774 protein-coding genes, 23 tRNA genes, 3 rRNA genes, 2 other RNA genes, 3 pseudogenes and 2 riboswitches (2 of these 807 cut by a window edge) are annotated in these 922,746 nt (G+C 53.1%); of the genes and pseudogenes, 571 read left to right on the forward strand and 234 right to left on the reverse strand.

What is annotated here, in order from left to right:
* The 5 genes in view from H6507_00845 to H6507_00865 are tightly spaced (at most 38 nt apart) and all read left to right on the forward strand, a layout consistent with a single transcriptional unit that may run on beyond the window.
* Positions 1 to 278, forward strand: the end of a protein-coding gene (locus H6507_00845) for a GNAT family N-acetyltransferase (protein MCB9367647.1). It extends 292 nt beyond the left edge of the window; only the last 278 of its 570 coding nucleotides appear in the window; its start codon lies beyond the left edge, outside the window; its stop codon occupies positions 276 to 278.
* 38 nt (positions 279 to 316) lie between these two features.
* The gene (locus H6507_00850) at positions 317 to 730 is read left to right on the forward strand and encodes a WxcM-like domain-containing protein (protein ID MCB9367648.1); all 414 of its coding nucleotides are present in this window, start codon (positions 317 to 319) and stop codon (positions 728 to 730) included.
* Positions 730 to 1,845 carry a DegT/DnrJ/EryC1/StrS family aminotransferase gene (locus tag H6507_00855; protein MCB9367649.1) on the forward strand — a complete coding sequence of 372 codons (1,116 nt, stop codon included), beginning with the start codon at positions 730 to 732 and terminating at the stop codon, positions 1,843 to 1,845. The genes H6507_00850 and H6507_00855 overlap by 1 nt, the downstream gene beginning before the upstream one ends.
* Positions 1,842 to 2,765 (forward strand): glycosyltransferase, encoded by a 924-nt coding sequence (locus tag H6507_00860; GenBank protein MCB9367650.1) that lies wholly within the window; start codon positions 1,842 to 1,844, stop codon positions 2,763 to 2,765. Before H6507_00855 ends, H6507_00860 begins: the two co-directional genes overlap by 4 nt.
* Positions 2,762 to 4,438, forward strand: coding sequence for a glycosyltransferase family 39 protein (locus tag H6507_00865; GenBank protein ID MCB9367651.1), 1,677 nt, complete (start codon positions 2,762 to 2,764; stop codon positions 4,436 to 4,438). Before H6507_00860 ends, H6507_00865 begins: the two co-directional genes overlap by 4 nt.
* A gap of 71 nt (positions 4,439 to 4,509) precedes the next feature.
* Here H6507_00865 and H6507_00870 read toward each other — a convergent pair whose 3' ends face one another.
* On the reverse strand, positions 4,510 to 7,329 hold the full coding sequence (locus tag H6507_00870) for a hypothetical protein (protein ID MCB9367652.1): 2,820 nt from the start codon (positions 7,327 to 7,329) through the stop codon (positions 4,510 to 4,512).
* Between the two features lie 366 nt (positions 7,330 to 7,695).
* Here H6507_00870 and H6507_00875 point away from each other — a divergent pair, with 366 nt between their 5' ends.
* Positions 7,696 to 9,177 carry an MFS transporter gene (locus H6507_00875; protein ID MCB9367653.1) on the forward strand — a complete coding sequence of 494 codons (1,482 nt, stop codon included), beginning with the start codon at positions 7,696 to 7,698 and terminating at the stop codon, positions 9,175 to 9,177.
* 429 nt (positions 9,178 to 9,606) lie between these two features.
* Positions 9,607 to 13,731 carry a T9SS type A sorting domain-containing protein gene (locus H6507_00880; protein MCB9367654.1) on the forward strand — a complete coding sequence of 1,375 codons (4,125 nt, stop codon included), beginning with the start codon at positions 9,607 to 9,609 and terminating at the stop codon, positions 13,729 to 13,731.
* Between the two features lie 81 nt (positions 13,732 to 13,812).
* On the opposite strand, the gene H6507_00885 is transcribed toward H6507_00880, so the two are convergent.
* From H6507_00885 to H6507_00915, 7 genes and pseudogenes are all read right to left on the reverse strand, one after another.
* A complete protein-coding gene (locus H6507_00885) occupies positions 13,813 to 14,553 on the reverse strand; it encodes a hypothetical protein (GenBank protein MCB9367655.1) in 741 nt (246 codons plus the stop codon).
* A 455-nt stretch (positions 14,554 to 15,008) separates the two neighbouring features.
* A pseudogene (locus tag H6507_00890) lies at positions 15,009 to 20,249 on the reverse strand (hypothetical protein).
* Between the two features lie 48 nt (positions 20,250 to 20,297).
* Positions 20,298 to 21,059, reverse strand: a complete 762-nt coding sequence (locus H6507_00895) for a hypothetical protein (protein ID MCB9367656.1) — start codon at positions 21,057 to 21,059, stop codon at positions 20,298 to 20,300.
* Positions 21,060 to 21,401: 342 nt separating this feature from the next.
* Positions 21,402 to 21,653 (reverse strand): hypothetical protein, encoded by a 252-nt coding sequence (locus tag H6507_00900; protein ID MCB9367657.1) that lies wholly within the window; start codon positions 21,651 to 21,653, stop codon positions 21,402 to 21,404.
* 92 nt (positions 21,654 to 21,745) lie between these two features.
* Positions 21,746 to 21,988 carry a helix-turn-helix domain-containing protein gene (locus H6507_00905; protein ID MCB9367658.1) on the reverse strand — a complete coding sequence of 81 codons (243 nt, stop codon included), beginning with the start codon at positions 21,986 to 21,988 and terminating at the stop codon, positions 21,746 to 21,748.
* A 357-nt stretch (positions 21,989 to 22,345) separates the two neighbouring features.
* Positions 22,346 to 25,297 (reverse strand): choice-of-anchor D domain-containing protein, encoded by a 2,952-nt coding sequence (locus tag H6507_00910; protein MCB9367659.1) that lies wholly within the window; start codon positions 25,295 to 25,297, stop codon positions 22,346 to 22,348.
* Between the two features lie 147 nt (positions 25,298 to 25,444).
* Complete coding sequence (locus H6507_00915; GenBank protein ID MCB9367660.1) at positions 25,445 to 31,177, reverse strand: choice-of-anchor J domain-containing protein; 5,733 nt, start codon at positions 31,175 to 31,177, stop codon at positions 25,445 to 25,447.
* A gap of 357 nt (positions 31,178 to 31,534) precedes the next feature.
* Here H6507_00915 and H6507_00920 point away from each other — a divergent pair, with 357 nt between their 5' ends.
* From H6507_00920 to leuD, 15 genes are all read left to right on the forward strand, one after another.
* Positions 31,535 to 34,477, forward strand: coding sequence for a S8 family serine peptidase (locus H6507_00920; protein MCB9367661.1), 2,943 nt, complete (start codon positions 31,535 to 31,537; stop codon positions 34,475 to 34,477).
* Between the two features lie 149 nt (positions 34,478 to 34,626).
* Positions 34,627 to 35,958: a TolC family protein gene (locus H6507_00925; GenBank protein MCB9367662.1), complete on the forward strand. Its 1,332-nt coding sequence runs from the start codon at positions 34,627 to 34,629 to the stop codon at positions 35,956 to 35,958.
* 6 nt (positions 35,959 to 35,964) lie between these two features.
* Entirely contained in the window at positions 35,965 to 37,035 is a 1,071-nt protein-coding gene (locus tag H6507_00930; GenBank protein ID MCB9367663.1) for an efflux RND transporter periplasmic adaptor subunit, read from the forward strand.
* Positions 37,036 to 37,067: 32 nt separating this feature from the next.
* On the forward strand, positions 37,068 to 40,343 hold the full coding sequence (locus tag H6507_00935) for an efflux RND transporter permease subunit (GenBank protein MCB9367664.1): 3,276 nt from the start codon (positions 37,068 to 37,070) through the stop codon (positions 40,341 to 40,343).
* A 23-nt stretch (positions 40,344 to 40,366) separates the two neighbouring features.
* Positions 40,367 to 40,555, forward strand: coding sequence for a DUF2892 domain-containing protein (locus tag H6507_00940; GenBank protein ID MCB9367665.1), 189 nt, complete (start codon positions 40,367 to 40,369; stop codon positions 40,553 to 40,555).
* A gap of 10 nt (positions 40,556 to 40,565) precedes the next feature.
* Entirely contained in the window at positions 40,566 to 40,850 is a 285-nt protein-coding gene (locus H6507_00945; GenBank protein ID MCB9367666.1) for a hypothetical protein, read from the forward strand.
* Positions 40,851 to 40,921: 71 nt separating this feature from the next.
* Positions 40,922 to 41,191, forward strand: a complete 270-nt coding sequence (locus H6507_00950; protein ID MCB9367667.1) for a winged helix-turn-helix transcriptional regulator — start codon at positions 40,922 to 40,924, stop codon at positions 41,189 to 41,191.
* Positions 41,192 to 41,359: 168 nt separating this feature from the next.
* Positions 41,360 to 41,632, forward strand: a complete 273-nt coding sequence (locus tag H6507_00955; protein MCB9367668.1) for a helix-turn-helix domain-containing protein — start codon at positions 41,360 to 41,362, stop codon at positions 41,630 to 41,632.
* A gap of 337 nt (positions 41,633 to 41,969) precedes the next feature.
* Positions 41,970 to 43,424, forward strand: a complete 1,455-nt coding sequence (locus H6507_00960; protein ID MCB9367669.1) for a hypothetical protein — start codon at positions 41,970 to 41,972, stop codon at positions 43,422 to 43,424.
* A 106-nt stretch (positions 43,425 to 43,530) separates the two neighbouring features.
* A complete protein-coding gene (locus H6507_00965; protein ID MCB9367670.1) occupies positions 43,531 to 46,473 on the forward strand; it encodes a CapA family protein in 2,943 nt (980 codons plus the stop codon).
* Positions 46,474 to 46,791: 318 nt separating this feature from the next.
* A complete protein-coding gene (locus H6507_00970; GenBank protein ID MCB9367671.1) occupies positions 46,792 to 47,931 on the forward strand; it encodes an isocitrate/isopropylmalate dehydrogenase family protein in 1,140 nt (379 codons plus the stop codon).
* 1 nt (position 47,932) lies between these two features.
* Positions 47,933 to 48,847 (forward strand): hydroxymethylglutaryl-CoA lyase, encoded by a 915-nt coding sequence (locus tag H6507_00975; GenBank protein MCB9367672.1) that lies wholly within the window; start codon positions 47,933 to 47,935, stop codon positions 48,845 to 48,847.
* A gap of 15 nt (positions 48,848 to 48,862) precedes the next feature.
* On the forward strand, positions 48,863 to 50,056 hold the full coding sequence (locus H6507_00980; GenBank protein MCB9367673.1) for a CoA transferase: 1,194 nt from the start codon (positions 48,863 to 48,865) through the stop codon (positions 50,054 to 50,056).
* Positions 50,057 to 50,072: 16 nt separating this feature from the next.
* On the forward strand, positions 50,073 to 51,359 hold the full coding sequence (locus H6507_00985; GenBank protein MCB9367674.1) for a 3-isopropylmalate dehydratase large subunit: 1,287 nt from the start codon (positions 50,073 to 50,075) through the stop codon (positions 51,357 to 51,359).
* A gap of 3 nt (positions 51,360 to 51,362) precedes the next feature.
* The gene (gene leuD / locus H6507_00990) at positions 51,363 to 51,863 is read left to right on the forward strand and encodes a 3-isopropylmalate dehydratase small subunit (GenBank protein ID MCB9367675.1); all 501 of its coding nucleotides are present in this window, start codon (positions 51,363 to 51,365) and stop codon (positions 51,861 to 51,863) included.
* Between the two features lie 70 nt (positions 51,864 to 51,933).
* On the opposite strand, the gene H6507_00995 is transcribed toward leuD, so the two are convergent.
* Entirely contained in the window at positions 51,934 to 53,316 is a 1,383-nt protein-coding gene (locus tag H6507_00995) for an 8-oxoguanine deaminase (protein ID MCB9367676.1), read from the reverse strand.
* A gap of 94 nt (positions 53,317 to 53,410) precedes the next feature.
* Positions 53,411 to 54,079 (reverse strand): metalloregulator ArsR/SmtB family transcription factor, encoded by a 669-nt coding sequence (locus H6507_01000; protein ID MCB9367677.1) that lies wholly within the window; start codon positions 54,077 to 54,079, stop codon positions 53,411 to 53,413.
* Positions 54,080 to 54,304: 225 nt separating this feature from the next.
* On the opposite strand from H6507_01000, the gene H6507_01005 reads away from it, so the two are divergent.
* From H6507_01005 to H6507_01025, 5 genes are all read left to right on the forward strand, one after another.
* Complete coding sequence (locus tag H6507_01005) at positions 54,305 to 56,584, forward strand: NADP-dependent malic enzyme (protein MCB9367678.1); 2,280 nt, start codon at positions 54,305 to 54,307, stop codon at positions 56,582 to 56,584.
* A gap of 33 nt (positions 56,585 to 56,617) precedes the next feature.
* Positions 56,618 to 58,750 (forward strand): acetate--CoA ligase family protein, encoded by a 2,133-nt coding sequence (locus tag H6507_01010; GenBank protein ID MCB9367679.1) that lies wholly within the window; start codon positions 56,618 to 56,620, stop codon positions 58,748 to 58,750.
* A 360-nt stretch (positions 58,751 to 59,110) separates the two neighbouring features.
* Positions 59,111 to 59,359 carry a 4Fe-4S dicluster domain-containing protein gene (locus tag H6507_01015; GenBank protein ID MCB9367680.1) on the forward strand — a complete coding sequence of 83 codons (249 nt, stop codon included), beginning with the start codon at positions 59,111 to 59,113 and terminating at the stop codon, positions 59,357 to 59,359.
* A gap of 4 nt (positions 59,360 to 59,363) precedes the next feature.
* Positions 59,364 to 60,410: a 3-methyl-2-oxobutanoate dehydrogenase subunit VorB gene (gene vorB, locus H6507_01020; GenBank protein MCB9367681.1), complete on the forward strand. Its 1,047-nt coding sequence runs from the start codon at positions 59,364 to 59,366 to the stop codon at positions 60,408 to 60,410.
* A gap of 10 nt (positions 60,411 to 60,420) precedes the next feature.
* Positions 60,421 to 61,881 (forward strand): 2-oxoacid:acceptor oxidoreductase family protein, encoded by a 1,461-nt coding sequence (locus H6507_01025; GenBank protein MCB9367682.1) that lies wholly within the window; start codon positions 60,421 to 60,423, stop codon positions 61,879 to 61,881.
* A 69-nt stretch (positions 61,882 to 61,950) separates the two neighbouring features.
* On the opposite strand, the gene H6507_01030 is transcribed toward H6507_01025, so the two are convergent.
* The 6 genes from H6507_01030 to H6507_01055 all read right to left on the reverse strand — a co-directional run bounded on the left by H6507_01030 (position 61,951) and on the right by H6507_01055 (position 70,040).
* Entirely contained in the window at positions 61,951 to 63,051 is a 1,101-nt protein-coding gene (locus H6507_01030) for a hypothetical protein (GenBank protein MCB9367683.1), read from the reverse strand.
* 3 nt (positions 63,052 to 63,054) lie between these two features.
* Entirely contained in the window at positions 63,055 to 64,278 is a 1,224-nt protein-coding gene (locus tag H6507_01035; protein ID MCB9367684.1) for a hypothetical protein, read from the reverse strand.
* Between the two features lie 303 nt (positions 64,279 to 64,581).
* The gene (locus H6507_01040; GenBank protein ID MCB9367685.1) at positions 64,582 to 65,676 is read right to left on the reverse strand and encodes a hypothetical protein; all 1,095 of its coding nucleotides are present in this window, start codon (positions 65,674 to 65,676) and stop codon (positions 64,582 to 64,584) included.
* A 2-nt stretch (positions 65,677 to 65,678) separates the two neighbouring features.
* Entirely contained in the window at positions 65,679 to 66,899 is a 1,221-nt protein-coding gene (locus H6507_01045) for a hypothetical protein (protein ID MCB9367686.1), read from the reverse strand.
* Between the two features lie 307 nt (positions 66,900 to 67,206).
* A complete protein-coding gene (locus tag H6507_01050) occupies positions 67,207 to 68,592 on the reverse strand; it encodes a sigma-54-dependent Fis family transcriptional regulator (protein ID MCB9367687.1) in 1,386 nt (461 codons plus the stop codon).
* On the reverse strand, positions 68,589 to 70,040 hold the full coding sequence (locus H6507_01055) for a hypothetical protein (protein ID MCB9367688.1): 1,452 nt from the start codon (positions 70,038 to 70,040) through the stop codon (positions 68,589 to 68,591). The genes H6507_01050 and H6507_01055 overlap by 4 nt, the downstream gene beginning before the upstream one ends.
* 463 nt (positions 70,041 to 70,503) lie before the next feature.
* Here H6507_01055 and H6507_01060 point away from each other — a divergent pair, with 463 nt between their 5' ends.
* Positions 70,504 to 71,073, forward strand: a complete 570-nt coding sequence (locus tag H6507_01060) for a YceI family protein (protein ID MCB9367689.1) — start codon at positions 70,504 to 70,506, stop codon at positions 71,071 to 71,073.
* 179 nt (positions 71,074 to 71,252) lie between these two features.
* The gene (locus H6507_01065) at positions 71,253 to 73,511 is read left to right on the forward strand and encodes a VWA domain-containing protein (protein MCB9367690.1); all 2,259 of its coding nucleotides are present in this window, start codon (positions 71,253 to 71,255) and stop codon (positions 73,509 to 73,511) included.
* 72 nt (positions 73,512 to 73,583) lie between these two features.
* Here the strand turns inward: H6507_01065 and H6507_01070 are convergent, their stop codons facing one another.
* The 4 genes from H6507_01070 to H6507_01085 all read right to left on the reverse strand — a co-directional run bounded on the left by H6507_01070 (position 73,584) and on the right by H6507_01085 (position 80,423).
* Positions 73,584 to 76,694: an efflux RND transporter permease subunit gene (locus H6507_01070; GenBank protein ID MCB9367691.1), complete on the reverse strand. Its 3,111-nt coding sequence runs from the start codon at positions 76,692 to 76,694 to the stop codon at positions 73,584 to 73,586.
* Entirely contained in the window at positions 76,691 to 77,797 is a 1,107-nt protein-coding gene (locus H6507_01075) for an efflux RND transporter periplasmic adaptor subunit (GenBank protein ID MCB9367692.1), read from the reverse strand. Before H6507_01075 ends, H6507_01070 begins: the two co-directional genes overlap by 4 nt.
* Positions 77,798 to 77,823: 26 nt before the next feature.
* A complete protein-coding gene (locus tag H6507_01080; GenBank protein ID MCB9367693.1) occupies positions 77,824 to 79,371 on the reverse strand; it encodes a TolC family protein in 1,548 nt (515 codons plus the stop codon).
* Positions 79,372 to 79,589: 218 nt separating this feature from the next.
* Positions 79,590 to 80,423, reverse strand: a complete 834-nt coding sequence (locus tag H6507_01085) for an OmpA family protein (protein ID MCB9367694.1) — start codon at positions 80,421 to 80,423, stop codon at positions 79,590 to 79,592.
* 366 nt (positions 80,424 to 80,789) lie between these two features.
* Here H6507_01085 and H6507_01090 point away from each other — a divergent pair, with 366 nt between their 5' ends.
* The 14 genes from H6507_01090 to H6507_01155 all read left to right on the forward strand — a co-directional run bounded on the left by H6507_01090 (position 80,790) and on the right by H6507_01155 (position 101,541).
* Positions 80,790 to 81,578 carry a hypothetical protein gene (locus tag H6507_01090; GenBank protein ID MCB9367695.1) on the forward strand — a complete coding sequence of 263 codons (789 nt, stop codon included), beginning with the start codon at positions 80,790 to 80,792 and terminating at the stop codon, positions 81,576 to 81,578.
* Positions 81,575 to 83,020 carry a sigma-54-dependent Fis family transcriptional regulator gene (locus H6507_01095; GenBank protein MCB9367696.1) on the forward strand — a complete coding sequence of 482 codons (1,446 nt, stop codon included), beginning with the start codon at positions 81,575 to 81,577 and terminating at the stop codon, positions 83,018 to 83,020. Before H6507_01090 ends, H6507_01095 begins: the two co-directional genes overlap by 4 nt.
* The gene (locus H6507_01100; protein ID MCB9367697.1) at positions 83,020 to 84,618 is read left to right on the forward strand and encodes a serine/threonine protein kinase; all 1,599 of its coding nucleotides are present in this window, start codon (positions 83,020 to 83,022) and stop codon (positions 84,616 to 84,618) included. The genes H6507_01095 and H6507_01100 overlap by 1 nt, the downstream gene beginning before the upstream one ends.
* Complete coding sequence (locus H6507_01105; protein ID MCB9367698.1) at positions 84,615 to 85,364, forward strand: hypothetical protein; 750 nt, start codon at positions 84,615 to 84,617, stop codon at positions 85,362 to 85,364. The genes H6507_01100 and H6507_01105 overlap by 4 nt, the downstream gene beginning before the upstream one ends.
* 280 nt (positions 85,365 to 85,644) lie before the next feature.
* The gene (locus H6507_01110; GenBank protein MCB9367699.1) at positions 85,645 to 87,558 is read left to right on the forward strand and encodes a T9SS type A sorting domain-containing protein; all 1,914 of its coding nucleotides are present in this window, start codon (positions 85,645 to 85,647) and stop codon (positions 87,556 to 87,558) included.
* Positions 87,559 to 87,821: 263 nt separating this feature from the next.
* Entirely contained in the window at positions 87,822 to 91,505 is a 3,684-nt protein-coding gene (metH, locus tag H6507_01115) for a methionine synthase (GenBank protein MCB9367700.1), read from the forward strand.
* Positions 91,506 to 91,601: 96 nt separating this feature from the next.
* Complete coding sequence (locus tag H6507_01120; protein MCB9367701.1) at positions 91,602 to 92,630, forward strand: aminotransferase class I/II-fold pyridoxal phosphate-dependent enzyme; 1,029 nt, start codon at positions 91,602 to 91,604, stop codon at positions 92,628 to 92,630.
* Positions 92,620 to 93,555, forward strand: coding sequence for a hypothetical protein (locus H6507_01125; protein ID MCB9367702.1), 936 nt, complete (start codon positions 92,620 to 92,622; stop codon positions 93,553 to 93,555). Before H6507_01120 ends, H6507_01125 begins: the two co-directional genes overlap by 11 nt.
* Positions 93,556 to 93,897: 342 nt before the next feature.
* Positions 93,898 to 95,835: a cytochrome c3 family protein gene (locus tag H6507_01130; protein ID MCB9367703.1), complete on the forward strand. Its 1,938-nt coding sequence runs from the start codon at positions 93,898 to 93,900 to the stop codon at positions 95,833 to 95,835.
* Between the two features lie 41 nt (positions 95,836 to 95,876).
* A complete protein-coding gene (locus tag H6507_01135) occupies positions 95,877 to 96,137 on the forward strand; it encodes a helix-turn-helix domain-containing protein (protein MCB9367704.1) in 261 nt (86 codons plus the stop codon).
* A 510-nt stretch (positions 96,138 to 96,647) separates the two neighbouring features.
* Positions 96,648 to 98,354 carry a PKD domain-containing protein gene (locus tag H6507_01140; protein ID MCB9367705.1) on the forward strand — a complete coding sequence of 569 codons (1,707 nt, stop codon included), beginning with the start codon at positions 96,648 to 96,650 and terminating at the stop codon, positions 98,352 to 98,354.
* A gap of 79 nt (positions 98,355 to 98,433) precedes the next feature.
* Entirely contained in the window at positions 98,434 to 99,672 is a 1,239-nt protein-coding gene (locus H6507_01145; protein ID MCB9367706.1) for a hypothetical protein, read from the forward strand.
* The gene (locus tag H6507_01150; protein ID MCB9367707.1) at positions 99,669 to 100,568 is read left to right on the forward strand and encodes a cytochrome c3 family protein; all 900 of its coding nucleotides are present in this window, start codon (positions 99,669 to 99,671) and stop codon (positions 100,566 to 100,568) included. Before H6507_01145 ends, H6507_01150 begins: the two co-directional genes overlap by 4 nt.
* Positions 100,558 to 101,541 carry a hypothetical protein gene (locus tag H6507_01155; GenBank protein ID MCB9367708.1) on the forward strand — a complete coding sequence of 328 codons (984 nt, stop codon included), beginning with the start codon at positions 100,558 to 100,560 and terminating at the stop codon, positions 101,539 to 101,541. The genes H6507_01150 and H6507_01155 overlap by 11 nt, the downstream gene beginning before the upstream one ends.
* Positions 101,542 to 101,825: 284 nt before the next feature.
* Here H6507_01155 and H6507_01160 read toward each other — a convergent pair whose 3' ends face one another.
* The 8 genes from H6507_01160 to H6507_01195 all read right to left on the reverse strand — a co-directional run bounded on the left by H6507_01160 (position 101,826) and on the right by H6507_01195 (position 116,438).
* A complete protein-coding gene (locus H6507_01160) occupies positions 101,826 to 103,400 on the reverse strand; it encodes a T9SS type A sorting domain-containing protein (protein MCB9367709.1) in 1,575 nt (524 codons plus the stop codon).
* Between the two features lie 144 nt (positions 103,401 to 103,544).
* Positions 103,545 to 106,040 carry a hypothetical protein gene (locus H6507_01165; GenBank protein ID MCB9367710.1) on the reverse strand — a complete coding sequence of 832 codons (2,496 nt, stop codon included), beginning with the start codon at positions 106,038 to 106,040 and terminating at the stop codon, positions 103,545 to 103,547.
* Between the two features lie 8 nt (positions 106,041 to 106,048).
* Positions 106,049 to 108,526 carry a cytochrome b/b6 domain-containing protein gene (locus H6507_01170; protein MCB9367711.1) on the reverse strand — a complete coding sequence of 826 codons (2,478 nt, stop codon included), beginning with the start codon at positions 108,524 to 108,526 and terminating at the stop codon, positions 106,049 to 106,051.
* 9 nt (positions 108,527 to 108,535) lie between these two features.
* Positions 108,536 to 109,636, reverse strand: coding sequence for a cytochrome c3 family protein (locus H6507_01175; protein ID MCB9367712.1), 1,101 nt, complete (start codon positions 109,634 to 109,636; stop codon positions 108,536 to 108,538).
* A gap of 165 nt (positions 109,637 to 109,801) precedes the next feature.
* Positions 109,802 to 110,965 (reverse strand): polysulfide reductase NrfD, encoded by a 1,164-nt coding sequence (gene nrfD / locus H6507_01180; protein MCB9367713.1) that lies wholly within the window; start codon positions 110,963 to 110,965, stop codon positions 109,802 to 109,804.
* A gap of 77 nt (positions 110,966 to 111,042) precedes the next feature.
* Complete coding sequence (locus tag H6507_01185; protein MCB9367714.1) at positions 111,043 to 111,993, reverse strand: 4Fe-4S dicluster domain-containing protein; 951 nt, start codon at positions 111,991 to 111,993, stop codon at positions 111,043 to 111,045.
* Between the two features lie 151 nt (positions 111,994 to 112,144).
* Positions 112,145 to 112,693: a cytochrome C554 gene (locus H6507_01190; protein ID MCB9367715.1), complete on the reverse strand. Its 549-nt coding sequence runs from the start codon at positions 112,691 to 112,693 to the stop codon at positions 112,145 to 112,147.
* A 553-nt stretch (positions 112,694 to 113,246) separates the two neighbouring features.
* Positions 113,247 to 116,438, reverse strand: coding sequence for a T9SS type A sorting domain-containing protein (locus H6507_01195; GenBank protein MCB9367716.1), 3,192 nt, complete (start codon positions 116,436 to 116,438; stop codon positions 113,247 to 113,249).
* A gap of 415 nt (positions 116,439 to 116,853) precedes the next feature.
* On the opposite strand from H6507_01195, the gene H6507_01200 reads away from it, so the two are divergent.
* The 5 genes from H6507_01200 to H6507_01220 all read left to right on the forward strand — a co-directional run bounded on the left by H6507_01200 (position 116,854) and on the right by H6507_01220 (position 127,596).
* Positions 116,854 to 119,208, forward strand: coding sequence for a T9SS type A sorting domain-containing protein (locus H6507_01200; GenBank protein MCB9367717.1), 2,355 nt, complete (start codon positions 116,854 to 116,856; stop codon positions 119,206 to 119,208).
* Positions 119,209 to 119,565: 357 nt separating this feature from the next.
* On the forward strand, positions 119,566 to 123,507 hold the full coding sequence (locus tag H6507_01205; protein MCB9367718.1) for a S8 family serine peptidase: 3,942 nt from the start codon (positions 119,566 to 119,568) through the stop codon (positions 123,505 to 123,507).
* A 128-nt stretch (positions 123,508 to 123,635) separates the two neighbouring features.
* Complete coding sequence (locus H6507_01210) at positions 123,636 to 125,765, forward strand: hypothetical protein (GenBank protein MCB9367719.1); 2,130 nt, start codon at positions 123,636 to 123,638, stop codon at positions 125,763 to 125,765.
* Between the two features lie 221 nt (positions 125,766 to 125,986).
* Positions 125,987 to 126,475, forward strand: coding sequence for a GNAT family N-acetyltransferase (locus tag H6507_01215; GenBank protein MCB9367720.1), 489 nt, complete (start codon positions 125,987 to 125,989; stop codon positions 126,473 to 126,475).
* Positions 126,472 to 127,596, forward strand: coding sequence for an alanine racemase (locus H6507_01220; GenBank protein ID MCB9367721.1), 1,125 nt, complete (start codon positions 126,472 to 126,474; stop codon positions 127,594 to 127,596). The genes H6507_01215 and H6507_01220 overlap by 4 nt, the downstream gene beginning before the upstream one ends.
* 70 nt (positions 127,597 to 127,666) lie before the next feature.
* Here the strand turns inward: H6507_01220 and trxA are convergent, their stop codons facing one another.
* The 3 genes from trxA to H6507_01235 form a co-directional block, all read right to left on the reverse strand.
* A complete protein-coding gene (gene trxA / locus H6507_01225; GenBank protein MCB9367722.1) occupies positions 127,667 to 128,008 on the reverse strand; it encodes a thioredoxin in 342 nt (113 codons plus the stop codon).
* A 50-nt stretch (positions 128,009 to 128,058) separates the two neighbouring features.
* The gene (locus H6507_01230; protein MCB9367723.1) at positions 128,059 to 128,562 is read right to left on the reverse strand and encodes a redoxin domain-containing protein; all 504 of its coding nucleotides are present in this window, start codon (positions 128,560 to 128,562) and stop codon (positions 128,059 to 128,061) included.
* Positions 128,563 to 128,921: 359 nt separating this feature from the next.
* Complete coding sequence (locus H6507_01235) at positions 128,922 to 129,515, reverse strand: aminodeoxychorismate/anthranilate synthase component II (GenBank protein MCB9367724.1); 594 nt, start codon at positions 129,513 to 129,515, stop codon at positions 128,922 to 128,924.
* A 387-nt stretch (positions 129,516 to 129,902) separates the two neighbouring features.
* On the opposite strand from H6507_01235, the gene H6507_01240 reads away from it, so the two are divergent.
* Positions 129,903 to 131,555, forward strand: coding sequence for a T9SS type A sorting domain-containing protein (locus H6507_01240; protein MCB9367725.1), 1,653 nt, complete (start codon positions 129,903 to 129,905; stop codon positions 131,553 to 131,555).
* 75 nt (positions 131,556 to 131,630) lie between these two features.
* Here H6507_01240 and H6507_01245 read toward each other — a convergent pair whose 3' ends face one another.
* From H6507_01245 to H6507_01265, 5 genes are all read right to left on the reverse strand, one after another.
* A complete protein-coding gene (locus tag H6507_01245; GenBank protein MCB9367726.1) occupies positions 131,631 to 132,245 on the reverse strand; it encodes a hypothetical protein in 615 nt (204 codons plus the stop codon).
* Positions 132,235 to 132,876, reverse strand: coding sequence for a L,D-transpeptidase (locus H6507_01250; protein ID MCB9367727.1), 642 nt, complete (start codon positions 132,874 to 132,876; stop codon positions 132,235 to 132,237). The genes H6507_01245 and H6507_01250 overlap by 11 nt, the downstream gene beginning before the upstream one ends.
* Positions 132,873 to 133,937: a L,D-transpeptidase family protein gene (locus H6507_01255; protein MCB9367728.1), complete on the reverse strand. Its 1,065-nt coding sequence runs from the start codon at positions 133,935 to 133,937 to the stop codon at positions 132,873 to 132,875. The genes H6507_01250 and H6507_01255 overlap by 4 nt, the downstream gene beginning before the upstream one ends.
* 113 nt (positions 133,938 to 134,050) lie before the next feature.
* Complete coding sequence (locus H6507_01260) at positions 134,051 to 134,653, reverse strand: hypothetical protein (protein ID MCB9367729.1); 603 nt, start codon at positions 134,651 to 134,653, stop codon at positions 134,051 to 134,053.
* A 150-nt stretch (positions 134,654 to 134,803) separates the two neighbouring features.
* Positions 134,804 to 135,412 (reverse strand): TetR/AcrR family transcriptional regulator, encoded by a 609-nt coding sequence (locus H6507_01265; GenBank protein MCB9367730.1) that lies wholly within the window; start codon positions 135,410 to 135,412, stop codon positions 134,804 to 134,806.
* A 186-nt stretch (positions 135,413 to 135,598) separates the two neighbouring features.
* Between H6507_01265 and H6507_01270 the strand changes: the two genes are divergently transcribed.
* A complete protein-coding gene (locus H6507_01270; GenBank protein ID MCB9367731.1) occupies positions 135,599 to 136,237 on the forward strand; it encodes a hypothetical protein in 639 nt (212 codons plus the stop codon).
* A 25-nt stretch (positions 136,238 to 136,262) separates the two neighbouring features.
* Positions 136,263 to 136,781, forward strand: a complete 519-nt coding sequence (locus tag H6507_01275; protein ID MCB9367732.1) for an SRPBCC domain-containing protein — start codon at positions 136,263 to 136,265, stop codon at positions 136,779 to 136,781.
* Positions 136,782 to 136,847: 66 nt separating this feature from the next.
* Here the strand turns inward: H6507_01275 and H6507_01280 are convergent, their stop codons facing one another.
* Entirely contained in the window at positions 136,848 to 138,176 is a 1,329-nt protein-coding gene (locus H6507_01280; GenBank protein MCB9367733.1) for a T9SS type A sorting domain-containing protein, read from the reverse strand.
* 155 nt (positions 138,177 to 138,331) lie between these two features.
* Between H6507_01280 and H6507_01285 the strand changes: the two genes are divergently transcribed.
* From H6507_01285 to H6507_01355, 15 genes are all read left to right on the forward strand, one after another.
* On the forward strand, positions 138,332 to 138,910 hold the full coding sequence (locus H6507_01285) for an outer membrane beta-barrel protein (GenBank protein ID MCB9367734.1): 579 nt from the start codon (positions 138,332 to 138,334) through the stop codon (positions 138,908 to 138,910).
* Positions 138,911 to 138,931: 21 nt separating this feature from the next.
* Complete coding sequence (locus H6507_01290; GenBank protein ID MCB9367735.1) at positions 138,932 to 139,507, forward strand: hypothetical protein; 576 nt, start codon at positions 138,932 to 138,934, stop codon at positions 139,505 to 139,507.
* A 277-nt stretch (positions 139,508 to 139,784) separates the two neighbouring features.
* Positions 139,785 to 140,822, forward strand: coding sequence for a heat-inducible transcription repressor HrcA (hrcA, locus tag H6507_01295; GenBank protein ID MCB9367736.1), 1,038 nt, complete (start codon positions 139,785 to 139,787; stop codon positions 140,820 to 140,822).
* 1 nt (position 140,823) lies between these two features.
* Positions 140,824 to 141,402: a nucleotide exchange factor GrpE gene (locus tag H6507_01300; protein ID MCB9367737.1), complete on the forward strand. Its 579-nt coding sequence runs from the start codon at positions 140,824 to 140,826 to the stop codon at positions 141,400 to 141,402.
* Complete coding sequence (gene dnaJ, locus H6507_01305) at positions 141,403 to 142,545, forward strand: molecular chaperone DnaJ (protein ID MCB9367738.1); 1,143 nt, start codon at positions 141,403 to 141,405, stop codon at positions 142,543 to 142,545.
* Positions 142,542 to 142,940, forward strand: a complete 399-nt coding sequence (locus H6507_01310) for a helix-hairpin-helix domain-containing protein (GenBank protein ID MCB9367739.1) — start codon at positions 142,542 to 142,544, stop codon at positions 142,938 to 142,940. Before dnaJ ends, H6507_01310 begins: the two co-directional genes overlap by 4 nt.
* Positions 142,941 to 142,988: 48 nt before the next feature.
* Positions 142,989 to 143,528, forward strand: a complete 540-nt coding sequence (locus H6507_01315) for an RsmD family RNA methyltransferase (protein MCB9367740.1) — start codon at positions 142,989 to 142,991, stop codon at positions 143,526 to 143,528.
* Positions 143,528 to 143,974: an NUDIX hydrolase gene (locus H6507_01320; GenBank protein ID MCB9367741.1), complete on the forward strand. Its 447-nt coding sequence runs from the start codon at positions 143,528 to 143,530 to the stop codon at positions 143,972 to 143,974. The genes H6507_01315 and H6507_01320 overlap by 1 nt, the downstream gene beginning before the upstream one ends.
* Complete coding sequence (locus H6507_01325; GenBank protein ID MCB9367742.1) at positions 143,950 to 144,747, forward strand: hypothetical protein; 798 nt, start codon at positions 143,950 to 143,952, stop codon at positions 144,745 to 144,747. The genes H6507_01320 and H6507_01325 overlap by 25 nt, the downstream gene beginning before the upstream one ends.
* 47 nt (positions 144,748 to 144,794) lie before the next feature.
* Positions 144,795 to 146,075 (forward strand): sodium:proton antiporter, encoded by a 1,281-nt coding sequence (locus H6507_01330; GenBank protein ID MCB9367743.1) that lies wholly within the window; start codon positions 144,795 to 144,797, stop codon positions 146,073 to 146,075.
* The gene (locus H6507_01335; protein MCB9367744.1) at positions 146,057 to 146,641 is read left to right on the forward strand and encodes a hypothetical protein; all 585 of its coding nucleotides are present in this window, start codon (positions 146,057 to 146,059) and stop codon (positions 146,639 to 146,641) included. The genes H6507_01330 and H6507_01335 overlap by 19 nt, the downstream gene beginning before the upstream one ends.
* Entirely contained in the window at positions 146,605 to 147,105 is a 501-nt protein-coding gene (locus H6507_01340; protein MCB9367745.1) for a hypothetical protein, read from the forward strand. The genes H6507_01335 and H6507_01340 overlap by 37 nt, the downstream gene beginning before the upstream one ends.
* Positions 147,106 to 147,128: 23 nt before the next feature.
* On the forward strand, positions 147,129 to 148,316 hold the full coding sequence (locus tag H6507_01345) for a pyridoxal phosphate-dependent aminotransferase (GenBank protein MCB9367746.1): 1,188 nt from the start codon (positions 147,129 to 147,131) through the stop codon (positions 148,314 to 148,316).
* A gap of 14 nt (positions 148,317 to 148,330) precedes the next feature.
* Complete coding sequence (locus tag H6507_01350; GenBank protein MCB9367747.1) at positions 148,331 to 148,597, forward strand: zinc ribbon domain-containing protein; 267 nt, start codon at positions 148,331 to 148,333, stop codon at positions 148,595 to 148,597.
* A complete protein-coding gene (locus H6507_01355) occupies positions 148,594 to 149,916 on the forward strand; it encodes an FAD-binding oxidoreductase (protein MCB9367748.1) in 1,323 nt (440 codons plus the stop codon). Before H6507_01350 ends, H6507_01355 begins: the two co-directional genes overlap by 4 nt.
* A 67-nt stretch (positions 149,917 to 149,983) precedes the next feature.
* Here H6507_01355 and H6507_01360 read toward each other — a convergent pair whose 3' ends face one another.
* Positions 149,984 to 151,261 carry a citrate (Si)-synthase gene (locus H6507_01360; protein MCB9367749.1) on the reverse strand — a complete coding sequence of 426 codons (1,278 nt, stop codon included), beginning with the start codon at positions 151,259 to 151,261 and terminating at the stop codon, positions 149,984 to 149,986.
* A gap of 349 nt (positions 151,262 to 151,610) precedes the next feature.
* On the opposite strand from H6507_01360, the gene rmuC reads away from it, so the two are divergent.
* Both rmuC and H6507_01370 read left to right on the forward strand, forming a co-directional pair.
* Positions 151,611 to 152,912: a DNA recombination protein RmuC gene (gene rmuC / locus H6507_01365; protein MCB9367750.1), complete on the forward strand. Its 1,302-nt coding sequence runs from the start codon at positions 151,611 to 151,613 to the stop codon at positions 152,910 to 152,912.
* Positions 152,900 to 153,478: a M48 family metallopeptidase gene (locus H6507_01370; GenBank protein MCB9367751.1), complete on the forward strand. Its 579-nt coding sequence runs from the start codon at positions 152,900 to 152,902 to the stop codon at positions 153,476 to 153,478. Before rmuC ends, H6507_01370 begins: the two co-directional genes overlap by 13 nt.
* Here the strand turns inward: H6507_01370 and H6507_01375 are convergent, their stop codons facing one another.
* A complete protein-coding gene (locus H6507_01375; protein MCB9367752.1) occupies positions 153,479 to 153,940 on the reverse strand; it encodes an OsmC family protein in 462 nt (153 codons plus the stop codon).
* 65 nt (positions 153,941 to 154,005) lie between these two features.
* Between H6507_01375 and H6507_01380 the strand changes: the two genes are divergently transcribed.
* On the forward strand, positions 154,006 to 155,805 hold the full coding sequence (locus H6507_01380) for a thioredoxin family protein (protein ID MCB9367753.1): 1,800 nt from the start codon (positions 154,006 to 154,008) through the stop codon (positions 155,803 to 155,805).
* 38 nt (positions 155,806 to 155,843) lie between these two features.
* Entirely contained in the window at positions 155,844 to 156,161 is a 318-nt protein-coding gene (locus H6507_01385; GenBank protein MCB9367754.1) for a thioredoxin fold domain-containing protein, read from the forward strand.
* Between the two features lie 73 nt (positions 156,162 to 156,234).
* On the opposite strand, the gene H6507_01390 is transcribed toward H6507_01385, so the two are convergent.
* From H6507_01390 to H6507_01430, 9 genes are read right to left on the reverse strand one after another with little or no spacing between them, the layout of a single operon-like run.
* Positions 156,235 to 156,693 carry a hypothetical protein gene (locus tag H6507_01390; GenBank protein ID MCB9367755.1) on the reverse strand — a complete coding sequence of 153 codons (459 nt, stop codon included), beginning with the start codon at positions 156,691 to 156,693 and terminating at the stop codon, positions 156,235 to 156,237.
* A 43-nt stretch (positions 156,694 to 156,736) separates the two neighbouring features.
* On the reverse strand, positions 156,737 to 158,047 hold the full coding sequence (locus H6507_01395; protein ID MCB9367756.1) for a thymidine phosphorylase: 1,311 nt from the start codon (positions 158,045 to 158,047) through the stop codon (positions 156,737 to 156,739).
* 5 nt (positions 158,048 to 158,052) lie between these two features.
* On the reverse strand, positions 158,053 to 159,342 hold the full coding sequence (locus H6507_01400) for a glucose-1-phosphate adenylyltransferase (protein ID MCB9367757.1): 1,290 nt from the start codon (positions 159,340 to 159,342) through the stop codon (positions 158,053 to 158,055).
* Positions 159,343 to 159,372: 30 nt separating this feature from the next.
* Positions 159,373 to 160,728, reverse strand: coding sequence for a phosphoglucosamine mutase (locus H6507_01405; GenBank protein ID MCB9367758.1), 1,356 nt, complete (start codon positions 160,726 to 160,728; stop codon positions 159,373 to 159,375).
* Positions 160,722 to 161,177 carry a GAF domain-containing protein gene (locus tag H6507_01410; protein MCB9367759.1) on the reverse strand — a complete coding sequence of 152 codons (456 nt, stop codon included), beginning with the start codon at positions 161,175 to 161,177 and terminating at the stop codon, positions 160,722 to 160,724. Before H6507_01410 ends, H6507_01405 begins: the two co-directional genes overlap by 7 nt.
* Entirely contained in the window at positions 161,174 to 162,847 is a 1,674-nt protein-coding gene (locus H6507_01415) for a DNA polymerase/3'-5' exonuclease PolX (GenBank protein ID MCB9367760.1), read from the reverse strand. The genes H6507_01410 and H6507_01415 overlap by 4 nt, the downstream gene beginning before the upstream one ends.
* On the reverse strand, positions 162,844 to 163,371 hold the full coding sequence (locus tag H6507_01420) for a type 1 glutamine amidotransferase (protein ID MCB9367761.1): 528 nt from the start codon (positions 163,369 to 163,371) through the stop codon (positions 162,844 to 162,846). Before H6507_01420 ends, H6507_01415 begins: the two co-directional genes overlap by 4 nt.
* A gap of 5 nt (positions 163,372 to 163,376) precedes the next feature.
* Positions 163,377 to 164,327 (reverse strand): EamA family transporter, encoded by a 951-nt coding sequence (locus H6507_01425; GenBank protein MCB9367762.1) that lies wholly within the window; start codon positions 164,325 to 164,327, stop codon positions 163,377 to 163,379.
* Complete coding sequence (locus H6507_01430) at positions 164,308 to 164,997, reverse strand: HAD family hydrolase (GenBank protein MCB9367763.1); 690 nt, start codon at positions 164,995 to 164,997, stop codon at positions 164,308 to 164,310. Before H6507_01430 ends, H6507_01425 begins: the two co-directional genes overlap by 20 nt.
* Positions 164,998 to 165,115: 118 nt before the next feature.
* Between H6507_01430 and H6507_01435 the strand changes: the two genes are divergently transcribed.
* The 28 genes from H6507_01435 to H6507_01570 all read left to right on the forward strand — a co-directional run bounded on the left by H6507_01435 (position 165,116) and on the right by H6507_01570 (position 190,453).
* Positions 165,116 to 166,135 carry an aldo/keto reductase gene (locus H6507_01435; protein ID MCB9367764.1) on the forward strand — a complete coding sequence of 340 codons (1,020 nt, stop codon included), beginning with the start codon at positions 165,116 to 165,118 and terminating at the stop codon, positions 166,133 to 166,135.
* A 72-nt stretch (positions 166,136 to 166,207) separates the two neighbouring features.
* Entirely contained in the window at positions 166,208 to 166,894 is a 687-nt protein-coding gene (locus H6507_01440) for a DUF5020 family protein (protein MCB9367765.1), read from the forward strand.
* 231 nt (positions 166,895 to 167,125) lie between these two features.
* Positions 167,126 to 167,198: transfer RNA gene (locus H6507_01445), tRNA-Ile, on the forward strand.
* Positions 167,199 to 167,400: 202 nt separating this feature from the next.
* On the forward strand, positions 167,401 to 168,144 hold the full coding sequence (locus tag H6507_01450) for a hypothetical protein (GenBank protein ID MCB9367766.1): 744 nt from the start codon (positions 167,401 to 167,403) through the stop codon (positions 168,142 to 168,144).
* 54 nt (positions 168,145 to 168,198) lie between these two features.
* Positions 168,199 to 168,720: a ribonuclease HI family protein gene (locus H6507_01455; protein ID MCB9367767.1), complete on the forward strand. Its 522-nt coding sequence runs from the start codon at positions 168,199 to 168,201 to the stop codon at positions 168,718 to 168,720.
* A gap of 36 nt (positions 168,721 to 168,756) precedes the next feature.
* An RNA gene (rnpB, locus tag H6507_01460) (RNase P RNA component class A) lies at positions 168,757 to 169,111 on the forward strand.
* A 159-nt stretch (positions 169,112 to 169,270) separates the two neighbouring features.
* The gene (recJ, locus tag H6507_01465) at positions 169,271 to 170,968 is read left to right on the forward strand and encodes a single-stranded-DNA-specific exonuclease RecJ (GenBank protein MCB9367768.1); all 1,698 of its coding nucleotides are present in this window, start codon (positions 169,271 to 169,273) and stop codon (positions 170,966 to 170,968) included.
* Positions 170,965 to 171,438: a hypothetical protein gene (locus H6507_01470; protein ID MCB9367769.1), complete on the forward strand. Its 474-nt coding sequence runs from the start codon at positions 170,965 to 170,967 to the stop codon at positions 171,436 to 171,438. Before recJ ends, H6507_01470 begins: the two co-directional genes overlap by 4 nt.
* On the forward strand, positions 171,438 to 172,220 hold the full coding sequence (locus H6507_01475; protein MCB9367770.1) for a hypothetical protein: 783 nt from the start codon (positions 171,438 to 171,440) through the stop codon (positions 172,218 to 172,220). Before H6507_01470 ends, H6507_01475 begins: the two co-directional genes overlap by 1 nt.
* 14 nt (positions 172,221 to 172,234) lie before the next feature.
* A complete protein-coding gene (locus H6507_01480; GenBank protein MCB9367771.1) occupies positions 172,235 to 173,092 on the forward strand; it encodes a DUF4097 family beta strand repeat protein in 858 nt (285 codons plus the stop codon).
* A gap of 80 nt (positions 173,093 to 173,172) precedes the next feature.
* Positions 173,173 to 174,720 carry a methylcrotonoyl-CoA carboxylase gene (locus tag H6507_01485; GenBank protein MCB9367772.1) on the forward strand — a complete coding sequence of 516 codons (1,548 nt, stop codon included), beginning with the start codon at positions 173,173 to 173,175 and terminating at the stop codon, positions 174,718 to 174,720.
* On the forward strand, positions 174,721 to 175,173 hold the full coding sequence (locus H6507_01490; GenBank protein MCB9367773.1) for a hypothetical protein: 453 nt from the start codon (positions 174,721 to 174,723) through the stop codon (positions 175,171 to 175,173).
* Positions 175,170 to 175,952, forward strand: a complete 783-nt coding sequence (locus H6507_01495; protein MCB9367774.1) for an enoyl-CoA hydratase/isomerase family protein — start codon at positions 175,170 to 175,172, stop codon at positions 175,950 to 175,952. Before H6507_01490 ends, H6507_01495 begins: the two co-directional genes overlap by 4 nt.
* A complete protein-coding gene (locus H6507_01500; protein ID MCB9367775.1) occupies positions 175,949 to 177,451 on the forward strand; it encodes an acetyl-CoA carboxylase biotin carboxylase subunit in 1,503 nt (500 codons plus the stop codon). Before H6507_01495 ends, H6507_01500 begins: the two co-directional genes overlap by 4 nt.
* On the forward strand, positions 177,448 to 177,933 hold the full coding sequence (locus tag H6507_01505) for an acetyl-CoA carboxylase biotin carboxyl carrier protein subunit (protein MCB9367776.1): 486 nt from the start codon (positions 177,448 to 177,450) through the stop codon (positions 177,931 to 177,933). Before H6507_01500 ends, H6507_01505 begins: the two co-directional genes overlap by 4 nt.
* On the forward strand, positions 177,930 to 178,736 hold the full coding sequence (locus H6507_01510) for a sugar phosphate isomerase/epimerase (GenBank protein MCB9367777.1): 807 nt from the start codon (positions 177,930 to 177,932) through the stop codon (positions 178,734 to 178,736). The genes H6507_01505 and H6507_01510 overlap by 4 nt, the downstream gene beginning before the upstream one ends.
* On the forward strand, positions 178,729 to 178,917 hold the full coding sequence (locus H6507_01515; protein ID MCB9367778.1) for a hypothetical protein: 189 nt from the start codon (positions 178,729 to 178,731) through the stop codon (positions 178,915 to 178,917). The genes H6507_01510 and H6507_01515 overlap by 8 nt, the downstream gene beginning before the upstream one ends.
* A gap of 15 nt (positions 178,918 to 178,932) precedes the next feature.
* The gene (locus H6507_01520) at positions 178,933 to 180,105 is read left to right on the forward strand and encodes an acyl-CoA dehydrogenase (protein MCB9367779.1); all 1,173 of its coding nucleotides are present in this window, start codon (positions 178,933 to 178,935) and stop codon (positions 180,103 to 180,105) included.
* Positions 180,106 to 180,123: 18 nt separating this feature from the next.
* Positions 180,124 to 180,984 carry an MBL fold metallo-hydrolase gene (locus tag H6507_01525; protein ID MCB9367780.1) on the forward strand — a complete coding sequence of 287 codons (861 nt, stop codon included), beginning with the start codon at positions 180,124 to 180,126 and terminating at the stop codon, positions 180,982 to 180,984.
* Positions 180,985 to 181,011: 27 nt separating this feature from the next.
* Complete coding sequence (locus H6507_01530; GenBank protein ID MCB9367781.1) at positions 181,012 to 182,193, forward strand: thiolase family protein; 1,182 nt, start codon at positions 181,012 to 181,014, stop codon at positions 182,191 to 182,193.
* Between the two features lie 60 nt (positions 182,194 to 182,253).
* Entirely contained in the window at positions 182,254 to 183,108 is an 855-nt protein-coding gene (locus tag H6507_01535) for a 3-hydroxybutyryl-CoA dehydrogenase (protein MCB9367782.1), read from the forward strand.
* Positions 183,109 to 183,118: 10 nt separating this feature from the next.
* Entirely contained in the window at positions 183,119 to 183,442 is a 324-nt protein-coding gene (locus H6507_01540; GenBank protein MCB9367783.1) for a heavy metal-binding domain-containing protein, read from the forward strand.
* Positions 183,443 to 183,521: 79 nt separating this feature from the next.
* Entirely contained in the window at positions 183,522 to 184,664 is a 1,143-nt protein-coding gene (locus tag H6507_01545) for an acyl-CoA dehydrogenase family protein (protein ID MCB9367784.1), read from the forward strand.
* The gene (locus H6507_01550; protein MCB9367785.1) at positions 184,664 to 185,623 is read left to right on the forward strand and encodes a branched-chain amino acid transaminase; all 960 of its coding nucleotides are present in this window, start codon (positions 184,664 to 184,666) and stop codon (positions 185,621 to 185,623) included. Before H6507_01545 ends, H6507_01550 begins: the two co-directional genes overlap by 1 nt.
* Positions 185,624 to 185,638: 15 nt before the next feature.
* On the forward strand, positions 185,639 to 186,085 hold the full coding sequence (nusB, locus tag H6507_01555) for a transcription antitermination factor NusB (GenBank protein ID MCB9367786.1): 447 nt from the start codon (positions 185,639 to 185,641) through the stop codon (positions 186,083 to 186,085).
* Complete coding sequence (locus H6507_01560) at positions 186,082 to 186,762, forward strand: metallophosphoesterase family protein (protein ID MCB9367787.1); 681 nt, start codon at positions 186,082 to 186,084, stop codon at positions 186,760 to 186,762. Before nusB ends, H6507_01560 begins: the two co-directional genes overlap by 4 nt.
* A gap of 69 nt (positions 186,763 to 186,831) precedes the next feature.
* A complete protein-coding gene (gene secA, locus H6507_01565; GenBank protein ID MCB9367788.1) occupies positions 186,832 to 189,822 on the forward strand; it encodes a preprotein translocase subunit SecA in 2,991 nt (996 codons plus the stop codon).
* Between the two features lie 154 nt (positions 189,823 to 189,976).
* Complete coding sequence (locus H6507_01570; GenBank protein MCB9367789.1) at positions 189,977 to 190,453, forward strand: DUF494 family protein; 477 nt, start codon at positions 189,977 to 189,979, stop codon at positions 190,451 to 190,453.
* 92 nt (positions 190,454 to 190,545) lie between these two features.
* On the opposite strand, the gene H6507_01575 is transcribed toward H6507_01570, so the two are convergent.
* The gene (locus tag H6507_01575; GenBank protein MCB9367790.1) at positions 190,546 to 190,743 is read right to left on the reverse strand and encodes a hypothetical protein; all 198 of its coding nucleotides are present in this window, start codon (positions 190,741 to 190,743) and stop codon (positions 190,546 to 190,548) included.
* 43 nt (positions 190,744 to 190,786) lie between these two features.
* Here H6507_01575 and topA point away from each other — a divergent pair, with 43 nt between their 5' ends.
* From topA to H6507_01760, 37 genes are all read left to right on the forward strand, one after another.
* Positions 190,787 to 193,054: a type I DNA topoisomerase gene (gene topA / locus H6507_01580; GenBank protein ID MCB9367791.1), complete on the forward strand. Its 2,268-nt coding sequence runs from the start codon at positions 190,787 to 190,789 to the stop codon at positions 193,052 to 193,054.
* The gene (locus H6507_01585; GenBank protein MCB9367792.1) at positions 193,006 to 193,971 is read left to right on the forward strand and encodes a tyrosine-type recombinase/integrase; all 966 of its coding nucleotides are present in this window, start codon (positions 193,006 to 193,008) and stop codon (positions 193,969 to 193,971) included. The genes topA and H6507_01585 overlap by 49 nt, the downstream gene beginning before the upstream one ends.
* A gap of 17 nt (positions 193,972 to 193,988) precedes the next feature.
* Complete coding sequence (raiA, locus tag H6507_01590; protein MCB9367793.1) at positions 193,989 to 194,279, forward strand: ribosome-associated translation inhibitor RaiA; 291 nt, start codon at positions 193,989 to 193,991, stop codon at positions 194,277 to 194,279.
* 15 nt (positions 194,280 to 194,294) lie between these two features.
* Positions 194,295 to 195,263, forward strand: a complete 969-nt coding sequence (gene hprK, locus H6507_01595) for an HPr(Ser) kinase/phosphatase (protein ID MCB9367794.1) — start codon at positions 194,295 to 194,297, stop codon at positions 195,261 to 195,263.
* A gap of 8 nt (positions 195,264 to 195,271) precedes the next feature.
* Positions 195,272 to 195,649 (forward strand): hypothetical protein, encoded by a 378-nt coding sequence (locus H6507_01600; protein ID MCB9367795.1) that lies wholly within the window; start codon positions 195,272 to 195,274, stop codon positions 195,647 to 195,649.
* 5 nt (positions 195,650 to 195,654) lie between these two features.
* Positions 195,655 to 196,143, forward strand: a complete 489-nt coding sequence (locus H6507_01605; GenBank protein ID MCB9367796.1) for a PTS sugar transporter subunit IIB — start codon at positions 195,655 to 195,657, stop codon at positions 196,141 to 196,143.
* A gap of 4 nt (positions 196,144 to 196,147) precedes the next feature.
* Positions 196,148 to 197,032 carry an MCE family protein gene (locus H6507_01610; GenBank protein ID MCB9367797.1) on the forward strand — a complete coding sequence of 295 codons (885 nt, stop codon included), beginning with the start codon at positions 196,148 to 196,150 and terminating at the stop codon, positions 197,030 to 197,032.
* Between the two features lie 15 nt (positions 197,033 to 197,047).
* On the forward strand, positions 197,048 to 198,778 hold the full coding sequence (gene ade / locus H6507_01615) for an adenine deaminase (GenBank protein MCB9367798.1): 1,731 nt from the start codon (positions 197,048 to 197,050) through the stop codon (positions 198,776 to 198,778).
* Positions 198,768 to 200,081, forward strand: a complete 1,314-nt coding sequence (locus H6507_01620; protein ID MCB9367799.1) for a sigma-54-dependent Fis family transcriptional regulator — start codon at positions 198,768 to 198,770, stop codon at positions 200,079 to 200,081. Before ade ends, H6507_01620 begins: the two co-directional genes overlap by 11 nt.
* 131 nt (positions 200,082 to 200,212) lie before the next feature.
* Positions 200,213 to 201,577: a histidine--tRNA ligase gene (gene hisS / locus H6507_01625; GenBank protein ID MCB9367800.1), complete on the forward strand. Its 1,365-nt coding sequence runs from the start codon at positions 200,213 to 200,215 to the stop codon at positions 201,575 to 201,577.
* Between the two features lie 82 nt (positions 201,578 to 201,659).
* Positions 201,660 to 202,349: a DNA/RNA nuclease SfsA gene (sfsA, locus tag H6507_01630; protein ID MCB9367801.1), complete on the forward strand. Its 690-nt coding sequence runs from the start codon at positions 201,660 to 201,662 to the stop codon at positions 202,347 to 202,349.
* 2 nt (positions 202,350 to 202,351) lie between these two features.
* Positions 202,352 to 203,746: a tRNA (N6-isopentenyl adenosine(37)-C2)-methylthiotransferase MiaB gene (miaB, locus tag H6507_01635; protein ID MCB9367802.1), complete on the forward strand. Its 1,395-nt coding sequence runs from the start codon at positions 202,352 to 202,354 to the stop codon at positions 203,744 to 203,746.
* A gap of 20 nt (positions 203,747 to 203,766) precedes the next feature.
* A complete protein-coding gene (locus tag H6507_01640) occupies positions 203,767 to 204,087 on the forward strand; it encodes a LapA family protein (protein ID MCB9367803.1) in 321 nt (106 codons plus the stop codon).
* Positions 204,084 to 205,226: a tetratricopeptide repeat protein gene (locus H6507_01645; GenBank protein MCB9367804.1), complete on the forward strand. Its 1,143-nt coding sequence runs from the start codon at positions 204,084 to 204,086 to the stop codon at positions 205,224 to 205,226. Before H6507_01640 ends, H6507_01645 begins: the two co-directional genes overlap by 4 nt.
* Positions 205,219 to 206,250, forward strand: a complete 1,032-nt coding sequence (locus H6507_01650) for an SPOR domain-containing protein (GenBank protein MCB9367805.1) — start codon at positions 205,219 to 205,221, stop codon at positions 206,248 to 206,250. The genes H6507_01645 and H6507_01650 overlap by 8 nt, the downstream gene beginning before the upstream one ends.
* Before the next feature lie 71 nt (positions 206,251 to 206,321).
* Complete coding sequence (mutS, locus tag H6507_01655) at positions 206,322 to 208,931, forward strand: DNA mismatch repair protein MutS (GenBank protein MCB9367806.1); 2,610 nt, start codon at positions 206,322 to 206,324, stop codon at positions 208,929 to 208,931.
* 188 nt (positions 208,932 to 209,119) lie between these two features.
* On the forward strand, positions 209,120 to 210,094 hold the full coding sequence (locus H6507_01660) for a PorV/PorQ family protein (protein ID MCB9367807.1): 975 nt from the start codon (positions 209,120 to 209,122) through the stop codon (positions 210,092 to 210,094).
* A 34-nt stretch (positions 210,095 to 210,128) separates the two neighbouring features.
* Positions 210,129 to 211,007: a YicC family protein gene (locus H6507_01665; GenBank protein ID MCB9367808.1), complete on the forward strand. Its 879-nt coding sequence runs from the start codon at positions 210,129 to 210,131 to the stop codon at positions 211,005 to 211,007.
* Complete coding sequence (gmk, locus tag H6507_01670) at positions 211,000 to 211,572, forward strand: guanylate kinase (protein MCB9367809.1); 573 nt, start codon at positions 211,000 to 211,002, stop codon at positions 211,570 to 211,572. The genes H6507_01665 and gmk overlap by 8 nt, the downstream gene beginning before the upstream one ends.
* 61 nt (positions 211,573 to 211,633) lie before the next feature.
* Entirely contained in the window at positions 211,634 to 211,939 is a 306-nt protein-coding gene (locus H6507_01675; protein MCB9367810.1) for a DNA-directed RNA polymerase subunit omega, read from the forward strand.
* Positions 211,929 to 213,881 carry a bifunctional phosphopantothenoylcysteine decarboxylase/phosphopantothenate--cysteine ligase CoaBC gene (gene coaBC, locus H6507_01680; GenBank protein MCB9367811.1) on the forward strand — a complete coding sequence of 651 codons (1,953 nt, stop codon included), beginning with the start codon at positions 211,929 to 211,931 and terminating at the stop codon, positions 213,879 to 213,881. The genes H6507_01675 and coaBC overlap by 11 nt, the downstream gene beginning before the upstream one ends.
* Complete coding sequence (locus H6507_01685) at positions 213,878 to 214,573, forward strand: uracil-DNA glycosylase (protein ID MCB9367812.1); 696 nt, start codon at positions 213,878 to 213,880, stop codon at positions 214,571 to 214,573. Before coaBC ends, H6507_01685 begins: the two co-directional genes overlap by 4 nt.
* A gap of 51 nt (positions 214,574 to 214,624) precedes the next feature.
* Positions 214,625 to 216,112, forward strand: a complete 1,488-nt coding sequence (gene dnaB, locus H6507_01690) for a replicative DNA helicase (protein MCB9367813.1) — start codon at positions 214,625 to 214,627, stop codon at positions 216,110 to 216,112.
* Between the two features lie 18 nt (positions 216,113 to 216,130).
* The gene (locus H6507_01695) at positions 216,131 to 218,389 is read left to right on the forward strand and encodes a bifunctional (p)ppGpp synthetase/guanosine-3',5'-bis(diphosphate) 3'-pyrophosphohydrolase (GenBank protein ID MCB9367814.1); all 2,259 of its coding nucleotides are present in this window, start codon (positions 216,131 to 216,133) and stop codon (positions 218,387 to 218,389) included.
* A gap of 65 nt (positions 218,390 to 218,454) precedes the next feature.
* Positions 218,455 to 218,781 (forward strand): integration host factor subunit beta, encoded by a 327-nt coding sequence (locus H6507_01700; protein ID MCB9367815.1) that lies wholly within the window; start codon positions 218,455 to 218,457, stop codon positions 218,779 to 218,781.
* Positions 218,782 to 218,783: 2 nt separating this feature from the next.
* Complete coding sequence (gene ruvX / locus H6507_01705; GenBank protein MCB9367816.1) at positions 218,784 to 219,203, forward strand: Holliday junction resolvase RuvX; 420 nt, start codon at positions 218,784 to 218,786, stop codon at positions 219,201 to 219,203.
* A 14-nt stretch (positions 219,204 to 219,217) separates the two neighbouring features.
* Positions 219,218 to 220,246: a Gfo/Idh/MocA family oxidoreductase gene (locus tag H6507_01710; GenBank protein MCB9367817.1), complete on the forward strand. Its 1,029-nt coding sequence runs from the start codon at positions 219,218 to 219,220 to the stop codon at positions 220,244 to 220,246.
* Positions 220,247 to 220,250: 4 nt separating this feature from the next.
* Positions 220,251 to 221,750 (forward strand): apolipoprotein N-acyltransferase, encoded by a 1,500-nt coding sequence (gene lnt / locus H6507_01715; GenBank protein ID MCB9367818.1) that lies wholly within the window; start codon positions 220,251 to 220,253, stop codon positions 221,748 to 221,750.
* Entirely contained in the window at positions 221,750 to 222,739 is a 990-nt protein-coding gene (locus H6507_01720) for a hypothetical protein (protein MCB9367819.1), read from the forward strand. Before lnt ends, H6507_01720 begins: the two co-directional genes overlap by 1 nt.
* Positions 222,727 to 222,963, forward strand: a complete 237-nt coding sequence (locus tag H6507_01725) for a hypothetical protein (GenBank protein ID MCB9367820.1) — start codon at positions 222,727 to 222,729, stop codon at positions 222,961 to 222,963. Before H6507_01720 ends, H6507_01725 begins: the two co-directional genes overlap by 13 nt.
* Positions 222,963 to 223,739, forward strand: coding sequence for an outer membrane protein assembly factor BamD (bamD, locus tag H6507_01730; protein MCB9367821.1), 777 nt, complete (start codon positions 222,963 to 222,965; stop codon positions 223,737 to 223,739). Before H6507_01725 ends, bamD begins: the two co-directional genes overlap by 1 nt.
* Positions 223,736 to 224,326, forward strand: a complete 591-nt coding sequence (nadD, locus tag H6507_01735; GenBank protein ID MCB9367822.1) for a nicotinate (nicotinamide) nucleotide adenylyltransferase — start codon at positions 223,736 to 223,738, stop codon at positions 224,324 to 224,326. The genes bamD and nadD overlap by 4 nt, the downstream gene beginning before the upstream one ends.
* A 164-nt stretch (positions 224,327 to 224,490) precedes the next feature.
* A complete protein-coding gene (locus tag H6507_01740; GenBank protein MCB9367823.1) occupies positions 224,491 to 226,557 on the forward strand; it encodes a T9SS type A sorting domain-containing protein in 2,067 nt (688 codons plus the stop codon).
* Between the two features lie 136 nt (positions 226,558 to 226,693).
* Positions 226,694 to 230,005, forward strand: a complete 3,312-nt coding sequence (locus H6507_01745; GenBank protein ID MCB9367824.1) for a PDZ domain-containing protein — start codon at positions 226,694 to 226,696, stop codon at positions 230,003 to 230,005.
* A gap of 263 nt (positions 230,006 to 230,268) precedes the next feature.
* Entirely contained in the window at positions 230,269 to 231,225 is a 957-nt protein-coding gene (locus H6507_01750; protein ID MCB9367825.1) for a hypothetical protein, read from the forward strand.
* Between the two features lie 3 nt (positions 231,226 to 231,228).
* Entirely contained in the window at positions 231,229 to 234,264 is a 3,036-nt protein-coding gene (locus H6507_01755) for a hypothetical protein (protein ID MCB9367826.1), read from the forward strand.
* 278 nt (positions 234,265 to 234,542) lie between these two features.
* Positions 234,543 to 235,928: a hypothetical protein gene (locus tag H6507_01760; protein ID MCB9367827.1), complete on the forward strand. Its 1,386-nt coding sequence runs from the start codon at positions 234,543 to 234,545 to the stop codon at positions 235,926 to 235,928.
* 329 nt (positions 235,929 to 236,257) lie between these two features.
* Here the strand turns inward: H6507_01760 and H6507_01765 are convergent, their stop codons facing one another.
* From H6507_01765 to H6507_01785, 5 genes are all read right to left on the reverse strand, one after another.
* Entirely contained in the window at positions 236,258 to 237,637 is a 1,380-nt protein-coding gene (locus H6507_01765) for a sigma-54-dependent Fis family transcriptional regulator (GenBank protein MCB9367828.1), read from the reverse strand.
* Positions 237,634 to 239,412, reverse strand: coding sequence for a HAMP domain-containing protein (locus H6507_01770; GenBank protein ID MCB9367829.1), 1,779 nt, complete (start codon positions 239,410 to 239,412; stop codon positions 237,634 to 237,636). The genes H6507_01765 and H6507_01770 overlap by 4 nt, the downstream gene beginning before the upstream one ends.
* Positions 239,413 to 239,499: 87 nt before the next feature.
* Positions 239,500 to 239,685, reverse strand: a complete 186-nt coding sequence (gene rpmG, locus H6507_01775) for a 50S ribosomal protein L33 (GenBank protein ID MCB9367830.1) — start codon at positions 239,683 to 239,685, stop codon at positions 239,500 to 239,502.
* An 11-nt stretch (positions 239,686 to 239,696) separates the two neighbouring features.
* Entirely contained in the window at positions 239,697 to 239,957 is a 261-nt protein-coding gene (gene rpmB / locus H6507_01780; GenBank protein MCB9367831.1) for a 50S ribosomal protein L28, read from the reverse strand.
* Between the two features lie 36 nt (positions 239,958 to 239,993).
* Positions 239,994 to 240,212, reverse strand: a complete 219-nt coding sequence (locus H6507_01785; GenBank protein ID MCB9367832.1) for a 30S ribosomal protein S18 — start codon at positions 240,210 to 240,212, stop codon at positions 239,994 to 239,996.
* A gap of 646 nt (positions 240,213 to 240,858) precedes the next feature.
* On the opposite strand from H6507_01785, the gene H6507_01790 reads away from it, so the two are divergent.
* Positions 240,859 to 244,488, forward strand: a complete 3,630-nt coding sequence (locus H6507_01790) for a vitamin B12-dependent ribonucleotide reductase (GenBank protein MCB9367833.1) — start codon at positions 240,859 to 240,861, stop codon at positions 244,486 to 244,488.
* A gap of 71 nt (positions 244,489 to 244,559) precedes the next feature.
* Here H6507_01790 and H6507_01795 read toward each other — a convergent pair whose 3' ends face one another.
* Genes H6507_01795 through H6507_01810 form a run of 4 tightly spaced genes read right to left on the reverse strand, consistent with a single transcriptional unit; the run spans position 244,560 to position 250,830 of the window.
* Complete coding sequence (locus H6507_01795) at positions 244,560 to 247,751, reverse strand: efflux RND transporter permease subunit (protein MCB9367834.1); 3,192 nt, start codon at positions 247,749 to 247,751, stop codon at positions 244,560 to 244,562.
* The gene (locus tag H6507_01800) at positions 247,748 to 248,902 is read right to left on the reverse strand and encodes an efflux RND transporter periplasmic adaptor subunit (GenBank protein ID MCB9367835.1); all 1,155 of its coding nucleotides are present in this window, start codon (positions 248,900 to 248,902) and stop codon (positions 247,748 to 247,750) included. The genes H6507_01795 and H6507_01800 overlap by 4 nt, the downstream gene beginning before the upstream one ends.
* A gap of 18 nt (positions 248,903 to 248,920) precedes the next feature.
* Positions 248,921 to 250,345, reverse strand: coding sequence for an efflux transporter outer membrane subunit (locus H6507_01805; protein MCB9367836.1), 1,425 nt, complete (start codon positions 250,343 to 250,345; stop codon positions 248,921 to 248,923).
* A 23-nt stretch (positions 250,346 to 250,368) separates the two neighbouring features.
* Entirely contained in the window at positions 250,369 to 250,830 is a 462-nt protein-coding gene (locus H6507_01810; protein MCB9367837.1) for a MarR family transcriptional regulator, read from the reverse strand.
* Positions 250,831 to 251,088: 258 nt separating this feature from the next.
* On the opposite strand from H6507_01810, the gene ggt reads away from it, so the two are divergent.
* The 6 genes from ggt (at position 251,089) to H6507_01840 (ending at position 257,614) form a co-directional block, all read left to right on the forward strand.
* On the forward strand, positions 251,089 to 252,792 hold the full coding sequence (gene ggt / locus H6507_01815; GenBank protein ID MCB9367838.1) for a gamma-glutamyltransferase: 1,704 nt from the start codon (positions 251,089 to 251,091) through the stop codon (positions 252,790 to 252,792).
* A 10-nt stretch (positions 252,793 to 252,802) separates the two neighbouring features.
* Positions 252,803 to 253,780, forward strand: coding sequence for a poly-gamma-glutamate system protein (pgsW, locus tag H6507_01820; GenBank protein MCB9367839.1), 978 nt, complete (start codon positions 252,803 to 252,805; stop codon positions 253,778 to 253,780).
* Positions 253,777 to 255,054: a TRAP transporter large permease subunit gene (locus tag H6507_01825; GenBank protein MCB9367840.1), complete on the forward strand. Its 1,278-nt coding sequence runs from the start codon at positions 253,777 to 253,779 to the stop codon at positions 255,052 to 255,054. The genes pgsW (H6507_01820) and H6507_01825 overlap by 4 nt, the downstream gene beginning before the upstream one ends.
* A gap of 150 nt (positions 255,055 to 255,204) precedes the next feature.
* Entirely contained in the window at positions 255,205 to 256,335 is a 1,131-nt protein-coding gene (locus tag H6507_01830; GenBank protein MCB9367841.1) for a succinylglutamate desuccinylase/aspartoacylase family protein, read from the forward strand.
* An 11-nt stretch (positions 256,336 to 256,346) separates the two neighbouring features.
* Positions 256,347 to 256,904 (forward strand): hypothetical protein, encoded by a 558-nt coding sequence (locus H6507_01835; protein ID MCB9367842.1) that lies wholly within the window; start codon positions 256,347 to 256,349, stop codon positions 256,902 to 256,904.
* The gene (locus H6507_01840) at positions 256,901 to 257,614 is read left to right on the forward strand and encodes a LamG domain-containing protein (GenBank protein ID MCB9367843.1); all 714 of its coding nucleotides are present in this window, start codon (positions 256,901 to 256,903) and stop codon (positions 257,612 to 257,614) included. Before H6507_01835 ends, H6507_01840 begins: the two co-directional genes overlap by 4 nt.
* 71 nt (positions 257,615 to 257,685) lie before the next feature.
* Here H6507_01840 and H6507_01845 read toward each other — a convergent pair whose 3' ends face one another.
* Positions 257,686 to 259,050 (reverse strand): T9SS type A sorting domain-containing protein, encoded by a 1,365-nt coding sequence (locus H6507_01845; protein ID MCB9367844.1) that lies wholly within the window; start codon positions 259,048 to 259,050, stop codon positions 257,686 to 257,688.
* 275 nt (positions 259,051 to 259,325) lie between these two features.
* A complete protein-coding gene (locus H6507_01850) occupies positions 259,326 to 262,253 on the reverse strand; it encodes a matrixin family metalloprotease (GenBank protein MCB9367845.1) in 2,928 nt (975 codons plus the stop codon).
* 273 nt (positions 262,254 to 262,526) lie between these two features.
* Between H6507_01850 and H6507_01855 the strand changes: the two genes are divergently transcribed.
* The 8 genes from H6507_01855 to H6507_01890 all read left to right on the forward strand — a co-directional run bounded on the left by H6507_01855 (position 262,527) and on the right by H6507_01890 (position 276,872).
* On the forward strand, positions 262,527 to 264,668 hold the full coding sequence (locus H6507_01855; GenBank protein ID MCB9367846.1) for a choice-of-anchor D domain-containing protein: 2,142 nt from the start codon (positions 262,527 to 262,529) through the stop codon (positions 264,666 to 264,668).
* A 1-nt stretch (position 264,669) separates the two neighbouring features.
* Positions 264,670 to 265,050 (forward strand): acyl-CoA thioesterase, encoded by a 381-nt coding sequence (locus tag H6507_01860; protein MCB9367847.1) that lies wholly within the window; start codon positions 264,670 to 264,672, stop codon positions 265,048 to 265,050.
* 73 nt (positions 265,051 to 265,123) lie between these two features.
* A complete protein-coding gene (locus tag H6507_01865) occupies positions 265,124 to 267,259 on the forward strand; it encodes a glutamine synthetase III (GenBank protein MCB9367848.1) in 2,136 nt (711 codons plus the stop codon).
* A gap of 406 nt (positions 267,260 to 267,665) precedes the next feature.
* Positions 267,666 to 270,815 carry a TonB-dependent receptor gene (locus tag H6507_01870; protein MCB9367849.1) on the forward strand — a complete coding sequence of 1,050 codons (3,150 nt, stop codon included), beginning with the start codon at positions 267,666 to 267,668 and terminating at the stop codon, positions 270,813 to 270,815.
* A gap of 14 nt (positions 270,816 to 270,829) precedes the next feature.
* The gene (locus H6507_01875; protein ID MCB9367850.1) at positions 270,830 to 273,157 is read left to right on the forward strand and encodes a fibronectin type III domain-containing protein; all 2,328 of its coding nucleotides are present in this window, start codon (positions 270,830 to 270,832) and stop codon (positions 273,155 to 273,157) included.
* A 12-nt stretch (positions 273,158 to 273,169) separates the two neighbouring features.
* Complete coding sequence (locus H6507_01880; GenBank protein MCB9367851.1) at positions 273,170 to 274,069, forward strand: hypothetical protein; 900 nt, start codon at positions 273,170 to 273,172, stop codon at positions 274,067 to 274,069.
* Positions 274,066 to 275,106, forward strand: coding sequence for a PorV/PorQ family protein (locus tag H6507_01885; protein ID MCB9367852.1), 1,041 nt, complete (start codon positions 274,066 to 274,068; stop codon positions 275,104 to 275,106). Before H6507_01880 ends, H6507_01885 begins: the two co-directional genes overlap by 4 nt.
* Positions 275,107 to 275,117: 11 nt before the next feature.
* Positions 275,118 to 276,872, forward strand: coding sequence for a hypothetical protein (locus H6507_01890; GenBank protein MCB9367853.1), 1,755 nt, complete (start codon positions 275,118 to 275,120; stop codon positions 276,870 to 276,872).
* Between the two features lie 79 nt (positions 276,873 to 276,951).
* Here H6507_01890 and H6507_01895 read toward each other — a convergent pair whose 3' ends face one another.
* Both H6507_01895 and H6507_01900 read right to left on the reverse strand, forming a co-directional pair.
* On the reverse strand, positions 276,952 to 278,328 hold the full coding sequence (locus H6507_01895; GenBank protein ID MCB9367854.1) for a sodium:solute symporter family protein: 1,377 nt from the start codon (positions 278,326 to 278,328) through the stop codon (positions 276,952 to 276,954).
* Positions 278,328 to 280,787 carry a TonB-dependent receptor gene (locus tag H6507_01900; protein ID MCB9367855.1) on the reverse strand — a complete coding sequence of 820 codons (2,460 nt, stop codon included), beginning with the start codon at positions 280,785 to 280,787 and terminating at the stop codon, positions 278,328 to 278,330. Before H6507_01900 ends, H6507_01895 begins: the two co-directional genes overlap by 1 nt.
* Positions 280,788 to 280,873: 86 nt before the next feature.
* Positions 280,874 to 280,980, reverse strand: a riboswitch (TPP riboswitch).
* Positions 280,981 to 281,148: 168 nt separating this feature from the next.
* Here H6507_01900 and H6507_01905 point away from each other — a divergent pair.
* The 7 genes from H6507_01905 (at position 281,149) to H6507_01935 (ending at position 287,219) form a co-directional block, all read left to right on the forward strand.
* Positions 281,149 to 281,628 carry an Rrf2 family transcriptional regulator gene (locus H6507_01905; GenBank protein MCB9367856.1) on the forward strand — a complete coding sequence of 160 codons (480 nt, stop codon included), beginning with the start codon at positions 281,149 to 281,151 and terminating at the stop codon, positions 281,626 to 281,628.
* 110 nt (positions 281,629 to 281,738) lie between these two features.
* On the forward strand, positions 281,739 to 282,485 hold the full coding sequence (sufC, locus tag H6507_01910) for a Fe-S cluster assembly ATPase SufC (GenBank protein ID MCB9367857.1): 747 nt from the start codon (positions 281,739 to 281,741) through the stop codon (positions 282,483 to 282,485).
* Between the two features lie 22 nt (positions 282,486 to 282,507).
* A complete protein-coding gene (locus H6507_01915) occupies positions 282,508 to 283,071 on the forward strand; it encodes a hypothetical protein (GenBank protein ID MCB9367858.1) in 564 nt (187 codons plus the stop codon).
* Positions 283,068 to 283,811, forward strand: a complete 744-nt coding sequence (locus H6507_01920; protein MCB9367859.1) for a hypothetical protein — start codon at positions 283,068 to 283,070, stop codon at positions 283,809 to 283,811. The genes H6507_01915 and H6507_01920 overlap by 4 nt, the downstream gene beginning before the upstream one ends.
* Before the next feature lie 2 nt (positions 283,812 to 283,813).
* Positions 283,814 to 284,575 (forward strand): hypothetical protein, encoded by a 762-nt coding sequence (locus H6507_01925; GenBank protein ID MCB9367860.1) that lies wholly within the window; start codon positions 283,814 to 283,816, stop codon positions 284,573 to 284,575.
* Positions 284,576 to 284,602: 27 nt separating this feature from the next.
* Entirely contained in the window at positions 284,603 to 286,012 is a 1,410-nt protein-coding gene (sufB, locus tag H6507_01930) for a Fe-S cluster assembly protein SufB (GenBank protein MCB9367861.1), read from the forward strand.
* The gene (locus H6507_01935) at positions 286,005 to 287,219 is read left to right on the forward strand and encodes a SufD family Fe-S cluster assembly protein (GenBank protein MCB9367862.1); all 1,215 of its coding nucleotides are present in this window, start codon (positions 286,005 to 286,007) and stop codon (positions 287,217 to 287,219) included. The genes sufB and H6507_01935 overlap by 8 nt, the downstream gene beginning before the upstream one ends.
* An 87-nt stretch (positions 287,220 to 287,306) precedes the next feature.
* Here the strand turns inward: H6507_01935 and H6507_01940 are convergent, their stop codons facing one another.
* Positions 287,307 to 287,888 carry a hypothetical protein gene (locus H6507_01940; GenBank protein ID MCB9367863.1) on the reverse strand — a complete coding sequence of 194 codons (582 nt, stop codon included), beginning with the start codon at positions 287,886 to 287,888 and terminating at the stop codon, positions 287,307 to 287,309.
* A gap of 92 nt (positions 287,889 to 287,980) precedes the next feature.
* Here H6507_01940 and H6507_01945 point away from each other — a divergent pair, with 92 nt between their 5' ends.
* From H6507_01945 to H6507_01965, 5 genes are all read left to right on the forward strand, one after another.
* A complete protein-coding gene (locus H6507_01945; GenBank protein ID MCB9367864.1) occupies positions 287,981 to 288,328 on the forward strand; it encodes a non-heme iron oxygenase ferredoxin subunit in 348 nt (115 codons plus the stop codon).
* Between the two features lies 1 nt (position 288,329).
* The gene (locus tag H6507_01950; protein ID MCB9367865.1) at positions 288,330 to 289,547 is read left to right on the forward strand and encodes a cysteine desulfurase; all 1,218 of its coding nucleotides are present in this window, start codon (positions 288,330 to 288,332) and stop codon (positions 289,545 to 289,547) included.
* Entirely contained in the window at positions 289,544 to 289,966 is a 423-nt protein-coding gene (locus tag H6507_01955; GenBank protein MCB9367866.1) for an SUF system NifU family Fe-S cluster assembly protein, read from the forward strand. The genes H6507_01950 and H6507_01955 overlap by 4 nt, the downstream gene beginning before the upstream one ends.
* Before the next feature lie 143 nt (positions 289,967 to 290,109).
* Positions 290,110 to 291,210 carry a prephenate dehydrogenase/arogenate dehydrogenase family protein gene (locus H6507_01960; GenBank protein MCB9367867.1) on the forward strand — a complete coding sequence of 367 codons (1,101 nt, stop codon included), beginning with the start codon at positions 290,110 to 290,112 and terminating at the stop codon, positions 291,208 to 291,210.
* Between the two features lies 1 nt (position 291,211).
* Positions 291,212 to 292,390, forward strand: coding sequence for a prephenate dehydrogenase/arogenate dehydrogenase family protein (locus H6507_01965; protein MCB9367868.1), 1,179 nt, complete (start codon positions 291,212 to 291,214; stop codon positions 292,388 to 292,390).
* A 119-nt stretch (positions 292,391 to 292,509) separates the two neighbouring features.
* Here the strand turns inward: H6507_01965 and flgB are convergent, their stop codons facing one another.
* From flgB to H6507_01980, 3 genes are all read right to left on the reverse strand, one after another.
* The gene (gene flgB, locus H6507_01970; protein MCB9367869.1) at positions 292,510 to 292,941 is read right to left on the reverse strand and encodes a flagellar basal body rod protein FlgB; all 432 of its coding nucleotides are present in this window, start codon (positions 292,939 to 292,941) and stop codon (positions 292,510 to 292,512) included.
* Positions 292,942 to 293,091: 150 nt separating this feature from the next.
* Complete coding sequence (locus H6507_01975; GenBank protein MCB9367870.1) at positions 293,092 to 296,238, reverse strand: lamin tail domain-containing protein; 3,147 nt, start codon at positions 296,236 to 296,238, stop codon at positions 293,092 to 293,094.
* Between the two features lie 396 nt (positions 296,239 to 296,634).
* A complete protein-coding gene (locus H6507_01980) occupies positions 296,635 to 299,025 on the reverse strand; it encodes a PAS domain-containing protein (protein ID MCB9367871.1) in 2,391 nt (796 codons plus the stop codon).
* A 207-nt stretch (positions 299,026 to 299,232) separates the two neighbouring features.
* On the opposite strand from H6507_01980, the gene H6507_01985 reads away from it, so the two are divergent.
* Genes H6507_01985 through H6507_02005 form a run of 5 tightly spaced genes read left to right on the forward strand, consistent with a single transcriptional unit; the run spans position 299,233 to position 305,891 of the window.
* Positions 299,233 to 301,311, forward strand: a complete 2,079-nt coding sequence (locus H6507_01985) for a T9SS type A sorting domain-containing protein (protein ID MCB9367872.1) — start codon at positions 299,233 to 299,235, stop codon at positions 301,309 to 301,311.
* A 31-nt stretch (positions 301,312 to 301,342) separates the two neighbouring features.
* The gene (locus H6507_01990; GenBank protein ID MCB9367873.1) at positions 301,343 to 303,331 is read left to right on the forward strand and encodes a VCBS repeat-containing protein; all 1,989 of its coding nucleotides are present in this window, start codon (positions 301,343 to 301,345) and stop codon (positions 303,329 to 303,331) included.
* A gap of 24 nt (positions 303,332 to 303,355) precedes the next feature.
* The gene (gene pdxS, locus H6507_01995; GenBank protein MCB9367874.1) at positions 303,356 to 304,240 is read left to right on the forward strand and encodes a pyridoxal 5'-phosphate synthase lyase subunit PdxS; all 885 of its coding nucleotides are present in this window, start codon (positions 303,356 to 303,358) and stop codon (positions 304,238 to 304,240) included.
* 11 nt (positions 304,241 to 304,251) lie between these two features.
* On the forward strand, positions 304,252 to 304,863 hold the full coding sequence (gene pdxT, locus H6507_02000; protein MCB9367875.1) for a pyridoxal 5'-phosphate synthase glutaminase subunit PdxT: 612 nt from the start codon (positions 304,252 to 304,254) through the stop codon (positions 304,861 to 304,863).
* The gene (locus H6507_02005; protein MCB9367876.1) at positions 304,860 to 305,891 is read left to right on the forward strand and encodes a hypothetical protein; all 1,032 of its coding nucleotides are present in this window, start codon (positions 304,860 to 304,862) and stop codon (positions 305,889 to 305,891) included. The genes pdxT and H6507_02005 overlap by 4 nt, the downstream gene beginning before the upstream one ends.
* Positions 305,892 to 305,960: 69 nt before the next feature.
* Here H6507_02005 and H6507_02010 read toward each other — a convergent pair whose 3' ends face one another.
* The 9 genes from H6507_02010 to H6507_02050 all read right to left on the reverse strand — a co-directional run bounded on the left by H6507_02010 (position 305,961) and on the right by H6507_02050 (position 317,323).
* Positions 305,961 to 306,542 (reverse strand): YihA family ribosome biogenesis GTP-binding protein, encoded by a 582-nt coding sequence (locus H6507_02010; GenBank protein MCB9367877.1) that lies wholly within the window; start codon positions 306,540 to 306,542, stop codon positions 305,961 to 305,963.
* Positions 306,543 to 306,563: 21 nt separating this feature from the next.
* Positions 306,564 to 308,951 carry an endopeptidase La gene (lon, locus tag H6507_02015; GenBank protein MCB9367878.1) on the reverse strand — a complete coding sequence of 796 codons (2,388 nt, stop codon included), beginning with the start codon at positions 308,949 to 308,951 and terminating at the stop codon, positions 306,564 to 306,566.
* Between the two features lie 104 nt (positions 308,952 to 309,055).
* The gene (rpoN, locus tag H6507_02020; protein MCB9367879.1) at positions 309,056 to 310,546 is read right to left on the reverse strand and encodes an RNA polymerase factor sigma-54; all 1,491 of its coding nucleotides are present in this window, start codon (positions 310,544 to 310,546) and stop codon (positions 309,056 to 309,058) included.
* A gap of 281 nt (positions 310,547 to 310,827) precedes the next feature.
* Positions 310,828 to 311,547 (reverse strand): LPS export ABC transporter ATP-binding protein, encoded by a 720-nt coding sequence (gene lptB, locus H6507_02025; GenBank protein ID MCB9367880.1) that lies wholly within the window; start codon positions 311,545 to 311,547, stop codon positions 310,828 to 310,830.
* A gap of 53 nt (positions 311,548 to 311,600) precedes the next feature.
* Positions 311,601 to 314,105 carry a YfhO family protein gene (locus tag H6507_02030; protein ID MCB9367881.1) on the reverse strand — a complete coding sequence of 835 codons (2,505 nt, stop codon included), beginning with the start codon at positions 314,103 to 314,105 and terminating at the stop codon, positions 311,601 to 311,603.
* A 12-nt stretch (positions 314,106 to 314,117) separates the two neighbouring features.
* Positions 314,118 to 315,203, reverse strand: a complete 1,086-nt coding sequence (locus H6507_02035; protein ID MCB9367882.1) for a hypothetical protein — start codon at positions 315,201 to 315,203, stop codon at positions 314,118 to 314,120.
* A 1-nt stretch (position 315,204) separates the two neighbouring features.
* Positions 315,205 to 315,774 (reverse strand): LPS export ABC transporter periplasmic protein LptC, encoded by a 570-nt coding sequence (lptC, locus tag H6507_02040; GenBank protein ID MCB9367883.1) that lies wholly within the window; start codon positions 315,772 to 315,774, stop codon positions 315,205 to 315,207.
* Entirely contained in the window at positions 315,771 to 316,757 is a 987-nt protein-coding gene (locus H6507_02045) for a KpsF/GutQ family sugar-phosphate isomerase (protein ID MCB9367884.1), read from the reverse strand. The genes lptC and H6507_02045 overlap by 4 nt, the downstream gene beginning before the upstream one ends.
* Positions 316,754 to 317,323, reverse strand: a complete 570-nt coding sequence (locus H6507_02050; protein ID MCB9367885.1) for a hypothetical protein — start codon at positions 317,321 to 317,323, stop codon at positions 316,754 to 316,756. Before H6507_02050 ends, H6507_02045 begins: the two co-directional genes overlap by 4 nt.
* A 208-nt stretch (positions 317,324 to 317,531) precedes the next feature.
* Between H6507_02050 and H6507_02055 the strand changes: the two genes are divergently transcribed.
* The 4 genes from H6507_02055 (at position 317,532) to nadB (ending at position 326,255) form a co-directional block, all read left to right on the forward strand.
* Positions 317,532 to 318,650 carry an aminotransferase class I/II-fold pyridoxal phosphate-dependent enzyme gene (locus H6507_02055; protein MCB9367886.1) on the forward strand — a complete coding sequence of 373 codons (1,119 nt, stop codon included), beginning with the start codon at positions 317,532 to 317,534 and terminating at the stop codon, positions 318,648 to 318,650.
* Complete coding sequence (locus H6507_02060) at positions 318,647 to 321,421, forward strand: S8 family serine peptidase (GenBank protein ID MCB9367887.1); 2,775 nt, start codon at positions 318,647 to 318,649, stop codon at positions 321,419 to 321,421. Before H6507_02055 ends, H6507_02060 begins: the two co-directional genes overlap by 4 nt.
* A 47-nt stretch (positions 321,422 to 321,468) precedes the next feature.
* A complete protein-coding gene (locus H6507_02065) occupies positions 321,469 to 324,555 on the forward strand; it encodes a T9SS type A sorting domain-containing protein (protein ID MCB9367888.1) in 3,087 nt (1,028 codons plus the stop codon).
* Between the two features lie 65 nt (positions 324,556 to 324,620).
* Positions 324,621 to 326,255, forward strand: coding sequence for an L-aspartate oxidase (gene nadB, locus H6507_02070; protein ID MCB9367889.1), 1,635 nt, complete (start codon positions 324,621 to 324,623; stop codon positions 326,253 to 326,255).
* Here the strand turns inward: nadB and H6507_02075 are convergent.
* Positions 326,179 to 326,595: a hypothetical protein gene (locus H6507_02075; protein MCB9367890.1), complete on the reverse strand. Its 417-nt coding sequence runs from the start codon at positions 326,593 to 326,595 to the stop codon at positions 326,179 to 326,181. The two genes, nadB and H6507_02075, sit on opposite strands and share 77 nt — an antisense overlap.
* 167 nt (positions 326,596 to 326,762) lie before the next feature.
* Here H6507_02075 and H6507_02080 point away from each other — a divergent pair, with 167 nt between their 5' ends.
* From H6507_02080 to H6507_02220, 29 genes are all read left to right on the forward strand, one after another.
* Complete coding sequence (locus H6507_02080) at positions 326,763 to 327,347, forward strand: sigma-70 family RNA polymerase sigma factor (GenBank protein ID MCB9367891.1); 585 nt, start codon at positions 326,763 to 326,765, stop codon at positions 327,345 to 327,347.
* Entirely contained in the window at positions 327,344 to 327,844 is a 501-nt protein-coding gene (locus H6507_02085; protein ID MCB9367892.1) for a hypothetical protein, read from the forward strand. Before H6507_02080 ends, H6507_02085 begins: the two co-directional genes overlap by 4 nt.
* A 168-nt stretch (positions 327,845 to 328,012) precedes the next feature.
* Positions 328,013 to 328,564 carry a hypothetical protein gene (locus tag H6507_02090; protein MCB9367893.1) on the forward strand — a complete coding sequence of 184 codons (552 nt, stop codon included), beginning with the start codon at positions 328,013 to 328,015 and terminating at the stop codon, positions 328,562 to 328,564.
* Between the two features lie 106 nt (positions 328,565 to 328,670).
* A complete protein-coding gene (locus H6507_02095) occupies positions 328,671 to 330,374 on the forward strand; it encodes a hypothetical protein (protein ID MCB9367894.1) in 1,704 nt (567 codons plus the stop codon).
* The gene (locus H6507_02100; protein MCB9367895.1) at positions 330,362 to 331,051 is read left to right on the forward strand and encodes an SDR family oxidoreductase; all 690 of its coding nucleotides are present in this window, start codon (positions 330,362 to 330,364) and stop codon (positions 331,049 to 331,051) included. The genes H6507_02095 and H6507_02100 overlap by 13 nt, the downstream gene beginning before the upstream one ends.
* Positions 331,052 to 331,125: 74 nt before the next feature.
* The gene (locus H6507_02105) at positions 331,126 to 331,293 is read left to right on the forward strand and encodes a hypothetical protein (GenBank protein ID MCB9367896.1); all 168 of its coding nucleotides are present in this window, start codon (positions 331,126 to 331,128) and stop codon (positions 331,291 to 331,293) included.
* Positions 331,294 to 331,481: 188 nt separating this feature from the next.
* On the forward strand, positions 331,482 to 333,116 hold the full coding sequence (locus H6507_02110) for a T9SS type A sorting domain-containing protein (GenBank protein MCB9367897.1): 1,635 nt from the start codon (positions 331,482 to 331,484) through the stop codon (positions 333,114 to 333,116).
* A gap of 123 nt (positions 333,117 to 333,239) precedes the next feature.
* On the forward strand, positions 333,240 to 334,037 hold the full coding sequence (locus H6507_02115; GenBank protein ID MCB9367898.1) for a hypothetical protein: 798 nt from the start codon (positions 333,240 to 333,242) through the stop codon (positions 334,035 to 334,037).
* A 17-nt stretch (positions 334,038 to 334,054) separates the two neighbouring features.
* Positions 334,055 to 335,593 (forward strand): sigma 54-interacting transcriptional regulator, encoded by a 1,539-nt coding sequence (locus tag H6507_02120; GenBank protein ID MCB9367899.1) that lies wholly within the window; start codon positions 334,055 to 334,057, stop codon positions 335,591 to 335,593.
* A 33-nt stretch (positions 335,594 to 335,626) separates the two neighbouring features.
* The gene (locus tag H6507_02125; protein MCB9367900.1) at positions 335,627 to 337,234 is read left to right on the forward strand and encodes a serine/threonine protein kinase; all 1,608 of its coding nucleotides are present in this window, start codon (positions 335,627 to 335,629) and stop codon (positions 337,232 to 337,234) included.
* Positions 337,235 to 337,386: 152 nt separating this feature from the next.
* The gene (locus H6507_02130; protein MCB9367901.1) at positions 337,387 to 338,319 is read left to right on the forward strand and encodes an ATP-binding cassette domain-containing protein; all 933 of its coding nucleotides are present in this window, start codon (positions 337,387 to 337,389) and stop codon (positions 338,317 to 338,319) included.
* A gap of 2 nt (positions 338,320 to 338,321) precedes the next feature.
* The gene (locus tag H6507_02135; GenBank protein ID MCB9367902.1) at positions 338,322 to 339,032 is read left to right on the forward strand and encodes an ABC transporter permease subunit; all 711 of its coding nucleotides are present in this window, start codon (positions 338,322 to 338,324) and stop codon (positions 339,030 to 339,032) included.
* A 3-nt stretch (positions 339,033 to 339,035) separates the two neighbouring features.
* Positions 339,036 to 340,625, forward strand: a complete 1,590-nt coding sequence (locus H6507_02140; GenBank protein ID MCB9367903.1) for a Gldg family protein — start codon at positions 339,036 to 339,038, stop codon at positions 340,623 to 340,625.
* On the forward strand, positions 340,622 to 341,536 hold the full coding sequence (locus H6507_02145; protein ID MCB9367904.1) for a DUF4340 domain-containing protein: 915 nt from the start codon (positions 340,622 to 340,624) through the stop codon (positions 341,534 to 341,536). The genes H6507_02140 and H6507_02145 overlap by 4 nt, the downstream gene beginning before the upstream one ends.
* Positions 341,537 to 341,614: 78 nt before the next feature.
* Complete coding sequence (locus H6507_02150; GenBank protein ID MCB9367905.1) at positions 341,615 to 343,357, forward strand: ABC transporter ATP-binding protein; 1,743 nt, start codon at positions 341,615 to 341,617, stop codon at positions 343,355 to 343,357.
* A complete protein-coding gene (locus H6507_02155; GenBank protein ID MCB9367906.1) occupies positions 343,354 to 345,159 on the forward strand; it encodes an ABC transporter ATP-binding protein in 1,806 nt (601 codons plus the stop codon). The genes H6507_02150 and H6507_02155 overlap by 4 nt, the downstream gene beginning before the upstream one ends.
* Positions 345,160 to 345,257: 98 nt before the next feature.
* Complete coding sequence (gatC, locus tag H6507_02160; GenBank protein MCB9367907.1) at positions 345,258 to 345,548, forward strand: Asp-tRNA(Asn)/Glu-tRNA(Gln) amidotransferase subunit GatC; 291 nt, start codon at positions 345,258 to 345,260, stop codon at positions 345,546 to 345,548.
* Complete coding sequence (gene kdsB / locus H6507_02165) at positions 345,545 to 346,270, forward strand: 3-deoxy-manno-octulosonate cytidylyltransferase (protein MCB9367908.1); 726 nt, start codon at positions 345,545 to 345,547, stop codon at positions 346,268 to 346,270. Before gatC ends, kdsB begins: the two co-directional genes overlap by 4 nt.
* Before the next feature lie 9 nt (positions 346,271 to 346,279).
* A complete protein-coding gene (locus H6507_02170) occupies positions 346,280 to 347,971 on the forward strand; it encodes a CTP synthase (protein MCB9367909.1) in 1,692 nt (563 codons plus the stop codon).
* Positions 347,972 to 347,973: 2 nt separating this feature from the next.
* The gene (locus H6507_02175; GenBank protein MCB9367910.1) at positions 347,974 to 348,993 is read left to right on the forward strand and encodes an isocitrate/isopropylmalate dehydrogenase family protein; all 1,020 of its coding nucleotides are present in this window, start codon (positions 347,974 to 347,976) and stop codon (positions 348,991 to 348,993) included.
* Positions 348,977 to 349,801 (forward strand): 3-deoxy-8-phosphooctulonate synthase, encoded by an 825-nt coding sequence (gene kdsA / locus H6507_02180; GenBank protein ID MCB9367911.1) that lies wholly within the window; start codon positions 348,977 to 348,979, stop codon positions 349,799 to 349,801. The genes H6507_02175 and kdsA overlap by 17 nt, the downstream gene beginning before the upstream one ends.
* On the forward strand, positions 349,798 to 350,178 hold the full coding sequence (folB, locus tag H6507_02185) for a dihydroneopterin aldolase (GenBank protein ID MCB9367912.1): 381 nt from the start codon (positions 349,798 to 349,800) through the stop codon (positions 350,176 to 350,178). The genes kdsA and folB overlap by 4 nt, the downstream gene beginning before the upstream one ends.
* Positions 350,171 to 350,659: a 2-amino-4-hydroxy-6-hydroxymethyldihydropteridine diphosphokinase gene (gene folK, locus H6507_02190; protein MCB9367913.1), complete on the forward strand. Its 489-nt coding sequence runs from the start codon at positions 350,171 to 350,173 to the stop codon at positions 350,657 to 350,659. The genes folB and folK overlap by 8 nt, the downstream gene beginning before the upstream one ends.
* Before the next feature lie 5 nt (positions 350,660 to 350,664).
* Positions 350,665 to 351,306 (forward strand): deoxynucleoside kinase, encoded by a 642-nt coding sequence (locus tag H6507_02195; GenBank protein ID MCB9367914.1) that lies wholly within the window; start codon positions 350,665 to 350,667, stop codon positions 351,304 to 351,306.
* Between the two features lies 1 nt (position 351,307).
* A complete protein-coding gene (locus H6507_02200) occupies positions 351,308 to 351,481 on the forward strand; it encodes a hypothetical protein (protein MCB9367915.1) in 174 nt (57 codons plus the stop codon).
* Positions 351,482 to 351,483: 2 nt separating this feature from the next.
* The gene (locus H6507_02205) at positions 351,484 to 351,876 is read left to right on the forward strand and encodes a RidA family protein (GenBank protein ID MCB9367916.1); all 393 of its coding nucleotides are present in this window, start codon (positions 351,484 to 351,486) and stop codon (positions 351,874 to 351,876) included.
* On the forward strand, positions 351,846 to 352,379 hold the full coding sequence (locus H6507_02210; GenBank protein MCB9367917.1) for a hypothetical protein: 534 nt from the start codon (positions 351,846 to 351,848) through the stop codon (positions 352,377 to 352,379). Before H6507_02205 ends, H6507_02210 begins: the two co-directional genes overlap by 31 nt.
* Before the next feature lie 11 nt (positions 352,380 to 352,390).
* Positions 352,391 to 353,290 (forward strand): proline dehydrogenase family protein, encoded by a 900-nt coding sequence (locus tag H6507_02215; GenBank protein ID MCB9367918.1) that lies wholly within the window; start codon positions 352,391 to 352,393, stop codon positions 353,288 to 353,290.
* Between the two features lie 82 nt (positions 353,291 to 353,372).
* Positions 353,373 to 354,197 carry a site-specific DNA-methyltransferase gene (locus H6507_02220; protein ID MCB9367919.1) on the forward strand — a complete coding sequence of 275 codons (825 nt, stop codon included), beginning with the start codon at positions 353,373 to 353,375 and terminating at the stop codon, positions 354,195 to 354,197.
* A gap of 62 nt (positions 354,198 to 354,259) precedes the next feature.
* Here H6507_02220 and kbl read toward each other — a convergent pair whose 3' ends face one another.
* From kbl to H6507_02235, 3 genes are all read right to left on the reverse strand, one after another.
* The gene (kbl, locus tag H6507_02225) at positions 354,260 to 355,447 is read right to left on the reverse strand and encodes a glycine C-acetyltransferase (GenBank protein MCB9367920.1); all 1,188 of its coding nucleotides are present in this window, start codon (positions 355,445 to 355,447) and stop codon (positions 354,260 to 354,262) included.
* A 13-nt stretch (positions 355,448 to 355,460) separates the two neighbouring features.
* Entirely contained in the window at positions 355,461 to 357,353 is a 1,893-nt protein-coding gene (locus H6507_02230; protein ID MCB9367921.1) for an APC family permease, read from the reverse strand.
* Between the two features lie 129 nt (positions 357,354 to 357,482).
* Positions 357,483 to 358,559, reverse strand: coding sequence for an alcohol dehydrogenase catalytic domain-containing protein (locus H6507_02235; protein MCB9367922.1), 1,077 nt, complete (start codon positions 358,557 to 358,559; stop codon positions 357,483 to 357,485).
* Positions 358,560 to 358,811: 252 nt separating this feature from the next.
* On the opposite strand from H6507_02235, the gene H6507_02240 reads away from it, so the two are divergent.
* From H6507_02240 to H6507_02460, 45 genes are all read left to right on the forward strand, one after another.
* Positions 358,812 to 359,258, forward strand: a complete 447-nt coding sequence (locus tag H6507_02240; protein MCB9367923.1) for an IS1 family transposase — start codon at positions 358,812 to 358,814, stop codon at positions 359,256 to 359,258.
* Positions 359,259 to 359,366: 108 nt separating this feature from the next.
* Positions 359,367 to 359,443 (forward strand) — tRNA-Pro (locus H6507_02245).
* A gap of 497 nt (positions 359,444 to 359,940) precedes the next feature.
* On the forward strand, positions 359,941 to 360,357 hold the full coding sequence (locus tag H6507_02250; protein MCB9367924.1) for a prepilin-type N-terminal cleavage/methylation domain-containing protein: 417 nt from the start codon (positions 359,941 to 359,943) through the stop codon (positions 360,355 to 360,357).
* Between the two features lie 133 nt (positions 360,358 to 360,490).
* Entirely contained in the window at positions 360,491 to 361,546 is a 1,056-nt protein-coding gene (locus H6507_02255) for a type IV pilus twitching motility protein PilT (GenBank protein MCB9367925.1), read from the forward strand.
* Positions 361,547 to 361,595: 49 nt separating this feature from the next.
* A complete protein-coding gene (locus H6507_02260; protein MCB9367926.1) occupies positions 361,596 to 362,111 on the forward strand; it encodes a hypothetical protein in 516 nt (171 codons plus the stop codon).
* A gap of 10 nt (positions 362,112 to 362,121) precedes the next feature.
* Entirely contained in the window at positions 362,122 to 362,964 is an 843-nt protein-coding gene (locus tag H6507_02265) for a hypothetical protein (protein MCB9367927.1), read from the forward strand.
* A gap of 250 nt (positions 362,965 to 363,214) precedes the next feature.
* On the forward strand, positions 363,215 to 364,723 hold the full coding sequence (locus tag H6507_02270) for a hypothetical protein (protein ID MCB9367928.1): 1,509 nt from the start codon (positions 363,215 to 363,217) through the stop codon (positions 364,721 to 364,723).
* Between the two features lie 210 nt (positions 364,724 to 364,933).
* A complete protein-coding gene (pilM, locus tag H6507_02275) occupies positions 364,934 to 366,022 on the forward strand; it encodes a pilus assembly protein PilM (protein ID MCB9367929.1) in 1,089 nt (362 codons plus the stop codon).
* 32 nt (positions 366,023 to 366,054) lie between these two features.
* Complete coding sequence (locus H6507_02280) at positions 366,055 to 366,675, forward strand: hypothetical protein (protein ID MCB9367930.1); 621 nt, start codon at positions 366,055 to 366,057, stop codon at positions 366,673 to 366,675.
* A gap of 9 nt (positions 366,676 to 366,684) precedes the next feature.
* Positions 366,685 to 367,239, forward strand: a complete 555-nt coding sequence (gene pilO / locus H6507_02285; protein MCB9367931.1) for a type 4a pilus biogenesis protein PilO — start codon at positions 366,685 to 366,687, stop codon at positions 367,237 to 367,239.
* A 20-nt stretch (positions 367,240 to 367,259) separates the two neighbouring features.
* Positions 367,260 to 367,802, forward strand: a complete 543-nt coding sequence (locus H6507_02290; GenBank protein ID MCB9367932.1) for a hypothetical protein — start codon at positions 367,260 to 367,262, stop codon at positions 367,800 to 367,802.
* A gap of 69 nt (positions 367,803 to 367,871) precedes the next feature.
* Positions 367,872 to 369,296: a hypothetical protein gene (locus H6507_02295; GenBank protein MCB9367933.1), complete on the forward strand. Its 1,425-nt coding sequence runs from the start codon at positions 367,872 to 367,874 to the stop codon at positions 369,294 to 369,296.
* Entirely contained in the window at positions 369,280 to 370,950 is a 1,671-nt protein-coding gene (locus tag H6507_02300; GenBank protein MCB9367934.1) for an SLBB domain-containing protein, read from the forward strand. Before H6507_02295 ends, H6507_02300 begins: the two co-directional genes overlap by 17 nt.
* 113 nt (positions 370,951 to 371,063) lie before the next feature.
* Positions 371,064 to 373,760, forward strand: coding sequence for a hypothetical protein (locus H6507_02305; protein ID MCB9367935.1), 2,697 nt, complete (start codon positions 371,064 to 371,066; stop codon positions 373,758 to 373,760).
* Positions 373,761 to 373,857: 97 nt separating this feature from the next.
* Positions 373,858 to 375,561, forward strand: a complete 1,704-nt coding sequence (gene tadA, locus H6507_02310) for a Flp pilus assembly complex ATPase component TadA (GenBank protein ID MCB9367936.1) — start codon at positions 373,858 to 373,860, stop codon at positions 375,559 to 375,561.
* A gap of 29 nt (positions 375,562 to 375,590) precedes the next feature.
* Complete coding sequence (locus H6507_02315; protein MCB9367937.1) at positions 375,591 to 376,844, forward strand: type II secretion system F family protein; 1,254 nt, start codon at positions 375,591 to 375,593, stop codon at positions 376,842 to 376,844.
* A gap of 75 nt (positions 376,845 to 376,919) precedes the next feature.
* The gene (locus H6507_02320; protein MCB9367938.1) at positions 376,920 to 377,723 is read left to right on the forward strand and encodes a prepilin peptidase; all 804 of its coding nucleotides are present in this window, start codon (positions 376,920 to 376,922) and stop codon (positions 377,721 to 377,723) included.
* Between the two features lie 123 nt (positions 377,724 to 377,846).
* The gene (locus tag H6507_02325; protein MCB9367939.1) at positions 377,847 to 379,895 is read left to right on the forward strand and encodes a T9SS type A sorting domain-containing protein; all 2,049 of its coding nucleotides are present in this window, start codon (positions 377,847 to 377,849) and stop codon (positions 379,893 to 379,895) included.
* 119 nt (positions 379,896 to 380,014) lie between these two features.
* Entirely contained in the window at positions 380,015 to 381,061 is a 1,047-nt protein-coding gene (gene obgE, locus H6507_02330) for a GTPase ObgE (protein MCB9367940.1), read from the forward strand.
* Complete coding sequence (gene dprA / locus H6507_02335) at positions 381,052 to 382,158, forward strand: DNA-protecting protein DprA (GenBank protein ID MCB9367941.1); 1,107 nt, start codon at positions 381,052 to 381,054, stop codon at positions 382,156 to 382,158. Before obgE ends, dprA begins: the two co-directional genes overlap by 10 nt.
* The gene (locus H6507_02340) at positions 382,151 to 383,443 is read left to right on the forward strand and encodes a hypothetical protein (protein ID MCB9367942.1); all 1,293 of its coding nucleotides are present in this window, start codon (positions 382,151 to 382,153) and stop codon (positions 383,441 to 383,443) included. Before dprA ends, H6507_02340 begins: the two co-directional genes overlap by 8 nt.
* 1 nt (position 383,444) lies before the next feature.
* Positions 383,445 to 385,073, forward strand: coding sequence for a S41 family peptidase (locus tag H6507_02345; GenBank protein MCB9367943.1), 1,629 nt, complete (start codon positions 383,445 to 383,447; stop codon positions 385,071 to 385,073).
* A gap of 183 nt (positions 385,074 to 385,256) precedes the next feature.
* Positions 385,257 to 387,089, forward strand: coding sequence for a tetratricopeptide repeat protein (locus H6507_02350; protein MCB9367944.1), 1,833 nt, complete (start codon positions 385,257 to 385,259; stop codon positions 387,087 to 387,089).
* A 45-nt stretch (positions 387,090 to 387,134) separates the two neighbouring features.
* On the forward strand, positions 387,135 to 387,890 hold the full coding sequence (locus H6507_02355) for a MotA/TolQ/ExbB proton channel family protein (protein ID MCB9367945.1): 756 nt from the start codon (positions 387,135 to 387,137) through the stop codon (positions 387,888 to 387,890).
* A 41-nt stretch (positions 387,891 to 387,931) separates the two neighbouring features.
* A complete protein-coding gene (locus tag H6507_02360) occupies positions 387,932 to 388,402 on the forward strand; it encodes a biopolymer transporter ExbD (protein ID MCB9367946.1) in 471 nt (156 codons plus the stop codon).
* Positions 388,403 to 388,414: 12 nt separating this feature from the next.
* Positions 388,415 to 388,996: a biopolymer transporter ExbD gene (locus H6507_02365; protein ID MCB9367947.1), complete on the forward strand. Its 582-nt coding sequence runs from the start codon at positions 388,415 to 388,417 to the stop codon at positions 388,994 to 388,996.
* Positions 388,997 to 389,029: 33 nt separating this feature from the next.
* Positions 389,030 to 389,776 (forward strand): energy transducer TonB, encoded by a 747-nt coding sequence (locus H6507_02370; protein MCB9367948.1) that lies wholly within the window; start codon positions 389,030 to 389,032, stop codon positions 389,774 to 389,776.
* Positions 389,777 to 389,907: 131 nt separating this feature from the next.
* Positions 389,908 to 390,663, forward strand: a complete 756-nt coding sequence (locus H6507_02375) for an energy transducer TonB (GenBank protein MCB9367949.1) — start codon at positions 389,908 to 389,910, stop codon at positions 390,661 to 390,663.
* A gap of 14 nt (positions 390,664 to 390,677) precedes the next feature.
* A complete protein-coding gene (locus tag H6507_02380) occupies positions 390,678 to 390,899 on the forward strand; it encodes a hypothetical protein (GenBank protein MCB9367950.1) in 222 nt (73 codons plus the stop codon).
* Complete coding sequence (locus tag H6507_02385) at positions 390,900 to 391,874, forward strand: substrate-binding domain-containing protein (protein ID MCB9367951.1); 975 nt, start codon at positions 390,900 to 390,902, stop codon at positions 391,872 to 391,874. It abuts the gene before it with no gap.
* A 51-nt stretch (positions 391,875 to 391,925) separates the two neighbouring features.
* Positions 391,926 to 393,011, forward strand: coding sequence for a glycine cleavage system aminomethyltransferase GcvT (gene gcvT / locus H6507_02390; GenBank protein ID MCB9367952.1), 1,086 nt, complete (start codon positions 391,926 to 391,928; stop codon positions 393,009 to 393,011).
* A 12-nt stretch (positions 393,012 to 393,023) separates the two neighbouring features.
* Positions 393,024 to 393,767: a 2-phosphosulfolactate phosphatase gene (locus H6507_02395; GenBank protein MCB9367953.1), complete on the forward strand. Its 744-nt coding sequence runs from the start codon at positions 393,024 to 393,026 to the stop codon at positions 393,765 to 393,767.
* Positions 393,745 to 396,093, forward strand: a complete 2,349-nt coding sequence (locus H6507_02400; protein ID MCB9367954.1) for a DNA translocase FtsK 4TM domain-containing protein — start codon at positions 393,745 to 393,747, stop codon at positions 396,091 to 396,093. The genes H6507_02395 and H6507_02400 overlap by 23 nt, the downstream gene beginning before the upstream one ends.
* Entirely contained in the window at positions 396,080 to 396,694 is a 615-nt protein-coding gene (locus H6507_02405) for a hypothetical protein (GenBank protein MCB9367955.1), read from the forward strand. The genes H6507_02400 and H6507_02405 overlap by 14 nt, the downstream gene beginning before the upstream one ends.
* A gap of 13 nt (positions 396,695 to 396,707) precedes the next feature.
* Positions 396,708 to 397,841: a flippase-like domain-containing protein gene (locus tag H6507_02410; protein ID MCB9367956.1), complete on the forward strand. Its 1,134-nt coding sequence runs from the start codon at positions 396,708 to 396,710 to the stop codon at positions 397,839 to 397,841.
* 2 nt (positions 397,842 to 397,843) lie between these two features.
* Positions 397,844 to 400,138, forward strand: coding sequence for a polysaccharide biosynthesis tyrosine autokinase (locus H6507_02415; GenBank protein ID MCB9367957.1), 2,295 nt, complete (start codon positions 397,844 to 397,846; stop codon positions 400,136 to 400,138).
* 82 nt (positions 400,139 to 400,220) lie between these two features.
* Positions 400,221 to 401,141 (forward strand): 4-(cytidine 5'-diphospho)-2-C-methyl-D-erythritol kinase, encoded by a 921-nt coding sequence (gene ispE, locus H6507_02420; protein ID MCB9367958.1) that lies wholly within the window; start codon positions 400,221 to 400,223, stop codon positions 401,139 to 401,141.
* Between the two features lie 44 nt (positions 401,142 to 401,185).
* A complete protein-coding gene (locus H6507_02425) occupies positions 401,186 to 401,491 on the forward strand; it encodes a septation protein SpoVG family protein (GenBank protein MCB9367959.1) in 306 nt (101 codons plus the stop codon).
* 17 nt (positions 401,492 to 401,508) lie between these two features.
* Positions 401,509 to 401,581 (forward strand) — tRNA-Gln (locus tag H6507_02430).
* Between the two features lie 57 nt (positions 401,582 to 401,638).
* On the forward strand, positions 401,639 to 402,658 hold the full coding sequence (locus H6507_02435; protein ID MCB9367960.1) for a ribose-phosphate pyrophosphokinase: 1,020 nt from the start codon (positions 401,639 to 401,641) through the stop codon (positions 402,656 to 402,658).
* A 26-nt stretch (positions 402,659 to 402,684) separates the two neighbouring features.
* Complete coding sequence (locus H6507_02440) at positions 402,685 to 403,314, forward strand: 50S ribosomal protein L25 (GenBank protein ID MCB9367961.1); 630 nt, start codon at positions 402,685 to 402,687, stop codon at positions 403,312 to 403,314.
* A gap of 15 nt (positions 403,315 to 403,329) precedes the next feature.
* Entirely contained in the window at positions 403,330 to 403,899 is a 570-nt protein-coding gene (locus H6507_02445; protein MCB9367962.1) for an aminoacyl-tRNA hydrolase, read from the forward strand.
* Between the two features lie 83 nt (positions 403,900 to 403,982).
* On the forward strand, positions 403,983 to 404,444 hold the full coding sequence (gene rpsF / locus H6507_02450; GenBank protein ID MCB9367963.1) for a 30S ribosomal protein S6: 462 nt from the start codon (positions 403,983 to 403,985) through the stop codon (positions 404,442 to 404,444).
* A gap of 74 nt (positions 404,445 to 404,518) precedes the next feature.
* Positions 404,519 to 404,998: a single-stranded DNA-binding protein gene (locus tag H6507_02455; protein MCB9367964.1), complete on the forward strand. Its 480-nt coding sequence runs from the start codon at positions 404,519 to 404,521 to the stop codon at positions 404,996 to 404,998.
* A gap of 14 nt (positions 404,999 to 405,012) precedes the next feature.
* Positions 405,013 to 405,459 (forward strand): 50S ribosomal protein L9, encoded by a 447-nt coding sequence (locus H6507_02460; GenBank protein ID MCB9367965.1) that lies wholly within the window; start codon positions 405,013 to 405,015, stop codon positions 405,457 to 405,459.
* A gap of 50 nt (positions 405,460 to 405,509) precedes the next feature.
* On the opposite strand, the gene H6507_02465 is transcribed toward H6507_02460, so the two are convergent.
* The 7 genes from H6507_02465 to H6507_02495 are packed head-to-tail and all read right to left on the reverse strand — an operon-like array spanning position 405,510 to position 415,595.
* A complete protein-coding gene (locus H6507_02465; protein MCB9367966.1) occupies positions 405,510 to 406,268 on the reverse strand; it encodes a hypothetical protein in 759 nt (252 codons plus the stop codon).
* A 22-nt stretch (positions 406,269 to 406,290) separates the two neighbouring features.
* Positions 406,291 to 407,703 (reverse strand): glycine--tRNA ligase, encoded by a 1,413-nt coding sequence (locus tag H6507_02470; GenBank protein ID MCB9367967.1) that lies wholly within the window; start codon positions 407,701 to 407,703, stop codon positions 406,291 to 406,293.
* A 12-nt stretch (positions 407,704 to 407,715) separates the two neighbouring features.
* The gene (gene recO, locus H6507_02475) at positions 407,716 to 408,408 is read right to left on the reverse strand and encodes a DNA repair protein RecO (GenBank protein MCB9367968.1); all 693 of its coding nucleotides are present in this window, start codon (positions 408,406 to 408,408) and stop codon (positions 407,716 to 407,718) included.
* Positions 408,405 to 409,238, reverse strand: coding sequence for a ribosomal RNA small subunit methyltransferase A (rsmA, locus tag H6507_02480; protein ID MCB9367969.1), 834 nt, complete (start codon positions 409,236 to 409,238; stop codon positions 408,405 to 408,407). The genes recO and rsmA overlap by 4 nt, the downstream gene beginning before the upstream one ends.
* Positions 409,235 to 411,793 (reverse strand): hypothetical protein, encoded by a 2,559-nt coding sequence (locus tag H6507_02485; GenBank protein ID MCB9367970.1) that lies wholly within the window; start codon positions 411,791 to 411,793, stop codon positions 409,235 to 409,237. The genes rsmA and H6507_02485 overlap by 4 nt, the downstream gene beginning before the upstream one ends.
* Positions 411,790 to 412,710 (reverse strand): hypothetical protein, encoded by a 921-nt coding sequence (locus tag H6507_02490; GenBank protein MCB9367971.1) that lies wholly within the window; start codon positions 412,708 to 412,710, stop codon positions 411,790 to 411,792. Before H6507_02490 ends, H6507_02485 begins: the two co-directional genes overlap by 4 nt.
* Positions 412,710 to 415,595, reverse strand: coding sequence for a hypothetical protein (locus H6507_02495; GenBank protein MCB9367972.1), 2,886 nt, complete (start codon positions 415,593 to 415,595; stop codon positions 412,710 to 412,712). The genes H6507_02490 and H6507_02495 overlap by 1 nt, the downstream gene beginning before the upstream one ends.
* 212 nt (positions 415,596 to 415,807) lie before the next feature.
* Here H6507_02495 and H6507_02500 point away from each other — a divergent pair, with 212 nt between their 5' ends.
* The 4 genes from H6507_02500 (at position 415,808) to H6507_02515 (ending at position 421,387) form a co-directional block, all read left to right on the forward strand.
* A complete protein-coding gene (locus tag H6507_02500) occupies positions 415,808 to 417,949 on the forward strand; it encodes a transglycosylase SLT domain-containing protein (protein ID MCB9367973.1) in 2,142 nt (713 codons plus the stop codon).
* 72 nt (positions 417,950 to 418,021) lie between these two features.
* Positions 418,022 to 418,999 carry a selenide, water dikinase SelD gene (selD, locus tag H6507_02505; GenBank protein ID MCB9367974.1) on the forward strand — a complete coding sequence of 326 codons (978 nt, stop codon included), beginning with the start codon at positions 418,022 to 418,024 and terminating at the stop codon, positions 418,997 to 418,999.
* Positions 418,996 to 419,964 (forward strand): aspartate-semialdehyde dehydrogenase, encoded by a 969-nt coding sequence (locus H6507_02510; protein ID MCB9367975.1) that lies wholly within the window; start codon positions 418,996 to 418,998, stop codon positions 419,962 to 419,964. Before selD ends, H6507_02510 begins: the two co-directional genes overlap by 4 nt.
* A complete protein-coding gene (locus tag H6507_02515) occupies positions 419,927 to 421,387 on the forward strand; it encodes a hypothetical protein (GenBank protein MCB9367976.1) in 1,461 nt (486 codons plus the stop codon). Before H6507_02510 ends, H6507_02515 begins: the two co-directional genes overlap by 38 nt.
* A 65-nt stretch (positions 421,388 to 421,452) precedes the next feature.
* On the opposite strand, the gene H6507_02520 is transcribed toward H6507_02515, so the two are convergent.
* The 16 genes from H6507_02520 to H6507_02595 form a co-directional block, all read right to left on the reverse strand.
* The gene (locus H6507_02520; GenBank protein MCB9367977.1) at positions 421,453 to 423,546 is read right to left on the reverse strand and encodes a BatA domain-containing protein; all 2,094 of its coding nucleotides are present in this window, start codon (positions 423,544 to 423,546) and stop codon (positions 421,453 to 421,455) included.
* Entirely contained in the window at positions 423,543 to 424,193 is a 651-nt protein-coding gene (locus H6507_02525; protein ID MCB9367978.1) for an SIS domain-containing protein, read from the reverse strand. The genes H6507_02520 and H6507_02525 overlap by 4 nt, the downstream gene beginning before the upstream one ends.
* A gap of 1 nt (position 424,194) precedes the next feature.
* Positions 424,195 to 426,855, reverse strand: a complete 2,661-nt coding sequence (gene alaS, locus H6507_02530) for an alanine--tRNA ligase (GenBank protein ID MCB9367979.1) — start codon at positions 426,853 to 426,855, stop codon at positions 424,195 to 424,197.
* Positions 426,856 to 426,878: 23 nt separating this feature from the next.
* The gene (locus tag H6507_02535) at positions 426,879 to 427,511 is read right to left on the reverse strand and encodes a hypothetical protein (protein ID MCB9367980.1); all 633 of its coding nucleotides are present in this window, start codon (positions 427,509 to 427,511) and stop codon (positions 426,879 to 426,881) included.
* A gap of 59 nt (positions 427,512 to 427,570) precedes the next feature.
* The gene (locus H6507_02540; GenBank protein MCB9367981.1) at positions 427,571 to 428,074 is read right to left on the reverse strand and encodes a RecX family transcriptional regulator; all 504 of its coding nucleotides are present in this window, start codon (positions 428,072 to 428,074) and stop codon (positions 427,571 to 427,573) included.
* The gene (locus tag H6507_02545) at positions 428,074 to 428,625 is read right to left on the reverse strand and encodes a hypothetical protein (GenBank protein MCB9367982.1); all 552 of its coding nucleotides are present in this window, start codon (positions 428,623 to 428,625) and stop codon (positions 428,074 to 428,076) included. The genes H6507_02540 and H6507_02545 overlap by 1 nt, the downstream gene beginning before the upstream one ends.
* A 49-nt stretch (positions 428,626 to 428,674) precedes the next feature.
* Positions 428,675 to 429,745, reverse strand: coding sequence for a recombinase RecA (gene recA / locus H6507_02550; GenBank protein ID MCB9367983.1), 1,071 nt, complete (start codon positions 429,743 to 429,745; stop codon positions 428,675 to 428,677).
* A 22-nt stretch (positions 429,746 to 429,767) separates the two neighbouring features.
* The gene (locus H6507_02555; protein MCB9367984.1) at positions 429,768 to 430,238 is read right to left on the reverse strand and encodes an SRPBCC family protein; all 471 of its coding nucleotides are present in this window, start codon (positions 430,236 to 430,238) and stop codon (positions 429,768 to 429,770) included.
* A 23-nt stretch (positions 430,239 to 430,261) separates the two neighbouring features.
* The gene (gene thpR, locus H6507_02560; protein ID MCB9367985.1) at positions 430,262 to 430,825 is read right to left on the reverse strand and encodes an RNA 2',3'-cyclic phosphodiesterase; all 564 of its coding nucleotides are present in this window, start codon (positions 430,823 to 430,825) and stop codon (positions 430,262 to 430,264) included.
* 3 nt (positions 430,826 to 430,828) lie between these two features.
* The gene (locus tag H6507_02565; GenBank protein ID MCB9367986.1) at positions 430,829 to 432,079 is read right to left on the reverse strand and encodes a competence/damage-inducible protein A; all 1,251 of its coding nucleotides are present in this window, start codon (positions 432,077 to 432,079) and stop codon (positions 430,829 to 430,831) included.
* Positions 432,079 to 432,594 (reverse strand): phosphatidylglycerophosphatase A, encoded by a 516-nt coding sequence (locus H6507_02570; protein MCB9367987.1) that lies wholly within the window; start codon positions 432,592 to 432,594, stop codon positions 432,079 to 432,081. Before H6507_02570 ends, H6507_02565 begins: the two co-directional genes overlap by 1 nt.
* A 2-nt stretch (positions 432,595 to 432,596) precedes the next feature.
* On the reverse strand, positions 432,597 to 433,184 hold the full coding sequence (locus tag H6507_02575; GenBank protein ID MCB9367988.1) for a CDP-alcohol phosphatidyltransferase family protein: 588 nt from the start codon (positions 433,182 to 433,184) through the stop codon (positions 432,597 to 432,599).
* A 3-nt stretch (positions 433,185 to 433,187) separates the two neighbouring features.
* Positions 433,188 to 433,784: a recombination protein RecR gene (gene recR, locus H6507_02580; GenBank protein ID MCB9367989.1), complete on the reverse strand. Its 597-nt coding sequence runs from the start codon at positions 433,782 to 433,784 to the stop codon at positions 433,188 to 433,190.
* 10 nt (positions 433,785 to 433,794) lie between these two features.
* Positions 433,795 to 435,504: a DNA polymerase III subunit gamma/tau gene (gene dnaX / locus H6507_02585; protein MCB9367990.1), complete on the reverse strand. Its 1,710-nt coding sequence runs from the start codon at positions 435,502 to 435,504 to the stop codon at positions 433,795 to 433,797.
* A gap of 581 nt (positions 435,505 to 436,085) precedes the next feature.
* Positions 436,086 to 436,183: signal recognition particle sRNA small type (ffs, locus tag H6507_02590), an RNA gene on the reverse strand.
* Positions 436,184 to 436,222: 39 nt separating this feature from the next.
* Positions 436,223 to 436,295: transfer RNA gene (locus H6507_02595), tRNA-Ala, on the reverse strand.
* Between the two features lie 141 nt (positions 436,296 to 436,436).
* Here H6507_02595 and H6507_02600 point away from each other — a divergent pair.
* The 22 genes from H6507_02600 to H6507_02705 all read left to right on the forward strand — a co-directional run bounded on the left by H6507_02600 (position 436,437) and on the right by H6507_02705 (position 460,399).
* Positions 436,437 to 438,095 carry a T9SS type A sorting domain-containing protein gene (locus H6507_02600; GenBank protein MCB9367991.1) on the forward strand — a complete coding sequence of 553 codons (1,659 nt, stop codon included), beginning with the start codon at positions 436,437 to 436,439 and terminating at the stop codon, positions 438,093 to 438,095.
* Between the two features lie 123 nt (positions 438,096 to 438,218).
* The gene (locus H6507_02605) at positions 438,219 to 440,108 is read left to right on the forward strand and encodes a DUF3857 domain-containing protein (GenBank protein ID MCB9367992.1); all 1,890 of its coding nucleotides are present in this window, start codon (positions 438,219 to 438,221) and stop codon (positions 440,106 to 440,108) included.
* 51 nt (positions 440,109 to 440,159) lie between these two features.
* Entirely contained in the window at positions 440,160 to 440,924 is a 765-nt protein-coding gene (locus tag H6507_02610) for a hypothetical protein (GenBank protein ID MCB9367993.1), read from the forward strand.
* A 33-nt stretch (positions 440,925 to 440,957) separates the two neighbouring features.
* Positions 440,958 to 442,886 carry a DUF3857 domain-containing protein gene (locus tag H6507_02615; protein MCB9367994.1) on the forward strand — a complete coding sequence of 643 codons (1,929 nt, stop codon included), beginning with the start codon at positions 440,958 to 440,960 and terminating at the stop codon, positions 442,884 to 442,886.
* A 193-nt stretch (positions 442,887 to 443,079) separates the two neighbouring features.
* Positions 443,080 to 443,451, forward strand: coding sequence for an NADH-quinone oxidoreductase subunit A (locus H6507_02620; protein MCB9367995.1), 372 nt, complete (start codon positions 443,080 to 443,082; stop codon positions 443,449 to 443,451).
* Positions 443,452 to 443,955: an NADH-quinone oxidoreductase subunit NuoB gene (gene nuoB, locus H6507_02625; GenBank protein ID MCB9367996.1), complete on the forward strand. Its 504-nt coding sequence runs from the start codon at positions 443,452 to 443,454 to the stop codon at positions 443,953 to 443,955.
* The gene (locus tag H6507_02630; GenBank protein ID MCB9367997.1) at positions 443,952 to 444,428 is read left to right on the forward strand and encodes an NADH-quinone oxidoreductase subunit C; all 477 of its coding nucleotides are present in this window, start codon (positions 443,952 to 443,954) and stop codon (positions 444,426 to 444,428) included. Before nuoB ends, H6507_02630 begins: the two co-directional genes overlap by 4 nt.
* A 3-nt stretch (positions 444,429 to 444,431) precedes the next feature.
* Complete coding sequence (locus tag H6507_02635) at positions 444,432 to 445,691, forward strand: NADH-quinone oxidoreductase subunit D (protein ID MCB9367998.1); 1,260 nt, start codon at positions 444,432 to 444,434, stop codon at positions 445,689 to 445,691.
* Positions 445,692 to 445,696: 5 nt separating this feature from the next.
* Entirely contained in the window at positions 445,697 to 446,236 is a 540-nt protein-coding gene (nuoE, locus tag H6507_02640) for an NADH-quinone oxidoreductase subunit NuoE (protein MCB9367999.1), read from the forward strand.
* Positions 446,236 to 447,495, forward strand: coding sequence for an NADH-quinone oxidoreductase subunit NuoF (gene nuoF, locus H6507_02645; GenBank protein ID MCB9368000.1), 1,260 nt, complete (start codon positions 446,236 to 446,238; stop codon positions 447,493 to 447,495). Before nuoE ends, nuoF begins: the two co-directional genes overlap by 1 nt.
* A gap of 11 nt (positions 447,496 to 447,506) precedes the next feature.
* A complete protein-coding gene (locus tag H6507_02650) occupies positions 447,507 to 449,186 on the forward strand; it encodes a (2Fe-2S)-binding protein (GenBank protein ID MCB9368001.1) in 1,680 nt (559 codons plus the stop codon).
* Between the two features lie 5 nt (positions 449,187 to 449,191).
* On the forward strand, positions 449,192 to 450,298 hold the full coding sequence (locus tag H6507_02655) for an NADH-quinone oxidoreductase subunit H (GenBank protein MCB9368002.1): 1,107 nt from the start codon (positions 449,192 to 449,194) through the stop codon (positions 450,296 to 450,298).
* A gap of 1 nt (position 450,299) precedes the next feature.
* Positions 450,300 to 450,896, forward strand: coding sequence for an NADH-quinone oxidoreductase subunit I (locus H6507_02660; GenBank protein MCB9368003.1), 597 nt, complete (start codon positions 450,300 to 450,302; stop codon positions 450,894 to 450,896).
* A gap of 83 nt (positions 450,897 to 450,979) precedes the next feature.
* Positions 450,980 to 451,951: a nitronate monooxygenase gene (locus tag H6507_02665; GenBank protein MCB9368004.1), complete on the forward strand. Its 972-nt coding sequence runs from the start codon at positions 450,980 to 450,982 to the stop codon at positions 451,949 to 451,951.
* A gap of 8 nt (positions 451,952 to 451,959) precedes the next feature.
* A complete protein-coding gene (locus H6507_02670) occupies positions 451,960 to 452,340 on the forward strand; it encodes an aspartate 1-decarboxylase (GenBank protein ID MCB9368005.1) in 381 nt (126 codons plus the stop codon).
* Positions 452,337 to 453,821 (forward strand): leucyl aminopeptidase, encoded by a 1,485-nt coding sequence (locus H6507_02675; GenBank protein MCB9368006.1) that lies wholly within the window; start codon positions 452,337 to 452,339, stop codon positions 453,819 to 453,821. The genes H6507_02670 and H6507_02675 overlap by 4 nt, the downstream gene beginning before the upstream one ends.
* 3 nt (positions 453,822 to 453,824) lie before the next feature.
* Positions 453,825 to 454,526, forward strand: a complete 702-nt coding sequence (locus tag H6507_02680; GenBank protein ID MCB9368007.1) for a hypothetical protein — start codon at positions 453,825 to 453,827, stop codon at positions 454,524 to 454,526.
* Between the two features lie 5 nt (positions 454,527 to 454,531).
* Positions 454,532 to 456,205 carry an electron transfer flavoprotein-ubiquinone oxidoreductase gene (locus H6507_02685; protein ID MCB9368008.1) on the forward strand — a complete coding sequence of 558 codons (1,674 nt, stop codon included), beginning with the start codon at positions 454,532 to 454,534 and terminating at the stop codon, positions 456,203 to 456,205.
* 5 nt (positions 456,206 to 456,210) lie between these two features.
* Positions 456,211 to 456,948, forward strand: coding sequence for a hypothetical protein (locus H6507_02690; GenBank protein ID MCB9368009.1), 738 nt, complete (start codon positions 456,211 to 456,213; stop codon positions 456,946 to 456,948).
* Positions 456,945 to 457,817, forward strand: a complete 873-nt coding sequence (locus H6507_02695) for an MBL fold metallo-hydrolase (GenBank protein MCB9368010.1) — start codon at positions 456,945 to 456,947, stop codon at positions 457,815 to 457,817. Before H6507_02690 ends, H6507_02695 begins: the two co-directional genes overlap by 4 nt.
* Entirely contained in the window at positions 457,814 to 458,479 is a 666-nt protein-coding gene (locus H6507_02700; protein MCB9368011.1) for an aquaporin, read from the forward strand. Before H6507_02695 ends, H6507_02700 begins: the two co-directional genes overlap by 4 nt.
* Before the next feature lie 66 nt (positions 458,480 to 458,545).
* Complete coding sequence (locus H6507_02705; protein ID MCB9368012.1) at positions 458,546 to 460,399, forward strand: bifunctional homocysteine S-methyltransferase/methylenetetrahydrofolate reductase; 1,854 nt, start codon at positions 458,546 to 458,548, stop codon at positions 460,397 to 460,399.
* 2 nt (positions 460,400 to 460,401) lie between these two features.
* On the opposite strand, the gene H6507_02710 is transcribed toward H6507_02705, so the two are convergent.
* Positions 460,402 to 461,568 carry an acyl-CoA dehydrogenase family protein gene (locus H6507_02710; protein MCB9368013.1) on the reverse strand — a complete coding sequence of 389 codons (1,167 nt, stop codon included), beginning with the start codon at positions 461,566 to 461,568 and terminating at the stop codon, positions 460,402 to 460,404.
* 22 nt (positions 461,569 to 461,590) lie between these two features.
* Here H6507_02710 and H6507_02715 point away from each other — a divergent pair, with 22 nt between their 5' ends.
* From H6507_02715 to H6507_02735, 5 genes are all read left to right on the forward strand, one after another.
* Positions 461,591 to 462,364, forward strand: coding sequence for a laccase domain-containing protein (locus H6507_02715; GenBank protein ID MCB9368014.1), 774 nt, complete (start codon positions 461,591 to 461,593; stop codon positions 462,362 to 462,364).
* Positions 462,365 to 462,580: 216 nt separating this feature from the next.
* Entirely contained in the window at positions 462,581 to 463,840 is a 1,260-nt protein-coding gene (locus tag H6507_02720; protein ID MCB9368015.1) for a Glu/Leu/Phe/Val dehydrogenase, read from the forward strand.
* 2 nt (positions 463,841 to 463,842) lie between these two features.
* Entirely contained in the window at positions 463,843 to 464,520 is a 678-nt protein-coding gene (locus tag H6507_02725) for a thiamine diphosphokinase (protein MCB9368016.1), read from the forward strand.
* Positions 464,517 to 467,354: a HEAT repeat domain-containing protein gene (locus H6507_02730; protein MCB9368017.1), complete on the forward strand. Its 2,838-nt coding sequence runs from the start codon at positions 464,517 to 464,519 to the stop codon at positions 467,352 to 467,354. The genes H6507_02725 and H6507_02730 overlap by 4 nt, the downstream gene beginning before the upstream one ends.
* Before the next feature lie 9 nt (positions 467,355 to 467,363).
* Entirely contained in the window at positions 467,364 to 468,428 is a 1,065-nt protein-coding gene (locus tag H6507_02735; protein ID MCB9368018.1) for a M42 family metallopeptidase, read from the forward strand.
* Here the strand turns inward: H6507_02735 and H6507_02740 are convergent.
* The gene (locus H6507_02740; GenBank protein MCB9368019.1) at positions 468,425 to 469,918 is read right to left on the reverse strand and encodes a T9SS type A sorting domain-containing protein; all 1,494 of its coding nucleotides are present in this window, start codon (positions 469,916 to 469,918) and stop codon (positions 468,425 to 468,427) included. The two genes, H6507_02735 and H6507_02740, sit on opposite strands and share 4 nt — an antisense overlap.
* Between H6507_02740 and H6507_02745 the strand changes: the two genes are divergently transcribed.
* Both H6507_02745 and H6507_02750 read left to right on the forward strand, forming a co-directional pair.
* Entirely contained in the window at positions 469,919 to 470,668 is a 750-nt protein-coding gene (locus tag H6507_02745) for an SDR family oxidoreductase (protein ID MCB9368020.1), read from the forward strand.
* A 315-nt stretch (positions 470,669 to 470,983) separates the two neighbouring features.
* Positions 470,984 to 475,966, forward strand: coding sequence for a carboxypeptidase regulatory-like domain-containing protein (locus tag H6507_02750; protein MCB9368021.1), 4,983 nt, complete (start codon positions 470,984 to 470,986; stop codon positions 475,964 to 475,966).
* Between the two features lie 73 nt (positions 475,967 to 476,039).
* Here the strand turns inward: H6507_02750 and H6507_02755 are convergent, their stop codons facing one another.
* From H6507_02755 to H6507_02795, 9 genes are all read right to left on the reverse strand, one after another.
* The gene (locus H6507_02755) at positions 476,040 to 476,729 is read right to left on the reverse strand and encodes a zinc metallopeptidase (GenBank protein MCB9368022.1); all 690 of its coding nucleotides are present in this window, start codon (positions 476,727 to 476,729) and stop codon (positions 476,040 to 476,042) included.
* A 25-nt stretch (positions 476,730 to 476,754) separates the two neighbouring features.
* The gene (locus tag H6507_02760; protein MCB9368023.1) at positions 476,755 to 477,678 is read right to left on the reverse strand and encodes a methionyl-tRNA formyltransferase; all 924 of its coding nucleotides are present in this window, start codon (positions 477,676 to 477,678) and stop codon (positions 476,755 to 476,757) included.
* A 4-nt stretch (positions 477,679 to 477,682) separates the two neighbouring features.
* Positions 477,683 to 478,228, reverse strand: coding sequence for a peptide deformylase (def, locus tag H6507_02765; GenBank protein ID MCB9368024.1), 546 nt, complete (start codon positions 478,226 to 478,228; stop codon positions 477,683 to 477,685).
* Positions 478,229 to 478,245: 17 nt separating this feature from the next.
* The gene (gene yajC / locus H6507_02770; protein MCB9368025.1) at positions 478,246 to 478,560 is read right to left on the reverse strand and encodes a preprotein translocase subunit YajC; all 315 of its coding nucleotides are present in this window, start codon (positions 478,558 to 478,560) and stop codon (positions 478,246 to 478,248) included.
* 36 nt (positions 478,561 to 478,596) lie between these two features.
* Entirely contained in the window at positions 478,597 to 479,718 is a 1,122-nt protein-coding gene (tgt, locus tag H6507_02775) for a tRNA guanosine(34) transglycosylase Tgt (protein ID MCB9368026.1), read from the reverse strand.
* A 17-nt stretch (positions 479,719 to 479,735) separates the two neighbouring features.
* Complete coding sequence (locus tag H6507_02780) at positions 479,736 to 481,790, reverse strand: thioredoxin domain-containing protein (protein ID MCB9368027.1); 2,055 nt, start codon at positions 481,788 to 481,790, stop codon at positions 479,736 to 479,738.
* Position 481,791: 1 nt separating this feature from the next.
* Positions 481,792 to 482,646, reverse strand: coding sequence for a peptide chain release factor N(5)-glutamine methyltransferase (prmC, locus tag H6507_02785; protein ID MCB9368028.1), 855 nt, complete (start codon positions 482,644 to 482,646; stop codon positions 481,792 to 481,794).
* Positions 482,643 to 483,719, reverse strand: coding sequence for a peptide chain release factor 1 (gene prfA, locus H6507_02790; GenBank protein ID MCB9368029.1), 1,077 nt, complete (start codon positions 483,717 to 483,719; stop codon positions 482,643 to 482,645). The genes prmC and prfA overlap by 4 nt, the downstream gene beginning before the upstream one ends.
* Positions 483,720 to 484,081: 362 nt before the next feature.
* Complete coding sequence (locus H6507_02795; protein ID MCB9368030.1) at positions 484,082 to 484,390, reverse strand: hypothetical protein; 309 nt, start codon at positions 484,388 to 484,390, stop codon at positions 484,082 to 484,084.
* Here H6507_02795 and H6507_02800 point away from each other — a divergent pair.
* Both H6507_02800 and H6507_02805 read left to right on the forward strand, forming a co-directional pair.
* A complete protein-coding gene (locus H6507_02800; protein MCB9368031.1) occupies positions 484,382 to 485,383 on the forward strand; it encodes a hypothetical protein in 1,002 nt (333 codons plus the stop codon). The two genes, H6507_02795 and H6507_02800, sit on opposite strands and share 9 nt — an antisense overlap.
* Positions 485,384 to 485,410: 27 nt before the next feature.
* Positions 485,411 to 486,271, forward strand: a complete 861-nt coding sequence (locus H6507_02805) for a sigma-54-dependent Fis family transcriptional regulator (protein ID MCB9368032.1) — start codon at positions 485,411 to 485,413, stop codon at positions 486,269 to 486,271.
* Between the two features lie 48 nt (positions 486,272 to 486,319).
* Here H6507_02805 and H6507_02810 read toward each other — a convergent pair whose 3' ends face one another.
* Both H6507_02810 and H6507_02815 read right to left on the reverse strand, forming a co-directional pair.
* The gene (locus tag H6507_02810) at positions 486,320 to 487,345 is read right to left on the reverse strand and encodes a glycosyltransferase family 9 protein (protein ID MCB9368033.1); all 1,026 of its coding nucleotides are present in this window, start codon (positions 487,343 to 487,345) and stop codon (positions 486,320 to 486,322) included.
* The gene (locus tag H6507_02815; protein MCB9368034.1) at positions 487,318 to 488,193 is read right to left on the reverse strand and encodes a lysophospholipid acyltransferase family protein; all 876 of its coding nucleotides are present in this window, start codon (positions 488,191 to 488,193) and stop codon (positions 487,318 to 487,320) included. The genes H6507_02810 and H6507_02815 overlap by 28 nt, the downstream gene beginning before the upstream one ends.
* Before the next feature lie 122 nt (positions 488,194 to 488,315).
* Between H6507_02815 and rsmB the strand changes: the two genes are divergently transcribed.
* Genes rsmB through miaA form a run of 10 tightly spaced genes read left to right on the forward strand, consistent with a single transcriptional unit; the run spans position 488,316 to position 498,575 of the window.
* Complete coding sequence (gene rsmB, locus H6507_02820; GenBank protein MCB9368035.1) at positions 488,316 to 489,662, forward strand: 16S rRNA (cytosine(967)-C(5))-methyltransferase RsmB; 1,347 nt, start codon at positions 488,316 to 488,318, stop codon at positions 489,660 to 489,662.
* 2 nt (positions 489,663 to 489,664) lie between these two features.
* Positions 489,665 to 490,468 (forward strand): PASTA domain-containing protein, encoded by an 804-nt coding sequence (locus H6507_02825; protein ID MCB9368036.1) that lies wholly within the window; start codon positions 489,665 to 489,667, stop codon positions 490,466 to 490,468.
* Positions 490,468 to 491,142: a ribulose-phosphate 3-epimerase gene (gene rpe / locus H6507_02830; GenBank protein MCB9368037.1), complete on the forward strand. Its 675-nt coding sequence runs from the start codon at positions 490,468 to 490,470 to the stop codon at positions 491,140 to 491,142. The genes H6507_02825 and rpe overlap by 1 nt, the downstream gene beginning before the upstream one ends.
* Before the next feature lie 32 nt (positions 491,143 to 491,174).
* On the forward strand, positions 491,175 to 491,762 hold the full coding sequence (locus tag H6507_02835) for an MBL fold metallo-hydrolase (GenBank protein ID MCB9368038.1): 588 nt from the start codon (positions 491,175 to 491,177) through the stop codon (positions 491,760 to 491,762).
* On the forward strand, positions 491,722 to 492,681 hold the full coding sequence (locus tag H6507_02840; GenBank protein MCB9368039.1) for a tyrosine recombinase: 960 nt from the start codon (positions 491,722 to 491,724) through the stop codon (positions 492,679 to 492,681). Before H6507_02835 ends, H6507_02840 begins: the two co-directional genes overlap by 41 nt.
* A complete protein-coding gene (dacB, locus tag H6507_02845) occupies positions 492,653 to 494,137 on the forward strand; it encodes a D-alanyl-D-alanine carboxypeptidase/D-alanyl-D-alanine-endopeptidase (GenBank protein ID MCB9368040.1) in 1,485 nt (494 codons plus the stop codon). The genes H6507_02840 and dacB overlap by 29 nt, the downstream gene beginning before the upstream one ends.
* Positions 494,138 to 494,143: 6 nt before the next feature.
* Positions 494,144 to 495,190 (forward strand): glutamate formimidoyltransferase, encoded by a 1,047-nt coding sequence (ftcD, locus tag H6507_02850; protein MCB9368041.1) that lies wholly within the window; start codon positions 494,144 to 494,146, stop codon positions 495,188 to 495,190.
* Between the two features lie 8 nt (positions 495,191 to 495,198).
* A complete protein-coding gene (locus H6507_02855) occupies positions 495,199 to 495,852 on the forward strand; it encodes a cyclodeaminase/cyclohydrolase family protein (GenBank protein ID MCB9368042.1) in 654 nt (217 codons plus the stop codon).
* Positions 495,845 to 497,614 (forward strand): DNA mismatch repair endonuclease MutL, encoded by a 1,770-nt coding sequence (mutL, locus tag H6507_02860; protein MCB9368043.1) that lies wholly within the window; start codon positions 495,845 to 495,847, stop codon positions 497,612 to 497,614. Before H6507_02855 ends, mutL begins: the two co-directional genes overlap by 8 nt.
* The gene (miaA, locus tag H6507_02865) at positions 497,598 to 498,575 is read left to right on the forward strand and encodes a tRNA (adenosine(37)-N6)-dimethylallyltransferase MiaA (protein MCB9368044.1); all 978 of its coding nucleotides are present in this window, start codon (positions 497,598 to 497,600) and stop codon (positions 498,573 to 498,575) included. Before mutL ends, miaA begins: the two co-directional genes overlap by 17 nt.
* 34 nt (positions 498,576 to 498,609) lie before the next feature.
* Here miaA and H6507_02870 read toward each other — a convergent pair whose 3' ends face one another.
* The 5 genes from H6507_02870 to H6507_02890 form a co-directional block, all read right to left on the reverse strand.
* Positions 498,610 to 500,190 (reverse strand): response regulator, encoded by a 1,581-nt coding sequence (locus tag H6507_02870; GenBank protein ID MCB9368045.1) that lies wholly within the window; start codon positions 500,188 to 500,190, stop codon positions 498,610 to 498,612.
* A gap of 58 nt (positions 500,191 to 500,248) precedes the next feature.
* The gene (locus H6507_02875) at positions 500,249 to 501,331 is read right to left on the reverse strand and encodes a response regulator (protein ID MCB9368046.1); all 1,083 of its coding nucleotides are present in this window, start codon (positions 501,329 to 501,331) and stop codon (positions 500,249 to 500,251) included.
* A gap of 23 nt (positions 501,332 to 501,354) precedes the next feature.
* Positions 501,355 to 502,017: a hypothetical protein gene (locus H6507_02880; GenBank protein MCB9368047.1), complete on the reverse strand. Its 663-nt coding sequence runs from the start codon at positions 502,015 to 502,017 to the stop codon at positions 501,355 to 501,357.
* A 201-nt stretch (positions 502,018 to 502,218) separates the two neighbouring features.
* Positions 502,219 to 503,703, reverse strand: a complete 1,485-nt coding sequence (locus H6507_02885; protein ID MCB9368048.1) for a DUF342 domain-containing protein — start codon at positions 503,701 to 503,703, stop codon at positions 502,219 to 502,221.
* A 122-nt stretch (positions 503,704 to 503,825) separates the two neighbouring features.
* Positions 503,826 to 504,230 (reverse strand): hypothetical protein, encoded by a 405-nt coding sequence (locus H6507_02890; GenBank protein ID MCB9368049.1) that lies wholly within the window; start codon positions 504,228 to 504,230, stop codon positions 503,826 to 503,828.
* Positions 504,231 to 504,376: 146 nt separating this feature from the next.
* On the opposite strand from H6507_02890, the gene H6507_02895 reads away from it, so the two are divergent.
* The 3 genes from H6507_02895 to H6507_02905 all read left to right on the forward strand — a co-directional run bounded on the left by H6507_02895 (position 504,377) and on the right by H6507_02905 (position 508,225).
* On the forward strand, positions 504,377 to 505,591 hold the full coding sequence (locus tag H6507_02895; GenBank protein MCB9368050.1) for a PDZ domain-containing protein: 1,215 nt from the start codon (positions 504,377 to 504,379) through the stop codon (positions 505,589 to 505,591).
* 66 nt (positions 505,592 to 505,657) lie between these two features.
* Complete coding sequence (locus H6507_02900) at positions 505,658 to 506,089, forward strand: NUDIX hydrolase (GenBank protein MCB9368051.1); 432 nt, start codon at positions 505,658 to 505,660, stop codon at positions 506,087 to 506,089.
* 105 nt (positions 506,090 to 506,194) lie between these two features.
* Positions 506,195 to 508,225, forward strand: coding sequence for a CPBP family intramembrane metalloprotease (locus H6507_02905; GenBank protein MCB9368052.1), 2,031 nt, complete (start codon positions 506,195 to 506,197; stop codon positions 508,223 to 508,225).
* On the opposite strand, the gene H6507_02910 is transcribed toward H6507_02905, so the two are convergent.
* Positions 508,222 to 508,839, reverse strand: a complete 618-nt coding sequence (locus H6507_02910) for a hypothetical protein (GenBank protein ID MCB9368053.1) — start codon at positions 508,837 to 508,839, stop codon at positions 508,222 to 508,224. The genes H6507_02905 and H6507_02910 overlap by 4 nt on opposite strands.
* Positions 508,840 to 509,053: 214 nt before the next feature.
* Positions 509,054 to 510,262, reverse strand: a complete 1,209-nt coding sequence (locus H6507_02915; protein ID MCB9368054.1) for an MFS transporter — start codon at positions 510,260 to 510,262, stop codon at positions 509,054 to 509,056.
* 35 nt (positions 510,263 to 510,297) lie between these two features.
* Between H6507_02915 and H6507_02920 the strand changes: the two genes are divergently transcribed.
* Positions 510,298 to 511,260 carry a D-2-hydroxyacid dehydrogenase gene (locus H6507_02920; GenBank protein MCB9368055.1) on the forward strand — a complete coding sequence of 321 codons (963 nt, stop codon included), beginning with the start codon at positions 510,298 to 510,300 and terminating at the stop codon, positions 511,258 to 511,260.
* A 14-nt stretch (positions 511,261 to 511,274) separates the two neighbouring features.
* Here the strand turns inward: H6507_02920 and H6507_02925 are convergent, their stop codons facing one another.
* Genes H6507_02925 through H6507_02935 form a run of 3 tightly spaced genes read right to left on the reverse strand, consistent with a single transcriptional unit; the run spans position 511,275 to position 514,504 of the window.
* Entirely contained in the window at positions 511,275 to 512,195 is a 921-nt protein-coding gene (locus tag H6507_02925) for a cation transporter (protein MCB9368056.1), read from the reverse strand.
* A gap of 4 nt (positions 512,196 to 512,199) precedes the next feature.
* Positions 512,200 to 513,834, reverse strand: coding sequence for a S8 family peptidase (locus H6507_02930; protein MCB9368057.1), 1,635 nt, complete (start codon positions 513,832 to 513,834; stop codon positions 512,200 to 512,202).
* 13 nt (positions 513,835 to 513,847) lie between these two features.
* The gene (locus H6507_02935) at positions 513,848 to 514,504 is read right to left on the reverse strand and encodes a hypothetical protein (GenBank protein MCB9368058.1); all 657 of its coding nucleotides are present in this window, start codon (positions 514,502 to 514,504) and stop codon (positions 513,848 to 513,850) included.
* Between the two features lie 581 nt (positions 514,505 to 515,085).
* On the opposite strand from H6507_02935, the gene H6507_02940 reads away from it, so the two are divergent.
* The 20 genes from H6507_02940 to H6507_03035 all read left to right on the forward strand — a co-directional run bounded on the left by H6507_02940 (position 515,086) and on the right by H6507_03035 (position 540,324).
* Positions 515,086 to 516,614: ribosomal RNA gene (locus tag H6507_02940) — 16S ribosomal RNA — on the forward strand.
* A 198-nt stretch (positions 516,615 to 516,812) separates the two neighbouring features.
* Positions 516,813 to 516,889 (forward strand) — tRNA-Ile (locus tag H6507_02945).
* 28 nt (positions 516,890 to 516,917) lie between these two features.
* Positions 516,918 to 516,990: transfer RNA gene (locus H6507_02950), tRNA-Ala, on the forward strand.
* 333 nt (positions 516,991 to 517,323) lie between these two features.
* Positions 517,324 to 520,237, forward strand: a 23S ribosomal RNA gene (locus tag H6507_02955).
* 146 nt (positions 520,238 to 520,383) lie between these two features.
* Positions 520,384 to 520,500, forward strand: a 5S ribosomal RNA gene (gene rrf / locus H6507_02960).
* The 16S, 23S and 5S rRNA genes sit together here with 2 tRNA genes alongside, the layout of an rRNA operon.
* 78 nt (positions 520,501 to 520,578) lie before the next feature.
* Positions 520,579 to 521,409 carry a 5'-nucleotidase, lipoprotein e(P4) family gene (locus tag H6507_02965; protein MCB9368059.1) on the forward strand — a complete coding sequence of 277 codons (831 nt, stop codon included), beginning with the start codon at positions 520,579 to 520,581 and terminating at the stop codon, positions 521,407 to 521,409.
* Positions 521,410 to 521,543: 134 nt separating this feature from the next.
* Positions 521,544 to 523,196, forward strand: coding sequence for a urocanate hydratase (gene hutU, locus H6507_02970; protein MCB9368060.1), 1,653 nt, complete (start codon positions 521,544 to 521,546; stop codon positions 523,194 to 523,196).
* Entirely contained in the window at positions 523,196 to 523,978 is a 783-nt protein-coding gene (locus H6507_02975; GenBank protein MCB9368061.1) for an enoyl-CoA hydratase/isomerase family protein, read from the forward strand. The genes hutU and H6507_02975 overlap by 1 nt, the downstream gene beginning before the upstream one ends.
* Before the next feature lie 3 nt (positions 523,979 to 523,981).
* The gene (locus H6507_02980) at positions 523,982 to 525,241 is read left to right on the forward strand and encodes an imidazolonepropionase (GenBank protein ID MCB9368062.1); all 1,260 of its coding nucleotides are present in this window, start codon (positions 523,982 to 523,984) and stop codon (positions 525,239 to 525,241) included.
* A gap of 15 nt (positions 525,242 to 525,256) precedes the next feature.
* A complete protein-coding gene (locus H6507_02985) occupies positions 525,257 to 526,648 on the forward strand; it encodes a GGDEF domain-containing protein (protein MCB9368063.1) in 1,392 nt (463 codons plus the stop codon).
* Positions 526,645 to 528,129, forward strand: coding sequence for a glycogen synthase (locus H6507_02990; protein MCB9368064.1), 1,485 nt, complete (start codon positions 526,645 to 526,647; stop codon positions 528,127 to 528,129). Before H6507_02985 ends, H6507_02990 begins: the two co-directional genes overlap by 4 nt.
* Positions 528,126 to 528,986 (forward strand): hypothetical protein, encoded by an 861-nt coding sequence (locus H6507_02995; GenBank protein MCB9368065.1) that lies wholly within the window; start codon positions 528,126 to 528,128, stop codon positions 528,984 to 528,986. Before H6507_02990 ends, H6507_02995 begins: the two co-directional genes overlap by 4 nt.
* A gap of 65 nt (positions 528,987 to 529,051) precedes the next feature.
* Complete coding sequence (locus H6507_03000; GenBank protein MCB9368066.1) at positions 529,052 to 532,420, forward strand: hypothetical protein; 3,369 nt, start codon at positions 529,052 to 529,054, stop codon at positions 532,418 to 532,420.
* Positions 532,420 to 534,102 (forward strand): BamA/TamA family outer membrane protein, encoded by a 1,683-nt coding sequence (locus H6507_03005; protein ID MCB9368067.1) that lies wholly within the window; start codon positions 532,420 to 532,422, stop codon positions 534,100 to 534,102. The genes H6507_03000 and H6507_03005 overlap by 1 nt, the downstream gene beginning before the upstream one ends.
* Positions 534,103 to 534,159: 57 nt before the next feature.
* Positions 534,160 to 535,719 carry an Rne/Rng family ribonuclease gene (locus tag H6507_03010; GenBank protein ID MCB9368068.1) on the forward strand — a complete coding sequence of 520 codons (1,560 nt, stop codon included), beginning with the start codon at positions 534,160 to 534,162 and terminating at the stop codon, positions 535,717 to 535,719.
* Positions 535,720 to 535,772: 53 nt separating this feature from the next.
* Entirely contained in the window at positions 535,773 to 536,087 is a 315-nt protein-coding gene (gene rplU / locus H6507_03015; protein MCB9368069.1) for a 50S ribosomal protein L21, read from the forward strand.
* 17 nt (positions 536,088 to 536,104) lie between these two features.
* The gene (rpmA, locus tag H6507_03020) at positions 536,105 to 536,368 is read left to right on the forward strand and encodes a 50S ribosomal protein L27 (GenBank protein ID MCB9368070.1); all 264 of its coding nucleotides are present in this window, start codon (positions 536,105 to 536,107) and stop codon (positions 536,366 to 536,368) included.
* 122 nt (positions 536,369 to 536,490) lie between these two features.
* Positions 536,491 to 537,414 carry a malate dehydrogenase gene (mdh, locus tag H6507_03025; GenBank protein MCB9368071.1) on the forward strand — a complete coding sequence of 308 codons (924 nt, stop codon included), beginning with the start codon at positions 536,491 to 536,493 and terminating at the stop codon, positions 537,412 to 537,414.
* 22 nt (positions 537,415 to 537,436) lie between these two features.
* On the forward strand, positions 537,437 to 538,123 hold the full coding sequence (elbB, locus tag H6507_03030) for an isoprenoid biosynthesis glyoxalase ElbB (GenBank protein MCB9368072.1): 687 nt from the start codon (positions 537,437 to 537,439) through the stop codon (positions 538,121 to 538,123).
* A 209-nt stretch (positions 538,124 to 538,332) separates the two neighbouring features.
* Complete coding sequence (locus tag H6507_03035; protein ID MCB9368073.1) at positions 538,333 to 540,324, forward strand: PAS domain S-box protein; 1,992 nt, start codon at positions 538,333 to 538,335, stop codon at positions 540,322 to 540,324.
* A 49-nt stretch (positions 540,325 to 540,373) separates the two neighbouring features.
* On the opposite strand, the gene H6507_03040 is transcribed toward H6507_03035, so the two are convergent.
* The 5 genes from H6507_03040 to H6507_03060 are packed head-to-tail and all read right to left on the reverse strand — an operon-like array spanning position 540,374 to position 546,370.
* The gene (locus tag H6507_03040; protein MCB9368074.1) at positions 540,374 to 540,940 is read right to left on the reverse strand and encodes a hypothetical protein; all 567 of its coding nucleotides are present in this window, start codon (positions 540,938 to 540,940) and stop codon (positions 540,374 to 540,376) included.
* Positions 540,941 to 540,942: 2 nt separating this feature from the next.
* The gene (metG, locus tag H6507_03045) at positions 540,943 to 542,859 is read right to left on the reverse strand and encodes a methionine--tRNA ligase (GenBank protein ID MCB9368075.1); all 1,917 of its coding nucleotides are present in this window, start codon (positions 542,857 to 542,859) and stop codon (positions 540,943 to 540,945) included.
* An 8-nt stretch (positions 542,860 to 542,867) separates the two neighbouring features.
* Positions 542,868 to 544,154 carry a hypothetical protein gene (locus H6507_03050; GenBank protein ID MCB9368076.1) on the reverse strand — a complete coding sequence of 429 codons (1,287 nt, stop codon included), beginning with the start codon at positions 544,152 to 544,154 and terminating at the stop codon, positions 542,868 to 542,870.
* 12 nt (positions 544,155 to 544,166) lie between these two features.
* Positions 544,167 to 545,336, reverse strand: coding sequence for a hypothetical protein (locus H6507_03055; GenBank protein MCB9368077.1), 1,170 nt, complete (start codon positions 545,334 to 545,336; stop codon positions 544,167 to 544,169).
* A complete protein-coding gene (locus tag H6507_03060) occupies positions 545,312 to 546,370 on the reverse strand; it encodes a peptidoglycan DD-metalloendopeptidase family protein (GenBank protein ID MCB9368078.1) in 1,059 nt (352 codons plus the stop codon). The genes H6507_03055 and H6507_03060 overlap by 25 nt, the downstream gene beginning before the upstream one ends.
* A 195-nt stretch (positions 546,371 to 546,565) precedes the next feature.
* Here H6507_03060 and H6507_03065 point away from each other — a divergent pair, with 195 nt between their 5' ends.
* The 8 genes from H6507_03065 (at position 546,566) to H6507_03100 (ending at position 554,369) form a co-directional block, all read left to right on the forward strand.
* Positions 546,566 to 548,509 carry a T9SS type A sorting domain-containing protein gene (locus H6507_03065; protein MCB9368079.1) on the forward strand — a complete coding sequence of 648 codons (1,944 nt, stop codon included), beginning with the start codon at positions 546,566 to 546,568 and terminating at the stop codon, positions 548,507 to 548,509.
* Positions 548,509 to 548,982, forward strand: a complete 474-nt coding sequence (locus H6507_03070; GenBank protein ID MCB9368080.1) for a 23S rRNA (pseudouridine(1915)-N(3))-methyltransferase RlmH — start codon at positions 548,509 to 548,511, stop codon at positions 548,980 to 548,982. The genes H6507_03065 and H6507_03070 overlap by 1 nt, the downstream gene beginning before the upstream one ends.
* A 75-nt stretch (positions 548,983 to 549,057) precedes the next feature.
* Entirely contained in the window at positions 549,058 to 550,131 is a 1,074-nt protein-coding gene (locus H6507_03075; protein MCB9368081.1) for an Mrp/NBP35 family ATP-binding protein, read from the forward strand.
* Between the two features lies 1 nt (position 550,132).
* Positions 550,133 to 550,432, forward strand: a complete 300-nt coding sequence (locus H6507_03080; protein ID MCB9368082.1) for a DUF59 domain-containing protein — start codon at positions 550,133 to 550,135, stop codon at positions 550,430 to 550,432.
* A gap of 114 nt (positions 550,433 to 550,546) precedes the next feature.
* Positions 550,547 to 551,095: a bifunctional pyr operon transcriptional regulator/uracil phosphoribosyltransferase PyrR gene (gene pyrR / locus H6507_03085; protein ID MCB9368083.1), complete on the forward strand. Its 549-nt coding sequence runs from the start codon at positions 550,547 to 550,549 to the stop codon at positions 551,093 to 551,095.
* Between the two features lie 20 nt (positions 551,096 to 551,115).
* Positions 551,116 to 552,030 (forward strand): aspartate carbamoyltransferase catalytic subunit, encoded by a 915-nt coding sequence (locus tag H6507_03090; protein MCB9368084.1) that lies wholly within the window; start codon positions 551,116 to 551,118, stop codon positions 552,028 to 552,030.
* 17 nt (positions 552,031 to 552,047) lie between these two features.
* Positions 552,048 to 553,358, forward strand: a complete 1,311-nt coding sequence (locus H6507_03095) for a dihydroorotase (protein ID MCB9368085.1) — start codon at positions 552,048 to 552,050, stop codon at positions 553,356 to 553,358.
* Between the two features lie 69 nt (positions 553,359 to 553,427).
* Complete coding sequence (locus H6507_03100; GenBank protein ID MCB9368086.1) at positions 553,428 to 554,369, forward strand: bifunctional metallophosphatase/5'-nucleotidase; 942 nt, start codon at positions 553,428 to 553,430, stop codon at positions 554,367 to 554,369.
* An 80-nt stretch (positions 554,370 to 554,449) separates the two neighbouring features.
* Here H6507_03100 and H6507_03105 read toward each other — a convergent pair whose 3' ends face one another.
* The 4 genes from H6507_03105 to H6507_03120 are packed head-to-tail and all read right to left on the reverse strand — an operon-like array spanning position 554,450 to position 558,936.
* Positions 554,450 to 554,665 carry a hypothetical protein gene (locus tag H6507_03105; GenBank protein MCB9368087.1) on the reverse strand — a complete coding sequence of 72 codons (216 nt, stop codon included), beginning with the start codon at positions 554,663 to 554,665 and terminating at the stop codon, positions 554,450 to 554,452.
* Positions 554,666 to 554,668: 3 nt separating this feature from the next.
* The gene (locus H6507_03110; protein MCB9368088.1) at positions 554,669 to 555,718 is read right to left on the reverse strand and encodes a class I fructose-bisphosphate aldolase; all 1,050 of its coding nucleotides are present in this window, start codon (positions 555,716 to 555,718) and stop codon (positions 554,669 to 554,671) included.
* Positions 555,719 to 555,760: 42 nt separating this feature from the next.
* Complete coding sequence (locus tag H6507_03115; GenBank protein MCB9368089.1) at positions 555,761 to 558,589, reverse strand: hypothetical protein; 2,829 nt, start codon at positions 558,587 to 558,589, stop codon at positions 555,761 to 555,763.
* On the reverse strand, positions 558,586 to 558,936 hold the full coding sequence (locus H6507_03120) for a (2Fe-2S) ferredoxin domain-containing protein (GenBank protein ID MCB9368090.1): 351 nt from the start codon (positions 558,934 to 558,936) through the stop codon (positions 558,586 to 558,588). Before H6507_03120 ends, H6507_03115 begins: the two co-directional genes overlap by 4 nt.
* Positions 558,937 to 559,114: 178 nt before the next feature.
* Between H6507_03120 and H6507_03125 the strand changes: the two genes are divergently transcribed.
* The 6 genes from H6507_03125 to dusB all read left to right on the forward strand — a co-directional run bounded on the left by H6507_03125 (position 559,115) and on the right by dusB (position 566,909).
* The gene (locus H6507_03125) at positions 559,115 to 559,573 is read left to right on the forward strand and encodes a hypothetical protein (protein ID MCB9368091.1); all 459 of its coding nucleotides are present in this window, start codon (positions 559,115 to 559,117) and stop codon (positions 559,571 to 559,573) included.
* A 58-nt stretch (positions 559,574 to 559,631) separates the two neighbouring features.
* Positions 559,632 to 561,302 (forward strand): methylmalonyl-CoA mutase, encoded by a 1,671-nt coding sequence (locus tag H6507_03130; protein ID MCB9368092.1) that lies wholly within the window; start codon positions 559,632 to 559,634, stop codon positions 561,300 to 561,302.
* A 91-nt stretch (positions 561,303 to 561,393) separates the two neighbouring features.
* Entirely contained in the window at positions 561,394 to 562,125 is a 732-nt protein-coding gene (locus H6507_03135; GenBank protein ID MCB9368093.1) for a hypothetical protein, read from the forward strand.
* Positions 562,122 to 564,854 carry a response regulator gene (locus tag H6507_03140; GenBank protein ID MCB9368094.1) on the forward strand — a complete coding sequence of 911 codons (2,733 nt, stop codon included), beginning with the start codon at positions 562,122 to 562,124 and terminating at the stop codon, positions 564,852 to 564,854. Before H6507_03135 ends, H6507_03140 begins: the two co-directional genes overlap by 4 nt.
* Before the next feature lie 210 nt (positions 564,855 to 565,064).
* Entirely contained in the window at positions 565,065 to 565,856 is a 792-nt protein-coding gene (locus H6507_03145) for a class I SAM-dependent methyltransferase (protein ID MCB9368095.1), read from the forward strand.
* 6 nt (positions 565,857 to 565,862) lie between these two features.
* Positions 565,863 to 566,909, forward strand: a complete 1,047-nt coding sequence (gene dusB / locus H6507_03150; protein MCB9368096.1) for a tRNA dihydrouridine synthase DusB — start codon at positions 565,863 to 565,865, stop codon at positions 566,907 to 566,909.
* 1 nt (position 566,910) lies between these two features.
* Here the strand turns inward: dusB and H6507_03155 are convergent, their stop codons facing one another.
* The gene (locus H6507_03155) at positions 566,911 to 567,345 is read right to left on the reverse strand and encodes an arsenate reductase ArsC (GenBank protein MCB9368097.1); all 435 of its coding nucleotides are present in this window, start codon (positions 567,343 to 567,345) and stop codon (positions 566,911 to 566,913) included.
* The gene (locus H6507_03160) at positions 567,342 to 568,760 is read right to left on the reverse strand and encodes a bifunctional metallophosphatase/5'-nucleotidase (protein ID MCB9368098.1); all 1,419 of its coding nucleotides are present in this window, start codon (positions 568,758 to 568,760) and stop codon (positions 567,342 to 567,344) included. The genes H6507_03155 and H6507_03160 overlap by 4 nt, the downstream gene beginning before the upstream one ends.
* Before the next feature lie 155 nt (positions 568,761 to 568,915).
* Here H6507_03160 and H6507_03165 point away from each other — a divergent pair, with 155 nt between their 5' ends.
* From H6507_03165 to H6507_03190, 6 genes are read left to right on the forward strand one after another with little or no spacing between them, the layout of a single operon-like run.
* The gene (locus tag H6507_03165) at positions 568,916 to 570,043 is read left to right on the forward strand and encodes a glycosyltransferase family 4 protein (protein ID MCB9368099.1); all 1,128 of its coding nucleotides are present in this window, start codon (positions 568,916 to 568,918) and stop codon (positions 570,041 to 570,043) included.
* Entirely contained in the window at positions 570,027 to 570,797 is a 771-nt protein-coding gene (locus H6507_03170; protein MCB9368100.1) for a glycosyltransferase family 2 protein, read from the forward strand. The genes H6507_03165 and H6507_03170 overlap by 17 nt, the downstream gene beginning before the upstream one ends.
* A 12-nt stretch (positions 570,798 to 570,809) precedes the next feature.
* On the forward strand, positions 570,810 to 571,775 hold the full coding sequence (locus tag H6507_03175) for a glycosyltransferase family 9 protein (GenBank protein ID MCB9368101.1): 966 nt from the start codon (positions 570,810 to 570,812) through the stop codon (positions 571,773 to 571,775).
* On the forward strand, positions 571,768 to 572,742 hold the full coding sequence (locus H6507_03180; protein ID MCB9368102.1) for a glycosyltransferase family 9 protein: 975 nt from the start codon (positions 571,768 to 571,770) through the stop codon (positions 572,740 to 572,742). The genes H6507_03175 and H6507_03180 overlap by 8 nt, the downstream gene beginning before the upstream one ends.
* A gap of 2 nt (positions 572,743 to 572,744) precedes the next feature.
* The gene (locus H6507_03185; protein MCB9368103.1) at positions 572,745 to 573,590 is read left to right on the forward strand and encodes a glycosyltransferase; all 846 of its coding nucleotides are present in this window, start codon (positions 572,745 to 572,747) and stop codon (positions 573,588 to 573,590) included.
* A gap of 29 nt (positions 573,591 to 573,619) precedes the next feature.
* Positions 573,620 to 575,503: an oligopeptide transporter, OPT family gene (locus H6507_03190; protein MCB9368104.1), complete on the forward strand. Its 1,884-nt coding sequence runs from the start codon at positions 573,620 to 573,622 to the stop codon at positions 575,501 to 575,503.
* 52 nt (positions 575,504 to 575,555) lie between these two features.
* Here the strand turns inward: H6507_03190 and H6507_03195 are convergent, their stop codons facing one another.
* The 6 genes from H6507_03195 to smpB form a co-directional block, all read right to left on the reverse strand.
* The gene (locus H6507_03195) at positions 575,556 to 576,239 is read right to left on the reverse strand and encodes an energy-coupling factor ABC transporter ATP-binding protein (protein MCB9368105.1); all 684 of its coding nucleotides are present in this window, start codon (positions 576,237 to 576,239) and stop codon (positions 575,556 to 575,558) included.
* On the reverse strand, positions 576,236 to 576,859 hold the full coding sequence (locus tag H6507_03200; GenBank protein MCB9368106.1) for an ABC transporter ATP-binding protein: 624 nt from the start codon (positions 576,857 to 576,859) through the stop codon (positions 576,236 to 576,238). The genes H6507_03195 and H6507_03200 overlap by 4 nt, the downstream gene beginning before the upstream one ends.
* Entirely contained in the window at positions 576,840 to 578,111 is a 1,272-nt protein-coding gene (locus H6507_03205) for a hypothetical protein (protein MCB9368107.1), read from the reverse strand. Before H6507_03205 ends, H6507_03200 begins: the two co-directional genes overlap by 20 nt.
* A complete protein-coding gene (locus tag H6507_03210; GenBank protein MCB9368108.1) occupies positions 578,104 to 579,021 on the reverse strand; it encodes a glycosyltransferase family 9 protein in 918 nt (305 codons plus the stop codon). The genes H6507_03205 and H6507_03210 overlap by 8 nt, the downstream gene beginning before the upstream one ends.
* 74 nt (positions 579,022 to 579,095) lie before the next feature.
* A complete protein-coding gene (locus H6507_03215; GenBank protein MCB9368109.1) occupies positions 579,096 to 580,088 on the reverse strand; it encodes an FAD:protein FMN transferase in 993 nt (330 codons plus the stop codon).
* 32 nt (positions 580,089 to 580,120) lie between these two features.
* Complete coding sequence (smpB, locus tag H6507_03220; protein ID MCB9368110.1) at positions 580,121 to 580,591, reverse strand: SsrA-binding protein SmpB; 471 nt, start codon at positions 580,589 to 580,591, stop codon at positions 580,121 to 580,123.
* A gap of 98 nt (positions 580,592 to 580,689) precedes the next feature.
* Here smpB and H6507_03225 point away from each other — a divergent pair.
* Positions 580,690 to 580,776 (forward strand) — tRNA-Leu (locus H6507_03225).
* Between the two features lie 149 nt (positions 580,777 to 580,925).
* Positions 580,926 to 580,999: transfer RNA gene (locus tag H6507_03230), tRNA-Arg, on the forward strand.
* Between the two features lie 172 nt (positions 581,000 to 581,171).
* Here H6507_03230 and H6507_03235 read toward each other — a convergent pair.
* A tRNA-Thr gene (locus tag H6507_03235) sits at positions 581,172 to 581,244 on the reverse strand.
* Between the two features lie 59 nt (positions 581,245 to 581,303).
* Here H6507_03235 and H6507_03240 point away from each other — a divergent pair.
* Positions 581,304 to 581,882: a DNA-3-methyladenine glycosylase gene (locus tag H6507_03240; protein ID MCB9368111.1), complete on the forward strand. Its 579-nt coding sequence runs from the start codon at positions 581,304 to 581,306 to the stop codon at positions 581,880 to 581,882.
* Here H6507_03240 and H6507_03245 read toward each other — a convergent pair.
* Positions 581,868 to 582,977, reverse strand: coding sequence for an SPASM domain-containing protein (locus H6507_03245; GenBank protein MCB9368112.1), 1,110 nt, complete (start codon positions 582,975 to 582,977; stop codon positions 581,868 to 581,870). The genes H6507_03240 and H6507_03245 overlap by 15 nt on opposite strands.
* 47 nt (positions 582,978 to 583,024) lie before the next feature.
* Here H6507_03245 and H6507_03250 point away from each other — a divergent pair, with 47 nt between their 5' ends.
* From H6507_03250 to glgP, 22 genes are all read left to right on the forward strand, one after another.
* Positions 583,025 to 584,671: a mechanosensitive ion channel gene (locus H6507_03250; GenBank protein MCB9368113.1), complete on the forward strand. Its 1,647-nt coding sequence runs from the start codon at positions 583,025 to 583,027 to the stop codon at positions 584,669 to 584,671.
* Between the two features lie 16 nt (positions 584,672 to 584,687).
* The gene (locus tag H6507_03255; protein ID MCB9368114.1) at positions 584,688 to 587,504 is read left to right on the forward strand and encodes a T9SS type A sorting domain-containing protein; all 2,817 of its coding nucleotides are present in this window, start codon (positions 584,688 to 584,690) and stop codon (positions 587,502 to 587,504) included.
* Entirely contained in the window at positions 587,501 to 588,739 is a 1,239-nt protein-coding gene (locus H6507_03260) for a T9SS type A sorting domain-containing protein (GenBank protein MCB9368115.1), read from the forward strand. Before H6507_03255 ends, H6507_03260 begins: the two co-directional genes overlap by 4 nt.
* Positions 588,740 to 588,745: 6 nt before the next feature.
* A complete protein-coding gene (der, locus tag H6507_03265) occupies positions 588,746 to 590,062 on the forward strand; it encodes a ribosome biogenesis GTPase Der (protein MCB9368116.1) in 1,317 nt (438 codons plus the stop codon).
* Positions 590,059 to 592,572, forward strand: a complete 2,514-nt coding sequence (gene priA / locus H6507_03270; protein ID MCB9368117.1) for a primosomal protein N' — start codon at positions 590,059 to 590,061, stop codon at positions 592,570 to 592,572. The genes der and priA overlap by 4 nt, the downstream gene beginning before the upstream one ends.
* Positions 592,547 to 593,563: a hypothetical protein gene (locus H6507_03275; protein ID MCB9368118.1), complete on the forward strand. Its 1,017-nt coding sequence runs from the start codon at positions 592,547 to 592,549 to the stop codon at positions 593,561 to 593,563. Before priA ends, H6507_03275 begins: the two co-directional genes overlap by 26 nt.
* Positions 593,564 to 593,577: 14 nt before the next feature.
* A complete protein-coding gene (locus tag H6507_03280; GenBank protein ID MCB9368119.1) occupies positions 593,578 to 594,489 on the forward strand; it encodes a PorV/PorQ family protein in 912 nt (303 codons plus the stop codon).
* A gap of 43 nt (positions 594,490 to 594,532) precedes the next feature.
* Entirely contained in the window at positions 594,533 to 595,102 is a 570-nt protein-coding gene (locus H6507_03285; protein MCB9368120.1) for an RNA polymerase sigma factor, read from the forward strand.
* Positions 595,103 to 595,305: 203 nt separating this feature from the next.
* On the forward strand, positions 595,306 to 595,602 hold the full coding sequence (locus H6507_03290) for a hypothetical protein (protein ID MCB9368121.1): 297 nt from the start codon (positions 595,306 to 595,308) through the stop codon (positions 595,600 to 595,602).
* 4 nt (positions 595,603 to 595,606) lie between these two features.
* Complete coding sequence (locus H6507_03295) at positions 595,607 to 596,221, forward strand: hypothetical protein (GenBank protein ID MCB9368122.1); 615 nt, start codon at positions 595,607 to 595,609, stop codon at positions 596,219 to 596,221.
* 64 nt (positions 596,222 to 596,285) lie between these two features.
* Positions 596,286 to 597,260: a glycosyltransferase family 2 protein gene (locus H6507_03300; protein MCB9368123.1), complete on the forward strand. Its 975-nt coding sequence runs from the start codon at positions 596,286 to 596,288 to the stop codon at positions 597,258 to 597,260.
* Positions 597,261 to 597,397: 137 nt separating this feature from the next.
* A complete protein-coding gene (locus tag H6507_03305) occupies positions 597,398 to 599,482 on the forward strand; it encodes an elongation factor G (GenBank protein ID MCB9368124.1) in 2,085 nt (694 codons plus the stop codon).
* Between the two features lie 6 nt (positions 599,483 to 599,488).
* The gene (locus H6507_03310; protein MCB9368125.1) at positions 599,489 to 599,989 is read left to right on the forward strand and encodes an HIT domain-containing protein; all 501 of its coding nucleotides are present in this window, start codon (positions 599,489 to 599,491) and stop codon (positions 599,987 to 599,989) included.
* A 19-nt stretch (positions 599,990 to 600,008) separates the two neighbouring features.
* A complete protein-coding gene (locus H6507_03315; protein ID MCB9368126.1) occupies positions 600,009 to 600,545 on the forward strand; it encodes a macro domain-containing protein in 537 nt (178 codons plus the stop codon).
* Positions 600,546 to 600,581: 36 nt separating this feature from the next.
* Positions 600,582 to 601,337, forward strand: coding sequence for a succinate dehydrogenase (locus tag H6507_03320; protein MCB9368127.1), 756 nt, complete (start codon positions 600,582 to 600,584; stop codon positions 601,335 to 601,337).
* On the forward strand, positions 601,337 to 603,145 hold the full coding sequence (locus H6507_03325; protein ID MCB9368128.1) for a fumarate reductase/succinate dehydrogenase flavoprotein subunit: 1,809 nt from the start codon (positions 601,337 to 601,339) through the stop codon (positions 603,143 to 603,145). The genes H6507_03320 and H6507_03325 overlap by 1 nt, the downstream gene beginning before the upstream one ends.
* Position 603,146: 1 nt before the next feature.
* Positions 603,147 to 603,890, forward strand: a complete 744-nt coding sequence (locus H6507_03330; protein ID MCB9368129.1) for a succinate dehydrogenase/fumarate reductase iron-sulfur subunit — start codon at positions 603,147 to 603,149, stop codon at positions 603,888 to 603,890.
* Positions 603,887 to 604,297, forward strand: coding sequence for a YjbQ family protein (locus tag H6507_03335; GenBank protein MCB9368130.1), 411 nt, complete (start codon positions 603,887 to 603,889; stop codon positions 604,295 to 604,297). The genes H6507_03330 and H6507_03335 overlap by 4 nt, the downstream gene beginning before the upstream one ends.
* Positions 604,298 to 604,300: 3 nt before the next feature.
* Entirely contained in the window at positions 604,301 to 605,278 is a 978-nt protein-coding gene (gene ypdA / locus H6507_03340) for a YpdA family putative bacillithiol disulfide reductase (GenBank protein ID MCB9368131.1), read from the forward strand.
* Entirely contained in the window at positions 605,275 to 605,601 is a 327-nt protein-coding gene (locus H6507_03345) for a Rieske (2Fe-2S) protein (GenBank protein MCB9368132.1), read from the forward strand. Before ypdA ends, H6507_03345 begins: the two co-directional genes overlap by 4 nt.
* 39 nt (positions 605,602 to 605,640) lie before the next feature.
* Complete coding sequence (locus H6507_03350; protein MCB9368133.1) at positions 605,641 to 609,594, forward strand: S8 family serine peptidase; 3,954 nt, start codon at positions 605,641 to 605,643, stop codon at positions 609,592 to 609,594.
* Between the two features lie 86 nt (positions 609,595 to 609,680).
* On the forward strand, positions 609,681 to 612,248 hold the full coding sequence (glgP, locus tag H6507_03355; protein ID MCB9368134.1) for an alpha-glucan family phosphorylase: 2,568 nt from the start codon (positions 609,681 to 609,683) through the stop codon (positions 612,246 to 612,248).
* Positions 612,249 to 612,439: 191 nt separating this feature from the next.
* Here the strand turns inward: glgP and H6507_03360 are convergent, their stop codons facing one another.
* The 4 genes from H6507_03360 to H6507_03375 all read right to left on the reverse strand — a co-directional run bounded on the left by H6507_03360 (position 612,440) and on the right by H6507_03375 (position 615,428).
* Complete coding sequence (locus H6507_03360; GenBank protein MCB9368135.1) at positions 612,440 to 614,026, reverse strand: sodium-dependent transporter; 1,587 nt, start codon at positions 614,024 to 614,026, stop codon at positions 612,440 to 612,442.
* Between the two features lie 94 nt (positions 614,027 to 614,120).
* Positions 614,121 to 614,600, reverse strand: a complete 480-nt coding sequence (locus H6507_03365; protein MCB9368136.1) for a GNAT family N-acetyltransferase — start codon at positions 614,598 to 614,600, stop codon at positions 614,121 to 614,123.
* A gap of 243 nt (positions 614,601 to 614,843) precedes the next feature.
* Positions 614,844 to 615,047: a hypothetical protein gene (locus tag H6507_03370; GenBank protein MCB9368137.1), complete on the reverse strand. Its 204-nt coding sequence runs from the start codon at positions 615,045 to 615,047 to the stop codon at positions 614,844 to 614,846.
* A gap of 27 nt (positions 615,048 to 615,074) precedes the next feature.
* Positions 615,075 to 615,428 (reverse strand): hypothetical protein, encoded by a 354-nt coding sequence (locus H6507_03375; GenBank protein MCB9368138.1) that lies wholly within the window; start codon positions 615,426 to 615,428, stop codon positions 615,075 to 615,077.
* Here H6507_03375 and H6507_03380 point away from each other — a divergent pair.
* From H6507_03380 to H6507_03460, 17 genes are all read left to right on the forward strand, one after another.
* Complete coding sequence (locus H6507_03380; protein ID MCB9368139.1) at positions 615,412 to 615,804, forward strand: hypothetical protein; 393 nt, start codon at positions 615,412 to 615,414, stop codon at positions 615,802 to 615,804. The genes H6507_03375 and H6507_03380 overlap by 17 nt on opposite strands.
* A 200-nt stretch (positions 615,805 to 616,004) precedes the next feature.
* Positions 616,005 to 616,077: transfer RNA gene (locus tag H6507_03385), tRNA-Ala, on the forward strand.
* 34 nt (positions 616,078 to 616,111) lie between these two features.
* A tRNA-Gly gene (locus tag H6507_03390) sits at positions 616,112 to 616,186 on the forward strand.
* A gap of 85 nt (positions 616,187 to 616,271) precedes the next feature.
* Positions 616,272 to 616,343: transfer RNA gene (locus tag H6507_03395), tRNA-Cys, on the forward strand.
* Between the two features lie 39 nt (positions 616,344 to 616,382).
* A tRNA-Leu gene (locus H6507_03400) sits at positions 616,383 to 616,468 on the forward strand.
* 84 nt (positions 616,469 to 616,552) lie between these two features.
* Positions 616,553 to 616,629 (forward strand) — tRNA-Val (locus tag H6507_03405).
* A gap of 131 nt (positions 616,630 to 616,760) precedes the next feature.
* The gene (gene thrS, locus H6507_03410; protein ID MCB9368140.1) at positions 616,761 to 618,674 is read left to right on the forward strand and encodes a threonine--tRNA ligase; all 1,914 of its coding nucleotides are present in this window, start codon (positions 616,761 to 616,763) and stop codon (positions 618,672 to 618,674) included.
* A 14-nt stretch (positions 618,675 to 618,688) separates the two neighbouring features.
* Positions 618,689 to 619,222, forward strand: a complete 534-nt coding sequence (locus H6507_03415; protein ID MCB9368141.1) for a translation initiation factor IF-3 — start codon at positions 618,689 to 618,691, stop codon at positions 619,220 to 619,222.
* 20 nt (positions 619,223 to 619,242) lie between these two features.
* Positions 619,243 to 619,440 (forward strand): 50S ribosomal protein L35, encoded by a 198-nt coding sequence (rpmI, locus tag H6507_03420; GenBank protein MCB9368142.1) that lies wholly within the window; start codon positions 619,243 to 619,245, stop codon positions 619,438 to 619,440.
* Between the two features lie 86 nt (positions 619,441 to 619,526).
* Positions 619,527 to 619,877, forward strand: a complete 351-nt coding sequence (gene rplT / locus H6507_03425; protein MCB9368143.1) for a 50S ribosomal protein L20 — start codon at positions 619,527 to 619,529, stop codon at positions 619,875 to 619,877.
* A 93-nt stretch (positions 619,878 to 619,970) separates the two neighbouring features.
* The gene (gene pheS / locus H6507_03430) at positions 619,971 to 620,993 is read left to right on the forward strand and encodes a phenylalanine--tRNA ligase subunit alpha (GenBank protein ID MCB9368144.1); all 1,023 of its coding nucleotides are present in this window, start codon (positions 619,971 to 619,973) and stop codon (positions 620,991 to 620,993) included.
* Between the two features lie 6 nt (positions 620,994 to 620,999).
* Entirely contained in the window at positions 621,000 to 623,384 is a 2,385-nt protein-coding gene (locus H6507_03435) for a phenylalanine--tRNA ligase subunit beta (GenBank protein ID MCB9368145.1), read from the forward strand.
* A 38-nt stretch (positions 623,385 to 623,422) separates the two neighbouring features.
* The gene (gene zapB / locus H6507_03440; GenBank protein MCB9368146.1) at positions 623,423 to 623,680 is read left to right on the forward strand and encodes a cell division protein ZapB; all 258 of its coding nucleotides are present in this window, start codon (positions 623,423 to 623,425) and stop codon (positions 623,678 to 623,680) included.
* A 19-nt stretch (positions 623,681 to 623,699) separates the two neighbouring features.
* Entirely contained in the window at positions 623,700 to 624,020 is a 321-nt protein-coding gene (locus tag H6507_03445; protein ID MCB9368147.1) for a cell division protein ZapA, read from the forward strand.
* 326 nt (positions 624,021 to 624,346) lie between these two features.
* Positions 624,347 to 625,918, forward strand: a complete 1,572-nt coding sequence (gene rny / locus H6507_03450; GenBank protein MCB9368148.1) for a ribonuclease Y — start codon at positions 624,347 to 624,349, stop codon at positions 625,916 to 625,918.
* A complete protein-coding gene (locus tag H6507_03455) occupies positions 625,896 to 626,720 on the forward strand; it encodes a TIGR00282 family metallophosphoesterase (GenBank protein MCB9368149.1) in 825 nt (274 codons plus the stop codon). Before rny ends, H6507_03455 begins: the two co-directional genes overlap by 23 nt.
* Positions 626,717 to 628,279 carry an amidohydrolase gene (locus H6507_03460; GenBank protein ID MCB9368150.1) on the forward strand — a complete coding sequence of 521 codons (1,563 nt, stop codon included), beginning with the start codon at positions 626,717 to 626,719 and terminating at the stop codon, positions 628,277 to 628,279. Before H6507_03455 ends, H6507_03460 begins: the two co-directional genes overlap by 4 nt.
* On the opposite strand, the gene H6507_03465 is transcribed toward H6507_03460, so the two are convergent.
* Entirely contained in the window at positions 628,276 to 629,244 is a 969-nt protein-coding gene (locus H6507_03465; protein ID MCB9368151.1) for a GDP-mannose 4,6-dehydratase, read from the reverse strand. The genes H6507_03460 and H6507_03465 overlap by 4 nt on opposite strands.
* A 236-nt stretch (positions 629,245 to 629,480) precedes the next feature.
* Here H6507_03465 and H6507_03470 point away from each other — a divergent pair.
* The 23 genes from H6507_03470 (at position 629,481) to rdgB (ending at position 650,332) form a co-directional block, all read left to right on the forward strand.
* Positions 629,481 to 629,554: transfer RNA gene (locus tag H6507_03470), tRNA-Met, on the forward strand.
* Between the two features lie 93 nt (positions 629,555 to 629,647).
* Complete coding sequence (locus tag H6507_03475) at positions 629,648 to 630,505, forward strand: class I SAM-dependent methyltransferase (protein ID MCB9368152.1); 858 nt, start codon at positions 629,648 to 629,650, stop codon at positions 630,503 to 630,505.
* Complete coding sequence (tilS, locus tag H6507_03480) at positions 630,498 to 631,817, forward strand: tRNA lysidine(34) synthetase TilS (protein MCB9368153.1); 1,320 nt, start codon at positions 630,498 to 630,500, stop codon at positions 631,815 to 631,817. Before H6507_03475 ends, tilS begins: the two co-directional genes overlap by 8 nt.
* Positions 631,795 to 632,364: a hypoxanthine phosphoribosyltransferase gene (gene hpt / locus H6507_03485; protein MCB9368154.1), complete on the forward strand. Its 570-nt coding sequence runs from the start codon at positions 631,795 to 631,797 to the stop codon at positions 632,362 to 632,364. Before tilS ends, hpt begins: the two co-directional genes overlap by 23 nt.
* 164 nt (positions 632,365 to 632,528) lie before the next feature.
* The gene (locus tag H6507_03490) at positions 632,529 to 634,241 is read left to right on the forward strand and encodes an ATP-dependent zinc metalloprotease FtsH (protein MCB9368155.1); all 1,713 of its coding nucleotides are present in this window, start codon (positions 632,529 to 632,531) and stop codon (positions 634,239 to 634,241) included.
* Entirely contained in the window at positions 634,238 to 634,867 is a 630-nt protein-coding gene (locus H6507_03495) for a PEGA domain-containing protein (protein ID MCB9368156.1), read from the forward strand. The genes H6507_03490 and H6507_03495 overlap by 4 nt, the downstream gene beginning before the upstream one ends.
* Positions 634,848 to 635,408, forward strand: a complete 561-nt coding sequence (gene folE / locus H6507_03500; GenBank protein MCB9368157.1) for a GTP cyclohydrolase I FolE — start codon at positions 634,848 to 634,850, stop codon at positions 635,406 to 635,408. The genes H6507_03495 and folE overlap by 20 nt, the downstream gene beginning before the upstream one ends.
* Positions 635,395 to 636,261 carry a dihydropteroate synthase gene (gene folP / locus H6507_03505; GenBank protein MCB9368158.1) on the forward strand — a complete coding sequence of 289 codons (867 nt, stop codon included), beginning with the start codon at positions 635,395 to 635,397 and terminating at the stop codon, positions 636,259 to 636,261. The genes folE and folP overlap by 14 nt, the downstream gene beginning before the upstream one ends.
* Positions 636,248 to 636,727, forward strand: a complete 480-nt coding sequence (rimI, locus tag H6507_03510; protein MCB9368159.1) for a ribosomal protein S18-alanine N-acetyltransferase — start codon at positions 636,248 to 636,250, stop codon at positions 636,725 to 636,727. Before folP ends, rimI begins: the two co-directional genes overlap by 14 nt.
* A 1-nt stretch (position 636,728) precedes the next feature.
* On the forward strand, positions 636,729 to 637,592 hold the full coding sequence (locus H6507_03515; GenBank protein MCB9368160.1) for an acetyl-CoA carboxylase carboxyltransferase subunit beta: 864 nt from the start codon (positions 636,729 to 636,731) through the stop codon (positions 637,590 to 637,592).
* Positions 637,589 to 638,362 carry a 5'/3'-nucleotidase SurE gene (gene surE / locus H6507_03520; GenBank protein MCB9368161.1) on the forward strand — a complete coding sequence of 258 codons (774 nt, stop codon included), beginning with the start codon at positions 637,589 to 637,591 and terminating at the stop codon, positions 638,360 to 638,362. Before H6507_03515 ends, surE begins: the two co-directional genes overlap by 4 nt.
* The gene (gene guaA / locus H6507_03525) at positions 638,359 to 639,900 is read left to right on the forward strand and encodes a glutamine-hydrolyzing GMP synthase (GenBank protein MCB9368162.1); all 1,542 of its coding nucleotides are present in this window, start codon (positions 638,359 to 638,361) and stop codon (positions 639,898 to 639,900) included. The genes surE and guaA overlap by 4 nt, the downstream gene beginning before the upstream one ends.
* Before the next feature lie 50 nt (positions 639,901 to 639,950).
* Positions 639,951 to 641,774, forward strand: a complete 1,824-nt coding sequence (glmS, locus tag H6507_03530; protein ID MCB9368163.1) for a glutamine--fructose-6-phosphate transaminase (isomerizing) — start codon at positions 639,951 to 639,953, stop codon at positions 641,772 to 641,774.
* On the forward strand, positions 641,767 to 643,386 hold the full coding sequence (locus H6507_03535) for a hypothetical protein (GenBank protein MCB9368164.1): 1,620 nt from the start codon (positions 641,767 to 641,769) through the stop codon (positions 643,384 to 643,386). The genes glmS and H6507_03535 overlap by 8 nt, the downstream gene beginning before the upstream one ends.
* On the forward strand, positions 643,383 to 644,174 hold the full coding sequence (gene uppP, locus H6507_03540; protein MCB9368165.1) for an undecaprenyl-diphosphatase UppP: 792 nt from the start codon (positions 643,383 to 643,385) through the stop codon (positions 644,172 to 644,174). The genes H6507_03535 and uppP overlap by 4 nt, the downstream gene beginning before the upstream one ends.
* An 11-nt stretch (positions 644,175 to 644,185) precedes the next feature.
* A complete protein-coding gene (locus tag H6507_03545) occupies positions 644,186 to 644,953 on the forward strand; it encodes a gamma-glutamyl-gamma-aminobutyrate hydrolase family protein (GenBank protein MCB9368166.1) in 768 nt (255 codons plus the stop codon).
* Entirely contained in the window at positions 644,928 to 646,013 is a 1,086-nt protein-coding gene (holA, locus tag H6507_03550) for a DNA polymerase III subunit delta (protein ID MCB9368167.1), read from the forward strand. Before H6507_03545 ends, holA begins: the two co-directional genes overlap by 26 nt.
* Positions 646,014 to 646,016: 3 nt before the next feature.
* Entirely contained in the window at positions 646,017 to 646,616 is a 600-nt protein-coding gene (locus tag H6507_03555; protein MCB9368168.1) for a sigma-70 family RNA polymerase sigma factor, read from the forward strand.
* On the forward strand, positions 646,609 to 647,109 hold the full coding sequence (locus tag H6507_03560; protein ID MCB9368169.1) for a hypothetical protein: 501 nt from the start codon (positions 646,609 to 646,611) through the stop codon (positions 647,107 to 647,109). Before H6507_03555 ends, H6507_03560 begins: the two co-directional genes overlap by 8 nt.
* Before the next feature lie 449 nt (positions 647,110 to 647,558).
* A complete protein-coding gene (locus H6507_03565; GenBank protein ID MCB9368170.1) occupies positions 647,559 to 648,179 on the forward strand; it encodes a hypothetical protein in 621 nt (206 codons plus the stop codon).
* Positions 648,180 to 648,211: 32 nt separating this feature from the next.
* Positions 648,212 to 649,117: an FG-GAP repeat protein gene (locus H6507_03570; protein MCB9368171.1), complete on the forward strand. Its 906-nt coding sequence runs from the start codon at positions 648,212 to 648,214 to the stop codon at positions 649,115 to 649,117.
* Between the two features lie 407 nt (positions 649,118 to 649,524).
* Positions 649,525 to 649,716, forward strand: a complete 192-nt coding sequence (locus tag H6507_03575; GenBank protein MCB9368172.1) for a hypothetical protein — start codon at positions 649,525 to 649,527, stop codon at positions 649,714 to 649,716.
* 4 nt (positions 649,717 to 649,720) lie between these two features.
* Positions 649,721 to 650,332, forward strand: a complete 612-nt coding sequence (gene rdgB / locus H6507_03580; GenBank protein ID MCB9368173.1) for an RdgB/HAM1 family non-canonical purine NTP pyrophosphatase — start codon at positions 649,721 to 649,723, stop codon at positions 650,330 to 650,332.
* A gap of 28 nt (positions 650,333 to 650,360) precedes the next feature.
* On the opposite strand, the gene H6507_03585 is transcribed toward rdgB, so the two are convergent.
* Positions 650,361 to 651,761, reverse strand: a complete 1,401-nt coding sequence (locus H6507_03585) for a hypothetical protein (GenBank protein ID MCB9368174.1) — start codon at positions 651,759 to 651,761, stop codon at positions 650,361 to 650,363.
* 159 nt (positions 651,762 to 651,920) lie between these two features.
* Between H6507_03585 and H6507_03590 the strand changes: the two genes are divergently transcribed.
* The 61 genes and pseudogenes from H6507_03590 to guaB all read left to right on the forward strand — a co-directional run bounded on the left by H6507_03590 (position 651,921) and on the right by guaB (position 715,390).
* Entirely contained in the window at positions 651,921 to 653,081 is a 1,161-nt protein-coding gene (locus tag H6507_03590) for a cysteine desulfurase (protein ID MCB9368175.1), read from the forward strand.
* The gene (locus H6507_03595; GenBank protein MCB9368176.1) at positions 653,078 to 653,977 is read left to right on the forward strand and encodes a hypothetical protein; all 900 of its coding nucleotides are present in this window, start codon (positions 653,078 to 653,080) and stop codon (positions 653,975 to 653,977) included. The genes H6507_03590 and H6507_03595 overlap by 4 nt, the downstream gene beginning before the upstream one ends.
* Position 653,978: 1 nt before the next feature.
* Positions 653,979 to 655,130 (forward strand): tRNA 2-thiouridine(34) synthase MnmA, encoded by a 1,152-nt coding sequence (mnmA, locus tag H6507_03600; protein MCB9368177.1) that lies wholly within the window; start codon positions 653,979 to 653,981, stop codon positions 655,128 to 655,130.
* Positions 655,127 to 655,996 carry a 3-methyl-2-oxobutanoate hydroxymethyltransferase gene (panB, locus tag H6507_03605; GenBank protein MCB9368178.1) on the forward strand — a complete coding sequence of 290 codons (870 nt, stop codon included), beginning with the start codon at positions 655,127 to 655,129 and terminating at the stop codon, positions 655,994 to 655,996. Before mnmA ends, panB begins: the two co-directional genes overlap by 4 nt.
* A gap of 1 nt (position 655,997) precedes the next feature.
* Entirely contained in the window at positions 655,998 to 656,864 is an 867-nt protein-coding gene (locus H6507_03610; protein MCB9368179.1) for a pantoate--beta-alanine ligase, read from the forward strand.
* 13 nt (positions 656,865 to 656,877) lie between these two features.
* Positions 656,878 to 657,627 (forward strand): NTP transferase domain-containing protein, encoded by a 750-nt coding sequence (locus H6507_03615; GenBank protein ID MCB9368180.1) that lies wholly within the window; start codon positions 656,878 to 656,880, stop codon positions 657,625 to 657,627.
* A gap of 64 nt (positions 657,628 to 657,691) precedes the next feature.
* Positions 657,692 to 658,198 carry a hypothetical protein gene (locus H6507_03620; GenBank protein MCB9368181.1) on the forward strand — a complete coding sequence of 169 codons (507 nt, stop codon included), beginning with the start codon at positions 657,692 to 657,694 and terminating at the stop codon, positions 658,196 to 658,198.
* 108 nt (positions 658,199 to 658,306) lie between these two features.
* A complete protein-coding gene (locus H6507_03625) occupies positions 658,307 to 658,969 on the forward strand; it encodes a LytR C-terminal domain-containing protein (GenBank protein MCB9368182.1) in 663 nt (220 codons plus the stop codon).
* A 19-nt stretch (positions 658,970 to 658,988) separates the two neighbouring features.
* Positions 658,989 to 659,327: pseudogene (gene rsfS / locus H6507_03630) on the forward strand (ribosome silencing factor).
* A gap of 272 nt (positions 659,328 to 659,599) precedes the next feature.
* Entirely contained in the window at positions 659,600 to 661,279 is a 1,680-nt protein-coding gene (locus tag H6507_03635) for an arginine--tRNA ligase (GenBank protein ID MCB9368183.1), read from the forward strand.
* Between the two features lie 2 nt (positions 661,280 to 661,281).
* On the forward strand, positions 661,282 to 662,235 hold the full coding sequence (locus tag H6507_03640; GenBank protein ID MCB9368184.1) for a sugar kinase: 954 nt from the start codon (positions 661,282 to 661,284) through the stop codon (positions 662,233 to 662,235).
* A complete protein-coding gene (mtnA, locus tag H6507_03645; protein MCB9368185.1) occupies positions 662,232 to 663,230 on the forward strand; it encodes an S-methyl-5-thioribose-1-phosphate isomerase in 999 nt (332 codons plus the stop codon). The genes H6507_03640 and mtnA overlap by 4 nt, the downstream gene beginning before the upstream one ends.
* Before the next feature lie 37 nt (positions 663,231 to 663,267).
* Positions 663,268 to 664,485 carry a hypothetical protein gene (locus tag H6507_03650; protein ID MCB9368186.1) on the forward strand — a complete coding sequence of 406 codons (1,218 nt, stop codon included), beginning with the start codon at positions 663,268 to 663,270 and terminating at the stop codon, positions 664,483 to 664,485.
* 18 nt (positions 664,486 to 664,503) lie between these two features.
* A complete protein-coding gene (gene uppS / locus H6507_03655) occupies positions 664,504 to 665,208 on the forward strand; it encodes a di-trans,poly-cis-decaprenylcistransferase (protein MCB9368187.1) in 705 nt (234 codons plus the stop codon).
* Positions 665,205 to 665,879 carry an FAD-binding protein gene (locus H6507_03660; GenBank protein MCB9368188.1) on the forward strand — a complete coding sequence of 225 codons (675 nt, stop codon included), beginning with the start codon at positions 665,205 to 665,207 and terminating at the stop codon, positions 665,877 to 665,879. The genes uppS and H6507_03660 overlap by 4 nt, the downstream gene beginning before the upstream one ends.
* A gap of 6 nt (positions 665,880 to 665,885) precedes the next feature.
* Positions 665,886 to 670,049, forward strand: coding sequence for a hypothetical protein (locus H6507_03665; GenBank protein ID MCB9368189.1), 4,164 nt, complete (start codon positions 665,886 to 665,888; stop codon positions 670,047 to 670,049).
* A 3-nt stretch (positions 670,050 to 670,052) separates the two neighbouring features.
* Positions 670,053 to 672,362 carry an outer membrane protein assembly factor BamA gene (bamA, locus tag H6507_03670; protein MCB9368190.1) on the forward strand — a complete coding sequence of 770 codons (2,310 nt, stop codon included), beginning with the start codon at positions 670,053 to 670,055 and terminating at the stop codon, positions 672,360 to 672,362.
* A 23-nt stretch (positions 672,363 to 672,385) separates the two neighbouring features.
* A complete protein-coding gene (locus H6507_03675) occupies positions 672,386 to 672,901 on the forward strand; it encodes an OmpH family outer membrane protein (GenBank protein MCB9368191.1) in 516 nt (171 codons plus the stop codon).
* A 3-nt stretch (positions 672,902 to 672,904) separates the two neighbouring features.
* The gene (gene lpxD / locus H6507_03680; protein MCB9368192.1) at positions 672,905 to 673,951 is read left to right on the forward strand and encodes a UDP-3-O-(3-hydroxymyristoyl)glucosamine N-acyltransferase; all 1,047 of its coding nucleotides are present in this window, start codon (positions 672,905 to 672,907) and stop codon (positions 673,949 to 673,951) included.
* Positions 673,941 to 675,335, forward strand: a complete 1,395-nt coding sequence (locus tag H6507_03685) for a bifunctional UDP-3-O-[3-hydroxymyristoyl] N-acetylglucosamine deacetylase/3-hydroxyacyl-ACP dehydratase (GenBank protein MCB9368193.1) — start codon at positions 673,941 to 673,943, stop codon at positions 675,333 to 675,335. Before lpxD ends, H6507_03685 begins: the two co-directional genes overlap by 11 nt.
* A gap of 4 nt (positions 675,336 to 675,339) precedes the next feature.
* Positions 675,340 to 676,149, forward strand: a complete 810-nt coding sequence (gene lpxA / locus H6507_03690; GenBank protein MCB9368194.1) for an acyl-ACP--UDP-N-acetylglucosamine O-acyltransferase — start codon at positions 675,340 to 675,342, stop codon at positions 676,147 to 676,149.
* Positions 676,146 to 676,898, forward strand: a complete 753-nt coding sequence (locus tag H6507_03695; protein MCB9368195.1) for a hypothetical protein — start codon at positions 676,146 to 676,148, stop codon at positions 676,896 to 676,898. The genes lpxA and H6507_03695 overlap by 4 nt, the downstream gene beginning before the upstream one ends.
* Positions 676,895 to 678,079 carry a 1-deoxy-D-xylulose-5-phosphate reductoisomerase gene (locus H6507_03700; protein ID MCB9368196.1) on the forward strand — a complete coding sequence of 395 codons (1,185 nt, stop codon included), beginning with the start codon at positions 676,895 to 676,897 and terminating at the stop codon, positions 678,077 to 678,079. Before H6507_03695 ends, H6507_03700 begins: the two co-directional genes overlap by 4 nt.
* A complete protein-coding gene (gene rseP / locus H6507_03705) occupies positions 678,073 to 679,125 on the forward strand; it encodes an RIP metalloprotease RseP (protein ID MCB9368197.1) in 1,053 nt (350 codons plus the stop codon). The genes H6507_03700 and rseP overlap by 7 nt, the downstream gene beginning before the upstream one ends.
* On the forward strand, positions 679,122 to 680,489 hold the full coding sequence (locus tag H6507_03710) for a tetratricopeptide repeat protein (protein MCB9368198.1): 1,368 nt from the start codon (positions 679,122 to 679,124) through the stop codon (positions 680,487 to 680,489). The genes rseP and H6507_03710 overlap by 4 nt, the downstream gene beginning before the upstream one ends.
* A 13-nt stretch (positions 680,490 to 680,502) precedes the next feature.
* Positions 680,503 to 681,114, forward strand: coding sequence for a hypothetical protein (locus H6507_03715; GenBank protein ID MCB9368199.1), 612 nt, complete (start codon positions 680,503 to 680,505; stop codon positions 681,112 to 681,114).
* 14 nt (positions 681,115 to 681,128) lie between these two features.
* On the forward strand, positions 681,129 to 682,088 hold the full coding sequence (locus H6507_03720; protein MCB9368200.1) for a glycosyltransferase family 2 protein: 960 nt from the start codon (positions 681,129 to 681,131) through the stop codon (positions 682,086 to 682,088).
* 22 nt (positions 682,089 to 682,110) lie between these two features.
* Positions 682,111 to 683,292: a HAMP domain-containing histidine kinase gene (locus H6507_03725; protein ID MCB9368201.1), complete on the forward strand. Its 1,182-nt coding sequence runs from the start codon at positions 682,111 to 682,113 to the stop codon at positions 683,290 to 683,292.
* On the forward strand, positions 683,289 to 684,344 hold the full coding sequence (gene mltG / locus H6507_03730) for an endolytic transglycosylase MltG (protein MCB9368202.1): 1,056 nt from the start codon (positions 683,289 to 683,291) through the stop codon (positions 684,342 to 684,344). The genes H6507_03725 and mltG overlap by 4 nt, the downstream gene beginning before the upstream one ends.
* Positions 684,344 to 686,575 carry a UvrD-helicase domain-containing protein gene (locus H6507_03735; GenBank protein MCB9368203.1) on the forward strand — a complete coding sequence of 744 codons (2,232 nt, stop codon included), beginning with the start codon at positions 684,344 to 684,346 and terminating at the stop codon, positions 686,573 to 686,575. The genes mltG and H6507_03735 overlap by 1 nt, the downstream gene beginning before the upstream one ends.
* Entirely contained in the window at positions 686,572 to 687,423 is an 852-nt protein-coding gene (gene nadC / locus H6507_03740) for a carboxylating nicotinate-nucleotide diphosphorylase (protein ID MCB9368204.1), read from the forward strand. Before H6507_03735 ends, nadC begins: the two co-directional genes overlap by 4 nt.
* 7 nt (positions 687,424 to 687,430) lie before the next feature.
* Positions 687,431 to 688,369 (forward strand): DUF4921 family protein, encoded by a 939-nt coding sequence (locus H6507_03745; GenBank protein ID MCB9368205.1) that lies wholly within the window; start codon positions 687,431 to 687,433, stop codon positions 688,367 to 688,369.
* 130 nt (positions 688,370 to 688,499) lie between these two features.
* On the forward strand, positions 688,500 to 688,922 hold the full coding sequence (gene rplM, locus H6507_03750) for a 50S ribosomal protein L13 (protein MCB9368206.1): 423 nt from the start codon (positions 688,500 to 688,502) through the stop codon (positions 688,920 to 688,922).
* Between the two features lie 19 nt (positions 688,923 to 688,941).
* Complete coding sequence (gene rpsI / locus H6507_03755; protein ID MCB9368207.1) at positions 688,942 to 689,334, forward strand: 30S ribosomal protein S9; 393 nt, start codon at positions 688,942 to 688,944, stop codon at positions 689,332 to 689,334.
* 126 nt (positions 689,335 to 689,460) lie between these two features.
* The gene (gene rpsB, locus H6507_03760; GenBank protein MCB9368208.1) at positions 689,461 to 690,345 is read left to right on the forward strand and encodes a 30S ribosomal protein S2; all 885 of its coding nucleotides are present in this window, start codon (positions 689,461 to 689,463) and stop codon (positions 690,343 to 690,345) included.
* Between the two features lie 12 nt (positions 690,346 to 690,357).
* Positions 690,358 to 691,233: an elongation factor Ts gene (locus tag H6507_03765; GenBank protein MCB9368209.1), complete on the forward strand. Its 876-nt coding sequence runs from the start codon at positions 690,358 to 690,360 to the stop codon at positions 691,231 to 691,233.
* Complete coding sequence (locus H6507_03770; protein MCB9368210.1) at positions 691,233 to 691,952, forward strand: UMP kinase; 720 nt, start codon at positions 691,233 to 691,235, stop codon at positions 691,950 to 691,952. The genes H6507_03765 and H6507_03770 overlap by 1 nt, the downstream gene beginning before the upstream one ends.
* Positions 691,949 to 692,506 (forward strand): ribosome recycling factor, encoded by a 558-nt coding sequence (frr, locus tag H6507_03775; GenBank protein MCB9368211.1) that lies wholly within the window; start codon positions 691,949 to 691,951, stop codon positions 692,504 to 692,506. The genes H6507_03770 and frr overlap by 4 nt, the downstream gene beginning before the upstream one ends.
* Positions 692,507 to 692,524: 18 nt before the next feature.
* On the forward strand, positions 692,525 to 693,505 hold the full coding sequence (locus H6507_03780; protein ID MCB9368212.1) for a bifunctional hydroxymethylpyrimidine kinase/phosphomethylpyrimidine kinase: 981 nt from the start codon (positions 692,525 to 692,527) through the stop codon (positions 693,503 to 693,505).
* Positions 693,506 to 693,510: 5 nt separating this feature from the next.
* Positions 693,511 to 693,587, forward strand: a tRNA-Val gene (locus H6507_03785).
* 20 nt (positions 693,588 to 693,607) lie between these two features.
* Positions 693,608 to 694,075 carry a D-glycero-beta-D-manno-heptose 1-phosphate adenylyltransferase gene (gene rfaE2, locus H6507_03790; protein ID MCB9368213.1) on the forward strand — a complete coding sequence of 156 codons (468 nt, stop codon included), beginning with the start codon at positions 693,608 to 693,610 and terminating at the stop codon, positions 694,073 to 694,075.
* 9 nt (positions 694,076 to 694,084) lie between these two features.
* Positions 694,085 to 695,404 carry a signal recognition particle protein gene (gene ffh / locus H6507_03795; GenBank protein MCB9368214.1) on the forward strand — a complete coding sequence of 440 codons (1,320 nt, stop codon included), beginning with the start codon at positions 694,085 to 694,087 and terminating at the stop codon, positions 695,402 to 695,404.
* Between the two features lie 40 nt (positions 695,405 to 695,444).
* On the forward strand, positions 695,445 to 695,972 hold the full coding sequence (gene rpsP / locus H6507_03800) for a 30S ribosomal protein S16 (protein ID MCB9368215.1): 528 nt from the start codon (positions 695,445 to 695,447) through the stop codon (positions 695,970 to 695,972).
* Positions 695,973 to 696,033: 61 nt separating this feature from the next.
* Positions 696,034 to 696,336: a KH domain-containing protein gene (locus H6507_03805; GenBank protein MCB9368216.1), complete on the forward strand. Its 303-nt coding sequence runs from the start codon at positions 696,034 to 696,036 to the stop codon at positions 696,334 to 696,336.
* Entirely contained in the window at positions 696,329 to 696,892 is a 564-nt protein-coding gene (gene rimM / locus H6507_03810) for a 16S rRNA processing protein RimM (protein ID MCB9368217.1), read from the forward strand. Before H6507_03805 ends, rimM begins: the two co-directional genes overlap by 8 nt.
* Positions 696,882 to 697,592, forward strand: coding sequence for a tRNA (guanosine(37)-N1)-methyltransferase TrmD (gene trmD / locus H6507_03815; GenBank protein MCB9368218.1), 711 nt, complete (start codon positions 696,882 to 696,884; stop codon positions 697,590 to 697,592). The genes rimM and trmD overlap by 11 nt, the downstream gene beginning before the upstream one ends.
* A gap of 8 nt (positions 697,593 to 697,600) precedes the next feature.
* Positions 697,601 to 697,963, forward strand: a complete 363-nt coding sequence (rplS, locus tag H6507_03820) for a 50S ribosomal protein L19 (protein MCB9368219.1) — start codon at positions 697,601 to 697,603, stop codon at positions 697,961 to 697,963.
* Positions 697,964 to 697,988: 25 nt separating this feature from the next.
* Positions 697,989 to 698,123, forward strand: a riboswitch (cobalamin riboswitch).
* Positions 698,124 to 698,141: 18 nt separating this feature from the next.
* Positions 698,142 to 698,732, forward strand: a complete 591-nt coding sequence (locus H6507_03825) for a hypothetical protein (GenBank protein MCB9368220.1) — start codon at positions 698,142 to 698,144, stop codon at positions 698,730 to 698,732.
* Positions 698,729 to 700,519, forward strand: a complete 1,791-nt coding sequence (locus tag H6507_03830; GenBank protein MCB9368221.1) for a hypothetical protein — start codon at positions 698,729 to 698,731, stop codon at positions 700,517 to 700,519. The genes H6507_03825 and H6507_03830 overlap by 4 nt, the downstream gene beginning before the upstream one ends.
* A complete protein-coding gene (locus tag H6507_03835) occupies positions 700,516 to 702,450 on the forward strand; it encodes a TonB-dependent receptor (protein MCB9368222.1) in 1,935 nt (644 codons plus the stop codon). The genes H6507_03830 and H6507_03835 overlap by 4 nt, the downstream gene beginning before the upstream one ends.
* Positions 702,440 to 703,705: a T9SS type A sorting domain-containing protein gene (locus H6507_03840; GenBank protein ID MCB9368223.1), complete on the forward strand. Its 1,266-nt coding sequence runs from the start codon at positions 702,440 to 702,442 to the stop codon at positions 703,703 to 703,705. Before H6507_03835 ends, H6507_03840 begins: the two co-directional genes overlap by 11 nt.
* A gap of 109 nt (positions 703,706 to 703,814) precedes the next feature.
* The gene (gene trpS, locus H6507_03845) at positions 703,815 to 704,816 is read left to right on the forward strand and encodes a tryptophan--tRNA ligase (protein ID MCB9368224.1); all 1,002 of its coding nucleotides are present in this window, start codon (positions 703,815 to 703,817) and stop codon (positions 704,814 to 704,816) included.
* Positions 704,813 to 705,553, forward strand: a complete 741-nt coding sequence (locus H6507_03850; GenBank protein ID MCB9368225.1) for a segregation/condensation protein A — start codon at positions 704,813 to 704,815, stop codon at positions 705,551 to 705,553. The genes trpS and H6507_03850 overlap by 4 nt, the downstream gene beginning before the upstream one ends.
* Positions 705,554 to 705,555: 2 nt before the next feature.
* Positions 705,556 to 706,347, forward strand: coding sequence for an SMC-Scp complex subunit ScpB (gene scpB, locus H6507_03855; GenBank protein ID MCB9368226.1), 792 nt, complete (start codon positions 705,556 to 705,558; stop codon positions 706,345 to 706,347).
* A 6-nt stretch (positions 706,348 to 706,353) separates the two neighbouring features.
* Positions 706,354 to 708,054, forward strand: a complete 1,701-nt coding sequence (locus H6507_03860; protein MCB9368227.1) for a short-chain dehydrogenase — start codon at positions 706,354 to 706,356, stop codon at positions 708,052 to 708,054.
* Entirely contained in the window at positions 708,051 to 708,749 is a 699-nt protein-coding gene (locus H6507_03865) for a (d)CMP kinase (GenBank protein MCB9368228.1), read from the forward strand. The genes H6507_03860 and H6507_03865 overlap by 4 nt, the downstream gene beginning before the upstream one ends.
* A 5-nt stretch (positions 708,750 to 708,754) precedes the next feature.
* On the forward strand, positions 708,755 to 709,435 hold the full coding sequence (locus H6507_03870) for a 1-acyl-sn-glycerol-3-phosphate acyltransferase (GenBank protein ID MCB9368229.1): 681 nt from the start codon (positions 708,755 to 708,757) through the stop codon (positions 709,433 to 709,435).
* Positions 709,436 to 709,507: 72 nt separating this feature from the next.
* A complete protein-coding gene (gene rpsA, locus H6507_03875) occupies positions 709,508 to 711,316 on the forward strand; it encodes a 30S ribosomal protein S1 (GenBank protein ID MCB9368230.1) in 1,809 nt (602 codons plus the stop codon).
* Positions 711,313 to 712,626, forward strand: coding sequence for a tRNA (N(6)-L-threonylcarbamoyladenosine(37)-C(2))-methylthiotransferase MtaB (gene mtaB, locus H6507_03880; protein MCB9368231.1), 1,314 nt, complete (start codon positions 711,313 to 711,315; stop codon positions 712,624 to 712,626). The genes rpsA and mtaB overlap by 4 nt, the downstream gene beginning before the upstream one ends.
* Positions 712,627 to 712,628: 2 nt before the next feature.
* Complete coding sequence (locus H6507_03885) at positions 712,629 to 713,795, forward strand: M20/M25/M40 family metallo-hydrolase (GenBank protein MCB9368232.1); 1,167 nt, start codon at positions 712,629 to 712,631, stop codon at positions 713,793 to 713,795.
* Positions 713,796 to 713,908: 113 nt separating this feature from the next.
* Complete coding sequence (guaB, locus tag H6507_03890) at positions 713,909 to 715,390, forward strand: IMP dehydrogenase (GenBank protein MCB9368233.1); 1,482 nt, start codon at positions 713,909 to 713,911, stop codon at positions 715,388 to 715,390.
* Between the two features lie 99 nt (positions 715,391 to 715,489).
* Here the strand turns inward: guaB and H6507_03895 are convergent, their stop codons facing one another.
* On the reverse strand, positions 715,490 to 715,717 hold the full coding sequence (locus tag H6507_03895) for a 30S ribosomal protein S20 (protein ID MCB9368234.1): 228 nt from the start codon (positions 715,715 to 715,717) through the stop codon (positions 715,490 to 715,492).
* A 151-nt stretch (positions 715,718 to 715,868) separates the two neighbouring features.
* On the opposite strand from H6507_03895, the gene H6507_03900 reads away from it, so the two are divergent.
* The 46 genes from H6507_03900 to H6507_04125 all read left to right on the forward strand — a co-directional run bounded on the left by H6507_03900 (position 715,869) and on the right by H6507_04125 (position 769,844).
* Positions 715,869 to 716,636, forward strand: a complete 768-nt coding sequence (locus H6507_03900; protein ID MCB9368235.1) for an NAD-dependent deacylase — start codon at positions 715,869 to 715,871, stop codon at positions 716,634 to 716,636.
* On the forward strand, positions 716,633 to 718,996 hold the full coding sequence (locus H6507_03905; protein MCB9368236.1) for a tetratricopeptide repeat protein: 2,364 nt from the start codon (positions 716,633 to 716,635) through the stop codon (positions 718,994 to 718,996). Before H6507_03900 ends, H6507_03905 begins: the two co-directional genes overlap by 4 nt.
* On the forward strand, positions 718,996 to 719,829 hold the full coding sequence (locus tag H6507_03910; GenBank protein MCB9368237.1) for a phosphatidate cytidylyltransferase: 834 nt from the start codon (positions 718,996 to 718,998) through the stop codon (positions 719,827 to 719,829). Before H6507_03905 ends, H6507_03910 begins: the two co-directional genes overlap by 1 nt.
* Before the next feature lie 26 nt (positions 719,830 to 719,855).
* The gene (gene ubiE / locus H6507_03915; GenBank protein MCB9368238.1) at positions 719,856 to 720,572 is read left to right on the forward strand and encodes a bifunctional demethylmenaquinone methyltransferase/2-methoxy-6-polyprenyl-1,4-benzoquinol methylase UbiE; all 717 of its coding nucleotides are present in this window, start codon (positions 719,856 to 719,858) and stop codon (positions 720,570 to 720,572) included.
* A gap of 6 nt (positions 720,573 to 720,578) precedes the next feature.
* The gene (locus H6507_03920; GenBank protein ID MCB9368239.1) at positions 720,579 to 722,825 is read left to right on the forward strand and encodes a ComEC/Rec2 family competence protein; all 2,247 of its coding nucleotides are present in this window, start codon (positions 720,579 to 720,581) and stop codon (positions 722,823 to 722,825) included.
* A gap of 3 nt (positions 722,826 to 722,828) precedes the next feature.
* Positions 722,829 to 723,458: a ribonuclease HII gene (locus H6507_03925; GenBank protein MCB9368240.1), complete on the forward strand. Its 630-nt coding sequence runs from the start codon at positions 722,829 to 722,831 to the stop codon at positions 723,456 to 723,458.
* Positions 723,445 to 723,825, forward strand: a complete 381-nt coding sequence (locus tag H6507_03930; GenBank protein MCB9368241.1) for a YraN family protein — start codon at positions 723,445 to 723,447, stop codon at positions 723,823 to 723,825. The genes H6507_03925 and H6507_03930 overlap by 14 nt, the downstream gene beginning before the upstream one ends.
* A 70-nt stretch (positions 723,826 to 723,895) precedes the next feature.
* Positions 723,896 to 725,515: a lamin tail domain-containing protein gene (locus H6507_03935; protein ID MCB9368242.1), complete on the forward strand. Its 1,620-nt coding sequence runs from the start codon at positions 723,896 to 723,898 to the stop codon at positions 725,513 to 725,515.
* Positions 725,512 to 727,506 carry an ATP-binding cassette domain-containing protein gene (locus H6507_03940; GenBank protein ID MCB9368243.1) on the forward strand — a complete coding sequence of 665 codons (1,995 nt, stop codon included), beginning with the start codon at positions 725,512 to 725,514 and terminating at the stop codon, positions 727,504 to 727,506. Before H6507_03935 ends, H6507_03940 begins: the two co-directional genes overlap by 4 nt.
* 61 nt (positions 727,507 to 727,567) lie before the next feature.
* On the forward strand, positions 727,568 to 728,524 hold the full coding sequence (locus H6507_03945) for a carbamate kinase (GenBank protein ID MCB9368244.1): 957 nt from the start codon (positions 727,568 to 727,570) through the stop codon (positions 728,522 to 728,524).
* 22 nt (positions 728,525 to 728,546) lie between these two features.
* The gene (gene sucC, locus H6507_03950) at positions 728,547 to 729,707 is read left to right on the forward strand and encodes an ADP-forming succinate--CoA ligase subunit beta (GenBank protein MCB9368245.1); all 1,161 of its coding nucleotides are present in this window, start codon (positions 728,547 to 728,549) and stop codon (positions 729,705 to 729,707) included.
* 6 nt (positions 729,708 to 729,713) lie between these two features.
* On the forward strand, positions 729,714 to 730,589 hold the full coding sequence (gene sucD, locus H6507_03955; protein MCB9368246.1) for a succinate--CoA ligase subunit alpha: 876 nt from the start codon (positions 729,714 to 729,716) through the stop codon (positions 730,587 to 730,589).
* A 17-nt stretch (positions 730,590 to 730,606) separates the two neighbouring features.
* Positions 730,607 to 731,005 (forward strand): nucleoside-diphosphate kinase, encoded by a 399-nt coding sequence (gene ndk, locus H6507_03960; protein ID MCB9368247.1) that lies wholly within the window; start codon positions 730,607 to 730,609, stop codon positions 731,003 to 731,005.
* A gap of 15 nt (positions 731,006 to 731,020) precedes the next feature.
* Positions 731,021 to 731,782: a hypothetical protein gene (locus H6507_03965; protein MCB9368248.1), complete on the forward strand. Its 762-nt coding sequence runs from the start codon at positions 731,021 to 731,023 to the stop codon at positions 731,780 to 731,782.
* Positions 731,746 to 732,552, forward strand: a complete 807-nt coding sequence (gene truA, locus H6507_03970) for a tRNA pseudouridine(38-40) synthase TruA (protein ID MCB9368249.1) — start codon at positions 731,746 to 731,748, stop codon at positions 732,550 to 732,552. Before H6507_03965 ends, truA begins: the two co-directional genes overlap by 37 nt.
* A gap of 11 nt (positions 732,553 to 732,563) precedes the next feature.
* Positions 732,564 to 733,823 carry a trypsin-like peptidase domain-containing protein gene (locus H6507_03975; protein MCB9368250.1) on the forward strand — a complete coding sequence of 420 codons (1,260 nt, stop codon included), beginning with the start codon at positions 732,564 to 732,566 and terminating at the stop codon, positions 733,821 to 733,823.
* Between the two features lie 23 nt (positions 733,824 to 733,846).
* Positions 733,847 to 735,121: an adenylosuccinate lyase gene (locus H6507_03980; GenBank protein MCB9368251.1), complete on the forward strand. Its 1,275-nt coding sequence runs from the start codon at positions 733,847 to 733,849 to the stop codon at positions 735,119 to 735,121.
* Positions 735,122 to 735,124: 3 nt separating this feature from the next.
* On the forward strand, positions 735,125 to 735,841 hold the full coding sequence (locus tag H6507_03985) for a phosphoribosylaminoimidazolesuccinocarboxamide synthase (protein ID MCB9368252.1): 717 nt from the start codon (positions 735,125 to 735,127) through the stop codon (positions 735,839 to 735,841).
* A gap of 4 nt (positions 735,842 to 735,845) precedes the next feature.
* Positions 735,846 to 736,496, forward strand: coding sequence for a phosphatidylserine decarboxylase family protein (locus H6507_03990; protein MCB9368253.1), 651 nt, complete (start codon positions 735,846 to 735,848; stop codon positions 736,494 to 736,496).
* A 1-nt stretch (position 736,497) separates the two neighbouring features.
* Positions 736,498 to 737,238: a CDP-diacylglycerol--serine O-phosphatidyltransferase gene (pssA, locus tag H6507_03995; protein ID MCB9368254.1), complete on the forward strand. Its 741-nt coding sequence runs from the start codon at positions 736,498 to 736,500 to the stop codon at positions 737,236 to 737,238.
* Positions 737,235 to 737,474: a phosphoribosylformylglycinamidine synthase subunit PurS gene (purS, locus tag H6507_04000; protein MCB9368255.1), complete on the forward strand. Its 240-nt coding sequence runs from the start codon at positions 737,235 to 737,237 to the stop codon at positions 737,472 to 737,474. Before pssA ends, purS begins: the two co-directional genes overlap by 4 nt.
* Positions 737,471 to 738,190, forward strand: a complete 720-nt coding sequence (gene purQ / locus H6507_04005; GenBank protein ID MCB9368256.1) for a phosphoribosylformylglycinamidine synthase subunit PurQ — start codon at positions 737,471 to 737,473, stop codon at positions 738,188 to 738,190. The genes purS and purQ overlap by 4 nt, the downstream gene beginning before the upstream one ends.
* A gap of 1 nt (position 738,191) precedes the next feature.
* Positions 738,192 to 738,455: a twin-arginine translocase TatA/TatE family subunit gene (locus tag H6507_04010; GenBank protein ID MCB9368257.1), complete on the forward strand. Its 264-nt coding sequence runs from the start codon at positions 738,192 to 738,194 to the stop codon at positions 738,453 to 738,455.
* Positions 738,397 to 739,821 carry an Asp-tRNA(Asn)/Glu-tRNA(Gln) amidotransferase subunit GatA gene (gene gatA, locus H6507_04015; GenBank protein ID MCB9368258.1) on the forward strand — a complete coding sequence of 475 codons (1,425 nt, stop codon included), beginning with the start codon at positions 738,397 to 738,399 and terminating at the stop codon, positions 739,819 to 739,821. The genes H6507_04010 and gatA overlap by 59 nt, the downstream gene beginning before the upstream one ends.
* Entirely contained in the window at positions 739,821 to 741,254 is a 1,434-nt protein-coding gene (gatB, locus tag H6507_04020; GenBank protein ID MCB9368259.1) for an Asp-tRNA(Asn)/Glu-tRNA(Gln) amidotransferase subunit GatB, read from the forward strand. Before gatA ends, gatB begins: the two co-directional genes overlap by 1 nt.
* A 7-nt stretch (positions 741,255 to 741,261) precedes the next feature.
* Positions 741,262 to 744,825, forward strand: a complete 3,564-nt coding sequence (gene smc / locus H6507_04025) for a chromosome segregation protein SMC (GenBank protein MCB9368260.1) — start codon at positions 741,262 to 741,264, stop codon at positions 744,823 to 744,825.
* Between the two features lie 9 nt (positions 744,826 to 744,834).
* Positions 744,835 to 746,244, forward strand: coding sequence for a GWxTD domain-containing protein (locus H6507_04030; GenBank protein ID MCB9368261.1), 1,410 nt, complete (start codon positions 744,835 to 744,837; stop codon positions 746,242 to 746,244).
* 1 nt (position 746,245) lies between these two features.
* Positions 746,246 to 747,001 (forward strand): ATP-binding cassette domain-containing protein, encoded by a 756-nt coding sequence (locus H6507_04035; protein ID MCB9368262.1) that lies wholly within the window; start codon positions 746,246 to 746,248, stop codon positions 746,999 to 747,001.
* On the forward strand, positions 746,952 to 747,749 hold the full coding sequence (locus H6507_04040; protein ID MCB9368263.1) for an HD-GYP domain-containing protein: 798 nt from the start codon (positions 746,952 to 746,954) through the stop codon (positions 747,747 to 747,749). The genes H6507_04035 and H6507_04040 overlap by 50 nt, the downstream gene beginning before the upstream one ends.
* 196 nt (positions 747,750 to 747,945) lie before the next feature.
* Positions 747,946 to 751,968 carry a type IX secretion system sortase PorU gene (porU, locus tag H6507_04045; protein MCB9368264.1) on the forward strand — a complete coding sequence of 1,341 codons (4,023 nt, stop codon included), beginning with the start codon at positions 747,946 to 747,948 and terminating at the stop codon, positions 751,966 to 751,968.
* 33 nt (positions 751,969 to 752,001) lie between these two features.
* Positions 752,002 to 753,048 carry a PorV/PorQ family protein gene (locus tag H6507_04050; protein ID MCB9368265.1) on the forward strand — a complete coding sequence of 349 codons (1,047 nt, stop codon included), beginning with the start codon at positions 752,002 to 752,004 and terminating at the stop codon, positions 753,046 to 753,048.
* A gap of 25 nt (positions 753,049 to 753,073) precedes the next feature.
* Entirely contained in the window at positions 753,074 to 755,971 is a 2,898-nt protein-coding gene (locus tag H6507_04055) for a T9SS type A sorting domain-containing protein (protein MCB9368266.1), read from the forward strand.
* Entirely contained in the window at positions 755,971 to 759,075 is a 3,105-nt protein-coding gene (locus H6507_04060; GenBank protein MCB9368267.1) for a PD40 domain-containing protein, read from the forward strand. The genes H6507_04055 and H6507_04060 overlap by 1 nt, the downstream gene beginning before the upstream one ends.
* A 27-nt stretch (positions 759,076 to 759,102) precedes the next feature.
* A complete protein-coding gene (locus H6507_04065) occupies positions 759,103 to 760,074 on the forward strand; it encodes a hypothetical protein (protein ID MCB9368268.1) in 972 nt (323 codons plus the stop codon).
* A 3-nt stretch (positions 760,075 to 760,077) separates the two neighbouring features.
* On the forward strand, positions 760,078 to 760,719 hold the full coding sequence (locus H6507_04070) for a hypothetical protein (protein MCB9368269.1): 642 nt from the start codon (positions 760,078 to 760,080) through the stop codon (positions 760,717 to 760,719).
* Between the two features lie 9 nt (positions 760,720 to 760,728).
* Positions 760,729 to 761,622 carry an SDR family oxidoreductase gene (locus tag H6507_04075; GenBank protein ID MCB9368270.1) on the forward strand — a complete coding sequence of 298 codons (894 nt, stop codon included), beginning with the start codon at positions 760,729 to 760,731 and terminating at the stop codon, positions 761,620 to 761,622.
* Positions 761,619 to 762,047: a DNA-binding protein gene (locus H6507_04080; protein ID MCB9368271.1), complete on the forward strand. Its 429-nt coding sequence runs from the start codon at positions 761,619 to 761,621 to the stop codon at positions 762,045 to 762,047. The genes H6507_04075 and H6507_04080 overlap by 4 nt, the downstream gene beginning before the upstream one ends.
* Entirely contained in the window at positions 762,040 to 762,690 is a 651-nt protein-coding gene (locus tag H6507_04085; GenBank protein ID MCB9368272.1) for a deoxynucleoside kinase, read from the forward strand. Before H6507_04080 ends, H6507_04085 begins: the two co-directional genes overlap by 8 nt.
* A 10-nt stretch (positions 762,691 to 762,700) precedes the next feature.
* Positions 762,701 to 763,507, forward strand: a complete 807-nt coding sequence (locus H6507_04090) for a hypothetical protein (protein MCB9368273.1) — start codon at positions 762,701 to 762,703, stop codon at positions 763,505 to 763,507.
* Between the two features lie 3 nt (positions 763,508 to 763,510).
* Entirely contained in the window at positions 763,511 to 764,107 is a 597-nt protein-coding gene (gene maf / locus H6507_04095; protein ID MCB9368274.1) for a septum formation protein Maf, read from the forward strand.
* Complete coding sequence (locus H6507_04100) at positions 764,073 to 764,936, forward strand: helix-turn-helix domain-containing protein (GenBank protein MCB9368275.1); 864 nt, start codon at positions 764,073 to 764,075, stop codon at positions 764,934 to 764,936. The genes maf and H6507_04100 overlap by 35 nt, the downstream gene beginning before the upstream one ends.
* Positions 764,937 to 765,014: 78 nt before the next feature.
* Positions 765,015 to 766,205, forward strand: coding sequence for a poly-gamma-glutamate synthase PgsB (pgsB, locus tag H6507_04105; protein ID MCB9368276.1), 1,191 nt, complete (start codon positions 765,015 to 765,017; stop codon positions 766,203 to 766,205).
* A gap of 28 nt (positions 766,206 to 766,233) precedes the next feature.
* Positions 766,234 to 766,689, forward strand: a complete 456-nt coding sequence (pgsC, locus tag H6507_04110; protein MCB9368277.1) for a poly-gamma-glutamate biosynthesis protein PgsC — start codon at positions 766,234 to 766,236, stop codon at positions 766,687 to 766,689.
* The gene (gene pgsW / locus H6507_04115; protein MCB9368278.1) at positions 766,679 to 767,797 is read left to right on the forward strand and encodes a poly-gamma-glutamate system protein; all 1,119 of its coding nucleotides are present in this window, start codon (positions 766,679 to 766,681) and stop codon (positions 767,795 to 767,797) included. The genes pgsC and pgsW (H6507_04115) overlap by 11 nt, the downstream gene beginning before the upstream one ends.
* Before the next feature lie 26 nt (positions 767,798 to 767,823).
* Positions 767,824 to 768,738, forward strand: a complete 915-nt coding sequence (locus H6507_04120) for a hypothetical protein (protein MCB9368279.1) — start codon at positions 767,824 to 767,826, stop codon at positions 768,736 to 768,738.
* On the forward strand, positions 768,735 to 769,844 hold the full coding sequence (locus H6507_04125) for a hypothetical protein (GenBank protein ID MCB9368280.1): 1,110 nt from the start codon (positions 768,735 to 768,737) through the stop codon (positions 769,842 to 769,844). The genes H6507_04120 and H6507_04125 overlap by 4 nt, the downstream gene beginning before the upstream one ends.
* Positions 769,845 to 769,901: 57 nt before the next feature.
* Here H6507_04125 and H6507_04130 read toward each other — a convergent pair whose 3' ends face one another.
* The 5 genes from H6507_04130 to H6507_04150 are packed head-to-tail and all read right to left on the reverse strand — an operon-like array spanning position 769,902 to position 775,034.
* Positions 769,902 to 771,014 carry a glycosyltransferase gene (locus H6507_04130; GenBank protein MCB9368281.1) on the reverse strand — a complete coding sequence of 371 codons (1,113 nt, stop codon included), beginning with the start codon at positions 771,012 to 771,014 and terminating at the stop codon, positions 769,902 to 769,904.
* On the reverse strand, positions 771,011 to 771,655 hold the full coding sequence (locus tag H6507_04135; protein MCB9368282.1) for a polysaccharide deacetylase family protein: 645 nt from the start codon (positions 771,653 to 771,655) through the stop codon (positions 771,011 to 771,013). The genes H6507_04130 and H6507_04135 overlap by 4 nt, the downstream gene beginning before the upstream one ends.
* A complete protein-coding gene (locus H6507_04140; GenBank protein ID MCB9368283.1) occupies positions 771,655 to 772,899 on the reverse strand; it encodes a glycosyltransferase in 1,245 nt (414 codons plus the stop codon). Before H6507_04140 ends, H6507_04135 begins: the two co-directional genes overlap by 1 nt.
* Entirely contained in the window at positions 772,889 to 773,908 is a 1,020-nt protein-coding gene (locus tag H6507_04145; GenBank protein MCB9368284.1) for a flippase-like domain-containing protein, read from the reverse strand. Before H6507_04145 ends, H6507_04140 begins: the two co-directional genes overlap by 11 nt.
* A complete protein-coding gene (locus H6507_04150) occupies positions 773,898 to 775,034 on the reverse strand; it encodes a glycosyltransferase (protein ID MCB9368285.1) in 1,137 nt (378 codons plus the stop codon). Before H6507_04150 ends, H6507_04145 begins: the two co-directional genes overlap by 11 nt.
* A gap of 208 nt (positions 775,035 to 775,242) precedes the next feature.
* On the opposite strand from H6507_04150, the gene ligA reads away from it, so the two are divergent.
* The 49 genes from ligA to H6507_04395 all read left to right on the forward strand — a co-directional run bounded on the left by ligA (position 775,243) and on the right by H6507_04395 (position 827,391).
* The gene (gene ligA / locus H6507_04155; GenBank protein MCB9368286.1) at positions 775,243 to 777,255 is read left to right on the forward strand and encodes an NAD-dependent DNA ligase LigA; all 2,013 of its coding nucleotides are present in this window, start codon (positions 775,243 to 775,245) and stop codon (positions 777,253 to 777,255) included.
* A 22-nt stretch (positions 777,256 to 777,277) separates the two neighbouring features.
* Positions 777,278 to 777,847, forward strand: coding sequence for an elongation factor P (gene efp, locus H6507_04160; GenBank protein ID MCB9368287.1), 570 nt, complete (start codon positions 777,278 to 777,280; stop codon positions 777,845 to 777,847).
* Between the two features lie 185 nt (positions 777,848 to 778,032).
* Positions 778,033 to 778,758: a hypothetical protein gene (locus tag H6507_04165; protein MCB9368288.1), complete on the forward strand. Its 726-nt coding sequence runs from the start codon at positions 778,033 to 778,035 to the stop codon at positions 778,756 to 778,758.
* Positions 778,759 to 778,800: 42 nt separating this feature from the next.
* Positions 778,801 to 779,295 carry an acetyl-CoA carboxylase biotin carboxyl carrier protein gene (gene accB / locus H6507_04170; GenBank protein MCB9368289.1) on the forward strand — a complete coding sequence of 165 codons (495 nt, stop codon included), beginning with the start codon at positions 778,801 to 778,803 and terminating at the stop codon, positions 779,293 to 779,295.
* Positions 779,295 to 780,647, forward strand: a complete 1,353-nt coding sequence (accC, locus tag H6507_04175; GenBank protein ID MCB9368290.1) for an acetyl-CoA carboxylase biotin carboxylase subunit — start codon at positions 779,295 to 779,297, stop codon at positions 780,645 to 780,647. Before accB ends, accC begins: the two co-directional genes overlap by 1 nt.
* A 30-nt stretch (positions 780,648 to 780,677) precedes the next feature.
* Positions 780,678 to 781,061 (forward strand): glycine cleavage system protein GcvH, encoded by a 384-nt coding sequence (gene gcvH / locus H6507_04180; GenBank protein ID MCB9368291.1) that lies wholly within the window; start codon positions 780,678 to 780,680, stop codon positions 781,059 to 781,061.
* A 27-nt stretch (positions 781,062 to 781,088) separates the two neighbouring features.
* Entirely contained in the window at positions 781,089 to 782,444 is a 1,356-nt protein-coding gene (gene gcvPA / locus H6507_04185) for an aminomethyl-transferring glycine dehydrogenase subunit GcvPA (protein ID MCB9368292.1), read from the forward strand.
* A 17-nt stretch (positions 782,445 to 782,461) separates the two neighbouring features.
* Complete coding sequence (gene gcvPB / locus H6507_04190) at positions 782,462 to 783,919, forward strand: aminomethyl-transferring glycine dehydrogenase subunit GcvPB (protein MCB9368293.1); 1,458 nt, start codon at positions 782,462 to 782,464, stop codon at positions 783,917 to 783,919.
* Entirely contained in the window at positions 783,861 to 786,710 is a 2,850-nt protein-coding gene (locus H6507_04195; protein MCB9368294.1) for a DEAD/DEAH box helicase, read from the forward strand. The genes gcvPB and H6507_04195 overlap by 59 nt, the downstream gene beginning before the upstream one ends.
* Positions 786,707 to 787,123 (forward strand): methylmalonyl-CoA epimerase, encoded by a 417-nt coding sequence (gene mce / locus H6507_04200; protein MCB9368295.1) that lies wholly within the window; start codon positions 786,707 to 786,709, stop codon positions 787,121 to 787,123. The genes H6507_04195 and mce overlap by 4 nt, the downstream gene beginning before the upstream one ends.
* A 3-nt stretch (positions 787,124 to 787,126) precedes the next feature.
* Complete coding sequence (locus H6507_04205; GenBank protein ID MCB9368296.1) at positions 787,127 to 788,965, forward strand: excinuclease ABC subunit C; 1,839 nt, start codon at positions 787,127 to 787,129, stop codon at positions 788,963 to 788,965.
* Entirely contained in the window at positions 788,962 to 791,187 is a 2,226-nt protein-coding gene (gene purL, locus H6507_04210; protein MCB9368297.1) for a phosphoribosylformylglycinamidine synthase subunit PurL, read from the forward strand. The genes H6507_04205 and purL overlap by 4 nt, the downstream gene beginning before the upstream one ends.
* 129 nt (positions 791,188 to 791,316) lie before the next feature.
* A tRNA-Arg gene (locus H6507_04215) sits at positions 791,317 to 791,388 on the forward strand.
* A 15-nt stretch (positions 791,389 to 791,403) separates the two neighbouring features.
* A complete protein-coding gene (locus H6507_04220) occupies positions 791,404 to 791,730 on the forward strand; it encodes a hypothetical protein (protein MCB9368298.1) in 327 nt (108 codons plus the stop codon).
* Between the two features lie 71 nt (positions 791,731 to 791,801).
* Positions 791,802 to 793,025 (forward strand): pyridoxal phosphate-dependent aminotransferase family protein, encoded by a 1,224-nt coding sequence (locus H6507_04225; GenBank protein ID MCB9368299.1) that lies wholly within the window; start codon positions 791,802 to 791,804, stop codon positions 793,023 to 793,025.
* Positions 792,943 to 794,061: a hypothetical protein gene (locus tag H6507_04230; protein MCB9368300.1), complete on the forward strand. Its 1,119-nt coding sequence runs from the start codon at positions 792,943 to 792,945 to the stop codon at positions 794,059 to 794,061. The genes H6507_04225 and H6507_04230 overlap by 83 nt, the downstream gene beginning before the upstream one ends.
* 3 nt (positions 794,062 to 794,064) lie before the next feature.
* Positions 794,065 to 795,612, forward strand: a complete 1,548-nt coding sequence (locus tag H6507_04235) for a YifB family Mg chelatase-like AAA ATPase (protein ID MCB9368301.1) — start codon at positions 794,065 to 794,067, stop codon at positions 795,610 to 795,612.
* Positions 795,609 to 797,162, forward strand: coding sequence for an acyl--CoA ligase (locus H6507_04240; protein ID MCB9368302.1), 1,554 nt, complete (start codon positions 795,609 to 795,611; stop codon positions 797,160 to 797,162). The genes H6507_04235 and H6507_04240 overlap by 4 nt, the downstream gene beginning before the upstream one ends.
* Positions 797,163 to 797,182: 20 nt before the next feature.
* Complete coding sequence (locus H6507_04245) at positions 797,183 to 797,761, forward strand: bifunctional nuclease family protein (protein ID MCB9368303.1); 579 nt, start codon at positions 797,183 to 797,185, stop codon at positions 797,759 to 797,761.
* A 133-nt stretch (positions 797,762 to 797,894) separates the two neighbouring features.
* Entirely contained in the window at positions 797,895 to 798,353 is a 459-nt protein-coding gene (locus H6507_04250) for a DUF177 domain-containing protein (GenBank protein ID MCB9368304.1), read from the forward strand.
* Positions 798,354 to 798,382: 29 nt separating this feature from the next.
* The gene (gene rpmF, locus H6507_04255) at positions 798,383 to 798,565 is read left to right on the forward strand and encodes a 50S ribosomal protein L32 (protein MCB9368305.1); all 183 of its coding nucleotides are present in this window, start codon (positions 798,383 to 798,385) and stop codon (positions 798,563 to 798,565) included.
* Between the two features lie 21 nt (positions 798,566 to 798,586).
* Positions 798,587 to 799,657 (forward strand): phosphate acyltransferase PlsX, encoded by a 1,071-nt coding sequence (gene plsX, locus H6507_04260; protein MCB9368306.1) that lies wholly within the window; start codon positions 798,587 to 798,589, stop codon positions 799,655 to 799,657.
* The gene (locus H6507_04265) at positions 799,650 to 800,639 is read left to right on the forward strand and encodes a ketoacyl-ACP synthase III (GenBank protein MCB9368307.1); all 990 of its coding nucleotides are present in this window, start codon (positions 799,650 to 799,652) and stop codon (positions 800,637 to 800,639) included. Before plsX ends, H6507_04265 begins: the two co-directional genes overlap by 8 nt.
* A 72-nt stretch (positions 800,640 to 800,711) precedes the next feature.
* Positions 800,712 to 801,593 (forward strand): ACP S-malonyltransferase, encoded by an 882-nt coding sequence (fabD, locus tag H6507_04270; GenBank protein ID MCB9368308.1) that lies wholly within the window; start codon positions 800,712 to 800,714, stop codon positions 801,591 to 801,593.
* Complete coding sequence (fabG, locus tag H6507_04275; GenBank protein MCB9368309.1) at positions 801,590 to 802,339, forward strand: 3-oxoacyl-[acyl-carrier-protein] reductase; 750 nt, start codon at positions 801,590 to 801,592, stop codon at positions 802,337 to 802,339. The genes fabD and fabG overlap by 4 nt, the downstream gene beginning before the upstream one ends.
* Before the next feature lie 43 nt (positions 802,340 to 802,382).
* A complete protein-coding gene (locus tag H6507_04280) occupies positions 802,383 to 802,628 on the forward strand; it encodes an acyl carrier protein (protein MCB9368310.1) in 246 nt (81 codons plus the stop codon).
* A 17-nt stretch (positions 802,629 to 802,645) separates the two neighbouring features.
* On the forward strand, positions 802,646 to 803,908 hold the full coding sequence (gene fabF / locus H6507_04285) for a beta-ketoacyl-ACP synthase II (GenBank protein MCB9368311.1): 1,263 nt from the start codon (positions 802,646 to 802,648) through the stop codon (positions 803,906 to 803,908).
* 8 nt (positions 803,909 to 803,916) lie between these two features.
* The gene (gene rnc, locus H6507_04290; GenBank protein ID MCB9368312.1) at positions 803,917 to 804,702 is read left to right on the forward strand and encodes a ribonuclease III; all 786 of its coding nucleotides are present in this window, start codon (positions 803,917 to 803,919) and stop codon (positions 804,700 to 804,702) included.
* A gap of 3 nt (positions 804,703 to 804,705) precedes the next feature.
* The gene (locus H6507_04295) at positions 804,706 to 805,257 is read left to right on the forward strand and encodes an NUDIX domain-containing protein (protein MCB9368313.1); all 552 of its coding nucleotides are present in this window, start codon (positions 804,706 to 804,708) and stop codon (positions 805,255 to 805,257) included.
* 55 nt (positions 805,258 to 805,312) lie between these two features.
* A complete protein-coding gene (locus tag H6507_04300; protein MCB9368314.1) occupies positions 805,313 to 806,266 on the forward strand; it encodes a redoxin domain-containing protein in 954 nt (317 codons plus the stop codon).
* Positions 806,267 to 806,285: 19 nt separating this feature from the next.
* Positions 806,286 to 806,771 (forward strand): TlpA family protein disulfide reductase, encoded by a 486-nt coding sequence (locus H6507_04305; protein ID MCB9368315.1) that lies wholly within the window; start codon positions 806,286 to 806,288, stop codon positions 806,769 to 806,771.
* On the forward strand, positions 806,764 to 808,293 hold the full coding sequence (locus tag H6507_04310) for a hypothetical protein (GenBank protein ID MCB9368316.1): 1,530 nt from the start codon (positions 806,764 to 806,766) through the stop codon (positions 808,291 to 808,293). Before H6507_04305 ends, H6507_04310 begins: the two co-directional genes overlap by 8 nt.
* A gap of 4 nt (positions 808,294 to 808,297) precedes the next feature.
* Entirely contained in the window at positions 808,298 to 809,677 is a 1,380-nt protein-coding gene (locus tag H6507_04315; protein ID MCB9368317.1) for an L-seryl-tRNA(Sec) selenium transferase, read from the forward strand.
* A gap of 21 nt (positions 809,678 to 809,698) precedes the next feature.
* Positions 809,699 to 810,988 (forward strand): nodulation protein NfeD, encoded by a 1,290-nt coding sequence (locus H6507_04320; protein ID MCB9368318.1) that lies wholly within the window; start codon positions 809,699 to 809,701, stop codon positions 810,986 to 810,988.
* A 14-nt stretch (positions 810,989 to 811,002) separates the two neighbouring features.
* Positions 811,003 to 811,743: a slipin family protein gene (locus tag H6507_04325; GenBank protein ID MCB9368319.1), complete on the forward strand. Its 741-nt coding sequence runs from the start codon at positions 811,003 to 811,005 to the stop codon at positions 811,741 to 811,743.
* A 38-nt stretch (positions 811,744 to 811,781) separates the two neighbouring features.
* Entirely contained in the window at positions 811,782 to 813,173 is a 1,392-nt protein-coding gene (locus H6507_04330) for a PEGA domain-containing protein (GenBank protein ID MCB9368320.1), read from the forward strand.
* A gap of 56 nt (positions 813,174 to 813,229) precedes the next feature.
* Complete coding sequence (locus H6507_04335; protein ID MCB9368321.1) at positions 813,230 to 813,973, forward strand: rRNA pseudouridine synthase; 744 nt, start codon at positions 813,230 to 813,232, stop codon at positions 813,971 to 813,973.
* Positions 813,974 to 813,976: 3 nt separating this feature from the next.
* Positions 813,977 to 814,201 carry a hypothetical protein gene (locus H6507_04340; GenBank protein MCB9368322.1) on the forward strand — a complete coding sequence of 75 codons (225 nt, stop codon included), beginning with the start codon at positions 813,977 to 813,979 and terminating at the stop codon, positions 814,199 to 814,201.
* Complete coding sequence (gene selB, locus H6507_04345; GenBank protein MCB9368323.1) at positions 814,201 to 816,084, forward strand: selenocysteine-specific translation elongation factor; 1,884 nt, start codon at positions 814,201 to 814,203, stop codon at positions 816,082 to 816,084. Before H6507_04340 ends, selB begins: the two co-directional genes overlap by 1 nt.
* A complete protein-coding gene (locus H6507_04350; protein MCB9368324.1) occupies positions 816,081 to 817,601 on the forward strand; it encodes a 2,3-bisphosphoglycerate-independent phosphoglycerate mutase in 1,521 nt (506 codons plus the stop codon). The genes selB and H6507_04350 overlap by 4 nt, the downstream gene beginning before the upstream one ends.
* Positions 817,601 to 818,761, forward strand: coding sequence for a hypothetical protein (locus tag H6507_04355; protein MCB9368325.1), 1,161 nt, complete (start codon positions 817,601 to 817,603; stop codon positions 818,759 to 818,761). The genes H6507_04350 and H6507_04355 overlap by 1 nt, the downstream gene beginning before the upstream one ends.
* Positions 818,751 to 820,226: a polysaccharide biosynthesis protein gene (locus tag H6507_04360; GenBank protein ID MCB9368326.1), complete on the forward strand. Its 1,476-nt coding sequence runs from the start codon at positions 818,751 to 818,753 to the stop codon at positions 820,224 to 820,226. The genes H6507_04355 and H6507_04360 overlap by 11 nt, the downstream gene beginning before the upstream one ends.
* Positions 820,223 to 821,302 (forward strand): glycosyltransferase, encoded by a 1,080-nt coding sequence (locus tag H6507_04365; GenBank protein ID MCB9368327.1) that lies wholly within the window; start codon positions 820,223 to 820,225, stop codon positions 821,300 to 821,302. Before H6507_04360 ends, H6507_04365 begins: the two co-directional genes overlap by 4 nt.
* A complete protein-coding gene (locus H6507_04370; protein MCB9368328.1) occupies positions 821,302 to 822,234 on the forward strand; it encodes a glycosyltransferase in 933 nt (310 codons plus the stop codon). The genes H6507_04365 and H6507_04370 overlap by 1 nt, the downstream gene beginning before the upstream one ends.
* Before the next feature lie 4 nt (positions 822,235 to 822,238).
* Positions 822,239 to 823,126 carry a bifunctional methylenetetrahydrofolate dehydrogenase/methenyltetrahydrofolate cyclohydrolase FolD gene (gene folD, locus H6507_04375; GenBank protein MCB9368329.1) on the forward strand — a complete coding sequence of 296 codons (888 nt, stop codon included), beginning with the start codon at positions 822,239 to 822,241 and terminating at the stop codon, positions 823,124 to 823,126.
* Entirely contained in the window at positions 823,119 to 824,522 is a 1,404-nt protein-coding gene (locus tag H6507_04380; GenBank protein MCB9368330.1) for a hypothetical protein, read from the forward strand. Before folD ends, H6507_04380 begins: the two co-directional genes overlap by 8 nt.
* A gap of 8 nt (positions 824,523 to 824,530) precedes the next feature.
* Positions 824,531 to 824,626, forward strand: a tRNA-Sec gene (locus H6507_04385).
* A gap of 122 nt (positions 824,627 to 824,748) precedes the next feature.
* Positions 824,749 to 826,500 carry a phosphoenolpyruvate carboxykinase (GTP) gene (locus H6507_04390; protein MCB9368331.1) on the forward strand — a complete coding sequence of 584 codons (1,752 nt, stop codon included), beginning with the start codon at positions 824,749 to 824,751 and terminating at the stop codon, positions 826,498 to 826,500.
* A gap of 69 nt (positions 826,501 to 826,569) precedes the next feature.
* Positions 826,570 to 827,391 carry a hypothetical protein gene (locus tag H6507_04395; GenBank protein ID MCB9368332.1) on the forward strand — a complete coding sequence of 274 codons (822 nt, stop codon included), beginning with the start codon at positions 826,570 to 826,572 and terminating at the stop codon, positions 827,389 to 827,391.
* Positions 827,392 to 827,786: 395 nt separating this feature from the next.
* Here the strand turns inward: H6507_04395 and H6507_04400 are convergent, their stop codons facing one another.
* The 35 genes from H6507_04400 to H6507_04570 all read right to left on the reverse strand — a co-directional run bounded on the left by H6507_04400 (position 827,787) and on the right by H6507_04570 (position 859,334).
* Positions 827,787 to 830,606, reverse strand: coding sequence for a leucine--tRNA ligase (locus tag H6507_04400; GenBank protein MCB9368333.1), 2,820 nt, complete (start codon positions 830,604 to 830,606; stop codon positions 827,787 to 827,789).
* Positions 830,607 to 830,617: 11 nt separating this feature from the next.
* Positions 830,618 to 832,309: a DUF262 domain-containing protein gene (locus tag H6507_04405; GenBank protein MCB9368334.1), complete on the reverse strand. Its 1,692-nt coding sequence runs from the start codon at positions 832,307 to 832,309 to the stop codon at positions 830,618 to 830,620.
* A gap of 219 nt (positions 832,310 to 832,528) precedes the next feature.
* Positions 832,529 to 832,993: a GNAT family N-acetyltransferase gene (locus H6507_04410; protein ID MCB9368335.1), complete on the reverse strand. Its 465-nt coding sequence runs from the start codon at positions 832,991 to 832,993 to the stop codon at positions 832,529 to 832,531.
* The gene (locus tag H6507_04415) at positions 832,974 to 833,747 is read right to left on the reverse strand and encodes an alpha/beta hydrolase (GenBank protein ID MCB9368336.1); all 774 of its coding nucleotides are present in this window, start codon (positions 833,745 to 833,747) and stop codon (positions 832,974 to 832,976) included. Before H6507_04415 ends, H6507_04410 begins: the two co-directional genes overlap by 20 nt.
* A complete protein-coding gene (locus tag H6507_04420) occupies positions 833,725 to 834,384 on the reverse strand; it encodes a DedA family protein (protein MCB9368337.1) in 660 nt (219 codons plus the stop codon). The genes H6507_04415 and H6507_04420 overlap by 23 nt, the downstream gene beginning before the upstream one ends.
* 12 nt (positions 834,385 to 834,396) lie before the next feature.
* Complete coding sequence (locus tag H6507_04425) at positions 834,397 to 835,059, reverse strand: VTT domain-containing protein (GenBank protein ID MCB9368338.1); 663 nt, start codon at positions 835,057 to 835,059, stop codon at positions 834,397 to 834,399.
* A gap of 49 nt (positions 835,060 to 835,108) precedes the next feature.
* Positions 835,109 to 835,182, reverse strand: a tRNA-Pro gene (locus H6507_04430).
* Positions 835,160 to 835,852, reverse strand: a complete 693-nt coding sequence (locus H6507_04435; protein MCB9368339.1) for a protein-L-isoaspartate(D-aspartate) O-methyltransferase — start codon at positions 835,850 to 835,852, stop codon at positions 835,160 to 835,162. The genes H6507_04430 and H6507_04435 overlap by 23 nt, the downstream gene beginning before the upstream one ends.
* A 107-nt stretch (positions 835,853 to 835,959) precedes the next feature.
* On the reverse strand, positions 835,960 to 837,138 hold the full coding sequence (locus H6507_04440) for a class I SAM-dependent rRNA methyltransferase (protein ID MCB9368340.1): 1,179 nt from the start codon (positions 837,136 to 837,138) through the stop codon (positions 835,960 to 835,962).
* On the reverse strand, positions 837,139 to 837,771 hold the full coding sequence (locus H6507_04445; protein MCB9368341.1) for an SOS response-associated peptidase: 633 nt from the start codon (positions 837,769 to 837,771) through the stop codon (positions 837,139 to 837,141).
* Positions 837,772 to 837,818: 47 nt separating this feature from the next.
* A tRNA-Pro gene (locus H6507_04450) sits at positions 837,819 to 837,895 on the reverse strand.
* Positions 837,873 to 838,244 carry a MerR family transcriptional regulator gene (locus H6507_04455; GenBank protein MCB9368342.1) on the reverse strand — a complete coding sequence of 124 codons (372 nt, stop codon included), beginning with the start codon at positions 838,242 to 838,244 and terminating at the stop codon, positions 837,873 to 837,875. The genes H6507_04450 and H6507_04455 overlap by 23 nt, the downstream gene beginning before the upstream one ends.
* 54 nt (positions 838,245 to 838,298) lie before the next feature.
* A complete protein-coding gene (gene dut / locus H6507_04460) occupies positions 838,299 to 838,739 on the reverse strand; it encodes a dUTP diphosphatase (protein ID MCB9368343.1) in 441 nt (146 codons plus the stop codon).
* Positions 838,740 to 839,987, reverse strand: coding sequence for an insulinase family protein (locus tag H6507_04465; protein ID MCB9368344.1), 1,248 nt, complete (start codon positions 839,985 to 839,987; stop codon positions 838,740 to 838,742).
* 29 nt (positions 839,988 to 840,016) lie between these two features.
* The gene (locus H6507_04470; protein ID MCB9368345.1) at positions 840,017 to 842,212 is read right to left on the reverse strand and encodes a polyribonucleotide nucleotidyltransferase; all 2,196 of its coding nucleotides are present in this window, start codon (positions 842,210 to 842,212) and stop codon (positions 840,017 to 840,019) included.
* A 50-nt stretch (positions 842,213 to 842,262) separates the two neighbouring features.
* Positions 842,263 to 842,532, reverse strand: a complete 270-nt coding sequence (gene rpsO, locus H6507_04475) for a 30S ribosomal protein S15 (GenBank protein ID MCB9368346.1) — start codon at positions 842,530 to 842,532, stop codon at positions 842,263 to 842,265.
* A 31-nt stretch (positions 842,533 to 842,563) separates the two neighbouring features.
* On the reverse strand, positions 842,564 to 843,547 hold the full coding sequence (locus H6507_04480; GenBank protein MCB9368347.1) for a bifunctional riboflavin kinase/FAD synthetase: 984 nt from the start codon (positions 843,545 to 843,547) through the stop codon (positions 842,564 to 842,566).
* Positions 843,548 to 843,550: 3 nt separating this feature from the next.
* Positions 843,551 to 844,210: a tRNA pseudouridine(55) synthase TruB gene (gene truB / locus H6507_04485; protein ID MCB9368348.1), complete on the reverse strand. Its 660-nt coding sequence runs from the start codon at positions 844,208 to 844,210 to the stop codon at positions 843,551 to 843,553.
* A gap of 3 nt (positions 844,211 to 844,213) precedes the next feature.
* On the reverse strand, positions 844,214 to 845,182 hold the full coding sequence (locus H6507_04490; protein MCB9368349.1) for a bifunctional oligoribonuclease/PAP phosphatase NrnA: 969 nt from the start codon (positions 845,180 to 845,182) through the stop codon (positions 844,214 to 844,216).
* Positions 845,179 to 845,562 (reverse strand): 30S ribosome-binding factor RbfA, encoded by a 384-nt coding sequence (gene rbfA, locus H6507_04495; protein ID MCB9368350.1) that lies wholly within the window; start codon positions 845,560 to 845,562, stop codon positions 845,179 to 845,181. The genes H6507_04490 and rbfA overlap by 4 nt, the downstream gene beginning before the upstream one ends.
* Positions 845,555 to 845,842 (reverse strand): DUF503 domain-containing protein, encoded by a 288-nt coding sequence (locus H6507_04500; GenBank protein ID MCB9368351.1) that lies wholly within the window; start codon positions 845,840 to 845,842, stop codon positions 845,555 to 845,557. Before H6507_04500 ends, rbfA begins: the two co-directional genes overlap by 8 nt.
* A complete protein-coding gene (gene infB, locus H6507_04505) occupies positions 845,839 to 848,583 on the reverse strand; it encodes a translation initiation factor IF-2 (protein ID MCB9368352.1) in 2,745 nt (914 codons plus the stop codon). The genes H6507_04500 and infB overlap by 4 nt, the downstream gene beginning before the upstream one ends.
* 12 nt (positions 848,584 to 848,595) lie before the next feature.
* Positions 848,596 to 849,912, reverse strand: coding sequence for a transcription termination factor NusA (gene nusA, locus H6507_04510; protein MCB9368353.1), 1,317 nt, complete (start codon positions 849,910 to 849,912; stop codon positions 848,596 to 848,598).
* On the reverse strand, positions 849,909 to 850,379 hold the full coding sequence (locus H6507_04515; protein ID MCB9368354.1) for a hypothetical protein: 471 nt from the start codon (positions 850,377 to 850,379) through the stop codon (positions 849,909 to 849,911). Before H6507_04515 ends, nusA begins: the two co-directional genes overlap by 4 nt.
* A gap of 119 nt (positions 850,380 to 850,498) precedes the next feature.
* The gene (locus tag H6507_04520) at positions 850,499 to 851,179 is read right to left on the reverse strand and encodes a tetratricopeptide repeat protein (GenBank protein MCB9368355.1); all 681 of its coding nucleotides are present in this window, start codon (positions 851,177 to 851,179) and stop codon (positions 850,499 to 850,501) included.
* A 60-nt stretch (positions 851,180 to 851,239) separates the two neighbouring features.
* Positions 851,240 to 851,313 (reverse strand) — tRNA-Arg (locus tag H6507_04525).
* 44 nt (positions 851,314 to 851,357) lie between these two features.
* Positions 851,358 to 852,755 (reverse strand): FAD-binding protein, encoded by a 1,398-nt coding sequence (locus H6507_04530; protein MCB9368356.1) that lies wholly within the window; start codon positions 852,753 to 852,755, stop codon positions 851,358 to 851,360.
* On the reverse strand, positions 852,745 to 853,038 hold the full coding sequence (locus H6507_04535; protein MCB9368357.1) for an acylphosphatase: 294 nt from the start codon (positions 853,036 to 853,038) through the stop codon (positions 852,745 to 852,747). Before H6507_04535 ends, H6507_04530 begins: the two co-directional genes overlap by 11 nt.
* Entirely contained in the window at positions 853,035 to 854,702 is a 1,668-nt protein-coding gene (locus H6507_04540; GenBank protein ID MCB9368358.1) for a hypothetical protein, read from the reverse strand. The genes H6507_04535 and H6507_04540 overlap by 4 nt, the downstream gene beginning before the upstream one ends.
* A gap of 253 nt (positions 854,703 to 854,955) precedes the next feature.
* Positions 854,956 to 856,266 (reverse strand): asparagine--tRNA ligase, encoded by a 1,311-nt coding sequence (gene asnS, locus H6507_04545; GenBank protein MCB9368359.1) that lies wholly within the window; start codon positions 856,264 to 856,266, stop codon positions 854,956 to 854,958.
* A 9-nt stretch (positions 856,267 to 856,275) separates the two neighbouring features.
* On the reverse strand, positions 856,276 to 857,271 hold the full coding sequence (locus H6507_04550) for an NAD(P)-dependent glycerol-3-phosphate dehydrogenase (GenBank protein ID MCB9368360.1): 996 nt from the start codon (positions 857,269 to 857,271) through the stop codon (positions 856,276 to 856,278).
* Positions 857,271 to 857,867 carry a glycerol-3-phosphate 1-O-acyltransferase PlsY gene (gene plsY, locus H6507_04555; protein ID MCB9368361.1) on the reverse strand — a complete coding sequence of 199 codons (597 nt, stop codon included), beginning with the start codon at positions 857,865 to 857,867 and terminating at the stop codon, positions 857,271 to 857,273. Before plsY ends, H6507_04550 begins: the two co-directional genes overlap by 1 nt.
* A complete protein-coding gene (locus H6507_04560; protein MCB9368362.1) occupies positions 857,864 to 858,865 on the reverse strand; it encodes a phosphoribosylformylglycinamidine cyclo-ligase in 1,002 nt (333 codons plus the stop codon). The genes plsY and H6507_04560 overlap by 4 nt, the downstream gene beginning before the upstream one ends.
* Positions 858,866 to 858,941: 76 nt before the next feature.
* Positions 858,942 to 859,027: transfer RNA gene (locus H6507_04565), tRNA-Leu, on the reverse strand.
* A gap of 160 nt (positions 859,028 to 859,187) precedes the next feature.
* On the reverse strand, positions 859,188 to 859,334 hold the full coding sequence (locus tag H6507_04570; protein ID MCB9368363.1) for a hypothetical protein: 147 nt from the start codon (positions 859,332 to 859,334) through the stop codon (positions 859,188 to 859,190).
* Between the two features lie 272 nt (positions 859,335 to 859,606).
* Between H6507_04570 and H6507_04575 the strand changes: the two genes are divergently transcribed.
* The gene (locus H6507_04575; protein ID MCB9368364.1) at positions 859,607 to 861,127 is read left to right on the forward strand and encodes an FAD-dependent thymidylate synthase; all 1,521 of its coding nucleotides are present in this window, start codon (positions 859,607 to 859,609) and stop codon (positions 861,125 to 861,127) included.
* A gap of 451 nt (positions 861,128 to 861,578) precedes the next feature.
* On the opposite strand, the gene H6507_04580 is transcribed toward H6507_04575, so the two are convergent.
* Genes H6507_04580 through H6507_04630 form a run of 11 tightly spaced genes read right to left on the reverse strand, consistent with a single transcriptional unit; the run spans position 861,579 to position 874,966 of the window.
* Positions 861,579 to 862,025: a hypothetical protein gene (locus H6507_04580; protein MCB9368365.1), complete on the reverse strand. Its 447-nt coding sequence runs from the start codon at positions 862,023 to 862,025 to the stop codon at positions 861,579 to 861,581.
* Between the two features lie 22 nt (positions 862,026 to 862,047).
* Positions 862,048 to 862,518 (reverse strand): response regulator, encoded by a 471-nt coding sequence (locus H6507_04585; GenBank protein MCB9368366.1) that lies wholly within the window; start codon positions 862,516 to 862,518, stop codon positions 862,048 to 862,050.
* Positions 862,519 to 862,545: 27 nt separating this feature from the next.
* The gene (locus H6507_04590) at positions 862,546 to 864,084 is read right to left on the reverse strand and encodes an acyl-CoA carboxylase subunit beta (protein MCB9368367.1); all 1,539 of its coding nucleotides are present in this window, start codon (positions 864,082 to 864,084) and stop codon (positions 862,546 to 862,548) included.
* Positions 864,085 to 864,094: 10 nt separating this feature from the next.
* Positions 864,095 to 866,260, reverse strand: a complete 2,166-nt coding sequence (locus H6507_04595; protein ID MCB9368368.1) for a VWA domain-containing protein — start codon at positions 866,258 to 866,260, stop codon at positions 864,095 to 864,097.
* Positions 866,257 to 867,279, reverse strand: a complete 1,023-nt coding sequence (tsaD, locus tag H6507_04600) for a tRNA (adenosine(37)-N6)-threonylcarbamoyltransferase complex transferase subunit TsaD (GenBank protein ID MCB9368369.1) — start codon at positions 867,277 to 867,279, stop codon at positions 866,257 to 866,259. Before tsaD ends, H6507_04595 begins: the two co-directional genes overlap by 4 nt.
* Positions 867,280 to 867,283: 4 nt before the next feature.
* Complete coding sequence (locus tag H6507_04605) at positions 867,284 to 867,796, reverse strand: class II aldolase/adducin family protein (protein ID MCB9368370.1); 513 nt, start codon at positions 867,794 to 867,796, stop codon at positions 867,284 to 867,286.
* A 48-nt stretch (positions 867,797 to 867,844) separates the two neighbouring features.
* Positions 867,845 to 869,128: a serine--tRNA ligase gene (gene serS / locus H6507_04610; protein ID MCB9368371.1), complete on the reverse strand. Its 1,284-nt coding sequence runs from the start codon at positions 869,126 to 869,128 to the stop codon at positions 867,845 to 867,847.
* A 12-nt stretch (positions 869,129 to 869,140) separates the two neighbouring features.
* Entirely contained in the window at positions 869,141 to 870,523 is a 1,383-nt protein-coding gene (locus tag H6507_04615; GenBank protein MCB9368372.1) for a sugar transferase, read from the reverse strand.
* A 12-nt stretch (positions 870,524 to 870,535) separates the two neighbouring features.
* Positions 870,536 to 871,915, reverse strand: a complete 1,380-nt coding sequence (locus tag H6507_04620) for an O-antigen ligase family protein (GenBank protein ID MCB9368373.1) — start codon at positions 871,913 to 871,915, stop codon at positions 870,536 to 870,538.
* Positions 871,905 to 873,104: a hypothetical protein gene (locus H6507_04625; GenBank protein ID MCB9368374.1), complete on the reverse strand. Its 1,200-nt coding sequence runs from the start codon at positions 873,102 to 873,104 to the stop codon at positions 871,905 to 871,907. Before H6507_04625 ends, H6507_04620 begins: the two co-directional genes overlap by 11 nt.
* 32 nt (positions 873,105 to 873,136) lie before the next feature.
* The gene (locus H6507_04630) at positions 873,137 to 874,966 is read right to left on the reverse strand and encodes a peptidylprolyl isomerase (protein ID MCB9368375.1); all 1,830 of its coding nucleotides are present in this window, start codon (positions 874,964 to 874,966) and stop codon (positions 873,137 to 873,139) included.
* 207 nt (positions 874,967 to 875,173) lie between these two features.
* On the opposite strand from H6507_04630, the gene uvrB reads away from it, so the two are divergent.
* The 11 genes from uvrB (at position 875,174) to H6507_04685 (ending at position 885,865) form a co-directional block, all read left to right on the forward strand.
* Positions 875,174 to 877,159, forward strand: coding sequence for an excinuclease ABC subunit UvrB (gene uvrB / locus H6507_04635; GenBank protein ID MCB9368376.1), 1,986 nt, complete (start codon positions 875,174 to 875,176; stop codon positions 877,157 to 877,159).
* Positions 877,156 to 877,866, forward strand: a complete 711-nt coding sequence (locus H6507_04640) for a hypothetical protein (protein MCB9368377.1) — start codon at positions 877,156 to 877,158, stop codon at positions 877,864 to 877,866. Before uvrB ends, H6507_04640 begins: the two co-directional genes overlap by 4 nt.
* Positions 877,867 to 879,132: a phosphoribosylamine--glycine ligase gene (purD, locus tag H6507_04645; GenBank protein MCB9368378.1), complete on the forward strand. Its 1,266-nt coding sequence runs from the start codon at positions 877,867 to 877,869 to the stop codon at positions 879,130 to 879,132.
* Positions 879,129 to 880,202 (forward strand): sigma-54-dependent Fis family transcriptional regulator, encoded by a 1,074-nt coding sequence (locus tag H6507_04650; GenBank protein ID MCB9368379.1) that lies wholly within the window; start codon positions 879,129 to 879,131, stop codon positions 880,200 to 880,202. The genes purD and H6507_04650 overlap by 4 nt, the downstream gene beginning before the upstream one ends.
* Positions 880,195 to 880,680: an LptE family protein gene (locus H6507_04655; protein ID MCB9368380.1), complete on the forward strand. Its 486-nt coding sequence runs from the start codon at positions 880,195 to 880,197 to the stop codon at positions 880,678 to 880,680. The genes H6507_04650 and H6507_04655 overlap by 8 nt, the downstream gene beginning before the upstream one ends.
* Positions 880,680 to 881,315, forward strand: coding sequence for a threonylcarbamoyl-AMP synthase (locus tag H6507_04660; protein ID MCB9368381.1), 636 nt, complete (start codon positions 880,680 to 880,682; stop codon positions 881,313 to 881,315). The genes H6507_04655 and H6507_04660 overlap by 1 nt, the downstream gene beginning before the upstream one ends.
* A gap of 16 nt (positions 881,316 to 881,331) precedes the next feature.
* On the forward strand, positions 881,332 to 882,231 hold the full coding sequence (locus H6507_04665; GenBank protein MCB9368382.1) for a DUF3108 domain-containing protein: 900 nt from the start codon (positions 881,332 to 881,334) through the stop codon (positions 882,229 to 882,231).
* Between the two features lie 241 nt (positions 882,232 to 882,472).
* Positions 882,473 to 883,714: a fibronectin type III domain-containing protein gene (locus H6507_04670; protein MCB9368383.1), complete on the forward strand. Its 1,242-nt coding sequence runs from the start codon at positions 882,473 to 882,475 to the stop codon at positions 883,712 to 883,714.
* Positions 883,715 to 883,728: 14 nt separating this feature from the next.
* Positions 883,729 to 884,352 (forward strand): hypothetical protein, encoded by a 624-nt coding sequence (locus H6507_04675; protein ID MCB9368384.1) that lies wholly within the window; start codon positions 883,729 to 883,731, stop codon positions 884,350 to 884,352.
* Positions 884,353 to 884,360: 8 nt separating this feature from the next.
* Positions 884,361 to 885,200 (forward strand): hypothetical protein, encoded by an 840-nt coding sequence (locus H6507_04680; protein ID MCB9368385.1) that lies wholly within the window; start codon positions 884,361 to 884,363, stop codon positions 885,198 to 885,200.
* A gap of 8 nt (positions 885,201 to 885,208) precedes the next feature.
* Entirely contained in the window at positions 885,209 to 885,865 is a 657-nt protein-coding gene (locus H6507_04685) for a hypothetical protein (protein MCB9368386.1), read from the forward strand.
* Positions 885,866 to 885,937: 72 nt separating this feature from the next.
* Here H6507_04685 and lepB read toward each other — a convergent pair whose 3' ends face one another.
* From lepB to H6507_04845, 32 genes and pseudogenes are all read right to left on the reverse strand, one after another.
* Complete coding sequence (gene lepB / locus H6507_04690; protein MCB9368387.1) at positions 885,938 to 886,696, reverse strand: signal peptidase I; 759 nt, start codon at positions 886,694 to 886,696, stop codon at positions 885,938 to 885,940.
* 60 nt (positions 886,697 to 886,756) lie between these two features.
* On the reverse strand, positions 886,757 to 888,550 hold the full coding sequence (gene lepA, locus H6507_04695; GenBank protein MCB9368388.1) for an elongation factor 4: 1,794 nt from the start codon (positions 888,548 to 888,550) through the stop codon (positions 886,757 to 886,759).
* A 14-nt stretch (positions 888,551 to 888,564) separates the two neighbouring features.
* Positions 888,565 to 888,780 (reverse strand): PspC domain-containing protein, encoded by a 216-nt coding sequence (locus H6507_04700; protein ID MCB9368389.1) that lies wholly within the window; start codon positions 888,778 to 888,780, stop codon positions 888,565 to 888,567.
* 255 nt (positions 888,781 to 889,035) lie between these two features.
* Positions 889,036 to 889,227: pseudogene (locus H6507_04705) on the reverse strand (PspC domain-containing protein).
* Positions 889,228 to 889,249: 22 nt separating this feature from the next.
* Complete coding sequence (greA, locus tag H6507_04710; protein ID MCB9368390.1) at positions 889,250 to 889,696, reverse strand: transcription elongation factor GreA; 447 nt, start codon at positions 889,694 to 889,696, stop codon at positions 889,250 to 889,252.
* 33 nt (positions 889,697 to 889,729) lie between these two features.
* Positions 889,730 to 891,190, reverse strand: coding sequence for an N-acetylmuramoyl-L-alanine amidase (locus H6507_04715; GenBank protein ID MCB9368391.1), 1,461 nt, complete (start codon positions 891,188 to 891,190; stop codon positions 889,730 to 889,732).
* Positions 891,187 to 891,954, reverse strand: coding sequence for a type III pantothenate kinase (locus tag H6507_04720; GenBank protein ID MCB9368392.1), 768 nt, complete (start codon positions 891,952 to 891,954; stop codon positions 891,187 to 891,189). Before H6507_04720 ends, H6507_04715 begins: the two co-directional genes overlap by 4 nt.
* A complete protein-coding gene (locus H6507_04725) occupies positions 891,951 to 892,727 on the reverse strand; it encodes a biotin--[acetyl-CoA-carboxylase] ligase (GenBank protein ID MCB9368393.1) in 777 nt (258 codons plus the stop codon). Before H6507_04725 ends, H6507_04720 begins: the two co-directional genes overlap by 4 nt.
* Positions 892,724 to 894,352, reverse strand: coding sequence for a methylmalonyl-CoA mutase (locus H6507_04730; GenBank protein MCB9368394.1), 1,629 nt, complete (start codon positions 894,350 to 894,352; stop codon positions 892,724 to 892,726). Before H6507_04730 ends, H6507_04725 begins: the two co-directional genes overlap by 4 nt.
* A 12-nt stretch (positions 894,353 to 894,364) precedes the next feature.
* Positions 894,365 to 894,865 (reverse strand): biotin/lipoyl-binding protein, encoded by a 501-nt coding sequence (locus tag H6507_04735; protein MCB9368395.1) that lies wholly within the window; start codon positions 894,863 to 894,865, stop codon positions 894,365 to 894,367.
* Positions 894,866 to 894,869: 4 nt separating this feature from the next.
* Positions 894,870 to 896,381, reverse strand: coding sequence for an acetyl-CoA carboxylase biotin carboxylase subunit (locus H6507_04740; GenBank protein ID MCB9368396.1), 1,512 nt, complete (start codon positions 896,379 to 896,381; stop codon positions 894,870 to 894,872).
* Positions 896,378 to 899,296, reverse strand: coding sequence for a DEAD/DEAH box helicase (locus H6507_04745; protein MCB9368397.1), 2,919 nt, complete (start codon positions 899,294 to 899,296; stop codon positions 896,378 to 896,380). Before H6507_04745 ends, H6507_04740 begins: the two co-directional genes overlap by 4 nt.
* A 147-nt stretch (positions 899,297 to 899,443) precedes the next feature.
* Positions 899,444 to 900,427, reverse strand: coding sequence for an NAD-dependent epimerase/dehydratase family protein (locus H6507_04750; GenBank protein ID MCB9368398.1), 984 nt, complete (start codon positions 900,425 to 900,427; stop codon positions 899,444 to 899,446).
* Positions 900,424 to 900,840 (reverse strand): acyl-CoA thioesterase, encoded by a 417-nt coding sequence (locus tag H6507_04755; GenBank protein MCB9368399.1) that lies wholly within the window; start codon positions 900,838 to 900,840, stop codon positions 900,424 to 900,426. The genes H6507_04750 and H6507_04755 overlap by 4 nt, the downstream gene beginning before the upstream one ends.
* Positions 900,834 to 901,883: an acetyl-CoA carboxylase carboxyltransferase subunit alpha gene (locus H6507_04760; GenBank protein MCB9368400.1), complete on the reverse strand. Its 1,050-nt coding sequence runs from the start codon at positions 901,881 to 901,883 to the stop codon at positions 900,834 to 900,836. The genes H6507_04755 and H6507_04760 overlap by 7 nt, the downstream gene beginning before the upstream one ends.
* Before the next feature lie 40 nt (positions 901,884 to 901,923).
* Complete coding sequence (locus H6507_04765; protein MCB9368401.1) at positions 901,924 to 902,784, reverse strand: glycosyltransferase family 2 protein; 861 nt, start codon at positions 902,782 to 902,784, stop codon at positions 901,924 to 901,926.
* Position 902,785: 1 nt separating this feature from the next.
* A complete protein-coding gene (locus H6507_04770) occupies positions 902,786 to 903,499 on the reverse strand; it encodes a polyprenol monophosphomannose synthase (GenBank protein MCB9368402.1) in 714 nt (237 codons plus the stop codon).
* Entirely contained in the window at positions 903,496 to 903,957 is a 462-nt protein-coding gene (gene purE / locus H6507_04775) for a 5-(carboxyamino)imidazole ribonucleotide mutase (GenBank protein MCB9368403.1), read from the reverse strand. Before purE ends, H6507_04770 begins: the two co-directional genes overlap by 4 nt.
* A gap of 92 nt (positions 903,958 to 904,049) precedes the next feature.
* On the reverse strand, positions 904,050 to 904,793 hold the full coding sequence (locus H6507_04780; protein MCB9368404.1) for a hypothetical protein: 744 nt from the start codon (positions 904,791 to 904,793) through the stop codon (positions 904,050 to 904,052).
* A gap of 50 nt (positions 904,794 to 904,843) precedes the next feature.
* Positions 904,844 to 907,771: a DUF2723 domain-containing protein gene (locus H6507_04785; GenBank protein ID MCB9368405.1), complete on the reverse strand. Its 2,928-nt coding sequence runs from the start codon at positions 907,769 to 907,771 to the stop codon at positions 904,844 to 904,846.
* A complete protein-coding gene (locus tag H6507_04790; GenBank protein MCB9368406.1) occupies positions 907,768 to 908,811 on the reverse strand; it encodes a glycosyltransferase family 2 protein in 1,044 nt (347 codons plus the stop codon). Before H6507_04790 ends, H6507_04785 begins: the two co-directional genes overlap by 4 nt.
* Before the next feature lie 83 nt (positions 908,812 to 908,894).
* Positions 908,895 to 909,488: an SPOR domain-containing protein gene (locus tag H6507_04795; GenBank protein ID MCB9368407.1), complete on the reverse strand. Its 594-nt coding sequence runs from the start codon at positions 909,486 to 909,488 to the stop codon at positions 908,895 to 908,897.
* Positions 909,469 to 910,203, reverse strand: a complete 735-nt coding sequence (locus H6507_04800) for a tetratricopeptide repeat protein (GenBank protein MCB9368408.1) — start codon at positions 910,201 to 910,203, stop codon at positions 909,469 to 909,471. The genes H6507_04795 and H6507_04800 overlap by 20 nt, the downstream gene beginning before the upstream one ends.
* Complete coding sequence (locus H6507_04805) at positions 910,200 to 911,966, reverse strand: protein BatD (GenBank protein MCB9368409.1); 1,767 nt, start codon at positions 911,964 to 911,966, stop codon at positions 910,200 to 910,202. Before H6507_04805 ends, H6507_04800 begins: the two co-directional genes overlap by 4 nt.
* Positions 911,963 to 912,757 (reverse strand): tetratricopeptide repeat protein, encoded by a 795-nt coding sequence (locus tag H6507_04810; GenBank protein MCB9368410.1) that lies wholly within the window; start codon positions 912,755 to 912,757, stop codon positions 911,963 to 911,965. The genes H6507_04805 and H6507_04810 overlap by 4 nt, the downstream gene beginning before the upstream one ends.
* Positions 912,754 to 913,800 (reverse strand): VWA domain-containing protein, encoded by a 1,047-nt coding sequence (locus tag H6507_04815; GenBank protein ID MCB9368411.1) that lies wholly within the window; start codon positions 913,798 to 913,800, stop codon positions 912,754 to 912,756. The genes H6507_04810 and H6507_04815 overlap by 4 nt, the downstream gene beginning before the upstream one ends.
* Positions 913,797 to 914,780, reverse strand: a complete 984-nt coding sequence (locus H6507_04820; GenBank protein ID MCB9368412.1) for a VWA domain-containing protein — start codon at positions 914,778 to 914,780, stop codon at positions 913,797 to 913,799. The genes H6507_04815 and H6507_04820 overlap by 4 nt, the downstream gene beginning before the upstream one ends.
* Positions 914,777 to 915,667 (reverse strand): hypothetical protein, encoded by an 891-nt coding sequence (locus H6507_04825; GenBank protein ID MCB9368413.1) that lies wholly within the window; start codon positions 915,665 to 915,667, stop codon positions 914,777 to 914,779. Before H6507_04825 ends, H6507_04820 begins: the two co-directional genes overlap by 4 nt.
* On the reverse strand, positions 915,664 to 916,539 hold the full coding sequence (locus tag H6507_04830) for a DUF58 domain-containing protein (protein MCB9368414.1): 876 nt from the start codon (positions 916,537 to 916,539) through the stop codon (positions 915,664 to 915,666). Before H6507_04830 ends, H6507_04825 begins: the two co-directional genes overlap by 4 nt.
* A 6-nt stretch (positions 916,540 to 916,545) precedes the next feature.
* Complete coding sequence (locus H6507_04835; GenBank protein ID MCB9368415.1) at positions 916,546 to 917,535, reverse strand: AAA family ATPase; 990 nt, start codon at positions 917,533 to 917,535, stop codon at positions 916,546 to 916,548.
* Positions 917,536 to 917,682: 147 nt separating this feature from the next.
* The gene (locus H6507_04840) at positions 917,683 to 918,099 is read right to left on the reverse strand and encodes a tetratricopeptide repeat protein (protein ID MCB9368416.1); all 417 of its coding nucleotides are present in this window, start codon (positions 918,097 to 918,099) and stop codon (positions 917,683 to 917,685) included.
* A 32-nt stretch (positions 918,100 to 918,131) separates the two neighbouring features.
* A complete protein-coding gene (locus tag H6507_04845) occupies positions 918,132 to 918,476 on the reverse strand; it encodes a histidine triad nucleotide-binding protein (protein ID MCB9368417.1) in 345 nt (114 codons plus the stop codon).
* 249 nt (positions 918,477 to 918,725) lie between these two features.
* Here H6507_04845 and H6507_04850 point away from each other — a divergent pair.
* From H6507_04850 to H6507_04865, 4 genes are all read left to right on the forward strand, one after another.
* Positions 918,726 to 918,797 (forward strand) — tRNA-Asn (locus H6507_04850).
* A gap of 149 nt (positions 918,798 to 918,946) precedes the next feature.
* On the forward strand, positions 918,947 to 920,863 hold the full coding sequence (glgB, locus tag H6507_04855; GenBank protein ID MCB9368418.1) for a 1,4-alpha-glucan branching protein GlgB: 1,917 nt from the start codon (positions 918,947 to 918,949) through the stop codon (positions 920,861 to 920,863).
* On the forward strand, positions 920,853 to 921,785 hold the full coding sequence (locus H6507_04860) for a cobalamin-binding protein (GenBank protein ID MCB9368419.1): 933 nt from the start codon (positions 920,853 to 920,855) through the stop codon (positions 921,783 to 921,785). Before glgB ends, H6507_04860 begins: the two co-directional genes overlap by 11 nt.
* 16 nt (positions 921,786 to 921,801) lie before the next feature.
* Positions 921,802 to 922,746, forward strand: partial view of an MFS transporter gene (locus H6507_04865; protein MCB9368420.1) — the 5' portion only. 714 nt of this gene lie beyond the right edge of the window; only the first 945 of its 1,659 coding nucleotides appear in the window; it begins with the start codon at positions 921,802 to 921,804; its stop codon lies beyond the right edge, outside the window.

Raw genomic sequence — 922,746 nt, forward strand, 5'->3', positions numbered from 1 at the left:
AGGCGGAGCTAAGCTACGTCATGAACCGCGCTTTCGGCGGCCGCGGAATTATGAGCGAGGCTGTCGACCGAATCGTCAGATACTGTTTTGACGAACTTGATCTTGAGCGAGTGGAAGCCAGATGTATGACGGACAACTTTGCGTCTGAGCGCGTAATGCAGAAAACCGGAATGAGCCCCGAGGGTATTTTGCGCAGACACCAATGGATCAAAGGCCGGTTCCACGATTTCAAGATATACTCGATCTTACGAGAAGAGTATCTTGCGCGGCGTTCTTAGCCTCAAAAGATTTGCAATCAACACCAAGGATATATTGAATGACAAGCAGCGAAAATCCGTTCATAGATCTTCCCAAGATACCCGACGCGCGCGGAAACCTCACGTTCATCGAAGGCGAGAAACACATTCCGTTTTCAATTCGCCGCGTGTTTTATTTATATGATGTTCCGGGCGGCGCCACGCGCGCGGGACACGCATTGAAAACTTGCCATCAGTTCCTGATAGCGATGTCGGGCAGCTTTGACGTCGTGCTCGATGACGGCCGGCAGAAGAAGCGCTATCAACTGAACCGTTCGTATTACGGTTTACATATTCCGCCGCGCATCTGGAGGGAAATCGACAATTTTTCTTCCGGCTCCGTATGTCTGGTACTTGCATCTGAAGGCTATGCAGAAGATGCCTACTACCGCGAATACGAGGAGTTCTTGCAGGCCATCCGCACTGGAGAGTGATGAAAGTACCGTTTCTTGACTTGCATGCCACCTACCGGGAATTGAAGCCGCAGCTCCACGATGCGTTCGAACGCGTCATGGACGGAGGGTGGTACATTCTTGGAGCAGAAGTGGAGGCCTTTGAAAAGGAATTCGCGGAGTACAGCGAAGTCAAACATTGCGTCGGCGTCGGCAACGGCCTTGAAGCGTTGCATTTGCTGTTGCGCGCGGCGGGAATTGGCGCCGGAGACGAGGTCATCGTTCCTTCCAACACGTACATTGCCACGTGGCTTGCCGTTTCGCAGGCGGGCGCCGTTCCGATTCCCGTGGAACCGGATGAAAAGACGTACAATATTGATTCCTCATTGATCGAGCAAGCGATTGCTCCGAGAACAAAAGCGATTCTCGCGGTGCATCTTTACGGACAACCGGCGAACATGAACGCAATCTCCGAAGTCGCGAAACGATTCAATCTCCGACTTTTCGAAGACACGGCGCAGTCGCACGGCGCGCGCTGCGGTGGCCAAATGACCGGATCGTTCGGCGACGGCGCCGGATGCAGTTTTTATCCCGGGAAAAACCTTGGTGCCTACGGCGATGCCGGGTGTGTTACGACGAACGACGATCAGCTTGCGGATGCCGTTCGCGTCATGCGCAACTATGGTTCGCGAGTAAAGTATTACAACGAAGTCAAAGGGTACAACTCGCGGCTTGATCCGTTGCAAGCCGGCCTGCTGCGCGTTAGGCTTCCAAAAAATGAAGAGTGGAACGCGCGTCGGCGTCGTATCGCGGAGCGCTACTCAAAAGAGCTCGGCGAGGTAAGTGGTTTAACGCTTCCTCATGTTCCTATGTGGGCGGAGCCGTCTTGGCACTTGTATGTAGTGCTCCATCCCCGGCGAGATGAGCTTCAGAAAGCTCTCGCAAACGACGGAGTCGGCACTTTGATTCACTATCCGGTCCCGCCTCATCTGTCCGGCGCGTACGCCGATATGGGATTTCAGCAAGGCTCGTTTCCCATCGCAGAGAAGATTGCCAACGAAGTGCTGAGTCTTCCCATCGGGCCGCATCTTGACGACGCGTCCGTGGATTATGTAATTGAAAGCGTGCGCAGAAACTGCAAAACTCTCCGCTCATGAAGAAACTCTCAATCGTCGTTCCAGTCTACTATAACGAAGGTTCGCTGCCGCATCTTTACGATGAGATAACGCGGCTTGAAGGAATGCTTCGTGAACAGGAGATGGAGCTTGAGCTCATCATGGTCGATGACGGAAGCAAGGATCAATCATATGCGAAGCTCAAGGAAATACAGACGAAGCGTCCCGCAACGCGCGTCATCAAACTGGCGCGCAATTTCGGATCGTATCATGCGATCAAAGCAGGTTTAGGCTTAGTCACGGGCGATTGCTTTACATATCTCGCGGCTGACTTGCAGGATCCGCCTGAGCTGATACTCGAAATGGTCCAACGCTGGCAAAAGGGAACAAAATATATCGTGTGCACGCGCGCAGACCGCAAAGATCCCGCAACTTCAAAGCTGTTCGCCGGACTTTACTACAGGCTGCTTCGCGCGGCGGTTATCAAGGACTATCCGGAAGGCGGATTCGATCTTGCGTTGATGGACCGGACAATGCTGCCCTATTTGCTTTCGAGCGGACGCAACATCAACCTCGCGCTGTTTGCCTTCTGGCTCGGATTCAAGCCCGAATACATTCCGTACCAGCGTCGCGAACGTAAACATGGGAAGTCCCGCTGGACATTTTCCAAGAAGTTTACGCTGTTTCTCGATTCGATGCTCGGCTTTTCGATTGTTCCCATCCGCGCGATTTCGTTCATTGGGCTGATCGTTTCGCTTCTGAGCTTTGCTTATGGCATCTTTGTCGTGATCAGCGCGCTGCTCGGCAAGATTCCGATTCGCGGATTTTCCGCGACGATTGCATTGACGTCGTTCTTGCTCGGCATTGTTATTCTGATGCTTGGTATCATCGGCGAGTATGTATGGCGAATTCACACCGAAGTCAGCAAACGTCCCGAGTATGTCATCGAGGAGGTGTCATGACGGAATGGACAAGCCTGCGCCGCGACTCCGGGCGCATCCTTGACTATGTTCTCCTGACGGCGATGTGGGCGGTCATGACTTGGATCGCAAATCCGATTGCCAATATTCCACTGAACGATGATTGGACCTATGCGGTCTCCGTGAAAGCGCTCGTCGAAGACGGTCGTTTTTTCTTTTTAACGGAGTGGGCGAACAAGACTCTGGTCGCGCATGTCTTATGGGGTGCGCTTTTTTGTTTGCCTTTTGGATTCTCATACAACGCACTCAGAGTCTCGCAGCTCGCAGCCGGGTTAATCGGCATCTTTGCGCTCTATAAACTGTGTCTTGAGTTAGGGGCGTCGCGCAGAGTTGCCCTGCTATGCGCGGCGACGCTGCTGGCCAACCCGCTTTATTTTCAGATTGCCAATTCATTCATGACCGACATCGATTTTACAGCGTTTACGACGTTGGCGGTGCTATGGATTGTTCGCGGACTATTTAGAAGAGCTTCTGCTTGGACAATCACAGGTTGGACTCTGCTCGTGCTCACTGTGTGGGTACGGGAATTGGCTGCGATGATTCCGGCGGGATATGCGGCGTTCAAGGTTTACGTGGAGGGATTTAGGCGAAGCGCCATTGCCAAGGCGATTTTGCCCGGCATTGTCATCCTGATCTTGCTGATTATTCACCAGAAAGTCATGGTGGAGTGGCTCGGATTTCCGAATCTGGACAACCCGCGCACGAACGCCGGAGCAAACAAGCTCATGGAGAAACCGCTAAGGTTCTTCATGAATATACCCGGACGGACCGTTCACCTATTCCTCTACATTGGTTTGTATTCGTTGCCGTTTGTACCGTGGATGAGAACCAAAACTGAGAATAGGCATGCGCACAAAGTCGGGGTCATCGCCGCGACGGCGTTTGCAGTATTGATGGTAATTGGGATGTTCATGCGGGGCATGATAATGCCGCTTTTGAACAATTCGCTCGGAAGTATCGGGCTCGGACCCTTCACTTTGCGCGACGCGTTTCTTCTTCATCTTCCCAATCTGCCCACAGGTCCCGTATGGCCATGGGTAATTGTGACTCTTGTCGGGCTGTGGGCAGGTGCGAAAGTAGTTCAGTTCGTTGTAACATTGCTCTTTGACGTGTGTGTGAAATCGAAGGAGAAGCGAGCTGAGCCTCGCCGGGCCTTGACATTCTTCCTGCTCGCTGCGACGGCGTTCTACAGTTTGTTGATGGTGACGAGCGGGTTCTATGATCGCTACCTGCTAATCTACATACCGATGACAGCCGCTCTTTTCGCGTTGAACTCCGAAAATGTTGTTAACCACGTCAAGTCGTTGACCGTATTCTCATACGTCGTGATCGGTTTCTTTTGCATATACGGGGCACTTTCGACGCATGACTACATCTCATGGAATCGCGTTCGTTGGGAACTTGTGGGCAAACTCACGAATCAAATGGGAGTAACTCCGCAGCAGCTCGACGGCGGCTACGAAGTAAACGGAAGTCTGAATTTCCTGCAAGAAAAGACAATGTCTGACGACAAGAGTTGGTGGTGGGTGACAGATGACGAATATATGATTACCTTCGGCGCGGTACCGGGATACGAGATTATCGAAAAGCGGCCGTTTCCTAACTACATGTTTGGCGACGATGCTTCAGTCTGTATTCTGAAGAGAGTCGAATAGTCTGCGCCAGCCGCACGATAAAGAAAAGGGTCTGCATAGCGCAGACCCTTTTTGTGTCAAACACGAAAACGTTAGTTTTTCGGGATCACGAGTTTTGAAGCCGCGCTGTTAACGAGCGGCAAGACAATAAGCTCATCGGCCGACAGTTTACCGAAGAGTTCAGGATCGAGATAAAACTGTGTTTGGTCGCCCGGCACCGTTGCAACCAGAGTTTGCTCCCGGCGCGACAAGTCACCCGGTACTGCTTTGTGGATCTGATAGGAGTCCGCGTCTGCAACGGGCGGCCAAGTAATAAGTTGACCGTCGATCGTCGGGACGATGACGTGCGCGTCAATACGAACTCTTGCGTCGTCGCTTGAACTCGCCGCAGGAAGCACGGCTGAAAACACTCGTGTTGGAGCTTCCGGCGGAAGTCTCCGCGTTTGGTCGCGGTTGTCCGTCGCAGTGTAATAATACTCGAGGCTTGTCGCGTTCTGCGGCGTGATCAACTGCGACGTGTAGAAGCGCGGGCCGCTTGCCGTTGGAACAATCGTAGTCCACGTACCGCCCGGCGAGAAACGGAACGTGAGCAATTTCGAAGTGATATAGATTGGGTCAGGTATAGCGAACGAATCACTCCACATCTCAGCGGTCAAGAAGACAGTGTCCGGTCTGACAGTGTATCGCACAGGTTCATGGATAAAATACGGACCTAAGTTCCAACCCATACTTGCAAACTCAGGAAGTCCGATATAATTGCCCAAAGCCCAATCGTACATTTCGAATCCCACACAATTGCTTGCGCGGTGCGCGGCTTCCGCTCCCTCGAGAGCAAGTCTTATGGAGCTGGCGCCGTAATAACTCATGATTGCGTTGTGGCCCTGCGCATTCATGTAGGCGAAGCTCGAATCGAAGTTCGTGCTGTAGTCGGTCATCATCATGATCTCGACGTACGGACTTAGTTCGGGCAAAGAGCCGATCGTCCAAGGAGAGGTCGTGATCGGATGAGCGCGATTGTCTTTCACCCAAATGTCAAACGCGTCTCCATAACTGCGCACGAACATGCCCGGTCTTCGCGCTTGCACGATATCGTACATTTGATCGACGTAAGAGCCGACCAATTGACCGGGCGACAATCCGCGGCTCGTGCACCCTTGATCGTAGCCGGCCATCGAGACTTCGTTGATGTGGATCTTTATTCCGTTGGGCGCGAGTGTCGAATCCAAATTGCGAATCTGGTCCTGATAGTATTCAAGCGGCTCGAGCATACTCCAACAAACCGTCTCGCGAGCACCTTGATACTGAATCGCGGAGTACCAGTCCAAGCTAACTTGATTTCCGACGGCCAATGCTCCTCCGCTCACGCGCGAAATACGCGGACCCGTAATATACCGGTCGTAGTTTGTAGCACCGGTCTCGACTATTGTGTAGTCCGCGCCTTCGGTCATCAGAATGTGTCCGGGTTCCTTGTAAACTTCGACCGGCGTGTCGTCGCGTCTAAGCATATTCATCGGTCCGACATTTTCAATCGTGACGTCGTCAATCCACAGAGAACCGGAGCTGTATTCTTCGGGGCCAATCCAAATGGACGCGGTATCGAGATTGTAGGTGGAGAACACAAAAGTGCCCTCCGTCCAATCTGTCGTCGTCGGAATTCCGATACGGTTGTTGATGAAATGATTGTTAATTGGTTCGTCGCCAAGGACAAGGAGTCGAAGTCGGCCGTGAAAACTTGAGGTCTTGTACCAGAAGTGAAGTCGCATGAGCCGGTTCGCCCCGAAATGCATACGCTGATGCACGGTGCGGTCTAACTCGTAACCGGATGACATATTGTACCAGCGCAGCGAAGAAGAGCCGGAATGCTTATAAGAGACGTCCCGTGAAAGCAGCGAGTAACCAGCCGTTGGATACATCGTCCAACCGTTGGGAATATTTCCGGTGAACGTCTCAAATCCTCCGTTGTTCACAGTGATTCCGTATGAAACAGGAGAGAACTGAGTCGTGCCGACCGTCATCGGCATGTCAATTATGGGAATGCCTTCCTGCCAGCATTTCTCAAGCACACGCAGCGCGGTCTGATCGGTGCCGAAAGTCAAAAATTGCCCGCGCCGCGCAAGTTTCGCGCGCAACAGCAGCGCGTGCGAAAGTGCGAAGTCACTGCGAACTGCGTGGCCGCCGTCCGGATCATTCCATTCAATCTCATCCATCTTACAGGCATAAGCCCAGTTGAACAAGGAATCGCAGTAGTCGTATTGCGATTGAATTCGCACGGACGAATTAACGGTGCACACTCGTTTGGGGAAATCCGGCCAATCTCTCACGTATGCTCGGTCAATCGTCGTCTGTCCGAAAACTTCCCCCATGAGTTCCAATAGGGAAAATAAGCCCCACTCCATACCGAGATGGTCGTAGCCTGCCAGGAACGTGTTGTTTGCTCCGACAAGCAATTGATATTCTTCCTCGTGAGTAAGTACCCCCATTCCCGGAATCTGAGAATCCAAGAGCGAGTCAACCAATGCGGGGAACCGTTGCGGAGTTCCCAACCACAAAGCGTAACCTTGTCCTTGCCACTGCGAATACGGTACGACCGTGAGCGGAATTCCCATCTTCGCCGTAAACTGAGCGATTGCTTCATCCCGCACGTAAGCCTCGACCACGTTCGGATTGTCAGGCATGACCAGAGTCAGTGCGCCATCGACAACAACAGGAGTTACGGCCAGCGATCCCATCTGTTGTGGCCGGGGTTTGATATCTTCCAAAGCGGCCGTTGAAACTTGTGTTGACGAGAACACAATCAGCATCGTGAGCAACGCAGCCGGCACTGGAACATGAGTGCACAGGTAAGCCCGCAATCCAAGAATGCGAAAAGTCGTGCAAAGGTGATCGGATCGAGTGGCGGGGTTGTGCTTCATTTTGTCTATATGGGATAAGGATGGTCAGTAATATACGAACTATGCCCGTCGAAGTCCACGGACTCACGGCATGAAATTCGGAGTTTCGCCTGATGAAATCCTGCAACAGTCGTGCCGGGCAAAAGGTAGATTTGTAGGTTAAGTCAGGATTCGTATGATGCCACATTAAGCAAATAGAATCAACATGTTAAAAGTGTATTTAGATCTATTTCGAGTGGTCAGGACTCTTTTTAATGAAGTCTCGCCTGTTGCGGATGGACGACCTTTCCGAAGCGCCTAAACTTGAAACTCTGCCGTAAGTGAAATATATTGAATCTTCATAATGGACAATGATCATTCATAAATCCTATACAAGCAAGCAAATCCATGACTACAACTGAAACAGCAGGCCGCTCACTCTTCGGATTCCGCATGGGCTATTGGATGCTCTGCGTCATTGAGATGTTCGAGCGCATGGCCTACTTCACGGTCCGCAGCGTCGTCGCGGTTTATATCATGCAGGCCGACGACCCCGGCGGTTTGCACTTTACGGCCGCCGACAAGGGCACCATCTTCGCATGGTGGTTCGTCTTCCAATCCGTCTTGCCTATGTTCACGGGCGGCTATGCGGATCGATATGGTTACAAGAAAACCATCTTCTTCTCGGTAACCATGAATATCATCGGCTTTGTGATGATGGCCTACTTGCGGACGTTCTGGGGTTTCTTCGGCGGCGTGCTCGTATTGGCAACGGGAACCGCATTCTTCAAACCCGGTCTGCAAGGATCGCTCGCACAAAACCTCGACAAGACAAATTCGTCCGTCGGTTGGGGAATCTTCTATTGGATCGTCAACGTCGGAGCATTTATCGCGCATCCGCTCGCGGGCGTATTGCAAGTGGACATCGGATGGAAAGCGGTGTTCTTGGGCGCCGCAATGTTCACGGCGTTCAACTACATCATGCTCTTCACGTTCAAGGATTTTGATTCGAAGGCAGACAAAACCGAGGGCCCGATTCATGTCTTTGTTCGAACGATAAAGAACATCTTTGAACCTCGATTGCTTGCGTGGCTGGGAATCATGTCCTGTTTCTGGCTGATGATGTACCAGTTGTGGGATTTGCATCCTAATTTTCTAACTGACTGGGTGGACAGTTCGAGTGTGGCGAGCTTCTTGCCAGGCTTCATGTCCCACGAAACGGATCGCGGACTGCAAGTCTTGCAACAGAACATGCTGGCTCTCAATTCGCTTTTGATCGTATTGTTCATGATTCCGGTTTCGTGGGTTGTGCGCAGGCTCCGTACGCTTGAATCCATGGTGATCGGCATGCTCGTCGCCACGCTCGGCGTCATCGTCGCGGGGTTCACGGGCAGCGGTTGGGTATTTCTGCTTGGCGTCGTGTTCTTTAGCTCGGGTGAAATGCTCACGGGTCCGAAAAAGAACGAGTACCTCGGTCTGATCGCGCCGGAAGGGAAGAAGGGTCTTTATCTTGGCTACGTGAACATCCCCGTCGGAGTGGGTGGATTTATTGGATCAAAACTCGCGGGCCATCTCTACGGACACTATGGCGAGAAAGCTGTGCTCGCGCAAAAATATATTCTCCAGCACACTCCATTCGGTGACGGCAAAATCTGGAACGGCGATCCAGATACACTGAGCACATTGCTTGGCGTTGAGCGAACCGCCGCCTTCACCAAACTTCAGGAGTTGACAGGTCTTGACCCGCATCAGGCAACGCAGCTGCTTTGGAATACGTACTCTCCGCAATACGCCGTTTGGATCCCCTTTGCGGCAATCGGAGTCTTTGCTGTGATTGCACTGATCATTTTCGCCCGCATGGCCAAACGTTGGTCAGACATGAACGCTTGATGCTTTTTCTTGAATAACAGTGAAAGCCCTTGGAGCAACCCGAGGGCTTTTGTTTTGACAAGTGCGAACTGTTTTATCCAGTATATCCAGTGGAGTTCCAAACTTGCGCTTTGCACGAAATTGTGTTCAATTTCGGGGGTCGGAGGCAACACTCGCAATCAAACCTATTCATACTTTTCCTGTCAGCTTCTATACGCATAGTTTTCAATAATAAACAAGCGGATACAACTGACCCAGAATCTAAGTTAGTAGGCCATTTTTATTGACTTGCCGCTGCCGATGACCTAAATTACCTTGATTAGTAGTAATAGAACCCTGCCGTCCCTTTGTACGTGCTGCTTCGCCTTCAGGGTCTACTTGGTTTGCAAATGCGAATCTCTTTTGCCGAGACTCAATCCCGTATAACGCTGCTGGCGAAGAAATGAAATCATGAAAATACTTGCGAAAATATTCTGTACGGTTGTGTGTGTGGTTTTCGTCACGCAGGGTGGAAATGCGGGCGAGCGGAATGATCTCAATTCGTCTCCCTTTCCCGCTATCATGTCGCTGGATTCCCTTGGGGATACTGTCTACGTGGATGACGATTGGGCGAGTCAAGCGGACGTTGATCTTTTCAATATAGCGACGGGAAATGACCTCGTCTGGGATACGACTGCATTTGGATCGATACCCGATGCCTATACCGGTGTCACGGAACGCGTGATCTTCATTCGTCCGGGAGCATATCTTTATCAGGTGCACGCGATTGGTTTGACTAACTTGACCTTGATTGGCTCCGGAGTGGATAGCACGATTATTCGCGCACCGGTCACGACGATGCCTGACATTTACTTTGCGGGTGGCCCCAGCCGTCCGATCTTGTTCTTAGAGAATTGCACGGCGCATGTGTCCAACCTGACCATTGACGGCGACGCACGCGGAGCGAATAATTCGCGCATGATCGGCGTTGCCTTTTGGAACTCCAGCGGAGATATGTCCAACGTGTCGATCCTCGACGTCCGCGACACGCCGCTCAGCAGCAGTCCTCAGGGCGTCGGTATCTCGGTCAACCACAATGACGGTTTGCCGCACGCCGTGGATTTTTCGAATGTCCATATTGAAGGATTCCAAAAGAACGGAACGTCGTTCACGGGCACAGACATCACCGTCAACTGCGACAGCGTGACGGTCGTAGGACTCGGCCCGACGAACATCGTCGTTCAAAACGGCATCCAATACAGCAACAACGCGTCGGGATCCGTCACGAACTGCGTTGTTCAAGGAATCATGTGGTCCAGCTCCGTATACATCGCGTCAAGTTTACTCATGTATCAGGCGGAGACTGTGGTCGTGGCCAATTCTGTAACGACCAACGGACAGGCAGGTGTATACACCGTCGATACGGATTGCGAAATCGATTCCTGCGACTTTGAAGCCTCGCCGGCGCCAAGCACTGTGGGAAAATCCGGCATTCGACTTTATTCCGGTTCATTCGCGCTTGCCTCCGTTGACGGAACATGTCAAGTCTATTCCGAAGCAACGGACGACGCGCAGCGCCAACAACGCCGTTCACTCGACGCAAATGAGTCCGTTTCTCTTTCGCACACAAGAATGACGGGTTTTGGCTCGACCGGAAGCTACGGAATATTTACGTTAGTCGATGGTGACACGCTTAGCATAACAGTTTCTGACTGCGAAATCACAAATTGGAATCGTGGTGTGGATCTGACGGCCTCTGGCGCCGGAAAGATTTGGCCCGCAAACGTAACAGGCACCAAGCTCTCGAACACTGTAAACGCGTTCGACAATACGAACAACCACTACTGGAACGGAAACTGTTATTCGGACTACACGAGTAACTTTGGCTATCCCGGAACGTACGAAATTTCCGGCGCCGCAATCTGGAATGTGGATCACTCGCCGAATCCAAACGGCTGCTATGACGTCAACCTCTATTTCGAGGACGCTGCTGTAGGATGCGCACCTTCGGATTGTGATACGGCCTTGCTCTACGTAACGCTGGCGACGGCGGAGCTGCCGAACTTTCAGCTTGAACTCGAACTCCCCGCGGGATTTGTTCTGGGGCTTCCGGTAACGGGCGCGATCGTAACGCCGAATTCAAACTATGATCTGAATCTGATTCAGTCCTTTGCCATCGCTTCCAACGACAGCGTCGTATTGATCGATGCGGGTTTTCAGTCGCCCGGCAGCACAGGCGATTCGACTCGCTGCATCGCGTGTATCCCCGTGGTAAATGTGAGCGGTTCGGCGGGTTTTCATGCAATTACGGCCGAGAATTGCCTGTGGGTGGACATCGGCGGCGTCGAACACAGCAATGATCAAGAACTCGGCATCACCGCCGTCAACGTCGATTGCACAATCCCTGTGGTGACTCAATTCACGATGACGCCGACCTGTGCGTTCGGGTCCGCGGATCAAACGGTGGAGAAATTCTCAGCAACTGCCACGGATGCGTCCGGAATAGAGTCCGCGTGGATTTCCGTGGCACCGGGTGGTGGAGCCATGGAAGTTTTCAATGGCGGCAATACGTCTCCGCAGACCTTCACATTTCCTCAACCGGAAGACACGACGGAATTCTATGCTCTGTTGACCGAAGGTGTTTGCAACTCGATTACGCTGTATGTCAATGACGCCAAATGCAATGAATCCGCTCCGTTGAGTGTGGTGAATGCGGGCCGGGACGAGACGCCGCCCAGCGTCGCAATATCTACGTCCATTCCTGCGTCGTTTTGTTTCAACGATTCTGAGCTGTCCCCGAACTACGGCGGCACGCATCTCGACAACTACATCAACATCACAGCGCTGTTGGGAACGAATCCTTGCGCCGCCAATTCCGGAACGCTCGCGATATCGCATGCGGGTGCCGCGGACTTCGTGGCCTCGCTGGATCGTACGAATTTCCCTGCGTCGGATGCCGATGCTCTCGACTTATGGACGTGGATGCTGACCGTGCCCGGAGTTTCTTATGCGAGCGGCGACACGTTTACGTTTGACGTAAGTGCAGAAGACTGTGCGGGCAACCTCTCAGCCACTGAGCAATTTGACATTTGCGTAGATATTCAGCTTCCCGAAAATTCTGTGACTTTGTTTGACGCCCGACCTGCGCATCTCGGAGTTTGGCTGAAATGGTCGTGGGCCGCCGGTCCCGACGCACAAGAAATGCGTATCTACCGCAGTCCACTGTCCGGCGAATATCCGGAATATCCCAATGACCTTTGGAACGACGTTGCAAATTATGACGTAACCAGTGTTCCGCCGGTCGGATGGACATTGGTGACATCACAGAGTGCATCGTCAGGTGTTTTGACGTCAGGGTCGAACATCGGCGTGCCGAATAACCGCGGTGATTCACACTACCACGTTGCCGGAGCGGATACTTTTTGGTTGGACGCCGAAGCAGGGTGGGAGGATGGTGACGGAAACTCTGCGTCAATGCGAGACATTTACCGCTATGTTACATTCGTCAGGGACGCCGGTGACAACTGGTCTATTGGCGACACGGTCGAAATCCTCGAGAACGCCGACCGATCCACGAACTATTGGTTAGGTGATTTTAGCACGGCGGACAGCCCCGGCGATCCGTTCTCACGCGGCCGCGTGGATACGGATGACTTAGGTCTGCTCGCGTCCGTGTATTTCACGAACACGGGTGGTTACAGAAACATCGGCCCGGTCGCGGTGGAAAATGGATTTGTAGGCCGCGGCATTCCCAATCCCGACTCACTGGGTCAAATCGAATTCCAAGACCTCGCACCTTTCAGTTTCAATTTCCATTCCGTTTCACCCGTTGGGATAGACGCTACGGAATTTGCGATCGAACCCGATATCACGCAAACACGGTCTTTCGCGCATTTGGACGAAAGTCCGACTCTGGTTATTTCTTCACGGCAGGAAAATGAAGCAAGCAGCAATGTCGTCGTCGAAGTTCAACTGCGCGGCAACGAGTCCGGTCTGGCTAAGGCCGCTGAAACGAAGTTTCATTTTGATCATACGGTCTTTGAGTTAGTGAACGCGACGAAGGGAGACGCGCAGAGTGATTTGGGTACGGTTTTCACGAAAGTCTGCGAGATTCAGCCCACAAATGACATTGGCATTGTGGCGGCTTCGTGCGGCGGACAAACAACGCTTTCGGGAAACGCGACGCTGGCGACGATCACACTTCGCAAACGGTCAGAGTCTATTGAGGCGGGCGAATTCTCCTTGCACTCGACGCAATTACTGGACAATACCGGTTCGCTCTATGATCTCGAAGACGTTCAATGGTCGGTCGGAAGTGCGCCAACATTGCCGTCGTCATATTCGCTGCAGCAGAACTATCCCAATCCCTTTAATCCCTCGACTCAAATAGCATTTGAGCTGCCTGTGGCCTCCGAGGTCGAGTTGACGGTCTATAACACGAATGGCCAATTGATCGCTACGTTGCTTTCGGAGTCGCGGGAGGCGGGTACTCATACGGTTACGTGGGACGCAAGTTCATTAGCCAGCGGCGTGTTTATTTACCGGCTCAAAGCAGATCGCTTCACGGACACAAAGAAAATGATCCTGCTCCGTTAACGAATAATCGATACCCAACGAGAAAGCCCTTGGAATCACTTCCAAGGGCTTTTTCTTTTCCCAGTCACCCGATACGAAATTCTATTCGATTATTTCAGCCTTGACATAATACATGTGAGCTTCTCCCGGGGGAACGCTGTCAAAATAGATCGTCGCCGTGGTCGTATCGATCGGCGCGTACGGAGTTTGACTCGGCAGTTCCTCTCTGCGGTAAATGACATAAGACGGAGCAGTCGGCAGCGGCGTGCCAAACGTGCTGAACGTCACGGGTTTCCATTTAAGCTGTGCGTCCGTTCCAGTCCAAAAGATTGTCAAACTGTCCGGAAGTTCCGGTATGGGATCGCAAACAAACAGCTCCGGCGCGTCAAACGTTCCCGGAATAAATGTTCCGTCCGGTCTGCGCATCCCAAAACTCCCAATCATCGGAATCGCCCCGCACGAGCGCATTACAAGGCTAAACTGAAACAGTTCGCCCGGCCCGGCCCAGTACGAGGTGCCAAACACCGTTGCACCGACCTCAAGCCAGTCAGGTGCGGCAATAATATGATCGGCGAATCGAAAGTCCAGTCCCGGCAATCCTGCGATCAACGTGCCGGGCGTAGGATTGGCCACCAAATCGACGTTGTTCGTGTCATACGTGATGTAGACGGTAAAGCCGCGTACGGTGTCAGATGTCGTAATCAACGCGGTAAAATCCACGGTATCACCGATCTGAGCGAATGCCGTATCCGGCTGAAAATACATCTCCGTCGCCTTCCCATCCTTTGAAAAGGCGCACATCATCAGCACAATTCCACAAAAGGTCACACAAATTCGCCGCATTCCATGTCCTTCCAGAATAAGCCACCCCCGCCGCCACAGAATCGTGACGGCGGGGGTTGATTCTGTTTGTTTCTTATCGATCCTGACTATTTAATCAGAACCATCTTCTTCAGGTCGCTGAAGCCGTTTACATTGATCGAGTAGATGTAAACGCCCGAGGCAAGTCTGCTTGCATCGAACGAAACGGTATGGCGTCCCGCCGTCAAGTCATTGTCCGCAGCCAAGGCCACCAACTGACCCAGCGTGTTGTAAACCATGATCTTGACGTGTCCCGCTTCCTTAAGATCGAACTGGATGTTCGTCGTCGGATTGAACGGGTTCGGATAGTTCTGATAGAGAGCGTAGTTGTCCGGCACGGTTTGCACGCTGAACAACGGATACGTCTCACCTTCAATGTCGATAATTTCGCCCGTATTGTCAAACAACTGGACATCGGCCAATTCGATTTCGCAATCACTTGTCAATTCGGTCTTGACACGGAAGGTCACCGTTCCCAACGACATGTTACCGTCGAGCGTGGTCCAGCCACCGCAAGCCGCGGCGACCAAGCCAACTTGACCCTCTTCCGCCGTCTCACTAACCTTTGCAAACACCGTTCCTTCAGAGGAAACCGCGCCGCCGATCGAGGTCGTTACGACTTCCAACTGCGTGTCATCAAAGTTCAGCATTGCCTGCACAGCCTTAACCACGTTGCCGTCGTTTCCAGACACGGAAACGGCCACTGTGAACTCGCTGCCAGCCTCAAAGGTCGGCTCATCAAGAACGTCCAGAGCGACTACCGGTCTGCTGTCCAGACGGTTCACAGGACGGTACACCGAGGGATCCGGTTCAATCATGAATTCCAGCGGATTCGAATAACGGCCGACCATCTCGTAGTTAAAGCTGAAGGGCACCAAGTCGGAGAAGTTGACGGTCTGGACACCATTGTGAATCGGAATACCCTTACCAATGTTGCCGTTCTCAACTTGAACCGGTCCGATATTCTGATACGTTCCAGTACCGAAGTAAACACCGGACAGCAACTGCAAGTCATCCGTGTCAACCTTGCCGCGAGAGTTGTTTAGGCCGCTATTGTCCGCAGGCGCGAAGTCACCCAGCCAGTAGTTCGTGGCATGATCAACATTCGTTCCCGGATTCGTCGTGTAACCCGTCGACCAGTTTCCTGCCGCGTCCTTCACGAACGTGACGTAGCGATAAATGTCGCGCCACGAGGTCGCATCCGGACCGGACGGCACACCATCGGTGAACTCGGCGCCGTATTTCCAACCTAATTCAGCATCCAACCAGTAGCTCAAATGCTGGTGGAAGTCCAATCGGTTGTTGTTGCCGGTTTCAGTCGCGGAGGAAACCTCACCAGTGCCGTAGAGCTGCGTCGCAACCAGAGTCCAACCCGTCGGAGGCACAGTCGAAACATCGTAGTTGTTCAGAAGCTGCGGCGAATAGCTCGGATAGCCACTGCTTCCGGTCGTGAACGGACTGCGGTAAATCCGCAATTCAACGGCTTGGCTCACGTCAGGTGTCCATTCCCAATTCAACCAAACGCCGCCGTCAGCCGGACGAGCGTCAAACGTAGTTACGGTGTTGCCCGGAAGGACAAAGTCAATACATAGATCAAATGTCTGTGAGCCGGAAACGTTTCCTGCGCAGTCATTGACTACTGCCGAGAATTCGTAAGTTTCGCCGTCTGCCGTGGTTGGCACCATTCCACCCAATGGATCATTCATCCACGTCCAGAGCGCTGCACTGTACGTTGCACCCGGGAAGCCAGAAAGATCGCCCGACAGCGCCAGCGTGTAAGGCGTGCCGCCCGGATTTGTGTTTGACGTAATCGTCAGCGTTCCCGTCGTTGCATTGCAATTCACCAAGTCAAGCTGAGTGATCTCAATATCAAGGTCAGCTTCAAGTGCGGCTTCCGCGGTCGCGTTGTTGTAACAGCCGTTCAAGTTATCTGTAACACTCAAGCCCGGCGCCGTGTTGTCACGGCCAACGTTGAGCAAGTCAACCATAGTTTCGTTGCACTCCGTATCCAGCAAGTGCAGCGTCAACGTGTTGCAGCCTTCTTGCAAATAGCCGTAGAAGACGGTCGAATCGTCGGCAACCGGGAAGTTCGGCGACGTCGGCGGAACGACGCTCGGCCCGAAAATCTGATAGCTGCCGCCGCCTGGCGCAAAGGTCACCCAAGCCATTTCGAGATCGGAGTTCGCATCGTCCAAAGTAGCGCTGAACATCTCAGTAACCTGCGAAGCGCTCCCGAACGAACAAGTCGCATTATTCACGAAGTCCGTGATCGTGGGCGGAGTGCAGTCGACATTGATATTGATCGCCGCCGGAATCAAAGTGTTCGTATGGTTTCCGCCAAGGCTGTCGATCCACAACGAACTAAGGCAGGATACCGGATAGGTACCAGTGGCCGCGCTTACGTTCACAAGGGGCAGGCATGCGATGAACTTGCTGCCGTCGCCAGAACTTCCCGGAGACTGGAAGCCCATGTCAATCACAACTTGATTTCCAGCCATGTTGTTTGCGAAGACACTAATCAAATTGGGATCCGCGTTTCCGAACGGCAACAATGTGCCGGGGAGAGAGGTATTAACCGCAAATCCTGTCGGAAGCTGCAAGACCAATTGCAGGTTTGGAATCTGAGCGATATCCGTACTGATATACAGATTCGTTTCGTCGCAGTCCGTTCCGCCGCATCCCAAGTCAGCAACGGAGACCGTCATACTGATTGTTGAACCGCATGCCGGATTCGGATTCGCGTCGACATTGACCGGTGCTGCCCCTGGCACTTCATAAGTCGTCGGGTAGCCATCATTGACGCCAAAGTTCGAGTAGCAATTGCTGTCCCAATAGTGGCCGGAAACGTTGTCATATCCCGGAACAAGACAGTTGAGAGTGTTCCCTGTCACGTCGGCCTGCGTGATCGTGCCGCCGTCTTCATAGGAAAGCACACCGTACTCGTAGTCGTTGATTGTGCAATTCGAAACTTCAATATCCAGGTTGTCGCCGCTGCAGTAGCCATAGACGCCGTAGCTGGAAGGAAGACCTGTACCAGTCATGGTGACGCCTGAAATAGTAACGTCCTGATTTGCGTCCAGGTTGCGGATGCGGCCGTCACGCATGGCGTTCATGCCTTCAGCGTCATAAGGTGACGGTCTAACCTCGCGAACGCTGCGGGATGAACCATAGTTCGTGACATCAACCGCACTGATGTAATCCGGTGTTCCCGAAGTGCTGACAATCGTGCCACCAGTCTGCGAACCGTTCATCTCCAGCCAATTGAATGTCACTTGATTATTGGTGCCGTCGCAATCGGTTACGATAATCGGGTTGGATCCATACAGCAGCAAGTAACCGCACGCAACCCAATAGCCGCCTGTCCACGCGTTGCCAGTGACATCGCAATCGGTAATCGTACCACCGGAGCCCCACATCTGAATTCCATTCTGGGCCGTAACCCCGGTCGGGCCGGCGCCCACCGTCGTAACTCTCAACAAATTCGCCGTCAAGTTGTCGTTTCCATTCAGCGCGATGCCGCCTTTCTGATAACCCGTAACGTTCACATCGGTAATATCAATCGCGAACGGACCGGCAGTGTTGTTGAAAGCATAGATGCCCAAGCCATGCTGATTGCCGCTGAAAGGCGTTTCAGTCACGTCGATTACATCTACGTTCGTCAACGAACCGCTGCTGTTCCAGAAGGCAATACCTTGGAAACGATTGTTGATGTTTCCCTTACCGTCACCGTCCAAGGTAAGATCAGAAACATCCGCCGTGCAGCCGTCCAAGAACAAAACGGGGAAGTTGTTTGCGCTCGTGGTGTAGAAGTCCGGCATCGCCGTGGTCGGCGCTTGAATGATCGTGCTTCCCACACCTGCACCAAGAATCACGAGATCAGGCATTCCAACCGCATGAATCTGACCCGGGAACGTGCCCGCCGTGAAGTGAATTTCATTTTCAGTTGCCTCGGTCGCCCATGTTGACGCGGCAGCGGTGGCGGCCGCTTGACCTGTCATCGAGGGTTCAACGTAGAAGAAGGTGCCAGCACGGTCATATGCCCAGCCATTTGCACCAAGCAGATTTGCCGCGCCGACTGCATTGAGCTGACTTGTTACGTATGCTTCGAGGTAAGGATACGAAGCGTCACCAACTATATACGGGAACTGTCCCAAAGGAACAGTCAAGTTCGTGATAGGGGGACGAACGGACGCATACTCGTCGCGTTCCGTGTAAATGGGGCGAGGTTCGCTGATGTTAAGTGTGCCCGAAAAAGCCACGTTGTCTGAACCGCCCGTGTAGTAGCGGCCGTAAGTGTAGACAGCAACGCCACCCCAAGCGTTTCCGGACGTCGTGATATTGCTGAAAGTCACGTTGTCGCAGTCAGTCGTTGCAAAACCGTTTCCGTGCGTAGTTCCGGTGACGGTGCAATTCTGAATGTCGCCGAAGCTTACACCATTCAGGTCAATTCCCGTACGGTAACTATCGTAGACCGTCACGTCGTGAATGCTAATGCTCTGGTTTTCACCCGTAGCTTTTATTCCATAACCGGTAGAATTTGTAGGACCTGCAAGAGAGAAGTCCTCAAGCAGGACCGTAACATCACCATCAACCGTTAGACCGTACGTCACTGCGCCAGTAGCATCAATAATCGTTGAGCCTTGTCCGTCGCCGCGAAGAGTAAGGTCGATTGAAATGACGGGAGCTTCAGAATAGGTTCCCGCGTCGCATTCAATCACGTCGCCGGGGTTTGCGGCATTGATAGCGGATTGAATCGTAAAGTAGTCAAGAGACTGCGTGATATTGTGTACGCGATAGCCAGGTCCAAACGTCGTAACATCGCCTACACGATAGAAGCTCGTCTCAAGTTGATTCACGTATACATTTGCGCCTGCGTTGGCCGAGCCTACGCCAAGTTGAACAGAAGTAATAATTCCATTGGCCATAAGGTCATAGAGATCTCCGTATGTCGGGTATGTGGCATTCCCCCCGTAATAGTCCGTGGACGTCTCCATCGAGGCCAAAGTGTATTGCGGTTGGCCGAAATATCCGCGAACACGATCGAATACCCACCAAGTACCAGAGGTTCTTGAGACCTGCTCATGCCACCATGTTCCATTCGATGGATGCGCGCCGAGATTGTTGGGCTCATAGATAAGTAGTTTGTCCCAAACGTTTTCTCCAGTGCGAGATGATACAGAGGTTAGACCAAATTCCGAAGTCTTAAAACCAATTTTGAATGCTGCCGAGAAATTGGCGCCGCCGTTGCCCATCCAATAGTAGTCCACGAAAAATCCCGGATCATCGAGAATTGATCCCGGCCCAAAGCCAGAAAGATCATCTTTGCGATGGCTAATCTGTGATTTTCCACTCGCGCCACCAACTGCGTCTATCCAAAGATTCACCGCGCCGGGATGCGTCCCTCCTGGAAAGCCTGCGGGAGCGGGCCCATAGAGCAACTGTGACAGAATATCTGAATCGTGGGCTGCATTTCCGCTGCCATTCTCAGGCACATCGGTAAGTGTGGGACTGACGAGGTTCGTGCCAGCCGCCTGAGTGCCGCTTCCGTCCGCTCGTGTATCGTCAGAGTACCATCCATTGTCGCCCAGCGACGCAGAATTTACTTCCGCGGCCCATGAGCTGTTGGCAAGCACGAGTATTGCCAACAAAATTGCAAAAAGCATCTCTGCCTTTTTCATTTTCTCTTCCCCTGTCAATTAGTTGATGAGTTTCCGAATATATCCAATCTAAGGTTCACATTTTAGTGTAATGACATGATAGTTTCCGATATTCACGACTCCTGTGTCGCCGGGATCAAACGTGTAGACTACGAAATCGTGATAGAAAAACGTGTCTTGCGTCGTGCCAACCGGAATGTAGTTGCCCTCGTCGTTGATCACGTCTTCCAATTCGATTTGATACCACGGATTCGAAATCGGGTCATTGTCTTCATCGAGCGTGACGGAACGCCAGCTCAGACAAACGGAGTCTGCCATAATCGGGAAAATCGTCACACTGTCCGGTGCCAGCGGTTTGGTTCCTTCAAGCGTAATCGCGGTCGTGTCACCGTTCATGTTAATGGGATCAGGCATTTCACCAGTGCCGCTGAAGCCTTGTCCGTCAAGAAAACCCACAATTGTACTTTGGTCGCCGAGCAAGTTTATGGGCTCAAACGTTAACGATGCAATCACCGCGGTTCCCGTGAAGTTGGGATGAAAGAACCCGTCGACTGAAATTGTGTCGCCGTCCACGAGATGCGGAAGGATGTGCAGATTCGGATTCGGCCCGGGGGTCACAGACACTAAAGTGAAGTTCGCCGAGTCAAACACAAACCTCAGATCAAAAACACGCACGTTTGTTCCCGTCATCTGTACATTCACCGTGTACCCTTCGCACGTATAGGCGAAGATAGTACTCGGCGACAGGTGAATAAAAGCGGCCGTGTCATCCAGCGTACCGCGCTGCGCAAATAACTTCACACCAAAAAGCAAAAGGACTGCGAAAGCCACGATAGCTGTACGCAGTCCTTTTGACCCAAATTTCGAGGGCAAATTCATACCAGACTTCCTCACTCTATGACTCCCCAGAATGCCTTGCGTTATTCTATTCATTATTCATCAGGCATCAGACACCTAATAACATAACTAACGTCAAATGTACGCAGACAGTTCCGATCTTACAAGACTCTTTTACAAGTTGTAACAAACTCTCATAATACACTATGTGTTTATTCACAACAAGTTAGAAACATCCTGAAATTTTGGATTAAGGAGTTTTTATTATTACTCCTCTCCCTTCATACGATTCACCAAGTTTCACTTGGGTCATTGTTGTTTATGGGACACCAATGACTATTTCCCATTTCGAATCGCAGCAACATCGATATCGAGTTTTGTGGTCTGAAGCTGCAAAGTACGACGACTGACACAAAGCGCACGCGATGCTTCAGTAACATTCCCATCAAGCTCTGTCAGAACGCAAGTCAGATATGCGCGCAAGAATTCAGACGTTGCTTCGCGGTAGTCAAGCGGAAACGTCGTCTGACTTATTCGGATCGCGCATTTCTGTTTCTTCTTCCTGCCGTTATGTTTCGAATTCGCCAAAGTACCTCCCCAGGCAAAAAAGGCGTGAGAGAAATTTCACACCTAAGACTATTTCGATTCAATATTCGCAGAATCTGAGTTCTGCGTTTGTGTCATAATTTCGTTTTCGTTCCTTTAGGCCTTCCCGTACGCTTTGGAATCAGAATCTTCTGCAGACTCTCGCATGAGAACCTGCGGTCCCCCCGTGCATTAATACGAATACACTCGAGGATACCGATTCGGCACCATCTTCTGATTGTATTCTTGGACACGCCGAGCATTTCGGCGGCTTGTTGGATGTTTAACAGAGGAGAGTTGATATCTTCTGAATCCGGCTCAATCACAGGCAATTTCATCGATGATCCGGTGTTTTCGCAAGATTCAAAGAATCTAATCTGAACTTCGCACTCCTGCAAGAAAGACCATACAACTTACGAAATTTCTTGAGATTTCGTAAGCTACGAATTTTTGAAATCTTACAAAACTCGATAAAAAGTATGGATAAGTTAGGTCAAGTCATCAAGGAGGCCTAACCAAAAGAACATGCAGTGCATATGCCTGAGTCCGTATGTGCAAAAAAATACACACAAAACATCAAACTTCTTAAGTCAGCTCTACAAGACATTTCTTGAATTTGATAGAGAACAACTACGTCCTGCCGGGCAAAAAAACGGCTCACAAGAGTGAGCCGTCGAGAAAAGCAGAGTTGGCTGCTATTTCAGCAAAAGCAATTTTTGGGTCTTCGTTCCAAAGGACGTTTGAAGCCGCACAAAATACACACCCGTAGCAGTCGCCTGTCCGTGGTTGTTTCTGCCGTCCCATTGTACGGAATGTTCGCCGGGCTGCAAGGTAGATCCAAGGAGTTCCCTGACCAGACGGCCATTAACGTCGTAAACGTTCGCTTGCACGTCAGAAATGCCGGGAAGTGTGAACGAAAGTGAGGTAGACGGGTTGAAGGGATTCGGATATGCAGGCCGCATGGCGAAAGTCGTCGGAACCGGAACGGGTTCCGCCGTAGAAATTATGATCTCTCCGCCGGAAACGCAATCTACCCAACCTTCACGGTTGCCCATCAAGATTTCAAACGCATTGCTGCCGTCGATATCCGGCAGAATTCCGACTGCGTCCACAGGGCTTGTCACGCCCTGACCAAACGTATCGAAGTAGTGGTCACCGTCCCAACCACTCATCACAATCAACTTATTGCTCAAACTTCCGCAGACGATGTCCGCAATGTGGTCACCCGTCACGTCAGGAACGGTTGTCATTGCCAGAACATTGCGCGGATCATCCGGATCGGCGATCTGATTCCAGATTTCAAAACCTTGTGCGCCGTCATAACAAATCACCCGTCCAGAAGTCGTACCGACGACAACTTCGGAAACATCGTCGCCGGAGATGTCGGGGATGATGGTCAATTCATAGACGAAAGAAGAGCCGATCTCCTGAAGCCAAAGCTGCTGTCCGGTTCCTCCGTCGATGACGTACACGCCAAGATAAGCGCTTGCCACGGCGACGTCTTCCGTGTTGTTGGTTTGCGGATTCGCGTTGCCCATTCTTTCCAAATCAAAGACAGGCGAACTGCCGCCGATATTGGTTTGCCAACGCTGGCCTCCTGTAGCACCGTCGATCCCTACGACCCAAGTTGTGGTTCCGCCCACGACGTCGTCAACTCCATCTCCAGAGACGTCCGAAATCGGCGTGAGCGAATAGAAAGATGTATAAGCCGGTCCTTCCCAAAGCAGCTCTCCGTTGTCTCCGCTGAGAGCAAACACACGTCTTGATCCATTGCTGCCGTCTCCGCTGCCGCATGCCAATACGTCGGTAATGAAATCGCCGTTGATGTCAACAAATCCTTCCACGTCGTTCACCCAGCCGCCGTCACCCCACCAATCGGTGTCAAACATCCAGAGTTCTTCGCCTGTGGCTCCGGACAACGCGTATACCGATTGACTATTTCCGGTCGTGCCAATCAGCACGTCCTGTACGCCGTCACCGGTGATATCGTCAATGGTTGCGAGCGCGCGGTCATAAAACACCATTCCACTGTGCGAGGGGACGACACGGGAATTGTATGTCCAAAGTGTATCAGCCGTTCCGCTGGAAGCTCCATTTAGACAAACCGTCAAACCGCTTTCAGTCGTTGCTACGACGTCGTGTATTCCATCTCCGTTTGCATCATTGACGGCCGTTATACCGTTGATTCCGACGTCAAAATTATCCGACGGATCATGATAGGTCCAAACGGTCGTTCCCTCCTCAAAGTCCGCAACGAACGCCCGTCCCGTCAAGACGACGTTTACTTGCGGCTGATCGGGATCATTTGAGAGAATCGACAGAACGCCTCCGTAGTTTCCAGCGACGTCCGGCTCAAACCAAAGACGTACGGTTGCAAACTCACTGGCCGGAATGGTCACCGGAAGAGTTATGGGATCAATTCTAAAATCGATGCCGGACGTAATCTCAATTGAAGAGATAGTAAGTTCACCGTGGCCGAAATTAGAAATTTCGAGATTGCTCGTGGTAGACGTCGTCGGATTGGGAACCCAAATGTCTCCGAAGTCGACCGATACCGGATTCAATGAGATTTGACCTTCGTCGGGAAACGCTTCGCCGGTAACGCGGATCATGAGAAGTCCTTCGTCGGGATCGTTGCTCTCGACAACCAAAGTGTCTACCTTGTCGCCCGAAATCTGCGGACCGAACTGAACAACAATAGTGAAGTCGGTTTCGCCCGCGACTTCAAAAGGAAAACTTGGCGGAGATGTCACAAAAAAGTCCGTTCCGTCGCGGAAATAAATGCTGTCGAGACTCAGGATTGCGTTGCCGGCGTTCAAACCCGCAAGCTCCCAAGTCAGCGGATGACCGATCACGCATTCGCCGAAACTGTACGGTGTCGTGTCCAGCACAATGTCCGGCTGGACAGCGTTAGACACGTCGTATTGCAGAACGCGGTTGCTGTTTGAATTTTGCGCATAAGCCACTAACCACAAGTATCCGTCGACCAGCGCAACGCCGCGCAAACGCCGGTCTGGAAGAGAAACATGTTCGGGAAGTTCGAATTGCCATTGCACCGCGCCGGTTGCTGCATTTACCCAGTAAACGAAGTCGCCGTCGGTATTCACTGAAGTCGCCCAGATCATCCCGTTGTTGTAAGCCACTCCGCGAATTTGATTTCCCGGAGCATTGACGCTGTCCAACAGAGCTCCATCAGACTGCGCTATGCGTAAGAATTTGTTAGTCGGAAAATTTCTTCCTACCCAAAAATCCGTTCCGTCGACGGACAATCCTCCGGCATTGCTTTGCGCGGGGTCGGGAATTGAATCAAGCAATGCTCCGCTCAGGGGGTCAATCTTGTAAATCTGACGGCGTGCCGACGCACCGGAAATTGTCCACAAATAATCGCCGTCATAGGCCAAGCCGTCCGATCCGTTCACGGGAGAAAACACGGTATCCACGATACTCCCGTCAACCGGACTGAACATGATCAGACGATTCGAGTTGTTGTCTCCGGACCAAAAATATTCGCCGTCAAAGGTAAGTGATGTGGACGAGATCGATGGTGCGGGAATGTCGCGCACGAGCACTTGCGCGGATGTCGGTGCGCAGGTAAGTAAGGCAATGAACGCGAGAAGTGTGACTGCAAATAGTGATTTGGTATACATGGGTCCTCCCGACCCGTCGTGGGCAGGCACGAACGGGTCAACAATGGTGCAAAAAGCTAAGGATGCGGAATAGGTCGCCTGCCGAGAGCCGCAACGGGGACACACGCTTTGGCGTCCCCGTTGCGGTTAGTTTATGGTGGGTTCGGATTATTCAGCCGGATCGGTGGATGCCACGACAACGTAGTAGCGTTGTGTGTTTCCAAGCGTGGCGTCAATATCCGTAAACGTCGTATTGGCCGTTACTCCCAATGAATTCGCAGGAATCAGCGGGAAACCGAATTCGGTGCCGACAAAAACTTCATAGCTTTGCGCGTTCGTAGTTGCACTCCAACGCAGCACCACGTCGTTTTCATCCGGATCGATCCAGATCGTAAGGTCGTTGACGGGATCGGCGGCAACATAAGCAGTGTACTCGTCAGCGCCGATGTCAGGAGTCGAAACCGAACGTGCGTCGCCGTCAATGTCCGTGGTCACGAGCGCGATCGGCGTACCCAAATTATTCACCGTAGTCGCCAGCGTATCGATATGCAGATCGGTGTTGCTGATGAAGCCCGGATCGCCGTCCACTGAGTTGGCGTCGTTTCCTGTTCCCTGCCAATCGGCCAACGTCAAGTAGTCCGTCGTGCCGTCGCGTCCCGTATTGTACGCGCCGGTACCCGTTCCGTAAATGTCGTTGTAGTTGGACGAGGCAATCGTTCCGGATACTCGGCGGATGCCCCACGACGCGAGCGTCGATTGATCCGAAACGAAGATGTTGTTCATGACCGTCGCATTGGCCGTGCTCGAGTTAATTTCCAGCCCGTCAACATTGCTTCCATTCGTAAGATCATTGACGCGGATGCTGTTGTTGTAAATGTGCTGTTCGCCGCTGCCGCAAAGAATACCGCTGACATTCGGCGTACCACTCGAGACGTTCCAGTCGTAGATCATGTTGTTGTAGATATAGGCAACCGCGCCGGTGCTGGTTCCCGGACGGCTTTGAATACCTGTCAAGTCGGCCGATGTGCTCGTTCCAACGTAGCGGAAGTTATGAATCCTGTTGTTATAAACGTAAACCGTATCGCCGGCTGTCTGGCTTTCAACCAAAATACCTTGGCAATCGACCGTGCTGTTGCCCCACGGCATAATGTCGTTGTCGTGTACGCGCGCGTTCGGGCTGTTGTCCAGGAAGATACAATAATGGCCGCCGCTGATCGTACAGTTGCGGATCTCATTGTCCGTCGCTTCACCGGTCGAAGAACCGTCGAACATGCGAACGCCGTAATAAACGCCCGTGATGGTCACGTTGTCGATCAGATTGAAGTCTTGACCGTCACGATAAAGACTGATACCGCGTCCATTGGTAGACGCGCTGTCGTTTCCGACCACGGCGCAATCGCGAATCGTGTTGTAATCGGCGTCGTTGTTAATCACTACACCGATCTTCGTGTTGCCCGTGCAAACGAAGTCGATGCCTTCAAACGTGATGAAATCAGCGCCGTCCAACAAAACGATTTGCGTTGCCGTGCCGTCTTGCAGCGTCACGACGTCAAGCGCCGCACTCACGTGTTCACGGAAAATAACGCGGTCGGCGAAGTTAGTTCCCGTGATTTCGGGGATGACCAATGCCTCGTTGTACGTTCCGTCGTAGGCCTCAATCACAACTTCACCGTCGATTCCGCGGAGCGTCAACGCGTTCACTGCGTCCGTAAACGTCGCGAAATCGTTGTTGCCGCCGCCTAAATCATAGACGCCGGACATCGGCGGACCGACGATGGTCACGGAGGCCGTTGCGCTGTCATTGTCTGCGTACGAATCCGTGCCGAGGAAGGCCTGCACTTCGAGGTCACCAACTTCATAGTCGCTAACCGGCGGCGTCCACGGAATTGTGATCGTGTCGCGCACGCCCGCATTCAGCGAGATGAGAACTTCGGATGTCTGCGAGCCGTTGTAGAACAATCTAACCGGAACGTCGACTTCGTTGTTCGTTCCAAAGTTCTGAATATCCGCTTCGACGCTTGTGGCCAAGCCGCCCACAAACACGGCCGGAAGATTGACAAAACCATAGATGCCGTAGTCGTGCGCAAGCGACGTGAACTCGTATTCGTCCGCGCCGATATCCGGCGGCGTACCGCGTGTTTCACCGTCGATATCCGTCGTCACGATGGCCACCGTCTGTCCTGCTCCGTTGCACAGAGAGAAGGTTGGCGACAAGTGCAGGTTGGTCGCGTCGACAAATCCGGGCTGGCCTTCGACGGAGTTCAAGTCCAAACCCGTCGCGGTTTGCCAATCATTCAGCGTCGCATAGTCAGATCCGCTGTGACCGACATTGTAAAGTGTGCCGATACCATACACACAATTGTTGTTGCTGTTCATCGTGCCGCTCGAAATGTAGATCGCCCAGCATTCTTCAGTCGGTACATCAAGCTGCAAAATGTTGTTGATCAACGTACAGCTTGATGACGTTCCGGTCACGTAGGCCGCGTAGATATTGCTCGTCGTGCCGACGTCGCCGATACGCACGCTGTTGTTATAGTATTCCGAGCTTCCTGTGGCGGTGCGCATACCGTAAACGATGCCGCCCGTCACTTGCCAGTCGTAGATGAAGTTGTTGTAGCCGACCAGCGTCGCGCCCGTGCTTGCGCTGCCGTACAAACCGTTGGAGTTCGTACTTGTGCGGAAATTGTGGATTTCATTGTCGTAGGCATAGCACATGTTGCCCGAGCCCAAAGTCGTGCAGTACACGCCGTAGACTTCCGTAGTCGAACCGTTCCAGCCGGGTTGAATATCACAACCGTAGACTCTGGCATCTGATTCATAGTTCAAGTAAACGGGATACTTGCCTTCCATAAGCGAAGAATAGCGAACTTCGTTGCCCACGTCGGGAGTGCCTGAGGTACCTGTGAAGCGAATGCCGTAGTATGCGCCTGAAACGGTGACATTTTCAAACACGTTGTAGTCGTTGCCGCCGCCCAAAACGTAAGCGCCGTAATTGCTCGTTCCGGCAACGCTCGCGCCGGTGATTGCGCAGTTCATGAACGTGTTGTAATCCGCGTCGTTCGTAATCTCAACCGCGCGGCCCGTTCCACTGCACGTGATGTCGATGTTGTCGAAGGTAATGTAGTCCGCGCCGTTAATCTGCACCGTCGGGCTTGCGCCGACGATTTCCGGTGGCGTACGGTTCGGTATGACTTCCGTGAACGTTATCGTGTTCGTTTCCGACGCGCCGACAATGGCCGGAATGGAAACGGATTCGTTGTAGGTATTGGCGTAGACGTTAAACGTCACGGCGCCGTCAACACCGCGCAAAGTCAGCGCCGTCACGGCGGCTCCAAAGCTCGCGTAGTTGTTGCTGCCGCCGCCAATATCATAGGTTCCGTGCATTGGCGGAGCCACAACCGTCACGGTCACGACTGCGCTGTCGTTATCCGTATTCGCGTCCCCGGTGAGGAATGCGTGGGCTTCCAACGTTCCGCTGCTCGGAGCGCTGGGAGTGGTCCAAGTGAAATCAACCGTGTCGCATTCGCCCGCGGCGAGCGAAACCAAAACTTCGTCCTGCTGAACACCATTGTAAAGAAGGCGGAGCGGAACGTTCGTTTGCGCGCTTGATCCGATGTTGGCAATGCGCGCCTGAATCGCGTACGGAGTCACTTCTTCGTACAGTTCCAGCGGGTCGAGAATCGCGAACACCACATAGTCTGCCGCAGCAGCGAGATACGTATATTCGTCCGCGCCGATGTCCGGCGTGCAAGGACGAAGGTTGCCGTCAACATCCATCGTCAAGCCCGGAATCGGAGCGGCTTTGTCACTTACCAGACCGAACGTATTCAGAATGTGCAAGTCAGTCGCGCTGACAAAACCGGGGTCGCCTTCGACACCGAATGACTCGTAATTTGTGGCAGCGGCAAGGTCCGCGACCGTCGCATACTCTTCCGCACTGACGTCAAAGACTTGGAAATCAGCACCGCCGTTGTTATAGTACGCGTTGTTGTCCAATACGTCAGGATAGTAGCCCGAAGACAAACCACGGTACGCGTCGGTCTCTTCGGTGGATTCTGCGAACGCGAAAATGTTGTTCTGAATGTTGCACGTATGCAAGCTCGACGACTTGTAGTAGCCGTAAACCGAACCGGTTCCGTCAGGGTCGCCGATGTTCATGCTGTTGTAATAGTAATTTACGTGCCCACTCGATCCGTAGATGCCGTAGGCCGTGCCCGTACCTGACGAGAAGATGTCGTACATGAAGTTATCATGGAAATCGATCGTCGAGCCCGAACCTCCGTTTGCGCGCAAGAACGCGATTGTGCCGGTCGATACGAGGTTGTGCAGCCTGTTTCCGTAAAGCTCGATCGAATTGCCTGAGCCGATTGTGCTTATGTCGACCACATACTCCGATGAGCCGTTTCCGTTTGCCTGAAAATCGCAATTGCGAACAGTCATGTTGTTGCAATTGGAAACGTAAAGACTCTTGTCGCAATCTACCGTGGAGCAGTTCTCGATGATGATCCCGGAACTGACCGGCGACGAGCCTGACGACAAATAGATCGACTCAACACCGTTTCGGCAATCGAGTCCCGAGAAGACGTTGTTGTCATTTCCATTTCCGAACATGCGAATGCTGTGCGAAACCGTGCTCGCGTCGTGTGTTTGCAGCAAGCAGTTCTCAAAAATGTTTTCCGTGCATCCGGTTTGCATTTGCACGCAATTGTCCGTCTCGACACTGGCCCATACGTCAACGCCGTCCCACGTAATGTAGCTTGCTCCGGTTAGCTGGACGACGGCGACCGAAGACGTCGTTGCCGACGAGTCCAAAATACGCGCCGTGCCTGAAGCGTCACTAAACGTCACGCGGTTGACCGCGCTCGCGCCAACGATAGGTCCGTCGAAAACGATGCGTTCTTCATAGTCCGTGCCGTAAACGTTGAAGGTCACTGGGCCTGTAATCGTGTTGCCGTAAAGCGCGGCCACGGCTTCGTTGAAATTCGCGTAATCGTTGTTGCCGCCGCCGATATCATAAGAACCCGAAAGCGGAGCACCCATGACCGTGAAGCTCCATACCGGACCTTCCGTCGCGCCAAAAATATTGCGTGTCACGACTTTCCAATAGTAAGTCGTATTAGCCAGAAGATCAGTAGGAGGATTGTAGGTTGTTACCGCCGCGACGTTGTCCAGCTTCTTGGCGACCGCTTCGTTGTTGTCGACCGAATCAACCGTCTGAGCAAGGTAAAGGTCGAGGGTCGTTGTGCCCGCTCCGTTTACCCAGTCAAGGTTCGTGCTTCCAGAAATACCCACCGCGCCGTCCTCAGGCGTTGGCGTGCTCGCTTCTTTCGGGGGAGCGAGCAATTCCGGACCGCTAACGTCGTCGAGATACAGTTGGTTGCCGCCCGTTCCTTCGTCACGGTGGAGGAAAGCCACAAACACATCTTGACCGACGTACGACGCCAGGTTTAGTGCGTAGTTTTGATAGACGTTCTGAAATGCGCCGCCCGAACCGCATTTGTACTGTGCCAGCACTGTGCTGAAGCTCGCGGGCAGAGAATCCGTCGTGCTCAGCATCACATACAGAGAGTCGTTGTCGACGACGAAACTGTACTGAGTCCGCACCCAGAACGAAATTTCATCCGTGATGTTGTTCACGTGCAGCTTCGGAGTGATCAGCCAACGAGCCGCCACTTCGCCGCCTGCCAAATCTTCCTCGACGTCCGCAGCCTTCGCCGGCCCGGAGTTCGTGTTCAGGGTCGTCCTTATCCACAGATTCGAACCGTCCCCGTTTTCGACACTTTGCCAAGCGATTGGCGGAAACGTCGTTTCATCGAAACTCTCGCTCAGATCGACCGCCCACGCCGACGCCGCAAAGCATGTCAGTAACGCAAGTGTCAACAATAGCTTGATACGATCCATTCTTGCCTCCATTTCGGTATTCAGTAGGGGAGCCTCGGCTCCTCCATGTCAAATCATACAATCCTCTTCATAGCATGGCGACATGTCGACCTCTGCTAACTATGTCAGAATTTTAATATATTGTCTGGAAATTCCTGAGTCAACTCGAAACGAGGGGCAAGTAAGTTTACGAGGGTACAACAGGCCTCGATGTCTTGCCGCCTAATCCATTGTTTTTGATGATAGGCAGTTCAAACCTCACTGTGACCGTCCTCACGGATGGGGAATCTACATTCTCCACGCTCCGCATGCCTCTGTAAACTAACGGCAAAAAGCGCTATCTTTCTACCCTTCAATTTCAATCTAAAGGCAGCACCCATGCGCCGCAGCATTGTTCAACACCTTGTCCTTTCCACGCTTCTTGCGCTAACCTGCTTCACGTACCTCACGTGGTCGGCTCCGTCAGAAAAGATTAGCCCGGAGCTTCGGGACTTTTGGATAGAAAATTCGGAAACAGATACGACAGTAATTGTCTACTTGTACGACCGGGCCGAGATTGCCAGTCTCGATCAATGGCTCACGTCTGTTCACGCCACTCGCCAATACCGGCACCAGCTTGTCGTTGACGAACTTCGTAGAGTAGCCACAGAGTCGCAAGCGGGACTGCTGGCTGAACTTTCTCGTTTGCAAAACAGCGGAGAAATCAGCGGTTTCAAGTCATATTGGATCGTCAATGCGGCAACAGTCAAAGGCAACCGCCACGCAATAGCTGCCTTGGCCGACAGGGGAGAAGTAGAGTGGATTGAGCCCAGTTTCACGGCGTCGCTGATTGAACCGGTTGGCCGTCCTTCCCGGGTCAGAACACTTGATGAGAATCACGGCATTCCAACGGGAATCCGGGCGATTGGTGCGCCGCGAGTTTGGCACGAACTGCGAATCACTGGCGCAGGCAGACTGGTTGGGAACATTGATACAGGTGTGGACGGAACACACCCAGCGTTGTCTGCGCGTTGGCGGGGGATTCATGCCCCGGCAGACGAGTGTTGGCTCGACGTCGTTCGTACGTCCACGTTCCCCGAAGACGACAGCCCGGACGGCGGACATGGCACGCACGTCATGGGAACCATCTGCGGAAACTCGGCTTCAAGCAATGACTCTATCGGCGTCGCGCCCGAAGCGGAGTGGATTGCCTGCAACGCGATCGATCAAAGCAGCAATTCGGGTTTCAACAACGACGTGCTTGATGCCTTTGAATGGATGTCCGACCCGGACGGGAACAGCGCGACGATTGACGACGTGCCGGACGTCGTGCATAATTCGTGGGGTGTCGACGGCCGTTTTCCGGGCTACACAGATTGTTTTCAATTATGGAATGACGCTATAGTCAACTGTGAAGCCGCAGGCGTTGTCGTAACCTACTCCGCCGGCAACGAAGGCAGTTCTCCCCGTACGCTGCGCAGTCCGGCCACAATTCAGTTGGATTCCGTCACCGTGTTTTCCGTGGGAGCCGTAAACGCGAATTCCGATACGGTGCCGCCGTATACGATTGCGACTTTCTCCAGTCGCGGTCCGACGGATTGCCCGCCCTTCACAGCGATTAAGCCCGAAGTATGCGCCCCCGGCGTCGACGTATATTCTTCGTTTCCGGGTAACAACTACATTCGTCTCAACGGCACCTCAATGGCCGGGCCGCATGTAGCGGGAATTGTCGCGCTGATGAGACAGGCCAATCCGAATGCGGAAGTTCGCGAAATCAAATCCATTCTCATGCGTACGGCGCACGATTATGGTGATGAAGGTGAAGATAACGACTATGGCTTCGGCTTCGTCGACGCCTACGAAGCCGTGCTGGCGATTTCATTGAACCGCGCGATCATTCAAGGCACAGTGCGAAACGTCGCCACTGAAGAACCCGTACAAAATGCTCTCATTCGCGCAGCCTCACGGCAGCGAACGACCGACGAAAACGGAAACTACACGATGTCACTGCCCGGTGACTCGACTTGGCAATTGATTTGCAGTCGTTACGGATTCGCTCCGGAAACCACGGAAGTCACGATTGCCGCAGCGGAAACTTTGACCGTTGATTTCGACCTTACGGCCGTTCCTCAAGGTCGAATCACGGGCAGAATTTCTGCAGGTCAGGATGTACCTGTCAACGGCGCGGAAGTGGCCTTTCCCGGTTTGCCGATTGCTCCTCTAAACACGGACGACCAAGGCGAGTTCTTGGTTGATCTTCCGGGAGATTCGACCTACACTCTGCAGTTTTCTTACGATGGTGCGAGCGCCGAGACCACGGTCACTTTGGCGACCGGGGAAGAAATCGAATTGCCGGTTCATTTGCACTCGATCAAGTCTTTGCCGCAGAGTTCCGCAAGCTCGCTTTATCAAGCATTTGATTTGCTCGACACACTGATTCCTCCGGCATACGATTGGATTGAAATTTCTCCTGCGCGGTTTGGCGCGGGCACTTTGCTTTCGTTGCAAGCTCGCGACTCATCCGCATTTATCGCCATGCCTTTCGAGTTCCGCTACTTCGGAATTCCCTACGACTCTCTGACCATCAACGAAAATGGTTGGGTCGCGGCCGGAGTCAGCCATGACCACTCCTATTTCAATTTTGAAATTCCCGGTGCTTCCGGTCCGTCGGCTGGAATGGCCCTCTTTTGGGATAACCTGCAATGGGTTCCCGACACATCCGAACTTAGCTACTACTACGACACGGAGTTAAACCGCGTCGTAATCGAATATCTTGATTTCCGGTTCTTGCCCGGTGGGGTAGGGAAGTTCACGGCTCAGGTTCAGATTCTGGATCCGCGCCACTGGCAAACGCCGGACGGCAACGCCGAGATTTTGATGCTCTATGAAAGACTGGATGTTCCGAATAGTGCGTCTGTCGGAATAGAAGATCACTCGGAAACAGTCGGAATTCAAACTCTTTTCAACGGAGCATACAGCCCTAACACGTGGAGTATTCGTCCGCCGTGGGCAGTTCTCTTCACGACTCGTACAGCACCCTATCCCTCGGCTGCACCGGAAAGACCCGGACGGCTGCCAAGTCAACTGGAAGTCTCGCAAGCCTATCCCAATCCATTCAATTCGACGACCCGCCTGTCCGTCATGCTTACAGAGCGGGTACAAGTCTCCGTGCGAGTCTTTGACGTCCTCGGCAGACAAGTCGCGACACTTATGAATTCGGTTTCCGGACCGGGCGAACAAAACCTCGTTTGGAATGCTGAATCAGCCGCGGCCGGGCTCTATTTTGTCGAGGTTCGAGCGGGTCAAGAGTCGTCAATTCGCAAGGTGCTTCTGGTTAAATAGACCAGTAGAGTCCTCTTCAGATACGAAGGGAATCTGTCTAAGAAATTTGTAAACAAGAGTTTGCGGTTTTCGAATTAAGTGCTCGGGAACTTGCAAACTCTTTTTGCGTTTATTATATTACTAAATAGTTATATGACCATATACTGAATATGACCAAGCTCAAATTCCTTTACCTCGCAGTCCTGCTGCCCACTCTGGCTCTGGCTCAGGACTCCCTCACAATCCGCGACGCCATGCGTGAAGCCTCTGAGCATCACCCACAGGTTCAAGCGGCCACCGCCCGTGCCAAAGCCGCGCGTGCGCAATCCAGACAAGCAATTGGCTACAGACTTCCCTCTGTAGATGTCTCCGAGTCGTTCATTCGCACGACCAATCCGGCTGAGTCGTTTGCCTTTCAGATGAATCAGGAAAGATTCAGCATGACGGAGTTCGGCAATCCGGCCAACGACCCCAATAACCCGGATCCGCTGAACACCTATATGACACGCGCGGAAGCGACTTTGCCGATCTTTACGGGTGGAATGCTCCATGGTCGGACTTTACAAGCCCGACGAATGGCGCGCGCCGCAGGATTGGAAGAAGATCATACGCGCGAGAGCGTCGCCATGGATGCCGCGACCGCATGGTTGAACCTGAGCAAGGCCCGCGAGTACCAGTCATTGATGACAAAATCGCTCGCTACCGCCGAAACTCATATGCAGCGCGCGCGCGACTATTTCGATCAAGGGATGCTCGCGCCTTCGGACATTTTGCGCGCCGAAGTCTTTGTAGCCGAGATCAAAGAGTATAAGACTCGCGCCGACGAACAAGCGCAGCTCGCACAAGCCGCCTTGAATTTCCAAAGAGGAAGATCGCAGGACGAAGAAGTCGTACTCTCCGAACTGGTTTTCGAAGAGCCAATGTCCATAGAGAAAGTGGAGGCGCAATCCGCCGCCTTGGAGAATCGCCCGGACCTGCAAGCCGCCCACGAAAAACTCAACGCGGGCAAAGCTGAAGTGACCGTCGCGCGTTCATCGTTCCTCCCGCAAATCGGGATCGTCGGTCGCTACGATTGGTATGATGACGAATTGCTCGGCGACAACGGAAAGTCGTGGGCCATCATGGGTCAGGCCAAAATCAACCTCTTCCACGGCGGAGCCGATGTGCACGCCGTGCAAAAAGCATCCTTGGAAGCCCGCGCGGGCGAGCAGGACGTGCACCGCTTCGAAGAAGGCGTCAAACTGCAAGTCCGGCAAGCTGTTTCAGATATGGAATCGGCCAAGCTGCGCCACGAAGCCGCCAACGCCGCGCTCGCCTCGGGCCAAGAAAACCTCCGCGTTGTTGAAGCGCGTTACGCGCAGGGCGTCGCTCAGATGACGGACCTGCTCGATGCGCAAACAGCCTTACGCGAATTGGAAGTCCGCGAACTGACCGCGCGCTACGACCGAATGCTCGCGGGCTATCGCATAAAATTTGTCACCGGCCAATCACTGCTTAATTGATACACTATGAAAACTCGCATCACTCTTCTGCTCTCAATTGTTTTTGCCGCGGCCTGGGCCGGTTGCTCGCACGAAGCGAAACTCGCTCAACCCGAAAACACCACGCTTCGCGCGCGTACGGCTCCCGTTTCCGTCCGTGAAGTTCCTCGCCTGATTTCAGTCGAAGGCACGATTCACGCTCTCGATGACGCCGTTCTCTCCAGCCGCGCGATGGGTCCCGTCGTGCGCGAACGCGCGAAGATCGGCGACCGTGTCAAGAAAGGGGACGTGCTCTTGGAAATCGACGAGCGCATGAATAACGGCATGTTGTCGCAGGCCAAAGGCGCGCTCGCCCAAGCGCAAGCCGCCGAAGCTCTCGCCTCGACCAATCTTAAGAGATTCGAAGCCCTGTTTGAGCAGCAAGCCTGTTCGCAACTCGAACTCGACATTGCTCGCATGCAGCACGAAACCGCCGCCGGAGCCGTCAAGCAAGCGCAAGGCGCGGTCGATGCCGCCGGAGCGGTGGCTAATGAGAGTTCCATTCGCGCACCCTTTGACGGCGTAGTCGTGGAGAAATTCGTCAACGTCGGAGATTTGGTTGCGCCGGGCCGTCCTCTGATTCGCGTACAAACGCAAACCGGACGTGAACTTCAATTCAATGTCCGTGCCGCGGACGGAACGCAATTGAAGCAAGGTACGCCGATCACAGCCAAACTTGACGATGAAAATCAAACCGTCGAAGCAACCATCACGGAAATTGCTCCCTCAGCAGATCCGATGACGCACACTATCGCCGTTAAAGCCGAAATCACCAGCGACGACTCGCTCGCCGCAGGCTACACGGCCACCGCCGAGATTCCCGGTCAGATGATCCGCGCGACCCTGATCCCCAAGTCCGCGGTCTTTGCGACCGGAGGTTTGCATCTCGTTTCAATCGTCGATGAAAACGGCAGCGCGCACACTCGCGCCGTCACGGTCGGTCGTGAACGCGGCGAAGAAATTGAAATTTTGTCAGGTCTGTCCTCCGGCGAAACCGTCGTGCTCGATAGGTCGGCTCTGATTGCCGAGGGAACGAAAATTGAAAGGTCGAACGGATGACGGATCGCAGCCCGCAAGAAATTCATGACGAGATGGAGGCGATTCGCCGCGAGGCGAAACGCGAGAAGCTCGCTCGTCGAAAGATTGGCGCGTCTGGCCGTCTCGCGGCGGCCTTTCTCGAATCAAAACTGACTCCGCTGCTCGTCGTCGCTTCGCTTTTGGTCGGTGTGCTTGCCTTGATGGTCACACCCCGCGAAGAAGAGCCGCAGATCAAAGTTCCGATGATTGACGTGACCGTCGGGCTTCCCGGCGCCTCCGCGCAGGAAGTCGAACGCCGCGTCATCAGTCCGCTCGAAAAAGTGCTCTACGAAATCGAAAACGTCGAGTACATCTATTCGACTTCGCAGCCTTCGGGCGGCATGATCATCGTCCGCTTCTATGTCGGAACCGATCCCGATCAAGCTGTTACGCGCATTCACGCCAAGCTCGCGGCCAATCAACAACTGTTGCCGCAGGGCGCGACGCAACCTGCCGTCAAACCGCGTTCGATTGACGACGTGCCCGCGATTGCCTACACGATCTGGAGCACCACCGCGTCGCCCACGGAACTGCGCAAAGTCGCCGACGAGCTGCGCGCCGAATCGATCAGACATCCGCGCGTCGCTCAAGCATGGTTGATCGGCGGACAGCGCCGCGTCGTCAAAGTGACTTTTGACAGGGACAAACTCGCGGCCTATCACGCGTCCCTTTTACAAGCCTACGGAGCCATCTCCAGTGCCAACTGGAAACTCCCGGCGGGAATGATGACTTCGGATGACTATACCACCGAAGTGCAAGTCGGCGGATTCGTCAAGTCGATCGACGACGTGCGCAATTTGGTCATTGCGACTTACAACGGTAAGCCTGTCTATCTCAGTGAAGTTGCAGAAGTCGTCGACGGTCCCGAAGAGCCTTCGCAATATGTTTGGATGGGCTCGGGTCCCGCAGCTCCGGAAAAAGATATTCCTGTCGCAGGCATCGATGCACCCGGCATCACGCTCGCGATTGCGAAGAAACCCGGCACCAATGCCGTCGATCTCGTGCGCGAACTCGACGAGCGGTTCGACAAGCTGAAAGGCTCGCTGGTTCCCTCCGACATTGCGTTGACCAAGACTCGCGACTACGGTTTCACCGCGCAGGAAAAATCCAACGAGCTGATCTTTCACGTCGGACTCGCCACGATCTCCGTGGTCTTGTTGATGCTCCTGATGCTTGGTCGCCGCGAAGCAATTGTGGTCCTGGTCGCGGTTCCCGTCACACTGGCTTTGACGTTGGCGGCAAGCTACTTCTTCGGCTACACACTTAACCGCGTGACTCTTTTCGCGTTGATCTTCTCAATTGGTATCCTGGTCGATGATGCGATCGTCGTCGTCGAAAATATTCACAGGCACTACCAGCTCAGATGGACGGATGCCAAACACGCCACCATTTTCGGCACGGATGAAGTCGGCAACCCGACGATTCTTGCGACATTGACGGTAATCGGCGCACTCTTGCCGCTGGCTTTCGTCTCGGGATTGATGGGACCCTACATGCGTCCGATTCCGGTCAACGCGTCTGCCGCGATGTTCTTCTCGCTCTTGGTTGCCTTCGTCGTCTCTCCGTGGTTGACCTACCGTCTTTTCGGCGGCAACAAGGCTGTCGATGCCTCGCACCATCACTTCGACGAAACGCAGGAAGAGACCAAACTTCAGAAGATGTATGCTAATCTGATGAAACCGCTGCTGGCCAGCCGCAAGAAACAGATTATCACATTTGCGGGCGTCGTCGGAATTTTGTTAATCTCAATGGCGCTCTTCCCGCTGCGTTGGGTAGTCGTCAAGATGATGCCCTACGACAACAAAAGCGAGCTGCAAGTCGTCATCGACGCTCCCGAAGACTATTCGCTCGAACGCACCAACGCTGCCGCCCGCGAAATTGCCCGTCACTTCACTACGATGCCTGAAGTGTCCGACTATCAAGTTTACGTCGGAACGTCGGCGCCTTTCAACTTCAACGGGCTCGTGCGCTACTACTTCATGCGCTCCGGCGGCAACGTCGCGGACATTCAAGTCAATCTCGTCGACAAGCATCTCCGCAGTCAGAAGAGCCACGACTTCGCCAAAGCCGTCCGCAACGAACTGCTTCCGATTGCCCACAAGCACGGCGTGAACTTAAAAGTCACGGAAGTCCCGCCCGGACCTCCGGTGCTCTCGACGATGGTGGCCGAAGTCTACGGACCGGATCGTGAAGGCCGCAGACGCGTCGCCGAGCAAGTCAAGGAAGTCTTCTTGACCACTGAAGGAATCGTCGACGTCGATTGGATGGTTGAAGACCCGGCTCCGCTCACGGAGTACGTGGTCAATCAAGAAAAAGCGGCTGCCGTGGGAATTACTCCCGAGCACATCACTCGCACGCTCCGCGTCGCGCTTAACGGAGCCGAAGCCGGACTTCTGCACGTCGAGCAGGACAGAAGCGAAGTGCCGCTGCTTCTCCAAGTCGAACGCACGCAACGTTCTCGCAACGAAGAGTTGCAGAGCATCAAGCTGCATGGATCGCAAGGTCAGCTCGTGCCTTTAGGTGAGCTGATCAATCCGGTCGAGAGAAAACGCGAAGCCTATATCTATCACAAAAACCTCCAACCAGTCACGTACGTCGTAGGTGAAGTCGCGGGTTCGGAAGAATCTCCGGTTTACGGAATTCTCAACATGAACGAGCGGCTCAAAGACGTCGTAACTCCGAGTGGAGTGGAACTCGCCGTGATGTCGACACACATGCCCGAGAACAGTCAGGAATACGGAGTGAAGTGGGACGGCGAGTGGCACATCACTTACGAAGTGTTCCGCGACATGGGCGCAGCCTTCGGAGTTGTAGTGCTGCTGATCTACGTGCTCGTCGTCGGTTGGTTCGGTTCATTCATAACGCCGTTGATCATAATGGCTCCGATTCCGTTGACCCTGATCGGAATTTTGCCGGGCCATGCGATCCTCGGCACATTTTTCACTGCGACGTCGATGATTGGATTCATTGCGCTCTCGGGAATTGTAGTTAGAAATTCAATTCTGCTGGTGGACTTCATCAATCAGGAGATTCGCGCGGGCGAACCGCTCGAAGAGGCCGTGATGAAAGCCGGGGCTGTTCGTTTCCGTCCGATTACTCTGACGGCGTTGGCCTTGGTCGTGGGCGCAGGTGTTATTTATCTTGATCCCATTTTCCAAGGGCTTGCGGTTTCGTTGATTTTCGGAGTGATCGCGTCGACGGCGCTAACTCTGATCATCATCCCCTTGCTCTACTACATCTACTTGAAATTTGCTGGCACGCAGGATCTCATGGATCCCGAAGAGCAATAGTCCAAAAGAAAGGTATAACATACATGCGTGTAGAAGAAGCCGTTAGAGCGTTGGCGGGTGTGATGATCCTGCTCAGCGTTGCCCTCGCCCACTGGGTTAGCCCGTGGTGGTTGTTACTCACTGCATTCGTCGGATTGAATCTGCTGCAGTCTGCCTTCACCAGAGCCTGTCCCGCGATGACCATCTTTCGCAAGCTGGGTCTGAAGCCCTAAGGAGTCCACAATGGAAATGCTTGTTGTATTTGCCAAAGCCGAATTGCGTGAAGAAATCGAACTCTTGTTGACCAAACATGGAGTCCACGGGTTTACGGAAATCTCCGATGCGCATGGCTACGGCACCACGGGAATTCGCATGGGCAGTGCCGTACATCCCAAAACCTCCGTCGTCGTGATGATGGTCGTCGAAAATGAAATGCGCAAAGAGATTGTGGATCTCTTAAAAGAGTATCAAAAAGATTGTAACTGCCACGTCTCCTGTGTCTATTGGCCGGTGGAATCAACTCTCTAATCAAGACTACTATGGCTGCAAAAAAGAAAGCCGAATTTCCGGCGTCTGAAACTGTTCACCATATCGCCGCGATGCTCAAGGCGATGGGCGATCCGGTTCGTCTGAACATTCTCTATCACCTCCGTCAGCGCGAATACACAGTCACGGAATTGGTAAATGATATTGGATGCAGTCAAGCAAATGTCTCAAAACACTTGGCAATCTTGCGTGCTACGGGTTTAGTGGAGTCCCGAACCGAAAAGCAGAATCGTTTCTACCACGTGACCGACCCTGTTGTAAACTCAGTCTGCGACACCGTCTGTTCGTCCATTGAAAGGCGTTTCAAGAGTACGTCGGAATAATAGTCTCAAAGCAACTCTTCAGCTCTCCTCTGCTTGCGCCCCCGGTTCATTGAACAGGGGGCGCTTCATCTTGGACTCTCCAATTCAGGTGCTGGACAGGAAGTCCATAATATCTTAGCCCTTAGGTTCTGAAGGACTCTTGTTCAACAGATGAGATTTGACAATCTTATGCGGATATTATGTACATACAAGTGTCGAGAATCGAGGGGAGCATCCAACGTGCCAGACGGACGTCTTTTGAGGATTGATGAAGCTGCGGAGTACCTTGGAATATCCAAAACAACCGTCCGCCGCTGGACAAAGGTCGGTTGTCTTTTGTGTGTTAGAATTAACGAACGCGGGGACCGCCGGTTTCACGCATCGGCCCTCGAGAATGTGATTCCGCCTAAGCGACCGGGGCGGCCCAAAAAATTGGCATTGGGAGATCACGCGTCCGCTTAACAATAGTTTCAAATCCCGGCGGGCAAGCTACGGTTCGTGTCCAACATAGCCTAAGCGCGCCACGAATCGAGCGCAGCGCGCGGTCGTTTCCTCACCTCGGCCGCGTGTTGCCCCACCGGGAATACTAACGAACTCCTCACACGACAGTCTGCGTTTGGCCCTCAAAATTTTGTTTGAGGGCCTTTTCTGTTTCTGAAAACAAGTGTATTCATCAGTTTAGACGGTTTGTGGTCACTCTGGCTGTCAATCGGGTCACTTTAGGTGCGCAATTGTTTTTTCAGATATTTATTTGAAGATTAGAAAACTTGTATTTTCTGCTTTCGACTTGCTATTACCCATGAACCACTCTGACCTTACCGAATACAGACACAGCGACCGCTCTTCCGGCGACGTCAACCTCCGCAACGGCGAGCATGTACTCGTCACCTCAGCTTCGATTCTCGAACGTACAATCGCTCGTCCGTCGTCAAGCTGGACTGAACATGACCTTGCGCACGCTTTTGTCGCTCTTGACTTGAGACAAGTGTCGCTTATGCATGTGGCCGGGGACGGTAAGATCAAAACCCTTGACTTTGTTCCGCGGGATCACAATCACTTCCTGCAAATTGTTCGCTATGGCGAACGCGCGGACGGCTCCAGCCTGTTCCCCGGTTCCGGCATCACGGCTGGAGCCTCGGACATTGTGTTGCGTCCGGTGATCTCCACGGCTTTTGTCGATCCCTTTTCGGAGGAAGGTACGCTCGCCATTCTTTGCAGTCACGCGACGCGGACGGGCGAACCGCTGCCGCAGTCTCCCGTTTCAATCGTCACTCGCGCGTACGAACGATTGTGTTCGGTCGCGGGTTTCGAGTTGCACGCGCTTGGCGAAGTCGAGTATTTTCTTGGCCTAAAAGCCGGCGCGAACACCGAGCGTACCGAAGATCGCGGCTATCACGCGGCCGCACCCTATGTCGCGGGGCAAGAGCTTCGTCGTCGGGCGCTGACACTGCTTGCGCAAATCGGAGTTCCGGTTAAGTATGCGCACAGTGAAGTCGGTTTCGCCGCCGCCGAAAACGAGTCGGATGTGACGTGGGAACAGCACGAAATAGAACTCGCGCTCGCGCCGTTGCCGGATGCCGCGAACAATATCGTACTGACGCACTGGGTTTTGCGCAATCTCGCGCGCGAGTATGAGATGGAAATCAGCTTCGACCCCGTTGTCCGCCGTGGACATGCTGGCAGCGGCATGCACGTCCACATGGCGCCCGTCTTTGAAGATCAATTCCTGCCCGTATACGAAAAAGATGGAAAAACTACAGAAAGTGCCAAGCTCTTGATTGTCGGCTTGCTCGCGCATGGCTGCTCGCTGATGTCGTTCGGCAATCGTACACAAACTTCCTTCGTCCGCCTCTTTCAGGGCAAAGAGTCTCCGACGTCCGTTACGTGGGGCCAATTCAATCGTAAAGCGCTGGTTCGATTGCCCGTCACAACCAAGGATGTCTCCGGAACTTCAGTTTATCCTGAAACAGTCGAGTTTCGTTTGCCTGACGGCTCGGCGTTTCCGCACTTGCTGCTCGCCGGAATTGCACAAGCTGCCTGTCATGCGCATGGACTGACAAACCGTAAAGAGATACTTGAGAGCATGCACTGTGACGTTCCCGCGTCAGAGCAGAGCCAGAAGATACCAGCTGCGAGTGATGCTGTCGCGGAATTGCTGGAAGAAGAACGGGATGTTTTCGAGGCAGACGGTGTTTTTCCGGCGACGCTGATTGATACTGAGATAGTCAAGTTACGCGAAGAAACAGGAAGTTGATAAAAGCTATCGGATTTACAAAATCAGGACCAATGTGTTGACATCCGTTGCAATGCGACTTAACTTGAATTGATTAGTTAGAACGCTTCCGGGAGCACGCAACACCATGAAACGGTTACACGAACTTTTAAGTGCCCTCATTCTGATAGGACTGGCGGCGAATCCAGTAGCCGCCGACAGAGTCGGCCACAACAGTCTTGACGAGCAAGCCACTACGCTCACGATTTTGAAGACGGATGACGGTCTCTCGCTGCATTGGATTCCGTCGGACACTCTGCACTATTGGGCGGTAACTTTCAGTCGGCAAACGACGATGGCTTCGCTGGACACGCTCGCCGTCACTACGGATACATTTTACGTTCACCACGATGCCGAGGGCTTGTTTGACCTCGGCTTTTTTCGTATTGATCCCGTCGAGATTACACCTCCTGTTCCGGTCACCGACGTGATCATGTCATTCTACGACGCTCCTGCTACTCCGATTTTTCACTCTGTTCCCGGTGAGGACATGGAACCGCTGTCCTACGACGTCAATGCGGAGGATCAGTTTGGTGAAAGCGGCCAATCGCTGATCATGACCGGCAACACGTGGAAGTATATCGATATTCTGCCGCACCACGTAGATTCGACCGACACGTGGGCCGTCGCTATGAAGCTCTTGCAGCTCGGTGAACTGCATGCATTCGGCGTCGCGGATTCAGAAAACTACATGTACTATCTGATCTGGGGCAAAGAGGCTCCGCAGTCGCTGCACTGGATCACGTGCTACGAAGGTTACTTCGAACAGGACGAGTGGATCGACATCGAGCTTTCTATCGGTGAAGACTGGCAAGGGAGATTTGGCTACGCTCCCAACATAACCAAGCTCTATTTCATCAACGACAACGACACCGTCGAGACGGACGGCGTGGTCAGGTTTGATGAAGTACGAGACATTTCCGGCGCGGTGCCGCATAGCCCAATCGTCGATTTCACATGGGTGTTTGCCGGCGACTCCGACCCAGACAGCGTAACGGTCGCGTTTCATTCGTACTCCTATGATCTCGACAGCCCTCTCTTGACACACCGCTGGGATTTCGGCGACGGGAAATCGTCACACCTATCGCATCCCGTTCATACATATGCCGCGCATGGCCGCTATCCGGTCACGTTAACCGTCACGGACGACGGAGGTCGCGCTTCGTGTCTATCCGAAGCTGTGATAGATTCGCCTGCGACGGCGACGCGAGATATATGGTTTGCGTTCACCGGTGACGTGATTCTCGGTCGCGGCTATGAAAACAACGGCGGCATCATCGATTCGTGGGGGGTGGATACGATTTTTTCGCCAACCTATCCGTGGATACAGACGGCCGACCTGGCCAGCGTCAATCTCGAATGCCCGTTCACAACGGCGACGGTTCGTCATCCCACCAAAGGCATCGTCTTCAAAGCAGACCCGGCAAGTGTCAGCGGGTTGGTCAATGCGGGAATTGATTTCGTAACCCTGGCCAACAACCATGTATTCGATTACTTGATTCCCGGCATGGTCCAAACCATGGACGTCCTCGACAGCGTAGGCATTGTCTACAACGGTTCCGGGTTGAACGACGAGCTCGCTCGTCAAGTGCGCTTTCTGTCCGCCAACGGCATATCGTTTGGAATGCTAAGTTTTTCCGATCGCACGGGCTCTTACAACAATTACCAACCGTTCCTCGACGCGGGCAGGTCGCGCGCAGGGTTTGCGATGTGGAACCGCGCGGCTATCGACGCAACCGTGGAAGAAGCGACGCAGCTTGCCGATTTCGTCGTCATCAACACACACTCCGGGTCCGAATATTCTGAAGAACCGATCTTGGGAATGAATGACGCGCTCGATCCGTTTGGCGATGAAGATATGCTGTTTGAGTTGATTCCCGACACTGCCGAGCGTCAAATTCGCCAGTACGCCATCGACATGGGTGCGGAAATGGTCATCGCGCACCACCCGCACATCATACAAGGATTTGAAGTCTACCATGACAAACTGATCGCGCACAGTCTCGGCAATTTTGTTTTTGACCTGACCTATGCTGAGACGATGCCCAGTTTGATTTTACGCACGCACGTCGACGGCAACTTGGGAGTAGATCAAGCCGTGGTACATCCCGTGTACATCAATCATTGGATTCCACAGCCTGCACGGGGTGAGCTTGCGCGCAACCTGTTGGATTACGAAACCGCGAAGTCCCGCGACCTCGACACGTGGCTCGTTCGACCGCCGGGTGCCGACAGTGCATTTATTGTTTTCGATACGAACATGGTGACGAGGGTAGGAGTAGATACCACGGTCACGCTCACGGCGACCCAAAGCGGCGCGTGGTGGGTGTCCGCTCCGCACAAGCTCGCCATGGACGGTTACGTCGTTTCCGGTGAAGTGACCGATATAACAGGCTGCGAAATACGCGTTGGCCGTGAAATGGTCTTGTTCGGAAATATGGAAGACGAAGGTTCAAATGACTGGCTGCTGAACAGCGGCGACGAAGGCTATGCAAACGACACGGTGCACACGGGCGACCGGAGCATTTGGCTGCGTCGCGTGGCAGGCAATCCGTCCAACGTCGTGACCTTCAATCAATACCGTTTCCCATTTAACGGAATTCCTCAATACACCATGTGCGGTTGGGTGAAGGCAGACAATGCTGTTAGCGCGGCGTTTCAAGTTGAGTTTTATGGCCAACGCAGCGGCGGAACTTTGCTCCAACAAGTCAACGTTGGAGCTCCGATCAGTGGAACTGCCGACTGGACTTTCCGGCAAGCCAATTTGACGCCGCCCGGTGGCTCAAACTTCGTTGTGATTCGCATGACACTAAATGCGCCCGCCAGCGGCACAGGATACGCATGGTTCGACGATGCGTCGCTGATTCAGTGGGATGATTGGATGGAATCCCCCGCGACAGTAACCTTCCCTAATGACTATCATTGGGTGCAGGTTCGCAGCGCGACGAACGTGGCCACATTGACATTGGACTATCGCCGCGAATGGGTCGATTTCGTTCCGCCCGCACGATTGTCACACGCCGTTCGCTGAACGGTATAACACGTTACACAGCAAGAAAGCCCTCGAGTTCTATTCGAGGGCTTTCTGTTTTCCTGATGTCCGCGTAAAAGGCGGCCATGCCTCTTAAAAGTTGTCAAATAGAGTCAGGTTTTAACTCTCTATGAATCAAAAGTTGAGCAAAGTGTAATATCGTCACACTACTCGGCTTACGTCTTTTTTGTGGTGAAAAGTTTCACAATATTTATGATTACATACAAAATGGGGTCCTGAACACTGTTCAGTTCGTGCTGAAACGACTCCATAATAATCGGAAAATTACTGGCTAAAATAGCTGCCCGGAGGTTGGTTGTGAAGAAGAAGTACAAAATTGGCTGGCTGCCCGGCGACGGCGTTGGCATCGAAGTTTTGGAAGCCGCCCGTCTCGTCCTTGATCGTTTAGACTTTGATGCCGAATATATTCACGGTGACATCGGTTGGGAGTTTTGGTGCAGCGAAGGCGACGCTTTACCGCAGCGCACTATGGACTTGCTCTCAAGTGTGGATGCCGCGATGTTCGGTGCGATCACGTCCAAGCCCGCCAAGCTCGCTGAGAAGGAATTGACTCCGAGCCTGCAAGGCAAGGGTATGACCTACCGTTCGCCGATCGTGCGCATGCGCCAAGCGTTCGATCTCTACGTCTGCCTGCGTCCGACGAAAGCCTATCCGGGCAATCCGCTCAATTTCAAAGAGAATATCGACCTCGTCGTCTTCCGTGAAAACACTGAAGACCTCTATTCCGGCGTTGAGTTTTCGCCGGTTCCCGATGAATTGAAAGCAACACTCTCCAAGCTGAACAAGCCGTTCAAAGTGTTTGAAAATCTTGGCAGCGACGACTTTGCCGTCTCTTGCAAGGTGAATACGCGCAAAGGCTCTGAGCGCATCGTGCGCGCAGCCTTTGAGTTTGCCCGCAAGCATGGCCGCAAGAAAGTCACAGTCGTCCACAAGGCCAACGTCGTACGCGCGGCGGATGGATTGTTCCTCGACGTCGCCCGCGAAGTTGGCAAAGATTTTCCCGACATCATCTTTGACGAAGCTAATGTCGATGCCATCATGATGTGGCTGCTGAAAAATCCGTTCAACTACGACGTGCTTGTTGCGCCGAATCTCTACGGCGATATCGTCAGCGATCTTTGCGCGCAATTGGTAGGAGGTTTGGGCTTCGGCTGCTCCGGCAACATCGGCGACAAACTCGGCGTGTTTGAACCGACACACGGCTCAGCTCCCAAGTATGCCGGTCAATACAAAGTCAATCCCATCGCGACGATTTTGTCCGCGAAGCAGATGCTCGAATGGCTGGGCGAGTTGGATCATGCCAAGAAAATCGAAGATGCTGTCGCCGAAGTGATCAAAGAAGGCAAGGTGCGCACCTATGACATGGGCGGATCGAATACCACGCTCGAAATGGGACAAGCGATCGCCGACAAAATTCCGTCGCTCATGACGGCCTGATATGGACTTTCCGTTATTGCATGAAGTCGGATTGCGCGACGGCCTGCAAATGGAAAAGCAGGTCGTTCCGCTCGACGTAAAGATCAAATGGGCAGAAGGACTCATCGCCGCGGGAGTGGATATGCTGCAGCTCGGCTCGTTTGTGCATCCTGAAAAGGTTCCGCAGATGGCCGACACCGATGCTCTATTCCGCCACTTCAGCGCGCCCGGCCGCAAACCAGAGAAGGTCGTACTTTCGGGTCTGGTGCTGAATGAAAAGGGTCTCGACCGCGGTATGGCTTGCGGCGTCGATATGTTTTGCATGGGAGTTTCCGCCAGTGAAACTCACAGCATGAAAAACACGCGCATGACCGTCGCGGAAGCCACGGAGCGAATCATTGACACGGCAAAAACCGCGCTGGCCGCGGGCAAGCGCGTGCAAGTTTCCGTGCAATCAGCTTTTGGTTGCGGCTTTGAAGGTGCTGTGCCGGTCGAACGCGTGCTCGGAATTGTCGAAAAATATTTTGACGCTGGGCTAATTGCCGTGTCGCTCGCGGACACTGCGGGCCACGCATTGCCTGAACAGGTCGAAACACTTTTTGACAAAGTGATGAAGATGAATCCGCAGGCCGAATGCGCCTGCCATCTTCACAACACTTACGGACTCGGCATTGCCAATTGCCGTGCCGCGATGAACGCTGGCGTGAAGATTTTTGAATCCGCCGTCGCGGGATTGGGCGGCTGCCCGTTCACGAAAGTCTCCGGTGGAAATGTCTGCACCGAAGACTTGGTGCACTATTGGCAGCGCGCGAACTTGCGCAAAGACGTCAACCTCACCACACTCATTGAAGCGGCGAAGAGCATGTCCGAGTTTTTCGGACGCGATATGCCGGGCATGGTGTACAAATCCGGCCCGGTTAGTTACGCCGCATTTTAATCAAGACTGTATTCTATGAAACTCCTCGAAGGAATTCGCGTCCTCGATCTGACCAACGTGCTCTCCGGACCGTTTGCGACGCTGCATCTCGCGCTTGCCGGAGCTGATGTTATCAAAATCGAAAATCCCAAGGACGGCGATCTCGCGCGCAAATTAGGCTGTGTTCCGGCATATAACCAAATGCTGATGGGCACGAGCTTTTTGGCGCAAAACGCAAACAAGCGTTCGCTCACGCTCAACCTGAAACTCCCCGAAGCCAAGGAGATTTTCAAAAAGCTCGTCAAAGATGCCGACGTCGTCGTCGAGAATTTCCGTCCCGACGTGATGAAACGCTTGGGACTCTCGTACGAAGTGTTGAGCGAAATCAATCCCCGTATCATCTACTGCGCAATTTCCGGCTTCGGCCAGACCGGACCGGATGCGTTGAAGCCTGCCTACGATCAAATCATTCAAGGTCTTTCCGGAGAAATGGCTATCAACGGCGATGAAAGGCTAAATCCGTTGCGTGCAGGATTTCCAATTTGTGACACTGTGGGTGGATTAAATGCGGCGTTTGCCGTCATGGGTGCGCTGTATCATCGCGAACGCACCGGCGAAGGTCAGTATATCGACGTCGCTTTGCTCGATTCAATCATGCCGTTGATGGGGTGGGTGGTCGCCAATTGGATGATCGGCGAGCAGCATCCCGTGATGATGGGCAACGATAATTTCACTGCCGCGCCGTCGGGTGTGTTCAAAGCGAAAGACGGATTCATTAACATCGCCGCGAACAAACAAGAGCAGTGGGAAGCGTTGACCGAAGTCGTCGGCGTAACCGAACTCAAAACCGATCCGCGTTTCCAAGAACGCGACGCACGCAAGAAAAACCGCTACGAGCTGACTCCGCTGCTCGAAGCGAAACTTTTGGAACGCGAAGGAGCTTACTGGGTAGACGAACTCAATAAGCACGACGTGCCCGCAGGATTGATTCTCACGCTCGAGCAAGCGCTCGCGCAGCCGCAGGTCGCACATCGCGATACTTTCTCGAAACTGAACGTCGAGGGAATAGGCGATCTCGAGCTGTTTAACATGACCGCGAAATTTTCCAAGACTCCGGGAATGGCGACGATGCCGCCGCCGAAACTTGGCGAACACACACTTTCGATTCTGCACGAACTTGGTTTCTCCGACGCGCAAATCGAACAACTCAGAACTGACAAAGTGATTTAAGCATCAGGAGATGCATATGCCAATGACCTTAGCAGAAAAAATTCTCGCGAAAGCCGCGGGGCTCGCCTCGGTGAAAGCGGGAGACGTAGTCGAGCCGCGCGTCGACTTGGCGATGTCGCACGAAAATGCGGCGCTCGTCATGCACCAGTTCAAGGAGATATTCAATGGACTTGAGTATCCCGCGAACGTTTGGGATCCCAGCAGAATCGCGATTATCTTTGACCACAGAATTCCGGCAGAGAGCCCGAAGACAGCCACGAACCAAAAACGCATTCGCGAGTTCGTAGCCGAACAGGGCATAGGAAAGTTTCACGATATACGTGGCGACCAAGGCGGCATCTGTCACCAGATTCTCCCAGAAAAAGGTTACGTGCGTCCGGGTACGGTGACGGTCGGAACGGACAGTCACACCACGACTCACGGCGCACTGGGTTCGTTTGCGTTTGGTATTGGCGCGACGGAAATGGCGAGCGTTTGGGCGCTGGGCTGTGCTCTGAACATCGAAGTACCCAAGACCATCAAAGTTGTCGTGGACGGCGAACTTTCTCCGTTTGTTTCGGCGAAGGACGTCATTCTGAATTTGATCGGCAAAATCAAAGCGAACGGAGCGAACTACAAAGTCTTGGAGTTCCACGGGTCGACGATCAAGAATATGAGCACGTCGTCGCGATTGGTGCTTTGCAACATGGCCGTGGAAGCGGGAGCCACTGCGGGTATTGTTCCGCCCGATCAAGAAACCGTGCGCTACTTGACGGAAGAAGCAAAAGTAAACGACACGTTCTGGATGGAATCGCCCGATCCTGACGCCGAATATGAACAAGTCGTCCATATCGACGGGGCGGCGCTCGCTCCGCAAGTGTCCTGTCCTCACACGGTTGACAATGTCAAGCCCGTTACCGAAATCGCGGGCAAGAAAGTGCACCAGATTGTAATCGGTTCGTGCACGAACGGTCGTCTCGACGATCTCGCGGCAGCTTCGAAACTTTTGAAATCAAAGAAAGTCCACGACGATACGCGCATGCTGGTGTTCCCGGCCTCGTGGAAGATTTACAAGGAAGCAATGGAGCTCGGCTACTTGAAAGATTTCATGGAAGCCGGAGCCGTCGTCATGAATCCCGGTTGCGGCTGTTGCTTGGGAGTGCATCAAGGAGCGTTAGGCGACGGCGAAGTCGCATTGTCGACGACGAACCGCAATTTCAAGGGACGAATGGGTAACCCCACCGCAGAAGTATTTTTGTGTTCACCCGAAGTCGCGGCGGCGAGTGCCGTGCGCGGCGAAATCACCGATCCGAGGGAGATGTAAACCATGCCAAGAGTCATTCAAGTTCTCGGTGATGACATTTCCACCGATCACATCTATCCGGGCCGCTACATGGCGACCGTGCTTCCTTCCGAAACTCCGCAGTTCTGTTTCGCGGATATGAAGGAGTTTAACGCCGCGCTGCGCGAGAACAAATACCCGCAAGGCAGCATCATCGTCGGCGGATCGAATTTCGGCTGCGGCAGTTCGCGTGAGCAGGCTGCGTCCACAATTAACGGCTACGGCATCACGGTGGTTGCTCCGAGTTTCGCGCGCATCTTCATGCAGAACGCCGTAAATCTCGGTTTGCCGCTGGTGATTTGTCCTCGCATCGAAGCCAGTGAAGGCGACGACATCGAAATCAAAGACGACATGCTTGTCAATCATTCGACCGGCAAAAGTTTCGAGATCGTTCCTCTTCCCAAGTTAAGACAGTTGATCATGGACAGCGGCGGACTGATCGCCTACACGCGCAGGCTCGTCAAAGAGCGCATGGCCGCGAAGTAAGACCCGCGACTTCACAATAAAAGGGCCCGCAGTGTAGACTGGCGGGCCCTTACGCTTTTCTGCTTATCCGCTATCGAGACTTATCCAAAAGCCGTTTGGCCTGAACACGTCCCGTTTTTGCAATTTCTTCTTCGTCTCCCATCATGAGTTGTCGATCGCGCACGACAACTGTGCCATTCACCATCACCGTATGCGGTCTCGTCGGCGCACAAAACAAGAGTGCCGCAACGGGGTCGCTTGCGCCGGTGTAGCCCAGTTCGTTCAAGTCAAATAACACGATATCAGCGGCCTTTCCGACTTCAAGTGATCCAATGTCTCTCCGGCCAAGTAAGAGCGCGGAGTCCTTCGTTGCCAGATCAATCACTCTGCGTGCCGTGAAATACTCCCTGTCCTTTGGTGTGCGGTGCAGCAGCATCGTTTGCCTGAGTTCAGCGAGCATATGCGAACTGTCATTTGATGCGCAGCCGTCCACCGCCAAACCAACTTGTACGCCCGCATCCAGCAGCGCGCGCAGTTTCATCTTGCCGGATCCCAAACGGCAGTTCGAAGACGGGCAATGTGCAAGGCCCGTTCCCGTGGCTGCAAGCAACGCAATCTCCGCGTCATTGAAATATATCCCGTGCGCAAACCATACGTCTTCGCCGAGCCACTCCCAATCTTGCATTAAGGCGAGCGGTCGCTTGCCGTAGCGTGACAAACAAAACTCGTTTTCGTCTGTCGTCTCCGCAAGGTGAGTATGCAATCTTACGCCAAGCTCTCGGGCAAGTTTGGCACTCTCAATCATCAACTCCGATGAAACATTGAACGGACTACACGGCGCCAAATGCACCTGAGTCATCGAAAAGTCAGAGCGGTCGTGAAAAGTCCGGACAGTTTCCTCACATTGAGTGAGGACATTTTCGTCGGATTCAATGCAATCATCCGGTGGAAGCCCTCCGAGCGATTGTCCCAGTGTCATCGAACCGCGCAGCGCCGAAAACCGCAGTCCCATTTCGCTTGCGCACTGTACCTCCAACGCCATCAAATCCTGTTTGGCTCCTCCCGGAAACAGATAGGCGTGGTCCGCAGAGGTTGTACAGCCCGAAAGCAATAGTTCCGCCATGGCCACTCGGTAACTTGCGCGGAACATTTCGTCGTCAAAATGTTTCCAAATCGGATAGTGAAACGTCAACCAATCGAACAAACCCGCTTCCTGAGCGCCCGGCAAGCACCTCGTCAACGATTGAAAGAAATGATGGTGCGTGTTGATCAAACCCGGAATTGCGACAAGATGTGATCCGTCAATCACCTCGTCACCCGGCTCTATGCGCAGATTTCCGTCGATTTCCGAGATGACGTTCCCTTTAACACGAATCGAAATCGATCCGTTATTCAATCCCGGCACATGAGCTCCGGCGAGATTCTTTATCAGAATCGAACTGTTTGACGATTGCGGCAAATGTCTGATCTCCAAGTGAAAGCACCCAGAAGATACATTTCCTGTATTCCAGAAGCAACAAAGCCCGCGATAGCGGGCAAAGTTGCGGAGATATCGATCTTCTTTCTGACTATGATGCAGTTTCTGTAGGCATGCCGTTCTCGCGCCATTCGATCAGGCCCTCGCCAAGTTGCGCGGCCTTGAACCCGTGCTTGCGCAGCATGTCCACCGCTTCGCTGGCCAGCAAGCAATAGGGTCCGCGGCAATATGCCACGACGGTTTGACTCGGTGGTATTTTACCCAGAGAGTTCTCAAGTTCATCGAGCGGAATTGAAATCGCATGCGGCAAATGCGCGGCTTCAAACTCGTCCTTGGGACGCACATCCAGCACGATTACTTTGCCTTCCGTTGCAAGGCGCGCAAGTTCTTTGCGGTCCACACCGGACAGCGAGTGCTGGTTTTCCCGCAACTGCGCCAAAGCGCGGTCAACGTCAGCGAGGTGCGTTTCGGCGACCTGCCGCACTGTGCGAACGAGGTCCCAAACGAGGTCGCCGGAAAGCCTGTATACGATATGCGTCCCCGACCTGCTCGACTCAACCAATCCTGCGGAGCGAAGCACCTGCAAATGTTGTGAGGTATTGGCCGAGGTCATTTCTGTTCCTTCGGCCAGCGTGTCCACACTTTTGGGACACTGTCTCAGTAATTCAAGTATTTCTAATCTTTTATGACTTGAAAGAGCTTTCCCGATTCTCGAGAAATGGCGATTGAGATTATCTCTGAATTGTCTTGCGGAATCCATAATATACGCACCTTTTGTACATTCAATTGAATGCTTAAATAAAACACGAAAATTCGCGCAAGTCAAGTTCTTTCAGACATACTTAACGTCTAAATTAGCCCTATGTGACTTTGAGACACACAACCGCATTGAAGCACGCGAAACTGACTGAATTTTGAATAGAAACGCGAACAATCGTATATTGAAGATTGCATCTTCAACGCTGTATTTAACCTACGACCAGCTATGTCACAAGCTCAAGACGCTCTCGAGTATCACAGTCGGGAGCCCAAAGGAAAAATCGAAGTCATCCCCACCAAACCGGTGGACACCCAGTACGATTTGTCGCTCGCTTATAGTCCCGGCGTCGCCGAACCGTGCCTGCACATTCACAAAGATCCGCAACTCGTTTCCGAATATACGGCCCGTCAGAATCTTGTCGCGGTCGTGACCAACGGCACCGCCGTGCTTGGTTTGGGCAACATCGGTGCGCTGGCCGGAAAACCCGTCATGGAAGGCAAAGGCGTTCTCTTCAAACGCTTTGCCGCCGTCGACGTCTTTGATATCGAAATCAAGAGCGAAGACCCCGAGGAAATCATTCGCGTATGCCAGCTCCTCGAACCTACGTTTGGAGCAATTAATCTCGAAGACATTGCGGCCCCCGCCTGCTTCTACATCGAAGACACTCTCAAGAAGACGATGGGTATCCCCGTCTTCCACGACGACCAGCACGGTACCGCGATTATTTCCGGCGCCGGATTGGTCAATTCTCTACGACTCGTCAAAAAAGACATTGCCAAAGTCCGCATCGTGGTCAACGGCGCGGGAGCTTCTGCCATCGCCTGCGCGAAAATGTATATCTCGCTTGGCGCGAATCCCGAAAACATCTTGATGTGCGACACAAAAGGGACCTTGCGCGTTGGCAGGGAAGACCTTGATCCGTCACACAAACGCTACAATCCATACAAAGCGGAATTCGCGCGCAAAACGGACCGCAAAGATCTCGCCGATGCCCTGCGCGACGCAGACGTCTTCTGCGGTTGTTCGGTCGGCGGAGTCGTATCACAGGACATGGTTAAAGCCATGGCCGATAACCCCGTGATTTTCGCGCTCGCCAACCCCGATCCTGAAATAGCTTACAACGATGCAAAGTCCGCGCGTCCAGATGCCATTGTCTGCACGGGCCGCAGCGACTTTCCGAACCAAATCAATAACGTTTTAGGATTTCCCGCGATTTTCCGCGGCGCACTCGATTCGCACGCGACACAGATTAACGAAGCCATGAAGCTCGCGGCTTCGCATGCGCTCGCTGATCTTGCTCTGGAAGATGTGCCCGACTACGTCAGTTCGGCCTACGGTCTCGATTTCTTGAAGTTCGGACGCGAATATGTGATACCCAAACCGATGGATCACCGCGTCCTTTTGCACGTCGCAGTCGCAGTCGCGAGAGCCGCGGCGGAGAGCGGCGTGGCGCAGAATCCCATCGAAGATTTGGTCGCCTATCACAACAAACTCGAACGGATGATGGGCCGCGGCCGCCACGTCACGCGCATGTTTGTGGATCAAGCGCGTACGATGGACAAACGAATCATCTTCCCCGAAGGCTCCCACCCGCGCATTCTCCGGGCCGCCGCATTGATTGTCAATGAGAATATCGGCAAACCGATCCTCATCGGCAATGAAGAGAAGATCAAAGACCGCGCGGCAGAAATGAGTGTCTCGCTCGAATCTATTCAAGTAATCGATCCTGCGAAAATGCCCGAAGAGCAGATCGACGAACTCGCCTCGGAGCTTTGGAAACACAGGCAACGCAAAGGCGTCACGCTCACCGAAGCAAAACGGCTTGTCCAAAATCCCAATTACCTCGGACCGATGATGTTGCGCACGAAGCAAGCCGACGCGTTAGTCGCCGGCGTCGCGCAGCACTACTCGGACACGGTGCGTCCGGCACTTCAGTTGCTCCCTAAAAAGCCCGGAGTCTCCCGCGTCGCGGCAATGTTTGCGCTCGTTTTCAAGAACCGCATACTCTTTCTTGCCGACGTCGGCGTCAACGTTGAAGTCAGTACGCCGGAAGAACTCGCAGAAATCGCCATCCTTTCAGCAGACACCGTGCGTGAGAATTTTATGATCGAACCGCGTGTGGCAATGTTGAGTTTCTCGAATTTCGGCAGCGTGCCGCACGCGCAATCACGGTGTGTCGCCCAAGCTGTCAACGTCGTGCGCGGTCGCCGTCCGGATATCGTTATCGACGGCGAGCTGCAGGCCGACGCGGCCATTGTCGAGTCAATAATAGAGAGAAATTACCCGTTCTCAACTCTCGCGGGAGAAGCCGCGAATACACTCATTTTCCCGGACATGGCCAGCGCGAATATTTCTTATCGTCTGCTGGTCGAACTCGCGGGCGCAACCGCGATCGGCCCGATCCTCATGGGAATGGAACACGCCGTTCATATCTTGCAGCAGGGCGCATCCGTCAGCGACATCGTCCAGATGGCCGCGTTTGGTGCCGTCGATGCGCGCAGCTAATCCGATCAACCTGCTTCACTATTGAATATACTTATGTCAACTCAATCACCACCTGTATCTGATCTAAATCCTATTTTCAAACCTCGTTCGATTGCCGTCGTCGGCGCGGGACGCAGGCCAGGCACCATAGGCCGCGACTTACTTAAGAAGCTGCTCGATTTCGGTTTCAACGGTATTGTCTATCCTGTCAATCCAACGGCACGTTTCATCAACTCGATGCGCGCTTACCGCAGTGTTTTGGAAATCCCGGACACAGTGGACATGGCCGTGATTTGTGTTCCGAAAGAACTCGCTATGCAAGCCGTGGACGACTGCGGCCGCAAAGATATCAAGTCAATCATCATGATCACTGCGGGCTTCGCCGAAACTGGAGAAGAAGGAGCGAAACTCGAACGAAAGTTGCTGGAAAAAGTAAAGTCTTACGGCATTCGTATGATCGGCCCCAATAGCATGGGTGTGATCAACACGGATCCCGAAGTGAGTATGGATGCGACGTTTGCCGGACCCAAACCCGTTCCCGGCAACATAGGTTTTCTGTCGCAAAGCGGCGCGCTCGGCGTGGCGATTCTCGAACGCACGACGGGCATGATGCTTGGACTTTCTTCTTTTGTCAGTCTCGGTAACCGCACCGACGTATCGGTTGACGACGTACTCGCTTTTTGGCGCGACGACAACCGCACCGATTTAGTCCTGCTCTATATTGAGAGTTTCGGCAACGCGCAGCGATTTATTCAAGTCGCACGGGACATGGTTCGCACTCGCCCTATCATCGCCGTAAAATCCGGCCGAACGGGTGCGGGCGCGCGAGCCGCAAGTTCGCACACGGCAAGCCTTGCTGCAACCGACGTAGCAGTGGATGCGATCTTCGAGTCGGCGGGCATCCTACGAGTCGACACGGTTGAAAAACTCTTCGACTACGCACAAGCGTTTGCTACACAGCCGCTCCCGAAAGGCAAGCGAGTCGCGGTTATCTCGAACGGAGGCGGCCCCGCCATCTTAGCGACTGATGCTGTCGAGGGCGCAGGATTGACCATGACCGAGTTCTCCCCGGAAACCACGGCAAAACTCAAAAGTGTGCTTGCCGATTTGGCCAGCGCGCGCAATCCCGTCGACATGGTTTCCAGCGCGGGAACGATTCACTTTGAAACGGTCGTAAATGAAGTATTAAACGATCCCAACGTAGACGCGGCAATCGTTTTGTTCGTGTTGCCCGTTACCACGGATTCCAGCGACATCGCGCGTGGTATCGCCAGCGCCTATACCAAGAACAAACATCTCGGTAAGCCGGTTCTGGTTTGTTTCATGACTCGTGACGGGGACTTGACAGGCACCCCCATTTTGCGCAAGGCCGGGCTGCCTGTTTATATCTTTCCCGAATCCGCCGTCCATTCTTTGGCGGCGATGCACCACTACCGTGAAATTCGTGATCGCAGACACGGAGCCTACCGCACTTTCGAAGATGTCAACAAGGACAAAGTTGCCAAGATTCTCAAGAAGGCAGCATCCGAAGATCGTTCTCAGTTGAATCCTGATGAAGTGATGGATATTCTTGCGGCCTACAAGTTCCCGCTGATTTCGTCCGTTCATGTCAAGAAGCGCGAAGCCCTCGTTGAGACGGCAACGAAGATCGGTTTCCCGGTAGTCATGAAGATTGATGCCGAAGGGATTACACACAAGTCTGACGTCGGCGGTGTACGTTTGAATCTCCGCGATGCCAAGGAAGTCGAAACAGCCTACGACGAAATTGCTGCCGCGCTGTCAAAACTCAAGAATCCGCCTTCAAAATGGTCAGTCATTCTCGAACCGATGATTTCCGGCGGCAGAGAAATTGTCATGGGAATCACTTCGGATCCTGTTTTCGGTCCCTTGATCATGGTCGGAATGGGCGGTATCTATGTTGAAGTACTCAAAGACGTCAGCTTTAGACTTGCTCCGCTTGCCGACACGGACATCGAGAGCATGCTGACCCGTCTGCGCGGCTATCCGATTTTGAAAGGCGTACGGGGAGAAAAGTCCGTCGATTTCGACCGTGTGACGGAGTTGCTCCAACGACTCTCGCAGCTCGCCACGGATTTCACTGAGATCAAGGAGCTTGATATCAATCCGATTCTCGCCTTCCCGCAATCTGAGAAGTGTGTAGTCGTGGACGCCCGCATCAAAACATAGGCTGAACGCAGTTCAGTTCAAGGGGAGCGCGCCAAAGGGTTCGCTCCCTTTTTCTTTCGCAAAGGAAAATTAGACCTCGGAAATCGAAAATATCGCCATCCTGTGACTTTGTTCCATAGGAGCATCTCTGTAAGATTAGAATGTGACAATTGAGGTAAAATTCTAAACCCTTGCTCTTAGCAAGTTGCACTCTACACGGAAGATGCGCGTCCAGAAGGGCATATTTTCGGGATTGATACGAGCGTTTGCGGACTCTTTTGTGCATTCGTATATTAACGTATGCACAGCATCGTTATATATCGCGCAGTGCAGTGGAAGCGTTGTTGCGCGCGGTATTTTTGAGTTGGAACCGGAGGTTGCATGTCAGTACCCACTACACCTAGGGTTGAAGTCGTCCCGCATCTCTGCAAAGCATGTCAAAGATGCGTCGAAGTATGCAAGCCCGCCGTGCTGGAAACCAATCTTGAACGAGCCTTCAATGAACTGGGCTATCAATGGGTGGTTTACTCGGGCGACGGCTGCACGGGTTGCGGAGCGTGTTTCTACGCGTGCCCCGAGCCCGGCGCGATCATTGTGTACAAGAAAGAACAAAACGGCTCGACTCCTTGAGGATATTTCTATGGAATTAATCAAAGCAAATGAAGCCGTTGTCAAGGCCGCGGTACTCGCGGGTTGCACGCAGTACTACGGCTATCCGATTACGCCGGCGTCGGAAGTCGCGATGGCTGCCGCCAAGTACTTGCCTAAGGTAGGCGGAACGTTCTTGCAGGCCGAATCCGAAGTAGCGGCAATCAATATGGTCTACGGTGCCGCTGGCGCGGGCGCGCGTGTCATGACCGCGTCGTCAGGCCCGGGAATTTCTCTGAAGCAAGAAGGCGTGTCCTATATTGCGGCGGCTGAATTGCCGTGCGTCATCATCGACGTCATGCGCGCCGGTCCGGGCTTGGGAAACATTTGGCCGGAGCAAGGCGATTGGAATCAAGTGATACATGGCGGCGGACACGGCAACTACAAGTGCCTCGTGTTCACACCCAACTGCGCGCAGGAAATGGCTGACCTGACGATTCTCGCGTTTGATCTTGCCGAGAAGTACCGCATGCCCGCCTACATCTTGACCGATGCCTATATCGGCCAGATGATGGAACCGGTCGAGTTTCCGAAGGTTCGCAAGCAAGCGGAGCGCCGGGACTACGCGCTCTACGCGGACCACGAATCAAAGGACCACCTGGTCTCGTCGATCTTTATGACCACGAGCGGACTCGAAGACCACAATTTCCATCTTCAGAAGAAGTACGCGGAAGTTGAGGAAAACGAAGTTCGCTATCAGGAAATCCAAGTCGAAGACGCCGAACTCGTGATGATCGGCTACGGTTTTATTTCGCGTTTGCTGCAATCCGTTGTCGACAATCTGCGCGCCGAGGGCCACAAGGTCGGGCTGCTGAGACCGATTACGGCATTTCCGTTTTGCTCGAAGAGACTTAAAGAGCTTGCCGATCAAGGAAAGAAATTCCTCGACATCGAACTCTCGAACGGCCAAATGCTGCGCGACGTACAGTTGGCTATTGGCAATGACAAACCGCTTTATTTCTACAACCGCATGGGCGGCATGGTCCCGTCCGTGGAAGAGTTGACCGAAGTTGCGCGCCGCTATTTGAAGTAGGAGAATGAAGATGAGCATCAATGTACTTGAAAAACCCCATACATTCTACGAACACTTCGATCGCAAAGGCGGCCCCAAAGACACGACGCACTATTGCCCCGGCTGCGGTCACGGCAATGTGCACAAATTGATTGCCGAGACCATCGACGACATGGGTCTTGCGGATCGCGCCGTCTTCGTGTCACCCGTCGGCTGCTCCGTCTTCGCGTACTATTACTTTGACGTAGGCAACATTCAGGCCGCTCACGGCCGCGCTCCCGCAGTCGGCACAGGTGTCAAACGCACGCGTCCCAATTCAATTGTGATCTCGTATCAGGGTGACGGCGACCTTGCATCGATTGGTACCGCGGAAATTATCCATGCTGCCAACCGCGGCGAACAGATGACGGTCTTCTTCATCAACAATGCTATCTACGGCATGACCGGCGGGCAAATGGCCGCCACGAGCTTGATGGGGCAAAAAACGGTGACGACACCCTACGGCCGCTCGGAAGAAAACGAAGGTTTCCCGATTCATATGGCCGAGTTGATCGCGACGCTGCAAGCACCGGTCTTCGTCGCGCGCACGCATCTTGCCGATCTGAAAGGCATCATGAATACGCGTAAGTGCGTCCGCAAGGCGGTCCAAGCGCAAATCGACCACAAGGGCTTTACTTTCGTGGAGATACTCTCGCCCTGTCCGACAGGCTGGAAGATGGACACGCATGCTGCTTGCGATTTTATCTCAAAAGAAATGCTGCCTGTTTTTCCGGACAAGGTCTTCAAGGATGTGATAGCCGAACGCGAAGTCCATCCGCATGAAGTTCGTGAATACTCGGATGAAGAAGTTTTTGATTCGCTGGAGCTCGGTCAACTTGGCGAGCCGTTCCCCTATGACAAGACGTTCATCGACGGTTTCAAGACCATGGGCTTCAAATTCGCGGGCTTCGGCGGACAAGGTGTCCTGACTGCAGGCGCCGTACTTGCGGCGCTGGGTATGCAAGAGCACTTGAAAGTTTCTTGGATACCTTCTTATGGTCCCGAGATGCGCGGCGGAACGGCGAATTGCTCCGTCTTTATGTCGAAAGATCCTGTCGGTTCTCCTATGGTCGTCGATCCTGACGTGCTCGCCGTAATGAATGATCCGTCGTTTGACGCGTTTGAAGACACGGTCAAGTCCGGTGGCCTGATGATCGTAAACAGCTCGATCATCGCTCGCAAGTCCAAACGAACGGATGTTGATGTGCTTTATATTCCGCTGACTGAAATTGCGAATGATCTCGGCTTGAAAGCTGCGGCCAACATGGTGCTGCTCGGCGCTTTTATCGAATACACCAAGCTGATGCCGCTGGATCATTTGAAGACAATCGTCCCCAGGGGTATTAAACGCAAGGCTTTGGGCGAACAGAACATTCTTGCGGTAGAAGCCGGAGCAAAATGGGTGCGTGAAAACGCCTTCGCCCAAAAACCCGAACCGAGCTTGACTGCCTGACGCTCGCCACTGAGCAAAGCAAATTGGGCCACCCGTTTGGGTGGCCCATTCTCTTTGCGATAAGTTCGATCAGTTGCCGGGACCCACGCGTCCGCGGCCCCAAATTCTCATCGTTCCATTAAGCGGAGCAGAGTAGGGGACTTCCACCTGAACCGCAAACGGATAATCCGGAACGCCGTCTTCGACGTATGGATGTTGTCCGCCAAAGAGTCCGATATCCGCGCTCGACCCATTCAAATCGAATGGCGAACCGGGATTCCCCGCATCTTCCAAAACGGAACCAGGTGCAAGATGATAGTCAGCAGATCTGAAATTTTCAACATTCATGTTCAGAAACGAAGTGGAATCACATTCGACGTGAGTCGCGCCCGGCGGCGCTGCTTCTCCGGCAGAGTAGGCGCAGTAACTGTAGGTCACTCCTGCCCCCCCGGTGTAAGAAATCGCTCCTGAATTTATGAAGAACACGCAATTCTCGAGGATTGCCGTGCCGTCGGTTTGGCAAGGATATATGTTGGAGTTTCTGGCCGTGAACAGACAGTGCGATACGGTTGCCGAAGCGCCGGCGTTCGAACCGTACTTCACAATGGGATCTTCCACGTTGATAATCGCGGTTGACACGAGAGTCATACTGCTCATACCCCTCTGAAGAATACCTTTTTGGCCGGTGCCGTCAAGGTCAACGGAACTCCAGAAGACGCACTGAGAGATTTCCGTATTCGTGCTTTCACCAAGGAAAACGAATCCTGCACCACCTGCGGTCGCATAGTTTTCAATGAGACACCGCCAAATAAAGACTTTGTCCGCGCCACTGTGAATTCGCACCACCGTCGCCAAAGAATCGACCGATCCACTGGCGACATTTGCTACTATCCACAAACTTCTTAGTTCCGTACTATCTGCCGCTTCTTCAACAGATACCAGACCGTTAACAAGCGATCCTTCACCGATTCCTGTACCGGTGCCCGATCCGATGATGACCAATCGATGCGGAACCGTGAAACCGGTGTATCCACCGGCCATAACTAATATCGTATCACCTGACGATGATGCGGCGATTGCGTCAGTGATGTCGGTATACGCTTGCGTGCCGTTGCTGGCGACCTTCAAGACTGCAGCTTGCGACACGCACAGGCAAGCCAACAGCAAGGGAATAGCAAAAAACTTCTTCATGCTCTATTCCTTATCTGAATTATTATTGATGATTCTGGAAATTAACTCTGATTCTCCGCATGGTTCAGGCGCAATTTGAATGGCCACGACCTTGAACAATTGCTTGTACTGATCGGGCTCGATTTCAAGAAACGTATCAGGCGGTGCGACACTGATGAAATTGGTGTACGGACCAGTCTCGAGAGAATCATAGTGTACACGGTACTCGAGTGCTTCAGGATAAGTATTCCACGCGAGTCTCGCGGCGTTGCCCGACGTTCCTTCTACGCCGAACGCGCTCAAGTGAGTTTCGATGACATTTACGGAGTCTATCAGCGGCCCATACCAGCGGTCTCCCGCGTCCTTGACGCGCACTCCAATCGCATGCATCCCCAAGGTCAGATCCGCCGACACGTAGCGCCGCATGGCCTCATCGCGCTCGTCAAACGATCCGTCTTCTGCGATCAGCGAACATCCGTTTCCTTCGCCCGGGTCGACGTCGATGAAAAATTCACCGCCCGTGATGCGGTTCTCTCCATCTACGACGGCGTCACCGATACGAATGGTTCTGAAAATCGGAAATGACCAAACTCCGCCTCCGCGAAACCTCAGGTACATCGTGTGCGCGCCGACACCGGCGGCAGAAACATCGACGGTGGAGTCGTAGGCCGCGACGTCCGTGCCGTAGCCGACGTCAACAGGAATGCCGTTTCCTTCGCCGGGATCGGAATCGAAATAGACTTCGGCGCCGTCGATCAACGCGCTGCCAAGACGAATTGTTCGCCGCGCCGGAGCGGACCAAGTTCCGCCGCTGTAAGCACGAATATTGACGTCGTGAAATCCACTGCCGATGTTTGGGACGACGAAGTTGGTTAGATCAATCGTGCCGTTGGCCGCAATTGCCACGGAGGAGCCGTTTCCTTCACCGGGATCCGTATCGAAAAATACTTCAGCCGCTTCGAAACTTGTTCCGACTCCGATTCGCACGTTTCGGGAAACGGACTTGCCCCACACTCCATCGTCTCTCTGCATTCGAATGTGAAGCTTGTGCACTCCGGGACTTAGCCCAGAGGTCGAGACTTCTGCGTCAAGCTCTACGTCGTCACCGGAGATCATGGAAATGGCTGTGCCATTACCCTCACCCGGATCTGTATCGAAGAAATACTCCGCAGCTACAAACGAATGCAACTGAGCCAACGCAAGAAGCGGATACACGAGCATCACGCCCATAAGGACTGTTTTTCTCATGCTCACCTCTTTTTTTAGTGATAGGTCATGCAATATTTAGGTAGGTGTTAACATACAATTCAATGATCGAAGTCCTTGCTAAGTGCTGACGAAAACAACGTGTAACAAGGACATTCGCTAAGTTACAGTGGCAATTATGGATAAATATATACATTAAGACTGCCCGACACAAGGATTCTTCAAGCTCTTCTCGAATTTGTTGCAGCTTTCCAACAATGGGTCAATTGTGGTGCCTTGCAAATTCGGATGGCAAAAAAAGGACGCCGTATTCGGGCGCCCTTTGTTTTTCCTAACAGGATTTTTCTAATTGCCTGGACCCACTCGTCCGCGTCCCCAAATTCTCATGGTACCATTCAACGGAGCGGAGTAAGGAACTTCAACTTGCACGGCAAACGGATAATCTGGCACGCCGCCGTCAACATAGGGATGCTGTCCACCATAAATTCCGATGTCTGCGGCCGAGCCGTCAAGATCAAACGGCGAAGTTGGATTGCCCGCGTCAATTAACACTGAGCCAACCGGCAAATGAAAATCGCAAGCACGAATCGTTTCAAAACTCAGAGTCTCAATCTCGGACGAATCCGCGAGAATACTCGTGCCTCCAGGAGGCGGATACAGTGCTTCAGAATAGCTGCAATAGCTGTAAGTGACATTCGGCGAATACGTGTGCGAGAAGCTCCCCCGAAGAACAAACGCTGAGTTCTCGAACACACCCGCGATCGCGCCGCCAACGGTGTTTTGCGTGTAGTTGTAAGTTATAAGCACACAGTGCTTCGCAAGCAGCGTGCTTCCGCTCGTGGTGCCAAATGAACTGACATTGTTGGTAAACCCGTGGAATACGCAAGAAGTGAGTTCAATATGACAGTTGGAACGGTAGCAAATTCCCCACCGCACGTTTGGATCTTGGCTGCCCGTCTGACAAATAGTCGTCTGCACGATGTCAACACTTGCTCCTTCTCCAACCCAGATCCCGGAAGCATATAACCCAGAATGAGTATTTTCTACAAAACAGCGCCACAAAAATATCCGTTCCGCTCCACTGCGAATTCGAACAATCGCGGCAAGCGAGTCGCTTGTATGCGCGGCTGCGGCACGTGCCCAGATACTTCGAATCTCCGTGCTGTCCGCTGCATCAAGGACATTGATGCCTGAAGTTACAAGGACACCCTCTCCAACACCCGTACCCGTTCCGGATCCGATAATCACGAGTTTCTTATCGACAGTAAATCCGCTGTAGGCCCCTGCCATAATCAGAATTGTGTCTCCGGAAACGGAAGCCGCAATCGCACTTGAAATCTGAGTGTAGGGCTGCGTCCCGTCGCTCGCGACCTTCAATACACCTGCCTGCGCGGCAATCGCGCAAGCAAGCAGCATCAATAAAATGGTTAGCTTTCTCATCTTTATTCCTCAATTCTATTTTGAACTTCTGAATTCGACAATATTGCAGGCTCTTCGCACGGTTCCGGAGCAACCTGCAGAGCGACTGCTTTGTAAAAGAACAGCTCGTGCCCAGGCGTTAAATCGAGCAGAGTGTCAGGCGGCAAAACCGAGAGATAACTCGTAAACGTGCCTGTTGCCAGCGAATCATAGTACAAACGATATTCGAGCGCTTCCGGATATTTCGTCCAAATCAGGCGCAGTTCGTTGTCCGGATTCTGTACTGTCGTGCTCACAAGATGAGCTTCGATTACGTTTACGGTATCGAAGGCGGTTTCCGTCCAAATCCCTGCCGCATCTCTCGCTCGAACTCCGATTACGTGCGGTCCCAGAGCGAAATCCGCGCTGATATAGCGGCGCATGATTTCCTCAGGACTATCGAATACCCCGTCCTCGGCAAGCAAAGCGCATCCATTTCCGATTCCCGGATCAACGTCGATGAAAAACTCACCGCCCGAAATGATGTCAACATCTCCTTCAATAGCCGGCCCGATGCGCAGGGTATTCGCAATGGGAAACGTCCAGACACCTCCGCCGCGGAATCTCAAGTAGAGCGTATGAAATCCTGTGCCCGCCGCGTTAACCAAAACAGCTGTATCATACGCCGCGACGTCCGTGCCGAATTCCACTCCAACGGGATTTCCGTTTCCTTCACCCGGATCGACGTCAAAGAATGCTTCAGCTCCGTCGATCATTGCGCTGCCGAGTCGCAGCGTTCTTTTCGCCGGTATGGACCACGTTCCTCCGCTGTAAAACCGCACGTTGAAATCGTGGAATCCCCGCCCGATATCAGGTACGTCGAAATCTGCGAGATTGATGACTCCGTCTTCGGCAATGGCAACGGGCAGACCGCTGCCGACGCCGGGATCGGAATCAAAAAACGCCTCTGCTTGATCGAATGTCGAACCGACGCCGACTCGTACCTCGCGTGCCGTTGTCTCGCCCCATACTCCGTCGTCGCGTTGCATGCGAAAATACAGCTTGTGCAGTCCGGGACTAAGTCCCGTCGTCGCAATGTCGCCGTCAAGCACAACTTCTTCGCCCGAAATTACAGGAACGGAAGTACCATTTCCAACTCCCGGATCAGAGTCGAAGAAATACTCAACGGATGCAACCGAATGCAACTGTGACAACGCAATCAGCGGACAAACGAGCACCGTACCCAGTATCATGATTAATCTCATGTCTACCTCGTTTCTCTATAAATATGTCCAGTATTACTCGAACTTATTACAAGAAAATATAGAGCATCCACGTTGCGCCGTCAAGACGGTTCGAAAATGACTTGTAACATTGTCACGGGTTCAATTGAAAAGCATGAACAAGCAATCTTGACAATCTTACACAAATAAGAGCGCATGAGTTTTTTTGCCTCTTCCTAAACCATATCGCATATTTCGGAATGGGTCAGTAAATATTTGGTGCAATGAAATGTAATCAACAAAAAAGGACGCCGATTGCGGCGCCCTTTCTTTGGTCTTGGTATGAGAACTATTCGTTGTTCTTTGTCATTCCAACGGAGCTTAGTATCCTGTATACAGTCTTGCGATCCACTCCCGCACGTTGCGCCACACGCGTAATGTTGCCGTTCTCTTCGTTCATTAGTTGTGAAAAATAGTCCGATTGAAACTGATCGAGCAGCTTCGCTTTTGAGGTTTCGTAGGAGTCCAGCGAATCGATTTGCGCTCTCCGTCGGGGAAGTCTTTGCAGGTCTGGCGGCAAGTCTTCATCGCGGATGAGCTGCTTTTGGGCAAGTGAGACGGCACGTTCGACGACATTTCTGAGTTCACGTACGTTGCCCGGCCACTCGTAGTTGCACAACCGGTCCAACACCTGCGGAGTGAATCCTTCGATATGTCTCCCGTATTGATCGCTAATCTCTTTCAGGAAAAACTGCGCCAATGCGGGAATGTCGTCGGGTCGTTTTCGAAGAGGTGGAATTTGCAGGGTCACGACGGCGACGCGAAAATAGAGGTCTTCGCGAAAGAGCTTCTCCTTAACGGCCTCCTGCGGGTCGCGGTTTGTCGCTGCCACAATGCGAATGTCAAGCGGAATTTCACGATTTCCGCCGACTCTGCGCACCGACCGTTCTTGAATCACGCGCAAAAGTTTCGCTTGCATCGCCGAGTCCATTTCCGTAATCTCGTCAAAAAAGAATGTCCCGCCTTGCGCTTCTTCAAGCAGCCCTTTTCGCAGCGTTGACGCTCCGGTAAAAGCTCCCTTCTCATGACCGAATAATTCACTCTCTATCAAGTTTGCCGGTAACGCGCTGCAATTGACGGCAAGAAACTGTTGGCCGTTGCGCCGACTGGCGCGATGCAGCGCACGCGCCAAGACTTCCTTGCCTGTGCCCGATTCTCCTTGAATCATCACACTCGCGTCTGTGTCCGCCACGCGCGTCGCCATCGCCATGAGTTCTTTCATGGCAGGGTCCACTGCGACGAAGGATGAAAGTACTTTTTGTTGAGCTAATTCATGCCGCAACCGTTGATTCTCTACGACCAGCATTCGCTCCTTAAGTGCGCGGGCCACGACGTGCGCGAGTTGATCTTTCGAAAACGGTTTCACGATATAGTCGGTCGCGCCCTGTCTCATCGCTTCGACTGCCGTTTCAACCGTTGCATATGCCGTCATCATGACTACTGGAATATCCGCGTGCGACCATTTTGTTTCGCGTAATATCTCCATACCGTCGCGCTGCGGGATCATCATGTCCGTGATCAGCACGTCCGGACCGTAGTCGGACAAAAGGGATTCAAGCGACATGCCGTCCGTTGCCGTGTGTACGTCATATCCTTCGCGCGTCAAAATCATCCGGCAGTTGTCCAGAAGATCAGGTTCGTCGTCAATCACAAGTATGCGTGGAACATAGGTCATACGTCGTCATGTGCTCCGATAGCTGGAAAATTCAAAGTAAACACTGTGCCCGCACCCCGCTCGCTGGAAACCACAATCATTCCCCCGTGGTCTTCCACGATTCGGTACGAGATCGAAAGCCCGAGCCCCGTCCCGACTCCGACGTCTTTCGTCGTAAAGAACGGATCGTATATCTTTCCGAGATGCTGTTCATCTATTCCCTCACCCGTATCTTCAACACGAATTTGCACGGACGAGTCGATACGTCCGACCAGCAATCGAATCGTCCCGCCTTTGGCCGTCGCGTCCATCGCATTGAGAATTAAGTTTAGCAGCACCTGCTCAAGCTCAGTGCTTTCACCTTTTATCATCGGAAGATCCGGCTCGATTTGCGACACGAGAGAAAGTCCGCGCTTTTCAGCTTCCTTTCTGACCAACAACTCAACTCCCCGAATCAACGGTTCGACATTGAGCGGAGTCTTCGTTCCCGACGACTTGCGTGCGAAGGACAGGAGTTTGCCGACGATTTTCGTAATACGGTCCGTTTGACGGTGCATCACACCGAGATGCTCGGCCAAGTCGTCGATCTTTCTGCCCTCGTTCAAGTCGTCTATTAGGAGCTCGAGTCTGTTTTTGATAATGCCTACGGGGTTGTTGATCTCATGGGCGACTCCCGCGGCAAGCTGCCCCGTCGCCGACATCTTCTCCATCTGCACAAGTCCCGCCTGCGCGTCTTTCAACTCTTGCGTTCTTTGCTCGACGATCTGTTCGAGATTCTCATTTTGAAGTTGTATCTGCTCCGCCAGCGCAATGCGTTCGCGCGATTCCGCCAAGATCGATTTGTCGGCGCGGACGGCAATCACCCACACCACGAAGAACAGCGCGAGTCCCGTCAGCAGCGTGCTGATGATAATGACGAGGCGCAGTTGCTCGACTTTGTGGTAAGTCTCCGCGACATTCATCAATATTTCGAACACGAACCGTTCTTGGCCGTCACCTTCAGTGCGAAAGTCGATGGGAACAAAGGCGATCAGATGATCAGGTTCACCTGATCTAGTATGCAGAGAATCTGGCGGTGGACCGGCTGTCAGGTATGAACTTGTTTCTCCCGCAAGCGCGGACAACAAATGAGTATTTGTCGGATCGCGGAATCCTTCTCGCACGGAATCCGTTGAGAATACTATTGAGTAATTCTTGTCATAAATACTGATGCGTTCAACTTGAAACCCGCTTACGAATGTCTGCACGATGCCGGTCAACTCGTGATGTGCCAGCGGATGCTCGAAAGGAAAAGTATCAAAGGTCATTTGCCACGGTTCGAGATAGAATTTGTCTATGGACCGGGCCAAGTGATGCACGGCCGCCGATCCATATTGCTCAGCGACCGACAACAAATTCGCGCGTCCCAATTTGTAAGCGACGACACCGCCTGCGCCCACAATCAGCAGATCAAGCAGCAGGAAGTTCAAAGCGAAGTACTTTGTGAGACGGGGTAGAGTAGCTTTGGACACGATTGGCGAGAAATATACTAAGTTTAATACGAACAAAGAGAAAGTGTTGAGTCTGGACTGTGGCGCAAAAGCCACACTATCAAGATAATGATTTACAGCTTCTTATCAAGAGCCGTCCCACACTCGCCACAATTTGAGGTTGTGCTTGTCCTGTGATTTCGTATACTTTGTTGCGTTCTAAATGAGGTAGGAAAAAATTAATAAACAGAAACTTAAACAAGAGAATCGTGCGATTTCATTTCGTTGGCACACCCATTGCCAAAAGCAAAGTGGGGGCCGCAAGAAATGACTTACTCCTTGCTTGCCTACTTGCTTGCGGTCCCCCTCTCCCAAACTTACCAGCGGCGGCATCGGCACCACCTCTCAAGCCAATTTGTCCTGCGTCCGGGATATTTCTTCGAAACAACAGGAACCCGTGGAAATGAGACTTCTGATTTTGACTTTACTGACAGTCTGCGCGACGGCGTTCGCAGGCGAGATGTTCTCGATCACCAAAGGCAGCTCTTCCAATCATATTTCCTTCACGAGCGATGCTCCGCTGGAAGAAGTTGTCGGCAAAACCAATGACGCGGCCGGATTCATCATGCTTCCCGACGACACGAGTCCCGGTTCAGCGGAGGTTCATGTTGAACTTGCGACGCTCTCTACGGGCCTAAGTTTGCGTGACAAACACATGCGCGAGAATCATCTCGAAACCGACAAGTACCCGCAGGCCGTCTTTAAGATGACGGCGCTCGAAATTCCCGGCGGCAAGTTAACCGACGGCCAGAAGACTCCTGTAACCGTCAAAGGAACGCTGACGCTGCACGGCGTTGAAAAGGAAATCACTCCCATGTCTTGGCTGACGTTGAACGGCGACCAACTGAGCATTGAATCCAAATTTAGTGTTGGGCTGAAAGATTATAATATCGAGCGTCCTGAGTTCTTGGTGATGAAACTTGCCGACGAACAGCGAGTTGAAGTCAAACTCGTCGCCGAACGCTCCCAATAAATCGCTTTACACGAACGTCACGAATCTGCCATGATTTGCTCGGCACAGACCGCGCATCTCGTGGTTTTTCGTTTATGTTCACAAGGGCCGTTAAACCTTGATGCAACCAAAATCGTCCAACGAGCGTAATAAATGTAGGTCCCGGCCTCCATTTAACCCGCAACATCGGAGGACTCGTCATGAAGAACGCAAGACTTGCTTTCTTGTTCGGACTATTGGTTGCCATCACGGCACAGGCGCAATTAATCGACGTCGCGCCTGATCACGTTGGGCCGCCGGACCGCTACCCCCCTTCGCCGACTCCCGTTTCTTGGGCAGTCGAATCCCGTTTCGTAGACATGCAGATTCGCAATCAATTCGCGTCCGTGACCGTCACGGAAACGCTTTTGAATACGTGCGGCCGAATGTTTGAAGCGGAATACTATATGCCCATTCCCGCCGATGCAAGCGTGGATCAACTCACGTTGACCGTCAACGGTCAAGAGCTGTCCGGAGAAATTCTTTCCGCCGACCAAGCCCGCGCCCGATATGAAGACATCGTGCGCCGCAAACGCGATCCCGCGTTGCTGGAATACGCCGGACTCGGCTGCATTCGAGTCAAAGCATTTCCACTTGAACCCGGTAAGCCCGCCACGCTGACCATGCACTACTCGATGTTATGTCCCAAAGAAGGGGACGTGGTTGAGCTGCAGTTCCCACTTGCGACCGCGCGGCACTCATCGGCGCCGGTCAAGGAAGTCAAAGTCGTCGCGAATATTCACGGTCAATCCGATCTGTTGAATATCTATTCACCGACCGTCGACATTGACACAAAGTATCGCGGCGACCGTGACGCGACCGTGACCTATTCCACGACGAATTGCTATCCGGCGTCCGATTTCGTGGTATATTTCACCGAGGACAACTCGGACATCGGCGCGACGTTCCTGACCTATTTCCCGGACCGCGATAAAGACGGATTTTATATGATGCTCGTGTCTCCGAACCACCGTGCAAGCTCCGGCACGCCGATCGCGAAAGACATTTTGCTTGTGCTCGACCGTTCGGGGTCCATGGGTGGAGAAAAAATCGCGCAAGCGCGTGACGCCGCCCGGTTTGTAATCAACAATCTGAATTCGGGTGACCGTTTCGATATCATCACCTACAACGACGGGATCGAGTCCTGTTTTAGCGCGCTGAAGTCGGCCACGAGAACGAATCGCGAAATGGCTCTCGCCGATGTCGACAGAGTGGAGGCCGGCGGCGGAACAAACATTCACGACGCGCTCGCGGTTGCGATGGACGAATTGGTTGCCTCGAGTCAGCAAGCGTCGCTCGGAGCTTCGGCGACACGTCCGGCCTATGTGCTGTTTCTTACGGACGGTTTGCCGACGGTTGGAATTCGTGACGAACAGCGCATCATTGACGACACGCGAGAAGCCAACGATTTGAACGCGCGCTTGTTTTGTTTCGGCGTCGGTTACGATGTTAACGTGCGGCTCTTGGACAATCTCTCAAGTGAGGAAGGCGGCAAAACAGCATACGTCAAACCCGACGAAGATATCGAAGCCAAAGTCGCGTCGCTATATTCGAAGATCAAGAATCCGGTCATGACCGGCATGCAAGCCGTGGTGGGAGGGTTCCGCTTGCGCGACCGGCTCCCGGATCAGCTTCGCGATTTGTTTGAAAACGATCAGATCGTTCAAGTCGGTCGCATCAGCAACGACGGTGACGGAAATCGCAGCACGTCTTTGAAGATTTCCGGCACATATCTCGGAGACAAGGAAACGTTCTCGTATCCTGTGGAAGTCAACACCAACAATCGTCGCGCAAGCTACAAGTTCATCGAGAAACTCTGGGGACAGCGGCGCGTCGCCTATTTGCTCAATGAAGTGCGGCTGAAAGGTCAAAACGAAGAACTTGTGAACGAAATCGTGGAACTTGCCACGCGCTACGGTATCGTTACGCCCTACACGAGTTTCCTCGCCGACGAAAATCAGAGACTTTCCGACGCGGGCGCTCTGCGTCAGGACGTCTCCAACAAGTCACGCGCACTACACGATGAAATTACGGGTGAAGCTCCGCAACTGACCGCACAGGCGCTGGAGGTGACGATCATGGCCAAGAAGTCGCCGACGGTCAAGCTGGACGTTGCTGGAAAGGCAAGACGGCTATCTGCCGCCCCGGGTTTTGCCATGGACGAAAAATCGATGGAGTCGATTCAACAGATTGGCGGCGAGACGTTTTACAAACGCAGCGGTTACTGGATACAATCGACGCTCACGAATATCGACGTCGAAAAGGACCTCGGCAAGTATGCGCACGTCAAGCGCTTTTCCGAGGACTACTTCTCCCTTTTGAACACGTGCACGGCGGACGAGAGCGCGTTGCTTGCAGGTCAAAGTGATGGAGAAAAGTATCTGGTCTCCATCGGAGGAAAAGCCGTCGTTATCGAGTAGATTTGCAAGCTGATCAATAAAAAGAGCCCTTGGAAGTTCTCCAAGGGCTCTTATTTCATTGTTCGGGTTCGGTCAGCTTGCGTGCTGTTGCAGCAACAGTTCGTTAGCCTTGTCCGCCTCTTCGATCACTTTGTCAGGATCATGCACCGGCGAGAATCTCGCAACCAGCGAATACACGACCGGCACCAGCACGAGCGTCAAAAATGTCGAGAACAACAGTCCGCCGACGACGGCGATGCCCAACGGCTTTCGCGCTTCGCCGCCCGCGCCAAGTCCTATCGCAATTGGCAGGATTCCAAACACAGTGGCGAATGACGTCATCAAAATTGGCCGCAATCTGATGACGGAGGCTTCCACCACGGCCTTCATGGCTTCATGTCCGCGTGCGCGCAGTTGGTTCGCGAACTCCACAATCAGAATCGAGTTCTTACTCACCAGTCCGATGAGCATGATCAACCCGATTTGAGAATAGATGTTCAAGGACTGCCCAAACGCAAACAGCGACACTAATGCGCCGAAGACCGCCAAGGGAACGGAAAGCAGAATCGTAAACGGATGCATAAAACTCTCGAACTGCGCGGCCAAAACGAGGAAGATAAACACAAGTGCGAGTAGGAAGAAGTAATATAGTCCTGTGCTCGAATCCTTGAATTCCAGCGACTGTCCCGCGAATTCGCGCGTCACGTTTTTCGGCAGGCTCGTGGCCTTGATGTTGTCCAGATCGTCCAGAGCTTTGCCCAACGAAACAAAGGGGAACAAGTTCGCCGTGAACGTCGCGGAGCGCCTGCGGTTGAAGTGATTAAGCTCCTTCGGTCCCGAAATCTCCGATACATTCACGACGTTGGCAAGCTGAACGAGCCCGCCGTTTCCGCGCACGTAGACTCCTTCGATCACGTCCGGCGTCGCTCGATCGGAGCTCCGGAGCTGCATAATCACGTCGTATTGTTTCGTGCCGCGTTTGAAATTGCTGATCACCTTTCCACCCAAAAGCGACTGCAGCGCGGAACCGATTTCGCTCGTGGAAACTCCAAGCTGCGAAGCGCGGTCCCGGTCAATCTCGATGCTGAGTTCCGGCTTGTCAAGCTTCAAGTCGGAATTCGTATTGTAAAGATACCCCAACTTATTCGCCGACATCGTCAGCACATTCATGGCTTGGTTGAGTTCTTCGTAGCTGTCCGCTTGCAGCACGTATTCGATCGGGCTCGACGAGAATTGACCAAGACTTGGCGGATTAATCACGAATGCCATCACGCCGGGAATCGCGAACAGTTGCGGAAACAGCTCGCCCACAATATCTTGCTGCGACCTCTCGCGTTCAGTGGATGATCCCAGATTCAAAAATAAAAATCCGTCGGTGACTCGGCCCGGTCCCTGAAAACCCAAACCGGTCGCGGTAAACAGCCCTTTCCTTTCCGGCAAGTTCAGCAGAATGTCCTCGACCTTTTTCATGTTCCGGTCGGTATACTGCAGCGTCGAACCTTCCGGAGCGAGCAAGATACCGAAACCGATACCACGGTCTTCCGTCGGCACCAATTCGCTGGGCATGAACTTGAACAATGCGCCGCTGATCAATACCAGCAGCACGGCGGTGATAATGGTCGCCAATCTGTGCCGCAAAGCGAAATTCAGTATTCGCTCGTATGTTCTGTTGAGCCACTCGAAAAACGCGTCAAACGAACGCGCCGCCCAACCTGAATTCGTGCCGTGAATCGGTTTCAGGATTCGCGAGCTGAACATCGGAGTCAAACTCAATGCCACAAATCCTGAAATCGCCACCGCGATTGCGACGGTGAAACCGAATTCGCGGAACAAACGTCCCACCGATCCCGTCAAGAACGCCACTGGCACGAACACGGCCACCAAGGTCATTGTAGTCGCGATCACCGCAAACGCGATTTCCTTCGTACCGTCCAACGCCGCGCGCATTTTGCTCTTGCCCATTTCCATATGCCGGAAAATGTTCTCAAGCACGACAATCGCGTCGTCGACCACAAGTCCGATCGCAAGCACAAGTCCCAGCAAGGTCAAAATGTTGATCGTGAAACCGGCAAAATAGATGACGGTAAATGTGCCGACGATTGAAACTGGAATTGCCAGCGTCGGAATCACTGTGGCGCGCAGACTCTTCATGAACATCAGCACGACCAAGATCACAAGGCACATCGCGATCAATATCGTCTCGGCTACCTCGTTGATGGAGTCTTCAATGAACAACGACGAGTCGTAGGCGACGTGCAGTTTCATCCCCGGAGGCAATGATTTCTCAAGCTCAGGCAGCAGTTCCCGCACGGCCCGCGCGACGTCAACCGTCGACGCCTTCGATTGCTTGACAATACCGATACCCACCGCGGGCTGTCCGTTGTAGCGAGTTACGGTGCGATCGTCTTCAGCCCCAACCTCCACCGTTGCGACGTCGCTCAGCCTCACGATGCCGTCCGCGGATTGCTGTACAATGATATTCGAGAATTGCTCCGGCGTGCTGACTTCTCCACGCGTACGCACCGAAAACTCGCGTTCCGTGCCTTCAATTCGGCCGCCGGGAATTTCCGCGTTCTCACGTGCCACGGCGGCTTCGATGTCGCTTGAAGTAATCTGCCGTGCCGCCATCCGCATCGGATCGAGCCAAATCCGCATCGCGTATTTTCGCTCGCCACCGATAAACACAGAACCGACGCCGTCCAATCTTTGCAGACGTTCCTTCAAAGCCAAATCCGCGACTTCCGTCAGTCTCAGAACATCGTCGCGGTCGCTCGAGAGCCCCAACCACACAATCGGCTGCGCGTTCGCGTCCACTTTGTCCACAATCGGATCGTCAACTTCCCGCGGCAGCAAACCGCGACTGCGCGCTACCTTGTCGCGGACGTCATTTGCAGCTTCTTCTACGTCGCGCGATAGTTCGAATTCGATCGTGATGACCGAGCCTTCTTCCTTGCTCGACGAAGTCAAGGTCTTCACACCGGAAAGCGTGGCAAACTGCTCTTCAAGAACGTCCGTGATTTCAGTTTCAACGACATTCGCGCTCGCACCGCGATACAGAGTCACGACCGACACGATGGGCGGGTCGATATCGGGGTATTCGCGCACAGGCAATCGCAAGAACGAGATGACCCCGAACAAGATAATCGTTAGGCTCATCACCGAAGCGAAGACCGGGCGGCGAATAGATACGTCGCTTAATTTCATTGACCGGCTCCGCTGTCAGCTTTCATCTCTTGTGCCTGTCGCTGCGCCGTTTCGGCTGAATCGATATTTGACACGGGCATCACTTTGGCTCCGTCAAAAATCTTCTGCTGGCCGGCCTTGACGACCGCTTGCGAAGCGTCAATGCCGCTGACAACCTCAACCATTTCTCGTCCGCGGCTTCCCAACTTCAACGACGTCTTCACCACCGTAGAATCATCTTTCACGACGTAGACGTACGGCTGGTTCTGTTCGAGGAAGATCGCTTCGCTCGCGATTGTCAATGCTTGATCCCGATGTCCAATCGTCACGGCAACGTTGGCTGACATGCCCGGCCGGTACTTCCCCTCGGGATTTTCAAGCCGCGCCACTACTCCGACGCTGCGGGTGGATTGATCAACTCGCGGCTCAATTACGATCACGTTTCCGACCGCTTCATCGGGGAACGCTGCCGTTCTAAGGAGAATCTCCGATCCGACCGTTAAGTCCGGAAAGTACTTTTCAGGAACAGTAAATTCGACACGAAGCTGGTCCACGCGCGCCAAATCCGCAATCGCGGTTCCCGGCTGCACATATTCACCCGGACTGACCTTACGCGCGCCGATAAGTCCGGCAAAAGGCGCGGTTATGCGCGACTTGTCGTATTGTGCCTTCGCGTAATCGTAATTTGCCTGCGCCACTCGAAATGCGGCGTCCGCGTCTTCAAGTCCCTGTGCGGAGCCTGCGCCTTGTTCGTCAATTTTTTTGATGCGGTCATACGCCGCTTTCGCTTGATCACGCAGCGCTTCGGCGCGGTCAAGCTGCGCCCGCAATTCTCCGTCGTCGATTTGCGCGATCAGTTCGTCGCGTTTGACTGTGCCGCCTTCTTCATACGGAATTCGCGAGATCGTCCCGCCAACTTCAGCAACTAAAGTAACGGCCTCATCTGCCGTGATCGTGCCGATAGTTTCCAATCTGTCCGTCACAGCCTCGCGCGTAGCATGAGTGGTTTCCACTGGTGTGGGCGGCATCGACCAACCGCCACCCCAGCCGCCGCCCATGCAACCGGACAAAAATGTACTCGCCGCCAAAAGAGCAGGCGCAACGAAATTCACAAACCGTTTCATAGGATATATCTCAATAGTGATGTTTCTTATTCGGGACGCGGTGCCAAGACTTTAAGCTGTGCCGCCGCTTTTGCGGTTCTCACCAGTGTCTTCGAATAGCGCCGTTGGGCATTCGCCAGATCCGCACCCAGCCGAACGAGTTCAAACGCCGTCACCTTGCCGCCCTTGTATTCGATCATTCCAATGCGCACTTGATCGAGAGTGGCTTTCACATTTTCTTCCGAAAGCTGGAGCCGGTTCTGTCCGTTTTTAAGTTCCCGATGCGCAGCGCGGACTTGCTCTTCAAGAGTTCGTTCCGCCTCGACGTACTGCTGTTCAGCGCGGTTCACTTCCGCTCGCAACCTGTTTCGCTCGCCCTGCGGCCCACGCTGAAGAATCGGAACATTCAACCTGAGTCCAATCATCCACGATGGGTAATCTCGTTTGAGAGCCTGATCCAGCGCGTCACCGAACTTCGTATCAAGAGTATTACGCAGCGTATCCGCACCGAAAATCACGTCGCGTCCGGTACCGGCGAGGCCATTTCCTCCCAGCGCTCCGAACAGATCAAGCTGTGGCAGCGCGTTCCACGATGCCGCGCGTGAGTATGCTTTGAGTCCGTCCACGTCCAGCCGCGCAGCTTGCAGGCCGAGGTTCGTTTTCATGGCTCGCGCAACGACGCTGTCCTGTTGCTCGGAATTCTCAATCTGCGGAGGAACACCTGTCGTTCGAAAACGAATTCCCGACGGAGGGCGCTGTCCAATAAACGAGGAAAGTGCGTCGCTGACTCGTGTCAAATTGTCTTGCGCGTCCAGTAAATTCAATTCTTGATCGGCCAAGAAAACCATCGCATTATTCACCTGGTTGGGGCCGTCGAGTCCGGCGTCCGCCCGCACGTTCGCTTCGTGCATCAACGACATCGCCAAATCACGAGTGACGACACTCACGGCGACGTCTCGTTCCGCGGCATACAAATCCCAATATGCCGCTTCCGCTTGTGCGCGGACGGATTGCATCGCATTATCATATCGCAGTTTCGCGGCATCGTAGTTCTTCTGGGCCTGTGCACGATTGGCCCACGCGGCCGGACCGAATCCTTTCAGCAGAGGTTGCCTAAAAGTCAATATCCCGGTCGCGTCGTACTCCGGATTCAGCGACGCAAAAGTGGAGTTTGTTTCTTGCTTTGTCCCGACTACGGAGGCCTCAAGCTCTGTTCCCACAGGCAAAGTGATTCTCGCTCCGACTTCCCCGGACGTGGATTTCGGGTTCAACACTGCCGCACCCGAGAAGGGAGAGGCCGATGGCTGTTTTGCAGACGCTGAGCTGATTTCACCGAAGAGCCTTGGGTCAAAGCCGCCTCTTTCCCGATTCAGGAGTCCTCTTGCCGAGGCAAGGGCTTCGCGCGCATCAATCGCGAGCGTTGAATTCACCAATGCAAGCCTCTCAACTTCCTCGAGAGTTATGCCGTCGCCTTCAAGCTCGGCGAGTGCTTGCGAGAGTGCACTATCCGGTTGGATTTTCGTGACATCAAAGTCTGCCGCACGCGCCGGCAGCCAAGAAATTAAAGCAATTAAGAATAATAAGACACACCGCATACTTGGGGGCCAACTCAGTTTTTGCACGTTTGTTCCAATCAATATACGGACTTCACCGTTCAGATGCAAAGCTCAAAAAGCGCATCTTCTATAATATACTTGCTATTCAACCTAGCGCTCCAGCAAAAGAGCTCGAGGTCTTCTTATCCAAAACAGAATAGACCCTGAAAAGGGTCTATTCAAATGACGTTCTTGATTTCTTTTTACTTTAGGTGCGGCTACTTCTTAACGAGTACCACGCGGCGGTTTGCCGCCCGTCCTTCTTCAGTGTTATTCGATGCAACGGGTTTGGTGTCACCAAAACCTATGGTGGACATCCGGCTTGATTCGATGCCTCTCTCGACGAGCGCCTGCTTGACACTGGCAGCGCGAGCGTCCGAAAGAGTCATGTTTGCGTCTGGTTTGCCGACATTGTCCGTGTGACCTTGTATTTCGACGTTTAGATTTGCGTTGTCATTCAGAAGCTCAGCCATTTGCTCAACGAGTATCAAGGACTCGCTTTGGATGGTCGACTTGCCCGTATTGAAGTTAATGGCAAGTGAAATGCGGCCCTTCGTGACTAAGGAATCTAACATGGCATTTGCCGTTATTTCCTGAACCATCTCGCCCTTCTGCACTGCGAATACGGTGTATCCTGAACCAAGATCGCGGGACGCAACACAAACCCAAGTCTCCGCACCGTTCTTGCTGAAGAGTCCGGTCACACGCCACCAATCTTCATCGTTTACATAGAGAACCTTCCCGCCGGCCTCCTGGATCGCATTCTGGAAGTTACGTACAATTGCCAATTGCGAAAGTGGCTTGCCACCTTCTTTTACATAGTAATCTACGAGCCAATATTGACCTTCTTCCCTAACGACTGAATCCGCACTTAACGGAAACTCGAAGAAACCGAAGTCCTCTGACGTACACTGGTCGATTATGTAGTCCTTGAGGCGGTTGAACAATGGCAAGTCACTGCAGCCGTCAACATCTCCCTCCGCGGCCGCGCAGGCGGTCGCTGAGAACAGAAGGGTGAGCAAGCCGAAGGCGGAGACCAGAATAGATTTCATAATACACCTTTTAATAATTGGGGGGGCTATTTCTTCTCATGGATACAGCAAAGGTGCGCTGTTTGGCGCGCGCGGATGACCGGGTTCCGAATTAGCACGAAATTTAGATTTGGCGGAGCACATTGTCAAGCCCCAGTCACTCTCGCAGTTCGACTCTCCCGGGTTAGACCGAACCACAAACGTGAGTATTCCAATATTGGCGCAACTTTCGCAATTACTTCATATATTACACCCAAATTGCGCATCCTCTGCGCACCTGTGCATGTCGTTTTCAACCATTTTCAAAACTGTGTGTCAAATGCTCAGAGGCCTGAACCGTTGACAGGAGTCACACTGAGAACCTCCCCAATTACAGCTGTTGCATCTATGAAAATCCATAAAATATTTATACTTGCGATGCCGATTTTGTGGCTTATGTCTTGTACTGCGCCTCACGACAACCCCCTTGATCCGGCCTCTCCATACTACGTCGAACCGAATCCTCCGGTGGTTGAACCCCCTGATCCTGAGTTTTCGACAAGTTTGCACAGTGTGCACAAAGACCGAACCACCTTTGACCTCTATTCCATAGACGCAGAGCTTTGGCCGGAAACAAACACGATCATTGATTCAGTCACGGTCCAGTACAAAGACACGACGCCACGCATTACCCACTTTCTGTCCTCAAGTGGCCACTGGATTTACACGTTCAACGACAACAACGTGGACAGTGATGACCTTGAGGGTGCCGTGGGTGAGCCGTTTTACTTCACGGTATATACCCGGTTTGATTCCATATGGAATGTGGGACCGGCCTACATGATTCGAGTCTTGCATGATACGCCGTCCACGTTGTCTCCGACTGGCGGAGTGACAGTGGGCCCCTTTCCAGTACTGGCGTGGAACGACTACAACGCGACGTTTCCCTACTCGTATCAGGCTCGTGTAGAAAGTGTAGACAGGCAAACAACCCGGGTCGTAACTGTTTGGGAGTCGGACACTCTGCAATCGAACACCATGTCAGTCATGGTTGCAGATTCCCTTCTCAATACCGCGCCGGACGATTCTTCAGACATTTTGAATTACCTGTGGACGATCATAGTCTATGATAATTTTGGCAATTCAGCCGAATCGATTGAGTCCACCTTCAAAGTTGACGCTGGGACATCACGATGAGCACTGGTCTTCTAACCTCCGAACAAGTCCTCGCGGCGGGACAAAAACTCCTCGAGTTAAGGCCGCTTGAAGAAGTTTTCAACACCGTGCTCGAAACGGCGGCGCAGGCGATGCACGCCGAGACGGCGATGATTATTCTCGCGAATAACGGATCACTATCGCTGGCCGCCGTACGGCAAAACACGGGTGACGCTCGCTCGCTCGACGAAGTCTCGCAGAGTTTGGTCAAGGAATCCATCGACGGCAACAAGCCAATTCTTACCGAAAGCGCCGTCGAAGATCCGCGCTTCTCCGGCAAGTCGTCGATCATTTTGCAGCACATTCAATCCGCCGCCATCGTCCCGCTGTCGGGCCGTAACGCCGTCGAAGGCGCGCTTTATCTGGATAGCCGCTCCGACCGCGATCTCTTCCGCAAAGAAAACCTTGCGCCGCTGGCGACGCTGGCCGCTTTTGCGACGTTGGCCATAGAAAATGCCCGCCGCTACGACCGTGCGCGGAGCGAGATTGCGGCATTGAAATCCAATGACGTCAAACGCTTGTTAGTTGGAGACAGTCACTCCATGCGCGAACTCTACGGATTGATCGCGCGGGTATCTCCAACGGACCTTCCTGTCATCATCAACGGTGAATCCGGCACCGGCAAAGAGCTGATCGCCCGCGAGATTCATCGCAACAGTCCGCGCGTCGATAAACCGTTTCTCGCTCTTTATTGCGGAAATGTGTCCCCCGAGCTCTTCGAGAGCGAGCTCTTTGGTCACAAAAAGGGCAGCTTCACCGGTGCCACGATGGACAAACAAGGTCTGGTCGAAGCGGCTGAAGGGGGGACACTCTTCCTTGACGAAGTCGCCGATATTCCGATGTCCCTGCAGGCCAAGCTCCTGCGCTACCTGCAGGAATCAGAGTACAGACGAGTCGGCGACGTCGAAATTCGCAAAGCCAACGTTCGTATCGTCACCGCAACGAACAAGGATCTCCAAACCGAAATCGAAGCGGGCCGTTTCCGGGAGGACCTCTTCTACCGGTTATTTATTCTTCCAATCACGTCTCCACCGTTGCGCGAACGTCGGTCGGACATCCCCCTGCTCGTCCACCATTTTTTGCGCAAAACAGGCAGCAAGGTGACCGGAATCTCCCCTGAAGCCCTGCGCCGGCTGCAGACCTACTCGTGGCCCGGGAACGTCCGTGAGCTTGAAAACACCATCGTCCGTGCCGCTGTCATTACGCGGAGTGACCGCATCGAAGTCGAAGACATCTCGCATCAGGCGATCAGCAAAGATTCTTCCGGCAATGAAGACTTAAGCTGGAAAGCCGCCGAAAAAACCCATATCTTGCAGGTGCTTGATCTCTGCGGCGGCAATCGCTCCAAAGCGGCGCTCATGCTCGGCGTATCGCGCCGCTATCTGCACTACAAATTAAAAGAGTGGGAAGAACAGGTTTCCTGATGAAACCTCTGGCGGAAAGACTTTCGGATCGCAAGCTGATTTCGCACGGCGACATCTCGTCAGCCTATCGTGCGCGCGATACGCGGCTCGATCGCGACGTCTTTCTGAAAGTTCTTCATCCGCATTTCGCTCAAGACCCTGATTTGCGCGCGCGCTTTGAACGTGAAGCCCGAGCCGCGGCCAAGCTCGACCATCCTCAGCTTGTCCGCATTTACGAGGTCGGTGAGGACCCGAACGAAGGCCCGTTCATGATCTTGGAGTGGGTGGAGGGCGAAACTCTCGCTGCGAAAATCATACGCGAAGGCAAACTTACGCCTGAACGGGTTGAGCGGCTCGCAAGTTCTTTGCTGAATGCGCTTTCCGTTTTGCATGCGCACGGAATCCTGCACCGGGACGTTAAGCCAGAGAATATCCTTTGCCGCAAGGACGGCGAGTTCAAGCTCACGGATTTCAGTCTTGCGCTGCTCTCTGATGCTCCCAAATTAACCCACCACACCGCCGTCGTGGGCACACCGGCTTATCTCGCGCCGGAGCTCGCGCGCGGAAAATCTCCCAGCGAACGCTCCGATCTGTTTGCCGCTGGAGTCGTGTTGTTTGAGGCGTCTACTGGCCAGAATCCGTTTTACGCCGAATCACTCCTCGAATCTCTGCGCCGTGTTCGCGAAGTCGAGCCTAATTGGAGCTTGCTCGCTCACTTGGGAGAGGACACTCAGCTCCCGTCTCTGATCAAAATTTGTCTTGAAAAAGAGTCCGATGCCCGTCCTGAGTCCGCGAACGATGCGGTGGTTCTGCTTACTGGAGGTACGCGCTTTTCCGCCGCCAGCGTGTCCGCAAGGTCGCGTGCGCGGGTTTTCACGGTGGCGGCTCTCGTTCTATTGATCGTTGGCGCCGTTGCGTATTTCGCCGCGGTCAGAAAGAGCGAGGTCCCGCAAGTTCAAACAATTCCTCCCGTTCCCGATACGACGAAAATTAGCATGGACACGTCGGCGGTGCCGGACACGGAACAGGCGGACACGTCAGCTTTCATGAGTGAACCTGCTCCAGATAACGAAGCGAAACCTCGTTTCGCTGAAAAGAGAGCCGAAGACTCGGTCACAAAACCGGAGCGAAAAATCGAACCGGAAAAAACCGCGGCGGCGGAGGCGGACAGTTTTAGTTTAAGTCTCGATACGACTCCATGGGCGAGAATCACAATGGACGGCAACGAATTGGGCTCAACACCGCTTGGTGCTCCGTTGAGATTGGAGAGGGGCGAACATATCTTGATGCTGCGCAACCCCGCGTTCCCACCGATTCAAGCGAAAATTGAGCTGACTGAAGACTCACGAGTTGATCTCCAGCTTGCCGCGTATGTCCAGCATGTCGAACTAACGGTAGAGCCGTGGGGCGATGTTTTTTTGGACAATGAAATGATTGGTGCTTCGCCCCTGAACAGATTGCTCGCCGTACTTCCCGGCAAACATACTCTGCGAGTCACTCATCCCACTTTGCAGACCGTTGAAAAAACTTGGCAGGCCGTCGCCGGAGACACCATCAAGTTCCGCGCCGATCTGACCAAGTCCGTACTTGCCCTCCGCACATCGGGAGAACCGAATTGACCAAACTCCTCGCCGTACTTTTCTTCTGCGCGTCCCTCTTCGCTCAAGACAATATCCTCTTCGAAGCCGATTCACTTTTTCATGCGGGTGACTATGAGCGCGTAGAATTGCTCGTGCTCCGCGCCGAACGGCAATTCGACCTTCCCGATTCGCAGATGGTCAGTTTAGAGCTGCTCGGCGGCTACTCTTTGATCATGCTCGACAGAGTGGAGGAGGCCCGTTCACATTTTCAGCGAGTGCTGGAGCTCGACTCGACCACGACTCTCGATCCGGTTTTGGTAAGTCCCAAGTTCCGTATTGTCTTTGATGAAGTGAAGGTAAGCTATCTATCGAATCGTGCGCAAGAAATTCCCGCGCGCGAACAGATGTACGGCACACTTCGCGTTGGCGCAAGTCCCGAGTCGCGAGTGATGAACCTCATTGTACCCGGCACGGGTTTTATTAGCGAAGGCAAACCCGTGCGCGGCGCGGTGCATTTCGTTTTGCAGGGAGTTGCGGCTGCACTTTGGCTCAGTGAACTCAGCCAAACCTCAGACGCCCGCGACAAGTATCTCGCCGCTGATTCCGCCAACGTCGCCCGCCTTTACGACGATTACGATTCGCACCACCAAAAAATGTGGGCGTATGGCCTGACTACCGCCGGAGTCTACATGCTGTCGCAGTTGGACCTTGCGCTCTTCCGTCGCTCAGAAACCCTGAAGCTCTACCCAACACCCACAGGTGCCACACTGAGCCTCCGCTTCTGACAGATTTGTTAGAGCCTTCGTTGATCTACATGTCCCTGCTTCGGTAGGGATTTTTCATTGTCCACGCGTCCATGCAGAAGGCTCTTCCTGATACGGCAACGACGTTGGTGCGCATCTCGTTCACACTCATTGTAACTGTGACGCACATTTCGAGCGGCAATATTGCTTGTATAGTTATGTATGTAAAGAACTTAAAGGACTGGAACGACAATTGCCATTATATAGAAACGAAGCCTGAGAGTTGTACAATATTTACAATAAACCAGTTTTGGAGAAAACAATGAAAAAGCTGATTCTAACTGTCCTGCTGGGCCTGCTTGGCGTAACGGCAGCCTGGGCTCAGACCGGCAATCTGTCGGTGACTGTTGTCGCTGGCGACGTACCGCTTCAAGGAGTTCTCGTGAATGTTGAAGCCGAGGGCCACGGTGGACCCGGCCGTCCGCATTTTAGCGGCACAACAGATGAGACCGGCGTAATTCTGTTCGCTGACATTCCGGCCATGGAATACGAAGTAATGGCAGGTCTTCCGGGCGTGCATCCTGAACATGCGCACGTCGACGTATTGGAAGGCGAAACGGCGGAAGTCACTTTGACATTCCCGTCGTTTGATCCGGCTCCGCGTATTTCTGTGCGCCCGGACAATATGCATTTTGGTCCGGTTGGCGTGGGTACGACGTTCACGCGCAATTTGGATATCGAAAACCGCGGTCAGTTGGACCTCACCGTCTCCATCGCACTGGAAGGCGACGCGTTTGGTCTCGGAGCGGAACCTGACTTTACGCTCATCCCCGGCGAAGAAGTGGACTTCCCCGTGACGTTTACACCCGCCGATACGATTGGTTACACAGGTACTTTGACGATTACGTCGAATGATCCCGACCACGGTACGATTATTGTTCCGCTGACCGGTTTCGGCGCCGTGATCATCACGGGCGGCCTGTCGGTGAACGTGATCGTGACGGATTCCAATGACGTCGCTTCGGCAGTGGACAGTGCGCGCGTGCGTGTTTCCTTTATCCGTGATCACGGCGGTCCGCGTCCGCAGCACTTTGTCGGTTTTACCGATGCGGAAGGTAACGTCACAGTCGATGCGATTCCGGTGGGCGTTTACAACGTCAACGCAGACAAGCCCGGTATTGGTTTTGCCAGCGACGTGATTGAAATCACCGAAGATCAAACTTCGTTCTTGACGCTTGAATTGGTTGCGGCTGACTCTTCCGAGCATGGACACCATGACGGACATCACGGCCATGGCCATCACTTTGAAATCGTCGAGCTCGCGGGCACGGCTATCGTGACGGCTCCTGACACGTTGGACCCGACGTTCTTACTGTACGCGCTGGACGTCGATGCGGACGGCATTGCTGACTATCGTTTGAATTTCGGTCCGGCAGATTATGATCCGGGCAACGGCGCAACCCGTCCGAACGACGGCGACGAAATTATCGTCACGGGCGCTCTGATGTCGCATGGCACGCCTCCGATGGTTCACGTCTACACAATTAATGGCATGGAATGGTGGATTCAAGATCCCGCCAATGACGGTGCTCACGGCGGCGACGCTGGTGGCCGCGCGACTGGCTTTGGCACTGACAACAACTTGGTCTGGGTGGAAATCACGGGAACAGTTTCGGTCATCGACGTCTACGGCGATGCGTTCTATGGCCTTGACACAGACAACGACGGCGTGACCAATTACGTCATCGACTTTGGCGACAACTACAACGTGAGCAGCCCGGCAATCCCGTCACTTGGTGAGAATGTCTCGGTGGTTGGCGGATTGTTGAATGGCGCTCCGGAAGCCTTGAATGCCGACTGGGTGATCGTCTATGAAGTGGACGGCCAGTTCTTCCGCATGCCCGGTGACACCGAAGGTCTTGAACCGATTGACGGCAGCACGAGCGTTAATCCGACCGATGCTCCGGTGGTATCCTCTCACTTGGTAGCGACAAACTATCCGAACCCGTTCAACCCGACGACGAACATTCAGTTCTCGACCCCGGTTGCCGGTTTGGTGAACATCACGGTGTTTGACGTCCTTGGCCGTCAGGTCGCCACGTTGGTCAATGACAATTTGACCGCGGGTACCTACACCACTCAATTCAATGCAGCGAGCCTGCCCTCCGGTATGTATATGTATCGCGTGACTGTGAATAACCAGTCCATCGTGAACCGGATGCTGCTCCTGAAATAACAGACTGCTCCCTCAGGCAGAAGCCCCCTTCCGGTTCTCCCCACCGGTTGGGGGCTTCATTTTTTTCTAAGGTCTCCCGGGGGATAAAAGGGGGTCTGAAAAGAACTACTACAGTCGGCCTCGGCCGTCTCTTCTTCGTTCATATTTCATATTTCCCCCTGCATCGAATCCAACAATTTCGTATACTAAAGATTACTCAAAACACAATGGTTTGAGAAGACTCTCTAACCTTAGCCATATCAGAAAGATACAAATTCGCAATCATGACCGTCTGGACCCGCGCCGCTCGAATTGAAGCTCTACGCGAGCACATCAAGCACCGCATCCTCGTTTTGGATGGCGCAATGGGTACGCTCATTCAGCAACACCGCTTGACCGAAGCCGATTATCGCGGCGAACGCTTCAAAGATTGGTCGCAGGATGTCAAAGGCAACAACGACCTGCTCTCTCTGACCAAACCTGAGATCATCAAGAGCCTGCACGCGCTCTATTTTGACAGCGGCGCGGACATCGCGTCGACCAACAGCTTCACGGCCAGCGCTCCTTCGCAAGCGGATTACGGCATGCAAGAACTCTCCGAAGAGCTAAACTTCGCCGCCGCCAAAATCGCACGCGAAGCCGCCGACGAGTGCGAGCAAGAAGATCCGTCTCGCCCGCGTTGGGTCGCAGGAAGCATCGGTCCCACGAACAAAACTCTCTCGCTTTCACCCAACGTCAATGATCCAGGCTATCGCGATTTGTACTTCGATCAAATGGTCGAAGTCTACGAGAAATGCGCGCGCGGCTTATTGAAGGGCGGAGCGGATCTGCTTCTTATCGAAACCTCTTTCGACACCCTGAACGCAAAAGCCGCAATCTTCGCCGTCGAAACTGTCTTTGATGAATTGGGCGAACGTGTGCCGTTAATCGTTTCCGGCACAATCACCGACGCCAGCGGCCGTACACTTTCCGGACAAACCACCGAAGCCTTCTGGAACTCCGTCGCTCACGCCAAGCCCTTCGCTGTCGGACTGAATTGCGCATTGGGCGCGGAGAATCTCACTCCATATATTCAAGAACTCTCCCGCGTCGCCGAGTGCTATGTCAGCTTGCACCCCAACGCGGGGCTTCCCAACGAATTCGGCGAATACGACGATACTCCCGAAACCATGGGCCGCGTCATGGGCGGCTTCGCCAAAGCCGGACTGCTGAATATCGCCGGTGGCTGTTGCGGCACACAACCCTCGCACATCAAAGCCATCGCCGAAGCAGTCAAGAACGAAAAACCGCGCACCGTCGTTCATCCACCGACTCGTTTACGTGTGTCTGGATTGGAGCCGCTTACCATCGGCGAAGAGAGCGGTTTCGTCAACATCGGCGAGCGCACGAACGTCACCGGTTCCGCTCGCTTTGCAAAACTGATTCTGTCCGGCGACTACGAAACCGCCATCGAAGTCGCGCGCCAGCAAGTCGAGAGCGGCGCGCAGATGATCGATATCAACATGGATGAAGGTCTGCTTGACTCCGAAGCCGCGATGGCGCGCTTCCTGAATCTGATTGCGACCGAACCTTCCATCGCGCGCGTGCCGTTCGTGATTGACTCTTCGAAATGGTCCGTCATTGAAGCCGGCTTAAAGTGCATTCAAGGCAAGCCCGTCGTCAACTCCATCAGCATGAAAGAAGGCGAAGCGGAGTTCCTGCGTCAAGCGAAACTCTGTCAACGCTACGGCGCGGCAGTCATTGTCATGTGCTTCGATGAGCAAGGTCAAGCCGACACCGTCGAGCGCAGAGTCACGATCGCCGAGCGTGCCTACAAACTATTGACCGAGAAAGCTGGATACGCGCCGCAGGACATCATCATCGATCCGAACATCTTCGCGATTGCAACGGGTATCGAAGAGCACAATGGCTACGCGCTTCAATTCTTCGAAGCCGCGCGTCAAATCAAAGCGAAGTGTCCGCACGTCCGCATCAGCGGCGGTTTGAGCAACGTCTCGTTTTCTTTCCGCGGCAACAATCCCGTCAGAGAAGCCATTCACTCGGTCTTTCTCTATCACGCGATTCACGCAAGCCTCGACATGGCGATTGTAAACGCGGGCGCGCTTCCGATTTATGATGACATCGAGCCGCAGCTACTCGAGCGCGTGGAAGATGTCGTAATGAACCGCCGCGCCGACGCAACCGAGCGTCTGCTCGAAATCGCGTCAACCGTCAAAGGCAAAGCCAAAGACAAAACGGTCGAGCTGGAATGGCGTAAGCACAGCGTGCAAGAGCGCTTGACACATGCCCTCGTTGAGGGCATCGACGACTACATCATCGATGACACAGAAGAAGCACGGCTTCAATTCCCGGAACCCATCGAAGTTATCGAGGGTCCTCTGATGGCAGGCATGAACCGCGTCGGAGATCTGTTTGGAGCGGGGAAGATGTTCCTTCCGCAAGTCGTCAAGAGCGCGCGCGTCATGAAGAAAGCCGTCGCGCATCTGATTCCTTTCATCGAAGCGTCGAAAAAAGCAGGCGAACAAAGCAGTAAGGGAAGAATCCTACTCGCGACGGTAAAAGGCGACGTACATGACATCGGCAAAAATATCGTCGGCGTCGTGCTGCAGTGCAACGGCTTCGAAGTCATCGACCTCGGCGTGATGGTGCCGAGCGCGAAGATTCTCGAGTCCGCAAGCAAAGAAAACGTCGATTTGATTGGCTTGAGCGGGCTGATCACTCCGTCGCTCGAGGAGATGACTTTTGTCGCTTCTGAGATGGAGCGCCTGAACATGAAAACTCCGCTCCTGATCGGCGGAGCCACGACTTCACGCGTGCACACCGCGGTCAAGATCAGTCCCAACTACAGCGGCCCGACTGTGCATGTGCTGGATGCTTCGCGCGCCGTCGGAGTTGCCACAAGCCTAATTAGCAAACAGCTTCGCGAAGAGTTCATACGCGAAACCGTCGCCGATTACGAAAAAGTTCGCGTGATTCGAGCTCAGCAATCCGCAGCGCAAAAGCTCGCGACGTTGGAAGAAGCTCGCGCCAATCGTTTGAAACTCGATTTCAACACGCCGCCCGTTCCCAAACATCTCGGTCTCGAAGTATTGCGAGAATATCCGCTCGAGCAATTGGTCGACCGTATCGACTGGACGCCGTTCTTCCAAGCCTGGGAACTCGCAGGCCGCTATCCAGCAATTTTGGAAGACAAAGTCGTAGGCGAAAGCGCACGTTCACTATTCAAAGATGCGCAAGCCATGCTGAAAGAGATTGTCACACAGAAAAAGCTCAAAGCACACGCAGTGTTCGGGCTTTTTGCGGCGAATTCATCCGGTGATTCGGTTGAACTCTACACCGACGATACTCGCTCCCGGGTGATCACGACTTTCCACATGCTGCGTCAGCAGATGAAGAAGGACTCATCCTCGCCTAATTTGTCTCTGGCCGATTTCGTCGCGCCAAAAGAGTCCGGAGTTGCCGACTACATGGGTGTTTTCGCGGTGACATCCGGCGGCGAATTGAACAAACTTGTCGCGGAGTACGAAAAGCAGCATGACGACTACCGCGCGATTTTGCTAAAAGCACTCGCGGATCGTTTAGCTGAGGCCTTCGCCGAACACCTGCACGAGCGCGTCCGCCAAGAGTATTGGGGCTATGCAAGCGAAGAGAATTTGAACAACGACGAGTTGATCAAAGAGAAGTATCAGGGCATCCGTCCTGCTCCCGGCTATCCCGCCTGTCCCGAGCATTCCGAAAAACGTACGCTCTTCGACCTCTTACAAGCAGAGCAAAGCGCGGGCATAACATTAACGGAACACTTCGCGATGCTTCCCGCATCGTCCGTCTCCGGCTACTATTTCTGGCACCCCGAATCAAAATACTTCGGCATAGGCAAGATCGCCGACGATCAAGTCCAAGACTATGCCCACAGAAAAGGCATTTCTTTGACAGAAGCCAAACGCTTGCTCTCCGCAAATCAGGACTAACGCACCACTCGCCGAGCGGGGATTAAGCGCGTCAGCGCGGTTCCCCGCCGGAATCTGAGTTTCCTCTTTCCAATTTCCACTTTTCTCTTTTCCCCGATGCTCGACCTCCGTTCCGACACAATCACAAAACCCACCGGCGCGATGCGCATGGCGATGTCGCAGGCCGAGGTGGGCGACGACCAATTCGGTGAAGACCCGACCGTAAATCTCCTTCAAGAACGCGTCGCCGACTTACTTGGCAAGGAAACGTCGCTGTTTTTCCCGACAGGCGTGATGGCGAATCAATGTGCCTTAAGAACGCTGACTCGCCCCGGCGATGATGTGGTCACGAGCTGGGAGCCGCACATTGTCTTCCACGAAACCGGAGCATCGGCGGCCAACTCGGGAATCCAAATGACGCAAGTCGGGCATCGCGGTCTCTTCACACGCGAAGAGTTTCTTGCGGCCTACAATGCTCCCGGCCACATCGTACATCCGCCGACAACTGTCGTCGCCATCGAGAACACACACAACCGCGCAGGCGGAGTCATCTTCCCGCAGGACGAAGTCGAAAAAATCTGCGCTGCCGCCCGCGAGCGCAACGTCTACTCTTATTGTGACGGCGCTCGCTTGTGGAATGCCGCGCTCGCGTCAAACAAAAGTTTTTCCGAACTCGCGGCACCGTTTGATCTCGTATCGGTCGCCTTCTCCAAAGGCCTCGGCTGTCCGGCAGGCTCAATGCTTGCGGGAACAAAAGAAGTCATCACTCGCGCGACACGTTACCGCCGAATGCTGGGTGGAGCGATGCGGCAATCGGGAATACTTGCGGCGGCTTGTTTGCATGCGCTGGATCATCACATTGAACAGCTTCACAACGACCACTTGAACGCGAAGTTGATTGCAGAAAAACTTGCCGAATCGAAACACATTAGGATTGATCTTGCGACGGTCCAAACCAATATTGTCATCTTCGATTTGAATGACTCCGCTCCGTCAGCCGAAGAAGTTGTCGCGCGCGCACAAAAGTACGGCGTCGAGTTCTTCGCCTTCGGTCCGCGCACGATTCGTTTGGTGACGCACAGAGACATAACTCAATCACAATGCCTCGAAGCCGTATCCCTCATCTTGAAAGCAGTTGAAGCGTAGGTCTTTTACACTTCTTCTGATTCCTCCCGCGACGTACCTCGCGTCGTATCTGTATCTCGCCTTTTTTCACCACAAGTTCTGGCTCTGGAACACGGTGGTCCACGAGTCCGGCAGACTCACACTTCTCGAAACATCTCTCTACGCGTCCCACTTCCTCGGCCACATTCCAACGCTTGTAGTCATTGCATTACTCTTCTCAACTTGGTTCAAACTCCTTTCAAAAGAAGGAGGTGGGTGGTCGTGGAACTGGTTCGGAGTCTCTCTGGCGTTCACTGCAGTTTGTTTTGCGGGCAGCGTCGCTTGGTTCGGGTTACAGGATACTCTCGGCTACGTCACTCTGTCTAAGCAAAGCGAGGTTCGCAATGCATCAGGCGGATCCTACTTGCTGCATCTTCCCAGCACGCTTTCGCTGACAATCCTGATCCCGCTGTTCATTGCGTTCGCGCAAGTTGTCGTCGGTCAACGCCCGCAATGGCATGCGCGCCATCTCAAAACTCTGGCAGCTATCATCGCGGCAGCAATAGTATTCGCCATAATAGTTGCTCCGTCGAGTTTCCTTTTCTCCTTGCACGATCCTCGCTATCTTGCGCACAGTGTCCGCGAGTTGGCGACGTTTCCATTGACGTATTTTCCGATTCCAATCGCGTTTTGGCTCGCCAGAAGGGCAGGGGGTGAAGCAATTGACCTGCAGGCGAAGCGCGGCCTGGCCATTCTGGCCATTCTTTCTGTCCTTCTCCTTATCTATCAAGTCACAATTCCGCTTGGTTCAGGCATCAACTCCCTTGCTCAGCACCCGTCCTTCTCACCTGGCCCACTTCCAGTCTCCTACCTCCTCGCATCGCACTACTTCGAACACATTCTTGATACGTTGTTTTTCACAGCAGTCTGTTTTACCTTAATTCCGCCACGAGGAGTAAACAATTGATAATTCCTCCCTTCATAAGTTGACAGATTTTACCTCAATTTTGGGATTTCTTGAAGATAGGTCAAAATTTGAGGCTTTGGAATCTCGGTCAAAAGTGACGAATACACACTATTTCTGCTTGACTGCTCCCGATTGCTTTCCGATATTGTAACAGGATTCGGGAGTGCAGCGCCATAGCAACCTCATCCAACGAAAGACTTCGCGCTGGTTTCGTAATAATAGGGTTACATTCGACACATACGCTTTTCTTGCGCAGCGTGACCCCGAGTCCTGTTCCCTAAGAATTGGATCGGGGTCTCCTCGTTTCTGGTCCACAACAAACAAGAGAGAACCTCGTTTCTAATGAAAAAAGGTTTTGGCTGGCTAGTAAAAGAATTTTTCGCGGCCTGTTGGGAAACAATCAAACTTCCCTTCTGGCTGTTTGGTGTTGGTTGGAAGCGACTGGTGTCGTTTGGGCCGCGAAGAATCGGCCTTGTGCTGTTTGCGACATCCATGGTCGTGGTGTTCTCTCTCATATTTTTTGTCGAAGTGACGTCGCAGCCGACGTTTTGCCGGTCGTGCCACGTGATGGAACCCTATTTTGACGCGTGGGAAACCTCGACGCACAATAACGTCACCTGCACTGAGTGCCATATTCCGCCCGGACTGGAAGGCACGGTCCACGCGAAATTCATGGCTCTGTCCATGGTTGCGAATTATTTTACGGGCGTCTACAAGCGTTCGAAGCCGTGGGCGGAGATCGAAGATCGCAGTTGTTTGCGGGAAGGCTGTCACGACACGCGCCTGCTCCAGAGCACGGTCGAATTCAAAAATGTGAAGTTTGACCACAAGCCGCACATTGAGCAAGTCCGCCGCGGCCGGCAGTTGCGCTGCACGTCCTGCCACTCGAACATTGTGCAGGGCGAGCATATTTCTGTAAATGAATCGACCTGTTTCTTGTGTCACTTTAAGCCGGACACGACTGGAGTGTACACACAGCTCGCGACTTGCACGAACTGCCACAATCCTCCGACGGGTGTGATGGCCGCCGACACGAGTTTTGACCACACGGAGATGTTGGCTCGCAAGGCCAATTGTTCGGATTGTCATGCCAGTGAAGTCGCGGGAGACGGCTATGTTCCGCGCGAACGCTGCAACTCGTGCCACGCGCAGGTGGCGCATATCGAGCGCTACGACGATCACGACTTTGTTCATCAGATGCACGTGACGGATCACAAAGTGGAGTGCACGGCCTGCCATATTCAAATCCGTCACGGCAAAGAAGCGGTTGCTTTGGCCAGCACGCAGCGCACCTGCAACCAGTGTCACGGAAGTCCCGACGATGCGATTGAGAAGGTTTGGCTCGGACAATTGCCGGGCATGCCGCTTTCACCTTCAAAGATGTCCAAGGCCGGCATGGATTGCAAATCCTGCCACGTGGGTGACGTTCACGCGATGGGCAAAGACAAACCCAGCCCCGTTTGCACGCCCTGCCACGATCCGGGATTTGACAATCTGTGGACTCGCTGGGACGAACCGCTTCAGCGTCGCATCAAAGAGCTTGAAGCAAAAGCCGAACGTCTGGAGCCTGCGGAACGCGACTCGATGTTAGCTGCGCTGGATATCTACCGCCGCGGCAATCCTTTGCACAATCCGGAAATGATCGAGCTGCTTTCTGCCCGCATTGAAGGACAGGACCTTATGTCGTCAGCGTCATGCTATAGCTGCCACCCGGCGGCCGGCGACGCTCTCGTAATGTACGGGGGGAATACGTTTGACCATCGCAAGCATTCGACGGCCAACAAATGTGAATCCTGCCACTCGACGTCCCAGGAAACGCACGGCCGGCTTGTGATGACGAAAAATGATTGCAACAGTTGCCACCATCAAACTGTTGCCAAGGGCAATGCCAAGTGCGAGTCTTGCCATACGACTCAGGCCGCGGTATTTAACGGCAAGATTCCGGAGTTCGCCAGTGCCCAGCCGTCATTCAAAGTAGATCTTGATTTTGCGTGCACCGATTGCCACGAAACCCGCGGCGCCTCAGTTTCCCGCAACGTGGCTCCGGTTTGCGTAGGCTGCCACGATGCGAGTTTTGCCGACACGCTGCACGGTTGGCAAAACAACGCGGCTCAATTGTCAAAAACGGTTCATGAAGCGCTTTCGTCTTATAAACCCGGAAGCGAGAAATATAAACAATACAGTCAGCTCGCCGATCTTCTGCAAAAGGATGGCAGCGGTTCGGCTCACAACCCGTCACTATTCAAGCGGTGGTTTGAATCCATCGGTGCCGCCCAATGAACCCAAAAAATAAGAGCAAGACTACCGCGAAAGGAGCCCCCATGTCAACAGTTGGAACGCGTGTGATGAAGACTACACGCGCCGACGGGGCCACAACCCCGAGAGTGAATAACGATTCGCCTCAGGGCTTGCTAACCCTGTCCGAAGCTGCCGAAATGCTCGGCCGCGTACATCGCACCACAATTATGCGCTGGGTGCGGGAAGACCGTCTGAAATGTGTGCGCTTGTCACGTAAAGTAATTCTTTTTGAGCGCGACGAGATCAACCGCTTTGTCCGTGAGCACAGGGCAACCGGCCAGTAGCAAAATGTGCCTGCAAACTGCAACAACCGGGCAAAAATAGCCGTTATTTGGATACGTTTGGGAGCGTTGGTGCAGTTTTGCAAGTAATCATGATCGCTTTTGGAATTGTTAGTCCGAATTTATGCCTCTATTATTATGTTTGTTTAAACTGAGTTTGTAAATCCTATTCACTGTTTTGTTTCAAATTACGCAAATTCAGTTGACCCTGTAAGGGGTGTCTAAGTTTAGAAAAACCTTGCTCTCGGTACGAAAATTGTTTACAATTGGTGCAGTGACTTGTCATTAGACTGAGTCATGCGACAAATGTGAGCAAATGAATACCCGCCAAACTCGATACTATTCTTCGCTTACTTCGTCTTTAGTTACGAAGACGACCGACTGCCCGCTAAATCTGACCAAAATCATCTATTATAATTGATCCCCTGTGAGCCGCACTCGCAGGGGCATTTTTATTCCGGAAATACCCGGAGCAACCATTAACGGGAAGAGGACCCGATAAGGGATGCACACATGAGAAAAACGAAACGAAATCCAGCAGCGTTCATTATTATCAGCTTATTCGTCTTGGCCGTGGCCTTCATGGGTTGCGAAGGAGACAAAGGACCGGCCGGTCCGTCAGGTCTAAATCCTGACATGCCGCCGATCATCACCGCCGTCGTCGCCGCACCTGACTCAGTTGGTACGGGCGAAAATACTACTCTGTTTGTGGCAGCCTATGACCCGAACGGCGATGCCATGACCTATCAATGGTCTGCCAGCGAGGGAACGCTGTCGAGCCCGACGTCGTCGGTAACCAGCTACACTCCGCCATCTGGAATCGGTGTCTACACTATTACGGTCACCGTTTCTGACAATGACGGCAGCGTATCGGGAACCGTGAATGTCGGCGTGAACATGTACGTACCTTCTGCCTTCCCGAGCTATCTCGCGGATGACGAAAACCGCTGCTCGCACTGCCACCAGGCTAAGGTCGAAGGCTGGCGCGAAACCCACCACGCGCACGCTTGGGATGCATTGGTAGCCGCAGGTTCCGAAAACAATCCGTACTGCGTCCAGTGCCACACCACGGGCTATGACAATGTGGTCAATTTTGACGGCTCGATCGCCACGCCCGGCGTGGACAATGGTGGTTATGACGACTATGCCAATCCGACGTTGCGCAACGTGACTTGCGAAGCATGCCACGGTCCGCTCGGTCCGGATTTCTCGTCGCACGAACCTGACGTTGAGTTGGTTGTGACAGGCGAAACCTGCAACCGCTGCCACTCGCAGTACGAAGAATATGAAACGTCGATCCATGGCACGTCTATCGAACGCGCCGGCGGTATTGAAGAGTTCAATACCGAGTGGAATCGTTCATCGTGCTGGGAATGCCACATATCCGAAGGCTTCATCAAGAAGTGGGATGCCGATTGGGCAACTCGCGACGTTCCTGCTGAAGGCTACCAAGTTTCCTGCGCCACGTGCCACGACGTCCACTCTTTGGATGAAGCCAACAACCCCGCATATCTGCGTGGTTTGGATGCCTTCCCGATCGTCTACGGTGGTCCGGACTACCCGGAGGGATTCGAAGTGCCCAACGAAGATCTCGGTTTCTTGAGCTATGGCAAAGGCCAACTTTGTGCGCAGTGCCACCACGCTCGCCGCTCTGAGTCCAACGTGCAAGGCCAGATTGAAAACGGCAGTGGTCACCCCGGACCGCACGCCAGCCCGCAGGCCGACATGACGCTTGGCTACGGCTCGTACGAAATCCCCGGCTATACCTATGAACGCGTATCGCAGCATCAGCCGAACGTGGTCAGCGGCGACGGCAATCTTGCGGACATGTGCGTAACCTGCCACGTCCACACGATTCCGGGCGACACTCCTGGTCATGACTATCACGGCCACAGCTTTGCGCCGGTCGTGGAAGCCTGCAACGCCTGTCACTCGACTCCGAACGATTTCGACTATCACAACAAGCGTTCAGAGATCGCGACTCTGCTTGATCAGCTTCTCAACATGCTGCCCAACGACGGCGAAGAGCCGCTCTTCGATACCGAAAATACCACTCGCGAACAGCGTGAAGCTGCCTATGCTTGGTTCTTCGTTTTCAATGAAGGATCGATGGGCGTGCACAATTACGAATACGCGCATTCGCTTCTCACCAACGCAATCGATTACTTGACTCCGGGACAGCCCCTGCTCCAAGAGCAGAGGAAATACGCCTCGAAGTAAACCCAAGTAACGTTCCATTTTGTTCACCTGCGGGCCGTTTGGCCCGCAGGTGAACAGCTCATGTAACTGTCGCACTCTCATGCGAAACAACAGGACTCTTCGGACAATCGTCTTGCTTGCGGTTGTGGCCGGATTCGTTTTTGTCGGCGTGACGTCCGCAAATGCGGTCTCACTCTCGGGCAGATTCGGAGTCTGGTCATATCTTCGCGACGATTCCGTTGACCACGTTCAGGTCGTTCCCCTCCTCAGCGTAAATTTGCGCAATCTGGACAAAGGCGGCGCGTGGTCATTCGAAAGCACCTTGCGCGGCTATGCCGATTACCAAAACGGCTGGGCTGACGCGTCATCCGCCTTGCGCGTGCATCGCGCACTCCTGATATGGAAACCCAAGACCAAGCCGTGGGAAGTCCGCGCGGGTCAGCAGTGGGTCTACGAAGGAGTTGCTCGCGGCAACGTGACAGGTTTGTGGGCTGGCTACAAACCATGCTCCGCGGGTGAAGTTCACGTCTTTGCCGGAAGCCGCATCCCGTCGTCTTTGAACCTGACTGAAGAAAACCCGGATGGCGGAGTCGCCGCCGGAATCAGTCTTCAACGCAGATTCGGAAAACGCCTCTTCAAGCTGTCATACTATTATGTCGGCAAAGACGGAGACGTGCTCTACAACGGCGCGGGATTGGACTACGCCTGCACGGCAATCACGGATGTCACGATGCGAGTGAGATTGCACTTCAATCTTGAGCAATCCAACATCGAAACCGGTCAAGTTTCGGCCTTCTGGCAGACGAACGACCGGCTTCTTTTGTCTCTTGATGCCCGCACCGAAACACCGCGCATCTTTGAAGATTCCTATTTTACGAGATTTCTCGAAGACGTTTCCACCAATGCCGTTCGCGGCGGCGCGCAATATCTCGTCTATCAGCAACTCTACGTCACGGGCATGGGCTACGCGGTCTTCACCGAAGAAGATTTGCTCTACAAAGCTCGCGCGGGAGTTGGATGCAAAATGATGGAATTCGGCTACACGCATTGGCTCGCGGCGGACAAGGGAGATATGGACGGCTTCTACGGAGAGATCCGGCACGACTACAGAACGTTCGAGGGCCGCGCAGGGTTTGACTATTCGCGCGGTTCCAACAGCGAGATCAGACCCAACACCGAGTCGCAAGTTATCTTCGGCGGACTGCAATGGTCGCCGTGCAACAAATCTACGCTCGGAGCTCGCATCGAACATCTGAAAGATCCCGCGCATTCCGAAGATTGGCGTGCGCTGTTTTCGCTGGTCACAACTTTCCGTTCCAAAGTGAGGAGCGGATCATGAAAAAGTACATCTTTATTCTTCTCGCCGTCCTGACGGTTGCACTGTTCGCCAACGCCGGGCCCGAAGAAAACCCCAAATCCGCTTTCAGTCACGGTTTGCACGTGGACGAAAACGGCATGGCATGCACCGATTGCCACTCCGCCGCGGCGTCCAGCACGACAGGCAAGGACAACCTGCTTCCCAAGTGGGCGGTTTGCTCCGAATGCCACACAGCGGACGACATTGCGAACAAAGGCGTGCAACTCGGTGAAGCCAAAGACGGCTTTGTCTTCGACAGCGAAGGTGCATATTTACAGAAGTTCCCGCATCAGAAGCACGTGAAGGATGCGAATCTCGAGTGTGCGGTTTGCCACGGCAATTTGGACGAGCCTGTCATGGACGGAAAGCTCGGACATTTCCCGCGCATGCCGCAATGTATCGAGTGCCACACCGAGCGCAACGTCGCTATGGAGTGCAACACTTGCCACATGCCCGACGACAAGCTCACACCCGAAGATCACGATTTATTGTGGACGCAGCGTCACGGGATTTCTTCAACGATGTCCGACGCCCAGTGCATGATGTGTCACAGAAGCGGCACGGAGCTCGATTGTCAGGCTTGCCACCAAGGCGACGTCACCAGCAAGCCGCATCCCGAAAACTACATATTTAGTCACGGTCAAGACGCGCATCTTTCCGATATGCGTTGCGCGACCTGCCACGAACAGCGCAGCTTCTGCCTTGATTGCCACCGTGACATGAACGTCCTTCCCGCCGATCACTTCCGCGCGGGCTTCCTGACGATGGACGGCGGAACGCACGGCGAATTCGCGCAATTCGATCTTGAAAGTTGTATGTCCTGTCACGACACGCCGAACGCCGAACCAACCTGCGCGAGGTGCCACGATGCGAAATAAGAAACAAAGTAGCGTCGCGGCGGTGGGTGTCTTCACCCGCCCCGCCTACCGAAAATTTGCAAGCGCATTGTTGGCCCTTGCTGTCGTGTTGGCGTTCATCTCCTGCAGTGAAGACCGCGTGACCTCGAACTACGACACGCATCCGACGAATTGGATGGATCAATACAGTGAGGATTGGCACGGCACGGCGGCGCTGCAAAGCAAAGGCGAAAGCTGTTTGGGCTGTCACTCTGCCAACACGGAAGGCATCACGTTTGACGTCGGTCCCTCCGATTCAGGCGAAGAAACCGGTCTTGTCAGTTGCAAAGAGTGCCACAACTATCCGCACGGCGTTGACTACGTTCCGCAGCACTTTCTCGATATTCGCGCGGCAAATTGGATGAACATGGCCGAATGCCAGGCCTGTCACGGCGTGGATTTCGCGGGTGCGAACACTGGAGCAAGCTGCAATGAGTGTCACACTCTCGCGGGTGGTCCGGCGGCGTGCAACACCTGTCACGGTTATCCTCCGACGACGACTCGTCCCTTGGGTGACCGCAATCCCGGTGCTCATTCAGCGCATTCCCGTTATGCCTGCACCGAATGCCACAGAGCCGTAACCGGATTGGATCATATTAACGGTTTGCCTGCCACGGTATCGTTTGTGGACGCGAATATTTCCACGGCCAACGACTACCCGGTTTCATACACGAGCCCCAGCAATTGCGCGACGTGGTGTCACTCGAACTTGCATGACGGTGCGCCGATGGTGCAGGTGTCATGGAACACCGGACAAGAGCTTACTCAGTGCCGGTCGTGTCATCAGATACCGCCGCAGACTCCATTTCATCCGACAGACAACCAGTGCCATCATTGTCATCCGAACATTGATCCGAATTCGAACTACAACGACGCAAACTTGATCAGATTCTTACCCGGCGACACGCTGCACGTCAACGGCGTGATTAACGCGATCTTCCCGGGGAGCAATTAGGAAATCGCCATCTGCCTTGAAAAATAGAGCGGCCCGGTACGAGATACCGGGCCGCTTTTATTTTCAAATCTCCCCCCAAGATCTGCGTAGCAGTTTTGGGGGGATTAAGGGGGGCTTCTGAAAAAGAGTCGAGGTAATTGCTCGGCTCTTTCTTTTTGTCATCCTCTGTAAGGACCTACTAAAAGGCCGCCACCACCCCAAGCGCAACCCGAGAATTCCCCACGCTTTGTCATCCTGAACGTAGTGAAGGATCTCTCCGCATTCCATCCCCCATCCCCCATCCCCTACTTCAGCAGCACCACCTTCTTAAACGCTGCCTTCGCCCCGCTCTCCGCCCGCACAAAATAAACCCCACTTGCAAGCGAACCCGGCGCAACATAAGCAATCGCATTCGACAAAAGCCTCCCCCGATAAATCACATCCACCTCTCGCCCCAACAAATCATACAACACCACGTTTACATCTGCATGCAGCGGAACATCAAAGGAAATACGAAGTGTTGAGTTGAAGGGATTGGGAAAAACAGAAAGTGACAAATCACGCGGCAAGGGAGTTCGCTCTCGAGCAGCCAAACCAAAGTTCCGGTCGCCCGCAACGACGATGATTCTGCCGCGCTCTTCGAGACCATGATACGCCGAGAAAAACCAGTCATCAATCCCGTCGCCGTTAAAATCTCCCGCTTCACCGATCCGGTACGGATAGTTCATCCCGTCCAACGGACCGTCCAACACCCACGCCGGCGACTCCGGCAACGGATCCCCACCCAGCCAAACCTCGATGTGGTCATTGGGGGGAGTTAAGTAGTGTTCGTAATGCGCGACATCGTCATACCCATCCCCATTGATGTCCCCTAACGGCGTCACGTACTTGGGCACATTATTGTTCGGCCAATGTAACTCGACGTCATCAACAAGATCCATGTCCGGTCCACCCCAGTAGATGTATTTCCGTGCGCCCTCGGCAAATGAGGTCGCACGAGATATGATGTCATCGTATCCGTCCCCGTTTATGTCGCCCACTATCCGGTGGTAATATTCAAACGTATTCCCTGCTGCCGATGGGCGAACACGGATCAATGCCGGCAGCGAATCTGCCAACGGAGAGCCCAAATAGAGTTCCGCGCGAACGTATCCACTATCTCCGAGCAGGATGACTCGTCCAAAGTCCGAGTAACCGTCGCCATTCACGTCGCCAAATCCCATGTGACTGGAATTGAAATCAAAGTGTGACCACAGCGCATCATCAGATCCCGGAATTTCACCCAAGTAAAAGTTGAACATTCCTTCGTTCAACGGTCGTTTCGTGTAATCATCCCGACCATCCCCATTGTAGTCGCCCACGTTGGTAAGATAGTGAAGATCGGAAAGTGCTCCAATCCAGTCAGGAATCGTATCAAATACCCCTGGGCCACCTAAGAATAACGCCGAACGCCAACCTGCCCCAGCAGACTGCAGGTAAAGGCTAAGGAGAATATCTTGATGGCCGTCGCCGTTCACGTCACCAGCAGGGACCGTAAAGCCCGCATCGAATGCACCATCTGACCAACCATATCTGTCATTCGTCGTGTCGTATCGCCCAAAATCGATGAAACTGGCATTACCCAGATTGTTGCCCCAATACAGCCGGATATCCAAAGAGTTCACGGAACTTTCCGACCCGACGATGACATCGTCGAACCCATCTCCGTTTTGATCACCAACAGATTGAAAGCAACTAAACCCCAAATACTGTCCCACCTCCCCCGTCACATCCAACAAATACGTCGGTTCGTACGGCTGGGCATACAGCAGGCCCCCCAGCAACAAAACCGCGAACCCCACCCGCTTCAAAAGATTGAATACAGATAGAATTCGCGTCATGATCAAGGCCTCCCGGAAAGGATGAAATATGAAGTATGAAATATGAAATTCCGAGCAGAAAGTCAACATAGCCATATTTTTTTAACAAAAACGCGGCGGCTCTTTCGAGCCGCCGCGCCAGCGCAACAAGCGCTTCACAAGCACCTAAAAGAAGAGCGAATAGACGATAAACACCATCAACGTAAGTCCGGCGATAAACGCCAGCCAGCCCCACGTCTTCAGCGCCAACTTGTGCCACGTCTTCATCGGCGGCACAACGTGATCCTCAAGCGTTCCTTCTTTAATTAGTTCATCAAGTTCATTCGGACGTTCGCGCTCCAACTCTTCAGTCGATTCGCGGCCCGTGAAAATCACGTCGTCAAACGGGAACTTCGTCGGACGCAAATGGCCGTTGAAGAAGTGCACCGTAAAGATGAATGCGGTCGCCAACAGCGCTTCTTCGCTGTGGACAATGTGTGCGAGGTTGATCACCCAACCCGGCAGGAGCTTCGTGAAGAACTCGGGATACCACAGGATAAACCCGCTCGAACCGATGATAATCACACCCCAGAATACCGCGAAGTAGTCGAACTTCTCCCAGTAGGTGAACTTGCCGAATTTCGGTCTCGGCCCCAGCCACAGGAAGTAACGGAAGTGGTTGAAGATGTCCTTCGCATCCTGCAATCTCGGAGTCATTGACTTCTCGCCGTAGAACAAGCCGCGCTTTCTCTGCACCAGCCACGAATACAGCAGGCCAAAAACATGCAGAATAAACGTCGCAATCATGATGATCGCGCCGATGCGGTGGATAATCGCCATCGTGCGCAAATCGATCAAGTGATTCGTGATCCAATAGGCAGCCTGCGAATGCGAGAATTTCAACGGAAGACCGGTCGTCGCCTGCAGCAGGAAGCTCGAAGCGAGCGTGATGTGCAGCGTTCTCTGCCACGGATCGAACCGGCGCACCCACTTACGATCTTTCTCCGGTGAGCGTTTCGGTCGGCCGGCCGCAATTTCGCGAATAAACCACAGAATCGTGTGCAGGCCGAAGAACCCGAATACAAAGAACAGCAGCGACGTCATGAACTTTTCGGCTACGGTCACGTTGCGGTGCGGCACCGTCGCGCCCTCGTCTCCGCCATGCGGGTCATAGTGCGACAGGAACTGCACGAAGTTTTCGTTAGCGTCCTTGTGACACCGCGCGCAAGTCTTGACGATATTCTGCCGGCTGATCTTGGAGTCAGGATCGTCCTGCGAGCGAATGTCGTGATTGCCGTGGCAGTTCACGCAGGTCGCGAACTCGTCGCCTTGATATCCAAGGCTGTACGCCTGACCGTGATAAGTCCGTTCATATGAGCGCACGACTTCCGGATTCAACTGGAACTTCAGCGCGAAATCCCGGTTCCCGTGACACTTGCTGCACATATCGATGATATGCCGCGGCTTCATGTCGTCGCTGACCTTCTTGATGTCCTTTTCACCGTGGCACGTCACACACGTCGGAGCCTCGGTGTGTCCCTTGGCACGGGCGATGCCGTGTTCGGAACGCATGTACTCCTGGTATTCCTTCGTGTGGCAGTTTTCACACTGCATCCGCAAATTCGATTTCGGTTCTTCGCCGTCAACTTTGCGGTTAAAGTGATAAACGTGACACTGCGTACAATTGGCGATATCGCCCGTCTCGTTGGTCGTCATTACGCGGCCGTGCGCCAAAAACTCCTTGGCGTGCCGTTCACCTTCATGGCAGCGGTTGCACGTCGCGGGAAGCTCTTCGCGGAAGATGCCGCCTGACGCATGAACCATCTGTGTTTGGTGCCCGGTATGACAAGCCACGCAGGTCATTAGCCTCGCGTCCACGCCGTCCTTGCGGTGCAGCGACTCCTCATAGCCCTTGTGGCACGTCGAACAAAGCGCGTCGAGCCGCTCTACGGAAGTATGCGACGCCGGATCTCCCGGAGACAAAATTCCGTGCTCTCCGTGACAGTTCACGCAGTTCGGAGCGTCGACATTTCCTTCTTGAATCTGCTTGTAGTGCTGACTGGCGAGGAAATTCTCCGACTCCTTCTTGTGACAGTTCATACAACCTTTGATGTTGTACTGGTGCCACTCTGCGACCGTCATGCTGTCCCGCCGCGATTTGAAGTGCGGGTCATGGCATGATGTGCAGCTCATCTGGCGCGACGAGGCCTTGCCCGTCCGCGAGTGCACACTGTGCTCGAAAGCATCCAATTCCGTCCGGTGGCAAATTCCGCAAACGTGTCGGGAATCGGCATGTTCAGAAATTTGATGGGAGCCGTGACAGTCGGAGCACTCTGGGACTCCTCGGAAACCCATATCATTGAGCTTCGTGAAGAACCCGGCCATGAAGGTCTTCATCTGATCTTCGTGGCAGCCGCCGCAATTGACGGATCTGGGTCGTTCGTGCGGGAAGTCGGCGCCTTTTAGATCAGTGTGACAATCAATGCAATCCAATCCCTCGTGCACCGACCCTTTGAGGCTGTCTGTGGTAACACACAAGGCTTTTTCGCCCGTGAGAGTTTTGGTTGTGAGAGTCGGATCGCTGTGGCAATCCATGCAGTCGTTGTTGGACTGCGCACTAAGCGGCGCCCAGACCAACAGGACAGCAAGCGGCAGTAAGATAAGTTTGGTAAATAAGTTCATCAATCGGATCACTTTTCAGTGGTATTCGATTCGGTTTCGGCAGGGACGGCGTCGGAGTTAGCGGCCGACTGGCCATTCGTCGAGGTAATCTTGTCGTACCATCGACGATGGTGGTGTTTTACGAAGTCGAGGGACATCTTGCCCGTTAGCCACGTCCAGCTCATCGGGTATTCTTCCGGATGGAAGATCACGAAGAAGAAGTGCCAGACGATAATTGCTAAGGTCGCCAGCCAAGCCTCATAGAGGTGAATGGTCTGGCTGACAGGGACGGCCCAAGCGGGCAGAATGGGGGAGAGTTGGGCCGGGAACCACAGGACGAACCCGGTAGCGATCATCAAAATCGTACCCCAAATCAGCGCCCAATACTCAGCCTTCTGCGAATAATCGTAACGATCAAATTTAGGGGGTTCATTTCGCTTTTTCAAGTGGAATGCGACATTTTCGGTCATTTCCGAAATATCCGACTTTGCCGGAAGCAGGGCACCCAGTTCTTCCTTCCCGCGGCGGGTCATAAACAGGTAGATAACGTGGTAAATGGAGCAGCCCACCAGTCCGATCGCCATGATTCTGTGAATCACGCTGCGAATGCCCTCGTGGAATCCAACCGCCGACAGCAGTCTTACCCACCAAGCGTCCGGGTACTTAAGAGCGAAACCTGTAACGGCGAGCAAAATAAAGGTGATCGACAGCGCCATATGCTGAATCAACTGATGTTTGTCGAACCGCGTGACCTTTTTCCCCTGCGCCTGTTGTTTACGGGCCCGCAGAAGATGGTAGTTCAGAATGATGATGTTGTGCAGAATCATGCCGCCGATCACGACAATGATCATTACCCAATAGATTCTGGCGATCCACCATTGCGCGCCACCCTCTTTGGGCTGCAATGCTTGATGTGTGTAGGATTGAGCGAAGTTCGCGTCTGCCTTCGGGTGGCACTTGGAGCAGGTTTGAACGACGTTGCGAGGATTCACGGAGGAGAGCGTGTCATTCGCAGTCCGTACCGCGTGCGAACCGTGACAGTCGTTGCACGTTGCCGTGTTTTCGTCTTTCGCGTGCGTGGCCAACCCGTGATAACTGTCTGTGTAGGTCGAGACAACATCCGGCGCAAGTCCGTACTTACGAATAATGTCCGGGTTTTCGTGGCACTTCCCGCAGGTTTCCTGCGCCAAACGGTTGTGGCTTACCTTGCTCAGCGGGTCCTTCGGCGAAATCAGCAAATGTTCGCCGTGACAGCCGGTACAGGTGGGACTGTCTTCGATACCACTCATTAGCGCGCGGTAGTGAATCGACTCGTGGTACTTTTTCTGTTCCTGGCCGTGACACTTTCCACAGGTCTTGTCGATATTGTGTGGAGCGATTGTAGACTCCGGATTGTTGCTGCCGCGCACGGCATGGCCACCGTGACAATCAATGCAAACCGGAACCTCTTCGTTGCCTTCCTGCAATTTCTTTCCGTGCGTACTTGCAAGATAGTTTTCAAATGAGCGTGGTAGACGTACGTCGGGATCCAGCGCGATGCCGATTTGGCTGTGGCACTTCGCGCACGTTTCGACTTGGTTCGTCCTGTACATCGGCGACTCTGGGTCCGAAACCTTGCGAATGTTGTGCGCGCCATGGCAGCTCTCGCAGCGCGGGGCACGAGGCGATCCGCTTCCGAGCGCATATGCGTGCAAGCTCTGATTGTAGAGCCTGACGGTTTCTTCGTGGCAGCCTCCGCAGGTCGCCTCCGCCGGGGACTCGTTCGTAATTCTCAGCGTGGAGTCGGACGGGGCGCGGCTGCGGTGTTCACCGTGGCAGTCAAAGCAATGCGACAGGTTTCTGCCTTCTTTGAATTGACCGTGCACGGACTTCTTGAATTCTTCTTTGATGTCATTGTGGCAATTCAGGCACGACTGTTCCAGCATTTCCGGTTGCTTGTCTTCGGCATGAACCGCGTGCGAACCGTGACAGCCTGTGCAGGAAGGAACGCCTTCCTTGCCCTGTTTCTGCAATTTTCCGTGTATACCGACGTCATAGCTTGCGTATGCCGTAGAGCGTCCGCGGTGCGGGGGGTGCATGCGATTGTGGCATTCCTCACAAGTGCGGTCGACCTTTTCTGCCGAAAGTTTCGTTCCGGCTCCGGGACTTTGGATGTTGTGAGTGCCATGGCACGCCGCGCACTTCAGAGCGCCTTCGTGACCGCCTGACGCAACTTGCGCCGCCGCCGACTTGTGACAGTTTGCGCACTGGACGGATTTCAGGTTCTCGTCGTGAGGAAAGTCGTCGAAACCTTTGAGGTCACTGTGACAATCCACACACGCGAGCGACGCGTGTTTCGAGCGTGCCAGTGAATCCGACGTAACACAAAGTGAGGCAATTGAACCGTCCGCGTTCGTGCGCGTTAACGTTCCGTCCGAGTGACAATCGACACACGCGTTGTCGTCACCGGCTCTCAGCGGCAGGGCGCAGCCGAGAATGAGAATAAGGGCAAGGATAAGTCGTTTCATTAGTCTACTTCACTTCTTTTTTCCGGGTAGTGAAGATGGATAGGTGATATCGTCGTCGTGACAGGAATTACAAGTTGGCGGAACAGAATAGATGCGTCCAACATGGCACTCTTCGCACGCGATCTCGTTGTGTGATTCGTTTAGCGTAAAACCGGTATGGCTATGGTCGAAAGATCCGACCGCCCATCCCATGTGGCAGGCGTTGCACTCTTTCGACGGTTTGTTGAAGTGGTATGGACTGCCATGACATCTGCGGCAAGCGAACTGGTGGTAGGATTTCAGCGGCCAACCCGTACGTTCGTGTGAGAATGCAACGGCTTCCTGCTTCAAATGGCATTGGGTGCAGCTCATCTCTTCGTGGCAGGAATTACAAATGCCGTGCAGAGCTTCCTCAGTATGGCGAATTTCGGTTGTCGTCTCTTGATCTTTAGCGTGGCACGAACCGCAGCCTTCCGCGTGATGACAAGAAGCACAGTCGATGCCGTACTTGTCCGTGTGGTTCTTGTGAAAGAGCGTGACAATTGTTCCGCCGCCGTACGAAGAGTGCCAGACTTTTTTATCAGGTTGAACCAATCCCGCAAAGCGGCTTCCCGGCCCTGCAGGCAGAGAAGGTTCCGTCACGATTTCTTGACCTTTCTTTATGTGACAGATATCGCATTGCGTGTCGTGACTCCAATCCTGGTGGCAACCGAGACATTGACGGTGGTACGCGCCTTTGAGTCCGGGTTGTTCGAGGTTTTCGTCGGCGATGTGCGGGGGGTGGCAGTTCTTGCAAGCCGTGATGCCGCCCACTTCTTGAAAGTGGTGGCAGTCCTGGCATCCGCGGTCCATGGCCGTCATTTCCGCATGAAGTCGGTGCGAGAACTGAACGGGCCAGTATTCTTTTTCAATTTCGTTAATCAGAACCTCATCGGGACCCATCTTGATGTCTTTGGGGGTGGCCCGTGGACGAGGACACGCTCTCAGACAAGGATCGTCGAGCGTCGGTGTGCTGCAAACGTGACATTCACCGCAACCGTTGGTTGACTTCGTGGGTTGCGAATATGCGAATGCGGAGTCGCTGTACAAAAGCAGCGCGAGGAGTAGAGCGACAGATAGTGATATTTTCATGGCCGGATCGCTCCGACACTTGTCCTAAATTTAGTGACGTTTGGGTCGCTTATTCAAAGCCTTCCAAAACGGAACGAAGGAGAGTAGACCCAGAATCGCAGTTATATACTCTCCGGCTTGCGTGACCAACGTGAATTCATGTAGAGTATGCATGTTGGTTCCTTCTTAATGGCTTTCGCCCGCGTAGTCCGGGTGCTGCAAGAGAATCGGCATACGGTTTACGATAAATTGGTAGGCCAATATGCCGACCGTGAAAATCATAATCGTAACCCAAATCTCTTTCCAGTTCGGGATGTAGCGTTCGGTGGCGTTGTAGTTCAGTGCGATTGCGGACACATTGAGCCGGTTCAGAATTAATCCGACGACCGTCCACACCGCGGCGACGCGAGCCCAAGAAGCCTTCATTCTTCTCACACTGAACAGAAACAGAAAAGCCGGCGCGAGAATAAATCCGACGATTTCGACCAGATACCACATACCGTAGCCGGAACTAAGCAGAGACCATTGGTTTTCGTGGGCAAGGCCGATAACCTTGAGCCAGAAGTACAAGTAGAGCACCAACGCACCGCCCTTGGCCAAGCCGAGGATGAGACGGTCGAGATCGCGATGACTCAGGTGCCCGGTTTGCATCTTGAAATAGCGGTGCGCGAGACTGGATTCAATGATGATCATTCCGATGCCGCCGGACACCGCGGATATCAGGAAGTAGACCGGCAAATACATACTGTACCAGAGCGGATGCAGTTTCCCCGGAGCGATAAGGAACAACGCGCCGAGCGAAGATTGATGCAAGGTCGAAAGAACAACCGCCATGACCGTCGCGCCAAGTGTGAGGTTGATCGCCCACTGGCGCAATCGCTTCGCACCCAGCCACTCGAAGAGCGGCGGAAAGAACTCGACGAATTGACAAAACAGATAAAGTGCGACACACCAACCGACTTCGAACATTACGGAACTTGTGCCCCACGACACGAACATCGGATACGGAAGTCTCCACGGACGGCCAAGGTCGAACATCAACCCGAACACGACCAGAATGTAGCCCAAGAAGCCGGTCAGAATCGCCGGACGTACGAGCGGATTGAATTCACGCATTCCAAAAATGTGCGCGATCGTTCCGATCGTGAAACCTCCGGCTGCCAACGCAACTCCGCAAAGCACGTCAATACCGATCCAGATTCCCCACGGGTTTGCGTCGGTCAAGTTCGAAATTGCACCCAGTCCGCCCGTGAATTTCATATAGGTGATTGGCAGACCGATGGCAATGATGATCCACGCGACGATATGTCCCGGAGTGACCAGACTCTTGAAATAGTCGCGAGGGGTCATGCCGAGGAATATCTTGTCGCGCATGAAGTTTGGAGCAATCAGCGGCGCTCGCTGCACGGGAGCAGTAATAGTAGGCATTACGTCTTCTCCCTGTGGTTGTTGCTGTGTTCATCCTTATGATTGCCGTTCTTTTTCGCGGCAAGCTCGTCTTTGCGTTTCGAGAACAGGTATATGCTCAGGAAGAACGCGGGCCAGATTGCCATGACGAGCGGTGCGGCGGAAAGGTAGTTTCGGGTCAGCGCCGGATAAGGAGTCGTGCCAAGGTCCGTGCGGAAGCCGATTTTATCAAACGGCTGCGATGAGATATACATCCAGCTCGTTCCACCTACTTCGTGCTCGCCGTAGATGTGGTCGACGTATTTTTCGGGATTTCGCGCAATCTTCTGACGCGCGAGCTTTATCAAATCTTCTCTCCGCCCGAATGTCATCACTTCCCGGGGACACGCCTCGACGCAAGCGGGCGGGCGACCCTCTTTCAAACGGGATTCAAAACAAAAAGTGCACTTCCTCACGCGCGAATGAAGTGCACTATGGTATTCATAGGCCGGCACATCGAAGGGACATGCCACCATGCAGTAACGGCAGCCGATGCAGACACTGGGGTCATACGTAACGGCGCCGGTGTCCGTCTTGTGAAAAGCCTGCACCAAACAAGCGGAGGCGCAGGCAGGTTCATCGCAGTGCATGCACTGCCGTTTTACGTAAATATGGGAATCTTCAGTAGGTCCGTCGAAACGGTTGACAATGGTAAATTGATTTTCGTGCGTCCGTCGAGTTTGCTCGAATACGGACGCGTCCTCAGGTGCAGCTTCAGGGAGCGGAAGTCCATTTTCCTTGGCGCAGGCGATTTCACATCTGCGGCAATTCAGCCCGATACACTGCGTGGTATCCACGAGGATACCACGGCGGTCCGGATTGCCTGAGAAGTGCTCCGTTCCAGCGAGGGATACGCTGGGAAGGGAGCCTGCAGCGACCCTCGCCGCCGCAACGCCGGCGAGCTTAAGGAAGTCTCTGCGATCTAAATTCATAGTGGTACCTCTCAATCCGGGGCGGTTATGTGATTTTTTTCACATGCGCCGCTACAGTATTGTATGAGAGCTATCCAAATTAGGGGTATATATATTCCAAACTATCGGGACGGCGCGTCTATGGACGCGCCGTCCCCAAACAAAAGTGCGATTATTCGCCTTCAGCCTTCGGCGGAAGTTCGTGCTTGATCTGCGCCCATGCTTCTTCAAAGTTGAAGCCCTTGAAGGTAGGGGATTTTTCATTGTGGCACTTAGTGCAAGTCGCTTCGGTCGGCATAACCAGACCTGCGGCCAACGAGGCTTCGTGGTCTTCCATAACCTTCTTGGACTTGTACTCGGAACCCGGGCCGTGGCAGGCTTCGCAGCTTACCGAACCGAGGGACTCGGCCACTTTCATTTCGTCGGCAACGGCGTCATAGCCGCTGGGAGTGCCGTAGCCGGTCGTATGGCAGGCAAGGCATTCGGCGTTGTTTTGTTCGCCTTTTTCGACGAGAACGTCCATTGCCTTGGCGTGCTTCGTTTCAAGCCAAGTTTCCCAGATGTTTCCGTTCTTCTCACCTTTGTGGCACATCTTGCATTTGGCACCGCCAACGTAGGTCGGAGTTGCCGCAGCGTCATCTTGGGCATAGACGCTGAAGGCCGACAACGCCAGCCCAAAGACAATCAATGCCGCGATAGATTTTGCAGTGATTCTGCTCATTTCTTATTCCACTTAACGTTTAGTGAAGCGCCGGATTCGTATATGAATGCGCGGCACAATTGATGAATGCTCAAATCAGATTGGGTACACTTCCGCCTCTTGCGTGCGAATACCGCATTTAGGCGGGCCAAACTCGAAAAGACCCTCCCAAAAGAGGTCAAATCGAGACACGAACAATATACAAGTTACTGCTGCAAAACGCAACCTCCTTAGGATGTATCCTCATGCAAATATGATAGTTGCTGTCATGTTTGAAATCACTCTGCAACACCTACTTAGCGCCCACAAGTGATAAGATTTATTGCGGATACGCTGGGTCAGGCAGGCTTTGTGAAACGCAGAGAAATCGACCACAAAGTCTTGAAGTCAGAGGCTTTCAACGTGACAGGGTTACAATCCTCACGCATAAAGAGGAATAGACAACAATTAGTCACATCGGATCAGGGGCCTACAGCACAGGTTGTTTGTCCTCGTTACTTCGTGATTCTCATGGATTAGACAAGAAAAAGGGCCGCAGGTTTAACCTGCGGCCCGAATTTCGGAGTAAGGAGTCTTACTTCAAAAGCAGCATTTTCTTTTGCAGAGTGTAATCGCCCGTCGTCAAACGGTAGAAATACAGACCACTGGGAAGCGCGCTTCCGTCGAAGATAACGTTATGGTGGCCGGAATTGAGAGTTCCATTCACCAACACTGCCACAACCTGTCCAACGGCGTTATAGACCTTTAGGGTCACGTTGTTGGTTTCAACCAAGTCGAACGAAATATTCGTTTCCGGGTTGAACGGGTTGGGGAAGTTCTGATACAGCGCAAGTTCGCCCACGACTCCGGCACCGGCATGCGGCGCGGCTTCGAGATTGCCGACTACTTCCTGACTTCCGCTAAGGCTGACGCTCACGAGCTCGTAGTTGTACACTCTTCCGTTTTCAAGGTCGCGGTCCACAAACGAATAGGTCGATCCGGAGGCGTTGTTGGTCGCCACAACGTGGCCGGCCATCAGTCCGTCGCGCATGATCTCGAAATGATCATTGTCCGTTTCAGAAGACGTGGTCCAGTTCAACTGAATTTCTCGATCACCCGGCATGGCCGCAAAGCTGTTCAGTTCGACAGGGAGGAAGCGGTCAAAGCACACGCAAATGCAGCCCTCGCTTTGCGGAATAATCAGATTGTGCCAGCACGTGTCGCCCCACAGCGTCCAACCGGTGTTGCTGAAGAGGAACTGAGCCGGGTCGCAGATTTCCTGGCAGTCTTCCGTTTGACATCCTTCTTGGATGTCGAGTATCGGATACCGGCCCATCTGGAAGCCTTCACCGCACACGAACACGTGCGTCGGCGTACCTTCACACAAGTAAGTGCAAATACACGCCGGCGGAATAGTGATGTCGTCTTCGAAGAAGTACACGGCAGTATCCCCGTCGCACGGGCTGCAATCGGGAACGTCAATGACGATGTCGAGGAAGTTGGGCGGACAGTTGTCGCTGGTCAAATTGACCGTCACGATCATTTGTCCTCCGTCTGCGTCCGGAGTCACCGTTAGATTGAAAATGGTATCGAGAGACGCATTCGCGGCGATATTGCCCAAAGCAACTGGGTTGGTCGAATTGATGGTTGCCGCGCCAAAGTCACCGCCGATGTTCGTGATCTCAAGCATGACATTGTTGCATTCTGCCGTGCCGTCATTCAATGTGGTCACGTGCAGATCGAATGTCGGGGTGGTGATGCCGCCGCCGTTCGGATCGCAGCGCAGCGTCACGCCGTTCGAAGACAAACGCAACTCACCTTGGCCGCAAGCCGCAATGATCTGATTGATCGCACCGCCCGTTCCCGAGCCGTCAGACGAAACGATGCGCACCGTTCCGGCTGAGGTGGCAGCATAATCGTTCATGACAGGCAGAATGAATGAAATCGGCTCTGCGCCCGGACGCGGAATCCAAACGGAACAGATACGAATGCCCAAGCTCGCGGCATCCAAAGCACGCTGATGGGCATACATGGCGTCGCTGGGATCATGCACGTCGTCACAGCCGCCATTTGAAGCGTCGGTAATGAGAACGATGATCTTTGTGGCAGCGGCGCGGAACGGAGTCGTAAAGTCGGTTCCGTCCGTGCAGCTTGCGTCATTGGTGATGATTTCACGCAATGCTTCGTCCGTAGCTTCGGGCAAGTTGGCGCCGTATCCAGCCGTCAACGCGGCAATGGAAGCCTGAACGGAAGCAATGTCCGTCGTGAGATTGTGTTCGGTATGGACGTAGTCGTCGCCATTTACGGTTCCGTCAATCGTGACCAGGCCGAGACGCAGATCATTGCCGGAAGCGATGTTCGCCAAAGTAACAATATTCGGAAGCTCGGCAATTACGTTGTCGATCGCTGGCTGCATTGAACCTGTTATGTCAACCGCAAAAACGAGATCAATGGGACCGCAATCCCCGGGCTGTGGACATCCTTGATCGCAGCCAATGCCTTCCGTCCACTCACCACCCAAAGCATGCTCGCAAGTCACTTGCAGCGTCGGTTCGCAAACGGCATCGCCATCGTCATAGTAGCAGCAACGACCGGACTCGCACGGGTTCTCGTCGCAGTTGAGACCTTCTTCCCACGCACCCTGCAGGAACAAACAGTCTTCCAAGTTCACGGTGGCACACGCCGGCGCGCCGGCACTATTGAAGTAACAGCAACGTCCCAAATTGCAAATTGAAGGAGTCACGAACAGTCGGTATTCGCCGCAGGCATTTCCAAGTGACTCCAAAGTGACATAAACTGTGCCTTGAGTAAGGTAAACGCAGTCGCAAAGCGAGTTAAGCGCGTTTCCACCGTCGTCATTCTCGCAAATGTCCGAAAGGCAGCATTCCGTGCCGATCAAGAGATACGGATCAAACTGGAAATCGAGCGTTTCATACGAGAACAACCAGAAGCCGTCATAAGGAATCGTCACTGCCACGACAACGTCCGGCGACACGAACTGATTGCAATCGTTGCCTTGGTCGCAAGTGGTTCCTTCGAGGATGCCGGGCGCAGTAAGGGTTGCTTCGGCACAGTTGGGGTCGCAGTCGAAGATGGAAAGGTTGTACGGGCCGGCATGGTTGTTAAATCCGTCCACAACGATCAGAATCTCTTGTCCTTCCGTCAGCGGCACGCAGTTGACTCGCGAAAACAGAGATCCTTCCGCGCAGGAAGGCGATGCGTCATCGTTCCCGCAAATATAATCACTGGGGAATGTCGGCGGGCAGGTGTATTGCCACAACGAGAGCTCCGTGTCGTACCCACTGCCGCACAGCGAGAAAGTGTAAGTGCTCGTTCTCGGTGCCGTCCAGCGGTAGGTCACGTCTGGTGCAGCACCGCGAAGTATGCCCCAAGTGCCCTGATAGCACCCTGGTTGCGCAGACGTAGCGTTAATGTCATTGCTATGGCCGTCGGTGTTTCCGGACGCGATGTTGTCGCCGAGCACGGAACCGAGGTCGACGGCGTCGCCACACGCTTCTCCGCCTTCGTCGAGCGAGCCATTGTTCGGAGTCATGCGGCCAAGTTGGCTCATGATCGATTGATACTCGACATAAAGCTCGTTCGCGGGTAGTCCGTGAGCTTTGGCGTCGAGGATTTGCTGGTCCAGACCTTCCAAGCGCAGCTGCAGCTCAAGATTGGTCTTGGCCTGACTCAGGTCTTGTGCCGTCATGTTCTGCTCGTTCTTTTGGGCGGCAGAAGCCACAACGGCAAGAGCAAGCATACAACACAACATCAAAAAATTCTTCATCTGTCTCTCCGTGGGTAAGTTCATAGACGACGTGTTTGAACCAAAGATACGGAGGCATGAAACTACTTATGTATTAGAGAGGGGTGTCGGTGCGCTTCATTGAAAATAGGTGGATGTTGAACCGAGACTACTAAATATAGTGCAGAGCGAATTATCAACAGCTTATGAAAACTGATTGTTGCGGACTAATTAATCCCTTGGAGGAGGTGTATAAAGAGGAGGTTTGGTCAAGAATTGGTGTGATTGGGAATAGTGTGCGCAACTAAGTTTCTTTGGGAATACTTACTATAGTTTACGGCAACATTCAGTGACCCATGCAGTTTCTTTTGTCAGCATGTTGATGTTTCAAGACAATTCATGCGGAAGTATCTTGTGCCATCAAACAGGACCAATAAGAAACTGAACGGAGAAACACATGAATAAGATGCTGACAGTTTGTTGTCTGCTCTGCCTTTTTGCTGCGGGAAGCCTCGCGGTCGCCAAGGTGGATCCGAACACGGGTGCGACGTCCGACGGTACGTCCAGCCCGACGTTTTTGAATGCAGACCGCGACTTGATTTTGGCGGAGCGCGACCGGATGGAGAGCGATCTTGCAGCCCTTTATCAGGAAGCGATTTCCCGAAAGGCAGCCGGACAAGAAGCTGACGAAATCTGGGCGCAGATTGCCGAATTGAATGCGCAGTTGTACCCCGATCGCTCGACGCCGCGTGCGGACAACGGCGGCGAAACGTGTGCGGAAGCCGCGGCAATCACATTTTTGCCGTACTGTGACGCCGGAAGCACATTGGATAATGTCAACAACTATCATCCCAACGTTGACGATCGTTGTGGTCCCAATCCTCCCGGATCTCCGGTTGCCGGCGATGGTCGTGAAGTAGTCTACACGTTTACTCCTGATGAAGACATCACCGTTTCGATTTCGCTTTGCGGATCTGACTTCGACACGTATCTTTATATTTACGAAGACGGTTGCCCCGGTTCGGGCACGGAATCGTTGGTTTGCTGCAATGATGACAATGGCGGCAGTTGCCCCGGCGGCAGCGGGGGCTTGACAAGCTGCTGCAATGACGTGACGTTGTTTGCTCAGCACACCTATTACATCTTCGTCGACGGTTGGTCACCTAATTCGGCCGGCTACTACGTGCTGAATGTCAGCGCCGGAATCCGTTGCGAGACGTGCGATCCCGTTCCTTCCTGTGTCGAATGTCCGCAAGACGGATATCACAGCCTTGAGCCGGTGTGTGAGGACAACTATGTCGACATTACCAACTCAGGCTGCGTTCCGGGTACTCCGGGCTTCTTTGAAACGGTCGGATGCAACACGACGATTTGCGGCACACTGGGTCGCTATTTCGATGCAAACGGCGGTGCTCATGATGATGCCGATTTCTTCCTGTTCCCCGTCACCGAAGATGCCGAGAGCCTTACGGTTCATTTGAAGTCTGGTGCTCCCGGCGCATGGGCATTGTGGCGCGTGAATCCAGACGAAATCTGCGGCAACGCGGAAGTCATCGTTCCAACTCAAGAATTCTCGCGTTGTCAAGAACGCGTATTCTCCAGATGTTTGCAGCCGGGTCTATACGTGGTCGGAATCACAAGCGTCGGTGAGGTACCCTGCGGTGTTCCGTACACGATTGCTTTGTCCTGTGACGATTGCCCGATTCCGCTCGGTCGTTGCTGCTATCGCACGGAAGACGGTCCGGCGTGTGCGGACGAACTTAGCCGCGAAGAGTGTGCTGATCTTGAGGGATTGTGGACTCTCGGCGCAACATGCGAAGAGTGCTGCCCGACGGACTTCTGTGTCGATTACATTGACATTCCCGGTGTCTACGAATACGTCAACACGGCAAACACCTGCTGCTCGGTTCCGGTGAACTTCTGCGTCGGACAAGATGGCTGTGGCTCTAATAGTTGTTGGGCTGCGTACCGCGCGGTCATTTATCGCTTCGTGTTGGAGAGCGACGCTGTGCTGAGTCTGAGTGCGGCAGGTCCTGGCGACAACCAGATCATGGTGTTCACGGATTGCACGGATCCGACGGGTACGTGCGTGGCCTCGGCCGATAACGCCACGGTTCCGAATATCCTTGGCGCAACCGAAATTTTGGAAAACATCGCTCTTCCGGCGGGCACATACTATGTGGCCACGTCAAATTACTTCTGGTCGAACTTCCCGTGTGGTGAGATCACCTTGCATATCACCAGCGACACACCGCTGCCGGTCGAGATGATCGGCTTCGACGCGGTTGCAATGGATCACGCAGTGAAGCTCGCGTGGAGCACGGCTTCTGAAAGCAACAGCAGCCACTTTGATATTCTGCGCGATGGCGTCTTGGTGAATCGAGTGAATGCGGCGAATTCTGCGACGGGTTCGAGCTACACATGGACGGACAACGGTCTCGACAACGGCCGTGTGTATCAGTACACTCTGGTGGCCGTGGACCTGAACGGCGCCGAGGCTGTTGCGGGACATGCTGAAGCGGCTCCGAATGCAGCGGCGGCAACGGTCAGTGAATTCTCATTGCATCAGAACTACCCGAACCCGTTCAACCCGGAAACTCAGATCGCGTTCGATCTGCCCGAAGCATCCGCGGTTCGTTTGACTGTAATCAATGCTTTGGGACAGGAAGTTGCGGTGCTGGCTGACGGCGCGATGAACGCCGGTCGCCACAACGTGTCGTTTGACGGTTCTGCCTTGCCGACTGGTCTGTACTTCTACCACTTGGTGGCAGGAGACTACAGCCAGATTCGCAAGATGGTCTTGCTCAAGTAGTCACGAAAGATTCGAAAATAGACAGGCGGACCCACTCGGGTCCGCCTGTTTTGTTTGGAGATTCGACCAGAATGGGAAGTAGCAAATTTCCAACACGCCTCTTGAGACCGCAGCAAATTCTGTCCGGGTCAATTGTGCAATCCCTGCGCAGCTTAAATAAGGAAGAATATCAACCGTTTACGCAGGAATGGGAGAATTGTCAAACAAATATTTCCTCAAATCGAGATCTTTTGAACGAAAACAAAATTCTGCTGACTGCGCACAATTGTTGACATCTGGTCCAAATTGCAATAGTTTATGGTCGGTGTGGGAAAACCCACTTGTGCCGTGTAACAAATTAGAGAGGCAGGAACGGACATGAGCAAATGGTCCCGGGTATTTTTAGTTATGTTGCTGGGAATCTGGGGTACCAGCGCGCTGGCGGCGGAATTTTCTCCGGCGCTTGAGTATGAACTGGACAAGGCTTCAGCCAAAGACAAAATTAGCGCAATTGTCATTTTGGAGAGCCCGATTGACATCATGACACTGGATTTCTCGCTGCACGCTCGAAATGCGACTCTTGCTGAGCGTCACCGGGAAGTCATCGAAGCTCTGAAGTACAATGCGGAGCAGACACAGCCTGCCTTTCGCAGCGAGCTGGACGAACTTCAGAACAGCGGCGATCTGACAGGCTACACGGCCTACTGGATTGAAAATCTGTTTGTCATTCACGCGAGCAAGGATTTTATTGAATCGTTGCGGACTCGCGGAGACGTCAAGTATGTGTCGGAAAATTTCCGTCCCGAGTTGATCGAGCCGATTATTAACGAGGGTCGCGAACCCCGCCGCAATCCGCTCGATACGGAATCGACAACTCCGGGGCAGGATGCCATACGCGCGACGGAAGTAAATCGCGTCTTGGGCATCACCGGTCAGGGCGTCCTGGTCGCCAACTGCGACACCGGCGTCGACGGCACGCATCCGGCTCTGGCTTCGCGCTGGCGCGGAACGGTTGCTCCCGCGGCCGAGTGCTGGCGAGACGCCTTAGGCGGTGGTACGACTTTCCCGTCGGACGGCAACGGCCACGGTACCCACGTCATGGGAACAATTACGGGCCGCGAAATAAGCGGTGTCGATACGAACACCGTGGGTTCCGCTCCGAATGCGATGTGGATTGCCGACAATGCGATCAATCAAGGCGTCAGCAGCGATTTCGATAACGACATCATCGATGCATATCAGTGGTTCGCGGATCCCGATGGCAACATCAACACGATGGATGACGTCCCGGACGTGATTCAGAATAGCTGGGGCGTGTTTACTGGTTTGGGCTACGCCCAGTGCTACGACTTCTGGAACACCGTGGTGACCAACTGCGAAGCAGCAGGTCCCGTGATCACGTGGTCGGCGGGCAACGAAGGCACGAGCGGCTTGCGCAGCCCGGCGATTTACTCGCTGAATGCGTACCAAATCTTCTCCGTGGGTGCCGTGGACGCGACAAACTATAGCGCGCCGTATCCTTTGGCCAGTTTTTCAAGCCAAGGACCGACACCGTGCACGCCCGCGTCTCCGGACAATATCAAGCCGGAAATCTGTGCTCCCGGAGTAGACGTCTATTCGTCGATTCCCGGCGGCGGCTATTCGGGATCCTATTCCGGTACGTCCATGGCCGGACCCCACATCGCGGGCGTCGTCGCTCTAATGCGCGAGGCTTGCCCGAACTGTGATCACATCACGATTAAGGATGCGATCATGAACACCGCGCATGACTACGGTACAGGCGGCGATGACAATCAATACGGCCACGGCTTTGTCGATGCTTACGATGCGGTTGTCGCGGTTTCGAGCCTTGGTCGTGTGAACGGTATTGTTCGTGAATCGGGTACGAACAATCCGATTCCCGGTGCGCGTGTTGGCATTACCAGCGGCCCGAACTTTGTATTGACTGCGGCCGACGGATCCTTCAGCTTGCCGCTTACCGACGGCACGTATAATGTCGAGTGCTCCTCGTTTGGCTACATTACGCAAACCGCAAACAACGTGGTTGTCATCACCGATCAAATCACGACTCAAGACTTCACGCTTCCGTTGGCCGCGCAGGGAACCGTCTCAGGTACCGTCACGGACTGCAACGGCAATCCGGCGGTCGGCGCGACAGTCGAAATGCTGAACACTCCGGTGACTCCTGCCACGACAAACGGTTCGGGTTTCTACTCGATCACGTTGCCGCAGGGAACGTACGACATGCGTGCGTCCGCGGCAGGCTGCGGTCCTCATCAAGTGGACAACGTGGTGATCGGCGCGACGGCTACTCAGAACTTCACGTTGCCGAGCGATCCGCGCTACGACTGCAGCTCGCCAGACGGATACGGCTACACGATGTGCGAAGACGTGGATCTTGACGGCCAGCCGTTCAACTGGCAGGCGATTACGCCGTTGGAAGGCGGAAGCGGAACGTCCGTACTGACTTCTGTCGACGATGGATATACGGCCGCGCTTAGTTTCCCCTTCCCATTCCAGTTCTATGGAACGGCGTACACGACGTACTTCATCGGATCGAACGGCTTCGTTACCTTCGGCAGCGGTAGCTCGGATTATTCCAACGAGTGTTTCCCCGCGACCTCCAACCCGGCAGGATTGTATCCTAATTGGGACGACATGACCACTTACACGGGTGAAGTCGCCTACTATTACGACACGGTCAATCACTGGTTGGTCATTTCGTTCTATCAGATCAGCCACTTCAGCGGCGGTGGTCAATCGAGCTTCCAGATTATCATTTATGATCAAGGATTCTATTCGTCGGCCACAGGTGACAACCACATTCTGTTCCAGTATGACGATCCGACAACTCAGACCACGGCCTCCACGGTCGGTATCAAGACCGCTTCGGGTGACTATTCGCAGTACGTTTGTGACGGCACTGCGGATCCGAATTCGTGGGGTCAAGAGGCGGGACGTACGGTCTACTTCTCGACGGGCCCGGGCTGTGATGGCGAAGGCAACATCGTCGTCACTCCGGCGTCGTTGAACGGCGCTGCGCCTTTGGGCGGCACGGATACGGGCAGCATTCAGATTTGCAACACCGGTATTTGCCCGCTGACGTGGGGAGTAAACTGGAGCCAGTCGACACCCGCGCTTGCCTTGTCAGGCTACAATCCGGGAACGGTCGTGATGACTAAAGAGCAGATTGCCATGATAGATGCGATTAACCACGGCGAGAAAATTGACATCAGTGTTCGTGAACCGGGTCAATCGCCCTTGGACGCACAAGGCGGACCGGATACCTTTGGTTATCGTTGGATTGATTCCGATGAGCCCGGTGGTCCTGCTTATAGCTGGGTCGAAATCAATACGATTGGTACCAATATCGGTATCACCGGTGACGATCAGGCCGTGAACATCGCCTTGCCGTTCACGTTCTCGTACTACGGTCTCGACTACAATTCAGTAAACGTATGCTCGAATGGCTTCATGAACTTTGGTTCTCTTGCGACTAACTTCACCAATGCGACTATCCCGAGTGCATCCGCACCGTTGGGTATGATTGCTCCGTTCTGGGATGACTTGGATTTGAGAACTGGTGGCGCCGTATATTCTTACTATGATGCGGCGAACAACCGTTTCATCATCGAGTGGGATGCCGTGCCTCATTATTCGGGCAGCACCGGCGACGTGTATACGTTCCAAGTGATTCTTAATGCGAACGGTCGCATCTTGATTCAATACGCGACTCAAATCCTTGGCACCTACGGCTTGATTGATTGCACAATCGGAATTCAGAACGAATCTGGTTTGGACGGTTTGCAAGTTGTCTACAACGCCGCCTATCTGCACGACAACATGGCGATCGAATTCAGAGCGAATCCGATTTGGTTGGAAGTAACACCGCCGTCCGGTGGAATCTTGGATCCGGGTTTCTGCACAAACGTCGACGTGACGTTTGACGCGGCTGATTTGCCGTCAGGCACGTACACCGGAAACCTCGTCGTGAACAGCTCTGATCCGGACAACTCGACGCAGCTTGTTCCTGTGTCCTTTGTTGTTGGTCAATACACTGACCCGACCGGTTTGACGATCTACTATTGGCCCGGTACAAACGAACTGCATTTCGAGTGGTTGGATGACGGCGCACCCTACTACGAACTGTATTCGTCAACAGTAAGCGAAGGCCCGTTCCTAACGATTGAAGGCGGAACATCGTCGACGTCGTTGAACCTTCCGTTCGACAACACTCAGCGCAAGTTCTACTATCTTGTGGCCAGGGACGTCCCGGCCGCGGCTTCATCGTCGAAGCCGTCTGCCAAGACCGCAAAATAGTCGACCCGTTAACACGCAAAAACCCCCGGCCAATCGGCTGGGGGCTTTTCTTTGGGTCGCTTGAGTATCCTTGCAATTCGGTTCGGCGAAGCGTATCTTAAAGAATGACAGAGAACAGGAGAATCAATATGTTTAAGTTGTGTAAGTACTTGTTGATAGGTGTGTTCATGTGGGCGGGTGCGGCATCTTCGACGACGCTCCGCGAATTGAAGAACTCTCTGACCGAGTATCGAGCTTCGAAGATCGCAATTTCGCAAGATCCCCTTCCAATGGGTATCTTTTATGACTTGGTCGCACCGTTGTCCGGGATAGAACGGTTCGACGGACGCGATGATGCCGCCGAAATAAGTACCCGCACATGGATTCAGGCAAGTCATGAGCTGCGCCGAGCGAGTTTGTTTGATACGAGAATTCCTGCTCAGGAACAACTTCGCAATAGAAGTCAAGTCGCACATGCACAGGGTACCTACCCGCTGGTTGTGCTGCTCTTCGACTACCAAAGAACTCGAGACGGCGTGGACAAAGATCAGGTGATCGCCTACGAAAATGGTGCGGTTACGAACGTCTTGACTTCGTCTTTAGAAACTGATCAAGTGGCAGCCGCGGCCGTGCTCAACGAATGGACCTACCACGGCTCGGATGTCACTTTCAGGCTCGATGCCGCAGATATTTATTCGAACATGGGCAAACTTGCCGGAGTCGAAATGGATTTCGATGACGGTCAAGGAATGCGCAGTGTCGCGCTGAACCAAGACCTGCACGTCGTGTATCCCGAAACGGGAATGAAGACGATCACGTCGAAGTTCGAGATGAACGACGGCAGAATCTTCACAGGCAGAACGCGTTTTGACGTGCGTCACCTTGACGCGCCGCCGCCGTCGGAGACGTGGAATCTAACGGCTTCACACAGCACCGGCGGAACTCCTGCGACTGGTGAAGCCTATATTCTCTATGCTCCAGGGCACACGCAAGTGACGCGGCCCGTGGTGTTGGTGGAAGGTCTCGACTTGACCAACACGTTGAATTGGGACGAGCTGTATGACTTGATGAACCAACAGAACCTGATCGAGACCTTGCGTCAAACAGGTTTCGACGCCGTGGTCTTGAACTACGACAACTCTACGATCATGGTGCAGGACAATGCATTCCTTGTGCAAGAGTTGATCGAAGAATTGAATTCGGCGACAGGAGCGATTTATCCGCTCGTGATGGTGGGAACAAGTTTGGGTGGTTTGACCACACGGTATGCGCTGACTTACATGGAGAATCACAGCCTGCCGCACAATGTCGGGACATTTATCTCCGTGGATTCGCCCCAGAATGGCGCGAACATCCCGATCGGAATTCAATATTGGGCGGATTTCTTTTCCGGTGAATCGACGGACGCAGCGGAAGCTCGCGACGCCCTTCTGACGCCTGCGCCGAGACAGCTCTTGCTCTATCATTTCTCGTCTTCTTCCGGGGGAGTCGCCAATCCCGATCCGATGGAGCCCGCATTGCAAAACGAATTGGCATCAATCGGAGATTATCCGACACAGCCGCGACTGGTTTCCGTAATCAACGGCAGCGGCACGCAGCAAAACAGTGGATTCTTGCCTGGCGCTCAGTTGATTCAATGGGTGTACAACAGCTTCCTTGTGGATATTCGCGGCAACGTGTGGGCCGTCAGCAATACGGCAAATACGCGAGTGATGCAAGGTCTGATTGATTTGATTTGGCCGCTGCCGGACGAATCCCGCGACGTGTACATCCAACCGTGTTTGCCGTGGGATAACGCACCCGGCGGGCTAACACCGACGATGGCCGAGCTCGCCGCAGTAGACGCGCCGTATGGCGATATCGTCGCCTTGCACGACGAACATTGTTTCATTCCGACGATTAGCTCGCTCGATCTGAGTGTTTCCGATCCATTCTTTGACGTCGCCGGAGCGACCAATTTGTACGACTTGACGCCGTTTGACCAAGTGTATTATCCCGTCGCGAATCAAGAGCACGTCGAAATCACTCCAGAAAATGCGCAATGGTATTTGACGGAGATTCTCGGTCCGCTCGAACAACCCTACTTGACGATTGCTGTCAGTGGTGACAGTTTGTACTTGAACTGGACATCCGTTTTCGGAGCCAACAACTACCGGGTTTACCATTCCCTCGAAAGTGGGAACTGGCCGGAGACTTTTGACACGACATCCGGTACGAACTGGACCATTCCCATATCGGATGAAATTGGGTTTTTCCGGATCATCGCCGAACACAACTGACCGATTCTCAGAATATGAGAGGCATTAGCGCGGGTCTCCCCGCGCTTTTTGTTTATCATCAGAAATAACTTAGAGTTGGATATCTTGACCATAAAACCCTACAAAAAGAAGGATTGGAGCAAAGATGACCCGCCGCAAGTCCGGGAAGTCCGGGATTTGCACCTTTGGCTCAACTTCCCTTTATTATTAAGTTGATTATTTAATCAATTTAAGGAGAAAAAATGCAAAGCACGGCAAGTACAGCCGCGGCTCCCAAGACAGACAGCACCTTTGAATACCAAATCATCCGGAGCGACCGGCAGCTGCCCAAGTGGCTGGACCGAACGGCTCTCGTGCACTTCATCCACTCAACCATGACTCCGTGGCAGGACACCCAAGGGGATATTTCCCGTGGGCTGGATTACGCTTTTTCGAAAGAGTCCGGGAAAGGTGGATTTCTTGTATTGGCAACACGCAGGGAAGAACTTTGCGGCATGTTGCTCATGCTAAACACGGGCATGGGGGGGTATGTACCTGAAAATCTACTTCTTTTTGTCTCTGTCGATCCCAAGCTAAGGGGGCATGGATTGGGCACGAAAATCATCGACCGTGCGCTGAAGGAATGCAAAGGCGCGGTCAAACTGCACGTGGACTTTGAGAATCCGGCGAAAAGACTATACGAGCGGATCGGATTCACTCACAAATATGCCGAAATGAGGCTCGCGCGATGAATCGCGTAACCATTGACGCCGCGGCGCTGCGGCACAACATCCACATTATTGACGGCTGGATGAAAGAACATCAGGCCGAGTGGGCGCTCGTGGCTAAAGCTATATGCGGCCACCCAGAAACTATCTCCGCGCTCTCTAAAATGGGAGTGGGGGCCTTCGCCGATTCACGCCTTCGGAATTTGCGCGCGATTCGCAACAACGCACCCGGCAAAGGCATCTGGTATCTCAGGCTTCCGCACCTCGGAGCGGTCTCCGAAGTTATTTCCATGACGGACGTCAGCCTTAACAGTGAAGAAGAAGTCATAGTCGAGCTGAACGAGGAAGCGGGCAGGCAGGGCAAAAGTCACGGCATCATTGTGATGATTGAAGTCGGGGACTTGCGCGAAGGAATTGTGCCGGGCCGGCTGGTGGAATTCTATGAGAATATCTTCCGGCTGCCGAACATCCGCGTACTTGGTATCGGCGCGAACATCGGGTGTTTGTCGGGTGCGGTGCCGAACCCAGATCAGTTCATGCAGCTTGCGCTGTACAAAGAGCTGTTGGAACTCAAATTCAAGAAGAAACTCCCGTTGATTTCGGCCGGAGCTTCTTCAGCCCTTCCCTTGCTTCTGGAAGGCGGTCTGCCGCAGGGAATAAACCACTTCAGAATCGGCGAAGCTGTGTTCTTGGGGACAGACCTTGTGCGCGGCGGGATTCTGCCGGGATTGCGCAGCGACGCGATTACGCTTGAAGTTGAGGTCATCGAAATCAAGGAAAAGAGCTTGATTCCGATGGGCGACACAAGTCTAATCACACCGTTTGAAACCAGTTTCGAACAGCCCGACATCGAAGGCAGCGCGACGCGGCGGGGCTATCGCGCGATTGTCTCGATTGGCCAATTGGATACGGATATTGGCGGGCTGACTCCGCGCAACCCGCAATTCAAAATTGCGGGTGCGTCGAGTGACGTCACGGTGCTGAACATCGGCGAAGAAGACATGGGGATGAAACTCGGCGACGTCGTGAAATTCGACGTGAACTATTCCGCCCTTGTCAGACTTATGAACAACAGTTACACTGAGCGCGTGCTCCTCCCGGAACCGGAGCGCGCGCGTGCCAAAGTGGAATTGGCTCACGCATAATAGAATTCTCGAGAAAAGAAACGGCCTCGTGTGAAACACACGAGGCCGTTTTAGTTGGCAGGAATTGCTCTTAGTTGCCGAGCAGTGCTTCCACGCGCGCCTGCAAGGCGTGCTTGGGAAGCGCACCGATCTGGCGGTCGATCATTTCGCCGTCCTTGAAGAACAGCAGCGTCGGAATCGAGCTGATATGGAACTGGCGGCTGACGGCCGGCGATTGATCCACGTCAATTTTTGCGAAGGCGACGCGGCCGGAATATTCGTTGGCCAAATCTTCTACGATCGGCGCAATCATTCGGCACGGACCACACCAGTCCGCATAGCAATCCACGATCAAAATCTTGTTTGACTTCACCGTGTCGACGAACGACTGGTCGGTGACTTTGAGCACTGCATTGGCAGCGGCATTCGACATAAGCGTCACTCCAAAATTAGGATATTATTTTAGGCGGAAGCAGCAAGAGCTTACAGTAAGCTTTGGATCTTCTGCTCAAAGAATTCTTTGGGCCGGTAACCCACTACGGTCTCGGCAATTTCTCCGTCCTTGCCGATAATAAAGAGCGTCGGAATCGAGCGCGGACGGCCGAAAACTTGCGCCGCTTCGTCGCCAAAAATACCGACAGGGTAGTTAATTTTCATTTGGTCGGAAAAAGCCTGCACCTTGGGCGCGCCTTCCCGGGCAAACGCGAGACCGACGATTTCAACCTTACCTTGATATTCGTTGTAAAGGTCGATCAGGTGCGGAATCCCTTTGCGGCACGGACCGCACCACGTATCCCACACGTCAACGAGGACGACTTTACCGTAGTATTGGCGTGCATCGACGGTTTCACCAGCGGTCGTCTTGTAAGTAAAATTCAGTTTCTTGGCATCGTCCACTTTGACCGCGGCTTGCTTGGAGCCGGATTGGCCGCAGCCGATAGAGGCCAACATCATCGTTGCCAGAGCGAGTGACAGAAGTGTTTTCATTGAGACTTTCGATTTAAACTTGCGAAGGGCTTTTTTCATTCATCAGCTCCCGGATCAAATGGTGAACGGTTGACCTTAGGGGTTGGTTCCTAATTCAAGAAGATACGAAAATTTGACCGGATTCACAAGCCGACACAAGTGATTCGTGACAGACTTGTTTAATCATGAAATTCTTGAAGTTGAACATGATTACCCGTTTGTGAAACCGACCGTTTGGTACGAAATTCCTGCCACAGAGTCATGCCGCAGGCTTCATAAAAATCGGTCACACCGCTGCGTTCGACAATGCCAATGTCGATTCGACAAGTCTACCTTTTCACAAGAAAAAACTAAATGACTTAGTCACATGCTGGCGAAAATCAAGATTGATTCGCAGTCGAAAGGCCGCAGGCGACTGTCGCAAAATTCTTGAGCAGGTTGTCGCCTTCGGGAGTTAGGATTGATTCGGGATGAAACTGCACACCCTCAATGGCGAGGGATCTGTGCCTCAGTCCCATGATTTCTCCGTCCTTTGTGCGCGAAGTTATCTCGAGTTCCGCTGGGAAATTGTCTTGGGAGACAATTAACGAATGGTAGCGTCCGGCGTCAAAGGGGTTCGAAATATCTTTGTAGACCGTCTTGCCGTCGTGGAACACACGGGCGGACTTCCCATGCACCGGCGAATGCGCCGCCACAACATTTCCCCCGAAATGCAGCGCGATCATTTGATGTCCGAGACAGACTCCGAGTATCGGAATTCTCCCGATAACCCCTGCGAGAATCGACGGCATGTTCCCCGCTTGCTCCGGGCGGCCGGGACCGGGCGAGAGTACTAATCCCGAAGGCTCAAGCGCTAACAATTCTTCACAAGTGATCTCGTCGTTGCGAGCAACTTCGAGGCGAATTCCGGTTTTGCCAACCGCCTGAACCAAGTTATAGGTGAAAGAATCGTAGTTGTCGAGTACGAAAATCATGGTCAAAGGGTCAGAACAATTCGATTATCGCCGGCACGAAACCGGCCACAAGTCGCTCGAGATCTTGTGAAATTGCAAACTATTGACAATATGGTTTTGCTCGAGTTAAGAGTCAATAGAACACAAAATGGGTGGCGAACGCCTCTTGTAGCGGCGCGCCATTCAAAAAGTGTCGAACATGTCAGAACTGCTCATATTGCAAAGGGTGACCAATATATAAAAATACAATATCTTATGATAGTTGACCCACAAAAGAACTGAGATCTCTGGCGCTTTGCTAATTAATCATTTTGGTCGAAGTTTCTTGACTTAGGCTGAAGACGTAAATATATTAGCTATACTGCAACCGATAAAACTTGTCAACATGAAAGGACACGGAGCAGTTTTATGAAAACGCTTAAGTTTTTTGTTTTGAGCATGATGCTGGTCGCGATGTGCGCCAGCACCGCCCAAGCCGCAATCGGCTGGGCCGGACAAATTTGGCCGACCAGTGGACAGACCTACCTGCCAACGGACAACATCGGTGTTTACGTACAGGTTTGGAAAGACCTGTGTACGTCTGATCCCGGTCCGTGCGCGGATATCGAAGGCTGGTTGTACTACAAGACCGCAAGCGCCGCGGATTATGATTCGGTCATGCTGTCGTTCAACGTCGACATCGGATCGAACGACGAATGGACTGCAAATATCCCGTCAAGCGCTACGAACGGCGGCGAAGATGAGCTTTTCTATGTTCGTCTCCACGATATGTCGGATGACACATGGTACGAAGGCGCCATGGATCAGGCTAACAACAACCCGCCGTTTACGCTGCACATTCAGGATGGTACGTCGCAGGACGTCGCCGTTACGTTCCGCGTAGACATGAACTGCGTGAATCCCGCACTCACCGCGGGCGGCGTATTTTTCACGGGCAGCTTCCTTGGTTGGAGCATGTGCAATCCGTTCGGTGCTATGCAGGACACCGATTTGGACGGCATCTGGGAAGGCACGTTCGTGTTCCCCGGCGGTTCGAATGCCAACATCGAGTATAAGTTCCAGACAAACGACGGCGCGGCTTGCTATTGGGAATGCGGCGGCAACCGTTTGGCGACGATCGACGACAACGAGCCGACGCAAGTGCTTGACCTTCAAGTTTACTGCTGTGAGACGTGGGGTCCGGGCGAAATTTCCGCTGCCGGTTCCTACTGCGTCGGTCTGTGCTGCTGCTCGAACGAGCTGTGGATCTTGTTGAACACGCCGTACAATCCGCCGGTCTTCTCGAATTTTGATTTCGTTCCCGGCTGCATCAACTGCGACGGCAATGAGTGCTCGCCCGGCAGCGGCGACGTGATTTGGGAAATCCGTCAAGGCGGCGATTTGAATTGGTACCTCGTGCTGTGCATTGCTCCGGACGCTGGTTTGGAAATCCCGCCGGGTGAAGATGCTTATGCCGGTTGTTTCTGCATCACGATCGACGGTATTCTCCCTGTCGAGATGGCTTCGTTTGACGCCGTTGGCTTGGACAATGCGGTGCAGGTGAACTGGTCGACGGCGACGGAGCAGGCGGTTAGCCACTTCGTTCTGGAACGTTCGACCGATATGGAAAACTGGAGCACGACGGCTCAAGTTCAGGCTCGCGGCGAAAGCTCGTCTGAATCGCGTTACAGCTTCACCGATGAGAACGTGACCAACGGCACGACCTACAACTATCGTTTGACGGTTGTGGATCTGGACGGCAGCAGCACTGTGAATTCGCAAATCGCAAGCGCCACGCCGAACGCCGCCGCCACGGTAAACAGCTACTCGCTGGCTCAAAACTATCCGAACCCGTTCAACCCCGAAACGAACATCAGTTACAACTTGGCGAATGCCGCCAACGTGACGCTGAAGGTCTACACGGTGACGGGCGAAGAAGTTGCCACGTTGGTGAGCGAAGCTCAGAACGCCGGATCGCACACGGTCAGCTTCAATGCTTCGTCGCTGCCCAGCGGTGTTTACTTCTATCGTTTGAACGCGGATAACTTCACCGCGACCCGTAAGATGTTGCTGCTGAAATAAGCGGATTTCAGCTTCGAAAAAAAGAGCGGGCTCTCCGAAGGGAGAGCCCGCTTTGTATTTCAACGACTAAAGTGACTACCTGAGAACCAACGTCAGTGCGCCTCGCTGCATGACCCGGTAAAGAGTCAAAGCCATTTCCCTGTCCGTTTGGACTTCGTAGTCGGCGCCTCCAAATCCGCTGAAAATCAGACCCAAGCGTTGGCGGAACGAAACCGTCGGTTTCACCGGGTCGTTTTCGGGCAGCGAATAGACTTGCAGCGTGGGACCGTTGCGCCACTTGACTTCAAACGAAACAGGGATCTCGCGTTGGAGCAAAGAGGGAGCCATATCGAGTGCGTCACTGACAATCTTAAGCAGAGAGTCAGGGAATCGCGGTTCATATTCGAGCAATCGAACTGACTCGACGCTGAATACCAATTCCGAATCCGGTTTGAAGTCTCGAGTCATACGTTCGATATCGAGCGGCTTCGTACCGGAGTCTTCTTTCATGACCCAGACATTGGCATTTCCAAGTTTCATGGACAGGCTTGATTGCCCGGCGTCAAAAACAAGATACGGTGTATTCGATTTAATCAGTTCGCTTTGCGCGGACAAGACTCGCCACTCGTGCAATAGCGAATCCTCTTGTGCCGCTGCAGGCAAGGCCGCCGTAAAGACGGCCAAGGTAAACAATAACGACTTACAGGACATAGACACCCGTTCCAATCGGAACTCGATCATAGAAATACTTCAAGTCGTCCGAACCGAGTCGCACGCAGCCGTGACTCACGGACATTCCAAGCAGTCTTTCATACAACGTACCGTGAATAAAATAACCGTCGCCGAATCCGAGAGCATAGTCACCCATAACATTAGGATCGAGACGGTCGGAATTGCTCGCCGGAGGAGCTTCACCTTCTTCGATAAAGGCCCAGTCAGGTTTTCTCCACCACGGCTCGACGATTTTATTCTTGATGGAAAACACACCGCTGGGAGTATGGAACACCCATTTCTTGCCTGACTTCGGATCGGTCAATTCTCCGCCCGAACCCGTGGAACACACGGCTTTGAACATCACGGAATCGGCAGTGCGGAGATAAGCGTTGTTCGTATGCGGGTTGATGACGATGTATTTGCCTTTGGGGGCCGCCTTGTCGATCTCTTTTCGCAGCTTCTTGATTTCTTTGGCAACATTTTTTTCATCAGGAACAGCCGCGACGACCGAGTCGATTTGAGCGAGAGCCGCGGGCGGATCGATAGTCACGGGCTTTTCGGCCAACGCGAACAGCACTCCGACGGCGACGGCCATTGCTAAGACAAGATAAATGACAAGTCTGATCATTGCAGTCCCTCGAGTTTTCGAACGATAGTGACGGGTGTTCCGACGCGCGCGAATTTCATCAAATCCAGCATATCGTTGTCCGCCAGCGCGACGCAGCCATCCGTCCAATTTTTGTTTTGCCCGCCGTGACCATGAATCTCAATCAGTTTTCCGATCCCCGCACGGCTGGAAATTCGGCCGTTGCGTTTGTTGGCGGCGAATCTCTTCTTGTCGTCGTCATTGGGATAGTTGAGGAGCAGCGCTTTGTAATAGCGGCTGGACTGCTTGACTTCGGAAACTCTGTAAGTTCCTTCAGGTGTCGCTCCGTCACCCGCGAACATCTTTTGATAGGCGGCGTTGAATCCCAAATCACACTCGTAGGACTTGATCTTTCTCCCGCCGTCAATAAGATGCAGTTTGTGTTCTTCCTTGTCCACGATTATGGCAATGCTGCGGTTCTTCTTGCTTTCGGAAACGGTGGCATTAACCCATTTCTTGGCGACTTGTATGCGCTCTTGGGCGTCCGCGTCGTGGTTGTTAATAGCGTCACGCAGTGCCGAGAGCTGGTCGCGGCATTCCTGCGCGGCGTCGAGAGCTCCGTCGACGTCTTCTTGTTCAAGCAGGCTAACGGCGGTCGCTTGACTCATTTGAGCCAAAGACCATAGTTTCTCCGCTCGATATACGGTTAGCTTAACGTCGAGTGATTTTCTCCAGCTTTCCAGGTTCCTTGTCAAATCATCGAGTTCGGTCCGGGCAAGCCTTAGGCTTTCGGCACGGCGCACGTGCGCGGAATCGTTGGCAATCTGCGCCAGACTACGGGCATATGAAATCAGAGAGTCGGCGGAGTCATAGCCGCGCAGAATCGAAAGACGGCCTTGCTGATAGGCCATTTCCTCGCGAGCTTTCTGCAGCGCCAGTTCAGCCGACTCGAGCTCTTCTTTGGCATACTTGCTGGCATAGCCATCGCGCAAATTCGAGATCGCCGATTCGGCACGAACCATGTCGGCGAGAGGAGGAGTATCGCAACCCAACCAGAGAACGGCTGAGAGTATCAGAGTAAGCAAAACAGTCGGTCTGAGCATTCGACGCAGAATATCAGTTGAAGCAAGTATAGTTAATTAGAGAGTGCAGGGAGCCGCAACAGTCTGCGGCTCCCTGTTAAACTCACGAAGATTGCTGCGGGTTGCCCCGAAGGTTACTTCCTCTTACCCTTGGCCATTTCTTGAGCCTTGCCGATCTCAGCCATGATGCTTCCGACTCTCTGTTGAACGGTCTGCATCTTGGTGCGCGCGGAAATGTACTTTCCTTGGTTGAATTCGGCGACTGCGGAGTCGTAGGCGCTGTGCGCGGCGGAGAGGTCGCTCTTGATCAATTCGATGTCAGCCTTGTTACCCTTGCCAACGGGGGCCTTTGCCAGAGCAGAGTCGGCTCCGGCAAGCGCGTTCATCAACTGCTCTTGCATACCGGTCAGCTCGGTTTTCATTCTTTCCTTTTCGGCGGCAGCGGCAGTCGCGGCTTGGTTCGCCATTTCGGAAGCCTTGGCGAGCTGAGCCTTGGCGGCGTCGTAGTTGCGGAACAAGGCAAACTTGCCGTCTTGCTCCTTAATAGCGGCCATTGCAGCGTTCAGCGTGTCGCGGGCGGCGTTGTAAGCCTGCGCGGCATACTGTTCGGCCTCGGCAGTCTTGGCAGTGGCGACAGCGGCGCTCGCGGCATCAGACTCAGCCTTGGGCGGCTCGGCACAGCCCGCCAAAAACAGCAGCGGTGCGATCCACAGAACGGCAATAATCGTTTTCTTCATGGTGTCCTTCCTTGAACCCGGTTGGAGTGGATTGACACGGAGTCGTTGCGGCCGGGTAACCTTGGCGGCCCGTGGGCGAACAATGGTCATTGTTCACCAACTAAATAAAGGTAACAAAAATTTTTCGTAAGTAAACCCCTATAGGGTCTTCTATGACAGCAACTGGCGACTTATGACGGCCAATGCCTCTCGCGCCGTATCCGGCAATGTCTTTTCAGGCAGCATTGTAACCCTCTTGCGGATGAGCAAGGCGGCCACGCCATGTGCCGAGCCCCAGATGGCCAATGAAGCGGCCTCGACCGACGTGCTTTTGAAAAGTCCTTTGGATTGGCATTCCGCGACCGTTCCCGACAGCAACCTAAACGCTCTGCGGCCATAGCGCCATTCCGCTGTTTCTAATATCTTTGGCAGCGGCGTAAAGAGCATAAACATCAAGTCATAGTATTCCGGTTCATCGAGCGCAAACTCAAGATAGGTCTTGAGCAGGGCATCAAGGCGCTTGACCGGATCTTTTACCTTCGCATTATCTCGCTGCCGCTTAAAGAGTTTTCGAAAACCTTCGTTGTGCAGGTCGAAAAGAATCGCATCTTTATCTTTGAAATACAGGTAGATAGTAGCAGGGCTGTATTCGATTTTGTCAGCGATTTTGCGAATGGAAACATTTTGGAATCCATCCTCAGCGAAGAGATCTTTTGCGGCCTCCAGAATATTGGAGCGCATCTCTTGTTTTTCTCGGAGCTTGCGGTCTACGATAGACATAGCTGCCCTCTGAACAGTGTTTACTTTTGTGTCATAGTATAATAACTGAACGTCATTTAGTCAAGAGGCACAAGCGAACTTTCTGCCAAGCAAATAAAGACTAAGTTGATTATCTTGTAACTGATGCAACAAAGCCAGCTCCAACACCGAGAGGGAATACCTCCAATTTTTGGCCATCACCTATGGATGGCAGCCCTTTTGTCCATTGCTTTTGTTGGGTTTGTATTGTTTGCAAAGCCAGCAATAGGCGACAATGGCAAAGATGAGGATATTCTTGTCTATGATGCTCACGGAAAGCCGATTGGCAGGCTCGAGCTGCTTCCTCTCAGAAGTGACGGCACGTTGCGGCTGGGCTTTGCCAAAGCTGCAAATGCCGGTGATATTGATATTGAGTGGTGGCAGCTTGCCGAACGGGAAGACCTTCCGGGGTATCCTCGCATTGACCCGCAGAGTGGTGGCTCCGGGTTGCCGGGTGCCAAAGGAGAAGACGAAGATCCAGCCTACTATTCAAAGGCCGATTTCGAGAATCCAGAGCTGATGTCTCGTGTGCAGGAAGGTGGAAAGTTCTGGCTGTTGGATCGTCCGACACTTGACAGCGGCTTTCGTTTTGAGTCGTGGCTTGTTGAACGGGACGGCCCGAAGCAAGCGACCATGTTAGCCGGAGTACGTTGGGGAGTTTCAGTCGATGAAGGCAGGATAACCGGCTTGCACGATCCGGTGTTGATTAGGCGAGGCTCAAGATTTGACATTCAAGAATCGCTGCGCATCAGTGGATTCGGAGGAGGTTGGGAGATTCGTTTCGCCAACCGATATAAACTTCCGTAGACCACAGGATTTGAAAGGGAGTAATATGAAGTATCTCGTGTTTCTCGTTGTGCTTTCGGCAGCACAACTTGCCGTCGCGGAACTCACTGTAAACCCGGCCGGCGGATATACGTCCGTTCAGTCTGCCAAGCTGCCGGGCACGCCGGAAGAACTTTACGATGCGATGACCGGCGATTTGCTGCCGTGGTGGGATCATACCTTCAGCGAGCATCCCAAGAGCCTGACACTCGAACCGTGGGTTGGCGGTCGTTTCATCGAAGAGTTCGACGATAAAGGCAACGGTGCCTTGCATGCGACGGTGATTTACGCCGAACGCCCTAAGTTGCTGCGATATGATGGGCCGTTAGGACTTTCCGGACGCGCCGTGAACTTTGTGGTGACCTATGAGTTCACGGAAGAAAGCGACAGTACAACGGTCAAAGTCACGGCGCAGATGTCAGGGCAAATCGATGAAGAGTGGGCCAATATTGTGGACGGGGTCTGGCATCACTTCTTGATTGAAAGATTCAAACCCTATGTGGAGTCGGGAGAGTACAAGGAATAGAAGGTTGGTTCACGTAACAAAAAGCCCCGGCAAACTACCGGGGCTCTTCTTCCTTTTGAATAGCTGCTATTTCAACAACAGCATCTTTTTTGTAAAAACGTCGCCTTGAGTTTCCAAACGGGCAAAGTAGACGCCGCTGGACAAACCGCTGGCATCGAAAAGCACATGATGCTGTCCGCGAGCAAGGTTGCGGTCGAGTATTGTGGTGACTTCCCTACCCATGATGTCAAAGACCTTGACGACCGCACGGCCCTCTTGAGACAACACGAACGAGATATTCGTTTCAGGGTTAAATGGGTTGGGGTAGTTTTGATGCAGCACTGCGCTTGCGGGGATTGCCGGAGTTTGCTGTTCGGATGAAAGAGCTTGCGTCGTGTAGAAGATGACTTGACCGCTGGTGATATAAACGGGCTGGGTATGCCCGGTGCTGTTGTAATTGCAGTCGGTGCACGTGACGCCTGAAACACAATCCGGATTGTTGGGACGACAGAGGTTCTCGTAGTCTTCAATCATCGGCAATATGTCAATCGTCTCACCGGGAGTAACTTCAATGAACGGCACATCCCACGGATAAACCCGTGCACCCGGACACCAACCGGCGCGCGAGTACTGCCACGTTCCTCCCTGCGGGCTGCACGGATTGGTCGAACAGTCGTTTCTCCACAGCAGATGCGAGTAGAGATCAAGTCCGATCCAGACACTGTGAGTCTTCTGTGAAAATTCGGCGGCATTATGGGTATTGCCTTGACCGTGCCCCGTCGTCCAGAGTCTGACCGTGGCAAACTCGGCCTGCGGTGGAATTGGCACAAAATAGTAGTCGAGATAGTCACTGACCGGGTTGTCCGGATCGCCATAGACCAAACCACCGTAGTTCCACAACTGCTCTACTGCAAACGGCTTGATGGGCAAAGGATTTTCCACGAAATAAAAAGTACAAGTAACCAGCCACCCTTGGTTTCCTCCAACCCATGTATCGACAAAACTGTGCAAGGTGACTTGACCGCGGAGCAAAGACTGATATTCAATCATGTCAAAGGTCCAGTCACAATGGCCCGGTCCGCCGCCGCCGGTGATATCATAGGGAGTAATGACACGGGCGATTTCGATATCCTCGTGCGTTGAGTCCGTCAACTCCCTTTGGACAAAAAGCCTCGCCGTTCTGTCCCACGGATCGCAATCGCCGGGAGCACCGGGGCAATCCAGTCTGTAGACCATGTAAACATCTGAAAACTCCGTAACGTAGTTCGGGAAGTCGAAGTTTTCCACGACGTCGCGGCCCCCGGCACCGAAATTTTGCAGGGTTTCCATAAATGTAATTACTACCGTTGTGTCGCCCGGATCGGCAAAAGCAGGGAGGGATGCCGTCAGCATCAGCACAGCCAAAACAAATCTCATAAGTCACTCCTAATACGTAAGTACAGATAATTTAGGCAACATTGAACAAGAATACAACCTTTGCGGGCCGTTCCCAGAAGCTCGCAAGGAAAGGTTGCTTCTCCAGAGAGTAGTTCGTAAATTATGGCGAAACAAGACAAGTCAAGGAGTCTTTTATGAAGTTAGTGACTGTATTGCTTTTAGCTGCATTTCTGGCTGTTCCGGCCATGGCGGACTATCCATTGGGTGTTGGACTCCACGGCGGATATGATGTGCCGATCATCCAGAATGACGTTGCAGCCGGGCCCGAGTTCGGGCTGTCTGTCCGAGGCAACATTGTCGGTCCGTTGCACGGGCAGCTTGTTTTTCGCAGCACATCGCAGGGTGACCGCGAAGAGAGCATCGATTTTCCGGGTGAACCGACTCTGACCATTCCCGGCGGGACTTTGACGGGTTTCGGTTTGAACCTCCTCTTGGCTCAGAAAGACCCGCAGGATTTCTGGCCGTATTTCCACCTTGGACTATCCACAAATTCTCTGGCCGCTGGCGCGAGCTACAAAAAAGACGAGACTTTGACCGGGATGAGCGGTGGTTTGGGTGCCGGGATCAACCTGTATCAGAAGAAGATCTATCTGGACATCATGACATCGTTGTTGGTGATGCCGTTCCATGACGACAACGCGTCGCGCAAGAACTGGCAGACGGTGCTGGGAGTTCAGTATTTCTTCCCGATCAAGACGAAATCCTCCAACTAACCGCGCACAAGGAGAAACACCATGAAATTGAAACTTTGCATACTTGCCGCGCTGTTAATGATTGCGATCAGTGGCTGCGGATTGGTTTCGGGCACGGCGTTCGTTTCGCAGGAAGTCGACGGGACAATTTCCGTGGACACGACACCAGCGAGCTTGCGCGGTGGCGACGGGGCCTTGGATACGCCCCAGATGGAAGGTGTAGTCGTTGACCTGACAGAAAATGGCGATTGGTCGGATTTCACGATTGAAGGCGTCGAAGACGGCTGTATCAATATGACGGCCGAAAATCACTTGAACACACCTGTATCCGGAGAGATTTGGATTGTCATGGATCTGGACTTTGATCCCATGGATAATCCGGACGCGGTTCGCAACAATCCCAATGCATTTAAGGTGTTTGAGGGCATTGCCCTCGGGCCAAATGAAACGCGACATTTTCTGTGCTCAGAAACGATTACATTGCTTCAAAACACGGATCGACTGGTTGAAGCCATTCAAGCAGGTGAGTTTCAAGCCTACGGTCTCGGAAACGAGGACCTCTATTGCTTTACTCTGACCGGAATCATTTTCGGCTTCCATGTGACGGGCAGCCTGTAAGACTGGCCCATTCTATGTGCAGCGCCCGGCGGAGTTCCGTCGGGCGCTTCGTTTTGACGGGAACCCTCTGGTATTGTGGCTCGTACTAAAGTCCCAAAGATAACCTACTGTTTCTTAGAGACTCAGCTTGGAAGATCGGAAAAAAATCTTAAGAAATCTCTGATTTTCCGTGTTGTAAACCTTTGATAACTAAAGAAGTTGGGTTGGCACATACAGCTTGACAATTGGCCCATATCTCGCTATCTTATCTGTTTAATCCTAATCTCGAAGTATGTCTTTGAAGCAACCCATTCCCAAGCTGACGGAACGCGAGCGTTTGATTCTTCGCGCAGTCGTGCAGCATTTCATCCTGACGGCCAATCCTGTCGGATCGCGGCATGTTGCCAAGAGGTTTGGAATGAACCTCTCGCCCGCCACGATTCGGAATGTAATGGCAGATCTTGAGGAGATGGGTTTGCTCAGTCATCCGCATACCTCGGCAGGTCGAATGCCGTCGGATATGGGGTATCGGTTTTACGTCGACGACCTAATGGATTTGGGCGAGCTGTCGAGCGAAGACCAGGAAAACATCGAACGAGAAATCGAATCCGTTCCAGCGGAGCTCGAGTCCGTGCTGGACGCGACGACGCGAGTGTTGGCTTCGGCTTCGCAGCTTCTTGGAATCGTGGTGATACCCGAATTGCAAAAAGCTGTGCTTAACCGAATTGAGCTTGCAAAACTCGCCGAGCGCCGACTGCTGGTAGTAATTTCTCTGGAAGCCGGGCCGATGAAGTCGATCATGCTCGAACTTGAGCAAGAGATGACGGAATCGTCGGTGCGGGAAGTCACGATTGCGCTAAATCAAAGACTTGCCGGGCTGACCGTGGGACAGATTCGCGAACAGATTGCCGCGAGAATGCAGAATCTTTCTGAGACGCCGCAGAGTTTGATCCGGTTGTTTGTCGAATCGACGGACGAGCTGTTCAACTTTTCATCGAAAAGCGAAAACGTAAGAATCGGCGGACGCGCACAGGTTATCCACCAGCCGGAGTTTTCGACTCCCGGTTCGATGCGGGGGATAATTGAGCTTGTGGAAGACAAAGATATTATCATTCACTTGCTTCAAGGCAGCGAAGGAAAGGGTCCGGTTGCTATTACGATAGGCAGTGAGAATCCCGACAACCGGGCCAAAGACCTGTCTGTGATATCCGCGGACTACAAAACGACGTCAAGTTCCGGCAAGCTCGGAGTAATCGGCCCGACGCGAATGGACTATTCGCGGTTAACGACTCTGCTTGAATACACCGCGAGGGTTGTGAGCAAGAGACTTTCGTAGTATGAAAAAATCTGACCATATGAACGAACAAGAAAAAGAGACTCAAGAGGTGCTTGAAGAAGAGCGCAATGAAGAGACTGCGCCGCAAGCGCCTGATGATTTGGAACAGGCACGCGGTGAAGCGGCGGAATGGCGGGACAAGTACGTGAGAACGCTCGCGGAGTTCGACAATTTCCGCAAGCGCACTCGCGCCGAGCTTGAAAATGTGCGGCAGAGCGTCGCGGAATCGGTATTGACAAACTTGCTGACCGTGTATGACGACATGAACCGCATGCTTGAAGCTCCCGAAACCGACGACGGAAGTTCACGCCGCGGCATGGAACTGATTCAGCAGAAATTTAAGACTTTTCTCGAAGGACGAGGCATCACGAAACTCGAGTGCCGCGGCCAAGAGTTCAATCCGGATGAGCACGACGCGATCATGATGCAGCCGCGCGCGGGTTTCCCGGCAGGTGTAGTCTTGGAAGAAGTGACGCCCGGTTATAAGCTGGGAGATCGTGTGATTCGTCACGCGCAAGTGATCGTGTCGAGCGAACCTGTAGAAAACGGCGATGCCGGAGCGGGGGAAGAGCAGCAGTAAATGGCGAAACGGGATTACTACGAAGTACTGGGTGTAGACCGCAGCGCGACGCAGGATGATATCAAGAAAGCGTACCGCAAACTGGCGATGGAATTTCACCCGGATCGCAACAAGGGCGATTCCGCAGCCGAAGAGAAGTTCAAGGAAGTCGGCGAAGCGTACGCAGTGCTGTCCGATCAACAGAAGCGCGCACAATACGACCGTTTCGGCCACATGACCGGCGGGGCGGGACCGCGTCCCGGACAAGGCGGATTCGAGTTTGATTTGTCGGATGCGCTCAGGCAGTTCATGGAAGGCGGAATGTTCGGAGACATCTTCGGACAGCAGCGCGGTCGCGGCGGCGGGTCGACCAGAGTGCGGGGCAATGATTTGCAATTGAAACTCGCCTTGACGCTCGAAGAGATTTCTGAAGGTGTGCGCAAGACGATCAAAGTTCGCAGATTCCGTCCTTGCGAAACCTGCAAAGGCAGCGGAGCCGCGGCGGGCAGCCAACCTACCGAATGTCCGACGTGCAGAGGGCAAGGACAGGTGCGGCAGGTTTCGCGCACGATCTTGGGGCAATTTGTCAATATTCAAACGTGTCCGCAATGTCACGGCGAAGGCAGAATTGTGTCAAACCCGTGCAAGACGTGTTCCGGTGACGGGCGCACGAGACAGGAAGAAACAATTCACGTCGATGTTCCGGCGGGAGTCGCTGCCGGGCAATACATCACGCTTCGAGGCGAAGGACACAGCGGCCCGCGCAACGGTCCGGCGGGTGACTTGATCGTTCTTATTGACGAAAAAGAACACGAGTATTTCGAACGCGACGGCGACAATATTATTTACAAACTGAGCGTGTCAATACCGCAACTGCTTCTGGGCGGAACGGTCGAAGTGCCGACGTTGACGGGCAAAGCTCAATTGAAACTCGAGTCGGGAATCACACCCGGAAAACTTCTGCGCATGCGCGGCAAGGGTTTGCCGTCGTTGAACGGCTACGGGCGCGGCGATCAGCTTGTGGAAATTGAGCTGTACGTTCCGAAGAAGCTCAGTTCGAGCGAACGCGAGATGATAGAGAAACTCTCGCAAAGCGAGAATTTCAAAGTGCAGGCCAATGACAAGGGTTTCTTTGAGCGAGTCAAAGAAGCCTTCGGACAATGATTTGGAGATTCGATTTCAGCCGCCGCGCGTTGGCGTGGCTGCTGGGAATCAGTTTTGTTGCGGGAACGGGCCTCGAACTGCGCGAGCAGTGGCTGGGAAGATCAGCAGCAGGCGAATCGAGAATTGTCTCGTTGGGGATAGATCCGGCGCTTGCGAAAATCGCCGATTCTCTGCATCAGGTAAAAGTAGAAGAGCTCAGCAGGCCGATCAACATCAACACCGCGACGGCAGAAATGCTCGACCGGCTGCCGGGTATCGGTCCCGTATTGGCGTCGCGGATCATTGACGAGCGTGAAGAACATGGTCCGTTTGCAACGGTGGACGAACTGGAGCGAGTCCCGGGAATCGGTCCGAAGAAACTCGCGGCGATGCGTGACCGCATAATCGTCGAATAGCGAAGACAGTGCGCCGCCGGTCGGCGGTTTTAGATAAGGAGTGGCAAGATGGCTGTGCGCATGTCGTCGGGGCTCAGGCGCGGCAAGATGCAAATAGAGATGCGCCCCACGTCCGCAAGGACTCTGGAATCGGTCTTTAATATGCTGCACAACGAAATTCCCAACACGCGTGTGCTGGATTTGTTCGCGGGAATTGGATCGTATGGAGTGCTGGCGTTGCGGCGCGGCGCGGACGTCGCGGTTTTTGTCGACAAATCCCGGGAAGCAGAGAAGCGGATGAAGCGCGCACTCGCTCAGTACCACCTTGAAGATAGGTCGGTAGTACATTGCGAAGACGTTTCGCATTTCCTGCACACGGCCGGCAAATTTTCGGAGCCGTTCAACATTATCTTTGCAGATCCGCCGTATGAGAAAGTTGTGCCTTCCGAGCTGATCGAGAGTATTCTGGATTCCAAGCTCTTGGCACCGAACGGAATCGTGGTATTCGAGCATTCCAAGCGGCAAGCACCGCCGGATATTGTCGGATTGAAATTGCGCAAATCGCGCGTGTTTGGCGATACGACCGTGAGCATTTGGGATTCCGTGTGATGGGCGAGTTAACGCACCGGGTCGTGGCCTGCACTTATGTGTTTCGCGGCGACAAGATGTTATTGCTGAAACGCGCCACGAGGCCATTCACATTGGCACCGCCGGGGGGCAGACTGGAACCGTTAGAAGACCCGTTTGCGGGAGCGTTGCGGGAAGTACGCGAGGAATCAGGGCTTGAAGTCGAAATCTTCGGGGTCGCACAAGCGTGGTTCGGGAGTTTTGTTCCGGGTGCTTTTCCAATTCTTTCTATAAATTATCTTGCCCGATCCGATGCGGGAACTCCACGGCTAAGCGATGAGCACACGGAGTATGTTTGGGTCACGCGAAAGATGATTGAGTCGAGAGAAATTGAGACTCAAGACGAACAAGGGAGCGGGTTCAGCCGGGAAAGCATTCTGGATGCTTTTGAGCGATACGAAGCATGGATGACGGTCGGGAAACTCTGATTGGCGAAATGCTCGCCGCGCTGAAAAACGGCGACACCGTACTGGCCGCGAGTGACGGCCGGACATATTCGCATAAAGAGATGCAGGGGCGTCTCGTCGAGTGGATTCCTACGTCGATTGAAGCGAAACGTGTTTGCGAGTTGTCAAGTGCAGTGGTCGTGGCCGCGCCTCACGTGAGTTTTGACAACTGGGCGGAGTATTTCGCAAATCGGCTTGCACACGATCTGAGGTGCGGCGAAGTTCTGGCGAAGAATTTTCGCGATGAAGACGGCGGTAAGATTCCAGTTTCGATTGGCAGGCATATTCACGTCAACCGGCCGTCGGAATCGTCGAAGCGCGGCGGCAGAGAGCGGGAAACGGATCGCGCCCTGAGAGTTTTTGAAGAATATCGCGCGGCTCTTTTCGCCGCGGGACAGAACTCACCGCTTGACTTGTTGATTGAAATTCACGGGCACCGCCGGCATTTGAAACTCGAAGTCGCTACAGCCGGTGTCGATGAACACACAGCGCGCGAGTTGATGCAAACCTATCTTGGTCTCACCTCCGACGACTCGCGGCAGCCGCAGATTGCGATTGAGCCGATCGACAGACTGAAATTCTCAGCCAAACGCGCAAAAGAGCATGGCTCCCTGCACCCAAGTGTTTGCAAAGCCGCGTTGCACATTGAGATTCCCCGTGTTTGCCGCGAGAACGAAGAAGCACGCGGCAGATTTCGTCCCGTGCTATCGTCTTGGTTGAAGTCCTGCATAAAATTATTGACTGCACGAACATAACAAACCTACCAACCCCAATCAATTTGATTAATCCGAACATTCTGCCGCTGCTATCGGCGGGAGGTCATGGCGATCCTCCTTCGCTGCTTTGGTCAATTCCGTTTGCGCTGATTCTTCTTCAGATCGCCGTTTGGCCTCTGATTAATCCACACATTTGGGAGAAATTCTACGGGTGGTTGACTGTGCCTCTGGGTGCGTTGGTCGCGGCCTATTATTTCTTCGGGAGAGGCGCAGCCGAACAGCTCGGACATGTTGGGCACGAATACGCAGCGTTCATCGCGCTGATTGGCTCGCTCTACGTTGTGTCGGGCGGGATATTGGTGGCGATGACCGGCCGGTTGACGCCGCACCAGAATCTCTACCTATTGGGGATCGGCGCGGTGTTGGCGAATTTTGTTGGCACGACCGGCGCGTCAATGATTTTGATTCGGCCGTTTATGCGCGGCAACGCGTGGCGGTTCAAAAAGTACCATATTGCTTTCTTTATTTTCATCGTCTCCAATTGCGGCGGCGCACTGACTCCGATCGGCGACCCTCCGTTGTTCTTGGGATATTTGCGCGGCGTGCCGTTTTTCTGGGTATTTGAGGCGCTCTGGTACAAGTGGATGATCGGTGTCGTCATATTGCTGGTCATGTTTTACTTCATTGACCGCCGCGAGTTCATTCATCACTCCAAGCAAGAGCAGGAAGCGGCGGAACTGGTCGACCACTTTAGAGTGCGCGGCCTGATAAATATTCCGTTTCTCGCGATCATCATCGGGGCGGCATTTGTGCAAGAGCCGATGTTCTTGCGTGAAGCAATCATGCTCGCCGCCGCGGCGGGATCCTATTTCCTGACGAAACAGGAAATCCACGAACGCAACAATTTTAACTGGCATCCGGTAAAAGAAGTCGCGCTGTTGTTTCTCGGTATATTCGCGGCAATGGTTCCGGCGCTCGACTGGCTTTCTCACAATGCCGGCAGCTTGGGCATAGAATCGGCGACTCAGTTTTATTGGCTGACGGGAAGCCTTTCTTCCGTGCTCGATAACGCTCCAACATATTTGAACTTCCTGACCACGGCCATGGGACTTCACGGCGAAGACGTGAACTCAAAGATCGCGGTGATGGAATTTGCCACTCAGCATGCCGATCTCTTGCGCACAATTTCGATTGCCGCGGTGTTCTTCGGAGCGATGACCTACATCGGCAACGGTCCGAATTTTATGGTCAAGTCGATTGTCGAACATGAGAAACTACCCACGCCGTCGTTTATTGAGTACATTTACAAATACTCAATCCCGATTCTTGCTCCCGTGCTGATTGTAACGTGGTTTCTCGTTATCTAATCCGGTTTTTGTTCGCGGCAGTTGTGCTGAGCACGTTTGGCTGCGAGTTGTTTAACACGCGCGATCCCGAAGATCCGGCCGGTGCGCGTGGAAGCTGGGAAGTGCCGCTTGCGCCCGAAGATGTCTTGACAAATTTGTCATTGGCGTTGTTTGAACGAAATGCTTCGAACTATATGCGTTCGTTTGCCGAGGACAGCTTCGCGTTTCTCGCCGATCCGACCGTCGTGCAGCAGCAGCCGAGCCTTGCACTGTGGAACTACGGCAACGAAGAAGCGCACATCAACAGTTTGTTCGGCGAAGGAGTGCTGCCGCAAGACAGCGTGGCGTTCGTCGTTTTTTCGGCAATCGAACAAACACTTTTGGGTGACACGGCCAACATCACAGCCCACTACGATTTGACTGCACAGGTCGCAATCGCAGGTGCGCCGGGCCAGATGGCGGGAGAAGCTCAATTTTCGATGATCGTAGGCAACCAAGGCTACTGGGAGATCCGCACGTGGAGCGATCGCCGCACGGAAGAATTGGCCTCGTGGAGCGAGCTAAAGGCGCTGCTGCAGTCGCGATAGCCTTTGCGGCGCTGTTGCTTTCGTGCACCAATCCGTTTGCCCCCAAGCTGCGCGGTGATGCGGGGACGATTTGGTCCGATGCGCAAACCGTCGGCGGGCTTTTGGAAAATTTTGTCGCCGCGTACGAGCTGAAAGATTCGCTCAGGTACTCCGAGTTGCTCGATGAGTCCTTTCAGTTCAGCTTCTACGACGTGGATTTGCAGCGTCAAGACGGATGGCTGCGGGAAACGGACCTGCGGGCGACGACGAGACTATTTCGTGCGTATGACAACATTACGTTAATTTGGGCCGGCCTGAACCAAGAGACACTCGCCTTGGAAACGCCGGACAGTCTGATTGAATTTCGGGCGCAATACCAGCTCGTGCTGGATAATTTGTCGCCGTTGTTGGGATTTGCAAGATTTACGGTTTACAAACCTGCCGATGACCGCTTCAGAATTTTGTTTTGGCAGGATGATTTCTAATAATTTCTAAAGAAAGGACACTCGTGCTATCGTCTCGAGTCTCGCGCCTCTCCATTTCGCAAACGCTGGCTATTGTTGAAAAGGTGCGGGAGCTTCAAAAGCAAGGCATGACCGTCTATGATATGTCGGTCGGCGAACCGGATCATCCGTCGCCGCCGGACGTCAAAGAAGCCGGCCGTCAGGCCATTAGTAATGATTTCACACGTTACACCGCGGCCGCAGGCATTATGGAACTGCGTGAAGCGATTGCGGCCAAGCTGAAACGCGACAACGGGCTCACCTACACGCCCAAGCAAATTGTCGTCGGAAACGGCGCGAAGCACATCTTGTCGGGAACGCTCTTGGCCCTGGTGGAGCCGGGGGATGAAGTGATTATTCCCGAACCGTGCTGGCTGTCGTATCCCGAGATGGTTTGGTTGGCGGGAGGCGAGGTGGTTTACGCTCCGACGCGCGTTGAAGATGGGTTTCATTTGCGGGCGGAAGTGTTGGAGCGCTTGATCACTCCGCGCACGAAGGCCGTGATGTTGAACAGTCCGTGTAACCCGACCGGCGCGGTTATGCCGAAGAAAGACATGGACGAAATCGCGGAGGTGCTCAAGAAACACCGCGCGTACATAATCTCGGACGAGATTTACGAATACTTGCGTTTCGACGGGCGCGAGCACGTGTCGCTTGCCCAGTATCCGTGGCTTTACGACCGCACGATTGTCGTCAACGGAGTATCAAAGAGCTACTCGATGACCGGTTGGCGTATCGGTTACGGTGCAGGACCCGACAACGTGATGAACGCGATCTTGCGGATTCAAAGTCAGATGACGTCCTCGGCCTGTTCCGTGTCTCAAAAGGCCGCCACGGCCGCGCTCAATGGCGGTCTCGATTTTCCAAACAGGATGCGAGATGATTTCACTCGCCGTCGTGACATTTGCTTCGACGGACTGAAGAATATTCCCGGCGTCAACGTCCCGAAGCCGGAAGGCGCATTTTACGCGTTTCCGCAGATTCCTGCTATGATGACAGGTTCAGTAAATGGCAAGCCGCTAAAAGATTCAAACGGCATGACCGACTATCTATTGGAGAAATACCACGTCGCAATAGTTCCGGGCGCAGCATTTCGCGCTCCCGATTGTATCCGCATTTCCTTTGCGTCGTCTGATGACCACGTGCGCGAAGCGGTGAATCGAATTGCAGCGGCGGTTTCCGACATAAAGTAAGTAACACCATCGATATGCCCACGTACGAGTACAGTTGTAAGAACGGACACGAATTCGAAGAGTTTCAGAGCATGGTTGCTCCGCCGGTTGAAGTTTGTCCGATTTGCGGCGCGCCAGCCGAGCGCAAGATTTCGGGAGGATCAGGCTTGATCTTCAAAGGCTCAGGATTCTATATCACGGATTATGCGAAAAAGAACTCGAGCGGAGCGGCGTCCTCTTCGAAATCATCCGGTTCTTCCGACGCCTCTTCCAGTTCGACATCAACGGACAAAAAATCGTGATTTTGTTTGACCGCTACAGCAAGCTGAAAAAGCAAGCTCCGGGTGCCGCGGTTTATTCGGGGCAGAAAGAGCTGTTGCCGTTGTTGAGCGGATCTTTGCGGAAGACCGATTTGCCGGAGTTGATCGTTGAGCCTTCGAACGTCGAAGAACTGCAAACGTTGCTTCGGTTCGCGGCTGAAAAGGATATGCGTATTGCGGTGGCTTCGGGGCATTCTCCCGTTTCCGTTTCAGAGCTTGAGAGCGCGATGTTGATATTGACGCATCGCTTGTCCGGGCCATCGCAGTTGTCGTCTGATGGAATGGGTTTGTGGGTACACTCGGGAACGCCGCTGGAAACAGTCGCCGTGGAGCTTGCACAGCGCGGGCTCGTATGGCTTCCGCTGCATCCTATTGAGCCGGGCGAGACGATGGGAACGTTGTTCGCACGCGCCGTCGAAGGCGTTCGTTCGCATCGCGGCGGCGGCGTGCTTTCCAATCTGCGCCGGGTAGAATGGGTTGGTTACAGCGGTGAACGCTACGCCACAGGACCGAGTGTGACTGGTGACAATTTGGACGTTTCATCACTGCTATTCGGAAGCGGAGCTCGCTATGGAGTGTCCACGAAGTTCGAGCTTGCTCTGGAAAAGTTGCCTGAAACGCGAACATTGCTCGTTTGTGAATGCGCTTCCGTGGATGAATTGAGTCAGATGCAGCAGAACTGGCGCTATGGCGTGCCGTTGCCGGATGCGCTGCCGTTTTGGACTGCAGTCGCGACCGACGCGTTGCGGCAAGGAAATGATGACTTGGTGTCAGACTCTGCGGTTGCATTGCTCGCCTGCGAATGGCAAGGAAGCATCGGACTCGAATCGTCCGACGGAGTATCCTTCAAAAGAGTCGAAGGCAATACTCAAGTGAGTCAGATGTGGCAAAACTTGTTTAGACTGCCGCGTACTCTTGCCCGTTTGCATCCTGATCGAAGCGAAGGTCGTTTTAAGTTGCCCGCCGAATCCCTAATCGATTTTAACGAAAGGGTGGAAGAGCTCGCCCGCGACCGCAGTCTCAGCGTTGCCGTGTGGGGAACTTTGGACTCGGGAAACGTTAATGTTTGGGTGCTGCATCCGGATTCGGAAGCTCGTACGGCTCGGCGCGCGGCGGAATTACTGGAAAGAATTTCGGAAGATTCGCTTAATTTGGCCGGATGCCCTATCGAGAACGCCGGAGGGATGTGTGACCTTTCACTTTACCGGGATTCGATCACGCAAGGCTGGGAGCTAACGATGTTGAACAAGTGCGACCCCTCTTCGCGTTACAAACCGCTTCGACCAAGCCCAACGGCATAGAAAGATTTTTGTCGACAAAAAAGCCCGACCACAGTGTGATCGGGCTTTTCATTTTTGCAATAAGTACTTATGCGCCGACGATCTTTTTAAGTGCGGCGAACGGAATCGATTTTGGCCGTTGAATTGCCTCGCCCCATCCACGGCTCATTACGAGTTGCGAAGTCATACCCATGGCGCGCGAGACTCCGAACATGACGGTGTAGTAACGCGGTTGGGTGACGCCGTAGTGGTGCAGCAAACTTCCGGAGATTGAATCGACGTTTGGCCACGGATCCTTGATCTTCTGAATTCCCTTAAGCAATTCCGGGACGACATTGAAGACTTGTTCGGCAAGTTTGAACACCGGAGAATCAGGACATTCCTTTTGACCGAATGCCATGAACGCCGTAAAGCGCGGATCGACGACACGCAAGACGGCATGTCCGTAACCCGGAATGACGCGTCCGCTGTCGAGAGTTTCCTTAGCGAAGTTGTTCAGTTGCTCGTCTGACGGGTTGCCTTTGAATTTCTCCAGCACGTCAAGCAACCAGCGAAGCACTTCCTGATTAGCAAGACCGTGCAACGGACCGGCAAGGCCGTTCAGACCTGCGGACACCGCATAGTACGGATCGGACAGCGCGGAACCCACACAGTGAGCCGTATGTGCCGACACGTTTCCGCTTTCATGGTCGGTGTGCAAAGTCATGTACAGACGCATGAGACGGGCGAAACCGCCATCCTTGTCTTCAACGCCCATCATGTACGCATAGGATTCTGCCCAATCCATGCCGGGTTTGGCTTCAATACGCGGACCGAGATCGTAGCGCCAACGGTAAACACCCGCCGCAAGCTCTGGCAGCTTGGCGACGAGATTCAGGCTGTCTTCCAGCGTTAACTTCCAGTATTCATCTTTCTTCATACCTTCGGCATAGCGGCGGCGGAATTCGGACTCACGCTCAAGAGTGAGGATGAGCAGATTGAAAACGGCCATCGGATGGCTGTCCTTCGGAAGTGCCTCCATGGCGGCCCAGACATAAGCCGGGACACCGGCGCGTTTTTTCAGTTCGGCCTGAAAGTCCGCAAGTTCATTCTTGGATGGCAGTTCTCCGGTCAACAGCAACCAGTAGATCTCTTCCGGCAGCTTGTCGGTCAACTCAGCGAGGGGAATTCCACGAATAATTAGTCCTTTGTCGGCCGGAACTTCTGAAGTGTCGCAGAGCAGCGATTTGATGCCGCGCTGTCCGCCCAGCAACGCGCCAACCGTTACTTCGGCGATCACCTTGTCGCCGTACGTTTTGGCAAACGACTTGATTTCGTCCTGGTAGGCGGGGATCGTTTTCGAAAGTTTGTCGTGAATCAGTGACATGAATTTAGGTCCCGAGTAAGAGTGTTTCTTAGGCTTTTGGATACATTACTACCACCTATAGTATCGCGAAATGCAGAATTAAAATCAACCGGAAATCCGTGCAGTCCATGTGACAAAAATAACAAAAAAGAATAATATCAAATTTTGCACGACCTATATGCAAAATTATGGAGCCGGAATCGACACCAATGAGGTCCACAAATACCAGATTTACTCATAAACTGTTAATTTTTATTAATATAAAAACATGGGTCTGCATGGTTCCTTGCGCGGAGTTTAGTTGGGGCGAAAAGGAGGATTATCGTTGCAGTTTTGGCGACAGTTGCTTAACTTATTTGAATCATAGAAAATGACAACTCCAGCCCTTTTCATACTCGTTGCCGTGATCGTTGCTGCGGCCCTTCTGTTGGCTTTCCAACTTGCGAGACTAAGTCGCAGTACGGAGGCCGAACGGGAGCGCTCGGCTGCGCTTGAGACGCGCTTGAATATGCTTCAAGAGCTTGTAGATAGGGCACGGCAGGAAAGCCAGAAGACTGTTTCCGACGAACTTCGCGAAACAAGGCGGGATTTATCCGAAGAGCAGAAGATTGCCCGCCAAGAGGTAAAGAGCAGTCTCGAGACTTTTCGAAACAGCATGGAAACTCTGCGAGCCAGCCTCTCGGACGATCAGTCGAAGGCACGCACGGAGTCCCGCGATACGCTTGTGCAAAGCGTAAAGAGTCTGACAGAGCAGTTTGCGAAACTTCAGACCTCTAACGAGCAGAAACTGGCTGAAATTCAAAAGCGGGTCGACGAAAAACTCTCCGAAACGATTACCCGCAACGATACGCTCTTCAAAGGTGTGACGGACCGGCTGACAGAACTACATGCGACAAATGAGAAAATTCAACAATTTTCTCAGGAACTTGACGAGCTACAAAATATTTTGAAAGCTCCCAAATTACGCGGCGAGCTTGGCGAAATCGAGATGGAGCGGATGCTGCGTGATTGTCTGCATCCCGAGCAATTTGCTGTTCAACATGCCTTGCCCGGCGGCAGGGTGGACGCGGTGATTTTTAATCCGCAGGGAAAGCTGCCGATTGACAGCAAGTTTCCGTTGGAAGCCTACAATCGCATGAAGTCCGCCGAGTCAGAAGCCGAAGCGGACTCCGCGCGCAAAGAGTTTGTCCGCCATGTCAAAAAGCATGTTGAAGATATTGCCACGAAGTACATTTCACCTCCGGAGACTTTGCTCTTCGCCGTGATGTATGTCCCCGCCGAAGGGGTATACTACGAGTTACTCACCAATCCGGAGTTAATGGAATATGCCCGGCGCCGTGGAGTGTTTCCGACGTCTCCAACGTCGTTCTGGGCGCTTTTGCAAGTCACTCTGATTGGTTTCAAGGGGATGAAGATATCTGAAGACGCGCGCCGGATTTCGGGACTGTTGAGCGCGTTGGGCGATGATCTGACAAAATTCAGGTCCAGCTTCGAAAAAGCGAAGAATCAGGTGCGGCTGGCCGGAAACAACATGGATGATGCCGCGCGGGAATTAGACAAGGTGGAACGCAAGGTCGAAGGTATTCAGCACGAAAACAAGGCTGATGAACTTTCCTCAGGTATGGCAGGAGAACTGAGTTCACAAACCGATGGAACGTTGTGGGAACCGTAGGCAGAACCAGACCCGTCCCCGATCCGAATCAATTCGAACTCTTCAGCGTTGCCGCACAGAGTCCGCCGCCCGTGGATGCGGAGTCGAAGGGCAAAGCCAAACGCGGACCGCGCCATCAACCGCAAGGCTTCGTGTATGACCTGCAGCATCATTTCGACGTAATCAACGAAGTGATGTTCAAGTCCGAACTTTCAAAGCCTGTGATTCGCTGGAGCCGCAACCGCTGGCAGTACACGTTGGGGCTTTGCGACATAGAAAAGCGCGTCATCACAATGAACACGGCATTGGATGACGCGCGAATTCCGGAAATGGTCGTGGCGGGAGTGATGCACCACGAAATGCTGCATCTCTACTTCGGGATCACCGAGGGACCGAACGGCGGGCGGCGGTTCCACACTCCTGAGTTTCGCGCAGCCGAGAAGCTGTTCCCGGCTTATGTGGCGGTCGAAGAGTGGTTGCGCGACAATTGGCCCCTTAGGGGCCGGCCCGCCCGAAAGCCGCGCTCGAATTCCGGCGGCTTCTTATCGTACCTCTCGATGATGCACGGCACGCCGACCGAACGCTGATCAGGCATACATTTCGGGATTCCTCTCAATGTTCCACTCTTGGCTGGGAATTCCATTGACGGTGCAGGAAGCCTTGAATTTTACTGACCGATCAAGTGAAAGCGAGACTCCGCAGTATTTGGTCAGGGAGAGATTGACAGCTTTTTCCACATCGTTAGTTGTCAGATTCTGACCGTCTGCTTTGATGTGAAAATGGAGACCTGTAACACGGCGGGGATGCAATTCCGCACGAGTTGCTTCGACTTCTATCTCAAAGCGAGAAAACTCCTTGCGGCTTTTGCCCAGAATGAAGACTACGTCCATACTGACACAGCCGCCGCAGGCCATTACAAGCATTTCTATGGGGGCGCTGGCTCCATTTTCTCCCCCGGACTTGGGACCGGAGTCGACGGGAACCCAATGATTTGAATCAGCTTTCGCGAGGAAGGCCATTTGGCCTGTGTGCCTGAGCAGCACTTTCAAGGGAACCTCCTTTAAGAGTTTGGTGTATTAATAAGGTGTCAAATTTCAACGGAAAACGCAATTACATGTCTCGGATTGTACCTTTCTTTTTAGTCCTGGGATTACTTGCCGGTACGGCATTCGCGCTCGATGACGGAGGCGGAGATGTAACGTCGCCCGGCGTGCCGGTTCGCGCGTATTGGAACACGAACGCAATACCTGCCGGCGGCACGTCGGAGCTGGGGGTGCTCTTCAGTGTGCCTCGCAAACATCACATCACGGACGTCGAGTTCGGTCTGTTCTATGTTGAGATAGCGGACACCTTAGGCTTAAGTTTTGGTGAACCGGTCTTCCCCACGGGCGAACCACTGAAGGATGAGGTTTGCTATCGCGGTGAAGTCTTAGTTCGTATTCCGGTCACGGCCTCAGAGGATGCCGCCGTCGGAATGCACGACATCAGATTCAGCGCGGGCTATCAGATTTGTCAGGAAACCGATCCTGAAACATGTTTTCTCCCCGAAAACGCGTCGGTAAATGCGAAGACCGAAATCGTGCCTGCCGGAACGCAGGTTGTCGCAGCGAATGAGAAGATCTTTTACGGCGGCGGTGAGAAAGAAGTCGCCGTGGAGGAACCGCAGGGAATCGAAGCGAGGCTGATGGCTGCGCTTGCCAAAGGATCGTGGACGGCATTCTTGGTCGCCTTTCTCGGCGGAATTTTGGCGAGCTTTACTCCGTGTGTCTACCCCGTTATTCCGATCACGATCGGTTATATCGGCGGAGCCAGCACGGGTAAGCCACTGCGTGGATTGTGGCTCTCGTTCATTTTCGCCATTGGTATTGCTATCGTATACAGTTCGTTGGGCCTGTTCGCCGCCGCGACGGGCACTCTTTTTGGTTCCATATCGGGTTCACCGATAGTAAATATCATCATTGCGATTGTCTTTGCTTTGATGGGTGTCAGCATGCTCGGTGCGTTCGACATTGCGCTGCCGTCCGCGCTGCAAACAAGCTTGGTAGGTGGCTCAACCAAGAAAGGTCTGTTCGGTCCATTATTGCTGGGAATGGCATCGGGATTGGTCATGGCGCCCTGTGTCGGCCCGGTTATTGTTGCTCTGCTTGCTTGGGTTGCGCAAACAGGAGATCTCTTCTACGGTTGGGCTTTGTTGTTCGCATTCTCGCTTGGATTGGGCTTGCTGTTCCTCGTGATCGGAACTTTTGCTGGTGCGATCCAGGCGTTGCCTCGCGCGGGCTCATGGATGGAAACCGTCAAGAAGGGCTTTGGCTGGATCTTGTTGGCGGGGGCATTGTATATGCTCAGACTTACGCTGCCGGAGCCGATATATTACGCTGCTTGGTCGATTCTTCTGATCATGTTCTCAGTGTTTTCTGGCGCGTTTGACACGATTACCGAAGACGCGACGTCCAAGCAGCGTATCGGAAAAGCACTGCTGCTGTTTATCTTCCTGCTGGGCGGCATCTTTCTGTTCAAGTCATTTTATCCGAATGCGATTGGTTCCGCGACGGCTTCCGTTGCTCACTCCGAGTTGGAGTGGATGGTGAACAAGGAAGAACAGGCTATCGAGCAGTCGTCTTCATCAGGCAAACCGGTTTTGATCGACGTCTACGCCGACTGGTGTGTGGCCTGTGTCGAACTGGACGAGAAGACGTGGATTCAGCCCAATGTCCAGAAACGTGTCGATGACTTCGTGCGGCTTAAATTGGATTTTACGAAGGAAACTCCGTGGGTTTCCGAAATGAAGAAGAAATATAAGATCACCGGAATGCCGACGGTGATCCTGCAAAAGGGTGAACGCGAGATTGCGCGGTTTACGGGGTTCAAACCGGCGGACGAATTTATATCACTCCTTGATCAGCACAACCTCTAAAGAAAATTGCCTCACCGAAAGGAGTCAATGTGTCAGGATTGGTCAATGTAACAGATGCGAATTTTGAAGAGACTATCTTGCGAGCTAACCGCCTCGCTGTTTTGGATTTTGGCGCGGAATGGTGCGCACCTTGCAAAAAAGTGCACGCAATTCTAAAAGAGATGGCTTCCGATTGGGAAGACAAGGCCGTAATCGGCGAAATTGACATTGCCGCCAATCCCGAAGTTCCGCGGAAGTACGGAGTGTTGAATATTCCTCAAGTGTTGTTCTTCAAGAACGGTCAACTGGTTGAGACGGTAACTGGAGTCCTGCCTAAGGCGAAGATGGAAGAGAAATTCCGCAATCACGCGCAATAGGCTGCAAGTCATATGAACATAAAGAGGGCCGCTTTCATAAAGCGGCCCTCTTTTCATGTTTTTGAAACGACAACTACTTCTTCTTCGCCGCTTTCTTAGCAGCCTTTTTCGCCGGAGTTTTCTTCTCGGCTTTCTTGTCGGCCGCCGCTTTCTTCGTGGCAGTTTTCGTCGTGGCCTTTTTTGTTTCGCTCTTCTTGGCCTCAGATTTTTTCACCGGCGTTGCTTTGGGTTTTGCCGCGGGCTTTTCTTCTTCGATTTTCTTCTTTGCCGGCGGCTTTGGCTTTTCAGCGGCCGCAGGGGCGACCGCGTCAAAGACCTCGCCGGTAAGCTCGCTGATTTCGTTTCTTAGCTTTTCGATCTTGCTTTCAAGCCGCTCTTTGAGTTTGACGACTTCGCGGTTCATCTGGCTCATGTGTCCGGCGCCGAGCATGGCGCCGAGTTTCCATTTGCCTGACGACGCATGCAGTTCGCGTTCAGCCATCAGGAGCTTTAGTCTAAGCGAGCGAACTTTTTTCTCGATAGTTTCATCCATAGTGTTCCCACACTTTCTGGTTGAGCAAACATTAACTCAACAATTACTCGATTTTGAAATAGACAAGCGGTCGCGCCGGAGCAGGCGCGGAACCGATCTGAAAAGCCTTAGTAATACGCTCAACTGCGGACTGCGAATCCGCGCCGCTGCCTGACCATTGTACATTCGCGACGGGTTCGCCCTTGGAGACAGGATCGCCCCGGCGTTTCAAGAATTCGATACCCGCCGAGTGGTCAACTGGATCAGCAGACGTCTTGCGGCCCGCTCCGAGATCGACGAGTCCCAATCCGATTTCGCGCGGGTGAATTTCCTGAATTGTGCCGTCGTCGGTCGCAGTAACAATGTGCAAATTTCTTGCCGGGACGCCGCTCATGAATTCCGACCAAACTTTGGGGTCCGCGCCTTGTGCTTCCGTGATTCTTCTAAAGCGGTCGTAACCGCGTCCGCTCAAAAGCAACTTTCGGAACTCACTTTTGCCGCTTTCGAGGTCTCTGCAAACGTCCCCGAGCATCAACATGGTCCCGCCGAGAAGTTCGCACAGTTCAATCAGTCGCGCGTCTCCTTCGCCGGTTTTCAAGACGGACAAACATTCCGCGACTTCAACGGCATTGCCGGCAGTTTTGCCAAGCGGCTCGTACATGTCCGTTCCGTGTACGACGGTTTTGACGCCGTAGTCTCGCGACCAATCCACAAGCCTCGCGCCTAATTCTCGAGCCTCTGCTTCCGACTTCAAGAATCCGCCGGGACCGATCTTGACGTCCATCGAAAGGCCTTCCGTGCCTTCTGCAATCTTCTTTGAGAGAATACTTGCGGCAATCAGCGGAGGTATGGCTACAGTCGACGTTACGTCTCGCAGCGCGTACAACTTGCGGTCTGCTGGAACGAGAGTTTCCGTTTGTGCGCCAAAAGCACAACCTTGCGATCGTAAGACGGTTTCGAACTCGTCGTGCGAAAGCGTTACTCTCATACCGCGAATACTTTCGAGCTTATCAAGTGTACCGCCGGTATGGCCGAGAGCACGTCCCGAAATCATAGGCACGGCCAATCCTGCCTCGGCGACAATCGGAGCGATGATCAGGGACGTCTTGTCACCGATCCCGCCTGTCGAGTGTTTGTCGACTTTGCGTCTGGGAATCGAATCAAAAGACAGTCGTTCACCGGAACGAATCATCGCATCGAGAAACCTCCGGCCTTCGCGTTCGTCGACGCCGCGAAAGTAGATTGCCATCAGCATGGCAGCCATCTGGTAATCCGGCAAAGTACCGCGCGCGAACTCGAGCATCAGGTAGTCAATCTCGGAGTCAGACAGTTCGCGACCGTCCTGCTTTCGCGCAATAAGTTCGGAAACCTGCACGGAAATCAGGGCGCCGGTATAATCGTGCCGTCGGGAATGACGGCGTCTTTCTCGATAATGACAACTCCGTCACGAACTGCGTACCCGTTGCCGTCGTGGTCCTTGACGTCCCGCGGCGGATCGACGCGCACTCCGTATCCGATACGGGCATTTTTGTCGACAATTGCATTGCGAATAATCGTATCGCCGCCGATTCCCACGTCGGGCCGGCCAACTTCGCGATTATACTGAAGCACTTCGCTGGTTTCAAAGAAATCCGCGCCGCAAACCACGGAGTCGATGATCTTGATGCCGGATTTGCAGATTGTTCTGGTTCCGAGTATCGAATGCTCGATCGCACCGTGTTCAATCCGCGATCCTGCGCAAACCAGGGCGCGCTTCATGTAGACTTCGCGCATACTTGCGCCGGGCAGAAAACGCGGGCGTGTAAACAGTCTGAAACTTGGATCATGCAAGCTGAACGCAGGTTGCGGGTCGGTCAGGGCCAAGCTCGCGTCGTAATACGATTTGATCGTTCCGATGTCTTCCCAGTATCCGCTGAATGGATATGCGAATACGCGATGTGTGCGAATAGCAGACGGAATCACGTCCTTGCCGAAGTCCGAGCCAGTGTCCGGCGCAAGCAGTCCGACAATTGCTTCCCATTTGATGATGTAGACGCCCATGGACGCCATCACGACGGGTTCGTCAGTGTCGAAGTTCTCGGAATGGAACATACTGCCGGAAAGTTCCCAGCCTTTGATGTCGTCGGGCTTTTCGGGCTTTTCCTTGAACTCGACGATACGTCCTTCGTCGTTGACCTGCATGATGCCGAAACGTTTTGCATCTTCGAGTCTAACGGGGTACGTCGCAATCGTTATATCGGCGCGGGAACGCCGGTGGAGAGCGATCATACCGCGGTAATCCATCCAATAGATATGATCGCCGGACAAGATCAAGATATCGCTCGGGTTCGAAGGACGGATATGCCGCAGGTTCTTGCGAACGGCATCGGCTGTTCCCTGTAGCCAGTCGTTGGTATCGATAGTTTGCTCGGCGGCCAATACGGTCACAAAACCGTCACGAAACGCGTCAAACGCGTAGGTCATAGAGACGTGACGGTTAAGCGACGCCGAGTTGAACTGCGTAACGACAAAGATCTTACTTAGGTCTGAATGTAAGCAGTTCGATACGGGAATGTCAATTAGGCGATACATGCCGCCGAACGGAACCGCCGGTTTCGAACGCGGCTTAGTGAGCGGGTGCAGTCGGGTGCCTCGTCCGCCGCCCAGAATTACGGATGCTACTCTATCCATTTTGCTGTCGATTTATCGTGGTAAAGTTATTTACTTGATGAAACTCAGAATTTCGTTCGTCAAACGCTCTGCTTCTTCGCGAGTTGCTGCCTCCGCGAATACGCGAACAATGGGTTCGGTGTTGGAAGCCCGGGCCTGGACCCAAGCACGGTCCGTCCGCCATTTGAGCCCGTCCAAAGTTTCCGCTTGTCCAAAGAGTTTAAATTCGTTTAGCTGTTCGAGTGCCTGCCGCTGCCGAACGAGGTCCGGAAACTCTATCTTCTTCTTGACCAAATGATATTGCGGCATGGAATCGAAAAACTCAGCGGAAGATTTGCCGAACTCCAGCAGAGCTTGGAGTACAAGCGCTGCACCGATGGCGGAGTCCCGAGACGCGTGGATCATTGGCAGCATCACGCCGCCGTTTCCTTCGCCGCCGATGGACGCGCCGACTTCGAGCATCTTTTGGGCGACGTGAGCTTCTCCGACTTTGGTCTCGAAGTAGTCACGCTCGAATTGCGTCGCAATGTCCCGCAGCGCAAGGCTGGTTGAGCAATTGGCCACTACAGGGCCTTTCACGTGCGGTAAAGCTGCAATAGCGGACGCGCACAACGTAAGTTCTTCTCCCGCGGGCCGGCCGTCCGATCGAATCAACGCCAGTCGGTCGGCGTCAGGATCAAGCACAAATCCGATATCGACATTGGTGGCTTTCATGGCAGAACAAACGTCAACAAGGTTCTCCGAAACGGGTTCCGGCAAACGCGGAAATCTGCCCGTCGGTTCGAGATGAAACCCCACAACCGTGCAGCCAAGCGTTTCCAAAAGCACCTTCAAGAGTTCGCCGCCCGCGCCATTCACGGCATCGAGTCCCACGCGAAACTTACGAGCGCGCAATTCATCAAGTTTCAGAAACGGCAACCCGAGCACGGCGTTAATGTGCCGCTCAACGGCAAGCTCATCACGCTGGTATGTTCCGATTGAAAACGCGTCGACGTTGAAATCCCTATCCGATTCAACTTCGGCGCGCAAGGTCTTGCCGCGGGATTCGTCAATGAACAGCCCGTCCGCGCCGTAAAATTTCAGCGCGTTCCATTCTGCCGGATTATGACTTGCTGTAATCGCGATGCCCCCTGCAGCGCGGTGTTCTTCCACGGCCAACGATACGGTCGGGGTTGACACGACTCCCACGTCAATGATGCTTGCTCCGCTTGAAGCCAGCCCTGAAATCGTCGCGGCGCGCATCATCGTCTTACTGATACGGCTGTCACCGCCGACCACCACGGGACCCGGCGCACACGATTTGCCGAAGGCCTGCGCCCATCGCAAACAAACTTCAGCCGTCATGCTCTTTCCGACGATGCCGCGCACCCCGGAAATCGAAATCATCAGCGGCGCGTCTTTTACCATTTCCCCGGCCACTCTCTTCCGACAAATTCCGCAATCGCTTCCAGAAATTTCTGATCCGATGAATCGAAATCCGCGACGTTCTTGCCGTCGATGTCAATCTCGCCGATGATCAAGCCATCCGCATAAATCGGTACGACGATCTCCGACCTTGTTTCGAGAAAACACGACAGGTAACGCGGATCTGAGTGCACGTCGTCGACGATAATCGTCTGCTCTTCACGCACCGCAGCGCCGCAAATCCCCTGCGCAATCGGAATACGCGTGTGCTCAGTCGGGGCATCGCCCGTCCAGGGGCCGAGATTCAAATGATCGCCGTCAACCCAGTAGAATCCGATCCAATCATATTTCGGATGCGCCAGCCGCAATGCTTCGCACAAAGCCTGACATCGCGCGCGAAAATCTCCTTGCGGGAGTTTGCTTGTAATACTCGTAGGAGAAAGTGAAATCATCTATCGTGTGATTGACACCATGTGATAAATTCTTCGGCGGACCATGCGGAAGGACAAAGTTCTTTGGGAATCGGTCCCTTGGCTGCGAGTTCCAAACCGTATTCGATATCGTCAAGCCCTTCTATCGTATGCGCGTCCGGATTGAGCGGAATCGGAATCTTCAAGTCCAGCGCGCGCGCAAACCAACGCCAATCTAAATCAAGCCTATGCGGATTGCAATTCAGTTCGATGGACTTCCCGTGCTTCGCCGCACAGTCGAGCAGGCGCTCGTGATTCACCGGATAACCTTCACGTTTCAAGAGCAGCCGTCCTGTCGGATGACCCAAAACATCCACGTGCGGATTTTCCAGCGCACGGCACAATCGTTCCGTCGCCTGCTCCTCGGTCATCCCAAAACTTGAGTGAATACTCGCCACCACAAAATCAAACCCCGCGAGCAGCTTATCATCGAAGTCGAGCGAACCGTCCGGAAGAATGTCACACTCCGTGCCCTTCAATATCCTGAACGGCGCGAGTTCGTCGTTGAGATACTCAATCTCTTCCCACTGCTTCAAAACCCGCTCGGGAGTCAAGCCGTTCGCATACGCCGCGGCTTTCGAGTGATCAGCTATCCCCAAGAACTGAAATCCGCGCGCGATCATCGCTTCCGCCATCTGCCGCAGCGTGTGTTGGCCGTCCGAATACGTCGTATGCACATGCAAAATGCCGCGCAAGTCACGATACGTCAAAGCACCAGGGTAGGGGGGTTGGTTCGAATCGCGCAGCACGAGATTTTCTTCGCGCAAAGCCGGCGGCACAACCTGCAAATTTAAGGAACGGTAAACATCTTCCTCTGTCGCGGCAATCGGAATCTCTCCGCGCGACTGAAGTTCCGCCACATGCAGTTTCGAACCCGTCGCCAAAACAAGCCGCGTCCCCAATTCATCAGGAGCACAAACCGAGAGTTCTACGTCCATACCGCTTGAGTGTTTGCCAGACCAAATCTGATCTTCAGTCGATGTCCACTCCACGACACCGAGCGCAAGAATACTCTTTTTCACCGTATCGTGCTGCGCAGGGTCGGCGCAAACGATGCAATCTAAGTCACCGACAGTCTCCATGCATCTGCGCAAACTACCGCAAAAGTGCGCGCTCAAAACACCGGGAATCAACCTCAGTGACTCTTCAATATCCACAGCAGCCGCCTTCGCCTGATGCCGCAGCTTTCGCCCGCCTGTCTTCTTCAAGAACTCAAGGCTCGCGCGAAACTTTTCAACTGTCTTTCCGCCAAACCCCGAGAACTTCGTGAGCGTTCCCGCTGCAATCGCCGCTTCAAGATCGGCAAGCGACGCGACATTGGCTTCTTTCCACAGTGTGCGGGCCTTCTTCGGTCCAAGCCCCTCGACCTTCATCAAGTCGAACACACCCGACGGAACACGCGCACGCGCATTTTCTAAATCCGCAAACGTCCCGGACTCCGCCGCTTCTCGAATAGCTTGTGCGACGCTCGCTCCGACTCCGCGAACTTTGGAGAGTCTGTCTCCGACCATCAGTTCATCCAACGTCACGGAGACCGCATCAAGCTGCCGCGCGGCGTTGGCAAACGCTTTCGCGCGAAACTCATCTTCATTGATCAGGTCAAGCAGCGTCGCATACTCTTCGAGCAGCGCAACAACGTCGGCACGAGTCATTTCTCGGTGGCGAGCAATTCGATAAATTTCTGCATGAACGCCGGCAGATCATCGGGTTTGCGCGACGTGACGAGGTTTTTGTCGACGACAACCTCTTCATCCACCCATTTCGCGCCCGCATTGACCATGTCGTCGCGAATCGCGGCAAAGCTCGTGACTTTCTTGCCGCGAAGTACTCCCGCGGAGACTAACACCCATCCTCCGTGGCAAATGCAGGCAATGGGCTTCTTCGCTCTGTTCATTTCACGAACCAGATCGAGCACCGGTTCCGACATGCGAAGTCTGTCCGGCGCCCACCCGCCCGGAATTACAAGGCCGTCAAAATTGGACGCCTTCACTTTATCTGCAGTCTTGTCGACCTTGACCGGATAGCCGTATTTCCCGACGTATTCGGGTGCCGATCCGGTTCCCAGCGTGACGACCTTTGCTCCTGCTTCACGCAAGCGCAAAAGCGGATACCAAACTTCGAGGTCTTGGTAATGATGCTCAACCAAGATTGCAATCTTCTTGCCCGGCAAATTCATGGTCTTCATTTAGCTAAAACTCTCTTGCGAAGTGAATTGGCCCGTCTTGCAAAAGCCGGCGCATCCATCAATACGATGCCTGCGATAACCAAGATACCGCCGACAACCAGCGGCCAACCGATGATTTCACCGACGATGAAAGTTGAAAACGTCGTCGCCACCACCGGCTGGGGAGTCGTGAGTATCGCGACTTGCGACGGATCAATCATCGTCAGAATTTTGTACCACACGCTGTAGGCCAAGACGGAGAGCACGAGCCCCGCATAAAACACTCCGCCCCAACCGACCCATGTGATCGAAGAATAGTCCTGCTGCAGCGCGGGATAAGCCAAAAACGGCAGTCCAACAAACGACCCCACCAATAACACGACTCCCGTCGTGGAGATCGCTCCGTATTTCTTGACAATCGGCTTGCCCAGCACGGTATAGGTCGCCCACGCCAACACGGCAGTGAAGATCAAAACATCGCCGATAAACAGTTGCGATCCCGTGTCAAACTCACCGCCTTGTGTAACAATGACCACCAGCCCGCCCAGGGAAACCACAATTGCGAAAATCTTGTGCTTCAGGATTTTCTCATACCCCAATGCGGCGGAGAGAAACAGTGCGAAAACGGCGGTCGTTCCATAGAGCAGCGACGCATGTGACGGCATAGTCTTGCTGATGCCGACCAAATAAATCACTTGGTTGATCGGCACAGCCACCAGCGCGAGCAGCAAAATCCGCGGATAATCCGCGCGGTCAATTCGTTTCCACGACTTGGTCAGTGACATCAGCGCCACAAGGCCCACGATGCCGACGCACAATCTCCAGAACGCATAAGCGAACGGATTGAATTCCTGCGTGGCCAGCCGGTTGACCACATAACCGAATCCGGTGACACTCACGTGTGTCACCATAAGCCCCAAGAGCAGCAGCCGCACGGACCACGCGGGCTTAGCGGCGGAAGAGTTCAAGCAGCTCCGCGGTACCGCTCAAGTCCTGTCGAACTTCGTCCGCGCCGTATTCCTGAAGCATATCAACAGTGTATTTTCCTCCGGTCGCAACGGCTAAGGTTTTCAGCCCCAGCTTTTGAGCGCCGTGAATGTCATGTTCGGTGTCCCCAATGACCCATGACTCCATGGGGTCAAACTCTTTCCCGAAATGTTCAGCCGCCGCGTCGAGCGCATCCTGCAAAATCAAATGCCGTTCAACGTGGACGTCACCGAAACCTCCGACCGGAAAGAAGTGATTCAAATCAAAGTGAGCAATCTTGGCGCGGCCCCCAGCCTCCATATTCCCCGTGCCCAGCGCCAGCGCAAATTCTTCAGGTTCGGTAGTGAGCGCATCGAGCAACTCCCGTACTCCAGGATGCACCTTGGCTCGCGGACTATTCTGAATGGATACCGGCAATTCCTCTAGATACGGCGGTTTAAAAGCCTCATACCCTTCGCGCCAGTCTCCGGTCAGCCCACTCTTGGAGTAACAATAGCGAAAGATCAGCGGATCGGTACGGCCGTGCATAGAGAGCCCCGCTGTAATCATGTCGCGGTCAAACACCCTCCTGAACGCTTTTGCATATGCCCGGGTGGTGGCCCCGTCGAGGCTGGTCAAGGTTCCGTCTATGTCAAAAATAAGTAGTTTCATGGCTATCTCTATTAGCCAATTTAAGATAACCCAGCCGGATAGTCAAGGAGCGGCACCTCCCAATTGCTTCTCAACCGAAGTCGAATTATCTTATCAGATTATCTGAAAGGAGAGTGTTGTGAGTTTAGTGAAGTTAGGAAACAGTGGGCTGCGCGTCTCGCGGGTCAGTCTGGGAACGATGACGTTCGGTCACCCTGAATATGGCTGCGATCAGAGCGAAGCCGGCAAGATTATCGATGCCTATCTCGGAGCCGGAAACAATTTTATTGATTCAGCAGATATCTACGCGAAAGGCGATTCCGAAACATACCTCGGGAACTTACTCGGTGCGCGCCGCAAGGATGTTGTGCTGGCGACCAAAGGGTTCTGGGCCGTCGAGGATGGGCCGAACCACTGCGGAGCCTCTCGAAAACATTTGATTGAAGCCTGTGAAGCGAGTCTTCGCAGACTGAAAACGGATTACATTGATCTTTACTACATTCACATTTGGGATCCGCTGACTCCGCTCGAAGAAACCCTCGGCGCACTCAATACCTTGGTTGAGCAAGGCAAAGTCCGGTACATCGGCGCCAGCGACTACTCGGGTTGGCAAATCAGCGAAGCTGTAAATGTTTCAAAGTGTCACCATTGGCATAAGTTCATTGTTCATCAGGTCGAGTATTCGGCCTTAGCCCGCGACATCGAGACGGACATCGTGCCCGCCTCGACCTATCAAGGTTTGGGAATCATTGGCTGGTCACCGTTGGCAGGGGGGATGTTGTCCGGAAAGTACGACGACAGCAAAGACACCGCCGGACGCTTCAACAGTGGAGACTCCGGCAAATGGTGGGGTGAACGCTTCGGTTCCGAAGCAAACTACCGGGGAGCCGTCGAATTCACGAAGATCGCCCGGGAACTCGGAGTTTCTCCCGTGACGCTGGCTGTGGCTTTCACCTTAAAGCCCGACTGGATGACCTCAACGATCATTGGAGTTAGAACGGCTGCACAACTTGAAGCCAATCTTGCGGCGGAAGCTCTCGAATTACCTGAGGAAATCTACCAGCGCTTGCTCGCTATCAAGCCGCCGTATCGACACTTTCCACTTCTGATGCACGACAACGCACGGAAGCTCAGAACCAAACAAGAGTATACGAGTTAGTTTCATAACAAGCGCGGTCGAGTCCCGGAAAACCTCACTGCGCAAAAACACTCAAAAAGGAAAAACCGGAATATGCGACTTCTTGCCTTCTGTCTGCTGATTGTCTCAGCCTCTCAAGCGGCGGATACTTACGTCAACACACAGCTCCATCGCGACTTCGACCGCGAAATTTTTACTTCAACGACAGAAATTTGGAGCGGGGACAAATTAGGTTCAACATTTTTCTTCACAGATCTTGATTTTACGTCAACCGGGAATACTCAGTCGTATTTTGAGATTTCCCGTCACTTTATCCTCACCAGAATCCGGAAACTCGGGCACTTGAACGCCTCCATCCAGTTTAATGATGGCGTGACGGGATTTGACGAAATGGGCGGCAAGGTCATTCCGCGAACGCTATTGGGTGGAATTGCCGTGACGGAACTTAAGTCGGGAAACGCGGTCTTCGAAGTGCAGGCGCTACTCCGTCAAGAGTTTGCAGCGGACTTGGGCTGGCAACTTACTGGCGTTTGGTTCGTTCCAATAGGTAAGAGTCCCTTCGAGTTCCTTGGCTACGTGGATTGGAACTCAAACCATTACGGAAACCAGCCTGTCTCAATTCAAACTGAGCCCCAATTCCAGTACCGTTGGCGGCAAATGGCCCTCGGGACGGAGTGGGAAATTTCCCGGAATTTTGCGGGCGCCTTCACCAAAAAAGACGGCTACGAAACGGGCAAATGGTACCTGCACCCAACTATTTATGTGCGGTACGATTTCTAACATTGTGTTAAGTCAGATGCCTCGCCCTCTCGCGCACGCGGCCCAGAAAACACAAGTCTATAAAAATAATGACTTAACATATGTGAAAAGGGTTTAGGCTGGCTTGACAAGTCACTGGAGGTTTGTATATTAAGAGTCTACGCTGGTTTGGAGCCTCGGTGAACAAAAGGTGGTCGCGGTGCCCGAGCAAAGTGACCCACGATTTGGGTTTCCGGACGACTGGCGGAGCATGGGCTCATAGCTCAACGGTTAGAGCAGCGGACTCATAATCCGTCGGTTCCAGGTTCGAATCCTGGTGGGCCCACCGCGCGGCGACCACCGGTTCCAGCGATGAAAATGGAGTTCCTTGTCTTGCGCACCACGCTGTTAGTAGTAATCAGATTTGACACCATGTGCAGCGTGGGCAGGGAAATGCAGTTGAATTAGGGTGTGCGGACACAGGCTTTCGCGCACCCTTTTTTCGTATAGGGCAATCAAATTTTTTCAGATAGGTAGGCGAAGTAGACGTGATCATTCAGGACGCAACTCCCGAACAGATTCGCAGCGCACTGAAAGCGCTGATAGAGATTCAAGAAATTGATTTGGAATTGGCGGAAATCGCCGAAGAGCGTGGTGGACTGCCCGAGCAGGTGCAGGCACTGACGCAGCAGATAGCGGAGTATGAGGCGTTCATTGAGGCGAAAGATCAAGAGCGCGAAGAATCCGAGAAGATTACGGGTGAATCGTCGCACAAGCTGGCTGTGGCGCGTGAGAAGCTCACGAAGTATCAGGAACAGCTTTATTCCGTGACGACGACGCGAGAATACGACGCGATCACGACCGAGCAGGATACGGCCAAGCGCGAAATCGGCGAATTTGAACTGTTGATTTCGACGAATACGACGCGCGCGGTGGAGCTGGTCCAGCTTGTGGAAGATAGGCAAGCCGAGCTCGAACAGTTGCGGAAAGACAAAGTTGCCCGCGAAGAGGAGCTTGAGCGCAAGCTGCGTGAAACGGAAGGGGCGGAGAAGGAACTGGAAGCTCGTCGCGCCAAGTCCGCCGCGACGTTGAATCCGCGCCTTTTGGCTCACTACGAAAGAATCCGCGACGCCAAGGACGGACGCGGCATTGCGACGCTGGTTGGTGAGGCGTGCGGCGGCTGTTTTGCGCTGATTCCCCCGCAAACGCAGGTGATCATCCGTCAGGCACGTGATATTTACGCTTGCGAAGCCTGCGGCCGCTTTGTGGCACCGGACACCGAAATCGACTAAGAATAGACTCGCCGAGCGGGGATTTAGCGCGTCAGCGCGGTTCCCCGCCGGAATCTGAAAGCGCCACCACCGCGGCAAGCCTTTGCGAAGCGCATTGGGTCCAGCGTCCACGCTGGCCGCCGGAATCTGAGGAATAGCAAAAGCATCGAACTTCACGCGCACATTGACGGCGGCGCTCGCGGCAATCCCGGCCCCGCCGCCATCGGAGTGGTCATCCACGACGATCAGGGCAATCTGCTCTACGAAGAGGGAACCTATATCGGCCACGGCACAAACAACGAGGCCGAGTATCGCGCGTTGATCAGACTGCTTGAAGTCTGCGCCGCGAATCCCGTTATCAAAGAGAGCGGCGCCCAAATCCTGCGCGTCGCATGCGACAGCCAGTTGATCGTAAAACAGGTCTTGGGCGAGTGGAAAATCAAAGAGCCGCGCCTGCAAGACCTGAATCAGGAAGTCCAACAAAAAAAGCGACTCCTGAACGGCCTGACTCCCAGAATCCGCCACGTCCGCAGAGAAGAAAACAAAGACGCGGACAAGTTGGTAAACCAAGCGCTGGATGCCGAAGAAAAGAAGTAGTTTTCTATTTTCAGTTTTCTAATTGCTATTTTCAATAAGGTTCGCCGGGTGATCGCGCTTGACTTCGGTCAGGTGAGGAAAGTCCGAACTTCATAGAGCAGAGCGCCGGCTAACGGCCGGGTGTGGTAACGCAACGGAAAGTGCCACAGAAAAAATACCGCCCGCAAGGGTAAGGGTGAAAAGGTGCGGTAAGAGCGCACCGCGCTTCCGGTAACGGAAGTGGCAGGGAAAACCCCGCTCGAAGCAAGGCCATGTATACCGGGAGTCCGCGCGGCTCGCACGGCACAAAACCCGGTGGGTAGGCCGCCCGAGGGAATGAGTAATCATTCTCCCAGATAGATGATCACCGCCCGCAAGGGTACAGAATTCGGCTTACAGGCGAACCGGATTTTCTAAAAGAGGAAAGAAGAAATGTGAAAGAGGAAAAGTGAAACAGGGCATCGACTGTCGAAGCAGTGAAAACTGCATGCTCCGTTTCTTCTTTCCTGTTTCCTCTTTCCAAGTTTTACTTCCCCAATGATTTTTGTTTATATGAAATACAGGAATAACCATGCAACCCAGATGGGAAATGGTGGAGAGTCGGCCACATGAGGAGATCGAACGCCTAAGCCGTCAAGCCCAAGTACCTTACACAATCGCGCGGATTCTATTGAACCGCGGGATGGAAACACCGGACGCTGTCGAGAGATTTTTTAGTCCCTCGCCGGCGCAACTCTATGACCCATTCCTGATGTCGGGAATGGAAAAAGCCGTTGATCGCATCGTGGAAGCGCTGCAAAACCGCGACCGCATTGCCATCTACGGTGACTACGACGTGGACGGAATTACTTCCGTGTCCATGCTCTATCTGTTCTTGCGCGACCTCGGCGGGGACGTCGTGGCCTATATTCCCGACCGCCAAAATGAAGGCTACGGAATTTCTCAGGCCGGACTCGACGAAGTCAAGAAGCAGGGCGCGCAGTTGGTGATTTCGGTCGACTGCGGCATCACTTCTGTGTCGGAAGCGGAATACGCCAAGTCACTCGGACTCGAACTGATTATCTCCGATCACCACGAACCGGCCGACGAACTTCCGGCGGCGCTCGCGGTGTTGGATCCCAAGTGCGCGGATTCCGGCTATCCGTTCTCTGAACTTGCCGGTGTCGGTGTCACCTTCAAGCTCGCGCAAGGCATCACGAAGACCCTCGGCCTTGACGCCGAGTTCGCTTTCAAGTATATCGATCTGGTTGCGCTCGGCACTTCGGCGGACATCGTTCCGTTGATTGACGAGAACCGCGTGTTGGTCAAAGAAGGGCTCGAAAAACTCAACGCCGCGCCCGAAGTCGGTTTGGCGAGTTTGATCGAGTCCGCCGGTGTGCGCGGGGGCAAAATCGACGTCGGCCAAATTGTTTTCAATATCGCGCCGCGCATCAACGCCGTCGGCAGAATGGGCAGCGCCATGCGCGCCGTTCAGTTGCTGACGACCCGCGATCAAGTGCAAGCCCGCGAAGTGGCGCAAGTCTTGGAACAAGAAAACCGCCGCCGCAAAGAGATCGACAACGAAACTTTGTCGCAGGCTCTCGAGGAGATTCGCTACACCATGAATCCCAACGACCGCCACTCGATCGTGCTTTCGCGCGAGGGTTGGCACTCGGGAGTCATCGGAATCGTCGCCTCGCGCTTGATTGAAAAATTCTACCGTCCGACCGTGATGATTTCCGTCGAGAACGGCATGGGCAAAGGTTCAGCGAGATCGGTATCGAATTTCGACATTTTCAATGCGCTGAAAGCCTGTTCCGAGTTACTCGAGCAGTTCGGCGGACACAAGTATGCCGCGGGTTTGACAATCCCGGCAGAAAACATTCCGGCGTTCAAGGAGCGTTTCGAAGAAGCCTGCAAAGAGCTGATGACAGAAGAAGATCTGGTGCGCAAGGTCAAGATCGAGAGTGAAATAGAGCTCGACGAGATTACGCCGGAAGTTGTCAAAACGCTGAAGCGATTCGAGCCGTTTGGCCCGCACAATACGCGGCCGACGTTCGTTTCGCGCGATCTCGGCACGGTCTATCCGCCGCGAATAGTAGGTCAGAACCATTTGAAACTCGTGGCCTCTCAAAACGGCACTCAGTTCGAGGCTATCGGATTCAATTTGGGTGATCACATCGACAAATTCATGAACGGACGCAGGTCTTATGAGATGGTCTATGTGATCGAAGAGAACGAATATCAGAACCGCAAAACGACGCAGTTGCGCATAAAGGATATCCGATGAGCACTCGCCGCCTGAAAATCGTGGCCATGTTGATTTTGGCTGCCGGACTGATGGGAATGGGCCGCAAAGAAGCCAAGAACCAAGATCCTCCGCCTGCTCCGATCAGCGGAGTCACGGGCAAGATCGAGATTTGGGAAGGCAACTTCATGCCGCCTATCGAAGCGGAGACTCGCGACAAGCAAATCAAGCCCGGCGCGAATCTGATCGTCAGACTCTATCAGCCCGTCAAAGGCCTGCCCGGCGCCATGGTTGAAACGGTTGAAGGCGAAATGGTCGCCGAAACCACCAGCGACGAAGACGGCATGTTTACGATTCCCGCCAAGGAAGGAACATACAGCATCTTCGTGCAGGATGGCGAAGGCTGGTATGCCAACGGTTGGGACGGCAACGGAGTACAAGGTGCGGTGACTGTCGAGCCGATGAAGATGACGGAAGTCTTGATCAAGAACACTCGCAAGGCGACATTCTAATGTTGGTTGTGAGAATATTCTCGTTGTTGTTTTTAATGTTGTCGTGTTCGGCGACTTTTGCACAATACCCGGTCAGCCTGCCGACGGCCAACGATGATTCATTGGAAACGGACTCGGCGGCGGTGGATAGCGCGGTGACTGCTCCCGAGCCTTCAGAGTTTGAGCAGTTATCCGAGTTGAAAACGAACGCTTTGACGTGGGTGCGGCGGTTGATTTATCGCGGTTTCTTGGACGATCAACTGACGGGCACGAGTGCAACGTATGCGCTCAGCGAGTGGCGCGAAGTCTCAGGTCCGGCCGGTCCGGTTCAGGCCTACGTAACGGTGGTCTATTTGGGTTCGGTGTCGTGGCTCGGCAAACCGTCCTCGTGGTTCCAAGCAACTTACAAAAGTCTGGACGTCGACCGTCCTTCGGTGGATTTTGATCTGGTTTTATCGGGCCGGGAAACTTTGGGCGACGCGTACCGCGCGCTGTGGCGTGTCAACAAAGAAGAACTGAAGTCGTTCAACTTCGGCGTAAAGCCGGGAACGTTCGACTATGACAGGGAAGACAAGCCAACTGCCGGCAAGGAATCCGTTTTGAAATTATACTCGGGCGACTTCAATATCACCGAGTATCGTGGTTCGGGAGCCGATGGCGACAAAGTAATTGCCTATCGAGCTAATGAAGTTCCGCCGCTGAGTCTCGTGCGGCTGGGCTATGGCAACATGTGTTTGAACTTGCGCGACCGCGCAAGCGACGTTGAACCGAGATTAGAGGTCCCGCTTCCCACATCAAGATAGAAAAGGAAGCACCCATGAAGTACATTTTTTTGTTGACACTGGTCGTCGTCGCTCAGCTTTTTGCGGCGGAGTTCAAGAAAGAACACGGTGACTACGTGTATCGCGACACTCTCACATTCGAGGAGTCTGCCGAAGGACTGGATCTGCTCGACTGCTCTGCCACGAACGGCGAGATAGAATTGACCGGAGAAGACCGCAGCACGGTCAGTGTGACGGCCATACTCAAGATTGAGGCAGACGAACTTGAAGACGGTCAAGAGTACTTGAAAGACTTCAGGCCGGTCGTTAAGCGCAGCGGAGACAAGCTCGAGATATACTCCGAGTATCCCGACTCGAAATTCGATTGGGATGAAGTGAGCGCAAACATCGACTTTATCATCCACGCACCGAAAAGTTTGAACCTTGACGCGTCTTGCGCGAACGGCGAGATAAACGCTATGGGCATGACCGGAAGTGCGGACCTCTCCAGCGCCAACGGTGAAATTGCATTCACATCAAAAGACGGCGTGACCGGACAGGTCGACGCGTCTTGCGCCAACGGCGAAGTCACGATTGACGTTGCCGCACTTACCGGCAATTGCGAATTCAGCACGGCCAACGGCGAGATCACAGTCACGGTTCGCGAAACACTTGCCGGAAATATTTCGGCGTCGACTGCCAATGGCGAAATCACGTTAGCACTTCCTGAAGACGCAGACATGAAGGTTTCGGCCAGTTCGCTTTCCGGAGGTTCCATCGAATCCGACTGGGAAGGCAAATACTCTGACAAACTCGTTGGCGACGAATTCGAGGTCGTGGTCAATGAAGGCACATACCTTGTGGATCTAAGCAGCGTGAACGGCGAAATCGATCTCCGCAAGGCGAAAAAGTAACCCAATTCCCTAACGACTTGAAGCGACTTCCTACCAACGTCCGTCCCAGTGATCCCGGGTTTGCCGAAAACGCAGCCGCGATGCGCGTGCTCGTGGATGAGCTGCGCGGAAAGCTGGCGGCGCTGCATCCGGCCGCAGGACCGAAACAGCATATCGACCGGCACGTCTCTCGAGACAAACTGCCTGTTCGCGACCGGTTGAACCGTTTGTTCGATCCGTCAACTCCGTTTCTTGAGCTAAGTCCGCTGGCGGCACACGGCATGTACAACGATGAAGCTCCCGGCGCCGGAATGGTGACGGGAATTGGAGTCGTGCACGGACGTGAAGTGTTGGTCGTGGCCAATGATGCAACCGTCAAAGGCGGGACTTACTTCCCGATGACGATCAAGAAGCATCTGCGCGCGCAGGAAGTTGCCATGCAGAATCATCTGCCGTGTGTGTATCTGGTCGACTCGGGCGGAATCTATCTGCCCGAGCAGGCTGGCACATTCGCCGACCGTGACCACTTCGGCAGAATTTTTTACAATCAGGCGAATCTGAGTGCAAAAAAGATTCCTCAAATTGCCATTGTGATGGGATCGTGCACGGCCGGCGGCGCCTACGTTCCGGCGATGTCGGATGAGACCGTGATCGTCAAGAACACGGGAACGATCTTCATCGGCGGCCCGCCGCTTGTGAAGGCCGCAACCGGAATGGATGTCTCGGCGGAAGATTTGGGCGGAGCGGACGTGCACACTCGCATTAGCGGAGTGGCCGATCACTTCGCCGAGAACGATGGCCACGCACTCGAGATAGCTCGCTCGATCATCGAAGCCGTAGGACCGCGGCCGAAATTCGAGTTCGACCGCGAAACTCCGGAAGATCCGCATTACGATCCCGAGGAACTTTTGGGTTTGGTGCCGGTCGATATTCGCAAGCCCTTCGACATGAAAGAAGTGATTGCGCGGATCGCCGATGGCTCGCGTTTTCAAGAGTTCAAAGCCCGTTACGGCACGTCGCTCGTCTGCGGTTTCGCCAGAATTCACGGATACCTCGTCGGCATCGTCGCAAATAACGGCGTGCTCTTCGGAGAGTCCGCAAAGAAAGGCGCGCACTTCATCGAGCTCTGCTGTCTGCGCAAAATCCCTTTGGTGTTCTTGCAGAACATCACGGGCTTCATCGTCGGAAAAGAGTACGAGCACGGCGCAATTGCTTCGGACGGCGCCAAGATGGTGCATGCCGTCGCCTGTGCCAATGTCCCGAAATTCTCAGTGATCATCGGCTCGTCTGCGGGAGCCGGAAACTATGCCATGTGCGGTCGCGGCTACAGTCCGCGTCTGCTCTGGATGTGGCCGCATTCGCGCATCAACGTGATGGGCGCGCAGCAAGCTGCCGACGTGTTGGTGCAAGTAAAGCGCGAGCAACTCGAAGCAAAAGGTCAAAAGCTCACGGATGCCGACGCGGAAGCAATTCGCGGACCGGTTCTTGAGCAATACGATCGCGAAGGTAATCCATATTTTTCGACATCCCGCTTGTGGGATGATGGAATTCTTGACCCGCTGTCAACCCGGGACGCGCTGGGGTTGGGCATAGCCATGTCCGCCAACGCGCCTGTCCCGGACTACCAGCCGGGAATCTACCGCATGTAAATGGAGACGGCGTTATTCGAAGAAACGCAGGAGTTCCCGCTTCGCGGCGTGCTTGCGTTCGCGTCGGGGGCCGCGTTCTTCGTGATACCGATGTTTTACTCCATGCCGCTGCTGCTTGTGCTTCTGATGTTTCTAATTGGTATTGGCATCAGTACGTTGCTTGGTGCGACGCTCAAGACCTACACTCGTGTAACCCAGACCGAATTCTCGTTCGGTCCAAACATCTTTACCCGGCGAATTCCGGCCGGCGAGCTGACAGTCGTCGGGCCGCGAAGTATACCGTTCTTGGCGGGAACGGGAATTCACCGTTACCGGGGCAAGTGGTACTATAATATGCGCCGGGGTGAAGGTCTCGAAATCCATCACGGGAAAACCAAATACGTCGTCGGTACGGCCCGTATGGACGAACTGCAGACGGCACTGCGAGACTTGGCAAGAATCAATTCAAAATGAGCACTCTCAAAGTCAAACATAATGACGGCGTCGTCACGTTGACGCTTGCGCGGCCCAAGGCACGCAATGCGTTCAATGCGGAGATGATTGCCGAAATGACGGAGAAGCTGCACGAACTAAGTGCGGATCATTCGATTCGTCTGTTGATTTTGAATGCCGAAGGGCAAACATTCTGCGCGGGTGCGGACGCCAACTGGATGAAGTCTCAGAAAGACGTATCCGAGACCGACAATCTTGCGGACGCTGAGAAGATATTTGATTTGTTCAGAGTGGCTTACGAATTCACACATCCGATTATTGCGCGCGTGCAGGGAGGAGCGTACGGCGGTGGTGCCGGGCTTGTTTGCTGCTCGGACATCGTAGTAATGGCTGACGACGCGCAAACTGCGTTTTCAGAAGTCAGGCTTGGGGTGGTGCCTGCCACAATTTCCGTTTTCGTTTTGCGCAAGATCGGCGAAGGCCGGGCACGTGAACTGTTTTTGACTGGACGGAGAATTTCAGCCCAAGAGTGCCTTCAAATTGGTTTGGCGACCGAGGTTGTACCCGAAAAAGACCTCGACAACGCGGTTGCAAAATGGACTGAAGAACTACTAAAGGCCGCGCCAACCGCGCAAACGGTTGCCAAGAATCTCTTGTCGGTTGTCCCGCGCATGACACTTGATGAAGCCCGTCGCTTCACACCTCTCCGGATAGCCCGGCAGCGAGTAAGTCCCGAAGGTCAGGAAGGACTGGCGGCGCTGCTCGAAAAACGCGCGCCAAGTTGGAGTCCTCAGAAGTGATTCGTAAGATTCTCGTTGCCAACCGCGGTGAAATCGCCGTGCGTGTGATGCGCACGGCACGGACACTTGGGATTCGAACTGTTGCGATTTTCAGTGATGCCGACCGGGACGCCTTGCATGTCGAAATTGCGGATGAAGCCGTTCATATCGGCGCGTCGCAGGCATCGGAAAGCTATTTGAGCGTCGAAAAAGTCATTGCCGCAGCGCGGGAACACGGTGCTGACGCCGTGCATCCGGGGTACGGTTTTCTGTCCGAGAATCCGAAATTCTCCAACGCCGTGCAGCTTGCCGGTTTGATCTTCATCGGACCTCCTGCGGAAGCGATGGGGCTCTTGGGTGACAAGATCGCATCGCGAGAATTGGCAATTCGCCACAATGTTCCTGTGACTCCGGGCGCGTTGTTGCCTCATGCAAGCGCCGAGCAGGCGAAAATCGAAGCTGAGAAAATCGGTTTTCCCGTCCTGATCAAGGCTGCGGCGGGCGGCGGCGGCAAAGGCATGCGGGTCGTACGCAGTTTGGAAGAAATTGAGACGTCGCTCGAAGCTGCCAAGCGCGAAGCGAAGTCTGCATTCGGTGATGATGCGGTTTATCTCGAAAAATACATCGAGAATCCCCGCCATATCGAGTTCCAAGTTTTTTGTGATCATCACGGGAATGCCGTGCATCTGGGCGAACGCGAATGCTCAATTCAACGCCGGCACCAAAAAATAATTGAAGAATCGCCGAGCGTGGCGCTGACGCCCGAGTTGCGCAAAGAGATGGGCGCGGCGGCATTGCGAATCGTGCAGGGTGCCGGATATCGCAACGCAGGGACAGTTGAGTTCCTGCTCGACGGTGACAAGTTCTATTTTCTGGAAGTCAACGCTCGTTTGCAGGTCGAGCATCCAGTGACCGAACAGGTCACAGGTGAGGACTTGGTGCAATGGCAAATCGCCATTGCCGCAGGTGAGAAACTTCCGAAAACGCAAGACCAGATCACGTTTCGCGGCCACGCGATTGAGTGCCGAGTCTATGCCGAAGATCCCGCAAACGGTTTCTTGCCGTCTACGGGAACTGTTTTGAAGCTCGAGGAACCGCACGCACCGGGAATTCGTATCGACTCGGGAATCCGCGAAGGATTTGAAGTGCCGATTTTCTATGATCCGATTTTGAGCAAAGTTATCTGCCGCGCTGGAAACCGGGAACTGGCGATTCAAAGAATGCGGGACGCGCTCAAACACTATGTGATTCTCGGCGTGCGCACACCCATCGGATATATGCAGGACGTTTTGGCGCACCCCAAATTCGTTAAAGGAAACATTTCGACACACTTCTTGGCCGATCACTTTTCAGAGTGGGAAGAGAAACTTCCAACGCGCGCGGCACTGGCAGCGATGCTTGCCGCCGCCAATGAAACGGGTCGCGACGTAAAACGCAGTGCCGCCTCAAACGGCAAGGCAGCGATTCCTACGCCATGGTCAAGTTTGGGGGACTGGAAGACGGCGGGAGCGGGCTCGTGAAGAAACATTTCCGCATCGCAGGACACAACATCTGCGGCACGTTCAAGCGTCATTCACCGGCGGACGTGGAAATCACGGCATGTGACGACACGACGACGTTTCACGTGACGAAGGTCGGCAGGCGAGTGCGTGTCGACAACGAAGACTACACCTTTAATACGATTGCTGCACGGAAAAAAGACAAGATATTCATTTGGCTTGACGGTCGCGTGCATGAATTGCAGGAATTCGAAGAAACCGAAGTCGCCGACAATCGCAACGCGAGCGATGATATTCGCGCGCCGATGCCAGGCATGATTATCAAACTGAACGTGGCCGTGGGTGACGACGTGAAAGCGGATCAGATAGTTGCCGTGTTGGAAGCGATGAAGATGGAACACAACCTGCGCGCGCCGCGCGGCGGAAAAGTTGCCGCAATCGACGTCAAAGTCGGTCAGACGGTCTCGGCCGACGCTCCGCTTGTGCATTTGGAGTCCGCGTGAGCGATCTTCTGACTCCGCGATTCGTCTATGTCGGTATTCGCGACGCACTCGATGCGATTCCGCGCTTGACCGAAATGGAACTCGGCATCGAAGTGATCTTCAATACCACAAGCGATTTGTGGCCGAAGATCAAGTGGGACGTTTTGCTGGGTCTTGCGGACGATTTTTCCGAAGTTCATTTGCCGGTTGCCTGTCACGGGCCGTTTTACAATCTTGCGCTTGCGGGCCGCGACGAACACATCGCGGATTATTCCTGCCAATCGCTCGCGGCGGCCATCGAAGCCGCCCGGGTTATCGGCTCGCCCTTGATGGTTTTCCATACGGGGTTCTTGCCTCAGCTTCCTCCGACGGCGCGTGGGAAATGGCTCGACACGTTCTGCGGCAAACTCTCGCATTTGCTTGACGTCGCGGCTTCCAACGGAATTGTGTTGGCGATGGAGAACACCTACGAGCCGGATACGACGCTTTTCGAGGAGATTTTCTCACGCGTGCAGCATCCGTTTTTGGGAATGTGTTTTGACACGGGGCATGCGGCTTGTTTTGCAAAGATTCCGCCGACGGACTGGATTGACAAGTTTTCGGAACAGATTGTTCATTTGCATTTGAGTGACAACGACGGGATTTCCGATCTTCATTGGGGACTTGGAAAAGGCATGGTGAATATTTCCGCGCTGATCGGCCCCTTGCTCGCGCGTGGAGCGCGTCCGTCAGTCACGTTTGAAGTTTCATTAGATGATGCGAAATCCTCGAACGAGTATTTAACACGCTCCCTCGCGGCTTCGCAGATTTCCGGCCATGACTAGTACAGACAAGAAACCCAAGAAGTCGAAGCCCGCCGACATCGAAAAGATCGAGCGCTTGCTTCGCGACGCGGATATTTCTCCCGAGGAATATCAGGCATTGAAAGACGAATTGAAACGCAACCGCCGCCGCAACGAGGGGGCGGGTGATAATCCGTTAGACAATTTATATGAAGAATCTTAAGGAATACTCCCTCCGATGAGCCTTGGAGACCGACTTCCGCTAACCGAAGAGCAAAAAATGCTGCGCGACATGGTGCGGGATTTTGCCGAAAACAAAATCAAGCCTATCGCCGCCGAAATTGATGAAACCGAGCGCTTCCCCGAAGAGATCTTCGCTGAAATGGGCGAACTCGGACTAATGGGCATTCCCTATCCCGAAGAATACGGCGGTGCGGGAATGGACTACACGTCGTATGCTTTGGCTATTGAAGAAATCGCCAAAGTCTGCGGTTCCACGGCGCTGGGACTTGCCGCGCATATCTCACTGGGCTGCGGGCCGATCTATCTGTTCGGCACCGAAGAACAGAAGAAAAAGTACCTTCCCGATTTGTGCGCGGGCAAACACATGGGCGGGTTTGGATTGACCGAACCTCAAGCAGGCAGCGACGCGGGTGCGACCAAAACGACCTGTCTGGATCAAGGCGACCACTATCTTCTGAACGGTACGAAAGTTTACTGTACGAATGGCTCGTACTCGAAAACTTACGTGGTCAGTGCATTGACCGAGAAGGACAAAGGAACGCGCGGAATTAGCTGTTTTATCGTAGAGCGTGATTGGGACGGCTTCGCCGTCGGCAAGAAAGAACGCAAGCTCGGCGTACGCGGATCGGATACGGTTGTCTTGCACTTTAACGACGTGAAAGTGCCAAAAGCGAACCTGCTCGGCAGGCCCGGCGAAGGCTTCAAGCAAATGCTGGCCACGCTTGACGGCGGCAGAATATCGATTGGATCGATGTCCTTAGGCCTTGCTGAAGGCGCATACATCGAAACGCTGAAATACGTCACTGGACGCAAGGCCTTTGATCAACGCATCGCCGATTTTCAAGCGACGCAATTCAAACTTGCGGATATGCTCGTGCAGATTGAAGCCGCGCGCCACATGATTTTCGACGCCGCGAAGAAGAAAGACGCAGGTGAAGATTTCTCGCGCGAAGCCGCCATGGCAAAGCTCTATGCGAGCGAAGTCGGAGCGCGCGTCACGTCGCAAGCCATTCAGCTGCACGGCGGCTACGGCTACGTGCGCGAATACCCGGTTGAGAGAATGTTCCGTGACAACAAATTGACTGAAATTGGCGAGGGCACGTCTGAAATTCAGCGTCTCGTCATCGCGCGCGCCCTGCTAAAAGAGTGGGATCAGGCCACCGCTTGATCCGATCTTCCGTGCCCAATGCACATTGATCTCGGCACACTTCGGATTGACGTTCTTGACGACGGGCTGTTTGAGTTGCGCGCCGAGACGTTTGTAAAGGTCACGAAGGGCCGCAATGCCGATTTGCTCAAGAAAGGGCAATACAAACCGCGCATCAAAGTCGGGTTCAATTCGCTATTGATCCGCGGTGAAGGTCAAACTGTCCTAATCGACCCGGGCACGGGCGACAAAGAACGCATCGCCGAGCGCCGCAGCTATAATCTCGATTGGCCGCGCAGAGTCTTGCCCAAGCTCAAACAGCTTGGAGTCCGAAAGGAAGACGTCACACTTGTTGTTCTAACCCATTTGCACTGGGATCATGCGGGTGCCTGTACGACGAACGATCTTGGCGGACAGCTTGAACCGACGTTTCCCAAGGCATGCCATGTTTTACACGAGAAAGAGCTTGACGGCGCGCGCGCGGCACTGGTGCAGGGAGATGACGGCTACTGCGCGGACGACTTTGAGCCGCTTGCGGAAGCGCGCAAACTTGAGTTGATCGGCGAGTTGGATGCCGTAATCTTTCCGTGGCTGACTTGCCACTGGAGCGGAGGACATAGCCCCGGGCACATGGTCGTTCGCGTCGGATATCCTGAAGGACCGCGTGTTATGTACCCAAGCGACGTCCTTCCGACTGCCGCGCAGCTTCCGTTCGACAGCGGCATGTCATACGACCAGGATCCGAACGAGCTGATCGAGGCGAAGAGAAAATTTCTTGAGATCGCGGCGGCGGACGAAGACCTTGTCATACTCGTTCATGCCCCGCGCAACAAATCTGGCTACATCCGAAAGTTATCGTCGGGCGAGTACAAATTGGAACACGTCGCCCTTGAAAAATAAGAACACAAAATTGGGTTGGAATCAGTAATGAATCCGAATACTCCTGTCATTACCTCCGGAGCACGCACGGCCATCGGCTCATTTATGGGCGCGTTGGCCTCAGTACCCGCTCCCGCCTTGGCCGCGCACGTTTTGAAGGCCAATCTCGACCGTTCGCAAGTCGATCCGAAAGAAGTTGAAGAAGTCATTTTGGGCCAAGTCCTGCAAGCAGGCGTCGGTCAAGCGCCCGCCCGTCAAGCTGCGCTATTTGCAGGAATTCCCAACACGACGTCGGCCTGGACTGTGAACAAAGTTTGTTCGTCGGGTTTACGCTCGATTATGTCTGCCGCGCAGGCGATCGCGCTGGGCGATGCCAAAGTCATGCTTGCAGGCGGCATGGAAAACATGTCACTTGCGCCGTACTCGTTGGACCGTGCTCGTTCCGGCTACCGGCTCGGAAACGGAAGCATTACGGACTTGATGGTCAACGACGGTCTGTGGGATCCGCACAATAATATTCATATGGGCTCGTGCGCCGAAATGTGCGCAAAAGAACACAAAATTACGCGCGAACAGCAGGACGAATTCGCCGCGGAATCTTACCGTCGTGCGATTGCCTCGATTAAGGACGGCAAGTTCAAAGCTGAAATCGTACCTGTCGTGATTAAGGGTCGCAAAGGTGAAGTGTCGATCGACACAGACGAAGAGCCGGGCAATGTGAACTTCGACAAGATGCCGCAGCTCAAACCTGCCTTTGAAAAAGACGGTACGATTACTGCCGCGAACGCCTCGAAGATCAATGACGGCGCGTCGGCGGTGATGGTCATGTCCTACGAAGAGTCACAGCGCCGCGGGCTTAAGCCGCTGGCCCGCATCGTTGGGCACACGACCTATAGTCAATCGCCCGAGTGGTTCACGACGGCTCCTGCGTCCGCAGTGCAAAAACTCCTGCGCCGTATCGACTGGAAAGTTTCCGACGTCGACCTGTGGGAATTGAACGAAGCCTTCTCGGTGGTCGGCCTTTACAACATGAAGGAAATCGGCGCGACGGCCGCGAACACGAATGTGTGGGGCGGAGCAGTTGCGCTTGGACACCCAATTGGTTCTTCAGGCTGCCGTATCGTCATCACGCTGCTGCATGCACTGAAAGATCGCGGCGGCAAGCGCGGCGTAGTCGGTATCTGCAACGGCGGCGGCGAAGCGACCGCTATGGCCGTTGAAATGATGTAATTCAAATTAATCAAACTATCTGCATTTCGTTTCCAAACGGAACTGCAAACCATCAATATCATGAGTATCTCAACTGTAGCCGTCATCGGTGGCGGCACCATGGGCAACGGAATCGCCCACGTCTGTGCGCAAAATGGCTGCACCGTCTATTTGATCGAAATGTCACAGGCTCTGCTCGACCGCGCGGTCGGCACGATCACCAAGAATCTTGACCGTCAGGTATCAAAAGGCAAGCTGTCTGAGGAAGATAAGGCCGCGACATTGGGCCGCATCAAGGGCACTCTGAAGATCGAAGACGTCAAGAACGCCGACATCGTGATCGAAGCGATTGTCGAAAATGAAGCGGTCAAGAAGGAACTCTTCTTTAAGATTGACGCTCTGGCCAAGCCTGAAGCGATTTTGGCCTCGAACACGTCTACGATATCGATCACGCAGATCGCCGCGGCAACGAAACGTGCTAACAAATTTATCGGTATGCACTTCATGAACCCCGTGCCGATGATGCAGTTGGTCGAGATTATCCGTGGATTGGCGACCGACGACGCGACGCACGAAGCGACCGTGAAGTTCGCCGAAGCACTTGGCAAGACTCCGATTACGGTCAATGATTTTCCGGGCTTCGTTTCCAATCGTATTCTGATGCCGATGATCAACGAAGCCGTCTACTGTTTGATGGAAGGCGTCGGCGAAGCAGAGGCCATCGACGGCGTGATGAAACTCGGCATGAACCATCCTATGGGTCCGTTGGCGTTGGCCGATTTGATCGGCTTGGACGTTTGTCTCGCGATTATGGAAGTTCTGCACCGTGACTTGGGCGACTCGAAATACCGCCCCTGTCCACTTTTGAAAAAGTACGTCGCCGCAGGCTATCTGGGCCGCAAGAACGGCCGCGGATTCTACGACTACGCAAAGTAAGGGAAAGAAAGTGATTGTAACGACTACTCCGACTATTGAGGGCCGCAAGATCGAAGCCTATTTAGGCGTCGTGGCTGGCGAAGCTATCGTGGGCGCAAATATTTTCAAAGATCTCTTTGCGGGAATTCGCGACATCGTCGGCGGACGCAGCGCAGCCTACGAAAACGAACTGCGCAAAGCCCGGGAGGTCGCGCTCCAAGAGCTTGCTGACAACGGCCAAGCGCTCGGTGCAAATGCGGTCGTCGGCGTCGATCTGGACTACGAAGTGGTCGGCTCAGGCGGTTCGATGCTGATGGTCACGGCCTCCGGCACGGCTGTCAAACTGTCCGTGTAGGCAAGGCAGACTTCTTGCAAGCGTCTGCTTTTCAATTTTCAATTTTTTATTTTCAATTTTCTATTTGCTAATTTCGAACATGGATCACCTCCTAACTGAACAACAACTCGAAGTCAAACAGGCTATCCGAGAATTCGCCGAAAAAGAAATTGCGCCGTCGGTTGCAATTCGAGATGAGAAGAGCGAATTCGCAACCGATATCATAAAGAAGATCGGCGAACTGGGTTTCATGGGGGTGAATACGCCGGAAGATCTGGGTGGCGCGGGTATGGATACCGTCACCTACGCCATTGTCATTGAGGAGCTTTCCCGCATCGATCCCGCTGTGGGCGTAGTCGTCTCAGTAAACAACTCGCTGGTTTGTTATCCCTTGCAGAAATTCGGCAACGAAGACCAGATCAAGCGCTATTTGAAGCCTCTCGCGGAAGGTAAACTGCTTGGCGCGTTTTGTTTGACAGAACCGGGTGCGGGATCCGACGCATCTGCACAGACGACGTCCGCCGTCAAAGACGGAGACGATTACATTCTCACCGGCGAAAAGGCGTTTATCACGAATGGATTGAAGGCCAATACGTATATTGTGATGGCGCGCACGGACAAGACTCAAAAGGCCAAAGGTATCAGCGCGTTCATCGTCGATGAAACCATGCCCGGGTTTAAGCGCGGTCCCAATGAGAAAAAGATGGGCATCCGCTCGTCGGATTGCTGCATGATTATCCTTGACGAATGCCGGGTTCCGAAGGCGAATTTGCTGGGCAAAGAAGGCGACGGATTCAAAGTCGCGATGACCGCTTTGGACAGCGGCCGCATCGGAATTGCGGCACAGGCAATCGGTCTGGCGCAGGGTGCTTTGGAAGAAGCCGTGAAATACTCCAAAGTCCGCGAGCAGTTCGGCCAATCCATCTCCGAGTTTCAGGCTATCCAGTTTAAGCTCGCCGATATGGAAATGATGACTCAGGCTTCGCGCCTGCTAAATTACAGCGCCGCTCGCAAAAAAGACATGGGCCAACGCTTCACTCATGAAGCGGCCATGGCGAAACTTATGGCCTCGGACATCGTCATGAAAGTGACGATGGAAGCCGTTCAGATTCACGGAGGCAACGGCTACCTGAAGGATTTCCCGGTCGAACGCATGCTGCGGGATGCCAAGGTCACGGAGATTTACGAAGGTACCTCGGAAATACAGCGTACTATCATTGCACGAACTCTATTGAGCAGCTAATGGAAACTACTATAGAAAAGGAGCCGCGAGTGGCGAAATCGCGCTTCGACGAAACATTGAAAATATGGATGAGCGGCAAGCTCATCAAGTGGGAAGACGCAACCACTCACGTCGCGACTCACGCACTGCATTATGGATCGGCGGTCTTCGAAGGCATTCGCGCCTACAAGACTCCGCGTGGCACGACAATCTGGGGATTGAAACCGCATATTCGCCGTCTGTTCGATTCGGCGAAGATCTACCGCATGCCGATGCCGTTTACGCGCGAACAGATTGAATTAGCTTGCGCGGAGACAGTTATTTCAAATAACATGGACGAAGCCTATCTGCGTCCGTTGTTTTACCGCGGCTATCACTCGCTTGGCGTGCATCCCAAAGAATGTCCGACGGAATGCGTGATTATCCCGTTGCGCTGGGGAAAATACCTTGGCCCGGAAGCTCTGGAAATTGGAGTCGAAGTTACGATTTCGACGTGGACCCGAATTGCTCCGAATACTTTGCCGGCATTGGCGAAGTCCGCGGCGAACTACGCGAATTCGATTTTGACGGTCGTGGACGCGCAAAACTACGGTTTCACTGAGGGCATCGCGCTGGATACGAACGGCTACGTTTCTGAAGGGTCCGGAGAGAACATTTTCGTAATCCGCGACGGCAAGATCGTGACTCCACCGCTCGGAGCTTCGGTATTGCCGGGCATTACCCGGGGCTGTATTATTCAGATTGCCAAAGAGCTGGGCTATCCGGTGACGGAGGGGTTGATTCCGCGCGAATTGCTCTACGTGGCGGACGAAGTGTTCTTTACGGGAACGGCCGCCGAAGTAACGCCTGTCCGTTCGGTGGACAAGGTACAGATCGGCGCGGGCAAACGCGGCCCGATCACCAATGAAATACAGACGGCGTTTTTTGATTTGATCGAAGGCCGCCGCGAAGATACGCTTGGTTTGCATTACTGGCTATAGGAAGACTGACATCGAATGCGCAGCAGACGATCCGCACGTGAGTGGGCGCTCCGAGTGCTCTACGCAACCCGTTTGACCGGTTATCCGGTCGAACAATGCTTCAAAGATATTCTTCGCGATGCGAAGGAAGATCAAAATCTTTCCTTTTGCCGCAAGCTCTGCACTCACGTTGCGTCCGGCGACGAAAAGATTGATGAAGCGATCCGTAAGGCGGTCCAGAAGTGGGACCTCGCACGTTTGGCGGTTCTTGATTTGATCATACTTCGTATGGCGATGGCGGAGTTCCTGTATTTCGATGATATTCCGTACAAAGTGACGATAAACGAAGCTATAGAGTTGGCCAAGGAATATTCGACGGGCCAAAGTGGACGTTTCGTAAACGGCATTCTCGACGCCGTTTGCGCTGACCTGAGGAAGAGCGAAACACGCAAACAGAAACTGGCGGCAACGGAGCAGAAATGAAGCTGGGCGTCATTTCGGACATACATGGGAACTTACCGGCGCTCGAATCGGTTCTGAGTGATTGTGAGAAGCAATCTCTCGACACGATTATTTGCCTCGGCGACGTTGTAGGCTACGGCGCAAGTCCCAACGAATGTTGTGAACTTGTCAGGGAAAGATGTGATGCCTGTGTCATGGGAAATCACGATTCCGCTCTCTGTGGAATTACTCCCATGCAGTTTTTCAATGCCTACGCGCGCGCGGCCATCGAATGGTCACAGGTGCGCATTGAAGAATCGCACAAGCAATGGCTGTCGGAACTTCCTTTGACGCATTCGCTGGAAGACGTGCTGTTTGTGCACGCGACACCGAAAGATCCCGGCGCATGGAACTACATTCACAATCCGGAGGAAGCCGCGGTTCATTTCGGAGTCATGTCTCCGGGAAAAACCGCATTCATCGGACACTCGCATATTCCCGCGCATTTTGCGGGTCCTGAAAACCGCAGGATCATAAATATCGGCGCAGTAGGCCAGCCGCGCGACCGAAATCCGCTGGCGAGTTATCTTGTTTACGACACGGAAAACGGCAGCTTCCAATGGTGCCGGGTCCAGTACGATATTCAGAAAGCGGCGCAGAAAATTCGCGACGCGGAATTGCCCGAGTTCTTAGCCTCACGACTTTTTATAGGTATGTGAGAAGGCAGTAAGCAGTGAAACGGGCGGCTATGGTGCCGCCCCTTTCATGCCAAATAAACCCCAAAGTAGATGTTCGATTTCTTTCTGTCCAAAATATTCGGCACGAAACACGACCGTTCCGCCAAGAAATTGCGGCCTCTGGTCAATGCCATCAACCAGACTGAAGAGCAGTATCAGTCTTTGACCGATGCGGAATTGCGCGCCAAAACGGACGAGTTTCGCGCGCGTTTGGCTGAAGGCGAAACGGTTGACGACATCATGGTCGAGGCGTTTGCCGCGGTGAAAAATGCCTGCCGCAGGTTAGTCGGGCATGAGTACCTTGTGCGCGAACAGAAGACGACGTGGAACATGATTCCGTACGACGTCCAGATCATCGGCGGCATCGCTTTGCATCAAGGGAAAATTGCGGAAATGGCCACGGGCGAAGGTAAAACGCTGGTTGCGACATTCCCGCTTTACTTGAATGCGCTGCCCGGCCTCGGCGTGCATCTTGTGACGGTCAACGATTACTTGGCACAGCGCGACTCCGAGTGGATGAACCCCGTCTTCGAGCTGCTCGGTTTGACGGTCGGTGTGATTATTTCTGATATGACGCCCCCGCAGCGGCGCGAGGAATATGCCAAGGATATCACCTACGGCACTAACAACGAATTCGGTTTCGACTATCTGCGCGACAATATGGCTCACCATATCGACTACGTCGTGCAGCGCAAGCATCACTATGCCATCGTCGACGAAGTCGACAGCGTGCTGATCGACGAAGCGAGAACTCCGTTGATCATTTCGGGTCCGGTCGAGCATTCGACGCAGCGCTACGAAGAAATGAAGCCGCCGGTCGAGCAATTGGTCAGATTGCAATCGCAGGAAATCATTAAGCTCGCCGATGAAGTCGAGAAGATGCAGAAGGAGGAGAAGCCGGACGACTTCGAGATCGGCAAGCGGCTTCTGATGATGCATCGCGGCTACCCGAAGCACAAACGGGCGCTGAAGCTGTTTCAGGAGCCCGGCAACCAACAGCTTCGCCAGCGCGTCGAAAACGAGTATCTTCGCGACAAAAAGATGCACACACTCGACGAGGAACTCTTCTTTTCGGTGGACGAAAAGTCCCATCAAGCCGACCTTTCCGAAAAAGGCCGTCAGCAATTGACGCGCTATGCCGGAGGCGATCCCGATCTGTTCTTGCTGCCGGATTTGGCCGACGAGTTTGCCAAGTTGGACGCGGACAATTCGATCACTCCCGAAGCTCGTGCGGAAGCAAAAACGACGTTGCAGAGCACGTACGCGCACCGCGCGGAACGCGTGCAGAATGTCTCGCAGCTCTTAAAAGCCTACACGCTCTACGAAAAGGACGTGGAATACGTTGTTCAAGACGACAAGGTGCAAATTGTCGACGAGTTCACGGGCCGTATTCTTTCCGGCCGCCGCTATTCGGACGGTTTGCATCAGGCAATTGAGGCCAAAGAGGGTGTGAAAGTCGAGCGCGAAACTCAGACCATTGCGACAATCACGCTTCAGAACTACTTCAGACTCTATACGAAACTTGCTGGCATGACCGGCACCGCCGAGACGGAAGAAGGCGAGTTTTTCTCGATTTACAAACTCGAGGTCATGGTCATCCCGACGCATCAGCCGATCCGCCGCGACGACATGAACGACCTCATTTACCGCACGAAACGCGAGAAATACAACGCGATCATCGACCGGGTGGCCGAACTTCACGAACGTCGTCAGCCGGTATTGGTGGGTACGACGTCCGTGGACGTCTCAGAGATCATTTCCCGCATGCTCAAAGGTAAGCGCATTCCGCACAACGTGCTCAATGCGAAACAGCACCAAAAAGAAGCTGAAGTCGTGGCCAAGGCCGGTGAGCCCGGAGCGGTTACGATTGCGACCAACATGGCAGGCCGTGGTACCGACATCAAGTTGGGTGCGGGTGTCATCCAATGGAAGGGCAAGGAAGGCGACAAAGGTCAAGCGGAAGGTGGTCTATTCATTCTGGGCACCGAGCGCCACGAATCGCGCCGTATTGACCGTCAGTTGCGCGGTCGTGCCGGCCGTCAAGGAGATCCCGGTGCAAGCCAGTTTTACGTCTCTGTGGAAGACGATCTGATGCGTTTGTTCGGATCGGATAGAATGGCTGCGGTGATGGACAGGTTAGGCTTGAAAGAAGGCGAAGTTATTTCGGCGGGCATGATCACGCGCTCGATTGGCCGGGCACAACAGCGCGTAGAAGGCTACAACTTCGACATACGTAAGCACTTGCTTGAATACGACGACGTGATGAATCAGCAGCGTACCGTAGTTTATTCCCGCCGCAACATCGCTTTGCGCGGAGAAGATACGGCGCCGCTGGTTAGTGAAATGCTCAACGACTATGTTGATTACATTTTCGAAAAGCACGGTGAAGGAGACGCCATCGCGCGTGAAGCCTTCACTGAAGAAATCATGCGTACGTTCCTCATTGATTTCTCGAGGGATGATGCGTTCTTCGCTGCCAAACCTTCGGAGCAGGTTGAGACTCTCGAGAAGAAAATAGAAGAGGCCCGCAAAGGACGCGCAACCCTCTTGGGAGAAGACCTCTTCAGGGACTTGCAGAGGCAGGCAATCCTCCGCGTGATCGATGTGAAATGGAAAGATCACCTCTACGCGATGGATGGATTGAAAGAAGGTGTGGGTCTGAGAGCTTATGGCCAGAAGGACCCGCTGATTGAGTACAAAAAAGAAGGCTTCTCGCTGTTTCAGACGATGTTGGACGAAGTCAACGCCGATGCATTGCGCATTATCTTCAGTTACCGTCTGCAGACTGCACCTGAGCAACAACCCGAACGTGTAACGCGAACTCCTGCGATGACTTACTCGCACTCGAGTTCAGCGGGGATGGCTTATTCGCAGGCTCAGCAGGGCGGGGGCCAGCAGGGTCAGCAGCCACAGGGAGGTCAACAGGCCGGCAAGCAGCAGCCAGTGCGCGTGGGGGAACGCGTGGGCAGAAATGACCCATGCCCTTGCGGAAGCGGCAAGAAGTACAAGAAATGCCACGGGGCGACAGAAGAAGTTTCTTAATGAAGAGGCCTTGCCTTTCGCGGTTTTTTTCGCTACAATGCACACGTGCCGCGCTAAGGTATGCTTAACAGAAGCAGAGCCCGTGACTTAGGGAGACGGGCACATGACTGCGGAACCGACCTCGTTATCCCGGGGTAAAATGGAAGGCTACTGCATGGACCAAAGGATAGTTGAGATTATTTTGTACGTGATAGGCGAAATTGAATCTCGCCGCGTGAATTTAGATGAAATTGATGGAATCTCGGAAGAGCTGATAAACCAAGGTTTTTCGAGACGCGAAGTAGCGACTGCTTTTTCTGTGTTCAACCAGAGGATTCGGGGGACTAACGATAGGTCCCATGTCTCCGAGCCGCATAATCCCAATGCGTACCGCGTGCTTCACGATATTGAATCGCAATATATCAGCAGCGAAGCTCACGGTCACGTTTTGCAGCTTCTCCGTCTTGGAGTGTTGTCCCATGCTGACGTCGAAGAGTTGATAGAACGCTGTGTCATGATGGGGTCGCCCGCCGCTGAGATGTCAGAGATGAAGATGATGGTGGCTACCCATTTGTTTGAGAAGGAATTGCTTCCCGGCGAGAGCATGATGCCTGCGGCGTCCGCTCGCTTAACGCCAGAGTTGATCCATTAAGTGCCTTCGGGCATTGCAAAACAGAATCTGCTGGATTCCATGAAGTTAGCCGAAATGGCAACGGCTGTCACAATTTTCGCAAACCCAAAGCTTTAAGCGTATGCTTGAAGCTTTTGCTTTCTAACGGATATGCCCAAAAAGACCACAAAGAAGACCACTCGCTCTAAAACTGCCTCAAAAAAGTCCGCGGCTCCTACCAAAAAAGCCGCAGCGAAGAAGAGCGCCGCTAAGAAGACTTCGGCAAAAACAACTTCCAAAACCGCCAAAACTACGACCAAATCAGCAGCCAAAAAGACGACGGCTCGCGGGTCAAGGAATGGCAATTTTGAGGAGATTTCCGCCGCCGGCAGAAAATTCGTGATCGTCGAGTCACCTGCGAAGGCCAGAACTCTTACGGGGTATCTTGGCAAAGACTACGCGGTCGCGGCTTCAGTCGGTCACGTGCGTGATTTACCGGAGAAGAAGCTCGGCGTCGATCTCAAAAAGAACTTCGAACCGGAGTACGTAACGATTGCCGGAAAAGAAGACGTGATCACGATGCTGCGCCGCAATGCGCGCGATGCGATGGAAGTGTTTATCGCGACCGACCCTGACCGCGAGGGAGAAGCGATTGCCTACCACATCGCGCATGAAATCGGTGATGAGCATGATCACAAAGTTCGCCGCGTGCTGTTTAACGAGATTACGCGCGACGCTGTGAAGAAGGCGCTCGACAAGCCCGGCAAGATAGATGGAACAAAAGTGGATGCCCAGCAAGCTCGTCGTGTACTCGACCGTTTGGTGGGCTACTTGGTTTCGCCCCTTCTGCATAAGATCATTGCGCGCGGAACGTCCGCCGGTCGCGTGCAGTCAGTCGCACTGCGTTTGATTTGCGAGCGGGAAGAAGAAATTCGCGCCTTTGTCCCGCAAGAATATTGGACGATAGCGGCCTTGCTTGCGGCCAACAAAAAAGAAACGTTTGAAGCGAAACTCTCAAAGATCGACGGCAAGAAGGCCGAAGTCTCGGACGAGAAAACGGCCAAGAAGATTGTCAAAGAGTGTTCCAACCAGGAATTCTCCCTTTCCGATCTGAAATCCCGTCCGTCGAAGTCGTCACCGTCGGCACCTTACACGACCTCGACGTTGCAGCAGGATGCGGCCCGCAGACTGAGTTTCTCGAACGACCGCACGATGTCCGCCGCCCAGCAGCTCTACGAAGGTATTGAGCTGGGCAAAGACGGCTCGGTCGGCTTAATTACCTACATGCGTACGGACTCCGTGCGTGTATCGCCGGATGCGCTCGACAATGTTCGCGTATTCATTGGCGAGAGATACGGCGAAGAGTATTTGCCCGCCAAGGCTCGTCTTTTCAAAACAAAGAACTCGGCGCAGGACGCACACGAAGCGATTCGTCCGACCGACGTAACCCGCGATCCCGCATCGGTCAAGAAATACTTGAAGGCCGACCAATTCAAGCTCTATGAGCTGATTTGGAAAAGGTTCGTCGCCTCGCAAACTGAAGACGCGAAATTCGAAGTCACTACAGCGACGTTGACGGTTGGCAAGTACGAATTCCGCGCCGGCGGCAGACGAATGATGTTCCCCGGCCACTTGCAGGTGCTGGCCGAAGCTGTTGACGATTCTCCGCGCGATGCTCGCGAGCAGCTCGAGTCGGACATGACCAACGAGCTGCCAGAATTGAAAGTCGGCAAATCCTATTCCGCTGAGAAGATCACGCCCACGCAGCATTTCACCGAGCCGCCGCCGCGCTACAATGCCGGTTCGCTCGTGAAAACGCTCGACGAATTGGGAATCGGTCGACCGAGTACCTACGCGCAGATCATTTCTGTTCTGGTTCGGCGCAAGTATATTACGAATGAACAACGCAGATTCCAACCGACCGATCTCGGCGAGGCCGTCAATAAGGTTTTGGTCGAACAGTTCCCGGATATCTTCAATGTTTCTTTCACAGCGCAGATGGAAGAGGAACTGGACTCGATCGAGAACGAAAAGGTCGCGTGGCAGAAAGTCGTAAAAGATTTCTACAAGCCGTTTTCCGCCGATCTTGAGCGCGTCAACAAGAACCGTCAGGAACTCAAGAAAGCGACTCAAGAAACCATTGAGAAACCGTGTCCGGAATGCGGCGGTGAGTTGGTGATTAAGTGGGGACGCGCAGGCAAATTCATCGCCTGCACAAACTACCCTGAGTGCAAATATACCGAACCGCTCGAAGCGGAAGCTCCGCCGGAATTTCCGCCGACCGATTGTCCCAAGTGCGGCAAACCGATGGCACCCAAGAAGAGCCGTTTCGGGTGGTTCTTGGGCTGCACGGGATACCCCGAATGCAAAACTATTCAGCCGATGCCGGATCCCAATGCGATCGACTGCCCGCGTCCGGGTTGCGACGGCAAGGTCGGTGCGCGACGGTCACGCCGCGGCAAGGTGTTCTTTGGCTGTTCAAACTATCCCAACTGCGATTTCGTCAGTTGGAACCGTCCGGTTGCCGTCAAGTGCCCCGAATGCGGCAACAGCTACATGGAGGAGAAAAACCTTAAGTCAGGGCTGATTCACCAGTGTCCGAAGTGCAAGCACAAGATCGAGATCGAACCGGCCGCGAAATAGGCGGACTCGAATCGCTCATAGCAGAGTACTTAGCGGACCTGAAACTCCGCCGTCGCTCGGAGCATACTCAGGCGGCATACGCGCGGGATTTGGAACAAGCCCTGCAATTGCTCTTTGGAAGACTCGGCCGCGAGTTGATATTGTCGGATTGGCGCTACGAGAACTTGCGTGATGTCATGTATGCGTGGGCAGCGCAGGATCTGAGTGCAAGCACCTTGCAGCGAAAGCGCGCCGTATTGAGCGACTTTTCGAAGTTCCTGAAACGAACGGACCGGATAGAAAGCAATCCGATTGCCCTGCTCGACCCTCCGCGCGTCAAGAAGCCGCTGCCGCACGTCTTCAGCGAGAAGAATCTCGCGGACGTGCTCGACAGTTTGGGAAGCGGTTGGCCGAACATCCGCGATCGGGCGCTCTTGGAACTGCTCTATGGCGGTGGACTGCGCATCTCGGAAGCACTTGCCTTAGAGCCGTCCGACATAGATTTCAAACGCGGAACAGCACGTGTATTGGGAAAAGGTAACAAGGAAAGAGTGGTCCCGTTGTCCCGTGCGGCAGTAACTGCGATGCACGACTATGTAGAAGCGCGCGCGCAGGAGTTTCCCTCGCACGACGCGACGCCGTTATGGTTGTCGGATCGCGGTCTTCCCTTGACGCGGTTCCGCGCCGCGAAGATCGTGAAGCACAGACTGGGCGCGTGGATGCCGGAGGCCAGTCCGCACAAACTACGTCACAGTTTTGCGACTCATTTGCTCGCGCACGGCGCGGATCTACGCGCGGTGCAAGAATTGCTTGGACATGAATCCGTAGCAACCACGGAACGCTACACGCACGTCACGACGCGCCGCCTGAAAGAAGCGTATTCTCAGGCGCACCCGCACGGCGGCGAGTCTTTACCGGAAAAAAAGGCGGAGAAATAACCGCAAAGGATGGAGCCATGAGAACCCAGATTACGGCAGTTCACTTCAATGCAACTGACACTTTGAAAGAATTCGCGGAGAACGAAGTTCAGCGATTGCTCAAGTTTTCGGATGACATTGTGAATTGTGAAATCGAGTTCACCTTCAACAAGCAGGAAAAGAGAGCGAATATACATATTTCCGTCGACAACACCGTATTGAACGCGTCGGCGATTACCGAAGATTTCAAGAAATCAGTCGTGCTTGCCGTCGACAAGCTGGAGGTGCAAGTCAAGAAGCACAAAGGCAAAATTCACGCGAAACACTGAGCGCCTCACATGCCCATGGAACGACTGTCAGTTACGGCTTTCTATCAGGAAAACCAAGCCCGCTTGAAGCTCAGATTGTGCAACAGCCCGCGAGGGTTGTCGCGCGATATTGTTCAAAAAGAGCTTCACCGCCCGGGTCTCGCGCTGGCGGGGTTCATCGAACTTTTTACCTACGACCGGATACAAGTTCTCGGCAACACCGAGATTCAGTATCTGGCCAGTTTGTCTGCTGAAGAGCGTCGACGTTCGTTGTCGCGTGTTTTCGAATTCAATATTCCGTGTTTGATTGTCACCAACGACAATCGCACTCCCGAAGATTTGATTAGGGCTGCGGATGATGTGAATGTGGCGATATTTTCGTCGCCGCTCACGACGACGGAGATGACGCATCTTTTGTCGGACTATCTGGCACACAAGTTTGCACCGAGTCAGTCTGTCCACGCGTCACTCGTGGATGTTTACGGAACGGGTTTGATGTTCACGGGCCGCAGCGGAATCGGCAAATCGGAGGTGTCGCTTGATTTGGTTGAGCGTGGTCACCGACTTGTCGCGGACGATATGGTAACGTTGACGCGCACTGCAGACAACGTACTCATGGGCTCGGGCCGCGAGGCCTTGAAACACTACATGGAAATTCGTGGCATTGGAATCATCGATGTAGGCCGCATGTTCGGAGTTCGCGCTATTCGCCAGCAAAAGAGAGTTGAGACGATTGTAGAGCTGGTCGATTGGAAGGACGGCGTAGACTACGAACGGGTTGGTCTTGACGAGCAATACAAAGAATATTTGGGAGTCAGAATTCCCCACGTGATTCTGCCTATTTTCCCCGGCAAGAACATTACCGTGATTGCCGAGGCGATCGCACTGAATCTGCATCTAAAAATCTACGGCTTTCATCCAGCCAAAGAGTTCGGAAAAGCGTTGTCGAACATGATGGACGACACGTCGCAACTCCAATCATATCTCGAAAAAGATTTCGAGTAGGCCCAAACATGATTCGCGCGATATTGGTCACACACGGTACGCTCGGCCAATCCCTCTACGACGCTGCGGAATCGGTCTTGGGTCCGCAGGCGGGCGCAAGCGTACTGTCCAACCAAGGGCTTTCCCTCGAACAGATTCAGTCCCAAGTCCGTGATCTACTCACAGCGGAACCTACAATCATAATGGTAGACCTTTGCGGCGGTTCGCCGTACATGGCCTGCTGCGGCCTGTGCGACGTACCCGGTGAAACAAGGATCGTTTCCGGCGTAAACCTCCCGATGCTTCTTTCCTATTTTACAAAACGCGACAATCTATCCTTGACCGAACTTTCCGAGACGGTTGAGCGTGATGCGATGCGCGGCATACAAAGTCGCCAGAACGCATGATCTCAATGCCGTGGAATCGCAAAAAGAGCGATTTTCCGATAGTTCGAATTGATGACCGGCTTTTGCACGGGCAAGTCGTCGTGGGCTGGGCGGGCGCGCTTGGTCTTGAGTGGCTCATTCTTGTCAATGACCGCGTGTCGGAAAACAAAGGGCTTTCCGCCGCAATAAAGGCGGGAGTACCTCCGGAGATTCGCGCGGACGTCGTAACGTTTGATCAAGCTGTCAACGACATGATTGCCGGCGAGTATGCGCAGAAGAAATCCATGCTCGTATTGGAGAGCCCGGGCGACGCTTTGAGGCTCCTCCACAAGGGGGTGGCGCTCAGGAAACTGCATGTCGGCGGATTGCATTTCCGCGAAGGCAGCGAAGAGCTCCTTCCTTACGTGTTCTTATCTAATTGGGATCGCATGGCGCTCGACGAAATGCTTGAGCGCGGCGTGCGCATCACGTGTCAGGATATTCCCTCAACAACTCCGGTCGCGTATCGCGGCTAAATTAATGAATCAGGAACTAAAGGTCGGTCTGACCGTCCTAATCTCACTCGTAATTTTAATCGGCGGCATCATGTGGGGCAAGGGATACCGCCTGCGAGCGAAGCAATACGACATCTCCGTTCTATTCAACACGACAGGCGGATTGGAAAAAGGCGCGAACGTCCTCGCAAATGGTGTTGTCAAAGGCAGAGTGAAAGACATCGAGTTCTTTGACGGCTATGTGCGGGTCACCGCCGCAGTCGACGAAGACGTCGTTTTATATTCGGATTTTGTCGTGACTATCGAAGCGCCGACGGTGATGGCAGGACAGGTACTAAGTTTATACACGGGCACGAAACCTCCTCGAGTTCAGGAATTCGTGGACATGAAGGGTACGGATCCGCAGGGAATGACGGCGATAGTAGCCAAGATGCAGGATTTTACGGGCAGAATCGAAGTAACTTTGACTCATCTCGACTCGCTTTTGGTCGACGCACATGTTCTGCTTGGTGACACGTCCAATCAAGCGAATTTGAAACGCGCAATGAACAACGTCGCGGAGATGACTGAAACAAGCAATGAACTGCTCCAGCGCAACCGTGCGCAAATCGAGCAGTCTCTCAAGGATCTGCAAGAAACCTTGGCCTCTGCACGCGAACTTACGGGCAAGCTGAGTTCCCGTACGGATACTACGCTTATGAATGTGGACAGTACGATGAAATCTCTGACCGCCGTTTCGGTCGAAGTGCGCGATATGCTCGCCAACATCAATTCCGGAGAAGGAACGGTCGGCAAGCTGTTTACCGACGACGAACTGTATTTGAAGCTCAACCGCACTCTTGACGAAGTGGATTCGTTGTCGTACCATCTGCGCACGAAAGGAATGCGGCAGAAAATCGTCTTCTTTTAATCAACTCAACGGCACATGCAAGACTTGAATTCCCAGCAACGGCTTTTGGAAGTCGCGCGCGGGGATAAACCCGCAGACTTATACCTAAAGAATGCCCGCCTGATCAATACGGTTTCGCTTGAAATCGAAGAGGCGGGCATCGCTGTTTTTGAGGGCCGCATCGCGGGAATTGGTGACTATGAAGCCAAACAGGTGATAGATCTGCAAGGCGGATTACTCGCGCCGGCGCTGCTCGACGGGCACATTCACATCGAATCCACATTGTTGACGCCGCCGGAGTTTGCCCGCGCCGTCGTGCCCTTGGGAACGGGAGGAGTGTTTTGCGACCCGCATGAAATCGCGAACGTCTTAGGTGCTCGCGGAATTCAGTTTATGTTGGACAGTTCGGAAGCTGTGCCGCTCAACGTGTGGGTCATGGTTCCGTCTTGTGTTCCGGCAACGCACATGGAAACTTCGGGTGCCGCGATGAGAGCCGCTGACATGCAGCCCTTTCTCGAGCACCCGCGTGTTTTAGGTATCGCAGAGGTCATGAACTTTCCCGGCGTGATTTTGGGTTTTGATGAAGTTCTCGAAAAAGTCGCGTTGGGCGCGGGCCGCCCGGTAGATGGGCACGCTCCCGGCGTGCGCGGCAAATGGTTAAACGCCTACTCCGCCGCAGGTATCGGCACGGATCACGAGAGTACGCAGCTCGAAGAAGCACGCGAGAAGCTGCGCCGCGGCATGGCAGTGTTCATTCGCGAAGGTTCCACAGCGAAAAACATGGACGCATTGCTTCCGCTCGTAAGACCGGAAACGGCGCATATGTTTGCATTTGTCTCAGATGACAGACATGCTGACGAGCTTCTCGCTGAGGGGCACATGAACGCGACGCTGCGCAAGGCCGTCAAGAAAGGCCTTGATCCGCTCTTAGCCGTTGCAATGGCCAGCACAAACACAGCCCGTATTTTCGGTGTGAAGGAAACCGGTGCGCTGACGCCCGGGAAGTATGCTGATTTTGTCGTGTTCGAAGACTTGAAAGACTTCAAACCTCTGCGTGTTTGGCATCGAGGCGAAGAAGTTGCGCGCGAAGGGCAACTACTGAAAAGTATTTCAAAGTTCGATACGTCGAGTGTTCAAGATACGATGCGCGCGAACATCACGGACAAACGAGCGTTTGAAGTCGCAAGCAAGAGTACGCGCGTCAATGTAATTGACATTGTTCCTGATCAGATTGTCACGAAGCGTTTGGTGGCCAATCTGCCTGCACGTAATGGTCAGCTTACTGCGGATCCGGAGCAAGACATCGCCAAGATAGTCGTCGTCGAGCGTCACGGACGCGGCGGCACGATAGGCAAGGGGTTTGTTCGCGGTTTCGGAATCAAATCCGGAGCCTTTGCGTCAACGGTGGCCCACGACTCGCACAACTTGATTGTCGCGGGAATGAGCGACGACGATATGCTGCTCGCGGCAAAGACACTTTCAGAATGCGGCGGCGGATGGACTGTCGTGCAAAACGGAAAAGTCTTGGCGAAGCTCGCACTGCCTGTCGCGGGTCTAATGTCCGACAAATCGGCGGCGGAAATCACTCCTCTGCTGGAAGAGCTCCACCGCGCGGCGCACTCTATTGGCTGCAAACTCTCTTCTCCGTTCATGGCGCTCTCCTTTTTAGCTTTGCCCGTTATTCCAAGTTTGAAACTGACAGATTTCGGGTTGGTGGACGTGGACAAGTTTTCTCAAATTCCTTTGGAAGCCGATAGTGCAGACTGATCTTCTCAAAGAGATCGAACGCCGCACGGTAGACCTTGCCAAGTTCATGGTAAAGTCAGTCGAGCCTCTTTCCACGGAGTCCGATATGGAAGAGGTAGAGATCGATATCAGGGAACTTCTGCATCAGACTCGCCACAACGCGAATGTTGTCTTAAATGATTCTTCCGGCGAAAAGCAGGTGCTTCGAAAGATATTGCCTGCCGTCCTTCCCGGTTTGTCAGATTACAAGGACTTGCCCGAGTCACCACGGATTCTCATTGACGATGCCGCCAAACAAGCAGGGATCGTTGGACAGTCGCGGCTACTCATGTTGTCGGTTCAGCGCGCTTTGCTCTTGGCCGAGACGCGGGCGCGGGTTTTGATATCGGGTGAGACGGGAACAGGCAAGGAGCTCATTGCAAAGTTAATCCACGAGCATTCGGACCGGCGTGACAAACCGTTTGTCGTCGTAAACTGTGGTGCATTAGTACCGAACTTGGCAATCTCCGAGCTGTTCGGGCACGAAGCCTACTCGTTTACGGGAGCGGACCCGCGCGGACGCGCAGGCAAAGTTGTAGCCGCCGACGGCGGAACGCTCTTTCTCGATGAAGTTGCCGATCTTCCCGACGTGGCGCAGGCCGCGCTGCTACGACTCTTGGATCAAGGAGAAGTTCAGAGTGTCGGCAAAGCAAAGCCGCGGCACGTCGACGTCCGTGTGATTAGCGCAACTCACAAAGACCTATGCGCGAAAGTTGCGGCTGGCGAGTTTCGTGAAGATCTCTATTACAGGTTGTTTGTAGCCGAAGTGCATTTGCCGCCTTTGCGTGAACGCGGGAAGGACGTTTTGCAGTTGGCTTCGCACATCCTAAATGTGCTGCGCATCGAGTACGGCCGTGCGGCGCCGCGCGGTCTCGCGGAAGATGCCAAGAAACTGTTTGCGTCTCACGCGTGGCCCGGAAACATACGTCAACTCAGTCAGGCACTGGAGCACGCTTTCATCGAGAATTCATCAGAACTTCTCACCGCATCTATGTTTCCGATGCTGTTAGCTTCATCGCGAAAGGATACTGTGGATGGACCTAAAGCACCGGAGCGGCTTGAACGCGGGATATTGGAGGCACTCGGCGGACCTCAACCTCTCATACTCGAATTTCTTTGCAATGGAGGTCGGGAGTGGTTTTCCACAACTGCCTTGGCGGAGAAGTCAGGAATGTCCGCTTCCCATACCAGAACCAAGCTGCGTGACCTTACTTCAGCGGGAATTCTCGAATCCAGCGGCCAGCAACTGTCGACGCTATCGGCTTGCCTCCCGATTTTCCCTTGATTTTCCGTCTAAAAACTCTGATATTAATAGCTTAGGTGAACTGGACTCTGACTAAGGCGGGCCTCCGTGGACGCAGTCAAGACTCCGGGCGCGGAGTCTTTTTGTTTATGAAAAACAGAAGTTTATAACATTTGTCACGGATAGAGCCTCGCACATTTCGCGGAACTCGCGATTTCCTGCCTTCAGAATTGATCCCCCGTCGAAAGATTGTGCGGATTATTGAGGAGGCCTATCGCCGCTACGGATTCCAGCCGCTGGAAACTCCGGCGATAGAATATTTGGAGATTTTGACCGGCAAGTCAGAAGAAAATGACAAGCTAATTTACGAGATTCGTCGCGCGCGGGGCGATGCCGAGGAAACTGCTGAAAGCGCAATCGCGCTTCGCTATGATTTGACCGTTCCGCTCGCCCGCGTGGTCGCCCAATATGCCGAGCTGCCTCGGCCCTTTAAGCGCTATCAGATTCAGCCCGTATGGCGCGCCGACCGCCCGCAGCCGCGACAGGGCAGATACCGCGAGTTTGTGCAATGCGACGCGGACATATTGGGGACGGAATCTCCGCTCGCCGATGCCGAAATCATTGCGCTGACCAGCGAAGTGTTATCTGCACTCGATTTCAAGACCTATCGCATCAGACTTTCATCAAGAAAGTTCTTGGCCGGACTCTCCGCATTAATTACGGGCAGCGATTCTCATTTCTTTGACTTTTGTCGCTGTCTGGACAAGCTCGACAAAATCGGCTGGGACGGCGTCGAAAAAGAGTTCCAGCAAAACAACATCCCGGCGAGCGATGCGCGTGCCAAAGTTACCGAGCTTCTAAACGCCGGCGGAGCGGAACCGAACTTCACCGAAGCTGCGAAGCTCGCCGCCGGAAACGAAGCCGCGCAAAATGGCCTCAAAGAAATCGAAATTGTCTTCCATGCCGCGCAGGAATTGGGAGTGCCGGACGGCAATCTTGTCTTCGACGCGACGCTCGCGCGTGGTTTGGATTACTACACCGGCCCGATTTTCGAAACCGTATCACCTGAGCTCCCGCATTTAGGGTCGTTGACCGGCGGCGGAAGATATGACGGGCTGGTCGCGACATTCTCAAAACAAAATGTCCCGGCGACCGGCACGACCATCGGATTGGACAGAATTCAGACCGCGTTGACGCAGTTGAAGCGTTTCGAGTCCATTCCCTCCGAGACGCAAGTCTTGATTGCCCGCTTCGACGATGCTGGAGTCAACACGAATCTCGAACTCGCTGCCTCGCTGCGCCGTGCCGGATTCCGAGTCGAGATTTGGTATGACAACGACCGCATGAAGAAGCAATTCTCGTATGCAGATCAGCAGAAGATTCCCTTCGTCGTCGTCTGTGGTCCCGACGAACGCGCCCGAGGCGAAGTTTCGCTGAAAAACCTTGCGACGCAACAGCAAGTCACGCTGCCGCACGGCGACCTTGCGAGTAGACTGGCGAGCGAACTCGCGAAAGACATTTCGCCGAGGGGGGATTGAGTGCGTCAGCGCGTTTCTCCGCTGTCCCACACGCCGAAGGGGGATTGAGCGCGTCAGCGCGACTCCCCGCCGGAATCTGTAGATGAGATTTTCTTCGCCGCTGCACAAAGGCAAACTGCTCCGCCGCTACAAACGTTTCTTTGCGGACGTCCTGCTCGACAACGGCGAAGAAATTACGGCCGTGACTCCCAACACCGGCAGCATGAAAGGCGTCTTAGTGATTGGCGCGCCCGTGATGGTCAGCTATTCCGATTCCGTGACGCGCAAATACGCGCACACGTGGGAACTCGTCGAAATCGCTGGCAAGTGGGTCGGCATCAACACGCACGTTCCGAATACAATCACTGCCGAAGCGCTGAAGGCCGGAGCAATTCCTGAGCTTGCTCATTTCAAGAAGTTTCGCCGCGAAGTCAAACTACCCAGCGGCTCGCGCATCGATTTCATGTTAGGCGACGACGAAGCTCTGCTCGAAGTGAAAAACGTCTCGCTGGTGGAAGATGGAGTCGCGCTTTTTCCCGACAGTGTCACCGAACGCGGCACGCGCCACCTGCACGAACTGATGGAGTTCGTTGCCGAGGGCAAGCAGGCCTACATGCTCTACGTCGTGCAGCACCATCTCGCCAAAAGTTTTTCACCCGCGGACGAAATTGATCCCGTTTACGGCACGACGGTGCGTGACGCACACCAAGCCGGTGTAAAACTTATCGCCATGAAAGCTCGTGTCACCGCCGAAGAAATAACCTTACACGAACCGATTCCGATAGAACTTTAACCTTGCACGAACTCGTCACACTACAAGCCGAAATCGGCGAACCTGCACGCGCTCCGCTGCCGCAAACGAACGGCAACGGACCGCGCGTCTACATTCGCACGTACGGCTGTCAAATGAACGTCTCCGATTCGCAGACGATTGAAAGTATGCTCGCCGAATCCGGCTATCGTTTCTGCGAAACTCCGGAAGAAGCGGACGTCGTTCTCGTGAACACGTGCATGATTCGTGAAAGCGCCGAGGTCCGGGCCTTAGGACAATTGGCGAATCTTTCTGTTTTGAAAAAGAGCAATCCGTCGCGAGTGATAGGCATTCTCGGCTGTGTCGCGCAAGCGAAACGAAAAGAGATCATCGAATCGCATCCCTATGTGGACATGGTTGTAGGTCCCGATTCTTATCGGCGTCTGCCGATCATGCTCGAAGAGCGTTTCATCACACCGCCCGGAACTCCCGGTTTGCTCGAAACGACCTTGATGCGCGAAGAACTCTACGACGACATAATGCCGCGCCATCACGGCGGAGTCACGGCGTTCGTCACGATTATTCGCGGTTGCGATAAGTTTTGCAGTTTTTGTGTCGTCCCGAGAACTCGTGGCCGGGAACGAAGCAGGCCGTTGCCAAGTGTTTTGCGCGAGGTGGAACATCTCGTGTCACAAGGCGTGCGCGACGTCATGCTCCTGGGTCAAAACGTGGATTCGTACCGATGGGAAGGTCGCGACTTCGCCGATTGTCTGGCCGCAGTCGCGGACATGCCCGGCGTGGTGCGTGTGCGCTACATGACGTCGCATCCAACTGATATCTCCGATAAACTTCTGCGAACGATGGGCGAGCACCCGAAGATTTGTCCCTATCTGCATCTTCCGGTTCAAGCGGGCAACAATCGTGTGCTGAAAGAAATGAACCGTCCGTACACTCGCGAGCATTATCTCGGCATCATCGAACGCGCGCGCAAATATGTCCCGGACATCGCCCTTTCGACGGACGTAATCGTGGGCTTTCCCACGGAGACTGAGGCCGAGTTCGAAGAGACCTTCAGCTTAATGAATGAAGTGCGTTACGACACGGCTTTCATGTTCAAGTATTCCGAGCGTCCTCTGACCAAGGCTTCGAAACTCGATGACGACATTCCCGACGACGTGAAAGTTGCGCGACTTGAACGGCTGATTGCGTTGCAGCAAACGGTTGCTCGTGAAAGAAACGAGGCTCAAGTGGGCCGCGCGACGGAGATTCTCATTGAAGGTCCGGCGCCAAAAGATAATAACATGTGGGCGGGCCGCACGCCTGATTTTCGTCCCGTCGTATTGCCGCGCAACGGTGAACAAGTCGGGGATTTGATCAAGGTGCGCCTTGATTCGCTGACCGGTTTCACGTTCCACGCTTCCCGAATTTTCGATAACTAATCCATGATCGGAGTCAGTCCATGTGGATTCTTCGCTGGCTGCTGTTTCTGATACTCATTTTCTTCGTGGTCGGCTTTCTATCTCAGAATGCCGAACCAAAGGTGCATGTTCAGATAATTTCGTGGCAATCGCCCGAGCTGCCGCTGTCTTTTATGCTGTTTCTCGCGGCACTTGTGGGCTACATCGTAAGCCTCTTGGTCGCCGTCATCAACCAACTCCGGCTGCGCAGTGAAATTTCCGCGCAGAAACGCAAGAATCAAGCGCTGCAATCCGAGCTGGAGCGTTTGCGCAATTTCGCGCTCGAAGAAGAAGGAACCGATACGGGAGTGGCCCGCACATGACGTTCTTTGAGTTTTTGTTCCTGTTGATTCTCGTAGGAGGCGGCATCGCCGCGGCGTCGTATTTTCGCGATTGGAAAGTCCGCCGCAACGTACAGCCTACGACGCCGTACGCGGAAGGGCTGCGCGCGATTCTTGACGGCGACACTCCCAAGGCTATCCAAAAGCTGCGCGAGACGGTCGGGGCGGATACAAACAACATTGACGCCTATCTTCGCTTGGGACAATTGTTTGCGCAAAGCGGCGATTTGGATCGCGCCACTAAGATTCACCGCGCATTGACACTCCGCGGCGATTTGGTCGATCGTCAAAAACTCGACATTTATCGAGCTTTGTCCGAAGATTATTTGAAAAACGGCGACTACAACCGCGCGCTTGAATCCGTGAATCAAATGCTCGGCATCTCAAAAAAAGATGCGTGGGCGCTGCAACAAAAGAGTGAAATTTTGGCCGGACAAGGCCAATGGCAGGCGGCCTACGAGTCCGCGGAAAAACTGAACGGCCTCACGACGGCCACCTCCGGCCGCAGACTTGCGCTGCTGAAGACGCTTGAAGGCGAGCGCTTGTGCAACGCGGGAAAGGAGCGCGACGGACGTGTTCAGTTTCGACAAGCGATCAAGCACGACGCGACGCTTGTTGCACCGTACCTTTATTGGGGAGATTCCTACGTTCGCGAGCACAGGGTGGAGGATGCCGTCAAAATTTGGAGACGGCTGATTGACGTAAATCCGGCGCAAAGTTACGTCGCGTTCGAGCGACTCGAAACTCATTTGTTTGACCTTGGTCGGTTTTCCGAAATCGAGCAGATCTATCGCGAAGTGATTCACAGTTATCCGCAAAACGTACACGCATACGCCGCCTTGTCTCGCTTCTTGCGCAAGAAGGGCGACGCAGGCGGAGCTATCACGACACTGCGCGACGGGTTAGAACATAATCCGGAGAGCCTTTGGCTGCGCCGGCGGTTGATCCGAATGTATCACGACGTTCACGACGTGGACGGAGTGTTGAATATGTCGCGCGACGTGCTGTCGCGGGTGATGAAAGAAAACTACGAATACTCTTGTTCTAACTGCGGCAACGTGTCGCACGAGCCCTTGTGGGTTTGTCCGAAATGCAACAAGGTGGATTCCTACAATGTATAGAGCGATCATATTTTTGGCCATGTGCGCGGCGGCGATTGCGGCCGACGTTGTGAAGAAGTCTCCCGTCGATCTTCTGCGGGAAGGGAGAATGATCGAAGCGCAGCAAATTCTCGAGAAGACGGACGCACCGGAGCGCTACCATTTGCTATTGGACGCGTTGCGCGAACCGAACGCGATTGAAGCGTGTTTTCTCTATCGGGAAATTTCCGCTCGTTTTCCGGGCACCGATTGTGACGTATTTGCGCAAGAGCGGCTCCTGCAAGCGGCTGAGATGGGTATTGACATATCTGCCCTCGTTCTGGAAACCGCTCCCGCCGCGGAGCCCGGCGAATGGCACGACGCTTCTGCAACATACGAGGTTGAGCGGCCGCTCACTGCGGACGACAAGCTGACGGACGTGAAGACTGACGGTGAGCCGGAAGCTGTGGAGGTCCCGGATGAAACGGAAGTCGCGGAACCCACGCCCGCAAAGGAAGAGATGACCGTGAAGGAAGCGGCAAAGCTCGCGAACACCGTCGCCGAAGAACCGGAGCCAGTGGTTCGCCGCGAGCCGCTTGTGACACAACCAGAGCCTGACGAAACTGTTGCTGCCAAAGAAGAACTCGTAGAAGCAAAGCCCAAGCAAGAACCCTCCAAAAGCACCACGCTAAACTATAGCGAAGCGGTGCCCACCAAGAAAGACACGGGTATCGTGGCCGCTTCCTTGATTGCTGATCCTCCGCTGCCTCCAAAGAAGCCGGAGTCGAAAGTCAAGCCGATTAATGAGCAGAATGCGCCGCACGATATCGACAAGAAGTCTCCCGACGGGTGGTACATTCAAGTCGGCGCCTTCGGCAATCACGACAATGCGCGCAAGTTGTCCAAGAAACTTGAGCACGACGGCTACAAGACATACCTTGTGCCGCGCGACGATTTGCTGCAAGTCCGAGTAGGAGTCTTTCAAACGAAGGAAGAGGGTCGCTCAATTGGCGATCAAATCAAAGAGAAGTACAGCGTTCCCGCAGTGCTCGTGACCGTGCCCTAAGCGGCAAACCGTCAGATGAAAAAACGCGCGCCGTCCCTTGGGGCGGCGCTTCATGCCTAAGCGAGTCGTTCATGTCCACACCCATGCTAAAACAATACTCAGAGATCAAGTCCCAATATCCGGACGTGGTCCTGTTTTATCGCATGGGTGATTTTTATGAGCTTTTTTATGACGACGCAAAGACCGCGTCGGACGTCCTTGGACTGACATTGACAAAGCGCAACAACGGCGCCAACGGCGACGTTCCGCTGGCGGGTTTTCCGCATCACCAGCTCGAAAACTACTTGAGCAAAATGACCCGCGCGGGCTACCGCGTCGCGGTGTGCGACCAACTTGAAGATCCGAAACAAGCCAAAGGCATCGTCAAACGCGGCGTAACCGAAGTCGTGAGCGCGGGGACGACATTCTCTGGCTCGCAGCTTGACGATCAAAAGAACAACTATCTTGCCGCCGTAACATGGCAGGAGGAGACCTGCGGCCTCGCTTACGCCGACATCACCGCACAAGAATTTTTCACGGGCATTTTGCCGCAGAGCGAATTGGTCGCGAGACTTGCGGCTCTGGAGCCTGCGGAGCTGATCGTCGAACTTGAAAACGAAGAGCTTGCCAAGGAGTTGCTTGAGCTGATTCCAAGCTGCTCGTTGACTCCGTTGCCAAAGTGGCAATTTGCGGCGGACGGTGCGGACAGAACTCTGCGAACGCACTTGAATGTTGCGAATCTGAAAGGCTACGGTTTGTCAGACATGCTGCCCGCGATGCAGTCAGCGGGAGCATTGCTCAACTATTTGCGGTCTCAACAAAAAGACGCTCAAGCGCTGTTGCCGGACCTGCGCGTGTTTACGACGGGGCGCGAACTTATTTTGGATTCGTCGACCCGCCGCAATTTGGAACTTGTGGAGTCGCCGAGCGGCCGCCGCGATGCGACACTTTTGTTTGCGATGGATCGTACACGCACTGCGGCAGGAGGGAGGCTCCTGCGCCGGTGGCTGCTTGCTCCGCTTACGGACTTGACGGACATTAATCTCCGGCTAAGTACGGTGGAGACTTTGGTCAGTGATCCGCAAACTGTAGGAATTCTCACCGAGCAATTGCGCGAAACGTCGGATTTGCAGAGAGTGCTTTCGCGCTTGACCACCCGGCGAGCATCCCCGCGCGATGCCGTTGCAATTCGTTCTACGCTCGAAAAACTCCCTCTGATTCAAAAGACGCTTGCAAAACACACGGGCTCTCCGCTTGACAGACTTTCAGTCGAGCTCACCGAACTCAAAGAGATCAGCGGCTTAATCGCATCGATCATCGTCGACGATCCCCCTGCGATAATAGGTGAGGGCCGGGCGATTCGCGCCGGGTACTCCGAGGAGCTTGACGACTTGCGTACGATTGGCACACGTGCGCGGACGTGGATGCAGGAACATCAAAACCACGAGCGCGGCCGTACGGGAATTCCGTCGCTGAAAATCGGCTACAATCGAGTATTCGGTTATTACATTGAAATCACGAACGCGCACAAAGACAGAGTTCCAGCGGACTACATCCGCAAACAAACTCTGACGGGTTCGGAACGGTATGTAACACCCGATCTGAAAGTCTGGGAAGAAAAAATCCTCCACGCGGAGGAAAAACTCGAGCGGCTTGAAGAAGAAATCTGGGAGTCCCTGCGTACGGAACTGTTGAGTCGGGGACCCGAACTAACCAAGATCGCTCGCGCAATCGCTGAACTTGATATTTTTGTCTCGCTCGCGACTCTCGCCCGCGAACAGCGTTATGTCCGTCCAATCGTAAATGACGGCACGAAGCTCGCGGTCAAGCAGGGCCGGCACCCTGTTGTGGAACGATTGGTCTCACAGGCGACGGGTTTCATTGCCAACGATCTCGAGCTGGACACGGCAACGAATCAAATCATGATTTTGACCGGTCCCAACATGTCCGGCAAGTCTACATATCTTCGGCAAGCCGCACTGATCGTTCTGATGGCCCAGATGGGCTCTTTTGTTCCGGCCGATTTTGCGGAAATCGGAATCGTCGACAGGATTTTTACTCGCATCGGAGCGGGAGACAACTTAGCTGGAGGCGAGTCGACCTTTTTGGTGGAAATGTCGGAGGTCGCCAATATCTTGCGTAGTGCGACACCGAGGTCGCTGATGATTCTTGACGAAGTTGGCCGCGGAACTTCGACCTACGACGGCCTTTCGCTTGCTTGGGCCATCACCGAATACCTTCACGACCATTCAGAAGTTGCGGGTAAGACTCTCTTTGCCACACATTACCACGAACTGAACAAGATGGCCACTCTTTTCCCGCGCATCTTCAACGCACGCGTCGATGTTGAGGAGTGGGGCGACCGAATCGTCTTTTTGCACAGAATATCTTCCGGTGAAACTGATCGCTCGTATGGTATCGAAGTCGCGCGGCTCGCCGGATTGCCGCAAAGTGTTGTTGCCAGAGCCCGTGAATTGCTTCCCGGTTGGGAAGAATCCGTCAAACCGCAGGCCGAAATCCCCCCTCAAAAGCCCACTAAGCTACAGCTAACTCTATTTGAATCCGATACTCAGAGAGTGGTTGATGCCCTCCAGAACCTCAATTTGGACGACTTAACTCCCCGCACGGCGCTTGATAAACTCTATGAAATCAAGGGCTTGGTCAATGGTAGCAGGAGTGCGAAGTCGGCAAAAAAGTCTTGACTCTCCTTTAGTTTATCCTTATTTTTACAGAATATAGGAATAAGGTGGGAGACTGTCCCCGCGCAAGGCGCAACAAAACTTGATCTCTGCTGTGTACTTTTACTCTTCTGTCTCGTGTCAAATTCTATGTTGAGCGAGTTCAATGAGTAAGACAAATTTGACTTGAATCGTAGCCAATGGAGCAGGGCATGATCAACGTGCGGTGCCTGGGGTTAGTTCTCACTTTATCACTTTTTGTCCAAGTCGCAAACGCGCAATGGGTTATCGGAAGATATGCTGGCGAGTTTTTGTCACTTGGAGCTGGAGCACGTGCACTCGCCATGGGTGGAGCATCTATCGCATCACCGCTTCCGGCGACCGCAGGGTATTACAATCCTGCCGGATTAGCTGGAATAGACAAGCGGTCGGTTGAATTCATGCACGCGTCGCAGTTTGACAACCTGTTTACTTACGACTATCTCTCGTTTGCGACTCCGATGCAGCGAGAGATGTCCGGTGCAGTTACGGTGCTATACTCTCGCGTTGGGGATATTCCGTTGACTCGTTTGGCGGACCCGACACAGCCACTTTCCGATGGCAACAGAGTTGAAGTTGATGGCCAAACCGGAGATCACGAATGGGCGGCAATTGCTTCGGGCGGCCGCATGCTTGGCAATGGATGGAATGCCGGAGCCAGTGCGAAGATATTGACCAAATCCGTCGCGTCGGAAACGGCGGTCGGTTTGGGGTTTGACGTCGGTTTACAACGTATGATCGGGAGTCGCACCGAGTTCGGAGCGGTCGTTCGGGATATTACGACAAGCACTATGGCTTGGTCGACCGGTCGAACGGAGTCGATTCTGCCGACCGTTGGTTTTGGTGGCCGCTGGTCGGCACCACTGAAGGCGATGAATGCCGATGTAACCGTTGTCGCCGATGCGGAGACGAGATTCGAGACTCGCGGCGAAGCGGAAGTGATTTCTGCCGGTCCGGTTTCAATTGAGCCGCGTATCGGAGCAGAGTACTTAATATCAAAGACCGTTGCTCTGCGCGCGGGCTTGAAAGGCGACCGTTTTACCGCGGGTGCCGGTTTGCTGTTCGGAAGTTTAGCGGTGAATGCCGCACTGGAAGATCACAACGATCTTGGGTTGACACACCGAGTGTCCGTAGGAGTAGTATTCTAATCGACGAGAAATTCACCTCGCAATAAACCAAAATATGATCTATTCCATGACCGGCTTCGGGCGAGGGGAAGCCAGCGAAGAAGGTACTACCGTCACCGCGGAGCTGCGCACGCTGAACAACCGGTATTTTGATTTCGGTTTACGCGCGCCGCGGACGATTTCCAATTTTGAATCTGAATTGCGCGAGCTCTGCCGCAAAGGGGTTGAGCGGGGCAAGATTAGCCTGAATATGACAGAGAGCCGGGCGGGCGCCCCTACCGCCACGCGTATCGACGCGGAGGCCGCAAAGCGGGTTTCAGCGCAATTGCAAGAGCTTTGCAATGATCTTAGTATTACGGAGTCCGTGCATCTGGATCACTTGCTTCAGTTCCCTGAAGTAATTACTCCGGTTGATTCGCCGGAAATGTCGGATCGTATTCTAAAATTGTCTGTCGCCGCAACGGAAAAAGCCATCGAAAATCTGCGTCAGATGCGGCTCGAAGAAGGCGAGAATCTGACTAAAGACATGCTGAAGCGGCTTGATCTGATTCACTCGGCGCTCGAAGAGATCAGGAAAGCGCAGGAAGGGTTGCCGACTCGCGCTTTGGAAAAACTCAAAGACCGGATTCAGAAACTCGTGCCGAACGAAAGCTACGACGACAACCGGCTCGAACTTGAATTGGCTTTGATAGCCGACAGACTCGATATCACCGAAGAATGCGTTCGGCTCGACGGACATATACAGGCGTTTCGAAAGACCTTGCTGAAACCGGCGGGTCCCGTCGGCAAGAAACTTGGCTTCCTGCTGCAAGAGATGAATCGCGAAGCGAACACGATCTCGTCGAAGACCTCAAGTCTGGAAATTTCCCATCTGACCGTAAGTGTGCGCGAGGAAATCGAGCGGCTGCGCGAGCAGGTGCAAAATCTTGAGTAGCATTGGCCGATTGATTGTCTTTGCCGCTCCAGCAGGGGGAGGCAAGACTACAGTGATTCGCGCAGTTCGGAAGGCTCATCCGGGATGGCTCTTCTCTTGCAGTGCGACGACGCGCTCTCCCCGGCCGGGGGAAGTTGACGGACAGGATTACTATTTTTTGACGCGCGACGAGTTCTTGGCGCGGGTCGCTGCCGGAGAGTTTCTGGAATACGAAGACGTTCATGGAAATCTCTACGGTACACTTGGAACGATTGTCGATGAAGCACTCGCCAAAGGCGAAACGATGGTACTCGATTTGGACGTAAAGGGCGCCGCGAGTATCAAACGGTTTTATCCTGAAGCGACAACCGTCTTCATCAAACCTCCCTCCCTCGAAATCCTGAAAGAGCGGTTGGAGAAACGCGGAACGGAATCCGCCGAGGTGATTGCCAAACGACTCACCCGCGCGGAAATGGAACTTGCACAGGCCGAGCTATTCGACTGTGTGATTGTCAACGACGAAATTGATCGTGCCGTAGCCGAAGTTTTGCGCTGTATCGAGCGCGGACGGAAGCCGGTCGAATAAGTATTTTTTGTGCGGAATCCCGTTTGGGGGGCAGATCCGCGTGTCATTTAACGAAACAAACATGGCTTACACAAGAGAAACACATCCCGAATCTTTCGTCGGCAAGGCCGAAAACGTCTATGAAGCGGTGCTGGTAATTGCGCGTCGCGCCCGCCAAATCGGCGAGTTGCAGAAGCGCCGCATCGACCGTCACCTTGGCCAAACCGAAGTGCTCGAGCAAGCCGCCGCGCGCGCCCGCGCCGAAAGCGGCGACGACTCCGTAGAGATCGAAGAGATCGAGCGCGAGAAGATTCAATTCACGAAACCAGTTGTCCTCGCCATCGGCGAAATGGTGGACGGCAAGATCGAGAAGCGCTATGAAGAGTAACCGCCGTCCTGATCGGGATGCGCGCTATTCGGGAGAGCTTGGCGGTCGAAGAATTCTTTTAGGTGTAACGGGGGGCATCGCGGCGTACAAAGCCGTCGAAGTTGCGCGGTTGCTCATGAAAGCAGGAGCAAAAGTTCAGGTTGTCATGACCTCTGCCGCGACCAAATTCGTTGCTCCGTTGTCCTTTGAAACCGTTACCGGCCGTGACGTGTTTGTGGAAATGTTTCCCGAACACGGGAAAGAGTCTCCGTGGCACACGGAGCTTTCGTCTTGGGCGGAAATCGTTGTCGTCGCTCCGGCGACCGCGGATCACATTGGCCGCATCGCTTGCGGTTTGGGTGACGATCTGCTCACGACCACACTCTTGGCCTACGAGCGCCGTCGCGTAATTTGTCCGTCGATGAATCCGCGCATGTGGGCGAATCCTGCCGTGCAAGAGAATCTCAACACGCTGCGCACGCGAGGATTTCGCATCGTCAATCCCGAAGACGGAGAGATGGCGCGCCCCGGTGAAGATCTGGGGATCGGACGACTCGCTGAACCCGAGACAATTTTCGCGGAAGTGAAGCATCTCTTGAGCGCGCCGCAAGACCTGCGCGGCGTCAAGGTGTTGGTCACCGGTGGCCGCACGGAAGAAAGTTGGGACCCCGTGCGCGTGTTGACCAATCGCGCTTCCGGCAGAATGGGTTTTGCGCTGGCTGAAGAAGCGCGGGAACGTGGGGCGGACGTCTCCTTGATTTCCGGTCCCAGCGAAGTTGTTCCCCCGAGCGGTGTGCGTCTGACCCGCATCACGACCGCTCATCAAATGGCCGAAGCCGTCAAGCGCGAATTTCACTACTGCAATATTTTGCTGATGTCGGCGGCCGTAAGCGACTACACTTTTGGCCAGACTGCGCAGAACAAGATCAAGAAGGGCGATCCCGACCCCGAAATTAATCTTGTTCCAACGGAAGATATTCTGCGCGGCATCTCCAAGAACAAAGGCAACCGAGTGATCGTCGGTTTCGCTCTTGAAACCGAAAACGTGCTGGACAACGCGTTGCGAAAACTTCGCGAAAAGCATTTGGACATCGTCGTCGCGAACAATCCACTGGCCAAAGGAAGCGGATTTCAGGTCGAGACGAATCAGGTCTTTATCATTCACCGCAACGGCAGTGTACAGGACTTGCCGCTGCAATCCAAGCGTGAAGTCGCGCGCGAGATTCTGAATGCGGTGATGGAACTCTATCGCAATCCGCTTCCCGAACCGGACGTGGAGCCCGATCTTGAGTTGGACTTCGAGCCCGAGTTGCCGGATGCGATGGAAGAAGAGCACGGTCTTGTGAATTTGGAAGGCTTGGATATCGAGGAAGGTACGGAAACTTCCAAACCGGAAGCACCCAAGCACGACAAGAAGAAGTCCAAACACAAGAAGAAAAAGAAAGACAAAGAGCGCGTTGCCGCTCCGCAAAACGGACACGCTCCGTCGGCGCCGGTGGACACTGCGGCGCCTGCAAGCGAAGAACAGCCGCTTGTTGCCGAATCGCCAGCCGAGGCTCCGGCTCAACAAGCTGCAACCGCCGCCAAAAAGAAATCTCGCCGCGGCGGCAGACGAGTTCGCGAACGCCGCGAACGCTTGGCGGCATTGGCTGCGCAGCAATCAGGACAAACGCAAACCGCCGCTCCCGTTGAAGCGCGCCCGGCAGAAGTTTCTCCCGATCCAAAGGTTACAGAGACCAAGAGCACGCCGGTTGAAGCTGCGGCTCCTGCCAAAAAAGCGGCTAAGAAGACTCGAAAGAAGGCGGTAAAGAAGACTCCTGAAGAAGTCGCTGAAGCTGCCGAGAAGAAAGCCGCGAAGAAAACGGCCAAGAAGACTTCAACAAAGACCACCAAGGCCAAGGCGGCCAAGAAGAAATCTGCGAAGAAATCCGCTGACGCTGAAGTTGCCGAAACCGTTGAATGAGTTCCCGCGCGGTAAGAGACTATTTCGAGACTCTGTCGCTCTTTGAAGAGGATATCTATCTGCCGCGCAAAACCGAACAAAAATCTTCCGCACCGCGCGAATTGCGTGTGTTGAATGACTCGGTGGTTCCTTTGCCGAAAAATCTGGAAGAATTCGAACGGCAAATCAATACATGCGTTCTGTGTGAACTGGGTAAGACTCGCACGAAGTTCGTTTTCGGCGACGGTGACTCCCAAGCGCGCATCGTATTTGTCGGCGAAGCTCCCGGACACGACGAAGATCAAACGGGCATTCCGTTTGTCGGCAGAGCGGGGCAGTTGCTCAATGAAATGCTGTCCGAGGCAGGACTCGATCGCAAGCAGGTCTATATTTGCAACACGCTGAAATGCAGGCCGCCCGGGAACCGCGACCCTCTGCCGTCGGAGAAAGCAACCTGCAGGCCGTACTTACGAACGCAGCTTTCTCTGATTAGTCCCGACATCATCGTTTGTCTGGGAAAACATGCGGCGAACGAACTGCTTGGAACGGATCAGCCGATGAAGGAGCTGCGGGGTCGCGTGATTCCGTGGGAAGGTATGCAGCTTCTGGTCACGTACCATCCGGCTTACTACCTGCGCAACATGTCGCAAAAAGTTCACGGCGACGCGGACTTCAAATTACTGCGCGAGTTGTACGACAAACTTCCTCGATGACGTTGCGCGCAGCTTCAATGTAAGTTGTAACTTGTAAATTGGATTTTCCCGTTGGCTCACCCCGCATACGCAGAGCGTTCGCAAACGCCCGATCTTTCCGGCGTCCGTGTTCCCCCGCAAGCTCCCGAGATGGAGCGCGCGCTGCTGGGTGCATTGCTCTCTGACGGAGCGGCATTTGCGCGCGTCGCGCATTTAGTCGAGCAAAGTTCTTTTTACAAGCCGAATCATCGCACGCTGTTTCATTGCATAAGCGAGCTCGACCAGCGGCGCGAGCCCATTGATCTGATCACGGTCACGGACGAGTTGCGCCGAGTAAGTAAACTTGAAGAGATCGGCGGCGTACCGTTCTTGAGCGAACTTGCCGCCGAAGTTCCGACGTCCGCAAACATAGAGCACTATGCCGCGGTCGTGCACGAAAAAGCGTTGTTGCGCAACGTGATCTCGTTGAGCGCCGAAGCCGTCTCGAAGGCCAGCGAACCTACCGCGCGCGCCGACGATGTTTTTGAAAAAGTTCAAAGCGATTTGGTGGACTTGATTGGCCGCCGCCGCGGTCGCAACGCCTTGACGTCGCTCGACGCGGTCAAGACGACGATTGACCACATTGAGCACATGAAGCAGCGTGAAGGCCATGTTCACGGCGTGTCTTCGGGCTTCTCGCGCTTGGATGATTTCACGACGGGATTTAATCCTGGCGAGTTGATCATCATCGCCGCCCGCCCCTCGATGGGTAAGACTGCTCTCGCAATGAACATCGCAACCGGTGCCGCGCATCATGGCGATGCGCGCGTCGCAATTTTCTCTTTGGAAATGGACGTACGTCAGTTGGTGCTGCGTATGCTGTCCGGCGAAGCCCACATCAGTTTGCAGCGCGTGCGAACGGGCCGCATGACCAAGGAAGAATACGGCAGACTGTCGATGTCCGCCGGCCGCTTGGCCGACCTGCATCTGTTCTTTGACGATCAACCCGGTTTGGATATCAGCACGCTGCGTGCCCGTGCGCGCCAGTTGTGGCTGGAAAACAGAATCAACCTGATCGTGATCGACTACCTGCAGCTCATAACGCCGCCGAAAATGGTGGATAACCAGCAGCAGTGGATCGCCTATGTTTCCGCGTCGCTAAAAAATCTCGCCAAAGAGCTGAAGATTCCGATCATTGTTCTGTCGCAGCTTTCACGCGCGCCGGAATCTCGCGGCGGAGACCGCAGGCCGCTGCTGTCGGATTTGCGCGACTCCGGAGCGATTGAACAGGACGCCGACGTCGTGATGTTCGTTTACCGTCCGGAATATTACAAAGATTTGTTCAAGGGTAAGAAAGACCCGACGTACGAAATAGGCACGCAGTCTTACCCGATTGACGGTTTGGCGGAGATCATCGTAGCGAAGAACCGTAACGGCCCGACAGGATCGCTTGCGCTGTCATTCATCAAAGAGTATACGATGTTCGCGCCGCTCGAATCGGATGTTCCTCCAATGACCGGAGCACCGACGGAAGATTACGGTGACAACTCTCTGCCGCCAATAGATGATAACCCGTTCTAAGCAGCTTTGCGCAGTACCATGGCCGATGCAGCACAAAAACTCGAGGCAGCTTTTCCGCAGGAGTCTCCTGTAAGTTTGCCGCCGCTGGTCGGTCCGCGATATGAGGGGATCGATGCGGAGTTTCTGCGTTCGGTTGACACGATTCGTATTGCTCTTTATCAAAACTTTCCAAATTCGGATCTTGACTTAGTCGAGCGCGCTTTTCTGTTCGCACACGATGCGCACAAGAACCAGCGCAGGCTTTCGGGTGAGCCCTATATTACGCATTTGCTGGCCGTCGCGGAGATCTTGGCCGAATTGCACATGCGTGAAGACGTCATCGCCGCGGGACTCCTGCACGACACCGTGGAAGACACCGAGACCACGATGGAAGAGTTGCGGAGTAATTTCGGTGACGGAGTCGCCAAGATGGTCGACGGCGTCACCAAAATTCCCGAGCTTAAGTATGAGTCCAAAGAGAAGCAGCAGGCAGAGAATCTGCACAAAATGCTGCTTTCGATGGTCAACGACTTGCGTGTGATCCTGATCAAGTTCGCCGATCGTTTGCACAACATGCGCACGATCGACCACATGACGCGCAAACAGCAGGAACGAATCGCGCTCGAGACGATGGACGTGTATGCGCCGCTTGCGCACAGGCTCGGAGTCTATCAGATCAAATGGGAGCTTGAAGACCTTGCGTTCAAAGTTCTTGAGCCGCGCGCGTATCATGAGCTGGCGGAAAAAGTTTCGCTGAAACGGACCGAACGCGAGCGCATCATCCAACGTGAAAGCGCCCGCATTCAAGCCGAGCTTCGCAAAGCTGGCGTGCGCGGTCAAGTCGTGGGCCGTCCCAAACATCTGTATTCGATCTTTAACAAAATCCGGACGCGCGGCTACTCGTTCGAAGAGATTCTCGATCTTTTGGCGATCCGCATTATCGTTCCGAAGATGGAAGAGTGCTACTTCGCGCTCGGAATCGTGCACTCGCTCTACACGCCGATTCAGGACAAGTTCACCGACTACATCGCGACTCCCAAGTCGAACATGTACCAGTCGCTGCACACCAAAGTTTTCGGTCCCGACGGGCGTAAGATCGAAGTGCAGATTCGCACTGAAGACATGCACAGCCGTGCCGAATACGGTATCGCCGCGCACTGGCGCTACAAAGAAGGCGATCAGAGCCGCAAGGAGCTCGACCGGCAAATCGAATGGCTGCGCGGCCTGCTTGACAACCAGTCCGAGCCGGGGAATTCGCGCGAGTATCTTGAAGATCTCAAGATCAATTTGTTTGAAGGCGAGATATTCGTCTTCACGCCGCGCGGCAAACTGTTGACGCTTCCTGTCGGTTCGACTCCCGTGGATTTTGCGTTCGCCGTGCATACCGACGTCGGCCTGCATGCGATGGCCGTAAAGATTAACGGACACATCGCGCCGCTCAAGGCGACGTTGCAATCGGGCGATTTGGTCGAGGTCATCGTCTCGCCGAACCAAAAACCGAACCCCGATTGGCTGCAGTTCGTAAAGACCAGCCGCGCGCGCAACAAGATCAAGAAGTGGCTCAAGGAGCAGCACTTCGAAGAATCGCAGAAGCTGGGCCGGGAAATGCTGTCGCGCGAGCTGACTCGCTTGCGAATCAAGAAAACGGACAAAGACCTCGCGGAGACCGCGCAATTGTTCGGTCACAATTCGCTCGAGGGATTCTTGGCGTCGATTGGTTCGGGTGACCTGACTGTCGAGAACGTGGTTCGCAAACTGGCTCCCGAGCCGTCGCCGGCAGGGCCGGTTTCCAATGTTCTCTCAAAAGTTATTCGCCGCGTCAAGGGCAGCGACACCGGTATCCGCATTCACGGAATGGACCAAGTTGCCGTGAGTTTCGGCACGTGTTGTCAGCCGCTTCCCGGAGATCAAATCACGGGATTTATCAGTACGGGCCGCGGAGTCGTGGTGCACCGCGTGGATTGCAAGAACATCCCGTTCTTGATGAAACGGCCCGAGCGCAACATACACGTAGACTGGGACGCCGACCGCGAAGCGAAATTCAACGTCCGCGTGCGCGTCACGGCCGAAGATCGCGCCCAACTCTTGGGCGACATCACGGTCGCGTTAGCCAAGGAGGACGTGAATCTGCTCTACATAGAAATGAAACGCGAAGACCATTTCGCTTCAGGCCGGTTGGTGCTCGAAGTGAAATCACTGCTTCATTTGCAGCGCGTGCTCAAACGCGTTCGCGCGATACCCGGAGTGCTCCACGTCGAGCGTTTGGATGAGGACGTTCCGGGCATCGAACCGGCATAAGAGATTTTGAAATTAGTTCAATACATAGCAAGTACCAAATCGCACAGGAAAGCAGAGGAGGCTGAATGCGAACTTACATCAAGAAAGATGTGGTAGAGCGTGTAGCCGTGCTCAGCAACGAGCGTCCGGATACGGTGGCCAAGGTGGTCAACGATACGTTCACCGTGCTGCGCCAGATCATGGCAGGAGACGAAGCGGAGTTACGAATTGAGATTCGTGATTTTGGCGTGTTCGAAGTTAAGAAGACGAAGCCGAAACCGAAAGCGCGTAATCCCAAGACCAACGAGATTATCTACGTTGCAGCTCGACGGAAGACGCATTTCAAACCCGGAAAACTTCTGAAGGAGTCGCTCAAGACTCCATTGGATCAAATTCCGCCGAGCGAGCAGTAGGCATGTCACGCGTCCTCGGTTTGGACTGGGGAACGCGTCGCATCGGGGTAGCGGTCTCGGACGCTGAGCGGCGCCTGGCCGTCGGGTACGCGGTATGGTCTGCCGAAGAGACGGATTATCTGCCTTCGCTGGTTCGAGCAATCGGCGAAGAGGATATCTCTCTCATTGTGGTTGGACTTCCGCTGACCTTGTCGGGCGAAGAAGGCGTGTCCGCGCAGGCTGCCCGTGCATTTGCCGTCCGCATCAGCGGGCTGGGACCCGAGGTCATGATGGCGGATGAACGGATGACGTCGTTTCAGGCGAGCAGGTCGCTTTCGCAGGCTGGAATCAATCAAAAGAAACAACGGGGAAAACTCGACATGGCGGCAGCGGTATTGCTGCTGCAGTCGTTTTTGGACGAACATCAAACACCTCGTGAATAGGAGTAATCTCGGTCATGTCGGACAGATTCAGAGTCGGTATTGTCGGCGCGGGCGGTGTCAGCCAGCTCTTTCATATCCCTCTCTTGAAAAAGAGCGCATATGCAGATGTCGTGGCTATCGCGGACAATGACTACGCAAAGGCCGCAACGCTCGCAGAGCGCTCAAAAATTCCGAAGTATTACCGTGATGCCGAGAAGATGTTCGCCGACCCCGAGATCGACGCCGTCCACATAAACACTCCCACCAACTCGCACATGGCACTGACGCTTGCGGCTCTTGAGGCGGGTAAGCACGTCTTGGTCGAGAAACCGATGGCGCGCAAGTCAACCGAAGCGCAGCGAATGGTTCAAGCCGCAAAGAAAGCTGGATGCTATCTGATGGTGGGCATGAATCTGCGTTTTCGCCCCGACGTGATGATTTTGCACGAATTCGTCCATGGCGGGGAACTGGGCACGGTGCGAGTGGTACGGGCGTCGTGGCTGAAGCGCAAAGAGACGTGGTCCCGCAGTCCGTGGCTGCACGAATCGCGCATTTCCGGCGGCGGCGTGCTGATGGACTTAGGCTTACAGCTCCTCGACGTTTGCTGGTGGACTTTAGGCAAACCAAAGATTAAGCGTGTTTCGGCGGGCATTTCCAAAGACCGGCTCAACCTGCGAGTGGAAGACACGTTTACCGCGTATTTCACATTGCATGGAGGCGCGACTCTGCAACTCAACGCGACGTGGGCCTACATGTCTGATGAATCCACGGCGATGACAGTCTTCAGCGGTAACAAAGGAATCGCGGAACTGAATCCGCTAAAGATAACCAAAGAGATCCACGGGAATTTGGTTAACGTGACTCCTGCCGGACCGCAGTTAAAATCGCAGACACTGTATAACAAGTCGTTTGAGTACGAACTTGAGCATTTTTATAATGTGATTGGGGGGAAGGCGAAGCCGATGTCGGTGCCGGAAGATTCCGCGTACATCTTGGAAGCGATTGAGGCCGCCTACAAGTCAGCTTCGGAGAATCGGGAAGTCGTTATCGGCGCGGAAGAGTGAGCGCATGAATTCTCGGTGGGGGTTTCTGCTTGCGGCAATCCTCGGTGCATTGGCCTTTCCGCCGGTGTCCATCTGGCCGCTGGCATACGTCGCATTGATTCCATTTCTGGTCGCCGCGACGGACACCACGCGTGCGAAAGTCTTTGGTCCGGCTTGGAGAGCCGGCGTTCTTTTCTATAGCGGTGTCCTCTATTGGGTCGGTCTGAACTCCGGCGCGCCCCTGTGGATTTCGATTGTCGCAGCTTTCGGAATGATCTGCATTCTTGCGACGATTTGGGCCATGGTCGCATGGGCAGTAAATCGAGCGGCAAAAAATCTCTCCGTGATCGAAGCGGCGATGCTGTTTGTGGTCGGTTATCAAGCACTCGAGGTGTTCTGGGGCACCGGTGAACTGAGCTTTCCGTGGGCGACGTGGGCGATGCCGATGACCGCGTTCTATCCGGCGATGCAGATTGCGGAGTGGATTGACTCGCAGGGCATTGCGTTCCTCGTGCTGACCGTTAACGCACTGCTGTTTCTTTTTTGGGTGACGCGCAAGCGCACCTACCTCGCAATCGGTTTGGCGTTGATCGTGCTGCCTTTGGTCTGGGGAGCATACCGCGCGAATCAAGTTGACACCACGGCACGCATGATTCATGCTGCCAGTGTACAAGCAAACACACCGGCGGAAACAAAGTGGCAGATGAGCGCGGCGGAGATTCTTGAAGATCATGTCGTGCTGACGGATAGCTTGGCGGGTTCAAACACAGAGTTCGTTTGTTGGCCTGAAACCGCGGTTCCGACGGCAATTCGGTTTCGCCAATGGGCTGCCGACACGCTGCGTAGTGTGGCGGAGCGAAACAACGTCACGATTCTCACCGGAGCGACGGACTACGACGTCAGTGGCGGGACGGAAATTCCCTACAACGCCGCGTTTGTAATTCGACCGGACACGTTCGGATTCCAGCGTTCGGCCAAGATTCACCTCGTGCCTTTCGGCGAACGCATCCCCGGACAACGCTGGTTCCCATTTTTGCATGACCTTCACTTGGGACAAGCTGAATTCAAACCCGGCGATTCCGTAGTCGTCTTCTCTGGCAAGAAGATTCCGCCGTTTTCATGTTTGATCTGCTTTGAAGTTGTATATTCTGATATCGCAGCGGACGCTGTTAAGAAAGGCGCGCAGTTCTTTGGGCATGTGACCAATGACGGCTGGTACGGACACTCAAGCGGCCCTTACCAGCATCTTGCTCTTTCCAAATTACGAGCCGTAGCAACAAGACGGTCCATTGTCCGTGCCGCCAATACCGGGATCAGCGCGTTGATCTTGCCCAGCGGCCGTTTTGTCGAATCCTTAGGATACGACAAAGCCGGAGTCATCCGCGGCGACGTTCCAGCGCGTCAAGACGTAACACTTGCGGTTGAGTTGGCAAAGCTCTGGTCAATGCTTTACTATGGATTGTTCGCCGTCGTACTGGCCATTGTGTGGATGCGGGCCCAACGCTACGGTATGACCGGAGTATGATGAGCAGGCTGATCTTAGTTCTGTTGCTCGCCAGCCGGGCGTTTGCATTCGAATGGACTTCGCTCCTCATTCAACCCGGCGTTGCCCGCTCGTTTGCGATGGGAAATGCGACGTCGGCGATGTTTGGCTCGCTTTCCGAAGGCAGTGCAAACCCCGCCGGTTTTATTGCCTTTCCAAAGGCTACCCGCACGGGAGTCACCGCAGTGGTCCAAGGATCAGGATTCCTCTCCATAGCGGATTACCTTGATCAGGTCAAGGACACGCGCTCGACCGTCAGTCAGGTAGGAGACGTGGCGAGCTTGTTCGTACGATCCATATCGGCCAAGCACCGTTGGGCAACAGCGTCAGCAATTTTGGCGGAACCTGTGATGCGTCGTGACGAAACGACGCGATTTGACAACAGCCCTTCCAAGCACGCTTTGTCAGAATATCAGACAAGCGTCCTGTTGAATCTGCTTCTGCATCCTCGTGTGCGGGTTGGCGGGCGCGTTGATTTTTATTCGCATGGCTTTAAAGGCGATGGTGAAGGATTCAGCTACGGGGTGATATTGAAACCTCGCGGCATGCAAGTGGGTTTACACTATCAAAGGTTTCCCGTAACCGGACCGCGCTGGCTGCATCCGCTCGACCGCCGGGTTGATCAAGGAACGACGGCGTCGGTCGCGATCCAACGCCCTGAATATACCCTGGCATTTCAGCTCTCAAACCTCAGCGAATCGGACCTGCTTGGCTTTCTCGAGCCGCGAGTCGGTGCGGAGTGGCGGCCATGGCGCGCAGTGGCTTTGCGTGCTGGAGGAAGCCTGTTCACTCGCAGCCGTGGTGCCGCTGCAACGGCGGGGGTTGGCCTTCTCGATGCAAATTGGTTTAGGCACCACGATAACCGGCTGGAAGTCCCGGAAGACGTCTTGTCGGCGGCGATGGGGATATTGTATGATGCCGGACGACCGGTGCAAGGGTTTACCACGATGACGTTGGCATGGCGATTCTGACCAGATTCTTGTTAGTGCTTTGGATTTCATCGCTTGCATTTGCGGTTGAAACCGACCTTGCCGAACGCGATTCGCTTCTTTCCGATACGACCCTGTCGATCCAACTGGATGATTCCAGCGCAAGCCGGAGCCATTCCCCTGCCGTAAACTGGCTCCTTCCTTTGACGGTCATCGGCGCGACCGCCGGAGTATTCATCATTTTGTTCACCGCTCGCAGTAAGTAATGTCAAAATTTCTCAGCTACGCATACCTAATTCTCGTAGTGGCGCTCCTGATTGGATGCACGTCGCAAACGAGGTTCATTTCCGACGAAGGCGCGGACAGCGACTGGAATCGCGCCAAAAGTCTGTTCGAGCGGGAACGCTATTACAAAGCCTCGCAGCTTCTGCGGGATATCACGTTGAACTACTCGGGTTCGGCGTTTATTGATTCGGCGTACTATTATCTTGCGTTGTCGGGCTTCGAACAACAGGATTACTTCGTTGCCGCGGACGATTTTCGCAGATTGGTTCAGCAGTTTCCCTCAAGCCATCTTGCCGGCAATGCGGCCTATTTCGAAGCTCGCTGCAACTACGAAATGGCGCCGGACTACAGGCTCGATCAAACGTTTACCGAGCAAGCCTTTGACGAGTTTCAAAGATACCTCGAAGACTATCCGCAAAACGAGTTTGCTGACAGTGCTTATACGTACATGGGCAAGTGTCGCGACAAACTCGCCGAAAAGAGATACATGGCGCTGAAGCTGTACCTTCGATTGCAGGAATATGCCTCGGCCGTGATTTACTCTGACGCGATTCTCTCGGACTTTTACGACACGAAATATGCCGATGAAGCGGCGTTCGAAAAAGTGAGATCATTGGTCAAATTGAAAGAAAGTGAAAAGGCCGTGGCGGCGGTTGCGGACTACAAACGGAGATTTCCGGACGGCAAGTTTTTGCAACGAATCATTTCGATCGAGAGTAGTTTGCACGCCACGGAGGATCAGGCCGCAAAGCAATGATCAGGCTAGGGCTTTTCGGCGGCACGTTCGATCCCATTCACTACGGCCATTTGCGAACGGTTGAAGCTGCGCGCCAAGAACTTGAATTGCCGGAAATTTGGATGTTGCCCAATCCGCATCCTCCGCACAAGCTGCATCTCGAGATGACGCCTTATTCGCATCGCAAAGAGATGCTCAGGCTTGCGTTGGCAGAATTCCCTGCGCTCAAGCTCTCTGACACCGAAGAACGTGTCGACGGACCTGCCTACACGACGGAGACTATTCGGCGAGTTGTCAAGTTGTTTCCGGAAAACGAGCCAAAAGAGCTTTGGCTCATTGTCGGAGCCGATTCATTGGTTGAGCTTCCAAAGTGGAAAAACCCCGAGGATCTGTTCGAAACCGCGCATGTCGCCGCCTTGAGACGTCCGGGGGTTGACTTGGCTGATGCTCCGTCCAAGTACGTTAACCGAGTTCGGATTCTGGAGACACCGCTCATTCCGATTTCCGCTACAGAGATTCGCAGGGCAATCCGCGGAGGGCAAGACACCTCTCCGTGGCTGCCGGCAACAGTGCGCAACTATATCGAAGAACACCAACTCTATCGGTAGAGTAAAAGCGACCGTTGCTAACAAATCTCTTTCCTTTCACACGCAAATTCCCTATCTTTTAGTTTAGGCCCCTGTAGGGCACCTATTGATTTCACTTCATTTAAGGTGGTAAAATCCCGGAAGTTGTTGATATGTTTGTAGATACCAAGAATTGGAGGACCCCCATGCGTTGGACCCACTGGCTCCTGCTCCTTTGCTTAACTACTGCGATGTCCGCCATGGCCTCGGACAATGCGACAGTGCTATTGCCGAGTGATCTGGACACCCGTATGCTCCCATCCGGAGCGCTTGACGATCCGCAGCCGGACACGTTGCTTTATGACAATAATGCACCGGCAGCACTAATCACATCTCAGAACTTTTACGCTCGTGTTCGCTTCACACCGCAGGTTGATTTTTCGATAATTAGTTGCTATTTGCTCACGATTGACGGCAACTCAGTCGATCCTGCCTGTTCTGCGTTTGTTTACACGGCTACACCGGCCCCCGGTGGCGAGCAGGGCTACGCAATCTTCAATGCCCCGTTCCCCGAGTTTGAGTTTATGGACCGCAATTTCAACGACACGATTGACGTTGCAGGCGGCCAAGATTTCTACGTAGTGTTTGGTCCGATTCCCGGCGGCACTCAGGGCAATGGCCACTGGAATCCTGTTTATGACAACGCACCCACGGCGTCCCGCAGCTCTTTTGCCACAACAGGCCGCTTCGGCACCTATACCGCTGCCAACGGCGACTGGATGATTCGCGTCGGCGGCATTTCAGGTGGTGTGTTTACGGACTTGGCCGCAGGTGATTTGTATAACGACGTCAACGGCGAACCTAAGTTCAACTTCCATTTAGGCGAAGAAGTCGCGTTGAACCAAATGATCGAAAATATCGGAACGCAGGCCGCAACGGCTTATGTCGCGGAATTCTCTGTGACCGGACCGGGAGGGACGGAAGTTTTCAGCGAAGATTTCGTTGGAACGAATCTCGATCCGGGTGCGCTGATTGTTGCTTCGACTGCCGCCTTCACGCCTGATGCAGAAGGTGAATATGTTGCCTCGTGCAACGTGCTTGCCGACGGCGACGACAACGCTGACAACAATATGTCTTATCTGCGCTTCTTCGTCGGCGGGAATGGTCGTTGGTACCGCTATGACGACGATGAAGGTGCCGATTCGTATACCGGCTTCTCGGCAGGAAACGGCTGGGCCTTGAAACTTGAGCCCGATGAATGGCCCGCCCGCTTGACCAGCATTCGCATTGACCTTGGTGGATCTGGCACCGGTAACTTCATGATTTGGATGAACGACTTGAATGGTTTGCCGACGTTCCCGACAGTTTGGACCGGCACGCCCGCAGTTGTTCAAGGCTGGAACGAAATCCCCATAACTCCGCCGATCGACCTTTTTGACGGACAGGGAATTACGTTCGGATATCTGTTCCAAACCGGCATCAACATGGGATACGATACGGATCCGCCGAACTGCGCCGACATTCCTCAAATGGATACGATTGCCTATCAGCTTGCCAACAGCGGCAACTCGATCTTCTTTGACGACGGCGGTAACCTCTGCATTCAGGCGTTCTTCGATTCTTCTTCAGCCTCGAATCCCAACCCCGTGGTGGCGACTAACACGGATACAATTGACTTCGGTCACTGGAATCCGGCCTGGCCGCCCGCCACACGGACGCTGACGATTTACAATGAAGGAAGTGAAGATCCTTTGGTTGTTTCAAACGTTGCGGTGTCTCCGCCGAACGTAACTCCCGCGTATGATATCGAACCCACTTCATTCACGATTCCCGCAGGCGGCAGTCATGATGTGACAGTGACCTTCGATCCGCCGATCCACCGTTCGTGGCCGGGCCTGATTACGATCTACAGCAACGCGTTCAACGACACGGCTTATGTCGTGCTTCTGCGCGGCGTCGGTGATACTACTGCGACGGATGACGTCAATCAGATTGATCTGCCGTTGCCGGCGGAATTCTCACTGGGTCAGAATTATCCGAATCCCTTCAACCCGTCCACCGAGATTCAGTTCTCGCTTCCGGTTCAGTCAAACGTACGTTTGACGATCGTGAACATGCTGGGTCAAGAAGTGGCCGTTTTGGCCAGTGGCCGCTATTCTGCGGGCACCTACAATGCCACCTTCGACGGCGCTAATTTGCCAACAGGACTGTACTTCTACCGCTTGGATGCGGGAGACTTTACGTCTGTGCGCAAGATGATGCTGCTTAAGTAACAAAATGCAACAAATTATGGCCCCCGGAGTCTTATACTTCGGGGGCCATTTTGTCTGCATGGTTCTCGTTTCTCCTACACTCGTTTGCACGACGATTCCCTTCGCCTTTTCCTCTCTCAGATAGTAAGGAACCCGCATGAATCTGTTCATCACCTTTGTCACACTGCTCCTGTCCGCATATTCGCTGTATGCCGCGCCGACGGAAGGCTATTACCGCTGGCCGACGGCCTATGGCAATCAGGTCGCATTTACCGCGGACAACGACCTTTGGATCGCCCCGCTGAATGGCGGCGCCGCGCGTCGTCTGACCTCCGCACCCGGAGAAGAACGTTTCGCCATGTTTTCACCGGACGGGAAGTGGATTGCCTTTAGCGCAAACTATGACGGAAACATTGATGTCTATATCATTTCACCGGAAGGCGGAGAGCCCCGTCGTCTGACGTACCATCCGGGGGCCGACTGGGTCGCTGCTTGGACGAATGACGGACGAGTTGCTTATCGTAATTACTCCGACAACGGCATGCGTCAGTACGAGATGTACTTGATCGGCACGGACGGCGGTTGGCCGGAAAAAATGGCGCTTCCCGAAGCCGCGCATATCGCCTTTGAGCCCGGCGGAGATCGTATCGCGTATACTCGCTTCTCGCTCGGATTCCGCACGTGGAAACGCTACAAAGGCGGATGGGCAGAGCAGATTATTGTCGGCAGCCAGAAGGCGCAAGATTACAAACAAGTGACCACGTGGGAGGGCAACAACGCTACTCCGATGTGGTACGGCGGAAAAATCTTCTACGTGCGCAACAACGACGATCGCGACAATCTCTACTGCATGAATCCCGACGGTTCGGATATTCAGCAGTTGACTCAGCATCGGGATTACGACGTGCGGTGGCCGAGCCTTGCCGACGGCAAGATCGCCTACACAGTCGGTGCGGACGTTTATGTCTACGATATCGCCGCGGGGCAAACACGCAAAGTCGACCTGATGCTGCCCAGCGAAATGCTCTTGGCTCGCGACAAGTTCATTTCCCCCGACGATTACACCAATGACTACGGACTTTCGCCTGACGGCTCACGCATCGTTCTCGGTGCGCGCGGTGCGTTGTTCACGGCCTCGACCGAGCGCCGCGGTGTTATTCTGCAATCTTCAAGCGAGCAGGGCGAGCGCCAGAAATCGCCGTTCTACAGCAAAGACGGAAAAGAAATTTTCGCGTGGTCAGACCGCATGGGTGACCAAACTTTGTGGGCGTTTCCGGCCGACGGCAAGGGTGAGCCTCGCAAAGTCGCTCCCGGACCGTCTACGTATAACTTTAGTGTCGCCATGTCCCCCGACGGCGAATGGGGAGTTTGCGGCAACAAGGACAGAACACTTGCTCTGATCAATCTCAAGACCGGATCAACGTCCGTGCTGGATTCTTCGGACTGGGAAATCTACGGGTACGAATGGTCTCCCGATTCTCGTTATATCGCCTACAGCGTGACGATGCCCAACAAGTTTGGCGCGATCAAGATCTATGACATGAAAGAGAAGAAGATTCACCTTGTCACGGATCCGATGTTTGACAGCGATTCGCCGACGTGGGATCCCGAAGGCAAATGGCTCTACTTCACGTCACGCCGCAATCAAAATGCCTTCTACGGCGAGAACGATTACTCTTTCATCACGCTGAAAACGAGCCAACTTTTCATGCTCGCGCTCGCGAAAGACACCAAGAGTCCGTATCTGCCCGAAGACAATAGTATCGCGAGTGACAAGAAGGACGACGAGAAGAAAGAGGACGACAAGAAGGACAAAGACAAAGACAAAGACAAAGACAAGGACAAGAAAGACGAGAAGAAAGTCGAAGTCAAGATTGACTGGGACGGAATCGTTAACCGTATTGTCCTGTTGCCGTCTGATCCGGGCCGTTACGGCGGATTGGGTGCGACGGAAGGCAAGCTCTACTATGTCGCTTTTGACGTGCGCGGATGGAAAGACGGCGACTTCCACGATTTTGACGAAGATCCTGCTGTTGCCTTGCGCTGCTTCGAGATCAAAAAGAAGAAAGACAATGTGGTGGTCGACGGCGCGCGCGGATACAGCTTCTCGCTGGACGGCAAGAAGATGGTGGTTCGCAAGAAGAACGACTTCATCATCATGGATGCTGGTGACACCAAAGAGCCGGAGCCGGACAAGGACGACAAAGACAAGGGTCTGCATCTCGAAGAATGGTCGTATGACGTCAATCCCCGAGCGGAGTGGAAGCAGATTTACTGGGAAGCATGGCGGCTTGATCGCGACTTCTTCTACGATCCCAACATGCACGGCGTGGATTGGAAGAAGCAGGGTGACCGCTATGCGGCTTTGATTGACCGCATCACGTCTCGTGACGAATTGAATGACATCCTCGGTCAGCTCTTCGGAGAATTGAATGCCGGCCACGCCTATATTTTCGGCGGCGACCGCGAACGCTCCAAGCACATCGGAGTCGGTATGCTCGGCATCGACGTCACGCGCGAGAGCAACGGCTTCTACAAGATCGACAAGATTCTTGCGCCCGATCCGTGGGACAAAGACCGAACGAGTCCGCTGTCACAGGTTGGTTTGGATGTGAAAGCCGGCGACTATCTGGTTGCCATCGATCGCAAGCCCGTGAACTCCGTGAGCAACTACTTCGAACTCTTGAGTAACAAGAGCGGCAAGCTCGTGATGGTCTCGGTCAACGACAAGCCTTCAGTGGAAGGCGCGCGCGAGTTCGTCGTTAAGGCGATGGGCGACGAAGGTGATCTTCGATACTGGGATTGGGTCAAGGGCCGGATGGCGTATGTCAAGGAACACGGCGGAGATGATATTGCATATCTGCACTTGTCGGATATGAGCCCTCCGGGAATGGAACAGTTCATGCGCGAATACTACCCGCAGGTTTACGGCAAGAAGGCGTTCATCTTTGATGTCCGAAACAATGGCGGCGGCAACATTGCCCGCTGGATCCTCAGCCAGCTTGACCGGAAAATTTGGTCGTGGGGAATGGCGCGCAACGGTTCGCGCGATCACGATCCCAGCTCGGCTTTCCAAGGTCAAATGATTGCGCTGTGCGACGAACAAACTGGTTCCGACGGCGAAACGTTTTCGGAAGGCTGGAAGCGCCTCGAGCTCGGACCGTTGGTTGGCAAGCGCACGTGGGGCGGATGGGTTGGCATTCGCGGCGGCAAGCCTTTCATTGACGGCGGTGGATCCACTCAACCTGAGTTCACAGGCTGGGGCGCGGATGGCAAATGGTTGATTGAAGGGCCCGGCGTGACTCCGGATGTCGAGGTCGACCAAAACGTCAAGCACCTTTTGAATGGCACGGACGATCAGCTCGATTATGCCATCAAGTGGTGCCGCGATATGATCAAGAAAGAACCCCGCAAAGACGTACCGATGCCGCCGTTCCCAATCAAGGCGGCGACTGGTCCAACTCAATAGTACTTCCTGTTTGCATAGAAAGGGCGTCCCTCGGACGCCCTTTCTTTTTGCTCAGAAGTCGGACGCCTCTTTTTCGTCACAAGCAGTACAAGGCCTGCTGCCATTCCGTGTCAAAATGTTGATTTTGATACTCTAAAGGGGTCGATAACCTGACCAATTCGTCCAAAACTTTCAAAAAGATGAGGAGGTAAATCGTTGTCAGTTGTGACTAAACGTTGTAAATTGTTAGTAATTCGTTAGCAAATTGAAAAGGCAGGTCCCCCATGAATTTGCGTGGTCTTCTTGTTATCAGCTTTGTAGTCTTGCTGTCCGGAGTGCTTGTGTTGCGGGCCGGGCAAAGTCAAAACAACGATTCCAGTGTGCCGACGGAAATAGACGGCATCACTGCTGAGATGCACAGGCTCGATGCAGAAATTTGGCGCCTCTCGCTTGCTTGTGCAGGCGTGGATGCCGTCGCACCGCTGCAAGAGCAATTGAATCAACTTGCGGTACAGCTTGACGAACGCCGTCGAGAGCGTGGAAGCTCTCTTGATCAAGGCGGAGACAATTGCACTTCAGTGACCGTCATTCCATCGCTGCCCTACACAGACACGGGAACGACCGCGGGTTACAATGATGATTTCACGACAATCTGTTTTCCCGGTGGCAGCGCTCCCGATGTGGTCTACAGATTCACTCCGAACGTTGACATGACCGTCGACGTTTCTCTGTGCGGATCTTCGTACAACACGGTGCTCAGCGTTTGGCGTGACTGTCCCGGCACGGATCAACCAATTCTCATCTGCTGCAACGACGATTCACCCGACTGCGCTCCCCAAAGCTGCTGTTCCGGAATCGACCTCGCGCGCAGCATCGCCTATTACTTCGTCGTGGATGGCGCGCCGGGACAATCCGGCAACTATCAATTGACGGTTGATCTTTCCGTTCTGCCGTCGTGTTTTGTGGGAACAGGCTGCGTCGTCTGCCCCCCCGGCGCTTCATACGAAACCGAAGTTTGCCCGGCGGTCTATCCGGATCCCAATGCCGGGCCAGCGTGTTTCGGCAGCGGCTACGAGACCATCGCCTGCGGTGAAACGATGTGCGGCAAAGCCACGCACACAGCCACGTGGTTGGACAAAGACGCATACTGGGTTACACTGACGCAGCGCGACTCGATTCGCTTCTGCATTTTGGCGGAGTTTGATTTGACCGTTACAATCTATGAATACGCGCCTGCTTGAGTCATGCCGATTAGCTCGACCGGTGGTCTGGCTTGTGACACAGTTTGTATCGGCGGATGTTTTGAACCGGGATCGTATTTCATCGTAATTGAACCCAGCGGCCCTGTCGGAAGCGTAACCTGCGCGAACGGCAACTACACGGTAACTTTGGATTGCCAGCCTTGTATTCCCTGTCCCGAATGCGGACCTGCGGGAGTCGCGGAAGGCGAACCTTGCCCCAACGATCCCGACACGTTTAACGGCGGTTGCACGGCGGCGGGTGTTTTTGTGTCGCCGATTGAGTGCGGCATGGAAGTCTGCGGCACGAGTTGGGCGGTACCTCAGTCTTCGTGGTACAACGTACAGGACGTGGATGTCTATGAACTTGTGCTCGCGGAACACGACAGCGTCGTGTGGAGAGTGCATTCAAACGTCGCGGCCACGATTTCTATCACTGAACCTCTCGCAGGCTGCGCTGGAGAAATCACGTGGGCCACGAGTTACTATTCGGCCAAGTGTGAATCGCTGGAAGTCGGAGTCTGCCTTCCGCCGGGAACCTATTGGCTGAAAATCAACGCTTATTCTCTGCCCGGCTATTGTGAGCCTTACACGGCGCGCGTCGATTGCTATCCCTGCTCAGCCGGATGCGTGGAATGTCCTTTGTCAGGAACAGCGATTCCCGAAGGCGAACCTTGTCCGAATTACAACGACCAATACAACTCAGGCTGTTACTCCTATCCGCCGTCTGCCGTGCATGTACATTGCGGCGATACCATCTGCGGATCGAGCTACCATCACGATTTGCCTGATTGGGACTTCTATGAAGTAACAATCACGTCGCGTGATACGCTGACGTGGTGCGTCACTGCGGACTTTGACGTTGCGGCGTCTATCATGATGGCCTATACAAGCTGTACGAGTCCGGTCATCTACACACAAGGAACCGCACCCGCTTGCGTGCCGCTCTGTTTGTCGATCTGTCTGGATCCCGGTATCTATTGGTTGACTGTTCTTCCTACGAATTCCGCGGATTTTGGCAGTCCTCCCGCTTGTAAAGAGTACGTCGCATCTGTAAATTGCGCGCCTTGTCCCGGTGGTCAGACGTGCATCTATCCTGATCTCGATTTCGATCCCGCAAACGACGCTTGCGGTTTCAACAATGTGCAATTGACTTGTACAGACACGATCTGCGGCGAAATCGTTCAAGGACCTGTGCCGGACGACGACTGGTACACATTCGAAATTCCCGCCGGTACGCCGTGCCAGCGAGTATTGATGAACGTCTACGGAAATGATACGCCCGGCTTTTTCCCGTTCGCGCAAGGACTCGATCCTGCCATCCAGCTCTACGCCGCCGATTGCACGACGCTTGTCGGACAAGACAACAACGGCGGTTTCGGCAACGATGCTCTCCTGACCACGACATGTCTAACACCCGGTTGGTACCACATTCGCGTAGCCGGAGTCTTGAATACGGTCGGCCCGTATGTCTTATCGATTACGTGTTTCCCATGCGCCTGTCCGCCGCCATGTCCTTATCAGAGCCGCGACTTTGAGCCTGCAAATGACGCATGCTCCACAGCCCCTGCGGAGTTCATATGCGGAGATACCTTGTGCGGCGAGATCCTGCTCGGCCCAACTGTGGATCAAGATTGGTATCTGTTCTTCGTGTTCGGTCCAAATTGTCAACGCATTACGCTGGACGTGTTCGCAAACGGAACTCCGGGATACTACGGCTATCTCGCGGGACTTGATCCCGTCGTCGAGTTGTGGGACGCGGCCTGCACAACACAAATTGCCTTGGACGACAATTCGGGAATCGCAAATGACAGCCGACTGGTTTCCGCGTGTCTGAGTCCCGGGCAGTATATGGTCAGAATCGCCGGGGTAGGTGGCAGCACCGGTCCCTATGTCTTCTCTGCCGACTGCCATGACTGTCCTTGCAACACCAATTGCCCGTATCCCGATATCGACATTGAGCCTTTGAATAATACCTGCACGGCCAACAATCCGTTAATAGCGTGTTCCGATACGGCGTGCGGAGAAATTTCACAGTCAATTCCCGGAACTCCGCCCGATCAAGACTGGTATTCTGTTTTGGTTCCGTCCACGGGTTGCTATTCACTGATTATTGACGTGCATGCGAATGATGATCCGGCATTCACGGCTTTTGGCGGCGGACTCGATCCGAATATTTGGCTCTACGCGGCGGATTGCGCGACCATTCTCGAATTCGATTACGATTCGGGGATTGGTTCGGATGCTCGCTTGACCTCAGGTTGTTTGCAGTCGGGACTCTACAACTTCATGATCGAGAGTAATGTCGGCACGTCCGGGCCGTACGTGATTACGGTTACCTGTCAACCGTGTCATTGTCCGTGCCAATTCGACTGCGATGCTTCGCTGCCGTCAGAGGGCGAACCATGTCCGAACCTATTCGGACCTCCGTTCAACGAAGGCTGCAATTCGACTCCTCCGACGTTCAGTTCGATTTCATGCGGTGATCAGTTGTGCGGCACGTCGTGGGCGATGGGAGGCTCGCGTGATACCGACTGGTACGAATTCACTTTGACAGCTCCGCGCCGAATCCAGTGGAGAGTGCGGGCGGAGTTCCCCTACGAGATGTCCATTCTGCATCCGGTGCCTGATTGTAGTCTTATGCAGTCGGTGGCCTATGCAACCGGATTTGCCTGCCAGTCAAAACAGATTATTCGCAAATGCCTGCCCCCGGGTACGTACTACTTGTACGTCGCACCGACGGTTTACAACGGATATTCTTGTTCCGACTACCAGATGCGCTTGAGTTGCGGAAAGTGCTTTGTCATTCACGTTGTGATCCACAAAGACGCAACGGGCATCAGTTTGAATTGGGAGCCTGACGACACTGAGCCCGTGTACTACGTGCATCGGAGTACACGACCGGACTTCGAACCGTCCGATCAAACCGTCATAGGCACGACGACGGAGCCGTTCTTCCGCGATGATCAAGCTCTGGGAGACGAATCGGAACGCTACTTCTACGTCGTAACGATGTACTCGCCCGAAGTGGAAATTCCGTAAACGGAGTAGGGCGGATATCAAAAGCGGGGCAGTCCAACAAGGCTGCCCCGCTTTTTGTTCGCACAATCGAGATAAATACCTCTATGTGACTTTTCAACATTTCCTTTGAAGTATGAGGACTACTCATTGACACGTTTTGTCAACGAATACCCGCCATGTTTTTGGAAAGCAAGACATCGCTCCTTTTCGACGTCTTTTTTTGTCGACAGTCATTGATTAAATTATGCTATTCGAAACTTTCAGATACTTCGGTAGCTTTATCCTAATGGAGGTGCCCCGTGGATTTAAGAAAAGTACTAATTCTGTTTTTATCTGCCGCATTATTTATCATTGGATGTCCAAAAGACAATAATGATGACACACAAGAGCCGTCTACAAGCGACGACGTTGCCAGCGGCACGTTCACATCGTCACAAGAAGGTGTAATCGAAACTCCGGCCGGCGCGAGGCTCTATGTTCCCGAAGGTGCAGTGCCGACACAAGCAGACGGGTCGCCGTCGACGATGGTCTTTTCCATTGAAGCGTACGAAGACGCAAGCATTACCCCACCTGCGGGTGAAACCATGGATTCGCGCCTCTACAGGTTGGGACCTGAGGGATTCGTGTTCGCACGGGAGGTAACCGTGGAGATTCCCCTCTTGGACGACCGCGATCCGGGCGACATGGAAGTCAATCTTTATCGCGTAAATCCGGCCACGGGTCAAGTAGAGCTGTTTGCGGGTGACTATCACGCGGATACACGATCTGTCAGCGCTCAGACCTTTCACTTTTCACCTTGGTTCCTAAGTTGTCGCCAAGTTGATCCGCAAGGAGTAGGCTGTATTTGGGTAGACAACAACTCATCGAAGTGGGTAGGGCTTTGTGCTGTCCCGGACAGTTTGCGATATCCGCAGCGCGATGCTCAATGGATACCGGCAGAAGGGTTACAATCTTTCTGGGCGCCATGGAATCACAATATCGGTGTGACCAACAATGGGCAGTGGTGGATGCCGCAAGGCTGGTACCATATCTGCGTAACATACAGCCATGATCCCAGCGAGCACGATCCCATCTATACGCATCGCTGGCTAACTTCGCAATATGTGGTTGACAATGCGGCAAGGCCTTCATGGAATGGATTGCACAACTACGATTGCACAGAATTGACAGTGGGCGGGGACGGAATCGGAGCAGAGTACACGGACGGACGTTGCGACTGTACTCCTGTGCCGACGACTCCGGTTGGAACAGGCGATATTCAAGTTACACTGACTTGGTTTAATAGTTTGGCGCTTGACCTCGACCTGTTTGTGCTCGATCCGGACAGCGAGTATTGCTATTACGGCAATAATCCATCGAGTTCAGGCGGAGTCTTGGATCGCGACAATCTTTGCGGCAACTACGAGAACGGACGCCCGGAAAATATCTACTGGACGTCGTCACCGCCCGTAGGTGAATACGTGGTATTCGTCGATTGGTTCTCTGCTTGCGGCAACGACATCGCGTCGCAAGCGGTAAATGTCCGGACGGTCGTTCGCGGCACAACCAGAACCTATAGCGCGACGGTTCCGCAAGACGGCAACATCGAAGTCGCGAGGTTTAACTTCAGCGGAACGACTGTGACCTATCTGCCGCCGCGCGCGGATTCACAGATCGCCAACTTGGAGCGCAAGCCAAAACTCTAAGCTGACTCCTTTTTTCTGAACAGAAAAAGCCCCCGACACGTTATATGTCGGGGGCTTTTCTAAAGTGTCAGCGAAGATGGGCCTGGGGAAGTAACCACCCTCGCTGGCGAACGATGCTGCTTACAATTGGAATTTGAAGTCTCGCGCCATCCCTTCGCCTTCCTGCAGCTTCGATTAAATCTATAAGTCCTTATTACAACCATCATGCCATAACATCTTGAATCCATAGGATGTGAAGGAACAGAAGGTTACAACAAGAAAAACGACGCAAATTGCGTCGCTTTTGTGAAGTCACATTCCCAATGGGAGGGAAATCTCCCATTGAGGGGTCACTTATAGTCTTCTTTTCGAAGGTCATATTGCTTCATTTTCTCGAAAATCGTTCTCCGGTCCAAGCCAGCATGCTCTGCGGTTTTGCTGACACTGCCTCCAAAGCGGCCCAGCAAGGCTGCCAAATAGGCTTTCTCGATCCGTTCTGTCTCATCCTTCAAAAGGTCCTTAAGCGGCCGGTCTGTTGGCAGAGCTGTCTGTAGTTCGGTCGAAGCGATTTCTGCAAACAGAATCTCCGTAACCTCGCCGCCCTCTGCAAGCACCGCCGCTCGTTCGATAGCGTTTTGCAACTCCCGCACATTTCCCGGCCACGAGTGTTCCAGAAGTTTTCGCCACGCGGCAGACGCAAACTTAATTTCGGGTTTTCCGATTCGTTCGCCTGCCTGTGACAGAAAATGTGCTGCAAGCAACTCGATATCATCCCTCCGCGCACGGAGTGGCGGAATCGAAATCGGCACGACGTTCAGACGGTAATACAAGTCCTCACGAAATTTTCCGGCCTTTACACGCTCAACCAAGTTTCGGTTCGTTGCGGTGATAAGTCTGACGTCCACCTGAATCGTTTGTGAACCGCCGACACGTTCGAACTTTTTTTCCTGCACGACGTCCAAGAGCTTCGTTTGCAGCTCGGGAGTGAGCTCGCCTATCTCATCGAGAAACAACGTTCCTGAATCCGCAAGTTCAAATCTTCCGATGCGCCGCTCAATTGCTCCCGTAAACGCGCCTTTCTCGTGACCGAAGAGTTCGCTTTCGAGGAGAGTCGGCGTCAGCGCCGCGCAGTTTACGCTCACGTACGGTTTTTTTGCGCGCGCCGAGTTTGCATGAATAGCCTGCGCGAGCAGACCCTTTCCCGTTCCCGTTTCGCCCAAGACCAGAACCGTAATGTCGCTTGACGCCACTTTGTTCGCGAGAGCGAATACGTCTTCCATCGCTCTGCTCCGCCCGAGCATGCCGGAAAATCCCGTGCGCGTCAGAAGCTGATCTTGGAGTATTTCAAACTCTTTGCGTTGGCGTTCTTGCTCAACTGCGCGCATCAAACGCAGGCGCAATTCGTCCGAGTCAAACGGTTTTGTCACGTAATCCACGGCGCCCGCTTTCATTGCGGCGATTGCCGAGTCAATCGATCCGTGCCCTGTGACCATGATGACCGGCACATGCGGGTCGATCTCAATTAGTTTCGGCAGCAGTTCAAGCCCGCTCATACCCTGCATGACCAAGTCGCACAAGACCGCATCAAAACGGATTTCCGCAAAGCGTGCCAAGGCCGCTTCGCCGGACGCTGCGGTTTCAATGATACAGAAATCGTTCTCGAGCAGTTTGGACGTTGATTTGCGGAAAGCCAAATCGTCGTCCACAAGCAGTATTCGCGTCGTGCTCATACCAACTCGCCTTCTTCGACGGAAATATGGGCAGGCTTGAGTGGTAGTTTGACGCTAAAAGTTGAGCCTTCACCCGGAACGGAATTCACGTCGACGAAGCCGCCGTGCAAACGAATGATCTTGTAGCAAACGAATAAACCCAATCCCACGCCGGCGACTTCTGATTTGGTCGTGAAAAATGCGTCAAAGATTTTGTCCCGCGTGGCCTCGTCCATTCCGATTCCCGTGTCACTTACTTCCATGACGACTTGCTCTTCTTCCGCATGGGTTCTGACGGTGATTGTGCCTCCACCGGGCATGGCATCCACAGAGTTCAGAATCAAGTTAAGCAGCACTTGCTTAATCTGATCCGCGTCACCCCACATGGCAGGGAGGGAGCTGTCAAGTTCCAAGATGGATTTGACTCCTTTGGAATCAAGCTGCGGCGTAGACACCTTCAAGACGGACTCTACGACCGCGTTGAGGTTCATCTGCCTGAACTCTTCCTTGGCCGGTCTGTGAAAGTCAAGCAATTGTCTGGTCAGTTTCGCCATGCGCCCGACTTCATCTCTAATTAGATGCACATACTCTTGAGCTTCGTCTTTAGCAATTGTCGGACGGCCTAAGACTTCGACGCAGTTTTGAATATTACAAATCGGATTGTTAAGCTCATGTGAAAGCTGTGCCGAAAGTCTTCCTACGGTACTTAGTTTCTCGGATTGGATGAGTTGCCGCTGGGTCTGCCTAAGTTCTTTCATCTGTTCCGACAGCCGTTTGTTCAAGAACTCCAACTGCTTCTGCCGTTCGTGCAGCTTTTCACGCATCGCACCGAACCGCTTCGTTAGACTGCCGATTTCGTCGTGGCCTCCGCCGAGCAGGACTGTATCCGCTTCGCCGCGCTCAAGTGCCGCCGCGGCGCTGTTCAACGCGCGCACCCGTCCGACCAACTTGGCGACGCCAAATCCAGCGATTACCGTCATCAGTAATAAGATCACTCCGGCAAGCACGCCGACGCTGAGTTTGATATCTTTTAGAATGGCAAGTTCCGGTTCCAAGTCCCGCACGAGCAGCACGCACAAATCCGGCGAAGGTCCGTCCGGCAATCCTTCACACATCACCAGCATGTCTTGATCGGCAATCTTCATCTCGAGTGGATGCATCATCGCCGACATGTCCCACGGCATCGAAGATCCAATTGGATTGATCAACGTTGAATCTACACTGACGAAGAGGAACTTGTTACCTGTGTAGACGGCCATGCGGCTGCGCGTAATCTCTGAAAGTCCCCACAGCCAGCGCGTATCCAACCGCTTGCCGACGTAAACCCGTTTGCCCGAATGATCCGGAAGTTCCGCCGACGCAATCTGGTACAAGTACATATCGTCATACTGAAACCTCAGACCCATCAGTTTGAACAGCTCGGAATCGCTAGGTGTCTCTTCGCCGCGGATAACACTTGTCACGACGTGTCCGGTGCTGTCTTCAATTTGCAGCAGGTCAAGCATCGCCATGTCAAGATAGTGTTTTCCCCAATGCGTCGCGCTGTCCGGAGATTCGTGCATGTCCATCATCGAAATATACTCAGCTTGATTGATGGCAACGGCGTGCAAGAATTCCTCTTGTTGGTCAAGGAGCTGCCGCACGACTCGCTGGCTGGTCATGAGCTCGTCGCCGACCGTGCCGCGGACGCGTGACGTCACGACGCGCTGAAACACGAACAGGCTCACGGCGGTCAAAACTGCGCCGGCCACGAGTGTCCAGAGTGTTGCTCGCAGAAATAGTGGGGATTTCAGCATCGGAATTCTCCTGAAAAGAAAACGGGCCAACAGTGTGGCCCGAGCAAACAAACGTAATAAAACTCGCAGAAAACTCCGCGCATCGCCCTAACGGACTTCGCGGTGCAACGTCATCTTGCGCAGGTTCTTGTTGTATTTCATCAATTCCAGACGATCCGGCGTATTCTTGCGGTTCTTCATCGTGTTGTAACGGCTCGGAGTCAAACCCTTGGCGCGCGCCTCAGTGCACTCGAGTATCACGATGATGCGTCCTTCTTTGGTCTTTTTCGCCATGATTCTGCTCCTTAGCCTTCGTGGTGTTCGTGCTTATGCAGCGCCGCGTGCAATTCAAGCTGCTTGCGCCATTCGGCGGGCAAACCGTTCTTCGTCAGGGTCTTCAGACCGCGTGCGGAAACTCGGACGCGGATCCATGTTCCCGTCGCTTCGTCGAAGAAGCGCTTGGTGCGCAGGTTCGGGTACTGCCACTTACGCGTCTTATTGTTCGCGTGGCTGACGTTGTGCGCCTTGTGACGGCCGCGGCCGGTTATCGGACAAGTACGTGACATGATCTTCTCTGGTTAGCGAGCGGGGTGCTCGGTTTCTTAGAACGCTTCGGCTTCCTGAACGAACGGCAACAGGGCGATGTGGCGCGCGCGCTTAATAGCGAGCGTCATCAGGCGCTGTTGTTGACGGTCGAGACGGGTCAAGCGGCGCGGAAGGATCCGGCCGTTGGCGCCAATGAAGCGTTGCAGCAGCTTGGTGTCTTTGTAGTCGATATGCTTGATCCCGTGTTCTTCGAGATAGGAGGGCTTGCGGGCCATTCCGGTCCGGATACGGGTTGCGCTGTTGCTGCGTTGACGGGGTTTCTGAAAAGCCATAGGGGGTCTCAAAAATGAAAATTGCGCCGGGTTCGGCGTAAGCCTCAAAATATAAGAGAAGGGATTTGGAATGTCAAGGCAAATTTCGGTCTATTTTGCGCCTTTGGAGGCAGTCATAAGTTAGAAAAAAGCAGCACAAAGGTTGAACATATGAATAAAATTGCATATCTTCGAGAGGCATTTATGTTATCTAACTGTTAGCAAGAGGTCTGCTCAGATGTTTAGCAATCCGCTATTCCTCAGTTTCTTACGATTTCACAACGTGCAATCAACAGAAATAGCTCAGCTTAGGAACTCCTCATTGCTATCTCATTGTTTTTGCTCTTTTCGCGTTTGAAATTGATGAATTTTAGGGAATTGTGATGTGGAAAACATTTCGGAAAACAATGTTAAGTCTATTGACAGAGCGCCAGTCCTGTTATATATTACGGCCCCAACGATGCACCACCAGATATTGTGGTTTTGATGAGCGCGGCGCATACATGCGGTATGATGATGTGGATAGAGAGGCTTGCATATATGGTACAGGGACGTGGTTGCTTAATGGATGACAGGGAAGATAGAACCTTTTGGAGTACCAGGAGCCGCTTTGAAATTCACACGTTTTTATACTCGTGAAGGTCAGGATGTCTATGCGGACATTCGCTTCACGCCTTGGGCGTCCAAGCTGACGTCGCCCGAGGGCAAAGTCCTGTTCGAGGCCAAAGAGATCTTCGCCCCCGAGGGCTGGTCGCAGGTGGCTGTTGATGTGCTCGCCCAGAAATATCTGCGCAAGGCGGGCGTACCAATGGCTTCCCGGCCGGTTTGGGAAGAAGGTGTCCCGGAATGGCTGCTCAGGCACGAACCTGACTGGTCCATTTTGGACAAGATGCCGGAAACTTCCCGTTTCGGAGGCGAACGCGATGCCCGGCAGGTGTTCCGCCGTTTGTCCGGTTGCTGGACGTACTGGGGCTGGAAGGCCGGCTACTTCGACGGTGAGCACGACGCTCACATTTTCTTCGATGAGCTGCAGTACATGCTGGCGGCTCAAATTTGTGCGCCCAATAGTCCGCAGTGGTTTAACACCGGGCTCCATTGGGCGTATTCTATTGAAGGACATGCGCAGGGCCACTACTTCGTGAATCCCAAGACAGGGGAATTGGAGCGTTCCCAGAGCGCCTACGCTCGTCCTCAGCCGCACGCTTGTTTCATCCAGTCCGTCGACGACGATCTGGTCAACGAAGGCGGCATCATGGATCTGTGGGTTCGTGAAGCCAGACTCTTCAAGTACGGCTCGGGCACGGGCACGAATTTCTCGAAAATTCGCGGCGACGAAGAAGGTCTTTCGGGCGGCGGAGTCTCGAGCGGCCTGATGAGTTTTCTCAAGATCGGCGACCGTGCGGCAGGAGCGATCAAGTCAGGCGGCACGACACGTCGGGCGGCCAAGATGGTCTGCTTGGACGCCGATCACCCGGATATCGAAGAGTTCGTTCAATGGAAGGTCGTGGAAGAACAGAAAGTCGCCGCGTTGGTCGCAGGCTCCAAAGTTTGCGAGTCGCGTCTCAATGAAATTTTGAAGGCCTCACACGATCAGACTGTTCCAACCGATTCACGTCTAAATCCGAAGTTCAATTCCCGCTTGCGCACTGCGATTTTGCGCGCCAGAAAAGATTTTATCCCCGACCCGTATATTCATCGTACTCTGCAATTCGCGTCTCAAGGCTACACCGAGATGCGTATCGACACCTACGACACGGACTGGAACAACGCCGCTTATCAAACGGTGAGCGGACAAAATTCCAACAACTCCGTGCGTTTGAACAACAAGTTCATGAAGGCGGTCGAACGCGACGAGAAATGGGAACTCAAAGCTCGCACCGATGGCCGTGTCACGAAGACCATGCGTGCGCACGATCTCTGGAACGAAATTGCAGAAGCCGCATGGGCCAGCGCCGATCCGGGAATTCAATACGACACGACGATCAACGAGTGGAACACCTGTCCGCTCGACGGCCGGATTGAAGCCAGCAACCCGTGTTCCGAGTACATGTTCCTCGACGACACGGCGTGCAATTTGGCGAGTTTGAATCTGACTAAGTTTTTGAACACGTCTGAAGGGAAGTTTGACGTAGACTCATACCGTCATGCCATTCGAACGTGGACTGTCGTGCTCGATATTTCCGTTGAGATGGCACAGTTCCCATCGCAAAACATCGCTCGTCGCTCGTATGAATATCGCACGCTTGGTTTGGGCTACGCCAATCTTGGCACGCTTGCGATGGTGATGGGCATGGGCTATGACAGCCCCGAGGCCCGTGCGTGGTGCGGGGCGTTGACGGCGATCTTGACCGGCGAATCGTATCGAACGTCCGGTGAAATGGCCGCCAAACTTGGATCGTTTCCGGCGTATATGCGCAACCACGAACCGATGCTTCGTGTGATTCGTAACCACCGCCGCGCGGCTTATGGCGGCACGTTAGACGGCTATGAAGGGTTGACGGTATTGCCGCAGCCGCTTGATGTCGCTCATTGTCCGAGTGAACTGGCCGATGCCGCGCGTGACGTGTGGGACGAAGCGCTTGCCCTTGGCGTTCAGAACGGTTACCGCAATGCGCAAGCAACGGTGATTGCGCCCACCGGTACGATCGGCCTGGTCATGGATTGCGACACGACGGGAATAGAACCGGATTACGCGCTCGTCAAGTACAAAAAACTCGCCGGCGGCGGCTACTTCCGTATTATCAACAGCAGCGTGCCGATTGCGCTCGAAAATTTGGGGTACGGCGAAGCTCAAATCCGTCAGATCACACAGTACGTTTCCGGCACGAGCAAACTGGAAGGCGCGCCGCACATTAACAGGGAAACTCTGCGGGCTAAAGGTCTGCCCGAAGAAGCTCTCGACAAAATCGACGCGCAACTTAAGGGCGCTTTCAGCATTAATTTCGCGGTTACTCCGTGGGTGATCGGTGCGGACGTCGTGCGCGATCGTCTGAAAATCACGGACGCGAATTTGCGCGAAGCAGGCGGCGACTTGTTGACTGCGCTGGATTTTTCCAAAGAGCAGATTCGTTTGGCAAACGATTTCATCTGCGGCCGCATGACCATTGAAGGCGCACCGCATCTGAAATCCGAGCATCTGCCCGTTTTTGATTGCGCCAATCAGTGCGGTGCCTATGGACAGCGCTACATTCAGCCGCTCGCGCACTTGAAGATGATGGCGTCCGCGCAGCCGTTCATCAGCGGAGCAATCTCCAAAACCATCAATCTTCCGCGTCACGCGTCGGTCGAGAAGATTAAGGACGCCTACTACCAGAGCTGGCGCATGATGTTGAAAGCGGTCGCGCTCTATCGCGACGGCTCAAAACTTTCTCAGCCCTTGAATTCCACGTCGGACGATTTCGGCATTGCATCGCTCGGTCTTGAAGAGGGCGCGCAGGAAACCGACGCCGTCAGCTCTGCCGTCGAAAAAATCATCTACGAAACGCGCCGTCGCAGATTGCCTGACCGTCGTCGCGGCTATACGCAAAAGGCGCGCATCGGCGGGCACAAGATTTATTTGCGGACCGGTGACTACAATGACGGTTCGCTCGGCGAAATCTTCCTCGATATGCACAAGGAAGGCGCGTCCTTCCGCAGCTTGATGAACTGTTTCGCGATTGCCGTAAGTTTGGGCTTGCAGCACGGCGTGCCGCTGGATGAATACGTGGACGCGTTCGTGTTCACGCGTTTCGACCCCAACGGTCCCGTTGGCGGCAACGATCATATCAAATACGCAACCTCGGTCATTGACTATGTGTTCCGTGAATTGGCGATCACTTATTTGGATCGCCACGATCTCGCGCACGTCGTCGATGCCCATTCCGAAACCTCGCGCAGTGACGCCATCAACGGCGGCAAAAACCACGACGGGGAAGCCGCCGTTATTCCGATCGCCCATGACACCATTGAGGAGAAGGCCGACCGTGAAGAAGACACCCTCTCGCCGCAGGCGCATGCACCTGCTTCTGCTGCTCCAGTTGCAGAAGTTCACACGGAAATCGAAACACCTCAAGCAACGTACGCCGAAGCCACTTACACCAACGGCAACGGAAACGGAAACGCCAAAGCAAAACTAAGAGAAATCGCCCGCATTCAAGGCTACGAAGGAGACGCCTGTTCCGAATGCGGCAGCTTCACCATGGTCCGCAACGGGACGTGCCTGAAGTGCGCGACCTGCGGCGGCACCAGTGGCTGCAGCTAAGTCTTAACAAACACTGAATGAAAAACGGGCGACCGCAAGGCCGCCCGTTTTCTTTTTAGTCTTAGGTCACATTACGGATTCTGCAAGACCGGTTCGTCGTGAACGTCACTGCCTTCTCCGGCGAGGTGGCGGCTCTTTGCGCCAACCAGATCGTGTGCGTCTTCCAAAATGAGATACATCGCGGGCAGCACAATCAGCGTAATCAAGAACCCGCTGAACATCACGCCGAATCCCAAACTGATCGCCATCGGCACAAGAAACTGCGCCTGTACCGACTTTTCAAGAATGAGCGGCACCAGTCCGAAAAACGTCGTCGTCGAAGTTAACATAATTGCGCGGAATCGCCGCACGCCCGACTGCAAAATTGCTTCACGCACAGGCAATCCGCCGTCTCGCGCACGGTTGATGAAGTCGATCATCACAATTCCTCCGTTCACGACGACGCCAGTCAGTGCGACGAATCCGAACATCGACATCAGGCTCATGTTGAAGCCGAACAACATATGTCCAAAAATCGCTCCGACAAACCCAAACGGAATGACGCTCATGATTACGAGCGGCTGCGTGAAACTTCGCAGCGGAATTGCGATCAGGCCGAAGATCAGGAAAAGAGCGAACACGAAACCGGTCGCAAGACTCTGCAAAGATTCCTGACGGTCTCTCGATTGACCTTCGTAGTCGTACTGCAAACCCGGATAGTCGGACCTTAACTGCGCGAGGATTCCCGACTCAAGCGCGGCGGTGATTTCGCTTGCGTTGGCAGCTTTCGGGTCCACGGACGCATTCACGACAACGACTCGTTTCTGATCCGTGCGTGTAATTCCACTGTAGCCGATAGCGTCAATCACTTTCGCGGCGGAATGGAACGGAATCTCTCCGCCGCTTCGGGTGCGAATCAGCATGTTGTCGACGTTCGCCAGCGAACGTCGCTCGTCCTTCGGATATCGCACCATTACCTTGACTTCATCGCGTCCGCGCTGCAAGCGCAGCGCCTCTGCTCCGTAAAAAGCCGAACGCACCTGCGTAGCCAAATCACTCTCTGTAATGCCAAGCGTGCGCGCGTCCGGTTTGAGCGTCAATTGCAACTCACGTTTGCCTTCGAGATGACTGTCGGAAATATCATAGACGCCGTCGTACGTGTCAAGTTTCTCTTTGAGACGGTCCACAGCGGCAAGAAGTTGACCAAAATTATCGCTCGAGAGTTCGATTCCGATATCCGCGCCCTGTGACATAAGGCTCGCGTTAAACTGGATCTGCTCGACGCCGGGAATCTCGCCGACCTCCTTGCGCCACAAATTCACGATATCCGGAGTCCGCATGCTGCGGAATTCAGGTTGCACAAGCAGAACCCGCAATTGCCCGAGGTTTGAACCGATGTTTTCTCGTACACCTTGCGGTCCGCCTTCAAAAACCTGAAATCCCGTCGCGATGAACATGTGCTCGAGATTTGATTTTCCGTCTTCCTGATTGCCGTTCGACTCTTCGATCGCATGCAGCCCCGCTTGCCGAACTTGCTCCGTCACTTTTCGAGTCTCTTCAATCGGAGTTCCCGGCGGCATAGTCACTTGCACGTTGATGATGTCCGCGTCAATCGACGGTAAGAACTCGAACTTGATTAAGCCTCCGCCGATGATTCCGACCGTTGCTAACAACAGAGCGGTCGCCAGCGCGAAGGTCACGTAGCGGTGCTTGGTCGCCGCCGCCAGAGTGGGGGAGTAGACCTTATCGATAAATGTTTGCAGCCAGTCGTCAAAGTGATGGCGAACGCGTTCAATCTTCTTCCAAATCGGCGCTTGACTCTGGCTGAGTTTGCCGGACAAATGCGCGGGCATCACGAAAAACGCTTCAATCATCGAGATGAGAAGCACGGATATCACGATGGCGGGAATCACAAACATGAACTTGCCCATCGTACCTGAAACGAACATCAACGGCGAAAACGCGGCGACCGTGGTGAGCACCGAAAATGTGACAGGTCCGGCGACTTCCGACGCTCCGTCGATAGAGGCCTGAAAGTAGGACTTGCCCATCAACCTGTGCTGAAAAATGTTCTCACCTACGACAATGGCGTCGTCAACTACCATACCCAAAACGAGAATAAATGCGAACAGCGACAACATGTTGATCGATACGTCCCACGCAGGCATCAGCATCAGCGCGCCAAGAAAGGAAGCGGGAATACCCATCGACACCCAGAATGCCAACCGCAACTCGAGGAACATCGCCAAAATCAGCACGACAAGAATCAATCCCATGATACCGTTGCGCTGCAGAAGATCCATGCGCTGTTGGAAAATCACGGACCAATCCTGCCACACGTCTACATGTATGGATGGCGGCAGTTGCGCGCGGTACGTTTCCATAAAGTCGCGCACGGCCTTTGCGACAACCGTCGGTTTTTGCTTGCCGACTCTGAAAACTTTGATCATCGCGGCAGGCTTACCGTCGAAAAATGCCTGTTGATCTGTTTCCTCAAAGTTGTCGTCAATTGTCGCAATCTGATCCAGCGTAACTTCGCTGCCGTCCGGCCGCGTCAGAACGACGACTTTTGAAAACTCATTTCCGGTGTATTTCTTCTCCGTCGTGCGCAAAAGGACTTCGCCGCCGGATGTTTTGACCGTGCCGCCGGGCAAATCCAACGAAGCGCGGCGGACAATGCCCGCAACGTCGTTGAGCGTCAGGTTATATTCGCGCAGCGTCTGTTCGGAGACTTCAACCGAAATCTCGTAGGGCTTGACCGCCGCGAGCTCGACTTGCGAGATTTCAGGCTCCGAGAGCAACTCGTCGCGAATTCTTTCCGCTTGTTGCCTCAAGGCAAGCTCGCTCGCGTCACCGTAAATCATCAGTGAAATCGCTTCACGGCGGTTCGTCATTTTGCTGACGACCGGCTCTTCGGCCTGTTCGGGAAAGGTCGTGATACGGTCCACTTCCGATTTAATGTCGTTCAGCGCAATATCCGGGTCCGCGCCTTCGATCAGCTCAATCGTCACTGTCCCGCGGCCTTCCATAGCCGAACCGCGAATCTTTTTTACATTGTCGACTCCCGAAACTGCCTGCTCTATCGGCCGGACAATTCCATCTTCAACTTCAATCGGACCGGCACCCGGAAATGTCACGGCGACTTGAATCTGGTCAAGTTCCACTTCCGGAAAAACCTCCTGTTTGATCGTCGGCGCGAGCAAAAAGCCACCGACGATAAACATGAGCAACAGCATGTTCGCCGCGACGTGATTGCCGGCCATCCATTTGATCCAAGAGTTCATTCGCGAGCACCTCCCTCCGCGACGCGCACCTTAAGGCCGTTGGCCGCTCCGGATATCGGGGACGTAACAATCTGGTCACCGGCATTCAGGCCTTCTGTAACGTAGACGTAGTCGCGCGTGCGCAGCGGCATGACCACGTCGCGGATCTCCAAAGTATTTTGAGGAGTCGCAATCCAAACGACATCGCCGCTGCGGATTGACCCGCGCGGTAATCTAACTGCGTTCTGAATCATTTTGCCAGTGAACTCAACGTCGACAAAACTGCCGACGGCAAGTTCGGGGCCGCCGTCATCTCGCGGTGCGTAAGGATTCTCGACTTCAACAATCGCGCGGGCAAGCCTCCCGACGCTGTCGAGCGCTCCCACCCAACGTACCGCTTCGCCTTCCCACGAATAGTTTTTTCCGGCGACGTTCATTGTAACAATCGCCTTTGAACCGGGAATATCGAGCCACATCAGCTCGTCGAGCGGCAATCCGACTTCGATCTCCGCAACGTCCGTGGAGTAGAGCACACCCACCGGCATTCCCGGCGAAACGGTCTGTCCGATGTCCACGGATTCTCGTCGAACGCGGCCGTTGAAGGGCGCGCGGACTTGCGTTCTTTCCAAAGCGAGTTCCGCTTGGCGCAGAGACGCATTCGCCGACGCCGAATTCGATTCAGCTTGCCGCAACTGCGGTTCGCGCAGAACGAGCGAAGAAGGATCGTCACTATTCGATTTGCTCTCGGACATTCTTTGCCATTCCCGTTTCGCAACATCGGCTTGTGCTTGTTCAATGGAAAGTTGATAGTCTGCCTGCGCGACACGGGCTTTCGCCTGTTCAACCGCGAGCTCGTAATCGATAGACTCGATTCGAAACAGCACGTCGGCTTTCTTGAACGAGCCGCCTGCGGCGCACTGGTCGCTGATCCAATCGACCTTTCCTCCAACCTGCGGCGCCAGCGCGACTTCGTGTTTGGCGCGTACAGTTCCCGTTCCGTAAATTGTAGCACTGTGCGCCTCAGGCGAAACGTTGATAGTTTCGACGAGCACGCCGGGAAACTCGGGGATGATAGATTCAGGTTTCTTGCGACTGGCAATAAGTCCAAACATCACCAAGAAGCCGCCGACTATTATAAGCACGGGGACAAGAATACGTTTACTTTTCTTCATCGTTTCCGCTGTCATGGTTTAGCGAACCTCCGCATGTAGTTTGGGAGACGGCTCACGAGAGCGCAGCACTTCGTCGGTCCACGAACCGCCCAGCGCCGTAGCCAGATCAACTCGGTTATTAAGCAGCTCGCGGCGCGCCGAAATCAGCGAGCTTTGAGCTTGATAGTATGAATTCTGCGCAATCAAAACTTGCAGGTATCCGATGATGCCTTGCTGGTATTGTTCTTCGGCAACGCGCAGAGAGTTGCCGGCAGCCTCAGTTTGGGTTTCAAGTTGCGTGATTCGTTCCCGCATCTTATCGCCTCGCACCAGCGCATCCTCGACTTCTCGAAACGCGTTGAGAACAACTTGTTTGTAAGTCGCGGCCGATTCATAGAACGCCGCTTCGTTGCGTTGCGCTTCGCCCGCGAGCCTGCCGCCTTGAAAAATCGGAGCAGTCAAACCCGCAACGAGATTCCATAGCAGCTCCTCGGGATCGAGAGCTTTTTCAAGGTCTTTGTTTACGTTGCCCAGCGTACCCGTCAAATTGAAACTTGGCAGCAGCGCGGCGTTTGCCGAAGCCCAACGCGCGTCATTTGCCAAGAGTCTCGCGCGTGCCGCGCGAATGTCAGGTCGGCGGGCCAACAGGTCTGTGGGAATTCCCTGCCCAATATCCAATACTTTTGGGGGCAGCGCACTCGCGATACCGGAAATGTCCGACTCCGGATAACGTCCCAGGAGAACGGAAAGCAGATGTTCGGTCGTCGCTAATGTCGCGTCTACGGTTGCCTTTTGTGCTTTGGTCTGGGCGAGATTCGCTTCCGATTGATAAACGTCAAGCGAGGTGACGACGCCCAGCAAGTAACGGTGCGACACGATGTCGTACGCGCTTTGATTTGATGCGAGCGTCTGCTCCAAAAGTCGCTGCTGCTCCTTCAAATCCACAATTTGAAAGTACGTGCGCGCCACTTGCGACGTGAGCGTCAAGAGCGCTGTGCGAGTGTCGTTCTCAGAGGCCAGCAAGTCGCCAAATGCGGCCCTCCGCCGAGCCGATAATTTGCCCCACAGATCGATTTCGTATTGTGCGACCGCGCTTACGTCATAATAGTCAAGATTGATCTTGCCGATTCCTCCGAAGGCGCGCTCACCGTCTTGATAAGATCCGTTGACTGTCACAGAAGGAAAAAGCGACGCGCGCGTTGAACGGCTCAGAGCGCGAAACTGCTGCAGACGAGCCAATGAGACTTCGAGGCTCGGACTGTTCGCGATGGCTTCGTCCATCAATGTGTTGAGCGATTCGTCACCGAAATCCTTCCACCACGCTCCGTCGCGAAATGCGGTATCCAGAGACGCATTGTGATAAGTTTCCGGACTGTCAACCTTTGGTGCGTTGTGTCGTTGTACATAACCACACCCGCCAAGCCAAAGCGCCGCACCCAGCAGAGCAAGGTATTTCATTTTCATGAATGGCCTATGTTTTCTTGATATCATTCTTCTTTGCCTTTCGGACATCCCATGAAATCGATATTTGAGTATTCTGCGACGATGTCTTTGAGGAGAGCGGTGGCCGCTGCAACTCGATCTCTTCCGAATTTCTCCTCAATCTCCTTTGAATAGGATCGTGCCATGTCTTGCAGCGCCTTCGTTGTTTGATGTCCTTTGTCGGTCATCACAAGAATTTTCACTCTGCGGTCGTCCGGATGTGCTGTGCGTTCGACGAATCCAAGCTCTTCCAGCTTGTCAATATGTCGCAAGATCGCGGGATGAGAATGCTCGAGGTGGCGGGACAAATCTGCGAGGGTGTTGTGCCCTGCACTCATTTTGAGCAGGATCACCCCTTCGGCCCAATTTAGTCCCAAGACCTCGGCCCGTTCCGAAAAAACAGACCGAAAGACAAAGGCCGCACGGTTGCACCAAGCCGGAAATACATCGTCTATGACGAACTTCAATTCAGTCCTCATGAAATTAGAACACAAAATTTATGTAAGAAGTTACAAGGTACAAACGAATTAAGTCCATAGCAAGTCAAGTCAATAATCCTAAGATGTTAATTAACAAATAGTTTAAGAATACAACGTGAACGTGCCGAGGATTGTCGAGTCCTCCGAGGTCCTTCCAAATGACTGCGGTTTCCTTGACTTTAGCCGCTGGTTTTTGTTCATTTAAGGTCTATGAGAATTCTCAACTTAGCTACCTCCTGGAGTGCCTTGATCCGAATCGGATTTCTTGGCCTTTTGCTTTACGGTTGCGCTTCGACCACGCCGCCGGCCACTGAATTGACACCCCCTGAAGCTCCGGTCGACACGAACTTCGCGCGAGCGCTGTCCGCGTCATTTGACAGCGGCATTGTTGTGTGTGCGCATCCGCTGGCTGCGGCTGCTGGAAAAAAAGTACTTGCCTCCGGCGGCAACGCGATGGATGCTGCGCTTGCAGCTTTGGCAACCTTGAACGTCGTCGAACCTCACGCGAGCGGCTTGGGCGGCGGCGGCTTTGCTTTGTATTATGACGCGTCCGGCGATTCGGTGTATATGCTCGACTATCGCGAGCGCGCGCCGGCAAGAATGAAACGAGACATTTACTTCCAGCCGGACGACACGTTGAAACTCGTGCAGCGCTCCGGAGGCACATCGGTTTTGGTTCCGGGGGCCGCGGCAGGTTGGCAGCAACTGCACAGACGGTTCGGAACCCGCACAATGCCCGAACTCTTCGCCGATGCAATAGCAATTGCAGACACAGGCTACACGATTTCCGAAAAGCAAGCCGCGATCATTTTTGATCATGCTGAAGAACTGATGGAAGATTCGGCTATGTCCAGAATCTTTCTTGAAGACGGACTTCCGCCTTCGGCGGGATTCCGAATCACTCAGCCCAAACTTGGCCAACTATTGAGTTTTCTCTCCAGCACACGTTTAGAAAATTTCTACTTTCCGCCGTATTCCACTGAAGTGGCGAATGCAATTCGCGCACATGGCGGACAAGTTACCGACTCTGATCTTAACGCGTACAAGCCCGTAGAGCGCAAGCCGCTGCGGATGAAGTACCGTGACTACGACATCATCACGACGTCGCCACCTGCGGGCGGCGGATTGATCATGCTCGAAACGCTGAAACTTCTGGAAGCCTACGATATTCAGAAATTAGGTTTGCTGACGCCGGAATACATACATACTGTTTCGATGGCAATTCGTCAGGCTCGCACGGATGCCGCCGACTGGCTTGGCGATCCAGACTTTGCGCGCATACCTGTAGACACGATGCTTTCTCCGGCGTATCTTGCAGAAGTGCGTGATTCGATGTCCATGGACTCCGTGCCGAAAAGACTGACCGCGCTGGATTCAATTCGTGCGTTTGGTCCGGGGAATACGACACATCTCGTCGTCGCCGACAAAGACGGCAATTTGGTGACCTTGACGCAGTCCATCAACTACTTTTTCGGATCGGGTGTCATGGTCCCGGAATTGGGACTTTTGCTCAATAACCATTGCGCGGATTTTCAAAGCGACACGACGGGTCCGAATCCGATTGCTCCGCTGCACCGCCCAGTCTCAAGTATGGCTCCAACTATCATCCTCAAAGATGGAAATCCTGTTCTGATTATTGGAACTCCCGGTGGTCCGCGCATTCCCGCCGCTATGGTCGAAGTGATTCTGGCCGTTCTTGAGTTTGACGTTCCATTGAACGAAGCACTTGACCTGCCGCGTTTTTTCCCGGCAGGCACCTATCTCGTGTATGAAACCAGGATCCCGCAAGAGACGATGGACGCGTTAGCCGCGAAAGGGTGGAAGCCTTATCCCAACGAACCGCTCAGCAACTATTTCGGTGGAGTGCAAGCGATTCATTTCCCCAAGAACAGCCCGCAAATGGTCGGAAGCTCCGACCCTCGGCGCGATGGAGCGGCAGACGGTTACTAAGAACTCCATGATGTCGCGCGCCCTCGTCTTTCTGTTGGTTTGTTCGGTTGGACTTGTCGAACCGTTGCTTTCGTTTGCGGCAAAGAAGACAAGTGCCAATGACCACATGCTCTCTGCCGCGCAGCACATGCAAAGAGCTTCACGGCAAATCTACCTGACCAAACAGAGCCTCGGACTTGTCAACGAAAAAGACGACTTCAATCGCACGGGTTTGGTAGGAGAAGAATACACGCCGCTTACGACGACCAACGGCTATCTTCCCGCCAAAAGATCTGCAACGAATCCAGATTTTGCGGCATACTTAACCAAGTTGTTGCTCGAACAAAAGCTCTCCAAAACGGACACGGTGTTGGTAACCATGACGGGGTCGTTTCCGGGATTGAACCTCGCGTTGTTGTGCGCACTCGAAGAACTCAAAATTCCATCCTTGCGCATTGCCAGTTTGGGTTCGTCAAGTTACGGTGCGAACCAGATTGAGTTGACGTGGCTCGACATGGAAGATGTGCTCTATCGCGAGGGCCTTCTCGAACACCGCAGTGATTTTGTGACATTGGGCGGAACGGGCGACATCGGCGGAGGGTTGGAAGAAGAGACGATAGAGCTGCTTCGCCGCAAATGTGCGCGCTTAGGCTATGCGTTGATCGAATCAGGCAACAAACGCGCGCAATACGAAGAGCGACTGCAGTTGTTCGGCGATCCGAAAAACTATGCTTTGTTGATCAACGCCGGCGGAAACCATCTCATGCTGGGGACGGGGCCCGAAGGCCGGGAGCTCCCCGGTGGTTTCATCAGGCCCGGAAGCGCGGCTTGGGAGCGGGACGTTTCCGCAACGTCGGGCGGATTGGTCTTTGACTTCTTGTTCTCAGGAATTCCCGTGCTGAATCTTCTGCACGTCGAAGACCTTGCCGAAAGTGCGGGCATTCCCGTCGATCCCGCGCCGTTGCCACGTCTCGGAACCTCTCCAGTTTATCACATGGAGCACCCGTGACCGAAGGTGTAGTGCTTCTGATCATGGTCGTTGTACTGGTCGCGGGAATTTTTCTCGCGCGTATTCCGACGGGTGTCTCATTACTGCTTTCGGCAGCGGCTGGAAGTTTGGCTTCCGGCAATGGCATCGGCCTGCATTATTTGTACGAAGGCACGATGCTCTATCTCGATCCGATGTTGATCGTTGTAACGTCGCTCTTTTTCATGGCGGTCTTCGAGCGCTCGGGCGCATTGAGTACACTCAATGTGTGGGCCGTGAAAGCCTTCGGTAACAAACCGGTCCTTTTGGTTTCTTTGTTGATGTTCTTGGTGATGTTTCCCGGTATGTTCACGGGATTGACGGCGCCGTGCGTCTTGACCACGGGAGCAATGGTCGCTCCGTTGATACTTGCCGCCGGTGCTCCGCCAGCGGTGGCCGGAGCGTTTATCGCGACGGGAGCATTCTTTGGGATGGTTGCGCCGCCTGTCAACATCGCCGCGATGTTGATTGGTGCGGGCGTCGACATGCCGTATATCGGTTTCGATTTCCCGCTCTTAGTTGCGACGATTCCCCTCGCCTTGATCAGCGCGTTCTTGCTCATTGGCAAATACTTCTGGAGATTCGACGCCCGCGACGCGGCCGCACACCTTCCAGCTTCGCGCTATTCCGAACACGGCGCGAAGTTGTTCTTGCCGATCGTAGTCTTGGCTACGCTGCTGCTTGGAGAAAAATTCGCGCCGGGAATAATTCCGTACTTGGGAATCCCGATGGTCTTCGTAGTCAGTGCGGCAATCGGCTTTTTCACGGGCGACAAAGTGAAACTCTTTGATACAGCGAAATGGTCATTGTCGCAATCACTTTCTATTCTCGCGTTGCTTGCGGGCATCGGTGCGTTTATTGAAGTCCTCACACTGTCGGGCGCCCGCGGTTGGATCGTGATTAACCTTTTGTCGTTGCCGGACTGGCAGCTCTATCTCGGCATGGCAGTATTGGTTCCGCTTTTTGGCGGAGTTTCTGCCTACGGATCGAGTGTCGTGCTCGGAGTTCCGATTCTGCTTTCGCTTTTGGATCGGAACAACATTCTCGTTGCCGCTGCGCTCTCCATGCTTGCCTCCATCGGCGACTTTATGCCTCCGACGAGACTCGCTGTGTTGCTTGCCGGGCAAGTTGTCGGTGAAGCCAAAACGTCTCGAATTCTGAGATTCTGCGCGTCTCCGATTGTGCTCTCGACGATCTTGTGTATCGCTTTGATTTACTTCGCGAACGATCTCGCCAAACTGCTTGTGCTGCTCTGATATGCTTTTCTGGCTCTACTGGATACTAACTGCACTACTATCGCTTCTGACGGCGCGGGAGATGCTTCGCGTTCGCGATTGGCGCACGCAACTTTCTGCCGCGCTCGTGCTTATTCCGTTTTTGCTGCGGGTATTTATGTTGAAATGAACATGAACTACCGCGCGGTCATTTTACTCGTTCTCGTCGTCGCCTCAACTCTTTGGGTCGGTTTTGGGTTTCGCAAATCTCAGATCGACGAAGCGCTTTATCCTTCTCCGGCACTGACGAAGACGTTCAAGCTGTCGGACTATTTTGGCAGTCTCAAAGGCACGCGCGGCGACACGGACGTCTATGAGTTCCAAAGCGGACAAGACGGTGGCACTGTTTTGGTTTTGGGGGGCACACATTGCGACGAGCCGGCAAGTTATCTTGCGGCCTACATGCTGATCGAGAGGCTGCAAGTGAATCGCGGTCGAGTACTCGTTATTCCACGAGCCAACCGTTCAGCGCTGTCACACACGATGCCCGGCGAAGCCCATCCGCAACATTTTGATATTCAAACGGAGACCGGTTCGCGGCAATTTCGAATGGGCTGCCGCTATACGAATCCGCTGGATCAATGGCCCGATCCAGAAGTTTATTTGCACTATCCGTCTAATCAGGAACTTTCCGGCGCCGACAGCCGTAACTTGAATCGGTGCTATCCGGGCCGCGCGGACGGTCGCTTTACGGAGAGAATTGCCTACGCGATCACTACTTTGGTCGACCAAGAGAAAGTCGACTTGGTCATTGATTTGCACGAGGCCTCGCTCGAATATCCGGTGATCAATGCGATCGTCGCCCATGATCGTGCGATGGATTGCGCGGCGATGGCTGTTTTGGAATTGCAGATAGAAGGGTTGGAGTTTGCGCTCGAGCCGTCGCCTCCGAATTTTCACGGACTCTCGCATCGCGAATTGGGAGATCATACACCCACGGACGCGACGTTGATGGAGTCGGCGAATGTCATCCAAGGAAGGCTGCGGGGTAAGACCGACGCGAATGTAATCTTGACCGGCAAAGACCCGATGTACGTTCGCGCCGCGCAGATCGACCTAACTCGCGTGCCGTACGATGAAGCGGGAATTCCGATTGAGGTTCGCGTGGGGCGCCACATTGAAGGCGCAAAAAAACTGATCAGTTCATTCTCCGTTCTTTACGAAGATCGCGCCGTCGAAATTGACGGTCTGCCAACATATGATGAGCTTCAGACGGAAGGTGTCGGAGCTTTTCTTTCAACGCCAACGGCATCATCACAATAGAAAGGGCAACGATGAAGACGCTCTGGACAACATGCTTGGTCCTTCTGCTCGCTTCTTTCGCAATTGCAGAAGAGTTCGCCGCGCCGATATTGCTGACTTCCGGAGGGCAAAGCGCGGACGCACAAATGGTGAAAACGCTTTTGATGCGCGAGAAAATTCCCTATGACCTGAATTTGCAGGCGACGTCCAAGGACCTTGAAAACCATGCGACGGTTGTGATCGTGCTGGGCGGCTCCAGCAAGGGACTCGGTGCGGCCAAGGTAAGCGCGGAGCAGGAATCCGCTCGAATTTCGGAACTCCTCGACAAAGCGCGAGAAGAAAGTATTCCAGTCCTCGCATTACACATCGGCGGCAAGAACCGTCGCGGAGCTTTATCTGACGAGTTCAACCGCTTGGGCGCGGAAAAAGCGGATGAAGTGATCGTCGTGTCCGGCGGTGACGACGATGGAATGTTCAAATCCATCGCCAAAGAAAAGAAGACTCCTATTTTTGAAGCTGCGAAAATAGCCGATTTAGGTCCTATGCTCCGTGAAAGGTTTGTCGCACCTGAGGAGACTTCAGAGGAGTGAGCAAAAAGTGCCTGCTTTGTGTCATTCTGCTTTTCGATCTTGCCTTTGCGCAGCATCGCAGTCTGAACTATTGCTTGGACTTTGACGGAAAGAGTGCCGATGGAAGAATCGAGCGAACCGTTGGGCTGCAGTCGCTCAATGGAGCGAAGAACTACACGTTTGAAGCATGGGTTCGACCGCGAACTCAAGGCGGTGGCGGTCGCGGCAGGATACTCGATCAAGTTTCTTCAAGTTTGACGTTCTATCTTTCGGATGAGGGTCGCATTGGCTTTCGTCCAAATCGCGAGGTTGGCTGGCAGCTTTCGAATCCCAATTCAATAAAGTTTTGGGAATGGCAGCACATCGCAGTCACGTCAGACGGAAAGTACCTGCGCTTCTTTGTAAATGGAAAGCTCCTGACTGCCACGCCGAGCGACGCACCACTGGTTATTACTAAGAAGCCGATTCACGTTGGCAACGGAGTAGGGGAGGATAATTCGACGCGTGGTTTCGATGGCTGGCTCGACGACATTCGCGTCAGCAATGTCTGCCGATGGACCAAGGAGTTCACACCGTCGTTGCGAGGTGAGGACTTCCCTCCGGATTCGACGACCATGCTTTATCTCAACTTCGACGAGGGGCCTGCCTACGACACGGCGCTGGACTACACGACCTATAATGCCGAATTGAAGATCGTTTCCCCCGTACGGCGGGTCAAGGATCCGGGGTAATAAGAAAAGCTATGAAAAACAAAAAGCCCGATGCGAAAGCACCGGGCTTTTTAATGTTCTAAGAATCGATCTTATTTCATCAAGAGCATCTTGCGCGTAATGAACTGGTCGCCCATCTTCAACTGGTAGAAATAAACACCGGTTGAAATGTTCGCGGCGTTCCACTGGATGTTGTGTTGTCCGGCCGAAACGTTGCCGTTGACCAGTGTCGCGACCTTTTGGCCGGCGACGTTGAACACGGACAATTCGGCAACACCTTCATTGGGCACGGTGTATTCAATCGTGGTGGACGGGTTGAACGGATTCGGATAGTTCTGTTCGAGTGCGAACTCACGCGGAACAACCGGGGCGTCATCGGCGTCAACGGTGATATCAAACAGAGTGTCGGTCAAAACACATCCGCCAAGAATGCTGGCCGCCGAAGAGTCGCGCATGACGATGTAGCAGTCGGGATCAGGCGTGCTTTGCGGAAGAGTGCAGGTCACGTGAAGCAGACGCAGTGAATCCGGGTTTGTGAATTGGCAAAGATGTTGAAGGAAAGCGCCTCCGCAATAGAGATCAAAATAAACAAATGCCCGGCAGGCTTCACCTTGAGGCGGGGCAATGAGGTTCATGGTGATGTCGTTGCCAGAGACAGTGTAGGGATTATCGCGGTCGAAGCGGCGCAAAAATGTCCTGCCGACTCCGGTCGTCATTTCCGAAGTTTGCGAACCATTCACGGTTTCAATGCCGATCTGAACGTCGCCGTTTGCACACACGGGGATAGTAGCAGCTCTGACGCCGCTCGTCACCTGCGTATTGAAATCCCATTCTTCAGTGTCGTCATTGTAAACATAGATTGCGAATCCAGTGACATTTTCGCCGCTGTGCTGCCACGTCAAACGAACTTCCGTGCAGTACTGTTCGTCTGAAACGGTCAAATTCGTAACCTGATCCGGCGCAACACCCACCGGGCACGGTTCGCCCGTGCAGGAAAAGTCGCCGTCACCAAGAACGATGTCTTGAAGACCGTTTTGCAGTCTGAACGTGTCAGAAACCCAGCAGCACGACGGACCGCTGATCTTGATATAGTAGACAGGCTGATCGGGTTCAATCGGTGAATTTGCCAGCACGAACGGTGGATCGGATGCAAAGTTACCCGCGCGACCGCAATAGTCTTCGCCGTTAAAAGACTGGCAGGACCAATCAGCTTGACCGGGTGCAGTGCCGATCGGAACGAGTTCGTCCGACGCGTCAATTCCGTCTGCGGTGCGATCCCAGAACACGCACCACGATGTCGTACCTTGTTCAAACGAGACACGTGATCCGGCGTCACAACCGCAACCAAGTTCGTTAGGAACATCACAGTACGAAATGAACGCTGTTATTTGTGCATTTGAAAACTGAACACACGCCGCAACGCACAAAAGGACAGAGAAAAGACTTCTTTTTACCATTGGAATGGCCTCATACTATATGATTAGCAAACAATTAGCATTTGGTTTGTGACCTCTCACAAATCCCGCCCTATCCTCCCAATTGTTAGGACAGATGAATTTCCTTGCAAAATAAATAAAGGAAAATTAAAGACTTGTAAGGACGGTTATCATCCTGTGCCGGACTGACCCGCCATTTCATATGATATGAATTTCTGCTCACAATTCCACCCCTATCCAAAAAAGAAACGGCCCGGTATGTTAACCCGGGCCGTTTCAACAGTTTTGCTGCTTTTCTATGGAGTCGCGGACGAAACGACTATGTAGAATTTGAAGTCGTCCACATCAGCCGCGCCCGTGTCCGTGAATGTCGTACTGGAAGTCGATCCTTCAAGCGTCGTGAACGGTCCGCCCGACACGGTTGAGGAATAGACGCGATAGTAGGGTGCTCCGGCGTCGGCCCAATACAGGACAATGTCGCTGCCGCTCGCAATAATCACAAGATCAGACGGAACCGGCGAGGAACTGCCCAGCAGTCTGATCATGCGTTGGCCGCCCTGCGCATTCGGCACGAGGTCTTCTTCGCTGAACCACAAGGAGTCGCAGCCGTCGAAGAAGTAGCTGTTGGCGCTCGCGGTGTTGTCGTCGCGGCCAAATGCTTCGTATTTACCCTGAGCAGGATTGCCAACACTGACATAGAAAGGCCCGTTCAAAATCAACGGATCGCCGGATCCATCCAACGTTGAAACCGTTGCCCACACAACTTGGCCTGAAGGCAAACCACCGACAACATTGCCGATCGAGCCGCTGGTTTCGTCAAGCACCATGGTGCCCGGCAAGCTTGCGGTGCCGTCCGCGAGATACACTCTGCCTTGAATCGGCGAATGTGCGGTATCAGGATGGAACTTCGCCACGGCAACTTCGAAGCCGCACAAAAGGAACGGATAGGATTCGGGAGTATATTTTACCGCCCATTCAAACCCTGTTTCGCCCGCCCAATTGTATCCCTCTGCACTGCCGTCGTCAAACGAGATTGCAGTCGGGCAAGTGCCTACGTCAAAAGACATGGTATCGGTATAGACCGTGTTCACGCCGTCTGCGGCGCGAATGTAATAATCATACGACCCTTCAGTCAGTGCCAAAATTGCCGAATATTCGTCGGGATTGCCTGTGACAGGCATGTTGGTCGATGAGAAAGCACCGCCGCCGCTGGCCCGATAGAACAGCGTGGTGGTAATAGGGCCTGCGTCGTCTGTTACAAGCGCCGTGAACACCGTATTCCCCGGTTCACCGTCACCGTGAGGATCGTGCGTAATTTCCGGCGCAAAGTTTGGTACGACGATCGAGAACGAAGCGTCGGAAACATCTGTTGCCACGGGTTCGTTTACGGAAGTCAAACGGATACGCGCATTGGTCGTTGCAGGACCGCCCAACGCAATCGATGCGCCGGCATTAGGTACGGTAGCTAAGTTCTCCCACGTTCCGCCCGGATAATCTCTGTTCAATTCAATTAGAATATTACCCGTCACGTTGTTCGTGGTCCAGCTAATCGTCTCCATTGCATTACCGTTGAAGACTTCGCCGCCGTCCGGAACAACGACTGTGATGGTCGATACAATAATTGTGAAGTCGGCATTGGATTCATCCGTCGCGCTCGGTGCATTGATGCTCGTTACGCGCACGCGGCAATTACTGGAACTGGCTGTTCCCGTCACGGTCCAAGATTGACTTCCGTCATTGGGCGTACTGGCAAACAGCGTTTCCCACGTGCCGATCGGATAATTGCGGTTCAGCTCGATCAGCATATTGCCGGTAACGTTAGTCGTCGTCCACGTAATGGTCTGATTCGTACCTGCCGTCCAAGATTCTCCGCCGTTCGGTAGAGTTACGGTCGCCGTTTCCAAAATTGCCGGGCTTAACGTGAAGCTCAGGTTGTAGACCTGAATCGCATTTACCGAACCCGCCGGATACACTCGGATGAAATAAGTCCCTGCGCCGGGCAGTACCGTCGCCGAAATTGTCTCGGGCAAACCATAGCCGTTGGAACTTGCCTCGGCCAGAACGGTCGTTCCGTTGGTATCATACAAGCGCAGGCTCAGGTCTTGGTCGTCCGTTGTGCGAGTCGTATCAGACGAGGTGCAGGAGCAAGTTTGATTTTGAGCACATTGGTCGAAGAACAGTCCGACGGGCGCTGCCGTAATCGTAATCTGGCGGTTTGTCGGAACGGTGAACGAATAGTAATCTTGGTCGCTATTGTCGTCAATCGATAAATTGTTCATCGTCGTTGTGCCGTCCGATACCGCACCCAACATGGTCGCAGTCGCGGCGGTATTGTTGGTCTCACAGGTGTCGCCGTATTGACGCTGCGCTCCGCGAATATCGTCATGCTGAGGGCCGTCGTAAGCGGTGCAAACGAACGGCTCCATTAGGAATTGGCAATCGGCGGGACAGACGTGCGACAAACCGATGCCATGTCCAGCTTCGTGCGACACGACGTTGCGGAAGAAGCGGTAGTTGTTCGAACTCGATTGCCAGTTCTCGGCATTGTCCAACACCATGTCTCCGGTATTCGGGAAATAGTTATAGGCCAAGACACCCGAAGAACCGTCCATGGGAACCGCGGAAATACGGATGTCTCCGCGCACGCCAAGCACACCTGAAGAACTAAAAAGCGCGGCACCGTCGTCGTTGGTTTCTTCAATGTATGTCAAGCCGGTCAGGTTTTGCCACTCATTGAAGGCCTCGCGGAATTTCGCTTTGCCCGCCGCCACGCTACCGAACTTGGCGGTCATCATCGCGTGGATGTTGTTGGTCTGGTTGCCGAATCCGTTCGGCGGTGGACTGTCCGGCACGGTCACACCGTCCGGCACGAAGCTGTAAGTCAAGACCGTCGGATCACCCTGTCCGCCCGTTGTGCCCGAAGCGGTCGACGTCCAGCGCGAACTGGCGATATACGAAGCCGGATTGTTATAAATCCTGTTCACGAGCTTCATGACTTCTTCGTCAGGCGTACCGGGATCAAAACAAAATGCTCTCGGAGCAAACGCGTTAGACCATGTCGGTTTGGTTTCGAGCGCAGTGACTTGCGCCCACGCCGAGCTCTCGACGGCCGTCTTGCCGCAGATCGGGCAGCAATCGCCAGCCCTGCCGGTTTGAGGAATCAGCATAACAACAATCGCCGCCAAAAGCAGCGGAAGAACTAAATATCCAGAATTTTTCTTCATCCGAGGACCCATGTGTTTCATCGTATCGAATTGCAGCTAAATTTAGATTGAATATACCTTTTAGGCTACCAAAATAAGAGAAATACAGTCCAAATGCAACAATTCGCGACCTTTCAGAGTACTTGCCATAGTCGGCTAGATTCAAACAACCTACGCAAGGAGTCTGCCATGTGCTTGCATTACGGAGAGACTCTGCGTATTTTTAACAATTGAGTGATTTTTGATTTTGTTTGTCAAATGAATATAAAACAAAGTATTAGAAAGGGCCATACCATGCGCTACTTGCTGAACATCGCTGCCGCGCTGCTCTTGGTGTGCCTAATATTCACACTTGCACCCGTACCTCAGGCAAACTCGGCCGTTGAGTTGACCTGTGAGCGCTGCGGCAATGCACCTCTTGCCGTTTGCTTTGCGGAAGGAACTAATCCCGACTATGTTGCCGAATGGACACAACGGTTGATGGACCAGTTCGGTACTCTGGACTATAACCTTGGCGGCCGCTGGGGCAACACGGCCAGTGGTGGGACTGGAACTCAAGGCGACGGAGTGCATCTGACATACAGCTTCGTTCCCGACGGTTTAAACATCGGCCAAGACCCGAGCCAACTTTTTGCCACCATGAATCAGCAATTTGGTTCGCCGGAAGTTTGGCAAGGGATTTTCGCTCAGGTTTTTGGCCGTTGGGCTGAACTGACCGGGAACAGCTACGAGCAAGTTTCCGACGACAGCGCCCGCTGGGGTCAGAATTCGCCCGGCGTGATCGGAGCGCGCGGAGATATTCGGATTGCGGCGACGGTGATTGACGGTCCGAGCAATGTTCTTGCGTATAACTATTTCCCGGACCGTGGCGACATGGTGCTGGACGTTGCGGAGAGCTGGAATTCTCCTGCTAATAACTACCGGTTCTTGCGAAACATCACGATGCACGAGCATGGCCACGGTCTTGGCTTGGAACATGTTTGTCCGGCCAACACGACGAAATTGCTCGAACCATTCTATTCTGGTGCCTACGACGGCCCGCAGCACGATGACATTCTGGCGGGACAACGCAATTACGGCGATCCATATGAGCCGAACGACACTCCTGAGAGCTCGACCAATTTGGGACTTATCGAAGGCACGACTGTTCTTTCCAATGTCAGCCTTGATGACAACTCAGACTCCGATTGGTGGAGTTTCGATGTTCTGTCAAATCGCTCTGTCACGGTTTTGCTGACGCCCGACGGATATACCTATCTTGAAGGGGAACAAAACCAACAAACCGGTAATTGTGAAGCCGGAACGTCGTACAACACCGCGGACAACCAAAACCTGAATTTCACGCTCTTTGCGGGTCCGGACACCGTAAGTCTCGTGACGGTTGCGGGGCGGCCGGCGGGCTTTCCCGAAGAACTTTATCGATTTGATCTTCCGTCCAATGTCACAAACTTGAAGCTGCATGTCTGGGGCGCGACGGAAAACGAGATTCAACTCTATCAATTGTCGATCGAATCGGTCGATCCGGCCACTCCGTATTTGGTCGGATGTCCGTTGGATATTGATACGACCTTGCAAGGACAGCCCCGCGCAGGTGCAATCGTGCTCACGAACCCTGTGCAAGCCGGCGTTCTTAACATTGAGTCGATCACTGTCTCAGGACCGTTCACAGTATTTCCCGACGCACAGTTTACTTTGAACCCGACTGAAGAACAAGCGATACAAGTGACGTTCAACGGTGAAGACTTGGGGACTCAATACGGAACGTTGACGATTGCGCACAACGGCCCCGGCCCCGATCTGACCTGTGAAGTATCCGGCACGGCCATCACGTCCGGACTCGTAATCTTCTTGGGATCGTCCGTGGATTTCGGCGATGTTCCTGTGAACACGGTTGACAGTTCGCTCGTGGCTTTTCGCTCGGAAGGCAACGTGTCCCTCGTGATTAATTCGATGACGGCGTCCGCACCTTTCAGCGTGGATTTCGAAGGTCCTGTGTCACTGCAGCCCGGTCCGCTGCTTCGTGTCTATCCGAGAGTGATGCCGACGCAGCTTGGCGAATCACGCGGGTGGTTGATCATTCATCACTCTGCGACGTCTTCACCGGACAGTGTCGAACTGATTGTGAACGGAACGGAGAACGTCTCCGCGAACGACGATCCGTTGCTGCCCACAGACTATGCACTCTATCAGAATTATCCGAATCCGTTCAATCCGACGACGACGATAGCCTTCGATTTGCCGCAGGGATCGCCGGTGAGTTTGCGGATATTCAATGTTCAGGGTCAGCTCGTTCGCGAATTGCTTGACGGTGCACCTTTGGCACCGGGCCGTCACGAGATTTCGTTGGATGCAAGCGGGTTGGCGACGGGCGTGTACATCTACAGGCTTGACGCCGCGGAATTTCATTCTGACAAAAAGCTGTTGTTGTTGAAATAGTATGACTCCAACCGAAACCTCTGGCCGCTACAAAGTTTCATCCAAAGTCTGCCTTGTGCAGAATCTGGGCGTCAACAAAACTTTGTTTGGAGGCAACATGATGGCGTGGGTGGACGAGGCTTCGGCAATTTTCGCCCGCGAATACACCGGCGAGCGTTATTTGGTCACCTTGAAATTCGGCGAATTCGAATTTCACCATCCAGTGCGCGAAGGCGACATCATTCATTTCTTCTGCATGAATCCGCGCATCGGCCGCACAAGTGTTTCCTTTGAAGTCGAAGCTGTGCGCACCGACGGCACAGTCGTCGTACAAACCAGCGCGGTTTTCGTAGCCGTCGACGACAACGGCAAACCCAAGGCGATTGCAAAACGCCAATCCTGACCCCGACCACCATTCTCAACCCCGCCGCAAAATGAACAAAACTCTTCATCGACCGGAACCGCAGACAAACGGTATGACTCGCAACGGCGCGCAGCACGGTTTCCAGCCCTCCGAACTTTTTGGACAAAACGTGTTCTCACTGGCCGTGATGCGTCAAGTTTTGCCGAAACCGGTCTATAAACATCTACTGGCGATTCAAGAGTCCGGCACCTCGCTCGATCCCGCGACTGCGGACGTCGTCGCCGCGGCGATGAAAGACTGGGCGATGGCGCGCGGCGCAACGCATTATTCACACTGGTTTCATCCGCTGCATGGTTTGACCGCTGAGAAGCACCAGTCGTTCTTGATTCCCACGCAGGACGGCGGAGTTATCACCGAATTCACGGGTGACAGTTTGCTTCAAAGCGAACCGGACGCTTCGAGTTTTCCGTCAGGCGGTACGCGCTCGACGTTTGAGGCCCGCGGCTATACCGGTTGGGATCCGACGAGTCCGGCCTTCTTGATGGAAGGCCGGTTTGGAAAGACACTCTACATCCCCAGTGTGTTTCTGGGTTTCAACGGCTTCGCGTTGGATAAGAAAGCTCCGCTCCTGCGCTCGATTGACGCACTGAGCAAGTCGGCGCTGCGCGTGCTGAGACTGTTTGGACACGAAGTCGAAAACGTCGTCACGACCGTCGGCTGCGAACAAGAGTATTTCATTGTTGATCGCAAACTCTATCTTGAACGACCCGACCTAATGACCTGCGGCCGCACGCTCTACGGAGCGCGTCCGCCCAAAGGTCAGGAAATGGAAGACCACTATTTCGGTTCGATCCCCGAGCGTGTGCTGGCCTTCATGGAAGACCTTGAAGTCGAGCTCTACAAGCTCGGAATTCCGGTCACGACCCGTCACAACGAAGTCGCACCGGGACAGTTCGAATTGGCACCCGTATTCGAACGGGCCAATATCGCGACGGATCACAACATGCTGATGATGTCTGTGATGAAGAAAGTTGCTGCCCGTCACGATCTTGCTTGTTTGACACATGAAAAACCTTTCTCCGGTATCAACGGCAGCGGCAAGCACAACAATTGGTCGATGGCCGACGATCACGGCAACAACTTGCTTGAGCCGGGATCAACTCCTCAGGAAAATGCGCAGTTTTTAGTTTTTTTGACGGCGGTCGTACGCGCGATTCATTTGCACGGTGATTTGCTTAGAGTTTCGATAGCCACTGCCGCGAACGATCACAGGCTGGGTGCAAACGAAGCCCCGCCGGCGATCATTAGCGTCTACCTCGGCGATACGTTGACCGAAGTCGTCGAAGCTATCATCGGCGGAACCAAAGCCACCAAGAAGGACGCAGGGTATCTGAATATCGGCGTCACGTCGTTGCCGCCCCTGCCCATGCACGATTCCGACCGCAACCGCACGTCGCCGTTCGCCTTCACTGGCAACAAGTTTGAGTTCCGCGCAGTGGGCAGCGGACAAAACATCGCTCGTCCGAACATGGTCTTGAACGCCATCGTTGCCGAATCTTTGAATCACATGACCGATGAAATTGAGAAGGCGAAGAAGAAAGAAAAGGACTTCAACAAAGCCGTTCAGGGAGTGGTACAAAAAGAATTGACCGAGCACCAAGCCGTGCTGTTCAGTGGTGACAACTATTCCGCTGAGTGGCATGCGGAAGCCGCCCGGCGCGGCCTGCCCAATCTGAAGACTTCGGTGGATGCCTACCCCGCTTTCATCACCAAGAAATCCGTCAAGCTCTTTTCGACGTTGGGGATTCTTAGTGAAGCGGAGCTGAAAAGCAGGTACCATATCAAGCTTGACACCTACATCAAAATGTTGAGCATCGAAGCCGGATTGATGTCGTCGATGGGTGCAACGCAGATACTTCCCGCCGCCATGGAGTACCAGCGCCATGTTGCGACGTCTATTGATATGGTCGAATCCGTAAATTCATCGGCGGTGCTCAACGGTCAGCGTTCGTTGCTTGAAGTCTTGTCACAGTCTGTTGAGAAGTTTATCCGCATGTTGGAAGTACTTGATGCCACACGAGCCAATGTGCCGGAATCCGAAGATCATTTGAAAGTTGCAAAGTACTTTCTTGACAAAGTAATCCCGGCAATGCTGGACTTGCGTGCAGCTGGCGACGAACTCGAAGTACTTGTGGATGACAGGGTCTGGCCCATGCCGAAATATCGAGATCTGCTTCATCTGAGCTGATCGAATGCTGCGCAAAAGCTCAGGCGCCTCCAGCAAAGCTGGAGGCGCTTTTTTTGTTTCACGCAATAATCCTCGCAAGTCTCTATTTGTTATGACAGTGAAGCCGCTTAATTTTCGACCTCCCGGTCTGTTAATGTGTTGAATTATGTGCAATTATGATGAATGCGTGCATTTCCTTATGTGACTATTCTCACGCGGCAGCACTGTTAACTACTTTATAAAAAATGCTTTAACCCCTTGACTTCCCGGTGTCTCCGTTGTATTATTTAGGTGAGTCCTGCATGCCGTGCTTCGCTTCCTGCTCTTCTGTTTCAGGGTGCTGAAGAGCACGGCATTTTGTTTGGACTGACCCTTCCTGAATTCCTATCCCATAGGCGAAACGGGCGCTTTCGCCCGGAGGTGTCTAATGAAACCATTTAGTAAAAGGTTTGTACGGGCCGTGCTGTTTTTATGCTCGGCCTCTCTTGCTCTTGCGCAAGGCATCGGCAAATTGTCGGGAGTTGTGTCGGATGCGGCCACAGGCGACCCTATACCTGCTGCGAATGTATCGATCGATGGCACGACTCGCGGTGCGACGACGGATGTCGACGGCGAGTTCTTTGTGTTAAACTTGCCGATCGGTACGTATTCCGTGCGCGTTTCAACCATCGGCTTCGTGACACAAGTCATCGAAGGAGTCGTGATCGAGTCTGAAGAGACGACCGAGCTGGCCATCAAGCTGACAGAAACAGTTCTCGAGGGTAAAGAGGTCGTCATTCAAGCCGAACGTGACGTCATCAAGCGAGACGTCGCCAACACGGTGCGCAGCGTGGACGCGAGAGAAATTACGGAGTTGCCCGTCACGCAGTTTTCTGATGCATTGGCAAAGCAGGCCGGTGTGGTTGGAAGTGGGGACAACCTCCACATTCGCGGCGGTAGACGAGATGAGATTCTCTTCTTAGTCGACGGATTGGCAGTGCGTGACCCGCAGTTTCAGCGTCGCTATTTGGAAGTTCCCAAGTCTGCTATCGGCGAAATGCAAGTCATGACCGCGGGATTCAACGCCGAATATGGTGAAGCGCAATCCGCGGTGGTTAATCTCATAACGAAAGACGGAGAACCCTCCTATACCGGTCACGTCGAGCATGTCATGGACGTCGACGGACTTGGGGGAACGTGGGACAACCTCGGCAAAGTCTATCTTGACGAAGATGGCAGTCCTTTGCCGCACCAGCAAGCCGACCGTAAGACCGGGTATCAAGATTACGACTACACGGAGATGTCGTTTTCCGGTCCCGAGCCAATTACAAGCAAGCTGCTTCCCAAGATGGGTGTTGAGATACCCGGTCGCATGTCGATGTTTGGTTCAGGGACATTCTGGGGTCGCAACACAAATGAGTTCGGCACCTATATCGGCGGCGACAAATGGTACCGGCCGCAGGTGACGGATCTGTTTGGCTCGGATGTGCGTAAGGCAGAAGTCTACAACAACACGAATCTGAAACTGACCTTCAATTCCGACAAGAACTACAAGATTAGCGCCGGATGGATGAGTAACCAAGAGCGTTTGAACCCGTATTGGTACAGATTGTCACAGGTCTTTCCGTATAATTTCTCATTAGCAGAACAAACATTGGGCATGCATGCGCTGGCCGCGATTCAGGGACTCGCGACCAACGCGGATGAATATCCGCAACTGACGCTGCAAGACCTCAACGGCGATGGTGTGGTAGACGGCGCGGATGAACGGCTTGCGGACGACGACGGCGACGGCAGAATCGACGAAGAAGCTCTGAATTGGGTCGATGATGACGGCGACGGTAGGATCGACGAAGACTTGCAGTCGTATGTCTACAACCCTGCCAATCACACTCGTACTGAGTTGATTCGCGATCAGCAGATGTATGTCACGTTGAACCACACGCTGAATTCAAAAACGTACCAAACTGTTCGCATCGGATTATATGATGCGTCAAGAACTCTGTCAGGCGGAAACAAGGCCGCGAACGAATACGGCATGGCCTCTGAACCTTACGTCGATTTGCCTGAAGCCGATGGCATCCCCAACGGCCGTTACGACATCGGCGAGCCGTTCACGGATTTGGACGGCGACGGAATGTGGGACTACAACAATCCTTCCAACGCCTATCCCAACGTGTATGGATTTCACATCGCCGGAGACGGACTGGCGGGCAACAACCAACAGCTTGTTCCCGACTGGGCGAAATTCAAATCGCAAACGTACACACTAAAGTACGACATTACTTCGCAGCTCACGGTACGGCACCAAGTAAAGGCCGGACTCGAGTACAACTACTTTAACGTCTCCGCCGAAGATCGGCCCTATCCTACGATCGACAACGGCGGCGAAGGTATTTATACGGACGTCTATCGCTATTACCCGACCTCCGGTGCGGCCTACCTGCAAGACAAAATGGAGTACCGGGACATCATCATCAACGCCGGATTGAGACTTGACTATTGGAGAATCGGAGGCGACGCGATTCGCAATCCGCTCGCGCAGGACCCGACGTTAGCGAATTACGTTGATTTTGATCCGCCCAGCAAATCCGGAGACGCCTATCTTTCTCCGCGTTTGGGAATTGCCTACAGCGTCACGGATCACGACGTCTTTCATTTTAACTACGGGTACTTCTATCAACGAGGTCAGCAAGACTACTACCTCACGGGCGTCAACCAGCTTCAAACCGGCGGAACTCCCGTCATAGGCAATCCTGACCTCAAGCCATCCAAGACGATTGCATATGAGTTAGGTGTCCGGCATCAATTTGCCAATGACTACTTACTCGACGTTTCGACGTACTACAAGGATATCAAGAACTGGATTCAAACGGCGTCACAGAACCAGCTTTTCTTTGATCTTGGCATTCCCCTCGCGAGTCGCCAGAACGCGGCAATCTACTATAATGCCGACTATGCTTCGGTGCGCGGCTTTGAGTTCAATTTGTCCAAAGATTACGGATCGTATCTGTCCGGTCGCGTCACGTATACGCTTTCGTGGGCCAGTGGAAAGAACTCGTACAACAACGGTTCCCAAGTCACTCGTTCCAACTACGTAGAACCGGCGGGAGAAACCCCGCTCGCATGGGACCGCCGCCATCAGATCGTGTTCAATCTGGGAACGGAGTATCCGCTCAAAGGCAAAGCGTTCTCGATGGAGTGGCTGAGAACCGGGTGGACAATCAATCTTCTCTCGCAGTTGCTCTCAGGGCTTCCTTACACTCCGACTCAAGTCAACGGCAGCAACATTGAAGGACAAGAGTTCTCGGAGAATACTCCGTGGACCTATTCCACGGACCTGAATATCGGCCGTCACTTTGCAATGGGCGGACTCAACTGGCAAGCACTGCTCGAAATTCGCAACGTCTTTAACACGAAGAATATTCTCGGTTGGGACAGAAATCAGGACACGATTGACACGTACTTGGACGGCGAGCCCGGTTACATCAACGACAGCAGCAGTCCGAACTACGGTCTGAATCCTCACAGCGGCGCCAATCCCGATGCGTGGGACAATCCGCGCTTGGTTAGGGTTGGACTGGCCGTAGACTTCTAACCGCGAGAACAGACATGAAGAAACACATATATATTCTCATAGGTGCTGCCGTCGTGCTTCTGTGTCTCGCAGTAAGCGAGTCGCAGGCCCGCCGCGTGGATTCGCCTCGCGGTCCGGATCGCAGCAGATTGGACGACATCGATCCCGGTGCGCGCACGGACGTGATCGCGCACGACGTCGGGAATGTCCGGTTCACGATTGCAAATTACGGCGAAGCGGGAAACCCCAACAACCTCAACGGTTTCGCCGGCATGGAGTTCCCCATCAACAGCGGGAACGATTTTCTCTTTTCCGCAGGCGTTTGGATCGGTGGCATTCTAAATGGCGAGCGGTTTGTGTCGACGGCTACCGACGGCGACAACGGTACCGGCGAGTTCTACCCGAAGAACATCCTTGCGGCGCCTTTCTCCAACTCTTCGTCAAATCCGGATTGGCATTTGTCTTCAAAAACTCTGACTCGCTTCAACGAGCGTTTTTTTGCCTTAGGAGCGAAAGACTTTGATGACGACGGCGACTGGAACGCGGAAACGGACGACTGGAACGGCGACGGGAGGGCGTCGAAAAATTTTGACGGCGGCCGAGGCTTGATCGGATTCGACGACGACGACGATGGATTAATCGATGAAGAAATAGTCAACAACATCGATGATGACGGCGACGGTGAAATCGACGAAGACACGGACGCCAGCGGCGACGCGAACAACGACGGAAACTGCAACTACGATCCTGAGCCTCATATCGACGAGGATCCCGTCGGTGACATGGCCCGCGACTATGCGGACAATGACTTTGACGGTTTAGTGGACATGGAGGATCCGGACAACGACGGCGATTGCTGTCCCGGCCTGCTGGATGACGATGGCGACGGACTCGAGGATGAGGACGGAAACGCGCGCGGCGTGCAAGAGTACTACGCGGTCTTCACCGACGACATTCAGGCCGAATATGTTTCAAGCCCCGATGTGGACGGGCATACGCCGCTCGGTATCGTAGTAACTCAACGAACCTACGCGTTTCCCGAAGACTATGCCGCCGACTTCATTTTGTTGGACTACCGTATTCGCAATGTCGGTCCGCTTCCGCTCCGCAATGTCTTCATCGGTATGTTTGCCGATCCTGACATCAAAGCACAAGGCGAACCGGGCGACGCAGCGTCTCTCGACGATGCAAACTATTACGATCCGGGAAGATTGATGGCGGTGCAAATAGACGATCTTGAAGACGCTGACGGTCCCGGGCCGGGTGTGTTTGCCATGCGCGTAGTAAAAACTCCCGTTGCGTTGGATCAACTTCGCGTTTCATTCAGAAACTTTGACCGTGCGTCCGGTGGTGATCCCGAGACTAACGCCGACAAATACGACATGATCTCCTCCGGTGATATTGATCCGATCAGTCCGGAGTTGGGCGATTGGCGAATGTTGATCGCGTTCGGAGAAGAGGCCACTGAAGGCTTCACAATTCGTCCGGGAGAAACGCTGCCGATCACAGTAGCCTACATCGCAGGCGAAGACACGGCGGACATCGGTGTAAATGCGGAGTGGGCACTGGCGATGTACTTGAACGATTTTCAGGGGCCGTCTGCTCCTGATGCGCCTGAGTTTGCGGTCGATGTTTATGAAGATCGCACGCGTATTCGCTGGAAACCGAATGCAGAGCTATCCGTCGACGCCATTACCGGCGAGGCGGATTTCGAAGGCTACCGTATCGAACGTCGTACGGGACAATTGGACTGGGAGCGGTTGGTTGAATACGATTTGGTAGACACACTTCCCGGTGAATTCGAATGGGCAAACTTCAATTACGGCATGCCCGATGATACGATTTTCTATCCGGATGGAACTTACGAGTATGCCTATTGGGACACGGACCTGATTCCGGGACATCCTTACGAATACGCCGTACGTGCCTTTGATAAAGGTACATTTGGTGCGGGTGTTCTTGTGTCCGGCAGGACTGGCAACTCCAAGTCCGTCGTAATTGCCAGACAGGCAGGCGATTCCACCGGAGTCCGCCCGCTGTCGGAAGTCTACGTCTTTCCCAATCCTTACAAGGGCGGCCACCCGGGTGAAGCGATTCCCAATGAAACGGCCGCGGGACTGGAATTCGTACGCAAACTCTTTTTCCGCGGCTTGCCGACCAACACCGATCCCGGCAAGTGTATGATCCGCATCTTCTCGCTTGCCGGTGATTACCTTGGCGCAATCGACCACTACAACGGCACCGAACAGGCGGAGTGGAATATGCGAACTCGCAACGATCAGGAAATCGTCAGCGGCATCTACTATTTCTCGGTGGAATACGGCGGCGATAAGTACCTCGACAAATTTGTCGTCATCAAATAAAGGAGCAATATGATGACGAAATACATACTTACATTTATTTGTGCAGTGAGTGTGGTCGGAGTGCTTTCCTGCTCTGATCCACGCACGGCGCCGACTTCGACGCCGAATCCAACTCATACGGAGTCCATTACGTTGTGGGAGGACGCCGTATCCAACGGGCAGATCATCAGTGCGGACTTCGAGGTACTGTCGGAGCTTGCTCAAATTGGCCATTACGGCATTGATACACCTGCAAGGCTGACTGTCGCGGCTTTCATAGAACCGGACGCGGACATTGCGTGGTACGAATCTGTCGTAAACGATTCGCTTCCGGCATGGGATGAAGAATTCATCCGCTATTTAGTCGCAATCGAAGAGCAGCAGGGAACAATAGACTCCGTAAACGCCATACGTACAATATGTGATTCGATTCCAAACGAATGTCCTTCCGATACGTCAGGCTTGATTCCTGCGGAAGACGCTGCACTTGCCATTCAAGCCGTCTACCAAGATTCCGTCGATGTCGCGGCAGTTGACACGACACGTCTCGGGCAGGTGCGTGATTCACTTGGACTAATCGTCGACGATCGATTCACTCTGGCTCTTTGGATGGACGACGATACGACTACGGCCTACCCCGAAGCCTTGAAAGACAGTCTTGGCAGACTTGGAGGACAGGAAATCTACCTTGCCATGACGGACGGACGAACGGGCATGAAGGGCCGAAGTTTCCAAATCGACCTGTCACAATTTGAAGGAGCGGACCTGAACAAACCGACTCGCCCTATCGAGTTTAATTGGTCGACCTGCTTCATCGGTTCCACGAGGCCGTGCATGTCCGTCGGCCTCCACACTCTGCACGCACGCGTTACGGGCACCGTTTCCAAAATCACCGCCGCAGTTGTTCTCGTTTATGCGGAGGACCTACCATGAACAAGAAATTTTGCAGGACGGTTCTGGCTATCGTGATCGTGCTCGTTGCCTGTGCACAGTCCTTTGCACTCGAAAAAGTCGGCACTACCTCAATGCAGCTTTTGAAGCTGCCGCTCGGAGTGCGCGGCCTGGGGATGGCGAACGCCTTTGTCGCTGCCGCCGAGGGCGCGGAATCTGTTTGGTGGAACCCGGGCGCGCTGACAACGGTCGAAAAAAACCACGTGCAAATCGCACAAATCAATCTTCCCGCGGATATCCAATGCAATGCGTTGTCGTACGCTCGACCGTGGGGAAAATATGGTGCGATGAGTGTTCACGTCATCAATTTGTTTACGAACGACATGCCGGTCAGAACATGGGAAGCTCCGGAAGGCACCGGCGAGTATTTCAATGCTTACGATTTCGTGATTGGCGGCTCCTACGCGCAGCGCTTGACGGACAAATTTTCGCTTGGCGGCAATCTGCGCTATCTCCGCAGTGGTCTCGAAAACGAAAGTTATGACGGCTTCAGCGTCGATCTTGGAACAGTGTACCATACTGGACTAAGGTCGCTCGTGCTTGGCATGGCGATTCAGAATCTTGGTCCGGAGGTAAAATACTCGGGCCAGTTTGCCGACTACCGAGAAGCGGGACTAAATAGTGAGCCAGTACCCGGAATGGAGAATTTTGAGGGCGCGTCGCTCCCGACGATGTTTCGTTTGGGTGTGTCATTCGACATGCTTCAGATGCTCGAAGTTGAGCACAACGAAAGCCACAGCACGTTGTTCGCGATTGAAATGGATCATCCGAACGACAACAAGGAACGGTTGAATTTTGGCGGCGAATACGGCTATCAAGAAACGCTGTTTCTGCGTGCGGGTGGAAAATTCGGCTATGACGAAGAGAGCTTCTCGCTTGGTTTCGGGCTCAGGTTTGACGTTATGAACGAATACACGCTTGACTTTGACTACGGCTACGCGCATTGGGGCCGCATCACGAGCGCAGGCGACGGGTTCATGGATCAACCGCACCGCTTCGCGGTCGCGTTCGCGTGGTAGGAGGACACAATATGAAATACAGAATTCTTGGACTCCTCTGTTCTTTATTGTTGCTCGCATTTTATGTAGGATGCGAAACGTCCGATCCGGGTTCCCCGTTGGCGAACAGGCCTCCGTCCACGAGAATTACCGCCGCCCCTCAGAACGGAACGGTGGTCAACCATTACTTCTCGCTGCACTGGGCTGGCAACGACGTCGACGGTGAAGTTGACGGCTACAACATTTTCATCGACGGCCAACTGGTCACCTATACCGCAAGCACGGACAGCACAATATCTTTCTCAGCACCGTCCACGGGCGAAATAGTCTCGCATACATTTGGTGTACAGGCTGTGGATGACGACGGGGATATCGATCCGGCACCGCCTGAGATTCAGTTTTATACGAGGAACACGGCACCCACGTGTATTATTTCCGGTGATAACATCGTCGGTCCGAACGCAAATGTAGGTCAAGGATTTCAAATTCGATTCGAATCCAGCGACGCAAACCGTTCGGGCATGTGGTTCTCGATGAGTCTCGATGACACAGCGAGTTGGACTGAATGGTCGCCGGATTCGATCTACATGTTCGCGAATCTTGCGCTCGATACTTTCCCCGCCAATGTGATTCCGGTTGACAATTCGGCGCTTACCGAGGGACAGCATACGATCTACGGTCGCTGCCGTGATTCAGGTTTTGCCGTTTCAAACATCGTTTCGCGCACAGTCAACGTCGCGTTGGATCACGTACCGACCGCGCCGGATCTCGTCGCAAGATACAACAGCGGCGTCTCGTCAGACAGTCTCTATCCGGACGGCTCAATTTATCATCAACTCAATGCGGAACTCGCCTTGTCCTACGAGGCATCCGCATTCAGCTATCGTGGACAAATTCACTCCTATAGATACCGAAATCCCGACGGGACATGGTCCGGGTGGGAAATTGAACCTTCGTTGATTCTAACGAACCTGCCTGCGGGAGAATATTCGTACGCATTTCAGGCCCGCGATCTTGCCGGTGTGGAGTCGGACACGACGTCGTTCTTCATCAATCTTGTGGAGCAAACTTTGACGGATTCTATTGTCGTCGTGGATGAGACGCGCAATGGAAACGGCGCCCCGACATTGCCGACCGATCAGCAAGTGGATGATTTTTACGCCACGCTTGTTGAAGGATATAAGGTCCGCAACATCGACATGAATGACCGTCAATCTACGGGTGGTCTGGTAACCGCGGGCGACGTCAAAGACATAGGTTTGGTGATTTGGCATGCCGATGATTGGAGCGAGCCGTATTACCTCGATGACAACCGACGTGTACTCGCTGAGTATATGCAGCGTGGCGGCCGTGTGATTCTAAGCGGCTGGAACGTCTTAGGCGCTATGGGCACGACCACGACGCGAGAATACTCTGAATCCGACTTTGAGTACCGTTATTTGAGACTGTTTGAAGCCGAACGCGATCCGGGTACCGTGCAGCAAGTCAATGGCATGGCAGGACAAAACGGTTTTCCGTCAGTAAGTGTAGATGGAACGAAACTTCTTGTTTCTTGGAACGGCGCGATAAACAGAACGTGGTCGTTCGATCCGCGCGGAGAGTGTACGATTATTGGTCGAATGACGACGGTCGATCCGGACTACTTCCAAAACGGAGAAGTTGGAGCCTACTATTACGACTTAAGTTTCCGTTGCGCCGTGTTCGGCATTCCGCTTTACTATTGCAATTTGAATGAGGTGCAGGCGTTGTTTGACGTCCTGATGCCACGCATGCTCGCCGGCCTGTAGTCCCGACAGACGAGAGGGAACATGCCACAAAAAAGAACCCGCCGAATTCACGGCGGGTTCTTTGCTTTGGAAACCACACTCAGCGCTTCAAAAGCAAATCCGGTGTTAACACCAAAACGCTTACGGCAAGCCCAACAAAAATTGGTTCAACGCCCAACCAATAGTCTCCCGTCGCTGACCAAAAACTTGACAGTCTCCACAGCAAGGCGGTACCACCTGCAAGCAGCATGGCCGTGGTTGCGATGTTCGCTTTAGGGGGAGATTTTGAGAACCATGCCAGAAGGGCGGGGAAGAGCAGAGCGGGTGCCGTGATGGAGCCGATGGAATACCACAACTCAATCACTGAATCGGAAAACCACGCAAGTGCCAGCGCGGTGAGCAATCCGAGTGCGCCGCCGACTTTCAAGAGTTTTAGCTTGTTTTGCGACTGATTTCGCCCCAACACATCGCGGCCCAGCGCCGCTCCCGCAATAAAAGTATAGCTGTCAATGGTTGAAGCGACGACTGCCACGAGAGCGGCGAGGAAGAGACCGAACAAGCCTACAGGCAGCACACGCGCGGCGAGTTCGGGAAACGCGAACACTGGGGAATCTATACTCCCGAGAATTGCCCGCGCATACAGGCCCGTCGCCGTGGTCATAAAATCAAACACAGCCCAGAACAAAATCGCAATCACGATTCCCGGCAGCACAAATTTCTCGGATCTTGCCGCAAACGCGCGTTCATAGAAAAGTGGTTCAACCAAAGTTGTCGAAGCGATTACATACCAAACGAGCACAGCGCCGATGGCCTGTCCACCGGTCGGAGTCAGCAAGTCGGACGAAACGTTCGCGCGAATGAATTCCAATCCGCCATGATGTTGATAAAGCATCGCGACCATCACGGCAAATCCAACGTACATAAAGACGAACTGAATCTTGTCCGTATTTACGACACTGGCCAAACCTCCTCGAAAGAGATAGAGAGTCGAGACTGCCGTTCCAACGAGCAGCGAAACGTGATAGGGCCAGCCGAACATCCACTCGATGAGTTTACCGAGCATCAACAAGTATGCGGCTGGCATCGTCGTCAGAAAAATAATGCCGCCGCAAACTCTGGCCGCGCCTTTTCCATAGGCTGATTCAAAACGATCAGGCAGCGACATCAATTCCGAGCGCCGGGCTTTCTTGGCTAAGATCAGAGCAAAGATCAGCGCGTAGAGATAGTATGGAACACCGAACACAAACCAATTAGAGAGCCCGTAAGAATACGAATATTCGCTTACACCCAAGATTCCGCCGTACCACGATGTGATCAACGACATCGCGAATGCGGGCAACGAGAGTCTGCGGCCCGCAATCAGGTAGTCGCTGTATTCACCCGCGCGCTTCCAAAGTCCCGCCGCGAAAACCGCTCCGACAGAAACGGCGACGATGACAAGGTCAATCCACGACGCATGCGCCAAACCTCCGTGCATCAAAGCTCGACCGCGAACGTGGTGTAAACGGCACGCGGAGCACCGACGATGTAGGTGTCGCCATAGCCGACCGTTTCGTATTCCGTGTCGAACAAATTATCGACGTGCATACGCAGCTCTGCGAGAGGTACGTTGCCGGGAAGATTATGCAATTGGTAACCCAAATCGAGATAGACCAACAAATACGATTTGACCGCCGTCGCTTCGTCCTCACTGTTGTCCGTAAACTGTTGGCCGACAAATCGCGACCCGAGACCGAATGTGAAGTTGCCGTGTTTGTGTGTTACTTGCAGATTTGCAAGATAGTCGGGATCCTGGCCAATTCGATTTCCGTCGCGAGACGTTAACTCGTACGTGTACCAGTCAACTTCGGAGTACTTTACGAATCTATGATCGGCGAGCGCAAGATTTCCGCTAAATTTCAGGTTGGCGACGGGTTCGACAGCACCGACGATCTCGAGGCCTTGGTGCCGTACTTTGTCGGCATTCGCTGAGAGTAGATTTCCTAAATCATCCAACTGTCCGTTGTCTGTCACAATCGCATCCGTTAGCTCCATGCGGTAGTAATTCACTCCCAAGTGTGCGCGCTGCCATTGTGCAATCGCGCCGAACTCAAAGTCGATCAGCTTCTCATCACTCAAAGTCGGCCCGACGTATTTGCCTCCCGAGTAACCATTTTCAAAACGGTACGGAGCATAGCGCGGTGAAGAATAAAAATCCTGGGCGTTGTACAAATCTCGAAATGCGGGCTCCCTCTGAGCCAGCGAAACGTTGCCGTAAACAAGCGTTAGCGGTCGCGCCTCGTTAGCCTCGAATAACCTGTAGTTCAATCCCACGCGTGGTGTGAAGGCGCTGAAGGTCTGGTCGAGCGTCACGTCATAGAGCACGTCTTTCTTCATTTGATAGCGCTGCGACTTCACCTGCAAATCCACCATGGCATTCAGCGGATCTGAGATCGAAAACAAATTATGTACGTAACCCGAGTACACCTGCTTAGCCACTCGGTAGTCGTAATAATGTTCGTCTGGATCCGAGTTGGGCGGCAGGTCAGACGCCCATTGCACTGTGCCTTCGTGATGTGCGCTGTGCAATCGAAGCTCCGCGCCGAACACCGTCTGGCCATATTTGTGCTTCCACGTTGCGCGCGGCACCCATCCGCCGTCGGTCTCGGCGATATTTCTGCGGCGCAGCAGAGTGACAATGTACTGTCCGGCAAATACATCGTTAAAGTACTCATACAAATCTTGATTGGTACGGTACTGGTCGTAGTACCCGTCGCCGCGGAAGAGATACAGCGAATTGTCCACAGATACGTTGTCGAGTACGCGCCACGTGTCATGCAACTCATAGTGTGGTTGAAAGAAATTGTCAATCTCACCGGGATACGTAAACGAGTTGTAGCGACGGTCTTTCTCTTTGTCTCCCGTGACTGTTCCTTCAAGATAATCTTTCGTAACGCCATCGTAAGCAAGATGAGTCTTCTCGGGACCACCGTAGAAGATAACTCTGGTTGTATGACGGCCGGAGAAACGCGATGCGGCCATATAGTAGCTCCACATCTTCACCCACGAGCCATACTTATATCCATCGGAATCCATTCGCGACAGCCTGCCTGCATATCCATACTTCTTTGCCACTCGGCCCGTCGTAAACTGCAAACTTGCGCGGCGCGTGTTCCAAGTACCGTACATGCCTTCCGCGCGCAATTTCGGGCGGTCACCCAAACCGGGCGTTTTCGTTACAAGGTTGATTGATCCTCCCAGTGACGCCGCACCATATAGAGAACTTCCGATGCCTCGCTGCACCTGCATATCCTGCGTGTCTTCGGCAAAATCCGGCAAGTCAATCCAAAATACTTCATGAGATTCCGCGTCGTTCAAAGGAATACCGTTGAGGTAGACTCCGACACGATTCTGTGAAAATCCTCTCAGCCGAAGATACGAGTATCCGAAACCGTTTCCTCCGTCGGAATATGTGTTGACACTCGGCGTTTGTGTGAAGAGTTGCGGCAAATCCTGACCGAAACTTGTACGGTCAATCGTTTCGCGGTCCACATTGGTAAAAGTCACGGGATAATCAGACGTTGCTCGCGTCGTAGTAACGGTCACGTCATCCATCTTGTACTTTGGCGCCTCTTCATATGCGCCGGCGCTTTCCGCCCCGGTGGCGAAGGGTTTTAGCTCTACATTGAACTCTGTTTGATCCGCGTCCGCCAAAACAATAATTGCAGTGTACGGCGAATAACCGTCGCGCGTTACTTTGACCACGACACTTTCCTGTTCAAAATTCTTGGTCTCGTATCGACCGAATTTGTTCGTTACGGCGACTTCCTCCAAATCCACTTCAACGGTTGCGCCTTCAACCGGTCTGCCGTTCGACCAATCCGTCACGACTCCCGTGAGGGCCGATCCCGCAAACGCTGACACAAAACTAAGTAGAAACACAAACACAAATCGCATCGCAGATGCCTCCAAAAAGCAAAAAACCGCAGCCCGTTCACAAAACGGCTGCGGCTATCACCATGAGTCACTCTTTCTCGAGCGGCTGCGTTGACCGCACCGTTTCCTTCGCCGGCATTATCCGGATCAGGTTCGAGGGTCTCTCTCAGGCCGCTTCCGGATCTGCTCCGTGCGACCACCCCTACGGCTGCAAGCCCAAGTAACGAAAACCGGACGAAGTTGTCAAGAGGCATACTTTCCGCAATGTGTAAAGTTTCACAATGTAAATCTCAATCTATTGTGACTTATAGCACTTGACTCCGGCTTAGATTCCCCTTATATTGCGAATCTGACTATCAAAGTCATATTTAGGAAAAACCTCATGTTAATCTCCCTGCAAGCCGACTACGCCCTCCGCATGCTAATGTATGTGGCCCGCGGCCATTCTGAAGGCAAAACCTTTGTTACTCGTGAAATTGCCGAGCAGCAACGCATACCGCGTGTTTTTTTGACGAAAATCGTGGCATATCTTTCGAGCGAAGGACTGCTTGAAACCCACCGTGGCAAAGGTGGCGGCATAGCTCTTGGACGTAAGCCAGAAGATATCAATATGTTGGAGGTCATTGAAGCCTTTGAAGGGTCATTGGCGTTCAACGAATGTTCCACCGATCCGGCGGCCTGCGCATTGTCGCAAGAGTGCGTCGTACGTCATGTCTGGCAAGAGGCGGAGGATCATGTGCGCAATTTCTTTCGCAGCAAATCGTTGGCCGACTTGCTGGAAATTGAGCAAAAACAGGCGTACACGCAGATTCAGCCAGTCCTCCACGGTAACGGCAAAGAATCCGTAGCCGCCCGCAACTAAGCGGTAGAAAGAAGAGTAAAAATGGGCGAACGCAGGCAAGCTGCGTGCGCATTGACTGTTTTTCCTCTTTTCCTCGTTCGAATTTCAAATTTTCAAATACCGGAGTAGCCTTGAACCATCTTGAAGTGCGCGGCCTGCATGTCGCGGTAGAAGGGAAGGAAATTCTTCGTGGCCTGGACCTGACGGTTCCGGTGGGCGAAGTACATGCGATCATGGGGCCCAACGGCGGTGGCAAGTCGACTTTGTCCTCAGCCATCATGGGACATCCCAAATACGAAGTGACCGGAGGTGATATTCTCTGGAAGGGGGATAGCCTTCTCGAGTTGGAGCCGGATGAGCGCGCCAAGAAGGGTCTTTTCTTGGCGTTTCAATATCCTCAGGAAATTTACGGCGTTTCCGTGAACAACTTCTTGCGTTTGGCAATGACTGAGCGATTCGGGCAAACCCCGAGCTTTAAGGAATTTGATGCCGAAATGAAGAAATGGCTTCAGCTGTTGGACATTCGACCTGAATTCACGAAGCGCTATTTGAACGAAGGGTTCTCGGGTGGCGAGAAGAAGCGCAACGAGATTCTGCAAATGGGAATGTTGAAACCTGAGATGGCGATCATGGACGAAACCGATTCTGGTCTCGACATTGACGCCCTCAAGATTGTAGCCAACGGCGTAAACAGCATGCGCGGAGAAGGATTCGGCGCGCTTGTGATCACCCACTATCAGCGTCTGCTCGACTACATCGTTCCCGACGTCGTACATATTCTGGTCAACGGCCGTATCGTCAAGTCCGGAGACAAATCGCTTGCGCTCCAGCTTGAAAAGGAAGGTTACGACTGGGTGAAAGACGAAGTCGCAGCTTAAGCGAATTGTGACGGCGAACGGTTTGGATATCGTTGACACTCTCCGCCTGGAGCTTGGACTAAGTGTGATGCTGGACGAGACCGGACGGCCGCGCTTGAACGAAGGCGTAGAACGCCCGCGTTGGCCCGGTAAACTTGATCCTTCCAAAACAGTCGTCATGGACACGTCGCCGACACAAGACGGAGAGTTTTGGCCGGCGCCGCGTTTTGAAATACTGATTGCAAACCTCGATTCCGTGGGGATCAAGGTCGTACAAGTCGGCGATCCCGCGTCGGAGAGATTGGCGCGCGCCGATCACGTTTTTCGAAAACTGAATGCGTCCGAGCGCGCCGGTGTCATCTCGGAGGCGTTGCTCTGGATTGGCATGAACACGTCATGGCGATACATCGCGGCGGCGCTAAACAAACCTCAAGTTGTCATCGTGTCAAGCCGAGACGACGTTAAGCCAAGTTGGAATGACACGTTTATTGTCGATGCCGCCTCGCACAAAGCCGAAAGCAAAACACTCGGTCCGATTTCCGTGACGTCCGTTGCCGAGGCCGCGACGAAAGCTCTGAAGCAGCTTGGCATCGCCGCACAATTGTGAAAACACTCGGTCCGCGCTACGGAAGTGCGATCAAGAAACTTAGCTATTGGTGGAAAACGCGGAATCGCCCAAGCCAACCGATAGTCGTCACCCACTGCGGGAAACTCGGAGACTTCATTGCTTGCCTGCCCGTAGCAAGCTGGCTCTACAAGACTCACGGCGACAAAATCCACTTTGTGCTGGCCAAGAGCTTTGGTCCGTTTTCACAAATTGACTCTCTCTTGATGCTGCAAGAAATGACTCACAAGGTCACTCTTGTGGATTTTCCGGTGGTCGATTGGGAAAAGGGCGGCGAACCCTACGTCCACGATCCCAACCAATTCGGTGTCGTAACATCTGAATACTACAATCTCGGATTTCGCCGGACGCCGCGAAGATTTGTTCCGGAGTATGTCGCTGAAGAGCACGGTTTGGGCTACGACCCTGAATTCAAATTGAATCTCGGGGACTATCCCTTCACAGACGAAATTCTGGTCGGTGATGAACACATGCTGGTCGAAGTTCCGCATGCGCAAGTGCTCGATCTTTCGCAAGACATTCTGACAAACGCCCGCCGTATGGCCGGTGCGCGCGAATCGCACGTCAGTCAATCAGGTTTGTTTCACGTTCTCGATTGGGCCGGCGTGACGCCGACTCGAGTTTACATCTATCCTCATTCCGTCAATATCCACCTTTTCACGCGCCGCCTGCATGAATTCGAGATCGTAAACGTGCAGCGAGACGTGCGGCCACGCAACTAAGGATGCCAAGCTACATCATTCACAGCGGATGGTGGTGCGACGAAACTCGCCGGCACATCGGCGCGAACTACAACGAATCCGATGATCGTGTGCGCACGCCCGGCTTCTTTGACGTTTGGTACGAATGTGTCAAGACGTTTGCCGATCCTGTTCAGATTTTTGTTGCAGATTCGGCCAGTCCCCTAAAACCCGACTTGTCAAACAAACAAGTCGAGTGGGTAAATCTAGCCAAGAATTTCAAGCATGGGATGATCTGCGAGGGCAAGTATGGTGGATGGACGCGCTCGTTCTCGCTCGGAGCGATGCACGCCTACTTGAATGACGCCGATTACTCCGTGTTTTTGGAGCAGGACTGCTTGATCGTCGGCGAAGGCATCATCGAAGACTGCATCGCAAAGATGGGCAATGCCAAGATCATGTACGGCGCAACCAGTCCCGTTCGCATCGAGCAGAGTTTTGTCGTCATTCGCCGCGACTACATCCTCGATTTCCTGCACGGATTTCTGGGGATGAAGCAAAGTGACAAAGATCTTTTTACCGAAGTCAAGTTCCAACGGCTTCAAAAGCGCGCGCGTGCACTCCGCGCAGTAGGACTTCCCGCCGCGGGATTCGAGCCGTTGCCTTTTGGATTCGGCCGAAACCGTCCACTTGACTTATCCGAACCTAAGTTCTACGCACAGCAATGGTCGCGTGAAGAACTGGAATCGCTCAACAAACGTGTCAAATTTGAGTCACTCACGCGTCTGTTGAATGCGACAGCTTAAATTGCTTTCATAATTTGGAGATACACAATGCCACCATCGAAAGAATTCACTCTCGATCTTGACAATTACGACCGTTACGGCTTTTCGATGCCCGAAAAGAACGTCGTTAAGCTGCCGAAGGGATTGTCAAAGCAGGTCGTTGAGGAAATTTCGAAATTCAAGAACGAACCTGAGTGGATGCTCAAGCTGCGCCTAAAGGGGCTTGACTACTTCTATAAGAAGCCGCTCCCTGAATGGGGTCCGAACCTCAAGGACATTGACTGGGACGACATCTACTACTATATCAAACCGTCCGACAAGGTTGCGACGGATTGGGATGCCGTTCCGGAAGAAATCCGGGAAACGTACGACAAGCTCGGTATTCCGGAAGCTGAAAAGAAGTTTCTCGCGGGAGTTGGCGCGCAGTACGAGAGCGAAGTTGTTTATCACTCGCTGCAAGAACAGTGGAGTAAGCAAGGCGTCGTATTTCTCGATACCGACACGGGCCTAAAAGAATATCCGGATCTCTACAAAGAGTATTTCAATAAGGCTATTCCGGCCGGTGACAACAAACTCGCCGCGCTCAATACGGCCGTATGGTCGGGCGGAAGTTTTATCTACGTGCCGAAGGGAGTCCATGTCACAATTCCGCTTCAGGCCTACTTCCGGATTAACGCGCAGAACGCCGGCCAATTCGAACGCACGCTGATTATCGCCGATGAAGGCTCGAGTGTGCATTACGTCGAAGGCTGCACCGCGCCGGTCTATTCGAGCGACTCATTGCACTCCGCCGTTGTTGAGATTTTCGTAAAGAAAGACGCCCGCGTTCGTTACACGACGATTCAGAACTGGTCGAAGAACGTGTACAATCTTGTAACCAAGCGCGCCATTGCCGAAGAGGGCGCGACGATGGAGTGGGTGGACTGCAACATCGGATCGAAAGTTACGATGAAATACCCGTCCGTATATTTGATGGGCCGCGGTGCCAAGGCCGATATTCTGTCGGTCGCGTATGCCGGTTCCGGAATGCACACCGAGGCCGGGGCGAAAGTGATTCACAATGCGCCCGACACGACATCCGTCGTGTTGTCCAAATCCATTTCGCGTGGCGGCGGCCGCACGTCGTACAGGGGTCTGGTCGAAGTCGCAAAGGGTGCGACGAACAGCAAGAGCACCGTCGGATGTGACGCGCTTCTGCTTGACGATCACAGCCGCAGCGACACGTATCCTTACATGAATATTCAGGAAGATCGTGTCGAGCTCGGACACGAAGCCACGGTCTCAAAGATCGGCGACGAGCAGGTGTTTTATCTTCAGAGCCGCGGAATTTCCGAAGAAGAAGCCATGACTATGATCGTGCGCGGATTTATTGAACCAGTCGTGAAGGAACTTCCGATGGAGTACGCGCTCGAAATGAACCGCTTGATCCAGTTGCAGATGGAGGGATCCGTTGGCTGAGGCTCGCACAACCCAACTACAGATGAGTTATCTCGAGAAAATATCCAGCGGACAAACGCTTTTCTCGGCGGACGACCGCGCGGAAGCGCTCAATCTTGCCCGCTCGACGGATTTGCCGCCGCGTGATGCAGAACTTTGGCGTAAGAACAATGCGGGTGCTTTCCCGTGGGACAAGATCGAATCGGTGACGGATGCAACGAGGTTTGAAACCGTGATCAACGTCCGCAGCGGCCTGACGCAAGACGCGCTGCTCGCGACACCTTCAGACCGCGAGTTGTTCGCTTCGATGCTGAAGATTGAAGACGGCGATACGGACTCGAAGTTTCTGCACTTCAACCGCGCGCTCTCGGCCAACCCGGTGTGCTTGCGAGTGCCCGCGAATACGACGGGAGTCGTGATTGATCTCACGCACCGCCACTTCGGGCCGGGACTTTCTGCTCCTGTAACTCTGGTTATCGTTGAAAGCGGCGCGGAGGCCGTTATCTTTGACCGTTGGGAAACGGATAACAAGGATGCGCCGGTCATTGGCCGAAGTGAAATCCTTGTCAAAGCGGGAGCGCGGCTCCACTATGCACACGATGAAGTCGTACCGCAAGACAGTGCGATTTACCGTTCCGGCAGAATCTTCGTCGAGCGCGACGGCTATCTGAACTGGAGTTCATTTACGACGGGCGGCGCGTGGCATGTTTCGCAAATGAGGATGGACTTGATCGGCCCGAACACCGAGTGTCATTTGAGTGGCTTGTTCAGCGGGCACGGCGAAGCAAAAGCCGATCACCGCACTCACCAGCATCACAACACGCCGAACGGATTTTCAAATCTGCTTTTCAAAACCCTGCTTGCGGACACCGCGCATTCGGTTTATCAGGGCGTAATTACCGTACCGCAGCACGCGCAGAAAACCGATGCATACCAAACCTGCCGTAACTTGATGTTGGACCCCGGCACGCACGCCGACGCAATTCCGAAGCTCGAAATCGTGGCCGACGACGTCAAGTGCAGTCACGGCGCGTCCATCGGAACGCTGAACAAGGAACAACTTTTCTATTTGCAGACGCGTGGACTAAATTACCGCGAAGCGTTGACTGCCATCAGTATGGGTTTCGGCGAAGAGGTCATCGATACGGTGCCTGAAGTGTTGGATGACGTGCGGCAGAATTGGCGCGAACGGGTTTCGCGCACCATTGGTCGCGCGGCAAATCACTGAGAGACTAAAACGCCCCTGATGATCACGGTCATTGGGGCGTTCCTGTATAGTGCGGGCCATATATGTCCCGCGAAAATCGAGATTCTTTTAGTTGCGCTGCGTTACTTTGCGACCCAAAATGTAGCGCGAAAAGTGTGTGACCTTGGCTTCAATCCAACCGTTGTGATCGTTGATCCACGTATCGAGTTGCTCAAACTCGCCGCTTTCCGGATTGTAGTAGTAAAAGGCGACGTCTGCGGCATAGGTGCCCACTGGAAAATCGACGACGGTTGAGTCGATCCAGAGCTTGACGGAGTCTTGAAATGACAGCCCAGTCGGACCGTATTCAAGCTGCGCGAAGGTTGGATCGGCGACGACAATGTCGCACTCAAGATCCGGTTGAGATCCGAGACACCCGGGATAGACGAACAAACCGACCATGCATTCGATCTGGATATGCGTGGTTGCTGTATCCGTGACCCACTCTGCAGCACGATAGTTTGCGGCCGCCGCACGCGACCTTCCCGAGTCACTCCACCAAAAGAACTCGGCTCCATTACCGGGTCCGGATTCCAACATGTTGAGGGTTGGTTCGGCGGGGTGAAAAGTTTCGGATGAATCGCTGTCGGTATCGCATCCTATGTTCAAGAGAACAAGGATACACAAAATCGCGGCAACAAATCGGTTCATATCCACCACATAGTTTAATAATCTGGCCTTTGCCCACATAAATGGCAATGAATGGGCCACAATAAGTCATACGGATCAGGAATATTCGTTAGATGGATCAAGAAACTAAGTCAATTAAGATTTGCAGCGTATCTGATATTCCGAAAAACAGCGGAAAAGGCTTTGAAGTCGGAAAACTTGAACTTGCTATCTTTCAGTCGGATGGAAAGTGGTATGCAACGAGTGATCTCTGCAGCCACGAAGATGAGTATTTGACGGACGGTTGGCTTGAAGGCGACTGCATCGAGTGCCCGCGTCACGGCGCAAGATTCTCGTTAAAGACCGGTGAAGCGCTTTCGCTGCCGGCTACAGAACCGATTGAGACTTTCACAGTTGAGATAAAGGGAGACGACGTCTACGTCTCTGTTCCTGCCAAATATTTGCAGGCCGAAGGAGCATAAAGTGAGTCTGGGACGCGACGTCCGGCTGGACTTCCCGATTCTAAATGTGAAGGTAAACGGCAAGCCGCTCGTATATCTTGACAGCGCCGCCAGTTCGCAGAAGCCGAACGAGGTGATGACGGCATATTGTCGCTTCTGTGAGTCGCGTTATGCCAACGTTCATCGCGGAATCCATACGCTTGGCGAGGCGGCGACCGGAGACTATGAATTCGCGCGCAAAGCCGTCACGAGATTCGTGAATGCACCGGCGCTCGAAGGGATGATCTTTACGCGCGGCACGACCGAGTCTATCAATCTTGTTGCCCATTCCTTTGGCAAAAAGTTTATTAAGTCCGGCCAATCGATTGTGTTGACTCCGATGGAGCATCATGCCAATCTGATTCCATGGCAGTTGACCGCGAAGGAAGTCGGAGCGGAACTCAAGTTCATTCCGCTGCTAAGCGACGGAACGATTAATCTGAGTGAGGCAAGCAAACTCATTGATTCGAACACGGCACTCGTCGCCGTCACGCACGTTTCCAATGTGCTGGGTACAATTAACCCCGTGGCGGTGATCATCGAAATTGCTCATAGAGCGGGAGCAAAAGTCCTCATCGACGGCGCGCAATCTGTTCCGCATATGCCTGTAGACTTAACGGCCTTGAATCCCGATTTCTACGCGTTTTCCGCGCACAAAATGCTCGGCCCAACCGGTATTGGTTTGCTGTATGGTCGTCCGGAGATTCTCGAGGAAATGGATCCATTCCAAACTGGCGGCGAGATGATTCGGGAAGTTTTCTTGGATCATGCGACGTGGAATGATCTGCCGTACAAATTCGAGGCCGGAACTCCCGCGATTGCAGAAGCGATCGGTTTGACGGCAGCGGTCGAATATCTTGAGAACATTGGGATGGATAACGTTGCGGAGCAGGACCACGCGCTGACGGAATATGCTTTGAACAGATTGTTGGAGGAGGAGGGAATCGACATTTATGGCCCTCGTGCGAACCGCGCCGGCGTGATTTCTTTCAATGTTTCGGGGATTCATCCGCACGATTTAGCCGCACTGCTGGATCGAGAGGGTGTCGCAATTCGCGCGGGGCATCACTGCTGCCAGCCGCTCATGCGCTGGCTCGGTGTTCAAGCTACCGCACGCGCCAGCATGTATGTTTACAACACGACATCCGATATCGACGCCTTAGTCGAAGCGGTTCGCACAGCTCGAGCAATTCTCGCATGAACGATCTTTATAGCGATATCTTGCTGGATCATTACAGACTCCCGCGCAACAAAGGCACACTTGCAGATGAGACTACGCACGCCGAGGGCAAAAATCCGTTGTGCGGCGATGAACTGACTCTATACCTGAAGATTGAGGGCGACCGGGTTGCAGATATCAGTTTTGAGGGCAAAGGCTGCGCAATTTCAATGGCCAGCGCTTCCATGTTGACGGAGGATCTAAAAGGCCGTACTGTTGACGAAGTAAAACGCCGCATCGGGCAGTTTCGTTCTTTGATTCGTGAAGGAAAGGAACCAGAAGGGGAGTCCATGGATGATATTGCCTCGCTTGTCGGAGTTGCCCAGCTTCCCGTGCGTGTGAAGTGCGCGACGCTGCCGTGGACGACGATGGAAGAAGCTCTAAAATCGGCTGGAAAATAGGCGTTTGACGGACGGCTTTTTCGCGCTGACTGTAGCATAAAGCTGCTCTTTGATTTGAACTTGCTATGTCAAGGTAATTTGACTTTTCTTGGTCTGATAGTTGCTGCCCCACTTGTGGATACACGCAACTATTGGTAGCAGACATGGAAACTAAGCTCAAAAACTTGAGCAAGATTACGCTTGGTGGCATTGATACGATTACGAGCGCCATTTCATTGGCTCTGAAACGCGCTGGATATCGCGGTGCGATCTACGGAATAGACGAACCTGATTCAGTTTCCTACGGATGGCGGCGGGGCTGCATCACGGATGGCGGCGGCGATTGTCACGTAGGGATGAAAGGCAGCGAGTTGATCGTCCTTTCGCGGGAGGGCGGGGATCCGCGGGACAGGTTGGCGACGCTCCTTGAACTGGCGGAGCCCGGTTCAATTGTTCTTGATGCGACTCGGGTCAAGGGTCACGAAGATTCAGTTTTTGAGTCAAACGGCCGCACCGACGTCCACCACGTTGGGTTTCACGTGGTGCAGGACATCCTTCGTGACGAACCCGGCGCGACTCCCTCTGATTTCTACTTTGACGGAAAGTCGATCATCCTGACACCGCGGGTCAAAGCGGATTATCCGGCATACAGAATGTTTGCGGAGATATTCGAATTAGTTGGCGCGCAGGTTATCGCAATGAGTCCGAATGATTTTCGCGATCGATATTCATTGCTCGAAGTCATCCCCGACTTATTGAATCTGCTGCAGCTCGAAGAAGTGTTTAGGTCCATGAGCGCGGAAGAAGTAAGCGGCGACTTTCTCGGTTCACGAGTCGTAGGCCGGGTTCGGCGATTGAGAAACTTGCAGGATAAGGCATGGTGCGAGTCGTTCATCGGAACAAGTGAATTCGTGACGAAGCATCTTGCCAACATCGAGTCTTCAATAGCTTCGCTGCGCAATTCGCTTTCGGAGCAAACTGTGCGTGCGAAAGCGAATGAGGTCATCCGCAAGAGTTCGCATATTGCGGCTGACGTCAAGCCAGACTGTTGTTGCGAAGTAATCGTCACGACGGCGGGCGACGTTTCCGTCAAACAAAAAATCGCCCGTGCGCTTGCGGAATCGCAAGTAGTGATTAAGAAACTTGAAGAGATGTCGGGGACAAACGGAGAAGCGTTCAAACTTCAAATGAACAATGAGGCGGATCGAAAGAAGGCTGTGCAGTCGTTGCGCGCCGCGGGGATTAAGATCGAATTAACCGATTGATTTGGGAGAGAGTTCTACGGAACAGGCACATTCCTCTGTCACGGATCTCGTCGAACTGACGCTTCCCGATCCGCTTGACCTTCTTCACAACGATTTCAACAAAGTTGCCCTTCTGGGAGTAGGACTAATCGGCGGCTCCGTCGGCATGAAATTGAAGGCGATGGATTTCAGTGGCACGGTTGTCGGTTACGATCGTCAAGAAGTGCTTGACGAAGCGTTAATGCGCGGCGCTATCGACCAAGGCGCCGGCGACATTTCCGAAGCAATTGCCGGTGCGGAGCTGATTGTCCTCGCAATGGAGGCCGAAGAAGTTGAGAAAGTTCTGCCGACGATTCTGAGGACCGCCGCGCCTCACGCAGTGGTAACTGATACGGTGGGTGCCAAAGCTGAGATCGTAAGAATTGCGCGCGGCGTCAAAGATGCTCGCGCTGTTTTTATTGGTGGACATCCTCTCGCCGGGAGCCAGAGACCCGGAATCGCGAACGCGCATCCGGAGCTTTTTGCCAGCGCCTATTGGCTGTTGACACCCGAAAATTCCGTGCCGATAGAGAGGTTGACTGCCCTTAAGTGGTGGATAAGAATGATCGGAGCTTATCCGATTGTTTTGCCCCACGACGTGCACGACAAGATCATTGCTTCGACGACGCATATGCCGTTGATTTTCGCGTTGGCATTGTCGGATTGGCTGGCCAGTGAGAGTCGCGAAGTTCCGCTGATGCAAAAACTCGCAACGGGACATTTCCAAGGGATGACTGCACTGGCGGCGCTGCCTTCGACTGTGTGGGAGTCAATTCTGAAGGCGAATCGGGAAGAAATTCAGCGTGCGCTGAAGAGCTTTCGAGAGCATTTTCAAGAAATTGAGGCACTCTTCGCTACAGGAAAACTCGAAGATGTGTGGCAACGAGCATATTCGTTCCAGCGAAAGCTCGCGCGCGAACGACCGGGGGATTGGGATTCACAGTCTGAGTTAACCGTAATCGTCCCCGACCGGCCGGGAACTCTGGCAACGATTGCAGGACTCTTGGCGGAACACAATATCAACATCCGGGATATTGGAGTGATTCACGCGCGTGAACGGCAGGGTGGACTCCTTCGCGTGACACTTGAGTCGCTGTCAGATTCACGGAACGCCATTCAGATACTCAAACTGCACGGCTACACAGCCATGCGGCGAGACTAATTGAATCGGCCGCAGAATTAGGTGCTCCGACGTGGTGCTCCGGACTGATTGCCGTATTAAAAAGATAAAAGGTCGTGCATTGCTGCGCGACCTTTCATTTTGTCTTTGATTGAAATCGCCTATCTCACGGTTCCTGTGATCGCGCTTTTGATATCGGAGTAGCGGCGCTTCAGGAGTTCCAATGCGGTCAAATATCGCAATTGTGTTTCCGCCATTTCCGCCATTTCTTCTTCGATGTTCACGCCATTGACTCCGGTCGCGTCTTCAGGAATCGCCTCGCGAGTAACCTTGATTTGAGCCGTGGGGTCATCCGTAGAAGGGATGTGCCGCTGGTCCGCTTGCGCGAGCTTCTGGCTTTGGCCGTCCAGCTTTTCCTGCAGCAAGTCTTCAAACTCAACACGCACACGTTGGTAGCCGGGAGTTTCGGCATTCGCGATATTCTGCGAGTGCGCGCGCTGTCGGGCCGCCTGCGCATCCAGCATCGACCGCAAAGTGGATGTCGCTGGATTTTGGGCAGTTAGGTAATTTTGGATGAGATTGTTGTCGGCCATAGAGTCTTCTCCTTCGGCAAAACAAAGAGCAATCCTTGTGCCTTCGCTCGAAGATGCTGTAGCAATGTCCTGTAAGTCTTGAAGAACCAAGACAAAAGAAAGGCCCGGTTCCAAAATGGAACCGGGCCTCAGAACTATCAGAACCAATGATTAAGGGCAAGAAACGCCGGTCACCATGTAGATTCTGCGATTGTCAGCACCGCCCAAAGACACGTCATCGTAGGACGTTGCCGAAATCGGGTTTATCGTCAACAATGTGAAGTCGTTCGGGAAAGACGGGCTTGAAACCGTCGAGTAATACACATTGTAACAACCGCAATTGTTCTCGTCAGCCGCCTGCCAGCGAAGCTGGACCGTATTGGTACCTGACAAACGCAGGGACGTCAGCGCCACCGGAGTGCCGCATTGTGCAGAGGAGAACGGCGCGATTGCACCCGTTACAACTTGATAGTCTTGGCACTGGCAGCCGGACGTATCGTACTGCGAAAGAATACCAGTCAAATTGATCGGTCCGAGCGGAATCGGAAGTCCCGCCAGCGTGTCGCAGGCATTGACTCGGAATTGAATTGTGTCGTTGCCGTTGAACAAGAAGTAATTCGTATTCGCGGCAAACGTATCCACTCCACCCGTCGTATCGAACATAACATTCATGACGGTGATGTGTTCGGATTCGTACTGTTCCGGAGTGCATGCCATGGCAAGCTGTGAAATGCTGCTCGCCGCAACATTATTAGGCGCAGGGACCGGATTGTTTTCAGAAATAAACGTTACCGTCACGGCTTGCAATGCGAATTGCGAGAATTCAGTTGCGCCCGCGAAGAAGTCCAACGTGCCTTCAACGCGCACGGAATCGCCGGGCAGCGCGAGGCGGGTGTTGCCATTCAAATTCGTCTGCGCCGCCGTGCCGAACACGAGGATAGCGCAGCCGTTGGACTCGACAAACATGTTGCGGCGGCAAGAATCGTTGTAGGTCACAACGCCATAAGTTACCAACAAGGAATCGTTATAGGTCGGAACACCGCAAGTGTCTTGCAAACGAATCTGGCAAATCGTAAGCGTGTCAGGTTCGGCGGGAGCGCCGCAGATATTCGCCTCGCCGGGAGTACCGAGGTCACCGTTTGTGGCACCGGCCCAGCCCGTGGAAGCGATGCACCAGTTGGCAACGTTTGACGGATCGAGATTCGTGGCCATCAACTGCGCACTGGCACCCGCAGCAAAAGGAAGGCCGGCATACGTCACCGAAGCAGCGGTGACACCATCGGCATCACGCAACGTAACCGTTTCACCCGTATTGTTTAGACCGAGACCCCAACCGGTCGTACCATAAACATAGTCGTAGTCGGTGGGGACGCCGCCGTTGACACCAAGGTCACCGTTGGAGCAGAATACGAAGTAATCATGTGAAGCAACAGTCGGAGCTCCTTCAAGCGTGTCCGAGCCGTTGTTGTCAGAAATGATCCAGCCTGCCATATTCACGGCATTCGCGCCGCGATTGTAAATTTCGAACCATTCACCCAAACTGTCGGCGTTGCCCGCGAAGTTCGGATTCGGCATCAGCTCAGTGATAACGAGATCATAGGCCGACGGAAGTATCGTGAATTGCGCCGTGTTGTTTGTGCTGATCGCGTTGCCGGCGATGTCGGCAACATTGACAACCGTCAACGTGTAGGTGTTGGCCGGAAGCGACGCTCCAAAAGTCAAGCGCACGGTGTTGCCGTCCGGTTGCAGTGCAGCAGTTGTGGGATTGCCAATCCCTCCGTCGACAGAGTAGTTCGTGGCGGTTTCGGCAGTTGTCGCCTCGACGTTTTCGTCGAAGACAGCGTCAATCTGGCTATTCGTAATGACGTTTGCGGCCGCCAGGGTCGGTGGGGTAACGTCGGGAATACAAATGTGCGGCGCGGTGCCGGGCGTGCAATTGCGGTAGCGGCCCGTAGTGGCGAAAACTTCATCGGCCTCGTACCAGTTTTCGTTGTCCCAGTCCATACCGATATCGCCAGAGCAAACTTCAATAGAGTTGCCGACGTTTCCACCCGCGAGATCGGGATACATCGTCGTCAGCGAACCGTGGACAAGCGATCCACCGGTCAGAGCAGTAAAGATAGCGAGGTTGTCGCCGCCGTTGTTCAATCCCCAGCCGCCAACCGAATCGGGACACACGATTTCGCCCGTGAATTCGTCGATGGCGACATTGGAAAGGACGAGATATTGACCTGCATTAATCGTCGTTCCAGCCGGGATGTAAAGCGCACCTTCGCTGGTCGGAGGATACGCGTTGTAGTCCGTGACGATCCAACCACCGATGTTGATCGCGGCACCGGTTGTGTTGTGAATTTCGATCCACTCGACGTCGATGCTCGCAGTATCGTCATACATGATTTCGGTAATCACGACGCTGTTTGAAGCAGCGCCGAGAATCGTGAAGCCGCCCGTCAGGTTGTTTGCCACGTTGCCGGCAATATCTTGCGCCGTCGAGACGGTCAACACATAGCTATTGGGGGCAAGAGTCGGAAAGGTCAAATGTACGAGTGCGTTGTTGGTGCCGTCACGCAGTGCTGAAGATGGAGCGCCGACAGCGTTGTCAACGGAGTAGTTTGCTTCAGTCTCAGCGACGGTTTGGTTAACAGCTTCGTCGAACAGGACGTCGATTTGGGTGTTGGAAATCACGGTGACACTGACAAGCGACGGCGGAGTCACATCGCCTGCGCAAGGAGTGTTGATTGCGCCCGGTGTGCAATGGCGGTAGCGACCTACCGTTGCATACACAGTGGCTGACTCAATCCAATCCGCTGGGTTGCTGGACCAAGTTGCGTTTACATCGCACTTCTCGACCGTATTGCCTGCATTTGAAGCTGCGAGGTCGGGATAACTGCTCGACAAGTCTCCATCAATCAACGTACCGCCGGTTTGCGCGGTGTAGAGGGCAAGGTTGTCGCCCGTGTTGCCAAGTGTGAAGCTGCCGATATACTGGTTGCATTCGATAATTCCCGGAATGCCAGTACCCGCGAATCTGGTTAAGACGAGGTACGCTCCGGCGCCAATCATGGTACCACCGGGAACCTCGATCCCGCCTTCGCCGCCATCTGACGGATATACGTTGTCGTCAATGAGAACCCAACCGCCCATATTGATCGCGGCACCAGTGGTGTTATGGACTTCTACCCACTCGAAGTCCGTTCCGGCTGTATCGTCATACATAACTTCAGTAATCACGACATCACCAAAGCTCTGTGCGAACACCGGAAGTGCGAATAGGCCGAGCACCACCAAGAGAGAAATCCCTCGTAACATACGCATCATCTTCACCTCAATAAATACTGAAAAAACACGGGTCGAATGAAAAAACCATGAAGCAGTCTAAAAAGCGACAGCTTGAAAGATACGGAAAAAATGGTCGGAAATCAAGTGAATGCTTTCACGAAGTGGGTCATTTTCAATAGGTTAGAGCTATGTGAGTTGGTCATTTAAGTTATTGGTATTGACGGGAATATTAGCATTCTGGAGGGGAATTTCAGAAGAAAAGTGTGGATAACTTTTTGACTCAGAGGCATGCACCTGAGGAGACAAGAAAAGGCATCAATTTTTGTGCAGAGTGGGCAGAGACTTCATCTGGAAACTCAGGGGCCGAGACCAAATTGACAGCATAAAAAACGCCCCTTGGCTCCAAGGGGCGCTTAGTATCTGTGATTTCAGCAACTAACCTGTTTCGACAGTCGTGTCCAACTCGAGAGTTTGGAAACTCTGGCTAACATCTTCCAATTCAAACGGTTTGGGAAGCACGGCATTAGGTCCGTCCGGCAAGTCTTCCGAATGTGTATCGGTTAGGCCAACACAAGGCACACTTCCACAGCGGGCTCGAACCATTTCAACCCAATCACCTGGTTGATCAAAATCACCCAGATCTATCATCACAAATTCAGGACGAACGTCCGAACGAACAAGGTACAAGGTCGCGTCGTCAAGATTCGTAAATACTTCGCACGGATGTCCCAAGTGTTCGAGCATTCTGCGCGCAACGTCCCGCACCGTTGGATTTGTCACAACGAGCATTCCCGGTCCAAGCGGCACAAACGCTTCTGTTTGAGGTTCCGGTTCGGTGTTCATCGTTTCTGAAAGCCGCTCAGCAACGGATTGAGCATAGTCCGCCAATTCGTGAATATTCCGACGCTCTTCTTCAACGACACGTGAAACGACAACCAGCAGCGTGGGCTCGCCTTCAATCTTGACAAGTTCATGTTCAAACGAGCACGGAACGATTTGTCCGTCGCCGCGCTGCAATTGCACGGAAGCCCGCAAGGTATCTTCAAGCCACGGCCAATCCGCGTACTCGTCCATTGACTTGCCGACCAATCCCGGATGAATCGCGCCGAACAGATCTGACGCGGACAGATTGGCTTCCTGAATCATGTGTGTGCGCGGATCGACCAGCAGAATAGCTTCGTCGCAAAGCCCGCACAGAGTGTTGAAATTTTCCTGTGCTTGATGCAACGCGATTTGCAGACTCTGCGAATCGGATTTCTTTTGACCGTAAAGGAGCATTCCGCTGGCCGTATGCACGGGATGAAACTCATACAGCCGGGAGCCAAACAGACTTTCGAATTTTTGAGCCCTGTCCGGGTCAGTCAGCGCAGCCAAGTTTGAAAGCTCGAGACCGGGAAGAACCTCGTGCAGCAGCGGAGAGTCAGCAAGTTTTGTGTTCACATCCAGTGCCGCTCGATTGCATTCGAAGACTCGACCCTCTTCGTTGATCAGCATAATCGGCTGCGGATTGAGCGAATCAACAGTTGCAGTATTTGCTAAAGTGGTCGGTTGGGTTGATGCGGATGCCTGCGCATTTTCGACAAACTCCAAAGCAACAGGGCCGGACTGCTCGATGCTTCCCGACAGCTTAGTTGCCACGATTTTGCCGTCAAAATAGTGCTTGTTGTTGCGACTCAGAAGCCACGATCCGCCTGCGTAGTCAGAACCGGCCGCCTTGATGAAAAACTCTCTCAGTGTCCCGCTAAAATCTTTGCCGATTACAGTAATCGACTCATCGGGTTGGCCGCCTTTGGGCAAATACAGAAGTTCTCGTGCCGCCGAGTTCACGCGCAGCAGCCTGCCGGATTCGTCAGCTACACACATGGGCGTGCGCACGGCTTGGAATATCTGCCGAAACGTCACAGGATCGCGAGTCGGTTTTCCGTCTTCCGTTTCGCCTTGCGGAGCCGCATCTTCGGGCTCAGATTTCTTACGCGGACGGAGAACAAACACGAGCATGGCCGTTCCAGCCGCCAACAGCAGCAACGCTCCCGCAGCCGTTCCTGCGTTAGTTGGCGAACTTATCTCCGATACAACCAGCAACGGTTGCATGCCCGGTACGTGGATCCTGCAGAACGCCAGAGGTAAGCCGTCGTCCATAGTGATTAGGCCACTCGCTTGAGACAACAGAATTCCCCAAGTTCCGACCCCGATCGGAGGCTCCGAACGGCGGGCGGATGCGAGGTACGTGTCTTTTGGTCCATTCATCAACACCCACTCGGCTGGTGGGTCAGTAGGGACCTTGAACAAATCTTGCGCGTCGATGAAAGCCACAAGCCTCCCTGGGGAAGTGTTCTTGTCATCCGCAGGCGGTGCATATTGCAAGACCAGACAACGCTTTGCGCCATTAGATTTTTCAGTCAGGATAATGTCCGGCGCGTCCTGCTGGGCAAAGTCATCCAAGGCTTCTCCCAATCCGGTGCTGTCTCCCGTAAGCGCGTGCGTGTCGCCGTTGGCACGAAGCAACGCCCAGCCTCTCGGTTTCGCCAGTCCCGCAGGCCAATCATCGGTCATTTGTTCAATTTTGTTTTCGACGCGCCAAGCCGCCCAATCTGACGGATGCTCGACGACAACGGTGACTCCGTGGCGCAGAAGTTGGTCCCGAAAGGCGGATCTGACCGACAAAATCTGGGTTTCCCACGAAGACGCGAGGTTTTTGAGTCTGGCCATTTCCAGCTCTTGAAAATCCCCTTCTGCCGTACGAAGGTGGCCCATAGAGAGCAGCGCCCCTCCAAGGAGGCCGGTCAAACCGACAGCAATTCCGATGATTTTGACGAATGGTCGCATGCGATGAAACCCGTGACAAAGCGTTGAGAGTATGAATTTGACCATTCAGTTCGCAAAATCGGTGCCTCAGTCGCTCGTCTTGACACTCAGCGGCAAATTCGGTAACTTTTGTGTTTACAGAACGTGGGAGAAGGACAACGGACGGCAGGGACGGGGTCCAGTGTATTGTGCAAGCGTGAGGACGGATGAAACGCAAGGGAGAGGGACATGGGAGGTAGAATCACGGTTTTTTGGGGTCTTTTGTGTTTAGTTGCAACTCTTAGTTTTGCTCAGCCTCCGGTGATTCAGGTAGATGAGACGATGAGCGACCGCGGCGAATTCTATCACGTGGTTATGGCTCAGCGTGACACCGTTGAACCCGGAGTCTATTTGACAGGCATCGGGCGCCAGCAGTTCTATCAGGCTTACGCCGTGAAAATGGACGAAAGCGGTGCTCCGACGTGGTCGCGGTTGTGGGGACAAACGTTGTTCATGTACGATTGCCTGTGGCGAAACGGCTCCGGTAGAATGGTCGGATATACAACCGAAAACAGCACGAACGATTACAAAGTCGTCTTGTTTAACGGCGCAGGCAGCTTGCAGGGACAGTGGGACTTCGGCGGCAATGCGCGCGCCGACCGTGCTTTTTCCTCGATGTACTACGACAGTGTCAACATGCTGATTGTCGGCATGGTGGATCCCGGCGATTCAAGTTTGACCGACGGCAGCTTGGTGCTTGTTGACGATCAAGGTTCTGTTGAGTGGTCAAGAACGTACCACGAATCCGCCGTGATCAGACGCGTGCAACGTGTCGATTCCGCCAATCTTATCCTGTTTGGAACCGCCGACAGCGCAGCCGGACGCAACAAAGATTTTTGGGTGGGCCATACTGATTCTGCCGGCACGCTCCTAAGTTCACATCGCTTCGGCGCGAGCAAAGCAGAGGAACTGTTTGATGCCGTGCGAGTGGACTCGAGTTTGACGCTTTTGTTGGGATCGACCCATTCATTCGGAGACAGCACAAAGACGAATATCTTCGTGCTCGCGACGAATGACAGCGGCGACAGCCTCTGGTCGGATGTTCTGGGTGGGCCGGAAAACGACGCCGGGCTTTGTATTCTGCCCGTCGCCGACCGGGACAGCGGTTTTGTAATCGGCGGATATTGGTCCGAACCGTTGTTGGGCACGCACAACGCGTTTCTGATGAAGTACGACCAGAACTTTGACAGCCTCTGGACCATTTTGGAATATGACACGGTGAACTCAAGCGAGTTCCGCGACGTGGCGATTGATACGTTGTACCGCTATCACGCAGTCGGAATTCGGCACACGGATTTCCCGCACGGATACTACGTGCGGACGGACGTGGATCCAAGAGCTCCGCTGCAGCACAATCCAGAGCCGTTTGACTTGATCAGCCCGGAAGACGGCGCCTTCTTTACAGTCGATACCATCCGCTTCAGGTGGGAATCGACCACGGACCCTGATCCGGGCGATCACATTGCCTATGCGCTGCTGTTTGACACGGACAGCTTGTTTGACGATCCTATTGCCATTGGGCCGCTGCAGGATACGACGTATCTGTTGACGACAACCGCGGATATTTACGACCGCTATTGGCTTGTCGTGGCTCAAGATCAACACTCGAATCTGACCTACTGCTCGGAAGATTTTCGTCACGTTCGCAAGATTCATCCGGACTCGACTCGAGCCTTCAGCTTGTTGGAGCCGCCGAACGGAAGTCCGATTCCCATGCCGTCGTCTTTGTTCTCATGGGAACATGCGATTGACCCGGACAGCTTGGATGAACAGGTTTTCTATTGTTTGTTCTTCCAAGTTGGTGATTCGCTCTCACTGATTGACACTCTCTACGAGAATTTCGCCAACGTGAATTTTACTGATCACCCGTTCATTCATCAAAGCGACACGGTCACTTGGTGGGTAGTCGCGAATAGCATGTATCCGCAAATGCAGCGTCATTCAAGTGAAACGTGGACATTTGTGAATTGGAATGTGTCTGTAGACGACGGGAACTCGCTGCCAACCGAATTTGCGTTGGAGCCGCCGTACCCGAATCCGTTTAATGCCGCCGCGACTCTGGAATTTTCGTTGGTCCAGCCGGGCGACATCCGTTTGGAGATTTTTGACATTACCGGGCGCGTTGTGGCCACCCTTGCGCAAGGCGGCTACACAGTCGGCACTCACCGGGCGCACTGGAATGCGGAAAACACGGCTACCGGTTTGTACTTCGCGCGCTTGACTCAAGGTGTTCAAGTTTCCACACGGAAGCTGCTTTTGATAAAGTAAGTTTGCCGTTTTCTCAGTAAGGAGAACGTGTTTGGTCCTGCAACTCTTGATCGGTTTACTGATTCTCCTGAGTGGAACGGAGGCTCTGCACGCGCAAAGTTTCACGTCGCGAGTCGTGGCGCGCGACATGGGCGAAGCCTTAGACGTAAACGCACATGACTATGACGGCGACGGCGATATCGACTTGATGGTTTCGACGTGGTCGGCCGGAGGTGTTTACTACTACGAACACGGGCCGCTGGATACGCTTGTGCAGACGGAACTGTACGTCAGCAGCGGAGCGGGACGGTTGATCGACACAGGCGATTTTGACCACGACGGCGACTTGGATGTCGTTTTTGCATCATTCAGCGAAGACCGCTTGATCATGCTGACCAACGGTCCGGGCGAAACGCCAGCGCAGAGATTCAGTTTGAGATTTCTCTCGGAAGAAATGCACAAACCGTTCGCGGTACTTGCGGCGGATTTCTCGGGAGACCAACTGACGGACATCATAACGACTGAAGTTGAAAGCGCCTACGAAGCCATCCGGCTGTATGAGCAAATTGGCGGCGACCCCACCGAAATTTGGCGCAGTACGATTTCCGGCGCGCGCGATCCTTTGGGAGTCGCGACCGCAGACATCGACCATGACGGTATAGACGAAATCCTGGTCGCGGTTGCGGCTGAGGACGGCGGATTGTTCGTTATGCGGCGAACACAAACCGGAGGCTATGCGATCAGCCAAGACATTCCCAATGTCTACTTGGTCGCCGTAGCTGCCGCGGATCTGGACGGGAACGGCGATTTGGATGTAGTCGGCTGTGATTTTTCAAACAGTCAAGTTCGCCGCTGGGAAAAAACTTCAAACGGCTGGACGTCGCGGCCGATGCCTGGCACGCTGATTCACCCCCGCGATGTAGTCGTTGCGGATTTTGATGCGGATGGTTTGTTGGATATTGCGGCCACGGGAGAAGGCACCGGAGCTTCCGGAGGCGGTGTCGCGTGGTGGCGGCAAACAACTGCGGGTACGTTTACCTTTCAAAGTTTGACGTCGACGTCGGGATTCTTTGGACTGGAAGCCGTCGACTATGACCGCGACGGAGATATTGACATTCTTGCCGCGAATTACCTACTTGAGCAGATCTTTTTGTTCGCCAATCAAATGGGTACGCCGACGCGTATCATTGGCAACGTGACAGGCGAACGCGGCGGCGAGCCGATTGAAGGTGCGGTAGTTACGGCAATCGAAACTGGTGTTTCTGCCATTGCTGACGCAAATGGGCGTTTCGAGCTGGGAATGATCGAAGGAACGTTTACTTTGCGGGCGCAGCATCCATGCTGGGACTCGACCTTTGTCACGGATGTGCTCACCGTCGAGAACGACACGACCTACGCGAACTTTGAAATGCGCAGACCGGTCATGGACTTGCCGGTGACGTCGCTGAATCTATTCGTTCAGAATGGTCGGCTCTCGACGTACGATTTGTCAATCCAGAATACTGGAGACGCCACTCTAAGTCTTTCGGCGGAAGTTGAAATTGTCGCTCCCGTCAGTGGGTGGGCGTCGGTGTCTCCGTCCGGATTGACCGTCCCAGCGGGGCAGAATGGAATGTTGACGTTGTCGTTTACTCCCGACACGACCAACGACAACCAATACGACTATCTCGGAACACTGATGCTCCACACCAATTCATGTCCGGATACGGTGTTTGAAATGCCGTTGGTGCTCATCGTGTTGGATGCGCCGGAACGCAAGCAAGGCATATTGCCGACCAAAACCGGTCTTGCTCCGGCCTTTCCCAATCCATTCAATCCTTCAGTGACGCTGCCCGCCGACATTGCGGCCGGACAAGAGTATAGCTTGCGGATCTACGATGTTTTGGGTCGTGAGGCAGCAGTACTTTTTGAAGGTCAACTTCATCCGGGCAGCTATGAGTTTAGTTGGAACGCCGCTCACATGGCCGCGGGCCGCTACGTTGCGGTGTTGCGCGCCGCGAGTGGAGCAAGTTGGGACACACCTTTGGTTTTGATCAAGTAACTTAGCGATAATGAGGCTACGAAGATGAGTGCAACGGGGACATTTGCGACAAAAGTAGGTCTGGCTGAAATGCTCAAGGGCGGCGTGATCATGGACGTCACGAACGCCGAACAAGCGCGCATCGCCGAAAAAGCGGGTGCCTGCGCGGTGATGGCGCTTGAGCGTGTTCCGGCCGATATCAGACGTGACGGCGGCGTGGCACGCATGTCCGACGTCGCCGTGATTCGCGAAATTCAAGACACAGTTTCTATTCCGGTGATGGCCAAGTGCCGTATCGGTCATTTTGCCGAAGCACAAGTGCTTCAAGCGCTCGAAATAGACTTCATCGATGAAAGCGAAGTTCTGACTCCGGCGGATGAGCAGTTCCACGTCGACAAACACAAGTTCAAGGCGCCGTTCGTTTGTGGTTGCCGGAACTTGGGCGAAGCACTGCGCAGAATCGCTGAAGGTGCGGCGATGATTCGCACCAAAGGCGAAGCGGGCACGGGCAATATTGTCGAGGCCGTGCGCCACATGCGCTCGGTGATGAATGACATTCGCAAAGTGAAACTGATGGGCGACGAAGAGCTTGTGAATTTCGGCAAAGAGATCGGTGCGCCGTTCGAGCTGTTGAAGCAAGTGCGCGAGTTGGGCAAACTGCCCGTGCCGAATTTCGCGGCAGGCGGAATTGCGACTCCGGCGGACGCATCGCTGATGTTGCAGCTTGGCGCGGAAGCGGTGTTTGTAGGTTCGGGAATTTTCAAGAGCGACGATCCGGCGGCTCGCGCGGAGGCGATTGTTTTGGCGACGACCCATTACATGGACCCGGAAGTTTTGGTTCGCGTGTCGACGGGATTGCGCGGCGCGATGAGCGGGCTCGACGTGCGCTCGATGGACGAGTCGGAATTGCTCTCTACACGCGGATGGTAGAAGGGCTTGTGATGGCGCGGGTGGGCGTGCTGGCTTTGCAGGGCGATTTCCCGATGCACGAGAAGCGGCTTAAGAATCTAAGCTGTGACGTTGTGCAGGTGAGAACTCCGCGCGACTTAGACGGCTTGGATGCTCTGATTTGGCCCGGAGGCGAGAGCACGACCATGACGCGTGTGATGAGCGAAGAGTTGCGCGCGGCATTGACGGAGTTTTGCTCGACTCATCCTGTGTGGGGAACGTGCGCGGGCATGATCATGCTTTCGCATACTGATCCCGATCCGCGTGTGCAAACTCTGGGACTGGCGGACGTGCACGTTAACCGCAACGGCTGGGGGCGGCAGGTGCACTCTTTTGAAGCCGAACTCAGAGTGTGCGCCGAATTGGAAGAAGCAAGGCCCGCTGTTGGACTGTTCATTCGAGCACCGCGCGTGATGCGGACGGGGAAGGGTGTGCGCGTGTTGGCGCGGTATCGAGACGAACCGGTTGCGCTGGAGCAGGGAAATATTTTGTTAACGACATTTCATCCGGAACTGACGGAGGACGACCGGTTTCACAGGTTGTTTCTGTCGAGGATTTTGGAAACTCACAAGAATCGCATCGAAAGCACGGGAGACCGAACTTGAACTCTCATCGATTTATTCGCGCGTTGATCGGCGCGCTGGTTATTGTCGCGGCCATCTCCGCCGTCAGTTGCGACGAACGCAATACGGCGGACATTCCGCCGGTGGTGTATTCGCTGAAACAGAATATTTTGACAAATGGGTCGGCACAATACGTAGATTTGCAAGACTATCTGCTCGGGGTCGCGGCGGCCTCGTCCGGTACATATGTTTATGATATTAGTCAATTGGATAGCCCGGTAGAGCTGTTTCACCGTGAGCTGGCCGAGCCTTTGTATGCAACAGGAGTTGCGGTTGACCTTGTAAATCGCATTGTATTTACATCCGCGGACGGGTCTTCGATTGGCGACAGATTTCCTCTGGACTTTATTGATACTGGCGAAAGAATCGGTAGCGCCCTTGTTGATGGCCCAATCGTTGACATGGAATTCGTCAGCACAACTGAACGATTTAACCTGTGGACGGTGGACAATTCGAGCGGAGATGGCCTATCTGTATCGTCCTATTGCTACGATACGGACCTCATGGACTTCTTGCCAAACTGCATTCAAGATAGATTTGGATACGAACACTTTAGCTCTCGGATGCGGGGGATGGGCAGAAAAGGTGAGTTGTTTGCTCTCGCCCTTAATGATTATAGAGTAAGATTGCACGATTCAAACGACGCGGCGTCGCTTTCCGAAGTTGAAACACCGGGAGATCCTTACGATTGTGCTTGGGTTGGTGACTTCGTACTCGTTGCCGATAATTTCTTCATAACAATAATAAATGCCGCGAACATAGACAGCCCTATGGTTGTCTCGACCTACGTCATTCCGGGCGCAGATCGGTTGCAGAAGATTGTTGTGGATGGGAACTTTGCTGTTTTGCTGGATGACTCGGACGGCCTTTACATTGTTGATGTAACCGATCCGATGAAACCGGAACTTGTACAATCGATCAGCTTGCCCGAGCCGACTTGCGTTTCAGCCTACAACGGCACTATGGTCGCCTCCGACGAGCAGCTTGGTGTGTTGATCTATCAGAGATAATCACAAGAAACTTGTGAATGAAAAAAGCCCCGGAATTTCCGGGGCTTTTTCATTTGTAGTGCATTGAACCTATTTGACGTGTTCGTAGATTACGTTCCACATTTCTTCGCGGCCTTCGTGTTTTGCGCTCGAATAGGGAACTACAGCGGACGCGCCGAGTGAAAGCGCAGGTCCGCGGATGCTGGTCAGCGCTTTGTCGCGTTCTTGCCTGTTCAGCTTGTCAATCTTTGTGGCGACAACAATGAAATTGCGGCGGTAGAATTGAAGCGCCTGAATCATTTGCATGTCAAGGTCCGTCAGCCCGCGTCGTGAATCTGCAATCAAAACAACCAAGTTCAGTCGCGGCGATTCCGCGAGATAATCTTCAAGAAATCCCGACCACTCTTCCTGCAATGACTTTGAGACCTTTGCATAGCCGTACCCCGGCAAGTCAACGAAATAGCAAAGCGACCCGCCGATCTTAAAATAGTTGAGAAGCCGCGTTTTGCCCGGCGTCGCCGAAGCCAGCGCAAGTCCTTTGCGATTCAGGAGCGAATTGATCAGCGACGACTTCCCCACGTTGCTGCGGCCCACAAATGCAATTTCAGGCAATGCCGGCTTGGGTGCTTGGGCAAGATCCGTGCAGGACTTGACGAACTCTGCTTGCGGAATGGTTTTGACGGATGGCACGGTTTAGTGTGATGATGTATCTCGAGCGGACGTCGCCGCAACGGCCCGCGAGCGCTTCTTCACCGGGAACAATTCGCGCCAAACGTCCGTGATGTTTTCCGCGAAGATGACGTCCATGCCGTCGCGCAGCGGTTCGTCGAGTTCTTTCCAATCCGGTTCGTTCTCAGCGGGAACGATCAGTTTGCGAATGCCAGCGCGTTTGGCGGCCATGGTTTTCTCGGCAAGTCCTCCGATTGGCAGAACGTACCCTCGCAACGTTATCTCTCCGGTCATGGCGATGTCCGCGGGAACCGGCGCCGACGTCAGGGCAGAAAGTAATGCCGTCGCGAGTGTGATGCCCGCCGAAGGTCCGTCTTTCGGCGTCGCCGCTTCGGGAATATGGAAGTGCACGTCGAGCTTTTGTACGAAATCCGCTTGCACACCCCAATCGCTGCCGTGTGCGCGAATAAATGACATCGCGGCATGCGCGGACTCTTTCATGACGTCGCCGAGTCGGCCCGTGAGCTGTATCGCCCCTTTGCCTTTCATCACACTCGCCTGAATATTGAGAATTTCACCGCCTTGCGACGTCCAAGCAAGACCGACGGCGGTTCCAATCCGATCACCCTTGTCAATCTGATTGTCCTTGTAGGGCGGCGCCCCCAAAAGTTTGTCGAGTTTGTCGGTCGAAACCACCACTGTATTGCCAACTTCGCGCGCGTTTTCCCGTGCGACCTTTCGGCAAACACGCGCCATAAGACGCTCAAGTTCACGCACGCCCGATTCGCGAGTATAGGAAGAAACTATTTTGTCCATCGCCGCCGGATCAATACTCAGTTCCGCTTCCCTCAGTCCGTGGTCGCGGATTTGCTTGGGCAGCAAAAACTCGTTTGCGATGTGCAGCTTCTCGTGGTGGAGGTAGCCATGCAGATCAATAATTTCCATACGATCCTGCAACGGCAGCGGAATATCATGTTGAATGTTCGCCGTCGTGATGAACAGAATTTGCGATAAGTCAAAATCAACTTCGAGATAGTGATCCGAAAACGTCGAGTTCTGTTCGGGATCAAGAACTTCGAGCAGGGCGGAGGACGGATCGCCGCGAAAATCCGACGACATCTTATCCACTTCGTCAAGCAGGAAGATCGGGTTCATCGATCCGGCGCGCTTCATGCCTTGAATAATTCGTCCCGGCATCGAGCCAATGTATGTTCTGCGGTGGCCGCGAATTTCAGCTTCGTCGCGCACTCCGCCAAGTGAAATGCGCACAAAATTTCGTCCCATCGCCCGTGCAATCGACCTTCCCAACGACGTCTTGCCGACTCCCGGAGGACCGACCAAACAGAGAATCGGCCCGCGAATCTTTTCGACTCTCGCAAGTACGGCAAGATGCTCGAGAATTCTTTCCTTGGGTTTGCGCAGACCGAAGTGGTCTTCGTCGAGAATACGCTGTGCTTCCGCCAAGTCCAGCCTGTCGGTCGTCGTCACACCCCACGGCATTGCAAACAGCCAGTCAAGATAGTTCTTGATGACCGTCGCTTCCGGCGACATCATCGGCATACTTTTGAGCTTGTCCATCTCCTCTTCGGCACGCTGTCGAACTTCTTTTGGCATTCGCAGCTTACGCATTTTCTTCTTGTACGCGATGACGTCGGAAAACTCCTCGTCGCTTTCTTCTCCGAGCTCTTTCTTGATGATGCGCATTTGTTCTTGCAGAAAGAAGTTGCGCTGAGTCTTGGAAATCTTCTCGCGCACTTGCCCTTCGATATTGCGCTCGATCTTCAGAATCTCAATTTCTTCGTCGAGGGTGCGGTTGATGATCTGGTACTGCTCGGGAACGTACGATTGCTCGAGAATGTCCTGTTTGCGAACGGCCACCATTGGCAAATGCGCGGCGATGAAATCCGCGACGGCCACGGGTTCATTGAGGTTGTTCAATGTCAGGAGAATTTCGTCGGGCAGTTGACGGTTCAGACTCACGTAGTCACGGAACCCGCGCAGCGCGACCTTCATATGCGCGCGCGCTTCGGCACCGTCGGCGCCTCGTATCTCCATCGGTTCGATCGACGCATACAAACAATCGTCCTCCGGCGACCACGACGAGATCTTCGCGCGGCGCACTCCTTCGACGAGTACCTTCACGAGTCCGTTTGGAAGTTTTAGGGTCTGCAGCACGTTTGCGACGACGCCGATTTCGAACAGATCTGCGGGAGTGACTTCTTCCGTTCCGGGGTCACGCTGAGTTACCAACAAGATGCGCCGCTCGTTGAGCATGGCTTTTTCTATGGCAACCAGCGTCGCGGCGCGGCCAATCAGCAGCGGAAAAATCATAGAGGGAAAAACAACCACATCGCGCAGAGGAAGGACGGGCAGGAGTTCGGGATCGCGGGTCTCGAGGGTTTCGAAAGACATGTAAAATCAGGGAATATTGTGAAGAAAAAAAACAAACCGGCTGGATATTACACCAGCCGGTCGGAAAGATACGAAAATTCAGGCAGAAATGCTAAGGGTCGGACTTAGATTTCTCTCCGCAGCCGTTTCACGGGAATACTTAGTTGTTCACGGTATTTCTGCACGGTACGGCGAGCGATGGGAAAGCCTTCGATAGCAAGCATTTCAGCGATGGCCTGATCGCTTAGTGGATCGCTCTTGTTTTCTGCGTCGATGATTTCCTGAAGTCGAGACTTGATGACCTTCGTGGAAATCTCCTCGCCGTCGGAAGTTTCCATGCGTTCGCTGAAAAAGTACTTCAGCTCAAACACGCCCCACTCCGTTTGCACGTACTTGCCGTTGGTTACGCGGGAAATCGTGGAAATGTCCATTCCGATGTCCTCGGCGATATCCTGCAGAATCATCGGCTTCAAAAACTCACGGCCCTTCATGAAGAAATCTTTCTGGCGTTCAACGATCGCGCGCATCGTTCGCAGAATCGTCGCGCGGCGTTGGTGGATCGCATTGATAAACCAACGAGCACTCTCGAGTTTGCGCGTCACAAATTCCTTGACCTTCTTGTCCGTATTGCCGGACAAGAACATCTCTTTGTAAGCCGTATTGACATGGAAATTCGGTGTATTGCCGTCGTTCAGATACACCGCGAAATCGCCTTCATCGTCGACGCGCGCCACGACCAAATCAGGAACGACGTAGTTTTGTTTTTCGTCGAAATAGCCTTCGCCCGGTTTCGGGTTCAGCCTGCGAATTTCTTCGTACGCATCCTTGACGTCTTCGAGTGTGACCGCCAGTTTGCGCGCGACGACTTCGAATCTCTTATTCATGAAATCGTCGTAGGCTTCTTCGAGCATGCGGATCGGAATCTTGAAATCCTGCGGATTGTCTTTCTGACGGAGTTGTATCAACAGGCATTCGCGCAAATCACGAGCGGCGATTCCCGGGGGATCGAGTTCTTGAACGATTTTCAGCACTCGCTGTGCGACGGGAACCTCGACATTGAGCTCGCGTGCGATCTCTTCGATTGGATAACTCAGGAATCCGTCCGGATTAACGGAACCGATGATATATTGACCGACACGGTACTCTTCGTCTGTCAGGCGCTGCAAACGGAGTTGATCTTCAAGATGTTCCGCCAGTGACTGCACAAAGGGGCGGGGGAGGTCCGTCAGCTCGTCGCCTGTGCCGGTAAACCGGGAGGCGCGGTAGCTTGCGTGTTCGTCGTCGTTCAGAAAACTGTCCCAGTCGACGTCATCATCAAATGCCTTTTCGTGCGTCTCAGGCTCTTCGCGTTCGGCGCGGGAAGGTGCTTCAAACCCGGCGGAATCGCCAGAATCTTCCAATGAAGCGGAGGATTGGTCAGTTTCGACTTCGGACAGGGCCTTGTCCACAACGACCTCATCTTCAGCTATCTCCTCCAAAAACGGATTTTCCTGAAGTTCCGCGCGCACACGGAGCTCCAGCTCCAGCATGGGGAGTTGAATAAGCTCACTCCGCAGGATTTGCTGCGGCTGGAGATATTGCTGAAGTTCGGGTTTAAGGACTTGTCTCAGTTCCATCAGATACCCTCATGGTCCGGTCGGTGGGGGTTTTGTCGTTCAAACGGATCCAAGTGGGCGGACCCAAACCGACAAAACGTTGGCAGATACCCTGAAATGCGCAAGGCACGTGCCAATCGACTCACAACTCAACCAAACGCGCAAAGATTGTTAGAAAGATACGTGTAAATCACTGAAAATGTTATCTTGCTGTGTTAGATAGCTTCGCCGCAGGGCAGCATATGGGCAGGAATCTCTGCCCATCAAACAACTTCCCGGCAAAGCAGGTGCTATAGCATTGGTCACAAGCGGAAAGAATCGCCGAGGTAGATTCGGCGGGCCTCCTCGCTGTTTGCCAAAAACTCAGCAGATCCTTCCATCAAGAGCTTGCCGCTGTAGATCAGATAGGCTCGGTCTGTGATGGCCAAAGTTTCGCGGACATTGTGGTCCGTGATCAAGACGCCGATTCCGCGATCCTTGAGCGACCTAACGATGGCCTGAATATCGGCCACTGCGATAGGGTCAATGCCGGCAAAAGGTTCATCCAATAGCATGAACTTGGGTCTGGTCACGAGGGAGCGTGCAATCTCAACCCGCCGCCGCTCTCCGCCCGACAACTGAAACCCGCGATTGTTGACGACGTGCTCAAGTCGAAACTCAGCGAGCAGTTCATCCGCCCGCAGCTTTCTTTCGGCGCGCGAGATCGGCAACAGCTCCAAAATAGCCATCAAGTTTTCACGAACAGTGAGCTTGCGGAAAACCGACGGCTCTTGAGAAAGGTAGCCCATGCCCAGCCGTGCCCGTTTGTACATCGGCCAGTCCGTGACTTCAGTGTCGCCCAAATAGACATGACCTGATTTTGGCCGAATCATGCCGGTCACCATGTAGAAGGTCGTCGTCTTACCTGCTCCGTTGGGCCCCAAGAGGCCGACAATTTCGCCCGTGCGAACTTGCACGGAAACGCCGTCTACGACTTTTCGCTTGCCATAGTACTTCACGAGCTCATCGCCGCGCAAGGTGATCGTGAGGCTTGGCGAGGAAGCGGTCTCAGTCGAAGTAGTTTCCACTAAGTTGTTCACGCAGCATCCTCTTCGTTTTTGCGGCGCGCCATCCAAAACCCGACGCCAACCAGCAGAAGCGCAAGGAAATACGAGGCTGTTGCGACGTTAACGCCCAACCGCTCGCGGTTGCCCATGTACTCAAATACAATAGAGTGATTTCCTGCCGGCAAATAAAGTCCTCGAATGAACCCGTTTACGAGATAAATTTCGCTTTCCTGTCCGTCTACAGTGGCTTTCCATTCAGGCTTGTAGTAAGCGTCCGCGAGCACCATGAATCCCGGTGAAGCATTAGACGTTGAAATCTCGACGTGATGAGTTGCATACTTCGTAACGTCTGCCTTTGACTGTGCAGCAGAGCCGATTCTCCCCGGCAGTGCGTGCTCAATGACGGCAACACGAGTGAATGGAAATCCGGGACGACGCATGGTTTCAAACGCATTCGTCCGCTCGGGAATTACGAGCACTGAGTCGATAAAGTACGCTCGCTGCTTGGCTCCCGGAATCAGATAGGCAGCCATCTTCGCCGATCCGTCTTCGAAGGCCTTCGTAAATCCCATTTCCTCCGGCAGCAATCCTTCGGTGATCATGTACTGGCAGTTTAGCGATGCCAATAGCTCGGTATTGACCGGAAACTGCCGGTTCGTGCCGTTGTAAAAAAGATTGTCCGCGACGTCCTGCCAACTGCGCAGCTTCGCACCGTGATAGCCTCCAAGAGATTCCACGTCCCATGCCGCCCACCGGTTATCTTGATTCAATCTGCCAACCGGAAATACGCGGAAGACATTGTCCTTTTCTGCTTGTTGGAGTGCCGTTACGACTCTATTCGGGCTAAGTGACGTCAATTGTTGTCCGCGCGGCTGCGGTGAAAAGAAATTCTGATCGAACAGTCCGAGATCGGCAACGGTTAGAATGAGCATTGCGGCGATCAGCAATGTCTTGGTCAGCTTCTTCAGAAGATAGAAATAAACTGCGGCAAGCGTAAGCGCAATTAAGAACAAACGGACGGTGAAGTCGCTCGCAAACATTGCGGCACGCTGGCCGATTACTTGAGGCAATTGCGCTCCGTAGCGCTGCGCCTCTCCATCTTTGGTCAAAGCCGCCAAACTCTTGGCCAGCGATTCACCTCCAACCAAACCAATGACGAGCAGCACGACCGCCGCGATCAGAGCATACTTGATTGCTTTGTGCCACTTCTCATTATCTTGGTTTTCCTCCAGTTTGCGGAACCCAAACGCCGCAAGCAGGGCCGCCGAGATTATTACGAGCAACAGAATCAATGAAGGCGTACGGAACTTGTCGAAGAACGGGACATAATTAAAGAAGAACCCGTAAAACGCCTGGAAGTGTTTTCCGAAAGAAAGTAAAATCGAAAAGACGGACACGCTAAGGAGTCCCCAGACGAACCTGCTCTTCTTGCCGATTAGTGCAAGAATCGCGAAGATCAACGGAACAACACCGAAGTAAAAACTCGACGACGTGAACAGCATGTCGCCCCAATAGGTCGGCGACTTGAGGCCGTACCACGAAGGGAAAATGAACGTGACGAGTTCAGCGGGTGCCATGCTCCACGAAGTCGCATCTTCGATTGAATATCCACTTTGTCCCGCCGCGCCGATCGCCGGGCCGATGCCGCGAATCGACCATTGAACATATTCAAACAACGGCAAGTACCACAGAGCTCCTACTCCCGCGGCGACCACAACCGCGATGGCCATTTGTCCGCCTGCGGTGATGACGTTCTTTGCGCTGCCTTCGCGGAACTCGTGAATCGCCCACGTGACAAACAGAATCAAAACGGAAACTCCCGTGTAGAAAAGCACCTGCGTGTGACCGCCGTGTTGAATCTGCCATCCGAAAACCATGCAAAATAGAGCAAGGTCAAGCAACCGTCGTTTCTCGAAAACCTGCCAACCCAAGAACATCAAAATCGGAATGTAAATGAAGGTCGCGAGTTTGCCGCCGTGCGATGCGGTTACCAATGAAATAAAATACGGATTCCAAGCCAGTACCAATCCGCACAGCACCGCAATCAAGACACTGAATCCCAATCTTCGCAGAGCATAGTAGACGAACAGTCCCGCATAGAGCATCAATGCGACAAGCCACTTTTCGCCGCGCGTCGGGCCGTCATACTTGCCCAGCAGCAGCACGTAGTTCGTGAACATGTCCGCCCAGTAGCGCGGGTTCACCCACTTGTAGGCAAGTGAATACGGAGCTTCGAGGTACTCGTAATTTGAATACGCTCCGGCGGCGAAAGAAGGAAAACCGCCGAAGAGGTCGGAACACCACAGCGGATACTTGCCGCTTTCGGCTTCGTGGATCGCGAAAGTGTTCAGCGCGACTGAAGCCTCCGTATCGTCGCCGGCCGAGAAAACCTTGTTGCCGATCACGACTTGATTGAACAACACCACAACCAAGATGTACAATGCCAAAACGCCGAAGACGTCAGGCAGCCACTTGGGCAGCGGTTTCTTTTCGGGCGATGCGACGGGGGCGGGTTTCGCGTGTTTAGCGCTCACAAGTGTCTCCGGTCAGGGTTTGCGTGCTGCGGGATTCGCAACAAAAGATTCTGGGGTGTATTTTCCTTCAGTACCGCCTTCCACGCGGATGCGCGAGATGCGGTGATTGTCAAACGAGATGAGCAGCCTGTCCCCGCTTGTAGTGTTTAGGCCTTCAGCTTCTTGCTTGTCGCGCACATAATACGTGGCGGTCGCGTTCTCTTCTACCAATGCTCGGGACAATGTGCTCTGTTCAATCCACAGGGTCATCAGTTTGCCGGTGAGAATTTGCCGAGGCGAAGCCGGCAGCGTGTCGGCCGGACTTGAAGCGACGGCGTCGCCATGAACTTCCACCCGTTCCAGTTCTTCTTCCTTGAAGAAAAGTCGCATGCTGTCTCCCGAGATACTGTCCGCGCCGGACAACGCGAGCGGTTCTCCCGTCAACTCTGCGAAGAGCGAATCCGGATAGAACACGAGCAAATCGCCAAATGCATTCAAGCTGTCGCGTTCAATCGAAACATGGTGTCTCGAAGTGGCTTCGCCGAGAGTTTCGTTATAGGTGATCGTGTCGCCTTTGATTTTCGTGTCGACGATTCCGACGCTGTCGCGGCGCGTGAGCACGGGGTCCCGGGTAACCCACGCAGATTTGTCGCGGTGATTGAAATAGCCGATTTCTCCCGTAAGGGTTACGCCGCGGGGGTCATACTTGACGCGTACCCGATCGTACAGATAACCGTTGCCGAGCCGTTCGCGATAAACGGCGCGGTTGCAGTAGATTGTGATTGAGTCCTGATAGATACGAATGTCGCCTTTAGCTTCGAGCTCTTCGGTCCAGTCGTCGTAGCGCACTTCGTTGGCAAACATTAGCCGCTCTCCGTCCTGAAACATGACATTCTCGCGGAATATCAATTTGCCCGAGTCCGGAAAATACAAAGCTCGATCGCAATTGATCTCCAAACTATCTTTGACGATATATACGTCTCCGTCAAGCTCCTGCATGCGTTGGCCATTTTCTTCGCCGTATCTAAGCGAATTTGCGCGGCGCAGCTCAACGGCACCTCGCTCCGGCTGAGCGTGGGCCTGCATAACTAAGGCAAATATCAGAAACAGGACGTACATGTTATCGAGTAGAATCGGGAGCAGGTTCGGCTGGCCGCGTCGGCCTGTCGCGCAATGTTCTGCCCGTCGGGTCAAGAACCGTCCAGTTTTTCAAGTTCTTGTCCGCGCGAAACCCTGTTCCGTAAATCGTATCCGTTGGAGTGGAAATCTTCACCGGTCCGTCAGCGGAGATCATTCCGGTCGTATTGTTATACATCAATACGTTCGATTCAAGTCGTTCGCCGCTGTCCGAAACTGCCACGACATTTCCATAGGCATTCAGATTTCGCGAGTTTTCGGATGCAGTTCCCGAGTCCGCCCAGATCGTCGTGCGGTGGTTGCCGAACTCGTCAAAAAAATCCGCGACGATTCCGCTGTCGAGAATAATCAGGCTCTGCTTTTCATATTGCAGGACATGTCCCGCGTCAATCACGGTCGCCAATCGGTCCTCCGTGTAGAAGGAGATTTTGGCATTGAACAGCTCCTGCTCGGGAAAGACCTCCTCGGCAGGAGTTTCGGGAGGAGCCGGCGGAGTGGAACACCCCAGCCAAACAAACACAGCCGCAGCGAGGAGCCAGCAGACCCTATTCATTTCCCGATTCCGGATTTTAGCAGGTCGTGCATGTGTACGATACCGACAAGGTGGTTTTGACGGTTGACTACGGGAAGCACCATGATATTGAATTGTTCCATGATATTCACCGCTCGGCTTACCAACGCATCCTGCTGGATGGAACGCGGGTTCTTCGTGGAAACTTCACCAATCTTTACACTCGAGAGGTCGACATTTCGTTCAAGCGCCCTGCGTAAATCGCCATCGGTGAAGATACCCTCAAGTTCACCCTTATCATTTTGGATGCACACGGCTCCCAGCCGCATTCGTGTCATGACCATGATCGACGATTTCAAATCATCATCGGCGGCCACGATTGGCATATTCGCGCCGGTATGCATTATGTTCTGCACAGTCAACGAGAGTCTTCGTCCCAAGGCACCGCCCGGATGCAAGAACTTGAAATCGTCAGCTTGAAATCCCTTGGCTGTCAATAGCGCAACCGCCAAAGCATCTCCCATTGCCAGCGCGGCAGTAGTTGACGCCGTAGGAGCCAAGTTCATGGGGCAGCCTTCTTCGGCCACAGACACGTCCAGCACGACGTCGCAGCGCTCCGCGAGAGAACTTTTTGGATCGCCAAGCAATCCAATAATTGGGATACCAAGGACCTTCAAGTATGGCAGTACCGTCCACAGCTCGTCGCTTGCGCCGCTTTTGGAAATTACGATTGCCGCGTCATCGCGGGTGACCATTCCCAAGTCACCGTGAGCAGCCTCGGCAGGGTGGAGGAAGCTCGAGGGAGTACCGGTGGACGCGAGTGTTGCCGAGATCTTTCGACCCACGTGCCCGCTTTTGCCAACTCCCGTCACGACAACATGTCCCCGAATCCCCAACAAAAGCTCAATAGCCCGGCGAAATTCGCCGTCAACTCGACCGGCAAGCGTTTGAACGGCCGCTGATTCAATCTCCAAGAGTCGTTTCGCTGCGGCCAATGAGTCCGGAATATTTTCTTTTGGGCTCATGCAGGCTCCACGTCAAAGCTGTTCACGAACTCCTCCCATTTCCCGTTCGCCCACAACCACAAGTCCAAGAACTCTCGCACACAGCCTCTGCCTCCGGGCGAATTTAGGACGACGTCTACCCCACCCAAAAGAGCGGGGTGAGAGTCTGCCGGGCAAACTGAGAGTCCGACTCCGGCGAGAGCCGGAAGGTCTACCAAATCATCTCCGATAAATGCTACTTCCTCGGAGAATAGATTATGCTGGGCCATGATCTGCTCGACAATCGGCCACTTGGCCAGAAAACCGAGGTGAATATCGCTGAATTTCAGTGCGGAAAGCCGAGCTTGTGTGGCAGGCGACTTCCGGCCGGAAATGGCCGCAGTCTTGATTCCAAATCGGCCGATACGACTAAGGATAAGACCATCCCGAGTGGAAAAGCCCTTGGACTCGATCAGCGAGTCATTGTAGGCGATGGTCCCGTCAGTCAGGACGCCGTCAACGTCTACGATGACCATCTTGATTTTACGCAGCCTCTCCGTCAGTTCTTTTGGAAGCTCAGGATTAAAGGCCAAAACAGCGGATTTCAATCGATTATTCAAGGATAATTCAAGTCGGGGTATAATTTTTGCTTTACGAGAAAGATAGGGCAATTTGCCAGAATTGTCAACCCTTTTACACACCTTTAACCCTCCGGTTTCCAGTCCCGCCAAACCCAACAACTGAGTTCCAAACGGTTGAATTTGTTAGGCATTTCTGCTACCTTACTTTGCTATCTTCCCGTCCGCAGGATTTCTAATGACCCGCTCCGAACTTGACCAAGCATACGCCTTGTGGCGAGGCTCTTCCATTCAGGAATGGGCCAAAAGTACTCTGACTGGCCCCACTCCGTCTTTGGCCCGCAGCGCGGTACCGATGGTGAAATCGCTGTCCGAGATTCCCGGTGGACCGTACAAAGCCAATATCACCGGCAAGAATGCCTACTACGGCCACCCAGAGCTAAAAGCTCGAATTGCGCAGCTTTATGACGCATCACCCGAGGAAGTTTTGTTGGCACAAGGCGCGAGTCAGGTGAACTTTTTGATTGCGGGCGCACTGCTTGAGCACGGCGGTGAAGCAATCGTGGAGTCTCCTGTTTACGAGCCTATTGTGCGGGGCATCGAAATGCTTGCAGACAAAGTCAAGGTGCTCAAACGCAAACCCACCCATGGTTTTCAGCCCGGTTTGCAAGACCTGAAAAGCCTGATTTCGCGCGACACGAAGCTGGTCTGGTTGACCAATTTGCACAATCCAACGCAGGTAGAACTGGACACAGAGGTCCTTCGTGAATGTGTCGAAATGTGTCGAGATGCCGGTGCCGCGCTTGTGGTGGACGAGGTATATTTAAACTTCACGAGACCGGACTTTCGCTCACATGCCTTCACCTATGGCGGCATATCCGTAAATAGTCTTGATAAGACGTGGGGGCTTGACTCATTGAGAGTCGGTTGGGCAGTTGCTCCGTCGGAAATCGTTGATCGCGCCTACAAGTTCAACAACCTGATGGGCGTAACTCAGCCCTACGTGACTGAAGACTTGGCAAACCAAATTCTTCGCGATGACTCTGCCGTTGAGTGGTTCAAACTGCGGAGAAACACCTCCTGCGGGCAGTTTTCGCTCTTGACAAGTTTCCTTAAGCGCACACCGGAGTTGGAACTGCTTCCGCCGAGCGGCGGCGTAAACGCGTGTCTGAAACTGCCCGAAGGTCTCGACGACCGACGCTTTGTTGAAGCTCTCTGGAAAGTAAAACAAGTGCGCGTTTTTCCGGGGTCATTGTTTGAGCTGCCGGGATACATTCGCGTAAGTGTCGGGTGCGATCCCGTCGAAACGCGACTCCACTTGGGCGAACTGGGAGACATGATTCGGGAGTACCGTTGAAACTCTTTGCCTGCATAGGGTGCCTGTTGATCGTGCAGTCGGCAATGGGCCAGACATTGACCGAAATTGCTGCGCGGGACGTGCTGGTGAAGTTTAATCAGCTTCCGCGAACGCTCGATGCCGCGGAGTTTCCCAATAGTGAGCAGATTTTGTCCGTGAAACGAGCACTTCCGGCTTCTGAGCGTACAGCCGAGCTGGCCAAAATCATCTCGCTGAAGCTAAGGACGGAAGAAGAAGCGGAGTCGATGGTTGCGGAGCTTCGGGCCGATCCATCTGTAGAATGGGCGGAGATTCGCCAGATGCGTTATACAGATGCACGAGCAACGGTGTCGCGCATGCGCTATCCGCTCGACTCACCTCCCAATGACCCGTTCTATTCACAGCAATGGTGGCTCGACCAGATTGAAGCCCCCGCGGCGTGGGACATTGTGGAACCCGAAAGTTCGATTGTGCTGGCGATTGTTGACGACGGAGTCTATTTCGGTTTGTCGGAATTGGCAGAAGCGCGGTGGGAAAATCTCGCAGAAGTCAACGGGTTGCCGAATGTGGACGATGACGGCAACGGCTATGTCGATGACCTGTATGGATACGATTTCATGCAGTTTGACGGAGATCCTACGCCGGACCCGATTGATGGAAACAATTCCCATGGAACGCATGTTTCTGGAATCGCCGCTGCCGCACGCAATAATCGCATTGGAATCGCCGGTGTCGCTGGCGGAGCCAGAATTATGGGCGTGCGCGTGGGACAAGGAGGGACGATTCCCTACGGCTATGAGGGAGTTTATTACGCTTGCCGCAACGGAGCAAGGGCCATAAACTGCTCGTGGGGCGGAGGCTCCGAGTCCGCGTTCGAACGCGAAATCGTACACTACGTTCTTGAACAAGGCTGCGTATTGGTTGCGTCTGCCGGCAATGATGGCGGAAATCGGCCGCGCTATCCCGCAGCGATTGAGGGAGTCTTGAGCGTGGCGGCGACAACCGCTGCAAACACAGCGGCGAGTTTTACGAATTTCGGTCCGTGGGTGAAAATCTCTTCGCCGGGCGTGCATATCTTGTCAACGGTTGTCGACGGAACTTACGGAGCGTGGCAGGGAACCAGCATGGCCGCGCCCATCGTCACGGCGGTTTGCGGTCTGGTGATTAAGAAACATCCGGAATGGAGTAGCGGTCAAGTCGTCACGGCGGTTTGCAATTCTGCCGATCCAATAGACGAGATAAACAGTTCCTATTCCGGACAATTAGGTTTGGGACGAGTCAATGCATATCGTGCGGTCTCAAACATTGAGATTCCGCGTGGACTGCGGTTCAGTGGAGTAAGGATTTCTGAAGCTGCCGGAGACGGGGACAACAGAATCGAAGCAGGCGAACGGGCCTATCTTGACGTGGAAGCGACAAATGAACACGGCAGTCTCGAAGGAGTCCACGGAACGCTTGTAAGCGAGCTTGACAGCATTGTCATTTATGATCAGGAGCTTCGCTACCGGAATCCACTGCCTCAGGGAACTTGGCTGTCACAAAGCTCTGATTATCGTATCGACCTGCCGGAAAACATTGACCGTGGCGCGGTGCTTCCAATTGCTATCGAGTGGTTTGACGGCTTGGAGCGCGTTATTGGCCGTGCCACGACGACGGTACTGCTTGACACGACGTACGCTGAGTTGGAAACTTCCGAGTTGAAATTTGGTTTGGGTGAAAACGGCGCTTTAGGATACTTTGACTATGTGCGCAATATCCCCGTCGGACCGGGCTTCGCGCTAAAGAGCAACCTAAGCAACGCACTGTATCACGGTTCATTTTTCTTAGGAGTAAACGGCAAGGTTCTTGATAATTTCTACGGAGATTCAGCAGGTTCGCGCTTCGACTGGACGGCGTTGCCGGATGTGTATGCTGAACATGCTGAGTCCGCACTGGCGCCACAAGCTGTAAGCACCCGTTTTGATGATCGACGCGTTCCGCAGTCGGAAAGACTCGAAGCGGAAATAGCGGCAACCATGCTTTCGTGGCCAGAGATTCCGCGCGGATATGCATTTGACCTCCAAATTGTCAATCGCAGCAGCGAAGAGTGGACCGACGGCTATTGCGGGATGATGATGGATTGGGATCTTGGTCCTGCCAGCCGCAACTTTGGTGGCTACGACAACACTGCGGGGTTGCTTTACGTGCGCAGCGAGTTGCCGTCTTTACCGATGGTTGGAATTGCGGGGCTTGACCAACCGCTGGTGACAGGTTTCGAAATCGGAAACCGCAGCGAGTTTCAATTCGGAGGCTTCACGGATGCTCGCATTTGGGACATCATGACTTCCGGTATAGGCGGGTTCGTTGCCACGCCGCGGGATCTTAGTCATATTGCCGCAGTTTCACTCGGGCACGTCGCAGCCGGTGACAGCGCTCGCAAACTCATTGCCGTCGTAAGCGGTTACTCAATCGAAGAAATGCGCGACATACTCCACGAGATTCGCCTCAATCTGGGAATTGAAGAGATTCAGTCTCCCCGCGAATTCTCGGGAAACACCGGCACATCAGTTCGGTTGTCACCGAATCCTACTGTCCGAGGACAGTTACTGGCGATCTCGGGGCTCCCGCAAGGGGCGGCTAAACTTAGACTTTACAATATACTTGGACAGGAAGTCGCGCGGCTTGACCTGCAAGTCGGCGCGGCGGGAAGACTTGAGTTCGCGTTGCCACCACTCGTGGCTCCGGGACTCTTGTTTTATCAATTGGAACATGCTGGCGGAAAATCCGCCGGAAAACTCCTCTACCTTCCATGACCCGGCACACGGGTTGCAATTAGACTTTTTCTATGAATCCTAAGAGATTGAAAATAAAGCTCTCGGTACTCTGCATAGGGTTGTTTTTGACCCTTTTTCACGGCACTGCGGAAGCGCAATTTGTCATTGACGGATTTGGCATTTCCGGCAGTGAAACGGTGCGGGATACGTTGGTTGAACAAGGCGACAATATCTACGTCCTTCTAACTGTTCAAACTCCGGAAGGCTGGACGATTGACGGCGCCGGACTGCAGGATGAAAGCGCAGACGTGGCCACAATCTACTTCTATTCGGTGGCCGTTCCCATTGGCAATCCGTCAAACTCCGCCGTGGTCGACATTGATACAGAAACTCTCGAGATTAACCAGGACAATGACCCCCCAACGGTAAGTTTCAAAGTGAGACTGCCAGAAGTGCTTGCCTTGAACTTGCGCTCTCTTCAAATGGTCGTGTCTGTATACGGACGCGATGAGCTGGATAGTCTGCACTATTCTGACGTGGTCACGAGTTTCATTGACGCCGGAGAATATGTCGGTGTCGACAATCCCATTGACGATTTGCATGCTTCTTATTTGGATGTGGACAGGTCTGCTAACACGAAACCGACGATTACCGCTCCGCTGAATAATGAGAGGGTTGGCAGGTTGTTCACAGTGGCATATTCGCAGCCGTTGACCGCGCAGCGACATACTTTGACCCTGGTGATGCTGGAATACCCGTACTCCGGCGGCCCGACTATCACGCACCGCCTCTTTCTGACTGATTCGTCGGCAGGAGAGAACAAGGAATTGACGCTCAACAGTCTCAATCTCGGGCAGTCGGATGGAGTGGACTCAATATCTGGGAATACGTCTCTGAATCACCTTTCCGATTTGGACCTATTCCTTTTCTACAGACTGGCAGGCTCCCAAGGCGAGTGGACGGACAGCGCGGCAGTCGTTGACCTGAGGGTGGATTTGCTGACCGATACACCGACATTGACCGAACCACGGTTGGGATCAGAATCGCCAATACCTGAAGTCCGGGTGATTTACAGACTACCGGAACCGGCGGACACTGTTCAGTTGACGTTCACAAGCGATTCTCTCTCATTGGTCGAGGATCCGTTTAGCCCGCATATTATTACGCTTGAAACTGAAAACAACGGCGCCGGCGAGCACTATCTTGTTTTGGACGGAGGGGACATCGGAGAAAACGGACGGCACGTTCTGATCAGCAACAACGGTCCGGAAGACGAGCTCGTTTCACAGGTTATTTACAATGTAACACTGAGCTACGGCGACGAACTGAATAATCCGCAAACGTCGGTTACGAATAGCGGCTACATTTGGCCCGAAGATTTAACCACGCTGCCGCCACGCATAATTGCTCCAACGACCAATACGAAGGACAACAGCTCCTTCTGGGTTCAGTTTGAACTTCCTGAAGTACCTCTGCAAGGCAGCGTGTATTTGTCGTTTACGGCACTCCCAGAATATGCCGGTTCGCCGCACATTATCTACCTTGGTGGTCTCGCAGCCGGAGGAGTGCATAGCTTGTTCTTGAATGGGCAGGCGCTTGATATGAGCGGACCGCCTGTCACCAGCGTTCAAGGCGGAAACTCATTCGTTGACGGATCTCGTTACTTCATTCGAGTTGCCTATCAAGATCACTTGGGCAACGACGAAGCCGAATCCACCGCGCGCTTAATTACATACGATAACTCGAGCGAACCTCCGACAATTCTATCTCCCGTCGACGGAGATACTTTGACCTTCGGACAGCTTGATGTCACGTACTCTCAGCCGGAGCCTGCGACAGGCGGAACCGTCAAGATCACATTTGAACAGACTGGCGGTCCTGAAGTAGATTTGTTCTCACCGCATATTTTGTATTTGACAGATGCCGGATCCGGCGCGGAAAAAACCGTGACTATCAGTCCCGCATTTCTGGAGTCCGGTGCGGGAGTAGACTCCGTACACAACCCGGGAACATTGGTTGCTCGCGGACTGTATCGCATGACTCTCTCCTATCAGGACCAGCTCCTGAATCCCGCGGGATCCGTGTTCGTGCGCAATCTGATGTTTCCCAGTGGTTCTACCGTGACGATCAACGGATCGACTTTGGGAACGGCAATAACTCCGGGTGCAACCAATGTTCCGTTGATACAATTCGGCTTAATGTCTGACGGAGGCAGCGCGCTGCGCGGACTGAATCTATCAGTTGAAGGGTCGGTTGTTTCTTCGGATGTCATTGCGAGCAGAATGATTCTCTGGTCCAGTGTCGACAGTCTGCTGCAAACGGAACTCGATGTACCTCTCGATACATTGGATAATTGGTACGGCGGTGACATGTCGTGGGATTCTCTTAGTCTGGAACTCAGCGAAATCGAGCGGCATGTGATTGTCAGTGGAGGCTTCTCGACAAGTGCGAATGCTGCCAATACACTAAACCTTGTTCTGAATTCCGGAACTTCTGTAGATTGCGGCGGCGATCCGGTAGTTTGCACAAACTGTCCTGTGGGAATGCCTGACATCGCACTGCCTGTCTTAGTCTCCAGCATGTTCGTTGAAGAAGATACGACGTTCACGGCCTTGGTGGTCAATTGGATTGCCGAATCAGAGCACAACGTTCTGGGATTCAGGCTGTGGCGCACAGATGACGTCGACGGAACTTACAGAGTAGTAGGCAGCTATTCCGAAAATGAAGAGCTCTACGGTCGTGGCAATGCGGCGACCGCGAAACGCTATCGTATTGTCGATAGAAACCTGCGTCACGACAGAGTGTATACGTACAGCGTCGACGTCGTCGGAATGGACGGCCTTTCGGCGGCTATCGGACTGACAGCAAGCGGAACACCAGCACAACCTCCGTCAGATTTTCACATTCAAAAGATTTACCCGAATCCTTTCAACCAAGAAACTGCGATTCAATTCGTCGTTCCTTTCGCTGAAACAACGACTCTGATTATCTACAATATCTTGGGTCAGCCTGTTCGCGAATTGATCAACGCGCAACTTGCTCCGTCCGTCTACCGGGCCCACTGGAACGGACAAAATGATCAAGGCATGACCGTTCCTTCGGGCGTCTATTTCGTTCGTCTCCGCGCAGCCGGCCGATTCGACACGACGCAGAAAATACTCCTCATTCGCTGATCGACTTTCCCCAATACACTGGCGGCAGCATCATTTGATGCTGCCGCCGCTTTCATACTCTTCACGTGTCTTTACTACCTCAATCCGTTGACGTAATTATCGTCGGCAGCGGCATCGCCGGTCTGTCCATGGCACTTCATTGCTCAAAATTTGCCGACGTACTTTTGATTACCAAGAAGAACTCCGCGCAGTCGGCGACAAATTGGGCGCAAGGAGGAATTGCGGCCGTGACAGCCACGGACGACGACTTCAAACTGCATGAGACCGACACAATGACGGCCGGCGCCGGGTTATGTGTTGAAGATGTGGTCGAAATGGTCGTGCAAGATGCTCCGAAGCGCGTAGACGAGCTCATGCAGCTTGGCGTAAGATTCTCAAAACGTGATGGAGAAATCGAACTCGCGCGCGAAGGCGGGCACAGTCGTGCGCGGATTCTTCATCATAAAGACCAGACGGGGCAAGAGATCGAATCGGTTCTGCTTAGTCGGGTGACCGAGCAGCCGCGAGTGCATCTTCTTGAGCACCACGTGATGGTAGACCTGCTAGTCACCCCTCGTCCAAAGGCAGAAGCGGCGCAGAAAGGTCAGCGCTGCTTTGGAGTGTATGTCCTTGATTCACGCAATGGCGCCATCTCACCGGTGACGGCAAAGGCCGTTGTGTTGGCCACGGGCGGTGCGGGTATGGTCTACCAGCATACGACCAATCCGGCCATTGCGACCGGCGACGGTGTGGCCGCAGCCTACCGAGCGGGAGCGGTGGTGTCGGACATGGAGTTCTTCCAGTTTCATCCGACGACGATGTATGACCGCGATGACAGCGTGCAGAATCACTTGATCACGGAGGCGCTGCGCGGAGCGGGTGCAAAGCTCAGAACGCAAGACGGAATTGCCTTCATGGAGAAATACGATTCGCGAGCGGAACTTGCTCCCCGCGATATCGTTGCGCGGGCAATCGACGCAGAACTGAAACGTACCGGCGATGCCTATGTCCTGCTCGATTGCACTCACTTGGATGCGGACCCTCTGCGCGCGAGATTCCCGTACATTGATCAAAGCTGTAAAGACAAAGGTTTTGATTTCACAGAGGAACCCATTTGGGTCGTTCCCGCAGCGCACTATCAGTGCGGCGGAATTGAAACGGACAAGCTCGGACGCAGTTCGATTCAGGGTTTGTATGCAATCGGCGAGGTTGCCTGCACAGGCCTTCACGGAGCCAACCGGCTTGCCTCAAACTCGCTATTGGAAGCAGTGGTATTTGCCGCTAATGCTGCTGAGAATTGCGAGGAGTGGTTAAAGTCTTGTCCCCCTGTGCCGCAAGGCGATCCTTGGTCGTCCGAGGGAACGCACTCGGAGGATGAAGCCGTTTTGTTGAAGCATAACATCGACGAAATTCGCCGAACAATGTGGAGCTATGTAGGCATCGTGCGCACGACCAGAAGGCTCAAACGAGCGCGCAACCGCCTCGACTTGTTGACAAAAGAAATTGCGGAATTCTACCAGCGGACCCAAATGAGTCCGGAACTGGTAGAACTCCGCAATCTGGTATTGGTAGCGGATTTGATCGTGCGGTCAGCGCTTGACCGTAAAGAAAGCCGCGGCCTGCACTACAGCACGGATTATCCTTCTATGGATACTTCAGCGGCTCCGCGGCATAGTCGTTTGTCGCGGCTGGCGGTTTTGCCACCGTCCTCCGCTCGTTAAGCCAATCACCGAGAATCAGGGCGAGGCCAATCATTGTGGGTACCATGGCCATCCCTCCAAGGTCACTATCACTCGACATGCCGTACCACGCTAGCATCGCGAGACCTATGCCCAAGAAGACGAGTCCCCGGACATACGGCCGACGCCTCTTGGAAACGCCATCCTGATAGTCCATGGGAACTGGAAGGCCTTTTTCGAGGGCAAGCATGCGCTCTTCGTGGAGGAGTTTGACGCGCATCCGCTTATTCCTGTTGTCCATAATCACGACAATGAGGACAAGGAGGAGTAGGCCGCTGACGACCGTGAGGCCGATAAGTGCGCCCAGAACATCATCTAACATATAGGTTCTCCTAAACTTGGGTCGCTGCCTGAATCCCAAATGAGCAGCGGACTCGTTCCTGCAGGTCCCTGCACGGGGCCGTTTCGGTATTTATGAGCGCTTAATCAGCCGGAAAGTTGCAACCTTTGGTCTGGTTTCGCTCTCAATATTAATAAACAGAGGACAAGGTGTCAACTCCGCCGACAGAAGATCAGGACCTTCATCTGGTAGAGCGGATCCGGGCGGGGGACCAGCAGGCATTCGCAGAACTGATTGACCAGTACAAAGGAATGGTTCTGAACCTTGTCGCACGGATGGCGGGGAAGGTCGAGAATGCGGAGGACTTGGCGCAAGAGGTCTTTATCCGGGTTTGGAAAGGTTTACATAATTTTCGTGGTGATTGTAAACTTTCGACTTGGATATATCGAATCGCCTTAAATTTGGCAATAGCGGAAAGCAAAACCGCACGGTCGAGATCTCAGTTTTTGGATATTGATGACCCGGTCACGGAGCGCGGCCCGCAGTTTGTGGATGAAGACGAGAATCCCTACGGTCAGGAAGTCCGTTTAAAGGAGCAGATGATTAGGCTGCTTCCGCAAATGGCCGAGAAACACCGCACGGCTGTAGTGCTGTTCTATTTGAAACAGCTATCATATAATGAAATATCAGATATCATGGACGTGCCTGTAGGAACGGTGAAAAGCTACCTGTTTCGCGGGAAGGCTTGGCTTAGAGAACAAATGTTCGGAGACAGTCTGGAGGAACTCGAATGAGCGGCAAGCGAAAGAATCACATGTATGAACGGGCATGCGATCGTCTTCATGGGGAGATGACTGCGGCGGAAGCGGCTCAGTTTGATCTTGAATTGAAATCCGACCCGGTGCTTGCAAAGTGTTTTCGGGAGATTGCGGCCGTCGATCACGCTTTGTCGGCAATGCCGGTCTTGTTACCTTCGGCCTCATTTACAGCTTCAGTCCTGCGGAAAACCCGCCCGGTTGTGTTGTCTGAAAGGGAAAAATCGGCTTGGCTGGATTGGCTGGTTGGTTTGGCGCCTGCCATCGGGTTGTTTGTGATTGCACTGGTATGGGGACGCGACCTGTGGGGCAAAGCTGTGGGCGAAATGTACGAAGGAGCTGGTTGGTTGGACAGTGTCCTCGGAATTTCGTGGTTTGAGCACCAGCCATTTGTGCTCTTGGGTGCCTTGATCCCGATCGTGGTTGTGGGGGTTGCCTACTCGGTGATGCACGAAAGTTGGGGCGCAGAAGCGTAGTATTATCAAGAATTTTTGACCAAGGGCAGCCGATTTCGGTTGCCCTTTTTTGGTTTTCAAATTGACAAGTGCTATAGAAAACATTATATTAGCTTAATTGGGAACTGGGGGGCCGTTCCTGAGTTAGAACAACATAGCGCCATAACAAATCATAGAAAGAAGGTAAGGATGAAGAAAGTACTGGGATTGATGCTGATGGTTGCGCTGGTTGCGTTGCCGGCGCTTGCAGGCGATGACGCCATGGTAAAGCCTGCCTCTGACGACGTGCAAATGGCTACAATGCACATGGCCAATAACGTCGTTTCCGAACATGATGGCCACAAGATGGCAATCTGCGGCTGCGGCAAGGAGTTCGAAGTCACGAAGGACAGCCCGAGCATGGATATTCACGGCATGACTTTGTATGCCTGTGGTCCGGAATGCGCGGAACATATGAAGGGTGCCAGCGCCGAAGACATGATGAAAGCCGTGTCCGGTATTGAATCGAAGATGGGAACGGCGCACATGGTAACCAACGAGTTCGAGAAGGACGGCAAGCACATGGCGACGTGCGCGTGCGGTACCGAGTTCGAAATCACGGACAAGACGACGTGCGTGGTCGCGGACGGCATGAAGATGAGCGCCTGTTGCGACGGTTGTGCTCAGCACGTCATGAAGGCAAGTGCCGAGGATCGTCATGCGATGATGACCAAGGTCGCACAAATGCCCGAGAAGCAATAGTTACCCCTGCCTTAAAGGGCAAGGTTAGGTTTCAGGGCCGCCTTAGGGCGGCCCTTTTCTCATGGAAAGTATTGAAATTTGGGTGGGGAATGGGTAGATTGAGGATATGAAACTGCTGACCTCAATTTTGCTGGTTCTGTTAATCTCGCTTTCCGCGAATGCACGTGCGCGAAACTCGGGCTTTCCGTTGCTGAGCAACAGCTCGTACGACTTTGCGGAGCGCTATGAAACACGCGAGAGAATCTGGCTGTATTCCGAAGCGCGTCCTCGCATCAAAATGGTGTTTCACATGCGGCGGGATTCAACGGCGGAAGCCAGATTCATAGTCGATTCCATCAGCGCCCGCATCGCACCCCCAGTACGCAGACTTTCAATAGAAGCACAGCGATATCAGATTGAAGAACGTGCGCGCGAGAGAATTTATGGCGGCGACATAAATGTGATGCCGGTCGAGGATTGGCGCGTTCGCTTTTGGCCGCCGATTTTTGACTCGTTTTATACAGATCGCGTCTACTTCTTTTCAGACTGGCGCAATTTCGATGAGCTTGCGTTTGGCATTCAACCCGTTTATGGATTTGAGTACATTGATACGGACGATGAGCGCGGGAGCATTTCGCGGTTCGCAGGCGGATTGCGGCTTGAAGCGGGATACAAACAAAGACTCTATGCGATGGTGGATTTCCGGGATTACACGGAAACCGGAAACGGTCCCTACGAAACACGCAGCTCACTCTACGAAGACCGTTGGGCCGCCATCGAACTTAAGGGCGACAATAGCACATCTTATGATATCTCGGAATCCCTGATTCAATACTACGGAACAGACTTAGCTGTTACGGCTGGACGCGGCCGTCACCAATGGGGCCCGTCATATTTTGGCGGATTGATTCTGAATGGTTACGCACCACCCTTTGACTATTTGCGCTTTGATGCGGCACCCGGTCGTGTGAATTACACGTTTTTGCACGGAGTTTTAGAGTCCACAATTCCGTCGGACACTCTCTACATCAATCCAGACGGACGACCGCGCACTATAAACTCCCAGAAGTACATCTCGGCGCAGCGACTGGAAATCATGCCCGGTCCGAACGCGCTGTTCGGGTTTTCGCAAGCCGTCATTTACGGTGATCGCGGAGTGCAATTGGGCTATCTGACTCCTATGAATTTCCTTTACAGTGTCCAGCACTCGAACGACGACAAAGACAATCTGCTACTCTCTTTTGATGGCAAATGGCGCATCAAACCGGGATTAAAAGTCTACGGAGAATTTCTGTTGGACGACGTCATCGTCAGTGACATTTTCGGCAACAGCGGCGGCGGCAGCAAGAATGCCTACACGCTTGGTGTGCATGGAATTATCCCCAAACCGTTCTGGGAAAAATTTGACGCGCGGTTTGAATACACCAAAGTTCGTCCATTTGTCTACTCACACTTTTTTGGAGTGAACAAATATACTCATTGGACATCATCCTTGGGCTACACCAATGAACCCAATAGCGAGTTCATTCATTTTAGACTTGGCGCATCGTTCTATCCGCTCTATGCCGCAATTTCCTACGAAAGACAAAATCACGGTGCGAACACCGACGAAAAAAACGTCGGCGGATCTATCGACGCTCCGAATTTTGGGGATTCTGATTCGGACTTTGTGTTTCTCGATGGACAATTCATAAGGACGGAAACGATTACTCTCTCCGGTCGATATGAAGTACTCCCAAATTTGAACTTGCTGTTCTCGCTTTCCAATATTTCACAGAGCAAACTCGACAACCGTACTGAAATTCACGCAGGATTCGGATGGAATCTTTAGACGGCCATAGGCCGGCGACGCTAATCGTCGGAGTGTCGGGCGATTTACTGGAAGTGGCGCGCGAGTTGGGGCGGCAAGGCGAACGCATCGGGTTGCTTTCGCGGAACACGGGCCTCATTTACCGCTACCAAGAGCGGCTCCAGTCATGGGGTGTCGATTGTGAGGTCTTTGTGGCGGATGTCACCGAATCGCAAGGCGTGCTGAATGCCATGATGAAATTCAGTGCATGGTCTCCGCGTGTGGACAGATTAATTTACAATGTTGGTGTGTTGTCGACGGAGAGTGCGGCATCCGTAACAGAGGGCGAACTCGCGCGAGTGATGGGGGCGAATTTTTTCGGATTCGTGAATTGTTTTCAACTGGTCTTGCCGATGTTTCAAAGGCTAAAGCGCGGACATGCCATAGTCCTGTCAAGCGCTGCGGCCTTGGATGCCGAAGAACAGCCTGTAGCCTATGCGGCGAGCAAGGCTTCGCTTAAAATCTATTTAAATTCACTTCGCAAAGAAATCGCGGCACTCGACATTGCAATAAGTGAAGTATACCTTGGTAGAGTGGCAACTCAAGAAGGGCCACGCGAACTTACGTGTGAAGAAATCGTGGTGGGAGTTTGCGACGTTATCCAATCTCGGTCAGAGCGTCTGATGATCGGTGACGAAGGAGAAAACTCCACAAATTGAATCAGTGAGGTAGCAGTGTGAAATGGTCGATAGAGTACTGCGTGCAGTGAAACTATGGTCCACATGCGGCCAGTTTGGCTGAAAATATGAAAAAACAGGGACTTCCAGCCCCAGAGATGATCAAGTCTGGGGGCGGCGCATTTGAGATTCGCAAGGATGGTCTCCTCCTTTTTTCAAAATTTCGTGAGCACAGATTTCCAAACGACGATGAAATATTTGAATTACTTAGAGATAAGAGCTAACTTGTGAAAACATAGGTGTGAGAAATTGTGTCAGGAATGATTGACATTCCGTCACTCCAGCCATATATTGACAATGTAGTCGTGTATTGGACACGAACGTCTGCGTTTTAGAAAACGCCTCAGAATTTGTAGATCACCAGAGAACAGAAGGTTACGCGCATTTTAGGTCGGAAGATCTCCGCAACAAAATGGGACATTCTAACATGAGAATGAACTATTACAAGTGGCTTCTGCTTTGTATGGCCGTTGCATCAATTGCGACGGCTGGGGTGAGGTACGTCGGAATGGGGCCAGTGTCCGGAAAATGGGATGTTGGCGATTCCGTGATTGTTGCGGAAGGCGCATTTGTCCCTGAAGGAGAGGTTCTCGATGTTGAGCGCGACGTACATATCTACTTCGAAGGCATTGAGAAGTTCTCGGTAGAAGGCGTTCTGACAATTTTGGGTACGGTTGATGAGCCCGTGACTATTTCGTGTATGGAAGGCTGGCGCGGACTTCAGCTCAACGGGGAAACGGGTTGGCACACTCTGAATAATGTCAAGTTCTCATCGGTTTTGGGCTTGGCGCACCAATGCGTTGAAGTCCTAAACGGTGGTTTGGAGATGAACGGTTGCAGCCTTGAGGCCGCAGAAACTTGTATGCGCGCCACGGCTGCTGAGCTTCATGTACGAAGCAATTCGTTTCTGACACATCGACTGTATTCGAAAGCAGTAATTTTGAACAGGCTTTCTGGCGCCGCGTCCTCCGACTGCGAGTTTGCGCCCGGCAATATCTTTCGTGATAACTTTGTTCGCGCCATTGTTCCTCAGTTGAACCCGGGTGATCCCATAGATCCGTTTGCGGTGACCGCAGGACTTTGGATCGACGAAAGCACAAATATTTGTCTTTCACACAACGACATCACAGTGGTTTCGCCTTTGGTTGCTGTGGGTGTTCGATTCGGGAATTCTCCTGAATCCGGTGTACAGTTGTGGAAACTGGATTATACGATCGTCTACGTTGAGAGCATGTCGCACATGGTGATCGGCGTGCTGAATGAAGTGGACGGTGATTTGGATGTTTCGAAGATGACGATAACCGCGCTTGGTGCGCCGGGCTTCGGCTCGAGCTGTTTCTTTGCCGCGCGTACGTCGTACATTCAGATAAGTTCGACGACTTCGATCATGCGCAACGCTACCGACATCTTCTTTAACACAAGTGGCGCTGGTCGAATTGACGCAAACTATATCGTCAAGTGGACGGCCGACGGCGCGACAGTAGCTGGCGTAATGGGATCGCAGGAGAATGAAACGCAGTTGCTAAGTGACGTCGACGAATACGCGATCAACATTGGCGACTCTGTTTGGGAAGCGGATCCCGGTTTCGCGGCAGTTGGTGAACTGGGCCAGTGGGAGACTGCGGCAGAAATGGCGGCCTTCTATTCCTTGACCGCGGGATCTCCGTGTATCGATCACGGTGATCCGACTCGGGGACATGACCCTGACAACACACGTTTAGATATTGGCCGATTCTACTATCATCAGACCTCTTCGCCTGTAGGCGAGCGGCCCGAAGTTGCAGAGACAGTAATGTTGGCTGCCTATCCAAATCCGTTCAATCCGAGCACAACGCTGCGGTTCGAAGTCGCCAACCCGGGGATATTGCGGGTCGCGGTATGGGATGTCTTAGGGCAAGTCGTCTATCAGTCTGTAGTTCCCGTTTATTCGGCGGGTTTGCAAAATGTGCACTTTGAAGCCTCTGGTTTAGCTTCAGGGCTTTACATAGCCCGGGCCGAACTGGATGGACGCTTCCTCGGCACACAAAAGCTGATGCTTGTAAAATAAGCTGAATCAATATTTTGAAAGGGTCGTTAGAATTGCTAACGACCCTTTTTCTTTTTGTACAAGAATGTGCACGAAGTGTGCACATTCTCTTGACTTGCGCGCAAAATGTCAATACTTTCTTACATGAAGTGGCTAGTCGTTTTAATCCTAACCGGGATGATTGCAGGGTGTTCGTGGACTCCGGAACGATCAAATCCATTTGATCCGAACTCGAGTCTGTATGTCGCTCCGCCTATCCCGAACCGCCCGCCCGTCATCAGTGGATTGGCGATCAACACAAGTTGTGTGAACTTGCCCATCGAAGATCAGTGCGGTGTTACGGTCAAGGCCCGAATCTCGGACCCTGACAGTAATCTGAGAATCGGAGACATCAATGTCACGGTGAACGGCAGGTTTTTCGGCAGACTTGGATACTATCCGCAGGACACTCTCTGGGCTATGACTCTCGAGGAATCGGAACTGGATTCAGCTATTTCCAAATTCACAGGGAGTCTGGTTACGCTTAGCGTGTCCGACGATTCCGGTGCAACCGCGGAAGATACAATTCGTTTTCCGCGGCCCTTCAAGGAATATCCATCTATCACGTGGCCCCTGAGCAGCTTAGATTGCATTTGCCCGGACTACCGGACTTTGAAATGGGAACGATGGAATGGGTCGGGACAAGCGCGGGAACTTGAAATTCGATTTTACTACCAAAACCTGTTTTATGTGTCGCGCCTGACGATGAACGGGATCTCGCCTTCAGATACCACAACTCTTGTAGATCAAGATTTATTTCAGCCCGCGGACAGCAACGCGTTAGTTTTCTATGGTTGGCGCGTATTTGTTGTGGACGAGCTTGGCAATGCCGCAGGGTCAATATCCGGCGGGTTCCGGTCGGTGCAGCATTGCACGTCCGCCTGTGTTCCACCTCCGGGCTAAGGAAAAGAATTACTACCATGGAAGGTTCATCTGCTAGACTTCCGGGAACCTCCGGAATTGTAACCCAGCCCGCGCTCCCGCGAGAGCAGCTTCAGGCATTGTTCGATATTTCTCAAGTCCTCAATACGATTTGGGAAATCGACTCATTGCTTGAACGCATTATGGACATCGCGATTCAAACCGTGAATGCGGAGCGAGGTTTTCTTGTCCTTAAGGAAGAAGGCAACGGCAAAGACGACGGATCCGGATTGTCGGTCCGTACGGCTCGCAACATCGCACCCGAGACGGCGTTGTCCGTATCCGAAATCAGCCGTTCGATCGTCATGGACGCGATTGAGTCTCAGCAGGGTGTACTGACGATTGACGCACAAACCGATCCGCGCTTCGCCGGCGCGGAATCCGTCATCTTCAACCAAATTCGCGCCGTAATGGCCGTGCCTTTTCTCTTGCGAGGCAAGATTGTCGGAGCGATCTATTTGGACAGCCGCAAGCACCGCGAAGGTTTCACGGACGAGTTGCTTTCATTTGTAAAAGCCTTTTCGAATCTTTGTGCGATCGCGATTGAGAACGCGCGTTTGATGGGCAGCCTTCGCGACGAAAACTACCAGCTTCGCAGTGAAGTTCAGCGCACGTACCAATTCAAGGAAATTATCGGCAACAGCTCGAAGATGCAGGAGATTTTCGAACTGCTGAACAAGATTATTCATGCCGACATTTCTGTATTGTTGGAAGGCGAGTCGGGAACGGGAAAAGAACTGGTGGCCCGCGCGCTCCACTACAACGGCCCGCGCCGGGACAAGGCTTTTATCGCACAGTTCTGCGGCAACTTGTCCGAGACTCTGCTTGAAAGCGAGTTGTTCGGCCATAAGCGCGGCGCGTTCACCGGAGCGGTTTCGGACAAGAAGGGTCTTCTGGAAATCGCAGACGGCGGAACATTTTTCTTGGATGAAGTTTCCGATATTCCACTGTCGATTCAAGCCAAGCTGCTGCGCGTGCTGCAAGACGGAGAATTTCGCAGAGTAGGCGACACTGAAACCCGGCGTGTCAACGTGCGGGTGATCTCTGCCACGAACAAGCCACTTGCCAAAGAGGTTGAAAAGGGCTCATTCCGAGAAGACCTTTTCTATCGCCTCAATGTTATTACGATCAACATGCCTTCTTTGCGGGACCGTGACGGCGATTTGCCTCTGCTTGTCCGGCACTTCCTCACGAAGTATGCGACCAAGACTGGCACGGCGGAAAAGAAGATCACGTCAGACGCGATGCGTCTTTTGGCGGGCTATCATTGGCCGGGCAACGTGCGCGAACTTGAAAATGCGATTGAGCGCGCGATCGTGCTGGCGGGCGAACGGGATATTACCCCGGACGAGCTGATCATACCAAGAGTGCTGAAGACTCCCGGCGGATCGCGGTCGCTGCGCGAGCATGAGCGCGAATACGTTTTGCGCACACTTGAAGAAATGGGCGGCAACAAGACGAAAACGGCCTCGGCGCTCGGTGTGTCATTACGTTGGCTTCACTACAAGCTGGCAGAGTGGAAGGATGGCGGCAACTGAGACGTCTCGAATGCTGCGACCGGCTAACACTCCATGAGCAATGATCGTGTAAAACTTGTTCGAGAAATCTCGCGCAGCGGGATTGCCACGGTTTGGGAAGGCTGGGACAACAGTCTCGACCGGAAAGTGCTTGTGAAATCAATTCATCCGCAGTTCGCGCGCGATGCCGATCTGCGGATTCGTTTTGAAAGGGAAGCGCGGGCAATTGCGCGATTGTCGCACCCGAATGTCGTGCAGATCTACGACATTCAGTCCGGAGAAGACTCACTCTCTCTGTTGTTGGAGTATGTAGATGGAGAGACGCTTGGAAGTTTGTTGAAACGGCGCGGCGTGCTGCCGTACGGAGTTGCGCTTCGAGTTATGACCGACATTCTGTCGGGACTTGAAGAAGCGCACAAGAACGGGATCATTCACCGTGACCTGAAGCCGGACAACATCTTGATTGCGCAAACCGGCGCCGTGAAAATCACGGACTTCGGCCTTGCAAGCCTTCGCGACTTGCCTGCCGTGACGCAGGAAGGAATGGTGGTCGGAACTCCGACCTATATGTCGCCCGAACAGGCCTTGGGCGGCGAAACCGGACCGCAAACGGATTTGTTTACGTGCGGTGCGATGTTCTTTGAGATGCTGACGGGGAATCGCTTGATCAAAGGCGACAATCTGGGAGAAGCGTTCCAGAACGTGATGAAATACCGCACACCGGACTTGGGTGAGTGGAGCGATTTCATTCCGCCGCACGCGATCAAGGTCTTGGAGCAATTGATTGACCGCGATCCGTCGGCACGGCAGGAGTCAGCACATGCAACACGGGAAGCTCTGATTTCGGATCCCCCAGAGCCCGTGGCGGACTTGACGAGACTAACAGCTTTCCTTTCGGGGAACGAGCGCACCGAGCCCGCGATTCCTGTCGAGCACCGCAAGAAACCTCACCCGATGATTCTTTGGTTGGTCTTGTCGGCTGTCGTACTGGCAGTGGTTCTCATTGGACTGTTTAGCATGGCAAAGAAAGAACAGCCTCCAGTAACGAAGAGTGAGACCAAACAGCCCGTTGACACAGTGGTTACTCCGCCTGTTGAGATACCCGACACGACGCACATCAGAGATACTCTTTCCCGTACGGTTGACACATCTCAAGCGCCTCCAAAGCCCAAACCGCGCGACACGTTAGCTGTAACGCCGCCCATTGAAGAAAAGCCCGTTCCCACGGGGCCCTCATTCGTGACGATTACGAGCACACCATGGGCAAGAGTCTTTTTCAATGACTCGCTCTTGGGAACAACTCCGTTAGTTACTCCGATAAAACTCCCGTCCGGTATGGGAAGTTTTCTCTTTCTGAATGATCAAATAGGACTGCCCGTTACACGACAGGTACAGTTGCCTGCCGCAGATACAATTGAAATAAACGCTGATCTTCAGGAATCTGTTGGTCGACTTAGAGTCGCCTCAGTTCGACCGTGGGCGGATGTTTTTGTGGACGGGCAAATGAAATTCAGAACACCTTCCACACAAGTCGTCTACCTGCCGCTGGGCAGCCACACCCTCGAACTACGCCACCCCAATTACCCAACCTATCACAAAGAACTCATCTTCGAAAACGGGGATCCCGTCTACGAGGTGCACGTCGATCTCACCCAGCTTTAGTCCGCAAAACCTCTTTTTCTTGCAGGGTTTGCGCCAATCTCCAGAAATTCATATATTTATGTTTTCGCCAAATCGGGAACCATCGAGTTTCTGACGCGTATATTTTTCAAAACTGTTCATAGACAACCATTAAGCAACTGATTTGAAGGTCCATGATTGAGCTTCACGATCTGACGAAGTCATATGGCGGAGTCAAAGCCGTGGACGCGGTTTCGCTCAGTGTACCGAAGGGACAGATTCTCGGATTTCTGGGACCCAACGGTGCGGGCAAGACCACGACCATGAGGATGATTACGGGCTATATGCCTCCAACCTCCGGAACGATCACAGTAGATGGCCTGACGATGGAAAAGGATTCTCTCGCCATTCGCGAAAAGATCGGCTATTTGCCGGAACTTGCACCTGTGTATCAGGACATGAATGTCCTCGACTACCTCCATTATGTGTGCGCATTGCGAAAGATTCCCAAGGAACAGATTCACACCCGCATCAAAGAAGTTGTGGATCGCTGCGGACTGGGCGCGGTTCTCGGGAAAGACGTCGGTCAGCTTTCCAAGGGGTACAAGCAGCGCGTCGGCTTGGCTCAAGCGATTATCCACAATCCCGAGTATCTGATTTTGGACGAGCCGACTGCAGGACTTGACCCGAACCAGATCGTCGAGATCCGAGCATTGATCAAAGAGCTCGGGCGTGAGAAAACGGTAATCCTTTCCACGCACATTCTGTCCGAGGTACAGGCCACATGCTCTCGGGTGATTATCATCAGCGGCGGCAAGCTGGTCGCAGACAATACTCCTGAGGGCCTGCAAGCGGGCCTGCAAGGTCGAACTGTGCTGATGCTTACGCTTAAGGGGAACGGTGACGGTGCGATCTCAAAGCTGAAGTCTCTTCCCTCCGTCGAAGAAGCGCGAAATGTCCAAACCGGCAAGTCCGGCGAGAGCAAATTCCGTGTGGAGAGTGCGGCGAATTCTGATGTGCGGGAAGACGTATTCAAGCTCGCGGTGAGTGAAAACTGGATTGTGCTTGAGATGATTCCGGAGACCCAGAGTCTCGAAGAAGTGTTCCACAAGCTAACGGCGGCCTAATTATGCACAACATTATGGTTATTGCCCGCCGGGAATTCAAATCCTACTTCGATTCGCCGGTTGCGTACATCGTCTTGACGTTCTTTTTGATTATCACGGGCTACTTCTTCACGAGTAACTTGTTCCTGGCCAATCAGGCGGACCTCAGAACTCTTTGGGGAATCGTCCCGTTGTTGTTTGTGTTTTTTATTCCCGCGATTTCGATGAGGCTATTGGCCGACGAAAAGAAATCGGGCACGATTGAGTTGCTCTACACCTATCCAATTAAGGACTCAGAGATCGTCGTCGGCAAGTATCTTGCTGCCTTGGGCCTCTTGGGAGTTGTTTTGGTGTGCACGCTTTTCTACGCGTTCACGATTGCAAGTTTAGGAAACATCGATACGGGTCAAACGGTTGCCGGATATGTCGGACTGGTCTTAATGGCCGCCGCGTATCTGGCTATCGGAGTGTTTGCATCGTCGGTGACAGACAACCAGATTGTCGCTTTCATTCTGGCTCTGTTCATTTCGTTCTTCTTCTTCATCGCCGACAAGATATTGTTCTTCCTGCCCAGCGGCTTAGCGGGCGTGTTCGAGTATCTTGGCATTGAGTACCACTTCCAAAATGTGGCACGCGGAGTAATTGACACTCGAAATCTATTGTATTTTGCGTCAGTTATTTTCTTCGCGCTGCTTCTCGCAAGTCATGCGCTTTCGCGCCGGAGGGGGGACTAAATCATGAAGAAAACTTGGTCAGTATCTAATATCTCGACCCTTTTGGTGATTGCCGCGATAATCGTCGTGGTGAATTTGATCGGCTTAAGGCTATTTGCCCGCGCCGATCTGACCGAACAGAAGATCTATACGCTGAGTCAAGCCTCGCGCAACGTCGTCGGAAATCTCAACGACCGTCTGACGGTGAAGGCCTACTTCACCAAAGATCTCCCGCCGCCCTACAACGCCAATGCGCGCTATGTCCGCGACATTCTGGAAGACTACCGCACATACGGCAAGGGCAATTTCTATTTTGAGTTCGTTGACCCGGCGGACGAAGAACAGCTTGAGAAAGAAGCGCAATCATACCGCGTTCAGCCGGCACAGGTTAACGTGATGGAAAAAGACGCGCTCCAACTCAAGAAAGTGTACATGGGACTCGTGCTCATTTATGGTGACAAACACGAGACCATACCGCTGATCCAGTCGGTCAACAATTTCGAGTACGAAATGACGTCGACGATCAAACGCCTGGTAGCGGAGAAGTTGCCCAAGGTCGGTTTTCTGACGAACTACGGCATACCTGATTTGGGTCAGGACCTGCGCACGGTGACCAGTTCATTGTCGCGCTACTACGAAGTCGTGCCGATTGACACGAAGTCAGGAACGGAAATGATCCCTGAGGACGTGGATGTCCTGTGCATCGTTGCGCCCAAAGAACCGATTGACGATTGGACCAAATTTGTCGTGGATCAATTCGTCATGCGCGGGGGAAAGGTTGCGTGGTTCGTCAACAAAGTTCAGGGTGACGCATCCACCGGACAAGCCACTCAACTGCAGCTCGATATCGACGATTGGACTCGCCGCTACGGATTTACCGTTGCAAATAACCTCGTGCTTGACGCCAACGGCGCGATGATCAATATCCAGCGCCAGCAGGGTATGTTCATGATGACGAATCTTGTGCGCTACTCCTGCTTCCCGGAAGTTACCGATTTCAATCAAGACCAGCCGATTACCAAGGGTCTGAACAGCGGCACGCTGTTCTTCCCGAGCTCAATCGACACGGTGACGCCTTCCGAAGGTTCTGTGCAGATTACGCCGTTGATTCAGTCCTCGGAACTTACCAACGTTCAGGTCGGACAGTTCGACATAAATCCGGAAACGCGGAGAGATCGTTCACAATTTACGGGTGGAAAGAAACTGTTTGCGGCCGCACTTACGGGATCGTTTCCGTCGTATTTCAAGGGCAAAAGCGTTCCGATGCCTGCGGACTCGATGGCTTCCGCGCCTGCCGTGAATATCTTGACCGAGAGTCCCGACACTCGTATGGTAGTTGTTGGTGACGGCAATATGCTCGGCGGACAGTATATGCAGCAGGGCAGTCCCAATCTCGTTTTGTTCTTGAATATCGTGGATTGGCTGTCACAGGACACGGATCTTTTGGCCATTCGCTCGCGCGACGCCGCGGTCCGTCCGCTTGATCCCAACATCACGGATGAAACGAAACAGCGCGTTAAGATGGCTGACATGATTGTACCTCCCGCGCTGGTGCTGTTGCTTGGTCTTTACCGTTGGAACCGTCGCCGCAAAAAGAAGGAGGTAACACTGTGAACAAGACTTTAGTTTTGGCCGCCGTGCTCTTCGCTTTGATTGCGGTTTACTGGGCCATGACGTCTAAAGAACCGATTGCAAAGACGAATATTCCGTTGCTTGCCGCGGACAGCGCGTCCGTAACAGAATTGGAAATTATTACGGCGACGGATACGACCGATTTGAAAAAAGAAGGCGACGGATGGAAGCTCATGGGAGCCAAGGTCTATCCCGCCAACCCCGCGAACGTGGGACGTGCCTTGCAGAGGTTTTCACAGATGACCAAGAAAGCCATGGTTACCGACAAGCCGGAGCGCTATGGCGAATTTGACGTAGACAGCGATAAAGGTGTCCTCGTAAACATCACGACGAATGGCAAGCACGAGTCAGTATTTTTGGGCAAAGCGGGCCCGACCATGCAAACCAGCTATGCGCGTTTGGAAGGAAGTGACGAAGTTTGGGAAATCGGCGGAAATCATACGTCCGCGTTTCGCAGGCCCCCTGCTGACTGGCGCGACAAAACAATAACGGCACTTGCCATGGACAGCATAAGTCATGTGACCATCAGGCACGACGGCGAGACTCTTGACTTGCAGAAGCAGGACACGTTGTGGAAAGCGTCTGAAAATGGCGTTGAGTTCCCGGCAGTCAAGCAACAAGTCGAGAGAATCACGCGGATGTTGTCGCGCATCAATGCCGTCGAGTTTGCCGACTCACTCAGCGATGAGACGTTTACAAATCCCAAGGCAACGGTACATGCCGAGATGATGGACGGGTCCACGGTCGATCTGGCTTTTGTCCCCCGAGACGACAAGCAGTATTATGTTCGCAAGAAAGGCGCGCTTTCGGATTTCGTGCTATACAATAGTACGGTCGAAGTGTTCTTCAAAAAGAAAGATGAATTGCTTGACAAAGAAAAGCCCGCGGGATAGGGGCACCGTTCGAAACACACATGTTTGCGAAGCCTCCGGTTTGGCCGGAGGCTTCGTCATGTCATAACGACTGTTTGAATGAACTCACTTAGACATCTCATACCCTACTTAAGGCCCTACCGGACACGGATTGTTTGGGGATGCATCGCCGCCGTTTTTTCCACGGCGCTTTATGCTCTTGCACCGTGGGTAATGAAACTTGCGATTGACGATTTGCGAAGTGGAATTACGTCCGCAAAACTTGCCGAATACGCGGGAATCATCATTGGCCTGTCACTGGTCGGCGGGATTTTTCGATATTATATGCGAATGCTGCTTATCGGAATGTCGCGATACGTCGAACAAGATTTGCGAGCGACCGTGTTCAGTCATTTGCAAACGCAAACGACGCAGTATTTCACGAAACACCGCACCGGCGATCTCATGGCGCGGATGACAAACGATTTGGACAGCGTGCGTAACGTCCTCGGCCCCGGATTCATGTATCCGATTGACACGAGTTTAACGGCGATCTTTTCTCTGATACTGATGATCTGGATATCGCCTAAGCTGACATTGTTGACTCTCGTGATCACACCTCTGGTAAGCTACTCAGTCTATAAACTGGGCAAACTCACGCACAAGCTGCAAACAGATATTCAGGAACAGTATTCGAAACTCTCGGATCAAGCGCAGGAGAATCTTTCCGGTGCGCGCGTCGTACGCGCGTACTCGCAGGAAGAACAAGAGCGCGGGAAGTTCGACGTTCTTAATCAGGAATTCGTCAAACGAAACATCGCGATGACGAAAGTACAGGCGCTGTTTTTCCCGTTGATGGGATTCTTCTTTGAAGTCGGAACCGCGTTGATACTTTTGATCGGCGGTTACGGAATCATACAGAACGAACTTTCACTTGGGGATTTTGTGGCATTCGTCGGATATCTTGGTATGCTTGCGTGGCCGATGATCGCGGTAGGTTGGGTGGCGAATCTACTGCAGCGCGGCGCCGCTTCGATGAAACGAATTCAAGAGTTACTTGACGCGGAACCGGATATTGCCTCACCCCCGAGCGGTGATATTGCGTCGGAAAGGATCGGAGAAATAAAATTCGAAGACGTTTCCTTCGCCTACGGTGAACGCGAGCCGATGTTGAAAAATATCACCCTGACAATCGCGCCGGGTCAGACGGTGGCGTTCGTCGGCGCAACGGGTTGCGGAAAAACGACTCTAATCAACTTGATCCCTCGCATGCTCGATCCAACGCGGGGAAAAGTCTTCGTCGACGGAATTCCGACTACAGAGTGGGATATCGACGAGCTGCGCCTGCGGGTCGCGATGGTCCCGCAGGACGCGTTCTTGTTTTCCGAAACGATTTTCAACAACTTGATCTTTGGCAAACCGGAGGCCAGCCGCGACGAGGCAATGGCATCTGCTCGTGTGTCCAGAATCGACAAGGACGTTGAGAACTTTGCCGACTCGTATGAGACTTTGGTAGGCGAGCGCGGCGTAACATTGTCCGGCGGCCAAAAAGGACGGCTTGCTTTGGCGCGCGCGTTAGTGCGGGACCCTCTTATCTTGATTTTGGATGATGCGCTGGCGGCCGTTGATACGCACACCGAAGAGGAGATTTTGCAAGGTCTCAAGAAGTTCATGCAGAATCGTTCGTCGATTTTGATATCACATCGTGTGTCAACTGTGCGCGACGCGGATTGCATATATGTCATGGAGAACGGCGAGATTATAGAGCGCGGCACGCATGCTGAATTGGTCGCTCTGGACGGATATTATGCCGACATGGAGCGGCGTCAGAGGTTGGAAGAAGAGTTGGAGTTGACGGAATGAGCGACAAAGGCAGCAAGACTTCCGAAGACCGTGATGTGATGGGCAAGGCCTACGATTCTGTTCTGGCGAAAAGACTGTGGGGATACGTCGGCGACCAAAAGCGCAAACTCTTCCTCGCCGTGTTTCTTTTGCTGCTCGGAGCGGTAACGGAATTGGCGGGGCCGTGGCTCTCGAAGATCGCGATTGACAAATACATCGCGAACGGCGACATGCCGGGACTGATGAAACTTGTAGTCATTTTTGTGATTATCGCCGCATTGTCCACGGCTCTCAGATGGAGCCAGGTTTACTTGACAGGCGAAGCTGGTCAGATGATCATGTATCGACTGCGCCGCGACGTGTTCAACAAGCTGCAAGAGCTGTCAGTACCTTATTTTGACCGCAATCCGGTTGGAAGGCTGATGACTCGTGTGACGTCGGACGTACAGGCTCTTTATGAATTGTTTGGCTCGGGGATGGTGGCGATATTCGGCGACGTGTTTACGCTGCTGGGAATTACGGGCGTGATGTTCGCGATCAATTGGCGGCTGGCGTTGCTGACTCTGCTGGTGATACCGCTTTTGCTGGGTGTTACGTTCGCGTTCAGAAAGAAAGTGCGAGATCTCTACAGGAAGACGCGCGGACAGATTTCTAATCTGAACGGATACCTACAGGAGAATATCACAGGAATGCGCGTGGTTCAGCTCTTTGGGAGAGAAAAACACAACTTCGACAAATTCCAAGAGCAAAACAGCGGCCTGAAGAACACTTATCTTGACACAATCTTCTTCTATGCCCTGTTCTTTCCCGGTGTCGAGTTCATCTCCGCGCTGGCAATCGGCGCGATTATCTGGGGCGGCGGCACAATGATGATCGCGGGAACCGTGACGGTCGGTACCCTCGTCGCGTTTCTGCAATACGTCGAGCGTTTCTACAGACCTGTGCGCGACCTTGCCGAAAAATACAACATTCTGCAAGCGGCGATGGCGGCGGCGGAACGCGTCTTCGGTGTGCTCGATGAGCCGATTCAAGTCGAAGAGAAATCAGGTTCCGGCACACCGCAACTCGCGGCTGAAAATGCTCCCTTCATTGAGTTTCGGAACGTGTGGTTTGCCTACAAGCCGGATGAATGGGTCTTGCAGGACGTGAGCTTCGTCGTCAATGAAGGCCAATCGATCGCCGTGGTTGGTGCGACCGGTGCGGGGAAAACGACCATCATCTCGCTGCTTCAAAGATTTTACGATATTCAACGCGGCGCAATTCTCATCAGGGGCCGGGATATTAGGGACTATCCCCTAAAGGAATTGCGGGCGATGCTGGGGATAGTTTTGCAGGATGTCTTTATTTTCGCGGGCAATATCACGGAAAATATTCGGTATGGACAACCCGAAGCAAGCGATGAACAGGTTAAGGAAGCCTCCAAACTGGTATTTGCCGACCGGTTTATCGGGAGGCTGCCCGCTGGATATGATGAGCCGGTGGTCGAACGTGGAGCGACGTTATCCACGGGCCAGCGGCAATTGTTAGCTTTTGCTCGAGCTCTTCTAAGAAAACCGGAATTGCTGATTCTGGACGAGGCGACAGCCTCCATCGACACGGAAACCGAGCAGCTTATCCAGCAGGCCATTGGGAGAGTGTTGACAGGTCGTACGTCGATCATAATTGCGCACAGGTTATCCACAATCCAGAGTTGCGACCGGATTTTGGTCATGCACCATGGGAAATTGCGGGAAGAAGGCACGCACGACGAACTTTTGAAACTGGGCGGAATCTACCACCGACTATACAAACTGCAATTTGGGCAAGGCGTGAAGGCTGCATAAGCCGATGTGCTCGCTTGACTTTTGGGGGATTTTCTCCTACCTTAATTGGATTAGTGGTAAACTGTCAAACATGTTGTTTTTGTTGAGTTAAATTTCCCTTGAGTGTCACACGAAAAGAAATAGAATCGCTGGCCAAACTGGCGCGGTTGAGGCTTTCGGAGTCCGACATTGAAGGACTCTACAAAGACCTCAATTCGATTTTGGATTATTTCGACCAGCTCAAGGCTGTAGATGTGACTGGAATTGAGCCGATGGTGCATGCCGTGCAGGGGGATAATTTGCTCGAAGATGACGTTCCGCATGAGTCGCTTCCGCATGAAGTTGTGTTGCGGGATGCGCCTGACAGGACCAAGGAATATTTCCGGTTGCCGCGAGTCTTAAACGGATGAGCCGTGTTCTGGCGGTGATTCCGGCGCGCTTCGGAGCCACCCGTTTTCCCGGTAAGCCTCTGGCGATGCTTTGGGGCAAACCTATGGTGCAGCATGTCTGGGAAAAATGCCGCGCCGCAAATAGTCTTGACGGCGTGGTCGTGGCGACTGACGACGACCGGATATTGAAAGCCTGCGCAGGTTTTGGAGCAGATGCCGTGATGACAGATCCTGCGCTGCCCTCTGGCACGGACAGAGTCGCCGCCGCCGCGCGAGATTACGCTGACTTTGAATTCGTCTTGAACGTTCAAGGCGACGAACCGATGATGGAACCCGAAGTCATCGGCGCAGTCGCTGATCTGATGCGCCGCCACGGTGTCGAGATCGGTACTGCCGTTGTCCCGACTCGAGCGAACACGGAACTTGAGCGCCCGCACGTCGTCAAGGCAGTGGTTGCACACGACGGACGCGCGCTGTATTTCAGCCGGTCCGTGATCCCTTTCACACGAAACCAGCCTGACGGGTTGATTCACAACCGTCATCTCGGAATTTACGGTTTCCGAAGTGACGTCCTGAAAGAGCTTGTCAAACTGCCTCCGTCTCCGCTTGAGAAAGTGGAGAGCCTCGAGCAATTGCGTTGGCTGGAAGCGGGTTACTCCATTCACACGGTAGCAGTCCAGAGCGATTCCTCCGGCATCGACACACCTGAAGATTTGCAGAACCTTTCTCTCCGAAATTACTGACTTAAGACTATGGCACCGCAAAAAAAATCTCGTAAGAGCATCCGCGCGAAATATGTGTTTATCACCGGCGGTGTGGTGTCATCGCTGGGAAAGGGTATCGCATCGGCGTCGATCGGCAGGTTGCTCAAAGCTCGCGGAATGCGAGTGTCGATGATGAAGCTCGATCCATACATTAACGTGGATCCGGGAACGATGAATCCGTTTCAGCACGGCGAGGTGTATGTCACCGAGGACGGCGCTGAAACGGATCTTGATTTAGGGCACTACGAGCGCTTCATCGACGAAGACATGTCGCGGGCGAACAACGCGACGACTGGCCAGATTTATCACACGGTAATATCGAAAGAGCGTAAGGGTGACTATCTTGGCGCGACGGTTCAGGTGATTCCGCACATCACGGGCGAAATCATTGAACGGATGGAAGCGGTTACACGCGGACAAAAGCATTTCGACGTCGTGTTGGTCGAGGTTGGCGGCACAGTCGGCGACATCGAAAGTTTGCCGTACCTCGAAGCGATCCGCCAGTTCGGACTTGAGCTTGGACCGAAGAATTGCGTTTACATTCACCTGACTTTGGTCCCGTTCATCCAAACGGCACGCGAAGTGAAAACCAAACCGACTCAGCACTCTGTCAAAGAACTGCGCGAGATTGGTGTGCAGCCGGACTTGCTCTTGTGCCGGACGGACCGTCCGCTTGACAAAAAAGTCAAGGACAAAATTGCGCTGTTCTGCAATGTCAGTCGCGAAGACGTTTTTGACGTGCCGGATGTGGACACCGTTTATGAGCTGCCGCTCTTGCTCGAACGCGAAGGCATGGGCAAGCGCATACTTACGCTGCTCGGTCTGAGGGCGAAAGACCCCGAGTTTTCGCAATGGCAATCCGTTGTTCGAAAGATCAAGCATCCGACCAAGCACGTGAAGATCGCAATCGCCGGCAAGTATGTTGAGGTTCGTGATTCGTACAAGTCGATCATCGAGTCGTTCATTCATGCGGGGGCACATCACGGCGCAAACGTCGAATTGAAATGGATCGAAGCCGAAGAATTCGAGAGTGGCGACGCGCGTGAACTGATGGCTGGTTGCAGCGGACTCTTGGTCCCGGGCGGCTTCGGAGAACGCGGCATCGAGGGGAAGATTGCCGCCGTGGGGCACGCTCGAATGAAGAACATACCGTTTTTTGGAATATGCTTGGGAATGCAGGCGGCTGTGATTGAGTATGCCCGCAGCGTTTGCGGACTTAAGCGCGCGAACTCAACGGAGTTTGCACCGACCACCAAGCATCCGGTGATTGATTTGCTTCCCGATCAACGCGGACTGAAGCAAAAGGGCGCGACGATGCGGCTGGGCAGCTATCCGTGCTTTTTGCTGCGCGGATCGAAGGCGCATGCGGCCTTTGGATCGGACGCAATCACCGAACGGCATCGCCACAGATTTGAAGTGAACAACAGATACCGCGAGCAGCTTGAGCAAAACGGCCTGGTATGTTCAGGCGTATGGCCGGGAGGTGATCTGGTCGAGATCATCGAATTGCCGGGACACCCGTGGTTTCTGGCGGTGCAGTTTCACCCGGAATTGAAAAGTCGTCCGACACATCCACATCCTCTGTTCAGGGATTTTGTGGGCGCGTGCTTGGAATATGGTGAGCCGAAAGCGAAAGAGCATGCTTCGGCGAAGAAACTTGAAACAGTAACAGAGGAGTAGGAGTGGAGCGCACCCACAAGGCGACGCTCATTCCCGGTGACGGTATCGGCCCGTCGATCTCCGAGGCCGCAGTGGCCATTATGGAGGCGACGGGCGTTGTCATTCAGTGGGAAGTATGTCATGCCGGCTTAGCTGCCATCGCCAACGGCAAGGATCCGTTGCCGAAGGAGACCGCGGATTCGATTGACCGTACGGGCGTAGTGCTCAAAGGACCGATCACCACTCCGGTGGGTGGCGGTTACAAGAGCGTCAACGTCTCGTTGAGACAGAAATACGATCTCTACGCGAATTTGCGGCCTTGCCGTTCATTCGAAGGATTGGTGACGCCTTTTCCGAACACGGACATAGTCGTCGTCCGCGAGAATACGGAAGGACTTTATACCGGTCAAGAAATGTACGTCGATCCGGACAAGCGCGCGGCGATAGTCGTCGCCTGCAATACGCGCTCGTCGATGGACCGTGTGTGCAAATACACGTTCGAGTGGGCGCGTGCCAACGGACGAAAGAAAGTCACGTGTATTCACAAGGCGAACATCCTAAAAGTTTTCTCCGGAATATTTCTTGAGAGCTTTCGCGAAATTTCCAAGGGCTATCCCGAGCTTGCCGCGGACGAAAAAATCATCGACGCCGCAAGCATGGAAATGGTTCGCAAGCCTCATATCTTCGACGTCGTCGTAACGACGAACTTATTCGGCGATATTATTTCTGACTTGACGGCGGGATTGGTTGGAGGATTGGGCGTTGCGCCCGGCGCAAATTACGGAGACAAAGTCGCGATTTTTGAAGCGATTCACGGCAGCGCGCCAGACATCGCAGGCAAGGGAATTGCCAATCCGATTTCGCTCGTGCTGGCGGGAGCGATGATGCTGAAGCACATCGGCGAAGATCAAGCGTCCGAAAGTGTGAACACTGCTGTCCGCGCCGTGATCAAGGAAGGCAAGTACCTGACGCCTGATCTATTACAGGGATCGAAGTACGGCACGGCAGATTTGACGAAGGCCATCATTGACAAGCTCGATTGACATAGGCGGCGAGTTTTATCCGCTCGCAATCATCGCAGGGCCGTGTGTTATCGAATCGGAAGATCTCTGTCTGTACGTCGCGGAAGAGCTTGCGGGAATTGCTGTGCGGACGGGAGTGTTGCCGATATTTAAGGCGAGTTTCGACAAAGCGAACCGCACGTCCGTGACGAGTTTCCGAGGACCGGGATTGGAAGAAGGTCTAAGGATATTAGAGAAGGTGCGCAGTACGAGCGGATTGCCTGTTACGACAGACATACATTTGCCGGAGCAAGCGGCGCCTGCAAGCGAAGTCGTGGACATTCTGCAAATCCCGGCCTTTTTGTGCCGCCAAACGGATATGCTTGTCGCCGCTGGTAAGACAGGGAAGGCCGTAAATGTCAAGAAGGGCCAGTTTGTCGCTCCGGAAGACATGAAATACGCGGCTGACAAGATAGCATCGACGGGCAACGGCAAGATTTTGTTTACCGAACGCGGCGCAAATTTCGGATATCGCGATCTTGTCGTGGACATGCGTTCGTTGGTAATCATGTCCGAGATTGGATTCCCCGTGATTTTCGACGCGACGCACAGCGTACAGAAAATGGGCGGACAAGGCGGAGGCGTGTCCGGAGGATCTCCGAAGTATATCGGCCCGCTCTCTCGAGCGGCCGTCGCCACCGGTGCAGTGTCCGGTGTTTTCGTTGAAACACATCCGAATCCGTCGCATGCTCTTTCCGACGGGGCGAATATGCTGCCGTTGCCGGAACTTGAAACGTTGGTCAGTAGTCTGGTGAGAGTCGTTGAATCATTGAAAGAGAATCCTAAATGAGCACCGGACGTGACAAGATTCGCTTGAAGGACATTCAGATTTATGCTTACCACGGCGCTCTAGAAGAAGAACGACGGTTAGGCCAACTGTTTGAACTCGACTGTGAAGTGACGGGAGATTTTGGTCGCGGCGGCAGTGGCGACGATTTGCATTGGACTGTTGACTACACGCTTTTATATCAAGAAGTAAGTAGCGTGTTTTTGGCAAAGTCCTATCAATTGCTTGAAACGTGCGGTGCCGAATTGGCGATGGCCGTCTTGGCGAAATTTAGCAGTGTCGACGAAGTGGTTATTCGTGTCAGGAAACCACACGTCCCAATGGGGGGAGTAATAGGAGGCGTAGAAGTAGAGATCGCAAGAAAACGAATCCATGATTAACTACGCCTACGTGGCATTCGGTTCCAACGAAGGTGACCGAATCAAGAATCTCGCGGAAGTGATGAAGGAGTTTGGCCAGCGCGGGATACACCTGCGGAGAATGGCCAAGCTCTATGCATCAAAACCGGCGGAAAGCGTAGCAGGCGAGATTTTCTTGAATACGGTTTTGGAATGCGGGAAGTCCGCGTCGATAGAGACGTTTTTCGAAGTACTTCAAAGAATCGAATTGTCATTAGGGAGCCTCAACAAGAAAAACGGGGCGAGCAGGACTTGTGATCTTGATCTCTTATTGTGGGGTAACTTGACGAGTGACTCTATAGACCTGACGATTCCTCATCCTCGTATAGCCCAACGGGATTTTGTTCTCCGCCCGTTGTGCGATTTGATCCCAGATGAGATTATGCCCGGAACGATGAAACGATTCTCGGAATTGCTTGCGGAGTGCAAAACCGAGTTCGTACTAAGAGTGGTGGAGCGGTAAGCGAGTTGAAAACTTCACATCGTTACATAGCGATCGAAGGTGTAATCGGGGTCGGCAAGACGTCGCTGGCTCGGATACTCTCCGAGAAGCTCAACGGGAGGTTAATCCTCGAAAACCACGACGAGAATCCTTTTTTAGCTCAGTTTTACAAGGATCCGCGTCACTTCGCCTTTCAGACTCAGATGTTTTTCTTGTTGTCGCGGTTTCGTCAGCAGCAAGAATTACCGGAACCGGATTTCTTTCATTCGACGTTGATATCCGACTATATTTTCCCGAAGGACCGCATTTTCGCGTACATCAATCTCAGCGAAAACGAGTTGAATTTGTACGAGAAGGTCATGGCGCTGATGGAAATGCGGGTCCGCAAGCCTGACATCGTTGTATATCTCCAAAGTTCAACCGAGCGGTTGATGCGCAACATACGTACGCGCAGCCGCCCGTACGAGCGCGAAATGTCCGAGGAGTACATTCGCACGTTGAACGAAGGATACAACCACTACTTCTTCAATTACGAAGAAACTCCACTGCTAATCGTAAATACGACGCAGCTTGATTTTGTGAACAATGCCGACCATCTTGCGGCGATAACGGCGGAGATTGAACGTGAGCAGCTCGGCACACGCTACTTCAACCCGGTGGATATTTAGAATGCTTAGAATGCTCTTGACGGTAATCGCGGCTGTGTTAGCAGTGAAGGTACTGCTGAACATGCTTCGGCCCAAAAAGCAGGAGCCAACCGTAAAAGGCAGACCGACGAAATCGTCCGTAACGGACCGCCGTTTGGAAGACATCGAAGACGCCGATTTCAAAGAGATTAAATAGTCATGCGAGATATTGTTAGCACATCCGATGCGCCTGCGGCGATCGGGCCATACAGTCAGGCCGTGAAGGCCGGCGGCTCCCTGCTTTTCACAGCCGGTCAAATTCCGCTGGACCCCAAAACAATGGAAGTCGTCGGTGCAACGGCCGCGGAACAATGCGCACAGGTAATGAAGAACCTTGCCGCGGTACTTGAAGCCGCTGGAACAACTTTCGAGCGAGTCGTGAAGACGACGATCTTTCTTAAGTCAATGGGCGATTTCGCGTCGGTTAACGAAGTTTACGCGAAGTATTTCCCGAGCGCACCTCCCGCTCGCAGCACGGTAGCGGTTGCGGGATTGCCGAAGGATGTATTGGTAGAAATCGAATGCGTCGCGCTTCTGCCTTCGGGCTGGTAGTCTGTCTTCTGATATGTTCGGCCGCGGCGAGTGCGCAGACAATCGACCGCGCCAAACCTATGAAGAGCACGACGGGCGCGGTCTTTCGTTCGCTTGCAGTTCCGGGATGGGGTCAATGGTACAATGAGTCGCGCATCAAGTCGGTGACTTTTTTCGCCTTCGAGTCTCTTTTTATTTACGGCATTCTTAAGAACAATAGTTCAATGATGGCGGCGAAGCGCGCCGATGCGACCGTGCCGTTCCGTTACGATCCGGAGCATCGCGGACTTGGTGTACCGGAGAGAATAGATACTTATGTTCCCGTTTTTGTGCGCGACACTTTTCGGGAAGAACATTTCTTTCGTAGCAGCCGCAACAAATTGGTTTGGTGGCTGGTTGGCATGAAGCTCCTTTCCATGGGAGATGCCTACGTGGACGCACAGCTTTATAAAATTGACATCTCGCCTGACCTTTCGTTGCTTGACGACGACGGCTTTTTGTTAGGCGCCACAATTAGATTTTAGTAATTACAAAAATGGCTTTGCTTGACCGCTTTGTCGTTGCCGCGATGCCCTACGTGCCGAAAATTATGGTGCGAAAAGTGGCTTCGAAATATATCGCAGGCGAATCCCTCGACGACGCGATGAACGTCGTACAGGACTTGAATGCGCGCGGGATGCACGCGACCGTAGACGTGCTGGGTGAATTCGTAAGTGATCCGCAGCTCGCGTCGCGGGACGTGGAATCGTACTTGAAATTGATTGACGCGATTGCCGATCGGAAACTGAAATCCGGGGTGTCGGTCAAACTAACCGCAGTCGGACTTTCGATTAGCCCGAAAATCGCGCGGGACAATGTGAAGCGCATGATCGACGCCGCCGCGAAGCACGATATCTTCGTGCGCATCGACATGGAGGATTCTCCTTATACGACGGAAACTCTGGCGATTTACGAAGAATTCCGAAAGGAAGCCCGGATTGGTATTGTTGTGCAGGCCTACCTGAAAAGAACTGCCGACGACGTAAAGAGGCTGATGGACGGCGGGCCGACAAACATTCGGTTGTGCAAAGGAATATACGTCGAGCCTGAAGCCGTCGCATTCAAAGACCGCAAGGCGATTCAGGACAATTTCCTGAAATTGCTCGAGTTGATGTTTGATGGCGGTGCCTTGGTCGGCATCGCGACACATGACCGCTACCTGGTTGAACAGTCTGAGTTGATGCTCAAAGCACGCGGCATGAATTCTGCACAGTATGAGTACCAAATGCTGTTGGGAGTTTTGCCGGAATTGCGCGATGAGATTGTCAAGCGCGGTCACAGGATGCGCGTATACGTACCGTTTGGCGACGCTTGGTACGGATACTCCACGCGCCGCCTGAAGGAAAATCCCGCGTTGGCGGGCTATGTTTTCAAGAGCCTGTTCAAGGCTGGCTAATAACGAAATCCGCTTCGAAATAAACGAGGCAGAAGTCGGGTCACCGCGAAGAATCGTATGGTGACCCTCTCTCTGAGAAGCTATGACTATCCGGGAAGAGTGGTTGAACACGATTACTTGCGGCGATTGCTTTGAAATGATTCAGCAATTGCCGGATGAATCGGTTGATCTGGTTGTCACAGATCCGCCGTACGGGATTGACTACCAGTCAAACCGTCGCACGGCGAGACAAAAGCTGCCGAAGTTTGCCAACGACGTTTCGCTTGAATGGGTCGGCGATTGGGTTGATGAGATGTTTCGCGTATTGAAGAACGATACGCACTTCTACTGTTTCACTCGGTTCGACACTTATCCGGTTTTCTACGCGGAAATCGCACGGCGTTTTTCCGTCAAGAATTGTATAATCTGGGTCAAAAACAACCATGGCAGCGGCGATCTGAACGGTTCCTATGCGCCGCAGTATGAGATGATTATTTTTGCGCACAAAGGGAAACGGCATCTTAACGGGAAACGGGACGCCGACGTCATGGAATGTGACAATGTGCCGAGCGCTCAGCGGTTTCACGCGACGCAAAAACCGGTGGAACTATTGCGCGTACTGATTGAAAAAAGCAGCGATCCCGGTTCGGTTGTACTTGACCCGTTTGCGGGTACGGGCAGCACGGGACTTGCTTGCAAGGCGGCCAGTCATCAAGACGGTGACGGACATGAACGAAACTACTTACTCTTTGAGCTGAATCCCGATTTTGTCAGGAAGGCGCGTGCGGGCGGCTTGGGAAGACAAGAGGAACTCTTGGAAGTAAAACGAGACAAGAAGAAACTTCTTGCGCCCAAATTGCGCACGACGGCAAGGCCGCGCAGATATATTGCGCGTAAAGACCAGACACTCTGGCTTGCGTTGGACTGAGCTAAGTGAGAAAAAGAAAAGCCCGTCATCTGACGGGCTTTTTAGTTTTCTATGCAGTTGGCCTACTTGATCACACCAAGTGACTTGCCGACTTTCTTGAACGCTTCAATCGCAGTATCCAAATGATCGCCGTCATGTGCGGCGGAAATTTGCACGCGAATTCGCGCTTGACCTTTCGGGACGACCGGGAAGAAGAAGCCGATTACGTAGATGCCTTCGTCAAGCATCGCGGCAGCCATCTCTTGTGCCTTGTGGGCATCGTAGAGCATGATTGGAACGATCGGATGGTCGCCGGGTTTAATGTCGAATCCGGCATCCGTCATAGCTTTGCGGAAATACTGAGTGTTCGAATGCAGTTTGTCCCGCAGCGCCGTGGTTTCGGTCAACATGTCAATGGCCTTCATTGCGCCGGAGATAATCGGCGGCGGCACAGTGTTGCTGAACAGATAGGGACGTGAGCGCTGACGCAATATGTCGACGATTTCCTGACGCGCGGCAGTGAAACCTCCCGACGCGCCGCCCAACGCCTTGCCGAGAGTTGACGTCACGATATCCACGCGATTCATGACGTTGTGATATTCATGTGTCCCTCGGCCATGCTTGCCCATGAATCCCGTGGAATGCGAATCGTCCACCATCACCAGCGCGTTGTACTTCTCTGCTAAGCCACAAATCTGCGGCAGTGGAGCAATCGAGCCATCCATTGAGAATACGCCGTCGGTGCCAATTAGTTTGAAACGCGCACCTTCAGCTTCTTTCAGCCGCTCCTCAAGTTCCTGCATGTCGCAGTTCTTGTAGATAAGTCTTTTGGCTTTGGACAGTCTCATTCCGTCGATGATCGACGCGTGATTTAGCGCGTCGGTGATGATTACGTCGTCTTCTTTCATCAACGTCTCAAACAGGCCGCCGTTGGCGTCAAAGCAGGATGAATAGAGGATCGCATCGTCCATGCCGACGAATTTGGCCAAGCGGTTTTCGAGCTTCTTATGAATGTCCTGCGTGCCGCAGATGAAGCGCACGCTGGAAAGACCGTATCCCCGGTCGTCGAGGGCCGATTTCGCCGCTTCTATCAACGCAGGATGATCACCCAGACCAAGATAGTTGTTCGCGCAAAAGTTGAGCACATCGCGGTTGCGGACTTTGATCTCCGCGCCCTGCGGCGAGTCGATGATTCTTTCGTTCTTGAATAATCCCGATTCTCGAATTCCTTCGAGTTCGGAGGTGAGAAATTCCTTGAAACCGTTATGCATTAGATAAACTCTTCTATTGAAGTCTGACGGGGAGGACGACGAACTGCAGTCCGTGGAACATTAAGCGCCGCTGCAGAGTCATCGGAGTTTCATTATGAAGGAAGCGCGTCCAGAATGTGTCTTTCCAGAACAACAGCCGCGCCGCAAAGAAAACGCTGTTTGGATATTCTTCGTGAACTTCGAGGCACAACCTTTCGATTTCGGCCATGTAGTCAAGCTCACAGCTCGTGCGCGCTTCTGCCTTCAGTCCATACGAGCGGGCCAAAGTGACGTACTTCTCAGTTTCTTTCTGAACTTCGTCGCGCAAAGCCTGAAGTTCTTCCACACCCTTGAACCGTCCCGTGTCAATCGCGCCGACGGAAACAAAAATGAACTGCTTAAACCTTCCGCCGAAGAGCCTCTGAGTCGAAAGCAAAAGGTGAATCCCTTGACCGCTGAATCGCTGCACCAAAACGACCGCCGTTGGCTCGCCGGGCTTCAGTTGTTCGGCCTTGACAGTCGATTCACCCAGCGAAAGTGTACCGAGAATATCATCCAGCTCGCGGACCTTGTCTTCGACTTGTTTGTAGTGGTTACGAATCTTGAAGCACAGGAGTAACAAGAGAATCGTTATCAAAATAACGAGCCAGCCGCCCTTCATGAACTTGATGCCGATCATCATGATCAGCAAAAGCAAACTGACCAACATGCCGACAAAACACACAGCAAAATGGCTGAACCACTTTTGATCTTCCTTTCGCTTGCTCCACCACATCCGGGACATACCGGCCTGTGCAAGCGTAAAGTCCATGAACACGTTGATCGCGTAGAGCGAGACGAGCGTCGTGATGCTACCGCGCGCATAGAGGATGAATCCTATTGCGGCGCCGCCCATCAATAGAATGCCGTTTTGAGTTACTAATCTCTCTGATAGGTGGCCGAAGCGGTGGGGAAGCCACGAGTCTTCCGCCATGTTTGCGAGAACGCGAGGTCCGCCGATAAATCCGGTCTGCGCAGCCACGAACAACAAAAGAGCAGCGGACAAAAGCATCACAGTGACCAGAATGTCACCGAGGTTCATACCGGCAACATACCAGTTCTCAGTAATCTGCTCAAAGAGAACGGCATTCAAAGTCCGGTCTTCGACGTCAGGAGTCTTCCAGAGAAAGTAGTTTAGAAGCAGCATCGTTGCCAAGAACGAAAGCGACGCCGCCATGTAAACCATCGTGCGTTTTCCGGTCTGTACGCGCGGCTCTTTGAGCGTCAACATGCCATTGGCAATAGCCTCGATTCCCGTAAGCGTACCCGCACCCATCGAGAAGGCCGTTATCAATGCAGCAATAATATATCCCCAACCCTCGTTGGCGAGTACATCCTGTCCATGAGACAGACTCTCGGCTGCACGATTTGGCAAGTCAGATAAGTGGAATACAAAACCAAAGCTAACTAACCCGACGTGAGTAACCACAAAGACCAAGAAGATCGGAAGGAGGATCATAATAGATTCCTTCAACCCCCTAAGGTTCATGATCACCAGCAGAACCACTACGGCAATCGAAGCATGAATTCTGAAATCACCCCAAGTCGGCGGCAAGGTTGAGAACACGGCATCCACGCCAGCCACAACGGACACGGCGATGGTCAAAACATAGTCAATTGTCAGCCCCGATCCCGCCAGCGCTCCGGCCTTCGGATGAAGCAGCTTGGAAGCAACCAAGTAACCGCCGCCGCCAGTGGGAAAAAACTCGATCACTTGCATATACGCAGCGGAGATGATCCACACCGTCGCCGCGATCATCACGGCGAGGATCGGAGCAAGAAAATCTACTCCATGCAGGGCAAGGAAGGCCTCTTCCGGACCGTAGTTAGCGGACGAAATACCGTCGGCTCCAAGCCCGACCCAAGCGAAGAACGCCACGAGCGACAAACTGTGGAATACTGCTGGATCAAACGGATTACGCCGCCCGCCAAGGAGAAACCTGCGGGCGCGCTTTCCGAAAGATTGTTTTCCGGACTCTTGTTGGGGTGGGGGAGGAGGAACTGAGGGTCTAACCAATTACGATGCCTTTGGAAGTCCACCGGGGTAAAGAACTACTTTCAGTCCTTCTCCGGCGAGTTTGGTTTGGAAGCCGCGCTCAAAATCAGCAAGCGCGAAGTGGTGGGTGACGGTACGTTTTGCGGCATTCAAGAACTCGCCTTGCAGCAAAGCCAACATGTCCATCCAAGTGTTGAATATTCTGCGGCCGAAGATGCTGCGAATGGTGATACCCTTGAGAACGACGTCGGAAGAGAAATTCACGGACAGTTCGCCCGAAGGAAGGCCGAGCAAGACGAATTCACCGCCCATCCGCAGAGTCTTGAATGCGTCAGCGTAGGCATACGGAGATCCGGACATTTCAAATATGACGTCCAATCCGCTTTTCATGGGATCAGAAGTCGCAATCTTGATAAATTCCGCTTGCTGCTTCGGATCGCTTACATTAAAGATCTCATCGGCGCCCTCGTCTTTGGCAACGCGCAAGACATAATCCGACACGTCCGTGACATAGATCTTTTTGGCCCCCATCAAACGACACAATGCTACGGCGAGAATTCCCAGTGGACCGGCACCCAGAACGGCGACGTCTTTGCCGACTACGTCAGCACTGCGCACCGTGTAGACGGAGTTGCCGATCGCGTCCAAATAGGCTGCAACTTCAAGCGGAAGGTCAGGCGGGAGGGGAACCACGGCACTGGCGGGCAGCTTTACATAGTCCGCGAACGCACCGGGCTGGTCAATTCCTCCAACCGTATGCGAGTTGCACCAGTTACCGTTTCCCGTTCTACAATTGTAGCACTGTCCGCAGGTCCAGTGCATTTCCGCTGAGACGTACTGTCCGACTTCCAGTCCTTCGACACCGTGGCTTAGTTCAGCGATTTCACCACAAAATTCGTGGCCGATAGTCAAGGGTAGAACCGGTCCCATTCGACTCATTAGGGAGGGCTTTGCCGAATAGATATGAACATCAGTGCCGCAAATTCCGGCGGCTTTAACTTTAACTATGACGTCGTGCGGTGTTGTTATCTGAGGTACGGGAGCATTACTAAGATAAGTAAGACCGGGGTCTGTATTGCTTTTTTGTATGGCCTGCATGTTTCTAATAGGGGCTTAGTGTGAACAGTCAAGGAGGGCAAGTCGATTAAGTTCTGAAAATACCGAAACGCTCGGAATAAATCAATGACTAATATATTCACGAATTCTTGGAAAAACATGATTTCAATTGATTTAGCGAAAAAGTATCTCTTGTCACGTTGAGGCGTTTCGGGCAGGTTAATTAAAGGGTTGGACATGAGCGGCCGATAACCCAAACGGTAATAAGCTGTTCACGAACCGGGTGAGTCTATAATGAACCTGGACCAATTCTCCTGTCAAAACACAAGCTGTCCTGACTTCGGCAAAACCGGCGCAGGCAACATCAATCTCTATACAAGGTATGGACGTAAGCAGGTGCGCCTGCTGATCTGTAAGACTTGTGGAAAAACATTCAGCGAGCTGAAGGGAACTCCGTTCTGGGATTCCCGTCTCGATTGGGACACGATAGAGAAGATCTATCGGAGTCTGCTGGCTGGACAAGGGATCCGCGCCACCGCGCGTGATTTCAATCTTTCCAAGAACACGGTCAAGCGCTACCTTCGTCTTGCGAACAAGGACTACTCGACGGTGCTGAATTTTCTTCAGGATCGAGGAGTGATCTCGAATGGAGATTCTCAGTTGCGTGAGTTGTTGAGTCAATTCAGCAGCCGCCGACGATCAACCGTCACTGCGTCTCCACGCATCGCTACGACCAACTGAAACAAGGCTGGGCAAATTTGAGGGCACAGCGGCCTGCCGACGGCAGGCCGCTCTTTTTGTTGTTGCATCTAACCCCAAACTCCGCTACATTGCGGCTTCGCAATAATTCGGGGCGTGGCGCAGTCCGGTAGCGCATCTGCTTTGGGAGCAGAGGGTCGCTGGTTCGAATCCAGTCGCCCCGACCAACATTTGGGTAGTGTGGCCGAATAATTGAAGCGGGTGCCTTGCGGTACCTGCTTCGTTATTTTGGGGTGAATTGAAGCAGAATGTAGACTGGCTTGCAAATCACTCTCGCGAGCTCCAAAATTTGGATAGGATGAAACGACTTCGCCTCTCGGATTACGGCGCCGGAAAATAGTCTCGATTTTCTAATCATGCCTCTAAGTGCAATATATGCACGAATTGCACGAATTGCACTCGGGTAATGTTGTTGGGGGGTTGATTATACTAAGGTTAGGAAGATAATAGACCACCTCAAGTAAGGCTTGAATATTGCCGTAAGTTGTTGAGTTGCAAGGAACCTGAGTTTCTTTACGTTCCTCTGAGGACTTGATAAATTGCGAGTCACATCGTAAGTTGAGGGTTACTAAGTTCATGGAGGACCGTGCAAGGCATGCGACACGAGCACGGGCAATCTGCAACGGCAATCCATAATGGAGGACAAACCATGCTAAGCCGACTGATGCGCCGTCGGAAAAACCAAAAGGGTTTTACCCTTATCGAAATTTTGATCGTGGTGGTCATCGTGGCCATTCTCGCGGCGATTTCGGTGCCTATTTACCTTGAGTATGTGGAAAGTGCCCGTGCGAGCGACGCCAAGACTGCGATCAGCTCGATTTGGCAAGCTGCCCAGATTTACTATCAGGATCGTGGCGAATACCCCGGTACCGTGGAAGATCTGCAGGACAATCGTTATGTGAAGCTGTCGGAATCGACTCTGCTTCAATGGAATTTCTCGTTCACGGGTAACCCGCCCGATGAAATTGTGGCGACGTCGACAGACCAGATGCGCGGAGGCGCGGGCAAAGAAGTCAAGTACGTCGTCAAGGAAGGCAAGTGGCTCGGCTACGGTCTCCCGGAACCTGACGAAGGTAACTAAGATATGCGAATGGTGCGGAGCAGTGAATGCTGTTCCGCACCAGTTCGTTTGTTGGTCGCTCTCTTAAGGGGTAGAATTGGGTTAAAGGGATTAGGAAGCGAGGAAAGACGTGTCGGTAGCGACGGCAACACACATCAACATCTTTGAACTGCTTCGGTTTGCCGTGGATCAGGGTGCATCGGACTTGCACCTTTCCAGCGAGTCCATTCCGATGATCAGAGTGCACGGGCGTATGCGCAAGTTGAACTTGCCGAAGATGGCTCATGCGACTCTTGAAAATATCGTGCAGCAGGTATTGACGCGCGAGCAGTTGGAGCGATTCCTTGAAATGAAGGAAATCGACTTTTCTGCGAAGCTCGAGGATATCGCACGTTTTCGTGTCAACGTTTTTCAGCAGATTAACGGATATGGCGCGGTGTTCCGTACCATTCCGTCGGAAATCCGAACGTTTGAAGAGTTAGGATTGCCGGAAGTGATGCGCGATCTTGCCGACCGGGATCGCGGTTTGGTGCTCTTGACCGGTCCCACGGGTTCCGGTAAGACCACTACGCTCGCGACGATGGTTGACTGGATCAACGAGTATAAAGAACTTCATATCATCACGATCGAAGACCCGGTCGAGTTCTTCCACGATTCGAAGAACTGCATGATGAACCAGCGCGAGCTGGGCGCGAACACGCACAGCTTCGCGAACGCCTTGCGCGCCGCACTTCGTGAAGACCCGGACGTGATTCTGGTCGGCGAAATGCGCGACTTGGAAACGATTTCGCTGGCTTTGACGGCAGCGGAAACGGGTCACTTGGTTTTTGCGACTTTGCACACGTCCAGCGCAGCCAAGACGATTGACCGTATTATTGATATTTTCCCGGCGGCCCAGAAGACGCAGGTTCGTTCGATGCTTGCGGAATCGCTTGAGGCCGTTGTGGCACAAAAACTGCTTCCCAAGAAAGATGGTACGGGTCGTGTCGTGGCAGCCGAAATCATGGTGGCGACGACTGCGGTCCGAAATTTGATCAGAGAAGACAAGATTTACCAAATCCCCTCTGTAATCCAGTCGGGCGGAAAATCGGGTATGCAAAGCCTCGATCAGGACTTGATGCGCCTCATGCACAAGGGTCTGATCAGCCGCGAAACGGCGGCTCACGTGGCCGAGAATTCCAAGTTGTTCGAGGTTAATCTCTCGGAGTAATTCCGGGGGGTGGGCCTTGGACCACTGGAATCAAACAATGAGGCCGAACATGAGCAGACGCATTCGAAGGCTTGAGCGCGGTGCCGCCGATCTGGTGACGATTGCCGTCGGTATGACTATCGTTGCCATCGCTGCGATTGGGACTTCCTATTCCCTCCTGTACGGGCGGCAAGCCCTAATCCATCAGGAACACTACAAAACGGCTCTCTATAAGCTGCGCGGCTTTATGGAAGAGCAAATGGCGCGTGTGCGCTTCGGTTCGTCGTATCGCGAAGATCCGGAGTGGATGACACAGCCCGAACTGCAGCGGTTTGTGGCTCTGGATACGCCAAACGACCGTGACGGTCATATGGTGCAAACGCTTGCAACGCTGTGGCGCGAACCTGTTCAGCAAGTTGACGATCCTTTGACAAGGCAATACCCTGACTTCTATCGAATTACCGCGTATGCGGATTGGACGGAAGAAATCGTTCCCGGTGACAACATGGCTGCGGACAACGATCGCGAGCGAAAGGGGCCGGGAAAACGGATCAAGATGATTTCAGACTGTATTATTCCAAATTAAGGAGGCAAGTATGAGCAAGCTCTCTAATGTCCTCCATTTGGCAGGGCTAAGAAGTCTGAGACGTGCGGCCGGATTCACGCTCGTTTCGCAATTGGTTTCCGTGTTTGTCGGTGCCAGTGCCTTGTTGGGCGGCTGGGCGGCATTTCGGGATTTTCAAATGCAGTTTCGCGTGGCCAATGCCGAGAGGCAAATGGACCAATACGCGCAAACGGCAATGGTCGAGATGGTCAACATTCTGCAATGGTCTCTGGGAGCCTATCCTGTTAACGGCGGACGAAATCCCAGTTGGCGAATTGCAATCGGCGAAAACATCGGCGAGAACAACGGACTGAACAGCACGCAGAGGTCCGGTGGCCATTTTCCATACGCCACCGACAACTTCTTCACGGCCAACCAGTTCGTATTCAAGCATCAGACTTATGGTGGATTTATCACCTTAAGTCACAATGCCGACCGTGGCATAATGATTAACAATGTCGTTCCCGATTGGGCCGGCACCCGATTCGCGCAGTACGTTTGGCGCGGACGAAATACTCACGGACGCGACGCCTTGATGGCGTATGACCAACGCGACCGTATGAGGATGACGGAGTTTTCGATTGACTATCCGATGCTGCTGGACCCCTTGGCGAATTTCGTTTCCGATCCTCAGCAATTCAAGAGCTCGTGTATCAAGATTAAGATCGTGATGCAGTACCGATACACGGCCAATGATTTTATCGGATTGTTCGGGGATGACTACGTTCGCGAGCGGATCTATGAAACGACCGTAAGTCCTACCAATCACGGATTTGCGGCGCATGACAACCAGTTCTACAAGCAGTTTGTTCAAAGCGGACAAATCGGCCTGTAGTCAAGTGACAGGTTGACCCTGCATTTTTGAAATGAGGATTCTCGAGAAGGGCCGTGCCGCGCCGGTCGCGGCACGGTACCCTTCCCGAATTACTGTTGAGGTGTGAAGACAAACAGTTCCGGCCCCAGACGTTCGACTTGAGTTTCTGCATTCTGGCTTCCTGGGAAGTCAGGGCGCGGGAGCTTAGCCAAAGAGCTGTCGGGCTGCCCGAACGACGACATGTCCTTCACAGATCAATAGGGAACGGATCATGAACAGGACCTCACAACACAACGCAACTCGCCGGGACGGCGGATACGTCATGGTAGCCATGTTCGCGCTTGTATTAGCGCTGCTTGGGACCGGTATCGCGTTTATGCAGTGGGCAACGGACGAGACTTATCAAGGCGAACATGCCTATGCGGCCATGCAGGCCTACTATTGCGCCCAGTCGGGCGTAATCGAAAAAGGGCTGACTTGGTTTAGCCAACAGCAGGAAGGCTTGTTGCCTTCATCGAGCATCACTTTGGGGGGTGCTTCGGTTGCAGACGTTGGACGCTACGACAACGTGACCATTGAACCGGTATTTGCCGGAACGGGTGGCGGTGACAACTTCAGTTTCTCGAAGAACTACCGCATCTCGGCTGTCGGTGAGGTGGAAGTTCCGTGGCAGAAGGATGACGTCCATAAGGTCGTACGAAAAGCAGTTTTGTACGTCCAAGTCCGCAGCTTCGTCGACTACATGTACCTTACGGACAAGGAAACGTCCTTGACGTTTGAGGGTGACATCATTAGGTTCTTTGGGCGTGATACATTGTGGGGCCGGACTCACTCCAACGACTGGATTGCCACGCAGAACGTGGGCGGATTGCCCGTCGCGTATGATATCGTGTCAACTGCGAAGGTGGGCTTCCGCCCCGGTTCGCCGAACCCGGCCTTCCGATTCTTGGGCGGCGATCCTGTCTTCAACCATCCAATCGTTTTGTTGCCTGAGCTTGCCGGACCGCTGCGCGACGATCCGTTGACGCAGCACTTTGAGCAAGACGGCGAAGAGTGGCGTTGCAGACTCCGGGGAAGAAACGCTCTCCTTTACCACTGGCCTGAGGGAACGGACTTCGACTCTCTGGAGGCCTCTTCGATTTCGATTCCGCTGTCGCCCGCGGCTTGTATCTTTGTTCACGGCCGACTTGAAATAGAAGGTGCCATTGAGCCGGAAGGCTGCAAGGTGACCATCGGTTGCTCCGAAAACATTTGGCTGATTGACGACGTCAAGATTAGCGGCACGAATGTGGTGACAGGCGACCTTCCCGCTGGAGCGACAAGCATGATCGGTATTGTCGGCGAAAAGTGGGTCTACATCGACAACACTATCGCCAACGGTCGCGAAGACTGCGGCGGCAATCACAATGTTACGAATCAGGCCGGTTGCCATATTGTTTTGACATGCGCAATCGTCGTGCTTGGTCAGAGCTTCCAGTTCCACCAGATGAACGACGTCTTTGACCCCTATGTTGGCCCCTCGCCTGACGAACGCGGAAACATCGTCATGACCGGTTCGATAACTCAGAGGTGGCGTGGTTATGTGCACCGTTCGAATCACGGCGGCACCGGGTACAACAAGGTCTATCACTACGATAAGCGGTTCCTCGCGCAGCGTCCGCCGTGCTTCCTCGGAGCAACGGACCAAGACGGCCGGGTGCTTTACAACATCGTCCAATGGGGACAGGCATCCGAAGATCCCGTGGAGGTAGCGCACGACCGGCGCGTTCGGTATAACTAAAGGTTAACCGAATCGTAGAATTCGTGCGGACCTCGCCATGTGCGTCCGAAACGTTCCCTCAAATCTGTCAGTTAGAGCCTGCGGGCGGAGTTCGCCCGCAGGCCGACTCGAATCGTGCCGCGGCCTTCCTCATAGATCATCTGCCGCAGCTTTGCCCGACAACTTAGAGCAGAAACCTCTCTTGATTTCCTCTCTCGCTTTGGAGATCCCGTGTTTGGATTAAAATCAAATGTTCGCGTGGGCCTGGATATTGGTTCACACGCGATTCAACTCGTCGTAACTGAAAAGCATCACGACAACAGCCGTCTACTCGGCGCGTGGAGCCGCGATCTTTACAGCGCTCACAACGAGCGGTACGATTTGGATGGTCCCAAGAAGGCCACGATCGTGCCAATCGTTTTGGATATGTTCCGTGAAGCCGGCTTAAAACCCAGCCGTGTGGCGCATCTCGGATCGTGTCTTTCGGGCCTTAACATGGCAACCAAGGAGATTCGTTCCTTGTCCATGCCCGATGACGAAATGGCCAGTGCCCTGAATCAAGAAGGCCGCAAGCATCTTCCGCTCGACGGATCGGAGCTGATTGTGGACTATCAGATTCTGGGTGATGACACACGTGAGGCCGACAAGGTTCGTGTGCTATTGGCTGTGACGACCAAGCGTACGCTGGACGCTCATCTTGACATACTACGCGAGCTTGACCTCAAGCCCGGCGTTGTTGATCTTGAACCGTTGTCGTGCGTCAATTCGTTTATCGCGCGTCAAGAGCTTCCCGATGAGGGCGTCTATTGCTTCTTGAATATCGGAGCGCGCCGTACGAATCTGGTGATTCTCGGCCGCAAAGACATGTATTTCAGCCGTGATCTACCGGTGGCAGGGTGGAGCTTTACCGAAGATATCATGAACAAGCTGAATTGCACGTTTGCCGAAGCCGAAGAGATCAAGAAGCGTCAAGGGTTGACGGCAAAAGATTTGAAACCGATGGCTTCCGGCGGAGCAGACACGTTGGCCGCAAGTCTCTCGGTTGCCGACAAATCACCGATCGACAAGTTGTACGACGAAATCAACCGTTCGATCCGTTACTACGTCAAGGAAACGGGGCAGAGCGGTATCATGAAATTCATTCTGTTTGGCGGAACGGCCTCGTCGCAAGAGCTTTGCGACTATCTATCGGGTAGATTCAGCGTTCCGGTTGAAGCATACGATCCTTTCAGCATTCTGGAAGGCAACGCAGACGTGCAGAATCATCCTCAGTTTGCGGCCGCCGTCGGCCTGGCCCTGCGCGCGCAGGCGATTTACTAAACATCGGCCACAAGGCAACAGACCAAGAGCAAATGGTAAGAGTATTTACAATCAATCTGAACAAAGGCGAAGGTGAACTCGTCCTTCGTCAGCGTCGTCAGGAGCGCCGCAGTTTTCTGCTGCTGTTCTTGATGGCGCTTGTGTTCGTCGTCTTGGGCGGCATCACTTGGGCGCAGAATCAGGCTTTGAACGACGTGATCAAGAATCGCCGTGACAAGCTGAGTCGCATCAAGTACGAGTTGGACAGCCTGAAACGGGAAGGCACGAACGTCTCGAAAGACGACGTGATGGCCCTTGCGAATTTGGAGACCGAACGCTTTTTGTGGGCGCGCCGTCTCGAGGTTCTGGCCGATGTGCTTCCGCAGGGGATGTCACTGACGGGATTGGAGCTGGCCAATAACCGCTTCTTCCTGCATTGTATCGCCAAAGTCGATTCTTCGGAAAAGGAATTTGACATCATATCAAGTTTTGTCGACCTGCTGAAGACTACCCCGGATTTCCGTCAGGGGATGTTTGAAGTCAAGTTTGACAAATCGCTGCGAAAAATTGTCGAAGATCAGGATGTGTTGATGTTTTCTGTGGAGTGCATCACCAGGGATCCTGATCGCGGCAAGAAGATTCGCGCGTCCAGAACCATTGTCCAAGGCTCGTAGGAGGAACACGTGAGAAAAGCAATTATCGCACTGATCCTCTTAGTCATCGCCGCCGGCGGCTTTTACTACTACCTAAAGTTTGTCTATAAGCCGAAGCCGGGTATCGTGCGCGAGTTGGACGAGGAAATCAGAGTAGAAAACGAAAAGTTGATTGCCGCGCAGATTATCGCCAACGAACTGCAGCAGGTCACGCGCCTGATTGAAGGCAACTTGGCTCAGTCGCAGCGAGATTCTTTGGCTGAAGATGCGTCGCTGCCGTTCATGAATCAGGTGACGGACATTCTGCGCGATCACGACATCGACTTGAAGACGATTGAACCGGGACGCCGCCGCAATTACAGTACGTATTTGGCGACTCCTTATAACATGGAAGTCTACACAAGCTACAAGTCTCTTGTGAACTTCTTGAACGACGTGGAAAAGAGCAACCGTTTGGTGACGGTAGACAAGTTCGAATTGTCCAGTCAGGTTAAGCAAGTGCAGGCAATGGCCAAGAACGGCTTAACCGACAAACGTCCGATGATGATAGAGCTGTCCACTTTGACTCTGATCAAACAGAAATAAGCCGATAAGGCCACAACGATATGTCGCAACGAATAAATGTATTGTGGGGAATCCTGCTCACCTTGTTGGTGGCCACAATGATTTGGATAGGCTGGCAGAACTACGGAATCTCGCAGCGTATCGAAACCATGCGTAACAAGGCAATCGTCTTGGGTACGGACCAGCAGCTTGAAGAGACAGTCAACACTCTTGAGAAGGATTTGAACGACCGGATCGCTTACCAGACAGTGGTGACGGTCGACCCGTTCGATCTGACGCGAACGATTCAGTCGCGGTCATTTCTGGCAAGTCTCGGTCTACGCGAAACCCTTGAACAGCGCGGCCGCATGAGACTTTCATGCACGGTGTTGGGTGACTCGCCTTCTGGAATCGTGAAGTTCATGGGACGCAGCCACGTGCTGAGAATCGGAGACGAACTGAACGGGTTCCGTGTGGCATCGATTGGGCCCGCCGAGATGGTACTTACGAAAGGCGGATCGAGGCTTGTACTCGTGAACGAAGCTGCGCCAGAAGGCGAGTTTTCGGAGCGGGAAACGTCATTGAGCGGCGGCAGCAACTTTTAGTTGTACCGCGGGCGGGGATTTTACAAAGAATTAGATTAGCAAATTTAGCCGAGATAAAGGAACAGGCTTTTGAAACTGGCAATGCATCTCCGTAATTCTCTGGGGCGGACCCTTGGTTCGTTCGCGTGGCGCGGCGGACTTGTGGCAACCGCGCTGGTCTTGACGCTGATTGCGCAGACGCCCGTCATGGCGCAAGGTGACGACGCGCTTCAGCGACCTGTAACGATTGACGCCGACGACGCGTTTCTGCCGTCGGTGCTTTCCATTCTTGCTGCGGAAAGCGGTTTCAATATCGTGACTGGCCCGCAAGTAAATCAAGAAGAAAGAATTTCCATCCACCTTAAGGACACTCCCATCGAGCAGGCCATGAACCTTGTGGTCCGCGCGGCGGGGTTGTCCTACGAAATCGTGGGCAAGTCCTTCTTGGTGGCGCCGGCAAAACAGCTGCAAGAACAGGTCGGATTGAATTCCTATGTAATTGACTTGCAGTACACGGACGCCGGAACGGTGTCCAAGATGCTGGCCAATATGCAGGCGGGAATCACGATTGACTCCACGGGCAACAAGCTGCTGGTGGTAACGAGTCCGAAAGTTCTCGCGGACATTCAGCGTATCATTCGCGAAGTGGATATTCCGCCGCTTCAGATTGTTCTGGAGTGCCGAATGATTGAAGTGGCCGTCGAAAACGAAGAGGCTCTGGGAATGGACTGGAACAGACTTTCGTCCATTCAGACCGTTATTTCCGAGACGCCCGTCGATCAATACGGAAATCCGGTCAACACAGACGGAACTTCCACATTGTCGGGTATCGACCCGTCCGTGCGCGGCCGTGTTCCCGCGCAGATGCCGTTCTTCCCGATGGAAAGCCGCCGTCTTGGTTATTGGACCAAGCAAGCGACCGCGTTTGAAATTGCGATCGACGCTTTGCTGAAGACTGGACGCGCGGAAGTGCTCGCCAATACGTCCGTGGCAACCTTGAACAACAAGGAAGCCGCCATTCAGGTTGTGGACGAGATTCCGTACGTTGCCCGCAGCGGCGGCGTCGGTGGTCAGGTCCAGATTGACCAAGTGGTTGTCGGTGTATTGTTGAAAGTGACTCCCAAAATCAACTCGGACGGCTATATCACGACGAGCATTTCGCCGGAGCTTTCCTCGATCTTCCAGTTCCTTGAGTCTTCGGACACGCAGCTTCCGTGGGTGAAGCGCCGTACGTCGCAAACGACAATCCGTATCAAGGACGGAGAGACAGTCGTAATCGGAGGTCTGCTGGGTGTTGAATCTTCGAAGACCGAACACCGCTTCCCGTTCCTCGGCGATATTCCGTTCATTGGAAGCCTGTTCCGTCATAAGTCGACGTCGACCCGCAAGACCGATTTGATCATTCAGGTTACTCCGCATATTATCGGCACGGGATATGCCCTCGAGCTCCCGTCGCGCGTTAAAGAAGTTCAGGATCGTTTCTTGCCGGAGACAAAGGGTGAAGGAAACGAATAAGCGCAGGCCGCGCGTGCAGGTCGCGGCGTGGTGCTGGGTTGGTTTGTTGATCTTTGGAGTTGCGTCACTATCGGCACAAGAGACGGCGGGACTTGGCAGCGAGTCATTGCGATCCGACATTCTGAAACGTCTGACCAATACTCCGTCTGTCGAGACGACTGGTCTTGCCGTTTATGAAGGAGTGATAGACCGCGACTCATATTTACTCGGTCCGGGCGACAAACTGATTCTTCAAGTTTGGAGCCCATCGTACGAAGAGGTCCCGACGCTTGTCACCGGTGAAGGTCGAGTTGCCGTGCCGTTTGCGGGCCCCGTCGAGGTTGCGGGTCTGTCCCTCGCCGAAGCGGAGAATGCAATCGCACGCGAGTTCGAAAGTGCTTTGCGAAAAGGCAACGTTTCCGTGTCTTTGCTCGAGCCTCGCCGCTTCAGGGTCCACGTGACCGGAAGCGTGACATTGCCGGGTACCTATACTTTGCCGGCAACGTCCCGGGTTGCGGATGCAATCGAAAAAGCCGGAGGTTTCAGAAGTTCGTTCGAGTTGATAGCGGGCGATACGGTTCTGAAGACGGCTGCGTCGATGAGACAGATTGAAATGCGGGACAGCCGCGACGGCAGCACGGTTCATGCGGATATGCAAGGGTTTTATCAAGGCGGAAATCTTGAAATGAATCCTTATCTGCGGGATGGAGCCGTAATCTTTGTGCCGCGCAAGAGCGACGGCGTTGAAGTGGGTGTGTTTGGCGAAGTGCGCATTCCCGGCCTATACGAGTATGCGGACGGCGACAACATTCGAACTTTGCTCGACCTTGCGGGCGGATTGACGACCCTGGCCGATGCCCATCGTGTCACGTTGGAATCGGCGAACGGATCGACGACGGATATTGATCTTTCTGGTGATCTTTCGAAACAGCAGGTCCATGCCGGCGACAGATTGTATGTCGGCGGAAGGCCGAAAAGCGATACACTCGGCTCGGTGACCATAAGCGGTCAAGTAAGTCGTCCGGGTGGATATTCAATCGTCCCCGGCAAGACTACGGTTGCAGAATTGCTGCAGCAAGCGGGAGGTCTTCTCCCGGATGCGGCTGCGCAGTCGGCGCGCCTGATTCGCATGTCGGATGACCGGATTGAAGTCGAGCGGCGCCGCTTATCGACCAATCCGATGAAGATGTCTCAGAAGGACGATCCGACGATGCTTGCCGACCTTGAAATGTCGGCGGAATTCGCGCGTTGGAAGTACGGTACGGTTGTGCTCGATTTGTCCGCTCAAGAAGGCGAAGCCGGTTGGTCGGGCGAAGTAGTATTGCAGGACGGTGACAAACTTGACGTACCGTCTCAGCCTTTAGGGGTTCGAGTTTTGGGGTATGTCAACAATGCGGGCGAAGTTCCGTGGGTTGAAGGTGCAAGCCTGAGTCACTATTTGAAAGAAGCGGGTGGAAAGAACTCGGCGGGCTGGAGAGGCCGCACTGTGATTCTTAAGGCTCGCAATGGTTCGCAGCTTCGTTATACCAGCCGTGTATCGGTGGATCCGGGCGACGTGCTATTCGTGCCACAGAGGCCGCGTACGACGAGCTGGGAACGTATTAAGGATGTTATTTCAGTCGTTGCCCAAGTTGCAACGATTGCACTGATCATCGACACCGCAAGCAAAAGATAACAAGAGATATTATCCTTAGGGTCGGCAGGAATCATCCGGAGACTTTATTAGATCGAAGTTTCCGGTCGGTTTCCAACCAAACAAATGACCCGGAGGGACATATGGAGGCAAAAATGAAACTCATCCGCTGGGCAGCTTTGATCGTGGCCGCCATTTCGATCCTGCTGAGTGGCGTCGGCTGCCAACAAAAGACCAGCACCGACACAGGTGGTGGTGGCGGCGATGTGGTCGGATCTGTTCAGATCTTGACCGGCGTTCGCAATGACACACTGGCATTCCTGCCGAACGACTCGGCGTCAACGAATGTAACAGTGATTGTGACGGACACGCGCGGCCTTGCGATGCCTAATCAAAAGGTGAACATCGCGCTGCTCGACAACGACCTTGGCTCCATTGAATTCGTGGACACGGACCTCAAGGACACCACGAATGCACTGGGACGCGTCAATTGCGTGTTCCGTGTGTACAACGAAGCGGGTAATCAGGTTATCTCTGCAACCGCGGGCGGCGTAACGGCTCAAGTGAGCATCGCCGTGCGCCAAGCAGACGAAGAAATCAACTCGGTGACGATGATTGTAACGCCCGAGGAAGTTGAAGCGTCAGAACTCGCCGACGACTCGGCTCGTATTGACCTTCGAATCGTGGATTCGGGCAACCGCGGAGTTCCCAACGTGTCGCTAAACTTGACGGCCACGGGCGGACTCTTGGTTTATCCTCCCGTGACGGATTCCACCGGTCGTACGACGACGTGGTGGTACAACAATCGTCAGTTTGGTAATTTCACGATTTACGTGCGTGCGGGTTCGTTGCGCGATTCCGCGACGATCTCGGTGACCGAAGTCCCCCGCGTTCTGGGAACGTTGGAATTGACGACCAGCGACCGTGAAATTGAGGCGGACGGCTGTATTACTGCGGCGACGATTACGGCTACACTTAAGAACGTTTTCGGTGAAGCAGTGGGCAACGATACTATCCGTTTCGGTGCGCCTGACCACGGATCCGTGGAATCTTTCGCGATAACGAACGAACTCGGTGTGGCGACGGTCGATTTCTGCGGAATGAACATTCCGAACGAACAAGACCCTGAAGATTCTTCGAAGGTGGTGGCTCGCTACGAAAAGTGGGGTCTTCGCGACACCGTTAATGTTCGTATCATTCCGGCCTCCGGTATCGGACTTGTGAATCTGACGTCGGCGACCACGAGCGGCGTTGCAGGTCGTGACTCCATCGCATTGAACCTTGAAGTTCGTTTTGCGAACGGCACGCCTGTAACCGGCTACTATGCGAAATTCAACGCGACTCAGTGCGGCGACTTCAAGTATGATTCAACCAGATTGGTCAACGGCCATCCGGATACGACGAATTACTACTACCTCTGCAATTCGATACCTCAGAGCCCGCCGGAAATCACCGTTGAAGTCGACGGCGTGTTCTCCGATCCGCTTGTTATGAGTATCGAACCGGGCGAAGCAAACCTCGTCACTATTAGGCCCATCGCCCCGATCACGATCGGTGGCTCGGCGGCGGTCACGGCCGTTGTGCAAGATACCTTCCACAATCCGGTTCGCGAAGGTGAAGTCGTAATTTTTACGACGACATTAGGATCCATAGCGCCGTTTGTGAATACGAATACCTCAGGCCAAGCGATTACCCAAATCAGTTCGGGAACACAGGCAGGTGTCGGTGTCGTCACAGCCAAACTGCTTTCAGGGCTGGACAGCTCATCTACGACGTTTGTCGTAAACCCGGGTGATGGAAGCACAATTTCCATGACCTTGAATCCGTCCAGTATGTTGGTGAGCGGGTCGGGTGGTCAAGACTGGTCGCAAATTGAAGCGAGAGTGTTTGACGCCAACGGTAACCCGGTGGAAGATGGACTTTGGGTGACGTTCACTTTGAGTCAGGATGCACCTGAAGGTGCCAATATCAACAACAGCGGTCTCGTCGATTCGGCGCAAACTTCAAACGGTGTGGCAGTCGCGACGCTCAATGCCGGAACCGGTGTTGGACCTGTTTTGGTGAATGCCTGTATTACTAGGGAATCCGGAATCGAGCAATGCAGCCCGGCGTCTGGCTCTATCGTTGCCGGTCCGCCTGCAGAAATTCAGATCGGTGTGAACGAAATCGGTACGCACGCCGGTGGTGCTGCGTGGGATGTGGAAATCAGTGCCCTGATCAAGGACGCTGCCCGAAACAACGTGATCAACGGCACGGCCGTGTTCTTCACTGTTGTTGAAGGCGAAATCGCGCAGATTTTGTCTGAAGAAGTGGTCGTAGGCAACACGAATGCCGACGGCGAAACACACGCTGGTGTCGCCTACACGACCTTGCGCTACACGTCACTTGTAACGAACGAAGACGTGACAATTATCGCGCAGACTGCAAACGGAACGTCTCGACAGTTTATCTTCAGACTTCCGGTGCAAGAGCCTGCAATCGTTCTCAACTGTATGCCGGGTTCGTGGCACTTTGTGGCCGACGGCGATCCGTGTGAAATTGAGCTTCAGGCGATTGTGCGCGACGGACACCAAGTGCTGATTAACGGTCAGTCTGTTTACTACACGGCACAGCGCGGAAGAATCTACAGTAATTCGAATGGCACGCCGCCGACGCGCAGCACGGCCATCACCGGCCCCGAGTTCTCGGGCTTCCCGGATGGAACGTGTTCGCTTTGGCTGGTCGAATCCGCCTCATTCATTTTCCCGGATCCACAGACACCGGAAATTCCCGGAGAAGTTCGAGTAGAGGTGATTGGATATCCGGATGCGACGGACTCGCAGGTAATCAACTTCCGCCGCGGCGTCGGTTGATGAATTCTGCGAGTCGAAAAGAGTGATTAAACGGAGGCCGGAGCCGGACAACACCGGCTCCGGCCCATATTTGGACGACAGGACGTAACTTGAGACTATGAGAGAGAAGCTTGGCGAGATCCTGATCCGCGAGGGTCACATAACGACGCAGCAGCTCAATGAAGGGCTGACGCGGCAAAAAGAAAAACGCAAGAAGATCGGCGAAACGCTTGTGTCTCTTGGTCATATTACCGAAGAGAAGGTGTTTCGTGCGCTGTCCGAACAGTGGGGCGTTGAGTTTGTTCCCGCTGATTTGCTTGCGGCAAAGAACGGGAATGCGCTGACTGTGGTTCCGGAGGGCTTTGCAAAAGAGCACCTTCTGATACCGCTGGATTTGTCGCCGACGACGTTGGTTGTCGCGATGGCTGATCCCGATGATATTGTCGCGCTCGACAATCTTCAGAAGCTGTCGGGCAAGCATGTGGACGCGAAGCTGGCTTCTCCCGCCGCAATTCTGCAGGCCATAGAGAATTCGTACGAGAAAATCCGCAAGCAAGGCGAAGTCACCGAGGCAATCGGCGACCTTCAGTTTTTTGCGACGTCTGACGAGGACGATGAGAGTCTCGTAGACATGAGCAAAACCGGGGGCACGGAAGATGCTCCGGTCGTCAAGCTCGTGAATCTCATGCTGCAAGACGCGATCAAGTCGCGCGCGACCGACATCCACGTTGAGCCGTATGAAGAAGCGCTCGTCGTGCGTTTCCGTATTGACGGCGTTCTGATGGAGGTGATGCGTCCGCCGAAAGCGTCGCATTCAGGTATTGTTTCGCGTGTCAAGATTCTCTCGAAGCTGAACATCGCTGAGAAACGCTTGCCGCAGGACGGCCGTTTCACGGTGCGCACGGCAGAAAAAGAGATCGATATGCGTGTGTCGATTTTGCCGCTCGTTACGGGCGAAAAGATCGTGATGCGTTTGCTTGACAAGTCGGGATTTGCGTTCAGCTTGACGACCCTCGGATTCGACGACGAGGACGGCATGATTTTCCGCCGCTGGATTCGCCAGCCCTACGGCATGGTGATTATCTCGGGCCCGACGGGTGCCGGTAAATCGACGACTTTGTTTGCCGCTCTGAACGAGATTAAGAGCGTCGAAGACAATATCACGACGGTGGAAGACCCGGTCGAATACCACGTCCCGGGCATCAATCAGGTGCAGACGAAAGCGAAGATCGGTTTGACCTTCGCCGCTGCGCTAAGATCGATTCTGCGTCAGGACCCGGACAAATTGCTGATCGGTGAAATTCGAGACGAAGAAACCGCTGACATTGCGGTGAAGTTCGCGTTGACGGGTCACCTTGTGTTCTCGACGGTTCACGCCAACGACGCGCCGTCGACGATTACTCGTTTGCTCGATATCGGCGTGCCTCCGTTCCTTTGCGGTTCGGTGCTGAACCTCGTGATGGCTCAACGTCTTGTGCGTCGAATCTGCCAGCACTGCAAAGTGGAATACGAGCCGGATGAATCTGAAATGCAGATGCTCGCGATCGACAAGGACTTTCTGAAGGGTCGCAAGTTCTGGCGCGGCCGCGGCTGTGCACAGTGTCGCAACACTGGCTACCACGGACGAACGGGTATTTTCGAGATTCTCGAAATGAGGAAGAATATCCGTTCGCTCGTGTTTGACAATGCGAACCAGGATGAAATTCGCAATGCCGCTATTGCCAACGGAATGGTCACGCTCCGTGACGCGGCTTTCAAAAAGATTTTTGCGGGAATTACGACCAGTCACGAGCTGTTGCGTGTGACGGTCATGGATATGTAATCTAAATCAATCGGACGGGCAAACAGGCGATGCCGACATATAGTTACGTCATCAAAGACGCCGCGGGCAACCGTCAGGAAGATAACATCAAGGCCGCGAGCTACGAGGCTGCGGTTGAAGTTTTGCGCCGCAAAGGCGCCGCGCAGATCGTATCCGTGCGTGAGATCAAGGGAGGCCTGGCGCTTGACGAAATGAGCGTCGGCGAACAGCTGAGTCTCGCCGTATACAGGTGGAGAACGCGTGTTCCGCTGAAAACCTTGGTGTTTTTTACACGCCAGCTTTCGACGATGTTCTCGGCCGGATTGACGATTGAGCGCGCGATTCAGAATCTTCTGACTGAAGAACGCAATCACAGATTCAAGAAGGTGCTGGTTCAGGTCGCCACGGACTTGAAGAAGGGCTATGCGCTGTCCGAGTGTTTGGCGAAGCATCCCGGCGTATTCTCAAATCTGTTTGTTGCGCTTGTACATGCCGGTGAAGTTTCGGGTAACCTCCATGTGATTTTGGAGCAGCTTTCCGACTATCTTGAATCGGTTTCTGATACGCATCGTAAGGTAGTCTCGGCGATGTCCTATCCGGTCTTCTCCGTGATCTTCTTGTCGATTGTTATCACCTTCCTAATGGTCGTGGTGGTGCCGATGTTCGAAGACGTTTATTCGAAGTTCTCGGCGCGGCTCCCGTTCGCAACGTTGGTTCTGGTAAAGATATCGAACCTGATGGTCAACCAAGCACCGTTTGTAATTCTGGTCGTTTTTCTCACAATCGCGGGCTTGTGGGTTTTGACAAAGACAAAGCGCGGCGGACTTGCGTGGGACAGCCTAAAGCTGCGACTGCCGATTTTCGGCGGTCTTCTCATGTCCTCGTTGATGGACAAATTTGCACGGACATTCGGTATTTTGATTGGATCAGGTGTGCCTGTCCTTGAATCGCTCAGTCACTCCATTCGAGTGGTCGAGAACCGCGTCATCGGCAATGCGCTGCGCGATGCTCAGCATATGATCAAAGACGGATATGCAATTTCGGTGGCCATGAAGAAGACCGGAGTCTTCCCGCCGATCATGGTTCAGCTGATTCAGACCGGTGAAGAAACCGGTGAAATCAACAAGCTGCTCGAAAAAGTTTCGGAGTTCTATTCCAAACAGGTCGACGCAACGATTGGCCGTCTGACTTCGTTGATTGAGCCTCTGTTGATTATCTTGATCGGCGGCGTAATTGGCATTATTTTGATCGCAATCTACCTGCCGGTGTTTATGCTCGGTCGCGCGATTCAAGCGGGATCGTAAGGGCACAGGGCTTGCTAATTAAGAAAGGTGACTGCATATTACGTGCAGTCACCTTTTCTTTCTGGGAGGAGTATTTTGCAAATTCCAACACCGTGGGGCGAAATGCCGGCACTGCCGTTCTTGGTCATTGCCGGGATATTGGGTGCTTCTTTTGGCAGCTTTGCCAATGTGTTGATTTACCGGCTGCCTGCTGAAGAGTCTTTGACACATCCCGGCTCTCGTTGTCCCGCCTGCGAAACGCCGATCTCGTGGTATGACAACATACCCGTGTTAAGCTGGCTGATTTTGCTCGGGAAGTGCCGAAATTGTCAGAGCAAAATCTCGATTCAGTACCCAATAATTGAGCTGCTTTCCGCGTGTTTCGCGGTTTTCGCCGTCTGGAAATGGGGGTTTACGTACTCGGGAATGGCGTTCGGCCTGCTGTTCATTGGCCTGCTGGCACTGGTCATCATTGACCTAAGACACTGGCTGTTACCCTTCGCGATTACGGTGCCGCTCTTGGCCATCGGGCTTGTCGGAGCAGCGTTTTTTGATATGATTTCCCTGAAATCCGCCCTGATTGGCTCTGCAGTGGGGTTCGGAATATTCCTCCTTTTGTTGCTGGGTGGGAAATTCGTTTTCAAAAAAGAGGCTATGGGAGGTGGAGATGTTGTTTTTGGGGCGATGGCTGGTGCGTACGTTGGTTGGGAACTTACACTTCTGATGATCTTTGTGGCATCAGCGCTTGGGACTTTATTGGCGTTGTTTTTATTAATCTTAAGAAAAGACGTAGCAAACAGATCAGTGCCATTCGGCCCATTTCTTGCTGTTTCGCTGGTGCTTTGCCTGTTTTGGGGACACAACTGGATCGACGCCTATTTCAAAATGCTGGGTCGGTAAAGAAGCACTTGACTTTTTAGAAGTTGCTGTGTAAGTTATTACAAATTTGCTAAAAGCACGTTCTTATAAATCACCTGCATAGACAACCTGCGTAACCCGCAGGAGCAAGAAAGGGAGTATCCCATGATCAAGAAGTACTTGGTTTTTGCTCTCGTGCTGTCGGTTGCTGCGGCAGCATGGGCCGCACCCGCTGCATCGAAGAGAATCGATGTGCACCAGAAAACTCGGGAAATTGGCAAGACCTTTGAATTGAACCACGTTCCTGTGGCACCAGTTCGTTCGCAAGTAGGACGACTGGACGTCATTGGAGATCAGTACGTTGCTGGAACGACGTACTATGACTATCAGCACAACGGCACGGTTGGCCGAATGATTGGTGTTGATGATTTGGGTAACGTCCATTGCGCTTGGATGAACGGCGTGACGGAAGATTTCTCCATTCGCGACGCCTATTACAACTGCTGGGACGCCGCGACGTCAAACTGGAACAGCCTGATTCCTGCCGGCGGTGTTGCCGCTAACACGGTTCGCGCCGGTTATGTGACGAACGCTGTGTTGCCGAGCGGTTTCTCGTTTCCGGCATACCACTCAACCGCCCCCGGTGACCCGGACATCTCCACGCACGTATCGATCGACTTCCAGCCGTGCGTCGGCGCGTTCACCCCGTTTGGTGTGGGCGTGTTTGGTGACGCTTCTGTGATTTGGCCGAAAGTAACCCGCGATGACGACGGAACGCTACACGGTGTTTCGACGGGTTCATCCGACAATGATCAAGGCTATTTCTACTGGAAGGCCACGCCCGTTTATGATACGTCGGGTGGCGATCCCGTTGGCATTGACGTTCAGTACACTACGTTCGATAATGGCGATCCGTACATTCTGTTGGGTGCGGGTGAAGTTATTGCTCCTGACGTTGCAACCTCGCCTGTGGACAGCCGCGTAGCCGTGGTCTTCAACGATGCCCGCGACGAACCGGGTGTTTCCCAGTTGAACAACAACCTGATGCTTGCTATCTCTGAAGACGGCGGTATGAACTGGGCACCCCCAGTCGACCTGACGTCTTGGATCGAGCCTGACCTGAACTGCGCTTCCGGCGATACGATTGCTTGCAACGGTGACACTCTTCGTCCTTACACCTGTTTGGATGTTGAGTTTGACCAGGATGGCAACATTCACGTTGCATTCACGTGCCGTACCTACTATGAATTCGGTTATCCTGAATATACCGATCCGCCGATTGCCTTCATCAACTTGTCCAGCATCTGGCACTGGGGTGAGGACACGGATGAATTCTCTTGCATCGTGAACCACAATCAGTTCGCGACCTACACGGAAAATGACTCCTCGTTCCTGCTTGGTGACAACGCTTGGCAATTGATGGTTCAGCGTCCCAGCATGGCGTTTGACAACGAGACCGGCATGATGTACTGCTCGTACATTCAGCATGATTCGGCTCAGTATGACGAAAACTACTCGATGAGCGCCGATATTATGTTGACGGCTTCGTGCAACAACGGTCGTACGTGGTACAATCCGGTCAACTTGACAAACACCGTGACGGAGACTCTTTCTCCTTGCGGCGAAGCCTTCCACGAACGCGATCAGTCTTTGAACCCGACCGTTACGTATGACGGCGGCGTTGGCTACCTGCACCTTGAGTACGTGTTGGACAAGGGTGTCGGCGGCGTTCCGCAAGACGAAGGCTGCACGACTTTGAACAACGTGTATTATCAGCGTATCGCTCTGTCCGATTTGCCGGAGTGGGGTGGTGTTGAAAACATGCTCGATTGGACGACCCCGACTCTGCACATTGACGGCGCCCAAGCCGTTGGTACCGGTGCGGTTCCGTTCGATCCGGAAGATCCGTGTGCCGAAGTTGGAGTTGGCCGCAGCGGTTCCTTGCCGACGGCATTCCAGCTTTACCAGAACTTCCCGAACCCGTTCAACCCGACCACGAACATTCAGTTTGACCTCGTGAATGCCACGCAGGTTAGCTTGAAGGTTTACAACGTCCTCGGCGAAGTCGTAGCGACGTTGGTGGACGCCGAAGCGCTTTCCGCCGGTGTTCATAAGTACTCGTTCGACGGCGCAGATCTGGCGAGCGGTGTTTATATGTACCGTCTCGAAGCGAACGGCACCAGCTCCACTCGCAAGATGGTGTTGATGAAGTAATCTTGACAGTGACTCAGTTCAAGATCGTTTAAGTCCTACGATGGGGCCGGGTGTGAACCAAAGCGCACCCGGCCCCAGTTCATTTTAGCCACTCATTCTCTTTCCGCGAACCATTTCCAATGTTTGTAGATCGCGCCAAAATTTATGTCAAAGCCGGAGACGGCGGAGACGGCCGCGTGTCGTTTCTACGCGAAGCCTACAGACCGCTGGGCGGTCCCGACGGCGGCGATGGCGGCAACGGCGGTTCCGTATACTTGATTGCGGATTCACAGTTGCATACACTCATGGACTTGCGGCATCAAGTTGAATATTCGGCGGTAAGCGGAGAAATGGGGGGGAGAAAGAAGTGCACCGGGAAGAATGGCGCAGACATTGAGATTAAACTCCCGGTCGGTACGCAGGTCTATACTGAAGAAGGGTTGTTCGCGGATCTCTCTGAGTCGGGCCAGCGCATTTGCATCGCTGAGGGTGGAAAAGGAGGACGCGGGAACATAAATTTCGTCACGTCGCGCAATCAAGCTCCCCGTAAGGCCACGTTAGGCAAACCCGGCATCGAGCGGAATCTCCTGCTTGAATTGAGGATCGTAGCAGACGTCGGTTTGGTGGGGCTGCCCAATGCCGGAAAATCTACGCTGCTTTCAGTTCTCACAGCCGCAAGGCCCAAGATTGCGCCATATCCGTTTACAACACTTTCACCGAATCTCGGGATTGTTCGTCCGAGCGAATACACCAGTTTCGTCATGGCGGACCTGCCGGGATTGATCGAAGGTGCGTCCGGGGGCAAAGGTCTCGGATACGATTTTCTTCGTCATGTCGAACGTACGCGGGTTCTGTTGTTTCTTTTGGACTGCACAAGTGCCGACATCAAGGCAGATCTGAAAATCCTGAAAGCAGAACTGAAGAAGTGGAACCCCGACTTGCTGAAACGTCCGATGTTGATCGTCCTTTCCAAGACAGACTTGTGGCAGGAGGGCGAGAAACTTCCCAAAGGACCCTGGAAGCATACGATCTCGTCGGCGACACACTCAGGGATCGAGGAGTTGATTCAGAGACTCTGGAAGCTCCTTGAGGACGCTCCCACTCCGCGAGTTTTTCGTGAACCAGATGAACTCCCCGAACCGCCGTCAAAGCACATAGAAACCGAGTTCGAAGACGAATGGGACTAATCGATTCAGAGAAAATCGCGCTTTTGAACCTGCTTGCCGTACCGGGCATAGGTTCGTGGGGGGCAATTAGATTGGTTCAGGATTTTGGGCAGCCGTCCAAGGTCTTTAGCGCGGGAGATGGATCGCTTAGGTCCGTGCCGAGAATTGGCGAGAAGGCAATCGAAGCAATTCGTAAAGCCGATGTCCACGGGGACCTTGGCAAGAAGCAGCTTGAAGCGGCGGACAAATGCGGCGCCCGAGTGATAAGTTATTGGGATGAGAAGTATCCAAGACTCCTGAAGGAACTTGAACAGGACGCTCCCGCGGTGCTTTTTGTGCGGGGGACGATGCCCGCGGAAGCCCGGCGAGTGGCATTTGTTGGAACTCGCAGAGCGAGTGACTACGGCAGACGGGCGTGCAAAGAAATCATCAATGGACTGGCAGGATCGGGGATATATATTGTGAGTGGATTGGCCAGCGGAATCGACGGCGCGGCTCATCTTGCTGCGCTCGAGCGAGCGTTGCCGACCGAAGCGGTGTTTGGCTGCGGAATTGACATTATTTATCCCGATGGACACAAGACACTTGCGCAAAAAATTCTCGATGCCGGAGGAGCGCTTGTCTCCGAATATCCCCCGGGAACCCAACCGAGTGGTTTTACCTTTCCACAGCGCAACAGAATAATTGCGGGGATGTCCTTAGCTACCGTCGTTATTGAAGCTCCGGAAAAATCAGGCGCACTTATAACTGCTCGCCTCGCGGGATCATATGGCCGAGAGGTTGGAGCTGTTCCGGGATTTGTCGTGGGGGGCAAGGCGGCAGGGTGCCATGAGTTAATCAAAGAAGGCGCGGCGCTAATTGACAGCGCACAAGACATCTTGGATTTGATCAAAGTATCAACACGTGCAGCACAGATATCTGCCACTGCTCCTGCTCCAAATCTTGCGGAACCTGAACGCCAGCTCTGGGACCTGATTCCAGGTGACGACAAGATTCACATTGACATTTTATCCGACAAGGCGGGGCAGGGAACAGGTGAGGTCCTCAGTCGACTCTTGATGATGGAGCTCAAAGGGTATATCAGACAATTACCGGGAAAGTTCTTCGTACGTGCTTAGAATCACTCATCGTATCATCCCGCAGCAATGGCTGTCAGCCAAGCGCATCGTCATATTCGAAGACGAAGCCTCGTCTGGCAATCTCTTTCCTTTGAATGTAATCAGGCCATCGTGGGAAATCCGGGCCGGACTCGGGACATTGCGCGAATGGCTATCTCCTCTCCGCACGGCAGGCTACGCGATCAGCCTGAGACCGCGCGAGAATCTGACCGAAAAGTCAACTGAAATCGCGGGATTCGACGACAAGTGGACGGATTCGGGGGATTCGGTGATTGTCCTGAACGGACGGCTTCTTAGCCTGCCGGATATCGACGGACCTTTGCCCGGCGCGGTCGTGGATTCGCTTGGTGAAGTGATGTGGACAAAGATCGACGGGGCAAATATTTCGAAATACTTGCACCTTTCCGGAACCCAGCTTGCCAAGTTCCTCGTTAAACAGGTAGATGGGGCAGTCCCAATTGACCAAATTGGTGGCCACGCGGCCTGTTTCGTCTGGGATTACATGGCCCAGAATGACATTCTGCTTAAGCTCGCCCTGTCTGAAGGAGGCGAGAGCTTGTTGGGAAGTCCGCAACTGTTGTTTCCGCCGGGAGTAACGGGAATTGGCGCTTCTCCTGTTTATGCAGGCGAAGAAACGCACATTATGCCTTCGACGGTATTAGACACGTCTGATGGATCGATCTGGTTTGGAAAACACGTGACTGTTGAACCGCACTGCTACATCAAGGGGCCGCTTGCATTGGGTGATTTCGGAAGGGTGAAAGCTGGTGCGGTTTTGTATACCAATTCGTCCTTCGGCCCGCACTGTAGAATTTCCGGAGAAATCAGCAATTCGATCATGCAAGGCTACTGCAACAAACAGCACGCAGGATTCTTGGGTAACAGCCATTTGGGGGAATGGGTGAACTTGGGTGCGGACACCGTGGTTTCGAACTTGCGCAACGACTACGGACCGGTGAAACTGAAGTTGAACCAGAAACTTGTCGACAGCGGCCGCCAATTCGTCGGCTTGATGTGCGGTGACCACACGAAGACGGGTATCAACACGATGTTCAACACCGGCAGTGTTGTTGGAGTGGGCGCGAATGTTTACGGCGGCGGTTATCCGCCGAGGTTTATTAGAAGTTTTTCATGGGGCGGCAAAGACGGCTTCCATGTGGAGCCGTTGGAAAGAACGTTGGAATCGGCTCGTGTCGCCGCCGTTCGCCGCGGTCGTGAGATATCGCAGGCGGAAGCAGAGTTGCTGGCCGAGCACTACGCGAGCATAGTAAAGCAGGAGAAATGAATTGAAGCGATCGAGAAAATACTACGTGATGGCGGTCCTTGGTGTCATGATCGTCGGCGGAGGATTGTTGTGGGGGCCGATGCTCTTCGCGGACAATCCCGGCGACGTCAACATGCAGCTAAACAAGCTGAACTATATTCTGCGCGCGGTACGAGACAACTACGTCGAAGATCCAGATGCTTCGAAGTTGTTGGAAGGTGCGATAGAAGGGATGCTCAAGGAGCTCGATCCGCACTCCGTATATATTCCCGCGGATCAACAGAAGAAAATCGCCGAACAGTTCCGCGGTGACTTCGAAGGGATCGGAATTCAATTCACGATTCAGAACGACTGGCTGACGGTCATATCGCCGATCCCGGGAACGCCCGCTGACAAGTTGGGTATTCGCGCCGGCGACAAGATTACGCGAATCGACGGCCTTTCGGCTTACGGAATCACGAACGATGAAGTCTTCGGGAAGTTGCGCGGCGAAAAAGGAAGTTCTGTCCGTGTCACGATTGAGAGACCCGGCGTAGAAGTGCCGCTCGAGTTTGAAATCGTCCGCGACAAAATACCCATTTTCTCGGTTGGAGCGGCATTCATGATGCCGGACAAGGAAACCGGTTATCTCCGGATCAACCAGTTTACGTCAACGACGACCGATGAAGTCGTGGCGGCACTCGATAGTCTGAAAGACAACGGCATGCAGCGGCTGCTCCTCGATCTTCGCGGCAATCCGGGTGGGTACTTGGATCAGGCATGGCGAGTGGCAGATTTGTTTATGCCGCGGAAAGATATGCTGCTGGTGTACACCAAGGGCCGTACGCCGAAATCAAATTCTGAGTTTCGTTCGACGGGAATCGGCGCGAGATATGACATGCCCTTAATTGTCATGATCAATCATGGCAGCGCGTCTGCGTCCGAGATTGTTTCAGGCGCGATCCAAGATCACGATCGTGGGCTCGTCGTAGGACAAGTTAGTTTCGGCAAGGGGTTGGTCCAGACCCCGTATCCAATGCCAGACGGATCGGTCGTTCGTATCACGACTGCTCGCTATTACACGCCGACGGGTCGGTTAATCCAAAGGCCATATGACAAGGGCTTCGCGGAATACATCATGGAGGGCCGCGACGACGAAGATCCGAATGCTCCGGAAGAAGCCGCTCAGGACACGACTCCGCGTGAGAAATTCATGACGGATGGTGGTCGTGTCGTTTACGGCGGCGGAGGAATTACTCCAGATTCGACGATCTTGCCTGCCAAGACAAATACCCTCACGGCTCAGCTCTTCAGCAAGAGAATGTACTTTGAATACGCTTCAAAGTACGTATCAGAACATCCGAACATCGAAGAAAACGCTGATGCATTCGCGCGCGACTTTCAGGTGACGGATCAGATGCTCGATGAGTTCAAGCAAATGTGCGAAGTCGAAAAGATCGAGATTGATCAGCCGCGATGGGATCAGGATTTGTGGTTTACGAAGACCCAAATTAAGGGCGAGATCGCCGGATTGGTGTTTAACAACCGCGACATCTACAACATGATTCGCATTCAGGACGACGATCAGGTTCAGGCAGCCATGGGCTTGTTCGATGAGGCAAAAGCCTTGGCCTCGTCTTCTTCCAAGCCAAGTTCGGGCAATCGTCAGTAAATATCTGAGAATAGGCTATATAGCCAAAAACCGAGATTTCAGGGATGGGAAGAAGCGGAACGAAAAAAATAGGCCTAACAAGAAGCTAACTTGCTCTTTTTGCTTCGGTTGGGTATATTGAGTTCTTAATTCCTCAGCTTCCTTTCGTTCCCCAGAACCTTCGGGGACACTTGTTCAAATCGCATGTATTCACGTAGTTTCCTCATAGCAATTGCGATGCTGGTGACCGGCTTGGTCTACCAGCCTTGTTTCGCCGTCAATCCACCCCTCGATCAGGCCCGTGACTTGGCAAAGAGTGGTAAGTGGGCCGAAGTGCAGACTCTTGCTGCGCAAGGGACCGACCTTGAGCCGAAGAATGACGAAGCGTGGCGCCTTCGCGGCCGCGCGGAGCTCTTCTTGGGCGACACAACGGCGGCCATCGAGTACTTGGAAAAGGCCGTTGAACTGAATCCAAAGCAACCGGCCGCGGTCGTGGACTTGACCACCTTGTACGTGTCCATGAACAAGTTGGATGACGCGGATCGAGTGGTTGGGGCAGCAGAGAAGAAAGATCCTAAGGGCAAGATCGACGAGATCAAAGTTTCGCGCGCGCTGATTTTAGGTAAGCAAAACAAGATTGCGGAAGCGACGCCCATTTTGGCAAGTGCCACGGCTAAGCATCCGGATAATCCGCTCTATCCATTGATGCTTGCTCGTATCTACAACAACGCGAACGTAGTTGCTCTCGCCAAAGATAATTATGCGAAAGCGTGGGGTCTTGACGAAGGCAATCCGGATATCGCATTTGAGTACGGACAGACACTGCTGTCGCTGAAAGAGTACGACGAAGCGGATCGACTGTTTAAGGTCGTTCAGGAAAAAGACCCAAGCAATACGCAAGTAGACTATCTGCGTGGGCGTCTTCGCTATGCTGCAGGTCGTTTTGCGGAAGCATCTGCGGAGTTTGCGAAGGCGGTTGAAAAGACGCCGGATGATTTCTTGCCGAACTACTGGTTGGGTCGCAGCTACGTGGATTTGTCGAAGTCCGAAAAGAAGAATTTCTACGGTGCCGCAATTGCGCCGTTGAGAAAAGCGCTTGCGCTTCGTCCTGACCGCGAAGACATTTCGCTGTCGCTGGCGGAAGCCGAGTATTTTGTGGGGCGCTCGACGTTTTATATTGCATCGGCGGATTCGATTTCACAGGAAAGTCGCCAGAATATGGCCGACGAGTTCGAGGATCAGGCTTGGGACTACTCTGAACATGCCAAAGTCGCGGACGATCCCTCGATTGCCGCGCTGAAGATGGAGCTTTCAGCTCGCTACAAGTCCGCGGCGATTGTGCTCCGTGGACCGGAAACAAAACTTGACGACAAGGGGCTTCTGCGTCGCGAACTGCTGCTCTTGGCTATCGTGTCCATGGAACATGCGATTGCGGACAACGGAGAAGTGGCCAAAACGCAAGACGCCTACGCGAACATTGCCCGCGCGTTTGACAAGAATGGACAGCTTGACTCTGCCTTGTTCTACACGAACAAGCAGTTGGAAATTACTCCCGGATCTTCGAGTGACGTGACCCGTAAAGTCAGCTTGCTGCAAAGACTGGACGACCAGTCGGCGCTGGGGGAATATTTGAATGAACTGTCGGCGGATGAAGCCATGCTGGACAAGTATGGCCTGATTCTCGTCAATAGCTATATTGAGACCAAGCAGTACGACAAGGCGCGCGATGCCGTCAACCGAGTCATCGAGCGCGATCCGTCAAACTGCGACGCGCATCTTCTGAATGCCTATATCGATTTGAAGCGTGAGCGCTATGCGGCCGCGATTCCGGTGTTGCAGGCGGGCCTCAAAGCGTGCCCGAGCAACAGCCAGATGTTGGTCTATTTGGGAGACTGCTACTATTTTTCGAAAGAGAAGCCTGACAAAGCGACAGTACAAAAGGCGGTTGATGCCTACTGTCGCGCTGCCGAACTGGGCAACAGCGACGGCAAGGAGAAGTGTCAGCAAGTAGGCGAATTTTTGAAGTCAATGAGATAAATCTCCAATCCCGGGTTAAAACTGATTGGAAAAAGGAACTAGAGCATGAAGCAAGGAACATTCACAATTATTACGCTGCTCGCAGCGTTGGTGTTGTCGTTCGTATTTTATTTCGCGATTTTGCCGGTCATGGATAAAGGCGTTGAAGAGACTCCGCTTATCCACCAGATCAGCTTGGCGGGACCGATTGTGCCGATTTTGATTACGCTGACATTGATGTTGATTACGTTCGTGGCCGAGCGTGTGATTACATTGAATCGCGCTCGCGGCGCCCGTCCGCTTCCCGTGTACTTCTCGGAGTTCACAAAAGCCGTGCGTGAAGGCAAATACGATCAGGCGATCCAAGTTTCCGATAAGCAGCGTGGTTCGGCTGCCGCGGTGTTGAAAGCCGGCGCGGAACAGTGGGTGCGTGTTGAGGCTGACAAGTCGATGCACGGCGAAAAGAAGATTTCCGACACGCAGCGCGCGATCAACGAAGCGCGTCTGTTGGAAGTTCCGTTCCTTGAAAGAAACTTGATTGCGCTTTCGACGATCGCTTCCATCGCCACGATGACGGGTCTTCTGGGCACGACGGTCGGTATGATTCGCGCGTTTGCCGCTATGTCGACTCAAGGCGCGCCGAACGCTGCCGAGCTTGCCCGTGGTATTTCGGAAGCGCTCGTGAACACGGCTCTCGGTCTGTTCGCTGCGATTTTGGGTATCGTCGCCTACAACTTCTTCGTGAACAAGGTTGACCAGTTCAACTACGAGATCGACGAAGCGGCGTATTTGATGGTGGAAATTCTGAAAGACAAAGAGTAGTAGCGGGTTCCGGACTTAGCTAATTTAGGAAGGAACAAGTTATGGCTGCTCCAAAAAAGCGCCGAATTCCGATTTCGATTGACATGACGCCGATGGTGGACATCGCGTTCCTGTTGTTGATCTTCTTTATGTCGACAACGGTCTTCAAGAAGCCGGAAGAAGTGGCGGTGCAAACGCCGTCGTCGCACTCCGTTCGTCAGTTGCCCGAAACGGACATTATCGTAATCACGATTCCGAGGGACAACAAGGTCTACATGACGCTCGACAATGCTGCACTGGACGTTGAAAACGGCTTGGCTGAAATTAAGGGTTTGTCCACGAAAGGCGTGGAATTTTCGCCGGACTCGATTGCGAAGCCGATCGAAAGGCTGATGCTTAAGCGACTGGTTGAAAAGGTCGTGTTGAAAGCCGACCGCGATGCGTCGTACGGCACGATAGAAAAGGTCCTGAATACCTTGCAGAAGAACGATCTCCTGTTCGTGAACATGGTCACAGAAGTAGAAGAAAGCTAAAGGGCAAGGAACATGGGTGCTGTAGATGTTGGTGGTGGCGGTTCCAAACGCCCGGAAGAAGGAAAAGCGTGGAAAAGGCCGCGAGTCTCGATCCGTATCGACATGACGCCAATGGTGGATATCGCGTTTCTGCTGCTGATTTTCTTCATGGTGACCACGGTCTTCCGTCTTCCGACTGCAATGGAGATGGTTCTTCCTCCGTCGGATGTGAAGCCGTCCGAAGCGAAGGTTTTCAAAGAAAAACTTCTCACATTTTACGTATTGAACAACGATTCGTTGGCGATTCAGGTCGGCGACACGTTGCCCAAGCCGCTCGAATGGGAGAATTTGCGTGACAGCTTGATGTCACGCTATGACAAGTATGGTGACAGTGTGGTTGTGGTCGCGCGCGTTCACCCCAAGGCGAAATTTATGACGCTGGTCGATTTGGTTGACGAATTCAATCTTGTCGGTACGACGAGATTCTCAATCGACCGCTATACGACTTGGGAAGACTCTGTTCTGCGCGCAGCGGGATTCCAGACGGCGGGGCCGGAAGGGCTGCCAACGCCGGACGAAGTGTCCGCCGCCGAAGATGAAGACACAGGCATTTAACCGTCCGCTGGACAAAGGAAAGGAAGGCGGAGGATGACAAATTTCTTAGAAGAACTTGAAAAAGGCAAATACGGTTCGATTGAGCTGAAGAAGTTCGTCGGCAAGAATCTTTTGCGCGGGCTTGCGATAAGCGTGGCAATTCATACGGCCGTTGTCGCGGCTCCGATGATTGCGACGCTCTTTAAAGAGGATATTCCGCCGCCCGACCGCGTGGTCGTCGTGGATCCCTCGATTCTCGAAAAACTTAAACGACTGAATCCCAATCAGGCTCCTCCTAAGATCGCTCGTCCGAAATTAGCGCCGCCCAAAGTGGTGGTGCCGATTGCCGTGAGCGAGGAAGAAGTTCCTGAAGAGCAGCCTGAGATATTAAAGCAGGAAGAGCTCGTGCAGGCCATCGTCGAAGAATACGGCGACGACACCCTCGCAATTGGCGAAGGTGTGGAGCTCGTTATTGAGGATGATGGCGGCGACATTCCGGGCTACGATCAGTTTATTCCCTTTGAAGTTCCGCCACAGCCGTTGCCGGACTTCAGCCCGCAGCCTGCATTCCCGGAAATGGCACAACGTGCCGGTGTTTCGGGTAAAGTGACCGCGCAGGTATATGTGGACAAAAAGGGCGAAGTGAAGAAGTGGCGCATTGTTCAAGCCAAGCCTGAGAAGCTCGGATTCGAAGAAGAAGTAGAGAAAGTTTTGCCGAAATGGAAATTCACGCCGGCTATTCAGCAAGGAAATCCGGTCGGAGTGTGGATCGCCATTCCGTTTAACTTTAAGGTTCAGTAAGTACGCCGCGAAAATTGTTTGGACCGCGCGGCGTCACGTCGTGCGGTCTTGCGCTCTGTTGGTTTTGGTTTTCTTCGTGTGGGTCCCGGAAGTTCATCTAATCCGCGCCGCATTGCGGCCAAGGAGGTGTCATGGAAACCGGATCGAAGATTGACAAACTGGTGATTGGTGCGCGTGATCTGAAAGGTCACCTCGGACGGTATCTGATTCAAGGATTGGTCGTCAGCGTTTTTCTGCACAGCGCGCTAATTGCGCTTGTGGGGCTATTGCCGAAGCGGGATCAGCCTATCGCGAAACGCAGAACCACGGATTCGACCATCGTGGATCTCCGAAAATGGATCGACGATCCTATTCCGGTGCCGCCGCGTCCGACGCCGCCGCAAAAACCCGATGATTCCAAGTTTGTGCCTATTGAAGAAGAGCCGGAAGTCATCGATTCTCTGGTGCCCGAGGACTTGGAAATGCCAGACCTAGCGAGCAATGTTCCACTTGATGGTTCGATTGACACCGGCGCTTTTGATGGAATCAGCGGAAGTTTCGGACTGAATACGGGTGAGTTAAAGAATGCGGGAACGGTAGACCCGTGGACGATCTTCGTCCCGCGCGAAATTGATCCTCAGCCCCTCAGAGATTTTAATCCTCAGCCCGCATATCCGAAACTTGCCAGCAAAGCCGGCGTGGAAGGCATCGTATATGTATGGGTCCACGTCAGCGCGCAGGGCGACGTCATCGGCTGGCATGTGATCGACGTCAGGCCCGCCGGACTCGGATTCGAAGATGAAGTCGCGCGTGTGATTCCACAATGGAAATTCACTCCCGCGATTCAGCAGAATACTCCGGTGGCGGTGTGGGTGTCCATGCCGTTCAAGTTCAAGGTTTCGAATTAGTCGAAAAGAATTGAATGATCACTCGCTGGATACTTCCCGTTGCTTTTGTCGTCATCGGTGTGATGATACTGACAGGAAATTTGCTTCAGCAGATCCCACAAGGAACGGGACTGCGCACGGTGATGGGAATCGTGGTCATATTGCTTGGAGTACATAGATTTGTCGTTTCGCGCGCACCGAAGTCACAGGAGCGCAGATTCGGCGGAGAACACAGACGGCCTTGGGAAGATAGCTAAATGATGATTTTGTTGCGTGTGATGCTCTGTGCAGTCGTGATACTTGGCTGCAAAAAAGTACCGGAAGAGACGTTTACCAAAGGCGCGGCGCGTATAGGTGCCAGTGACGCAGTGTATGATTTGGCCCGCTACGAAGCCGAAACATATTGCGACGTTCATCAACAGGCAACGATCAATATCTGGCGATATTCGACTCAGTCGTTGCTCGATTCTCTAATCAGTGAACGCGTCGAAGAAGTGTTTATCGACCGCGCACTGAGCCATGAGGAATCGCTCTCGTTCACGTCACACGAAATGCGACTCTTCACGTATCCGGTAGCGCACTATCCGATCTATTTGTTAATCCACGACTCCGTTGCGGTCGACGCAATCGACAGCTTGGGTTTAAAGCGAATTCTCGAGGGTACGGCCACTTCATGGAAGGAATTCGGAGGTGACGATATTGCGATCACTCCGTATGCTCCTTTGCCGGGCGACGGAGCGTGGACGTCACTAATGAACTACTATGGTGATTTCGATTCGGTTGCCGCAGTAGTCTGTTCAACGGCGACGCAGATGATGCTGCTCGCGCGCGATGATCCCGGCGCTTTGCTGATTTATTCGAAGAAAGTTGCCAGCGCCGTTGGCTTCAAGAAACTGCGTTGGGCGCAAAAAGAGCTGCGTATTCCGGCCAACGCCAAGACAATCATGGAATCGCCGCGCTGGCCTTTTATGACGACGTTCACGTACGTGACGACGCATATGAAGACCGATGTGGCCGCGGGCTTTCTGACCTTTTTGGTCTCGAACGACGGGCAAAAGATCGTCATGAATGAAGGCTACCGTCCAGCGTCCGTTCCGGTGCGGGTGATTCAATTGAAGACGCCGGAAGAGGAAGCGAGCGACTCGACGAAAGCGGATTCTACGGAAGTCGATTCTACGAGAACGGATTCGACAAAACTTGATACGACAGGAGAGGCGAGACTCGGTCATTGAGGCTCGCTTTCCTTTGAGCATACTAAACCAACTATAATTCGCGGAGCAATTTTGAAAACCACGGCGCTAACAGCCGAACATGCAGCCCTCGGCGCGAAGCTTGTTGACTTCGCCGGATATAAAATGCCCATTCAATACCGTTCGATCCGCGCGGAGCACTTGCGAGTGCGCAGCACGGTCGGGGTTTTCGACGTTTCCCATATGGGCGAGTTCATAGTCAGAGGAAAAGACCGGGAAGAATTTTTGCACTACGTCACGGTCAATGACGTCAAGTCGATGGTCGTCGGGCAAGCGCAGTATTCGTGCATGTGCCGTCCCGACGGCGGTATCGTTGATGACTTGTTGATTTACAAAGGCGACGATCACTTTATGGTGGTGGTCAATGCCTCGAATATGCAGAAGGATTGGGATTGGCTCTCGCAAAACCTGCGTGGCGACGTGACCATGGAAGACAAATCCGAGCAGACGTCGCTTCTGGCCGTGCAAGGGCGGAACGCGGTAGACGTGATTCAGAAGCTCACCAAGACTGACCTCTCTGCCATAAAATTCTATCACTTTGCGGTCGGAAGCGTTGCCGGCCGGGATGTGGTTATTGCGCGAACAGGTTACACGGGTGAAGATGGATTCGAACTCTATCTGAAGAATGAAGACGCCGTGCATGTCTGGCAGGAAGTACTGGACAAGGGGAAGGAGTTCGACATCGAGCCAGTGGGACTCGGCGCGCGTGATTCTCTCCGCCTCGAAATGAAGATGTGCCTGTACGGCAACGACATCGACGATACGACGCATCCGCTTGAAGCGGGCCTCGGTTGGATCACCAAGCTCGACAAAGGCGATTTCATTGGGCGAGACGTCCTGCTGAAGGCTAAGGAAAAAGGACTCACGCGCAAATTGGTGGCGATTGAGCTTGAAGGTTCCGCATTCCCACGCCATGGATATGTGATCCAAGATGCAAGCGGCAAAGAAATCGGAAAAGTGACATCTGGTACTGTTTCGCCAAGTCTCAACAAGGGTATTGCACTTGGATATGTACCGAGCGAGCTGTCAGCAATTGGCTCTGAAGTGTTTGTAGTTTGCCACAGCAAGCCAGTGAAATCGAAAGTCGTCAAACCGCCCTTCTACAAACGACCATACTGAGCGGACAACGACATGAACATCAGGGTATTCGCGACTCCAAGGGAGTGGAACGAGGATGACGTCCGCGGCGGAACGGCAATCATCATTGACGTGCTTCGCGCTTCATCGACCATTACGCAGGCGCTTGTCAACGGAGCACGCGAGGTTGTTCCCGTAGCGACCCCGGCCGAAGCGGGTGAGCTTGCAGCCAAGGCAGGTCGGGCAAACGTCGTGCTTGGCGGTGAACGTGACGGAAAACTTATCGAAGGATTCGATCTGGGAAACTCTCCGTTCGAGTATTCTGAAGACAGAGTCGGCGGTCGGACGGTGATTTTCGCGTCGACGAACGGTTCGCCGGCACTGGTCCGCGCGAAAACGGCCGAACATGTTGTTGTAGGCTGTTTCAACAATCTTTCATCCGTCGTAATGAGCGCGCGCGAAAAAAACCTCGACGTCGCTGTTGTCTGTTCCGGTCGCAACGGAAAATTCTCGTTGGAAGATTTTGTCTGTGCGGGAAAGATGGTAGAAGGATTGCTCGGACCGGGAAGCGAAGCGGCAAACGACGGCGCGCAGGGTTCCCTTGATCTCTTTCGTTATTACCGTTCGCAGATTCCTGAAGTCGTTCACTACAGCTATCACGGAAAATTTCTCGCTGGACTCGGATTCGTCAACGACCTCGAACACTGCTCAAAAGTCGATATTCACAATATCGTTCCGACGCTGATAGAGGGGAAGGTAAGACTACCTAAGTCAAATGGCAACTTCCAAGCAGGCTGAACAACACACCAAATCAACTGAGCGCTCGCCAACACCAATTATGGCGGGCCTCTTGTTGTTGGGGTTTGCCCTTCTCTTGTTTGTTGCGGTTGCAACTCATTCTACTCAGGATTTCCCTTATCGCGATTTTGGAGCTGCGCCGGACAATGCCGCTGGGAGATTCGGCGAGTACATGTCTGCGTTGCTTGGTCCCTTATTTATGGGCCAATGGCCCGCAGTGGTTTTCCCGTTTATCATTGGTCTATGGGGTTGGACGCTTGTGCGCAGGCACTCGCGCCGCAGCGCCGTGATTGTTTCCGTTTGGACGCTTGCGTTAGGGCTATGGAGCTCCACGAGCATCGGCGTGATTGGTGACCTTGTTCACAGGGATAATATTTCGTCGTACTATGCGCAATCGGGCGAGTTCGGATTCTGGAGCGCGCACCAACTGATTTTGCTTGCGGGCAGGTTTGGCGCAGTGTTGGCCATGCTGGTCTTGATGCTCGTTGGTCTGACCATGACGATGGCGGGATTTGCGGAGTGGATTGAACGACGGGCGGCACAGACCGCGCAGATTGCCGGGAAGGCAAAGAGTCTTCCGCTTCCTTCAGTAGTTCCCGCTTGGCGGTTCTTGAAAAATTGGATGGCTTCGAAAAAAGAGCCTGAAGAGACCATTCCCACGGTCGACATAGACCGGGTGCGAGAGACTCCGTCGCAACACGAGACGGCAGAACCTCTGCCGCGAGTTGCGGCGGCGGATGGTCACGCTGGGAAAGTTCTCCACAATTTGGGCGAAGAGATCGACCCTTTGACCGGCGCGCGCAGGGCAACCGTTCGTGCTTCGGAACAAATGACCATGTCGGTGGACGACCATTCGGGTTACGTATTTCCAGCAGCAGACTGTTTCAACTTGCCTCCGGCCGACCGCATTGGCGGAATGTCACGCGACGAACAGCAGCACAATGCTGAGTTGCTCGAGAAAAGTCTCGACACATTTGGAGTGAAAGCACAAGTAACGCAAGTAAATCCCGGCCCCGTGATTACTCAGTTTGAGCTTGCCCCTGCGCCGGGTGTTAAGGTTGCGCGAATAGAGTCACTGGCGGATGATCTCGCCTTGGCACTGCGCGCCAGAGGATTGAGAATTCTCGCGCCTATTCCCGGCAAGGCAGCCGTCGGTGTTGAAATGGCCAACCCAAAACCTGCGCTCGTGACATTCAGGGAAGTCGTCGAATCGCAGCAGTTTCAAACGGCAAAGTCGAAACTGACCATTGCTCTGGGTCGCACGGTCAATGGAGAAATTCTCACGGCGGACTTAGGCTCGCTTCCGCATCTCTTGATCGCGGGGACGACCGGTTCAGGGAAATCCGTCTGCGTGAACGCTATTATTACGTCGATTCTGCTCCGTGCGACTCCCGAAGAAGTTCAATTCGTGATGATCGATCCCAAGAAGCTCGAGCTTGCGGCATACAACGAACTTCGAAATCATCATCTGACTCACAGGCCAGATCTGAGCGAACATGTAATCACGAAGCCCGACGAGGCCGTGAAAGTGCTTCGAAGCTGCCTCGTTGAAATGGAGCGGCGGTACGACATGTTAGCAGAGCGCGGCGCGCGCCAGCTTTCGGAGTACAATGTGATGGTGAAGGAGGATCCGCGCGAAGGGGATCGTCCCCTTCCGTACATCGTCGTACTTATCGACGAGCTTGCGGACTTGATGGTGACTGCTCAGCGCGAAGTTGAAGAACCCATTGCGCGATTGGCACAGCTTGCTCGCGCTGTTGGCATACATATGGTCGTTGCCACGCAGCGGCCGTCCGTAGACGTTATCACAGGAGTCATCAAAGCGAACTTCCCCGCGCGTATCGCGTTTCGAGTTGCCATGAAAGTAGACTCCCGGACGATTCTGGATACGAACGGAGCCGAGATGCTCTTGGGGCAAGGCGACATGCTTTTTCAACATCCCGAAGAACCCGCGCCGCAACGTGTGCAGGGCGCGCTTCTGACGTCTTCTGAGATTGCAAGAGTAATTACCCATATACGAAAACAACCGCCTCCGCGCGCCAAGCTGGTGCTTCCGCTCGATCAGCAGGAAGAGCGTGAAGGAGCAGTTGTGGACGGACAACTCGAAGGGCGGGATCCGTTATTCCTCGAGGCGGCAAAAATTGTCGTGCGCACTGGACAAGGCAGCGTTTCGATCTTACAGCGTCGCTTGAAGGTTGGTTACAGTAGAGCAGCAAGATTAATTGACCAGCTCGAGCGAGCAGGCGTCGTCGGGCCGTTTGACGGATCGAAAGCGCGGGCGGTGCTGGCAGACGAACAGACATTGATGGACCTTGAACAACAATAAGATACTTATAGCACTGCTTCTGCTTTTCGGCAACGCATGGGCAAACAAGACTGCCGAGGAGTTCTATTCCAGCGTGGAACGGCATTTGCGCTCTTTGCCTTCGCTTGAAATAGGTTACCGCGCCTCAGGGCCGGATTTCCCCGAAGGCGGGATCGAAGGACGACTTGTCTTTCGCAGGCCCGATGGCTTTTATCACGATACTCCCGAATGGACGCAGTGCGAAACAGGCAGCGTCCAGTGGCGATACCTGAAGGAACAAGAGACTCTCCTGATAGAAGACGCGGAAGGGCGCTCCGAATGGACTCCGGAGGCCGTGTTGCTGAGCTTAAACAGGGAACTTGCTCCGTTCGATATTGTTGCGCAGGAAAACGGCGACACACTCTTGATTCTGGACGCGGTTTCAGAACAGGTGTCGGGGCAGGTTGATATGGTATTTGCCGCGAACAAACGGGTTCCGAAGGAAATCGAGTTCAAAGGCGACGATGGCATCGGGAGTCGTTATGAGATCCTGATGTGGAATGAAACCGTGGATTTGGACAGCAGTTTGTTCATTCCCCCGGCCGTTCCAAATGAAAACAGGATTGATTTTCGACAACAGTAACGAATTGACATAGATGAAAAGTCGCACCTCGAAGATTCTCCTGAGCCTCGGCATCAGTGGGTTCTTTTTGTATCTGACTGCATTCACGCCGCATTTCGCGTCGCTGTTCACCGGCAAAATGTCTATAGGCGAAGCGCTGTTCGGATCACCAAGGTTCAATTTGAGCGAATTGGGCGGCGTGATCGCGAATGCAAGGTGGTCAAACATCGTCATTGCGGGTTTTGTGTTTTATGCGACACAATTCTTGCGCGCGTGGCGCTGGCAGTTGATGCTTAAGACCTTAACCGAGATTAAGTTGACCCCGACGTTTGGGGCAATGACTATCGGCTATATGGCAAACAACTTGCTGCCGATGCGCTTGGGCGAAGTCTACCGGGCTCAGGTAATCTATCAGTTGACGGGTCTCTCGCGAACGGCGGCTTTCGGAACGATCGTCGCGGAGCGTGTGGTCGACTTGATTTACATGGTTCCCTATATCGTTGCCGCACTCTTGATCTATCCGCTGCCGGGCAATCTTGAGATGGGCGCGTACATAATGTCTGCGGCGGCTGTCTTGATTGGTGGTTTCAGCCTATGGCTTGGCGTTGACCGTGAGCGCGCTCTTTCGATTGCCGGTTTCTTTTTGAAGATATTTCCCGACAAGTTCAGAGAAAAGATTCTCGGTTTTCTCTCGACGTTTAGCGCGGGTTTAGGCGTGATGGGCCGCAAAGATCTGTTCTGGCAAATGGCGATATCTTCGCTGGCGCTGTGGGCGATGTATACATACATGGTCTATTTGATTATGGCGGCAGTTGGGCTTACCGGCCCTGAGTATCCGATGATCCACGACGATCTTGTCGGATCGGTGCTGGTGATGCTTGTTGTGACGACCATCGGTTTTGTGATTCCCGGAGCACCGGGAGCAGTAGGAACGTATCACGGAATCGCAGTGCTCGGATTGAGCCTGTTTAACGTGCCGGGTGATCGCGCGGCGGGTTTCGCCGTATTGCTGCATGCACTAAACTACATTCCTCTGACGTTGGTCGGACTGCTATTCTTCTGGAAGTACGGTTTCTCATTTCATGATCGAGACAAACTGGTTGCTTCTGACTCGGAAGTGAGTGACATGGACGCGGGATCAGACCGCTTACCCAAAGCTGTGAGGTAATTTTGGATTTCAAAGACAACACAGGGCGTTTTTCGGAGTATTTCCGCATTCTGTTCAGGGGGCGCTGGATCATCATCGGCTGCTTCTTCGCCGTGGTAGCGGCAACGACGTATTTGACGTATCGAATGCAGCCGGTATATGTCGCTTCTGCGAGCGTCTTGCTTCTCGATACGGACCCGGTGGACGTTACCATTCGAGACGCGAATCCCGCTCCGTTCAAGAAATCAAGAAATCTGAACGAGTCGGAATTGATGGGAAGCCGCAGAATCGCGGAAGACGTATTGAGGTCGTTGGCGGATTCTCCCTACAAGTCCGAGCTCAACATCATGCGAGAGTCGGATGCACTGGGGAACACGATAACGTTTGACGACCGTGTCCGCAGGCTTCGTGACAATACAAGCATTGAGAACCTTAAGGGATCAGATGTTCTGCAGGTTTCTGTCCGTGCGTCCTCTGCATTTGAATCATCATTCCTCGCTAACGCAATCGCCGAGGAATATTATCGCTATAAGCTGCGCGCCGCGCGCGGCGAGATTTCCGAAATCAGGCAATTTCTCGAGCAGCAGCTTGAAGTGGTCCGTGATCAGCTGTCACAATCAGAAGAACTCGAACGGGCATACAAAGAAAGCCGCGGAGTGTCGTCGTTGGATGACGAATCGCGTGCCTTGGTTGACCAGTCGACTCAGATGCACGCGCTTTACAATCAAACGGAAAGTGACCTGAATGCCGAGTTACGACGGATGGACTACCTTAAGCGGCAGCTTGAAGACACGCGCGGAACGATGGTTGAGGACATGAGTAACATCACGAGTCCGATCATCGAAACCCTTCAAAGAGAAATTGCGGAGAAGCAGTCGCGTTTGGCGGCGTTGGTGTCCAATCCCGGTCCGGGTACGGAAGTCACGGTCAATTCTCTTGAGAACGAAATTGAGACGATCAAAGGCAAATTGGCGGAGGAAGTGCGAAAGATCGCCAGCGGCAGAGGTTCGCTCGATCCGCTCAGAACTTCGCAAAATCTTTTTGAGGAAGTGCTGAAGAGCGAAGTCGAAATCAAGGCGTTGACGGCACGCGCCGAAGCTCTTCGCGAGGCCATCGCCAATATCGACTATGATTTGGATCAATTGCCGGAAAAGGCTCTGGTGTTGGCGCGTTTGACGCGTGACAGCAAGCTGAACGAAGACCTGTATCTGATGCTCAATGAGAAGTACGAAGAGACTCGGATCAGCGAAGCGGCGAAATCGGCCGGTGTGGAGATCGTCGACACGGCCAAGCCGCCTGAAGTGCCGGTGAAGCCGCGCAAGAAACTCAATATTCTTTTCGGAATGTTGTTTGGACTCGGGCTTGGAGTCGGCATAACTTTGTTGATTGACTTGTTGGATGATACCATCAAGACGCCGGAAGAGCTTGAGCGGATGAACTTGACGGCGCTCGGCACGATCCCGATCGTGAACATCGAGGACATTCGCCGCCGCATGAAACGGCAAGGCAAAGAGCTGACGGCGCAAGACGAAGCACGGATTGAGTCTAAGATGATCACGCGGTTCTCGCCGAAGTCTCCGATTAGCGAGGCATATAGAAGTCTTCGGACGAACATCCAGTTTTCGGATATTGACAATCCGAAACGAGTGATTCTGATGACGTCTTCGGCGACCAAAGAAGGCAAGTCAACGACGTGTGTAAACCTTGCGATCACATTTGCCCAAACCGGATCGCGTGTGTTGCTTGTGGACAGCGATTTGCGCCGTCCCACTCTGCACAATTTCTTCAATCTGGACAAGATGTACGGATTGAGCAACGTGTTGATTGGTTCACTTGCATTTTCGGATGTGATTAAGCGAACTGAAGTGGAGAATCTCGATGTGATCACGGCCGGCGACATCCCGCCGAATCCCGCTGAAATGGTCGCATCCGAGCGCATGAAGGCCTTTTTGGAAGAAGCTCGTTCTCGTTACGACGTCGTGATGCTTGACAGTCCCCCGGTTGTGGCCGTGACGGATGCCGCGATCTTGACGACTAGAGCGGATGCGACTATCGTGGTTGTAAGCTCCGGCATGACGGGCCGCAGTGAACTGAAGCGCGCGCTTGGCCTGATCGAAAGCGTGGGTTCGCACGTACTCGGCGTAATATTGAACGGACTCGACATCAAGAAGATGTACGGTTCGTACTATTACTACTTCCATTACTATCAGTACTACTACTATTACGGGTCCGAAACCGGTAAGAAGAAGAAAAAGAAGACCGGTGTAAAACGGCACCGCGAGGCGAAGATGCCTTCCGATGTCTCGGACGTAACGTAGAGTTTCCTTCAACCCGCTTCGAACCGCTCCGCTGCAAAACTGCTTTGCGGCGGAGCGTCTACTTTACTCCTCTCCCCATCCATTGGAAGAACTTACTCGCACCTATCCAGACAGCTTCGAAATTGAAGGTGGTTTCATGCTTCGTTCGCCAGCTAAGGTGAACTTGCTTCTGCGTATTCTTGGCAAGCGAGCCGATGGATACCACGAATTAGAAACTGTTTTCCAAGAGCTCGACTGGTACGATGAATTGGAGTTTCGTGATGACGATTCATTCACACTTGAGGTTCAAGGAGCCGATCTGCCCTCCGGGGAATCGAACTTGGTTGTGAAGGCCGCTCGGCTGCTGTCAAAGGCCGCCGGAGTCGGATGCCGTGGTCGGCTGGTTCTCAAGAAGAATCTTCCCGTGCAGGGTGGGGTAGGGGGAGGCTCATCGAATGCGGCGATCGCCTTGTTGGGCCTGAATCGTCTTTGGCGGCTAAACTGGCCTGTTTCCCGGCTTGACAGCCTTGCCAAGGAACTTGGAGCCGACTGCCCGTTTTTCCTCTACGGTGGGCTGGCCAGGGCCACTGGCCGTGGGGATGTGATAGAACCGCTCAAGGGCAGAAGTGAGGGGATGTTTGTGCTGGTTTGCCCGCCTTTTGGGGTCGAGACGGCGTGGGCCTTTTCCCAAGTCAGGGTACCCTTGACAGAAGTGGAGAAGAATGTTATATTTAGTCCTCTGTGGTCATCAGGAAGAGGTGAGTCGCACCCTGTTGATTTTCTCTCTAACGATTTGGAAAATATAGTTTTCCAGAGGCATGAGGGACTTATCGGGTTACGAGATTCCCTGCTTGAGGCTGGAGCAGTTGCATCCCTCTTGTCCGGAAGTGGGTCAACTGTTTTCGGAATTTTTGAATCACACGAGCAGGCCGACGCTGCAAAGCGAAAGCTGGAAACAGAATTAGACTTACGGATTACGGTGTGCCGCGCCGTGGCTCGGAGCAGAAATGAAAGTCCCCGCTAAAGGGGAAAAAGGTCATACTTGCATGGGAAGCAAGGGGTGAAATCTTGACCATCACAGAGATTCACGTCAATCTACGCGACGAAGAAAAGCTAAAAGCATTCGTCAATATTACTTTTGATGACGTATTCGTCATTCGAGGTTTGAAGATCATCGAGGGCAAAGATGGCTTGTTCGTTTGCATGCCCAGCCGCAAGCTGGAGGATGGCACGTACAAGGATATTGCCCACCCGATCACGAACGAGTTTCGTCGGCAGATGGAGTCTCAAATACTCGAAGAATTCAACAGACTTTCCGACGAAGCATCGGCCAGTCCGGCAGCACCCGGTCATGGAGACGGTGTCACGAGTTGAGAGGATTATTTTCATACTGGGGCGTCGCCAAGTTGGTAAGGCAGCAGGTTTTGGTCCTGCCATTCGGAGGTTCGAGTCCTTCCGCCCCAGCGAGTTGGACAGTGAATCCCTGTGGTTCGCATCGCTGACGTGTAACGGAGACACGTATTGTATCGCAGCTACGAACTAAAGATCTTCAGCGGAACTGCTCATAGAGCGCTTGGTGAACGCATTGCAGCGTCGCTTGGCCTTCCGCTCGGTGAAGTAAAAATTAGCCGGTTCTCCGACGGGGAAATCGGTGTGCAGTTTGAGGAAAACATTCGCGGCCGCGATGTTTTTCTGGTGCAGCCGACTTGCCCGCCTGCGGAAAACCTGCTCGAATTGCTGATCATGGTGGATGCTGCCAAGCGAGCGTCAGCCGGCCGCATCACGGCAGTGATTCCATACTATGGCTACGCGCGGCAGGATCGCAAGGACGGCCCACGTGTCGCGATCACGTCAAGACTTGTAGCGGACCTGCTTCAGGCCGCCGGGATTCACCGAATCCTGACGATGGACCTGCACGCGCCGCAGATTCAGGGCTTCTTTAATATTCCCTTTGACCACTTGATGGCTTCACGGCTGTTCATTGATCTTTTTACGATGCACCCTGTGGAGAATCTCACGATTGTCGCTCCGGACGTAGGATCCACGAAGCTCGCCCGGTTCTACGCCAACTACATGAAGACGGACTTTGTGATTGTCGACAAGCACCGCACCGGTCCGAATCAGGCCGTTGCGATGAATCTGATTGGCGACGTGCGAGGCAAAAACTGTTTGATAGTCGATGATATCGTAGATACTGCGGGTACGCTTGCCGCAACCGTAAGGATGTTGAAAGAGCGCGGAGCCTTGGATATCTACGGTGCGATAACTCACCCGGTGCTTTCGGGACAGGCCGTTGACCGGATTGAATCAAGTGATATGGCCGCGATGTGGGTGACGGATTCTCTTCCGACGCCGCGCGAGCATCATTACAACAAGATTCGCAAGCTCTCCACTGCGAAGCTATTCGCAGGAGCAATACAGCGAATCCACGAAGAAGAGTCAATCAGCCATTTGTTTCTCGACGATCATGAAGAAACGCGCGAGTCGATGGTAGACCAGGCGCAGCTTGAAGCGATGGCCGGAATAATTTCCTCGGATTAGTTTTTCAAATATCCTTACATACACACATGTCAGAGCATCTTTCAATTGCCGCGGAAGCGCGGACTCCCAATGTCCCGAAAGGGCACCAACTCAGGAAGACCGGCCGCGTTCCGGGCGTATACTACAATGCCAAGCGGGACGTCAAGTACATTTCGTTTGACAAGTTCGAACTTGCCCGCTTGCTCCGCAAGGAAATGGCCGTCCTCGATTTGAAAGTCGGTGGCGAATCGCTGCCGTGCGTAATTCGTGAAGTACAACGTCATCCCGTATTTGGTGACATCATTCATGTGGACCTCTACGGCGTCGATTTGTCACAAAGCGTTCGCGTTCGCGTACCGGTGCATGCCGTGGGTACGGCCACCGGAGTTAAGCTCCAAGGCGGAATTCTCGATACAGTTGTGTACGAGGTTGAAATCGAAGGTCTTCCCGACGCGATTCCGACACACATTGACTTGGACGTTTCTCCTCTGAGTGTCGGCGATGCGCTTCGCTTTGAAGATATCAAGCTTGATGGCATCACGGTCATCGGCGATCCGACGTCCGTAATCTTGCACGTGACCGGAAAGAAGGTCGAAGCAACCGAAGAAGGCGAAGTTGCCGAAGCGGGCGCCGCCGAACCGGAAGTCATTCGCGAGAAGAAGCCTGCCGAAGAATAGTCATCTGAGTTGCGTGTGCGGCTGATAGTCGGTCTGGGAAACCCGGGCTCCGAATATGACGATACACCGCACAACATCGGCTTTGCCGTCGTTGAAGAACTTGCGCGCCGTAACTCGCTGGTCTTTCGAAGAGGGCCGGTGCCGGAAAGCATGGCGGTTCAGTTGTCACCGCGGATAGACGCGGTTCTGCTTAGACCTTTGTCATACATGAATCTCTCCGGCCGGCCGGTCAGTGCTGCAGCCAGATGGTACAAGGTATCGCCCAAAGAGCTGATTGTCGTTTGCGATGACGTCAATCTTCCTTTCGGGAGGCTGCGCATCCGAGCGAATGGCGGACCGGGTGGACAAAAGGGACTGAACTCGATCATACAGTCGCTCGGAACAGACGAAATACCCCGGCTTCGCATGGGAGTCGGAGGAGGATATCCGGGCGCGGACGTCGGAAATTACGTCCTGCGAAAATTGCGCGGTAAGGAGCTGGACTCCTATCGCGAACTGGTAGAACTTGGAGCCGATGCAGTTGAGCATTGGCTTGCAGAAGGGTTGGACGCGGCGATGAACCGCTTTAACGTGTCCGCCGAATAAGTAGTCAGCGAAACAAACACACCCCTGCCTGCGAACTGGCAAATTTGCAGGCCGCAACAGACCAAAGGGAAAAGGAAGCCTGAATGACAACCTACGAACTTGTACTGATCTTTGATCCAAACGTTGAATCCGAGCAGGTCGAGACTGATCTGCGCAAGATTAGTGAATTGATTACGAGTCATGGCGGCACGTTCCGTCGCTGGGAGCGATGGGGCAAACGCCGGCTTGCTTACGAGATCAAGCACCGTCAATACGGAGCATATGTTTTGACCGTGTATGACTTGCCGTCAGCGGCGACTCACGAGTTGGACCGCATGCTTCACTTGATGACGACGTTGCTGCGTCAGCTTGTGACGGTCGTTGAGCCTGACCGCGTGCCTGAAGTGGATGAAGAGTCAGTGCAGACGCTCGGCATAGTCAAGGAAGTTCCTCAGGAAGAAGTAGCCGGTGAAGAAACCGAAGCGTCGGCAGATGCAAGCGAGGAAGCTGAAGAAGGTGACGCTGAGGAAGTAGAAGAGACCGTGGCTGAAGAAAAAACAGAGTAGTCAACTGGTCGACCACCTGTAGGGAGGGTGGTTCGCAAATATGCGCTTTGATGGCAAAATGTTAGGGAGAGACTATGGCGGACTACAAAATGCCCGATATCAACTGTGTCATTATTGCTGGTAACCTAATTAAGGATCCCAGCTTTCGGAAGACGACTTCCGACGTGCCGGTCGCAAATTTTACGATCGCTTCGAATCGTAAATTCAAGGACTCCAGCGGACGAATCAAGGAAGACGTGTGCTTCATTGGAATCGTGGCTTGGTACAAACTTGCGGAGAGTTGCAAAGAAAACCTGCACAGGGGCAGCGCAGTGCTGGTTGAAGGGGAACTTCAGAGCCGCAGTTTCGTAGGGGAAGACGGCAATAACCGTAGTTGGGTAGAAATTAAGGCTCGCCGCATTCAATTCCTGAATCGTCGCGACCACTTAAATGAGCATGATTCCCACTCTCACGTGGATTCAATCGAGGACGATGAAAATCATCATCCGGCGGACGAGGACGATCACGAACATTCGCAGTTCACGTACCGCAGTTACATCTTGAACAAGCCATAACACAGATAGACAAAATGCAGATTATTCTACGTTCGGATTACGAAAATCTGGGAAAAGTGGGTGACGTAGTCACGGTCAAGCCGGGCTATGCGCGCAACTTCCTGATTCCGCGCGGCATTGCGTTTGCCGCGAATAAGTCGAATCTTGCGAGACTTGACCATGAACGCAAGATTCTTCAGATGCGCGACTTGAAAGAACGCCGCAAGGCCGGCGATGTGTACGCTCAGATCAACGGACTTAAGCTGATTAAGTCGGTGCAAGTCGGAGAAGAAGAGCGCATGTTTGGTGCTGTGACCTCTTCCGACATTGCGGAGCTCATCAAGGAACGAGGCTACGAGATCGACCGCCGCAAGATTCAGCTTGAGGAACCGATCAAACATCTTGGCGAATTCAATATTCCGGTTAAACTGCACCGCGAAGTGATCGCGACTGTGACCGTGGACGTTGTTCCCAACATTTGATAGAAGTCAAGGCTTCAAGAAAAAGCCCGGCCATTGGCCGGGCTTTTTTGTCAATTGGATTCGAACCGTTCGCGTTTTGTGTCGAGCAGCTTCGTGTTCTTTCGGAGAAACCGCAGAATGAAGAACATAGCAACGGATGATACAAGCAGTACATTCCAGATCATATCGACGCGGAAGACGTGTTCAACGAAATAGTGTTCGAAGAGATCAAGGATATAGAAAACGACAACGATTCCGACGAGGGAATAGAACTCACTCCGCAGGCCCGCCTTGAAAGAGAACTCAATTCCCGGCTTCACCCAGTGTGAGAATTTGGGAAACCAGCACGGCGTACGGTTCGCCCATTCATTTAAAGAGTCGCCAAACTTGCCGCGCAAGTATTCTTCTTCAGTGGCAATGATTCTCTCGTAGTACAATACCAGCGCGAGACATCCTGCCAACGCAAACCAAATGGACTTTGTAAACAGCAGAGCCGCCGTATACATGATCAAGTTGCCAAGATAGAGCGGATGCCGGACAAGCGAATACATTCCCTTCGTATTCAGCGCGTCTGCAACCTGTCCCGCGCTGGTATTGCGACCGGAAGTGCCGGACTGGGCATAGCCGATCGACAGAAATCTAGTCAGGCTTCCGACCAAGGCAAGGCCAAAACACGCAAAATCCCACACCATATCATAAACATGGGATCCGCCGACATAAGACCTATAAAGCGAAAGCTGCCAAATACCGAAAGGAACAAGCAAGAGAGGAAGGTAGCTTCGATAACGGAAAAGAAACTGACCTTGGCGGCTCATTTCATTCAACAGCATTCGGATCTCCCTGCAATGTTCATCAAGATGCAGCGAGCTTCGCCGCGATCCAAACGGGCAGCTCGGCCATCTTGATTCTGAACTGTTCAAGGGTGTCACGGTCCCGCATCGTGACCGTCTGGTCTTCTTTAGTTTGGTAATCGACAGTGACTCCCCACGGTGTGCCAATCTCGTCCATTCTGCGGTAGCGGCGTCCGATAGAACCGGAATGGTCCACGAAGACGGCTCCGACTCTGCGAAGATCACTTGCAAGCTGATCGGCGATCTCTGCCAAGCCGTCCTTTTTCACCAGTGAAAAGACGCCTGCCTTATACGGAGCAATGGAAGGAGACAACCTTAGCACGGTGCGGGCCTCCCCGTCCTGTGTGTCTTCATAGTATCCGTCCACGAGGCAAGTTAGCAGCGTGCGATTCAGACCAGAAGACGTTTCTACTATGAAAGGAATGAACCGTTCTTTAGTTTCATCGTCCAAATAGGATAAGTCTTTGCCCGAAAACTCAGAGTGTCGTTTGAGGTCGAAATTCGTTCGATTGTGAATACCTTCAAGTTCTTGCCAACCGAACGGGAATTCATATTCGATATCGTAAGCGTCCGCGGCATAGTGTGCGAGTTCTTGCGGCGTGTGTTGATGGAGCCGCAGCTTCTCGGGACGAATGCCGAGCTTCTTGTAGTACTCGAACCGCTTGTCACGCCACTTGACCAGCCAGTCCCCGGCTTCATTCGGCGGCACGAAGAACTGCATCTCCATCTGCTCGAATTCGCGCGTACGGAAGATGAAATTTCCCGGAGTAATCTCGTTCCGAAACGCCTTGCCGATTTGCGCGATTCCAAACGGAAGCTTTACGCGCCCCGTATTCAGGACGTTTTGATAGTTGACGTAAATTCCCTGAGCGGTTTCCGGGCGGAGGTAGACGACGGCAGCGCTCTCTTCAACCGGCCCCAGAAACGTCTTGAGCATCAGATTGAATTGACGAGGCTGAGTCAGGTTTCCGGTTGTCCCGCATGTGGGGCACGCGGCTTCACTCCAACGAATTTTCGCAAGCTGGTCAAGGTCGCCTTCCGCACCTTCGGGGATCTCGCCGTCCATCAAAGAAGCAAGTTTCTTCTTTTTTTGCCATTGCTTGATCAAGTCCTGCGCCTTGAAACGTGCCTTGCAGTTCTTGCAATCTACAAGCGGATCGACGAATCCGTCGACGTGGCCAGACGCTTTCCAAACTTGCGGGTGCATGAGAATTGCCGCGTCCACTCCGACGATATTGTCATGGAGTTGCGTCATCTCCCGCCACCAGTAGTGTGCAATATTGTTCTTCAGCGCAATACCGAGCGGGCCGTAGTCCCAGATTGATGCGAGACCGCCGTATATTTCAGAAGATTGAAAAACAAAGCCGCGCCTCTTGCAAAGGCTGACGACCTTGTCCATAACGCTTTGAGCCATGTTGTATCGAGATTAGCTTTTGGTTTGTCTTGCCCAACGCAACGCTTCCACGGCGCGGGAGGGGACAGTGACGTGAAGATTACTTGACAAATAGTGGAACAGCCAACGCGTGATTTCGCGCTCGGCCGTGGGGGAGACTCGCAGACGCGCGGCGACGTCAAAATCAGACTGAATCAGCTTACGCAGCACAGCCGTTGACTCGCCGGTTAACTTGACAGGCGATTGAATATCCTCAATCTTGCCATTCAGAGCGAAGCCCAATTGCGAAAGCAGCACGACATGGAATTTCCAAAATACCGGCCAGCGTGCGGTGTTCGGAAGTTCGCAAGCTCTAAGTAACTTTGAGGCAGCGGCAAAAATCTCGGGATGAGGATCATCGTCGCTTTGTGTGCGCAAAACAAGCTCAACACAAGAACTCGCCATGACCAGCGGCTCCAATGCCGAACGAATTCCAAAATGCGCGTCAAGGAGCGACATTTCCCGCACAATTTGCAAGTCTCGGGCAGGCTTGTGCGCCCAAACAAACTCCATCTCGTAGCCCGGTTCTGGAACGAGCACCGTGCCATTCTTAACTTTCCGGCGCGCGCCCTTGGCCATCAATCCGATTTTGCCGTGCCGTTCTGCAAACACCGTGAGAACCAGTGACGTCTCACTATACGGCGTCACCCGCAAAACAATCGCGGCGTCCCTAACAAGTTCACTCATTGTTCCCGCGAACTAATTCGCAATCGGAGCTCGTTGCACAGCTCACACCATTCGGCGGGACTTAAAGTCTCAGGTCTGCGCGTGAAATCAAAATCAATTGTCTGCCAGAACGGATGAATGCCGGCCAATTGTGAAAGAGTAGACTTCAACATTTTGCGTCGCTGAGAAAACGTGAAGCGTACGGCGCGTTCAAACAATTTGTAATCTGTGGGGTAGTGCACAGGCTCGCGCATGAACTCCATTCGCACAACTCCGCCGTCGACTTGGGGAGTGGGGCGGAAGGCTGACGCTGGAACAATCGTGAACAAATCAACTTTTGCCTCGGCCTGAACAAAGACAGACAATTTGCCGTAGGTACGTGACCCTGAGTTGGCCGCCATGCGCTCGGCAACTTCGCGCTGCATCATCAAGACGCCAAGCGAAAACCACGGCAGCGACTCGTCCACACGTGCCTCCCGATTGTGCTCGAGCATCCGATAAATGATGCCGCTGGAAAGATGATATGGAAGATTTCCAACAACCTTCAGCGGGGATATTCCACGGAGCGCGGAAAAATCATACTCCATGAAATCCGAATGCACAAGAGAAAAGTTTCCGCATTTGGCAAATTTCTCAGTAAGAAACTCCTGCAGCCGGTTGTCAATTTCGACAGCGATGATCTTGGCGGGCGTATCAAGGAGCAGTTCGGTGAGAAAGCCGCGCCCCGGACCGACTTCGACTATCGTGTCGCCGGGGCGAATTTGTAGGGCCGAAACAATCTCATGAGCGTATTGCCGCTCCGTGAGAAAACATTGTCCGAGACTCTTCTTAGGAAGAGGCGGAGTTTTCAAAACAGATAATCGAGCTGAATACGGAACGACCACGCGCGTTGAACGACGTTGTCGCCTCCGAACGAACGGCCAGAAACAGGATCGGGATAGGAGTTGCCGTCGCGGGCCTGAACGAAGGTCTTAGTCACCGGACTGTCGCCTGTCACCTTAAACCGTGCCGTCAGAGAATTTGAGAAGCGGTTTGTCAACGATACCCACCAGCGCGTGGATTTTCCATCCACTACGACAAACTCCGTATCTTCGAAGTTCCAAAGAAATCCGTCGTAAACGAGCCATGCGGCCTTAAGTTTCAAAGATGGCGCAAAATTGTGCGTCATTTCGATGCCGACGGCTTCCTGCGGCGAAGCGGATTGCGCATCAAGCGGATGCTCGCCCGTCGGATCAGGATCGCCAATCAAACGAGGGCGCGGAGTGAAACGGGTGTACCCACTCGCGTACATTAGCTGCAATTCGTCATAGCGGGACAAGCGGTACTCGAGGTTGATGCGGTTTTCGTACGTCAAGAACCCGGACGGCTGTTCGGGATCACTGTTCCAACGTCCTTGCAGTTTTTGGCGAAGGCGCAATTGGATAGGCCACACCGGACGGTAGGTGATCTTTGCTACCCAGCGGTAATAATCCGCTTGGTCGGGAACACGAGTCCAGTTGTCAATTTCGCCAACGAGCAATATCGGCCGCGAAAGCTGGTAACGGGTTTCAAAATAGACACCTTGTTCCGCTTGTGGGCTTGCGGAATTGCGCTCGATTTGGGCGAACGTCGGAGTGGAAAGATAGAACTCGTCTTCGTAGGTTGTGCCGTTGTATCTGGAGTAGTTCGCGAATCCGTGCGAATACGGATTGTCGTATCCAATAGAGTAGTCGCGATAGACTCCGAGCAGGGTCAGAGAATTCCACTGTGCGTGCGCTGACGCAACAAGTCCGTGCGGATCGTCACCTACGGCCAAAACTCCCCCGTTTTGTTCAAGCTCCGCGTATTCGAATTGGAACGTGTAATTATTGACAACTTGCATAAGGTCGAGACCGAACGTCCTGCGAATGCCGCGCGCACCGCTCCATATACCGCCGTCAACATCCGAGCGGTGACCGTTCAGAATTTCTGAATTCAGAATATTGTCGCCAATTTCATCGCGTTCCTGCGGGTCGATCACCGGGTAAATCGTCACAACCGTATCTTTGCCGGCCCTCGTAACCGCATCGTACTTGTATCCTTGGCCGAAGTCGGGTTTGATTGGGCGATCGTAGTCAAACTCCGTGGCAATGATTCCAACCGAGGTTCCTACCCACGGGCGATAAGCCAGTTCGCCGCCGACCGCAACTTCACGCACGGCATTGAGCATCGACTGCGTTCCTTCAAAGGCGGGAACAGTCACGGTGTCACCGTTGGTCAGCTTCTGTTGTGTAGGATAAATGTCAAGATCGTCACGCGGTACAAGCGTAATCAACCGGTTGAGTGAACCGTCGGGATTAAGAATAGCGTCTTTCAACTGTGACGAAACAAACGCAATTCCCTTAAGTTTCCCATAAGACGCCTCCGCTGCCGCGCCTTTCAATGTAAACTCTTGCGATCTCGATAAGTCGGGAGCAATACCTGTGAGACGCTTGTCAAATCCGAACCCGGAGTATCGCGGATTGAAATAGTCGCCACTTTCCATTGCGACGCCTTGTCCCAGCGAAATCTGGTAATTCCCGACGTATACACGATCCAAACGCACGGGGCCGAGCGTATCTTTTTCAAGTCCCGCGAACCACTTGAACTCAGGAATTTGCGCGCCTGCTACGTCCCAATAGATGGTCTGTTCACCGAGACTGCGGTGCCACAGAGCTCCGCCTTTGTATTTTGAATAATTCAAGCGAAGTTTGTGGCTCACGTCTGGTGTCGGATCAACCAACCGGGTAGGATCGATTGCAAGCTCTTCGTCGGCGAAAAACGGCGTGTCGTAGGCACGAAACGTATACGCACCATGCAGCTTTTTGCGCCGGACGGTCGGGTCATACGTCAAGTAGTTGCGTGCGTTGCGATAGCCCCACGACGACAACCCGGGAACTGCGCGCAAGTCACGCGAACCGCGAATTCCGCCTTGCAGTTTTACTTGATTGTAAATAGCCACTGCATCCGCGGGCGAAACGTTTTGCAAATCCATCAGTTCGTCGAGCGTCGCTTCGTTGACGTTCATCGGTTCAAGCATACGATCGATCCATTCGTCAACCAGGCCGACATTCGTGCCTTCTTCCGTGCCGAGATTTTCGATCCGGTAGTAGGCGTCTTCGATTCGGTCGAGACGGTCGTCACCGGGACGCGGAGGATTCACCCGCACCAAACTGCGCAAGCTCATCATCGTGATCGGGTCAATCTGAGGCAGGTCGTTAAGCTCGTAGATGCTCTTGAACGGACCTTCGTAGACCATACGTTCCCAAATCGCATCAGCCTGTTCGGGCGTTATCGGCAATGCGTCAACTTGCGCGCGAGTCGCAGAGTTCAGATCAAGCACATCCTCGGCGAAGCAGAGCGACGTCAATACAAGCAGGGCGAGTATAAACCGGCCAAAACGCATCATGCACCCGGCTTCCAGAGTTTGCCCAAACTTTGCGGCACGTCAAATCCGACGCTGAATGTATGCGAAGGCGACAGCACCGGATGATACATGAACGCGTAATCTACAACTATGTCGCGGAAGAAGAGTCCGAAACCCGTAGTAAAAACATTCGGATTCGTCAGAACGCCGACACGAATATGGAACGGCTTGACCACCTGAAGATCGCCGCCCGCCTTAAACACCGTGCCGCCTTCCAATCGGCGTTCGATGTCAAAGGTTGAACGAACTCCGTAATACGGCTCGTACATCACACCCGCCGACAAGGAGCGGGGGAGATCGCGTTTCAAATCTCGTCCCATTTGCGGACGGTTTATGTTGTGGAATGCGCCGCCCAAGAAGAAGCGATCCCACACTTTTGCCGTTGCGCCGATGTCGAGACCAATGGTGCTTGCGCTGCCGAGATCATATGAACCTGACGGTCCTTCTACGGATTCACCCAAGCTCCACGAAATGAGTTTAACCGCATAGCCGATACTCAGAGCAGAGTGGATGTCTTCCTGCAGCATGAGTCCGTGAGCGACGGAAATTTCCGTTTCACCGGAAATCGTCTCTCCGCCCAATCGAGTACTCAAACTCTGGATTGAGACGCCTATTGATCCGGCTTTTTTCGGAAGATATGTGTAACCGGAAGCCGAAAGATGCGAAAGAAAGCTAACGCTGTAAGGAAGGTGATACGCAAAGCGCCCGCCGGTACCGTGGCTGAGTCCGAGGCCCGCTGGATTCCAGAGAATTGCGTCGCTGCCGCGAGCGGCCGCCGTGTAAGCACCACCCATGCCTTGCGCGGCAGGAGTGGGAAGATTCGGATCGGAAATCAACTGCGCACTCGAAGTCTGCAAAGTTGCAAAAAGCGCGCACAAAGTAATCAGGAGTTTCTTCATCACAGGCGGGTCCCCACAACGATAGGTTTCGTGACGGACTCCGTCTCTCCATTCTTGATTGATTCAAGGTGCAAAATATAAGTACCGATGGGGAGCAGCTCTCGCAGGTCATTTCGACCGTCCCAATCCAAATGCTGCGGCCCGCCTGATTTCTTGTCAACGAATGTATAAACAAGCTGTCCGCGAAGATTGAACAAACGGAGCCGCACGGCGCCTGTAGGTGGTGCGTCGTAGTAAATTGGGAAGGTCTGCCCGATATCCGGAGCAAATGCTTTGTTTGGCACGTCCAAAATCAACTTGCCGGTCGGTGCGCCGACCGAATCGGGATCGGTGAAATCAGCGGCGTATCCGGCAAGCATTTGGAAATCCCCGCTAAACGTGGACGACGGTCCCGCAATACTCATGCGCTTGCCGACAAGACTGCCCAGCGGATACCACGCACCGCCGAGATATACGCTGTCAAGCTCCATTGAATCCCAAACGCGCAGTGTGACGTTGCCCGAGCCGTCATCGACAAAAATATTTGTGCCGCCTCCGACGTTTTCGTCGACTTGATACACTGTTCCGATCACACGGCACCACGTTCCGGATCCGTACAAATCAGGAACGGAACAACGGACAATTGAGGCTTGAGTTCTCAAGTCACCAGTACGAATTACGATCGGCTCCGGCAAAGGTTGATTCTCAGAAAGGACTCGAACATCGGCGGAGTTTTGTCCTGCCGCGAACTCACCCATTTGAATTGCCCCAGAGAACTGATTAACAAGTCCGGTGATTTCAATCAGATTTCCACGCCTAATGCCGGGGAATGTTGATGCCGCGCCGGTATTAGAGAGGTTAAATCCGCGGCCGCTCTGATCTTGTATGAAAGCTGAGATACGGCGCGAACCGGACGTTGTCGTGACATCTTGCACAAAGTTCACGACTCCCCGAAATGTCGTCCGTTGACCATCAAAGGACGCATAGTCATTATATACGTCGGCAATCGCAGTTACTTCATTTGCGGAATATCCGCCAAAACCGAGAGTCGCGCTCGTCAAGATGTTGCCGGCGGCGTCGGAAATATCCATGACTTCAACTTGGTAGGCCGACGCGGACGGCATCGATTCGAGCGTTTCCAACTGAATTGTTCGTCCGTCACTAAAGAGTAGTGCAGACTCAATATGCAGAGTCGGGAAATTGGCGTCCGTTACGTCGATGATTTCAAAACGAGCAAGATCATCGGCCGCGCTGAGGGCAAGACGTTCATTGAAACGCAGGTTGACAAGATGCTCGGCGACAGTGATTGCTGATGCGAGTTGCGGCGGACGGCGGTCAATAACCCCGAGATCCGCGTCACTCCGCGGAGCAATCATATGGCCGGGAACATTGTTAAAGTCGACGCATCCCTGAATGAAAGTGAAGCTGTCACCCACAGCGGGGACATACTCCAATCCAAAATTACCGATGATTACGCCGGAACCGGAACCGTCGGAGGCTTCCCACTGTGTGTATTGAGCGAAGTCGTTTGTGCCAGTAACCACGCCGGGGCCCACGTAAACAAAGCCGCCTTCATAGGCCTCCGCCATTCCGGGGAGAATCGCGGTCGTGATCGTGTCAGGCGGGGGAACGGTTCCTTGACCGAGAATCGTGACGGACGAGACGCTCGATAGCTCAGTGATGCCATTAAACTCTTGGACGCTTGCTGTCACCAGTACGCAATCGCCCGCCGCAACCGTTGTCGGTGAAGCATACACATAGACCCCAGACCACGGTCCGCCGCCCGGATCACTCATGAAGAAGCTGCTCCCGCCATCATAGTTTGCACCCGTTACTATTCCGGTTACGGTGACAGTCTGCCCGTTTAGCGGCGATTCGCCACCGGCTGGATTGTCAACAAACTGAATGTCAAATATCGAAAGATGGATCGAGCGAATCAAATAGGAATAGGTTTCGTCCGGCGCGTTCGCAGGGGAGAGACTCTGAAGACCGTCTCCGTCTCGAGCCGAGACGTAAAAGTAGGCTGACACATGTTCCGGTCCGGCGGGGAGAATGCCGCCCCACTCGCCGTCGAACGCGTCGCCGTCTCCGTGCTCACCGTCATCATGCATCATGACAGCGCTGAAGTCACCGGTGTTTCCGAAACGGTAGAAAATCAGAACTTCCGCAATATCACTATTGTCGTCCACAATACGCGCCGTTACGGTTACCGGATCAACGGCAGTCGGACGATCCGGCAAGAAACCGACGTCGCCGATCAGCGGTGGCCGATTTGATGTGAATCCAAAATCGAAGTCGTTTCTTGGATTCAACGTGAAGGCTCCAGCCGAGAGCGAGATGATTCCGCGCAAGTACTGCAGCGTGTCTCCCACGAGCGGCGAGTTCTCGAAATCAAAACCCTTCCGCACACGAATAGACCCGGTTTCATCTTCAATTTGAAAACCGTTAGTGAAGACTTCGGTTACGACAGGTGCGTCCACTTGAACCAAGACTCCTTCCAGCGACTCGCCAATGTCGGCAATGACCGTCCCGTAAGGGGGAATCGTCGTAGATGTCGCCTGGGGCCCGAAAAGTATGGCCGGGACCCTTAATCTCGTCTCGGTACCGGACTCCTCTACCGTGGCCTGCAAGACAATCGAATCTCCGATCGCAAGAGTCAGGGTTTGAGTTTCGTTGACTTGGATTCCGCTCCAGGGTCCACCGCCGGGATCGGAAATGAAATAGCGGAGGCCATTACTGAAGCCGTAGCCGGTCACAATGCCAGCTACTTCGACGGTTTGCCCATTCAGAGGGGAGGTGCCATCAGGTGCCTCCGTAAACTGAATATCATGAACAGAAATGGGCTCGGCAACTAAGGAAGTCGCTGACAATAATAGACTTACAGCGAGAATCGCTAAGAAATGCATACGAGATTGTTGAGAAAATAGGGGAAAACAGGCGGGGTATAGATTAGACTCAGCAAAATACAGAAACTGCTCTCGAAATACAAGCCATATAGGGGCCTATTTTATGCGAAATTCGATAGCATTTTGCCCTGTGAACCAAGAGTCAGAGAATTGTTTTTTCGGCCCGTTTTGATTACTTTTCTCAAATGCGATTCACACGGTATTTCCTCCCTATGATTCTGGCTCCGTTGCTGGCTTCGTTGGCCTTCCCGTCCACTGAGATGGCCGAAGATTCCGGGCGAGCGACCCTCTTTTGGGGCTATCTTCAGGCTGGAGATACGACCGCAGCTCAAGGCGTTCTGACGGACACCTCTTTAAGGGCCTCGCCCAATTGGGACAAACTGGCCAATTTCCTTTCTGCCTACGTAGCCTATTCGGATTCTACCTTTAGCACGGTTCCCACATTGTTGGACCTTGGCACAACCGATGAACTTACAGAGCACGCATATTGGCTGAGAGCAATGGCTCTGAAAGACCTCGGACAGCCTCATTTAGCCGGAATCTATTGGCGAAAACTTGTGGATTCAGATCTTGAAGACTACCGTGAAATCGCCGTTGAAGAGCTATTTGCGGACGTCCAAACCCAAAGTTCTCTGGATACTCTGCAGACATTGTCGACTATCGCCCGCGAGCGCGGAGTTTCCCGCGAGCTAAGGCAGCGAATTGACTTTGAGTTAGCCGGGTTTCTGAGTCTTGCGGGTAGACACACCGAAGCCACAGAGATTCTCCGAACCGTGTACTTGCTATCGCCGGGTACGGGGACTGGGCAAGATGCAAAGGAATCGTTGAAGACTTATGCCGTCCGGTACGGCTTCTCCCCGACTCAGCCGGACTGGAGCGGCGAATGGGAAGAGGTCGAGCGACTTGAGAAGACGGGACAGAAAGCCGGAGCATTCAATAAGATTGAGGAGCTCCGGAAGCGCGGCCGCTATGCCGCCAATGACGAGATGATGATTGCACGTCAAGTGCGGTTGGCGATTGCCCTGCGGCGTCACGGCGACGCCAAGCGACTGGCTGAGCAGCATCTGAAACAGTTCCCGAATTCCAGCTACCGCGACGAGATGCTTTTTTCGTTGACTCGCGCGGCTTATCTCATGGATGAGGATGATTTGGCGATCCGAACAGCCGAAACACTGGCGAGGACGGGCACGGACAAGAAACAAATTGGCGAGACGTGGAGGCTGATCGGACTTTTGCACATTGATCGCGAGCGCCCCGCGGAAGCTGCCATTGCTTTTGACAAATGGGTAAAGGCGGCGGCAGGCGGCGACGGCGCGGATGACGCTCTTTGGAATCGCGGGTGGGCAAGGTTTCTCTCTGGGCAATATGCACAAGCTGCGGGCGATTTCGTTCTTCTTGTGAAGTCCTATCCGAAATCTGGTTATGTTCCGATTGGCTTGTATTGGGGCTCTCGGGCATATGACGAAGCTGGCAACTCCAAGAAGAGTGACAGCCTTTGCTTCGAACTACAGCATACGATGCCATTTTCTTATTACTCGCAACTTCAGTGCGGCATGTCTCCTCAGCCGGATCCGGAGCGGCTCGACTATGAAGTTCTAAGTCTTGACCAGCTTGCAGCAATAGGCGGAAGGCACACGCGAGCATTTGCGCAATTAACCGCTATGGGACTCTGGGAGCTTGCGCTGCGCGAGTGGCCCAAAGTCGAAGACGAGTGCGGACAACGTGCAGACGTGGCCTGGTGGAGGCCGCTGCTTTATTGGAAATCGGGACAAAGATTCGAGTCGTGGCGATGGATAATCAGGGAACTCCGAGATGAAGTAGTTTCAGACGGAAACCGGCCGCTCGATTTCTTCAAGCTGTGGTATCCGCTCGACTATGAGCCGTTAATACTAGACCTGTGCGGCAAATACCATGTTGATCCTTATCTGGCGCTTGGTGTTATCTGCCAGGAGTCGCATTTTGACGAGAAGATTGTTAGTCCTTCAGGCGCGATTGGCTTGATGCAATTGATGCCCGCAACTGCGCGTGAGCAAGCACGTAAGATCGGGCAAAGCCTGCGCACCGACGACTTGTATTATGGTCCGCGCAATCTTGAAATCGGTATTGCGCATCTGGCGGAGTTAATGAATGATCTTGGAGGCGATACGGTATTGACCTTGTGCGCCTACAATGCCGGAATAAACGCCGCACGGCGGTGGAAAAATGAGTTTGGAACTGCTGACGAGGATGTTTTTGTCGAACGCATTCCGTATCGTGAAACGAGGCTTTACGTCAAGTATATCATGCAGCACATGGCGGCTTATCGCCGTCTCTACCCGAATTTGAAGCTATCCCTTCCGGGAAATGAACCTTAACCTATGTCCTACACGAAAGAAGAGCTAACCAAGCTCACGCATCTCGTGCGCTGCGCCGGTTGAGCCAGCAAGATGGATCCGGCGGTGCTGGATCTGATTCTTGCAGGTATACCGAACCAAAAGGATGACAACGTACTCGTAGGTTTCGACTATCGCGACGATGCGACGGCATACAGGTTGCCGTCGGGCGAAGTGATTGTTCAAACGTTGGATTTTTTCACTCCCGTCGTGGATAATCCCTACGAATATGGTGCCATTGCGGCGGCAAATTCCCTTTCCGACGTCTATGCGATGAACGGCAGGCCGCTCTTTGCCCTTAATATTTGTGCGTTTCCAAAGACATTACCACCCGAAATTTGGCGTGAAGTGCTGCGCGGTGGAGCTGAGAAAGCTCTCGAAGCCGGCATCGTCGTGGCCGGAGGACACACGATTGATGACACGGAACCAAAGTATGGTTTGGTCGTAACGGGAATAGTGAATCCCAATGACATGTGGAGCAACAATGGCGCTCGCGCTGGCGATATTCTGCTGCTTACGAAGCCGCTCGGCACGGGAGTAATTACAACCGCACTCAAGAACGAAATTCTTACTGAAGAAGATGTCGCTCCTGCCGTCCAGTGGATGAAGATGCTCAACAAAGACGCCGCGATTGCCCTGGAAGGTCTCGGAATAAGGGCCGCGACGGATATTACTGGAAATGGATTTCTGGGACACGCGGCAGAAATGTCCAAAGCGTCGAATGTCCGGTTTGTGTTCAATGCCGACGCGTTTCCCGTATTGGATGCCGCGTGGCCGCTTGCCGAACATGCGAAAGTTCCCGGCGGCACGAAGATGAACAAGCTCTATCTGGGAAGTTACGTGACATTTTCCAACGTATCCGTCGCTCTCAAGTGGATTTTGTACGATGCGCAAACGTCCGGAGGACTGTTAATCTCGATTCCTCGCGAACGCTTGTCACAAGCGAAAATGAATCTTGAAAACAACAAGGTCTTTTTTGCTGAAATAGGTGAAGTGACGGAAGGCTCTGGCATAGAGGTCGTTGGCAGATGAAGCCTGTAAGATTAGCAATTGTCGGTGCAACAGGAATGGTCGGTCAGACGACACTTTCTATCTTGGAGGAGTGGAAAGTACCAATCAGCGAGTTGAGCTTGTTCGCGTCAACTTCGGGTCGCAGCATGACTTTTCGAGGGGAAGAGATACCTGTTCATGGGATGCAGGATCGCATCGAAGCGGACTACGCGATTCTCGCATTATCCTCAGACCTTTCCAGGGACCTTGCGCCGATGCTGGCCGCGAACGGCGTGCGTGTTATCGACCACTCCAGTGCCCATCGCATGAACGCCGCCGTTCCGTTGGTCATTCCTGAGATCAACTCGCACGCAATGAATTCAAACGTGCGCCTGGTGGCGAATCCGAACTGCTCTGCCTCTATTGTGTTAATGGCATTAGCGCCACTTGAAAAGGAAATCGGCCTGAAGCGAGTGATCGTGTCAACTTATCAAAGCGTAAGTGGAGCAGGTGCATCGGCTTGTGATGAACTAAGCGCACAAATCATGGATCCGTCACACGCACCGCAAATATTTCCATGTCGCGTAATGGGCAACGTATTTCCGGAAATCGGCCCATTTGAGTCAACGAACTACACGGGCGAAGAGACGAAGATCAGTCAGGAAATCAGGAAGATTCTTGAGCGCAAGGACCTGCACGTTTCCGCGACTGCAGTACGAGTCCCGGTCAATATTGGGCACGCCGCCTCGGTAAGTGTAGAAATGCAAAGGCCATTCGCCGTTAGTGAAGTGGCGGAGGCCTTGAGCAGTTTTTCAGGGCTGGTTTTCGATGCAAGAGACTATTCAACGCCGCTCGATATCGCTGGAAAACAGGATGTCCGCGTCGGACGTGTACGGATCGATTCGCAAGATAAGAACTGGCTGCATTTCTGGGTGGTTGGAGATAACTTGCGCAAAGGAGCGGCATCTAATGCGGTGCAAATTCTTCAGCATTGGACGACTCTTTAGACTTCTCTTGATTTTCGCGTGCTGGCAAGTCTCTTATGCTCAGCTCGATTGGCACGACAACGTCGTCGTGTACGGCTCTGAAGACGACGAGGTGAATCCGCTAATTACGCCGCAGTGGAACGGACAGTACCGAGCTTTTTGTTTGCGCGATTCGTCCCGGCTCTCTACCCGTCGCTCACTACTTAGCGGAAGCGCATGGGAAAGTTTTGACGACCTCGAATTGAATGAAACAGCAAGGGATTTCGGCGCCGTAAGCGACGCCGTTTTCTCGTATGTTTGGAGTAGTCGCAGCGGCCGGATTTGGAGAATCAATCACGACAGCACGGTCTGGTCATCGGCGGCACCGCTTCAAGTCGACTCTGGAGCCGTGCCGTTTGTCGCTCTTGATGCATACTCCGACTTTCTATTCGATCCTGTCGACACGTACTTGCACGGTTGTTTCATTCAAAGCAGCACGCCCTCGAACACAACGCTTACTTATTTTCGTTCGGAAAACCGCGCGTTGTCGGTGTCATTAGCATCGGTGGTAGATAGCTCCTTTCAAATTCAGGACTCATCCGTTTCGGTTGCAGTTTGTGCAACATGGAGTGGGGAAGAAGAGAAATTGTGGATTGCCGCGGCAACCGACAGGCCCGGCACCGTGGGTGAACAAATCAGGCTTTATTCCTCCGATGATTTGGGGCAATCATGGTTGACTCCGATCACGCCCGACAGCAGTTCGTACGCGATGATGCAACCCACCCTTGCTTCCTATGGGGAACTACTCATGCTGGCCTATCAGCGCCGCAATAGTGCTTCTCTCGCTCGGGAAGTGTTTGTAACCTATTCGCCGGACAATGGAGTGTCTTGGTCCGAGCCTCTTCAAATAACTGACGACCCGTTTGACGATATAGAGCCGAAGCTCGCTGTGTCGGGAGATCGAATCGGGTTGTTTTACGTTCGTGCTCAGACTCAGAGTGCAATTGGTGAGTTGTTTGTACGCGAGAGCAGCGTCGATGAACCCTGGGTTTGGACCCAAGAAACCTCTGTTTCAGACGATGCCAATCTGCGGGTCGCTGGTGGCTACGATGCGACCGGCGATGACCGCGGCTTTGCAGCCGTTTGGGGGACGCGAATCGTCGGCGAAGATGGCGACATAGTGTTTGATGCTTCGTGGCGGGGCGTCTCTGTCGATGCGACTCGGTCAGGTACGAGAGATGAAAGTGGCTCGCTATCTTATGTACATGCCGGGGCAGTTGATTACGATCTTCCGCAAGGAGAGCCCAGCGGAATTTTGCTTTATGATATTTTGGGACGCAGAGTTGCGCAAACGATATCGAGCGGTCGGGGCCGGTGGATATTGCCGACGGCTCTTCCCAGTGGGAGCTATATTGCTTTCAGCGAATCATCCCATGATCTGGTCCGGATACGAATTGTAAGATAGAAGATTGCTGCAATACAAAAGAGGCTCCCTATTGGGAGCCTCTTTTTTGTAAGAAAACTTGTTTGTTATGCTGGTTGAGGAGCAAGCGACTCTTGCTTCGGAGTTCGAGCAATCAACATTTCGGCAACAAGCAAAGCCAGAGCAATCATAAGGAACATCTTCCATAACTCGTGTCCATACCGACCTTCACGAACGACCAGTTCGATGTTTTGATTCTCTGCCAAAACCGATTGATCGCCTCCAAGCGTTTCGAGTTGCGAATCACTTTCGGACAGAGCAACGTCTGATTCGTGCTTCGGAGTATTTATGACAACGGGCCGCACCAATTTCGAATTCTGCATCAGTCTGTACTCGCCCGTTTGCTGAATCGGGGGAATGCGCAGGGACTGCCCGCCGGATACTGGAGCCGCGGTCAATCGAAAACTCTGATCGTCCTTGACCAAATCGTATTGCAGTTGCTCCGCGTCACGTAAGATCAATTCGGCATCTTCGCCTACCGTGAAGGCAAGTTGAGATCCTGATTCGCCGAATCCCGCGAGATATGCGGCGCTGCCGGTCATCAAAGGCGAGAAAACACCGGCGCGGTACATGGTGGACCATTCAGGATCAGGGGATCCCGTCAAGAATAGCACGCGTCCTCTGCCTTGAGTCGCTTCAACGAGAAAACGTAGTCCGCCGGTTCCTTCGATAATGGTCGACGCGCCGCTCGGTGTGGCGGCCAGCGCGAACAACCGCATAAATGTCGGAGAAATGTCGACAGGTTTATCTTGGAAGATTCCTTCGAACAAAGGATGCTCGAGATCGACTTTTGTCCACCGAATTCCACCGGGACTAAAATCCTCTACATCAGTCGGCACGGGAAGCCCCATCTCCTGCATCCAAGACGCATGCGCGCGAATGTCAAAATTGGGTCCACCTGCTACAAACATGCCTCGTCCGGTTTGCAAATAGGCTCGTGCTCGCTCAGAAAATGCGCTGCTGAACGCAGGCGCGTCCACGACAAATATTGCGTCAAATGCCGACCAGTCTTCACCTTCAAGTTGCGCTGGAAGGAGCTCCAATGTATGAACAAAGGACTCGCCTCTTCCACTTGGGTCAAGAGCCAGCGCGAGCAAACGTCGCGCGGGAGCGTCGGCGCCGACAATTGCGGTATTCAGTCGAGCGGGAACGCGCAGCACATAGCGACAAACGTCGTCGTTGGGAAATTCATCGGTGTCCTCAAGTCTGACGTATCCGGTCAGGTCGCCCACACTCTCAGGAACAAAACGGATAGATTCGGTGCGTGTTTCTCCGGCGCGGATGGACAGCCTCGTTTGCGCCACCCGCTTCCCGTCTAAGTACACTCCGATGATACGGTCATTGCGGTCATCATTGCCGCTGTTGGCAACCGTAAAACTTAGTTCGACGGGCCGTCCCGGAGCGATCAAACGCGACGTGATTGTGGCTGAGGCAATGCCGACATTCGAGATGTTTCCTTTAGCAAGATTCAAGACGTACAACCGAACGTCGTCAGGCAGTATCGGTGTTTGCGGCAACGACGAGGGCCAAACGCTTCCGCTAAAATCGGAAAGGACATAAACTTCTTTCAAGAGATTCTGCGATTGCCCGAGAATGGAACGTGCGACTCCAATTGCGTCTGTAATTGAACCACCGGATTCAGTGACGGTCGCCGCTTCAATTTCATCCCGAATTAGCGTCTTATGCTGAGTTGGTGCATCCGGAAAAAGTACGGGTTTGGAATCAGACCATACGATTTGAATGTCGTCGTTTGATCCCAAGGCCTGAACAAGTTCTTGAGCGCGCACCTGAAGTTCGCGAAAACGCGTTCCCCCGGGCGATTCCGCGTTCATGGACGCCGTTCTATCCAATACGAGTACGACACTCGCACGGGCATCGCCGCCGCCGATCAAGCTTGCCTCAGATCTTAGCACGGGTCGCGCCATTGCCAATACCAATGCAAGAACCGCAAGAGTTCTGAGCAATAAGAGTATCCACTGGCGGACTCGCACGCGTCGCATTTTTTGCCGCTGCATCTCTTGCAAAAAACGCAGAGTGGGAAAATCCACCTCTTTGAAACGTTGCCGGTTCAACAGGTGGATTAAAATCGGGATCAGTCCGAGCGATAACGCCGCAAGCAGCGCCGAATTCAGAAAAGTCATCGAGTCAGTTTGTTTGAGTCGTCGGTCTTGGCGAGGAGCAGGTCCTCGATCAATTCCACCAGCATATGGCCGCAAAGCAAGTGTGCTTCTTGCACACGCTGGCCGGAATTCGAAGGTATACGCAGCGCATGATCGAGGTGACGGTCAAGCGGCGTTTGTCCCATTCCTAGGAAGCCGACGCATTTTCCGCCGACTTGACGGGCGCTTTCTGCCGCAAAAAGAAGATTCTCCGAGCGTCCGGATGTTGAAAGCAAGAACAAGATGTCGCCTTTGCGCATCAACGCCTCAACCTGCCGGGAGAAGACCTTTTCGAACCCGTAGTCGTTTGCACACGCAGTCAACAAAGAAGTATCGGTGGTCAATGCGACAGCAGCGAGCGCCTGACGTTCGCGGTGTGACGAGAGTCTGACCACAAACTCCGTCGCGAGATGCTGGCACTCAGCGGCTGATCCGCCGTTCCCGCAAAAGAACAACCTGCCGCCGCTTTGCAAGCAATGAGCGGAGGCTTCAGCAATAGCGGTTAACTCTGCGAAACATGCGGTCGAGAGTTGACTGTGCATGGTTGCAGCATCCTGCACAGCTTTCCGAAGTTTCTCAACCGCGCTGACGATCAAATTGTCTCCCGGAGCGTGAATATGATCACTCATCCTACACCGCCGCCGCAGCAAGTTTTTCGATAACAGATGGTGCGGAAGCCAAAACTGCATCAAGTGCGGTCGCATCTTTTCCACCGGCTGTCGCGAGATGAGCTTTCCCGCCGCCGCCGCCCTTCAAAGACTTTGCAAGTTCCTTGACGATGGGTACGGCGTCCCAGCCTTTCTTGACTAAGTCCTGTGTCACTACGACGGCCAAAGACGGTTTGTCCTCCAAGACCATCCCCAAGATTCCAACTCCGCTCCCCAACTCGTCGCGAAGGGCGTCGCCCATTTCCTTAAGTTGGTCAAGATTCTGTGCAGAAACGCGCTCGGCGACAATCTTTATGCCGCCGACGTCTTTGGCTTTGGCAACCAGCGAGTGCATCGCGCTGCCTGCAGCCTCCATGCGCAAGTGGTCGAGTTCCTTTTGGAGCTTCTTCTTCTCTTCAAGAGTTAGTTTGAGCTTTTCTGCGGGATCGCTGCCTGCGCTGCCGAGCATCTCGACAAACTCTTCGACTTTCGCCCGCTGTTCTGCCAAGTAGCGCCACGCGGCATCGCCAGTCAGGGCTTCGATGCGGCGCACACCCGCAGCCGCGGATGTTTCGGCCTTAATCACGAACAAACCGATATCGCCCGTGCGTTGGACGTGACAGCCGCCGCATAATTCACGCGAAACAATCTGTTCATCATCTGAAATCTCGATCATGCGAACTTCATCACCGTATTTTTCACCGAAAAGGGCCATTGCGCCGAGCGCTTGTGCGTCCTTCAAAGGCAAAACTTTCGGCGACACTTTGTAGTTGCCGCGAATCCAATCGTTAACCTGAGTCTCGATGTTGACGAGTTCTTCGTGCGTCGGCTTGTTAAAATGCGTGTAGTCGAAACGCAAATAGTCCGGGCCGACGTAAGAGCCCGCTTGATGGACATGATCGCCAAACGCGCCGCGCAACGCGGCGTGAAGCAAGTGTGTGGACGTGTGGTTGTATTGTGTCGGCAGGCGATGCTCGGTTGAAACCATAAGCACGGCAGGCAGCCATGTTCTATTCTTGACAGCGTCGGCGAGGGCTGGGGGCGCAGACTTGATTTCCGCGGAGTGAAGTATTGCTTTATCACGACGCGAGACGCCGTGAATCTCCGCGTTGACTGTTTCTCCGTCGACTTCAAACTCGACTCTTCCTTCGTCTGCAACTTGGCCGCCTGACTCCACATAAAACGGGGTTCGTCTCGAGGCAAAAATCAGGCTTCCCTTTTCAATATCCAAGTGAAGAGGCAGAATTTCGGACGTCAGCGCGAGTTCGCTGTAGCCCTTAAAATCGCTCTCAGGTAGTTCGCCGTCGAAACTAAGTTCTTCTTTCCCAAGTTTGAAACTTCCTGCCGCACGAGCACGTGCGCGTTGCTGGTCCATGGATTTGGCAAAGCCCGATTCATCCACGGTCAGGCCGTTTTCGCGAGCCATAAGCTGCGTCAGGTCGAGCGGAAATCCGAATGTGTCGTAGAGCTTAAAGGCCTCGTCGCCGGGAATCTCGGTGGTTTTGCTCTTCTTGAGTGCTGCGACCACTGAATCAAATTGTTCAAGTCCACGGTCGAGCGTCTTGCCAAAATGCGATTCTTCAGCTTCGATAACGCGCGTGATATGACTGTGACGGTCTTTGATCTCGGGGAAAACGTGACCCATCGTGTCGACCAACACAGGCACGAGCGTGTACAAAAACGGTTCGTGCAATTCGAGTTTGCGACCAAAACGCGCTGCGCGGCGCAAGATCCTGCGCAAGACGTAGCCGCGTCCTTCGTTGCCGGGCATCGCGCCGTCGCCGATTGCAAAGGTTAAGCAGCGAATGTGGTCGGCGATCACTCGGTGCGGGATCCCCGCGTCTTCTTGCGAATAAGTTTTGCCGGACTTATCGGCAATAGCCTGAATGATCGGCTGAAACAAATCCGTATCGTAATTTGACTTGAAGCCGCCCAGCACCGTAGCGAAACGCTCGAGTCCCGCGCCCGTATCGACGTGCTTGGCCGGAAGCTGAACCAAATCGCCGCTCGCTTGTTGATCGAATTGAATGAACACGTGGTTCCAGAGTTCGATATAGCGGCGCGAGCCGGTATTGACGAACGCATTCGGGTCGCTATCGAATTCAGCGCCGCGGTCGATGTGAATCTCAGTGCACGGACCGCACGGACCAGTGTCACCCATCGACCACCAGTTGTCCTTTTTACCGAAACGCAGCACGTGCGAGGGAATAATGTCTGTTTCGCCCTTCCAGAGCTCCTCAGCTTCGTCATCAGTCTCGTAGACGGTTGCGTACAATTTGTCTTTAGGAAGTTTGAGAACTTCCGTCATCAGTTCCCAGCCCCAGCGAATGGAGTCGCGCTTGAAATAGTCGCCGAAGCTCCAGTTGCCGAGCATCTCGAAGAAAGTGTGATGATATGGAGAGACGCCGACTTCTTCGAGGTCGTTATGCTTGCCGGAAACGCGAATGCATTTTTGCGTGTCCGCCACGCGTGTCGCCTCAGGTTTGGCCAGCCCCAAAAAATACGGTTTGAACTGGTTCATGCCCGCATTCGTGAACAAAAGCGTCGGATCGTCCTGCGGGACAACCGGCGCGGACGGCACGATCAGGTGTTGGCGTTCGCGAAAGAACTCAAGAAATTGTTGGCGGATTTCAGCGGCGGTCATAACGTGCTTAGAGGTGAAAGTTGCTAATTCAAAATCATGGAAAAGCCGCATTGCAGGCCGATATAGCCCGTTGCGGCAGTGTTGTCTACTTGCAGCAAGTCGGCGAGCGGCCAAGCCGCGACCAGTTTCAGTGCAGCGCCCGAAACTTCTGGATTTCGCAGCGCAAGGTGAATGACACTGCGTGCCATCAGAGCCTGTCCGTCAATCGTACGGCCCCTTTGATATTCGCCTTCAAAGGGAGGTCGTGAGTTTTCTTCTGACGCGGTCCACCACGCGATTGACGTTCCAACTCCGACCTTCAGTTTTCGCAAGTCGCCGGGCGACACAAGCGCGTCGAGACCGACTTCACGCTGATGAAATCTAATGTTGAAAGCCGGGGGAGGCGAGGGATCGTCGTTGACGCGCCCATCCGTCGTTAGCAGAGAAAAGGACGGACTGAATGCATAGCGGTTGCCAAATGGGAAATAGCCGCTGAACATCAAAGTCGTACCCAGAGACCCCGGAGATACCCGGTCGCTTTCGACGTCTTGATACGTTTGCAAACCCATCGGCGTGGCCACGCCGACCTGCACTTCAGCATAGCTGTAATGCGGGTATTCCGAAGCGAAGGCAATCGAACTGAACGTGAGCACGAGCAGAAGGAGAAGTGACCGCATGGATGAAGTCCTTTCGCGCAAGCAGAGTGGTCGGGTCGAGATCAAATCGTGCGCAACGGTCAGTAAGAATCCTCCTGATTAGAGTCGTCCGGTGGAAGGTCGATAACTTTGAATATGATACCCGGCCTAAAACCACGCCGGGCAAGCAGAGCAGTTAACCTTCGCTTGCGGGTTTCAGGGTCGAGTGAAGAATATTGCCTGCTTTTGCGCCTCAGCAACTCTTTGGCAAGATCGAGTTCCTGATCGGCAGAAAGGTGATCGCTCACCGCTTGCTTTGCAGTTGCCCCAGAGATGCCCCTCGAGACAAGATCGCGTATCAACGCACTTTTGCCTCGCGGATGTGTCTCGATACGAGTGCGTACGAAGCCCTCCGCAAATCGTGCGTCGTCAAGGAGATTTCGTGCTTTGAGTTTCTCAATTGCCAGCTCGATCTCTTCGGCCTCGTAGCCTTTGAGTTTGAGCTTGTCTTTGAGCTTGCGAGTCGAGTAGGATCGCGACGCCAGCAATTTGACGGCGTAAGGAAGCGCGTCTTCCTTCGGTCGTTTCTTTTCGACTTGCCTCATCATCTGAGCTGTGCCATCGAATCGAAAAAGACACCGATCTGAACAAGATAAGCATTAGCTGGGCCGATCGTTTGACGTCCGGCAGGCTCGTCGAGTCCCCAATGATAGGACAATTCAGCAAGTACTCCGACGCCGTTTTGTCGGGCATCCGTTTTCGCCCCTACGTGGATTGATGCCGTGGGAAAGTCGCCGTCAAACGTATATTCATATCCCCCGAAGTACCGTTCGCGATATGACCCTTGCGAAAAGGAATAGCCCACACCGACGCCGGCATAAAGGTCCGGTTCCGCGGTCATGCGGTACGAAATTCTGCCTCCCAGCTCAATCTGGAAATAGTTGACTTTCGATCCGGACGTCGGTGCTCCGGTCAAGTTGTTCCAGAACAAAAACGACGGCCCCCAGAATACGTGCGGACGGTCAACTTCAAGCCGCAGATGGGCCGTATAGCCGCTGCCGGAACCGAACAGGCTGTTCCTCTCGAGACCGGGACCGGTTTTCGGTGTTCCTGAGTTTGCATATCCCGTCGCGGCGACGAGATGATATGCGTGCACACTCGTACTTGCCACTAATAAGACAAGTACGAGTGCGATCGCAGGAAACTTACGACTTCTTTGAACGGGATTTTGTGCTTTCAGCTTCTTGTTCCACCGGTTCTTCGGGTTCAGCGGAGATGAATCCCAACTCGCGACGCACTTCAATTTCCACGGCCTTGAGCATTTCGGGGTTTTCTTTCAAGGTGCCAATCACGCGTTCGCGGCCCTGACCAAGACGCTCGTCTTTGTAGGAGTACCACGTACCCGATTTGCTGACGATTTCCAAGGTTGCCGCGAGGTCCAGCATGTCGCCGACGCGCTCGATGCCGCGACCGTAGATAATATCGAATTCGGCTTCGCGGAAGGGCGGAGCCACCTTGTTCTTTACAACTTTGACCTTGGTTCGGTTCCCGACGATGGTATCACCGTCTTTGATCGAAGCCATGCGGCGGATTTCCATACGCACTGAGCTGTAGAACTTCAGTGCATTGCCGCCGGTCGTGGTTTCGGGGTTGCCGAACATCACGCCGATCTTCATACGGAGCTGATTGATGAAAATCAGTGACGTTCGTGAACGCGAGACCACGGCGGTCAACTTGCGCATTGCCTGACTCATCAGACGTGCCTGCAAACCGGGCAGTGAATCTCCCATCTCGCCTTCGATTTCAGCCTTGGGCACCAGCGCCGCTACGGAGTCGATCACGATGACGTCCAGCGCGCCGGAGCGAATCAGCATCTCGGCGATGTCCAGAGCCTGTTCGCCTGTATCGGGTTGCGACACTAGCAGGTCGTCGATGTCGACGCCCAGCGCACGCGCATAGTTCGGATCGAGGGCGTGTTCGGCGTCGATAATGGCCGCCTTGCCGCCGCTCTTTTGTGCCTCTGAGATGATGGTCAGTGCGAGCGTGGTTTTACCGGAAGATTCGGGACCGTAAATTTCGATCACGCGGCCTCTCGGCACTCCGCCGATACCCAGTGCGGCATCCAGCGACATCGAACCTGTGGAAATCACATCCATGCGCTGAATTGGGCCGCTGTCGCCCAGACGCATGATCGAGCCCTTGCCATACTGCTTGTCGATCTGTGACAGCGTCAGATCAAGATTTTTCTGCTTTTCGGAATCAAGAGATTTGCTCATAGTGTCACTCGCAAGGGTTAAGTTAAACGGGACGTCCCGTCTCGGCATATGTTTTCAATCTTTCAAACCACAATTTGTACTGAGAAACCAGCGCGCCCATGATCACTTTTTCGAGCATCTTGTTCATGAAGCCCTTCATTTCGTAATCAATCGAGAAGTTAAGCGCACATCGTTTCTCTGCCAATTCAATGAGTCGAAATATCAGCTTCACGTGCGCGACCTTCTCGTGGATTCCGGCCGAACCGCCCACAATGGACTCCGCGAACATCTCGTTCTGAACGAAATGCGTGATTTCAGTTTCGAGCGTGGCGTCTTTTCCGTTGAGGTCGAGGTTAAACACGCGTCGTGCACCCTTGGCGACGACTCCGTCGGGCAAGACTTCTAACCCGCGCACGTTCGGCGCCCAGAACTCCACTTCCTTGCTTTCGGTGAGGGCTTGCCACACTTGCGACATTGGAGCTTCGATTTCAGTTGTGATGATTTGCTTTGGCACGAGTTTTCCCAGTCTCGTTTGATTTATGATTGGGGATTTCCCAACCGGAAATCCTTGAGCACGGTATAGATTGGTCCTTCTTGGCGAAGCGAACTTTGTACAAGACTGACCTGTGTTACTTCGAAAGGAGAACTGCGAAGCTCAAAATTCAGAAAAGCACCCGTGATGCGCTCTTTGCCGATGGGCTCTTTGATACGAGCGACCGTCAGATGCGGCACGAACTCCTTAACTTCAGGTTCAAACCCAAGCTCTTCCATACCGCCGCCTATTTCAGCTTGCAAAGCACGAAGAGTTTTTGAAGGAGTCAGTCCCGCCCAGTATGCGCGCGGTCTCTGCTTGGTCGGAAAGCAGCCGGTTCCCTGTATCGAAAGATTGAACGGAGCGGAGTTCGCGCATGCTTCGGTAATTACGTTCTCCACGTCCGGCAGCACGTGATCAGGAGTGTCGCCCAAGAACTTCAGAGTCAGATGTAGATTCTCAGGTTCAACCCATTTGACGCCGCGCCCCAACCAACCAATTTTCTCTTGCGGCAGTCGGAGAATTTTCTGCCAATCTTCGGGCAGCATTATGGCGACGAACAGTCTCAAAACTTAGTGCGCCACCAGTTCCCGGTAGAGCATATAGAGAGCGAAATGTGCCGCGCGCAACTTCACAAGCTCGCGGCTACGGCTGCCGACTTGGATTTTGCGTGCCACAGTCTTCGTTTCTGAGGCAATCCCGATCCACACAGTACCAACAGGCTTGTCCGCAGTGCCGCCGTCAGGGCCAGCAACTCCTGAAAGGCTCACTGCCCAATTTGCACCAGAAGTCCGGAGCGCGCCTTCAGCCATTTCTCGCACGGTCTCTTCAGAAACGGCTCCGTGATTGTCAAGTGTCTCGGCTTTTACGCCAAGGAGCTCTTGCTTCACATCATTCGAGTAAGTTATGACTCCCCGGGCAAGCCATCTTGAGGCTCCGGGAGTGTCAGTCAGCAACGAGGCGACTAATCCGCCCGTACAGCTTTCCGCTGTCGTAACCCACTGCGCGCGGTTAACCAAAATGTCACCGATTACCCTTGACAGAGTGTCGCGGCCCGTTGCGTAGATGTGGTCCCCGACTCGCTCCCGGATATAATGTTCGGCAAAAGCGATATCGGCCTCGGCTTCCATTTCGTCTTGCGCTGCAGACGTCATACGCACGTCGAGCAATCCCTGGTGGGGAAGGTAGGCCAACGAAACCCGCCTCGACAACGGATCCAAATCGCCCAGTTTTTCCAACAGTGCTGACTCGCCGATTCCGGCCATTCTCAAGGTTCGCGCAAAGTACTTCGCCTGTCCGAATGTTTGCCGCAATATCGGTTCAATCTGATCATCGAACATTCGCTCCATTTCAGGAGGAACCCCCGGTACCGCGAACAAGTGGCGGCTTTTGCGTTCGAGATAAATCCCTGCGGCAGTTCCCAAGGGATTCTCCAGCCGCGATGTGCCGCCAAGCACCACCGTTTGATTGGAGGACTGCACAGGCATTTCGCGTCCAAGTTTGCGGAACATATCTTCCACATGCCGGCGTTGCTCGGGCGAGTCTACGAAAGGCAAATCAAAGAGCTGTGAGATTGCGTCGCGGGTCAAGTCATCGGGAGTGGGACCCAAACCGCCGGAGAGAATAATCACGTCGGCGCGGTTCAGAGCAAGACTGATAGCCGCTTGAATTTCTTCCATATCATCCGCGACACACGACGACCATCGCACAGGGACTCCGCACTCGGCCAGCCTCCGCCCAAGAAAAGCCGCGTTGCTGTTGACCGTCCTGCCCAAGAGCAGCTCGTCGCCGATCGTAATCAGTTCACTGACCGGAGTGTTCATCAGAAGGCATTCATCAAGTTAGGCTGCCAAACTGAAAGTCCCCACAAGACGAGTGCGGCATAAACTCCGGCAAGGACGTCGTCGAGCATGACTCCCCAGCCGCGCGGAAGTTTCTGCAGTTGCCCTGCGCCGAGGGGCTTAAAAATGTCAAATGCACGAAATAGGAAGAACGCTGCGGCAAAACCGACTATCGAGTGCGGCGCCGCCAGCAACGTAATCCATTGACCCACCAACTCATCAAACACAACTGGATCGGGATCGTCTTTCTTTGGGTTCTTCCTGCGGACGGCAGCGAATTTCCCCGGATCGCGGACTTCGTAGCCGTCAATATAGCGGTTTGAGAGCCACACACCGATGAAAGTCAGTACGATCAACGGTGCGATCATGTTCAAGGACTGCGCGCCGGGAATAAACCAGAAAATCGCACACACCAATGCAGAGGCTACAGTGGCCGGAGCGACAGGCGAATAGCCCGTCCACAATACGGTGGTCACCATCTCTTCGGCGCGAGTCATGCTTATACCGGACGCCCCCTATGGCGAATCTCTTTTAGGAGTTCACGATTGCCGTGGAGATACTCGATCAACGTAAAGAACGTGTAAACTGTGACGCCGGCCAAAATCCAATAAACGATCCGTTCAAAATGCGGAATCGACATGAATCTCGTATCAATCCACTGCAAGACCAGAATTGTCAGCGCGACGGCGCCTTGAAGAATTCCTTTCCACTTCCCCGTCGTTCTTCTGCCCATCGCCGTGCCGGTCAAGGCGGAAAAGACTCTCAAATATGCCACAACGACGTCGCGGTAGACCAAAATCGCCACCATCCACGCCGCGGCATAGCCAAGGACGAGAAAGCCGATAAAATAGGAGATGCGCGCAATCGTGTCACTCATCGGATCGAGCAGCTTACCGACGTCGGAGACCTGCTTTTTGGACCGCGCCGCGATGCCGTCGGCAACGTCCGTAGCCTCGATTAAGACCGAGACAATCAATGCGAGCTCGATGGAATACTCGAAGTTTCCGAGATACGCAATCAAGAACAGCGGGCCAAGCGCGAGTCTTGAAAGCGTTAGTTGATTGGCGAGATTAAAGCCGGGAATCATGTGCTATCCGTCCGCCTTTGTCCGTTCAGCCAGCGCTCTTGCAAGCGTGACTTCATCTACTTGTTCGAGCTCGGCTCCGATGGGTACGCCGCGCGCAAGTCTTGAAGCGGTGATGTTTCTGCTTTTCAGTTCTCGTAACAAATACAAAGACGTCGCGTCGCCGTCGGACGTGGGACTGAGCGCCAGAATCACTTCGTGAAAGGACTCTTTCTCCGTTCGACCCCAGAGGTCAGCAATCCGCAGAGCTTCGGGGCCGACCCCGTCCAATGGACTCAAAACTCCGCCTAACACATGGTAAACACCACGAAAACCGGTGGCCTTCTCAAGACGCAAAATATCCTGTGGTGATTCGACGATACACAGAAGTCCCGAGTCGCGTTTGGAGTCGACACAAATTCCGCACAGTTCCGCTTCGGTTAAGTTTCCACAGCGTGTGCACATGTGAAGTCGCATTTTGACCTGCATGATCGCTTCGGCCAACGCGCGTGCTTCGGGCTCAGGCTGTTTCAGGATGTGTAAAGCGAGTCGCAGAGCCGATTTTTTTCCGAGACCGGGAAGTTTGGCAATTTGGTCGACGAGCCGCTCCAGCGTCGGAGACATTTGTGACATTCTATTGTCCCGACTTTCCCATTTTTTGCGTCACGTCTTCACCGCCAAATTGTGACATCACGCTGTTAAACAAGTCGCCGCTGCTTGCCCCGCCGTTCTTACTCTCAGTTTTTGCTGCGGGAGATGACGTTGCCGCAGGAGCGCTCTCCGTCGCTGCGGCAGGGGAGACCTTTACTTTCGCGCCCGTCACTTGCAGGATAGCCTGCTCAAGAGATGGAGCATGAGCCTTAAGCGATTCAAAGTGAAACTTGCCTTGATGCTTCGGGCGGATGGTAAGCGCTGTCCCGCTCAGTGAAACAATATCCCAATCGTTGTGAGCAAATGCGGAAGCTGCGCTGCTGATATGATCAAGTGCGTCGCAAATCTTTTCCCAAGAGGCAGTCAGCTCCGCAAGTTCAAGCGCTGACGTGCGCACCGGAGCAGAGCTCTTTGCAGTGCTGGGTTCTGGGTGGGCGGGAGCCGATACGGGTTTTTGCAACGGGGTATGCGCCGGTCTTGGCACCGGTGCCGACGCCGCGGACGGGCGAGGGGTAGGTGCAGCCTTCGCAACCGGACGGCTTGCCTTAGGTGCCGCATCTCCGTCCTTTGGAATTCTCTCGAGTAAGTGTTTGATGGATACCGCGCGATCTAAAGTTACCCAACGCAGCATCGAAATCTCAAACCTCGTACGTGGAGAAACTGACCACTTAATCTCATCTTCAAGAGTTGCGGCCAATCGAATCAAGCGGAACAAATCGTCTACGGTCAAGTCACCGATAACCGCTCGCAGCGAGTCACATTCTTCCTGCGACCGACCCGGAATCGACAATCCCTGCAGCAGGAAAACGGCATCGGTCCAGTAGCCTTGCAGTTCGCGCAGCAACAGGCTGTAATCAGTGCCTTGTCTTGCCAAGGTATCGAAAAACTCCGGCAACCCGCTGGTGTTTTGGGACGCAACCAAAGACGTCGCGTTCTCGAGGACTGCCATGGACAGCGTGCCCAGCACTTTCCGGGCCTCGTCAAGCGTGATGTTGTCCGCGCAATAGGCCACAACTTGATCAAGCAGTCCTTCCGCGTCGCGCAAAGAACCATCAGCCGCGCGCGCAATCTGAAAAAGCGCTTCCGGTTCGGCATTCCAGCCTTCGGCCGCGGCAATAACTCCAAGGTGTTGAGAGATTTCCAAAGGTGAAAGCGGACGAAAGTCGAATCTTTGTACGCGCGAACGAATCGTGCTCGGAACTTTGTGAACGTCTGTCGTCGCCAGAATGAAGATCACATGAGAAGGCGGCTCCTCCAAAGTCTTCAAGAACGCGTTGAAAGCCGCGGTTGTCAACATGTGGACTTCGTCGATGATGAAGACCTTTTTGTCACCGGCGGCAGGTGCCAGCCTCGCCGCTTCGTTAATCCTGCGAATGTCTTCGACTTTGTTGTAGGATGCACCGTCAATCTCAACGACGTCAAGTTCGCGGTCTTCAAGCAGTGCGCGGCAAGTCTCACACACGTTGCAAGGTTCTACAGGCACGATTTCCCCAGCACGTTCACAGTTGATAGCACGTGCAAGAATTCTGGCCGTAGAGGTTTTTCCCACGCCGCGCGGACCCGTGAATAGAAACCCATGTGCAAGTCTTTCTTGCGCAATGGCATTCTGGAGAGTACGGGTAATGTGCTCCTGACCAACGACGTCAGAAAACTTCTGGGGTCGCCAGCGGCGTGCAAGAACTTGATAGGCCATCTAATTAGGTGGGGTCGTGGAAAGTCGTAAAAGGGGTAACGAACAGAAATTTTGATGCAGGAAGGTGCACAAATTTGAAAGTAGCCCTTTTTTGCCGGAAAGTCAACGCCGCAGGGTAATTTTCTGCACAAATGTTCATACATAAAATAATAATAATCAATCTATTGGATATTTTCCGGTCGCCAAAGACCAGCCAAGCCTCTTAACAAAACTGCGCTTCAGTGGCCAAAGCGTTGCGACCACCAGTAGAATGACAATTACCACTGTCTTGGGTTCAACGAACATTGCAAAGAGGCCCCAAGATAATGCTGAAATCGACGTTTTGTGAGCGGAATCGCGACATCTGGGTCTGGTGCACTTGTGTTTCAGGATAAGAATAGAAATCCCAGCGAAATAGACGAAGGTATATTTAGCATAAGACTCATCACAATCATATCAAAAAACTAAACATGGCAATGCGACAATTCTCAGAAATCCGTTGACAATAGGTGTCATGCAAGTCGTAGACAGACTACATTATGTCCGTGTGTTGCGGATAGAACTGGAGAATCTGCAAGAGAAGAGAAAAAAATCTCGGCAGAGATCGCCAGGCGATCCGCACACAAGAATGAACCACTTACCGTTGCTACCTTCCGGTCCTGGCGGGTTTGGGCGGCCACCCCTTGTGCGGGGCCCGGCGATGTCTGCCGAGAATAATGACAAACCCTTGCGGGTTTAGTGGAGCAGAGCGGGATCGAACCGCCGACCCCCACGTTGCGAACGTGGTGCTCTCCCAGCTGAGCTACTGCCCCGAAAGACGAGCAATATACGGAGCAGGTTGGGCTTTGTCAAGTTCATGCGAAGCGGGGCACCACATTTGCTACAAGCACACTGGCTTTGAGATTTCGAATTAGATCAATGATTTCAATATGTTAACTGAGGGAACACGAAAGATGATGAAGAATAAGAAGGGTGTTTTCTTCCCGGTTGCGGTTTGGATGGCTGCTGCACTATTGGTGCTGAGCCTGTCGGCGTTTGCAACCAGCCCGGGAGATGCCGAGATGAATAATCCGGATACTGGTCCGGCCACACTCGACGATGTTTTTTGCGGCGACTGCACGTTGGACTACGTCGGCTTGAGATGGGCCGGCAGCGGCGGCTTCGGTGGGCGCGGTATTGTCCACTGGCCGGGCGGCACCACTGGCAATAATTACGGTCAAATGGGTTTCGTCAGCACGTGCGACGGTTTGGGTGATCCTGCCTACGCGTGGTGTTCTGACTTGTACCACCCGCTCGAGATTCATCAATACGGCGTGGATATCGACCCGATGATCGTTACGGACGATTCCTGTCGCAAGACGCAGTTGACGGCTATGGCATATCTGTTCGCTTGGACGACTCCGACTTCAACGTTTGAAGATGATGCATACCAGATTGCGCTTTGGAAGCTCTCGAGCATCCGTGACGGCGGTCCGGATAACGGTCGCCCGCATTTTTGCTACGACGCTGGAATCGGCTATCCGAATTTCGGAGATACGCCAGTCTACCCGTATGTCAACACGGTATACACCACGAATCCCGATCGCAACGATTGGGCGAACGCCAAGGTGCTCGACGCCATAGGCAAGAACGTGATTTTACCGGGCGACGTGATCGAAGACGACTGCCTTCCTGCCGTAATCGACGGAGACTATGCTACGGTAACCATCAAGTACACGCTCGTTCGCGGCCCGTATGCCTACTTCGTAAACGATACGTGTGTGGAGAACGTTGCCCTTGATATCTGTTGTTGGATTGGCCAAGATGAGCCGGTTTGCGAGCGTTATTATACGGACGCGAACGGCAGCGTGGAAATCAGCATCACCCAGTTGATTGAAAGCCGTCAGCCCGTTGATTGCCGGGTATGTTCAAACTCCGCGTGGCCAACCAAGATCATTGGCTGCGAAGACTCGACATATACAGACAATCAGTGGTTGGTCTTCGGCGAGAGCGAGCCGCTTTGCTTCCCGTTCCATTTTGAAGGCGACAAGTGGTTGTCCGTTGAGCTTGCAGGTTTCGACGCCTACACGACCACCGACGGCGTTGATCTGCAATGGTCGACCGCATCTGAAGCCAATGCGGATCATTGGGAAGTTGAGCGCTGCCTCAGCGGTCAGGACAACTTCGAGCTTATCGCTCAGTTGCCGGCTGCAAATCGTTCCACGGGTTCTACGTACCAGTACGCCGATCGTAACGGCACGATGGGTGCGAGCTATGACTACCGCCTGGTCGACGTCGATGCGTTTGGTGTCCGTACGGTTCATCCGAATACGGTTTCCGCCTTGTACGGCAGCCACGTTGGGCCGGTCAGCGAATATAGTCTTGCCGACGCCTATCCAAATCCGTTCAACCCGGCGACGACGATTTCCTTCACGATTCCGGAGGCCGGAAATGTACAACTGCGCGTATTCGACCTGTCGGGCCGCGAAGTTGCCACGCTTGTGAATGGAGTGACGGAAGCCGGTCGACACAGTTTGGAATGGAATGCCGAAGGGCTCCCGTCCGGTACGTATTTCTACACTTTGAAGTCCAGCGGCTATACCGCGACCAAGAAGCTGCTCCTGCTTAAGTAAGCATCTTCGTTCTTCAATCTTCATGAAAAGGCCCCGCTCGCGCGGGGTCTTTTTGTTCAGATGCATCTTGCTACTCAAGCACGGAAACAGTATTATTGGGTGATGCGTGTAAAGGACAATACTATGTACAAATTCCTGCTTTTCAGCCTCCTCGCGACTCTGGTTGCGACGGCCCAAGAAACTCCGCCTCGCGGCCCGAACCTGCCGTTTGATCAAGCAAATGCCGTCGTGAAATACGACTGCACGTCCGTGGTTGTCAACGAAGACGGCTCGGGAGAAACGCTCCGCCGTTATCGAGTTGCGCTGCTTTCAGACCGTGCCGTGCGGCAATATTCGCAAGACGAGACTGTCTACAATCTCGGGTACGATACCGTAGAAGTGGTCGCGGCGCGGGTCTATTTGCCTGACGGCAAAGTCGTGAACGTGGATTCTTCGGCGATCAAGGACGTTCCCTTGCCTGCTTTTGGGAAGTTCTATTTGCAGAATGTACGCGAGAAGATCATCACCTTTCCCGCTCTGCAAAAAGGGGCGGAAATCGAAGTCGCGTACAAAGAGATCACTCACGAGCCGCCGATGGACGGACAGTTCAACATGTCCGAATATTTCGAGCACTCCGATCCTCTCCAAGAGAAAGTCGTGGAAGTTTCAATTCCTAATTCGATGCCGCTGCATTGGAAGACGCATGGCGAGGGAATTGCGCACGTCAGCCACGAAAATGGCGACAGGACTTTTCACGTTTGGCAAATCAATGATGTCCCGCAACTCGTCCCCGAGCCGGGCATGCCGCCATTTCCTGAAGTATCGCGGGAGCTGTTGGTAACAACGATTCCCGACTGGGAAACATGGTCGAAGTGGTATTATGAGCTCGCCGAACCGGAAATGGTGGCCGACTCGAGTATCAAAGCGGAAGTTTTGGCGCTGACAAAAGGAAAGAGTAGAGAGCAGGCGGTTCGCGCAATCTTTCAGTATGTGTCGAACAAAATCCGTTATGTGGACACCGCGTTGACTGGCCGCAAGGCAGGGTACAAACCCGAAGCTGCGGCGACGACTTTTAGGAACAAATACGGAGTCTGTCGCGACAAGGCGGCTCTGATGGTGACCATGCTTCGGGAAGCCGGCGTCGAATCAAACATCGTGCTGATGAATCCGTCGTGGAAGATCGATCAAGAAATCGCGACGGATCAGTTCAATCATGCGATCGTGTCTGTAAAGGAAGGGGACAAGCAGGTCTTCATTGACCCTACCGTTGAAAAGACGACGGAGTATCTTGCGGCCAATGAACAGGATCGCGGCGTGCTGACCTGCTCGAAAGAAGGCAATGACTTGGCGTGGACACCCGTTGAGGACGCGGAAAAGAACCTCTACCGCGTATCTGCCAAGAGCAAGGTGGATGAAGACGGCACACTCACGTCGTCCATCGATATTTCCTCTCACGGATTTCCCGACTTGGCTCTCCGCAGCTACATGCAGTCGATCTCGCCCGAGGAACGGGAAATTCTGTTCCAGAACTTCGTCCAAAGCCTCGCACCTACGGCCCGCCTTGACGAGTTGACGATGACAGACTTAACGGACCTCGATATGCCGTTGGATATCAAACTCAAAGTGTCCGCTAAGGACTATGCGATTCAAGCGGGGCCGTATTGGCTTCTGAATTCGATAGCACAAGGCAGGAAACTTGATTTCTTGTCGAGCTGGCTGCTCTCCGGAAGCGAGTTGACGAACCGTCGCTATCCGCTCCGTCTGTCATCGACGTTTGCCGTGCAAATGAGCGAAACCGTGGAATTTCCCAAAGGGTACAAAGTGCGGAGCTTGCCGGACGATTTGGAATTGTCAAACGGTGACTACAGACTTTCGAGAACTTGTACGGCCAAGGGGAATACAATTTCGGTTAAGCAAGCTCTTGAACTTGATGTGCTGGACATACCTCTGTCGCGGTATCCCAACCTGTTGGAAATGGTCAACCAGTTAGATGCATTGGATCGCGGAAAACTGGTGTTAACGACCTCTTCTTAGCGTTTTCTTAGTTGGGCGGCAACGGCGGGATTCTTGCTTGAGCGGTGCCGTATGAGCACTATAAAGGCCGATGAGCCACTGCAAACGACCCGCGAAGCCGAAGAAATCAGAAACCGCAAGATTCTTTGGTGGTTCTTGGCATTAGTCAGCACCGCCGCAGGTGTTGTCGTGCCGTTTATGCTGACGGATCAAGCTGGTACGATCATGTGGACTCTGAGTATCGTTGCCAGCGGAATGATCTTAGGATTGCTGGATTCACGCAAACCGTGGGTCTTTCCTGTCTTGTTGGCACTTGGGTACTCGGCTGCAGGTACATTGCTCGGCGGATTCGGGAATCTTCCGGACCTCCTCGTGCGGCTCCAGCTTGGCGCTACTCTGGCCATTCCTGCCGCGATTGGGTCATATGCCGGAGCTGTGCTGCGCAAACTTGCACGCGGCAGACTGCAAGTTCACGGAAAGGAAACCCCGCGAAGTGCAAGGTGGATCGCATTGGCCATAGGGTCAATCTCGTCCATTATTTTCGTAAAGATTCCGGGTCAGGTTGGTATCTTTTACTCATTCACACTGCTGCTCGGTGCTGCCTTGATCTTAGGCTACATGTACAGTGACAGGCTGTGGCGGTGGGTGATGCTTCTGGGGTATGGAATTCCATTAGCGGCACTGATGAGAACCATCCTTGAGCTTTACTACTATCCCGAGGCCAACGGGTTATTCCCCATCGAATTGTCTTTGGCCATGGCTTTAGCCGTCCTGCCCACACTATTGGGAACGATGGCCGGCCGCGCTCTGCACCGCTATCGTCTGCGGACGCATTAGCTCCTTTCCTTCATTACAACCACATTTCCTCCCATGTCGAAACGATACGTGTTCGTCGTTTTGTCGTTGTTCTTGACTTCGACACTTTTTGCCGTTGACGTGCCGGAATGGCTCGAGTCACTGGCGGCAAACGCTCCCGGAGCGGAAACTTATCCACAAGCGTCGGTGCTCGTCCTGAAAGATGACAGAACAATCAGTGTAGATTCCGCCGGAGCATCTACTGCCTATGTAGAACAATGTCTCAAGCTGATTGATGACCGCGCCAAAGATGAGCAGGGAGATCGGTCCATACGTTTCGATGCCGAGCGCGATACGATAATCTTCGACGAAGTCTACACGAGACTGCCGGACGGGTCATGGATTGAACCAGAGCAAGATGCTTTTACGGTCACGAGCGCTCCCGAGGTGCAGTGGGCCTCTGCCTACTCGCAGCTAAAACAACAAAACGTCAGTTTTCCGGGTTTGGCCGCGAATGCTGTAATCTATTGGAAGTACCGGATTGAGCCCAAATCCGGACGCGATCCATGGCAAGACGACTACATCGGCGGGATCGTGACATTTGGCGGATTTGAACCCGTGCAAGAGCAGACATTCACAGTATCGTCGGACTCGTCACTTGCCGTTCAATATGAGATGCAAAACTCGGAATTGAAGCCGGAAGTTACGATGGATGGCGGGCGCAAGACTCTGACTTGGAAATTTAGAAACCTCGCGCAACTAACTCCCGAACCCAACATGGTATCATCTGCGCACCTCGTGCCGCGGTTGGTGTTCACTTCTTTCGCCGATTGGAGCGAAACGGATCTATATGTTGGGGAGAAATTCTGGAAGGCCGTTGAATCAGCTCAGCTCGCACAGCTTGAGTATTCGCAGCTTGCGAGTTTCGGGTCCATGCAGGGTAAACCTCTCGTTCAGAATATTGCCTCGTGGGTACAACAAAATATTCGCACAGTCAATCTTAGTCTTGGTGCTGTCGGATATACGCCCAACGACGCAAATGACGTATGGGCGAATCGCTACGGCGACGTGCGCGACAAGTTGGTTCTGTTGTCCGCGCTGCTGGGAGGGTATGGGATAGATTCCTATCCGGTGCTGATGCAATCGAGTGATTTGCCGTTCAGTTCACTGCCGTCACTTGAACAGTTCAGCTACATGATCCTCGCTGTTCCGCTGGACAAAGACACCTTGTTCCTCGATCCGATTCCGAGATTCTCGCCTCCTTACGAAATCGGCTACTCGCGTACTCTTGGGCAAGCCTGCCAGTTGGTTTTGGGTGCGCCGATCATCGGTCCGGCCAACGAATTGGTACGAGTTGACCGCAAAGCGAGCACCTCGATGTCCGTGGTGCTGGACGACACCGGAACTTTGTCAGGACGTGCGGACGCGGATGCCTTTGCGGACTACGCAAACATCGCGAGACAGACCTTCAGTGACCAAAAGGAACAAGAGAAGGAGATCTATTTTCAGAGAGCGGCATCACGAATCGGGCAGGGGTGCGAAGTCGTCCGAACCGAAGTTTCCGATCCTGAGCAGCTTACTCAGCCCATGCACGTCAGTCTCGACTTTTCTTGCAAAAACTACGCGGTCATTCAGGGCGACCTGATGCTCGTGGATTTGCCGGCGAGCCCGTTTTCATTCGCAATTTCGGGGTTTTACCCGTCACTCCCTGAGGTTAAGTATCCGGTCAACCTGCCGCTTGAAGGCACAACTGAAATGACCATTTTGGTCACTTATCCGAAGGAATATAAGGTCTCGTATTTGCCTTCGGCCCTCCTTGTAGAGAATCCATATGTAAAAATGTCCTTGGTGCCCAAGCAGCTTGCAGACCGCGTGGAATGGACACAGTCGATTACCTATAAGAGCAGTATGCTTCCTGTAAAGGACTACCAAAGCGTTCGGGAGTCTTTTGAAAAGTTGGTGGCTCCGAAGAACAGAATGATGGTTCTGGAGAAGGCTGAATAGTCTGGACCGCTGGGTGAATAATTTCGGTTGACAAAGCCAAAAGTTTTCCGTAGTTTACCACACGATTGGACAGGATAAAGCACTCTGCGCCGCAATTCTAAGATTTTGAAATTGCAATAGATAAGTGCATCCGTCCGAGAAACCAGCCATCTCGTGAAAACTGTAGCAATCTGTTGCCGCCTCACGCACGTTCATGCCGGACGTCCTCCACAATAATAACCTTGTAGTATTTCTGATTTTGCTGGCGGCCGTCGGAGCGGTGGTTGGGCTGTTTGTCGGCTTGACTGTGCTGTTCGGACCGAAGCGTCCGAGCGAGATCAAGAATGCTCCGTTTGAATCCGGCTGGTTGTCCAAGACGGACGCGACTCAGCCGTTCCCGATCAAGTACTACCTCGTGGCCATCTTGTTTGTCGTGTTCGACATCGAGGTGGCCTTTTTGTATCCGTGGGCGGTAGCATTCCGTGACAATGGGATGCTTGCCTTTATTTCGATGAATGTATTCTTGGCAATTCTGCTTGTGGGATTGTACTACGCTGTCAAGAAACGTGTTTTGGAGTGGAAGTAGATGAGCGAGTTGATGCAAAGCCCCATGCTGGACATGTCGCGTTCGCTTTCGGGCAACGTGATGACCACCAAGTTCGACAAGCTGTTGGGCTGGGCGCGCAAGTATTCGCTCTTTCAGTATCCGTTTGTAACGGCCTGTTGCGGCATGGAATTCATGTCGACGGCCTGTTCGCACTATGACCTTGACCGTTTTGGTGCCGCGTTTCCGAGGTTTTCGCCTCGTCAGGCCGACGTGATTTGGGTGGTGGGGACGATTAGTCACAAGATCGCCCCGATTCTGAAGAACATTTACGAACAGACGGCGGATCCTAAATGGGTCGTGAGTTTCGGAGCTTGTGCAAGTTGCGGTGGCCCATATGACAACTACGCAACCGTGCAAGGCGTCGACACGATTATTCCAGTTGACGTGTACATTGCGGGCTGCCCGCCTCGTCCCGAAGCCGTGCTCGACGGCTTGCTGAAATTGCAGGATCTGATTCAAAATCAGAAGCACGATTGGAAATGAGCAAGTTCCCCGAACATATCGCGATAGAAAAAGCTCATCCCACGGCGGTGCTGGATTGGCACGACCGTTTTGGAGATCGCACTTTGATTGTCGAGAGTAAGCAGATACTTGAAGTCATAACCTTGCTTCGCGACTCGTTTGGGTACGATATGCTGTCTGATTTGACGGCAGTGGACTATTATCCGCGCCGTCCCCGATTCGAGATGGTCTACCACCTCCTGAATATGGACAGCAAGGTCAGGCTCCGCGTTAAAGCCCAGCTTGAAGAGTCACATTCGCATATCGACAGTATTATCTCGCTTTATCCGATTGCCGACTGGCTCGAACGCGAAGTCTGGGACATGTTCGGAATCAAGTTTGAAGGTCATCCGCACCTGAAGCGTTTGCTGCTCTACGAAGAATTCGAAGGGCACCCGTTGCGGAAGGACTATCCCAAGACCAAGCGCCAGCCCTTGATCGGCCCGCAGAACTAAGTTATGGCAGATACCGAAGCACTCCCAACTCTCGACACGGCGGTTTTGACGAACGAGCCCGAGTTTCAGCAGAAGGAAATGATGTTGAATATCGGGCCCGCGCATCCTGCCATGCACGGGATTATCCGCATTCTTAGCAAACTCGAAGGCGAGCTTGTGGTTGAGTCGGACGTTGAGATCGGCTATCTGCATCGCGCGTTTGAAAAGAGCTGCGAGGAGAGTACGTGGAATCAGGCGATCATTTATACGGACCGTTTGAACTACGTTTCGGCCGCGATAAATAACATCGGCTACTGTATGGCCGTCGAGAAGCTCTTGGGAATAGAGCTTCCGCCGCGCGGCCAGTATATCCGCACTTTGTTGTCCGAGATATCGCGCATCAGCGATCACTTAACGTGCGTCGGCGCATCTGCGATGGAACTGGGAGGCTTCACGGTCTTTCTCTATATGATAAAAGGCCGTGAGTACCTTTGGGAGTTGATCGAGGAGTATTGCGGTGCGCGTGTTACGACGATGGCTTCGCGAGTGGGTGGCATGCCGTACGATTTGCCGGAAGGCTGGTTGGACAAATGCTTGTGGGTCGTCAAGGAGGTTCGTGACATCCTCAGGGAATGCGACATCTTGTTGACGAACAACCGAATCTTTGTCGAGCGCATGGAAAATGTCGGCGTGATGTCAGCGGAACGCGCGATTGCGTGGGGATGGACGGGCCCGTGCCTGCGCGGCAGCGGTGTCGCCTACGACGTGCGCAAAGATTTTCCATATCTTGTCTATGATCAGCTTGACTGGGAAGTACCGGTCGGCCGCCGCGGTGACAATCTGGACCGTTATCTGGTTCGGATGGAAGAAATGGAGCAGAGCTGCCGCATCGTCGAACAATGTGTGGCTAAGATTCCGGGTGGACCGATCAATTGCGACAACAAAAAGGTCGTGCTGCCGGAGAAGAAAGACACCTACGGAAATATCGAAGGCTTGATGAACCATTTCAAGCTGATTATGTACGGCCATGGTATTCGCGTTCCCGAAGGCGAAGTATACGTCCCGGTTGAAGGAGCGAATGGCGAGTTAGGGTTTTACATTGTCAGCCATCCTGACGAGCACTCGAAAGACGGTTGCAACGATCGGGCTTGGCGCGTGCGCTGCCGGCCGCCGTGTCTGCCGATGGTGGCAAGTTTGCCGGAAACGATTAACGACTATATGATTGCCGACATCATTCCGACGTTTGGGTCTGTGAATATGATCGGCGGCGAGCTGGATAGATAGAGCACATGCCGATTCCGGAAACACTTAAGAAGAAATCCGAAGAGATCATCTTCCGCTATCCTGAGGACAAGCGGGCGGCGGCTTTGCTCCCTCTGCTTTTCGAAGTACAGCGGGAGTTGGGTTGGATCACTCCCGAAGCGGAAACTTGGGTTGTGGAGACATTGGGCGTAACTCCGGTTCGCGTTCGTGAGGTCATCGAATTCTATCAGATGTTTCGCGCGGAACCGGTGGGGAAATATCTGATACAATTTTGCGAGAACATCTCCTGTTGCTTGACTGGCGGCGAAGAAATTCAGCACCATATCGAGCAAAAGTTGGGAATTCACCCGGGAGAGACGACCAAGGACGGAATGTTCACGCTGAAGTGTGTTGAGTGTCTTGGCGGCTGCTCGTGGGGACCGATGATGATTATCAACGAGGACCAGTATTTCCAGTTGACGGTCGAGAAGGCAGATAAAATTATCGACAGTCTAAAGTCTGACAGTCCGATTCCTCCGGACAATCCGACTCCTCTGTTGGGCAACATCGCGGGAGAGAAGGCGTAATGGTCGGCAACGGATCAACACTTCTCCTTTCGCGAAATTTCGCCGTCGCCAATCAGTCGAACATTGACGTCGCGTTGAAGAACGGCGCATATGAGCAGTTCAAGCGCGCGCTGAAAATGAAGCCTGAAGAAGTCACGGCCATCGTGAAGGAGTCGGGGCTGCGCGGACACGGCGGCGCGGGTTTTTCGACGGGGACAAAGTGGGGATTCATTCCCAAGGATAAGTTCCCGCGCTATGTTACGGTAAACGGCGACGAGTCCGAACCGGGAACGTGCAAAGACCGTTTGATTTTTGAGCGAGATCCACATCTCTTGATCGAAGGCGCTCTGATTTGCGCCTATGCCGTACAGGCCGAACGTATCTACATTTACATTCGCGGTGAATACTTCTATCCGACTCAGGTCGTATTCGACGCCGTAAAGCAGGCCTATGCCAAAGGCCTTGCTGGAGACAACATTCTCAATAGCGGCTGGTCGTGCTCGATTCACATGCACAACGGCGCCGGGATGTATATTTGCGGCGAAGAAACCGGTTTGATCGAGTCGTTGGAAGGGAAGAAGGGATGGCCGCGTTTGAAGCCCCCGTTCTACCCCGCCGCGATTGGACTCTGGGGTCAGCCGACGATTGTCAATAATGTCGAGACTCTCGCTTTCGTGCCGCGCGTTCTGGAAATTGGCGCAGAAAAGTTTGCCTCGATGGGTTCGCCCAAGAACGGTGGAACAGCGCTTTACTCTCTTTCCGGCAACGTGACGAGACCTGGAGTGTATGAGTTGCCGATGGGCACGCCGTTGATGGATTTGATTGACAAATTCGGCGGTGGAGTGGCCAATGGCCGCAAACTAAAAGCTGTAATCCCCGGTGGGTCGTCGTCACACATCCTGACGGCTGAAGAGTGTCACGACTTACCCTTAGATTTTGAGTCAGTCGCTGCGCGCGGTTCGATGCTTGGTAGTGCGGCGGTGATGGTTATCGATGAAACCGTGTCGATTCCAAGGCTGATGCATTGGATGGTTCGGTTTTATGCGCACGAAAGCTGCGGACAGTGCACGCCCTGCCGAGAAGGCTGCGACTGGCTACTGAGACTTTCGAAAAAGTTTATCGACGGCACGGCCCGCAAACGCGACATCGATGATATGTGGGAATTGGCGGATAACATCGACGGCAAAACCATCTGTGCGCTCGGAGCGGCGGTGGCTTGGCCGACCAAGAGCTATCTTGTGAAGTTCCGTCATGAGTTTGAGGCCGTTTGTAAGAATTAGCAGTCCCCAATATGCCTTTACTTGAAATAGACGGCAAGCCGGTTGAAGTTCCGGCAGGTCTGAACCTCATCGAAGCTGCGCGGTTGCTGAATGTGGAGATTCCGCATTATTGCTACCACGCTGGCTTGACCGTTGTGGGGTCTTGCCGTATGTGCCAGGTTGAGGTGGAAGTCAACGGCCGCAAGAGTGTGGCGATTGCCTGCAACACCAAAGCCGCGGACGGCATGAAGGTGATTACACAGAGCGACGTCGTTCACAAACTGCGCCGCTCCGTGCTCGAGTTTTATTTGCAGCACCATCCGCTCGACTGCCCGATTTGCGACGATGCGGGCGAATGCGATTTGCAAAACTACTACATGGAGCACGGCCTGCATGACAGTCGCATGGCGCTGGCCGAAAAGAAGCACAAGCACAAAGTTATGGACGTCGGTCCAACCATTGTGCTCGACAGCGAACGCTGTGTAGTGTGTACACGCTGTGTCCGCTTCTGCCGCGAAATCACCGGCACTGGCGAGTTGGGTGTGTTTGGGCATGGTCGCAATGAAGAGCTTCTGAACATGCCCGGCAAACGACTTGACAATGACTACGCGGGCAACGTCGTGGATATCTGTCCGGTCGGCGCGCTGACGGATAAGGATTTCAGATTTAAGCGCCGCGTGTGGTACATGAAGCGCACAGCCTCGGTGTGTACGGGCTGCTCGCGCGGCTGCAATATCTTTGTCGATTGGGAAATTGACCGCCGCTATAAGGACCCCGAGCGCCGCATACAGCGACTAAAGCCGCGCTTCAACAAGATGGTCAACGAGTGGTGGATTTGCGATCATGGCAGGTACAGCTATCATGCCGTGGATGCTCCGGATAGATTGACCGCTCCCAAGACCAACGCGCAAAGCAACGGTCACGCGCCGTCGATGGACGAAGTCTGTACACGAATCGCCGCGCGACTTGAGAGCATCATCGAAAAGCAGGGTGCAGGGTCGGTGGCCGTGATGGCTTCGGCGGCCTCTTCGAATGAAGACCTCTTTATGCTGAACAAGCTGTTCATCGAGAAGCTCAAAGTCCAGAATGTCGATGTGAACTTTGAGTTCGAAAAGAAGGGCGCAGACGACGACCTTCTGAAGCGCGCCGATTTGGCTCCGAACCGCCGCGGCTCGCTTGAACTCAAGATCAAGCCGTGGGGTGGCGACGGACAAGGCGGCGATGATATGTTGGCTGCAGCAATTGAAGGCGAATTCGATGCCTTAATTGTTGTGCGTCACGATTTATCTGATACCCTGTCCGAACGCGAGTTGGCAAAGCTGCGCAAGAATACGGATTACATCGTGTATTTGGCGTCGCATGAAAACGGCCTGACCGAAATCGCGGACGACGTTTTGCCGCTTGCGATGTGGACCGAACGCGAAGGAACCTATACGAATTTCCAAGGGCGTGTGCAAAAGACCGCAAAGCCGTTCGACGCGCGCGGGATGGCACTGCCCGAATGGGAAATCTGGCAACTGCTTGGCTCGCATATGGGATTGAAATCCGAGTACACGTCTGCAAGGCAAGTTTTTGAATCGTTGGGCGAGAAGTTCGACGGATTCAAGGGACTGACGTGGGACGGATTGGGCGCGACGGGCAAGATGCTCGCCGGAACGCCAGAGCCTCCGTACAAGCGAGTGCAAACCTCCAAGCCGCTAAGCGCATACTAAGTGAGATGTTTGTAGAATTAGGCATAATCGTCGGCAAAATTGCTTGGGTGCTGGTCAATATCTTGAACGGCGCCGGTATTTTGACGTGGGTTGAACGCAAGCAGAGCGCGCTCATATCCGACCGTATCGGCGCGAACCGCGCCTCGATTCTGGGAATCAAGTTGCTCGGATTGGTCAATTCTCTCGCGGACGCGCTAAAGCTGATTTTCAAGGAAGACTTCGTGCCGCCGAAGGGCATCCGTTCGCTGCATTTCCTTGCGCCGATATTTGCGATGGCTCCGGTCTTCTTGACAATGGCCGTGATTCCGTTTGGTCCTCCGGTGGAGATTTTTGGCCGCGAGGTCAAACTGCAAATTCTCGACATGGACATCGGCGTGCTCTATATTCTCGCGTTTGGATCAATTGCGGTGTATGGCGCACTGCTCGCGGGATGGGCCTCAAATAGCAAATACGCTTTGCTGGGCGGCATGCGAGCCTCAGCGCAGATGATTTCTTACGAGATTATTCTGGGCCTGTCATTGATTGGACCGATTCTGGCCTTCGGCACGATGGAGCCCGGCGCGATGGTCTTTGCACAAAACGAATATTTCTTCGGCTGGATTCCCAAGTGGGGAATCATCGTGCAGCCGATTGCTTTCTTATTGTTCCTGCCTGCGGCGATGGCCGAGACCAAGCGCGCGCCTTTCGATATGCCCGAAGGCGAATCGGAAATTATCGGTTTTGCAACCGAGTATTCCGGTATGCGCTGGGGTATGTTCTTCCTGGGCGAGTTTGCCGAAATCGTGGTGCTTGCGGCCGTAATGACAGCGGTGTTCTTCGGCGGCTATCACATTCCGTGGCTCTTCGATGCGACCGAGATGGCGGGGCAGGGCGGCTTCCATTTCCCGTGGGGCATGTTCGTGCCGCTGGGTGAATGGACGATTGTGATTCTGCGCGTGATTGCCTTCGGCGCGAAGCTGTCGATTTTGATGTGGCTGCAAATGCAGATTCGCTGGACGTTCCCGCGTTTCCGCTATGATCAACTGATGCGAGTTTCCTGGAAAGAGATGATGCCGATTGCGCTTTTGAATATCGCCGTTACCGGTCTTGTGATTCTATGGTTGGGGAAATAGAATGATTGGAGTCAAACAAGTTCGCGAAGTAAAACTTAGTGCGTGGCAGAACACGTACTACCCGGAACTGATTCGCGGCATGTGGGTGACGACGAAGCATTTCTTTGTGAACTTTTTCAGATTTTGCGGACGCGCAGTGGGTATCAAGACCAAACGCCCGCTGGTGACGTTTCAATATCCCGAAGAGCGCAGACCTATTGCTCCGCGCTGGCGCGGACGACACAGATTGATGCTCAGACCAGACGGTGCGCCGCGCTGCGTGGCCTGCATGATGTGTGAAACTGCCTGTCCGGACAAGTGCATCTATATTACGGCGGGCGAATCGCTCGACGGCAGAATCGAAAAGTACCCGGTCGCGTTTGAGATAGATTTGCTGCGCTGCTGCTTTTGCGGCATGTGCGTGGAGGCCTGTCCCGAGGACGCGATTCGGATGGATTCAGGCTACATAGATTTAGGTGGAATGAGCCGTTCCGAGTTCTATATGGACAGGGACTTCATGCTAAAGGACTCGGCGCTGACGACGCATTCGCAGTATCGCGGAGAGCTAGACGGGGTGGTCGTAACCCGCGTGGATCTGCTGGCGCAGGCGAAGCACTAAGGGCTTGCGCGAATAACTTGGAACTAAGGCGAGCCGTACGGGAGTAGTTCCGTGCGGCTCAAGCGTATCGTAGGGGTAACGTCATGAGAGCCGCGGAGCCGTACTGGCCTTCCCACAAACTTCAACAGCTCTTCGGAACTCGCTATCCTATCGTGCAGGCCGGTATGGTTTGGACGTCGGGATGGAAGCTGTGCGTGGCATCTTCAAAAGCAGGATGTTTGGGAATGATCGGCGCGGGGTCGATGAAGCCTGATCTGCTGCGAGAGCATATTCACAAAACGAAAACTGAACTAGGCTCTGAGCTTCCTTTCGCCGTCAATGTTCCTTTGCTGCGCGGCGACGTCGAAGAACTGATTCAAGTTTGCATCGACGAACAAATCAAAATCGTTTTTACATCTGCCGGAAATCCGGCGCTCTTCACGGAGAGATTTAAAAACGCCGGTGCAGTGGTTGTGCATGTTGTCCCGACGGCGAAGCTTGCCAAGAAGTGCGAACAGCGCGGCGTAGACGCGGTGGTTTGCGAAGGCACGGAAGCGGGCGGACACAACGGCGCGGATGAAATCCCCACATTTGTGCTGGTGCCGCAGGTGCGTGACGCTGTGGAGATTCCCGTGATTGCCGCCGGTGGAATCGCGGACGGACGGGGAATGCTCGCGGCGTTTGCGTTGGGCGCGGACGGTGTTCAAATCGGAACGCGCTTCGCCGCGACGGTGGAATCCTCTTCACATGATCGTTTTAAACAAGCAATTGTTGAAGCAGGCGAAACGGATACGGTTTTATCTTTGAAGAACATCGGTCCGACGCGCATGATCAAGTCGCCGTTCGCTCTTGAATGTGTGGACTTTGAGAAGCGCGGCGCGACTCCGGATGAGACACGCGTGTTGCTTGACCGCAAGCGCGAAATGAAGGGAATGTTCGAAGGCAACTGGGACGAGGGACAATTCGAAGCTGGGATGGGCGTCGCTCTGATTCACGACGTTCCGACGGTGGATGCAATGGTCGCTCGTCTTTTGGATGAGTATCGCGAGGCGCATGCCCGCATGACAGGACAATAAGGAACGTTATGTTGCGCGAAATGCTCGGCGGAAAAATTCACTCCGCCACACTTACGGAAACGAAACTCGATTATGAAGGCAGTTGTGCCATCGACCGCGACTTATTGGATGCGGCGGGCATAGCGGTCTACGAGCGCGTTCACGTCTACAACATCACGAGCGGAGCGCGGTTGGATACCTATGCGATTCCCGCCAAGCGCGGCTCCGGCAAAGTCGGTTTGAACGGCGCGGCGGCGCGCTTGGGTCAAACCGGCGACAAGGTGATCATCGTCAACTTCGTGCAGCTTAGTGACGAAGAATTGCCGAAACACCGCTGCAAAGTCGTGCTCGTGGACGGGAAGAACCGCATTACGAAATTGATTGAACACAAAAGTGAGCGTCCAAAATGAAGATCACTGCGCGAAACGGGAATTTGATTGGCAAGCCCGGTGCGATTGCCGTTTGTCTTTTCGAGGATGAAGTCAAATCGCTCAAACTCGCTGGACTGAACAAAAAGACCGTCGATGAGCTAAAGAAGCTGATTAAGTCTGCGCAATTTTCCGGCGGCAAGAAGGAAACACTGACGCATTTTGCTCAAGGCACTCAGGCTCCACTGCTGATTTTGCAGGGACTGGGCGAGCGCAGCGAGTTCACCTGGTTGAAACTTCGCCACTCCGTGGGCAGCGTGATCCGCGAAGCCAAAGGCAACAAGGCGAAAAGTTTGGCGCTGTTCAGCGCCGCGTCGTTCGATTCCGATTTAGAAGCAGACACGACCGCGAAGGCGATTGTCGATGCTCTTGTGCTGGGACACTGGAGTTTTGAGCATTACAAGTCGGCGAAAAAGCCCGGTCATGCGGTTGCGAACGTCGATGTGTATTTCAGCACTCTTGCGCGCAAGAACGCCGCGACGAAGGTGATACCTGCGGCGCAAATCATGGCTGAAGCGCACAATCTTTCGCGAGACTACGGCACGCATCCGACGAATGTCGTGACGACGGACTATTTGAAGGCAGAAGCACAAAAGCTCTCGAAACAAGGGGTAAAAGTTTCAACGCTCGAGCGCAATGACTTGAAGAAACTCGGCATGAATCTGATTCTTGCCGTGGGGCAAGCGAGTGTGATGCCGCCGCGTGTGATCATCATGGATTACAATCCGCGTGGCGCGAAGAAATCGCTTGCGCTCGTTGGTAAGGGGTTGGTGTTTGACACGGGCGGACTGAATATCAAGGTCGCGATGATGGAAGAGATGAAGAGCGACATGTGCGGCGCGGCGGCGGTGCTGGCCGCGATGCATGCCGTCGCCAAATTGAAACCGCAACAGCGCGTCATCGGCGTGATCGGCACGTGCGAAAATGCGATCAGCGGCGATGCCTATCGTCCCTCCGATATTTACACGGCATACGATGGCAAGACCGTTGAGATCGGCAACACGGATGCGGAAGGCAGACTTGTGCTGGCTGACACGATGGCCTATATCGCGGACAAATATAAACCGTCGATGATGGTAGACGTCGCGACGTTGACCGGTGCGGCGAAGATTGCATTGGGCAATCACGCGGACGGTGTCATGTCGAATTCCGAACGAGTTTCAAAGCAGGTTTTAGCTGCTGCCGAGCGCGCCTTTGAACGCATGTGGCCGCTGCCGCTCTATGAAGAGTACGGTGACGAGATGCGCAGCGCCATCGCGGATCTGAACAACACTGGCCCCGACCGCTGGGGTGGAGCCAGCCGCGCGGGAGCGTTCTTGCAAGAATTCGTAGGGAAGACTCCGTGGGCGCACATTGACATCGCTCCAACGTCTTATCCCGCTTTGCCGTCCTCGCTGAATCCTCGCAAGACGGCGAACGGTTCGGCCACGAAAACGCTGATCGAATTGGCGATAGGGGAGTAGACTATGGCGCTAATTGGTGCTTCGATAGATATCCTTTCCAACAATCTTCTTGCAAGCGTAATGAGGATTGTTGAAGATGCAAAGGCAAAAGACAAAGTATATCTGGTCAGTCCATACCTCCAATTTAACACAAACCTAGAAGACGTCTTGGACAAAGCCGCAAAAGAAGGAGTTGATGTTAGGCTCATTTATCGAAAAGGTTATGAACTTAAAGCTGAAGATAGAAAGTACCTTGCTACAAGCAAAATTGATTTCAGATGTTTGGAGCATTTGCACGCGAAATTGTATGTAAGTGACTTTACAGCACTTGTGACAAGTCTGAATCTCTACAATTATTCTGACAAAGAAAGTAGAGAACTCGGCATACTTATTAAAGATTCAAAATCCGTTCGTAGTCTTTTTGATACCGCTGAAGCATGGTGGGATAAGGCAGATAAGGTTGACAAAGCAGTGCTCCTGAATAGAAACCTGAAACAAACCAAGTCGTCGACTGAGAAACAGTCTGAAGTTGGATTCTGTATACGGTGTAGAGCACCAAAAGCTCAGAACCAGAAGTATCCTTTGTGTGACAGTTGCTACAAGGAATGGGCAAAGTTCAAGAATCCAGAGTACGAAGAGAAATACTGCCACAGGTGCGGTGAAAAGCACAAGTCGTCAGTCGCAAAGCCATTGTGCAAGTCGTGCTGGTCGGCATTGAATAGGTAAATGATATGGAACGAGAAACACTTCCTGTTGACGTATTGATTGTGGGTGCGGGGCCTGCAGGGCTTTCGTGCGCGTATCATCTAAAGCAAATGATCAAGCGGGCGAATGCAGCAGGCAACGGGCCGGGCGAAATCGAGATCATGGTGATCGAGAAATCGCGTGAACTCGGCGCGCACAATCTGAGCGGCGCCGTGATGGACCCGCGCTCGATCAAAGAACTCGTGCCGGATTGGAAAGAGCGGGACTTCCCGGTTGAACGCACCGTTGAAGAAGAGGGAGTTTACTATCTGACGTCAAGCGGCAAGATGAAGGCCCCATGGACTCCGCCGCCGTTGCAAAATCACGGTTATCCGATTGTTTCGATCAATAGACTCTCGAAGTGGTTAGGCGAACTGTGTGAAGCCGAAGAGATATTGATCGCGACGGAAACTCCCGGACAACATCTTCTCTATGACGGCAACCGCGTCGTCGGTGTGCAGACGGGCGATAAAGGGATCAACAAGAACGGTGAGCAGAAAGGTTCGTTCGAACCCGGCGCGAACATCGAAGCGCGTGTCACCGTTCTGACCGAAGGCACGCGCGGATCGCTAACCAAAGAAGCCTGCAACAAATTAAACTTGCATGGCGAGATGCCGCAGACTTATGTGCTCGGCGTCAAGGAAGTGTGGGAGTTGCCCAAATCGCTCTCGACGCGCGGTTCTGTGATTCACACGATGGGCTATCCGCTCGGCGATCTTTTCGGCGGAAGCTGGATATATTCGATGCGGGACAACATGATCTCGATCGGTTTGGTCACCGATCTCGGTTACAAAAATCCGTACACCGATCCGCACTACAACTTTCAAAAGTTCAAAGAGCATCCGTGGATCAAGGAAATCCTTCGCGGCGGCAAGATGCTCGGATATGGCGCGAAGACGATTCCGGAAGGCGGATGGTTTTCGATGCCGAAGCTCTATGCCGACGGGTTGCTGCTTGCCGGCGACAGTGCGGCTTTCTTGAATGCGCAGCGTCTAAAGGGGATTCATCTGGCAATGAAGTCAGGAATGCTCGCGGCTGAGTCGATTTTTGCGGCGTTGAAAAAAGATGATACCACGGCTGCAACGCTCTCAATGTACAAGGAAGCGGTGGATGCGAGTTGGATCAAGGACGAGCTTTGGTCCGTACGCAATTTCCATCAAGGGTTTGAGTCCGGATTGTTTGCCGGAATGATCAATGCGGGCGCGCAGTTTTTCACGGGCGGGCGCGGCTTCACGTCGAAGATTCTGTCACCTGAGACGCACACGCACATGCGCAAGATCAAGGATCTGAATTTGCGCAACCGCGACGAAGTCCTCGCCGAACGATTGAAAGAACACGACCGCGAAGTGACGTTTGACAAACTGTCAGACGTGTACAAAAGCAAGACACTGCACGAGGAAGACCAGCCGGTACATTTGCACGTCGCGGACACCGAGATTTGCCGCACGAAGTGCCGCGAAGAATACGGAAATCCCTGCGAGTTTTTCTGTCCCGCAAACGTCTACGAGATGGTCGCGGACGAGGAGCGCGGCGGTGTCAAGCTGCAAATCAACGCGTCAAACTGCGTGCATTGCAAGACCTGCGACATCATGGATCCGTACCAGATCATCACCTGGGTACCTCCGGAAGGAGGCGGCGGGCCTGAATATACGGATTTGTAGGCGTCGTGTACGACATTCATAATCACGTTTTGCCTGCAGTGGATGACGGCGCGCGCGGAATGCGACAGTCGATCCGCATGTTGGAGCTTGCTATTCATCAAGGGATCACGCACGTACTTTGCACGCCGCACGCAAATGACCGCGCGAGTTATCAGGCGAACGAACTCTTTCAAGCACGCTTTGCCGAATTGCAGGAAGAAGTCACGCGGCTTGAGTTGCCGGTTGAAATCGGCCTCGGTGCAGAGATCATGTTCGGCATGAACATCACGGAAGTTTTGTCCATGCCTTTCGCGAGTTTGAACGGAACGCGCAAGTACTTCTTGGTGGAATTCCCCCGGCAAACACCCTTTGAAGTGATTTACAACGTGGTCAAGGCATCCAAGAAATGGGGCATGCGGCCGGTCATCGCTCACCATGAGCGCTATCCCTTGGCATTTCGAAATGTCGAACAGCTCATCAAACTGCGCACAGAGGGTGCAATACTGACGCTGGATGCAGGCTCACTCGTGGGGCAATTCGGAGTGCCGATGAAACGGCAAGCGCGCGATTTGGTTGCGACTGGGCAAATCGAGATACTCACGAGTGACGCGCATGACGATGATAAACAGGGATTCTACCTCGCGTCCGGTAAGGCGGAAGCGGCAACGTTGGTCGGACCGGTTGCGGCTCAACAAATGGTACTTGATGCCCCGCGCCGAGTCTGGAATGGAGAAGATTGGCCGGAATTGAAAGCAACGACATGACAAAGATAGCCGGTTATGAAATAATACCACTCCACGTCGGCGATTTCAAGCTGGACGGCGGTGCCATGTTTGGTGTCGTGCCTAAACCTCTATGGGAAAAGCAATGTCCCGCCGATGCGCGCAACCGGATTGATATGACGGCACGCGCGCTGCTCTTGAAAACTCCGCAACGAACAATTGTCGTGGATGCTGGAATTGGTCAAAAGGATGACGACAAGTTTCGCGAGATCTTCGACATTACCTTTCCTCACGGAGGAATTGTAGAGTCGCTGTCACAACACGGAGTGTCGCCCGAACAAGTCACTGACGTTATTTACACGCATCTGCATTTTGACCATGCTGGCGGCACAACGGTGATGAAAGATGGAATTGCCGTTCCGTTGTTTCCCAATGCGCGACATTACGTGCAGAGCGCGCAGTACCACCACGGACGATCGCGCAATCCACGAGACCGGGCAAGTTACATTGATATGAATTACGAGCCCGTTCGGAGTGCCGGATTGCTTGAGTTTTTAGAAGGAGACACCGAGCTATTCCCCGGACTTCATTTGGATTTGACGTCCGGTCACACGCCTGCACTTCAGATGATTCGCATATCGGACGGCAAGCAAACAATGTTTTATCCGTCCGACCTGATTCCAATGGCAGCTCACGTACCGCTTCCATATATCATGGGATACGATTTGTTTCCGCTAACGACGCTAAATGACAAGGAGCATTGGCTGGGAAAAGCTGCAAGAGAGGGCTGGTTGATTGTTCTTGAGCACGATCCCAAGATTGAAGCGATGAAGGTGCAGTTCGACGAGAAAGGCCGCATCAGAATCGCACAGACCGGAACGCTGGAAGAATTGAACAATCCGGACGCATGAACTTTAAGGCCCTGTTTGCCGAGTTCATTGGCACATTCGCACTTGTATTTGTAACTGTTGGTGCGATTGTGTCGGACCATTTGACAAACGGAGCAGTTGGGTTGACGGGTATTGCCCTTGCGAGCGGGTTGACGATTGCCGCGATGGCCAGCGCGACGCTTGCAATCAGCGGCGGCCATCTGAACCCTGCCGTAAGTTTCGGAATGTTCATCGTCGGCCGAATGAAGGTCAAGGACTTTGTGGGGTATTCCGTAGTCCAGTGTCTCGGAGCCGTCGCGGCATCTTCGTTGTTGATGTCCGCGATTTCTCCTTTAGACCTCGACGCGGTAAACTATGGGATCACGGCAGTAGGCGAAAGCGCGACACCTTACATGGCACTTATCACCGAGATCGTACTTACGTTCATACTAATGGTAGTCATATTTGGGACGGTGGTGGATAAGCGCTCCGTGAACATGTCCGCCTTGTTTGTCGGAATTGCCGTCACGATGAATATTCTGATGGGCGGTCCGATAAGTGGTGCTGCCATGAATCCTGCACGTTGGTTGGGCCCCGCGTTAGTGAGCGGCGATTACTTGAATGCGTGGATATATTGGGTTGGCCCGATTGCGGGCGGAGCGCTCGGCGTAGTCGTTTACACGACGTTTCTGCAAGAAGAGTAAAAAAACCAGCGTATGCCGGTTTAGAGTGTATGCAAGTCAACAAGAAGCATATTGAGGTAGAAGAGCTTGAGTCAGCGTCGAAGTCAGGAGTTGTTGGAACGTCTCCGCGAGGAAGTAATGGTTGTAGACGGTGCAATCGGTACCGCACTGTATTCCATGGGCTTTTCTCACCGCACCTGCTTTGACGAGCTGAACGAAACCCATCCCCAGATTGTAGAAGACTTGCACCGCGACTACATCGCGGCCGGCGCGCAAATCATCGAAACGAACACGTTTGGCGCGAATCCGTTCCGGCTGGGGGACCACGGATTCGCGGAAAAGACCAAACTTTTGAACAGGCTCGGCGCGGAGCATGCGCGCAGAGCGGCGGGCGATGTGATCTATGTCGCGGGTTCGATTGGTCCGCTGGATCGAGTGTTGGAACCGATTGGTCCGGTTACGTTCGCGGAAGCGCAAGCTGCTTTTAAGGAGCAGGTCGAGGGATTGCTGGAGGGCGGAGTCGATCTTTTCATTATCGAGACGATTTCGAATCTTTTCGAAATGCGCGAAGCAATCGCCGCTGTGCGCTCGCTCTGTGAACTGCCGATAGTCGCGACGATGACGTTCACCGAAGACGGAAAGACATTGGTCGGCGACAAACCTGCACAAGTCGCACGTGCACTTGTTGAATACGGCGCGGATATTGTGGGCTCGAATTGCTCCGTTGGCCCGCAAGCGATGCTTGAGGTAGTGGAGCGGATGAGCGGGGCGAACGTTCCGTTATGCGCTCAACCGAATGCAGGCAACGCGCGCGTGGTTGGCGGGAGATTTATTTACCTTGCTTCACCGCAGTACTTCGCGGAATACGCCGTCAAGTTCGCGGACGCGGGTGTCTCGCTGATCGGAGGTTGCTGCGGCACGACGCCCGAGCATATTCGCGCAATGGCTGACGCCGTGAAGGGGCGTCGGCTTGGCAAAGCGCACATCGAAGTCATCTCGGAAAACGGCGACAGTGATGGCAAAGTAGAAGGGCCACACCGCGGGTTGCCGTTCTCAGATTTTCGTGCAAACCTCGGAAAGAAGTTTCAAATTTCCGTCGAGATCGATCCGCCGCGCAGCTACGATCCCGGTCCGTTCATTCGGCATGCTCAGCGGCTGAAAAGCGCGGGTGTTGACTTAATCAATGTTGCCGACTCGCCGCTTGCCAGAGCAAGAATGAGCGCAGTCTCAATGGCGCATTTGATTCGCCGCGATGCCGGAGTCGACGTCTTGTTGCACGTCTCTTGCCGCGACCGCAATGCGATTGGTTTGCAATCTGAGTTGCTCGGCGCGCATACGCTCGGCGTTCTGAATATTCTGGCTGTGACAGGTGATCCGACCAGCGTCGGAGATTATCCGTTCGCCAAGGGCGTTTTTGAGTTGGACTCAATCGGGCTTTCACGCATGATCACCCAGCTCAATCATGGCAAAGATTTGACTGGACGTGACATGGATGAGCCGACCCATTTTCTTTTGGGAGTCGCGGTCAATCCCACATCGCCAAATCTTGATCTTGAGTATGACCGGTTCAAACAAAAGCTGGACGCGGGTGCGCAGTTCGCATTCACGCAGCCGCTCTTCGATCCGCGCACGTTAGAAGAGTTCATGGAGCGCATCCGCTCGTTCACGGATATTCCGATTTTCGTGGGCAACATGCCGCTGCGGTCGTCCAAACATGCTGAGTTCATTCATAACGAAATCCCAGACATGTTTGTCCCCCAAGATATCCGCGAAAAAATGAAGAATGCGGGTACCGAGGGGGCCAAGGTGGGGGTCGAAATCGCTCAAAAGTTCTTATTGGATACCAAAGAGATGGTGCAAGGAGCTTACCTTATGCCTCCGTTCAATAAGTTCGACATGGCGATTGATGTAATGAAAGTTCTGGACCGCGAACCGGCATAGATTTAGAAGTACGCAGCAATTCCGGTCAAATCTTCACCGATGATCAACGTGTGAATATCAAACGTTCCTTCGTACGTGTTAACCGATTCGAGGTTAGCCATATGGCGGAAGGTCTGATACTCGTTTGAAATTCCGTTTGCGCCAAGTACGTCGCGGCCCACGCGCGCGATGTTTAACGCCGATCCGACGTTGTTACGTTTAGCCATCGACACATGCTGCGGACGGAGCTTGCCTTCGGCCTTAAGCTGTCCGAGACGGTAGACCAAGAACTGATCCTTCGTGATTTCAGTCGCCATCCAGGCGAGCTTGTTTTGCACAAGCTGGAAACTTGCAATCGGCTTGTCGAATTGAATGCGCGACTTGCTGTATTGCAAAACCTCATCGAACACGGCCATCGCCGCGCCCGTCGCGCCCCATGCGATACCGTAGCGCGCTTGTGTCAGGCACGACAACGGACCTTTCAACCCGGTCACACCGGGGAGGATGTTTTCTTTGGGGATTTCGACGTCTTCAAGAATCAAGTCCGAGGTGACGCTTGCGCGCAGGGAGAACTTGTTCTTGATCTCTGGAGCCGAGAAGCCCTTGCGGTCCGTCTCTACGATGAAGCCGCGCACCACGCCGTCGAGCTTCGCCCAGACAATCGCGACGTCGGAAATCGTACCGTTGGTGATCCATGCCTTGCTTCCGTTTAGCAGGTAGTGCGAGCCTTTGTCTTCGGCGCGGGTGAGCATGCCTCCGGGGTTCGAGCCGAAATCCGGTTCCGTCAATCCGAAGCAGCCGATCTTTTCCCCCGCTCCCAGCTTGGGAAGCCAGTAGTCTTTCTGTTCCTCACTTCCAAAAGCAAAGATGGGGTACATGACGAGGCTTGTCTGCACGGAGACAAACGACCGCAGTCCGGAGTCACCCCGTTCCAGCTCTTGATTTATCAGTCCATAGGCCACCGGGCCGAGATTCGCGCAACCGTATTTTTCAGGATAGGGCGCGCCCAGAAATCCTAATTCCGCGGCGGGCTTCACGAGTTCCTTAGGGAAGCGACCTTCCGAATTACACTTTTCAATCACCGGCATCAAATTATCGGTCACGAATTCGCGCACGGTGTCGCGCACAAGCCGTTCTTCTTCGGTCAGCAAATCATCCAGATGATAATAATCGAGCGCCTGATAGGCCATATGTGTCTCCTTGTGACAAGATATGCCTGAAGATACCCAAACTGCGCCAAAGAAGCAATCCTCTTTGTGGGAAATCCCGGCCACGTGGGAGGATGTAAGAGGTGGAATTTCAAGCACATCTGACGGGATAGTGGCTTGGGGTAGGGCAACAGAACGCGATATTCAGATAAATCGAGTAAGATTTGCCGAGTCCATCGGAATCAGGCCTGAATCGGTTGTGACCCTCGAGCAAGTCCACGGGGCAGACAATGTCCGTGTTTTTCAAAAAGACACCGGCTCCGGATTTCTTGACCCTGCGACTCGACTCCCTGCCACAGACGGTTCTTTCACTTCGGAGTCAGGTCTTGTCTTGATGACTTCACACGCCGACTGCGCACCGATATTTCTTTATCTTCCCTCGAAACATGCGATTGGGCTTGTGCACGCCGGGTGGCGCGGTACCCTCGCGGGCATTGCAGCAGGTGCTGCACGCAAGCTCTGCCGCGAGTTTGATGCGAACCCGGAAGATATCTATATCGCAGTAGGTCCGATGATATCCACGGTCTCCTATGAGGTCGGCGCAGACGTCGCGGCTGAATTTGTCCGCGAATTTGGCGAAACAGTAGTTGCAAAGGTGCAAGGCAAATCGTACCTTGATGTTTTTGCGGCCATCATCGTCGACTTGCTTAGAGCAGGAGTGAAGTCGGCAAGATTCTGTCCCCGTCCGCCCAATACGTTTTCCGATCCCCGCTGGAGCTCTTTTCGACGAGATGGCGACCAGGCCGGCGGGATGTTAGCATATTTTAGGTTACTATAACTGGCGCTAGAGAGCGCAAAACCGTTCAATTGAAAACTGCCTTTTGGTCTTAGAACCACAGGAAAAGCTATGAAGAAGAAAGAAACCACCGAGAAAGACGCCAAGAAGGTTGCCCGGAAAAAGGCAACAAAGCCGGGCCGCACCGTAATGGTAGGTTCGGGTATGATGGGTACCGGACTGGATGCAGCAGAAGCCTTTAGCCCCCGTACCGAGGGTTTGCAACCGACGACTGCATTTGAAAATGCTATGAAGCAGTTTGACCAGGCTGCCGCATTGCTCAAGCTGACCGCAAGCCAAACCGCCATGATTAAGCAGCCGCGAAAGTGCGTGGAAGTGACATTGCCGATCCGCATGGACGACGGCACAATTCAGACTTTCACTGGATATCGTGTGCAGCACAATATCGCGCGCGGACCGGCCAAGGGCGGCGTGCGTTACCATCCGGACGTCAATCTTGATGAAGTCAAGGCGCTTGCTTTCTGGATGACTTTCAAATGTGCTGTCGCGAATATTCCGATGGGCGGCGGTAAGGGCGGCATCATCGTGGACCCGAAAAAACTTTCTTTGGGTGAATTGGAACGACTCTCGCGTCGCTATTTCTCCGAGCTTGAAGACATGTTCGGCCCCGACCGCGACGTTCCCGCTCCGGACGTGAACACGAATCCTCAGGTCATGGCATGGTTCATGGATACTTACTCCATGCACAAGCGTGACACTCTGCCCGCCGTTGTGACCGGCAAGCCGATTGAAATCGGAGGCAGCCGCGGTCGTGTTTTGGCCACAGCCATGGGATTGCTCTTCGCGGTTCGCCGCGCCATTGCAGCGCACGGAGAGAAGATGGAAGGCCAGACGGTTGCCGTTCAAGGTTTTGGCAACGTCGGCGGCAATGCCGCATGGCTTTTGCACAAAGACGGATGTAAAATCATCGCGATTTCTGATCAATACGGTGCCTACCACAATCCGGACGGGATTGATGTTTCAGCGGCCATGAAGTATTCGGAGCAGCATGGCGGACTCAAGAAGTTTGAATCCTCCAAGCTCGCCAAGAAGATGGAAAATCCGGCCGATTTGCTCGAACTAAAAGTCGACATCCTTGCTCCATGTGCGTTGGAACTGGTCATCACCGGCAAGAACGCAAACAAGATCAAGGCTCGTTATGTTGCAGAAGGCGCAAATGGACCGCTCGATGCACATGCAGATGATGTCTTGAACAAAAAGGGTATCTTCGTGATCCCCGATATTCTCTGTAACGCTGGCGGCGTAATTGTCAGTTACTTTGAATGGGTGCAAAACCGCATGGGCTACTACTGGCCGGTTGAGCGAGTGGATCAGGAGCTTGAAATTGCGATGAACACCGCATTTGATTCAGTGTACGACACGTATTTGAAGTATAACTGTTCAATGCGTGTTGCGGCCTTCGTACTCTCAATTAGCCGCGTGTCACACGCGTCCGAAATGCGCGGTTTGTACGCCTAATTGTGAGCAAAACGGAGCGAATCGGAACTCTGTTACCTTCCGAGTTCGACGCGCTGATTGTCGCTAACGGCAGCCTGCCGAACAGGGAACTTCTCCTTCAAGCGGTGGGCCGGAGTCGGCACATTGTTGCTGTCGATGGTGGAATCCGCCACCTACGTGGAATAAACATTCCGCCTGACATCGTTATTGGTGATCTCGATAGTGCCGCACATGAAGACATCACGTGGGCTCGCCGCCGGCGAGCCCACGTTCTTTTTCGGGAGAGTCAGGAGTCGTCGGACATTGACAAAGTGCTCGCACTATGCAAGCAACGGAAGTGGCGGACCGTCGCAGTCGCGGCAATTGAAGGCAGCAGGCCGGATCATTTCCTTTATGGCATCAGCAAGGTCATCTCGACTCCGGGACTGACGACGACATTTCTCTTTCGCCGTGCCGTTGGACTGACGATGAAGGGCCGGTCTTCACGGGAAGTCGTGCTGCGAAAAAACTCCGTCTTCTCTTGGATCGCGATGGATAGCGCGACTGGAGTTACCTTAACCGGGGCAAAATGGCCGTTGCGCAATGCCGCACTTAGTGTCGATGCACGACAAAGCTTGTCGAATACGTCGCTTGGCGGCGTCGTTTCCTTTTCACAGCGCTCGGGAAAATCCCTGATCATCATTCCTATTGGCAAAGTATGAAAATCCTGTTTACGTATGTTACATTGGTCATCGTTTCGGTATTCGCATCGCATGCGGTGGCCGCGGAACCCGGCAAACTTATCGAAGACGCTTTAGGACGGTTTGGCTTGACGTCGTCGGCCTTCGAATCCGACCGAATTTGGGCGGAAGACGATACATTCTTGCTGGATGAGATCAGATTTGCTCTCAGGTCACCGCTGAACGCGCGAGAGGTAGCTTTTCAAGCGGCAGGGTACGCTCCCAAAACTCTGGACGAGCTAACCAATTTCCCTAAGATTGCCGCTCTCCTTAATGTGAATCTGCCGGACGCAGTTTATGCGGACATCGATTCGCAATTGTCTAATTCGCCGAAGGGAAATCCGCTCGAACCTTTGCAAAGCGCACTTTCGCTTGCTGAAGGGTATCGCAAACAAGCGTTCGATTCTTTGTCGCCAGATCAGAGACAAGCGTTGCTGCTGTCTATTCCCCTATGGTTCGAAGATGAAGATACGCCCGCGGACGACAGTCTGAAAGGTTCGCTTTATCGCGCGTTCGGGATCGAAGCGGACACGAGTCAAGACGTAACAAGTGACAGCGTGTTGACGCTGCTCGCTCGGGTGAATCGCAATGCTCTTGCAGCAGCAGGATATGCGTTTTTACGAGGAGTAGCCGAGATGGCGGCGCATGAACCAGAATTTCCCGTTCCGACACCAAAGAAAGGGAAGGGAGAGCCGCCTGTCTCCGGGGTAGAAGGAGAAGTGCTGTTTTATCAGGACTCTCCGCTTGGGCGTATTGTTGTCGGCGGCAAGGGGCCCAATCGCTTTACGGAAGAGTTTGCGGTGATCATTGATTTGGGAGGAGATGACAAGTACGTAGCGCGCTGTGCGTCCGCCGTTGGCGGCATCAGACGTTCGACATCCGTTGTCATCGACTACGGAGGAGATGATTTTTACGCTCCCGCAGGTTGGCTTTCGCAGTCTTGTGCCATCCTCGGATTGTCCGCTTTGGTAGATCTTGCCGGCGATGACACATATCGCGCCGGAGCGTTTTCGCAGTCCGCCGCGTTTTGCGGAGTTTCGTTATTGTGGGACGCTTCGGGTGATGATCTATACACAGCGAGTTGGTTTACACAGGCCGCTGCGGTCTGTGGAGTCGCGTTGTTCACGGATGGACAGGGGCGCGACTTGTATGACGGCGCCGGTTACGGGCAAGCGTTCGCATCTACTTTCGGATTTGCGGCGCTGAACGACCTGGAGGGCAACGACGTCTATCGCTCAGGCGGATTGGTCAAACACGAACCGCTAAGACCTGAAGACTATCGATCTTTGTCTCAGGGTTTTGCAACCGGCGCCCGTCCCCGTGGTGGCGGCGGATATGCGATACTTCATGATTTTGGAGGCAACGATTTTTATGACGCTGAGATATTCGCGCAAGGCGTCGGATATTGGTATTCGCTTGGCGCATTAATCGACGAAGCCGGAAATGACAGCTACAGCGCTACACAATATGCGCAAGGCTCCGGAATCCACTTGGCGTGCGGAGTGCTTGAGGACGCCAGCGGCGACGACCGCTACACGGCACGTTTCGGCCCCAGCCAAGGCGCGGCACATGATCTGGCAGTTGGAATGCTTTGTGACGGCTCCGGCGACGACTATTATACGGTATCAGGCGGGCAAGGAATGGCGATCACAAACAGCGCGGCCATATTCGTGGATATGCAAGGCAACGATTTGTATGCGAACACAGAACCAACCGCGTCATTGGGCGGAACGCGTCCGGCACGGAGTTTTGGCAATCTCGCACTTTTCGTTGACGGTGAAGGAAAGGATATTTATCCGGGCAGCGAGGCTGCCGACTCATCAGTCTGGTTCCGCGACGAGTACGGATACGGTGTTGACATTGCTTTTGACAGCACGCGACCGCGAGAAACTCTAGTAGAAGTCGTGTTGGTCCCAGAAGATACGACACGCTCTTTGGAGGACTTGTTCAAAGACGCGTCCGAATGGGAAGTCACGGACAATAGAACGAAAGTCAGACGCGCGAGATTGGCTTTGAAAGCTATCGGAAAGCGCGCGGTCGATTGGGTAGGGGAAAACAAACTCGCAACGAACAGTGGACTTGAGCGCCGCGCGATCGTCGAATTATTCAAAGAGTATCCGTCGGACGCGCTGCCGTACTTAAGAACGATGTTTGAAGGTTCAAATCCGGACGGTCGGCGAACAGCCGCTTCGACTGTCGCAGAGATGAAAGCGACAGAAGCCGCGAGCTGGCTTGAAGCGAAACTCGAAGATCCCTCTTACGAAAATCTGCGTCCGACAATCCTTCGTACGTTTGGTGAGATTAACGCAGTGGGTACTATCCCCACATTGCGGAAGTACGCGGCGAGCAAATCTGAACGGGAACGCCTTGCTGCTGTGGTTTCATTGGGGAAAATGAAAAGCGCGGACGGCTATCCCGAGCTCTTCGGTGCCTTAAGCGACAGTCTGTTTACGGTGCGCAGCGCCGCAGTCTACGCGCTTGCGGATCAACCGCCGCAAGTGATTGCCGAAATGCAGAATTCTGCAGCAGGCAACAGAGACCCTGCATTTGTCGAACAGATACTCTTAACGCTTCCGATGCTCGCGGACAAATGGAAATCGGATCCGGCCACCGAATCATCCGTGAAATCTATTGCTCCGATAACCAAAATGTATTTGGAGTTTCCCGACCCTCGAGTGCAGGGCGCTGCATTGCTCGCGGCGGCCGCTGCTTTCGACGACAAGTCATTCGACAAACTCAGAAAACGATTCGGCGAGTCCGACAATCCCATTCTGTTAGCGCGTTGGAAGCAAGCCGAAGCGCGACGCAAGAAATAGGAACAAATTATGTCAAAAAACTTCTACGTTGATTTGCTGCGCGAATTGTCAGATGCGTTCGGGCCGTCCGGCCATGAAGACGACGTTCGCGCCTTGATTCGGAAAACAATTGGTCCGTGGGTGTCCGATATTCGCGAAGACGCGTTGGGCAATTTGATTGCATTCAGGCCCGGTAAGAACGGAAAACGATTGATGCTCGATGCGCACACGGATGAGATCGGAATTATGGTGCGCCACATAGACTCTCGCGGCTTTTTGCGATTCGCGACCATCGGTGGCTGGGACGACCGCATGTTTCCGGGGCACCGAGTTATGTTCAAATCGCGCGCGGGGAATTTCTATTACGGCGTGATCGGAATGACTCCGCCGCACGTCTTGCCTCCGGCACAGCGTGAAAAGGCCATTCTTGCCGAAGACTACTTCATTGACATCGGCGCAGACTCCCTTGAAGAAGCGGAAGCGCTCGGTGCCGCCATTGGCGATCCTGGCACATTGGCCTATCCTTTTCGAGAAATGAAAAAGGATGTCTTCAATGGCAAGGCGTTTGATGACCGCGTGGGATGTCTGACAGTAATTTCTCTTCTGAAGGCACTCCATGAAGGCGAGACCAAGACGGAAATGGACGTGTATGCAAACTTTGCCACGAGCGAGGAAGTCGGGTTGCGCGGAGCAGGTCCGGCGGCATTCGGGATTGACCCGCACGTGGCCATAGCATTTGAAGGTACAATTGGATCGGATTTTCCGGGAGTTCCGGAAGAAAAACGGCCCTGCGCACAACGCAAAGGGCCGGTGATTACGATTGCCGATAAGTCGGTTCTCGTGCCGCGCCGCATGGTCAATTTGATGACTGAATGTGCGCAGCAGACAGGAGTTCCGTATCAATACAAAATGCCGCTCTATGGCGGCACAAATGCTGGTTCGATTCACACGACGCGCGCCGGAATCCTGTCGGGATGTATCGCAACTCCTTGTCGCTACATTCACTCACCGAATACGACGTTGTACTGGCCGGACTTTGAGAACACTCTCAAACTCGCCAAGCGTGTCGTCGAGCGTGCTCACGAACTCGCTTAACGTATCAGCACGACTTTGACCGGCGCGCTGTTTGGTGTTCTCAGCCAATACGAACCGCTGGGCAAATCGCCGAGCGAAAGGCGAACTGTGTTTTGCGAAGGCAACAGATCCACGTGCAATCGTGACATTGAGCGCCCCAAAACGTCAAACACTTCAACAACCGATTGTCGTGAGTCGTAACTGTCAATCAAAAGTGTCATGTCATTGTTAAACGGATTGGGAAAAGCTCGCACGATTTCAATTCGGTTTGGCACACCGACATTTGTGGTATCGAAAGTCAGCACGAATGTCTCACTTTGTTCGAGAAGAATGGTAAGCGAACCGCTATTTGAGACGCGGTACGCCGGACTGCCATTCTTCAACACGAGCAAATTCGGCGGCAAGTCAGCGAGTGTAACGACTGCAGTGGGATTCTCGGGGGACGAAATCGACCAGTCGCAAAAGAGTCTGTCGAGCGTGGTCCACGGAAAGACAAAGTGAACCGTGAGTTCGCGGACATTTCGCAGCAGTGATATGTCCAGACGTTTGTCTGCAGCGCTCTTTCGAATATCCCAACGTGCAAACGTATAGGGTGAATCGCCCACGACGACGTCGCAGAAAAAGTATCTACCGTCTTCATCCGCCGCAAGCGAAAGTGTGTCAGGAAATCTGTTTGCGGCGAAATGCGACAGCCAGTCGCAAACTGCGGGCGAGTACATAGCACGGAAACCGTGTCCTACCCAGCTTGCCACCGCGAAACGAGACTCGGCGCCGCTCCTCCGAAGCTCTTCATATTCCAAGGCGGGATATCCGTAAGCGTCCCACTCCCACTGTTCTTCGCTCCAGTTACTCCACACCGGAACGGTCAGGCAGTTGAAGTGCATGGATTCGAGAGTATCCGCCAAGTGAACCGCGCTGTACCGATGATATTCGTAGGCGATAGAATCCGATTCAAACGGAAATCCCCCAAAGGCGACACGCATCGAGCGGTTCGTATCAGCGCTTGCAAGGTATTGCTCTTGTCGTAGTTGGCAATCCAAGATTTGCGATCCGCCTGCGGTAGCTGCGATCAAATAGTCGTCATAGGCACAGTTATTGTTGTGCCAAACCTGCCCCGCGGCCCCGCCCATGCTTCCGCCGCACATATAGATGGAATCCAGCGAAAACGGAAAGTGATCGGTGAGCCAATCGAGCATCGCGCGACAATGTAACTGAGCGAGTCTCGTGTTCCAATGGCGGTCATTCGGTCCCATGTGGCTGGCGAGTATCCAGCCTCGTTGTTCACATATTTCGGCATATCCCCATCCAAAAATCTCCGTTTGAGATCCGCCTAACGCGTGCCATCCCACGATAATCGCCGGAGGATGTTCACGGTCGTATCCGGAAGGGATTTGAACGCGAAAAAGTGCGGTATCGCCAAATGCAGTGACGGTGGTCGTCTCAAACAACTGTTGTGCCTGCAGCGGTACTGCATACACTATCCACAAAATTAGGATCACACATTTCAGCATATGAACTCTGAGTTGCAAGGCAAAGTAGCCCTTATTACCGGCGCAAGTCGGGGAATCGGTCGCGCCATTGCGCTAAAGTTCGCGCAGGCTGGAGCGGATGTTATCGTAAATTACCTCGAACGCGAAGACAGCGCGACGGAAGTTGTTGAATGGATCCAAGGCATGGGACGCAAAGCGGTTGCGATTCGAGCGGATGTATCGTCTGAACTTGGCGTCGAAATGCTTTTTTCACAGATTCCTCCGGAATTCAGCCGCCTCGATATCCTCGTGAACAACGCAGGTCCATTCAAGGTGAAACCGGCGTTGGAAACGACGACTGAAGAATGGGACTTGATGCTGCGCGGCAATTTGTTGAGTGCATTTTGGGTAACTCAGCGCGCGGTTCCCAAGATTCTCGTATCCGAGAATGGCGGATCAATTGTTTTCATCGGCGCACCCAATGCGGAGCGCGTCGGTTCACAAGTCGTTTCCTGTGCATATTCGATTGCCAAGACAGGAGTCGTGATCCTCGCCCAGACCTTGGCACGCGATCTTGGCCCCAAAAAGATTCGAGTCAATGTCGTCAATCCGGGTTTTATCGAAAATGACTCAATGACGCCTCGCATGAAGCAATGGATGCCTTCCGAAGTCCCGTTGGGCGAAATTGGTCAGCCGGGAGACATCGCGGATGCTGTTTTGTACTTAGCATCCGACCGTGCAGCCTATGTAAACGGCTCGGTTCTCAATGTTCACGGTGGACTTTGGACTTAGCTTTTTCAATATAGGGCCTCCAATACCAAATACCAAGTCGGCATAGCAGGTGCAATAGCACAATCTCTGTCCACGTCGCAGCTTAAAATGTGATAATTTAACATAAATGAAAACAAAACTTTAAATCATAATTGTTTTCAATGAGATTGACAAGATTGTTAGAAGTGTGCGCAAAGCGCGCATTTTTTGCGTTATAGCACTTTATCATGAGTTTGAAAAATTTCTGACCTCGCAATTGAAAAGCAGATATTTTCAGTCTATTTTGACCTACGTCCTTTCCCAATTCAGAACCCCTGACCCGCAATGGAGGTCTGTATGATCCGCACCACAGCACGGTTTGCTTTGTTTATGTGTTTGCTGTCCATCTCGCTGCCGCTCGCTTTCTCGGCCACGGAAGGATCGCCGTATCTTCACATTGAAAGCGATGCTCCTGAATTTACGGAAATCAGATGGGAGAACCCCGTCTATGACGTACAGTCAATTGAAGCCGACGGCGAAGTTCTTTCGCTCGTCGATGTGACTGGTGAAGGGTTGATAGCTGAAGAGGGATATCCGGCGATTCCTCATGTGACAAGGCTTTACCGGATTCCCAACACCGGATCAGTCGAGCTCGTGATCAATTCCGCGGAATATCGAACGGAAGAGAACTACTTCCCGGTGCCTGCGATCAACGAAGAATACAAAGGGTGGGGAAGACCTCCACGCGCGTCGGAAATTTACGATGCAAATGAATGGTATCCTCCGGTTGTCGCGGAAATTAGCGAACCAAAGGTCTTGCGTGATTTTAGAATCGTGAAAGTCACTCTATACCCGATGCAAGTTAATCCGGTGACTCGCGAAGCTCGTTTTTACGACAACATAGACGTGGATATTGTCGCCAACAATAGTCCGGGAGTCAATGAGATTCCAAACCCGCGCCGACCGAGCGGAGAATGGGCACCGCTTTATCGCGGGTTCATTTCGAATCTTGACGAGAGTGCGTTAGATGACGTGGACTACACTCCCGGTAGTTATGCGATTATTTGTCGCGACAATACGGCCGCGCTGCAATGGGCGGATTCTCTTGCAAATTGGCGTCGACGCATGGGATTTTCGGTTGTCATCGAAGCTCGCAATAACTGGACGTCCGCAACCCTTCGCAGCTATTTGCAGCAAGCCTACACAAATTGGGACCCGCCTCTCGAATATGCCTGTATTATGGGCGACCATACGGGAGGATCTTTTGACATCCCCTCGCAAATTTCAGGAGACCAGTGGTCGGATGACTACGATCACTACTACGCTGATTTGGTCGGCGAGGACGATTTTGAAGAAATTGGCGTCGGTAGACTTTCGTCTCAAAGTACGACCGATTTTGCGCTGATCAACAACAAGATTATGACCTACGAACGGACGCCTTACATGGACGATCCGTCGTGGTTTACGCGTGCATTCTTATATGCCGGAACAGCAAACAACGTCAGCTCGAACGAAATTCTAATGTTGTGGGCCGCCGACATGTTTCGCAGCTACACGGGAATTACCAATCCGCAGGTTTCGACGCACAATGGAAATGTCAGTACTCAATTGATTGGTAGCCGCCTGACTGAAGGCGTGAGTGTATTCTTGTGGCGCGGAACCGTGGTTGGCGAAATGAACAACAACGCCGCATCGTCCATGAGTTCTACACCGATGCTGCCGGTTGTGCTTACAATTACATGCGGTTCAGGGGATTTTGACGACAGTGACGGATTGAACGAATCGTGGCTGCTTGCCGGCACGGCAACAGCGCCCAAAGGTGGAATTTGCGGAATCGGCACAGCGACGTGGAACACTCACGTCCCCTACAATAACAGTGTCGCGGGCGGTCTCGCCTATGCCATTGCCAATCTCGAAGTGCGTCACTTGGGAACCGCGTTGGCTGCGGCAAAAACGGAGCTTTTGCGTTCTTTCCCGGGGAACAGTACGGGTGCGCGGTTTGCGGCATGGAACAACCTGATGGGCGATCCGGGAATTTCAATGTGGACCGATGTTCCCGTCGTGATGAATGTCACGTATCCGACAACCGTTAATGTCGGAACTCGCCGAGTCCGTCCCCAAGTGGTTGATGCCAATTCCGGTGATCCCATTGCCGAAGCACTTGTCGTTCTTGTCAAGGATGGTGAGACCTTTGTCAAAGGATTCACGGATGCAGGTGGATTTGTGGACATGCCTGTAATGGTTGACTCGCCCGGAACAATGACCATTACCGTGTCCAAGCGAAACCACAAGCCGTTCCTCGCGGACATTAGTTGTGTATCTGCAGCCGAAATGGTCACAGTGTTGAACTATTCGACGGATGACGACAACAGTGGCGGAACGCAAGGCAACGGAGATCAGCAGTTGAACCCCGGCGAGATTGCAGACTTGTCCGTAACACTCAAGAATTTCGGTTCTTCGACGACTTCGAATAATATCACCGCAACCATGACGTGCGATAATCCCGACGTTACGGTCCTGCAGGGTAGTTCGACCTATCAATCCCTCGCTCCCGGACAACAAGCAGCAGGCAATTCAGCGTTCCGCATTCAACTTGCGCAATCCATGAGGCATCTTGAAACTGCGAAACTGACATTTGAGGTGAGCTCATCGACGGGCACAGCCTTTAGTACCGTTGAACTGACCGTCCAAGCAGGAAGCGGTGTATACGTTTCGTCTCAAATTTCCGGCGGCAACGGCAACAATCGTCTTGATCCGGGCGAAATCGTAGATTTTCGTGTAACGGTACGGAACGAAGGCGGCGTTGCAATGAATGATGTCTCCGCGAGTTTGATTTCAAAGTTCAGCCTCCTAACCATCATGGACGGAACTGGAAGTTTCGGAAATATTGCAGTCGGAGGAACAGCCACCAGCGGTTCAGGGGACTTCCAATTGCGTGCAAACTCGGTGACCTACCCTGGAAGCATGGCAAACCTTGTGCTTGTACTCTCGACGCCGCAAGGATTTGTGGATTCAGTCGGTTTTTCATTGCCCATCGGAGTTGCATCTACTACCGATCCTACTGGACCGGATCCATACGGGTACGTCGCCTACGACAACATCGACACCGAATACGAGTGGAGCCGTCCTTACGACTGGGTGGACATTTCATCCAGCGGGACACGCCTAAACCGGGCCAGTGCCGATCCGGGTGAACAGTCTCCCGGCGGCCAAACCAACACTGACGCGATTCAATTGCCTTTCGAATTTACGTTTTACGGTGAAACCTATGATTCGCTGACGATTTGTTCCAATGGTTGGGCCGCGTTCGGTGATCAAGATCATCTCGACGTCTTCCGCAACTATCCGATACCGGGTCAACAAGCTCCCGAGGCGTTGCTCGCGGTCTTCTGGGACGATTTGAAAACCAGTAGCAGCGGCGACGGGGTTTGGTACCTCTATGACGAAGAATTCCATCGGCTCATCGTAGAATGGAACGCCGTGGGTGCGCATGCCACTACCACGACGCTTGATTTCCAACTGATTCTGCTTGATCCCGAATACTATCCGACTGAAGACGGCAATGGAATCATAGTATATCAGTACAATCAGGCCCGAAGCGTTAGCCAGGATATTAACGAAGCGCCCGGCGAGACCATCGGAATTCAAGCTCCTCGGTCACTGATGGGGCTGCAGTACCGCTTTGCTTTGGTGAACTCAGCGGGCGCGGTAGGTGTCGGAAACACCCGGTCAATTACAATTACCACGGACAAGCGTTCAGCAACGGGTATCATCACTGGTGTAATCACGGATCACGCAACGGGCGAGCCGCTCGAAGGCGTCGTAGTTTCATTGGATGGCGAGGAAGATCAAGGCGTGACCTCCTCAACCGGCGAATACACGATCGTCGATGTTCAGATCGGTACCTATACGGTGCGGGCTTCAAGATTCGGATATAATGACGGCGTGACCGCTGATTTTGTGGTCGAGACCGACAGCACTGAAGTGGCAAGTTTTAGTTTAACTCATCCGGAAATTGCGCTTTCCGCGAACAGTCTGATTTTCAATATTCCCGGTGATCCTGCCGAGCAAACGTTGGATATTCAAAATGACGGGAACGGGCCGCTTGACTTCAGAATTACTTCTGAATATCAAGCTTTGGACGATGAACACGGTAAATGGTCGACTGTCGCTCGAAATAACGTTTCGGAAGAAACCGGAGACTCGCAAATCATGGGCTGCGCATTTGACGGCCATCGTTGGGTTGTCAGTGGCGGCAACGGCCCCACGGGCGCGAATCATTTCTACTACTACGATTTGAACGGCAACTATATTGGATCGGCAGAACAGCCCACGTCAACCCAGTTTGGCTACTATGACCTTGCATTTGACGGACAGTACATCTATGGCGGAACGGACGGACTTCAGGGAATTCAGGGTGTCAACTACTCTGGCGAACTTCGAACCACAATTCCAGTATCACAAGTCAGTCCGGCTCGCTGCATAGCATATGATCCGGCGCTGGATCGATTCTGGGTTTCGGACTATAGCACGGATATTTTCTGTATCGACCGCGACGGCAACGAAATTCTCCGCTTTTCGGACAATCTTGATAAGACCGGACTTGCTTGGTATGCGGACGATCCGGACGGCTACAAACTGTACGTTTTCCATTTGACCTCCGGAACCGGCGGTACCCAAATCAGCAAGATCCATCCCGCGACCGGCGCAGTCCTGCCAGCCACGGTCTTTTCCCAACAAGCGGGTGATCGTGCGGGCGGATGCGACATTACGTCAGATTGGAATAGCATGCTCACCGTGTTTGGTGGAGTGTTTCAGAATCCACAGGGCGACCGTTTGGAGATGCACCAAATGAAGTTCCACACCGAGTGGCTTGGAGTGACGCCATTGAATTCATCCGTGCTTCCCCAAAGTTCACGCGACGTCTCAGTTACCGTGGATGCGACGAACTTACGCGACTTGACATACCACGTTAACCTGTTCGTGCACAACAACTCGACGGACAGTCTGATTGTTGTGCCGTTAGCTCTGACGCGAACGCTTGCGGCTGATCCGCCTGCTCCAGCCGTCCCACTTGAGTTTACTTTGTATCAGAATTATCCCAATCCGTTCAACCCGTCGACGCAGATAAAGTTCGACCTGATTGAAGCCGGACTAACTTCACTGAGAATTTTCAATGTTCTCGGTCAAGAGGTGTCCGCTCCAATCAACGCCGAAATGATGACGCCGGGACAGCATTTGATCAACATCGATATGAATGGCCTGCCGTCTGGCGTTTATTTGTATAGAATAGAAAGCGGCAGTTTCGCGGAAACGAAGAAAATGGTTCTGATGAAATAGCTGGATCGACAGCAGACAAAAAAAGCGCGGACTCGTGTGAGTCCGCGCTTTTCTTTTGTGTAATACTGGATTCTTAGTCCCGACTTCCGCGCAAAATGATTAGCCGCAGCATTTGCAACAGCGACATTGTGGCCGCAGCGACATACGTCCAAGCGGCGGCGTTCAAGACTTTCTTCGCTCCTTGTACTTCATCGGGCGCAAGAAACGTCCCGTTGCCGAGGATGGCGATTGCACGGCGGGAAGCGTCAAACTCGACGGGCAGCGTAATCAAGTGAAAAATCACGGCTCCGGCGAAGAACAAAATCCCCAAGTCCATTAGCCAACTAATCGACGGCACGAGCAAGCCGATGAAGAACAACGGCATCGCGGCCATGCTGCCAATATTGGCCGCAGGAACAAGCGACGCACGCAATGACATCGGCGCGTATCCAACTTTGTGCTGAAGGGCATGGCCGACTTCATGCGCGGCTACAGCAAGTGCAGACAGACTCGTTGACCCGTATATCCCCTCAGACAACCTGACCTTGCGGTCGTTGGGATGATAGTGGTCCGTAAGCTGGCCGGCGATGGGTTCAACTTCCACGTCCTGCAGACCGTTTTGGTCGAGAATCCTGCGCGCCACCTGCTGCCCGGTCATGCCCAGCCGTGAACGTACCTCACTGAACTGTTGGTATGTTCCGCGCACCTTGTGCTGTGCCCACATGGCCAGACCAAGCGCAGGCAAAATCAACACCATCGTCCAGTCAAAAAAGAACGGAAACATCTAAGTTTTTGGTCTCCAAATTGAGTTAATCAAATCTGTCAGGAAGAGTGGGACGCCCACGCAAGAACTCTGCAACGGCCATCGCCCGCCTGCCCGCAGGTTTCACTTCATTTAACGAGAGCGGAGTATCCGCTGTTCCAACAAAAATAGAGTCTTGATTTTGTTTGACTTGACCAGGTTGCAAAGTGAGTGTCGAGGTACTTGTTCCGGCCTTTAGAATCTTGATGGAGAACTCTCCGGACTTCGCGACTGCACCGGGTGTGGGGCTGAACGCACGGACTCTGTTCAGTATCTCTGCAGACGGCTTGCTGAAGTCCAAAACGTAATCTGCGGGTTTCAATTTGCCGGCTTTTGTAACCTGTGATTCGTCTTGTTCTATCGGGTGGATTTTCTCGCCCGCCTCCAGGCGGTACAATGTCTCAACAATCATTGCGGCGCCTACATCGGAGAGACGGTCATGCAGCGCACCGAAGTCCTCGTCCGGCAAGATCGGCAAGCGAGTTTGGGCGAGCATACCCCCGCCGTCGATCTCTTCAGTCAATCGAATAATCGTAACACCAGTTTCCGTTTCACCTCGCAGAAGCGTCCACTGAATCGGTGCCGGGCCGCGGCATTTCGGAAGCAGGCTCGGATGAACGTTAAGCGCGCCCCATTTCGGCATGGCAAACAACTCTCGCGGGAGAATTCTGAATGCCACGACAACCAACACGTCTGCTCGCAGCGCAGCAAGCTCGCTTAAGAACTCCGGGTCATCCAAGCGTTCGGGGGACATAACAGTAAGACGATTGTCCACTGCAAATGCCTTTACGGGCATTGGCGCGAGTTTGCGGCCCCGCCCTTGAGGCTGATCCGGACTCGTGACCACGGCTACCACCTCATGCGGGCTTTCCAGCAATGCTCTGAGAGTGGGTAAGGCAAAGTCGGGATTGCCGCAAAAGACAACTCTCAAGTACTTAGGACTCCTGCTGTTCTCTTTCGAGTCGCTTGAGCTTCCCGTTTAGAAGCGCACGCCGGACAGGGGAGAGGTGATCAATAAACAGAATGCCGTTCAAGTGATCGATCTCGTGTTGCAGCACGCGAGCGAGCATTCCTGAGGCCTTAATAGTCTTCCGCTCTCCATTCAGAGTGTGATACTCCACGGTGATTGCTTCCGGCCGCACGACGTGATCGCGCACATCCGGAATCGACAAGCAGCCTTCCTCTATATCCCACGTATCACTTGACTTCTCTACAATTTCAGGATTTGCCACGGCGAGATAGAACATCTCTTCAGAGTCTTCTTCGGGCAGTCCGATTACCAAGAGTCGAATTAGTCGGTCGACTTGCGGCGCGGCGAGTCCTATCCCTTCATACTCTTCCATAGTCGCAAACATTTCGCTGGCAAATTTGCGCAGTTCGTCATCGAACATGGTTATCTCAGTCGCGCGTGTCCGCAACACAGGATTTCCGTAGATCACGACTTCGTGAATTTGCGTCATATCGTCGAATGGCTTTTTCATCTCGTTCTTCGAGCAAATCAGTTTGGCTTGACGGTCACAACCCGGGAAATGGATCCCCGGTCGACCTTAACCTTGACTTCATTGGCCACTTTCAGCCACACCGTGTTTTCTTGCTCATTGATGCCTGCAACATTGCCGTACATCCCGCCGGCTGTGACGACTTCGTCGCCTGTTTTGATTGCGGCCAGCATCGCGGTATGTTGTTTTTGTCTTTTTTGCTGCGGCCGGATCATCAAGAAGTACATCACGACAATGATCAGAACAAACGGCAGCAGTGCGCCAAGCATACTTGGCTGTTGTGCGCCTTCGGCTTGCAATAAAGGAAGAAACATCGGGGTCAACTGAAAAGTAGGCATCTCGCCTCCGTGTTATGAGTCTTTTTGTTCAATTCGCGGCAGCACGCTCTCCATCCAGCCCCGGAAATCTCCGGCCTCGATGTGTTCCCGCATCTGTCGCATCAAATCTTGGTAAAAATGCACATTGTGCAATGAAATCAATCGCAGTGCCAGAAGCTCGTCGCAGACAAACAGATGTCTGAGATACGCCCGGTCAAACGTCTGGCAAGCATAGCACGAGCACGTTTCATCCAGCGGACAAAACGACTGCTTATGCCGCGCCGTTTTGACAATCACTCGCCCGTTCCACGTAAACGCACAGCCGTTGCGCCCGTTCCGTGTCGGAAGTACGCAGTCAAAAAAGTCGATCCCCCACGACACACACCGCAGCAAATCTTCAGGAAAACCCACACCCATCAAATAGCGCGGTTTGTCCTTCGGCAAAAGCTCCGCCACCTGCGGCACAAACTCGTGAAAAATACTCTTTGGTTCCCCGACCGCCATTCCCCCGATTGCATATCCCGGAAAATCCAACTCAATCAGCGCGTCCGCCGACTCCTTCCGCAAATCCATATACGTCGAGCCCTGCACAATCGCCCACAAATTTTGTCGGTGACCATACAAATACGGCTGTTCACGTTCGGCAATCTGCGCGCGCTTCGCCCACTTCGTCGTGAGCTTATTCCATTCATCCGCCTGTCCATGCGAACACGGATAGGGTGGACACAAATCGAGCACCATCATCATATCGCTGCCGATATGCCGCTCGATATTCACCACAGATTCCGGCGTAAATTCGTGATAGCTTCCATCAAGATGCGACTGAAACCGCACGCCGTTCTCATGCACCTTGCGAATGTCCGCCAGCGAAAAAACCTGAAATCCACCCGAGTCGGTAAGAATCGGCCGCTCCCACCGCATAAACTTATGCAGCCCGCCCGCTTCACGTAAAATCTCCAGCCCCGGTCGCAAATACAGATGATAACTATTCGCGAGCATCGCCTGCACATTTGCTTCGAGCAGTTCGCGCGGCGTAATCGTCTTCACAACCCCGAGCGTTCCCACCGGAAAAAAATGTGGCGTCTGAATCTCGCCATGATCCGTAGTAAGCACAGTCCTCCGCGCGCCAGTCCCCGACGGATCAGTCGTCAGCACGCGAAACGGATGCGCAACTATTTCTGCCACGGCTTCTTCATCTTCATGGTCAATGCATACCAATCCGTTGTCGGAAGTTCACAAGTAAAATTCCGGCAATAGTAATAAGTCGGCTTACCAGAGTCGGTGTTCTTGCCTTCAAATAGCGGACGGAGCGGGTGGTCAGTAGGAAGTCGATCAACAAACTGATCATCAATCGAAATCACCTGCCGGTTGTGATTGGGAACTCGGCCTTCTCCTTGTTTGCCCGCCGGACTAACAATAATCACCTGCTCAGGCGGATACAGCAGCCACTCCGCCGTCAACATCGCTTGCGCAAATGCCGTCGGCATCCGTTCAAGGTACGGCATCAATGTGTTGATTTGACTTTCCGCCCGCGCAAAGAATTTCTCTTCACCCGTCAAATAATAGAGCTTAATAAGCAAATTCCCCGCAAGCGAATTCCCCGACGGCATCGCGCTGTCATATAAATCCACCGACCGTACTCCGGCAACGGAGTCTTCGCTCATGTAATAGAGGCCGTCGCCCTTAGCAAACCGCCGCTCAATTTCGTCCGCAAGCTTATACGCATTGTCAAACCACCGCACATCCCCCGTCACGCAAAACAAATCCAAAAGCCCGTTCCCCAGCGCGGCATAATCTGCGAGCAATTGAATCCGGAGCTCCTTGTCACCCAAAAACGAATGTACAAGTTCGCCATCGCGTTCAAACGGAGCTACAAATCGATTTGCTGTCTCTGTCGCTGCCTTAATCATGCCCGTCTGTGACAGCGCAGAAATTATCAGTCCGTTCCAATCACAGAGCGCTTTGTCATCACGCGCGGGTCGATTGCGAGTTTCCCTTGCTCGAAGAAGCTTCGCATTGGCCTCGACATATAGCACATCATCTTCGCTTCCTACTATGAAGGGTTCAGTCTTCAACAAGTTCGGAATCGACGTGCCATTCTCAAAATTGCCTAGTTCCGTAATATCATAGCATCTGCAATATGTCTTACTAAAATCAGGAATTGCATCTGTGATATCTTGCGGAGTCCAAACATAATAGACTCCTTCTTCACCGTCAGAATCCGCATCCAAAGACGAAGCGTACCCGCCTTCATCTAATTTCATTTCTCGATTAAGCCATAGCCCAATCTGTCCCGAAGTAGTCAAAAAAAGAGGACTGACGAGCGTCGCATCCTGATACACTTTGAGCAACAGCGCATTGTCATAGAGCATCTTTTCAAAATGCGGCACGAGCCACTGATCATCCGTAGAGTACCGATGAAACCCGCCGCCAATCTGATCGAAAATTCCTCCGCGAGCCATTTTGTCGAGAGTAAACTCGACCATGTGCTTCACGCTGTCGTCACCCGTCCGCGAATAGTAACGAAGGAGCATCGCAAGCTCCATCGCGTGCGGAAACTTCGGTGCGCGCGAAAATCCACCGTTCACCGGATCGAAATTTCGCTCGGACGCTTTAACCGCGCTGTCCAACAGAGCGGGGGAGAGCTTCGACGTCGCAGGCGGCAATTCAATTTCCGCATGAATCGCATCGTGCATCTGATCGGAAGCGGCAAGCAGCGAATCGCGTTCAGTCTCCCAAGCTTTAGCCAGCGCTTGCAACACATCCATAAATCCCGGTCGCCCGTAACGCGCTTCCGGCGCCCAATACGTACCGCCGTAAAACGGTTTGCGATCCGGCATCAAAAACACCGACATCGGCCAACCACCCGAACCCGTCATCCGCTGCACAGCCTGCATATAGTGATGATCGACATCAGGCCGCTCTTCGCGATCCACTTTTATGGAAACAAAATGCCCGTTCAAGAATTCCGCAATTTCTTCATTCTCGAACGATTCATGCTCCATCACATGACACCAATGACACGCCGCATAACCCACGGAGAGAAAAACGGGTTTATTCTCCGCGCGCGCCTTTTCAAACGCCGCATCGCCCCACGGCATCCAATCTACGGGATTGTGCGCGTGTTGCAAAAGATAGGGACTGGCTTCGTGAATTAAGGCGTTCGTGTGCACGGAAGAATTGGAACAAGCGGAAGCCAGAAGCAGAAGGACAAGCGAAAAACGCATGCTACTTGCGGCCGATCAGATAGCGGTCTCTACCTTGTAAATCGTGATGAATCGTGAGTGCGGAAAAGTGTGGAGCGAACAGCGTGCGCAAATGTTCCGCTTGCGTCATTCCGAACTCTAAGGCGGCAATCCCCGACGGCAAAAGCGCAGGCAAAAGTTCGGCAATACGTTCGTAATATTCAAATCCCGTCGGACCGCTGATCAGCGCGTGTCTATTTTCAAACTCGCGCACTTCAGGTTCCAGCGAGGGCAATTCGTCTTCACGAATATACGGCGGATTGGAAATCACCACGTCAAACGGGCCCCCGCATTTTTTCGCAAACTCTTGGTCAAACAAATCCAGCGCAAGAGTCTTAACTCGATCTTCAACGCTATTCAAAGAAGCGTTGTGAGCAGTTTGTGCTACCGCATCTGCGTCAATGTCAATCGAGACAATGGTGCAATCAGAGTTCGCCTTGGCCAGTGCAACCGAAATACACCCGGTCCCGCACCCGACGTCCAACACGCGCGCATTGTCAGGAAGTATTTTGACAACCTGTTCGACAAGCTCTTCGGTCTCAGGCCGCGGAATCAGCAAACCCTGTTTCAACTGAATCCGCGCGTCGAAAAACTCCACTTCGCCTAAAAGATATTGCAGCGGCACGCGCTTCGATCTCTGACGAATCAATTCGCGCAGATGCTCAAGCTCCGAGTCCTTGACAGGCCGGTCATGCTGAATGTAAAGTTCAATGCGCGGCATATTGAGCGCCTTCGCAAACAGCGCTTCCGCATTGCGGCGCGGCGACTCGATCCCCTTCGACTTGAAAAACTCATCCGTCGCCGAAAGCAGATCAATAAGCCGTCTCGTTTCGCTCAAACTGCGCTCTCCGCCGCGCGATTCAGTTTTTCCGTGCGATCCGCCATCCGCAGCGCTTCGATCAGCTCTTCGATATCGCCTTCCATCACCCGGTCGAGCTTGTACAAAGTCAAATTGATACGGTGATCCGTTACGCGGTTCTGCGGATAATTATAAGTGCGAATTTTCTCCGAGCGGTCGCCGCTACCAATCTGACTCTTGCGTTCCGCCGAGAGTTTCGCAGCTTCTTCATCTCGTTTCACCGCCAAGAGCCGCGACGTCAAGACCTTCATCGCCTTTGCGCGGTTCTTAATCTGCGAGCGTTCATCCTGAATCGCCACCACCAACCCCGAGGGCAAGTGCGTAATGCGCACGGCCGAGTCTGTCGTGTTCACATGCTGCCCGCCGGCGCCCGAGGAGCGATAGACGTCAATCTTTAAATCCGTCGGCTTAATCTCCAAATCCGTCTCTTCGGCTTCCGGCAAAACTGCAACTGATGCCGCCGACGTATGAATACGTCCCTGCGATTCCGTCACCGGAACACGCTGGACGCGGTGCACGCCGCTCTCCCACTTCAACAAGCCGTAGACATCTTGCCCTTTGATTTCGACCACGACTTCTTTGATTCCCCCGGCCTCAGCTTCCGTCATGGATGCAATCTCAAACTTCCAGCGTTTCGTCTCGCAATAGCGCGAATACATTCGGAACAAATCCCCCGCAAACAGCGCCGCTTCCTCGCCACCTGTCCCGGCCCTAATCTCCAATATCGCATTGCGCTCATCCGCCGGATCCCGAGGCAGAAGCAAGGTCCGTAAATCATCCTCGATCTGTGCCAGCTGAGCCTCAAGACTCTCCAGCTCCATCTCGGCCATCTCCTTCATCGCCGCATCCGACGACCGGCTAAGTTCCCGTGCTCCCTTGATTTCGCTCGATACTCTAAGGTACTCCTTGGCTTTCTCGACCATCGGACTCAGGTCCTTTGCCTCTTTTAGGAGTGGGGTGGAGAGGGCCGGGGAAGACGCTATATCTGGACTTGAAAGTCGCTCCTGAAGTTCATTAAACCGGCGGAGTATATGTTCTATTTTATCAAGCATTAAGCAATGCGAAAAAAGTGAAAAATGAAGTAAGAGACACAATTTACGCAAGTTGCACTCAGCAAACAAGTTTTGTCAAAAGTTCGGAGCGAATAACCCCAAATTCTGGCACTTATGCCTCTCTGCTATTTAAGTCTGACTTAGTACGATGAAGGTTGTCAACATAAAGTAATAATATGTAGACACATAGCATCATGAAATGAATCTTAAACAATTCTTAGGGAACTTGACAAGCTTGTTATAGCGTTTGTATATTGAACCCGTGCGCTAAACGGGTGGGTTTGAAGTTTTATTATGAGGATTACTATCGTGAAGAAATTCATTGCCGCAACCTTAATTATCAGCTTGTTCGCTGTGGCAAGTTACGCTGCCCTGGTACCTGTCCAGCCGCCGCTTCCGACAAAGGGTGTTTCTGCCCTCGTACCGGTAATGCCGCCGCTTCCCACGAAGGGTGTTTCTGCCCTTGTTCCGGTGATGCCGCCGCTTCCGACGAAGGGAATTTCTGCCCTTGTTCCGGTGATGCCGCCGTTGCCGACGAAGGGTGTTTCCGCCCTTGTTCCGGTGATGCCGCCGCTTCCGACAAAGGGTGTATCTGCCCTTGTTCCGGTAATGCCGCCGCTGCCGACAAAGTAGTAGTTTTTCTTTAGGTCGTTTGGCGACCATTGGCCCAAGGATTGCACCCTTGGTGGCCAATGGTCGCTTTTTTTATATACCTGTCTCTGTCTCTGGGAATATTCGTCTTTGCAATCTCAAATGCCGAAACTCTTGAGTGGTTTTGGGAAATGAGCTTCCTTGGGAATACTCTCCTTTTGGGCGTTGCGTCACTGCTCAGCTTTCTTGCATACCAACGTGAGCACCATTACCGTCACGTGTTTTTTGCCTTGTGGGTCGTTTTTGGCGTTTACGCTTTTGCCAGCCCCGTGGCAGCCGTCGTTCAAGTGTTGGGTTCTCCTGAAGCCGGCATAAGGCAGTTCATCTGGTATCCGTTCATCGCCGTCCATACAGTCTTAGCCTGGGCAGTAACCACGATTACGATCGGCTATATCTCGCCTCCGCGCAAGCGACTCTTGCATACTGCAATCGCAGGGTTGGTGGTTTTCATCATGGCGGGTTGGTTGTATTACCCCTACATTTTTGATCCGCTCGCTGCGGTGTCCCAAAACGCGCAAGGTACGCCTTACCTAAATATAGATCCGCTCAATACTTCCAATCTAATGATCAATGTCTTCAGCTTGCTGATGCTATTGGCATTTTATGTGCATAAATATCGTACGGACAGACCAATTGGCGCATATGCCGACACGCTTTTGTTTCTGTTCGGGCTTGCTTTGGCGATAGACACTGCCGAGTCATTCCTTCCGGACCTAAAACTCGATTTTACAGTCATATCGCAATGGGCAATCCTAATTGTTTATGCAGCAATGGTCGTCAGTTTGGCCTTGCGGATAAAGTTTAAGTCACAAACAATAGCCGATTACTATGAATCCCAGTGCATATCTGACGACCCTTCTATTGATCGGCGGATTGGCCGGTTTGACCGCTTTATTCTACGGACTTTTTTTGATACGGAAAAGATTGGGTCGAAAATATTCCTTGGGACAGGCACGGCCCGAATGAAAGTGCGTCGTACACCGTCGCATGTGGCGCGGCGGGCAGGTAGTTGATGAACAGGCGCTGAACAGGAGACAAAGATGCTCACGAAAAATTGGATGGAAAGCCGGTATACTATTGGGTCGCTAGTCGCGCGCAGCGCGGCCATGCAGCGTCTCATTAAGCAAGCCGGAATGCAAATAAACAACGATTCTCCTTTGCTTGTTGTAGGAGAAACGGGAACAGGCAAGACCTTGCTGGCGCGTTCCATTCACAACTCTTCCAGCAGAGTCTCAAGGCCTTTTGTGAGCGCGGCGTCGGAACGTCTGACGCCTAATGCTGCAGACGGCGTGTTGTTCGGCACGACCTCAGAAAAAGGCCTTCTGGCAAGATCGGAAAGTGGTACGCTGTTGATAACGGGCGTAGAGAATCTTGCACCGATGGCGCAAGAACGACTGTGCAAGCTAATCGATGACGGCAAATACACTACGGCGTCGGGTGATCAGAAGAAGCTGGACATGCGGATGATGTTCACGGGGAACAGCGGTGTCTTGGCAGAGCGAATGTCGCATGGTATGTTCAGCGAAGACCTGTACGCAAGGATAAGCGGGTCGGTTCTCAGCATGCCGTCCCTTTCCGAACGCAACGCAGACATTCCTTACTTGGTTGTAGACGTACTGCAGGCGTTCGCGGCACGTGAAAGAGTCTCGCGGCCGACGGTACCCTATCACTACATGGAGCTGCTTACGAGGGTGGAATGGCCGGAAAACGTACAGCAATTGCGGAACCACGTCGAAAGTGTAATGGCACTGTCGAACGGCCACTTTGATCCGGCAATCCTGCTTGCACACTTCGACGAAATCGAATCGCCGCAGACACTGAAGGGTCTTGTGCGCGACCTGCTTCAGAGACTCGTTACCTCGTCAAACGCCGTGGCGGCGGGCGCAGCGGCAGGAAACTGACCGCAACAACACAAAACATGAGAATCGCCGGGTTAGTCCCGGCGATTTCTATTTCTGAAGTTCTGCAAGCACTCGTTCAACAGAGATTTCTCCCATGCACCAAGGTGGTCCGCCTGTCCACTTGCATCGCGCCTCCCCGTGGCCTGTCCTCGACAGACAGCAAGGAACTCCGGCAGCAAGAGCTTTGTGAGGCGCAGGGAAGTCGTAGTTGACCTGCGTGGAGCCATAGAGAACAAAAACCTTCGGGCATCCCGCGGCGACGGCAAGGAAAGAAACTCCTGTGTCATTGCCTACGGCGGCGACGCAGCTACTTAGCAATGCTGCACAATTCCTAAGCGGTTCTTCCACGACACATACCAAATTCGGATCAAGCCCGTTGAAATCTTTGATTAGCGCTTTTTCGCTTGGGCCGATGAAAACCAAAGCCCCGCGATCCGCCGAACGGGAAATCCACTCTTCCACAACCTTCCGAAAGCGCTTCACATCCCACTGCTTCGTTCTGCGTGCGGAACCGGGAATAATAGCCAGCAGAGTCTTCGCGGTCAGGTTCTTCTCATCCAACCAATTGCTTGCCCATCGTACGGTATCGTCGGCAATGCCGACACGCAAAACCGGGGTCTCAACAATGGGAGCAATAGCGCGCAGCAAGTTGAGCCTTCTTTGCACGTGATCAGGCTCAATACCCAGATCGTTGTGTACCAAATGAGTGAAGGCTCGACCTGCCAGAACTCCGCGGTATCCGACTTTGATTGGAACATCCAACTGCATACAAAGGAGCCGGGAGCGGAAAGACGGGTGCGCACACAGGACTACGTCAAATGTCTCCGCATTCAAGGCGGCCGCATACTTTCGGATGGCACCAAAGTTGCGGTCATTTCCTTGTTTGTCCAGAATCCACACTCTGCTCAATAGGGGATGATCCGCGACAAGCTGCTCAGCGCGCGGCGAAGTTAAGAGCTGAATCTCCGCATTTGGCCAAACAGAATTCACGGCTCCAATCAGAGCCGTCGAAAACAAGACGTCACCCAGCCACGCCGTGTCGATGATCAGGACGCGGGAGGGGATGTTTTCCATCTCTTGTGCATCCAAAACCATTGTTCAGGCGCCTGCCGGACGTAAGACTCAAGTTTCGCGGTTAAAGCCGCCATGATTTGTTCTTGATCCGCTCCATCTTCGAAGTCAATGCTTTCCAACTTTCCGCGGTATTTCTCTCCGTCAATTCGCACTGAAGACATGAAGATCACCGGCGACCCCGTGCGCAAATGAAATACGGCCGGGCCGCGCGGAGTCGAACTGAGTTGTCCGAAGAAGGGCACAAATACACCTTCTTCGTGCGCATCTTGATCAATGAGAATCGCAACAAGCCTGTTTCGTTGAAGCGCAGAGAGCACGCCCTTAATGGCCTGTTTGCGTGGAATAATCTCAACACCTGCTTTACGTCGAACATTGTCCAGCCACTCCTGGACGAGCTTGTTGCGTTGCGTCGTTACGACAAACGAGACCGGATAGCCAAGCCTTGCGCAAGCCGCGCCGATGATTTCCCAGTTTCCCAAATGCCCCGAGACTACAATTCCCCCTTTGCCCCCAGCGACGGCCTTGTCAAGTTCTTCTGCACCATCAAAATACAACCAGTCCCCGATGTCCTCTCTAACAACGGAAGTCGAGGTCGCCAGACTTGTTGCCACCGTCCCGAAATGTTCAAAACAGCGTCGTGCGAGTGTCCGTTTTCCAGCCTCGGGTAGGGTCGGGAATGCGCGGCTCAAATTCTGGAGAACAACACCCTTACGAATGCCCAGCCAATAGCCAAGTCGCCCCAAAGAAATACCCACGGCCCCCCTTGCCCGGCGTGGCATAAGCCCAAGCAAGCCAAACAGCCCTCGGACGGCAAAATACTGGATATGGTGGGATATTCGGTGGGGCACGGAAACTCTATTCACTTTGGCGGAGTCTAAGTAACAGAAAATCCCCTGTTAAGTCAACAGTTGGATCTTCCACAGTCTTGCGTTTCTCTCATAGAATTGCTTAATTTCACGAGGATTTATCCATGCCAACGGGGACGACGGCATCATCGGCGCGAGTCGTTGCGGCAGATGCTCTGACCGAATTAGAAAAGACCGAGGAATATGCGGACGAGGTATTGTCAAAATATCTCGGATCGTCTCATTTGCGGGGTAGCGACCGCGCCTTGGCCGCCGACTTATATTGGGGGACGATCCGCTGGCGGGGCCGGCTGGACAGTATTTTGACCCCTGTGTTTCATGGTGATTATCGCCGGGCCGATCCCGTTGCGAGAATCCTGTTGCGGATGGGCGCTTATCAGCTTTACGGTCAGGATCGCATTCCCGACCATGCCGCAGTCAGTCAGACGGTCGAATTGGCCATCCAACGGCTGGGCAAGAAGGCAGGCGGACTTACAAACGCGATTCTCCGACGATTGGCTCGTGAACGCGAGCGTTGGAATACTCCGCCTGAAGGTGCGGACGATTTGGCGCGATTGTCTTTCATGTACTCGATGCCGCGCTGGATAGTGCGGGAATTGGTTGAAAGATTCGGTCAGGACGAAGCCGAACGCGCGCTGGACGTGGCCAACCACCGTCCTCCGATCAGCGTGTTTCTAATGCGTGAAGAAGATGCCGAGTCTTTCGAGCTTGAACTCGATCAACACGGAATCAAATGGGAACATTCTCCGTTCCTTGACGGGTATTACAGGCTGCATGCGCCGTCATTTCCCGTGATTCAACCTTTGCTTGATGCTGGAACGATTACTGTTCAGGATGAAAGTGCAGGTCTCGCGGCCGCTTTGCTAGATCCTCTTCCGGGCGAAAGGGTCCTCGATTTATGCGCGGCACCCGGCGGCAAAACTCTGGCGACTTGGCGTAAGATGGGCGGCAATGGTGCGATCACCGCCGTGGACGTTGACGGTTCCCGTTTGGTGCGGCTGCGCGAAAACGTCGAACGCGTCGGTGCGGACAATATTTCGGTTATTGAAGAAGACGCCACAAAGTACGGCGGCGAGCTTTATGACCGGGTCCTTGCGGATGTTCCGTGCAGTGCCACGGGATTGCTTAGAAAACAGCCTGACCTACGTTGGCGCCGCAAGAGCCACCACGTTGGACTTCAGCACGCGCTGCAGCATGAGATTTTGGATCGTGCGGCGGAGCTTGTAAAGCCGGGCGGAGTATTGGTGTATTCGACATGCAGCATTCTTCCGTCTGAAAATATCGAAATTGTACAATCTTTCCTTAAGACGCATCCGGAATTTTTACGGGAAGACGCGCGTGGATTTCTTCCGGAATCCGTAATCGGCGAGCATGGAGATCTTGAGACCTTTACTCACATACATGAAACGGACGGCGCTTTTGCAGCGCGTTTGCGGCGCATGTCCCATTAGCCATGAATGAAAAGCGAACGTTCGTAGGCCGCCTGCGCACGTTCGTGGTGGGCGCAATACTAACAGCGGTGATACTCTTTCTTGCGGGCATGGTGACAGATTGGTTCATCATGCCCCTTTACACTCGTCATGGTGTCGAAGTACCAGTCCCTTCATTTGTAGGCTTAACTGTGCTTCAGGCGCAAACCTTGGCGGAAGAAGAAGGCTTTCGAATCGTTGAGGAACCCGCGAAGATTGGCGGAAAAGCAACTGAAGGCACGGTGCTTGAACAGCGGCCGTTGCCCGGAGCGCTTTCGAAGCCGGGACGCGTGGTCCACGTGGTTCCCGCAAAGGAAAGCTCGGGATCGGAAATCCCCGATCTCACCGGAATGGATCAGCGCTCGGCTGAGATTGAATGCAGGAATCTCGGGCTGCTGGTTTCACCTTCGGGAATTGGCTATGACTTCTCTGCAATTGTTCCCAAAGGCGGGATAGTGCGTCAACGGCCCGAACCCGGCGCACCGGTGGTTGCGGGACAACCCGTTCAACTGACCATTTCGTTAGGACCTCGTCCAAATTGGATTGCCGTACCAACGTTGATCGATCTCTCTCTGCATGAGGCTCGCAGAGCGCTGCTCGAATCGGGGCTTCGTCTCGGCAATGTATCCCGCGAACAAACAAACCTCGTTACGGCAGGTACGGTGATCGCGCAGAGCATTGCGTCAGGGAAGGAAGTGGAACAAAATACCGAGATCGATCTGGTCGTTGCGATACCAAAAGCCGATGCTGACGACGAAGAAGATTCACCTCAGTCGGAAACATACTAATGTCTCGATCATCAGAAACTCATACACATATCGCTCCCTCGCTGCTGGCCGCGGATTTCCTGCACCTTGAAGACGAGATAAGACGGTGTGAAGCCGCAGGGCTGACTGTGTTGCACTTGGACGTTATGGACGGCCACTTCGTACCGAATTTGACTTTCGGTCCGCCCGTGATCAGACAGATTCGGTCGATAACGAAGCTCGAACTTGACGTTCATTTGATGATTGAAAAGCCGGAGCTTTCCATAGCTGATTACGCAAGGGCAGGTGCGGACGCGATCACGGTTCATGCCGAAGTTAGTCCTCATTTGCACCGCACTCTGGCCAACATAAAAGAGCTTGGCTGCCGCGCGGGCGTCGCACTGAACCCTTCAACTCCGACGGCACACGTCGAGCACGTGCTTCCACTTTGTGATATTGTCTTAGTCATGAGCGTGAATCCGGGATTCGGCGGTCAAAAGTTTATTCCCGTCGCGTTAGAAAAGCTCGCTTCACTGCGAGTACTACAACAGTCTGGCCGTGGGGATTTTATGCTCTCCGTGGACGGAGGCGTCGATCCCGTGACATCGCCTTCGGTTGTCGAGGCAGGCGCGGAGCGGCTGGTGACGGGAAGTGCGCTGTTTGGCAAGGATTTCGACAAGAATCTATTGGACCTCCAGCGGGCTGCCGGATGTTGAAAATTGATTCATGGATGGTCGGACCGTTTGCCATGAACACAATAGTTGCTTGGTGCGACGAAACGAGAGAAGCCATTTGGTTCGATCCGGGCGCCGAAGCATTTGATGTTTTGAGTTGGTTGGAATCGAATAGAATAAAAGTGACGCGAATCGTCAATACCCATGGACACGTCGATCATATCGCGGAGAACGGTATTGCGAAAAAGGCGCTGGGAGTCCCGCTGTGTATTCACCCACTCGACAGACCCAAGTTGCTCGATCCGGCCTTAAATCTTTCAGTGTTCACCGGGGAGGCGGTAACCTCGCCTGATGCCGACGAACTCTTGAACGAAGGGGACACGCTAAGTTTCGGCAAACTTTCGTTTAAGCTCTATCACGTTCCCGGACATTCTCCGGGCTCTCTTGTTTTTTTTCACGAAGGCACTTTGATCGCGGGCGACACGTTGTTTCAGGGTTCCGTAGGCCGCACGGATTTCCCCGATTCAGACGAGCAGCAGCTTTACACTGCAATTCGTGAAAAGATTTACGCATTACCGGACGAGACGGTTGTCTATCCCGGCCACGGAGACCCAACCACCGTTGGATACGAAAAGCAGTACAATCCATTCGTCAGAGCTTGATCCGAGTCAGCAGTTGCTTATTGAGGATTGGCTCCGCGCGCGCCGATACGAACGACAATTGGCCGACAATACCGTTCGATCTTATCGTCGGGACTTGTTTGCCGTCGCGCGTGCTCTGGCTGCGGAAGGAACCCAACTTGAAGGGGCAAGTGCTGGCGGTCTCCGAAATGTACTGGAAAGTCTTGCGACGGCATCGTCGCGCTCAGACAATCGCCGACTTGCTTCCGTTCGAAACTTCTACAAGTGGTTGCTTCGCGAGCGGCGGATTGACAAGAGCCCTGCCGAGGAATTGCATGTAGCCAAGACTGGCCGGGTGCTTCCCAAAGTCGTTACGCTCGAGTTCATTGAATCATTGCTTCAGCAGATCCGAGACGATGAACCTGTTTCGCTCCGGGATCGCGCAATCGTCGAGCTGGCATACTCTTCAGGGCTGCGTGTGTCTGAACTCTGCTCACTACGTCTGTCGCATTTCAACTCTGCGGAAAATGTGCTCAGAATTCGCGGAAAAGGCGGCAAGGAACGTCTTTGTCCTTTTGGCGAACCGGCACGACGCGCGGTCGCGCAATACTTGACATTCGGACGTGCTCGAATAAAAAGCAAATCAAATCAAAGCGAGCCTGTTCCGCTCCCGCCGCGCGCGGAGGATTTTGTTTTCTTGTCCCGTCACGGGAATCCAATGACACGGTTTGGCTGTGCGCAGATCTTAAGACAGCTTTGTGCACAGGCAGGTTACAGCACCCACATCACCCCTCACACTCTTCGTCATAGCTTTGCAACCCATCTTCTTGAAGGAGGAGCCGACTTGCGCGTCGTCCAGGAACTCCTCGGTCATTCATCCATCTCCACGACTGAAATCTATACACATCTCGACCGGGAATATTTGTCGGAAGTTGTGCGCTCGTTTCATCCGCGAGGTTAAGGTTATCTCGTTGTTTAGTCCCCACGGTTTGTTTGGAATTGTTCTGGTTCTTCTTTCGATCGTACCTGCGATTGCTGCGGATGTTCCGCGCGGCGTTGATTCGCTGCTCAGGCAGGACCCGTTGATCGGAACTTCATGGAGCATTTTGTTTGCGGACGCCACGTCAGGGCAAACAATTCTCGACGTCGACAGCGACAGATTGCTTACGCCGGCCTCGTTGACTAAACTGTGGACGACTTCAACGGCATTTTCCTATCTTGGAGCGGACTTCAAGTTTGAAACAAGAGTGACAGCGGCATCAAGGCCCGACTCCAAAGGAACAATTTCCGGTGATCTGCAGATCCATTGCGACGGCGATCCGATGTTCGAGCTTAAATTGCGCAGAGGACACCGTAGAACGGCGCAGGATGAAATCGCAGAAGAACTTTACGGACAAGGAATCCGCGAAATCACAGGCAACTTAACGGTCGACGTATCCGGCTACAAACGCACTTGTGGAAACGGTGTTTGGGAAATGGGCGATTTGCGGGAGGGTTTCGCGCCCGCCGTGGACGGAGTCGGGTTCAACAGCAATGTTTGCAACGTCGAGATTGCACCGGGTGCTCACGAGGGCGATAGCGCAGTCGTAACCTTTGATCCTTCTTACGCGCCAATTACGGTCGAAAACCTGGTGCTTACAGCTTCGCGTGGAAACGACAGTTGGATTGAGTACAGCGTCACACCGTGCCGGGACGAACTTGAAATCAGCGGCTTGATGGCGCAGGGAGACTCGCCGCAGTATATTTGGTTTCCGATCCAAGAGCCCGCGGTGTACTTTGGGCTTGCGATCAAGGAGGCTTTGTCTCGACACGGTATACGCGTTGCAGGCGACGTCAGCGTGTCGCGTTCAGAGTCACCTCTTCCTGCAACGCTCTACGTTCACGAGTCACCTCCGCTTGCAGAAATCGCAGCGATTGTAAACAAGGATAGCGACAATTATCTTGCGGAATACCTGCTGTCCAAAGTAGGACAGAAGATGTATGGTCACGGATCTACAGAGTCGGGATTGCGAGCAGTGCAAAGATTCGCCCGTGAACGCGGAATACAGCGGTCGCAATTCTCGCTGGAAGACGGCTGTGGACTTTCTCGCCAGAATATCGTATCGGCACATGCCATCGTCAGGCTCCTAAGCTACATGTCGACCACAGAAAACGCCGACGCGTTTGAGGCGACGCTTTCTCAATCTGGCGTTGACGGGACGATTTCCAATCGTCTTTCAACCGAAGGCATGCTCGGGAGAGTCCGGGCGAAAACGGGGACAATGACGAACGTGTCCGGACTGGCAGGCTATATTGGATTAGACGACGGAAGAAAAATCGCGTTTGCAATTTTAAGCAACAATTTCCGTTGTTCGCGCAATTACGTAAGAAATACACAAGACAATATCGTTCGCGAAGTATATCGAGCGATAAACTGAATTAGAATGAGTAACAAACCAATTGTCGAATGCGTGCCTAATATCTCTGAAGGTCGGGACCGCGCGAAGATAGACCGGATTGCCGGAGTAGTGAACGACGTCAGCGGCGTGAAACTTTTGGACGTGGATCCAAACGGAGATTACAACCGTTGTGTGATTACGTACGCCGGTGAACCGGAAGCATGTATCGAAGCTACGTTTCGACTGACCGCGGCGGCATACGAGGAAATCGACATGACCACGCAAAAAGGCGAGCATCCGCGCAGCGGTGCAGTCGACGTTGCGCCATTTGTGCCCGTGCGAAACATTTCAATGGCGGAGTGTGCCGATTTGTCGAAACAATACGGCCGGCGCGTCGGCGAAGAGTTGGGCCTCCCGGTGTTTTTGTATGAAGCTGCCGCGTCGCGTCCGGAACGTAAGAACCTCGCGAAGGTCCGTAAAGGCGAGTATGAGGCTCTACCGGAGAAAATGGCGAGCCCCGACTGGGTTCCGGATTTCGGTCCGCACAAGTTTAACGCCAAATTTGGCTGCGTAATAACCGGAGCGAGATTTTTTCTCGTTGCATACAACGTGAATGTTCGCACAAGTGACGTTGAAAGCGTTCACGACATGGCACTCCATATTCGCCAGATGGGCTGGCCGCTCAAACATGATGACGGTACGACAGTTTTGAACGCCACGGGGAAAACGGTACATCATCCCGGTCCGCTTCAGAACTGCAAGGCAATGGGTGTGTACCTGGATCAAGAGAAATTCTGTCAAGTGTCGATAAACTTGACCAATTATCTTATCTCGGCTCCGCACATTGCATTTGAGCAGGTGAAATATGAGGCGAAATCGCGCGGCCTCGAAGTATTTGGTTCCGAAGTCGTAGGACTGATTCCGTTAGAGGCGTTGGTGTTGGCTTCGGAATACTATGTGTGGCGTGACAAGACTGAGCGGCCAAAGAGTGAGGCTGCGACTATTGCGCTTGTTGAGGAGAAGTTGGGGCTTTCGTCTTTCAACTCTTTTGATCCGCGCAAGAAGATTATCGAATACGCAATTGCAGAATAGGAACTGATATGTCAAACATGCCTGACATGCCCGCAAAGCTAATCTATCAACCCGTGACGGGTTTTGTCGAACAACTTGCATCGAAATCGCCCGCACCCGGCGGCGGCAGTGCGGCAGCACTTTCAGGTGCGATTGGCGCTGCTCTTCTCGTAATGGTGTGCGAGTTTACAATCGGCAAGAAAGGATTTGAAGCAGTCAACGACGAGATCACTCGAACGAAGGATTCAATCGATCCCATACGTCACAAATTGACGGCACAAGTCGATGAAGATACGTGGGCCTTTTCAAGATTTAGAGTGGCCAACAGGTTGCCGGAATCGACAGAATCTGAAAAGGCGATAAAAGAAAAGGAAGTCGCGGAGTCTGCGGCTCTGACGATCGAAGTCCCGCGCCAAACGATGCTCTTGTGCAGAGATGCCCTGAGACAGGCGGAAGGAGTGATTTCAAAAGGCAATCCCAACACAGTATCGGATGCTGCAACCGGCGCAGAAATGCTGCTTGCGGGACTTGAAGGAGCGGCGAACAATGTGTTGATTAACTTGACAGGCCGCAAAGATCAACAAGCAGAGGGCTTGCGCTCCGAGGTGGCGAGTTGCAGATCAGAGACGCGGTCGACAATTGTCCATTTGAGAGAGATAGTCGAGCAGAAGCTGCGTGGCTAAGATTCGCATATTACCTGAGCAACTGGTCAATCAGATTGCAGCGGGCGAAGTAATTGAACGACCCGCCTCTGTACTTCGTGAGCTTCTCGACAATGCTCTCGATGCGGGAGCCACGAAGATTGACATCGAGCTTGAAGGTTCAGGGCGGGAATTGATTGCCGTCCGCGACAATGGCTGCGGCATGTCGCGGGATGACATGCTGCTTTCGTTGGAGCGCCACGCAACTTCTAAGCTGTCTGCTGGTTCCAATCTATTTGCGATTGAAACCCTCGGATTTCGCGGAGAAGCGCTGCCCAGCATTGCCTCCGTGAGCGATCTCGAGCTTATCTCGCGCGAGAAGTCAACGGATCTCGGATTCAGATTGCACGTCGTCGGGGGTGACATTGCCGACGAAGAAGCTGTTGCGGCGCCTGCGGGAACTCAGGTTCGCGTGCGTACAATTTTCTTTAACACGCCTGCCCGCGCGAAATTTCTGAAAGCTGACGCGACCGAGCTTTCACATTCGATTCGTGTGCTGCGGACCTACGCATTAGCTTATCCTCAAGTTGCATGGACTTTCCGACACGGAGATTCGCTGCAATTCGTCTGGCCATCGGCTGATTTTCACGGCCGCATCGCGGACGTGTTTGGTGTCGGGATTCAGAATAAACTCTTGGACGTGGCACACGAGCTTCGCGGAGTCAAAGTTCACGGCGTGCTTGGACATCGTGAATTGAATCGAAGGGGCAGGGGAGACCAGTTTTTCTTTGTAAACCGCCGGCCTTTTCAAAGTACAGGTCTTGCGGGAGTGTCACGCGGTGCGCTCAGAGATTGGACAGATGGCGGTGAGTGGCCGTTTTACATCATTTTCATAGACGTTGAAGCGTCTTCGGTCGACGTAAATGTGCATCCGGCGAAGCGCGAAGTGCGATTCTCCGACGAGCGTCTTATTCATGCGGCTGTGTTTGAGGCATTTCGAGGCGCGCTTAAGGAGCAGCAGCAGTCACTTGATGAACTCCGACAAACGTGGATACCTACTCAGCAAACTACGCCGCCGGGCAGCTTAGACAACATCCGGGAAGCCGGTGGACTTTTCACCACAAGCACTCCGTTTGTCGATTCAACACGGGCACCTTCGCCTCCGCTTACATATTCACAAAGTTATGACGTCCAGCAATCGCAATCCCCGCAGCCGCAATCGTTCAATCCGAGGCTGCGCGCTCAAATATATCAGATTCACAACAAATATCTGATTGCGCCGATCCGTTCAGGACTTGCGATCATTGATCAACACGCGGCTCACGAACGTGTGTTGTACGAACGGGCCTTAAAGAGTTTCGACAGTCGTACATTTGCTTCTCAGCAACTTCTATTTCCTCTTTTGTTGGAATTGACTCCCGAGGAAGACGCGTCTTTCCAAGAAATACGAAAGGAACTTGACGCATTTGGGTTTGTGCTGCGAGAATTCGGACCGAGATCCTACAGTATCGACGCAGTGCCAGCTGGCCTTAAACGCGCATCAGAAGCATCCATGCTTCGCGAAATGATCGCAGAGTACGATGAGTTTCGGCGTGCGCGACTTGGACCGCGTGAATCGCTGGCAGCGGGTTTTGCGTGCAAGGCGGCGATTAAGACTGGCGACGAGCTGACGATCGAAGAAATGACGGCGCTGGTTGACGAGTTGTTTGCGACGAAGCAGCCTGGAAGTTGTCCTCACGGTCGGCCCACTTTCATCGAGCTAAAACTCAGCGAATTGGATTACCGCTTTGGCCGGACAGGGTGACACGAATTCATGCGTCTTGATTCTCGCAGGGACGACGGCTTCCGGCAAAACGGACGTTTCGGTTCCTTTGGCGAACATGCTTCGTGCAGAAATTATCAGTGCGGACTCTCGCCAAATTTACGGCGCACTAAAGATCGGTTCCGCACCACCGTCATCCACGCAACTCGATGAAGTAAGACACTATTTCATTGCGGAAAAAGAGTTATCCGAACGTTGGACGGCGGGAGACTTCTCGCGGGCGGCCCGCAGGATCATAGCTGATCGTGACCGGATGGGAACGGTGACGCTGGTCGTTGGTGGATCCATGCTCTATCTGAAAGCGTTGTTGGATGGATTATACGAACGCGAAGATGAGCCCACTTTGGATTATGCCTCTTTGAGAGCAGAGTGGAGCGAGCGTGGGCAAGATGAGATGATGAGTATTCTCGAAGAACTTGACCCGGAGCTTGCCGCAACGACGAAGCCGGGCGACCACCATCGAATTCTGCGTGGCATAGGGCATTATCGCACGACCGGCAAGAGGCTCTCTGACATGCGAAAGCTGGAGACGACACCGATCCAGCAGTCGTTTCGACTTTATTTTCTAAATGGAGATCGCGAAGAAACCTACGAGCGCGTAAATAGGCGCGTCGACGCAATGCTGGAGGAAGGATTGGTAGAAGAGGTTCGCAGTATTGCCGCACGCGGATTCAACGAGGCAAATACGAATGCCCTGCGCACTCACGGCTATCAGGAGGTCTTTCCTTATCTTCGCGGTGAGTGCGACTTTGAAACTATGCGCGAAGAGATAAGGAAAGCCGTGCGCCACTATGTGAAGAGGCAGATAACTTGGTTTCGTCGCGAAACACGAGCAATTTGGGTAAGAAGGTCATTTGACGAACGGCCGGAAGACATAGCAATCAGAATACACAGAGACTTTCTCGGAATAGAACTAATTCCCCAGAACAAAGAAACCCGCTGAACTTCAGCGGGTTTTCAATTTTGATGGCGACTATTTATTCCTCTAAAGCTGCCAAGTCTTCTTCGGACGGCTGATTTTGCGCGATGGGCACAATCATTTTGAAAGTAGTCCCTTTTCCGGGTTCGCTGTCGAGATCGAACTTGCAACCATATGGACTAAGAAGTTTCTGCACGGTTGAGAGTCCAAGTCCCGTTCCCGTCGGTTCTCCATTTTCAGACTTGCCAACGGCCGGTTTGGTGGTGAAAAATGGTTGAAACACTTGTGCGAGATGGACGGGCGATATCCCCTTGCCGGAATCCTGTATTGAGATGATGATGTCATCATCCTCGCGATCTGTCTTGACTGTCAACCGCTTCACTTCCGAGTCGTACATTGCGTCAAGTGCGTTGCGGATAATGTTCATAAGCGACTGAGAAAAGTCGCTGTACCTGCCATAAATCGGCGGCATGTCCGGGGAGAAACTAAACTCTTTCTCAACGTTGTGCTTGAACTCCATGTCCGCCTCGAGAAAACGCAGCTCTTCCTGCAGGAGGATGTTCACATCAATATCCTGTTTGGCGCGTTCCTGTTCTTGGCGGCTCTTCCACATTAAGTTTCGAATAATGCCGTTGATTCGCTCAACCTGTGCAATAACACCGTCAATGTCCTCAATATCGGGATGCTTCATTTTGATGACTTGCGCGAGTCCGTAGATACCCATCAAAGGAGTATTGATGTTATGCGCGACTCCGCTTGCCAGCAGCCCGATATTCGCCAGACGCTGTTCACTCATTAACTCGAGTTCCATCAAGCTCGCTCGCTGACTGAGTTCCGAAATTTCGGACGAATCCCGTGCGACTATCTGCAGCAGCGTCTCGGCATCGGTGCGCAGCCTGCTTACGGTCGCCGACAATATATGGGTCACTCTTTCTCGATCGACAAGTACGAGATTCGGATGTCGCCAGACTTTGGAATCATGACTCTCTGTATTCAGGAATTCGTCAAGCTGATCATCGACGTAATCGCGAATTGAAGTGCCATGAATATCAAATGACCTAAGTCCAATCAACTTTGCTGCAGCACCGTTCAACTCGACAATCGCTCCGCTTTCCGGATTTAACAGTATCACGGCATCCACGGCGTTGTCAAACAAAGTTCTATAGCGCAATTCGCTAATGCGAAGCTGATCGGTACGCAAGTCGACTTTCGCTTCGAGCTGCCTGCGGTACTCTTCATTCTGCGCTTCAAGTTCATTCTTCTGCAATATCAATTCGTGCCGTTCAAGAGCTTTTTGTGATACACGGAGGATTTCGTCGCGACGAAGCGGCTTAAGCAAGTAGTCATAAGCTCCCGCCTGCATGGCATGGCGCATCGTTCCAATCGTCGGGTCGCCGGTGATCATGACGACTTGCGTGAGCGGGTATGATGAGCGCAGTTCTTGAAGAAACTGGCCGGAGTCACCTGGAAGGTGTACGTCACAGAGCACAACGGGCCACTTCATCGTGGCCATACTTTTGAGTGCATCTTCGGTCGTGTTCGCATGACGGACTTCCCAGCCCTCTTCCGCGAGAATACTCTCGGCTATTTCACAAATAATGGAATCGTCGTCGACGACGAGAATGCCTCGACTTTTCACTCCTTCTTTCAATGTCTCTCGATGCTTTTCAGTCACTCTAACCTAATCCTTGATTTTCCTATGCCGCGGCGTTTGTTGGCAGGGTTCGTTCGATAATCTGTCTCAGCTCTTCAATGCGGAACGGTTTTCCAAGAAATCCGTCCGCGTGGTACTCTCCTGCCGTCTTGCGGGCGTCTTCCACACCATAGCCCGTGACTAAGATTACAGGGAACTCCGGGTTCATCGACTTAATGGAGGTCATCAGCTCAATACCGTTCATATCCGGCATATGCACATCACTTACGACCAAGTCGATCTTTTCTGCAGTGTATTTCTCGAATGCTTCTTTGCCCCCAAACGCAGCAATCACATCGTATCCCAAAACCTCGAGAATCTTAGACAAGGTGTGCACCATAAACTGCTCGTCATCCACCACAAGAATCTTCTGGCGTCGCGCTTCTGCGGTCGGGACGGGAATCGCTTTAGCCCGAGGAATGTCTAAATCGAGCATGCGATAGTGCCCGATCGAGTACTCACGTGTGCTGGAAGGACTCGCAATTGTCGCAAGTTTCTGAATGACTGACTTTATCTTCGCGACCTCCTGAACAATAAAGTCTAAGGATTGCCGGACATCCGTCGCATCTGGGAGCCGTGTTAGCCTAATGTACTCCGCACTATTCAAAATAACATTAAGCGGAGTATTGATTTGATCATTTACGGTCACGGCAGTTTGTGCAATAGCCTTCATCTTCTCGCTGTCGAGTTCCTTGGCACGAAGCTCTGCCCGCATTTCCGCGCGTTCCAATCCAAGCCGGATGCGGTGGAGCAGCTCATTGTCATCGCAGGGCTTGATAACGTAGTCCGCAGCGCCTCGCCGAAGTGCATCCACGGCACCGCGCACAGAGGCAAAACCTGTCACCACGATGACAACGCAATCGGGATCGGCTGCCAGCGCCGCGTTCAATACGTCCATGCCGGTCACTCGCGGCATAAACAGATCAGTAAGAACGATTCTGTAATTCGAGGTCGCCAGTCTGTCAAGGGCTTCTTGGCCAGAAGTACACGCTTCCACCGAATAGCCAGCTCGGCTCAAGACTTCTTTGAAGCCAGAAAGAACCAGCGGGTCATCGTCCACAACAAGAATTTGAGTAAAATCAGTCATAAACCTCTATCCATTCACAACCATCATTCTGAATCGCATCCGTCTTTGAAACGAAGTTCAAGCTCATAAACACCACGGTCATCTTCGTATATCATCACACTTCCCCCGGCAGCCAACATAAACTCGCCAATTGCTCCAGCAAAACCAGCGACATCCGCAGTGCTACCAGCTTTGCAAACGGATTTCACTTCGCCCTCGCGAAGATTGGCGATCAGCCGCCAGACTCCGTCCTTATTTTCCAGAACCAGCTTCAGTAAGTGGTTTGGCGAATGGGCGACGGCCGCCCAACTAAGTAACATGAGTGGGATAGCTCCGCCATGCATCTTCAAAAACACAGGTGCAGAGGGCCATTTAAGGATTTGTGTCCGGATCTCGAAGGATCGGCTTTCGGCAAGCAAATCAGCACGCAGCTTTTCAGAAGAGACATTTGAAGGTGGCAGGAGCGCCGATTCTTTAACGGCTTGAACGCATCTAATGACCGTTGCCATGTGTTCAAACGCCACGTCCAAACCTCGGACTCTGTTCGAAGAGCTAAGCTCGCGACCGGCCGCTTCCTCTTGCCACAGCTTAAGAGCAGTTCTCGCCGCTTGAACGGGATTAGCCAGCTCATGCATTAAGACTTCAATCAAGGAGAAGGCTGGAGCTATGCGACTCATTGCCTTTGAGTTTTCGAGATTCGATGCCATTTCATTCGTATCTGGATACGCTACGAAAGGTAAGCTCGGAAAGCCGAAACTGCAACGTTCTTACTGGATCAGGTAGATTATGTTACGGATATGATATATTTACTACACTTCTCGGCGGATATGATATAGTAAGTACAGTAAGCCTAAATGTGGAGAGAAAAAGGAGCACGCCTGTTTTCAAAGCGTTTCGAGTGCAACTGACTAACGTGTTTCATTGTTCGTTGCCCGTAATTCGCTGGAGATGGATGCTATCTGGGCGCGAAGCATTGGGGCAAGCTCGAGAAGCGTCCTGAATTCCTGCACTTGAGGGTGCGAGTAGGGTCGAATTCCGTTCGATTTCTGCTGTCTGAGCCAGCGGAGGAGGTGTATTTGGACGGAATCTGAGCTGACTTGGTGGACTATTTCCGAGCCGAAGATTTCGTAGAGTCGGGTGATTTGGCGGCGCAAAGTGGCCAAGGCGTCCTCTCCTGCAGAACGCTGCTCTTGAAGGAGCTTCTCGCGGTTCACTCGGACGAGATCGTTGTTTGAAGCGACCGGCGCATATGCTTCTGCCGTTCCACCAATGAGGTGGTCGGCCAATATCTCGCGCGCAAAGATCGTACAATCGGTTGCTTCTTCGATGAGCTGAATCGCGAGCCCCGCCTGCAGAATCGTTCCCTTCATTTTGCCATGAATGCATGCGTGCATCCCCACGGCAATGTTTGACTCGCCGACTTCGCCTTGCACACGCAAACTCCCTGAAACTTGGATCTCGCAGCCGTCCCCGATATCACCAAAAACCACGCAATCGCCGTTTACAACCAGAGTGGTCTTGTCTTCGAGATTCCCATTCACCCAAAGCGACTCTTCCCATCGTTCATTTTGCGCTTTCTCGGACAGTACGCTGCGGATCTTGGCAATTTCGGCGACCAAGACGGTAGGAGTTTCACGAGGGGAGTCCTTTTGCCGCCTGTCATGGTAGTTTCGCTTGAGCACCAAGACGCCGGTGTCTCGCGATACCAGCTTTCGTCCAGTCGAACTAAGGGACACGCCGGGTCCCGCCTCAAGCCTTGTGGTGATGCCGCGGCGCGGCGACAGTTCCCTTCCCAATACGTTTTTCCCCGCGTGCACGCCGGACACGGGAATACTGAGTTCGGTTAATTCTTCGCCGCGTTCAACGACTCTAAGGCCCATCCACGCCGATGCGCTGGCCGGGTCACTCTGCGGAAACCACCTGTAGTAAAGTGTGGATGGAATGCCGACGTCGGGCATCTTTCCTTGAGCGACGACTTCTTCGTAAACTGGTGTCTGCTGGACGATGCAGTCCTCAATCAAGTCTCGCAGCCTCTGCCAGTCGACCGCCGAACTGTCAATACCTTCGGCTTTCAGCTTGTCTTCGACTGACTTGAAGGAGATTGCGTGTTCGTACTCGTCGTAAGGAAAGAGATCGACTGAGACTTGCATGTCCGAGATTATTGACCCGTCTGCCGCGGTCATCGGACGCAGCCGGACTCGCATCGCACCAGAGGGAAGATCCTGCTTCTCGATCTGCATCTCAACCAATATCCCGGCGGACGTAGTACGTTTCGAATACAGCCCAATGTACTCCAAACGAAAATCCGGCACGCCAAAACTATTAGCAAGCTGCGATTTGATCAGGCGAAGCTGCTCTGGAATCAACGTTGCCTTTTCCCGAGGGAAAAGCATCCGCACTTTCCAGAGGTTTTTGCCCATCGCAACGAGCCGGATTTTGGTGTCCGGATTCGCGGACTGAACTCTACTGAGGTCGGGATTGTCCATCCCGAGGACTTAGCGCAAATTTCGCTCCGTCAGGTTGACTCGACAAGCCGCAATCTATGGTAGCGCAAACTATTTTCCAGATCTCTTAGTTTTGCGAGTCTAAATGTTGAAATATTAAATAATTGAACTCCCGTTTCCGACGTGACGAGGGTGGCCCCGAGCACACACCACTCTTCAAGATGAATAGCCCTCTCGAGTGCCTCTTGAACGGACAAGGTTGTCTTCCCCCAGCGTTCTCCGAATTGAGGTTTCTTAAAGGCATCAACAAGGTTAAGTTTATGTAATTCAAGAATGTTAGAGTCAACCGGGCACGGAGCAATCTGAACGTCGCTGGATTCTGAAATGTCTTTTAGCTTCGTGCGCAAACTTTGATCAGGAATTCGGAGAAGGAGAAATTGATAAAAATCCAGCCGATTTTGCAACAAAATGTCCATTGGGATGCTCTTGATGTATGAACCAGTCCAGTATAGCAATTTGGCAGGGCCGTCGCAAGCGTTGCGGGGGAACTTCAGCCAAATCAAGGTCGTGTAATGAACGACGAGCGGGAATGGGGACAACGATTTTCAAAAGGAGAGTTGGAATGTCTACTCGCGCACTCAGTCTTTCGCTGATAGCCGCGCTCGTGGCTTTTTCCGTAGCATTTGCCGGTGAGAAGTCTGCGCCAACCAAGGCCCCCAATGTTGTTGTTTTAGCCAAGTCGTCAGCCAAAACAGAATCGGGTGCATTTCTCGGTATTGTACCGGAAGAAGTCACATCAGACGTGGCGTTGGACTATGGCGTTGCGGCTGGGCAAGGTGTTCTCGTGGAAGAAACCGTAAGCGGATCTCCCGCTGACGAGGCCGGAATCAGGACAAACGACGTCATCACGATGATGAATGGTGCTCGTTTGACCGGACCGTCTGAACTTCGCGTTCAGCTTGACAAATTTAAGGCAGGCGACAAGGTAACCATCAGCTACATGCGGGGCGGTAAAGAACGTTCTGCCGAAGTTACCCTTGCGGATCGTAAGGATGACGGAGTTTTCCAATGGTCGTGGAACGGTGATCTGCCGGATGTTCCGGATGTTGATCACATGAAGATTATGAAGGAATGGACGAACAAGGCCCACAGATCGGCGGCCTTTGCAGGTATCGTTACTCAAGAGCTTTCTGAGGGGCTTAAGAAGTACTTCAAAGTTGAAGGCGGCGCGTTGATATCTGAGGTAGTAGAAAACTCGCCGGCAGAAAAAGCGGGTCTTAAGGCGGGTGACGTAATCTTGAAAATTGGCACCGAATCTGTCGATGATCAAGGTGACGTGTCAGACGTTATTCGCGACCGGAAGCCCGACGAAACAGTGGATTTCCACGTCATGCGTGACGGCAAGACGATGGTTATTCCTGTTACGTTGACCAATCGCAAGGACTTTTACGGCGACGCTTCTGATGACGAAAACTACTTTGGCTTGGACGATACAGACGCCGCGGAAATCGAAGAAGAGATGGCCAAGCTGCAGGATGAACTTCGCGGGCTTGGCGTGGAGCTTGAGTCCCTTCCCGATGTCAACGTCGATATGAAGATTGACAGCGACCCGCCGAGAGTCTTCATTGGTTCTGGCGAAGCGCGGGCGATCAGCTCCGATCGGGATTGGTGGAACTGGAGTTTTCAGGAGCTGCGTGAGCGCGTCAAAGTTGGGGTCGAAGAGTTGAGAAAAGATCTCGAAATCTTGAAGTCCGAACTTAAGCAGTTGAAGTCAGAATTGAAGAGCAGCATGTCTTTCTGGCGGGACATGACTTTAGATGTCACATCGCAGGCTTAGAAATGCGAATAGAAACTCGAAGAGCCCGGATAATCTCCGGGCTCTTTTGCTGTCAGGAGTAACTCAATGAATGACTCGGTACTTTGTCCGAATTGCGGTGCGGCAGTTGCCACTTATCGGAATCCACTGCCTACGGCTGACATCGTCGCCATCAGAAACAATGAAGTTCTACTCATCCGGCGCCGCAATCCGCCGGAAGGGTGGGCGCTTCCGGGGGGATTTGTCGAGTACGGAGAAACAGCGGAGGCGGCCGCAATCCGAGAGCTTAGGGAGGAAACAGGGCTTCTGGCGACCAACTTGCGGCTGGTCGGAGTCTACTCCGACCCTAATCGAGACCGAAGATTTCACACCTTCGGCGTTGCCTATGCGGCTGACACTTCAGGAGAAATCGTGCCTGGCGACGACGCAAGCGAGGCCCGGTGGTTTCCCTTGGAACAACTTCCGAAGCCAATTGCTTTTGATCACCGTCTAATCATAGCGGACGCGATTGGTCGATAGCCCGCAAAAGACTCCAAAAGCACGCGGCGGACGGTTGCTCATGACCGTCCGCTTTGCGTATATTACAAATTAACTCCCGAAAATTGGATTCGACGAGAAGTCTACATGTCCCGTATCCAGACAGTCTTTCTAAAAGAGCTCCGCGACCTCTATCGTGACCGCCGTACGTTGATGGTAACGGTGGTTTTGCCGCTCCTCATGTATCCGATCATCTTTCTTGCTATTCTGCAAATTACTCTTTTGCAGGCCGGAAAGCTCAAGGAACAGGTAGGAGTTGTGGCCCTCCTCACACCAGAATCGTTGCCCGGAGACTTTTTTCCGGCTGATTCTTCTTCCCAGCTACTTGAGCTCGCAGATTCCACGGAGTGGAAAGAGAAGCTAAAGAGTGGGGAGGTTGACGCGGCTCTAAGCCTGTCTTCGGGATTTGCCGATAGCCTGTTGGCAGGAAATGCGGCGAATATCACGATTCACTACTTAAGTAGCAAGGATTTTTCAGATCAAGTCCGGCGCAGGTTGGAGAAGTTGGCGGACAGATACCAGAACAAGATTGTCGACACTCGGCTTGAGTCAATTGGAATCGACACGTCGTTCATTCATCCTGTTGCCTTCGAATCCGTAGACGAGGCCTCGCAGCAGGAACAGGCCGGGTCAGCGATGGGGCGGTTTCTCGGATATTTGCTGATTCTTACGACGTTGTCGGGAGCCTTTTATGCCGCGATAGATCTGACTGCCGGAGAAAAGGAACGCGGAACACTCGAGACGCTGTTAGTGAGTCCTGCGTCACGGAAAGAACTCGTTTACGGGAAGTTTTTTGCTACACTCGTAGCGGCAATGATCACCGCGGTGTTGAACCTGTTGAGCATGGGATTCACGACACTCTATGCCGTCCGGATGCTGGACAGCTCCGAAATGGCAGGGATGTCCATTTCATTTTCGTCGCTGGTATTGGTGCTTCTCACATTGATTCCACTTGCCGTCCTGTTTGCAGGAGTGACGCTCGCATTGGCCGTCACGGCGCGCAACTACAAAGAGGGCCAAGGGCTGCTCACACCACTTATGATGATGAGCATTTTGCCTGCGATGGTCTCGATGGTTCCCGGAATCGAGTTGACACCCTTGCTCGCCGTAATACCGATAGCAAATGTATCGCTCCTCGTGCGTGCGCTGCTTTCCGGCAATACCCCCTGGCTTGAAATGGCAATTACTTTGGTTAGCACAGCAGCACTGGCAGTGCTTGCACTGCGTTGGGTGACAATTCAGTTTAATCGGGAAAGTGTGCTGTTCCGGCACGCCGAAGATGTGAAATGGTCGCCTTTCACAAAACCAATTCGAGAGTCTGGCAAAGTTCTGACGCCTGCTGCAGTCGCGGTGCTCAGTGCCGTCGCCGTGATTGTGGTTGGCGGCGCGGGGACATTTGCCAAGCCGGAAACGCCGTTCCAAGGTATCTTGATCGTGCAGGCGGCATTGGCGGGGCTTGCAGCGCTGTGGGTTTATCGAGGAGGGTATGATCCTGTTCCCGCGTTTGGTTGGCGCCGTCCTGCTTTCCTGAGTTACCCTGGCGTCCTGCTGACGGTTGCGGGAGGATGGATATTAACGATTGAGTTGGCTACCCTCCAGCATCAGTTCTTTCCATTTCCGGAAGACCTGATCAAGCAGTTCTCCGATCTGTTTTCCGGGCTTGAGAATATTCCAGTGTGGCAGGCAGTTCTATTGATAGCCGTTTTGCCGGCGGTGGTTGAGGAACATCTTTGCCGCGGCTTGATGTTGCGCGGGCTTCAAAGGCCTATGGGAATGTGGCCGGCAATAATCGCCGTCGCATTGATTTTTGCTTTTTTGCACTTGAATCCGTACCGGCTTTTGCCGACATTTTCCCTGGGCATCTTGCTCGGTTATATCGCAGTGCGTACGAATTCGATATTTCCTGCAATATTCGGCCATTTCTTGAACAATGCGGCCAGTGCCTTAGTCTTTAGATACGCCGATTGGTTTGATTCGCTGGGCTGGATGAGTGAGGATTCGGCGATGTGGGTTCCGTGGCCGTGGCTGCTTGTTGGAGTCGCACTCATGTTCTCTGGCTTGGTTTTGATTCCAAAAGCCAAGTCACATGAAATCGAGACCTCACCGGCAGGAAGTTAGTCAAGGAAGTCGTCGCGGAGTTCTGTCAAGTCAATCCCGTATTGCTTGATTTTTAGTTGAACGTTGCGCCTTGCCATGTCAATCGCGCGAGCAGTGCGGCTGACGTTTCCTCGATAGCGTTTCAGGACGCGTTTCAGGAACTCCTCTTCGAACTTAGCACGCGCAGTGCGAAACAATATCGAATACTCCGCTTTGGGGAGCCAGATCGTGGGTAATCCTGTTCGTTGTGAAGAGCGAGACGCGGGGTCAGTTTGAGCATTGGCCTCAACCAACGCTTCGAGATCCGCTGCTTGCGGAGTTTGCGGCAGTACTGTGATACCGGTCGATGAGAGTGCCGCTTCGAGACTGCTTTGCTTCGAGGGTGTAGAGAAATAGACCGGTACTGTCGGCCTGTGAAGTGCGCGAACACGCAGGAGTTCCCGGCTGGCTGCTTGAGTAGCGCTGGATAAGATGAGAATCGAAGTAATTTGTTCTTTTTGCAAGATTGCTGATGCGCGGTTCCCATCGTCGGTTGCCTCAACATTAAGTCCTCGAGTCCTAAGTACGGAGGCATATGCTTCCCGCTCAGGATCATTGCCCGCCAGCAGAATCACTCTTTGTCCTTTTTCGCTCATGTCGTCTTCCTTGATTTGTGGTTGACGAACATGAATACAAGGGATGTGCCTGCACAGTGCGGACAGACGTGTATCTGCAACACGTTGCAACAATTGGGCTTGAAGTCGAGCGACGAGACAAGGTGTGCAATCCAAGTCGCAATATAATCGATTACAATCGATTATTGTCAACAACTTGTCAATCTTGAACGGGCAGTGCGAAACCTTCTTCGCACTATCTCAAGTCACGCAATCCGCGAAATGCAAACGCAATCGTCCCGACAATTGCTGCGGCCGATCCCATTCCAATGTATACCTGTCCAGGTGTGAAGACCTCCAGCAAGACCCCCGCAAGACCTGACGAGATGGCCGTCAAGCCCACAACGGTCAAATGCACCAAACTGAAGACACGGCCCTGCAGCTCGTGAGGAACCTCAGTCTGAACGATGGATGTACGAGGGATAAGTATGAACGGGATTCCAATGCTGTGCAGAAACCACCAGACACCCGTGCTCCACAATGTGTGCGTGAAGTAGAACGGTATAAAAGTCACCCCGTCATACACCAACGCCCATAGCAAAGTCTTACCTCGCGGAAGCATGTTTCCGAATCGGTGCATGAAGAGGCTGCCCACGATAATTCCGAGCGCGAAACAGCTTTGGAGAATTGCGTAAGCGTCTGCTCCGAGTCCCAGATGAATGCGCACGTAGATTGGCGCGCCGACGATTGCCAATCCCATGATGAAGAGATTATCTACAGCTGTTACCCACAACAGAGGGAATATGAATGAACTTCTTCTGGCGAAGCGCAGTCCTTCAGCAACCATCTGCAGCGGAGTGGCGATATCAACCTCTCGTTGAACGGTGTTTTGCCGAACCAACAGTATCAAGAGAAACGAGAGTAAATAGGTTGCGGCATCTGCCGTAAACAACCCCGCAAGTCCGACGATAGGAAGAATTAGCGCGGCGAGCAGCGGTCCAAGAAAATAGGCGAAGCCCAAACTGCTCTGCAGCACGGACGTCGCTTGCATGAGCTGGGCTTTTGGCACAAGCTGCGGGAGAATCGCATCGCGGGCCGGATTAAAAAAGACTGTGCACAGCGAAATAGCAAAGGCAAGAAGATAGAGGTTTGTACCGGAGACCAAGTGTGCAAAAGTTAACGCGGCGATGCTCCCCACGAGAACTGCTCTAATTGCATCGCTCCAAAGCATGACACTCTTGCGCGATACGCGATCCACCCAAGCTCCGGCAAAAACTCCAAGCAGGATGGAGGGGAGATAGCGCGCGACACCGAGCAAACCGGTTGCCGTCGATGAACCGGTCAAATCGTAGATTAGCCACAGAATGGCGATATCGTGCAGCGAGTCTCCAATAAGAGATATGTTCGCCGCCGCCCAAAGTGACCGGACACCTTTGGGAACTAACCGGTCAATTACCGCCAACATCTAGCATAGTGTTTAGTGACCAAAATTCTACAAGTGTGAAAATCGTATCCTTTGCCTCACAGAATCCAGAGCGTCAGTCCGAACTGAGCGGTGCGCTGCATGCAATTGACGCTGGCATCGAACTCAAGTTTGCCGCCAATGAACAAGAAGCCTGCGAACTTGTCGAAGATGCGGACGTGCTTCTGGTGCATAAGTTTACAGAAAATCTTTTTCTTGCTGCCAAGAGACTGCGTTGGGTGCAGATTACAGGTGCAGGCGTCGAACGCAGTCTGTTCAAGGATTTTGTCGACAGCGAGATTACTCTCACAAATAGCAGGGGATTGCATGCGCGTCCAATGGCCGAGTGGACGCTCGCCGCGCTGCTCTATTGGGCGCAAGATTTCGCCAGTGCCGACAAATGGCGGCACGATCATGAATGGAAGCCTCGTAAGAAGGTCATGACGGAAAACCGCGTGATGCTTGAAGGGCTTAATGTACTGATAGTTGGATTCGGGGAAGTCGGAAGGGGCATTGCGGAGCTCTTAAAATCCTTCGGAATGTTCGTGGAGGGAGTTGCCACACATGCTCGGGAAGAAATCGTAAGCGTTTACGCGATGGAGCAGCTTGAAGAGCGGCTGCAGGAAGCGGACGTCGTGGTCTTAACTTTGCCACTCACTCCAACGACACGCGGGCTGTTTAACCGCCGGATTTTTCCTTTACTGAAGCCGGGAAGCGTGCTCGTTAACGTGGGGCGCGGCGCTCTAATCGATGAGACGGATTTGATAGCCGCTCTGAAAGCAGGAAAACCGGCCTTTGCAATTCTTGACGTATTTACAGAGGAACCTTTGCCGCCGGACTCAAAGTTGTATGACGTTCCCAATATTTTCATGACGCCGCACGTTTCCGGAAACTTTCCGGACTACACCAAACGATATCATGAGATTTTTGCCGAGAATGTCGCGCGCTTTCGAGACGGACTTCCACTGAGATTCGTAGTTGACAAAAAGCGCGGTTACTAAACCGCGCTTTTTGCTTAGCTCGTTCGGTCAAGCCCGATGTCTTCCCAAGAAGCAGGATCGTCCAGAGATTCGAGATGCGTCAACACGGTCAAATTGGGAACAGCCTCGCGCAATTCAGATTCTATTTGTTCCAAGAGTTCGTGACCGTGTTGAACGGTCCACTCGCCGGGTACAAGGATATGAACCGAAACAAATCTGCGTGCTCCGGCTTGCCTGCTGCGCAGCGCATGATAGGTGACGTGTTCCCGCCTATGACTGTCAAGAATTTCGCTGACTCGTTGAAGTTCTTCGGTGGGAATCGTCGTGTCCATCAGTCCAAGCAATGATTCTTTGACGATTGCAAACCCTTCACGAAGAATGTTTGCCGCAACCACAAAGGCGATGATCGGGTCGAGGATGTGAACCTTGCTGATCGCGACTATGCCAACTGAAACGATAACTCCCAAAGATGTCCATACGTCGGTCATCAAATGCCGGGCATTGGCATCGAGTGTAACGGATCCGTATTTTTTCCCTGCACGTCGAATAACGAGAGCTGCAACATAATTAATGGCCGTTGCCACAAAGGTAACGAATAGCCCGATGCCCGCCATTTCGATGGGTTGTGGATCAAGAAGGCGTTTTGCCGCGGAGTAGCAGATGCTCGCAGCCGCAATAATGATCATGGTGCCTTCCGCACCGCTGGCAAAATACTCTACTTTGCCGTGACCAAAAGCATGCTCTTCATCGGGGGGACGGGCAGCCAAAGTCAGCATAGCCAGGGCGATGACGGCGCCTGCGAGATTGACAAATGACTCCATCGCATCGGAGAGGATTCCGACGGAACCTGTCATCCAGTAGGCCGTGAGCTTCAAGGCAATCGTCAACACGGCCGCCGCAGCGGATAGCCACGCATATTTTCGGAGCGAATGTCTCGATGTAGAGTAAGGAGTCAAGAAACTACTTCAGTATTACCAAGGGAACAGTTGTAGATTCACGAGAACCGGTAAAGGAGAGGAAATAACTCCCGCTTGCGAATCCGTCTACCGGAACGGAAAGTTCCGATGTGCCAACCCCGAACTCATCGTTTTTCAAAGTCGCTACCCGTCTTCCGAGTACGTCAAATAACGCAAGCTGTCCTTTTTGAGCCTTGTTCAGAGTCAGCCTAACCGTTACAACGCCGTTAACCGGATTGGGAAATGCTGACATGTCCAACATGGCCGGAATGTCATTTCGCGGATTTACCGCCGAGAAAACATAGTCTGCGGCAGCTTCCGCATTGGCAATTCCATGGCCGAGCAAATTGTCTGGCATATCGGCTTGTGACCCTGTTGCAAGGATTGCGGCGCGCACTTGCTGCGCAGTCCAATCAGGATTTGCTTCCATAACCAGCGCACAAACGCCTGCGACAATCGGAGTGGCCAGAGAAGTACCCGACAGTCTCCAGTACGCATCGTTTGCAAATATTGCCGCGCACCAAGTTGCCGAGGACTGTGCACATATGTCAGGTTTCATTCTGCCGTCGGCGGTAGGTCCAGGAGATGAGGCTTCCCAATAAACCTCCAACGAATCAACACCGCCGACTGCAAGTATACTATCCGCATCCGCGGGCGAAATTACAGTTCCCCAATCGGATCTGCCTTCATTCCCTTCGGCTGTAACAACCAATATCCCGCGCCGCTGGGCTTCAACTACAGCTCGTGCCACAACCGTCGTGCGGCCGTCCATTTGATCCTGCGTATACCAATCAATATATCCGAGACTCGACGAAGTTATGTCCGCGCCGGCACTGTCGGCCCATTCTAAGCCAGCGACATAATAATCTTCTTCGACCTCGGTTTCAGTAGGGACGTATTCGGTCTTCGCAAGCATCCACGTAGCTCCGTATGCAGGGCCGATGATGTTGTTGCTGTCTAGCCCGGCCGCTGCAGAAAGCACCGCGGTTCCATGCAAGTGTTGATCGGCAGAATCTTGTCCTGCTTCATTGTGTACTATGGAATCTCCAAAAATAAAATCGCGCATCGCCAGATAGTTCAAATTGACCAGCGACTCATGCTCCGTCATGAATCCCGTGTCAAGCATGCAAAGTAGAACGCCTTGACCGGAAAGTCCGCGGGCATGCAGCTCGGGAATTCTGCACATTTCGTTTTGGTGATAGCTGTTGCCGTACTCGACGCTGTCCAATGCGGACGGATTGGTTCTAAGCGGAAGTTCCATACTCAATCGCGCAGAAAAATTTCGAATGTTTTTTACGAAGCCAAGCGCACGGATACTCGCGAGCTGGGTTTCGTTTGCTTCGACGCTTACCGCGTTCAACCACTTGCTTATGACTCTGACTTTAGCGCCCGTTCGTCGAATATGGTCAATATAGACTTGGCTTACTTGTATGTCGCCGAAGCTCGAAAGCGGGACAAGGTTTTTCTGCCTGCGCAAAATTGAGCGATCCGACACCTGCGCCATCGCATAGTCGAGCGAGGGCTGTTCTTGACCCGGAACAATGTTTTTGTCTTTAAAAAAGACCCAGCAACGGGTGTTCGCATTCGATACGGAAGCCGCAAGCATCAATAGTGTGATAAGAAATACCTTTCGAAACATCTATCGTACCCTTCTATATGCGATATGAGAATCCAAGACTCCACTGAGTAGGAGCCTTGCCTTCTGTAGGAAATGCCCAGCCAAATTGCAGAAGCGTCCCGCCTTCGATCAAACCGGCCGCTCCGCCGAAGGAAATTCTATGAATGTCACTCCACTCATAGCCGCCGCGAATCATGCCATAGTTGCCGAGGATGTATTCCATTCCAAGGTGTGACGCTGCATAGGAATATTTGATCCCGCCAATGAGATCGCCGTCCCACTGATATCCCAAATTGAATTTGCCGTTGTCTGATTTCAGAGCTGCTCCCCATTGCGCGGTTTTAGGAACAACCGATGTGCCGCCAAATGCGTGTGTGACGTTCACTCCGAAATTCAAATTACTGCCCGCCGTAAGGATTCCCATATCAATCGAGTTGCTCCACTTGGCATCGAGCGTGTCGTTGTTGCGCGGAATCTCATTGATCATGCGCAGCGTCGCGCCCATGGCCAGTCGCGACATCGGCTGCCAAATAGAAGAGAAGTAGGGAACATAATATTTCCACGGAGCGGGACGAAACTGTCCGTCAACATAGACTCCCGTAGCCAATCGCGCACCCTCTTCTGAAGCAGGGTTTGCATAGGCTACCAGCAGCCGGTCGCTGGCGTCGCCAGTAAGGGTGCCGTAGCTCATGTCGGATCCTATGCTGCGGAGGTCATATATGGTCGCGGGATTGAACAGCGGGCTCGTCGGGTCGGCAGGGAGGGCCACCATTGCACCAGACAAGCCAACGGCTCTCGGTGCCAGAAGGGGGGAGAGGATTTGGCCGAAGGAAGCCAATACGCAGCAAAGTAAGGCAAGAATAAGTGGCATAGACCTGAATTTACGGTACTTTCGGCAGACAGGCAACGTCAGGATGTTGGAAACTCGAGCAATTTCTTGCCTCCGAAAATAGTGTTGACCCGAGGTCACGCCTCTCTAACAAAATACAAAAGATATATAAAACAATATGTTATGCAATTTAGGAGCTCAACTCGTTGCAAAAAACGCACTTGACAGACAATCTGGAGCTGCTTATATTAGGGCCTGCTTCAAATTACGGTAGATAATGCACGCCGGGTGATGCCCGGCGTTCTGCACCCCGTAAGGGCACCAAGAAGCAACCAAATGATCTTTGACAATGGGAAATGTGCGATTCTGACAGGTTCCGCCCAGAATTTTGTCAGAAAGGCCCTGAACAATTATTGGACAAATTCACTTGTAATAAATTTACAACGGAGAGTTTGATCCTGGCTCAGGACGAACGCTGGCGGCGTGCTTAACACATGCAAGTCGAACGAAGTAGCAATACTTAGTGGCGAACGGGTGCGTAACACGTGACTAACTTGCCCTAGACTGTGGAATAACGGAGGGAAACTTCCGCTAATACCGCATGTTGAGCTTTGGTGGCATCACCGGGGCTTGAAAGATTTATCGGTCTAGGATAGGGTCGCGGCCTATTAGCTTGTTGGTAGGGTAATGGCCTACCAAGGCAACGATGGGTAGCTGGTCTGAGAGGATGATCAGCCACACTGGGACTGAGATACGGCCCAGACTCCTACGGGAGGCAGCAGTGAGGAATATTGCGCAATGGGCGAAAGCCTGACGCAGCAACGCCGCGTGAAGGATGAAGGTGCTCTGCATTGTAAACTTCTGTAGGGAGGGAAGAATGACCTGCTATTGGCGGGTTTGACGGTACCTCCAAAGTAAGCACCGGCTAATTCCGTGCCAGCAGCCGCGGTAATACGGAAGGTGCAAGCGTTGTCCGGATTGACTGGGTGTAAAGGGCGCGTAGGCGGAGAGGTGTGTCGGGAGTGAAATCGTGCGGCTTAACCGTACAATTGCTTTCGAAACTACCTCCCTTGAGTACAGAAGGGGTTGATGGAATACCTGGTGTAGCGGTGGAATGCGTAGATATCAGGTAGAACACCGGAGGCGAAGGCGGTCAACTGGTCTGTAACTGACGCTGAGGCGCGAAAGTGTGGGGAGCAAACAGGATTAGATACCCTGGTAGTCCACACCGTAAACGATGATCACTAGTCGTCGGAGGATTCGACCCCTTCGGTGACGACGCTAACGCATTAAGTGATCCACCTGGGGAGTACGCTCGCAAGGGTGAAACTCAAAGGAATTGACGGGAGCCCGCACAAGCGGTGGAGCATGTGGTTTAATTCGATGCAACGCGAAGAACCTTACCTGGGCTCGAAGTGTAGTGTAAACTCATGAAAGTGAGGTATTCCTTCGGGAAGCGCTACATAGGTGCTGCATGGCTGTCGTCAGCTCGTGTCGTGAGATGTTGGGTTAAGTCCCGCAACGAGCGCAACCCTTGTCCTTAGTTGCCATCAGGTAAAGCTGGGAACTCTAAGGAGACTGCCGGCGTTAAGTCGGAGGAAGGTGGGGATGACGTCAAGTCCTCATGGCCCTTACGTCCAGGGCTACACACGTGCTACAATGGCCGGTACAAAACGTCGCAAAACCGCGAGGTCTAGCTAATCGTAAAAAACCGGTCTCAGTTCGGATTGTTCTCTGCAACTCGAGAACATGAAGTTGGAATCGCTAGTAAACGCGAATCAGCAGGTCGCGTTGAATACGTTCCCGGGCTTTGTACACACCGCCCGTCACACCATGGGAGTCGGTAGGACCCGACGGCCCCGCGCCAACCGCAAGGAGGTAAGGGTCTAAGGTAAGCCCGATGACTGGGGTGAAGTCGTAACAAGGTAACCGTATCGGAAGGTGCGGTTGGATCACCTCCTTTCTAAGGAGAATCCTTTGTGCAGTCATTGACTTGCACAGGATATGGTCGAAGGCTTTTATGACTCTGGGACGGAACCTCTCAGATCGCACATTTCCCATTGTATAGTTTTAAGTAGACGGACAAAGCAGCTCTCGTATAGCTGCACCTTGGTCGGCAACGAGGCCGATCAAGGTTGTCTTCCGTCGTACTGCTATGAGTCGTATGTTCGGGCCTGTAGCTCAGTTGGTTAGAGCGCACGGCTGATAACCGTGAGGTCACAAGTTCAACTCTTGTCAGGCCCACCAATGTGCGGGCTTGACGAGGACCGATCTTGGGGCGTTAGCTCAGCTGGGAGAGCGCCGGCTTTGCAAGCCGGAGGTCATCGGTTCGATCCCGATACGCTCCACAAAAAGCGCGTGGAGCGGCTTTCGTTTGTTCTTTATTCTTTTTACATAAATCTTCGTCGCGATCAGAACTCCTGCCGAGTTATCCAGATCGCTAGAACGAAGGGCCGAAGTAAAATTCGGTACACATTCCTCCGGTGGATAATGAAGCCGGTGTGTTTCTACCCTGCGCAAGGGTAGTCTTAAGATCTTTGACAATTGGAAGGAAAAAATGCAACTTCGTTTGAAGTTCATTTTCTCGAGCATAATAAAAACCGAGGATAGCAATTCAAAGAATCGGAAGTTTTGGGTAGCGGTTGACCTTCAACGGCAATCACAAGCTTCAAAAGGATTTTTTTGATCAAGCTACTAAGGGCGTTAGGTGGATGCCTTGGCACAAGAAGGCGATGAAGGACGTGGTAAGCTGCGATAAGCGTCGGAGAGGAGCAAACATCCATAGACCCGGCGATGTCCGAATGGGGAAACCCGATCAGGGTCATGCCTGATCACCAATGAGTGAACGCAGGGAACTGAAACATCTAAGTACCTGCTGGAAAAGAAATCAACCGAGATTTTCAAAGTAGCGGCGAGCGAAATGGAAAGAGCCTAAACCCGCGTTGTGTGAAAGCGTTGCAGCGTTGCAGCGTGGGGGTTATGGGACTCGACAGGATTGTGCAACCAATCTGAGTGAGTTACAAAGCTGATAGATAGTCGAACTGTCTGGGAAGTCAGAGCGCAGAGGGTGAAACTCCCGTAGGCGAAATTTATCAGTCTCACGTCGATGTTCCCGAGTAGGGCGGGGCACGTGGAACCCTGCTTGAATTTGGGTGGACCATCATCCAAGGCTAAATACTCTCTTGTGACCGATAGTGAACCAGTACCGTGAGGGAAAGGTGAAAAGCACCCCGGGAGGGGAGTGAAATAGTACCTGAAACCTAGCGCTTACAAGCTGTAGGAGCCCGAAAGGGTGACTGCGTACCTTTTGCATAATGGTCTGGCGAGTTACTCGTCACTGGCAAGGTTAAGTGTTTCAGACACGGAGCCGCAGCGAAAGCGAGTCTTAATAGGGCGAAGAGTCAGTGGCGGTAGACGCGAAGCCGAGTGAGCTACGCATGGCCAGGATGAAGTTTCAGTAACATGAAATGGAGGTCCGAACTAATTGGGGTTGAAAACCCACTGGATGAGCTGTGCGTAGGGGTGAAAGGCCAAACAAACTCGGAGATAGCTCGTACTCCCCGAAATATATTGAGGTATAGCCTCAGGGGATGAGTGCTGGAGGTAGAGCACTGGAAGGGTTAGGGCCGTCACCACGGTACCGTCCCCTACCAAACTCCGAATGCCAGTTACTTTACCCTGGGAGTCAGCCTACGTGGGATAAGCTGTGTGGACGAGAGGGGAAGAACCCAGACCGCCAATTAAGGCCCCCAAGTGATACCTAAGTGATTAAAGAGGTGGGTCCGCAAAAACAACCAGGATGTTGGCTTAGAGGCAGCCACCATTTAAAGAGTGCGTAATAGCTCACTGGTCGAGTAGATCTGCGCTGAAAATCCACGGGACTCAAGGTATCCGCCGAAATTGCGGAATCGTTTTACGATTGGTAGGGGAGCATTCCAGTTGCCGACGAAGCGGAAATGTGAATTTCCGTGGAGGTCCTGGAAGAGATTATGCCAGAATGAGTAGTGAGAAAACAGGTGAGAAACCTGTTCACCGTAAGCCCAAGGGTTCCTGGGTAAAGTTAATCTTCCCAGGGTTAGCCGGTCCCTAAGACGAAGCCGAACGGCGTAGTCGATGGAAACCATGTCAATATTCATGGGCCGCCAAAAGTTCGTTTGTACGATGGAGTGACGCAGGAGTGAAAGGACAGCCAGGTGATGGATATCCTGGTTCAAGGTCGTAGGTTGGTCAGTAGGAAAATCCGCTGGCTAAGACCGAAAGCCGAATACGAGGGCTTAGCCCACAAAGTGTCCCTAATCAAGCTGCCAGGAAAAACTTCTAAGGAGAATTGAGGCGACCGTACCCGAAACCGACTCAGGTGGGCGAGGAGAGTATCCTCAGGTGCTCGAGAGAACCAAGGTAAAGGAACTCGGCCAACTAACTCCGTAACTTCGGAAGAAGGAGTGCCCGAGCAATCGGGCCGCAGTGAAGAGGCCCAGGCGACTGTTTACCAAAAACACAGGGCTCTGCGAAGTCGTAAGACGACGTATAGGGCCTGACACCTGCCCGGTGCTGGAAGGTTAAGGGGATCTGTCATGACGCAAGTCGGCAGCAGTGAACCGAAGCCCCAGTAAACGGCGGCCGTAACTATAACGGTCCTAAGGTAGCGAAATTCCTTGTCGGGTAAGTTCCGACCTGCACGAATGGTGTAACGATCTGGGCGCTGTCTCTACCTTGGACTCGACGAAATTGCAATCTCAGTGAAGATACTGGGTTCCCGCGGCAGGACGGAAAGACCCCGTGGACCTTTACTATACCCTGACACTGACATTTAGCTTCTGATGTGTAGGATAGGTGGGAGGCTTTGAAGCTGGCGCGCTAGCGTCGGTGGAGCCAACGTTGAAATACCACCCTTTAGCTGTTGAATGTCTAACCTAGGATAACCAGAGACACTGTCAGGCGGGTAGTTTGACTGGGGCGGTCGCCTCCCAAAATGTAACGGAGGCGCCCAAAGGTTCCCTCAGCACGGTCGGCAATCGTGCAAAGAGTGCAAAGGCATAAGGGAGCTTGACTGCAAGACTTACAAGTCAAGCAGGTAGGAAACTAGGGCTTAGTGATCCGGCGGTAGTGAATGGAAATGCCGTCGCTCATCGGACAAAAGGTACCCCGGGGATAACAGGCTTATCGCCGCCAAGAGTTCACATCGACGCGGCGGTTTGGCACCTCGATGTCGGCTCGTCACATCCTGGGGCTGGAGAAGGTCCCAAGGGTTTGGCTGTTCGCCAATTAAAGTGGCACGCGAGCTGGGTTCAGAACGTCGTGAGACAGTTCGGTCCCTATCCGCCGTGGGCGTAGGAATCTTGAGGAGTGCTGTGCTTAGTACGAGAGGACCGGCATGGACGAACCTCTGGTGTACCAGTTGTGGCGCCAGCTGCAGCGCTGGGTAGCTATGTTCGGATCGGATAAACGCTGAAAGCATCTAAGTGTGAAACCGACTCCAAGATTAGGATTCCCTGAAGACCCCTTGAAGATGACAAGGTTGATAGGCTACAGGTGTAAGCGCAGTAATGTGTTCAGCCGAGTAGTACTAATAGGTCGTTCGGCTTGATCAATATTTTTGCCTTCGGAAGCCAACCGCTTCCCGAAGCTTTCGCTGAGAATTGCTTCCTCGGGGCTCGAGATTATGAGTCTTCGAAGTTGCCGCAAACGCGGCGGCAGGTTTCATCGCCTGCCCCGCTTCCTTCCAATTGTTAAGAGTTTTTTCCGCTGGTCATAGAGAAAGGGCCACACCTCTTCCCATTCCGAACAGAGTCGTTAAGCCTTTCTTCGCCGATGGTACTTGCCGGGCAACTGGCTGGGAGAGTAGGGCGTCAGCGGGAATATTATTGAGGAGCCCTTGACTTTATCGGTCAAGGGCTTTTTCTTTTGCACATCGTCACTCTATTAGAAACTTGATCATGACACGTTACATCTTGATTGCAACGGCTCTTTTTGCGATATCATGTTCGCATTCAAAGCCCTACGTCTATCATCGCCAAACCAATGAACTTTTGCACAGCGTGCTTTGGGTGCAGCGTTCGGCAGAGTATTACGCGGCGTGCGAAACAGCCTACCAAAGTGCCGCAAATGAGCTTGAGCGAGCACTTTCGGATACAAACTGGACTGCCGCTACCGAACAGGTACCTCCATATGGGAAAAAGCCGCCGGCGATCATTGTGGACTGCGACGAAACGGTGTTGGATAACTCGGCTTATGAAGCTCGTTTAATCCTCGACAAAGCCTCATATCCAAATGGCTGGGATGATTGGTGTTGTGAGGAGAATGCTCTTGCGATCCCAGGAGCAGTTGAGTATCTCAAAGCAGCGGATCGCCGTGGTGTTGCAGTATTCTATGTCACGAACCGCGGCCAGAACCTCGACGAATGCACTTGGCGGAATCTACGAGCTCAAGGCTTTCCGCAAACCAATACGGCCGAACAAGTTTTGAGTAAAGGCGAACGTGAGGACTGGGGCTCAGACAAGACGACTCGCCGCGAATACATTGCTCGGACACATCGCATCGTCCAGATTGCCGGTGACAATCTAAATGATTTTATCGGATACAAGAAGACTTCTGAGGAGCGCGACGCACTTGCACGTGAACATCAGTCATGGTGGGGTTCACGTTGGATAATGATTCCGAATCCCATGTATGGGGATTGGGAACGAGCCTTGTTGAATTATGACAATGGTCTCGGTGATAGTCTCGTCTTGAAGAAAAAGTACGATGCGCTGCAGCCGGCGAGATAGCCTCGCAAAGTCAAGAAAGAAAGTACAGGCCGCTTCACAAGCGGCTTGTTTTTTGTAGATTTAGTGCCTATATTCTTTATTGGTCGGAAGCCTGATTTGAAAAAACTCTAAGTACTTAAGTATAACATTATCTTATGTTTGAAATTCCAAAAACTCCAACGGGAGCGAAGCTGACTTGCAAAGGTTGGTTGCAGGAAGCTGCTTACCGCATGCTTCTGAACAATCTCGATGCAGAGGTGGCCGAAGATCGCGAACATTTAATTGTATACGGAGGCACCGGGAAGGCTGCGCGCAATCGTGAAGCGTTAAGACTAATTCTGGAGTCGTTAAAGAAACTTGAATCCGACGAGACCCTGTTAGTTCAGTCGGGAAAACCGATTGGAGTGGTCAAGACTCATGCTGATGCTCCGCGTGTGCTAATCGCAAATTCGAACCTTGTGCCGCAATGGGCGAACTGGGACTACTTCCACGAACTTGAGGCCAAGGGCCTGATCATGTACGGCCAAATGACAGCGGGGTCGTGGATTTACATCGGAACACAGGGTATTCTGCAAGGAACCTATGAGACGTTTTCCGCCGCGGCGCAACAGAATTTCGGAGGGACGCTGGCTGGAACATGGACACTGACCGGCGGCCTGGGCGGCATGGGCGGAGCACAGCCACTCGCGGTCACGCTAAACGGCGGTGCGGTGCTGGTTGTTGAAGTAGATCGCGCAAGGCTGAAAAGAAGAGTCGAGATTGGCTATTGCGACAAAGCCTGCGAGTCGCTTGACGAAGCGCTCGAGCTGGTGAAAACCGCGGCCAAAGAGAAGCGCGCACTCTCCGTTGGTCTACTAGGTAACTGCGCGGATGTTTTTCCCGAACTTGTGAAGCGTGGCGAATTACCGCATATCGTGACCGATCAGACTTCCGCGCACGACGAATTGAACGGGTATGTTCCGCATGAAATGTCTTTCGAAGAAGCGCTTGCTCTTCGCAATAGAGATACCAAAGAGTACATCAAGCGTTCGATGCACTCTATGGCAGTGCATTGCAAGGCGATGAAAGAGATGCAAGACAAAGGCGTCATCGCATTCGACTACGGCAACAACTTGCGTGGCCAAGCTCTCAAGGCAGGCTACGCCGAGGCGTTCGCATATCCCGGTTTCGTTCCCGCTTATGTGCGGCCTCTCTTCTGTGAAGGAAAAGGACCGTTTCGCTGGGCGGCACTCTCGGGTGATCCGGAAGATATTTTTGCGATTGACCGCAAAGCGCTCCAACTCTTCCCAAACGACGCAGGTCTACAGCGCTGGATGCGAGACGCGACGCCCAAGATTCCGTTTCAAGGTTTGCCTTCCCGCATCTGTTGGTTGGGGCAAGGTGACCGCGCAAAACTTGGATTGGCAATGAACGACATGGTGGCGTCGGGAGAGGTTTCAGCACCAATCGTAATTGGTCGCGATCATCTCGACTGTGGATCAGTCGCGTCCCCTAACCGCGAAACGGAAGCTATGAAAGACGGCTCTGACGCGATTTCAGACTGGCCGCTCCTCAATGCGCTTGTCAATACGGCCAGCGGTGCGACGTGGGTGAGTTTTCACCACGGTGGAGGAGTCGGGATCGGTGCCTCGCAGCATGCGGGGCAAGTCATCGTTGCTGACGGCACACCCGAAGCCGCAAAGCGTTTACAACGTGTCTTGACAAATGACCCCGCCATGGGCGTCTTCCGTCATCACGATGCAGGTTACGAACTGGCAACAAAAACCGCAAATAACAAAAATGTCCGCATTCCCGGACTGAATTTTTAATCATGAGCTACGAAAATATTCTTTGGGAAGTCGACGGCAACGTAGGCATCCTCACGATCAATCGACCCAAGGCGTTGAACTCGCTGAACGGCGCTACTTTGAACGATATCGAAAACTGTCTTGACAAAAATCTGAACGAGTCAGTCAAGGCTCTCGTCGTAACAGGTGCCGGCGAAAAGAGCTTCGTCGCGGGAGCAGACATAGCAGAAATTCACGAACTGAACGCACAAACGGGTCTAACGTTCACCGAACGCGGCAATAGGTTATTTTCCAAAATCGAGTCGCTTTCAATTCCAGTGATCGCCGCAGTCGGCGGATTTGCGCTGGGTGGAGGTTGCGAGCTTGCAATGGCCTGCCACATTCGCATCGCGTCAGAAAAAGCGAAGTTCGGTCAACCGGAAATAAAACTGGGCATCATTCCCGGCTACGGCGGCACGCAGCGGCTTGCGCGCTTGGTGGGCTCTGGCCGCGCGTTGGACTTGCTTTTGACAGGCCGCATGATTGATGCAAACACGGCTTTGCAATGGGGACTCGCCAACGAAATCGTCGCGCCGGATCAGACGTTAGGTCGCGCAAAAGAACTCGCCGGGCAGCTCGCGCAGTGCGCGCCGCTTGCTCGCAGAGCGATTCTCGAAGCAGTTTATCAGGGCACAGGACGACCCTTGTCCGACGGACTCAAAGTCGAAGAGAAGTTGTTCGCCTTCTGCTGCGGAACAAGTGACAAGAACGAAGGCACGGCGGCATTTCTCGAAAAGCGCGAAGCGACGTTCACGGGAAAATAGCTGTTGGCTTCAATTCTTATTCACAACATTCGAAGGCTCATTACGCCGCTCGCCGCAAACAAGAATGACAGCGGACACCCGCTACATGAAATCGAACACGCGGCAGTTTGGATTGAAGGCGGCGTGATCAAAGAAATCGGGAATTCACGCGATCTCATGAAGCGAGTTCCCAATACCATAGAACGCCGTGACGCGCAAGAATCACTCATGCTTCCGGGGTTCGTCGACTGCCACACGCATCCCGTCTTTGTCGGAAATCGAGCGGGCGAATTTTTCATGCGAAACCGCGGGGCGAACTATCTCGACATTGCGGCGGCGGGCGGCGGCATTCATGCATCCGCAAAGAAGATTGAGGACGCGTCGATTGAACAAATCGTACGCGAATCATTGCCGCGGTTTGAATCATCATTGTCTTTCGGTGTAACCACGATTGAGTGCAAGAGCGGATACGGTCTGACTTGGAAAGGCGAAGAGAAGCTGCTGGTTGCGCTTCGGGAAATTGAGAAGATCGTGCCACAAAAAATGAGCAAGACTTTCTTGATTCACGTAGTACCCAAAGAGTGGAACGCCAAGCGCGAGGAGTTTTCCTCGCTCGTAACGGAAGAAATGATCCCCGAAGTCGCCGAACGAGCGCTGGCTTCGTGCGTAGACGTTTTTTGCGAGGATGGAGCATTCACCGTAAACGAATCGCGGCGATTCTTGACGGCGGCAAAAGCCGAAGGCATGACCGTCACCATACATGCGAATCAATTTGGTCACTCCGGCGGCGCACTGCTCGCGGCAGAACTTGGCGCTCGCAGCGCTGATCATCTTGAGTACTTGAATGACGAAGAGATCAGGTCACTCGTCGACGCGGGTGTGGCAGGCGTCGCTCTTCCCGCATGCGTCTTTTTTATGGGTTCGATCCCTTATCCACCGATGCGCAAGATGTTGGACAGCGGAATGCGGCTTGCCATTGCGACTGATTTGAATCCGGGAACCGCGATGACGGAGTCGATTCCGTTTTGCATGACTGCGGCGTCGATATACGGAAGGCTGTCGATAGCGGAACTAATCTGGGCCGTGACGTTTGATGCGGCGCGCGTACTCGGATACGAACAGCAGGTCGGATCCTTGGAAGCAGGCAAATCAGCCGACTTTTCCCTTTGGGACGTTCCCAACATTGAGTCGATCGCTTATCTGCTTGGTTCCTCAAAGCCAAGGCAAGTGTGGATTGGCGGAGAATCGGTTTTGGAGAACGACGATATTCTTGAGCGTTACTAACTCGACTGTTTGTCAATGAATTCACTAATAGCCAAACTTTCGACTGAACTACGATTCCGAGATTGGAGAGTCTTTCGGGTCTCCGGTGAGGAGTTGCGCGCGCTGGACTTTGCACTTACGCAAGCTGGAGGCGCGAAACAAATTGTTGCAGAAGGATATTCCGGATCGAGAGTTGAAATTTCCCGTGACGAGGACATGGTCGTCGTGGTGGAATCGGAGCCGATCGCGCCCGCCTTGTTTAGCGTGTCGGGCGAACGGTTTACGGTCGCTTTCGCCAGACTTTCGCAGCATCTCGAGTGGTTTCAGGATTTGGGCATGGCTGTAGATGCGAGGCAAGATAAAGTTTCTTCAGGAATCGTGAGCGCTTCGCTGGAAATGCTATGGAGACTTTGGGAGCAGCGCTGCCGCAGTCGCGCCTTGGAATGCGTGCAGAGCGAGTACCGGATGGATAGAGAAGGTGCGGATTTCTTTGACGCGATAGAATCTCGTTTGCGAGCTCTCTTCATGCCGGATTACTTGGAAATCGCTCCGCTAAATTCAGCGGCATACTGGCCGGATCGACCGGACGGTTGGTCATGGATTTATGCGAGCAGGCCGGAGTACCAATGGCCGGTACCGTTGGCGCCGGACTTTGAGAGCGCGCTGTTGAACCGTGGCACGGTTGAATTGGTTAGAGAGTTCGACGATCATATGTTGTCTTTGCCGCAAGCGACTAATACGTCGCAACTAAAGTGCGGAGTGTTTATTCCACTTTCATACCGCGGGCATGGAATCGGTTTGATAAAGCTGCTTTTTGCCCGGGACATCATAATGTCAACGTCAGAAGAAGCAGCGCTTCCAACCGTTCTGCACGGACTTTCACTGACATTTGACCGAACGGCACAGCATCTCCGCACGCAGAGAATGGCGATGGTTGACGGCTTGACAAACCTCTTCAACCACCGCTTTTTTTTGGCGCAGCTGCGAACCGAATTCCAGCGTTCGTTGCGCTACGGAGGCGTGATGACTTTGTTGATGATCGATGTAGATGGTTTTAAGAATTACAACGACACCTATGGCCATCAGGCGGGCAACAAAGTACTCTCTTGGGTTGCGAGTCAAATTCGCCGGACGGTCCGGGATATTGACGTCGTTGCACGCTATGGTGGGGAGGAATTTGCGTTGATCCTTCCGGAAATCCGTGCGGAACAAGGTTTGATAGTTGCCGAGAAGATTCGCAAGGTGATTTCGGCTACAGAAATTACGTCAGAATCAGGGGAGAAACATGCTCCAATCACAATTTCCTGCGGCGTGACTGACAGCACGGGCTGCAAGAGTCCGGAGGACATGATAGACCGTGCGGATCAAGCGCTGTATTGGGTAAAACGAAATGGCCGAAATCTTGTGAGAATGGCAACTCTCGAATGACCGGAGCACCTTTGCGGATACTACACATAGCTTCGGAAGTGGCGCCGTTCTCCAAGTCTGGCGGTCTTGCGGACGTCTGTTCTTCCTTGCCTTTGGCCTTAGGAGACTTGGGGCATGAGGTGGTCGTTTTCTCTCCGCGTTACGGAGCGCTTCGAGAATTCAATCCCCGCTCTGAGACAAGCGAAACTTCGATTACGCTTAACAACCAAACTTTTTCGATCAAGTTCCTCGAACAAAACAGTGATGTTTCCGGAGTTCGCTTCATGTTCGTGGAGTGCCCCGAGTTGTTTGAGCGTAATGGGTATTACTACGATCCACTTACGAACAGTGACTTCACTGACAATGATGCGCGTTTTGCGGTGTTCGTTTGCGCTGCCCTCACGTGGTGCAAAGAGAACGATTGGATTCCTCAGGTTGTTCATGGCCACGATTGGCAAGCCGGCGGTGCTCCGTTGTTTATGCGTTCGCCGAGATTCGAGCATGCGTTCGATTCAAGCCGGTTTGTTTTTACGATACATAACATGGCATTCCAAGGACGCTTTCATTCTGGATCGAGAGTTTGGTTTGACCATGCAGAAGACTTGGCAGATATCGGCGGCCCCGCGGAGTTTCACGGGATGTTCAATCTATTGAAACTCGCAATCGAATTGGCAGACGCAATAAACACGGTTAGCCCAACGTATGCGCACGAGCTTCGCACTGTCGAGAACATGAGTTTTGGACTTGGACCGTTGCTTCACAAAAGACACGGCCACTTTTTCGGTATTCTCAATGGTCTGGATACCACCGTTTGGAATCCCGAAACTGATGAACATCTTCCCGTGCAATTCAATTCGACGACCCTTGCGCTGCGAAACCGCAACAAAAGGGCGCTTTGCGAACGCCTTGAACTGGAGTACGACAAATCAATTCCGTTAGTCGGAATGGTAACCCGCATTTCAGAACAAAAGGGATTTGGGGCCTTGCTTCCCACGGTCGGAGAGCTGATAAGCGAGCCTGCGCAGCTTGTGGTTCTTGGCAGCGGAGATCCGCACTTTGAAGATCAACTCAAGCTGATGGAGAAAACATATCCGCAACGCGTGAGGTTGGTTACTGAGTACAACGAGCCTCTTGCGCACCTGATTTATGGAGGCTCGGATATTTTCTTGATGCCCTCTCTGTTTGAGCCTTGCGGCCTCAGTCAAATGATGGCGTTGCGCTATGGCGCACCACCCGTCGCCAGGGATACCGGAGGGCTCTCTGATACGATCAGTGACGTCTCGCATGATCCTAATAGCGGCACGGGATTTTTGTTCCGAGAGTATTCGTCGCAGGCTCTGTCCGCTGCAATCAACCGGGCATTCGGAATGTTTCATTCTACAATGCGTTGGCGACAGATGCAGAGGAGGGGAATGAAAGGGGATTTCTCGTGGCGGAGGTCAGCGCACGTTTACGAAGAAATGTACAAGCGAACATTGAATAATCCGCGAGTCGTTGCGTGATCCGTATTCTTGTATTGGCGCTTGCCGCACAGGCCTTGTTAGCTCAGCCGAATGTTGTACTTCGAGAACTTATAGGTGCAAAACAAACACCTCTTAGGCGTCCTTCCGCACTCGCGGTCGGCATAGGTGGTTTGATCTACATTTCCGATACCGGAAACAACCGCCTGATTGCCGTTGACACGGCAGGTACTGTTGTTCTCGAAAGCAGCCAAGGAGGTTCTGCGGGAGAACTGAGATGGCCCGTGGGTGTCGCCGAAGGCAATGGCGGTCGAGTGTACGTCGCCGATACAGGGAATAAACGAATCGTTGAGTTCACGCGATTGCTTGAATGGAAAGGCGAACTTGCCGTAAAGGACGAATCCGGATCTGCTGTCGAACCGCGCTTTCTGGCCGTGGACAATGTCGGCGACTTATTCGTATACGAGTTAGATGACGCTCAAATGGTTCGCTACGACAGCTTCTACAACGTTGTTTCGCGGCTCGGCGGTCAAACAGGCAACTACGTTTCAGCACCGACGTCCATGTGCTATTCGCCGGCGTACGGACTTTTGTGGACAAGCCAGCGGACCGGCGAGCTCTTTCATTGCGACGCTTTTCTGAATGATCCCCGGCGATTTTCCGCAATTGGAAACTTGAACGACCTATGGCAAGTAACGGCAAGAGACTCGACGGTATATTTGATTGCCGAGTCATCGCTCGTGAGATGGGATAACGGCCGTCTCGATTCGTTGACATTTGAACAACTTGAAATTGGCCCACTGAAAGCATCCGACATACGGTTGGATGTTTCGTCGACGGGACTGATTTACCTTCTTGATACTCGGCGCGGCTCACTTCATAGTCTGAATTGGCCCTAACTCGGGAGACCGGTCTGAAGGCGTTATCGGCGCTACTTCTTTTCGCACTGGTTTGCGCAACAAACGTGAAAATTGCGCTGGCGCAAACGCCGTTGCGCGAGAAAATACCGTTGCGAATGGGAACTGCGACGTTTACCAAGGCAGACGCAGATACGCTCTTTATATTGCCGCATACTTGGATCGAGGCCGATTCTGTGAGGATTCAGCGAAATGGGAGTTGGCTTGCTCCGTTTCAAGATTATCGAATAGTCGCGCCGGGACATAAGATCAGGTTGTTTACTCCTTTGGTTGGGACGGATACTCTGACCGTCACATATTGGTATTTCCCGGTCGCACTTTCACGGACGTATGCCAAACGGTCGCTTCAGGAGTTGACACGGTTTGTCGAACAAAAGGACACGTCTCAAGTCCTCGCCCGTTTGTCCGAAGAAACGTCGGAATCGTCGTGGACGTCACTTCGCAGAAGCGGTTCATTGGTTCGCAGCGTGCAGATTGGAACAAATCAGGACCTCGCGTTTGAATCGTCTCTTTCATTGCAGGTTGAAGGCAAGGTTGGCGACGACGTCGAAGTGGTTGCGGCTCTCAGTGATCAGGATTTACCCATCCAGCCCGAAGGAACTACCGAATCTATTCGTGAGCTTGACAAGGTTTACGTAACTGCAAGATCGTCGCACTTTGAAGCCACGATAGGCGACTACGAGTTTGAGTTGCCTGGTAGACGGTTTGACACTTATTCGCGCAAATTGTCGGGACTGCGGCTCGGAGCAAAATCAAGGCGGGGCTCAGCAGTCATGTCGGCGGCAATTAGCCGCGGCGAGTTTAATACGAATCGCTTTTTCGGTGAAGAAAGTGTGCAAGGACCGTATCCGCTTTCCGGACGGAACGGAGAGTCCGGAATCGTGGTTTTGGCCGGCACGGAAACCGTGTGGCTTGACGGTGTCGTACAACGGCGCGGCGAAGACAACGACTACGTGATCGACTATGCGTCGGGACAGATCACATTTTCATCGCGCAAGTTGATTACTTCGGATTCGAGAATAGTCGTAGAATTCGAATACACAAACGAGGACTACGAGCGCCAATATTGGGCGGGGCGCACGGTTGTTCAGTCCGAAAAGCTGCACACAAGCGGCTACGTTACTTATATCACCGAGCGGGATGACAAATCCCGGCCGCTTTCTCTTTCGCTGAGTGAGGAGGAAAAGTCGGCTATCTCTGAGGCGGGAGATTCTGCGACGTTTGCGGTAGGGAACTCCGCGGACTCGCTTGGCCCCGGGTTAGGTGACTATATACGGGTGGACTCGTTAATAGATGGCGAGACCGTTTCAATTTTTGTTTACGTGTCGCCAAGCACTTCCGGGCAACCGCAGGGCGAGTGGCAAGTGTTCTTTGATGATTTTGGTATTGGACAAGGAGATTACAGTGCTTCGGCGGACGTTTACGGTCGGACATTTTTCTACTATGTAGGCGAAAGTCAAGGACGCTATCGTGCCGCGCGAAGACTGCCTTTGCCGACGTCAAGCGACTTGCTGGCCTTTCGCCTCGATCGCAGTGTAACGGACGGCGTGCACGGACGAGTCGAAGTTGCATTCAGCAATCGCGACCGCAACACCTATTCTTTCGCCGATGACGCGGATAATCAAGGCTTGGCCGGCGCAGTCGAGGTCGGCGTTGACAAACCTGTGATCCGAATTGGCGGACTTGCTCTGCGTCAATTCACGGTCGGAGCGGAAGGGCGCGTGAGACAAAAAGAGTTTTCGGATATCGCGCGCAGCGATGACATCGAATTTGACCGCGAGTGGGCGGCATCGACTGTGCGACAAGCCAACGAATTGGCCGCCGAATCCAATCTGGGACTCTCTCCGATCCGCTTCGTGTCAGTGCGGGGAAGCGCAGGACTTCTTTCGCGAGAAGCCGCATTGCAGAGCCGTCGAATCAGTGTCGGAACCTCGATCCAGCCGTCGCAGAGAACTTTTCTTCGAGGACAACATGTCGGCATTTTGAGTGAAGACAGTCTTCTGGATTCCAAGACGGATTGGATTCAGCAGAATCTAAGTGGTCAAACGGGATGGAAGGTATTGTCGCCGCGGTTCGCTTTAAACCGAGAGCGACAGTTGCGGGACTCGAGAATTTCGACGAACGGGTTTCGGTTTGAAGACTGGTCATTCGGTAACTTGCTTCAACTTTCGAGGGATGTGCAAGTTGATGCCCAGGCGGGATTGCGCAACGATGACTCCCTGTCGGGTTCTGGGAATTTTGAACGCTCGTCCGAGGCGACGTCTTATGGAAGCGAAGTTCGCTGGACTCCTTTGAATGTCGGTCGCGGCACGTTACGTTGGCAACATCGCAACAAATCATTTTCATCGGCGGATTCGGCGTCAATCAACTCCGAAGCAGGAAGGCTTGAACTACTCATTTCGCCTCCCGCGAGAACATTCGAGCTAAATGTTGTTTACGATGCTTTGAAGTCTCGTACTGAACAGCAGCTTCAAGTTTTCGTGCCAACTCAGTCGGGAACCGGTTCTTACCGGTTAGAAGACGGCGTCTACATTCCAGACGACCAGGGTGACTATGAATTGGTGTCACGCAACACGGGGGAATTTGAGCCGTCGTCTGAGATAAACGCATCCGCTCAAATGTGGTTGAGGCCGGATGAAACGCGCAGCTCAAGCCATACCCTGTGGCAGCGTTTTGCATTCGAAACAGAAGGCACGCTCGACGAAAGAACACGCTTGCCTTTTACTCTTGGACTATTGTTTTTGGATCGTGGGAAACTGCGGACCAACGAGACGATTGACGGGCGTTTTAGTTTGCGTCAGGATGTTCATTTTAACCGATTGTCCCGCGACTTCTCGCTGCGTGTCCGCGGAATAAACTCCGCGACTCAAATTGCCCGTTTCGCAAATGGTGGGCAGCAGAGCATCAGGAGATTTGGTTCAGTTCGTGCGCGTGTCCGCTACAGCGAGGCTCTTCGCGGCGAGACGGAGGTTTCCAACGAGCTTCAGCGCACGCAGTATGACGGCGTTTCGATTGCCAGCACGGACGTCACGCGAGTCTCGGGCGAGCACGACGTTCTTTGGAAGATCAGCGAACGGTGGGAGAGCGGTTTACAGATTGTCGGTACAGAGGCAAAGGACGAGCGCAGCGAGACACAGGCATCCGTCCGCGAACTTGCGCCGCGTGCAAGCTACACTCGATTCAAAAAGGGCAGAGTTGATTCCGAGTTTAGATGGATTCACGTTACTTCGAATCGATTCAGGCTCGCGCAAGACTTGGCGAGCGGCTCCAACAGAGGCGAGAACTTCCGTTGGTCATTTCGTTTGTCACTAGCGTTGTCTGAGAACTTTAACGCGTCCGTCAATTACACCGGCCGCAAAGACGCAAGTGAAGAGACTGTTCACATCGGCAGAGTGGAAGTACGAGCGATCTTTTGATGAGAAAGCTGATCAAAACAGCGTGCTTTCTGGCCGCGATTGTAAGTTGCCGATCGGCGACTGCGGTTGACATTCATGCCGAGGGTGAATTCAGTACTGCCCGGCTGGAAAAGCTGATTGAAATGGCGGGCGTCTCTGATATCGACAGCGCTGCGGATTTCGTTACAGATACCTTGTGTGCCTTGGGTTACTTTGGTGTGGGAATTGACCGCGTTGGTGATTCTCTAAATGTAAAAAGCGGTCCGCACTTCAATATGAGTTTTGGCAGGCTGTTTGGAGACTCAACGCTGTTGCCGATCGGCTTTGTGGACCATCTGCCTCTGAGAAGCGGTGCACCTTTTGAAAGCTGGCGAATCGAGGCCTCGGCCGACGAGATCTTGTCATGGTGTGAAAATCATGGATATCCGTTCGCGCAAGTCAAGGTTGACTCGATATCATTAGATTACGATGCCGCCACGGCGGAAATTCACCTCGATTTTCTTGCCGGACCGAGGATTGATATCGAGTTTCTGGAGTTTCAGGGAATTTCGATATCACATCCAAAGCTGCTGGAGCGTGAAAGCAGGCTCAAAATCGGATCGCCGTACAACGAAAGCAAGGCGCGGCAGGCGCAGCGGCGACTTCAGCATTTGGAGTACCTGCGAACGGTAAGTGATCCGCAAATCGTCGTCAACGATGCGGGTCAAAGCGGAGTGCTTTACCGGGTGTCGGAGTGCAAACTGTCGCGGCTCGATGCCGTTGCAGGGCTTACGCCGAAGACGGAAGGTGAGTCCCAAACTGTGACCGGATTGATCGATCTGCAGTTCCTGAATCTTTTTGGCAGCGGAAGACGTGGCAAGGTATATTGGCAAAGGCCGAACAGGGGGGTGCAAGAGCTCTCTCTGGCCTGGCGCGAGGCGTGGGTTCTTGGAACTCCATTTTATGTCGACGCGTCATTTGAGCAGAGAGTCGAAGACACTCTTTATGTGACACGTGGATTCGGCGGTCGAGCGGGTTATCCTGTTTCGTCCAGCACAGAAGTGTACGGCGGAATCACACGGGAAGAGTTGCTCGCGGACTCAGCAACTGCTGTTCAATTTGGGTTTGTGACGAACCAGACCTTGCTTCTCGAGATAGGTGTGGCCGTAGACACCCGCGACCATACGACCAATCCGCGTGGTGGAATCCGGTTTGAGACCAGCGGCGCAAATGGCACTCGTACGACGGACTCACCACCGGAAGGATCGACGGATACGAAATTCAACCAAAGAAGAGCTTCGGTTGATTTTGAAGTCAACCACGAATTCAGGTCGTTTTGGATCGTGCACGTGTCCGGTCATGCGCGCGTGCTGAATACGGATGAGCCGAAGGTTCAGGCTGCTGACAAGTACCGGCTTGGCGGAGCGCGCACGTTGCGTGGCTACCGCGAAGAACAGTTTCAAGGTGAGCAGATTGCATGGACGACTATCGAGGCGCGGTACTGGCTCGGCCCTGCTTCACGGCTTGCAATTTTCACGGATTGGGGAACGGTATACAACTCGTCTCCGGGGAGTGCAAGTACGTCCACATTGATCGAAGGTGCGTACGGAGTGGGGATGCGGCTTGAAACAGGCATCGGAATCTGGGGAGTTGATTACGGAATTGCGACCGGCAGTTCGCCGTTGAATGGGCAACTGCACGTGTCTTTACTGAGTTTATTTTAGGCCGGTACATCCGGCAACCATCAACTTTGGAGCGTACGAAAGACGTGCGCGAGTTCATTGAAAAGAGAATTAGTTATCAATTCAACGACGACTGAGACGCGTATTGCGCTGGTCGAAGACGGATCGTTGGTCAACCTCTTCGTGGAGTTCCCGGACGCGGAACGAAACGTCGGGGACATCTACAAGGCTACCGTGCGAAAAGTCCTGCCGGGGATGCAGGCGGCCTTCTTGGACATTGGTTGGGAAATAGACGGGTTTATTCACTTTTCGGATCTGTTCCAGAGTGCCGTGGACATGGCTGAAGGAACGGAAATCGAAGAAGTGACGCAGCCCGAAAAGCGCGAGGGCCGTAAACGTTCATGGAAGCCGCGCGCGGAGCTGAAAGGCGGCCAAGAGATTCTTGTGCAGGTGATCAAAGAGCCACTCGGCACGAAGGGCCCTCGATTAACTTCGCAGATTTCTTTGCCCGGACGGTTCCTTGTACTGGTTCCGGGTGACAATCTGGTCGGCGTCTCAAAACGGATTCCCGATGTCAAAGAGCGTAAGCGTTTGAAGACAATCCTAAAGCAAATCAAGCCGGATGGCTTTGGCTTGATTTGCCGCACGATTGGCGAAGGAAAGTCGGAGGCGGAGGTTCGGCACGACTTGAACATGCTCGTGCGTTTGTGGCGGATGATTGAGACGAAGATTGAAACCGCACCTTCGCCGAGCCGTCTGCACAAGGAAGCTCCGCTCACGTCAAGCGTCATTCGTGATCTTTTCGGTCCGGATATCGAGCGTGTGATCATTGACGACAAGCGCCTCTATCGAGAGATCAAGACCTATGTGCGGGCCGTGGCGAAGCCACTGTTGGATCGCGTAAGCTATCACGAAAGCCCGGGACCAATTTTCGATCTTTATAACATCGAACAGGAGATCGAGAAAGGTCTTTCACGCAAAGTTTGGTTTGGCGGCGGAAGCTACTTGATTATCGAGCAGACTGAAGCCGTGGTAACGATCGACGTGAACTCCGGCAGGTTCGTCGGGAAAGAGGAGCAGGACGAAAACAACTTGCGCGTAAACCTGAAAGCCTGTCGCGAAATCGCGCGCCAGATTCGATTGCGCGATTTGGGTGGCATCCTCATCATCGACTTCATCGACATGTACCACGAGTCCAACCGCAAGAAGGTCTTTGATGCGATGCACCAAGCCATGTCCGGTGATCGCGCGAAATGGGACATTGCACCGATTAGTCAGTTTGGGATTATGGAGATGACTCGCCAGCGTACGAAATCGTCCCTCGTACATGCCTTTAACGAACCTTGTCCCATGTGCGGAGGCTCCGGTCTGGTAGAGTCAAAGGAAACGGTCGTAACCCGCCTTCAATCGTGGGTGCGGCGCTTCCGTGCCTCGACAGGGGAGATGGGGCTCACGATCAAAGCACATCCGGTGATTGTTGATTATATCACTCAAGGCATGAGATCGCACCTCCGGAGGATCATGTGGGACGCTTTGCTGTACATCAAATTAGAGCCGGATCCTACCTTAAAGATAGATGAATTCAAGGGTTACAGTTGGCGACAGAAGCGCGAGGTAACCAGCGAATTTCAAAGTCGGACAGAGAAAGCGGCCACTTGACAGTAATGCCTGAGATTCCTATATTTGAGGTCTGAAAATTTTCGCGAGTCAAGATGTACGCAATCTGTAATCTCAAAGGTCATCAAGTCAAAGTCCGCCCTGACGAAACCGTCAAGGTTCAATACCGCGCGGACGTAAACCCCGGCGATACGGTGGTTTTGGATGACATCCTCCTGCTGCACGACGGCAAGGAAATCAAAGTCGGCAAGCCCAGTGTCGCGGCCAAAGTGCACGCGAAGGTAGTGGAGCATGGCCGCGATCCCAAGGTAATCGTGTTTCGCAAGAAGCGCCGCACCGAGTACCGTAAGCACAAGGGCCACAAACAGTGGTTCACGCTTCTGCATATTGAGAAGATCGAAGTTAACTAAGAAACGGATTATCCGTCATGGCACATAAAAAAGGTCAAGGTTCAACCCGAAACGGTCGCGACAGCCAGCCCAAAATGCTTGGTGTCAAGCGCTTCGCTGGCCAGTATGTACGCGCGGGCGAAATTCTGGTGCGCCAACGCGGAACCCGTATCCATCCCGGCGAGTTAGTTGGAATGGGCCGCGATCATACGCTTTTTGCCAAGAGCGATGGCACGGTGAAATTCGCCGACGGTGGTCGTTCTAACCGCAAGTTCGTGCACATCGTTCCACCGACCGCGTGAGTGCCAGCCGCACGGCGCGACGTTAGAGTCCCATCTTGAATTTTGGAGTGCGGTTTCATCGAAGCCGCACTCTGTTTTTTGGTAGCCTACCCTTTCACACAACCAACTTAAAACCTCCACTCATGAAAGTCACCGTCATTGGCGCGGGTAATGTCGGAGCCTCGTGCGCGTACATTCTTTCCGACAAGAATATCTGCAAGGAAATAGTATTGCTTGATATCGCGGAGGGCATTCCGCAGGGTAAGGCTCTCGATATGTTTGAGGCAACCCCGATCGGAAGCTCAAGCTCCCGCATACTGGGTACGAACGACTACAAAGATACTGCAAATTCCGATATCATCGTGATGACGGCCGGCAAGCCCCGCACGCCCGGAATGTCGCGCGACGACTTGCTTGCCGCTAACATCGAGATCATGCGTTCCGCTATCGGCGAAGCAGCGAAAGCCTCGCCCAACGCGATCGTAATCATCGTTTCGAATCCGCTTGACGCGATGAGCTATGCGGCTCTTAAGCTCACGGGCTTCCCGCACCATCGCGTTTTCGGTATGGCCGGTATTTTGGACACGGCTCGTTACCGCACGTTCATCGCAATGGAACTCGGCGTGTCCGTCAAGGACATTGCTGCGGTTGTACTGGGTGGACATGGTGACACGATGGTCCCGGTACCGCGATTGACTACGGTCGGCGGCGTGCCCCTGACCGAGTTGGTGTCCAAGGAACGTCTGGAATCAATAGTTCAGCGCACGCGCGACGGTGGCGCCGAAATCGTCAAGTATTTGAAGACCGGTTCCGCCTATTATGCTCCGGCCGCCGCCGCGGTTGAAATGGTCGAATCCATCATTATCGACCAAAAACGTGTTCTTCCATGCGCAGCTTGGTTGACAGGCGAATACGGCTGCAAGGACATTTACATGGGCGTTCCGGTTATCGTTGGCCGCAAGGGCGTCGAGAAAATTCTTGAAATCAAGTTGACGGACGAAGAACGCAAGATGTTCGATCACTCCGCGGACGCGGTTCGCAACGTGATCGCTGCGACGAAGCTGTAGGATTTTTTGATAGGAGACTGCAATGGCAAAGGTTGGCGTCGTTCTGGCCGGATGTGGATATCTCGACGGAGCGGAAATTTATGAATCAACTCTGACTTTGTTGGCTCTTGATCGTCTCGGCATATCGTATCAATGCTTAGCGCCGGACGTTCCCCAAATGCATGTGATCAACCACAAAAGCGGAGAAGTGTCCGGAGAGATGCGAAATGTACTAACGGAGTCGGCGCGCATCGCCCGTGGGAAAATCGAACCCCTGGAAATCGCATGGTTGGACAAACTGGACGCCGTGATATTTCCCGGTGGATTTGGTGCGGCCAAAAACTATTGCGATTTTGCGGTCAAAGGTGAAGACTGTTCTATTAGCCCATTGATCGAGTCATTCATGCGCGAGGCCGTTGCCAGAAAGAAACCTCTCGGAGTGATCTGCATTTCACCTGTCGTTTTGGCGCGTGCCCTGAAAGGCACGAAATTCCACCCGCAAATCACGGTTGGTCAGGAGTCTGGCCCTGCAAATTCGATTGATGCATTTGGCAGCAAACATGTGGTTTGTCCCGTAACCGATTGTGTAGTCGACAAAGATTTGAAAATCGCTTCAACGCCTGCGTTCATGTATCCGGCTCGCATCAGCGAAGTGGAACAAGGAATCAGCAAACTGGTGGCTCAAATTGCCGCCTTTGTGGAGGCAGGGCAAACAATTGCCGTGGCATAGTTGCAGCGTGCGGCGGGTCAACATTTGTGTAGAATAGTCACGACCCGCAAGAGGATTCGCAAGATTTGAGAATCCAAATCTCTACAGAGACCCATCCAAGTTGGATGGGTCTCTTGTTTTGTTCTCTCGACGTCTTTCTTACTCTTTGCACTGGGGCTTGACATTTGCTATATTGTGCTCCAGTTCGACAGTAACATTCTTCAATACTCTTGCCTGATCTAAGCCTAATCATACTCGGTGCAAAATCGCCGGAAAGATCGCGACTCGAAGAACTTTTGAGTCAGCAGAACTGGCGTTGCCTGATTGCAGAAAGCCCTTCTGAAGTGCTGAGTTTTGCAGGTTGGCAGGAATGTCAAGTTGTTTTGATTGATCAACCAAACAATTTATCGCAAGAAGTTGTCGAGTTGATTTCAAAGTCACCGTTCGTACAAGTTGTTCTATATTCAGCAAAGTCGGCTGAGGCAAGTTTCGATTCAGCAATCGGCCAAAAAGTATTCGCGCTGCTGAATGTGGCCGACTCTTCAGATGCTCAGATTGTGTTGTCTGTTGCCAAGGCTGCCGAGTTTGCCAAAGTGTTGGCGGAGCGAACGGCACCCGGACTTGGTCATGCCTATCGCAGGTTGTTCGAGGCAAGCACGCTGCTTCAGTATGCCGAATCACTGCCGCGATTGTTAGAACAAACTTGCCGAGAGATCGCCATAGCTGCTGGATTCGGACGCGCAATCCTCGTAATTGGAGATTCAAAATTCCGCATTCAGGCCGCGCAAGCGTACTTTGCGAATGAACAGTATGCAGTTACGTTGGATGAGCTCGCAGGACGTCCGCTGATGCCGGTGTTTCCGAACACACCGCTTGAGCAGTTTGGGAAGGGTTTTGCGCAAGAGTTCGAAGTGTCTGAGAAATCGCTGTCGCGTCATCTGGTGTTGCCGCTCGAAAAAACGGACAGCACTATCGTCGGCTTCTTGACCTTAGACAAAGCGCTTTCCGATCAGCCGGACGCGGCGGAATTGACTCAACCAGTCGCTCTTCTTCTGAAACTTGTTGCCCATTTTATTGAAACGCAGACGATACGTGCAGAACTTAAGAAAAGACAAGGCGGCGAAGAAGTCTTTGCAGCACCGCGAGGTCAAGAACTTCGCCAAGCGCAAGATCGATTCAGCAGGCTTGTGTCTTTAACGGATGACATTGTTTACGTCACGGATCCCGAGGGGCGGGTTGTCTACCTGAATGAGTCATTTACCGAGCGGCTTGGGTACACTCGGGAGAATTACATTGGGCGCAAGCTGAGTGACGTGTTGCTTGATCTTGCAACCGACAGCGAAGCAAACCAGCAACTTGTCGCTTCACTTGGTGATCAGAGTGTTTCGCATCGAGATGGTGAATTGGAGCTTTTCACGAAGACGGGCTATAAGACCGCGTATTCGCTTAGACATCAATGGATAAGCCAAGCAGGCGACCTGGTTGCGGGGCAAGGCATATTGAGAGACATGACCGAACAGCAAGAGCTGCGCGTGCAGCTTATCCGTTCTGAAAGACTTGGCATTGCGGGAAAACTCGCGAGCGGAGTCGCGCATGAAATTAATAATCCATTGCAAGCGATTTCCTCGCACCTGGGCGGACTCCGGGATAAAGTCGAGAAAGACAAGAGCGCGTTGGAAAGTATCGACGTTGTTTCCGATTCTGTGGAGCGAATTCGCCTGATTGTTCGGAGCTTGCTTGATCTTCAGCGTACCGAGCAGACTTCGCGTCGAAACGAGGATATTAACGTGATCGTCGAGAAGTCGCTCGCGTTGCTTGCACCGCAACTCCGGCAGGCACACGTAGAAGTAAAGAAGGCACTATCCGGTAGTCTTCCCAGCGTGAAGATTAACTCGGCAGAGATGGAGCAGGTGTTGCTGAACTTGATCATCAATGCGATATCCGCAATGGAAGGCGGCGGGGTGCTCACAATGTTTACTGGATTGGAAAATGAGCGCATGATCGTACGGGTTTCCGACACCGGCAAGGGGATTGCACCGGAAGTGTTGTCAAAACTCTTCCAACCGTTTTTCACGCATCGTGAGCAGGGAGGAGGGCTTGGGCTGGGTTTGTATTTGTCCCGTAACATTATGCGGAGCCATGGCGGAGACCTGATTGCCGAATCGCCTCCGGGGACTGGAGCAGTTTTTACCGCGATCTTACCTGTCAAAGAAATAAAATAGCGACGCCAAAATTGGCGTCGCTATTGTTTTGTCTATGGCACGTGCTCAACTAATCTGCGCAGGCAATCACAACGAGTGGGTCGATTTCTATCCCAACCGACGACGCGATCTTGCTTAAACGCGACATCGCGGCAATATCCGAGATGGAGTTATGAAGGACTTGAGAGGGATGATTGTGAGCAAGCGTGATGCGGCGGGAACCGGTCAGAAACGCCGGTCTCAGCGCGGCATATGGCGAAAGCTCGACGGTATCTACAGTTCCGACAGCGAGCGTTTGAGCGTGCAGAATATTATTGTTGCTCCCCCAGTAAATGCCGCGCAGCTCTTCATGCGGGAGATGCTTTAGGTCTTCACACACTTGTTCGAGAGTCCATTCGGCATCGCGGGTTGCTTTGGTTGACTGTTCGCAAAGGGCTACAGCCGCCTCTAACTTGATTGCGGGTGCTCTACTTATGGACAAATGCGTGCGGATTTGATCGGATGTGCCAAGCGCACATAGTGCTTCCCAGCCGGCACGTTTCAAGAACAAGGCACATCTTTCCCGATCAAGATCGCTGACATCAACATTCAGAAAAAATCGAGAAAGCAGACTCTCGTACTCGTCGGAAGGCGGCATCATTAGCTGATTGGCGAGTTGGTCGGCGCTTCCGAGGATGGAGAAAGAACTTCGAGCTTGCCGTCCCATTTAACGGCCAAGAGCATTCCCTCGGAAATCTCCCCGCGCAATTTTGCAGGTTTGAGGTTTGCGACGATCACGATGTGTTTACCTACCATCTGCTCAGCGGAATAAAATTCGGCGATGCCCGCGACAATTTGCCGCCGTTGGTCCCCTACTTCGACTTGCAGCTTAAGCAGTTTGTCTGAACCGCTGATCTTCTCGGCCTCGAGCACCTTGGCCGTCCTCAAAGAGATCTTTTTGAAATCATCGAGCGTAATCGACTCTGAATCAACACTTGCCTGCACGGGAGCGGTCTTCTCTTCGGATTTGTCGCCGAGAAACTCCGCCAACGCTGCTTTCACCTCCTTTTCGTCCAACCGTGGGAACAAAGCGTCGCCTTTGCGAATCTTCGCGCCGGTACGCACTTGCCCCCATACTGCGTGTTTGCCAAGGCGATAATCTTGTACCGGCTCGCCAATTCTGGTTAGCAAATCGGTCATCTTTCCGGGCATAATCGGATACAACAGGATTGCAGAAACGCGCAAGGCTTCGAGGCAATTACGCAATACAGTTCCCGCACTATCCATGTCGGTCTTCACGAGTCCCCAAGGAGCAGAGGACTCAAAATAGCGGTTGGTCGCGCGCACAAGCTGCATCGTTTCTTCGATAAGGACGTGCCACTTCATTTCGCCGGTCCACTCTGCCGCGCTTCCTACAAGAGATAGCACGATTTGTTGGAGTTCCGGCGCGTCTTGTTTGGCCGTCGGAATTTTGCCGTCGAAATGATCATCAACTAACTTGGCAACACGCGAAAGCAAATTCCCGAGATCGTTGGCCAAATCGCTGTTCACACGTTTAAGCATGGCTTCAACCGAAAAGGAAGCATCCAGACCGACGACCATCTCACGCAGCACAAAAAAGCGCAGAGCATCCACGCCGAACACGTCGATCAAGGGTTCGACTGAAATGGGTTTCCCGGAAGACTTGGAGATTTTGGCGTCTCTGAAATTCCAGTATCCGTGCACGGTCAAGTGACGAAATACAGGCAATCCAGCCGCATGCAGCATAATCGGCCAATAGATACCGTGCGGCTTGACAATGTCCTTGCCGATCAAATGCTCGCAATTTTCCCAGAGGTGTTTCCAGTCTTCGCCGCGGCCGTAGTCAATTCCACTCAGATAATTTAGAAGCGCGTCGAACCAAACGTATGTTACATAGTCTCGGTCGAAAGGCAATTCAATTCCCCAAGAGAGCCTTTCTTTTGGACGTGAAATACAAAGGTCTTCGAGTGGTTCACGCAAGTAACCGAGCACTTCATTCTTGTACCGCTCGGGGCGAACAACATCAGGATGCGATTCCACAAAGTCGCGCCACCAATCCTGGTACTTGCTCATCCGAAAGAAGTAGTTTGATTCTTTCACCTTTTCGGGAACGGTTCCGTGATCGGGGCACTTGCCGTCCACAAGTTCTTTTTCAGTGCGGAAGCGCTCGCAGCCGGTACAATAGAGCCCTTCGTATTCACCGTAATACGTGTCACCCTTGTCGTGAAGTCTTTGCAGGACTTCCTGTACAATGGCGCGATGATCGGGGTCCGTTGTGCGAATAAAACGATTCGGCATAACGTAAAGCTGCGGCCAGAGCTTGCGAAAGCGGCTGCTGATGTCATCGACAAACTCTTGTGGGGACACTCCCTTCGCGGCAGCGGCCTTGGCAATCTTGTCGCCGTGTTCATCCGTGCCCGTAAGGAAGAAGGCATCTTCGCCCAGTAAACGACGATAGCGCGCCGAAGTATCTGCAAGTATTGTTGTGTACGCGGTACCGATATGCGGATCCGAGTTCACATAATATATGGGTGTGGTAACGTAATAGTGCTTCATCAATGTGCTCATTCTTCGTGGTCGGCATTCCCTCCGGTACCTTGTTCACTTCCACCTCCGCCACCGCGGCGGCGACGTCCGCCTCGCCTTCTCTTCTTGCGGGCAGGAGCCTGCTCACCGTCGTCGCCGTGAGCCGCCGCTGCATCTGCCGGAGCTTCGGAACTGGTTGGTTCAGGCTTGTGCTCATGCATGTGGTGCGTAGCCTTAGCAGAAGAGTCACTCGGCCGTTTCTTTTTGCGTTTGCGCTTTCTCTTTGCCGGAGATTCCATAGACACAGAGACGTCGGTTGAAACATCCATTGAGGGCTCTTCGTCCTCAAAATCAACTCTGAATCCACCTTCGCCGTGCAGCGTAATACGATCTCCGCGCCCAGTTTCTCCTTGGGGCGCAGCCTGCTCCGGTCGCCCGGTTGCAGCAGGTGCGTCCGCCGCAGGTTGACTCTTTTTGCCGCAAGTACATATGCACTCGTTCTTCGGCATTTGGGGCCGCCACGTGGTTAGGTCTACAAACTGTTCTTTCGAATAGCGGTCAATTGTGCCGTTGCTGTATCGAACTTGAATCTGTTCTCGGATGACGTCAAGTTTGTCGACTTCGCCCATTCCCTTGTCGTCGTCCTTGATCGGATGTCCGAGTTTGGGGCAATCGCGCTGAAACTCACGATAGATGTCCAGCTCGTACCGCAAACAGCATTTCAGCCGGCCGCAGACACCCGAAAGTTTCGAGGGATTTAGCGGCAAATACTGGTCGCGCGGCATCTGCGTCGTGATCGGCTTGAACTCTGTCAAGAACGTCGCGCAGCAAAGCGGGCGGCCGCAAACTCCGTAACCGGAGATCTTTTTTGTTTCGTCGCGTGCGCCGATCTGCCTGAGGTCGATGCGCGTTCTGAATTTGGTTGCAAGCTCCCGCACCAGATCACGGAAGTCAACACGGCCTTCAGCAGTGAAGTAAAATGTCAGCTTGCGTCCGTCCCACTGCATTTCGACGTCAACGAGTTTCATGTCGAGGCCATGCCGCTCAATTTCCTGCCGAGCCAGTGCCTTAGCTTCTCGCTCGCGCTCGCGGTTCATGCCCAGCTTCTCAACGTCTTGTGCTTTTGCTTTGCGAAGGACAGTCAATGCAATCTTGTCGCCGGGAGAATCCCCATCGCGAATGCCGACGAACGCGACTTTTCCCAAGTCTTGCCCGCGGTCCGTCGTTACAACTGCAAGGTCGCCCCGTTTGAACGGGTATTGCCAAGGATTCTCCGCATATTCCGTGCGGCGGCCCTTAAATTCTAATTCAAGTAGGTCATTCATAAATTGTGAACTTTAGGCTCTGGTCCGCGGCCCAAGTGCTCGATTGAGTTCGATGGCCATGGAGGTAAGCACTAAATTGGGGGTGTAGCCAAGCGATCGGGAATTTGCGGCTCTGTCCACAGCTTCGATCGCAAGTTTGAAATCCGCTTCCGGGTAAGCAGCGGTCATTTTTGAAATTCGGTCCCTCTGAGAAGGGAAGTGAACATCGGAATTTGGAATTCTTGCGGACGCCGCATCCGACAGAAACAACGTCATTAACTCAAAGAACGCGTTGTCCAAAAACGCGCTGTCTTCAAGCAGGCGACTCACTTGCTCCTGAACTTTGTCCGGAATAAGCATAGCCGACATCGCCAAGAACTCCACAGCGGCCTGCTCAAGATATTCTGGTTCCATTTCGGCAAACGCGATTGCTCGCCGCATGTTTCCGCCGGAAAGGGCACCTGCAAGTTCCGCTGCCCGTTCGGAAATTCCTGCATCGCGCAACGCGGATCGTATTTCGGCAGCGGAATAGGCAAGCAGTTTGACGGGTTGACAGCGGGAGCGAACCGTGGGTAGAACGGCCTGCAGGTTCGACGCGGTCAGCAGCAATACAGCGGAAGTCGGAGGCTCTTCCAGTAGCTTGAGAAGAGCGTTCTGCGCCTCGCGAAGCATTGTATCCGCATTCAAAATGACATAAACGGCGCGTTGTGCTTGAAATGGTCTGCGATAAGCTGCATGAAGAAGTTCCCGCGAATCTGCCACTCGGATCTTTGCGCCGGTTGCTGACTTACGCCGTGCCGATTTGCTTTCGCTGGAGGAAAACTCGGATAGATCAGTCGACGTATATGGATCAACCACGAGCCTTTCGCGCAATTTGCTCAACTCTTTGCCATATGTTTCGCTACCGGGAGTATCGGAGTCCTTTGGGGAGCCCGTCGGCGCAATGAGATGGAGATCAGGATGGTGCAAAGACTTGAGTGCCGCACATTGCGGACACGTTCCGCATGGGCCCGTTCCGGGCGCGTCACAGAGCAGCAACTTGGCAAACTCAATTGCAACGGCGCTCTTTCCGATACCTTCAGGGCCGCTGATCAGGTATGCATGCGCAGTCCGATTACCGGCGAGTGTCGCGGCCAGCCTCTTTCTCGCGTCGTTGTGACCAAGCCACTTGATAACGGTTACTTCTTTGCGGGTCCGAGCCATGTAAGAGGATCTTGTTTGTCTTTGCCGGCCCAAACTTCAAAGTGCAGGCCATAAGAGTTTTTCTCGGCGTCAAATCCGGTATAACCTACAATCGTCTGAGGATCGATCGAGTCGCCTTGTTGGACAAGGATTTCGGAAAGTCGGGCATACACGGTGTGGTGATCACCTTCATGCTGCACAATACATACGTTTCCAAATCCGCGCAGCCACGTTACGGTAGCTACCTTGCCCGCAGCAACGGCCCTCACGGGCACGCCTGAAGCGCTTTCGAGATCGATACCCGGGTTCTCAGTCACGGTTTCGAGTTTTCTGTGGCGTTTCTTTCCAAAGCGTGACGTGACGTTTCCGCTTATTGGCCACGGAAGCAAACCCTTCTGAGATGCGAAGGTAGTCGTTCCGGCAAGTTGATTAATATTCGTTTCGACTATAGACTCGACCTTGCGAATGGATGCTTCCTTCTGGCGCAGCTGTTCCTTGACATATTTGGAGGATGCGTCAATGGCACGCTGTTCCCGCAAAAGGGCGTCTCGTTCCACGTTGGCCAATTCGCGCTTGGTCTCGAGTTCGGCTTTCCGAACGGCCAACTCCGCCAGAATGGTCTCGACCTGACTATGGCGATCATTTAGGGCGCCGGTTTCATCGATGCTCCGGTCTTCGAGGTCTTGAATATCCCGCAGACCGCGCGCCGTCTCAATGGCCCTGCGTTTGGCCGAATCCCGCAGACGGTTTATTGCGGAACGCCTTTCCATAAAATCCGCGAGACTTGCGCTCCCCAACAGAATTTCCAACATTGCCCAGCGGTTTAACCGCAAATCCGACATGACAGATCTTGCCAGCACATGCAGAAGGGGTTGCCGTTCTGCTTCAAGAATCCGATATTGACTATCGAGTCTCGCTGCCACTTCAGTTTGACGGATTAAGGCTATTTCAAGGCCCCTGAGGCTGTCATTCAGCGTCTTTTGTTGGCTGGTTAGCTCACGTGTGTCGCGGTCCAAAGCCGACAGAACACGCGCAATGCTGTCCATTTTCGCCAAGATACTGCCTGCCGAGTCAAGGTTAGCTGCACGTGCAACACCTGACAAACCCATTGAAAAAGCGAAAGATATTATAAAACAGTATCTTAGCAATGACTTATTGACAGAATTTACGCAAACTGTATGATAACAGTAAATTCGCGAACTCGCAACCAACCTAACCTACAAACCTCACTCTTTCCAAGGAGGCAGTCCATGCGTGCTCTTTTGATTCTCCTTCTGCCCGCATTGGTCCACGCGCAGTTTCTGTCGAGGATAGAGAAACCCGACTATTTGGTCTGCCCGCATGCCCAATCCCAAGAGCGTTGGTTGAACACCTCTTTGGATGCGGAGAGCTTGCATACCTATGACCAACTCGAACTGATTCTAAACGTCAGCGTTCAAGACGGTGACTCGCCAATGGTGGCGACGGCGACTATCAAACTTGTAGCGCGAGACGATCTGGCTGAGATTCCCTTCAATGCAGAAGGATTGGAAATTTCGGACGTCAGAGTGAATACGTTGAGCGTCGGTTATTCCCACGCTGCGGACACGCTGCGCGTCTTGCGGGCAGTAGCTCAATCGGAAACGGTTGACGTCGCAGTGGACTATTCTGTTCAGCCAAAACTCGACTGGAACGATACGGGATTTCAAACAGGATGGCAGCATTGCTATACGTTTAGCGAACCCTTCGGAGCGCGACAGTGGTATCCTTGTTGGGACCAGCCCTCGGACAAATTCAGTCGGATCGAGACATTTGTTCATATGCCTGAAGGCTGGTCCGCCGCAGCAAACGGAACTCGCTTCCTGCAGAGCACTGACGGTCCGGGCCGGGTCTATGAAGGGTACATAACTGACGCGCCAACTTCAACCTATTTGGTCATGTTTGCGGCAGGAAATTTCTCCACACATATTTTCGACGATGGGCCGGTCCAGTACCGCTACTATGCGTGGCCTCGATCAGACTCGGCACAAGCTGAATACGACTGGGAACGGACACCGCAAATGGTTGAGCTCTATTCCGGACTGTTCGGCGACTATCCGTTCTGGGACTATGGAATGGTGATGACAGACATATTTGGCGGGTGGGGTGCGATGGAGCATCAAACCTTTACCACCTACGGATTTCACTTAGTTGATAGCACGCGAAATTTTGAACCCATAGTGGCGCATGAGCTTGGCCATCAGTGGTTCGGTGATCACTTGAGCCCAGTCGATTTTCGGAACATGTGGCTCAATGAGGGATTTGCGACCTATTGCGGCGTACTCTGGTTAGAACATCTGGGCGGAGACTCTGCGCTGAATTCTGAAATGCACGGACAAGCCGAACTCTGTATCTCCGAAGAGCTCGACAATCCTCCGAGTTACTCCGTATATGATCCGCCAATGGAACGGATTTTCGGTGTGAACGTATACTTCAAGGGGGCGTGGGTTCTGCACATGTTGCGCGAGCAGTTGCTGGGGGACTCGCTCTTTTTCGAAGTCCTCCGCGACTATGTTGCGACATTTGGCGGCGGCAATGTGGATACCGAAGACTTAATCAACGTCATTAATGACCACTACTCCGGGCCAAATGTTCATTGGTTCTTCGACCAATGGGTCTATGGTATGGGACTGCCAGTCATAATGGTGGACCTTCAACCTGATCCCGGTGAAGCAGTTCTGAGAGTTTCGGTCAGCCAACTCCAGACGACGTCGGGATACTTCAGTTTTCCGTTGGTTGTCGAGCAGGGAGCCGGACAAGACATGACAACTGATACGGTTTGGGTGGAAGCAGAACCGAGTTCAGAGCGTTTGTTGGCATTACATTCTCTGCAGGCAAGACTTGCAGAAAATCAAATTGCGTTGTTCGAAGAAATACCCAATGCAATTGAATCCCCGGGTGAACTTCCCACTGTTTTCACGCTTGGAAACGCCTATCCAAACCCCTTTAATCCAAGCGTCACGATACCCTTTACGCTGGGCAAAACTGCGCAAGTCACGGTTGATCTTTTTGACATTACCGGCCGTCGAGTCGCGACTATTCTGGATCGAAAGATGGTCGCAGGCAATCACTCGATAAACTACCAAGCTCCGAGCACGCTTGCAGCGGGAGTCTATCTTTTGCGCGCGGAGAGTAGCGGCCATTTTCAAACTCAGAAACTCCTGCTCTTGAAATAGTGAAACTCCAAGTTGTAACCGTCGGAAAACTGAGGGAAGCATACTTTAAGGCCGCATGCGATGAGTATGCCGGCCGAATTCGCCACTTCCTGTCCTTTGACGAATGTGAAGTTCCTTCCGCAACGAGTGACAGCGGCAATGGCACAGGCAAAGGCGCGCTGCAGACAGAAGCCGACTCCATTCTGAAACAGGTTCAGCAAGGATCAAAACTCGTCGCGCTCGACATCAAAGGCAAGCAAATGTCGTCGGAACAACTCTCGCAGTTTCTGCAAGACGAAATGCTGGCCAGCACGAATCGTTTGTCATTTGTCATCGGCGGCGCGTGGGGTTTGTCGCCGACGTTGCTTGAATCCGCAGCCTTACGGCTGAGTTTCTCGCCGATGACCTTTCCGCATGAACTTGCGCGGGTGATGCTTTACGAACAACTGTATCGCGCCTTGAGCCTCTGGAAAGGGCTTCCTTATCACAAATAAAACAACAATTTGTGAATTTCTCTTGCTTCATGCGCCGGGAATTTGTAGCTTATTGAATCCAGAAGAATTAGAACCATCGTGCCTACACAAGAACAAGTATTAGAGACCCTCAAAAAGGTCAAATTTCCGGGGCTAACTCGAGACATCGTCTCATTCGGACTGATTAAGGAAGTAAAGGTCGACGGCAACGTCGTGCAGGTACATGTGACCGTTGCTGCCCGCGATCCGGAGACCCCAGGGAAGATCGAAGAAGACGTTGCGACAGCAGTCCGCTCTATGCCCGGCGTCAAAGAGGCACAAGTCCACATGAAATGGACCCAGCCTGCGTCAGCTCCGCAGCAACCACATTCTCGCCCAGCTCCTGACGGCCCTGTGCTTGAACAGGTAAAAGTGAAGATTGCGGTCGCCTCGGGCAAAGGTGGAGTGGGGAAGAGCACGGTTGCCGCCGGTATTGCCCTAATGCTAAGAGAAATGGGGCTTACGGTCGGATTAGCGGATTTTGACATCTACGGTCCGTCCGTCCCGACTTTGTTTGGGATAAATGAAAAGCCGCGTGTCATGGACAACATGATTCTTCCGTTGGAAAGTCATGGAATCAAGCTGATGTCGATGGGATTTCTGGTCGAGCCCGAGACTCCGATGATATGGCGGGGTCCGATGGTACATCAGGCCGCGGATCAGTTCCTGCGCGACGTTGCTTGGGGCGAACTGGACATACTGGTTGTTGACCTGCCGCCCGGAACAGGTGACGCACAAATGACGCTTAGCCAGCGCATTCAGCTTGATGGCGCGGTGATAGTCTCTACGCCCCAAGACCTTGCGTTAATAGACGCTCGCAAAGGTGTCGCGATGTTTCAGAAGTTGAATGTTCCCATCCTCGGTATCGTTGAAAACATGGCGTCCTTTAAATGCCCCCATTGCGGCGGAGAATCGCACATCTTCGGACACGGCGGGGCAGCGGAAGAGGCGCAGAAGCTCGATTGTCCGCTGCTTGGCGAATTGCCGCTTGTCCCACAACTTGTTGCCGCTGCGGATGCCGGAGTACCGATGATGGCAATTGAGACAACCCCAGAATTGAACAAAGCCTTTAGGAACATGGCAGAGTCAGTGGCCGTCCAAGTAGGTTTGTTCGAGTCCACGAGGAGATAGGATGATTACGGAAGAACAAGTATTCGATTCACTCGCAACTGTCTACGATCCTGAACTCCACATGCCGATCACGGACTTGGGCTTGGTTTATTCCGTCCAGATTGACGGTCAGAAAGTTTCCACCAAGATCACGTTGACGTCGATGGGCTGTCCCTTAGCTGGGACGATTGTCGAACTCGCTCGCGACGCAATATTTCGCGTGGACGGCGTAGAAGAAGCCGACGTCGAGATTGTCTGGGATCCGCCGTGGACAGTGGACATGATGAGCGACGAAGCTCGTATGCGCTTGGGCATGTTCTGATTTCTACTTCACAGCCATATTTATTCCTTTAATTCGGCACCGCGAGGCCATGAAGGATTCTGCCCTCGGAATCCATCGACTCGCGATGGATTTTTCCTTCCCAACAAAGACTCCATGAATACCAAGATCAAAGCAAAACTCGTCGACGCGGCGGGTTTTTCGCGCACGATTACGCGAATTGCGCACGAGATAATCGAGCGCAATCGAGGGACAGAGCATCTCGGGATAGTCGGCATGCAAACTCGCGGCGTGTATATCGCCAAGCGGGTCGCCGCCAAGATCCAGGAGATTGAAAACATCGACGTACCGGTCGGTGTGCTGGACGCAACCCTTTACCGCGACGACTACCGGACGTCACTGCGTCAACCGTCCGTGCAGCAAACGGAGATTCCATTCGATCTTTATGACATTAATGTGGTGTTGGTCGACGACGTTCTCTATACTGGCCGCACTGTCCGGGCTGCACTCGAAGCCATTATGGATCAAGGGAGGCCGAAGCGCGTGCAGCTCGCCGTAATGGTGGACCGCGGGCATCGCGAACTTCCCATTAAGCCGGATTTCATTGGCAAGAATGTGCCGACCAGCATGAACGAGGAAGTACAGGTTCACATGGCTGAGGTGGACGATGAGGATGCAATCTATCTCGTGGAGGTGGAGAAGTGAGTCTGTTGTCACAAAAGCATATGCTGGGACTTGCGGACTATAGCGCAGAAGAAATCCAGACAATTCTCGACACGTCATTACAAATGCGGGATATTCTGAACCGTCCCGTGAAGAAAGTCCCGACTCTGCGCGGCGTAACGGTGGTGAACTTGTTTCTCGAGAATTCGACCAGGACGCGAACCAGCTTTGAGTTGGCGGAGAAGCGGCTTTCTGCCGATACGCTGAATTTCTCTGCTTCCGGAAGCGCGCTTTCCAAAGGCGAAACCATATTGGATACTGCGCTGAATATTGAAGCGATGAAAGTTGATGTCGTGGTCATGCGCCACAAGTCGCCGGGCAGCCCGCACTTTCTTGCGCGGCACTTGGAATCGATTATCATTAACGCGGGGGACGGCCGTCACGAACATCCGACTCAGGCCCTGTTGGACATGCTGACGCTGCGGGATAAATACGGCTCGCTGCAAGGGCTGCGTGTGGCTCTCGTGGGAGATATTCTGCATTCGAGAGTCGCGATGTCCAATATTATTGGTTTGAAGAAAATGGGAGCGCAAGTCATTATCTGCGGTCCGGCTACCCTGATTCCACGGGGCATTGAAAGGATGGGGCTGGAGATTACGAATTCGCTGGATGAGGCGATTCAAAGCGCCGATGCTCTGAATATTCTCCGCATACAATTGGAGCGGCAAGCTGCGGGACTTTTCCCGTCACTCCGCGAGTATCACAAATACTTCGGCGTTACGCGCGCCCGGCTGGACAAGGCAAAGGCGCCGTTGACAATCTTGCATCCCGGGCCGATGAATCGCGGCGTGGAAATTACGTCGGACGTCGCGGACAGCGAGCATTCAGTTATTTTGCAGCAAGTAACAAACGGCGTTGCCGTGCGTATGGCTGTCCTTTATTTGCTCGCCGGCGGTCGTGCCGAACCTCAATCTTAATCTCCATTCAGCCTAACATGACAAGTAAATATTCAAGATTTGACAAACCCGCAAGAGCTGAAAATCTCTATTTGCAGGGTGCGCGCGTAGTTGATCCGCGCAACGGTCTCGACAAGACTATGAACCTGCATATCAAGGACGGAGTGCTCCAAGCGGAAAGTGCGACTGCTCCGGACGGTGCGGACGTCGTCGATTTGCGCGGCCACTGGATAACGCCGGGTTGGTTCGACTTGCACGTGCATCTCCGCGAACCGGGAAAAGAAGTTGCCGAAACGATTGCAACAGGCTGCATGGCCGCCATGAACGGTGGATTTACCGGCATTGCCTGTATGCCGAACACGAACCCCGCTCTGGACGATGCGGCGATTGTGAGCTGGGTGTGTGCACAAGCTAAACCGTTCCCGGTGGACGTCCACGTGATTGCCGCAGTGACGCGCGGTCGTGAAGGCAAAGAACTGGTCGAGATGAGTGAAATCGTCGAAGCAGGTGTGCGCGCCTTTAGTGACGACGGTGGCCCGGTCAAGAGCACCGCGGTTCTCATGAACGCGGTGCAGTATGCGAATATGCTTGGTGCAAAGGTCTTCGAGCACGCTGAGGATATCTATCTTGCCCAAGGTGGATCGATGAACGACGGCGAATGGTCAACACGGCTGGGAATCAGCGGCATTCCTACTATTGCCGAAGCCATCGACATTGCGCGCTGCATACTCGTAGCCGAGTATACGGGCGGAGCTATTCATATTTGCCACGTTTCGGCAAAGGAATCGGTAGAGTTGATCCGCGAGGCCAAGCGCAAAGGACTTCGCGTCACCGGCGAAGTGTGTCCTCACCATCTGCTGCTCACGGACGAACTTTGCCGGACCTTTGACACAAATTTCAAGATGAATCCTCCTCTTCGAAGTGAAGCGGACAGAAGAGCTTGCTGGGAGGCTTTCCTTGACGGCACTTTGGAAGTCTACTGCACAGACCATGCGCCGCACTCGTGGGAAGACAAGACTCAGGAATTCGACGTTGCGCCGTTCGGAATCGTCGGACTCGAGACCGCGCTGCCGCTCGCGCTTACGCATTTCTTAAGGCAAGGGATGACACTTGAGACTCTGCTTGAGCGATCTGTTTATGCGCCGCGCGAGATTCTTTCACAGCCGATTCCTCGTATTGCCGCTGGTGAAGCTGCCAATTTAACTATCATTGACCCCTCACACACTTGGAAGGTCGATTCCGAGCAGTTTAAGTCGCTCTCGAGGAATACGCCATTTGGCGGTTGGGAAATGACCGGACGAGCGAGAGGAACCGTACATCGCGGCATGGCGCTAATTCAAACATTTTAGCGGCAGGCGTTCAGCGAATGCGGGTATTAGACTAAGTAAAGCGGACTACTTCAATTCACAGGAGTATAAATGCGACAAGCGGTTATTGCGCTCATGATGATTGCGGCGATTCTCTTTGCCGGATGTTCTTCAAAGGTCGCGGACGGCACGATCATTACTGTGCTCTATTCATCTGAAGCTCGTGGGAAACTTGAAGGCTGCGGATGTAAGAAGAATGGCGGCGGCATCACTAAGCGCAGCGCCAAAATTGAACAGGCACGCGGCGCGGATGACAAAGTAATCTATTGCGACGCGGGCAATTTTTTGACAGGAACGCCTGAAGTCGACAATTCGGACGGTTTGATTTCGGTTGCCGCCTACAATCACATGGGGGCCACTGTAGTCAATGTGTCAGAGCGGGAACTGGCCAGAGGAATGGATGCCTTTGAGGCTGCCAAAAAAGCCGCGCAGTTCAGGTTTGTGTCAGCTAATGTCCGTTCAAACGGACGACTTGTAGCGGATCAATACATCATCAAGACGGTGAAAAACGTGCGAATCGGATTTGTCGGCCTGTGCGGTTCCGAGCAGGTTATGAGAATAGATTCCACGAAATTGCCGTCAGGTGTTACGATTGACGATCCGTTGACGACCGCGCGGAAAGTGATTCCGGATCTTATGGACAAGGTGGACCTGCTTTTCATTTTGTCAACATGCGGAGATCAAGCCGACAGTGCAATAGCCGAGGAGTTTCACAGCGTAAACGCAATCATTGGTGGTCGCAGCTATCGCGCGAACGAAGACTCGCCGTGGTTAATTAACGACACGCGAGTGGTTCGGGCCCAGCGCGACGGCCGCGCGCTCGGCAGGCTTGATTTTGTTTTCGGGAAAGAAGGATTGGTTGACAAGGTCGAGGCCAAACGTATCGACTTGGAAACCACGGATCCTACGGATGACGAAATGTTGTCGTTGATCAGAGAGAAGATTCCGGGATTTGTTGATAATCCGCAGGACGGAGTACGAATCAAAGGCTAATCGGACTCTGCAGTAATAAACTGAAAAGCGGCGGTTCATCTGAACCGCCGCTTTCTTGTTGAAGGAATTACAGACTTGTGCTATGATAGTCCGAGTTCATTCATGATCGCGTTCCACTCTTGCTCGGACAGCATCTTCGAGTGTTCAGTCAGGAGATCGGGAATTCCGTCCTGAAAACCATAGGCAAGTCTCGTTGCCTTGTCAGTTGAAACAAGCAAGTCGCCGTGTGCAACCAGCTTCATCTTGGTAACCGGGCACACCAAGATGTCCAACAATTCGGGATCGATATTCGGCATGACTTAGGCGACCGTGATGCTTTTGTCCAAATAAACGTCTTGAATCGCGTTAAGCAATTCAACGCCGGTTTCAAACGGTTTTTGGAATGCCTTACGTCCGCTGATCAATCCCATTCCACCTGCACGCTTGTTGATCACGGCGGTCTTGACGGCATCGGCCAGGTCATTCTTACCGGAAGCTCCACCCGAGTTGATCAATCCGCAGCGACCCATATAACAATTCACAACTTGCCAACGCGTGTAGTCAATCGGATGGTCCTTAACCAATTCTCCATAGACACGCTTGTTTGTCTTGCCGAAATTCACGGCATTGTATCCGCCGTTGTTTTCGGCCATCTTCTGCTTTATGATGTCAGCTTCCAAAGTGACGCCGATGTGGTTGGCCTGTCCGGTCAAGTCTGCGGACAGATGATAGTCCACGTCCTTTTTGAAGGCGTTGTTTCTGAGATAACACCACAGGACTGTAAACATGCCCAGCCGGTGCGCCTCTTCGAACATTACACGCACTTCTTGAATTTGGCGGGAGCTTTCTTCAGATCCGAAGTAGATGGTTGCTCCTACGCCTGCCGCACCCAGATCGTAGGCTTGCTCCACAGTGCCGAACTCGATTTGGTCGAATCGGTTGGGATACGAGATGAACTCGTTATGGTTCAACTTAACGATAAACGGAATCTTGTGCGCGTACTTTCTGCTCATTGAGCCAAGCACGCCAAGTGTGGAGGCGACGCCGTTGCATCCGCCTTCGATCGCCAGCTTGACAATATACTCAGGGTCGAAGAATATCGGATTAGGCGCAAAGGATGCCGCACCGCTGTGCTCAATTCCTTGATCGACAGGGAATAATGAAAGATACCCGGTACCCGCCAGTCTGCCGGTATTGAACATTCTTTGCAGACCATTAATTACCGCCATCGGACGGTCTGTTTGCGTCCAAACACGGTCCAGAAAATCCGGGCCGGGCAGATGCAGTTGATTCTTGGAGATTCCTTCCGACTTATAGGTCAGCAAGGGTTGAGCTTCGGCACCAAGAAGCTCTTCAATCCGCGTGGCCATATTATGCCTTTCTTATACCTAAGGTGAAATTGTGTGCTTTTCTTATTCAACTCGCGAGGCGCAAGTCAAAACGATCACGTAGACTTTGAATTCTGATCCTGGATTCAAGTCCTGCCACTGTGCTGGGCCGGAGACGAGATCCAATGTCGCTTCAAGTCTGAAAAGGTTGTCCAATCCATTGTCTGGATTACCATCGTTTCCCGGATAGTCCGAGCTGTAGATATCGTAGGTTCCTGAATAAACAGCAGTCCACTTTAGCGTGGAAATTGTTCCATTGGACCAAATAGAGAGATCTGTAGGTGAAGTGCATCGTTCAGGCGACAATCTACACGGAGGCGGATACATTTCGATTGGATGTACCCAATCCGCATCTGTGAAATTTGTCATAGCGATTCGACCGCCTGAGCTATCTTCAATCGCGGCGATGCCGTATCCCTGCAAACCATTACTGTCAGGAGAACACCAAGAGACCGGTGCGAGGCCGGGGCCCGGACGAGGTCCCGCGTAGGACGGGTTCAAGTCCTCGTAGCATTGAACGAAATCCTCTGGCGATCCTTGGTGTACCACGAGTAAATGATTGGAGAACTGTGCGTAGTCAGCACCGGCACTCGACAACGCTTGGTTCGGACTTTGATGCGGCAACGCATGCGGACCTTGGATGACGACCGGATTGAGCGGATCGTTCATGTCTATCTCGTAGGCACGCGACAGTCCCGTATTGGACGAGTCACGTATCATAACCCACAAGTGGTTATGCGTCGGATCAAACGCGGCGCCGGACCAGCGCATAATCGGCAGTCCGGGCAGCGACGTCCACGATTGAACCACTCCGCCTCCGCTCGATAGTCTGTATAGTCTCCCCGTTCCCGAGAAGTAGTCGATCGTCGTTCCGCACCAGAACTCGCCTCCGTTGCGCGGATCGAACGCGAGCATGCGTGATGGGCTATTTTCAATGGACTGCCAATTCAAAGGCGGAAGTGAGTCGCATGTCGCCGCTTCGTACCGCAAAATAGTCTGAGTTGTTCCCGTTCCAGGATAATAGCTTTGGAAAAAGATGTTTCCTTGCCCGTCACCTTCACCGTCCAAATAGCGGTTACCGATTCCCGTCGTTCCCCGCACGTCGTCGACGCAAGTCTCGTGGTTGCAGTCGGCTATACACTCGAACAACAGGTCAAACACAATTCCAGTCGTGTCAAAGCTCTCTGCAACGACAAAGTATTCTCCGTTAATCAGCCCCGCCGCCGAGAGCGAGTCTACGCCGTACAAAACACAGTTGCGCGGATCACAGGTTTCAAGCAAGAAAAGCGCAACATGGTGGGCCGTATCCGTCGCGGCATGGATGCTCAAATTACCCTGATTGGGAACTTGCATTCGATAGACGAGTTCGCCGCCAACGAAGTCAAGATCGCTGCAGCAATAGCGATCCGTTCCGCCGATGCCCGAAAAGATCTCCTGGCCTTGCACCAAGATTCCGTCTTCCGAACATGCAACGAATTGCGCACTACCACAATCTAACGAGTGAACGACAGGCGAACATGCGACTGGCGAAAGCTCCGAACAGCTTTTGCATTGCGCGGACAGACGAATGTCCGCCCACGCAACATCGTCCGTTCTTTCGGTAACCAACCGTCCGGCGTTGCCGGTCCACTGTTCGCAAGGTTGCGGTGGAAAAGGATCGACCGACGCCGCGGAATATAGGAAACTTGGAAGACTCGCTCCGCCTGTGACCGAATCAATCACCACACCGAGCCAGAAAGGCTCGCTTAGACAGCAAGCGCTCTCTGCGAGAGGCACGCTTACGTCAAGCACAGTTTGAAACTGCGTCCCTCGCTCCACATTTGCTTCAATAGTACAAAGTGGATGAGACGGAGGGCAGCACACGGATTCGAATCCAGCGCAAGCAAACAGGACGCGAAAGTAAGCGCGGTCAGTGGCATTTCCGAGAGTCTCAAAATAAAGCCTTAGGGAGAGATCCGCCGGCTGCAATGGAAGGTCTTCTAAGGCAGGTTCAATCCACTGGTAGACGGTATTTGAGAACGGGTCAAAGTAGACTTGCGGTTCTGAAAATCTCGCAAAAGTACAACTGTCCGGGCAAGGCGGGATTTCCAACGAGTCGCCGAGATCGCATGTCCAGCCAATCGTCGCCATGGGTGCGCCGTGGTCCGGTCCCCAAAACTCATTCCACTCCGAAAGTGTGTCGGACCTAAGCCATACCTTGCAATCTTCCGCAACAAAGGGAGAGGATTCCTCTGACACCAGATTAGCAGTGCTTCCGACTCGAGTTCCCAGCGAAGCCACAGCCAGAAACGCGCCGCTCGAATCGGTGAGCAGTCCGTCAAATGCCAAATTGACGACCGTGATTTCCGGAGCACCGTCCTCTGGATCATCCGAAAAGACATAGGATACAAACCGATGTCCGCGCGACAAACCAAATCCGTTGCAAGGATCGGCACCCACCGCGCAAAAAACGTCTATTCTGAAGTCAATCGTGTCAGCAAGGCTCCCATCGGGCCGCAGGACAACAAAGTCGACGGATTCAATACGGATTGGTTCCGACTCGACGCACTGAAAACAGTCCTCGCTTTTTGACCAAAAGTACGCGACGTTCCCACTGTCGAGTGGGAAAAGACTGGGGATCTGCGGCGGTTCGAGTGGTGCGAATTCTCGGAAACAAAGCACCTCGTCGAGAGTCTGACGGTCTCCCTGTAAAACGTCAGCGGGTTCGCTTTCAACGTCAGCGATAACTGTACGGACATCAGAGACCTTCACGGTCAGCGGTGGAGACTCCGTGTTCGCGGGGATGCTCTTGCGGAGTTCCGTGGCCTGCGCGAGTGTTGCATACAGCAGCACTATGAAGACGGCGCGAATCAAGATTCGGAACTCCCCTCAGACTTTTCTGCATGAAACTTTAGATCCAAGAGTCTACGAACCGGTTCACCGTCCACGAGGTGCCGCTCGAATATGTCATCCAGATCTGTTATCTTCACCTGCGAGTACCAAATGCCTTCCGGATAGACCACGATAGCCGGACCGCGTGCGCAGTTGGAAAGACATCCGGAACTGTTGATGCGAACTTGGCCCGCCAGCCCCGCACTTTTGACTTTTTCTCGCAAAATCGGTACGAATTCCTGCGAGCCTTTTGACGCGCAACATCCCTTGGGGTCATCGGGATCTCGCCGATTTTCACATACGAAAACGTGGTATTTGAATCTTGACATATTGCCTATTGGTTTGACCACAAAAGATACAACAACTTGGCTCAAATTCAAATGATGATTGCGATTTTTTTCGAGACTGCCGGGAACACACCGGGTCATTATTACGTTAGAATTTAAGCAGTTATGGACATGTAGCCCTCGATGAACGTGATTTACAATTAAGCGGAGCAACTCCAAAATGAAGAAATCTACCATTACCTTAATCGCCTTAATGTTGCTGACCACATCCTCAGCACTTGCTAAGGACCGCAACCAGTTCGGGATTGGGCCCTTTGTCGGCGAGCCAACGGGCCTAAATGCACAGTTCTTTTGGGACAAGTCGTCTGCCGTGGATGTCGGGACAGCCTGGTCGTGGGACAAGTGGCTATTGGTCTCGGCAGATTTTCAAATGTATGATTTTTTTATGGATATGCCAAGAGAGTGGAAATGGTACTACGGCGGAGGCGTATTCATGAACTTGGCCAATGATGACCATGATGACAACACTTTTGGCGTGCGAGTCCCGCTCGGTATGAAGTATCATTTCCCTTACTCGATCGTAGATGCGTGGGCCGAAGTTGCGCCCGGGGTTGAACTTGCACCAAAGACCAAGTTTTCATTCCAAGGTGGAATTGGGTTAACGTTTTGGCTCTGGTAGATTGCCCAAGGGCTGATTTTTCCGTACATTCTGGTCTTGAATCACAGAAGGAAAACGTATGACACCGCTGGAAAAACTGCTGGCTGCACGCCGTCGCTGGGAAACTGAGTACGAAACCAAAGGCAAAATCCCCTCGGGGACCCGGTTCGTGACTACTTCAAGCATGGAGGTTCCCCCTTTGTCATGGACGGAGGATCCGTCTCAGGCCGAAACCTACATGGAAAAGCTCGGATTCCCCGGCCAATATCCCTTTACCCGTGGAGTTCATTCGTCGATGTATCGGGGCAAGTGGTGGACGATGCGGCAGTTCAGCGGGTTTGCGACTCCTGAAGAGACGAATAAGCGCTACCGCTACATTCTCGAACAAGGTGGTGACGGACTCTCTGTGGCCTTTGACCTGCCAACTCTAATGGGCCGCGATCCAGACTCTGAGTGGTCACTTGGTGAAGTCGGGAAGTGCGGAGTATCGGTGGCATCTTTGGAAGATGCGGAGATTCTTTTCAAGGATATTCCCTTGGGGAAGATCACGACCTCAATGACGATCAATTCTCCGGCGGCGATCATCTGGGCATTCTATATTGCCGCAGCGGAGAACCAAGGCTGGAAGCGTTCAGATTTAGGTGGAACTTTGCAAAATGACATCCTTAAGGAATACATCGCCCAAAAGGAGTTCATCTATCCTCCGAAACCTTCGCTGAAGCTGGTCGTGGACACGATTGAATTTGCGACCAAAGAAATGCCGAGATTCAATCCTGTTTCGATATCAGGCTATCATATTCGCGAGGCGGGATCCACGGCAATTCAGGAATTGGCCTTTACGTTGGCCGATGGATTTGCCTATGTCGAAGCGGCAATTGAACGCGGACTCGATGTTGACGAATTCGCCCCCAGACTTTCTCATTTTTTCAACTCGCACCTTGATTTCTTTGAAGAGATCGGCAAATTTCGCGCCGCTCGAAGAATTTGGGCAAAGCGGATGAAAGAAAAGTATGGGGCAAAAAATGAGCGGTCACTTTTGTGTCGTTTCCATACTCAAACAGCGGGTTGCAGTCTTCAAGCACAGCAGCCGGAAGTTAACCTGATTCGTACGGCAACTGAAGCCTTGGCGGCGGTCTTGGGTGGAACTCAGAGCCTGCACACAAATTCCATGGATGAAACACTGGCTCTGCCCAGCGAAAAAGCGGTCACATTGGCGATGCGTACTCAACAGGTTCTGAAGCACGAGGTCGTGGCCGGTGCTCCGATTGACCCGTTGGGCGGAAGCTACTTTGTTGAATGGATGACTGACAAGATGGAGGCAGGCGCAAACGACTACTTTGACCGCATTGAAGCTATGGGCGGAGTCGTGCCAGCGATTGAGAACGGTTTCTTCCAACGCGAATTAGCACGTGCAGCTCAAGTGTACCAATCGGAGTTCGATCGCGGCGAGCGGGTGCTCGTTGGTGTGAATCGCTACGTCCAAAAGGACGAGGAAATTGAAATTCCACTTTTGGACATTGCTGAAGAAGATTGCCGTCGCCAGCAAGTAGACAAATTAAGTGCGCTAAAAAGGAGACGTGACGGACGGGCTGCGCAAGAGTGTTTAGATAATATCAAGCTCGCGGCAGAAAAAGACGAAAACTTGATGCCGCATTTGATCGCTGGCGCCCACGCCTACTGTACTCTCGGGGAAATGGTTGACGTCCTAAAAGAGGTCTATTCAGAGTACGAAGAACCTGTGACGTTCTGAGAAATCTAACTACGGATTTATCAACGGACTGGCTTGTGCCAGTCCGTTTTTTTGTGCTGGAATTGAAATTGCAACTGTTACCGCTACAGAAATGAACACTCAAATGCAGAACTACATACGAAACTTTATAGTACTTGCCTTAATTCTTTCCGGGTGCACAATGTCCGGCAAGTCCGTGCTGCGTATTGCGATCTCAAACTCACCGGGTTCTTCAATCATGTACGTTGCGCAAGAAAAGAAGCTCTTCCGGCAGTACGAAGTAGACATCGAACTTGTGGAACTAAATACCGGCTGCGAGTGCATGCAGGCGCTGTCTGAGTCTAATGTAGATGCTGCTATTATTCCCTTTTCAGAGTATTCTTCACTTCCAAACACGGGAATGGGAGTGCTGCTTTTGGTCGCTGTCTCCAACAACGAAGAACAAACCCATCTTCACAGCCATTTAAAGAACGACTGGCAGACAGGTCATGCAGATATTCTTGTCGGTGACAGATCAGAGCTGATGACCCGTAGGCTGGATTGGCAGCGGGTACTTCTTGCGTACGAGCACGCTCGTATGTTACTGCAAGGCGAACCGGATGAACATAGTCGCATTACCGCTGAAAGAGAGCACCGTAGTATTGAAGCAGTGTCGAACGATCTTATGCATTGGAAAGTGTTTGGAATTACCCAGCAGGATTCCCTTCTGGGCGTGGGTGGTCCCTTTGCAAGCATGAATGCACAATGGCAGGGCAGGCAATTTCTCACAGCCGCTGCAACTTTGCGACTTGAAGACACTGTTCCCCAAAAACTTCATTCTGGCCAAACTAACAAAGCCAAATGAAATCCTCTCTCCGCACTTTCTACGAGAACTCCTTGGGGGCAAAAGTCGGTTTGCCCATCTTTCTTATCGGTGCGATGCTTGCCACTTTTGGAGCACTTGGTGTCAATAAGCTCTTCGAGCGACAACTTACACAGCAACTTGAAACCCGTTCAAACCTTCTGTATTTCTCGTTACGAGCGGCAACTCGTTCGACATCAAATGCCGACATGCCGAGCTTCACGAACCTAATGGCTGCGGAGCGTGATGTCGAGCGAATACTAATCGTATCACAAGACAGTCTAATCGACGCGTCAAATAAGAACGCTTTGATTGGACAGAAACTGTCGGCGGTTTCAGGTGCACTGGATCTTCCTTTCCGGATAGACACTCTCAAAGTAGGCGCACGCACGGGCGTACGACTGAAGATCAAGGACAAGTACGTTTTGATTCGCAAGTTTGAGGGGGAACACTCAGATGGGATCGCATCCGGAACGGCGATTATCGTGCTCAATACCCTCGAGGCCAGAAAGAGAATCACAGAAGACACGGCCCGACTTTTATTGTTTCTTCTTGGAGCTTTTGCCGTTCTGATAATAGCTGCTTATTCCCTTGGAACAAAACATATATTAAAACCTCTGCTTGCGATTCGGCAAGCAATGAACCAACGTGCGGCCGGAAATCAGACCGTAATCGCCGTCGTCAAGTCATCTGACGAAATTGGCGAGTTGTCAGGTGCGCTGAACTACATGTTGCGGGCGCTGGAAGAAAGCGAAAGCAGAAGCCGCACAATCATCGAAGCCGCACCAATCGCGATATGTGTCGTGGATGAGTGGTCGGGAGAACTACTTTACAGCAACCGGAACTTTCAAGAGTACTTCGGAATCAACGTTACGGACTACGGATTTACGACTGTTTGGGACTTTCTGTCGGATGACGAAGAACGTATGTTTCTTGAACGTGCAGTACGTACTATACATTCAATTGAAAATAGGGAGATCCAAGTTCGCCGCAGGGGAATGCTAAACCAGTGGTGCAGTCTGACGACGCGCGAAATTCTTTGGCAAGCGCATCCGGCGGTGCTTTGTGGATTCGTCGATATCACAAAAAGGAGAGAGCAGGAAGAGCAGATAACAAGTTCGAACAAGGAACTCGAAGAGATCAACGGACAACTTGAAGAAGCCATCGTGCGAGCCAATAATCTTGCAATGGAGGCGGAAACGGCCAACACCGCAAAGAGTAGTTTCTTGGCAAACATGTCGCACGAAATCCGCACGCCAATGAACGGCATAGTCGGTTTTACACGCTTGCTGATGGAACAGTCCTTGACCAAAGAACAGCAAGAGTACGCACGGGCTGTGCAGGAATGCGCGGACTCCCTCTTGACGCTGATCAATGACATACTCGATTTGTCAAAGATCGAGGCAAAACAAATGACGCTTGAACGTGTCGAATTCGATCCGCGAGAGCTTGTCGAAAGTGTCGTAATGCTGTTTTCGCTTCAGGCGTCGTCCAAAGGGCTCGAAATCGGTTACGTGGTAGAGTCATCGGTACCAAAACGAATTGTCAGCGATCCCACCCGCATAAGACAAATTCTTTCCAACCTGCTTGGCAATGCGCTGAAGTTTACCTCTGAAGGTTACATTTTCGTAAAGATGGCAGCCGAGAAGTTGGCTTCCAATACGTTCAAGATTCGTTGTGAAGTGACAGACACGGGAATCGGAATCCCTGAAGATCGACAAACAAAGATTTTTGAGAATTTCACACAGGCCGATTCCTCAACGTCCCGAAAATACGGAGGAACTGGACTCGGACTTTCGATCTCAAGAAGTTTGGCCCAGCTCTTGGAGGGAGGTCTTGAGGTCTATAGCAAAGTGGACATCGGCAGTACGTTCACATTTACAGGTCTCGTAACAGGCATAGAAGCAAAGAATGACGCCGAAGTTAAGTCCGGGCCTCTCAATTGGGTATTGCTTGAGCCGCGTGAGTTGTTTGCCGATGCGATGATTCAGTTGGTTGGAAGCTCACCCCAAATCGCATCTGATTGGAAACATGCGTTTGAACTGCTGCGGGAGTCAAAAGGATCGTTTACGCTGTTCGTTGGAAACGGTGTCCCTTGTGACGATATCATCTGTCTCAGCGACGCCATTTCCCGCCACCCGGAAACAATGCACTCGCATATCGTCGTGGCAACGGACTACGAAAAGCGAAAACGGCTTCAGGCGCGTACTGTCCCGGTTGTTGGGCGACTGGTTGAGGTCCCCGGACGCATGGAAGCAATTAGGTCTGAGTTGCTTCGGTCTTCAGCAATCAGGAGTGCACAGGGCGGACCTACGAAGCAGCCTTTGGGCGCGCCAAAACTAAGCCTAAAGCTGCTTGTAGCTGAAGACAATCCAGTCAATCAAAAACTTGCGCAAAAGGTGCTTGAGAGGCTTGGTTGTTTGGTGAAGATCGCCGAGAATGGGGAGGAAGCAGTGACGGCCCACCTGCAAGAAGAGTTTGACGCAATTCTTATGGATGTGCAGATGCCCGTACTTGATGGCTTGGAAGCCACGCGCAAGATTAGAGAGCAAAGTGTTCGGCCGAATATTCCAATCATCGCTTTGACCGCGAATGCTCTGTCTTCCGATCAAACCGAATGCATGGAAGCGGGAATGAACGCCTACATTGCAAAACCTTTTAAGCCCGAGCAAATCGTTACGGCTCTTGAAGCATATGGCTTTCGCGCCTCTGAAGTCCCCAATGAGACATAGTGAAGCCCGCAAACTTCGACAGGCAACGCGCGCCAGACATTCGCCGCAGGTCAAGTAACGAAATCTTAAGCTAAGTATTATCAAATGCTAAAATGCCCCGAGTAAGTTCGGGGCATTTTTGTATGCTGTTGCATTCCGAAGCGGAAAACCCTATATTCACTAAATTTCTGTGTTTAGCGGCGAAGGCAATTGCTGAAAAGAGACATATTCATGAGTAAGAAGTCATTTAAGCGTGTTTCCAAGAGCTGGGATGAATTTTGGGCTGAGTTCTGGAGAATAAGGTTGGTGGGAAGTGACGATGCCGCAGACTTTAAGAGCCAGCAAGTCGTCGATTTCTGCTGGGACGTACTTGGAATGAAGCGCGGCCAGACAGTTTTGGATTTAGGCTGCGGTGGCGGGTACCAAGCCCGCTATTTTTCGGAGAGTGGGGCCAAGGTCCATGGCATAGACATTACACCGGTTCTCATCAAACATGCCAAGAAGCACCTCAAGAACCACAATCTTGAAGCGACTTTTGAAGTCGGGGACATGCGAACTTTCACTGTCCCGAAGCCGTTTGACCATGTCGTGGTGCTGGGAATGAGTTTTGGCTTTGGGACTGATGAAGAAAACGCCGAGACAATTCATAGAATATTTGCCGCTCTAAAACCGGGTGGACGACTATTGCTCACGGGACAGCATCCCTACGGCTTGTCCAACCATCTTGGGCCTGAATGGCTTGAGTGTGACGAAGGACTTTTGCTTCACCGGGCCGAGTTTGATGAAGAGTCATGTCGCTTAGGTGGATCGTGGGAACTTGCCTGTCCGGATGGAACGATCATAATGGAAGGCGAAAACCCGGAACAGAACGGCGTTCGTTGCTACACGGTGCCGGAAATACGCGATCTCTTGATCTCAGCGGGTTTTAAGGACATCGAAGCACATGGCGCATGGTACTTGCCGGCACAGCCGCTGCAGTGGTTCTCGATGGAACTGATAATATCAGCGACCAAGCCGAAGTAGGTGGACGTGGACGAAAACAAATCGCTTGTAACGCAACTCGGTCCAATTACGCTTGACCGTCCTGTCGTCCTGGCACCGCTTGCCGGTTGGACAGATACGGCCATGCGGCGCATATCGCGCAGGTATGGTGCCGGATTGGTTTTTTCTGAGATGCTTTCTGGCGAAGGTGTTCGTAGAAAAAATGAAAAAACCCGCAAGATGGCGGGTTTTCATAAAGAAGAGCGACCGTATTTCATTCAGTATTTCGCGACATCGCCTGATCAAGCGGCCGATGCCGCGAAACTGCTGAGAGATCTTGACCCCGACGGACTTGATTTGAATTTCGGCTGTCCAGTCAAGAAGATTATCTTGAATCAGGGAGGCGCGGCCCTCTTGAAAGACGTCGGGTTGCTCGCACGAATCGTCGAAGCGGCTGCCAAGGCAGTCGATATCCCTGTTTCAGTCAAGATACGTTCCGGTTGGGACCATCGTTCACTTAACGCCGTTGAAGTTGCTCAGGCTGTCGAAGGTGCAGGCGCAGCATGGATCACCGTGCATGCTCGGACTCGCAGCGAGTTCTTCCAGGGACGTGCGCACTGGGAGTGGATTGGGGAGGTCAAGGACGCGGTTGGTATTCCCGTAGTCGGGAACGGCGACGTGCGGAATGCGGAAGACGTAAGGACACTTCTAAGCACCACAAAATGTGACGCTGTGATGATTGGTCGGGGAGCAATGGGGTACCCGTTTATTTTTCGGGAGGTTGACCACTTTCTGAAAACCGGAGAGGAACACCCAGCTCCGACACCGCACGAACGTCACGAGGCGGCCGAGCAGCACTTGATGATGCTTGTGGAATTTTTCGGTGATCCGGTCCGTGCCACGCTGGAGTTTCGCAAGCACTTGATCATGTACGTAAAAGGTCTGCATTCCTGTTCGCGGTTTAAAAGTCGAGCGATGCAGCTGCTTGATCCACATGAAGTAATTGCGGAAATGAACGAATTTTTCGCCGGGCTTCCGGATCAGCCAATTCCGAGACCTACCGACGTACTTGAAAGTGCACCAGTCTGGACGTAAGTCAGGAAAGGGCAAGTTCCTTTCGGACCAGCGGAATTAGCTCGCTGCGCATCTTTTCTCGAAGCACCGCGAACACGGTATCAAGATCTTCAGACGGTCCCAGATCATAAGGATCGTCGTACGGATGGTGAATGGTCTTGCGCGCGCCCGGCAAGACCGGACAATTGACTTTGGCGCTGTCACAGACGGTGATAACTAAGTCAATGTCTTGCCCGACGAATTGGTTGACGCTCTTTGATTTGTGATGCGAGATATCTATTCCGATTTCTGCGAGGGCCTTTATTGTGTTGGGATGGACATAACTGGGGTGCGTGCCGGCAGAGTACACATCAACTTGATCTCCTAAAAAGTTTTGAAGGAGGCCCTCGGCCATTTGACTGCGCATCGAGTTGCCCGTACAAAGGACAAGGACCTTTGGCTTATGATTGGACGTCATTTTCTGATGAGTCTCTTTTCCGTGATTGGTGAGATGGGTTGATTGGCCGAGGCAAGCGAAGACATGATGAAGTCGCTGAACTGCACACCGGTGTCCTGTGTTTGCTGCGGCACGAAGCCCAGATATTGTTCGGCCTGAGATTTCAAGACATAGTCAATGGACACGCCGCGATAGTTTTGATCCGCGTCGACGGGCAATCCGTTTACGAGTACTTCAATGTCATTGGGCTCGCCGCTTTTTTCTGCGTATGAGATTTCGAGTCCGGACATTTGCAGGGTTTCAGACTTTCCGCCTATTTGCGCGCGCGCCTGTTGATTTGCGAACAGCAATATCTCCCTACCGCTGAGTTCGAAAGTCATTACGGAATTTGTGAACGGGAGCATCTCAACAATGTCAAGTTTGCGAATCGGGCCGGCAGGGATATCCTTGCGAATTCCTCCGGAATTTACCAACGCAATGTCCGTCTCATAGTGTTGACGGAGCAGATCACACAAGAGATTGCCAAGCGGACTGGTTGCGGCATATTCACGAGTCAAGTTTGAACTTGTAGTGGCAATAATCTCGCCGTATTCGCGGCTGATCTGATCCTCGTAGGTTTTGCAGTAATCTGAGATTTCGGAGTCGGGTGCGAATCGCGCAACATCAAGCTCAACCAGCTTGCCGTCAAAATCAGCCACTTTGTCGTGCTTTACGCGAAGTTTGAGGACTCCGAGGTTTTTGAGAAACGAACCGGCCTGTACGATAATGACACCATTCTCGACGAGCGGCTCCTTCAATCTGGTGTGGCTGTGCCCACCGACAATGACGTCGCAATTGGAAACGTGGCGCGCCAGATCGATGTCATTGTCAACGCCGTTGTGAGTGAGTAGAACGATCACGTCTGTGGCGGGATCAATTTCATCGATCATCGGCTGTGCTGCCGCCGCAGCATCGAGTACATTGAAATCTTCGATTGCATGTTGTGACACAACTCCTGCCAGATCGGTTAAGATGAGTCCAATTACTCCGATCTTCAGGCCGTCGCGTTCGATAATTCTGTATTCTGCACAAATAGCCTTGTGATCGGATTTCTCCTGGACGTTTGAGCACACCCAAGATACGTCGGTCGTCGCAAGAAAGTCACGAAGGTGTTCGGGGCCCAAATCGAATTCGTGGTTTCCCACTTCGATTGCATCGCACTTGCACAGCTTCAACATGTGAAGCAGTGCCGCGCCTTTGAGACCGTCCACCTCCATGTTGCAGATCGGATTTCCAGTCATTAAGTCCCCTGCGTCAAGATAGATCGTACGGTCGTCCGATTTGCGCACGCTATCAAGAGCACCTGACAAGACGGCAAATCCTCCTACCATGGCGGAATCTTGCCGCCACGCAGCCCGTTCAGCCGCAAAATGCCCATGAATATCATTGGTATGCATAATTGTCAGCGTGTTTGTTGAGGCGCAACCGACAATTAGAACGCAAAAGACTATCCAGATCTTCAATTTCCCTCCTTGTTTACAGCCACAATATACATCTGGCCAACTTCACTTTCAAGCCGAAAGTGTGCCCAAATGACCCGCAGTTAATGTAGATGAGAATTCTGTTAACCTGTCATGTGCGCTTCGCCAGTGCGATGGCTTGGTACACATTTCATCTTGCACGCGGGCTAATTCAGCAGGGACATGGCGTATTTCTCTTTGCCCAACGGAATTCCCCGCTTTCGCAAAGGGCGAAAACTGAAGGGATTTTCGGAGATTTTGACCGGAGATTCCACAGTTCCGACCCCCTTGAGATAGCACGGTCGGCGCGTGCCTTGGGTCGTGCAATTCGTGAGTTCGAACCGGACGTGCTTAATCCTCATTGCCCGCCGGGTCACGCGTACTTGGCATTTGTGAATAAAGGTCGTCTGCCCTTGATCCGGACTGTCGCAGAGCCTCGTTCACCGAAGGGCAACGCTATGAACAAGCTAATTCACGAGCGACGCACGGACGGCATGATCTACTCGACTGGGTCTTCTTTGCCGCGCTATGAACGAGTTTTCCTCTTTCAGAATACACTTCAGAGGGTCGTTCCTGCGGGGCTTGACCTAAGCATGTTCCCGCCCGTGGATCGCGGGACATTTCGAGAACAGCTTGCAATTCCCGAGCATGCGCTGTTTGCGGCGATTGTTGCCCGCATGAATCCTGAAAAAGGTCAAGAACTTCTCATTGATGCGCTTGCGATGTTGCCCGAGGAAACCCGGAAGCAGATGGTCATTTTGCTGACCGGTGACGACAACCAGCAGCGAACTGCCGCAGATTTGAAGCAATATGCCCGGTCTCGAAGTGTAGATGAGCACCTGCGTTTCCTGCCAAGACTGCCGGACATTCGGCCGTTATTGACGGAGATCGACTTGGGCATCATAACGTCGGTGCGCAGCGAGGCGGTGTGTCGAATCGCCCTTGAGTACATGGCTTATTCAAAACCCATCATCTCTACGGACGTCAACGTGTTGCCGGAGGTGGTCTACAACAATGTAAACGGGTGGGTTGTGTCATCCACAAATCCGCAGGAATTGGCCGACGCTCTCGTCTCAGCCCTTAAACACCGCCGAGATTTACCTGAATTCGGAAAGCGCGGGCGCGACTTGCTGAACGCTCAGTTTACGCTTGAGCAAATGACCTCGAAAACTTTGGATTTCTACCGCGAAGTTGAGACTCAACATGGCCAACGTAAGTAAGCTGCCCATATCACTTGTGGTGATTACGATGAACGAGGAAGAGAATCTCCGCCGTTGTCTTGCCGCGGCTTCGTTCTGTTCGGAGTTTGTCGTCGTTGATTCCGGCTCAACGGACGGTACTCTTGACGTCGCCGAACAATTCGGCGCACGGATCTTTCATCGGAAATGGAATGGGTACGGAGAACAAAAGAATTTTGGCTGCGAACAAGTGACTCACCCGTGGATACTTTGTATTGACGCGGACGAAGTTGTTACGGACGAGCTGGCCGAGAGCATTCGCATGGCCTTTGCGAGCGATCCGCAAGTCGATGGATTTGACATCAACCGTCACGGAGTTTACGCAGGGCGGTTGATAAATCACTCCGGTTGGTATCCCCAGTGGAGGACCTTTCTCTATCGAGCGGGTGCCGCGAAATGGGGGGGAATGGAACCACACGTGATTGTCGAATTCTCCGGTAAATCGAAGTCGAGGCTCAAAGGAGATTTGCTGCATTATACGTATAGAACGATTGATGAGCACCTTCGAAAGAACATCTCGTCGGCACGTGCTGCGGCGATTGCCATGAAAACCCTGGGGAAAAGAACCTCTGTCATTGATCTGTTGTTGCGGCCGCCCTGGGCGTGGTTTCGGTGTTTTGTAATGCAGCGTGGTTTCCTCGACGGATTCCACGGGTTAGTAATCGCAAACGGACAGGCAACTTATACATTCTTGAAGTATGCATACCTGCGTGAATTGTTGAACATCCGGAACTGAGATTCGACAGTGATGGGAACAATAAATGCTGACGGCAAGAGAATAGCAGCACTGCTCTTTCGCAGGATAGGGGATAGCTTGCTTGCCATTCCGGCATTACGGGCAATCAAACTAAAGTACCCAAATTCACACATATGTGTCCTAAGCGAGTCCCATGTCAAGCGCGTTTTTGAAGGACTCGAGTTTGTCGACCAAGTAGTCGACGTAGAAAGGTCACCCTCTGCGATTGCGCTCGGGACTGCTATCCGCAATCAGAAGGCAGATATTGCTCTTGATTTTCTCTCCGATCCGAGAACAGCGATTGCTTGTGCGCTGAGTCGTGCTCATACGAGAATTGGCTTTTCCAAGTCGGTGCGGCAGTTTCTTTATACCCATAGAATCGCTATCCAGAATCCCCGCACACCGGTTTACAGTGCTGTCCACAAACTTGAGTTTGCAAAAGCATTGAACGCAGCAAACGGTGATTGTCTTCCCGCTATTGCTCTCTCCGAGGAGAATGAGAAACACGCAAAAGAGAAAATGGGTGTTGAGGCGGCTAAAACTATCGCAATGTACGTCACAAGCCGCCGCGACTACAAGAGATGGCCGCTTGACCGCTATTCCGATATTTCGCGAAAACTGCGATCTGAAGGATTTCGAATAGCTGTCATTGCTGGACCGGGTGAAGCCGCAATAGCATCGGAGTTTTGCGCAAAAGCAAATTTGGCAGATGAGTCAATTGCGTCATTTCAAGATATAGGTGACATGGCGGCATTCCTGAAACTTTGTAATTGCTTCGTCGGCAATGATGGTGGGCCCAAGCATCTCGCAGTTGCAGTTGGTACACGCACGATCACGGTATTTCAAAATGACCCGTGGGAGTATTGGACGCCGCCGAATAGCCCGCAGCATATTGCTGTTGGAGGACCCAATGTATCGCCGGATATTGCCGAAGTGTGGCAAGCGATAAAGAGACTGCTAATCGATAGCAATGTCTGATCCCCGCCGCATACTTGTGTTTCGCAATGGTTCAATCGGAAACACTCTAGCTGCTGTCCCGGCACTCAGATGTCTGCGTGAAAGTTTTTCCTCAGCCCAAATTGCAGTTCTCGTGGATCCGGTAGGTAAAGAACTTCTTGCAAACCTCCCCTATTTTGATCGGCTGATAGTTTACGACAGAAAAGGCAGAGACCGCGGGGCATTCGGCTACCTACGCACGTTACGGCAAATTAGAAGTTTCGCTCCAGATACGGCAATCCTTCTGAAACGGTTCTTTCGCAACGGTCTGCTGGCCCGGCTTGGAGGTGCACAACAACGCGTCGGGTTCGAAACAAACCAAAAGGCGCCGCTACTGAACCTGACGATTCCCTACGACGAATCGGTTCACGTCACAGAGCTTGACCTCCGGCTCGTCCGAAAGATCGGCGCTGCAGCCGATGTGCCGTTTTTGCCTGAGATAAAGGTTCTAGAGTGTGAACGTAAAGAAGCAGAATGTATTCTTGCCGAGTCCGGCGTACAAAGTGAATTTACCGTAGCACATTTTGGCGGATATACAAGTGGTGCCGATTTTGTCAGCACGGAATGCCGCAGAGATCTGTTGCGAACCTTAGTCCGGAATAAAGACGTAGTAATAATCGGAAGCGGTGAAAGTGAAGGGAGTCGGGCACAAAAACTTGCCAATGAACTTGACAACGCAGTTGCATTGACGGACATCCCGCTTCGATTGACAATGGCGGTAATTTCGATGGCGACGGCATTTATCGGAACGAACAGCGGTCCGATGCACATTGCTTCGGCGGCGCAAGTTCCCGGAATCGCTCTGTTTCGAAGAGACGATAGGTACGAAATAGAAAAAGTCAAATGGCGACCAAAATACGAAGGCATTCGAGTTGTGCCGGTCATCATGAATGAGCCTGCATGTGATACCGTAATGCGAAGTCAAGCCGCGTGGTTGCCCGAGCTGTGAAAATGGAATTCGGCATCGCGATTCCCGCGTACAAAGACGCAGCAAGACTGCGACGTTGCCTTGACTCAGTAAAGAAGATCGATGCCGGTTGGCTCTCAAACGTGACAGTTGTTGATGACAGCGGAGATGGTCAAGTTGCCGATGCGTTGACAAAAGAATTCCCGACCGTAAAGTGGATCGTTCACGATCGGAATCAGGGATTTGCCGCAGCGGCGAACCACGCCGTATTGGGTTGCTCAGTTGAATGGGTGTTGCTGCTCAATGACGATTCCGAGTTAATAGAAGATGTTAGGGATTCCTTACGGAAACTTCTTCAGAACGAGATGTTGTTCGCGGTATCGCTCCAATCGGTTGATGTCGACGGTAACCGGCGCGAAGGCGCTAAGCGGTTGATCTGGAGCTTTGGAATAGCAAAAATCCTGCACAACGCCAAAGATCAGTTACAACTGATAGACGGCGTATCTGAAACTTCGTATGCAGTGGGAGGGCATGCTCTATTCTCCCGCAAGTTGTTTGAGTCGCTTGGAGGGTTTGACGCGGCCTTTCATCCGTTTTACTGGGAAGACGTTGATCTCAGTCAAAGAGCAAGACATGAAGGTTACGACGTTTTGTACTGTGAAAACGCGCGCGTGCTGCACCATACTACCGGTGCCATTCGTTCATCGGCCAATGCAGATAAGATTCGCGAAGCAACGTGGCGCAACAGGCTATTGTTTTCAAGACGATATGCGAGCGGGTTCCAAAAATTTCTTCAGCCGATAGGGTTGCTGTGGCAGAAAGCAGTCGCAGTGGTTACTCGGGATCACGTTTTAGAGAACGCATTGGCAGAATTTGAGAACACGATTTGAAGCACGAATGTCCTTAACGAGGGAGTAAAATGGATCATCCGCACGAACATACGAAAAAGGTGTTTCGCCCCTACGTATCCGCTGAGACGACGATGGCGGAGTCGACCTTGCGAGCACTCATTCTCGGAGCCGTCTTGGGAATGGTCTTTACCGCGGCGAACGCCTATTTGGGTTTGTACGTCGGAATGACAGTTAGTGCCTCGATACCGGCGGCGGTGATGTCGATGTTCATCCTGAGAAAGATATTCAAAGGCGGAACGATTCTCGAAAATAACATCGTTCAAACGGTTGCTTCATCAGGCGAGTCGCTTGCGGCGGGAATTATCTTCACGATTCCGGCATTCTACATCTGGAGTGCGGCGGGGCGTGACGTAGAAATCCCAAGTCTTTCAACGATAGCCTACATTTCCCTTATTGGCGGCGCGCTCGGCATCTTGATGATGATTCCGCTTCGCCGCATGCTGATTCGCGACGAACATGAGACACTTCCGTACCCAGAAGGCACAGCCTGTGCAGAAGTCCTGTTGGCCGGTGAGCGCGGCGGCGCACACGCACAGAAAGTATTTTGGGGTTTATTTGCGGGTGCAGGATATAAACTCCTGACAGGAGCGGCAATTATTCGGGAGAATTTGACATACGTCTTCCGTACGCCTTCCCGGGCTTACTTAGGAATCGATGCAATCCCCGCGCTGGTCGGCGTAGGATACATCATCGGTTTGCGTGTGTCGGCGATCATGCTGGCGGGTGGTTTGTTGAGTTCGATGGTCCTCGTGCCCGTAATTGCTTTCTTTGGGGAGTCGGCTATCAAGCCAATCTTCCCGGTGACGGACGCTCTGATTTCCGCCATGGACAGCGAGACGATCCGATCCCAATATGTTCGCTACATCGGAGCCGGCGCAGTGACGATGGGCGGGATACTAAGCCTATTGAAAGCTCTGCCTTCACTGTTTCGCTCACTGACAAAAATGCGCGGAAGAAGTGCCGCCGCCGCGACCTCTGAAAGAACGGATGATGACCTTCCGCCGCGGTTCGTCCTTGCGGGAACGGCGATTGTATCGCTGTTGTCGTGGCTTCTTGCGCCCCATGTCCCGGCTGTCATACCGCTTATCGCCGTGTTTGGGTTCATTTTTGTGATGGTTGCGTCGCGAATCGTTGGCCTTGTGGGATCCTCATCCAATCCCGTTAGTGGCATGACGATCGCTACTCTGCTTGGTACCACGTTGTTGTTCTCTGCCTTCGGAATCGGTGGCATCGAAGGAATGGCGGCAGCTTTGATGGTCGGTGCCGTAGTCTGTGTCGCAATTTGCATGGCCGGTGATATTTCGCAGGATCTGAAGACCGGCTTCATTCTTGGTGCGACTCCCCGCAAACAACAGATATCAGAGTTCGTCGGTGTCATTGCAGGTGTCGTCGTCGTCGGATGGGTGGTTCACTTGTTGGGAAGCACCTACGGCTTCGTTCAGGACGCGGCGCATCCGAACGCCTTGCAAGCGCCGCAGGCAAACTTGATGGCGATATTGATTGAAGGCGTCATGGACGGCAAACTGCAATGGAGCTTAATATTCTTTGGGATGTTTATTGCGGCCATTGTCGAGTTGTTTGGAGTGACGTCGCTCGCTTTTGCCGTAGGATTGTACTTGCCTGTCGGTCTATCAGTCGGTATCATGTCGGGAGCGCTAATTAAGCATTTTGCCAGTCAGAGAAACGAACTTTCAGAGGCCGAAGACGGAGGCGTGCTGTTTAGCTCAGGTCTAATTGCGGGTGAAGCACTCGTCGGGATTGCACTCGCTCTCTTTGCGACAGTCGGCTTTTCCCTTGAAGCCTTCGGCGGGATACTCGGAACAATGGAACTTCCGATAACCATCATTGCATACGGCATTCTGCTTTTCGCGCTGTGGCGCTCCGTGAAGTAATTTCAAGCTGGAGCAAAATTGAACGGCTCGTCATATGACGAGCCGTTTTCATTTAAGCGGAACCTGCAAGCGACAATAGATCATTTGATTCGAGAAACTCCGTGGAACCCCCTCTCCACTTTAGTTGTCCCTGCCTAAGGATATGCACATTTCCGGGAGCTGTTTCGATCAATTCAAGGTCATGTGTAACCACGATACAGCATGACCCGTCTTGGCACGTTTCACGCAGCCAGTCTGCCAATACCGTGGCATTCCGTTCGTCCAATCCAAGCGTCGGCTCATCGAGTACGATCACCTCGCGGCTCCGCGCGCATTGCAGGGCCGTGGCTACGACACGCCGTTGGGCAAACGATAGGGAAGTTGGAGGAATATCCGAAAGAGACTCGATATCAATTGAGAATCTCGAAACTAAATCTTTAGCGAAGAGTCGCAATTCAGGGTCTTTCAGACTGTCAAACTCTTCTCTTATAGAGTCAAATAAGAACAGTAGTTCCGGGAATTGCAGGACCAGCGACGGGTAGAAATCACTCCCGAATTCGATACTTCCTGCCGTTGGCTGAAGAATCCTCCCAACTAAATGCGCCAGTGTGCTCTTGCCGCTTCCCGATTCTCCAACAAGATAGAGCAGCTCACCTGAGCGAAATTCGCAATTGACGTTTCGCAATACCGGGACGTCCGGCAAATATTGAAAGTCCAAATTGCGAATACGGATCAGCGGTAGGTTCCCATCATTCATGGCTGACCGTACGGCAAAAGTACGCCGTCCTTTAGTACAAAAGCCTTCATGTCCGCCGGAAGTTCAGAGGGACGACTGACCGCCCAAATTGTCGCTGACTTCACAGAACCAAAAAAAAACGCGCGAAACTCGCGGCGGGATTTGCCGTCCAAATATGAATCCACTTCATCCAGCAGCAAGAGTTCAGGAGCACGGGCAAGTGAAGCGGCCAGTACGACTTTCTGCTGTTGACCGCCGGAGAGTGCATGCGGTGCCCGATCAGCAAGTTCACTAAGGTCAAAGCGCGCGAGGATATCGTTCGCCTGAGTGTTGAGGTTGACATTGCTCGTGCCGTTAAGTTTCAGCGTGTACTCGACTTCTTCGCGAACGGTCCCACAAACGAGTTGTTGTCTGGGAACTTGAAACAAAAAGGCCGGATTGGATTTTCCTGTGTAGTCGACTGTGCCCGAACGCGGTTTCAACAACCCGGCTGCGACTCGCAGCAAAGTGGTCTTTCCGGCTCCGTTGCTGCTGACAACCGCAATCCGCTCGCCCTGTTCTACCGTTAGCGAAACAGAGCGCAAAACATCCGGTTTCGCACCATAACCCGCGCGGATACGGTCAAGAACGAGGAGCGACACGGTCAGCCAACACGAAGTCAAGAATCTTGTCAACAGTCCCCGAACGATGTCGCACAAAGTTCTTTACGGAGGAATCATCCGGTTTGTCCAGCAGGTCAATGGCCCCAGATGCCAAGTCGTCCGGAGCCTCAACAACTCGCAAGAGGTGCTCGTCGCGCGCGTCCTGCGCTTCACGCGACACGTCGATGCTAGGTCCGCATATCACCTTCAGACCATGTGCCATCGGTTCTAATACGCTATGCACACCGCGGCCAAAACCGCCTCCGACATAAGCGAGTTTTCCGTAGCGGTAGAGGTCCGCAAGGACACCCTTTTCATTGACAATCAACACGTCTGCCTCGCAGCAGTTGCCGCGGATCTCACTGTGGGACAAACCGCACTCTTCCGCGCGAGTTTGAATTCTCTGAAGCGCCGCATCCGACGGATCATGCGGTACGACCAACATTTGCAGGGACGGATGTTGTTTGCGAATGTTGTTTAGACTTGAAAGCAATATCTCTTCGTCACGTTCATGCGTGCTGCCGCAGACGACAAAAGCTCTGTTTCGAAGGCCCGTGTCAAGCTCCGGAAAAGGAGCACGCCCCATTTGCGCCCGCCACCAAACGCGGTCGAATCTTGAATCACCGACTGCATCGACGAAGCACTCAGATCCTACAATATGCCGGGCACGCTGCGCGTCCGTTTCAGACACAGTGAGGATACCTTTCAATTTGGAGTAGATGGATCTGTGTATTCCACGGAGTAGTGGCCATGACTTAAGTGAACCCTCGTGAAAGTTCCCGTTGATAAGCCAAACAGATACTCCGAGATTTCCGGATTGCCAAACGAGATTTGGCCAAACGTCGTGCTTGCTGATCATCACGGCTTCCGGTCTAAGCGCCTGCAAGAATTCCCTGACCGCACGCCGGGAGTCAAACGGGCTGTAGTCGGCGAAAGAAAACTCGTTTTCTCCAAGCACGGTAAGCGCTGACGGCGAAAAGAACGTGACACACGGCAGATAGCCGCGTGCCCGGCAGGCCGCGGCGAGCGGCTTCACACCTTCGAGTTCTCCCGCTGACGCACAATGAAAAAGCACGACTCGTGCATCAGGATTCCGCAGTCTGAATTCTCGTACATGACCTTGCAACAAATGCCGCCCGCGCAGACCTTCCCGCAGTTTGGGCGAGAATACCGCGGCAACATGCGCTCCAACCGAGAGCACGGGATAGCCAATCCCGTTGTACAGCAGACTTGTCAGAGAGTAATTACTCATGGTCGTGCCGGCTGGAAACTTCTCGTAAGGCTTGCATGACATTATCTGGTGTGGTCAGCCGCATGCAGTTGTGGTGGTGCAACGGACATTTGTCTGCCCCGAAGGCCGAACAGGGCCGACAAGCGAGCTGTTGCTGCAATACAATCGAGCGGCCACGAAATGGAAAGAACCCAAATTCTTCGACGGTCGGGCCGAACAACGCGACCGTGCGTGCGCCGACGCCCGTCGCAAGGTGCATGAGCCCCGAATCATGGCAAACAACAGCAGCCGAGCTCTTCATCAATGCACCGATGTGCGCAAGAGGAGCATCAATCCACACTTCGCCATCACCGGCAATTTCCCGGCACACCTCCGCTTCTGATTGTACACCACACACAACCAATGTAAATCCAGACTCTTTAATCGATTCTGCCAGCGTTTTCCAATTTTCCTTGGGCCATTTCTTCGTTGCGTGCTTGGCGCCGGGGCAGAGGATAACGAGATTTTTTCTCGTAGTGTCAGGGTCGGTGTCGATGTTAACCAATTCCAGACCGAGTCCGTCGTCTTTTGCGCCGAACGTATCTACCGAATCGACGTACCTAAGCGGTACAGGAAGTACTTTTTTGTAATAGTTCTTTTTGAAACGAATAAGCAGCCAGCGCCTGAATCGATAACGTGAGGCTTTTGACCACAGGAGCGGAAAACAAAATGTGCGCAAGAAAGCACTGCGCAAACTGTTCTGCAAATCAACAATAATCTCGTACCGTCGAGAAAGCAAACGGCGCAGCCTAAGCAGGCCGCGCCATCCTTCATTTTTGTTGAAGACTATGATTTGGTCGATTCCGGGAAGGAGCTTGGCAGCTTCCTCAAACTGGCTCGCAACCAAGAAGTCGATTCTTGCCTCTGGAAACCTGTTACGGAGTGCGCGCATCGTCGGCGCACAAAGAAGAACGTCTCCCAAAGAAGACAGGCGAATGACAAGAATGCTGCCCGAATCGGACAAGGTTAGTTCAGGGTCTTAATCCTGTCCTTGAGGGAGCCTTCGGCCGCAAGGGAATAATTTGGTTTGCTCCCGCTTACACGAACGCTGCCCATCAACTCCGCTTTTCCCTTGTCGTCGAGCTTGCTGCCGTCGCCATCCACAAGCATGGCATACGCGAGAGCATAGGCCGTCGCACAATCTTTCGCCATCGCCACCATACCACCGTCCGGTAAATCTCCGGTTCGTGGATCAACAACCAGTCTGTATCCGTTCGCATCGCGAGCTTCCGCAGGCAAATACGCAAGCCCTCCTTGGCCCATGGAAACGCACGCCCAAGCGCTGTCGCCGGGCTGGCCGGAACTTAGCATCACCTCGACATTTTGCTGGTTCATGGGCATGCCGACGACTCGAACGGCGTATGGGGTTCTTATTTCAAATGCATTGAAACCCATCTGGTTCAGCTTCTCCGCGGCGCGGTCAATCGCCCAGGCGTCGGCATACCCTCGTGCGTCAAACCGCATCATGGGTTTGGAGAGTAGAATCGCCTTGCCGGCGACGAACATTCCACCAGTCTTAATCAAAGAAAGAGCGCTGTCAAGATCTGCCTGAGAAGGTTTCACGGGTTTGCCGCTCGCCAGCCATGCGTCAAGCAGTGGTCCGTAACGTAGATCAAATGCCTCCCCCGTCATGTCGTTGAGTTGCAGTGCGCGCATCAGCATCGCATAGACAGTTGTATCGACAGGGACGGATTCTTTGCCTGCACCGCCAGCGATCTTTTCAAGCTGGTTCTCCGGGCCGGGCGCGACCGTGGTCTTTTCGTAAGCGCCAAGCATGGAAAAAGCTGCATCGAACGCGGGTTTTAGGTTTTCAGGTTTCGCATCCTTCATGAAGATTGACACAGTTACGGGCACTCCGAAAACTGTGCGTGTTTCACTTGGGAAATTCTCTTCGGCCTTCTTGCAGCCGACAGCCAAGATTAAGGCGGCGAAAAGGGAAATGGTTACGAAATGGCGCATGGCGGCACTCTATCTAAGTGAATTGAATGTTATTAGTACTTCCGGCGATTCTTGATTTCTCTGTCAAGCTCACGTTTCGCTTGTTGCTCTTCTTTTGTAACGCGTTTGTCGTACTCGCGTTTTCCCTGAACAACGGCCAGCTCAACTTTGAGATATTGCCCCTTGAAGTAAACTTGAAGAGGAACCAAGGTGTAGCCTTTTTCCAGAACTTGCCGCTGAATCTTCCGAATTTCACTGCGGTTCAAAAGCAATTTGCGCACGCGGCGCTCGTCGACTTCAGTGTATCCGCGGTTCCGGTAGGCGCTGATGCCCATGGAATAGAGGAGGACTTCGCCTTCATGTACGCGCGCAAAGGCATCACGAAGATTGACATGTCCCTCTCGGACGGACTTGACCTCCGTTCCGAGAAGTGAAATGCCTGCTTCATAAGTCTGGATGACATGGTAGTCATGCCGGGCTTTGCGATTTTGCGCGACAACCTTCACGGTTTCGTTGGCCTCCATGACCCGCTAAAGTAACAAAAAATCAGAGGAAAGGCAAGAGTCCAACCGCGAACTGGCTTGACAAATCGGCCCGAAATGCTTATAATTTCGGTTCCTCCGCAGGAGTGGTGGAATTGGTAGACTCGCTAGTTTCAGGTACTAGTGTCCTTCGGGACGTGCGGGTTCGAGTCCCGCCTCCTGCACCAGCCAGCGTGGACGCTGGATCCGTTGCGCTTCGCAGAGGAGTGAGTTGTGATACGCGCTTCCGATGCAGCCAGTTGTCCGTGATATGCGCCTCAGCACTCAGGGGCCACCTGCCGGGGTGGCCTCTTTTGTTTTTGTAAATTCTAAATTTGCGCCCATAGCTCAACTGGATAGAGCATCAGCCTTCTAAGCTGAGGGTTCCGCGTTCGAGTCGCGGTGGGCGCACAACTAGCCATCGAGAATACTTGACCCAGCGCGCTTCGTGGGGGCCGGGCACCTGTGGTTAGGGTTCCAAAGAGGTCAAAAGTTAGATTTTTCTTTGATGTTACCTTAGTTTATCTGAGCAAATTCTCTAAAATGCAAAAAGACAGCCATTTAGGCTGTCTTTTTATCGCGGAGCCGCTGAACGGACTCGAACCGTTGACCTGCTGATTACGAATCAGCTGCTCTACCAGCTGAGCTACAGCGGCTTGCGTTTTTAAGGAAACCGAACTATACTAATTCCAAAGGTTTTTGTCAAGCTGTTGTAATGACCCTTCCGGCAGAATTTTTTGCCCGTCCGACGCTGGAAATCGCCCCTGATTTGGTTGGGTGCCTGATCGAGTACAGATCATGCCTCGTGCGAATCGTTGAAGTTGAGGCATATACCGATGACGAGGCATCGCACGGATTTCGCAGAACGCCGCGATCGGCGATTATGCATGACTCATTCGGCCATGTTTACGTCTACCGCAGCTATGGGGTTCATTTCTGCCTGAACTTCACGACAGACAAACGAATGAGCGGAGCTGTGCTGATCAGAGCAGCGGAAGCTATCAAAGGGATAGGAGCGATGCGGCGGAGAAGAGGGGACGTGAAACTTGCGGACCTCTGCCGCGGGCCGGGAAACTTGACGCTTGCTCTGGGGATTGACCTGTCGCTGAATGAAAGCAGAGTCGGCGAGAAGCTGATAGTCCATGACGGGCGAGCAACTGCTGTCAAAAGCTCAACACGCATCGGACTCAGCAAAGCGAAAGATCACCAGTGGCGCTTCTTTGATCCTGACAGCAATTGTGTAAGCGGAACGAAAGCGCTAAACAATTCGGCGAAATTGCTACTTAACCGGTAGCTCAAACAAATCCGAGTAATCCGGTTTCTTTGGCATATTTTCCGGCGGAACCGGGGGAATTTCGGGCGGCGCCATCGCTTCCAGTTCGTCCAGCGGAATGTAGTAACTCTTTAGCCCTTCCGTACAGTTCCGGCACATCTCTTCGACTCTCCCGTGCCGGATTAGCTGCGTTCTGAACTTATCGTATTTCTCGCCGTGCCAGATATCTTTGAAGTCCTGCTTGAGCACATTTCCCATCAGGAAGTCTTCGTTTTTGTCAAAGCAGCAGGGGACGACGTTGCCGTTCCAGTCGATCATCGTAGAGAACCAGAGCCGTTTGCAAGATTGGTAACGTCGCTTGGTTTCCCATCTTTGTCCCTGTCGTTCGTATCTGCGCAGCTCTTCCAAATCCGGCAGGTACTGTGCAGCTTGTTCCTCCGAATAAACTTGCGCCGTTTTGATCTCGACCGTGTCCGCGCCCCATTCTTTTGCTTTTGCACGCAGGTAGGGAATCTCATGTTGGTTGTGTTTCATCGGAAGCCACTGCATGATCATCTTCGGCGACTTGCTGCCGCGGGCGTCACGCTGCTTTCGAAATTCCTTCATGTTCTCTACTACGACTTCAAGCTCGCCGCCGACGCGGTAAATTTTGTAGCTGTCAGGAGTGAGACCGTCGATTGAGAAGACAAGCTCCGAAAGTCCCGCATCCAGCAACCGTGGAATCAGATTGCGCCGGTGCAACAGCGTTCCGTTTGTCGAGACCATTGTATAGATGCCGCGTTTGTTCGCTTCTGCAATCATCTCGGGCAACTTGTCGTTAATCGTTGGCTCACCCTGATTCCAAAGCGCGACGACCTTTACATACCGACCCACATTATCGAGAATCTTCTTGAAGTTCTCAATGGACATCACTCCGAGGTCACGAGTCAATTCGCGCGCACCGATCGGGCACAACGGACACTGCAAATTGCAGCGGCTGATGGGTTCGATCATAATGCTGATCGGATAGCCCCAAACGAGAGGTCGTTTGAATACGTGCGACAGCGCATAGCTGCTCGAAAGAGCAGCGAGGTTAACGATAAAATCAGGCCGAAGTGAAAGTCCGCGTGGAATCATTAGTCCTTCTACTGTTGATGAGGACAATCTAAAAGGTTTTCTAATACATGCAACGTCTTCTGGCAACAATTCTGGTTCTGCTGTTTACTGCAGTCTATTGCTTTGCGGAAGTCGCCGCTGTGGATACCGCAAAGACACCGGAAATCGAAGCTGTAAAGCCACTTGCCGGTGCACCTGTCGTTTTCCGCGGCGACACGCTAATAGACTTGTTTGCCAGCGTAGGCCCTTACGACGCTAAGCAGCGCGCGGCGAACTTGGTGGATCGGCTGGAGCGTTTCGCACCTCTCCCCGGCGAACTTGCCGAAGTTGACGTGGAGACGGGAAAGAGTTTTTCGACGCTAAGCGTGGACGGCAAACGAATAGGTATTATCGCGCCGGGCGACGCGGCCGCCTTAGGAATCTCGACGGATGAGCTTGCCGCTGAATTCTCGGAAGCCATACAGATTGCATACTCGAAACCCCGAATCGTACAAATCCCCCCGGTAACCCTTCGAGAAATTTTGTATGCGCTGCTGGCAACGTCAGTTCTTTTCTTTATGCTTAGAATTTTGTTCGCGCTGTACCCGTTTGCCGTGCGGGGTGTGGTTAGGTTGCGGACAACCAAGACCGTCGGAATACGAATTCTAAATGTCGAGCTTCTTTCGGCGGAACGAATCGGCGGTTTCGCGTACGCACTGCTTCGCATAGTTCGGGTTGTAAGTGTAATCGTATTGTTCTTTGTATATATTGTCATCGTGCTGAGCCAGTTTCCGGGCACTGCAGGATATGCGACCCAGCTTGTTCACTACCTTCGTGAACCGGCCGTGGAGATTGCTCAGGGGATCGTCGAGTACATCCCTAACTTCTTCGCGCTTGCCGTGGTCGGAGCGTTTCTCTTGTTCGCGGTCAGGGTGCTCCGCCGTATTGCCATGGAAATCAGTCTTGATCGCATGAGGCTTCCGGGGTTCTATCCTGATTGGGCGATGCCGACATTCAAGCTGATTCGCGCACTTTTGTTCCTATTGGCAATCGTCGTCGCCTATCCGTTCTTGCCCGGGTCGGACTCGCCTGCATTCAAAGCAGTGTCCGTGTTTATCGGTGTTCTGCTGTCGCTCGGTTCCACATCCGCAGTTTCCAATATGGTTGCAGGGATTGTGTTGACGTACATGAGGCCGTATCGAATTGGTGATCGTGTGCAAATCGCTGAAACAATCGGCGATGTTGTCGAAAAGACGCTCCTGGTGACGCGTTTGCAGACTCTGAAAATGGAAGACGTGACAATTCCGAATGCTTCGATTCTCGGTCACCACATTGTCAACTTTAGCACCAAAGAGCACAGTGAAGGTATCCTTCTGCACACCACGGTAACAATCGGGTATGACGCGCCGTGGCGCAAAGTGCATGAACTGTTGCTTGGCGCGGCTCGAGAAACAGACGGTGTTTCTGAGTCGCCTTCACCGTTTGTGCTTCAAAAGGCGTTGAACGACTACTCTGTCGCGTACGAATTGAATGCGCACACGGAATATCCCTCCCGGATGATGGAGTTGTACTCGGCGCTTCATTGCGCGATTCAAGATAAGTTCAACGAGGCCGGAATCGAGATTATGTCGCCGACGTACGCGGCGCTGCGGGACGGCAATCGCGCAGCAATGCCTGACGATTCACTGCCGCCCGACTACAAAGCGCCCGTATTTCGAGTCAGCCGCGAAGAGTGAGCATTCGGAGGTGTCCATGAGGCGAAGCGTTAAACTGTTTCTTGGGGTATGTTGCCTGCTTGCCACAATTGTAGTCTTCTTCGCGACGCATACTTATAATATCAAAAAAGGCGAACGAGGACCGTTTCCTTCCGATTGGTTCATGCTTCAGCGTACATGGCCAGAACCGTACCTTGATGCTCAAAAAGTTCTGAACGGCGCCCGAGAAGCAGCGCGCTTTCGCCAAGAGAGGTTAGATGAAGATCCGACATGGGTACAGCGTGGGCCGACCAACATCGGAGGACGAATTACGGATATAGTGGGGCATCCGACTGATGACAACGTTCATTACATGGCGAGTGCCAGCGGCGGAGTCCTTAAGTCAACGGACGCAGGAGCTAACTGGTTCCCGATAACAGATGATTTGCCGACGCCGTCAATCGGTGCGCTGGCCATCGACCCCGTAAATCCTAATACACTCTATTGTGGAACCGGTGAAGCGAACTCCGCGGGATTCAGTTATTTTGGTTCTGGACTCTACAAAACTGTCGACGGTGGCGCGACATGGCAACTGAGCGGACTTGCAGACAGCAGGTTTATTGCAAGAGTCGTGGTTCATCCTGAAGCGCCTACCAACGTATGGGCCGCGTCGATGGGCGAACTTTTCATTACGGGCGGCCAAAGGGGAATTTACTTCAGCGGCGACGCGGGACAAACGTGGGAGCGCAGACTTTTTGTCAATGACTCCACGGGCGCCAGTGACGTGGTTGTTCATCCCGCTAATCCCGACATTGTCTACGCCGGAATGTGGCAGAGGATTCGTGGTCCCGAAGACCGTCGCGCCGGTGGACGCGGCACTGGAATCTATAAGTCAATCAATCGCGGTGAAACGTGGGTGCGTCTTTCAGCCGGACTTCCTCCTATTGGCGATGATGTAGGTCGAGTCGGCTTGGCGATTTCGCAGTCCAATCCGAATGTTCTTTATGCCTGTTTTGCCGACCATCCGGGATACATGCTTGGCGTGTATAAAACCGTGGACGGAGGCGAGAACTGGACGCGAACTAACGATAGCGTTCTCGAGAGCATGTATTCAAATTTTGGCTGGTACTTCGGCAATATCCGCGTGCGGCCAGACGACGAAAACGTCGTGTTTGTGTTGGGAGTGAGCTTGAATCGCTCAAGTAACGGCGGAGCCAGTTGGACAGAAATAGGGGAAGATGTTCACGTCGATCACCATGCTCTGTGGTTCGATCCGCAGCAGCCGTTCAGGTTTTTGCTTGGCAACGACGGGGGCTGCTATCGTACAATCAACAACGGCACCAGCTTCGAGAGTCTGAATAATTTTCCGGCAATCCAGTTTTATGCGGCCACATACGATTCGCAGGAGCCGCAACGACTGTACGGAGGCACGCAGGACAACGGAACTCTGCGCACGATGTCCGGCCAACCGAACGACTTCGAGCGCATTTACGGCGGGGACGGCTTTTACACGCTCGTTGATCCGAACGACAACGACTACGTGTATGCAGAATACCAGTATGGGGGACTCGGCAAGAGTTCAAACGGCGGACAAACGTTCTTTTGGGCGACAGATGGAATTGACGGAAACGAACGAACGAATTGGTCGACTCCCGTTGTCTTTGACCCTTCGAATTCCCAAATCATGTATTATGGCGCGGAGCGTTTATATCAATCAATAAACCGCGCGGAATTCTGGACGGCCATTAGTCCTGATTTGACGGACGGTGGCGGATCCGGAAATTTGAGCTTTGGTACCATCACGACGATCGGCGTGTCTCCCGCGAACTCAAATGTTATCTACGCAGGAACAGACGACGCAAACTTGTGGGTTACGACAAACGGCGGAGTTACGTGGGAGAGACGGGACAGCAGTTTGCCTGAGCGCTGGATTACTCGCGTAACTCCTCACCCGAGCAATCCCAATGAAGTCTGTGTAACGATATCCGGCTTCCGAAATGCTGAACAAGAGGCGCAGCTTTTCATTTCAAGCGATCAAGGGGCGCACTGGACTCCACTGGGAACGACTCTTCCTGATGTCCCTTTGAACGACATGGAGTACGACCCTGAATTCCCTTCAAGAATGTATGTCGCTTCAGACTTCGGTGTATTTTGGTCTCAGGATCGCGGACAGCATTGGTCAGTCCTTGGCCGAGGATTGCCTCCCGTTCCGACGCTCGAAGTTGTCTTGGATGACCCGGGGCGCCGGTTGATTGCCGCAACTTATGGGCGATCCTTCTTGACTTTGCCGCTCGACTCACTCGATCCGAATCATGCGCCCGAAATCTTGGCGCTGTCGCCTGAGCCGGATGAAAGCGGTTTTGTTGTCGCACGAGCGACGTCGGAGTTTTCACTCTCTGTAACTGCAAATGACGTCGACGGAGACGCGCTTTCCTATTTGTGGCGGAAGGGTGAGACCGTTCTATCAAGTCAACCGTCGGCGAACGCGGTCGTGGATTCCGGATATCAGGTTTTTAGGATATCCGTCAGTGATGGAGAGCTTGCGACCGTAGACTCAATAGAAGTCATCGGGGTCGACACAATCGACGCGGTCGACAGTCGCCCTTCATTGGTCGAGGAGTTTACGATCAGTGCCTATCCAAATCCGTTCAATGGCGAAGTTCGGATCGCGTACTCGATTCAAAGCAATACAGACGTAAGGATCAGCATCTACTCGCTAACGGGCCAGGAAGTAGCGAGACTTCAGGATGGACGCGCGAGTGCGGGAGTTCACGAACTAACTTGGCAGCCCACAAGGGTTGCTACGGGCACATACTTCGCGGAACTACGCGGGGACAATTTCGCGGTAAGAACAAAAATAATTTACCTTAAATGAACAGAGTTTTTATATATGCAGTGGCGGCATTGCAAATGTGTATCGTCGGGCTGACTTCCGCGCAAGATACGATTCGGTGCATGACCTACAACGGGTTGAACTTTTCGGGGTCGAGCACGGACAGGCTTGACGAGTTGCAAGTTGTCATGCGGTCAGCAATGCCGGATGTGCTTGTGATGCAGGAGATCATAGACCAATCCGCAGTCAATAATATTCTGAACCAGGTTTTCAGACCAATGGATCCGGATTGGCAAGCGGCAAACTTCATCAACGGCCCGGATACGGACAACGCCTGCTTCTATCTCTCCTCTCGAGTTACGTTGGTCAGCCAGAGACAGATTTCTACGACCCTGCGCGACTTTTCAGAGTATGTTTTGACAAGTGCCGCGCTGGGCGAACAGGTTTTTCGCATGTACTCTGGGCATCTGAAAGCCTCCGACGGCGCTGACAATGCAGAGCGCCGCAGACAAGAAGCTGAAGTTCTTAGAGGGCAGCTCGATCAATTGCCGGACAACTCGCTTTTTATGTTCTGCGGAGATTTCAATTTATACACGTCATTTGAGCCTGCATATCAACTATTGCTTGCTCTCGGGGACAATCCACAGGGAAGACTCTTAGACCCGATCAACAGGCCGGGCGCATGGAACAACAGTGTTTCATTTGCGGATATTCATACGCAATCGCCGCGAACGACGTCGTTCGGCGGCGGAGCGACCGGCGGTATGGATGACCGCTTCGATTTTATTCTCGCGTCCGCGGCGTGGATGGACACGACCGGATCTTATTTGTTACCGAGTACATACAAGGCCTACGGAAACGACGGACAGCATTTCAATTTGGCGATAAATAATGGCACAAATACCGCCGTGCCTGACAGTGTCGCTGATGCGCTGCACGATTTTTCCGACCATCTTCCCGTCCTTGTGGATGTGGTCCTTCGCGATGAAACGAGTCCTGTCACTCCGCTTCCGCCGGTCGCGGAATCCCCGCTCCTGCTGCATTGCTTTCCCAATCCGTTTAATTCGCGAATCACAATCGACGTTGGAACGTCTTCGCTTGCCGGTGAACTCAGGGTTTTTGACGTCCTCGGCCGCACGGTTTCGCTTGTGCCGATTCCGCAGTACGGGATTCAACTGCACTCGCTTGATTTCACATCACAAGCATCCGGAACATATTTCGTGGTTCTGCGCCGCGGCAGCGAAGCCGTCACCAACCGCATTATTCTGCAGAAGTAGCCTCGCGTGAGTTTTCCTGTTGTAGCAATTGTCGGTAGACCCAACGTCGGAAAGTCGACGATTTTTAATCGCATGACACGAACAAATCGCGCCATCACGGCTCCCGAGCCGGGCGTGACACGCGACCGACATGTCGGCTCGGTGGAGTTTGAAGGCAGTGAGTTCCTGATTATGGATACCGGCGGATGGGTGCCGCGCTCTGAAGAGCTGTTTGACGTTGCTATTCGTGAGCAGGTTACATTTGCTCTTGAAGAGTGCGACGTGATCCTGTTTGTGGCGGATGCGCAAACCGGACTGACCGACATCGATCTTGAAATCGCGCAGATGCTGAAACGGTCCAAACATCCGGTTTTGCTTGCCATTAACAAAGCGGACAATTTCAATATTGAAGCCGAAATCCCTGAGTTCTACAAATTGGGACTCGGCGATCCGCACCCATTAAGCGCGGTACAGGGCTATGGTTTTGGAGATCTGCTCGAGAAGATCAGGGATGCGTTGCCTGAGACTGGCAATAAAACCGTTGAGAGGCCCCGCCCACTCGTAGCAGTGTTGGGAAGACCCAATGTCGGAAAATCCTCATTGGTCAATGCACTGCTCGGGGAGGAACGGCATATGGTCACGGACATCGCAGGTACAACTCGGGATTCCATTGACAGCGTAGTGAGATACTACAAACAGCCTTTGACACTTGTTGACACAGCTGGACTGCGCCGTAAGACCAAAGTAAAAGAGGCGCTCGAGTTTTACACGACGGTTCGCACCCAAAAAGCACTTAAGGAATGCGACGTCGCCGTAATCCTTGTGGAAGCGCAAGAAGGGCTATTGTCTCAGGATGTCAAGATCATTCAAGAGGCGGTGACATACGGAAAGGGAATCGTCCTCTGTTTGAACAAATGGGACTTAGTGGAAAAGGACGAGCGCACGGCGGGGTTGATCGCAGAGGAAATCGACGAGCGACTTTCAAATATCAGCTTTATCGAAAAGCTGTTTATTTCCGCAAAAGACAAGCAGCGCGTGCACAAAGTGCTTGAAGTTGCTTTCAGGGTCTACGAGGAGCGTCAAAAGAGAATATCGACCGGAGAGTTGAATCGCTTTCTCGAACAACTTATGGAGCGCCAGCCGCCACCTGCCGTGAAAGGGCACGACTTGCGGCTTTCGTACATCACTCAGGCCGATGCGGATCCGCCGACGTTTATTCTATTCTCACGATGGGCGAAGTTGATTCCTGAGAACTACCAACTGTTTCTTGAGCGTCGCATCCGCGAGCAATACGGTTTTCAAGGCGTGCCGATTAGATTGTTCTTCAGAGGCAAAAAAACGTGAAAGCCGCTTCGGCTCAAGTTGTCATCCCGGGAGTCGAGGGCCAGTTTTCCTATCTTGTGCCGCGCGAATTGTCTTCAACAGTCCTGCGCGGCACACGCGTCTTGGTGCCTTTTCGATCTCGCCGTGTAACGGGCTTTGTCGTTGCCGTGAATGAGCTCGCAGTGCCTGAGGCAACTCGCTCCATTGAGCAGCTGCTTGATGACTCACCTGCATTTTCCGAAGAGTTGCTCGATTTCACGAAGTGGATCTCCGATTACTATCTTTGTACGTGGGGTGATGCGCTGCGGGCGGCCTTGCCGGCAGGCTTGGATGCCGAAGACCAATTCAGATTCAGTCTAACGGACAAATACTCGGAGCAGCTCGATCTGGGAACGGAAGGCTATTCGCGAGAAGTCGCCGAGCTTTTGGACGCCCTTGAAGAAAGTCCCCTAAGCGCGCGTCAAATCAAAACGCGATTTGGAATCGATCCGGACGGCTCTGAAATAAAGCGACTGAAACAAAGCGGACAGATAGAATATAAGCCATTTCTGCGCGGTCCGCGTACAGGCGAATTAGTCGAGAATATTCTGGAACTCACAGTTCAGGCCCGGGACGGACTTGCCGACGAAAGTCTGTGGACATTTGTGTCGACCCGCAGCGCGCAGAGAATTGTACGGGAACTGTACGACGGACCGGCCGACGGCGTGCCGCGCCGGCATTTCATGCGCGGAGCAAGCAAGCAGCGCCGCCAAGCTCTCGAAGAACTCGTTGTCAAGGGATTTGTTCACGAGCGCAGAGAGGTTCTGTCTCGGTGGAAGCCGGACGAACTTCCGCAGTTGGCGGAAGAACCCGACTTGCCGTTGACCGTACATCAGGCGCTTGCTGTCGCTGCCATTTCTGCGTCGCTCGATGAAAAAAAATACACGGGTTTTCTTCTGCACGGAGTAACGGGGTCAGGAAAAACGCGCGTCTATATCGAGGCGATTAAACAAGCATTATCAGTCGGACGCACTGCCTTGGTGCTCGTTCCGGAGATATCTTTGACTCCGGTGTTGTGGGGGCGGTTCCGCTCCGTGTTTGGCGACCTCGTTGCCATTCAGCACAGCGGCCAGCCAATGAGTGTTCGTTATGACATTTGGCGGAGCATTGCCCGCGGGGAATACAAAGTCGTGATCGGCGCGCGCTCGGCCGTTTTTGCGCCACTCGCAAACCTCGGTCTCGTCGTTGTTGACGAAGAACATGATTCGTCTTACAAACAAACCGAGGGCATACCACGGTATTCCGCTCGAGACGCAGGCGTATTCCGCGCCGCACAGTGCGGAGCCGTGGCGGTCTTAGGAAGCGCAACGCCGTCGCTCGAGAGTTTGTTTGCCGTAGAGCAAAATCGATTGGCCTTGCTCTCGCTTCCCGAACGCGCAACGGGTGCTTCGCTGCCTGCGGTCGAGTTGGTTTTGCCGACGGACCTTGAAGAAAATCTCGAGGACGAACAAGGCGAAGAAAAGGCTGAAACCCGGGTCGCATATCCGCATGTCTTGTCCGGGCGGACATACGACGCAATCTCAGAGATACTGTTGCGCGGAAAGCAAGCGATTGTTCTGCAGAATCGTCGCGGCTTTGCGCCTTTTCTAATCTGTCGCCATTGCGGCAAGCTGTTCGAGTGTCCCAACTGTTCGGTCTCGTTGACCTTTCACCGGCCCGGCAGAATTCTCCGATGTCACTACTGCCACCACCGGGATGACGCGCCTGATCTTTGCCCGTCGTGCGGGTCTGATGACCTTCATCTCTGCGGCAGCGGAACACAAAGAGTCGCAGAGGAGCTTGCGGAGAAATTTCCTGATGCGCGGATTGCCCGGATGGATTCGGACGCCATGGCCAAAATGGGAGCGCATGGCGAATTGATGATGTCTTTTGCCCGCAAGGAATACGATTTGCTTGTGGGAACGCAGATGGTAGCAAAGGGGCTCGACTTTCCGGATGTTGAACTTGCTGTCGTGGCCGACGCGGACACTGAGCTCTTTTATCCTGATTTTCGGGCCGGAGAGCGCGGAGCAAGTCTGCTGCTGCAACTCAGCGGACGTGCCGGGCGAGCGTCGTCAACGGGAAAAGTAATTTTGCAGACACGCTCTCACGAACATCCGGCAATCTTCGCGGCAACGCATGGGCAGTGGCTGGATTTTGCGCGCGAAGAACTTGAGCATCGAAAGCGCGGTGGATTTCCTCCCTTTAGCCGGGTTGTCATGCTGCGTGCAATCGGACAGGATGAGTCTGACGTTGCTCGCGCAATGCTGTATTGCAAGAGAATTCTCGAAAACAAAAAGTACATTGAGTTGCTCGGCCCGTCGCCTTGCGCAGTCGTAAAGATTCGCAATCGAATTCGCTATCAACTGCTGGTGCGCACGGCAAAGACCAGTGACCCCACGGGTGCTGTCCTGCGGGGGAGTGTCCGCAATCTGTTTGAAGAGCATGGAAACTCGGATGAGCTTCGCCGAGTGCAATGGGAAGTAGATGTTGATCCTGCGAATACTGCTTAGCATTCTCCTGATTTGCGCCGCTGTTTGGGCGCAATCGTCGCGCGAGTCGGATTATCTGACCCGCGACTACGGCAAGATTGCGATTACTTACTGTCCCGAGGATTCAAGTCTTGTAGACCCCCTTTCTCGAGACCTTTTCCAGAGATTGCCGGTCATCTCGTCGCGCCTCCACTTATCCGTTCCCCAGACCATGCGCTTCGTGATCACGCCATCTGCCGACGAGTGGTTTCGAGTCACAAGCGGAAGTCCACTGTGGGCGAATGGAGTTGCCTATCCCGGACATGGAGTCGCGGTTCTGAAATCTCCGCGCTTCAACATGAATGGCGGCCCGCTTGCCGAGACTGCCGCGCATGAAATGACGCACCTCTTGTTGGATACCGGTGCCGAAGGTGGAATTCCGCGGTGGTTAGACGAGGGCGTGGCGCAGTTCATGGCCGGTCAACAGGAATTCATGGACGTCCACGTCTTGGCCCGGGCGGCCGCATCGGGCCGCTTGATGAGCTTTTGGGATATTCAGGGTCTCTTGGCCATGAATACCAGCGACGCACGACAAGGCTACGCTCAGTCGCTTGCGGCGGTGCAAGACCTCTGGGCTCGTTACGGAGATTCGGGAATTGCCAACCTCATTCACGAGCTGCGGGAGGGGCGGGATATTGATAAGGCTTTCCCGACCCTGTTTGGCATGCCTCTCGGGCAATTCGAGCGCGAGCACTTTGCCGATCTACGGGAGCATTACGGAGGCTCGATTTGGTCTGACGGAGAGTTGTGGATATCCCTTTTGTTTGTTATTCTGGTATTATCGGCCGGAACTTTCGCCTATCTTCGGCGTCGCAGGACACTTGACAAATGGCGCCGGGAACAACTGCACGTCGACACCTCCTCGCCAGCCGGTGAGGTACCCTATACAGTGAATTACAGTATCGTGCGCAACCGCCAAAACGATGACGACGAAAATGGCCCGCCGCACGATCGCCCTGTCCCCGGAAACTAATTGTGGAGTTATTCGTGAGAAAAACCCTGTTCGCCCTGATTCTAAGCACCTCTTGTGTGTTTGCCGCCAGCGGCACCACTGGATACGAACTTTTTAGGACGGACGGATTTGCTCGGTCTTCCGGATTGGCCGGCAGCTCAATAGCCCACTGGGGCGACCTATCATCCCTTCAGACCAATCCGGCCGGACTGGCAGCTATCACCCATGCAACTGGAGTTGCCGGTTTCACGAAGCACGTCTTGGATATCAACCAAGGGACGTTAGCCTATGCCCGTCCCGCAAAGAACCACATCGTTTGGGCTGCCGGAATCGACTATTTGAATTATGGTTCGTTTGACCGGGCAGATGAGAACGGGTTCAAAAGCGGGGAGTTTGGAGCGTCAGATTTCCAGCTTCGAGGAGCTATTTCCCAATCCGTCAGGCCCGAACTTCGGATCGGAGCTGTCCTGAAGTACCAGTATCGGGACATCGACGGAATCGCTGCTACGGCTATTGCCGGTGATGTTGGCCTTCAGTATGAAACAGGTTTTAACGACTGGACAGTTGGAGCCGCGATTCGATCTTTCGGGGTAGCTACGAGCGCTTTTTTGAGTGAAAAGGACGCTCTGCCCACATCTTACGAGTTGGGATTTTCTGTTCCACTTGAGCATCTTCCCGTAAAGTTCAGTGTTGCGGGGGCTTACGTGACGGATGAAGGCCCGGAAGGGCGGGGAGGTCTTGAAATTGGCTTCACGCGACAGTTCATCGGCAGATTGGGCTACTCGACCATCGGTATTGATCAACGAACGGGCCTTTCTTCCGATGCTTTTGCAGGATTTTCTGCTGGTTTGGGGCTAAGGGCTAAACGGCTTGCCTTCGACTATGCACTTACATCTCATGGTGAAATCGGTTTTCTTAATCGATTTTCAATAGGAACAGAACTTTAAGTAGAATAAACCTCTGGGCACTTTTGGTGTCCAACTGATAGAAGTGCAAAGACCGGACGAGCGAGACGATCGCCAACTTGTTGAAGCCGCACAGTCCGGTCGAGAAGAGGCATTTAACCAACTCGTGCTTCGGCACCGTCAGGCTCTTTATCATACCGCTGTTGGGTTGCTTGGAAACTCTGATGATGCGGATGACGTATGTCAGGACTCTTTCATAAAGGCGTATGAAAGTCTGGGGAGTTTCCGGGCTGAGTCTTCTTTTTACACGTGGCTCTACCGGATTTGTGTGAATCTATGTCTGAACAGACTTCGGTCGCGCAAGGTTCGCTCTTTCCTCAGGCTAGACAACGATGAACTGGTTCTTCCGGCAGTTGAGACTGCCGACATGCCTGCGGAACAAGCTGAGTTTTTGGGAAAGGCCCGACACGCGATTGCCAAGTTGCCCGACAAGCAGCGCGCAGTTTTTATATTGAGGTATTTTCGCGAACTGCCACATGCGGAAATCGCGGAGATCATGGATCGGGATGTTGGTACGATCAAAGCAAACTATCATCAGGCCATCAAGAAACTGCAAAGAGAACTGGGCGGATATGTTCGGGGAGAAGATGAGTAAGAATCCGCAACGCCGAAGCTATTTTAAGCGAAGATAGAACCATGAACACGCACGATTTACACCATCAATCAAATCGAGAGCTTTTAAGTGAGGATTTGTTATGGGGCGTTCCGCAAAGGAGCGATGCGGAGTTTCTTGTGTCTTTGCGAAGCAGGTTAAGTCGCCAATCAACGGGGATTTGGCTAACTTCTCGAAAAGTAAGTATGGCATTCGGATTAGCGGTCGTGTTGCTAGTAGGAATCTGGATTCCCGCCCAAATGACCGGGGTGCAACTTGCCGACCAGAGTACTTCAATCGACGAATCAGTCGATGAATTTGCCTATGACGAAGCAGATCCAACTGACCTTGCTGATTATCTTGGGGTGGATGCTGATTTCACAGCCGAAGATGATGAGGACGACGTCCTGATTGCAAGCGTCAGCACGAGCGAGCTGCTTGAGCTCGATGAGCAAGACCTTGACTTGGTCTTGAACGAACTGGAGGAGACTGAGTTTTTCTAAGAACATGCGAACACTTTTCTACATAGTATTAGCACTGGGCGTGACACTTTCTGCCTTCGGACAACGCCGGGATATGACTCCCGAGCAGCGCCGCGAGCGCGTGGAAACAGTCATTATCGGGAAGTTCGCCGACGAGCTTGAGCTGTCTCCTGAGGAAGCGGAAAAGTTCTACCCGCGCCTGCGGCAGTTTCGGTCGGAGACGGAGCAATTGCAGCGGGATTTGGCAGAAACTCGTCATCGCATAGACGAGATTTCACGCGCCAATGATCAACCGTCGACCGTCAAAAAGAGTGAGACGAACTCGACGGAAAGATCGAACCGCTACTTTGCCGGCAGTCAACTTTCTGAATCACCGGAGAAAGGCTCTGATATTGAGCCCGAAGAAGATATTAAGGCGCTGATCACCCGATCCAACGCTCTTCAAACAGAGATTCTCGACAAACGTGAAACCTTGCTTACTGACCTTGCTGACTTTCTGTCACCACAACAAGTTTCGAGGTGTTCAATCCTATTGGACGAACTTCCTCGCCGGATTAGGCAGTTCATGGACGAGCGCGGTGCGCCAGAGGAGCGTCGGGAGCGAATGCGATCTGATGACCGCCGTCGACGAACCAGATAGTCGAAAGGGCCGCTAAGCGGCCTTTTTTGTTGCCTATCTGCCTTTCGAATACTATATTGGGCTCATGAATAACTCCCCTACCGTAACGATTTCCATCGTCAGTTTTGACACTTGCAATGCGTTACGCGATTGCTTGATGAGCCTCCGGCGTGTCAGCGACGAAGCGCAATTTGATGTGATTGTGCTAGACAACGCCTCGTCTGACGGTTCTGTCGCGATGCTCAGGGGTGAGTTTCCAGAAGTCAAGGTGATTGCCAATTCGGAAAATGTAGGATTCGCGCAAGGTGTCAACAAGATAGTTGCGCAGGCCACCGGAGACTATGTTCTCTTGCTTAACCCGGACACGTGGATAGCAAAAGGTGCGCTTGCGAGATTGGTTGAGACCGTTGAGAGCGATCGCAAGATTGCAGTGGCCGGAGCACAATTGACTTCATTTAGCGGTGACTCCCAGCAGTCGGTACTTGCTCCGCCAAGCCTCACCAAAGAGTTTCTGAACCTGTTGCCGGAGGTAAAATCGCTTGTATTGCCGAATAGTCTAAGACGGAGGCTGCTTCGGCGGCGGGAGAGTTATCAGGGGAAGTACTCGACGGTCCCGGCCGTGAGCGGGGGAGCGATGCTGATTCGGTCAGTGGTTTTTCGAGAAGTTGGAGGGATGGACCCTCGATTTTTTGTTTATCACGAAGAAGTTGACTTGTGTCAGAGAATTCAGAAAGCTGGCTGGAAGATTGTCTTTGTTCCCGATGCTCAGATCCTGCATTCTGATGCACTTTCGACGGGGTATAGAACCAATCGGCTGCCTTCTGAACCTGTGCTGTCTTGGCGTCTGTCCGGACTGTCTATTCTCTTCGAAAAACACGGCTCGCGAGCCGAACACCGCGCATTTCTTCGGATGGCGAATATCCTCCTAAGGTCGCGGGCCTGTGGGGCACGCCTTCGAGCACTTTTTTCACGAAACCGCTCTACCGCCTTCCGTGCGCGCGCCAATGAACTGACGGCAGCAGCGGACCAGCTCGTCCGGGCGGAAGCGACGGCCTCATAAGCTTCATCGCAAGTACCGAAAAAACTGCGGTTCGCTTGACTATTTTGCAGGGATACCGTATTTTCTTAGCAGGCTCCTTATAGGGAGCCTATGTTATTTAATAACTTAACTTTAGTTTGTTAGGATTGGAGGCCCCAGTGGCACAAGTCAGCACGGAGAAAATTCGCAACGTTGGATTATTTGGACACGGTCATTGCGGCAAGACTATGCTTGCTGAAGCCATGCTGCTCAACATGGGCGTCATCCATCGCCTCGGCAGTATTGAAGCCGGTACGACCGTGTCAGATTATACCAAAGATGAGACAGAACGGCAGATGTCCATGCAAGTCAGTCTGATGCAGGGTGAATTCGATGGACATTTTTTCAACTTAGTCGACGCTCCGGGATTTGCAGATTTTTCGGGGGACATGGTTTCCGCGCTGCGCGCGGTGGATATTGCTCTGCTTCCCGTGGACGGCACGTCAGGGCATGACATGGGTCATACAATCGCCTACGAGGCGGGCGAGAAATTTGGACTGCCTCGCATGTTCTTTGTGACCAAGTTGGACAAGGAGCATACGAAGTGGGACGAAATCATTGAACATCTGGAAGAAGACTTTGGCAAGAAAGTTCAGCCGGTGCATTTCCCGGTGAATCCGGGCCCGGATTTCGATACAATCGCCAGCGGACTTACGATGAAGGCTTTTAAGTATTCTCGTGATGGTTCCGGCAAGTGCGAAGAAGTACCTCTTGAAGGCGCGGCCAAAGAAAAGGCACTTGAATTCCGCGCTAAACTCATGGAAGTTGCAGCCGAATCGGACGATGAGCTTATCGAGATATTTTTTGAGAAAGGCGAGTTGTCTGACGAACAATTCATCAAAGGACTGAAAAAAGGCTTCGCTACAGGCAAACTGATTCCGGTGCTGGCGGGATCCGGAACGACCAATATTGGCGTCAGCAGGTTGCTGGACTTTTTGATCAAAGAAGGCCCCAATCCGCATGACAGAACGTCGATTACCGCGGAACTTGCGGACGGAACCTCAGTGGAGCTTCATGAAGACGAGGCCGAACCGACGTGTGCTTTTGTTTACAAGACGGTGACTGAGCCCCACGTCGGAGATCTGTGCTATGTGCGGGTCTTCTCAGGCAAGCTCGAGCAGGGCGGCGAAGTCCTGAATACGCATTCAGGCCAACTCGAGAAGATTGGCCAGTTGTTCCATGTCGACGGTAAATCGCGTGAGTCTACGCCTAAGCTCGTGGCCGGAGATCTTGGTGCGATGGTAAAGCTGAAAGCCACCCATACCAGCGATACTCTGTCTGACAAATCCAAAGGCTACAGGCTTCCGCGCATCGAATTCCCGTCACCTGTTTTGGAAATGGCCGTTGTTCCCAAAATCAAGGGGGAAGAAGACAAGGTTGCTTCGGGTCTTCATCAATTGAATGTTGAGGATCCAAGTTTCGAGCTTGAACAGATGCCGGAGCTTGGTCAGTTGATTATTCGCGGTCACGGCGATTTACAGTTGACAAGCATTCTCTCTCGCCTACAGGATCGATTCCACGTTGAAGCGGATTTGATCGAACCGCGAGTGGCGTATCGCGAAACGATTCGCGGATCCGCCGAAGCTGAAGGTAAACACAAGAAGCAATCAGGTGGTCGCGGGCAATTTGGCGTCTGCAACCTGCGCATGGAAGCCAAGCCTCGCGGCGAAGGCTACGAATTCGTCGATGCGATCGTCGGCGGCGCGATTCCCGGCAAGTTCATTCCTGCGATTGACAAGGGAATCCAAGAGACGATGATCCGCGGCGTGATCGCGGGGTATCCGGTCGTCGACGTAAAAGTAACTGTGTTCGACGGCAAATACCACGACGTTGATTCGTCTGAACTCGCATTTAAGATCGCCGGCCGCAATGGGTTCAAGGAAGCGTTTAAGAAGTGCAAGCCGCTTATGCTTGAACCAATTTACGACTTGGTCGTACGTGTTCCAGAAGAATTCATGGGCGATGTCATGGGCGACTTGTCCAGCCGTCGCGGCAAGATTCAAGGGATGGAAGGCGAGGGTCGCTATCAAGTGATCAAAGCCAAGGTTCCGCAGAAAGAGCTGTATCGCTACTCGACGACGCTTCGCTCGATGACTCAAGGACGGGGCATGCACTCGCAGGCATTCTCGCATTACGAAGTCCTGCCGCCTGAATTGCAGGAGAAGATCGTCGCTGAGTTTGTTGAAGAACAAGAAGAGGACTAAATTCCGGTGGATCGCCTTTGGGCACCATGGCGGATGAGCTACATATTGGAAACGGTTAAGCAGGAACAGCCGGAAGGGTGTGTATTTTGCCGCATGCTTGAAGAATCGGAGGATCGAAAGAATCTGATTCTGAACCGGGCAGATCATTGCTTTACGGTGATGAACCTGTTTCCGTACAATAGCGGCCATTTGATGATCATTCCCTTGCGGCACACGGGTGATTTCGGTTCGCTGTCCGCCGTGGAACACGCGGAAATGGGAAACGAACTTGAAATTGCCCGTAAAGCGTTGCAGGAGTGTTTTACTCCTCACGGTTTCAATATTGGAATGAACATCGGCCGTGCTGCCGGAGCCGGAATCGTTGATCATCTGCACTACCATATTGTCCCCCGGTGGAACGGAGACTCGAATTTTATGTCCTCCGTGGGTGAAACCAAAGTGCTCTCGGAGAGTCTCCCCGAGAGCTTTGCTCGTTTGAAGAAGTCGATGGAACGGCTCCGGTCCTGAACGAATCCCTGTCACTACAATGAAATGGGGCTTTGGTGAGATCGACACGTTTGTCGGCGACATATGGGAACTTGCGACACAAGCATTTGTGGTTCCCGTGCACCATGACCTAAGACCGGCTGGGCAGCTTGCCGCGGGTGTGTTTCAACGCGGTGGTCCGACGATTCAGAAGGAGCTTTCAAGTTTCGACAACATGGCGTTGGGGCAGGTGTGTGCTACTGACGGTGGGACGCTTGGCTGTGAACGGTTACTCCATGTTTCGCTTCTGTCTTTGCCCAAACGTCCGGTGCTCGAAACACTTGAGTCCGGCCTAAAGAACGCGCTTTTGTTGGCATATCATAACTCGATGCGTTCCGTGGCAATCCCGGCGATGTTGATTGAACCGGGTGAATGCGCGACCGCAGCGGTTGCCCGCGCGACCGTCGAGATTTCCATGGATCATCTTCGCAAGGCGAAGTTCCCCGGCCGCATCGTGATCGTTGTGCCGACTGACTATGTAAACAAAGTATTTTGCTCCGAGATTGAGAAAATCAGACTCGACGACAATCCCTCCTGATACTACACTTCTAATCTATTTTCACTGAAATTTCCTATGGCCTATCCAGTTCCCGGAACTCGAGAGCCTTTCCTTGCGACACGCCGCCAAGATGCTTGGTGGGTCGTGCCGCTGGCCATGGCCTCGACGTTTATCGTATTCATTGCGTACGCAAGCTGGGCCGCGTTCCAACCTGTTGAGTTCAGCAGGTTCGGCCCGTATATCTCGCCATTTTTCTCTCCGGACCTGACAAAGTTCATTCCGGGGTTCACATGGTCACCCGCACTGCTCATTCTCTGGGTACCCGCGGGATTTCGCTTGACCTGCTACTACGGTCGCAAAGCGTATTATCGTTCGGTAACGATGTCGCCGACGGCCTGCGCGGTCGGCAAAGGAAAGCGTGAGTACAAAGGTGAACGCGCGCTTCCCTGGATTCTAAACAACCTTCATCGCTATTTCCTTTATCTGGTGACGATCCTCGTGATCTTCCATTGGATTCATTTCTTTGACGCGTTCAGATTCTCTGACGGTTGGGGAATGGGGTTGGGCAATATCGTTGTGGCTGCCGATACGATTTTTCTGACATTGTATGTGTTTAGCTGTCACTCGCTGCGGCATTTAGTGGGCGGCAAGATCGATTGCTATTCTTGCGCCGCGGCCGGAGTGGTTCGTCACAAGGCTTGGACAGGAGTGTCGAAACTGAACGATTTGCACAACGTTTATTTCTGGTGCAGCTTGTTCACGGTAGGATTCGCTGACGTGTACGTGCGCATGTGCGCCATGGGAATCTGGCACGATGTGAGGTTCTTCTAATGGCAAATTATACGAAGCACGAATTTGACGTTTTGGTCGTTGGAGCGGGCGGCGCGGGCCTGAGAGCTGCAATAGAATCCGGTGCGCTGGGTTCAAAGACCGCAGTGGTCATGAAGTCACTGCTTGGCAAAGCTCATACCGTCATGGCCGAAGGCGGCGCAGCGGCTGCGATGCGTAATACCGACGATCGCGATTCATGGAGCACGCACTTCCGCGACACCATGAAGGGCGGGAAGCAACTTAATTTCTATCGCATGGCCGAACTTCACGCGAAAGAAGCGCCGGAAAGAATTCAAGAATTGGAAGACTGGGGGGCAGTATTCGATCGCACTCCAGATGGGTTGATTAACCAGCGAAATTTCGGCGGTCATACTTATCCCCGCTTGGCGCACGTCGGTGACCGCACGGGTTTGGAGATGATCCGCACGCTGCAAGATAAAGTCGTTCACATGAAGAACGTGGAAATTTTCATGGAAACGACGATAACTCATCTGTTCAAGGCAAACGGCAAAGCCTGTGCGGCATTGGCTTATTCCCGAGTTACAGGTGAGTTTCATCTGTTTAAGGCGAAATCAATCGTCCTTGCAACCGGCGGCGGTGGGAAATCATTTGCCATTACGTCGAATTCATGGGAGTATAGCGGCGACGGTCAAGCTCTCGCATGGAGACTCGGCGCGGAGTTAATGGACATGGAGTTCGTGCAATTCCATCCCACGGGAATGGTCTGGCCGCTGTCCGTACGTGGAACTTTGGTAACGGAAGGTGTGCGCGGCGAAGGCGGGGTTCTTCTGAACAAGGAGGGCCGGCGCTTCATGTTTGACAATATTCCAGAGGCATTTAAGAACGACGTCGCGGCAACCGAACAAGAAGCCAACCAGTGGGTAGCTGAAGTCGCTGCGGGAAAACTTGCCACGGTTAGACGTCCGCCTGAGCTGTTGACTCGCGACGTGGTGGCACGTGCGATTCGCGCCGAGGTGCAAGCCGGCCGCGGCAGCCCTCACGGCGGAGCATTCTTGGACATTGCAACTCGCAGAAGCGCGTCGGATATTCAGCGCAAACTGCCGTCGATGTACCATCAGTTCAAACAGCTTGCAAATGTGGACATCACGAAGGAGCCCATGGAAGTCGGCCCGACTTGTCATTATATGATGGGCGGAGTGCGCGTTGAAGCTGAGACCGCCATGACAACGGTCCCCGGACTTTTCGCGGCCGGTGAAGTTGCTGCCGGACTTCACGGTGCAAACCGTCTCGGAGGCAATTCACTCTCTGACCTCTTGGTCTTTGGACGAAGAGCAGGGTGGGGTGCGACAGAATACGCGAAAAAAGAACAGTTCGGAACTCCTTCCGAAGCGGAAATCGACAAGGCAATTGAGGAAAATCTCGCTTTCTTCGAACGCAAAGAGGGAGAGAACCCATACGAACTGCACCGCGAGCTCCAAGACATGATGCAGCACAATGTCGGTATCATTCGCGAAGAGGCCGAACTGAAGCACGCGCTTGGAGAACTTGACAAGTTCGAACAGCGGGCGAACAACGTTTCAGTTGACGGTGCACGGGCCTACAATCCCGGTTGGAATCTCGCCATGGATCTTCGCAACATGGTTGTCGTGTCACGCGCCATTGCGATGGCGGCGCTCGAACGTAAGGAAAGTCGAGGCGGGCATTCGCGCATCGACTTCCCGAATTATGACAAGAACTTTTCGAAAATCAACCATGTTCTTCTTAACGACAACGGAAAGATGGTATTGCGTGCCAACCCGTTGCCGGTTGTGTCTGATGAATTGAAGCAATACGTGGAGGAGGCATAGGATGTCGCGTACAGTTAAAATGCAGGTATTTCGCGGCGACAACGACCAGGGCCAGCTCCACGACTACTTCGTGCATATTGACGACGGAATGGTCGTGCTGGACGTGATTCACCGCATTCAGCAGACACAAGCTCCGGACCTTGCTTGCCGTTGGAATTGCAAAGCGGGAAAGTGCGGTTCTTGCAGCGCTGAGGTAAACGGCAAGCCAAGTTTGATGTGCATGACGCGCATGGACACGTTGGACACGGAAAAACCGATTACAGTTGAACCGCTCAAGACATTTCCGCATGTCCGGGACTTGGTGACGGACGTGTCATGGAACTATTCCGTGAACAAGAAAATCGCGCCGTTCAAGCCGCGGCCCAAAGATGCCGACGGCAAGCAGCGCATGTACCAATACGAAGTAGACCGCGTGCAGGAATTCCGAAAGTGCATCGAGTGTTTCCTCTGTCAGGACGTTTGTCACGCTTTGCGAAATCACGGGAAACACGAAGAATTCACGGGCCCGCGTTTTATGGCCAGGTTGGCGTCTCTCGAAATGCACCCGCTCGACGTCGAGGACCGCATACCGTTTATTAAGAACGAAGGTGGTGTCGGCTTCTGCAATATCACGAAATGCTGCACGGAAGTTTGTCCCGAACACATCCACATCACAGACAACGCTCTCATCCCCCTAAAGGAGCGCGTGGCGGACCGCTACTACGATCCGATTCAGATGTTGTTTAGAGTCTTGGGTGGGAAATGAAGTTTCTGACGGACTACCTCACGTTTCAAACGTCTAAGCGTGAAGAATTCGTTTTGATTACCGACAAAGTCGAGGATGCCGTTCGTAAGTCCGGCGTGCAGGAGGGGATGGTTCTCGTCTCGGCGATGCACATTACGGCAGCCGTTTACGTGAATGACGCGGAAGATGGTTTGATTGAAGACATCAAGGAGTGGCTGCGCGGGCTGGCGCCTGACAAAGACTACCGTCATCACCGCACCGGCGAGGACAATGGAAGCGCGCATTTGAAAAACTTGGTGCTTCATCATCAAGTCATTTTGCCGATTACGAAGGGCAAACTTGACTTGGGGCCCTGGCAGCAAGTCTACTATGCCGAATTTGACGGCCAGCGCCGCAAACGCGTTGTTGTGAAAGTGATGGGTGAATAGCGGTTGCCACGGATCGATAAACGAGATTGGCCGTTAGTCATAGTCGGCAGCGGGCCGGCGGGAATCGGCGTTGCCTTGGAAGCAAAGCGGCGTGGAGTGGATGCCCTGATGATTGATCGCGGAAGTTTGTGCAATACCATCTACAACTTCCCGGAACGCATGACATTCTTCTCGACGGCTGAATTGCTTGAGTTTCCCGGTATTCCCATGTTTGCCGAGGGAGCCAAGCCATCACGTCGTGAAGTGTTGGATTACTTTACTCGAATTGTAACTTCAAATGATCTCCCGGTTCAAACTTACTGTGAGGTGAAGTCAATCGCGAGTAAGGACGGTCGTTTCATCATTGGCACAACGGCAGGAGATTTCGCGGCCGGCGCGGTTGTGTTGGCGACCGGTTCTTACGACCAACCGAACAAGCTAAGTATCCCGGGCGAAGACTTTCCCCACGTCTCGCATTACTACAAGTCTCCGCATCCTTATGTTGGACAGGAAGTTGTGATCGTGGGTGGCAAGAACTCGGCGGCGGAAGCTGCTCTGGAGCTTCACCGGGCCAGCGCGCGAGTCACGCTTGTTCACCGTAAGGACTCAGTTTCACCCTCAGTGAAATATTGGATAAAGCCTGATCTTGACAACAGAATCCGCGAAGGCTCCATTCGAGCGCTGTTCAATTCACGAGTGACAGAGATTACCGCGAATGCGGTAAAGATTGAAAGTGAAAGCGGCGTCTTAGAAGTTCCTGCTGACGCCGTCCTGCTTCTAACGGGATACAACCCGAATTTCTCATGGCTGCGCTCACTTGGCCTGAAGTTCGAAGGCAAAGCAGAATTGCCCGTGCACAATGCCGAGACACTGGAGACCAATGTTCAGGGGCTCTATGTCGCGGGCGTGGTCATCGCGGGCCGTGAAACATCGCGTGTATTTATTGAAAACAGCCGCACACACGGCGCCAAGATCGTCGAACACTTTTTGAGTCGGACATGAGCGAACGCTGGTTTCGTGTTTGCAAACTGGAATCGCTCAAGAACGGTACCGCACAGAGCATAACGATTCTCGGTAAACCTTACGCGGTTTTTAACGTTGCGGACAAACTTTACGGGTTGGATGCGTCGTGCCGGCATATGCGCGCAAACCTGGCTGCCGGGAAGATTAGCGGCGCGGTAGTCACGTGCTTCATGCACGATTGGAGATATGATATCTGTACCGGAAAGTGTTTGACTCGCGAAGGCTATGACACGACGCCCCGCGACGTCAAGATCGAGAACAATGAAGTTTGGATTTCGGTCTCGTGGCCGGATGAAATATGAGCAACAGGGTCCTGACAACCCAATTTATTGGAGGATAGCATGAAACAGCGCAGCACAACTTTCGCAGCAATTGCACTCCTGCTGTTTGGTGCATCGTCGGTTCTTGCCGACTATGGTATCTACTTTCAGAATGGAAAATTTACTCCTGCGGCATACGAATACCGTATTGAGAACCTGCCTGCGGGTGCACATTTCGTTCTGCAGCTTTTCGCTCCTCTGAGTCGAGCCGAACGCACACGGATAGAGAGTTCGGGCATCGAGTTATTAGGCTATCTGCCGGAGAACGCGTATGCCGCAACGATCGACAGAAACCTCTCCACGCTCGAGTTAAACTCGCTTGGTATTCGTGCGGCAGTTCCGTTTTCACCCGAATTCAAACTCCATCCACGCATCCTCGAAGGCGATTTTGGTGACTGGAGCGTATATGAAGACGGCAAACGCATGTTCAACGTCGACATCTTTCCGGATGTGAATTTGAACGACGCTGCAGACCTTATTGAGAAAGCGGGATACGAAGTCGGTGATCACATCGATGCCACAAATACTCTGGTAGTTGCCATTGACCCCGGCAAGCTATCGGACATTGCGGCGCTTGACGTTGTTTTGTTTGTCAACGAAATGTCGCCTCCTCTTGAGAATCTGAATTCGACGGTTCGTACTCGTTTGCACGTCAATGAAGTACAGGCCGCACCGTACAATCTTTCAGGTGACGGCGTGACACTGCTCGTTTATGACGGTGGACTTGTTGACGTCACTCACCCTGATTTTTCGGGTCGTATTTCGACGATGGAAGCAGGAACAGTGGCCGACCATCCTACGCACGTTGCCGGCACGGCCGGCGGAGACGGATCTGCCTCCGCCGGAACGTATCGCGGAATGGCACCCGGTGTCACGATTGTCTCTGGAGAATACGACGCATGCACACCGTTTTGTTTCTATAATAGTCCAGCGGACGTAAGCGAAGACTATATTTATGCGCGAACGACCTACGGCATAGAACTCACGACGAATTCAATGGGCGCGAACGTTGATCCGAATAGCTATCCCTGTTCCTGGTTCGGTGACTACGAGTTAACGTCTCGTATTCTTGACGGCATGGTGAAGCATACCGTTGACAGACCTCTTACGATGTTCTGGGCCGCCGGTAATGAGCGCGGCGGAACAAACTGCGGGATTTCATCCTACCGATGCATGTCCATTCCTGCCTCGGCCAAGAACATCATGACGATCGGCGCAACAACGTCAAGCGACAATATCGCGTCGTTCTCGTCCTTTGGCCCGACAGACGATGGACGCATCAAGCCCGAAGTCGTGGCTACGGGAGTGAATGTCAACTCTTGCGCACCGGGCGGCGGCTATCAAGTTATGTCAGGTACTTCTATGGCCACACCTGCGTCCGCAGGCGTGGCCTGCTTGGTCTTTGAACAATGGCACACTCAATACCCGAATGCGCCCGATCCTCTGCCGGAAACAATAAAGGCTCTCTTTATCAATTCCGCCGGAGATATTGGCACGACCGGCCCGGATTATCAAACCGGTTTTGGCATTGTTGATGCACAAAGCGCCGTTGATCAACTAATGGCTGGCGGTGTTTTACAAAGTGAGCTTGCAATTGACGAAGTATACGAACGTGAGTTCACGGTTCCCGCGAATACGACGACGCTTGAAATCAGTCTCGCCTGGACCGATGTGCCCGCGTTTGGCAACGTGATACCAACTTTGGTCAACGACTTGGATTTGGTATTGATCGCACCGGACGATTCAGAGCATCTTCCTTGGACTCTGAATCCTTCATCTCCGAGTTCAGCGGCTCAACCGGGTATCGACAGCATAAATGTCTGCGAAAAGGTTCGCGTACTCAACCCAGCCGCAGGCACATGGACCATCCGTGTGACGGGCGACGTCAACATGGGTGACTCGCAAACTTTCGCCTTGGCGTCGAGTGTCCCGCTGGTTAACCAGTGGTCGCAAATCTCCGGTTACATCAATGTTGTTGGCGAACCGAACAACCATTTGCCGGGTGTTGTTGAAGTTGTCGGCGAGGGAATAGTTGCACTTACAGCCGAAGATAACAGCTACTCTATTTTTGTGCCTCGCGGTCCGACTTACCAGATTCGCGCCCGTTCATTCGGCTATATTCCTATCACAGTCGGCATAGATGCAAATCAGGCAAATGTGACTCAAGATTTCGCGGTTGTGGACGCGGCAAATACCGTTACAATCAACGGAACCGTGGAAACGCAGCTTGGCGATCCGATAGCCGGTGCGGTCATTTCCTACGAATTCCCCAATGCGACAATCGAAAATGACACTGCCGATGCCGAAGGTCATTTTACCGTAGACCTGCCGCGCGCGGAAACATACATATTGCATGCGTCGTCAAACGGGCTTCAAGGCTCGGAGACGGTTACTCTTCCAAACAGCGGCCCCATTGAAGTAACATTGAGGATCGAAGATACTCGCTTTTCGCCGGTCGGTCCGGATGGTGGCGGCTATTACTGTTATGAATCGTCCGACACCGGTTATGCACCGACCTTTGAATACACGTCGATTGCGCCGGCTGCCGGTGGTCCCGGTACGCTGGTCGGCCCGGTGGGCAATGGAAACGATTGGACCACTCAAGTTGCTCTCCCCTTCAATGCGCGTTACTACGGTCAGGTTGTCGGTGGACTGACGGTCTCGGCCGACGGTTGGATTGCCTTCGGGACAATAAGCGGAGGCGCGCAACCTTGGACGAACACGTTTATTCCGAGCTCTGATTTGCCGAACAATGCGGTCTATGTCTTCTGGGACGACTTGTTCCCGTACAATACCACTGAAGGCGGAGAGATCGCGCAGTACTATGACGAGGCAAACGGTCGTTTCATAATAGAGTACTATGAGGTTTCTCAGTTTACTCCCCTGACCAACAAAGTAACGGCACAGTTTGTGCTATACACGCAGGGCGTTCGACCGACCATCACTGGCGACAATGAATTCGAAATACACTACCAGCGTTTCGACTACGACGGTCCGGAAGAGGACCAAGACGCGACGTTAGGAATCGAAAACGGCGACGGCAGTGAAGGCATGATGGTCTACTTTGACGGCGGTTCCGATCCGAATCAAGGCGTGATCACGGCCGGCACGGCACTTCGGTACACGACCGGACCAATTCTCGGAACGGGCACCCTAACCGGCCAAATCACGACGATTCCGGCCACGGATGTTTCTTCGGCGACTCTGCGTTTAGGCGCGCTGGCATTTTCTCCGCTGGCCGACGGAACATTCAGCATAACAAATGTGCCGGCCGGACAGTTCAGACTTGGATTCGAGTTCGACGGATATGAAGACTTGTTGTCCGAGCAATTCACGATCCCTGTCGACGGGCAAGCCAATGTGGAGATTACGTCCTATAGGCTGGATCCGCCGCAGAGTTTGGAGGGTGAATACGTCAGTGCGCAGAATACAGTGAACTTGCATTGGACTGCGCCGACATGGACGGATGCGGATAGAGAAGGCGGCACGCGGCGTCTAGACGCCTTGAGCAACTATACGGTACTGATTGGAGGGCGTCCGCCGATCACAGGAATTGCGGATACGTTTGCCACTTATTCACCGCCCAATATCGGCGTGTACAGATTTTGGGTTGTTGCCAATTACGACGGCGGAGTTTCCGACAGCTCCAACTTGGTGCAGTTCATCGTTTCTGAAATCGTATCGGCAGACGACCGCGATGCATTGGTTCCGGATAAATTCTATGTGAGCCAAAATTATCCGAATCCTTTTAATCCTAACACCACGATTTCGTTCGGCCTTCCGGTTGAGTCGAATGTTAAGTTGGATGTGTTCGACGTGACGGGCCGCAGAGTACAAACTCTCGTGAATTCGCGGTTGGCGGCAGGACATCATCACGTGAATTTTGACGCGGCAGGGCTCGGCAGTGGTGTTTATTTTTACCGCGTTGACACAGGCCAAGAGCAGCTTATTCGAAAAATGATGTTGCTTCGCTAAACAACACAACGTTCTCTTTCAAGGGGCCGTTTGGCCCCTTTGAAATGAGTGTACCTCGAAATTCCCATGGAGACTCATAAATACGTATGAAATTATCGTCCATTTCCAGCTATCGCTTTACGCCCAATCTTCCGGATTCGCTGTCGCGTTTGACGGAGCTTGCCTACAACTACTACTGGTCGTGGCGGCCTGAGATTCACGCTCTGTTTCGCAAACTTGAGCCGGACATTTGGCATGCCTCGCACCACAATCCGGTTAAGCTTTTGATGGATATTCCTGAATCCAAGCTGGTGCGCGCGTCGGAAAGTCCCGAGTTTGTCGAACAATACAAACACTGTGTTGAGTTGTTAGACAACTACTTAAGGGGTGAGACTTGGTACTCGAAGGTGCATAGCGGGGGACAAAACGGGCGGATTGTCTTCTTCTCAATGGAGTACGGTCTGGCTGAGTGTTTGCCTTTGTACAGCGGAGGCCTTGGCGTACTCAGTGGCGACTATTTGAAGGCTGCTTCCGATCTCGGTCTTCCGGTCGTGGGAATTGGTTTGGCCTACAGGCAAGGTTATTTTCAGCAGCAGTTGGATGCGAACGGAAGGCAGACGGAGCTTTATCCGAAAAATGATTTCAATGTCTTGCCAATACAACCCGTTTTGGATGACAAGGGCGAACGGCTGACCATTCAAATTCCGTTTCACAACCGACAGTTGACGATTGGCGCATGGCTGGTCACCGTAGGCAGAGTTCCATTGTACGTTTTGGATACCGACCTGCCGCAAAATACTGTCAGCGACCGTTCGATCACGCACACTCTGTACGGCGGTGATCGCGAAACGAGAATCCAACAGGAAATCGTTCTTGGATTTGGCGGAATCGAACTATTGCGCAAACTCGGCATCAAGATGTCTGTCTGCCATATGAACGAAGGGCACTCCGCCTTTGTGCAGATTGCCAGAATTATTCACGCGGCGGCGGACCAGGGTCTGACATGGTACGAAGCCATGCAGCTCGTCTCAGCAGGAACTCTGTTTACAACGCACACTCCAGTGCCGGCCGGAATCGACGAGTTCTCGACAGAGTTGATGGACAAGTATTTCGGACAGATTTACGACCGTTATGGAATCACCCGTGATGAAGTTCTTGGCTTGGGCAGTGTCCGGCAGGGAACTCCGGGGCAGCCATTCAATATGGCAATCTGTGCTCTGCGAACGGCTGATTATACAAATGGTGTGAGTCGTCTGCATGCGGACGTCTCGCGGCGAATGTGGCAGGAGAGTTGGCCCAATTTGCCTTTCGAAGAAGTGCCGATCGACTTCGTCACCAACGGTGTGCATCATGCCACGTGGATTTCACCGGACATGATGAAGCTCTATCACAGGCACTTCGACACGGATTGGCTCGATTGCCCCGACGACAAACGCCAATGGCAAAAGGCAACCGACATTCCCGATAAGGAAATTTGGGAAACGCACAATCTCGGCAAGCTCAGATTGATCGATTTTGCGAGGAATCGAGTTTCAGCTTACCGTCAACGAGTGAGCGGGTTCATTCCTCTGAATGATGAACTCGAAGAAATACTCGCACCGGACGTGCTTACAATTGGGTTTGCAAGGAGGTTCGCGACGTACAAACGCGCGACATTGTTGCTTTCACATCCGGAACGCTTGCTTTCCTTGTTGCGTGATCCCGACCGACCGGTCCAGTTTATTTTCGCCGGTAAGGCGCACCCGCAAGATGTCATGGGCAAGGACCTGATTGCCGCGCTGATTGAGTTCGCACGGAAAAACAACGTGGAAAACCGGATGTTGTTCCTCGAGAACTACGACATGAACGTCGCGGCACATTTGGTTCAGGGAGTGGACGTTTGGATGAACAATCCCCGCCGTCCGCTTGAAGCGAGCGGAACCAGCGGCATGAAGGTTTTGGCGAATGGTGGATTGAACTTCTCAATCTTGGACGGTTGGTGGGACGAGGCTTACACGCCCGAAAACGGTTGGGCAATCGGCGGCGCACTTCAATTCGGGAATGACGCGCAACAGGATGAGAGCGATGCCCGTATGTTGTTCGATGTACTGGAACATCAGATTGTCCCGCTGTACTATCGCAGAGGAGCGGACGGTGTTCCGTTTGCGTGGATGCAGAAAGTAAAAGCCTCGATTTCCGGGCTTGTACCGCGCTTTGCGGCCCGACGAATGGTAAAGGAGTACTGGGAAGACTACTACGCAAAGGCCCTCGAACGTTGCGGACATATGGAGCGGGACAATGCCGCCGGTGCGCGCGAGTTAGCAGGGTGGAAGCGTCAAATTGAAAGTCACTGGCACGAAGTCAAGATCGTCAAAGTTGATACCGAGCCTGCATTCAATCTTCATCCTGGCAGTCCCGTCAAGGTTAGTGCGGAAGTGACGTTGGGCGGACTGACACCTGAAGACGTCGAAGTACAAGCGTGTTATGGTGAGGACCTTGGCAAGAATGATCTTGAACTTTCAGGCTACACGAGACTTGAACACAAACAGAATGGCGCGACGCACCTCTATACGGGCACGTGGACGGCACCTGAGAACGGGATGTTTGGTTTCACGATCCGCGTAGTTCCGTCGCACCCATTCCTTGGAAATCCATTGCGAATGGGAATAGTCCGATGGGCCGCAGGTCAACACTAATTCGTCAATGACGCAACGAAAAAAGGCGGACAATTTCTTGTCCGCCTTTTTCATGCCCATGAAGTGCTACAAACTCTGCTTGTGAACTTCGTCAGGCTCAATCTTGAGATTAAGTGCCCGTGAGTAGCAAAAAATCAGGAGCCAGATCAGCACACCCCAACTGCTCAGCATCAGAATCCAACCGCCAATGTTCATCGGTCACCCTCCTTCAGCTTCGGGAATTTCCCGTTTTTGTTTGCGTGGAGGATTACCCAAGTAATCAGAGCTCCAACCGCGAATAGTATTGCGCGCGCAACCCAAATCCAATTTCTCGTCGCGGAATCGGTGATTTTTTCCATAATGATAGCGGGCCACCATTCCTGCACCATCCAGATGCCAAGCAATATGATTAGGTACGTCGGTGTGATGAACTTCAGGACGAACTTGTATACTTTCGGAACTCTAAGAGCTGCACCGTGCTCCATTTCCGCAAAGCCCTTGTCCACGCCAAGGATATAAGAAAAGAAGATCACCATAATAGTCGCGGCCACAACTGGGCAGACCGTCGCCGCCCAGAAGTCCATTTCATCCAGAGTTCCCCATTGAATCGTGAAGACAAGAAATCCGGTCACCAGCAGATTGGCAATACCAATAATCGTGACTGCCCGATGATGAGACATGTCCATCTCATCTTTGAGAAACGTCACGGCAGGCTGAATCAGTGAAACAGACGACGTGACCCCCGCAATAAACAACAAGAGAAACCAAACGAAAGCGAACAGTCCGCCTGCCGGTATCTCTTCAAAGATGAGTGGCATCGTCACGAACCCCAAACTGAATGAACCGCTTCCGGCAATAGTCTGCGCCTGAGCGATTCCATAAAAAGCGGCCGCTGCAACGATTCCGATACTTCCCCCAAGAACTACTTCGACAAATTGATTAGTCGTCGTTGCAGTGAGGCTTGAAAGGACGACGTCGTCGTCTTTTCGCAGGTAAGATGCATATGCCATGATGCAGCCCATGCCTACCGAAAGAGAGAAGAATATCTGGCCGGTCGCGGCAAGCCAGACTTTGACGTCGCCAAGTGCAGACCAATTCGGGTTCCACATGAAGCCCAACGCATTGGTAACGTTCCAATCGGCATGTGTCGGGTCGGGGGTACCCAAAGTGAGAACTCGTATCGCCAAGAGAATACCACAGATGATCAAAATCGGCATGCCGATTCGTGTGAGCTTCTCGATTCCTCCTTGAATTCCTTTGTACATCACCACATAATTGATGACAAAGACAAGAACGAAAAATCCAATCGCGGGCGTGTGATTGTGGAAGTAGACATTGCTTTCCGCCCCAATAAAGCCCGCAAAAAACTTACCCATTTCCCCAGCGGCAATGGCATCGCGAAAACCGCCTGTGATCGAGTAGTAAGCGAAGGCTAGAGTCCAACCTTCGATATAAACATAGTAGAACGTGATGATGGTCGGAGCAAATACAGCCGCGATGCCCAAATACTTCGCCCACGGCCTTCCTTTGGCAATTCTATGGTATACTCCTGGACCCGTGCCGTGATTGTGTTGACCACCGTAACGGCCTAATGTCCACTCCACCCATGCCAGCGGAATTCCCAACAGAATCATCGCAAGCAAGTAGGGGATCATGAACGCGCCGCCTCCGTTCACAGCCGCCTGAGTAGGGAAGCGAAGGAAGTTTCCTAACCCAACAGCACTTCCCGCCACTGCGAGAATGACGCCCACACGAGTGCCCCAATTCTCACGCACCTTTACAGGTTTTGTGTCCGACATATCCTCTCCACGCTTAAGAATCGATTTAGGACTGAACGAAATTAACGGTTCTGAACTGAAAGGTCAATAATAATCCTGATTTTTCTGAATTTCCTCATAGGTCTCGCTTGAGCATCTGGGCCTTTCGATAAAAGCCACTCGACTCGTAAAGGTGCTTCGCGACTTCATTATCTTCGGCAACAAGTAGCCACAATTCCCTGCAATCCAGATCAACCGCACGTTTTTCCGCATATCCCATCAAGATCTTGCCAATTCCTTGGCCTCTTTCTCTCTCAGAGATTGAGATGTCCCAAACCCATAATTCTTTGTTTCCATTGAACCTATTGTATGTTCGGTAGAGCCATAAGTGTCCAATGTAAGGATCGGAGTGGGAGTGTGCGATCCAGACTTCGCTTTCTGGGCGAAAAGCATACTCCTTCACAAAACCGGTGAACCGCTGCAAAAGGTCAGCATCATCTTGATTTGCCGTCCTATGCAGGGAACCACAGGTCAAGCTCCCAAGTTGAAGAAAGGTAGTGAGGTCCGACGATTGCATCTGTCGGAATCTGATAACCTCTAATTCTGCTTTTGTCATCTTATTCGTCTATGTGGAATTTGTTCTAAGGCAAGTGTTTTAATATACTTGCCTTTGATTAGCCTTAAAAGTTGACTGAATCCATCCGTTTCTTTTTGCCGGATGGATGCTGAAATGTATCTGGATTTTTTGTAGATTGCGAGACATTCGCATGGAACAAACCAAGGAGATGCTTGTGAAGAAGATTGGATTGATTCTCGGCTCAATGGCCGTGGTGGCGCTGGTTTTGGCTGGTGGCTACAGTTACGCCTGTGATGGCAGCTCTTGTTCATCCAAGAAGATGGCAAAGGCTTCCAAGAAATCCGCAACTGAACAGTGCGCGACAACGAATGCCGCACTGACCTCGACCGGTGAAAAGGCCGCTTGCTCGGCCAGCTGTGATGCGTCCAAGGCTTCTGCCAAGAAAGCTTCTGCCTCGTGTGATGCATCCAAGTGTTCGTCGTCCAAGAATGCGTCGGCCAGCTCTTGTCCTTATCACAACTCGATGACCTCGGAATCGTCTTGTTCGTCCATGAAGAACGCGTCGATGACTGAAGGTTCGTCGTGCTCGTCGGCTAAGAGTGCGTCTTCTTCATGCGATGCGTCCAAGTGCTCGTCGATGAAGAATGCGTCGATGACAGAAGGGTCGTCCTGTTCTTCGATGAAGAAGGCAGAGATGACTGAAGGTTCCTGCAAAGCTGGTAAGAACGCCTCAATGGCTTCTGGTGCCAGCTGCTGCGCGGGCAAGAATGCCTCCGCGACCTCTGGCTCTTGCTGCATGAGCAAGGGTGCCCAAATGTCGTCGGCAAGTTGTGCGACGTCCGCGGCCAAGATGGCCTGTGGCGACAAAGGCTACTTCAATGCCAATGTCTACAAGGTGGACAACGGCACAATGTACGCCGTGGCCGATGGCAAGAAGTTCGTCGTAACGGAAAGCACGCCTTACAATCAGGTCGGCAACGCGCGTTACTACTTCGCTGACAATTCCTGTGCGGTTAAGTGCAGCGAGAAAATGGCATCCAAGGCCAATACCTATACTCACGAAGCTGTCGAACTTGCTACCCTTGAATCCAACGTGAAAATGGATCATGGCAAGAAGATGGCCGTGTGTTCGGTCTCGGGCAAGGAGTTCGAAGTTACGGCAGCAACTCCGGCGGTGGTGACGGACGGTCAGAAGACCTATTTCTGCGGTCAGGAGTGCGCAAACCACTTCATGGGCCTGTAATCGTCCAGAAGAGCGAGATGTGTGGAGGCCGCGTCCAAAGGGGCGCGGCCTCTTGATTTTATTAGAACTTAACTTGAAGTGTATGAAAAAACTTTGGTTAAGCGCTTCAGCAAGTAAGCAGTTCCTCCGAAAGTCAGGTGTACAAGGCTTGACAGGCTAATTGCCGTTCCGTATATTTCGGGTTCGCACACAATGCGCGAGGGCCTGTGGCGCAGCTGGGAGCGCGCTTGAATGGCATTCAAGAGGTCAGGGGTTCGATCCCCCTCAGGTCCACAAGGCTAAACACGATTTAGGCAGTTCTTTTCTTGCGGGAGTAACTCAGTGGTAGAGTTCCACGTTGCCAACGTGGCTGTCGCGGGTTCGAATCCCGTCTCCCGCTCCAAGATAATGTTGTATTGGCTGTGCGATTGTTGCAGTGCTGCTGCGCCAGCGCAAGGCCGCTTTGTCCGCGGTCATTGAGTAAGCACGGCGCCGTAGCCAAGTGGTAAGGCGGAGGTCTGCAAAACCTCTATTCAGCGGTTCGAATCCGCTCGGCGCCTCAAAGCCGCACTCCGACCGGTTTTGGCCCTGCGCGGCAGGCCGGGATGGTGAAATGGTAGACACAGGGGACTTAAAATCCCCAGGGATCAAAAGTCCCGTGCCGGTTCGAGTCCGGCTCCCGGCACTCAGACGAGCATTCTTCAACATGCTCGTAAGGTCTGCCCTGCGGTCGCATCACCGGCTATTGGGCCGGTTGCTTTGTTTTTGAGGGCGATTAGCTCAGTTGGTTAGAGCGCTTGCGTGACATGCAAGAGGTCACTAGTTCGAATCTAGTATCGCCCACCACCAGCGTAGACGCTGGAGCCAGTGACCTGACGATCTTTCAAATCGATTTATTTCTGGTTCTGATTTTTCGATTTGGGATTTTCTATTTTCAATTTTGTTTCTGAGGCATCCGTTCGTAGAGGTACTCAATTATGTCTGACTTACTGCTCGAACTCGAGGGCGGCAAATCGATTGCCGCGCAACCCGGTCAAAAGCCGATTGACTTTCTTCCTGAAGGCAAGGACGTCGGTGCAAACGGGATATTTAGTTCTTTGCTGGATGGAGCCATTTGGGATTTGCACCGTCCGTTGGTTCACGGCGGCAAGCTGACGTTCATCGGCTTCGACAGTCCCGAAGGAAAATTCGTTTACTGGCATTCCGCCGCGCACTTGATGGCCCACGCAATCAAGGAGCTCTGGCCCGAATCGCAGCTTGCGATCGGACCGCCGATTGCCGACGGATTTTATTACGATATCGATTCTCCGCATGTCTTCACGCAGGAAGATTTCCCCGTGATCGAAGACAAGATGCGCGAGATCGCCAAGCGCAATCTGCCTTTGGTTCGCAAGGACTTGAAAGAAGATGACGCGCTGAATCTGTTCCGCGGGATGGGGGAGATGTACAAAATCGAACTCATCAACGATCTCAACGAAGATCTGACCGTCTACGAACAAGGGAATTTCGTTGATCTTTGCCGCGGCCCGCATTTGGACCGCACCAGCCGCATCAAGCATTTCAAAATTCTCTCGGTAGCCGGAGCCTATTGGCGTGGCGATGAGAAGAACAAGATGCTGCAGCGGCTTTACGCGACGGCTTATCCGACTAAGGAGATGCTGGAAGAGCATTTGCACCGGTTGGAAGAAGCGGCCAAGCGTGACCATCGTAAGCTCGGCAAGCAGCTCGATCTTTTCAGTTTCCACGGCGAATCTCCCGGCGCGGTGTTCTTTCATCCGCGTGGTCAGATTATCTGGGACGAGATTACCCGCTACTGGCGCGACAAGCACGCGCAGTTCGGCTACAAAGAGATTCGCACTCCGTTCTTGATGAATGAAGAGTTGTGGCACAAGTCTGGGCACTACGAACACTACCGCGAGAATATGTATTTCTCGGAAGTGGATGAACAGTCCTTTGCACTGAAGCCGATGAATTGCCCTGGCCACTGTTTGATCTATGGCACTCATCAGGTTTCCTACCGCGACTTGCCGTTGAAGCTCTGTGAACTTGGCACGGTGCATCGCTATGAAAAGAGCGGCGTTCTGCACGGTCTCTTCCGTGTGCGGGTGTTTACTCAAGACGATGCGCATATCTTCGTGACGCCCGATCAGATCGAAGAGGAAGTCGGCAAGGTCGTCAAGTTCATCTTTGATATGTACCGTGATTTCGGTTTTGAAGAGTTCAAGGTTGAACTCTCAACTCGGCCAGAGTCGCGAGTGGGATCTGACGAAGTTTGGGATAAAGCCGAAACCGCGCTCGCCAATGCCTTGCAGCAATTGGGGGTCGAGTACAAAATCAATCCCGGTGACGGAGCGTTCTACGGACCGAAGATCGACTTCCACATCAAGGACGCGATCGGCAGAACGTGGCAATGTGGAACCGTGCAATGCGATTTCTCGATGCCGTCGCGTTTTGATTTGGAATACGTCGGCGCGGACGGTCAACGTCACACTCCCGTGATGCTGCACCGCGCGCTGTTAGGGTCGATGGAACGGTTCATCGGAATTCTGATTGAGAACTATGCCGGCGATTTGCCGCTGTGGTTGTCTCCAGAGCAGATCCGAGTGCTTCCGGTCTCCGACAAGACGATTGAGTATGCTCAAAAAGTCACCGACGAATTGCTTGCTCAGGGCATCCGCGCGACGCTGGATGACCGCAACGAAAAACTGGGCTTCAAGATTCGTGACGGTGAATTGAATAAGATTCCGTACCTTGCCGTAATCGGACCCAAAGAGGCCGAAAGCGGACAGGTTTCGCTGCGCCGCCGCAAAGAAGGAGATCTCGGCGGCATGTCCGTCTCGGACACGGCAGAACGACTGCTGAATGACATTAGATCTCGCGCTACGCATTAACTCCGGAGAAAACTCTGCGCTCAGCTGCACCGACTAACAAGGCAAACGCGACCCGTATCAACGAGAAGATTGTTGCACCGGAGGTGCGTGTCATAGGTAGTGACGGCGAGCAGATCGGAGTAATGCATCCATCCAAGGCTCTCGATTTGGCGCGGGCAGAGGAATTGGATTTGGTCGAGATCGCGGCGTCGGCGACTCCGCCCGTTGTTCGCATCATGGACTTCGGAAAGTTCAAGTATTCCGTCTCCAAGAAGGACAAAAGTTCGCGCAAGAAGTCGGCCAGTTCGACTCTTAAGACGATCAGGCTTTCTCCTTCGACGGACGAGCACGATTTGATGACAAAGGCCCGCATGGCACGCCGTTTCATCGAAGAAGGCTCGAAAGTGAAAGTATCCATCTGGTTTCGCGGCCGTATGATCACTCACCAGGAATTCGGTGTCCGGATGATGGAACGAATTGCCCAGGAAGTTGCGGAAGTCGCGAAAGTTGAGGCCCCGCCAAAAATGGAAGGGCACAACCAGATGATCATGATGTTGATTCGTAAATAACTTTGATATAGGGCAATACCATGCCGAAGATGAAGACTAAGCGTTCAATGGCGAAACGCTGCAAGGTAACTGGCAGTGGAAAAATCGTCTTCTACAAGACGCGCCGTCGTCACAAATTGACGCACAAGACCGCCGCGCACAAAAATCGTTTGACGGGTACCGTTGTCTTTGAGGGCGGCGAAGAGACCAAAGTCAAGCGTATGATGGCGATGGCATAAAGAAAGACCGGGGTTCTCTGCTCACGCGAGCAGAACACTCAGTTTTTCTATTTTCCATTTTCAATTTTTCAATTTTCTGGTGAACCATGCCGAGAGCAACAAATAATCCCGCGACTCGCCGTCGCAAAAATAAAGTCTTCAAGGCTGCGAAGGGCTACATCGGCCGTCGTGGCACGTTGATTCGTGCGGCGACTGAGACGGTAGAAAAAGGATGGGCGCGCAGTTTCGGCGACCGTCGCAAGAAAAAAGGTCTGTACCGCAGCATCTGGGTTGTGCGTATTAACGCCGCTGCTCGCGAACACGGCCTGAGTTATTCGCGATTTATCAGCGGGCTGAAGCAGCAGGGAATCGCCCTCGACCGTCGTCAGCTCGCCGAATTGGCCGTGAACGACCCGCAAGGATTCGAGCACTTGACCAACATAGTCAAGGCCGCCTAAACAAACCCTTCGGTTCCGTCCAATCTGTGTTTTTAGTTGACGGGCGATCCTTGCACCGCAGGGGTCGCCTTTCTCTATTTTTAAGAGTACTACATGCGAGAACAACTCGAACAGGTCAAACTTGAAGCCATCGCCGCGCTGAATGAAGCCGCGGACTTAGCCGCACTCGAGCAGGCCTCGATAAAATATTTGTCGCGCAAGGGAGTCGTCGCCGGACTCTTCAAGCTAATGGGCAAAGCCTCAGCCGAAGAACGTCCAGCACTCGGCCAGGCCTTGAACGACTTGAAGAACGAACTGGAAGCTCTCGAAGCCGCAAGAAAATCATCATTGACTCCCAAGTCGAGCGGCCCTTCGATTGACACAACTTTGCCCGGGCGCAAGACGTGGATTGGGAGTTATCATCCGTTGACGATTGTGATGCGCGAGATCACGGACATTTTTCGCGGCATGGGATTTCGCGTCGCGGATGGTCCGGAAATTGAGCTGATCAAATACAACTTTGACATGCTCAACACTCCGCCGTGGCATCCGTCTCGCGACGAGAGCGATACGGTGTACTTGCCGAACGGCTTTGTGCTCAGAACGGAAACGTCGCCTGTGCAGATACGCACGATGGAAAAACAGGATCCGCCGGTGAGAATTATCTCGCCCGGCAGAGTCTATCGCCGAGACCGTCCGGATGCCACACACTCGCCGATGTTTCATCAGTGCGAAGGGTTGTACGTTGACAAAGGCGTAACAATGGCGGAACTGAAGGGCACGCTGTTGTCGTTCTACCGCGAACTTTTCGGTCAACAAACAAAGTTGCGTTTTCGCCCGCACTTCTTTCCGTTCACGGAACCCTCTGCTGAAGTCGATGTGTCATGTCCGTTTTGTAAAGGTGAAGGCTGCCGTATCTGCAAGAACACCGGCTGGCTCGAAATGGGCGGCTGCGGCATGGTCGATCCCAACGTGCTCGAAGGTGTCGGTTACGATTCGGAAATTTACACAGGTTTCGCCTTTGGATTGGGCATCGACCGCGTGGCCATGCTCCGCTTCGGCATCAATAACATTCGATTGCTCACGGACAGTGACGTCCGTTTCCTAAGACAATTCTCGGGCATCACACCCCGCTAAGAAAACATGTTACTCAGCTATAAATGGCTTTCTGAATTCGTAGACATTCCGGTTTCTCCCGAGGAGCTGGGCGACGTCTTGACGTGGCTTGGGCTCGAGATCGAGTCAGTAAATGTTTACAAACCCGCGCTCGAAAATGTCGTGATCGGCGAAGTGGTCGAGTGTGCGCACATCGAAGGCACGGATCACCTTTCGATAACACAGACCAACGTCGGCGGAGAAACACTCTCAATTGTTTGCGGCGCTCCGAATGTGCGTGTTGGCTTGCGCGTTGCCGTGATGCTCGCTGGATCGACGACCGCCAGCGGCATGACCATCAAGAAGGCGAAACTGCGCGGCCATGTGTCGAACGGAATGCTCGCCTCCGAAGAAGAGTTGGGACTGGCTCCGTCGCATGCGGGTATCATCGAGTTACCGCACGCATGGGAAGTCGGCGCGCCGGCATCCAAATATCTGGATCTGCAAGACACGGTTTACGACGTCGAGATTACGCCGAACCGCCCGGATTTTCTTTCGCATATCGGCGTCGCGCGCGACATCGCCGCGAAGTTCAAGATTCCGTGGAAGCGCAAAGAGTATCCGATAATTGAATCAAAAAGGGAAGCAACGGAGTACGTGAAGGTCGTGCTCGATGCGCCCGATGCCTGCCCACGATACATGGCGAAAGTGATTACCGGCGTGAAGATCGGTCCGTCGCCGTTTGATGTCGCTATTAGGCTCTTGCGCTGCGGGATTCGCCCCATTTCAAACATCGTTGACGTGACCAACTACGTCATGCTCGAATCGGGACAGCCGCTGCATGCCTTTGACGCGCGCTTCTTGGCCGAGCATGAGATTCGTGTCCGCTATGCGCAGGACGGAGAAAAGTTCATTACGCTCGATGAGAAAGAACACAAACTTTCATCGTCGGACTTGTTGATTGCCGATGCCAAACACGGCGTCGCTCTGGCCGGAATTATGGGCGGCCTAAACAGCGAAATCCGTGAAGACACGGCCGACGTCGTGTTGGAATGTGCGTACTTCGATCCCGTACACGTGCGCCGCACAGCAAAATCTCTGGGTATGTCGACAGACTCTTCGCGAAGATTCGAGCGCGGCTGTGACCCTAATCAAGTTCCGCTGGTCGCCGAGTCTGCAATATCCTTGATGCAGCAGTGGGGTGGAGGCGAGGTTTGGAGCGGCGCGGTGGATGCCTATCCAAAACCTATTGTTCCGGTGGAAATCTCTTTTAGACCGGAGCGCACGTCCGCTCTGATCGGAGTCGACTATGAACTGCCTGAAATCGCGGACATCCTAACCCGGCTCGGCTGCGACGTGAAGAAAAGCGCTGCGGTTTGGACAGTGCATGCTCCGACACATCGTCCCGATTTAGAACGCGAAGTCGATCTGATTGAAGAGGTCGTGCGCGTCAACGGCTACGACAAAATTCCCTCGGCGGAAACCAGCAGGGTAGTGCTCTCGGGGCAAGATGATCCCGACCACACAATTCGCCGTAAGGTCGAAGATATTCTTGTTGGACAAGGATTCCATCAGGCCTTGTCTTTGTCGATGTGGAACCCAGAGGCACGCCTCGATCCTCCCGGAATGCCCGAGGGCGTCCTGCTTGGGAACCCTGTAACCGATGAAATGCGTTACTTGCAAGGCAGCGTCCTACCACCGCTGTTTCGGGCTGCCGCGGCGAATTTCGAGCGGGGTGACCGCGATGTTCGGCTTTTTGAGACCACCAGAGTCTTCCAGAATGGCAACTCGGAAGATCCTCGCACGTGGGAACGGCGTATCGTGGCTGGCCTGATGACTGGAAAACGTAGAGCCACAAATTGGGAACCGTCTAAGGATTCAATTGATTACTTTGACTTAAAGGGCTTGCTCGAAATATTAGCGACGCGGCTAACCCTTGACAATTATCATATTAATTGCTATGCTCTTGATACTTCGGGGCTTCTGTCCGGAGAGCTCACGATTTCGGGAGTAAAGGCAGGTTCATTTGGTATCTGGCCAAAGTCGGTATGTGCTCCCTTGGACATCGACGCTGATGTTGCCTGGTTTGAACTCGATCTCGGTGCATTGCGCGGGCAAAGGAAATCTGAGTTCCGGTTTGAGCCTCTTCCCAAGTTCCCGGTTGCATGGCGCGATTTGGCACTCGTGGTGGACAATGCTGTCAGCTATGCGGATCTGGCAAACACAATTCGTGAATCCGGCGGTCCGTTGCTTAAGTCGCTGTGGCCATTTGATGTCTTTGTCAGCGATAAACTTGGTTCCGGCAAGAAGTCGATTGCGATCCGCCTCGAGTTTTTGCATCCCGACCGGAGTCTTGACGCCTCCGAAGTGGAAGAACTGATTCAAACGATTCTAAACAAACTACAAGAAAAACACTCAGCCATTTTGCGCTGAGAGACAATACCCCAAACCCCTGACTATTCAACTAAAGTATGGACATCCAGACGCTCGACGCGCTTGATCAAAAGATTGCACGACTATTATCGAAACTGACTGAACTTCAAGAAGAGAATCACAAGATGTCCGGCGAGCTGAATACGCTTCGCCAGCAGCAAGCTCAAGCGACAAAGGACCTCGAAGAAAGCCGCCGCCGCTGTGAAACGCTGGAAGAGAATCAGCGTGATCCGCAGAAGGAAGAGTTGATTCGCACGCGGATTTCGGCATTACTGGAGAAGCTCGAAGCGGCGTAAGAGCGGCTTCCGCAGAAACATGACTGATTTGCTTCAAGAAGGCACACAGGATGACGCGGTTGAAGTTAAGATTTTCGACCGCGCTTATCGGCTAAGGCGGACCGCCGATCCCGGCTATTTGCGCAAAGTTGCGCAGATCGTAGATGCTCGAATGAAGCTGGTACATGGGGCGGATCGGACGCGTCCGGCCGGCGATCTGGCTGTGTTGGCCGCGTTGCAGCTTGCTCATGAGCTGACCGAGGCGAAGTCAGAGCTAAATGACCGGACGCAAAAACTTGAAGAGCGGGCGCAGCAGATGTCTATAGAATTAGAAGCCAAACTACGTGAGTTGGGAGCGTGACCGATCCTAATTGTGGTTGGGTGAGACTGGTCGGAGGAACAAGGTAAAGTAAGAATACGATTTCATTACAAAGAAGTAGGAATTTGATCCCTGCTTTGGCAGATTCTTGATTCAAGAACCAATAGTCAAAGAATAGGGAGTTCAACTCTGGCGTCAATTGCAAGCCTAAGCCCGTGCAAGCGGGTTCCCCTCAGCTCCGGTTGATGTGGGATAGAGGAAGTGAGAACCGTACAGGTGAATTCCCGCCGTGTCGTACCAGGTTCTTGGTACCACGTCTGCCACTGTAGGGATTCTTTTTATATATAGAATAGGGGAGACCCCTTCACATGTTCGACGGAAATGTATACTTAGTCGTTGCGCTTGCCGCAGGCTCAGGCATCGCAGCATTCCTGATTGGCTGGTTCTTGAGCCGTTCGATAACCAAAGAACGCTTGAAGGCTTCTCAACAAGAAGCCGAACGCATCGTCGCTGACGCCCATAAAGAAGCCGAGACGATGTACAAAGAGAAGATGCTTGAATTGCGTGCGGAGCAGTTAAAGCAGCAAACGGCGCTTGAAGACGAGATGCGCAATGCGAAGAACGAGATTGCGCGTCAGGAGCGTTCGATAAAGGATCGTGACGCCAATCTCAAGAATCAGCGTGACGAGATTGAGAAGAAGCGCAAAGAAGTGGACCGGCTGCTTGGCCAAAACACTCAAAAAGAGAAGAAGTTGGACGAGAAAGAGTCGGAGCTGGATGAGTCGTTGAAGCGGGCTCAGGCCGAACTTGAAAGAGCAGCGGGGTTGTCTAAGGACGACGCGCTTGAGCAGCTCAAGGAATCCCTGATGACCGAAGCTCAAAATGCGACGGCTGAGCTGATCAAGAATATGCGTGACGAGGCGAAGTCCACGGCCAACCGTGAAGCGCGCGAAGTTATTGTCTCGGCAATTCAACGCTCGGCGGCTGACCACAGTGTTGAAAGCACCGTCTCGGCGGTGCATATTCCCAACGACGAAATCAAAGGCCGCATTATCGGCCGCGAAGGCCGCAACATCCGCGCGTTTGAGCAGGCGACGGGGGTGGACATTATCGTCGATGATACGCCGGAAACGGTGGTGGTGTCAGGGTTCGATCCGTTCCGCCGTGAAATCGCGCGGCTCGCTCTTGAGCAACTCATGGCGGATGGAAGAATTCATCCGCAGCGCATCGAAGAGTTAGTAAAAAAGATCGAGAAAGAGATGGAAGAGAAGCTGATGCAAATCGGCGAGGCCGCCTGTCTTGAAGCGGGCGTGACTGGATTGCATCGCGAAATGGTCAGACTTGTCGGGCGGCTGAAATACCGCACGAGCTATGGCCAGAATATTCTCCATCACTCGGTTGAAGTCGCGCACTTGTCGGCATTGATGTGCGCACAGCTTGGTTTCGACGCCAAGATGGGGCGTCGCGCAGGTCTCTTGCATGATATCGGCAAGGCAATCGACCGCTACACTGAAGGAACACACGTCGAAATCGGCGTTGAATTGGCAAAGAAATATCGTGAGCCGAAGATTGTAATTAACACGATTGCGGCGCACCATAACGATACGGAGTTTATTTCGCCAATCGGCGTATTGGTACAAGCCGCTGATGCGATTTCAGGCGCGCGCCCCGGAGCACGGCGTGAAACGTTGGAACTCTACGTAAAGCGACTGCAGCAGCTTGAAGAAATCGCGTCGAGTTTCAAGGGTGTGCAGAAGACCTTTGCGATACAGGCAGGCAGGGAGATTCGGATCATCGTGGAGCCGCAGAAAGTAAACGATTCGATGGCCGAAATGCTCGCGACGGACATAGCGAAGAAAGTCGAAGAAGAACTCGAATATCCGGGTCAAATCAAAGTCACCGTATTGAGAGAATTCGTTGCCTCAGGTCTCGCCAAGTAAGCCCGCGGGCGCAAGTCGCCTGTTGTTTGTCGGAGATGTATATGGAGAGCCCGGTCAACAGGCGGTCGTCGCGCTGTTGCCCGGGCTTCTTCGTGAGCTTGCCGTCGATGTTTGCGTCGTGAATGCTGAGAATTCCGACGGTGGAAAAGGCCTTTCTCCAAAGATCATTCGCATGTTGTTCGACGCAGGTGCGGACGTACTTTCTGGGGGCAATCACACGTTGTACAGAGACAAAGCGCACTCCGCCATCGCCGAAAACCCACACATTCTAAGGCCCGCAAATTTCCCCGCCGACGCGCCGGGCCGTGGTTTCGTTACCATTGAAGTTTCTCCTCGTGTGCGCTGGGGAGTAATCAACTTAATGGGCCGGGCAATGTTGCCTCCGTCGGATGATCCGTTCCGTCTTGCACAGTCGCTTGCCAACACAATGCACGAAGAGACCAAGTTGATTTTCGTTGATTTTCATGCTGAAGCGACGGCGGAGAAGCTTGCGCTTGCGCGTTATCTGGACGGTCAAGTGACAGCGCTTATCGGAACTCACACTCACGTGCAGACGGCAGATGAACAGATACTCCCAAGCGGAACGGCATATTTGACAGATGTTGGTATGACGGGACCGCATTCCGGTGTGATTGGTATGGACACGGATAGCGCGCTGCACCGTTTTCTTCATCCAATGGGCGGCGGACGATTCGGAGTGGCAAAAGGCGAAATTAAGCTGCATGCTGTAGTGATTGATGCTGATCCGCAATCGGGGAAAGCACTCGCCATTCAGAGGATTCAGAAAGAGCTGGGCGAATGAGTGTGCGAACCATACTCGGCAAAGCATGGCTCGGCCTAAATGGAACTGAGCCCGTGCGTCTCAGGCTGAGCGAAGGGAAGATCGAATCGGTTGAGAAAGGCGTCTTTTCGCAAGAACACTCCGATGACTTAGTATTGTCCGAGAATGAAGTGGTCTTGCCGGGCTTTCATGATGCGCATTTGCATTTGATAACCGGTGGACTGCAGATGGCTCAGATAGATTTCGGTGGTGCGCACTCTGTGGACGCGGCTTTGCAGCGAATCTCGGACTACATCGAGCGCCACAAGCCCGAGCCCGGTTCGTGGATACTTGGGCATGGTATAGAGCAAACAGAAATCACTATCACGCGTACCGATCTGGATCGAGTGACACAGGACTATCCGTTTTTCGCTTGGACTCACGATCTGCATTCGGCGGTAGCGAATTCGAAAGCCTTGATCAAGGCCCGTATTGACGGTTCGACCAAAAGCCCGCCCGGTGGAATAATTGAACACGGTTTAGATGGAAAGGTCACGGGGGTGCTGCGTGAACACGCCGCGGGACTTGTGGATGATGTCATTCCTCTTCCGTCTCGAGAAGACTATCGACAAGCGTTTCTGCGTGCGCAAAGCCTTGCACTATCGCTTGGAATCACTGCTGCGAGTGCCAGCGTTCGGCCCGACTTAATCGAGGCGTATCTTTCCGTGGCGGTTTCCGCCGACCAGGTCATCAAGCTAAATATGTGGAAAGTCACCGAGTCCTTCGACTTCGAACTAGACCGGTTTGAAATGCGCGACTCCGAAAAGTTCCGTTTCAAGTGTTTCAAGGGGTTCACCGACGGCGCATTGGGATCAAGAACAGCATCATTTTGGAAACCGTACGCAGATGATGCAAGCACCACAGGCGAGTTGCTTGTGCGCGAAGGTCCGTTGGCGAGGTTTATTCGGAGCGCACATAAGGAAGGCTATCAGATTGCAATGCACGCAATCGGAGACCGGGCGAACAGCGTCGTGCTTGACGCGGTGGAAATGGCTTCCGCCAACGGCATCGGGCCGGAATTGCGGCCGCGCATCGAGCATGTGCAGCATCTACGCGAGCGCGACATCGCTCGTTTCGCCAAACTTGGCGTCATTGCGAGTATGCAGCCGATTCATTGTACCGCAGACATGAGTTTCGTGACTCGGAGGTTGGGCAGCGAGCGCGAAGCGACGTCGTATGCATGGAAGAGTTTGCAGGACGCCGGAGCGCTGCTTACGTTCGGGAGTGACTGGCCAATTGAAACCTTGGATCCTATTGCCGGAATTCATGCTGCGGTAACGCGGACGCGGAAGGATGGAACTCCGGCAGGTGGTTGGCTACCCGAGCAATGTGTTTCGGTGGAAACTGCGCTGCGGGCATACACTGAAGGATCGGCCTATGCGGCAGGCTGGGAACATAAGGTGGGAAAAATTGCACCGGGATTCGCCGCGGATCTTTGCGTGTTGACAGCCGACCCTTTCAAAACAAAACCGCGTGATTTGCATAGGCTGCAAGTCACGCGGACAATAGTCGACGGAAAAACTGTTTACGAGCTTAGTTAGCTCAAGTCATTGCCTTTCATCCATTCGATGAAATCGAGCAGTCCGTCTTCAAACTTAATGTCGTGACGGAATCCGAGCTCACGCTCGGCGAGAGTCGTGTCGGCAAAGGTCTGAAACACGTCTCCGGGTTGAGTAGGAAGTCTGTCGATTATTAGCGGTCGCCCAATTCCAGCTTCAATTCCTGCGAGCAGTTGCCTGAGTTCAATCGGAGAACTCGAGCCCAAGTTAAAAATTCCGTAGCGTCCGTCGGAATGATCAACCCACGCCAGCGCGCCAAGAATTCCACTCACGATATCGGAAATGTGGGTGTAGTCGCGCCGCGAACTGCCGTCGCCGAACATCGGAATCGATTCGCCGCGAATTGCTTTTCTCACGAACTTCCTGATTGCGAGATCGGGCCGTTGACGGGGCCCATAGACTGTGAAAAAGCGCAGGCAGGCGATTGAGAATCCATACAAGTGGGAATACACATGCGCGATAACTTCACCCGCTTTTTTGGTCGATCCGTAAGGACTCAAGGGATGATCCGTATTATCCGATTCGCGAAACGGACCGCCGTCTCGGTTGCCGTAGACCGATGAGCTTGAAGCAAATACGATCTTTTGCACCCCGGCTTCTTTACATAGTTCAAGCAAAGAAACCGTCGCGTCAATATTTACTTGTGCATAGAGCTGAGGTTGCTCCAAGGACGGTCTGACGCCTGCACGCGCGGCCAAATGAACGACTGCGTCGAACGAATTCGACTGAATGACCTCCGAGAGCATGTTGCGGTCGCGAATGTCCGCTTCAACGAGCGTGAAACACGGATTTCGCGTGCAGTCTCTGATGTTCTGTTCTTTTATGCTGCGCGGATAGTAGGGGTCAAAACTATCATACGCACACACGGATGCTCCCTGAGCGAGCAGGGCTTCTGCAACGTGTGAACCAATGAATCCGGCGCCGCCGGTAAGCAGGATTTTCTTCATCATCTGGGTTAATGAAACCCCCACTCATGCAAGAGGAGGGCCAGTAAAGATAGCGGGTTTTTGCTATTCGGCGCAAATGTCTTGTGTGACTCCCAGAGCCTTCGATTTAAGGTTATAATTAACAAAATGTTAAAATTTTCACATGGCTGTCGGAATACTTCAGGGAACTTGACAAATAGCCCAGATGGTTGTAAATTTGTGGTTTCTGGACGGCAAGCAATGTGGGCCGTCTGCGGGGCGGAGTAGCTCAGTTGGTTAGAGCACGGGAATCATAATCCTGGTGTCGGGGGTTCAAGTCCCTCCTCCGCTACAAACAGCGCCAAGCCGCCGGGATTTCACCGGCGGCTTTTGTTTTGCAGGGGCTAGTGAGCTTGGACTAAGAAACAATGAAAATTTGGTTGGCATGAACAAATCGGATTGGCCGAAACTTATTTGTGTAGTTTGCGGCAAGAAGCCGTTGACTGCAACGGATAGCGGATATCACTGCGAATCCTGTGGAGCGGAGTTTCCCTTGCACAAAGCAACGGGACTTCCCGTGTTTGTCAGCGAGCGTTCTCCTCTCGATACAGCTGAGATACTTAAACACCAGGTTTCCGAGAGCGCACTGGATCTTGACGTGGCGAATAGCCATTGGAATACCGGGCCGTTGCGGCAAATGCTGGACAAGACAAGCGGCAAGACAGTCTTGAGCTACGGCAGCGGCGACGGTGGGGACCGCAAATGGTTGGAGAAAGCCGGCTACCAACTCGTGTGTTTTGACATTTATCCGGGGCCTTACACCGATGTGGTGTGTGATGGACATGAGTTGCCTTTCGATGACGCGCAATTCGACATCGTTGTGTCGACCGCAGTCTTCGAACATCTTTACAATCCCTTTCAGGCCGCACGCGAGATCTTCCGAGTTTTGAAACCCGGCGGCACTCTCGTCGGTTCGGCGGCGTTTCTCGAAGCATATCATGCCAATTCGTATTTTCACATGAGCCACTTAGGACTTACGGAAGTGTTCAAACGAGCGGGATTTTCCGAAATTGAACTACACCCGGGCTGGTCCTTCGTCGAGTCCTTGAATGGTCGTTTCTGGGTTTGGAATAATGTCAAAGCGATCGGAAGACTTACGCGCCCGTGGCGCAGGTTTCGATACTTAGTCGGCATGGCCCTTTGGAAAGTCGCTTATGGCCTGAAGGGTCGTTCCGTACCTGAACGCATCAGGCTTGGATTTGCAGGATCGCTACTCTTTCGAGCGGTTAAGCCCGGTGAATAGTGCTGTAAACAATGGGCTCTTGCCATTGGATGCAAAGCAGCGACTCTTGCTGGCTGTGTCTGGCGGCGGAGATTCTCTGGCGATGCTGAAGTGGTTTGCCGAGCAAAAGGAGTGGCACGACCGAATCGTCTGCGCGCATATTGACCATATGCTGCAGCCTGAGTCTGAAAAAGTCGGCAGACTGGTCCGAGATTTTGCGGGGAAACTCAAAGTTCCATTTGCCATGAAACGAGTCGACGTTCCTGCTCATCTGACACGCAAGCGAGAATCCGTTGAAGCCTGCGCGCGATCATTGCGATATCGAGCTCTTGAGGAGTTGCGTACCGAATCATGCTGCGATTTCATTTTGACGGCGCACTCAAAGGATGACGATGCGGAAACGATTTGGATGAAACTGGAGCAAGGTTCATCCTGGTTCGAAGTAACGGGAATTCCTGGCCGGCGCGAACGAATTCTCAGGCCATTCTTGTCACTTGACCGGAGACAGTTGCGAGCAGTTTTAGATACAGAAGATGCTTGGCACAACGACCCAATGAACTGCGACTCTAGATTTCCAAGAGTGCGGGCTCGCGGTGCGATTGCCTACTTTGAGCAGGATCGGGCCGATGTGCTCGATCTGCTTTCCAAGCACGGTCAGGCAGTTCGAAAGCTACAGACCCTCTCGCGAAGACTCTTAAAAGCTAATAAAAACAATAGCGTAAAAGATATTTTGGGTCATGTTGAGCACCTTGAGGATTTGCCGAAAAACTTGTATCTTGAAGACTTAGATTTTCTGGCCGTGGAAACTGCCCTTGAGGGGCTTGGAAAAGCCCAAGAGTTTCGTTTGGATGGGCCACTCCGGAGGCAATGTCTCGAGTTCATCAAGTCAAAAGGAGGGGAATCCGTCTTAGAGTTGGGAGACGGATTCTCGCTGAATCGAACTGGCCGCCACTTGTGGGTGCAGCGAAGATTAGAGAACGATTTCACACTTGGGCAAAGCGATAGTGATTTCGTGTGGACACCCGACGCTCTGGGCAAAACCACTTCCGGAGTTTGTGAGATTAATTGTCGCGAGTGGAATGTCCGAGCCTGGAAGCCCGGCGAGACTTTTTGCCCTGCAAAGCGCCGCACTCGCAAAATCTCCGATTGGTTATCCGAGGCAGGTGTTCACCCCTCAGTACGGAAGCAATGGCCGGTGCTCTGTTGCGACGATGTTATCGTCGCCGTACCCGGATTGGGTGTACGGGAAGATGTGCAGCCGCGAGCGCAAGAGCCGTCACTGAAGATTTCATGGAGATCAATTTTACACTGTGACCAGCAAGTATCCGGATAAGATCATCACCGGAACCCCCCCGCGGAGTTTCCGAAAGTTCCTTCCCGAAGATGAAATTCAGAAGGCGGTTCTCAAGACCGCCGAAGACATTCACGTAAAATTTAAAGGCAAGAACCCGGTTTTTGTCGGCGTTCTGACTGGATGTTTCGTGTATATGGCCGACATCGTGCGGGCCGCCAATCTGCCGTGTACGGTTGACTTCATTAAGCTCTCAAGCTATGGCGACGGAATGACGTCCGGTCAGATCAAGCTGATCAAGGACATTGACATGGAGATTCGCGATCGTCATGTAATACTCGTGGACGATATCGTGGACACGGGGAATTCGTGGGACTTTCTGCGCGACTTCTTAAAAGTTAGACATCCCCAAAGTTTAAGTATGGCCGCGTGCTTTCGTAAGCCCAAATCACTCCATTCAGGTGTGCATGTGGATTTTGTTTCGATCGATTTGCCTGATGAGTTTGTAATCGGATACGGATTGGATTATGCGGGAACAGGTCGACATTTGCCTGACCTCTATATTCTGGACGAACCTGAGGAATCGTGAGCTCTAACAAACAATCACAGTTTCCCAAGGGCCGCGGCCCTGACGACGACGAAACTCGCATCGAACGGCGCAAAGTTACGCGATTGCTCTACGTGTTCGCGCTGATTCTGCTGACGTCGGTAGTCGTCGCGCAATTAGTGACGCAGCGAACGGCGGAACAACAGATGCCGTATCATGCGTTTGAACAAGCCATAACTGATGGCCGTGTACAGTCAGGTATCATTCGCGATCAGCTTTTCCATGGCAAAATGAAAGACGGATCGCGGTTTGTGGTCACTCTTCCACCCACGATCGACAGTGAACTCCTGAAAAGGTGGGAGAACGCGGGAGTGCAGCTTGATTTCAAGGTCAAGAGACCTGACATCGGTCAATACTTGATTGGTGTCCTGCCGTGGCTTCTATTGTTGGGCTTTGGCATAATCATGTTGCGCCGGATGTCGAACATGGGACCTAAAGGGCTTTTCCAGTTCGGGAAAAGCAAAGCTCGGGTCTACTCAGAATCGAATCAGAAGGTCACATTCGAAAACGTAGCCGGAGCAAATGAGGCAAAAGAAGAGCTGCGTGAGATCATAGACTTTTTGCGCGACCCGAAAAAATTTGTGCGAGTCGGCGGCCGAATTCCGCGCGGCGTATTGCTTTTGGGTCCTCCGGGAACGGGCAAGACTTTGCTCGCGAAAGCTGTCGCGGGCGAAGCGGGCGTGCCCTTTTTCTCGATCAGCGGCGCGGAGTTCGTTGAGATGTTTGTCGGTGTAGGCGCAAGCCGGGTACGTGATCTTTTCGAAACTGGAAAGAAGAATGCTCCGTGCATTATCTTCATCGACGAAATTGATGCTGTGGGACGTCATCGCGGTGCCGGATTGGGAGGTGGACACGACGAGCGCGAGCAGACCTTGAATCAGCTCCTAATTGAGATGGACGGCTTTGAGGAGAATGACGGTGTAATTCTCGTGGCCGCCACGAATCGTCCGGATATTCTCGATCCGGCGCTTCTTCGTCCGGGCCGGTTCGACCGCCAGATAGTCGTAGACAGGCCGGATGTGAAAGGTCGGCTTGCGATTCTCGAAGTCCATACGAAAAACAAGCCACTCGGCGACGACATTGATCTTGAAGTCATTGCCAAAAGTACTCCGGGAATGTCCGGTGCCGAATTGGCCAACCTGATGAACGAAGCCGCGCTGCTTGCCGCACGCCGCGACAGCGACCGTGTGATGATGCAAGATTTGGAAGCGGCAAAAGACAAGGTCATGATGGGCATAGAGCGCAAATCCGTCGTGATTCCGGAAAAAGAGAGACGCGTGACAGCCTATCACGAAGCGGGGCACGTGCTTGTTGCTATGTTCTCTCCGGAAGTCGATCCCGTGCACAAAGTAACGATCATACCCCGCGGTCAGGCACTCGGGTTAACCCATTTCGTTCCGCTCGACGACAAGCGAAGTTATTCGCGCCGCTACCTTGAGGGACAGCTCTCCACGCTGTTGGGCGGACGCGTCGCGGAGCAGGAAGTTTTCGACGAAGTCACTTCGGGCGCAGCAAATGACCTGAAGCGTGCGACGGAAATCGCCAAGACCATGGTCACGCGATGGGGGATGAGTGAAAAACTCGGTCCCATTACTTACGGCACGAAGCAGGAAGAGGTTTTTCTTGGCCGCGATTATACGGTCAACCAAGACTACAGCGACGAAACGGCACATGCAATCGATCAATCCGTACGGGAAATTGTCGAGAGTGCGGAAACCCGTGCCCGCGAAATTCTCGTAAAGGAACGTGCACGGCTCGATAAGCTCGCCGTGGCGTTGGTCGAAAAAGAGTCGCTCGGGGGCGACGAAATCCGCACATTACTTGACCTTCCGCAGTTAAACGGCAAGGAAGCTTCGTGATAGATCACAGCGAAGAGCAACGCTTGCGTGACTTGGTTCGCCGCGAACTTGAAGCGCGCGAGGAACTCAAGTCCAAAGAAAAATCCACCGAAGTCAAGCTGACGACGATTGACGAGCTTGAACGCAAGCGTATTATCGATGAGGAGATTCAGAAATTCTATCGGGCACGCGGGGACTACAAGCAGATTGAAAATGAAGACGGCGAGCTTGAGTGGATCACTGAGGAAGAAGCCGACGAACGCGACAAACAAATTCCTGTCGACATCGAAGAGCTTGAAGTCGGACAACGGCAAGTAAGAAACAATATTCTTTTGATTTCGTTGATGGTTTTCGTGGGGGTCGTGTTGATGTTTCTGGCTCTTCAGCAGCGGCACGGCAATATCCAAGTTCACTCCAATATTGAGGGCGCTACGATTGTACTCGACGGTGTGCCGACCGAGTTCAAGACGGACAACGTGCTAAAAGACTTAACACCGGGAACCCATATTATCTCCGTGGCGAAAAACGGATTTGGGATTGTCGGAGAAGCTGCCCGTCGCGTCGAGTTGAAACCCGGAGCGGAAGAAGTTCTCGTCTTTACGCTTGCGCCGAAGGAAAGGCAGATAAATGGACAAGCCGAGAATTGAAGCCGCGGTAAGAGAGCTGCTTGCGGCAATTGGTGAAGATTCAGCGCGCTATGGCCTGCAGGGAACTCCGACCCGGGTTGCCGACATGTTCGAAGAGATATTTTCAGGCATTGGCGCTGACCCGGCCGAAAAGTTGTCGCTTTATCCGACTGACAACACGACGGAGATGATTATTCACCGGGACATCCCTTTCTATTCGATGTGCGAGCACCATTTGTTGCCGTTTTGGGGTTTTGTTTCGATTGCCTACATTCCGAAAGAAAACAAAGTGACCGGATTCTCTTCGCTTGCACGAGTTGTCCGCGTGCTGTCACAGCGCCCGCAATTGCAGGAGACGATGACCACGGCGATTGCCGACGTGTTGATGGACAAGCTGCAGCCGATGGGCGCGTTTGTCGTGATCAAGGCACAGCACCTTTGTCTGATGATGCGCGGCGAGAAAGTACACGGCAGCTGGACGGTGACGTCGGCAGTGCGCGGTGCGTTGTCTAAGCAAGCGACGCGCATGGAAGCTCTTTTGCTCATGGATGGAAAAGTCTAAGTCAAGGTTCTTTTGCCACAGACGCGGAGCAATCGAGCTCGGAGTTCGGACGCGCCTGATGGGGATTGTCAATGTTACGCCCGACTCATTTTCGGATGGTGGGAAGTTTCTCGAGTCAGACAGAGCTTGTGAACATGCATTAAAGCTCGCGGAATCCGGCGCGGAAATTCTCGATCTTGGAGCAGAATCCTCTCGTCCGGGCAGCGACCCCGTCAGCAAAGAAGTGCAGCTTGAACGCCTGCTTCCATTGCTCGAGTCGCTGCGTCCCGAAACTAAAGCTGTAATATCAATCGACACTCGCTCGAGTGAAGTTGCTCGCAATTGTCTGGCGCTGGGTGCGGACGTTGTCAACGACATATCCGGATTGCGAAGCGATTCTGAACTCGCGGTCGTGTGTGCTGAATACCATGCAGGCTTGATTCTGATGCATATGCAAGGTGAACCTGCATCAATGCAGCATAGCCCACAGTATCGGGACGTGGTATCAGAAGTAAAGAGTTCTTTACTCGACTCTGTGCGCAGCGCGAAAGCTGAAGGCATTGCGGTTGACCACTTGCTGGTAGACCCCGGAATAGGTTTCGGCAAGACCTTTATTCACAACTACCAATTGTTGAACGCGATCAAGGAATTTCGGACACTGGCAGCAGGAGTCTTGATAGGCCCTTCACGAAAAGCCTTCACCGCGGAATTTTCGGCGGCAGCTCCCTCCCAAAGGCAGTTCCCGACGGCGGCTGCTGTTGCCATTGCGATCCTCAACGGAGCGGACGTGCTTCGCGTGCATGACGTTGCGGAAATGAGGCAGGTTTCAGACATCTGTGACCGCTATTTGGAAATCGTTCATGAACACGACTGATGTTTCGATTGCAGAGCTGACCGCCGATCACCTGCCGGATGTTTTGGCCATAGAGCGCGCGTCATTCGCTGATCCATGGTCGATGGCGGCCTTTCGTAATTTTATCGTTCTCTACAGAACGAGCTGGGTCGCAATCGCCGACGGTAGGGTCGTTGGTTACATCGTGACACAGTGGGTTCTTGACGAAATTCACATCTTGAATATCGCGGTCGCGAAATCCGTCCGCCGGCTCGGCATTGCTTCTCGGGTTTTAGACTACGTGTTCGAACGGGCCGTTGGCAAACGGATGAAAGACGTGTACCTTGAAGTCCGCGAATCCAACGAAGCCGCGCGCGCCTTGTACAAGCGTTACGGTTTCGCAGAATTGGGGATTCGCAAGAGTTATTATCATGACGGAGAAGACGCGTTGGTCATGCACCGGCGCGTCCGGAAAACAGAACGCTCCGACGGAGCAGAAGGAGAATAGAATGGCACTCGAGTGGTTTCGCCGCGAACGCAGTGTAATTTCTCCCGAACAGAAGAAGACGTCGCAGGATACGCTTTGGGTGAAGTGTGACTCTTGCGGAGAAATTGTCTTTAAGAAAGAACTCGAAAAACTCCAGCTTGTTTGTCCGAAGTGTTCATTTCACTTTGCGATGCCTGCTGAAGATTACATCGATATGCTTGCTGACAAAGGCACGTGGATTGAGCGCGACGGCAATCTTCGACCCCAAGATCCGTTGGGATTCAAAGATTCAAAGAAATACAGCGACCGAGTTGTTTCCTCAATCAAGTCAACAGGCAAGAACGACGCGATAACGATTGGCTCGTGCGAAGTCAACCACTTCCCCGTGGAATTGGGAATTATGGAGTTCTCGTTTATGGGGGGAAGCGTCGGCAGTGTTGTGGGAGAGAAGATTTCGCGGGCCGTCGATCAAGCAATTGACGAAAGGCGCGCGCTGATCTTGGTATCTCGTTCGGGCGGAATGCGTATGCAGGAAGGGATGGTGTCCCTGATGCAAATGGCCAAGACAAGTGTAAAACTAACGCAGCTTGACGAAGCGGGACTTCCCTATATCTCGGTAATCACAAATCCCACGACGGGCGGCACCACGGCGAGCTTCTCGATGCTCGGAGACATTATTATCGCGGAGCCCGGCGCATTAATTGGTTTTGCTGGACCGCGTGTGATTAAGCAAACGATTGGACAAGATTTGCCTCCGGGTTTTCAGCGCAGCGAGTTCCTGCTCGAAAAAGGATTTCTCGATCGTATCGTTAAACGGAACGAATTGAAACCGACAATTACTCATTTCTTGAAAGCATTTATGCCGGCACCGGCAGAGACAGCGTGATTATACTTATTTCGAACGACGATGGAGTTCATTCGCCCGGCTTGCACGCGTTGGTGCGGGCTGTTGCGGATTTGGGACAAGTTTGGGTTGTGGCTCCCGATAGGGAGCAATCGGCAGTGGGACACTCGATTACGATCGCTGAACCAATCCGGCTGACGGATATGACGGTTGGCGGCGCCTTTCGATCGTTTGCGGTGAGCGGGAGTCCTGCTGACTGCGTAAAATTGGCATTGTCCGAACTTTTGCCTGAAACGCCTGCACTCGTGATTTCCGGAATCAATCGCGGCGAAAATACTGGAATATCGATCATCTATTCCGGAACTGTATCCGCGGCCACGGAGGGAGCAATCAACGGAATACCCGCGATGGCTGTTTCGCTGGATTCGTTTACCCACGAAGATTTTGGACCTTCAGCGGCAATAGCTCGCCGCGCCGCGCAGCAAGCATTGGCGGACGGTATGCCCGAAGGAACATTGCTAAACGTCAACGTCCCGGCGCTGCCCACGGAGCGTATTCGCGGCATCAAAGTTATTCGCCAAGGTCAAGGACGCTTCAAAGAGACGTTCTTGAAGCGCAATGATCCGCGTGGCAGAACGTACTACTGGATGGACGGACACAAACTTCCGCTCAATGAAACGGATACGGACGGTACGGCTCTCACCGAAGGATATGTGGCTGTGACACCCATTCACTTTGATTTGACGAATCACGCGGCCTTGCAGCAGCTCGGCAATTGGTCGGATTTGCTATTGCCTTTGGCGAATTCATGAGACATCCTGAGCGAATTACAATTCTCGATTTCGGCGGTCAAACAACACAACTCATCGCGAGGCGGCTGCGCGAGCATGGGGTTTATTGTGAGATTTTGCCGTATAACGCAAAGATTGACGAAATCGCCACGCCCGAGACGAAAGGAATTGTGATGTCAGGCGGCCCCTCAAGCGTACACGCGAGCGGCGCGCCTTTTCCGAATCAGAAAGTCTACGATCTCGGCCTACCGATTCTGGGAATCTGCTATGGAATGCAGTTGATCGGACAACATTTCGGTACTCCCGTGGTGAAAGGGAGGGCCGGTGAGTTCGGTCCGGCAGAAGTGGAATATTCGCTTGAGAGCGAGCTTCTTGACGGCATCAACAAGCCGATGAAAGTTTGGATGAACCATGGCGACCATCTTGAAGAAGTGCGCGCACCCTTGTCTCTCATGGGTCGCAGTACGTCCGGGCTTGTCGCGGCGGTTTGCCATCGAGATCTTGGTGCGTTCGGCGTCCAGTTTCACCCTGAGGTGACTCACACGCCTGAAGGTTCTGCCCTGCTAAGAAACTTCGCGTTTAACGTGTGCGGCTGCTCCGGAGGTTGGAGCATGGAGTCTTTCATCGAAGAAGCGACGAAGGACATCCGGCGCACAGTAGGTAATCAGAATGTGCTTTGCGCACTTTCCGGCGGACTGGACTCGGCGGTGACAGCCATGTTGCTGAATCGCGCAATCCCCGGTCAGGTGTTATGTTTTTATGTTGACACGGGATTGGGCAGACTGGGCGAACGGGAGCAGATCGAACAAACTTTTAGAGAACATGGTCACATCTCTCTTGAAGTTGTGGAAGCCGCCGACCGATTCTACAATGAACTCAAAGGAGTGCTGGAACCGGAACAAAAGCGTAAGATCATCGGCCGTCTGTTTATTGAAGTCTTCCAGGAAGAAGCGGCCCGCCACAATGAAGTGACTTTTCTTGCTCAAGGAACACTTTATCCCGACGTCATTGAAAGCGTATCGGTAAAAGGGCCGTCCGCGACCATCAAGTCACATCATAACGTCGGTGGGTTACCCGAGTCGTTGCATCTGAAACTCATAGAACCTTTGCGCGAATTGTTCAAAGACGAAGCTCGCAATCTCGGGGTACTCTTGGGGCTTCCACGCGCAATAACTCACCGTCATCCGTTCCCGGGACCGGGATTGGGCGTTCGCGTGATTGGCGAGGTGACGAAGGATCGCTGCGATATTTTGCGGCAAGCCGACGCCATATTTATGCAGGAGTTGCGCGAAGCCAATTGGTACGAACAAACCCGTCAAGCATTCGCGGTGCTTTTGCCGGTTAAGTCGGTCGGTGTTATGGGCGATGAACGAACCTATGAAAGCGTGTGTGTGCTGCGTGCGGTCAATACAGACGATTTCATGACGGCAGATTTTACCCGCCTTCCTTACGAACTTCTGGGCCGCACCGCGTCACGCATCATAAACGAAGTGCGCGGCATTAATCGCGTGGCCTACGACATCAGTACTAAGCCACCAGCAACCGTGGAGTGGGAATAGAACCTTGTAACCTCGTTTCGATTCGAATCAGGTAAAGCAGGAGCCAAACTATGTGTGGAATTATCGGCTACACAGGACAGCGTGAAGTTACTCCAATATTGATTGGCGCGTTGAAACGCATGGAGTACCGGGGCTACGACTCTGCAGGAGTTGCGGTCGTCAACGGCAATCTGAATATTGTAAAAGATTCGGGGAAAGTCTCGAATCTTGAGCAGCTTGTCCGCGAATCGTCACTGTCGGGTAAGTCCGGAATTGGGCATACGCGTTGGGCGACACACGGCGTGCCGAATCAAGTCAATGCGCATCCGCATACGGATGAAGATAAATCCATTGCACTCGTACACAACGGGATCATCGAGAACTACAACGCCCTCAGGCACGAATTGGGCAAATCCGGGCACGAGTTCGTAACTGAGACGGATACGGAGACCGTCGCGCACCTGATAGAGGAACTCTATTCCGGTGATTTTGCGGAGGCCGTTACAAAAGCCTTGCGGCTCGTTAAAGGGACGTACGGTTTTGCGATTGTCAACAAGAACCACCCGGGAATGATCATCGCTGCGCGTATGGGATCGCCGATGGTGATAGGCCACGGAGATGGCGAAAATTTTGTAGCGTCTGATCCAGCCGCATTTTTGCATTTTACGCGCGACGTGACGTATCTCGAGGATGGTGAAATCGCGATTATTACTCCGGAAAAGGTCGTCTACCGCAATCTGGCCGATGAGCCTATAGACAAGGAGCTTGAGCAGATCACGTTTGACATCGCCGCTATCGAAAAAGGCGGATTCTCACATTTCATGTTAAAAGAGATTTGCGAGCAGCCGCAGACCGTCGCGGATTCGATGCGCGGCCGCCTTTTGCTCGACGAAGGAACAGTGAAATTTGGCGGCATGACTGCGGTTCGAGAGACTCTTCAGAATGCCAAGCGAGTGCTGTTTCTTGGCTGTGGAACAAGTTGGCACGCAGGACTGGTCGGCGAGTACTTGATCGAGGAGCTTGCTGGTATTCCCGCCGAGGTGGAATACGCCTCGGAGTTTCGCTATCGTTCGCCGGTGCTTGAACCGGGGACAGTTGCTTTTGCGATTTCTCAATCAGGTGAAACTGCCGATACGCTCGCGGCAATTCGCGAGGCGAAACGGCACGGTACTCCTGTTTTTGGTATTTGCAACGTTGTAGGTTCGTCCATCGCGCGTGAAACGGACGCTGGAATCTTTCTTCATGCCGGACCGGAAATAGGTGTGGCGTCGACTAAGGCTTTCACGTCACAAATTACCGTGCTGTTCATGCTGGCGCTTCAGATGGGCAGAAGCCGTCGCGTCGGTGCCGGGCGCGGTCGTGAATTAGTTCAAGAGCTCAAGAACATTCCAAACAAGATTTCCCGCATACTTGCTTCGCGTGAGCGCATCGAAACAATCGCGCATCGCTACAAAGACAGCCGCAATTTCCTGTATCTTGGCCGTGGACTAAATTTCCCCGTTGCACTTGAGGGCGCCCTAAAGCTAAAGGAAATTTCGTACGTTCACGCCGAAGGCTATCCTGCCGCTGAAATGAAGCACGGTCCAATCGCGTTGATCGACAATGACATGCCGGTCGTGTTTATTGCGACGAAAGATGGGACGTACGAAAAGGTACTTTCCAATATAGAAGAAGTGCGCGCCCGCGGAGGTCAAGTCTTGGTGATCGCCACAGAAGGTGATACGGAAGTTGCAAGGCGCGCCACCGAGGTACTGTATGTTCCGGAAACGGACCCGCTTTTGACCCCCTTGTTGACGGTTGTACCGCTGCAGCTGCTTTCCTACTACATGGCCGTTCATCGCGGATGCGACGTGGACCAACCCCGAAATCTTGCCAAGAGTGTCACAGTTGAATAGAGTTGTCAGTTGTCTGATCTGCCTGTTTTTTGCCGCACAGGTGTTCGCATCTCAAAGTCCGGAATTGCGGCAAGCGATTGGCCTTTTCGAGTCCAAAGATTTTGAAGGTGCGCGCCGGTCGGCAGAAACGATTTTGCTTTCGGGGCGCGGAGGCGAGCTTGAAGCTGCACTCTATTTGCTTGTCAGGATTAACCTTGCTACCGGACAACCCGAACGGGCAGGCCGGGGCGCCGACCGATTGCTGCAGGCTTTTCCCTCTGGTGAGTATTACGAATACGCTCGCTTCGCCCGCGGAGAGAGTGAGTTTTTACTGGGCAATCTAAGCGAGTCGCGCGATGATTTGCAATGGTGTGCGGACAGCGCGAACGACTCTCGCCTGTCCAGCCGGGCCCAAAGTATCTTGGAGGAACGGTCAGAATTCGATCCCAAAGAGTACCTGTTTCCGCAAAGCAAGGCTGCAACCATGCGGGACGTGCAGGGATCAGAGTACCGTCCCAAAGTGCGGTTGCTCCTGGCATTCCCTGACGTTGGTGATCCGGCACCGGATCAACTGGAGTCTGCCTTCAAACTTGCGGCAAGTCACATTGACAAATACGATGTGGACGTTGTGCGAGCAGGCAGCGCATATTCCGCGGTGCAAACGCTCGACCAAACCGCAAAAGACGGCTATGACCTGTTGATTTTCGCGGGTGATGAAGGTTCGGCGACTTCAATTGCAATTGCCAATGCGGAGCATGACTTTCCAATCCTCAAGCTAACAAGCACGTCACGATCTCTGGCTCCGTTTTCCACGGGAATGGTCGAGTTTCTTGCGAGTCAGGAATCGCAGGCTGCACATGCTGCTCGTTTTGCCGCGAACGACCTTGAAATCCGCCATGGCATCATGTTGACGCCGACCAGTGACCTGGGCGCAGCTCAAAAGAGCGGATTTGAGCGGTGCGAGGACTTTGGTCTGGTACTTGACGCCGAAGTTGAATATCCAGCTGGCGCGAGCAGTATTCGACCCGAGCTCTACGACGTGATGTCGGCTCCGGATAGGCTTGATCGCGGCGGTGAGCTTGTCGAAACAGTCTTGTCACGCAAAGAACGCGAAAAACTTCTTGGGCCGGACGGCAAAGGCGAGATTAGCACGCGCGCGCTTGCCGCAACAAGTGTTGGACCGGAGGCTTTCTTCTTTTCGGTGCCGGGAGAACAAATCAACAATTACTGCAGTCAATTGGGAAGAATTCCAGACGGGATGACCTTGATTGGCAACAGCTCTTGGTTGGACGAACGCTCGCTTTTGACGCAGACCACAATAACCGAGGATATGTACGTCGTCGTTCCCCTGTTGCCCTTTGCCGATCGCTACACGGAACTATATGAATCCATCAAGGACGAACTCGAGTTCGAGGTTAGTCCATGGGAACTCTTAGGAATCGATGCTGCGGACTTTGTTTCTGCGGCATTCTCAAGGCAGTTTGCAAGCGGTGCGGATTTCGTTGATGCCGCGCGTGAAGTAGGGAATTTCAGCGGTGCTGCCGTTTCAGTGGACATCTCTGCAAGCGGCGAAAATAGCCTCGCCAGGATGCTTCAATTTGACGGTGAAGAGTTTCATCCGGTCAAGAAGTGAGCTACTGGGACGCGATTATACTTGGCATTGCGCAGGGGCTCACTGAGTTTTTGCCGGTTTCGAGTTCTGGACATCTTGTAGTCCTTCAAAACTTGCTGGGTTTCCGTGAGCCGCTGCTGACCTTCGACATCATGGTGCATTTGGGGACGTTGGCCGCCGTTCCTATCTACTATAGAAAGAAACTGCTGTCCCTCGTGACTGGACTCTTTGGCTCCGCGCGCGCGCAGGCTGTTCGCACCATTGTCTTGATTGGTATTGCAACTGTGCCTGCCGTTGTGATCGGTCTCGCATTCAAAGACGCGATCGAGGGAGCCTTCGGCGATCCGCTTTTTGTTGCGTTGATGTGGTTCCTGTTTGGAATTCTCGCGATTGTTAGCACTCGGTGGACGAAGGGGACTCGCGAATTCGAGAGTCTGAGCTTTTTTGAAGCATTCTTAATCGGCTGCGCGCAGTCCGTGGCGATTCTGCCCGGCGTATCACGTTCAGGTTCGACGATTATTGCTGGAATGACACGAGGAGTAATGCCTGCCGCGGCAGCGAACTTCTCGTTCTTGATGGCGATTCCCGCGATTGGGGGAGCGGGTGTACTTCAGCTCAAAGAAGCCGACTTGAGTTCGCTTGCCGATCCCGTGATGCTTGTGGGCGGAGTGGTTTCTTTCGTTGTGGGTTACGCGGCCATAGCGTGGCTGCTGAAACTCTTGAGTCGCGGAATAATCCGTCCTTTTGGAATCTACTGTGTTGCCGTTTCTATTTTGACGTTTGTTTTTTTGAACATTTCTGGAAAATGATTTAGATTTTGATGTTGAAACTTTCTGAAAACTCCCGTCCGGTTGTGGGTATATCTCCCGGTTTTGCAGGTCCTGATCCTTCGCGCAAATTTGCGCAAGCGGGCCGTATCGTATTCTGTGATTTGAATTACACCGAAGGCGTAGAAAACGCCGGCGGAATGCCGTTCTTGATTCCATTCACTTCCGACCAAGAGCAGATAGAACGTGTTGCTGATCATATTGACGGACTCGTTCTAATCGGTGGGGTGGACGTTCACCCAAAACATTATGGCCAGACGCTCGAACCGACGGAGCAGCAGCCGGTCGATGAACGCGATGAATTCGAATTCCGCTTTCTCGATGCTTTTTTGAAGCGCGAGAAACCGATCTTCGCCATTTGCCGGGGTTTTCAAGTCATCAATATCGCGCTCTGTGGAACTCTGGTTCAAGACATTCCCTCCAAGTTAGGGCCGGTTCATCACCTGCAGACTCCGGGTTCGCAAACGGTTGCACACCAAGTGACGCTTGATCAAGGTAGTATGATACACAAGATACTTGGCGAGACGTTGATTGACGTCAATAGTTTTCACCATCAGACCATTGACAAGTTGGGAAATGGGCTGCGCGCCGTCGGAAGGTCGGAAGAGGGTTTGATAGAAGTGTTTGAACACGAATCACACCCTTATCTGATCGCCGTGCAGTGGCATCCGGAAAGAATGCGGAACTCAGAACAGCAGAAAATGCTGTTCAATGATTTTGTCAAGGCTTGCAGTCGTGAACAGCTCGAGCTGGTTAGCTGAAGCTCTTCCTGCTTTTCGCAGCCTGAAGAAGGCCATCGCGAAAAAGGACGTCGCTCCAGTGATCATGCTGGGCGGTACGGAGGAGTATGCACTCGGCGAAGCAAAAGATCTGGTGCTTGAGTATCTTTTGCAAGGCGCATCAGCGGACTTTGATTTCTTTGAAGCGGAAGCGTCCGCAGTCAGCGCAGGCGACTTGAATGAGCAGTTGGTAGCTTTGCCGATGTTCGGCGAGCGGCGCGTGGTTGTTCTGCACGATCCGGAAAGCGGCCGGAAAGATGAAGCAAAGCAGAATTTGCTGAAGCGCTACGCAGCGAACCCATCGCCGACGACAACGCTCTTGTTTGTGCAGCCGCTTGAAAGAAGGCCCAACAAGCGTGAGCAGGCCGCGTTGCAGAATACTCCGAATAGCTATTGGTTCTTTGATCTAAAGAGCGATGAGATTGCAAAGTTTATTCGCAGCTTTGTCACTGACAGCAAGAAATCCATCGCAAGTAACGCCGTAGATTATCTGATTGAGAGTTCATCGTCTCAGCTCAGAGACCTGAAAGCCAAACTGGACCATCTCGTACTTTACTCAGGGGTTGAACAAGAGATAACAATTGAGATGGCCATGCGCGCCACGGGAATCACGGCTGAAGTCGACATGTTCGGCTTTGACGATGCTCTTTTGGACGGGAATGCCTCCCGAGTATTAAGAGAGGCCCGCGAGCTGTTGGACAAAGGCATGGAAGAATTAGCTCTTTTGGGTCGTTTGCGTTCGACCATATCCAGAATCTGGATTTGCGGTGGATTGGCCGCACGGCGGGCAAGTGACGACGAGTTCCGCTTAGTCCTTGGTGGGCAAGTATTTAAAAAATCAAGTTTTATTAGTGCATCAAGACGAATTGGTGACCATCAAGTACAAGACTTGCTTTTAAATCTCCTTCAAATAGAGATGCACGCAAAATCAAAATCCTCATCTGTAAGGCCATTTATGTTCGAGTGGTTGTGGCTGGCTACGGCTGGAAAAAAGACCGGAACCTCCGGAACCTTGGCTAATCAATGGGAGTATGTCAGGTAGGCGATGAACGACAAGCCGATAGCGTCGCAAACCGACGAAGAACTTATAGCCGCGTTTCAGCAGGAAAATGCTGCGGCATTTGACGAGATTGTTCGTCGGTATCGTGACCCGCTCTATAACTTTGTGGTCCGGCTGCTGGGGGATACCCTCTTCAGCGAGGACGTGGTTCAGGAGACCTTTGTACGGGTCTACCGGAACAAGCACCGCTATCACCAGGTGGCGAAGTTTTCGACATGGATCTATACGATTGCGTCGAACTTAGCCAAGACCGAATTGCGGCGGCGCAAAGTTCGAAATTTCTTCTCGATCAGTTCCAAAGGGAACGAAGAACGCGACTACGACATTCAAGATCAGGGCGTCGACGTCGAGAAGGAAGTGGATGGAAGAGTGCGTACGGAACTGATCCTTCGCGAGATCGAGAAACTTCCGTATCATTTTAGAGAAGCCGTCTTGCTCAGAGACGTGCAGGATCTCTCATATGAAGAGATAGCAGAAGTGTTACAGGTGCCGCTAGGTACCGTCAAATCTCGGGTGAACAGAGGGAGAACCCGCTTGCAACAAGTTTTAAAGTTTTTGGCGAACGAGGAGTCAGATCGTGACTAATTCCGACAACAACGCGATGAATCATGGAAATGTGGAAACGGAAATCAGCCGGGACCACCAGAAGGTGCGTGACGCGTTGCGATCTCTGCCCAAAGCAAATTGTCCTGTAGGTTTTGATTTTAGACTTGAACGCAGGCTTGCCGGCAACCCGGTAGGTGGGACACGCTCCGGTTGGAGCATGGGTTGGTTAGGAGCCGGAGTAGGCTTCGCCACCGCGATGGTGATTGCAGTATTTGTATTTAACTTTGGTTCTATTCCGGGAGTCAGCCCGGCGAATGTCGCGGGAACGCCCTCGCAGGTGAAAACCAGCGGCGCACCGATTGAACAGCCAGCTGAAATGGCCAAGTCCAATGAGACGCCTGCGCAGTCCACAACGATTGCCGAAGAGTCTGAGCAGCTTGCATCCAAGCAGGACACCAGTAAGGACAAGACCAAGCCGGGAACGTTACCCGAAGGTCAGTATCAGACGGTAAGTGGTTCCGGCGGAAGATAAGTTTTCCGAATCGAGTTCTAAGAAAACGGCGACTTGTTGGGTCGCCGTTTTCTTTTGAAGGATGAAGGCGGAAGGATGAAGGATGGCGGAAAGAATTAGGGACAAAGGATGAAACTGTAAATCCCAAATCGAAAAATCAGATTCCGGCCGGGTTGCGGAAGACCTTAACCCGGCTCGGCGATCAGGGGCACCCGCAGCGGGTGCCGCCGCGAGTAAATCGTGAAGGCGGAGTTCAGATTCCGGCGGGGAACCGCTACGCTAAATCACTTCACTGCGTTCGAGCGCAGGCCCCGCTCGGCGAGTAGAAGTATGAAGTCAGGATCCCCCCTTAATCCCCCCATTTCTGCGGCAGAAATGGGGGGAGATCAGAGAAAAGTCTGGACAAGTTGACTTTTTGAGTTTGCGAAAGTAGATTGCAGAAAACAGGCAATCACACTTCTGAGGCCGTTATGAAACCGCGAATTTCATCTGCATTCAATCTTCTGAAGCGGGTGGGGTTCGCGGTTTTGGTTTTTTGGGGAAGGATGACTGCCCATGCCCAACAGATCATTTGGGAGCGGGACGGTGAAGGGGACAGCTCACGGTACGGTCGAGAGATTCTGCCGTTGGGTGATCAAAATCTGGATGGGTTTGATGACTTTGCTGTGCAAGCGTTTGGAGTTGGTCCGCAGGGTACGGAGAACGGTGTTTGGATTGATTTCTTTCATGGCGGCGACCCGTCGAGTACGGAACCTTACCTACGTATTGACACCCCACCGGACGGAATTTGGACGGGGGATATTTGGACGTTGGATTTCAATGGGGACGGGTTTACGGATGTCATGCTGACGGGTAATATCAAGATCTATTTCGGTGGTCCGGACATGGACACCATCCCGGATGTCGTCTGGAACGGACAACGAAGAGATACAGAAACGTCAAAGTACCCCATAGGCGATTTCAATGGCGATGGATTTGATGACTTCGTCCGGTATGATGGCGTTATTGGGGGGGGGGCAGCACGGAGATATTTTTTGGTGGACTGCCGTTTGATACGATTCCGGACCTTGTCTTACACAGCGGAGCGCTAATTCAAAAAGCTCTACCTCGCACACACAGAGACTTGAATGGGGATGGAATTGACGATTTCATTACAGCCGTGTATGGCGGCAATACGACGCGGATGTATGTCTATCACGGAAGTATGTCACCCGATACTCTCCCGGATCAAGAAGTCCCCGTAACAGGCCAGCACACACACATTGATATAGTTCCCGATTTGAATGGCGACGGTAAGGACGATTTGATTTTGTTTGGCGGAGGTGGTCCGGGCAGTTACAATGTGTTTCTCGGCGGTGATTCAATCTCTTCATATCCGGATTTCACTTTGGACACGGCTTGCGATCTGATTCTCGACGATGCGCGCAACTACGGTGCCGAGATTGCCGGCGCCGGAGACTTCAATCACGATGGAATCAATGACGTGTTGATCGTAAACCCCACGTGTCCCAATTGGGGAATCGGGAGTCTGTATTTGGGTTACCACTGGCTGAATGAGCAGCCGGTTTGGACGATCTGGGGGCGTCAGGCTCCCTACAATCTGATTGGGATTCGTTTTGCGGCGGGCGTTGGTGACATTAACCATGATGGCTTCGACGACGTGGCCTTTGGCGCTTTCAACAATGACTTCGACGGTTGGCGCGGGCGGGCCGTTGTACTTGCGGGTCATGCAATGCAAGTCCCGGTGGAGGAACAGCCTGTCGAGCTGCCTGACGAACTTGACGTGTCGGTCTATCCGAATCCATTCAACTCGACTGTAAGCATTTCACTTGAAGCGCCGCTTCATTCTGAAACAAAAGTTTCGCTCCACGATCTACTTGGCCGAGAAGTCGATGTGATTTATCGCGGTAGACTTGCGGCTTCAACGATTTCATACACTGCGCCCGCTGCGCTTGCGAGTGGAGTTTATTTTGTGCGGGCGATTTCGGGAGTGCAATCGCAGATGGCGAAGGTGGTACTGCTGAAGTAGGGACATCCATTTCCCCGCGTCGGCACCCGCTGCGGGTGCCCCTTTGCCGGGCGACTCGAGAGCTTGAATGATGACGTGCAAAAACGCTTTCGATTTGCGCTTGGCTTTTGGGATATGCTTGAATAGATCCTTACAGAGGATGACGGAGAACGTGGCGCATTGCGGGTCTGGAGACCCACAACGGCGAACAGAGGGGTTCTTCACTTCGTTCAGAATGATGACGTGCAAAAACGCTTTCGATTTGCGCTTGGCTTTTGGGACATGCTTGAATAGATCCTTACAGAGGATGACGGAAGGGAAGAGGTGGTACCCGGGGAACTTGCGGGGGATGTGGCGGGTTAGACTTGACATGGGCAATGAAAACAAGTATATTCCCAGTTGTCGAAAATCCCGAAAGGAAAATATAAATGGCAAAGAAACAGACCTTTACCGACAAGCTCTCGAAGAAGAAGGGCGCCGGTGCCGCGCACTGCCCGGTTTGTGACGAGATTTTTCACCCCGTTCGTGTCCGTGAATTCGTGACCGTAGGGGGCCGCCGCAACCAGACCACCAAGATGGTCAAGGTGTGCAAGTGCAATCAGACCGAGGTGTACGGTTAAGCCGATTCGTCTCTTAGTCGCTACTCGTAACGCGGATAAGCTCCGCGAGATTCAGGAGAAATTCACGGGGGTGCCCGTGAAACTCTTGAGCCTCGCGGAGTTTTCATCTCTTCCCGAAACCGTCGAGGACCAGCCAGACCTGATCGGTAACGCGATTAAGAAAGCAACGGAAGCTGCCCGTGGTACGGGACTTTGGGCGATGGCGGATGACACCGGACTGGAGGTCGATGCACTGGACGGAGCGCCGGGAGTGTACTCCGCAAGGTACTCAGGCCCCGGTGCAACCTACGCCAGCAACTGTGAAAAACTCCTGAGAGACTTGAGTGAAGTTCCCCGCGACAAACGGACGGCACACTTCAAGTGCGTGATCGCCCTCAAGACAGACGATGGGCTTTACTGTGTCGAGGGAATCCTGCTTGGCCGAATTGCCGAGACAGGACGAGGCAACAAAGGCTTCGGCTACGATCCGATCTTTGAGCTGGAAGATGGAAGAATGCTCGCCGAACTCGAAATGGCCGAAAAAAACCGCCTGTCCCATCGAGGACAAGCGGTAGACAAGATGAAGAGGTTGTTGGAATTTTTATTGCTCACAGATTCCGGCGGGGAACCGCGCTGACGCGCTTAATCCCCGCTCGGCGAGACAATTAGAAGCTCACCATAGTTTCGATGCGCACGGTGCGGTAGGTCTCGCCGTTAGCATAAGTCACGCGGTGATCGTATACCAAGTTGACATTCGGTGCAAGCGCAATGAAGAACTTGCCACCGTAAATCGTGCCGTCTGAGAGCTTTTCGAAGAATTCGGGCCTGTTAGGTTGATAGAAGTAGCCCGCGATTTTGCGCAACCGACTGAGGTTTTGGGGTGGAGTGGCGGCCGCTTCACCGTAGAAGGTCTTGCCGCTTGGATAGTTGGGGCCGTGCATGTCCAATGCCCAAGCATAAACATATCCGATATCCGTAAGAGAAAGCGTCAAATCTCCGTAGATACCTTCCGCTTTTCCGAGTCCCGCCAAACGGGACTCTTTTGTTTGGTAGTCAAACGTCGAATCTTTGGGAACGACTTGCGCGCGCTCCAGTTCATAGGAGTAGTCGAAATAGTCGCCGATAAACTCCTTTTCATAGCGGCGGTATTCGAGTCCGACCTCTACAGGTCCCAGCACCGATCTCGCTCCCGGAAACGCCCAGCCCCAACCGTAGTCGAGCGTCTGAGCCGCCTGCGCGTAGCCCCACAAGGAGAAATTCTTTGCTTTTGCCACCGGAAAACCTACATCCACTCCGGTCAGCATAACGCCATCTTTTTTGTCACGATAATCGCCGGGCAAGTGATAGATATCCGGCAGATATCCCCATTCAATCATCTGCTGGATTTGATCTGCGCTCAAAGTGTCCATGATCTCTTGGACGCGGACACGGTCATTGACGTCACGAAACAAATCTAACCTGTCCGGAACGCCGTCATCATCGGAATCATGCAGTCCGGCATATTGATTTCCGTCATAGCCGATTGATGCACCGAACACCGGACTGAATTTGATTGGCGGACGCAGGGCGACTCGTCCGGCGAAGAGCCCGGGCTCAGTGAACTCGCGGAAATTGTTCGTCATGCCTTGCCATGAAATCAATCCGCCTTTTCCGTACTCGCCCTCTACATAGGCACCGACGCGCTTGATTTCCGGATATTGAATCGTGTTCGCATAACGGTGCATGATGATGCCGTAGCCGATCGTGACATTATCGAGCGCGCCGACGCGCATGTATAGCGGATCACCGGGTGCGCCGTAACGAATGTAGTAGACCTTTTCGATAGCATCTTCGGGCTCATCCCATTCGTCTTCTTTGAGATTTCCCTCTTCATCGACGCGAAGCGTTAGGTCCAAGCCCACTCCCCATTTCCCCAAAGGAACATCGGGACGAAGGCCGAATTGCTGATAGAGCTTGCCGTTGATAATGACCATGCCGATCGTGCCATTCCAGCGGATCTTGTTCCCTCCTGTGGCGCCGCCTCGGAAGGGGGGATCAAAGGCAGGATCGAGCACCTCCTGAGCCATGCCTCTCAAAGGGACAGCCAGTAAAATGGCAAGCAAGCAGAGGTATTTGATATATGGGGCCATAGTCGTGGTTAAGTTACGTAAAACAGCGAGGTTTGTCAAGTGTTTCAGATGCGAAATACTTGCATTTTCACGTGGTAAAGTGTATATTTACAAGCTATGGCAGGAATGGTATATCTTGACAACGCAGCAACTACGCAGCCCGATCCGCAAGTGATCGAGGCTATGACGCACGCGCTTTCCGACGGCTGGGGAAACCCTTCTAGCGTCCATGAACATGGCAAGCGCGCCAAGATGCTGCTTGAAGAAGCTCGCGTTCGAATTTCTCGGTTGGCGAACTGTCATCCAGACGAAGTGTTTTTCACGTCCGGAGGAACGGAAGCTGATAATTGGGCGATTCAGGGAGCACTGGCGGCGAGTGATAAGTCAAGCAAGCACGTCGTGATCACGGCATTCGAGCATCATGCTGTCTTAGACGCGGCAAAAGCCGCGGAAAAATCCGGCGTAGCACTAACCGTCGTTCCCGTGTCGTCAAACGGCGTTGTGGACCCGCAAGAAATTGAGAAAGCTCTCCGACCCGAAACGGTAGTTGTTTCAGTAATGCATGTCAACAACGAGTTGGGAACGATCCAGCCGACACACGAAATAGGTACTTTGTGCAATCGTTCGAAAGTTCAGTTTCACAGCGACTACGTCCAGAGCTTTGGTAAGCTCCAGCTTGATTTTGCAAGTTTACCTGTAGATATGATTTCGATTTCCGCCCACAAGATTCACGGCCCCAAGGGAGTAGGCGCGCTTATCATACGCCGCGGAACAAAGCTCGCCCAGCATCAGTACGGCGGCAGTCAGGAGCGCGGCCGCCGCACGGGCACGGAGAACATTCCGGGCATAGTGGGATTTGGCAAGGCGGCCGAACTGTGTGCTGAGCGGATGAAATCTGATTGCAAACGAATTGTGGGGCTTCACGACAGGTGCGAACGCGAACTCAAAGCGAGAATACCCGGCCTGTTCGTCAATTGTGAAGAGACTCCGCGCGCCAAGAACATTTCAAACATCCGTGTTCCGGGCTGTGACGGTGAAGAACTGCTCATCGCATTGGACATGCGAGGGATCAGCGTGTCGACAGGAGCTGCTTGCAGCGCAGGCGCAACAGGCGCATCGCATGTCATGAAGGCACTTGGGTTATCCGTGGCCGACGCACGGTCGAGCATTCGAATTAGTTTCGGCCGTTTCAGCACGGACGCAGATGTGGATGAGTTGGTGACGGTCTTTCCCAGTATCGTCGAGAGACAAAGAAAAACAATGGCGGTGGTTTCATGAGAGCACAAACAGGGAATACTCGTTTGATCCTCGTAGTACTTTTTGTACTTGCCGCAACGCTGCTAATCTACTATTTGTTTGTTCGCGGAGGATCAGTCTATACCACGGAAAACCTGCGGCAGGAGCGTGCCCAACTCGTAAAACAGGACATTCAATTTATGGGTCGCGGAATTGACTACGCACACTACAATGTCATTGCCATTAGCGACAAAGGCGATACTGTCGTTGCTCAATACAGATTGCCCGCCGCCGAAAACAAGACGAAAGCCGTACTGTGGGTTTATGACGAATCCAACGCAGTTAACTTGAGCGACGCTTTGGACGACGTGACTCAAGCACAGTTTGCGGCCGTACTCGCTTTGAATATCCACGATTTCTTCTCGTACGACTCGAAGGGGAAGCCGGAAGAGTCGCGGGAGAACATCTGGAAAGGTCTCGCCAAGAGCAAACGAAGCATCGATATTTTGCTGCAGTTCCTGGGGAAGCATCACGTCAACGACACGACACAGATTTATCTCGGGGGATCCGGCGAAGCAACCACCGCCGTTCTTGCCGCTGCCGCTACTCTTCCGCAAAGGTTAGGTGGACTGGGAATAGTCAACTTAACTTCTTCCGCAAACAGCGGCGAATTGGCGAAAGCCCGTGAGTTTTCTTCGGCGGAAACGTGGACTGACCAAATTCACGTCGACCGGCTTGCTTTATTGAAGCCAGCCGGTGAAACCGAAACGGCACCTGTCTTTTCCCGCAAAATCGATCAAGTTTCGTTTGATGATTCGTTTGGCCCCAAATCAGAAGTTAGCACTATGGTTAAGTGGGTCGTTGGTGCTGACACATCGCGAGTCAGCTTCACCGCCGATTCAACAAAAGTCCGTACAACCACCGTTACAATGAGATAAGATGTCCGTCGAATTGCCAACCATCCTCACAAACAAGAAGACAACTGTCAAGGAGACGGTAGCGATTGCAATGTCCGGCGGAGTAGATAGCTCTGTTGCGGCAGCATTATTGATGGAGCAGGGCTACGACGTGGTCGGCCTGACCATGCATTTGTGGACGGATGAAAAAGGCGAGGAAATGTCGTTGAACCGCGCGAGCGGCTGCTGCAGCATTACGATGGCGCAAGATGCACGCGCTGTAGCCGACCGCATTGGGTTCAAACATTACGTTTTGAATTTGTCCAAGGAGTTTCACGGCGCAGTGGTTGAAAACTTTGCCGGAGAATACCTGCGCGGAAGAACTCCCAATCCATGTGTACGCTGCAATACTTTCGTGAAGTGGCAAACTCTGCTTGAGCGGGCAGAACGACTCGGATGTGATTATCTTGCCACAGGGCACTATGCGCGCGTCGAACGCAACGTTGACCGCGCAATGCTTCGACGCGCGAGTTATCCTGAAAAGGATCAGTCGTACGCTCTTTGGGGTCTGTCTCAGCGGAGTTTGGCTCACACGTTGTTTCCGCTCGGTGATTTACCAAAATCAAAGGTCCGCGAACTTGCCCGCAGCTTGGACTTGGTGACGGCAGACAAGCCCGAGAGTCAAGATATTTGTTTCGTTCCGGATAACAACTACCGCCGTTTCTTGCAGGATAATTTCCCGTCGCAATTGAAAGTTCTCGGCGGCGGCGAGTTTGTCGGTCCCGACGGTCGGTCCATGGGAAGACACGACGGGATTGCCAATTTCACGGTTGGGCAGCGCAAGGGACTTGGGTTGTCTGCAGGGCGACCGCTCTATGTTACGCGGATTGATCCGGCGACCGACCGTGTTTTTGTCGACTACGATGAGAACTGCGCAAGTTCGCAGGCTTTCGGTCACGACACGAATTGGGTATCCATTGCCGAGCCCAAAGAACCCGTGCGCTGCGACGTGAAGATCCGCTACCGGTCGGATGCCGTGTCCGCAACCGTTACACCTCTTGCGGGCAATTGTGTGAAAATTGAGTTTGACGAACCTGTGCGGGCCGTTACGCCCGGTCAGTCTGCGGTGTTTTATCGAGAAGATTATGTACTCGGTGGAGCCATTCTTTCGGGAACGGAAGGAGAAGAACAATGAGCAAAGCAGGAGCTTTTCCGCGCGTCACTGCGCCGCAAATCGTAGCGTGTAAAGCGGAGGGTCGTAAGATTGTTGGCCTAACGGCCTACGACGCCGTGTTTGCAGGTCTTGAAGAAGAAGCGGGAGTGGATTTTCTGCTCGTAGGCGACAGTGCCGGAAACGTAGTCGCCGGTCATGCCACGACTCTGCCAATGACCATGGACGCCATGTTGTTTTTGACTCGATGCGTTTCGCGCGGTACTTCTCGTGTGATGGTGGTCGCAGATATGCCGTTCGGCGCATTTCAGGTTTCCATTGAAGACACGCTGCAAAACGCGATTCGCTTCCTGAAAGAAGGCGGTGCACAAGCCGTCAAGATGGAAGGCGGAGGCTATTTGATCCCCACGGTGAAGCGGTTGGTTGAAGCGGGCATCCCGGTCATGGGACATTTGGGGTTGACACCTCAGATGATCAATGTCTTTGGCGGCTATGGAGTCAAAGCGACCACTGAGAAAGAAGGCAAACAGCTTCTGCTCGATGCGCTCGCGCTTGAGGAAGCGGGCTGCTTCGCGATTGTGCTTGAGAAGATTCCGGCGGCATTGGCCGAGAAAGTCTCAAAACAGCTCCGTATTCCGACCATCGGAATAGGTTCCGGAGCAAAATGCGACGGTCAGATTCTCGTGAATTATGATTTACTGGGAATCTTTGACAAGTTCAAACCGAGATTTGTTCGTCACTACATGCAGGGCGCCGACCTGATTCGCAATGCAGTGACCAGTTGGGTGAACGATGTGCGTGAAGGATCGTTTCCGGCAAAGCACGAGTCCTATGAAACACCGGAACGAACGGATAATGAGAAGCCGGTAAAACGCAGCCGAAAATCCTGACGTGAAACTGCTTCGAACTCGCGCGGAACTCATTTCGGAACTTGAACCGCTTTGGCAGTGTGCGGCGCGCATAAGTCTTATTCCTACAATGGGTGCACTGCATGAAGGTCACCTCAACTTAGCCAGATTGTGTGGCCCGTGCGACATACGTGTCATGTCGATCTTTGTAAATCCGACGCAATTTGCACCAAACGAAGATCTTTCACGCTATCCCCGCGATCTCGAACGCGATTTGTCCCTTTGCGAGCAAGAGGGATTAGATTTCATATATGCTCCGTCGGCAGACGAAATGTATGGCGGCGCTTCGAAAATCGAAATTGACCCGGGCATGCTTGGAAGTATTTGGGAAGGCAAGGTTAGACCTACTCACTTTCGCGGAGTCCTGACTGTTGTGGGAAAGCTCTTTCATCAGGTGAAACCTGACGCAGCGGTCTTTGGCGAAAAGGACTTTCAGCAACTGATCTTGATTCGAGCAATGGCGGAGGCACTCGATTGGCCGGTGGCTATTATTGCGGGTCAAATCATTCGCGAACCTGACGGGTTGGCGATGTCCTCGCGGAACCGTTTTCTCAAGCATGCTGAACGAAGCCAAGCGACCGTCTTGTATCGCGCGCTACGTGCCGGCCAAGAGATCATCAAAAACGGTGAATCAAGATTAGAATTAGTCAAAAATGTGATGTCGGAAGTGGTCGCAGGAGCCCCTCAAGTTTCCGTGGACTACCTGACAGTGGTGGACAGTAGGACCCTGAAGGAAAGTGCGATTATTGGGCCCACAGGGCGCCTCATCGGGGCCATCCGCATAGGTAGTGTCCGGTTGATTGACAACCTCCCAGCAATTGACGCAAGTTCGGAACTTTCAACAGTCTGAAGAAGTTTTTCAAGTGAGTGAACACAGTTTTGCGGTTGTGATTATGGCGGCGGGGAAAGGCACGCGAATGAATAGCGACCTGCCGAAAGTTCTGCATGAAATCGCCGGAAGGCCGATGATTTTGCGTGTGCTGGAGACGGCGGAAAAACTCGGCGCCAAGCAAAAAATCGTGGTAGTCGGCCATAAACGTGAACTGGTCGAATCCTCCGTCCGGGGTGTCGCGGATGCGACAGTCGTCCAAGACCCGCCTCTGGGTACGGGACACGCCGTACTTCAAGCAGAGGAGGCCGTGTCCGCCGTATGCGATGATGTCTTGATCCTCTCCGGAGACGTACCGCTTCTTCAGGAGACGACCCTGCGCCAACTTTTAGACTCTCACTGGGCATCTGAAAGCAACTTAACCGTACTATCGACGACCGCACCGAACCCCTTCGGTTATGGTCGAATCATCAGGGATCTTGACGGGATTTTCACTGGGATCGTTGAAGAGAAGGATGCGACCCCCGAACAAAGAAGTATAAGTGAAATAAATAGCGGTGTTTACGTGGTAAATAGGGAGGACTTGTTTGAGGCCCTCCACAAAGTGACGCCAAACAATGCCAAGGGCGAGTACTACCTGACCGACATTGTTCGAATCATGGCAAACGCTGGCAAGGACACTCAGGCCGTAAATTGCGCGGATTTCTCAGAGCTTCAGGGCATCAATACCGCCGAAGAACTTGCGCTCGCTGAGGCAGCTTGGTTAGCCCGGCGGACGGCCTGAGATATTGATTATTATGATGTTTGTGCATATCTTACCTAATCTTGGGAAGAAGTTGGAGAGACCTATGAGGTCACTTGTTTCTTGGGTGGTTTTGGCGGCAATGCTTTGCGCGATCCCGACGATGGCGCAATTTAGAAGTCAGCCGACCAGCGGACAAACGTCCGAGTACCTTCGTGATCATCAGCAGAACATCGGACTAAGCTCAGTCCGTGGTTTGCTTGATCCGTCACGCATGCACATGTCGCATCAAGTGAGCTTTGGATATGCGAACGGCGGCGGAACAAGTGTTTCACGCGGGCTGTACCTCAACCGAATTGATTATCAACTCTTGAAACCGCTGTTTTTGACGACTCATTTGGGTTATCAATTTCAGCCCAGCGGACCGGCGGAGTGGAATCCCGCGAATACGGGCAATGATTTCGTCGGCGGTGCCGATCTGACGTGGGTGCCTTCGAACAATTCGATTTTTCGATTGTCCGTATACAAAGGAATGAGTCCATACCGCAGTTGGGGGAGTCCGTTTTATGGCGGATACGATTACTCGCCGTGGGCATTTCCGGGAAGGCCGTGAGTTGAGCCCGAAGATATCCGCACAAGCCGCTCTCTCAATTTGCCCGCCGCATCGGTTGGCCACATTAAGCGACCGAGAGTCCTAAGTTCTCGGTCATTTTTTTGAACGGTGTCCAAGCGCTTTTATCCGACTCAAGATTTCGCACACGCAAAAAAAACGCGCAAATTTCCACGCTGGCCGTGGTACGGATTTGCCGCGCTGCTTTTGGTTGCGGCTTTTTGGATTTCGAGCGGAAGTGACTGGACTGGTGAGTCGAGTCCGCGCGTCAGACCGGTGCGAGAAACCATCGCTTCGACGGAAACAAGTTCTCAACTTGCAAGCATTCAGCCTGCCGACACGGGAGAGTACGACTTGTCGGTGTCTGTAGATTCAATTCTGGCTGCAAATGCGGATACTGTTTCGCCGGACACTATTCACGAGGAAGTTCCCGCTTCTCAGAAAGAAATCAAGAAGAAGGTAGCTGCCGCAAAACTGCCGTCAGTTACACTTTTCAACGGCTGTGGTGTCAAAGGAGTAGGGAAGAGGGCCAAGGCGGCACTTGAGAAAATGGGATTTGACATCGTCGAGGTTCGCAACGCGCGCAGCTTTGAATATGCCAAGAGTGAAGTCTTGGACCGACGGGAAAGCAGAGCCTACGGAAAAGTGTTGGCGGATTCGTTGGGAATTCCCGTAGATCTTGCGGCGTGGGACACGACTCGCAGCGACAAAAACGCGGACGTATCTTTGATTGTCGGCGCGGACTATAGAAAGCTAAAATGGAAACTTCAGTAAATAACGACGGAGCAGTCGTCTGAGCACGGTTCGTCCTTTTGATTTGGCCAAATATGCAGCTTTGGCCGCACTTGAAAAAAAAGCCGAGCAAATTCGGATACTCGATCTGACTAAGCTCGATACGGTGACCGATTACTTTGTGATTTGCACCGGAGAAGTAAACCAGCAAGTAAGAGCGATCGCTTCGCACATCGAAAAGAGCGCCCGCTCTGAACTTGGTGAGCGCCCGATTCATACCGAAGGCTACGATTCGTTGAACTGGGTATTAATCGATTTCGTCGACGTTGTGGTGCATGTTTTTCGTCCGGTGTCACGAGAGTATTACAGGCTTGAAGACCTGTGGAGTGACGCCGACGTGATTGATCTCACGGACGACGGAGAGTTTGTTGTGTCTTCGGTTAAGGGGAAGGCTCCTAAAAAAGCTGTGAAGAAAACCGTTAAGAAGGCAGTCAAGAAGAAGTCAGCAGCGAAAAAGACTTCAGGCAAGAAAACGGTCAAGAAGAGCGCAAAGAAAGCCAAAAAGAAAGCGCCGGGCACGTCGGTCAGTAGAACCCGTCCGAAGAAGACTGTCAAGAAGACAGCGAAGAAGACGGCGAAAACTCCGGCCAAGAAAAGCAAGGCGAAGAAGGCTTGAAACGCGCGCATTTGCATGTAGCCTCTGCGGTCACGGATGCGTTGGCGCGACTTGGTGTAGAATCTCCCGCGGTGACAATTGAAAAACCGCGCGACAGCACGCACGGCGATGTTGCGACCAATGCCGCGCTTGTTTACGCCAAACAACTGAAGAAGCCGCCGCGGCAAATTGCCGACGCAATTGTGGCCGAAGCGAAGTTGGACGAGACTCTCGTGAAGTGTGAAGGGGTCGCCGGGCCGGGGTTCATAAATTTTCGCTTTGCGGACGCATACTTGCAATCGATTGCGGCGCTTGCTCTGAACAATAGCCAGACATTCGGCACGACGAGCGACTTGGGAGACCAAAAACTCTTGATCGAGTTTGTCTCGGCCAATCCAACCGGGCCGTTAAATGTCGTGAGCGCTCGTGCGGCGGCAGTGGGCGACAGCCTGACCAGAATCTACCGTTCGCTGGGAGCCTCTTGCGACGCCGAATTCTATGTCAACGATGCCGGCAATCAAGTGGAATTGCTCGGACAATCTGTGTTTGCAAGACTTCTCACGTTGCTCGGATATCCGACCGACATTCCCGACGGCGGATATCACGGTGACTATATTTTGCGAATAGCGAAGGAGTACGGTGAAAAAGCTGACCGCAATGACTTAGAGAAGCTGCTTGAACCCATCAAAGACGGGAAACAAGCGAACATCTTCGGTGCAGAAGTCGTAAAAGAGCTTGGCAAACTCGCCGTCGAAAAACACATTGGAATGCAAAAAAAATCCCTCGAGGGGTTTCGCGTTTCGATGGACCGTTGGTTTCGTGAAAGTTCTCTTCGTGAATCGGAAGCTGAATGGGAAGCCTATCGCGCATTGGAAGCCCGCGGAACGATCTTTGAAAAAGACGGGGCAAAATTTGTCCGTACGTCAGAGTTTGGCGACGGTCAAGATTGGGTCGTGGTTACGTCACAAGGCAAACCGACTTACTTTTTGCCGGACATTGCTTATCACTGGGACAAGTTTCGCCGCGGTTACGATAATATCATCGATATTCTCGGACCGGATCATCATGCTTACATAACGAAGATGGCCGCCGCGATGTCAGCCTTGGGAGAAGACCCGAAGCGTCTCGAAATCATGCTTTTGCAGCACATCAATTTGCTGCGCGACGGTGAGCCCGTGAAAATGTCTAAACGTGCCGGGCAAATAATCGAGATGGACGAATTGGTGGAAGAAGTCGGTGTCGACGCTGCACGCTATTTTTTCTTGTTGCGACGCACTTCAACGCCGCTGGACTTCGACATAGAGCTTGCGAAACGCCAATCGGACGACAATCCTGTTTTCTACGTGCAATACGCACACGCTCGCATCGAATCAATTTTCCGGCGGGGAGAACTGCAGGCACCGAATACGCCGTCTCATCTCGATCTGCTCACTCATCCAGAAGAGCTGACGCTATTGCGCAGACTGCGCGAACTGAGTGACGTGTTGCTTGAATGCGCGAATGCGCGTGATCCGCACGCGCTCACAAATTGGCTGCGCGAAGTCGCGGCGCAGTTCCATCGATTTTATCATCATTGCCGGGTGTTGACGACGCCCGACGAATTGCAAACGGCGCGACTTTGTCTATGTCGTGCCACTCAAATTGCTTTGCAGCGCGGGCTTTCCGTCTGCGGAGTATCAGCACCCACGGAGATGTAATCTTGGCAGCTAAAGGAACGAAGAAGATTCGCAGATTGAACGGAGCGCCGTCGCCGGACGTGGTCGTCGTAGGCAGCGTCGCGATTGACGTTTTGCATACACCAAGTGTCGAAGGAAAAGTTGTGCTTGGAGGTTCGGCATTTCATTTTTCGAATGCCGCGAGCAGGTTTGCAAAAGTCGGCATGGTAGGAGCCGTCGGAGAAGACTATCCTTTTGAACAAGCGGAGTTCCTGCGCCGTCGCGGCGTGGATTTCCACGGAGTGGAAGTGGTCGATGGCCAGACGTTTTTGTGGGAAGGCCGGTACCACGAGGGTTTTCACACTCGCGAGACGATCCGCACTGAACTTGGCGTATTCGAGCACTTCTCGCCAAAACTTCCCGAAGCCTACCGCGAACCCGAGATTCTTTTTCTTGCCGCCATCGAACCGCGCTTGCAGTTAGACGTTTTGAAACAAGTAAAGCGCCCGAAGCTCGTCGCGATAGATACGTTCAAACTTTGGATCGATATTGCCCGCCATGATTTCCTGAAAGTTTTGAAACAAGTTGATCTGCTTTTCGTCGACGAATTTGAAGCACGATGGCTTACTGAAGCGACGAGCCTAACCGGCGCCGCACGCGAGTTGTTGACCATGGGGCCGAAGTGGGTGATCGTCAAGAAGGGCGAAAACGGCAGCTTCCTGATGGGACCGAACGGGATGTTCATGTCTCAGACCTACCCGGTGAAGGAAGTCGTCGACCCGACGGGAGCCGGCGACTCCTACGCGGGAACGCTGCTTGGTTACCTTGCTGCTTGCGGTGAAATCAACGACACCAACATCCGCCGCGGAATGCAATGGGCAAGTGTAATTGGTTCTTTTTACGTTGAAGGTTTTGGACCGGATGGACTAAAGGATCGCACTCGGCAAGAGCTCATCAAACGTCACGGTGAATTGGCGGCGATGACGCGGGTTCCATGAGCAAGATAGTACCGCTCAAATGGCTGAACGGCGAATTGCTAATCCTTGACCAGCGCAAACTTCCCGGACAAGAAAAGTGGATCGTGGCAAAAAAGGCCGAACACGTCGCCAAAGCTATCGAGTCGCTGGCGGTACGGGGCGCGCCTTTAATTGGAATCGCGGCAGCGTATGCCGTGGCATTGGCAGCTCAATCGAGAAACGCGACGCACGCTTCAATGTCAGACGCGATCGAACGACTTAGGGTAACGCGGCCGACGGGATACAATTTGTTCTGGGCACTCAAGCGCATGGCAGAGCGCATCGAGTCCATGAAGTCTATCTCGGCGCAAACAATTTTGCGGGAAGCGCGCCTTATTCATCGAGAAGACGCGGACGCCTGCATCAGAATGGGGGAGTTCGGAGCGGCCCTAATTGCTAAACCTGAATCGGTTTTGACGTACTGCAACACGGGAGCGTTAGCGACAGGTGGGATTGGCACAGCGCTCGGGGTGATACGTACTGGATACAACAAGAAAGTCGTGCGCGAGGTATTCGCCTGTGAAACACGTCCAGTGGGACAAGGAGCGCGTTTAACCGTTTGGGAATGCGCGAATGACCACATTCCCGTTACGCTCGTATGCGACAACATGGTCGCGGCTCTGATGTCGGCAGGCAAAGTGCAGCGGGTCTTCGTCGGTGCGGACCGTATTGCTCGCAACGGAGACGCGAGCAACAAGATCGGAACGTGCGGCGTTGCAATGCTTGCGCATCAATTCAATATCCCGTTCCACGTCGTCGCGCCAAGTTCTACTTTCGATAGCAAACTTAAGTCCGGCAATGAAATCATCATTGAAGAACGCAATCCGGCCGAGATAGTAAATGCGACCCCGGGTTTGGCGAAAGTGAAAGGCGTAAAGGTGTGGAATCCTGCCTTTGACGTGACGCCTAACAAGTTTATTACTTCTATTATCACGGAAAAGGGCGTCCATTTGCCGCCTTACCGATTTCCGGGATGATCCAACCATGTGGAAAAACAATTTGTCGAGACATAGCATGAAACGCACATTCATTCAATTTGCATTGATTGCAGCAGTCATTTCTGTTGCCTACGCGGGAGTGGCTTTCACTTCTGCGAAGATTTACAAGAAGCAAGGCGACTTCGCCAAGGCCATGGAGTTTTACGATCAAGCGGCGGTTGAAGAATCCGACAATCTTGACGTATTCTTTGAACGCGGCGAGCTGCTCGGTATGATTGCCATGGAACCCGCCAACATCGGTCTTAGAAAGAAGATTGCCGGCGATGCTGAGAATCCTCAATTGGCCGTGATCAAGATGATGCTTTCCGACTTCGACGTCTTACGCGCAAAAGAGGACGACAAGAAGGCTAAGAAGCACCTCAAAGACATAGATAAGATCATTGAGGGATATTGGTGGGATTTCTATAGCATTGCCGTGGATGCCGATTCAATCTACCGTGCAAAAGCGGAGTCTGGAAACACTGAAGGAATCGAGAAAGACATCACGAAAGGTCTCGCCGCAGCCTCGGTGGCGAACTTACTTGATCCGAACAACTGGAGCAGCAGGTTTGTCTATGCTCAATTGAAAGGCTATCAAGAAAAGGATTCGTCTTTCGTGGATGCGTGGCAAAACGCGATCATGGCGTTGGAAGGTTCTGAACTCAAGAAGAAGGAACCCGAAAACTTCGGCAACAACATGCGCTATGCGAACTTGCAGTTGATTCAGTACTACTACTCGGGCGAGGACTATCTGAACACACTTCGTATCGCGGACAGATTGTTGTCAAACGAGCCCGGATTGATCGACGCCGTACAATACAAAGCGTACGCTCTCGCCACCCTGGCCAATGACGAGAGTCGTCCTGAAGCCCAAAGAGATTCTTTAAAGCACGTCGCCCTTGAGGCGCTCACGCACGCCAAAGATTCTAACCAAGACGACGAAAACATTGTCTACTATATCGGTCAATTTAATTTGCAGCTGAAAGACACGGCCGCGGCTTTGACGGCGTTTGACGAGTACCTTTCTAAAGTTCCGGATGACGGCGTCGTTTTAGCCATTGAAGGCGTCATCTACCTTGAAGGCGAGAAATTCTCGGATTTGAACAAGGCAATTGAAAAACTCAGGGCCGCGAAGGAAGCTGATCCCGAGAATGGCGCATTCTGGACGAATTACGGCATTGCATTGCTGCGCAACGGACAGAATGAAGAAGGAGCCGCCGCAATGGCAAAGGGCGCGGAGCTTTCCGAGAATTGATGTAAACTGAACGATCAGATGTCCACGGACGAAGAGTTGCGCATACCGCGTCACGTTGCGGTGATCATGGATGGGAATGGTCGCTGGGCAGCGTCGCGTGGACTGACAAAGGTTGCAGGGCACAAAGAAGGCGTCAAATCGGCTCGTGAAATCGTCCGCGTCGCGGGTGAGGTTGGAATTGAATATCTTACTCTTTACACGTTTTCAACCGAGAATTTTCGCAGGTCGAAGATTGAGGTCGATGCGTTAATGACGCTTTTGATCACAACGCTTGGCAAAGAAGTCCGCAACCTAATGGAGAATAACGTCAAGCTGACCGTAATCGGCAAGCTCGATCAAGTTACGAGCGGGACACGTAAAGCACTTGAATCCGCCGTCAAGAAGCTGTCTGCCAACACGGGCCTTCATTTGGTTCTTGCCATTGCCTACGGATCAAGACAAGAAATCGTCGACGCAGTGAACAAGCTCTTGAACTCGGGCGCGGCATCAGTCGACGAACAATCATTGTCCGGAGCATTGTATACCTCGGAGATTCCTGATCCGGACTTGGTTGTACGGACATCCGGAGAGTTTCGACTGTCGAATTTCTTGATGTGGCAAGCAGCATATGCGGAAATCGTCGTTTCTCAGACATTGTGGCCCGATTTCCGCCGCGCGGAGTTTATGAGCGCGTTGCGAGAGTACTCAAACCGAGAAAGACGATTTGGAGCGCGACCTACATGAGTGTACAAATCGATTGGGAAACCGAACTTAGCGACGCGTCGTTCGGGTTGATGCAGATTAAGCCGTATCCGGTTTCATCGCCAACGACTATCGATGCTTTGGCCGCGATTATTCGGATGTGCTCGGAAGCGAACTGGCGAATTTTGCCTCTTGGAACAGGAAGCTCGTTCCCGGAAAACTTCGCGCTAAAGTCTGATCGTACTTTTGCGGTCGCTTCTTCAAGGCTTCGCGAAATGTCACGGCTATCGAATGGCCGTGTCTATTGCCAGCCCGGAGTTTCTGTCAATAAGGTTTTGCTGGGGGATTCGTCGGTACAGCGCAAGACTATCGGCGGACTGATTTGCGGTTCAGGTGATTTGGCAACGCGAAACGCGGCGAAGTCATTTTGGCAAACCGTGCAGTGTGTAGAGCTAATCGACGCGAAGGGGCACACGGTTTCGCTCACTGGGCCCGCTTCGGCGCAGCAGCCATTGAGCGCAAGATCAGCGATGCTCTTGGAGTCGCGCGGCAAGGCGGGCTACATTGTTGGCATCGAGTTTTGTGCCGACGACTTGCCGCTTGATCTTGGTCACAAAGTGCTTGGAGCTTCGGCCGCGGAGAATCTTTCGTCACCGGTCAGCCGGCAACTGAGTTATCGGGGATCAGACGCGCTCTCGCTTTTTGATTGGTAGAATGTAATGGATGGAAAAAGGGGGATAGGAAACTGGCGAGGCTGGCGAAAACTTGTTTGGCTGGTCGTCGCCGCGGTGTGCTGTATTGCCGGCATCATAGTATTTTTCCCTAATTCCATCGTCAATCAACAGCTTGCCGCCAGCCTAACCAACTACATGGTGACGAAGCTGGGTCCTGAAGCAATTTGTGGTTCGGTTGATTTGGGGTGGAAACATCTTTCACTTGAAGACGTCATGCTTCCGATCGATGATCACGGATCGGTTCTATCGATCTCCCGGATAGAAGCCACCGTAGATCCTCTAATTGCTCTTTCACAACCTCGCGAATATACGCGAATAATCCGGTCTCTGAATGTCGTAAATCCGGAATTGAAGTTGATTGTTGCTAAAAGGGAAAACTCGGATCCGGACACCGCCACGAAGCCCTTAGTCCCGGATGTGATTTTTGGCGTGCTCTCGCGCGTGGACAGCTTGCGTTCCATAACATTGGAAAACGGCAAACTCAGGGTCTTAGGTACTGACACCACGTACGCCAAGGTGGACGACATCTTTGGTGTTCTCGCCAACCAAGGCGATGGATTTAACATCCGTCTTCGTGGCCGTGGCGATCTTCCCATTGGAATGGAGCTTCAAGTCAACGGCGACATAAAGACCTCGGCACGCACTCTTGACCTCAGCGCAACCGTAGAGTTTGCGCAGAGTTGTGTTACAGTGGACAGCACCGTTCCCGCTACAGTCAGTCTTGAGTCGGGGAAGGCAAGGATAACTTTGCGCCAATCCGACGGGCTGTCGAGCATCGATGGAGTAGCTGATTTGCAGGGTGCCAACGTTCAGGTGGCATCAAACTCCGTGTCCATCCCGTCAGCGGAAATCGTGCTCAGCAACAATGTACTTGCCTGGGACTCAATGGACGTGTTGGCACCCGGTGTGGTCGCAGTAACCTCGGGTAAAGTTGACATTCAGGATTCGCTTCGGCTGTCTGGAGTGTTGCAGGGAAATATCGGGCTTAAAGAGTTCTTCCGTTCACTTTCCATCAGCGACAGCGGTTTGCAAGGCAGTGTCGAATTCACCGCGGCTATATCTGGGACTGCGAAGGCTCCAATTGTTGAAGCCAGCGCCGTGAGCGAAAACGCCGACGTATTGGGAGTAAAAGTTGACCACCTTAAGGCAGACGTTAGGTTTGATTCTGGCACTCTGTCTTTGAACAATGTTGAAGTGGCCAATGAAAACGTGGATGCATCCGTCAATGGTGAACTTTGGCTCAAAGGCTCGCGAGAAGTATCTCTAAACGGTTTATTGCGGCCAAAGGCGGTGCCTGAGTTATTGGGACAGGCCTTTGGCGTGCGCGAGCTGGCATTTGCAGTAGAGGGTGCGGCGTCGTCACCAAGTTTGTCTTGGGTTGCGCGCGATAGCGTCGGTGAACTTTTGGGAAACGGTTCTGCGGCGGTCGAAGCAAACAGTTGGACATTGAGCTTCGCCGATCCTTCTGGTAAAACGGGTGTTGTCACCATCTCAGTAGATTCCAGCGAGTGGCATGTCTCTGCTTCCAATGCTCATATCGTCGTGCCTGTTGCCTATCCGACCTCCTCGAATGCGCTAAAGTCCGTAACATCCCTTGAGTTTGAGTTCGTTGGCAACGATTCAAGCGGTACAAGTCACTTGTCTGTTGGAGGCGACACCCTCGGAAATAGCGTATTGACTCAAGTCTTGAGGCAATTGCAGTTTGACGGCAGCTATGCAAGAGACGCTGTCGGCGCGTACAATCTGAACGGACGCTGGGTTGGTCTTTCGGGGGAAGGCGAGGAGTTTTTCGGACAAGGGAAGGTAACGATCCACGACGACTTACTGACCGTTGACAACCTTTATTTCGACGAAGCAGGCTCTGTCGAAGGAAGCGTGCGTATCGATTCCCCGCTTGTCAATCTAAAGATTTCCGTTGAGCAACTTCCTTTGTCAAAAACGCCTTTTGTGGCGAAGACGACGAATGACTGGAAGCTCGACGGTGTAATCTCGGGTGAAATGACGCTTGTCGGTCCGAAAGATTCTCTTCAGTGGCAAATTGATCTTAGCCTCGTAGACGGCGTCGCCCAAGGCGTTCCCGGCTACTGGGGATTAGTGGCGGCGAAGGGAACGGGCGAACGCGTGGACTCTGTCAGCAGCTCATTCGGCCGCGGCGTTCGGAGTATTTTTGAGTTGGCGGGATCGCTTGATTTTGGTATGAACGCCGTTGACATGCGATTGAATTTCCCAGCTTCGGAGTGTGCCGACTTCATTCAGGCGCTTTCCGGTCGAACCGGCTTGTTGTCCGGCAATCTCGACGGCGAGGTGCTTGTATTTGGCAAATTGTCTGCTCCAGATGTTGTTGCCAGCATGAGAGTATCCCACGGCGAATTGCTGGGTGAACTCGCGGTAGACCGTTTTGCGATCGACGCCGCGTTGGCGACAGAGCGAAATGGAAAGCGGTTACTGACTGTGCCGCAGCTTTCCTTCTATAAAGAAGACAAGTACAAATTCTACGGAGAGCTATCTGCGGAACCGCGCAGCGGCGGCGATTTTAGGGGCTACTTGGAGGGAAGCGGAGACTTTCTGGACCTGATCCAGCAAGTTGACGCGGATTTTACTTCTCAAGGCAGCCAAAGCACGTTGCGAGCGGAAGTAGGCGGGACGTGGGACAAGCCTCAGTTCGAGGGAACAGAGCTAACGATTTCCGACGGGAAGTTCACGTATCCGCCTGCCACGCCCGGTTTGCTTTTCATGAACACCACGCTGCGCCTGAATTCCGAAGGTGTCGTCGATACCGGCCGTATTCAAGTCAACGCGGGCTCCGAGTTCCTCAGAGTTGATCTTGTCGGGACAGATGATCGACGTGCAGGTATGCTCTCTCCTTTGACTATTCCCGGCCCGGGAATTCAGTTGGGTATTATTGTCCTAAGCACTTCCGAAAACGGTCTGCCTGTTCGTCTGCCGGGATTCATGAAACCCGAGTGGTTGGGGCGAATGACAACCGGTGCCGGTGGATTTTCCCCGATCACAATTTCCGCCTTCGATTCAACTCGCCTTCGTATCGGTGGTGAAGCCCAGATCCGGGATGCCCGGTTCACTTTTCCGTTCATATCGTATGGTGGCGGCCAAATGCGGCCCGTAACAAAGTGGCTAGTGGATCGCCTGTACGAAACGTGGTGGAACCTCGACGTTTCCATGGGCAGTGGATCACACTATGACGTGGAGATTACGGGATTCAAAGACTCTGAATTGTATTCCCGGCTGGGGGGCAATTTCATCGTCGGCACAGTTGCGGAATATTTGGATCATATTTCAGTTGATGCGATTGTTTCGCCGACCGAAAGACCACTTGTGATGGAAGGTTCACTTGTCGACTCGACGATGCGGCTGTCCGGCAAACTCGGGTCAGCGTCCGGCAAGGCGGACTATCTTGACCAGACCTTTTGGATAGAAAAACTGCAAGCCGAGTTCGATGAAACGGATATCTTTCCGATCATCAGCGGACGCTCGGCCACATATGGGATAGACTCTGTCGGAAGGACCGTCCCCGTCTATCTGACGATTTATGAAATCGACGAAGAGACAAATACACGCGTTCCGTATGGACGATTCGAAGATGTTACATACGTCCTTGAAGCCGACGGGTACCCGGATCAAGAACAAGTATTAGGCCTTCTTGGCTACGACTTGACCAATATGTCGCAAGGCAAAGCAGAGCAGCTTTTGACGAGAACGGCATTAACTGCTGCGAAGCGAGTTTGGTTGGATCCGATCTCAAGGAAGCTCGAACGTGCGACTTTCTTTGACGAGATATCTCTGGCGCCCGGCGGCGGAGCAAGCGCGAGTATCTTTCGGCAGCAACGGGAGTCCGTGCTGCGCGATACTCTTGAGTCAAACACGGCTGTAAAATTTCTGACCGGATCGAACGTGACGGTCGGCAAGTACTTCGGCCGGGACGTATTCTTGACTTACACAGGCGAACTTGCAGAAGCGGCGGGTGAAGTAGAGGGGGGACGATTGGGTTTGATTCATTATTGGAACTTGCAGTACCGTGTTGCGCCGGTCAGCCCAGACTTTGTGCTTGATTTTGCTGTCGAATATGACGAAGCCAGCCGCAAACGGGATGAGTCCGTGGCCCTAAAATATTCATTTGTATTGGAGCCTTAATTAATGGTTCGAAATGTGCTCAAGATCATGATGCTACTGGCTGTAGCCCTGACCATAGCAACATCGGCACATGCCCAAGAAAGACTGAGAATTCTGGGAATATCAATCGAAGGGAACGAAAATACTGACGCGGGTTTGATACGCGCTCATTCTGGCTTGTCCGTCGGGAAGGACATCACCGGCGACGATATTCAGAGTGCGATCAAACAACTGTGGAAACTCAATCTTTTTAGCGACGTTCAAATTGTCGAAGAACGAAGCACTTCGGAGGGTGTTTACCTTCGAATTGATGTGACGGAATTTCGCAGGCTCGATCGCATCGACGTACACGGCAACCGGAAGCTCAAAGGCGAGGAACTGGAGAAGATAGTTTCTCTGTCGCCCGGCCAAGTCGTCCGGCAATCCGACGTGACGCGCCTTAAGACATCGCTGACCAAGAAGTATGAAGAGATGGGTTATCTGCTGTCGCAGATTCAAGTTGAACAAGATACTCTTGAAAGCAATGGACGGGTCAGGGTAGACTTAGAGATCAAAGAGGGTTCGCGGGTCAAGGTTCGCCACGTCGACTTTGAAGGCAACGAATCCTTTTCGGACAAGAAACTTCGCAAGAAGATACGCACGACGAAAAAGACTTTCTTCCGTTCCGGTGAATACAAGCGTGAGAAAATAGAAGAAGACAAACACGCGATTGTTGCATTCTATCAGAGCCAAGGCTACCGCGACGCAGAAGTGCTGGGCGACACTGCTGTTTACACGCAGGACAAACGCGGGCTGTTGCTGACCTACAAGGTGAGCGAGGGCCCGACCTATACGTACGGAAAATTTTCGTGGTCCGGAGAGCGTATCTTTACGGAAGACGAGCTGAAAAGAAAACTCCGCGTCGAAGAAGGCAAACAATATAACAAAGCTGAATTTGACCGGAGTTTGGCGGACATCGGGTCAATGTACTACGATCGTGGTTACATCTATGCCGCAGTGACTCCAATTGAGACCGTTCGCGACAACCATGTCGTAGACGTCGCATTTGAAGTTTCAGAAGGCAGCGAGTTCAAAGTCAATCAAATCTACGTCACTGGAAATACGAAGACGAAGGAAAAGGTCATCCGCCGCGAGTTGGTGTTGTATCCGGGCGAAACTTTTGACGTGTCCAAACTACGCAGATCGATTCGCGAAGTCACGATTTTGAACTATTTTGCAAGCGTCGTCCCGGACGTCGTGCCCATATCCGACAACCAAGTCGACCTCTACATCGACGTTGAAGAGAAATCGACGGATCAAGCAAACGTCTCCGCCGGATACAGCCAGCGCGACAGTTTCATTGGTTCAGTTGGGTTCCAGATGAACAACTTGCTCGGCAATGGCCAGCAATTTGGTTTAGACTGGAATTTCGGAAAGTACTACAACTCGTTTTCAGTAAGTTTCACCGAGCCGTGGTTCCGCAACACGCGCACGCTGTTGGGGGTGAGTTTCTTCGACACTCACCGTAACGGCGAATCCTATTACGGATTCAATGAAGACATCATCGGCGGCACGCTGCGCATAGGACGCAGGCTTAGATGGCCAGACGACTATTTTAGAGTCGACTACATTTACCGTCTTGACAGAACGAAGTACTCAAGTTTTACGGATGCCTTTAAGGTTTCAAATCTGAGACAGCTTCAGGAAAACGTGCCGCGAGTTTCCTCAGGCATAACCCAAATCATCACTCGAGATAGCCGGAACGAGGCGGAATTTCCTTCTCAGGGTTCGGTGAATACGTTGCGGCTTGAACTGACCGGCGGCCCGATGTTGGGTGACGACAATTTCTTCAAGAGCGAGTTAGGCACGCAATGGTATTCGCCTTTGCTCGGAGACCTCGTGTTGGTTTCCGATACGAAAGCCGGAGTCGTGGAAAGATTGAGCAGTGATCCACGCGACATTCCATACTTTGATTATTTCTTTATGGGCGGCGCCGGACTTTCGCTGGGAACCAGTTTACGCGGATATGATGAAGGCGATGTCGGTCCTCAGAGCGGATCGTTCGCTCTCGGCGGCAAAACCATGTTTAAGCAATCGCTCGAGTTGCGCTATCCGATCGTCAGAAATCCCACGATTTATGTACTCGGGTTTGCAGAAGGCGGAAACGTTTGGTCAAGATTTGAGGACACCAATCCCGGTGACTTGCGCAAGTCTGTGGGGTTTGGCGCGCGTCTCTTTATGCCGTTCATCGGAATGATTGGTCTGGACTACGGTTATGGTATCGACTACTACGACAATCGGGGGCTTCGCTACGGCAGGTGGCTCCCGCACTTTCAATTTGGAAGAACATTTTAAGAAAGCCTAAACAAGGATCTCTTATGACACGACGTATCGTGGCGATAGTTGCAATCTTCATGATGGCTTTGCCCGTCATGGCGAAGGAAATGAAGATCGGGTATATTGATTCCGAAGCGATTCTGAACCAATATCCTGACTATCAAGAAGCCCAGCGGAAGCTGGCAGAAGAAGAGCAGAAATATGTTGCCGAAGCTCAGGCGAAAGAGCTTGTTGTAACCACGATGATGGACGAGATTCAACAGCAAAGCCTGATGCTCTCCGCAGAAGCGCGCGCGGAACGTGAGCAAAAACTTGACGAAAAAAGACGCGAGTTGGAACAGTTCCGAGTGGATACTTGGGGTGAAGGCGGAAAACTTTACACCAAAAACCTCGAGTTGTCTCGTCCCATTCTTGAAAAGATCAATCAGGCAATTGAGAAGATCAGCCAGCAGGACGGCTATGACATGGTGTTTGACGCTGCAGGCGGCAACATTGTATTTGCACTTCCGCAGCATGATATCACCGATCTAATTGTTGCTGAATTGAAAAAGGAGTAGTCCTTGCCGACCATCAGCGCCGCGGACTTGGCGAAACTTGTAGGCGGAAAACTCGTCGGAGATGGCACACGTGTGCTGTCTTCAGTCGCTCCCCTCGACTTGGCGGTGCAGGAAAGTGCTTCGTTTTTGTCGAATGCGCGTTACTTCCGGCAGCTTGAGAGCACGGCAGCGGGCGTCGTTTTTGTCACAGTGGGAACAGTTCGGTCCGGCGGCGACTACATAGAAGTTGCCGACTCATACACGGCCTTTGTGAAGGCGCTCGAGTACTTCAACCCACCCGCCAAGTTTGAGGCGGGCATACATCCGTCTGCCACGGTCGCAAATGACGCAGTGGTTGGAAAAGACGTTTACGTTGGTCCCAATTGTGTAATTGAATCGCAATCGCACATAGGCGACGGCACTGTGCTCGAGGGAAACGTCTTTGTGGGGAGGAAATGTTCGATTGGATCAGGTTGCCATTTGCATCCGCAAGTGGCGATTCGACATGAATGCAAGCTCGGAAACCGAGTGACATTGCACTGCGGAGTCATCGTAGGTTCCGATGGCTTTGGTTTCGCACCGGAGGACGGGACGTATAAGAAGATTCCGCAAATCGGAAATGTTGTAATTGAAGACGACGTTGAAATCGGCGCCAACACGACAATTGACCGCGCGACGATGGGAGAAACTCGCATCGGACAAGGTTCGAAGATTGACAATCTGGTGCAAATTGCTCACAACGTCAAAATTGGCCGCCATTGCGTTGTCGCGGCGCAAGCAGGTGTTTCCGGTTCGACTCAATTGGGTGACTATTGCCGAGTCGGCGGCCAGGCAGGATTCGTGGGCCATATCAAAATTGGAAATGGCGCCGCTTTTGGTGCGCAGAGCGGTATTTCGTCTGATGTGAAAGACGGCGAGATATTGTCGGGAAGTCCTGCTCGCCCGCACGGACTGTGGAAAAGAATGGAAGTAGCGCTTCCGCGTCTGCCTGAACTATTGCGAAGAGTAAAACGACTCGAAGAACATCTGGGTATCAACAACCCAGCGAGGGAGGAAAAGAGTGAGCGATAAGCAGCGAACCATTGGCGCTGCCATTAGTGTCTCAGGGATCGGCCTGCATACGGGTAAGCCGGTTAGTATGACTTGCAAACCCGCGCCAGCGGATCATGGAATCGTGTTCGTTCGAACTGACCTTCCTGGCTCTCCGCCCATTCCCGCGCTTGTTGACCATGTTATCGAAATTGCGCGCGGAACGGTTCTCGGAATCGCGAACGCGAGAATTCACACGGTTGAGCATGTTCTTGCGGCAGTGGCCGGTTTGCGCATCGACAACTTGCTGATCGAACTTACGGACGAAGAACCTCCGGCAATGGACGGTAGCGCGTATCCGTTCGTGGAAGCATTGCGCAAGGCGGAAATCGTCGAGCAGGATGCTGAGCGTGTCTACCTTGATCTGGAGAAGACACTAACCTACCGGGATAACGAAGCGGCCATTGACATCGTCATAGTGCCGTCATCGGAATTCAGGGTTACGTACATGATTGACTATCCCAATACCGTGTTGGGAACTCAGTACACGTCTATGTACTCGATTTGCGAATTCCCCGAAGAATTCGCTAAGGCGCGCACGTTTTGCCTGATGTCTGAGATGCGCAGCTTGAAAGACCGCAATTTGATCCAAGGGGGCAGCCTCAACAACGCCGTAGTGTTCGTGGATCAAGATTTGGAAGAAGAGAGCTACGAAGATCTAAAGCACGCATTCCACTACGAAGGAGAGCTTCGCCACAATGGACCAGTGCTTGGTGGAGTGGAACTGCGCTATCCAAATGAACCTGTTCGTCATAAGACATTGGATCTCGTGGGTGACTTGGCGTTGGTCGGAGCGCCGATCCGTGGCCACGTTTTGGCGGCACGTGCCGGTCATGCATCGCATGTGGAAGTCGCGAAAATGCTCCGTCGATTGCTTGAAGCGCAAAAAGTCGCGCGCAAGTACGGGGGAAAAAGTGGTCAAGGATACGTCTTTGATTCCGAGGCAATTGAAAAGCTCCTTCCGCACAAATATCCGATGCTCTTGGTCGACAGGATTCTCGAACTTGTTCCCAGCGAACGTGTTGTTGGAATCAAGAACGTGACTCGCAACGAGCCTTTCTTCAGTGGACATTTCCCGGGGCATCCGGTGATGCCCGGAGTGTTGATCGTCGAAGCGATGGGGCAGACGGGGGGAGTGCTGCTCTTGAATTCCGTTGAGCAGCCTGAAACAAAAGTGGTTTATTTCACAGGGCTGGAAAACGTCAAATTCCGCAAACCCGTGACGCCCGGAGATCAGTTAAGATTCACGGTCGAGATGCTGTTGTTTCGCCGCGGGATTTGCAAGATGAAGGGTACGGCCTACGTCGACAAGACTTTGGTCGCCGAAGCTGAAATGACCGCCGCAGTAATTGACCGCCAAGGATAAGCACATGCCAAAAGTACATTCGACAGCCGCAGTTTCTCCGAAAGCTCAGTTGGCAGACGATGTCACAGTCGAGGCTTTCGCGGTCATTGATGATGACGTAGCAGTTGAATCCGGTAGCATCATCGGTAGCTCGACACGATTGTTTTCTGGAACGAGGGTAGGCAAGAACGTAAAAATCTCGCCCATGGTATCTATCGGCGGTGAGCCGCAGGATAAGAAGTTTTCAGGTGAACCGTCAAATGTTTTTATCGGCAACGACACGGTGATTCGAGAATTCGCGACGATCAACCGCGGAACGGCGGCAACGGGCAAAACTACCGTAGGCAGCAATTGTCTGATCATGGCTTACGCTCACGTCGCCCACGACGGAGTCATCGGCGACAACGTGATTTTGTCAAATGCAGTGCAGCTGGCAGGGCACGTTCATGTCGGCGACTATGCGATCCTTGGCGGAATGGTGCCTGTTCATCAGTTCGTCCAAATTGGGGCACACTGTATGATTGGCGGCGGTTTCCGAGTTCCTAAAGATGTTCCGCCATATGTTATGGCTACCGGGCATCCTCTGTCTTATTCCGGTTTGAATGTCGTCGGACTTCGCCGCAGAGGTTTCACGAGCGACCAGATTGGCACGCTGAAACAACTTTATCATTTGCTCTTTCGCTCCAAGTACAACGTGAGCCAAGCCGTTGCTGAAATGGAACAGAGCTTCTCAAATGATCGGTTCGCCCAAGAGATCATGTCATTCGTTAAGGCTTCAAAAAGAGGACTGATGCCGGGGCGCGCTCGACAGTCTGAGGAGACGACTGATCTATGACTTTGGTTGTTCGCCACGACGGGCCAATGCCGGGGCAGTGGCTCATGGATCGCGATTCTGACGATCTCAAGGCCGCAGCGAACTCAGAGATTGAGGCTCGACTTTCGCTGTATCAATGGGAAGTTCCGACTCTTTCGCTTGGTTTTCACCAAGTTGACTCCAAGGTGGACTTTGAGCGACTGAAAACGGCAGGTGTGCCCTTAGTCAGGCGCCCGACCGGCGGCGCGGCGGTACTGCACAGCGAAGAACTGACATACTCCATAGTAGTTCCAGATGTTGTCGAGCTAAGAGCCGGGCAATATCTTTTGGAATATGTAGGACGGGCAATCAGCGAGGGTTTGCAGGCCATCGGAGTGAATGCGGAATTAGATGAGCGCGGTGAGTCGCTTTCGCCTTTGGCGAATAGGACGTCTTGTTTTGCGCGCACGTCACGTTGGGAAGTAGCAGTCGACGGGCGCAAGATTGTCGGAAGCGCGCAGCGGAGACTCGGGAATGCCCTTTTGCAGCACGGTTCGATCTTGCTGGGTAACGATCACCTGAGAATCGTGGAATTCCTGACGGTTTCTCAAGAAACGGATCGCGAGTCTTTGCGCTCACGGCTTGATAAGAAGGCGACTTGCGTGGAGAATGAAATTGGCCAGGGGAACCACGCCAAGGAACTTCGCCACGCGCTTGAAACCGCTTTTCAAAGCGGATACGACAGTTTCCTGAAGCGAGTCAATCATGTGAATGACGCGGTCGAGCAGTGAAGGACATACTGCTTCAAGGCTCCACCGGATCCATCGGTATATCGGCGCTTTCCGTCATTTCAGAGCAGAAAGACAGGTTTCGCGTTGTCGGCCTTTCGGCGGGACACAAAGAACAACTGCTCCTTGAACAGGCTTCGCTGCTTAAGCCCGCGAGTGTCGCGCTTCTGAGACCAAGCGATCCCAAAGCATTTACCCTAAAGGCCAAGTCGATTGGCATAAAGGAAGTATTTACGGGACAGGACGCCTTCCGCCATCAAGCGGAACAAGCTATGTATGACGTAATGCTGAATGCCGTCATGGGATCGGCAGGGGTGCGTCCGACTATCTCGTCGCTCGAACGAGGCAAGAATGTAGCGCTTGCCAACAAAGAGACTTTGGTTGCTGCAGGCGAAATTGTGATGAAGTGCGCGCGAGAACACGACGCGGCAATTCTTCCGATCGACTCGGAGCATAGCGCGCTTCAGCAGTGCTTGGTAGGTGAAAGCGCGCCCAGCGTGCGAAAATACTGGCTGACGACCTCAGGAGGACCATTCTGGGGGAGGTCGCAAGAAAGTCTTGTATCGATCACATCGAAAGACGCGCTTGCGCACCCAACTTGGGCAATGGGACCGAAGATAACGATTGACTCCGCCACACTCTTTAACAAGGGACTTGAAGTCATAGAAGCGTGCCGTCTTTTCGATGTTTCTGTTGACTTCGTAGATGTGGTACGTCAACGTGAGTCCGTTGTTCACTCCATGATCGAATTCTCTGACGGAAGTTTCAAGGCACAACTTTCTGTCCCGGACATGCGGCTTCCGATTCTGTATGCTTTAACGTATCCAGACCGTGTTGAAAGTCACCTCGTTGAAAGCCATCCGGCAAGTTTCGGCGCGCTGCATTTTGAAGCCGTAGATAGGCAGTTGTACCCATGTCTGGAGCTGGCGTTTGCCGCCATTCGGACAGGCGGAACCGCTCCCGCGATATTGTCGGCGGCGGACGAAATAGCCGTGCAGGCGTTTTTGGCAGAGAGGATCGAATTTACCGACATCCCGCGTGTCATTCGCCGCACCTTAGAGTCCATCACAATTGATTCCGCGACTGACGTTGATGTCGTGATGTCCGCGGACGAAGAGGCGCGTCGTGCAGCCAACGAGTTCATTCAATCGGGCGAGTTTGCCCGAGTTCAGGTTTCATGCTAATCACACTCTTGTCATTTGTCGCCGTCGCCGGCATTATCATAACGATCCACGAGTTCGGGCATTTTCTCGCGGCTCGCTTGACCGGTATGCGGGTGAAGAAGTTCTCAATTGGATTTCCGCCGCGAATTTTCTCAAAGCAGATAGGTCAGACTGAGTTTTCGCTTTCTTGGATACCTCTCGGCGGCTATGTTCAGATCGCGGGAATGGTGGACGAGTCCATGGACGATGAGGGGATCACCGGAGCACCTGACGAGTTCATGTCGAAGAATCCGTTGCAGAAGATATTCGTATTGTCAGCCGGTGTGATGATGAATTATCTCACTGCGATAGTGATTATCATCGGATTGACACTCGCGATCGGGCTTCCTGAAGTGAACAAGGCGGTGGTTGGCGAGACGATCGCTGACAAACCTGCGCAAATCGCCGGACTTCAGTCAGGCGACGCAATCACGTCCATTGACGGGAACTCGGTCGAGAGTTGGGAAGATGTTATAAAGTACATCACTGCCACGGGCGATACGGTGCACTTGACTGTAGCACGGGACGGCCAGACGTTTGAGTTCTTCGTTCCAACGGAGCTTACTCAAGCCGGAGACACGACGCGGCGGGTAATCGGCATTACCCCCAAAGTCGAATACCGGAATGCAAGTTTCGGCGAAGCCATAACAGGCGGAGTCAGTTTTTGCTGGCAGACAACCACCAACTTGGGCGGGTTCATCGGAGATTTGGTCACTGGACATGGAAGCCTCTCGCAGTTGTCGGGCCCCGTCGGAGTCGCACAACTCTCGGGCGAAAGCGCGCGCCAAGGTGCAGGAGAGTTTCTGTTCTTTATTGCGTTTGTGAGTGTATCAATCGGCTTTCTTAATATCCTGCCGTTCCCTGTTTTGGACGGCGGGCATATCACTATCGTAATCATAGAAGCGATAATCAGGAGGCCGGTATCCACAAGAGTCAAACTTGCAATACAGCAGGCCGGCATGGTTCTTCTCTTGTTGCTGATTGTAGTCGTCTCTTATCATGACATACTAAGGATATTCGGCCAATGACCAAAAGGTTTTCGCGGCTGATCTTAGTTCTTGTTGTTCTGGTTGTTTCTGCCGCATTCAGCCAAGAGAATGAAACCGCGGATCCTCGCGCCTTGGACCAGTTCATCAAAGGCAACGTGGCCGCCCAACAAGGTAATCCCTATCAGGCGATCTACTGTTTCGAAGAGGCAACACACTTTGATCCGTCGGCGCCATTCCTGTACGTGGCACTCGCCGAACAATATCTCGTACTCGCTCAAGAAGATGAGACCGCGGTCTCTCTGCAGCGTGCCGAGAAAAATATCGATAAGGCTCTCGAACTGAATCCGCGGCATATTCCCGCGCTGGAGCTGAAAAGCAGGTTGCTTGCTTCGAAAGGCAGATCGAAGCAAGCCAAGGAAGTTCTTGAGACTCTCTGTGAACTTGACTCCACAAATTCTGGCTACCGTGCGGAACTGCTTGGACTTTGTCTAACGTCCGGAGACCTCGACGAGGTCGATTCGCTCTACCAAATATTATCTGCCGACGACGAAGAGAACGAGCTTGCCCGGAGAATTGTCGCGATCTACTTGATTACGGGCCAATCCGAACGCGCCCTGCCGTATATGGAGATTATCGCACAGGATGACTCAACGGACGCCGCAGTGGTTTATACGCTTGCGACTCTCTATTTGCAGACTGAAGATTCGGCACGAGCGCAGCATGAAGTCGATCGCGCTATCTCTCTTGACTCAATGGACGCCAGATTTTGGTATTTGAAACTTGTCATGGAGTTCGATCACGACCGGTTTGAAAATGTCATTTCGTTAGCGGAACGTGCCCGTGCCGCGGCTGGGGAGGACGCGCGTTCGGCGAATCTTGAAGGGCTTTCATATATCAGGCTTGCCGACTCCACACAGGCGATGGAGCGCTTCACCCGGGCTTTGGAGTTGGATTCGACGTTATATCCTGCAGCCGGAAGTTTGGCGCTGTTATATGATGCGCAAGGAAGTGTCGAACAGTCCGAAAAATATTATGAGCTCGCCATAGAAAAGTCTGACAGTGCGGCAATCTACCTGAACAACTGCGCCTATATGTACGCTGTTCGCGCGATTAAACTTGACAAAGCGATGCAATTGGTCGATAGCGCGATAGAACGCGAACCGGACAATTCGTCATATTTGGATACCAAAGGATGGATTTACTTTCAGAACACCGACCACAAGAATGCCCTGAAGTGGATTAAGGCGGCATTAAAAGTAGATAAGAACAGCGCCCCCATACTTGAACACTTGGGTGATATCTATAACGCGATGGGGAAGAAGGCGCGGGCAAAATCGGCGTGGGAAGATGCTCTGAAAAGTGACCCTGAAAATGTTGTTTTGAAGGAGAAACTTGCGCGGTAGCAGGTTAATTCTTTTGTCGTCGTGTTTGGCTTTGCTCGGTTGTGCGGCGACGAGCCCGGCTGTTCGATTTGAAAAGCTAAGAGCCGTTGATTCGCGGCCCGTTGCTTTTAATGACATCGGCAATGAATCAAGCCAAGTGAATGCGAAAATCGGGCTAAAAGTACCCGGATTGCGAGGTTCCGCTTCAGGCATTTTGCGCCACGCCAAAGAAGGCCAGTATTTGATAGAGTTGTACGGTCGGAATGAACTTTTCTTGAAAGTCTATTTTACGCGCCAGCAAACAATTCTCTGGCCCGCCGTTGGAGCCCCGTCATTTTTCGCGCCTGACAGCACACCTACGCTTCGTGAATGTGTACACAGTCTCCTGCCTGATTGGAGGTTGGACGACGTTTTGCCGATTCCGCTTGTGCCCGACGACAACCAACTCAATGTTGAATGGCGGGCAAATTCGAAAGAACAACCGAGCGAGAGATTGTCTCGTACTGATCAAGAAACTATTTACAAGACATTCAAGTCTGCGTCGGGAAATGCGGCCTTTCCGTATTTCAAAGTCGTCTTGCAAGGAGAAAAGGGCGACTCACGTCTGACCTGGACATTGAAACCAATTAGCCGGCCAAAAAAGTAGCCAGCCCAACGAACATGAATTCGCCGAATATTAGCGTGGTCATCGCGCTTTGGGACGAAGTCGAATCGCTTCGCGATCTTCATCATCAATTAGACGACTCCCTGAAAAAATTAGGTCGGAGCTATGAATTGCTCTTTATTGATGACGGAAGCCGCGACGGATCGCTTGAGTTGTTGAAAGAACTTGCAAGTGGAGATCCGAACATTCGCATCGTTTCACTTCGAAGGAACCACGGCAAATCCGCGGCTCTGGCTGTGGGATTTCACGAGGCCGCGGGCGAGTATGTCATTACAATGGACGCGGACCTTCAAGACAATCCCGCAGAAATCGAAGCGTTGCTGAACAAACTCGACGAGGGGTTTGACCTCGTTTCAGGCTGGAAGAAGGTTCGCCATGATCCGCTGGAGAAGAAAATTCCCTCGAAGTTCTTCAACATGGTGACAAGTAAAGTCTCGGGTATCAAACTGCATGACTTTAATTGCGGACTGAAGGCATATCGCAGAAACGTCGTAAAGGACTTGTTTGTTTACGGCGAATTGCATCGTTTTCTCCCCGTACTTGCTCACAAGATGGGCTACCGCTGCACCGAAATCCCGGTAGTACATCGAGCGCGCCAATTCGGACACTCGAAGTTCGGGATGCGGAGATATTTGAACGGTTTCTTGGATTTATTGACGGTTGTGTTTCTATCCGGATTCAATCGAGCGCCGTTGCATTTCTTCGGGACTATGGGCCTGCTGAGCGGCTTCGTCGGATTCGGGATTAACCTCTACCTCTCAATTTTGTGGATAATGGGAAATCCCATCGGCAATAGACCATTGCTGTTCTTGGGTATTTTGCTGATGGTTATCGGCGTGCAGTTTTTTTCGTTTGGATTGATCGGCGAAATGTTGACTCATGCAAATGAACGTCAGCGAACGTATCCGATAAAATATGACAGCAAGAATCCTTTTGCCAGCGAGATAAGCGCTTAATCGTGCGACGAGGTGACTTCACGTGACGACCGGCCATGCGGGGACGTTCAAAGGCGTCCTCTTTCTTATCGCTGTCGTGCTTGTTGTTTCGGTACTGGTTTATTCTCAGTACCTCGTCAATGAACTCAGAGACAGCACCCGGCAGTCCCTGACGCAGAAAATCGCGACGTATTCCGCGTTGATCCGCAGCGACAATCCGGAGCTTATCGGTTTTGCACTCGAGCAGATCCAAGACGTAGAATTTCCCATCATCGTTACCGATGATCTGGGAAATGCAAAGTTATGGAAGAACCTTTCTTTTCTGCCAACCGACACGACTTCGGAGACGCGGCAGGAAGTTGCAGAGCTCGCCAAAGAAATGGATGATCAGGGAAACCCTCCTTTGCCAATTTCGGTGGCGGAAGGCACGACGGATTGGTTTCACTACAGTGATTCGGTTGTCATTCAGCAGTTAAAGTGGCTGCCTTGGATCGAAATTCTCGCGGCAGCGCTGTTTGTTTTAGTCGGTTATTTCGGTTTCCAGAATATAAGGCGGGGCGAAGAACGTATGGTATGGGTCGGATTGGCCAAAGAAACCGCCCACCAACTCGGCACACCTTTAACCTCGCTCATGGGGTGGATCGAGCTTCTGCGCGCGGAAGACATCAGTCCGCACACAATCGGGGAAATGCAGCGTGATCTCGCCCGACTAAACCGTGTCACCTCGAGATTTTCTCAGATCGGAAGCAAGACCATCTTGATTCCGACGAGAATTCGGCACGTCATTGATGAAACGATCGACTACTTCAGAATGCGTCTGCCGCGCAGTGCCAATCCCATAGAGCTGGATGCCAATAGTGAGGGCGACCCCGTCGTTGGGATTAACGTCGAGCTTTTCGGCTGGGTGTTAGAAAATCTCATTCGCAACAGTATTGACGCGATGCGTTCAAGCGGCGGCTTCATTCGCATTAACTGTGTGGAAACTCCGGAAACCGTGATTATTGACGTTGAAGACAACGGTGCCGGTATTCCGTCTCGAAATCGAAGGCAAGTATTCCGGCCGGGGTTTACGACCAAGAAGCGTGGTTGGGGTCTCGGACTTTCGTTGGCGAAACGAATCATAGATGAGTATCACGGCGGCAAGCTGAGCGTCAAAGAATCGATTCCCGGAAAAGGAACAACGATGCGAATTGTGCTTCCCAAGAGTACTGGAGCCGTTTCGTGAAAAGCCGAAGTTGGCGAATGTTTACCAGCTTGGGGATTTTGCTTGTCATCCTCGTCGTGTTGGCTGCGCTTGAGTTGTGGTCGCGTTTCTTTTTGGAAGGTGCAGCCATCGAAGGTGCGCGGCGCGAAGTGGTAGTAAAGATTCCGCAAGGCGCATCGCTTGACGACATTTCGCGGATTCTTTATCGCGAAGGGTTGATCGAGCACCCACGGCTGTTCGGTTTTGCCGCGCGTTTTCTTGGAATGGACACGAAACTGCAATCTGGAACAATCAGGCTTGCACTTGGCCAGTCTCTTGTCGAGCTGATTCAAGCGCTTTCCACTGCGAAAGCCGTCGGATTGCCAGTAACAATTCGTGAAGGATTGACGTCTTACCAAGTCGCATCCGTGCTTCAAAGTGAGTTTGGAATGGACTCGACGGCCTTTGTGCTTGCAGTGCATGATGAAGCACTTTTGCGGAAACTTGATGTTCATTCACCGTCATTCGAAGGATATTTGTTTCCCGACACATACTTCTTTACGGGAAACGAATCTTCTGATCAAATGATTGAGCGGATGGTTGCGAATTTCCGTGTGCACTTGCCTTCAGACGTTGACGAGAAGCTTCAAAAACTTGGGATGAGCCTGAATGAAGCCATCACCATGGCAAGCATCGTAGAATGGGAGTGCATGGTTCCCAGCGAAGCACGCGTCATCTCGTCTGTCTACCACAATCGATTGAAAAAAGGAATGCTCTTGCAAGCAGATCCGACGGTTGCATACGCCCTCGGGAAGGGGCCTTCCCGTCTTTACTACAGTGATTTGCGTGTGGACAGTCCATACAATACTTACAAATATCCGGGACTTCCTCCCGGAGCCATAAACAACCCCGGTAAAAGAGCAATAGACGCAGCGCTAAATCCTGCGCAAACTCCTTACCTGTTTTTTGTTGCTCAAGGAAATGGTACTCACGCTTTCAACAGCAATTTTGAAGACCACTTGCAGTCAAAAGAAATACTTGACGAGTTGCGTCGCGCACCGGTGATGGAAGCAGAGGCAGGCGACCAAGGGTGATGTCGCTATTCGAAAAAGACGTACACTCCGAGTTCCTTAAGTCGCTAAACGATAATCAACGCGAAGCGGTAACTGCGGAGCTTGGACCTGCCCTCGTGCTGGCGGGTGCCGGTTCCGGCAAAACGCGTGTGCTCACGGGGCGCGCCGTTCATCTTATCCGCCAGTTGCGCGTGCCGCCTGCATCCATTGCAGTGATGACTTTCACAAACAAGGCTGCACGCGAGCTGAAGGAGCGCTTGAGCACCTATCTGGAAGGCTCGATTGACTTGCCTTGGGCCGGTACGTTTCACAGCTTTTGTGTCAGGATTCTTCGTCAGTATGGACAACGGGCCGGCCTGTCTCGTGATTTTACAATCTACGATGAGGATGACAGTGTCCGTGTCGTAAATGAACTGTTGCGTGAAAAACAAATCGTTCGCGAAGGCATTACGCCGCGTCAAGTGCGGTCTGCAATTTCACGGATAAAGAACGGCAGTAGAACAGATCACCGTTCACCGGTTACGATGGTTGCCGACGACATATATGAGCAATATCGTTCCCGGCTTTCTGATGCCAACGCCTACGATTTTGACGATCTTCTGCTGACGCCGCTCGAGTTGATGAAGAAGAATGAAGAGTTTCTTGAGCTTCTTCAGCACAAGTTTGATCATCTTTTGATCGACGAATTTCAAGACACGAATCAAGTGCAATTTGATCTCGCGTGCATGATTGCCAGCCCGCAAGACAATCTCTTTGCGGTGGGTGACGACGATCAGTCCATTTACAGTTGGCGCGGCGCGAACTACAGAAACGTTCTCGACTTTGGCAAGAAGCTGAAAGGCGCGCGCATCTTCAGGCTTGAGCAAAATTACAGATCGACCCAACCCATTCTTGACGCCGCGAACGATGTAATTGCCGCAAGTGAAAACCGTCATGAAAAGACCCTTTGGACTAATCGCAAGAGCGGCGATAAAGTAACACTTCGGTCGTACAGTCGTCCCGCCGATGAGGCGAATGAGATTATTGGTGAAATCGAATTCATACGGCAGAAGCGCGGATTGGGCCTTAAAGACTTCGCGGTTTTGTTTAGAACAAATGCCATAAGCCGCTATTTCGAAGAAGTGTTGGTTCAGCACCGTATTCCGTATACGGTTGTCGGCGGATTGAAGTTCTACGAAAGAAAAGAAATAAAAGACTTCATCGCCTACCTGCGAGTGATCGCGAACCCCACAGATGAACAGGCGTGGGCACGTGTGTTTCGCGAAATCGCCGCGGGAGTCGGATCTACCACAATCGAGAGAATCATGTCTGCCGCGCGTACGCATCCTTTACATTGCGCGGCCGTGATGGACGCAAACTGGCTGGAGGGAGTCGTTTCCGGAGCGCCTCGTGCGAAAGTCATGGAGTTTGTGGCGAAAATTGCCCTGCTGCGGGAAGCGGTACCTAACATGACGCTTTCGGAAATCGTTGACCGCGCCCTGAAAGACTGTGGACTTGAAAACTATTATGAAAATCAGGATGACGACGAAGCTCGCGACAGACTGGACAACTTGCGGCAATTTCAAACGGGGGCGTGGGAACGCGCGCAGCAGTTCCCGGAGCTAAGCCTGGCGGAATTTCTCTCCGAACTCGCGTTAGTATCGGATCTTGACGACCTTGAAGAAGAGGCCGACCGTCTGCCGTTGATGACGATACACTCGGCAAAGGGTTTGGAGTTCCCGGTTGTTTTCGTTGCGGGACTGGAAGAAAATCTGCTCCCGCATTCCCGCAGCCAAGAGTCGACTGAAGCGCTTGATGAGGAGCGCAGACTGCTTTACGTAGCAATGACTCGGGCGAAGGACAGACTTTATTTGTCATATGCGGAAGCGCGGCCGATGAATGGTCGATTGGATTTCCAGACTCCCTCGCGTTTTCTTTCCGATATTGAGCCATCCAAATTGCGCGGCACGGGCTTGCCGGCGAAATCGACGACGCGCTACGTGATGGATGATGAATATGCGAACTACGAAAGACTGGAGAAACCGCGCACCTCGGCACCTGTACTGCGCAAGCCGGGCTTGGCTCGCTCTGCGCATTCTTCAAATGGCGTAGAGTTTCGCATAGGAGATGTTGTTGAACATGCCGAATTCGGAGTCGGCACGGTGACTGCGAAATCCGGAGATTTGGATTCGCTGAAAGTCCGTGTCGCGTTCACGGGATTCGGCTCGAAGTTATTGGCAGTGAAGTATGCAAACCTGAAGAAGCTATCGTGATTACAGAACAATTGGACATCATCAGACTTGCACTTGAAGAAGATCTTGCCAGCGGAGTGGACGTCACGACCGACTGGCTTGTGGATCCCGAATTGATCGGAGAAGCGTGGATAGAAGCCCGCGAGGATGCAGTTATTTCCGGAATCGACATTGTTTCGGAGGTCTTCAAGGCTGTGGATTCCGAAATCGTCGTTACTCCATTGTGTGACGACGGCGCACGCGTTCGTCCGCTGAACAGAGTGATTTCTGTTTACGGGAAAGCTCGTTCCATCTTGAAAGCTGAGCGCACCGCGTTGAACTTTTTAACCCACTTGTCGGGCGTTGCCACGAAGACTGCCGAATTGGTGGATGCAACGCGAGCATTTGGAACCAAGATTTGGTGCACCCGTAAAACTACGCCGGGGCTCCGAAAACTCGAAGTTGCAGCCGTACGGGCGGGTGGGGGAGATACGTTTCGCGATAGTCTGTTTGAGAAGATCTTGATCAAGGACAATCATCTTGGCGTGATCGGTGGGATGGAATCCCTTGCCAAACGGTTTGAAGAGGATCCTGATGCCCAATTGAATATGCGTGAAGGCAAAATTGAAGTGGCGAGTTTGTACGAACTCGATCTCGCGGTAAGAATGGGATGGAAGCAAATATTGCTTGACAATTTCACTCCTGAGCAAGTACGCGAAGCCGTCGAACGCTGCGCAACGGTTGCTTCGCTCGAAGCCTCCGGCGGGATAACTCACGAGAATATTCGGGATTTTGCAGCGACCGGCGTCGAAGCGATTTCAATAGGTCAACTGACTCACTCCGTGCGATCGGTGGACTTCGCACTGGAAGTGGACTGGTCGGTCAGCTAAGCAAGACGTGGCGGAGTTTCGCACCGACCCGCTGAGGGGTCATACCGTATTGATTAACGGACAACGTGGTAACCGCCCGTCCGAGTTCACGTTGCACATTGAAACTCCTGACGAAAAAAACTGTCCGTTCTGCAGAGGACACGAAGAGAGCACTCCCCCCTCTATTGAACAAGATCAACTTCCCGACTGGAATTGGCGGATCTTTGCCAACCGTTTCCCCGCAGTACTTGCCAAGCCCAAACCGCTCGTCGACAACGAGTTCACACAGGCTGCAATCGGCAAACACGAAGTCGTTGTCGAGTCCGCGGACCATTTTGCGCAAGCCGCCAACTATACTACTGATGAGTGGGTTGGATTGTTTAGTCTCTGGCAGCGCAGATTACGTGAGCACTACAACAGTTCCACAACCAAGTACGTTCATATTTTCAGGAATCAAGGCTATCGCGGCGGCGCCACGCTCGTGCATCCGCATCAACAGATTGTCGCTCTGCCGCTTGTTCCGGAGATGATTGCGCGACGATTGGAGATTGCCGCGAGCGAAGTGTGCGAACACTGCAAATGGATCGAGCGCGAAAGCAGGGAAGGAGCGCGAGTTTTGCGTGAGGACGACAAGCTCATCAGCCTGATGGCTTTTGCGCCGCGATTTCCATATGAATGGCAGATTCTGAACAAGGACCATTCCCGGTTTGAAGATGCGAGCGAATTGGAACTCGAGAATCTTGCCCTGCATTTGACCAAGGGACTCAAAGCCCTCGGCGCAGCTTGCGGAAATCCTGATTTCAACCTGATCCTGTTTGGCCCGCCGCCGGGCCGGCCGAGGGGCTATTGGGCTGTCGACATCCTGCCCAGAATCAGCACACAGGCCGGGTTTGAGTGGGGAACAGGTGTTCACATTGTGTCAACGCCTCCCGAGGAGGCTGCAAAAAAATTGCAACAATTTCTATAGCACTCTTAGAAGTGTTTCACAATCAATCATTTAGAGATTTCGGGTTTGCAGGACTTCCCTCAAGTCCCGCTTGACATTTTGAGCCTCATCTACTAAATTTCAAGACTTTGCACGTAAAGGATAGCCATAAATGACAACGTTCTTAGCCCGAAACGAAACGACCGAGCGTGGTTGGGTCGTGGTAGACGCCACCGACCAGATTCTCGGCCGTTTAAGCACGCGCATCGCGTCGATGTTGCGCGGCAAAACCAAAGCGACCTTCACGCCGCATGTCGACACCGGCGATTTTGTCGTCGTGATTAACGCGGACAAGGTAAAAGTTACCGGCAAGAAGTGGGAAGACAAAATCTACTTCAGCCATTCGCGTTATCCGGGATCGGGGTCTTACACTCCGATGCGCAAAGTCGCGGAGAAACATCCTGAACGGATTATTTATGAATCCGTCAAAGGAATGCTTCCGCGCACGCGTCTCGGTCGTAAGCAACTCGGCAAATTGAAAGTCTATGCCGGACCGACACATCCGCATGAAGCGCAGCAGCCCTCTTCGATCTAATTCTCAAAACAGATAGACCATGAAAGATTCTCGTATTTACGCGACCGGTCGCCGCAAGACGGCCATAGCCAGAGTTTGGCTCGCTCCCGGCAGCGGCAAAGTTTCCGTGAACGGCAAAGATGTGCTTGGCTATTTCAAGCGCGACGTTCTCCGCATGTTGATTGAACGTCCTTTGACCGTAACCGAAACTCTCGACAAAGTTGATATCAAAGCGACGGTCAAGGGTGGCGGCAAATCGGGCCAAGCTGGCGCGTTCCGGCTGGGTATTTCGCGCGCGTTAACGGTGTTGGACGAAGCTCATCGTCCTGTCCTGCGCGCAAACGACTTGCTGACACGTGATCCGCGTGAAAAGGAAAGAAAGAAATACGGAAAGCCGGGCGCCCGCAAGAGCTTCCAGTTCTCCAAGCGATAAGTTTACTACGGCGATTCGTCGCCGAATTCACCGTCTGGTCTGATCAAACCGTGGGTGTTCCGTTCAATCGGAATTGCGGAAAGAGCTGAGGGCCGGACTGCGACAAACCCCATCACAGGAGTATTCATGTCTCGTGTAACTCTGCAGCAGCTTCTGCTTGCAGGTGCTCATTTTGGGCACCTTACCCGCCGCTGGCATCCCAAGATGGCCCCGTATATCCTGATGGATAAGAACGGGATTCACTTGGTGGACCTACGCCAAACACAGTCCTTACTTGAGCGGGCCTGCGCCGCCGTTTCAGAAATAACCGCGAACGGACAGCAAGTTCTCTTGGTTGGCACGAAAGGCCAAGCCAGAGAAGCGATTTCGTCCGAAGGCAAGCGCGCTCAAACGCCGTATGTCGTAGAGCGCTGGCTTGGTGGTATGCTTACGAATTTCGCGACGATCCGCCAGGGCGTGAAGACGCTCGAATCACTCGAGCGTCAGATGACCGACGGAACGTTTGAGAAGATCAACAAGAAAGAGCGCTTGACCAAGCAGCGTCAGCATGAAAAGTTGATGCACACGCTGGGTGGTATCCGCGAAATGCGTCATTTGCCCGGCGCGGTCTTTGTCGTTGACATCTTGCGCGAAAAGATTGCGGTGGCCGAGGCTCGCCGCTTGGGAATTCCCGTGATCGCTATTTGCGATACGAATGTGGATCCCACGGATATTGATTTTCCGATTCCCGCCAACGACGACGCCTTTAAGAGCATCGCGCTGATTACGCGTGCGATTGCCGAATCCGTCATCGAAGGCATGGCCCGCTACCGCGCGAATGCGGACATGCGTCAGGCGCAGGCCGATTTGGAAGCCCGCGACATGGAGGCAACCGGCGAAGCTAAGATTCGCGAGCGCGAACGGGGCCGCGGCGGCGACCATGGCGGAGACCAACGCCGCAGGCGCGTACGCCGCCCGCAGCGTGAGGATGGCAAGCCGGAAGGCCAAGAAGTCAAGAGCGAAAATTCATAACGGAGATATAAAGTGTCTGACGTCACGATAAATGCATCCGATGTAGCGATGCTGCGCCGCGAAACCGGCGCGGGAATGATGGATTGCAAGAAGGCTCTTGCGGAAGCCGGCGGCGACCGCGACAAGGCCATGGAGATTTTGCGCAAAAAGGGACAGGCCGCCGCCGAAAAGCGTGCCGAGCGTTCAGCAGAGGAAGGCGTTGTTTCGATTGTGTCTTCTCCCGACGGCAAGAGCGCCGCGCTGGTCGAAGTGCGTTGCGAAACGGACTTCGTCGGTCGGAACGAAGAATTTCAACAGTTTGCCAATGACCTTGCCAATCTTGTCTTGAACTGGAAAGATGCCAGCGGCAAGTCTGTGGAAGACCTGAAGGCTCAAAACCTCAATGGGTCGGACGTAGGCACAACTTTGACAACCTTGATTGGCAAGATCGGCGAGAAACTTGAGATCGGTCGGTTCGGTAAGCTCGAAGCTGCCGATGGCTATGTCGGCCACTATGTTCACTCCGACAACAAGCTGGGTGTGTTGGTCGCAATGAGCGGCGCCGACGCCGCGAAGAGCGAAGTCCACACGTTGGGCCGTGACTTGGCGATGCAGGTTGCCGCGTCGACGCCCGAGTTTGTATTGCGCGACGAAGTACCCGCCGACAAGATTGCTGCCGAAACCGAACTTGAAAAAGACCGTGCTCGCGCTGAAGGCAAACCGGAACCCGCCGTCGCCAAGATTGCGGAAGGCCGCGTCAACAAGTGGCTCGCAGGCATCGTGCTGATGGAACAGCCCTTCATTAAGGAGCCGAAGCAAACGATTAAGGATGTCGTTGCGGCGACGGAGAAAGTCGTTGGCAAACCGATTTCCGTCAAGTCTTTCCTGCGTGTCCGCGTAGGCGCCTGATGCGATATAAGCGCATTCTGCTGAAACTTTCCGGCGAAGCTCTTTCTGGTGAAGGCGCCTACGGAATTGATCTTGCAACAATGAATGCGATGGCCGAGGAAGTTGCGGAAGCGTGCAGGCTTGGTGTCGAAGTAGGCATCGTCATCGGCGGCGGAAATATCTTTCGCGGGCTGAAAGGTGCCGCGTCGGGTATGGATCGAGTCTCGGCGGACCAAATGGGAATGCTGGCGACGGTCATTAATAGCCTTGCCGTGCAGGATGCGCTTGAAAAACTCGGTCTCGACACACGAGTACAATCGGCAATTCCGCTGCAAACAGTTGCCGAGCCCTTTATTCGCCGTCGCGCAATGCGTCACCTCGAAAAGGGCAGGGTTGTTATTTTTGCAGCAGGCACGGGCAGTCCGTTCTTTACGACAGACACCGCTGCAGCTCTGCGTGCCAAGGAGATTCGTGCTGATGTGCTCTTGAAGGGCACTAAGGTCGACGGAATCTACACGGCCGACCCGGTGCTTGACGCAACGGCAACGAAATACGACCACATTACCTATCTTGAGTTTGTTGAACGTCAGTTGCGGGCCATTGACTCGACGGCTGTAACGTTTTGCATGGAAAACGGGATTCCCATTCAAGTATTCAACTTTAAGGTTCGCGGAAACCTTCTGCGGTTACTCCAAGGAGAGCCGATTGGAACGCTCATCGCGAATCCTGTCGCAGCATGATTAAGGAAATACTTGCAGATTGTGATCTGCGTATGAAACGCTCGGTGGAGGTTCTCCGTCAAGAGTTGACGAGAATCCGCACGGGCAAGGCATCTGTGGGTTTGGTTGAGCCAATCAAAGCGGATGCTTACGGCTCTGAAATGCCTTTATCGCAAATGGCGAATATTTCGACTCCCGATGCGCGGACGATATTGATTCAGCCTTGGGACAAGAGTACGCTCGGTGCCATCGAAAAGGCAATTCAGAAATCCGACCTCGGGCTTAATCCGAACAATGACGGCCAGCAGATAAGGCTTGCTCTTCCGCCGTTGACGGAGGATCGCCGCAAAGAGTTGGTTAAGGTCGTCAAGAAGTACGTTGAAGATGCCAAGACGGCTATCCGAAATGTGCGACGTGATGCCAACGAGCATATTAAGAAGCTCGAAAAGAATCATGAGTTGTCCGAAGACAAATCGCACGACGCTCAAGGCGAAGTACAGAAGTTGACGGACAAGCACATCAAGGAGATGGATCATCTTCTTGAGCTGAAGGAAAAGGAAGTCATGGAGATCTGAGCTTGGCTCAGACCCTTTATGCCTGCTCTAAAATTCTTTGACATACTTGCGCAAGCTAAGGGCAAGCGCGTCGCCGTTGTTGGCGACTACATGCTCGACCGTCACCTTGTCGGTTCGGTCCGGCGCATAAGTCCCGAAGCTCCGGTCCCTGTAGTTGAAATTGAGGATGAGCGCAGTAGTTTGGGCGGCGCGGGAAATGTCGTCGCCAATCTTGCTTCATTGGGAATTCAACCCGTGGCATTCGGTGTTTCCGGCAAGGACAAAGCCAGCGAGTTGATGCGCGAGCACCTTTCCGGGTTCGGATGCGATTGCGGTGGATTGTTGGAGCTTGCGGATCGCAAAACAACTGAAAAGATCCGTGTCATCGCACACGACCAGCACATTGTCAGAGTAGACCGCGAGACGACCGCGCTGCTTGAAACGCAAAATACAAAGAGTTTGCTGGGCTCGTTTGAGAGTTTTCTGTCGAGCCTTGACGGCGTAATTCTTCAGGATTACAACAAAGGTGTTCTTACGTCGGCTGTGATCGAAGGCGCTCTGAAGATGGCGGGCAGACGCGGCCTGCCGGTGTACGTTGACCCGAAGTTTGACAACTTTTTGCTCTATCAAAATGTCCACCTCTTCAAGCCCAATCTGCGCGAAACAGAACGCGCGTTAGGTTTGAAGATTGAAGACGACGAGTCGCTGTCTGTGGCTCTGGAACGGCTGCAAAAAGAGCTTTCGCCGGATGTCCTCATGGTCACGCGCGGCGAAAGAGGTATGACGATTTGCACTCGTGAAAAGACGACTTCAATACCGACGAATGCGCGCGACGTCGCGGATGTGTCAGGCGCTGGCGACACCGTGATTTCGACGTTCGTTGCGTGCGAACTGGGAGGGGCGGATGTCGTTCAGGCCGCGACATTGGCGAATATTGCGGCGGGAATAGTGTGTGAACAGGTCGGCGTTGTGCCGATAGATTCAAACCGGCTGGCGTCGGCATACGATCGATTCGAATGATTTTAGGGCGACTAGCTCAGTTGGTTAGAGCGCTGGTCTCACATACCAGAGGTCACAGGTTCAAATCCTGTGTCGCCCACCATGAATGAAACGGAAGGCGCAGTGAAGGGACTCATCAGTCGCCGCGAAGCGGCGTCTCGTTGCTATTTGGAAAGACTGCGCGATGGCGAAGTCGTTTTCACCAACGGCGTGTTCGATCTGATTCATCGCGGACACGTGGAGTATCTTGAAGAAGCGAAAAGTCTTGGCGACTTCTTGATAGTCGGATTGAACTCAGACGACTCGACCAAAAGGCTGAAAGGCCCCGACCGTCCGCTGAATTCCGCCGAAGACCGCGCGGCCGTGCTGCTTGGTTTGAAATCAGTTGACGCCGTAGTTATCTTCGAAGAAGATACTCCCGAAGAACTCATCCGCGAAATTAAGCCGACCATTCTCGTGAAGGGCGGCGACTACAAGATTTCGGAAATCGCGGGCGCCGAGTTCATGCAGTCTATTGGGGGCAAGGTGCAGACGATTCCGTTTCGAGATGGCTATTCCACGACGTCGATGATCAAGCGAGCCGCGAAGTAATATTGAATCGTGTTTGACGATCTAACTACAAAATTAGATAAGGTATTTCGTAATCTCCGCGGAGTCGGCAAGATTACGGAATCGAACATCCGCGACGGCCTGACGGACGTGCGCCGCGCGCTGCTCGAAGCCGACGTTAATTTGCAGGTTGCGCGTGACTTCTTGGCTCGCGTCGAAGAGAAAGCACTTGGACAAGAGGTCCTAAAGTCGCTTCAGCCCGCGCAGCTCTTTGTCAAGATTGTGCACGACGAGCTGGTCACACTGCTTGGTGAAAAAGAAGCCCGTCTAAACACCGGCAAGAAACCTCCGACGGTCGTAATGGTGGTCGGACTGCAAGGTTCCGGTAAGACGACCTTTTGCGCTAAGCTTGCCCGCCATTTCAAAACCAAGGGCCGTCGTCCGCTTTTGATTGCCGCCGATCTTCAGCGTCCTGCCGCGCAGGATCAGTTGCAGGTTTTGGGTGAGTCCATAGGCGTGAACGTGTTTCGCGGCGAAAGCAAGAATCCCGTTGAAGTCTGCGAAGCTGGACTGCGGCAGGCACGTAAGATTAGCCTTGATCCGGTGATTCTCGATACCGCCGGCCGCTTGCATGTTGACGACGATCTGATGACGGAACTCGATCGCGTGCGAAAGGCCACGGATCCCGCGGAGATTTTGTTCGTTGCGGACGGCATGACCGGTCAGGATGCCGTGAATTCCGCTAAAGCATTCTACGACAGATTGAATTTTTCAGGCGCAGTGCTGACCAAAATGGACGGCGACACGCGCGGTGGTGCAGCACTTTCGATTCGCGCGATTACGAATGCGCCGATCAAATTTCTATCCGTCGGCGAAAAGCTCGACCAACTTGAGCCTTTTCATCCCGACCGTGTCGCTGGACGAATTCTCGGCCGCGGCGATATCGTTACGCTCGTCGAACGCGCGCAAGCTACTTTTGACGAAGACAAAGCCGCCGAACTCGAAGCAAAACTTCGAAAAGCGGAGTTTACACTTAGTGATTTCCTCGAGCAGCTCCGGCAACTCAAGAAGATGGGTTCGATGACAGAGCTTCTGGGAATGATCCCCGGTATGAGTCAGCGCATGAAAAATGTCCAAGTGGATGAACGTGCACTGAAACATACTGAGGCCCTGATTTTGTCTATGACGCCGTTTGAACGAGACCGGCCGCAAGTATTGAATGCCAGCCGCCGAAAGCGTATCGCGGCAGGTGCAGGTCTGAGCGTACAACATGTGAACCGCATGATTCAGCAGTACGACCAAATGGTTCAGATGATGAAAAAGCTGCGCAAAGCGGGGCCCGGTCAAGTGAAGCGCGTCTTCGGACGTTAAAAAGAGATTTCAAAGAAAGAAATATTACAGGACAACAACCTTGGCAGTTCGCATTAGATTAACGCGCGCAGGCCGCAAGAAAATCCCGTGCTATCGCATCGTAGTGATGGACGGACGCAAGCGCCGCGATGGTGCTTATCTGGATCAGCTTGGAGTGTACTATCCTTCACAGCAACCTGCGGTTTTGGAGCTTTCCGCTCAAAAGGCAATTGATTGGCTACGCAAGGGAGCGCAACCTTCTGACACAGTTCGCAGCTTGCTCTCTCGCGAGGGAGTGATGATTCAGTACGATCTTCTGAAGCGCGGCGCATCCGCGGAACAAGCGGCCGCCGAAGCGGACCGTGTTAAAAACGCTGCCGCAATGCGCGCTCAGCAAAAGATCGAAACCGCTGTGGACCGGAAGAAAGCCAAGGAACTTGAAAAGCAGAAGGCCATTGATGCTGCCAAGGCTGCCGAAGCCGAAGCGGCGGCAAAGGCCGCTGCTGAAAAAGCCGCCGCGGAATCCGCCGCTGCTACCGAAGCCCCCGCAGACGCACCTGCCGACGCGGGCGAGGCCCCGAGCGAGTAGATTCGCGACAGCACATTAACGCCCTCTGACTACACTTACACAATAGGCGAGCGAGACTGCGATGGAAGATTTCATCAGCTTTATCGTCAAGCACCTTGTCGAGAAGCCTGAACAAGTCAGGATTGAAACGATCAAGGAAGAGAATGGGCGAGTACTCTACAAACTTTTTGTAGGGCAGGGTGATTTGGGTCAAGTCATTGGCAAAGAAGGCCGGACCGCCCGATCACTAAGAACACTGGTCTTCGCAGCGGCTGCAAGACGCGGAATCCGTGCAGGATTTGAGATCGTGGATCCGGCGATGCCGCCCAAGGGCGCAGAACCTCCACACTTGGAGTCCTACGACAGCAGCGGAGAGCATGCCTAATATCCCCGGGCCGGAAGAGCGGGTTGTCATTGGAGTCGTCGTCGGCTCTCATGGATTGCAGGGCACTCTCAAGATCGACCTGCGTACCGACTTTCCGGAACGATTTGAAGGGCTAAAGGTATGCACGCTCTGCAAGCGTGACGGCTCCGTCCAAGAAGTCAGAATCAAACGCTGCAAGTTTGCTCCGCGCGGAATATTACTGACGCTTGAAGGAATTCGAACTCGGGAACATGCCGACATTTTGCGCGGCGCGACCATTGAACTCCCATTAAGCGAGCGCTGGCAGCTTCCCGAAGATTCCTACTATATCAGTGACCTGATTGGATGCCGCGCACGTACTGAATCCGGTGACGAATTCGGTGAGGTTGAAGACGTCATTCGCGGATCTCAGGACGTTTTGGTGCTTAAGACTGCCAAAGGCGAAGTTCTTGTCCCCTTCGTTGACGAATGGGTAGGGAAGACGGACGTCACGGACAAATATATCGTGATAAGAAGGACTGCCGAGTTGGTCGAACCCGAGACCATACCGCCGGCACTGGGCGAAAGTGATCATTGATATTCTGACAGGATTCCCAGAGCTTTTGAGCGGTCCGTTGAACGAATCCATCGTTTCCCGCGCACTGCAAGAAGGCAAAGTGGAAATTTGGGTCCATGACATCCGGCACTATACCACCGACCGTCACGGAAAAATCGATGATATTCCCTATGGCGGCGGCGCTGGAATGATCATGATGGCTCAGCCCATCTTCGCCTGTTTGGACGCAGTCAAGCGGTATCGATCAGACTTCAACAAGACGCCGCGCTTGCTCTTTATGTCGCCGCAAGGAAGAAAACTCACTCAGACCATCGTGGATGAATTCCTGCTGGATGAGTGGCTGATTATTCTGTGCGGACACTACAAGGATATTGATGCGCGAGTCTTTGAGCGTGATTCTTGGGAGGAAGTTTCGATCGGAGATTTTGTCGTCAGCGGCGGCGAGCTTCCGGCTGCTCTGTTGGTTGACGCAGTAGTCAGAAGGCTTCCCGGTGTATTGGGCGACGAAGACTCGGCCAACAATGACAGTTTCGTTCAGGGCGATTTGGATTCGCCTTACTACACGAAACCAGAAGAATTCGAGGGCCTAAAAGTTCCTGAAGTACTTATTTCAGGTCATCACGCCAAAATCGAAGAATGGCGGCGAGCGCAGCGCGAAAACAGTACGCGCGCAAAGCGCCCCGACCTTCTGAACAACGAGAACAAAGAAAAAAATATTTAGAGGCTATCATGAATCGCATCGCGAATTGGACCATGGACGATCTTCGGCAAGACGTTCCGAGCTTTGTGCCGGGCGACACGCTGAACGTCAGTGTCCGCGTGATTGAAGGTGACAAAGAGCGCATTCAGGCGTTCCAAGGTGTGTGCATCGGTCGTCACGGCGGCGGTCTTGATGAGACGTTCACGGTCCGCAAAATGTCCATGGGCGTCGGCGTGGAACGTGTCTTTCCGCTCCATTCACCGCGTATCGCCAAGATTGAAGTGACGCGTCGCGGCCGGGTTCGCCGTGCAAAGTTGCACTATCTGCGTGGCCTTACAGGCAAGAAGTCGCGTATTCGTGAGAAGGCTCGCGTCACGGAAAGCAACAACTAAGCTCTTCTTTAGGTCCGCATCAGCGGTCCGCATATCGGCTGTAGGTGTCCGCCCACGGGCGGAAGAATAGGGAAGACGGTGCGATTCCGTCGCTGTCCCGCAACTGTGAAGGAGTTTTGTACTCCAAGCCAGGAGACCTGCCTGCGGCTTTCACCGACCTTCGGAGACAAGGAGTAAGGTGGAGGCTCTTCGTGTTAACGAAGAGAAAATAATGGATTCTTTCGGCGGACACAAAGTCCCGCCATTGCTGTTAACTCGCGCAGCCGCATTTGTGGCCGTCGGAGTTGCGCTCGGATATTTGTTAGCCCCTGTTCCAAACGTTGAGTTGGTGACCGCGACATGTTTTTGCGCGGGGTACTTGCTCGGGTTCGGCACGGGGGTTTTGTGCTCCATGCTGATTGAAGTTCTTTTTGCCGGATTTCACCCGATGGGTAGCTCGGTTGGTCTCACGCTCGTCGCACAAACGCTTGGCATGATGGGTGCGGCCGCGGCGGGAACGATTTGCTCAGGCTTCGCCCGACGGGCGTCCATTTCGCTGAGAACTCTATTTGTGGTTCTATTGGGCGTCGCGGCAACGTTGTGGTTCGAGGTCCTCACAAATCTCGCCTTTCCCATTGCCGCCGGTTTCTCCGCTGACCAAACGTTCGCGTCGCTGGTTTTGGGGGCGCCATTCTCCGCAATTCATCTCGTCTCGAATACACTTGTCTTCTTGCTCGTCGTCGCTCCACTTTTGCCGCGGCTGACGACCCTAATAGAGAATCCAATTTGAAGCACTTTAAACTCATAGCGGTTCTGCTTTTTTCGCTGTTCGGCGCGGCATCAGCTCAACAATTGACTTACGAACGCATGTCAACGGTTGCATATGAAGACATGAGTGACTGGATTCGCCGCTTGCCCGGACTCTATCCCATGGACTATGGAGTCGTCGGAGCTCCGGTCTTGTTCAGACCGTGGAACGCTCAACCGTGGCTGATAGGAGTTGAACGTGACGGTATTCCATGGCATCGTGTCAGTGACGGGTTGTATGACTCGAATCTGGACTCACCCGAAGGAGTAAAGTCCCTGTCATTAAGGTTCGACGGCACAAGTCCCTTCGGCACGCTCGACCTTCGTAGTCGCATGCTCCCCAGTGACAGTACCACAACGGAAGTTGTTCTGCGAGAAGGGTACTATGGCTTTGGCAGAATTGATTTTGCTCAAGCGCAGCAGTTGTCCAAATCGGTATCCGCCGAAGCGAGAGGTCGGTTGTTCTGGTATGACGGCCTGCGTCTGGGCATTAGTAAATCACGCTTCTATAATATGAGCGGAAGAATAATTGCGCAGCTTTCTGACCAGTGGAGAGGCTCTCTGGAATATGGCGGAACGGATGTTGATGCTCAAGCGCCCGTGGCATTTCGTGTCGACAACATATTTCAGCGCCCCCAAGTTTACAGCGAACGCGAATACGCAACTGCAAAACTAAACCGCATGGGACAATCGTTTCGGTGGGAGTTTGGTTTGCATGCCCGCCAAGATCGCGAAACACGTGGGTCCTATTTTGGGCTTCGTGAGAAATTTTGGTACGGGTACGCGCAGGGGGACTTCAGCAAGAACAAATCCACGTTCGGCACTCGCGCCGCGGTCGAGCTGTCGGACTTTTCCTTTCCCGGGATCGACCAGCGCTCGGAAAATGCTCTGTCGCTGAAGGTAAATGCCGGACACGATCTTGGAATTCTAAAAGCAGACCTAAGAGGATTGTATCGGCAGAGGATCGACGTAAAATCAAGAATTGAGAATCAAGACGTTTACCCTGACGAATCCATCTGGCTAAAACTTGAAAGCAAAAGGGTTGCAGGACTGAGCGTGCAGACCGAAAGCAATTTCGGTTACAAATCTGTGCCTCAGTTTTGGCGGTACGCGAAGTATCCGCTCGCATACCGTGAACTGCCAGTCGACGAGAGGTTCTTTGGTTCATCGTACTACGGAGGTACGCTGACTGCTTTTGAACCTCGGCACGAGATAAACAAGGTAGGGATGATGGCAGGCGGCATCAACCTAAATCGGGGCACGTCCAACGCGACCATTAAGTTCACTCGCATCGCCTATGACAAGCATAGTTTCACATCAAGCGGTGACACACTTGACTACTTCCCGGAAAACGAATTTTTGTCTGTGTGGCATGGAGTTTCATTGGATTGCGACGTAGCTTTGACGTCAAGTTTCCGTCTGCAGTCATGGACTTCGGTCGAAACCGACGAACACGACTTTACCCGTGCACTTGACACGCGCGCCTTTACTCGATTGCTCATCAGCCGCGACTTCTTCAAAGCGCCGCTGCACATCACCTCCTACGTCGCGCATGAGATGATCGGAAAGCATGACGCCGTTTCAGATTATGCGTCCTACGATGTCGGACCGACTCACATGCTGCATTTCCGCGTAGAGGGAACCATCGAAGGTGTAACCTTGATATGGGGAGCAGAAAATCTGACAGGGCAGCACTACGAATATCTTCCGGGTTACGTGTTGATCAGCAAAGAAGAGTATTTCGGCCTGCGCTGGACGTTCAAGTTATGATTGCGCGTGCGCTCATACTGCTGCTTTTCGTGACGGCCGCGGCACGCGCCGCGGAGAAGGTTGTCCCCGTACGCACGCTTCCTGAAGTGGTGATTCGAGGGATACAACCCGGGTCCAAGCAAGTCTTTTCACACGAGACCATTGAGAAAACCGGCGCACATTCTGCAGCGGAATTCTTAGACATGGTTGGCGGGATTTCGATCCGCAAAGACGCCACCTCGGGAGGACAAGAGTTCGCTCGCATCGGCGGATCGAATACAAATCAAGTTGCAGTGCTGGTAGACGGTCTGAAGATCTCCGACGTCGGCAGTGGTGAAAGCGATCTGTCTAAGATCTCAGTTGAACGCATAGAATCCATTGAAGTCGTGCGCGGTGGAAACGGTACGGTTGCCGAATCTATTGGTGGGGCAATCCTTATTCGAACGAGGTCGCCGGAGCAAGACGGACTCCGCTTATCTGGAGAAACAAGTGAAACGTTATCCACTCTGAGTGCGACTCGCACATGGCGAAACAACGACTTTACGGCTTCCATTGACGCCTCGCGTGAGCAGGGCCAAGGAGACTATCGATTCCGAATTACGGAAGCGGATGGAAACGGACCATTCACCGCGCATTTGGGAGAAGTATTTAAACGGGACAACAATCATCTGTTGCGCGACCACGTTTCCGGAAGACTCGCACAGACCTTCGGAATACATGAGTTCAGCGGGACATATTCAATCGAGCGGGCGGCGTTCGGCTTGCCGGGATACCTCGCTCCGCGCCCCACGCCTGAAGCGAACCAAGATGAGCTTAAGAGAAGCGCCCAAGTGAACTGGAATGCTTCAACAAGCAAGATTGAAGTGCAGTCAGCGGCTGGATTTCAATCTCAGCAGAAGAACTACAACGACTCCGATCCATATAGTTTCTTGCACGAATCGCACGAATCCTCATCCAGATATTCTCTGTTTTCTCAGGTGTCCCGCGGCACAAAAGCGATATCAATTGAAGCCGACGGCCGCTTAGAGCGCGAGGCTCTTTCGAGCGGAGTTTTGACAAATGATCAAGCAACGCGGAATAGATGGCGTGCTGGAACCTCATTTACTCGCCATATTCAACTTGCACAGAGCGCTGCGCGTGTTGCGAGCATAACCGGATTCTTTGCGGTTGAGCGCTTCGGTGATTCGCAATTGCAATCGCTTCCCGGAGCTGAGGTCTTTTTCGCAAACAAGACAAGTATCCCCTTCACCATGGGGGGGCGGTACTCGAAGGCATATAGAGCTCCGAGCTTCTACTCTCTGTTCTGGAATGACGAATTGCTCGCGCAAGGAAATCCGGATTTGCGCCCGGAGTCATCGATCCAATATGAGGCTTACGCGAAAATCGGATCGCGCGGAGTCTATTCAACGTCTCTCGAAATCGATGCCTCGCACAACATTGTGAAGGACCTGATCTACTGGAGGCAAGCCTTTGACGGACGTTGGACTCCGCAGAATCTGCGACGCGCGACGCTCGACAACTACACAGTAGGCCTGAAACAAGTTGCAGTTCCAAATCATCTCGAAGCGGAATGCTCAATGGAATGGCTTGAAGCTCGTGATCGAAGCGGCGATCGCGTTTCCGACGGGAAATACCTCATCTATCGGCCATTGCGGACTCTTAATGCACGCGTTTCGGCAGAATATCGACAGTCCTTCGTGGTCCTCGAGTCCAAGTGGGTAAGCAAACAAGCGGTGCTCGAAACAAATTCTAAGTGGCTTCCGGCTTACACGCTTGTTAATGCGGAGTGGTCTCAGCGATTTCGCTGGGCGGGAGCCGGTTGGCAAGCAGCGCTTCGTTGTGCGAATGTCCTGAATTCAGACTATCGTGTGATCCGGTTCGCGCCCATGCCGCTTCGTGAGTACTCAATTTCCTTAACATGCGATCTTTGGAGCGCTTCACGTGGTTCTTAGCTTCCTGATTCTTTTTTTGGCAAGTATGCTGAATGCGGCAACGATCTATGTGGTAAATGGGCTGGACGAAAGCCTTGGATGGATAAACACTCAGACGGGGCAATACGAGGCGCACGCCGTTACACTCGGTAACATCCCGAACGACGTGGCCGTGACTGAAGAAAAGTTGTTTGTCGTAAATACCGGATTCAATACTCTGCAGGTCATAGACCGGCATTCATTGACAACGCTGAGAGAGATCGAGTTGACTGGAACCGTAAATCCGTGGGCCGTCGCGGTGCTGGATCACGAGCATGTTGTTGTCACGGGGTCGGTCAGCGGCACTTTGACCATCGTAAATTTTGCGACCGGAGTGATTGACACGACGTTTGCCACGGGTGTTGGTCCGCAATCCGTTGCGGTGCGGGACCAAAGGATCTTTGTGCTGAACACTGGCGTCGCGTTCCCGTCTTATGGCAATGGATATTTGATGATCTATGACCCCGGAACATTTGCACTAACGGACTCTGTTAGTTTGGGAGTAAACGCGCAATATATGGAGTTTGTTGGAAATGAAGTTCATGTCGCCTGCACCGGGAATTACGGCGATATTCCCGGCGAAATAGACATAGTCGATCTGACAAATCACTCGAACCGTTCTTCGCTTGGTTGCGGCGGAACTCCCGGAGCTGTCTCGGTGTTTCGCAATGAGGCTTTCGTTGCTGCAGGAGGGTGGGGGAATGAAGGCTACGTATTCAAATACAGTGTTGAAACCAGAGCACTGATAAATGACAGCGACAATCCCATATTTTGCGGAGTGGGAGCCAGCGATATCCAAGCGCTGTCCGATGGCAGTTTTGCGGTGTCATGTTTTTCCGATGCGACGGTAGAAATTCGCAGTTCATCTGGAGAGCTTCTCGTTACGTACGATATGTCCGCTGGGCCGGGTGCGATTTGTATCTGGTGGGATGAGCTCGATGATAGCCCGCCGCACCTTCAAGACGTATCAGAGTTTGAGATACTCAGAGCTTTTCCAAACCCCTTCAACAGTACAGTGGCCTTCGACCTTAAGGGGCAGATTCATACCTCGGCGGAGCTAAGAATTTTCGACTTATGTGGACGACAGGTTGCAGAACTCCCCCTGGCAGTTGGACAAAACAGGGTCTTTTGGGACGCCCATGATGGGGCCGGGCAAGAGGTCGCTGCAGGGGCATACTTTGTTAGCCTGAAGGGAGAAAATGAACGAACCGCAAAGAAAATACTATATCTTAAATAAACAATATTTTACGCATCCAACTGAGGCGCTGGGTCAGTTTGCAAGTCTGTCGGAAATATCGTATCTTCAACGATTACCAAAGATAGACCTGTAGACCGACCCTTTTTTGATGAGCACCAGCAAGAAACGTATTCTATCCGGAATGAGGCCTACCGGCCGACTTCACCTTGGAAATTACGTCGGCGCTCTCGAAAATTGGGTTCGCTTGCAGGATAGCTTTGAGAATTTTCACCTCGTTGCCGATTGGCATACGTTGACCACGGATTTCGAGCATACCCGCCAAATTCCCGAGAATATTCACGAGATGGTCACCGATTGGCTGGCCGCCGGAATAGACCCTGAAAAAAGTCCGATTTTTGTGCAGTCGCAGATCAAAGCGCATGCCGAGCTTTATTTGATACTGAACATGATTATCTCCACCGGACGCTTGGAGCGCAATCCTACTCTAAAGGACCAGGTTCGCGATTTAGGTTTGGAGGACGCCGTTACTGCTGGACACCTAACGTACCCAGTTTTGCAAGCAGCGGACATCATGATGTACAAAGGCGAGGTTGTCCCGGTCGGTGAAGACCAGTTGCCGCATATCGAAGTCACGCGCGAACTTGCTCGTCGTTTCAACAATCTGTATGCGCCTGGGCATCCAGTGTTTCCGGAACCGGAAGGGCTGTTGACGCAGTTTCCGCGACTGCAAGGATTGGATGGCAAACGCATGTCCAAGTCGGTTGGAAATACAATTCTGCTGGCCGATTCGCCCGACGAGATTTCAAGTAAACTTCGCAAGGCCGTCACCGATCCGCTTAAGGTTCGCAAGAATGATCCCGGCCGTCCGGATGTCTGCTTGGTCTTTGGTTACCACAAGAAATTTAACGAAGCAGAAACGCCTGAGCTTCGATCCGGCTGTGAAAGCGGCGCCTTGGGATGTGTAGATTGTAAGAAACGCTGCGCCGCAAAGATTATCGAACATCTTGCGCCAATCCATGAGCGCCGCAGAAATCTTGAAGCCAATCCCGGTCGCGTGGCCGAAGTGCTTCAGATGGGAAAAGAGCGGGCGACGAAAGTGGCGGATCAAACTATGTCCGAAGTTCACAATACGATGGGATTCGGCGCATGAGCATGTGGCAAGTTAAACTGCCGCGCTTTGAAGGCCCGCTTGATTTGCTGCTCTTTTTGGTCACGCGCAAAGAATACGACATTCTTGATCTTCCTATGGCTGAGATCACTGAGTCGTATCTTGAAGCGCTCGATTCTATCGGTGTAGACAATCTGGAAGATGCTGGCGAGTACTTGTTGATGGCCGCGACTCTGCTGTCGATCAAAGTTAGGATGCTCTTGCCGCACACAGAAGCGCACGAAGCGATCGAGCTTGATGATCCCCGCCGTGAGTTGGTCAACAGACTCCAAATCTATTCTCGCATCAAAGAAGCGGCAGAGGATTTGGGCAAGCTCGAGATGGATATGTATGATCGCAAGCCGCTTGCACGCGAAGCGGTTTCAGATGAGACACGTCCTGAAGGAACGGAACTTTTGTTCCCGATATCGATATATGATCTCGCCCGCGCCATGGAGGAGATTCTCGCCCGCCGTGAATCGAAGGTCTTTCACGAAGTCAAACTCCTCAAGGTGTCTGTCGAGGAGCGTGTACAATGGGTGATGACGAATCTCAGTCGTTTGGAACGGTTTGCTTTACTTGAACAGCTTCGGTCAATTCCCGACAGGATAGTCTGGGTTGCGACGCTGCTTGCCTTGCTGGAGTTGGCGCGGCAAGGCAAAGTCAAGCTGGATCAAAATCAACCCTTTGAAGAAATTTACGTGGCCCGACCTGAGGCCGCTGAAATACAGGCCGCTTAAGAATGCCCTTTTCGGAAGAAGAATACAACCAATTCGAAGACGAACAAGAGTCGTCTGAGCCTGAAGAATTCGAAGGCGAAGACGAGTCCACGGACGAATCGGATGAGGACGTCCGCACAAGACGACGCATGTCGCAGCTTGAAGCTTTGCTTTTGGCCAGCACGGAGCCTCTGACGGAAGCGGCATTCGTGAATGCTGTGGGCAAACGCGCAAAAGGCAAACTTCCGGATTTGGTGACCGCTTTGAATCACGAGTACGAAACGCAACAGCGCTCATTCGAGATTCTTCAAGTTGCCGGCGGCTACATGCTGTTTACGCGCCCCGAGCACGGCGATTTGCTTAGGCGGTTCTTGGCCGAGAAGGCCCGCACAAAGCTGTCACGAGCGGCACTCGAGTCACTCGCGGTAATCGCTTTTCGCGGCCCTGTTACACGTGTAGACATCGACGAAATCAGGGGCGTTGACTCCGGCGGCGTATTGCGGAATTTGCTTGATCGCAGACTCATTCGCGTTAAGGGCCGTGCGGAGTTGGTGGGACGTCCATTGCTCTATGAAATTACTGATGAATTCCTAAAATACTTCGGAGTAACCAGTGTTTCGGATTTGCCGAGACACGCCGAGCTGACTCGCGAATTAGGCGAGCTGCGGGCCGCGGAGCAAGAACAAGAGAGCCTCTTGCTTGACGCGCCTGAAGAAACTTTGCCGGAGGAGACGGAGGACACGCAAGACACTCCGAAATCCGGCAATGGTCATCACAAGCTGACCACAAAGAACATATCGGAAGACAGCGAGTAAAGACTAATGAATATTAAAAACAGTAGAATTCTCGTTTTGGGCGGTTGGGGACTGGTTGGTGTTGCAGTATGCAAGAGACTATTGGCGCAGAAGCCGTCCTATTTGGCGGTTTTGTCACTGCGCGAGCATGAAGCGAAGGACGCTGTGTCAGAGCTTCAGCCTTTTAGGGGTGGTTGTGAGGTCGTTGCCGAATGGGGCGACATTTTCTTGACATCCAAACTTAAGGACCATTCGCGTCCGGAGATTTTGGACGATGCAGACTTGCGCAGACAATTTGTGGATGGCGTCTTTGAAAAGCCGTCGGAAGACAGACTCAAGTCTTTCTTTCTCTATCAAATTATCGCGAAGCACAAGCCAGACATTATTATCGACAGCGTGAATTCGGCGACGGGGCTTGCCTATCAAGACACGTATACGGCGTACTACGATGTTCGTGAGGCGATGGACAGCGCGGGCGGCAAGGCTACCGCGGACAGCATTCGGTCCCAAGTCGAAAAACTGGTCAGCACGATCAGTATTCCCCAATTGATTAGGCATTTGCAAGTTTTGAACGAAGCATGCCGCACTCATAGTGTCCGTATGTACGTGAAAGTCGGAACTACTGGCACGGGCGGCATGGGATTGAATATTCCTTATACTCACTCCGAAGACAGACCGTCTGGGCAACTGCTCAGCAAGTCTTCTTTGGCGGGAGCGCACAGCTTGCTTTTGTTCTTGATGGGGCGGACGCCGGGTTCTCCTTATGTTAAAGAGATCAAACCCGCTGCGGTTATTGCGTGGAAAAAGATTGCTTACGGCGAGATTCGTCGTGGCGGCAAACCCATTCCACTCTTTGATTGTGATCCGCAATCCCCGGTTACGCTGGGTCCTGTTTTCAAACGTTTGGACAATTCGGCTGGAACGGAGAAGCAGGAAAACTTGAAGGCGGTCTACATAGACACCGGCGAGAACGGAATTTTCTCGACCGAAGAGTTTTTTACGATTACCGCGGCGGAGCAGATGGAGTTTGTGACGCCCGAGGAAATCGCGCATTCGGTCGTAACGGAAATCGAAGGCGGCAACAGCGGATTTGATGTCGTTGGCGCGCTGGATGCGGTCGTCATGGGTCCGACATACCGCGCCGGCATCCTTCGCAAAGCGGCGCTCGACGAAATGGTTCGACTTGAGCAAAAATCCGGCAGCCGCAGCATCGCATTTGAGATGCTTGGACCTCCGCATCTATCCAAACTACTTTACGAAGCCTATTTGATTTGGTTGGCTTTTCCGAATGTTCTCGGTTTTTGTCGCAAGTCCGAAAACGAATGCTCGGAAGCGTTGTTGAATGTCGTCAAATCCAACGATACGTTGCGGGCGACCATTTTGTCGATCGGAGTGCCGATTCTTTTGCCTGACGGCAAACAGATTCTTCGTGGGCCGGAAGTCAAGATCCCTCCGTATGCAGGCTCGAACGAGTTCAAGGTCGACGATACGAGTTTAAACGAGTGGGCCAAGAAGGGTTGGGTAGACCTTCGTCCTGCCAACATGAAACTCTGGCAGCAGCGAATCGAGAAACACTTGCAGTTCGACGACGAAGAGAATCGTCAAGATTCTTCGTCAGGTTATCCGTGGCCCAGCCGCTTCGAGGGTGAGAGTGATTCTCATTTCGTCGGCAAGATCGTCACGCAGATTTTTATTGACGAAGAGAACGGCGGACGCATAAAGGCATGAGCCGAGACCCGAAGTCACTGGTTATCGCAATCGACGGACCTGCAAGCAGCGGCAAGTCTACGACCGCTAAGCGTGTTGCGGATCAACTCGGATTGATGTATCTGGACACCGGCGCCATGTACCGCGCGGTGGCGCTCAAGATTTATCGCAGCGGCATCGAGTTGACTGACAAAGCGGCGCTTACCAAACTGCTGAACACGACGACAGTCACTCAGAAGAATTTCGACGGTGGCGTTCATTTCCTGCTTGACGGCGAAGATGTGACCGAAGAGATTCGCACGCCTGACATCTCTTTGTGGGTCGGGCCAGTTTCTGAGCATGGCCTGGTACGGGAACATCTTGTCGAGTGGCAAAGGGAGATCGGCAAAGAAGGCGGCATAATCGCGGACGGCCGCGACATCGGTACAGTGGTATTTCCTAAAGCCGATTTGAAAATCTATCTCATAGCCGACGCTCACGTTCGTGCTGTGCGCCGTCAACGAGAACTTGCGGCACGTGGAATTGTCCAGTCGGTCGAAGAGGTTGAAGAAGCAATTGTCAAACGCGACAACCGGGATTCTACTCGCGAACACAGCCCGCTGAAAAAGGCTGAAAACGCAATCGAATTGGACACGACGCACCTAACAATCGGTGATCAGGTGGACAAAGTGTTGGGCTTAATCAAGAAAGTAACCGCTTCAGCGGACGGCAAGTAGATTTTGTGCGAGCGTTTTACGCGACAGTTGCATGGACGGCTCGAACACTTTTTCGGATATTGTACGGTGTTCGAGTAACTGGTCTTGAAAATCTCCCCAAATCGGGAAGTGTTCTGATCTGTTCCAATCATCGCTCGAATCTCGATCCGCCGATTCTCGGGTCGCACTTGGATCGCGAAGTGAGCTATTTTGCCAAAGCCGAGTTGTTCACGAGTCCGATTTTCGGTCCGTTCTTGCGCAAGCTGAATGCTTTTCCTGTCAAACGTGGTCAGATGGATAAAGCGGCGATGACCACGTGCCTGAAAGTCCTGAAATCGGACGGCGCATTGGTGTTTTTTCCCGAGGGCACGCGCGCACCTGCAAACGGTTACTTGTACCCAAAATTCGGAGTCGGTTGGGTGCTTTACAAGACGAGAGCGGATGTTGTGCCACTTTACGTTCATGGTACTGCCACAGGCAGGAAGTTCACCCTGAAGCGCCCGCAGATGGAAGTTGTCGTCGGCAAACCCGTCAGCGCAGAATCGATTATTCAAGACGCGTCCGACACTCGCGACGGTTACCAACAAGTGGCCGACAGAATTCTGAATCTGATACGCGATTTGTCTTTGAATACGACAATTGCGAAGATCACGGAACCGGGTCAGATCAGTGACCGCTCAATTATTGAAGACGAACGATTAAGATAGCCCGAAATCGCGGGCAGTAGTTGTTTCACCAAACCCCGTTACCCGGCGGGAATAAAGAACCGGGAGAAAAAAATGGAAGAAGTAACACAAACCCCTGCGGCCGAGGAAACCAAGTCCACTCCTTGGGTGGATGAAGTCCTGTTCAAGGGCCGCAAAGTCAAGCGCAGCGAACTCCCCGAAGAACAACAGAAACTGACGCAGGAAGCTCAGGACCTTGCCAATCTTTACGGCAAACTGGTCATGGAATTCCGCGAAGGCGAAATTGTTCAAGGCAAGATCGTATCGATCAGTGACAAAGAAATCTCGATCGATATCGGCTTCAAATCGGAAGGCGCTGTCGCGCGCGACGAATTCGCAAATCTTACGGACGTAAAAATCGGCGACGACGTCGAAGTCTTCCTCGATCGCGTCGAAGATCATTCGGGTCAGCTTTCGCTCTCGAAGCGCAAAGCCGACTTCATGAAGACGTGGGAGCGGATTCAGTCGATTTACGAGAAAGAAGAAATTACGACCGGCAACATCCAGCGCCGTATCAAGGGCGGATTCGTGGTCAACGTCATGGGAGTCGAGGCCTTTTTGCCCGGTTCGCAAATCGACGTACATCCGGTGCGTGACTTCGACGCATTGGTCGGTCAGGATATGGAATTCAGGATTGTCAAGCTCAACGACGCACGCAAGAACATCGTCGTGTCGCGCAAGGTAATCATCGAAGAGGGCTTGAAGGGTGTACGCGAGAAGATTCTCGCCGAACTTCAAGTGGGCGACGTCATGGAAGGAACCGCGAAGAACATCACCGACTTTGGTGTCTTCGTCGACCTCGGCGGCGTGGACGGACTCTTGCACATCACGGACCTTTCTTGGGGCCGGGTCAGCCATCCGTCAGAAGTTGTGCAGCTTGATCAAAAGCTCACGGTCAAGGTGCTTGACTACGACCGTGAACGCCAGCGTATTTCCGTCGGTTTGAAGCAGCTTCAGCCGCATCCGTGGGACGGAGTTGATGAACGCTATCCCGTCGGTGCCAAGGTCATGGGCAAGGTCGTGTCGATCGCTCGCTACGGCGCGTTCGTAGAACTCGAAAAAGGTCTCGAAGGCCTCGTGCACATTTCCGAGATGAGCTGGACGCAGCATATCAAGCATCCGTCCGCCATGCTTTCGGTCGGTGACGAAATCGAAGTGGTTATCCTGAACATTGACAAGGAAGGCCGCAAGATTTCCTTGGGTATGAAGCAGGTCGACGCCGATCCGTGGGAAAACCTCGAGCAGAAGTACGCACCGGGATCTCGCCACAATGGCAAAGTTCGTGACCTTGTTCCCTTCGGCGCGTTCGTCGAATTGGAAGATGGCATCGACGGACTGGTGCACATTTCCGATCTGTCGTGGACAAAACGAGTCCGCCACCCTGGTGAAATTCTCCAAAAGGGTGAAGAAGTCGAAATTGTTGTGCTCGGATTTGACCGCAATGAGCGCCGTATTGCCTTAGGTCTGAAGCAAGCGCAAGAAAATCCGTGGGACGAATTCGAAACGCTCTATTCCGTCGGATCGCAAGCGAACGGTAAGGTTGTACGCGTGATGGACAAGGGCGTGATCGTCGAATTGCCGCGCGAAGTCGAAGGCTTCGTGCCCGCAAGTCAGTTGAAGCGACTGACCAAAGGAGCGAAGCAATCCGTGAGCGTCGGAGACGAAATCATGCTTGAAGTGATTGAGTTCGACCGTGAGAATAAGAAGATCATTCTGGCCGCGCAGGCTCCTGATGGTGCCGAAGCGGAAGACGAACTCGATGCCGAAACCCGCGAACAGTATATCGTGGGCAGTGATACCGCTGATTCGTCGGACGATTCGTCAGACTCAACCGAACCGAACGACTCGACAGAGTCTGCATGATCCCAGAGAGTCCTCCGTCAAAAAAGCTCGTGCATGTCACGACGCTTGGCTGCAAACTAAATCAATATGACAGCGAGATGCTGTTGACGCAGTTGCGGTCGGAGGGGTTTTGTGAGACTGAAAGCGCACGTGACGCCGACCTGGTGGTCGTCAACACGTGTGCGGTGACAGAGACTGCGGAACGAAAGGGCCGCGCGGCTATCCGCGCGGCCCTTCGCCAAAACCCAAGTGCGAAGATTGCGGCGACGGGATGCTTGGCCGAGAGATCATCGGCTTCCCTTTTGAAATCGGGGGCTCACGTCGTATTCGGCAATCGGGAAAAGGAACAACTGGCAAAGATACTCGCGAGTAGCGAGTCTGTGCAGGTAGGTGGGATTAAGAATGAAGAACCGTGGACGGACAGCACAGTCGTCGACGGGTTGAGTGGCAGAACGAGAGCATTCCTAAAAATTCAGGACGGCTGCTCCCAGCATTGTACATACTGCATCGTGCCAAAACTGCGTGGGAAAGGCAGAAGTCTTTCCAAGGAGGAGGCAGTCACACGAGCAAAACAGCTCGTTGACAAGGGCTTTCAAGAAATCGTCGTTACCGGTGTCGCACTGGGTACGTACGGGTTCGACCGCGACGAAATGGACATTTTGCCTGACGTTGTCGCCGCAATTACCGGCGTTCAGGGTCTTCGGCGTCTTAGATTAGGGAGCGTGGAACCGTGGGCCGTCACCGAGCGTTTCCTTCATACAGTCGCCGAGTCCGACGTCATTTGTCCCCACTTGCATCTGCCATTTCAAAGTGCCTGTGACGAAGTCCTGCACAGAATGAACCGCCGGTACACCGTACGAGAATTGCGGGAAAAATTAGATCTCGCCTTCAAACTTCGGGACGATTGGGGAATTGGAGCAGACGTCATAGTTGGATTTCCGGGTGAAACGGACGCGCAGTTTCAAGAAACATTCGCTTTTCTCGAGTCGCATCCGATCTCCTACCTGCATGTTTTTCCATTCAGCAGTCGGCCGGGAACCGCAGCCACCAAAATGCAGGGATATGTGCCGCAGCACGAATCCACTCGCCGCGCGAATTCCCTGCGAGATCTTTCTCGAAAACTAAAATTGGATTTCAACCTGCGCCACGTTGGTCAGACAGTTGAAACGATCGCGGAAAACCGCGGGTCCGGTGATTTTACTTACGGACACGCGCGAAACTATGCCGATATAGCCGTGCACTCTAAGGAAATCGAGCCTGGCAGGATCGCGAATGTTTACGTCGATCACGCGGATGCAGACTTTTTGTATTGCAAACCGATTGGAAATTAAGAATGAGTTTACCGCAAGTTAATCGCGACCGTATGGTCGACCTCTTCTGCAAGCTCGTGTCAATCGACAGCCCATCAAAAAAAGAGGCTCCGGTCGCGGACTTTATTGAAAAACACCTTGCGCCGCTCGGTGTGAAGGTGTGGCGCGACGACGCCGGAGAAAAAATCGGCGGCAACTGTGGAAATCTGCACGTGCGCATGGATGCGCGCGGCTCTAAGTCGCCCGCAGTCTTGTTCTCGTCGCATATGGACACCGTAATGCCCGGCATTGGAGTTAAACCCAAAGTCGACGGCGATTTCATTCGTTCGGACGGCACGACTGTGCTGGGTGCCGATGACAAAGCCGGCGTCACTGCGATTCTGGAAATGCTGCAGTGCATTCACGAGAGCGATATGCCGCACGGACCGATTGAAGTTATTTTTGACGTCGCAGAAGAGATTGGCTTGATGGGCGCGAACGAAGTTGATCTGACGCAAGTCAAGGCCAAGTACGCGATCGTGCTTGACGGCGAAGACATGGATCAGATCATCTACAAGTCACCGAGTGCGAACCGCATGTTCTACGAGATCGAAGGCATCGCCGCCCACGCCGGAATGCGTCCCGAAAACGGCATCTCTGCGATTGAGGTGTTCTGCGAAGCGGTTTCCAACATGACGCTCGGTAGACTTGACAGCGAAACGACGGCAAATATCGGCACCATCGAAGCCGGTCGCGCGACGAATATCGTCTGCGAGCATCTGCAATCTCGCGCGGAAGCCCGCAGCCATTCCACTGAGAAGCTCGAAGCTCAAACTGCGGCGATGAGCAAGGCCTTTAAGGATGCGATTGCGAAATTTGAACGTGTCATAGACGGCAAGCCGCGCCGCGCCGTATTGAAAGAAACTGTCAACCGCGAATTCACTGCCATGAATATTCCACTGGATTCCCTTGTCTTCAAGGTGGTAAGTGAAGCCGGCGAACTGATCGGGCTGAAGATGAAACCCGAAGCGATCGGCGGCGGCACGAATGCGAACGTATACAATGCAAAGGGCCTCCCGGCAGTTGTAATCGGGTGCGGAATGAAGGAAGAGCACACGACAAGCGAACATCTCGCGATCAACGATCTTGTGATGGCGGCCAAACTGTGTCTTGCGATACTGCAAAAGAACCACGAACATTCGCTTGCCTGAAAGAACGCGGCATAACATGATTTCATATGGAACCGTAGCGGTTCCACTGTCCTCTGCCGGGCCATTGGCAGAGGGCTTTTTTCAAGGAGTATCGAACAAGAGAGATGACCAACATGAAGACGCACTTTCCGCGTATTGTCGGAATTGGCTTGACGTACGACGACGTCCTGTTGATCCCCGCGGCCTCCGAAATCCTTCCGTCCGAAGTAGATTTGTCGAGTAGGCTGACCACAAATATCAAATTGAAGATTCCTCTCGTGTCAGCGGCGATGGACACCGTATCGGAGTCTGAACTCTGCATCGCGCTTGCTCGTCAGGGAGGAATCGGTGCAATTCACAAGAATATGTCGGCTGAAGAGCAGGCCGCGGAGGTCGACCGGGTGAAACGCAGTGAGTCTGCGATCATTCACGAACCCTACACGCTTCCTCCGGTCGCCAAACTTGCTGATGCGCTTAGACTGAAACACGCCAAAGGCGTGAGCGGCATTCCGATCATTGAAGACGACGGAACGCTGATCGGCATCATCACTGACCGGGACATGCGTTTTGAGACAAATCAGGACACGCCAGTCACAAAACTGATGACCCCCAAAGAAAAGCTCATCACCGCACCGCTTGCGACGGATCTTAATAAGGCCGAGCAGATCCTCCAAGAACACAGGATAGAAAAGCTCTTGCTCGTAAATGAGAAAGGCGGGCTCGAGGGACTTGTCACAGTAAAAGACATACAGAAGCGCTCGCAGTTTCCCAATGCCTGCAAGGACAACGAAGGTCGTCTGCGCGTCGCGGCGGCCCTTGGAATCGGTGCCGACTCGGATGAACGCGCCGAGCTGCTGGTCAAGAGCGGAGTGGATGCGCTAGTCGTCGACTCTGCTCACGGTCACTCATCCAATGTCATCAAGGCCGTCGAGCGACTACGTGCAAAGCACCACAAAGTCGAAATCATCGCAGGCAATGTCGTCACGGCTGAAGGAGCCCGCGCCCTCGCACTGGCCGGTGCAAATGCGATTAAGGTCGGTGTCGGCCCGGGTTCTATTTGCACGACTCGCGTGGTAGCCGGAGTGGGCGTCCCGCAGATCACTGCTATTATGTGGGTGGTGGAGGCCTTGGCCGATCTCGACATCCCGGTAATCGCCGATGGAGGCATTCGTTACTCCGGCGATATCGCCAAAGCTCTTGGCGCGGGTGCCTCTGCTGTCATGATCGGGAGTTTGTTTGCAGGCACGGAGGAGGCCCCGGGCGAGACGATCTTGGTGGATGGCCGGAGCTACAAACTCTTCCGCGGCATGGGCTCGATAGGAGCCATGAAAAAAGGATCGGCGGACCGGTATTTCCAGTCCGCCGCCGCAGCAAGTAGTAAGTTTGTGCCTGAAGGAATCGAGGGTAAAGTACCGTATAAGGGAAAGTTATCAGATACGGTTTTTCAGCTGATGGGAGGAATTCGGGCTTCCATGGGCTATTGTGGAGCGAAGACTATCCACGACATGCAAACAAAAACGCGGTTCGTGGAGGCTACTGCAGCTGGATACACGGAAAGCCATCCGCATGATGTCTCCATCGTGCAGGAGTCGCCGAATTATTCCAGACCCAAGTAAGTCGAGATTTTGAGACAAAAAAAGAGCCGGTGAATATGCTGTGACCGGAGGGGGACGATGGTCACGAGCTCACCGGCTCGGCGGGGGGCGATGTAAGTATTAGGAATTTAGGCTATTAGCGTGGCGCGCGAGGCGGGCCTTACGACGGGCAGCCGTACGAGGATGCAAAATCCCTTTGGCGGCCATACGATCAATCGTCGTGTATGCACTACTTAGCTTATCCTGTGCCACAGCTTGATCGGACACTTGAAGTACTCGTTTTTCGGCTGTGCGGCAACGAGCACGATCCCGGCGATTCCTCTCCCGGGCTTTGGCGGCCGTCTTCATCCGCTTTTCGCAAGATTTGTGTTGTGGCATTCTGTCTAAAAAAACCTTATCTTCTTGTAATTCCTACCCCAAACGGGCAATCCCTGACAGACATGTCTGTAACTGTCCGCCTGAAGTGACGCAATATAAACAAGACTCAAAACAAAGTCAAGTGAATAGTTTCACGCTGTCGGATAGTGCCAAGCGAGCGCTAGAGGGTGCATCCAGAATCGCAGTCTTGACCGGGGCCGGAATTTCAGCCGAATCCGGGCTCGGCACCTTCCGGGGAAAAGAGGGAATTTGGAACAAGATGCGGCCCGAAGAGCTTGCCAGCATGGAAGGCTTCATGGCCAATCCTGAATTGGTCTGGGAATGGTATTCCTACCGCAGATCGCTGCTCTCGACGGCGAAACCAAATCCTGCCCATGTTGCGTTAGCAGAGTGGGGGGAGAGTTGCTCACAATTTACCTTGGTCACTCAAAACGTCGACGGTCTTCACCAACTTTCAGGCCAGAGCGAGGTCTTGGAACTCCATGGCAATATTCGCGTCGACCGTTGCTTGACTTGCGGCAATGAATCAGAGGACGATTTGCACGAACAATTCGAGGGGATTCCGTTTTGCTCATGCGGCGGGAAACTTCGCCCCGGAGTCGTATGGTTTGGCGAAATGCTGCCGGAGCGTACGTTGATGCGAGCTTTTGCCGCCGCCGAGTCTTGTGATCTGTTTCTCGTTATCGGAACTTCAGCGGTAGTCTATCCTGCCGCTGCTCTGCCAGAGGTTGCGGCCGATCACGGCGCGGCGACCATTGAAGTGAATTTGGAACCAACGCAATTCAGCGCGCGTGCCACGTGCACAATACTTTCTCAGGCATCGATAGCAGTGCCCGCGCTTCTTACATTCTGGAAGACAGCCAACTCTTCGTTAACGCACAAAGAATGACGAATCAGATAGGCATAGCGAAACGACTCTCTCTGATTGGCGTGTTTATAGTCGCGGCGATTGCTTTTAATAGCGGTTGTGCATATTACAACACGTTCTACAACATTAAGAGAGATTTCAAGGCGGCAGAAAAACAAACCGAGCGCGCGCAGCTTGGCCAACAAGCGGCCGCTCAGGGATCCGCGCAAAGTGGTCAACCCGCTGGTGCTGCGGGTGTTCCGTCGCAGCAGTATCAGGCAATTCTCCAGTCGTGCTCCAAACTCTTAGAGTACTATCCAAAGAGCCGCTGGATAGACGATGCCTTGATGATCATGGGAGTTTGCTACTATCGAACGGAAGAATTCGCGCGCGCAGAACGCAAGTTCACGGAATTACTTTCGATCTTCCCAAATAGCAAGCACACGCAAAATGCTATTGTTTGGAAGGCACGCTCCTTATTGGCACAGGAAGAATATGACGCCGCTGAGGACTTGTTGACCGCATCCGAAAGCCGTCTGAAATCGCCGGATGCTAAGGCTGCGGCGGGCCGGACATTGGCCGGTATCTATGACAAACGAGGACAGCCTGAAGAAGCGATAAAGTACCTCGAAGCGATCCGCTCAATATCATATGACCGGGACAACAAGGCGTCGGACTACCTCACGCTGGGGCGCTCGTATATCGCGCTTGACCGCGATGAAGATGCTTCAAGATCGCTTGAGCAATGTCTCCGGACAACGCGAAGCGCGGACGAGGCTTTCGCCTCACGCTCCCTTTTAGCCCGTATGGCGGCGGACGCAGGAGACTATCAATCAGCTCGCACATATTTGCGGCCGCTTCAAACAGACCGCCGTTTTCTCAATCGCGTCGGCGATGTTCAGATTGAACTTGCCAATGTAGAAGCGGTCGCGGGCGACCCCGTTCTGGCCATTCAAATGCTCGAGTACTACTGTTCGACGGCCAACCAAGGTGAGCCAAAAGCAAAAGCATACATGATGCAAGGCTACGTGGCACGCGACAGGCTCCGAGAGTTCGAAATCGCAAAAGCCAAATTCGACAGTGTTGCCGCAGCCGGAGCCTCCCGACCACTCGCTGACAGTGCGCAGGTACTCTCTGATGAACTCGCGAGGGGGCTTAGCGCACTCGAACGCATCCCGGCATTGCAAGACAGCCTGACGACTCTTTCAGAACTGGCTGCAATACCGGAGCACGAGGCCGAAAATCCAGCTGTTGCAGAAGTTGATTCCTCAGGGAACGCAGAACAAGCCAGTATGGAAGAAGACTCGGTCTCTGAGACCAGTGTTGCGAACGAGCCCGCGATGGCGGAAATGGAAGCCGATTCGACAACAACTGCTGCGCCGCTCGAAACTGCGTTATCCGAGATCATTCCGCTCGACAGTACAGTAGCCGAAAACCTAAGTGATTCAACTGTCAATGTCGACACGACATCCCAAAAGGCTCTGACCCCTGCTCAAATTATGGCGGACTCAATCATGCGAGCGATGGCCATTGAAGATTCTATTTTCAGATCAAGTTCTGAGTCAATGAGCGAAGCGAATGAAGGCGACTCCGAACTTGCGGACTCCGCGAACGTGGTCAATTCGCCTGCAAACGCGGATTCGTTGCCGGCGGTTCCTGCTGGACCGTCTCCGGAGGAACGGCGCGCGATGCAATTGGCTTCGCTTTCAAAGCGGTTAGTCAATGCTCATCTTGAGGCCGCGTCCTTTTATCAAGATGTTGCAAAAGATCCCGACAGCGCATTCATTCATATTCAGCAGGCCTCAGAGGTACCGGATTATTCGGCTGACCATTGGCGAGCCGTTGTTCAATACGGAATGATTCTGCAAGATCGTAATCCGGGCAGCACAGAGGCAAATGAACTATTAATGTCCGCCGCGACAAACGACGCTGTGCCTCGCGGAATTCAAAATGCGGCGCGTGACTTGGTCGGACTTCCACAAGTTGCCAAGGAAAAGACGGAGCAGGAAATCGCGCTTGAAGGCGCGGAGCGAATGCTGTTAAGCGGCAACCCAATCGACAGCGTTTTAGATCAATATGTGGAAGTTGCCGCGATGGACAGCCATTCGTTTGCAGGGAGTCAGGCCCTGCAGGCCATTGCCTATTTGCAAGAATATCAACTCACCGATTATTCGAACGCATTGGCGACGCATCAAGCGATTATTGAGTTGTTTCCTGACTCCCAGTTCGTAGCCATATCCAAGGCTAAAGTTAGTGAACCCGACACAACTTCGATCTTCCTGATGAGCGACAAAGAACTCGAAGGGTCCTTTCAGCCGGCAATGGACTTGCTCACTTCCGAGTCAGACTCGACCGGATGGCCGCCTGAAGAGTCTTCTCTATTAGGTAGACGATTCAGGTAGTGTCTAATCTCGCGTGGCGTCTGCTCATTGCAATGATCGGCATTCCCGCGCTGATCTTCTGCGTGGTCGTGGGAAACGCGTGGCTTACTGCGCTCATTGTCACGCTGCAAGTGCTTGCGCTCTGGGAGTGGAGCCGACTCGCGCGGGCCGCGCAGATTCCGTTTAAAGCGTGGCCGGTGCTTCCGCCGCTGATTGCCGTGAACATGTTTGTGTTCGCGCCGTATTGGCTTTGGACGGCGCCTGTTGCCATCTCGCTGGGCTTTTTCTGGATCGGAAGCGCGGTTTTCGATGGCGCGCGCCAACCTCTTCGCACGTTGGGCCACGGCGCGCTCTTTTTGTTGTACGCCGCGTTGCCCCTTGCCTTATGGGCACGCATCTGGGCCATGAGCGACCCGCTACGTTTCAGCGTCGCCGGAACTCTCTTCGTACTCTTTGCCGCCACGTGGTTGTGCGACTCCGCCGCGTATTTCGGCGGGCGCGCCCTGGGCCGGCACAAACTCTACGAGAAAGCCAGCCCCAACAAAACCGTCGAAGGCGCGTTTTTTGGCGTGCTTGGCGCGGCGTTGTTGTTGCCGTTGTTGCGCCTATTTGATCTTGCTGTGCCGACGCCTCTCGATTACATCGCGCTGCCCCTGATTGTCGGCGTCTTTGGCCAAAGCGGCGATCTCTTGGAGTCGCTCATCAAACGTGAATCTGGCGTCAAAGACAGTTCTCATCTCATTCCCGGACACGGCGGCGTGTTGGACCGTTTCGATTCCCTGCTTTTGTCCACACCATTCTATTTCGCCTACCTCTACCTGACCACGTTCCTCCACCTGTACCTGACCAAGTGACGAACACCGAAACCCACTCCCGCGCCGTGAACACACTCGTCTCCGTCAAGGAAGGAGCCAATCCGAAAGTTGTCGAGATGTTCGACCGCATCGCGGGCACCTACGACAAACTCAACCGCTTCTTCTCGATGGGCGTAGACCGCACATGGCGCAAGCAAGCCGTGCGTTCGCTGGTCTTGCAACCTGGCATGAGAGTGCTCGATTGCAGCGCAGGAACCGGCGACATGTCCTTCGAAGCGCACAAACAATGCGCCGGCGTTCATACGACGTTGTTCGATCCCTCCGCCAAAATGCTCGAGCTTGCTGAGACAAAAGCGCGCAATACCTCCATCACAAACTATGATCTATTGTGCGGCGCCGCTGAACAAATCTCGGCAGAAGATGCGTCATACGATCGATTCATGGTCGCCTTCGGCATTCGCAATTTCCACGATCTCTCCGGCGGGCTGACCGAGCTTCACCGCGTATTGAAGCCCGGCGGCATGGGTGTGATTCTCGAGTTTACTCCGGATCGCTCTAAGATCATTGACAAAATTTTCAAATTCTACATGTGGTGGGTCATGCGTCCGGTTGGTGGAGCAGTCTCTGACGATCGCGAAGCATACAAGTATTTGGCTGAGACGATTCAGAAGTTTCCGTCATCAGACAAACTGATTGAGATCTTTAAGCAAGCAGGCTTCTCGCGCGTTGAAGCCGTGCCGCTGTCACTCGGAATTGCGACCCGCTTCATTCTGACTAAATAGAACCACATGCAGCCGCGACGCGAACTAAGCTGGTTAGATGTACCGGCATTGAGTTTCGCGATGGCTGGCATCGTTGGCGCGGTCGGCTCCCTGTTTGTTGCGGTCCCGCGGTTTTTTCTCTTAGCTGTGTGCATAAGCGCGGTTGGTGCCGCGTTAACCGCACTGCTGATCGCCCGCCGCCGCGGCGTTGTCGTAGGTTTGACGTACTTCACGGTGGCATGCATCGTATGCTTGCGAGGCTCGTCGGACATCGCCCGATATGAACGCGCGAGCTTCGTTGCCCAAGATCCCGACACCGCGGCAGTTCATTGTCGCGGTGTTGTCATATGGAAAGAAGAGTCTGGACATAGTGGGCGAGTAACAAGGCTTTTGCTCTCCAATCTAAAACTCACCCTGCCGGACACAACCCTGTACGTCGGGAAATTATATCTCCGGCTCAATGTCCCCGCAAACATCGCAGATCAGTGCGAGATTGGGGACGTGATCGCGTGCGAGGCGAGAATTCAATCCGCCGAGTATTACCAGCGGCGCACGGTGCGTGAATTGTGTTGGACGTTGCGCGATAGACTAATCGGTACGGCGAAACTTGCGGGCGACGAATCATTCGTAGTGGTTCACGGCACATACAATATGCGGCGAGCGACCTACGACATTCGCAACAAGATATTCGGAGTGTTTGAACAATATCTCCGGCCTGATGCGCGCGCGGTGGCGGGAGCATTGTTGCTTGGATCACGAACGGCTTTCTCGACTGATTTTCGGAATGATTTACAGACAACGGGGCTCGCGCATCTATTTGCACTGAGCGGACTGAACACTGGCTTACTCGTCTCACTATTCTGGCTCGTATTGGGATGGTTACGAATTCCGCGCAGGCTGCGCTATCTGGTGCTGCTCATGTTGTTGGCGTTCTACACTGCGCTGGGACTCGGAGTTCCTTCGCTTCTTAGATCGTCCGTCATGGCAGCTCTGCTGATTACGTCCAGATTGCTTGCGCGGCCGAATCATCCTCTTAATCTTTTGCTTTTTGCGGCGGGGCTTGAGCTGCTTGTTTGGCCCTTGCACATTCTTGACGCAGGTTTTCATTTGAGCTATTTGTCAATGGCCGGAATTCTTGCGGCTTATCTTGCGCTGCACAAACCCATTCAAGATATTGTTCACATTAGGAACACGAGCCTTGCGGGACGCACCGTTGAAACGCTGACAAGCACACTCGGTGCGCAATTGGCAACTGCGCCGTCCGTTGCGCTGATGTTTGGGCGAGTTCCTGGACTCGCGATCGTTGCCAATGTCATAGCAATTCCGATCTTCTCGTTGTTGCTTGTTCTGATACTTGTTTTACTTTTGTTGGCGCCGCTCAATGACTTTCTCGCGTCAGCATTTGCTAGATCGATAGAAGCACTCGTTTCCGTATTTGCGGTTGTGACGAGTGTTGCCGCGAAAGTCGTCGGCGCGAGCTTCGCAAGTCTTCAACATTGGTTCTGGACAGCGCTGGCGATAGTGACACAACTTGCCGGAATTGTCTTTGCTTTTGTTGGACGGGGTAAGATTGCCCTGACATTCGCACTGATCGCCGTCAATCTGCTTTTGTGGCCATCGCGGTTTGTTTCGGAACCGACGGCACGCATTACTTCCATCGGAGCTGATGGAGCGGAGTGCTATCTCGTGCACTTTGGCGAAATTAATCTTCTGATGGGATCAGGACCGGAATGGGAAGCGGAGCGGCGCGCGTATCAAGTCACCGATGCACTGCAATCAATAGGCGCAGCAAGGTTGAATATGCTGGTCGCTTTTGACAGAAAAGCTACCGACATTGGCGCGGCGCCTGCAATAATTGATGCAGCAAAACCCGAACTCGTGCTCGATTTCGCGCTTCCCCGTGACACGAGAACTTCTGACCGCCTGGATGCGGCATGTTTGCTCGCGGGGGCGAAACTGCTCTCGGGACGGGTCGGGGAAATGTGGAATGTGGAGAACACTCGAGTTGAGATTGTCGACATGGATGCACAAGCCAAAAGATTCACAATCGAACTTACCGAGGGTATCGAGTGTCTGAGAATTTCGTACAACGGCGTTCAAATTGAAAACATAGAACACTCTGTGACCTTTCACGACTGCCATTTAAGTGCGCCATTGGAGTTTTCTGCATCTATACGATCGTGGACAAAGAAAGAAAACACTTGGCACGGAGAAGCGCCGAAAGCTCTCGAGTTAGCGCGACTAATGTCCCTGCCGACGGGTCCCAAGGTTTGAGAAATGCTTGAACCCAAATTCACCGAAATAGAGGACCGCGTCGAGCTCGCGTTGATTGCCTCGGGCTACGGATCAATCCTCGGTTGTGATGAGGCCGGTCGTGGACCGTTGGCCGGTCCGGTCGTTGCGTCGGCAGTGGAGTTTCGCGACTGCGACGTGATTTGGAAATGCAAGGATTCAAAAAGTCTGACACCCAACGCACGCGCGGAGCTTTTTGATCAGTTGGTTTCGTCCGTCCGCTTTTCCATATCGAGTCTTGACGCCCACCAAATCGATGAACTCAACATACGTGTTGCATCACTTCAAGCGATGACGAATGCCGCTCTCGACTTATCTGCGACACCTGATCTTGTTTTGGTCGATGGACGGGACCGTTTACCGCAAATCGTAACAAGTCGTGCGATCGTCAAAGGTGATGCACGAGTCGCGACAATTGCTGCCGCGTCCATCATTGCGAAAGTTACTCGCGACCGGTTAATGCTCACATTTCATGAACAGTATCCCGAGTATGGTTTTGACAGACATTTCGGGTATCCGACCGCAGAACACCGTAAGAAATTGTTACAGTTCGGCCCCTGTCCCATTCATCGAAGGAGCTACCGCGGTGTTCGCGAACTTGTTGAAAATTCTTAGACGAAAAGAGAGGGCGCTTTCCGATCAAGAGCATGGAGCTTGGGGCGAAGAGCTTGCTTCGCGGCACCTTGCGAGCAAGGGACTAAAGATCATTGACCGGAATTGGCGCAACAAGGCGGGCGAACTGGACTTGGTGGCCCGTACGGACGAGTTGCTGATTTTCGTCGAAGTAAAATCGTCTCGCCATGAGTCAGAGTATCTTCCAGAACACCGCGTAAATTGGAAGAAGCAGCACAAAATTAAGCGGCTGGCTGCGGCATATTGCAAATCCCATCGATTAGACCAGCCAATTCGATATGATATTGTCAGCGTAGTCGGTGAAGGCAAACACATACAAATCAGGCACATTGAGAACGCGTTTTCATAAAATAGTAGTTTCAGCGCTTGTCTTATGCGTTGCCTTTTCTGCGCGGGCCGCAGTTGTCCTGTCAGAGATCATGTATGATCCGGCGGGCGATGAGGCAACTGACGAATTCGTTGAACTCTATAACAACTCCGCATTGCCGGTGCAATTGCAGGGTTGGACAATTTCCGATGGCGCAACAGAAGATACGCTTGCCGATGCGGGACAAGGTTTGCTCGCGGCGCCAAATCAATTCATATTGATAATTGATCCCGACTACGTCGAAAGCGGAAGCACCACTTATGACGGATTGGTACCCGAATCGGCTTTGATAGTCACCATTAGTAACAATACATTTGGAAGTCGCGGCCTTTCAAACAGTTCGCCCGAGACGATCAGCATAAGAAACGCCACAGGCTCTTTGGTTGCGCAATACACCTATTCGATAGAAAACGAGTCCGGTCATTCTGACGAGAAAATCCGCCTTGCTGCGCCTGACGATTCTTCCAACTGGCACAGCAGTCTTGAAGTCAACGGCACGCCGGGTCGAAGAAACAGTGTAACTCCCCCTGATCGCGATTTGAGCATCGTCCTTATGCGCGCAACCCCGGATTACCCTCTCGCGAATTCTAACTATGAGCTTGAAGTAGTAATTGTCAATACCGGTCTGCAAAGTTTGAGTTCAACTGTTGTAATACACGCCGACTCTTCAGATGGCGCCGTTTACGTCTTAGACTCGCTCGAAACGACGCTCGTGCAGCCCGCGGATACGACGGTCTTGTCGCCCATTGTTCGAATGCCAAGTTCGGGCATCCACGAACTGCTCGCAGAACTTACCGTGCTTGACGACATTGCTTCAAACGACACATTATCTTTGCTAATCACCAGCGACATTTCGCAAAATGGCCTGCTCTTCAATGAGATAATGTCCGAGCCTTTGCCGGGAAGAGCTGAATGGGTCGAGTTTGCCGTCTTTGGATCCACTCCCGTTTCCACACGCGGAGTGTTCATTTCAGATGGGAACGGTATTGCTGACAGCACAAAGAGATTCGGACTGCCTGAATTGGTAGTTCTCCCCGGATCTTTCTTTGTTCTTGCTGCGGACAGTTCCGTGCTAATGGAAAACATTCCATTAGAGTCACGGCTCGTCATTTTAGATGCTTCGGGATTCACGCTCAATAACAGCGGCGACTCACTCGTCCTATACAATTCGAACGGCGACGTACTCGAACGGGTCGACTATCGCGGCAATTGGGGAAATGGTGAGGCCGGAGTTTCACTCGAGCGGCTTTCTTCTGAGATCCCAACAAACGAGGAGCAAAACTGGAAGTCGAGCGTCGACCCGACGGGATCAACACCCGGGCGGATGAACTCCCGAAGTATATCCTCGGCACACAGCCAAACCACGCTGTCTGTTGCGCCGTCTCCGTTTACTCCCAACGATGATGGCAAAGATGATGTCGCCGAAATTAGGTATCAATTGGAACAACCGGGCCACGCCGTTTCAGTCAAGATTTTTGACATTAGAGGAAGGGAGATCAATAGACTGACCGTCAGCAACAGTGCATCGAGTGGTGTTTTGCTGTGGGATGGCCGCAAGTCAAATGGCACGACCGCCCCTACGGCCCGCTATGTCGTCCTGCTAGAAGCCGAAAACGACAACGGATCAAATTCGACGGCCCGCACGACCGTCATCCTTGCCCGTCCCAAATGAGACTAGTTCAGCTTGAAAATATTGGCGTCTATTTCCCCGGACGCACGCTTTTTGAAAAGATTAATTGGGCAGTCTTTCGCAGCCAACGTGTTGGTTTGGTCGGCGTCAACGGCGCAGGCAAGAGTACGCTGTTGAAAATCATCGCGGGTGATTCGCAGCCTTCAGACGGGAAACTCGTCATGACACGCGACACGACCGTTGGTTATCTTCCGCAGAGCGGCATCTCGTTTCGCGGACGCGAGCTTTTTGCCGAAGCCTATTCAGGTTTGCCCGACATTCCACATCTTCAAGAACAGCTTGATCACTGCCGTGAAGAGCTCTCCAAGAAACCTGACGATCAAGAGTTGCTTGAGTTGGTCGGTGTACTGGAACATCGATTTCATATGCTTGAAGGTTACCGCGCCGAAGCCAAAGTCGCAAGCATTCTCGGCGGCCTCGGATTTCATGAGCGCGATTTCAGACGCGCCACCGACGAGTTTTCCGGAGGTTGGCAAATGCGTATCGCACTCTCGAAACTCCTGCTGCGCGATCCCGACATTCTGCTCCTCGACGAACCGACCAACCACCTCGATTTGCCGACGGTGGTATGGCTCGAAGGTTTCCTGAAAAGCTATGACGGTGCCGTGATTCTCGTTAGCCATGACCGCAAATTTTTGGACGGCATGGTGACAGAGATAGCGGAATTGCAGCACGGTGAATTGACCATTTACCCCGGTAATTATTCCGAGTACGAGTCGGGCAGGGAAGAGCGCGCCGAACTCCTGCACCGTGAACAAGAAAAGGTGGACGCCGAGCGCAAACACCTTGAGAAGTTCGTCGAGCGGTTTCGCTATAAAGCCAGCAAAGCGACGCAAGCACAGAGCCGCATCAAACGACTTGAAAAACTCGAAGATGTCGAGCAGCTCTCCGGCACAAAGAAAATTCACTTCAGATTTCCTGAAGCGGCTCCTTCGGGAAAGTGGGTGATCGAACTCAAGAACTTGAGCAAGCATTACGGAGAACTGCAGGTCTTCAATGAGGTGGACGTTGTAGTCGGTCGCGGAGAACGTATCGCCTTGGTCGGAGCCAACGGCGCGGGAAAATCTACGCTCTGCAGACTGATCAGCAAGCAAGAATCTCCCACTGACGGCGACGTCACTCACGGTCACAACGTCACGGTCGAGTTCTTTGCGCAAGAGGCAGAAAGCAAACTCAACCTGAATGCCACGGTACTCGAAGAGGCCGAAGCCGACAACCGCTCACTTTCCTATTCGCAATTGCGTGGACTGCTCGGAGCATTTTTATTTCAAGGCGATGACGTCGACAAGAAAGTCAGTGTGCTCTCCGGTGGTGAAAAATCCCGGCTTGCGCTTGCGAAGCTCCTTTTGCGGCCCGCGAATTTCCTGATCTTGGACGAGCCCACGAACCATCTCGACATGGCCTCGCAGGATGTCCTGCTTGATGCACTGAAGCACTACGGCGGCACATTGCTTGTTGTCAGCCATGATCGGCACTTCCTGGATAGACTTGTCGAGCGTGTGCTCGAGATGGAGAACGGCAAACTGCGCGACTGGCCGGGAACTTTGAGCGACTATCTTGAGAAAAAAGGGTTGACGGGTGACCAAGGCGGACTCTCAAAGTCGGCCAATGCACAAGCGGAAACATCGGCAAGCGACACACGCTCTAAGCAGAAGGAACTGAAGCGAATTGAAGCCGAGATTCGCAACAAGTTTTCAGCACAGATGCAGACACTCCGTGAAAGCTGTCGCAAATCCGAGGCGCGCATCGAGCAGTTAGAGGCGCGCCAAACTAAGATTGAGGCCCAGCTTTCCGAAGAATCATTCTATCAGGACCCCGAAAAATCAGGAACCGTATTGGCGGAGTACAAGAAACTCCGCGAAGAGCTCCCTCAATTGTATTCACGTTGGCAAGAGGCGGAAAACGAGCTCGTAGAGTTGGAAGAGATTAAGAATAAAGAACTTGAAAATGCACGAACGGGCGGAATCGCTTGACAATCCCCCCAAACGGTGCTATATTAAGTATTTACCATAACTAACCCCAGAACCCTCGGAAATGCCGGAAGAATCGCGAATAGCGGTCGTTGCTTTAGGCGGAAATGCCATTTCCCTGCCTGATGAGGTGGACACGATTTCAAACCAGTTCCGGCACTCTCGCGATGCTTTGCAGGGTGTATCCGAACTGATCCATCGCGGCTATAAACTCGCCGTGACGCACGGAAACGGTCCGCAAGTCGGCAATGCGCTCTTGCGAGTCGAACTTTCCGCCGATCGCGCGCCGACTCTTCCCTTAGGGATAATCGTCGCCGACACCGAAGGCGGCATGGGCTACATGATCGAACAGTGCTTGCAGAATGTCTTTCTGCGTCGCGGTTACGGTCATGTGGAAGTGGTTACGATTGTCACGCAAGTTCTGGTCGATCCGCAAGACTCCGCACTCAAGAATCCGACCAAATACATTGGTCAATTCTATTCCGAAGACGAAGCCAAAGTCAAAGTATCTGAGCAAGGCTGGACGGTCAAAGCCTTCGGTAACCGCGGTTATCGCAGAGTGGTAGGTAGTCCAATGCCACTCGAAATTTTGAACCGCGCGGTCATCAAACAGCTCGTGCATTCGGGAACGGTTGTGATTGCGGCCGGTGGCGGCGGAATTCCGGTCTATCAGGAATCCGACGGCTGGCTCGAGGGAGTGGACGCCGTCATAGACAAAGACCGGGCCTCAGCGGTGCTTGCACGCGACATCGAAGCGCAGGACCTTTTCATCGTCACTGCGACGCCGTATGTGTCGTTGAACTTCGGCTCGCCGGAACAGAAGGACCTAAAAAAGGTCACGCTCAGCGAAATCGAAAAGTACTACAACGATGGACATTTCCCCGCCGGGAGCATGGGGCCGAAGATCGAGGCCGCCATCAAATTCCTGCGCGAAGGCGGCGAACGTGTCTTGATTTGCGATCTTAGTCAGTTCATTGAGAGTCTTGACGGGCAAAGTGGAACATGGATATTGCCCGGTTAAGTTAAGAACGGAAAATTCATAAATGAAAATTCACGAGTATCAAGCGAAGAAAATCCTGTCGGGATTCGGCGTCCCCGTTCCCAAGGGCGGACCGGCGCTGAGTGTCGAAGAAGCTGTGAAGATCGGCCTGTCCTTGGGCAGTTTTCCCGTGGTGGTCAAGGCACAGATTCATGCAGGCGGCCGTGGAAAGGGCGGCGGTGTAAAACTCGCCAAGTCCGAATCAGAACTAAAAGAATATGCGTCCCAGATTTTGGGCATGCAGTTGATCACGCACCAGACCGGCCCTGAGGGCAAGAAAGTGCAGCGCCTGTTGATTGAACAGGGCATGAAGATCGACAAAGAATTTTACGCGGGTATTTTGCTTGACCGCGCGCAGTCCAAAGACGTCTTCATGGTTTCAACCGAAGGCGGCATGGACATCGAAGAAGTCGCGGCCAAGACGCCCGAGAGAATTGTCAAGGTCGCAATTGATCCGGCCAGCGGATTTCAGCCGTTTCATGCGCGCCGTTTAGCCTTCGCACTGGGGCTCTCTGGCAATGCCTTCAAGTCCGCGGTCAAAGCCTTCGCGAAACTGTATGCGGCGTACAGCGCGTCAGATTGCAATCTTCTCGAAATCAACCCGTTGATTTTGTCTGGCGACGAAATTATCGCGCTCGACGCCAAAGTCACGTTTGACGATAACGCGCTTTTCCGTCATGCGGATTTTGCCGAACTGCGCGACCTGACTGAAGAAGATCCCGCCGAAATCGAAGCCTCGAAGTCCAATTTGAATTTCATCAAGCTCGACGGCAACATCGGCTGCATGGTCAACGGCGCAGGCTTGGCGATGGCCACGATGGACATCATCAAGTTGCACGGCGGCGAACCCGCGAACTTCTTGGACGTCGGCGGCGGTGCAAATGCCGAATCGGTTTCGGCGGCGTTCAGAATTATTCTCGCTGACAAGAACGTGAAAGCGATCCTGATCAATATCTTCGGCGGCATCGTGCGCTGTGACCGCGTTGCTGCGGGTGTCATTGAAGCCGCCAAGTCCGAACACGTAGGAATCCCTGTAGTCGTCAGACTTGAAGGCAACAATGCAGACGTTGCCGCCAAAATGTTGAAAGACTCCGGATTGAATTTGACGGCCGCCACCGAACTCACGGATGCGGCGAACAAGGCCTGCGCGGCGGTGAAGGGATAGCACATCATGTCGATCTTACTTAACAAAAATACCAAGATCCTCGTGCAGGGAATCACCGGCTCCGAAGGATCATTTCATACCCAGCAGATGCTGGAGTACAACACGAACGTCGTTGCAGGCGTGACTCCCGGCAAGGGCGGAACGTTGGCAAATGAAAAAGTTCCCGTTTTCAACACGGTGCGCGACGCCGTAGATAAGACCGGTGCGAACGCCTCGATCATCTTCGTTCCGCCGCCGTTCGCGGCTGATGCGATGCTCGAAGCGATTGAAGCGGGCGTCGAACTGATCATTGCCATCACCGAGGGCGTGCCCGTGCGCGATATGGTCACCGTGAAGCATGCGCTGAGCGGCTCGAAGTCGCGTTTGGTCGGTCCCAATTGCCCGGGCGTAATTACTCCTGGAGTGGGGAAGATGGGCATCATGCCTGCTTTCATTCATCTTGAAGGTAAGTGCGGATTGATCAGCCGCAGCGGCACGTTGACCTACGAAGCCGTGAAGCAATTGACGGATCGCGGCATTGGCCAATCCACTTGCGTCGGTATCGGCGGCGATCCGATTCCCGGCACGAACTTCCTGGATGCGCTGAAGCTCTTCAATGCAGACCCTGACACCAACGCCGTCGTGATGATCGGCGAAATCGGCGGCTCTGCGGAAGAAGAAGCCGCAGAGTACATCAAGAGCGAATTCAAGAAGCCGGTTGTCGGCTTCATCGCAGGTCAAACGGCTCCTCCGGGACGCCGAATGGGTCATGCCGGCGCGATTATCGCGGGCGGCAAAGGCACGGCGAAAGAAAAAGTAGCGGCGATGGAGAGCGCAGGGATTCACGTTTCGAAATCCCCGGCAGACATCGGTGCGACGATGGCAAAAGTCTTAGGTAAATAATCATACAAAAGGAAACGATGGAACGCACATTGATGATCATCAAGCCCGATGCAGTTGCCGCAAAGAATATCGGCAACATCGTGGCTCGTGTCGAAAAAGAAGGATTCAACATCACCGGTTTGCGCTACGCTCAATTGACTAAGGAGCAGGCGGGTGATTTTTACGCGGTTCACAAAGAGCGTCCCTTTTATGGTGACCTCGTGAACTATATGACCAGTGGTCCCGTGGTGGTCGGCCGTTTAGAGCGCGAAAACGCCGTCGAACATTGGCGTTCGGTGATCGGCGCGACCGATCCTAAGAAAGCCGAAGCGGGAACCATCCGCGCACTTTATGGAGCGAGCATCGAAGCCAATGCCGTGCATGGCTCCGATTCTCCGGAAAACGGCAAGAAAGAAACTGATTTCTTCTTTGCCTAATCGCGTTTCGTAACGTTGGGATCGATCAAGCCGGGTACTGGAGTCGCAATCAGTCCCGGCAAACTGCTCATTTGCGCATTTGTGTTCTTTGTGTGTGTTACGGCCAGCAACGGCTGGCTCGATTTGCTGATCCTAACGACGGCATTTCTGCTGGCAAGCATTGCTTTCGTAAAACATGACGGCCACTATGCAAAGGCCATCAAGGCATCGTGGCTGCTCTTTCTGACGGCGGCGGTGATTCATTTGATCTTTCGTCTCTGGTTCGTCAGAAAAGTAGATATCTCGACGGCTAATGCGCTCTTGAGCACGGCGTTCTTTCTCGTGCGGTTGTTGCTTCTGATCCTCATGACCGCGCTCTTGCTGCGCAAATTCAGTCCCGTGCAGTATTCAGATTCCGTCACCTCCCGTTTGGGATTTCTGATTGGAAAGCGGAACGCTGTGCAGGCCGGACATATCACGATGCTCGCATTTTCGGTCTTGCCGCAAGTCCAAGAGCACATGGCCAACCGCAAACTTGCTCGCAAGCTGCGCGGGTTGACCGTTTCGAACGATACAGTTGGAAGATTGGAGTATGCAAGATCGGAACTGTTTGCGGCATTCAATTTTGCATTGTCCTATGCCGGAGTATTGGCTGCCGTGTTGTGGTCAAGAGGGTTTGACCCTGAGCGCTCCAGCATCGCTCCCCAAAAGTTCGCTGCATCTACGGCTGGAAACCTAGTCATAATTGTCTTCTGCATACTGTGTCTGACCACCCTATTGCCGCTGCCGATAAATTAGTTCGCGCGGGCGAACGACATCGGTACAGGTTGGACGTCCAATATGACGGCACCGACTTTAGCGGTATGCAGTGGCAGCCGGACCGCAGAACCGTGCAGAGGTGTTTAGAAGAAGCTCTCGAACCGCTCTTCGAAAAAAAAGTGCGCGTCATTCCGTCGAGCAGGACCGATGCCGGAGTGCATGCCGCGAGGCAAGTCGCGCATGTCGACGCGCCGATTCAGCGTCCGTTAGCCTCGATTGTCCGGGCAGGGAATTCCCATCTTCCGCCGGACGTCCGCATTCTATCGGCGGAGCTGGTTAACCAGGAGTTTCACGCGCGCTTCTCGGCTCGTTGGCGCGGATACAAATACCGAATCACTCGAGTTCCTTTGGCGATTGGCCGTCAATATGTCTGGGAGTTTCCGCAGCCGATGGAAACAGAGCGTCTCTTCGAGCTTGCCAAGTCCATCGAAGGCACGCATAGCTTCGAGGCTTTCGCGCACGAAAACCCCGTCGAGCGGCATGGCTACGAATGCACCGTATTTCGGTCCGAGTGGCAAATTGAAGGCGATTGTCTCACATATTCTATCGAAGCGAGCAGGTTCGTCCATGGCATGGTGCGTATGCTCGTCGGCTCAATGATCGACTATGTTTGTGACCGCCGCAACGGCAAGACGATTCTTCAAATTCTGGAGTCCGGCGACAATCGCAATGCCGGAACCAAAGCTCCTGCTGGCGGTCTGACATTGGAAACCGTCGGCTACGGCACCTGGCCAAACTCTAAGTCCTAATTTATCGCGCAGTGCAGAAGTTTCTCCAGTTCTTCTTCATCGGTCTGATATTCGGCGCCTTTGTGCTGTGGGTCGTCCAGCGTGACCTTGCTCGCCAAGTTGAATTTACTGCGCTCAAGGAAGAACTTGACTCGCTGAAGTGGGTTCAGTCCTCCGAGTTTATCACGCGTTCGTTCCACGAGAATGATAATCCGGTCAGAGTGCCTGAGATTCAAGGAGATATTCAACAGACTCGCGAAAATGCGATTACGCGGGCGATTTCGGCCACGTCAAATGCAGTCGTGGGCATTAGCGTCGAACAAGTCACCGAAGTAGTAAACCCTTACGTCCCCCGCGATCCGCTGTTCCGGATGTTTTTGGACGAAAAATACTGGCCGCGAACAATTCAACAGCAGGCGTCGAGCCTTGGCTCAGGTTTTATTGTTACGCAAGACGGATATATTGTGACCAACGAACATGTCGTCAGAAACGCGACCTCGATAGTCGTCACAACCACGGTAGGCAAAAAGTACCAAGCAAAAATTGTCGGCACTGACGAATTGCTTGATATGGCTCTAATCAAGATTGACGAAGTAAATCTCCCGTTTATTGACTGGGCGAATAGTGACGAGGCCATTGTCGGCGAATGGGTCGTAGCTATCGGCAATCCCTACGGACTTTTTGACGTAAACGATCAACCGTCCGTTGCCGTCGGCGTAATTTCCGCACTTAACCGAGATTTTGAGCGCGACGTAGACGGCCGCTTGTATACGGATATGATTCAAACCGACGCAGCAATTAATCGCGGCAACTCAGGCGGACCTTTGATCGACGCCGAGGGCCGCGCGGTTGGAATGAACACGTTGATTTTCACTGAATCCGGCGGTTCCGTCGGAATCGGCTTCGCAATTCCGTCCAATCGAATCGTGAACGCGATTGACGACCTGGTAAAGGGCGGAGTTGATCGCAACTTCTGGCTCGGCATTCGCGCTAACGACCTGCGCGGCATGCTATGGAAGATGTTGAATCTGGCAGAGAATCGCGGTGCTGTGGTCACCGGTGTAGACCCCGGCAGCCCCGCGGACAGAGCGGGCATAAAAGTCGAAGACGTGATTCTGAAGATCAACGATCGAACGATTGATTGCTCGGAGGATGCCAAAGAATTCATGAACAACACCGACATTCGCGTTGGTGATACATTGACATTTGTGATCAGCCGGCACGGCACGATCATGACCAAAGAAGTTGAATTGATACCAATTCCTAAAGCACGTTCGTATATACCCGGATGATAGAACGCTATTCACGCGAACCCATGGCGTCCTTGTGGACGGAAAAAGCTCGATATGATAGTTGGCTGCGAGTCGAAATTGCCGCGCTCAGGGCCCGCGCCGAACGCGGCGAAATAGATGCCAAGGTTGTCGACCAAATCGCCAACTCTGCCCGTTTTACCATTCAGGAAATCCACGAAGTGGAAGCTGAAGTCCACCACGACGTGATCGCTTTCCTGACGGTAGTTGCAAGGTATGTCGGCGCAAATTCGCGGTTAGTACATCTCGGGTTGACATCTTCGGACGTCGTAGACACGGCTTTCGCGCTGCAAATTCAGCGGGCTGGAGTGTTGCTGCTTGAGGATATCGAAGCACTGCAAATTGTCCTGCGTCGCAGGGCGCTCGAGTTTCGCCGCACGCCGGCGGTTGGCCGGACTCACGGTATTCACGCGGAGCCGACGGTCTTTGGACTAAAATTCGCGCTCTGGGCCGATGAGTTTTCTCGTCACGAAACGCGGCTCCACGAAACATTGTCTCGAGTGGCTGTAGGCAAATTGTCCGGTGCAGTTGGGAATTATGGACACACGGACGCTGATCTTGAAGAGCGCGTCATGTCCAACCTTGGAATCGGAGTAGCGCCGATTTCAACGCAGGTACTAAGCCGCGATCTGCACGCTGAATTTTTGAATCTTTGTGCGTTAATCGGCGGCACGGTCGAAAAGATCGCCGTCGAGATCCGGCATTTGCAGCGGACGGAAGTCAGCGAAGCCTTCGAGCCTTTTGGCAAGAAACAAAAAGGCTCTTCGGCGATGCCTCACAAGCGAAATCCTATACTTTGCGAGCGCTTGACCGGCATGTCGCGTATGATCAGAGGCTACGCGCTGGTCGGTATGGAAAATATCGCGCTGTGGCATGAACGCGATATCTCGCACTCTTCGACCGAGCGCGTGGTGTTTCCGGACGCATGTATCGCATTGGACTATATGCTGCACCTGCTTTTGCGGGTTATTGACGGATTGGAAGTGGATCAAGAGCAACTTCGACGAACAATCTTCATAACTCAAGGTGCGCTCGCGTCAGAGAAAGTACTGCATGCGCTTATTGAAAAAGGCTGGCTGCGGGAAGATGCTTATGCCGCCGTGCAGAAATCTGCACGAGCCGCAATCACAGAGCGTCGTTCCATGGCCGAGTTACTTAAGGAGAATTCCGCGGTTGTTGATGTACTGGGTGTCAACAAAATCGACGAGCTTGTGAAACTTGAACCGGATTTCGAAACAGCAGACGGCATTCTCCGTAGGCTGGGAATCTTGGAAGGATAAAAGATGAACCTTGACAAACTTGAGTTGCTGGTTCAAGGCAGTTCAAAAAAGCTGTACGCTACGAACAGGCCGAGTTACGCGATTCTTGAATTCACGGACGACGCAGGCAATCCCCGCGAATCGCGCAAAACCTCCTTTTCTGGAAAAGGTGAAATCAATTGTGGTGTTTCGAGCTTCCTATTTCAGTATCTCGAAAACTACCACGTTCCCACACACTTTGTCGAGCGCCAGTCGCCTACAGATATGGCGGTTCGTCGCGTAGAGATGTTCGACATTAAGGCTATTGTATATAACGTCGCGACGGGAGAATTCGCGCGTCGCTTTAGACTGGACGACGGTAGGCCGTTGGACTATCCGGTCGTCGAGTACTTTTTGAAAGACCCCGCGTTGAACAACCCGATGGTCAACGAAAGTCACGCTGTAGCCTTGGGCTACGGTCGTTCCGACGATCTGCGCACGATGCAGCGAATCGCCACCAAGACGAACGCGGTCTTGAAATCGCTCTTCGAACGACGTGGTTTGATTTTAGTCGAGTTTGAATTGGAATTTGGCGACGCGGGCGACCATCTCTGTATAGGAGACGAATTGACCGCTGACACGTGCAGAGTTTGGGATCGTAAAACGAATCGTAAACTTGACCGCGACCGCGCGCTGCAGGATCAGGCCGGCGTCGAGCGCGCCTATCGTGAACTGCTTGAACGGCTAACCAGCGCCGCATAAGATCATGAGTTTTGCTCGCGAAGCATGGCCGCTTGTACTCCCGCCGTTTGTTGTGGGAATCGGACTTCTTTGGTGGAGTTGCGGAGGAACTTCTGTTTGGCCGCAAGTCTCCGGATGGATTCTCGTCGTGTTGGCAATTGCAATCCTGTTGTTTTTCCGTGACCCTCAGCGGACGCCTCCGTCTGACCCGACGTTGGTCGTTTCGCCGGCGGATGGAGTTGTGGTGGAAACTACGACGCTTGACAGCGGTGAGAAGTTCGTCGCGATCTTTCTTTCAGTGTTTGACGTCCATGTCAACCGTGCGCCGTACGGAGGAAAAGTCAAACAGGTGACGAACAAGCCAGGAACGTATCGCCATGCCAATTCAAAGGAAGCTGCGACAGGCAACGCGCGCATCGATGTCGATATTGAAACGACGCACGGCATGATGCGGTTCAGCCAAATCTCCGGACTCGTCGCCCGCAAGATTTCTTGCAGAATAAAGCCCGGAGACACCGTGTCGACTGGGGAACGGTTTGGATTGATTTATTTCGGATCACGGATGGAAATAGTGATGCCCGCCTCGGCGGACATCAAGACAAAAGTGGGTGAACGCGCGGTTGCCGGAGAAACCGTTATCGCGGCGTTTGGCGGGGAACACAAAACAAGGAGCTAAGTTGCGACATCTCGCAAATATATTGACGTCACTGAATCTGGTCTTCGGTTTCTTCTCGATGATGCTTGCGATCGACGGAAGAATCGAAGTTGCCGCATGGTTGATTATCTTGGCTGTCGTGATGGACGCGTTCGACGGAAAAGCCGCGAGGTTTTTTGGAGCGTCGTCACCAATGGGCTTGCAGTTTGATTCGCTTGCCGACGTAGTCTCAATGGGAGTCGCGCCGTCAATCCTCGCTTACGCGGCCGCTTTCCGCGAAGATTCCCTCTTAGGCATGATTGTCTGCACAGTCCCCGTATTGGCCGCCGCCTATAGGCTTGCACGGTTCAATGTCCGTGCTGCGAGCCGGGCAAGCGCGTACGAAGGACTCACGTCGCCGCTGCATGCAAGCCTTATCGCTACCTTCATCTTGATGAATTACAATTTGTGGGGCGGGGTAGTGACACCCGAAGTCTTGGCGGGCCTGCTTGTCGTAACGTCTCTGTTAATGGTCAGCAAGATTCCGTTGGCCGGACTTCCACGGTTCACGTTGCGCGAGCACGGCCGAAACCTCCGTAAAGTCGCGATTCTCGTATTGGCTATTGTCGTTGGTGCGCTTAACCCACCGTTGTTCGGTTTTCCGATCATCCTGATGCTTTGCGTAACCGCGGCGATCGCTGGACAAATACAATCGCGCAAATCGCCGCGTATTCTCGATGAAGATATCTCAGAACCCATTTCCACAGGACTGAAGAAGCTGTGAAAGCAAAAGTCATCGTCAAATTAAAAGACACCGTTTTAGACCCGCAGGGACAGGCGATTCAACAGCTCCTCGAACAACGCGGATATAAGAATATCGCCGATGTTCGCGTCGGGAAGTTCATAGAGTTCGATCTCGACGGCATGAAACCCGAGGATGGCGAAAAGATGCTCGCTGAAATTGCGGACCGTGTGTTGGCCAATCCCATAATTGAATCGTTCCAGATCGAGGCCCAGTGAGCATCGCGGTTATCACCTTTCCCGGTTCAAACTGTGACCGAGATTGTCTGCATGTGTTGCAGAATGTCGTCGGCGCTCCCGCACGCATGGTCTTTCACAAAGACACCGAATTGGGTGACGACTGCACAGGCGTGCTCGTTCCCGGCGGATTCTCCTACGGCGACTATCTGCGCGCAGGAGCACTGGCTAAAATTGCCCCGGTCATGCCAGCCATCAAACGATTCGCCGATGCGGGCGGCCCGGTGCTTGGCATTTGCAACGGTTTTCAAATTCTCTGCGAGGTCGGACTGCTTCCCGGAGCGCTGATGTTGAACAAAACGCTGCGGTTCATCTCGCGCCACGTTGACATGCGTGTTGAGAGCAGCGATACGTTATTCACCCGGTATCTGTGGCAGGATCAGATCATTCGCATGCCCATTGCGCACGCGGAAGGCAATTTTTTCGCCGATCCCGACACACTCGCGAAACTCTCTGCCAACAACCAAATCGTTTTTCGCTATGTTGGACCTGAGAGACATGACGCTCCGGCAGGAAATCCCAACGGCAGCGCCATGTCCATCGCCGGAATTGTCAACGAAGCGGGGAATGTCTTGGGCATGATGCCCCATCCCGATCGTGCCAGTGAGGCCGTACTTGGCTCTACCGACGGTCTACCTATCTTCCGCGCCTTCGCGGAGGCCGCCTTGCATTCCTCTCGAATCGATTTCTCAGCCTAATATGAATCTCGGCGCAAGCGAACTTTTTCTCGTCTTAGTCGTCATCTTGCTACTCTTTGGCGGAAAACGACTGCCCGAAACTGCCCGTCAATTGGGACGCGGTATCCATGACTTGCGTCGGTCTTACCTTGATATTAAGCGCGAAGTCTCCGAACCCTTTACGCAGCCGCATACTACTCAATCCACCGCGAACAAACAGAGCTTGAATGCTCCGCCGAATACCCAGCCCAGAACAGATTCGGAAGAACCCCCGCAGGCTTCCTGATATTGTCAGCCAATCGTTAGCAAGCGCCCGAGAACTTAGCTCTTTGGGTGCTTTTGTGTCATTGTTGGATGACCGTGCGCTTAAGCAAGCTATGCAAGTGTCTGCGCGATTGCAAGCCGGAGAAGAGCTGCCCTTGGGCGGATACGTCGTCGCGGTCAAGGACAACATTGCCATCCAGGACGAAGCACTGACATGCGGATCAAAAATCCTTGATCGTCATCCAGCTACGTTTACTGCAACTGTTGTCGAACGTCTCGAGGCAGCCGGTGCGGTCATTATCGGGAAGACAAATCTCGATGAGTTTGCGATGGGATCGTCGACCGAAAACTCCGCCTTGGGGCTTACGCTGAATCCTTATGATCCCGGTCGTGTACCCGGCGGATCGTCTGGCGGAAGCGCCGTTGCAGTGGCATCCGGAATATGCCATGCGTCACTCGGGAGCGAAACTGGCGGAAGTGTAAGACAACCTGCGGCTTTCTGTGGAATCTGCGGGCTGAAGCCGACCTATGGACGGGTTTCGCGTTATGGATTGGTGGCATTCGGTTCTTCGCTCGATCAAGTTTCGCCGTTTGCTGCTGATTGCAGCGGTTTGTTTGATATTATCAAGGCGATCTCCGGTTCTGATCGGCGTGATGCGACTTCGTCTGGTGTCAAAGTCTCGTCTTCAGCGGCTTTATCCAAACTAAACCGCCCCTTAAGAATCGGCTTAGTCACGGATTTTCTCGAACACGAAGCGTTAGAACCCTCGGTCGCAAAAGCTGCAAATGAGGCGATTGCGGCGCTTGAAAAAGCAGGGCACAAGTTAACACGCATAAGCCTGCCTGACGTCGGCTTTTCTATTCCGGTGTACTACATTGTCGCCACCGCAGAAGCCAGTTCAAACCTTGCCCGTTTCGACGGAGCACGCTACGGTTTTCGCAGTCCCGATGTCACGGATTTGGCATCCGTCTACGATAATTCTCGCGGTGAAGGTTTCGGCAAAGAAGTCCGCCGCCGCATCATGATGGGTACGTATGTATTGTCGTCGGGATACTATGACGCCTATTACAAAACTGCATTGAAAGTCCGCCGCATAATCACGAACGAGCTGCTTGCGGCGCTGAAAGAAGTCGATCTTCTTTTTACGCCGACAACTCCGAGTCCTGCCTTCAAGTTCGGCGAGAAAGTCGATGACCCTATCGCGATGTATTTGTCTGACATCTTCACGGTCCCTGCAAATCTCGCAGGCATTCCCGCGTTGTCCGTGCCGTGGAGCCAAGACGAAAACGGCTTGCCCATAGGTTTGCAGCTCATGGGGTCGCATTTCGATGAGGAGCTGTTGCTCCAGGCCGGAGCGCTCTTGGAAGAACTGAGACCGAAAGCCTGATGCAAGGTTACGAACTAATTGCCGGGCTCGAAATTCACGCCCAACTTCAAACGCGCACGAAAGCGTTTTGCCGTTGTGAAAGCAAGTACGGCGCACCACCGAATACGCTTGTATGTCCGGTATGCTTAGGTACGCCCGGTGCTCTGCCCGTCTTGAATAAAGAAGTCGTTGCTCAAGCGGCAAGACTTGCTTCGGCACTCGGCGCTGAAGTTCATTTGCATTCGCGATTCGATCGCAAGAACTATTTCTATCCCGATCTCCCCAAGGGATATCAAATTTCACAGTTTGACAGGCCTTTCGCGACGGGTGGCCACCTTGAAATAGTCGTCAGCGGATCATCTCGGGTAGTCAACATTACTCGTGCGCACATCGAAGAAGATGCCGGCAAATCCATGCACCTCGAAGACGGTTCCACGATTGTCGATCTGAATCGTTGCGGTATTCCGTTAGTCGAGATAGTATCAGAACCCGATTTCCGTTCGCCGGAAGAGTGCGGGGCGTACTTGTCAGCCATGCGCGAGCTTTTGCGTTTCATAAACGTCTGCGATGGCAACATGGATGAAGGTTCTCTCCGGTGCGACGCAAACGTTTCAGTCCGCAAATTTGGCGAACCGGACTTCCGTGAACGTTGCGAAATGAAGAATCTGAACTCAATTCGCAATGTTGAACGAGCTGTGGCCTCGGAAATGAAACGTCAAATTGAAATCTACGAGAGCGGCGGTACGATTCAACGGCAAACATTGCACTGGGACGAACAGGATGAACGCCTGATTCCGATGCGCGTGAAGGAAGGTTCAGATGACTACCGCTATTTTCCTGAGCCCGATCTGCCCGAACTTAAAATCACGCAAGCATACGTGGATGACATTCGCGCTGCTATGCCCGAGTTGCCCGAGTCCCGCCGCAGAAAGTACCGCGAATACGGGTTGCATGAGGAAGCTGTCTACCTTTTGGCCACGGATCGAGGTTTGAGTGATTACTTTGAGGCCGCGATCGTCAATGGCCGTTCGCCCCTGACCGTGGCCGCATGGGTGCAAGGTGATATTCAACGCATACTAAAAGAGCAAAATCTCGACATCACGGATTTCAAAGTCGAGCCAAGTCGCTTGGGCGACTTAATTGATGCGGTGGAATCAAAGAAGATAAACCGCACGACTGGGAAAGAGCTTTTGCGCACGATGTTGTCTGACACACGTTCCGTCGCAGATCTGATCAAGACAAGCGGCGCTCAGCAAATTGGGGACACCGACAAGATTCGCGAAATCATCATGGGTGTTCTTTCTGCAAGTCCGGACGAGCTGGCAAAATACAAAGCAGGCAAGACCAAAATGGTCGGCTATTTTATGGGGCAGGTCATGCAGGCCACAAAGGGGCAGGCCGACCCCCAGTTGGCTAAAGACCTATTGATGGAAATTCTTAACTCGCAAAGTTAGGGAGACAATGCAACTAATCTCACTTCAAATATCGGGTTTCAAATCGTTCGCCAACGAGACGAAAATCCAATTCGCTCCCGGCGTAACAGGCGTGGTCGGTCCCAACGGGTGCGGCAAGTCCAACGTGGTTGACTCGCTACGTTGGGTTCTCGGCGAGCAGCGCTCTTCCGTATTGCGCGGCGAACGAATGGAAAACGTAATCTTCAACGGAACGGTAAAGCGCAAGCCCTTGAACTTGGCTGAAGTGCGTGTGAAATTTGACAACACGAGCGGCCGCATTAATCTTCCGTATACGGAAATTGAAATTGCCCGGAGACTGCATCGCGACGGCACGAGCGAATACCTGATAAACAACAATTCCTGCAGACTTCGTGATATCACGGATATGTTGCAGGACAGTGGATTGGGACCGAACGCGTACACGATTCTCGAGCTGAAAATGATTGAGGATATTTTGCGTGAGGATGGAGAGGGGCGCCGTCAACTCTTTGAAGAAGCGTCGGGAATCGCGAAGTACAAATTGCGTCGCCGCCAAGCGCTCTCAAAACTCTCACAAACTGAAGATGATCTGTTAAGACTTGCCGACATCATCGCCGAAGTTGAGCGTCAGGTTGCCTCGCTGAAGCGGCAAGTCAGTCGCGCCAAGCGCTATCAAGAACTGACCGCTGAGTTGAAACGATCGGAAATCGCGTTCTCTGTTCATGAGTTTGACCGGTTAGAAGCTGAGCTTCAGCCGATGCGCCAAGCGCTTTCAGATGCATCCGGGCACGCGGAGGGCAGCAATACCCACTTGCGTCAGTATGAAGCCAAAGTCGAGCAAATGCGCACCGAACAAATCGAGAGCGACCAAAAACTCTCGCAGCTTCGTCAAGAACTTCAAGAATCCGTCGCGGCAATTTCCGCGCTTGAAGCGGAGAAAGCTGGCGCAGAAGCTCGTTTGAGCGCCGCCAAAGAGGGACTCGACCGAGCGCAAAGGCAGGTCATTCTCTCAAAAGATCGTCTGAACACGCTCATGCTAAGGAAGGAAAGCCTTGCAAAAGACCGTTCAGAAGCACAAACTGAGCTCGAGGCCGCCCAAGCACAGGTAGACGAAGCGGAGAAGAAGTTTCAAGCCGCGCAGTCTGCTCTGAAATCACTTGAGTCAACGTACAAGGAAACTGACGCACAGCTTGCATCGCGGAATAGAGAGCAAGCGTCGCTTGAAAGTGAGCGCGCAAAACTGCTTGAGGCTGTGGCCCGTCAAAAAGGCCGCAGGGAAACGGCGTTTCAATCCCGCGAGCAGATCGCACAGGAGAAACTCGATCTGGAGAAACAAGAAGGCGATCTTGCTGTCCGATTGAAAGATGCAGAATCGGCAGTCGCAAATGCGAAGGACGCGCAAGAGAAGCACTCTGTCTTTGGCGAGTCTATTGATTCGCGCAAGGCAGAGCTAAGCTCCCGAATAGACGAAACGAGCAGACTTCTACATGCGACGACATCGCATATCAACCTATTGCAGACTCTCGAACAGCGTGGCCCGCGTGGAACGTCACAACTAAAGCTGTTGCGAGACAAGCTCAGTTCACCGAAACTTGTGGCGGACTTTGCCGTAGTAGATGAAAAGTACAGTCGCGCCATACATGCGGCACTCGGAAATTCGGCTTATCATATCATGCTCGAATCCGAAGGTGATATGCACGACGCTCTAAGCGTACTTCAATCTTCCGAAGCCGGAAAGTGCGGATTCAAACTGCCCTTCACTTCTGAGCCGCGGACAAAAAGGGAAGCACCGGATGGCAGTTTGGGTTGGGCTTTCGAATTTGTGGATAGCGGCGACGAGAGCTCTGCACTAAGAGTTCTTCTTGAAAACTGCTTGCTTACGCAATCCTTGGATGCTGCCCTGAAGCTGCGAGACTTCATTGCCGAGCATCGTTGTCGGGCGGTTACTTTGGACGGAGATTGGCTCGACTGGACCGGGCTATGCTACGCCGGAAGCCTTGAGAAGGACACGCCCAGCGACCTTGGGCTGCTGCGGCAAATCGAGAAACTAAAGGAGACTCTCCAAGAAGTACAATCTGAACGCGCAGCACTGAGCGAGCAGTTTGAAAACACCAAGCAGTCTCATGCGGAATGGAAGAGCAAACTCTCGGAACTAACCGCTGAAACTCAGAAGTTGTCTGACTCGGTTGCGAAGCTCCGCTCCGAACAGCTTCGCTTTGACACCTTGAAATATGCCCTTCACCAACGCGATGAAGCCGCGGTAAAGCTGATCGCCGAGAGCGAAGAGTCGGAGCGCTCACTTCGCAGCGATATTGACCGCCTCGTCGGAGCGTTAGATCAAAGCCGGGCAGCGATTGCCGAAACACAAAAAGAAATTGAAAATCTTTCCGAGGAAGTGTGGCAAGCTCGGCAGGAAAACGGCAGTGCCCGCGACGCATATCACGATCGCGCCCGCGCCATGGACGCGGTCAGGCATCGCCTGCAGTTGCTGGACGCGGAAGCCGAACGTTTGGCGTCGACGGAAACCGAGTTGACGGAAACGATCCGTACGAACACGGAACAAGGCGAGTCGTCGGCAAACACGATCTCGACGACGGAAAACCTTCTCCGCGATGTGGCAGTCAAACTCAAAGAACTTTTTATTACTCGAGATGCGCGCTACAAAGTAGTTGATGAAGCGCAGCGAAGCAAGGACGAGGCCTCCGGTGAAGTCCGCGCGATGGAAGATCAACTCAAACGTCTGAGATCGAGTCGAGAGGCCGCGATCGAGGACCAACGCAAAATCGAAATATCCATCGCCAAGATCGAAGGCGAACTCGAATCGCTCGTCATGTCCGCGAGAAATCACTACAACCTCGAACTGTCCGGCCCCAATGCCGCGAGTCTTGCTGAGTTTCGAGAAGTTGAGACCAGTGCGGAGAAAATAAACGATCTTAAGACAAAGATCGACAACCTCGGTACGGTCAACTTGCTTGCGGTCGAAGAATACGACCGCGAAACTACGCGCCTCGATGAAATGCTGGCTAATCGCTCCGATTTGCTTGCCGCCAAAGCTACTCTCGAAGAAACCATTGCCAAGATAAACGAAACAGCCGAAGCCAAGTTCTTACATACATTCGAAGCCGTTCGCGCGAATTTCCAAACGTTGTTCTCGGAGTTCTTCCCGGCCGGGGAAGCGGATTTGATTTTGAGCGGCAAGGACTTGCTGGAAGCGGACATTACAATGTGGGCAAACCCGTCCGGAAAACGGCTAAAATCGTTGACTTTGATGTCCGGCGGTGAGAAAACGATGACGGCTATTGCGCTGCTATTCTCGCTTTATCAAGTCAAGCCGTCGCCATTCTGTGTGTTGGACGAAGTGGACGCCCCGCTCGACGACGCGAATATTGATCGCTTCACCCGCATGATTCACCGGCATAGCGACCACACGCAATTTATCATGATCACTCATAACAAGCGCACGATGGAAATCGCTGACAACTTGTACGGTGTGACCATGCAGGAAGAAGGAGTTTCCAAAACGGTATCTGTACGGTTGCTGAAAGACTCCCAAGTTGGAAAGCAGGAGGTTATTCCGGCGACCGCCGAATAGGAGGAGAATATGCGAAGGTTGCTGTTCTCGATTGTTGCTGCAATTTGGCTCGTTTCCTCCGCTGCGGCTTTTGCGGCGGGAATCGACATGGACGTCGTATGTTACTACGGCGACGGAGAACTAACATATACAGAGTTAAACGTCGGCATTCAGCGCAGTTCGATTCTCTACAACGCGCTTGGCGACGACAGTGTCGCAGCGGAGTTCACGGTCATAGTATCGCTGAGCCGGAATGACACGACGTTTCTTTCCGATACTCTGGACACGAAGGACCGCGCACGTCGCGATTCGACGGCTTCGACGGGAGCGTATTTCCCCTATGTATTCAGATATTTGTTGACACCGGGTGAGTATGACGTATTAGTCGAGCTTCGGCAAGAGCGCGCGCAGCTATTTAGGTCGATGGATGACTTGATTCAAGTACCGAAATTCGGTGAAGAAACGCCCATTTCGGATTTGGCACTCGGCGCGGAACTTGAGTTTGGCGCGGAACCTTCGCGCTACACGAAGAATAGCGTCAAGTTCGTTCCAAACCCTTCGCGATTCTATGGCAGTGAAATGCCAATGCTCTATTACTACGTGGAGCTATATGGCCTGAACGGTGACAGTTCTTCAACTGATTCGTTGACGGTAACTCGAATGGTCGTGGCTTCCGACCGTGGTGAATTCGCAAAGAATCCGAGCGTAAGAAAGTTCGCTAACCTTGCGAACTCAATGGTTGTGGCGGACGGTTTCCCCGCATATACGCTACACACGGGAACATATAAACTCAAACTTGAAATCGACTGTCCGGGACAGCCTGCCCGCAAGGTTTCAAAAAAGTTCTGGGTTTTCCGGCCGGAAGATTTGGCTGAGGGTCGAGAGTTTGAAATGGACCCCGATCTCTCGGCTCAGATATTCAGCTCGGATCAAGACATTGTGATGACCATAAGTCCTGATAGCGGCGTCGCGCTCATGCAGCATTTGCTCACTCAAAAGGACATGCGCCGAGTTCGCAACATGGATCCCGAGGGCAAACGTCGTTTCATGATTGAGTACTGGAGCAAGAACTACCCGGACGACCCCAATGCGGCCAACAAACACTTTGCTCGGGTGGCTGAAGCGAACCGCCGCTACAGTTTTCTGAACAGAGAAGGGTGGAAGACTGATCGCGGCAGAGTTCTAATTATCTACGGTGAACCTGATCAAATTGACCGCCGTTACGCGGATGCCGCAGGATTGGACCATGAAATATGGTATTATGACAAGCTCGAGGGCGGAGTATTGTTTGTTTTCGTTGACAGGTCTGGATTTGGCGACATGGATTTGGTGCATTCGACCAAACGAGGTGAAATCTACAATCCGGATGCCCTCTACACACAGCAAAACCAAAATCCCAAGAGCAAGTTGATCGACCAAACACGAGGTTTGCGTGACTGACATTGCGGTACAAACACATGACCTTGGAAAGACCTACCGCGACGCGAGCGGAAGCTCTGTCGTAGGCTGTAAGGACGTGAATTTTTCGGCGCGGTACGGGACGATCTTCGGTGTGCTGGGTACGAACGGAGCAGGGAAGACCACGACCTTGCGAATGTTGGCCACGATGCTTGTTCCCACGCAAGGAACAGCGACCGTAGCCGGGCATGACCTCGTACAATCTCCTCAAGAAGTCCGCAAATCGATTGGCTTTTTGTCAGCGACAACAGGTATTTATGGCAGGCTGACGGCCAAGGAAATGCTCCAGTATTTCGCGGCGCTGCATGGATTTGAAAGAGATGAGGCAAACCGGCGCATCGCCGAGGTTGCGGACCTTCTGGATCTACATGAGTTCTTGGACCGCCGTTGCGAGAAACTCTCCACGGGGCAAAGGCAGCGCGTCAGTATTGGGCGCACCGTGCTCCATGATCCGCCAGTCTTAATATTTGACGAGCCAACCAGTGGCTTGGACATTCTTGCCGCCGCGCAAATAGTTCAGTTCATGCGCGATAGCCGCGCTCGGGGAAAGTGTGTTCTGTTATCAACACATGTGATGCGCGAAGCCGAGTTACTCTGTGATGAAATGATCCTGATCCACCAAGGTGAAGTGAAAGATCGCGGTCGTGTCGAAGATTTGCAGCAGCGGCACGGCAGCACTCAACTCGAAGTTGTCTTCCTTCGTGCAATCGGCGAAAATTCGTCGGCTTTTCACGACTAAAAGTGGCCTTGCCTTTGCGAAAATAAAGGCGATGGACAAAAAGTTAGATTTCTCACGCGGACTATCACAAACTTCCGCCTTTGGTCAGGTAGAATGGGCAGCCGTTCGAACCCTGTTGCTTGCGCTTGAATACCGTGACGCCGCGACGTATCATCATAGTTTACGAGTTGCTGAGTTAGCCACTCGGGCCGGACATACCCTGGGATTGAGCCTCCATGTACTCGAGGAACTTAATCTCGCGGGGCTGATGCACGACATCGGCAAGATTGGTCTTCCCGACAGCGTGCTCCAAAAGGCCGGAAAACTATCCAAGAACGAACGCGGTCTGGTGACGTTGCACCCAGAACTCAGTGCGAAGATTCTGGCACCGCTGCCTCGGTTTGACCGAATTCGCGAAATTATTGTTCAGCATCATGAACGCTATGATGGAACCGGTTACCCTGAAGGTCGGTTTGACGATGAGATTCTGATCGAAAGCCGTATCTTGGCCGTCTCCGATGCTTTTGACGCGCTTTGTACCCAAAGACCCTACCGCGATCCTCTTACAGCCGAAGAGGCGATGGGATGGATCGAAAGCGAAATTGGTCGCCAGTTCTGCCCTGTTTCCGCACAGGCTGTTCTACAGGTGGTAGAGACCCAGATGTCCGAGGGGGAAAAACCGGGCGGCAACAGTAAGCTCGAATTGGACTCCTTTTCACAACGTGGAAACTTGTCCGAGTATGCAAATTACATATTATTAAACACTTAAAATTATTCGAGTTTTTGCGCCCGCTTGTTGCAATGTACTGTTTGGACTTGCGCAAGCCATTGCCATTCCTTATATTAGGTTCTGTTGCTACTGGAGTGAATTAGGAGCTAAATGTCCCATCGTTAGAGGTTTCTTCAGGCATTGCCTGTTTGTTCGTCCCTATTGTGATGTTGAGTAAACCCTCTAACGGCGGTGTATGCATGCTCCGGTTCGTAACATTTTGTTGCCGAACGAGCGTCATGCTCCGTTCGGCTTTTGCTTTTCTATGACCAACAGTATCGCACGAAACCTAAAAACGCAACTTCTGTTGCTTTCCATTTTGTCCTTGGCAGGCGATGTTCTGGCCACCGGATTGTCTACGGTTGCCTCTGACTCGCGTCACCTGTCGTTGGAGTGGAGCACGGACGTAACGTTTGCTTCCATGCAGCGCGAAAGTGACTGGTCATACCTTTTGCCCAATGCGGATTGGCGCCCCGAAGGTGATGCGCAGATTCCCGTGCAGGTGTTTCTGGTGGCGTGTCCCATCGGCTCGACGCCCGAGCTTTCCGTGAAGGGAATTGATTATTCCGAGTTGCCGGTACCGCTGCCGGTAAACGAATTTGGTCGCACCTCCCTCGGTCAGCGTCGTGTTGCCGCGAGAATCACCAACGTTTCTCGCTGGCGCGGTTTCCAAATCGCCACGGTTGAACTGAGATTGGCGGAAAGCACCGCGACTGGAGCTAATTTGGCTAAGTCGATTCGCCTCGAGATCAGGTTTGCCGGATCAGCTCAGCCCGATGCGCCGTACGATCGTGAACAAAGATTCCTTCCGGGCTATTGCATAAACGGCGCTCAGGCTACCAAGTGGTGGCAGTTGGAGCGTCCCGGCAGACAGGCCTTGGACAACGTGTCTGCGTCGTGGCCGGATATTCAACTATATAAGTTGGGTACTACCGAGGTGGGCTTGTATGCGATGACTGCCGATTGGCTCCAACTTCAGGGAGTACCTGTTCTCGGAGCACAGTCGTCTCAAATTCGCATGTTCGGAAACGGCGGCCGCCTGCTTCCTGCGGGTCTCCTTAGCGTGCCCGACTCGGTCTTGCGCGAAATTTCCATCATCGTGGAAGACGGGGGTGACGGCACGATTGATCAGGGCGACCGGGTTCTTTTTTACGGCGAAGGCCTAAAGGGCTATGATTATTGTAACGGCTCTCACTTGGACGGTTTGGGACATGCAAGCCCGTATGCCACGGAGAATGCATTTTGGATCGGAGTCGATCAGTCTGGCACGTCCGGCCTGAGGATGCAATCGATTACACCGCCGCCAAGTTCGACGCAAGTTGCGCAGTTTAGGGGCAGATCATATCTCGACCAAGAACAGTTCATTTACGCGTTGGGACCGTTCCAATCCAACTCTGGCTTGATTTGGTATATGGCAACGATTGATCCTCGAACTGAACGGTCTTTTTCGATCAACCTTGAAAATGCCACTACCGGTGCAGGCAAGCTCAAGTTGCGTATGGACACCAATGGCGGCACCGGTTCGAATTTGGTCATTTCAGTGAACGGCCGCACCGTCAGTTCCGGCGTTGTGACGACTCCCCTTGTGTTGGACATTGCCGAAGGAGTTTTCGAGCCGGGCAACAACACGGTAACGATCACGAACAACACGGACCGTCAATTTCTCCTGAATTTTATTGAGGCAGAGTTTGACAGGTCACTGCAAACGTCGCTTGGCACCCTTGAGATTCAGGCACCACAGGCGCAAACGGGTTCTTTCAACTATTCTACGAATCTTGGTGCCGATGCCTATGTATTGGATGTGACAAATCCACTGGCACCCAGAGTGTCACGCGGATCGGCATACTCGGATTCATCGTACGTATCGACCCCTCGGCGGTACTTTGCCGCCAATACGGCAAGAACACGCCTACCGTATTTTCGCGGTCGCAAAGTTTTTGACGCCGCGGACTACACAAGACTCCGCGACGTCGACAATGAGGCTGGCATCGTGATTATCACGTACGACGATTGGTACGACGCTCTCGAACCTCTTATTCAGATGCACGCCGACTATGTTGAAGAACCTCTGCATGCCGTTCGCGTGAAATTGTCAGATATTTACGACGAATTCGCTTGGGGTGTCACCGATCCAACCGCGATCCGCAATTTCTTGAAGTACACCTCGGAATACTGGCGGGGAACTTCAGGAACTGCCGAACCTCCGCGATACGTATTGTTCGTCGGAGACGGAGACTTTGACTACCGCAACATACTTTCCAACACGGACGACAATTGGATGCCGCCGTGGGAAGATGGCCAGTCTTGTTCCGACGACTACTATGTGGAATTCGACAACAATAGCTCGACGCTCGAAATGATCTCCGGGCGCTGGCCCTCGCAAAGCGAATCGGAAGTGCGTGCGATTGTCGAGAAGACGGTGGATTATGCAAATCAACCGCTTTACGGTCCGTGGAAGAATACGGCGACATTTGTTGCGGATGACGAATGGAAGAACGGTGGTTGTTCAGAATCGGTCCATACACGGGACTCGGAAAACCTGATCAACAACGTCTTGCCGGACTATTTTACGTTTCGTAAGATCTATGAAATTTTCTATCCGTTCCGTCAGTCGTCTTCAACGTCACAGAAACCCGACGCGACTCGCGACTTGCTGGAGACGATTAACAATGGAACCTTGTTAATCAACTACGTCGGGCACGGCAACGAGCGTGTCTGGACGGATGAGCAGCTCTTTGTAATGGAACGCGACAACGGACTTATCGACAATCCGCGAACTTGGCCGGTAGTCGTAGCCGGTACTTGTACGTGGGGAGGATTTGACCGGCCCAACGAGCGCTGTTTTCCGGAGTTGCTGCTGGCAGGCAACAACGTCGGTGCAGTGGCATGTATAGCCGCGACGCGTTATACGTTCGTCTCACAAAATCAAAGCCTGACCGAGCAGTTTTACACGGAAGTCTTTCGGCAGGGAATAGAGCGGCGCAGAAGCATCGGCGAGGCTATGCTGATAGTCAAGCCGCAGCGTGGGTTCAATAACCTTTATCATACGCTCGGGAATCCCGTCCTTCGTTTGGCAACACCTGAATATTACGCCTTTGTCGAAAGCCGGGACGATTCGCTTCAAGCGGGTGGACTTTTTCATTTGAGTGGTTATGTCTCGCGCACTAACGATCTTATTACCCAAGACTACCAAGGTCCGCGCCGTCGCACTTTGAACGATGAAGTTTGGTCGGATTTTCAAGGCGTCGTAGAGGCCCGAGTCTTTGATTCCGAGGATTCCGCGGCCTACTATTTCCCGAATCCGCAAGATTGCAGTATCCTTAACACGGCTCCGTACTACTACGGGCTTCCCGGCAACGCGATTTTTCGCGGCCGGTCGTCCATTGTGAACGGCAGGTTTGACGTCACGTTCCGTGTGCCTCGGGATATTCAATACGGCGGCGAGAATGCCAAGGTCAGCCTATATTTCTTCGGCAAGTCCGAAAGTGAAAATGACAGTGCGGACGGAATAGGTATTGAACGCCCGCTCAGGATTGCCAGCGAAGCTGCCGCGGTCACAGATACGGTACCGCCGCAGATTGGTGTATGGCTCGAGAATTCATCGTTCCGCAGCGGCGATCAAGTAGGACGTTCTCCGCTTCTGATCGTACAGCTCTCGGACGAATCGGGACTCAATCTTTCCGGCGAGGTCGGGCACAAGATTACGGTACGAGTAGACGACGCCCAGTCTGAAGACATAACTCAGTTTTTCAATTACGATGTGGACAGCTATACCGATGGCGAGCTTTCCCGCACAATCGGTCCATTGTCCGAAGGCGCGCATAGACTGACCGTTGAAGCGTGGGATTCATTCAACAATCTGAATCTAACTTCGTTGAACTTCGTCGTCGGCGAGTCCTCGGAGGAAGGCTATGCCGTTCGCGACGTTTTGAACTGGCCGAATCCAATGGCATCGGAAACGTTTTTCACGTATGCTCTGACTCAAGACGGCACGAGCGACGTCAAGATAAAAATTTACACTTTGACTGGAAAACTCGTCGACGAGATCGACGGGTTGGGAACACGTCAGTTATATAACAGCAACAGCACGCGTCCGTGGCATGGCCGCGACAAAGAGGGTCACGAGCTCGCCAACGGAGTTTATTTCTACAAGGTTATTGCCCGTCACCAGCGCGGTTATTCCGCCGAAGCCACGGGCAAGTTGGTTATTCTACGCTAAGTCAGATTACAAAAATATAATGCAGGAGAACGCATGAAGAAGTGGATGTTAGCGGTAAGCGTTGCCATAATCGGCGCAATCACGCTTCCGGTTCACGCCGCCAGTGTCAGCCAGGCGACGCTGCTCTTTTTGAAGATCGCTCCCGGAGCGCGTCCGGCCGGTATGGGTGAAACCTTTGTCGCAATCGCGGACGATGCCACGGCCACGTGGTGGAACCCGGCCGGCCTGGGCTTCCAGCATAAGAACGAAGTCACGATGATGTACTCGCGCTGGCTGCCGCAATTCAATCTGTCCGACCTTTATTATGCTTTCATCAGCGGCACCTACGAAGTGCCCGAATGGGGAACATTCGGAGCGAACATTGTCTTCCTGAATCTCGGTGAAACCGTGCGTACGGACGCCCAAGGCAATACTCTCGGCACGTTCTCTTCGTATGAAATGGCGGTTACGGGTACGTATGGCGCACTCATTGATCAAAACACCTCGATGGGTGTTGCTTTGAAGCTGGCCTACAGTAACCTTTCGCCCGTAGGTGCCGGTGAAGAACAAGGAAAAGGCGTTGCTACTGCAATCGCCGCCGACCTCGGCCTTCTGCACAAAGCTACGTTTATGCCCGGTCTGTCGCTGGGCGCGAACTTGTCCAACATGGGTCCTAAGGTTTCCTATATCGATCGTGCTCAGGCTGATCCGCTGCCGACGACGTTGAAGTTCGGTATGGCATATAAGATTCTCGATCAAGAATACAACAAACTTACGATTGCATCTGACATCGACAAAGAACTTGTGAAGCGTGATGAGTTCGGTCAGTCGGACGAGTTTTACGAAGCGTTGTTCTCCGCGTGGGGCGACGGAGATTTGGTCAAGTCTTTGATTTGGCACCTTGGAGCCGAATATTGGTATTCGACTCTAGTGGGTCTTCGCGGCGGTTACTACAATGACCATCTGGGCCGCGTATTTCCGTACACCTTTGGCGTATCTCTGAAGTACAGCACTTACCGATTTGACTTCAGCTATTTGACCGCCGGCGAGAATCACCCGCTGACGGACACGATGCGCTACTCACTATCTGTGGATTTCTAAACTGAGCCTTCGCATCTTCTTAGTCTTGGCATTCTCCCAAGCCATCGCTTGGGCCATGCCGTTTGCTCCCGTTTCGGAAGGGCGGGGCAGATCGTCGTCGCTTGATGAACCGTGGCCGGTGAATCAACCTATTCGCCTTTGCGCAATTCGAGTGGATTTTGTTCCGGATGAAATGACGGGAACAACCGGCGACGGCACATTCGGATCGGGCTTCCCGGACACATTGATCATCGATCCTCTTCCGCACGACAAGCAATACTTCGAAGACCACCTGTCGTTCTTGGACAACTATTTTTCCTATGCCTCCAAGAACAACGTGACCTTCAGCACAAAAGACGTCTATCCTGCGGGCGACAACACGGCCTACAGACTGCCGTATCCGATGTGGCACTACAATTTCAATTCGGATACCGCGCTGCTGAACCGCCGCTTGGTCGAGTTGTTTGCGGAGGCGACAACCCTGGCCGCGCAAGACGTCGATTTCGGTCAATACGACGCCATTGTTATTTTCCACGCTGGCGTCGGCAAAGATTTTAATATTGGCCTCGACAACACACCGTTCGACATTCCGTCCGCTTACATTTCTCAGACCGATATTCAGCGTTACGGCGTTGCGGTCCCCGCAAACGTCACGCGCGGAATTTTGCTCCCTGAGGGCCAAAATCAAGCTGAGACACTCGAGTTTGAAATCGAGCTGTCTCTGAATGGCGTGATGGTCAAGCTCTTTGGCAATTGGTTAGGAATGCCCGATCTCTTCAACACGGAAACCGGTGCCAGTGGTATCGGTCGTTGGGGAATGATGGATCAAGGTTCCGGCAATGTCAACGCTATTGTCCCTGCTTTGCCGGACGCGTGGTCGCGCGTTTTCATGGGCTGGTCTGAAGCGCAAACGGTGATTCCGACCGGCACGGGGGATTCAGTCAGTGTCGCGCGCTTCGGTGTGGCAGGCGCTCCGGAAGTTCTGAAAATTCCTGCACTGCGCGATGAGTATTATCTTATCGAGAACCGCGACGCCGACGCCGACTCAATTGGTTATGTAACGGTCTATGACCGCGACGACCGTCAGATGCGGTTTTACGAGGACGGCAGTATCGGAATCGAAGAGAACTTCCGAGTGGCGGTTCGCGCTTCCCATTACGACTACGGAATTCCCGGCAGCGGAATCTTGATTTGGCACATTGTCGAAAATGTCATCGACGAAAACTACGCGACAAACCGCATCAATGCGGATCCCGACAATCGCGGCGTCGAATTGGTGGAAGCTGACGGTTCGCGTGACATCGGCCGTGAATACGGTTTCGCTACGGTTGGTTCCGGCACGGAACTCGGCATACAAGAAGATTGCTGGTATCGTGACAACCGCGATCACCGTGACGCCAACGGCGGTACGATATTCGTGCGCTTCAATGACAACACTCATCCTTCCGCCCGCCTGCGTGACCACAGCTTCACGGGTTTGGCGTTAAGCGACTTTACCGACGTGGGCCCGATCATGTCCTTGCGCGTCAGAAATTCCACGACGCTCGAGGGTTTTCCACTAACTTTATCGCCGCACGCACGCTGGTGCACAGCCGATCTCGACGGAGACATGCGGCAGGAAATGTATTTCCAGTCGAACGACTCACTATTTAAGTTTGTGGACAGTATTCTCGTATTTAAGATGCGTGTGCCTGTGGACGCGCAATTGTCGCGAGGTCAGTTTCAGAATCTTATGGGGCCCGGCATACTGGTGTTTACGAATAACACGATTGGGTTGGTCCGCGAGACAAATGGCGAATTGGATTCTCTGTTTAGAGAAATTCCACCGGAGCTGAATTACGTCTCCGGTCCGTACGTTTGCCAGGATTCACTCGGCAACGTTCGGATCGTCGTGCAAAGCATCATTGATGACCACTTGTACCTCATGTTGTACGACGAACAGCTTGAATTGAAAGACATGGTTACTGCTACGGCCGGCTTTGTTACAAATGTTGATCCGCCTCCGACGCACCGTTTGTTCCTTTTGGATGATCGTAACTACGCCAGCGTGATATCGATAAACGATGAGCTCACGTTTGATTGGACAGTGGATCTTCAGCAAAACTCGACCCTGAGCAATTTCGCCATTGTCCATGAACCCGGACGCACGACCATTTACGACGATGCCTTCGGCTATTTTGATTCCGCTACGGGCGAGATACTGTGCGCACCGCCGAGCTGTTTACCTCCGCAGGTTGATTGGGACGGAGACGGGCGCATAGATGGCGGCGGACCGGACGGCGCAGATTACACACCGCGCGAGGACTTTACATTTATAAAGAGTGGCGTGAAGCATATTCACGACTTGAATTTTGACGGAATGCCGGATATCTTTCAGGTTCTTGAAGGCAAGGTAACAAACGGAGAAACTTCTGGCTGGCGAGTTTCCGGATACGATCACCAATCACGCATCTATTCCGGGTACCCGTTGGTTGTAGACGGATCGCCCGTGCTATTGCGGCTAAATTTTGACGAACGACGCTATCATATCTTGACCGAAGTACGCACGGACGAGTATGCACGCTTTTCTGTATCCCGTTTGCCCACCTTGGCTGATGGTACGCAAGAAGTGACTTACGAAGCTCCCGACAATGTTATCATCATAGGTGAGTCACGCCCGCAAGTCCACGACCGCGAAGATTTTGCCTATGTCTGGCCGAATCCCTCGAGCGGCATTGCGAACATTCGCTTGACCTTGCCTTACGCTGCTGAGGCCGACGTAAACATCTTTGACTTGGCAGGAAGACGAATCGCACAGCTCACTGGCCGTTCAAATGCCGCAGGGCCCTTCGAAATTCAGTGGAATACTCATTCAGTGCAAAGCGGCGTCTATATCGGCCGAGTCGAGGCACGCGGCGGAGGTCAAACCTCCAAGGCCGAACTTAAGATTGCGGTGGTGCGGTGATGCTAAGAACACTCCTGCTCCTGCTTTCACTGTCGGCCGTATCTTTCGCCCAGCTTGTTGAGTTTAATCGTCCCAATCTGAAATGGGAAACCTTTGAAACCGAAAACTTCGTCATCTTATATACCGAAGGTCTCGATGAAGTCGCCTATCTCGCCGCGGACATCGCCGAAGAAGTCCATGACCCGCTGTGCGAAATCTACGATTACTATCCCGATACGAAAGTCTCATTGATCTTTTCCGACGAAGACGATATCGCAAACGCGGGATCGTATTTCCAGTCGAACAAAATAAAGTTCTACGCGACGTCAATGGCTTGGGATTTCCGCGGCACGCACAACTGGCTGCGTAATGTCATCACGCACGAATATACCCACATGATCCAATTGGGATCGGCGCGTAAATGGCGGCGCAATATCCCCGCGTTTTACGTGCAAGCGCTTGGTTACGAACCGGAACGCCGCCCTGATGTCCTTTATGGCTATCCGAATGCTTTGATAAGTTGGCCGCTCCCGTCGGTGACGATTCCCGCGTGGTTCGCGGAAGGTACGGCTCAGTATCAGTTTAACGGAAGCGGCTACGATTTTTGGGACAGTCATCGCGACATGCTCTTGCGGCAAGCGACCTTATCAAATCGATTGCTGACTTTCGAGGACATGGGATTTTTCGGCAAAACAAGTCTCGAATCCGAAGGCGTCTACAATCAAGGCTATGCGTTGACGAAATACATAGCGGACCACACCGGCGGTGCCGAAACTCTTGGCAAAATTTCACGCAAGATGTCGAGTCCGCTTCCAGTGACTCTCAACGACGCCATCGGCTCCGTAACAGGTAAGCCGGGCATTGAATGGTACAGGGAGTGGAAGTCTGAATTGGAACTCAAGTATGGAGCGGTGAAAGCCAATCTCGATCCGTATTTTTCGAAAGCGGATACGCTCGAGAAAAAAGGATTCGTCGGTGCCTACCCGAGATTCTCGCATGACGGCTCTAAGTTGCTTTTCATATCAAACTCCGGCCGTGACTATTTTGGCCAATCCTCGCTCTACGAGTATGATGTCGCCAAAGACTCAATAGTTCTTCTTGCACCCGGTGTCCAAGGGACGGCCACTTGGCTTCCTGATGACCGTGGTGTGATTTTCGTGCGTCGCTCGACTGCCAACAAGGAAGGCGCGTTGATGCACGACCTGTACTACTACGATTTCGCGAAGAAAAGGGAATGGCGGCTTAGCGCAGGATTGCGCGCCGAATCCGCCGACGTCAGCCCCGACGGTAAACTCTTGCTCTTTACGATCAACAAGGCCGGCCAAAGAGAAATTGCGATTGCGCCGATACCTGATCTAAGCCGCAAACCAAAACGACTCCTGACCGAAGATGACGTGATCTTACGTTTCCCGTCACTACCTCATGAGCAATACTACATCCCCCGCTGGTCGCCGGACGGAAAACAGATAGCCGTCGCGCACCACCTTCGCGAGGGCCGCAGCATTCGGGTCTACGATTTCGACTCGGCGCAAAACACGTTGACACTTGCTCACGAGTACGAAGGTAAGGGAGCGGAGCTGCGTGACCCATCATGGAGCGCGGACGGAAAGAGTCTGTATGTTTCCTACGACGAATCAGGAATCGCAAATATTTACCGTCTCGACTTGGAAAGCGAAAATCTCGAACGGTTAACAGTCGTGTTGGGTGGCGCGCTCTACCCGGACATGAATCAGAACAAGCTCGCTTACTCCGAATTCTGTCAAGACGGATTTCGAATTTGCGTGCTGGATTCCGTGATTCCGGTCAGAGTGCCTCGCAGTTCTTTGGATGAACTTGGACTCGATTACCTTGAACGTGTTCCTCATAAGGACGTCGCACTTCGCGGCACTCCGCGTGAAGCGGCTCCCTACACGCCGCGATTCGAAAGTCTTTACTGGTTTCCGCGCATAGCATTCGATTATAACACATTCAAGCCGGGAACCTATCTAGTCTTGAATGACGTCTTGGATAAAATGACATTCATTGGCGGCGCAGCAGTAAACCAAAAACGCGAATATGATCTCTATGGACTCGTCGAATACAAACAGTTTTATCCGACGATTTTCGCCGAGTATTTCAACATTCAGAGGCGATTGACTTCTTATTTTGCCGACTCCAGCCGCATCGTCGGCGAAGACGATCTGGGCGGAGTGCTGACGCCTGTTTACGATCAGTACCGTATTCGCTATCGCTACAACTTGAACGAGATAAGCGTTGGGCTGGGAATCCCGATTGTTGGTGCGTCAAATATCAAAACGCGCGCAACCTACGACCAATATGTCGCGCACAACAGATTCGACGACGAAACCAGCGTGAGCCTTTCTTACTTCAGAGGCTGGTCGTGGAAGACAGGCTATTACACAGACGCCAGAAAGCCCGGATTGTTGACGGAGATAAGTCCCTCGAGCGGTTATCGCGGCTATTTTGAGTACACCCGCGCCAATCATGATTTCATCAAGGATATCGAGATCGGCGGTGACGCGGTTGGTTTGAAGGAAATCTATGATCCGAACAACTACAATTTGTTTGATCTTGGGTTCGAAAAGTACTTACGTTCGCCAATCAAGGATCATTCGGCGGAACTGCGGTTTCACGGTGGCTTGATCACCGAAGCCGTTGATCCGTTCTTCTATCAATACGCGGGCGGCTTGCCGGGAATGCGCGGCTACTCATTCTACAGCTTGGGCGGCACTCGCACGGCGGTTGGAACTTTGACCTACCGATTCCCACTTGTCAAACGCGCCGCGCTCGGACTTTGGCCGTTTTCTGTCAATAGACTCTATGCCAATGTGTTTGCTGATGTGGGCGACGCGTGGGTTGGTGACTACAAGGATCGCGATGTCAAGAAAGATGTCGGCGCGGGACTGCGCATGCAATTGCATTCGTTCTATTCCTACCCGACAGCCATTTCTTTTGACGTAGCCTACGGCTTGGATAAGTTTGACGTCGTCGAGGACGACGTTACCACAACATACGGTAAGGAACTTCGCTACTACCTGACCGTATTGTTTGATTTCTATACTCCGATCATTCCGCCTGCTCGTCATCCGTCGAGCTGTGGATGTTCGCATTGTTCTCACAATTAATAACATTCAACATATTTGGAGATTGCCATGCGCTCTTCGAAACTGAATCGAATTCTAATCCTGCTGATTTGTCTCGGTCTTGTACCGGCATTCGCATCGGCCGAAGGTCTCTCGCTTTCGCCTCATCGCGCGCAATTTTCCGCGCCGAGCTTTGATCAGGCATCTGCCGACGAAACAACGACGTCTCCTCAGCTTACCGGAAAGAAGAACATCGGACGCGCTGCGATGTTCAGCTTGGTTATTCCCGGAACGGGACAATTGTATACCGGTTCTTGGCTGCGCGCGATTCCGTGGTTCGCAGTTGAAGTCGCCGGCTGGGCTTTGTTTTCGCAGTACAATTCGCAGGGCAACGATAAGACCACCGAGTTCGAACACTATGCGGGCCCGTGGCAAAACAATGATCCGAATGCCGGAAATTTTAACATGGATGCTTACTTAATGCGCGAGTATCAAGTGGCCGTTAATGACGCATGGTCGCCGGACCCGTACACCGGTGAATACGGCGACTGGCGTGACTTGAAGTGGACGGACAGAAATCCTCACCTTCCCGCGCCTTATACCCACGACATTCTGACGGGTGACCGTCAACAATATTACGAAATGATTGGCAAGTACTACGATCAATTCGGCTACGGATGGAATGATACTTATGAAGCCGGAGCAGTCGTTCCAGGCGGCGGCGAGTTTATTTGGGGACCGAGCGGCGATGAGATTGCGACTTGGTTCTTTGACGGCTCAAGTTCCATGTTTTTCACGTACCGCGACATGCGCGGCGATGCTAACAAGCTGCTTGAAAAGGGCAATACGATGATGGAGCTTGTTCTCGTCAACCACGTTTTGTCCGCCCTCGATGCTGCATTTGCGGCCCGCCGCGTGAACCGCAAGGCTGAGTCGGCCGCACTCGGCTCTATGGACCTGCGTTACGACATTCGTCACACGATTGAAGGTGATGACGTGCGCTCACTGACTCTCAGCGTTCCGCTTCCGGGACTTAAATAGAAAATGATCTTGCAAAAACGGTCGATTCTCCTTCTTGCGTTCGCCGCGCTCTTCCTTCTTCCTCCGGTTTCATATTCTGCGGAGAAGAAAGGGCAAGCTGCGTTCCTTAAGTCGCTTGTTATTCCTGGCTGGGGACAATACGAGAACGGCCGACCGACTCATGCGCTGGCATTCTTTAGTGCTGATCTTTTGTTTCTCGGCGCCGCCTTATCGCTGAATCACAACGGCCGACAATTGCGGGACAGTTATGAAGCCTTTGCCGCAACACATGCCGGTGTAATAGGGTCACACGGAAAAGACTTCTACGTCGACGTGGCCAATTGGATGAATGTGTACGACTTCAACGATCAAAGAATGTCTGAACGAAATTTCGGTGCGCTGTACGACACGTACTCCGAGTACTGGTCATGGGACAGCGACGCCGATCGAGCCCGCATGGACCAAATGCGGGTAGATTCCGACCGTTCATATAATCGAGTCGTTTTCGCGGTTGCCCTGATGGGTGTCAACCATATCGTGAGCGCGTTTCATGCCGCAAGGCTGCAAACTCAAATGTCGGGAAAACTCGGCGAGAATTCAGGATGGAACGTAACCCCTCAAAGAGTGCGCGGAGGCGGAAAGGTCAACTTCTCTCTCTGGTGGTAGCTGCCTGAAGTGAATGACCGCGTTTTGATTTCCGGCGCATCCGGTCTGCTTGGTTCTACTCTTGGAATCAAGCTTTCTGCTTCTGGATATGACGTGTTAGGGATTCGGCACAGTCACCCGCGTAATCTGCCATTTCCAGAAGTTATCCTTGATCTAACGGACAACCACGTTCTCTCGGGCGTTTTCCGCGATTTCAAACCGACCACGGTCGTTCATTGTGCGGCACTCTCCAAAGTACTCGAATGCCAAAAGAATCCCGAAACCGCTCATACTCTGAATGTGGCCGTCACCCGCAAGTTTACTGAGCTTGCAGATGATATCAAGAGTTATCTGATCTTCATCTCGACAGATCAGGTGTTCGACGGAAAATCTGGCAGATTTTCGGAAACCGATATTCCTGCACCGACGCATGTGTACGGCCAAACAAAACTCGAGGCCGAGAATATCGTTGCCGGATCGTCATCGGACAACCTGATTCTGCGCAGCAACAATATTGTTGGCAATGGAGCAGGGTGGGGGGCGGGCTTCACTGAAGGACTGCTCCAGAAATTCCTTGCCAAGGAGTCCGTGAGTTTATTTACGGATCAATTCCGCAGTCCAATTTGTGTCGACATCATGACGAATGTCATTTCTGGCTGCATCCGAAAAAGAATTGGCGGAATTCTTCATGGAGGCGGACCGGAAAGACTTAGCCGCTATGATACGGGAACCAAACTCCTCTCGGCGTATGGTCTCTCACCCGAACTATTGCAGTCGTCGAGCTTCAAGTCCCACCCTCAAGCGGAGTTCTTGCACGAAGACGGGTCCTTTGATACCACAAAACTAAAATCCCTTTTCCCCGAATACGCGAACGAGACGATTTACGAAGGTTTTCGCCGGGATGCTGCGGCTCGAACAATATGAACACTTCAAACGCTGAACTTCACAGGCTCCCGACGGGTTCTCAAATACCTGCTGTGATGAACGAGCTGGCAGTTCAGCGCGGTTGGAAGTCCGCAGTGTGTTCGGCCATTGGCGGAGTCTCAGATGTTCGGCTTGCATACTATGATCTCGAAAAGAAGGAGTACTTGCCTTTCGAGATTGAAGGCATCGTCGAGCTGGTGAGTCTCTCCGGCAATCTTACTGGTCAGACTGGCGATCCGTTTTGGCACCTGCACGCGGTAGTCGCTGACCGTGGCGGCAAAACTTACGGCGGTCACCTTATGGAATGCAAAGTTGCACTGACTGTGGAGTTGGCCGTTTGGCCAATGAATGAATTACGCACAAGAACATTTGACGAAAGCCTTGGCTTGCGCCTGCTTTCCGACCGAACGTTGACCAATGACTGAATCCCTGCTTCGCCGCTACTTCATCGCTGTTGCCGGTAACATCGGTGCGGGCAAGACAACTCTTGCAACTCGCTTGGCCTCCCAGCTCGGTTGGAAATGTTACCTCGAGCCCGTAATTGACAATCCGTACTTGCCTGATTTCTACGCGGACATGTCTCGTTGGTCATTCCATTTGCAAGTGTATTTTTTGAGCAAACGTTTCCAAAACCAAATTGACATCGAGCAGGACGAATCTTCGTGCGTTCAGGACAGAACGATCTACGAGGACGCCCGCATCTTCGCGCAAACACTGCGCAAACGCGGATTCATGTCCGATCGCGACTGGGAAAATTATCAAGCATTGTTCGCTTCGATGGCCGGTCAATTGAAACGTCCCGACTTGGTAATATATCTCAAGAGTGACGTGGAGAGCCTTGTCAAACGAATAGCCCAGCGCGGCCGTGAGTTTGAGAAGTCTATTGATACGGACTACTTGGGCGACCTGAATCAAGCGTATGATCAATGGTGTGCAGGGCGGGAAGACAAACTCCTGGTCGCAACCATCGACACAACCTCCGGCGCTGACGAAGAAGAAGTGTTTAGCGAAGCGCTGCGCCTGCTGAAAACAAAGCTGCAAATCGAACTACCTTTCAAGCATGTCTAATCCGTCGTTTTTGTCCGAAGATCGAGCACCCGTCCCTGCCGCGATGCTCAAGGCGGGCATCATCCTTTGCGGCCTTGTTCCGCTGTTACTGGTTTTCAAATCAGGCGCACAACCAAGTGCAATGGGTTATGCGGCATTCGCAGTCGCCGCTGTTCTTGGATACATGGGCTGGAACAACAGTTTGTCAAATCCTTCACGCAGCGAGCCCGGCGGTTTCTGGAACATCCTTTTGGTTGCGTCCGGCGCAGTAGCTTGCGTAGGAGTATTTCTCGGCCAAAGTGTTGGCGTGTGGAATATTCTTTTTTGCCTGCTCATGCCGGTATTGACCATCATTCATGCCCGTATGTCGCCCAACAATGCGACTGCAAGACACATCGTACTGCCGGTCCTATTTGGGTCTATTTTCATGTTTTCGGCCGCGGCACTGGGCAATGTGGAGGCAGGTGCCTTTCCAGCTATAATCGGTGCTCTATTTGTCGCGGTAGTCCGGGCTACTCTGGATATTGAAGAGGACTTCTTCGAGAACCATGCAGACAAGAAACACTTTGAGGTCGAAAATCACTATCGAAATCGCTTGGCTGTCACGGCAGTGATCTTCTTTTTGTTCGGCACAATCAGCTTGTGGCCGTGGCTGGGTGAAATCTACAGCCCAGCTTACTTTTACTTGCTGCTCTTTGGCGTGTTGATTCCCTTGGCCTTCTTTTGGGGGCGCATTCGCCAGCCCAAGATTGAAGGAGCCAAAAACGCACTTATTCGCTTCAATCGTATAGCCCCGATTCTCGGGATCATATACATTGTAGCTTTGGCTATTTCTTAAGACTTGAAGGTTCGCCTAACTCTGGTTTCAGCGTCACCACGGCGCCAGGAACTCCTCGCCAAGCTCCAAATCCCGTTCGACATTCTGCCCTCAAATGCCCACGAGCGCTGGGTCGGTGACTCAGTCACAGAGATCGCTAAACTCAATGCCGTCCGCAAAGTCAAGGCCTCCGAACTCTATGGCAAAAGCGGCAACTTGTTGCTCGGGGCGGATACAGTAATCGAATTTGACGGACGAGTCTATGGCAAGCCCTCCGGAATCCACGCGGCGAACAGGATGCTTGAGCTGTTTGCCGGGAATACGCACCGCGTGATTACGGGAATTTGCCTAGCAGTTTTCACCCGTACTGGAAGAGCAAACAAGACTGTCACTGATGCGGCTGTAAGTGAAGTTGTGTTTCACGACCTTACAAAAAAAGATATTCGCCATTATCTTCGAAGCGGCGAATGGCAAGGCAAAGCGGGCGCCTATGCCATTCAAGGCGAAGGAGGAAAGTTCGTAAGTGCTGTCCGGGGTGATTATGAAAATGTCGTTGGCCTGCCCCTCGGTCTATTAAGGGAAAAACTTGGATCCGATTTCTCAGACTGCAATCTTCTGTGACGAACTCAGAAAGGCCCGGGAATACCAGGGCCTTTCTCTTGAGGACGTTATGCGGCGTACGCGCATCCCCCGGGAATACCTCGAAGCTCTCGAAAACGGTCGCCTTGAGGTCATTCCATCCGCTATCAGGCGAGGGGTTGTCGCCGCATACGTTCAAGCGTCAGGGATGAACTCCGACAAAGTCCTGAAGACGCTCGAGTCCCTCCAAGGAATCCAACCTGCTTCCGATATCGGGACTCTGACCTCAGACCGTAGCACCCGGGAGCGCTTGACAGTCGGCATGACACGGGCACAGATCCAAACGGCGTGGTTTGCAAGCATTGCGGGAAACAGATTCCTCCATTGGTCGCTCACAGTGTTGCTGCTGCTCGTTGGCGTGCTGTTGGCGGCTCAATGGCGTGATGGAGCAAAAAGCATCCTCAAACCGTCGAGCCCCGCAATATATGTCCATGACCCGGTCACCTCTTTTCGCGCCACTCCAGTACTGGCTGCCTCAGAGGTGCCCCTCGAGTCGCTTACAGCCGGTTTGGTCAGTCTAAATCTTGAAGCCGAGCTCATGATTCTTGATACGGGGAAAGTCCACATATTCTGGGGACTCGCTGACGGTCCGAATTTGAATGTCTATCCTTATGATAAAGTTAAAATTACGGCAAATTCGGGAATTCGAGTGGCCCTTTACGAAGGTGCACGTGGCTATCTGATTGCGTCAAAAGACACTCTAATGCCCCATTTTACAAAGGATTCTGCTGCTGTTTGGCTATCATTCCCGGACTTTTCTGGCCCGGAAGAGGCGGACACAATTGCGGTCGACAACAAGATTGACGGTTGACTTGACCCGAACTCCTTGTTATATTATGTTTTTGTCTTTGCCTCATGGACCTGGACCCGACACTTTCTTCTGGCATCAATGGTCTACCTCCTAATAGCCTTCTTCGCCCTCCTTGCTTTCGCTGTTGCTGAGTTCCTTCTGCATCAGCGTCGAGCTAATAATATTCCCATTCGGATCCACGTCAATGGCACAAGAGGCAAGTCTTCAGTGACTCGCCTAATTGCGGCTGGCTTGCGCAACGGTGGTATTCGCACCGTCGCCAAAACAACTGGAACCTTGCCCCGCATTATTGATACGGACGGCAAGGAGATTCCGATTGTCCGCAAGGCAGGCGCAAATATCATTGAGCAGGTCAAGGTCTTCAAGTACTTCACTCGCAAGAAGCCCGAAGCTATCGTGATTGAGTGCATGGCCGTCAACCCCGAGTACCAGTGGATTTGCGAACACAAGTTTGTTCATGCCACGGTCGGCGTGATCACGAATACAAGGCTTGACCACATCCTCGAGATGGGGCCGACGCTCGAAAACGTTACCAGGTCTTTATGCAATACGCTCCCAATAAAAGGCATTGCCTTTACCGCGGAGCAAAACATGTTTTGGATGATGCGCAAGGAAGCGGAAGCCGCTGAGTGCAAACTCCTTCGTGTCAACACGGACAGTGTAACGTATTTGGAACTCGGACAGTTCTCCTACATCGAGCACGCGGACAACGTCGCTCTTGCGCTGGCGGTATGTGAGCACTACCACGTGCCGCGCGAGGTCGCTCTCGAAGGCATGTACAAGGCGTTTCCCGATCCCGGTGCTCTGAAGGTCATGGAAGCTGAAGAAAACGGTCGAGTCGTGCAGTTCATCAATGCGCTCGCTGCGAATGATCCAATGTCGACTTTGGCAATTTGGCAGAAAGTGAAGATACTTTCGACCGACTTGGGCAAAGTCTGCTTTATGCTGAATACTCGTGCCGACCGCTACGATCGCACGATTCAGCTGCTTGAAATGGTCAGGGAAAATCTGAGAAATGAATTTGACTACTTTGTCCTGACCGGTGAAAACCTCGACCGTGTTTACTCAAGTCTTCCCAATTATGGCATAGATCAGTCGAAAGCCGTAAAGATCGGCATGGCAGAACCGAAAGTCACCTACGACGCCGTGTTTGAGCGCATCTCGAATATCGGAACCGTGTTTGCCATGGGCAATGTCGGCAAGGGTGGGCTTGACATAGCAAATTTCTTCTCGCAAAGACGCAGGATTCGTCAAGGAGTGTCGGCGTAGCCGGCAGAAAGCACGTTTAGAGCATCAGATGATTGAATTGACGATAGGGCTGGGCGTACTGGTCAGCCTCCTTTTCCACGAAATAGTCGGTGCGGCTGCCGGGGGTATCGTCGTACCCGGCTATATCGCGATGCACTTGAGCGACCCGGCCAAAATGCTGGGCACGTTCCTTGTTGCATTCGTTGCCTTTCTCTGTATTCGATTAGTTTCCAAGTTCATGTTTGTTTATGGCCGTCGGCGCATGGTGCTGGCGATCATGTTCGGATTCATCTTCGGGTACATCAGCCGAAATCTGATTTCGCAAGACCTAATGGTTGCCGACTTGCGTTTGGAAGCCATCGGTTTCATCATCCCCGGTCTGATTGCCAACTGGTTTGAACGGCAAGGTGTCGTAAAGACTCTTGCCACCATGTTGATTGCGGCGCCGCTGGTAAAACTGCTCGTCATGGTTCTAACGGGCGGGGAGATTTACCATGGCATTTAGACCAAGTCTGCGATCACTCTGGACGTTGATCGCCATGGCCGTCATCTGTTACGGGTTGTTCTTGTGGGCTGAATACAGCAAGGTGGAGGTTCAGAGGGACAATTACGAGGTTAAACTCATCGCGGCCAATCGCATGAATGCGGCTCTCAAAGAGCTCGCGGAACAGGGCAGCGACGACGAAACTCTCGAATCCTACGGTGATCCGCGACTCGACGCCATAATCGGTCAACAATTTTCAACCATTACGACAGACATCGCAAGTTTCGAAGAGAAAATGGCGGGAGCCAATCCGAATCTTGCGGCGGCTGTTCTCGAACTGTTGATTGATGCTGGTTTGAAAAAGGGCGACGTCGTTGCGGTGGCCATGACGGGTTCAAATCCCGGCGCGAATCTCGCCGTCCTGTGTGCGTGCGATGCGCTTGGGGTCGAGCCTCTGACGATTTCCGCACTCAGTTCCACGTGGTGGGGAGCAAATGATCCTCGTGACACGTGGGCGGATATGCAAACCAAATTACAGAAGTCCGGATTGCTCACCGAAAAGACCGTAGCCTATTCGCGCGGAGGTTTGGATGATAACGCGCTGGGACTTTCCAGTGTCGGGCGTTCAGAACTCGCTGCTGCAGCCGAACGCAACGGCGCACGCCTGCTTGAAACCACTTCGATAAGCCAAGCATCTCTCGCGTGGTGGACGGCTTTCAAGTCTGCGGCCGGCAACAAAAAGGTAGCGGCGTACATTAACGTCGGCGAAGGCGTTGCGAGTCTCGGCCACAAAGAAAATCTGGGACTGTTGTCCAATGGTGTTTACACGGCATTGCCTGCTCGCAATTGGCCTGCCCGAGGCGCCATGCACATGGCGTCTCAAGAAGGAATAAAGGTAATTCAAATCGCCAGCGCGGCCAATCTTTCCGAAGCCTACGGCCTTGGCGCGCCGAGTATTCCACTGGCGGATCCGGGTAAGGGCGACGTATTCACGACCACGCGCTATGACATTCGAGTTGCGCTTGTTGCGCTCCTGCTGTCGCTCGGGGCGTTGTTCACTTTGGTTTGGTTTGATGCAAGGTACTTCCGCCTCGCGGACGCCGGCGTGGACCCCGAGACCCTTTTGTAACCAACTTTTTTGGATAAATAATAGCTATGCGCAAACTTCCTATTCTTATCGCATTGATTGTGCTGTCGGTTGCCCAGCTTTCGAGTGCGGAATCAGGTTTCAAATATTTGAAGCCGACTACATACGATCAAGGCACAAGCCTGACCATTGCCGGGAAGTCAAGACACTATTTTGTCGTGGACGCCGACAACAAAGTTAGCGTCACCGTTGAGGGTCCCTCGCAACTTAAGATTATGTCACGTCTCCAGCTCCGCTCTGAAGAAGCGACTCCTGACTATTCTTTTGACGTCATGATCGAAGGCTCCAAGAAAGCCAAAACCGTGCATCATACGAGCAGACTTTCCGAGAAGGCGGAGTCTGGTAGCGATGGACCGCAATATCTTGGAGTCTTACGTTCCAAGGTTGTTGACATTCCCTCAGGCAAGCACAATGTGAGCATTTCCGTGCCCGACGGTTCACAGGAAGTTCTGTTCATTCGTTTGTCCCAGAAGACCAATGAGTTCACGGGGGGAACTGCAGTCATCGCGATGACTCCGTTCGAATACACTTCCGAAGTAGAAATGGTATCCGATGAAGTCATTTATCCGTACTATCGTATAAGCTCCACGGAGCGAGCTGCTCTTCGCTTGGTCGGCCCAGCCACTTTGAAAGTTCTGAGCCGCATCGAGTTTAGCCCCGAGATGAAGGGGACGCAGAAGTGGAAGGTTCAGGTGCTCGAGGACGGAAAGCTAAAAAAGGCCTATCATCTTTCAGCAGGATCTTCCGATGTCATTCAATATCGAAACCCCGCACCGTTGCTCCCCAGTCGTGCCGAGACGTTCTTCGTAGAAATTCCTGAGGGTGAACATGTCTATGAGTTTCGCATGGAAGATGACTCACGCACGGTATTGCTAAGATTCTTGATGCCAAAAGCGGAACTTGACGGAGACAAACGAAAGTGAGACCGATTCTGGCGTTAAGCGTTTTGTTGGGAATCCTGCTAATTTTCGGCCAAACGGAAGCCGCGCGGCGACGCACGCATCTGCCCGCTCTTGATTGGGGTCTTCGTGTCGGCGTTAACACGATTTACAACGACAACGTTCTGCGGCTGTCCGGCCCGGATCAAGATGCATTTCGTCGCTACGATCCGACCTTTCGCACTCCGATTGAAACGGTTGATGACGGAGAAACCGAGTTTTCAATCCATCCTTCCGTTCAATGGCGGGCTCCCCAAACGACAATGATCTCTGCCGTCTACAGGTTTAAGGACGTTCGCCGGGTCAAGAATGACTTTTCAAACTATCAGACGCACAGCCTTACCGCGTCTTTGAGGCCGCGGGTACGGGGATACAAGTGGCAAGCACAAGTCTCCGCTTTCACGATTCCGTCTTTCTATCTCCGCGTGTATCGCGACCGCGATTACGGCACCTACGAAGACGCCCGTTTCAGGAATTGGGAATACAACGGGGAATTTTCAGTTCGACCGCACGACGCACTTTGGCTTTCGCTGCAAGGTGGATGGGGTTCATACTATTACAACGCGAAATTCACGGAATACGATACTGAATACTCTGAAGTCGGTCTTGAAGCTCGCTACGCGACGCCGTGGCGCCCGACGCTGACAGCTCGCTACACGAGGCGAGTTTCAACCAACGTTGGCAGAGATCAATCGATCAACTATGTCCCCTCCTACGACAACAGTCAAATACTTGAGGACAACGAGTATGGCGACGGCGACAACAACGAAGACGAGTTTCGCCTCGCCATACGCTCTCCGTTGAAATTCATTAAGCCAATAACATTGGACGGGTCACTAAGCACGCGCTTGCGCAGACGAATCTTCACCACGGACCGTTCCATATTGGATGACCCGTTTCATCGCGGCAGACTTGATAATCGTTGGGAAATAACACCTTCTCTGTCGTGGGATGCATTGTCTTCGTTGGAAGTAAGTACGTATTTTACCTACGAGCAGCGCGATTCAAAGTCGGACGTTCCGGGAGTGTCGCAAGTCAAAAACTTCGTGCGCCGCGAAGTTGGACTTGGACTTACTTACAAGATCAATTAACCTGATTATTTCTGATTCCAAAAAAAAGCCCCCGGTATCGGGGGCTTTTTTGTTCTCTTAAGCGAGCCGTCGCTCTTTCCATGTTATCTCGGGCCGTTTGAAAATCGCCTTAAGCAGTCGCCAGCCGTAGGCGAGTGACCATGCCGGATAAACGAACGCATGGTACTTCAACCCACGCTTTCCTAACCTCGTCAGTACGGCCGCGATAACCAGCCAATCTCCGAGCAACAGCGCCAGCGATACCGCCATTCCAAAAGGATGGTCCAATAACAATGCCAGTGGCCATAGCAAGTGCGTAAAGAAGCCGAAGCCGAGCAAGAGTTTTCCCGATACTTTTACGGCTTCAACGCCTTCCATCCAACGATAACGCTGGGTGACGATATCGCTCGTGCTTCCTATCGGAAGAGTTTTGATACATGCGCCGGGGGTGACCGCAAAGGCTATCTTCCAGTGCACGGATTCCGCAACAGCGGAAAAGAGGGCAATGTCGTCGATTCTGTTGAATGCTATAGAGCGAAACGTTCCCAATGACCGGTAGCACTCTGATCGCACAGCATAATTGTTGCCGATCAACGCGACGGGCTTACCGAGTCGGCACATTCCGGCGCATACGCCCAACAGCAAAGACCAATCCACGGCCTCGAGTCTTGTGACACGTTCGCCGCTGGATTCATAGTCTGGAAGTGTAATACCGCAAACCAAACCGACTCCCGGTTCGAAATGCCTGACCATATCAACTGCCCAGCGCGGATGCACCTCGCAGTCGCCGTCCGTCATCAGCACAAACTCGCCGGTCGCCGCTTCGATTCCTTGAGCGAGTGGCAATGTTTTGGTCGGCGGTAAGGACTCTCCGTTCCCGTGCTCGGCATCTAAAAGCCTGAAACGGAAGGGCAGTGTTCTTGAAAGCTCGCGCGCAACTTCCGCAGTCTTGTCCGTCGAATCGTCGTTAACAAGCACAAGCTCTATCTTCGCCGGATCATACTCGAGTCTTGACAACGAGGCAAATAGCCGCGGCAAGTTGTCAGCTTCGTTTCTTGCGGGCACGACGATTGAAATATTGGGAAGCTCATTCTTCTGACTCGGACTCTTGCGCAGCAACGCCAGCGCGATAAGTGCGCCTGTTAGAAACTGAAACCCGCCGATCAGCAGACCGAGTGTAGACAAGATCATGCCGTCAATATACTCTTTGGCTTGTCGGAGAGTGCGACGGAAGACAAGTTGCGCTTCACAAGCTCATCTCGTAGATAGGGAAGCTGTTCTATCACGTTCGTGGTAGTTTCGTGACCGTCGTGCAAGAGCAAGATCATTCTGTCATGCACACTTGAAACCAATTTCTGCCTCACCGCATCCGCTGTTTGTGGTTTCCAGTCAGATATATGAGCGGACCACAACACGGGAGTGATCTTCAACTCGCTGACCCGTCGATGCATCGTAAGGTCAATCGCTCCGAACGGAGGACGAAACATCGGAGCCATTTTGATCCCGAATTCTTGCAGCATAAACATTGTTTGCCGTATGCTCGCCTGCACGAAGGAGGAACTCTTGAACCAATGTTTCTCGTGTGCATACCCGTGACAAGCTATAGCATGTCCCGCTGCCGACATTTCTTTCAAGAGCGCTGCGTTACCGCGGCACTTCTGCCCGATCACAAACATCGTAGCCTTCAGCGACAGCTTATCCAGCGTCTCGAGCAACTTCGGAGTCGTCTGCGGATCCGGTCCGTCGTCAAACGTCAGTGCGACATGTCCCGGCGACCAGCAATGAGTCTGCCAGCCTCTTGCGAGCATCGGCCCGATTTGCGACAGTGTCATCACGATTCGATTAGCTCCGAGTGCTTCTCGACGGTCTCTGCGCCTTGCTCAGTTCGGTGGAACTTCCGTTTCCTCAGAGCCCAAGGGAGTTTTGCAGTGCGGTACCATCCGCCTTTCCAATGGTAAGGCAGCACCAACCCGGCAAAACCGAAGAATGGCGTGAACAACGTGTGCAGCAATTCGTATGCAGGGAAATAGGGGAGGAGCCGCTCTTGTGAAAACGTCTTCACTCCGGTCACAACAAGTGTCATATCGACGGTGAGTTTTGCTCCCCATATAATCGCGGCAGGGAGGACGAGCGCAGGAACAAACAACGCGGAAACAGGCAATGCGATTAATGCGCAATAGTATGCGTATATTGCGAACAAGAAACCGAGCATACTGCCGCGATACGTCAAACCTTTGGATGCCCATCTAAGTCGTTGGTGCATCAATTCACTCAAACTCGTCACAGGCAGGGACTTTACGATAGTCTCCGGCGCAGTCGCAAACACCATTTTCCAATTGGTATTTGCCGCGACTCTTTGAGCGAATAATACGTCATCACCGGACACAACTTCCGACGATTTGCCGTATCCCGCAATTTGGTTATACACTTTTCGGCGAAAACACAAGTTACTTCCGTTACAGCTTGCTGCGTGATTCCAGCCAAGCGCTCCCGCCGCAAGAAAATTCTGCACGAAGAAATCCAGCCACTGAATTTTCTGCCAAACCGGAGCGGCTTTAAAATTCGGCAAATCAAAAATCGTGAGTCCCGCCACAACTCCAACATCGTCCGCCAAGTGACTGATCATACCGGACAACCAATCCGGATGGTATTGGCAGTCCGCATCGGTCGTAACAATGATATCTTTCTCCGAACTTGCGATGCCGGCCGAGAGTGCGTGCTTCTTAGGTGAAGCTCCGTCAAATGTGTCAATTCGCACAATACGGAGATTCGAATATTTTGCACATAGTTCTCGAAGCACCCGCGGCGTTTGGTCCGAACTTCGGTCGTCTACGACCACAACTTCCCAATCACCTGCATAACGTTGCCGCATAAGTGAGTTCAGAGCCCATGGAAGCACGCTCGCTTCGTTTCGCGCCGGCACAATCACACTGATACTTGGCCAATCGGCAAAGTCAATTCGACGATTCCGCCGGAGCCGCGTCAGTCCTGCGGCGAACAACAGCATCAAAACGCTGTACAGCAGCGTTGCCGCACCAACCAGCAATACAAAGATGTTCAGAAAACTAAGCTGCACGCTGCTTCCAATTTTGGTGAATCGTAAACACTCTTCTAAAATACCTCATGCCGACTAATGCCGGAATTGCTACGTTAACTCCGAACAAAATTAGCGAAGCTGCCACTGCTTGCGCGTCAGGAACACCGAGACCCCTCAGACAGAGCAGTGCTGTCCATTCACCGACCCCCAAATTTCCCAAGGTGAGCGGAATATTGCCTTTCAAAAAGAAATTTAGATGAACTGCAAGCATTCCCGCCAGTACTGGAACAGACGACCCGAGCGCGTCCAACACAAGAATGAACTGTACGAGTGAAACCGCTAGTGAACCTGTTGCCAGTGCCAAGTAGAGCAGAGAGGACCCGGTCGGAATCTGACGAATAGTCCCAAGCGAGTTTGCAATGAAAATTCCCCACTTTCGTTTTCCGACGAGTCTCGCGATCAAACCCGCGATTGGCCCCGGAAACACGCCGGTCAATAGGATCATCGTTCCGACGCCAAACAGGATGACTGAAACGCCGTCTCCCCACGCGGCCCACGCCGCGCTCCATCCTAAACTGGGCAACACAGCCAAAGCAATCAATCCAAAACCGTTCACAGTGATTGCGCTGTAACTTCGCTCTAACACCGTAAGAGCAGTGGCTTCGCCCACGGAAACATCCCTCAGGAATAGTCCGCGGCCGTAAGAACCAATTCGCCCCGGCGTCAAGAATCCCAAAGTATGCCCGAGCCAATACGATGCATAAACATCCCCGGTCGCAGGCGATATGGTTGCCCGTCTGGCAATGAATTTCCAGCGATAATACTGTAGGGCCTGGTTCGGATACCACAGCGCCACGGCTGCCAAAATACCCAGTCCACTCGCGCCGGTGAGAACATTAAGAATCTCGCTCCAGCGAACCTGCCACGACAGGAGCAGCAGCACGGCAACTGTCAGCGCGATCTTTGACCACTTAGGCAATGACCACTTTTCAACGGCGACGACTTCCGCCGCGGGCTGTGTCAAGATTTGCGGCGACTCAGGAACCATGTCCGCCGGGAGTTGGAATCAAAACTGCCTCGTAATTCATGGAACGTCCGCGCCAATCGTATCTCTTGCCGAAAACGGCGGCAAGTGCTCTCCAAAACGTCCACACGGGCAAGACCAGTGATGCCGCGAAAATTTCTGCGGATCCGATATTCAATTTCAGCTTGTTTGCAAGGATAATCCCCGCCAAACCGTCCAAGGCGAGCTTGCAAAGCAAAATTAAGGAAACAGATATTTTGTTACCGACAAACGGAACGGATAAAAACGCGAGCAAGAACAAAATGTTTGCGGCGATGGACAAAGCGAACATCACTCGCCATCTCATCGGATAGAGATGTGTCACGCTCTGGTGCCGTGCCGCTTGATTCCAACGTGAGCCTCGCAGTCCACCCAAGTCGCGAACAACGCTGTCAGGGCTTGCGCAAAACTTTACATTCCATCCAAAGCTCGCAATCGCTTGGACAGTCAAATCGTCGTCACCGGATGGAATTTCGCGGTGAACTGGCGCGTCAACTTCTTGCAGCGCTTTCTTCAAATACACGATACTGTGACCACAGGCCGAAGCAGGCAGTCCCCAACCGCAAGCCGAAGCCATCAGAGTATTTGCCGTCAGTCTTTCCCAGCGGTAAGCACGCTCGGAAAAGGTCTTTCCGTTAGCGGGCCAGGATGCTCCAATGACTGCACCCGTTGCAGGATCCATCTCGCCGATCATTTCATTCACCCACGCGGGTGGAACAACACAATCAGCATCTGTAATAGCCACAACATCACCAGTTGCTCGTGCAAATCCGTCCGCAAGAGCGCGCTTCTTCGGACTCGCGATCCTGACCTCTTCCGCAAGCGAAATTATGGCAAGCTCAGGATTACGCAATGAAATTTCGCTCGCTATGTCTTGCGTTCCATCGCTCGATGAGTCGTCATACATTAACACCTCATCGAGTTTAGGCTCCTGCCTCAAGAGAGAATCAAGACACGCTCTGATCGTTGCGCTCTCATTTCTCGCCACCGTAATCCCAGTCACAGACGGATTCGAAATCGACCTCGTCCCCATTTGGCGCATCCGCCAAAACAGGAGTCCGGTCAGCCAAACCGCAGACGGCAAAATGATTACTGCAAGCCAATTACCCATAAAGTCCAGAAATGAAATCACAAACGAACATAAAATATAGGAATATAGTCCCTTAGACGCAATAAAAAGGGAATACTCTGAAAGTTCAAATGGCGGGATTTCCTTGCGCATAATCCCCTGATTCAGTTGCCATTTTTGCGAATTTTTAGTAGTTTCCACTGCTCGTTACTACCCTCAACCACCTTCCCACGCCCCAAAATCACCCCGAATGGCCGCCCCCAAGCAGGAAATTGAGGAGCTCCGCAGGAAAATCGCCCGTCATGATAGGCTTTACTATGCGGAAAACCGTCCGGAAATCAGTGATTTTGACTACGACCAGCTTTTCAGGCGGTTGCGCGAGCTGGAAGCCGAGCACCCCAATCTGGTCGAGCCAGACAGCCCAACCCAGAGGATTGGTGATGCCCTAACGGCCGGATTTGCCTCCGTCAAGCACCCATTTCCGATGCTTTCACTGGCAAATTCCTACGAAGTCGATGATATTCTCGACTTTCACCGGCGGGTAGTGGACGGGCTTGAAGGGGATTCGCCCGAGTATTCGTGTGAGCTAAAGTTCGATGGAGTGTCCCTTCTTCTAACTTACGAGAATGGGCAGTTTACAGGTGCCGCCACCCGCGGGGACGGTGAAAAAGGCGACGACATTACGGCCAATATTAGGACGGTGCGAGGCATCCCTCTAAGGCTTGATACCTCTAAGCCTCCGCGCACGTTGTATGTCCGCGGTGAGGTCTACATGCGGACGGCCGATTTCATAGCTTTTAACGATGAGCAGGTAGCCGAGGGCAAGAAGCCGCTTGCCAATCCGCGTAACACGGTCGCGGGATCTTTGAAATTGCTCGATCCAAGTCTGGTCGCCAGACGGCCCTTGCGAGTCGTATGTTATGGATATGAGTCACCCGATTCGCCTGTAGACTCACACTCAAAGGGCCTCGCCAAGCTGAAGTCTTTCGGACTTCCCATCAGCGATGTTTCTACGGTTGTCGACTCCATCGATGACGTTGTGAAATACTGGAAATCGTGGGAAGAACGGCGTGACACGTTGCCGTTTGAGATTGACGGAATCGTCGTAAAGGTCGATTCGCTTGCACAGCAGCGCACATTGGGCTTGACTTCAAGGGCACCGCGGTGGGCCATAGCCTGCAAGTTTTCCGCTCGTCAGGCAACGACTCTGCTAAAGGGTGTTTCCTTTCAAGTCGGCAGAACAGGCGTGCTGACACCCGTCGCGGAGCTTGAACCGGTATCACTTGGAGGCGTTACGGTTCGGCGCGCGACGCTGCATAATTTCGATGAGATTCGCAGGCTCGACTTGCGCTATGGCGACACCGTCACACTGGAACGCGGCGGCGACGTTATTCCCAAGATTACTGGATTTGTCGCCGGGAATCGAAAACGCGGAGCGAAGTTAATTTCCGAGCCGGAAGTCTGCCCGGTATGCGGTGCACCGCTTGAAAGAGTAGAGGGGGAAGTTGCCCTCCGCTGCACCAACCCACGCGATCCTGAAGTTGTCAAACGCCAGATTGAGCATTTCGCGTCACGCGGCGCGCTGGACATTGCCGGCTTGGGCTCAGAGACGATTGACAGTCTGGTCGAGCAAAAACTTGTCGACAATCCGGTTGGCGTGTTCTTTCTCGAAATCAAAGACATCTTAGCTCTGCCCGGATTTGCACAAAAGTCCGCTGAGAAACTTCGCTCCTCACTCGACTCCGCGAAGAATTCATCGCTTGACAGGTTGATATTTGGGCTGGGTATCCGGTTCGTGGGGGAAAGCACAGCTCGGACTATTGCGGCACAATACGGCGATCTTGAAATGCTCGCCAAAGCCAGTCAAGAAGAACTCGAGAGTCTTCCTGACGTCGGTCCGCGAGTCGCACAGGCAATCACCGAGTTTTTTTCTTCCGAAATTTGGCGGCAAAACTTAGTTGATCTGAAACGTGCAGGCGTCAAACTCAAGGATGAGTTGGCAACCCCGCGCGGAGACAAGTTGGCAGGGATGACTGTTGTCGTGACTGGTACCCTGACAAAATACACCCGCGAAGAAATAGAGCGGTTAATTATGTCACAAGGAGGAAAACCCTCCGGTTCCGTCTCGAAGAAAACGAGCATGGTCGTAGCAGGGGAGAAGGCCGGCTCCAAACTGGAAAAGGCCATTTCACTTGGCGTGCCAGTGCTTTCTGAAGATGAATTCGAGAAAGTCCTGAGCGGCGACACTACTTTAGACTCATAAACTAACAACATAAACGACCTACATGGCTAACACAGCAGACATTCGCAAGGGCTTGACCTTGTCGATGGAAGGACAAATTTTTGAAATCGCGGATTTTCAGCACGTCAAGCCCGGCAAAGGCGGTGCATTTGTCCGCATAACCCTTCGCAATGCCCGCACGGGACGCATCATTGAACGTACACTGAACTCCGGCGCGTCAATCGAAATTGTGCGCGTTGAAGGAAAGGACTTGCAGTATCTCTATAACGACGGGGAATTCTACCACTTTATGGACCAAGAGTCCTATGAGCAGTTTCAGTTTACGACCGACTGGCTCGGCGACAAGGCTCAATGGCTGAAAGAAGGCGTGGTTTGTCACGTGAATTTCCTTGACACCGAGGCTCTCACACTCGATCTTCCAAATTTCCTTGAAGTCGAAATCAAGGAAACTGCTCCCGGCTTCAAAGGCGATACGGTGTCCAGCACGGGAAAGCCCGCTACCGTAGAAACCGGAGCCGAGATCAACGTACCTCTTTTCTGTGAAATCGGAGACGTCGTGCGCGTAGATACCCGGACTGGTGAATATCTTGATCGGGTGAAGCGCGCCGGATAGCCATGGAACATATGCGACTGACTCTTGCCGTACTGGCCGCCCTTTTAGCACTTGTGTTCTGGGGAGTCTGGTTAGCAAGGGGTCGGCAGCATTCAAAAAAGCGTGGCGCAATACTCTTTTATTCGCTGCTCTTGTTCGCTTCGGCGCTGTTTCTATACTTGGGATCCCAGAACGAACCAGAATCTATGGCCTCCCAACGCCCCAAAGCGACTAAGCAAGAGGGTGATTCCAAGGCTTCCGTGAAAAACCCGGGTTCGTCACCCGGAGAGCCAACGAGTACCGAGTCATCAGAAAACACGCAAACGTCGCTTCCGGTCAGTGCGGTCCCCGCAAATCCCAAGTCCGAAGATGTTTGGCAGGACCTAAAAACGGACGCTGAGACTCAAAGTGGTTCTGTCGAGTTGTCCTATGGTGAGCTTCCCAAACGCAAGCCTAAGTTGAAGTCTGCGTCCGGCAAACTTCCAAAGTCAAGCAAGCCAAATGCAGATGGAAAAAAAGCCGAGGATGTCATCGAGGACGGCATTCTCTCAGCTTTTGATGCAATCGAAATCTTCTTTGATACATATGGCAGTCCAGTCGCGGCTTCCGCTTCCAACAGAAGCGGCGGTCAGTCGACGGGTTCAATCGAATTTGTGAATGGCACCTCAGAACTTAGCGAACGCAGCAAGAATTACCTGCATTCGCTGGCGCCTCAACTGGGGAAGATGTATAAAGATGGACAGCTTGAGATACGTGCACAATCAAACGAAAAAGCAGATTCACCCGCTCACCGTTTTCTTCTGACGCAGTCTCGCGCCGAAGCCGTTCGGGACGAACTCTCGGACAGCGGTTTTCCGGCCAATAGACTGGTGCCTATTGGTTCGGAAACAGCAGGTGAAACTCGAGTGAAGTTCGTACACCGGCCCAACTAAGGAGCCCCAATGTCCACACGAACACCAAAAGAAAAATCTCGCATCGAACTAACTGAGATTCAAAAACTGATTCGCATGATCGAGCGCAGCCCGATAAATGAATTCGAGTTAGTCGAGAATGACCTGAAAATAAGAATCTCAAAGAACTCGTCAAATGGAACCGTTACGGTAGCGTCATTGCCGCAAGCGCCGATGATGGCCCCGATGGGTTATCCTCAACAGGCAGCGCTTCAAGCGCCGCAGGCAACCGTTTCCGCTGCTGCTCCTTCCGAGCCCAAAGCTCCTTCGGCAAATGTCGTGGAGGTCAAGGCTCCGATGGTCGGCACATTTTATCGCGCTCCCTCGCCCGATGCCGAGCCCTACGTCCGTGTCGGCGATGTCGTCGAGCCCGGAAAGGTGCTCTGCATTGTTGAAGCAATGAAGCTCATGAATGAGATCGAAGCCGAATTCAAAGGCAAGGTCGTTGACGTTTTGCTCGAAAACGCGCAGCCTGTTGAGTTCGGTCAGGTCATGTTCCGAATTGAGAGAATGAGCTGATGTTCAGCAAGGTTCTTGTTGCCAATCGCGGCGAGATAGCGCTGCGCGTAATCCGCGCGTGCAAAGACCTTGGCATAAGTACAGTCGCGGTTTGCTCGACGGCTGACCGTGATTCACTGCACGTACGATTTGCCGATGAATCGGTTTGCATTGGTCCTCCGACCGCATCTCAAAGCTATCTTTCCCCCAAGGCCATCATCTCTGCCGCTGAAATCACGGGCGCGGATGCCATTCATCCCGGCTATGGATTCATGGCTGAAAACGCTGATTTCGCCCAGATTTGCATGGCGCATGAAATTGTTTGGATCGGTCCTGATCCCAAAGTTATTCAGATCATGGGCCACAAGTCCGAAGCCAAACGAACCATGATCAATGCTGGCTGTCCGGTTGTGCCGGGCAGTGATGGTGCGGTTAAGGATGCGTCTGAAGCCCGCCGGCTTGCTGAAGAGTTCGGCTTGCCCGTCATGATTAAGGCCGTTGCCGGCGGCGGCGGTCGAGGCATGCGTCTCGTCCACGACATCAACAATGTCGAAACCGCGTTTGAAATGGCCAGTGCCGAAGCGGAGGCCGCTTTCAATAACGGGGACCTCTATCTCGAAAAAGCGATCATCAATCCCCGCCATATTGAGATTCAAGTAATGGGAGATGGTCGCGGCGGCTGCATTCACTTCGGTGAACGTGATTGTTCGATGCAGCGCCGTCATCAAAAATTGATTGAAGAGTCTCCGTCACCCGCTGTCGATACCAAGCTCCGCGAACAGATGGGGAAAACCGCCGTTCAAGCGGCAGCCGCAATTAAGTATTCCGGTGCCGGAACGATGGAGTTTTTGCTCGACCAAGAGGGCAATTTCTATTTCATGGAAATGAATACTCGTATTCAGGTCGAACACCCCGTCACGGAAATGGTCACCGGACACGACCTCGTCAAAATGCAGCTTCAAGTTGCCTTGGGAGAACCGCTTCCCAAACAAAAAGAAGTCACGGTGCGTGGACATGCTATCGAGTTCCGCATCAATGCCGAAGACGCTTCTCGCGGTTTCTTGCCGTCACCCGGAAACGTCGCGGTCTGGAACCTCCCCGGTGGCCCCGGAGTTCGTGTAGATACCCACGTCTATCAAGGCTATTCGATTCCGCCGTTCTACGACAGCTTGATTGCCAAACTGATAGTCTACGGCGCGGATAGGGAAGAGGCTCTGAAACGTTGCCGCCGCGCGTTAAGCGAGTTCATCGTCGAAGGAATTCACACAACGATCCCATTCCACCTCGAAATGCTGGATACCGAGGCTTTCAGGTCGGGACAGGTCCACACTAAGTGGGTCGAACAATACATGGAACAGCTTGCAAAAGCATAATCATAGAAACACGTCCATTAAGGAATATCAATGAACATCCCGGAAGGATATCTTTATACAAAGGACCACGAGTGGGTCAAACTTGAAGGTGATCTCGCGGTCGTGGGTATCACGGAATTCGCTCAAGGCGAACTGGGCGACGTCGTGTTCGTGCAATTGCCGGGCACGGGAACAAAAGTCGGCCAAGGTGATAGTTTTGGTACGATAGAAGCGGTAAAGGCCGTTGCCGATCTCTATTCTCCGATTTCCGGAGATGTCGTCGAAGTAAATCCCGCACTCGAAGGCACACCCGAGATCATCAATCAGCAACCCTACTCCGACGGTTGGATCGTCAAGATTCGACCCAGCAGCTTCGACGGCGAAAAAGCCGGATTACTTACTCCCTCTGCATACAAGGATCTTACAAGCGCCTGATCAAGGGCCAATTTCTCTTTTCAAATAATGCGCTACATCCCGAATACCCCCGATGATCGCAGTGCGATGCTGCGGGCCATCGGGGTATCTTCTTTTGAAGAACTTCTCGAACAAGTTCCCTCATCGCTCCAATTGAACAGACCGCTGAATATTTCGGACGGAAAATCGGAATGGCAGGTCAGCCGCGAAATGTCGGCTCTTGCCGAAATGAACCAAAATGCTATGGCCCATGCTTGCTTCATGGGCGCAGGCAGCTACGATCACTACGTTCCGGCAGCCGTGAACGCCCTGGCATCCCGCAGTGAATTTGTCACGGCTTACACTCCGTATCAGCCTGAAGTCGCCCAAGGGACGCTGCAAGTCATCTTTGAATTTCAGTCGATGATTTGTGAGTTGTTTGCGATGCCCGCCGCCAACGCCAGTCTCTATGACTGCGGCGTCGCGCTTTCAGAAGCAATTTCCCTCGCGCATGCGCACACTAAACGCAGCAGGTTTGTTTGGAGTGAGGCTGTTAATCCGTCCTACCGTCGCGTTGCCGAAACAAACAACGTCGCGCAGGGCATGACCTTTGATCTCGCTCCCTCTCCCAACGGATGTCAAACCAACGACGCGATAAATATGCTGCTCGGCGACGATGTTGCCGCACTGGTTGTGCAGTATCCGAATTTCTACGGCATCGTTGACGATCTCTCAAAGGTCATCGAACGTGCCCACTCGGTCGGCGCTCTCGTAATTTTCGTCGCCGATCCGATGGCCATGGGCGTCCTGCGTTCGCCCGGACGGCTTGGCGCAGACATTGTCGTGGGCGAAGGTCAAAGCCTAGGCAATTACATGTCCTACGGTGGTCCCTATCTCGGGTTATTCGCCGCCTCCAACGAATTGGTGCGTCTCATGCCCGGACGTATCGTCGGCATCACAAAAGATGTTGATGGCCGTCGCGGGTTCGTATTGACACTGCAAACTCGCGAACAACACATTCGCCGCGACAAAGCAACCTCGAATGTCTGCACAAATCAAGGGCTGGTCGCCACTCGCGCGACATTTTACCTTTCAATGCTCGGCCCGAACGGCCTGCGCGAAATTGGCGAAACGTCCGCCCGCCGCGCACGTTATCTGATAAACAAACTCAAAGCTGTTCCCGGCTTTTCACTTCCGCATTCCGGCACACACTTCCGTGAATTCGTTCTCAATGTACCGGGCAACTCCGAAAAGTTCTTTGAATTCATGTCCGAACGCGGCGTTCTTGCCGGAGTTCCTCTTTCAAGAATGGGTATTCACAACGACCGCGGCATCCTCGTTGCATTGACTGAAAAACGAACCGTTGAAGAAATGGATCGCTACGCTGAGCTTGCGGCCGAATACACTGCGGGAGGTGCGCAATGAGCCGAGAAGTCCTCGCCATGCAAAGTGAAACGAAACTCATTTTCGAGCACAGCCGTCCCGGTCGAATCGGATCGCAAATTCCGAATGTTGATTCACAGCTTCCTGAACTCGACATTCCCGAGTCGCTCAAACGTGTTTCAGCGCCGCGCTTGCCCCAAGTAGCGGAGAGCACTGCGGTCCGCCACTACGTAAACCTCTCAGTTCGCAATCATCACATTGACCGAGACTTCTATCCTCTCGGTTCGTGCACGATGAAGTACAATCCGAAGATCAACGACGAACTTGCCGCTCTTCCGGGTTTTGCGGGCCTAAGTCCGTGGCAGACCGGCTCGACGGCACAAGGCGCGATGCGATTGATCAGCGAACTGTCGGAGGCTTTGCTTGAAGTCACAGGTATGGACGACATCACTCTCCAACCTGCCGCGGGTGCTCAGGGTGAATTCACAGCGCTCTTAATGTTCCGTGCCTATCACTTGAAAAATGGTGACGCGCGCAAACGCATCATTATCCCCGACAGCGCTCACGGCACGAATCCGGCATCGATCATTCTTGCGGGATATCAGGTTACTCAACTTCCGTCGGACGAAAACGGTTTGATGGATATCGAGGCTCTGAAGAAAGCGCTCGGCGAAGACGTCGCAGGATTGATGATAACGAATCCAAACACGCTCGGCCTGTTTGAAAAGAACATCACAAAGATTGTCGATCTTGTGCATGACGCCGGTGGCTTGGTTTACATGGACGGCGCGAATCTGAACGCGCTCTTAGGTATTGCTCGTCCGGGCGATATGGGCTTTGACGCGTGTCATATGAACCTGCACAAGACATTCTCGACTCCGCACGGCGGCGGCGGTCCCGGCAGTGGTCCGGTCGCGATCAAAGAGAAGCTCGCGCGCTTCCTGCCCGTTCCCGTCTTGACTCATCGCAATAATCAATACGAGTGGAACTGGGACCGCCCGGATTCGATCGGCTCTGTCCATACTTATTACGGAAACTTCGGCATGTTGGTTCGCGCACTTGCATATATCAAAAGTCTTGGCGGCAACGGTCTGAGATCGATCAGCGAAAACGCAATCGTTAACGCCAACTACCTCCGCAAGAAATTGGCCCCGACGTACCAAATTTACGTTGACAAACCGTGCATGCATGAGGCAGTATTTTCGGGCAGCAATCAAAAAGCCAAAGGCGTTCGCACCACCGACATCGCCAAGCGCCTGCTGGACTACGGCATTCATCCGCCGACGGTCTATTTCCCGTTGATTGTACCTGAGTGCTTGATGATTGAACCCACCGAGTCCGAAACCAAGGAAACGCTCGACGAGTTCGTCGAGGTCATGCTGCAAATAGACCGTGAGGCGACGGAGTCTCCGGAGCTTCTGAAACACGCTCCGTATACGACTCCCGTGCGAAGACTTGATGAAGCAGGTGCCGCCCGCAATCTTAACATCCGCTATTTCGACGACGCCGACAAATAGTTTGCGAAGCGAGTGGCTGAAGAATCTCGGCCTCGGGCGTTTCGTTGCGATCGATCTTGAAACAACGGGATTGACGCCTGCCAACGACTCCATTATCGAGGTAGGTGCAGTCCGATTTCAAGATGGAGTCGTTGCCGAGACGTATCAGACGTTTCTCGATCCGGAGCGGCCGCTCCCGCATTTCATTACGTCCCTGACAGGGATTCGCGACGAAGACGTACTCGGAGCTCCGAGTTTTGATGAGATTCGCTCCGATTTACTGGATTTTATCGACGAAAGTCCGCTGGTCGGACAAAACACGTCGTTTGATCTCGGCTTCTTGACCGCACACGGTGGAAGTGATTTTCGCTTCCCCGGCCGAATGATTCTGGATACCGCGGAGCTTGCCCGAATTTTCTGGGCCGAGCTCCCGAGATTTTCTTTAGGAAGTCTTTGTCGCGCGTTCAGTGTCACGCTTGCAAGTGCACACCGTGCCAGTGACGACGCACAAGCCACGGGCGAAATTCTCGTGCATTTGGTGGATAGTCTTGGCGAACGAGTTTGGGGCGATCTCGCGGCCGAACTCTATGCGGTTGCCAAACAAGGGCATCACCGTGCGGAGAAATTCTTCGCGGCACTTCAAGCACAAACGGTAGATATTCCGCCGCCACTGTCTCCCAAACCCGACCCTCGGCCCGAACTCACGCGCGTTTCACTTGCCTCGTTGGCTGCAGGCGGCGAGTTTCACGAGCATCTCGAAAAGTTCGAGCCGCGCGCGCAGCAAATGCAAATGGCCGAGCTTGTTCAAATGGCCTTTGAAAACGAAGAGACTCTTCTGCTCGAAGCTCCGACCGGAACAGGAAAGTCTCTTGGCTATCTTGTTCCGGCGCTCGAGTGGGCGCTCGGTGGGGAGGACGATTCAGATCGTCAGGTTGTCATCTCGTCGCATACGCGTTCCTTGCAGGAGCAGTTGCTCAACAAAGATATTCGAGACATCGGGCTTGCTACTAAGTCTCGCATTCCTGCAGCCATACTAAAAGGCCGCGACAACTATCTATGCAAGCGGCGGCTTAACGCCGCGTTGGTTGACATAGATGGACGTTTGTCGGATGGCGAACGCCACAAACTGCTGCCTTTAATTCGATGGTCGCATTTGACAACTCGCGGAGACATCGGGGAGATTGGCGGATTTCGTCCCGAGTTCGAACCGCTGTTATGGTCCATGGTCTGCTCGGACGGGGCCGCGTGTTCGGGTTCCATGTGCGGCGCAAACCGGGGTGATTTCTATCGAAAAGCACTCGATGAAGCCAAGAAAGCCAAATTACTCTTGGTCAATCATGCGTTGCTCAGCACGGACTTCGAGCGTTTTATGAGTCCGGGCGAAGATTCCGCGCGTCGGCTGGTAGTGGACGAAGCTCATCAGTTCGAACGCGCCGTCGTTTCAGCCTATTCGACGGTTTTCAGTGACCGCGTCGTTCGCAATGTCCTTTCGCGCTTCACGGATGAACGGTCGTCACGCGGACTACTCGCCAAGCTCGCGAAAGCGGCTCTCGATGACGACATCTCGACCGAACTCGTCGCGCTCGACGTTCTAATCAAAACGCTCTTTCAAAAATCCCGCCTCAGCTTTCAAGAAGCGGCCGGCATGCCGTCACGGACGGATCAAGATGAATCCAAGTCCCGGCTTTGCTCAAGTACTCCCGAACAGCAGAGGATCGAAAACGTGTTGTCCCCGCTAATCAACGATCTCGAAGATCTCTTTCTGCGCTTGGACAAAGTTCAATCCGTACTCGCTCGCGAAGAAGAACTTCCGCGCGACACAAAAGAAAAGATTCTCGAGCTGAGATCCGCGATCGCGGATTTGGAAGGAACAGTTGAGGTAGGCAAACTTTCGGTTAGTTGCGAGTCGTCAGATTACGTTTATTGGTTGGAGTCTTCACAGCGGCGCACCAACCCGACGGTCGCGATTTTTGCGTCGCCGATCTTTGTTGCGGAGACTCTTGACAAACAGTTGTGGAGACATGCCCGGGGATCAGTGCTGACTTCGGCGACACTTACCCACAACAGTGACTTCACGGTTCTCAGGAACGCATTGGGCATCAGCGACTCCGGCGAGCGAGCTGTCACCAAAACGGTACTCGATTCGCCTTTTGAATTGCCCGCACAAATGCACTGCTACTGCCCGACGTATTTGCCCGAGGCGAAGCAAGTGCAACCTCATTTGACAGGCGTCGCGCAGATGGTGGCGGCGCTTATCGAGCAAACCAATCGCTCGATTCTGGTTCTGTGTACTTCGCATGCCAGTTCAAATGAAATATTCGAGAAGATCACGCCTGCCGCACGCAAACACGACCGGCCGCTCTTTCAGCAACGCGGTGGCCGTGACACTCACGAGATCATCAAAGCATTCCGCGAGTCCAAAGGGGGTGTGTTAGTAGGCGCGGCCGCATTGTGGGAGGGAATTGATCTCGTCGGCGAAGCTCTGGAGATACTCGTAGTCGTCAAGCTCCCGTTTGACGTCCCGACCGAGCCTTGGCATGAGGCCCGCGGTGAAATGGCTTCGGCTCAAAACAAAGATCCGTTTTATTCTTTGAGCCTTCCGGCTTGTGCCATTCGTTTGCGGCAAGGTCTGGGGCGTTTGATTCGCCATCACAATGACCGCGGCGTCGCAATTATTGCCGATACTCGGTTGCTCAAAACTCGCTACGGCAAAGTGCTTCAGCAGCATCTTCCCGTAAAGCCCGAACCTGCTGACGATTTGCCAAGTTTGCTGGACAATGTCCGGAACTTTTTTTCGGGAAATGACTCATGATAGACGCTCTTGATCACATTGCCATTGCCGTCCCGAATATCGACGACGCCATCCAAAATTGGCAGCGGAAAACCGGCGCGCAGGTCACTCATCGTGAGCACGTCGCGGCACAAGGAGTCTACGTTGCTTTTCTGGCGCTTGCGGATTTTCGTATTGAACTGATTGCTCCGGACTCCGACAGCTCATCCGTCGCGAAGTTTCTTGAAAAGCGCGGCCCCGGCTTGCATCACATCGCCATAAAGTCTCAAAACGGACAAGAGCTGCTCGATGAGCTTGCGAACAAAGATACGAAGCTGATCAACTCGACGCTTCGCCCGGGAGCCGAAAACACTATGGTGGGATTCGCACATCCGTCGGCGTTCGATGGAGTCTTAGTTGAGATTGTCGAGCATCCCGGTGCAAAAGGGGAGTAGTATTTGTCACCCGAACTGTCCGACAAACTGGAGAATCTTCCGCGGGATCCCGGAGTATACATCTTCCGCGACTCACGCGGCAAAGTAATCTATATCGGAAAAGCGAAAGTACTTCGCAATCGTGTCCGCCAGTATTTTCAGAAGTCATCCGACGGCCGTCCGCAGTTCGAATTGCTCGTTTCCAAGATCGATGATCTCGAAGTCATCACCACAAAGTCCGAGTACGAGGCACTGATCCTCGAAAGCAATCTGATCCGTCGTCATAAGCCGCGCTACAACGTGATGCTGAAAGATGACAAGTCACAACCGTACCTGCAGATTGCAAATGAGCCGTTCCCGCGAATCTTTCTCACTCGTCGACCGCAGCAAGACGGATCTAAATTCTATGGGCCGTACGGCGACTTGCGCTATTTGAAAGGACTGCTTCACGTACTTCGCGGGATGCTCCAGATTCGCACGTGCAACCTTCCTTTGACGGAAGAGTCCATTGCGAAGAAGAAATTCAAAGCCTGTCTCGAATTTCATCTGGGCCGCTGCAACGCACCTTGTATCGGCAACGAATCGCTCGACGACTACACGAAGCGCGTGAAAGATTTCACCTCTGTTGTCAAAGGGCGGGGGTCAGAGATCATCACACGCCTGCACGAAGACATGGAGCGCGCTTCGGACGACTTGCGTTTCGAACGCGCCGCGCAGCTCCGCGATTGGCTCGCGTCGATAGACAATCTGACGCGCCGTCAAACGATCATCTCGCCCGAACCCGTTAACCGGGATATCGTCGGGATTGCCGTGCAGGATGAAGATGGGTGTTTGGTGGTCATGCAGGTGCGGGACGGACGGCTGCTTGGAAGAGTGCACTATCCGCTGAAACTTCCGAAGGACACGCCGCTTCCCGAAGTTCTCACGCAAGCGCTCCAACTTTACTATTCGCGCTCAGCCGTGCCCGAAGAACTTATTCTTCCTTATGAGCCTTCGGATGAATCCGTCTTGACCCTCTGGCTTCGCGAACAAGCGGAGAGCAAACTTACAATCCGAATTCCCGCGCGGGGTGAAAAAGTCCAAATGGTCGATCTCGCGGCCCGCAATGCGGAACTTCAATTGCAGGAGATTCTGCGTTCTGCGACTAAGCGCGAGCGTATCCCGGCAAGTTTGACGGAGCTCAAGACACGGCTCGGACTAAGGGATTTCCCGCGTGAAATCGTCGCTTTCGACATTTCGACATTGATGGGCGAAAACAAGGTTGCCGGCATGGTGGTGTTTAAGATGGGACGGCCGGCTCGTGCCGACTACCGCCGTTTCAAGATCAAAACCGTCGAAGGACAGGATGATTTCGCGTCAATGCGCGAAGCCGTGTCGCGGCGCTTCGCGCGCGTGGTCAAAGAGCAGCAAACAATGCCTGATTTGATCTTAATTGACGGCGGCAAGGGGCAACTCGCGGCGGCGATTGAAGCGCTGCATTCCGTCGGCGTCACGGATTACCAAATCATCGGACTCGCCAAGAAGCTCGAAGAAATTTACCGTCCCGGCGATTCTGAGCCTTACAATCTTCCCAAGACGTCTTCTGCGCTAAAACTCTTGCAGACCGTGCGCGATGAAGTCCATCGCTATTCGATAACGTATCACAGGCTGCTGCGCCAAAAAGAGTCCATGGCATCCGAGCTTCAAGATATTCCCGGCGTCGGTTCGGCTCGCCGCAAGCTGCTTCTGACAAATTTTCGAAGCATGCAGCGACTAAGTGAAGCCACCAAGGAAGAACTCGTCGCCATAAAGGGGATTAGCCCCGCGTTGGCCGACAAAATTCTCGATTTTTTCCGAATACGTAAATCCAGTTCACCCGTATGAGCTTTCAATATCCCGAAGTAACTCTCGACACAGCCCTCTCGCACGGACTTTCCCGAGAGGAATATGACCACATCCAAGAAATTCTTGGCCGCGTACCCACATTCGTGGAACTCGGAATTTTCTCGGCGATGTGGTCTGAGCATTGCTCGTACAAGAATTCAATTCGTGAGTTGAAACGGCTTCCCAAGAGCGGCGAGCGCGTTTTGGTCGAAGCTGGAGAGGAAAATGCCGGATTGATTGACATCGGCGACGGACTTGCGGTGTGCTTTAAGATCGAGAGTCACAACCACCCGTCGGCGATTGAGCCGTTTCAAGGCGCCACGACGGGTGTCGGCGGTATTCTCCGTGACATCTTTTCCATGGGTGCGCGGCCCATTGCGGCGCTGAACTCATTGCGTTTCGGCTCACCCAAGCACTCTCGCACTGCACAATTGCTTGACGGTGTCGTCAAAGGCATCGCCCACTACGGAAATTGCTTTGGCGTGCCCACCGTTGCCGGCGAAATCTATTTCGATCCGTCCTACAATGAAAACCCGTTGGTAAATGCGATGGCCGTGGGTGTCGTCGAAGTAGACAAGATTATTAAAGGCGCTGCAACCGGTGTCGGCAACCCCGTTTTCGTGGTCGGTGCGGCGACCGGACGCGACGGTATTCACGGCGCGTCATTTGCCTCGGAAGATCTCTCCGAATCCTCTAAAGAAAAACGTCCCTCCGTTCAGATCGGCGATCCGTTCAAAGAAAAACTCCTGCTTGAAGCGACGCTCGAGCTCGCCGGCACGGATGCTTTGGTCGGCATTCAAGACATGGGTGCCGCGGGAATTTGCTGTTCGTGCAGCGAAACTCCTGCTCGTGGCGACACCGGAATTCACCTCGACGTGAATAAGGTCTCCCGGCGTGAAAAGGGCATGAACGCGTATGAAATCTGCTTGTCCGAGTCTCAAGAAAGAATGCTCGTAATCGTCAAGAAGGGCCAAGAGCACCACGCGCGAGATATTTTCGACAAGTGGGACCTGCACGCCGATGAAGTCGGGGTTGTAACGGAAGACAAACTCTTCACAATTCAAGAGGACGGCCAAACCGTCGGCGTTATTCCGGCAGCCTCACTCGTGCTCGGTGGCGGCGCTCCGCAATACCAACGTGAGCATGCTCGACCTGCTTCGCTTGATGCTCTTTTGAACTTTGACCCGACTCACCTTCCCGATCCCGAAGACTGGAATGACGTCCTAATAGCCGTGCTCGGTTCACCCAACATCTGCAGCCGGAGACTGGTTTTCGAGCAGTATGATCACACGATCGGAGCATCAACTGCTCAAGGTGGCGGACAAACGGATGCCGGAGTCGTGCGCGTGCCCGGAACCAACAAGGGTCTCGCGCTTTCTGTCGACTGCAATTCTCGCTACGTCTCGGTTGACCCGTATCGCGGCGCGGCGCTCGCTGTATGGGAAGGTGCTCGCAATGTAGCCTGCACCGGCGCGGTCCCCGTGGGCATCACAAATTGTCTGAATTTTGCCAATCCCAACAAACCGGAAAATTACTATTTCTTCCATGAGTCGATTTCCGGTATGTCGGACGCATGTTCGGCGCTGAACATTCCCGTCACCGGGGGAAATGTTTCTTTCTACAACGAATCTCCCGCAGGTCCCGTTCGGCCCACGCCGGTAATCGGCATGGTCGGCGTTCTCGAAGACGTCAGCAAGCATGTCGGTATTGCTTTCAAGGAAGAAGGAGACTTCATCGCCTTGTTGGGAAGCATCGGGCCTGATCTTGGCTGCACAGAATATCTTTCAGCTATTCACGGCGTAGTCGCGGGTCCGCCGCCGCGTTTAGACGTCGACAAAAACTTACGACTCATCCGACTGCTTCCCGAGCTTGCCGCCAAAGAAACTTTGTGCTCTGCGCACGACATCTCCGAAGGCGGTCTCGCCGTTGCAGTCTCAGAGTCCTGCATTGCAGGCAATATCGGTTGCTTGTTGACCTTCCCTTGGAATCAGCGCTCTGTTGAAACTCTTTTTGCCGAAACGCAAGGCTGTGTGATCGTAAGCGTAGCTCACGAGAAATGGCCCGAGCTGAAACAAATGTGTCAAGAGCACAGTGTAAGTCTCCAGATGCTGGGCAGAGTAGGGGGCGAGTTGATTGTGATCAATGACTGGATTACCCTGCCCCTCGAAATGGCGGCGGACACCTACAATCAGTCCCTGTCACAGCACTTAGGGCTGAAATAGCGCAATAGTTCTTTCGCAACCCGTTACAAAACAATGTATTAGACTCAATGTGTGTGTATTGCATGTTGGGTCTAATTTGATTATATTAATGGGTTAAAGTACCCCGAATCGCAAGACCGTCGGTAGCTAACCCCCGTAGCTCAGTGGATAGAGCACCGGCCTCCGGAGCCGGGAGCATGGGTTCGAGTCCCGTCGGGGGTGCAAGCCTTTTTTCATATGACAGAAGATTCCCACCCGCACGACAAGGAACCGTACGAAATCAGCGAGGACGAAAAGCTCCTTGCTGTCTTGGCGTATGTGCCTTTCGTGTGCTTTGTTCCGTTCTTCAAACGGGACGAATCAGCATTCGTTCAGGCGCACGTCAGGCTCGGCATGGCCCTCTTTTTCGTTGAAGTTGCGGCGCTGCTCCTGAGGTTTCGTTTCATTTGGGATTTGGTCTTGTTCTTCTGCATCGTTTTGGCTGCATTGGGAATTATGAATGTCTTCAAAGGGCGCGGATTCTTTGTCCCGTTTCTTTCGGACATGTTTAGCCGCAAGTATTAACTCAGTTTCGATTCGGAGAACCCTTGAGAATCGCCGAGAAAGTCGCTCAATTCCAAACCGCCCGCGAAGTAATGGCCGCGGGAATTTACCCGTATTTCCGAGCGATTGAAACGGATCAGGATGCGGTCGTCAAAATTGATGGGCGGGACATTCTGATGCTCGGCTCAAACAATTATCTTGGGTTGACGAATCATCCCAAGGTAAAAGAAGCCGCTCGCAAAGCCGTCGACGACTTCGGTGCGGGTTGCGCCGGTTCGCGTTTCCTTAATGGCACGTTGAGCATTCACAAAGAATGCGAAGAGAAGCTCGCCGACTTTCTGCGCAAGCCTTCCGTGTTGCTTTTTACGACGGGCTATCAGGCAAATGTCGGCGGAATTGCCACCCTCGTGTCCCGCAACACTTGGCTGATTGCCGATGCGCTTTCGCACGCGTCCATCATTGACGCGGCACGGTTGTCCTTTGGCCGAGTTGCCAAGTTTCGGCACAACAACATGGAAGACCTTGAGCGCCTACTCAAAGTGCACGAGCATCATGAGAAGATCGTCATCACCGAAGGCGTTTTTTCCATGGAAGGCGACACGGTTGATCTTCCGGCGGTCGTGGCACTCTGCAAGAAGTACGATGCCGATCTGATTTTGGATGACGCGCACGGCGTTGGAGTCTATGGACCCCACGGAGACGGTACGGCCGGACATTTTGGCCTGACCAATGAAACGGACATCATTATCGGGACTTTCTCAAAGTCCTTGGCGGCCATCGGCGGATTTGTGGCGTCTTCTGAAGATGTGATTCACTTCCTGAAGCATCATGCTCGCGCGATGATATTTTCCGCGAGTCCCCCGCCTGCGACAGTCGGCGCGGTGATCGCGGCTCTGAAGATCATCGACGAAGAACCGGAACGGCGCGACTTGCTGTGGAGTAACGCGAACTACTTGCGCAACGGTCTCCAGAATTTGGGTTTGGATACGGGACACAGCAACACGCCGATTATTCCTGTCGTCGTGGGCGACTCCGTCGATTCCTTCAAGGTCTGCAAAATGATGCAGGACGAAGGTGTCTTCATCAACCCTGTCGTTCCTCCTGCAGTGCAGCCGGGGCAAAGTTTGATTCGTTTCTCGGTCATGTCCACGCACACACACGAACAACTTGATTTCGCGCTGGACAAGGTCGCAAAAATCGCAAAACTGATTCCTTTTAGAGCGGAGGCAACTCATTCAGATTCGAATTCAAACGGTCGCGGATCCGAAGTCTCTGACCCGTTTTCTGCGGTTCCCTTGGAGAATTCAAGCAACTGATCCGAATTGGGTTCCCCCGCTGCTGTTCGATCAGCGAAACCTGTTATCACCTAAACATCCGTTTCACAAGCACGCGCACGTCGAGCATTTTCTCGCCGTGGACGAAAACGGTGAAGTCCGCGGTCGAATCAGTGCGATCGCCAATCGCGCGCACAATGAATTCTGGCACGATAGTGTCGGATTTTACGGTTTTTTCGAATCGGAAAACAATCAGTCCGTGGCCAACGCTCTTTTTGATGCCGCCGCGGCTTCTCTAAAAGCTCAGGGCCTCGATACGATGCGAGGCCCGATGAATTTTTCGACGAACGAAGAATGCGGTTTACTCGTTGACGGCTTCGATACTCCGCCTGCCGTGATGATGACACACAACCCGCCATTCTATGCGGATCTTCATGAAGCGGCAGGGTTTGTCAAAGCGAAAGACCTGCTCGCTTACCAGATGCACATCGGTGAGCTGACTGACCGTGTCCGCAACATCGGCAAGAAACTCGAAGAGCGCATGGATTTCAAATTCAGGCTCTTCAACACAAAAGACTTCAAAGGCGAAGTCGAGCGGTTTAAGGTCATCTACAATTCGGCGTGGGAAGAAAACTGGGGCTTTGTTCCCATGACGGACGAAGAAATTGACGTCATGGCCGAAAGTTTGAAAATGGTTCTTGATCCGCGACTGATTCAGTTCGCGGAAACGAGCGACGGAAAAACAGTCGGATTCATTCTCGCTTTGCCGGACTTGAATGTGATTTTCAAGAAGCTCAACGGCAAGCTCTTTCCCTTTGGAATCATTCGCGTGCTCCTGAACAAGCGCAAGACGCATCGCGCACGGGTGTTGGCGATGGGTGTTCTTCCCGAGTACCGCAAAAAAGGGATCGATACGGTTCTCTACATGCGTGCCTACGAAATCGGCACGGCTGCGGGGTACCATTGGGGCGAGTTTTCTTGGGTGCTTGAAGACAACGAATTAATGAACAGCGCTGCACGTTCGATGGGCTCGACGGCTTACAAAACGTGGCGAATCTACGACCGGAAAATTACTTAGCATATGTTTTCAGATGTCACAACAGCAGCCTTGTTGGGAGTGGATGCCTACCGTGTCCGCGCCGAGTGTCATCTTGAAAACGCCAGCGAACGCAGCGCGGTAGTCGTCGGACTTCCGGACAATGCGGTCAAGGAAGCCCGCGAGCGAATTTCTGCCGCTATCAAAAACTCCGGATTTGCCATGCCGATGCGCAAGATTACGATCAATCTTGCACCGGCAAACATTCGCAAAGAAGGAAGTGGTTTTGATTTGCCGATGGCACTCGGAATTCTTGCCGCGTCCGGCCAGCTCGCTCCCGGGGCTTTGGATGACGTCGCGATTATCGGTGAACTTGCGCTCGATGGACATACGCGCCCGATTCGCGGAGTGCTCCCCGTCGCCGGTGCGATGCGCCGCGAAGGCGTCCGCCGTCTGCTCGTTCCCGAAGCTAATGCGCAGGAAGCGGCTCTAATTCCCGAAGTTGAGGTCTATCCCGTCAGCACCCTTCGCGATGCTGTGGATTTTCTGAACGGCCAACTGCCGATTGAGCGGCATGTCGTCGATCACAAAAAGCTCTTTGATGAATCGCGCGAACTGGTTGGTGACTTTTCTGATGTTCGCGGCCAGTCGTCGGTGAAGCGCGCTCTTGAAGTCGCCGCGGCGGGCGGTCACAATGTCTTGATGATCGGTCCGCCGGGATCAGGCAAAACGATGCTCGCCAAACGCCTGCCGGGAATTTTGCCCGAATTCAGTCTGGAAGAGGCTCTCGAAACGACGCGCGTTCATTCTGTCGCGGGCACGATGCAAGCAGGACAAGCCATTGTCGCGAATCGTCCTTATCGTTCACCTCATCACACGGTATCCGACGCCGGACTAATTGGCGGCGGAATGATCCCCCGTCCCGGTGAAGTTTCTCTCGCGCATCACGGCGTGTTGTTCTTGGACGAACTTCCGGAGTTTCACAAGAACGTGCTTGAAGTTCTTAGGCAGCCTTTGGAAGACGGCGTCGTCACGTTGTCGCGCGCGGCGATCACGTTGTCATATCCCGCGCAGTTCATGCTTGTTGCCGCGATGAATCCCTGTCCTTGTGGGTTTGCCACCGACCCGGATCGCGAGTGCAAATGCACTGCAGAGCAGATCCGACGCTATGTCTCGAAAATTTCCGGCCCCCTGTTGGATAGAATTGATTTGCACATTGAGGTCCCGCGTGTATCGTGGAATGAGCTTTCCGCTCCTGCTCCGAAAGACAGTTCCACTCAAGTTAGACAACGCGTGGATTTGGCGCGGCGTCGACAGCGCGAGCGGTTCGACAAATATCGCACAGGTCTTTTCGCGAATGCGCAGATGAGCAACAAGGAAATCGAACAGTTCGCGCCCCTTGATAATCAGAGTCTTGAACTGCTCAGACAAGTCGTTGAAAACATGGGCCTGTCCGCGCGAGCCTACCATCGTATTCGCAAAGTCGCGCGCACCATCGCCGATCTCGAAGGTCATGATGAGATTACGTTGACTCACGTTACGGAAGCCGTGCAATACCGCTCATTAGACAGACTTGGCGAGTTGGTAGGATGAGCGAACAAGCCAAATTCTCGGCCGCACAATGGGCCTTCGATCTTCTAACAGCGGATTCTCAGCGAACGCTGTTGTTGCAAGACCAAAAGAAGATCAGTGCTGCCGCTTTGCATGAAGATGTCAGCCGCATTCGCGCATCACTGAATCAGGCCGGACTTGGCCAAGATCGAATTGTTGCGGTGGCGTGTGAAAGGTCGGCTTCGTCGCTCGCTGTGATTCTGGCTTGCCTCTGCGAAAATATCTCGCCCTTCTTGATCGATCCCCGTCAGGACCACGACGTCCTCGCCAAATTGCTCGATGCGGTCAGAGTGCACGGGCTTTTCTGCGGTGAATCGATGAAATCAGAGATGTTTCGCGCTCGACTTCCGTACTTGAAATGGGTGGGGGAGAGCGAGTCCGTGATGCATGCCAGCCGCGCGACGGCTCCTGAAGAGAGTTTAGAAGGAAGTTTTCTTCTGCATTCTTCCGGAACTTGCGGCCTTCCGCGAGCACTGCATCATTCCGGCTCTGCAATTTCATGGCAAGCAGGCGCCTTGGCCAAAAATTTGCGCCTTAAGCCCGGCTCAGAGCTCTGGTTCACGGGAAGCATAGCTCAGCCTTCCGTTTTCAGCATGGGACTGTGCGCCGTTCTTTCGGCAGGCGGTACATTGGTTTTGGACGATCCCGAGACAAAGCTCAGTATTGCTCCGCGGCTGTCGGAAGGACAGCGACTCCTCTTGTTGTCGCAGTTTACGGACTCGCAAACTTGGAATGCTGAAAAGCTGCTTGCTCTAAAAGGCAAAGTGTCCGCGACGATGACCACTGACTTTAGTCTAAGCGAATCGTTCGCCGTCACGGTCACACAAGCAACGGACGCCCCCGTGTGGAACGGCTGGAGTCTTGCTGAGGTCGCAGGTTTCTTAACCGTTAATCCGATTCCCGGTGTATGGCCCTCCGAATCAGTAGGCAGGCCCCTTGCCGGTGCGGAAGTGCGAGGTTTGGAAAATGAGTCCACCGCTTCGGATGGGCTTTCCAGACTTTTCTATCGACATGCCCCCGTTCCTCAAAAGGTCATTTCATTGACTTTTCAAGGCAAGAGCGAGCACGCAAATCTCGGCAACCCGACGGACGACTGGGGCAGAGTGGATGCCAACGATTTCATTTTTGTCGACGGATGTGAAAAGTCCGTTTTCTATCGTGCCGGATTTCCAATCGAAGCCCGACAGGTGGAAGCGCAGCTTGTGTCTCTCGATGGCATAAAAGAGAGTCTGGTTTTCGGGCTTCCCAACGACGACGTTGAAACCGAGGTCGCGACGGTGATCGTTCCGAGTAACGGAAAAACGGACTTCGCGAGCTCGATTAGCGAGCTTTCAAAAACGACGCCGCGTTACATGCTGCCGCAGCGTCTGTCGATCGCAGAATCATTACAGCGCACGCCAACGGGAAAGTATGTTCGCCACGGTCTGCCGACTTCCGGCAAACCAGTGGTTCTCCAGAGTGATAGCAAGATCGTCCCGCCCGCAAGGCCGGATGAATCAGACCACGAAATGGGAAACGAAGATCAGGAATAGTCAGCAGTTTCGGAGTCAAGATGGTTTCGGTCGAAGTAATTGGAATTTCTGTTTGCCCTCCTTATCAGGGCTACGTAGTTATTTTGAAGGAAAAAGAAGGCGAACGCTGGCTGCCCATCTTTATTGGTGCCGCGGAAGCGCAGAGTATTTCTTTTCTGTTGCAGGGGCTCGAATACGCTCGGCCCATGACGTACGATTTGTTCGCCGCGATCTTGCAGGAAGGTGAAATCGAAATTCGCTCTACAACGATTTGCGATCTCAAAGATAACACCTTCTATGCCGAAGTCGAACTCAAGATTGCCAATGGAGAAATACGACGAATCGATGCTCGCCCGTCCGATGCAATCGCTTTGGCACTCAAAGCAAAAGCCCCGATTCAGGTCGCTCCAAAAGTGATGGACGGAGCTGCCGTGAGCAATGAGCCGGTCAATCGTTCGGTAGTTGAGCAGATTGCCTATCTCCACCAAAAGCTCAAAGAAGCGGTCGAGATGGAAGCCTACGAAGAAGCCGCGAAGATTCGGGACCATATCCGGTCGCTCGAAACTAAACTGACCGGAACCAACGACCCCGGAGAATCCGAACCGGAAGGCGAGAACTAAGCCTCCATACGACTTTAGTTAAGAATCTGTTTACATTAGTTTTAGGCCTTTTTGGTCGATATCAAGCAACGCTTCGCCGTTGCTTGATATTTAGCCAAAGTCTTGTTATCTTTATTACTTCAGTTCCCCAACCGTGAAACTACATCTCCCGTCCTATTCGCAGGGTGTCCACGAAATCAATGAGGAACTCGATGCAGCGGATTTGGAACTGAATCCCGAAGAGTTCGCGCACAAAGTGAACGTTTTTGTGCGGCTGGACAGGCACGACCCATATTTTGACTTGCGCATCAAAGTTTCAACGATTGCGTTTGCCGAATGTGATCGTTGTTTGTCTGAATGTGATGTTCGCATAGAATCCGAAAATCCGCTCTGGTTTGTTGCCGGACATGCACCGTCGGGTGACATGGTCGACGACGAAGACTTCGTGTACATCAAACCCGGAACGACCGAGCTCGATTTGAGCTCCGATCTTAGAGATTTTCTGATTCTTGCCTATTCGGGCCGGCATCTTTGCAGCGAAAATTGCCTTGGACTCTGCGAACGGTGCGGTGCAAACCTCAATGAAGGCCCGTGTGCCTGTCAAACGAATTAAGTTTCTCAATATAACCTACTCAACCAACCATGCCAGTACCAAAAAGACGAACCGGAAAATCGCGTCGGGATCGCCGTCGCGCAAACTACAATCTGAGCGGACCCGGTCTTGCCACATGCTCTAATTGCAAAGCGGTCATCGCACCGCACCGCGTCTGCGGTTCCTGTGGCTACTATAATGGCCGCTTCGTTCTTCAAGTCAAGAACAGCTAACAGGATTTCTTTTTGTCGTCCATGGTCATAGCCTTGGATGCGATGGGGGGCGACCACGCTCCCCGCGTACCGGTTGAAGCGGCCTGTCTTGCCACGGATGAAATGTCCGATGTGCAAGTCGCTCTCTTCGGCCCCTCGGAGACTCTTGAAGCGGAACTGAAACGGCTCGGGCGCAAGTCCGGTGACGGACGGATCACTGTGTATCACGCTCCTGAAGTCATCGACATGACGGATTCTCCCGGCAAAGTCGTGCGCTCCAAGCCGAATAGCTCGCTCTTGCGCGCCATCGACTTGCATCAGAGCGGCGACGCTCAAGCTGTCGTCTCCGCAGGTCATACCGGTGTTCAAATGGCGGCAAGCTATTTGAAACTCGGTCTGATTAAGGGCGTGCGCCGTCCCACTATCGGTGGCCTTTTCCCCAACGGTGAAGGCAAGTTCACGATCCTGCTCGATGTCGGTGCGAATACGGACTGCAAACCGATCAACTTGCTTCAGTTTGCCGTCATGGGTTCCGTATATATGGAACTTCTAAGCGGCATGAAATCCCCTCGCATCGCGTTGCTCTCTATTGGCGAAGAGAAGACAAAGGGCAATGAACTGGTTCTTGCCACGCATTATCTGCTCGAGCAAAGCGGACTGAATTTCATCGGCAACATCGAAGGCCGGCACATCTTCACAGACACGGCGGATGTAGTGATTTGCGACGGTTTTGTTGGAAATGTCGTCCTGAAACTCAGCGAGTCGCTCTTTCACGCCTTTATGACCCGGATGACCCGCTCAAACGGAACAAAGGTAGAACCACCGCCCCAACTACTGCAAATGGTCAAGGAATACGACTATTCCGAAATTGGCGGCGTTCCGCTGCTTGGTGTGAACGGCGTCTCGATCATTTGTCACGGCGGATCACCCGCCAAGGCGATCAAGAATGCGATTCGCGAAGCCAAAAACATGGTTGAACGAGATCTACCCGGCGCACTGAGCAGGGGAGTCGAAGAATACGATGCGGGCATGCTCGCCCGCGGCGTCGCCCGTTACAAAGGCTACACCGAAAAGCGCGACGAGCTTGAAGTTGAGGAATCAGACGATGAGTAAAGGCGTAAAGCCTATTTCCCGGATTATTGGTTTAGGTGTAGGCGTGCCCGACAACATTCTCTCCAATCACGACTTGGAGCAAATGGTTGACACGTCTGATGAGTGGATCACCACTCGCACCGGAATCAAAGAGCGCCGCATTGTCAGCAAAGGTCAGAAAACCTCCGATCTTTGTATCCAAGCCGCGCGCGAAGCCCTCGCCGAAGCCCAAGTGGACGCAGGCGAACTTGACGCGATCATTCTTGGCACGATTTCCGGCGACATGCGTTTTCCCTCGACTGCCGTCCTGGTGCAGGAAGCTATCGGCGCGAACAACGCCGCTGCGTGGGACGTTAGCGCAACATGCTCGGGATTTTTGTTCTCGATGTACAATGCCGACACGCTGATCGCGTCAAAACGCGCGAAGAAAGTCCTGGTGCTCGGCAGTGAGTTGTTGACTCCGTTGGTCAATTGGGAAGACCGTGCGACCTGTGTGCTCTTCGGCGATGCCGCGGGCGCGGCAGTCTTGACCGAGGCCACCGACGATCGCGGTCTGCTCTCCATTGCAATCGGATCCAACGGGAGCTACGTAGATTTGTTGTACTCCGTCGGTCATGGCACAGCTTCAAGAACCGGCGGTAATGACAACGGCGACCGCTTTCTTCACATGAACGGCAACGAAGTTTTCAAACATGCCGTTCGCATGCTCGAGCGCGTAGCCGCTGAAGCCGTCGAAAAGGCCGGCCTACAGCCCTCCGATATTGACTGGCTGATTCCGCATCAGGCCAACATGCGCATCATCAAAGCGACCGCTGAGCGACTCGGCTTGCCGATGGAGCAAGTCTACCTGAACATCCACAAGTACGGCAACACGTCGTCGGCATCTGTTCCATTGGCTATGTATGAAGCCCGTAAAGAAGGCAAACTTAAAGACGGACAGCTTATGCTCTCCGTCGTCTTCGGCGGTGGCTTCACATGGGGCGGCATGGTCCATCGCTTCTAATACTGTCTTTTCGATTTGATTTCCAACTCCGCAATTTATCTCTGCTCTGGCCAAGGCTCGCAAGCCATTGGCATGGCTCGCGATTTGTTTGACAAGTTTGATCTCGTCAAACAGCGTTTTACGCAAGCCAACGACATTCTCGGATTTGATCTTGCTCAGTTTTGTTTCGAAGGTCCCGAAGATGATCTGCGCCAGACACGTGTTACCCAACCTGCGCTTTACGTGCATTCCGTCATCGTCGGCGAGTTGCTCGCCGAACAAGGCGTCACTCCGCAAGCCGCGGCGGGTCACAGTTTAGGCGAGTATTCTGCGCTCGCTTGCGCCGCAGCATTCACTTTTGAAACCGGACTCGAATTAGTCAAGGTGCGTGCCAACGCCATGCAGGAAGCGGGCACCGAAAAACCCGGCACGATGGCCGCGATTGTCGGTCTCGATTTTGACAAAGTCGAAGAGATTTGCAAGAACACGACCGAAGGCGTCGTCGTTCCCGCCAATTACAATTCGCCCGGTCAGCTCGTAATTTCGGGCGATATCCCCGGAGTGGATGCAGCTATGGCCGCGTGTAAGTCGGCAGGAGCGAAATTGGTGCGCAAGCTCGTCGTCTCCGGCGCGTTTCATTCGCCCCTGATGTCGTCTGCCGCGGAAAGACTTCAAGCTGCATTAGACAAAGCAGATATCACGTCGCCCAAAGTTCCGGTGCTCTCAAACGTGACAGGAAAACCACACGGCGACGCGGCAAATATTCGCAAAAATCTCTACGACCAGTTACTTTCGCCGGTGCGCTGGACGGAGTGCCTCGAAACTCTGAACAGCATGTCACCCAATCGCTGGTTTGAACTTGGTCCCGGCAACGTGCTCGCGGGACTCCTGAAGCGAACGATTAACGGCGCGTCAGCGCAAACCGTGGGTACTGCCGCTGAGCTTGAAACCGTTTTGCAAGGAGCCTCCGTATGAGCAAACCCCTTTCCGGAAAAGTCGCATGGGTCACAGGATCAGCTCGCGGAATCGGCAAATCCATCGCCGCCAAACTCGCATCTGAAGGCGCAGATCTCGCGTTAACTGACGTGCTCGCCGAAGATCTCGAAAAAACTGCGAAGGAATTCACAGGCGAGTACGGCATCCGCGTTGTCCAGCAAGTCTTAGACGTCACCGACCGCGACGGCGCAGTCGCTTTCGTGCAAAAAGTCTCCGAAGAACTCGGCGGCCTTACGATTCTGATCAACAATGCGGGCATCACACGTGACGGCTTGCTGATGCGAATGTCCGGCACGGATTGGGAGCGCGTCATCAACGTCAATCTGACGGGATCTTTCGTCTGCACCCAAGCCGCGATCAAACCGATGATGAAAGCCCGCTACGGCAAGATCATCAACATCGCCTCCGTCGTTGGTGTCATGGGCAATGCAGGTCAAGTCAACTACTCCGCCAGCAAAGCCGGCATGATCGGTCTGACCAAATCCGTCGCCAAAGAACTTGCGGGGCGCGGCATTCGCGCCAACGCGGTCGCGCCGGGATTTATCGAAACCGAAATGACTCACACGCTTACCGATGAAACCAAGGAAGCCTACATGACGGCGATCCCCTTGAAGTATCTCGGCAAGCCCGAAGATATTGCGCAAGTGTGCGCATTCTTAGCCGCAACCGCGTCAGACTACATCACTGGACAGGTGCTGGTCGTTGACGGCGGTATGCACATGTAAACCAAACAAACCAGTTCGTTATTTTCAACCGGAGGCCTTGAATATGTCCGACTTGGAAAACAAAGTCAAAAAGATTATCGCGGATCGCCTGCAAGTGGATCTCGCCAGCGTCGTGGACGGCGCAAGTTTCGTCGAGGATCTCGGAGCGGATTCGCTCGATCTCGTCGAGCTGGTCATGGCGTTTGAAGAAGAATTCGGGCTTGAGATTCCCGATCAGGATGCGGAAACGATGAAGTCCGTGGGCGATGCGCTGAGCTATCTCAAGAGCAAAACTGAACAAAGCGCCTAAATAACAGGCAAGTAATTATGTCGAGACAGAGAGTTGTCGTTACCGGAATGGGAATAATTTCTCCGGTTGGCAACGATGTTTCCAGCTTCTGGCAATCCATTACGTCGGGAAAATCCGGCGCGGGTCCGATCACTCTGTTTGACCCCGCCGAATTCACCACGAAGTTCGCATGCGAAGTCAAGGACTTCGACATCGGTGATCTAATGGATCCCAAAGAAGCGCGAAGATACAGAAGATTCACACAGTTCGGCATTTCGGCCGCGCATCAAGCGTTGGTCGATGCCGGACTGTCTGGTGATAATCCACCCGTCCCCAAAGATCGCACGGGAGTGATCATTGGCTCGGGTATCGGCGGGATTGACCTATTCGAAGAACAGGCCAAAGTCTATTTCGACAAAGGTCCCAAGCGGATTAGCCCGTTCTTCGTGCCGATGATGATTTCGGATATCGTATCGGGTCAGGTGTCAATCAGCTTCGGCTTAGGCGGTCCCAACTTCGCGGTCGTGTCTGCATGTTCCACTGCGGGACATTCCATTCACGTCGCCACCCGGTTGATTCAAGCGGGTGAGGCCGAAGTTATTCTTGCGGGCGGAACCGAAGCCGCCGTCACGCACCTCGGAGTCGGTGGCTTCAATTCCATGAAAGCTCTTTCGACTCGCAACGATGCGCCCGAAAAAGCCAGCCGTCCCTTTGACAGTGACCGCGACGGTTTTGTCATCGGTGAAGGTGCGGGCGTATTGGTGCTCGAATCTCTCGAGTCGGCTCAAAAACGCGGCGCGACTATTCACGCCGAGATATTGGGAGCCGGCGCCAGCGGCGATGCCTACCACATCACGGCTCCGCATGTCGATGGCGATGGAGCACGCCGGGCCATGGAGTCTGCACTGAAAGATGCGGGTGTTTCACTCGAAACGATCGCCTACATCAACGCGCACGGCACGTCCACGGATGTGGGAGATTCTGCGGAGATCAAAGCCATTCGCAGGGTCTTTGGTCCCGCCGCCGAAAAACTTGCTGTGTCATCTACGAAATCCATGACGGGGCACACGCTCGGAGCCGCAGGAGCAATCGAGGCCATTGCCACGATTCTCGCGACGAAAAACAACTTGGTTCCCCCGACTATCAACGTCGAGAATCAGGATCCCGAATGCGATCTGTTCGTAACCCCCAATGTCGCCGTCAAACGCGACGTCACAGTCGCCATGTCCAATGCTTTTGGATTCGGCGGCCACAACTCAAGTCTGATTGTAGCCAAACCGGAGTTTCGTAAAGAAGGATAGGCGATCGCATGAACTGGTTTCGCGACATGCTGCTTCGGAGTCAGGGAGACGTTTCCCGCGAAGTGCGTCAGCAGTTGCGGAAACTCGAAATGACGATCGGCTACAAATTCAAGGATGCTCAGTTGCTGCTTTCGGCGCTCCGCCACCGCAGTGTTCTGAACAAAGAAAACCTCGGACGGCACGAATCCAACGAACGGCTTGAGTTTCTGGGTGATGCCGTGCTCGACTTCATCATCGCCGAGTACTTCTACCATCTCTTTCCGGGTATGGTCGAAGGCCAATTGACAAAACTTCGGTCGGTGATCGTGTCGGGCACGTCGTTAGTAGGCGCGGCCAAGAGAATTCAGCTCGGTCAGTTCTTGATCCTAAGTGAGAATGAAGACCGGGCAGGAGGCCGTAATCGCGCCTCCATTCTCGAGGACGCTTTCGAAGCCCTGATTGGTGCGATGTACCTCGATGGCGGTGTGAAACCTTCGCGTACATTCATAGAAACGCACCTTCTGGACAATTGGCGAGAGATTGTCACTAAAGACGAATACGTCAACTACAAGAGTCTTGTGTTAGAACATGCTCAGGCCAATGCTTGGGATAGCCCGGAGTATCGTTTGATTGACGAATCCGGACCGGATCATGCAAAGCGGTTTGTGGTCGAAATATTCTTAAACGGTGTCTCCTACGGTAAAGGAGAAGGAACTTCCAAGAAGACAGCCGAGCAAAAAGCGGCCTCTGAAGCCGCAAGCAAGCTCGGGCTCTTGAATAATGACGAATTCAACTTGGATTCTACCTCCGAATAAATGATGACGGAAACAATCCGCGGAGACGATTTGGAGCAATATCGATATTGTGCGCGATGTGGGGAACATCTGACGCAGAAACTTCTCGACGGGCGAGTAAGGCCGGTTTGCCTGTCGTGTGGGAACGTCGTGTACTTGAACCCCTTGCCGGCAGTCGCGGCCGTTCTGATTCAGAATGGCCGCGTTTTGTTAATTCGCAGGGGTGTTGACCCCGGCGCCGGGTTGTGGGCGTTGCCTTCGGGTTTTATGGAACAAGGAGAAACCCCCGAAAGTGCAATATGCAGGGAAGTCTTTGAAGAAACGGGCATTAAATGTTCGCCCGGAAAGCTGATTTCCGCAACCACCCACGATGATCACGTTTTTGGGCATGTTCTCGTGCTTGCCTATTCCGTGGCCTGCGAAATCCGCGACGCGACTGCCGTAGCCGGAGACGACGCCGTCGAAGCGCATTGGTACGACACGACGTCGTTGCCATGCTTGGCGTTTGACACGCACCGCGACATTATTCGACAAGCCGAAGTCTTGTATTCAATGGAACACCACGAAATCCTTTAGAATTGCTTTCCCTATGCGCATTTTAGGACTCGTTAACATACTTCTCTCATTATCGTTGCTTTTCTTCGGTTGTGAAATCCAAGAAACAAAGGTCGATCAAGGTCAGATCTTCGTGGAATTGCACGACGACCAGGGGACCGAAGTTCTCGGCGCGCGAATCTATCTTGACGGCACGGCGCAATCTGTCGTTACACCAGGAACGATTTCAGGACTTGTCGCAGGTACATATCTTGTTGAGACGAGCAAGCCCGGCTACTTCCAATCCTCAGAGGAAATCACTCTTGGTGAAAACGAAGCAAGAACCGTATCGTTGTTGACGTCGGCGGCGCCGGCTGCGGCAATCGAATTGACCAATGCCCCGGAGAACACGCAAATCATCGTGAACAACGAAGCGGTTGGTTCCGTACCGCCCTCGGTGTTTGGCTTGAGCGTCGGCACGTGGGATGTTTCAGCCTATCTTGAAGGGCACGCCACCGACGCTCCCGCTCGTTGGACAGTCACATTGGCCGAAGGCGATACCGCACGCATAACCAGCGGATTCACTCCGTTGTCTGCGGGCTCCACGGTCGGAGAACTTGCTCCTGTCTTCACTTTGCCGAGTGATCTCGACAGTTCAATCTTCCGACTGCAAGACTATCGCGGCAAGATTGTTTTGGTCTCTTTCTTCTTCTACACCTGTAACCCGTGCCTCGCCGAATTCCCGCATATTCAAACTGTTTACGCCGACCCGCAATATGCCGGACAATTGGCATTCTTCGGAGTTGACGCCAGTGATCCGTGGTCACTCTTCAGTATCTACAAGAGTACGCATCCGACTCTGGGTTTGCAGTTCCCCTTGTTGTGGGCACAGCAAACTACGGCCTATGAAGACTACGACGTCGCCAGTTGTCCCACGAATTTCTTGATCGATCCCACGGGCACGATCCGCTATCGTTGGCAAAGCATCAGCGAGGCGGAATTGCGCAGCGCGGTAGAGACTTTGATTGCAGAATTTGACATTGCCAACTAAGATGACAGGGAAAACCTACGTGAAAAGCCTTCTCGCACTCCTTTTTGTCGCAATAACTTTCCACGCCGCCCAAGCCGCGGGTCGCAACTGGACTCTGGCCAATGCGCAGGGTGGAGAGTACAGTTTTTCCGAAAACTCAGGCAGTCGTCCGACTTTGCTTATCTTTTGGGCCTCGTGGTGCAAGCCCTGCAAACGTGAAATGACCGAGTTGAAAGACACGTATGACGACTTGCAGAAGCGCGGCATGAACGTTATCTTAATTTCCGAAGACAATCAGAAAACAAAGAGCCGTGTCAAACCGTTTCTCGATTCCAAGGGTTACGAATGGACGGCGCTGCTTGACCCCGACGGAGAAGTCCTGAAGCTCTACGGCGGCACGTCGATTCCCTTTACCGTCGTGCTCGATGAAGGTGGATCGCCTGTCTACAAGAGCATCGGCGAAATGAAAGATCCGTCCGAAATGCTCTCCAAAGCAAATCAACTGATAGAGTCGCCCGGTGAATAAAACTCTGTTATTTGTCTGCACATTCCTGCTGGTATCGGTTTCGGCCTTTGCACAGCTCGACGACATAGAATTCGACGGATCAAATTACCTGCGCTTCGACAACGGCCGCGACGTTGACCAGCGTCGTATCGGCGCGACCAATCCGGATGGTTCGCCCGTCGAATATCCTGACAACACCATCGCCCGGCGCTTTGTTGAGGACCGTTTACGCTTAGATCTCTTCAGTGGGAACTACCACCTCGGCGGACGCTTCCTGTATTTTAAGCCTGCCGAATCCGATGTCGATCAACTCGGGCTCGTGCAAGAGAACCGTTTCGACAAGAGATTCTTCGAGGGACAGATTCATCCGCTCAAGTTTCGCTTTGGACACTTCAGCGACATTTGGGCGTCAGGATTGACTTTCAGCTCTTTTGAAAATCGCGATCTCTATTTCGATTCCGAACTCGATGGCGCGCGCGTGCAAGTTGATGCTGGATCAATCAAGTTGATTGGATTGACGGGTAAAACAGCCCAAGGGCCGCTCGTCAATGAACTGACCTCAACTGCCGGCCGCATCCAACTGTCACCCGGTGCGGAACATCTCGGATTCAGCTATGCCTACAACGACAGCGGATTCTATTCAGAATCCAGTGTCGCGGGCGTTGACTGGAATTTCACTCGCGGCATCTTCAATCTCTATGGCGAACGCGCGTGGAACGAAATGATTTTGCAGGGCGGCAATTCCAACGGCCATGCGACGTTTGTCGGCGTCACCGTTTCAAAATGGGGATGGTCGCTTCTCGCACAATATGCCGACTACGCCTACAATCAGGTCACGCCGATGCAAAACCCGCCGACGACATATCGTGAAGTCGGTCCGAGGCTTTTGCAGAGCCGCGATCCGCACGTCTTGAATATTCCGGATGAAGTCGGCGTTCAGGCCGAACTGTCAGGTTCAATTGGCGAAAACACGTTTGTAATGGGGCACTACAACGCAAATAGCCATCACAACGATGAAGACGAGTCTATTCCGTTGCCCAAACTCGAAGAGAAATTCCGTCCGTTCTGGGAGATGTTCGGCAACGTCGAACACTATTTCGACGGCGGACAGGAAGTGTACGTAGAGGTCGGAGCCAACGAAGAAGCCGCCACGGAATGGCAGAAGCGTTTGTGGACGCAAGTGCGCGCCAATTTCCCGTTCAAGGGTTCGCAGGAAATTGAATTCGAGACCGAACAGCTTTTCATTAAGGACAAATTGAAAAACGACGAGAAGTACCACGACATGCTTTATTCGGTATCGTGGGTTCCGAACGGATCGTTTTCAATCAACGCCGCCGTTCAGTTTACGGACGACGAAGCGCTGCAGAAGCGCGAAGGCAATCAGTGGATTTCGGGCGAGGCTGCGTGGAAATTCTCCGGGGGCAAGCATCGCGCCATATTGTTCTACGGCAGTGAACGCGGCGGACTGAAATGCTCTAACGGCGTTTGCCGGCAAGTGCAGGCATTTTCCGGTTTGCGGTTGACGCTCGAAACGTCGCTCTAATTCCATGGCAGAGAGTGACGCACGACGTACTTTGCCGGGTGTGGATCGTTTGCTCGAGCGCCCCGAATTTCGCAATCTGCGTGAATCCGTCTCAGTTCCGCTGCAATCACGTGTTATTCGCGAAGAAATAGACTTCGCGCGCGCGAAGATTGAGCAGGGGAAAAGCGCGCCGGACGAATCCGCAATCGCGCACAGCGCTCTTTCCAAAATCAACGCATATCTGAATTCCGCGCCGCGCAGAGTCATCAATGCCACGGGGATCATTCTCCACACAGGCTTAGGCCGTGCGTCGTTGTCTGAGACTGCAATCAAGGCGGTCGTCGAGTCCGCCGGGTATTGCGATCTCGAAATAGACATGGACACCGGTCAACGCGGTGATCGTCAGACCCACGTGGAATCACTATTGTGTTGGCTAACGGGTGCGGAAGCCGCCTTGATGGTAAACAATAACGCGGCCGCGCTGTTCTTGGTTCTGAATACCCTGGCGTCGAAGCGTGAAGTCATCGTGTCGCGCGGCCAACTGATTGAGATCGGAGGGAGCTTCCGCTTGCCCGAGATCATGTCCCGTGCTGGAGCAAAGTTAGTCGAGGTCGGTACTACAAACCGCACTCGCATTGCCGATTTCGCCGCTGCCGTCACGGACAAATCTGTGATGCTTCTGCGTGCCTATCCCTCGAACTACAGAATAGACGGCTTCACGGAAAGCGTCGTCATCAAGGACCTCGCTGATCTGGCTCGCAAACACGGTTTGCTCTGTGTGGACGATTTAGGCGGGGGCCTGCTGTGGGACTGGGCAAAAATCGGACTGCCGGAAGAGCCGCATGTAGCACAGAGCCTTGCCGACGGTGCCGACTTGGTTTTGGTGTCAGGGGACAAAGTCCTCGGCGGCCCACAGGCCGGATTGATCATGGGGAAGAAGAGTCTTGTCCAAAAACTCAAGAAATCCCCGTTGGCGCGAGTCTTGCGCCCCGGCAAGCTCGAGGTTGCAGCCCTTTCCGCCACGCTGAACAGCTTCCTTCATCCGGATCGTCCAAACAAGGAAATCCCTGCGTGGCAAATGTTCTCTGAACCTCTTGATACGACCCGGGCACGTGCCGCAAGCGTCAAACAGAAACTCGCGCAGCAAACAGGCTGGCAAACGCTGGATGTGCGAGAACTGCCTGCCTACGCGGGCTCCGGAACGCTTCCGGCGGAACCACTGCCTTCGTTCGCGGTCGCATGTCTTCCGGAGAATACGACGGCGGCGCGCTGGTCGAAGAAACTTCGGCAATCAAGGACACCAATAGTCTCCGTCGTTCAGGATGATCTTGTCTGCCTGAATATGCGCACGGTTGCCGACTCGGAAATTGACCTTTTGTGCGAAGTAATTTCAGAATCGCACTAACTGCGGTTCGCCGTGACAATCATGATACGGCTCATACTCATACTGCTCTTTGCGTCTTTCGCTCAGGCCAAAACAATCCAGTGGCTGACGATTGACGGCGCGATTGGCCCCGTGGCCAACGAGATGCTGGAAACCGCCCTCGAAGACGCTCGCGAGGCGAATGCCGAGGCGCTAATCATCGAAATGGATACGCCCGGCGGACTCTTGAAAACGACGCGCATCATGTGCAAGTCGATCCTCGCGTCCGAGATACCTGTAGTCGTTTATGTCGCACCGTCCGGCGCACGCGCGGGGTCTGCCGGTGTCTTCATTACGCTCGCGTCGCATGTCGCGGCAATGGCTCCCGGCACGAATATCGGCGCGGCACATCCCGTCGGCCTTGGCGGCATCGGCGGTCAGCAGCAGCAGGATACGTCCGGGGTCATGGAAGGCAAAATCACAAATGATGCTGCCGCCTTCGCGCGTACGCTTGCCGAAAAACACGGCCGCAACGCGGAATGGGCGGAGCTTGCCGTCCGAGAAAGCAAGTCGATCACTGAAACAGAAGCCCTCGATCTGGGAGTCATCGAAATTATTGCTCCGACCGCTGATTCCTTGCTTCGTGCACTGAACGGGCGCGTCGTGACGGTCAACAATGAAACCGACACGCTGAACACGGAAAACGCGCAAATCGTTAACTCTCCGATGTCGCTTCGACTGAAGATTCTCGATCTGATCGCCGATCCGAATATCGCGTACATCTTTTTGCTGATTGGCATCTATGGGTTGTTCTTTGAGCTTTACAATCCGGGAGCGATTCTTCCCGGTGTCGTCGGCGGCTTGTCGTTGATTGTCGCGTTCTTCAGCTTGCAGCTTCTGCCGATCAGTTGGGCCGGTTTGTTGCTGATCATCTTCGCGATCATCCTGTTCATTCTCGAAATCAAGATAACAAGTTACGGACTGTTATCCATCGCAGGAGTCGTCAGTATGACTCTGGGATCACTTATGCTCTTTCAGCCGGGACTCTCCGGCCTGCAGGTGGGGTTGGGATTGATTATTCCCGCCGCCATCGTGACAGCACTTTTCTTTGCCTTCGTCGTTGGCATGGGCTTGCGTGCCCAGTCACGCAAAGTTCTCACGGGTTCTGAAGGATTGGTCGGCGAAACCGGCACCGTTTCAACCGATCTGTCACCGGAAGGCAAAGTACTCGTTCATGGAGAAGTTTGGTCCGCACGTTCCACAGTTTCCGTGGCGCGCGGTTCCAAAGTCAAAGTGGTTTCCGTGAACGGCATGAAATTGACAGTAGAACCGATGTCTGATCAGGCGTCTTAATCAAAGGAGTCGCCATGTTACCGTTTCTCGCTTTTATCGTCGTCTTCGCAGTCTTCATTCTCGCAACTTCGATTCGAGTTCTGAATGAATATGAGCGCGGAGTTGTGTTTCGTCTGGGCCGCGTAATCGGCGTCAAGGGACCGGGATTGATCATCCTAATCCCGCTGGTTGACCGCATGGTGAAGGTCAGCTTGCGCACCGTGGTGTTGGACGTACCTCCGCAGGACGTAATCACGCACGACAACGTTTCTTTGCAAGTGAACGCCGTGGTTTATTTCCGCGTGTTGGACCCTTCAAAAGCGGTCTTGGATGTTGAGAATTACATGTTTGCAACGAGCCAGCTCTCGCAAACGACGCTGCGCTCGGTCCTTGGTCAAATCCAACTCGATGAGATTCTCTCCGAGCGTGAGAAAATTAACGACGAGTTGCAGGAGATCATTGACCGCCAAACGGACCCGTGGGGAATTAAAATCTCGCTTGTAGAGTTGAAACACGTCGACTTGCCTCAAGAAATGAAACGTGCCATGGCTCGTCAAGCCGAAGCCGAACGCGAACGCCGCGCAAAAATCATCGCCGCCGAAGGTGAACGGCAAGCCGCAGGCCAGTTGACGGAGGCCGCATCTGTCATCGCGGCTCACCCCGAAGCCCTCCAGCTTCGATACCTGCAAACGCTGGTCGAGATCGCTGCGGAAAAAAACTCAGTGACGGTCTTCCCGATTCCCATAGATCTCCTAAAACCGTTCCTGAAATCTTAATCGGATCAACAAGAAACTACTGAAAGACTCAGCTCAGTATGCCGCGTCGCAACAAACATCCGCTGGTACAACTCCTCGGCAGCCTTGCCAAGATTGGCATTCCGCTGATCATCATTGCCGTCGCAGCATGGTGGGTGCTGAATCGTGATGCTACTCCCGTCGGGCAAGTTCGCATTACTTCCACGATAAAGGGAGCGGAGATCTATATCGATGGTGCGCAGGCTGGCGCACAAACCGACACTGTCCTCTTAGATATCCCGGTAGGGAGGAGGCTCATTACGCTTCGCGCCCCCGGCCTGATTTCCGATCCCGAGGTAGCGATCGTTGAAGTCCAAAAGGACCGCGCGTCCGTCGCGACATTTGTCTTGACTGATTCCAATCAAGCGGCACAACCGGATGTCATTCCGGTCCGCGACGGCGTCAGACAAGACGTTTTTGCCACCGACGAAGCAATGATACGTTCCATCCCGGCCGCTCCTCCCAGAAAGTCCTTGTTGGACTTCTCAGAGGACGACTATTCTTCTGACTATGGCTCTCCGTCCCAGTCTTCGCCGGGCACCTATACTCCCAAGCCGCAAAGCTCAGGCAAGCCGGAAGTAATGACCGAAGAACAGCGCAAATCGCTTGTTGGAACTCAAATAAGCGTAACCTCGGAACCACCCGGCGCCGCAATCATCGTCAACGGCGCGCGCACTCCGAGTGTCACACCACATACTTTCAGAGGATTGGATCGTGGCTACTACGTCTTCTCTCTTGAACTGACCGGTTATGTCGCAACTCCGGACAGCATCGAAGTCGCACTCCGTGAAGACAATGAGAACGAACTCGCCGCGTTTTCTCTCCAACCGAAAGAAAGGCTCCCTGTACCCCAGCTCACAATTCAAACCAAACCTTTGGCCGCTGGTATTAAAGTCGACGGCACGTCGGTAGGAGTCGGCTCGGCAAAAGTCAGCGCGGATTACGGGGCGCGCGTGATCGAATTCGCAGATGTTCCCGGTTACAAAACTCCCGATCCGGTTCGCTTGAGCATTACCACTGAAAATTCTGACCACACGGTCGTCGGCACCTATGAACGCCTCAGCGGTTCTGCCTTGGTTGCGGTCGTGCCGAACGAGAACTTTCCTCGTTTCGACGCCGCCAAACTGCGGGTCTTCGTCGACAACGAGCTGATCCTTGACGGACCCAAGGGTACCTACGACGCGACCTTGCTTGGCAGTTTGTATCCCGGTGATCGCGCGATAAAAATTCAATACGACGATTTGGTCGCCGAAGACATCATTAAGCTGAATGACGGCCAAGTTGCTGAGATTACGATACGCATAAATGCGTTTTTCAGTAAACGTTCTCTCAAGTTCAAAGTTAAGACTGATATCCCCCTCGAGACGTGGCAGGCGCGGTTCAAAAAATCAAACATCCTGACTCAAGGTTGAGCCGCGCTGCGCAGGGATCGGGCAGGCAGCAAGCAGACCCTCGCCAAGAGGGTTTTTTGCATGAAAAAGAACGCCTGAATCGCTACCTCGCGCGTCATGGAGTTTGCTCTCGAAGGGCCGCCGACACGCTCATTGCATCGGGCCGTGTCAAAGTAAACGAAAAAGTCGTGCGCACACTCGGAACAATCGTGGACGGTTTGCGCGATATTGTTTTGGTCGATGGCGAACGCGTGCTCGAAGCGCCGGATCCGCGCGTCATCATCTTTCACAAACCAGTTGGCGTACTGAGCACGTGTAAACACGGCCGTGAAAAGGGTCCGATTATTCTCGACTACTTGCCGAATGACCGTCGCTACTTTCCAGTCGGCCGGTTGGACAAGGATTCTTCCGGTCTTCTCTTGATTACTGATGACGGCGATCTTGCTCACAAGCTCGCGCACCCGCGCTTCGGTTCGAAAAAAGTCTATCGAGTGGAAGTTCATCCGCCGTTCGAACGCAAACAAGCCATGAAACTTGTGCGCGGAATAATGCTGTCCGATGGCCCGGCACAGGCGCTTGAAGTCATAGAGATAACACCGGCTGTTTACGAAGTGACTCTTGCCGAAGGTCGCAAGCGGCAACTGCGGCGTATGGTAACTTCGCTCGGCTCCCACGTAATTTCTCTAAGTCGGGTTGAACAAGCCGGACTGAAACTCGGAAAACTCCGCCCCGGAAAATGGCGCGAATTGACACACGCCGAAATGAAATCACTACGCGCAAAGACTAGTCAGGACTCAGAACAAAATACTGACGAGGATTAAATCATGTACTTGGTTGATGAAGAAAAATTGATCATCCACAGCATGGCGTCGCCTAAGTACGAATGCAAGATCAAGGATATTCCCGAAGACAAACGCCGCAAGGTTTACACTTTGGATCAGGTCAAGCGAATGATTGACACGCAGCATCGCCCGCAGTACAATGGCTGCCAATGGTGCATGGCGGAGTATCATACTTTTGACATGCAGAGTATCTTCCGCCACGACTGATGGGTCATGTCATTGTCGGCACGGCCGGACACATTGATCACGGTAAGTCTTCATTGGTCCGTGCACTAACCGGCACCGATCCCGACCGATTGCCCGAAGAAAAACGCCGCAAGATCACAATCGACTTGGGCTTTGCCTTTCTCGATGACGTCGCGGCTATTATCGACGTTCCCGGTCATGAGAAATTTATTCACAACATGGTCGCTGGTGCGTCAACCGTCGACTTCGCACTGCTCGTAATAGCGGCTGACGACGGCGTGATGCCGCAGACACGTGAACACCTCCACATTCTGCGTTTGCTCGGCATCAAGCACGGCTCAATCGCCTTGACGAAATGCGGTGTTACCGAGTCAGAATGGCGGTCTCTTGTCAAAGAACAAATTCGCGCCGCCACGCAGAGTACTTTCTTGCGCGATGCGCCGCTCTTTGAAGTGGATTCCCTGTCGGGTCAAGGGATTGAGGACTTACGCAAGTTTCTCATTACAGAACTCCCCAAACTTCCTCGCCGCAACAAATCGGACGTCCTGCGCATCCCCATTGATCGTGTCTTCACGATTCATGGCCACGGTACTGTGGTCACGGGAACGGTGCTTTCAGGATCTGTTCAGCGCGATCAAAAAGTGGAATTGAATCCCGGAACGGTCTCCGCTCGCGTAAAACAACTGCAAACAAATGCGCGCGAACAAACTCAGATCATGTCCGGCATGCGCGCTGCTCTGAATTTGAATTCGGACCAAACTCCCGTTCGCGGGCAAACGATCACCCAACCCGGATCACTATTATCCTCCCGCAGGCTGGGCATCGTTTTCGACCAAATTCCCGAAGCTCCCGTCGTAAAAGACCGTCAGCGCGTCCGCGTTTTGATTGGCACGCAGGAAGTCATGGGCCGCTATCGCTTGATCGGCGAAACAAATGCGTTCAAATCCGCTCTTTTGCTCCTCGATGAACCGGTCGTCGCGGCATTCTCAGATCGTTTGATCCTGCGTCGCTATTCTCCGCTCGAAACTCTCGGCGGCGGAGTTGTCCTCGATATCGATCCGTCGTTGCGCGGTGGAAAATTCAGAGAGCAAACGGCCTCGCTTCTCTCCGGTTTGTACGATGTCGACGGCGGCAAAGCTCTGCCCGCTTGGCTCAAGATTCGGGCGCCTTTCGCGGTTCAGATGTCGCGCTTGCTCGCGATGTTCGCAATCTCCGAATCTGTATTTAAAGAAAGTTTCCTGCGTGCGGAGACTGGCTGCAGACAACATTCGACATTCGTATTTCATGCTGACTCTTTCGCGGCTTGGAAAGTCAAGGTCGTCGAGCATCTAAAGCACTTGCATAAAACACAAGCCGCGGAGCCGGGGTTCTCAACGACACAAATTGCGGCGAAACTCCCGCTCTTGCCGCAGCAATTGCTTGAGATCACGCTCTCCGATCTCCTAAAGACGAGGGAAATCGCGCAAGATGGCCCGCTCTACCGTCTCCCGAGTGCTGTCAAGAAAGTGGATGACAAGCTCGCGGCGCTCATTAGCCAAGTGATCGCGCAGTTATCCAGGGATGGTTTTGCACCGTCGTCTTCATCAGTCCTAAGCGAATCCCTAAAGAGACCGAAAACTGAAATCGAGCAAGCTCTCGTTACGGCATTCCGCACGAACCTCGCAATGCGGCTCGGCACCGATCTCTTTTTTGAAAAATTGCAGTTCGACCGAGCCGTCGACAAGGTTCGCGAACTGCTTCGCAAAACTGGGTCGTTTCAAGTCTCAGATCTCAGCAAGCATCTGAATTCTTCGCGGAAGTACGTCGTTCCGTTTCTTGAATATCTCGACACAAAAGGCATCACAGAACGCCGTGGCAACGAACGTGTGCCGGGCCGCAACTTCGACAAAGCCGATCCCCTGTGAAAAAAATTATTTTGACCATATTAGACGGTTACGGCCTTGCGCCGGACGGTCCCTACAACGCTGTCACTCGCGCAAACACTCCTTTCCTCGACCAAATGTGGAAGACGTCCCCGTCCGCAACTCTGATTACGTCCGGCGAAAACGTTGGTCTCCCCGCTGGACAAATGGGGAACAGCGAAGTAGGCCATTTGAATATCGGAGCAGGTCGCGTTGTCTATCAAGACATTACTCGTATCGATCTCTCGATCCGCAATCATGAGTTTCATCAGAATCCGGTTTTGCTGAGTCTGATTCGAGACCTGAAATCTCGCGGAGTCGCACTTCATCTGTTCGGCCTTGTAAGCGACGGTGGAGTGCATTCTTCACTAAATCATATCCGCGCCATCCTCGAAACATGTAAAGAAAACGAATTCACCAACGTCAATATTCACGTGTTCACAGACGGTCGCGACACGCCTCCGCACAGCGGAAAAGACCACGTCAAAACTCTGGAAGGGTGGACACGCGAACTCAAAGTTGGCCGCATCGTGACAGTTTCCGGCCGCTATTATGCAATGGACCGTGACAAACGTTGGGACAGGGTAAAGAAGGCCTATGATGCAATTTGTCTCGGACAAGGACTAACTGCGAATTCCGCAGTCGAAGCAGTCGAGAACTCATACAAGTCGGATGTGACGGATGAATTCATCCTACCGACGGTCGTCGTAGCCGATGAGTCCGCCCGTCTGCATTCGGGAGACAGTGTTCTCTTTTTCAATTTCCGTTCCGATCGCGCGCGCCAGTTGACCAACGCGCTCACGGACCCCGGTTTCGAAGAGTTTCCGTGTCCCGTCAAGGTATCAACCTATGTGACGATGACGCAATACCACGAAGCCTACAAGTTTCCCGTGCTGTTCCCGCCGCAGAAACTCACCAGCATTCTCGGCAAAGTTCTCAGCGAAAAGGGTCTAAAACAACTTCGCATCGCCGAAACGGAGAAATATCCGCACGTCACTTTCTTCTTTAATGGCGGAGATGATACGCCCTTTTCAGGCGAAGATCGCATTCTCGTGCAGTCTCCTAAGGTCGCAACCTACGACTTGCAGCCGGAAATGAGCCAGCCTGAAGTGACTGAAAAACTTTGTGCAGCCATCAGAAGCAAGCAGTACGATTTCATTTGCATTAACTTTGCGAATTGTGACATGGTCGGGCACACGGGCGTACTGGAAGCCGCCATCAAAGCCGTCGAAGCGGTGGACAAAGGTGCGCAGGCAATGATAGACGCCGCCAAAGAGTCTGACTACGCGGTTCTCATCACAGCGGATCACGGCAACGCAGAGCAAATGTGGGACGATAAAACAAATGGCCCGCACACGGCTCACACGACAAACCCGGTTCCCGTGGCCTTAGTGAACGCCGACCCGTCTTACAAACTTCGGCAGGGTGGACGACTTGCCGACCTTGCTCCGACCGTCCTCGAGTACATCGGCTTGCCTCAGCCCAAAGAGATGACTGGTCAATCCTTGCTTGCCAAGTAGTGCACATTTTTGGAGAGCACAAAGCCGCCGTCGTAGCGGCACTCCTGATAGGACTTGTCTTACGTGTCGCGTTTCTGATTGAGACCCCTTTTAATCAACCTGAACAACCCGGCCGGCTGTCCGCCTACAATGACGAAGCAGCACATGTAGGCTTTACAAAACACATTCTCGAAACTGGATCGCTGCCACGGCACGCGGCTGCAATCACATCGGTCACGCACGGCGAATTACCGACCTTTGAGAATTACCAGTCTCCGCTCTATTACATCATTCACGCGTCCATCTGCAAAGCGCTAGAGATCAGTGAATCGAAAACCGTGGCGCTCGTGGGACGTGCGCTCTCTCTCCTCTTTATGTTGCTTTTGTTTTTGGTCGGCATAAAGATTACGTCCGTTTTGGGCCGGGGGCTCGATGTCCGCACCACGTCTCTGTTTGCCGTATTTCTCGCTTTATCTGGGGTCTTTGTCAGGTTCTCAACACAAGCTGGAAATGAACTGCTTGCTTGGCTTGCCATTGGTTGGATGACGTGGGCCTATCTCGAACATGAGCGTTACACGTCTGCGCGAAATTTGGCGTGGTTGATGATCGCGTTCATATTGGGGTTGTACATAAAGCTCTCTGTCTTGCTTGTATTCCCCTTAATAGTATTGGCCATTCGTCGTTGCCGTGCGACGTCGACGAGCCGCTCCCTTATTGGCGCAGCTTATTTAGTGATTGGCGTCACTCCACTCGCGCTGTACAATTATTTCACGTTTGGCAGCGTGATTCCGCTCGCCGCAGGTTTCGGTGAGTCGTCGTTTCGCATTCCGGGCTTTGAGTCTTTGTTTTATGCCGCACGCTCGGCAGTTTTCCCATGGAGCGAACTTTGGCAACATTGGAAAGGCCTGCTTCTTTTTACACCCGCGCTCGCGGTTGTTGTGGGAGTAGTTTCAGGAATCTTTGCAAGCGTTCGCGATTCAAAATGGGCTCTTCCGATTTTCAGCGTTGTTCTCGCAGGCTATGTGTGGCTCAACTTTCGCTATAATCAGGCTGAAGCCCGCTATCTTTTTGCCGCTTGGCCCGCATTCCTAATCGGAATTGAACACTCCTTCGTCCGCCGCATGTCTCCGTGGCTGCTGGCGGCGGTATTACTAATCCCTTACACACTCTTTGTCTTCTAACGGCGTCTCTCACAAACTTCGCTCGCTGACAAAAGAGTCGGTCGTTTACGGACTCGCGCATGTCCTGACTCGGTCCGTGACGTTCTTGCTGCTCCCGTATTACAGTCACAAAATGACGGCGGGAGACTACGGCGAACTCTCACTCTATTATCTCTTTTTGGCAATCGTCCAAACGTTTTATTTTTACGGTTTGGACATTTCGTATCTCCGGTTCTACAATCTGTCAGACCACGGCAAAACGAAAAGCCAAATATCGGGTAACGTACTACTAACGACTCTCGTCTCTTCGCTCGGCCTGAGCCTTTTGCTTGCAGTCTTTCATCGGGGCATTGGTTCGATTCTAATTTTCAATCCCCTTGATCCTTCAAGCGTGCCTACGAATGTCCTGATTTGTATTGGCATTCTGTTCTTTGACACTGTCAGCGCCTTTCCATTCCTAAAATTGCGAAGCGACAACCGTCCGATGTCCTTCGCGACTCAGAAACTGATTAACGTTTTAATCAACGTTGGGCTGAACGTTTGGCTCATCGGCGGTTTGAACATGGGCGTGCGCGGCGTACTCTGGGCAAATCTGATCGCAAGCGTGGTCACGACGCTGCTGCTTCTCCCCGGAATTCTGCGTACCTGTGAATTCAAATTTGACAAACAGCTATTGCGCGACATGCTGCTCTTCGGTTTGCCTAACATCCCGACTTACTTGTTCGTCATGATTGTCGAGCTTGCAGACCGCAAAGCACTGGAGATTTTCAGAGGCGTCGACGAAGCGGGACTCTATTCCGCCGGATACAAACTCGGAATGTTCATGGGCGTGGTCAATGCCGCATTTCGCTTTGCGTGGCAGCCATTCTTCCTGAAACATGCCAACGACGAGCATGCTCCGACGCTCTTTTCCAAGACGATGACATATTATGTCCTCGTATCGACCGCGCTATTAGTTTGGCTTAGCCTCTTCGTCCCGCCGCTTGTGATGACCGATTTGCCGGTCGTCGGCAATGTGATTGCGCCCGCGTTTTGGGCAGGCCTAAGCGTTTTCCCGATTATTCTTGCCGCGCATATTTTCGACGGAATTTACGCGAACTTGATGGTTGGAATCTATCTTAAGAAAGCCACACGAAAACTGCCCGCGGTCACAGGCGCGGCCGCAGTCTTTACGATTGTCGCAAATATCTTGTTGATCCCTAAGTTCGGAATGATGGCCGCCGCATGGATTACATTGGTGGCATTCGTGATTCAGGCCGGATTGCTGTATCTCACGGCGAACAAAATCTATCCGATTCGTTATGAATGGAATCGGATTCTCTTGTTGTTCGTTTTGTCCGGAGGAATAACTACGATCGCCGCAGAGCTCCCGTTGACGGTTTCGCTTCGATTCGCGCTTGCCGTCGCATTTCCGGTGCTACTCGTTCTTTTTAAGTTCTTCCCTGAAAACGAACTTCGTTCAATAAAGAGTCTCATTCGCGGATGAAGATTCTCTATGTCGCACCGGAGCATGTTTCCGGAACGTTGACTCTTTTCAAACAAGAGCACGAACGCCGTGGCGATGTTTGCAGGTTCGTGACGTTCTGGCATAGCCGCTGGGATTTCCCGGATGATATCTGTCTCAATCTCCGCGGCATGCCCAATCGCTCTTGGGTACGTGCAATTCGTCGCAGTGTAGCGCACGACCCGTACAATACCCCGTCCCGCATCGTCGCAGGCAAACTACCCGTCTGGAATCCGAACCCACTTGTTCGCGCGATGTTTTCTTTGCGAGACGAGTACAATTGGCGCAAGATCCGCATCGCGATAAAGCAGCACGACCTCCTGCACTATGACGTCTTGCACCTCGACGGCGGCGCCGATTTCACGCGGGATGCGCGCTTCGCCCGCGCCTTCAAAAAGAAGAACAAAGGTGTCGTCGCCTACTTCCATGGATCAGACCTTCGCTCGCGCGGTTACATTCCGGCCGTCGACGACATTACGGATATTCGTTTTACTCCCGAATGGGACTTGGCCGTTCTTGACGACCGCATACAGTATTCATATTTACCCGTCGACCTGAGCAAATTTGAGTACCGGCCATATGCTCCATCCAAACCGATTCGTGTCGGCCATGCCGCGCGCAACCCGCTCAAAGGCACCGCAGCCGCCGTTTCCGCAATAAGAGAACTTTCGAAATCGCATGCTGTTGAACTTGTCTTGATTAAAGACATGTCGTACACAGATGCACGCGCGGCCAAACGGACCTGCGACGTCTTCGTCGACCAGTTAACCAATCATGGCGGCTGGGGGTACGGTATGAGTGGAGTGGAAGCGCTTGCAATGGGCATTCCCGTCATCACAAATATCCCCGAACCGATGCGCCCCTTGATCGGCGAGCATCCGTTTATTCAAGCGGACGAAGCAAGCATCGCTGAAGTCTTGCGACAATGCATGGACGAACCATCTCGAATGTCGCTGCTTTCCGAGCAGGGCCGTGACTGGGTGATGCGGCGGCACTCGATCACAAGCGTCGCCGATCAACTCTATGACCACTACCGCAAATTTGGTTGGACGAAGTAGTGACCGCCAGCGTCGTCGTAATTAGCTTTAATCAGAGACTATTCATCGAGCGCTTGGCAACACAATTGCTCGATCAGGACTACGCGGCAGACGACTACGAAATCGTTGTCGTTGAATGCGCCTCTTCGGATGATACGATTGAATGGCTCCGGTCGAAAAGCGATTCGCGTCTGAACCCGCTCTATCTCACGGAACAATGCAATCGTTCACAAGGCCGCAACCAAGGCATTCGCGCGGCCCGCGGTGATATTATCATCATGATTGACGGTGACCACACGGTAAGTAAGAACTTCGTGTCGGCACACGTCGAAGCCCACAAAAGAGGGAAATGTGCAATCGTCGGGAAATCCGATTTTGCTCCAAATCCGAATTTCAAAGCGATCAACGACTATTTAAACAATGGCGGTGCGGCGAAATTCCCAGCCAGCACGCCGCTGCCGGGTCGTTACTTTCTGACAAGAAACTGTTCTGTCCCAAAACAAGTCCTGCTGGAAATCGGTCTGTTCGACGAAACTTTTGACCGTTGGGGCGGGGAAGACCTCGATCTTGGAGTTCGTCTCGAGCAAGCGGGAATACCGATCTACGGCGATAATTCTTCCCTTGCACTTCACCATCATTTTCGTACAATTGATGAAGTTCTTAGTATCGTTCGGTTGTATGGAGAAGGCAGCGTGCCGCGCTTGGTCGAAAAGCACCCGCAACTTTTCCGAGAACTAAATCTCGACAGACTTTTCAACAACCCCTACGAAGTAAACCGCTTCGGCGCGGCCGAAAGATTCGTCAATCGATTGCTCTGTTCCGCTCCTGTGTTCCAGATAGTCCGCGCCTACGCGAACATAAAGTCTCGTAGCACAGTTCCCAGATTTGTGTTTGACTACTTGCATCTCAGGCAATATGCGGCTGGCTACCGTCAGTCGCAGAAAAACAAATAAAAGTATGCCGACAATTATTGATGGAAAGGCGGTCGCCGCCGGACTTCAAGCCAACCTAAAGAATAAAATCGCGAAATTTATCACCGAAACCGGAATAACTCCCGGTCTTGCCGTCGTATTGGTGGGTGACGATCCTGCGTCTGCGGTATATGTGAAATCGAAAGGCAAAGCGTGCGAACGACTCGGTATGTTTTCCGAAACTCTCAGGTTTCCCGCTGACACGTCGCGCGAAGAAACCCTCGCAACAATCGAAAAACTGAATCGCGACAGCCGCATTCATGGCATCCTCGTCCAGCTTCCGCTACCCAATCACCTTGATCCGGACGAAGTCATTGATGCGATCGATCCGAGAAAAGATGTGGACGGATTGCATCCCGCGAGCGCGGGTCTGCTCGCACTCGGTAGGCCGCGTTTTGTACCGTGCACTCCGGCTGGCATCATAGAGCTCCTTCGCGCAAGCGAAGTGGACGTCAAAGGCAAACATGCCGTCGTCTTGGGACGCTCCAATCTCGTCGGCCGTCCGATTGCCACATTGCTTTCGACCAAAGGAGAAATGGGCGATGCAACAGTCACGATTTGTCATTCGCGCAGCCGCGATCTCGCATCGATTACGCGAACAGCCGATGTTCTGGTCGTTGCTATTGGACAACCGAATTTTGTTACTCGCGACATGGTCAAACCCGGCGCGGTCGTAATTGATGTCGGAATTCATCGCCTGCCCGAATCCGAGGGCGGCGGCCTCTGCGGCGATGTACAGTATGATCAAGTTGCCGATATCACATCCGCTATCACACCCGTTCCCGGCGGCGTCGGTCCGATGACGATTACACTTTTGATGAGCAATACACTAAAAGCCGCCATGCTGTTTTCCAATCTGAAAACACATGCCTGAAACGCGGAGTGTATATTTGATGGGAATCGGCGGCATCGCGATGGCGAACGTCGCGGTTCTCTTACGCTCGGCGGGTTACGACGTAACGGGCTCCGATCAAGGCATCTACGAACCCGCCGCATCGCTTCTGCGCCGTGCGGGAATCGCAGCAAAAACTCCCTATTCCGAAAACAATCTTCCGCTCGACGACAACACGGTTGTTATTGTTGGCAACGTTCACTCGCGCGGTCATATTGAAGTCGAAGAAGCGCTTCGCCGCAATTTAAGACTCGAGTCTTTTCCCGGTTTTCTGCGCAGATCAGTGATGGCAAACAAACGTCGCGTAGTCATTGCCGGCACTCATGGCAAAAGCACGACGTCCGCCTGCGCCGCGCATTTGCTCATCACGCTTAATCGCAATCCCGGCTATCTGATCGGAGCGGATCCCGTGAACATGGAGTTCGGAGGACACCATGGCAGCGGATCAGAATTTGTAATCGAAGGCGATGAATACGACAGCGCGTTTTTTGACAAACGTTCCAAGTTTCTCGACTATTTTCCGCACGTTCTGATTCTCGGTCGGGTTGAGCACGACCATCTCGACATTTTCCCGACACTCGAAGAAATGCTAATCTCGTTTCGCCGGCTTGTGGCTCAGCTGCCTGCAAACGGAACTTTGGTGGTCGCAGCAGACAGCCCCCTCGCGCTCGAATTAGCCTCAAAGTCGCCTTGTCCGGTTGTGAAAGTCTCGGATAAATCTGACAGCGATTACTTTATTGACGAGAAGACACTTCGCGGGCCCGACGGAACATCCTATCCGGATTTCGCACCCGGTGTCATCGGTGCGCACAACCGTCTGAACGTCGCCATGGCTATTGCCGGTATCGAGTCGCTCGATATTCCCGTTGCTGATGTCGTTCATGCCGCATCCTCATTTCGCGGCATCAAGCGCCGACTCGAGTTACTCTTTTCTTCAAACGAACTTATCGTTTATGATGATTTCGCGCATCACCCGACGGCCATCGCTGCCGCTGTCGATGCCGTTCGCGCAGAGCATCCGGATCGCGAGGTCGTCGCAGTCTTCGAACCTCGCAGCAACACCGCCGTTCGCAACAAGTACCAGGACGAGTTCCGCGAAGCGCTTGCCCACTCCCATGTGGCAATTATCGGTACGGTGCACCGCAAAGACAAGATTCCCAAACCCGACGTCGTCGATACGGACCGGATGGTTGGCGAGTTAAGAACCCAAGGAGTTCAAGCGTACGCACTTGAAAATTGCGACATCCCTGAGTACCTTTTGAACGGTCTCCCCAAATCCGACCGCCGCGTCATTCTCTTTATGAGCAACGGCAGCTTTGGCGGAGCGGCCGCGGAATTCCTCGGCAAATTGTCGCACAAAAATACGATCACGGCCTAACTCGCCGTGGGGACGGATGGGGCACTGGTGGCTCCCGCGGTCTTCAAAACCGTTTGCGTCCATGTAACACATGGATGGCTGGGTTCGATTCCCAGACGTTCCCGCAAAGCCCAATTCCCACGGGCATCACTGGAAATTCATCGTCTTGACATTTCAGTCTAACTTGGTTAGCTTCTATAGGGAATAACCTACTATTCAAAACTATTCTACTGTTTACGAGGAATTTATGACTGCCAACTCCGCCGTTACATCGTGGGTAGATGAGTGCGCAAAGCTGTGCAAGCCCGACAAAGTCCATTGGTGTGATGGTTCTGACGCCGAGCGTGACATGCTCACAAAGATGCTGCTGGACAGCGGTGAATTCACGCGCTTGAATGAGGCCAATTGGCCCAACTGCTATCTCTATCGTTCCGACCCCACGGATGTCGCCCGTACCGAAAAAGTAACCTATATCTGCTCCGAAAAAGAATCCGACTGCGGCCCCACCAATAACTATATGTCCCCGGCGCAGGCACAGGCGGAAATTCTGCCTCGCTATGCCGGTGCCATGAAGGGCCGCACAATGTACGTGCTTCCCTACGTCATGGGCCCATTGGGAAGTCCCTACAGCAAAGTCGGCTTCCAGCTCACGGATTCCGTTTACGTCGTGCTGAACATGTTCATCATGGCGCGCGTCGGCGACAAGGCTTTGAAACAACTTGGCGACTCCAAGGACTTCGTCAAGGGCATGCATTCGATCGGTGAATTGAAACCCGAGACTCGTGCCATCTGCCATTTCCCCGAAAGAAATGAAATCTGGTCATTCGGGTCAGGTTATGGCGGCAACGCTCTACTTGGCAAGAAGTGCCACGCGCTCCGTATCGCCTCGGCGCAAGCCCACCGTGAAGGCTGGCTGGCCGAACATATGTTGATTCTTGGTTTGGAAAATCCGGAAGGCAAGACTTACTATATTGCGGCCGCTTTCCCCTCCGCGTGTGGCAAGACAAATCTCGCAATGGTGATACCTCCCGCAGCCCTGAAAGGCTGGAAAGCGTGGACCGTCGGCGATGACATTGCTTGGATGCGCTATGGCAAGGACGGCCGCCTGTACGCCATTAATCCCGAAGCCGGTTTCTTCGGCGTGGCGCCTGGCACCTCGGCCAAGACAAACCTGAATGCATTAAAGACAGCTTCCGCCAATTCGCTTTTCACCAACGTCGCCATCGACGAAAACAAGAACGTTTGGTGGGAAGGCCTGTCGTCTCCGCCGCCTGCCAAGTTGACGGATTGGAAAGGCAACCCCTGGACGCCGGACAGCACCGAGAAAGCTGCCCATCCCAATAGCCGATTCACGACCCCAGCGTCACAATGTCCGTCGATTTCGCCGCACTGGGAAGATCCGGAAGGCGTGCCGATTTCGGCGATTCTCTTCGGCGGCCGCCGCGCGAGCTTGGTTCCGCTGGTCGTAGAAGGCATGAATTGGAATCACGGCGTTTTGCTCGGAGCGTCGATGGGTTCTGAAACCACTGCCGCAGCCACGGACAATAAGGTTGGCACGATCCGCCACGATCCGATGGCGATGTTGCCGTTCTGTGGTTACCACATGGGCGATTACTTCCAGCACTGGATCAACATGGGAACGAAGGTTCCGAATCCGCCCAAAATCTACGGCGTCAATTGGTTCCGTCAGGACGAAAACGGCAAGTTCTTGTGGCCCGGTTTCGGCGACAACGTGCGTGTTCTGCAATGGATTATTGATAGGGTGGAGGGTAAGGCGGGCGCAGCCGCAACTCCGCTTGGAAATATGCCCCGCATGCAGGACTTAAACCGCGAAGGATTGGATTGTTCCGACGATGCCTTAAATACGATTCTTAGCGTCGACAAAACGGCGTGGAAGGCCTCATTTGCTGAGACTCGCGAGTATTTCGCCAAGTTTGGCGACCGCTTCCCGAAGGCCTTGAATGAAGAAATGGACGCTCTCGAAAAACGTTTGAGCTAACGGCCTGAAACAATTTGAAAGAGCCATCTGTTCAATGAGCAGGTGGCTCTTTTCATGGAGACAAGAAATATGAAGACACTTTGGGCAACCTTCCTAATTGCGGTATTTTGCGGAAGCGCATCTGCGCTTCCGAAGGTCGCCGTGTTTCCGTTTCAACCGCTGATGGATTCAACGTACGATGTCTGGGGCGATCAAGTAAAGGTCTTGAACTACCAGCTTGCCTTGCAGAGCTTCATTGTTTCCGACTTGACCCGCAGCACCGATGTAGAAGTCGTCAAAATCGATGATCTGGCTTTTAATGTTGAAGCCGCACTTGAAAAAGCGAAAGTGGTCGAAGCAGATTTCGCGGTCATCGGAACATTCGCCGAATTACCTACCGCAATACGGGGAGATGCGCAACTTGTCGATGTCTCCTTGGGCAAAGTCCCGCGCGGCTACCAAACGTCTTCAACTGCCGGCCGCTGGGAGGATTTATCCTACGTTGCTCGCGACTTAGCCGACCAGCTTCTTGGCTTGATTTCGAGCTCATCATCGACAACAGCCGAGTCAATAAGCCGGTTGATTATCGAAGGAAACCGCTTGGACCTGGGCTACGGACCAAGCTCCGATGCACGCCTTATAGTAGAAGTGAATTCTCCGGCACCGAAAGTAAGCCTGAGCTCCGGTGCCACACTTAGGCGGTGCAGCATCCGCGATCGGTCAAACTCCGAAAGAACCGATGGCGGCCCAATCTGCTATTCCGGTGACGTCCCGTCGGGCGAACAGACCATTCAAATCGAGCAACGCGGCTACTATGGCCACAAAGATGACCTAAGTTTAGCCCCCGGAAAGGTCTACAGGCTTATCGTTGAGCTTCAACCAATGAACTTCCAAGGCGATAAAGGTCGATAGACAACGGAAGTATCTGCACAGCAACCCATGAATTTACAAGGAGTAAGGCTCAAAAGACTTCACAAGGTGTCTGCACTTCAAGATGAATACACTTCAAGGTGTCTGCACCGCAAGGTGAATACACGGCAAGGCGAATGCACCGCAAGTTGAATGCACCGCAAGGTGAACACACGGCAAGGTGAACACACGGCAAGGTGTCTGCACCGCAAGGTGAATACACGGCAAGGCGAATGCACCGCAACGATATTATGTGCAGCCTGTCTGCACATAATATTACTTATGTGACTTTTGCATCAATTAGAAGGCCGGGCGCAAACCCGGCCTTTCAGCTCTACTTCTGTCATCCTCTGTAAGGACCTATTCAAGACGCTTCAATCAGTCCAACGGCACGCAGGCTACCCTTTGACGACCAGATTCACAATCTTCCCCGGTACCACAATCACCTTCGCAAGCTGTTTGCCCTCGAGCTGCGCCTTAATCTTATCGAGTTCCAGCGCCGACTTTTCAAGTTCGTCTTTAGTTGCGCCCGCCGCCGCCTCAAACGTCTCGCGCAGCTTCCCGTTGATCTGCACCGCAATCGTCAGCGTATCAGCTTTCGCTTTCTCAGCATCAAATTCCGGCCAGGATTCGTCAAAGATCGATCCCAAATGTCCGAACACATGCCAAAGCTCCTCGGCCAAATGCGGCGCCGACGGCGCAATCAGCTTCACCAGCGTTTCCACGGCTTCTACCTTCGCCGGACTCGATTGCACGTCCTTGAGATCGGATCCAACCCAGCCATAAATCGTATTCGTCAGTTCCATCAACCGCGCAAGCTGAGTATTAAAAGCAAACCCCTGCAGGTCATGCCCAACAGCCTGAATTGTCTGATGCAGTTTCCTCTCAACATCCCGTGGCATGGCGTCTTCCGGTCTCCCCCCATTTACGTCTGCGGAAATGGGGGGATTAAGGGGGGCTTCGGATTTTTCGATCTTGCCGTCCGCCACCGCCATCCCCAATCGCCAAACTCTCGCCACAAATCTCTCAATCCCCGAGATCCCGCCTTCCGACCAGTCTCCCCCCTGCGTATAGTCACCCGAGAACATTAAGTAACACCGCAAAACATCTGAACCGACACGCTCCAAAACCGGCTCCGGTGCGACCGTGTTGCCCTTCGATTTCGACATCCGTTCGCCGTTGTTCAAGATGATCCCCTGATGAATCAGCCGCGAGAACGGCTCTTCATACGGAAACCATCCGGCATCTTTCGCCACCTTCGCAAAGAAGCGACTGTAAATCAAATGGCCCATCGCATGTTCCGGTCCACCGACATATTGATCGACCGGAAACATGTTCTTGAGATGCTCTCTATCAAACGGCGCGTCGGACAGATGCGCGTCGGGATATCGAAGATAATACCACGACGAACAAACGAACGTGTCCATCGTATCGGGATCTCGCTCGGCCGCACCGCCGCACTGCGGACACGACGTCTTGATAAACGACTCCACACTCGCCAGCGGCGATTTTCCCTTGGGCTTATACTCTTCGACATTCTCAGGCAGCAAAACAGGTAGTTGATCCTCAGGTACCGGCACCGTCCCGCATTTCTCGCAGTGCACCATCGGAATCGGTGCACCCCAGTACCGTTGCCGCGACACCGTCCAATCCCTAAGATGCCAAGTCACGGTAGGTTCACCCAGCCCAAGTGATTTGAGCTTCTCCCCCACCTTCTTAATTCCATCCTTAGACGACAACCCCGAAAATTCCCCCGAATCAAACATCACCCCATACTCAGTGAATGCTGCTTCAGGTCTCCCTCCATTTGCGTCTGCGGAAATGGGGGGATTAAGGGGGGCTTCTGAGTCTGATCCCCCTCCGCGCTGCGCGGGGGGGCTAGGGGGGGTCTTTTCATCAGGTCGAATCACTTCCTTAATCGGCAACCCGTACGTCTTCGCAAACGCAAAATCCCGAGTGTCATGCGCCGGCACAGCCATCACCGCGCCCGTTCCGTACGACCCAATCACATAATCCGCCACCCAAACCGTCACAGAGTCACCGGTTAGCGGATGAATCGCATAAGCTCCCGTAAACACCCCCGTCTTGGGACGATCCTCCATCTGCCGATCGACTTCAGAGAGACTCAAAGCCGCCTGGACATATTCCTCAACAGCTCCCCTCTGCTCATCCGTAGTAACGTCCTTCACCAGTGGATGCTCCGGCGCCATAACCACGTAAGTAACCCCAAACAGCGTATCCGCCCGCGTAGTAAACACTCTGATTTCTGATCCCCCTCCGCGCTGCGCGGGGGGGTTAGGGGGGGTCTTTTCTGAATTTCCTCTTTCCTCTTTCCTATTTCCTATTTTGAAGGAGATCTCCGTCCCCTCCGACTTCCCGATCCAATACCGCTGCATGGCCTTCGTCTTCTCCGGCCAGTCAATGGTATCAAGTCCATCGAGCAGTCTCTGGTTATAGTCGGAAATTCGGAAAAACCACTGCCTCATCTTTCGCCGCTCTACCAGCGAGTCGCAGCGCTCACAAAGATTATCCGAAGTCACCTGCTCATTGGCCAACACCGTCTGACAGTTCGGGCACCAATTCACCAGCGCGTCTTTTTGATAGGCCAGCCCGCGCTTGTACATCAAGAGGAACCACCACTGCGTCCACTTGTAGTAGTCCGGCGACGACGTCACAACCTCGTAATCCCAATCGTACATCGCGCCGATTTTCTTGAGCTGCTCGCGCATAACTTTGATGTTATTCGCGGTCGATTTCGCCGGATGAATCCCCGTCTTAATCGCATAGTTCTCAGCGGGCAGCCCGAACGAGTCAAACCCCATCGGTTCGAACACGTCATACCCCTGCATCCGCTTGAACCGCGCATAACTATCCGTCGGCCCAAAGTTGTACCAGTGCCCCATGTGCAGCTTATCCCCCGAAGGATAAGAGAACATCACCAGCACATAGTGCTTAGGACGTTCCGCATTCCCCCCCGGTCCTCCGGGGGGGCTAGGGGGGGTAAAATGTTCAGGCGCATCCGATCCCTCTAAACGAGCGGATGCACCCTCTGATCCCCCTCCGCGCTGCGCGGGGGGGCTAGGGGGGGTCTTTTCATCACCCGAAGGCACCCGACGCCCCCATTTATAAATCCCGTTTTCCTCCCACCACAACTGCCAGCGGGATTCAACTTCAGCAAACGGGTAAGCCTGTTCGGATATAGGTTTGGGTGGTGTCATAAAAGTTACTCTCAATAGCCTACGCGCCAAATTTCGCATGCCTTTTGGGCCAGTTTCTTGGTACGAGACCTAATGGCTTCAGCATCCCAGTGCAAAGTTTCACACAACTCAGTGTTTAAAGTAAGTGCAGACTTTGCGAATCCTTTTGAACGCTTCACTTCAAAACTAGAGTTTCCAAGATCACGATTCTTCCCGCGCTCCAGAAGAGTCATGTTACCAAGTAAATCTACTACTTCCGCAAGTTCATCTTGATTCCGATAGGAACCCGACCACACACGACCATCTGGCTTCTTAGGAAGTATGTGTTCAAGATTAACTCTTCCCTTGTCCTCAGCCACTCTAATTTCTTGAGATGTCCCAACGGTATCATTGATCCGTGCAAGAATATAACGTGCAATCAACGGCTTGTTCATTCGTTTCGACTCAAAAAGGGTCAGAAATTGGTTGTCATCAACATATATCTTATTAAGTTTTGCGAACACCTGCTTCGACGATTTCGCACTTCCTGACGTTATGGCTGCCGCGGCATCTGCATATGCCTTTTCCAGATTTCCAGTTCCAAGTGAACCAATCACAGTGTATCTAAAAGTCACTACCACAAGGTCACGAAGGATCTTTGTGGTCACGTCCGGTGACAGTTTTCTCATCGCCGCTAGTGCAACAGGTCTAAATTGCTGAGCCTTAAAACGCAAAAGTGCCTCAAGATGCTCTTGAACTTCAATCGGGTGATCTGACCAAAACACGTGTTCAGGATTTGAAAGTGCTGCATACAAGTCAGCGGTCTCCCGGATTTCCTGGATAAACTCGCGCGTAGCGGGAGGATTCGCATACTCACTCCTTATGCTCTTATACAAGTCCTTCTCACGAACCAGTTCATGGAAAGCAAGCCAATGATGTCTTAAGAACTGAGTCATGTTCTCACTTCCAACAAGCAACGAAGTTTCTCGCCAACTTTTCGAGTATCTTTCAATAGTACGGCCTGCTTTCGAGAACAAATAGTTCTTTACAAGATCAGAAACTGCCAAATCAAGGCCTCTGTCATTAAGCGTTTCAAAAATTACAAAAGCGTCTGCGTTATCCTCTACTTCAATATGAATAATCCCTACTTTTTTCGTAACGAACTCTTCCAAATCCAGCATGGCTTCTTCAGGTTCTTTGTATTCTCCCACCCAGTCGCTAAGCGCTTTTCTAAATCGATCAAATGCACATACTAACAGTTTGTTTGAAGATGACCAAAGTTTCTTGTCCGTAGCGCTAGCTACATTTCGTTGAATTACAAATTTTTGAAACACTGGATCGTCTGTTTCATTTAGAGACAGCTTTGGTAGAACCTTTCCAGTTCTTCTGTCTTTGCTACCCAGAAAATCATAAAACAAACCATCAGATCTTCCTTGATCAGACTGATTTGCCCAGTATTCTGAGATTGCAGAGAGGACCATAGACAAAGCAGCCAACCTCTGTTGACCATCTACTATTTCGCGAGAAGGGATTTCACTTTCAGACATTGCAGTGACAATCGCACCAAGAAAATACTCATCTTCCCCATTTTCATATGCGTGCACTAGATCCTGCCATAAGACATCGGTCTCATCCTCTGTCCACGCAAAATCACGTTGATACTGAGGAACTCGATAGCTTACTGGTCGTTTGAGTAACTCCTCTATCGTAACATAGTTCGTTTCAATTTTACGCAGAACTGCCATACTGCCTCCAAAGTGAGTTGAGTTCTTCCACAAAAAATCTCACACTTATCCCCCGCATTCCTACCTCCGCACATCTCCATCCTTTGTATCAACAAGATCACCACAAACACAACCATCGACTTAAAAGAATAGCCTCAGACCGCAGATCCCACAGTCTCCCCAACCACATCCCCCAAACATTCCCTCTGCGGCGCATGCCCCACGTTTATGCCAGTCACGCTATATCTTTTCCCACCTCCGCACCTCCCCATCCTCCGGATCCACAAAATCCCCCACAAACACAAACCCCGCCTTCTTGAGCACGGCTCCAGACGCCGGATTATCCGCCTTCGTATGCGCGCGCACGACCGACACGGTTAGCTGGCTCTTCGCAAACATCACAAGTCCCTCTGCCGCTTCCGTCGCATACCCTTGGCCGCGAAACTCTTCAGCTATCGCATAGGCAATCTCCACCATCCCCGCGGCATCCGGCGCCCCACTGAATCCGCACGAACCCAACACCACTCCATCCGCCGCGCGCACAATCTGAAACTGGCACAACCACGGATCAGGCTCCGTCGCCAGTTTCACCTTTTTCAACCACTCGGGAGAAACGTCCACTTGCTCAGCAGCAGGCAGTGACTCCACCCACGCTAACACCTCAGCAGGCGATTGCAAACGAAGTTCAAGCCGCGCAGTGTTCACAAATCTCCCCAACCACATCCCCCAGACATTCCCTCTGCGGCGCATGCCCCACCCCCGCAAACATCACACTCCGCGCACTCCCCCCCACGCCCCTCACAATCCGCTCCACCTGCTCCCTCGATCCATATTCATCGAGTTCCCCCTGCATCACCAACACCGGACAAACAATCTTCGGCAAATACGAAAACAAATTCCACTCGCGATGCGCAGGATTCAGCCAAGTCTCATGCCAAACAGAGTAGAGCCGCTCAGTCTTCTCCCCGTGATACTTGCGCAGCCGTTCCAAGAGCCGCGTCTCCCCCGCTGTCGCCACCGTGTGCTTCACACCCTCAATCGTAATTTCTTCCAGCAGCACATGCGCCGCAATCGAAACCACAGAAGCAACTCGCTCAGGATACAAAGCGGCCGCCACCAGCGCAATCGATCCCCCATCACTATGCCCCACCAAAATCGCGCGCCGAACTCCAAGCCGATCCAAAATCTCCGGCAACCTCCGCGCATCTTCTTCCAAATACGCGCTCGTGCGTTTCTCATCTGAAAGCGGCGAAGACACCCCATGCCCCCGCCGATCAAACATCACCACATCCAACCCAGTAGCCTCAAAGAGCCGCTCGGGGAATTCCTTCCAAGTCGCCATACACCCCAGCGCGTCATGTAACAACACAATCGCCGGATCGCTCACCGATTCACCACGCAGCAACATCTCCGCCGCGAGCGAATACTCTTCAAACTCAAGCGTTAGGGATTGCCGCACGTCTCTTCTTCAACCAGTCCTGAGCCAGGTGAATCACCATCGGCAAAACCGAAATCCCGATAATCGCGAAAATCACCAGCGAGAAATTCTTCTTCACAAATGGAATGTTTCCGAAGTAATATCCCGCCACGACACACGCCGTAATCCACAGCAAAGTTCCAAACACACTAAACGTGAAAAACCTCAAGTAATTCATCTTCCCAATCCCTGCCACAAACGGCGCGAACGTCCGAAAAATCGGCATGAACCGCGCAACCACAATCGTCTTTCCACCGTGCTTCTCATAAAACGCGTGCGTTTTGTCAATATACTCCCGTTTCACCCACCGCGAATTCGCACTATAAACCTTCGGCCCGATAAATCTCCCGATCCAATAGTTCGTCGAGTCCCCCAAAATCGGAGCAAGATAGAGAATCCCCAACAACAGCGGCAACTCAAGCGACCCCAAAGCCGCAAATGCGCCCGCCGCAAACAGCAGCGAATCCCCCGGCAAAAACGGCGTCACCACCAACCCCGTCTCGCAAAAAATGATCGCGAACAAGATAAAATACGTGAGTGTCCCGTAGTCTTTGATCACCTCTCCAAGGTGAACGTCAAGATGCAGGAAGATATCTATTATTGTAGAGAGAAATTCCAAAACTCGATCCTGTCAGTTTGTCCGCTTGTCTCTTTCAGATCGTCTTTTCATCAATGCCCGCACAACTCCAATCACGCTCGGAACAACTGTCGCCGTTCCTACAATTACAATCGCAAATACAAAATTTTTGCGTACCCACGGAATCGACCCGAAGAAATATCCTCCGAACACAAACACCGAGACCCACAACGCCGATCCGACCACACTCGCCACCAGAAATCGCGAGTATTTCATTTTCGAAAGCCCCGCAATAAACGGCACGAACGTCCGGAATGTCGGCACAAATCTCGACACCAGCACGGCCTTCGTTCCGTTTTTGCGGTAAAACGACGATGCTTTGCGAAGGTACCCCGGCCGGATCAGTTTCGTCCACTTGACGAGCACGTCGTGCCCGAGCTTCCGCGAAATCCAATAGTTCGCACTATCTCCGCAAATCGCCGCGAAGTGAATCCCTACGGCCAACTCAAAAATATTCAAATGTCCCGCCCCTGCAAACGTCCCTGCCGCAAACAACAGTGTATCGCCAGGAAGGAACGCAGCGATGATTAATCCCGTTTCGGCGAAAACCGTTGCGAAAATAATCAAGTATGTCCACGCACCATACTGAATCGCAACCTGCTCAAGGCGCGTGTCAAGATTTGAAAAAAATTGAGCGAGTTGTGAGAGTGAGTCCATACGAAGAAAACAAAGCCGCCCTTCAACCAAGGGCGGCTTTGTTGCGTTGTCGGGGCGACTGGATTTGAACCAGCGACCCCTTGGTCCCGAACCAAGTGCGCTACCGGACTGCGCTACGCCCCGACATATATTGTCTCGGATCCGATCCCGGATCACTGAATCCCTCTCGGCCAATCAACGGCACGAAAGAGACCATACCCATTTCTTGGATCTGCAGTTCGCCGTCAACTTTGTCGGCGATCTGCAAGACTTGCTCGCGCCCCGCACCCATCGGGAAAATCATTCGCCCTCCCTCTTTCAATTGCTTGGAAAGAGTTTTCGGCAAATTCGGTGCGGACGCCGTAATAATAATCTTGTCAAACGGTGCGTGCTCCGACCAACCGATCGTGCCGTCACCGTGTTTCACCACCACATTCGATAAACCCGCCGCTTCAAGTCTCGCCCGAGCCTCTTTCGCAAGACCAAAGTGCCGTTCAATCGTAAAGACTTTTCCAGCCAGCACGCACAGTATCGCAGCCTGGTATCCTGACCCCGTGCCAATCTCCAAAATCCGGTCATTCGGCTGGACATTGAGTAGTTCCGTCATCTTCGCGACAATAAACGGCTGGCTGATGGTCTGCCCGCTGTCAATCGGTAGCGGAGTATCTTCGTAAGCTCGGTTCTGGAAGGCCTGATCCACAAACTCGTGCCGCTTCACCTGCCGCATGGCATCGAGCACACGGCTATCTGTGATCCCTCTCCGCTGAAGCTGCGTGAGGACCATTTCGTCTCTGGATAACTTATAGTTTCTCATAGACTTAAATCAGAGACGACAAAACGTCCATCGGATCGAGGTTGCGCAGACAGAACCAGAATATACCATTTCGCTCGCTCATTGTCAAGCTCCCTAAAACTCGAAGTTTAGAGCACCTGAGCAACAGCGAATTTCAAATACTCCGTTTCGGGCATCGCAGCCAGCACCGGGTGATCCGGCGCCTGCGTCCCGAAGGCCAAAAACCTGACAGTTCGCCGGCTTTTGAACGCCGCTTCCTCGAGTGCCTTTCTCCAGTTTACGCGCGATATTAAACCCGAACAACTCGACGTCAACAACAATCCTCCTGGCTTCACCCACTTCATCGCACGCGCATTTAGATCACGATAAGCGCGCAGCGCAACGGTCGCCTTGCTCCGACTCTTCGCCAGCGCCGGCGGATCCAAACTGACAATATCGTATTGCTGCGCGACATCCTTTAGCCAATCGAATATGTCGGTTTTTACATAACGTGCGCGTTCTTCAAAGCCGTTCATTAAGACAACTTGTTTAACCAAAGATAGTGCGCGCTCCGAACCGTCGACATAAGTCGAAGTCGCAACCCCTGCTTGCAAGGCGTATGCTCCAAATGCTCCCGTGTAACAAAACAAATCGAGAAACTCCTCGCCGCCGCGCACAAAACTCTGCGTCAACTTGCGATTGAGTCTCTGATCCAAAAAATATCCCGTTTTCTGTCCGGCAATGGGATCGGCAAGTAGTCTCAGCCCATCCTGCTCAAACTCAAATGTCTCATCAATTGTACCATGAACGACTTTTCTTTCTTGCCCAAGTCCCTCAAGCGATCTCATCGAAGAGTCATTTGCCGCAACAATAACTTTCGCACCTAGTCTATCGAGAATCCAATCACAAAAGTGCTTTTCCAGCGCCTCAGCGCCCGCAGTCAAAACTTGATAGACCACAAGCTCGCCAAATAGATCGACGATGATCCCCGGTAACCCGTCCGCTTCACTAAACACGATGCGACAAACACGTGCATCGCCAAACATTTTCTGCCGCGCGTTCAACGCAGCATCCAATCTCTGCCAAACAAATTCGCGGTCGACAATTACTTCATCACGTGAAAAAAGTCTGACCGAAATCAAACTGTGCGGATTCACCGAGCCGATGCCGTAAAACCTCTCGCGGCTATCGACCACTCGCACAAACTGTCCCGGCTCGAGCGACTGAAATCCGTCCTGAAGTTCATTCGAAAAAATCCACAGATGTCCTCCAAAGACGCGCGACTCCGCGCCTTTCTTCAGCACAACATTAGGATAACGTGAACTCATCTAAAAAAGCGAAGTTTGATTTGATTTCGGAGTGATCTCTTCAACCAGCGTGATCAACTCGTTTTCCAACGGCGCCAAGAGTTTCTTCAAATCTTCCACCGCAGTTTCCGAATTGAGCCATTTCACGCAGTCCTCAGGCTTCAGCACCACAGGCATCCGGTCATGCACCGGCGCAACCACATCGTTCGCCGAGGTCGTGAGCATCACGCAACTCTCGATGACTTTTTCTCCGTCGTTCCATCGGTCCCAAAGTCCCGCAAACAAAAATTCTTCTTCCTTAGGCCGAAACGTCACTCGCTGTTTCGTCCCTTTGATCCATTCATAAAATTCATCCCCCGGCATCACACATCTCCGCGAGCGAAAGGCCTCCGCAAACGACTTGAGTTCATCGACGGTTTCACTTCGCGCATTTGTCAGCGGCCGTTCCGGCATCGTTTTCGACCAAGCGGGCACAAGCCCCCATCTCATCTCAAGCTGTTCAAAGCCTGCGTCGGCCAGTCGCACGACGGGCACAGAATCCGTCGGCCTAACGACTTTCTTTGGCCGGTCATAGTCGAGGTTTCTCGGAATTCCCAACAGGTCATGCAGAAAAGCACTCCGTGAGTACCCGATTGTTCCGTATGCGTTACACATGCTCTTCTCCTTAACAAAAACACACGGGAGGGTTCCCGTGTGTCTCTTGGTCGGGGCGACTGGATTTGAACCAGCGACCCCCACACCCCCAGTGTGGTGCGCTACCGGGCTGCGCCACGCCCCGACGTATTCAGCAAACTCAAAATCTCTTTCAATTCCTGTTTGACCTCGGACAAAACATCCATCGGCGCCGGTTTTTCTTCCACGTCATCCAGCCCAAGCTGAAGCTGTTTGCGCGCGCCGGCGATGGTAAATTTCTTGTTGTACAGCAGATCGTGAATCCGCGTCAACAATCCAAGGTCATTTTCCGTGTACAATCTGTTTCCCCCGCGCCCCTTTTTCGGGTGAAGCTGCGGAAACTCACTCTCCCAATATCTCAAAACATGAGCAGGCACTCCGATTAACTCGGAGACTTCGCCAATCGAATGGTACAACTTCTTAAGCTGCGGAACTCGCGTGTCCTTTTTTTCCATCACGCTGCTCATACTTCGAAGAACATAACTATTTCGCGGCTATTTCGCAAGGGCTTATCGTCCGGTGCTGCCAAATCCGCCGCTGCCGCGTTCACTCCCGTTCAAGGTGTCCGTCTCGTGCCACGTGATTCTTTCCACGGGGCTAATAATCAACTGCGCAAACCTCTCGCCGCTCTCGACTGTCACTGGTTCATTCGAAACATTCATCAACAAAACCATCAGTTCGCCTCGGTAGTCCGAGTCGATGGTCCCCGGTGCGTTGGGCATCAGGCAACCGCTGCGCCGCGCAAATCCGGACCGCAGCCTAACCTGCCCTTCGTATCCGTCAGGGATCGCAATCTGAAAGCCCGTCGGCAATAGCTTACGTTCACCCGGAGCAAGCGTCGTCGCTTCGCCCGCCAAACACAAATCCATTCCCGCCGCGCCCAGCGTCGCGTACTCTGGCAAATTCTTCGGAGCATGGGCGAGCCTGACAATGGGGACAACCAGACTCACTTACGATTTCTTGCCGTTGGGTTCGAGCACAGCAGTCACAATGTTCTTCTCATCAAATAACACGTTGGCCATACTCTGTATCTTCTTCGGTGTCACTGCGTCGATCCTTTCGCTGATTTCATCCAGCGGCACATAGCGACCCTGATAGATCTCCATGCGCGCCAGTCTCATCATCCGGCTCGACGTATTTTCCAGCCCGAGCATCAGTCCACCCTTGTACTGAATCTTAATCTCCTCAAGTTCAGCCTTCGAAAGCGGACGCTCCTGCAAATCTACTAACTCTTTCCGCACCATCTCACCCGCGCGGTCCACTCGCTGCTTGTCCGTCGCCAAATACACGCCGTAATATCCGACGTCCGACAACGAATCCACATACGAGTAAACTGCGTACGCGATGCCGTGCTTCTCGCGAATGTTCTGAAACAACCGCGACGACATGCCTCCACCGAGCACCGTACTTAGCATCGAAATCGCGATTCGATCTTTCGAGTTGTACGGAACGGATCGTCCGCCCATCAGCATATGCGCCTGTTGAATAGGTCGACTATTCCGCTCGAAACTTGGCTTCAAAGCATGAATCGGCTGCTTCACCGTTTTCAGTTTTTTCGCCTTAGCCGCGAGCTTCTGTGCAATCATCTTCTCCAATTGCGCATGCTTCACGTTTCCCGCCGCCGCTACAATTATCCTATAAGGATTGTAATGCTCCGCCATAAACTCGCGAATATCCTCGCGCGTAAACGACTTCACATTCTGCGGCGGACCCAATATAGGTCGCGCAATCGGATGATCCTCAAACACCTGTCCGACGAACTGCTCATGCACGACGTCGTCCGGCATATCTTCGTGATCCCGGATTTCGTCCAGAATCACCTGCTTCTCTTTCTCCATTTCCTGAGGCGCGTACATCGAGTTCTGGAGAATGTCACACAGAATATCCACTGCCGTCGGCAACTGCTCGTCCAACACATGCACATAAAAGCACGTCAGTTCTTTGCCGGTAAAGGCATTGATGTGCCCACCGCCGCGTTCAATCGTCTTCGCTATGTCCATCGCCGAGCGTGTTGCCGTTCCTTTGAACGCCATGTGCTCGATGAAGTGCGAGATACCGTTCAGTTTTTCCGATTCGTGCCGCGATCCCACCGTCACCCAAATTCCCAGCGCCGCCGAGCGAACGCTGGGAATTTTCTCAGTGACTAATCTGATGCCATTCGGCAATACGGATTTGTTGTAGAGCGAAGCCTTAGCCAAGCTGCAGTCCTTTGTGAGTTCTTTACAGACTAATCTTCGTCTTCAACCTTTTCGGTTCTCGGCTTGCGATCACCGCGGTGTTTGTCACGGCCATGCGCACGATCTCCGCGATCGCGGCGTTCCCGCGGTTCTTCTTCCGGCATGCCTTCAGGACGCGGCAAGAGAGCCTTGCGAGACAAATCAAGTTTGCCTTCAGGCGTAATCTTGACCAACTTAACGTTGACAGGATCTCCGACATTCAGATGATCGGAAACCTTTGCAACACGTCGGTGTTCAATTTCGCTGATGTGCAAGAGTCCTTCACGACCCGGCAAGATTTCAACGAACGCGCCGAAGTCAGTGATCTTCGTCACTTTGCCGTCGTAGACCTTTCCTACTTCCGGATTCTCCGTCATGCCGCGCAAAATCGTCAGCGCCTTTTCGACCTCTTCTGAACTCGGACCCGAAATGCAAATCTGACCCGTGTCTTCAATGTCAATTTGCGCGCCGCTGCGGGCAATGATCTCGCGAATCGTCTTTCCTCCCGGTCCAATGATCAAACCGATCTTGTCCGGATCCACCGTAAAGAACGCGATACGCGGAGCAAATGGCGAAATCATCGGGCGCGGCTCCGGAATCGCCTCACGCATCTTGCCGAGAATATGATCGATACCCTGACGAGCTTGGCGAATCGCTGTCTTCATCAGATCAATCGAAATACCCGTGATCTTAATATCCATTTGGCACGCGGTGATGCCGTGTTCATTGCCCGTGACCTTAAAGTCCATGTCACCGAGATGATCTTCATCACCCAAAATGTCAGACAAAATCGCAAACTGTCCGTCTTCTTCGATCAAGCCCATCGCGATACCCGCGACCGGTGATTTCAGAGGAACGCCTCCGGCCATTAAAGCCATGCATCCTGCGCACACCGTCGCCATCGACGAGCTTCCGTTCGATTCCAAAACTTCCGACACGACACGAATCGTATACGGGAAATCGTCCCATGCCGGCAGCACCGGCTGAATCGCACGCCAAGCGAGATTGCCGTGACCGACTTCGCGGCGGGATTGCCCCAAAAACTTGCGTACTTCACCGACGGAAAACGGCGGGAAGTTGTAGTGCAGCATGTACGGCTTGAAATACACGCCATCGATGCCGTCGACTTTCTGTTCGTCAAACTTTGCGCCAAGCGTAATCGAGCCGAGCGCTTGCGTCTGACCGCGAGTAAACAGCGAACTTCCGTGAACACGCGGAAGAATATCCACGTCGCACGTAATCTGACGGATATCCGTGTGACCGCGTCCGTCAAGACGAACTTTTTCTTTCACGGCGCGCACACGCACGATCTTGTCGAATCGCTCGTTCACCCATGACTTGATTTCACCGTCTTCGTCCGGAAATTCAACAGCCAGCGCCTCAGCGGCTTCGGCCACGATAGCCTTCATCGCTTTCTTGCGCTCTTGCTTTTCCGCAATCTTGGTCAATTCGGCAACTTTCGAATCGTAATCTTTCTCCAGTCGCGCCAAGAGCTCCGTGTTCTTTTCTGCGGGTTCAAACACAGCCTTTGTTTTGCCGATCAAGCTCGCGAGTTTCTTCTGCAGCTCGACAATCTTCTTGATCTCGCCGTGCGCCACTTCAATCGCCTTCAGGAACGTATCTTCGTCAACGAGCTTCGCAAGTCCTTCGATCATCATGATCGATTCGGCGGTTCCCGAAACGACGACGTCCAAAGCCGATTCTTCAAGCTGCTTGAACGTCGGATTTACTATAAACTCGCCGTTCACGTAGCCCATGCGCACCGATCCCACCGGTCCCAAAAACGGAACATGCGAAATCGCCAGAGCTGCCGAAGCCGCAACTGTTCCCAACACATCCGGATCATGTTCACCGTCCGATGAAAAGACGTTGATCATAATCTGAACTTCTTTGTTGAATCCTTCGGGGAACAACGGGCGCAACGGACGATCCGTCAAGCGCGCCGACAGCGTTTCCTTTTCTGAAGGACGTCCTTCACGTTTGAAAAATCCGCCCGGAATGCGGCCCACCGCGTACATCTTTTCGCGGTAGTCCACAGTAAGCGGCATAAAATCGAAATCAGTGTCCGAATCAAGATTCGCACAAACCGTCGCCAGCACCGTCGTTTCACCGTACGTAAGCCAGATCGCTCCGTCGGCTTGTTTCGCCATGCGGCCGGTTTCAAGAGTCAGCGGCAGGCCGCCAAGTTCAAGTGTTTCGCGTGTCATAATTGCTCTTTTCTCCTTCTCCTTCTCCAGTTCACGTTTCGAAACACGAATTAGCCGCGCAAGCCAAGCTGCTTCACGAGTTCGCGGTAACGATTAACGTCTTTCTTGTTCAGATACTTCAAAATTCTGCGGCGCTGGCCCACGAGGAGCAGCAAACCACGACGCGAGTGATTGTCGTTCTTGTTCGACTTCAGATGCTCGGTCAAGTAGTTGATGCGGTGCGTCAACAGCGCAACTTGGACCTCCGGACTTCCGGTGTCATTCTTCGTACGTCCGAACTTTTCCACAAGTTCACGGCGCGGATTAGATGCTTCTGCCATCTCTGGTTCTCTTGTTTCTATTTTCTTGTTGTCAAATGACGTTTTCTTCAGGCAATAGGCGTCGGGGTTCGAGGCTATAGCCTTCTTCAACCAATATGCTTCGAATGTCTGAGATATCTTGCTTCATTTGCACGGACAACGCTTCTTCGCCGCTGAACTTGATTTCACCGCGCAGCCGCTTCAAGATTCGCAGCGTAAGAGTGCGGTCATAAATGTCCAAATCAAAATCAAGGATGTGTGCTTCAATCGAATGCCGTTGCCCCCCAAAAGTCGGGTTAAATCCGATTGAAACAGCGGCTGGATAAGCGTATTCGTTGAGTTCCGCGATTGCCGCATAGATGCCGTCGCGCGGAACGATCTTCCCTTGCGCGATCTCGCCGAGGTTCGCAGTCGGACAACCCATTCTTCTGCCCCGCGCAAATCCACGAATTACTCGTCCTGCAAGAGAAAACTTGCGTCCCAACATCGCGTTCGCCAGCGGCAAGTCACCTTCCATGATGTGGCGGCGAATTGCTGTCGACGAGACCACTTCGTCTTTGATGACGACGGGAGGAACAATCTCAACGCCGAAGCCAAGGTCGCGCCCGAGCGAAATCAAACTTTCATGATCACCCGCCCGGTCCTTGCCGAACGAGTGGTTATATCCCGCGATAATATGCCCGGCATTCCACTTTCCTATGATGATTTGCTCGGCGTACTCGCGCGGCTGCAGCCTGCGGAACGACTCGTCGAAGTCAATGACAAAGACGTTTTCAATACCGGCGCGGGAGAGCAAATCCATTCTTTCGTCGAAGCTGTACAGCATCGATATGTTCTTGTCATCGCCGAGCAACAGCGATCGTGGATGCGGATCGAACGTCACGGCCAGTGGAGTCTCGCCGTGAGCAGTTGCCACGCCCAAGAGCTTGGAGACAATTTGCCTGTGGCCAAGATGCAGTCCGTCAAAACTCCCCACGGTGACTGCGGTCTTGTTGCGCGTGACGGATTCCGGCAACTCCTGTCGATGAATGTGCATTCCTTATTGCCCCCTGAATTCCGGATGCATCAAAACTTCGCCAATTTCCCAAGCGTCGTCGACCGAATATGGACCGATCTCGGTGCGCCTGAGTGATGCCAGCGTGCCGCCGCAGCCGAGCTCGCGGCCAAGGTCTCGTGCAATCGACCGAATGTATGTGCCTTTGCTGCAGCGAATATCAAGCGTCACAAAAGGATTGTCCAACTCAACAATTCTGATCTCTTCAATTTCGACGGGACGCGGCGCGTGTTTGACTTCTTCGCCTTTTCGCGCCCGTTTGTAGCTGCGTTTGCCGTCGATCTTAATCGCCGACACGGACGGCGGTGCCTGCAATATCTCCCCTTGAAACTGCTGAACGGCGTTCTCGATTTCGGTCACGTTCCACCGGACCTCCGTCTCGCCGGTAACTTGACCGTCGAGATCGTCAGTATCTGTCGTCACACCTAATTTGACGACTCCGCGATAGCGCTTACCGAGTCCCATGAATTTTTCCGAGTCGGAAGTGCAATTCCCGAACACAACAATGAGCAAACCCGTGGCAGCCGGATCGAGCGTGCCCGCATGCCCCACCTTTTTCCATTTCAAACCGCCGCGCAATTTTGCGACAACGTCAAATGACGTCCACCCCGCAGGTTTGTCTATCGGAAGTACGAGTCCGTTCAATTCCTATTTCGCCTGGTCAAGCGCGTGCATCAGGCTCGGCAAAAGTCTCGCTTGAACGGAGCGCAGCGTGCCGTACATTCTAAAACCTGCTGCCCGTTCGTGCCCTCCGCCCCCGAACGACTCGGCTATGGCTGAGACATTTACGATCGACTTCGAGCGCAGCGAAACGCGTATTCGCCCGTCATCCATTTCGGAAAACAACACGGCGACCTCCACTCCGTCGATCGCTCGTCCTAAGTCCACAAGGTTATCGGGATCTTCTACGACGTAATCCAAAGGAACGAACATCGTAGAAATTCTGCCTTCAGCGTGAAGCTCGAGCGTAGAAAGAATCTGCGCCGTCGATCTCACATCTTTTGCGGGAATCGAATAGTAGAGCTGCTCAGTCAACTCGGAAATCTTCGCTCCGGCTTCCACGAGATTGGCCGCGACTCTCAGAGTCTTGGGCGTCGTGTTCGAATGGCGAAATCTCCCCGTGTCCGTCAAAATGCCGGCAAGCAAATTCGTCGCCATCGTCGCCGTCAAACTTACTTTCAATTCCTCGAACAAGTCAAAGAGCAGTTCACCCGAAGCCGAAGCGTCCGTATCGACAAGATTGACGTGGCCAAATTTCGTATTGGAAATATGATGGTCGAGATTGGCGATTCTTGCGGACTTCGAAACCAAACTTTCGACGTCTCCGATTCTCTCGCGATTCCCCGAATCGACAACGATCACGTCGTCAAACGGTTTCAGCCCGGCTGTGCCGCTCAGGGTCACGATCTCACTTGCTCCGAAAAGCATCGTGCAGCGCGTAGGACATTCGTCCTCCATTACGCATACTGGTGTTCCTCCGCATTGCAGGACCGCTTCCCGCAATGCAAGCACGGACCCGATCGCGTCGGGATCGGGACGAACGTGGGCCGAAATCAAGACACGCGGAGATTCAAGAAACGGACGAAGCGCGGCGATCTCCGCGGACGAAAACTTCACGACTGATCTTCTCCGCCCCGCACCTGTTTCAGAAGCTCTTCGATGCGCGCCGCCTTCGCGGGCGTTTCGTCAAAATGAAACCGCACGTCCGGGTGTTGCCGCATCACGAACCGTTTGGCAATCGCTGTGCGGAACTTCCCCTTATGCTTGTTCAATTCATGTTCGATCTCAATCCCGCTCGCGGATTCGCCGATAATACTGAAATAAACGTGCGCCATCGACAAGTCATCGGTGACCGTCACACCTGTCACTGAAATCAGCACACTTCGCATGTCAATTGCGATGTCCCGGATCATTCCCGGAATCTCACGTTCAAGTTCCGCTGCCAACCTAAGCGGCCTGCGCGGTCCGTCGGAATTTTGTCGAAGTTGATTAGACATAGTAGTCCACCCGCGGATCAAACATCAAGACTCGCTCATCCTCTTCGATCAATGCTCGTATCGAGCCGAACTGCGCTTCCACATGACGCTCGCTTACCGCGACGCACGCGAACGCCATGTTCGCAATCTGCCAAGTCTCGCCCGCTTCCTCGCTCACGGAAACGTTGTATTTGTTGCGCACGCGTTCCTTGATTGAATTGACCGCGCTTCGTCTATCTTTCAAGGAATGACTGTGAGGCAGATGCAGCGTGCAGGTCATCACACCGACGCAGCATTTCATGCCACCGACTGTTCGAGCGTGCGCTTGATTTCGGTGATTTGGATCACTTCAATCGAGTCGCCTTCTTTCACGTCGTTCATGTTGTGCAGCAGGATTCCGCATTCATAGCCCGACTTCACCTCGCTAACGTCGTTCTTGAAACGCTTAAGCGAACCGACGGTACCGGACCAAATCTGTTTTCCGTCACGCAGCAACCGAATCTGGCTCTGTCGCTTGATTATTCCCGAAACGACGAAGCAGCCGGCAATCGTTCCCGCCGACGGCACTCGGAACGTCTGACGAACTTCGATAAGTCCGACAACTTCTTCCTTTTTGTCCGGCCTGAGCATGCCTTCCAGAGCTTCGCGGATGTCGTTTTCCATTTCGTAAATAATGCGGTAGACCCGGATATCTACGCTCTCGCGCATCGCGAACTCGCGTGCCTTGAGATTCGGGTGCACGTGAAATCCGAGAATAATCGAACCCGTGGCCGCGGCAAGCAGCACGTCGCTTTCGCTGATCGCGCCGACTCCGCGATGGACGATCTTAACGGCAACTTCTTTCGTGCCCAGTCGCTGCAGCTGATCGCAAATCGCTTCCACTGAACCGTCTGCGTCGCCCTTGATAATCAAAGGCAGTTCGCGCAATTCGCCTTCGCGGATTCGCTGGGAAATCTGATCCAAACTGAGCATCTTGATTTGGCGGAAAGTCTGCTCGCGCTGCAAAAGCTGACGGCGCATCGCAATGTCTTTTACCTCGCGTTCGCTGTCAAATGCGACAAGCGCGTCACCTGCTTGCGGTGCGCCGGAGAACCCGACGACCTGCGCCGGACGTCCCGGTCCCACGTTGTCGATTTGTTTGTTGTTCTCATCCAGCAGCGTACGCACCTTGCCCCACTGTTGGCCGGCGACAAAATAATCGCCGACGTGAAGCGTGCCGTTCGTAATCACAATCGTGGCTACGACGCCGCGGCCCTTGTCGATACGCGTTTCGATGACGGTCGAACGCGCGCGTCGCTGTGGATTACCCTTGAGTTCAAGAATATCCGCGGCTAACAACACTTCTTCCAGCAAAGCGTCGATTCCCTGACCGAATTTCGCGGATATCTCCGCCGATTGAACCTTGCCGCCCCATTGCTCGACCAACACATTGTGTTCGGCGAGCTGCTTTCGAATCTTCTCAGGATCCGCGTTGGGCCGGTCGATCTTGTTGATTGCCACGACAACCGGCACGTCAGCCGACTGCGCATGGCTCAAAGCTTCCAGTGTTTGCGGGCGTACTTGGTCGTCAGCCGAAATCACCAAAATCACAAGGTCGGTAACCTGCGCACCGCGGGCGCGCATGGCCGTAAACGCTTCGTGACCGGGCGTATCGAGGAAACTGATCGTGCGGCCTTTGTGAACAACTTCGTAGGCGCCGATATGCTGCGTAATCCCGCCATGCTCTTCCGAGATAACAGAAGTCTTGCGCAAGTAGTCGAGCAGCGACGTCTTACCGTGGTCGACGTGTCCCATGACGGTCACGACCGGCGGTCTCGGTACAAGATCTTCCGGAGCATCTTCTTCGTCCTTCAGATCCTGCTCGACTTCTTCTTCGTCAGATACGAACTCGACGCGGAATCCGAATTCATCCGCCATCAATTCGATCAAATCTCGTTCAAGTCTCTGATTGATTGTGACCAGTTTGCCCATCAAGAAGAATTTCTTGATGACTTCAGCAACCTCGACGTCCATCAGATTTGCGAGTTCCTGCGTCGAAACGAACTCGGTAAGCTGCAAAATGTTATCCTGCGTCTCGACCAACTCGCCTGTAATTTTGTCTCGGCGTTTCGCGCGGCGCTTTCCGGAATCCATCGACGCGAGCGTCTGACGAATCGAGGCTTCGACCTCAGCCTGATTGACTTCTTTGCGTTTGGTCTTGACTTTGCGTCGGGATCGACTTTCGTCAACGGCCGGAGTGCGTTTCGCTTTCTCCTGCTTCTGAGCGGCGATCAGACGCTTTTGCTTCTCGATGCGCTCAATATCAGCTTTGGTCGGAGCGCGGCGCTTGCGCTGATCGCTCGAGCCCTCTTGAGTAGCGGGCTGAGCGGTCGCACCTGCATCAGGTCGTGGAACACGAGTCCCCGGAGTAGCGGGTCTGCCTGCGGCAGGCTTCTTTTCGCCCTTCGCGGTCTTGGCTTCCGAACGAGCTTTCGCGGCGTCCGCTCTGGCTTGCTTGCGCGCAGCGTCTGCGGCTCGCTGAGCTTCGATCTCCTTGCGGCGCTTCGCGATCTCTTCTTTTTCTTTCTTCGACCGTTCCGCGGCACGCTCTTCCGCTTCGCGCTTCTGACGTTCGTCTTCCTCGGCTTTGGCGCGTGCTTCTGCTTCGGCTTTTTCCCGTTCTTTCTCTTCTTCCGTCTTGCGCTCTTCTTCGCGCTTCGCTTCTTCGGCTTCGACTTGCTTGATCAGCGTGGACGCAGAGTCGATTTCTTGCTCTGCGGCGGTGCTAAGCAACTCTTCAAGCTGATCCGTTCTGGCGCGCTCGGACTCTGCGCGGAGATTTTCAGGCTCTGTCAATTGCTCGGCAGAGTGTATTTCCTGCCAACGCGACGGATCGAATTTCTTCACCACCTCATCATACATCTCGTCGGTCATTGGAGACATATGTTTTGGCGACTTGGAAACTTCAAAGCCGCGATCCTCCAAGAACTCAACGATCGCCGGACTGGCGACGTTCAGCTCTTTGGCAACTTGATAGATTTTCTTTTGCTTTGCAGCGCTCAAAAAGTAGCTTCCTTACCCTTCGATTTTCGTCTCGGGCTCTCGTTGAGTCTCACTATTTCCGGCTTCGTCGCCTTCTGTTGAGCCCGTTGACTCTTCTTCGGTGACGAAATACGTATTGAGAATCTCCATAATTTCGCGCACGCGTCCCAGCTCGAACTGAGTCGCCTCCATGACCTTCAGGTCTCCCGCGTCAAGCACGTCGTCCGCGGTTTCAAATCCAGCCTCGATCAGCCGGTTCTTCGTCTCTTCGTCCAATTCGTTGACTTCGGAAATCTGCAGCGGTTCCGGAGCAAGATACTCGGATTCCTTAATGGGCTCGATGGGAATACCCGTCAACTCCGACGCGAGTCTGAGATTTTGGCCGCGCTTTCCGATCGCAAATTGAATCTGGTCATCCGGCACCACCACGGTCGCACTGTTTGATTCCTGATCATAAACGACCAGCAACGGCGTCGCGGGAGACATAGCGCGCTTGACGTAAATTTCAGGATCGGCACTCCAGTGAATGATGTCGATCTTTTCTCCGCCAAGCTCACGCACGACTGCCTGAATTCGAATTCCTTTCATACCGACACATGCGCCAACCGGATCGATTCTTTTGTCATGACTGCGCACCGCGATCTTCGTGCGGTCGCCCGCTTCCCGGGCAACGCCCATGATCTCGATGATGTTGTCGAAAATTTCCGGGACTTCAAGTTCAAACAGTCTCGTGACGAAACCCGGCGCGGCTCGCGAAACGATGACTTCGGGGTCTTTCGTCGTCCGGCGAACTTCTTTGATGATGCCGCGCACGGATTTACCGCGCACGTACTTCTCATTGTACACTTGCTCCGACTTGGGCATCAGAGCCTCATAGCGGTCCAGATGAATGCGCAGCTCTTTGCGGTTGATCTGGTGAATCTCTCCAGTTACAATTTCGCCCAGTCTTTCCGAAAATTCGCTGTAGATATTCTCTTTCTCTATCTCTCGAATCTTTTGAGTCAAATTCTGGCGCGCGGTCATCACCAGTCGTCTGCCGAATTCGTTGATGTCCACGAGTTCCGCGTACGTATCGCCGATGTCAAGGTCGTCGTCGATCTTGAGCGCGCGCGACAGCGGCATCTGCATGACCGGATCTGTCAGATCGTCGTCATCAACAATCTCTTTCTCGCAGAAGATTTCTATATCGCCCTTGTCGATATTGAAAATTACGTCGAAATTCTCGGCATTGCCGTATTTCTTCTTGATCATCGCATGGAATACTCCCTCGATGATCTCGCGAAATGCGTCGCGGTCAATGCTCTTGTCTTGAAGAATTTGGCCGATAGCTTCTACAATCGGGGAATTCATCGCTTCAACTCCACTGGTGACTTGAATTCAGGCAGCACAACGGCGGACAGTATGTCCGCTTGCCCCAGCTGATGTACCTGTGACTCCGCCTGCAAGGTGACCCCTGCGGTTTCGTCATAATCAACCAACCTGCCGCGAATGTCCTTCGGTCCCTTCGGACCCGGAATCCTAACCTTCAGCAGACGGCCGATGTTCTTCTTGAATTGCCAAGTTTCCCTCAGCGGATAATCCAATCCCGGCGAACTTATCTCAATACGAAAGTCGTCATTGAGCAGTTTCTGCTCAATGATCAAGTTGCGCAGTTCACGCGTGAGCATGGCGCAATCGTCCACTGAGATACTCCCCACTTCGCGATCACCCACGACGCGCAAATGTGTCGTGCCGTTTCGCGTATTCTGGGAATACTCCAGCATCTTAAAGCCATGCTCTGCAAGCAGAGCTTGCACGTGTGATTCGAGTCGTTCCAATTCCGTTTTCAGCTAAGGGGAAATAAACAAAAAAGCGGGCGTTGGCCCACTTTTCATAAGTTCACTCTTGACTCGAAGAATATAGCAAAGTTGGGCGCCAAATGCAAGCAGGCAGGGAATTAACGAAGCTGATCCACCTGAGTCCGGGCCTTGTTGTAGGCCTGCGATTCGGGATATTTCTGGACAATCTTGTCCACAGCGGCCAAAGCCTTATCATTCTGATTTAATTTAAGATACAACCGAGAAGCCTGAGTTAGGGCCTCTGGAGCAAATGCCGACTGCGGAAACTTATTTGCCGTTTCTTCATACTTCGCCGCAGCTTCTGCATCCTTGCCGGAAGCCTCCAACGCAGCCGCCCATCCGGCAAATGAGGCTTCCAATGTTTCTTGGTCAGGCGAGTAGTTCGTCACACAGGCCTCAAAGCCCGAAGCTGCACCAGTATAGTCGCCTTGGTCAAACTTGATCCGCGAAATATAGTACTGTGCCTCGGCCGCTGCCGTTCCGCCAAAGTCGTTTTGCACCGTCTGGAACTTCGCTTGTGCGTCGCCCAAATTGTGCTGACCATAGGACGTCTTGGCCTTCATCAGCTCAAAGCTCTCCGCTTTTGCACTGCTGCCCATCCAGCGGGTCAGTCCCATGACTCCCACAATCACGATCACGGCCGCCGCGACCGCATACCAGACATTCTGCTTATGGGATTCATAATAGCTCTCAACCTTGGCTGCGGTTTCAACGAAGGTATCGTGCTTTAGCTCTTCTTTCGTGAGGCGTCCGCCTCGGTGGGCTGCTGATTTAGCCATTGTAATTGCTTAGTTTAAGAAAACTGTCTCTGAGTAACTTTCTGCGGTTCAAGCCCTTCGTACCCCCGAGAGGACTCGAACCTCCGACGCAGAGTTTAGGAAACTCTCGCTCTATCCATCTGAGCTACGGGGGCCAAACCAATTAATATAATGTGCTTGCAAGTAAATGTCAAGCCCGTCAATTGGCCAAATCTGGAAACACTTTTCCCGGATTCAATATCCCCTTGGGATCAAGAGCCTGCTTCACTTGTCGCATACTCTCAATCGCCGCACCCGACAGCCCCTGTCTCAAGTAGCTCTTTTGCACGTAGCCAATCCCGTGCTCACCGCTGATCGTCCCTCCCAGCGAAACTGTCAGTTCAAAAATCTCCGGAATCGCAAGCGCTGTTCGCTTGTCCCACTCACTCTGCTCCGTCCTTTCACGAAGCAGATTCACGTGAATGTTCCCGTCGCCGGCATGACCATAACAAATCATCCGTACTCCGTGACGGTCACAAATCTCGTGAACGCCTTTGACAAGTTGCGGTAATTTCGAGCGTGGCACAACTGTATCTTCTTCCTTGTACGGCGAAATCCCTTTCACCGCTTCGCCTGCCGCCCGTCGAATCTCCCATAGCTTCAACTGCTGAGCTGGGCCTTCCGCCACGTCAACATCCGTCGCTCCGCATTCAAGCAGTGCTTCACCAATGATCTCCATCTCCCGGTCGAGCATTTCTTCATGCACACTGTCCACTTCAATCAACAAACACGCGGCGGCTTCAGAATGCGGTACCTTCTCTCCTCGTCGGTCTTCAATCGCTTTGAGACATGCCTGTTCCATAAACTCAAGCGCGCATGGAACCACTCCGCGCAGCATGATCGCCGGAACAGCGGCAGCCGCGCTCTCCAAAGTCGGAAACGGAGCCATCAACGTCCGCCGGTGTGTCGGCAAAGGCAACAGCTTGAGCGTAATCCCCACCACGACACCGAGAATGCCCTCACTTCCCACAAAGAGCTGAACCATGTTCAATCCGGTGACGTCTTTCAGCCGCTTTCCGCCGTACTGAACAAGTTCGCCGTTCGCCAGCACAACGTCGACGCCGAACACGTAGTCTTTCGTCGTTCCGTATTTCAGCGCGCGCGGACCTCCCGCTCCTTCCGCGACGTTTCCTCCGATCGTGCACGACCCGCGGCTCGCCGGATCAACCGGATAGAATAACCCCGTCTTTTCAACTTCTTCCTGCAGAACCTGAGTAATCACTCCCGGTTCCGACTTTACGAAAAAGTTATCTCGATCAATTTCGAGAATGCGGTTTAACCGCTCGGTCGAAAGTACAATCCCCCCATAAACGGGAAGCGCCCCACCCGAAAGTCCCGTCCCACCTCCTCTGGTCACGACGGGCACTGAGAATCGATCGGCGACTTTCATCGTCGCAATCACGCTCTCGACCGACTTAGCTCGGACAACAACCTCCGGCGCGAAATACAAATCTTCCGTCTCGTCGCTGCCGTATGCCTCGAAATTCAAGTCTCCCGGCAACAACAATTCATTGTCGCCAAGAGCATTCCGAAGAGCCTCAAGCGCACTACTGTCCATCTGCCGCCACTCTAAAATCTGAAAATTGTTTGCCCGTACCCAATGGAAAAGTCGTCACCTTTTCAACATGCGAAAACGTCGGCCCTTCGCGCATAGAGTCGAGCAACTGGTTCACGGAATCTTGATCCCCTTCGATTTCCGCTTCCACTCTGCCGTCACGCAGATTTCGTACCCAACCTGTAATTCCGAGCGAATGTGCCCGTTCGAACACAAAATATCGAAAACCGACGCCTTGAACGGTGCCAACCACGACAACTTTGTATCTGACGAACTCTTCGCTCATTGACTGACTGCAATCACGACGTATTGATGCATGGGTTGTCCGGCCAGTACGCCCGTATCCGTGAAATCACTTGTCGTCGAACTGTCAAATAGTGTCAAATCACTTCCGTCGCCGGCCGTTCCCCGATAGATATCATAGTGGTCGATAATGACTGGATTTCCGTTGATATCTTGTGTCACGGGACTCCAATTCAGGAGAATGTCGTCACCGACTCGCACAATTGTCAAATCTTCGACTGCGCGCGGATCGGCCGGAATAGTAAACACGGCTTGAAACACCACCGGTCCCGATTGCCCCGCCGCGGGATAAAATCCAGTATTGAAAAATCCCGAGTTGTCAACAGCCTCAAGATAGTACCTGACAATTGTTGTCGCCGATATCGACGGAATTTCAAACGAGTAGACATCTCCGACGTTTCCCCCGGACGGAACTTCTTCCCACGCTCCGCTTCCAAATCGATAGTGCAGTGATGCAAACAATATCCCGTTGTCATCCGTGATGGTCGCCTGCACCGGATAGGGCCCGTTGAAATTCGTCGGCGACGGCCACACGGTCACACCCGTGAACACCGGCGGCAAGTTGTCATTGATCCAACTAAATGAAAAGTACGTGGTCGGCGCGTTCGCCGGATTCGTTGCGCTATTCTGATTTACCGAATTGTCGCGTGCCCAAATATAATAACGCACTTCTTGGACGGGCGAACCCGTCAGTGTCGGAATCTCAAATGTGAAAATGTTTCCATTCACGTTCGAAGGTCCCGTGCTGGCATATCCACCGCCGTCAACTGAATAGTAAAGCAGAGTGGACTCGATACCGCTGTCGTCCGTAATGGTCGCCGATACACTGTAGGGCCCCGGACTCGGCGAATCCGGCAAGTCCGTAACTCCCGCAATCACCGGCGGCTGCAAATCGCCGCCCAAATTCGTCTCGTCCAATCGAAAATAGCCGGAGGCCGTATTGAACAACCAACTTGTCTCTCCGTCGACGGACAGAATCGCAACGACGCTTCCTATTCCCGGAACGATCCACTCATATGAACGATAAAGTTGATCGAGAATTGGAATCCCCATAAACTCCGCGTAGGAAGTTTGCAGCGTTCGCATCACCAAACATTGCATCGGCCCGCCAAACGGAACCGTGACCATTCCCCAACCTACAATTTCGCAGTCGCGAGTCTCTTGAATCGGAACGCCCAATGCTTCTTCGCCCCACGTCCAACTTGAAGACCACGTCGTTCCATAGGTCATGGGATAGTGGTAGATGTTCCAGAATGGCGCGTCATACGGATACACCGAACCGTTTTGCGAGACACCCCGCGCAAATGTTCCGGTCGCAGTTTCGTCTTCGTAGAGCCACTGTGCTTGACCGCCCTGAGTCTGATATTCCGTAAAAGTTGTTTGCGCCGGAGCAGGCTGCGGAGCCGCAGCAACTGTCCGGATTTCGCTGGTCGCCGTAGAAGTTGTAGGTCCCGTGGAGAAGTCCCACGTGCCACCTTGCTGCAACGGATTAATTGTTCCGAGGTTTACGGCTACATTGGACGATGTATTGAAATAATTCCAATAGTTGCCGATTTGGTCAGAGCCATAAGGCCAGTTGCTTTGATCAATCGTCACCTGTCCCATCACGGCCGACGCCAAACACATCACGAACACAAACGTTTTCATGCGAACCTCCTTCGTCAAATGCAAATCCACAAAGCAAAAAGGAGCAAATCAAAGCATCCAAACAAGTTCATTCATTCCCCCCCCGGTCTTCCGGGGGGGGGCAAGGGGGGGGTCAAACAACCAAGCGCAATCCCGCTGCGTTGGAATTTGTAATTTTGGGATTTGGGATTTCCCAATCCTACTACCGTCGGCCTCCGGCCGTCATCCCTGAGACTTGAGCAACGCGCCTCCGGAATTGGGAATTGGGATTTTCTCAGGGCTTCAATCTCGAGATCATCCTCGGGAACGGAATCGTCTCGCGCACATGCGGAAGCGCGCAAACCCACGCGACCGTGCGTTCAAGTCCGAGTCCGAATCCCGCATGCGGCACGCTTCCGTACTTTCTTAAATCAAGAAACCACTCAAAGTCTTCGACGTTGAGACCGTGCTCATGTATGCGCTTTACAAGCTCATCGTAGTCATCTTCACGCTGGCCGCCGCCGACAATTTCTCCTTTGCCTTCTGGAGCCAATACGTCAAACCCAAGCGCGAGCTTTGGATTCGTCGCGTCGCGTTTCATATAAAAGGCCTTTAGATCGGCCGGGAAATGGTACAAAATGGTCGGACGGTCATGCTCGTTGGAGATTGTGGTCTCTTCGTCTCCACCGATGTCTCCGCCCCACTCAATATCGTGTCCACCCTTTTTCAACACGTCAATCGCGTCCGTGTATGAAAGGCGCGGAAACGGTTTTTGAATCTTCTCGAGTACGGCAATCTCGCGTTCAATGACCTTTAGCTCTTCCATGCGCGTTTCGAGCACTCTTTGCACGATAAAACACAACATGTCTTCGGCAAGTTCCGCCGCGCCCCACATATCCATATACGCGACTTCCGGCTCGATCATCCAAAACTCCGTGAGGTGCCGGCGCGTCTTCGACTTTTCCGCGCGAAACGTCGGACCGAACGTATATATCTTGCCAAGGGCCATCGCTCCGCATTCGCCGTAGAGCTGCCCGGATTGAGATAGATAGGCCTTCTCGCCGAAGTAATCTGTTTCAAACAACGTCGACGTGCCTTCACATGCCGCGTTCGTAAAGATCGGAGGATCGAACAACGTGAATCCACGCCCGTCAAAGAAATCTCGAATCGCCTTTACGATCGCGTGGCGAATGCGCATAATTGCCACCTGCCGCTTGCTGCGCAGCCACAAGTGACGGTTGTCCATCAGAAAAGCCGTGCCATGTTCTTTCGGCGAAATCGGAAACTCCCCCATCGCCGCAGTGACGGGAATCACTTGCTTCAAGATCAATTCAAAACCACCCGGCGCACGCGGCTCCGCTTTCACCGTGCCTACAACCATCAAAGATGATTCCTGAGACAGCGAATCAACCGCGGCAAATCCCTCGTCGCCGATATCACTAATGGAACCCACGCATTGTATCAACCCCGTACCGTCGCGGAGCATGACAAATCGAATCTTACCCGACGAGCGCTTGTTATAGAGCCAGCCCTTGAGCAAAACATCTTGTCCGTCGTACTTCCCGATATCTTCCAAATAAACATGCGGCGCAGTAGGTGTCGCCATGTTGTCCTCTTAGTCTTCCTCTTTGAGTTCTCGTTCCATAAGTCCCCGCACAGCGTCCGGAGCGGTTAACTTTCCTTCCAAAACTGCACACACGCCTTCCGTTATCGGCACGCTCACATCGCGCTTTAGCCCCAATTCGAGAGCGGCTCGGGCTGTATACACGCCTTCAGCGACCTGCCCCGTTTTCTTCAAAGCAGCTTCAAGCGATTCCCCTCGCCCGATAAATTCGCCCACCGTACGATTACGGCTGCGCGCCGAAATGCACGTCGTCGCCAAATCTCCCATTCCCGACAGACCCATAAACGTTTTGCGCTCACCCCCGACGGCCGCTCCAAGTCTCGAAAGCTCCGCTAATCCGCGCGTAATCAATGTCCCTTTCGTATTCGCGCCAAATCCCATCCCATCCACCATTCCGGCGGCCAGCGCTATGACGTTTTTCATCGCTCCGGCAAACTCAACTCCGATTACGTCACGCGAGCGATACAACCGCAGCTTCTCCGAAGACAGCGCAAGCTGCAAGTCACGGCTCGTTTCCTCGTTCGTACTCGCAATCACAGCCGACGTCGGCATTCCTAACGCAATCTCCGCAGCCAGAGTCGGCCCCGACAGCGCAGCATATCTTTCGCTCGAAAAATTCGGCGAAGATTCTTTCAGAATCTCATGTTCGAATTTTCCTGTCGCGCTCTCAATTCCCTTTGACGTCCCGATCCACAGCGCTTTCGGAAGAACGCCGGCATATTGCGAAACAAATTGTCGCGTCGCCTGCAACGGCACAGCAAACTCCAAAATATCGGCATTTGCCACAGCGCGTTCCAAATCCGACGTCACAAAAATTCGGTCGTTCAGATTTCCGTCCGGCAAATAGCGCGTGTTTCTCCGCGACTCCTGCAAGAGTTTCGCGTGCGCCGAATCGCGTGCCCACAACCGCACCTCGTGCCCGATGCCGCCCGCGTGAATCGCCAGCGCCGTTCCCCAGCTTCCTGCACCTAAAACAGCAATCTTCATCAGAAGAACCTCGGTTCCGTGCCGCTCAGAAGTCGCGCAATATTTTGTCGATGCGTATAAAACAAAAATCCCGCAATCACCACTCCGCTCGCGATCACAATTGCCGGTTGATTCTGTTTGCCCGCCAAAAGGAAAATCGGAAACGAAACAGCCGCAGTCAGAGATGCAGGCGAAATTCGTCGCGTCACCGCAAACACTATCGCCCACACAATCATCGAATATCCCAGAGCGCTCGCACTGATTGCCGCCATCGCCCCTGCCGCCGTCGCCACGCCTTTTCCGCCTTTGAATTTCGCATACGGCGTAAACACATGCCCCATGACCGCCGTGCACGCTATCACAATCTTCACTTCAACCAAATTTTCGGAAAAGATCAGCGGAGCCAACCAAAACACCGGCGCGAATCCTTTTAGAGCGTCAAGTAAGAGAACAACAATCCCCCACTTCTTACCCAACACGCGCGACACATTCGTCGCTCCCGAGCTGCCTGATCCGCTCGCGCGCGGATCCTTGCCCGCAATCAACTTCGAGAGCCAAATCCCCGTCGGAATTCCCCCGACAAGGTAGCCGATCAATGCCGCAAGATAAACACTCACACGACGCGCCCGATTTCGAACACCTGCTCATTGAGCGTCGCAAAGTACGCTTCAATCTCAGAAACATAGTCCGCGCCGCAAATTAACACTAACCCGATGCCGCAATTGAACACGCGCCGCATCTCTTCATCCGCAACATTCCCCCATTCCTGAATCAACCGGAACAACTCAGGCAATTCCCAAGCATCCCAATCCACTTCAAGCGACAGCCCCTCGCGCAAAACTCTTTCCGTATTCTCAACGAGCCCGCCGCCCGTAATGTGCGACATTGCATGCAGTCCCGGATGCGCAAGCAATCCGTGCATCAAATTCCAATAACAACGATGCGGCTCAAGCACGGCATCAACAAACGGCGTCTTGTCCGAGAGCTTAATCGAGTGAATTTCCCCCGATTCAATCTTCGGCTCGAGCACTTTTCGTATCAGCGAATACCCATTCGTATGCGGCCCACTCGACGAAACTCCAATCAACACGTCGCCCTTCTGCACTTTCGATCCGTCAAAAATCCGGTCGCGCCGCACCGTCCCCACAATCGTTCCAGCCAAATCAAAATGGCCTTCTTCGTAGAGTCCGGGCATCTCCGCCGTCTCGCCTCCGATCAGCGCCACCCCATGCGCCTTGCATCCGCGCGCCAGACTTTCGGCCAGCGTCCCAGCAATCTCCGGCACCAGTTTCCCGAACGCCAAATAATCGAGGAAAAAAATCGGCTTGGCCCCGCACACGAGGATATCGTTGATCGAATGCTGCACCAAGTCCTCGCCCAGCCCGGAGATTTTCCCCAGTTGCGCCGCGAGCAGCACCTTCGTCCCCACCCCGTCGGTCGAGGCCACCAGCACCTGCCCGTCCGGCGCCTCGTCCAGCGCGAAAAACCCGCCAAACAGCCCGATTCCGCGCACCACATTGGCAGTATGAGTGGATTTCGCAGCCTGTGAAATCAGCTTTTTCGCAGCCGAGGCGCGGTCTAAATTTACTCCAGATGTGGCGTAGTTAGAAGACATTTTTCAGAGTATAAATTAAAAAACAATAAGTGCTTAACAAGCACAAACAAAAGGCCCGTACAAAGACGGGCCAGGGTGCCGAGGGCCGGAATCGAACCGGCACGGGGAGTAATCCCCGGCAGATTTTGAGTCTGCTGCGTCTACCAGTTCCGCCACCCCGGCAGGGAAGAAAAACCACCAGCGGGCGGAGCTTAGTAATCGTGGGGGGCCAATTACTATAGCGGTCACGCCAACAAACCGGTGGAAAGCGGTGACAAACGTAAGCTGGAATATAAGGACTTAGCCCCAAAAACGCAAGCCGGAAACCTAACAAGTTTTGAGCTTACGAGGTCGTGCTTCCAAGTACGACACGCGAATGTAGGGGCGGATGGCAATCCACCCGCGCAATGCAAGCCGCCAAATCCCAAATCTCGCGGCGGCAGGTGTCTTCACCTGCCCCGCACACCAAGACCTCCAAGCGCTTTGTCATCCTGAAGCCGCCGCGGCTGAAGGACCCCTCTGCATTCTCGCGGCGGCACCCGCTGCGGGTGCCCCTAACGCCGAGCCGGGTTAAGGTCCTCCGCAACCCGGCCGAAATCTGAATATTTCATACTTCAGATTTCATATTTTCCACTTCTTGGCTCATACCTCTTACCTCATATCTACTCCGATTTCTGTCCGACGAGTAAGCCCCTTTCACATCCCGTCCAAAATCGCTATACTTGAGGGAATTCCATCCCCCATCCCCCATCCCCCAAGTAGATGCCCCCAATCGTTCGACTTGCCGGTTATAACGTAGATTCAGAACTCCTGTCCGAAACTCTCGATATTCTTAGAGAGCTGGACGATCTCTCTAAGTCGATGGGCAACACTCCCTCGGCTTCCGAACTCAAGGCTCGCGTCGAGCAATTGGGCGAAGAGCTGCGGTCGCGCATCGATTTCGAAGCCTTCACTCCCGAAACCATCTCGGCAGCTTATGCCAGAATCAGCCGCGATCCGTCCCATGTGACCGAACTCCGCCGCTCGGCCAGGTTCAGCGTCGCCCGTGCTCGCAAGTCAAACGATAATATTATTTTCGGGTTGGGCCACGCGTCGGTCGCCGAACATGCGGCGTTCAATTTCGACGTGTCGCATCTCTCGCGGCTTGCCGCCGAAGAGTTGCAGTTTCACAGGCTGCAAAGCTTCACCGAAAAATCTCAAAGATACATCACGATCGGCGAAGATTACATCGCTCCAAACGAAATTCTCGGAACCGGTCACGAACAGGTTTACCGTAAGTTAGTCAGCGAGCTGTTCGCCGCGTACAACGAGATTTTCGAGAGTTTGCAGCGGCATCATACTCCCGAGGATACGGATGGCATGAGCAAGACAGAGATCCGCGATCTCGAGACTCGTGCCAAAGAAGATGCGCGCTATTTGCTTCCGCTCTGCTGCTCGACCCAGATGGGAATGACTCTAAACGCTCGCAATTTGGAGCATTTGCTCTGGGAGTTGTCGGATCATCCACTCACGGAAGTTCGCGAGCTCGGTCAAGCGCTTCACAACGCGGTCGGCCGCATGGCTCCGTCACTGGTGAAATACACGTCGCGAGCGGAATTCCCCAGAGAAAACCGAGTGAGTGTGGCAGAGCTCTTTGGCAAATCGAAGCGGCAAAAAAACTTCGAATTTCGTTCAGAACCATCCGCCGAGTTGGTGGACTTCGATTCCTCTGGCGAAGAGAAAGTTCTCAGGGCTTTTTCATTCTCGTCCGGAAGTTCACAGTCGGCTCCCGACCAAAAAGCTGTTTGGCGGAAGTTGTTCCAGAAACTCGGGGCACACGATCCTGTTTATCGTGAGTTTGAGTTGGCGACAGCCAGCTTTGTTCTCGAGATGAGCGCGACGTGCTATGCTCAGTTCAAAAGACACCGTCTCATGACTCAATTGGTGCAGGGTTATCAAGTTGATTCTGCTGCTATTGTACCGCCTTCGATTACTGAAACTGGTCAGACGGATGTTTTCGAACGAGCTGTTACAAACTCAATAGAAACAGCCAAGACACTTGATCCCCAAGTTGCTCCTTACTTGCTGACCAATGCGCATGTCAAGCGCGTGATGTGCTTCGTGAACGCGCGCGAACTTTATCATTTGTCAAGACTTAGATGCGATAAGCACGCGCAATGGGAAATCCAAGCATTGGCCAACAAAATGCTTGAACTGATTAAACCTAAGTGGCCAAACCTTCTTGCCTTAACATCTGGAAAAGATACTTACGACCAGGCCTACGGTTCGTATTTCCAGAGTTAGAACGTTTCACGTGAAAAAATCAGAACGCCCGACTGGATTTCCAGTCGGGCGTTTAAATTAAGAGTGCTTTCCAAGTGTCAGCTACGATCTTGGTGGGTCCCGGGGTATAAACACGTGAACTACCACTCTTCCAGCACTCCTTATCTTGCACGGTAGAATTCGCGATGTCTGCAAATTCTGAATATAACTAATGCAGGATGTGTGCCAGAAGCTGCACTTTAAAATGTCATAAAGTGATTACACTTTAAATAAATATTTATAAAGCACTTAATTCACATCCTCGTTGAAAGAAGCAGTAAACTTTGGGAAATTCATGTGAAATTGTGATGCACTTCATGCATACTATATGCTCTTCGTGCGTAATCCGAGTACAACATTTGCACAAGCATACTGCAAAGAAAAGCAGCCCAGATGAGCGGCTTTTTCTTTGGAACTTTTATTTGTTATAGAATCAATGTTTTAGGAAGAATCCGACACTTGTAGTTGCAACAGTCTCAGCACCAACAACAGCATAAGCGAACAGTGCATCCTTAGCCAAAGTCGTGTCATCGCAGTGATAATCTAAACATGGATTAGAACCACACGGAAACGAGTTCGTGTCCGACTGCGCAAAGATTGTCTGATTGTTGTCGTCGATGTAGCCTACATTGGACTCGGTTCGCCAGCGAATCTCGACACCGGCTGGCACGGTTTGTCCATTGAAAACGCGCACTGTAATGATGTTTTCATTGTTCACCAAGTAGCGCAGTGTGTCGTCCGCCCGAAGAACCACGGAATAAGTTGAAGGATTCGGGTCGTTCGGTCCGGTGATCTTTTTACTTGTCTTACAAGACGAAGCAAGAAGACTTGCGGCAACCACAAAAGTCAGCGCCGCGGCAGCAACATGTTTTCTGATCATCGTTGTTTCTCCTTATCCGAGTTTACCGTCCGATGAAGCGAAAGAGAAGATAACCAACACCCAACCATAGCGGAATCGAAAGCATCAGAGCGATATTCACTCCGCGAACGGTGGAGAGATTACTTTGCAGTTCAATAGTCGACAGCGCACGCTGCATCACGGAAGACAATTGATCCATGTCCACCGGTTTCGAGAGCAAATCGTAGGCACCAAGCCGCATGGCTTCTTTGGCCGTGTCGAGCGACGCAAAACCGGTGACCATAATGAACAGAACTTTGGGATGAATGTTCTTAAGCTCACTCAAGAGTTCCATCCCCGACTTTTCCGGCATCATGAAATCCGAAACGACGAGGTCGATCTTCTCGCGCAAAAAGATATCCGTGCCACTCGACGCATTCTCGGCTTCGAGAACCGTGTGCCCTCGCCCTTCGATGAATTCGCGCAAGATGGAACGATAATCATGATCGTCATCTATTACGAGAATACGAGCCATGCACTGCCTCCCAGTTGCTTCACCACCTTATAGTGGGATATTTCCGTGCTTCTTCGGCGGATTTGAGTCGACTTTGTTCTGGAGCATTTCCAGTCCGTTGATAATTCGAGCCCGAGTTTCGGCAGGGTCGATGACTTCGTCGACATAGCCATATGCCGCGGCTTCAAAGGGATTGGCAAACAGATCCGTGTATTCGGAGACAAACTTGGCCTTTTCTTTGTCCGGATCCTTTGCATCCTTGATCTCTTTGGAAAAGATGATCTCAACGGCGCCTTGCGCACCCATAACCGCAATTTCAGCCGTCGGCCACGCGAAATTTAGGTCACCGCGAATATGCTTGGAACTCATGACGTCGTAGGCACCACCGTATGCTTTGCGCGTGATCACCGTGATCTTCGGCACGGTAGCCTCACAATACGCATACAGCAATTTGGCTCCATTTACAATAATTCCGTTCCACTCCTGCTCGGTGCCCGGCAAGAATCCGGGAACATCTACAAATGTCACGATCGGAATATTGAACGCATCACAGAAACGTACAAAACGTCCACCCTTCCGCGACGAATCAATGTCCAATACTCCCGCTAACACCGCGGGTTGATTGGCGACGAGACCTACTGGCCGACCAGCGACAAAGGCGAATCCGACCACGATATTCATCGCCCAGTCGGCATGAACTTCGAGAAATGAATCGTGATCCACGACACGCCGAATCACCTCTTTGATATCGTACGGCTTCGTCGGTTCCGGTGGAATCAGAGAATTTAGACTTTCATCAGTCGCGGGCTGCTGAGGAGCCGGTTGGCGCGGCGGATCCTCATGGTTGTTCTGCGGCATATAGCGCAGCAGCTTACGCATAGTAAGCAAACAGTGGGCCTCAGTCGGACACGCGAAATGGGCAACACCAGACTTTGAGGCGTGCGTATTCGCGCCACCCAGCTCTTCACTGGTAATATCTTCATGCGTCACCGTCTTTACAACTTTGGGACCAGTGACAAACATGTTGCTCGTATTCTCGACCATCAAAGTAAAATCCGTGATGGCCGGACTGTAGACCGCACCGCCCGCGCACGGCCCCATGACGGCCGAGAGCTGCGGAACAACTCCCGAAGCGAGAGTATTGCGCAAGAAAATGTCCGCATAGGCGCCGAGGGAAACGACGCCTTCCTGTACTCTTGCTCCACCGGAGTCATTCAAACCGATAACCGGCGCACCCATCTTCATAGCAAGGTCCATGATTTTGCAGATTTTCTTTCCGTGCGCTTCGGCAAGGGATCCGCCGAATGCTGTAAAGTCCTGCGCAAAAACAAAGACCGTCCGCCCGTCGATTTTGCCGTGCCCCGTGACCACTCCGTCGCCGTACACGACTTGCTTGTCGAGCCCGAACTGCGTGGAGCGATGAGTAACCAAGGCATCAATCTCCATGAACGAGCCGGGATCCAAGAGGATATCAAGGCGTTCGCGGGCAGTCATTTTGCCCTTATTGTGCTGCGCCTCAATACGTTTTTCGCCGCCGCCAAGTTTCGATTGAGCTCTGCGGCGTTTAAGTTCGTCTGCAACTTTCATAAGATTTCTATTATAGCATTCCGCTTCGTTTGCGAAGCAGCCATTCAACGGCCAGCAAACCGATAAGAATCCATAAGAACAACGGGCGGTTCCACAAAGGAATCTCGCGTGTGGTTTCGACAATTTTAGTCGGCATGGAGAGCCTGTTGAATAACGAGTCCGGCCGGGCCGCACTCACAAATGTTCCGCCGGAATTTCGAGCAATACCTTGCAGGACATCCCAGCGTGCCCGCGCGTCGAGCCACTCGAGATTGAACTTTTCAACTACGAAGCTCCCTTTATCGCGGCCCAACGTATCGTCACGCACGACCGCATAGCCGGAATAAGTGTAGTCTCCCGAACCCCACGCGCTGAACTGAGCCTCGTAAAGACCGTTGCCTTTTCCTTGCAGGGAAAGCAGTTCAGTCTTGTCTCCGCTTTTTACGTCCACTAAGACGGACGCATCATTGATCGGCGAAAGGTCAGCAGCATAGACTTGGCCCTGCACACGCACAGGTTCGCCGGTACTGTATACTTTTTTGTCGGTAGACAACTTGACTTGCTTCTCTTCGGTCGGGGCAAGGAGCCAAGCGGAGAGTCTGGAGAACAACTCGCTTTCAAACTGACTTGCCGCCGGGTTTTTGGCAAGTCCGAGTCTCCATCGGTAAAACTCAAAGACAGAAACCGCCACTGAGCGTCGTCTGTTCATTTCAAGGAAAGCAACCGCAGGGCCGCCGGGAATATCGGGAGTCAGCTCCATTGCGAAATTCGCAACCGACACCGCGGCCGGCTTGAGCACGACTCTGCCCGTTGCACCGAGAACCGGCGGCAAATCACTCCAAGCGGCTGGCAGCGGTCCGCGTGCCGTCAACGCCGAATGTGAGCCGCCGTCACGCAGCACGACGCGATCAAAAGCTGTTTGCGGTTGGAAGTCCATCGGCAAACGCGCGCCGATTGTTTCGAGCCTGCTTAGGGAAACGTTCGGTCCATGTAGGTACAACAGCGGCGCTCCGTCCACGATGCGCCGACTTGCGGCATTCCAAAGCGCGCCATTCGACGAATTGGTCGGGTAGTCGACCAGCACGAACATTTCGGCGTTGCGAACATCATCTTCGGAGAATCTTTTTCCGCCGACAAAACCGTTGGGAGTTTCCACATACATGGACACCGAGACTGTTGTATCTAAGTCAAGCGCCTGCCTCACAAAAGACACGTCCGGCACGGGAGAGCCTGCAATGACCAAGACGTTATATTTTGCATCGAGAATGCGAATGACCTGCGAGCGGCGGTTATTTTCCTGCGAGACTTCGCCTGAAACGGAATCGAGGATTGCCGTGACGCGCAACTCGCCTTCCGATTCTGCCGCGAATTTTGTCTCGAAAGTTTTCTCGAAAACAGAGCCGTTCAAGTTTATTTGTTCGTCGAGCAACGTGCGCGACTTCGAGTCGACGATACGAAGGCGAGTGGTTTGACCGGCAAGTCCTTGCGCTTGCACACGCACACGAACGGGCACTTGCGTGCCTTTGTAAGCGATATCATTGGTGAGCAGATCGGCGATCAGCGCATCGCGCCTGACTGTTGAATCACCGACACCCACGGCGTAGATCGGAATGCTTGACTGTGCGGCCTCGCGTTCAGGATTCGGTCCCATGTTTTGCGCGCCGTCCGTGACTAAGACGATTGCCCCGACATCTTCCGTTGCGGCGGCGGAGCGCGCAACCTGCCATGCGTTTGCGGGATCTGAGCCGACCATGTTTGGCGCCCAGCCGCGCAGTGAATCGAAGGACGTTTGAATCGCGGAGTCACCGAACACGAATGACCGCAGTTCTCCGTCGTTTGCAAGCGTCGTTAAGCGCGCATCGCGCAGGAACTTATTGACGGTCGAATCGCGAACGACGCCGTTGTCTTCGATTTGCATCGACGCGGAGCGGTCAACCAACAAAAGAATTTTGGCGCGCTCTTCACTTCGATTGAGCCACTTTACGACAGGCTCAAAGATCAGGAAGAGGATTAAGGTCAAAGCTACAGCGCGGATCAGAGCGAGAAGTCTGCGGCGCCACGGGGAAACCGGCGGCAGGGTTCTACGATAAACAACGACGGAGAGAACAACCGCCACCAAAGCAAATACGAGAAACAGCACAGCCGGAGAGCTGAAAGTCACTCCGCGAATCGCAAGCAAAGGTAGGGTAAGACTCAAATCGAGTGTGCCGGTAGTTTTTGTAGTTCAGTGATTGGCCAGCGGGGTCGGACGGGCAATTCAACGGGGGGAAAGCCCGACGCAAGTTGTTTCCACGCCGCGAATCCGATCATGGCGGCATTGTCAGCGCAATACTTCATTGCAGGGAAAGAAGAATCGATGGAGAGCTCATCCGCAATTTTCTTCAGGCCCGCTCGAAGCGCGCTATTGGCAGCGACTCCGCCAGCAGCCGCGATTGCGCGCAGATTGAAATTCTTGGCTGCTCGTTCGGCCTTTTCGAGCACGGACTGCATGGCCGCAAATTGGAACGAAGCAAGGAGATCGTTGCGCAGCTCACTCCTACTCCACTGCGGTTCATCACGCAGTTTGTAGGCAACGGCGGTTTTCAATCCGGAAAAGCTGAAATTGTATGATTGGTCGCGCATGGAAACGGGAAAGGGGATTGCGTTTACATTGCCTTGCTTGGCACAACGGTCGATTTCCGCTCCCGCAGGGAATCCCATACCCAACAATTTGCCGACTTTGTCATAGGCTTCGCCGAGCGCGTCGTCCAATGTCGAACCGAGAATTTCGTAGTTACGAAAACCCCGGACAAGGACTAAGAGTGTATGTCCGCCGCTCACTAACAGAATCAGGAACGGAAGCGGCATAGGCTCGCGATCAATTTCGACAGACCAAAGATGCCCTTCCATGTGGTGCGTGGACACGAGCGGAACGCGCAACGTGGTGGAAAGCGCGGACGCAAAAGTGTGACCGACCAGAAGGGATCCAACAAGTCCAGGGCCGGATGTCGCGGCGACGTGAGTGACGTCTCGCAAGTCCACGCCAGCGTCCGAAAGTGCCTGTTGGACATTTCTGTCTTGCAACTCCAAGTGCGAGCGCCCGGCAAGCTCGGGAACGACTCCGCCGAACGGAATATGCACCTGCTGAGTAACCGTGACCAAGGAGAGAACTTGACCGTCGCGGATGACGGCGGCGGAATTCTCATCGCAACTTGATTCGACGGCCAGAACTAACATAGATTCAAAGCAGCTTCAAACCGAGTTGGACTCGGGCAAGGAACTCCGCACGTTCCAGTCGATGGAGCGCCTCGTCAATAGACGCTCCGACGGCTACCACGCCATGCCGCTCAAGCAGCAATACACCCGCATTTCCGCCATGCTCGATCGCCGCCTCACCTAATTGGGCAGTTCCCGGTTCGACATAGGGAATAAGTGCGACACCGTTTAACGTAATTTCTGCCTCCATGAGAAGCTGCACATCGGGTACTTTTCCGGCGGCAACGAAAACGCCAAGATTGGGCGCATGGACGTGCAAAATCGCATGAACATCCGGTCGCGCTTCGTACAGCGCACGATGGAGTTTCCATTCACTGGAAGCTCCGTGGGGATTCGGATCATGAAGGTCGATCTCAACTAAATCGGCCTGGCTAAGGCCGCGCTTCTCGACACCTTTGCGCGTCACGATCGCTTTCGACGTTCCCACACGCACGGAAAAGTTGCCGTCCGTTGCCGGAAGACAACCAATACGATCCAACACATTTGCCGCGTGGATCAGGTGAGAAACAAATTGTTTGTCCAAGAACTATCGAACCCCTGAGGGTGTGATTAAGCTAAAACCCGTGTATTTCTTCAACACGTCCGGCACGCTTACGGTTCCATCGTCATTCTGGTAAGATTCAAGCATAACAACAAGCAGACGCGGAGTTGCGAGTCCCGACCCATTCAGTGTATGAACGAAGTCCGGCTTTCCGGTGTCGGGCCGGCGGTAGCGGATGTTTGCACGGCGGGACTGAAATGCCTCAAAATTGGAACAGGACGAGATTTCCAGCCATTTCTTCTCTGCGGGAGACCAAATTTCGATGTCGTAGCATTTGGCCGCTCCAAAACCCATATCTCCGGAACACAGCAATACGACACGATAATGGATATTCAAGAGTTCTAAGAGATGGGTCGCGTCCGCGGTCATCTTTTCGTGCTCTTCGTAAGATTCTTCGGGTCGAGTGAACTTCACCATCTCGACCTTGTCGAATTGATGAACCCGTAAGAATCCCCGCGTATCCTTGCCGTATGAACCGGCCTCACGACGAAAACAGGGAGTGTAGCCGCAGTATGCCAAAGGCAGCGACGACTCTTGAAGCATCTCGTCGCGGTGCAAATTCGTAATTGGAACTTCCGCCGTCGGAATCAGAAAATAGTCGTCAATACCACAAAGGTAGAGGTCTTCCTCAAATTTCGGAAGCTGGCCTGTCCCGGTGAGACTGTCTCGATTAACGATAAACGGCACGGAAACTTCAGTGTAGACGCCTCGTTCCCGGTGCGTTTCAAGGAAGAAGTTCACCAGTGCACGTTCCAGAATCGCGCCAGCCGCTTTGTATACCGGAAATCCGCTGCCGGTAATTTTCGTACCTCTTTCGAAATCGAACAGCCCTAAGTCACGACCCAACGCCAAATGGTCCTTGGGTTCAAAGTCAAAGACGGGAGGCGATCCCCATTCACGCACGACGACATTTTCGTCGGCAGACCTACCAACAGGAACAGAATCGTGCGGAAGGTTTGGAATCTGAAGCAAACGAGACCGCAGCTCGGTCTCAATTTCTTTTAGTTCATCGTCATGCTTGTTGATATCCTGACCGATCGCCCTGCTTTGGTCTTTAAGGGCAGTTACAATTTCGCCGCGTTTCCCAGCCTCGGCAATCTCTTTGGTTAGTTCATTTCGCTTAGCTTTGAGACTGTCTGAAGTTTCGATAAGCTCTCTGCGACGTTTGTCCAACCCGATCAATCCGTCCAGCAAATCGGATTGACCTCTGGATTCAAGTTTTTGCCGCACCAGCGGCTCATTTTCGCGAATAAGTTTGATATCAAGCATGTTGATGAAGTACTATCCTTCGCCGCGCAAGACGACGAACAAAGTCATGTAGAGAATTTTCAGGTCGAGGGGGATGGACATGTTTTCGATGTAAAAGAGATCGAGTTCGAGTTTCTTCTCGGGAGCGGAAATGGTAGCATCATATTGCAGATGCACCTGTGCCCAGCCTGTCAAACCGGGCTTGACATTCTGCCTACGGACAAACAGAGGACTTAGCTTTGAGAATTCTTCGGCAAACTCGGGTCGCTCCGGGCGGGGCCCGACGAGGCTCATTTGGCCAAACAAGATATTCAAGAGTTGCGGCAACTCATCAATACGAGTTGATCTCAGGAACCGTCCGATACGCGTGACACGTTCGTCGCCGGGGCTCACTAGCACGGGTCCGGTTTCGCGTTCGGCATCTTTAATCATACTGCGAAACTTCAGAATCTTGAATTTCCGCCCGTGCAGGCCGATCCTTGTTTGAGCATAAAAGATCGGGAACCCCGATTCGACCAAAATTAGAATCGACGCGATCACCCAAACCGGCGAGGTCAAAACGAGCATCATACTCGACAAAATGAGATCAAAGACCCGCTTAAGCGCGGATTCGATCGGCGTCAGGAGATCTGCACGAATTTCCACAAAAGAAAAACTCGGCCGACCAAGGGGCCTAACTTCGCCAAGCAGTCTTTGGTAGTGGTCTGCCGGAACAAACAGACGAGCGGGAACGGACGAAAGCAAAGTCACCGTGCGATCGAGGTAGTGCAAATTCGTTTCGTCAAATGCTACATACACAAGTTCGCAATTCAGTTCGGCAACTTTTGCTCGCGCATCGGAAACTGCACCAAGAGACTGTTCTTCCGTTGTGGACTCTTGTTCGGGCGACAGCACGCCTAAAATATTCGCTCCAAGGAACTTATTTCCATGCAGGATATGCAAAAGCGACTCAAGCCTTTTGCCGGAACCGACAACTAACGTTCGCATGGTCATGATACCGCGGATTCGGAGTTCCTGCAGAACGGTCAACAGAGTGAGCCGAACGATTGAGACTCCTGCCGTGACACCGAGTCCGTAGGTGAGCAAAACGACTCGTGTGACGGGCAGCGGATTTGTCGGGTCAAACGTAACGAGAAAGATCACGAGACATCCGTAAAAAGCCGCGCGCGCACAATCGACAGCGACGACGGCTCGCGAAGCCAAGGGATCGAATCTGTACAGACCAAAGACGGCAAAGTGCAAAACCCAATACCCGGAAACGACAAGGCTGGGGACAATCTGATCGACGGGAGTCAGGACGACGGGATTGGAAAACATACCCGTCTGAAAGCGCCACCAATAGATGCCAAAGAAGGCCAGTTCCAGAACAACGAAATCAGCTACAAACAGCAGCCCGCGGAACCAAAGTGGTCGCATTTTGGACAAACGTCAGACTGCCTGCAATTGAGTTGAGGCTTGATTTCGGGTCGCGGCGGGATAGAATGCACTCATGGTCATAAGCACCCAAAAGGGAACGAACGAGTATGCCGTCATTGTCAGAAATGAGAAAATTGTCGCAACCATGCCGGCTCTTAAGCCCGCATTTAGCAAAGAAACCGTATCCGAATTGTCAACGTACTTGATTTTCCAGTCAAGCCCTCGGAGTGCGATCGCGACACAAACGGCGAACAAGACAATCGCGACGAGTCCGCCATCGACCCCAAGATCAACAAGAGTATTGTGGGCGAAGAGCGATTGTCCGAGGTAAATCAGATAGTAGAACACATTGCTTTTGTAGTGGCCCAATCCCCCGCCGAAGATCGGGTTTTCCCAGAACATGTGCCAACCGGCCGTCAGCAGGGAAAGTCTTTGCGAGGTGGACTTGTCCGTACCGGACAAAAGATCGGCAACGCGTCCGAACAAGTCGACAGGGAGAATGGTCAGCAAAATGACGGTAACTACGAACAAAATGCCCACAAGCAACAGGCGTCTGCGCTCAACGGCAAGCATCATCGCAACAACAATTACAACCCCTACGAGTCCCGTTCTCGACAAGGACATGAGGATCGCGGCTACGGTTGTGACCAAAGTCGCGAGCATTAGCGCCCGAATTAAAAAATGCAGTTTGCTGCGCCAAAAAGCGATAACACCGCCCAAGTACGCCGCAAGCGTCATCGACATGATATTGGGGTCGGGCCAGTGACCGTAAAATCGCGTAGACTCGATATATCCGACGCTTCCCGCAATCTGATCCGCGGCACCCGTCGTATAAAACTCGAAGGCCGTCCGAATGGTCGACAACGAAGTGAAGAGCATTCCGAACGCGATTCCGACAAAGAACCAGACGTGGTGGCGCGGCGTTGAAAACAGCTCGCTGACGACAATGAGCACGGGGACGACTCGATAAATCAGCTCCCAACTGAAATACTCAGTGCGATCTACCCAAAGCCCGGTAGACTGGTAGTAGGCAATGAAAATCAGCGATGCGATAATAAGTGGACCAAACCGCCACTTAAGATCCCCGACCAACAGTTTTCTGAGAATCAGGACCATCAAGGTGAGGATCATGAAGACTGACGTCGAACCGGGGATGTAGTTGGCAATGTTCGACGTCAGCAAGAATCCCAAGACGAGGATCGGAATCTCAAGATAACGCAAGTACAACAGTCCGAACGTCGCAACGGACAGAGCTACGACGAACTGAAATGCACGGCCCCAGAAGAACCACGCAAATACGGCGACGATAGAGATTAGTCCGATGGCAAGTCCGGTCGTCCAATCAAGGCGCAGAAACTTCTTGCCTGTGATCGCCGCGGAATCAGCGACCACGCCAACTCCGCCTTAGAGCCAGATACTTGTCATGGTTGGGATTGCCGGGAACGGACATAGCGCGAACGAGCTCGGCGAAGCTCGCGTAAACGAGTCCAAACATTAACCCGATCAAGGCACCGAGAGCGACCAGCATCGTACGTTTCGGTGCGACACGTTTCGTGCCAACGCTCGGCGGCTCGACGATGGCCATCGTGGGAGTGTTGCGGGCCTCGTCCATTCGCGCCTGTTCATACTGTTGTGTCAGAACCGCCACCATGATGCTGTGCAGCTCGATGTCACGATACAGGCGAAGATATGTTTTGCCGTCTTCAGTGGCTGAGTCAATTCTCAAGAGGAAGTCGCGTTCCGCGGGATCTTCCTTTTCAGAAGTCAGGTATGCCAGCGACGAGTCCAGTCCGGCCAACTTCAGTTTTGCGAGATTCAGTTCGGGATTGTCGCCGGCAAAGATCTTCTTTTTGAGATCGTATTCGGCCCGGGCCAGAAGTCTTTGCGCTTCTACGGCAGCAGCAGCCTGAACGGTTGCCTTGGCTTGCTCTTCGAGATCAAATATGCCGGTGTTTCTTTGAAAACTCGACATGCTGTCTTCGAGGGAATACAGATTCGTTCTGGCCTCATCCAGCCGCGATTCGGCGAATTCGCGTTCTTTTCTGGCTTTGGTCGACTCCAATTCGCGCATCCGTTTATCCAACTCGGAAATGTAGAACTCGACGACCTGTTTTGCAAACTCTGGATCGGCATCATCGACCTGAATCAGAATCGTGCTGGTGGTGCCTTCATACTCGAGGTAGACGTGGCTCCGCCAAGCGTCAATGACGTCTTCAATCGGAGCGTCAGGCAATTTTAGTTTGGTGCGCAGGTCAAACTTCTCAACGACCTTCGTCGACATGCTTCTTTCGCGCATCAGCATCAAGTAGTATTCGCCGCGGACTTCGCCAAGTCCGCCGGAGAAGCCACCGAGATTGCCCAAACCTGCGAGCTTGGAAGCAAGCATGCTTCCGAAGCTGCTGGATTTGTTCTCCACGCCGCGCACGATAGCTGCGGAGCGAAACTGCGGAGTGGCAACAAATGCGTAGATGCCGATGGCAACCGCACAGACGAGCATGGACGGCAGCCAGACTTTTCTGGTGCGAACCAGAAAGGACAATATGTCCAAGAGATTTATGCTGTCAGAGGACTTGTCGGACAACGTCTTCTCCGAGTAGTTTTCTGTCTTCAGGATTAGAAATCCGTGTAATAAAGGTACCTGTTATCCACGACCCCGAGGTCTTCCTTGGCAATCTTCAGCCAATCGGTGTAAACTCGATTCTGGATAGTCCGTTCAAGGTTCGTAGTCAGTTGCTCTTCCTGCGCCTTGAACTGTGCGGAGTCCGGTTCCACAATTTTTATGACTTCGGCGACGTAAGCACCGCGGGAGTTCGACATTGCCTCGGAAAGCTGACCGGGACGAAGCGCAAGCAGTTTCTTTGCGATGGCTTCATCTTGACCAATGGCCCGAATGAAATCGCGCTGCGCATGCTCGCCGGTGGTGTCGATTTTCACGTTTTCAGCTTGGGCGATAGCAACAAGTTGATCGGGCGCCGGAACGCGCGAACGGAACTGCTGAGCGGCCTGCAATGCCATATCTTCCTGCTTCTTACGGACCAAGGTCGTACGAACAACCGATTCGACGTCGGCCAAAGGAGAAATTCCCGCCGGAGCCCGTTCGACCAACTTGAATACCGAATAGCCGTCTTGACCCTTGATGCGAGTCTTTTGCGAGTAACTGACTTTGCCGACTTCGGAGCTAAAAGCGAAATCCATTACAGGTTTCAGAGCACCGACACCGGGGATTGAACCTGCTTCTTGGAACGGGAACAGATTCGTCGTTTCAACCGTCAAACCGAAGGCTTGAGCAGTTTCGTCGAAGCCGTCCGTAGTTGCGGCGTCGGCAAAATCCTTAGCCTTTTGCGCCACGCGGGATTCGGTATCAGGGCCGATAGCGAACTTTACGAGAATATGACTTGCCTTGACGGAATCCTGTTCGCCGTTTACACTACGGTCTTCAACACGGATCAAATGCGCGCCGAAGCGGGTGATAACGGGACCGACCACCTGACCGATATCGGCAACGAAGGCCGTGGAGTCAAACTCTTTGACCATTCTGCCGCGCTGGAACCAGCCAAGCTCTCCGCCCTGTTTTGCCGAGCCGGGATCTTCAGAATATTCTTCAGCAAGCTGTTCAAACGAATCCCCTTGACGGAGCATGGCGAGTACATCTTCGACAGTTTCCATGACGCGTTCGGTATCAGACGCCGTCATGGTGCGCGGAATTGTAACGTACGCCAACCGGCTGCGTTCTTTTTGTTCATAGTCCTGAGGGTGCGCGCGGTAGTATTCATCGATTTCGGACGGCGCAATTGAAGACGAGTCCACGGTGAAATTCGTCGTCGGGAACGAGGCTACGATAGCTTGAAACTTGCGGCTCGTCGCAACGTATTCATCCCAAACTTGATCGGGGGTTACAAAGACCGGCTGAATGATCTTGTCAATGACCTTCTGATTGCCGATACTTTCTCGATAGTCCTTTTCGATGGCAATCAGAACTTGTGTCTGGCTCGGGTCTTTGATAAACTGTTGGTACAGGCTGGGATCGAATTTTCCGTCGGTTTGAAAATTCTCATTGTTGCGGATATATTCCGGCGGATTGTTTTGGACGGCATATGCGACTTCGTCATCGGAAGTAACAACGTCCCATTTCTTCTGGTAGCCTTTCATCAGCTCGGAACGAACGATGTCATCCCAGACTTGCTGACGCGCCTGCTTGACTTGCTGATCTGTGATTTCCTGATCAGGATTTTGCTGACGTTGTTGCGCCAGACGATCTTGAACGAGTTGGTTGTAGCGGTCATACATGATTTCCGTTTGACCGACTTTACCGACAACTCCGTCGAGTCCTCCGCTGGACCCCTTAAAGCCTCCCATACCCCAGCTGAAGACAATGGTAGCCACGAAGGCAAGCACCAGAGTCCACATGACCAAGGGCATGTTTTCACGCATCGATTGAAGCATGGACGTATCCTAAGTTTTCATCATGTTGATTTTTAGAACCTAAAATATACGAACGTAGGATGTAACCTGCAAGCCGGACAGGGATTTGACGGCAGTTCACAGCAGCGATGCACATTTTTCATAATACATTGTTTTACAATAAAATAGTGATTTTGAAACTCTGCCAAGGGGCTTGCAAGAATGGCAGGAAAGGGCTATATTGGCGCCATGAGATCATTTGAATTAATGACCGACCTCAAGCCCCGAGGGGACCAGATTGAGGCGATTCAGCAGCTTGTTGGTGGTCTAAGGAGCGGCAAACGGTTCCAGACCCTCCTTGGTGTGACAGGATCTGGCAAGACCTTCACGATGGCAAATGTGATACAGGCGGTTCAGAAACCGACTTTGATCATGAGTCACAACAAGACACTTGCGGCCCAATTGTTTGGAGAATTCAGGAGTTTTTTTCCGAACAACGCCGTTGAGTTCTTTATCTCATATTACGACTACTATCAGCCGGAAGCATACATTCCGACGTCGGACACGTACATCGAAAAGGATACCCAAGTCAACGAAGAGATCGATCGGCTAAGACTTCGCGCGACCTCTTCCCTGCTCGAGCGGAACGACGTGATTATTGTGGCCTCGGTCTCCTGTATTTACGGATTGGGGTCGCCCAAAGACTACAAAGACCTTTTGCTCTTGCTTGAAGTAGGCAAAGAGTACGCACGCCGCGATATTCTGTCGAGACTTGTCGAGATGCACTACACTCGGAACGACGTAGAGTTTCCGCGCGGGACATTTCGCGTCAAAGGCGATGTTCTGGAAGTTCATCCGGCGTACGAAGAAACGGCTTTCCGGTTAGATTTCTTCGGGGACACGCTTGAATCGATTGTGCATTTCAAAATTTTGACCGGAGAGACTCTGGACAAACGGGACACATTGGCCATTTATCCAGCGAAGCACTTTGTGACAAGTCAGCCGAACTTGAAGCGCGCGATGATTTCGATTCAAGAAGAGCTTGAAGAACGCATCGAAGAGCTCCGCGGTATGAACAAGCTGATCGAAGCGCAGCGCATCGAACAGCGCACACGATACGATCTTGAGATGCTGCGGGAGGTCGGGTTTTGCAGCGGCGTGGAAAACTACTCCCGCCACATATCAGGGAGAAAACCGGGCGAAAGACCGGACACGTTGTTCGACTATTTTCCGCGGGATTTCCTGCTGATCGTAGATGAGTCACATGTCACAGTTCCGCAGATAGGGGGAATGTACCGGGGCGACCGTGCGCGCAAAGTGAATCTCGTAGATTTTGGATTCAGGCTGCCTTCAGCATTCGACAACCGGCCGATGTATTTTCAGGAATGGGAAAACACGATTCAACAGTGCGTGTTTGTGAGTGCGACACCGGCAGACTACGAGATCGAAAAGAGCGAAGGTGTGCTTGTCGAGCAGATTATTCGTCCTACGGGATTGCTCGATCCCGAAATCGACGTACGACCTTCCAAGGGTCAAATCGACGATTTGTTAGGCGAGATCCGGGACACGGTCGACCGCGGTGAACGCACGCTGGTGCTCACATTGACAAAAAGAATGTCCGAACATTTGGCGGAATACCTTGAACAAATGTCGCTGCGCGTGAAGTATCTTCACAGTGAAATCGACTCGTTGGAACGGGTAGAGATACTGCGTGACTTGCGGCTGAAGAAATTTGACGTGCTGGTGGGAATCAACCTGTTGCGCGAGGGACTCGACTTGCCGGAAGTTTCTCTTGTGGCAATCTTGGACGCGGACAAAGAGGGCTTTTTACGAAGCGAGCGAAGTTTGTTGCAGATAGCGGGGCGTGCGGCACGCAACGCCAACGGTCGGGTGATATTTTACGCCGACAAGGTGACCGACTCCATGCGGAAAGTCATCGACGAAACGGCGCGCAGGCGTCAATTACAGATGGAATACAATGAGGCGCACGGAATCACTCCAGCATCGATTGTAAAGTCGATTGAAGACGTTCTGATGTCGACGACGGTGGCCGACGCGAAGATCAAGGAGATCATCGAGGACGGACAGACCGAATTTTTGTCGACCTTTGATCTCGAAGACTTGATCGGGCGGCTCGAAAAGGAGATGAAGCGAATGGCAAAGGCGCAACAATTCGAGAAAGCCGCGGAGCTTCGAGATGAAATAAACCGATTGAAAGAGCAGGTGCGCGGATGACAAAGTACGTGTTCATCTTGATATTGACGCTGCTGGTCGCTTCGTGCAAGAAGACGCCGACGAATTCTCTCGTTGAGCCGCCGCAAATCGAGGGCGTGTACGTCGGTTGGGGCTGGCCGGGAGGCAATGCCATGAACACCCGTCTTGAATTTGACTCGACATCGACAGGATGGCACGGAACAATTGTTTACGGCGGTGCAAGCACGACTTTGAATATCACTGAGATATCGGAGCATCAAGACACAATTCGATTCGAATACTCGCGCGGTTCGACGTATCGTTATCTTGGAGTAGTATCGGGCGTCGCAATTACACTTCTCGTACTGGAACCTTCGGGGCATCCGTCCTACATACTCAACAAGGAATTGGGCGGGTACAACTTAAGCGGCGACTGGAACGGCTTGATGTACAGCCAATACTTGCAAACTACTCAACCCGCGGACTTGTATGTTGACCAGCAAGGCAGTCTCTACGACGGCGACGTGTTATCAAGTTTCGGATTTTATTCGTTACTCGGCGACATTTTGCAAGGCGGAAGCGAGGGATCGGGATTTTACTTCAGCGGCGAAGCGGCGTTCAGCGGCACGGACTATCCGTTCCGCTTCGACGGACAGTTTGTAACACAAGACAGCATCTTTGGCACGTGGCAGGTATCATTTTCGGGGGGTGGTGACGGCGGCACGTTTGGATTCGGAAGGAGCTTTTAGGTGAGAGTCGGCGTAATAGGAAGCGGAGGCCGCGAGCACGCACTGGTGTGGAAGCTCGCTCAAAGCAAACACGCACGCGAAGTTCACGCGCTGCCGGGAAATCCGGGCATGACGGGACTTGCGACTCTGCACGACGTGAAAAGCGACGCCGCAAGTCTGCTGAGCGCGATTCAAGACTTGAAGATTGAGTTCGTGGTAGTCGGCCCGGAGCAGCCGTTGGCGGAAGGACTGATCGACGAACTTGAAGCGAGGAAGATCGCGTGTTTCGGTCCCGTAAAGGCGGCGGCAAGACTTGAATCGTCGAAAGTGTTTTCAAAAGAATTGATGAAATCTTGCGGAGTCCCGACCGCGGATTTTCGAGTATTCGACGACTTTGAGCAGTTTGAAAAGTATGTTGTCGGGTCGCCACGTGCAAACGGGCGCGTGGTGAAAGCGGACGGATTGGCCGCTGGCAAGGGTGCTTTCGTGTGTGCAGACGATGCTGAAGCATTGGACACCGGGCGGAAGTTGCTGGTCGACCGATTGCTGGGGGAAGCCGGAGCGAGAGTTGTGGTAGAGGAAAAGCTGTCGGGACGCGAAGCCTCATTACATTTTTTGTGTGACGGCGAGAAGTTTCTTGCGCTGCCTCCGGCGCAGGATTACAAGCGCGCGTCCGACGGAGATTTTGGCCCGAACACGGGAGGCATGGGAACGTTTTGTCCGGCGCGCCACGTACGCGCGGAAACAATCGTCTACTCGGAAGCTGAAATCGTCAAGCCCATATTGCATGCTCTCGACAAGCAGGGCGCGCCTTACCGCGGACTGCTTTATGTCGGATTAATGCTGACCGACAACGGTCCACAGGTCATTGAATTCAATTGCCGTTTTGGCGACCCGGAAACTCAAGTCATGCTGCCGTGTTTAGGATATGACCTGCTTGAGGCGATGGTCGAATGCAGCAAAGGCCTTCTCGAGCCTCAGAAGTACCCACGCGAAGCTACGGGGAACGCGGTGTGTGTCGTGTTGAGCGCCGAAGGTTATCCCGATTCGTACAAGAAAGGCTATCCGTTGAAACAAGTTGAGGCAAAAGGTTCTCAGATTTTGTTCTCTGCGGGAACTGCATTAAAAGACGGTGAGTGGGTGTCTTCGGGCGGTCGGGTGTTAAACGCGGTCGGCGTAGGAGAATCGATGAAAGCCGCGCGCGACGCAGCCTACGACCTTGCCAATGAAGCTATGGTGGATGGATTGCGGATGCGAGGTGATATCGCCTTGTCGGAGGTATCATGAGCAGTCTTGACCTTTTGATTGGCGAAAGCGACGCGCTGCGCGCGGTAAAGTCGCTGATTTTGCAAGCGGCTCCGACGGATATCAGCGTGCTGATTATAGGAGAAAGCGGAACGGGCAAAGAGCTTGTGTCGCGGTCAATTCACGAAAACTCGAAACGCAAGGACGGTCCGCTGCTGTTTGTGAACTGCGGAGCAATTCCGCAGGGAATATTCGAGAGCGAAGTTTTTGGACACGAACGCGGCAGCTTTACGGGGGCAGACAAGCGGCGAACGGGCTACTTTGAACAAGCACAAGGCGGCACACTTGTGCTGGATGAAATTGGCGAAATGCCGATGGAATCACAAGTAAAACTTTTGCGTGTACTCGAATCGCGGGAAGTTCTGCGAGTTGGATCGAGCAGTCCGACTCCGGTGGACGTTCGAGTATTAGCGGCGACAAATGTGGACTTGGCCGACGCGGTAGCGAAGGGCGAATTCCGGCACGACTTGTATTTTAGACTTAAGGCGGTAACCATAAGTTTGCCGCCCTTGCGCGAGCGCATCGCAGATATTCCGCTGCTCGCGATTCAGTTTGCGCGCGAGTTCGCCGACCGAAACAAGCTGGCAACGCCGAGGTTTACAACGGACGCGCTCGAACTTCTGTCATCGCAGTATTGGCCGGGAAACGTCCGGGAGCTGAAGAACACAATAGAGTCCGTTTTGACCCTGAATCGTGGACTTTCAGTATTGCACAGCGAGCACTTCAGACCTCACTTGACCTCTCCCCGCGCCCTCCTCCCTGTCGTGGCGAGTCAGGGACCGCAAACAATCGGAAACGACTTGCTTTTGGCGACGTTGCTTGACGTGCGGCGCGAAGTCCGGGACCTGCGGGAGATGCTCGAGACGGCAATCTCCTCATCGCAAGCGATCACTGAAGAACCGCTTCCGTCCAATCGTTTAACGGACATAGAACGGGAGCAAATTCAGAAGATGCTCGAGCAGAATGGCGGCAACCGCCGCAAAACGGCACGTGATTTGGGAATCGGTGAACGGACTCTTTATCGAAAGCTCAAGGAGTACAATCTTGGCTAAATACACGGCGCTATTGGCGTGCGCTTTGCTGCTGGGTTGTTATTCATTTCGCGGTCAAGTCGCGGGAGATATCAAGACGCTCGCGATCCCGACGTTTACGAACGAATCATCCGAATTTGGACTATCAGAAACGGTGACGGATGAGTTGATACGGGGATTCCAAAAAGACGGCACATTGCGGATCGTTCCGGACAATCAAGCCGACGCCGTGCTGGTGGGAACGCTGCTTGACGCCAAAGATGAGCCGTACACGGCGCGCAGCGGCACGGAAATCACTGTTGAAGAATACCGGTTTTCGATGACGTGCCGGATCGAATTGGTGATACGCGAAACGGGAGAAACGAAGTGGACGCAGAATTTTCCGGCGTGGGCAATTTATCCCTACGGCGGCGACTTGGCGAGCCGGGAACAGGCCGTTACGGAAGCAACGACGAAACTCGTGGAAGACCTGCTGAATAAGATTGTCGGGAGTTGGTAGTGGAACAGATAGAATTGAACGAAACTACATATGATTCATGCGTGGAACGAATGTGCCGCGCCGTAATGGACGGCGAGTTGATAGCCTTTCCGACAGATACGGTTTATGGACTTGGCGGCACCGCGTTTAGCCGCAAGGTTCTTGAGAAACTCTTGACGGTCAAGCCCGACCGGAATTCCAAGCCGACTGCAATATTGATGGATAGTCTGATTCGTCTGAGTCAATTCGGCGGCGACGTCCCCGGCCCGAAGATTGTCAAATTATCTGAAATGTACTGGCCGGGACCGCTAACCATGATTTGGCATGTTTCGTCCACGATTCCCGAGGAATTTCACGGCAAAGACAAGACTTTGGGATACAGAATCCCCAATTCGGAGTTCTTATTAGAAGTGATGCGCCGGACCGAACGTCCTCTTTGGGCAACGAGCGCGAATCTGCCCGGGCGGCCGGCGCCACGGCTTTTTAGCGAGCTGGATCCGATGGTTGTGGATGCATGTGATTTGGTGATTAAGACGAAGAGCCTGCTTTTGGGAAAATCATCGAGCGTCGTGGACGTGCGCGGCAAGCATGCTGTCGTGCTTCGCGAAGGCGCCGTGCTTGAGTCTGACATCGAAAAAATTTGGAAAAAAGCATAGTTGGACGGGAGGTCCATTGAGCAAATACACACGTTTGATTCTTGCGCTGTTGGCATTGCTGTGTGTAACAGGGTATTCGTTTGCGGACGACGATGACATTGCGGATTCGAGCGCGACGTTTTCCGTACGCAAGGATTCGGTTGGAATTCCGTCCGTCATACCGTTTTCTATCGGTGAGAAGATGGTTTACCACGTATCTTTCGGCGCAGTTCCGGCAGGCAAGGCAAAACTGGAAGTCATGGACACGGTGCTCGTGGATAGCCAATGGGCTTGGCGTGTGCAGTCCAGCGCGCGCTCAGCCAAGGGATTTGATTGGGTATTTAAGGTGCGCGACACAATCACAACTTGGATTGACACGGACTCAATCTATAGCCATCGATTTCAGAAGCGCCTGATGGAAGGTTTCTATAAGGATGAGAAACTCGTCAAGTTCGAGCTTGCTGACAGCCTTGCTCGTTGGTGGGACGAAGGAAAAGAGAAGGATCCCAAGAAAGTCGAGCCGAGGGTACAGGACGTGTTGTCGGCTGGTTATCGAACGAGGACGTTTGATTTGAACGTCGGTGATACGATTTCAATTCGGACTCACGACGTGAAGAAAACGTATGATTTGTTGGTGTTTGTGCTGGCTCGAGACACGATCCAGACACTTGCTGGAGAATTCGACTGTTTTGTGTGCGAACCTGTCTTGAAAAGCGGCGGGTTGTTTCAGAAGGAACGCAAGGCACATGTGTATGTTTGGGTGACCGCGGACGAGCGGAGGATTCCCGTGGTCATGTCTTCAAAGGTCTCTTTTGGGTCATTTACGGTTGAATTAGAGGAATATGAAGCGGGAATCGGGAAGTCAGGAATCACGGAAGCAGAGCGCTTGAAGGCCAGAGAGGGCGGCCGTCCTGACCTTGGGGTGTTCTCTCCTTAGCCCAAGAAACACAAAAGTTTATATTTTTATCCATAATTCGCACCCGTATCCAGCGGGTGCGAACTATTTTCGAAAAGTCCCTTTCTGAGCTTGACTAAGAGGGTGTAAATCGTTAATTTCTCGAAATATCTTACGCAGGAACCTGTTTTTTCGTCCCGCTCGGTTCCCCACCTTCCACATTCCAAAGTTCGGAGTTAGACTTGTTATCAGTGTACCTACCCTTCCCCAAGGACGGAGGCGTATGCTCCTAAGAACTCTATCCACAACCGCCATATTGCTGTTGGGTTGCCTTGCTGCGTGGGCGCAGTCGGACTCGACGATCGTCATACAAGGCGCGGGGGCCGCCCCGACCAATGTGACTGTGACGGACGTTCCCAACGACGGGGGCGAAGCACTTCATGTAGAATGGACTCCGACCACACAGGTCGGATTTCACATTTTAAGGTACGCCGTCATGGGCTCGCCGAGCTTGGACGGACCATTTGTGACGATGCTTGAAACGGACAGCAAGACGACCTCGGGAGAGATCAACTCAACCAAAGATTGGAAGGTTGAGCCGGACAAGCAGTTTTGGGTCAAAGTAGTGGCTTTTGACTCGACGACGATTGCGGTTACCGATTCGACAACGTCGGATTCGGTGACGGTGAAGTTCGAAAAACGGCTGCGGATGAGCGAGTCACCGGTAATCGGACCGACAACTGCCTACGCCTCTTGGTTCAACTGGAATCGCACCAACATTCTGTTGATGGTCGGGCTTTTTTATGTGCTTGTGCTTTTCATGGTGCGACGGGCCAAATCAGGCGCCAACCTCTGGTTTCGCAAGATTGCGGGCATTGACGCGATTGACGAAGCGATTGGGCGTGCGACGGAACTTGGCAAGCCTGTCCTCTATGTTCCTGGCACGCAGAATATCGAAAACATTCAAACGATTGCCTCGATCCAGCTTTTAACCTCAGTTGCGACCAAGGCCGCGAATTACGATATTCCGATTATCGTGCCGCTGAACCGCGCCTTTATGGTCACGGTGGCTGAAGAGGCCGTCAAGCAGGGATTCTTGAACGCCGGCCGTCCCGATGCTTACATGCGCGACAACGTCCGCTATTTATCGGACGAGCAATTCGCGTTTACGAGCGGCACGACTGGAATCATGATGCGCGAGAAGACGGCAGCGCATTTCTATCTCGGTGCGTTCTACGCCGAATCACTGATTTTGTCCGAAGTAGGATTCACGTCAGGTGCAATCCAGATCGCGGGAACGGCGAATACGCACCAGTTGCCATTCTTCGTCGTGGCTTGTGACTATACGCTGATCGGCGAGGAATATTTTGCGACGAGCGCACTGGTTACGCGCGATTTAGAGATGATGGGCACGCTAAAAGCGACGGACTTCATGAAGGGATTCATCATACTCTGTCTGCTGGCCTCGATGGTTCTTGAATTTTTCGACGTGCAGTTTCTGCGCAGCTGGTTTCAAGTCATTTAGCGGGAACATACACGATGAAAAGAGAAATACCTATACTCATAACGCTGATTTTCGGCGTATTCATGATCGTCCAGTTTTTTATTCCGCATCCGGTGGTGAATGACATTGCGAACCGGTTGCAGAATTGGGCGATCATTGTGATTGCATTTTCCTACGTGCTTGGCTCGGCGAATATTTTGCGCATCAACGGGGAATTGGTATATCGCCGCGGACCGGGATGGATGTACAAGTTAGTACTTGTGATCGCGTTTTTCATGATGCTGATTCCGGGAATGAGCGGCGGGATTGCGGAAGGTTCGTGGGCAAACGACAAGTTGTTCACTTATACGTATGTGCCGCTGGCCTCGACGATGTACGCGTCGTTGGCATTTTTTATCGCGTCGGCGGCGTTCCGCGCATTCCGCGTGCGAACGTGGCAGGCGTCGGTGCTTGCCATCACGGCGGTGGTGGTGATGTTGGGCCGAATCCCGATCAGCCATTTCATTTGGGAAGACCTGCCCAACGTCGTGGATTGGGTGATGAATGTGCCGAATGCTGTTGCGCAGCGCGGTATTTTGATAGGGGCGGCACTTGGCGCCATCGCCACGGGTCTCAAGGTGATCCTTGGCATTGAACGCAGTTATCTTGGACGGGAGTAAGCGAGTACATGGCACAAACGATAACACAGAAGTTGGAGAAACTGGACCGTCGCTGGGTCTTTCTTGCGATGGCGATCGCGGTTGCATCGCCGCTGTTCTTCAAACTCGGGCTGGCACCGAAGACAACCCCTCCGGTACAAGCCTTTTATGACTACATTGAGAAGCTGCCACCGAAGTCGAAAGTGCTGTGCTCATTCGACTATGATCCGGGATCGAAAGCAGAACTGAATCCGATGTGCTTCGCCGTTTTGGAGCACTTGATGATGCGGGATCTACGTCCTGTGGTCATCACACTTTGGTCAACGGCTCCGGCATTGATCGAAAAGAACGTGAACACGGTTTGCCGTGACAAGTACGGAAAAGAGTACGGCGTCGACTACTGCTATTTGGGACTTAAAGAGGGCCGTGAAGCAGTTATGGTGGCGATGGGGAAATCGATTCGCTCGACATTCCCCGTGGACTTTTATCGAACTCCGATTGACCAACTTCCGATCATGAACGGAGTCGAAAATTACGACCAATTCGCGGCATTGATCAACGTGTCGGCAGGATATCCGGGAACCAAGGAGTACGTTCAGTACGTCACGACGAGATTTGACATCCCGTTGTTGAGTGGTTCGTCGGCCGTCTCAGTGCCGGAATATTCGGCCTATTTCCAGAGCGGACAGTTGAAAGGTCTGTTGACCGGAATCACGGGTGCGGCGGAATACGAATACCTGATTAACCAACCCGGTTTGGCAAGCACGTCGATGGATGGTCAGACGATGGGACACTTCGTGATCATTCTTTTCATCTTGTTCGGGAACGCAGTTTACTTTCTTTCACGTCGTCAAAAGGCAAGGAGCTAAACAGAGTAATGGAGTTCTTCTGGCTATCCGTTGCAGGCTTGGCGACTATTGCAGTTCTGAGTTTTCTGTACAACGACAATCCGCTTTACAAAGTGGCAGAGCACTTTTTTGTGGGTATCGCGGCAGGTTACGTCGTCTGCACGGAGTTCTACAACGTCTTTCTTCCCAATCTTTGGAATCCGCTCACGGCAGGCGAAGACTATTGGTTGATCATACCGCTGATACTCGGATTAGCATTGTTTACGCGATTTTCGAGCAATCTTGGTTGGATCTCGCGCTGGCCGATGTCGGTGATTATCGGAACCTACGCGGGTCTTGCGGTTATCGGATTCGCATCCGGCGATCTCGTTCTTCAAGTTCAGGCAAGCATGATTCCCGTGTTTGAACCGTCTTCAGTAACAAGGTTCGCGGGTGAACCAAGTGTGATGAACTTCCTGCGAATACTGTCGAATCCGCTTTTCACATTGGGCTTGGTCGCCGTTCTATTCTACTTCTTCTTCTCGATTGAGCACAAAGGTGCGGTTCAACATATCGCGTTGACGGGAACGACGTTGTTGATGATCGGGTTCGGCGCTGGCTACGGCTATACCGTAATGACTCGTATCGCCCTATTGTTCGACAGATTCTATTACATTTTCGTCGAATGGCTGCAAGTCGCATCGTAGACGGACCTAACAGAAAGAAGAACGGGCCGACTCTTATCGAGTCGGCCCGTTTTCATTTTCAATCGTTTTCGGTCAGTGAATCCAATTTCCGATTCGGTCGAAACGAATTGACTTGTAGAAGCGGCTCAGACCTTGATTCTTGTCCCAACTGAAATAGATGATCAGCGCTTTCCCGACTATGTCCTCTTCGGGCATAAATCCCCAATAGCGAGAATCGGCAGAGTTGTCGCGATTGTCGCCCATCATGAAGTAGTTTCCCTCCGGAACAGTGATGGGACCGTAGTTGTCGTGATTCCAAGCCATGCCTTGCGGGCTAAAAATTCCGCGCTCACCGAGACCGGCTCGGATCGGCGCGGGTGACGTGAACTGTGATTCCGGTGGGTTTTCCATTGCCACGCCATCAACGTATACCTGACGGTTTTTGATTTCAACAGTTTGTCCCGGTCCGGCAATGCAACGTTTGATATAGTTCATGGACTTGTCGAGCGGATACTTGAACACGACGATGTCGCCGGACTTCGCGTGCGATGGCGCGGGAAGCCTGTAGGAGGGCACGTTGAATCCGATGTCAGTAAAGGGAATACCGATCCAGTCGGGAGTTCGTATACCGTACACGAATTTGTTGACCAGCAGGAAATCACCGACCAGCAATGTATTTTCCATTGATCCCGTAGGGATACGAAATGCCTCAACGGTCGTAACACGGATAAAGAAAACCATGATGACCAGAGTTACAAAGAACTCAACCCATTCGCGAAACGAACTTCTACTACGTGCTTGCCGATCCGAACGCGCAACGGTCGCGGTCGAACTTTCACTGGCTACAGACATAATTTTCCTTTTGATTCAACTCACCAATATGAATGAAACGAGACAGACAAAGGAGAAGTTTCACTCAGCTTTCAGAATTGCAAGAAAGGCCTCTTGCGGGATTTCCACGTTGCCGACGGCTTTCATACGCTTCTTGCCGGCCTTTTGCTTCTCGAGGAGCTTGCGCTTTCTGGTAATGTCGCCGCCATAGCACTTCGCCAAAACATTTTTTCGCATGGCCCGAACGGTAGACCGGGCAATGATTTTCGATCCGACGGCAGCCTGAATCGCAACTTCGAACATTTGTCGCGGGATCAGGTCGACCAGCCTATCACATACTCTTCGACCCCAGTCGTACGCCTTGTCGCGGTGAACGATCACGGACAACGCATCGACAATCTCACCGTTGACCAGAATGTCAAGCCGGGTCAGTTCGCTGTGGCGATAGTCCATAATTTCGTAGTCAAAGGACGCATAACCGCGCGAAATGCTTTTCAAACGATCATAGAAGTCGAAGATAATTTCCGCGAGCGGCAGCTCATAGTGAAGACTCACGCGCGTGCCGTCCAGATACTCCGTGTTGACATACAGCCCGCGGGCCTCGATGCAGAGCTGCATGATCGCGCCGATATATTCCTCAGGAGTAATGATAGACGCCTTGACAAACGGTTCTTCCATAAACTCCAGTTCTCCAGCGGCCGGCATTTTCACCGGATTCTCGACCAACACGACGGTCTTGTCTGTAAGCATGGCCTTGTATTCCACCGATGGAACGGTGCAAACCAAGTCGAGATTGTATTCGCGCTCGAGGCGTTCTTGAATGACTTCAAAATGCAAGAGCCCTAAGAAACCTACGCGAAAACCGAAGCCCAAAGCGACTGACGTTTCGGGCTCGTAGATTAGCGCGCTGTCGTTCAAGGCTAATTTTGCCAAAGAATCGCGCAACAACTCATAGTCACTTGTATCGGAGGGATAGATTCCCGCGAACACCATGGGCTTGACTTCGCGATATCCAGACAACGGTGGAGACTTGCTGTCGGACGAATCAAAGATCGTGTCGCCGACACGAATATCCCGGACGTCGCGGCAACCGCTCACGACGTAGCCGACATCCCCGGCAGTCAATTCGTCGCGCTTGATCTGCGACATCCGCAGCACACCGACTTCCTGAACTTCAAACTCTTTCTGCGAGGCGGCGAAGCGAATCTTCTGACCAGCGCGCAATTTTCCGTCGACCACTCGAACGTGCGCAATGGCACCGCGGTACATATCGAACTGCGAATCAAAAATCAGTGCGCGGGTGGGATCAGAGTCCTTGCCTTTCGGGGCCGGGAAGAAGTCAACGATCGCTTCAAGCAGCGCAGGAACCCCGACGCCCGTCTTGCCGCTGACTCTCAAAATCGAATCGGGGTCCACGCCGAGCAAATCGCCAACTTGATGGGCAATTTCATCCGGACGGGCAACAGGCAAATCGACTTTGTTGAGAACAGGAAGAATCTCGAGGTTCGCATCAAGTGCTAAGTAGAGGTTGGAAAGAGTCTGCGCTTCCATTCCTTGACTTGCGTCAACGACCAAGACAGCTCCTTCACAGGCCTTGAGACTGCGCGAAACTTCATAGGTAAAGTCCACGTGTCCGGGGGTATCGATCAAGTTGAGAATGTACGTCTTCCCACTGCTGTGCTTGTATTGCATCGTAATGGGGTGCATCTTGATCGTGATCCCACGCTCTTTTTCGAGATCCATGTTGTCCAAGACCTGCGTCGTCATCTGCCGCTTGTCGATGGTTTGGGTTTCTTCGAGCAAACGGTCGGCAAGTGTGGACTTGCCGTGATCAATATGAGCGATGATACAAAAGTTACGAACGTCAGGCCGCATGGAGTTCCTTGAGATTAGCCGCGGGAAAGTAGATCGGGATCCGCATCAAGCGGCATCACGATCCACAAAATCAAATACAAGAGCAAACCCGTTCCGCCGAGCAGCACTGCGAGAATCCAAAGCACCCGTACTAAGGTTGGATCAACGTTGAAGTACTCGCCGAATCCTCCGCAAATACCTGCAATTTTCTTGTCGCGGCTTGACCTTTTGAGGCGACGAACATCTCCCATGGACTGGCTCATTCTTTCTCCTTCGGTTGAATATGTAGTATCGTTGGCTGGAGCATCACTTTTGCGAGCGAGCAAAACAAAAGCCAGGATAATAACGAGAATGGGACCAAAGTATGCAATGGGATTTGAGTGATCATCGTTGAAAAGCGCAGCGACGCCGAGGCCAAGCAATCCGATGGCCAATAGCATAAACGCCATCGCCCGGCGGTTGCCAGCGGCGATACTTGCGGTTGCACGATGAGTCGTTCCGTCGTCTTCAGGAACGAGAATCCAAGCAGCTAAATAGACAACGACACCCGGACCAATCCCCGTCACGAGTGTGATGGCCACGAAGAGAATACGCGCAAGAGCAGGATCGATTCCGAGGTAGTTCGCGGCACCGCCGCAGACACCCACGAAGATCCTTTCTCTCGTGGATCTCGTTAACCGTTTGACCGTTGATTCCATGGGGTCCTTCCTTTCCTCCGCTTCATTCCAGCGGATAAATTTCGAGGATTGTCCATTCCACGACACCGGCAGGAACAGTAATTTCGACCGTTTCTCCGACCTTTGAGCCCATCAGACCTTGACCGATAGGCGACTGATGACTTATGCGGCCTTCCGCCGGGTTAGCCTCAGCCGCGGAGACGATCGTAAATTCTTTTTCAGTTTTCTTCTTCTTGTCGAGCACCTTGACGCGCGTCAGGAGTCTGACTTGGTCGGCAATAATTTTGCTCGAGTCGATCATGACGGCAGAATGCATCATGGCTTCCAGCTTATGAATCTTCGAATCGATGCGCGCGAGTTCTTCCTTCGCGGCATGATACTCGGCATTTTCGGAGAGATCTCCGTGTTCGCGCGCAATTTGCAGCTGCTTGACCATGGCAGGCCGTTTCTTGTACTTCCAATCATTGAGCTCGTCCTGGAGTTTCTCCATGCCGGCTCTCGAGATATACTGTTTCTCCAATCTTTACCTCGCGGGTACCTTGCTGAAATAATCAAGGAGTCCATTGACGACTCCACGGGACAATTCGAGCAGAAACTTATCGTCTTGGAGTTTCAACTCTTCTTCCGGATGCATCATATATGCGGACTCAATGAGTACCGCGGGGAATTCCGTAGGTCTGACGACTGCGAAATTCGCGTCGAAAACCCCGTCGTCAGAAAGGCCGGTTTGCTCAAGAACAGCCGACTGTATCGATTCGGCCAGAGTCCGGCTCAAAGTTTGATAATAGTACGTGCCGCAACCATGACGCAAGGACGGATTTTCTCCGTCGGGCAGCGCGTTGGCATGCAGGCTCAGAAAAACATCGGCATTGAACTGGCGGGCTAACGCGACTCGGTCGTGCAACCCGATCGCCGTGTCGTCTGTTCGCGTGCGAAGAACTTCAGCTCCCTTGCTGCGCAGGCCTTCTTCGAGAATTTTGGACCAGCTTAGGACTGCGTCCTTTTCTTTCGCTCCGCGCGGCCCGATTGCACCGTTGGCCGCCCCGCCGTGACCAGGATCGAGAACGATGCGCTTGCCGCGCAGTGATTTCGTCGGCGAATCTTGCTGGAAGACTTCAAAGGTCAGCAACGAATCGGACGTATTTAAGCGGTAGCCGTTTGCGGATTCGTCTAAACACACCGTTAAGGTCAAGCTCCCGTGCTGCTGCCGCCAAGTGATATCCTTGACGACATCGCGCGCACCACCTACGTAGCGAATCTTGTCAATTGTGCTGACGGCATCATGCACGACCAGGGTGAATTCGTCGCCGTCGGGCTCTGTACTGACTTCACAAAGAGGCTGGCGGTCGACATCGAATTTGATTACGGCTTCGTCGCCAATTACATAAATTTGTGCGTCTCCGACACGAACTGGTGCCGTCAAAATCTCATCGACGCCAACGCTGTCTACGAACCGACGCTCAATGACTCCACTCTGCCCAGCATCGAGGTCGAACCGCAGCCAGTATTGGGAAGACGCCGCTACGGACAGTACCGTCCCCGAATCCGGGAAAAGGTGGTAGCTGCCGCCGACCGTGGTCCGGGTATGCGAATTCGGTTGGTTTACTCGAAAGATCGCAGGTACAGCAAACTCGGCCCAAACCATATCTTCTGGTTCGGGAGCCGCATAAAATGGAAAGGTCAGCTGTGAAGTCTCTGCCTCTCCATTAGTTAGAGCGAGATTCCAAGCGAAAGTTTCAGACTGCCACGAAATCGGCAGAAAAGCCAGAAACGCGCCATCCTTTGACAGCGGGACAGGAAAATCATTGCAAGTTAAGGACATTTCGGGCAAAAAACCGTCAATATGTCCCAGAACAAAAGTCGAGTCGAGTTCCTGCGAATAGAAAAAGCTGTCTTGACCCGCTTCCAAACGTGGATAGACCAGTTGAATCTGGGCACCCCACACCGTGCCGAAGACAAATAGCAACGCAACAAGTCTCGTCACGACCACTCGCCTTGTGCCAGAAGCCTGACTCCATCAAGCACCAACCGCGGCTCGACATGAGAAATCGTCGTGCTCCGCCCTTCCAACAATGCAGCAAAACCGCCCGTTGCCACAACTGTCGCAGGTCCGGTCTCTTGGTAAATTCGTTCAATCAAACCATCGATCATCGCGAGCGAGCCAAACAAGATACCACTTTGAATGGCATGAATGGTGTTTTCACCGACGATTTTCGCGGGAAACTCGAGTTCTACTTTGGGCAAAAGTGCGGCATTTTGATTCAGGCTCTCTGATGCCGTGGCAACTCCCGGAGCGATGATGCCGCCGCGATAGACTCTCTCCTTGTCTACAACATCTATGACGGTCGCAGTTCCGAGGTCGACAACAATTATGGGAGTTCCATATTTATGGACAGCGGCGGCAACTCCGCATAGTCTGTCCGGACCGACAGCCGCAGGGGGATCGTAGGCAATGTGAATACTTTTCAGATGATTCACATCTATGACAACCGGCGAAAAACCGACTTCCTGCGACGCTTTCTCAAGACTCTTGGTCAACGCAGGAACCACTGAAGAGATTGCGACATGTTCTATCTTCTTATTGCGGTAATCCGCACGGCGCAAAGTCGCATCGAGCAGAATCATCCACTCGTCATCGGTGCGGCGGGCCTTAGAAGAAAGATGCCACTCGTGCTGCCATGCACCGTTTTCCCACCAGCCAACGGTTATGCGCGTATTACCAATATCTATGGCAACCAGAGCACTCATGCCGGCAAGATGTCTCCGCTATAAATTTCTCTGAGCACTCCAGTGCCATCGCGCAACAACAATTGTCCGGCGTCTCCTAGGCCTTCAAACTCACCAACAATTTCTTGCGCAGCGTCCACCCTTTTCACACGAGCTCCCCTGCGCGGCCCAAACTCCGTCCATGCGGAACGAATCGCCTCAAATTCACGATCCTGATAAAGATCAAAGAGCGGTTCCCATTCATTGAGAAGTTCGGCAAGTAATACTTCATGCGCCGGTTTCCAAGCGGAAGCATCATGCAAGCTCGTTGCGGGCCAACCGAATTCTGCGGCCGGTGCAGCAGTCAAATTGATCCCGACACCGACGACGATAATGTCCCATTCACCGGACGACGTTGTTTCAGCAAGGACGCCCGCAAGTTTTTTGTGTGAGAGCAAGACATCGTTAGGCCACTTAAGTGACACTTCTGCGCTTGAGTCGTGTTTGCGGATCACGCGCGCCAATGCCACTGCCGGAAGAATCGACAAGAAACCACGCATGGTCGACTCGTTCTTGACTTTAAGCATCAGAGAACAGAGTACTGAGCCGTTCGGTGTATCAGACCATGAACGGGAATTGCGGCCTTTGCCAATTGTTTGATGTCCCGCGACTACGACGCCGCCAGTGAGGGTGAATTCACTATGATTTTGGAGCAGCCAACGATTCGTAGAATCGATTTCATCAAAATACTTGATCTGTCTACCGAAGCGGCGCGTGGCGAGATGCCAATGCAATTGCTTTTCGTCCCAACTCATGAGTCGTGAAACTCTCCCCACATTTTTCGCAGGCAATCTGAAATCTCGCCGAGTGTAGCTTTGGCTTCAACAGCGCCGATGAGATGCTGCATCAGGTTGTCTTCGGTCGTTGCGGATTTGGTTAAAGCGTCCAACGCATTGGTGACTTTCACTGCGTCGCGCGCTTTGCGGAGTTTTGAAAGTCGGGCGCGTTGTTTCTCTTCGAGAGCCTCGTCCACATGCAAGACAGGCTGCTCCGACTCGTCGCCAACATTGAAGCGGTTTACTCCGACGATGAAGCGATCGTCGTTTTCTATCTCCTTTTGATAGCGAAACGCTTCGTCAGCTATTGCGTTTTGGAAGTAATGTTTCTCGATTGCGGCGACGGAACCGCCGAGTTTTTCGATCTTCTCAAGCTCTTCCCACACGGCCGCTTCGATGCGGTTAGTGAGTGATTCGACGAAATAGCTGCCGCCCAAGGGATCGACCGTGTCCGCAACTCCAGACTCAAAAGCAATAATTTGCTGAGTGCGTAAAGCAAGCTGCGCGGTGCGCTCGGTGGGAAGTCCGAGGGCCTCGTCCATTGCGTTCGTGTGCAGACTTTGAGTGCCGCCTAATACCGCGGCGAGCGCCTGCATCGTAACACGGACCGCGTTGTTGTCCGGTTGTTGCGCAGTCAACGTGCAGCCGGCAGTTTGCGTATGAAATCGCAGCATCATCGAGCGCTCGTTTTTTGCACCAAACTTCTCGCGGACAACTTTCGCCCAGATTCTTCTTGACGCTCTGAACTTTGCAACTTCTTCGAAGAAATTGTTGTGACATCCCCAGAAAAATGCCAACCGTGGTGCAAACGCATCGATATCCAAACCTCTTGCGAGTGCGGCGCGAACGTATTCAATTGCGTTCGCAAACGTGAACGCAAGTTCTTGAACCGCCGTGGATCCTGCTTCGCGGATGTGATAACCTGAAATAGAAATCGTGTTCCACTTGGGAAGATTCACGCGGCAGTAATCTATGACGTCGGTGACCAAACGCAGCGATTGTTTCGGCGGATAGATATACGTGCCGCGAGCGATGAACTCCTTCAGGATATCATTTTGAACAGTACCTTCAAGATTACTCTCGGCAATACCGCGTGAACGGGCAACGGCGATGTAGAGAGCCATGAGCGTCGACGCAGTCGAGTTGATCGTCATCGACGTGCTCACTTTGTCGAGCGGAATGCCGTCAAAGAGCACTTGCATGTCATCGATACTGCTGACCGCAACGCCAACACGACCGACTTCACCCGCCGCTTCCGGCGCATCGCTGTCATAGCCGATTTGTGTCGGGAGGTCAAAAGCAACTGACAATCCCGTCGTGCCCTGACTCAACAAATACTTATATCGTGCGTTGGACTCTTCGGCGGTACCGAAGCCCGCGTATTGCCGCATCGTCCACAGGCGGCCGCGAAACATGTTGGGCTGAACTCCGCGCGTAAAGGGATATAAGCCGGGAAAACTGAGGTCTATGTCACCGGAGTTTTGGGCATCATACAGCGTGTCAACGGCGAGATTGCTGTCAGTCACAAACTGCGCGCGGCGTTCTTTATGTTTTGTGATGAGCGCATCGAGAGACTTGCGCCATTTTTCACGCTGATCGTTCATTGTTCAAGTGGCTCACTGTGTTAACGTGAGCAGCGGAGCACCCTTTTCGACCGAATCTCTTTCTGAAATCGAAATGCTTTGAACGGTTCCGTCGGCGGGCGAACGGACTTCGTTCTCCATTTTCATAGCTTCGAGGATCAGAACGGGATCACCCTTCTTGATTGTTTGTCCTGGCTGCACCATGATTCGTAAGACCATTCCGGGCATGGCAGCCTTGATCGTAGTCGTACCGTGCTCGCCTTCAGCGGCCTGCGCGGCTGCTTTCAACAAACGATCACGCTCGGTTTCAATCACCAAAGGATACACTTGACCGTCATGAATCAGCCAAAGCTCATCGCCATGACGGTTAACCAAGAAACGTTCAACGCGGTCAGCAAGTTTGACAGATACCAGACGACCCTCCAACGAGATATCCGGCAAGTCTTGAGTCTTGTCATCGACGGAAACATCGTTGTCCGTCAACCGTACATCGAATTCTGACGATCCGATTTTTATGACTGTTTTCTCAAACATACTCTCACCAATGATTTTTCAGTGCGCGCGATCTTCCCGCTGATTGCCAATTCGATTCATGTGCGGCGGCACCGTTGGCATACTGCGCCTCTGATTTATAGGCGCGGTTGGCGACGGCGATTGCAGCAGGCAGCCAGTCGGGGACGGAGCGTTCGCTGAAAACTAATTCAATATAGTCGGGCAACAGAATTCTTTCGACGGTACCTGTATCAAACTTTCCGCTTCGAAACTCATCACGGGACAAAATGAAATTGCAGAAACCGATATTCGTCATAACACCCGCCACAAAATATTCGCGGAGCGCGCGACGCATGCGTTCGATGGCGGCTTCACGAGTTTCAGCGTAAGCCACAAGTTTGGAAATCATTGGATCGTAAAATCGGCTGATTTCCGCGCCCTCATATTGTCCAGTGTCTTCTCGCAGACCGGGACCGGTTGCGGGACGCCAAATTTCGAGTACGCCAGTCGAAGGCAAGAACCCACTCAGGACTTCTTCCGCGTAAATACGAACTTCAATGGCGTGGCCGCGCAGCTTGACGTCGTCTTGCGAGAGTTTGAGTCTCTCGCCGCGGGCGACTTCAATTTGCATACGCACCAAGTCAAGTCCTGTAACCATTTCCGTTACGGGATGCTCGACTTGGAGACGCGTATTCATTTCGAGGAAATAGAACTCCCCGGTCTTATCCAACAAGAACTCGCACGTTCCTGCATTGACATAGCCGCAGGCTTTGGCTGCCATAACGGCCGTTTCTCCGATACGTTTCCGCAATTCCGGAGTGACTGCCGCAGACGGTGCTTCTTCGATAATCTTCTGGTGGCGACGCTGCATGGAACATTCGCGCTCTCCGAGATATACCGCGTCGCCAAATCGATCCGCAAAGATCTGCACCTCGATATGCTTCGGCTCTTCGAGATACTTCTCGACGTAAACTGCATCGTCGGCAAACGCGGATTTTGCTTCGCGCTGCGCCGCTGCAAGCGCGTCGGCAAGATCTTCTTCTTTTCGAACGACGCGCATACCTTTGCCACCGCCACCCGCCGCAGCTTTCAACAAGACAGGAAAACCGGCTTTGCGCGCGAACTCAACGGCTTCGTCTGCGGATGCGACCGCGCCTTTCGTGCCGGGGACCACGGGAACATTCGCGGCAATCATCAGCGCACGCGCTTCCGTTTTTGAGCCCATCGCACTTATTGCGGACGCGGGCGGGCCGATCCAGATTAGTCCTTCATCGGCGACACGTTTGGCAAAAGATGCGTTTTCAGAAAGAAAGCCGTAGCCGGGATGAATTCCCTCCGCTCCGCTTTCTTTTGCAATCTGAATAATCTTGTCGTGAACAAGATAACTTTCCGCGGGAGTCGAACCGCCCAAGGGATAGGCGCGATCGGCTTCGCGAACATGCAGACTGTCCCGATCCACGTCGGAATAGACTGCAATCGTGCGAATTCCCATTTCGCGGCAGGTTCGCATGATGCGAACGGCAATTTCGCCGCGATTTGCTACAAGTATCGATTTCATTTTGAACTTTCCGGCATTGGCGCGAGCATTTCAGGAGTCAGTTTCATCGGAAGTTTGACGCTTGCGCCTGACTTATCTTCAAATAGAACATAGCCGTGTTTCAACGCGAACTTCAAAACGTCGCGCGTCACTTCCACGTCTTTTTGGCAATATTCTCTAACGAGACCTATTTGTCCGCTCTTGAACCATTCCAGTGACTGCAAACCATCGGCGCTTTTCCCCACGCCAAGGGTTGCGCGGGCGATTGTGTCAAGTTTCAATCTTCCGCCGCGATTCTCCGTGACAACCTCCAACAAGTCGAGAATCGGCAGCGCATGGAGGTTTTCAAACGTGTAACCTCGCAGGACCTCGAAATCAAATTTGCGAATATTGAAGCCACAGATAACATCCGCGCGTTTCAAATGCTCAAACAGCGCTTCAATTTCGGCTTCTTCATAAGAAGAAAACTTGTTCTCAATGCTGTCCCATACGACGGCCACGGCGACACGCATTTGTCGAGCTTCTCGCCACCCGCCGACTTCTTCCGCTGAGAGTTGCGTCTCCAGATCAAAAACCAGAACCCGTTTGTCCGACGGGATTTCGAATGGCTCGTAAGGTTCGTCCAGCGACTTTCTCGGCAAATTGTCCGCCGCAACAATCTCTTGCGGAAGCGGTTCGCTTTCTGGATCACCGGTAAGATAACTTAGCGTAAACCGCGCGCCGTTTTTGTCGAGCGGGCGATTCCCAGATCCACACTTAGGAGATTGAATGCACGACGGGCAGCCTTCTTCGCAAGGGCAAGTTTCAATCAACTTGAGCGTGCGCGCAAGCAAATCCTCGAAGGAGTAATACATACACTCGGCGATCCCAACTCCGCCGGGATATCCGTCGTAGAAAAAGACCGCACCGTTCGGCAATTGCGGATGTTTCGTGAAACTGATTCCGCCGAGATCATTGCGGTCGCATAGAGCAAGCAAGGGAGTCAAAGAAATCGTCGCGTGCTCCATCGCGTGTATGGAGCCCATGTGATGGAACTCCAGCTCGCCGAGTTTTCCTTGAAGCGTCGACGGCAACTCAATCCAACATCCGACGGTTTGAAAACTCTGCGGCGGAAGTTCGAGCGGCTCGACGGACAGTAACTCTTGAGTATAAACGCGGCGGCGTTCGTAGGCGACGAAGTGTTCAGTGACTTTCAGCAGTCCTAAACGCGCAACGAAGGACTTTACCGTGCGGGTTTGCCGCACGTCGAGAATCTCTGTTTCTTTTTGCGTGCGAATCATCGTGTAGACGTTGCCGCGATAGGGCTTCACGCTCGCGATTTTACGGCGCAGATCGAGCGACTCGACTTGATAGGCTTCACCGCGATGCAAGTAGATCGCGCCGTCGTGACATTCGCGAAACGCGGAGTTACCGGACACCGTGCCGATGACCGTTTCGTTCTTGCGCGACACATCGACAATATCAAAGGTGCCGCCGACGTTGCGCAAATCAACTTGCGCATGCGGACGGGGCTTGCCGGGAAACCACTGTTTTCCTGAAGCGCTGGGAAGCAGCGCGCGTTCCTGTTCGAGCGCGGCAATTGCGCTCTGATAGCGCTGCACGTCGATGTAGGGATCGCCGAACATCAACGGCATCTCGGCTGCGGCGGCAGGAAGATGCTGACGCAGGATGTGGTCGTTTTGCTGATTAACCAGCGCGCGTTCGAGCGGGCGGTTCAGAAGCTCATCGACATTGCGAGCGAAAAACTGATCGAGTTGATCGGTACCTGTGATCAACATCACACCGCTCGGCGCCCCCCTCCGCCCTACTCTTCCTGCGCGTTGCCAAAGTGACATCATGCTTCCGGGATAGCCCGCAAGAATGCACAGGTCGAGGCCGCCTATATCAATACCGAGTTCCAGCGCGCTGGTTGAAATCACTCCGTCGAGTTTTCCGCTGGAGAGATTTTGCTCAATATCGCGGCGCTCTTCGGGAAGAAAACCCGCGCGATAGGAACTCACTCGTCGCGCAAGATCGGGGCGCGAATCGGTCAAAGAGCGATAAATAATCTCCGTGGCGACGCGCGACTTAGTGAAGACGATTGTCTTTAGTCCATAATCGAGCGCGTGAATCAACGAACGCGTGACGGCATTCGTCATCGACATTTCGGGTGCATTCATCATCCAGAAATCACGTTCGGGAATCGGTGCGCCGGAGTCGGAAATGACTTCAATTTCAGCGCCGGTCAGATCGCGCGCGAACTCTTCCGGGTTTGCGACGGTCGCAGATAAGCAAATAAACTGCGGATGCGCGCCGTAGTAGTGCAGCAGTCTGCGCAATCTGCGGAAGACTTGCAGGATGTGCGATCCGAAAACTCCGCGATAGGCATGCAACTCATCGATGACGATATATTTAAGTCGCTTAAAGAACTTTTCCCAACTCTGATGATACGCCAACATACCTTGGTGCAGCATGTCGGGATTGCTGATCAGAAAATTCGGTGGAAGTTTCTTGATGCGCTGACGTTCTTTGGAAGGCGTATCTCCGTCGAAGATGCCGAGTGTAAAGAGCGGATTGTCGTGCAAATACTCTTGCCAGAGCCTTAGCTTGGCCGCTTGATCTTGCTCGAGCGCCTTAAGAGGAAACAGAAGCAATGCGGACGAGTCGGGGTCGCGCTCGATTTCGCGCAAGACCGGAAGAATGTAAGTAAGCGACTTGCCGCTTGCCGTCGGAGTGACGACGACGACATTCTTGCCGGACTCAATTCGCTGTAGAGCTTCAGCTTGATGCGCGTAGAGCGCGTGGATGCCTTGCTTTTTCAGCGCGGACTGAATAGAACTCGACAGACTTTTGAACGACTCGGAGAAACGCGCGGGCGAACCGGGCAGCTTGCCGCGAAAGATCAACGTATTGCGGAGAAGATCGTCGCCGTCAATCGCGTTCGCGAGTTTCTCCATGGTCACGTTCGTCCCCTTCCCGCCAATCCTTCTTATGTTTTTCGTTCCGGTTGTAAGCCTTAGAGTCAGGTTCTACTTTGGGAGGTTTGGTCGGAAGCGGGATTCTTTTTTTCGGCTTCCGGTATGGCTTGACGGCCACAACAACACCTAAAGTCTGTTTTCGTTTCGGTAGAATTCAAACGTTGCACGCACAACTTCTTCAAGCCTGTCTTCGCAGCGAAAGCCCCACATTTCATCAATCTTCGCAGGGTTGCATATCCAGCCCGCCGCGAGAATTTCACGGACTTTCTCGGAATTCAGCAACGCGGGCTTGCCGCTCAGTTTCATGGATAGATCACCGAATAGTCCGACAGCTTTGGCAACAAACTCCGGCAAAGTTACTTTCAAAGGAGTTTTGCCCGTGACTTCCGCAAACGCCTGCGCGACGGCGTTCCACGCGACAGGCTGCGGCATAGCGACAAAATACGTTTGGCGCAATCCGCTTTCTGCTTCAGCGGCCCGTACTAAAGCTCTCACCACGTCATGCACGCCGATCAAACTGTATCGGCGAACTTTCATGCCGACTTGCGTGTAGATCTTCGACTTCCACATCATTCTGAAGAGCGGAAAGAACTGTTCGTCTCGGGGGCCCATCACCGAAGGTGGCCGCAAAATCACCCAGTCAGTCTTACAGCATTCTTCTTTCAGCGCGAGTTCGCCGGCGAGTTTGCTTTTTCCGTAATGGGTAATCGGCTCTTCGGGATCGGACTCAATTGCCATGCGCTCAGAGCCCGACGGGCCGCAAACGGCATGTGTGGAACACAAAACGAATCGCCGGACGCCGGCAGACTCGCTTGCTTTGGCCAATCTTCGCGTGGCAACTTCGTTGACGTCGTAAAACTCTTTAGGATGCGCAGTTTTGGTGACGCCTGCGCAGTGAATCACCGTGTCAACATTCCGGACGGATTCGACAAGCACTTGCTCATTTTGCGCGTCGCCGATCGCAAGCTCATAGTCGGACGGATTGAACCACTTTAGCTTTTTGGGATTACGAACAAGCAGGCGGACGGTGCAGTCTCGTTCGCGAAGAGATTCGGCAAGATGACTGCCGACAAATCCCGTTGCGCCGGTGACGAGAATCCGTGAGCTCACGTACGCATAAACTCCATAAAGGACGCCGGCGGACGCTTCGGTTTGCCATTATTGTCCATGAAACAATGGACCGTGAAACCCGTGGCGAGCAGTTCATCCGATTCCACGAGTACGACAGAATAGTCAAAGTGCAAACGCACGCCGTCACGAATTTCGAGTTTTGCGTGCACATCAATTTGATCCTCGTAGCGCGCACCACTCAGGTATTTGCACCCGGATTCGATAACCGACAAACGCAAACCGTCTTCGTCTTCAATCCGACGGTAGGATTTCCAAAGAGTACGAATGAGGTCAGAACGCGCGACCTCAAAGTACTGGTAGTAGCAGGCGTAATAAACCCATCCCATCGCATCGGTTTCGGCATAGCGAACGCGGATGCGTGAAACGGAATCTTTATGGAGTTCTGTCAAGATTCGAGGTAGAAACCGATTCGTTCGTACTTTTTGTGTCGTGCTTCGAGCAGCTTGTCGGGCGACGTTTCCAGCAACTCGGGAAGAGTAGTCAGGATACGTTCTTTGACACGCGCTGCGATCTCGTCGTAATTCTCATGCGCACCGCCGGCAGGCTCCGGAATGATTCCGTCTATGATCCCAAGTTCGAGCAAGTCTTCGGCAGTCAGTTTCAAGGCTTCCGCGGCCAGTGGAGCTTGAGCCGCATCGCGGTACAAGATCGAAGCACATCCTTCCGGAGAGATTACCGAATAGATAGAATATTCGAGCATGAAGATTCTGTCCGCGACCGAAATCGCCAACGCGCCGCCGGAGCCACCTTCACCGATGACAAAGGTAATTATCGGGACATTCAGCCGGGCCATTTCGTATAAGCTGCGAGCGATGGCTTCAGCCTGTCCACGCTCTTCAGCTCCGAGACCGGGATAGGCGCCGGGCGTATCGATAAAGGTAACGACAGGAAGTTTGAATTTCTGAGCGAGAGCAAGATGGCGAATCGCTTTTCGGTAACCCTCGGGATTCGCCATTCCAAAATTGCGATAGATATTTTCCTTGGTGCCCCGGCCTTTTTGATGTCCCATGATCAAAATGCTTTGGCCGTCCATTTCGCCAATACCTGAAACCAGCGCGCGATCATCCGCAAAACAACGGTCGCCGTGCAGCTCGAGAAACTCTGAACAAAGCCGTTCAACATAGTCCAATGTGTAAGGACGGCGCGGGTGCCGGGCTAGTTGAACTTTTTGCCAACGCGATAGTTTGGAAAACACTTCTTCGCGCATGCGTACGGCCTTTTTCTGCATACGGTCAATTTCGACAGAAAGGTTGCCCATGCCGGAACTTTCGGCAAGCGCGCGCATTTCGGCAATTTTGTGCTCAAGCTCCACGATGGGTTTTTCAAACTCAAGCACAAAGCCGGACGCAAAACCGGGTTTTGCTGACGACGCCGTGCCGTTTTGCGATACCGTAGCGGTTGCGCGAGTCTTTTCTTGAACGGTAGAACTACTCATGATAGCCTCCCATGTATAGGGACTGCCTGATTCAAGGCGATTAGTGTCCGATAACTCTTTCCAGCCACGCTCTGAGCCCAACGCCCATTTCAACGAGTTTGTAGGTCGGTGCGGAAAGGTTGCGCCAGTGTTTGGACATATAGAGTCTCATGGCGCGGTAAAATTCTCTGTCAGCAGTATGTGAGTTTTGCTTCATGCTCTGACCGCCGAGGTGAGTAACTCTTGCGGATGGAACGAACCAAACTTCGCGGCCGAGGTCGGAAATACGTTTGAAGAGATCAATATCCTCTCCAAACAGAAAGAACTGTTCATCAAAACCGTCAATGGAAACAAAATCTTCACGCCGCATTAGGAAGCACGCGCCTGAAATACAGTCGACGCGAGCCTCACGAGCGAATCCCAACCATGGCATGCCGTAACCGGCAAAGCGACGGCTGGCGGGGAATAGCCGATCAAATCCGAAGAGCTTTCCGATTGAATTGGACGGAGTCGGAAATCCTCTTCTGCACGCCGGATCGGCGGAATTATTTTCGTCATGAAGCACGGGTCCGCAGCAGGCCGCAGAGTCTCGTGCGTCGAGAAATGAGACCAGCTCGGCGAGAGCGTTCTCGTCCAACCGTGCATCGGGATTCAGAAAGAGCAAGAACTCGGACTTGCACCGTTTCGCACCACAGTTGCACGCAGCAGCGAAACCGAGGTTGTCGTTATTTTCAACCGATATAAGCGGGGGCCCGTACTTGCCGACAATTTCTCGCGACCTATCAGCCGAAGCATTGTCCACGACGACCACTCTGTCAATCCAGTTTTCCGCCGTGCCAAGCACCGACTCAATGCACTGTGAGATCGTGGCTTCCGAATTGTACGTCACCACAACCACCGATACGCAGCGGCGCGGAATCATTTTACAGGCGGCCGAAGAGCGACTTAAAACGAAGTTTCCAAACCATCCACACGGCTTCCCGGATAATCGCCTTGGACATTTTTGAATGCCCGGCGCGGCGATCGACGAAAATAATCGGAATTTCGACGAACTTGAAGCCCTTTTTCCATGCCTTGAAGTTCATCTCGATTTGGAAACTGTAGCCGTTCGAACGGACTTGGTCCAAATCAATAGCCTTCAAAGTCGACGTGCGGAAACACTTAAAACCGCCGGTGGGATCTTTGATCGGCATTCCGGTGATGAAGCGTGTGTAGTACGACGCGAAGTAACTCAGCATCAGTCTCGACAACGGCCAGTTGACTACTGAAATTCCATTAACGTACCTCGAACCGAGCACGAAGTCATGCGACTCAATCTGTTCGAGAAACTTCGGAAGCATCAATGGGTCGTGCGAGAAGTCCGCATCCATTTCGAAGACGGCGTCATAGCCGTTTTCGATGGCATATTTGAATCCAGCAACGTAGGCGGTGCCGAGTCCAAGTTTTCCGGCGCGTTCGAGAAGGTGCAGATTGGGTTCGGACTCTTGCAAGTTCTTTACAATTTGTCCCGTGCCGTCCGGCGAATTGTCATCCACAATCAAGACGTCGACGCCGATCTTCTGATCCAGTACGGCACGAATGATGGCTTCAATTCCTTCCTTTTCGTTGTAGGTCGGAATGATGACCAATGCTTTCACAGGCGGGCTCCCGCCTTTTTGAATGCGCGAAGTTTGTCTTGAATCTCAGTGCGTTTGCGGGAAATAATTTGTGCTGCCAAGATTACCGCATTGCGCGCGCCCGCTTTGCCGATAGCAACCGTCGCGACCGGAACACCGGCCGGCATTTGAACGGTGGACAAAAGGGCATCAAGTCCGCCGAGAGTTGAACCCGCTCCGGGAACACCAATGACCGGCAAGATAGAATGCGCGGCGCACGCGCCGGCCAAGTGCGCGGCCATGCCGGCGCAAGCGATAAGCACTTCAGTGCCTTCGGATTCAGCTTGCTTTAGTCTCTCGACCAACTTGTCGGGATTGCGGTGCGCGGAAATAACTTCGAGCGACCACGTTAAGCCGAAATATTCCGCGTACTTTGCGGTATCGGCAAACTGGTCTTTGTCACTATCGGAACCCAAAAGGATGAGAATGTCCGTTGCCATATGTTAGAAAGGAACTCCCTGTCTAATTAGGAAAAAGACCACCCTGCCTATTGGCCAGGATGGTCAGTTTCTTGAGCAAATTACGTGTAGAATCAGCGACTAAAATCAATCGGCTTCGTTACTTTGTCGAAATAGAGACGGAGACCGAGTTGCGCGTAGCCTCCGGAAAGATTGACTTCCATGGGACGGCTTCCTCCGAGAACGCTTACGGAAGAGCGCACGCCGGGCGAGGACTCGTAGCTGAAGTTATTGGAGTTCGTCCAACGTCCGCCGCCGCCGAGATACAAACCGGTCTGTTCACTGATCATGAACTCGAGACCGAGTGAACCGATCAAACCAAACGAACGGCCGGTTGCGTCGTAGTAATAGCGGCGAGTAAAATCATCTTGAACTTGCAGTTCGGTGTTGTAGTACGCGAGGCCCACACCGAAGTTCAGGTTCAACTTCTCTGACGGATAGGTTACGACCGTTGCTTTCGCATAGAACTCATTGGCGTGCATGAGGATTTGGCCGCTGGAATCGCCGGAAGCGTTATCGACGAGATTTTCCACGTCGAACAACGGATTATAGCCGATTTCCCACATTTGATGACGTGCAGGACGATAGATAATTGCAATGTTTCCCATCGCGCCGCCGTCAGACGTTGTAGCCGAGTTGCCAGAACGAAGACCCAACAGGTAGTCCCTGCCGAGAGTCACGTCACCCATATCATAGATACCATAGCCGCCACCAAATTGAACGCCATACTTACGCGGGCTATCGTAAGCGAAGCTTGCCGTCGAGACCGACAGTGTCAGCAGTACAGCGATGCACAAAAGTCCCATTAGTCGGTTCATTCTCTGCCTCCGAATTCCAAGGTTGCTAAAAAAGGAAGGATAGTAGTTTCTTAGTTATTTGACGCTGTTGTATCAGCGTTATTCGAATCCTTGACCGCAAGGCGACCGCGCAGATCTTCCAGTCTGCGTTTCGCATTGATGTCATTAGGAGTCATCGCGACCCAATTTTCCAAGAGCGCGACGGACTTTGCCGTTTGGCCGAGACGGTCGTAGCATTGCAGCAGTCCGCCGATTGCCTGACCGTTTCTCGGATCCATTTCCATGATCCGTTCGAAGTACTCGGCAGCCTGTCCGTAGGCCTCGGACTGGTACATAGTCGTACCGGCCGTGTAAAGCTGTTCCGCGGTCGGGGTTTCGCCGATTGCCGACTTGATAATCTGACTGGCCCTTACCGTGTCTTTCATTTGACCGGCATAGGTTGCCGCGATTCTCAATTTGGCATCGACGGAAACATCGGTACGCTGCTCGGCCCAATCAAGTCTCTTTTTGAGTTCGTCGTTGTCTCCCAGATCGCTGAACATGCGGCCGATCTGCAAAGAGAGCTCGACGTTCGAAATCGGACGAATCTCTTCAGGAATCAGTTGGTCCATTTTGCGCATCAACGTCAGCGCTTTGTCACGGTTCGACAACTTGTCGAAGTTAGCCCACTGTTCGTCCAGCGTCGAATAGGACTGAGGTTGGAAACCCGGTGCATCCGGCTGTGAACGGTAATAGTAGGCAAGCTGCAGGAACATCGAACGATAGTTTTGCAGCAGTTTGGAGACGTTGTCGTCAAAATGTACGCCGGGGTCATTGATACCGCGGAAATGACCTGCGAAGTTCTCAAAGATATTCTTCTTGATCATTTCGGCGTCGATTCCGAGCGAACCGCCGGGCGTGATCTTGAAGACCAAGCCTTCCATGGTCAAGAAATCACGCAAACCGACCATGTTTGAATTGGCCACGGTGACCGCAAAATAGATAGACTTTGGCGTCGGCGTTTTCGAACGATCGTAGTTCGTGCGCAGAATGTCAAGGATCATTTGATCTTGAACTCGCAGGAAGTTCGGATCACGCGGCTCGCCCTGCTTGTAGGGAATGTACACCGCACCGGGCACGTCCCACGACATTCTACCTTCGGGCGTATTCAGTTCGATCTTGTGCTTGTCGGCAGGCCAGTAGCGGGACAAAATCGCTCGCGCATCTTGTCCGTCCACATAGGTGTCGATATAGGCATCGTTGAAGGACAACGGCACCTTCGGCTCGCGGTCACGGAGCTGCTTTATGTACCAGCCCGTGTTGAGCAAACTGAGGTTGACCAGTCGCACGTCCTTGCGGACTCCTTCCACTTCCTGCAGATACCAGACTGGGAAAGTATCGTTATCGCCGTTGGTAAAGATGATTCCGTTCGGGGCACAAGACATAAGCATATTGTAGCTGTAATCCCATGCCACATCGTTGCCGGAACGGTCATTCATGGTGTAGTTGCGAGCCAGCAGCATTCCCGGTGTGAGAATGATCAAAATTGCCAGTGCTCCGGCAACCACGCCCTTCGATTCCTTGGCCTTGCTGGAAATCCAATCCAGGGCCGCACTGGCACCGAAACCGATCCACATAGCAAAGGCAAAGAACGCACCGACGTAGGAATAATCACGTTCACGAGGTTGGGGATCGTCCTGATTGAGGTAAAGAATAATCGCATACCCCATCATGAAGAAAATAGTCGCGGTGATCAACCAACCTGTTCGATCCCGGCTGTACTGATGGAAGAAACCCCAAAATCCCAGTAGTAAAGGCGCACACGTCAAGATTGCGAGCCAGCGCAAGATTCCAGTCGGATTGGCCGTAAGTAATCCAACTATTGAGTACGTCGGCGCAACGCCCGCATCCTGATATTCAGCCTCCGGAGCCCCATCGCGGCCCACGAACTGCCAAAGCAGGTAACGGTTGAACATCTTGTTAATCTGGTAATCCCAGAAGTAGTCCCACTCGCTTGAATAGGCAGGGTTACCTTTCCACATGCGGGGGAACATCGCGCGGTCACCGTATTGCTCACGGTTGAGGTAGCTCAGGAAGGCGGACGGAGTTTCCGGATCGTTCTCGTCGATCGGGGGATTCAAGCCGGATCGGATGTAAATCATCGTGTAGGCCGAATACCCAATGATCACGAGCAACAAGCCGGCTACTGCGGTTCCGATAACACCGTGACGGTTTGAAGCCGCCCACCAGAAAACTCCGGCGAGCACAATTACCAAGATAAACGGTGCGGCCAAACTTCCAAACTTGCTGGCCATTGCCGGGAGCCACTTGACGACGCCCGGATAGACCATAATAAAGACAATACCGGTACCGATGATTAGCGCGGCAAAGCTCTTTAGCTCGAATTCGCGACGGCGGAAGTAGATAACCAGTGCCAACGCAGGGATAGCAAGGATCATCAGCAAGTGAACGCCGGTGGCAAGTCCGATGACGTAGCCAATCAACAGGAGCCAACGTTCGTTGCCGGGTTCATCGGCTTTTTCGTACCAGACCAAAATCAGCCAGACCACAAGGTGGGTCAGAAGCTGGCTCATGGCATAAACTTCCGACTCGACGGCATTAAACCACATCGAATAGGAGAAAGCCAATGAAAGCGAACCGATGAACGCGCCGCCGTAAACGATGAGCTTGTCAATTTCAGACTCTTCACGGCCTCGGTACATTCTGATCATACGAACGATAATCAAGAAGGCCAAGAGAATCGCAAAAGCGCTCGAGAGCACGGACATCCAGGTCACGCGAACGGCAATGTCCGGCGAAATCGGGATCATGGAAAAAATCCGTCCGACCAAAAGGAAGAGCGGAGATCCCGGGGGATGCGGGACGGACAAAGTGTACGAACACGCAGCGAATTCGCCGCAATCCCAGAAGGAAACAGATTCCGCCATGGTCAAAGAATAAACCACAAGCGAAATCGCGAAAACAGCGGCGGCAAACCACCACTTAGTGTCAAATCTCACAGGCGCGTCTTTAGTTGACTGAAGGTAGTTTGCTTTTTCAAATAGTAACGGGAAACGATGCTAAACGGAAGAATCACGTGATTCAATTCGTCGTCTTTGACTGTGCGCATGGCTTGAACCTTACGTCGTTTGGACCATGTGCGGGGTAAGCTCAACAGAACCGAAGCATGTGCCCACAGAATCGCGAGCGACCGTTTGGGTTCTTTTTTCAACGGGGACACCAGCAACGCCACCCAATCCAGAAAGATCCGGACAGGCATCCGCTTGAATAGATTGCCAATGCTGTAGTTCTTGATGAGCATCGCAAGACTGTTCCTGTGATTCAGGTACATTTTGCGAATTCTCGCTGCAGACAAGGCAGCCCCGGCCCAATGATAGACGGTTCCTCCGGGAGCGGCTACGATTTTGTGGCCGGTGAGCCAGAGCCTCCAGCAGAGGTCAAGCTCTTCCATGTGCATGAAGAAATCCTCGTCGAGCCCCCCTGCCGACAAGTAGGTCTCTTTTCGAACGATTAGCGCGGCTCCGGTAGCCCAGAAAATCTCGCAGGAGTCATCGTACTGGCCGACGTCCGGCTCAGTTTGATCAAAAAGTCTTCCGCGCACAAACGGAAAGCCATAAGCATCCAAGAATCCGCCGGATCCGCCGGAGTACTCGAATTTTGTGTGATCTTGATATTGCTTGAGCTTGGGCTGCGCCGCCGCAATTAGGGGGTCATCTTCCATCATTTCGATAGCTTGTGTGAGCCAATTCGGCTCGACTTCGACATCGAAATTCAAAAGAACACAGTACTTTCCGTCAGCTTGGGGAATGGCCCGGTTGTATGCTCCGCTGTAGCCCCAGTTGTCTTGAAACTCGATAATTTTGACAGTGGGAAAATGTTCGCGGAGGTAGGCTAGACTTCCGTCAGAAGAGCCATTGTCGGCCACGATGATTTCGTACGGACTATATTCAGTGGCCGCGAGGCTTTGTAAGCAACGCGGCAGGAATCTTAACCCGTTAAAATTCAGGATGATAATAGAAACCAGTGGGCGCGGGGTCATCGGCCCCCATTTGGCGGGAAATGTAAAAAAATAAGGAATATCCGAAGGAATGTCAAGCTGACGACAGGGCAAGAAAATGTTCGTCAGCGGGAGGGAATTTTCAGGACGCGGGCATCGTAGAAGCCTCGGGACATAGCTATTCGGTGCAAGGAATCGGCAGATGTCCGTTCGGCATATTGTCCGAATTGCAATCTGTAGAATGGCCAGTCTGCTTCAATGCGACCAGCGATACCAAGAGACTCGGAAGCGCGGTCGTAGAGAGCCTGGGCGCGATCCTTTTCGAGAAAGGTCCCCAACTGAACCGTGAAAACGGTATCGGGAAGCAGTGGCTCGGAAGCCGGGCTCAGAGCCACGTGGCTTGCGGCAGCGGTGAACGTATCGGTGAGAGTCTGCTGAGACTTATCGCCGGAGATGGTGTGAAGCGACTCGGGCTGGGATAAGTCGACATGAAAGGTTTCTTCGATCACCACCACACTGTCCCCCATACCTTGTGCAAACACATCCGGTCCGAGTGACCACGGATCGACCGGCAACTCTCTTTCTTTCAGGGAGTCAGTTTTAAGGCTTGAGTCGGAAGATTTTCGGGAAGGTTTCAGAACCGCGCAGCCAAGGAACGTCAAGAGAACAAGTGCAAGGAGTATTGGATACGTTACAACCCTAAATGTGTTCGATGTCATCATTGGGAATCCAGCCTTTGCGGCCGTCGGCCAGTTGGATTTCAGTCCACTCCGACAAGATTTCGCCGACGTGTACTTTCGTACCGGAATGGAGAGAAAAGAGTTGCGTGGAGTTGTCACTCGGACTTGAGAAGATGTCGCACTTCTCGACCATAACGATGGCCGCGATCCGCGAATCGGCGGAAGCGCGCCAACTGTAAAGCGTGAAGAAGAAGAGCGCGCCAATTCCAAATAGAATCGCGAAACGTGTCGCAACATCTCGGAGCCTGCCGCTCGAATAGAGCATGACGCCGACGGCGACGGCAAGAAGTGCATTGAGGAGAATCAACAACCTTCCTGTTTCACGTACGGGAAATGCGTCGCGCAGTTTGTCAAGATACTGCCAGATTCCAAGTTTCGGAGCTTGCGGAATCTGGTCGACAATCGCACGATTGGCAAGCAAAAGGTTCTTGCGCGCATCCTCGTCTTTTGGATTTAGCTTGAGGGCTCGTTCGTAGTGCAGGATAGAATGCTCAATATCTCCCGCGCGGAAATACGCGTTCCCGAGATTATACTCGAGCACCGGGCTCGTAAGACCTGAAGCAGTGATAGAGTTCCATTGGGATATGGCTTCTTGCCATTGGCTTTGGTTATATGCCTGCATTCCCGCATCGAACGCGGGATTAGCGAATGCGGCAAAGCAAGAAACGAGGAGCGCGACGACGAAACGGATCATGCCGCACCCCCTTCAAGCTCGCGCAAAACGCTCTGAAGATTGACCATTACGTCTTTCAAGTCACTTTGCGAAAGTCTGCCCCCGGCGAACCGGCTCACTTCCGCAAGTTGATTCGCTGTCGTCAATGTCTGCCAATGCTCTTGGGAAAGTCCTTGTGCATCCCACTCTGTTTGTTTGTCTTGCCACGTCGCTGTTGGGCTGTAGATTCCGGTCCATTCAGCGGCCACGAGCTGTGCAACTTCGATTAGCGAGCTCGATACTTGCTCGGGCTTGTTCTCGGAGTTAGCTTTTTCAGCCATGCTTAGAGTCGCGCGTGCTTTTTTAAGAATGCGGCGGCGGCGAGCCGACAGGGTCTGTCCCGCTTGAACTTGTCGTCTGACGGCGAACATCACACCGGCAAGAAGAATCCACGGAGTGCCAAGTCCAAACCAGAACGTAGTGGATTGGTGGGGCAACCGATTGAATGGAACAAGTTCTCCGAGTCCGGGCTTGACATACGAAATATCTTGCCCAACCGTTTGGACTTCACGTTTGCTCGCTACGGGAAGGGAACCATCGGATGCACGGGAAGATCCCCGCGTGACATTTAGAGTAAGCGGGCCCGCCTTGAGCTCATCATAGCGCTGAGCGACGGGATCAAAAACGGGCAAGGAAATTTCGGGGATTGTCTGTGTTCCGGGAGCTCGGGGAATCAACACGATCTCAAAGGTCTTTGCACCCGTAATATTGTCCGGACCGCGCTTGATTGACTCGGAGGTTTTCGGATCAAAAGCCTCAAAGTCAGGCGGCAGCGCAACGACCGGTTTGGGAATCGTCTTGATGTTTCCCGAACCTCGCACGAGTACGGTCAAAGTTACGGCATCGTTCGTCTCGCAGTCACGTTTGTCCAGACGTGCCGAAAGACTGTACTTTCCAACGGCAACATCGCCTTGCGGCCTGTTCGTCTCCGGCAAGGGATCAATCTTCAGCTTGAGCGAACGACACGTAACTTCAATTGACTCGCGTCGTGTTCCAAATCCAAAGAACGGATCATTAAACGGATCATTCACACGTCTCCGGTTGGCATTTCGTCGTTCAACCTGGATTTGTGCGACCAACGGATCGACCGTCAGTTCTCCGGCGGTCGTCGCGAACAAAGCGACCTTGCGAATCACGACAGATTTGTAACTTTGGCCGTCGACAACCTCGTCACGCGGGACAAGCTGTGACGGCATGTCGAACTCTTCAGTCCAGAATCCCGTTGATTTGGGGAGTTCCTTGAACTCAGGAGCGTAAACGGACGTTGAAAAATAGAGTTTGTAGGTCAGAACAATCTGTTCGCCGACAAAGGCTTCGCGCTTGTCCGGCGTCACCTGAATAAAGACTTCGTCTCGCTTGCCGCTTGAATTGCTTGACTCATTTGAGACCACGATTTGTATCGGCGACGTCGTATAGTTCCGACCCTTATAACTTACTTGAACGGGGCCGATTGACGCACTACCGGGCGCTTTTGTCTTAAAATAGTAAGTAAAACTCTTTTGAGACGAAGCACGACCGTTCACAATGGATGTTTGCGTGGAAGTGGACGGGCCGCCAACCAAGTCGAGATTAGTGAAATCGTTGGGTTGTGGCGTGGGAACACCAATAGCCGCGCCAGTGAGCGCAAAGGTTACTTCAATGGTCTCGCCGACTCGCGCAGAGGTTCTGTTGGCCGTCGCCGTAAACTGAACTTGGGCGAAAGCAAGCTGTGCGAGCAAAGCAATTACGAACAGCGCTCGTGTCACCAGTCCTTCTCCCGTTTCTTTCGCTGCGCGATTTTGGCTTGGCGGACCTTTTCCAGCGTATTTTGCTCGTCCTGAAGGAGCGCGTTTAGAAGCTGCTCGGCTTCCTCTTTCGACATCTGTTGCGGCTGAGGCCGGGCCTGTTGCTGCTGCATCGAATCGCCTTGCTGCTCCTGATTTTGTTCTTGTTGCTGTTGCTGTTGTTGAGTTGAATCAGGCTGCTGCTGTTGCTGCTCCTGCTGATCTTGTTTCTGATCTTGTTGCTGGTCCTGCTGCTGATTCTGCTGGTCCTGCTTTTGCTGATCTTGATTCTGTTGTTGATCTTGGTTCTGGTCCTGATCTTGCTGCTGTTGCTGTTGTTGCTGCTGCTGTTGCTTCATACGCAGAGCAAGTTCAAGATTTTTCTTTGCGTCAAGATCTTCAGGGTTCTGACGAAGAGCCTCAATGTACGCGGCGATCGCTTGATCGAATTTCTGCGCTTTTACGCCGGCGTTGCCCATATTGTAGAAGGCATCGCTCAATTGCTCTTTTGTGCGGGTACTGTCCAACGCGCCCATATAGAGTTTCATAGCGCGCTCATATTCGCCGGCGTCGTACATGGCGTTTCCGAGATTGTACATGACAATCGAGGTGTCCGCTTTGTCTTCAAGAGCTTTCACGTAATTGTACTGTGCTTGATCGAATTGACCGTTCTGAGCGGCCTTGTTGCCTTTGCGAACGTCCGTTGAGGGCAATCCTGCAAAAGAATTACAAGCGATCACGGACAAGACAAGGAAAACGACAAATAATTTCACGTGAGTTTCCTCCGTGTGTCCGCCCCGAAGCCCGCGAACTGTCCAGACCGTTCACCGATCAGGAATTCGAGGATAAGCAGCAGGAGTGCAGGAAAGACCAAGTTCATGTAGCGGTCTTCGAATCCCGTAAACTGCATTTGTCCGAATTCCGTTTGCTCCATCTTGCTCAAATCACTCCAAATCAAATCCAGTTCTTTCCCACCGGGGGTCGCGCGCTGGTATTTACCACCTCCCGCGTCGGCAATCTCCATCATACGTTCTTCGTTCAGTTGAGTGACGATGACTTGACCTTGCGCGTCTTTCTTGTAGCCGAGTTTTCGACCGGCGGCATCGAATTGCGGAATTGGAGCTCCGCTGGGCGTACCCATTCCAATCGTGTAGATTGTTACGCCCTTTTCGTGTGCTTCGGCAGCCGCGGTAATCGCGTCTTCTTCGTGGTCCTCGCCGTCCGTGATGATGATCAGAACTTTGCTCTTAGTGTCTTCGTTTTCGCTAAAGGCCTGAGTTGCCATACGAATTGCATCGGCGACAGCCGTGCCCGGTTCGGGGACTATCGAGGTATTTAGAACACGGTTCAGCAGCTTGACTGCGCTGTAATCCGTGGTCAGCGGACAATGATAGACGGCACTACCGGCAAAGGCAATCATGCCAACACGGTCGCCTTTTAGTCCGTTCACGAATTTTTGGATGGCGAATTTTGCGCTTTCAAGTCTTGAAGGAGCGTAATCTTCGCACAGCATACTCGAGGAAACGTCTACGGCAATCAACACGTCAACGCCTTCACGCTTGACTTCTTCAAGCCGGGTGCCGACTTGCGGGCGCGCGACCGCCACAATCAAGAGAGTTGCGGCGAACAACCATATTCCCATGCGCGTCCACTTGCGCCAACTGCTTTGACCATAGGCGACGCGGTTCAGCAGCGGAGCCGGAACAATCAACGCGGCGAGTTTGCTCCCCCGGTAGATCAAGAAGACCCACGCCAACGCAACCACCGGTATGAGCAGCAGGAGCCACAACAGTTCAGGATGCTCGAAACGTATCACGGGAGTTTCCTGAACCAAGTTAAACCCAACAATGCTTCAAGCGCGAGACAGATAAGCGCGGAAGCGAGCCACGGTGCGAAGAGTTCGGCGGTTTCTTTGTATTCTTCGACCTGAATTTTGGTACGTTCGAGGCGGTCAATTTCGTCGTATATGTGCGCGAGACTGGCATCGTCCGTGGCCCGGTAGTACCGTCCACCAGTCAGATTTGCAATCTCTTTGAGCATATCTTCGTCAATATTGACTTGCACGTTTTGATAGCGTTTGCCAAATACGGACTCAACGGGATAGGGGGCCAAACCGCGCGTTCCCACACCGATGGCATAAATTCGTACACCCAATGCTTGCGCCGCCTGTGCGGCGGTGACGGGGTCAATTTCACCCCGGTTGTTTTGTCCGTCAGTCAGCAAGATTACCACTTTTGATTTTGCGTCCGACTCGCGCAAGCGGTTTGCCGCCGTGGCCAATGCCATACCTATTGCAGTGCCGTCCTCGACCATTTTCATCTGAATCTTGCTCAAGAGACTCAACACAACGGCATGGTCGGTCGTGAGCGGAACTTGAGTGAAGCTCTCCGCAGCAAACGGAACCACAGCAATACGGTCGTGTTCGCGCTTTTCGACAAAATCAGCCGCGACTTTCTTGGCCGCTTCAAGCCGGTTCGGTTTCAGGTCTTCTGCGGCCATCGAAGTGGAAATGTCGATACACAAAACAATATCGATGCCTTCGATAGAGCGTTTGCTTTCGCTGTCAAAACTCTGCGGGCGGGCCAATGCGACGATCAATAGCGAAAGACCGACCACGCGAAAGACGAAGGGAATATGCCGCAAACGGACACGCGCACTCTTCGAAAGAGTTTTGACATGTTCAATCGTAGGAAACCTGAAATCCGAAAGCCTGTTGTTTTCCCGGAAGAAGTAGACATACGCCATCCCGGGAATCAAAAGGAAAAGCCAGAAGAACTCAGGGTGAGCAAAACTCATACGGCTTGCTCCTCTTTGCGGACTTCCAAACTCGGTTTTGTGCGATCTACAATTGAAAATCCGAGGTCGACAATTGCTTCCGACTGCGCGAGTGCGGGAATCTGCTTGGCAAATTTTACGAGGTCTGATTCACGAAGCACAGGCAATAGCTCTTCACGCAGGCAAGAGGGAATGTTTTCACGTTTCAGTTCGGCCGCAAGTTCGTAAGTTGTCATTTCAAGGGCAGGGAACTCAAAGCGGCCCTCGACATAGCGGCGCAGTATCTCGGAGAACTCACTGTATTGCTCTTTCAACATGCCGCGCTCGGGATATTTTTTTTCCTTAAGCGCGATCAGTTGACGCACGGCAAGCTCGGCGGGCGGCAACGGAGGCGGTGGCGGTGGTTCTTCACCTTTCTTGGGACGCTTACGATAACGAACCCACGCGTAAACCAATCCGGCGAGGATCGCTGCCGCCAAAGCCCATGGCCAATACTCGCGCGCAATATCGGCAAAACGCAACGGGTGGTCTTCGTAGGGCTTATTTGGCAAAGGAGTACTTGCCGTATCGGGAAGCACGGACTCAATCGCGACTTCACGCGGTTCAGTCCAAACCGTGTCCGTCACTTGTCCTTTGTCAAATATCAAGACCGGAAGAGCAGGAATCTCAACCGTACCGGTGTCATAAACCGCGGCATAAAACTCGAAGTTATTGCCGGACATTTCTCGTTTGAAGTCAAACGGCAAGACTCGCACCGGAACGTCGTCAGGTTCGATCACTAACACGCTGTCCGCAACCGGAATTCTAACGGTGTAGCCGATAGGATCGCCGATTCGAACAGTGTCGACCGCAAACGCAGCGCCGAAGATGGCGAGCAGTGCAATGCAAATAGACCGTGCGCGCATCATCGTCTGGCTTCGCGCCGCTTAAACATCGTGACCAAACTGCGGACATAATCTTCCGTCACGGTAACAGGCACGTAGTCCGCACCGGATCGCTGCATCAATTGCTTGACACCATCCTGCCAACGTCTGTACTCGCCAAAGAGCGCGCGTTTGCCGTCTTTGCTTGAGCTGTCGATCCACATCGACTTGCCTGATTCGGCATCATGCAGTTTAACAAGACCGGCATCGGGCCAAACAAATTCGCGCGGATCGACCAGATGCAAAGCAAGCAAGTCGTGTTTGCGCGCGCAGACTCTCAACGGTCGAACATATTCTTCGTCAATAAAGTCTGAAATCAGAAAGACGATCGCGCGCTTTTTGACGACGTTAAGCATGTATTCGAGCGCAACGTTCAGACTTGTGCCGCTGCGTTTGGGCTCGAAGGTGATCAGCTCGCGCAAAATACGCAGAATGTGCGGGCGTCCCTTGCGGGGCGCTACAAATTTTTCGACCCTGTCGGTAAACAGCAGCAAGCCGACCTTGTCGTTGTTCTTAATGGCCGAGAAGGCCAGAACCGCGGCAAGCTCGGCAGCGATTTCCATTTTGAGAGCGCGTCCCGAACCGAACATCGACGAACTGGAAACGTCGACCATCAGCATGACGACGAGTTCGCGCTCTTCTTCAAACAGTTTGACGTGCGGACGTCCGGTGCGGGCAGAAACGTTCCAGTCGATCGTGCGCACGTCGTCGCCGATCTGATACTCGCGTACTTCGGAGAAATTCATGCCGCGGCCTTTGAATACCGCGTGGTACTCACCGGACATGATTTCATTCACGAGTCCGCGAGTCTTGATCTCAATTTGCCGGACTTTGCGGACGATTTCTCGTGTGTCAATCACGGTTTAGGGGACCTCGACCGCTCCGAAGATCTTTTCGACAATCGCTTCAGTTGTCACTTCTTCAGCTTCCGCTTCATAAGTGACTCCGATACGATGGCGCAGAACATCCAACCCGATGGCTCGGATGTCTTCGGGAACGACATAGCCGCGATGACGCAAAAAGGCGTGGGCACGTGCGGCCTTCAAGAGGAAGATGGACGCGCGCGGCGAAGCTCCATACTGAATCAACGGCTTCAATTCGGGAAGTTTGTGTTGTTCGGGCTGGCGGCTGGAAAAGACGAGATCAAGCACATAGTCTTCGATCTTGGGATCGACATAAATCGACTCGACCAGCGAGCGAATGCGCAAGAGTTCCTCTGTCGTAGCAACCGCACGGGTGGTCGGCTGCTCAGTCCGAGAGAACGTGCGCATAATGCGCGCTTCTTCTTCGCGGCGGGGATAGTCCACCTTGACTTTGAGCATGAACCGGTCAACCTGTGCTTCCGGAAGCGGGTAGGTTCCCTCCTGCTCTATGGGGTTTTGAGTGGCCAAAACCAAGAACGGTTGCGGGAGCGGATAGGTGTGGTCGCCGATAGTGACTTGCTGCTCTTGCATGGATTCGAGCAGGGCCGACTGAACCTTCGCAGGCGCACGGTTGATTTCGTCAGCGAGGACAAAGTTGGTAAAGATCGGACCTTTCTTAGTTGTAAAGGCTCCGTCTTTTTGATTGTAAACCAAGGTACCGACTAAGTCCGCAGGAAGCAAATCAGGCGTGAACTGAATACGCTGAAACTGGGCAGAAACGGTGGACGCCAAAGTCTTGATTGTGAGGGTTTTGGCCAGCCCGGGTACGCCTTCAAGAAGCACGTGTCCATTAGAAAAGAGCCCGATTAAGAGCCGTTCGAGCATGTACTTCTGGCCAACGACGATTTTCCCCGCTTCGGCCAGAATTCGGTCGGCCAGTTCGGCTTCCCGCTCAATACGAAGAGTAAGTTCCCGGATGTCCGCATCCATACAAGTTTCTACTTTCTAAGTTGTTACCGACAGTCTACTGTGTTTATGAGAATAAACACCTGAACGAATTGCTTGGTTCCCATGGGAACAAAAAAAAATTAGACCCCCTCTCGGGGATCTAAAATGAACGTGTCTTACAAGGCAACCTTAACCCTGAGTCTTCTCGGTGGAATCGGGTGTACCAATGAGCTTATTCAGTTCGTCAATTTGATTCACATCCTGTCCCAAATGATCAAGCTCCCACTGTGCATCTTTGACAAGATTGTCTTCCGGGTAGTTCTTGATAAAGACTTGGTAGGCAGCTCGAGCCTTGTCCTCATCCTTGAGGTGGTTGGCATAGAGATAGCCGATCATGAACTGGCACTTGGGGGCGAAGCCGGATTTCGGGTACTTTTGAACGAGTTCTTCGTACGCCTTGATTGCCGACGGGAAATCACTTTGCTCTTGCGCGGCTGTGGCTTTGTCGAAGATCTCTTGTTCGGTAGGTCCAGACTTGCAACCGACAAGCGCAAACAACCCGATAGTCAACGACAACAGGGCAAGACGGACAACTGCTCGACGCATATTGATGAACCTCATGGTTTCGAATGACAGAATCAGCCTGGCGGCCAGCGGAAATCCCGGCCCCCAAGGAGGTGCAAATGAAGGTGCGGCACGGATTGCCCCGCAGACTCCCCATTGTTTATAACGACACGATACCCGCCGTCTTTTAAGCCAAGGTCCTTGGCGAGGTCCCTGGCCGCACCGAGGAGTTTTCCCAACAAAGGGTCATCAGCTTTGGTTGAATCAGAGATTCCCACCAGAGGCCTTTTGGGGATGATCAGGACGTGGGTTGGGGCTTGCGGGTTGATGTCCCGAATCGCAATTAAGTCTTCGTTTTCCAAGAGTTTGTCGGCGGGTATTTCACCATCGATAATTCTCCCGAAAATCGTCTTTTCCATTTTACTTCTTTGCGGCTGCTTTCGCTGCGCGAATTTTGGCGCGAATCCGGCGCAATTTGGCGCGGTGATGACGCTTCATCAAGGTTTTGTTGCGTCCCATTTTGTCCTCTTTCGTAGTGCTTTCGTTTTAAGTCTCTCAATATAGGGCAACTTGCGCAAAGATTCAAGCCCGAAACCGCTGGAAATGGTCGAAGGCAAGGGCTCGGCAGCTTGACAAGTTCCGTGAAATTCGTTAGATTCGTGCTTCTTTCCGGAGTAGCTCAGCGGTAGAGCGGGTGGCTGTTAACCACTAGGTCGGGGGTTCGAATCCCTCCTCCGGAGCAGGAACGGGCTGGCGATGAAACGCTGGCCCTTTTTTGTTGGCCAAAAGTAACCATATATGACTGAATTTACGACTGTACTCGCCTTGAAGTTCCGGCAATTTCCCTGTATATTGTGAAGTTATCAACTCAAGTAGCCCTTCCCTTACCATGTCAACGCGACTGACACCCCAAGACAGATACCTTTTTAATGAAGGCAGCCACTTTAGGTTGTACCAGAAACTGGGAGCTCACATAGAGACTCGTGATGGTCAACCGGGAGTGGTTTTTTCCGTATGGGCACCTGACGCCCGCGAGGTCTCGGTGATCGGCGACTTCAATAGCTGGAATCCGAATTCGCACCCTTTGGTTCAGATTGAATCGAGTGGCATATGGGAAAGTTTTGTCGCGGACGTGAAGGCCGGAGACAACTACAAGTATCATATTCGTTCCCGCGTCTCCCGATACGAAGTCGATAAAGCAGATCCTTTCGCGTTTCGTACGGAGATGCCGCCGAAGACAGCTTCAGTGGTGCATGACACATCCTACGAATGGCATGATCATGAATGGCTGGCCGGGCGCTCGAAAAGAAACGCGGACGACGCACCGATCAGCATTTACGAAATGCATTTGGGAAGTTGGGATAAGGTGCGTGACGATCACAATCGCTCGCTGCACTATCGCGAACTGGCTCCGAGGCTTGTCCGTTATCTGAAAGAGAATGGCTTCACGCACGTGGAGTTTTTGCCAGTGATGGAACATCCCTACTACGGATCGTGGGGCTATCAAACAAGTTCGTATTTCGCACCGAGCGCGCGCTACGGCGCACCGCAAGACCTGATGTACCTAATCGACCAACTTCATCAGCACGGATTCGGCGTGATTTTCGATTGGGTGCCTTCACATTTTGCGACGGATGAGTTTTCACTGGGATTTTTCGACGGGACTTACGTTTTCGAACATGCCGACCGCCGTCAGGGATTTCATCCGGACTGGGGCAGTTTCATCTTTAATTACGGCAGAGACGAGGTTCGCAGCTTCTTGATCAGCTCGGCCTTTTTCTGGATGGACGTTTATCATGCGGACGGTTTGCGAGTGGACGGCGTCGCCTCGATGCTGTATTTGGACTACTCCCGTCAGGACGGCGAATGGATTCCGAACCAGTACGGCGGAAAAGAAAACATCGAAGCCATTGAGTTCTTAAAGCGACTCAATCATGAAGTGTGCACAGCCTTTCCGGGAACGATTCCCGTAGCCGAGGAGAGCACGTCGTGGCCCATGGTGTCGCGCCCCCCTTATATCGGGGGACTTGGTTTCAGGATGAAATGGGACATGGGCTGGATGCACGATACGCTTGAATATATGAAGCTTGATCCGGTGTTTCGCAAGTACCATCACCATTTATTGACGTTCCGCATGCTCTATGCGTGGACGGAGAATTTCGTACTGCCGCTCTCACACGACGAAGTCGTGCACGGCAAGGGCTCGCTCTTGAACAAGATGAGCGGGGACATGTGGCAGAAGTTCGCGAACTTGCGCACGCTGTACGGGTATATGTGGGGCATGCCGGGGAAGAAACTTCTGTTTATGGGAGGAGAAATCGGGCAATGGCGGGAGTGGAACCACGACGACTCCGTGGATTGGAATTTGCTGAGTTTTCCGTCACATGCCGGAATGCAGAAGTGGGTTCGCGACTTGAACAAACTCTATTTCGAAGAACCCGCGCTGCACAAAAATGATTTTCATTCCGAGGGTTTCGAGTGGATCGATTGCAACGACAGCGACCAATCGGTTTTTACGTTCTTGCGGCATGGCGGCGAACACGACAGCGACATTTTAGTGGCACTGAATTTCACGCCCGTGCCGCGTTACAACTACTGCGTTGGGGTCTCGACCGAAGGCGACTGGGAAGAAATCTTGAATAGTGACGCCGAAGCCTACTGGGGATCCGGAGTGGGAAACTTGGGCCACGTCACGACGGAACGGAAGTCTTCACACGGACGGCCCTGCTCTTTGCACTTAACGATTCCGCCGTTGGGAGCCGTATTTTTTAAGAGCCCCAAACCGAAGGTAAAGAGTGACGGGTAATCCGAGGATTGTTTCTCTGATTGCCAGTGCGACAGAAATCGTGTGTGCGCTGGGAGCTGAGAAATGGCTTGTGGGAATCAGTCACGAGTGTGACTATCCGGAGCATGTTCTGAACCGTCCGCGCTGCACGTCGTCGCGGATTACCTCTGAAACAGACAGCGGCGAAATTGACGCGCTCGTCCGGTCAATGGCGGATTCCGGCGAGTCGCTCTATTCGGTCGATGCGACCACTATCAAGCGGCTTGCGCCGACTTTGATATTGACTCAAGTGCAGTGCGAAGTTTGCGCGGTGAGTCCGCGCGACTTGGAAGGAATTGGGTTGGAGACTCTCGAGACGGCTCCACAAGTTCTGCCGTTGAATACGTTCGGACTGGAAGACCTTTACACGGATATTCTGCGAGTCGCCCGAGCTATCAGACTCGAAGGCCACGCTTTTCGGCTGATAGACAAACTTCGCGGAAGGCTCGATACACTAAAGCAGAGAACGAAATCTTTTCCGAAGAAGAAAGTCGCGTGCCTTGAGTGGCTTGATCCTCTCATGATCTCGGGCAATTGGATGCCCGAACTCGTAAAGATGGTAGGTGGAAAGGCCGTGCTGACTAATGACTGGGGAAAGTCACGGACGATCAGTTTTGACGATTTGTGTGACGCTGATCCGGACGTGATCGTTTGTATGCCGTGCGGATTTGATTTAGAGCGAACTCTGTTGGACACCCGCAAATTTGGTGAAGATTTGCGTTGGCGTGAACTGCGCGCTTATCGTAACGGAATGACATATGCCGTGGACGGAAACTCGTATTTTAACCGTCCCGGACCAAGACTTGTGGACTCGGCGGAACTGATGGCGCAACTCCTCCACCCTGCCGTGTTCGATTTCCCTGACTATTTGAATTTCTACAGGACTGTCGAATTCGACAACTAAGAGGAAGAGAGGCGACGTGAGCGAACACAAAGGAAGTCTATTCGGTCAGCTCAGGCAATTCGGCCGGGCATTTTGGATGCTCAATATCATGGAGATGATCGAGCGTCTTGCGTACTATGGAGTGCGCGTCGTGATTCCGATTTACATTGCGCAGGCTGACGAAATCAACGGATTGCACTTCACACAGATACAGAAGGGGCAGATATTCTTCGTGTGGGCACTGGTGCAATCATTGGTGCCAATGTTTTCCGGCGGGTTTGCCGACAGATACGGCTACAAACGCACGATTGCGTGGAGTATCGCTCTGAAGGCCGCGGGTTATCTACTGATGGCGACGCAGCGTGACTACTTCATGTTCATGTTTGGCTGTTCGGTACTGGCGTTCGGAACTGCGGTGTTCAAACCGGGAATTCAGGGCACGCTGGTCCAATCGATCAAGAAAGAGACTTCGTCTGTAGGATGGGGCACTTTCTACATGGTCGTGAACATCGGTGGTTTTCTTGGGCCCCCGCTTGCTCACTTTCTGTATGGAATTTCGTGGCCGGCCGTGTTCTTTGGCTGCGCGGTGATTGTCAGTATGAACTTCCTGATGCTGCTCACCTATAAGGAAGTTCCGGCAGGTGGCGACCAAACCGGCAACCCGTGGACGATTTTCAAGACGACGTGCATCAACATGGCCCGCCCGTGGTGGTTGATTCCTGCGGCGGCCGTTGCGATAGTCTTGGTGTACGTTCTCCCTCTGCCTGAGAATATTCGTTTGGGCGTCGTCGCGGTATCGCTCGGTGCACTCGTGATTCGAACGACGCGAGTCGGCGCCTTCATCTGGCTGATGTCCGGTTTCTGGCTGATGTTTATGCAGCTCTTTGACATGCTTCCAAATTTCATCGTCGATTGGGTGGACAGCTCAATGATCGTCGAAGCGTTCCACTTGCCGTCGTGGATGACGGTCGAGACGACTCGC

The sequence above is a fragment of the Calditrichota bacterium genome (assembly GCA_020637445.1).
GTDB lineage: Bacteria > Electryoneota > RPQS01 > RPQS01 > RPQS01 > JABWCQ01.

What these genes read in the sequence shown, in the direction of transcription:
- H6507_00850 (MCB9367648.1), top strand. Translation starts at nt 317, where the DNA reads ATGACAAGCAGCGAAAATCCGTTCATAGATCTTCCCAAGATACCCGAC.
- H6507_00855 (MCB9367649.1), top strand. Translation starts at nt 730, where the DNA reads ATGAAAGTACCGTTTCTTGACTTGCATGCCACCTACCGGGAATTGAAG.
- H6507_00860 (MCB9367650.1), top strand. Translation starts at nt 1,842, where the DNA reads ATGAAGAAACTCTCAATCGTCGTTCCAGTCTACTATAACGAAGGTTCG.
- H6507_00865 (MCB9367651.1), top strand. Translation starts at nt 2,762, where the DNA reads ATGACGGAATGGACAAGCCTGCGCCGCGACTCCGGGCGCATCCTTGAC.
- H6507_00870 (MCB9367652.1), bottom strand. Translation starts at nt 7,329, where the DNA reads ATGAAGCACAACCCCGCCACTCGATCCGATCACCTTTGCACGACTTTT.
- H6507_00875 (MCB9367653.1), top strand. Translation starts at nt 7,696, where the DNA reads ATGACTACAACTGAAACAGCAGGCCGCTCACTCTTCGGATTCCGCATG.
- H6507_00880 (MCB9367654.1), top strand. Translation starts at nt 9,607, where the DNA reads ATGAAAATACTTGCGAAAATATTCTGTACGGTTGTGTGTGTGGTTTTC.
- H6507_00885 (MCB9367655.1), bottom strand. Translation starts at nt 14,553, where the DNA reads ATGCGGCGAATTTGTGTGACCTTTTGTGGAATTGTGCTGATGATGTGC.
- H6507_00905 (MCB9367658.1), bottom strand. Translation starts at nt 21,988, where the DNA reads ATGAAATTGCCTGTGATTGAGCCGGATTCAGAAGATATCAACTCTCCT.
- H6507_00910 (MCB9367659.1), bottom strand. Translation starts at nt 25,297, where the DNA reads ATGTATACCAAATCACTATTTGCAGTCACACTTCTCGCGTTCATTGCC.
- H6507_00915 (MCB9367660.1), bottom strand. Translation starts at nt 31,177, where the DNA reads ATGGATCGTATCAAGCTATTGTTGACACTTGCGTTACTGACATGCTTT.
- H6507_00920 (MCB9367661.1), top strand. Translation starts at nt 31,535, where the DNA reads ATGCGCCGCAGCATTGTTCAACACCTTGTCCTTTCCACGCTTCTTGCG.
- H6507_00925 (MCB9367662.1), top strand. Translation starts at nt 34,627, where the DNA reads ATGACCAAGCTCAAATTCCTTTACCTCGCAGTCCTGCTGCCCACTCTG.
- H6507_00930 (MCB9367663.1), top strand. Translation starts at nt 35,965, where the DNA reads ATGAAAACTCGCATCACTCTTCTGCTCTCAATTGTTTTTGCCGCGGCC.
- H6507_00935 (MCB9367664.1), top strand. Translation starts at nt 37,068, where the DNA reads ATGGAGGCGATTCGCCGCGAGGCGAAACGCGAGAAGCTCGCTCGTCGA.
- H6507_00940 (MCB9367665.1), top strand. Translation starts at nt 40,367, where the DNA reads ATGCGTGTAGAAGAAGCCGTTAGAGCGTTGGCGGGTGTGATGATCCTG.
- H6507_00945 (MCB9367666.1), top strand. Translation starts at nt 40,566, where the DNA reads ATGGAAATGCTTGTTGTATTTGCCAAAGCCGAATTGCGTGAAGAAATC.
- H6507_00950 (MCB9367667.1), top strand. Translation starts at nt 40,922, where the DNA reads ATGCTCAAGGCGATGGGCGATCCGGTTCGTCTGAACATTCTCTATCAC.
- H6507_00955 (MCB9367668.1), top strand. Translation starts at nt 41,360, where the DNA reads ATGCGGATATTATGTACATACAAGTGTCGAGAATCGAGGGGAGCATCC.
- H6507_00960 (MCB9367669.1), top strand. Translation starts at nt 41,970, where the DNA reads ATGAACCACTCTGACCTTACCGAATACAGACACAGCGACCGCTCTTCC.
- H6507_00965 (MCB9367670.1), top strand. Translation starts at nt 43,531, where the DNA reads ATGAAACGGTTACACGAACTTTTAAGTGCCCTCATTCTGATAGGACTG.
- H6507_00975 (MCB9367672.1), top strand. Translation starts at nt 47,933, where the DNA reads ATGGACTTTCCGTTATTGCATGAAGTCGGATTGCGCGACGGCCTGCAA.
- H6507_00980 (MCB9367673.1), top strand. Translation starts at nt 48,863, where the DNA reads ATGAAACTCCTCGAAGGAATTCGCGTCCTCGATCTGACCAACGTGCTC.
- H6507_00985 (MCB9367674.1), top strand. Translation starts at nt 50,073, where the DNA reads ATGCCAATGACCTTAGCAGAAAAAATTCTCGCGAAAGCCGCGGGGCTC.
- leuD (MCB9367675.1), top strand. Translation starts at nt 51,363, where the DNA reads ATGCCAAGAGTCATTCAAGTTCTCGGTGATGACATTTCCACCGATCAC.
- H6507_01000 (MCB9367677.1), bottom strand. Translation starts at nt 54,079, where the DNA reads ATGGATTCCGCAAGACAATTCAGAGATAATCTCAATCGCCATTTCTCG.
- H6507_01005 (MCB9367678.1), top strand. Translation starts at nt 54,305, where the DNA reads ATGTCACAAGCTCAAGACGCTCTCGAGTATCACAGTCGGGAGCCCAAA.
- H6507_01010 (MCB9367679.1), top strand. Translation starts at nt 56,618, where the DNA reads ATGTCAACTCAATCACCACCTGTATCTGATCTAAATCCTATTTTCAAA.
- H6507_01015 (MCB9367680.1), top strand. Translation starts at nt 59,111, where the DNA reads ATGTCAGTACCCACTACACCTAGGGTTGAAGTCGTCCCGCATCTCTGC.
- H6507_01025 (MCB9367682.1), top strand. Translation starts at nt 60,421, where the DNA reads ATGAGCATCAATGTACTTGAAAAACCCCATACATTCTACGAACACTTC.
- H6507_01030 (MCB9367683.1), bottom strand. Translation starts at nt 63,051, where the DNA reads ATGAAGAAGTTTTTTGCTATTCCCTTGCTGTTGGCTTGCCTGTGCGTG.
- H6507_01035 (MCB9367684.1), bottom strand. Translation starts at nt 64,278, where the DNA reads ATGAGAAAAACAGTCCTTATGGGCGTGATGCTCGTGTATCCGCTTCTT.
- H6507_01040 (MCB9367685.1), bottom strand. Translation starts at nt 65,676, where the DNA reads ATGAGAAAGCTAACCATTTTATTGATGCTGCTTGCTTGCGCGATTGCC.
- H6507_01045 (MCB9367686.1), bottom strand. Translation starts at nt 66,899, where the DNA reads ATGAGATTAATCATGATACTGGGTACGGTGCTCGTTTGTCCGCTGATT.
- H6507_01050 (MCB9367687.1), bottom strand. Translation starts at nt 68,592, where the DNA reads ATGACCTATGTTCCACGCATACTTGTGATTGACGACGAACCTGATCTT.
- H6507_01060 (MCB9367689.1), top strand. Translation starts at nt 70,504, where the DNA reads ATGAGACTTCTGATTTTGACTTTACTGACAGTCTGCGCGACGGCGTTC.
- H6507_01065 (MCB9367690.1), top strand. Translation starts at nt 71,253, where the DNA reads ATGAAGAACGCAAGACTTGCTTTCTTGTTCGGACTATTGGTTGCCATC.
- H6507_01070 (MCB9367691.1), bottom strand. Translation starts at nt 76,694, where the DNA reads ATGAAATTAAGCGACGTATCTATTCGCCGCCCGGTCTTCGCTTCGGTG.
- H6507_01075 (MCB9367692.1), bottom strand. Translation starts at nt 77,797, where the DNA reads ATGAAACGGTTTGTGAATTTCGTTGCGCCTGCTCTTTTGGCGGCGAGT.
- H6507_01080 (MCB9367693.1), bottom strand. Translation starts at nt 79,371, where the DNA reads ATGCGGTGTGTCTTATTATTCTTAATTGCTTTAATTTCTTGGCTGCCG.
- H6507_01085 (MCB9367694.1), bottom strand. Translation starts at nt 80,423, where the DNA reads ATGAAATCTATTCTGGTCTCCGCCTTCGGCTTGCTCACCCTTCTGTTC.
- H6507_01090 (MCB9367695.1), top strand. Translation starts at nt 80,790, where the DNA reads ATGAAAATCCATAAAATATTTATACTTGCGATGCCGATTTTGTGGCTT.
- H6507_01095 (MCB9367696.1), top strand. Translation starts at nt 81,575, where the DNA reads ATGAGCACTGGTCTTCTAACCTCCGAACAAGTCCTCGCGGCGGGACAA.
- H6507_01100 (MCB9367697.1), top strand. Translation starts at nt 83,020, where the DNA reads ATGAAACCTCTGGCGGAAAGACTTTCGGATCGCAAGCTGATTTCGCAC.
- H6507_01110 (MCB9367699.1), top strand. Translation starts at nt 85,645, where the DNA reads ATGAAAAAGCTGATTCTAACTGTCCTGCTGGGCCTGCTTGGCGTAACG.
- metH (MCB9367700.1), top strand. Translation starts at nt 87,822, where the DNA reads ATGACCGTCTGGACCCGCGCCGCTCGAATTGAAGCTCTACGCGAGCAC.
- H6507_01120 (MCB9367701.1), top strand. Translation starts at nt 91,602, where the DNA reads ATGCTCGACCTCCGTTCCGACACAATCACAAAACCCACCGGCGCGATG.
- H6507_01130 (MCB9367703.1), top strand. Translation starts at nt 93,898, where the DNA reads ATGAAAAAAGGTTTTGGCTGGCTAGTAAAAGAATTTTTCGCGGCCTGT.
- H6507_01135 (MCB9367704.1), top strand. Translation starts at nt 95,877, where the DNA reads ATGTCAACAGTTGGAACGCGTGTGATGAAGACTACACGCGCCGACGGG.
- H6507_01140 (MCB9367705.1), top strand. Translation starts at nt 96,648, where the DNA reads ATGAGAAAAACGAAACGAAATCCAGCAGCGTTCATTATTATCAGCTTA.
- H6507_01145 (MCB9367706.1), top strand. Translation starts at nt 98,434, where the DNA reads ATGCGAAACAACAGGACTCTTCGGACAATCGTCTTGCTTGCGGTTGTG.
- H6507_01150 (MCB9367707.1), top strand. Translation starts at nt 99,669, where the DNA reads ATGAAAAAGTACATCTTTATTCTTCTCGCCGTCCTGACGGTTGCACTG.
- H6507_01155 (MCB9367708.1), top strand. Translation starts at nt 100,558, where the DNA reads ATGCGAAATAAGAAACAAAGTAGCGTCGCGGCGGTGGGTGTCTTCACC.
- H6507_01160 (MCB9367709.1), bottom strand. Translation starts at nt 103,400, where the DNA reads ATGACGCGAATTCTATCTGTATTCAATCTTTTGAAGCGGGTGGGGTTC.
- H6507_01165 (MCB9367710.1), bottom strand. Translation starts at nt 106,040, where the DNA reads ATGAACTTATTTACCAAACTTATCTTACTGCCGCTTGCTGTCCTGTTG.
- H6507_01170 (MCB9367711.1), bottom strand. Translation starts at nt 108,526, where the DNA reads ATGAAACGACTTATCCTTGCCCTTATTCTCATTCTCGGCTGCGCCCTG.
- H6507_01175 (MCB9367712.1), bottom strand. Translation starts at nt 109,636, where the DNA reads ATGAAAATATCACTATCTGTCGCTCTACTCCTCGCGCTGCTTTTGTAC.
- nrfD (MCB9367713.1), bottom strand. Translation starts at nt 110,965, where the DNA reads ATGACCCCTCGCGACTATTTCAAGAGTCTGGTCACTCCGGGACATATC.
- H6507_01185 (MCB9367714.1), bottom strand. Translation starts at nt 111,993, where the DNA reads ATGAATTTAGATCGCAGAGACTTCCTTAAGCTCGCCGGCGTTGCGGCG.
- H6507_01190 (MCB9367715.1), bottom strand. Translation starts at nt 112,693, where the DNA reads ATGAGCAGAATCACTGCAAAATCTATCGCGGCATTGATTGTCTTTGGG.
- H6507_01195 (MCB9367716.1), bottom strand. Translation starts at nt 116,438, where the DNA reads ATGAAGAATTTTTTGATGTTGTGTTGTATGCTTGCTCTTGCCGTTGTG.
- H6507_01200 (MCB9367717.1), top strand. Translation starts at nt 116,854, where the DNA reads ATGAATAAGATGCTGACAGTTTGTTGTCTGCTCTGCCTTTTTGCTGCG.
- H6507_01205 (MCB9367718.1), top strand. Translation starts at nt 119,566, where the DNA reads ATGAGCAAATGGTCCCGGGTATTTTTAGTTATGTTGCTGGGAATCTGG.
- H6507_01210 (MCB9367719.1), top strand. Translation starts at nt 123,636, where the DNA reads ATGTTTAAGTTGTGTAAGTACTTGTTGATAGGTGTGTTCATGTGGGCG.
- H6507_01215 (MCB9367720.1), top strand. Translation starts at nt 125,987, where the DNA reads ATGCAAAGCACGGCAAGTACAGCCGCGGCTCCCAAGACAGACAGCACC.
- H6507_01220 (MCB9367721.1), top strand. Translation starts at nt 126,472, where the DNA reads ATGAATCGCGTAACCATTGACGCCGCGGCGCTGCGGCACAACATCCAC.
- trxA (MCB9367722.1), bottom strand. Translation starts at nt 128,008, where the DNA reads ATGTCGAATGCCGCTGCCAATGCAGTGCTCAAAGTCACCGACCAGTCG.
- H6507_01230 (MCB9367723.1), bottom strand. Translation starts at nt 128,562, where the DNA reads ATGAAAACACTTCTGTCACTCGCTCTGGCAACGATGATGTTGGCCTCT.
- H6507_01235 (MCB9367724.1), bottom strand. Translation starts at nt 129,515, where the DNA reads ATGATTTTCGTACTCGACAACTACGATTCTTTCACCTATAACTTGGTT.
- H6507_01240 (MCB9367725.1), top strand. Translation starts at nt 129,903, where the DNA reads ATGAAAACGCTTAAGTTTTTTGTTTTGAGCATGATGCTGGTCGCGATG.
- H6507_01245 (MCB9367726.1), bottom strand. Translation starts at nt 132,245, where the DNA reads ATGTCCTGTAAGTCGTTATTGTTTACCTTGGCCGTCTTTACGGCGGCC.
- H6507_01250 (MCB9367727.1), bottom strand. Translation starts at nt 132,876, where the DNA reads ATGATCAGACTTGTCATTTATCTTGTCTTAGCAATGGCCGTCGCCGTC.
- H6507_01255 (MCB9367728.1), bottom strand. Translation starts at nt 133,937, where the DNA reads ATGCTCAGACCGACTGTTTTGCTTACTCTGATACTCTCAGCCGTTCTC.
- H6507_01260 (MCB9367729.1), bottom strand. Translation starts at nt 134,653, where the DNA reads ATGAAGAAAACGATTATTGCCGTTCTGTGGATCGCACCGCTGCTGTTT.
- H6507_01265 (MCB9367730.1), bottom strand. Translation starts at nt 135,412, where the DNA reads ATGTCTATCGTAGACCGCAAGCTCCGAGAAAAACAAGAGATGCGCTCC.
- H6507_01270 (MCB9367731.1), top strand. Translation starts at nt 135,599, where the DNA reads ATGGCAGCCCTTTTGTCCATTGCTTTTGTTGGGTTTGTATTGTTTGCA.
- H6507_01275 (MCB9367732.1), top strand. Translation starts at nt 136,263, where the DNA reads ATGAAGTATCTCGTGTTTCTCGTTGTGCTTTCGGCAGCACAACTTGCC.
- H6507_01280 (MCB9367733.1), bottom strand. Translation starts at nt 138,176, where the DNA reads ATGAGATTTGTTTTGGCTGTGCTGATGCTGACGGCATCCCTCCCTGCT.
- H6507_01285 (MCB9367734.1), top strand. Translation starts at nt 138,332, where the DNA reads ATGAAGTTAGTGACTGTATTGCTTTTAGCTGCATTTCTGGCTGTTCCG.
- H6507_01290 (MCB9367735.1), top strand. Translation starts at nt 138,932, where the DNA reads ATGAAATTGAAACTTTGCATACTTGCCGCGCTGTTAATGATTGCGATC.
- H6507_01300 (MCB9367737.1), top strand. Translation starts at nt 140,824, where the DNA reads ATGAAAAAATCTGACCATATGAACGAACAAGAAAAAGAGACTCAAGAG.
- dnaJ (MCB9367738.1), top strand. Translation starts at nt 141,403, where the DNA reads ATGGCGAAACGGGATTACTACGAAGTACTGGGTGTAGACCGCAGCGCG.
- H6507_01310 (MCB9367739.1), top strand. Translation starts at nt 142,542, where the DNA reads ATGATTTGGAGATTCGATTTCAGCCGCCGCGCGTTGGCGTGGCTGCTG.
- H6507_01315 (MCB9367740.1), top strand. Translation starts at nt 142,989, where the DNA reads ATGGCTGTGCGCATGTCGTCGGGGCTCAGGCGCGGCAAGATGCAAATA.
- H6507_01320 (MCB9367741.1), top strand. Translation starts at nt 143,528, where the DNA reads ATGGGCGAGTTAACGCACCGGGTCGTGGCCTGCACTTATGTGTTTCGC.
- H6507_01325 (MCB9367742.1), top strand. Translation starts at nt 143,950, where the DNA reads ATGGATGACGGTCGGGAAACTCTGATTGGCGAAATGCTCGCCGCGCTG.
- H6507_01350 (MCB9367747.1), top strand. Translation starts at nt 148,331, where the DNA reads ATGCCCACGTACGAGTACAGTTGTAAGAACGGACACGAATTCGAAGAG.
- H6507_01360 (MCB9367749.1), bottom strand. Translation starts at nt 151,261, where the DNA reads ATGTCACTGATTCACGACAAACTTTCGAAAACGATCCCCGCCTACCAG.
- rmuC (MCB9367750.1), top strand. Translation starts at nt 151,611, where the DNA reads ATGACAACTCCAGCCCTTTTCATACTCGTTGCCGTGATCGTTGCTGCG.
- H6507_01380 (MCB9367753.1), top strand. Translation starts at nt 154,006, where the DNA reads ATGTCTCGGATTGTACCTTTCTTTTTAGTCCTGGGATTACTTGCCGGT.
- H6507_01390 (MCB9367755.1), bottom strand. Translation starts at nt 156,693, where the DNA reads ATGGATGAAACTATCGAGAAAAAAGTTCGCTCGCTTAGACTAAAGCTC.
- H6507_01400 (MCB9367757.1), bottom strand. Translation starts at nt 159,342, where the DNA reads ATGGATAGAGTAGCATCCGTAATTCTGGGCGGCGGACGAGGCACCCGA.
- H6507_01405 (MCB9367758.1), bottom strand. Translation starts at nt 160,728, where the DNA reads ATGGTAAAAGACGCGCCGCTGATGATTTCGATTTCCGGGGTGCGCGGC.
- H6507_01410 (MCB9367759.1), bottom strand. Translation starts at nt 161,177, where the DNA reads ATGATTTCACTTTCTCCTACGAGTATTACAAGCAAACTCCCGCAAGGA.
- H6507_01415 (MCB9367760.1), bottom strand. Translation starts at nt 162,847, where the DNA reads ATGACTCGTGCCGACGTTGTTGCGCTGCTCGAAGAGTATGCGACGCTG.
- H6507_01420 (MCB9367761.1), bottom strand. Translation starts at nt 163,371, where the DNA reads ATGAATTTGCCGGGCAAGAAGATTGCAATCTTGGTTGAGCATCATTAC.
- H6507_01430 (MCB9367763.1), bottom strand. Translation starts at nt 164,997, where the DNA reads ATGAAACTACTTATTTTTGACATAGACGGAACCTTGACCAGCCTCGAC.
- H6507_01440 (MCB9367765.1), top strand. Translation starts at nt 166,208, where the DNA reads ATGCGACTTCTTGCCTTCTGTCTGCTGATTGTCTCAGCCTCTCAAGCG.
- recJ (MCB9367768.1), top strand. Translation starts at nt 169,271, where the DNA reads ATGCAACCCAGATGGGAAATGGTGGAGAGTCGGCCACATGAGGAGATC.
- H6507_01470 (MCB9367769.1), top strand. Translation starts at nt 170,965, where the DNA reads ATGAGCACTCGCCGCCTGAAAATCGTGGCCATGTTGATTTTGGCTGCC.
- H6507_01475 (MCB9367770.1), top strand. Translation starts at nt 171,438, where the DNA reads ATGTTGGTTGTGAGAATATTCTCGTTGTTGTTTTTAATGTTGTCGTGT.
- H6507_01480 (MCB9367771.1), top strand. Translation starts at nt 172,235, where the DNA reads ATGAAGTACATTTTTTTGTTGACACTGGTCGTCGTCGCTCAGCTTTTT.
- H6507_01485 (MCB9367772.1), top strand. Translation starts at nt 173,173, where the DNA reads ATGCGCGTGCTCGTGGATGAGCTGCGCGGAAAGCTGGCGGCGCTGCAT.
- H6507_01490 (MCB9367773.1), top strand. Translation starts at nt 174,721, where the DNA reads ATGGAGACGGCGTTATTCGAAGAAACGCAGGAGTTCCCGCTTCGCGGC.
- H6507_01495 (MCB9367774.1), top strand. Translation starts at nt 175,170, where the DNA reads ATGAGCACTCTCAAAGTCAAACATAATGACGGCGTCGTCACGTTGACG.
- H6507_01515 (MCB9367778.1), top strand. Translation starts at nt 178,729, where the DNA reads ATGACTAGTACAGACAAGAAACCCAAGAAGTCGAAGCCCGCCGACATC.
- H6507_01520 (MCB9367779.1), top strand. Translation starts at nt 178,933, where the DNA reads ATGAGCCTTGGAGACCGACTTCCGCTAACCGAAGAGCAAAAAATGCTG.
- H6507_01525 (MCB9367780.1), top strand. Translation starts at nt 180,124, where the DNA reads ATGCACATTGATCTCGGCACACTTCGGATTGACGTTCTTGACGACGGG.
- H6507_01530 (MCB9367781.1), top strand. Translation starts at nt 181,012, where the DNA reads ATGAATCCGAATACTCCTGTCATTACCTCCGGAGCACGCACGGCCATC.
- H6507_01535 (MCB9367782.1), top strand. Translation starts at nt 182,254, where the DNA reads ATGAGTATCTCAACTGTAGCCGTCATCGGTGGCGGCACCATGGGCAAC.
- H6507_01545 (MCB9367784.1), top strand. Translation starts at nt 183,522, where the DNA reads ATGGATCACCTCCTAACTGAACAACAACTCGAAGTCAAACAGGCTATC.
- H6507_01550 (MCB9367785.1), top strand. Translation starts at nt 184,664, where the DNA reads ATGGAAACTACTATAGAAAAGGAGCCGCGAGTGGCGAAATCGCGCTTC.
- nusB (MCB9367786.1), top strand. Translation starts at nt 185,639, where the DNA reads ATGCGCAGCAGACGATCCGCACGTGAGTGGGCGCTCCGAGTGCTCTAC.
- H6507_01560 (MCB9367787.1), top strand. Translation starts at nt 186,082, where the DNA reads ATGAAGCTGGGCGTCATTTCGGACATACATGGGAACTTACCGGCGCTC.
- secA (MCB9367788.1), top strand. Translation starts at nt 186,832, where the DNA reads ATGTTCGATTTCTTTCTGTCCAAAATATTCGGCACGAAACACGACCGT.
- H6507_01570 (MCB9367789.1), top strand. Translation starts at nt 189,977, where the DNA reads ATGGACCAAAGGATAGTTGAGATTATTTTGTACGTGATAGGCGAAATT.
- raiA (MCB9367793.1), top strand. Translation starts at nt 193,989, where the DNA reads ATGAGAACCCAGATTACGGCAGTTCACTTCAATGCAACTGACACTTTG.
- hprK (MCB9367794.1), top strand. Translation starts at nt 194,295, where the DNA reads ATGGAACGACTGTCAGTTACGGCTTTCTATCAGGAAAACCAAGCCCGC.
- H6507_01600 (MCB9367795.1), top strand. Translation starts at nt 195,272, where the DNA reads ATGATTCGCGCGATATTGGTCACACACGGTACGCTCGGCCAATCCCTC.
- H6507_01605 (MCB9367796.1), top strand. Translation starts at nt 195,655, where the DNA reads ATGCCGTGGAATCGCAAAAAGAGCGATTTTCCGATAGTTCGAATTGAT.
- H6507_01610 (MCB9367797.1), top strand. Translation starts at nt 196,148, where the DNA reads ATGAATCAGGAACTAAAGGTCGGTCTGACCGTCCTAATCTCACTCGTA.
- ade (MCB9367798.1), top strand. Translation starts at nt 197,048, where the DNA reads ATGCAAGACTTGAATTCCCAGCAACGGCTTTTGGAAGTCGCGCGCGGG.
- sfsA (MCB9367801.1), top strand. Translation starts at nt 201,660, where the DNA reads ATGAGATTTTCTTCGCCGCTGCACAAAGGCAAACTGCTCCGCCGCTAC.
- H6507_01640 (MCB9367803.1), top strand. Translation starts at nt 203,767, where the DNA reads ATGTGGATTCTTCGCTGGCTGCTGTTTCTGATACTCATTTTCTTCGTG.
- H6507_01645 (MCB9367804.1), top strand. Translation starts at nt 204,084, where the DNA reads ATGACGTTCTTTGAGTTTTTGTTCCTGTTGATTCTCGTAGGAGGCGGC.
- H6507_01650 (MCB9367805.1), top strand. Translation starts at nt 205,219, where the DNA reads ATGTATAGAGCGATCATATTTTTGGCCATGTGCGCGGCGGCGATTGCG.
- mutS (MCB9367806.1), top strand. Translation starts at nt 206,322, where the DNA reads ATGTCCACACCCATGCTAAAACAATACTCAGAGATCAAGTCCCAATAT.
- H6507_01660 (MCB9367807.1), top strand. Translation starts at nt 209,120, where the DNA reads ATGATCAACGTGCGGTGCCTGGGGTTAGTTCTCACTTTATCACTTTTT.
- H6507_01665 (MCB9367808.1), top strand. Translation starts at nt 210,129, where the DNA reads ATGATCTATTCCATGACCGGCTTCGGGCGAGGGGAAGCCAGCGAAGAA.
- H6507_01675 (MCB9367810.1), top strand. Translation starts at nt 211,634, where the DNA reads ATGGCTTACACAAGAGAAACACATCCCGAATCTTTCGTCGGCAAGGCC.
- coaBC (MCB9367811.1), top strand. Translation starts at nt 211,929, where the DNA reads ATGAAGAGTAACCGCCGTCCTGATCGGGATGCGCGCTATTCGGGAGAG.
- H6507_01685 (MCB9367812.1), top strand. Translation starts at nt 213,878, where the DNA reads ATGAGTTCCCGCGCGGTAAGAGACTATTTCGAGACTCTGTCGCTCTTT.
- H6507_01695 (MCB9367814.1), top strand. Translation starts at nt 216,131, where the DNA reads ATGGCCGATGCAGCACAAAAACTCGAGGCAGCTTTTCCGCAGGAGTCT.
- H6507_01700 (MCB9367815.1), top strand. Translation starts at nt 218,455, where the DNA reads ATGCGAACTTACATCAAGAAAGATGTGGTAGAGCGTGTAGCCGTGCTC.
- ruvX (MCB9367816.1), top strand. Translation starts at nt 218,784, where the DNA reads ATGTCACGCGTCCTCGGTTTGGACTGGGGAACGCGTCGCATCGGGGTA.
- H6507_01710 (MCB9367817.1), top strand. Translation starts at nt 219,218, where the DNA reads ATGTCGGACAGATTCAGAGTCGGTATTGTCGGCGCGGGCGGTGTCAGC.
- lnt (MCB9367818.1), top strand. Translation starts at nt 220,251, where the DNA reads ATGAATTCTCGGTGGGGGTTTCTGCTTGCGGCAATCCTCGGTGCATTG.
- H6507_01720 (MCB9367819.1), top strand. Translation starts at nt 221,750, where the DNA reads ATGAGCAGGCTGATCTTAGTTCTGTTGCTCGCCAGCCGGGCGTTTGCA.
- H6507_01725 (MCB9367820.1), top strand. Translation starts at nt 222,727, where the DNA reads ATGGCGATTCTGACCAGATTCTTGTTAGTGCTTTGGATTTCATCGCTT.
- bamD (MCB9367821.1), top strand. Translation starts at nt 222,963, where the DNA reads ATGTCAAAATTTCTCAGCTACGCATACCTAATTCTCGTAGTGGCGCTC.
- nadD (MCB9367822.1), top strand. Translation starts at nt 223,736, where the DNA reads ATGATCAGGCTAGGGCTTTTCGGCGGCACGTTCGATCCCATTCACTAC.
- H6507_01740 (MCB9367823.1), top strand. Translation starts at nt 224,491, where the DNA reads ATGCGTTGGACCCACTGGCTCCTGCTCCTTTGCTTAACTACTGCGATG.
- H6507_01745 (MCB9367824.1), top strand. Translation starts at nt 226,694, where the DNA reads ATGAATCTGTTCATCACCTTTGTCACACTGCTCCTGTCCGCATATTCG.
- H6507_01750 (MCB9367825.1), top strand. Translation starts at nt 230,269, where the DNA reads ATGAATTTGCGTGGTCTTCTTGTTATCAGCTTTGTAGTCTTGCTGTCC.
- H6507_01755 (MCB9367826.1), top strand. Translation starts at nt 231,229, where the DNA reads ATGCCGATTAGCTCGACCGGTGGTCTGGCTTGTGACACAGTTTGTATC.
- H6507_01765 (MCB9367828.1), bottom strand. Translation starts at nt 237,637, where the DNA reads ATGAGCACGACGCGAATACTGCTTGTGGACGACGATTTGGCTTTCCGC.
- H6507_01770 (MCB9367829.1), bottom strand. Translation starts at nt 239,412, where the DNA reads ATGCTGAAATCCCCACTATTTCTGCGAGCAACACTCTGGACACTCGTG.
- rpmG (MCB9367830.1), bottom strand. Translation starts at nt 239,685, where the DNA reads ATGGCGAAAAAGACCAAAGAAGGACGCATCATCGTGATACTCGAGTGC.
- rpmB (MCB9367831.1), bottom strand. Translation starts at nt 239,957, where the DNA reads ATGTCACGTACTTGTCCGATAACCGGCCGCGGCCGTCACAAGGCGCAC.
- H6507_01785 (MCB9367832.1), bottom strand. Translation starts at nt 240,212, where the DNA reads ATGGCCCGCAAGCCCTCCTATCTCGAAGAACACGGGATCAAGCATATC.
- H6507_01795 (MCB9367834.1), bottom strand. Translation starts at nt 247,751, where the DNA reads ATGAACTCTTGGATCAAATGGATGGCCGGCAATCACGTCGCGGCGAAC.
- H6507_01800 (MCB9367835.1), bottom strand. Translation starts at nt 248,902, where the DNA reads ATGAAGAAAAGTAAACGTATTCTTGTCCCCGTGCTTATAATAGTCGGC.
- H6507_01805 (MCB9367836.1), bottom strand. Translation starts at nt 250,345, where the DNA reads ATGAAAATGAAATACCTTGCTCTGCTGGGTGCGGCGCTTTGGCTTGGC.
- pgsW (MCB9367839.1), top strand. Translation starts at nt 252,803, where the DNA reads ATGTCGCGCGCCCTCGTCTTTCTGTTGGTTTGTTCGGTTGGACTTGTC.
- H6507_01830 (MCB9367841.1), top strand. Translation starts at nt 255,205, where the DNA reads ATGAACTACCGCGCGGTCATTTTACTCGTTCTCGTCGTCGCCTCAACT.
- H6507_01835 (MCB9367842.1), top strand. Translation starts at nt 256,347, where the DNA reads ATGAAGACGCTCTGGACAACATGCTTGGTCCTTCTGCTCGCTTCTTTC.
- H6507_01845 (MCB9367844.1), bottom strand. Translation starts at nt 259,050, where the DNA reads ATGGTAAAAAGAAGTCTTTTCTCTGTCCTTTTGTGCGTTGCGGCGTGT.
- H6507_01850 (MCB9367845.1), bottom strand. Translation starts at nt 262,253, where the DNA reads ATGAAGAAAAATTCTGGATATTTAGTTCTTCCGCTGCTTTTGGCGGCG.
- H6507_01855 (MCB9367846.1), top strand. Translation starts at nt 262,527, where the DNA reads ATGCGCTACTTGCTGAACATCGCTGCCGCGCTGCTCTTGGTGTGCCTA.
- H6507_01860 (MCB9367847.1), top strand. Translation starts at nt 264,670, where the DNA reads ATGACTCCAACCGAAACCTCTGGCCGCTACAAAGTTTCATCCAAAGTC.
- H6507_01865 (MCB9367848.1), top strand. Translation starts at nt 265,124, where the DNA reads ATGACTCGCAACGGCGCGCAGCACGGTTTCCAGCCCTCCGAACTTTTT.
- H6507_01870 (MCB9367849.1), top strand. Translation starts at nt 267,666, where the DNA reads ATGAAACCATTTAGTAAAAGGTTTGTACGGGCCGTGCTGTTTTTATGC.
- H6507_01875 (MCB9367850.1), top strand. Translation starts at nt 270,830, where the DNA reads ATGAAGAAACACATATATATTCTCATAGGTGCTGCCGTCGTGCTTCTG.
- H6507_01880 (MCB9367851.1), top strand. Translation starts at nt 273,170, where the DNA reads ATGACGAAATACATACTTACATTTATTTGTGCAGTGAGTGTGGTCGGA.
- H6507_01885 (MCB9367852.1), top strand. Translation starts at nt 274,066, where the DNA reads ATGAACAAGAAATTTTGCAGGACGGTTCTGGCTATCGTGATCGTGCTC.
- H6507_01890 (MCB9367853.1), top strand. Translation starts at nt 275,118, where the DNA reads ATGAAATACAGAATTCTTGGACTCCTCTGTTCTTTATTGTTGCTCGCA.
- H6507_01895 (MCB9367854.1), bottom strand. Translation starts at nt 278,328, where the DNA reads ATGCACGGAGGTTTGGCGCATGCGTCGTGGATTGACCTTGTCATCGTC.
- H6507_01900 (MCB9367855.1), bottom strand. Translation starts at nt 280,787, where the DNA reads ATGCGATTTGTGTTTGTGTTTCTACTTAGTTTTGTGTCAGCGTTTGCG.
- H6507_01905 (MCB9367856.1), top strand. Translation starts at nt 281,149, where the DNA reads ATGTTAATCTCCCTGCAAGCCGACTACGCCCTCCGCATGCTAATGTAT.
- H6507_01925 (MCB9367860.1), top strand. Translation starts at nt 283,814, where the DNA reads ATGCCAAGCTACATCATTCACAGCGGATGGTGGTGCGACGAAACTCGC.
- sufB (MCB9367861.1), top strand. Translation starts at nt 284,603, where the DNA reads ATGCCACCATCGAAAGAATTCACTCTCGATCTTGACAATTACGACCGT.
- H6507_01940 (MCB9367863.1), bottom strand. Translation starts at nt 287,888, where the DNA reads ATGAACCGATTTGTTGCCGCGATTTTGTGTATCCTTGTTCTCTTGAAC.
- H6507_01945 (MCB9367864.1), top strand. Translation starts at nt 287,981, where the DNA reads ATGGATCAAGAAACTAAGTCAATTAAGATTTGCAGCGTATCTGATATT.
- H6507_01955 (MCB9367866.1), top strand. Translation starts at nt 289,544, where the DNA reads ATGAACGATCTTTATAGCGATATCTTGCTGGATCATTACAGACTCCCG.
- H6507_01960 (MCB9367867.1), top strand. Translation starts at nt 290,110, where the DNA reads ATGGAAACTAAGCTCAAAAACTTGAGCAAGATTACGCTTGGTGGCATT.
- flgB (MCB9367869.1), bottom strand. Translation starts at nt 292,941, where the DNA reads ATGGCCGACAACAATCTCATCCAAAATTACCTAACTGCCCAAAATCCA.
- H6507_01975 (MCB9367870.1), bottom strand. Translation starts at nt 296,238, where the DNA reads ATGATGCGTATGTTACGAGGGATTTCTCTCTTGGTGGTGCTCGGCCTA.
- H6507_01980 (MCB9367871.1), bottom strand. Translation starts at nt 299,025, where the DNA reads ATGCGACCATTCGTCAAAATCATCGGAATTGCTGTCGGTTTGACCGGC.
- H6507_01985 (MCB9367872.1), top strand. Translation starts at nt 299,233, where the DNA reads ATGGGAGGTAGAATCACGGTTTTTTGGGGTCTTTTGTGTTTAGTTGCA.
- pdxS (MCB9367874.1), top strand. Translation starts at nt 303,356, where the DNA reads ATGAGTGCAACGGGGACATTTGCGACAAAAGTAGGTCTGGCTGAAATG.
- pdxT (MCB9367875.1), top strand. Translation starts at nt 304,252, where the DNA reads ATGGCGCGGGTGGGCGTGCTGGCTTTGCAGGGCGATTTCCCGATGCAC.
- lon (MCB9367878.1), bottom strand. Translation starts at nt 308,951, where the DNA reads ATGTCTTTCGAAACCCTCGAGACCCGCGATCCCGAACTCCTGCCCGTC.
- rpoN (MCB9367879.1), bottom strand. Translation starts at nt 310,546, where the DNA reads ATGGAACTGAGACAAGTCCTTAAACCCGAACTTCAGCAATATCTCCAG.
- H6507_02035 (MCB9367882.1), bottom strand. Translation starts at nt 315,203, where the DNA reads ATGTACGTCCTGTTTCTGATATTTGCCTTAGTTATGCAGGCCCACGCT.
- lptC (MCB9367883.1), bottom strand. Translation starts at nt 315,774, where the DNA reads ATGAATAGGGTCTGCTGGCTCCTCGCTGCGGCTGTGTTTGTTTGGCTG.
- H6507_02045 (MCB9367884.1), bottom strand. Translation starts at nt 316,757, where the DNA reads ATGAGCCCAAAAGAAAATATTCCGGACTCATTGGCCGCAGCGAAACGA.
- H6507_02055 (MCB9367886.1), top strand. Translation starts at nt 317,532, where the DNA reads ATGACCCGCTCCGAACTTGACCAAGCATACGCCTTGTGGCGAGGCTCT.
- H6507_02075 (MCB9367890.1), bottom strand. Translation starts at nt 326,595, where the DNA reads ATGTTAGATGATGTTCTGGGCGCACTTATCGGCCTCACGGTCGTCAGC.
- H6507_02085 (MCB9367892.1), top strand. Translation starts at nt 327,344, where the DNA reads ATGAGCGGCAAGCGAAAGAATCACATGTATGAACGGGCATGCGATCGT.
- H6507_02090 (MCB9367893.1), top strand. Translation starts at nt 328,013, where the DNA reads ATGAAGAAAGTACTGGGATTGATGCTGATGGTTGCGCTGGTTGCGTTG.
- H6507_02095 (MCB9367894.1), top strand. Translation starts at nt 328,671, where the DNA reads ATGAAACTGCTGACCTCAATTTTGCTGGTTCTGTTAATCTCGCTTTCC.
- H6507_02100 (MCB9367895.1), top strand. Translation starts at nt 330,362, where the DNA reads ATGGAATCTTTAGACGGCCATAGGCCGGCGACGCTAATCGTCGGAGTG.
- H6507_02110 (MCB9367897.1), top strand. Translation starts at nt 331,482, where the DNA reads ATGGGACATTCTAACATGAGAATGAACTATTACAAGTGGCTTCTGCTT.
- H6507_02115 (MCB9367898.1), top strand. Translation starts at nt 333,240, where the DNA reads ATGAAGTGGCTAGTCGTTTTAATCCTAACCGGGATGATTGCAGGGTGT.
- H6507_02120 (MCB9367899.1), top strand. Translation starts at nt 334,055, where the DNA reads ATGGAAGGTTCATCTGCTAGACTTCCGGGAACCTCCGGAATTGTAACC.
- H6507_02125 (MCB9367900.1), top strand. Translation starts at nt 335,627, where the DNA reads ATGAGCAATGATCGTGTAAAACTTGTTCGAGAAATCTCGCGCAGCGGG.
- H6507_02130 (MCB9367901.1), top strand. Translation starts at nt 337,387, where the DNA reads ATGATTGAGCTTCACGATCTGACGAAGTCATATGGCGGAGTCAAAGCC.
- H6507_02135 (MCB9367902.1), top strand. Translation starts at nt 338,322, where the DNA reads ATGCACAACATTATGGTTATTGCCCGCCGGGAATTCAAATCCTACTTC.
- H6507_02140 (MCB9367903.1), top strand. Translation starts at nt 339,036, where the DNA reads ATGAAGAAAACTTGGTCAGTATCTAATATCTCGACCCTTTTGGTGATT.
- H6507_02150 (MCB9367905.1), top strand. Translation starts at nt 341,615, where the DNA reads ATGAACTCACTTAGACATCTCATACCCTACTTAAGGCCCTACCGGACA.
- H6507_02155 (MCB9367906.1), top strand. Translation starts at nt 343,354, where the DNA reads ATGAGCGACAAAGGCAGCAAGACTTCCGAAGACCGTGATGTGATGGGC.
- kdsB (MCB9367908.1), top strand. Translation starts at nt 345,545, where the DNA reads ATGAGCCGTGTTCTGGCGGTGATTCCGGCGCGCTTCGGAGCCACCCGT.
- H6507_02170 (MCB9367909.1), top strand. Translation starts at nt 346,280, where the DNA reads ATGGCACCGCAAAAAAAATCTCGTAAGAGCATCCGCGCGAAATATGTG.
- folB (MCB9367912.1), top strand. Translation starts at nt 349,798, where the DNA reads ATGAGCACCGGACGTGACAAGATTCGCTTGAAGGACATTCAGATTTAT.
- folK (MCB9367913.1), top strand. Translation starts at nt 350,171, where the DNA reads ATGATTAACTACGCCTACGTGGCATTCGGTTCCAACGAAGGTGACCGA.
- H6507_02200 (MCB9367915.1), top strand. Translation starts at nt 351,308, where the DNA reads ATGCTTAGAATGCTCTTGACGGTAATCGCGGCTGTGTTAGCAGTGAAG.
- H6507_02205 (MCB9367916.1), top strand. Translation starts at nt 351,484, where the DNA reads ATGCGAGATATTGTTAGCACATCCGATGCGCCTGCGGCGATCGGGCCA.
- H6507_02210 (MCB9367917.1), top strand. Translation starts at nt 351,846, where the DNA reads ATGCGTCGCGCTTCTGCCTTCGGGCTGGTAGTCTGTCTTCTGATATGT.
- H6507_02215 (MCB9367918.1), top strand. Translation starts at nt 352,391, where the DNA reads ATGGCTTTGCTTGACCGCTTTGTCGTTGCCGCGATGCCCTACGTGCCG.
- H6507_02220 (MCB9367919.1), top strand. Translation starts at nt 353,373, where the DNA reads ATGACTATCCGGGAAGAGTGGTTGAACACGATTACTTGCGGCGATTGC.
- kbl (MCB9367920.1), bottom strand. Translation starts at nt 355,447, where the DNA reads ATGCATAACGGTTTCAAGGAATTTCTCACCTCCGAACTCGAAGGAATT.
- H6507_02235 (MCB9367922.1), bottom strand. Translation starts at nt 358,559, where the DNA reads ATGCAGGCCATACAAAAAAGCAATACAGACCCCGGTCTTACTTATCTT.
- H6507_02240 (MCB9367923.1), top strand. Translation starts at nt 358,812, where the DNA reads ATGAACCTGGACCAATTCTCCTGTCAAAACACAAGCTGTCCTGACTTC.
- H6507_02250 (MCB9367924.1), top strand. Translation starts at nt 359,941, where the DNA reads ATGCGCCGTCGGAAAAACCAAAAGGGTTTTACCCTTATCGAAATTTTG.
- H6507_02260 (MCB9367926.1), top strand. Translation starts at nt 361,596, where the DNA reads ATGAGCAGACGCATTCGAAGGCTTGAGCGCGGTGCCGCCGATCTGGTG.
- H6507_02265 (MCB9367927.1), top strand. Translation starts at nt 362,122, where the DNA reads ATGAGCAAGCTCTCTAATGTCCTCCATTTGGCAGGGCTAAGAAGTCTG.
- H6507_02270 (MCB9367928.1), top strand. Translation starts at nt 363,215, where the DNA reads ATGAACAGGACCTCACAACACAACGCAACTCGCCGGGACGGCGGATAC.
- H6507_02280 (MCB9367930.1), top strand. Translation starts at nt 366,055, where the DNA reads ATGGTAAGAGTATTTACAATCAATCTGAACAAAGGCGAAGGTGAACTC.
- H6507_02290 (MCB9367932.1), top strand. Translation starts at nt 367,260, where the DNA reads ATGTCGCAACGAATAAATGTATTGTGGGGAATCCTGCTCACCTTGTTG.
- H6507_02305 (MCB9367935.1), top strand. Translation starts at nt 371,064, where the DNA reads ATGAAACTCATCCGCTGGGCAGCTTTGATCGTGGCCGCCATTTCGATC.
- tadA (MCB9367936.1), top strand. Translation starts at nt 373,858, where the DNA reads ATGAGAGAGAAGCTTGGCGAGATCCTGATCCGCGAGGGTCACATAACG.
- H6507_02315 (MCB9367937.1), top strand. Translation starts at nt 375,591, where the DNA reads ATGCCGACATATAGTTACGTCATCAAAGACGCCGCGGGCAACCGTCAG.
- H6507_02325 (MCB9367939.1), top strand. Translation starts at nt 377,847, where the DNA reads ATGATCAAGAAGTACTTGGTTTTTGCTCTCGTGCTGTCGGTTGCTGCG.
- obgE (MCB9367940.1), top strand. Translation starts at nt 380,015, where the DNA reads ATGTTTGTAGATCGCGCCAAAATTTATGTCAAAGCCGGAGACGGCGGA.
- dprA (MCB9367941.1), top strand. Translation starts at nt 381,052, where the DNA reads ATGGGACTAATCGATTCAGAGAAAATCGCGCTTTTGAACCTGCTTGCC.
- H6507_02350 (MCB9367944.1), top strand. Translation starts at nt 385,257, where the DNA reads ATGTATTCACGTAGTTTCCTCATAGCAATTGCGATGCTGGTGACCGGC.
- H6507_02355 (MCB9367945.1), top strand. Translation starts at nt 387,135, where the DNA reads ATGAAGCAAGGAACATTCACAATTATTACGCTGCTCGCAGCGTTGGTG.
- H6507_02360 (MCB9367946.1), top strand. Translation starts at nt 387,932, where the DNA reads ATGGCTGCTCCAAAAAAGCGCCGAATTCCGATTTCGATTGACATGACG.
- H6507_02365 (MCB9367947.1), top strand. Translation starts at nt 388,415, where the DNA reads ATGGGTGCTGTAGATGTTGGTGGTGGCGGTTCCAAACGCCCGGAAGAA.
- H6507_02370 (MCB9367948.1), top strand. Translation starts at nt 389,030, where the DNA reads ATGACAAATTTCTTAGAAGAACTTGAAAAAGGCAAATACGGTTCGATT.
- H6507_02375 (MCB9367949.1), top strand. Translation starts at nt 389,908, where the DNA reads ATGGAAACCGGATCGAAGATTGACAAACTGGTGATTGGTGCGCGTGAT.
- H6507_02380 (MCB9367950.1), top strand. Translation starts at nt 390,678, where the DNA reads ATGATCACTCGCTGGATACTTCCCGTTGCTTTTGTCGTCATCGGTGTG.
- H6507_02385 (MCB9367951.1), top strand. Translation starts at nt 390,900, where the DNA reads ATGATGATTTTGTTGCGTGTGATGCTCTGTGCAGTCGTGATACTTGGC.
- H6507_02395 (MCB9367953.1), top strand. Translation starts at nt 393,024, where the DNA reads ATGAACATCAGGGTATTCGCGACTCCAAGGGAGTGGAACGAGGATGAC.
- H6507_02400 (MCB9367954.1), top strand. Translation starts at nt 393,745, where the DNA reads ATGGCAACTTCCAAGCAGGCTGAACAACACACCAAATCAACTGAGCGC.
- H6507_02410 (MCB9367956.1), top strand. Translation starts at nt 396,708, where the DNA reads ATGAAAAGTCGCACCTCGAAGATTCTCCTGAGCCTCGGCATCAGTGGG.
- H6507_02440 (MCB9367961.1), top strand. Translation starts at nt 402,685, where the DNA reads ATGTCAGAGCATCTTTCAATTGCCGCGGAAGCGCGGACTCCCAATGTC.
- rpsF (MCB9367963.1), top strand. Translation starts at nt 403,983, where the DNA reads ATGACAACCTACGAACTTGTACTGATCTTTGATCCAAACGTTGAATCC.
- H6507_02455 (MCB9367964.1), top strand. Translation starts at nt 404,519, where the DNA reads ATGGCGGACTACAAAATGCCCGATATCAACTGTGTCATTATTGCTGGT.
- H6507_02460 (MCB9367965.1), top strand. Translation starts at nt 405,013, where the DNA reads ATGCAGATTATTCTACGTTCGGATTACGAAAATCTGGGAAAAGTGGGT.
- H6507_02465 (MCB9367966.1), bottom strand. Translation starts at nt 406,268, where the DNA reads ATGCTGTTGAATGAAATGAGCCGCCAAGGTCAGTTTCTTTTCCGTTAT.
- H6507_02470 (MCB9367967.1), bottom strand. Translation starts at nt 407,703, where the DNA reads ATGGCTCAAAGCGTTATGGACAAGGTCGTCAGCCTTTGCAAGAGGCGC.
- recO (MCB9367968.1), bottom strand. Translation starts at nt 408,408, where the DNA reads ATGAGTGAACTTGTTAGGGACGCCGCGATTGTTTTGCGGGTGACGCCG.
- H6507_02485 (MCB9367970.1), bottom strand. Translation starts at nt 411,793, where the DNA reads ATGATGCGTTTTGGCCGGTTTATACTCGCCCTGCTTGTATTGACGTCG.
- H6507_02490 (MCB9367971.1), bottom strand. Translation starts at nt 412,710, where the DNA reads ATGAAGAAACTCCTGATTACTTTGTGCGCGCTTTTTGCAACTTTGCAG.
- H6507_02495 (MCB9367972.1), bottom strand. Translation starts at nt 415,595, where the DNA reads ATGCATTTCTTAGCGATTCTCGCTGTAAGTCTATTATTGTCAGCGACT.
- H6507_02500 (MCB9367973.1), top strand. Translation starts at nt 415,808, where the DNA reads ATGATTCTGGCTCCGTTGCTGGCTTCGTTGGCCTTCCCGTCCACTGAG.
- selD (MCB9367974.1), top strand. Translation starts at nt 418,022, where the DNA reads ATGGATCCGGCGGTGCTGGATCTGATTCTTGCAGGTATACCGAACCAA.
- H6507_02510 (MCB9367975.1), top strand. Translation starts at nt 418,996, where the DNA reads ATGAAGCCTGTAAGATTAGCAATTGTCGGTGCAACAGGAATGGTCGGT.
- H6507_02515 (MCB9367976.1), top strand. Translation starts at nt 419,927, where the DNA reads ATGCGGTGCAAATTCTTCAGCATTGGACGACTCTTTAGACTTCTCTTG.
- H6507_02520 (MCB9367977.1), bottom strand. Translation starts at nt 423,546, where the DNA reads ATGACTTTTCTGAATTCGGCGCTGCTTGCGGCGTTATCGCTCGGACTG.
- H6507_02525 (MCB9367978.1), bottom strand. Translation starts at nt 424,193, where the DNA reads ATGAGTGATCATATTCACGCTCCGGGAGACAATTTGATCGTCAGCGCG.
- alaS (MCB9367979.1), bottom strand. Translation starts at nt 426,855, where the DNA reads ATGACCGCCGCTGAAATCCGCCAACAATTTCTTGAGTTCTTTCGCGAA.
- H6507_02535 (MCB9367980.1), bottom strand. Translation starts at nt 427,511, where the DNA reads ATGCGGTCACTTCTCCTTCTGCTCGTGCTCACGTTCAGTTCGATTGCC.
- H6507_02540 (MCB9367981.1), bottom strand. Translation starts at nt 428,074, where the DNA reads ATGAGGCAAGTCGAAAAGAAACGACCGAAGGAAGACGCGCTTCCTTAC.
- recA (MCB9367983.1), bottom strand. Translation starts at nt 429,745, where the DNA reads ATGAGCAAATCTCTTGATTCCGAAAAGCAGAAAAATCTTGATCTGACG.
- H6507_02565 (MCB9367986.1), bottom strand. Translation starts at nt 432,079, where the DNA reads ATGAACACTCCGGTCAGTGAACTGATTACGATCGGCGACGAGCTGCTC.
- H6507_02570 (MCB9367987.1), bottom strand. Translation starts at nt 432,594, where the DNA reads ATGACTCGCGCCGAAGAGATGGTGACCACCGTATTGTGGACGGGCTAT.
- H6507_02575 (MCB9367988.1), bottom strand. Translation starts at nt 433,184, where the DNA reads ATGATTCCCGGCTTTAATCTCGCCAATCAACTAACGCTTTCAAGACTC.
- recR (MCB9367989.1), bottom strand. Translation starts at nt 433,784, where the DNA reads ATGTCTCCGACGCTGGAGCGGCTCGTCGACCAAATTGCCAAACTTCCC.
- dnaX (MCB9367990.1), bottom strand. Translation starts at nt 435,504, where the DNA reads ATGGCCTATCAAGTTCTTGCACGCCGCTGGCGACCCCAGAAGTTTTCT.
- H6507_02600 (MCB9367991.1), top strand. Translation starts at nt 436,437, where the DNA reads ATGATGAAGAATAAGAAGGGTGTTTTCTTCCCGGTTGCGGTTTGGATG.
- H6507_02605 (MCB9367992.1), top strand. Translation starts at nt 438,219, where the DNA reads ATGTACAAATTCCTGCTTTTCAGCCTCCTCGCGACTCTGGTTGCGACG.
- H6507_02610 (MCB9367993.1), top strand. Translation starts at nt 440,160, where the DNA reads ATGAGCACTATAAAGGCCGATGAGCCACTGCAAACGACCCGCGAAGCC.
- H6507_02615 (MCB9367994.1), top strand. Translation starts at nt 440,958, where the DNA reads ATGTCGAAACGATACGTGTTCGTCGTTTTGTCGTTGTTCTTGACTTCG.
- H6507_02620 (MCB9367995.1), top strand. Translation starts at nt 443,080, where the DNA reads ATGCCGGACGTCCTCCACAATAATAACCTTGTAGTATTTCTGATTTTG.
- nuoB (MCB9367996.1), top strand. Translation starts at nt 443,452, where the DNA reads ATGAGCGAGTTGATGCAAAGCCCCATGCTGGACATGTCGCGTTCGCTT.
- H6507_02630 (MCB9367997.1), top strand. Translation starts at nt 443,952, where the DNA reads ATGAGCAAGTTCCCCGAACATATCGCGATAGAAAAAGCTCATCCCACG.
- H6507_02635 (MCB9367998.1), top strand. Translation starts at nt 444,432, where the DNA reads ATGGCAGATACCGAAGCACTCCCAACTCTCGACACGGCGGTTTTGACG.
- nuoE (MCB9367999.1), top strand. Translation starts at nt 445,697, where the DNA reads ATGCCGATTCCGGAAACACTTAAGAAGAAATCCGAAGAGATCATCTTC.
- nuoF (MCB9368000.1), top strand. Translation starts at nt 446,236, where the DNA reads ATGGTCGGCAACGGATCAACACTTCTCCTTTCGCGAAATTTCGCCGTC.
- H6507_02650 (MCB9368001.1), top strand. Translation starts at nt 447,507, where the DNA reads ATGCCTTTACTTGAAATAGACGGCAAGCCGGTTGAAGTTCCGGCAGGT.
- H6507_02655 (MCB9368002.1), top strand. Translation starts at nt 449,192, where the DNA reads ATGTTTGTAGAATTAGGCATAATCGTCGGCAAAATTGCTTGGGTGCTG.
- H6507_02660 (MCB9368003.1), top strand. Translation starts at nt 450,300, where the DNA reads ATGATTGGAGTCAAACAAGTTCGCGAAGTAAAACTTAGTGCGTGGCAG.
- H6507_02665 (MCB9368004.1), top strand. Translation starts at nt 450,980, where the DNA reads ATGAGAGCCGCGGAGCCGTACTGGCCTTCCCACAAACTTCAACAGCTC.
- H6507_02670 (MCB9368005.1), top strand. Translation starts at nt 451,960, where the DNA reads ATGTTGCGCGAAATGCTCGGCGGAAAAATTCACTCCGCCACACTTACG.
- H6507_02675 (MCB9368006.1), top strand. Translation starts at nt 452,337, where the DNA reads ATGAAGATCACTGCGCGAAACGGGAATTTGATTGGCAAGCCCGGTGCG.
- H6507_02680 (MCB9368007.1), top strand. Translation starts at nt 453,825, where the DNA reads ATGGCGCTAATTGGTGCTTCGATAGATATCCTTTCCAACAATCTTCTT.
- H6507_02685 (MCB9368008.1), top strand. Translation starts at nt 454,532, where the DNA reads ATGGAACGAGAAACACTTCCTGTTGACGTATTGATTGTGGGTGCGGGG.
- H6507_02695 (MCB9368010.1), top strand. Translation starts at nt 456,945, where the DNA reads ATGACAAAGATAGCCGGTTATGAAATAATACCACTCCACGTCGGCGAT.
- H6507_02700 (MCB9368011.1), top strand. Translation starts at nt 457,814, where the DNA reads ATGAACTTTAAGGCCCTGTTTGCCGAGTTCATTGGCACATTCGCACTT.
- H6507_02710 (MCB9368013.1), bottom strand. Translation starts at nt 461,568, where the DNA reads ATGGCCTATCAGGCGCTCGATTATTATCATCTGGATGATTTGCTGACC.
- H6507_02715 (MCB9368014.1), top strand. Translation starts at nt 461,591, where the DNA reads ATGCCTGAAGATACCCAAACTGCGCCAAAGAAGCAATCCTCTTTGTGG.
- H6507_02730 (MCB9368017.1), top strand. Translation starts at nt 464,517, where the DNA reads ATGAAAATCCTGTTTACGTATGTTACATTGGTCATCGTTTCGGTATTC.
- H6507_02735 (MCB9368018.1), top strand. Translation starts at nt 467,364, where the DNA reads ATGTCAAAAAACTTCTACGTTGATTTGCTGCGCGAATTGTCAGATGCG.
- H6507_02740 (MCB9368019.1), bottom strand. Translation starts at nt 469,918, where the DNA reads ATGCTGAAATGTGTGATCCTAATTTTGTGGATAGTGTATGCAGTACCG.
- H6507_02745 (MCB9368020.1), top strand. Translation starts at nt 469,919, where the DNA reads ATGAACTCTGAGTTGCAAGGCAAAGTAGCCCTTATTACCGGCGCAAGT.
- H6507_02750 (MCB9368021.1), top strand. Translation starts at nt 470,984, where the DNA reads ATGATCCGCACCACAGCACGGTTTGCTTTGTTTATGTGTTTGCTGTCC.
- H6507_02755 (MCB9368022.1), bottom strand. Translation starts at nt 476,729, where the DNA reads ATGTTTCCGTTCTTTTTTGACTGGACGATGGTGTTGATTTTGCCTGCG.
- def (MCB9368024.1), bottom strand. Translation starts at nt 478,228, where the DNA reads ATGAAAAAGCCATTCGACGATATGACGCAAATTCACGAAGTCGTGATC.
- yajC (MCB9368025.1), bottom strand. Translation starts at nt 478,560, where the DNA reads ATGTTTCTTCCTTTATTGCAAGCCGAAGGCGCACAACAGCCAAGTATG.
- H6507_02780 (MCB9368027.1), bottom strand. Translation starts at nt 481,790, where the DNA reads ATGCGTTTTTCGCTTGTCCTTCTGCTTCTGGCTTCCGCTTGTTCCAAT.
- prfA (MCB9368029.1), bottom strand. Translation starts at nt 483,719, where the DNA reads ATGCTTGATAAAATAGAACATATACTCCGCCGGTTTAATGAACTTCAG.
- H6507_02805 (MCB9368032.1), top strand. Translation starts at nt 485,411, where the DNA reads ATGCTCACGAAAAATTGGATGGAAAGCCGGTATACTATTGGGTCGCTA.
- H6507_02810 (MCB9368033.1), bottom strand. Translation starts at nt 487,345, where the DNA reads ATGGAAAACATCCCCTCCCGCGTCCTGATCATCGACACGGCGTGGCTG.
- rsmB (MCB9368035.1), top strand. Translation starts at nt 488,316, where the DNA reads ATGCCAACGGGGACGACGGCATCATCGGCGCGAGTCGTTGCGGCAGAT.
- H6507_02825 (MCB9368036.1), top strand. Translation starts at nt 489,665, where the DNA reads ATGAATGAAAAGCGAACGTTCGTAGGCCGCCTGCGCACGTTCGTGGTG.
- rpe (MCB9368037.1), top strand. Translation starts at nt 490,468, where the DNA reads ATGTCTCGATCATCAGAAACTCATACACATATCGCTCCCTCGCTGCTG.
- H6507_02835 (MCB9368038.1), top strand. Translation starts at nt 491,175, where the DNA reads ATGAACACAATAGTTGCTTGGTGCGACGAAACGAGAGAAGCCATTTGG.
- ftcD (MCB9368041.1), top strand. Translation starts at nt 494,144, where the DNA reads ATGAGTAACAAACCAATTGTCGAATGCGTGCCTAATATCTCTGAAGGT.
- H6507_02855 (MCB9368042.1), top strand. Translation starts at nt 495,199, where the DNA reads ATGTCAAACATGCCTGACATGCCCGCAAAGCTAATCTATCAACCCGTG.
- H6507_02875 (MCB9368046.1), bottom strand. Translation starts at nt 501,331, where the DNA reads ATGACTGATTTTACTCAAATTCTTGTTGTGGACGATGACCCGCTGGTT.
- H6507_02880 (MCB9368047.1), bottom strand. Translation starts at nt 502,017, where the DNA reads ATGGCATCGAATCTCGAAAACTCAAAGGCAATGAGTCGCATAGCTCCA.
- H6507_02885 (MCB9368048.1), bottom strand. Translation starts at nt 503,703, where the DNA reads ATGCTTTTCCCTCGGGAAAAGGCAACGTTGATTCCAGAGCAGCTTCGC.
- H6507_02890 (MCB9368049.1), bottom strand. Translation starts at nt 504,230, where the DNA reads ATGGACATTTTGTTGCAAAATCGGCTGGATTTTTATCAATTTCTCCTT.
- H6507_02895 (MCB9368050.1), top strand. Translation starts at nt 504,377, where the DNA reads ATGTCTACTCGCGCACTCAGTCTTTCGCTGATAGCCGCGCTCGTGGCT.
- H6507_02900 (MCB9368051.1), top strand. Translation starts at nt 505,658, where the DNA reads ATGAATGACTCGGTACTTTGTCCGAATTGCGGTGCGGCAGTTGCCACT.
- H6507_02905 (MCB9368052.1), top strand. Translation starts at nt 506,195, where the DNA reads ATGTCCCGTATCCAGACAGTCTTTCTAAAAGAGCTCCGCGACCTCTAT.
- H6507_02910 (MCB9368053.1), bottom strand. Translation starts at nt 508,839, where the DNA reads ATGAGCGAAAAAGGACAAAGAGTGATTCTGCTGGCGGGCAATGATCCT.
- H6507_02915 (MCB9368054.1), bottom strand. Translation starts at nt 510,262, where the DNA reads ATGTTGGCGGTAATTGACCGGTTAGTTCCCAAAGGTGTCCGGTCACTT.
- H6507_02930 (MCB9368057.1), bottom strand. Translation starts at nt 513,834, where the DNA reads ATGTTTCGAAAGGTATTTCTTATCACACTATTGATGCTTGCGGCTTCC.
- H6507_02935 (MCB9368058.1), bottom strand. Translation starts at nt 514,504, where the DNA reads ATGAGCTACGGCACCCTTACTGGCGACGCCAGCGACCGGCTGCTGGTA.
- H6507_02965 (MCB9368059.1), top strand. Translation starts at nt 520,579, where the DNA reads ATGACACGTTACATCTTGATTGCAACGGCTCTTTTTGCGATATCATGT.
- hutU (MCB9368060.1), top strand. Translation starts at nt 521,544, where the DNA reads ATGTTTGAAATTCCAAAAACTCCAACGGGAGCGAAGCTGACTTGCAAA.
- H6507_02985 (MCB9368063.1), top strand. Translation starts at nt 525,257, where the DNA reads ATGAATTCACTAATAGCCAAACTTTCGACTGAACTACGATTCCGAGAT.
- H6507_02990 (MCB9368064.1), top strand. Translation starts at nt 526,645, where the DNA reads ATGACCGGAGCACCTTTGCGGATACTACACATAGCTTCGGAAGTGGCG.
- H6507_03005 (MCB9368067.1), top strand. Translation starts at nt 532,420, where the DNA reads ATGAGAAAGCTGATCAAAACAGCGTGCTTTCTGGCCGCGATTGTAAGT.
- rplU (MCB9368069.1), top strand. Translation starts at nt 535,773, where the DNA reads ATGTACGCAATCTGTAATCTCAAAGGTCATCAAGTCAAAGTCCGCCCT.
- rpmA (MCB9368070.1), top strand. Translation starts at nt 536,105, where the DNA reads ATGGCACATAAAAAAGGTCAAGGTTCAACCCGAAACGGTCGCGACAGC.
- mdh (MCB9368071.1), top strand. Translation starts at nt 536,491, where the DNA reads ATGAAAGTCACCGTCATTGGCGCGGGTAATGTCGGAGCCTCGTGCGCG.
- elbB (MCB9368072.1), top strand. Translation starts at nt 537,437, where the DNA reads ATGGCAAAGGTTGGCGTCGTTCTGGCCGGATGTGGATATCTCGACGGA.
- H6507_03040 (MCB9368074.1), bottom strand. Translation starts at nt 540,940, where the DNA reads ATGCCGCCTTCCGACGAGTACGAGAGTCTGCTTTCTCGATTTTTTCTG.
- metG (MCB9368075.1), bottom strand. Translation starts at nt 542,859, where the DNA reads ATGAAGCACTATTACGTTACCACACCCATATATTATGTGAACTCGGAT.
- H6507_03050 (MCB9368076.1), bottom strand. Translation starts at nt 544,154, where the DNA reads ATGAATGACCTACTTGAATTAGAATTTAAGGGCCGCCGCACGGAATAT.
- H6507_03055 (MCB9368077.1), bottom strand. Translation starts at nt 545,336, where the DNA reads ATGGCTCGGACCCGCAAAGAAGTAACCGTTATCAAGTGGCTTGGTCAC.
- H6507_03065 (MCB9368079.1), top strand. Translation starts at nt 546,566, where the DNA reads ATGCGTGCTCTTTTGATTCTCCTTCTGCCCGCATTGGTCCACGCGCAG.
- H6507_03080 (MCB9368082.1), top strand. Translation starts at nt 550,133, where the DNA reads ATGATTACGGAAGAACAAGTATTCGATTCACTCGCAACTGTCTACGAT.
- pyrR (MCB9368083.1), top strand. Translation starts at nt 550,547, where the DNA reads ATGAATACCAAGATCAAAGCAAAACTCGTCGACGCGGCGGGTTTTTCG.
- H6507_03090 (MCB9368084.1), top strand. Translation starts at nt 551,116, where the DNA reads ATGCTGGGACTTGCGGACTATAGCGCAGAAGAAATCCAGACAATTCTC.
- H6507_03095 (MCB9368085.1), top strand. Translation starts at nt 552,048, where the DNA reads ATGACAAGTAAATATTCAAGATTTGACAAACCCGCAAGAGCTGAAAAT.
- H6507_03100 (MCB9368086.1), top strand. Translation starts at nt 553,428, where the DNA reads ATGCGACAAGCGGTTATTGCGCTCATGATGATTGCGGCGATTCTCTTT.
- H6507_03105 (MCB9368087.1), bottom strand. Translation starts at nt 554,665, where the DNA reads ATGCCGAATATCGATCCCGAATTGTTGGACATCTTGGTGTGCCCGGTT.
- H6507_03110 (MCB9368088.1), bottom strand. Translation starts at nt 555,718, where the DNA reads ATGGCCACGCGGATTGAAGAGCTTCTTGGTGCCGAAGCTCAACCCTTG.
- H6507_03120 (MCB9368090.1), bottom strand. Translation starts at nt 558,936, where the DNA reads ATGTCAAGATTCAAATACCACGTTTTCGTATGTGAAAATCGGCGAGAT.
- H6507_03125 (MCB9368091.1), top strand. Translation starts at nt 559,115, where the DNA reads ATGAAGAAATCTACCATTACCTTAATCGCCTTAATGTTGCTGACCACA.
- H6507_03130 (MCB9368092.1), top strand. Translation starts at nt 559,632, where the DNA reads ATGACACCGCTGGAAAAACTGCTGGCTGCACGCCGTCGCTGGGAAACT.
- H6507_03135 (MCB9368093.1), top strand. Translation starts at nt 561,394, where the DNA reads ATGAACACTCAAATGCAGAACTACATACGAAACTTTATAGTACTTGCC.
- H6507_03140 (MCB9368094.1), top strand. Translation starts at nt 562,122, where the DNA reads ATGAAATCCTCTCTCCGCACTTTCTACGAGAACTCCTTGGGGGCAAAA.
- H6507_03145 (MCB9368095.1), top strand. Translation starts at nt 565,065, where the DNA reads ATGAGTAAGAAGTCATTTAAGCGTGTTTCCAAGAGCTGGGATGAATTT.
- H6507_03155 (MCB9368097.1), bottom strand. Translation starts at nt 567,345, where the DNA reads ATGACGTCCAATCATAAGCCAAAGGTCCTTGTCCTTTGTACGGGCAAC.
- H6507_03160 (MCB9368098.1), bottom strand. Translation starts at nt 568,760, where the DNA reads ATGCATACCAATGATATTCATGGGCATTTTGCGGCTGAACGGGCTGCG.
- H6507_03165 (MCB9368099.1), top strand. Translation starts at nt 568,916, where the DNA reads ATGAGAATTCTGTTAACCTGTCATGTGCGCTTCGCCAGTGCGATGGCT.
- H6507_03170 (MCB9368100.1), top strand. Translation starts at nt 570,027, where the DNA reads ATGGCCAACGTAAGTAAGCTGCCCATATCACTTGTGGTGATTACGATG.
- H6507_03175 (MCB9368101.1), top strand. Translation starts at nt 570,810, where the DNA reads ATGGGAACAATAAATGCTGACGGCAAGAGAATAGCAGCACTGCTCTTT.
- H6507_03180 (MCB9368102.1), top strand. Translation starts at nt 571,768, where the DNA reads ATGTCTGATCCCCGCCGCATACTTGTGTTTCGCAATGGTTCAATCGGA.
- H6507_03185 (MCB9368103.1), top strand. Translation starts at nt 572,745, where the DNA reads ATGGAATTCGGCATCGCGATTCCCGCGTACAAAGACGCAGCAAGACTG.
- H6507_03190 (MCB9368104.1), top strand. Translation starts at nt 573,620, where the DNA reads ATGGATCATCCGCACGAACATACGAAAAAGGTGTTTCGCCCCTACGTA.
- H6507_03195 (MCB9368105.1), bottom strand. Translation starts at nt 576,239, where the DNA reads ATGAATGATGGGAACCTACCGCTGATCCGTATTCGCAATTTGGACTTT.
- H6507_03205 (MCB9368107.1), bottom strand. Translation starts at nt 578,111, where the DNA reads ATGAGTAATTACTCTCTGACAAGTCTGCTGTACAACGGGATTGGCTAT.
- H6507_03210 (MCB9368108.1), bottom strand. Translation starts at nt 579,021, where the DNA reads ATGCGCGCACTCCGTAACAGGTTTCCAGAGGCAAGAATCGACTTCTTG.
- H6507_03215 (MCB9368109.1), bottom strand. Translation starts at nt 580,088, where the DNA reads ATGCGCCATTTCGTAACCATTTCCCTTTTCGCCGCCTTAATCTTGGCT.
- smpB (MCB9368110.1), bottom strand. Translation starts at nt 580,591, where the DNA reads ATGGAGGCCAACGAAACCGTGAAGGTTGTCGCGCAAAATCGCAAAGCC.
- H6507_03240 (MCB9368111.1), top strand. Translation starts at nt 581,304, where the DNA reads ATGACCCTTCCGGCAGAATTTTTTGCCCGTCCGACGCTGGAAATCGCC.
- H6507_03245 (MCB9368112.1), bottom strand. Translation starts at nt 582,977, where the DNA reads ATGATTCCACGCGGACTTTCACTTCGGCCTGATTTTATCGTTAACCTC.
- H6507_03250 (MCB9368113.1), top strand. Translation starts at nt 583,025, where the DNA reads ATGCAACGTCTTCTGGCAACAATTCTGGTTCTGCTGTTTACTGCAGTC.
- H6507_03255 (MCB9368114.1), top strand. Translation starts at nt 584,688, where the DNA reads ATGAGGCGAAGCGTTAAACTGTTTCTTGGGGTATGTTGCCTGCTTGCC.
- H6507_03260 (MCB9368115.1), top strand. Translation starts at nt 587,501, where the DNA reads ATGAACAGAGTTTTTATATATGCAGTGGCGGCATTGCAAATGTGTATC.
- H6507_03275 (MCB9368118.1), top strand. Translation starts at nt 592,547, where the DNA reads ATGTTGATCCTGCGAATACTGCTTAGCATTCTCCTGATTTGCGCCGCT.
- H6507_03290 (MCB9368121.1), top strand. Translation starts at nt 595,306, where the DNA reads ATGGCATTCGGATTAGCGGTCGTGTTGCTAGTAGGAATCTGGATTCCC.
- H6507_03295 (MCB9368122.1), top strand. Translation starts at nt 595,607, where the DNA reads ATGCGAACACTTTTCTACATAGTATTAGCACTGGGCGTGACACTTTCT.
- H6507_03300 (MCB9368123.1), top strand. Translation starts at nt 596,286, where the DNA reads ATGAATAACTCCCCTACCGTAACGATTTCCATCGTCAGTTTTGACACT.
- H6507_03315 (MCB9368126.1), top strand. Translation starts at nt 600,009, where the DNA reads ATGAAATGGGGCTTTGGTGAGATCGACACGTTTGTCGGCGACATATGG.
- H6507_03320 (MCB9368127.1), top strand. Translation starts at nt 600,582, where the DNA reads ATGGCCTATCCAGTTCCCGGAACTCGAGAGCCTTTCCTTGCGACACGC.
- H6507_03325 (MCB9368128.1), top strand. Translation starts at nt 601,337, where the DNA reads ATGGCAAATTATACGAAGCACGAATTTGACGTTTTGGTCGTTGGAGCG.
- H6507_03330 (MCB9368129.1), top strand. Translation starts at nt 603,147, where the DNA reads ATGTCGCGTACAGTTAAAATGCAGGTATTTCGCGGCGACAACGACCAG.
- H6507_03335 (MCB9368130.1), top strand. Translation starts at nt 603,887, where the DNA reads ATGAAGTTTCTGACGGACTACCTCACGTTTCAAACGTCTAAGCGTGAA.
- H6507_03345 (MCB9368132.1), top strand. Translation starts at nt 605,275, where the DNA reads ATGAGCGAACGCTGGTTTCGTGTTTGCAAACTGGAATCGCTCAAGAAC.
- H6507_03350 (MCB9368133.1), top strand. Translation starts at nt 605,641, where the DNA reads ATGAAACAGCGCAGCACAACTTTCGCAGCAATTGCACTCCTGCTGTTT.
- glgP (MCB9368134.1), top strand. Translation starts at nt 609,681, where the DNA reads ATGAAATTATCGTCCATTTCCAGCTATCGCTTTACGCCCAATCTTCCG.
- H6507_03360 (MCB9368135.1), bottom strand. Translation starts at nt 614,026, where the DNA reads ATGTCGGACACAAAACCTGTAAAGGTGCGTGAGAATTGGGGCACTCGT.
- H6507_03365 (MCB9368136.1), bottom strand. Translation starts at nt 614,600, where the DNA reads ATGACAAAAGCAGAATTAGAGGTTATCAGATTCCGACAGATGCAATCG.
- H6507_03380 (MCB9368139.1), top strand. Translation starts at nt 615,412, where the DNA reads ATGGCCTGTGGCGACAAAGGCTACTTCAATGCCAATGTCTACAAGGTG.
- thrS (MCB9368140.1), top strand. Translation starts at nt 616,761, where the DNA reads ATGTCTGACTTACTGCTCGAACTCGAGGGCGGCAAATCGATTGCCGCG.
- rpmI (MCB9368142.1), top strand. Translation starts at nt 619,243, where the DNA reads ATGCCGAAGATGAAGACTAAGCGTTCAATGGCGAAACGCTGCAAGGTA.
- rplT (MCB9368143.1), top strand. Translation starts at nt 619,527, where the DNA reads ATGCCGAGAGCAACAAATAATCCCGCGACTCGCCGTCGCAAAAATAAA.
- pheS (MCB9368144.1), top strand. Translation starts at nt 619,971, where the DNA reads ATGCGAGAACAACTCGAACAGGTCAAACTTGAAGCCATCGCCGCGCTG.
- H6507_03435 (MCB9368145.1), top strand. Translation starts at nt 621,000, where the DNA reads ATGTTACTCAGCTATAAATGGCTTTCTGAATTCGTAGACATTCCGGTT.
- zapB (MCB9368146.1), top strand. Translation starts at nt 623,423, where the DNA reads ATGGACATCCAGACGCTCGACGCGCTTGATCAAAAGATTGCACGACTA.
- H6507_03445 (MCB9368147.1), top strand. Translation starts at nt 623,700, where the DNA reads ATGACTGATTTGCTTCAAGAAGGCACACAGGATGACGCGGTTGAAGTT.
- rny (MCB9368148.1), top strand. Translation starts at nt 624,347, where the DNA reads ATGTTCGACGGAAATGTATACTTAGTCGTTGCGCTTGCCGCAGGCTCA.
- H6507_03460 (MCB9368150.1), top strand. Translation starts at nt 626,717, where the DNA reads ATGAGTGTGCGAACCATACTCGGCAAAGCATGGCTCGGCCTAAATGGA.
- H6507_03465 (MCB9368151.1), bottom strand. Translation starts at nt 629,244, where the DNA reads ATGAAGAAAATCCTGCTTACCGGCGGCGCCGGATTCATTGGTTCACAC.
- H6507_03475 (MCB9368152.1), top strand. Translation starts at nt 629,648, where the DNA reads ATGAACAAATCGGATTGGCCGAAACTTATTTGTGTAGTTTGCGGCAAG.
- H6507_03490 (MCB9368155.1), top strand. Translation starts at nt 632,529, where the DNA reads ATGCCGTATCATGCGTTTGAACAAGCCATAACTGATGGCCGTGTACAG.
- folE (MCB9368157.1), top strand. Translation starts at nt 634,848, where the DNA reads ATGGACAAGCCGAGAATTGAAGCCGCGGTAAGAGAGCTGCTTGCGGCA.
- folP (MCB9368158.1), top strand. Translation starts at nt 635,395, where the DNA reads ATGGAAAAGTCTAAGTCAAGGTTCTTTTGCCACAGACGCGGAGCAATC.
- rimI (MCB9368159.1), top strand. Translation starts at nt 636,248, where the DNA reads ATGAACACGACTGATGTTTCGATTGCAGAGCTGACCGCCGATCACCTG.
- H6507_03515 (MCB9368160.1), top strand. Translation starts at nt 636,729, where the DNA reads ATGGCACTCGAGTGGTTTCGCCGCGAACGCAGTGTAATTTCTCCCGAA.
- guaA (MCB9368162.1), top strand. Translation starts at nt 638,359, where the DNA reads ATGAGACATCCTGAGCGAATTACAATTCTCGATTTCGGCGGTCAAACA.
- glmS (MCB9368163.1), top strand. Translation starts at nt 639,951, where the DNA reads ATGTGTGGAATTATCGGCTACACAGGACAGCGTGAAGTTACTCCAATA.
- H6507_03545 (MCB9368166.1), top strand. Translation starts at nt 644,186, where the DNA reads ATGTTGAAACTTTCTGAAAACTCCCGTCCGGTTGTGGGTATATCTCCC.
- H6507_03555 (MCB9368168.1), top strand. Translation starts at nt 646,017, where the DNA reads ATGAACGACAAGCCGATAGCGTCGCAAACCGACGAAGAACTTATAGCC.
- H6507_03565 (MCB9368170.1), top strand. Translation starts at nt 647,559, where the DNA reads ATGAAACCGCGAATTTCATCTGCATTCAATCTTCTGAAGCGGGTGGGG.
- H6507_03575 (MCB9368172.1), top strand. Translation starts at nt 649,525, where the DNA reads ATGGCAAAGAAACAGACCTTTACCGACAAGCTCTCGAAGAAGAAGGGC.
- H6507_03585 (MCB9368174.1), bottom strand. Translation starts at nt 651,761, where the DNA reads ATGGCTCAGGAGGTGCTCGATCCTGCCTTTGATCCCCCCTTCCGAGGC.
- H6507_03590 (MCB9368175.1), top strand. Translation starts at nt 651,921, where the DNA reads ATGGCAGGAATGGTATATCTTGACAACGCAGCAACTACGCAGCCCGAT.
- H6507_03595 (MCB9368176.1), top strand. Translation starts at nt 653,078, where the DNA reads ATGAGAGCACAAACAGGGAATACTCGTTTGATCCTCGTAGTACTTTTT.
- mnmA (MCB9368177.1), top strand. Translation starts at nt 653,979, where the DNA reads ATGTCCGTCGAATTGCCAACCATCCTCACAAACAAGAAGACAACTGTC.
- panB (MCB9368178.1), top strand. Translation starts at nt 655,127, where the DNA reads ATGAGCAAAGCAGGAGCTTTTCCGCGCGTCACTGCGCCGCAAATCGTA.
- H6507_03620 (MCB9368181.1), top strand. Translation starts at nt 657,692, where the DNA reads ATGAGGTCACTTGTTTCTTGGGTGGTTTTGGCGGCAATGCTTTGCGCG.
- mtnA (MCB9368185.1), top strand. Translation starts at nt 662,232, where the DNA reads ATGAGCAAGATAGTACCGCTCAAATGGCTGAACGGCGAATTGCTAATC.
- H6507_03650 (MCB9368186.1), top strand. Translation starts at nt 663,268, where the DNA reads ATGAAACGCACATTCATTCAATTTGCATTGATTGCAGCAGTCATTTCT.
- uppS (MCB9368187.1), top strand. Translation starts at nt 664,504, where the DNA reads ATGTCCACGGACGAAGAGTTGCGCATACCGCGTCACGTTGCGGTGATC.
- H6507_03660 (MCB9368188.1), top strand. Translation starts at nt 665,205, where the DNA reads ATGAGTGTACAAATCGATTGGGAAACCGAACTTAGCGACGCGTCGTTC.
- H6507_03665 (MCB9368189.1), top strand. Translation starts at nt 665,886, where the DNA reads ATGGATGGAAAAAGGGGGATAGGAAACTGGCGAGGCTGGCGAAAACTT.
- bamA (MCB9368190.1), top strand. Translation starts at nt 670,053, where the DNA reads ATGGTTCGAAATGTGCTCAAGATCATGATGCTACTGGCTGTAGCCCTG.
- H6507_03675 (MCB9368191.1), top strand. Translation starts at nt 672,386, where the DNA reads ATGACACGACGTATCGTGGCGATAGTTGCAATCTTCATGATGGCTTTG.
- lpxA (MCB9368194.1), top strand. Translation starts at nt 675,340, where the DNA reads ATGCCAAAAGTACATTCGACAGCCGCAGTTTCTCCGAAAGCTCAGTTG.
- H6507_03695 (MCB9368195.1), top strand. Translation starts at nt 676,146, where the DNA reads ATGACTTTGGTTGTTCGCCACGACGGGCCAATGCCGGGGCAGTGGCTC.
- rseP (MCB9368197.1), top strand. Translation starts at nt 678,073, where the DNA reads ATGCTAATCACACTCTTGTCATTTGTCGCCGTCGCCGGCATTATCATA.
- H6507_03710 (MCB9368198.1), top strand. Translation starts at nt 679,122, where the DNA reads ATGACCAAAAGGTTTTCGCGGCTGATCTTAGTTCTTGTTGTTCTGGTT.
- H6507_03720 (MCB9368200.1), top strand. Translation starts at nt 681,129, where the DNA reads ATGAATTCGCCGAATATTAGCGTGGTCATCGCGCTTTGGGACGAAGTC.
- H6507_03735 (MCB9368203.1), top strand. Translation starts at nt 684,344, where the DNA reads ATGTCGCTATTCGAAAAAGACGTACACTCCGAGTTCCTTAAGTCGCTA.
- rplM (MCB9368206.1), top strand. Translation starts at nt 688,500, where the DNA reads ATGACAACGTTCTTAGCCCGAAACGAAACGACCGAGCGTGGTTGGGTC.
- rpsI (MCB9368207.1), top strand. Translation starts at nt 688,942, where the DNA reads ATGAAAGATTCTCGTATTTACGCGACCGGTCGCCGCAAGACGGCCATA.
- rpsB (MCB9368208.1), top strand. Translation starts at nt 689,461, where the DNA reads ATGTCTCGTGTAACTCTGCAGCAGCTTCTGCTTGCAGGTGCTCATTTT.
- H6507_03770 (MCB9368210.1), top strand. Translation starts at nt 691,233, where the DNA reads ATGCGATATAAGCGCATTCTGCTGAAACTTTCCGGCGAAGCTCTTTCT.
- frr (MCB9368211.1), top strand. Translation starts at nt 691,949, where the DNA reads ATGATTAAGGAAATACTTGCAGATTGTGATCTGCGTATGAAACGCTCG.
- H6507_03780 (MCB9368212.1), top strand. Translation starts at nt 692,525, where the DNA reads ATGCCTGCTCTAAAATTCTTTGACATACTTGCGCAAGCTAAGGGCAAG.
- H6507_03805 (MCB9368216.1), top strand. Translation starts at nt 696,034, where the DNA reads ATGGAAGATTTCATCAGCTTTATCGTCAAGCACCTTGTCGAGAAGCCT.
- rimM (MCB9368217.1), top strand. Translation starts at nt 696,329, where the DNA reads ATGCCTAATATCCCCGGGCCGGAAGAGCGGGTTGTCATTGGAGTCGTC.
- rplS (MCB9368219.1), top strand. Translation starts at nt 697,601, where the DNA reads ATGAATCGCATCGCGAATTGGACCATGGACGATCTTCGGCAAGACGTT.
- H6507_03835 (MCB9368222.1), top strand. Translation starts at nt 700,516, where the DNA reads ATGATTGCGCGTGCGCTCATACTGCTGCTTTTCGTGACGGCCGCGGCA.
- trpS (MCB9368224.1), top strand. Translation starts at nt 703,815, where the DNA reads ATGAGCACCAGCAAGAAACGTATTCTATCCGGAATGAGGCCTACCGGC.
- H6507_03850 (MCB9368225.1), top strand. Translation starts at nt 704,813, where the DNA reads ATGAGCATGTGGCAAGTTAAACTGCCGCGCTTTGAAGGCCCGCTTGAT.
- scpB (MCB9368226.1), top strand. Translation starts at nt 705,556, where the DNA reads ATGCCCTTTTCGGAAGAAGAATACAACCAATTCGAAGACGAACAAGAG.
- H6507_03860 (MCB9368227.1), top strand. Translation starts at nt 706,354, where the DNA reads ATGAATATTAAAAACAGTAGAATTCTCGTTTTGGGCGGTTGGGGACTG.
- H6507_03865 (MCB9368228.1), top strand. Translation starts at nt 708,051, where the DNA reads ATGAGCCGAGACCCGAAGTCACTGGTTATCGCAATCGACGGACCTGCA.
- rpsA (MCB9368230.1), top strand. Translation starts at nt 709,508, where the DNA reads ATGGAAGAAGTAACACAAACCCCTGCGGCCGAGGAAACCAAGTCCACT.
- mtaB (MCB9368231.1), top strand. Translation starts at nt 711,313, where the DNA reads ATGATCCCAGAGAGTCCTCCGTCAAAAAAGCTCGTGCATGTCACGACG.
- H6507_03885 (MCB9368232.1), top strand. Translation starts at nt 712,629, where the DNA reads ATGAGTTTACCGCAAGTTAATCGCGACCGTATGGTCGACCTCTTCTGC.
- guaB (MCB9368233.1), top strand. Translation starts at nt 713,909, where the DNA reads ATGAAGACGCACTTTCCGCGTATTGTCGGAATTGGCTTGACGTACGAC.
- H6507_03895 (MCB9368234.1), bottom strand. Translation starts at nt 715,717, where the DNA reads ATGAAGACGGCCGCCAAAGCCCGGGAGAGGAATCGCCGGGATCGTGCT.
- H6507_03905 (MCB9368236.1), top strand. Translation starts at nt 716,633, where the DNA reads ATGACGAATCAGATAGGCATAGCGAAACGACTCTCTCTGATTGGCGTG.
- H6507_03920 (MCB9368239.1), top strand. Translation starts at nt 720,579, where the DNA reads ATGCAGCCGCGACGCGAACTAAGCTGGTTAGATGTACCGGCATTGAGT.
- H6507_03925 (MCB9368240.1), top strand. Translation starts at nt 722,829, where the DNA reads ATGCTTGAACCCAAATTCACCGAAATAGAGGACCGCGTCGAGCTCGCG.
- H6507_03935 (MCB9368242.1), top strand. Translation starts at nt 723,896, where the DNA reads ATGTATGATCCGGCGGGCGATGAGGCAACTGACGAATTCGTTGAACTC.
- H6507_03940 (MCB9368243.1), top strand. Translation starts at nt 725,512, where the DNA reads ATGAGACTAGTTCAGCTTGAAAATATTGGCGTCTATTTCCCCGGACGC.
- H6507_03945 (MCB9368244.1), top strand. Translation starts at nt 727,568, where the DNA reads ATGCCGGAAGAATCGCGAATAGCGGTCGTTGCTTTAGGCGGAAATGCC.
- sucC (MCB9368245.1), top strand. Translation starts at nt 728,547, where the DNA reads ATGAAAATTCACGAGTATCAAGCGAAGAAAATCCTGTCGGGATTCGGC.
- sucD (MCB9368246.1), top strand. Translation starts at nt 729,714, where the DNA reads ATGTCGATCTTACTTAACAAAAATACCAAGATCCTCGTGCAGGGAATC.
- ndk (MCB9368247.1), top strand. Translation starts at nt 730,607, where the DNA reads ATGGAACGCACATTGATGATCATCAAGCCCGATGCAGTTGCCGCAAAG.
- H6507_03980 (MCB9368251.1), top strand. Translation starts at nt 733,847, where the DNA reads ATGGCGTCCTTGTGGACGGAAAAAGCTCGATATGATAGTTGGCTGCGA.
- H6507_03985 (MCB9368252.1), top strand. Translation starts at nt 735,125, where the DNA reads ATGAACCTTGACAAACTTGAGTTGCTGGTTCAAGGCAGTTCAAAAAAG.
- H6507_03990 (MCB9368253.1), top strand. Translation starts at nt 735,846, where the DNA reads ATGAGTTTTGCTCGCGAAGCATGGCCGCTTGTACTCCCGCCGTTTGTT.
- H6507_04010 (MCB9368257.1), top strand. Translation starts at nt 738,192, where the DNA reads ATGAATCTCGGCGCAAGCGAACTTTTTCTCGTCTTAGTCGTCATCTTG.
- gatA (MCB9368258.1), top strand. Translation starts at nt 738,397, where the DNA reads ATGCTCCGCCGAATACCCAGCCCAGAACAGATTCGGAAGAACCCCCGC.
- gatB (MCB9368259.1), top strand. Translation starts at nt 739,821, where the DNA reads ATGCAAGGTTACGAACTAATTGCCGGGCTCGAAATTCACGCCCAACTT.
- smc (MCB9368260.1), top strand. Translation starts at nt 741,262, where the DNA reads ATGCAACTAATCTCACTTCAAATATCGGGTTTCAAATCGTTCGCCAAC.
- H6507_04030 (MCB9368261.1), top strand. Translation starts at nt 744,835, where the DNA reads ATGCGAAGGTTGCTGTTCTCGATTGTTGCTGCAATTTGGCTCGTTTCC.
- porU (MCB9368264.1), top strand. Translation starts at nt 747,946, where the DNA reads ATGCATGCTCCGGTTCGTAACATTTTGTTGCCGAACGAGCGTCATGCT.
- H6507_04050 (MCB9368265.1), top strand. Translation starts at nt 752,002, where the DNA reads ATGAAGAAGTGGATGTTAGCGGTAAGCGTTGCCATAATCGGCGCAATC.
- H6507_04060 (MCB9368267.1), top strand. Translation starts at nt 755,971, where the DNA reads ATGCTAAGAACACTCCTGCTCCTGCTTTCACTGTCGGCCGTATCTTTC.
- H6507_04065 (MCB9368268.1), top strand. Translation starts at nt 759,103, where the DNA reads ATGCGCTCTTCGAAACTGAATCGAATTCTAATCCTGCTGATTTGTCTC.
- H6507_04070 (MCB9368269.1), top strand. Translation starts at nt 760,078, where the DNA reads ATGATCTTGCAAAAACGGTCGATTCTCCTTCTTGCGTTCGCCGCGCTC.
- H6507_04080 (MCB9368271.1), top strand. Translation starts at nt 761,619, where the DNA reads ATGAACACTTCAAACGCTGAACTTCACAGGCTCCCGACGGGTTCTCAA.
- H6507_04085 (MCB9368272.1), top strand. Translation starts at nt 762,040, where the DNA reads ATGACTGAATCCCTGCTTCGCCGCTACTTCATCGCTGTTGCCGGTAAC.
- pgsB (MCB9368276.1), top strand. Translation starts at nt 765,015, where the DNA reads ATGGTCTACCTCCTAATAGCCTTCTTCGCCCTCCTTGCTTTCGCTGTT.
- pgsC (MCB9368277.1), top strand. Translation starts at nt 766,234, where the DNA reads ATGATTGAATTGACGATAGGGCTGGGCGTACTGGTCAGCCTCCTTTTC.
- pgsW (MCB9368278.1), top strand. Translation starts at nt 766,679, where the DNA reads ATGGCATTTAGACCAAGTCTGCGATCACTCTGGACGTTGATCGCCATG.
- H6507_04120 (MCB9368279.1), top strand. Translation starts at nt 767,824, where the DNA reads ATGCGCAAACTTCCTATTCTTATCGCATTGATTGTGCTGTCGGTTGCC.
- H6507_04130 (MCB9368281.1), bottom strand. Translation starts at nt 771,014, where the DNA reads ATGATCTTGTCTACACTCGGTCTGCTGATCGGCGGGTTTCAGTTTCTA.
- H6507_04135 (MCB9368282.1), bottom strand. Translation starts at nt 771,655, where the DNA reads ATGACACTGTCGCAAATCGGGCCGATGCTCGCAAGAGGCTGGCAGACT.
- H6507_04145 (MCB9368284.1), bottom strand. Translation starts at nt 773,908, where the DNA reads ATGGTTCCTGAGTCGCCGCAAATCTTGACACAGCCCGCGGCGGAAGTC.
- H6507_04150 (MCB9368285.1), bottom strand. Translation starts at nt 775,034, where the DNA reads ATGGGTAATTGGCTTGCAGTAATCATTTTGCCGTCTGCGGTTTGGCTG.
- ligA (MCB9368286.1), top strand. Translation starts at nt 775,243, where the DNA reads ATGGCCGCCCCCAAGCAGGAAATTGAGGAGCTCCGCAGGAAAATCGCC.
- efp (MCB9368287.1), top strand. Translation starts at nt 777,278, where the DNA reads ATGGCTAACACAGCAGACATTCGCAAGGGCTTGACCTTGTCGATGGAA.
- H6507_04165 (MCB9368288.1), top strand. Translation starts at nt 778,033, where the DNA reads ATGGCCTCCCAACGCCCCAAAGCGACTAAGCAAGAGGGTGATTCCAAG.
- accC (MCB9368290.1), top strand. Translation starts at nt 779,295, where the DNA reads ATGTTCAGCAAGGTTCTTGTTGCCAATCGCGGCGAGATAGCGCTGCGC.
- gcvH (MCB9368291.1), top strand. Translation starts at nt 780,678, where the DNA reads ATGAACATCCCGGAAGGATATCTTTATACAAAGGACCACGAGTGGGTC.
- gcvPA (MCB9368292.1), top strand. Translation starts at nt 781,089, where the DNA reads ATGCGCTACATCCCGAATACCCCCGATGATCGCAGTGCGATGCTGCGG.
- gcvPB (MCB9368293.1), top strand. Translation starts at nt 782,462, where the DNA reads ATGCAAAGTGAAACGAAACTCATTTTCGAGCACAGCCGTCCCGGTCGA.
- H6507_04195 (MCB9368294.1), top strand. Translation starts at nt 783,861, where the DNA reads ATGAAGCAGGTGCCGCCCGCAATCTTAACATCCGCTATTTCGACGACG.
- mce (MCB9368295.1), top strand. Translation starts at nt 786,707, where the DNA reads ATGATAGACGCTCTTGATCACATTGCCATTGCCGTCCCGAATATCGAC.
- purL (MCB9368297.1), top strand. Translation starts at nt 788,962, where the DNA reads ATGAGCTTTCAATATCCCGAAGTAACTCTCGACACAGCCCTCTCGCAC.
- H6507_04220 (MCB9368298.1), top strand. Translation starts at nt 791,404, where the DNA reads ATGACAGAAGATTCCCACCCGCACGACAAGGAACCGTACGAAATCAGC.
- H6507_04225 (MCB9368299.1), top strand. Translation starts at nt 791,802, where the DNA reads ATGGCCGCGGGAATTTACCCGTATTTCCGAGCGATTGAAACGGATCAG.
- H6507_04235 (MCB9368301.1), top strand. Translation starts at nt 794,065, where the DNA reads ATGTTTTCAGATGTCACAACAGCAGCCTTGTTGGGAGTGGATGCCTAC.
- H6507_04240 (MCB9368302.1), top strand. Translation starts at nt 795,609, where the DNA reads ATGAGCGAACAAGCCAAATTCTCGGCCGCACAATGGGCCTTCGATCTT.
- H6507_04245 (MCB9368303.1), top strand. Translation starts at nt 797,183, where the DNA reads ATGGTTTCGGTCGAAGTAATTGGAATTTCTGTTTGCCCTCCTTATCAG.
- rpmF (MCB9368305.1), top strand. Translation starts at nt 798,383, where the DNA reads ATGCCAGTACCAAAAAGACGAACCGGAAAATCGCGTCGGGATCGCCGT.
- plsX (MCB9368306.1), top strand. Translation starts at nt 798,587, where the DNA reads ATGGTCATAGCCTTGGATGCGATGGGGGGCGACCACGCTCCCCGCGTA.
- H6507_04265 (MCB9368307.1), top strand. Translation starts at nt 799,650, where the DNA reads ATGAGTAAAGGCGTAAAGCCTATTTCCCGGATTATTGGTTTAGGTGTA.
- fabD (MCB9368308.1), top strand. Translation starts at nt 800,712, where the DNA reads ATGGCTCGCGATTTGTTTGACAAGTTTGATCTCGTCAAACAGCGTTTT.
- fabG (MCB9368309.1), top strand. Translation starts at nt 801,590, where the DNA reads ATGAGCAAACCCCTTTCCGGAAAAGTCGCATGGGTCACAGGATCAGCT.
- H6507_04280 (MCB9368310.1), top strand. Translation starts at nt 802,383, where the DNA reads ATGTCCGACTTGGAAAACAAAGTCAAAAAGATTATCGCGGATCGCCTG.
- fabF (MCB9368311.1), top strand. Translation starts at nt 802,646, where the DNA reads ATGTCGAGACAGAGAGTTGTCGTTACCGGAATGGGAATAATTTCTCCG.
- rnc (MCB9368312.1), top strand. Translation starts at nt 803,917, where the DNA reads ATGAACTGGTTTCGCGACATGCTGCTTCGGAGTCAGGGAGACGTTTCC.
- H6507_04295 (MCB9368313.1), top strand. Translation starts at nt 804,706, where the DNA reads ATGACGGAAACAATCCGCGGAGACGATTTGGAGCAATATCGATATTGT.
- H6507_04315 (MCB9368317.1), top strand. Translation starts at nt 808,298, where the DNA reads ATGGCAGAGAGTGACGCACGACGTACTTTGCCGGGTGTGGATCGTTTG.
- H6507_04320 (MCB9368318.1), top strand. Translation starts at nt 809,699, where the DNA reads ATGATACGGCTCATACTCATACTGCTCTTTGCGTCTTTCGCTCAGGCC.
- H6507_04325 (MCB9368319.1), top strand. Translation starts at nt 811,003, where the DNA reads ATGTTACCGTTTCTCGCTTTTATCGTCGTCTTCGCAGTCTTCATTCTC.
- H6507_04330 (MCB9368320.1), top strand. Translation starts at nt 811,782, where the DNA reads ATGCCGCGTCGCAACAAACATCCGCTGGTACAACTCCTCGGCAGCCTT.
- H6507_04340 (MCB9368322.1), top strand. Translation starts at nt 813,977, where the DNA reads ATGTACTTGGTTGATGAAGAAAAATTGATCATCCACAGCATGGCGTCG.
- selB (MCB9368323.1), top strand. Translation starts at nt 814,201, where the DNA reads ATGGGTCATGTCATTGTCGGCACGGCCGGACACATTGATCACGGTAAG.
- H6507_04365 (MCB9368327.1), top strand. Translation starts at nt 820,223, where the DNA reads ATGAAGATTCTCTATGTCGCACCGGAGCATGTTTCCGGAACGTTGACT.
- folD (MCB9368329.1), top strand. Translation starts at nt 822,239, where the DNA reads ATGCCGACAATTATTGATGGAAAGGCGGTCGCCGCCGGACTTCAAGCC.
- H6507_04380 (MCB9368330.1), top strand. Translation starts at nt 823,119, where the DNA reads ATGCCTGAAACGCGGAGTGTATATTTGATGGGAATCGGCGGCATCGCG.
- H6507_04390 (MCB9368331.1), top strand. Translation starts at nt 824,749, where the DNA reads ATGACTGCCAACTCCGCCGTTACATCGTGGGTAGATGAGTGCGCAAAG.
- H6507_04395 (MCB9368332.1), top strand. Translation starts at nt 826,570, where the DNA reads ATGAAGACACTTTGGGCAACCTTCCTAATTGCGGTATTTTGCGGAAGC.
- H6507_04400 (MCB9368333.1), bottom strand. Translation starts at nt 830,606, where the DNA reads ATGACACCACCCAAACCTATATCCGAACAGGCTTACCCGTTTGCTGAA.
- H6507_04405 (MCB9368334.1), bottom strand. Translation starts at nt 832,309, where the DNA reads ATGGCAGTTCTGCGTAAAATTGAAACGAACTATGTTACGATAGAGGAG.
- H6507_04425 (MCB9368338.1), bottom strand. Translation starts at nt 835,059, where the DNA reads ATGGACTCACTCTCACAACTCGCTCAATTTTTTTCAAATCTTGACACG.
- H6507_04435 (MCB9368339.1), bottom strand. Translation starts at nt 835,852, where the DNA reads ATGAGAAACTATAAGTTATCCAGAGACGAAATGGTCCTCACGCAGCTT.
- H6507_04440 (MCB9368340.1), bottom strand. Translation starts at nt 837,138, where the DNA reads ATGAGTTCACGTTATCCTAATGTTGTGCTGAAGAAAGGCGCGGAGTCG.
- H6507_04445 (MCB9368341.1), bottom strand. Translation starts at nt 837,771, where the DNA reads ATGTGTAACGCATACGGAACAATCGGGTACTCACGGAGTGCTTTTCTG.
- H6507_04455 (MCB9368342.1), bottom strand. Translation starts at nt 838,244, where the DNA reads ATGGAAAAAAAGGACACGCGAGTTCCGCAGCTTAAGAAGTTGTACCAT.
- H6507_04470 (MCB9368345.1), bottom strand. Translation starts at nt 842,212, where the DNA reads ATGACACGCGAAACACTTGAACTTGGCGGCCTGCCGCTGACTCTTGAA.
- rpsO (MCB9368346.1), bottom strand. Translation starts at nt 842,532, where the DNA reads ATGGCAGAAGCATCTAATCCGCGCCGTGAACTTGTGGAAAAGTTCGGA.
- H6507_04480 (MCB9368347.1), bottom strand. Translation starts at nt 843,547, where the DNA reads ATGCACATTCATCGACAGGAGTTGCCGGAATCCGTCACGCGCAACAAG.
- rbfA (MCB9368350.1), bottom strand. Translation starts at nt 845,562, where the DNA reads ATGTCTAATCAACTTCGACAAAATTCCGACGGACCGCGCAGGCCGCTT.
- H6507_04500 (MCB9368351.1), bottom strand. Translation starts at nt 845,842, where the DNA reads ATGAAATGCTGCGTCGGTGTGATGACCTGCACGCTGCATCTGCCTCAC.
- nusA (MCB9368353.1), bottom strand. Translation starts at nt 849,912, where the DNA reads ATGAATTCCCCGATTGTAGAAGCTATCGGCCAAATTCTTCAAGACAAG.
- H6507_04520 (MCB9368355.1), bottom strand. Translation starts at nt 851,179, where the DNA reads ATGGCTAAATCAGCAGCCCACCGAGGCGGACGCCTCACGAAAGAAGAG.
- H6507_04530 (MCB9368356.1), bottom strand. Translation starts at nt 852,755, where the DNA reads ATGGACAGTAGTGCGCTTGAGGCTCTTCGGAATGCTCTTGGCGACAAT.
- H6507_04535 (MCB9368357.1), bottom strand. Translation starts at nt 853,038, where the DNA reads ATGAGCGAAGAGTTCGTCAGATACAAAGTTGTCGTGGTTGGCACCGTT.
- H6507_04540 (MCB9368358.1), bottom strand. Translation starts at nt 854,702, where the DNA reads ATGAAAACGTTTGTGTTCGTGATGTGTTTGGCGTCGGCCGTGATGGGA.
- asnS (MCB9368359.1), bottom strand. Translation starts at nt 856,266, where the DNA reads ATGGCGACACCTACTGCGCCGCATGTTTATTTGGAAGATATCGGGAAG.
- H6507_04550 (MCB9368360.1), bottom strand. Translation starts at nt 857,271, where the DNA reads ATGAAGATTGCTGTTTTAGGTGCAGGAAGCTGGGGAACGGCGCTGGCG.
- H6507_04560 (MCB9368362.1), bottom strand. Translation starts at nt 858,865, where the DNA reads ATGTCTTCTAACTACGCCACATCTGGAGTAAATTTAGACCGCGCCTCG.
- H6507_04570 (MCB9368363.1), bottom strand. Translation starts at nt 859,334, where the DNA reads ATGACAAAGCGCTTGGAGGTCTTGGTGTGCGGGGCAGGTGAAGACACC.
- H6507_04575 (MCB9368364.1), top strand. Translation starts at nt 859,607, where the DNA reads ATGCCCCCAATCGTTCGACTTGCCGGTTATAACGTAGATTCAGAACTC.
- H6507_04580 (MCB9368365.1), bottom strand. Translation starts at nt 862,025, where the DNA reads ATGATCAGAAAACATGTTGCTGCCGCGGCGCTGACTTTTGTGGTTGCC.
- H6507_04585 (MCB9368366.1), bottom strand. Translation starts at nt 862,518, where the DNA reads ATGGCTCGTATTCTCGTAATAGATGACGATCATGATTATCGTTCCATC.
- H6507_04590 (MCB9368367.1), bottom strand. Translation starts at nt 864,084, where the DNA reads ATGAAAGTTGCAGACGAACTTAAACGCCGCAGAGCTCAATCGAAACTT.
- tsaD (MCB9368369.1), bottom strand. Translation starts at nt 867,279, where the DNA reads ATGTTAGTTCTGGCCGTCGAATCAAGTTGCGATGAGAATTCCGCCGCC.
- serS (MCB9368371.1), bottom strand. Translation starts at nt 869,128, where the DNA reads ATGCTTGATATCAAACTTATTCGCGAAAATGAGCCGCTGGTGCGGCAA.
- H6507_04615 (MCB9368372.1), bottom strand. Translation starts at nt 870,523, where the DNA reads ATGCGACCACTTTGGTTCCGCGGGCTGCTGTTTGTAGCTGATTTCGTT.
- H6507_04630 (MCB9368375.1), bottom strand. Translation starts at nt 874,966, where the DNA reads ATGCTTCAATCGATGCGTGAAAACATGCCCTTGGTCATGTGGACTCTG.
- uvrB (MCB9368376.1), top strand. Translation starts at nt 875,174, where the DNA reads ATGAGATCATTTGAATTAATGACCGACCTCAAGCCCCGAGGGGACCAG.
- H6507_04640 (MCB9368377.1), top strand. Translation starts at nt 877,156, where the DNA reads ATGACAAAGTACGTGTTCATCTTGATATTGACGCTGCTGGTCGCTTCG.
- H6507_04650 (MCB9368379.1), top strand. Translation starts at nt 879,129, where the DNA reads ATGAGCAGTCTTGACCTTTTGATTGGCGAAAGCGACGCGCTGCGCGCG.
- H6507_04670 (MCB9368383.1), top strand. Translation starts at nt 882,473, where the DNA reads ATGCTCCTAAGAACTCTATCCACAACCGCCATATTGCTGTTGGGTTGC.
- H6507_04675 (MCB9368384.1), top strand. Translation starts at nt 883,729, where the DNA reads ATGAAAAGAGAAATACCTATACTCATAACGCTGATTTTCGGCGTATTC.
- H6507_04680 (MCB9368385.1), top strand. Translation starts at nt 884,361, where the DNA reads ATGGCACAAACGATAACACAGAAGTTGGAGAAACTGGACCGTCGCTGG.
- H6507_04685 (MCB9368386.1), top strand. Translation starts at nt 885,209, where the DNA reads ATGGAGTTCTTCTGGCTATCCGTTGCAGGCTTGGCGACTATTGCAGTT.
- lepB (MCB9368387.1), bottom strand. Translation starts at nt 886,696, where the DNA reads ATGTCTGTAGCCAGTGAAAGTTCGACCGCGACCGTTGCGCGTTCGGAT.
- lepA (MCB9368388.1), bottom strand. Translation starts at nt 888,550, where the DNA reads ATGCGGCCTGACGTTCGTAACTTTTGTATCATCGCTCATATTGATCAC.
- H6507_04700 (MCB9368389.1), bottom strand. Translation starts at nt 888,780, where the DNA reads ATGGGAGATGTTCGTCGCCTCAAAAGGTCAAGCCGCGACAAGAAAATT.
- greA (MCB9368390.1), bottom strand. Translation starts at nt 889,696, where the DNA reads ATGGAGAAACTCCAGGACGAGCTCAATGATTGGAAGTACAAGAAACGG.
- H6507_04720 (MCB9368392.1), bottom strand. Translation starts at nt 891,954, where the DNA reads ATGAGTGCTCTGGTTGCCATAGATATTGGTAATACGCGCATAACCGTT.
- H6507_04725 (MCB9368393.1), bottom strand. Translation starts at nt 892,727, where the DNA reads ATGAGTTGGGACGAAAAGCAATTGCATTGGCATCTCGCCACGCGCCGC.
- H6507_04730 (MCB9368394.1), bottom strand. Translation starts at nt 894,352, where the DNA reads ATGAACGATCAGCGTGAAAAATGGCGCAAGTCTCTCGATGCGCTCATC.
- H6507_04735 (MCB9368395.1), bottom strand. Translation starts at nt 894,865, where the DNA reads ATGTTTGAGAAAACAGTCATAAAAATCGGATCGTCAGAATTCGATGTA.
- H6507_04740 (MCB9368396.1), bottom strand. Translation starts at nt 896,381, where the DNA reads ATGAAATCGATACTTGTAGCAAATCGCGGCGAAATTGCCGTTCGCATC.
- H6507_04745 (MCB9368397.1), bottom strand. Translation starts at nt 899,296, where the DNA reads ATGGAGAAACTCGCGAACGCGATTGACGGCGACGATCTTCTCCGCAAT.
- H6507_04760 (MCB9368400.1), bottom strand. Translation starts at nt 901,883, where the DNA reads ATGAGTAGTTCTACCGTTCAAGAAAAGACTCGCGCAACCGCTACGGTA.
- H6507_04765 (MCB9368401.1), bottom strand. Translation starts at nt 902,784, where the DNA reads ATGATTCCGCGCCGCTGCGTATCGGTGGTTGTGGTGACGTACAATTCG.
- purE (MCB9368403.1), bottom strand. Translation starts at nt 903,957, where the DNA reads ATGGCAACGGACATTCTCATCCTTTTGGGTTCCGATAGTGACAAAGAC.
- H6507_04780 (MCB9368404.1), bottom strand. Translation starts at nt 904,793, where the DNA reads ATGAACCGACTAATGGGACTTTTGTGCATCGCTGTACTGCTGACACTG.
- H6507_04790 (MCB9368406.1), bottom strand. Translation starts at nt 908,811, where the DNA reads ATGACCCCGCGCCCACTGGTTTCTATTATCATCCTGAATTTTAACGGG.
- H6507_04795 (MCB9368407.1), bottom strand. Translation starts at nt 909,488, where the DNA reads ATGACATCGAACACATTTAGGGTTGTAACGTATCCAATACTCCTTGCA.
- H6507_04800 (MCB9368408.1), bottom strand. Translation starts at nt 910,203, where the DNA reads ATGATCCGTTTCGTCGTCGCGCTCCTCGTTTCTTGCTTTGCCGCATTC.
- H6507_04820 (MCB9368412.1), bottom strand. Translation starts at nt 914,780, where the DNA reads ATGAGTTTTGCTCACCCTGAGTTCTTCTGGCTTTTCCTTTTGATTCCC.
- H6507_04825 (MCB9368413.1), bottom strand. Translation starts at nt 915,667, where the DNA reads ATGATGCGCGCACGGTCTATTTGCATTGCACTGCTCGCCATCTTCGGC.
- H6507_04835 (MCB9368415.1), bottom strand. Translation starts at nt 917,535, where the DNA reads ATGGATGCGGACATCCGGGAACTTACTCTTCGTATTGAGCGGGAAGCC.
- H6507_04840 (MCB9368416.1), bottom strand. Translation starts at nt 918,099, where the DNA reads ATGCGTCGAGCAGTTGTCCGTCTTGCCCTGTTGTCGTTGACTATCGGG.
- H6507_04845 (MCB9368417.1), bottom strand. Translation starts at nt 918,476, where the DNA reads ATGGAAAAGACGATTTTCGGGAGAATTATCGATGGTGAAATACCCGCC.
- glgB (MCB9368418.1), top strand. Translation starts at nt 918,947, where the DNA reads ATGTCAACGCGACTGACACCCCAAGACAGATACCTTTTTAATGAAGGC.